A 922746-nucleotide genomic window follows, 5' to 3' on the forward strand; every position below is an offset into this window, starting at 1 on the left:
CGCAAGTATGCCGCCGAGGCCGGCTTCACCGTGACCCGGGACGACGAGATCGGGCCGCACTACGCGCGCACCCTGGAAGACTGGGCGGCGATGCTGGCGGCCAACAAGGAGCGGGCGATCGAAGTACAAGGTCAGGAGGCGTACGACCGCTTCGACAAGTACCTCAACGGCTGCGTAAAGCTGTTCCGCGACGGGTACAACACGGTCCATCAGTACACGCTGCAAAAGTAGCCGGGGACCGGCCTGCCGTGGGGCTACGGCTTGGCTATATTTCACGTCAACCGATTCACCCTCGACCCGCTAAGCTGCAACAGTTGACCGGCACGGACCAGACGGCAACCGCCGGGTTCGGTCACGACGGGTTTCATCAGGAAGGCAACCAGTCACAAATGGTGGACAAACAGATGGTGGAAAAGGCCACACGCGCCGAGGGGATGCGTCCGAAGTTCGAGAACATCCAGGCCCACTACGACCTGTCCGACGACTTCTTCGCGCTGTTCCAGGACCCGAGCCGGACCTACAGCTGCGCGTACTTCGAGCCGCCGGACATCTCGCTGGAAGAGGCGCAGATCGCCAAGGTCGACCTGAACCTGGACAAGCTGAACCTGCGGCCCGGGATGACGCTGCTCGACATCGGCTGCGGCTGGGGCGGGACCATGAAGCGCGCCGTCGAGAAGTACGACGTCAACGTGATCGGGCTGACGCTGAGCAAGAACCAGCACGCCTACTCCCAAAGCCTGCTCGACGAGATCGACACCGAGCGAACACGGCGGGTGCTGCTGCAGGGCTGGGAGGAGTTCAACGAGCCGGTGGACCGGATCGTCTCGATCGAGGCGTTCGAGCACTTCGGCTTCGAGAACTACGATGACTTCTTCAAGAACTGTTTCGAGATCATGCCGGCCGACGGCCGGATGGCCATCCAGAGCAGTGTCAGCTTCCATCCGTATGACCTGAACGCGCGCGGCAAGAAGCTGACGTTCGAGACGGCCCGGTTCATCAAGTTCATCCTCACCGAGATCTTCCCGGGCGGGCGGCTGCCCACCACCGACATGATGGTGGAGCACGGCGAGAAGGCCGGTTTCACTGTGCCGGAGGCGCTTTCACTGCGGTCGCACTACATCAAGACTCTCCGGATCTGGGGTGACGCGCTGGAGGCGCACCACGACGAGGCCGTCGCGATCCAATCCGAAGAGGTCTACCAGCGCTACATGAAGTACCTGCGCGGCTGCGAGCACTACTTCACCGACGAGGCCCTGGACGTCAGCCTGGTCAGCTACGTCAAGAGCTGACCGCCGAGCAGTCGCAAAAGCCCCCGATTCCGAACGGAAAAGGGGGCTTTCGCGACTGGTCGTGGGGGGCTATTCGGCCACGAAGTTACGGGTGACGGTCGGGTCCACCGGAATGCCGGGGCCGGTCGTCGTCGAGATGACGATCTTCTTGAGGTAACGGCCCTTCGACGACGACGGCTTGAGCCGCAACACCTCGTCGAGGGCGGCGCCGTAGTTCTCCGCCAGCTTGGACTCGTCGAACGAGGCCTTGCCGATGACGAAGTGCAGGTTGGCCTGCTTGTCCACCCGGAAGTTGATCTTGCCGCCCTTGATGTCGGAGACGGCCTTGGCGACGTCGGGGGTGACGGTGCCGGTCTTGGGGTTGGGCATCAGGCCACGCGGGCCCAGCACGCGGGCGATGCGACCGACCTTGGCCATCTGGTCGGGGGTGGCGATCGCGGCGTCGAAGTCGAGGAACCCGCCCTGGATCTTCTCGATCAGGTCGTCGCTGCCGACCACGTCGGCGCCGGCGGCGGTGGCCTGCTCGGCCTTCTCCCCGACCGCGAACACCGCGACCCGTGCGGTCTTACCGGTGCCGTGCGGCAGGTTCACGGTGCCGCGGACCATCTGATCGGCCTTACGCGGGTCCACGCCGAGCCGGATGGCCACCTCGACGGTGGCATCCTGCTTGGCCGACGACGTCTCCTTGGCCAGCTTGGCGGCCTGCAACGGGGAATAGAGGTTGTCGCGGTCCACCTTCTCGGCGGCGGCGCGGTATGCCTTGCTGTTCTTGCTCATCGGTTATCCAATCTCGTGGTTGGTTGTGGTTTGCGGGCCGAAGCTGGCCCTCCCACGCTTTCCTTGCGTTGACTCTGCGTCCACGGTGGTGCTTACTCGCACTTTTGCACCGTCAGCGCAGAGTCAACCGGGGGTCACTCGACGGTGATGCCCATGGAGCGGGCGGTGCCGGCGATGATCTTGGCTCCGGCCTCGACGTCGTTGGCGTTGAGGTCAGCCTTCTTGGTCTCGGCGATCTCGCGGATTTGATCCCAGCTCACCTTGGCGACCTTGGTCTTGTGCGGCTCGGCCGAACCCTTGGCGATGCCGGCTGCCTTGAGCAGCAACCGGGCGGCCGGCGGGGTCTTGAGCGCGAAGGTGAAGCTGCGGTCTTCATAGACCGTGATCTCCACCGGGACGACATTGCCGCGCTGGTTCTCCGTGGCGGCGTTGTACGCCTTGCAGAACTCCATGATGTTGACGCCGTGCTGACCCAGCGCGGGTCCCACCGGCGGCGCGGGATTGGCCTGGCCGGCTTCGATCTGCAGCTTGATCAGACCGGCGACCTTCTTCTTCGGGGCCATGAGTGTTGGTGTTCCTTTCGCTACTACTTAGATCTTGGAGACCTGGTTGAAGGTCAGTTCCACAGGTGTCTCGCGACCGAAGATGGACACCAGCACCTTGAGCTTCTGCTGCTCGGCGTTGACCTCGGAAATCGAGGCGGGCAACGTCGCGAACGGGCCGTCCATGACGGTGACCGACTCGCCGACCTCGTAGTCGACCTCGATGACCGGCCGCTCCAGGCCACCATCGTGCGTGGTCGCCGCGGTCGCCGCCGCGCCGCGCCCCTGCTTCTTGGCCGCGCCCTGCGGCAGCAGGAACTTGACCACGTCGTCCAGCGGCAGCGAGGTCGGCCGCGAGGTGGCGCCGACGAATCCGGTGACACCCGGGGTGTTGCGCACCGCCGACCAGGAGTCGTCGGTCAGGTCCATCCGCACCAGGATGTAGCCCGGCAGCACCTTGCGGTTGACCTGCTTGCGCTGGCCGTTCTTGATCTCGGTGACCTCTTCGGTGGGCACCTCCACCTGGAAGATGTAGTCGCCGACGTCGAGGTTCTGCACGCGGGTCTCGAGGTTGGCCTTCACCTTGTTCTCGTAGCCGGCGTAGGAGTGGATGACGTACCAGTCGCCCGGCTTGGTGCGCAGCTCCGCCTTCAGCGTCGCCGCGGGGTCGAGCTCCTCGGCCGGCTCGGCTTCGGCCGCCTCGGTGCCCTCCGCGGTCTCAGCGCCCTCCGCGGCCTCAGCAGCCGCAAGGGTCTCGTCAGCCGGGGCCTCGGCAGGCGCCTCGGTGGTCTCCGCCACGTCGACCGGCTCGCCCGCGGGCGTATCGCCGTCGAAGGTAGTCACGGTTGTCAGTCCTTCCCTAATTACTTCACTCGCCGAACACCAGCAGGATCAGCTTGGCGAAGCCGTAGTCCGCTCCGGCGACCAGAGCCACCATGAAGACCAGGAACGCCAGCACCACCGCGGTGTAGGTGACCATCTGCTTGCGGTTCGGCCAGATCACCTTGCGAAGCTCGCCGACGACCTGCTTGAGATAGTTCAAAACGAAAACGAACGGATTGCGCGACGGCCCGTCCGACTTCTTCTTGGCCTTCTTGGCCTTCTTGACGCCGGCGTCGTCCCCGCCCAGCTCCGTCGCCGTGGACTCCAACTCGGCAACGTCGTCATCGGCGGCCCCACGCCGCCGGGAGCGCTTGCCGGTGGGCCGCAGCGGCGCGCCGACCTGCATGCTCGCCACCGCCGTGCGGCCGTGGCCGGTGGAGTCGGCCTCGCTGTCGCCGCCGGCTGCGGCGTCGGGACGGTCGAGCTCGTCGGTCACCGCATGCTCCTTCGTTCTTCTCGCTTACGTATTGCCGTACCGTGCCCGGCAGTGTCCAGTGTCCACTGTCCACCATGGCACGTCAGCAGGGGCGACAGGACTTGAACCTGCAACCTGCGGTTTTGGAGACCGCTGCTCTGCCAGTTGAGCTACGCCCCTTCGCGGTTGGCAGACCAACCTGCGCGTTCCGGGGTTTCACCAGTGCACCGTCTCCGGCCCACACAATTCGCGCGCTCCCCGGATCCACGGAAAGCGCGCTAGTGCTGGGAAAACCCCGAGGTTCGAGTGTACCTCGCCGCCCGGGCCAGTTACTAATCAGGCTGTTCGGCGACGCTCACCGGAGTCGGCCCGCAGGGACGGCGGAGGCGAGCGGAAGCCGGGACAGCCCTACGACTCAGGCTGTTCGGATGACTTGACCGGATTCGGCGTCCCACTTGAGGCTGACCGAATCGTCGCCCTCATGGCCCATCATCGTGGTGAACGCCTCCAACACGACGTCGCCGTCGGGGTCGGTCAAGATGTTGCGGGTGGTGACGATGTCGGCGCCGAAGCGCTCGTTGACCGACGCGATCTCCATCCGGGCGTAGAGGATGTCGCCGGCCTTGATCGGCCGGTGGAAGGTGAACCCCTGGTCGACCTGCACCATCTGCATGGTGGTGTAGCCGGTGTCGACGTTGCGGAAGAAGTCCGACTGCACCAGCTTGGCCAGGATCGCCACATAGGTCAGCGGCGCCAGCAGCCCGTCGTAGCCCAGTTCGGCCGCCGCCTTCTCGTCGTAGCAGGCGGGGTCCTCGGCCTTGACGGCGTTGGCGAACTCGCGGATCTTCTCGCGGCCCACCACGAACGGCTCGGGGTAGCGCCAGATCAGCCCCCGGATGTCGGTTTTGATCGCCATCGTTTCCCCTAGGCGAGCTTCGCCGAGGCGACCGCCCGTCCGAAGATCTTCTTGTCCGCGTTGGTGCTGGCGGTGGCGGTGAGCGCAACCGTCACCGACTTTGTTTCGGGGTCGACGGACTTCACCCGGCCGCTGAAGGTGATCTCAGCGCCCTTGCCGTCGTTGGGCACCGGCACCACGGAGGTGAAGCGGACGTTGTACTCGGTGACCGCGCCCGGGTCGCCCACCCAGGCGGTGACGTAGCCGCCGCCGAGCCCCATGGTCAGCATGCCGTGGGCGATCGCGGTGTCCAGACCGACCTGCTGCGCGATCTCGTCGTCCCAGTGGATCGGGTTCAGGTCGCCGGACACGCCGGCGTAGTTCACCAGGTCCTGCCGGGTGAGCGGGATGACCCGTTCCGGCAGCTGATCGCCGACCTTGACCGAACTGAACTCACGCAACGCCATCGGTAAAACCCTTATCTCCCTCGCCGGCGCGGCCCGCCAGCGTCGTGTATGTCTCCTGCACGATCTCACCGGCAGCGTTGGTGACGACCTGCCTGGTCATGATGATGTCGGTGCCGTGTGCGCGGCGAACCGACTCGACCGAGACGTCGCAGTACAGCCGGTCGCCTTCCTTGATCGGCTGGTGAAACTCCAGCTTCTGGTCGACCTGGACAATCTGGGCGTCATCGACGGCGACACCGACGTGCTCGAAGAACGCCGAAATCGCCTTGTGGCCGAACACCGAGATGTAGGTCAGCGGAGCCAGCAGACCGTCATACCCGAGCCCGGCCGCGGCCCGCAGGTGGAAACTGGCCGGGTCCACGGCCTTGACGGCGCGGGCGTATTCGCGGATCTTCTCCCGCTCCACCTCATAGTGGTCGGGGTATCGGTAATGCGCCCCGGCGAGGCGCTCGGCCAACGACACGGTTCGCGCTACCTAGCGGGATTCGCGGTGAGACTGGTGCTTGCCGCAGTTGGGGCAGAACTTCTTCAGCTCCAGCCGGTCGGGGTCGTTCCGGCGGTTCTTCTTGGTGATGTAGTTGCGGTGCTTGCACACCTCACAGGCCAAGGTGATCTTCGGCCGCACATCGGTGCTGGAGGCCACGTCAGCTGCCCTCTTTCGTCTGTTGTTGCGCTGGTTGTCGTTGTAGCGATGGCCGGACTTGAACCGGCGACCTAACGATTATGAGTCGTTCGCTCTAACCAACTGAGCTACATCGCCGCGGGTAATACACCTGCCAGCAGGCCCGGCGTCCACCGAGCCCCCTAACGGAATCGAACCGTTGACCTTTTCCTTACCATGGAAACGCTCTGCCGACTGAGCTAAGGGGGCCTCGCCCACGGCGGCCGTTGCGGCGCCGTAAGCCTGTAGAAGGTTACAACCTCGGCCATGAGGTCACCAAACCGCAGTGGCCGGTAGCCCCTGCGCACGGCTCCGCCGCACTTGCAACCGACTGCTTTAGGGTGGAGGGCGTGCCCGAATCCGACAGGCTGTATTTCCGCCAGTTGCTCTCCGGACGCGATTTCGCGGTCGGGGACCCGATGGCCGCCCAGATGCGCAATTTCGCGTACCTGATCGGTGACCGGCAGACCGGCGACGCGGTGGTGGTCGACCCGGCCTATGCGGCCGGTGATCTGCTCGACGCGCTCGAAGCCGACGGCATGCACCTGTCCGGCGTACTGGTCACCCATCACCACCCCGACCACGTGGGCGGCTCGATGATGGGGTTCGAACTCAAGGGCCTGGCCGAGCTGCTGGAGCGGGTCAGCGTCCCGGTTCATGTGAACACCCATGAGGCACAGTGGGTTTCGCGGATCACCGGGATTGCGATGACGGACCTGACCGCCCATGAGCACGGCGACAAGGTCAGCATCGGCGACATCGAGATCGAGCTGCTGCACACCCCCGGGCACACCCCGGGCAGTCAGTGCTTCCTGCTGGACGGCCGGCTGGTCGCCGGGGACACGTTGTTCCTGGACGGCTGCGGGCGCACCGATTTCCCGGGCGGGGACTCCGATGAGATGTATCGCAGCCTGCAGCAGCTGGCCGCCCTGCCCGGCGACCCGACGGTGTTTCCCGGCCATTGGTATTCCGCCGAGCCGAGCGCCGCCCTCTCCGAAGTCAAGCGATCCAACTACGTGTTTCGCGCCAGCAGCCTGGACCGGTGGCGCATGCTGATGGGCGGATGAGGGGATAGCCGATGGGATCAGTAGAGGATCGCTGGTACGACATCACGCACGCCGGGCCGGAGGCGTGGCTGGCATGCGCCGCGTGGCTGGCGATCGGGATCACCGTGCTGGCGCTGATCTACCTGAACCGGCAGCTGCAGCGCAACCGGCGGGCGGCCGCCGAGCAGACCCGCCCGCACGTGGCGATGTTCATGGAGCCGCACGCCGCGGACTGGCACGTCATCGAGCTGGTGGTGCGCAACTTCGGCAAGACCGCCGCCTACGACATCGGGTTCTCGTTCGCCCAGCCGCCCACGGTGGCGCGCTACGAGACGGCCTCGGACGGCTACGCCGACGTGGTGGCCTTGCAGTTGCCCGAGGAGCTGACGGTGCTGGCGCCCAACCAGGAGTGGCGCACGGTGTGGGACTCGGCGATCGACCGGGCCGAACTCGGTGAGGGCATCGAGTCGCGGTTCACCGGGACGGTCAGCTATTACGACACCCCCGAGGAGCCCAAGGGCTGGTTCGGGCGGGGCAAGCGCACCCGTTACGAGAACAAGGTGACGCTCGACTGGGGCGATCTGCCTCCGGTGCGACGGGTCGAGTTGATGACGACGCATGACCTGGCCAAGCGGGAGAAGCAGAAGCTGGAGTTGCTGCGCAGCCTGCTCAGCTACTTCCACTACGCGTCCAAGGAGACCCGGCCGGACGTGTTCCGAGCCGAGATCGAGCGGATCAACGGGGCGGCCCGCGAGATCCAGGACCGGCTGCGGGGCCGCGAGCAGCTGGACAGCGCCGGCAACACCGACATCACGGTGCGGCTCGGTGACGCCAGCGCCGAGCTGGGCAAGCACCGCCACTGAGGCTGCGTCACTGCGGGCGGGCCGGACCGCCGCCGGGGTAATGCGTGACCCGGAACTGCTCCAGATAGGCCGGCCAGTCCCAGGTCGCCAGGAATTCCCGCGTCGCGGTGTAGCCGTTGTTGAAGAGCTCTTCGAGCCGATCGCGGGAGATCCCGAAGTCCAGCACGCCGACGTCGGTCGGGTTGACCTTGATGGCGCGCACGCTGACCCACGGTTGGTTCAGGTAGGTCTGGTCGTGGCCGATCAGCAGTGTGCTGATCAGGTTCTCCAGCAGCCGCGACTGCCCGAACATGCGCAGCGGGCGCAGGCCGGGAACCATGTCGCCGATGTCGCCGCCGGACAGCTCGGGCACCACCGTCACCCCGAAGGTGGGCCACAGCGGTACCCGGCCGTCGAGCCGGTCGAAGGTGTAGATCGGAAAGTTCGACAGCACTCCGCCGTCGACCAGGGTGGAGCGTCGCCCGCCGGCGCTGGTCAGCGTCATCGGGCGGTAGAAGAACGGCACCGACATCGAGGCGCGGACCGCGTCGGCGACGGACTGCTCGTCGGGATCGAGTCCGTAGACCCGCCGGTAGTCCCACGGCAGCCGGACCAGCTGGCCGGTGGTCACGTCGGTCACCGTGACCACCGCCCGGTAGCGCCGCTCGGCCAGCAGGTTGTCATGGTCGTAGGCCAGGTCACCCCAGGTGCGCACGCCCAGGTTCGCCAGCTCACCGCGGATCCAGTCGTGGGCGACGTCGCCGCGGTACAGGCCGCTGTCGCGCAGGAACCCGTAGGCGGCCCCCAACAGCGGCACCGGTAGGTCCGTGTCACGCCAGGTGTCCAGCGGCACCGACAGCGCCAGCTCCTTGACCTGCGCCGCGGTCAGCTGATCGCCTTGCGCGGCCGCGGCCAGGATGGTGCCGACCACCGAGCCGCCGGACACCCCGGAGATGCGCTGCACCGAGTAGCCGGCGTCCATCAGCGCGACCACCGCCCCAACCAGCCCGATGAACCGCACTCCCCCGCCGGACAGCACCAGGTCGGCGGTCAGCGGCTGGGTCGTGCCGGATCGGCGGGCGGCCATCGGACTCAGTCCGCTGAATTCCACTCGTAGGGCAGGAATTTGCCATCGAGAGTGATGACCACCCGGTCACCGCCGGGGTGCTGCTTCTTGTCGATGTCCACGCTGAAATTGATCGCGCTCATGATGCCGTCGCCGAACTGCTCGTGGATCAGTTCCTTGATCGCCGGGCCGTAGACGCTCACCGCCTCGTGCAGCCGGTAGATGGTCGGGTCGGTAGGGACCGCGCCGGGCGACGCGCCGCGCATCGGTACCGCGGCGAGCACCGGCACCACGGAGCGATCCAATCCCAGCAGGCCGACCAGGATCTCGCCCAGCTCGGCGGGGATGGGCTGTTGGCCCAGCAGCGCCGACGTCGTCCACACGACCGGACGTTTGATCGCGTCGGCCAGCTCCTGCCAGCTCAGGCCCTTGGCCAGCCGGGCGGCCACGATCTGCTCGGTGATCTCGCTTCGGTTCATGGCTTCCAGCATGCCCGGGTCGCTCAGTCTTCGAAATGGCGGCGCAGGTTCTCCCACATCGCGGCGTGCGAGGCGCCGCCGTCGCGCAGCACGGTGTTCATCAACAGCCGGGGCGCGGTGATGTCGACGTGTTCGCGCAACCGGCTGCCGGCGCCGTGCGGGCGCACCGTCACCGTGGACCACATCTCGATGCCGGGCCGCTGCCGGGTGTGGCTCACGATGTCGCCGGGGCCGTCGGTGCGCAGCTCCACCCGGCAGGTGAAGCGGATCGGCATGCCGCAGCGGCGCATGCGGTGCGGGGCCAGGTAGCGGGTGGCCCCGTCGGTGCCACCGGGAACCCGGCGGACGTTCACCAGCATCGGATGCAGGGCTTCGTAGTTGACGAGGTCGGCCAGGAACGCGGCGACGGCCTCGGGTGGCGCGGCGATGTCGGCGGTGTGTTCCAGGCGTCCGCGGGCCATGCAAGCGACCTTAGTCCGGCAGGACCCGATGGCATACTCGGCGACATGCCCGCTCAGAAGACTCCTGAACTTCGCCTGCTCACGGTCTTGCTGTTGGCGGTGCTGCTGGTTGCCGGCTGCGGTTCGCGGACGCCGGCCGAGGGCACCCAGCTGGACTTCACCGCGCAGACGCTCGACGGTCGGCCGTTCTCCGGAGCGAGCCTGGCCGGCAGACCGGCGGTGCTGTGGTTCTGGGCGCCGTGGTGTCCCACGTGTCAGAAGGATGCGCCGCTGGTCGCGCGGGTGGCCGCGGCGAACCCGGCGGTGACGTTCGTCGGGGTGGGCGCCCGTGATCAGCCCGATGCGCTGCGGGAGTTCACCGCCAAGTACGGCGTCGACGGCTTCACTGAGCTGGCGGACACCGACGCGGCGGTGTGGGCCCGCTTCGGGGTGACCCGCCAGCCGGCGTTCGCCTTCATCGGCCCGGGCGGCGAAGTCGAGGTGGTGAAGGGCTCGTTGCCCGAGGCCGAGCTGAGTGCGCGGGTGCAGGCGCTGAAGAGTTCGTGATCGACAGCGCCACACTGAGTTTCGCGCTGGGCGCGGGACTGGTTGCGGCGCTTAACCCGTGCGGGTTCGCGTTTCTGCCGGGGTATCTGGGGCTGGTGATCGCCGGCAGCCGGGACACGTCGCGCCCGGCCGCGCTGGCCCGGGCCGGCGCGGCGACGGTGGCGATGTCGGCCGGGTTCCTGACGGTGTTCGGGATCTTCGGCCTGGCGGTGTCGCCGTTGATCGCCTCGGCGCAGCGGTATCTGCCGTTCGCCACCGTGGTCATCGGCGTGCTGCTGCTGGCGATGGGCGCCTGGCTGCTGTCCGGCCGGGACATCGCGGTGCTGCTGCCCGCGGCGGGCGGAGCGCCGACCGCACGGCTGGCGTCGATGTACGGCTACGGCGTGGGCTATGCGGTCGCGTCGCTGTCGTGCACGATCGCACCGTTTCTCGCGGTGATCAGCACCACCTTCCAGCAGGGTTCGGCGCTGGCGGGCGTGCTGGCGTTCGTGGCCTATGCCGCGGGCATGAGTATCACCGTAGGGGTGGCGGCGCTGGCGGTGGCGCTGGCCGGGTCCTCGGCCACCTCGGCGCTGCGGCGGGTGCTGCCGTATGTGGGCCGGATCGCCGGGGTGATCGTGTTGGTGACCGGGCTGTATGTCACCTACTACGGCTACTACGAGATCCGGCTGTACTTCGCCGGTGGCTCCAGTGCTGAAGCCGACGATCCGGTGATCCACGCGGCCGGCGCTGTGCAGTCCTGGCTGGCGGATCGGGTCGACGCGCTGGGCGTCTGGCCGCTGCTGGGTGCGGCCCTTGCACTTGTGTTGGTTTCGATTGTTTCAATTAGACGCACCCGCAGGTAGCATGGGCCCATGCCCACCACCATCGCACCGATCGCCCGCCAGGTCGCCGAGCGCGCCCGCACCGATGCCGGGTTCGCCCAGGTGCTCGATGTCCTGCTGGAGGCGCCGACGGCTCCGCAGGGCACCTTGGAGCGCATCGCCGCCCACGCGCTGAACGACCAGCGCCGCGCCGCGCTCATCGACGACTTCGTCGCCGGCGCACTGCCCACCCCCAAGGTCCAGGAGTTGCTGCGGCTCGGCACGCCGCAGGCGGTGCACCGGCTACGGAGCCGGGGCAAGCTGACCGGAGCGGCCGTGGGCAACCAGACCTGGTTCCCGGCTTGGCAATTCGACGACGCGCGGGTGCGCGCCGATCTGCCCGAGATCCTGGAGCTGCTGGGGCGGTTCACCTCCGATCCGCTGGCCGCCGACCGCATCATGCGGCTCACCCACGACGAGTTGGACGGCGTCTCGATCGCCGAGGCGCTGCGCCACCCGGAGACCGCGCCGGCCGCCCGGCGGATGCTGACCTCGCTCGGTGCCTGAGCTTCCCGTCGGCTACCGGGCCGCGCTGCCGCAGGCCCGGCCGATCGGGCTGCGCCGCCGCCGGATCACCGCCGGGACGCAGCTGTGGCGCCTGGACGCCGAGCAACCGGATTCCTGGACGTGGGCGGGCTTTCGCGAGCCGCGCTATCGTTTCGACCCGCCGTCGGGGGCGTTTCGCACCCGTTACGGCGCAACCGATCTGCTCGGGGCGTTTCGGGAACGCTACCGGCTGACCGGGCTGATGATCCCGGCCGACCACGCCGGCCACCACCTGGTGCGGCTGACCGCCGCGAGGCATCTGCGGGTGCTGGATCTGCGCACCGAACGCAATCTGGACGCCTTGGGGGTCGATGACCAGATCAGCACCGGTCAGCACGACGCGGTGTGGGCCACCTGCCAGTGCCTGGCCGACGCGGTGCGGCGCTGGTGGCCCGAGCCCGAGGAGTGCCCGGACGCCATCGTCTACCGGTCGCGCACCACCCCGGAGACCTCGGTCAACTACGCGTTCTTCGCCGTCGAGGCGTTCGAGGTGCAGGCATGGCCGCTGTCGGAGCGTCCCGAGGTGACCGCGGATCTGGTGCTGCGACACGGGTTCACTCTCGGGTATTGACGCCTTCTCACCCGGCTCGTTCACCAACGGCACCATCGGCCCCACCCGTTGCGGCGCCAGGGGAATGTGGCTGTTGCCCGGCTCCGAGCGACAACGGCCCGCGCACCCGGCCCGCGCGCCTGACATAACGTTGGTTGTCGCTCGGAGCCGGGCGCATACCCTAGGCCGACGTCCCCGTGACGCCGGCAACGAGAGTCGGGCCCAAGCGGGAAGAATGCACGCGGCTCCGGTGCGCAGCTCAGCCAGGCTTCGTCGCGGTCACCAGCCGGGTTGCGGCCCACGGCCCGCCGTACCACATCCGCCACCCCAGGTTGCGCCAGCGCACGTCGCCCCAACCGATTTCACGCAGTTGGGCGGCGTGCGCACGCACCTCCCACAGGTCGGCGATCGCCAGCCGGCCGCCGGGCCGCAGCACGCGGGCCGCCTCGGCCAGTGCGCGCCGACGGCCATCGCGGCTCGGGATGTTGTGGATCGCCAGGTTGGACACCACCACGTCGACACTGGCGTCGGCCAGCGGCAGCGCGGTCATGTCACCGGTGCGCACCTCGACCCGCTCGGCGACCCCCTCCAGTGCGGCGTTGGCCAGGGTGGCGTCCGCGGAGTTGCCGGTCTGGTCGGCGTGCCACAGGTCGACGCCGATCGCCCGGCCCGTCGGCAGCCGCGTGGCCGCGGCGCAGAGCACCGCACCGCGCCCGCAGCCCATATCCAGCACCGTTTCGTCGCCGCGCAGCCGCAGGCCGTCGAGGATGCGTTCCCACACCGTGAACTTTCCGGTCCGGGTGGCGTGCCAGTACAGCCCGACCTGGGCGAGGATGCCGGCGTCGAGCAACAACGCCACCACGCCGGCCCAGGCCGGTCCCCGGGCCAAGGCGATGCCGGCGTAGATCGCCAGCGCGCTGCACCCGAGTGCCAGCGCGGCGACCTGCCCGCCGAGCGGCACCCGCTTGAACGACCCGTCGACGCCGTAGTCGCCGCGACGCGGTTCCCGCTCAGCCATCGGCGAGGCTTTCATCGCCGAACCGGATGCCCATGTCCCGGGCGGTCTGGATCGCATCGCAGTCCGGCGGAACGGTTTTCTGCCGGCTGGTGGCCTCGGCCAGCGGCACGTAGTCCACCGTCGGCGGGTTGAGCGCCACCATCACCCCGCGGTGGCCCTCGTCGAGGGCCCGCACCGCGGCGGCGCCGAACCGCAACCCCAGCAGCCGGTCCAGCGACGTCGGCGAGCCGCCACGTAGCAGGTGGCCCAGCACCACGGCCCGCGACTCGCGGCCGGTCATCGCCTCGAGCTCGGTGGCCACCTTGTGGCCGATGCCGCCCAACCGTTCGGCCTGGCCCACCGCCTTGGCGGCCACCGTGTGCTCGCCGCCCACCGGCTTGGCGCCTTCGGCCACGCAGACGATCGAGTAGGTCGAACCCCGTTGGGCGCGTTCACGAATCAGCTCGGCGACGGGCTCCAGCCGGTAGGGGATCTCCGGGATCAGGATGGCGTGCACTCCCGAGGCCATGCCGGCGTGCAGTGCGATCCAGCCGGCATAGCGGCCCATCACCTCCACCACGATGATCCGGCTGTGCGAGGTCGCGGTGGAGAACAGCCGGTCGATGCACTCGGAGGCGAACCCGACGGCACTGTCGAAACCGAACGTCGAGGCGGTGCGGTCCAAGTCGTTGTCGATGGTCTTGGGCACCCCGACCAGCGGCAGCCCGGCGTTGTGCAGCTGGTTGCCGATCGTCAGGGAGCCGTCCCCGCCGACAGTGATCAGCGCATCGATCCCCCGCTCGGCGAACCGCCCGAGCAGCTCGTCGGTGCGGTCGACCTCGATCCAGCTGCCGTCGGGCTGCTGCACCGGGTAGGCGATCGGGTTGCCGCGGTTGGTGCTGCCCAGGATGGTGCCGCCCTGGTGGATGATGCCGCGCACCCGGTTGCGGGTCAGCTCGATCAAACCGCCGTCGGGGTAGTCATCACCGAACAGCATCCCGTTGAAGCCGTCGCGGATCCCGACGACCTCCCAACCGCGATTGCCGGCGGCCAGCGTGGCGGCGTAGATGACGGCGTTGAGGCCGGGGGCGTCGCCGCCGCCGGTGTTGATCGCGACGCGTTTGATCCCCGAGGTCATGACACCTCCTGCAACGGGCTCTGCGGATCGATCAGGATCTTGGCATGCCGCGCCGGGTCGCCCAGGGCGTCGAAGGCGTTCGCCACCCCGCCGAGCCCGACGGTCCCGGTGATCAGCGGTGTGACGTCGACCTTGCCCTCGGCGATCATGTGCAGCGTGTCGCGGAATTCCATTGGGGTGTAACCCAAGACGAACCGCAGGTCGGTCTCCTTGTTGATCGCCATCGCCGGGCGGATCGTGTCGTTGCCCATACATACCCCGACCACCACAACCCGGGAGAACAGCGGGGCGCCGGCGATGATGCCGTCGATCACTCCCGGTACACCGACGCACTCGAAAATGACGGGGTGTTTGGGCTTGGCCACGCCGACGGCCTCGGCGGCCCGCCAGACATGCCACCAGGGCAGCCGCGCCTTGTAGAGCTTCTCCACGGTGCCCACCGCGACACCGAACGCATCCGCCGACCCCTCGAAATGTCCGTGCCCGGCGGCCGCGTCGTACGGCGAACCATGGGCCGGGTCGACGACGACGTCGGCGCCACACCGGACGGCCAACGCGCGCCGGCCGGGCGAGAAGTCGCTGGCGATCACGGTGCGCACCCCGCTCGCCTTGAGCATGCACACCACCGCCAGGCCGATCGGCCCACAGCCGATCACGATCGCCACGTCACGTTTGCGTACCTCACCGCGCCGCACCGCATGCCAGGCCACGGCCATCGGCTCGGTCAGCGCCGCCGCCTCCGCCGACAGCCCGTTGGGGACCGGCAATGTCAGCGACTGCTCGACCACCAATTGCTCGGCGTAGGCCCCCGGCGCCGCCGCCGACAGCCCGACGGGGTGGATGTCGTCGCCGCGGCGCACCAGCGGCACCGAGACCACCCGGGTGCCGGCGCGCGGCGCCTTGCGGGTGCGGGGGCCATGGTCGAGCACCTCGCCGCAGAATTCGTGGCCGAGGACCACCTGCTGGTCCGAGCGCATGAAACCGTCGTAGCCGGTCTCGGCCGCCGCCGCGGCCACCTCGTCGCAGTGGTGGCGGGCGTGCAGGTCCGACCCGCAGATCCCGGAGCGCAGCACCCCGAGCAGCAGTTGGCCTTTGGCGGGTGCCGGTGTCGGCAGGTCGATGACGTCGAGTTGGGCATTCCTGCAGCTGACCGCTTTCACGCGACCCAGCCTACGAGGCACCCCTGTCGGTGGCGCGGTTTATGGTGGCCGCGATGGGACTGCACCTGCACCGCGCCGAACGCACCGACGCCCTCGTCGACGGGCTGGGCGCGCTGCTGGTGTCACCGCCGGCTGACCCGTTCGCCCTGGACCTGGTGCTGGTGCCGGCCCGCGGCGTGGAGCGCTGGCTGTCCCAGCGGCTGTCGCATGTGCTCGGCGCCGGTTCGGGGGGCGACGGGGTCTGCGCCGGGGTGGAATTTCGTAGCCCGGCGTCGCTGATCGCCGAGATCACCGGCACCGACGGGGACGACCCGTGGTCGCCGGATGCGATGAGCTGGCCGCTGCTCTCGGTGATCGACGCCAGCCTCGACGAGGACTGGTGCCGTACGTTGGCAACGCATTTGGGCCATTTCCACGACGGCGATGACGCGCAGGTGCGACGTGGCCGGCGCTATGCGGTGGCGCGGCGGCTGGCCGGGCTGTTCGCCTCCTACGCCCGGCAGCGGCCCGCCATGCTGGCGGACTGGCTCGACGGCGGGTGCGGCGACGGCGCGGGTGGGCAGTTGGATCCCGACCTGGCCTGGCAGCCGCCGCTGTGGCGGGCGCTGGCCGCGGCGATTCCGGCCGATCCGCCACACGTTCGGCACCGCCGCGCCGTCGACCGGCTCCGGGGCGCGCCCGCCGACACGCTGCCGGCCCGGCTGAACCTGTTCGGGCATACCCGGCTGTCGTGCACCGACATCGAGTTGCTCGACGCCCTGGCCACCCACCATGAGCTACACCTGTGGCTGCCGCACCCCTCCGATGCGCTGTGGCAGGCGCTGCGCGGCGTGCACGGGGCGGTGCCGCGCGCCGACGACGACAGCCGCGACCGCGCTACCCACCCGCTGCTGCAGACCCTGGGCCGTGATCTGCGAGAGCTGCAACGCGCGCTGCCCGCGGCGCCGGCCGGTGATGACTACCTCGCCGCCGCGGCACGACCGGGCACCCTGCTGGGCTGGCTGCAGGCCGACATCGCCGCCAATGCGGTGCGGCCCCACGGGCGCTGCGCCACCCACGCGGACCGTTCGGTGCAGGTGCACGCCTGCCACGGGCCGGCCCGCCAGGTCGACGTACTGCGCGAGGTGCTGCTCGGCCTGCTCGAAGACGACCCGACGCTGCAGCCGCGCGACATCGTGGTGATGTGCCCGGACATCGAGACCTATGCGCCGCTGATCGTGGCCGGCTTCGGGCTCGGTGAGCTGGCCGGCGAGAGCCATCCCGCGCACTCGCTGCGGGTGCAGCTGGCCGACCGGGCGCTGACCCAGACCAACCCGCTGCTGGGGGTGGCCGAGCAACTGTTGGGCATCGCCGACAGCCGCGCCACCGCCAGTGCGGTGCTCAACCTGGCGCAGGCGGCGCCGGTGCGGGCCCGGTTCGGCTTCACCGACGACGACCTGGAGGACATCACCTCCTGGGTGCAGCAGGCCAACGTCCGGTGGAGCTTCGACGCCGCGCATCGGGAGCCGTACGGGCTCAAGACCATTCAGCACAACACCTGGCGGTTCGGGCTGGACCGGATCCTGACCGGGGTGGCGATGTCGGAGGATTCCCGGGCCTGGCTGGGCACCGCGCTGCCGCTCGACGACGTCGGCAGCAACCGGGTGGAGCTGGCCGGGCGGCTGGCCGAGTTCGTGGCACGGCTGCAGACCGCCGCCGATGCGCTCACCGGGTCGCGGCCGCTCACCGAGTGGATCGCCGCCTTGATCGACGGCGTGACCGCGCTGACCCGGGTCTCGATCGACGACGGCTGGCAGACCGGGCAGTTGCAGCGCGAACTGGCCGATGTGGTGATCGAGGCCGGTTCGCACGCCGCCACCGCGCTGCAGCTCTCCGACGTACGCGCCCTGCTGGCCGGTCACCTGGCCGGGCGGCCCACCCGGGCGAACTTCCGCACCGGCGGGCTGACGGTGTGCACCATGGTGCCGATGCGGTCGGTGCCGCACCGGGTGGTGTGTCTGGTCGGCCTCGACGACGGGGTGTTCCCGCGGGCGGATCACGTCGACGGCGACGACGTGTTGTGCCGGCTGCCGTTGACCGGGGAACGCGATGTGCGGTCCGAGGATCGGCAGCTGCTGCTGGATGCGGTGTGCGCAGCCACCGAGACGCTGGTGATCACCTACGCCGGCGCCGACGAGAGCACCGGGAAGCTGCGCCCGCCGGCGGTGCCGCTCGCCGAGCTGCTCGACGCGCTCGACATCGCCACCGAGGCGCCGGTCCGCGAGCAGGTCGTGGTGCGGCACCCGTTGCAGCCCTTCGACATCCGCAACGTTGAGCCGGGCGCGCTGGGGGTTCCGGGCCGGCCGTTCACGTTCGATCCGACGGCGCTGACCGCCGCCGAGGCCGCCGCCGGGAAACGCACCGAACCGACCGACACCTTCGCCGCGTTGTTGCCGCCGCCACCGGTCGCCGACGTGGAACTCGAAGAGCTGACCCGATTCTTCAAGGATCCGGTCAAGGGGTATTTCCGGGCACTGGATTACACGCTGCCCTGGGAGGTCGAGGGCGTCCAGGACGCCATGCCCGTCGAGATCGAGGGGCTGGCGCAGTGGGCGGTCGGCGATCGGATGCTCTCCGACATGCTCACCGGCATGCATCCCGACGACGCCGCGAATGCCGAGTGGCGACGCGGCACCCTGCCGCCGGGGCGGCTCGGCATGCGCACGGCCTGCGAGATCCGTGATCTGTCCCGGGCATTGGCCGAGGCCGCGTTCGCCCACCGGGTGGGGGATCCGGACGCCTTCGACATCGACGTCGATCTGCGAGGTCGCCGACTCACCGGCACGGTGTCGGGGGTGTACGGCAGCCGCACCGTGTCGGTGGTCTACTCGCGGCTGGCGCCCAAGCATGTGCTGGCAGCCTGGATTCCGTTGCTGGCGTTGGCGGCCCAGTACCCGGACACCCAGTGGAGCGCGCTGTGCATCGGGCGGGGCATGGGCCGCAACCACATCCGGCAGCGACTTTTCCTGCCGCCACCGGACCCGGTGGCGGTGCTCGGTGACCTGGTGGCGATCTACGACGCGGGCCGGCGTGAGCCGCTGCCGCTGCCGCTGGCGACGTCGTGTGCCTGGGCTGCGGCCCGCCGCGAGAAGGAGGACCCGGTCGGCGCCGCCCGGGGCGCCTGGGGCGGCAAGTTCGGCGAGTCCACCGACGCCGCCCACATCAAGGTGTGGGGACAGAACGCCCCGCTGGACACCCTGCTGGACGTCCCGCGTCCCGGCGAGGAGGTCACCGGCGAGGGCACCCGGCTGGGGGCGCTGGCGGTGCGGCTGTGGGCGCCGCTGCTGAGCGCGGAGGTGCTCTCGTGACACATCGCTTCGATCTGCTCGGTCCGCTGCCCGCCGAGCGGTCCACCGTGGTGCTGGAGGCCAGCGCCGGCACCGGTAAGACCTTCACGCTGGCCGGTCTGGTGACCCGCTATCTGGCTGACGGGGTCGCCCGTGTCGACCAGCTGCTGCTGATCACCTTCGGCCGGGTGGCCAGCCGGGAGCTGCGGGAACGGGTGCGCGGCCAGATCGGTGACGCGCTGGCGGTGCTGGAGGGCCGCCGGGAGCCCGCCAACGATCTGGAGCACCATCTGCTCACCACCGGCGAGGCCGGGCAGGCGTGCGCCCGGCTGCGCAACGCGCTGACCGACTTCGACGCCGCGACGATCGTCACCATTCACCAATTCTGCGCCATGGTGCTGAAATCACTTGGCGTGGCCGGTGATACGGCTTCGACCGCGACCCTGCTGGAAAGCCTGACCGATCTGGTCACCGAGATCGTCGACGACCACTACCTGGCGTATTTCGGCAACGACGAGAACAAGCCGCCGATGACGCGCAAAGAAGCGCTCGATTTGGCCGGCAGGGTCGTGGAAGACCCGGCCGCGCAGCTGCGCCCACAGCATCCGGACCCCGAATCCGAGGCGGGAGTGCGACGGGCGTTCGCCGAGGCGGTGCTCGACGAGCTCGAGCACCGCAAACGCCGGCTCGGGGTGCTCGGCTACAACGACCTGCTGACCCGGCTGGCCGAAGCCCTGCGGCGCAGCGGATCCGACGCCGCGGAACGAATGCGCCGGCGATGGCCGATCGTGATGGTCGACGAATTCCAGGACACCGACCCGGTGCAGTGGGAGGTGATCGACCGCGCCTTCAGCGGGCAGTCCACGCTGGTGCTCATCGGCGACCCCAAGCAGGCGATCTACGGTTTCCGCGGCGGCGACATCTACACCTACCTGGCCGCGGTCCGCGCCGCCGGCGACCGGCGCACCCTGGCCACCAACTACCGCAGCGACAAGGCGCTGGTCGACAGCCTGCAGACCGTGCTCGACGGCGCCCAGCTGGGCCACCCGGAGATCGTCGTGCCACCCATCGAGGCCCACCACACCGGCTATCGGCTCAGCGGGGCGCCGCGCAACGCCCCGTTCCGGCTGCGGGTCGTCAAGCGGCCCACGCTGGGCAAAGACGGTCTCGACAGCCTGCTGATCGGCCCACTGCGCGAACACATTCCGGCTGACCTGGCGGCCGATGTCGGCGCCCTGCTCAACTCCGGCGCCCGCTACGGCGACCGGCCGCTGTGCGCCGGTGACATCGCGATCCTGGTCGAGCAGCACCAGGATGCGGCGTTGTGCCGGGACGCGCTGACCAAACTGGGCATCCCGGTGGTCTACACCGGCGACACCGACGTGTTCGCCTCCCGGGCCGCCGAGGACTGGCTGTGCCTGTTGGAGGCCCTCGACCAGCCGGGCCGCACCGGGCTGGTGCGCGCGGCGGCCTGCACGATGTTCTTCGGCGAGTCCGCGGAATCGCTGGCCCGCGAAGGCGACTCGCTCACCGACCGGGTCACCGAGACGCTGCGCGAGTGGGCCGACCATGTCCGGTTGCGCGGCGTCGCGGCGGTGTTGGAGGCCGCGCAGCTCGCCGGGATGGGGCGGCGGGTGCTGAGCCAACGCGGCGGCGAGCGGCACCTGACCGACCTGGCCCACATCGGTGAGCTGCTGCACGAGGCCGCGCACGCCGACCGGCTCGGCCTGCCGGCGCTGCGGGACTGGTTGCGCCGCCAACGCGAAGACCGCACCGGTGCGGTGGAGCGCAACCGCCGGCTGGACAGTGACGCCGGCGCCGTGCAGATCATGACGGTGTTCGCCGCCAAGGGCCTGCAGTTCCCGATCGTGTACCTGCCCTTCATGTTTCGCCGTTATATCGCCGCCGAGGGCAACCTGCTCTACCACGAGACGGGCACCGACGGTGCCGAGGTCCGCTGCCTGCACATCGGCGGGTCCCGCAGCCCCGGGATGGCGGCGGTCAAGGAGTTGCACCGGCGGGAGGAAGCGCTCGACCACATCCGGATCACCTATGTCGCACTGACCCGGGCTCAGTCGCAGGTGATCGCCTGGTGGGCGCCGGCCGGCGACGAGATCAACGGCGGATTGTCGCGGCTGCTGCGCGGGCGGCCTCCCGGGCAGGCCGAGGTGCCCGACCGGTGTGAGTCGCGGATCTCCGACGACGACGCCTGGGCGGTGTTCACCGCGTGGCAGGACCGGGGCGGCCCGGTGGTCGAGGAGTCGGTGATCGGCCCGCCGACGGCGCCGGTTCGGCGCGAGGCGCCCGGCGAGCTGGCGGTCCGTCACTTCCACCGCCACATCGATGCCGGCTGGCGGCGCACCTCCTATTCGGCGCTGCTCCGCGGCGCACAGGAGCAGGCGGAGAGCGGGGTGCACTCCGAACCCGATGCCCACACCCGTGACGACGAGTCCGAGGACGTCACCGTCACCCGGGCGGCCGCCGCCGACGGCGCCGAGGTGCGGTCGCCGATGGCGGACCTGCCCGGCGGCAAGACATTCGGGTCGCTGGTGCACGGGGTGTTGGAGACCGCCGACCCGTTCGCCGCGGACCTGGCCGCCGAACTGACCGAGCAGGTGCGGGTGCACGAACCGTGGTGGCCGATCGGCGTCGACGCCGAGACGCTGGCCGCGGCGCTGGTGCCGATGCACGACACCCCGCTGGGACCGCTGGCCGACGGGTTGACGTTGCGGCAGATCGGCTTACCGGACCGGTTGCGGGAGTTGGACTTCGAGATTCCACTGGCCGGCGGCGACACCGCCGCCGCCGCGACGCAGCTGCGGGTTGCCGACGTGGGCGCACTTCTGCGTGAGCACCTGGCGCCCGAGGATCCGTTCGCGGTCTACGCCGACCGGTTGCTCTCGGAGGCGCTCGGCGGCCAGTCGCTGCGCGGCTATCTGTCCGGCTCGTTGGACGTGGTGTTGCGGCTGCCCGATCAGCGGTATCTGGTCGTCGACTACAAGACCAACAACCTCGGCGAGACCGCCGCCGACTACAGCCCACCGCGGATGACCGAGGCCATGCTGCACTCGGATTACCCGCTGCAGGCGCTGCTGTACACCGCGGTGTTGCACCGGTTCCTGCGCTGGCGCCAACCGGACTATGACCCGGACCGGCACCTGGGCGGGGTGCTGTACCTGTTCGTGCGCGGCATGTGCGGGCCGGACACCCCGATTCTCGGTGGGTATCCGGCCGGGGTGTTCAGCTGGCGGCCGCCGGCGGCGCTGGTGGTGGCGCTGTCGGATCTGCTGCAGCAGGGGGTGGCGGCATGAACACCGAGCTTGATCCACTGTCGTGGCGGGTGGCGCGCGGCGCCACCGGCGTGCTGCGCGAGTTCAACGACGCCGGCGTGCTGGAAGCCGCGGATGTGCATACCGCCCAACGGCTCTGCGCGCTGGGCGCCGAATCCGACGAGACGGTGGCGTTGGCGGTGGCGCTGGCGGTGCGGGCGTTGCGCACCGGCTCGGTCTGCGTGGAGCTGGCCACCGTGGCCGACGGCACCGAGTCCCCCGAGCTGAGTTGGCCGGAGCCGGCGGCCTGGCTGGCGGCGGTGCGCGCCAGCTCGCTGGTCGCCAAGCAGGTGTTGCGCATCTACGACAACGATTCGGGCGGGCTGCTGTATCTGGACCGCTATTGGCGTGAGGAGGAGCAGGTCTGCGCCGACCTGCTGGCGCTGTCGACGCCGCAGGACGGGCCGGTCGAGCTGCCCGGGCTCGAACGGCTGTTCCCGCCGGACCACGACGACCAGCGCGCCGCCGCCGAGATCGCATTGACGCAGGCGGTCACGGTGCTCACCGGCGGCCCGGGGACCGGCAAGACCACCACGGTGGCCCGGTTGCTGGCACTGCTGGCCGAACAGGCCGCAGCGTCCGGGCGGCGACCGTTGCGGATCGCGCTGGCCGCCCCGACCGGCAAGGCCGCGGCCCGGCTGACCGAGGCGGTCGCCGGGGTGGTGGCCGGGCTCGAGCCGAAAGATCAGGCCCGACTGGCCGGGCTGCAGGCCAGCACGTTGCACTCGCTGCTGGGTTCGCGACCGGGAAATTCGGCGCGGTTCAAGCACAATCGCGGCAACCGGCTGCCGCACGACGTGATCGTGGTCGACGAGACGTCGATGGTGTCGCTGACGCTGATGGCCCGGCTGCTGGAGGCGGTGCGGCCCACCGCCCGGCTGATCCTGGTGGGCGACCCCGACCAGTTGGCGTCGGTGGAGGCCGGTGCGGTGCTGGCCGACCTGGTGGACGGCTTGGCCGCCCGCCCGGGCACCCGGGTGGCGACGCTGGTGACCGCGCACCGCTACAAGAAGGCGATCGGTGAGCTGGCCTCGGCGATCCGCGCCGGCGACGGCGACACCGTGATCGAGCTGCTGCGCTCCGGCGACGAGCACCGGGAATGGCTCGACGCGTCGACCCCGGCCGCGCTGGGCGACCAGCTGGCGGCGATCGCGGTGCCGCACGCGTTGCGGGTGCGCCAGGCGGCGCTGCTCGGCGATGCCGGCGAGGCGTTGCGCAACCTCGACGAGCACCGGCTGTTGTGCGCGCACCGCGACGGCCCGCACGGGGCCAACCACTGGAACCATCAGATTCGGCGGTGGGTGTCCGAGCAGACCGGGGATCCGGTGTGGGCGGACTGGTATGCCGGGCGGCCGCTGCTGGTCACCGCCAACGATTACGGGCTGGGCGTGCGCAACGGCGACACCGGGGTGGTCGTGGCCCGCGCCGACGGGCTGCGGGCGGTGATCGCGACGGCGTCCGGTGCGGTGGATTTCGCCACCGGCCGACTCTCCGACGTCGACAGCATGTACGCGATGACCATTCACAAGAGCCAGGGCAGCGAAGCCGATGTGGTGACCGTGCTGATGCCCCCGGTGGAGTCGCGGCTGCTGACCCGCGAGCTGTTCTACACCGCGGTGACCCGCGCCAAACACCAGGTGCGGGTGATCGGCTCCGAGGACGAGATCCGTGCCGCGCTGGATCGGCGGGCGGTGCGGGCGTCCGGGCTGGCGCTGCGGTTGCGTGAGGCCTGACGGGCTGAGTTCCTAACCGGAGTCAAGCCACGTGTTGGCTCGTAGGCTGGGTGTCGGCGGGCCCGGATGTTGGAGCGCTTGGCGACTCCTGTGACTCCTGGCCCGCCGCCTCCTTGCGACGTTCGCGCATTCTCTTGTGCCGGACGTTGTCGCGTCGGCGCGGTTCGAGTTGGTAACGCTGCTGGACGATGATGCGACCTTCGGCCTCGGTGATCACGGTGCCGTCGACATCGCGCAGGACGTAGTGCTCTCCGTTGCGCATGCAGGCCGCGATCCGGGTCAGCATGATCGTTGCCAGGTGGCAGATCGCCGAGGAATGGTGCCGGTCGCCGGCCATCAGGCGCTGGTACTTCGCTGCGATCTGGGGATCGACCTTGCGGGCGTGGTCGGCGGCCGCGAACAGCATCTCACGCAGCAGTGGGTCGCCGGCTTTAGTGATGCTGGACTCGACTTTGCTGACCCCGGATTGGCTGACTCTAGGCACCAGGCCGGAGTAGGCGCGGACCGCGGCCAAGGACGTGAACCGGTGGGGATCGCCGATCCGGCCGGCGATCACGGCGCTGATCGTGGGACCGACGCCGGGTGCTGAGGCGACGATGCCGTCGGGGTCGGCGTCGGCGTAGAGGTTCGCGAGCCGCTCGTCGATCTCTTTGATCTGACCGGTCAGGAACAGCGCCTGTTCGGCCTCGTGGGCGATGTCGGCGGCCAGTTCGGCGAAGTCCATCCCGTCGCCATCCCCGGTGTCCCACAGTGCGAGAGTCTCTTTCGCCGCGAGAATTAGCGCAGCGGCCCGGTCCTCGCGCCAGGCGCCGCGGGAACGGCCGATCAGGAACCGGGACAGGCGGGCCTGGCCGAGCCGGATCACCACGTGCGGGTCGGCGTAGCGGGCCAGGAACTCCAACGCCGCGATGCCATAGCGAGCGTTCATGGCCTCGTACCAGGCCGGGCCGAGAAGCTCGGTCAGCGCATCGAGTCGGGCGAAGACTGCAGTACGGCGTTTCACCATCGTCGAGCGCTGCTTAGTCAGCCGGCGCAACGGATCGGCCGGCCCCTGCCCTGAATACTCGCGCAGCCCTTCGGGATGCAGCAGCGGCAGCCGCGCCAGGAGCTCGGAGTCGATCCGATCGTTCTTGGTGTGCTTGAGTAGTACTTACGCAGGTCCGACGACTGCGTTGTAGGGACCATCACCACCTTCGTGCCGCGGCGGCGGAACCACTCCGCGACCACGATCCACGCGTTCCTCGTAGGCTCGACCACCACGGTCAGCTCGCCCGGGTCTTCAAGGTCGAGGTCGTTCCAGAGCCGCTCCAAATCCGCCGCCTGGTCCAGAACTTCCGGCCCCGCCACACCGTCTTCCCGTCAGCGGCGAGGGTCGCCTGATGCGCAGCCCGACAGGCCACGTCGATACCTAACGTCAACGCCATCGTCGTCCTCCTGTCAGTCACTTCGGATTCCCAGGTGACTGACCACCACGGCCACGGCCCAGACATTCTCTAAGCAGGAGTCCCGCACCCAGGCTGGCTCCAAGTTCCCGAACAGGGACACCGCTCGACCAGACACCGGGCCCGCGGGCGGCCACTCAGATGCCAGGGATCACCACGTGTCCCGGTCGGTAGCCTCGACCGCCCACGGACCCACTCAAAGGCTAAATGTCGGTCCCCCGCTCTACCGTGAGGACCATGAGCACGAGCAGCGGATCGCAGAGCGGCCGATCGGTGTTCGCCGTCATCCTGGTTCTCGCGCTGCTGTGGTGGTTGCGCTGGGTCATCCTGGCCGGAGTCGTGATCACCCTGGCGGTCATCGTCGCACGCTGGCTGCTGCGCAGCTACGCCGAGCACCGCGCCGCCGAACTGGCCCGGCTGCAGGCGATCCGGCACCGCGCCGAGATCCAGAACGCCCAGGTGCTGCGCGGTGACCCGCAGGGGTTCTACGGCCGGTACCCGCTGCCGGACCCGGAATTGATTCCGCGGTGGTACCGGGTTGACGGTGCCGGCGGCCCGGGACCATGCGGATAGTTGCCCGCCTCTCAGCGACACGTCCCATCGGGCCCACCCCGCGTCAGAAGTTGTCGCTGAGAGCCGGGCAACTCCCTCATCCCCGCCAAGCCGCTACGGATGGGGCCGGTGGTGCCACACTGTCACCATGACGGAATCCGGCGATACCAGGGTCGCGGTCTACCTCGACTTCGACAACATCGTGATCTCCCGCTATGACCAGGTCAACGGACGCAGCTCGTTCCAGAAGGACAAGGCCAAGGGCCTGGCCAAACACCCGGATCGGCTGGCGCGGGCCACCGTCGACGTCGGGGCGATCATCGACTTCGCTTCGTCGTTCGGCACGCTGGTGCTCACCCGCGCCTACGCCGACTGGTCGGCCGAGGTCAACACCGGCTACCGCCAACAATTGGTGGCCCGCGCGGTCGATCTGGTGCAGTTGTTCCCGGCGGCGGCCTACGGCAAGAACGGTGCGGACATCCGGTTGGCCGTCGATGCGGTCGAGGACATGTTCCGGCTGCCGGATCTGACCCATGTGGTGATCGTGGCCGGCGACTCCGACTACATCCCGCTGGCGCAGCGCTGTAAACGGTTGGGCCGCTATGTGGTCGGTATCGGGGTGGCCGGGTCGACCAGCCGGGCGCTGGCCGCCGCCTGCGACGACTTCGTCAGCTACGACGCGCTGCCCGGGGTACCGGTGTTCGAGCCCGCACCGCCCGACGCCGACGCCGAACCGAAGCGGCGCACCCGCGCGCCCAAGCAGCAGCCCGAAGAACCGCCGGCGCCGGATCCGGTGGACACCGCCACCGCGCTGCTCACCCGCGCCCTGCAGATCGGCCTGGAGAAGGACGACGTCGAGTGGTTGCACAACTCGGCGGTCAAGGCGCAGATGAAGCGGATGGATCCGTCGTTCAGCGAGAAGGAGTTGGGCTACAAGTCTTTCAGCGACTTCCTGCGGTCCTACTCCGACCTGGTCGAGCTCGATGAGAGTTCGACGACGCGGATGGTGCGGCTGCGCAACTGATCCAGCCCGACGCGCTACCCTTCGGCCGCCACCAAGGACCGCAGCTGTATATCGGGGTTGTCGCGTTGGAATCCTTGCAGTCGCCAGCTATTGGAGAACAACGCCAGGTGCACCCCGTCGGTGCGGGTCATGACCTCCGTCAGCGACTGCCTGTCGACGAAGTCGACGTCGCCGGGGTCTACGATCCGCGCGACCTGGTAGGCCAGCGACTCCAGCATGATCGGCGCACCGATCTCGGTGGCCATCCGGTGTGCCGCCACCTCGAACTGCATCGGGCCGACCGCGGCGAGCACCGGCGCCTGGTCGCCCCGGCGATCGGAGCGCAGCACCTGAACGACGCCCTCCTGGTCCAGCTGCTCGATGCCGCGACGGAACTGCTTGTGCTTGCTGGGGTCGGCGTTGCGGGCCACCGCGAAATGCTCGGGTGAGAAGCTCGGTATCGGCGGGTACTGTACGGGCACATCGCAATACAGCGTGTCGCCCGGGCGCAGGGCCGCGGCGTTGGCCAGCCCGATCACGTCGCCGGGCCAGGCGGTGTCCAGGGTGGCACGCTGCTGGCCGAACACCGACTGGGCGTACTTGGTCACAAACGGTTTGCCGGTCACGGCGTGGGTGAGGACGTCGCCGCGTTCGAAGGTTCCCGAGTACACCCGCGCGAAGGCGATGCGATCGCGGTGTGCGGAGTCCATGCCGGCCTGCACCTTGAAGACGAAGGCGCTGAACGGCGCGTCGGTGGCCCGCCGGTTGCCGTCCACATCGAGCGCTCCGCCGGGCGGCGGCGCCAGCTCGGTGAGCACGTCGAGCAGCTGATTCACCCCGAAGTTCAGCGCCGCCGAGGTGAACAGCACCGGTGATGCCGTGCAGTCCAGGAACGCCTCGCGGTCGAAGTCGGAACCGTCGGCGCTCAGCAGCTCGCATTCCTCGACCGCGGTGTCCCAGTCGACACCGGCCGCGCCGTGCGCGTCCTCGGCGGTGATGTGTTCCTCGGGTGCTGCGGTGGCGCCACCGGCGGTCCGGGTGAACCGGATGAAGTTCCCGGACCGGCGGTCGAGCACCCCCTGGAAGTCTCCGGCGATGCCGACCGGCCAGGTCAACGGGGTGGGGCGCAGCCCGATCCGGGTCGCGATCTCGTCCATCAGTTCCAGGGCGTGCCGGCCGGGGCGGTCCCACTTGTTGATCACGGTGATGATCGGGATCCGGCGGTGACGGCACACCTGGAACAGTTTGAGAGTTTGTGGCTCAAGGCCTTTCGCGGCGTCGATGAGCATGACCGCGGAGTCGACGGCGGTCAGCACCCGGTAGGTGTCTTCGGAGAAGTCGGCGTGGCCGGGGGTGTCGAGCAGGTTGATGACGCAGTCCTGTCCCCGTGCGGTGCGGTACCCGAACTGCAGGGCGGTCGACGTGATGGAGATGCCGCGGGCCTTCTCCATCTCCATCCAGTCCGACACGGTGGCGCGGCGGCCGGATTTGCCGTGTACCGCGCCGGCTTCGGTGATGGCCTTGGCGTGCAGCACCAGCGCCTCGGTCAGGGTGGATTTGCCGGCGTCGGGGTGGCTGATGACGGCGAAGGTTCTGCGGCGGCTGGCTTCGGAGTGCACGGCGTTGTCGGTCATGGCGGCAGAAAGTGTATGGCCGGTGGCAGGCAGATCAATAATCGGGCACGGCTGACGCCGGTCAGTACAGCGGCCCGCCGCCGAACAGTTCCCGGTGCGAGTCGGGCTGGTTGCCGTCGACGTCGGTGATGCCGTAGTCCAGTGCGGTCTCGGCGGTGATCAGGGTGTGGCCGCTGCGGACGGCGATGTCGGGATCACCCGCCAAGGCGGCGACCACTCGGCCGATGAACTCCGGCGTTTCGGCGTTGGCCAGGCCGAAGCCCTGAAAGTTGTCCAGGCCGCGGTCGATGAAGCCTTGCATGACTTCGTTCTTCACCAGGCCCGGCCACAGCGACACCGCGCTCACGCCGGTCCCGGTGAGCTCCACCGCCATATCGGCGGCCATCTTGTCCAGTCCGGCTTTGGACATGCCGTAGAGCACCGAGTGCAGGTGCCCGCGGGTGCCGAACGAGGAGATGTTGGCGATCAGGCCCGATCCGCGCGCCACCATGAGCTGCCCGGCGTGCACCGAGGCGACGTAGTGGGCGCGCAGCCCGACCCCGATCAGGGTGTCCCAGTCCGAAAGCGGGCGCTGCCAGAACTTCTCGGTGAACCCGGCGAATCCCTCGGGTGCCGCCCACACGTTGTTGACCAGCAGGTCCAGCCGGCCGTGCTGCTCGTCGGCGATACGGTCGAACAGCGCGGCGATCTGGGCGTCATCGCGGTGGTCGCACTGCACCGCGATGCCGTGCCCGCCGCGCTCGGTGACACCGGCGGCGGTCTCCGCCAGCGGGCCCTCCCTGCGGGCGGTGACATAGACCGTCCAGCCCCGCGAGCCCAGGGCCAGCGCGACGCCCTTGCCGACGCTGCGGCTGGCGCCGGTGACCAGGGCGATGCCTGCGTCGCTCATCTGGCGGCCTCCACCACGGCGTCACCGAGGGGGCGCACCAGTGACCACAGCTGGCGGAAGTGGCTGCGTGACATCTTCCAGTTCCCGTTCTCGATGACGTAGGCGTCGTCGTACTCGCCGGTGAGCAGCCGCTCGGTGCGCTCGATCAGGTTGAGCTGGCGGAACTTCAGCGTCCAGCGTCCGGTTGCCCGGCCGGGCCCGGTGATGGTGATATCCGGGTGCATCCCGTGGTGCATGTCGAAGATGACGTGTTTGCCGTCGACGGTGTGCAGCGCGATGCGGCGGAATACCTCGGCCATCTGATCGGCGTCGGTGAAACCGCCCAGCGGGCCGTAGTCGAGGTCGGCGCCCTCAGCGATGAAGCAGGCGCGGAAGGTGTCGGGGTCCTTGGCGTCGCAGGCGCGGAAGTAACGGTGTTTGAGGGCCTTGATCGCCTCGATCTGTTCGAGGGCTTCCAGTCGCTGTTCGACGGTCATCGTCTCGACGATAGTTGTCGGTACCCCGTGCCACGGTGGCGGCATGAGATACCTACGCTGCTCGCTGGCAGTGTTCGGGCTGGGCCTGGCTGTCCCGGCGGTCGCCGAGGCTCAGTCGCCGCCGCCGTGCGCGGCGTTCGACACCTGCCGCGACATGCCCAACCCGTACTACGACGGCCCGCTGATGCCGACCTGGACACACGACATTCCGGTGGTGCCCCAGGGCACCGATTACTCGGGGATGCCTGGAGTGACCGCTACCCGATCCCCAGCTTGCGCGCCAAATCCGGTCCGCCCACCTCGGCGATGAAGTCCGGATCACCGCAGACCACCAGCTGGTCGCGGGCCCGGGACAACCCGACGTAGAGGCGTTCGCGGGCCAGTTCGACCGGCCCGCTGGCGTCGACGACGAGCACGACGGCACGGCGTTCCAATCCCTTGAAACCCCGTACATGCCCGTAGAAGACCTGATCGGCGTCCCAGAAGCTGTCCCAGTAGGCCTGGTCGCCCTGCCCCTGGCGGGCAACCTGTTCGGGGTGGCGACTGCCGGTGGTCAGCAGTGCCACGTCCTCGGCACGCCAGCCGTCGTCGAGCAGTTGCTCGACTTCGTCGTCGCCGGTCTCGACGGCGGTCTCCTTGCGGCATGGCACGAACCGCACCTCCGGACCGTCGGCGCCCAGGAACCGGATCGGGTGATCAACCAGCGGCCGAAACGTCGCGGCGATCTGGCGGGTGTTGCGCAGGTTGCGATCCAACACCAGCGAGACCAGCGGCACCGGTGGAGTGCCCTGCCGGTCGAAAATCCGCTGGCCTTCGTCGCTGAACACGAACAGCCCGCCCTCCTCATCGTCACGCAGTGACGCCAGCAGCGGATCCCACCAGGCGTCGGCGAAGTCCTGCGCCTCGTCGACCACGATCGCGTCGAACCGTTGCCCGTCGTCGAGGTTCTCCGCCAGCGCGAGCATCTGCTGCGGCAGCTGCTCCTCCCAGAACGTCACCTCTTCCGCCGGGTCCGCCGGGCCGTCCGGGGCGCCCCACACCACGCCCAGCGAGTGAAACTCACCGACGTAGGCCGGCTGCTGGCGGCGCCTCCAGGACCCGGTGAGCCGCTTGAGGTAGGACGCCAAGCCGTGCGAGTAGCACAGCAGTGCAACACGTTTCCCATCAGCCGACAGCCGGCGCGCCTGTTCCACGGCCAGGTAGGTCTTCCCGCTGCCGGCACTGCCGCGCACCTGTACCCGGTTGAGCAGCCGGATAGCCTCCAGGATCACGGCCTGCTGTTCGGTGAGAGCGTCGGCGGCACTGTCGTTGGCCAACGCTCGGGCGACGACATCACGCTGCGGCAACCCCCGCCCGCCGAGCGCGGTGCGGAACTGCTCGATGCCTTCGGCGGTCAGCAGCGGCCGGTCCAGCTCCTGGCGGATCAGCACGTGGCGCAGCCGAGACACCAGTTGCGGCAGGTCATTGCGGTCGATCACCTTCCAGCGCGGGCAGTCCGGGAGTTCGAAGTCGGTCGGCAGCTCGGTGTGCGGCAACGCCACGACGTGATCCCAACGCAGCCGGTCCTGCGTCATGCGCGGGTCGTGCTCGATGTAGTCGCGCAGCGCATAACAGGCATCGCGGGCCTGGCGCACCGGATGGATACGGCATTCCTTGCCACCGCGCAGCTGGCGCCACCCGGAGCCGTCGTGCCAGACCTCGCCGCCTTTGACCTCGATGCAGATGATGCCGGCGCCCTCGATCGCCACGACGAAATCGATCTCGTGATCCTTGAGGTGGTCGGTGACGCGCTGGCCGGCCACCACGACGTCACCGTCTTGAAGTTGCTCGATCAGCGCTTGGTAGACGTGGCGCTCGGAGGGGCTGGCGAAGCGCGGATGCTCGGGCAGGGAGATTGGCACGCGGAGAAGACTGCCACGTCTATCGGTGGCAGTGTCGGCTCCCGGCGGGAATCAGCAGAACCGGCCGGCGAAGAACGCCGACGACACCAAACCGACGCACAACGCCACCGTCGTCTGGCCCATCATGCTGGCGCCGATGGTTGCGGTGGCCGCGGTGATACCCAAGGCGCTCAAGAAAGCGGTCATGGCAGCAGCTCCTGTGGTGTCCATCACATCTTATTTACTAACGTGGTCTACACCACATCATACCTCTAAGCGAAATGCCAGCCCCATCCCACGCCGCGGACAGGCTGTGCGCTTCAGCGCAGGCCGTTGACCTGCACCATCAGGCCGCCCCGGGGCTGCAGCGCCGCATAGCCGCCGGCGCGTATGCGCTGGTCAGGCAGGCTCAGCGAGGTCCTGGCCAGGATCCGGGCCGCCATCACCGTCAGCTCGGCGGTGGCGAAACTCGACCCGATGCAGCGATGCGTTCCACCGCCGAACGGCAGGAACTCATACGGGGCCGCCCGGCGATACGCCGGGAAGGAGGGGTCCCAGCGGCGCGGCTCGAAGCGCAGCGGATCGACCCACAGCTCGGGCAGCCGGTGGGTGACGTACGGGCTGAACACCAGGGTGCGGCCGGCGTGGATGCGCCGTCCGTGAAACGACAGCTCGCGGGTGACCTTGCGCGCGGAGATCACCGCCGGCGGATAGAGCCGCAGCGTCTCGTGCACGACGCCGTTGAGGTAGGTCAGGTTCTTCAGGTCGGCGGCCTCCGGGGTGCGGCCGTCGGTGACGTCGCCGACCTCGGCGGCGGCAGTCTGCCACACCCCCGGGGTGCTCAGCAGCGCATAGACCGCCCATCCCATTGCCGCACTGGTCGTTTCGTAACCGGCGGCGATCAACGAGACGATCTGGTCGCGGATCTCGTCGTCACGCAACGACTCGCCGACTTCGGTGCGCCCGCCGATCAAGGTGGCCAGCACGTTGTCGTCGGCGCTGGGATGGGTTCGGGCGCGGGCAATCTCGGCGTAGATCAGCTCGTCGACGCGGGCTCGGGCGGCCATCGCGCGCCGCCAGGCGGGCGTCTTCAACCGGGCTTCGGCCTTGAGCACCTGGGGCAGCCGCTGAGTGAGGTCCATCAGCGGCTGCAACTGTTCACCCAGGAAGTCGGCGTGGCCGGCCATCGACTGGCCGAACAGTGCTTCGATGGCGCTGCGCCGGATCGCCGAGCGCAGCTGCGCGACGATGTCGATCGTGGAGCCGGGCCGCCAGGTGTCGATGACGGCGTCGGCGTTGGCCGCCATGACCTGCAGGTAGTTGCCGAGGTGGCGGTGATGAAACGCCGGCTGGACCAGGCTGCGGCGGCGCCGGTGATCGGCCCCGTCACTGACGATCAAGGCGGTGGGGCCGTCGACGGGCACCAGCACCTGGAAGGCATCCCACCAGTTGAAGGCGTCGGAGTTGGCGAAGACGAACTTGTTGGCCTCGGCGCCGAACAGATAGACGTAGCCGTAGCGGCCGACCCCGGCGTCGACCATCGGGCCGCGGCGGCGATGCAGCGCGGCCAGCGCGTCGCCGGGTCGGTAGCGCACGGGGTGAGGCATGGCGCCGAGGGTAGAGGTTTTCCGCCGGCGCCATCGCCGACTCATCGCATCTGCACGTAGTTCTCCGGCCGGATCGTGCGCTCCCCCGACCAGCGGTAGGCGGTCATCGCCCCGCCGTCGACGGCACTGAAGTCCACGCACGCGGTGCGCTCGGTGAAGTCCTCGCCGGATTCGGGCAAACCTTGTCGCCAGTAGTGGCCGTAGAACACCGGGACGCTGTCGGTGTAGACGCACGACTGGGTGCCGTTCGCCAACACCAGTTCCGGCAGCGCCGGATAGGGTTCGCCGGTCTCGGTGGTGAAGCTGCTGCTCATTACCGCCACATCGCGCAGGGTTACCGCGCCGCTGTCCCACCAGCGCATCCGGGCCCGCTCCCGGCGGTGCCCGCCCACGTCGCGGTAGGCGGGCTGGCCGTGCTCGACCAGGCTGATCTCGGGGCCCTTGAGCAGGATCTCGATCGCGTCGTAAAGCTCATGCGCCTTGTCGTGTGCCGCCGCCAGATGATCCACATCGGCAAAGGGAGCGCTGGACCCGCAGTGCTTTTCCACCGCCGCCATCGACTCCTGGTGCCAGCAGGCGTGCACCACGCGCAGCCCGCCCAGATTCAGCCACAGCGGCATCGTGGCGAACCATTCCAGGTAGCGCCGGCGGTCTTCGCCGGTCACCTGCGCCAGGAATGCCTCGTGCTGCTCGGTGTGCTTCGCACTGTGAGTGCGCAGGTACTCTCCGCTGCCGGCAGGGTGTTCGCGGTGGTAGCCCAGCGCGTTGAATTCGTGGTTGCCCATGACGATCTGGGCGCTGCCCGCGTCGACCATGCTCTTGGCCACTTCCAGCACCCGCAGTTGCTCCGGACCGCGGTCGATGAGATCGCCAACGAACACCACTTGCCGATCCGGGCGATGATATTCCCCTGTGCCACCGGTGGTTTCGTAGCCGAGCTTGCGCAGCAACGCCTCCAGTCGGTCGGCGCAGCCGTGGACGTCACCGATGATGTCGTAACCGCGCACCGTGGCCTCTGCCATCCGGGCCTCCTATCTCCTGGTAGTTCTGATTGTTTCAGTGGGGACTGACATCGAGAACGCTGCGCCGCGGACCCGCCGACCCTAAGGTGTCAACCGTGACCGATCCCTCCGACGCGGCGCCAACCCTTGCGGCGATCCTGACCGAGCACGGCCCGGCGTCCCAGGACGACATCGCCGACCGGCTGCACGAGGCCGGGATCGCCGACCCGGACACCGTCATCGACGAGTTGCTCGATGAGTTCAGCTGCCCGGCCCGCCCGCTGCCCGATGGCCGGTGGGTGTGGTTGCCGGCGGTGCTGGCCGGGCGGGTCTTCACCCACCGGCTCACCGCCGAGGAGCTCACTCACGACTTGCTGGCGGTCAGCCCGGATCTGGATCCGATCACCGAACTGTGCGACGACGACTATCCCGAGCTTGCCGACGGCTCACCGGTATCCCTGGTGCTGCCCCGTTACGACGACGAACTGTTGGAGGAACGCGGCATCCCGCTCGAGCTCGTCGACGAGCCCGGCGCCCTACTGCTGGCACCGGGCACACTGGCCGGCTTGGGGTTGGCCGCCGGTGATCTTCTCGGAATGCGGTTGACCGACAAGGGAATCGCACTGGAGCCGGTCACCGCAACCACGGACCCGACGCTGGGCGATCGGCTGGCTGCCTTGGTCGACGTGGACGAGTCTCCGTCACGTTTCGCCGCCGTGGTGTGGGCGACCTGCGCGGTCGACCCCGCACTGTTCAACACCCCCCTGGCCCCGCTGGGTGAGATCGCCGACGCGCATGGGCTGGCCCGCAGCGGTGACTGGCTGGCTCCGGCCGGATTCGACTTCGATCGGTGGCGCTTCGAGCGCAAGTGCGCACGGCTGGCCGACGAGTACGGCCTGGATGACGACGATGCCTTCGTGCTGACCACGCTGGTCGAGATTCATGGTCAGATGGCCCGAATTTTCGACATGGCACCCGACGCCGAGGACGACGAGGAGGGGGCCGCCGACGCGCCCACCGACGCCTGGCCCGCAGACGGACCGTACGCGGACATTCTCGGCGAATTAGGTGCAGCGCTGGCGAATCCGGTGCTGGCGCTGTCCTTGATGGAAGAAGCGACCCATGAGGGCCGGCGGGGTGCCGCGGCGCTGGGCATCCTCGCCGAGTCGCTGCAGCCCAAGGTGCCGCGCTCGGCGCGGGTGGCGACCCACTGGCTGCAGGCGATGGCGTGTGAGGGGCTCGGCGACGTCGCCGGGTGCGCACGCGAGCTGTCGGCCGCCGAATCATCGGACCCGGACTGGCCACTGGCGTTACTGAGCCAGGCCCGGATCGCCTCCGACCGCGGCGACGCCGAGGCGGGTTTGGGTCTGCTACGGCGCGCCGGCGTCGGATCGGATCACCCGCTGGTGCGTCTGCTGGAACAGCACCGGGCACAGCCGCGCACTGACGTCGGCCGCAACGAGCCGTGCTGGTGCGGGTCGGGCCGCAAGTACAAGAAGTGCCACCTGGGCAATGAGCAGCTGTCGCTGACCGAGCGGGTGCGCTGGCTCTACGCCAAGGCACACCAGCAGGTGCTCGGTGGCGAGTGGGGCGAGTTGTTGATGCTGGCGGGCTACGAGCGCATCCGCTACTTCGAGGATGAGGTCGATGATCTGGTGGCGGCCGCCAAGACCGACCCGCTGGCGATCGACACCATGCTGTTCGAGGGCGGGGCGTTCGCCGAATTCCTCGAGCTGCGTGGTGAATTACTGCCCGACGACGAACGGCAGCTGGCCGAGCAGTGGCTGGGGGTGCCGCGCTCGGTGTTCGAGGTCGAGCAGGTCCGGCCCGGCCACGGCGTCACCGTGCGCGACGTACGCACCGACGAGGTTTTCGACGTCACCGAGCGGCGCCGCGCGCTGCAGTCCGGGCAGCTGATCTGCTCACGGGCGCTGCCGACCGGCGACGGTTTTGCGTTCTTCGGCGGGATCGACCCGGTGGCGCCGCAGGAGCGCGACGAGCTGCTCGCGCTGCTTGACGACGAGCCCGATCCGATGGAGCTGGTCGGCTTTCTGAGCCGATGGCTCGCACCGTCGGAGCTGGACGACGAGTACGGGGATCCGTTGGGGACAGCCCGGGCCGACTGACCTGCGGCCCGGGCCATCAGGGTCGATGTGGCCGCTGTTCGGGAATTCGCCACGCCGACGACGGTGGTGCCCGACGTCCCCGCGGGTGACTTGCCGGCTTGGGCCACTGGCGTACGCTGCGAGCATGCAGGACGAGGGTCTGGAGCCGCGGGTCGCCGCGCTCGAGGAGCAGGTGCGCGAGCTGCGCGACCGGGTCCGGGCCAGCGAGCAGGACGCGGCGGCAGCGCGCGTGCTGGCCGGCGGGGCTGATCGCGACGTCGGGGAGCTTGGCGACGAACTCCGGGACTTCCGTCAGGCCACAAATACCAGTTTCAACGCGCTGCGCGAAGACATGCTCGATATGAGGCAGGAGCTGACCGGCGGCTTCAGCGACGTGGCCACCGGCTTCGCCGAGATGCGGACCAAGTTCGACCTGACCGCCGCAGGGCAACAGCACATCGCCGAGCTGATCCAGCAGGTCATCGACAGGCAAGGCGGCGCAGCCCCGGCCTGAGACGCTACGTGCGGGCGCTCACCGAGCACCGGGTACCAGCCTGCTGATTGCCGCGAACGCCTTGTCGAGAAGTTCGTCGTTGTCATCCATCTCCAGCAGGACCGGGTCCATCTCGATGGTGCCGCGCGCATAGGGCAGCACGTCGCGCAGTTCGGCGACGCGGCCCACGAACTCGTCGATGAACCTGCGGTAGCCCTCCAGCGGAACGTCGAAGACGCGGGCGCAGTCGCGCACGACGTCGGCGTACTCCACCGGGGTATTTGTGCTGCGGCAGCTTTCGGCCAACTCCAGCAGCCGCTCGTGTAGGTCCATCAGCCGGTGCGCCGCGTGCATGATGGCGTCGGCATCGGCGCTGCGCTCGTCGGTGGGGTCTCCGAACATCCGCCGGAAGGCCGGGCTGAGCATCAGGTCCTCGATCTGGCTCAGCAGCGCCGACATCTGCTCGAGGAGACCAAACAGATACTGCCCCAGCGCAAATCCGCTGTACCTGCGGGCGTCTTTGGGTGGGGCGTAGCCGAGCTGCTGGTCGCGTAGCCGCGGTTGTAACACCGCGTACCGCTGCACCAGCACCGAGACGAAGACAGCGTAGCGCCAGCAGGCCGGCCGTTCGGCCAGCAGCGTGGTCAGACCGTCGGCCGTGTAGGCCACGGCGGCAACGTCGGCCGGGTCGCCGATCTCGCCCGGGTCCGGTTCGTCGGCGATGCGGCGCATCAACTCCGCGCCTTCGGCGCCGTAGAAGCCTCTGTTGTCGCCGCGCAGCGCCCAGCGGTGCTGCCGGTCGGCGCGTTCCCGGATCGCCTCGCGGCGCCGCGCGGCGGTGCCCCGTTGCTCCTCGAGCCACGGCGCCGCGACGTAGCCGGCGAAGGCCAGCGCGGCCAGGACGGCGACGGTGATGGCCCACCCGGTCGATCCGGCCAGCCCGACGACGAACACCGAGGCGGCGACGGGTCCGGCGCCGGACCGCAGTGCCGTGCGGGCGCGGGTTACCAACGCGTTCATGACAGGCACGCTACGAGTGGGGTGTGACACCGGGCGTCGGACATATGTCGTTGTTGCCCGGCTTCGCGCGACAACGCACGTTATGTCGTGCTAGGAGGCGGAGTCGCGGGAATACCTGGCCTCGGCCCGCCACATCTGCCTCGCCACGTTCAGCGGCATGTAGGGATTTCGGTGCCGGTGTCGGTGCTACCACGCGGCTGCAGCGTCAGCGGCGGCACCTGCTCAAGGTCGATACCGCGGTAGGCGACCTCCATTCGATGTCGAACTGGGCCAACGTCGCGGTGCAACGGCCCTCGCCTTCGCGTTGCTCGGCTATGAAAGCGCCGAAGCCGCCGATGACCGGCGTTCTTGCCGGCCGCGGCCAGTGACAGTTCGTCGTCGACGACGGCGCTGGCCAGCTGCTCATCGAGGAGCTGGCCGGGACCGTTACCGCAGTACCGCACGGCCAAGCGGCTGCCACACTGGTCGGCCGACGTGGCGCGGTCGAAGGCGGATACCGAATCAGTTGCGAGGTGCGAATATTTGAGGATGACCTCCCGCGACTGGTTTGCGAGCCTGACCGGTTTCGCCGAAGGCGATTACGAGTCCACCCAGGCCCGACTGTCCGTCGACGGTGACGAGCTCGTCTCCTCCGTCAACGGCAAACGGTATGGCATCGGCGAGCTGTCGCTACCGACGTTGGCCGACCTACGAGAGCGGGTAAGAATGGGTGACGCCGGTCGCAGCACTGTCCGCTGCCTGGTCGGTGATTCCCGCGCGCTGCACGCGGATCCGGAGTTTGCCGACGCACTGTTTCAGGTTGCCTCGCAGTTCAATCTGCTAGAGATGGTTTCCCAGCATGTCACCCCCGAGCAGGGCGTGACGCGGTACATCGACGATCCCACCCAGGGCCCGGCGTGTGCGGTCGCCGCCGGCGCCGGCACCATCTACCGCAACTATCTGGTGCCGGTCGGCGACGAGATCGGCCAGGCGCGGGACCGGCAGCTCGACACGCTGGCTGATGTCGGCGTCGCACTGTCCGAGTTGCTGTCGCGGCCGGTGACCGAGCTGTGGGAGATGCGCAACGGCTACGCGCTGTGCACCGTCGAGGGCCTGCGCGCCATCGCTGCTCTGCTGGATCAGGCCGGCGTTGATCAGCGCGATGCTTTGCGCGGCGAGTTGGCGATCGGACTGCACCGCAACGTTGAAGTCACCGACGCGACAGGCGATCCCCGTCGCTCGGTCTCGCAGGCATACTGCTCGGCGCTGCCGGTGGCCTACAGCCGCATCCCGAGCGCGCAGTGGGGGCCGTTCGCCCAGCTGGTGCTGGAGGCCGCCTACGAGGCAACGCTGCTGTCCGCGGCCGAGCAGGCCACCGCGGGCGGCTCGAGCACGGTGCTACTCACGCGAGTCGGGGGTGGTGCATTCGGTAACGCCGCTGAATGGATCGACGCCGCCATCGAGCGGGCCCTGCGGATTGTGGAGCGGGCCGGTCTGGATGTCCGGCTCGTCAGCTACGGCGGCGTGGACCCGTCGATGCAAGCGATCGCGCAGCGATGGGCCTGAATCTGCTCCGCTGGAGTCCACGATGAAGATCACCGACGCCCAGCTGCGAATCTCCGCCAGATCACCATGGCGAAAGTGAAAGATGAGCAGACCGTGGAGGACTCATCACGGTGGTCGAGGCAGTAGACACCGCCGAGGCCGGCCTGCGCGCTGCCGTCGCCGGCTGCCCGGGCAGCCGGCGACACGTGGGACGCGATCGGCGCTGCGCTCGGCACCAGCCGCCAGGCTCCCTACCAGCGGTTTGGGAAGGGCTGACCCCTTCCCACTACGCCACCGCCACACTCGACGCCTGGAATACCTCCGCCGGCATCGGCTGGTGCAGTCGCCAGGTGATCGCCATCGGCTTCTCCCCCTCATGCGAGACGTAGTCGGCCGGGCCCAGAAACACATACGGCGCGGCACCGAGTGCATTGGTTTTGGCGGCGCGCACGAACAGCAGGATGTGCGAACCGTTTTCGCGGTGGTGGATGTAGCGCTGCCCGGTCGGCGAGTTCTCCGAAGTGGTGGATTGCGACTCCCAATGGAACAGCCGGTCGCTGAGCGCGAAGTCGCGGTACATGGTGGTCGGTGAGTAGTCGGTCTCGGATTTCTTCAGCGTGATCAGGAATGCGTCGGTGTTGAGGTCGGGGCGCCACACGACTCCTTCGCGCATGGTGCTCGGAGTGCGGTTCTGGGCGGCGTAGTCCAGCGCAGCGAGGATCTCTTCACGCGAGTAGGTGGCGTGCACCTGTAACGGAACCTCTGCCAAGGACGGGACGAAGCGGCCCAAATCGTAGGTTCTGCGGCGGGCGGCGTCGAAGGCGATATCGATCACCTGGCGCATCTCGTCGCTCACGGGCTCGCCACCTAAGGCGTCGAGTCCAGCTGCAACATCAGGGAATCCGCCGCCGTTGGGGAACAGCGAATAGAACAGCATCGCGGCCAGCCGACGTTCGGCGGGACTGGCCAGGTCGGCGCTTCCATCGAGGATGGTCCGATACGTCTGCCAGCGCAGCCGGTCGTCGGCGTGGGCCAGGGCGCGGACGCGTTTGACCAGATCGGTTTCGCGGGGGCCGGGAGCAGCGGCCTGTTTGCCGGTCTCGCGACACAGTGTGGTCCAGGACCGGTTGTTCTTCAGGATGTCGGGAAGCTCGCGACCGTAAGCGTCGAGGTAGCCGGCCAGCCGGTCACCGGGGGGGGCTCGCACTTCGGAGACCAGTGCCGCCCAGCGCGGCGCCACTTGCTGTTTGATGTTGTCGAGCACCAGTTTCTGCGCGACGCGGTCGAGCACGATCTGACTGCCCGACGGCAGGAACGGAAAACCCTGCTCCACTTGGCGCTGCAGTGCTTTGCCGCCGGTTCCGGTCAGCGCCCGGAAGCGTTGGTCGAAGCGGAACTCGCGGCGCTGGTGGCCGACAAAGTCCAGTGCGGTCAGCACGGTCTTGCCATGGGTGAGCCGCAGCCCGCGCCCGAGCTGTTGCAGAAAGACGGTGGCACTTTCAGTGGGCCGCAAGAACAGCACGGTGTCGACCTCGGGAATATCCAGGCCCTCGTTGAACAGGTCGACGGCGAAGATGATGTTGATGTCGCGGTTGCGCAGCGCCGCCAGGGCGGAGCGACGCTCGTCGGCGGGCGTCTCGGCTGAGACCGCCAGCGCAGGAATGCCCGCGTCGTTGAAGCTGTCGGCCATGTAGCGGGCGTGGTCGACGCTGACGCAGAATCCCAACGCGCGCATGGCCGCAACGTCACCGACTTTGTCGCGCAGTTGTTTGAGCACGATGCGGGTGCGGGCGTCGTTTCCGGTGTAGATCCCGCTGAGGGCAGCCAGGTCGTACCCGCCACGCTTCCACTGCACCGCTTCGAGGTCGGTGTCGTCGTGGATGCCGAAGTAATGAAACGGACACAGCAGGCTCTGTTCCAGGGCTTCCCATAGTCGCAGTTCGGCAGCGATACGGCCCTCGAAGAACGCCCGCACGTCGACACCGTCGGCGCGTTCGGGGGTGGCGGTGAGCCCAAGCAACTCAATCGGTTGTACATGGCCGAGCAGTCGGCGATAGGAGGCGGCTTCGGCGTGGTGGAACTCGTCGACTACGACGACGTCGAAGTGGTCGGGGGCGATGTCGGCCAGCCGGTTCGCCGACAGCGATTGGATGCTGGCGAACACGTGTCGCCACTTGGTCGGCTGCTGGCCGTCGACGAGCAGTTCACCGAAGGTGGCGTCGGTGACGACCTCCCGGTACATGCGCTGAGCTTGGCCGAGGATCTCCTTGCGGTGCGCGACAAACAGCAAGGTCAAGTCGCGGCCATGGACCTCGCGGGCCAGCCGGCGGTAGTCCAGGGCGGCCATCACGGTCTTGCCGGTGCCGGTGGCGGCGACGATCAGGTTGCGGTGCCGATCATGCAAGGTGCGTTCGGCGTCGAGTTGTTCCAGCATCTCGGCTTGAAACGGTTTGGGACGTACCTCCAGACCGGACAAAGTGACGGCCAGTGAGTCACGTTGGCGCTCCCCGGATGCGTTCTGCAGGGCTTGGCGGAGCCGTTCACCGTCCTGGTCGGGGCGATACGGCTCGAAATCACGGTTTTCCCAGTAGGAATCGAACGTCGCCCGGAATTTCTCCAGCAGGTGCGGCGTGCCGATCGCCGACAGCCGCACGTTCCATTCCAGGCCGTCGACCAGGGCAGCGTGCGACAGGTTGCTGGAGCCGACGTAAGCGGTGTGAAAGCCGGTATTGCGGCGCAGCAGCCACGCCTTGGCGTGCAGGCGGGTGATGGTGGTGTCGTAGTTGACCCGCACCTCGGCGCCGAACTCGTTCACCAGGGCATCCAGCGCACGGGCGTCGGTAGCGCCCAGGTAGGTGGTGGTGATGACCCGCAACGGAATGTCGCGTTCACGCAGCTCGGTGAGTTCCTTTTCGAACAGCCGCAGGCCCTGCCATTTGACGAACGCGCACAGCAGATCCACCCGATCCGCGCTGGCCAGCTCGGCGCGCAGCTCGGCCGCCAAGGTCGGCTCACCACGGCCATTGGTCATCAGCGCGGCATCCGAGAACGGGGTGGCCGGGCGAGGGAGTCTGTTGTCGGCCAGGGCCTTAGCGCGACGCACCTCGTCGAGGCGGGTGATCTTGCCAGGGTCGTCCGTGCGCAGGGCGGCGCCGTCGGTGACGGTATCCGGTAGCAACTCCAGGATGCGGTGGGTCAAGTCGACGCGGTCTTCGACGGTGCGGGCCGAGCGCAACGACCGCTCGATGATCGGCGCCAAGTAGCGGGTGATCGTCAGCGCCTGCTCGGCGTCATCGACCGTAGCGAAGTCGGGGCGCAGGTCGGCGTGACGGGCCAGCTGGGTGTGCAGGTGCTCGGTGAGTAGGGATTCGTAGACGCCGGGGTCCATGGCCGGCAGGGTAGCCGATGGAGCCGACATCCATCGGTGGGACGCTACGGCTCAATGCCGATCTCCTCATCCAGTTTCCGCAGCTCATCGAACGCGCGCCGCTGTTGGTCGTGACGGTCCCTCCGGAAGGCCAGCACATCGGTGGCCGACAGCCGGGTATGCGAGCCGACCTTGTGAGCCGGCAGCTTCTGCTCGGCGACCAATTTCATCAGAGTCGGCCTGGAGATGCCGAGCATCTTGGCAGCTGTGGTGGTGGTCAACTCCCGTGGCAACGGTTGGATGGTGATCGTGGAGCCGCGACTCAGCCCGCCAAGGATGTCGCGCATGAGTCCGGCAAGCGCTGTCGGCATCGGCATCAACTGCCCGCCGGCGGGTCCGACCGCAAACTCGATCTCGGTGGCGGCCGATCCCGCTTTGGCAACCGAACTGCACACGGTGCGCGCTTCGGCGATCTCCGCCTCGTCGATGGTCAGGCTCGTCCGGCGGGCCTGTTCCTGTGCAACGCCCATCTTCTCCCGCCTCCGACTGCATGCTCCCGCCAGAATAGACGTTTTCACTTATAAGTGCAATGCATCGAAGTGTCGCTGGCCGCGGCCGCCGCCGATGATCTGAACATGGTGCGCCGGATTCGGGCGGCATTCGAGCCGGGGCCCTCGAGACCCAGCTGATCGAGTTGACCGCCGGGCTGCTGGCCGCCCGCGGTGCAGTTTCGGTCGGCCAACTCGCCACCGAGGTGCATCCACTGCTCGGTCACCGCTGGCGGATAGGTGGGAATCCGCTGACCATCGACGACGTGCGCAGGCAGATCTATTCGCAGTGCGCAATTATGTCCGGGCTGGATCTGATCGATACCAGTGATTGGAGAGTCTGGGCCGTCGGCCCGTCCGCCCGGTCGCTGCTGCCGGGCATCGATGTGTTGGCGGAATATCTCGCCAACCAGTGAGGCCGCCGGTGCGTTGGCTGTGAACGGCAGGGCCTTTCATCGCGCACCGTCACCGATGGATCCGTGGGATCGAGCTGGTCGATCCAATGGTTCTGTCGATCCTGGACGCCATAGTCATCACCTCGCAGGTAGTCGTAGTTCTTCGGTTGCAGCGCGTTAACGCCCGTCCAGCGCGCCGCCCAGCCCGGCACCGAGGCTGGAGGGATCAGCTCTCGCTCCAGCCCTCAGCGAGTTTCTCCCGAATCAGCCGATCGAACTCCGCCAGTGCGCCGCTGCCGACGCGGCGTTTACCCAGCGCCTTGCGGTATTGCTCAGCGAAGCCCTCCCAAGCGTCCGGGACCGTCAGCATGCCGACCAGCACAACCGTGAGCGTGGTCTCCTTCGCGGCGATCGGTCCGTCACCGTAGCGAGTCCAGCCGTGTGTGGACTCCCAGCGAATCAGTTGCGGTGCAGCGGTTTCAGCGAACCGCTGGAATCCGTGCCGCCGCCACGTCGCGGTCCACAACGCGGCGGCGGCATCGGAGACGACGAAGCCGGCCGCCGACACCGGATCCTCGCTGCGGAAGTAATAGGTATCGCGGGCGTCGACAATCAGATCGATCAGCTGCGTCAAGGCCGTGATCGCCGGTGTGGGCTCGCCGGCGTGCAGGGCCTCCACGGCGGCAGTGGCCAGCTGCTTGAAGGTGAACCGCCAGCGGGTGCGCTCCTTCGGCGACACCCGGCGATCCCGGCCCAGATACGCCCCGGCGCGGGCGAGCGCCACGAATTCGGTGACCGCGTCGTGCACCGCCTGCGGGTCGAGCGGCTCAGGCTTTATTGCCGGGCGGATGTCGCCGGCCAGTTCAGTTTCGATGCGCCGCCGCACGTCCGCGGTGCCGCGCCAGTACAGGTTCCACAGCGCCTTGCGCAGCGCCGCGTCGTCATGCCCGGACATGGCTGAAAAGAACTGTTCACGGTTCATCCGGTCGACGGCCACATCAACCACTATTTCAGGAGCGGTCAGAAGCCGTCGGCGGCGCGGTCCAGCACGTTGAAGGCCGCATCGAGGCGCCGCCGCCGCGACGCACCGGGTTCGTGGTTGGCTTCGGCGGCAACGGCATTGATCAGGTCGTCCAGCTCCTCGAGACTCGCCACCAGCAGCGCACCGCTGTCTCCGGCACGGAGGGAGAGTTGGTAGCCGTCCGTGCGCTCGTTTCGTAGCGGGAGGCGATCCCGCTCAAGACCGCGTGCTGGGGATCGGTGCCCCGACGATAGGCGCGGTCACGGGAGGTGCGAAGGGAGGCGGAGACGCGGCGGCCGGCGGCACGATGGCCGCGGTTGCCGTCCTGCTCCCACCGGCCTTGCTCGACGCAGAGCACCGTAATGTCGGCGCCCCTCGTGTGGGCCGAGGATGGTCAAGCGGGCGATCATCCGTGTCTGCCAGCCACCTTCGAGCAAATCACCTTCAAGAAGAACGACTGCGTGGTCGAGCTCGCAGGAATCCGCTTGAGTGCTTCGAACTCGGGCTTCCACTCGGTCGAGCCACCGATGCGCACCGTCGACGCAGCCGGTCCGGATCGTCGTTCCACAGCAGGAACTTGAGGTCCTTGCCGTCGAGGTTGACACGGCCGGCGTTGTGAACGGCTACGCCTTTCATCTTGGACCGGGGCTTGCCGGACTCATGCGATTTGTTCGCCGGAACCCCGTGCCCGAGGTTTCCGATCAGGTACGAGCCGATGGGACGGTGTTGAACCAGTTGGGGCGCTGCCAACATTGGTGTACTCCCGACATGTCGGGCCTCCTTGCGGGAGGCGCTCTTGCCCGCGCCGGTCGGCTGGGGCCGCGTCCTCATCCGAGCCACCCACGAGCGTGGGGTTGGCGTGCCGTCCAGTCGGAGCTTGGCGACGGCCTCTCGTGACGCACCGCTAGTATAACGGGCCGCCCCGACACCGCCCCGGAGGCGCGCCGTCAGGTCCGCTCAGATATTCCCTTCAAAAGCCTTGCCGGCCAGTCGGTTCCCGGCGGCGGCATGGCGTGCATAAGCGAACCCTGGACCGGCGCCTCGTCCCGGTACACCACTAAAGCGCCGGGTATCCGATTTCGCGGCACCGCCACATTCAGGGCGCCGTCCGTGGCGGTGTCATCGACGTCGATGTGCAGGTACAGCGACGATCGGCGTTCCCGATGGCAGCGTTCGATCAGCTCGTCGGCCATGATCTGTCCTTCGTCGCGGTAGCGCGGAATGGCATCGACGTCGCGCGGTTGGCCGCTTTGCTCCATGAGGTACAGCGCCACCACCTGCGGACCGACCACGAACAGCCCAGCGGCCGAGAAGACCGCCGGCAGGCCGGTAAGCATGCCATGCAGGTCAGCATCCCCAAGCGCATTGCTGATCACGTAGTGCAACGCGACACCGCGTCGTTCCAACTCCTGAACGACGACGCCGGCGGTCGCAGCCAGGTAGTCGGCGACGCTCTGCCCCCAAAAGAGTTCCTGGAAGCAGGATTTGTAAACGTCGTCGACCGCAACGGCCGCGATCAACATCAAGTCGCGGTCATCGAGGACGCCGGCCAGCAGTCCCACCCGCTGGCTCAGCGCCGCCACGGATTGTTCTCGCTCAACGTCGGAGAGCGCCTCGAGTTTGTCGGCGCCGGCGACGATGGCGCGGCTCGGCGCGTCCCAGAGGTAGGCCAGGGTAGGGAAATCCCAACCGCCAGCACTTGCCGCCGCGGTCCCACTATCGGTCATCGTTCACCCTTCCGGCGGCGCCGCGGACGGGCGCCCACCACTTGCACGCGCGGTGTGCCGGCTCTTGCCCCGGGGGCACCGTCGGTGGCCGCGCGGTTGCCGAGGCATCGGGTCAGGTCCCCGATCAGCCGTCCACTCCTGAGCCGCCTCCACGGTAACGGGAGGCTGTGACATGTCAGGGCGTCGTGCGCACACCCGCGCTGGGCCTTTCATGACCGGTTCGCGCGACTGATCGGTTTCACCAAAGACAGCCACAACGCCTGGGTGAGCACGACCGACAGGCGATGAGGTGGGCGATTCGCCGAATCGTTGATGCCGTCTACTCGGCCTCGCTGTGCCCTGGCGGGCTACCGACGGCGCGCTCTATTGCAGCCTGGTGTCCAAGCAATACAAGGGATCTTGTCCGCCGGACCTCATAACCGCGCCGTTGTCGGCGTGCCCCGCTATCCTGAAGTGGCTTCATGAGTTGCCGTCGCGAAGCTCCGACTGGACGGCACGCCAACCCCACGCTCGTGGGTGGCTCGGATGACGAAGCGGTCCGCACCAACCGGTGTGGATAAGAGCGCCTCCCGAGCGGAGGCTCGGAACTTGGAGATCTCCATGGCCCCTAACGATGCGCCGGAACGTCCGAGTGCAGATGCGCAGTGCGATTCGTACGGGGAGGCATTGTCATGAGTGAGTACACCCTCGACGACCAGTGGCGGTCGTTCCAGACCTTTATCGCGACGTACGTCGCGGGCATGGTGCACCCCAGGGATGTCTTCACCATCTCCCTGAGATCGGCGGTAATGCCTCCGCTCGTGGAGTTCCGGTGCGATCCCGCGGGTCTGGCCCGATTCAGCGTGGGTCCGTTGTCGTGGAGCGACGACGATGGTGCGAGCGTCCCAGTTCCGCGAGAGAAGATCAATCAGGCTGCCGCGCAGACGGTGCAGGTGCTCCGTGAGCACCAAGATGATCCGCGCGAGTTGCGCCTCAGCGGCAGCGGCCCCGCGAGTTCGGTGGCGGTGCTGGCCAGAAGTGGGTTCATGAACGGCGATACAAGCAACCCCGCCCGCAAAGCGGCCTATGCGATGAGGATGTCAGCCGACGTCGATGTAGATGGTGACGTCATCGATGCAGCGGCCCGGACAGTCGGCCAACGCGTCTTCGAAAGAAGCAGAAATGCCTCGTTCGCATCGATCGCCTTCTCAAACGCGTTGGCGGGACTGCGAACTTGGGTCGATCCCTTCAGTTCGACGCCCAAGACCGGATTCCAGGTGGGCGTCCGTTCGCCGCGAGAAGCCGAGGAAACCGACGCGGCTCGCACCGACGGTCAGCAAGAGGCGCCGGCAACGTGACCAACACAGTGATTACCGGCATCGTGATCCCGCTGGCCCCCTGTTCGGGGGGCTACTACGACCCGACGCACGGGACATGCGCACCTGACGAGCCGGTATATCCGGCGCCGTTCTATCACCGGCACGACAACGCGCAGGGAGGATCACGCGGTGGCTGACCTGATTCCAACCGAACATCTGCTGACCCCGTCCAAGATCACCGCCTGGCTGGATTGCGCGCACTATCTGACGCTGCGCAACCAGGTCGACGCCGGAACGCTGCCGGAACCGAAGTCGACCTTCGGGGAGTTCGCGAGACTATTGCTCGACAAGGGGCTACAGCATGAACAGCAGTGTCTGGAGAGGCGCGAGTCCGGGGACATATCTGTTCTCAGGGTTCCCGGTCGGCGCGAGGGCGAGACGTTCGAGGCGTGGGTGGCCCGCACCGGCAACCCGTTCGACGACGGATGGGACATCATCTATCAGATGCCGTTGATCCACGACGGGGTGCGCGGCATCGCCGATTTCCTGGTGCGCACCGCCGACGGCGGGTACGAGCCGGTGGACGCCAAACTTGCTCGCGCCGAAGCCAAGCCCGGCCACGTGTTGCAGCTCTGTTTCTACGCCGACGCGTTGGAAGCACTCACCGGGGTGCGTCCCGAGCACATGCACCTGTGGTTGGGCTCGGGGAAGACCGAGACGCTGCGGGTCAATGATTTCAGCCCCTACTGGCGCCGATTGCGCAAGCAGCTGACCGAGACGCTGGCGGGCGGACCCGAAGCCGGTACTGTTCCGAGGCCTTGCGCGTACTGCGATTTCTGCGAGTTCAGAACGCTCTGCGATCAGCAGTGGCGCGACGAGGGTGCGCTGAGCCTGGTGGCCGGGATTCGCACACCGGATACCGCGGCCTTCGAGGCCGCCGGCATCACCAACATCACCGCGCTGGCACGGGCCCAGACGGCTGTGGCGGGAATGGGTCCACGGCGGCTGCAGCGGTTGACCGAGCAGGCGAAGCTGCAGCTTCAAGCAGCGTTGCTGGCCGAGTACGAGGCACCCCCATTCCGGCTCATCGAGCCCGGCGAAGATCCGGTGTGGGGGCGCGGGTTCGAGGAACTGCCCCGCCCCGACGACGGCGATGTGTTCCTCGACTTCGAGGGCCACCCGTTCTGGCGGGTCGAGACGGGGCTGTTCTTCCTGTTCGGTCTGCTGGAACGCGACAGAGACGGGCAGTGGCACTACCGCAGGTGGTGGGCGCACGATCTCGAGGCGGAAGCCGCGGCAGCAGCCGAGCTGATCGACTACCTCGCGCGGCGGCGGGCGGCCTTCCCCGAGATGCACGTCTACCACTACAACCACACCGAACGATCGTCGCTGGTAACGCTCGCCGAGAAGCACAACGTCGCGCAGCGGGCGTTGGCGGAACTGATCGAGACCGGCTTGTTCGTGGACCTTCTGCTGGTGGCCCGCAACAGTATCCAGGTCGGCACCGAATCCTACGGCCTCAAAGCCCTGGAGCGGCTCACCGACTTTCAACGCAGCCACGACATCGACAAGGGCGCCGGCGCGGTACTGCAATACGAAGAATTCATGAAACACGGCGGCCAAGCCCGATTGGACCGCATCGCCGTCTACAACGAAGACGATGTGCGAGCGACGATGGCGCTACGAGATTGGTTGGTACAGCACCGTCCGGCTGAGTTGGCGTGGCGCGAAAGCGTCCTCGAACCGGACCCCGGGTTGCCGGAACTCGACGTGCACGTAGAGCAGTTGCACGCCTTCCCCGCCGATACTTCCGAGTACCTTCTCGGTGATCTGCTCGGATACTGGCGCCGAGAATGGTTCGCCTACATCGGGCCGAAGATGGCCAAGCTGCAGGGCGACACCACCGCCCTACGGGACGACCCCGAAGCTCTGACAGAACTACAGTACGTCGGCGAGGTCGAGCGGCTGGGCAAGACCGGGAAGCCGATCACCCCGGGGCTGCGCTTCGTCTTCCCCCCGCAATCGCTCCACCGTTTCCCCTACGACGGCGGAAGTGTCATGTTCGTCGACGCCGAAGGCCAACGGTTCTCTTGCGCGATTGAGAACCTCGACCGCAGGAACCACCTTCTCGACCTGCAGTGGGGCACGAAGGTGCGGGAAGCCGGGATTCTGCCGCCCAGTGTGGTGCTCCTGCACGACTGGATCGGTCCGGAACCGAAGCGCGAGGCACTCTCGGGCTTTGCCGCCCAGCTGCTCGACGGTGCCGACACCAACCCGGTGACAATGGCGCTGCTGCGCCGCGAGCTACCGTGCTTCACCGACGGTGCCGGGCCGCTCGGTGGTCTTTTCACCGACGATCTGGCCGACATGAGGCGCTGGGTGACCAAACTCGACAACAGCTTCGTCGCGATCCAGGGCCCTCCGGGCGCGGGAAAGACTTACAGCGCAGCGCGTCTCATTCGCACGTTGATACTGGAGGGACGACGCGTCGGGGTTACCGCGACGACGCACCACGCAGTCGACCACCTGCTGAAGAAGGTGGTGGAGCTGTTCCGCGACAACGGCGATATCGACAAGCTCAACGCGGTGAAGAAGCCGAAGAGCGGTTCGACATGGGTTCCTGACGGCACCACGGCCGGCAGCAAAACCAAGTGCGCCCGGCGCGATGTAAACCTCGTCGCCGGTACGACGTGGCTCTTCGGTTCGAAGGAGATGCGCAACTCCCCCGTCGATGTGTTGTTGATCGATGAAGCCGGCCAAGTGTCGCTGGCCGACGCCCTTGCGGCATCATTGTCGGCGCGCAATGTCGTTCTGCTCGGTGATCCGCTGCAACTGTCGCAGGTCGCCCAGGCCAGCCACCCCAACGACAGCGGGCGCAGCGTACTGGAACACATCCTCGGCGAGGCCGCGATCATGCCCCGCGATCGTGGTGTCTTCTTGTCGAAGACCTACCGCATGCACCCTGACGTGTGCCGGTTCATCTCCGAGGAGATCTATGCCGGCCAACTCGGCCATGATTCGAGCTGCGAGCAGCAGAACACGGTGGCCGGAACCGGACTGCGCTGGCTGCGGGCCGAGCACCGCGGCAACAGCACATCCTCGGAGCAGGAGGCAGAGCTGATCGCGGCCGAGATCGCTCGGCTGGTCGGCACCATCTGGACCGACGAGGACGGCGACGAAAACCCGCTGACAGTCTCAGATTTCATGGTGGTCGCACCCTTCAACCATCAGGTGCGGATGATTCGAGACCGGCTCGATGCCGACGCGTCGACCCGTGGTGTGGCGGTCGGCACCGTCGACAAGTTTCAGGGCGGTGAGGCGGCGGTGGTGTTCTTCTCAATGACCACCTCCACCGGGGAGGACATCTCCCGAGGCGCCGACTTTCTGTTCTCCCGCAACCGGCTCAACGTCGCGATCAGCCGAGCCCGGTGCCTGGCATATCTGGTGTGCACCGAGGAGCTGCTGAACGCCCGCGCACGCAACGTGGAGGACATGCGGTTGATCGCGACGCTGAATGCGGTGGTGGAATACGTCGAAAGGGGTCATGGTGCTGGCGCGAGCACATGAGTGCCGCTGTCATGTGCCAGCTGTGTCTCCTGCAGCAGGCACCGTCCCCGACCGTATCCCGCTGAAGTATGCGTCCCGAACCGCCGCGCACAACACCCGAACCTCTCCCACCGTCGGCGAAAGCTGGTAGGCGTGTTGGTGGCAGAAGCCGCTCAGCTGGTGCCAGGCGTCGATGAGGACTCCGCCGGCCGGCGTGGTGTCGAGCGACTTAAGTACGGCGAGTTTCGCCTTCTGCGTCCCGACCACCGCCTGCCCCCCGCACAGCACCGCGCAGCGGGCGTCGATCAGCTCCTCCACCGCCTGGCGTGCCAGGAATGCCGCGAGGCGCGCGGAGTTGCCCACTGCCGCGCCGTCCGGGGAGTCCAGCAGTGCGTCGGCCCGCGCGAGCAGTAGTTCGCCGGTGGTGGTCAACGGTTCTCCACGATATCGCGCACCGTCTTGCGGAGATCCGCGACGCTGTTGCGGTCGAGCGCGGCGCCCTTGTGGACGCCCGAAGCGCAGATGGCTATCGTCGGGAAGCGGTGTGGCCGATAGGCTTTCCAGCCGGACACATCGCCTGAGGCGTCCCCGGTCAGCGCCAGCGCCACCCGACTCTGGGTCGTCATCGCCTTCTCCCACTCGGCATCGGACTCGTGGTAGGCCACGCCGGCCTTGGCCCGGTCGCTGAAAAACCGCTGGTGCGCGGCGGCCTCGATCGCCATGCGGAACAGGCCGGGTGCCGCCTTCCGCTTGATCAGGTCATCCAGGTCCTCATCGAAGATCACCGCTTCGGCATCAGCGACGTACCGCTCGGCCGGCAGGTCGTTCTCCTTCACCACGACCACCGACTGATGCTCTCGGGTGACGTCGAGCAGCTGGGCGGGCACCGAGCGGGCGCGGATGGCCGCCGGCAGCCGGTCATCGTGGGAGAAAACGATCACCTGACGGGTCTTCGCAAGCTCAATCAACACGTCGAGGAACCCGCTGATCTTGGCTGGGTCCATCGCCTGGATCGGGTCGTCAAGCACGATAAACCGGAACGGGCTGGCCGCGGTGGTCGCTCGCGGGATGAACAACGCCAGCGCGAGTGCGTGCAGTTCGCCCTGGCTCATCACCGACAGGGCTCCGGCCGGTACCCCGTCCACGGTCCCGTCGATGACGGCGCGGCGGCGGGTGGCCGATCCCTCCAGGGTGATGCTGCCCAGGTCGACGTTGCTCTCATGGCGCATCCGGCCCCAGATGTGCTGAGCTTGGCCCACCATCGGGGCCAGGCGCCGGTCCCGCAGCGTTTCGGCATTGGCGCGCAACCATTTCAGCGCCGCCTTCACACGATCGAGGCGGTCATCGTCGTTGCGGGCCGCGGTCTCCAGCTCGACCCACGCCGCGATCGTGCGGGCGATCGGCGCCCAAGCGTCCTCCAGCTCGGCGGCACGCTGGGCGGCCTCGGCCCGCAGCGCGGACGCGGCCTCAGCCACGTCCAACGCCGCCACCTCCAGGTGGGTCGGCAGGTCGGACAAGCTGTCGGGCGCTGACCGCGCACTCGCCAGTGCATCGTTGAAGGCCGACAGCGCGGGCAGGTCGACTCCCTCGATCGGGGGTTGGCTCGTGACGGTTCCAAAGAATCCGTCGGCCGCCGATCGCGCCCGCGCCAACCGCTGCGCCATCGCCTGATATTTGATGGTGCTCGCGTCGGCTTCCTTCAGCCGTTCCTTGGCTGCCGTCCGCCAGGCGGCGTCGATAGTTCCGGTCTCGCAGACCGGGCAGACGCCGTCACCGATGTCGGCGTGCAGATGCAGCGCCTCGCGCAGCAGGGCCGCCCGTGCGGTCATCACCTTCATTGCGGCATCGGCCCCGGCCACATGGTCATCGATCGCAGCCCGCAGCTCGCCTGCCACCTCGGTGGCTTTGACCGGCTCGGGGACGATCAGTGCGGCCAGTGACCGCAGCTGTGCGATGGTGGCCGCCTGCGCGGTGTTGGTGCCCAGCGTCGTCGCCGTGATCGCCTCGAGGTCGTAGGGCGTGCGCGCGGTCAGTTTCTTGACCTGCGCCGCACGGGGGTCCGACGAGCTGTCCAGGGTCTTGCGCAGTTGGGTCCGTGCCTCGTTGGCGGCCTTGCGTGGCCCGCTTAGCTGTTTCTCGGCGTCCTTGAGCCGGTTGTCGGCGTCGGCGATCAGGTCCAGTCCGAGGAGGCGGTTGAGGGAGTCGTAGAGCGCCGACGGTGAGTCCTCCAGACGGCCGCCGAGCTCGTCGTAGGACATGAGCGGACGGTGGGTCTCGAGCGCCTGGTCCCAGCCGAGCGCGGTGACCGGCTCACGCTTTTGCCCTTTGATCTGCGACCACCGGCGGGCACCGTGCAGCTCTGCCCCCGTCGCCCAGTCGACGCCGACGGTGGCGGTGGTTCCGCCGCGCGCATCGTCGGGTTCCATGGCGAAGTCGATGGCGATCGCCGCCGGCTCGCCCATATGCAGGTTCCGCCAGGAGGTTTCCCAGTGCTGCCCCTTCTTGTTGTCCCACCGGTAGCTCGAACCCGTCAGGGCATACTCCAGAGCCTCGGCGAAGCTGGATTTCCCGGATCCGTTGCGGCCACTGATCACCGTGATCCCGTAGTACGGGTTGAGTTCCAGCGTTGCGCGCGGGCCGATCCCGCGGAATCCCGACACCGTGATCGAACGCAGAAACGCCCGCAACGGCGCTGGCGTATCTGTCGTCGTGGTGTCGGGGCGCTGGGGTACCGGGGCCTGGCCGCCCAGCTGCTCGGTGAGGTCGTCGTCACCGTGCAGTGCCGCGGCGACCAGGTAGGCGGTCTCTTCGCTCACCGTCTCGTCGGCGTCGAGCAGTTCCCAGACCTCCGCCTCGACCGAACCGCCGAGCTCCGCGCCGTCCACTGTCATGTCCTTTCCCCGAAGTAACCCGCAGCTTCGCATACGAGACCGACGGACGGCGGCCGCGCGGGTGTCTTGCCATCGTCCATCGCGCGAGGCTGTCGGCGCCGCTCGGCATAATGCTGGCCAACCGCCGCGAGACGGCCGCCCGACCCGAAAGTGAACAATGCCCTCCCCGGAGTCCCCGTTCTTCGACATCCCCCGCGCCGAGTGGATTGCCTCGAACCGGTCCGCCTTCGCGGTGTGGGACGCCTTCCCCGTCAATCCAGCCCACGCACTGGTGGTGTCGCGCCGCCAGATCAGCGACTGGTGGGCGGCCACCCCGGAAGAACGCACCGATCTGATGGCCTTGGTTGACGACGTGCGTGCCCACATCGCGCAGCGCCACGAACCGGACGGCTTCAACGTGGGCTTCAACTCCGGGACGGCCGCCGGCCAAACCGTAGACCACCTGCACCTCCACGTCATCCCGCGCTACACCGGCGACATCGCGGACCCGCGCGGCGGCGTGCGCAACGTGATCCCTTCTCGCGGCAACTACTTGGCCGACCCAGCCGAGAGTCTCGAAGAGCCCGGGCTGACATCGAAGACACCACTGTTGGTCGACGGCCAGGTGCGGTTGCTACTGCCTGAGTTGGTGCAGCACCTACGCGACGTCGATTACGACCACGTCGACATCGTCGTCAGCTTCATCAAGATGTCCGGACTGAATCTGATCATCGGGGCGCTTCAGGACGCCCTGGAGCGCGCCGCAACCGTGCGGATTCTCACCACTGATTACCTATCGCTGACCGAGCTCGCCGCACTCGCCCGGCTGCACGACCTGATGGACGATCATCCCGACGAGCTGGACGTCCGGGTCTTTCACGATCCGGTTGTCAGTTTTCACCCGAAGGCGTATCTGTTCTATTCGTCGCACGGGCGGGCCGAGGCCGCCTTCGTGGGCAGCAGCAACCTGAGCCGGTCGGGCCTCGACGGTGGCATCGAATGGAACCTGCTGGTAGGGGCCACAGCTGAGCTGCGAGAAAGGTTCCAGGCGCTGTGGCGCGATGAGCGCAGCCGGCCGCTGACCGACGAACTGATCGCGGCGTACCAACCGGCGCCGGCATACGTTCCGCAAGCGGTCGAGGTCGGCGACACCCCCGAGGCGCCACCGGAGCCTCGCCCGATCCAGCAAGAGGCGCTGCGCGCGTTAGCACAAACCCGCGCCGACGGGTTCCGCGCCGGAATGGTGACGATGGCAACGGGGCTCGGGAAGACCTGGTTGGCGGCGTTCGACGCGGCACGCCCCGAGGTGGGACGGGTGCTGTTTGTTGCGCACCGCGAGGAGATTCTGAAGCAGAGCCGTGACGTGTTCCGCCGAGTGGTCCCGCAGGCCTCCTTGGGCCTGTATTACGGCGACGAGAAGCAGCCCGACGCCGAGGTGGTGTTCGCCTCGGTGCAGACGCTGTCACGAAACCTCGACGCCTTCACGCCCGACGCCTTCGACTACATCGTGGTCGACGAGTTTCATCACGCCGCGGCCGTCACCTACCGCAACGTACTCAATCACTTCACCCCAAACTTCCTGCTGGGGTTGACGGCGACACCGGATCGGATGGACGGCGCCGACCTGCTGGCGCTCTGCGCCGACAACCTGGCTTTCTCCTGCGATCTCGTGGAAGGCATCCAACGCGACGAGTTGGTGCCGTTTCACTACTGGGGTGTACCGGATCCGGTCGACTTCACGCCGATCCCATGGCGCAACGGCAAGTTCGACCCGGCAGCCCTGGAAGCCGCCGTCGAAACCCGGGAGCGTGCCCAGTCGGCGTTCGATGAGTGGCGATCTCGGCGGGGTGCTCGAACATTGGCGTTCTGCGTCACCAAGCACCACGCGGACTTCATGAGCGAGTTCTTCGCCGCGCGCGGGATTCGTTGCGTCTCGGTGCACAGCGGGCCGACCAGCGCGCCGCGGCATGCGTCGATCGAGGCGTTGCGCGCCGGCGAGCTGGAGGTGATCTTCACCGTCGACATCTTCAACGAGGGCCTCGACGTACCGGATATCGACACCGTGCTGATGCTGCGGCCCACCGAGTCACCGGTGGTCTTCCTGCAGCAGCTGGGCCGCGGCCTGCGAACCTTGGACGGCAAGGATGCGCTGGCGGTGATCGACTTCATCGGCAACCACCGATCGTTCCTACTGAAACCGCGCACGCTGTTAAGCCTGGGTCGCCGAGAGGCACCGACGACACTGCAGGTTCTGCAAGCCTTGGAGGCGGGCGAATTCGGCCTTCCCGATGACTGTTCGGTCGACTACGACCTGACGGTGGTGGAGATGCTGCGCCAGCTGTCGCGCATCACCGCCCACGATGCGATCGAAGAATACTGCCGGTCCTTCCTGGCGGAGGAAGGGCTGCGTCCCACTGCTGCGCAGGCATTTCGGGCCGGCCACGATCCCGCGATCGTGACCGCCAAGCACGGCAGTTGGTTCGCCTTCCTGCGCACCGCCAATCTGCTCGGTGAGCGCGAGGAGGACGTCGTCGACGCCCACGGCGACACGCTGCGCGGCTTCCAAACCGAGAGCATCACCAAGAGCTACAAGCTGGTAGCGCTCCGCGCGCTACTACACGACGGTGCGCTGCGCACCGGCGACGCGATCGAGCGCAACGCGCAGACATCGCGTGGGCTGCTGCTAGCTGATCCGCGCCTTGCTCGCGAAGTGCCGGCCAAGGAGTTCCCGGACCTGGCTGGCGCGCCGGCGGAGAAGTGGACGGGCTACTGGCGCAAATGGCCGATCACCCACCTGGCCGGTAGCGGATCGGGCGTTGCTCGGCCAAACGCGTTGTTCCGCTTGGAAGCCGACCGGATCGTGCCGACATTCATGGTCGACGAGGGCCTCGGGGAGATTTTCGACTCCCTGGTTGCCGAGATCATCGAGTACCGGCTGGCCAGTTACCTTCTCAGTAAGGACGCGTCGACGTCTCGCTCCTGGACCTGCCGGCTGGCCTATGCGAACGGGCATCCGGTCATTCGGCTGGACCGCCGGCAGCATCCGGATCTGCCGTCGGGGCACGCTTCGTTCATCGCCGACGGCATCGAGTACGACGCCTCGTTCGCCAAGGGCACGATTGCCCTGGCCACCCGGGACGGCTTGGCGGGGAACGCGCTGCCGGGGTTGTTGCGGGGCTGGTTCGGTCCGTCGGCGGGCCATCCGGGAACCTCGCACGCCGTCGAGTTCACACAAACCAGCGGCGTGCTCCAGCTGCGGCCGCTCCTTGCACCGGAGGAAAGCTGCGGCGCTCCACATGTCAGGAGATTGGACGACTATGGTGACTCCCGTGGCGCGTAAGAGCGAAACCAGCGATGTCCTTGAGCGAAAAATTCTGCCGCCGGACCCGGGTTTGGTCAAAGGCCTGGGCGCGCATCACAGTTTGCCGACCGCCGTAGCGGATCTTGTGGACAACAGCGTCGACGCGAAAGCTACTCGGGTTCTCATCGTTTTCGAAGTGGAGAATGGCGCGGCCGCCGGCCTAACGGTCATCGATGACGGTAGTGGCATGACCGGAAGACAGATCGACGATGCCATGCGCTTGGGACGTCAGCGAAAGTATGCCGAGAACGCGCAGGGACATTTTGGAATCGGGCTGAAGGCCGCCGCATTCAGTCAAGGCGAAACGCTCACCGTCTACACCAGACGTGGGCGCGGCTCATACCATGGGCGCCGCCTACACAAGAAGGATGTACAACGCGATTACAGCTGCGAAGTGCTTAACCCCGTAGCTGTCGAACGCGACGTACGGCCATGGTTCAAGCAGCTCGGCACCAGCTGCGGGACAGTAATCCGTCTGGCTGATACCCGTTTCCCTCAAATCACGGGAGCGCGACTCGACTCATGGCTGAACGAAGTTAGGGCTGAACTAAGGATGCACCTGGGACTCGTCTATCACCGTCTCATCGCCAAGCATCAGGTTCGGATCGAGATAGTCTTGTTCGATCACGACCTCGCCGAAGCCGGCGCACCGGAAGATGTTCCATCGATCGACCCGTTCGACTTCGGGGCCTCGGCTGTCGGCGGCTACCCCAAAACGTTGACCGCGATACTTCCCAAGGGCGAAGTCGAACTCAATTGCCATATAGTCCCGCCAAAAGCGAGCGGGCCCGAGTACCGCTTGTACGGCAAAGATGGTGCTCAACGCCAGGGTTTCTATATTTACCGCAACGATCGCCTGCTCCAAATCGGCGGCTGGAACCACGTAACCTCAATTGACAAATCGCTGGCACTGGCACGGGTCGCCATCGATGATTTCCAGGCGATCGCATCCTTCGTCCAGATGGCACCGGAGAAGACCGGTATACGGTTCACCTCGGATCTTCAAAGTGCGCTCACGGCCGCACGTTCGCGTTCAGTGACATTCGATTCCTATCTCGCGCGCGCCGCAGAGGTGCTCGTAGAGTCGCGACGTCGTAGGCATGTACGAAAGCCTGTGGTCGAGCCAGGCCGGGGATTGCACGAGGAGGTCCGCCGCGCAATTCACTCTCAAGCCCCGGTCCGGAAGAGCGCAGATCCCATCAAAATCCGGTGGCGGACATTGCGCTCAGGGCGATTCATGGAGCTTGATCGCAACGCTCGAACGGTGAGCCTTAATGGCCGGTATCGGGCCCTTTTTACAGGCGGCGTAAACGGGTTGAGCGACGCCCCCCTAGTGAAAACCTTGGTTTACCTCTTAACTGAAGAGCGTTTTGCCGGTGAACGTTGGGGTCCGCGGGATAAAGACCTTATCGAGCTCTGGAACGCCGTACTTGATGCTGCAATCCAGACCGAACTCGCCTATCGAGCCACCAGGACGCAATGATGTCGGCCGATCCGAAACGCCACCTTTCGCGCTCTGCGCTGGATGAATATCTCTACAACCCTTCGCCAGCTGTCGTAACAATCCCCGGCGTGCCTAACTGTCGCTTAGTCGTTGACCCGGAACGTCGACGAATTGCGCTACAAAGCCCCTACGACGGCCTGCCAGTGCCAGCTCTCGACTTGGAATACGCGGAGCTCAAAGCGGTCAGTACCGGCGGGACACAGTGGTACGAACTGAGCATCCAATATGCCCGACACCCGCACGAGTCCTACTTGTTCCTGAGCGATATCGCAGACCTCATCCAACAAGAAGGCTGCTCGTTCGAGGAAGCAACCATGTCTGCGGTGGCGACCTTCGAACAGATACTCGCGCACAGTCGCAGCCTGAGTCGCGAGAGGCAGATCGGTCTCTTCGGCGAGCTGATCTTTCTACTCAGCTGCATTCAAGCAACTACAGCGGGCGAATCGATCGCAGCGTGGAAAGGCTATGCCCCTCATGAGCATGACTTCGTCTTTCCCACTGGTGCGTTCGAGGTTAAAACGACTACAACTGAGACTCGCCGACACCGAATAAGCAGCCTAGACCAGCTGAGTCCTCTGCCTGACTCGCCACTTTGGCTTGTTTCCATACAGCTGACGTCCGCGTCACCTGCCACGGGCAGAACGCTGGCCCAGGTGGTCGAAGAAGCGCGCCGACTTGCTGACGACGACCCCGAGCTCGACAAATCCCTTGCTCGCGCGGGCTGGCGAGATCGAGACAGCGCAACCTACCGGACGCCATATCGACTGCGATCGACACCAGTCGCCTACGCGATCCGCGGCGACTTCCCGGCACTGACCCGGCCGGCTATTGCTCGTGGCTGTCGCAACCCCGAACTCATCGTCGACGCAAGCTACATCGTGGACGTCACAGGCCTGACAGCCAACGAGCCGCCATCACCAGCAAATCTATTCACTAGGGGATAACCAGTGACAAGAACAAGCATTGACTGGCAAGACGATCTGATCGCAGCAGTCGCATCGTTGACTGAAAAGGGACCGGCACGCCTGCTGAAGTGGGTGAACGTAGACCGCGAAGACGGGCACGAAATAAAACCAGACGACCTGGTTGGCTTCCTCAACGAAGACAATCAGCAGAGCAGCACCGCGCTCCTACGCCTGAGCCTCGCCCTTAGCGACTGGGACTTCGCCTCCGAGCCCGAATGGGATAGCGCGTGCGGAACACCTACTGAACCCCGCACCCGGGAACGTAGGCAGCGAGTATACGAACTGTTGGACATCCCCCGAGCGGCAAAAGACCGGCTCGACGAAATCGCGCCGGTCGCCACTATGCGAACGGCCGTGATCAGCCTGCGGTGGAAACCTTGGTACACGAAGGAACGCCAGATTGCATCGGCCCTTTACTGGCCGAACTACCGCGACCATTTATTAAAGCAGCCGGGTTGGAGTGGCGAGTCCGTCGCCGCCCTCGACAACGCAACAAACGAGGTCGTTCAACGGCTTTCGGATCCGTCATCCGACGACAGCTATCAGTCGAAAGGCTTGGTCGTAGGCTACGTCCAAAGCGGCAAGACCGCTAACTTCGCAGGCGTCATCGCCAAGGCTATTGACGCAGGGTACCGACTCGTCATCGTGATGACCGGCACCATCGAGCTATTGCGGTCGCAGACCCAACGCCGTCTGGACCGCGAACTGGTGGGCCGCGAAAATCTGACTCGCGGCCTAGCCGACCCAGAATCAGCCGAAGAGTTCGACTACGCCGACGACCCGGATTGGCAAGCCCGACGTTTCATCAGCCATGGCGACACATTTCATCAGCAGGGATATCCGGCAATTGAACGGCTGACGTTCCTGAACGATGATTATCAGCGGCTAAAGCAAGGCCTTACGCGGATGAATTTTCCGCTCGTCAACCGCTCCAAGCGATTCTACGAACCCGAGAATCTGATGTCCGCCGATGCACGCCTGGCGATCGTCAAGAAGAACAAGTCGGTTCTCGAGAAACTCGCCAAAGACCTCAAACCGCTGAGGGAGAAGTTGGCGGACATACCGACTTTGATCATCGATGACGAGTCCGACCTTGCCTCCGTGAATACTCGGAACCCAGCGAAGACCACGGAACGTACTGCGATCAATAAGGCAATCTGTCAACTGCTCAATCAGCTGCCGCGAAGCCAGCTGGTCATGTACACGGCAACACCGTTCGCGAACTTCTTCGTCGACCCCGATGACCCTGACGACGTATTTCCGAAGAACTTCATAATTTCGTTGGATAAGCCCCGGAACTACATGGGCGTCGCGGATTTCCACGATATCGACTGGAACACAGAGGATCCGAAAGATGACCCGGCGACATCGAATGAACGCGCATACGTCCGCAAAGTCGGCCCACCGCCGGACTTCACCGACGCAGAAGGCCTCGGGCGGCGCAAGGATGAGATGCGTGAAGCCTTAGACTCCTTCGTACTCTCGGGCGCGCTGAAGCTCTATCGAGTTAATGCCGACGACATTAAGGCTCGGCATCACACTATGTTGGTCCATGAGAGCACTAATACGGCCGATCAAAAGAAACAAGCCCAGCTCATTCGGGAGGTGTGGACCGAAGCTGCATACCACACCCCTCAGACCCTGGCGCGACTGCGAAAACTATGGGAAATCGATTATGAACCAGTCTGTCGAACACGAGCGGGAAAATACTCCGTGCCCGCGTCGTTCAACGAATTAAAAGGGGCGATCGGAGAGGCCGCACGCCGCATCAATGAGGTAGGGGATCCCGTCCTCATCGTCAACAGCGACGCTGACGTCCAAAAGAATCAACAAGCGCTAGATTTCGACCGCAACGAAGTCTGGCGGATTCTTGTCGGTGGCGCCAAGTTGAGTCGAGGTTTCACCGTCGAGGGTCTGACGATCTCGTTCTACACCAGGAAGGCCCTTCAAGCAGACACGCTCATGCAGGCGGGACGCTGGTTCGGCTACCGCGACGGGTATCGGGACCTCGTCCGTCTGTTCATTCGCCGTGATCCCGACGGCGCGCCACAACGCATCGACCTGTATGAGGCGTTCGAAGGGCTCATGCGTGACGAGATGGCCCTGCGTCAAAGCCTCGAGGAGTACGAAGGCTTCAACGAAGACGGGACGCCCATTCTCGAGCCCTGGCAGGTGCCGCCAATTGTCAGCCAACACCTGCCTTACCTGCGTCCCTCCGCACGAAATAAGATGTTCAACGCCGAAGTCCATACAATGGGCGACGCGGGCCGACTGAAAGACTACTACGGCATTCCCCCACGTAGCTCCGGTGATGAAAAGCAGGCCAACTTCGAACTCCTGGCACCGGTATTGGCTTCCGCGGTGGACGAGCAGATTTTCCTTTCCAGCCGGCGCAAACCCGAAGAAGCACCAAAGGCGTTCACGGCCAAGGTAGGAACAATCACCGCAAACGACTTCCTGACGATGCTCGATCAACTCAAGTGGAACGACCAGTTCCGCAAAGTCATCGATCCGACACGCCGCTTCTATCACAACCTCGCTGAGCGAGACGGCCTCACAGATCTGGTCGTCGTTTGGCCGCAACTAGCCAACTCGTCACAGTTGTTCGAACTGCCTAATGTTGGTCCGGGCCAGGTTGTCACCCGCCAGCGCCGTGACGCACCGCGAATCGGGTTCGTCGGTAGTGATGCCAAGCACCGCGACGCTCTCGAACGGATTGCTGGCGCATCGAAGGCTTCCCGTGATCCCGTCGCCGAGGCTTGGCAAGATCCGGCTCGTCGTCGCGGCTCTATGCTCGTCTATGTTGCAGCAGATCCGTCACATAAGGGCGACGCCAAGGCAACTGTCGATGATCTCGATGCATCGCCTGGCGGCCGAGATTTGGCGGTGCTAATTTCACTCGTGGCGCCGATGGCCGCTACACCGCACGGCAAGTCGGTGATCGAATGGACCGTCAAGCGCCGGTCACAGTGGGGTACGGCAGCGGTCAGTTTGAGTCAATCTGGGAAGTCTGGAGACTGATTTCGTTGAATCGTCCGCTGCGGTGGCTATACCGCAGGCCTCCAGCCGGTGAGAGGGTGACCACATCTACCGGCGTCATCGTGCGCGGCGCATCCGTTGGCGAGCTTTGCGCGGCACGCCGCCGAGCGGCATCCCACTCTTGCTTCTCATCAGCTAGCGGCCACGGCATGCTGATCGGTCTCTGGCAACTCGGCAGCCTCCGTAAGCTGCCAGCGAAGTCGGCGACCTCCAATGGCTTCGCGAGACTGCGGGAAAGCGGACGGATTGTTCTTGGGCGAGAAGGCCGCCGTGGTCGAGTCACAGTTAAGCGAGTCGTTCAGTGCCTAGGAGATGGCGGTGCTGCGAAGACGGCTCGAGCAGTTCGTGTATCAGAGTCAGTAGGGGTGATCGAATGACCATCACATGGCAGTGGGAAGCACAGAGCCGCAACTACGCCAATTACGGCAACGCTAACCAGTGGGCCGTCAACGCTGGACTGGCGTCACTCGCTAGAGAGAGCGCCCAGAACAGTAACGATGCGCGGTTGCACAACGGTGAGTGCGCCGAGATGGTCTACACATTCGTCAGACTCACCGGGGAGCGGCGGCGGCGGTTCGAAGACGCGATGCACTGGGAGGATCAACTCCGACCGCACCTCGCGGCGATGGCCGGAGCCGCGGAGGGCGCCGTCTCCGCGGGCCAGCTTCAGTCGGGGTTGAAGGCGGTCGAAGAGTCTGAAGCGCTGATGCTGCTCCGGATCGCCGACTACGGCGCTCGTGGTCTGACCGGCCCTGAGTTCGCTGAAGGAGACGAAGCCGGATACGGGAACTTCGTCAAGCTTTGTCGGCTGGATCTGTACAGCGGTAAGGACCGCGCCTCCGGTGGATCGTTCGGCCTGGGCAAGGCGGTCTACTGGCGCTTCTCTCGTCTGCAGACGGTTCTCTTCAATTCGACTATCGCGCCCGCAGACGCCATTGACGGAAATTGGCGCAACCGGGTGATCGGCGTGAACCAAGGTGTCGTCCACCGGATGAACGGATCGCAATTCCAAGGACGCGGCTTCTTCGGTGCGTTAGATGCATCGGGCGACGTAGCGTCGGTCTGGGACCATGACGAGCTGATCGCTGACCTCCACCTGGATCGGATCGACGAACGCCCCGGGACGTCGGCGCTGCTCGTCGGCTTCTACGACCCCGACGAGCCGGAGAAGGCGCTCAGCGACATTGCCGAGTTGAAAACCCTCGCTCGCAATCTCGGCGGAGCGATCGAAGAGGATTTCTGGCCGCTGCTTACCAGAGACAGGTTGCGCGTGCGAATCGAGGTGATCGACGGCGACAGGCGCGTCTACCAACACACGGTTGACCCAGAGGAGCAGTACACGGAGCTGACCCGCGCCCTGCGCAAGTTCGACGCCGGCAAGATCCACGACACGCTCGACGAGGTCGGCTCCATCGTTGTGCGGGACGTCCCGATCAAGATCTCGGCGCGAACCGACGCCGACGATCGCCATCCGGCCTTCGAGCACACCGCAAAACTCGTAGTAACCCTCTCCGATGAGCAGAAGGACTCCCTGGAGAACAAGGTGTGCCTGCTGCGCAGACCGGAGATGGTGGTGCAGACCGTGGACAAGGATTTCGAGGGCCGCACCTACCACGCATTCCTGCTCGCCGGGGCTGCCATCCATCCGGACAACCCATCGATCGACGACGCGCGCGCCGATGACTTCCTACGTTTCGCAGAACCCCCAGCACACGACCAGTGGATCCCGCGCAGTGGGCGCGCCCGCACTTCCCAGGCGAACCTCACCGCACACTACAAGGCACCGTGGCTGCCGAATCTGCGCAATATCGAGACCGGAATCATCGACCAGCTGCTGAAATTGTTCGGGGCACCGCCGGTCGTCGAGGGCCAGCCCCCGAAGGCAATCTTCAAGAATCTCGCTTTCCTCCACGGCGACCGGGGAACGGGCGGGCGGTCCGCCTCGTCACCGCGGAAACCGGAGATCCGAATCCACCATGCCATGGTGGTGGACGAGGCGTGGGAAGTCGACTTTGAGATCCGCGCCAAGAACAGACCCGAGGGATGGTCGATCGTGCCCAAGCTGACTTTCATCGGGCTCGACGGCGGGCACCTCGACATCGCCTGGGCTGGTTTCGATGTCGAGGAAGGAGTCGAGACCGACGGCGACGGGACTGTGGTACTTCGGCCCCGGCCCAGAGGGCGCATCCTCACCGCCACCGTTCACGGCGTCAGTGTCAAGGAGCTGCCGATACCTGCGTCCGAGTCGGCAATCGACGTCCGTCTCGCCACAGCGGATGTCGCCCCTACCGCGGCAACCGCGGAGGTGTCGTCGTGACTATGCATTTCGCTTGGCCGACCTACCGCAACCCGTGGGAGTGCGACGTCGTCTCCGTGGTCTTCGATGGCGCCGACCGTCCAGACGCGATCAACCCCGACCACCTCCGCATCGACGCTCATGAAACCGACTGGAATGTCATCGAAGTCGCGATGCGGGTATCAACCGGCGAGTCGGTACCCAGCGGCATCGACGGTGTCGCCGCACACGTGCTTGTCGCGTGCCGGACCACCCAACTCCGGCGTGCCTACCCGCTGATCGCCGACGGCGAGGATGGGCGATTCGCCGGCACCGTGTCGATCCCCCGCACGGTGCTCGGCGGCAAGGCTGAAATCACGGTAGAAGTCGTGGGCGCCTTCGAGAACCGTCGCCGTGCCATCGGGTGCAGCCTGCCCTGGTCGATCATCGTGGACAGGGCCGAAGCGCCGCCGCGGCCGGGCATTCCGCCCCTGCCCACGGTATGGGTCGACTTCGCCGCCACGGACGCACCACTGCCCGCGCGGCGCTACACAGGCTCACACGCCTACGTCGACGTGACAGCCTGTCCACCGGTGCTGTACCTGAACCGAGGTGTGGAAGGGTTGCAGCAGCTCATCCTCTCCGACACGGCGAAGCGCGAACGGCGGCGGTGGCGCGACATGCTCGGTGCTTCAATCGCGCGGTATGTGGCAAACTCGCTGTTCCGTACCGCAGTCGAGCAGGTCATCCCCGGCGAGGACGAAATGGGCGCACAGGGTCCAGACGGCCGAATATTCCGTGATGTCTGCGAGGCAGTCGCCGCCGAGCTTCCCGATACCGAGACGGTGGACGACCTCTACGATCTCATAGCAAGTTTGCCCGGAAACCCCGGGCGCAGCGCCGAGTTCTGGGCCGACGTCGACTTAGCCCTGGACAGGATGACATCGGTGTCGACGACTATCGCCCAGATTTGTGAAGAGGTACGACGTGTCTGACCGACTCAGTTGCATTCCGCACAAACTCGACGCCGCACTGCGTGCCCGGCTTCGTGACGGCGCTGAGGCCGACGACTCCTCGGCGCCCGTCGAACGACGCCATGGTGAAACGCCCTCGATGTCCGCGATGGATTCGTTAATGGGCGCCTTTCATCGCCTACGCGCCGGTGGTGAGTGGGCAGACCGATCGGCAAGTGACCGATGGTTGGCGCCCCGCGTCCACTACGCGCTGCGGCTTCACCGGATCGAGGCAGCCGATCGCGGCCTGTTCCAGTGGGTTGCGCTGAGATACGCCGATTACGTGGAGTGGCGTTGGGCGGACGCCAAAGACGCCGTGGCCGAGGACCGTTGGTGGGGGCCGATCCACAAACAGGCTTTCGCCCGGCTCTGGTGGGGCGCCGAGTTATTCCGTGATGGGTCAGACTACCGGCCCGTCGAGCGGGCATTCGTATTCCAGGACCTGCCGAACAGCTACTTACACCGGCCGTTGATTCGCTGTAGGTCACTGGCGTTGGCCCTCGTCGAACGGATCAGCAAATCTGGGACACCGAGCTCCGATCAGGTCAATGCCCTGGCACGAGTGCTGAACCTGGCCACCGCCGGGGCGCCGCCCGAACTCGAGACGGGTTACGAGGTCGACGATCTAGTCGCCTACGACCACTGGGCCACAACCGAAATCAGCATCCCGAGCGACTGGGGACCGCTACCGGCGGGGCCGGCGGCATCGGACACGACGGCCGAATCCCTAATCGGTGGGGCCGCCGTGGTCGATCGCGGCTGGGGATACGCGAATCTCGACTAATCGAAGTATTCGCCAGAGCCAATCTGCTGGCAACATATCATCGCCATCATCGGTGAATCAATTGGCATTCTTACCGCACGGATCGTGACAAAGTGATCGTTGGATTCTATCAGCGGCAGTCAGCGCATTCTCATGCTCCCATACGCGAATCACCGACCACCCCGCGCTGGCTAGCAATTCATCAGTTTGTCGATCCCTACGGCGGTTTGTAGTGACCTTCTCTGCCCAATATTGAGCGTTCGTCTTGCTAATTGTATGGTGCTCAGGGCAACCGTGCCAGAAGCAGCCGTCCACAAAGACAGCGACTTTCTTACGTGGGAAGACGATGTCTGCGCGACGCCGAATACCATTTACAGGAGTTCGGTCCACGAAGTATCGTAGGCCCCGACGGTGTAGCTCAGACCGCAACCGAATCTCGGGGCCGGTGTCCCTCCCCCGGTTCGACTGCATCGAGCGTCGGATCCCCTCCGAGGACGCCCAAGACTCCACCACCCCTTGATGATGTCACGGGTTCTCGCTGGCTGGTGATCGTTGTTCGAGACTTGATGAGAACGTCCTCTCGCGCAACCGCGTCGCGCACACGCCCGAGCGTGACATGATCGGGCCCTGTCCACATGCTCCGTCGCTCAGCAAAAAAAGACTCGCCCAATTCCCTATCGATACCTAGCAGGGAGCGTAAAACATGCGTGCCGAGCCGCGGCGGGATCGCGTTGCCGATCTGCTGCGAGATGTCCCGGCCACTCCACGGATAGCCGTCCGGGAAAGTCTGCAGGCGGCCCGCTTCCATGGGCCCAAAACGTCGCGAGCCCTCACCGCCGCTCATCACGATCCTGTTCCTCGACGCCTTACCGGTCACCGTAAACGCTGGACGATCGTGTCTCCGTTTGCCACGGTTCCTTGAATCGCCGCCGTTTCCGTAGTTGGAGACGACGACGAACGGCTCTCCGATATCGAGGGCCTCCGCCATGGTGACCCACCGCGGCAACGGGTTGCCGACGTCGAGTGCAGGATCTGCTTCGAGCGCGGTGCCGACGTACTTCTGATGTGTAGCTGCGGGTAGCTGCACGTTGTCGTTGGAAACCCCGTGACGCGCGATCAGGATCGCTCGGCGACGCGTCTGCGGAACTCCGTATTCCTCCGTGCGCAGGACGCCCACGTCGACGCCATAATCCCGATCTTCTAGCACGAGCGCCATCGCATCCCAGACCGGACGCACCTCCGGTACCTGCTCTAGCATGATGGCCTCATACGGCCGCCCCGCCTCAATTGCCCTGAGCGCCCAGATCAGCGGCTGCAAAACTAAGCCGGTCCGCGTGTCGGAATGCTTGGCGACTTCACCTGCGACGCCGTCGATCAGGCCGTCGTCGAGCTGCCGCACCAACTGAATGACGTGAGCGAGGGCATTGCGTCCGTGGCCGTTTCCGGCAACTGTGTACGTCTGGCATGGAGGCCCGCCGGTCAGCACGTTCACGGCGGGTGTGAAGTCGGTCGGTTTCCACATGCTGACGTCGCCGAAGACGGTGCTCAAGCCAGCGGCCTCGCGCGTGGCCACTGCGGATTCGTCAAACTCGATACCTATGGACGGAACACCAAGCCAGTGAGCAGCGACATCCAGTCCGCCAGGACCTGCAAAGAGGTCCACGATCATTGGATTTTCCACGGGAGGCAACGGTCGATGAACGGGCTTGATCACGCTACTGACACTAGCCGGCGCCACCGACGAAGCACGCATGACATGCGGATCGTTGCACAGGAACTCTTACTTGCGGCAATCAGTTGGTGAGCGCTCATACGCTGTCGTCCGCCCCACAGGGCCGACATCTCCAATTCAGCCGAAGACACCAGTGCTTCTGTTGTTAAGGAATAGCAGGACTAATCAACTCTGCATTTGCTTGCATCAAGGAGCCGCTAACCAGCGCGCGCCGCAGCCCGTCGTTTAACCGCGCCTCGATCCCCGCCGTCATCCGCTTGCCCCCGAACAACCCCAGCGCCTCGCGCTTGAGTTCCTCCGCCTCGATCCCGCCGGTCTGCTCGGCGACCACCAGCATGGCGTTGCCGATCTCGATCAGGCCGACGTCGTCGAGCGGGCGCACAACGCCGCCAGCCGGGCAGCGCACGACCCGCCAGGCTGACGGGTCAATGTCGGTGGGCCAGTAGAAGCCTTCGGTATCGGACGAGCGGCGGTAACCCGCGGGCACCAACTGCTGGATGGCCTTGCGGCGACTCTCCGCTACCCGGTTCAGCCCGAAGGCGCCGGCCACCAGTTTGGCCAGCCGATCCGGGTGGATCGGTCCCTCGGCGGCGATCACCTCGCGGATCACTGCGCGCACCTGCTTGTTGGCCCACTCCGTTGCTAGTTCGTCCAGCACACTGAGGTCGCCGTGGCGTCGCGGCACCCACTCCCGATAGGTCTGCAGCATCGGGTGCTGCTTCGGCGCCGGCGCCACGACCGGCGCGATCGGTGCCGAGCGTAGCGGCGCCAGCTCCCGCTCCTCCTCGACCACCGGTTCGAGCTCCGACACCACCGGCGGGACCGGCTCGGGCGGAGCAACGACCTCAATAGGCGCGGCCTTGTGCGCTCGCGCTTCCTCAACCGCCCGCCGCAGCCGAGCCACCGTCGCGTCCCGGTTCTGCAGCCATTCCGGCAGCCAGACCCGCTCCACGCCCGGCCAGTTCAACAGCCCCGACAACACATCAACCGGCAGCCCGTCCCGGTCGGCCACCGTACGGCGGGAGTACCAGCCGGGACCGTCCAGCAGCACCGCCACCAGCGGCTCGTCGGGCGCACCAGGATCGGCAAGCACCAGATCGACCCGGAAATCCGACAACCCGACATCGGCCGCAACCGGCAACCCGGCTGACCGCAGCGCCGAAGCAATATCGTCGCGGTGATAGTCGAAGACCGGCTGGCGACGGCCTCCCCCACCCAGAGCATCAACCCCGCCGGCCGCCATCTCCAGGTAGGCCTTCAAATGCTTGGTGCCGACCTGGCTGGTCTCCTCAGCGCGCAGCGCCGCCGGATCGAAGCTGGCATACAGCACCACTTCCCGTCGTGCGCGGGTGATCGCCACATTCAACCGCCGCTCCCCGCCCGGCCGGGACAGCGGCCCGAAGTTCAACGGAACCACGCCACGGTCGTTGGCGCTGAAGGCCACCGAGAACAGGATGGTGTCGCGTTCGTCGCCCTGCACGTTCTCCAGGTTCTTCACGAACAGCCCGTCGGGCTCATCCAACGCCGCCACCAGTCGGTCATCGCCGGCGTCACGCAGCAGGTTTTCGATGAGGTCACGCTGCTGGGCGTTGAACGTGACCACGCCCAGCGACGGCGCCACCGCAGGCGAGGCAGCGAAGCGTGCCCGGATGTCGGCGACGATCCGCTCGGCCTCGACGGCGTTGGTGCGCAGCGTCTTTCCCTTACCGGAACGCTCAAACGTTCCGTCGACCCGCACCAGCGACACCCCGTGTCCGGGACCGCCGGCCCGCGGCGCCGGGAAGGACGCCAGCCGGCCCTCGTAGTAGTTCTGGTTGGAGAACGCGATCAGCGCTTCGTCTTGGCTGCGGTAATGCCAAGACAGCCATTGCCGCGGCACCTGGGATTGCACACATTCGGTGAGGATCGACTCCTCGTCCACCACGACGTCGGGGCTGTAGTCTTCGTCGTCATCGCCGGTGCTGACTTCGGCGAAGCTGGTGGGCGGCATCTGCTTGCTGTCGCCGACCACCACTACCGACCCGCTGCGGCCCATCGCCCCGACCGCGTCGGCCACCCGGATCTGGGAGGCCTCGTCGAACACCACGATGTCGAACAGCCCTGGCTTGGCCGGGAAGAACCGGGCCACCGAATCCGGGCTCATCAGCGTGCACGGCATGATCGCGGTGATCAGCTCACCGAAGTTGTCCAGCAGCCCCCGGATGCTCATGCCACCGCGCTTGCGTTCCAGCTGCCGGCGCAACCCGCCGACTTGACCGCTCTCCGACCAGGAGTCAAAGCGGCGCCCACCCAGCAGTGCGGCCGGGATCGCCCGGGGCAACTCTTCGCGGATCGCCCGGGTGGCGTCGGTGAACCGTTGGATGGTCTTGCCGTGAGCAGCCACGTCGAAACCGGCCAGCGCGTTGGCATCGAGGCGTTCGCCGACCGACACCGCAGCCAGCCCACGCTCGAATCCCAGTGCGGCGTCCTCGGGCAGCACCTGCCCGCTCAGGATCGCGGTCCGCGCCGCGGTCATACCCGCGGCCCGCAGCGGCTCGACATGACCGAGCAGACCCACCCAACTCTGCAGTGCGGCGGGGGTGTCCAGCCGTCGCGCGCTGCGCACGGCCCACCACCGGTCGAAGAACGCCCCGTCGGCCCAGGCCCGCTGGGCCTCAAGGCTCACCCCGGTGGCCTGGCCCAGGCCGCTCCAGGCGGTACCGAGCCGCTCCAGCGGCCCGACCAGCGCCCCGACGGGTGTGCGGGCATAGAAGTCGCGCAGGTCGGCGGTGTGCGCACCGGGCGGCGACAAGGTCGCGACCAGCCGCGCCAGCCAGTCCAGCCCGGCGACCAGCTGCGCGGTGGTCTCGGGGATCAGCGGATTCCAGTCCTCGTCAATGACTTTCACCGGCAGCCGGGATACCCGCGTCCGCAGGTCGGTCACCACTTCGTAGGTTTCGGCCATTGCCGCGGTGCCACTCGACAGGCCCTTGAGGTCGACGGTCGCCTCGTCGACCACCAGCACGTCGGCCAGCTGCGCCAGCACCGCGCGGCGGCGTTTCTTGCGCCCGAAGAACCCAGACTCGTCGGCGGCCACCGCAGCGGCGTGGATCGCCGGAATGTCCAGATCCATTGCCTGCGGGCCGGCGGTGTCCAGCCAGCCCGGGCGCTGCGCCGACAATCCGGCCAGCAACTGCTTCAACGCGGCCAGTTCGGCGGCCCAGGCGGGCGTGTTCAGCGCGTCGATCCCATCCAGCGGGTACCGGGGCGCGCCGGCCAGCCGCGCCCAACCGTCCAGCGCGGCCGGCTCACCGAGCCGATCGAGTTGTGCCAGCCCAACACCGTGGTGCTGCCCGTCGCCCAACAGCGCGGCCAGCGCGGCATCGAATTCAACTGCCGCACGGTAGCTTCCGTCGATATCGGCCGGCACCGCATCCACAAAGCCCCACGGATGATCGGCGCGCGGCTGGGCCAGCTCGGCGACGGCCGGCAGCGCCCGCAGCAGCTCCCCGAGCTGCGCCAACTTCTCCGGATCACCGGCGGCCACCAGCTCGCGCGGCACCTCCAAGGCGGCCACGTCCTGATCGGCGGCGAGTTCTTTGGAGCGCGCGGTGTAGGCCGACAGTCCGGCGGCGTTGGGCGCATGCAGCCGCTCGGCATAGCGGGCCAACGTGGTGCGGGCCGCGGCGGCGATCTGCTGGTTGGTGCGCAACCGTTCGGTGTCGGCGGCCACCCGCAGCTCCAGCGCGGTCTTGATCTGTTCACGCACCGCGGCCGGGCGCGCCGATTTGTCGTGCAGGTTCAGCGACAGCTCACCCAAACCGACCGCGTCCAAACGCTTTTTGACCACGTCGAGGGCGGCCTTCTTCTCGGCGACGAACAGCACCCGCCGCCCCGAGGCCATCGCGTGCGCCAGTAGGTTGGTGATCGTCTGCGATTTGCCGGTTCCCGGCGGGCCTTCCAGCACGAAGGTGCGCCCGGCGACGGCTTCGGCGATCGCCTGCAGCTGCGAGGAGTCCGCGGGCACCGGCATCTGCGGGCGCAACTCGTTGAGGTCGACCCCGTCGGGTTCGGGTGCCGGGTCGGTGTAGGCGGTCAGCGGGGTCTCGATCAGGTGGCGCACCAGGGTGTTGTCGGCCAGCGCCGCCCAAGATTCGTCGAGGTCTTTCCACAGCGGGAATTTCGCGAACTGCAAAATCGCCAGGTGCACGCTCTCCTCGACCCGGAACGGTACACCGGCGGCGACGATCGCGCGACGCACCGCCTCGAACGTGCCCGCCAGGTCGATACCGGAGGCATCCCCAGCCGGATTGGCCAGCTCCGGGATCTCCAAACCGAAACTGAGCCGCAGCTTTTCGATCAGGCAGTAGTTTGGGGTGGAGATGCCGGCTTCGTCGATGGACAGCACATAGCGAGCGCCGCGATTGGTGGTGGACAGGGCCACCGGCACCAGCACCACCGGGGAGCGCAGCTCGCGATCACCGAAGCGCCAGTTGAGCATTCCGAACGCCAGGTAGAGGTTGTTGGCGCCGGTCTCCTGGGTGATGGTTTTGGCCTTGTACGCCAGGTTGCGCAGCCGAGTTTTGTACGCCGCCTCGGTGACATCCAGGTAGGCGCTGTGTTTGTCGGCCAGCAGCAGAGTGCGCTCAGCCTCGGGTAGGTCCCGGCCGTAGCGGATGCCGCGCGCCGCATCCACACTGCTGACTTCGTCGGAGGCCAGCAGTCCGATGCGGGCACCGGCGTTGATGGCGTCTTCGAAACGGGCCAGCGCCGGGCCGGGCACCGCCAGGGCGAATCCGGCGCGGTCGGTGTAGTTGATCAGCCGGTTACGCAGGCTCAGATCCAGCAGCGCGTTCTTCCACTGCCGCACCCGCTCGGGCACGACATCCTGTGGCACCTGCTGGACGGTCTCGGGGCGCACGTACGGGACGATCGTCGGGCCGGCGGCCGGCTGATATTCGATGACGGTGACGGTGCCGGCCCCATCGATGGCATGGCTGGGCAGCGGATAGATCCGCCCGGCACGCGCCCGGCGAATGTCGGTGATACCCAGGATGTTCGACAGATCCGCCTGGCACTTGGCCCGGGCGGCGGCGGTCGCGGCGCCGAAATCGCCGGCTTGCGCGCCGCCGGTGAGCAAAGTGGTCTCCACCAACCGGATCTGGTCCAGGTCGACCAGGTTGACCACGTCGATGGCCTCGGTGGTCGACACGGTGGGCAGTGCGGATTCCGCCCGCCAGTAGCCGAGGAACGCATGCCCGTTCAGCATCCAGATGGTCGAGTTGATCCCGGCCTGCTCCAAGACCGCGGCCATCGTCAAGGTGGTGTCCAGGCAGGTGCCGAGCCGGCCCTCGAGCACCTCGGCAGGGGTGCGGACCTTCTGACCGTCCAGGCCCCAGCTGGCCGGCGGTTCGGCGTAGCGAATGTCCTGAGCGCGCATGGCCTCAAAAACAGCGTGGGCGATGGCGTCGACGCGGACCGGGTCGTCACTCTGGTAGCCGTCGAGGGCCGAGCTGCCGGTCAGCGCCTGCAGCCGGTCGGAGACGGTGAGCATCACGGCGGTCACGGCCGCGGAATTGGGTTGAACGTGGGCGGCCAGCATCTCTAAAGCCAGCTGCAGCGGGTGGGCCTTCCACTGATTACCGGCCAGGATCGTGACGTCTTTTTCGGCACGGGCCAGCTCCCGGCCGGCGGCATCGGTCAGCACGGCACGGATGGCGCCCGGCCGCGGGTCGTCAACGGCGAGCATCGACGCCGCATTCAGCAGCAGGGCGACGTCGCGCAACGTGGTCGGGGCGTGGGCGGCCAGATCGACGTGAATCTCCTTCGGGCCGCCATGGGAGCCGCCGGCGCTAGTGACCTCGAGTTGTAGTACCGCACCGCGCAGTTCCTCACCGGCGTTGTCGATCGCGATGTGGTCGATCACCGGGATGCGGCAGTGCGCCATCGGGTAGCTCAGGTCGGTGACCGCGTGAATCTCGATACGCGGGGATGCGACCGGTGCCGGTTCGGTCACCGGTGCCGGTTCGGTCAGCGGTGCCGCATCGTCCGGCTCCGGCTTGGCGTGCCTGCCATAGGGCACCTGATTCGGCTGTGCGCTGTGGTCGGCATCGGTCACCGCGAGCTCCTTGAGGCAAGGCGACACCAACGACGCCGGTGTCGCGTTGGCAGCAGCCTAGATGCTGCTTACGACACCGGAGCCCGAGGTGACCGGCTGCGTCACGCCACCCGCGGCAGATCCTGCTCCGCGCTGTGCTCCCGCGGCGCCGTCCCACGCGCCCCCGGCGCCCACCCGACATACGTCAGATACAGCCCCAGCAGCGCGAACGCCACATACACGACCCGCCACAGGTTCACCGCACCCATCCAGTCGGCCGGAACCGACAGGACCGTCGCCGGAAACGCCACCAGCAAGAACCCCTTCACCGCGGTCAGCCAGCCCAGCGCGGAGACGCTGAACGCCGCCACGCCGCGCCAGTACGGGTGCAAGGCGATCACCACCAGGCCGGCCAGCAAGGTGAACGCGCCGGCCACCCACGACCAGAGCCAATCGTCGCCGACCTCGGCGAGGCGCGTCCACAGCTCCGAGCCCTGCACGGCAGCAGTCAAGCAGAGGACGGCCAAGAACGGGCCGACCACCCGGGCGAACATCCGAGTGGTGTTTTGGGATTGAATCGAGGTACTCATCGTTTCGTCCTTCCCGAGCGTCCCCCTTAACCGCCATTGTCCTCCCGAAATCGCGGTTATGCCGCGATCTGGCAGGCCCTCGGTACAGTCGACCCATTCCACCGCGTCAAGCATCCCGGGAGCACACCTGACATGGCCGCCTCCCGCAAACGTCCCCTCAGCGCCCTGATCACCCGAGTGACCATCGCGGTCGTCGTCGCAGCGATCCTGGTGGCCACCATCTGGGCCAGTCGTGCCCACCCGGTGCGCAACCCCATCCCGATTCCGGCGGCCAAAACGATCGGACCCGGCATCGGCATCAACGTCACCCCCACCGACGGCTCCGACAACATCAGTTGCACAACAGGATTTCTGGTGCACACCAAGGACAACCGGCCGGCGCTGCTATCCGCCGGGCACTGCAACAAGCCCGGCGGGCCCGCAGCGGTGGCGATTCGTCACGGCGGGCTCTACAAATATCCGGTCGTCGGCACCTTCACCGAAACCATCTACGACGGCAACGACTGGAACGACTTCGACATCGGACTGATCGACCTGGACCGTCCCGGCAAGATCCCGTTGACCTCCGAGATCGACGGGCATCCGGTGGTCGGCCTGGCCGAGCGCGTCGAAATCGGGGAAACCGTCTGCCATTTCGGGATCCGCAGCGGCGGCGCGATGTGCGGGCCGGTGGTCGCCGGCGAGGAGAACAAGATCCGGTTCGCTGCGACCGCCAAGTGCGGCGACTCCGGCGGGCCGGTCTACCGAATCCGGCCCGACGGCGCGATCGAGGCGATCGGGATCTTCACCGCGGTGTCCAACGGCGACTACTCCGAGCCGACCTGCGACGGACCGCACATCTACTCCGTCGCGCAGCTGATCAAGCCGTGGCTGAACGCGTGGGAGCTGACGCTGGTGACCGCGGAACCGTAGTGCTCACGTCCCGCAGAACGTCCGGTAGTCGCCGAATTCCGGCGGTGCTGGGGCGGCGTAGTCGGCCAGGCCGTCGCGCTCGTCGTACGGCTCGGCCAGCACCTCCAGCAGCTTGCGCACCGGCACGAGATCATCGCGCATCGCGGCGGTCAATGCCTGTTCCACTAGGTGATTGCGCGGAATGTAGACCGGGTTGACCCGATCCATCGCGTCGACGTCAGGTTGCAGGGCCTGCCAGCGTGCCAGCCAGTCATCGAAGACCGGTGGCAGCGCAGCGGTGTCGCCGCGGCCTGCCCGCGCCAGGTTCCGGAAGAACGAGGTGTAGTCGACGGCGTTGTCTTTCATCAGTGCCAGCGTCTGATCGATCAGCGCGGCCGCTTCCACGCTGCCGGTCAGCCCGAATTTGGCCAGCATCCCGGCCGACCAGTGCCCGTGATAGCGCGGCATGAACCCTTCCAGGGTCTCCACCGCCGTCGACAGTGCCAGCTCCTCGGTGGCGGCCAGCAGCGGCAGCAGGGTCTCGGCGAAGCGGGCCAGGTTCCACTGCGCGACCAGTGGCTGGTTGCCGTAGGCATAACGCCCGGCGTAGTCGATGGAGCTGAACACGGTCGCCGGGTCGTAGGCGTCCATGAACGCGCACGGCCCGTAGTCGATGGTCTCCCCGGAGATCGTCATGTTGTCGGTGTTCATCACCCCATGTACGAAACCGACCAGCATCCACTGCGCCACCAGCGACGCCTGTGCCTCGACCACGGCTTCAAACAGTGCCAGGTAAGGGTTTTCGGCCTGCGCTGCCTGCGGGTGATGCCGGGCGATGGCGTGCTCGGCCAGCCGGCGCAGCAGTCCCAGATCGCCGGTGGCGCGGGCCTGCTGGGCGACGAGCTGGAAGCTGCCCACCCGCAGGTGGCTGGCGGCAATGCGGGTAAGTACCGCCCCAGGCAGCTGCGTTTCACGTTGCACTTGGGCCCCGGTGGCGACGACAGCCAGTGAGCGGGTGGTGGGAATGCCCAGGGCGTGCATGGCTTCGCTGATCAGGTACTCGCGCAGCATCGGGCCGACGACGGCCAGCCCGTCGCCGCCGCGGGCGAACGGGGTGCGCCCGGAGCCTTTGAGATGGATGTCGCGGCGGTGATCGCCGGCCAGCTCGCCGAGCAGCAGGGCGCGCCCGTCGCCGAGCAGCGGGACGTAGTTGCCGAACTGGTGTCCGGCATAGGCCTGGGCGACCGGGGTGGCGCCGTCGGGAACGCTGGTGCCGGTCAACAGCTTCAGGCCGTCCGGGCTGCGTAGCCAGTCGGGGTCGAGGCCGAGTTCTGCAGCCAGCTTTTCGTTGAGTACCAGCAGCTTCGGGTCGGCCGGGGTGGCGGCCTGCCAGGGTTGCGCGAGCTCGGGGAACTCGCGGGCGAAGTCGGCGGTCAGGAGCGGGGGTGCCACTCCGCCAGCCTACGGGGAGATCGGTCGCCGTCCAGGTTCGTGCCACATCCACCACTTCCGTACCTGCGCCGTCAGGGTGTGTGAGGTGTGGATCGGATAGCCGTGGCGATATCGCGACGTGGGCTACCCGCGCTGCGCGGCGCCGAGCTGGTGGTAGTTCGCGGGGTCATTCTTTCAGAGGGCACCGACACGGTCGGCTCACCGGCGGGCTCGCGCGCCAGTGCTTGCTTTCGCCGCTCCTCACCCTCGGCTACCTGCTGCAAGATCTCGCGCCGCCGCTGCTCTTGCGCCGCACGGATTCTGTCGGCACGCGCTGACGCATACGATCTGTGCCACTCCCGTTGCGGCTGAGGTTCGCCGATCCAGCCCCGTTCGGCACTCATTGGGCCTCACTCGGATTCGCAGGCCACAGCCTGGCGCGTAGTTGTCGACGCCTCTCCGCTCGCACCTCAACCTGCCGCTGCGCAGCAGCTACCCCGAGATGCAGATATTTGAGCTCAAGCCGGCGCAGCTCTTTTGCCGCAACCAGGGTCAGGTACGGGTTCCCGTACTTGCGCCTGGCGTAGGCCAGCAACTCGGCATCGCTGAGGCGGCCGAGCCGGTCACGGTACGCAGGCCGGACATACTTCACGTCCGCCTCGCTTTCGACAGGTGGCTCCACCTGGCCCGCTTAGAACCGTCCGGGCCGTATGCGCGCAACCACGCCCGGTGGTGGGCGTCGGCGTCGGCGCATTGTCGGCGGTGCCGTTCGATGTCGTCCGGATCGGTGGTTGCCGGCCAGAACCCGAATTCGGCCACCAACTTTCGCAACAGATCCCAGTCCAGTTCGGACATATCGCCTTCCCGGCGGTGCCGCACCCGGGCATCCACCCCTTGCGCGCTGATCGCGCGCCGGCTCTTCCCCTGGGGCACCGTGCGGTGGTGGCGCGGTTGCCGGGACGACGGGCCAGGTACCCGAACTGCCGTCCACTCGTGAGCTGTGTCGAGCATAGCGGAGCACACCGACGTCGGCGATCCTGCGGCGGTGGCGTCGGTCAGGAGTGAACTGACCGATCCAGGTCAACGGGACTTCCCGACCACCGCCGCCCGTATCCCATGCAGCATGTCATTCGTCGCGACAACGTGTAAGCGCGTCCCGATCACCAATGCCCGATACACACTCCCGTGCAGCCCAGGAAAAGCCGCGTAGGACCGGGCGTGCACGCAGGTGCCACCACCCGGCGCGTCGCTCAGCTCGAAGTGCAGCCGATACCGCGAGAAGCGGTGCCGCCCCGTCAAACTCAGCCGCTGTTCCTCGACGCTCTCTGCCACGTCGAAGCCGGCCCGCGGTTGCGGGCCGAGCAGTGCGACAAGGGGGTTGCGCTCGGCGCCGCGCAGCAGGGACTCCACGTACCACCGCAATCCATGCCACACGGCCCGCCGCGGCGCATCCACCCGTACCGTGTGCTCGTCGATGTAGGGCAGGTTGTCGGTCATCTCAGTCACCCCCGCTTCTTTCCATATAGTGTGCCGAATTCAGCGGATGCCAGACAGCAGGCCTGCTCGGCCACCGCGGCCCGGGCGTGGCGGGAAAAGATACGGAAATCGCGGGCCAGCGCGAGCTGCGGGCCCGCGCCATACGCGTGTCCGCGCGCCGCGGCGATGTTGGGAGAGCCCAACCGGGCTCTGGTAGTCGCTCATGCCTTGTAGACGATCCCGCGGCACCGAATGTGACACCGCCGGATCGTCACACACGGCAGCCTCCGTCCGTCCTACGTAGAGACACCTCATACGGGAAGGACCGAAACCATGAACACTGCACTGTGGGCCGCCCAACTGACCTTGGCCGCGGTATTCGCCGCGTCGGGGGCCGCCAAACTGACCATGGCGCGCGATCGCTTGATCGCCACCGGCCAGACCGGGGTGGCGATGTTTCCGATGCCGGTGGTGCGCTTCACCGCGGCGATGGAGCTGCTGGCGGCGGTCGGACTCGTGGCGCCGGGGCTGACCGGGATCGGGACGGTGTTGACGCCGCTGGCCGCGCTGGGGTTGTGCGTGGTGATGATCGGCGCCGCCTGGGCACATTCGCGGCTGCATGAGCCGTGGAGCGTTCTGGTCAACGCGACGATGTTCGGGTTGGCGGCCTTCGTCATCGTCGGCCACCTGCTCTGATCAGTGCCGGAAAGCTCAGACCACCAGCGTCTGCGTCGCCAGGCCCGCCGGCCCGGCGGGATCGAAGACCGTCGTCTGGGTGAACGCCCCCTGCCCGGGCGTGACCAGGGTGCGCGAGTCCATTCCGACCCAGTGCCCCACCGGATCTCGGTGCAACACCACGGTGAAGTCGCAGTTGATCGCCGGGTGCTCGGCCGGCGGGGCGCAAGCGCTGATCCCGCTGCCGGAATCCCCCACTGTCAGCACCCGCTGCCAAGGCGTCATCGCCTCGCCGGCGACCAGCGCCACGTTCGGGCGCGCCCAGGCCCGGGCCGGGCCGTACCCGGCGAAACCGCCGTCCAGAAAACACCAGTCGATCGCCGACAGGTATCCGCCGGCATGCCATCCGTCGGGAAAGGTGAACGTCTGCGCGGTGGGCTCGGCCCCGCCCGGTGCGGGATCGGGGGCATCGGCCGGAAAGTCCGCCGAGGCCGCCGCGATCCGCCAGGCCCGCCCGATCAGCACCGTGCGCCCGTCGGCCTGGGCGGTCGCTTGCAGCAGCTGCACCCGTTTGCCGGTGCGGATCTCCTCCACCGCGATGCGCAGCGGTGCCACCGGCACCGGAGTCAGGATGTCGATACTGACTCGCCCCAGCCGGTGCCCGTCGCGGGGCTGGTAGCGCTCCATCTCGCGGGCCAGCAGCGCCGACGGCGGCCCGCCGTGCTGGCTCGCGGCGCTCCACGGCCCGCCGGTCAGCGGTGAGCTGTCGAACTGTCCGGGGCCGGTCTGGGTATAAAACGCCTCGCCATCCACGGCTATCAGGCTAAACCGCCCCGCACCCTACGCTGAGGTCCATGGCCAATGAGGAACAGCAGCAGTCCTGGGCGACTCAAGGGGTGGACTGGGTCGATCACGCGGCGATCTTCGAAGCGGCGCTGGCGCCGTTCGCTGACGCGGTGCTCCAGGCCGCCGATATCGGATCCGACGCCCGGGTGCTCGACATCGGTTGTGGCTCAGGCACGTTGCTGCAGCGGGCGGCGGGGATCGGGGCGGTGCCCGTGGGGGTCGATATCTCGCAGCCGATGGTGGTTGCGGCGCGGCGGCGGGTACCGGAGGCCACCGTGGTGCTCGGGGACGCCCAGATCATGGATCTGGGCGGGCCGGTCTTCGACCGGGTCATCTCGCGGTTCGGGGTGATGTTCTTCGACGACCCGGTGGCGGCGTTCATCAATATCCGCCGCGCGGCCGCTCCGGGCGCCCGGCTGGCGTTCGTGTGCTGGCGTGAAAGCGACAATCCGATGTTCTCCGTCGGCGTCGACATGCTGGCTGCGCAGCTCGAATCACCGCCCGCCGCGGCCGATCCCACCGAGCCGGGCCCGCTGGCCTTCGGCAACGCCGAGCGGGTGCGGACCATCCTGGCCGACGCCGGCTGGGCTGACATCGAGCTGGCGGCGTTCGACGGGGTTTGTGACTTCAGCATCGACGGCAGCGACGGCGTCGAGGAACGCCTGACGATGATCCTGTCCAACCGCACCGGGCAGCAGGCCCGCACCGAACTGCCCGCCCGGCTCGGCGAGGACGGCTGGGCCGCCGTCGTCGACAAGCTGCGCGACGAGCTGCGCCGGCACCGCGTCGACGGGGTTCTGAAGTTCCCCGGGCACACCTGGGTGGTGACCGCGACCAATCCGGGCTGAGCAGCTCGACCTCAGCGTGAACCGCGCGTCAGGTCCCCGCAGAACGTCCGGTAGTCGCCGAATTCCGGCGGCGCCGAAGTGGCGTAGTCGGCCAGGCCGTCGCGTTCCCGATACGGCTCGGCGAGCACCTCCACGGCAAGAGCCGTGCTACACCCGGGGACGAGTCACTCCATCGATCAAAATCGGAGAAACCCGGCGAGATCAATTGTCGCCGAGCAGGCCGGCGACGCCCGCGGTGTCGGGCACTACATGGGTGATGTCGGGGAGGTCGCTGAACGCACCGTCCGCCGAGACCAGTACCGCCCCGGCAGATTTGGCGACCGCAGCCAGCACGGAATCAAAGGCACCAACACTCGGGGTCGTCTCGAACATCGTCAATCCTCGCTCGAGGTGGTCGCCAGCGACAGTCAGCAGGGGCGCGAGCAGCTCGGCGTAGCTGCGCCCCAGCGTTGCGGCATCGTTGCGGCCACGTCGGCGGGCACGAATATGGACGAACTCCTGGATCACTTCGGGGGTAGTGGTCGCTTCAATGCGGTCGGCGGCAACCGCCGCGATCAAGTCACGGCACGGCTCCCTGAACCGGTGGTCGGCGCCCTTGGCATAGACGAGCACCGTGGTGTCCAGCACGATCATCCGCGGCGTCCGCGCAGTTCGTCCAATTCCTGCTTGAGTTCGGCGGGGTCGGGAACCGGCATGTCAGGAGCGTCGAGAAGGCGCTGACCGGCGGATTTGCGGCGGTCGACGGGGCCCGCGAGGCCGCGATCGATGGCTTCGCGCACCACGCTGGCCACTGAGACGCCACGTTCCCGTGCCGCCGCGGTCAGTCGGCGATGGCGTTCGTCGTCGAGCAGGATCTGCAGTCGATGCTCCAAAGGAGACATGCACATACATTAGCATGCACATACTAACCGTTCCTGGCGGTAGACGACGGGCGGTGCCCGCAGGCTCGCGATAGCGTGACCGATATCGTTCCGTCCCATCGGAAGGACCGCCGTGACCCCGCACCCCTTCGACCGCGCCATGCGCCTGGACCACGTCGACACCGGCGTCGTGCGCGGTGCCACCGAACCGGCGTGGGCCAACATGGTCGGCCCGTTCGGCGGGATCACCGCGGCGGTGTTGCTGCGCGCCGTCGAATCCCACCCCGACCGCATCGGTGACCCGCTGGCGTTGACGCTCAACTACGCCGCGCCGATTGCCGACGGCGAATTCGACATCGCGCTGCGCGCTGCGCGCACCAACCGCAGCAACCAGCACTGGGTCATGGAGCTACGCCAGGGCGATGAGGTCAAGACCACCGCCACCGCGGTGTTCGGCCGGCACCGCGACACCTGGGCCGACATCGAAGCCCGTCCACCGAAAACCGCTGCGCCCGAGGATCTCCCGCGCGGTGACTTCATCGAGGCGATCGTGTGGGCCAAGCGCTACGACATGCGCTTCACCGAAGGGCCGATTCCCGACGAAGGTGTGCCCAGCGGATCGTCGACCACCACGTTGTGGGCGCGCGACGTTGATCAACGCCCGCTGGACTTCGCCGCGCTGGCCGCAGTCTCCGACATCTTCTACCCGCGGGTGTTCCTGCGCCGCGGCGGCTTCATCCCGGCCGGCACCATCTCGCTGACCACCTATTTCCACGCCGACGCCGCGCAGCTCGAGGCCGTGGGCGGCGATTTCGTGCTGGGCAGCGCCCGCGCCAACGGCTTCTCCCGCGGCTACTTCGACCAGAGCGCGCACCTGTGGTCCCGCGACGGTGTGCTGCTGACCAGCAGCCATCAGCTGGTGTATTTCAAGGACTGAGCGTCGCGGGGTGAATACCGCGATCGGCACGGTTGAACTAGCGTCCCCGGGTATGCCCGAGGAACTCGGTGCCCACGCCGATGCCGCGCGAGATCGCGAGGCCGCGCTGGCCACCCGGCTGCACACCACGACACAACTGGACCGGGCGTTCGTCGCGACGCTGCGCGGTGCGGCGCAGGTGGCGCTGCGCGGGCGCCGACGACTCGACGGCATCGAGGCCGAGATCCGCGAGGCACTGGCCAATCAGCAAGCCCTGGCGCTGGATACCCCCGCCGGCGCCCGCCAGTTTCAACAGTTCCTGACCGTCAAGACCCGCGACATCCACCGCGTGATCGCCGACACCGTGGCCGACAGCCACGCCCGTGCGGCGGCGGTGCGGTCCCTGGGCGGCGGCTACACCGTCAAGGGGCCGCGCGCGCCAGGCGTCCAGGCCGTCGATCACACCTTCAAGCGGTCGCCCGCCTCAGCCGACGAACGTCGTCTCAATCAGATCGACGCCTTCAAGCAGGTCTTCGGCCGCGACCCGGTCTCGGCCTCCGATTGGACGACTGCGGCCGCCTTGGATGCACACACCTACGACCCGAAGTTCCAGGGCGTGGACTCCGAGATCCGCGTCGCCAGGATCGATCCGGTGCCGGGACAGGGGGTGGTGCGTGCGTCGCAGTGGATTGAGCAGCCGTGGGTCAACCGCTTGGGCTCACATGACGCCGGCAACGACCGGGGCCCGAACCCGCGGTTCGACCCCGAAGACACCAAGGTCACCACCTACATCGACTACGACAACGGGATCGTGGTGATGCGGCAGAACCCCTCCGCCGAACTCAACATCGACGGCGCTCCGGTACGCGTGGAAGTCGGTGTCCCCCGAGGCAGCGTCACGCAAACCCCGGATGGATCGGTGCGGATCAAGTACGACGCCGCGAACCCACTCGCACCGGGCGTCTCCGCCGATCCGCGCGGCCCGCTAGGCAGCCACCGATTGAGCGTGAACGGCGACCTGGTTTTCACCCCCGGTCCAGATGGCGTGCATGTCGACGGCACCCGAACGGATTACCCGTCTTTGGAGGTCTACCAAGACCTACCCGGCGGCAGCACCCGCACCGTTCTGATCGACCCGGCTCAATCCGGAAGCACCAACGGACCCCTGTTCAACCTTCCGTTCCACCACGAGGTCGGCATCGGAGGCAAGGCGTTCGCGCCCTTCGACCACGGCGGGAACTGGAATCCACGATTCGACGTCCGATCTCCCCTGCCTGCCACGGATTTCGGACCCACCGTGGCACCACCAGCAGTACCTTCACCGTCGGGCAGACCCGGCGGTGTCCCCGCCTGATCATCAAAAGGAGCCATGCATGCCCAGTGCAATTCTGGCCCGTGTCCGCGATGGCGACCCCGCCTTCTGGCGCACCGCCACCCGGTCAGCACCGCTGGTCGTCCAAGCCGTCCTCGCGGCGCTAATCGGCATCGGCTGGCTGGGGCTGAGTGGCAGCCCACTCTCCTATGGCACACCGTTTCGCTGGCTGGCCACGGCAGCTTTCATCGTGCCGACCGTCGCAGCTCTGGTGATCGGCGCGGTGTTGTTGCGCGCGGAGTCACCGTATCGACGCGGTGTCGGTCTGGCTGTCTGCGGATCTGCCGTAGTGACCTTCATCAGCGGATTGTTCTACGTGCTGATTTTCCTGCCGTGGTTCGAGGGCGGCGCATGACCAGCCCGGACACCGAAGTCCGCTACGGCCCGCACAGTTTCATCGCCGCGTTGGCGACCATTGCGATCGTCGAGACCGCGACCTGGATGTGGTTTCCGTACTGGATCGCGGACTTGTACGTTTTCGGCCTCGCTACCGCCATTGTGGTGCCGACCGGCTTCTTCATGTCCCAGAGCGGTGGCATCAAGACTGCACAGGTCGGCCGCGGCATGCTGATCGGCTATCTCGCCACCCCGCTGACCATCGCACTGGCCGTCATCCCGCCGGTGGTGATCATTCAGCTACTGCGTCTGGTCTGAAGTCCCCGGCCCGCCGCGGATCGTCGCACTTGCCGGTGAGCAGCTTCGACACCGTGCCGGGATTCCATGGCCGGCGGCTGTCAGCCGGGTGAATACCGCGATCGGCACGGTTGAACTAGCGTCGGAAAACATGCCCGAGGAACTCGGTGCCCACGCCAATGCCGCGCGAGAGCGCGAGGCCGCCCTGGCCACCCGGCTGCACACCACGACGCAACTGGACCGGGCGTTCGTCGCGACGCTGCGCGGTGCGGCCAGGTGGCGCTGCGCGGGCGCCGACGACTCGACGGCATCGAGGCCGAGATCCGCCGAGGCACTGGCCAATCAGCAAGCCCTGGCGTTGGACACCCCCGCCGGGCAGGGGGTGGTGCGTGCGTCGCAATGGATTGAGCAGCCGTGGGTCAACCGCTTGGGCTCACATGACGCCGGCAACGACCGGGGCCCCAACCCGAACTTCGATCCCGAGGACACCAAGGTCACCACCTACATCGACTATGACAACGGGATCGTGGTGATGCGCCAGAATCCGTCCGTCGAGCTCAACGACAGCGGTGGCCCCGGGAGGGTGAAAGTCGGTGTCCCGCAGGGCAGTATTGCGCAGGCGCCGGACGGCTCGGTACGCATCAAGTACGACGCCGGCAACCTGCCGGGCCATCACGAGGTCGGTGTCGGCAGCTCCGCGTTCGCCCCGTTCGGCGACGCCGCCACCGATTTCGGACCGGTGTACGCGCCGCCGTCGGTCTCCTCGACATCCGGACAACTCGGCTGAGCCTCGAGCCGCTCCCGAAGGGATAACTTCTACCCATGACCGCCCCGACCCCGACAGACCGCTACGGCCCGCGGAGCTTGGTCGCCGCGCTGGCGACCATCGTGATCGTCGAGACCGCCACCTGGGTGTGGCTGCCGTTGTGGATCGCCAACCTGTTCTTCTTCGCAATCGCCACGGCCGTTGTGGTGCCGATAGGGCTGTTCATGAGCCAGCTGCCCGATGAGATCGGGCAGGCCGGCCGGGGGATCCTTGCGGGCTACCTCGCGACACCGTTGACGATCGCGATCACGCTCATCCCGGCCGGCTTGATCTACCTGCTACTCGACTGAAAGGCACTCAGGCATGCCCAATACGGTGTTCAGTCGAATCCAGGTGCAGGACAGCGATGTTTGGCGGATCGCCACCCGATCATCACCGGTCGTCGTGCAGCCGGCCTTGGCGGTCTGGTTCGGTATCGGTTGGCTGCTGGGACAAACTCCGGTCGTCGACCACATCGGGGTTCCCATCCTGATAGCGGTCGCGGCCATACTGACGACCGTGGCCTCGTTGCTGATCGGCGCGACATTGCTGGGCACCGACTCGCCTCGTCGCCGCGGTATGGGCTTGGCGATCGGCGGGTGCGGCCTGGCCGTCTTGATCAGTGGATTGGTCTACGCCCTGATCTTCGTGCCGATCGTATATCCCGGATGATCACCCGGCTACGGCATCTGGCCTGAAGTCACCGGGCCGCCTCGGGTCGTCGTACTTGCCGGCCAGCAGCTTCGACACCGTACCGGGCTTCCACTCCCGGCCGGTCGGGGTACGCTGCCCCGCGGAGTTGAGCACCCGCGCGGTGGCCGCCTGGGTGACACCACAGCCGTGCACCAGCCAGCCCGCATACCGCTTGACCTGACGCTTGCGCTCCGGCCACGGCACCGCCGGCGACGGCAGCATCGGCGGCACCGGGTGCATGTTCGCCCGGCCCCCGTCGGTTGTGCGCCGCACCGACTGTCGGCCGTCGGCCTTGACCAGCGCCATCTCGATCTCCCGCCCGAGGCTCTTGGCGCCCTCGGCGGCCAGCGCCGCCTGATCCAGGCCGTCGACGGCTTGAACCTCGCGCCGCAGCGCGAAGTCAATCTCGTTCATGCCGCCGTCGGTCGGCGCCGGGTACAGCCCCCGGGTCAACCGCACGTTCAGGCCGTGACGCTGCAACACCAGGCTCAGCCGCCGCAGGTGCTGTTCCCGAATGAAGTCCGGGCCCGGGAACGGCACCCAGACGTCCATCCGCCCGGCGATCGCGCGGCCCAGCGCGGCGACCACGGCGTCGATTTCGGTCAGGTCATCGGTGCCGCCGGCCTCGCCCTCCTCGAAACCGAACGCCTCGACGATGATGCAGTGCTGTTTGGCGGCGTCCCTGGCCAGCTCGGCGCGGTGGGCCGTGGTGTCGTTGTCCCCGAGCAGGACAACGCGGTCGACTGCCGACTGCGACATTGCTGACCTCCCGATATCTCAAGCCCCCGTGGGGAAGTGCTGGTGAAAAGAATCTATCGGCGACCACCGACAAGTTCTGGCGGCCAGCTACCCGGGGGTGTAGCCGCTCACTCTTCCCGCGCCCCGGCGTTCCACTCGCGGGCAACGGCACGCAACTCGGTGCGTACCGCGGAGCGGCGCCGTTCCGGGCGGTGATGCTTGTCGACCAGCTGGATCAGGTGCACGCCGACGTCCTCGGCAGTCTGCGCCCACCCATCCCAGCGGACGACGACGGCATCCAGCGACGTCAGGTTATCGACGGGTACCGACAACTCTCGTCTGCCGATCGATCGACAGTTATTGTCGGACCCCTTGGCTAATTTCGAGTCATGGACGAACCACCTTTAGATTGGCCCGGCGTGTTGGAACTCTCCCTGCTTCCGGAGGAAGCCATCACCGCCGGGCACCGACTGGCCGATGCGGCCGAGGCCGGTGACTGGCCGGCACTGTTCGATCTGCTGGACGCCATCCCCGCGCTCAGCGTCAACCAGTGGCGGCCCGGCGCCGCGGCCTGGCTCACCCCGCTGCACCAGGCCGCTCGGCACGGCGCACCGACCGAAGTCGTTGCCGCACTGCTGGAGCGCGGTGCGCTGCGTGGCCTGCGCGACGCCCGGGGCTGGACGGCGCGCGACGTGGCCGAGGATGCCGGGGGCTCAGCGGCACTGCTCGCCCAGCTCACCCCGCCGCGGTCGCCGCTGACCGCCGAGCTGATCCGCACCCTCGACGCCAACCTGGAGTGGGCGATCGACGGCACCATCCGCACCGTGGGCCTGCTGGACGGCTACAGCGACCAGGACCTGCGTCGGGCGCTGCGCTATCCGCCGGTCGCGGTGCTGCACGAAGCGGCCGCCGCCGCGCTGCACTGTGCGATCCCCGGCCTGCCCGGCGGTGTCCAGGTGACGCTGCGGTGCGGCTACCTGGAGACGGTGGCCGCCGGGCAGACGCGGGTGATCACCCAGCGGGGTGCGGTGCTGACCACCGAAGGCATCGCCTGACCGTCGCGTAGCGTGACGGCCATGGCTTTCACACTCGCGGACACCCCGGATCAGCGCGGCCGCACCTTTGTCGTCACCGGTGCCAACGGCGGCCTGGGTGAGGTCGTCACCCGCACCCTGGCCGCCAACGGCGCCACCGTGGTGATGGCCTGCCGCAACACCGCCAAGGCCCAGCAGATCGCCGACGGCATCGACGGCGACGTGACGGTGGCGGCACTGGATCTGGGCAGCCTGGAGTCGGTACGCGACTTCGCCGCCCAGCAGGTCGGCTTCGACGTGCTGGTCAACAACGCCGGCATCATGAACATCCCGCTGAAACGGACGGCCGACGGGTTCGAGATGCAGTTCGGTGTCAATCACCTCGGGCACTTCGCGCTGACCGGCCTGCTGCTGGACCGCATCGGCGACCGGGTGGTGACGGTATCGAGCATCGCGCACAAGCAGACCCCGAAGTTCTGGATCGACGACCTCAACTACGAGAACCGGTTCTACCAGCGCAACCTGGCCTATGCGCAGTCCAAGCTGGCCAATCTGATGTTCGCCCGCGAGTTGCAGCGCCGACTGCGCGCGGCCGGCTCGCCGCTGCGCTCCTACGCGGTACACCCCGGCGTGTCGGCCACCGAGTTGTTCGACAACGACAAGACGCTGCCCGGCTTGGTCACCAAGTACGGTCTGGCGGTGCTGGGCCAGCGCCCCGAGCGGGCCGCCGAGTCGATCGTGTTCGCCGCCACCGTCGCCGACGCCGACCCGGACGCCTACTGGGGGCCGACGAAGCTCAACCAGTCCCGCGGCCCGATGGGGCCATGCCCGTCGAACAAGCTGTCGAAGGACCAGCAGCTGTGGCGGCGGCTGTGGGAGGAGTCGGAGAAGATGACCGGGGTCAGCTACCCGGTGTGACCCGGCGCGCCCCGCTGGGACCCGTCGCCGCCCGGGGGCACAGCACATCGTCGCCTCAACAGCAACAGCCGTCACGGCGCCGGGGGTATGTGAGTGTTGCCCGCCTTCGAGCGACAGCTGGCGTCGGGTCGGGCAACTCGGCGCCGACGCCCGCCCTCACGAGCCGACATAATCTCTGTTGTCGCTCGGAGGTGGGCACACCTCATGCCACTTCCCTGCGGTGACGGGAGTGACGCACGGGACTCCGCCCCCATCACCTGGCGGCGAGGCGGCAGACAAATTAGCCCTCCACCCCAGCTCACCGGTTAAGTTGTGGCGAGCCGCAATCTGCGGCACCAGACGGACCGAAAGTGATCATGCGAGTTGAGGGGCGCGACGTCGCCGTCACCGGCAACCTGCTGCAGCCGCTGACCCGACGCACCAACGACATTCTGCGCCTGGTGCTGGCGGCGTTGTTCCTCGCGACGGTCATCACCAGCTCGCTGGTCACCCGCTACGAATGGGTGACGCTGGAACGCTCGGTGTCCCAGATCATCGGGGTGCTCTCCCCCACCCACGCCAACCAGGTCTACCTGGCCTACGGCATCGCCATCGTGGCGTTGCCGTTCGCGATCCTGATCGGCCTGGTCGTCTCGCGGCAGTGGAAACTGCTGGCGGCCTATGCGATCGCCGGGCTGCTCGCGGTGGCGTCACTGTCCATTCGCAGCAACGGACTGGCCGCACCGAGCTGGCACTTCGACCTATCCGAACGGCTGGCGACCACGCTGGCCCAGTTCCTCGACGACCCGCGGTGGATCGCCATGCTCGCCGCGATGCTCACCGTCTCCGGGCCGTGGCTGCCGGCCCGCTGGCGGCGCTGGTGGTGGGCGCTGCTGCTGGCGTTCGTGCCGATCCACCTGGTGGTCAGCGCCATCGTGCCGGCCCGCTCGCTGCTGGGCCTGGCCGTCGGCTGGTTTGTCGGGGCGCTGGTGATCCTGATCGTCGGCACCCCGGCACTCGAGGTGCCGCTGGACGGCGCGGTGCGCAGCCTGGCCCGCCGCGGCTGCACCGTCACCGAACTGACGGTCCTCCGCCCGGCCGGCCGCGGCCCGCTGGTGCTGTCCACCGCCGGCAAGCACCCGGCGCTGATCGAGTTGTACGGCCCCAACCAGCGCAGCGGCGGCGCGGTGCGCCAACTGTGGCGCAAGTTCCGGCTGCGCACCACCGAGACCGCGCCGCTGCACGCCTCGCTGCATCGCGCCGTCGAGCACCGTGCACTGATGGCGATCGCCATCGGCGAGACCGGGGTCGCCAACGCCGACATCGTCGCGCTGGCCGCCCTCGACCGCGGCTGGACGCTCTACGCGCACACCCCGCCGCGCGGCACTCCGCTGGCCGACTGCACCACCCAGACCCCGGTGGGCAAAGCCTGGGAGTCGCTGCGCCGGCTGCATGATCAACAGATCTCCCACGGCGACCTGCGCAGCAAGGAGATGACGGTCGAGCACGGCACCGTGCTGTTCGGCGGTTTCGGCAACGCCGAGTACGGCGCCACCGACGCCCAGCTGCAATCCGATATCGCCCAGCTGCTGGTGACCACGTCGTCGCTGTACGACGCGGCCGCGGCGGTAGGCGCCGCGATCGAGCATTTCGGCCGCACCGCGGTGCTGGCCGCCTCACGGCGCCTCACCAAATCGGCGGTGCCGGCCCGGCTCCGCAAGGCGGTCCCCGACGCCGGCGCGGTGATGGCCGCCGCCCGCGAAGAGGTCAAGCGCCAGACCAATACTCAGGAGATCCAGACCAAGACGATCACCCGCTTGACCCGCAGCCAGCTGATCCAGCTGGTGCTGCTGGTCGGGCTGGTCTACGTCGCGTACCCGTTCATCAGCCAGGTCCCGACGTTCTTCTCCCAACTGCGGAACGCGAACTGGTCGTGGGCGCTCGTCGGGCTGATCGTGTCGTCGCTGACCTATGTCGGCGCGGCGGGCGCGCTGTGGGCGTGTACCAACGGCTCGGTCCGATTCCGCGATCTGGCGATCATGCAGGTGGCCAACACGTTTGCCGCGACCACCACCCCGGCCGGGGTGGGCGGGCTGGCGTTGAGCACCCGGTTCCTGGTCAAGGGCGGGCTGAGTACGCTGCGCGCCACCGCCGCGGTGGCGTTGCAGCAGTCGGTGCAGGTGATCGTGCACGTGATCCTGCTGGTCGTCTTCACCACCGCCGCCGGCGCCCGCGCCGACCTGTCCCACTTCGTGCCCAGCGCCACCATGCTGTACCTGATCGCCGGTGTGGCACTGGGCCTGGCCGGCACCTTCCTGCTGGTGCCCAACCTGCGCCGGTGGTTGACGACGGCGCTGCGCCCGCGCCTCAGCGAGGTCAGCGGTGACCTGATGGAGCTGGCCCGCGAACCCAAGCGGCTGGCGTTGATCGTGCTGGGCGCCGCCGGCACCACTCTCGGTGCGGCACTGGCCTTGTGGGCCAGCGTGGAAGCCTTCGGCGGCAACACCTCGTTCGTCACCGTCACGGTGGTGACGATGGTCGGCGGCACCCTGGCCTCGGCGGCGCCGACGCCCGGCGGGGTGGGCGCGGTCGAAGCCGCCCTGATCGGTGGGTTGGCCGCATTCGGGGTGCCCGCCGCGTTGGCCGTCCCGTCGGTACTGCTCTACCGGGTGTTGACGTGCTGGCTGCCGGTGTTCGTGGGCTGGCCGGTGATGCGCTGGCTGACCGCCAACGAGATGATCTGAGCGCCTGCGGGTCGCGACAAGCAACCTGGCGATCCGGGCGATGAACCTGCGACTGCTGACGAGGCTGCTCGCCGGTTCGGTGCGCGACGACTTCGACCTGCCCGACTATCCGATCTGATCCCGGTCAGCGCAGCGATGTGGTCATCAGGCCGGTTATCCCCTCGATGACCTCGAAGTCGGCGTCGCGGTGCGCAACCCGGGCATGATGGCGCAGCGCGACCGCGGCGATAAGGCAGTCGTTGATGCTGCGAATCGTCTGGCCGGTGCTTCTGGCAGCACGGTAGATGCCCGCGGCCGACCGAAAATCCGTTGCCGTCTCGACCCCCAGCGATGACAACCCGTTGACCAGCCGCTCAAGCATTCGGTAGGTCTGCTCGTTGCTTGCGCCAGCCAAGATCTCCATCGCGATCGGCTCGCAGGTCACTACTTGATCGGGTTCTTCGGAGAGCAGCCGCCGCACTTCCAGCGCTGCCGCCGACCCGGTTGCCCGGAAGTATTCGATCCATACCGAGGTGTCGACCAGAATCATCCGAGTTCGCCGGGTTGTTCGCTGCGCAACTCATCGAGGTCACCCGCCCACCCGATGCCCTCGAGGCCCAGCAGAAACTCCCGGGTCAAGGGCGCGCCGACGAGACGGCGTAACGCGAGGTCAACAGCCGCCTTCTTGGTGGTCACGCCGAAGCGACGCATCACCTCAGCGGTGAGTTCGTCATCGATTTCGATATTGGTGCGTGCCATACACCAACAATACACCTTCTTCGCTATCCGGCCCCAGCAGCGGCATAGACCCGGCTGACTTCCGGCTCGCCGTAACCGGCGGCCAGCGCCGCGGACCGCACTGCGTCGCCGACCTTCAGTGTGAGTTCGGTCGGCACCAACGCGATCACGCAGCCGCCGAATCCGCCGCCGGTCATCCGGGCGCCCAGCGCGCCGGCGGCGACCGCGGCATCGGCGATCAGGTCGAGGTGGGCGGTGGTGATCTGGAAGTCGTCGCGCATCGAGGCGTGCGATGCGGTGAACAACTTCCCGGCGGCGGCGAAGTCCAGCTCCGACACGGCCGCAACGAAATCCAGCACGCGTTCGTTCTCGGTCAGCACATGCCGGGCCCGGCGCGCATCGACCGGGTCGCCGACGGCGTCGAGCACCGCGACGCCGCGGTGCTGTACCTCCCGCAGCGACGACACTCCCAGCGCCGCGGCGGCCCGCTCGCAGGACGCCCGGCGGGCGGCGTACTCCCCGTCGACGTGGCCGTGGCGCTGCCCGGAGTCGAACAGCAGCAGCGTCACCCCGGAGGCGTCCGGGTCGAACGGCACCGGGTGCACCGTGACGTCACGGAAGTCGATGAGCACCGCGGTGGAGACTTCCCCGAACAGGGATGCCAGCTGATCGAGTAATCCGGTTGGGGCGCCGACGTAGTCGTTCTCGGCGCGTTGCCCGATACGGGCTTGCTCGGCCCGGTCGAGGCGCACCCCGGTCGCCGTTGTCAGCGCGCCGAGCACCGCGCACTCCAGCGCCGCCGACGACGACAGGCCCGAACCGATCGGCACGTCGCTGCTGATCGTCATGGTGCCGCCCGGCAGCACCAACCCGCTGTCGCCCAGCGCCCAGATCACCCCGGCCACATACGCGGCCCAGCCGGTCACCCCGCCCGGCGCGGTGTCCAACGGGATGCGCACCGAGGCGTCGGCGTGGTCCGACAGCACGGTCAGTGTGTCGATCTCCGCCGGGGTGAATGTGACGCTGGTGCGCTGCGGCAGCGCGATCGGCAGCGCGAAACCGCCGTTGTAGTCGGTGTGTTCACCGATCAGGTTGACCCGGCCCGGCGCGGAATAGCCGATCACAGCGCCCGCAGCCGCTCGGCGACGGACTCCGGGGTGACGTCGGCGATGAAGGCGTCCATCGCCGATTCGGATGCCGCCAGATACTTCAGCTTGGTGGCGCTGCGCCGGATCGACATCAGCTCGACGTGGAAATAGCCGTCGGCCTGCACACCCGCGGCGCGGTACTGGTGCAGCGCGGCCATATAGGGCAGCGGGGTGTCGTAGATACGGTCGAAGCGGCCCAACAGATCCCGGTAGATCCTCGCGAAGTCGTCCAGCTCGGCGTCGGTCAGCTCGGTCAGGTTGTGCAGCCGCCGATTCGGATACAGATGCACCTCCACCGGCCAGCGCGCCGCGAACGGCACGAACGCGGTGAAATGCTCACTGGATGCCACGATGCGGGTACCGTCGACCAGCTCGGCGGCCAGCAGGTCGGCGAACAGGTTGCCGCCGTGGGCGATTCGGTGCCCGCGGGCCTGGTCCAGCATCGCGGCGGTGCGCGGGGTCAGGTACGGGTAGCCGTAGATCTGGCCGTGCGGGTGGCCCAGCGTCACCCCGATCTCCTCGCCGCGGTTCTCGAAGCAGAACACCTGCTCGATGCCGGGGCGGTTCAGCAGGTCGGCGGTGCGGTGCCGCCAGGCCTGCACCACCAGCAGGGCCTGCGCCGGTTTCAGGTCGGCGAACGACCCGGTGTGATCGGCCGAGAAGCAGATCACCTCGCAGCGGCCATGACCGGGGGCGGCGACGAACTCGGCACCGGCGGGAGACGGTGTGGCAACCGCGGCTCCGGTCCCGGCCAGGCTCGGGAAGCGGTTCTCGAACACCACCACGTCGTAGTCGGGTGCGGGCACCTCACTGGTCAGCCCGCTCGGGCCCGGGCACAGCGGGCACGCCTCGGCGGGCGGGTGATAGGTGCGGTCCTGGCGCTGCGCGGCGATGATCACCCACTGGCCGGTGGTGCGGTCGAACCTCAGATCAGAAGGTTGGGGGTCGCGCGGCGGCAGCGGCCGGCGGTCGGGCACCGGCGCCGGGGTATGGCCCGGCAGCGCGAAGAACAACAGGTCGCGGCCGTCGGCCAGCGACCACCCGGTCGGGGCGCTCACGCGACCAGCCGCGGACGCAACCGCTGCGGGGCGATCTCGACGCCGGCCGCCAGGTCGTCGGCCAGCCCGGCGGCGAAGCTGCGCAGCCCGGCGAGGTCGATCCCGTACGGCACCGGGGCGGGTACGGTCGCCAGCCGGTCGGCGCCGCGGCGCAGCAGGCTCACCGCGCCGATGACGTTGCCGCGCTGCACGTGGGTGACACCGACCGCCAGCTGCGCCAAGCCCTGCCACAGATCGCGTTCGGCGTCGGGCCGGTGTTTCCAGGCGGCTTCGAGCACCTCGTGGGCGTTGAACGCCAGCCCGTCATCGAGCAACAGTTGCGCGTAGGCCAGCGTCTGCGCCGGCGGCAGGTCGAGATCGTCGGGCACGCCCTCTACGCCGCCCTTGCTGCCGCGCGGCAGCGGCCGTCCCAGCCGGTCTCGCGGGCGGGCGTTGCGGGGCCGGCCCGACTCGTCGCGGTCGCGGGTAGTCACCCGTCCATCATGGCAAGTGCGTTACGCGGCCGGTTTGGCGGCGATCACCTCGATGGCGGCCATGTTGTCGCGGTGGCGGCGGAACGTCGCGCGCATGTTGAGCACCCGGGCCCGCGCGTCGGAGTCACGCAGCACGTTGAACACGAACCGCAGCGCCCCGAACAGGCCCTCGTCGGCGATCAGCCGGTGCGGCTCCAGCAGCGCCATCGGCGCATAAGAGATCTTCTCCACCTCGAATCCGGCTTCGGTGAGCAGCTCGGACCATTCCGCGGCGGTCAACGGGCGGGCGTTGACTTTGATGGAACGGGCCAGGGCGGTGCGGACCTCCTCCTTGACGGCCTCGGGCACGTCGGCGGGCTGCAGCATCATCTCGTGGATGGCGTAGCGGCCGCCGGGCCGCAGCACCCGGAAGGCCTCGCGCATGATCTCGGACTTGTGCGCGTTGGTCTGCATGGTCAGCATCGCCTCACCGATCACCACGTCGGCACTGTCGGCGGCCAGCCCGGTCTGCGACGCCTCACCGGTCACCACCCGGCCGCGGTCGCCCACCACCGAGCGGACCGTGCTGGCGGCGTTCTCGTCGGCCTCGACTCCGGTGTAGGTGCCCGGGGTGTGCTCCAGGATGTCCCGCGCGGTGCGGCCCATGCCGGGAGCGAGTTCGACGACGTCGGCACCGGCCAGGTTCGCGTCGGTGAGCATCCGATGGGTCAGCCCGAGCCCGCCGGGCCGCAGCACCCGTTTGCCGAGCCGGGCGAAGAGCCAGTGGCCGGGCAGGTCAGCGGTTTTGCGGTCGGGCATCGGAAGAGTCATGCGACGAAGGTTAGCCTTACCAGCCCCGCGGCCGCTAGTAGACTTTAGACCCTAATTTTCCTTTTATTCCTGAGCAGCGGCATCGGCCCGGCGCTCGGTGAGTTCCTAACCGGAGTCAAGCCACGTGTTGGCTCGTAGGCTGGGTGTCGGCGGGCCCGGATGTTGGAGCGCTTGGCGACTCCTGTGACTCCTGGCCCGCCGCCTCCTTGCGACGTTCGCGCATTCTCTTGTGCCGGACGTTGTCGCGTCGGCGCGGTTCGAGTTGGTAACGCTGCTGGACGATGATGCGACCTTCGGCCTCGGTGATCACGGTGCCGTCGACATCGCGCAGGACGTAGTGCTCTCCGTTGCGCATGCAGGCCGCGATCCGGGTCAGCATGATCGTTGCCAGGTGGCAGATCGCCGAGGAATGGTGCCGGTCGCCGGCCATCAGGCGCTGGTACTTCGCTGCGATCTGGGGATCGACCTTGCGGGCGTGGTCGGCGGCCGCGAACAGCATCTCACGCAGCAGTGGGTCGCCGGCTTTAGTGATGCTGGACTCGACTTTGCTGACCCCGGATTGGCTGACTCTAGGCACCAGGCCGGAGTAGGCGCGGACCGCGGCCAGGACGTGAACCGGTGGGGATCGCCGATCCGGCCGGCGATCACGGCGCTGATCGTGGGACCGACGCCGGGTGCTGAGGCGACGATGCCGTCGGGGTCGGCGTCGGCGTAGAGGTTCGCGAGCCGCTCGTCGATCTCTTTGATCTGACCGGTCAGGAACAGCGCCTGTTCGGCCTCGTGGGCGATGTCGGCGGCCAGTTCGGCGAAGTCCATCCCGTCGCCATCCCCGGTGTCCCACAGTGCGAGAGTCTCTTTCGCCGCGAGAATTAGCGCAGCGGCCCGGTCCTCGCGCCAGGCGCCGCGGGAACGGCCGATCAGGAACCGGGACAGGCGGGCCTGGCCGAGCCGGATCACCACGTGCGGGTCGGCGTAGCGGGCCAGGAACTCCAACGCCGCGATGCCATAGCGAGCGTTCATGGCCTCGTACCAGGCCGGGCCGAGAAGCTCGGTCAGCGCATCGAGTCGGGCGAAGACTGCAGTACGGCGTTTCACCATCGTCGAGCGCTGCTTAGTCAGCCGGCGCAACGGATCGGCCGGCCCCTGCCCTGAATACTCGCGCAGCCCTTCGGGATGCAGCAGCGGCAGCCGCGCCAGGAGCTCGGAGTCGATCCGATCGTTCTTGGTGTGCTTGGAGTAGTACTTACGCAGGTCCGACGACTGCGTTGTAGGGACCATCACCACCTTCGTGCCGCGGCGGCGGAACCACTCCGCGACCACGATCCACGCGTTCCTCGTAGGCTCGACCACCACGGTCAGCTCGCCCGGGTCTTCAAGGTCGAGGTCGTTCCAGAGCCGCTCCAAATCCGCCGCCTGGTCCAGAACTTCCGGCCCCGCCACACCGTCTTCCCGTCAGCGGCGAGGGTCGCCTGATGCGCAGCCCGACAGGCCACGTCGATACCTAACGTCAACGCCATCGTCGTCCTCCTGTCAGTCACTTCGGATTCCCAGGTGACTGACCACCACGGCCACGGCCCAGACATTCTCTAAGCAGGAGTCCCGCACCCAGGCTGGCTCCAAGTTCCCGAACAGGGACACCGCTCGACCAGACACCGGGCCCGCGGGCGGCCACTCAGATGCCAGGGATCACCACGTGTCCCGGTCGGTAGCCTCGACCGCCCACGGACCCACTCAAAGGCTAAATGTCGGTGCCCGGCGATACGGTCACGCCATGCTCACCGCAGGCTCGACGTTCGCCGGCTACCGCATCGTGCGGCAGCTCGGCTCGGGCGGCATGGGCGAGGTCTACCTGGCCGAGCACCCGCGGCTGCCGCGCCGCGACGCGCTGAAGGTGCTGCCCGGCCAGGTCTCAGCCGACCCGAATTTCCGGGAGCGGTTCCACCGGGAAGCCGATCTGGCGGCGTCACTGTGGCACCCCCACATCGTCGGCGTGCACGACCGCGGCGAGCACGACGGGCAACTGTGGATCGCGATGGACTACGTCGACGGACCCGACGCCGACGCGCTGCTGCAGCACCACCCGGGCGGGCTGCCCCGCGAGCAGGTGGTCGAGATCGTCACGGCCGTCGCGCAGGCGCTCGACTACGCCCATCAGCGCGGCCTGCTGCACCGCGACGTCAAGCCGGCGAACATCCTGTTGACCAAGCCGGGCGAGTCCGGTGACCGAATCATCTTGGCGGACTTCGGGATCGGGCTGCGCGTCGACGAGGTCAGCGGCCTGACCGCCACCAACATGGCGGTCGGCACACTGCGCTACGCCGCTCCCGAACAGCTGCGCGGCGAGGCGATCGATCACCGGGCCGATCAGTACGCGCTGGCCGCCACCGCCTATCACCTGCTGACCGGCAAGCCGCCGGTGCACCCCGACCCGGCCCGCCTCGACGCGGCGCTGGCCCGGGCGCTGGCCGAGAATCCGGCCGAACGGTACGCCAGCTGCGAAGAGTTCGCCGCCGCGCTGCACACGGCCGCACCCGCCCCGCGGCCGTTCTCACCACCGAAGCCCCGGCGCCGGGTTTCCAAGGGGTGGGGACTGTCCGCCGCGGCGCTACTGGCGCTGTATCTGCTCGGCAGCACCTCGGACCCGGAACCGCCGGCGCCGGCCGCCGCCCCGACCCCACCCACGACCACCACGTCGACGACGACCGTGACCGCACCGCCTCCCCCGCAGGTCATCGCACCGCCGACCACCACGACACCGCCACCGAGCGCCCCGGCCACCACCGCGACGCGCGCGGCGGCGCTGCTGGACTCGATGTGCAGTCATGCCCAGCTCAACACCACCGCGACGTCGACGTCGGGCACGGTGTTGCGCTGCGTCAGCGGCCTCGCCGGCTACTCCTGGCAGGCCGATCCCGGTGTCACCCGGGTCGATTCGGCGATCGTCGGCCAGATCGGCTGGAGTGACTGCCTGGCCCGCTACCCGCGCGCCGACTGCGTGGCCGCAGCGGCCCAGATCGCCGGATCCCCCGAGCGAACCGGGCCGGTGTTCCCTCCCGGCACCTACACCATCCCCGACTACATGCCCTACGGCACCTACGGCGCCGGCCTCGGCCCGGGCGGGTCGTGCAGCTACACCGTCTTCGACCGGCACGGTCAGGTCGTCGACACGGGATCGCGGCTGATCACGCTGGGCACACCCACGGTCGAAATCGACCCGCGCGCCGAGGACGGCATGTTCGTCAGCTACGGCTGCACCCCGTGGGCCCGGACCAAACCGCTGCCCGGCGACTGGTGATCCGGACGCCGGAATAGCCCGGCAGCTGTGGCCGTTCGAGCCGACATGCCCAAACCCTTCACCGAAACCGAACGTCAGCAATTCCTCGCCGACAAGCACGTCGCCGTGCTGTCCGTCGCCGCCGACAACGGCCGGCCCCCGGCCAGCGTCCCGATCTGGTACGACTACACCCCCGGCGGCGACATCGTGGTCAACACCGGCGCCGGCAACCGCAAAGCCCGGCTCATCGAGCAGGCCGGCGCGGTGACGCTGGTGGTGCAGCGCGAAGAGCTGCCCTACCAGTACGTGATCGTCGAAGGCACCGTCACCGAGACCACCACACCGGCGCCACGGGAACCCCGGGAGGCGATCGCGATCCGCTACCTCGGCGAGGAAGGCGGGCGCGCATTCGCCGCGAACATGGACGGCGCTTCCAGCGTGCTGTTCACCATCCGGCCCGACCGCTGGTTCAGCGCGGATTTCTCGGGGGACCTGTAAACACGTCAAGCCCCAACAATGGTGGCTTAAGTCTGGTGGCAGGTGCAGGATTCGAACCTGTGTGTGCTTGCGCCGGCGGATTTGGCCCTTGCAATCAACTGGTCAGCGAAGCTTCTGCCCCACGTTCGGTACCGCGCTATGCGGTGTCAATGGCCATGGATAACCGAATAGACGTCACCGGATTGTGAGGGAAGGATCTGACGTTCGTGGCCGTCGACGCGACGGGCCCACCGTGACGTCGAACCCTCAACGTCTTTGTCCCAGAGATGACCTCACGTACCTGGTCGACTTCGGAATCGCCCGGGTCGCCGGGGAAACCGGACTGACCAATACCGCCACACTGGGGCATGGCCGTACACGGCCCCAGAACGGTTCCGAGCCGAGATAGCCGATGCCCGCGTCGATATTTTTATGCGCTGACCGGACAACAGCCCTTCCTTGGCGAGAGCCTGGAACAGGTCACGGCGTGCCATGTCCGAACCGCCCCGACGACCGTCGGCAATCCAGGACAGCATTCACGCAGCGATGGACGACGTCATCGCCACCGGCCTGGCCGAGGAACTCGACGAGCCTTACACCACCACCAACAAGAATCGACTACCGGCCAAAAGTGGCGGCGAAGTAGTCGGTGACCGCCAGTAGTGTTACCCCGGGAGACGGCTGCGGAGCCGTCTTTTCGATGACTGAGACGGCCTTCGACCAGGCAGTGAGGAAGATTATGGACCCCGGCGCTCATGTCCCTACCGGTAGCGATGGATCTGAGGACGGGGGCGACCAGGGCGCAACACCGCTGTTCCCCGATGCCGATTCGAGTCGGGCATTAAAGTTCGCCAACAAGATTCTCGCCATCGGTGTTGATGGACTCGGGCCATACAAGTCGGCTACCCAGATTGCAGAGGAGGCCCTCACCACCCACGGCGACACCGAGGCCGCGATCAAGCGCTTGATCGCAATTCACCGTCGTTGGGTCGGGTCTTCGGGGTTTGCTACGGGGATGGGTGGCTTGGCGACCCTTCCGGTTGCAGTAACGACTGACGTCACGGTCTTCTACATGTTGTGCGCACGTATGTCAGCGGCAATTGCGATCCTCCGAGGTTACGACGTCCAGTCGGAGGAGGTGCGCAGCGCGGTCCTGATCTCACTGCTTGGCGCCAACGCCAGCGCCGTGGTGGGTCGGGTAGGCGTGGAGGTCGGCAAAAAGACGACCCTAGCTGGCCTGCGGCGGCTTCCGGGCCGTGTCCTGATCAACATCAACAAGAAAGTGGGGTATCGCCTACTCACGAAGTTCGGCACCAGGGGATCGATCAACCTCATCAAGGGGATTCCCCTCGTCGGGGGCGGGGTCGGCGCAGGAGTGAATGTCGTCGCGATCAACCAGATCGCCAGGTACTCCAAGACGACATTCATCCCCGTAGACCGACTCGGATCCTAACCCGGCTGGGACCTTGCATCGAACGCCACCGGATGCGTGGACGGCGCGGTGCTGGTGGCCCAGATCCAGCTGGGCCACGAACGTAGGTGCGGCCGCCAAGGCTGTGCCCGACGATCTGGACGCCGTAGCGACCGCTTTCGATTCTGCTGCGGACTCACCGCGGACTACAAACACCCGGAAACCAATCAGGCCCCCTCGGGAGGGGGCCTGACCTGGGTGGCAGGTGCAGGATTCGAACCTGCGTAGGCTTGCGCCGACGGATTTACAGTCCGCTCCCATTGGCCGCTCGGGCAACCTGCCGTATCGCGCCTAGCAGACTACAACGAGGATGGACCCGCGACACAAGCGGGCAGCACAGCACCACAGCGCAGCACCGCACCAAAGAGAGGACAGGTTCGTGGCGGACTCATCGTTCGACATCGTCAGCAAGGTCGACCGGCAGGAGGTCGACAACGCTTTGAACCAGGCCGCCAAGGAGCTGGCCACGCGGTTCGACTTCCGCGGCACCGACACCACCATCGCCTGGAAGGGTGAGGAGACCATCGAGTTGGTCAGCTCCACCGAGGAGCGGGTCAAGGCCGCCGTCGAGGTGTTCAAGGAGAAGCTGATCCGGCGCGACATCTCGATGAAGGCGTTCGACGCCGGCGACCCGCAACCCTCGGGCAAAACCTACAAGGTCAGTGGCGGCCTCAAGCAGGGCATCAACGCCGAGCAGGCCAAGAAGATCAACAAGCTGGTCCGCGACGAGGGCCCCAAGGGCGTCAAGACCCAGATCCAGGGCGAGGAGATCCGGGTCTCGTCGAAGAAACGCGACGACCTGCAGGCCGTCATCTCGCTGCTCAAGGGCGCCGATTTGGACATTGCACTGCAGTTTGTCAACTACCGGTAGAAAGGCCCTGCCCACCGGCCCGCCGAGTGCCTAGGCTGGTGACCGTGAACACACAGGATGCCGTCGACGTCGTCATCATCGGTGCCGGGATCTCCGGTATCGGCGCGGCCTACCGCATCGCCGAGCGAAATCCGGGCACCAGCTACGTCATCCTGGAGCGCCGCGAACGCATCGGCGGCACCTGGGACCTGTTCCGCTACCCCGGGGTGCGCTCGGACAGCAGCATCTTCACGCTGTGCCTGCCGTACGAGCCGTGGACCGGCCGGGAACGGGTGGCCGAGGGCCACGAGATCCGCGAGTACCTGACCGACGCCGCCCGCAAGCACGGCATCGACTCCCACATCCGGTTCAACAGCCACGTGACCGCCGCGGACTGGGATTCGTCGACCGACACCTGGACGGTCACCGTCGATGAGGGCGGCACCACCCGGAGCTACCGCAGCCGGTTCGTGTTCTTCGGGTCCGGCTACTACAACTACGACGACGGCTACACGCCGGAGTTCCCGGGCGTGCAGACCTTCACCGGCACGGTGGTGCACCCGCAGCACTGGCCCGAGGACCTGGACTACACCGGCAAGAAGGTGGTAGTCATCGGCAGCGGCGCCACCGCGATGTCACTGGTGCCGGCCCTGACGCAGCGGGCCGGGCAGGTCACTTTGCTGCAGCGCACGCCGACGTATCTGATCTCGGCGTCGAAGTACAGCAGGTTCGTCGACGTGGTCGCGAAACTGTTGCCCCGCAAGTGGTCTCACCTGCTCATCCGGTTCACCATGGCGTTGTTCGAGGGCGTGGTCTGGTTCCTCGCCCGTAAGACGCCACCGCTGATGAAATGGCTGCTGCGCCGCCAGGCCGTCAAGAACCTGCCGCCCGGTTACCCCGTCGATGTCCACTTCAAGCCGCCGTACCAGCCGTGGGATCAGCGGCTCTGCCTGATCCTGGACGCCGATCTCTACGGCGAGATCAGCGCCGGGCGGCTGGAGATGGTCACCGACCGGATCGATCACTTCGACGCGTCCGGTATCGCGCTGCAATCCGGGCAGCACCTCGACGCCGACATCATCGTCACCGCCACCGGCCTGCAGCTGCAGGCGCTGGGCGGAGTCCGGATCAGCCTGGACGGCACCGAGATCAAGCCGGCCGACCGGTTCGTCTACAAGGCGCACATGCTCGAGGACGTGCCGAACCTGTTCTGGTGCGTGGGCTACACCAACGCCTCCTGGACGCTGCGCGCCGACATGACCGCCCGGGCCACCGCCAAGCTGATCGACCACATGAACTCGCGCGGTTACACCCACGCCTACCCGCATCTGGGCGATGAGCCGCTCACCGAGAAGCCCGCCTGGGACATTCAGGCCGGCTACGTGCTGCGCTCGTTGCACGCGCTGCCCAAGTCCGGCACCAAGCGGCCGTGGAATGTCCGGCAGAACTACTTCGCCGACGCCGTGGACTACCGCTTCGACCGGATCGACGAGTCGATGGTGTTCGGGCGGGCCGGCGAAAGCGAACCACTGGCGGGGTAGGCCGGGGTAACTTCGCCCCATGGCAGCTGCTACCCGCACCCCCAAGGTCGTCGTACTCGGCGGCGGATCGTTCGGCACCACGGTGGCCTCCATCTGCTCGCGGCGCGCGCCGACGCTGCAGTGGGTGCGATCCGAATCGACCGCCGACGACATCAACGCCAACCGGCGCAACAGTCGCTACCTGGGCAACGAGGTGGTGCTGTCCGAGACCTTGCGCGCCACTACCGATTTCGCCGAGGCCGCCCACAGCGCCGACGTGGTCGTGATGGCGGTGCCCTCGCACGGCTTCCGGGGCGTGCTCACCGAGCTCGCCAGCGAGCTGCGGCCGTGGGTGCCGGTGGTGTCACTGGTCAAGGGCCTGGAACAGGGCACCAACATGCGGATGTCGCAGATCGTCGACGAGGTGCTGCCCGGCCACCCCGCCGGCATCCTGGCCGGCCCGAACATCGCCCGCGAGATCGCCGAGGGTTATGCCGCGGCCGCGGTGCTGGCCATGCCCGACCCACACCTGGCCGCCGAGCTGGCGCTGCTGTTCCGCACCAAACGGTTCCGCGTCTACACCAGCGACGACGTGACCGGTGTCGAGATGGCCGGCGCGCTCAAGAATGTCTATGCGATCGCGGTGGGGATGGGCTATTCGCTGGGGATCGGCGAGAACACCCGGGCCATGGTGATGGCGCGCTCGGTGCGGGAGATGTCCAAGCTCGGCGAGGCGATGGGCGGGGCCCGCGACACCTTCTCCGGTCTGGCCGGCATGGGCGATCTGATCGTCACCTGCACCAGCCAGCGCAGCCGCAACCGCTTCGTCGGCGAACAGCTGGGCGCGGGCAAACCGATCGACGAGATCATCGCGTCGATGAACCAGGTCGCCGAGGGCGTGCGAGCCGCCAGCGTGATCATGGAGTTCGCCTCGCAGTACGGGCTGAACATGCCGATCGCGCGCGAGGTCGACGGCGTGATCAACCACGGCTCCACCGTCGAGCAGGCCTACCGCGGGCTGATCGCCGAAACACCCGGGCACGAGGTGGAGGGAACCGGGTTCTGACTGTGTGATCGCTGTGGGATTCGCTCCGACTGTGTAACCGATGTTTACTTGCCGGACATGTCATATTCCTGATTCGGAAATACAAGATCAATAGTTTTCCCGCATCTCGGCAACACCGATGAGGGCAGGGGAACCAACCACATGCTGACCGCGCGCAAAGCCGGCACCGACGTCGACCGACGATCGGGCCGATCGCGCACGATCCTGCGTTACGACCTGCCGGCATCCCTGGTGGTGTTCCTGGTCGCGCTGCCGCTGTCGCTGGGCATCGCCATCGCCTCCGACGCGCCGGTGCTGGCCGGTCTGATCGCCGCCATCGTCGGCGGCATCGTCGTCGGCGCGCTGGGCGGGTCGCCCCTGCAGGTGAGCGGGCCGGCGGCCGGGTTGACCGTCGTCGTCGCCGATCTGGTGAGCCGGTTCGGCTGGAAGGTGACGTGCGCGATCACCGTCGGCGCAGGCGTGCTGCAGATAGTGCTGGGACTGAGTCGGGTGGCGCGGGCCGCGCTGGCGATCTCACCGGTGGTGGTGCACGCCATGCTGGCCGGCATCGGCCTCACGATCACCCTGCAACAACTTCACGTGTTGCTGGGCGGTCAATCGGCGAGTTCGGCGTGGGAGAACTTGGCCGGCCTGCCCGACGGGCTGGTCGAGGCCCATGGCACCGAGCCGGTCCTGGGCATCCTGGTCATCATCACCATGCTCGCCTGGCGATCGGTGCCCGGCGCGCTGGGCCGGGTTCCCGGGCCGTTGGTCGCGATCGTCGGGGCGACGGTGCTGACGGTGGTCTTCTCCCTCGACGTGCGTCGCATCAAGCTGGACGGGTCCCTGCTGGACGCCGTGCAACTGCCCGGGCTGCCGCACGGCAACTGGACTGGCGCCTTCCTCGGCGTGGTCGTCGTGGCGTTGATCGCCAGCGTGGAGAGCCTGCTCTCGGCGGTGTCGGTGGACCGGATGCACACCGGGGCCCGCACCGACTTCAACCGCGAACTGATCGGTCAGGGCGCCGCCAACGTCACCTCCGGGATGCTGGGCGGCCTGCCGATCACCGGGGTGATCGTCCGCAGCGCCACCAACGTCAATTCCGGCGCGAAGTCCCGGGCGTCGGCGTTCCTGCACGGCGTGTGGATCCTGTTGTTCGCCCTGCCGTTCGCGGCGCTGGTTCAGCAGATCCCGAGTGCGGCGCTGGCCGGCCTGCTGATCACCGTCGGGGTCCAGCTGATCAAAACGGTTCACATCGAAGCCGCTTGGCGCAGCGGGGATCTCGCGGTCTACCTGGTGACGGTGCTGGGCGTGGTGTTCCTCAACCTGCTGCACGGGGTGCTGATCGGGCTGGCGCTGGCGATGGTGTTGACCGGCTGGCGGGTGATCCGGGTGAAGATCGTCGCCGAGCACATCGGCGACGAGTGGCTGGTGGCCGTCTCGGGCGCGTGCACCTTCCTGGCGCTGCCCCGGCTGACGGGCGTGCTGGCGGCGATCCCGGCCGGCACGCATGTCACCCTCGACGTCTCGACCACCTACCTCGACCAGGCGGCCGAGCAGGCGATCGAGGACTGGCGGCGACAGCATTGCGCCACCGGCGGCACGGTATACACCCCCGGTGCGGCCGCGGCAGACTCAACAGCCGACGCAAACACGCCAGCGAGCCGGCCGTGAGCTGAGCGCGAAAGCGCCTCAGCCCCGGGCCATCTCCTCGAGCCGGCGAATCCGGTCGGCCATCGGCGGGTGGGTGGAGAACAGCTGGCCGACCTTCTCCCCGACCCGGAACGGGTTGGCGATCATCAGGTGCGACTGGCTGGCCAGCTGCGGTTCGGGCGGCAGCGGCGCGGCCTGCACCCCGTCGGAAATCTTGCGCAGCGCCGACGCCAGCGCCAGCGGGTCACCGGTGAGCACGGCACCGGACTGGTCGGCCTGGTACTCGCGCGAGCGCGACACCGCCAACCGCACGATCGACGCCGCCAGCGGCCCCACCAGCGCGACCAGCAGCATCGCCAGCGGATTGCCGTCGCGGCGGTTGCCCATGAACATCGCCATGTTGGCCAACCCGGTGACCACCGAGGCCAGCGCGCCGGCGACACACGAGATCAGGATGTCGCGGTTGTAGACATGCGACAGCTCGTGGCCGAGCACCGCGCGCAGCTCGCGCTCATTGAGCAGCCGCAGAATCCCGCTGGTGCAGCACACCGCGGCGTGGCGCGGGTTGCGTCCGGTGGCGAACGCGTTGGGGGCATTGGTGTCGCTGACATACAGCCGCGGCATCGGCTGGTGGGCGGCGGTGGCCAGCTCGCGCACGATCCGGTAGATCTCCGGCGCCTGCACCTCGGTAACCGGCTGCGCGCGCATCGCCCGCAACGCCAGCTTGTCGCTGTTGAAGTAGGTGTAGACATTCATCCCCACCGCGAACAACACCGCCAGCCACATCATCTGCGGCCCGAACGCCCGGCCCACCAAGACGATCAGCCCCGACATGACGAGCAGCAGCAAGAACGTCTTCGCCGTGTTGCGATGCGGGTGCCAGGTCATCGACTTCCTCCTCGGAGATCCGCGGTCTTGCTCATTAAACGCCGCGGACACCGCGCGGGTTCCGTCATTGCGATCAGCCGTGCCGGTTGACGGTGTAGTCGACCAGGCCGGCCAGTGCCGCACGGCCCACGCAGTCGGGCAGCGAGGCCAGCTCCGCGCGGGCCTGCGCGGCGTAGTCGGCCACCGTCTGCTTCGCCCTCGCCATGCCCGCCGACGCCCGCAGCAACCCCAGCGCCTCGGCCAGCACCGCATCGTCGGTGACCGGCTCGGCCAGCAAGGTGCGCAGCCGCTCGGCGTCCGGGCCGGTCTCGGCCAGCGCGTAGAGCACCGGCAGGGTGTGCACGCCTTCGCGCAGGTCGGTGCCGGGCAGCTTGCCGGACTCGTCGGGGTCGGAATCGATGTCGATGATGTCGTCGGAGATCTGGAACGCGGTGCCGACGATGCCGCCGAGCCGGGCCAGCCGCTCGATCTGTTCGTCGTCGGCGCCGGAGAACGTGGCGCCGAACCGGCCGGACGCCGAGATCAGGCACGCCGTCTTCTCGTAGACCACTTTGAGGTAGTGCTCGATCGCGTCCACCCCCTCGTCGGCGCCGCGGGTCTCGCGCATCTGGCCGGTCACCAGCTGGGCGAACGTCTCGGCGATGATGCGCACCGCCTCCGGCCCGAGCCGCGACACCAGCCGGGAGGCCGTCGCGAACAGATAGTCACCGGCCAGGATCGCGATGTTGTTGCCCCAGCGCGCGTTGGCGCTCGGCGCCCCGCGGCGGATCTGCGCCTCGTCCATCACGTCGTCGTGATACAGCGTGGCCAGGTGCACTAGCTCGATCACCGCGCCGGCCACGGTCACCTGCCAGGCGTCGGGTTCGGGGCCGAGCTGGGCCGACAGCACGGTGAACAACGGCCGGAAGCGTTTGCCGCCGGCGTCGAACAGGTGGGTGACGGCCTCGGTCATCAGCGCGTCGCCGCCGCGCAACTCGGTGTCCATCAGCTCTTCGATGCGCGCCACCCCGTCGCGGACGCTGCCCGCGAACGCCGGGTCGCCCAACCCGCCGAAATCCAGCCCCGCCACCACACTCGCCGGTGTCCTCACGGCTCCAACATACTTGTGAGTGTGAATTCCAGCGCTGAGACCGTGGCCGACGTGGTGATAGTCGGGGCCGGTCCGTCGGGGTCGGCGGCCGCCGCCTGGGCGGCGCGGGCGGGCCGGGACGTGCTGGTGGTCGACCGGGCCACCTTCCCCCGCGACAAGCCCTGCGGTGACGGGCTGACCCCCAGGGCCGTCGAGCAGCTCGAATTGCTGGGCCTGGGCGACTGGCTCGACAGCCACATCCGGCACCGCGGCCTGCGGATGTCGGGGTTCGGCGGCGACGTGCAGGTGGACTGGCCCGGGCCGTCGTTCCCGTCGACCGGCAGCGCCGCGCCGCGCACCGAGCTCGACGACCGCATCCGCAAGGTCGCCGAGGAATCGGGTGCGCGAATGCTGTTGGGCGCCAAGGCCGTCGACGCCCACTACGATTCGTCGGGGCGGGTGCGTTCGGTGCTGCTGGCCGACGGTTCGGAGGTCAGCTGTCGGAGCTTGATTGTGGCCGACGGGGCCCGCTCCACACTGGGCCGGGTGCTGGGCCGGCAATGGCACCAGGAGACGGTCTACGGGGTGGCCGCGCGCGGGTACCTGGCCTCGCCGCGCGCCGACGAACCCTGGCTGACCTCGCACCTGGAACTGCGCGGACCCGACGGCGCGGTGCTGCCGGGCTACGGCTGGATCTTCCCGCTGGGCAACGGCGAGGTGAACATCGGCGTCGGCGCGCTGGCCACCGTCAAGCGGCCCGCCGACGTGGCGTTGCGGCCGCTGATGTCCTACTACGCCGACCTGCGCCGCGACGAGTGGGGATTCGAGGGCCCGGTGCGCGCGCCGGCCAGCGCACTGTTGCCGATGGGCGGCGCGGTCTCGGGGATCGCCGGGCCGAACTGGATGCTGATCGGCGACGCCGCCGCGTGCGTCAACCCGCTCAACGGCGAGGGCATCGACTACGGGATGGAGACCGGGCAGCTGGCGGCCGAGATGCTCGACTGCCCGGACCTGACCCACGCCTGGCCGGAGTTGCTGGCCGCCCGCTACGCCCGCGGGTTCTCGGTGGCCCGCCGGCTGGCGCTGCTGCTGACGTTCCCGCGGTTCCTACCGGCCACCGGCCCGGTGGCGATGCGCTCGACGACGCTGATGCGGGTGGCGGTGCGGGTGATGGCCAACCTGGTCACCGATGAGGACGCGGACTTCGTGGCGCGCGCCTGGCGCGGCGGGGGGCGGCTGTCCCGGCTGATCGACCGCCGCCAGCCGTTCCTGTAACTTTCCTTCCGCCGAGCAGACGCATAGGCCCCCTATTCAGCTCCGTTTAGGGGGCCTACGCGTCTGCTCGCCGCGATGTCAGGGCCATTGACACATATCAGCTTCATTGATATACCGGACTGATGAGCGAAGAATCATTGGATTTCCAGTTCGACGCCGCCTACCGCGGCGAATCCGAGCAGATGGGCTTGGGCGCCAAGCCGCCGTGGAGCATCGGCGAGCCCCAGCCGGAGTTGGCCGCCCTGATCGAGCAGGGCAAGTTCCACGGCGACATCCTCGACGTCGGCTGCGGTGAGGCCGCCATCTCGCTGCACATGGCCGAGCGGGGCCACACCACCGTGGGCCTGGACCTGTCGTCGACCGCCATCGACCTGGCGCGCGCCGAAGCCGCCAAGCGCGGTCTGACCAACGCCACGTTCGAGGTTGCCGACATCAGCAACTTCACCGGCTATGACGGCCGGTTCGGCACCATCGTCGACAGCACGCTGTTCCACTCCATCCCGGTGGAGGCACGCGACGGCTACCAGCGCTCCATCGTGCGGGCTGCCGCGCCGGGGGCGTCCTATTTCGTGCTGGTCTTCGACAAGGCCGCCATCCCGGCGGGCCCGCCGTTCGCGGTGACCGACGACGAACTGCGCGACATCGTGTCGAAGTACTGGGTGATCGACGAGATCAAACCGGCCCGGCTGCACGCGGTGTTCCCCGACGACTTCCCCGGTTTCGGCGGCGTTCCGCTGCAAGACGAGCCGGGCGGTCGCAAGTCGGCTGCGGGCTGGCTGCTCTCCGCGCACCTGGGCTGACAGCCATGACCGCGGGGAAACTCCCCGGCTGGCTCAAGCCGATGAACAAGGTCATGGTGGCGATGCAGAAGCTCGGCATCACCGCGGGCCCGGTCAGTGTGTTGACGGTGCCCGGCCGCAAGTCCGGTCAGCCGCGCAGCACCCCGATGACGCCGTTCACCTACGGCGGGCGACCGCACGGTGTGGCGTTTCCGGGTGCCGACTGGGCCAGCAATGCACGCGCCGCGGGCGTGGGAACCCTGAGCCGCGGTCGCAAGTCGCGGCAGGTGCAGATCGTCGAACTGTCGGCCGAGGAGGCCCGCCCGGTGTTGCGGGTGTTTCACGACGAGGTGCCGGTCGGTGTCGGCTTCATGAAACGCACCGGCTTGGTGCAACAGGGCACCCCGGACGAGGTGGAGGCACTGGCCGGGCGCGTCTCGGTCTTCCGGTTCGACCCGCTGCCGAACTGACCGTCGTCAGGCCGGGAGCTTGCGGGCCGAGTGCAGCGCCACGATGCCGCCGGTGAGGTTGCGCCAACCCACGTCCGACCAGCCTGCCTGCCCGATCTGCTCGGCCAGCGCGGCCTGATCCGGCCAGGCGCGAATCGACTCGGCCAGATAGACGTAGGCCTCCGGATTTGACGACACGGCGCGGGCCACCGCCGGCAGTGCCCGCATCAGGTACTCCTTGTAGGCGGTGGCGAACACCGGGATTCTCGGAGTGGAGAACTCACAGACCACCAGCCGCCCACCGGCTTTGGTCACCCGGGCCATCTCGCGCAGGCCCGCCACGTGGTCGACGACGTTGCGCAGCCCGAAGCTGATCGTCACCGCGTCGAACACCGCGTCGCCGAACGGCAGTTTGGTGGCATCCCCGGCCACCTTGGGCACGTCACGCTTGTGGCCGGCGGCCAGCATGCCGACCGAGAAATCCGCGGCCACACACCACGCACCGGATTTCGCGAGTTCGACGGTCGACACGGCAGTGCCGGCGGCCAGGTCCAGCACCTTCTCCCCCGGCTGCAACGCGAGAGCCTTGCGGGTGGCCCGGCGCCAGGCACGGTCGCGGCCCAGCGACATCACGGTGTTGGTCAGGTCGTAGCGGCGCGCGACGCCATCGAACATCGATGCCACGGCGTGGGGGTCTTTGTCCAGGCTGGCGCGGCTCACCGGGTTGACGCTACCCGCCTCCGATAAGGTTCGTGGAATGCGGTCTTGGCTGGGCACATTGGTGGCACTGGTGACGTTCGGCGTGGCGTTGGCGGCTCCGGCGACAGCCGAACCGCCCGGCACCGCGCTGGCACCCGACCACTTCGGGGTGCTCGCCGGATCGGCCGACGCCCCGGTGCAGCTGGAGATCTTCTGCGACCCGCAGTGCTCCGAATGCGCGAAATTCATGGCGGACTCCGGTGACGAGCTGGGCCGGCACCTGGCCGCCGGGGATGTCGCGGTGACCTACCGGTGGATGACGTTTCTGGACGCCCGCCGGGGCAATGACACCTCCGCGCGGGTCGGCAACGCGCTGATGGCAGCCGCCGACCCGGCCACCTCGGCGGCGACCTACCAGACGTTCGTCAACGAGCTGTACCGCAACGGCGGCACCCCGAACCTCGAGGAGATCGCGACCACCGCTCGGGACAGCGGCCTGCCCGCCCACGTGGTGGACCGGATCGCCGCCGGGGAGTTCGCGGTCGACCCCACGTCGATGAACGCCTTCAACCGGGTGCAACTGCTGGCGGCCAACCCGGAGAGTCCCGGCACCCCCACGGTTTACGACCTTGGCACCAGAACGGTCGTCGAAACCGATGATGTCGGCTGGCTGGACCGGCTACCGCGCTAGGCGCCGTTCGACGACGGCCAACCCCGCCAGCGCGGCGATGCCGACCAGCCAGGCGATCACCACGATCGAACCGGCCGGGATGATCGCCAGCACCGCGGTGCGGTGCTGCACCCTCACCAGGTCGGGGTCGCTCTTGTCGTATTCGACGTAAATGCGCATCCCGGTTGCCAATTCGGACGGGTAGAGCACTCCGAGCTCGGGGCGGTAGGTGATTCGCTCCGGGGTGACGAACTCGATGGTCGAGCGCCGGAAACCCGCGTTGAGAACCTCGGCCTCGGCCACCCCCATGTCACGCTCGATGGCGATGTCGTTGCGCCAAGCCCCCGCCACCAACAGCAGCGACTGCAAGGTGACCACGATCATCATGATCAGCACCGCCATCCGCGACCAGCGCAGTAGGCGTCCGGCCAGGCTATGCCGCGCCACGGCGCCCTCGCCGTGAATCAGTCTGCCCAGCAACGATTTCAACGATGTGAAGCGGGGCGATCTCACAGCGCTGCCTTGATCGCGGCGTGCAGCGCCCGCAGCGAGGAGCGGTCGGCTTTGACCTCGAGCACCCGCATGCCGCCGGCGGGTTCGGCCAGCGCGGCGCCGAGCTGCTCGACCTCGATCTGGCGGGACTCGACGTGATACGCGCGGCACAGCGCGCCGACGTCGACGTCGTGCGGGGTGCCGAAGATCCGCGACGACACGTCGGCGAACCGGGGGTCACCTTGTTCCAGCAGCTCGAAGATACCGCCGCCATTGTCGTTGGAAACCACGATGGTCAGCTGCCGCGGCGTCGGCTCGGTGGGCCCGATCAGCAGCCCGGAGCTGTCGTGCACGAACGTCAGATCCCCGATCAGGGCGATGGTGCGGCCGGGATCGGACCCGGTCTGCGTTCGTTCAAAGGCCAGCGCCGCGCCGATCGCGGTGGACACCGTGCCGTCGATACCGGCGACCCCGCGGTTGGACCGAACCACCACGCCGTCGGCGGCGAAACCCACCAGCGCGGCGTCGCGCACCGGGTTGGAGGCGCCCAGCACCAGCTGGTCGCCGGGCCGCAGCGCGTCGGTCACCGCGGCGGCCACATGCAGGCCCGTGGTGAGCGGGTGGGCGGCCAACTGGTCGCGCACCGCGGCATTGGCGCTGGCGTTCAGCTCCGCGCAGCGGCGCAGCCAGGCCGCATCCGGTTGCCCGGTGGTGACGGCTCGGGTGCCGGTGGCCTGCGAGTTTCCCGACACGTCCGGCCAGCGCGGCCCGGTGGTCAGCGCGAACACCGGCACCGAGGGATCGGCCAGCAGCGCCGACACCGGCCGGTGCAGGGTGGGCCGGCCGGCCATGATGACCTGCTGCGGGCGCAGCAGCGGCAACGCCAGCGGGTGCAGTGGATGCTGCGGCGCCGGGGCGGTCGGTTCGGCGACGGTGGGCAGCGCCGCCAGGTTCGGGTGCGTCCCGGCGCCGTGCCCGGCGATCACCACGGTGTCGGGCGTCAAGTCGATGTCCAACGGCTGGTCGAAGGTGACCGGCGGGGTATAGGTCCACGGCAAGCCGCCCCGCCGGCCCGGCGGCAGCGACCCCGAATCGTCGGGCTCGGGCACCAGCGGCTCACGCAGCGGGATGTCGAACTGCACCGGCCCGGCGTTGGCGGTGCGAGATCCGTTGGCGGCGGCCAACACCCGGCACACCGCCGAGCGCCAAGTGGCGTTGAGGGCAGCCATCCGCTCCGGCGCGTCCTCGGCCAGCCCCAGGCTGATGGTGGCGCGTACCTGGGTGCCGAAGTAGCCGAGCTGCTCCATGGTCTGGTTGGCGCCGGTGCCCAGCAGCTCATAGGGCCGGTTGGCGGACAGCACGATCAGCGGCACCCGCGCGTAGTTGGCCTCCACCACCGCGGGCCCCAGATTGGCCACCGCGGTGCCCGAGGTCATCGCCACGCACACCGGTGCGCCCGCGCCCACCGCCAACCCGATCGCCAGGTAGCCGGCGGTGCGCTCGTCGATGCGGACGTGCAACCGTAGCCGGCCGGCCCGGTCGGCGTCGTGCAGCGCGAACGCCAGCGGTGCGTTGCGCGACCCCGGGCACAGCACCACGTCGCGGACGCCGCCGCGGATCAGCTCGTCGACGACGATGCGGGCCTGTGCCGTCGAGGGGTTGGTCATTGTTATGAGGTTAGTCGTGCGCCGGGGGCGCAGGCGTCCAGCGGAAGGGCCGGCCGTCGACCTCGGTCAAGAACTCCAGCGCGGCCTTGTTGACCTCGTCGGGTCTCTCGATGAACCCGAGGTGTCCGGCGTCGGGAATCTCGAGGTAGCGGGCGCCCGGGATGGCGTCGGCAACCTCGCGACTCAAGTGAGCCGGGGTGACGACGTCGTCGCCGAACCCGATCACCAGCACCGGCGCGGTGATGTTGGCGTAGGCCGGAAGCCGGTTGGTCAGCGGCGCCACGTCCAATTGGCAACGCAGGCCCGGGGTGTTCTTGATCGGCCACATGGTGAACATCGCGATCCAGTCCCTGATCGCGGCGTCGTCGCTGAGGGTCTTCGGCGAAAAGCTTTCCAGCATCCGCACTTTCGCTTCGTACTCGGCGGGCAGCTCGATGCCGGACTCGGCGAGTTTGACCTCGGCTTGATAGAAGAAGTCGCGGGTGCGGTCGTGGCGGCCGCGGGTGGCCATCAGCACGGCGGATTTCACCAGTTCGGGGCGGGCCAGCATCAGTTCCTGGGCGATGAACGAGCCCATCGACACCGCGACGATGCGCACCGGGCCGACGTCGAGGGTTTCGATCAGCTGCGCGGTGTCGGCGACCATGGTCTCGGTGGTGAACCCCGAGGCGTTCTCGGTGGCGCCGATGCCGCGGTTGTCGAAGGTGATCGGGCGGTAGCGGGCGAGTTGGAAGTCGCGTACCTGGTGCAGGTGCCAGCCGCGGCCCGCGCCGCCACGCCCGGCGATGAACAGCACCGGATCGCCATCCTGATTACGGTCGTCGTAAGCAAGGTTGGTCACGGTGTGAAGGTACGCGACCCGCCGACACCTTAAGGTGTCAGGAGCAACGGCGCAGCTGGGGACGGTGATGCGGAGCGGGACCGCGGGGATGGCATCAGGGCTGGTGCTGGCCTGCGCCCTGCTGACCGGTTGTTCGAGGGTCACCGTCGGCCTCGCGGTGCCTGCCGACCACGACGGCCCCCGGCCGGTGGCGGCGGCGGCGCTGCCGGATCTGCTGCTGGAGGCCTCCACCGTCAGCGACATCATGGGCTCCCACGAGATGCGGGTCAAAGACTCCCGGTCACGGATGTTCGACTCCGTCGGGCAGTTCCCCGACCGCGCCTGCATGGCGGCGTGGATGCCCGTCGAGCAGTCGGTCTACGCCGACACCGAGTGGACCGCGACGTACGTGCAGACCCTCTCCGAAGCCTCGCTGGACCACTTCGTGATCCAGGCCGTGACGATGTTCGTCAGCCGCGACGACGCGCAGAGCTTCTTCGACGCGACCGTCCGGCGGTGGTCACCCTGCGGCGAGCGGTCCTTCACGACCAGTAAGGACGGCGACGTGGAGACGCCGTGGACGTTCGACACCGTCGTCGACGTCGATTCCACGGTGTGGATGACCCAACACCAGGACGACAGCGCGGGCTGGTCATGCCAACGGGCACTGCGCGTCGCCAACAACATCGCGATCGATGTGCTGGCGTGCAAGCTCTACGTCGGCGACGAAGCCGTCACGATCGCCAACAGCATCGACGCGCGGCTGCCCAGCGTGTGAGCACTCAGAGCTTCTTGATACCCCGGACGATCCGGTGGAACGGGACCACGGCGGTCAGGCCGTTGCGCAGGCTGCGTTGCAGGGCACTCAAGTTTGCCAACACGATGTAGCGCACCCCGCAATCCCGCCACACCGCAACCTGGTCGATGACCTCGCCGGGCGTACCGACCAACGCCGTGCCCCGAACCATTTCCGGGGTAATGCCTTTGATGTGGGACAGTGCGGTCTGCTCGTCCCAGCCATGGGGTAGCAGGTCTTGCGTCGGCCTGCCAAGAGTAAGCGCCTACCCTAAATGCGCGTAACAGGCTTTGATCCGCTCGATCCACCACTGCCGCCGCTGCGGTGAGGCGGCCAGCGCGTGCAGCCGGGCCGGATCCGGTGTTACGGACCGCACCGGCAAGTAGCCGGCTGTTTGTGGCGGCGTCTCGGCGATGTCTTCGACGAACAGCGACCCGGTGCCCAGCCCGCAGGCGTGCGGCAACTCCGGCAGTGCCGCCGCCGCATGCAGACCGGCGCCAATGCCGACCGCGGAGTCGATCGCGCTGGAGATCACCACCGGGATGCCGATCTGTTCGGCGATCTGCAGCAGCGCCGAAATGCCGCCCAGCGGCGCGACTTTGAGTACCGCGATATCGGCGGCGCCGGCTTTCGCGACGGCCAGTGGGGCCTGGCTTCCTACGGCCTTGCGGATGCTCTCGTCGGCCGCGACCGGGATGTCGATGCGGCGGCGCAATTCGGCGAGTTCGGCGACGGTGGCGCAGGGTTGTTCCAGGTATTCCAGTGCGCCGGTAGCGGTCAGCGCGTGCGCCGCCTGCACGGCGTCGTCGACGCCCCAACCGCCGTTGGCGTCGACCCGCACGGTCGGGATGAGCGCGCGGACCGCCTCCACGCGGGCCACGTCGTCGGCCAGTGCCTGGCCGGGTTCGGCGACCTTCACCTTGGCTGTGCGGGCGCCGGGAAACCGGGCCAACACGTCGGGCACCTGCTCGGCGTCGACGGCGGGCACGGTGGCGTTGATCGGGATGCGGTCGCGGCGGCCCGGCGGCGGCGGCTGGTAGGCGCCCTCGATGGCAGCAGCCAGCCAGTGCGCGGCTTCAGGCGGTTCGTACTCGGGGAACGCCCCGAACTCTCCCCAGCCTGCCGGGCCGTCGATCAACGCAAGCTCGCGAACGGTGATGCCGCGGAACCGCACCCGCATCGGCAGCGCGACGACATGCACGCGGTCCAGCAGATCCTGCAGCGAAGGGTGCGGCATAGATGTAGGTTCTCAGATCATGCGGACTGGCGCGGAGCCCTCTCACCGGGGCCCGCCACGACAGCCGTCGGTCGGCCTCAGCATGGCCGCCGCCCTCGACGCGATGATCGCCGCCCCGATACCGCTACTGTCATCGCTCGGTTCGCCGGAGCACTACGCGACGGCTTCGGCCGAGCTCGATGCCGCCGTCGGCTACTACCGCGACGCCGGCTGGCTCGACGACCCGGGACGCCGGCACCGCAGCCCCGACGCGCCCGCCCACCTGCAGATCGCGCGCCTGCCGGGCCGGCAACAGGGGATCGAGGTCGCCTGGTTCGACAGCGGGTGGCGGCCCGAAACCGGCGAGCCCGGTGCCGGGCGCTGGCTGTCTTTGCGCGCCAACGAACGGGTACCGGTCCGGCTGCTGCGCCATCCCGGCGTCCCGCGGCCCTGGCTCGTCGCCGTTCACGGGCAGAGCATGGGACGACCGAGCGATGTCAAGATGCTGCGGGTGCGCCGGCTGCATCAGGAACTCGGCATCAACGTGGCACTCCCGGTGCTGCCGCTGCACGGCCCGCGCAGCTGCGGTTTTTCCCCCGCCCGGCAGTTCGCCTCCAACGTGTTCGCCACCAACAACGTATTGGGGCTCACCCAGGCGGTGTGGGACGTCCGCCGGCTGCTGGGGTGGCTGCGCAACGTCCAACGGGCACCCGCGGTGGGCGTGCTCGGGGTGTCCCTGGGCGCTTACGTCAGTAGCCTGTTGTCGACGCTCGAGGGTGAGCTGGACAGCGTGATCGCGGTCGTGCCGACGAGCGACCTGGCCGCCTCGATGCGCGAGGCGGCGCCGCTCACGCGCGCGAAGCGTCGGTGGCACCGCCGGATACATGACCATCGCTCGGCGCTGGTGCACCGGGTGGTCTCGCCGCTTGCCGCGCCGTGCCTCGTTCCCCACCAGCGGCGCCACATCGTGGCCGGCCAGGTCGACCGGATCGCCCCGCCGCGCGGCGCCGCCCAACTCTGGCAGCACTGGGACGAGCCCTCGATCGCATGGCGTCCACGTGGCCACGTCACCGCATGGCGCGGCGCCGAGTACGACGACCACATCGCGTCGATCCTGATCGCGGATGGGCTGCAACACCGATCGTGAGGAACCGGAGGAGGGACGTTGCGCCAACTGTCCAGCGCTGATTGGACGATGGTTTCGCTCGACAGTGCCGCCGCCCACAACACCATCGGCATCGTCGGCATCTACGACCCTGCAACACGCAATGAGCCACGCAACGGGACGCACCGTGGGCCCGTCAGCTACGACGAGGTGCTGGCATACGTCGAGGCGCGCCTGCACGTCGCCGAGAGCTTCCGGGAGCGGCTCGTCCATGTGCCGTTCGGCGCCGATCGGCCGTGGTGGATCCGGGACGGCGGCTTCGACCTCGAATACCACGTCCGCCACATCGCGCTGCCCGGTCCCGGAAGCTGGCGGCAATTCTGCACTCAGATCGCCCGCATCCACGCCCGCCCCCTCGATCTGGCCCGACCGCCCTGGGAGCTGTACCTGATCGACGGGCTCGACGCCGTCGACCACGTGCCCAAGGGCGCCTTCGCGGTGTTCCTGCGGGTGCACCATGCCGCTATCGATGGCGTCGCCGGCGCCGAGATACTCACCGCGCTGCACACCCACGAGCCCGACGGGGAACCGCCACCGCCACCCGAGGGCTACCACTGGGAGCCCGACGCCGTCCCGTCCGACCTCGAGCTGCTGGGCCGGGCCGCGCTGCACGGCGTCGGCCGGCCCTTCGGCGTGCTGGGACAGGTCGGCAAGGTGGCGCGCCAAGTGCCGATGCTGCTGTCCGACAACCGCGACCCCGAGCTCACCTCACCCGCGTCGTTACCGCAGGCGACCCGCTTCAACCAGGTGGTGTCGCCCCACCGGGTGTTCGGCACCGCCTACACGACGCTGGACGTGCTCAAGGAGATCCGCACGGCACTGCCGGAAGCCAAGATCAACGACATCGGCCTGGCCATCGTCGGCGGGGCCATCCGCCGCTACCTGCTCGACAAGGACGAGTTGCCCGAGCAGGCGATGGTGGCGATGATGCCGATCTCGATCCGGCCGACGGCCACCCGCGCCAGCGGCGACGCCGCCGGGACCAGCGGAAACGAGTACTCGGTGGCGCCCATCACGATGGCGACCGACGAGGATGATCCGCTGGCGCGGCTGGCGCGGATCGTGACGTCGACCGCGCACGTCAAAGAAGCCGGTGCCCACCCCGTGCGCACGCTCATCGAAATGTCGGAGGAGGCGCTCGGCGGGCTGATGGGCACCGTGCAGCGGGCAGCCGTGCGCGCGCTGAGCCGGCGCGGGCGTGCGGTGGCCGCCCACACCCTGGTGAGCAACGTCCCCGGGCCGCTGACACCGATGTACTTCTGCGGCGCGCAGATGGTCGACACCACCGGCCTGGGTCCGGTGCTCGACGGCATGGGCCTCAACAACGGCATCGGCAGCTACGGCAACCGGGTGACCTTCTGCTTCACCGCCGACCGCGCCGCGCTGCCCGACCCCGAGGTCTACGAGCAGTGCCTGCGCGACGCCGTCGACGAGTTGCTGGCCGCCGCGCGCGCTCGCAGTTGAGGCCGGCGAGATCGACGCCCGCTCTGGTTGCGGTGGGCACGGCCGGGCCGAATTACAACACGTTCTAGTCTGGCCAGATGGACGACCACCCACAGTTGCGCAACCCCGTTCACATGGGCCACCTGCTGGCCGGCGCGCTCAAACGCCACCGCGACACCCCGGTGCTGTTCCTCGGCGACACCACGCTGACCGGCGGCCAGCTGGCCGACAAGATCAGCCAGTACATCCAGGCCTTCGAGGCGCTGGGCGCCGGCACCGGCACCGCGGTCGGGCTGCTGTCGCTGAACCGTCCCGAGGTGTTGATGATCATCGGCGCCGGGCAGACCATGGGTTATCGGCGTACCGCGCTGCACCCGCTGGGTTCGCTGGACGACCACGCCTACGTGCTGGCCGACGCCGGGATCTCCACGCTGATCATCGACCCGAACCCGGCATTCGTGCAGCGTGCGGTGGGCCTGCTGGAGAAGGTCGAGTCGCTGCGCCAGATCTTGACCATCGGACCGGTCCCCGACGCACTGACCGACGTGGCGAGCGATCTGTCCGCCGAGGCGGCGAAGTATCCGGTGCGCCCACTGGTGGCCGCCGATCTGGCCCCGGATCACATCGGCGGGCTGACCTACACCGGCGGGACGACCGGCAAGCCCAAGGGCGTGATCGGCACCGTGGAGTCGATCACCACCATGACGCAGATTCAGCTCGCCGAGTGGGAGTGGCCCGCTGATCCGAAGTTTCTGATGTGCACCCCGCTGTCGCATGCCGGGGCGGCGTTTTTCGCCCCAACCCTGATCAAGGGCGGCCAGATGGTGGTGGCGGCGAAGTTCGATCCCGCCGAGATCCTGAAAACCATTGAGGAGCAGCGGATCACCGCGACGATGCTGGTGCCGTCGATGCTGTATGCGTTGATGGACCACCCGGATTCACGCACCCGGGATCTGTCGTCGTTGGAGACGGTGTACTACGGGGCGTCGGCGATCAACCCGGTGCGGCTGGCCGAGGCGATCGAGCGGTTCGGGCCGATCTTCGCCCAGTACTACGGCCAGTCCGAGGCGCCGATGGTGATCACCTACCTGGCCAAGGGCGACCACGACGCGAAGCGGCTCACCTCCTGCGGGCGCCCGACGCTGTTCGCACGCACCGCACTGCTGGGCGCGGACGGCCAACCGGTGCCCCAGGGCGAGGTCGGCGAGATCTGCGTCGGCGGGCCGCTGCTGTCCGGCGGGTACTGGAACCTGCCCGAGGCGACCGCGGAGACGTTCCGGGACGGCTGGATGCACACCGGCGACATGGCCCGCGAGGACGAGGACGGCTTCTGGTTCATCGTCGACCGGGTCAAGGACATGATCGTCACCGGCGGCTTCAACGTGTTCCCCCGCGAAGTCGAAGACGTGGTGGCAGAGCATTCTTCGGTGGCGCAGGTGTGTGTGATCGGCACCCCGGACGACAAGTGGGGCGAGGCGGTGACCGCGGTGGTGGTGTTGCGCCCCGAGGCGCCCCGCGACGACGAGGCGATCGCGGCGATGACCGCCGAGATCCAGGACGCCGTCAAGGAACGCAAGGGCTCGGTGCAATCCCCGAAGCGGGTGATCGTGGTCGACGCCCTGCCGGTGACCGCGTTGGGCAAGCCGGACAAGAAAGCTGTCCGCGCCCAGTTCTGGGAAGGCGCCGAGCGGGCCATCGGGTAACGGCTGACGCGGAGCGCCCCGGTACGGTCGCAAGCGTGAGCAGCAACCCTTTTGACGAGAGCATCTGGCGAACGGTCGACGGCTTCGCCGACCTGACCGACATCACCTACCACCGCCACGTCACCGACGCCACGGTGCGGGTGGCCTTCGATCGCCCCGAGGTGCGCAACGCGTTTCGCCCCCACACCGTCGACGAGCTGTACCAGGTGCTCGATCACGCCCGGATGTCCCCGGACGTCGGGGTGGTGCTGCTGACCGGCAACGGGCCGTCGGCCAAAGACGGCGGCTGGGCGTTCTGCTCCGGTGGCGATCAGCGCATCCGCGGCCGCAGCGGCTACCAGTACGCGTCCGGGGAGACCGCGGACACCGTCGATGTCGCCCGCGCCGGGCGGCTGCACATTCTGGAGGTGCAGCGGCTGATCCGGTTCATGCCCAAGCCGGTGATCGCCCTGGTCAACGGCTGGGCGGCCGGCGGCGGGCACAGCCTGCATGTGGTGTGCGACCTGACGCTGGCCAGCCGCGAGCACGCGAAGTTCAAGCAGACCGACGCCGACGTCGGCAGCTTCGACGGCGGCTACGGCAGCGCGTACCTGGCCCGCCAGGTCGGCCAGAAGTTCGCCCGGGAGATCTTCTTTCTGGGCCGGGCCTACACCGCCGAGCAGATGCACGCCATGGGTGCGGTCAACGAGGTCGTCGACCACGCCGAGCTGGAGAGCGTCGGCGTGGACTGGGCGCGTCAGATCAACGGGAAATCCCCTCAGGCGCAACGCATGTTGAAGTTCGCCTTCAACCTGCTCGACGACGGCTTGGTGGGCCAGCAGCTGTTCGCCGGCGAGGCCACCCGGCTGGCCTACATGACCGACGAGGCCGTGGAGGGCCGGGATTCGTTCCTGGAGAAGCGCGACCCGGACTGGCGCAGGTTCCCCCGCTACTTCTGAGTGGGCGGCGTTCGCCGAGGCTGTCGTTGGCGCGAAGAAGTGCGAGTGGCGGGCACGGTAACGACAGCCTCGAGGAGCATCCGACGCGCCGCATAGAGTGGCTATCCATGAGCAAGAGCCCCCTACGCCGCCTGACCGAGGCGGTCGCCCTGGCTGCGATGCGCCCGCCCGTCGCCCCGCAGCTGCTGGCATATCGGCCGCTGGCCAAACCGGTCGACCTGAGCGGCAAGCGGGTGCTGCTCACCGGCGCGTCATCGGGCATCGGTGAGGCCGCCGCCGAACTGTTCGCCGACGCCGGCGCCACCGTGGTGGCGGTGGCCCGACGCAAGGATCTGCTCGACGAGGTCGCGGGGCGCATCACCGCCGCCGGCGGCGACGCGACCGCCATCGCGTGCGACCTGTCCGACATGGACGCCGTGGACGCGCTGGCCGCCGACGTACAGCAGCGCCTGGGCGGGGTGGACATCCTGGTCAACAACGCCGGCCGCTCCATCCGGCGGCCGCTGGCCGAATCCCTGGACCGCTGGCACGACGTCGAGCGGACCATGACGCTGAACTACTACTCGCCGCTGCGGCTGATCCGCGCGATCGCCCCGGGCATGTTCGAGCGCGGCGACGGGCACATCATCAACGTCGCCACCTGGGGCGTGATGACCGAAGCCTCACCGTTGTTCGCGGTGTACAACGCCTCCAAGACCGCGCTGTCGGCGGTCAGCCGCGTCATCGAAACCGAATGGGCGCAAAAGGGTGTGCACTCCACGACGCTGTACTACCCGCTGGTGGCCACCCCGATGATCGCGCCGACCAAGGCCTTCCAGAACCGGCCCGCACTGACCGCGCACGAAGCCGCCGAGTGGATGATCACCGCGGCGCGCACCCGGCCGGTCCGGATCGCCCCGCGGATCGCGGTGACCGCCCGGGCACTGGACGTGATGGCGCCGGGCCTGGTGACCACGGTGATGCAGCGCGGGACGTGATAGACACGAGGCCATGGAGAGCTCGTGGAGGTCCTAGCCAGCCGGGTGCTGCTCCGACCGGCCGACTACCAGCGTTCGCTGCGGTTCTACCGCGATGAGATCGGACTGGCGATCGCCCGCGACTACGGCGCCGGGATGGTGTTCTACGCCGGGCAGTCGCTGATCGAGCTGGCCGGTCACGGCGGCTCGGAACGTCCGGGGGCGCCGTTTCCCGGCGCGCTGTGGCTGCAGGTGCGCGACATCGCCGCCACCCAGGCCGAACTGGAGGGCCGGGGCGTGCCGATCGCCCGCGAAGCACGCCGGGAGCCGTGGGGGCTGCATGAGATGCATGTCACCGACCCCGACGGCGTCACGCTGATTTTCGTGGAGGTACCCGCCAATCACCCGCTGCGCCGCGATACCCGCCAGGACAAACGCGCCGAACCCGAAGGTTAACGGCAGGCAAACACTTCGAAACGTCTCGGAGTACACCCGCATTTCGCCAGCGTGATCGTTAGACAACGACACCAGCGGCCGCCAGAATTGACGCTGTGATGCTCTGGTGAGCCTTGATCTGTTCCTCTTGATCATCGTGGTGATCACGGCGCTCGGCTTCGACTTCACCAACGGATTTCATGACACCGGCAACGCCATGGCGACGTCGATCGCCAGCGGGGCGCTCAAGCCCAAGGCCGCCGTCACCATGTCGGCCTGCCTGAACCTGATCGGCGCATTCCTGTCGACCGCGGTCGCGGCGACCATCGCCAAGGGACTGGTGGACGCCCACCTGGTGACCCTGGAACTGGTTTTCGCCGGCCTGGTCGGCGGCATCGTGTGGAACCTGCTGACCTGGCTGCTGGGCATCCCGTCCAGCTCCTCGCACGCCCTGATCGGCGGCATCGTGGGTGCGATGATCGCCGCCGTCGGCACGCACGGGGTGATCTGGAGCGGCGTGGTGTCCAAGGTGCTGATCCCCGCCGTGGTGGCCACCGTGATCGCCACCTTGATCGCCTCCGTCGGCACCTGGCTGGTGTACCGCATCACCCGCGGCGTCGACGAGCAGAAGTCCGAGAAGGTGTTCCAGCGCGGCCAGATCGGCTCCGCCGCGCTGGTGTCGTTGGCGCACGGCACCAACGACGCCCAGAAGACCATGGGCGTGATCTTCCTGGCCCTGATGTCCTACGGCGCGGTCAGCACGTCGGCGACGCTGCCGCCGCTGTGGGTGATCGTCAGCTGTGCGCTCGCGATGGCGGCCGGCACCTACACCGGAGGCTGGCGCATCATCCGCACGCTGGGCAAGGGCCTGGTCGAGATCAAGCCGCCGCAGGGCATGGCCGCCGAGTCGGCCGCCGCCTCGGTGATCTTGTTGTCCAGCCACTTCGGTTACTCGCTGTCCACCACTCAGGTCGCCACCGGGTCGGTGCTGGGCAGCGGTGTCGGTAAGCCGGGCGCCCAGGTGCGTTGGAGTGTCGCCGGGCGGATGGTGTCGGCGTGGCTGGTGACGCTGCCGATGGCCGGCGGTGTCGGCGCCGGCGCCTACGGCATCGTGCACGGCATCGGCGGCTACCTCGGGATCGGCGTCGGCGTGACGCTGCTGATCACCGCGGTGCTGGCGATCTGGCTGCGGTCGCGTCGGGCGCGCATCGACCACCACAACGTCAACGCCGAATGGGAGGGCAGCCTGACCGGCGGCCTCTCCACACCCAGCCACGTGCCGCTTCCGGCGGACGCCCCGCTGGTCGAGCAGGCCCTGCGGTCGGCATTCGAGACCGGCCCCGAGGCGCCGCAGCTGACCATCGTCCCGACCGGCGACGCCAGCGCGCGCGAAACCATCCGCTCATGAACGAGTGGTTCAACTACGCCGCAACGGGCAAGATCCTGGTCTTCGGACTGCTGGTCGGCGCCGCGCTGCCGGCGCTGTTCGCGGTCGCCACGCGAATCAATGTCGCCGCCAACGGTGGTTCCGGCGGGGTCGGCGTCCGGCGGCCGCTGCTGATCGCGGTCAGTTGGGCGATCTTCCTGTTGGTGTTGGTCGTGGCCGTCGTCGGGGTGCTGTTCGTCGCCCGCGACTTCCTGGGCCATCACTTCGGGTGGTACCTGCTGGGAGCCAAGCCGCAGTAGCCCGGCTCGCCCGCCGACTTTCGAGCTGAGTACCCGTAATATCGGTCGCGGACATGTTCGGTGGGCGACGTGGGAAAGGTGACGCGGGATGAACAAATTTCTCACCTCGATCGTCGCCTGGCTGCGCGCCGGATATCCCGACGGTGTCCCGCAGACCGACTACATCCCGCTGCTGGCACTGCTGTCACGGCGGCTGACCAACGACGAGGTCAAGACCGTCGCCGGTGAACTGATCGGGCAGGGCGAATTCGACCACATCGACATCGGGGTGATGATCGCCCGACTCACCAACGAACTGCCCGCCCAAGAAGACGTGGACCGGGTGCGGGATCGGTTGGCCGCCAAGGGCTGGCTGCTCGATGACGCCGCCAGCGGCGGAGGCACGCCATAGCCGTCCTGCGCGCGCTGGTCGTCCCACCCGATGGCGCGGTATCGACACTGCTGCCCGCCCTGCAGGACGTTCTCGACGGCCACAGCGCCGCACTGACACCGGTCCTCGCCGACGGCGACCCCTCGGTTCTGGCGGCCCTGCGGGTCGGTGAGCCCGTCGACGACGATGTCGCACTGGTCGTGACGACGTCGGGGACCACCGGGGCGCCCAAAGGAGCACTGTTGACCGGCGCGGCGCTGCAGGCCAGCGCGGCAGCCACCGAGAACCGGTTGGGCGGTCCGGGCCGCTGGCTGCTGGCGTTACCGCCGCTGCACATCGCCGGAATACAGGTCGTGGTGCGCAGCCTACTGGCCGGTACCACGCCGGTACAGATCGACGTCGCAACGGGTTTCGACGTCGAGCGGTTGCCGGCCGCGGTCGCCGAACTCGGGTCCGGGCGGCGTTACACCTCGCTGGTGGCCACCCAACTCGCCAAGGCGCTGGAGGCTCCCGCCTCGACGGCCGCGCTGGCAGAACTCGACGCGGTGCTGCTGGGCGGCGGCCCGTCGCCGCAACCGATTCTGGACGCCGCGGCGGCCGCGGGGGTGCGGGTGGTGCGCACCTACGGCATGAGCGAGACCGCCGGCGGCTGTGTCTATGACGGCGTGCCGCTGTCCGGGGTGCGGGTGCGCATCGGCGACGACGGGCGGATCGCGCTCGGCGGGCCGACACTGGCCCGCGGCTACCGCAATCCCGTCGACCCGGACCCGTTCGCCGAGCCGGGCTGGTTCCACACCAATGACATTGGGGCGCTGGATTCTTCGGGACGCCTGCGTGTGCTCGGGCGCGGCGACGACGCGATCAGCACCGGCGGGCTGACCGTGATGCCCGGACCGGTCGAAGCCGTGCTGTCGACCCATCCCGCGGTGGCCGACTGCGCGGTGTTCGGTGTCCCCGACGATCGGTTGGGCCAGCGGGTGGCGGCCGCGGTGGTGGTGGCCGGCGCCGAGCCCCCGACGCTGGCGGCGCTGCGCGCCCACATCGCGGGGTCCCTGGACGCCACTGCGGCGCCGCGTGAGTTGCACATCGTCGCCGCACTGCCTCGACGCGGGATCGGAAAACTGGACCGGAAATCGTTGGTGCGGCAGTTCTCTCGTTGAGCTGGCACGCTCAAGCGGGGGTCAGTCGCCGCCGCTGCCACCGGACGAACCGCCACCGGACGAACCGCCGCTGGAACCACCACCCGACGAACCACCGCTAAAGCCACCGCTCGAACCGCCGCCCGACGAACCACCGCTGGACGAGCCACCGCTCGAACTACCACCGGAACCGCTGCTTGAGCCACCGCCGCTCGAGCCACCGGAGCTGCTCCCAGAGCCACCGGAGCCACCACTGGAACCACCACCCGACGAACCACCGCTGGACGAGCCACCGCTCGAACTACCGCCGGAACCGCTGCTTGAGCCACCGCCGCTCGAGCCACCGGAGCTGCTCCCAGAGCCACCGGAGCCACCACTCGACCCCGAGGAACCGGACCCACCCCCAGAACCACTGGAGCCGCTGCCCGAGCCACCACCACCGGAACCGGCACCGCCGGACCCGGTACTGCCGGAGCCCGTACTGCCGGAGCCCGTACTGCCGGACCCGGTACTGCCGGAGCCGCCGGAATCGCTGCCCGCTCCCCCCGCACCGGATCCGCTTGAATCACCACCCGATCCAGTGCTGCCCGAACTGTTGCCATCCGACCCGCCAGAGCTACCGCCGGAACCACCGCTATGTCCACCAGCGCCGCTGTCACCCGAGCCACCCGAGTCACCACCCGACCCGCCCGGGCTACTGCCGGAGCCACCGTCGTCGCCGCCCGTGCCGGTACCACCTGAGTGGTCTCCACCGGAATCGTCGGCGCCGGAACCGCTGCCGCCGGAACTACTTCCGCCCGAACCGCTTCCACCGGAACCGGTGCCGCCGGAGCCCGAATCTCCACCAGAGCCAGTGCCGCCGGAGCCGGCGTCTCCACCGGAGCCGGTGTCCCCGGAGCCGGCATCTCCGCTGGACCCGGTACTCCCGGAGCCCGCATCTCCACCGGAACCGGCACTGCCGCCGGAATGACCACTGCCGGTTTCACCGCCACCGGAACCGATGTCCCCCCCACCGATTCCGCCGGTGCCACCGCTATCGCGACCCGAATCACCCAGCCCGCCACGGCCACCGTCAATCGGTCCGGGGATGATCGGGATCGGAATCGGGAACGGGATCAGCGCGGGACCCGACGGCGCGGGTGCCGTCGGCGGCACGATCGGTGGCGGGGCAACTGCGGCCGGCGGCACCGGATTCAAGGGAGCAACAACGGGATTGGGTACGGGAACGTGCGGTGCGGCCACGGGCGCGGGCTTCGGGGCCGGCAGCGCGGGAATGAAGTTACCCGGAACCGGCTGCGGCTGCAGCGGCTGCGTCAATACCGGTGGCTCCACCTGGGTGGCCGCGGCGGTCGGGCGAATACCGACCGTGACGGCCACCGCCAGCGCAGCGCACCCCGCCACCAGAATCCCGCCGACCGAACTGCCGATCAGCAGGGCCCGGCCCACCGGCGGCGGCAGCACCTCGGGCTCGTCGCCCCCAGCGGATTCGTCATAGGCGTCGTAGGCGTCGTAGCCGTCCCCCTCGCCCTCGGCGTACTCCACCGGCAACAGTTCGGAGTCGTCATCGGTCATCGAGTACGCCAGCTGTTGTTCGGGCTCGCCCCCCGCTATCGCCGGCTCCGCCGTTGTGGCCGCACCGCCCGCCGGGTCAATGTCGGACAGCGAGGCGGCCATCGTCGGCTCACCGGCGGTCGTCGCCAGTGCGGCCATCGTCGCATCGCCGTCGGGCGCCGACAGCATCGTCGTCTCGCCGTCCTCGCCCTCCACATTGCGCGCCAACGCCACCGCCGAGCGGGCCTGCGACTGCTCGGAGACGTTCTCGACTCCGGCTTCGTCGAGCGCCCGACGAAGCTCGGCCAGCAACGCCGCATCCGACCAGCACAGCCGGGTGGCGGCCAGACGATGGCCTTCCTCGGCCAGCACGCGGTGGGTGCCGGTCACCGTTTCTGCCAGCGTTGCGACCGGATCCTGCGTGAGGTCGAGCATCGACTCGTCGAGCACGGCATCGCCGTAGGCGTCCGATTCCACCAGTGCCAAGCGGGCCAGCGCGCCGGTAACCGACACGCCCAGCGCGACATCCATGCGCGCGCCTCCTTCCGCCGCCGGCTTCAATCAGCCAGTTTAGCGGCGCGAGACGACAGCAAAGCGGTTCGATGTTGGCTGATCAGCGGTGTGCGGCCGACGCGCGGTTAAGGTGAGCTGGTGATCGCCGAGTCGACCCGGCGCTGGAACATCGGCCGTGACGTGACCGCCGCGGTGCTGCTGTGCGTTGCGCCGGCGCTGCCCTGGAGTCTGTACTTCGGAGCCGGGATTCCCGGCAGCGACACCAGGTTGCTGGCCGTGCTCGCCGCGGCAACCGTGCTCGCGCTCGGGTCGGTGGCCGCGACCTACGCCGGGCCCTGGGGGATCCTGGGAACGCACGCCGATCCCGCACTGGCCGGGCGGCTACGCCGACTGCTCAGCGCCCCCTACCTGCTGCTGGTGTTGGGTGTGGTGGTCGTCGACGTGGTGCAGACCATCCAGTACGGCGGCACCTCCCGGCCGCCCGGCGGGGTGGGCCCGGGAGCCTGGCTGGGCGTCGCGGGCGCAGTGCTGGCCGGGCAGCCGGTGCTGGCCGGTCCCGTCCGGTACTGGAAGCGCGGCGCCCGTCTGCTGGGCGACGTCGCGATCGCCGGCGCCGCCTTGAGCGTGCTCTTCAACTTGTACTGGCGAGTGCACTTCGCCGTTCCCGATGTGCACTCGGCAAGCGACTTCGGCAGGCCGCACGCCGCCATCATCGCGACCGCCCTGGTCTACGGGGCGGTGGCCTGGATCACGGTGGCCATCGCATCACGGTGGATTCTGCGTCGCGACAAGGCATCACAGCTCTGCGTGGTGCTGCTCGGAGGAGCCGCCCTGCTGGCAGGTGTGCTGGTGTGGGTGTTGCCGGTGGGCCGTCTCATCGACAGCTTTCACGGCATCGCGCAGAACACCTCCACCGCGGGTGTGGGTTTCGAAGGTTACCTGGTGTGGGTGGCTGCGGCGGCGATCTTCGCGGTGGCCGCGGTGCGCGACGCATCGGCGGCAACGTGGCTGGGAGCGACACGAAATACCTTGCTGCTCATCATCATCTGGTGCCTGGGGTCGGTGTTGATGCGCATCAACGACCTCGTTGTCGCGGTCAGTCTGGAGCTGCCGTATTCGCCGTATGATAGCGCGGCGATGGCGTCCTTCGACGTGGTGACCGCAGTGGTAGCGATCTGGTTGCGGATCAACCTGGCGAATCGGTCGATTCCGGCGGCTGCCCTGTGGTCGGTGGCCGCGGTGCTGTTCGGGTTCACGATCGCGCGCATCGTGGTCGGTGTCGGACTGGCGCCGCGTCTGCCGGATTCGCAGCGGACCGACGCAGTGGCGCAGCCGGTGTACGGCAACGGCCTCGCCCAGCAGATCACCAGCACGTTCGATGTGATGCTGTGCGGGCTGGCGCTGTGTGCGCTGCTGGTCACGATCGTCGCGGGCCGGTTCGCGCTGCCGGCCGACGACCGCCCCAAACCCGGCGACCCCGGCACCCCGCGGATCTTCCGGACGACCGGATCCACGCGCAAAGTGCGTGCCGGCGGGCCGAAAATCTACCGGGGCGCTGACGATTCGGCGGGCGACGAGTCGATTCAGGGCAGCTCGAACGGCAGCTCAACGCCCTCGTAGGGCAGGCAGTGGGTGCAGCTGCGCTCTTCGTCGACCTGTTCGATTCCCCGATGTACCAGCTTTTTGAACGGCTCGATGTTCTTTTCGAACTCGGCGAAGACGTCGACGACCTTCACCCCGCTGCCGACGTCAACGCCGGCGTCCAGATCGGTGACCAAAGCAATTGCGGCATAACACATCTCCAGTTCGCGAGCCAGTACCGCCTCGGGATAGCCGGTCATGTTGATCAGCCGGAAGCCCGCCGAGGCGAACCACTGGCTCTCGGCGCGGGTGGAGAATCGCGGACCCTGGATCACCACCATGGTGGCGCCGTCGACGACGTCGGGCAGGCCGGTCACCACCGAGCGCAGCGTCGGGCAGTACGGGTCGGCGAACTCGACATGCACGCCGCCGTCGTCGAAATAGGTGTCGGCGCGACCCCGGGTGCGGTCCACCAGCTGATCGGGCACCACCACCGATCCGGGGGGCAGCTCCGGGGTCAGGCTGCCGACCGCGCAGGGCGCAAGGATCCGCCGCACCCCCAGCGTGCGCAGCGCCCACATGTTGGCCCGATACGGCACGGTGTGCGCCGAATACTCGTGCCGCTCGCCGTGGCGCGGCAGAAACGCGACCTCGTGCCCGCCGACGGTGCCGATCATGATCTCGGCACTGGGCTTGCCGTAGGGGGTGTCGCACTGCACACGGCGCGCGTCGTCACCGAAGAACGAGTAGAAACCACTACCGCCAACCACGCCCAGCAAGTCAGCCCCTCCCGCGTGCAAGGATCGTGCCCATGTCTGAAAGGGCCAGCTTTGCACAGTGGATCGAAGGCGCGCGTCCCCGCACCCTGCCCAATGCGATCGCCCCGGTGGTCGCCGGAACCGGCGCGGCTGCCTGGCTGGGCGCCGCGGTGTGGTGGAAGGCGCTGCTGGCGCTGACGGTCGCGGTGGCGCTGATCATCGGGGTGAACTTCGCCAACGACTACTCCGACGGCGTCCGCGGCACCGACGACGACCGAACCGGCCCGCTGCGGCTGGTCGGCTCGCGGTTGGCCACGCCGCGCGCGGTGCTGACGGCGGCGATCGTCGCGCTGTCGGTCGGCGCGCTGGCCGGGCTGGCGCTTGCGCTGGTCAGCGCCCCGTGGCTGCTGGCCGTCGGCGCGGCCTGTATCGCCGGGGCGTGGCTCTACACCGGCGGATCACGGCCGTACGGCTACGCCGGGTTCGGCGAGATCGCGGTGTTCGTGTTCTTCGGCCTGGTCGCGGTGCTGGGCACCCAGTACACCCAGGCACTGCGGGTGGACTGGGTCGGGGTGGTGCTGGCGGTCGGTGTCGGCGCGCTGTCGTCGGCGGTGCTGGTGGCCAACAATCTGCGCGACATCGCCAGCGACGAACCGGCCGGCAAGATCACGCTGGCGGTGCGACTCGGCGACGCCCGCACGAGAGTGCTGTTTCAGCTGCTGGTCGCGATGGCCGGCCTGCTGACATTCGCGCTGATGCGGGCCACGCCGTGGTGTGCGGCCGGATTCATCGCCGCGCCGCTGGCGCTGCGGGCCATCGCCCCGGTGCGCTCCGGGCAGGGCGGTGTCGCGCTGATCCCGGTGCTGCGCGACACCGGCTTGACGATGCTGGTGTGGGCGGTGGTGGAGGCGGTGGCGCTGTCCGTCCCCCAGTGAAACCCGTTGATGCGATGCATCAACGGGAAAACTCACTCCCCGCGCAGCCGGGCCTGCAGATCCGCACGATCGCGCCGGCGCCGCTCGCCGGCGGCGGCCATGCTCTCGGTGGCGCGCCGGCGCAGCGGGGTGAAGATCCACATACCCAACGGCAGCGCGATGATCAGCGCCAACAGCATCGCGATGATCGGCGGGAAGTCGCTCAGGCCGATCAGCCGCCCCAGCCCGTAGATCACCGCGCTCAGCACCACCACCAGCGCCAGCCGGGCAGCCGTGTACACCGCCACATCGATTACCGCACGACCCATCCGGGGTCCACCCTGTGTCACGGTCATCAAGCCTACTGTCGGCTCAGCGAGGCTTCGGAGCCGCTAACGGTATATTCGGCGCCAGGAGGTGTCGCGAGTGCTCTACCTGCTCCTCATCCTGGCCCTGGGGACACTGGTCTACCTCGGCCTGCGCGCCAGCCGTTCGCGGCCGAAGACGCGCGTGATCGGGCCGGACGATGACCCGGATTTCCTGTGGAAACTCAGCCAGGGCGATAACCAGCCGTAGCGCGCTACACGAAGTGCTGGTTGAACCGGTCGTCGCCCGGGAACGCCTCGGCGACCACGGCGGCCAGCTCGACCAGGGCCTCGCGGGTCTCGCGCTTGAGGCGCATCATGTCGATCTCGGCGCCCTCCTCCAGGTGCGGGTCGAACGGCACCAGTCGCACCGCGCGACACCGCCGGGAGAAGTGGTCGACCACCTTCTGCATGTCGACCTTGCCCGACCGCGGCCGCACGGCGTTGATGACAGCGATCGAGTTGCGCACCAGCTCCTCGTGGCCGTGCGCGTCGAGCCAGTCCAGCGTCGCCGACGCGCTGCGTGCGCCGTCGACCGAGCCGGAGCTGACCACGATCATGGTGTCGGCCTTGGACAGCACCGCCGACATGGCCGAATGCATCAGGCCGGTGCCGCAGTCGGTGAGGACCAGGCTGTAGAACCGTTCCAGCACCTGCAGCGTGCGGGCGTAGTCCTCGGCGCTGAACGCCTCCGACACCGCCGGATCGGTCTCCGAGGCCAGCACCTCCAGCCGGCTGGGCCCCTGGTTGGTGTAGCTGCGGACGTCGCTGTAGCGCTGGATGCCGTCGGCGTCGCGCAGCAGGTGGCGCACGGTGGCCGGGGTCTCCATCGGCACCTTCTGGCTCAGCGTGCCCCGGTCCGGGTTGGCGTCCACGGCCACCACCCGGTCGCCGCGGATGGAGGCGAAGGTGGCACCCAGGGTCGCGGTCACCGTCGTCTTGCCGACGCCGCCCTTCAGCGACAGCACCGCGATCCGGTGACAGCCCTGCAGCGGCCGGTTGACCTGCACCACCAGGTCGTTGTAGCGGGCGGTCCGCGGGCTCTCCCCGACATTGATCAACTGCCCGGACAGCACATAGAGCAGCCGGCGCCAGCCCGACGTCGGCGGCGGCTTGACCTGCCGCAAGAGTGAGGTGGTGGACAGATCCGAGAACGGCGCGATGGGCTCCGCCGGGCGATACGGGGCGCTTCCCGCGCCGCCGGGGCCACCGGGGCCGCCGGCCTGACCGCCGTAGTAGACCGGCGGCGGGTTGTCCATCGGCTGCGGCACCCAGGTCGCCTGTCCGGGGTTCCACTGCTGTTGCTGGGACTGGGTCTCGGCGGGCGCCGGCCACGGGTCAAGCGGTTCGGCGAACCGGCGTTCGGTGCGGAAGCCGCCGAAGGACCGGGTCACCGAACCATCAGCACCATCAGCGCCCTCGTTCCGCTGCTGCAACGAGCCGGTGTCCGGATCACCGCCAGGGGCCTCGTCCGCCCCGGTGACCTGCTGATACGGCCGGAACTGGGTGGTCGGATGATCCGTCATCTCGTGACCCTGGGTGGCGTCACCCGGTGCATGGTCGGACACTGATATCTCCCCCATCAGTTGGGTCGAGTCGGTGGGCAGTAAGCGCAGGGTAGCGCAGCCGCCCTAACGCTTTCTGTCAGCAGTGTTAGCCGACTCCGGCATACGAGTGCAGTCCCACCGTCACCAGATTGACGAAGAACAGGTTGAAAATCATCGCCACGAAGCCGGCGACGTTGATCCAAGCCGCCTTGTAATCGCGCCACCCGGCCGTCGACCTGGCATGCAAATAGGCGGCGTAGATGACCCAGGCGACGAACGAGACCGTCTCCTTGGGGTCCCAGCCCCAGTAGCGGCCCCAGGCACCTTCGGCCCAGATTGCGCCGAAGATCACGCCGAAACCGAACACCGGGAACGCGAAGATGGTCGTCCGGTAGGCGATGCGGTCCAGGGTTTGCGCGTCCGGCAACCGGCGCACCATCCGGGCCAGCGCACCGGGCGCGTCGGGGTCGCTCAGCCGCGTCGATCGCACCAGGAACAGGATGCTGGCCACCCCGGCGACCAGGAACACTCCGGAGCCGATGCTGACCACCGACACGTGGATCGGCAGCCAGTAGGACTGCAGCGCCGGCATCACCGGGGCGGCGGTGGCATAAAGCCAGCGCCCGGAGATCGTGAGCAGGATCAGCACCGGCAGCAGCACGAACACCCACAGGCTGCGGTATTGCGGGCGGCGCAGCGCGACCGCGGCGGCCAGCAGGCCGGAGAAGCAGGTCAGGTTGATGAACTCGTACATGTTGCCCCACGGCGGGCGCAGCGTGGCGGCGCCGCGGAACACGATGCAGGCCAGCAGCAGCGCGATGCCCAGGTAGACCAGGGCCAGCCCGGCCCGGCCCACCCGCTCGTCGAACGGCCGCCGGGACGCCGGCACCACCACCCCGGGGGTGGCGCTGTCGGCGCTGACCTTCCCGGCCGGTGCCAGCTCGGCCCCGGCGGAGCTGCGGGCGCGGCTGTAGGCCAGTTCGACGGCCAGCAGCAGCAGCGCGATCACCAGCACGATCAGCGCCGAGGTGAACGCCCAATCGGAGTAGCGTGCCAGCCCGACGTCGATATGGGTGCTATTCATCTAGTCCTCCTTGCCGGTGTCGAACCCGGCCAGCAATCGCGTGGTCAGTCGCTCGAACTCGTCACCCCAGCCGGAGTTGTCGGTGCGTGCCAGGCCGCCCAGCTCGACGTTGACGGTACCGGCCTGCCGCGTCGGCTCCGCGGTGATCCGGATCCAGATCCGGCGGCGGCGCACCACCAGCGACACCACCAGGCCGGCCATCATCGTCATCGCGAACACCAGCACCCAGATGTCGGCCGGGTCGTGGGACACCTGGATGTTGACGAACGGCACCGCGCCGTCGAACCGCACCAGGGTGCCGTCGTCGAGGCGGATGTGCTCACCGGCCTTCAGGTTGGACCGGGCCACCTTGGTCATCCGGCCCTGGTGGATCAGCCGGGAGTCCAGCGTGAACAGTCCCTGCGGACGGCCGGTGTCCAGGCCGGTGTCACCGCGGTAGACGTCGATGGCCACGGCGGGATCGCGCAGCGCCGGGAACGCCGACGACAGCAGTTTGTTGTCGAGTTCCTCGGTCGGCGCGAACAGCCCCTGGATCCCGATCTGGTGTTTGCGCCGCTCACTCGGATCGGGATAGGTCCCGGCCGGCGGGTCGAATCGCATGGCGCCCGACGACAGCAGGGTCAGCGGGTTGTCGGGACGGAACTGCACCGTCTGGGTGCGGGTCTGCCCATCGGGGAAGACCACGGTGAAGGTGGGCGCATAGCCGTGACCCTGCAGGTAGGCCCGCACGCCGCCCACCCGCAGCGGATGGTTGACCTCCAGCAGGTACGGGCGCCACTGGTCGGTGCTCAGATCATCGCCGACCTGGTAGTCGATGTGCGCGGTATACGCGGTGGCCAACCCGGAGTCCAGGTAGTTGGCGTCGAAGTCGTGGACCCGGATGCACATCGGGTGCAGTCGGGTGCCGTCGACGGTGGTGCCGGCGCGGAACGAGTCGAACGCCGCCGGTGACGCCGAACAGAACCCGGGACCGCCGTCGGCGATGACCATCACGTTGCCCTCGTAGCCGAACAGCCGGCCGGCCGCGACCGCGGCCAGCAGGCCCAGCAGCGCGAAATGGAAGGTGAGGTTCCCGAACTCGCGCAGATACCCCTTCTCCGCGGAGATCTCGACGGTGCCTTCCGGGGTGCGGGTGATGCGCCGCCAGCCCCGCAGCCGCCCGGCCAGCTCGGCGCCGAGCTCGTCGGGATCGCCGACCAGCTGCGCCTCGGCGTGCTTGGGAAGCCGGGCCAGGTTGCGCGGCGCGGGGACCGGGGTGGCGCGCAGGTTGCGCAGGTGCTCGAGGGTCCGCGGGGTCAGGCAGCCGACCAGCGAGATGCACAGCAGCACGTAGATGGCGGTGAACCAGAAACTGGAGAAGACGTCGAACGCCTCCAACTCGTCGAGCCACGGCCCCATCACCGGGTGCAGCGCCAGGTACTCGTCGACTTTGGCGGCGTTGAGGTTTCGTTGCGGCAGCAGCGCGCCGGGGATGGCGGCCAGCGCGAGGAGGAACAGCAGCACCAGCGCGGTGCCCATGGAGGTCAGCGCGCGCCAGGTGTTGCGTAGCAGCGCGAGCAGGCGCGAAAGCCCCTTGAAGCGCGCCGTTTTGGGGGCTTTGGTGTCTGCTCGCGGGGGTGATGCGACCATCAGATCGGCAGCCTGACATCGGAGACCAGCCCGTCACGCACCGCGGCCACGAACTGGCCCCAGGCGCCGGTGACCAACGCTAATCCGACCGCGATCAGCAGCACCCCGCCCAGGATCTGGATGGTCCGGGTGTGCCGGCGCAGCCAGCCCAGTCCGGCCACCGCGCTGGCCGAGCCGAAGGCCAGCGCCACGAACGGGATGCCCAGCCCCAGGCAGTAGGCGATCACCAGCACCACCCCGCGGGCCACGCCGGAGCCGTCGGTGGCCGAGGCGACCGCGATCACCCCGGTCAGGGTCGGCCCCAGGCACGGTGTCCAGCCCAGCGCGAACACCGCTCCCAGCAGCGGCGCGCCCAGCACCGTCGAGAGCTGCCGCGGGTTGAAGCGGACCTGGCGTTGCAGCGCCGGCACGAAGCCGATGAACACCAGTCCCATCGCGATGGTTACCACACCGCCGATCCGCTCCAGCAGCACCTGGTTGCTGATCAGCGTGGTGGTCATGCCGAGCACGGCGATCGAGCCCAGCAGGAACACCGCGGTGAACCCGGCGACGAACAGTGCCGCCGACCCCGCCACCCGCCACCGGGCGGCCGGTGGAGCTTTCAGGGTGCCCGGCTCCGGTGTCTCGTCGATACCCACCACCGCCGCCAGGTACGACAGGTAGCCCGGCACCAGCGGCACGACGCACGGCGAGGCGAAGGACACCAGTCCGGCCAGCGCCGACACCGCGACGGCCAGCAGCAGCGGGCCGGTGGTGGCGATCGCGGTCAGGCTGCTCACTGCGGCGCCCCGGTGCTTTCAGCGCTTTCAACGCTTTCTGAGACCAGCCGTGCCACTACCGGCTGCAGGTCTTCGGCGAGCACCTCGCGCAGGAACACCGCAGCCACCCGGTGTTGCCGGTCGAGCACCATGGTCGCCGGGATGACCGATGACGGAAACCGGCCGCCGAAGGCGATCATGGTGCGCATCGCCGGGTCGTAGATCGACGGATAGCTGACCTTGCGGTCGGTGATGAAGTCACGAGGCGCCTGCGGTTCGGGGTCGCGGACGTCGATGCCCAGGAACGCCACTCCTTGGGAGCGGGTCTCGTCGTAAACCTGCTGCAGTTGGGAGATCTCGGTGCGGCACGGACCGCACCACTGCCCCCACACGTTGAGCACCACGACCTTGCCGGCGAAGTCGTCGACGCCGATGGTGCGCGACGGGTCCATCAGGTCGGGCCCGGAGATCGGGCCGGGCTTCCCACGATCGGCCGGCGGGTCGTAGAAGATGTCGGTCTTGCCGCCGGGCGAGACGAACTCGAAGGTGCCGCCGTGGGTGACGGCGTCGTCACCGGTCGAGCAGCCTGAGACCAGGGCGGCCGCCACCACCCCGGCGATCAGCACCGCCCGCATCGTCAGCCGCCGGACGGGACACGGTAGTCGACGTCGACCAGCCGATCACCGTCATAGATCAGCGTGGTCACCGAACCCACGTCGCACTGGCGCCGGCGCGGGTCGTGCCAGAGCCGGTTGCCGCTGAGGTGCTGCCGCACCGTCCACACCGGTAGCTGGTGGCTGACGCACACCACCTCGTGACCGGCGGCGCGGGACCGTGCCTTGTCCACCGCGGTGGCCATCCGCGCGGCGATCTCGGCATACGGTTCGCCCCAGGTCGGGGTGAGCGGGTTGCGCAGCTGCCACCAGTACCGCGGGTTGCGCCAGGCGCCGTCACCGGGTGAAACCCGTTTGCCCTCGAAGACGTTGGTCGACTCGATGAGATTGTCGTCGGTGTCGACCGGCAGGTCGTGTCGGGCGGCGATCGGCGCGGCGGTCTCCTGGGCGCGCTGCAGCGGCGAGGCGATGACCGCGACGATGTCGGCATCGGCCAGCATCTCGGCGGCGGCGACGGCCTGCGCACGGCCCTTCTCGGAGAGTCGGAAGCCGGGGATGCGGCCGTAGAGAATGCCGTCGGGATTGTGGACCTCGCCGTGGCGGATCAGGTGTATGCGGGTCTGCATCAGGGTTTCGGCTCTCCGGTGGTGGCGGCGGCGCGCGCGGCGGCCGGCAGTGCCGCGGCGATTCGTTCGAACGCCTCGTCGCTGAGCGCAGCCGAGACGAACCAGGCCTCGAAGGCGCTGCAGGGCGGGTAGACGCCGGCATCGAGCAACGCGTGGAAGAACGCCGGGAACCGCCAGGTCTGGCTGGCCTTGGCGGTGGCGAAATCGGTGACCGGCTGCTCGGCGAAGAACACGCTGAACATGTTGCCGGCGCGCGGAATCTGGTGCGGCACACCGGCGTCGGTCAACGCTTGCGACAGCAGCGCGGTCAGCCGGTCGGCGTTCTCATCGAGGGCGGCGTAGACGTCGGCGTCGGCGGCCCGCAGCGTGGCCAGCCCGGCGGCGACCGCCACCGGGTTCCCGGACAGCGTGCCGGCCTGATAGACCGGGCCCAGCGGTGCCAGCCGGTCCATCACCTCGGCCCGGCCGCCGAACGCCGCGGCCGGCAATCCGCCGCTGATCACCTTGCCGAAGGTGAACAGGTCGGCATCCACCGGATCCAGCCCGTACCAGCCACTGGCGCTGACCCGGAAGCCGGTCATCACCTCATCGACGATCAGCAGCGCTCCGTGTTCGCTCGCGATCGCCCGCAGCTCGGCGTTGAAGCCGGGCGCCGGCGCCACCACGCCCATGTTGCCGGGGCTGGCCTCGGTGATGACCGCGGCGATCTGGTCGCCGAACTCGCTGAACGCTGCGCGCACCGCGGCAACGTCGTTGTAGGGCAACACGATGGTGTCGGCGGCGGTGGCACCGGTGACGCCCGGCGACGACGGCAGCCCCAGGGTGGCCACCCCGGAGCCGGCGTCGGCCAGCAGCGCGTCGACGTGGCCGTGGTAGCAGCCGGAGAACTTGACGACCTTGGGCCGGCCGGTGACGCCGCGGGCCAGCCGCAACGCGCTCATGGTGGCCTCGGTGCCGGAGTTGACCAGCCGGATCTTGCTCACCGCCGGCACCCGGGCGATGATCTCGGCGGCCAGCTCGGTCTCGGTGCGCGTCGGCGCCCCGAACGACAGACCGCGGCCGGCGGCTTCACGGACCGCGTCGACGACCGCCGGATGGGCATGGCCGAGGATCATCGGGCCCCAGGAGCAGACCAGGTCGACGTAGCGGTTGCCGTCGGCGTCGGTGAGCCAGCAGCCCTGGGCACGGTCGATGAACGGCGGGGTGCCGCCGACGGCGGCGAAGGCGCGGACCGGTGAGTTCACCCCGCCTGGGGTGACCGCGCAGGCCTGCTCGAACAGCCGCGCGGATGCCGCCGTGACACGATCCGCACTCACCACGACGACCAGTGTCCCAGCTCGCGCGGCTCCGCCGACTACAGGGTGTAGTTGACGGGGGTTGAGGTGATCGTGCGCTCGGGGTTGGATGACCATCATGCAACTACCGCAACGGCTGGCCCGGTTCAACCGGCATGTCACCAACCCGATCCAGCGGATGTGGGCCGGCTGGGCGCCTTCATTCGGCATCCTCGAGCACGTCGGCCGACGCTCCGGCAAGCCCTACCGCACCCCGCTGAGCGTGTTCAGCACCGACGACGGGGTGGCGATCCTGCTCACCTACGGCCCGGACCGGGACTGGCTGAAGAACATCATCGCCGCCGGTGGCGGCAGAATGCGCCGCCACGGCAAGACCTTCGCGGTGAGCAACCCGCAGGTGGTCACCAAAGCCGAGGCGGCGCAGCACGTGCGCGGCCGGGCCCAGGCGGTCTTCGCGCGGCTGCCGTTCGAGCAGGCGGTGCTGCTGACCAGGCTGGACTGAGGATGCAGTTCTCCGAGCGGCGCGCCCGGTTCAACCGGGTGGTGACCAATCCGCTGTTCCGCCCGATCTCGGGCTGGGTGCCGATGTGGTCGATCATCGAGCACACCGGCCGTCGCTCCGGTGCGACGTACCGCACCCCGGTCTCGATGTTCCACACCGCCGACGGCGTCGCGGTGCTGCTGCCCTACGGCACCGGCCGGGACTGGGTGAAGAACCTGCAGGCCGCCAACGGCGGGCGAGCCAAGATGGGTGGCAAGACCTTTGCCGTCACCAACCCGCGGGTGGTGCCGACCGGCGAAGCCGCCGGGCTGCTGAAGTCGCCGTGGCGCCAACTGCTCGGGCGCGCCGGCGTGGCGCACACCCTGCTGCTGGACCGGGCCTGACGCCGGCGGCGCGTCACCCCGTTTCCGTGCCGGGTGCGCCCGGCTGCCCCGGGGGTCCGTCCGGGTTGCCGGGCCCACCGGCGCCCGCCGCACCGGCCGCGCCGGCCTCGACGCCATCGCCGCCGTTTCCGCCGTCACCACCGCCTCCGCCCGGACCGACCGCTCCGCCGGCAGCGGGAGCGCCGCCCGCACCGCCGGTGCCCCCGGCGCCGCCGGCGGTCGCGGCGGCGCCGCTACCGGCGTCACCGCCGTTTCCGCCGAGGCCCCCGGTTCCGCCGTCGGGATGATCGGCCGTACCGGCACCACCGGCCCCACCGGTGCCGCCCTTGCCGCCGGCGCCGCTCTCGCCGGCGTAGGGGTGGCCGAGCATGCCCACGGCGCCGTCACCGCCGTCGCCACCGTTGCCGGCCGTGGCGGACCACGACCCGGCCGCACCGCCGTTTCCACCGGCGCCGGCCGCCCGACCGTGGCTGGGGACACCTCCGTAGCCGCCGGCGCCGCCGTCGCCACCATGGCCGCCGTTGCCGCCGTCGCCGTCCGGCGAACCGGCCAGGCCGTCGCCGCCGTTACCACCCGGGGCACTGAAGCCTCCCGGCCCGGCGTTGCCCATGAACACCAGGTCGCCGGCGTTGCCGGCCGCGCCGCCGTCCCCGCCGTTGCCCCCGCTGGGGTGATCCTCGGTGCCGGCGCCGCCGTTGCCGCCGTAACCGCCGGACCCGCCCGGGCCACCGAAGCCGGCCACCCCGTTTCCGCCATCGCCGGCGTCACCGCCGTGGCCGCCGTCGCCGCCGCCGTTGCCCCAGCCGCCGTCGCCGCCGTCCCCGCCGCGACCGCCGGCGCCGAACAATGAGATGGCGTCGCCGCCGAGCCCGCCGGTACCGCCGTCGCCCGCCGGGCCGGTGATGCTGTCCAGGCCGTCACCGCCCCAGCCGCCTTCGCCGCCGTTGCCCAGCAGCCACCCACCGGTCCCCCCGACGCCGCCGTCGCCGCTGGCGCCGCCGTCCCCGCCCCAGCCGCCGTTGCCGATCATCTTCGCGTCGCCGCCGTCGCCGCCGGTCACCCCCGCGGCGATGTTCTCGTCGCTGCCCGCGCCGTAGCCGTTGCCGCCGTCGCCGAACAGCCAACCGCCGTCGCCGCCGTCGGGGTGGTCGACGGTTCCGTCGACACCGTCGCAGATCAGGCCGCAGGCGCCGTCAAAAGCGAAGAGCGGGTTGATGATCGGGTCGATCAAGGCGCCGGGACCCATCATCCACAAGGTGCCCAGGTCGTGGATGGTGGCGTAGAGCTGATTCTGGACCAGCCCGGCGAAAACGACCTCCACGACCGATGTCCAGGTATAGATGTCGGTGCCCACCTGGCCGAGATCCAGCGTGTCCCCGGCGGTCGCGCCCGGGTCGGCCAGCGCGAAATCGTCGAAGAACTGATCCAGCGAGAACAGGTCGTCGAAGTCGGCTCGGGCCGGCGCGGTGGCGACCGGGCTCAGTCCCAGCGCCAGGAACGTGCCTACCGATGTCGCGGCGCCCACCACTCGACTGCCGGGGTGGCGAACGGGGCGATGGGTTCGGCTCTCAGCGCACTGACGGGGCATTCGCCGACTGTAGCCAGCGCAACTCCCATGCCACAACTGAGGAACTTAAATCGATGTTCGTCAGTATGTGAGGATCGATACAGCGGTATTGGCCCGCACTCGCTGGGTTAACACTTGGCCGTCGCAGGTGTATTTTTGTGCCGGTGTCGGCCGACGATGGCTACGGAGTGTTCCCAGGTTTCGAGTTCCCGCTCGCCTGGCTGCTGGCGCCGGTGACGGTGCAGACCTTCCTCGACGAGCTGTGGGGCGCCGCGCTGCATCACATCGGCCGGGACCGTGCCGACTACTTCGACGGGCTGTCCGGGCTCGCGACGGCCGGGCAGCTGCTGGAGTCGCTGCGCACCGAGCCGTCCGCGGTGCGGCTGGTGCGCGGAGCCGACCATCTGGCCCCGGAGCAGTACACGCTCGCCGACGGCACCCTGGACCTGGGCCGAATCCACGCGGAGCTGGAGAACGGCTACACGATCATCTGCAACAACATCGAGAAGTACCTGCGCCCGATGTCGACGCTGACCCACGGCGTCGAGGTCGAACTGAATTTCCCGACCCACGTCAACGCCTACGTCACCCCGCCGTCCGCCGTGGGTTTCCTGCCGCACTACGACCACCACGACGTGCTGGTGCTGCAGATCCAGGGCCACAAGACCTGGTACTTCTACGGCGACGAGCCGATACCGCCGCACCTGATGCAGCAGCTGCACGAGGTCGATCCGGCCGGCCCGCCCGAGCCCACCAGCCTGCACCTGAGCGCCGGGGACACCCTGTATGTGCCTCGGGGGCGGGTGCATTCGGCCGAGACGACGTCGGAGTCGTCGCTTCATCTGACGGTGGGTATCCACGTGCCGACGGTGCTCACGCTGCTGACTCACACGCTGCAACTGTTGAGCCTGCGCGACGACGTCGTGCACACCCGGCTGCCCGCAAGGCATTTGGACGACCCACAGCTGCAAGCCGGCCTGGGCGCGGTGGTCCGGGATGCGCTCGCCGCGGTCGAGACCCCCGCTGCGCTGGCGGAAGGCCTTGGCGCCATGCAGGATCTGCTGGTGCGCCGCGCCCGCTGCCCGGTGGTCGGACAGGTCGCCGACACCGTCGGGATCGATGCCGACACCCTGGTGCGCAAGCAGCAGCCACTCTATTCCCGGGTGACCCGGACGGTGGACGGCGTCGGCCTGCAGTTCGCCCAATTGGTCGTCAGCGCCCGCCCCGATCATGAAGCCGCGATGCGGTTTCTGTCCGATGCCACCGAGTCATTCCGGGTCGGTGAACTACCCGGGCTGACTGCCGCCCAGCAGCTCGAGTTGGTCCGGAGCCTGATCATGAGCGGCTTTCTGGTGCGGGCGTGCGCCAGCGCACCATTGAGTCCATGAATGCGGACGATATCGACCTTATTCGCACGCATTCAGAGGAATCTTCCAGGAAATAATCGCGATTTGAGGATTAAGATTCGATTATTAACGGGTCAGGGAAGGCAGCAATGACGGAGCCGATCTGGATGGCGTCACCACCGGAGGTGTACTCGGCATTGCTGAGCAACGGTCCGGGCCCGGGCCCGCTGCTGGCGGCCGCCGGCATGTGGGACGCGTTGAGCGCCGAATACACGGAGGTGGCACAGGAACTCTCCGCCATGCTCTCCGCGGTGCAGGCCGGATCCTGGCAGGGCCCCAGTGCGGAATCCTATGTGGCAGCGAATGTTCCGTATCTGGCCTGGCTGAGCAAAGCTGGCGCCGATGCCATGGCATTGGCCACCCAACACCAAACCGCCGCCGCCGCCTATACTTCCGCGCTGGCCACGATGCCCACGCTGGCCGAACTGGCTGCCAACCACGCCATTCACGCGGTGCTGGTGGCGACGAACTTCTTCGGGATCAACGCCATTCCGATCGCCCTCAACGAGGCCGACTACACCCGGATGTGGGTGCAGGCGGCCACCACGATGTCGACGTATCAGACCGTGGCGGGCGCCGCGGTGGCGTCCGCTCCGGCCGCGTCGACCGCCCCGACGGTGCTCAACCCCGATACCCCGCAGCACCGCGACCACCAGCATCGGTCCGACCAGGCCCCCACCCAGGACTTCGGCAACATCTACCAGCAGAGCTGGTGGACGACTCGGATCGCCGAGATCAACGAGGCCATCCAGGCCGATCTTGCCGGCAACAACCCGCTCGTCAGCCTGATCAGCGACCCGGTGCTGATGACGATCGCGCCGCACTACGCGGGCGAGATCGTGCTGGGGATAGCGCCGGCCGTGACGTCGCTGACCGAGACCATGCTCGCGCTGGTCGCGCCCGCGTCACCGCTGGCCGGCTTCGCCGGTGTCGCCGGCCTGGCCGGCTTGGCCGGGATCAACGTTCCGGCAGCGCCGGCGCTGCCCGCCCCGGCTCCACCGTTGCCCGTCGCCGCCGCTCCAGCCGGCCTGGCGGCCCCGCCGGCCCCCGCGCCGGCGGCTCCCCCGGCTATGGCCCCGCCCACCCTGGCACCGGCGGCGACCGTCGGTGGCGGCGTCCCGGTGATGCCGCCGCCGATCACCGGCGCCGAGACGGCGGCATTCCCGTACCTGGTCGGCGCCGGACCGTCCTACGGGGCGGCGGCGAAGATGCGCGTCGCCGCGCCCGCGGCGGCCCAGCGGTCGCAGGCGCCCGCTGCCGCGGCGGCGACCACTGCGACGGCCAGTCAGGCGCGGCGACGCCGACAGCGCGAGACCCTGACCGATCCGGGCAACCGCTACGAATACCTCGACCCCGGCGGGATCGCGGCGTCGGCCAGCGGCGCGGGCCAGCTGGGGTTCCGGGGCACCGTTCCACACGAGACAGGTTCTGCGGTAACGGGATTGACCACCCTGACCGACAGTACCGCGGGCCCGGCGGCGCCGATGCTGCCGCACACCTGGGAGAAGCCCGACGACCCGGCGCCCGGCTGAACCGGTCACTGGCCCAGCAGGCGCATCTTCTGCTCGTTGTACTCGTCGTTGGTGATCAACCCGCGATCGCGTAACTCGGCGAACTCGCGGATCTCGGCGGCGATGCCCATCGCCGTCGGCCCGGGGGCACCCTCGGCGTCACCGGAAGCAGCGGGCGCGGCGGCGGCCGCGGGCTGCGGCAGCTGGACTTTCGGTGCCACATCCGCGCCGCCGCGCCCGCGACTCACCGAACCTGCCAGGGCGCTGCCGCCCATGCCCGCGAGCGCCATCTGACTGAAAGCACCGCCGGCGCCGGCGAGCGAACCGGCCGGTGCGGCGCCCACACCCGGGCCGGCCAGCGGCGTCGTGTAGGACAGGGTCTTGATCTCCGGGGCGTTGGCGGCCCAGCTGATCGGCACCGACAGTTTCCCCGCCGAGACCGCCTCGCCCATCGACGCCGACATCGACACCGTATTCGCCGAAGACAGCGCGTCGCCGATGAAGCCACCCGGCCGCGACGGGGTCAACGGCGAGAACAGGTCGATGTTGTGCAGGATCTCGTACTCGACCTGTTCCAGCCGGTCCTGCTGGTAGAGGATCTCCCGCGTGCTGGCGTCGGCCGCCATCCAGGCGCCGGAGGCCAGCACCAGCCCGACCACCTGCGCTGCGCTCAGCCCCGCGATGTCGCTGAGGCTCGGCAGCGTGATCAGATCCTCGAGGCCCTGGGCCGCCCCGGGCACCGTCGCCGCTGCCGCCTGCAGCATCGAGTTGTTCGGCGCTCCGAAGATCCCCGAGGCCAGCTCGCCCAGCAGCGACTGGACGTTCGACGACGACGAGGTGGCTTCGGCCGCCCCGGTCGCGGCGGCCTGACTGAGCGGTCCGGCCGGATTGCTGGTCTGCGGTGGCTGCTGGAAGGGCGTCAGCCCGGTGGCGGCGGCCGAGGCCGCGGCGTAGGAGTACATCGCGGCGGCGTCCTGCGCCCACATCTCGCCGTAGGCGGCCTCATTGGCGGCGATCGCCGCGGTGTTGGTGCCCAGCACGTTGCTGGCGACGAGCAGCAGCAGCTGCGCCCGGTTCGCGGCGACCACCGTAGGCGGCACCGTCGCACTGAACGCCGCCTCGTAGGCGGCGGCCGCGGCGTTCGCCTGCGCCGTCGTGTGGTCGACCTGCGCCGCGGTGGCGGCCATCCAACTCGCATAGCGCGCCGCCGACTGCGCCAGCGCCAGCGACGCCGGTCCCAGCCAGGCCTGGCCGGTCAGCTCGGCGATCACCGACTCATAGGAGGTGACCGCCGCGTGCAGTTCCGCGGACAACGCGCCCCAGGCCGCGGCGGCGGCCCGCATCGGGGTGGAACCGGGGCCGGTATAGATGCGCAGCGAGTTGACCTCCGGCGGCAGGGCAGCGTAGTTCATCACTGACCCCCTCCCTGGGCACGGACCGACGTAAACCGGCGTGAGTGTATTTGTAGCCGAAAAGCGCCCGGCAGGCCGGGGATTGTGGATATGCGGAGGGCGGGTGCGGCGACCTGCCGAGATACCGGTCACAGCCGCACGCTGCGATAACATGCGCGCGTGCGGATGCTGATCACCGCGTTGCGCGACCTGCAGTGGCGGCTGCGCCGGTTCATCGTCGCCGCCGTCGGCACCGCGATGGTGTTCGCCCTGACCCTGGTGCTGGCCGGACTGACCCACGGCTTCCGGGTCGAGGCCGAGCACGTCGTCGACTCGCTGGGCATCGACAGCTACCTGATCCAGACGGCCGCGGTCGGTCCGTTCATGGGCTCGTCACGGTTCCCGCAGAAGGAGGCCGGGGATGTCGCCGCGATCTCCGGTGTCGAGGCGGCGCTGCCGGTGGTCTACGGCAACACCATCCTGCAGGACGGCGAGGCGCCGCTGAACGTGAATGTCTACGGGGTGCCCAAGGCCGCGATGCCGCCGATCACCGCGGGGCGCGCACCGACCGAGCCCAACGAGATCGCGATGTCCGCCACGCTGAAACGCGCCGTCGGCGATGATGTCGAACTGGGCGCGGGCAAGCTGCGCATCGTCGGGCTGGTGGGGAAGTCGACGACGCTGGCCGGGCAACCCAACGCCTTCCTGACCGTGGCGGGCGCACAACGGCTGATGTATTCCGGGCAGCCGGTGGCCTCGGCGATCGGCCTGCGGGGCACCCCGGCCGAGGTGCCGGAGGGCTACCGGGTGGTGGATCGGGCCGCCGCCGTCGACGACATGGTGCGCCCGCTGGCCGGGGCGCAGATGGCGCTGTCGTACATGTCGGTGCTGTTGTGGGGCGTCGCCGCGCTGATCGTGGGCTCGCTGATCTACCTGTCGGCGCTGGAGCGCACCCGCGACTTCGCGGTGTTCAAGGCGCTGGGTGTCACCACCGGGATGGTGCTGGCCGGGCTGGCGCTGCAGGCGGTGACGGTGGCGGTGGCCGCGGCGGTGCTCGGCGGGGCCCTGGCGGTCGCGATCGGCCCGCTGTTCCCGATGCTGGTGGCGGTGACCACCTCGTCGTTCGCGCTGCTGGTGCTGACCGCGGTGGGCATCGGACTGCTGGCCAGCCTGGCCGGCCTGCGGCACGCGGTGGCCGTCGACCCGGTGCTGGCGTTCGGGGGGCCGTAGGCCATGGGAGACCTGCGGATCAACGATCTGGTCATCGAATACGCCACCGGCAGCGGCGAACCGATCCGGCCGATCCACGGCCTGAGCCTGGAGATTCCGGCCGGCTCACTGGTGGTGGTCCTCGGGCCCAGTGGCTGCGGCAAGACCACCTTGCTGTCGTGTCTGGGCGGCATCCTCAGCCCGACCAGCGGCCAAATCCGGTTCGGCGCCACCGAGGTCACCGCGTTGAGCCGCCGGGAGATCACCTCCTACCGGCGCCGCACCGTCGGCATCGTGTTCCAGGCGTTCAACCTGGTGGCCAGCCTGACCGCGCTGGAGAACGTGATGGTGCCGATGTGGGCGGCCGGCTGGACACAGTGGTCGGCCACCGAACGCGCCCGGGACCTGCTCACCCGCGTCGGCCTGGCCGACCGGACCCACCACCGGCCCGGCCAGCTCAGCGGCGGTCAGCAGCAACGCGTCGCGGTGGCGCGCGCCCTGGCACTGGACCCGCCACTGATCCTGGCCGACGAACCGACCGCGCAACTGGACTTCGTCCGGGCCGGCGAGGTCGTGCAACTGTTGCGGGTGCTCGCCGCCGGGGACCGCGTCGTGGTGGTGGCCACCCACGACACCCGGATCGTGCCGCTGGCCGACATCGTCATCCAGCTCTCGCCCACCGCCACGCCGGCGCGGGCCCAGCAGGCGCCGGTGCGGCTGGGACCCGGCGCGGTGCTGCTGGAACAGGGCACCGTGGAGGACCTGATCTACGTCGTCACCGAGGGCGAGGTGGAGATCGCCCCGGAGTCCTCCGGTACCGGCGGCGGCCTGCTCAAGATCGGCAAACCGGACAACTACGCCGGCCAACTCGGGCCGATGGTCCGTATCCCCCGCTCAGCGACGGTCCGCGCGCCGCGCGAGGCGACCGTGGTGAGCTACACCGTCGAGGCGTTCCGCCAACAGTTCGGCCAGCCGCCGACGCCCGACGTTCCTGACGATTCCTAACGAACCCGTATCAACCTGATCGGTGGCGCGGCGTGCCTGACCAACTGCGACGCGGGCCAGGAAATAATGACCGTCATGGCTGATGTGACCCGCCGGGCTGCGTTGCGCCTTGGGGTCGGTGCCGCGGGGGCTGCAGGCCTGTTCGGAGTGGGTGTCGCGCGGCAGCCGGCCGTGTCACGGGCCACCGGGAACACCTACCCCACGCGGGAATCCGGGTCGTTCGTGTCCGCGGCCCGCGGCGGGGTGGAGACCAACTGGATCATCGCCCGGCCGCCCGGGCAGACCGCGCCGCTGCGCCCGGTGATCGCGCTGCACTGCAAGGACGCCGACGCCGCCTGGGTGATGGATCTCGGCGTCGAGGAGGAGTTGGCGCAGCTGACGGCGTCGGGGCGGCCGCCGTTCGCCGTGGTGGCCGTCGACGGCGGCAACAGCTACTGGCGACCGCACGGCTCCGGCGAGGACGCCGGGGCGATGGTGCTGGGTGAGCTGATCCCGATGCTGGCCGACAAGGGCATCGACACCTCGCGGGTCGGGTTCATGGGCTGGTCGATGGGCGGCTACGGCGCGATGCTGCTGGGCACCCGCCTGGGCCCCGCGCGGACCGCCGGGATCTGCGCGATCAGCCCGGCGATCTACATGACCTACTTCGGCGCGCCGGCCGGGGCGTTCGACAGTGTCGACGACTGGCGGACGAACTCGCCGTTCAGCCTGGTGCCGCAGCTCGCCCACATCCCGCTGCGGGTGGATTGCGGCACATCGGACAGCTTCTACTACGCGACCCGAAGCTTCGTCGGCCAGCTGAATCCGCCGCCGGCGGGCGGATTCTCACCGGGCGGGCATGACGTGTCCTACTGGCGAGCGCAACTGCCCGCCCAGTTGGCCTGGCTGGATTCCTGAGTTCGTCGGCCGGTTGCCGCCGAGTGTGCGCTCAGGGCAGTCGGACGCGCGAAAACACGCCCGGAATGCACACTGGGGGCCGGTTGACCGGGTCAGACGATTCGCGGACACTACCGCGCGAACCGCCGTAACCGCAGGCTGTTGGTCACCACCAGAACCGACGACGCCGCCATCGCCGCACCGGCGATCATCGGGTTGAGCAAGCCGGCCGCCGCCAGCGGAATCGCGGCGACGTTGTAGCCGAACGCCCAGACGAGGTTCTGCCGGATGATGCGCAACGTGCGCGCCGAGAGCCGCAGCGCGGTGGGGACCGTGCCCAGGTCACCGCGGACCAGGGTCAGGTCGCCGGCCTCGATGGCGGCGTCGGTGCCGGTGCCCATCGCCATCCCGATGTCGGCGGTGGCCAGCGCGACCGAGTCGTTGACGCCGTCGCCGACCATCGCCACCCGCCGGCCCTGCGCCTGCAGCTGCTTGACGGCGTCGGCCTTGTCGGTGGGCAACACGTTGGCGATGACATCGGCCGGGTCGATCCCGACCTCGCCGGCGACCTTGCGGGCCACGGCCGCGCCGTCGCCGGTGAGCAGCATCGGTGTGATGCCCATGGCCTTGAGCTCATCCACCGCCGCGGCGCTGCTCGATCGCACGGTGTCGGTCAGCGTGATGGTCCCCCGGGTCCGGCCGTCCCAGCAGACCTCGACGGCGGTCCCGGTCTCATGGGCGGCCGCCGATCGGGTGACCTCGACCCGCACCCCGTCGACCACCCCGCTCACCCCGTGCCCGGTCCGGCTGGCGAACTCGCTCACCCGCCCGATGGGCAGCCCGGCCGCTTTGGCGCCGGCGACGATGGCCGCGGCGATCGGATGCTCGGATCCGGATTCGACGGCGGCGGCGCGCGCCAGCACGGTGTCGGGGTTCTCGCCGCGGTCGACCGCGAGGCCGCCGACGGTCATCACGCCGGTGGTGACCGTTCCGGTCTTGTCGAATACGACGGTGTCGATGTCCTTGACGGCCTCGAGGACCTGCGGGTTCTTGATCAGGATGCCCAGCTGCGCGCCGCGGCCGGTGCCGACCAGGATGGCGGTCGGGGTGGCCAGCCCCAGCGCGCACGGGCAGGCGATGATCAGCACCGCCACCGCGGCGGTGAACGCCGCCGCGGCGGATTGCCCGGCCAACAGCCACCCGGCGAGGGTGAGCGCGGCGATCACCAGCACCACCGGCACGAACACCGCCGACACCCGGTCGGCCAGCCGCTGGATCGACGCCTTGCCGGCCTGGGCGTCTGTGACCAGCTTGGCCATCCGGGCCAACTGGGTGTCGGCGCCCACCTTGGTGGCGCGGACCAGCACCAGTCCGGTGGTGTTGAGTGACCCGCCTAAAACGTCGGCGCCGACTCCCACTTCGCTGGGCAGTGACTCACCGGTCATCGCCGAGGTGTCCAGCGCGGTGGCGCCGTCGATGACGACGCCGTCGGTGGCGATGCGCTCGCCCGGCCGGACCACGACGACATCACCCACCCGCAGGTCGGCGATCGGCACCCGGGTCTCCTTCAGCCCGTCCGGGCCGCGCCGCATCACCGCGGCGTCCTTGGCGCCGAGTTCCAGCAGTTCGCGTAGCGCCGCGCCCGCCGAACGTTTGGCGTGCGACTCGGCATAGCGGCCAGTCAACAGGAAGACGGTCACCACCGCCGCCACCTCGAAATACAGATGGCCGGCCCCGGTGAGGACCGCGACCGCCGACCACAACAAGGCCGCCACGGTGCCCAGCGACACCAGGGTGTCCATGGTGGCGGCGCCATGGGCGGCGTTAGCCAGCGCGGCACGGTGGAACGGGTAGCCGCCCCACACCACGATCGGGACCGTCAGCGCGAACACCACCCAGCCCCAGCCGCTGAACTGCCAGGCCGGCACCATCGACAGCGCCACCACCGGCGCGGCCAGCAGCACCGAACCGATCAGCCGGGGACGCAGTTGCCCGGCCGGCACGTCAGCGTGTTCGGCCGGGTGCTCGTGCGCCGCACCGATCACCGCGGCCTGGTAGCCGGCCGATTCCACGGCCCGCAGCAGCTCATCGGCCGAGACGGTGTCGTCATGCTCGACGTGGGCGCGCTCAACCGCCAGATTCACCGTGGCGTGCACCCCGTCGAGCGCGTTCAGGCCGCGCTCCACCCGCGCCGCGCACGACGCACAGGTCATTCCGCGTAGTTCCAGGTCGGTGGTGATCACCCCGTCGATGATACCCCCGCGGGGTATATGGGCTCCGATTGGCGACGGGCCCGGCGCAGCCGCGCCGTACCGGTCACCGCCAGCACACCGGCGGCCGTCGCCAACAGCAGCGCCAGCAGCAACATGCGCGGATGGTAGGTCACCGAGGTGGTGGCCGGTTCACCGTCGATCACCGGCGCGACCAGGACCAGGTAGCGAACGTGCGCCCAACTCACCGCGCAGCCCAGCGCGGCAGCACCGGCCAGGGTGAGCTCGACGCACCCCCGGACGACCGGAGTGCTCACCATGACGATTCTTCGGCGTCGTCGTCGACGTCGGGCGAGGTGAGCTCGCCGGGCGGAATCGCCTCGGGAAGCAACTCGGTCAGCGCGGCACGCAGCCTGCGGTGATCCCGCGCCCAGGCCTGCACTGTGCGCCGCCCGCTCAGCCGCAGTCCGATACCCACCCGACGGCGCGGCACCCCGCTCAACTCGCCCAGCGCCCGGGATTCCTGCCACTTCTCCGGTTGGGCTTTGCCCCAGCCGGTCGGCCGCTTGGCCTCGGGGTAGATCATGACGATCTCGGCGAGCCGCAGCGTTTCGGTGCCTTGCCGCAGCGTGTCGCGGGTGAGTTCGACGGAGGTGTGGATCCGCGCCGCCTTCACCTGAATGGCGAGCATGCCGGAGACCAGCGCCGTCATGATGGCCGGGATCAACGGCTGGAACTCACCGCCGCCGGAGTTCTGGATCAGCAGCAACAGCCCGCCGGCGACCGGACCGAGCAGCACCCAATACCAGCTGGCACCGCATTCGAAGAACAGCGGTGCGGGCGGTGCCGTCGGCTCGGGTTCAGACATGTCGGGTCAGCCTAACGCGGTTACCGGGCCGCCCGGCGCGGGACTCTCAGGCCGTCGCCCAGGCCAGCAGCTCCTCGACCGGCCACGTGTTGACAATCCGCTCGATCGCAATCTCGGCGTCGAGCGCGCGCTGGGCGCCGAAGCCGAGGAAGTCGAGTTGGCCCGGGGCATGTGCGTCGGTGTCAATGCTGAACAGACACCCCACCTCGTGCGCGAGATGCATTAGTCGGGTTGGTGGGTCGCGTCGTTCCGGGCGGCAGTTGATCTCCACTGCGGTGTTGTGCTCGCGGCAGGCGGTGAACACCGCCTCGGCATCGAACTGCGACTCCGCCCGTCGGCCGCGCCCACCGGTCACCAGCCGCCCGGTGCAGTGCCCGAGCACGTTGACCCGCGGATCGGAGACCGCGCGCACCATCCGCCGCGTCATCGCGCCCGACTCCATCGCCAGCTTGGAGTGCACGCTGGCGACCACGATGTCGAGTCGCTCCAGTAACTCGGGCTCCTGATCCAGGCTGCCGTCGTCGAGGATGTCGACCTCGATGCCGGTCAGGATCCGCAGCGGCGCAAAGTGCTCCCGCAGCCCGTCGATCACCTCGAGTTGGTGGCGTAGCCGCTGCGGTGAGAGCCCGTTGGCGATGGTCAGCCGCGGAGAATGATCGGTCAGCGCGCAGTAGTCATGCCCCAGCGCCACCGCGGTGGTCATCATCTCCTCGATCGGCGCTGAGCCGTCCGACCAGTCCGAATGCAGATGCAGGTCCCCGCGCAACGCCGCGCGCAACACCCCACCACCCAGATCCGCCGCCTCGTCGCGCAGTCGCACCAGGGTGTCGGGCTGCCCACCGGCCCAGGCCTGCGCAATCACCGCGGCGGTCTTCGGTCCGATGCCAGGCAGAGACTGCCAGCTCTCGGCCACGCCATGGCGGCGCCGCTCGTCGTCGCCCAGGGCCTCGATGACGTCGGCGGCGCGGCGATAGGCCATCACCCGACGCGGGTCCTCGCGGGCCCGGTCCTTGTAGAACGCGATCTGGCGCAGTGCCTCCACCGGATCCATTACCCCAGTCTGCCGCGCCCGCGACCTCGCTCGAGGGGAAGCGGTTCGTGTCCCTGCCGTCGGTTACGGGGCGGGCCCGGCGGCACCGGCTGATCCGGCTAGCGGGTCAGGTACTCCTGGGCGTCGGAGCGGTGCAGCAGGAAGGTCCCGGCGGCGATCAGCACCGATCCGACGATGCCGGTGACCGCGATGGTCACCGCGACCGCCGGCCTCGGATCGGGGTGTGACAGCCCGCTCATCGCGTACGCCACCGACGCGATCGCTCCGCCGGTCAACACGGTGCGGGCCCACCGGTACCCGGAGCGCATCAGCACCAGGAAGGTCGCCACCACCACGACCATCACCAACGCGGTCAGGCCGATGATCGGGTAAGTCACCGGCATCTCGGCGAGTTCCGGGGCAACCAGCAGGCTCACCACGTATCCGGTCGTCATCAACGGCAGCGCGGACAGCCAGAGCCAGAACCCGGTGTCGACATCGGCCGGCCGGGCGGGCCGGGTCGCCGCCGGTGGCCGCGACCCGACATCCGGACCCGTCATGCCAGCCAGCCGGCCGCGTCGACCGCCCAGTAGCTCAGCACGATGTCGGCGCCGGCGCGCCGGATGCCGATCAACGACTCGAGCGCGGCGGCCCGCCCGTCGATCCAGCCGTTGGCCGCGGCAGCGGCGATCATCGCGTACTCCCCGGACACCTGGTAGGCGGCGACCGGGACCGGGGAGAGATCCGCGGCAGCCGCGATCACGTCCAGGTAGCTCATGGCGGGTTTGACCATGACGATGTCGGCGCCCTGGGCGAGATCGAGGGCTACCTCGCGCAGTGCCTCGCGGGCATTGCCCGGCTCCTGCTGGTAGCTGCGGCGGTCGCCTTGCAGACTGGAGGCGACCGCGTCGCGGAACGGGCCGTAGAACGCCGACGCGAATTTCGCCGCGTAGGCCAGGATCACCACGTCGCTGTGCCCGGCGGCATCCAGCCCGTCGCGGATGGCGGCGACCTGGCCGTCCATCATCCCGCTGGGACTGACCACGTGTGCGCCGGACTCCGCTTGTGCCACCGCCAGCTCCACGTAGCGATCCACGGTCGCGTCGTTGTCGATGCGGCCGCGGTCGTCGAGCACACCGCAGTGGCCATGGTCGGTGAACTCGTCCAGGCAGGTGTCGGCCATCAACACGGTGGCGTCCCCGAGATCAGCGGCCAGCTCCCGCAACGCGGTGTTGAGGATCCCGTCGCGGTCGATGCCCGCGGCGCCGGTGGCGTCCTTGTCCGCCTCGGCCGGAACGCCGAACAGCATCAGGCCGCCCACCCCCGCGGCCACCGCGTCGGCGGCCGCGGCCCGCAGCGAATCGCGGGTGTGCTGGTAGACACCGGGCATAGAAGGGATGGGGCGAGCTTCCGTTATCCCGTCGGCGACGAACATCGGCAACACCAGATGCCTTGGCTCCAAAGAGGTCTCGGCCACCAGCCGGCGCAGCGCCGGCGTGGACCGCAGCCTGCGCGGACGCTCGATCATGCGTTGACGCTGCGGTGAGGGCGGACGCTACTCGCACTTCTCCGCCGTGGACGCAGCGTCAACGTGAGACAGGTCATCGCCGCACTCGCGATCAGCGCCGGCGGCTCTTCTTGCGCGGCGGCGGCAGGGCGCCCTCGGCACGCAACCGGGCGGCGTGCTCGGCCAGCGCGTCGACCAGCGGACCGACCGCGGCCGTCTCGGGCTGCACGTCGACCCGCAACCCGAATTCCGCTGCCGTCTCGGCGGTCTTGGGGCCGATGCAGGCCACGATCGTGCGGGCGTGCGGCTTGCCGGCGATGCCGACCAGGTTGCGCACCGTGGAACTCGACGTGAAGCACACCGCGTCGAATCCGCCGGTCTTGATCATCTCCCGGATGGTCGCCGGCGGCGGGGCGGCCCGCACCGTGCGGTAGGCGGTGACGTCCTCGATCTCCCAACCCCGCTCACGCAGCCCCTCGGCCAGCGTCTCGGTAGCGATGTCGGCGCGCGGCAGCAGCACCCGGTTCACCGGATCGAAAACGTCGTCGTAGGGCGGGAATTCGTCGAGCAGGCCCAGCGAGGACTGCTCCCCGGCGGGCACCAGCTCGGGGCTGATCCCGAACGCCCGGACCCGCTCGGCGGTCGCTTCGCCGACACAGGCGATCTTCACCCCGGAGAATGCGCGGGCGTCCAGCCCGAATTCACCGAACTTCTCCCAGACCGCACGTACCGCGTTGGTCGAGGTGAACACCACCCACTGGTAGCGGCCGTCGACCAAACCCTTGACGGCCCTTTCCATCTGGGCGGGGCTGCGCGGCGGTTCCACGGCGATGGTGGGCACCTCGACAGGCGAGGCGCCGTGCCCGACCAGCTTCTCGCTCATCTCGCCGGCCTGATCCTTGGTGCGCGGCACCAGCACCGTCCAGCCGTACAGCGCGCGGCTCTCCCACCAGTTCAGCTTGGCCCGGTTGTTCACCGTCTTGCCGATGGTCACCACCAATGGACCGGCGGCGGTCTCCTGACCGTTGGGCAGGATGACCGGGTCGATGCTGGCCAGCGACGCCGGGTCGGTCAGCGCGCTGAGGCTGGCCTCCACCGAGCGCTGTGCGCAGGTGGTGCCCGAGGTGGTGACCACGCACGGGGTGGCGTCCGCGAGGCCGTATTCGATCAGCGTGCGAGCCGCCTCGGGCAGGTGCGAGGTGGTGGCCTGCAGGATCAGCGGGCCCGGGGCCGCAGCCAGGGCGGCCCAGTCGACGTGCGGGTCGCGGACGTCGGCAACGGTGTGCGACGAGCCGAGCGGCAGGCCGGCGTAGGTGGGCACCGCGCTGGTGGCGGGCAGTCCCGGCACGATCTCGAACTGCACGGTGGTGCGGGCTACCGCGTTGACCTCGGTGATGACGGAGTCGACGGACAGCGGGTCGCCGGCCACCAGACGCACCACGTCGGCGCCGGAGCGCGCCTCGGCGGTCAGGATCTTGGCCACCTCGGCCGGTTCGCCCAGTGCGGGACGGATGTCGGGCCCGCCCGGGACGGTCGCGGCGGCGTCTTCGGCGTCGGCGGCGCCTTCCTGGGCCGTATCGGTCTTGTCCGCCTTGGGGTCCGGCGGCACCGGCCCGGCGATCGGGGGCAGGTCCGTGCCGACCAGCCCCAGCACCGCCTCGGGCACGTCGGGGTCGACGAACACCAGCGCGGCGTTCGTCAGCGCCGTCCGCGCCCGCGCCGTCAGCAGGCCCGGGTCACCCGGACCCGAACCGACGAACACAATGCGGCCCGGCTTGGGCTTCTGCCCTCGCACGCTCACTTGGCGAGCCATTCCCTACTCCCAGTCACTTCAGCCACTTCCGAACGCGGCTGTCTTCACCGCGCGTCCGACATGAGCTCGCGCGCACCCAACTCGAACAGTTCCGCCGCGACCGACACGCCCAATTCCCGGGCTCGGTCCGGACTGCCGATGCCGGACGCGCGGATCACGTCGGATCCGTCCAGCGCCGCCACGCAACTGCGCAGCGACAGCTCTTCGAAGACCCGGCCGTCCTCATCGATCGACTCGACCACCTCGGCGATCGCGCCCACCGGTGCGGAACAACCCGCCTCCAGTTCGGCGAGCAGGGTCCGCTCCGCGGTAACCGCCTGGCGGGTGTCGGTGTCATCCAACTCCGCCAGCAACGCCGCCAGCCCGGTATCGCCGGCGCGGCACTCCACCGCGAGCGCACCTTGGGCCGGAGCCGGCAACATCTGCACCGGCTCCAGCGTCTCGGTGATCGCGTCGAGGCGTCCGATACGGGCCAAACCCGCTCGGGCTACCACGATGGCGTCGAGTTCTCCGCTGCTTACCCTGTTCAACCTGGTATCTAGGTTGCCTCGTAGGGGGCGAATTTCCAAACCGAGACCCAGTGCTCTAAGCTGTGCGGCCCTTCGCGGCGACGAAGTGCCCAGCCGGGCGCCGGCCGGCAACTCCCCCAACACCAAACCGTCCCGCGCCACCAGTGCGTCCCGGGGGTCCTCGCGCGCCGGCACCGCGGGCAGCAGAAACCGCGGGTCATCGGCGGTGGGCAGGTCCTTGTGCGAGTGCACCGCGGCGTCGACCCGGCCGTCGAGAATGGCCTCGCGCAGCGCGGCGGTGAACACCCCCACCCCGAGGTCGGCGATCGGTCCCGACGAACGGTCCCCGATGGTGCTGATCATGACCAGTTCCGCGGGGTGTCCGGCGGCCACCAGAGCGTCACGAACGGTCCCGGCCTGAGTGGTGGCCAGCAAGCTGGCCCGGGTACCGATACGGATTAGTTCTCCCAAAACGTCTACCCGGCCGGCCCGGTTTCGGCGCCGACGTCGATTCCGTCTGACACCACCGGCAATTCGCCGGCGGTCGCCACGGCGTCCACGGCGGTCGGGTCGAGCTCGAACAGCTCGCGCAGCGCCTCGGCGTAACTGTCGCCGCCGGGGGAGCTGGCCAGCTGCTTGACCCGCACGGTGGGGGCGTGCAGCAGCTTGTCGACGACGCGGTGCACGGTGCGCGCCACTTCCTCGCGCTGGGCGGTGTCCAGGCCCGGCAGCCGGTGGTCCAGCCGCAGCAGCTCGGCGGTCACCACGTCGGCGGCCCGCTGCCGCAGCGCGGTCACCGTCGGGGTGACCTCGGCCATCCGCTGCCCGGCCAGGTAGGTGGCGACCTCGCGGGCGACGATGCCGTGCGCGGCGTCGGTGTCGGAGGTGGCGACCTGCGCCGACGGCTCGCGCTGGATCCGTTCCATGTCGACGACCTGCACGCCGGGCAGTCCGGCGACCGTGGCGTCGACATCGCGCGGCATGCCCAGATCGCAGATCACCAGCGGCTGGGTCGCCTCGTCGCGATTGCCGCCGACCAGCGCATGGTGCACATCGGCCAGCGACACGACCGGGCTCACCGCCCCGGTGCAACAGACCGCGACGTCGGCGTCGGTCAGCGTTGCCGCCATCCGTTCCAGGCTGACGGCGTCGGCCGCGGCGCCGCTCTCGCGGATCTTGTGGGCCAGCCGCTGGGCGCGCGACAGCGAGCGGTTGACGACATGGATGCGCTCCACGCCGGCGCGTACCAGGTGGGCTGCGGACAGCGCACCCATCGATCCCGCGCCGATCACCACCGCCGTTCGCCCCTGTAATGCGTTCTCGCCGAGCTGTTTCGCGGCGATATCCAGGGCGACCGACACCACCGACGCGCCGGCGGCGTCGATTCCGGTTTCGGAGTGCACCCGTTTGCCCACCGACAGCGCCCGCTGCGCCAGTTCGTGCAGCACCCGGCCGACGGTGTTGTTGGCCTCGGCGGAGGCGTAGGCGCGGCGCACCTGCCCCAGCACCTGCTGCTCGCCGACGACCGCCGAATCCAGCCCGCTGGCCACCGAGAACAGGTGCTCGACGGCCGCCTCGCTGTAGCGGACGTAGGCGTACTTGGTCAGGTCGGTCATCGACATGCCGGAGTGCTCGGAGAGCACCTGCCCGACCGCCGACAGCCCGGCGTGGAAGGCATCGACGACGGCGTAGACCTCGACCCGGTTGCAGGTCGACAGAATCATCGCCTCTGTGACGAGCGGCGATTCCAGCACCTGCGCGACGATCTTGGCCTGATCGGGTTCGGCGGTGCTGAGCTGCTCGAGTACTGAGACCGGGGCGCTGCGATGCGAGACCCCGAAGAGCAGGACGCTCACGGCAATATCACCTGGTCCGCTCCTTGCTGTCACCCGTGAACAAACTTGACTCCACGGTAGAGGCTAAAGCGCTGGGCCACCAAATTTGTTCGATTGTTCGTCTGCTCGACACCATCGGAGTGTGCGGTTTCGTCCCCGGTCCGCCGCTTGTCGCGCCGCAATCCGCGCAGTCGGCGGGTCAGCGGCCGGCCAGGTCGGCGCGCAACCGGGCCTCGTCGACCTCCCAGTAGCTGTGTTCGCGGCCGTCGAGTAGCACCACCGGCAACCGGTCGCCGAATTCGGCCCGCATTGCGGTGTCACCGGCCCTGGCGGCGGCGTCGACGTCGGTGGTGCGCAGGTCGAACCCGAGTTCGGCGGCCAGTTGCGCCAACTGGTCGTGCACCTTGACGCAGACCGCGCAGCCGTCGCGGGTCAGCAACTGCACCTCTGGGCGGGTCATTGCCCCAGTGTGGCCCACGGTGGCTATGTTTTCGATATGCCCGGCGCAAGTGCGGTGTCGATCACCAACCTGCTGTACCGCTACGCCGAGTCGATGGATGCCGGCGACTTGGATTCGGCCGCAGCGCTGTTCGGTCACGCCCGGCTCAAGGTCGGCCCCGACGCCGATGCCGTGCTCGACAGCGCCGGGATGCTGCAACTGTGGCGCGGGCTGGTCAAGATTCACGCCGACGGCACACCGCGCACCAAGCACGTCATCACCAATCCGATCCTCGACATCGATGAGGAGGCCGGTACCGCGACCTGCAGGTCCTACTACACGGTGCTGCAGCAGACCGATACCGTTGCCCTGCAGGTGGTCGCGGCCGGCCGTTATCACGACGAGTTCGAGCGGGTGGACGGCGTCTGGCGGTTCAGTTTCCGGGATTACTCGATGCTCGACCTCAAAGGTGATCTACGCGATCACCTGGGGGTATTGGGCAGTTAGTCCGGTTAGTGTTGGTGGCGGCCGCAGCAGCGGCCGTCAATGCACAGCGGAGGGAGTCGGGTGATGGCTTTACCGGGCCCGACCGACGGGGATTCCGCAGCGGGCCCTGAGCTGGAGCCGGTGGTCGGCGGGGATTTCGCGGCCAGCGCCGAGCGGGCGCTGGCCGACGTGCTCGACGCCGACACCCCGGCGCCGGTCGATCTGACCGCGGCGGCGTTCTTCGACGTCGACAACACCCTGGTGCAGGGCTCCTCCATGGTGCATTTCGGCCGCGGGCTGGCCGCCCGGAACTACTTCACCTACCGCGATGTCGTCGGCTTCCTCTACGCCCAAGCCAAGTTCCAGCTGACCGGCCGAGAGAACAGCGAGGATGTCGCGGCCGGCCGCCGCAAGGCACTGGCCTTCATCGAGGGCCGGCCGGTATCGGAGCTGGTCGAGCTCGGCGAAGAGATCTACGACGAGATCATCGCCGACAAGATCTGGCCGGGCACCCGCGAGCTGGCGCAGATGCACCTCGACGCCGGCCAGCAGGTGTGGCTGGTCACCGCGACCCCCTACGAGCTGGCCGAGACCATCGCCCGCCGGCTCGGGCTGACCGGCGCGCTGGGCACCGTCGCGGAGTCGGCCGACGGGGTGTTCACCGGCCGGCTGGTCGGCGAGATCCTGCACGGTCCGGGCAAGGCGCACGCGGTGCGGTCGCTGGCCATCCGGGAGGGGTTGAACCTGCGGCGCTGCACCGCCTACTCCGACAGCTTCAACGACGTGCCGATGCTGTCGCTGGTGGGCACCGCGGTAGCGATCAATCCCGATGCCGCGTTGCGCGAGATGGCACGCAAGCGCGGCTGGGAGATCCGCGACTTCCGCACCGCGCGCCGGGCGGCGCGTATCGGGGTGCCGTCGGCGCTGGCGCTGGGGGCCGTCGGCGGGGCCCTGGCGGCGGCCGTGGCGCACCGGAACGAGCGGGCGTAGCCTGCGGAGCCTGCGAGGGCCGGGCGACCGCATCAAGCACCGTGGCGCACCGGAACGAGCGGGGTTGAGCTGCTCGCTGATAGGCTTCCGCCGCCGAACACCACGGCGAGCGGAGGGGTAAACCGGCATGGCAGTACACACCGAGTCGCAAGGGGTCATCGGTACCCACTACCGGTTCCCGGACTACTTCGAAGTCGGCCGGGAGAAGATCCGCGAATTCGCCCGCTCGGTCAAAGACGAGCACCCGGCCCACTTCGACGAGGCCGCCGCGACTGAGGCCGGGCACCCCGGACTGGTGGCGTCGCTGACGTTTCTGGCGGTCGCCGGCCGCCAGGTGCAGCTGGAGATCTTCGACAAGTTCGACATCCCGATCAACATCGCCCGGGTGCTGCACCGCGACCAGAAGTTCACCTTCCACCGGCCGATCGTGGCCGGCGACAAGCTGTTCTTCGACACCTACCTGGACTCGGTGATCGAATCCCACGGCACGGTGGTCAGCGAGGTTCGCAGTGAGGTCACCGACGCCGACGGCAAGCCGGTGGTGACCAGCGTGGTCACCATGCTCGGCGAGTCGGTGAACCAGGACGCCGATACCGAGGCGGCGACGATCGCCGCCCTCGAGGCGATGCGCGATCGGGCGCTGGGCAAGAAGTAGCTACCCGACTCAGCCGAAGAACATGTTGCGGCGGCCGGCCAGCAGCCGGTACAGCGTCTGCTGGATCGTCTCGCGCACCTGGTCGGTCAGTTCGAAGGTGACCATCGGGTCGTCGGCGGCGGCGGGCTCGTAGTCGGTGGTCTCGATCGGTTCCCCGAAGGCGATGTGCCACTTCGACGGCAGCGGCACCAGGCCCGCCGGACCGGCCAGCGGGAACAGCGGGGTGATCGGGAAGTACGGCACGCCCAGCAGCCGGGCCAACAGCTTGATGTCGGCGATCATCGGATAGATCTCCTCGGAGCCGACGATCGAGCACGGCACGATCGGCGCCTGGGTCTGCAGCGCCGCCGACACGAAGCCGCCGCGGCCGAACCGCTGCAGCTTATAGCGGTCCTTGAACCGCTTGCCCAGGCCCTTGTAGCCCTCCGGGAACACCGCCGTCAGCTCGCCGGCTGCCAGCAACCGGTGGGCGTCGGCGGTGCAGGCCATGGTGTGGCCGGCCTTGCGGGCGGCCGGCCCGATCACCGGCAGGTCGAACACCAGATCAGCGCCGAGCATCCGCAGGTCGCGACGGCCCGGATGGTGGTCGTGCACCGCCACCGACAGCATCAGCGCGTCCATCGGCAGCACCCCGGCGTGGTTGGCCACCACCAGTGCGGGCCCGTCGGCCGGCAGGTTCTCGATGCCGCTGACCTCGACCCGGAACCAGTCGTTGAAGAAGACCCGCAGCAGCGGCAGCGCGACGGCTTCGTTGAAGTGCGGGTCGAACCCGAACTCGTCGACGTGGTAGTCGCCGGTGATCCGCTCCCGAAGGAATGCGGCGAGGCCGGCCACCCGCCGGACGAACTCGCTCGGGGCCGCCTCGGCGTCACCGGACGCCCCCGCGGCGACGCTGCGGCGTCCGTCGATATCGCGCACTACGGCGCTGATCTGCTCGGCCGAGCCACGGTCGTCGGGGCGGGCCAGCGTCGACGGGTGTCGGCGCGCAGACGCCGAGTTCTTGTGCAGCGGAATGACTTTAGCCCTGGAATCACCAGCCATGGCGTTACCCTCCCCGCGCCCTGTTAAAACCGATATCGCCCAGGCGTTGCACCACGCTCACCGCGCGCCGTTCCGCCGACTGCACCCATTTGGGGTCGATGATCGGACTGAGACCTCGCCCCCGCACGTAGTCATCGAATGCCTCGGCGGTGGTCCATTTGGTGCTGTACCCGAGGTCGGTTCGCATTCTAGTCGTATCCATCACCCGGCCAAAGCTGAGATAGTTCAGCTGCTCCCGGTTGATCTCGGTGTAGTTGTTGGCCCGCCGCAACGAGTCCAGCGCCCACAGTCCCAGCCCGAACACCGGCATCGGGATCCGGCCCGAGCGGCGAATCGCCTGCGACATCATGATGATGCCGTCGGCGCCGACGTTGAAGGTGCCGGCCTTACCGGCCATCGTGGCCCGTTCCAGGGCGCCCAACGCATCCTGCTCGTGCAGCAACTGCAGGCGGGCATCGCGGCCCAGCACCATCGGCACCAGCGGGCCGCCGAGGTAGCGCGACAACGCGGTGTCCATGGCCGGGCCGATCATGTTGGCCATCCGCAGGATGGTGACCGCGATGTCGGGCCGGCGCCGGCCCAGCCCGCGGGCGTAGCCCTCGATGTCGACGCTGTCGCGGGGGAAGCCCTGGGTGGGCGGCCGGTGGCTGGTGCTGTCCTCGGTGAACAGCACCGGGTCACGCGAGCAGGACCCGTAGACCTCCGAGGTCGACTTGAGCACCACCCGGCGCACCGAGGGCGCCTTCTGGCAGGCGGCGAACAACTGCATGGCGCCCATCACGTTGAGCTCTTTCAGGGCCGCCCCGCCGCCGGAACGCGGCACGTACGACGCCGCGGCAGCATGCACCACGGTATCGACTTCGCTATTTCGAATCACCTTGGCGATAAAGGGATTGCGGATGTCGGCGCGGACGAATTCGGCGCGGCCCATCCGGCGCAGCATGTCCTTGCTCGGCATCACCGCGTCCACCGCGATCACCCGGTTGATCAAGGGATTCTGCGTCAGCCTGGCGGTCAGATAGCCACCCAGGAATCGGCATGCGCCGGTGACCAACACAACCTTGGGATAGTGCCGGACGTCGCTTCGCGTGCTGTCGTTCGGGGGTCCGGCCTCGTCCACCCCGCCAGCCTAACGGCCAGTCCGGAAAAGCAATACCGCGGCGATCGCCCGTCCCCCGCCCGGGACCCGGGCGCGGGCTCGGCGGAGTTACTTACCGAGTTTTCTGCGCTGCACCCGGGTACGGCGAAGCAGCTTGCGGTGCTTCTTCTTCGACATGCGCTTGCGCCGCTTCTTGATGACTGAACCCATGAACTCCGCTATCTGCTGCTGCCCGCGCCGCCACCGGGGCGCTGGGCGAACTTGATCGACCCGGCCACTTTACCCGTAGGCAGGCGCCGAGCAGAAAACCGGCACCTGACCGGGCCCCGGACACAGCCGACCCCGGGCGTCGCCGTGCGGCGACGCCCGGGGGGCGCTTACCTGTCGACCGGCGGTCAGCCTGCGTCGAAGAAGGAGGTCTCCAAGAGGTCGTGCACCGCCTTGGCGTGCACCCGGAAAGACCGTCCCACCCGCACCGCGGGCAGTTCGCCGTTGTGCACCAGGCGGTACACCGTCATCTTGCTGACCCGCATCAGCGCAGCCACCTCGGCCACGGTGAGAAATTGTGCCCGGCCCGTGTCGGCAGGGCCGGCATCCCGTGCCGCCCGGCCGCCAGCGGAGTCTCGTGCCGAAGGCCCGTTCGCAGACGTCATCGTTACCCATTTCAATCAGGCACGTGCAGTCCCAGCGGCTTCCCCTCCGCTGCGCCCACACGCACAGACATAGAGGAGAATAGCGGGACGAATGGGGTTCCTGCGACGGGTGAGAGGCAATATGTGAAAAATAAGTGAATTACTCTGATGTGATTCTTAGCTGCTCAGAGCGGGTTTTTGCGGCCCGGACGGCCCGATCGACCGAGGTCCGCAGGCCGCCGGCCTCCAGTTCCCGCAACGCGGCCGCGGTGGTTCCACCGGGGGAGGTCACCATGGCTCTCAGCTGAGCCGGACCGGTGTCGATGACCGAATTCGCCGTCCCCGCCGTCTCGCCGCGCTCCTCCAACAGCATCTGCGCCGACCCGGCCATGGTCTGCACCGCCAGATCGGTGGCCCCCTGCCGACTCAGCCCGGCGGCGACCCCGGCATCTACCAGTGCCTCCACCATCAAGAAGAAGTACGCGGGCCCAGAACCTGAGACGGCGGTGACGGAGTCCATCTGCTCCTCCGGGACGATCACCACCGTGCCGACGCACTCGAACAGCTCGGCGACCTGCTCGACCTGCTCGCTGCTGGCGAACCGGCCCTTGGCCAGCGCGCTGGCGCCGGCGCCGACCTTGACCGGGGTGTTCGGCATCACCCGGATCACCGCGGTGCCCGCAGGCAGCTTGGACTCCACGTACCCGGTGGTGACACCGGCCACGATGCTCACCAGGACCTGCTCGGGACTGTTCTCTGAGGCGGCGGTGAGGTTCTTGGCGAACTCGGCGACGACGGATTCCACGTCCTGCGGCTTCACCGCGACGATCACGATGGACGCGTTCTCGACCGCGTCGGCGACCGAGGTCACCAGCACCGAATACTTCTCGGAGAGCTGTCGGGCGCGGTCACCGAAGCGTTCGGCGACGACGAGGTCCTTGACCGGGCGTCCGGCCGCCAGCAAGCCCGCCAGCAAGGCCTCGCCCATGTTGCCGCCGCCGATGATCGCGATTCTGGTCATGGCGACAGCATTTCAGACCCGCCTGCCTCAGCGGTCGGGAACCATGGCCAGCTGCCGGGTCTGCACCACGATGCGGCCTTCGCAGTCGACCACGGTGTGGTCTTCGTCGAACCAATCCTGGCCGATCTGCACGCAGCTGCAGATCACGCGCAGCCAGCCGTCGGCCGGCATGGCCCGCAGGTAGGCGGTGAGCTGCACCGTGGGCGCCCAGCCCATCCGGTTGACGGCGTAGGTCACCGGTGCCGAGACGTCGCCGCACAGCAGTGCGAACAGCACGTCGGGCGCGGCGCCCTTGGGCCGTACCCACATCTCGATCACCGGCGGGCCGCCATCCGAGCGCGGGCCGAGCGTGGTCAGCGCCGGGCGGATGTCGCAGCCGTGCGCCAGGTGCACGATGTGTTCCATCGGATGGCCCGGACCGATCGGCTCCAAGCCGGGCGGCGGCTCCGGCGTCATCAACGGCACCACCGGGTTGAAGGACAGCAGCGGCGGGGCCTGGTGCTCCGGCTCGCTCAGGGTGACCACCGCGCGCACCGCGGTGCGCTCGCCTTGGTTGAGTTCGACGTCGACCAGGCTGACCCGGCGGCCGCGCTTGCGAATCCTGGTCACCAGCTGCATCGCACCGGGGTCGGGCGCCCACAGGTAGCTGGCGGACACCGCGACCGGCTGGATTTTCGGCGCTGTCCCGTCGCCGGCTACGGCGGTGCGGGCGGCGTTGGCGCACAACGCCAGCATCGCGCCGCCGTGCACCTTCGGGCCGATCGTCCAGTGCTCGTTGAGCGCACCGGTGAACGATGCCACGTCGCCATCGTCAGAGCCATCGCCGCCATCGGTGCGCACCAGGGCCATGGCATCGGTGAACAGCGTGGATGAGGTCACGCGGGCCTCCTTGTGTCTCAGTGAACTTGTGTCTCAGTGATCAGCAGGCGGTCAGCGCAGCAGATGCGTGCGGGCGAACTGTAGCGACTCGATCAACAGCGCCTCGCGCTCATGCGGCGAGCGGGCGTGGGAGGTGGTCACCTCCAGCACCACATGACCGGTGAAGTCGCTGGCGGCCAGCAGGTGACACACCTCAACGGTCGGCTGGTCACCGCGCCCGGGCACCAGATGCTCGTCGGCCGGCAGTCCGGTGCCGTCGCACAGGTGCAGGTGGGTCAGGCCGGCGCCCATCCGGCGGGCCATCTCCAACGCATCGGTGCCGGCGGTCGCGGTGTGCGACAGATCCAGGGTGTAGTGCGCGTGGTTGCCGTCGAGTGGGTCGTGGGACGGCGCGAACGCCGAAATCGCGGCGCCCGGGCCGCCGCCGCGGCGGCGCATCCGTTCGCGGGACTGATCGGCGCCGAAGAGGCGGTCGGCGCGGAACGGGAACATGTTCTCCACCGCCACGGCCACGTCGCTGCGGGCCTCCAATTCGGAGACTTGGTCGCTGAATCCCTCGGCGTAGCGGCGCTGCCAGCGGAACGGTGGATGTACCACGACGGTCTGGGCTTCAAGTCGTTCGGCGGCCCGCACGCTACGTTCCAGCTTGTGGATCGGGTTGGCGCCCCAGACCCGTTGCGAGATCAGCAGGCACGGTGCGTGTACCGACAGCACCGGCACCCGGTACTTGCGCGACAACCGCTGCACGGCGCCGATGTCCTGGCTGACCGACTCCCCCCACACCATCAGCTCGACACCGTCGTAGCCGAGTCGTGCCGCGTACTCGAAGGCAGCCTCGGCCCGCAGGGGGTAAACCGAAGCCGTCGACAAGCCGACCTTGATGGCGGGGCGCACGGACTAATAGTGAACGGCTAGTTGGCGTGCAGCGCCAGCGGCCCCAGCGTGATCAGCAGTCCGACCGCGACGGCGATCAAAGTGCTGACGATGTCGACGGTCTTGCGGACGGCCTGAACGGCGGCGACCAGGCCGAGCGTGACCAGCACCGTGAGCACCAGCGCGACGATGCTGTTCCACCGCCACAACTGGTCGAAGGCGATGAACAGCCCGCCGCCGAACGCCACCGCCAGGATCGACTGCAGCACCACCAGCAGCCCGCCGACCACGCCCGGCCGGCCAACGTAGTCGTCGACCGCCGGCTCGGACGCGACGGCGTCGGCGGCGGCGGGGTCGGCCGGGCCGGCGGTATCGGCAAGATCGGTGCCCGCACTGTCCGCCTCGAAATCCTGCCGGACCGGCCGCTCGGCGCTGCCGGCCTTGCTGAGGACCGAGCGCACGTAGGCCGAGTCCCCGACCGCCAGGTCGGCCTCGCGCACATCGGTGTCCATCACGTCGAGTTCGACGTCGGTGTAGGTGTCGACCGGGTCGGGACGCATCCGTTCGGCGCCGGAGCCGGTGGAACGGTCGGCCGGTGCCGGGCGCCCGTTGCCCGCTGCGGGCACATCCGACCGGCGCATCGGCCACGGGTAGGGACTCTGCTGCGGGCCGCCGGTGCGCGGCGGCTGCGGCGGCGATTTGGGCCAGCGCGGTTCGGGCGCCGACCGCTGGGCAGGTTCGTCCCGTTCCGCCGGTCGCGGCCCGGTGGCCGGGCTGTCCTCGTCGACGAATCCGGGCGCCGGGCCGATGGGCAGGGCGCCGCTCGCCGCGGTGTCGGAGGTCTCGCCGTCGTCCGGCGATTCGGCCGGCGCCGCCGGCGCCGGGGGCCCGTCCTCGTCCCGGATGATCGGGATCTCACCGGTCAGTTCGGCGACGGTGACGGCGTCGGCGTTGCCGCGCCGACGCCGGCGGCGACCGGTCACCGGCGGCGAACCGATCGTCCCGTTCTTGGCGAGCAGCTCGGCAACCGAGATCGGCCGCGTCTCGACGTCGCGGGGGTCGGGCTTGGGCTCGGTCATCGGGCGCCCCCTCTTTGCCGGGCCATGCCCACGGACGAGGATTGGAGCAAGGTGGCGCTGTCGGCTTCACGGTCGAGCCGCCGCAGGATCAAGCCCTCCCGCAGCGCCCACGGGCAAATCTGAACCGTTTCGATCGACAGCGCTCGCATGCTCGCTTCCGCCACCAGGGCGCCCGCCACGATCTGCGGGGCCCGCTCGGCGCTCACCCCTTCCAATTCGGCACGATCTGCCGTGGTCATCCTAGAGATGAATGATATGAGCTGCCTAAGGCCCGCGGCGGTCAATGTGCGCCGGACTCGCGGCCCGGCAGCCGACGGCGCGGCACCGGTGAGGCGCGCCAGCGAACGAAACGTCTTGGAACTGGCCACCGCGAGGTCGGGTGGGCCGGCGTCGAGAACCGTCGCGGCCGCGGGGGCCAACTCGGTGTCCAGCCAGTCCCGCAGCATCGACACCCGGCGCCGCCCGGGCGGGTCTTCGGGCAGCCACTCCCGGGTGAGCCGGCCGGCGCCCAACGGCAGCGACAACGCCACCTCGGGCTCCTCGTCGAGGCCGCTGGAAATCTCCAGCGAACCGCCACCGATATCGAGGTTGATGATCCGCCCGGCGCTCCAGCCGAACCAGCGCCGCACCGCCAGGAACGTCAGCCGGGACTCGTCCTCGCCCTCCAGCACCTGCAACTCGACGCCGGTCTCGGTGCGCACCCGCGCCAGCACATCCTCGGAGTTGCAGGCGTCGCGGACCGCCGAGGTGGCGAACGCCATCAGCTCCGCGCAGCCCGAACTACCTGCGATGGTGGCGAATTCGTCGATCGTGGACACCAGCTTGTCGGCACCGCGCCGGGTGATCTTTCCTGAGCTGTCGGTGGCCTCCGCCAGTCGTAACGTGGCCTTGGTCGAGCTCATCGGGGTCGGGTGACCGCCCCGGTAAGCATCGACCACCAGGAGATGGACGGTATTGCTTCCGACGTCGAGTACGCCTAATCGCACGCAACCAACTTAGTGGGGCGAGGAATCGACCAAGGCGAGACAACGCGAATTCGTGGTCTAGCGTGGAGTTTTGTGACCCCCGCGCAGCCCGGCCCCCCGCGGCGTGAAGTCGGCCTGGACTTCCCCCGCGAATGGGTGGAGTTCTACGATCCGGACAACCCCGAACATCTGATCGCCGCCGATCTGACCTGGCTGTTGTCCCGCTGGACCTGCGTGTTCGGCACAGCGGCCTGCCGGGGCATCGTGGCCGGCCGGCCCGACGACGGGTGCTGTTCGCACGGCGCGTTCCTGTGCGACGACGACGACCGCGCCAAGCTCGACGACGCCGTCGCGCAGCTGACCGACGCCGACTGGCAGTACCGCGACAAGGGTTTGGGCAAGAAGGGCTACCTGGAATACGACGAGAACGACGGCGAGGAGCAATTGCGCACCCGCACCGTCAAGGGGGCCTGCATCTTTCTGAACCGGCCCGGATTCGCCGGTGGCGCGGGCTGCGCGCTGCACATCAAGGCGGTCCGGTTGGGGGTGGAGCCGCTGACCATGAAGCCCGACGTGTGCTGGCAGCTGCCGATCCGGCGCAGCCAGGAGTGGGTGACCCGCCCCGACGACACCGAGATTCTCAAGACCACGATCACCGAGTTCGATCGCCGGGGCTGGGGATCCGGCGGCGAAGACCTGCACTGGTACTGCACCGGTGACCCGGCGGCCCACATCGGCGCCCGGCAGGTCTGGCAGAGTTTGGGGCCCGAGCTGACGGAACTGTTGGGCGAGAAGGCCTACGCCGAACTGGCGGCGATCTGTGAGCGGCGCAACGAACTCGGGCTGGTGGCCGTGCACCCGGCCACCCGGGCCGCCGAGTAGACGGAGTCTGGTGCACTTCAGCGGCCAGCCGTCCACGAACAAAAACTGCAGGTCAATGGTTGTTTTGCTGCGGAACGGCGTCGCCGGCGACTCCTGGCGAGCGCGAGAACACCCGCCGACCAGGGCAGTCAATGGTGTTCGGAGTCACCGACGAATGATTTTTAGCAGGCGGCGCAGGTCGGTATGCTCGAGGATGCCGTCCCCGGTAGCGCAGCATCATCGGAGTGCGCAATGAATTGAGAAACGCGCCCTACGCGGGCATGATCCCGTATCACACACGCCCGCTGGAGATTCATGATCAGGACCGACATCCACACCGTGGAGCTCGACCATAACGGACACACGCCGCCGGTCGTTCTCAGGCCTCCCGTGGTGCTGGAAGCGCGCAAACTCAACAAACAGTTCGGTCACGGCGATACCGCGACGCCGGTATTGCGGAACGTCGATATCCAGATAACCCGCGGCGAATTCGTCGCCATGGTCGGCCCGTCCGGCTCGGGCAAGTCGACCCTGCTGAGCATCCTCGGCCTGCTGGACCTGCCGACCTCCGGAGATGTGCTCATCAACGGCCACAGTGTCTCGCAGCTGTCGCGCCGGCAGTTGGCCGCCGTCCGATGCCAAACCCTCGGCTACGTATTCCAGGCGTTCAACCTTCTGGCGGGCCTGTCGGTCGTGGAGAACGTCATGCTGCCGGGCCTACTGGCGGGCAAATCCGGCCGCTCCCAGCATGCCCACGCGATGGGCCTGCTCGACCAGGTGGGGCTGGCCGCCAAATCCAAGCGGGTCCCGTCGGAGTTGTCCGGCGGTGAACAACAGCGGGTCGCCGTTGCGCGGGCGCTTTTCATGAAGCCAGACGTCATTCTGGCCGATGAGCCGACCGGCAACCTGGACACCGTTAACGGGCAGCGGGTTATTGACGCCCTGTACAACCTGAATGCCGCCGGCCAGACAATTGTCCTGGTGACCCACGACCGGAAAATAGCCGACGACGCTCCCCGGCTGGTTTCACTTCTCGACGGTGAAATCGAGACCGACAGCGGAATGGCTCATGCGCCCGACAATGTGACATGGCTCGCGGGACATTAGCCGCGACTTTCGGCCTGCTCCGGATCATCAATTTTCGGGCCGTTCGTAAACACGCATTCCGGGCCGCACTGGCCGCTTTCTCGCTGGGCGGCGGCGTCGCGGTCGTGGTGGCCGTCATGATCGAGGTCACCAGCGTGTCCAAGGCGGTGGAAGACGTCGGCTACCAGATCGCCGGGCCCGCACCGCTGCGCGTGGTCGGTGCTGCCACCCGCGGCGGCATCAGTCCGGCGGTCGTCGAGGACACCCGGTCGGTCGCCGGGGTGGGAGCGGTGGTGCCCGTCATCCGCGGCGTGACGATGATCCGCAACGACGGCGACAGTGGCGGCAAGGGCACCGAGAGCTACGGGCTGGGCCTCGGCGTGGACTGCTCGGCGCAGTGGATCGTCGACCCGAAGGTCTGCCAAGCCGGGCAGCAGGAGCCACCGCCGGCGATCTCGAAGTCACTGGGCGACTCCCTGGACGCCTCGGCGACCCTGGTCACCGACGCCGGACAGCTGTCAGTGGGGAAGTTCCAGCGGGTGGCCGACCTGGACGAGGTCAACAACGGCCTGGTGGCAGTGCTGCCGCTGAGCATGGCCAAGGTGCAGTTCGCCCGCGGCGACCGAGTGGACATGTTGTACGTGACGCTGGCCCCCGACGCCGACGCCGGCGAGGTCCAACAGCGGCTGAAGACCACGCTGGGACCCACCTACAGCGTGCAGCCCCGCAGCGAACCGGCGAAGGGCTACAACGTCAACGACGTGCTGCTGCCGCTGCTGGGCATCTTCGCGCTGATCTCGATCGGTGTGGGGGTCATCCTGATCACCCAGATCACCCGGCTCTCGGTCGAGGAGCGCCGCCGCGAGATCGCGATCGCCTCCGCGCTGGGAGCCTCACCCGCCTCGATCATGACCGGGTTTCTCAGCGAGGCCGCGCTGCTGGGGGCGGCGGGATCGGCGATGGGTGTGCTGACCGGCATCGTGATCTCGGAGCCCATCGTGGCCAGCGCCAGTGAGCTCACCGAACGATTCGTCGGCGTCACCGTGCCGGTGGTGCTCAAGCCGGCGATCCTGGTGGTCGGCGTGCTGGCCGGCCTGCTGCTGGCGGTGGGGGCCGCGATCGGGCCCGCCCTGTCGGCGTCCAACACCCCGATCGCCGCCGAGCTGTCCGGCCGGGCGGCCCAGGAGCAGACCACGCAACGCAAGATCTGGTTCCGGGCGCTGCTGCTGCTGGCGATCGGGCTCAGCGGGGTGATCGCGGCACGGCTGGCGACACTGTCCGGCGCCCTGGTGGCCTGGCAGGCCATCCTCGCCGACGTGGGCGCGGTGGTCGCGCTCATCGGGCTGCTGCTGGCAACCGCGTACCTGAGCGCGCAGGCCATCACCAGCGTGCGGCCGCGGCCGGACAAGTCGCGCGGGGCGACGCTGACCATCGCCCTCAACGCGCTGCGCTCGGACCGCTCGCGCACCGCGGCGATCTCGGGCGCCATCGCGGTGCCGGTCGTGGTCGCGATCCTGCTCTCCGGGTTCCTCGTCGCGATTCACATCGGCGCCACCCGGGTCGCCGAATCCCAGGCGGACGGTCGCATCGCCATCACCACGACGCAGTTCGCCGACTACGGCCCCGTGGACGCCCGATTCGCCCCGCAGACGGTCAACAAACTGAACGCGTTGACCGGGGTGGAAAAGATCGAGCGGATGGCCGAGATCGAGATCAGCCTCAAAGACGGGTCACTGGCGCATATTCAGGCCCAGGACCGGCCGACATTTCCGTTCGGATTACTCGCCGGCCAATCCCCGGAGGCGAGTCAGAAGGCTAATCAGGTCGTCATCGGCAGCGTCCTCGCGCGGGAGAAAAAACTCCATATCGGTGACATTCTGGTATTTGGAAGTGGACTCGATGCGCAGGCGATGAGCATCGGCACCATTGTGGCCACCCCCGAATACGGTGGCCGCCGGATCTACATGCCGTACTCGATCGCCGAGCAGATCTACGGCCCGCAGCCCGCCGGCCTGATCTTCGCCACACCGGCAGCGGGATTCACCGCCGGCCAGGTCATCGAGAGCATCGGGGCCACCCAGTTCGACCAGCCGGTGACCGCGGTGGACACCGACGGCTACGCCTCGGAGATCGCTACGTCCATCGGCCGGTATCTGACGCCGTTGAACACCCTCAAGTACGGCCTGCTCGGCATCGCCTTCATCTCGGTGCTCTCGACGTTGCTGCTGGTCGGGATCCGGCGCAGGCGCGAGGTGGCGCTGATCCAGGCGCTGGGGGCCACCCGGGTGCGGGTGTTCTCCATCACCACCATCGAGGCCGTCGTCGCCGGCGCCGCCGGCGGCCTGTTCGGCGCGGTGCTGTCGATCGCCATCTCCGAGGCGGTCCGACGGGCCGCCGTGGTCAACGTCGGCCTAATCACCCCGCTGGTGTTCCCGTGGTCGGACGCGGTGCTCTACGCCGTATTGGCCACCGTCGCCGCGGTTTTCGCGGCCGTCATTCCCGCCTGGAAGAGCACTCGGTCCACTCCGGCGACCGAGCTTCGCGACGAGTAAGAGCTCCGCCGACACCGAGGATGCCATGACAGCGACCGCCCCTGCCGTGCCGGGATTCTCCGGCGAAGTAATCGCCCCGAGCGACGCCCGCTACGACGAGGTCCGTCAGGTCTTCAACGGCATGATCGACAAGCGGCCGCGGGTGGTGCTGCAGTGCCGCTCCACCGACGACATCGTCGCCGCCGTGCGCTATGCGGTGGCCGCCGGAGCCGAGATCGCGGTGCGCAGCGGCGGACACAGCGTTGCCGGTCATTCGGCCACCGACGGCGGCATCGTCATCGACCTGACCCTGATGCGCGGGGTGCGGGTCGACGCGCAAGCGCGGATCGCCTATGTCGACGCCGGCGCCACCTGGGGCGACGTCGACCCGGTGACCAGCAGGCACGGGCTGGCCTGCCCGGGCGGGGTGGTGTCGACGACCGGCGTCGGCGGGTTCTCGCTCGGCGGCGGCATCGGCTGGCTCTCCCGCGCCCACGGGATGACCTGCGACAACCTGATCGGCGCGACACTGGTGACCGCATCCGGCAACGTGTTGACCGTCAGCGAGACCGAGCACACGGACGTGCTGTGGGGGCTGCGCGGCGGAGGCGGCAACTTCGGCGTCGTAGCGCAGTTCGTGCTGCGGCTGCACCCGGTGAACGCGGTGACCGCCGGGGTGCAGTCCTACCCCGACACCGACGCCGAGGCGGCCCTCAAGCATTTCCGCGCCCAGATGGACAACGCACCCGACCACCTGGCGTCCATCCTCGACTTCTCCACCGACTTCACCACCGGCAAGACGCTGGTCAATGTGCTGGCCTGTTCAACACGGACCGACTCGATCGGCAGCAACGATGTCAGCGCCCTGCTCGACGTCCGTGGCGTGGCGGCGAAGCCGGTGGTGGCGGTGCAGCACACGCTGGACTACTCGACCTGGCAGCAGGCCCTCGACTACACGGCGCCGTACGGCTGGCTGAACTACTGGAAATCGCTGTTCGTCACCGAACTCACCGACGAGGCGATCCGCCGCATCGCGCTGCTGGGCCGGTCACGGCCCTCGACGCAGACCCGGCTGCACCTGATCCGGCTCGGCGGGTACGCCAGCCGCGTTCCGCCGGAGTCCACGGCCGTCGTCGCCCGCGACCACCCGTACATCGTCCATCTGATGACGACCTGGACCGACCCCGCCGACACCGCTCGGTGCACGGCGTGGGCCGGGCAGGCCTTCGAGATCCTGCGCCCACTCGGCCCGGCGAGCGCCTACCTGAACTTCGTGGGCGACGAAGGACAGGACCGCATTCGCGCGACCTTCGGCGACGCCGGCTACCAGCGGCTCGCCGAACTCAAGGCGCGGCTGGACCCGGAGAACCGGTTCACCCTCAACCACAACATCGAGCCCGCCGATTGACGTGCGCAGTTCTTAGTGTGTCGCCAACGCGGCCACACGTTTGCGCAGCGCACGGTGGGTATTGTGGTCCGCGGGGGAAAGGACGCAACCATGTCTGCCGCGCACGATCATGAGCAGGATCATGAGCTGGCTTTTGCCGGTGTCGCGCGCCTGGCACAGCTGGTGCATGAGCGGGAGGTGTCCCCGCGCGAGTTGGTGGCCCTGTACCTGGATCGGATCGCCCGGCTCGACCCCGTTCTGAACGTGTTCCGCACGGTGTTGGGTGACCGGGCGATGGACGAGGCGGCGCACATCGAGCGGCGGTTGGCCGCCGGGGAGGTGCTGCCGCTGGCCGGTGTGCCGATCGCGGTCAAGGACGACACCGACGTGGCCGGTGTTTCGTCCATGTGCGGCACCGGAATCGATGTCGGCCCGGCGAGCACCGACAGCGCCGCGGTGCGGCGACTGCGCGCCGCGGGTGCGGTGATCATCGGCAAGACCCACCTCTCGGAGTTCGGCGCCTACCCGGTGTGCGAATCGGCGACCTGGGGTGTGACCCGCAACCCGTGGGATCTGTATCGGACCCCGGGCGGCTCCAGCGGTGGTTCGGCCGCGGCGGTCGCCTCCGGGATGGTGCCGGGCGCCACCGGCAGCGACAGCGGCGGCTCGGTGCGCATCCCGGCCGCCTGCTGCGGGTTGGTCGGCCTCAAGGGCCAGCGCGGCCGGATCAGCACCAAGGAGTCGCCCGAACGGGCGTACCGCTTCCACGGCCTCAACCACATCGGGCCGCTGGCTCGCAGTGTCGTCGACACGGCACTGCTGCACGACGCGATGACCGGGCCCGAACCCGACGACGAGATTCCGTCGCCGCCGTCGGCGCCGCCGCTGATGGACGCGCTGGTGGCGCCGACGCGGCGGTTGCGGATCGCGATGTCGTTCAAGCCGGTGGTCCCGGTGCACGTCAGCGACGAGGTGCGCCGCCCGGTCCTTGAGACCGCGGAGTTGTTGCGTTCGCTGGGCCACGACGTCGTCGAGCGCGACCCGGTCTACCCGGTGGTGGGGATCGCCGCGGTGCTCGCGCTATTCATGAACGGCTTCGCCGATGAGATCGACCGACTCCCGAAAACCGAACTGCTGGAACGGCGGATGCAGGCCGAGGCGCGGACCAGCCGGCTGGTTCCGGACTGGCTCGCCCGGCGTGCGGTTGCCGCCGAGCCCCGGATCACCGCCCGCTCGCAGCGCCGGATCGCCGACTTCGACGTCCTGATGACACCGGTGCTGGCGATACCGCCGGTGCGGGTGGGCTACTTCGAGGGGTTCGGACCGACGCGCGCCATGCTTCGGATGCTGAAGTTCATTCCGTTCACCTTCCCGCAGAACTACAGCGGCCAGCCGGCCATCTCGGTGCCCACCGGTATCGACGCCGCCGGGGTGCCCGAGGCGGTGCACCTGGTGGGGCGGGCCAATGATGAGGCCACCCTGATTTCGCTTGCCGCACAGCTCGAGTCGGTGCGGCCGTGGGCTCAGCGCCGGCCCCCGACCGAGGCGCTGCTGAGCCAGGTCGGGTAAGGCGGCCAGGCCCCGAATTTTTCACTGCTGGGTCTGGAGCTGCGCCAGCCGCCGCTCCCGGGCGATGAGAAAGAGTGGAACGGCCACGCTGATATCGACGACGAAACCCAGCAGGACGTACACCCACAGGTACTCAACGCCGATCCTGCGTGCCTCGACGACCATGAAGATCAGCGCTGCGACGGAGACCACTATCAGGTCGATGGTCATAGAACTGACCGCGTGATTGGCGAAACAGCTGGCGAGGAAGTCGAGCGTGTTTCCGCCGGCCGAGAAGCACGCGATGTTGTGCGCCCACGTGGCGATGAGCGCCACCAGCGCGATCACACCGTAAACGCCCACCCGAACCGATCGTGTGACGTCGACGGGAAGGTTCACCGCCGGCCCCGATTTCCTCACCGATTCCTTAACATGGGGCCCGGATCGGCCGGGTTTCTTTGTCGGACCTTCGCACTAGTGTTCGATGTATGGGCAGTAGCGCGGCCGCGGATCGGGACACCATCATGGCGTCCCTGGCGGCCGTCGAGGCTGCTTATGACCAGTTGGAGTCGTGTTCGTTCGATGCGTTGAGCGCCGAGGAGCTGGTGGAGGTGCTGGCCCGTCGGGAGGTGTTGGCGTGGCGGGCGCCGTCCATCGATCACCAGATCGTGGCCCGTTTCGTGGCCGAGGGCCATTCCGAGGTGCTGGCGGGGTGCTCGCTGGCCAAGGCCTTGAGTGAGCGGTTGCGGATCAGCTCGGCGGAAGCCCGACGGCGGGTGGCTGAGGCCGCTGATCTGGGTCCGCGCACCGCCATGACCGGTGAGACCCTCGAACCGGTGCTGCCCAGTCTGGCTGCCGCACAGGCGGCCGGACTGGTCGGCCCGGAGCAGGTGGCGATCGCCCGTAAGGCCATGGAGAAGATCCCGGCCCGGGTGGCTACTGCAGACCGGGAACGCGCCGAGCGTGAGCTGGCGGAGCTGGCGACGCTGTTCGCCCCGGAGGCCTTCCAACGGTTGGCGGTGCACCTGATCGCCGTATTGGATCAAGACGGCGACGAGCCCGACGACCGCGAACGGCAAGCCCAGCGCGGGCTGCGACTGGGGCCGCAACGCGCCGACGGGATGAGCACCTTGAGCGGCAAGATCAGCCCGGAGCTACGGGCGACCTTGGAGCCGGTGCTGGCCAAGCTGGCCGCCCCGGGGATGTGCAACTCCGCCGATGAACAACCCTGCGTGTCCGGCACCCCCAGTCAGGAGCAGATCCAGAACGATCACCGCAGCCGGGATCAACGCCAGCACGATGCCCTGCTGGCCGCCTTACGGGCCGTCCTGGCCTGTGGGGATCTGGGGCAGCTCAACGGCCTGCCGGTGACCGTGATCGTCTCGACCACCCTGGCCGAGCTGCAGGCCGCCGCCGACCACGCACCTCACACCGATCAGCCGCGGCCCGAACCGGCACCGCCGGTTGGCGAACCCCGTATCACCGGCAAGGCGTACACCGCAGGCGGCAGCCTGCTGCCCATGAGCGATCTGCTGCGCATGGCTTCCCACGCCTACCACTACCTGACCATCTTCGACGGGAAAGGACGGGCATTGTGGTTGGGCCGCACCAAACGCCTCGCCTCGGCGGATCAGCGCATCGTGCTGCACAACCGCGATCGGGGCTGTACCCGGCCGGGATGCACCGTGTCGGGGTATCTGTCCCAAGCGCACCACCTGGAACGCGATTGGGCTGACAACGGCCAAACCGATGTCGATGACCTGGCCCTGGCGTGCGCTCCCGACAACCGGATGGCCAGCGAACAGGGCTGGACCACCCGACTCGGCGAGACCGGCCGGGTCGAATGGATCCCGCCGCCGAAACTCGACCACGGCCAACCCCGCGTCAACCCGTTCCACTTCATCGAAGCCGTCATCGATTACCACCGCCGACCACCGCCCGCGGAGCTGCCACCGCCCGACGCCGCGTGGCCATGGCCCGACGCCCCAGTTTCCGACGACCCATTGTTCGACGAGGCCAGCTACGAAGCCGTTCCCGTCGAGGGCTCCGTCCAACGACATGTCTTCGCCGACGACGACTGGCAAAAAGCCGGGTGACGGCCGCTACCGGCGGCAGGACGTGGGGTCAGCGATGCAGGTAGCCGTTGTCGCGGTACCACTCGTAGCCGGCACGCAGCGCGGTGGCGAACGGGGTGAACGGCACACCCAATTCCTCGCGGGACTTGGTGGCGTCGGCGAAGATGTCCGCGGTGGACAGTCGCATCTGGCGGGCGTCGATCGGCAGTCGCGGTCCGACGACGGCGCGGGCCACGCTGACACCCGCCGCGGCCACCGGGATGAACCAGCGCGGCAACATGACCGAGGGTGGGCGCCGCCCGAAGAGTTCGTTGGCCTCGGTGAATGCCGCACGGAAGGACAGGTTCTCACCGCCCAGGATGTAGCGTTCCCCGATCCGGCCCCGCTCGGCGGCGGCGAGGTGCCCGGCCACCACGTCGTCGACCGAGACGAAGTTGGTGCCGCCGGGTGCGGCGAACCACAGTCGGCCGTGCTGCGCTTCGACGAGCATGGCGCTGGCGATGCGGTTGACGTCGCGGGGTCCGATCACCACGGACGGGTTGACGATCACCGCGGGCAGTCCGGCAGCGACGGCCTTTCGCAGTTCGGCCTCGGCGAGGTGCTTGCTGTGCCCGTAGGGGAACTGCCGGGGCCGGATGTTGAATTCGTCGGTCTCGACCAACTCGTGCCCGCGCGACGGGATACCCAATGCCGCAAGCGAACTGGTATAGACGAAACGCTTGACTCCGGCCCGCAGGGCGGCGGTGGCCATGTCGCGGGTGCCGTCGACGTTGGTGCGATACAGCCGGGTCTGGGTGCGGTGACGCCAGTAGTCCGAGATCGCCGCGGTGTGAAACACCCAGTCGCAGCCGGCCATCGCCTCGGTCAGCGCCTCGACGCCGTCGTTGACGTCGCCGATGCGGGTCTCGCAGTCCAAGCCGGCCAGCGCCGCCATCGGCGAGGTGGAGCGACGCAGCACCCGCACCTGCATGCCGCGCTCCAGCAGCGCGGCGACCAGATTCGAGCCGACGAAACCGGTTCCCCCGGTGACGAATGCACGCATCAGATCAGAACCGGTAGGTCGTGCAGCCGACCTCGACACCGGAGCCGACGGCCATGATCAACGCGACATCGCCGGGTTTGGTCAGCCCGCGTTGCCGCGCGTCGGCGATCTGGTAGGGCAGCGTCGAGGTGAACGGATCACTGGTGCAGCCCTGCGCCGCGAGGTCGACGAAGCGTGACCGGTCCACCCCGATGCCCGCGGCGAGTTCGTCGAGGGCGGTGCCCGGAAGATACGGCGGGAACACCAGCGAGATGTCCTCGGGCTCCAAGGACTCCAGCGTCAGCAACTCCTTGACGGCCGAGGGCAGGCAGCTCACGTAGATGGCGGCCAGGTTAGGGTCGCGGTCGACCCGCAGCCACATCCGGCCGTCGCGCTCCTGGGTGTAGGTCCGCAGTGCACCCCGGTATTCGGGGTGGTGGGCGAAGACGAACCGGCCGAAGCCCTCCGGGCCGGCGCTGGGGCTCAGCATGATCGCCGACCCGGTCTCGGTGATGCCGGCGCGCGGGTAACCGCTCTGCGGGGTGTTGTTCTCCACCTCGGAGGCCAACACCATGGCGTGGCCGGTCCGGCCGGCGCCGATCATCCCGGCCGCGACGTGGCAGCCGTTGAGGAAACCGACTGCGCCGTTGAGGATGTCGAACGCGAACGTCTTGGGCGCGTCCGCGGACTCGGGTTCGGCGTTGATCCCGACCTCGCCGGCGACCAGGGTGGCCACGGCCGGTTCGGACAGGAAGTCGTCGCGGTAGATACCGGTGTGGATGACCAGTCCGACCTCGGTCCGCTCGACCCCGCTGTCATCCAAGCAGGCGGCCGCGGCGTCGACGGCGAACTGGATCGAGCTGGGCTGCGGGCCCGCGGCCCCCAAATCGGGCACGGCTATGCCGATCCCCTCGATACGCACCCGCGGCGTGGCCGGCAACTCCCGGCGGCGGGACCGGGTGCCGCGGGCGGGCTGCCCGGCCTGGCCGTTGCCGGCTCGGCGCATCCGGTCGGGCAGGTCGTCGAAGGTGTAGAGCCCGGTGCCGATGGTCTGCCCGGAGCCGGTGATGGACAGCACCACATTGTCACCGGAGTTGATCCGGCCCGCATTGATGTAGTCGTACAGCGCGACGAAATGGGTTGTGGTGGCGGTGTTTCCCCGTTCTGCAAGGTTGCAGATGGTGTTGGCCCGGCTGGCCGCACCGGCGCCGAACACCCGGTTGATGGTCAGGATGGCGTCGTTGATCGACGCCTCGGAGGTCTGGTGCATCAGCAGCTGGTCGGCCGTCTCGGGACGCCAGCCGTGCCGCTGCATCACCGCCGCGACGTAGGGCACCGAGTGCTTCACCGCGATCGCTGTCTGGGTGACCGAGTCGGTGACCATGATGGCGCCGCCGTGCGGGCCCTCGGTGGCCTTGGCGATGCACAGTTTGGCGAATTCGCTGTAGGTGGCCAGGTCGAGGTCGTGGAAGCCGACCCGGTCGCCTGCCCCGAGTTCGAGTACCGCCGCCGCGCCGGCGTCGCCGACGGTCAGGCAGGCCAGCCGGGGGTCCATCGCACCCTCGATCTCCTGCTGCGCGGTCTCGGTGATGTGGCTGATGTATTCGCCGCTGAACACCAGCGCGTTGCGCACCAGCCCGGTCTTGAGGAAGTCCTGGGCCACGCTGACACCGGTGAACATGCCCGCGCAGGCGTTGTTGATATCGAAGCACACCGCGTTGGTCAGCCCCAGCCCGTCGCGCAGTTGTGAGGCGGTGCTGGGCTCGAAGGTGAACATGTGCTCGGGGCCGTCGCAGCGCGAGATGTTGCAGGCGATGACCAGATCGATCTCCTCGGGGGCGTAGCTCGACCGGGACAGACAGTCGGCGATCGCCTTGCGGCCCAGGTCGATCGAGAATTCGTCGACCCCGGCCATCCGCCGGTTCTTGATGCCGGTGAGACGCTCCAGCGGGATCTTCACCTCGTTGACGCAGTCGGCGAGCACCTGCTCGGTGGAGACCGCCCGCGGCGGCAGGTACACCCCGAGGCTTTCGATGACGACGTTGCGGGACGGACCGGCCTGCGCCGGGGTGATCACCGGTGCCGGGGCGGGTTGGGCCGCCGGGACCCGTTGGGGCGCGACCACCGCGGGCTGGGGCGTCGCCGCGGGCTGCTCGGCTGGCTGATCGGCCTTGGCGGCCCCGCCGATCGGGCCGAATTCGGCGGCCAGCTCGGCGATGGTGCCGTAGACGAACATCGACTCCGGGCGCAGCTCCATGCCGAGCTCACCCACCCGCACCGCGACCTCGAGTGCCTGGGTGGAAGCGCCGCCGAGGGCGAAGAAATCATCGGTGACCCCGACCCGGTCCACGTCGAGCACCTCGCGCCAGATCTGGGCGAGTGCCTCCTCGGTCGCGTCGCGCGGCGCGACGAACTCCTTCGGCGCGGCCTCCAGGTCGGCGTCGAGAGCCAGCAGCGCCCGCCGATCCACCTTGCCGCTGGGCGACAGCGGCAGCAGGTCGGTGGCGCGGAACACCGCGGGCACCATCGCCGCGGGAACCAGTTCCAGCAGGAACCGGCGCAGCTCCGCGGTGCCCGGGAGCGCCGCGACCGGCACGATATGCGCGATCAGTTGGGTGTTGCCGGAGCTGTCCTTGCGTGCCACGACCGCGCATTCGGCGATGCCCGGATGGTTGGCCAGCGCGGCCTCCACCTCACCGAGCTCGATCCGGAAGCCGTTGATCTTCACCTGATCGTCTCGGCGGCCCAGGTATTCGATGTTGCCGCACGCCCGGTACCGGGCCAGGTCGCCGGTGCGGTAGAGCAACGCGCCCGGGACAGCACTGAACGGGTCGTCGCCGAACGCTGCGGCGGTGGCCTCCGGCCGGTTCAGGTAGCCGCGCGCCACGCCGACGCCGCCGATGCACAGCTCGCCCGGCACACCCACCGGAACCGGGTTGCCCACGGCGTCGAGCAGGTGTATCGCGATGTTGGCGATCGGCCGCCCGATCGGAATGACCGGCTCGGTTTCGCCACGCACGCAATGGAAGTGCGTGACGTCGATGGCGGCTTCGGTGGGACCGTAGAGGTTGTACAGCTCGGCCGGGAGCACCTCGAAGAACGCGTCGCGCAGATCAGCGGTGAGTGCTTCACCGCTGCAGAACACCCGCCGCAGCCCGGTGCAGGATGCGGCCTCGGGCTCCGCCAGGAAGCGACGCAACATCGAGGGAACGAAATGCATTGTGGTGACCTGTTGTTCGGCGATGATGCGCGCCAGGTAGCCGGCGTCCTTGTGACCTTCCGGTTTGGCGATCACCACCCGGGCACCGACGATCAACGGCCAGAAGATCTCCCAGACGAACGGGTCGAAGTTGATCGGGGTCTTGTGCAGCACCCGATCCTCGGCGGTCAGCCGATAGGCGTCCTGCATCCACAGCAGCCGGTTGCGGATGCCGGCGTGGGTGTTCAACGCCCCCTTGGGCGTGCCGGTGGAACCGGAGGTGTACATCAGGTAGGCGAGCTCGGCCGCGGTCACCTCCGGCGCGGAATCCGCCTCGGCCGGCGCCGCGGACGGCTGATCGAGGCAGAGCCGAGCGCCGGTGAAATCGGTTGGCACACAAGTCAACTGATCCCGGCGGGTGACGCAGACCGGCGCGTCCGGCACGTCGGCCAGCATCGCCTCCATCCGCCGGACGGGCTGGGCGGGATCCAGCGGCAGGAAGACGCCGCCGGCCTTGAGCACCCCCAGCAGGGCGATCACCAGATCTTCGGAGCGTTCCAGCAGCACCGGCACCACGTCGGTGTCGGCGCCGGCGCCGACACCGAACCCGCGCAACCGATGTGCCAGCCCGTTGGACCGCCGGTCCAGGTCGGCGTAGCTCAGCTCCCGGCCGTCGTAACTCACCGCCACGGCATCGGGTGTGCGTGCGGCAGCGGCAGCGACCATGTCGTGCAGAGACGCCGGGGCATCCGGGTAGTCGACCGCGGTGTCGTTCCAGGACTGCAGCCGGGCCCGTTCGGCATCGGTGAGCAGCGGCAGGCGCGACACCGGGGTGTTCGGGTCCGCGGCGATCCCTTCGAGCAGCAGCCTGAAATGCTCGCCCATCCGGTCCATGGTCGCGGCGTCGAACAGATCGGTGTTGTACTGCAGCGCCAGCTGCAGCTGGTCCTCGTGTTCGCCGACCTGCAGGGTGATGTCGAACGGCGAACCGCCCTGGCCGATGTAGAGCGTCTCCAGGGGAAGTACGGCGTCGGATCCGGCCGCGTTGGCGGTGTTTTCGTCGAACAACCGCACCTGTTGCCAGGCGAACGACACCTGGAACAGCGGGGTGCGCCCGGCGTCGCGCGCCGGCCGCAGCCGCTCCACGAGCAGCGGCAGCGGGAACTCCTGGTGCGCGATGGCGCCCAGCACGGTGTCTTTGACCTGGCCCAGCAGCGCGGCGAAACTCGGGTCGTCGCCCACGTCGACGCGCAGCGGCAGCGGGTTGGTGACATAGCCGACCATGCCCATCAGCCCGGCCCGGTCGCGGCAGGCGAACGGCGAGCCGATGACCAGGTCGTCCTGGCCGCTGTAGCGGTGCAGCAGCACCGCGTAGGCCGCCAGCAGTGTCATGTAGGGCGTCGCGCCGGCCGTCCGCGCGACCTGCTTGATCCCGGCGGACACAGCGGCGTCGACGCTGAACCGGTGCAGCGCACCGACATAGGTCTGCACCGCCGGACGGGGCCGATCGGTGGGCAGCGCCAGCGTCGGCAGCTCGCCGCTCATCGCGCCCCGCCAGTATTCCCAGAGCCGTTCGCCCTCAGGGCCGTTCAGCATCGCGGTCTGCTGCGCGGCGTAGTCGACGTAGCGGTCGGCGGTAGCCTCCGGCATGGCGGCGCCGTGCCCATGCGCGTAGAGCCCACGCAGCTCGTCGAGGATGACGTCGATGGACCAGAAGTCGACGGCGATGTGGTGCACCGTCAACAGCAACACGTGGTCGTCGGGGCGTTCGAGCAGCGTCAGCCGCAGCACCGGGCCGTTGCGCAGATCGAACGGCCGATCGGTCTCGGCCTGGATCCACTGTTGCAGCTCCGCCGGGTCCGCACCGATGCGGTGAGTGTCGATCCGCACCGGCCAATGCGCGTGGACGAGTCCGATCGGCTGGCCGTCACGCTCGGCGTAGGTGGTGCGCAGCATCGGGTGCCGGTCCACCAACGCCTGGGCGGCCCGCTCCAGGGCCGGCACGTCGAGGCGGGCGGCGATGCGTCCGGCGTAGGCGACGGTGTAGGCGGCACTGTCGGGCGCGAGCCGGTGGACGAACCACATCGACCGCTGGCCGTAGGACAGCTGGTGTTCGGTTGTCTGCTGCTGCGCTTTGGCAGTCAGCAGCGCAGCCAGCAGTTCGCGCTTCTGCGCCGGCGACAGGCCGGAGATGTCGATGGGCCCATCGGGTCCGTCCGTCACGGGCTACTCCCATCCTGGGCGTGCTCGCCCTCGGCGATCATCTTCGCCAGCAACGCATCCACTGCCTCGTCGGAGAGGTCGGAGACCTGCGCGAGCACGTCAGCCTCCGGTGTCGGCAGCGGGACGTCGGGTGCCGCACCGGTGCCGGGAACCGGGATCGGCTCGGCGTGGCCGCCGGCGGCCAACTGCCCGCTGAGCCAGCTGGACAGACTGACCACACTGGGGCCGTCCAGCAGGCGGGCGACCGGCACCACGATGCCGAGTTCCCGCTCCACCTGGATGCGCAGTTCCAGGGTGATCAGTGAATCCACCCCGAGATTGTTCAGCGGCGCGGTGACATCCAGGCCCGCCGGGGCCAGTCCCAGCTTGCCGGCGACCAGGTCACGCAGATAGGTCTCCAGCAGCTGCTGACGTTGCGCCGGATCGGCGGCCTGCACCGCCTCGAACAGCCCGCTCGCGGTGGCCAGGTCGTCCGGGCCGCCCGGCACCGCCGCCTGCAGGTCGCGCAGCAGCGGTGACTGCGCGCTGGGACGCCACCGCGCCCAGTCGATGTCGAGCACCAAGACCTGGGTCGCTTGGGAAGCCGGGCCGGCCAGCAACGCCTCCAGCGCGGCGAAGTACGCCGCTGCCGACATGCCCTCGACGCCGTAGTGCGAGAAGTGGCGGTGCAACTCGGAGTTGGTGAACATGCCCAATCCGGCCCACGGGCCGAAGTTGACGCTGAGCGCCGGCCGCCCGCCCGCCCGACGGTGCCAGGCCAGCGCGTCGAGGAAGGCGTTCGCGGCCCCGTAGTTGGCGGCCCCGGGCGAACCCAGCACCGACGCGGCCGAGGAGAACAGCACGAAGAAGTCCAGTTCCGCATCGGCGGTCAGGGTGTGCAGGTTCCAGGCGCCCTGCACCTTCGGCGCCATCACCGCGCGCAGCTTCGCGGCATCGAGACGCGCCAGGATCGCATCGTCGACGGTGCCGGCCGCGTGCACCACGCCGCGCAGCGGCGGCATCGTCGCACCGATGGTGGCCAGGGCCGCCGCGACGTCATCGGCCTTGGTGACATCACCTTGGGCGACCGTCACCTCGGCGCCCGCCGCCCGCAGCGCGTCCAGGGTCGCCTGAGCGGCGGCCGACGGCGCGCTGCGCCCCATCAGGACCAGGTGGCGGGCGCCGCGCTCGACCAGCCAGCCGGCGATCTTGCCGCCGACCGCGCCGAGGCCGCCGGTGATCAGATAGCTGGCGTCGTGGCGCGCCGCGAACTCGCCGGGCTGTTCGGACAGCGCCGCCGGGTTCTCCAAGGGCTCCAGTCGCGCCACGTAGCGGCGGTGGCCGCGCAGCGCCACGTCGGTCTCGCTGTTGTCCGACCAGATCTCGCTGAACAGGCCGCGCAGTTCTTCGGTGCCGCTGTCGGTCGACAAGTCGACGGCGGTGGCGCGCAGTTCCGGATGTTCGTGGTCGATGCTGCGGGCCAGCCCCCAGACCGGCGCCTGCCCCACCGCCGGTGCGGCGGGCCCGGCCTCGTCCCAGCCGGCCGGTTGCGCACCGCGGGTCACCAGCCACAGCCGCGGCGACTCCGGCCAGCCCGACAGCGTCAGGGCCTGGATGAGGTGGATCACGCTCAGCGACCCGAGGGTGGTCGCGGTGTCCAGCGACTCCGCGCTGGTGTCCGCCGGCGCAGCGGCCAGCAGGTTCCACAGCTGCACCACGCCGCGACACGGCGGCCGGTCGCCGCCGAACGCCGCGCGCAGCAGCTCAGCGAAGTGTTCGGGTTTGTCCGGGTCGATGCGGTAGCTGTCCGCGCTCACGCGTTCGATCTCGGCGAGCCCGACGACCGCCTCCACCAGCACGCAGGACTGCGACTGCGCCTCCAGGTGGTCCCGCAGCGTGTCGGCCACTGGGCCGTCGGACAGGATCAGCCAACTGCCGGGTTCGGCCGCCCGGCCTTCGGACCGGCCTGAGCCGTCGGCGACGATCGACGCGGGCTGCCAGCGCAGCACATAGCTGCGGTCGCGCGGATCCGCGGGGGCGACGACGACCGGCTCACCGGCCTGGCCGGCGACGAGGGTGCCGGTGGCCAGCAGCGACCAGTGGCCGCCGGCCGCACTGGCGTAACACTCGAACGCGTCATCGGTCAGCGCGAACTGCAGGGTGCTCGCGGCGGCCGGACCGCCGCGCAGGCTCAGTTCACCGACCGACCGGCTGCCCGGGCCGAACGCCAGTTCAGCTGCCTTGCAAGCCAATTCACCCAGCTGCTCGGCCGATGGCGCCGTCACGCCCGTGACATCCAGCTCGGCCAGCACCGTTCCGGGCTGAGCGGCCGACCGGATGGGGCCGCGCCAGCCGCCCGAGGCTGCGGTGCTGCCGCGGCGCGGCGCGGCGATGGAGCCGGCATCCAGCCAGGAGTGCACTCGCTGCCAGGGGTAGGTGGGCGCGGGAACGCAGTGGCTGCCCCGCGGGTAGATCTGCTCCCAGGCCACCGGGTGTCCCCGGGTGTAGAGGGCTCCCAGCGCGCCGAGCATGGTCGAGCGGCCCTCATCGTCGCGGCGCATCGAAGGCAAGAGGCTGCAGGTGCGCCTCATGTCTTCAACGTCTTCACGGGCCGCCGTCAGCAGGATCGGGTGCGGGCTGAGCTCGACGAAGGTGTCGTGTCCGGTCTCCAGCAGCCGTCGCAGCGCCGGTGAGAACCGCACCGGCGAACACAGATTGGCCACCCAGTAGTCGGCGTCCAGCAGCTGCTCGCCCACCAGTTCCCCGGTGACCGTCGAGTACATCGGCACCGCCGGCGCGGTCGGCTTCAGCTTGACCAGGCTGCCGCGCAGGCCCGCCCCGAGGGCCTCCATCTGCGGGCTGTGGGAGGCCACGTCGACCTCGATCCACCGGCAGAACCGGTCCCGCTTGGCCAGTTGGGCCATCAGCTCTTCCAGCACCGCGCGCTCACCGGCGAGCACCGTCGACCGGTGGCTGTTGCTGGCGGCGACCGCCACCTCGCGCTCATGACCGGCGATGAGCTCCTGCGCTTCGGTCAGGGTGGTCTCGGTGACCATCATCGCGCCGCGGCCGCGCACGCCCCGCAGCATCCGGGCCCGCGCGCAGATCACCCGCGCCGCGTCCTCGAGGCTCAGCGCCCCGGCGACGTGGGCGGCCGCCACCTCGCCGAGGCTGTGCCCGACCACCGCGGCGGGTTCGACGCCCCAGGACCGCCACAGCGCGGCGAGCGCCACCTGAATCGCGAAGATCGTCGGCTGCAGAATGCCGATGTCGGAGAGCTTGGACTTGTCCTCGTCGCGGGCCAGCTCCTTGAGGATCGAGTGCCCCAGGTGCGGGTGCAGCGCGTTGTCGCAGGCGGCCAGCGCGTCGGCGAACACCGCTTCCTCGGCCTGCAACCGCTGCGCCATGCCGTGCCACTGCGAGCCCTGCCCCGAGAAGATGAACGTCACGCCGGGACCGGGCCGGCCCGGCGAGCAGTGCCCGACCGTCAGCCCGGGACGGGACTCACCGAGCCGGTAGGCCGACAGCGACTCGAACAGCGCGGCCGGTGAGTCGCCGACCACCGCCAGCCGGTAGTCGTGGTGGCCGCGGCGTGCGCCGGCTGTGTAGCAGAGGTCGGCCAGCGCGCCGCCCCCCGCGAGACCGCCGGAAAACAGCGCCATCTCGTACTCGCCGACCAGTGCGGTCAGCGCCTCCGGCGACCGGGCGGACAGCGCCAGCAGTTCGGCGCGCGGCGCGGCATCGTCGTCCGGGTGGCTGCTGCGGACCTGCGGGGCCTCGGTGAGCACCACGTGGGCGTTGGTGCCACCGAACCCGAAGGAGCTGACGCCGGCCACGGCGCGGCTGCCCGCCGGCCACGGGGTCAGGGTCTGCGCCACCTCCAGCGGCAGGCTGTCGAACAGGATGTGCGGATTCGGCTCGGTGTAGTTCAGACTGCCCGGAATGGACCGATGCTGCAGCGACAGCGCCACTTTGATCAGCCCGGCGATACCGGCGGCCGCCTCCAGGTGGCCGATGTTGGTCTTGACCGAGCCCACCAGACAGCGGCTGCCCTCCGGCCGGCCCTCGGCCAGCACGGTGCCCAGGGCGTTGGCCTCGATGGCGTCGCCGATGGCCGTGCCGGTGCCGTGTGCCTCGATGTACTGGACCGCACCGGCCGGCAGGCCCGCCCGGCGGAACGCCTCGAGGACCACGCGCTCCTGCGCCCGACCGCTGGGGGCGATCAGGCCGTTGGTCCGGCCGTCGGAGTTGGTGGCGCTGCCGCGGATCACCGCGTAGACCGGGTCGTTGTCCTCCAGCGCCTTGCGCAGCGGCTTGAGCACCACCACTCCGGCGCCCTCGCCGCGCACATACCCGTCGGCGTCGGCGTCGAAGGTCTTGCACCGGCCGTCGGGGGCCATCACCCGGGCCTTGGAAAAGTTGATCGCCAGCGCCGGCGACAGGATCACGTTCACCCCGGCCGCCAGCGCCATGCTGCACTCGCCGTCGCGCAGGCTGCGGCACGCCAGGTCGACGGCCACCAGCGACGAGGAGCAGGCGGTGTCGACCGACAGGCTCGGGCCGTGGAAGTCGAAGGTGTAGGACAACCGGTTGGCGGCGATGCTCAGCGCGTTGCCGGTGCCGGTGTAGGCGTCGACGAGCTGGGGCTGACCCAGCCGCAGGAAGCCGTAGTCGTTGGTGGAGATGCCGACGAACACGCCGGTGCGGCTGCCGGCCAGCGCGTCCGGGACCTGACCGGCATCTTCCAGGGCCTCCCAGGCCACTTCGAGCAGCAGCCGCTGCTGCGGGTCCATCTGCGCCGACTCCCGCGGCGAGATCCCGAAGAACTGAAAGTCGAATTGGTCGACCTGGTCCAGGAACCCGCCCCGGCGGGTGACCGCGGTACCCGGCACCGACGGATCGGGGTTGTAGAACGCGTCGACGTCCCAGCGGTCGGCCGGGACCTCACCGGTGGCGTCCACCCCGCCCGACAACAGCCGCCAGAAGGCCTCGGGCCCGTCGGCCCCCGGGAACCGGCAACCGATGCCGACGATCGCGATCGGCTCGTCGGCGGCCGGCCGTTCGGCGGGTTCGGGCGGCTGGCTACCGGACTGCTCGTTCTTGGCCACGCGGGCCAGGTGGTCCGAGAGGATGTCGATCGAGGGATATTCGTAGGCGATGGTGGGGGCCAGCTCACAGCCCAGCCACTGCTCCAGGGCGGTCGAAAGCCGCACCGCGTGAATGGAATCCAGCCCGTAGAAGGCGAACGGTTTGGCCGGGTCGACTTCGGCGACGGGCAACTCGAGGTCCTGGGCGAGCCGATCGACGAGCCAGGCGCTGATCTCGGCCGCGGTGCGAGTTCCCGCGGCCTGCTGTCCCGGCTGCGCCGCCGAGGCCGGTTCGGACTCGGGCTGCGGCGGCGGCTGCGAGGCGGCCGACGGCCACTGCGCCACGACCGGCAGCGCGCCGTCGAGGTACTGCTGCTTGCAGGCGCTGCGCTGAATCTTGCCGCTGGAGGTGGTGGGCAGTTGCAGCGGCTGCACCAGGACGACGGCGTAGGTGCGGACGGAGTGGTTCTCGGTCACCGCGGTACGGATCGCCTGCATCGCCTCGTCGGCGGCGTCGGCACCGATCCGGCTCGGGTCGACCTCCTGCACCACGACGAGCTGTTCGGCAGCGCCCGGTTCCGGGGCGATCGAGAACACCGCACCGCGGCCGCGCAGCAGCCCCGGGTTGGTGTTCTGCACGGTCAGCTCGATGTCGTTGGGGTAGTGGTTGGTACCCCGGATGATGATCAGGTCCTTGCGGCGACCGGTGACGAACAGCTCCCCGGAATGCAGGAAGCCCAGATCGCCGGTGCGCAGGAAGGGGCCCTCGCCGCTGTCGGACAGGGTTGCGGCGAACGTCTCCGCGGACAGCTCCGAAGCCCCCCAGTAGCCGTGGGCGACGCTGCTGCCGGCCAGCCAGATCTCCCCGACCCGGTCGGCGGCGCATTCCCGGCGGGTCTCCGGGTCGACGATGATCACCCGCTGGCCGCCGCGCGGCTTGCCGCAACCCACCAGGGTCGCGACGTTGGGGTCGTCGGCGTGCACGTCGATGACCCGGTTGTCGCCGAGCGCGACCCGGTCGATGTGCTGCACCATCGGCACCGGGCGGTCCGAGCCGCCGGAGACCAGCAGGGTGGCCTCCGCCAGCCCGTACACCGGATAGAACGATTCCTTCGCGAAGCCGGCCGGTGCGAACGCCTCGGCGAACGCGTCCAGGGTGGCGGTGCGCACCGGTTCGGCGCCGCACAGCGCGACCGTCCAATTGGACAGGTCCAGTGCCGCGCGCTCGGCCGGGCTGCTCAGCTCGACGCACATGTCGAAGGCGAAGTTGGGCGCCGCGGTGATCATCGCGCGATGCCGCGAGATCGCCTCCAGCCACCGCATCGGCCGCTTGATGAACGCGGTCGGCGGCATCAGGATCGAATGGCCCCCGACATAGAGGGTTTCCAGCAGCCCGCCGATCAGGCCCATGTCGTGGTAGGGCGGCAGCCAGAAGACGCCGACCACGTGCGGCATGTCGGTGTTGGCGTCCCAGGCCTCGGCGATGGTCACCAGGTTGTGCACCAGGTTGCCGTGGGTGAGCACCACGCCCTTGGGGGCACTGGTCGACCCGGAGGTGTACTGCAGCATCGCGATGCTGTCGCCGTCGATCCGCGGCGGCGTCCAAGCCGCCTCGCTGCCCGCGGCGGTGTCGTCGGTGATCGTCCACCGCAGCGCCTGTCCGCCCGGCAGCGCGTCGATCGCGGGCTTGATCCTCGGCTCGATCTCGCTGGTGGTGAGCGCGAAGCCGGGCTGGACGTCGACGATGATCGACTCGACGCGCGGGAGGAGGTGTTCGCGCATCGGGGGGTGCACCGGGATCGCGATGGCACCGGCGTAGAGGCAGCCGAAGAAGCCGGCGATGAAGTCCAGGCCGGGCGGGCACAGCACCAGCACCCGTTCCCCGGCGGCTCCCTGAGCCTGCAGGTCCGCGGCGATCTGGCGGGCACGCCGGTCGAGTTCCCGGTAGGACGCCCGACTGGTCTCGTGCTCGTCGCCGTCACGGGAGAAGCTGAACGCCGGGGCATCGCCCCGCTGCTGGGCACGCTGCATCAGCAGGTCCACCAGCGTGCGGAGGGTGTGCACCGTGTCGTCCGGCCCGCTCATCGATCGCGTCTCCCGTATGGCTAACGAAGATGGGTTCAAAAATTGGGCCCAAGGATTCCGTAGGCAACCTTGATTAAGGTTACCTTAAGAACCAGGACGTCAATCTCGTGATTTTCGGCGACGACGACCGCACGAGCAAGTTGGGTCACCCATCCCGGTGACGGCGCGAAGCTCAGCCCTCCAGCTTGTACCCCAGTCCCCGCACGGTAACCAAGTGCACCGGATTGGCCGGATCGGCCTCGATCTTGGACCGTAGTCGTTTGACGTGGACATCCAAGGTCTTGGTGTCGCCGACATAGTCGGCACCCCAGACCCGGTCGATCAACTGGCCGCGGGTGAGCACCCGGCCGGTGTTGCGCATCAGGTATTCGAGCAGGTCGAACTCCTTGAGAGGCAAGGTGATCTGCTCGCCGTTGACCATGACGACATGGCGTTCGACGTCCATGCGCACCGGGCCCGATTCCAGCACGCCCTCGCCGACGCCGCCCTCGTCGTCGCCGCCGCGGCGCAGCACCGCCCGGATCCGCGCGATCAACTCGCGGGCCGAATAGGGCTTGGTCACGTAGTCGTCGGCACCGAGTTCCAGGCCGACGACCTTGTCGATCTCGCTGTCGCGGGCAGTGACCATAATCACCGGCACGCTGGAGCGGGCCCGCAGTTGTTTGCAGACATCGGTGCCCGACATCCCCGGAAGCATCAGGTCCAACAGCACGATGTCGGCACCGGAGCGGTCGAACTCGGCCAGCGCCGCCGTTCCGTCGGTGACCACGGTCGCCTCGAACCCCTCCTTGCGCAACAGGAACGCCAGCGGATCGGCCAGCGACTCCTCGTCCTCAACGATCAAGACGTGTGTCATCGCCGCTGCTCCTCCCCTGGGTGACCGACGACGGGTGTGATCACTGTTCCTCCTTCTCATGGTCCACACTGCCCTGGTAGGCGGGAATCGCCAAGGTGAACGTCGAACCGGTACCCGGCTGGCTCCACAGCGAGATGGTGCCGTTGTGGTTGGCCGCCACGTGCTTGACGATCGCCAGACCGAGCCCGCTGCCGCCGGTCGCGCGCGACCGGGCCTTGTCACCCCGGAAGAACCGTTCGAAGACGCGTTGCTGATCCTTGCGCGCGATGCCGATCCCACGGTCGGTGACGGCGATCTCGACGAAGCCGTCGCGGCTCCGCCGGCTGATCGACACCGGCGCACCGTGCGGGGAGTAAGCGATGGCGTTGGACACCAGGTTGGCCAGCGCGGTGACCAGTAGCGGCTCGTCGCCGAGCACCCGGAAGCCACTCGGAGCGTCGGTGGTGATGGTGATCTCCGCGTTGTCGGCCGCCACCTTGTGCCGGGAGATCGCCTCGTTCACCACACTGTCGACATCGACGGCGCCCAGGTCCGGCAGCGGGTCGGCGCCCTGCAGCCGGGACAGCTCGATCAGCTCGCCGATCATGTTGGCCAGCCGGTTCGCCTCCAGCAACACCTTCTCCGCGAACGGGCGTACCGCCTCGGGGTCGTCGGCAGAGGCCAGCAGTGCTTCGGCGAGCAGGCCCATCGCCCCCACCGGAGTTTTGAGCTCATGGCTGACGTTGGCCACGAAGTCGCGCCGGCTGGCTTCCATCCGGGCCTGTTCGGATTGATCGTCGACGATCACCACCGCGAACCGGCGATCCTCATCGGACAGCAACCGGGCGTAACCGCGCACCGCCGAGAATTCCGATCGGGTGGCCCCGGCTGCCCGCTTGGCCGCCGAGAGGTCGAAATCGACCTCCTGCTCACCGTCCAAGGCGAGCTGCGCGGCCGCCCAGGCGTCGTCGTCGAGGAGCCGGCCGTGCACCAGCCCCAATTCAGTGGCGCGCTCGTTGAGATAGACGACATCGCGGTGGCTGTCGACGACGACGATCCCCAACGATGCGTGCGCCACGATCTGCTGCAGCATCTGCGAGACGGTGATCCCGGCTCGTTCGGTGTGAACCCGCCGGCGCCGCTCGGCAAACCGGGGCGATAACCAAAAACCGGCCGCGACGCCCACGATGAGCGCCGGCAGTGCCGACGCAGCAGCGAGCGTCAGCGCCGAAGTCGCAGCCACGGCAAAATCGTACGCAGTCCGGGACCGACGGTTGGCCAGCGATCGACCATGACGTGCGCCGAACGTGAATTCAGGGCGAAGATTTCACCGGATTTCCACCCGGAATTCACACTGGACGGCCAGGACGGGCTATTTGGCGCCCTGGCTGGCCACCGCGGCCGCTCCGGCGGCGGCCGCCTCCGGGTCCAGGTAAACGCCGCCGGCCAGCTTCGGGCGCAGCTCGGAGTCCAGGTCATAACGCAGCGGGATGCCCGTGGGGATGTTCAAGCCCACCACCGCCTCATCCGACATGCCGTCGAGGTACTTCACCAGGGCCCGCAACGAGTTGCCGTGCGCCGCGATCAGCACGGTCTTACCCGAGCGCAGCTCCGGGATGATGACGTCGGTGTAGTAGGGCAGGAAACGCGCCACCACGTCGGCCAGGCATTCGGTCAGCGGGCCGCCGCCGATGTCGGCGTAGCGGGAGTCGGTGTCCTGGCTGTAGCGGCTGCCGGGCTCGATCGGCGGCGGCGGGGTGTCGTAGCTGCGCCGCCACGTCATGAACTGCTCGTCGCCGTAGCGGGCCTTGGTCGCGGCCTTGTCCAGGCCCTGCAACGCGCCGTAGTGGCGTTCGTTGAGCCGCCAGGTGCGGTGCACGCCGATCCAGTGCCGGTCGGCCGCGTCCAGTGCCAGGTTGGCGGTGGTGATCGCCCGGCGCAATAGCGAGGTGTAGACCACGTCGGGCAGCAGGTCGTGCTCGACGAGCAGGTGACCGGCGCGCACCGCCTCGGTGCGGCCCTTGTCGGTCAGGTTGACGTCCATCCAGCCGGTGAACTGGTTGCTGGCGTTCCATTCGCTCTCTCCGTGGCGCAGCAGCACCAGCGTGGCAGTGTCAGACATGCCGGTCAGTGTCTCACGGGCCCCGGGGTCACTCGTCGTCGTCCTTGTCCTCGTCGTTCTCGTCGTCCGGGTCGTCCTGGTCGATCAAATGCTCGAAGGCCCGCAGGTTCTTCAGCGACTGCCCGGTGGAGACCCGCCACTCCCACTCCTTCTGGATGGAGGAGGCGAATCCCAACTCCAGCAAGGTGTTGAAGTCGAAGTCGACGGCTTCGAGCACCTGGCCGAGCACCCGGTCGATCTCCTCCGGGCTCACCGTGGCCAGCGCCATCCGGCCGACCAGGTAGATGTCGCCGAGGTTGTCCAGCGTGTAGGCCACCCCGTAGAGCCGGCGGTTGCGCTTGAGCAGGAACCGGTAGACCCCGGCATGGTTCTCGTCGGGCTTGCGGCAGACGAACGCCTCGACGCGCACGGAGTGTTCCCCGATGCTGAGGATCGTGTTGGTCTTGAGCTTGCGCTCGCCGGGCAGTTCGACGACCAGCCCGGGCAGCCCGCCATGCGCGCCCGGAACCGGCGAATAGCTCAGCTCGGCCGCGGTCAGGGTCTCTTCGATGAGCCGGCGGACCTTGCCGGGGTTCACGCCGGGGTTCACGCCCGCGCCCCCTTCCGCGCCGGCCAGCGCCTGGGCCGGCGTGCCGCACCGACCACCCGCATGCGCTCGCCGCGCGCCGCGGCGAAGTCTTCGATCGCGTTGGTGTAGCTGGCCAGCTGGGCGTCCACGGTGCGCTCCCAGGAGAACGTCGCCGCGTGGGCGACCGCGGCCCGGCGCATCGCCCAGCCGCGGGGCCCGGAACCCAGCCGCAGCAGGCCGCCGATCGCGCTCGACCACGCCTCGATGCCGTGTCCGGCGACCAGCGTCCCGGTGACGCCGTCGCGCACCGCCACCGGCAACCCGCCGACGGCCGCGGCTACCACCGGCGTCCCGCAGGCCTGCGCTTCCAGGGCGACCAGGCCGAATGATTCGGAGTAGCTCGGCACCGCCACCAGATCGGCCGCCCGGAACAACGCGGCCAGATTCCCCCGGGACTGCGGCGGCAAGAACGTCACGCGATCGCTGATACCCAGGTCGGCGGCCAGCCGAACCAGCCCGCCGGGTGCGGCCAGCCCGCTGCTGCCCGACGGGCCGCCGGCCACCACCACGCGCACCCCGGGCAGCTCGGCCGCCGCCCGCAGCAGAATATCGGGGGCCTTGAGCGGCTGGATGCGGCCGACGAAGGCCACGATCGGCTCGTCGGGCGACAGTCCCAGCGCGGCGCGGGCCTGCCGCTTGTCTCCCGGGCGGAAGACCTCCAGATCGACGCCGGGGTGGGCGACATCGATGCCGGCGGGGTCGGCGCCGTGCAGCGCGACGAGTTGGTCTGCTTCGTCCTCGGTGTTGACGATCAACCGGTCCGCCTCGTCGACGACCTGTTGCTCGCCGACCGAGCGCATCGGCGGTTCCGGGCTGTCCCCGGCGGCCAGGGCCGCGTTCTTCACCCCGGCCAGGGTGTGCGCGGTGTGCACCAGCGGCACCGCCCAGCGGTCGGCGGCCAGCCAGCCGACCTGGCCGGAGAGCCAATAGTGCGAATGCACCACGTCGTAGTAGCCGGGCTCGTGGGCGGCCTCGGCGCGCAGCACCCCCGCGGCGAACGCGCACAACTGGGTGGGCAGGTCGTTCTTGTCCAGGCCTTCGAACGGGCCGGCCACCACGTTGCGCACCAGCACGCCGGGGGCGACATGGGCCACCGGCGGATCGGCCGACGACGTGGCGCGGGTGAAGACCTCCACGTCGACCCCGCGGCGGGCCAGGTGCAGCGCGCTCTGCAACACGTAGACGTTCATCCCGCCGGCATCGCCCGTGCCGGGCTGAGCCAGTGGCGAGGTGTGTACCGACAGCACCGCTACCCGGCGCACATCAGATCCGAATCCACGCCCCACCCCGTCATCTTTACAGTTCTGCTCAGGCGGGCACTTCCGGGACCGCCGGTACGGCGGGTCCACGCGAGCGGCGCATCGCGCCGACCGGATCGGCATACAGCCCGCCCAGCGACACCGTACCGGCGCCGGCTTCCTGGACCCGGTTGCCGAACGCGGTGACGCGGATGGTGCGTCCCGACAGCACCGATCGCTCCGCGACGGCCCGCTCCACCTCGGCGATGCCTTCCGGGTATTCGGTGAAGCCCTGGCCCCCGACCACCAGGTCGTCCGGGTTGAGAACGTCGCGCAGCAACGCCACGGCCTCGCCGAGCGCCCGGGCCCGTTCGGTCAGCAGCGCGGTCGCCCGCTCGTCGCCGGCCCGCGCCTCCCGCACCAGGCCGGTCACCGCGGCCGACGCGGCGCCGGTTCCGCCGGGCAGGATCCGCAGCCGACGGGCCGCGGCCAGCACCGCCTCGTCGCTGACGGTGGATTCCAGCTGCCCGGAGCCACCGAGCAACTCCGAGGACACCGGCAGGCCGGCGATGGTGCCCGGACCACTGGCCGGGCTGTGCACCCGGCCGCCGATCACCAGTGCGTAGCCGACCGTCTCACGCGCGTACACGTAGAGGCTGGTGGAGCTGTCCGCCACCGGGCGCCGCACCCCCAGCAGCAATTCGGCGCCGGCCATCGCGTCGACGTGCGAGGCCACCGACACCGGCAGGCGCAGTTCCTCGGCCAGCACCGGCCCGACCGGTGCGGCCGTCCAGCCCAGCCTCGGGTGATCGACGTAGCCGGTGGCGCGGTCCACCGCCCCACCGGTCGCCACCCCGACCCACAACGGCCGGCGCTTGCCCCAGCGGGTCAGATACCGGCGGGCACTGGCGGCCAGTGACGCCAGCGCCGGCGCCGCGCCGTTGGCCGGGGTGGGGATCTCGACGACGTCGAGGGTGCGGCCCAGCAGGTCGGTGGCCACGATGCTGGTTGTCTTCGCCCCGATGTGCAGGCCCAGCGCCAGGAACGGCTCGTGATTGACCACCACCGGCCGGCGCGGTCGTCCGATCGCCCCGGAGGTCGCCAGGTCGGCGCGCTCAAGCAGCAGCCCGGCCTCCAGCAATGCACTGACCTGGCGATTGACGGTGGCGACGCTCAGTGAGGTGGCACCGGCGATGGCCTCGCGCGCGATCGGGCCGCCCTGGCGGACGGCGGCGAAAACCGCGGCGCCGGCGGTGTCCGGCAAGTGCAGCGACGGAGCCACCACGCGCGGATGCGAGCGGAGGCGGTGATGAGAGACGGAGGTGAGGGAGGTGCGCACGCTGTGGTCCTTGTCTACAAGAGTCCGATGGGGGCTGGCTGCAGCTGAGACCCGGCGAACTCTCTCCTCCAAGGAGCGCTACTCGCAGCAGGTCAAGCGCAGCAACATGCGCGGCGACAACACGCGCCGTGGGCGAGCGAACAGACCGCTGTCAGATAGCGGGCACTGCGGTACATAGCCGGAAAATGTATCACGATCGCCCACGGCGGGCCGACGGCACTGTTATTGACGGATTGGCAAATTCCAAGTGTTCCCACGCAGCTCCTAAAGTTGGAGCAATGACGGAATCTCATCAGCACGCCGCGCAACGAATCGCCGTGGTCACCGGAGCGAGCTCGGGGATCGGCGAGGCGACCGCGAGAACCCTTGCCGGGCAAGGCTTTCACGTGATCGCCGTGGCCCGCCGCGCCGACCGGATCACCGCGTTGGCGCAGCAGATCGGCGGTACCGCGGTCGTTGCCGACGTCGCCGATCAGGCCGCGGTCGCCGCGCTGGCCGAGGAGTGCGACCGGGTCTGCGACTCGCTCTCGGGCTCGATCAACGTGCTGGTCAACAACGCCGGCGGCGCCCTGGGCCTGGCCCCGGTCAGCGAGGCGGACCTCGAGCACTGGCGGTGGATGTGGGAGACCAACGTACTGGGCACGCTGCAGGTGACGCGCGCACTGCTACCGAAACTGATCGACTCCGGCGACGGCCTGATCGTCACCGTCACCTCGATCGCGGCATTCGAGATCTACGACGGCGGCGCCGGCTACACCGCCGCCAAACACGCCCAGAGTGCGCTGCACCGCACGCTACGCGGCGAACTGTTGGGAAAACCGGTGCGGCTCACCGAGATCGCCCCCGGCATGGTGGACACCGAGTTCTCGCTGGTGCGCTTCGACGGTGATCGCGAGCGCGCCGACGCGGTATATGCCGGGCTGACCCCGCTGACCGCGACCGACATCGCCGAGGTGATCGGTTTTGTGGCCTCCCGGCCCCCGCACGTCGACCTCGACCAGATCGTGATCCGCCCCCGCGACCAGGCCTCGGCAACCCGGGCTACCCGCCGGGCCGAGTAGGCGACGGCGTCTCGGGGGTGCCCGACAGGGTTGGTGCATCGGTCGGGGTGGCCGGCGCGGTGCTGGGCAGTGAGGTCCGCGGTGACGCCGGCGCCGGCGAATCCGCCTGCAGCGCCGACATCGACCGCCAGGTGTCCCAATCCACCGCCCAGTCCCAGATGTCACCGTCGGCGTAGGACAGCTGGATCGAACTGCCGGTCACCTCGACCGGGTCGCCGTAGATGGCGCTGTGGAAGTACTGCTCGGCGTCCTCGGTCGACAAGTTGATGCACCCGTTGGTGACGTTGGTGTTGCCCTGGGCGCCCGCGCTGGCCGGGTTGGCGTGAATGAACTCGCCGTTGTTGGAGATCCGGACCGCCCACCGCTCATGGATGTTGTGGTAGCCGGCGGCCGGGTTGGACATGTAGAAGTCGGCGTATTTCTCGGTGACCACGTGGATGCCGTTGCGCGTGACGTTGCGGGCCTGGTCGCCTTCGCCGTAGCTGCACGGGAAATCCATGATGACGCCCTCGTCGCGCTCCACCCGGATACGGTGCGAGGAGATTTCGGCCTTCACCACCTGGCGCCGTCCGATCGAGAATTGCAGCGACATGTCCTGGGCGCCGTAGGCGCCGTCGCCGAACGCCAGGCCGTAGAGCTTGGCGTCGACGTTGACCGTGGTGCCGGCCGGGAAGTAGTCGCGGCTGCGCCAGTGCACCCGGGCGCCCTGCACCTCGTCGGGCAGCCAGGCCCAGCTGCCCTCCACCGGCGGCTCGGTGGTGATGGTCAGGGCCCGCTCGACGGCCGCCTTGTCGCTGATCGGCCCGTCGAACTGCAGGATTACCGGCGCCGCGACGCCGACCGTCTGCCCGTCGGCCAACTGGAAGCCGCCGTCGATGATCGCACTCGGGGTCACCGTGGTGACCGTGCCGGCGACCGGCACGGCGTTGCCGTCGTGGCCCACCACCGACCCACTCCAGGTGTAGACGGCGTCATAGCCCAACGGCTCGGTGACGGTGTAGCGGGTGCGGTCCCGGTTGAAGGTTCCGGACAGCACCTTGCCCGCCGGGCTGGTCAGTGCCGCCCGCTGGAACCAGCCGTCGGAGACCGTGACGGTGATCTCGGCCGTCGGCAGCACCTCGGTCTGGCCGACGGGGGGCTCGAAGGACAGGGCGGGCGCCGCCGGCGGCGCGTTATCGGCGCTGTTGCCGGCCCGGCCGAAACAACCCGCCAACGCCTGCGGCGCCAGCACACCGGCCGCCAGCGCAGCCAGAGCCTTCCGCCGGGTCACGTTCACGCCATCCCAAGATACCGGCCGGGACCGCCTGACCACCTGCGATGTTGGTTACAGCGCGCAACCCACCAGCACCGGCTCCGGGTGCAAGATGATGCCGAACGTGTCGTGGACCCCGTCGCGCACGGTGCGCGCCAGGCTCAGCACGTCGCCGGTGGTGGCCCCGCCCCGGTTGGTCAGCGCCAGCGCATGCTTGCTGGACAATCGGGCGACCGCGCCCTCGCCCGGATAGCCCTTGCCGAATCCGGCGCGCTCCACCAGCCAGCCGGCCGCCAGCTTCACCCCGCCGGGCGCGTCCCAGTGCGGAACCGGGCCGGCCTGAGATTCAGCGATCTGACGGTAGGAATCATGGGGCACAACGGGGTTGGTGAAGAACGAGCCCACACTCCAGGTGTCGTGGTCAGCCGCGTCAAGCACCATGCCTTTGGCGGACCGCAGCGCAAGCACCGCGGCACGTACCGCGGCCGGGTCGGCCCGGTCGCCGTCGCCGGCGCCCAACGCGGTGGCCAGCTCGCCGTAGCGCAGCGGCGCGCTGCGCCCGGCGGGATCGAGCTCGAATTCCACCTCCAGCACCACGGCGGCATCCGAGTGCTTCAGCACGCTGGTGCGGTAGCCGAAGTTCAACTCCGCGGGCGGTGTCCAGCGCACGATGCCGGTACTGCGGTCCAGCAACAGCACCCGGGTCAAGGTGTCGGCGACCTCCGCGCCGTAGGCCCCGACGTTCTGCACCGGGGTCGCCCCGGCAGATCCGGGGATACCCGACAGGCACTCCAGGCCTCCCAGCCCGGCGGCGACCGCGGCGGCGACCACGTCGTCCCAGATCGCGCCGGCCTGGGCCCGCAGCAGATTGCCCTCGATCTCGATGCCGTCGCTGGCCAGCAGCACCACGGTCAGGTCGGTCAGGTCGTCGGCGATCACCACATTGGAGCCGCCGGACAGCAGCAGCGGGCGGCCGCCGTCGCGGTCCAGGGCGGCCAAGGTCGCCACGATCTGCTCGGTATCGGCGCAGCTGATGACGCGTCGGGCGACCGGCCCGACTCGCAGGGTGGTCAACGGCGCCAACGGCACCGCCTCGGCGACACGCGCGCCCGCGAACTCGGAACCCGCCACGGCCGGTAACGGTAGCGTGACCAGCTATGCCGCGTACATTCACGCTCTCCGCGCAGTATCCGGCGGGCGTCGAACTGGTGTATGCCGCATTCGCCGAGGAGCGGTACTGGCTGGCCCGACTCGCCGATTCCGGCGCCGACACGGTGGCGCTGGAGTCGATGGCCGTCGACGCCGACGGCGGCGTCGACGTGGTCACCACGCAGGGCATTCACCGGGACAAGCTGCCCGCGCTGGCGGCGCAGTTCCACCCCGGCAACCTGAATGTGACACGCCACGAGATGTGGCGCCCGGTACGTGACGGCAGGGCGCGCGCGGAGGTCACCGGCAAGATCGTCGGCGCGCCGGCCAAGCTGTCCGGGGAGGCGGCCCTCGAACCGGCCGGAGGGGGCTGTGAGCTGACGCTGACCGCGACGGTGCAGGTCGACATCCCGCTGGTGGGCGGCAAGATCGAAAGCTTCATCGGCGCCCAGCTGGCCGAGCTGGTGGCCGCCGAGCAACGGTTCACCTCGACGTGGCTGCGCCAGGGCGGCGCGCCCCGGGCGGAATAAGCTGGCGCCATGCGGATTGCGTGTGCGCAGATTCTGAGCGGCACCGACCCGGCCGCCAACCTGGAGCTGGTGGCCGACTACACCGAGCGCGCCGCCGGACAGGGCGCGCAGCTGGTGGTGTTCCCGGAAGCCGCGATGTGCCGGTTCGGAGTGCCGCTGGGCCCGGTCGCCGAACCGCTCGACGGGCCCTGGGCGACCGGGGTGCGCGAGATCGCCGACCGGGCCGGCGTGACCGTCATCGCGGGGATGTTCACCCCGGCCGACGACGGGCGGGTCAGAAACACGCTGCTGGCCACCGGGCCCGGAATCGACTCGCACTATCACAAGGTTCACCTGTACGACGCGTTCGGTTTCACCGAATCACGCACGGTCGCACCGGGGTTCGATCCGGTGGTGATCGATGTCGAGGGCGTGGGCGTCGGCCTGTCCACCTGCTATGACATCCGGTTCCCGGTGCTGTACACCGAACTCGCCGACCGCGGTGCGCAGCTGATCGCGGTGTGCGCGTCGTGGGGCGCGGGGCCGGGGAAGCTACGGCAGTGGGAACTGCTGGCGTGCGCCCGGGCGCTGGACTCGACCAGCTACGTCGCCGCCGTCGGGCAGGCCGACCCCGGCACCGCCGGGCCGGCGACCTCGTCGGGCGCACCGACCGGGGTGGGTCACAGCCTGGTCGCCTCCCCGTGGGGTGAGGCGGTGGCGTCGGCCGAGGCGGCCCCGCAACTGCTGGTCTGCGACATCGACCTCGACGTGGTCACCACGGCGCGCCGAACGCTGGCCGTGCTGAGCAACCGTGCCGACTTCGTTCAGGTCGGTAAGGCAGAATCGCGCGGGTGAGCAATCCGCCCGGACCTCCCCACGGCGACCAGTCACCTTGGGCGCGCCCCAGCGGCCAGCCCGGTCAGCAGCCCGGCCAGGGCAAACCCCCGCCCCCGCCGGAGCCGTCCGCGTCACCGACCCGGCAGATGCCGGTCGGCGGGCAGCGTGACGAACCCACCACCCGGATTCCCAGCGCGCCCGCGGCACCCGCGCCGCCGCCACCGGGCCCGCCGCCGGCCGCGTCGCCGGTCTCACCGCCACCGGCCGGTGAGGCGCCCACCACCGTCATCAAGACGCCGGCCGGCGGTCACCGGCCGGCCCGGTTGCTGCGCGATCCGCTGGCCCTGGTCCTGATCTTCGTGACGGTGATCGCGCTGGCACTGGCCGGTTTGATCGGCGCGGAACTGATCGCCCGCCGGATCGCCGACAACAAGGTCGCCAAGGCCACCGAGTGCGTGGTGCACGACAAGGCCACGGTGTCGTTCGGGGTGACGCCGCCGTTCCTGTGGCAGCACTTCACCGGCAACTACACCAACATCTCCATTCGCACCGCGGGCAACCAGGTCAAGGACGCCAAGCAGATGACGGCCGACCTGAACATCTCCGACGTCGACCTGCACGGCACCGGCGACTCCAAGGGCACCATCGGCGCCCTGGACGCCACCCTGACCTGGCCGTCCGCCGGTATCAAGGAGACCGTCCAGTCGATGGTCCCGCTGCTGGGCAACCTGGTCTCGGACCTGAAGACCAACGCCCAGGATGGCACCGTGGAGCTCAAGGGCGCGTTCGGCCTGGCCACCGTCGTGGTCAAGCCCGAGGTGGTCAACGGTGGCCTGTCGCTGAAGGTGCAGAAACTCACCGGCCTGGGCGCGCTGACCCTGCCGCGCGAATCGATCCAGCCGGAGCTGGACCGATTCGCCCGGGAACTGACGAAGCGTTACCCGCTCGGCGTGCGGGCCGACAGCATCCAGGTCACCGACACCGGCGTGGTGGCGCGGTTCTCCAGCCGTGACGCCGCCATCCCGCGGAGCGACGACCCCTGCTTTGCCCACCTGTAACCTGCAGTGATGAGCACATCCGGGGCAGCCAATCCCAAGCATCGGTTCACCGGCCTGCCGGCAGTGCTGCTGGCACTGACAGTGCTGCTGGTACTGGCGGTGGTCGCGCTGTTCGGCGGACAGGCCTATGCGACACACCGGGCCAAGAGCCTGGTCGCAGACGCGGTCCAGTGCGAAGCGGACGACAGCGCCACGGTGTCGTTCGCCTCCGATCCGCCGGTGCTGGCCCAGTACTTGCGGGGCGACTACCCGCACATCTCGGTGCAGACCGCCGGCAACCAGATCCGCAAAGCCAAGGGCATGCAGCTGGACCTGGACATCCGCGACGTCCACGTGCAGAAGAGCGCTGATTCCAAAGGCACCATCGGGTCGCTGGACGGCACCATCACCTGGCCGGCGGACGGCATCAAGCAGTCGATTCAGGATGTGGTCCCGGTGATTGGCAGCATCGTCACCGGCAAGGTCAGCACCGACCCGGCCGCCGGCACCGTCGAGCTCAAGGGCCTGCTCAACCGCGCCACCGTCAAGCCGCAGATCGTCGACAACGGGTTGCACCTGGAGGTGGTGGATCTGGAGGCGCTGGGCAAGGATCTGGACAGCGAGACCGTGCAGCGCAACCTCGATGACCTCACCGGCAAGGTGACCGGCGACCTGCCGCTGGGGATCCACATCGATAGCTCGCAGGTCACCGATTCCGGTGTGGTGGTGAAGTTTTCGACGCGGAACGCCACCATCCCGGCGTCGTCGTCGAGTCAGTGCTTCGCGAGGCTGTAAGCGCTGGCCTGATTACGGCGTCCCGCTGCGCCCGGCCCCGCCGCGCTTGCGAACGCCGTTAGCCCAGCCCGTCGAGCACCGCCCGGGTGCTCGACAGTCCCAGCCGGGTCGCCCCGGCATCCAGCATCGCGAGCGCATCGTCGGCGCTGCGGATGCCCCCGCTGGCCTTGACGCCGAGGCTGCCGCCGACGGTGTCGGCCATCAGCCTCACCGCGCGCACCGACGCCCCGCCGGTCGGGTGAAACCCGGTGGAGGTCTTGACGAAATCCGCGCCGGCGTCTGCGGCGGCACGGCAGGCGGCAACCAGCGTGGCCTCACCGGCCAACTCCAACAGCGCTGCGGACTCCACGATCACCTTGAGCACGGCGTCGGGCGCGGCGGCCCGCACCGTGCCGACGTCGGCGCCCACCGCGGCGAAATCGCCCGCCACCGCCGCGCCGACGTCGATGACCATGTCGATCTCGGCCGCCCCGGCCGCCACGGCCAACGCCGCGTCCTGCGCTTTGACCACCGGCAGATGCTTGCCGGACGGGAAGCCCGCGACCGCGGCGATCCGGACGCCGGCCGGGTTGGCCGCCGCGGCGATGGCCACCATCGACGGCGAGACGCACACCGCGGCGACACCGAGTTCGGCGGCTTCGGCGACGAGGGCGACGACCTGCTGGGTGGTGGCTTCGGGCTTGAGCAGGGTGTGGTCGACCAGTTCGGCCACCCGGGCGCGGTCCCAGCGCTGAGCAGACATCAGAAGGCCTCTTCCTCGGCGCCGGGGTTACAGCCGGATTCGAGCATCGTCACGCCGTCGACGACGGGCCGCCACGGCTCCAGGTTCCAACTGGTCTTGCCGGGCCGGGCGAACTCGGCATAGTTCCAGTGGCAGCGGAATTGGTCGCGCATGCTGACGGTGTCGGCATCGGGGGCGGCGGCGAGCACTTCGCGCCAGGCCTGCTCCCCCTCGGCGGCGGCGTCCACCCGCGCCGCCGCGGCCCGGCCGGCCGGCGTCGGATACACCCGCAGGCTGGCCAGTCCCGACCCGCCCGAGTAACTCACCCACTCGGTGCGGTCGACGAAGCCGGTGTCGGCGGCGGCCGGCGCCGCAACGACCAGTGCGGCCGCCAGGGCCGCGAACAGGATCGAACGCAACATCGGCGTTAGTGAGACTTGCCTTGAACCTCGAGCAATCGGGGCCGCACATCGACCAGGTAGACCCCGGCCGCGCAGGCGGCGATCGCCATGCCCATCACCTGCAGCACCAGGGCCAACAGTCCGCACACTCCCAGGATCACCAGCCATACCGGCTTGGTGAGCTTGTCGGCGGCGGTGTAGGCATCGGCACGCTGCATCGCCGCGTGGACGAACGCGTACACCGCGGTCGCGAACACGACAAGCTGCAAAACGCCAAGGACGGTACCCACCAGGCTCATAGCGACCACGCTGCAAGCCTAGGCGGGTACCGTCCGGGACGTCGAACTGCGTTTACTTCTGGGTGACCTTCTTTGCCGGAGCCTTCTTGGCCGGGGAGGCCTTCTTGGCTGCAGAGGCAGAAGCCTTCTTGGCCGGGGCCTTCTTGGCGGGAGCCTTCTTGGCCGGGGAAGCCGTCTTGGCCTCCTCCTTCTGCGGCAGCTCGATGCCGACCAGCTTGGCAGCGCGCTCGCCGACCTCGCGGGTCTGGGTCGCGACGTTGCCCAGCACCTCCTGGGTCAGCTCGACAGCCTGGTCGACGTAACCCTCCACCTGCGCCGAGGCGTCATCGAGGCCGGACTGGTTGCGCAGCCGCACCAGGGCGGCCTCACCGCGCGCCACCAGGTCGCTGTACCGGCCGCTGGCGGCCTCCGCGTAGCCCTCGGCGGCCCTGCGCAGCTCGTCGGCGGTGAAGCGCTCGCGCAGCTCGGCGAACTGCTCGGGCAGCTCCTCCTGCAGCTTGGTCAGGCGGGCACGGCTCTCCTCGACGCGGGTGGTGGCGTCCTCGCGGGCCTCACCGGCGCGCTCGCGCAGGGTGGCGACGAGGTCGGTCACGGTAGCCAGGGCCAGGTCGGCGGCGCCGATCGCGGCGAGCAGCGGGGCCTTCAGTTCGTCGATGTTCGGGTTCTCGGCCATGTCTGTTTCCTTTCGGTTGGGTTTCTGGTTTGTCGGTCAGGAGGACGAAGGATGATCAGGCAGGTGTCGTCTCCTCACCGTCGGCTTCGTTCTGCTGGACGAAGGAGGTGTAGATGTCGAGCAGAACCTGCTTTTGCCGTTCCGTGATCGCCGCGTCCGAAATGACGGCGTCGCGGACCTCGCTCTTCTCGCTGGGCTCCAGGATTCCCGCCCGGATGTAGAGCACCTCGGCGGAGACCCGCAGGGCCTTGGCGATCTGATTGAGGACGTCAGCGGAGGGCTTGCGCAACCCGCGCTCGATCTGGCTGAGGTAGGGATTGCTGACGCCGGCCTTGTCGGCCAGCTGCCGCATGGACACCTGCGCGGCTTCGCGCTGCGCCCGGATGAAGCTGCCGATGTCCGCCGCGGCCGTGGAGACGACTGCGGCGAGTTTGTCATCCTGCGACACCGGTGACCCCTTTCGTGGACTTACGACTGCTGACAAATGCCACGATACGGCCTAGTGCTAACTTTTGCAAGCACCTGCTAGCGCAGGTCAGAACATAAGTTGAGCTATGGCGTAGATCCCCAGCCCCGCCAGCGCACCCACGACGGTTCCGTTGATCCGAATGAATTGCAGGTCACGCCCGACATGCAGTTCGATGCGCCGACTGGCCTCCGCGGCGTCCCAGCGCTCGATGGTTTCGGTGATGATCGCGGTGATCTCCACCCCGTATTGGGCGACCAGGTGCTGCGCGGCCCGGACGATCCAGTTGTCCACTTTGTCGCGCAACTCGACGTCGTCCCGCAGCGACTCACCGATCTGCACCACCGCGGCGGCGACGCGGGTGCGCAGCGCGCCCGTCGGGTCGTCGACCCCCTCGAGCACGTACCGCTTGAGGGTCGCCCACGCCGTCGCCGCCGCTTTGGCGACCTCTTCGCGCGCCATCACCTGGTCCTTGACCGAGTCCGCTTTGGCGATGGTGGCGGCGTCGTACTGCAGGTCGTTGGCGAACTCGAACAGGAACCGGGTCGCGTTGCGGCGCAGTTCGTGGTCGGGGTTGCGGCGCACCTTGTCGGTGAAGTCCATCAACTCGCGGTGGATCCGGTCGCCGACCAGGTGGTCGACGAACCGCGGCGACCAGGTGGGCGAGTCGCGCTCGACCACCCGCTGGATGACTTCGCCGGCGTTGAGCGACCACTGGAAGGCCCGGTCGGCCAGCAATTGGATCAACGCCTCCTGGCGATGCTCGGCGAGCAGGGTGCCCAGCATCCGGCCGACCGGCGGACCCCACTGCGGCTCGGCGATGCGCCGCACGATCATCCGGTCGATGACGTATGCGACCTCTTCGTCTCGCAGCAGTTCGACGAGCACCCGCAATACGGTCGCGGTCTCGGCGGCCACCCGCTCGGCGTGCGTCTGCTCCGAGAGCCACTTGCCCAGCCGTCCGGCGACCTGGGCGTCGCGCAGCTTGGTCTCCACCACCGGCGGTGACAGGAAGTTCTCCCGCACGAAGGTGCCCAGACCCTCACCGAGTTGGTCCTTCTTGCGTTTGATGATCGCGGTGTGCGGGATCGGAATTCCCAGCGGGTGCTTGAACAGCGCGGTGACCGCGAACCAGTCGGCCAGCGCGCCCACCATGCCGGCCTCGGCGGCGGCACCGACATAACCGACCCACGGCCCGACCCCGCCGTGAGCAGCACTGTCTGCCTGCGCCCACCGGCACAGCAGGAAGACGACGGTCGCGCCGAGCAGGAAGCTCAGCGCGACCACCTTCATCCGGCGCAGATCGCGCAGCCGTACCGCGTCGGCGACCGGATCGGCATCTGCGAAGGACTCTGCCAGCGACTGCACGGTCCGTGCAGCACCCGGCCACGTCGGGCGGTTCTCTCGATGCACCACCCCACCATCATCCGCCATCTTTGCCGCTCGGTATATGCGGCAGTTCCAGCTTCGCCTCACCTCCGGCGAGCCTCGCTAAACCGCCGGTAACTGTTACCGGCCCACGAAGTTTGCTGGACCGCGCCGTATTATCTAATACGTCTAGTGAATGGGAATCCGCGATAGTGGCAGAGCAGCCTAGGGCCGGCACCGCCAAGACCGATGGTCGAAAGCGGCGTTGGCATCAACACAAGGTCGACCGCCGAAACGACCTGATCGACGGCACGATCGAGGCGATCCGGCGCCGGGGCCGGTACGTGAGCATGGACGAGATCGCCGCCGAGATCGGGGTGTCCAAGACGGTGCTCTACCGCTATTTCGTCGACAAGAACGACCTGACCACCGCGGTGATGATGCGCTTCGCGCAGACCACGCTCATCCCCAACATGGCGGCTGCGCTGTCGGCGAATCTCGACGGCTTCGACCTGGTCCGCGAGATCATCCGGGTGTACGTGCAGACCGTGGCCAACGAGCCCGAGCCGTACCGATTCGTGATGGCCAACAGCTCCGCCAGTAAGAGCAAGGTGATCGCCGACTCCGAGCGCATCATCGCCCGGATGCTCGCGGTGATGCTGCGCCGCCGGATGACCGCGGTCGGCATGGAGACCAGCGGCGTCGAGCCGTGGGCGTACATGATCGTCGGCGGGGTGCAGTTGGCCACCCACTCGTGGCTGCTGGATCCGCGGATGAGCGCCGACGACCTGATCGATTATCTGACGATGCTGAGCTGGAATGCGCTGTGCGGCATCGTCGAGGTGGGCGGATCGCTGGAGAAGTTCAACGCCGGCCCGCATCCGTCGCCGATGCTGCCCTGGCGCCGGGCGGCCCGGGCTCAGTAGGTCAGTAGGTGTAGAAGCCCCGGCCGGACTTCTTGCCGAGCTGACCCGCCTCGACCATGCGCAGCAGCAACGGCGGCGCGGCGTAGAGCGGCTCCTTGAACTCCTCGTACATCTTGTCCGCGATCAGCTTGAGGGTGTCCAGGCCGACCAGGTCGGAGAGCCGCAGCGGGCCCATCGGATGCGACAGCCCGGCGACGATGGCCTTGTCGATGTCCTCGACGGTGGCGAAGCCGGATTCGAGCATCCGCACCGCCGACAGCAGGTAGGGCACCAGCAGGGCGTTCACCACGAAACCGGAGCGGTCCGAGCAGCGCACCACCTGCTTGCCCAGCACCGCGCTGGCGAACTGCTCGGTGCGGGCGGCGGCGGCGGTGTCGGTGACCAGCGTGCTGACCAGTTCGACCAGCGGCAGCACCGGCACCGGGTTGAAGAAGTGCAGGCCCAGCACCCGCTGCGGGTTCGCCGTCGCCGCGGCGATCTTCATGATCGGAATGGAGGAGGTGTTCGACGCCAGCACCGCGTCCGGGTCGGTGATCACCCGGTCCAGTTCGGCGAAGATCTTGGACTTCACGGTGTCGTCTTCGATGACGGCCTCGATGACCAGCTGCCGGTCGGCGAGCTCGCCCAGGTCGGTGGTGAAGGTCAGGTTGCCGACGGCGTCGTCGCGCTCGCGTTCGGTGATCTTACCCGCGCTCACCCCGCGCTCCAGCGACTTGACGATCCGGTTGCGGCCGGCGGTGACCAGTGCGTCGGTGGTTTCGAAGACCTTGACGCCGACGCCGGCGCGCGCCGACACCTCGGCGATGCCGGCGCCCATCTGCCCGGCTCCGATGACACCTACTCGTTGGATCGACACAGCACTCCTTGCGTTGGTACGGCGAACAGACACCAAAGCCCCTCGACACGTCGGTGCCAAGGGGCTTTCGTGTCTGCTCGGCAGATTAGTGGAACTGGCCCTCTTCGGTGGAGCCGGCCAGCGCCGTGGTCGACGACGTCGGGTCGACGGTGGTGGCGATCCGGTCGAAGTAGCCGGCACCGACCTCGCGCTGGTGCTTGGTGGCGGTGTAACCCCGCTCCTCGGCGGCGAACTCGCGCTCCTGCAGCTCGACGTAGGCGCTCATCTGGTTGCGGGCGTAGCCGTGGGCCAGGTCGAACATCGAGTAGTTCAGCGCGTGGAAGCCGGCCAGCGTGATGAACTGGAACTTGAAGCCCATCGCACCCAGCTCGTTCTGGAACTTGGCGATGGTGGCGTCGTCGAGGTGCTGCTTCCAGTTGAACGACGGCGAGCAGTTGTAGGCCAGCATCTGGTCGGGGAACTCGGCCTTGACGCCCTCGGCGAACTTGCGCGCCAGCTCCAGGTCCGGTGTGCCGGTCTCCATCCAGATCAGGTCGGCGTACGGCGCGTAGGCCTTGGCCCGGGCGATGCACGGCTCCAGGCCGTTGCGCACCCGGTAGAAGCCCTCGGCGGTCCGGTCACCGGTGATGAACGGCTGATCGCGCTCATCGACGTCGGAGGTGATCAGGGTGGCGGCCTCGGCGTCGGTGCGGGCGATCACCACGGTCGGCACGCCGGCCACGTCGGCGGCCAGCCGGGCCGAGGTCAGGGTGCGGATGTGCTGCTGGGTGGGGATCAGCACCTTGCCGCCCAAATGGCCGCACTTCTTCTCCGAGGCCAGCTGGTCCTCCCAGTGCGAGCCCGCGACGCCCGCGGCGATCATCGCCTTCTGCAGCTCGTAGACGTTGAGCGCGCCACCGAAGCCGGCCTCACCGTCGGCCACGATCGGGGCCAGCCAGTTCTCGACCGAGGTGTCGCCCTCGACCTTGGCGATCTCGTCGGCGCGCAGCAGCGCGTTGTTGATCCGGCGGACCACCTGCGGCACCGAGTTGGCCGGGTAGAGGCTCTGGTCGGGGTAGGTGTGGCCGCTCAGGTTGGCGTCACCGGCGACCTGCCAGCCGGACAGGTAGATGGCCTTCAGGCCGGCCCGGACCTGCTGGACGGCCATGTTGCCGGTCAGCGCACCGAGGGCGTTGATGTAGTCCAGGTCGTGCAGCTGCTCCCAGAGCACCTCGGCGCCGCGGCGGGCCAGGGTGTGCTCCTCGACGACGTGGCCTTGCAGCGCGACGACGTCCGCCGCGGTGTAGGTGCGGGTGACACCCTTCCAGCGCGGGTTGTTGTCCCAGTCGTGCTGGATCTGCTCGGGGCTCTTCGGCGTGCCAACGGTCGACATGGCTACTCCTTCTGGTCGCGATCGTCGGGCGCTTCTCGAATTTGCCAAACACCCCGACGGATTCACTGGTGTGTTAATGCGACCTTGGCACAGCACATCCGCCCAGGTCCACTGGTTTTCGTTGCCAAGTTTGGCAAAACAGTACGGTCGTTATGCGAAGTTTGCGAAGAATCTCTGGGAGGCCCCGTCGTGGTAGCCGTCGAATAAGCTACCGGCGGGTAACATATCCGCACAGGTCAACGAGGGTATTAGCAGTACGCCCGTACTGACTAGAACGTGTTACAGCGGAAAGATCGCCGCGAGCGCTTTGACCTCTTCGCCGACGACGTATGTGAGCGTTCTAACAGCACGATCGGCCAGTGCGGACCCGAAGCGATCGGTCGATCCAGCCGGGTGAATGTGCGAGACGATCTCTAGTTTGTCGCCCAGCGCCACGGCAGCGTCGTGTTCCAGCGTCACCCGCAGCGGCGCCGCGAGCAGTTCGGGGTAGCTCGACAGGTAGTCCTCGACCACGCTCCAGTACACCGAGTTGTTCACGTGGTCGAACAGGTCGATGTCGGTGAACCGGATCGGGTACTCGTGGATCTCGGCCGAGTCCTCACGGTCACCGGCTTTCAGGTAGGCCTTCCAGCGCAACCGGTCGACGCTGGTGGTGCGTCTCAGTCCGGCTAGGAAGTCGTCGGAGATGCGCGACGGGCCCTGCGTCTCGCGGTTGATGTTGATCCAGAACGCCTCGGATTCGATCAGGCCGCCGCTGCGTTTCCCGTCGATGCGGACCCGCATCTCGCACCAGCGGTTGGAGGTGCCCGAACACCAGCGCCGCACCCGCAGCATGTCCTGGAACTCGATCGGGCGAATCACGTCCATCATGGTGCGGCGCACGATCCACAGCGGGTGGGTCTCCTGGTAGCCGCCCTCGCGCAACTGGTCCTGGCCGATGTCCTGGATGTGTCGGGCGGCCGCGTCCATCCGGAGCCGGCCCGCCCGGTCGATGTCGGCGACGCGCAGCGGCCACTGCCGGTCGAAGACATCGGGATGCGGGTCGGGCACCGGCATCAAAACCTTGGCCAAACCGGTCGGCTCGTCTGTCTGCTGCATCGCGATGCTCCCCGTAGATTTCCCCGAGCGATCATGCCATGCCAATAATGCGAACGCGGCCTTCGCAACGGGTAACCTCGGCGGCGTGGCCAAGACCTACGTCGGCGCCAGGGTGCGCCAGCTGCGCAGCGAGCGCGGGTTCAGCCAGGCCGCCCTGGCACAGCTGCTGGAGATCTCACCGAGCTACCTCAACCAGATCGAGCGCGACGTCCGGCCGCTGACGGTGGCGGTGCTGCTGCGCATCACCGAGGTCTTCGGCGTGGACGCCACCTTCTTCGCCTCCCAGGACGACACCCGGCTGGTCGCCGAGTTGCGGGAGGTCACCATGGACCGCGACCTCGACATCGACGTCGATTTGACCGAGGTGGCCGAACTGGTCAGCGTCCACCCCAAACTGGCCCGGGCCATGGTCAACCTGCACCGCCGCTACCGGATCACCACGGCACAGCTGGCCGCGGCCACCGAGGAGCGCTACACCGACGGCAGCGGCACCGGCGCGATCACCATGCCGCACGAAGAGGTCCGCGACTACTTCTACCAGCGACAGAACTACCTGCACGAACTCGACACCGCCGCCGAGGAACTGGCCACCCGGATGCGAAGGCACCAAGGCGAATTGGCCGTCGAACTGGCCAATCGTCTGACCGAGGTGCACGGCGTGCACATCAACCGCCGGATCGACCTGGGCGAGACGGTGCTGCACCGCTACGACGCGCAGACCAAGACGCTGGACATGGGCCACCACCTGTCGTGGGGGCAGCGGGTGTTCAAGATGGCCGCCGAGCTGGCGTACCTGGAGTTCGACGACTTGATCTGCGCCATGGTCGAAGAGGGCAAGTTCACCTCGAAGGACTCCCGCACGCTGGCCAGGCTGGGGCTGGCCAACTACTTCGCGGCGGCGATCGTGCTGCCTTACGGCCAGTTCCACGACAGCGCCGAGACTTTCCGCTACGACATCGAGCGGCTCTCGGCGTTCTACCGGGTCAGCTACGAGACCATCGCGCACCGGCTGTCCACCCTGCAGCGACCGTCGATGCGGGGCGTGCCGTTCTCGTTCGTCCGGGTCGATCGGGCGGGAAACATGTCAAAACGTCAGTCGGCCACCGGTTTTCACTTCTCTTCCAGCGGCGGAACCTGCCCGCTGTGGAACGTCTACGAGACGTTCGGCAACCCGGGCAAGATCGGCGTGCAGATCGCGGAGATGCCCGACGGCCGCAAGTACCTGTGGGTGGCGCGCACCGTCGAGCGCCGAGCGTCGCGCTGGGGCCAGCCGGACAAGACGTTTGCGATCGGGCTGGGCTGCGAACTGCGCCAGGCCCACCGGCTGGTCTACTCCGAAGGGCTCGATCTCAACGGTGATAACGCCACCCCGATCGGGGCCGGCTGCCGGGTCTGCGAACGCGACAATTGCCCGCAACGGGCGTTCCCGGCGCTGGGCCGTGACCTTGATCTCAACGAACACCGCAGCACGGTGTCGCCGTATCTGGTAAAGCAACAGCGGTGAACTCTCGCATCCCCGAAGCCCCCGGCCTGCGCGACCTCGGTCTCGCCAACTGGCTGGTCTGCAAAGTCATCGCCCGCCGTCAGCAGGTGCCCCGAGCGCACCTGTTCACCACGCTCGGCCAGCACCGGCGATTGATGTGGTCCTGGCTGCCGTTCGGCGGGATGCTGATGCGGGGCGGCAAGCTGTCCACCCGCGACACCGAGTTCGTGATCCTGCGGGTCGGCCACCTGCGTGACAGCCAGTACGAACTGCAGCACCATCGCCGAATGGGCCGTGCAGCCGGCCTCGACGACGACACCCAGGCGCGCATCTTCGAAGGCCCCGGTGGCCCCCGTTTCGACGAGCTCACCGCCCGCCAGCGCGCCATGCTGACCGCGATCGACGAACTCGTCGGCACCCGCACCCTCTCCGATGCCACCTGGGCGGAGTTGTCGAAGCATCTGGATCGTCCGCGGCTGATCGAATTCGTGATGCTGACGTCCCAATACGACGCACTGGCCGCCACCCTGAGCGCGCTGCGGGTGCCGCTGGACTTCGACGAGTAGCACTGCGTGGCGGACACCGGTTGGCACGATCTGGCCGTCGCCGGGGGCGGAACGCTGGCGATCGCCGCGGTGCTGATCGTGGTCGGGCGGATGCTGCTGCGGCGAGGCGCCGGACCGCTGGTCACCCGTAAGATCCCGCACGCGTTGTGCGGGCTGTTCGCCGCCGCGGCCGCGTTCGAGCTGACCAACAAAGCGGTGGTGGCGGGTGTGCTGGCCGCCGCGACGGTGGCCTTGGCGTTCATCGTGGAGCGTGGCCTGGTTCCGGTGCCGGGTGTGTTCGACGGCACCCGCTCCCGCGACTACGGGCTGGTCGGGTTCGCCGGCGGCGCCTTGATCGCGGTGCTGGCGTTCTGGCCGGACCGGGTAGCGATCGCGACCGGGGTCGTGGTGCTGGGGCTGGCCGATGCGGGTGCGGCCCTGGTCGGGGACCGGTTCGGCAGACACCGCGTGGCGGCCGGTGGCGGGGTGCGCACCCTGGAGGGCTCGGTGGCGTTCGTGGCGATCGCCTTCGCAGTCTCCCTGACGTTCTGCCTGGCGGCCCTTGAACTGAATTCGTTTATGGCGGTGACGGTTTCGCTGTTCGTCGCGGTGTCGACGGCGGCCGTGGAGCTGCTGGTGGTACCGGCGGCGGACAACCTGCTGATCACGCCGTGGGTGGCGCTGCTGTTGCACGTCGCGCGTGACCTGTCGACCGATGATGCGCTGCGCTGGCTGGCCGCGGTGGTATTCGGCTGCGCCATCGTGCCGTTCATGATCCGGATGCGCTGGCTGGATCTGCCCGGGGCGCTCTGCGGCGGCCTGATCGCCGGCGTCGCCGTCGGCCTGGGCGGCTGGGCCTGGATCATCCCGGCCGCGGTGTTCTTCTCGCTGACCAGCGTCCTCACCGCCTACCGCCGGCCCGGCCGTGCCTCGAGCATGCGCGGTATGAGTCAGGTGGCGGTCAACGCGGGTCTTCCGGTGCTGGTCCCGGTGGTCGGGTTCGCGTTCACCCGGGACCCGCTGTGGTACGCGGTGTCCATCGGCGGTATCGCCGCCGGCATCGCCGACTCGTGGGCATCGGAGATCGGGCGGTTCTCCGGCCGCGAGCCGCTGTCGCTGCGGACGCGGGGCCGGGTTCCCAAGGGCACGTCCGGCGCGGTGTCACCGCTGGGTTCGGCCGCAACGGTGCTGGGCGCGTTGCTGGTGGGTGCGTTCGGCGCCCTGTTCGGCGGGCCGGCGATGGTGCCGGTCGGGTTGGCAGCCGGCATCGCCGGCTCGCTGGTGGACACCGTGATCGGCGCCACCGCGCAGGCCCGCTTCCGCTGCGAATCCTGCGGGGCCACGGTGGAGGACGCGCTGCACTGCGGGCGCCCCACCGAGCCGTCCGCCGGGTGGCGGTGGGTGGGAAACGACGTCGTCAACGCCGGTGCGAACCTGACCGGGATGCTGGTCGGGTGCGCGGTTTACCTACTTCTCGCGGCCTGACCCGCGGTATACGACGCCGATCGCCGAACGGACGGGTACGCCGCGCCGAAAATTCAGGGTGCACTCCGGCTTGCGAAGCGTAGTGTCAACACAAGTGTTGAGCCACCAGCATGCATCGTCCCGACCTCAGGTCTCGTCCGGCAGGACCAACAGTGGCAGATTCAACAAACGCAGGATCCAGCGCACAGTCCAAGTGGCTCTCGAAGTCCGCGGCTCAGACGCGCGGCTCCGACAAAGACGAAGTGCAGTTTCACTACGACATCTCCAATGACTTCTTCAAGCTGTGGCAGGACCCGTCGCAGACCTACAGCTGCGCATATTTCGAGCGCGACGACATGACGCTGCAGGAAGCGCAGCGGGCCAAGGTCGACTTGTCCTTGGGCAAGCTGGGCCTGAAACCCGGGATGACGTTGCTCGACATCGGCTGCGGCTGGGGCTCGACGATCATGCGGGCGGTCGAGAAGTACGACGTCAACGTCATCGGTCTGACGCTCTCGGAGAACCAGAAGCAGCACATCGAAGCGAACCTGTTCGCGAAATCGACGAGCAAGCGCCGGATGGAGGTGCGGTTGCAGCCGTGGGAGGAATTCGACGGCCAGGTCGACCGCATCGTGTCGATCGGCGCATTCGAACATTTCGGCTTCAACAACTACGACGACTACTTCAAGAACACCTTCAACTGGATGCCCGACGACGGCGTGATGCTGCTACACAGCATCATCATCCCGAGTGACGACGAGATCCGGGCCAAGAAGCTACAGCTGACGATGTCGCGGGTGCGGTTCATCAAATTCATCATGGACGAGATCTATCCCGGCGGGCGTCTGCCGTTGGCCGCACAGGTCACCGAGCACGCCAGGAACGCCGGCTACAGCATCACCCGCGAGCAGCATCTGCAGCCGCACTACGTCCGCACCCTGGACACCTGGGCGGCAAACCTCGAGGCCAACAAGGACGAGGCCATCGCCATCACCTCCGATGCGGTCTACCAGCGGTTCCACAAGTACCTGACCGGCTGCGCAGACCTGTTCCGCCAGGGCTACACCGATGTCGTGCAGTTCACCTGCGAGAAGGCCGCTGCTTAGCCGGGCTTTCACGCGGGCACCCCGATCCAGGAGGACAGGAGGTCAAGTAGATGGCCGACCCGACGTCGAGCGCACCCAAGATGGCGGTTGCCTATGAGGACGTGCAGGCTCACTACGACATCTCGAACGATTTCTTCAGCGTGTTCCAGGATCCGACCCGGACCTACAGTTGCGCCTACTTCGAGCGCGAGGACATGTCGCTGGAAGAGGCGCAGCTCGCCAAGATCGATCTCGCGCTGGCCAAGCTGGACCTGGCACCGGGGATGACGCTGCTCGACGTCGGCTGCGGGTGGGGATCGGCGATGCGTCGGGCCATCGAAACCTACGACGTCGATGTGGTGGGATTGACGTTAAGCAGAAACCAATGCAGCCTCGGCCAGCGCCTGCTGGACGACGTCGACACCGACCGCTCGCGCCGGATCCTGCTGCGCGGCTGGGAGGAGTTCGACGAGCCGGTCGACCGCATCGTGTCCATCGAGGCCTTCGAGGCCTTCCCCAAAGAGCGCTACGCCGCGTTCTTCGAGCTGTGCCACCGGCTGATGCCGCGCGACGGGCGGATGGTCCTGCAGACCATCATGGGCCACCCACTGAAGCGCTGGCCGGAAATGGGCATCCCGATCACGATGACAGACCTGCGATTCATGCGCTTCATCGCCAAAGAGATCTTTCCCGGCGGCTCGGTGCCGTGCGACGACGATGTCATCGAATACTCCGCCGCCGCAGGGTTTTCGGTGGCCGACCGCCACGACCTGACGCCGGATTACGTGCGGACCCTGGACACCTGGGCGACCCGGCTGCAGGCCGCCCGCGAGCAGGCGATCGCGGCGACCTCACCGGAGGTCTACGACCGGTACGTGAAGTACCTGTTGGGCTGCGCGGACTTCTTCCAGCGCAACATCAGTTACGTCGCCCAGTTCACGCTCGCCAAGGGGAACTAGGCGTCAGAAGTTGATCATGTGGCCGATCAGGCCGTGGAAGCACTCCTGCAGCGCCTCGGACATCGTCGGGTGGGTGTGAACGTTGCGGGCCAACTCGTTGGCGGTCAGGTCCCACTTCTGCGCCAGGGTCAGTTCCGGCAGCAGCTCGGAGACGTCGTGGCCGACCAGGTGCCCGCCGAGCAGTTCGCCGTAGCGGGCGTCGGCGATCAGCTTCACGAACCCGCTCGGGTCACCGGCGCCGTGCGCCTTGCCGTTGGCGGTGAACGGGAACTTGGCCACCTTCACGTCGTAGCCATCGGCGCGGGCCTGTTCCTCGGTGAGGCCGAAGCTGGCCACCTGCGGCTGGCAGAAGGTGGCGCGCGGCATCATCCGGTAGTCACCGAGCGGCATCGTCTCGGCGCCGCCGATGGTTTCGGCGGCCACCACGGCCTGCGCCTCGGCGACATGGGCCAACTGCAGCAGGCCGGTGACGTCGCCGATGGCGTAGATGTGGCCCACCGAGGTCTGCATGTACTCCCCGATACCGATGGCGCGCCGCTCGGTGAGCGCCACCCCGGCGGCATCCAGGCCGTAGCCGTCGACGTTGGGAGCAAAACCGATGGCCTGCAACACCTTGTCGGCCTTGAGCTCCTCGCTCTGGCCGTCTTTGCTGACGGTGACCGTGACCGACCCGCCGGCCCCGTTATCCACGATGGACTCGACCTTGGTGCCGGTGCGGATCTTCACCCCCAGCTTCTTGAACTGCTTCTCGATCTCCTTGGAGACGTCGGCGTCCTCGTTGGGCAGCGCCCGGGGCAGGAACTCCACCACCGTGACGTCCACGCCGTAGTTGGCCAGCACGTAGGAGAACTCCATGCCGATAGCGCCGCCCCCGGCGATGATGATCGAGCCCGGCAGCTCCCGGCTCAGGATCAGCTCCTCGTAGGTGACGACGTTGTCCGACAGCGAGGTGCCCGGCACCAGCCGGGTGCTGGACCCGGTCGCGATGATCGCATGAGCGAAGGTGACGTTCTCGGTTCCGCCGTCGTTGAGTTCGACTGCCAGGGTGTTGGCGTCGGTGAACCGGCCGTAGCCGTGGATCTCGGTGATCTTGTTCTTCTTCATCAAGAAGTGCACCCCCGCGACCCGGCCGTCGGCGACCTTGCGGCTGCGGTCGAATGCCGCGCCGTAGTCGAAGCTCACCTCGCCGCTGATCCCGAAGGTCTTGGCCTCGCGATTGAAGATGTGCGCCAGTTCGGCGTTGCGCAGCAGCGCTTTCGACGGGATACAACCGACGTTCAGACAGACCCCGCCCCAGTATTTGGGTTCGACGATGGCGGTGTTCAAGCCCAGCTGGGCGGCGCGAATGGCCGCGACATAACCACCGGGGCCGGCTCCGAGGACTACGACGTCATAGTGGGTCACCCGCTCACCCTATCGGGCCGCGCGGTTCCCTCGCAGCGGCGGTGGGCACGTCAAACCACACCCGCGGAATGTCTGTGTTTCCGCGCTACACTGAAACACATGGCATCGAAGAACATCACGCTGACCATGCCGGCGGAGCTGGTTCGTCGCGCAAAGGTGTTGGCGGCACAACGCGACATGTCGGTGTCGAGTCTGGTCGCGCGATTGCTCGAGCAACTTGTCGGCGAGGTGGCGGACTATGACGACGTGGCCGACCTCGAGAGACGGATGATGAGCGGCGTCGCCGGCCTGCAGGTCGGACCGATCACCTGGTCCCGGGACGATCTTCACGAGCGCTGATCATGGAGTTCGTCGACACCAATGTCTTGCTGTACGCCTACGACGCGACCGCCGGTGAGCGGCACGAGGCGGCTCGCGTGCTGGTGGACCGGCTGTGGCGCGACCGCCTGGGTGCGCTCAGCGTCCAGGTGCTGCAGGAGTTCTACGTCAACGTGACGCGTAAGGTCGCCAAACCGATCACCCCGGAATCTGCTGCCGATAGGCTCCGGAGCTTGTCACGATGGCGGGTGCACTCACCACTGGCCGACGACGTGATCGCCGCGACGTCGTGGTCAACTCGATACCAGCTCTCCTTCTGGGACGCGATGATCGTGCGCAGCGCCGCCGAACTGCGGTGCGACACCTTGTGGACCGAAGATCTCAGCGACGGGCGGCTGATCGAAGGCGTCCGGCTGGCCAATCCGTTCAGTACGGGATGATTCCGCCGACGCAGCGGTCCACGTGCTGGCAGAAGTAGTGGCCGTACAGCGGTGCCGCGGCGACCGCCGAGGCGAACACCGCCGACATCAGCGCGAGCGCGACCGCCGACAACAGCGGCTTCTCTCCCACCATCGCCACGATCAGCCCGGCCACCACGCACACGGCCGCGTAGACCACCACGACGAACACCGCCGGGGTCTTGTCGGCCAGCGCATACCACCACGAGAACAGCCCCAGCCCGATCCCGGCCGCCGGAATCCACACCCCCACCAGCACCAACGCGAACTGCCACCACTTCAGGAAGCGGTACTGCCCCTCCACCACGACCGGCTTGGGCGGTTTGGCCGGGGCCGGCCCGGCCTTCGACTCGGGCCCGATCGGCTCCGGTTCCGGCCGGGCCTCGAGCCCCGGTTGCGGTTCGAGCTCGCCGGACAGCCCGGGCAGCGGCGCCGGATGCGGGCCGGTGTCGAAGATGGGCGCCATGTGCGGCTCGGTCATCGGCAGCGCCCCGGTGTCGGTGGTCTCAGACACCCGAGACCGCCTGAATCGCCGCCAGCACCCCGAACCAGCCGAGACCGAGCGCGAGGAGAAACGCACCCAGTCCGGTTACCCAGCGGCGCGACGAGGCGAACACCAGGACCAGCCCGGCGACGGTCGGCGCGACGAGCACCAGCGCGATCACGACATCCGGGCGCAGCGGCGCGGTGACCAGCAGGGTCGCCCCGATCCCGGCCAGTACACCGGCGGTGGCTCCGACCAGCATGATGCTGCTCAACAACCAGGGGCGCGGCAGCGGAATCACACCAGCAGATTCTACGACCGCAACCCCGCTCAGCGCGGTAACGACCCGGTGATCACCGGGACTTCCTCCAGGGCGGCGTTCTCGTGGTCGGTGAAGGCGCGCGCCCGGGACAGGAACCGCAGCCCCTCCGGCGCCTCCAGGCTGAACCCGGCGCCGCGGCCGGGCACCACATCGATGATCAGCTGGGTGTGCTTCCAGGCCCCGAACTGCGGCCCGGAGATCCACACCGGCACCCCGCCGCCGGCGACTCGGTCGATGCTGAGCACACCGAGCAGCACGTCGTGGTCACCGACGATGAAGTCGCCGTCGGGGTAACACATCGGCGCCGAGCCGTCGCAGCAGCCGCCGGACTGATGGAACATCACCGGACCGTGCCGGGCCACCAGCCGTGCCAGCAGTTCGGCTGCCGCCTCGGTGATCCGCACCCGCTCCGGTGCGCCCATCAGAACAATCCCGTCGCGGTCTCCGAGTAGGACACCAGCAGGTTCTTGGTCTGCTGGTAGTGATCGAGCACCATCTTGTGGTTCTCCCGGCCGATCCCGGACTGCTTGTAGCCGCCGAACGCGGCGTGCGCGGGGTAGGCGTGGTAGCAGTTGACCCAGACCCGGCCGGCCGCAATGTCACGGCCGGCCCGGTAGGCGGTGTTGCCGTCGCGGCTCCACACCCCGGCGGCCAGCCCGTAGAGGGTGTCGTTGGCCTGGGCGATGGCGTCGCCGTAGTGGCTGAACGAGCCCACCGAGACCACCGGGCCGAAGATCTCCTCCTGGAAGATCCGCATGTTGTTGTGGCCGGCGAAGATCGTCGGCTGCACGTAGTAACCGCCGGACAGTTCCCCACCCAACTCGGCGCGCTGGCCGCCGGTGATGACCTTGGCGCCTTCGGCCTTACCGATCTCGATGTAGGACAGGATCTTCTCCAGCTGGTCATTGGAGGCCTGCGCCCCGACCATCGTGGTGCTGTCCAGCGGGTCGCCTTGGCGTATCGCCTTGGTGCGGATCGCGGCCAACTCCAGAAACTCGTCGTAGATCTCGGCCTGGATCAGCGACCGCGACGGACACGTGCACACCTCGCCCTGGTTGAGAGCGAACCCGGCGAATCCCTCCAGCGCCTTGTCCTGGAAGTCGTCATTGGCCGCCAGCACGTCGGCGAAGAAGATGTTGGGGCTCTTGCCGCCCAGCTCCAAGGTGACCGGGATGATGTTGTGACTGGCGTACTGCATGATCAGCCGCCCAGTGGTGGTCTCACCGGTGAAGCCGATCTTGGCGATCCGGTTGCTCGACGCCAGCGGCTTGCCGGCCTCGACCCCGAAACCGTTGACCACGTTGACCACCCCGGCCGGCAGCAGCTCACCGATCAGGCTCAGCAGGTACAGGATCGAGGCCGGGGTCTGCTCGGCCGGCTTGAGCACCACCGCATTGCCGGCCGCCAATGCCGGGGCCAGCTTCCAGGCGGCCATCAGCAGCGGGAAGTTCCACGGGATGATCTGACCCACCACCCCCAGCGGCTCGTGGAAGTGATAGGCCACGGTGTCGTCGTCGAGCTGGCTCAACGCGCCCTCCTGGGTGCGGATCGCCGCCGCGAAGTAGCGGAAATGATCGGCCGCCAGCGGGATATCGGCGGCCAGCGCCTCCCGGATCGGCTTGCCGTTGTCCCACACCTCGGCCACCGCGAGCTGTTCGCGATGCGCATCGATGCGATCGGCAATCGCGCTGAGCACCGCCGCCCGCTCGGCCGCAGACGTCTTACCCCACGCCGGCGCCGCCGCATGCGCCGCATCCAAAGCCAGCTCGATATCCGCCGCGGTCGAACGCGCGACCTCGCAGAACACCTGACCGGTCACCGGGGTGATGTTCTCGAAATACTCACCACCGACCGGCGCCACCCACTGCCCGCCGATGAAGTTGCCGTAGCGCGACTCAAAACTCATCAGCGCCGCCGCGCTGCCCGGACGTGCGAAGACGGTCATCAGTGATTCCCTCTGCCTTGACGGTGTTGTGCACCTCACATTACCGCCGCAGTCACAATGGCGGTCATGGCTGAAGACCCGACGACCGACCCGTACCTGTGGCTCGAAGACGTCACCGGTGACGATGCGCTGGCCTGGGTGCGCGCCCACAACGCCCCGACCGTCGACGAGTTCGCAGGTGACGATTTCGAGGCGATGCGCACGGCGGCGTTGGAGGTGCTCGACACCGATGCCCGCATCCCGTACGTGCGGCGGCGCGGCGATCACCTCTACAACTTCTGGCGTGATGCCGCCAATCCGCGCGGACTGTGGCGGCGCACCACGCTCGACAGCTACCGCAGCGGCGCCCCGGAGTGGGACGTCATCATCGACGTCGACGAGTTGAGTCGAGTCGACGACCGGAACTGGGTGTGGGGCGGCGCCAACGTGATCGAACCCGAACTCACCCGGGCGCTGGTCTCGCTGTCCCCCGGCGGCTCGGATGCGGCGGTGGTGCGGGAATTCGACATGGCCGCCAGGGAATTCGTCCCCCCTGCTGCCGGCGGATTCCAGCTGCCCGAGGCCAAGTCGCGGATCGGCTGGGAGGACGAGGACACGGTGCTGGTGGGCACCGACTTCGGTCCGGATTCACTCACCGACTCCGGGTATCCGCGGATCGTCAAGCGGTGGCGCCGCGGACAGCCGCTCGCCGACGCCGAGACGCTGTTCGCCGGGGAAGCGACCGATGTGGTGGTGGGCGCCGGGCGCGATCGCACGCCGGGGTTCGAGCGGACCCTGGTCTCGCGGGCCGTCGACTTCTTCAATGACGAGGTCTACGAGCTACGCGGCGTCCCCGGCGGCCAAGAGCTGATCCGCATCGACGCACCCACCGACGCGTCAGTATCGGTGCATCGACAGTGGATCCTCATCGAGCTGCGCACCGACTGGGACACCGGTACCGCCTCGTATGCTGCGGGCTCGTTGCTGGCGGCCGACTACGACGAATTCTTGGCGGGCACAGCACAGTTGAGTGTGGTCTTCGAGCCCGACGCGCACACCGCGCTGCACCACTACGCCTGGACCCGTGACCGACTGGTGCTGGTCACGCTGCACGATGTGGCCAGCCGGGTGGAGGTGGTCAGCCCGGTTGATTGGCAGCGCCGCCCGGTCGCCGAGGTACCGGCCAACACCAACACGGTGATCGCGGCCGCCGACGACACCGGTGACGAGATCTTCTTGGACTCCAGCGGGTTCAACAGTCCGTCGCGGTTGCTGCACGGCCCGGTGGACGGGCCGCTGACCGAGATCAAGTCCGCTCCGGCCTTTTTCGATGCCGAGGGACTGGAGGTCAGTCAGCACTTCGCCACGTCCAAGGACGGTACCGCGATCCCGTATTTCGTGGTCCGCCCGCAGGACGCGACCGGCCCGACACTGCTGGGCGGCTACGGTGGTTTCGAGGTGGCCCGCACCCCCGGCTACGACGGGGTGCTGGGCCGGCTGTGGCTGGCCCGCGGCGGCACCTACGTGCTGGCCAACATCCGCGGCGGCGGCGAATACGGGCCGGGCTGGCACACCCAGGCGATGCGGGAGGGCCGGCACCTGGTGGCCGAGGACTTCGCCGCGGTGGCAGCCGATCTGGTGGGCCGCGGCATCACCACGGTGGCGCAGCTCGGCGCGGTCGGCGGCAGCAACGGCGGACTGCTGATGGGCATCATGCTCACCGCCTACCCGCAGCAGTTCGGGGCGCTGGTCTGCCAGGTGCCGCTGCTGGATATGCGCCGCTACCACCTGCTGCTGGCCGGCGCCTCCTGGATGGCTGAGTACGGCGACCCGGACAACCCCGACGACTGGGCGTTCATCGGCGAATACTCGCCGTACCAGAATATTTCGGCTTCGGCGGACTACCCCCCGGTGCTGATCACCACCTCCACCCGTGACGACCGGGTGCATCCCGGGCACGCCCGCAAGATGACCGCGGCGCTGGAGGAGCTCGGCAAGAAGGTCTGGTACTACGAGAACATCGAGGGCGGCCACGGCGGAGCGGCCGACAACGCGCAGGCGGCGTTCAAGTCGGCGCTGAGCTTCTCGTTCCTGTGGCGGATGCTGGGCGGGCGAGGCTGACGTCCCGAGACGGCGCGGCGATTCACAGCGCCACAACGGCCGTGTCAAACCTCAGTCCGGCCCGGCATACGGCGGGTACGGGCTTTGCCGCAGCACTTCGGCAAGGTGCGCCGCATTGCGCGCCGCTGCCGCGGTCGTGGTGGCCACCGCCTCCGGGGTTTGGTCCAACTCCAGGTAGTCCACGCCCTGCATGGCTTCGCCGTTCCAGTACGTGCAGCCCTGGGCGGGTATCGAGAACCCGATGTCGTTGAGCGCCTGGAACAGATCGGCGACGATCTTGTGTGCCCCGTCCTCGTTGCCGACGACGGCGGCCAGTGCCACCTTGCCGACCATCCTGGGCCGGCCGGCGTGGTCCTGATCGGAGAGCTCGGCGTCGAGTCGCTCCAGGACGCGTTGCGCGACGCTGGACATGTGGCCGACCCAGGTCGGCGTCGACATGACAAGAATGTTTGCCGACTTGATCTTCGCCAGCAGGGCCGGCCAGTCGTCGCCGTCCCCCATGTCGGCTTCCACGCCGGGCAGCAGCGACAGGTCGACGCAGCGAACCTTGTCGCATTCGACGCCCCCGGAACGCAGCTGCCCCAGCAACTGGTCCGCGATCAGGTCACTGCTTGACGGGGCGTCGCGGCCCTTGAGCGTGCAGATCAATGCGATTGCGCTCAGCGGCGGCGGTGCGGCCGAAGTCATGCCTGTCGGCGTACCCGCGGCGCAGGGAGGCCAAACGGCGCGGCCCTATCGGCGCAGCGCCCCCAGCAGCGCGACGGCCACCCCGACCAGCACCATGACCGCTCCGGCCGCCAGGGTCACATTGAGCCACTGGTGCAGGCTGGCTTCGGCCACATCGGCCACCGCGTCGGCGATGCGGCGGATGTCACCAGTCGCCTGGTTGAGTACCTGGTTCAGGTAGCGCCGCGCCACCTCGATCCCCGACCAGCCCGCCGCGCCCACCAGCAGCCCCGAAACGCCCAGGCTCGCCAACGCCCTGCCACGATGCCGCGCCGCGGCGATCGTCAAGGCCGCACACAACCCGGTCAGCGCCACCAGCACCAAACTCAGCGACGGCCCCCACACCGCGAATCGGTGTAATCCGCCGGGCCGCGTCACCTCGGTGGACGTCGGCGTCAGCGGGACGGTCATCGACGCCGGCAGTGCGACGTTGTAGTCGCCCAACAGCTGCGCAAACGCCTTGTCCCGCAACATCGGCACCACGTCGATCTCCCACGGGCCGGTGTCGTCGCCACTGAGCAGCCAATCATGCCCATCGCGGTTGAGCTTCACGAACTGTGCCGGAAACGACGGGCCGGCGGTGTATTCGGCGGCGGCCTCCCGCACCGGGGCGGGGTTGATGGGGAAGCCTTGCGCACGGATCAGTCGAACCGCCTGGGAGCTGAGCTCGGCGGCGACCGCATCCTGCAGGGCCGGCTGGGCCGCGGCCCGCTGCGCCAGCCGCGCGTAGCCGTCGGCGTCGACGAGGTTGCACTGCGCCCAGGCCGTCGGCAGCGTCACCGCCAATGTCACCGTGGCCAGCAACCAGAACAGCGCGGCCGTCAGGAAGCGCACTATTTGGCCGTGCGGCGCGGACGCGCCAGCGCCATCCGGGTCATCAGGGCGTTCATCCGGGCCAGCGCCTTGAGCGAGTTGTGGTAGTAGTTCCCACCCGCACCGACGCTGGTGCGCGGCGACACGACCGCCTCCTGCCGGCAGAACTTGCGGATCCCGTCGAGACCGCCGAACCGCGCACCGATACCCGAGGTCTTCCAGCCGCCCATCGGCGCCGTCGTGCACATCAGGTTGGCGATCACGTCGTTGATGTTCACCGCCCCGCAATCCAGCTGGATCGCAATGTCTTTGGCCCGTGCCACGTCACCGGAGAACACCGAGGCGCTCAGCCCGTAGGGGCTGTCGTTGGAAAGCCGGATGGCCTCCTCGACGCTGCCGACCTTCATGATCGGCAGCGTCGGGCCGAATGTCTCCTCGGTCATGCAGGCCATCGAGTGGTCGACGTCGACCAAGACGGTGGGCGGGTAGAAACTGCCCGATCCGCCTGGGCGTTCACCGCCGGTCAGCGCGCGTGCTCCGGCGGCCAGCGCCTCTTTGACATGCCGTTCGGTGACCGCCAATTGCTGATCGTTGATCAGCGCCCCGAAGTGGGTGCCCTCGCCGGCGCCCATCTGCAGCGCCTGCACGTCGCGGACGACCGCTGCGACGAACTTGTCGTAGACGGGTTCGAGCACGTACACCCGCTCGACCGAAACGCAGGTCTGTCCCGCGTTGAACATCGCGCCCCACACCGCGGCGTGTGCGGCCAGGTCGATGTCGGCGTCTTCGCACACGATCATCGGGTCTTTGCCACCCAGCTCGAGGCTGAACGGCACCAGGCGCTGCGCGGCCCGCTCGGCCACCTTGCGCCCGGTGGCCGTCGAACCGGTGAACTGCACGTAGTCGGAGTTGTCGATGACCGCTTCGGCCACTTCGCGCGCGCCCTGGACCACCGCGAACACGTCGGGGCCACCGGCCTGCTGCCAGCCCTCGCGCAGCAGTTCGGCGGTGAGCGGGGTCTGCTCGGACGGCTTGAGCAGCACCGCGCAACCAGCCGCCAGCGCACCGATCGCATCCATCAACGCGTTGGCGACCGGGTAGTTCCACGGTGCGATCACCCCGACGACCGGGCGCGGCCGGTAGTGCACCGCGATCTTCTTGATCGCCATCAGCGGCAGCGCTGCCGGCCGGGACTCCGGGGCCATCGCCTTGTCCACGACCTTGATGACGTAGGACAGGATCATGATCAGCAGCGGTACCTCTTGTGCGGCGTCGGTGCTGGACTTGCCGGTCTCGGCGATCAGCATCTTCTCGATCTCGTCCCGGTGCTCGCCGAGCCACACCGCGTAGCGGGCCAGGACTTTGGCCCGGCCCTTGGCGCCGCGTCCCTCCCATTCGCGCTGGGCGGTACGCAGTCCGGCGGCGATCACTTCGACGTCGGACGGATCGGTCCAGCGGACCTCACCGGCAGCCTCCCCGGTGGCGGGGTTGCGCACGGTGTCGGTGCCGGACAGGGCGGGGGCGGGCGTGGTGGCGGTCATGCCGCCATGCTAGTCGCGGCTGTGATCCGGGTCGCACCCGCCTCGACAGGTGTCAAGTCCAGCCCGGTGCTTACCCTTTCAAGCCCCGCAGGTACGCCGCCTGCCCCAGGTGCTGGGCGCAGTCATCGAGGACGCTGACCAGCCGCACCCCGGCGGTCACCGGCGGGTCCCAGTGCGTATCGACGACCCGGGCCAGCTCGTCGGCGGTGACGCCGTCGACGTAGCGCAGGGTCAGCTCATGCACCGCGCGGTAGTAGCCCGCCAGCAGCTGCGCCGGGGCGTGGACCTTGGCGACGTCGGCCGCACTGTGGCCGTACCCGCTGTCGTCGCGCGGCAGATCGAGTCCGAACCGGTCCACCCAACCGTCCCGGGTCCACACCTGTTCGACGCCGGCGACCTGAGCGACCTGGATGTCCTGCACCCGGGCGCTGTGCCAGAGCAGCCAGGCGATGCTGTTGGCCTCCGGAGTCGGCCGGTAGGTGGCCACCGCATCGGTGAGATCTTCGGTGACTTCATCGGCGTGTTCGACCAGCCGCGTGAACGCGTCGCGGAGCAGACCCTGTAACGCGGCATCGGTCATGGGAGCCTCCGCGATGACGTCGGGCTCATCGTCGACTCCTTCCCGGCATTGCCAGGCCTTCCGGGCATCACCAGCGCAGCAGCGCCGCAATACCCGCAGCATCGCGCAGCCGTCCGTCGGCCGCCCCTTCGATGGGGCTGATCCGGGCCCCGGTCTGCAATGCCCGCTCGACCAGGCGCTCGGTCAACCGGGGCTCCGGTTCTCCCGGGCGCCCGTCCGGGCCGACCTCCTCGCCACCGTAGAGGGAGCCATTGGCGCCCACCATGCCGGTGTAACGGACATCCGGGTCATATATCAGGTGTGCGACCCGACCGGCGTTCAGTGCCGCGGCCACCTCCGAGAGTCCCAGCGCCACGGCGTGTCCGGCCCCGGCGCCCTCGCCGACACTGTCCAGCAGTTGTCGTTCCCGCTCGGCGTGCTGCTCATGGGCCCAGTCGGTCACGGCGGCCTGCAGCGCAGCATCATCGAGCCCACCGAGGACTCGGGAATCGACGAATATCCGGTCGCGCAACGCTTGCGGAAACTTCGCGACGGTCGGCTCACTCCAGCGGTCCCCACCGCTGACCAGGATTCGCTCCCAGCCGCGCTCAGCGGCCAGCCCGGCCGCCACCGTCGTCACCTGATCCAGGAAACGGTGTGCCCGATCCTGCTCGCGCGATTGCCGCTGTTCTCGCATCGGCGTGTTGAACTGCCCTTGCGGGCCGCCACCGAGGTGCCCGGCACGCTCGTGCGCCGCCTGGATGTATTGCTGCTCGATTCGGCTCAGCGGCTGAAGCGACCCGACGCGCCACTCGAGCAGTCGAGCCTCCTCGGCGGAAACCAGGACCACACCCGCCGGCCGGCCCTCATCGATCACCTCGAGCAGCGGGTGGATGAACGGGCGATCGTCCAATACCACTCGACTGGCGACCGGCAACGCGCTCTGCAGTCGCAGAACCCAGTCACCTTCCAGGCCGGCGAACAGGATTCGGCTTCGGCCGGCGGCCGCCGGGTCGGCCAGCTCGGCTACTCGCGGCCAGATTCGTTCCAACGCCGCGCCGGTCTCGCCGCTGTCATCGGTCTCCGCGGCAATCCGGCGCTGCAATTCCCGGAAACGGTTCTTCAGGTCGATGTTGGCGGCTTGCAGGTTCGGGTCCCCACTCGGATCGGCGTTCAGGCTCACGGACAGCACGCCGAGTTTGTCGGTCCGTTGGGACAGCTCCCGGACACCATCCGAGTCGAGACGCTCCATGGCGACCATCGGTTTGCCCCTCCAATCCCTTGCAGGCCTCAGGGTTGCTCCAACCACTCACTATAGCCACGACCCGAGACTGCAGGGCCGAGCCGTTTTGGCGATCGATCACGGAAATGCCCTGGCATGAGGTACCGATACGGTCGTAGATTGTGTAGATGACGCACGTCGCTGAGCTCGTCATCCGCAACGGCATGATCGTCGACGGGCTGGGCGGCCAGACGTACGTCGGTGACGTTGCGGTCCGCGATGGTCTCATCGTCGAGGTCGGCACGGTCAGCGGCGACGCCGAGCACGTGATCGATGCGGCAGGGCTGCTGGTGACACCGGGTTTCGTCGACCTGCACACCCACTATGACGGGCAGTCGATCTGGTCGGATCGGCTCAATCCGTCGTCGTCACACGGCGTGACGACGGCGCTGATGGGTAACTGCGGGGTGGGTTTCGCGCCGTGCCGCATCGCCGACCACGAGGTGCTGGTCGACTTGATGGCCGGTGTCGAGGACATCCCCGGCGTGGTGATGACCGACGGTCTGCCGTGGACGTGGGAGACCTTCCCGCAGTTCATGGATACCGTCGATTCGCAGCAGCGGGACATCGATGTGGCGGCGTTTCTGCCACATTCGCCGCTGCGGGTCTACGTGATGGGACAGCGCGGCGTCGACCGCGAACCGGCCACACCGGCGGATCTGGCGCGGATGCGCGAACTCGCGCAAGAGGCCGCCGAGGCCGGAGCGCTGGGATTCTCGTCGTCGCGGCTGGTCACCCATCGCACCCGGACCGGCTCCCAGATCCCCAGTTACGGCGCCGCTTACGACGAGATCCTGGAGATCGGCCGCGGCATCGCCGACGGCGGCGGCGGCCTGATCCAGTTCGTCCCCGACCTGCCCGATGGCGCGTATCAGCCGGTGCTGCAGCAGGTTTTCGACGCGGCCACCGATGCAGGTCTGCCGGTCACCTTCACACTGTTGATCGGCAACGCCGGTGAACCGGTGTGGCAGGACGCCCTCACCATGGTGGAGAAGGCCAACGGTTCCGGCGCCGCGATCACCGCCCAGGTCTTCCCCCGGCCGATCGGACTCATGGTCGGACTCGACCTGAGCATCAACCCGTTCGTGCTGTACCCCAGCTACCGGGAGATCGCCGGTCTACCGTTGGCGGAGCGGGTCGCCGAGATGCGCAAACCAGATGTCCGGCAGCGGATTCTGGCGGATCGGGCCAGCATCGCACCGACCAACCCGATCGCCTACCTCGCCCAGTCGTGGGAGTGGACGTATCCGCTCGGCGATGACGCCGATTACGAACCGGATCCATCGAAGAGCATCGCGGCACGGGCGCGCGCCCGTGGCGTCTCCCCGCTCGAGGAGGCCTACGACCGGTTGCTCGACGACGATGGGCACGCGATCCTGCTGGACGCGCTGGCGAACTTTCGGGACAACTCGCTGGACACCGTGGGCACCCTGATGCATCGCGAGGACGTGGTGTTGGGTCTGGGCGACGGTGGCGCCCACTACGGAATGATCTGCGACTCAAGCTTTCCCACCTATGTATTAACCCATTGGGCACGTGATCGCGGGTCCGGTCGGTTGAGCGTTCCCGAGGCGGTCCGCGAGCTGACGTCGACGCCGGCCCGCGTCGCCGGTCTCGGGGACCGGGGGCGGATCGCAGTGGGCTACAAGGCGGACCTCAACGTGATCGATCACCAGAACCTACGGCTGCACAAGCCGGTCATCACCTACGACCTGCCCGCCGGCGGACGTCGGCTCGACCAGACCGCCGACGGCTATGTGGCGACGATCGTCGCCGGTGAGATCATCGCCGAGCACGGCAAGCCCACCGCGGCCCGGCCCGGCAAGCTGGTGCGCGGCCGTCAGCCGGCGCCGGCCTGAGCTCCGCCGCCGCCTCGCCCCTTCCGGCCCACCGTGCGGTTTTATACGCAAAACGCCGCATGCTGCGTATAACATCGCACGCTCACCACGTTTTCGGGCAGCCACGATCGATCAATGCCGCTCCCACCCGGTCCAGGAAGAGCCGCGGCCGATTGTGCAGCGTCGCGGCGGCCAGCCTGAAGTCGATCCAACCGCGTTCGGCGATCAGGACGGACCGCTCGGCGTCCCATGCACGCTGCCCGGGATCGGTCCAGTGGTGCGCGCCCTCGAAATCGACCCCGACCAGGTAGTCCGGCCAACCCATGTCGATGCGTGCGAACACTCTGCCGTAGTCGTCGTAGACCGGTATCTGAGTCTGCGGTGTTGGGAATCCCGCTTGTACCAGGGCGAGCCGAGCCCGTGACTCGTACAGGGACTCGGCGCCGGCGTCGACGAACCGCAGGGTGTCAGTCAACTGCTGCAGTCCGCGTACGCCCCGGTGTCCTGCTATGACGGCCTGAATGTCGACCACCTTGACATCGGTGGCGTGCATCAATGCATCGATACGCTGCACGCCCTGCGTGAGCGGAAGCCGTCGGCCGATATCGAATGCGGTGCGCGCGGCCGTGGTCAGCGGCACTCCGTCGAGTTCGTGCGTCTCACCGGGCAGCAGCAGGTCGGAGTGCACCCGGATCAGCTCCGGTGGGCGCCGGTTCGTGTGGACCAGCTCGGCCGGCGCGTCCGGCTCAATCCACTTGGCGCCCAACAGCGCAGCCGCAGACAAACCGGCGATGACGCCTCGGCGGCGCGACCACAGCCACGCCGCCATCGCACGTTGCTTCGGGGACAGGTCGGCATCCCGCGGAATCCACACCCCCGGGTAGATGGCCTCATGAAAGCGGCGGAGTTCACGGAAGGTGAGAGCGCCGGACTCAAGGACCTCCGCCGCCCGAAACGGCCACTGCGGAGTCTGCATGACCGGAGGATGGCAGGAATCGCCGTCATTGGCCGACGGCCATCCACAGGTGGTCGGTGTTGCACCGCCCGAATGTGCGTCTTGATACGCCGACCACGGCGTGTTGCGTATAAAACCGCACGGTGGGCGGGAAGGGGTGAGGCGGTCGAACTACAGCAGTCGATTCGGCGGGGTGGACTTGGCCACCAGCGCCGGGTCGGTGGTCACCGCGTCGCCCAGCACCCCGTCGACGCGGGACAGCAGCTCGGCGGGAATCCGCACCCCGGACGCCTTGACGTTCTCGGTCACCTGCTCCGGGCGCGACGCCCCGACCAGCGCCGCGGCGACATTGTCGTTCTGCAGCACCCAGGCGATCGCCAACTGCGCCGTCGTCAGGTCCAGTTCCTCGGCGATCGGACGCAACTGCTGTACCCGGGTCAGCACGTCGTCGGTCATGAAACGTTTGACGAAGTTCGCCCCGCCCTTCTCGTCGGTGGCGCGTGAACCGGCTGGCGGGGGCTGACCGGGCTGGTACTTGCCCGACAACACGCCCTGGGCCATCGGCGACCAGACGATCTGGCTCAGGCCCAACTCCCGACAGACCGGGACCACCTCGGGCTCGATGATCCGCCACAGCATGGAGTACTGCGGCTGGCTGGAGATCAGTGAGATCCCGAGCTGGCGGGCCAGCCCGTGGGCTTGGCGGATCTGGTCGGGTGCCCACTCACTGACCCCGATGTAGAGCGCCTTGCCCGCCCGCACGATGTCGGCGAACGCCTGCATGGTCTCCTCCAGCGGGGTGAAGGAGTCATAACGGTGCGCCTGGTACAGGTCGACGTAGTCGGTGCCCAGCCGGCGCAGCGAGGAGTCGATGGCCTCCATCATGTGCTTGCGCGACAGGCCGGTGTCGTTCTTGCCCAACGGGGCCGGGCCGACCGGCCAGTAGACCTTGGTAAAGATCTCCAGCGATTCACGGCGCTGCCCTTTCAGCGCTGCGCCGAGCACCTCCTCGGCGGCGCCGTTGGCGTAGACGTCCGCGGTGTCGAAGGTGGTGATACCGCAGTCCAGCGCGGCGTGCACGCATGCGGTGGCGACGTCGTTCTCGACCTGCGAGCCGTGGGTGAGCCAGTTGCCGTAGGTGATCTCGGAGATCTGTAGGCCGGAGTTGCCCAGGTAGCGGAATTCCATAGGGCTATCTTGGACTTCGTGGCCAAAACTGTCGACCTCGCCCGGCTCGGCGCGTTGCTACCCGGCTACGGCTTCGCCTTCCTGGTGACCGTCGGCGACGACTACCGGGTGCGCACCACCGCGATCACCCCGACCTTCGACGGCGCCAGGCTGAATGTCGGTCCGGTCGGCGCACACGGCCGGGAGAACATGTCGGCCCGCGCCGGCGTCACCCTGGTCTGGCCCGCACGTGAAGTGACCGAGTACTCCCTGGTCGTCGACGGCTACGCTGAGCTGCCCGACGACCCGGCCGGCCCGGTGCTGGTGGCACCGACCAAGGCACTGCTGCATAGGCCGGTGTTCGAGGACGGCCGGGCGGTCGGCACCGTGCATGACTGCGTGCAGCTCAAGGCGGATTGACAGCCGACTGGACTAGCCTGGTCCACATGGCTTCCAACGTGGATTTCAACCGGCTCGCCGAGAAGCTGCTGGGCTACGACTACGCCTACCTGATCACCGTCGACGCGGAGAACCGCCCGCACCCGGTACCGGTGATGCCGACGCTTGACGGGAAGATTGTGCGCATCGGCGCGCTCGGTGGCCGGCGCAGTCGGGCGAACCTGGCGCGTAGCAGCGAGGTGACGGTGATGTGGCCGCCGCCGGTCCCGGGTGGCTACACCGTGATCGTCGACGGCACCGCCGAGGTCTCCGATGCCGGTGAGCTGGCCGCCGTGGCGATCTCTGCTACGCGCGCGGTGCTGATTCGGGTCGCCACCCCGGAGTCGCCGGGTGAAACCCCTTGCTACAGCGACTGTGTGGACTTGAAGCTCACTGCGCAGGAAGCCTGAGCGGCCGGCCTGCCACCATCAGCACCACGTCGTCGGATTCGGCGGCGATCCGCGCGTTGAGCACCCCCAGCAGGTCGCGGAACAACCGCCCCGAGGCGGTGGCCGGCACCACCCCGCTGCCGACCTCGTTGCTGACCGCCACAGCCCGCGCCGGACAGGCCCGCCAAGCCGCCAGCAGCTCGTCGATGTCGCCGTGCACACCGTCCAGCGCACCGCCGTCCCAGACCCCGTGCAGATCCATCCGCGCGGTCAGCCAGGTGCCCAAACAGTCTAGTAATAAAGGGTTTTCGGCGGTACGCAGCTGCTCGGCGGCGTCGCTGCCCTCGATGGTGCGCCACGAAGCCGGACGCCGTGCCCGGTGCAGCCGTACCCGCTCGGCCCACTCGGGATCACCCTCTCGCACCCCCCCGGTAGCCAGGTAGGTCACCGCCGGCTCGGCGGCCAACAGTGCCTCGGCGTGCGCGGACTTGCCGGATCGCGCCCCGCCCAACACCAGGCTGCGCGTCGCGGTACCGGCTGCAGCCACTTGCACCACCTCACCGTCGCGTCCCGGTCGAGCGCCCGAATTCGACAGTACCCCGGTCAGTTCCGGCTCGATCGGATTGTGGTGGCTCAGGTGCACGGCGACGACGTCGGTGGTGTCGACAACGGCGCCCGAGCTTCGCATCGCGGCCACGGTTGCCGCGAACGCGGGCAAGTCATGATGCTCGGTGCCGTGGCCGGTGTAGTTGCCGAACGTCTCCTCCAGGAATACCGCATCGAAGTCGGCACCGGCGATCGCGGCCTGCGTCTCGGCCGGAAGCGGACCGGTGTCGGTGGCCCAGAAGATCCGGCCGCCAACGGTTTCCAGGTCGTAGAGCACCGCATCACCGCCGATGTCGGCCCCGTGCACCGCGGCAAGGACCCGCACCCGATACGCACCCAAACGCACGTCGTCGCCGGGCACCACCTCGATGAAGCGGACCGGGTCGTCGGGGGCCACCCAGTTCCTGCACTGGTCGATAGCGCTGCGCGGGCCGACCACGTCCAGCGGCTCGCTCGCCGCGCTCCAGTGCCGCATCAACAGCGCCATCGTCCCGACGTGATCCCAGTGGCCGTGGGTGAACAGGATGTGCTTGACGCCGGCCAGCGTTCGGCCGTGGCGCATCGCCGACCGCGGTGCCTCGGGCCCGCAGTCCAGCAGCAGGATGTCGTCGACCAGTGCGGCGGTCTGCCCACGGATCTGCCCGGCGTCGGCGGCCCACCGGCAGGAGGCGCAGCGGCAGAACGGGTTCGGCCAGCCGTCGGCGCTGCCGGTGCCCAGCAGCAGGATCTCCACGGCACCCATCCTCGTTGACTCTGCGTCCAGGGCGCACCCCACTCGCACTTTCCCGCCCTACGCGCAGAGTCAACGTAAACGACGAAGGCCCGGTCTGCCGAAGCAGACCGGGCCTTGTCGTGCAACCAGACTTAGAAGTCCATGCCGCCCATGCCACCGGTCGGGTCGCCCGCCGGAGCGGCCGCCTTCTCCGGCTTGTCGGCGACAACGGCCTCGGTGGTCAGGAACAGCGCCGCAATCGAGGCTGCGTTCTGCAGCGCCGAACGGGTCACCTTCACCGGGTCGGCAACGCCGGCCTTCAGCAGGTCCTCGTACTCACCGGTGGCGGCGTTGAGACCGGTACCGGCGGGCGAGTTGCGCACCTTCTCGGCCACCACGCCCGGCTCCAGGCCGGCGTTGAAGGCGATCTGCTTGAGCGGAGCCTCCAGCGCCACCTTGACGATGTTCGCGCCGGTCGCCTCGTCACCGGCGAGCTTCAGCTCGTCCAGCGACGGTGCCACCTGCAGCAGGGTCACGCCACCACCGGCGACGATGCCCTCCTCCACGGCGGCCTTGGCGTTGCGCACCGCGTCCTCGATGCGGTGCTTGCGCTCCTTGAGCTCCACCTCGGTGGCAGCCCCGGCCTTGATCACCGCGACACCGCCGGCCAGCTTGGCCAGCCGCTCCTGCAGCTTCTCCCGGTCGTAGTCGGAGTCGCTGTTCTCGATCTCGGCGCGGATCTGCGACACCCGGCCGGCGATGGCGTCGGAGTCACCGGCGCCCTCGACGATCGTGGTCTCGTCCTTGGTCACCACGACCTTGCGGGCCTTGCCCAGCAGCGCGATGTCGGCGGTCTCCAGCGACAGCCCGACCTCTTCGCTGATGACCTGGCCACCGGTGAGGATCGCCATGTCCTGCAGCATCGCCTTGCGGCGGTCACCGAAGCCCGGGGCCTTGACGGCCACCGACTTGAAGGTGCCGCGGATCTTGTTGACCACCAGGGTCGAAAGCGCCTCGCCCTCGACATCCTCGGCGATGATCAGCAGCGGCTTGCCGCCCTGAATGACCTTCTCCAGCAGCGGGAGCAGGTCCTTGACGGTCGACACCTTGGAGCTGACCAGCAGGATGTAGGGGTCCTCCAGGACGGCTTCCTGGCGGTCGGCGTCGGTGACGAAGTAGCCCGAGATGTAGCCCTTGTCGAAGCGCATGCCCTCGGTGAGCTCCAGGCTCAGGCCGAAGGTCTGGGCCTCCTCGACGGTGATGACGCCCTCGTTGCCGACCTTGTCCATCGCCTCGGCGATCAGGTCACCGATGGACTGGTCGCCCGCGGAGATCCCGGCGGTGGCCGCGATCTGCTCCTTGGTTTCGACCTCCTTGGCGTCCTTCAGCAGGGTCTCGGAGACCTTCTCGACGGCCTTCTCGATGCCGCGCTTCAGGGCCAGCGGGTTGGCACCGGCGGCCACGTTGCGCAGGCCTTCCTTGACCAGCGCCTGGGCCAGCACAGTGGCGGTGGTGGTGCCGTCACCGGCGACGTCGTCGGTCTTCTTGGCGACCTCTTTGACCAGCTCGGCGCCGATCTTCTCGTAGGGGTCCTCCAGCTCGATCTCCTTGGCGATGGACACACCATCGTTGGTGATCGTGGGGGCGCCCCACTTCTTCTCCAGGACGACGTTGCGGCCCTTGGGGCCCAGCGTCACCTTGACCGCGTCGGCGAGGGCGTTCAGGCCCCGCTCGAGGCCCCGACGGGCCTCTTCGTCATACGCAATTTGCTTAGCCATTGCGAAGTGATTCCTCCGGTTAGGGGGTGCACGTCTTGTCGGTCGGGTCAGTGCCCGCGACGGACGGCTGTGGGTGTGCTCCGCAGGTGCGGCCCCGTACCTCACCGTCCCGACCTAGCACTCGCCGGTCGCGAGTGCCAACGTCATTCTTAGCACTCGCCCCTTGAGAGTGCAAGGAGCCCGGGGGGGCCTGACAACCGGCCGCGGCGGCCGCCTATCGCGGCGCGCGTAGACCGTCCATGACAACGTCGGTGACGCGCTCGGCCATTGCGGAGCTGTAGGACTGCATGGCCTGGCATCCGACCAGGATCGCCTTCACCTCGCGCACACCGAGGTCTTGTCGCACCGTGCCCGCCAGCTGTCCCGCACGCAACAACGCCCCGAGCACCGCCAGGAAGGCTTCCTCCGACTCGGGCGCGGCCTGTCCGATGTCGATGCCCACGCCGGCCAGCGCCTCGGCCAGTCCCCGATCAGCCGCGCCCCACTGCAGCACGATCGAGCGCAGAAAAGTGAAGATCGCCATGCCGGGATCATCGGATTCCAGCAGGGCCTGCCCTTCGTCGACGACGTGCTGCATCCGGTCGTTGACGACCGCCCGAAACAGCTCGTCCTTGGTCGGGAAGTGCCGGTAGACGGTCCCGGGCCCGACCCCGGCGCGGCGGGCGATCTCATCGACCGGCACCGACAGCCCTTCAGCCGCAAAGGTCTCATAGGCGACCTCCAGCACACGAGCGCGGTTGCGGGCCGCGTCGGCTCGCAACGGGCGGGCAGGTTGAGCCACCTGAGATCCTCATCGGTTGACAAAGCGGGGCGTCCGCTCCGTATAGTTGCAACCAACCGGAGCGTCCGCCCCGTTTACCTTACCGCAGCTCAGGAGGGCCTCGTGGCCAAGTGGACAACCGCCGACATCCCTGACCAGGCCGGTCGCGTCGCCGTCGTCACCGGGGCCAACACCGGTCTCGGCTTCGAGACCGCCGCCGGCCTGGCAGCGCGGGGCGCTCACGTGGTTCTGGCGGTGCGCAACCTCGACAAGGGCAGGGACGCCGAGACCCTCATCCGGCAGCGCAGCCCCGGTGCCAGCGTTGCGTTGCAGGAACTCGACCTCGGCTCGTTGGATTCCATCCGCGCCGCCGCCGAGCAGTTGCGGTCCGGCCACGACCGCATCGATCTGCTGATCAACAACGCCGGGGTGATGTACCCGCCCAAGTCGACGACCAAGGACGGCTTCGAGCTGCAGTTCGGCACCAACCACCTGGGCCATTTCGCCTTCACCGGCTTGCTGCTGGACCGGCTGCTGCCGGTCGCCGGTTCCCGGGTGGTAACCGTCAGCAGCCTCGGGCACCGGCTGCGCGCCGACATCCACTTCGATGACCTGCAGTGGGAACGCCGTTACAACCGGGTCGAAGCCTACGGGCAGTCCAAGCTCGCCAACCTGCTGTTCACCTATGAACTGCAGCGACGGCTCGCCCCACGTGCGACGACGATCGCGCTGGCCGCGCACCCCGGCGGCTCCAACACCGAGCTGATGCGGCACCTGCCACGCTGGGCCGCGGTCGCCTATCCGCTGATCAAACCGATGTTTCAAGGCGCAGACATGGGCGCTCTCCCGACGCTGCGCGCGGCCACCGACCCGCAGGCGCTCGGTGGGCAGTACTTCGGTCCGGACGGCCTCACCCAGGGGCGCGGTCACCCCAAGGTGGTGGCGTCGAGCCGCAAATCTCACGATGTCGAGCTGCAGCGCCGGCTCTGGGCCGTTTCCGAAGAGCTGACCGGGGTGGTCTATCCGGTCTGACCCGGACTCACCGCACGTCCAGCAGTTCCTCGTAGAAGCCGCCGAATCCGCGGTCCGGGTTCACCAGGTGCACCTCAAGGATCCAGTGACACACCCGGCCGGTGTGGTCGGTACGTCGCATCGGCTCATCGGATCCGGGCGTGATGTAGAACCGGGTGTCGTCACCGGAGATCTTCTTGTGCGGGAACTCTCCCACCAGATGCCCGGCGATCGGGGCGCCGAACTCGAAGCCGCGCTCCCGGGCCAGTCCGACGACATGCTCATAGAGCTGCGCCCCGGTGATGTCGCTCTGGTGGTCGAAGAACGCCCGCCCGGCCTGCCACACCCCGGGCAGGGCGTCGCGCAGTGCGTGCTTGTCCGGGTCGTCGCCGAGCACGTAGGTGCGACCGAAGTCGGCTTCCCACTCCTGAAAGATCGGACCCAGGTCGAGGTAGGCGATGTCATCGTCGGTCATGACGCGGTCCGGCGGGTCGGCGTGGAACGGCTGCAGGGTGTTCTCCCCGGCGCGCACCACCCGCTTATGCCAGTGCCGCGTTACCCCGAACATGTCGGCGGCCAGATCCCGGATCTCATCGGAGAGTTGCCGCTCACCGACGCCGGCGCGCACCAGATTGCGGCGCGCGATTTCGTCGAACAGCGCGGCGGCTTTCGTCTGCGCGTCGAGCAGACGCTCAACGCGGACGGATTCCGGCTCGCCCGGGGCGGACACGTCCGCGATGCTATCGGCTTGGCTCAGATCCAAGGGCGACCCGCTGCACCCGGCGCAGGCGCCGCGCTTGCGATCGCCCTAGACTGCATCTCGATCAGATAGGAGACCGGGTGCGGGCTGACGCAGCGCCCAGCACCCGGGCTTTACGGGGCTGGCAACGCCGGGCTCTGGTGCGCTACCTGACCGCCAAGCCACGCGATTTTCTGATGGTGGCCACCCCCGGCGCCGGCAAGACGACGTTCGCGCTGCGGATCGTCGCCGAGCTGCTGGCCGACCGCACCGTCGAGCGCATCACGATCGTGGTGCCCACCGATCACCTCAAGGTGCAGTGGGCGACCGCCGCCGCCGAGCACGGCATCGCGCTGGATCCCCGATTCAGCAACTCCGACGCACAGACCAGCTCCGAATACCACGGCGTCGTCGTCACCTACGCCCAGGTCGCCAGCCACCCCACCCGGCACCGGGTTCGCACCGAGGCCGCGAAAACCCTGGTGATCTTCGATGAGATCCACCACGGCGGCGACGCCAAGAGCTGGGGCGACGGCATCCGCGAGGCGTTCTCCGACGCCACCCGCCGGCTGGCGCTGACCGGCACCCCGTTCCGCAGCGACGACAGCCCCATCCCGTTCGTCAACTACGAGCCCGACGGCAGCGGCCACCTGCGATCGGTGGCCGACGACAGCTACGGCTACCCCGAGGCGCTCGCCGACGGCGTGGTGCGCCCGGTGGTGTTCATGGCCTACTCGGGCGAGGCCCGCTGGCGCGACAGCGCCGGGGAGGAATACACCGCCCGGCTCGGCGAACCGCTGACCGCCGAACACACCGCCCGGGCGTGGCGCACCGCGCTGGACCCGAATGGGGAGTGGATGCCGGCGGTGATCGCGGCGGCCGACACCCGGCTGCGGCAGAAGCGCCAGCACGTGCCCGACGCCGGCGGCATGATCATCGCCTCGGACCAGAAGGCGGCGCGCGCCTACGCCGCGCTGGTGACCAGGCTGACCGGCGAGGCGCCCACGGTGGTGCTCTCCGACGACGCGGGCGCCTCGGACAAGATCGCCCAGTTCGCCACGGCCACCAGTCGCTGGCTGGTGGCGGTGCGGATGGTCTCCGAGGGTGTCGACGTGCCACGGCTGGCCGTCGGCGTGTACGCCACCAGCGCATCCACCCCGCTGTTCTTCGCGCAGGCGATCGGCCGGTTCGTTCGCTCGCGGCGCCCGGGAGAGACCGCCAGCATCTTCTTGCCGTCGGTGCCGTCGCTGCTGCAGCTGGCCAGTGAGCTGGAGGCACAGCGCAATCACGTGCTGGGGAAGCCGCACCGGGAGTCCGAACGCGACGAGTTCGCCGAGGCGCAGCGTCGGCGCGACGAACCGTCCGAGCTGGAGAACACCTTCGAATCGCTCGGCGCCGACGCCGAGCTGGATCAAGTGATCTTCGACGGCGCCTCGTTCGGCACCGCCACTCCCGCGGGCAGCGAGGAAGAGGCCGACTACCTGGGCATCCCCGGGCTGCTGGACGCCGACCAGATGCGAGACCTGTTACGGCGCAGGCAAGAAGAGCAGCTGGACCGGCGCAGCAAGGTGGCCGGCGGGGTTGCTCCGGTGCCGGTGACCACCCATGGACAGCTGCGGGCGCTGCGGCACGAGCTCAACGCGCTGGTGTCGGCGGCGCATCATCGGCTGGGCAAGCCGCACGGCTGGATCCACAACGAGTTGCGCCGGATCTGCGGCGGCCCGCCGGTGGCGGCGGCGACGTCGGATCAGCTGCGGGCGCGCATCGAGGCCGTGCGGCAGTTGTAGTCCCCCTGCGCGGCCAGACGCGAAAGCCCCCATTTCCGGTGTGAAATGGGGGCCTTCGCGACTGCTCGCCGGAGAAAATGCAACCCGCGGGTCAGGGCTGACCGTCGGTGCCGGCGGTGCCCCACCACTCGCCAGCGTGGCCACCGTCACCACCATCGCCGAAGAACAGTCCACCGGTCTGCCCGTCCGGATCGGCCTCGGTGCCATCGAGACCGTTGCAGATTATCCCGCAAAAACCCTCGGTGAACGGCGCGAACATCTGGTTGATCACGCCATTGACCTGCTCACCGAAATCTGAATTGATCCAGGCCTGCAAACTGCCGTGCAACGGCATGTAGAAGTGGGTGTCCCACAGCTGCGCCAGGTCCGCGGCATCGCCCGACCCCGGCACCTCCCAATCCGAGGTGAACAAGTGGTCGAAGTGATCCGACAGGTTGCCCCACGCACTCAGATCAAACAGATCGGCAAGCAAGTCATCGAAGTCCGCACTCGCGGCAGGCGCGGCTGCCAACGGCGCCGTCCCGAAGGCCAAAAAAGCCCCGACGGACGCGGCGGCACCCATCGCGCGATCCCGCCGACGCGCGCCTACCCGACCGGTCCGCTCGTCACGCCGCCGACCGGCCGGAACTCGGGCTATCGCGCCCATTTGCTGTGCGCCACCCAGGGCGAGGCGGTAGCGGCCACCGACCACGCCAACGCCTCCGGCACGTCGATCACCCGATAGGCCTTGACCCCGGCGGCAGTGGCCGCGATCAGGGTGGCCACCCCGGCGCGACGCTGAAACCAGCTCTGCCGCACCGTCCAGCCGATGATGCCGGCGGCGGCGATGCAGTAGCGGCGCTGCTCCCAGCTGCCGGTGCGGGCCGACAGCCATTGCGGGTCGACCCGATGCCCCAGTGCGCGGGCCCGATCGGCGGCCAGCAGCGCCGCGCCCAGCGTCAGTGCCGCCCACGCCGTCCAGTACCACATCGGAACACCGTCGATCGCCGCCACGACCAACGCAGCGCCGGCAACCAGCGGCAGCAGCATCGCGCGCGTCCAGCGCCGGCGGACCGCCGCCGGGCCGTGCCTGCGCAGCGGCCCGGTGACCACCACCGGGTCGGCGACCAGCCCGGTCAGCACCTGTTCAGCGGTCGCCCGCGGGCAGGGCGGCAGCAGGATGGAGGATTCGCCCGCACCGGTGACACCGGTCATCGCCGCGTCCAGCCGGGCGCCCCCGAACAGCCGCACCAGCAGGGGCCGCCGCAACGTGCCGCCGCGCAGCCGGCGCATGTCGTAGCTGTGGTGTCGCACCCGCAGCAATCCGTGGCTCAACTCCAACACATCGCCGGCCGCCCCGGAACTGCGGGACAACACCAGGTTTCCGTAGGTCAGCGCCGAGCGCAGCACCGCCAGCAGGATCGCCGCCAGCAGCACCAGACCGGCGATCGCCGCGGCCGTCTGTTGCGCCCCGAATCGCTCGGCGGCCGCCAGCCAGGCCCGGTGCAGTGCCGAATCCCGCAGTGCCTCCCCGGCGCCGCTCTGATACAGCGCGCCCACCGCGGCGCCGATTGTCACCAGCCCGGAAAGACTCAACGCGCTGTAACGCAGCCACGACGGGCGCCACCGGGCCAACACCGTGGTACGGGCGGCGACCGCCCCGGCATCGGTTCGAGCCGGCTGACCGGTGTGCGCCAGCAGGATTCGACGCAGCTGCGGCACCTGGTTGCTCTCGACTGCGTCCAGCTCGAACATGGTGTCCCCGGCGGCCTGCTGGCCGGTACTGACCCGAAGTACCGTCAACCCGAGCATCCGGTGCAGCAGTCGAGCATCGGTCTCCACTGAGCGAATCCTGTTGCGCGGCACCGAAAGTACCTTCCGGCGCAACAACCCGGAGCGCAGCTGGACCCGGCCGGCTTCGGAGTCGGGCTCGATTCGGTAGGTGGTGGTGAACCAGCGTGTCACCCCGACCACCGCGATCACCCCCACCACGGCGAGCACCCAGACGGAGTTGTCGGTCGCCGAGCCGAACACCACCACCGCGATCAGCAGCGGTAACTCGCGCAGCGCTTCGTGCAGCGGATGCACCAGCAGCATCCGCGGGCTCAGCCGCTGCCAGGCCGGCGCGGGACTCACGTGGCGTCCCCGGCGCCCAGCGCGGCGATATCGGTCAGCTGCGCCACCACGCGGTCGGCGACGGGGGCATCGAGCGCCACGATGTGCACCGCCCCGGCCGACGACGCGGTGGTGACGCGGACGTTGGCCAACCCGAGCAGCCGGTCGAGCGGCCCACGGTAGGTGTCGACGGTCTGGATCCGGGAGATCGGCGCGATCCGGCGTTCCTGCACCAGCCAGCCGGTGCGGGTGTAGACCGCTTGATCGCTGATGTCCCACCGGTGTACGCGATAGCGCCACAGCGGTGCCACGCCCGCCGACACCAGCAGCCCCAGCACCGTGACCGCCCAGGCGGCGGCGTGCAACCAGGCCAGCCGCTCGTCGGCGACCGCCCACCCCAGTTGCAGCACTGCCAGCACCAGCCAGGGCACCGCGCCGACCAGCGCCCACACCAACGGCGCGCGGGAGCTGGGCGGGTTGGCGGGGTCGACCAGGGTGATCACCGCGGATGCGTTTGCGTTGGGCGCCATGCAACAGAGAATGACCCAGCGCCGCGGCGCTGTCACCTTCGCGGGCAGAACAGCGGCTGTCGGCGGTCTCCCAGGAACTGACAGGAATCACCGTCGCGGTCTGAGTCAGACTGTCGTCATGCGATCTGTCGAGGAGCACCAGCGGGCCGTCGCCGAGCTGATCCATCCGCGTCCGCCGGTCACCGTTGCGCTCCCCGACGCCGAGGGGCTGGTGCTGGCCGCAGACGTGACCGCGCCGATCTCATTGCCGGTCTTCGACAACTCCGGCATGGACGGCTACGCGGTACGTGCCGACGACGTGGCCGCGGCGACAGCCGACAACCCGGTGCGGCTGCCCGTGGCCGAAGACATTCCGGCCGGCCGCACCGACGTGCCCACGCTGGAACCCGGTACCGCGCATCGCATCATGACCGGTGCGCCCGTTCCGTTCGGGGCCGACGGGGTGGTTCCCGTCGAGGCCACCGACGGCGCAGTGGACGTGGTGGCGATCCGTGCCGCGATCGCCCGGGGGCGCCACATCCGCCGTGCCGGCGGCGACGTCGCGCAGGGCGCCACCGTGCTGTGGGCCGGGCAGGTCGTCACTCCGCCGGCGGTGGGTTTGGCCGCGGCACTGGGCCTGGCTGAGTTGACGGTGCGGCCCCGCCAACGAGTGCTCGTGATCTCCACCGGTAGCGAACTGATCAGACCGGGCATTCCGCTGGAGCCCGGACAGATCTACGAGTCCAACGGGGTGATGCTGGCCGCCGCGGTGCGCGAGTCCGGGGCCGAGGTGGTGGCCGCGGTCACCGTCGCCGACGACACCGCCGAATTCACCGCGGTGCTCGACCGTTACGGCGTGGCCGACGGCGCGGTGGATCTGATCATCACCAGCGGCGGGGTCAGCGCAGGCGCCTACGAGGTGGTCAAGGACGTCTTCGGCCGCGACGGCGACCAGGGCGTGGATTTCGTCAAGGTCGCGATGCAGCCGGGCATGCCCCAGGGGATCGGCCGCGTCGGCGAGGCGGCCATCGTCACGCTGCCCGGCAACCCGGTCAGCGCGCAGGTGTCCTTCGAGGTGTTCGTCCGCCCCGTCTTGCGTCGCGCGATGGACCTGCCCGCCCCGGACCGGCCGCGCCGCACCGCCGTCCTCAGCGAGAAGCTGACCTCACCGGCGGGCCGGCGGCAGTTCCGGCGCGGCCTGCTCGACCACGAAACCGGGACGGTCACCAACTACGGTCCGCCGGCCTCACACCATCTGCGTTATCTGGCGTCGGCGAACTGCCTGCTCGACATCGCCGACGAGGTGACCGAACTGGCGGTGGGGACCCCGGTGGAGGTCTGGGACCTGACCGGGTGAGCCCGGCGATTCAGCCGCATCAACACGACAGCTTCTAAGATGGCCGGATGGCCAGACGACCCCGCGCAGCAGATGATCCCGGCGGTCTGCGACACCTGATCGATCTCGTGCGCTCAACGGTGCCGCCGATGCACCACGCCGGCTTGCCGTTCGTCGCCGGCGGCCTGGGTGTGGCGGCGGTGGGCCGCAAGCAGCGCTGGGTTCGCGGCGCCGGGCTGCTGGCCGCGGGTGCCAGCGCCGGGTTCTTCCGGCATCCCCGCCGGGTACCGCCGACGCGCCCCGGTGTGGTGGTGGCACCCGCAGACGGCATGGTCTGCCTGGTCGACACCGCGACCCCGCCGCCGGAACTGGATCTGCCCGACACCCCACTGCCGCGGGTCAGCATCTTCATGTCGGTGTTCGACGCGCACGTGCAGCGGGCTCCGGTCGGCGGTGAGGTGCTCGACGTGCTGCACCGGGCCGGCCGGTTCGGGTCTGCGGACCGCACCGAGGCCAGCGAGGACAACGAGCGCAACAGTGTGCGGATCCGCACCGCCGAGGGCGCCGAGGTGATCGCCGTGCAGATCGCCGGGCTGCTGGCACGGCGCATCGTCTGCGACGCCCGGCCCGGTGACCATCTGGCGATCGGTGACACCTACGGGCTGATCCGGTTCGGGTCGCGGCTGGACACCTACCTGCCGGTCGGGACGCAGCCGCTGGTCGGCGTCGGGCAGCGCATGGTCGCCGGTGAGACGGTGCTGGCCCAGCTGCCATGACGAGTTCCGCCCGTCCGGTCCACCCGACGACCCGCACCCGGGGCCCGGTCGGCCTGCACATCCTGCCCAGTTCGATGACGGTGCTGGCCATCTGCGCCGGCCTGACCTCGATCAAGTACGCACTGGACGGCCAGGTGCACGTCGCGATGGCACTGATCGCCGCGGCCGCCATCCTCGACGGTCTGGACGGCCGGGTGGCCCGCATCCTCGACGCCGAGTCGCGGATGGGCGCCGAGATCGATTCGCTGGCCGACGCCGTCGACTTCGGGGTGGCGCCCGCCATCGTGATCTACGTGTCGCTGCTGTCGACGCAGCCGGCGGGCTGGATCGTGGTGCTGCTGTATGCGGTGTGCGTGGTGCTGCGGCTGGCCCGGTTCAACGCGTTGCTCGACGACGCCACCCTGCCGGCCTACACCCGCGAGTTCTTCGTCGGGATGCCCGCCCCGGCCGGAGCGATCACGCTGATGGGCCTGCTGGCCGCGAAACTGCAGTTCGGCGACGGCTGGTGGACGTCGCAGTGGTTCACCTGCGCCTGGGTGGTGGGCACGTCGATGCTGCTGGTCAGCCGGATCCCGATGCGCAAGATGCATGCCGTGTCGGTGCCGCCGCATCTGGCGGCGGTGCTGCTGGCGGTGCTGGCGCTGGTGGCCGCCGCGGCGTTCCTGTTCCCGTATGTGCTGGTGCTGGTGCTGATCGTGGCCTACCTGTGCACCATTCCGTTCTCGGTCCGCAGCCAGCGCTGGGTGGCTGCGCATCCGGAGGCCTGGGAGCACGCTCCCCGGGAACGCCGGGCCGCGCGCCGGGAGATCCGCCGGTCGCAGCCGGGACGCCGCCCGTTGGGCATCCGCCGGCCCAGCGGGCAATCGATGGCCCGGCTGCGGTTGCGCAAACCGGGTCGCTGAGCTATTCGGAGCAGTACTCGCGGGTCGCCGATGTCAGTGCGCCGTGTTCGAACTCGCCTAGTCGGCGCGCGGCGCTGACCTCCCGGAGCGCCTCGTCGAGCAGGGCGGCGCACTCCGGCGAATGCAGCTGCTGCCGCCGCAGCCCGATCTGGGTGAGCATCTCGCGGTTGAATCCGTCGATGCGGGCACGTGATTCGGCCAGCTCGGGGGCGCTCGCCGGCGCGGTGGCCGGGTCCAGTTTCCACTGCGCGAACCGGTGGTGCTCGACGGCTTCGGTGGCGGCGATCTGGTCGCCGAAGATCCGCTGCACGTAGGCGGGGTCGAGGTCGTTACGGGCGGCATCGTCGGCCAGCTTCGCCAGTTGCTGCTGCACCCGGACCGGGTCCTCGATGGCACCGCCGGTCCGCCATTTGACCGCCGCCACATCGTCGGCGACCTGGAGGCGGCCGGCGGCGGCGTCAACCAGCTCGGCCAGCGGGTTCGCCGTATCGGCGCGAGACGGCACCGGTATCGCCAGCAGCGTGACCGCGCCGATCGCCGGCAACAGTGAGCGGCGGTATGCCGATAATGACCGCATGGGTTCTATTGAAGAGCATCGGGACGGCGATGGCTCCCGGACCTCCTCCCGCCACCTGACGCTGATCGCCCGGCTCAACACCTCCGCGGTCGACGCCCGCCGTGGTGTGGTCCGGCTGCACGCCGAAGCGATTGCCGCCCTGGGCATCCGGGAGTGGGACGCGGTGTCGCTGACCGGTTCTCGCACGACGTCGGCGGTGGCGGGGCTGGCCGGGCCGGATGCCCCAACCGGGGTGGTGCTGCTCGACGACGTCACGCTGTCCAATGCCGGGCTGCGCGACGGCACCGAGGTGGTGGTGGCCGCGGTGACCGTTTACGGCGCCCGATCGGTGACGTTGAGCGGCTCGGCACTGGCCTCGCAGAGTCTGTCACCGAACACGCTGCGCCAGGCGCTGCTGGGCAAGGTGCTCACCGTCGGCGACGCGGTGTCGCTGCTGCCCCGCGACCTGGGACCGGGCACCTCGACCTCGGCGGCGACCACCGCGCTGGCGTCGGCGGTCGGGATCAGCTGGACCTCCGAGCTGCTCACCGTGACTGGTGTCGATCCCGCCGGACCGGTGAGCGTGCAACCGAATTCACTGGTGACCTGGGGCAACGGCACCGCGGTCACGGCGAAGCCGTCGGCCGCCGCGCGGGTGCGTCCGGCCCGGATCGCCATCGACGAACTCAAGGGCTGCGAGGCCCAGGCCGCCAAACTCGCCGAATGGCTCAAGCTGGCCCTCGACGAGCCGCAGCTGCTCAAGACACTCAACGCCGGAACCAACCTCGGGGTGCTGGTCTCGGGGCCGGCCGGGGTCGGCAAGACGACGCTGGTGCGGGCGGTGTGCGAGGGCCGACGGCTGCTCGAACTGGACGGGCCGGAGATCGGTGCGCTGGCCGCCGACGACCGGCTGGCCGCGGTGCGCTCGGCGGTGGCGAAGGTCCGCGACGGCGGCGGCGTGCTGCTGATCGCCGACGTGGACACCCTGCTGCCCGAACCGCCGGAGCCGGTCGCGACGTTGATCCTGGCTGAACTGCGCACCGCCGTGGCCACCGAGGGAGTGGCGTTCATCGCCACCTCGGCGCTTCCCGACCGGGTCGATCCGCGACTGCGGGCGCCGGAGCTGTGCGACCGGGAGATCCGGCTGAGCCTGCCCGACGGCGCGACCCGGGCCGCGCTGCTGGCCACCCTGCTGATCTCGGTTCCCACGACGGACCTGACACTGAGTGAGATCGCTGACCGCACACCGGGTTTCGTGGCGGCTGATCTTGCCGCGCTGGTCCGGGAGGCGGCGCTCCGGGCGGCGTCGCGGGCTAGTGACAACGACGAGACGCCCACGCTCACCCAGCAGGACCTGATCGGGGCGCTCAGTGTGATCCGTCCGCTGTCGCGTTCGGCGGCCGCGGAGGTCTCGGTCGGCTCGATCACCCTCGATGACGTGGGAGACATGGCGGCCACCAAACAGGCGCTGACCGAGGCGATCCTGTGGCCGTTGCAGCACCCGGACACCTTCACCCGGCTCGGTGTCGATCCCCCGCACGGCGTGCTGCTCTACGGCCCGCCGGGGTGCGGCAAGACGTTCGTGGTGCGCGCCCTGGCCGGTTCCGGGCGGGTCAGCGTGCACGCGGTCAAGGGCGCCGAGCTGATGGACAAGTGGGTGGGCAGCAGCGAGCGGGCGGTGCGGGACCTGTTCCAGCGCGCCCGTGATTCCGCGCCGTCACTGGTGTTCCTCGACGAGATCGACGCGCTGGCGCCACGGCGGGGACAGAGCTTCGATTCCGGGGTGACCGACCGGGTGGTGGCCGCGCTGCTGACCGAACTCGACGGCGTCAACCCACTGCGCGACGTGGTGGTGGTCGGGGCCACCAACCGGCCGGAGCTGATCGATCCGGCGCTGACCCGGCCGGGCCGGCTGGAGAAGCTGGTGTTCGTCGAGCCGCCGGACGCCGACGCCCGCCGCCAGATCCTGCGGGTGGCCGGCAAATCCGTGCCGCTGCACGACGACGTCGACCTTGACGCGCTGGCCGCCGACTTGGACGGCTATAGCGCCGCGGACTGTGTGGCGCTGCTGCGCGAGGCGGCGCTGACCGCGATGCGCCGGTCCATCGACGCCGCCGACGTCACGAAGGCCGACGTGGCCGCCGCCCGCGAAACCGTGCGACCATCCCTGGATCCCGCGCAGATCGAGGCGCTGCGCTCCTTCGCCGACAACCGCTAGCCCGTCCATGCCCCAGCGTGCGTGTCCCCGGCCGACACACCATGCGAATCACCGGGTTTACGCACGCTGATCGGTGGCGTCAGGACCCTCGACCAACCATGCGAGCCGGGCGAGCGAGGCCGCCAGGTTGTCCGCGGTGGTCAGCCGCGCGCGCTGCAGGCGGTTCGGGTCGCTCAGTGACGACCAGTCATAGGTGTGGGTGACGCGGGTGTGGACCGCGTCCAGCGGTTCGAGTTCCCACCGCCATAGGTGTCCCGGCGGCGGGGTGTCGGGTTCGGCTGGTAGCCAGGCGATCCGGCGTCCTTCTTCGAACTCCACCACATGGTTCTCCCGGACGGCGCCGGACGTCAGCGTCACGGTGAACAGGCTGCCGGCGGCCCGCACCCGCTGCCCGGGACCCGCTTCGGCCAGGTTGTCGTTGCCGTCCCAGTGCGGCTGGCGAGCCGGATCGGCGATCAGCTCGAAGATCCGCTCGGCCGGTGCGGCGATGTCGCGGGCGGCGCTGACGATCCGACGTGGCGAACCGACGCGATGCAAAGTGCCCTCCGGGTCGACGTAGGCGAACTCCCGAAGCCGGTAGTCGGTGTCGGCCGGTGCGATGAACCGACCCGGAACACCCGATGCCGTCCATTGCGCGTAGAGCGCGTCGGCGTCGTCGACGTACAGGTACACCGCGGCCGCGGTGCGCAGCGGGTCGTGCTCAGCCCATTCGGTCAGGTGCAGCGACACCGCGCCGCGGTCGACGAATCCGTAGCGGGCCGGCCCGGCGTAGGCGCGGGCGGTGAATCCGAGGCGGCGGTAGCGGTCGAGGGCCGCATCGAGATCGCGCACCGGAATGACGGGTGCGACGGCGGTGAACACGACATCCGGCATTGGTAGCAGCCTACGTCGCCGGCCGGCGCCGAGCGCCTCGGTCCGCCTCGTATCCGCTGGTGAGCCGGTAGACCGCCCGGTCCAGGGTGGGCAGGATATCGGTGATCGCAAGCTCGCCGGCGGCGAAGCGCGCCGACAGGCCGTACACCAGGTTGGAGATGATGACATCCAGGTCGGCGATGAAGGCTTCGTCGACCTCGGAGAGCGCCGCCCGCATCGCCGGCCCCACGACGTCGAGCCCGCGGCGTACCAACGCGTCACCGCCAGGCGCGGACCGGGCCCGCACATAGGCCGTCAGCATGGCCGGGTGGCGCTCCCACGGCTCGAAGATGGTGCGGTACAACCGCATCAGCGCCGGGTACAACGGCTCGGCGGGCTCTGGCGCATACGCGTCGACGCCGGAGTAACGGTTCTCCGCCATCCAGCTGTCCAGCGCGGCGAGAATGAGCTCGTCGCGGGTGACATACCGCTTGTAGATGGTGGCCAGCGACACCCGGGCGCGACGGGCGACCTCGCGGAGTTGAACCGCGTCGTAGCCTTGCGTTTCGAGGATCTCGACGACGATGCCGAGGATCCGATCCTCCGGGCCAGACATCGATTCACCCCCTTGCCGTCGTTGAGTAACCAGGTTACCGTACCGGCATGGGTTCTCTGGACGGAAAAGTCGCATTCATCACCGGGGCGGCGCGCGGGCAGGGCCGCAGCCACGCGGTGCGCCTGGCCGCCGACGGCGCCGACATCATCGGCGTGGACATCTGCGCCGACATCGCCTCCAACGGCTATCCGATGGGCTCCCGCGACGAGCTGGACGAGACGGTCGCCTTGGTGGAGGCGCAGGGCGGCAAGATGATCGGCTCGGTCGCCGACGTCCGCGACTTCGCAGCGCTGAAGGCGGCACTGGACGCCGGTGTCGAGCACTTCGGCCGGCTCGACATCGTCTGCGCCAACGCCGGCATCGCCGCCATGGCGTTTCGCGAGCTGACCGACGAGGAAGACCTGCAGATGTGGACCGACGTGCTCGACGTCAACCTGGTCGGCTCGTTCCACACCGCCAAAGCCGCCATTGGCCACTTGATCGCCGGTGACCGGGGCGGGTCGATCGTGTTCACCAGCTCGACCGCCGGGCTCAAGGGTTTCGGCGGGCTGCAAGGCGGCGGCCTGGGCTACGCGGCGTCCAAGCACGGCATAGTCGGTTTGATGCGAACACTGGCCAACGCCCTTGCCCCGCACAGCATCCGGGTCAACACCGTGCACCCGACCGCGGTCAACACCATGATGGCGGTGAACCCGGCCATGACCTCGTTCCTGGAGAACTACCCCGACGGCGGCCCGCATCTGCAGAATCCGATGCCGGTCGGCATGCTCGAACCCGAAGACATCAGCGCCGCGATCGCCTACCTGGTCTCCGACGCTGCCCGCTACGTCACCGGGGTCACCTTCCCCGTCGACGCCGGCTTCTGCAACAAGCTATGAGCGGGCGGGTAGCGGGCAAGCGGGTGCTGGTCACCGGCGCCGCGCGAGGCATGGGTCGCAGCCACGCCGTGCGGCTGGCCGAGGAGGGCGCCGACCTTATCCTGGTCGACATCTGCGCGTCGCTGCCGGAGATCGACTATCCGCTGGCCGCAGCCGAAGACCTCGAGGAGACCGCCCGGCTGGTCGAACAACAGGGTCGCCGTGCGGTCACGCGCGTGGTGGATGTCCGCGATGGCGCCGCGCTGCGGACCGCGGTCGACGACGGGGTGGCGGAGCTGGGCGGTCTGGACGCCTCGGTCGCCAACGCCGGGGTGATCACCGGTGGGACCTGGGACACCACCACCTCCGAGCAGTGGCGCACGGTAGTCGACGTCAATCTGATCGGGGCGTGGAACACCTGCGCTGCGGCGCTGCCGCACCTGGTCTCCCACGGCGGCAGCCTGATCAACGTCAGTTCGGTGGCCGGACTGAAGGGCAGCCCGCTGCACACGCCCTACACCGCATCCAAACACGGGGTGGTCGGCATGAGCCGTGCACTGGCCAATGAGCTTGCGGCGGTGAATGTCCGGGTCAACACGGTGCATCCCACCGGGGTTGAGACCGGGATGCGGCCGGATGCGCTGCACGCCCTGCTGCACGGCGAGCGCGCCGACCTCGGCCCGATCTTCGCCAACGCGTTGCCGATCATCATGACCGAGGCCCGCGATGTCAGCAACGCGGTGCTGTTTCTGGTCTCCGACGAGTCCCGGCACGTGACCGGGCTGGAGTTCAAGGTGGATGCCGGTGCCACCCTCCGGTGAGGCGGGGCGCGGAGCGCGCGCATTCGCCGAGTTGATGACCCTCCCGATCCCAGCCACCGCCGCCCCCGCCGCTACCCTGCTCGACTTCGTGTTCGGCGAGATCTGGCAGCGTCCGGGATTGAGTCGCCGCGACCGATGGTTCATCGCGCTGCCCTGCCTGGCCGCAGCCGACACCGAGGAGCCGCTGCGCGAACACATCTACGCGGCATTGCACAGCGGCGACGTCACCATCGACGAAATGCGGGAAGCTGTATTGCATTTCGCGGTGTACTCCGGCTGGCCGAAGGCGTCACTGTTCAACATGATCGTCGACGAGCAGTGGCAGCGCATCCACACCGAGCGCGGTGAGCCGGTACCGCCCCCGACACCGCTGCTGCCGCTGACCACCCCGAGCGATCCTGAGTCCCGGCTGCTCGCCGGCGAGCAGGCCTTCCGCGACGTCAACTGCCTGCCCTACGTGCCGACCCGCGACGACCCGTACTCGGGTGCGGGGATCTTGAACTTCGTCTTCGGCGAGATGTGGCTACGGCCCGGGCTGGGCATGAAGCAGCGGCGGCTGATCACGGTCGCCTGTGTCGCGTTCCAGGACGCGCCGTATCCGATCCTCAGTCACGTCTACGCCGCGCTGAAGAGCCGCGACGTGTCCTTCGACGAAATCGACGAGGCCGCTTTGCAGTTCGGTGCCTACTACGGCTGGCCCAAGGCGTCGCGACTGATCGACGTGATCGAGGAGCAGAAGCAGCGCGTCACGCAGGAGTGGGCTGAGGAAGGCAATGCATGACGCCTCCCGTCACGCACGACCACATCTATCCGGCCACCGGCCGACCGAACGCCACTGTGACACTGGCCGGCGCAGCGGAGATTCACCAGGCCGTGGCCGCAGCGCAAGAGGCGCAGCGAGAATGGATTGCGCTGACCGTCGACCGACGCCGCGACCTGCTGATCGACCTGGCCGACGTGGTGCACCAGCATCTCGGCGAATTGGCCGCGCTGAACGTCCAAGACTATGCGGTACCGATCTCGTTCGCCGGGAACGCAATTCTGCTCGAGCGATTCCTACGCCACTTCGCGGGCTACGCCGACAAGCCGCACGGCTCCAGCACGCCGGTGAGCGAATCCTTCGACGTCAACCTGATCGAACGCGAACCATACGGTGTGGTGGGTGTTATCGCCCCTTGGAACGGCGCGCTGGTGGTCGCCGGATCGTGCGTTGCACCCGCGCTTGCAGCAGGCAACGCGGTGGTGTTCAAGCCCTCCGAGCTCGCGCCGCTAGCCGCGCTGCGCTTCGGTGAGCTGTGTCTGGAGGCGGGCCTGCCGCCCGGGCTGGTCAGCGTGATGCCCGCCGCCGCAGCGGGCGGTGACGCGCTGGTGCGCCATCCCGGCATTCGCAAGATCCATTTCACGGGAGGCGAAAACACCGCCCGCAGCGTGCTGCAGGCCGCCGCCGTCAACCTCACTCCGGTCGTCACCGAACTCGGCGGCAAGTCGGCCAGTATCGTCTTCGCCGACGCCGACCTCGACGCTGCGGCACAGCTTGCCGCGCATCAGGGCCCCTTGATGCAGTCCGGCCAGAGCTGCGCCTGCGCCAGCCGAGTGCTGGTGCACGAGTCGGTCTACGACACCTTCGTCGAGAAGTTCCTGGCCGCGGTCGGCCGTGCCAAGGTGGGCGATCCGCTCGATCCCACGGTGATGTTCGGTCCGGTGATCAGCCAGGCCGCCACCGACCGCATCCTGGACGTGATCGGGCGGGCAGCCACTGATGGCAGTGGCGAACTTCTTGCCGGCGGCCGGCGGCTCGGCGGTGAGCTCTCATCGGGCTACTACATCGAGCCGACGGTATTCGGCGGCGTCGACAACTCCTCGCCGCTGGCCCAGACCGAAACGTTTGGTCCCGTCGTGTCAGTGATGAGGTTCCGCGACGACGCCGAAGCCGTCGCACTGGCCAACGGCACCCGCTACGGACTCAACGCGTTCGTCCACACCCGCGATCTGCTGCGCGCCCACCGGATCTCCCGGCAGCTGGAAGCCGGCTCGGTCTGGATCAATACCATCAGCAGTATCTCACCGCAGGGCCCCTACGGCGGTTACAAGCAGAGTGGATTCGGGCGCACCGGAGGCGCCGACGGGCTCCACGAATTTCTGCAGATCAAGAACATTCGCATCGGCATGAACTGAGGCCCTGCCCACCGAGTTCACTCTCGGGGTGGGCAGGGGCTCGGGCAGCACTCACAGCTGCGTGTACACCGACTTGGTCTGCAGGAAGCTTTCAACGCCGTCTCGGCCCCACTCGTGACCCCAGCCGGACTGTTTGTAGCCGCCGAACGGCACCGAGTGGTCGAAGACCATCTGGCAGTTCAGCGAGACGGTTCCGGCCTCCAGCCGCTTGGCCAGCCGGTGGGCGCGGCTCAGGTCGCGGGTCCAGGCGGTGGCGGCCAGGCCGTACTCGGAGTCGTTCGCCAGCGCGACGGCTTCGTCGTCGTCGTCGAAGGGCAGCACCGTGACCACCGGCCCGAAGATCTCCTGCTGGTAGAGCCGCATCCCGGGATCCACATTGGCCAGCACGGTCGGGTGCACGAAAAAGCCACGGCGATCCAGCCGGTGCCCACCGGTGATGACGTCGACGTGGTCGCGCTTGCCTTCGTCGATGAATCCCATCACCCGGTTGAGCTGCTTCTCGCTGATCAGCGGGCCGATCATGGCGCCCTCATCTCGCGGACCACCCAGCTGAAGGTTGTTGGCCACCATGGCAATACCGTCGACCACCTGGTCGTAGACACCGCGCTGCACGAAAATCCGTGACCCGCAGATGCACCCCTGCCCGGAGTGGATGAAGATGCCCATTGCGGCCATCGTGATGGCGGTGTCCAGGTCCGCGTCGTCATAGATCAGCACCGGCGACTTGCCGCCCAGCTCGAGGCTGACCCGCTTGAGGTTTCCGGCCGACGCCGCCACGATCCGCTTGCCGACTTCGGTGGAACCGGTGAACGCGATTTTCTGCACGCCGGGGTGATCGACCAGCGCTGCTCCCGCGGTGTGCCCGTAACCGGTGACCAGGTTGACGACGCCGTCGGGAACCCCGGCCTCGCTGAGCAGCCGTACCAGGACCAGCGCCGAAAGTGGCGTCTCCTCAGCAGGTTTGGCCACACTGCTACACCCGGCGGCCAGCGCCGGCGCCAGCTTGGTACAGGCGTTGAAGACCGGGCCGTTCCAAGGGAAGATCAGGCCGACCACCCCGTAGGGCTCCTTGAGGGTGTAGGCGTGCAGGTCGGCATGCGCGCCGGAGATGCCACCGCTCATCTGCACCTGGTGCGCCTCACCGTTGAGTTTGGTGCACCAGCCGGCGTAGTAGCGGAAGATCTCGGCGCAGGTTGGCACGATCATCTGCGCCTGCATCAGCGGCATCCCGGTGTTGATCGAATCGATCTGGGCCAGCTCATCGGCATGTTCATCGATCAGATCCGCGATGCGCCACAGGATCTTGGCGCGGTCGCGGGCCGGCATCGCGCTCCAGACACCCGAATCAAAGGAGGCCCGGGCCCGAGCAACCGCGTCGTTGACGGCCTCGGCGCCGCCGTCGTTGAATTCGCCGATCTGCTCCTCGGTTGCCGGATCGACGATCGGGATCACCTCGCCCGCGCCGGGACGCAGACGCACTTCATCCAACACAGAGCTGAGAGTCATTGCTGACCTTTCCGATGACGCGTTGCGGCGAGGACGGCCTACTGTTCGACCGGGTCGAACTCGATGTGCAGCGCGGTCAGCCCGCGCAGCAGGAACGTGGGCTCATAGGTGTAATGCCGGTCGCCGGCCGGGCCGTGGTGCTCCTCGCTGATCCTGATGTCGCGCATCCGGTCCAGCATCCGGTTGGCGGTGATCCGCCCCTCGACCCGGACCAGCGGTGCCCCGGGGCAGGTGTGAATGCCGCGGCCGAAGGCGATGTGCTCGCGAACGTTCTTGCGGTCCAAGTTGAATTCATCCGGGTTCTCGAACTTGCGCGGGTCCCGGTTGGCCGCCCCCAGGCACAACATCAGCACGGTGCCGGCCTTGATCGGCACGCCGGCCAGCGTGGTGGTCTTACGCGCCAGCCGGAAGTCGATCTTGGTCGGGCTCTGGATGCGCAGGGATTCCTCGATGAACCGCGGGATCAGGTCGCGGTTCTCGCGCAGCCGCTGCTGCAGCTCGGGCTGCTCGCCGATCACCTGCACCATCGTCCCGAGCAGTTTGGTGACGGTCTCCTGCCCGGCGCCGAACAGGAAGGTCGCCGGACGCACCACCTCCATCACCTCCGGTATCGTCCCGTCGGGATAGGTGGCCTCGGCGAGCATCGTCAGCACGTCGGCCCGGGGATTGCGCCGCCGGTCGGAGATGTAGCCGTTGAACTTGTCGTCGAGGTATTCCAGTGGGTTCAGGCCCACCGGCTCGCCATCGAGGGCGCCGACTCGGGCACCCGGGCGCTCACCGGCTCCGAGAGCGCGGCGGAACTCGGCGCGATCGTTATCGGGGACGCCGAGCAGGTCGGCGATCGCCAGCGTCGCAAAGGGTTTGGCGTAGTCCATCAGGAACTCGCAGCGGCCGGTGGCGATGAACTCATCGAGCTGCAGGTCGGCGAGCCGCCAGATGAAGTCCTCGTTCTCCTTGAGCCGAACCGGGGTCAGGATCCGGCCCAGCAGCGCGCGGGTCCGCTCGTGCGCCGGCGGATCCTGGACGACCACGTGCTCGAAGATCGGGAACAGATGCCGATGCGCCTCGATCTGCTCGGTGATGTCGTCGCCCTCGGGTTCGAACGGCAGCGGCGGGAACGGCCCGCCGATCGCGTTGACAGCCGAGAAGGAGTCGTGGTCCTTGAACGCGGCGTGCACCTCCTCGTAGCCGGTGACGGCGACGACGCCGTGATGCGGCTCGGCGAAGACGGGCCCGTTCGAGCGGAGGTATTCGTAATAGGGATAGGGATCCTGAGTTACGCCTTCGTCGGAGAAGTAGTCCACCGCCGCGAGATCCGTCATCACGCGATGCGCCCTTTCGCTTGTATCACGACCTCGTCGCGCTGATCGATCGATCAAATTGCTAGAATGTCCCATGCCTACCATGTGCAACGACGGGCGGTCAAGCGATCACCACCTCGGGACGCGGTGAATGGCGGCCCCGCGCAAGGCGAAATCGACCGATGGCGCCACCCGGCGACGGCTGATCGAAGCGACCGCCCGCATCATGCGAGACGAGGGCTATGCCGCTGCGACGTCCCGGCGGGTGGCCGCCGAGGCCGGGGTGAAACAGGCCCTGGTCTACTACTACTTCCCCACCATGGATGACCTTTTCGTCGAGGTGCTGCGCGCCGGCGCCGACGTCGCACTCGATCGGATGCGCGCCGCGCTCACCGACGACGATCCGCTCCAGACGCTGTGGGCCATCAACAGCGATGCCCGCGTGACCAGCCTGAATACCGAGTTCATGGCGTTGGCTAACCATCGCAAGGCGATCCGGACCGAACTCAAGGCCTACGCCGAGCGGGTCCGCGACATCGAGACCGCCGCGGTCACGGTGGCGCTGCGCGCCAGGGGTGTCGACCTCGACGAGTATCCACCTGTCGCGATAGCCATGCTGATCGCGCAGACCGCACGCAGCCTGTGCAACGAGGAGGCCGTCGACGTCACCTACGGCCACCACGAGCTGCGCGCCCTCGTCGAGCGACAGCTCGGCCGGCTGACTGATCCCGCCTGAGCCGCCGGCGCCCACCCGCTGAACCCACTGTTGACAACGTCGCGGCTTGGTGCCAGCCTTGCTGATCGATCGACCAACAACAGACGGAGGTGCAGACATGGCTGGACGAGTCGAAGGAAAGGTCGCGCTCATCACCGGCGCGGCCCGCGGACAGGGCCGCAGCCACGCGGTGCGACTGGCGCAGGAAGGTGCCGACATCATCGCCGTAGATGTGTGCACCCGGATCAGCAGCAGCAAGGAGATCCCCGCAGCCACCCCCGACGACCTCGCCGAGACCGCCGACCTGGTCAAGGGATGCGACCGCCGTATCGTGACGGCACAGGTCGACGTGCGGGACTTCGACGCGCTCAAGGCCGCGGTCGACAGCGGTGTCGAGCAGTTGGGCCGGCTGGACATCATCGCGGCCAACGCCGGGATCGGCAACGGCGGCGACACCTTGGACAAGACCAGCGAAGCCGACTGGCAGGACATGATCGACGTCAACCTGTCCGGTGTCTGGAAGACCGTCAAAGCCGGTGTGCCGCATCTGATCGCCGGCGGCAACGGCGGGTCGATCATCTTGACCAGCTCGGTGGGCGGTCTCAAGGCCTACCCACACACCGGTCACTACATCGCGGCCAAGCACGGTGTGGTCGGCTTGATGCGCACGTTCGCCGTCGAACTCGGCCAGCACTTCATCCGGGTCAACTCGGTTCACCCCACCAACGTGAACACCCCGCTGTTCATGAACGAGGGCACGATGAAGCTGTTCCGCCCCGACCTGGAGAACCCCGGCCCAGACGACATGGCCGTGGTGGCGCAGCTGATGCACGTGCTGCCGATCGGCTGGGTGGACCCGGTCGACATCAGCAACGCCGTGTTGTTCCTGGCCTCAGACGAATCCCGTTACGTCACCGGGCTTCCGCTCACCGTCGATGCGGGCAGCTGCCTGAAGTAACCCGTTGACGCTGCGTCTACCAGGCACCTCACTCGCACTTCTGTCTGGTAGACGCAGAGTCAACCGTTATCCGGCAGCTCGAATTCGACTCGGGCCGAGACGGTCTCGATCGCCTCGTACAGTGCCGTTAGCCGGTCGGACAGCGACGGCGCCGCCAGCACCGCGTAGCGGTCGGCCTCGCCCATCGGGACCCGGCAGGCCAGCGAGTACAGCCGCTGCACCGGGTCCAGCGAGCGCAGCCGGCGGCCGCCCAGCATGGCGTCGCGCCCGGCCGTCACCCACCGCCGGCGGGCCACCGCCATCCGCTTGTGCAGCGCGACGATGCGTTCTTCCAACTCCCCGAACTGCCTGTCGCTCACCGGTTCCCCCGGCTCGTCGCGCCATACCTCGATGTCGGCCCGCGGATAGGGGTCGTCGGGGAGCCACTGGCTGACCCGGATCCGCTCGCCGGTCAGGCACCGCAGCGCGTAGCGGCCGCCGCCGAGCTCGGTGCAGTCGGTGATGGCCGCCATCGCGCCGATGTCGTTGCGCTGCTCGCCACCGCCCACTTCGCGGCCGCGGGCGATGAGCACCACCCCGAACCGCGGATCGCCGCTGTGCATCAGGTCCCCGACCAGCACGGTGTAGCGCCTCTCGAAGATCCGCAGCGACAGTTCCTCGCCGGGCAGCAGCACCCACTCCAGCGGGAACATCGGCAGTTCCATCACTCGATGTCCAGTTCGGCGACCAGCGCGTCGACGACAGCGCGCAGATCGCCGTCGTGCTCCTCGGCGACCCGGCGCTGCCGCTGGTAGGACGCACCGGTTCGATAGATGTCGGCGACGCCGGCCAGTTCGTCGGCACAGTGGAGTCGCGCCGCGATCGGCTCCAGCCGGTTGAGCAGCTCGTCGAGGTCCTCGGTGACCAGGCGCTCGTTGCTGTCGGCGTCGAGGATGATCTCGGCGTCCAGCCCGTAACGCGCCGCGCGCCACTTGTTCTCCTGCACGTGCCACGGCGGCATGGTGGGCAGCGATTGGTCGGCGTCCAGCCGCCGGTCCAGGTCGACGATCAGGCAGTGGGTCAGCGCGACCAGCGAGCCCAGTTCGCGCAGGTTGGACACCCCGTCGCAGACTCGTACCTCGATGGTGCCCAGGTGCGGGGATGGCCTGATGTCCCAACGAATCTCGTTGATGTGGTCGATGATCCCGGTCTTCTTCTGGTCGTAGACGAAGCCCTCGAACTCCGACCAGGTCTGGAACTGGAACGGCAATCCCGCGGTGGGCAGCTGCTGAAACATCATCGCCCGGTTGCTGGCGTAGCCGGTGTCCTCGCCGGCCCACCACGGCGACGACGCCGACAACGCCAGCAGGTGCGGGTAGTACAGCAGCAGCGACGAGATGATCGGCATGACCTTGTAGGCCGAAGAGATTCCGACGTGGACGTGCACTCCCCAGATCATCATCTGCCGGCCCCACCACTGGGTGCGCTTGATCAGCTCGGCGTAGCGCGGCGCGTCGGTCAGTTTCTGCGCCGACCACTGCGCAAACGGATGGGTTCCGGCGCCGAACAGTTCCATGCCCCGGCTGTGCACGATGGGCCGGGTGGCCGCCAGCGTTTGGCGCAGATCCTCGATCGCCTCGCCGGTGCTGTCACAGATGCCGGTGACGAGCTCGACGGTGTTGCGCAGCAATTCGTTGTGCACGCGCGGGTTTTCGCCGAGCTCTGCCAGCACTGCGCTGGCTTCGTTGCTCAGGTCGCGGGTCGCCGCGTCGACCAGTGCGAACTCCCACTCCACACCGAGGGTGGGTCGGGCGCAGTGGGCGAACTCGATTCGGGCTTTGGACGAAGCCCTGTTGTTCGGCAGGCTATCCGGCGCCGATGACACCACACGCAACTCGTTTGCCGGCGTCTCCGGTGGTCAGCGTGGTCTGGTCCGGGCCTGGCGTGCCGTTGACCTGGGTGTAGCGGTCCGCCGGGATGTTGGCGAAATTGTCGTCGTCGGCGTGGATGATCAACGACGTCCCCTCGCCGTCCAGCAATTCCTGCCGGGTGAACGCATCGGTGGTGGTCACCAGCAGCGCGCTGCCGTCGGAGCGGACCTGCAGCGAGGTCAGGTCGCCGCTCTGCGGGTGCTCGTTGTGGCCGGGCGCCTGGAAGTGCCCACCGGCCGACAGGAAGGCGCCGGGTGCGCCGCCGCCGGGCGCGACCGAGTCGGCTTCGCACTTACCCACGCCGTGGATGTGCATGCCGTGGAAGCCCGGCGTCAGCACGCCGGTGCTGGTGGTCTCCACGGTGATCGTGGCGAATTCTTTCCCGCCGGCCTTGCTGAACTCGAACGTCGCGGTGGCGACCTGGCCGCCGTCGACGGTCGTCAGGCGCGCCACCAGGTTGTCGGAACCGCCCGACTCGCCCGGCTCGCTCGCCGCGCCGGACGGCGCCGGCGACCCGGTCCAGATGGCCGGCGTGGTGCCCGGCACGTCGGAGGGCGGCTCGTTGGGGCTGCACGCCGCCAACAGCACAACCGGGGCGGCGAAGACAGCGGCGGCAACAACTCTGCGGTGACCTTTGACCATGCGAGGAGCTTAACCCGCGACCACCACGATCACGCCCGGTGGCTGCTCGGCCACGTCGGGGATGCGTGGCTGTGCGGCCGCGTGCAGCACCTCGGCCACGGCGTTGGCCGAGTCGTGCTCACCCGGGCCGTCACCGAAGTAGACGGTGGTCTCGGTGACCTCGGGCAGCTCGAGGTTGCCGACGTCGGTCACATTCCAGCCGGCTTCCCGCAGCACTTCCGCGGTGTGCCCGGCCAGGCCCGCCTGCTCAGAGATGTTGTAGACGCGCACCTCGGACCGGTGGGCGGGGCGGTCGGTGGTGGCCGCCGCGGAGGTGGTGGTCACGGGTTTCGACGCCGGCGAGTGGCCGGTGTCGTCGTCGTTGCCGGACGATCCGAGCGCCTGAAATCCGACCAGCAGGAAGATGGTGCCCAAAAACAGCAGGACCATCACCATGGCCCGCAGCGGGAGTCTGGAGGAGTCGGGAACGTGGTCGCTCATTGCGCCCACTGTATCGACGAGCAGGCCACGACCTCTAAACCCCCAGCAATCAGGGGTTCCGGGCGACTCAAGTGATATCGAACCCGAGACGCCGCGCGGCGCGCGCCTTCTGCCGACTCGATCGCAGCCTGCGCAGCCGTTTGACCAGCATCGGGTCGGCAGCCAGCGCCTCAGGCCGGTCGACGAGAGCGTTGAGCACCTGGTAGTAGCGGGTTGCCGACAGCGAGAACCGCTCCTTGATGGCCTCTTCCTTGGCGCCGGCGTACTTCCACCAGTCCCGCTCGAAGGACAGGATGTCGTGTTCGCGACGGCTCAAGCCGTCAGTGGGTTCCGAATCGTCCCCTGATCGATTCGCTTGCGCCATGGCGCCGTCCATATCGTTTCCTGGACCCTTCCGGAAAGTTCTTTGGTCGAACGTTCGTTGCGTTTTCGGCGGCCTGTCCTGAGCGAATATTCAATCACGGCACACGGTGTTGAACCGGGAGCCGGCCCCGCGAGTCGCCGTGGCCGCTGCACTGTGCCGGCGGCGGGCACTTAAGCTTTTCGGTCATGGCCGTCGTACCCATCCGCATTGTCGGCGATCCCGTCCTGCACACCCCGACCACCCCGGTCCCCGTCGCCGATGACGGCTCGCTGCCGGCCGACCTGGCCGAGTTGATCACCACGATGTACGACACGATGGACGCCGCCAACGGCGTCGGCTTGGCCGCCAATCAGATCGGTGTGGGGCTGCGGGTCTTCGTCTATGACTGCGCCGATGACCGCCGCTCGACCACGCGGCGCCGCGGCGTGGTGGTCAACCCGGTGTTGGAGACCTCCGAACGGCCCGAGACCATGCCCGACCCCGATGACGACGACGAGGGCTGCCTGTCGGTGCCCGGTGAGTCGTTCCCGACCGGCCGCGCGGAATGGGCCCGCGTCACCGGCCTGGACGCCGACGGCAACCCGGTCACACTGGAGGGCACCGGTTTGTTCGCGAGGATGCTGCAGCACGAGACCGGGCATCTGGACGGCCTGCTGTATCTGGACATGCTGGTGGGCCGTCACGCCCGAGCGGCGAAGCGGACGGTGAAGTCCAACGGCTGGGGCGTGCCCGGCCTGTCCTGGATGCCAGGCGACGTGCCCGATCCGTTCGGTCACTGAGGGTCCGGTGATGAACCGGCCAGCTGTCGAGCTGCCCCCGGTCGGCACCCGGGTGAGCCTGCGCTATCTGCGGCCGCCCGGTTCGGAGCCGCCGATGGGCGACGTGGTGGGGCACCTGGAGGCGGCCGGGACGGTGGTGCGGGTCCGCTCGTCGGACGGGGTGGTCCACGATTGCCGGCACGCCGACGTGCTGTACGTGCGCCGGCTCACCGATCGGCCGGTGAAGAACTCAGCGATCCGCGCCGTGGAGCACGCTGCCGCGCTGGCCTGGCCGGGCAGCGAACACCAGTGGCTCGACGGCTGGTTGCTGCGGGCCGGGCCCGGTACCGCATTGGCGACGAATTCGGCTGTGCCCCTGGACATGTTCGCCCACACCAGTACCATCCCGGCGATCATCGACTGGTATGCCCGACGGGATCTGGCCCCGACCCTGGCGGTCCCGGAGCGGCTGCTGCGACTGCCGGAAGACATCCCCGCACGGTTGGAGATCCGCACCTTGGTGTGCGAGTTGACCGCCGGGTCGTCGACTCTCGAGACGATGCCCGAGCAGGTGACGCTGACCGACCGGCCCGGCCCTGACTGGCCCGCCGACGACCCGGTGGGGCCGCTGACCGCGGTGGTCGACGGTGAGCTGGTGTTCGCCTCGATACCCGGGGTGGCGGTCGGGCGCGGCGCGGCGACCGAGGCCCCGGACGGCACCCGCTGGCTGGGGGTGACCGCCCTGCGCGTGGCCGAGGGCAGGCGCCGGCAAGGCCACGGGCGGGCGATCTGCACCGCACTGCATGCCTGGGGCGCCGAGCGGGGGGCCGCCCGCGGTTACGCGCAGGTACCGAGCGATGACGTCGGCGCGTTCGCGTTCTGCGAGGCGATCGGGTTCGCCGGTCAGCACCGCACCCGCTACCTCGACGCCCGGATGCTGCGGTAGCGGCGACCGCAACCGCGACGAAGTCGGGCGCCGCGGGTAGCCGCCGTCGATCTAGGGTGACTGCGTGACTGCGCTGCGACTGGCCACCTGGAACGTCAACTCCATCCGCACACGCGTGGGCCGGGTTACCGACTGGCTGGCCCGCGCCGACGTCGACGTGCTGACGATGCAGGAGACCAAGTGCACCGACGCGCAGTTCCCCACGTTGCCGTTTCACGAACTCGGCTACGAGGTGGCACATGTCGGCCACAACCAGTGGAACGGGGTGGCGATCGCCTCCCGGGTCGGTCTGGACGCCGTCGAGATCGGGTTTCCCGGGCAACCCACCTGGGCCAAGGCGGACGCCGACCCGACGGTCGAGGCTCGCGCGCTGGGCGCCAGCTGCGGCGGAGTCCGGGTGTGGAGTCTGTATGTGCCCAATGGCCGCGCCCTGAACGACCCGCACTACACCTACAAGCTGGAATGGCTTGCCGCGTTGCGCGATACCGCCGAAGGCTGGCTGCGTGACGATCCCTCGGCGCCGATCGCGTTGACGGGCGACTGGAATATCGCCCCGCAGGACGACGACGTGTGGAGCATGGAGTTCTTCGACGGCGCGACCCACGTCTCGGAGCCCGAGCGCCGGGCGTTTCACGCGCTGACCGAGGCGCAGTACCTCGACGTGGTGCGACCGTTCACGCCGGGCCCCGGTGTCTACACCTATTGGGACTACACCCAACTACGGTTCCCCAAGAAGCAGGGCATGCGAATCGACTTCATCCTGGGCTCGCCCGCGCTGGCCACCCGCGTAGCGCACGCCGAGATCGTCCGGGAGGAACGCAAGGGCAAGTCGCCCAGCGATCACGCGCCGGTGCTGGTGGATATCCAGCCGGCTCCGAAACCTCGGGTTATATGAATTCGTTGTGGATTCCGCGGGTTCACCCGAAATTCGCATAGGATGGATCGGGTTAACCAATTTGCCTCGTTTGAAGGGCAGGGAATACCCATGAACGCCGTCGCAGGGACGGTACGGAAGGTGGCCGGAGCGGCGACTCGCGCGGCGACCATGACAACCGAGGCGGCCGGCGCAGTCGGCGGGGCCGCACTCAACGGGGTAATCGGTGGCTTGAAGGGGGCGGCGAGCGGCGCGCAGCGCGGCCTGAGCACCGGCAGCCACTCGACCCCCGCGGCCGCACTGACCCTGGGCGCCCTCGGCGTCACCGGATTGGTCGAGTGGCCACTGCTGGTGGCGGTGGGCGGCACCGCCCTGGTGCTCAAGCAGCTGAACCGCTCCGATAACGGCGCGCCGCCGGCGCAGCCTTCGGCGAAGTCGTCGACGAAGGCGCCGGCCGCTTCGACCGCGACGGCCCGGCCGTTGAAGTCGGTGAAGTCAGCGAAGTCGACGAAGCCGTCGGGCTCGTCGACCACGCGGCGCAGCTCGCAGCCGAAGAAGGCGGCAGCGCGACCGGCCCGTAGCGGCAGCAGCAGCGCTCGCGCGCGCCACTGAACGGGCCCGCGTGGATTTAGGTCGTGCCGTCAGGCACTCTCTTCCGCTGCGCGCGGCAAACTTCGGTGTCCAGCTGACCTCCGCATTGGTCGACGCGTCTGTTCAGACCGCGACCGGCATCGCGGGCGCTGCCCTGCCGAGTGGCGATAACGGCTGGGCGTTGTCCCGGCGGTGCTTCCGCGGCGAGGGCCGGGCCTGGGTCGAGGTGCGCGGACTCGATGGGCCGGCCGGGGACGAGCTGGCGACTGCCGTGCTCAGCGCGGCCCGGGCATTGCCTGGGGTCACCTCGGTCCGCTTGAATCACCCACTGTCCCGGCTGGTGGTCGGGCTGGACCCTGACGCCGGCGGCGACGGCGTCTCGTTGCGTGAACTGTGCCGGGTGGTCAGCGACACCGAGGCCCGGCACCGTCGGGTTCATGCGGCGGTCCCAGCTTCGCCTCTCCTTCGTCGAGCCTCGCTGAACCGCCGGCCGGCCCGGCGCGGACGCCTACCGGCCACCCTGCCCGGCGATGGCATGACGCAGGCGCTGCGCGCCCTCACCCTCGGCGCCAACGTCGCCGGCCTGGGCATGGCGACGGTCGGCCGGCTGTTGCGGTTGCCGGTGCTGCCGCTGGGCTTGGAGGCCGGCGTCGTCGTCGTCGACTACCAGCCGCGGCTGCGGCGACTGCTCGAGGACAGCATCGGCAAACAGGCGACCGACGCCCTGTTGTCGCTGGCCGGCGCGGGCGTGCACACGCTCAACCAGGCGCCCACCGCGCTGGCGGTGGACCTGTCGGTGGAGGCGATGCGCGCCGGCGAAGAACGTGCCGCCGAGCGCGCCTGGCGCCGCCGGGAACCGGAGCTCGCCGACTACGCCGACCATCCGCCGGTGCTGATCCCACCACGGCCGGTTCCCCGGCCGCCGGGTCCGGTCGAACGCCACCTGAGCCGCAGCGCCTTGATGCAGGCGATCGGAGCAGGGGTGATCGGCGCCGCGACCGGCAGCCCCGACCTCGCCGGCACCGCCGCCGCGGTGGCCGCACCCAAGGGCACCCGCGCCGCACGCGAGTCGTTCGCCGCCACCTTCGGACGCGGACTGGCCAACCAGCACGGCGCGGTGGTGCTGCGCCCGAGCAGTCTGCGTGAGCTCGACCGGGTAGACACCGTGGTCATCGACCCGCGGGTGCTGTGCGGCAAAACCCTGCGGGTGATGCAGGTGCGCGGCGCCGACGACGAACTGCGGGCGGTGTGGGCACAGGCCCAGGACCGGCTGGATGACGCCGGACTCGAACCGGGCTGGCACCGGATCGGTCAGCGCCCCGGGGTGCAAGCCTCGTTCCAGCCCGCACTGCTGCCACTGGCCGCCGCAGTGGTGACCGAGGCCCGACACGCCGACGTCGAGGTGGTCACCGTCGAAGCCGAGGCGCTCGGCGAGTTGCGGCCGATCTTCGACGACATCCGCCCGCTCGACGGTGCGGCGGTGGACGAGGCGCTGACCGCCGCGGTGACCGCTTACCAGGCCGACGGTCATGACGTCGCGGTGCTGTCGACGGCGGCCGTCGGGGCCCTGGCCGCGGCTGACGTGGCGCTGGGCGTGCTGCCGGGGCAGGAGGGCGCCCCGCCGTGGTGCGCCGATGTGTTGCTGAGCGACCTGGGCGCGGCGTGGCGGGTATTGCACGCTTTGCCGGCGGCGCGATCCGCGAGCCGCCGTGGCGTCGAGATCGCCACCGGTGCGTCGACATTGGGCGCGCTGTTGATGCTGCCGGGAGTGCGCGGCCAGGGACCGGGCCCGGTGACCACCGGCGCGGCGGCCGGCGCACTGTCCGGCTACTGGCTGGCCAGGCGCGCCGTGGACGCCCCGATGCCACGCCCGGCGGCGGTGCACGAGTGGCATGCCATGTCGGTGGACCAGGTGCGCGCGATGCTGCCGCCGCCCGAGCCGGAGATCCCGGCCGGGGACCAACACGCCCCTGCTGCGGCAGCCGCGCTGGCGGCGGTCGACCTGGCCCGTCGCGGCGCCCAGCGCGGCGCACCGCCGCGGATGATCTGGCAGTTCGCGCAGGCAGTCCGCAGCGAGCTGTCCGACCCGATCACGCCGGTGCTGGCGCTGGGAGCCGCCGCCAGCGCGGTGCTCGGTTCACCGGTCGACGCGGTACTGGTCGGCTCGGTGCTGGGCGGCAACGCGATGCTGGCGGCCGCGCAGCGCCTGGTGGCCGAGCGGCGGCTCAATGTGCTGTTGAACGAACAGGTTCCGCCGGCACGCCGGCTGCTGCCCGATGGCGGCTACTGCGAGGTCCCCGCCGAGGAGTTGCGTCTCGGTGACGTGATCGAGGTGCGGGCGCACGAGGTGGTGCCCGCCGACGGTCGCTTGATCGACGCCGACGATCTCGAGGTCGACGAGTCGTCGCTGACCGGCGAGTCGCTGTCGGTGGTCAAGCAGGTCGAGGCCACGCCGGGAGCGGACCTGGCCGAGCGCGAATGCATGATCTATGCGGGCACCACGGTCATCACCGGTACCGCCCTGGCGCTGGTGACCGCGGTGGGTGCCGACACCTACAGTCGCCGCGCCGCCGACCTGGTCGCCGGCGAGCAGTCGGCGGTCGGATTGCAGCACCAGCTGAGCCTGCTGACCAGCAAGGCCTGGCGGATCAGCCTGGCCGGGGGCACCCTGGTGACCGGTTTGGGCGTGCTCCGGCGGATCGGGTTGCGACAGTCGGTGGCCTCCGGCATCGCCATCGCCGTCGCGGCGATCCCGGAGGGCCTGCCGCTGGTGGCCACCCTGGCGCAGCAGGCGTCCGCCAGGCGGCTGACCAAATCCGGTGTGCTGGTTCGGGTGCCGCGCTCGGTGGAGGCGCTCGGCCGCGTCGACGTGGTGTGCTTCGACAAGACCGGGACGCTGAGCCAGAACCGGCTGCGGGTGACACAGCTGACACCGGCGCCGGGGTACAGCACCGATGAGGTGCTGGCGTTCGCGGCGCAGGCCGCCCCGGCCACCAACGGCCGGCAGGTGCACGCCACCGATGCCGCGATCATCGAAGCCGCGACGGCTGCCGGCGTGGTGGATCCCGATCGCGGCGAGGTCGCCCATCTGCCGTTCCGGTCCGGCCGCAGCTACTCGGCGACGATCGTCGGCGCCGAGTTGACCGTCAAGGGTGCGCCGGAGGTTGTCGGGCCCGCCTGCGGCGGGGACCCGGCGATCCGCAAGACGGTGCTGGGTATGGCCGGCGAGGGGCTGCGGGTGATCGCCGTCGCCCGGCGGGAACTCTCCGCCGCGCAGGTCACCGCCCTGGGTGAGGATCCGGATCCGGAGGACATCGGCCAGTTCTGCGGCGACGGGCTGACGTTCGTCGGGTTGATCGGTATCGCCGACACACCCCGGCCGGAGGCCGCCGCCCTGCTGGCCGACCTGGACCGCTGGCAGATCCCGGTGCGGCTCATCACCGGCGACCACCCGGTCACCGCCACCGCGATCGCCCGGGAGCTCGGCCTACAGATCAGCGCCGATCAGGTGATCAGCGGCGCGGAGTGGGATGCGTTGTCCCGCAAGGGCCAGGAAGTCGCGGTAGCCGAGCGGGTGGTGTTCGCCCGGATGTCACCGGAGAACAAGGTGCAGATCGTGCAGACCCTGGAGCGCACCGGCAAGGTGTCGGCGATGGTCGGTGACGGCGCCAACGATGCCGCGGCCATCCGCGCCGCCACCGTCGGGATCGCGGTCGTCGCCCACGGCAGCGAGGCCGCCAGCACCGCCGCCGACGTGGTATTGCTCGATGGCCGGATCCACACCCTGCTCGACGCGTTGGACGAGGGCCGGGAACTGTGGCAGCGGGTGCAGGCAGCGGTCGGGGTGCTGCTGGGCGGCAACGCCGGCGAGGTGGCGTTCGCGATCATCGGCAGCGCGCTTACCGGGCGCTCACCGCTCAACGCCCGCCAGCTGCTGCTGGTGAACATGCTCACCGACGCACTGCCGGCGACCGCGCTGGCGGTCAGTGAACTGAACGACTCGGCGGCCGCCACGGCGCGTGGCCCGGATCCCGACGCGCTGTGGCGCGCGGTGGCGGTGCGCGGGGTGACGACCGCGTCGGCCGCGGTGGGCGCCTGGACGCTGGCCTCGATGACCGGCCGCCAACAGCGGGCCTCCACGGTCGCGCTGGTGTCGCTGGTCGCCGCCCAGCTGGGCCAGACGCTGCTGGACTCGCATGACCCGCTGGTGGTGGCGACCGCGGTCGGCTCGCTCGCCGCAATGGGGACGTTGATCTCCATTCCGGGCGTCAGCCAGCTGCTGGGCTGCACCCCGCTGGGTCCGCTGGGCTGGGCTCAGGCGCTGGGGGCGGCGACGGTCGCCACCGCCGGCGCGGCCGTGGTGCCGAGGCTGCTGTCCGGCTTGCAGGAGTCAGCCGACAAGCCCACCCAGTTCATGGTGCCCGTGCCGCGCCAGCCGGACGGCACCCCGACCTCCGACGGCCACTCCGCGCCACGGCTGCGGCTTGTGCACAATGGGGACACCGGCTCTCGCCGCGGAACGGCCGCGGCCCGATCATCCGGCGACCCGTCGCCACCAGGAGGCTCATGATGGCGGACAAGACGCGGCGCAGCGCATCCCAGCGGGAAGCGGTGGCCCACATCCGGGATGCCGAGGGCTTCGCGGTGGAATTGCCGCTGTTCGGCAAGGTGACGGTGCCGCGACCCGAGCAGCTGGCCTACTACGGCGGGCTGGCGCTGCTGGCCGCGTTCGAGATCATCGACTGGCCGGTAGCCGCTGCGGTGGCTGCCGGCCACATTCTGGCCAACAACCACCGCAGCGAGGTACTCGAGCAACTCGGCGAGGCCTTGGAGGACGCCTAGCAGACGCCTAGCGAAGACGTCTGTCCGCGGCCTCGGTCGACTCAGTGGTCGACGGTCAGCACCCCGACGCGCCACAAGAGTGCATACATCTGGTGCAGGGGACCACTGAGCAGCCGGGTGGCCATGTCGACCACCGGGTCTGAGGCGGGCGCAGCCGGTGCACCCCGGCGGGTGTCCACCTTCTTCGCCGTGCTGATGGCACGCGGGGCCGGCGCCTGGATGTCGGTGTAGGCGATTGCAACCATGATGATGGCCTCCTAGTCGCGTAACGCCGCTACGCGCTCAGCTGGAGGCCGGAATCGGGGCTCAACTGGAGGCGGTATGCGACCGTTCGGATGGGGACGGAACAGAAGTCAGATATCGGCTCGGACTATCACCGGAACTCATGCGTCCCTCACCTCCTCTCGGTCGCGGGCACGCGTCGGCGTGCCGGTTTCACCGCAGGCTTTGGAGGCAGCTCCGACGACTGTCGGAAGACCGCACCCCTCTCGTCAGAGCTTCGACACTGCACGGCGTGTCCCGCCCGCTCAGATCCGCGAGCCGGAAGCCACTTGGGCTCAACCCTTAAGCCGGGAGGAGCTGTCCTGACCCGGGGCGTCTTTCGACGTTCGGGGTCAGTGGCCTGTGTCCGTGCAGACGCCTCACCTAACGAGGTGCTTGCATGGTCCATAGTGCATCAGGAATGCGCCCGGGTCAATTCAACTCACCCACCGGTTTCCACACGGTTCGGTCACGACCCGGCAGCATCGTCGAGGTGCACCGTCACCCGGGTTCCGCGGGCGCCCGGGGCGCTGTCGGACCACTTCACCGGCTCGCCGGCGTAACGCCCCGGCGCCGCCCACGACGTCAGCGCACCGAGCACCATCATCACCGCCGCGGCGGCGAACACCACCGCCAACCCGGTATGGAACGGCCCGGAGATCAGTTGCGGGAAGAAGCTGTGCCCGGTCAACATCTGGGCGTCGACACCGGGATGGTCCAGCGCACCGGAGGGCCCCAGCAGTTCGCCGATCGGGTTGTAACCCAGAAACGCCGCGAACAGGCTGCCCACCGGCGGGGTGTTGGCCACCTGTTCGGCGACCTCGGCGGGCACTCCCCGCTGCTGCAACCCCGCACCCATCGCCTCCGGCAGCGTGTTTGCCAGGCCGATCACCATGAGGGAGAAGAAGATACCGATCGACAACGACGTGCCGGCGTTGAAGAACGTGGCCCGCACACCCGAGGCGGCACCGCGCTGCGCGGCCGGGACGCTGGACATGACCACGGCAGTGTTGGGCGCGGTGAAGATCCCGCCGCCGAGTCCGTTGAGGAAGACCAGCGCCGCGAAGATCCGATAGTCGAAGTCGACCGGAAGCAGCACCAGCGCCACAAACGTCACCGCCATCAGCGCCATCCCACCGACGGCGAACGGGCGGGCGCCGTGCCGGTCGGACAGCGACCCGGCCACCGGACCGGCCAACAGGAAGCCCACCGTCATCGGCAGCAGGTAGATGCCCGACCACAGCGGGGTGGATTCGAAGCTGTAGCCGTGCAGCGGCAACCAGATCCCCTGCAGCCAGATGATCAGCATGAACTGCATGCCGCCGCGCCCGATCGCCGCCAGCAGCCCGGCCGCGTTGGCCATGCCGAACGCCGGGATCTTGAACAGCCGCACATCGAGCAGCGGCGCGGCGACCCGCAGTTCGATGACGCAGAACAGCGCCAGCAGCGCCACCCCCAGCGCCAGCGAACCCAGCACCACCGGGCTTGTCCAACTGGTCGGCGAATCACCATGCGGCTGAATGCTGTAGGTGATCGCGGTCAGCACCACGGTCAGCCCCAGACCCAGCGTCACCGTTCCCGCCCAGTCCAGCTTGGCCGGTGCGCGCTCGCCGAGTTCGTGCAGCGAACGCATCGACCAGACGGTGCCCAGCACCCCGATCGGCACCCCGACCCAGAACACCGCCCGCCAATCCCACTCCGACAACAGCCCGCCGATCAACAGGCCGACGAAGGAGCCGGCGACCGCCGCCACCTGGTTGACCCCCAGCGCCATGCCACGCTGATTGGCCGGGAAGGCGTCCGTGATGATCGCCGCCGAGGACGCGAACAGCATCGCCCCGCCGACGCCCTGCACCACCCGCCAGCCGATCAGCCACCGGGCGCCGGCGCCGAGGTCGAACGGATCGATCGACAGCGCGATCGCCGCCACCGTGAACACCACGAAGCCGGCGTTGTAGATGCGCACCCGGCCGAACATGTCGCCGAGCCGGCCGAAGAACACCACCAGCACAGCCGACACCAACAGGTAGCCCATCAGCATCCACAGCAGGTAGCTCACGTTCGCCGGATCCAGCGGGTTCAGCCCGATGCCGCGGAAGATCGCCGGCAATGAGATCAGCACGATCGAGCCGTTGACGGTGGCCAGCAGCACACCCAGCGTGGTGTTGGACAGTGCTATCCACTTGTAGCGCGGGTGATCGCGGCCGTAGCGCAACCGGCGACCGCCGGCCGCGACAGCACCGGAGTCGACGCCCACCCCCTCGACGCGCGCCGTCATCGTCTCTCCCGCGGTTCTCCGACCCAAAGCGCATATATTAGCTATGCAAAGGATCGGGTGCCTAATCGGCGGCGTCGGCGCCCTGGTCGGCGCCTTACGTCGGGCGTCGCACTGCGCTAGCGTGGCAGTGCAGTGATCGCAGTACAGAAAATCCACACCGCGGGAGCGCAACCTGTGCGCTGAGAGGACGGCCGGGGCCGTCGACCGTACGAACCTGACCGGGTAATTCCGGCGAGGGAGAGGAAGAAAATGACTGATGTCGTCATCGAGCCGCAGGTGACCACCGGGCCGATCCCCTACAGCGAGAAGATTTACCGCGAGATCGAAGCCCCCGGTGGCGCGGTGATGAAAGTGCCGTTCCGGCGGGTCAACCTGACCAACGGCGAGCACTTCGACCTTTATGACACCTCCGGCCCGTACACCGACACCGACGCGGTGATCGACCTGCACCGCGGCCTGCCGGCCCGGCCGGGCGTGGTGCGCGACCGCGGCACCCAGTTGCAGCGCGCGCAGGCAGGTGAGATCACCGCCGAGATGGCCTTCATCGCCGCCCGCGAAGGTTTCCCCGCCGAGCTGGTGCGCGACGAGGTGGCCCGCGGCCGCGCGGTGATCCCCGCCAACCACAACCATCCCGAGCTGGAGCCGATGATCATCGGCAAGGCGTTCAAAGTGAAGATCAACGCCAACATCGGCAACTCCGCGGTGACCAGCTCGATCGGCGAAGAGGTCGACAAGATGGTGTGGGCCACCCGTTGGGGTGCCGACAACATCATGGACCTGTCCACCGGCAAGGACATCCACGAGACCCGGGAGTGGATCCTGCGCAACTCCCCGGTGCCGGTCGGCACGGTGCCGATCTACCAGGCGCTGGAGAAGGTCAACGGCGACCCGACCAAGCTGAGTTGGGAGTTGTACCGCGACACTGTGATCGAACAGTGCGAGCAGGGCGTCGACTACATGACCGTGCACGCCGGGGTGCTGTTGCGCTACGTGCCGCTGACCGCCAAGCGGGTCACCGGCATCGTGTCTCGCGGTGGCTCGATCATGGCGTCGTGGTGCCTGTCGCGCCACCGGGAGTCGTTCCTCTACACCAACTTCGAAGAGCTGGCCGACATCCTGGCCAGCTACGACGTGACCTTCTCCCTCGGCGACGGGCTGCGGCCCGGTTCCATCGCCGATGCCAACGACGAGGCGCAGTTCGCCGAGCTGCGCACCCTGGGCGAGCTGACCAAGATCGCCAAATCCCGTGGCGCCCAAGTGATGATCGAAGGCCCGGGGCACGTCCCGATGCACAAGATCGTGGAGAATGTGCGGCTGGAGGAGGAGTGGTGCGACGAGGCGCCGTTCTACACGCTCGGACCGCTGGCCACCGACATCGCACCGGCCTACGACCACATCACCTCGGCGATCGGCGCGGCGATCATCGCCCAGGCCGGTACCGCGATGCTGTGCTACGTGACGCCCAAGGAGCACCTCGGGCTGCCGGACCGCAAGGACGTCAAGGACGGGGTGATCGCCTACAAGATCGCCGCGCACGCCGCCGACCTGGCCAAGGGCCACCCGCATGCGCAGGACCGCGACAACGCATTGTCCAAGGCGCGCTTCGAGTTCCGCTGGTATGACCAGTTTGCGTTGTCCCTGGACCCGGACACCGCGCGCGAGTACCACGACGAGACGCTGCCCGCCGAGCCGGCCAAGTCCGCGCACTTCTGCTCGATGTGCGGTCCTAAGTTCTGCTCGATGCGGATCAGCCAGGACGTTCGCGACTACGCAGACGAGCACGGGTTACAGACCCAGGAGGACATCGACGCCGCCATCGCCAAGGGCATGGCGGAGAAGTCAGCCGAGTTCGCCGAGCACGGCAACCGGGTGTACCTTCCCATCTCCACCTAGTGGTGATCGCAAGCGCGGCGGAGCCGGGCGAAGCGGGTCGCCACTCATCCAGCACAGTGGAGTTCCTGCCGCCGGCGCCGCCCGGAACGACCCCGGCGCGCGTCTTGACCATCGCCGGGTCGGATTCCGGCGGCGGCGCCGGCATCCAGGCCGACATGCGCACCTGCGCGATGCTCGGTGTCCACGCCTGCGTCGCGGTGACGGCGGTGACGGTGCAGAACACCGTCGGCGTCAAGAGCTTTCACGAGGTCCCCGCCGACACCGTCGCCGCCCAGATCGAAACGGTGGTGCCCGACATCGGAATCCAGGCCGCCAAGACCGGGATGCTGGCGTCGGCGCAGATCATCACAGCAGTGTCGGCGACCTGGCGGGAACTAGGGCTGACCGTGCCGCTGGTGGTCGATCCGGTGTCGGCGTCCATGCACGGTGATGCGCTGCTGGCGTCGTCAGCACTGGATGCTATGCGCGACAATCTGTTTCCGCTGGCGACGCTGGTGACGCCCAACCTGCACGAGGTGCGACTGCTGGTCGGCGTCGAGGTGGTCGACGCCGCGACCCAGCGGACGGCCGCCCGCGCGCTGCACGCCCTCGGTCCGCAGTGGGTACTGGTCAAAGGCGGACACCTGCCGTCTGAGCAGCACAGCCCCGACCTGCTTTTCGACGGCACCGCCTTCCAGGAGTTCCCCGGGCCCCGCGTAGCCACCTCCGACGACCACGGCGCCGGTGACACGCTGGCCGCGGCCACCGCCTGCGCACTGGCGCACGGGTTCACCGTTCCCGCCGCGGTGGCGTTCGCCAAGGACTGGGTCACCGAGTGCCTGCGCGCCGCCTACCCACTGGGCAACGGACACGGCCCGGTCTCGCCGCTGTTCCGGTTGGCGCGATGAGCCTCGACGAGATCGCCGGGGTAGCCCACCGCCCGGCGGGTTCCCCGGCCGGCGTCGTATTGCTGACCCACGGCGCCGGCGGAAACCGGGATTCTCCTATGTTGCAGCGGATGTGCGACGAATGGGCACGGCGCGGCTTTCTGGCTATCCGCTACGACCTGCCGTTTCGCCGGCGCCGCCCCAAGGGTCCGCCGTCGGGGTCGGGGGCCGGCGACCGGGACGGCATCGTCGCGGCGATCGGATACGCCCGCGTCCTGGCCGACGGTCCGCTGATCGCCGGCGGCCACTCCTACGGCGGGCGGCAAACCTCGATGGTGGTGGCCGGCGGGGGCGTGCCGGTAGACCTGCTGGCGTTGTTCTCCTACCCGCTGCATCCGCCCGGTAAGCCGGAGCGCCGCCGTACCGAACACCTGCCCGGCATCGGCGTGCCCACCGTGTTCACCCACGGCGGCTCGGATCCGTTCGGGACGCTGCCCGAGGTTCACGCCGCGGCTGCGTTGATCCCGGCCCGGCACGACGTCGTCGAGATCAGCGGTGCCCGCCATGATCTGGCATCCAAGGCCCTGGACGTGCCGGCGCTGGCGGTCGACGCCGCCCTGCGGCTGCTGAGCTGAGACCCGCCGGTGAGCTTCGCTGGTTACCGGTGAGTCAGGTACCGTGATTTTCATGAGTAGCGAGCTGTTCGACGTCGTCATCGTGGGCGCGGGTTTCGGCGGGATGGGTGCGGCGATCGAGCTGAAGAAGCTCGGCTACGACAACATGGTCCTGCTGGAGCGCGAGGACGATCTGGGCGGAACGTGGCACGTCAACCGCTACCCCGGCCTGGCCGTCGACATCCCCTCGACCACCTACTCGTACTGGTTCGAGCCCAACCCGCACTGGACGCGGCTGTTCGCCACCGGTTCGGAGCTCAAGCGCTACGCCGAGCACGTCGCCGACAAGTACGACGTGCGCCGCCACATGCGGTTCAACACATGCGTCGAGGGCGCCCGCTGGGACGAGGAAGCCCAGCGCTGGCAGGTGAGCCTCGCCGACGGTGCCACGCTGAGCGCCCGCTACCTGATCACCGCGACCGGTTTCCTGTCGCAACCCCACACCCCGGACATCCCGGGCATCGCCGACTTCGCCGGCAAGGTGGTGCACACCACCGCGTGGGACGCTCACCACGACTTCAACGGTCGGGCGGTCGGCTTGATCGGCACCGGCGCCACCGCGGTGCAGCTGATCCCGGAGCTGGCCAAGACGGTCGGCGACCTCACGGTCTACCAGCGCACCCCGATCTGGGTGGCACCCAAACTGGACTTCGGGTTCTCCCCCGTCGTGCAGCGACTGTTCGCGCGGGTCCCGCTCGCCCAGCGGGCGCTGCGGTGGGTGACCGACAGCCTGCTGGAGTTCATGACGTTCGTCGGGGTGCTCAACTTTCCGTACTTCCGCCGGCTTTCGATCGGCGCGATGGACCTGTGCAAGATTCACCGGTTCATCTCGATCCGCGACAAGGAACTGCGGGCCAAGCTCACCCCGAGCTACGACATCGGTTGTAAACGGCCCAGCTGGTCCAACGACTACTACCGCAGCTTCAACAAGCCGCACGTGCACCTGGAGACGGCCGGGATCGAACGCGTCGAACCGGACGGGATCGTCACCGTCGACGGCCGCAAGAGCGTGATCGACACTCTGGTGCTGGCCACCGGCTTCGACCTGTGGGAGGCCAACTTCCCGGCGATCGAGATCGTCGGACGCGACGGCCGCAACCTGGGAAAGTGGTGGCGAGAGAACCGGTTCCAGGCCTACCAGGGCGTGTCGATTCCGGCCTTTCCGAACTTCCTGAGCCTGGCCAGCCCGTACGCGTTCTGCGGCCTGTCGTTCTTCAACACGATGGAGTACCAGATGCGCCACATGGGCCGGTTGTTCGGCGAGCTGCAGCGCCGCGGCGCGACGACCTTCGAGGTCACCGAGGCCGCCAACACCCGCTTCCTCGACGACATGACCAAGCGGCTGGACCGCTCGGTGTTCTACGCGGGTGACTGTGCCACATCACGGTCCTACTACTTCAACCCCAGCGGCGAGGCATCGCTGCTGCGCCCCACCTCGGTGCGCAACGCGGTGCGGGATGGCTCCCGATTCCCGTTGGAGGACTACCAGATCGCCTGAGCCGGAAGCTGGTCCAGCACCAGACCCGTCAGTTGTCGCCGATCGCGACGGCCTCCAGGAGTTTGCGCAGCGCGGCCTGCGCGTAACCCGGTGCCGCGGTGGCCTTTACGCCACCGTACGACCGTCCCTCCCGGTCCAGCCGGCCCAGGTCGTCCACCAGGGCCGCCAAGGCGTGAACCAGGAACCTCGCGTGCAGGGCGTCCAGCTCCGGCCGTACCGCCGTCAGTGGCCCGACCCAGGTGTCGATGAAGGCGCGCTCCGAATCGCGCAGCAGGTCCCGCTCCGAGGGACCCAGGTTGACCCGCTCGGTGTCGTAGACGGCCGCCAGTTCGGGATTGGCGAAGATGGTGGCCACGAACGCCTCGACCAGACGGGCCAGTACCTCGCGTGGGTCATTGAAGACGCCCGCGATCGCCGACATCTCCCCGCCGATCCGGTCGACGGCACGCTGTAGACCCGTGGTCAAGATGTCGCTCTTGCTCGAGAAATACCGGTAGACGCCGGAGGCGGGGACGCCCACGGCGTCGGCGATCTCGGTGACGCTGGTCTCGGCGTAGCCCTTGGTACCGAACAGCAGGATCGCCGAATGCAGCAACGCCTCGTACGGCCCGGCGTCCGGCGTGAAAATGCGCCACACCGACGGGCGATTGACCCCGACGTCACCCTGTTGCGGCAGTTCGGCGCCGGCCAGCGCCCGCGTCGTGTTCAGCATCAGCGTCCTGATCTCGTCGTCCGAGATCGGCAACCGGTGCCCGACGACGCTGCCTGCGATGCTGAGCAGGCCCGCGGACAGGGTCCACCGCTCGACGGAGGTCAATCCCGGGCGCAGCACGTTGAGCGGGCGTTGCACCCGCCGGTTGACCTGATGGATGTGGGCCGTCAGCGTCGCCTTGTCGTCGGGCTGCAGGTAGCGGCCCTGCCACCGGTAGAGCCCGCCGGCCTCGCGGTTGTTGAGCGCCGACGAGATGAGCGCGTTGATGATCCGGTCCAAGACCGCGCCGGGATCTTGTTCCAATTCCGCGTCGGGAATCTCGTCGACGAAGGCGGTACAGTCCTCCAACTGCTGACCGAGCGCGCCGACGACGACGGCGAACATCTGGTATTTGCTCGGGTAGTGCCGGTACAGCGCCGGCGCCGAGATTCCAACCTTGGTGGCAATCGCCTCCATGCTGGTCGCGTGGTAGCCCTGTGCGCTGAACGCCTCCGCAGCCGCACGCGTGATCTGGGCTTTGCGGTCTTTCGGGCGCCGTCTGATGTGGCCACCCGTGCGTCCGGCCGGGCCATTCGTAGCACCGAGCGTGATAACCACCTCTTTACGACTCCGGCCAGTTCCGTCACTTTCAGAGCATTATTAACATATCTAGGTGAACGGCGCGGCACGAGGTGCTGCGCGCGCGTCCTCCCGGTCTCGGCGACCGGAGAGCCGAACCCGGCCGGGGGCCGCTATCGACCGCGGGCAGTCCGCGCAGGCGTCAAGGCGCGGCGGGCACCCACCAGCAGGGCGCCCGCCGGACGGATCACGGTGTGGTGACGACGTGACGGGTGCGGTCGTCCCGGACCGGAACTCCGTTGCGGCCACTGAGATCCTGGGCGTACATCCCGACCGCGTAGGGTACGCCCCGGCCGTTGACGGCCAGCTCGTCGCGGTCGATGTTGTCGATGGTGTCGCCCTTTTGGTGATAGTTCGGATCGAACGGCTCGTCGGCGGCACCGCCCCACAGCTTGGCCTCGTCTTCCGACTTCTTCACCTCGGCTCCGGAGAACAGCCCGCCGGACGGGATGCCGGCCTGGGTGAATCCGTCGTAGTCGGAGCGACCGTCGAAGGAGGTGTCGCGCGGTTCCTTGCCGGCGGACTTGAGGTAGGCCACCAGGGTCCGCTCGATCCCGGCCGAGCCTTCCGGCACCACCGGTTGGCCGCGCTTGGTCGGGTCCAGCGACTGGTCGCCGTCGTAGGTGAAGTAGCCCGGGTTCGGCGAAGCGAGCATGTCGAAGTTCAGGTACAGCGCGATGTTCTTGAGCTGCTCGACGTCGAGTGACTCGATGTACTTCCGCGAGCCGATCAGGCCCAGCTCTTCGGCGCCCCAGAACCCGAACCGCACCGCGTTGTTCACCTCAGGTGAATCCCCCAATTGCAGCGCGGTTTCCAGTACCGCTGCCACGCCCGAGCCATTGTCGTTGATCCCGGGCCCCTCGGGGACGCTGTCCAGGTGGGCGCCGAGCATGACCACGTTCTCGGTCGATCCGGTCTTGGTCTGGGCGATCACGTTGCGGGCGGGGATGTCGTCGGTGTGCGCGTCGAGTTTGACGGTCATGGTGCCGTGGCCGCCGCGCAGCATCGCACCGTCGGCCTTCGTCACGCTCACCACGGGGATCTTGACCTCGGTCTTCTCCCCCAGTGTCCCGCCCATCTTCTCTTCGTCGACGCTGTCGGCGACCACCATCGCCACCGCGCCCTGCTCGACGGCGATGGCCATCTTCTCCTTGAACGGGCAGGTTCCGCGGTCCACCAGCACCACGGCGCCGGAGACGGTCAGCCCGTCGTAATCCTCGGCGCTGCAGCCGGGGCTGTCGTCGGCCGGCGCGGCGACCAGCGGCCCGGTGACACCCTCGGGCGGGGTTCCGAGGCTGTACTGCAGCGCGCGGGCCTCGACGGTCTTGTCGCCGAGTCGCACCGAGCCCGTCTCGGCTTTGAACACCCGGGCGATGAACTCCGGAGTCTCCACGTCGAAACCGCGCTCGCGCAATGTGTTGGCGACGTAGTCGACACTGGCGTCGTAACCCGGGGTGCCGACGGCGCGGGTGTCCTTGTTCGCGTTGGCGATGTCCTGCAGCTTCTGCAGGTGCCCCATCATCGCGTCGATGGTGACCTTGTCACTCAGGGTCTTGGCGAACTCCGCGGCCGCGGCGGCATCCGGTACCTGCTCGGCGGTGCGCGGTGCGCTGCTGCTGCTGCACCCGCCGGTGAACAGCGTGGCGGCCAGCGCGACGCCGAGGACGGGCATGAGTTTCTTCTGGTAATCCACGCGTCCACGTTAGTGGGTGGGCGTCGCGAGCGAGTTCAGGCGGCCCGCCGGGCCGTGCCGGGCGCCCCCGGCGAAGGCGGGAGCACCGCACAAGGGCGGTCTAGCCTCACCGTGCCTCGGCCCAGCGCGCGACCACCAGCTCGGCGACCGCGGCCATGCCCGCGGCATTGGGGTGAAACGGCCATGGCCGCCACGGCAGCGGCAGCCGCGCCCCCACCGTCCACGGCTGCGCCGACCACGGGTGATGTTCGCGACTGGCCTGCCCGGCACGCACGATCTCGCAGCCGGTCGCGGCTGCGGCGTCGGCGGTGTGCCGCTCCAGTTCGGCTGCGACGTGGCGGGCCAGCTCCACGACGTGTTCGGGCAGCCGCCCCGCCCGTGAGCCGGCCGGTGGCAGCAAGGTCAGGTAGTCGACGAACAGCACCCGCGCCCGCGGCGCCCGGCTCCGCACCGCCGCTCCGACGGCCTGCAGCGAGGATTCGACGCCGTCCAGCGCCCGCTGGCGCTCGCGCTGGTCGAAGAGGGTGCCGACCGGCGTCAGGAGTCGGGCGGCCCGGGGCAGCAACGCCGCGGCCATCAGCAGCGGCACGTAGCCGACATCGTTGCCGCCGATCGTGATGGTCACCAGGGTCTCCGAGCCGTCGAGCGCGTCGAGCTGCGGTGGCGCCCCGCGCTGGCGTTCGGTCAACAGGTTGGCCGTCGTCGCGCCGGAGAACGTGACATCGACCAGGTCGAGGCTCAGTGCGTGCGCGACCAGGTGCGGGTAGTTGCGCACCGATCGCCCGGCCGCCCGTGGGGCGCCGGGGACCACGGGCCGGATTCCGGGGCCGGCCGCCATCGAACTACCCACGGCGACATAGCGACTCATCGTCGACCGCGAATGTGCGTAGTTGTACGGATGTTCGCGGCGTGTCGCGGACGGACACGCACACCGGCGGTTGTGGGCGTCACAGGTCCGGCGACGACGCCTGCGCCCAGAACCGCTTGGGGATGCGGCCGGCTCGGCGGGCCAGATAGCCGGCGGTGACGGCACCCGCCATCGCCGCGGCCATCGCCACCGGATCGGCGGCCCGGGTCACCGCGGTGGCCAGCAGCACCGCGTCACAGCCCAGTTCCATGGCCAGCGCGGCATCGCTGGCGGTGCCGATACCGGCGTCCAGCACCACCGGCACACCGGCGCCGGCCACGATCATCTCGATGCTGTGCGGGTTGGCGATACCCAGCCCGGTACCGATCGGCGATCCCAGCGGCATCACCGCGGCGCACCCGGCGTCCTCAAGACGGCGGGCCAGCACCGGGTCATCGTTGGTGTACGGCAGCACGACGAACCCGTCGTCCACCAATTGCTCTGCGGCGCGGACCAATTCGACTGCGTCGGGCAGCAGCGTGCGCTCGTCGCCGATCACCTCCAGCTTGACCCACTCGGTGCCCAGCGCCTCGCGGGCCAACTGCGCGGTCAGCACCGCCTCGGCGGCGCTGCGGCAACCGGCGGTGTTGGGCAGCGGCGTGATGCCCAGCCGGCTGAGCAGATCCAGCATGCCGGTGCCGCCCTCGGCGTCGACGCGGCGCATCGCGACCGTGGTCAGCTCGGTGCCCGATGCCACCAGCGCCTCTTCGAGTGCGGTCAGGCTCTGCGCCCCACCGGTTCCCATGATGAGCCGGGAGCTGAACTCGCGCCCGGCGATGGTCAGCTTCGCGGCATCAACCACCTTGCACCGCCGTCACCACCTCGAGTCGGGCACCATCGCTCAGCGTGGTGGCCCACCGGGACCGCGGCAGCACTGCCTGGTCCACCGCCACCGCGATACCCCGGTCCGGGTAGCCCATCGAAGCCAGCAGCGCCGCGACCGTAGTCGCCTCGGCCACTTCGACCTGTTTCTCGTTGACGTTGATGATCATGCGCCACTCCTCCTCATCGCTTCGTCCCCCTCGCCGCTTCGCGGCTGGGGGCGCCCCCACTGCATCGTCGCGTCGCGGATGATCATTGCACTCCAACCGGAAGTAGTTCGGACACAACCTGTTCGGCGGTCCATGGTGCCAACAGAAAACCGTTGCGGCCGTGGCCGGCGGCGACGTAAGTCCGTTCGTCGAGCCAGCGGACCAGCGGCAGGTTGTCCGGTGTCATGGGCCGCAGACCGGCTCCGCATTCCGCCAGCTCGTACTCCCCCAGCGCCGGCACCAGTGCGCAGGCGTCGTCGAGCAGGTCGCGCACCCCGGAGACCACCGGGGCGGTGTCCCGGCCGTGCTCGTACTGGGTGGCTCCCACCACCACGCCGTCGGGGCGCGGCACCAGATAGACCTGCCGGCCGTGCACCCGGGCCCGAATGACCCGCTGCGGCACCGGCAAACAGCCTTTGCGCCACCGCAGCCGCAGCACCTCGCCCTTGACCGGCCGGATCGCCAGGCCGGGCCACAGCGCCGGGGCGTCGATCCCGTTGGCGATCACCACCGCGTCGGCCGCCACCTCGGCAAGATCGTGCACCGGTCCCGCCCACGCCACCTCGAGTTCCTCGCAGGCGGTGACCAAAGCGGTGACCACCGCGCGATTGTCGACCGCCAGCTCGGTGGGCGCCCGGAAGCCGTGCCGGATACCGGCGGCCAACAGCGGTTCAACCTCACCCGCGGCCGATTCCCAGATCACCGGGTGGCCCTGTGCGGTCAGCCAGTCGGCGACGGTGCGCAGGTCGGCGACATCGGCGCGGTCGGCGGCCACCACCAGCGATTCGCGCGCGGTGACGACCTCGGCCGGCAGCCGAACGAGGAAGTCGTGCCACAACTCCAGGGAGCGCAGCCCCAGCCGCAGCTGCTGGTCCTCCCCCGGCCAGCCCTCACTGTGCGGGGCCAACATTCCGCCGGCCACCCAGGAGGCGCCCGGGTCCGCGGTGCGATGCACCCGCACCGACCACCCGGCGCGGGCGGCCTGCATGGCCACCGACAGACCGATGACACCGCCGCCGATCACGGCCAGCGACCCGAGCGAGGGTCCGGGCATGTGCTGCTCCCTTCCGCCTCGGTGTCAACTCACCAAGCTAGCCGCTAGCGTCGAGGGATGCACGAACGCTCAGATCGGCTGACCCGCCTCGTCGACGCCCGGCTCTACCTGTGCACCGACGCCCGCCGGGAAAAGGGGGACCTGGCCGAATTCGCCGAGGCCGCACTGGCCGGCGGGGTGGACGTCATCCAGCTGCGTGACAAGGGTTCGCCCGGCGAGCAGCAGTTCGGTCCGCTGGAGGCCCGCGACGAGTTGGCGGCGTTGGAGATCCTGTCCGCCGCCGCTCGCCGGCACGGTGCGCTGCTGGCGGTCAACGACCGCGCCGACATCGCCCGTGCCGCCGAGGTCGACGTGCTGCACCTGGGCCAGGACGATCTGCCGCTGCCGATCGCGCGCGAGATCGTCGGGCCCGACGTGCTGATCGGCCGGTCCACCCACGACGGCCAGCAGGTCAGAGCGGCGCTGACCGAACCGGTCGACTACTTCTGCGTCGGGCCGTGCTGGCCCACCCCCACCAAGCCCGGGCGCCCCGCTCCGGGTCTGGAGCTGCTGAGGTTCGCCGTGGACCAGCGCGCCGACAAGCCGTGGTTCGCCATCGGCGGGATCGATGCCGAGCGGCTGCCGCAGGTGGTGGCGGCCGGCGCCGGCCGGGTGGTGGTGGTGCGGGCGATCACCGCCGCGGATGATCCGCAGGCGGCTGCCTCGGCGCTGCTTGCGGCGCTTACCGGGGCCTAGCGGGGTGACGTGGCTGCCCATCGAGTGTGCGCACGCTGGGCTCAGCCCGGTAGGTGCAACCCGCGCAGCGACTGCCAGCTGGCGGCGAAGCCCGGGTGCAACGGCAAGGCGGCCACCTCGTGTTCGGCCACCCAGCGCAACTCGGTGCTCTCCCGATTGGGCACTACCGGGAGCAGTTCGTCGGCGTCGGCGAGCACGGTGGTGTACGTCCAGGTGGTGCCGCTGGCCGACGCGGTGACCACGGCCGCGCGCACGACGATGCGGTCGGCGGGCAGCCCGGCCTCCTCCTGGGCTTCGCGGATCGCGGCCTCCTCGGCGGTCTCGTGACTGTCGCGGGCGCCGCCGGGCAACGCCCACGTGCCGCCCTGGTGACTCCACCAGGCGCGATGCTGCAGCAGCACGGTGCGGGTCCCGTCGGGCCGCGGTGCGCGCACCAGCAGGCCCGCTGCGCCGTGCCGGCCCCAGAAGCGGACGCCGGTGTCGGAAAACGCCCAGCCATCGCCGTCACCACGCACGACTGGAAGCGTATCGGGCGAGCAATGTCTCGGTTGTAGTGAGATCGCGCGACCAATTCGGCAACAACCGCCGCGCAGGTCGGCACGGATGACGGCTGCGCTCTTAGAATCCCTTTATTATCGTTGGGGGCGAGAACAACCGCAGGATGGAGCCTGAATAGACGTGACCGTTGAGTTGGCGCATCCGTCAACGGAGCCGGCGGGGTTACGGTCGCCGATCGAATCGGCCCGGCCCCGCTGGTGGTTCTTCACCACCACCCCGGGGCGGATCCTGGCCATCGGCATCATCTTGGCCACCCTCGGCGGCATCAGCGCCTTCGCCACGGCCACCACGATCAACAACCGGCAGAACACCCTGACCACGGTGCTCGACCACACCGAGCCGCTGGCCTACGCGGCGGGACGGCTCTACATCACGCTGTCGGTCGCCGACGCGGCGGCGGCCACCGCGTTCATCGCCCAGGGCGAGCCGCGAGCCGTCCGGGAGCGCTACGAACACGCCATCACCGATGCCGCGGTGGCGGTGACCCGGGCGTCCGGGGGCCTGAGCGACGAGCCGCTGCTGCAGCTGCTGGGGCGGATCAATGACGGACTGGCCGTCTACACCGGTCTGATCGAGACGGCCCGGACCAACAACCGGTCGGGCGATCCGGTCGGTTCGTCCTACCTGTCGGAAGCCTCCGAGCTGATGCAACACACGATCCTGCCCGACGCCCAGCGGCTCTACCAGGCCACCTCGGCGACGGTGGACAGCCAGACCACCGCGTCGACCCGGGTGCCCGCCCCGGTGATCCTGGTGGTGGCGGCCACCGTGCTGTTCGGCGCGTTCGCGCACCGCTGGCTGGCACGGCACACCCGGCGCCGGATCAACCCCGGCCTGGTCGCAGGCGGGATGGCGATCCTCCTGATGGTGATCTGGGTCGGCACCGTGCTGGTGATCTCCACCGCGGGCAGCCGCAACGCCAAGGACACCGGCGCCGAGTCCCTCAAGGCGATCACCAACCTGGCGATCACCGCGCAGCAGGCGCGCGCCGACGAGACCCTGTCGCTGATCCGCCGCGGCGACGAGGAAGCGCGCAAGCAGACCTTCTACCAGCGCATCGACACGATGCAACAACAGCTGGAGGGCTACTTGGACCGCGGTGACGCCGTCGACAAGGCCGACTTGGCCAACGCCGGGCAGCTGCTGGCCCGATGGCGGCAGGCCAACGACCGGATGAACTCCTACATCGGCGTCGGCAACTACCGGGCCGCCACCCAGGTGGCGCTGGGCGGTAGCGGCGATGACTCCACTCCGGCGTTCGACCAGCTCGACGCGGCGCTGGACCAGGCACTGCAGCACAGCCGCAACCAGTTGCGCAACGACGTCCTCAACGCCCGCCGGGTGCTGTCGGTGGCCCCGGTCGGGGGCGCGGTGCTCAGCCTGGGGGCGGCGATCGCCGTCGCGCTCGGCCTGTGGCCTCGACTGAACGAGTACAAATGATGAGCCGGCGCAGGCCCCGACTGCTCGTGTGCGCACTGAGCGCGGTGCTGGTGCTGTCGGGGTTGACCGGGTGCGGCCGCACCGAGTTCGTGATGCCGACCGCGGTGCCGACACTGCCGCCGCCCACGCCGGCCGGCATGCAGGAGTTGCCGCCCGAGCCGCCGCGGCAGCCCGAGCCGGCCGAGAACTGCGACGCCACCGCCAGCCTGCACCCGTTCCGCAGCAAGGCCGAAGCCGACGCCGCGGTGGCCAAGATCCGCCACCGGGGCCGGCTGATCGTCGGGCTGGACATCGGCAGCAACCTGTTCAGCTTCCGCGATCCGATCACCGGCGAGATCACCGGCTTCGACGTCGACATCGCCGGCGAGGTGGCGCGCGACATCTTCGGCACCCCGTCGCAGGTCGAGTACCGAATCCTGGCCTCCGCCGAACGCATTGAGGCGCTGCAGAAGTCCGAAGTCGATATCGTTGTCAAGACCATGAGCATCACCTGCGGGCGCCGGAAGCTGGTGAACTTCTCGACGGTCTACCTCGTCGCCAATCAGCGGCTGCTGGTGCCGCGCGACTCCTCGATCCGCCAGGCCGGCGATCTGTCCGGCAGGCGGGTCTGCGTCGCGCAGGGCACCACCTCGTTGCGCCGCATCCGGCAGATCAGCCCGGCGCCGATCATCGTCTCGGTGGTCAACTGGGCCGACTGCCTGGTCGCGCTGCAGCAGCGTCAGGTCGACGCGGTCAGCACCGACGACTCGATCCTGGCGGGTTTGATGTCGCAGGACCCGTATCTGCACATCGTCGGGCCGAGCATGGACGAGGAGCCCTACGGCATCGGGATCAACCTGGACAACACCGGGCTGGTCCGCTTCGTCAACGGCACCCTGGAACGCATCCGCCGCGACGGCACCTGGAACACGTTGTACCGCAAGTGGTTGACGGTGCTGGGACCGGCACCGCTGCCGCCTACGCCGAGGTACTCGGACTGATGGCAAGCGACGATTCGGACCGCGGCGCCGACGAACACTCGGCCGCCGAGTTCGACGACTTCGACGATAATGGCCCCGCCACCCAGCGGGCCGACGTGCTGGCCGAATCGTCGTCGGTGCGCCGGCCGATGTCCACCCAGGCGATCTTCCGCCCCCGCGAGGGTTCCAACGCGGCGATCTCGGCCGACGACGACTCCCGCGTCGCGGCGGTGGTGCGTACCGTGGCGCCGCGGCGGCGGCTCGGCGGCGGCCTGGTGGAGATCCCCCGGGTTCCCGAGATCAACCCCCTCGAGGCGCTGATGCCCGACCCGGTGGTGGCCGAGGCCAAGCGCTTCTGCTGGAACTGCGGTCGGCCGGTGGGCCGGTCCACCGGCGACGTCAAGGGCGCCTCGGAAGGCTGGTGCCCGCATTGCGGGAGCCCGTATTCCTTTCTGCCGCAACTCAAACCCGGCGACATGGTGGCCGGGCAGTACGAGATCAAAGGCTGTGTGGCGCACGGCGGCCTGGGCTGGGTCTACCTGGCGGTCGATCACAACGTCAACGAGCGCCCGGTGGTGCTCAAGGGCCTGGTGCATTCCGGCGACGCCGAGGCGCAGGCCATCGCGATGGCCGAGCGCCAGTTCCTCGCCGAGGTGACCCACCCGTCGATCGTGAAGATCTTCAACTTCGTCCAGCACCCGGATTCGCACGGCGATCCGGTCGGCTACATCGTGATGGAGTACGTCGGCGGCCAGTCACTCAAGCAGCGGCGCGACAGCCGGCTGCCGGTGGCCCAGGCCATCGCCTACATGCTGGAGATCCTTCCGGCGTTGGGATATCTGCATTCGCTGGGCCTGGTCTACAACGACCTCAAGCCGGAGAACATCGTGCTGACCGCCGAGCAGCTCAAGCTGATCGACCTCGGCGCGGTGTCGCGCATCAACTCGTTCGGATACCTCTATGGCACCCCCGGCTACCAGGCGCCGGACATCGTCCGGACCGGACCGACCGTGGCCACCGACATCTACACCGTGGGCCGCACCCTGGCGGCGCTGACGCTGAAGCTGCGCACCCGGGAGGGCCGCTACGTCGACGGCCTACCCGACGACGACCCGGTGCTGGCCAAGTACGACTCCTACCACCGGCTGCTGCGCCGTGCCATCGATCCGGATCCGCGCCGGCGGTTCACCTCCGCGGAGGAGATGTCCTCGCAGCTGATGGGCGTGCTGCGTGAGGTGGTCGCCAGGGACACCGGGATACCCCGGCCCGGGTTGTCGTCGGTCTTCACCAGGTCGCGGTCCACGTTCGGCGAGCACCTGCTGGTCGCGCACACCGACGTCTACCTCGACGGGCATGTGCACTCGCAGAACCTGACCGCCCGCGAGATCATCACCGCGTTGCAGGTGCCGCTCATCGACCCCGGCGACGTCGCCGCGCCGCTGCTGACGTCGATGGAGCTGAGCGAACCGGTGCAGACGCTGGATTCGCTGCGTGCGGTGCGCAACAGCGCGCTGGAATCGGAGGGCATCGACCTGTCGGAGTCCATCGGACTGCCGCTGATGGAGGTGCGCGCGCTGCTGGATCTGGGCAACGTCACCAAGGCGGCCAGCAAGCTCGACGACCTCGCCGAGCAGGTCGGCTGGCGGTGGCGGCTGGTGTGGTTCCGCGGCGTGGCCCAGCTGCTCACCGGTGACTACGAAGCCGCGCGCAAGGATTTCACCGAGGTGCTCGACATGTTCCCCGGCGAGCTGGCGCCCAAGATGGCGCTGGCCGCCACCGCCGAGCTGGCCGGCACCGCGGACGAACGCGCGTTCTACGAGAGCGTGTGGCGCACCGACGACAGCGTGATCTCGGCCGCCTTCGGCCTGGCCCGCGCGCTTTCGGTCGAGGGTGACCGCACCGCAGCGGTTCGGACACTCGACGAAGTATCGGCCACCTCAAGGCATTTCACCACGGCGCGCTTGACCAGCGCGGTGACGCTGCTGTCCGGGCCGTCGAAGAACGAGATCACCGAGGCCCAGATCCGCGACGCCGCCCGCCGCGTGGAGGCATTGCCGGACACCGAGCCGCGGGTGCTGCAGATCCGGGCGCTGGTGCTGGGCGCGGCGATGGACTGGCTGACCGAGCACGAGGCGAGCACGAACCACATTCTCGGGTTCCCGTTCACCGAACACGGGCTCCGGCTGGGTGTGGAGATGGCGCTGCGCGCCCTGGCCCGGCTGGCGCCGACGCAGGCGCACCGCTACGCGCTGGTCGACATGGCCAACGCGGTGCGGCCGATGAGCACCTTCTGACCCCGGCCGCCCTTCCGCCGGCCGGTGCGACCGTCGAGGGTGCGGTTTGGTACGGCAGGGACGGCGTGTCGCGTACCAATCCGCACACTCGGCATAGAACCGCAGGGTCGCCGGGCGATCAAGCCAACCGACGCAGCCGCGGCTCCAGGTCGGTCTTGAACAGCTCCAGGAAACGCCGCTGGTCGTGTCCGGGGGCGTGGAACACCAGGTGGTTCAGGCCCCACGTCACGTACTGGCCGACCTGCTCCACCGCCTCGTCGGGATCCGAGGCGACGATCCAGCGCTTGGCGATCTGTTCGATCGGCAGCGCATCGGCGGCCTTCTCCATCTCGATCGGGTCGTCGATCGAGTGCTTCTGTTCGGGGGTCAGCGACAGCGGCGCCCAGAACCGGGTGTTGTTCAGCGCCAACTCAGGGTCCGGGTCGTAGGAGATCTTGATCTCGATCATCTTGTCGATCCCGTCGACGTCTCGCTCGGCGGCCGCCGCACCTTCGCGCACCGCCGGCATCAGCTTCTCGGTGTAGAGCTCTTCGCCCTTGCCGGAGGTGCAGATGAAGCCGTCGCCGGCCCGTCCGGCGTATTTGGCCACCGTCGGCCCGCCCGCCGCGATGTAGACCGGCACCCCGCCGTCGGGCACGTCGTAGATCGACGCGCCCTTGAGGGTGTAGTAGTCGCCGTCGAAATCGACCCGGTCGCCCCGCCACAGCTCGCGCATCAGCCGCACCGACTCGCGCAACCGGGCGAACCGCTCCTTGAACGCCGGCCACTCACCGATGAAGCCGGTGGCGATCTCGTTCAACGCCTCGCCGGTGCCCACCCCCAAGAAGACCCGCTGGGGATACAGGCAGCTCATCGTGGCGAAGGCCTGCGCGATGACGGCCGGGTTGTACCGGAACGTCGGGGTGAGCACGGAGGTGCCCAGCTGGAGCTTCTTGGTGCGCTCGCCGACCGCGGTCATCCAGGCCAGTGAGAACGGGGCGTGCCCGCCTTGGTGACGCCAGGGTTGGAAGTGGTCGCTGACCGTGGCGCTGTCCATGCCGTGAGACTCGGCGGCCACGCCGAGTTCCACCAGTTCCCGCGGTCCAAACTGCTCCGCCGATGCCTTGTATCCGAGTTTCAGTTCCACCATGTCCACCTTTTCTACTCTCCCGCGATCTTCCTAGACTCACGGGCATGGGTGCGAGGCTGGTCGAGGTGGTTCCGGTGACCGAGCGGGTCTACTTGGCCCGTGGTGAGGCGGTCAACTGGCTGTTGGTGACCGACGAGACCGGCGTACTGCTCATCGATGCCGGTTATCCCGGCGACCGCACCGACGTGCTGGCGTCGCTGGGCGCCCTCGGCTACCACGCGGCCGACGTGCGCGCGGTCCTGCTCACCCATGCCCACGTCGACCACTTCGGTGCGGCGATCTGGCTCGCCAAGACCTACGGAACGCCGGTCTACTGCCACGCCGACGAAGTGGGACACGCCAAGCGGGCGTATCTGGAGCAGGCCTCGCCGCTGGCGGTGGCCCCGCAGCTGTGGCGGCCGAGTTGGGCACGGTGGAGCCTGCACGTGCTGCGCAACGGTGGCCTGAACCGCGAGGGCATCCCGTCCGCGCAGCCGCTGACCGGGGAGATCGCCGCCGGCCTGCCCGGCCAGCCGGCCGCCATCCCCACACCGGGCCACACCCGTGGCCACTGCTCCTATCTGGTCGACGGTGTGCTGGCCAGCGGGGACGCGCTGATCACCGGCCACCCGGTGCTGGCGCACACCGGGCCACAGCTGCTGCCGGCACTGTTCAGCCACAGCCAGCAGGACTGCATCCGCAGTTTGTCGGCACTCGCGTTGCTGGAGACCGAGGTGCTGGCGCCCGGTCACGGCGACGTGTGGCGGGGCCCGATCCGGGAGGCCGCCGAGGCCGCAATCGACCGTGCGGGCAAACCTTAAGGTCACGATCCGATAAGCGTTGATCCCGAAGAATAAGGACTGGCCTTACAGTTTGGATCCGCAGTTGTGGACTGTCGGACCGGATTAGTCAACGAATGCCGAAATGCTTGCGACAGAACACATTCCGCAGTGTTCCAGGACACACCTGGTCACACGGGACGCCGCGTACCTTGGGCTCCGGACGGGAACTGTATTCATTCACCCGGAAGGAAACATCCATGTCGATACCCCTCGGCGTCACCATGATTCGGCGACTCGGCCTCGGCGCCGGAGTGCTGGGCGCCACTGCGGCCACGCTGATCGCCGCACCGTCGGCCGCAGCAGCACCGGACTGCAGTCACGCGGCGGTGACGAGCACCGTCGACTCGGTCACCGGTTCGGCTCGGCAGTACCTGAGCACTCACCCCGGCGCCAATGCGGTGGTGAACCAGGCGATCAGCCAGCCGCGGCCGCAGGCTGCGGCGGACGTGCGCAGCTATTTCACCGCCAACCCGCAGGAGTACTACGAGCTGCGTGGCATCCTGGCACCGATCGGTGAGAAGCAACGGCAGTGCCAGACGACGGTGCTTCCGCCCGAATTGGCTTCGGCCTACGCCGAATTCATGGCCGGATAACGCCGGCCGCGACACTGACGGCGCAACCGGGGCCCCGGTGCGGCCGAGGGTGAGCCCTCGAGTCCCGCCGGGGCCCCGGCCCGTCGTCCCGAACAACACTGGCAGCCAACATTATTCGGTGTTGGACGCGCTGCTATCCAGCGCTGTGTGAATTCCGAGGGCAACGGCTAGGAACGGGTGGCGGCGACATAACGGATCACGGCCGGGGCGCCGTCGAGCTCGCGGTCGGTCAGCCGTGGCAGCCGCGCCACGGAGAACAGCTCGGCGATCCCGGATTCAACCGTTGCCCAGCCGCTTTCCTTCAGGTGTCGCACCACGTCGGTGTGCTCTCCGGAATAGAACGGTCCGGGCCCGCTCAAACTCAGCCCGCGCCGCCGCCAACGTTCCACGAGCGACTCATGATGCACCGCCTGCGGTCGACTCGGCGGCACGGCATGGTCGGCGGCGAGCCGACTACCCGGGGCGCTGAGCGCGGTGACACCGTCGAGCAGCCGATTCTGGGCATCCGACGGCACATACCAGACCAGCAGACCCTCGATGACCCACGCGGTAGGCGCTGCGGCGTCGAAACCCACTCGCCGCAGCGCGGCCGGCCAGTCACTGCGCAGATCGACACCGACCGCGCGACGGTTGACGCTGGGCACGCAGCCCCAGTCGCGCATGGTGGTGGCCTTGAAGTCGACCACCGCGGGATGGTCCACCTCGTAGACGGTGGTCTCGGCCGGCCACCACAACCGGTAGGCGCGGGTGTCCAGTCCCGACCCCAGGATCACGGCCTGGCGGATCCCGCCGCGCGCGGCGTCGGTGACGAACGCGTCGAAGAAGTTGGTGCGCGCCGCGGAGAACTCCGCCAGCCGCGGAAATCCGCCGTCCTTGCCGAGCCGACTGATGTCCAGATCACCGTCGGCCACCCGGATACAGAACTCCAGGCCGACCTTGTGCACCAACGGCGCGGCGAACGGGTCGTTGATCAACTCGCGCGACGTCGCCGCGGCCCGCGCCGCGGCCAGCACCGTGGCGATGACGCCGGCACCGGCGGCCAGGCTGGCCGCGTCATCCCCGGAAGCAGCTGCCGTGTTCACGGCTGTCCACCGCGGCGGCACGGCGGTCAAAGCGTTCTTCTGCCGGCCGGCACCCCATGCACGACCGCCCGGACCTGATCATCCATCCCGCTGACCGACGCGAACAGCATCTCGTCGCCGGCCCGCAGCGCGTCGGCGGCCCGCGGCAGGATGACCGAGTCGCCGCGCAGCACCGCGAGCAAGGCCGCGCCCTCGGGCAGCACGATATCGCAGATTTGTCGGCCGATCAGCGGATTGTCTTCGGGCAGTGTCAATTTGGTCAGGCTGGCCTGACCGCGCCGCAAGCCCATCAACGGCACCAGGTGGCCGACATCGATGGCGCCTTCCACCGCGGCGACCATCGCGCGAGGTGTGGAGACCGCCACGTCGATGCCCCACTCCTCGGTGAACAACCGCTCGTTGCGCGCGTTGTTGACCCGGGCCACCACCCGGGCCACCCCGAACTCGGCCTTGGCCAGCAGCGCGGTGGCCAGGTTCGCCTTGTCGTCGCCGGTGGCGGCGATCACCACATCACAGATCTCGATGCCGCATTCCTGCAGCGCCGACAACTCGCAGGCGTCGGCCAGCAGCCACTCGGCTCCGGGGACGGAATGGGGTTCGTAGTGCGCCGGGTTGCGCTCGATGAGCAGCACCCGGTGGCCGTCGCCGATCAGTTCCCGCGCCACCGATCGCCCGACCGCGCCGGCACCGGCGATCCCGACCCGCATGATCGCTCACCTCATCCCGCATCGCTCCCGGCTGTTCCGGGTGTACCACAGTCGTGACGGCAGTACTGATTTACTGACAGATAACACGAACCCGCTGTCCTTGAGCGAATCACACGAGCGGGTTCGGCCACCACCGCCGGTTCGAATGGGAATCAGATGACCCTGGAGCAGCTCTACCTGGCCCTGCTGATCGGGGGCCTGGTTCTGCTCGCCAGCATCATCGCGACCCGGGCGGCGGACCGGGTGGGCCTGCCCAGCCTGCTGCTGTTCCTGTTCGTCGGGGTGGCGATCGGCAACGACGGGCTGGGACTGGACTTCTCCGACGTACAACTGGCCAGCGACCTGGGCACCACCGCGCTGGCGGTGATCCTGGTCGAAGGTGGTTTGACGACCAAGTTCGCCAACATCCGCAAGCTGCTCGCACCGGCGGCGGTGCTGGCCACCATGGGTGTGGTGGTCAGCATGGCGGTGATCGCGGTGGCCGCGCACCTGCTGCTGGGCATCAACTGGCAGCTGGCCTTACTGCTGGGCGCGATCGTCTCACCCACCGACGCGGCCGCGGTGTTCTCCATCCTGCGCGTGTTGCCGCTGCCGCGGCGGGTGGCCGGTCTGCTGGAGGCCGAGTCCGGCTTCAACGACGCACCCGCGGCGATCGTGGTGCTGATGCTGAGCACCACACCGCTGACGATCGCCCCGGTGCACGCCATCGTCGATGTCGTCTTCGAGTTGGCGGTGGGGTCGGCGATCGGCTTGGTTGCCGGGCTGCTCGGGGCGATGACGCTGCGTCGTGCCGCCCTTCCGGCATCCGGCCTGTACCCGTTGGCGACGTTCGGGCTGGGCATGGTGGCGTTCGCGGCGGCCGCTTGGGTGCACGGCAGCGGGTTCATCGCCGCCTACCTGGCCGGGGTGGTGCTGGCGAACTCCGGCCTGCCGCACCGCGCGGCCATCCGCTCGTTCGCCGAGGGGCTGGGCTGGCTGGCGCAGATCGGTCTGTTCGTGTTGCTCGGCCTGTTGGTGAGCCCCAGCCAGCTGCCCGGGGAACTGGTCCCGGCGCTGCTGATCGGCGCGGTGCTGCTGTTGCTGAGCCGGCCGCTGTCGGTGGTGGCATCGCTGATCTGGTTCAAGGTGCCGTGGCGCGAACAGATCTTTCTGTCCTGGGCGGGCCTGCGCGGCGCAGTTCCGATCGTGCTCGCGACGTTCCCGATCGTCGAGGGCGTGCCGGACAGCTACCGCCTGCTCAACATCGTGTTCATCCTGGTGGTGGTCTACACCGTGGTCCAGGGCCCCAGCCTGGGACTGTTCGCCCACTGGCTGGGACTGATCTCGCGGGACGCCACCCGCGAGATCCAAGTGGAAGCGGCGCCATTGGACGTCCTGGAGGCCGAGCTGTTGACGATGACGGTGCAACCGGAATCGAAGCTGCACAACGTCTCGGTGCTCGAGTTGCGGCTGCCCGACCCGAGCGTCATAACGCTGATCATCCGCAAGGGCGAAACCTTCGTCCCGCAGCCCGACACCCGGATCACAGTCGGAGACGAACTGCTCATCGTCACCACCAGCAAGACCCGCGCGTCGGCCGAACGACGGCTGCGGGCGGTCAGCCGGCGCGGCAAACTGGCGCACTGGTTCGACGAGTACGGCGACTCGGAGTAGCCCGCTCCCGTTGGCTCTGCGTCCAGGGCGCAGAAGTGCGAGTGCCCGGCACCCTCAACGCAGAGTGATCAGCGGGATCGCGGTCTCGACCGGGTTGAGACCGCCGTGGAAGCCCAGCAGTTGCGCCGTCTGGGGTGGCTCGTGCTCGGTCGCCAGGATCGCGGTGTCGCCGGTGCAGGTGACGACGACGTCGCCGATGCGCGCCAGATGTTCTTCGCGCACCGGTCCGAACAGGCCGGCGGCCACGGCCTGCTCGCGGGTTTGAACCACGGCCCGCCCGGCCAGCAGTTCAGTCCAGGCCGCCAGCACGTCCGCGGTCGCGCCGGCCTCGGTATGCAGGTAGCGCACCCGCGGCTCGCCGGCGACCACCCGAATACCCGCGCGCAGCCGCGGATCGGCATCCAGGTCGATCCGGGCGGGGTCGGGCACGTTGAGCCCGCCGTGATCGGCGGTGACCACCAGCGCGGCATCACCCGGTAGCTGCTCGACCAGATGCCGCAGCAGAGCGTCGACCTTGGCGGCCGCGGTTTGCCAGTGCGGCGAGCCGATGCCCGAGACGTGCGCGGCATGATCGAGCGCCGCGGTGTAGCCGTAGACCAGGCCGGGCGCCGCCACCAGTTCCGCGGCGACCCGGGCGGCGTAGTGCTCGCCTTTGGCGGTCGAGCGAAACTCCGCGCCCCGGTAGGCGGCCTCGGTGAGCCCGCTGCCGATGAACATCTCCGGCAGCACCGCCCGGGCGGCGATGCCGGCGTCGCGGAGTCGCTCGAACCAGGTCGGCACCGGCTGCCAGGTCGCCGGCGGGGGGTCGTCTCGCCAGAAGATGTGGGTGAGCACCCGGTCGGTGCCGGGGACGTTGAGCGTGAAGCCCAGCACCCCGTGTTCTCCCGGCGGCGCACCGGTTCCCAACGACACCAGGCTGGTCGGCGTGGTGGAGGGGAACGTGCAGGCCAGCTCGGTCAGCTGCCCGGTGGTGCCGGCCAGTACCGAGGCCAGCAACGGGGCGTCTTGCGCCAGCTGCGGCAACAGGTGGTAGCCCAGCCCGTCGACCAACACCACCGCCACGCGCCGCACCTCGCCGATTTGTTCGCGCAGGCCGAGCTGATCGGTTGCGCCCGGCGCCCCGAGCGCGGCCGCCACCGACGGCAGGATGTCGCAGATCGAACCGGGCACGCGGCCAGCCTGCCAGTTGCCCGGCTGCCGCCGCCGCCCGGCTTACGGCTGTGGGGCCGGCGTCACCGGCGCGCCGCCGGTGCCGTTGCTGCCGCTGGTGTTGGCCTTGGTCTTCGCGGCGCCCGGGCTGGAACCGCCGGGTCCGCCGCCGCTGCCGCCGCCGGGGCCGCCACCGCTGCCGCCGGAGCCGCTGCCGGGCATGCCGAACTTCGGCAGGCTCGGCAGGTTGTTGGAACCGCCGCTCTCGCTGCTGTGTTCGCCACCCGCGGTCGAGTCGGACGGGTCGTCGGTCGGCGCTTCGGGGGCCGGCTCGGCGGGCTCCTCGGGAGTGCCGTCGGCGGAGCTCGGCGAGTCGTGGAACAACTGGTCGAGCTGGCTCAGCGGGTCCTGCAGGACACCGAGGTCGCCGATATCGGCCGAATCTGCCGGCAGAGCGCCCGGGTCCACATCGACACCGGCGCCGAGCAGGGTGTCGAGCAGGTCGTCGAAGTCGGCATGCGCGGCCGGCGCGGCCAGCAGGCAGCAACTCAACGCCAACACCGCCGCGACTACCCCTCGACCCGAACCGCCACCCCGGCGACCGCTCATCTGCGAAGCCCTTCCTCAGCTGCCGGGCAATGGTCAGCGCGGCGAGGATGAACCTAGCGCTTCAAAGTCCAAATGCGCGAGCCGAAAAGTCCGCGGAATAACAATGTTCAATGGCCGTTCACCTACCGTCACCCGGCACGCCACCGCCCGCACATCGACCCGCGTTTTCCCAGGTGGGAAGGGTAATTGAGACGGTCGTCACAATGGTTCACAGTTAAAATCAGCGGGAATAATTCCGTTACCCACATAAAAGCGCTCACCGTTCTCACCTTTTACTGAAGTGCCGGCGCCGGCCGACATAAAAAATCAGCCCGAGCGTTAATTGCCGCGACCGTGCGCCAGGACGTCGGCCCGGCCGAATCGTGCCCCGGCGCACGTCTGCGCAGCTAGCGTTCACCCGGTGACCACAGCTGCGATCGACCTCGGCTCCTGGATCGCTAGGCGGGCGGCGGCAACGCCGCGGCTGCCGGCGATCACTTTCGGCGAAAACACTTGGACGTATGGGGACTTCGCGGACCGTATCGACCGTCTGGCAGCCGAACTGGTGGCCGGCGGCATGCGCCGCGGCGATCGGGTCGGTTATGTGGGCCTCAACCACCCCGACTTTCTGGTCACGCTGTTCGCCGCCGCCCGGATCGGCGCCGCATTCGTACCGCTGAACTGGCGGCTCACCGCCGACGAACTCCGCTACATCCTGGGCGACGCGGGAGTGCACACGCTGCTGGCCGACGCCGAGCGCGCCACGGTGATCGACCCGATACGCGCCGAGTCGGGTCTGCGACGCGCGATCGCGCTGACCGCGGTGCCGGGCTGGGAGGTTGCCGACGCACTGCTCGCCGGCCGTGCACCGCTGGCCGACCCGGTGTTCCCCGAGCCCGACGACATCGCGGTGATCATGTACACCTCGGGCACCACCGGGCGGCCCAAGGGCGCCATGCTCACCCACGCAAACCTGTTCTGGAACAACATCAATGCGCTGTTGTCGTTCGACACCAGCCAACAAGATGTGTCGCTGGTCTGCGCACCGTTGTTTCACATCGGCGGACTCAACGTCACCACCCTGTTGACCCTGCAGAAGGGAGGCCGGATCGTGCTGATGCCGGCCTTCGATCCGGTCGAAGCGCTGAAGCTCATCGCCGAGCACCGGGTCACCACCATGTTCGGGGTACCGGCGATGTTCCTGTTCATGGCGCAGCTACCGCAGTTCGCCGCGGCCGACCTGTCCAGCGTGCGGTACTTCGTCTGCGGCGGCGCCCCGGTGCCCGAGGCGCTGATCCACCGCTACGGCGAGCGGGACATCCCGTTCGCGCAGGGCTACGGACTGACCGAGACGGCGCCGCTGGCGCTGGTGCTGCGCACCGACGAGGTCGGCGTGAAGATCGGCGCCGCGGGCAATCAGGTGTTGCCATTGTCGGATGTGCGCCTGGTCGACGCCAACAACGTCCCGGTGCCGGCCGGCACCCGCGGCGAGATCTGCGTGCGCGGCCCGCAGGTGATGGCCGGCTACTGGCGCAATCCCGAAGCCACCGCCGCGGTGATCGACGCGCAGGGGTGGTTTCACACCGGCGACATCGGCCAGGCCGACGACGAGGGCTACATCTGGGTGATCGACCGGGTGAAGGACATGGTGATCTCCGGCGGCGAGAACGTCTACCCGGCCGAGGTCGAAGATGTGCTCTACGGGCATCCGGCCGTGGCCGAGGTCGCCGTGCTGGGCACCCCGCACGAGAAGTGGGGCGAGGCGGTGACCGCCGTGGTGGCGCTACGCCCGGGTGCGACGTTGGCGCTGGATGAGCTGCGCGCATTCGCCCGCGACAAGCTGGCGGCGTTCAAACTGCCCATTCGGCTGGAGTTCGTCGACGCCCTACCCCGCACCCAGTCCGGCAAGGTTGTGAAATACCAGCTGCGCGCGGTGATCTCGGATCAGCAGAACGACTGAGAGCCGTCAGTCCTGGTTGTTCGGCGGCGGATGGCACTTAATCGATGGAAGGTTCGCCGAAAACACGCCCCGAGAGTCGGCCAGCAAATACCACATGGAAGAGTTGGAGAAATGACGAGTCACGAGGTTCTTGGGCAGCGGGCGGCGGCATTCCTGGCGATGCACCAGCCGGGCAATCCGGTCGTCCTGCCCACCGTGTGGGATGTGTGGTCGGCCAAGCTGGCCGTGGACGCCGGGTTCAGCGCCTTGACGGTCGGCAGCAAGCCGGTGGCCGAGTCGATGGGCCGCAGCGACGGCGAGGGCATGTCCTTCGCCGAGGTGCTGGGCAGGGTCCGCCAGATCACCGAGGCCGTCGACGTGCCGGTGTCGCTCGACATCGAATCCGGCTACGGCGAGTCCCCCCAGCGGCTGGTCGAAGGGCTGTTGGACGCCGGTGTGGTCGGGGCCAATATCGAGGACTCGGTGCACAGCCAGGACAAGCGGCTGCGTTCGGCGTCCGAGCACGCCGAGTACGTCGCCGCACTGCGCCAAGCAGCCGATGCCGTGGGCACCCACATCGTGATCAACGCCCGCACCGATCTGTTCCTGCGCAAAGACGGCGACGACGCCGATCGCATCGACCGTGCCATCGCCCGGCTCACCGACTGCGCCGAGGCAGGTGCCGACGTGCTCTACCCGGTGGGCCGCCACGACGTGGACACCCTGCGCGCCCTGGCCGCCGGACTGCCCAAGCCGGTCAACGCGCTCGCCGCACCGGACCAGGACGACCCGGCCTCGTTCGGCCCGCTCGGCATCGGGCGAATCAGCTTCGGCCCGCTGTTGCAGGTCAGCCTGGGCAAGCACGCCGGCGGGATCCTAGGCCGCTGGGCCTGAGGCCCGCCGGTCCGCGGTCCACATCGGGAGATCCGCGACGGAAGAATTTGACACCTGTTAAGTTCCTCGGTGTGGACAACATCCGCGGTAAGACCATCGCCATCACCGGCGCCGCCCGTGGCATCGGGCTGGCGACCGCCACCGCCCTGCTGCGCCGCGGCGCCCGCGTCGTCATCGGCGACCGCGACACCCATGCGCTCAACGAGGCGGTAAAGCAACTCGGCGCCGGCAGTCCGGTCACCGGCCACCCCCTCGACGTCACCGACCGCGAGTCGTTCTCGATGTTCCTGGACAAGGCCCGCGCCGACGGTGACGGCCGCATCGACGTATTGATCAACAATGCCGGCGTGATGCCGGTCGGCCCCTTCCTCGAGCAGACGCCGGAGACCTTCCGGTCGGCCACCGAGGTCAATTTCTACGGCGTGCTCAACGGCTGCCAGCTGGTGCTTCCGGAGATGGTCAAACGCCGAAGCGGCCACATCATCAACATCGCCTCGATGGCCGGGATCGTGGCGGTGCCCGGCCAAGTGCTCTACGCCGGAACGAAATTCGCGGTGGTGGGCCTGACCACCGCGATGGCCGATGAGTTCGCCCCGCAGGGCGTCGCGGTCAGCGCGGTGCTGCCGACGTTCACCAACACCGAATTGATCTCGGGCACCACTCCGTCGGCCGCGCAGAAGCCGGTCGAGCCCCAAGACGTCGCGGCAGCGGTGGTCAAGGTGCTCGACAAGCCGAAGACACTGGTGTCGGTGCCAAGCTTCGGACGCCGCACCGCGATCCTGGCGACCCTGCTGCCGGATCGCGGTCGCCGCTGGCTGAACAAGAAAACCGGCAACAACACGGTGTTCCTGCAGTTGGACACCGAGGCCCGGCGAGCCTACGAGGACCGTGCCCAACACGCCACCGGCGTGATCGAAAACGACTGACCGGAAACCTATCCCAGCGCTTGATCCAGGTCGGCGATCAGGTCGTCGACGCCTTCCAACCCCACCGAGATCCGCACCACCCCGTCACCGAGCCCGATCGCGGCCCGCCCGTCGGGCCCCATCGCTCGGTGGGTGGTGGTGGCCGGGTGGGTGATCAGTGATTTCGCATCCCCGAGGTTGTTGGAGATATCGATCAGCCTCAGCTTGTCCAACAGCTCGAACGCCCGCTGTTTGGCCGTGCCATCCGGGGCGTCCCGCAGCGTTCTGAGCTCGAAGGTGATGACGGTTCCCCCGCCCGACATCTGCCGGCGCGCCAGATCGTACTGCGGGTGCGATGGCAGAAACGGGTACCGCACCCAGCGCACCGCGCGGTGCTGTTCCAGGTACTCAGCGATCCGCAACGCCGCAGCATTGGCGTAGTCGACCCGAACGGCCAGTGTTTCAAGGCCTTTCAGCAGCAACCAGGCGTTGAATGCGCTGATCGCCGGGCCGGTATGACGCATCAAATTCTGCACCGGACCGTCGATGTACTCCTGCTCGCCCAGGATCGCCCCGCCCAACACCCTGCCCTGCCCGTCGAGGTGTTTGGTGCCGGAGTAAACCACCACGTCCACCCCGAGCGGAAAGCCTTGCTGCAGCAGCGGTGTGGCGAACACATTGTCCAGCACCACTTTCGCGCCGGCGGCGTGGGCCAGCTCGGTGACGGCGGCGATGTCGACCAGTGACTGCATCGGGTTGGACGGCGTCTCGAAGAACACCGCGGTGGTGGGTACCGACAGCGCCTGCTCCCACTGCGCCACGTCGTCGCCGTCGACGAAGACGGTCTCGACCCCCCAACGGGGCAGGATCTCGTTGCAGACCACGAAACACGATCCGAACAGGCTGCGCGCGGCCACCAATCGGTCGCCGGCGCCCAGCAGCGCGCCGAGTGACACGAACACCGCCGCCATGCCACTGGCGGTCGCGAACGCCGCCGGGGCGCCCTCGATCAGCCGCAGCCGCTCCTCGAACATCGAGACGGTCGGATTGCCGTAGCGCGAGTAGACGAACCGGTCGACCTCACCGGTGAACGCCTGCTCGGCAGCGGCCGCGGAATCGTAGATATAGCCGGAACTGAGGAACAGTGCCTCGGTGGTCTCGTCGAACTGCGAGCGCAGGATGCCACCGCGCACCCCGACGGTGGCCGCACTGACACCGTCCGGCAACGGCTTGGGAACGCGCACGGAGTGTCGGGGCCCCGAATCACTCACGACTGCGTCCAGGGCAGACCCACCGCGCGCCAACCGGTTCCGCCGCGGTGGGAATACTCGTCGAGTTGGCCTTCGAAGCCGTCGAGGACGTTGTAGGACGGCTCCAAGCCCAGCGCGGTTCCGGCTTCGGCCGCCGGGATGGAGCGGTTGCCCGAGCGGCACAGGAAGATCGCCGGCCCGCCGGCCACCCGCGCCGCCAGTTCGCGGGAGAAGTCGTGATTGGGGCTGCCATCGGAGTGAACCCATTCGATACACACCACTTCCCGGCCCAGACCGGACAGGTCGGGCAGCCCCACGAAGCGCCATTCGGCGTCGGTGCGCACGTCGACGAGCGTCGCTGTGGCGTCATCGCGCAGCATCGCCCAGGCCTGCTCGGGTGTGATGTCTCCTGCGTAGCTCACCTGCCGAAGTCTCGCACCCGCGGCAGGCTCACGCCACCGCGGGGGTCACGGCCACAGCTTGCCCAGCACGGCCGCGACCTGCTCGGCTCGGTCGCGGGCCACCGCCACGTCCGGACCGGTGGCCAATGCCAAACCCAGCCTCCGGCGGGGGTGGCCCTCGTGGTGGGAGAACACCACCGCATCACTTTCGGTCACGCTGAGCGCATCGGCGACCACCGCCACACTGTCGGGTGTGGCCTCGGTGGCGACCGCACCCGGCGGTCGCCGCGAGTAGATCAGCCGGGCGGCGCCGGGCGAGATCATGATGGGGTCGATCGCCAGCCCGAGGATCGCGCGTGCCTGCAGTTCGAAACCGGAGAGCCGCTGGGTGCGCAGCGTCAACAGTGCCGCGTCGTAGGGGCGCACGTCGACGCCGGTGAAGTACACCTCGTCGCCGTGAACCAGCAGTTGCACCCCGAACAGGCCGCGCCCGCCGAGTGCCCGCGCCACCCGCGCGGCGACCGACTTGGCCGCGTCCAGCGCCACCGCGTTCATCGGATAGGGCTGCCAAAGCTCCACCGTCAGTTGCCCGTTCGGATGTTCTTCGCTGCGGTGCCCGATGGGTGCGCAGAAATCCAGTGCCGGGCCGTCGGTGCCGTCGCGATGCACGGCCAGCAGCGTGACCTCGCTGTCGAACTCCACCACCCGCTCGGCCAGCACCCGCGGGTGCGCCCCGGGGCCGGCGGCCGAGACCGCGCGTTGCCAGGCGGGTTCGATGTCGCTGTCCCGCACCAGCACCGAGCGGCCCTCGCCGAGCGCACCCACCACCGGTTTGACCACCATCGGGAACCCGGCGTGCTCCGCCACGGCCCGAAGTTCCTCGACGGAGCCGGCGAACCAGAACGGTGCCGTCGGCAGCCCGAGCTCGTCTGCCGCCAGCCGTCGCAGCCCCTCCGGGTTCGCGGCCAGCCGCGCGCCGCGGATGCCCGGCACCAATTCGGTGAAGCCCGTGTCGACAACGGCCGTCAGCGCATCGGTGGCCACCACATCGGAACCGACCACCACGTACTTCGGCTGCAACCACCGGATCGCCGCGGCGAGTTCGTCATTGTCGCTCAGGTCGACCACCATCGAGCGGTCGGCGATCCGGTGCAACGCGGCGTCGGCGTAACGGTCGACGGCGATCACCTCGGCGCCCAGCCGCTGCAGCGCCGTCACCAGTTCGCGGCTGAGCTCACCCGAGCCGAGCAGCGCCACCCGGGTCCGACCGGGGCCGTCAGCGGTCAACCGCTCGGTCGCGAACGCCGGCCCTTCCTCGGCCTCCCCGTTCAACTGCCCTACCCTCCCGCGCCAAGGCAATGTTGCATGGTGCTCAAGGATAAAGGTGAAAACGGAACGGGGGTGTGGCGACGGTGAACGCGGTGCTGCTGGGGCCGCTGGTGGGCGCGGTACTGGTGGCAGCCATCGCTCGGCATCGTCAGCTGTCCGCGCCGCTGGTACTGGTGATCGCCGGCCTGTTGGTCGGGCTGATCCCGGCGGTACCCGATATCGCGTTGCGCCCCGACCTGGTGCTGTTCGTGATCCTGCCGCCACTGCTGTGGTCGGCCGGGCTGGAGAGCTCTTTCATCAACATGCGCCGCAACCGGCGTTCGATCATGCTGCTGGCGGTGGGGCTGCCGCTGGCCACCACCGTCGCCGTCGGCGCGGTCGCCTACTACACCGTGCCGGAGTTCACCGTTGCGGCCGCGCTGACGCTGGGAGCGGTCGTGGCCCCGCCGGATGCGGTGTCGGCCACCGCTATCGGCCGCCGGGTCGGCCTGCCCCGGCGGACCATGACGCTGCTGGGCGGCGAGAGCCTGCTCAACGACGCCACCGCGCTCACGGTCTACAAGGTGGCCCTGGCCGCGGCAATCGGCGCCGCGACCGGTTGGGGCATGGGGCTGGCGACCTTCGTGCTGGCGGCTGTCGGCGGCGTGGCGGTCGGGGTGGTCTTCGGGGCGCTCATCGTGATCATCCGCGACCGGCTGACCGACCCGCTGGTGGAGAGCGCGGTCGGGCTGGTGGCCCCGTTCGTCATCTATCTGGTGGCCGAAGAGGTCCACGGCTCCGGGGTGCTCGCGGTGGTGGTCGCCGCCCTGATCCTCGGGCAGCGTTTCACCCGCGCCCACTACGCCACCCGGCTGGAGGACCAGGCGGTGTGGCGAGCGGTTCAACTGGTGCTGGAGTCGCTGGCATTTCTGCTGATCGGCCTGCAGCTGCCCACGGTGGTGCAGAACATGCACGGCGTGCGGTTCTCGACCCTGACCGTCGCATCGGTCGCGGTGTTCATCACGGCGCTGCTGGTGCGCGCGCTGTGGGTGGTGACGTTCTCCTACCTGCCGCGGATGCTCTCGGCGAGGATTCGGCAACGCGAGCCGGCGCCAACTCCCGGGGCGGTGTTCATCCTGGCGTGGGCGGGAATGCGCGGTGTGGTGTCGCTGGCGGCCGCCTTCGGTGTGCCGTTGACGACGCTGGCCGGGCAGGGGTTCCCGGGCCGGCCGCAGCTGGTGTTTCTGACCTTCGTGGTGGTCGTCGGCACCCTGCTGCTGCACGGGCTGACGCTGCCGTGGCTGATCCGGCGGCTGGGGGTCCGCACCGACGAGGACCGCAGCGACGCCATCGCCGCGGCCGCCGCGCAGGACAAAGCGGCGCTGGCCGCCGCCGACCGGCTCGACGAGGTGCTGGCGGCCAGCGAGCCGTCACCGGCCAGCGAACGCGCCGCCGAGGCGCTGCGCACCTGGAACACCCGGCGTCGCAACGCGGCCCGGGAACGGCTGCGGCGGTTGGATCCGGGCAACGATGACAGCGACGAGACCGCCGCCGCCGCATTTCGCCGGCTGCGGCTGGAGATGCTGGCCGCCGAGCGTGCGGCGCTGATCTACGAGCGTGACATCGGCCGTATCGACGACCAGGTGCTACGCACCCTGCTGCACGGGCTGGATCTGGAAGAGGCGACGCTGAATCTGGACTGACCGCGCGGGCGGTTCGGGTGGTCCGCGCCTAGAGTCGGTCCCATGAGTGCCCTCACGTCGCCGAAGACCTACACCGGGCTGGCCGCCTTCCAGGCCGCCGACGCCGCGCTCTGCGCCATCCCGGTGCCCTACATCGCGAAGGCTCTCGACACCGTGGAGTGTCCCGAGCAGATCCGCCCGATCCTGCCGATCGTCAAGGTGGCGTCGGCGGTCGGCCTGCTGTCGGCGCGCCGCTTCCCGGCGCTGGCCCGGCTGACCACGGCGGCGTTGACGCTGTACTTCATTCTCGCGGTGGGCGCCCACATCCGGGTCCGCGACAGCATCCCCAACACGGTTCCCGCCGCGTCGTTCCTGGCGCTGTTCGCGGCCATGACGATCACAGGGCCAAAGCAGACCAGTTAGGGCTGCCCCGGCAGTAATCGCACCATCAGCCCCTGCGACTCGGCCAGCAGCGTGCCGCCGGTATCGGTCAGTTCGGCGCTGATGAAAGCCTTGCGCCCCTCGGCCTTGTCGATCCGGCCGTGAACCACCAGCGGGGTGTCGATCGGGGTGACGTTGCGGTAGTCGACATGCAGGAACGCCGTCCTGCTGATCGGGCGGTTCGCGGCATGGACCACCATCCCGAACATCCAGTCGAACAGCAGCGGCAGCACGCCGCCGTGCACCGCGGAATTGCCGCCCACGTGGAACCGGCTGAACCGCCCCGCCATGGACACCCCGTCGGGTTCGAAGCGGGTGATCCGCCACGGTGGCATCAGCAGGCTGCCCATGCCCGGCAGCGACGGCGCCCGCCCGGCCGGGGCGACAGCTTGCGGCGCCGGAAACTTCTCCAGCAGCCCTACCAGCGCTTCGGCGCGGTCGGCGGCGTCGTCCCAGGTCGCATCGTCGGGCGCGGTGGACACCGCCAGGTCCTGCAACCGCCGCATCGTGGTGACGAATCGCGCGAAGCCCGGGCTCGGATCCACGACAGCGAAGTCCGGGAACCCGCCGTGGCTGGCGTAGTCGGGGTCGAGTTCCTCCGGCCGCTGCTCACTCACGCGGGGTCCTGCACGATGTCGTCCTGCACAACGTGATCCCGCACCACGTCGCGACGCACGATGGTCTGCTCTCGGCCGGGTCCCACCCCGATGCACGAAACCTGCGCCCCGGCGATCTCTTCCAGCCGCGACACGTAGTCACGCGCATTGGCCGGCAGCGCCTCGAAGCTGCGGGCGCCGGAGATGTCCTCCCACCAGCCGGGCAGTTCTTCGTAGACCGGTTCGGCGCGGGCGAATTCCTCCTGGGTCATCGGCAACTCGTCGGTGCGCTTGCCGTCGACGGTGTAGCCGACGCAGACCGGCACGGTCTCCAGGGTGGACAGCACGTCGAGCTTGGTCAGGAAGTAGTCGGTGATGCCGTTGACCCGGGTCGCATAGCGCGCGATCACCGCATCGAACCAGCCGCACCGCCGTTGTCGGCCGGTGGTCACCCCGACCTCGCCGCCGGTCTTGGACAAGTACTCACCATTGGCATCGAACAGTTCGGTGGGGAACGGCCCCGAGCCCACCCGGGTGGTGTAGGCCTTCAAGATACCCAGCACCGTGGTGATGCGGGTGGGCCCGACGCCGGAGCCGACGGCCGCGCCGCCGGCGGTGGGGTTGCTCGACGTCACGAACGGGTACGTGCCGTGGTCGACGTCGAGCAGGGTGCCCTGCGAGCCTTCCAGCAGCACGTGCTCGCCGCGGTCCAGCGCAGCACCCAGCGCCAGCGCGGTGTCGGCGATGCGGTGCTTGAAGCCCTCGGCCTGCACCAGCAGATCCTCGAGCACCTGCTGCGGCTCCAGCGCCTTGCGGTTGTAGATCTTGACCAGCACCTGGTTCTTGAACTCCAGGGCGGCCTCGATCTTCTGGGCGAGCGACTCTTCGTCGAGCACATCGGCCACGCGGATCCCGATGCGGGCGATCTTGTCCTGGTAGCAGGGCCCGATGCCGCGGCCGGTGGTGCCGATCTTCTTGGAACCCATGTACCGCTCGGTCACCTTGTCGATGGCGACGTGATAGGGCATCAGCAGGTGCGCGTCGGCGGAGATCAACAGCCGCGAGGTGTCCACGCCGCGCCGCTCCAACCCCGCCAGCTCGTCGAGCAGCACCCCGGGATCGACCACCACACCGTTGCCGATGACGTTGGTGACGTGCGGCGTCAGCACCCCAGAGGGGATCAGGTGCAACGCGAAGTTCTCCCCGGTGGGCAGCACCACGGTGTGGCCGGCGTTGTTGCCGCCCTGGTAGCGCACCACCCACTGCACTCGTTCGCCGAGTAGGTCGGTGGCTTTCCCTTTGCCCTCGTCACCCCACTGGGCGCCGATGACGACGATTGCCGGCATGGATTTCTCGCTAACTGTCTTGGCTTACTGTGGTCCAGCCGGTGACTGAGCCTATCTGAAGCGATTCCCAAGGAGCGTGTTGAACGCCACCAACGCCCCCGACGCGGCCGTTCTGCTGTTTGCCGGGCGGTCCTTACCGCACCCGTTACGGGGGCTCACGACCGTGCCCGTGAGCGACGACGCCGAAGCCGTAACCGCGGCGATCGAACACTTCCACCGGTTGGTGGTGGTCGGGGATGACGCCGACCTGGCCCGAGTGCTGACCCGGCTGCTGCGCTCCGACCGGCTGGATGTCGAGCTGGGGTACGCGCCGCTGCGGCGCACCCCCGCCACCCGGGCCTACCGGCTGCCTGCCGGCTGGTGGGCGGCGCGGCGTGCCCGGCACGGCACCGCCGGCCCGGTGCCGCTGATCCGCGACGATGCCGGAACCGCACTGGCCGGCGCCGGTCGCTGGCTACCGGTCGACGGCGCCGAAACGCTGCGCGGCGAGGGGATCGTCGACGACGCCGCGCTCTTCGACGGCGACGTGGCCGAAGTGCTGATCGAACCGATCGGCGCCGCGCCGGGATTGCGGGCCGGGGTGCCGGGGCGGCGACGGCGGGTGCGCCGCTGGGTGACCGGCCGGGCCGCGCAACTGGGCACCACCGGTGCGCTGGTGGTGCGCGACGGGGTCTATGGCACCCGGACGGTGAAGCGATCCACCTTCTATCGCCACGTCGACGACTGGCTGCTGGTCCGGTAGCTCCGAGGGGTCCGATAGGTTCGTGCGGTGAACGTCCGCCCGCTGCGTGGCCAGGCGGTACGGCCCAGCCCGGTCTTCCTGGCGCTGGTGGCCGTGACCGCGCTCGGCGGCGTGCTGGCCTGGCGGGCGGCCGGCGAGATCGGGCCGATGGCCTATGCCGGGGTCTTCGTGTTCGTCATCGCCGGCTGGCTGGTGTCGCTGTGTCTGCATGAATTCGGCCACGCCTTCACCGCTTGGCGCTTCGGTGACCGCGGTGCGGAGATGCGCGGCTATCTGACCCTCAACCCGCTGCGCTACACCCACCCGGGGTTGTCGCTGGTGCTGCCGCTGCTGTTCATCGCGCTGGGTGGCATCGGCCTGCCGGGCGGTGCGGTGTACGTGCAGACGTCGTTCATGACGCCGCTGCGGCGCAGCCTGGTGAGCCTGGCCGGCCCGGCGGCCAACCTGGTGTTGGCCGGGCTGCTGCTCGGCGCCACCCGGGTGTGCTACGACCCCGCGCATCCGGTGTTCTTCTCCGGTCTGGCGTTCCTGGGTTTCCTACAGGTCACCGCGGTGCTGCTGAACCTGCTGCCGGTGCCCGGGCTGGACGGCTACGGCGCGTTGGAGCCGCATCTGAGCCCGGCCACCCAGCGGGCGGTGGCGCCGTTCTCACAGTGGGGCCTGCTGGTGCTGCTGGTGCTGCTGATCTCCTCACCGATGCTGAACCAGAAATTCTTCGGGTTGGTGCTCTGGTTCGTCGACCTGTTCGCCGTGCCGCGCCTGCTGGTGTCGTGGGGCATGAGCCTGACGCAGTTCTGGAACAGCTGGTTCTGATCGCACCGCACCCACCACGGCGCCGCGACCTATATTTGCTAGCCATGGCCACCGGTCACGATCACCATCACACCGACGCCCGGCTGTCCCGGATGGTCATCGGGGCGGCGATCCTGACCGCGTTCTTCGTCATCGAGCTGGGCACCGCGATCTCCATCAACTCGATCGCACTGCTGGCCGACGCCGGGCACCTGCTCACCGACCTGGCCGCGCTGTTCATGGGGGTCGCCGCGGTGATGCTGGCCCGGCGCGGCAGCACGTCACCGTCACGCACCTACGGCTGGCACCGCGCCGAGGTGTTCACGGCGGTCGCCAACGCGGTGCTGCTGGTCGGAGTGGCGACGTTCATCCTGACCGAGGCGATCCGGCGCATCGGGACCGCGCCGGACGTGCCGGGCGTGCCGCTGATCGTCATCGCGCTGGCCGGTGTGGCGGTCAACATCGTGGTCATCCTGCTGTTGCGGTCGCACATCGAGCGCAGCCTGGCGGTGCGTGGCGCCTACATGGAAGTGGTCGCCGACACGGTCGGAAACGTCGCGGTGCTGATCGCCGGTGTCGTCACCGTCACCACCGAGTGGCCCTACGCCGACGTGGTGGTCGCCGTGTTCGTCGCGCTGTGGGTGCTGCCGCGGGCGTTCGCACTGGCCCGCGACGCGCTGCGGATCCTGTCCGAGGCGTCGCCCGGCCACATCGACGTCGCCGAACTGCGGGCGGCACTGTGCGCCGTCGACGGCGTCACCGACGTGCACGACCTCCACGTCTGGACATTGGTTCCGGGCCAGGACATGGCCACCGCCCATCTGCGCACCAGTGCCGACCCAGGACAGGTGCTCGGCGAGGCGCGGGCGGTGCTGGCAGCCCGTGGCCTGACCCACGCCACCGTGCAGGTGGAACCGCCCGGGCAGGGCGGCGATTGCCCCATCGGATGCTGACCTGCGCGCGTTATCGCATGGTCAGCTCAGCCCCAGTTCCGAGCGGGCGCCGGGATCGCAATCGTCGAGCAGAGCCAGGCAGCGGGCCCGCTCGTCGGTCTCCCCGATGGAATCGGCGGCACGCGCCAGCGCGGCCACACACCGCAAAAAGCCCCGGTTGGGTTCATGCGTGTACGGCACCGGGCCGTAGCCCTTCCACCCGTTGCGGCGTAGCTGGTCCAGACCCCGGTGGTAGCCGGTGCGCGCGTAGGCGTAGGCGGTGACCGCCCTGCCCTCGGCCAATGCCGCTTCCGCCAGCGCCGCCCACGCCACCGAGGCCGACGGATGCCCGGCCGCGACAACGGCGGGGTCCTGGTTGGCACGCAGGCCGGCCTCGGCGTCGGGGTCGCCGGGCAGCAGGATCGGATCGGGGCGCAGGAGATCACCGGAGAGAGTCACATCGCCCATTCTGCCGTGCCGTCGGTGGCCAGCCACTCCAACAATGCGCCGCCTCGCTCAGTAAGCTGGCGCCCAGCAGATTCGCTAACGGGAGGACAGCAGCAGCTTATGCCGAACCCATCGGGCCCCGACCGCGACGACACCCCCGTTCCGCCCGCATCCGGTCACGATCCCGCTCCCGATGGCCCCCCGATCCAACCCACCGAGCCCGATCAGGCCGTCGACGTGCACCCGGTCCCCTCCGGGGAGGACGACACCGCCACCACGGTCATTCCAGAGGCCGCTGACGCCGCACCGGCGGATGCCCCCGACGTCGATGGCGATGCCGTCACCGAGGTGATCACCACCGAGGCCGCGCCCACCACCACCGATTCCAGCCCGGACGGACCGCCGGAGCGACGGTTCACCGCGCCCGGGTTCGACGGGGCGACCGAGGTCATGCCGTCGGTGGGTGACGCCGACACCGAGCTCATCGCCCGACAGGCCGGTGATGCGGGAAAGGCGATACCGCAACAGATTCCGCCGCGACTGGGCGGCAGACTGCCCGCCACCGTGTCACGCAGCTGGGGCTGGGTGCTGGCGCTGATCCTGATCATCGTGGTGCTGGCGGTGGTCGCGGTGCTGGGCACGCTGTGGCTGACCCGCGACGACCGGCAGGCCGCCTCGCAGGAAGAGCGGGTCCGGGGCACCATCTTGAACTTCGACATCGCCATGCAGAACGGCGACCTGGCGGCGCTGCGCAGCCTGACCTGCGGCGACATCCGCGACCGCTACGTCAACTACGACCAGAAGGCGTGGGACGAGACCTACCGCCGGATCGCGGCGGCCAAGCAGTATCCGGTGGTCGCCAGCATCGACGAGGTCGTGGTCAACGACGGCCACGCCGAAGCCAATGTCACCGCGTTCATGGCCTACGCGCCGCGGGTCCGCTCAACCCGCAGCTTCGATCTGCAGTTCCGCGACGACCAGTGGAAGATCTGCCAGTCCCACGGCGGCTGATCTGGTGTAGGGCGCCTCAGCTCAGGCTCTTGCCGGCGCTGTGCAGGTCGTTGCACGCCTCGATGACCCGCTCGGTCATGGCGGCCTCGGCCTTCTTGAGGTAGCTGCGCGGGTCGTAGACCTTCTTGTTGCCCACTTCGCCGTCGATCTTGAATACGCCGTCGTAGTTGGTGAACATGTGCGCCGCAATCGGGCGGGTGAACGCGTACTGGGTGTCGGTGTCGACATTCATCTTCACCACGCCGTGCTGCAACGCCTCTTCGATCTCCGACTTCAGCGAGCCCGAGCCGCCGTGGAAGACGAAGTTGAACGGCTTGGAGCCGGCCGCCAAGCCCAGCTTGGCCGCCGCCACCTTCTGGCCCTCACCCAGGATGTCGGGACGCAGCTTGACGTTGCCGGGCTTGTAGACGCCGTGCACGTTGCCGAACGTGGCGGCCAGCAGGTACTCGCCGTGGTCGCCGACACCGAGGGCGTCGATGGTCTTCTCGAAGTCCTCCGGGGTGGTGTAGAGCTTCTCGTTGATCTCGGCTTCCACGCCGTCCTCTTCGCCGCCGACCACGCCGATCTCGATCTCCAGGATGATCTTGGCGGCCGCCGCCTTGGCCAGCAGCTCCTCGGCGATGGCCAGGTTCTCGTCGATCGGCACGGCCGAGCCGTCCCACATGTGCGACTGGAACAGCGGGTCCTTGCCCGCCTTGACCCGCTCGGTCGAGATCGCCAGCAGCGGACGCACGAAACCGTCCAGCTTGTCCTTCGGGCAGTGGTCGGTGTGCAGCGCCACGTTGATCGGGTACTTGGCGGCGATCACGTGGGTGAACTCGGCCAGCGCCACCGCGCCGGTCACCATGTCCTTGACGCCCAGACCGGAGCCGAACTCCGCGCCGCCGGTGGAGAACTGGATGATGCCGTCACTGCCGGCGTCGGCGAAACCCTTGATGGCGGCGTTGATGGTCTCCGACGACGTGCAGTTGATCGCCGGGAACGCGTACGCGTTCTCCTTGGCGCGGCCCAGCATCTCGGCGTAGACCTCGGGGGTGGCGATGGGCATGGAACTCTCCTCCTGGCTGACCGAAACTGACATCAAGTATCTCAGGGCCGGTTTGGCTCACGGCCCCCGGTATGTTGGTGCGTCATGAGCATGACGGTGGCGGCGATGCCCCACATCTTGGACCCGATGTACTGGATCGGGCAGGGCGGGGTATTCGAGCACGCCGTACTCCCGGCGATCCTGGTGATCGTCTTCATCGAGACCGGTCTGCTGTTTCCGCTGCTGCCGGGTGAATCACTGTTGGTCACCGGTGGCCTGCTGGCCGCCGCCGGCAACCCCGACATCTGGGTGCTGGCGCCGTCCGTGGCGGTCGTGGCGGTGCTGGGTGACCAGTGCGGCTATTTCATCGGCCGTCGTATCGGTCCGGCGCTGTTCAAGAAGGAGGACTCCCGCTTTTTCAAGAAGCACTATGTGACCGACTCACATGCCTTCTTCGAAAAGTACGGTCCGGTGGCGATCATCCTGGCCCGCTTCGTGCCGTTCGCCCGGACCTTCGTCCCGCCGATCGCCGGCGTGTCCTATATGCGCTACCCCGTCTACCTGGCCTTCGACATCGTCGGCGGCATCCTGTGGGGGGCCGGGATGACCCTGACGGGCTACCTGCTGGGCACCAAGGTGCCGGGCATCACCGACCACCTGGAACTGATCATCATCGGGATCCTGTTCGTCTCGCTGCTGCCGGCGATCTTCTCGGCCACCAGGGCCTACCTGGCGCGCCGGCAGAATCGCGCGGCCGAGACCGCCGACGATGAGTCCGCGCTCAGCACGCAGAATCCCGAGTAGCGCCGCACCCGGTCAGCCAGGCGGGCGGGCGGCAGCCACGACGTGGGCGGCCTCCATCAGCATCCAGCCCGACAACTGCACCGACAGGTCGCGTTCGGGCACCTCGGATTCGTACACCGCCCCGGCGACGGAAGCGGCCACCGCGCCGTCGGCCCGGGGTACGTCGGCGGGCCGGTCCCAGAATGCCCCGAACAGCGGCAGGCCGTCCACCGACTGCCGGTAGTCCCACGCCGACCTCGCCGACCTCAGCACCAGTTCGGCCGCGGTGCTGCGCGCCTCGGTGTCGGCGGGGGACTCCCCCGGTAGATCGGTGGCGACCAATGCCAGGTACCGGGCGGTGATTCCGGCGAACAGCCCGCCGTCGCCGCCACCGGCGCCCTTGAGCACCCCGCCGGGGGCCATTTGCTTGTCGACCGCGGCGACCAGCCGCTGCACCCGCTCCGCATGCCGCGGCGCGCCGGTGCGCACCGCCAGTTCGGTTTCCAGACCGAGCACCACGCCCTGGCAGTAGGTATATTCGGCGCGCACCAGCGACCCGGACCGGATGCCGTCGAACACCAGGTGGGTCTCCGGGTCGATCAGGGTGGCGTCGATCCAGTCGCCCATCTGCTGGGCCCGCTGCAGCCACTCGGGTTCACGCGCCAGGAAGATCCCGGCCGGCCCGTTGGCGGGGGCATTGAAAAACGGCTCGGTGAACTGTTCGTCCTTGCGCCACGGGATCCCGCCGCCGGCCTCGGGCATCCAGGAGTCGGTCAGCTCGCGCGTCAGGGTGCGCAACGCGCGATGCCGGTCGATCCCGGTGACCCGGCAGGCGCGCTGGATGGCCAGCGCCAGCCAAGCCATGTCGTCGTAGTAGGCGTTGGTCCAGCGGAACACGTTGCGCAACCGGTGAGTGCGGATCTGGCGCTTGATCGACGTCACGCGTTCGGGCTGCGGGTCACGCAGTTGCGCGTCGACCAGGCAGTCCAGCAGGTGCGCCTGCCACCAGTAGTGCCAGTGCGGCGCCCGGCGGATCGGCGGCCAGGCCACCACGCCGAGGTGGGTGCCCGGGAGGTGCCAGAGCGGTTTGAGATGTCTCGCGGTGACAGCGGCCTCGGCGCTCTCGGCCCGATTGGCCCATAGCAGATCCATAGCGGTTGATCCTGCCGCATCGGGCAACGCCATCCCACAACTACCGAGAAGCCGGGCCGCGACGCTGACCCGCGAGGTGGGCCAGCGCCACGGCGGTCGCGGCCAACCCGGACAGCGCGCCGACACCGAGCGCCCAGCGCGGACTGAACGCGTCGGCTATCCAGCCGATGAGGGGCGCACCGATCGGCGTGGTGCCCACGGCGATGGCCAGCCGCAGCGCCATCACTCGCCCGCGCATCACCGGCTCGGTGGTCAGTTGCATCAGGCTGTTCGTTGCATTGGTGAACGTCAGGGTGGACACCCCGATCACGGCGAGCGCGACACCGAAGAGCCAGACATCCGGCGCGACGGCGGCGAATGCGAAGCCGACACCCAAGACCGCCGCGCTGAAGAGCAGTGACCGGAGGCGGGGCCTCTCCCATCCCGCGGCGAGCAGTGCTCCGGCGAGCGTGCCGACCGCCATCACCGAGGACAGCAGCCCGTATTGGTCTGCGCCGCCGTGGAAGACGGTGACCGACATGGTCGAGATGAAGATCGGGAAATTGAGCCCGAAGGTACCGATCAGGAACAACATCAACAGGATCGCCTTCAGATCCGGACGCGCCCAAACGTAGCGCAAACCCGCCATGAGATTGCCCCGGGCCGGGCCGACGGCACGGGCGTTGGGATAGAGCTCTCGCACCCGTAACAGCGCCAGCGAGGCGAGCACGGCACCGAAGGACGCCGCATTGATGAGAAACGCCCAACCCGTGCCGACGGCTGCGATCAGCGCACCGGCGACGGCAGGACCGATCATCCGCGCGGCGTTGATCGACGCGGAATTCAGCGCCACCGCATTGGAGAGGTCGTCGTCTCCCACCAGATCGGAGACGAACGTCTGGCGCGCCGGCATATCGACCGCGCTGATGCAGCCGGACAGCAACGCCAGGACGTAAACCTGCCACAGCTGGACGAGGCCGCTCACGGTGAGCAGGCCGAGGACGAGCGCCAAGACGCCCAACGCCGTCTGGGTGGCGATCAGCAGTTTGCGCCGGTCGAAACGGTCGGCCGCATAGCCGGTCCAGGGCAGCAGGAGCAGCTGGGGCCCGAATTGCAGGCCCATGACAACCCCGACCGCGGTTCCGCTGCGGGCGGTGAGCTCGGTCAGCACCAGCCAGTCCTGCGCGGTGCGCTGCATCCAGATTCCGATGTTGGAGACCAGCGCCCCGCCCGCCCAGAGCCGATAGTTGAAGACCTTCAGAGATCTGAACGTGCTGCCGGCCATGCCGTCAGCACACCATGCGGTCGAGGACTGTCTCAGTAAGGCCCGACTCTTACCAGGCGTTTTCCAGGTTGCCATGCCGGGCGATCCAGGTGTGCATCACGATGCCGGCCGCCACCCCGACGTTGATGCTGCGGGTCGAGCCGAACGCGGCGATGGACACCAGCAGACCGGCTCCGGCGCGCATCTCGTCGCTGATGCCGGGGCCTTCGCTGCCGAACACCAGCAAGCAGTCGCTCGGCAGCACGGTCTGCTCCAACCGCTGCGCCCCGGCGACGTTGTCCACCGCGACGACGGTCAGGCCCTGTTGCGCGGCGAACTCCAGCAGTCCGGCCACCTGGTCGTGATGCCGCAGCCGCTGGTAGCGGTCGGTGACCATGGCGCCGCGCCGGTTCCACCGCCGCCGCCCGACGATGTGCACGGTGTCCACGGCGAACGCGTTGGCAGTGCGTACCACCGAGCCGATGTTGGCGTCGTGCTCGAAGTTCTCGATCGCCACGTGCAGCCGGTGCCGCCGGGAGTCGATGTCGGCGATGATCGCCTCGCGGGTCCAGTAACGGTAGGCGTCGACGACGTTGCGGCGGTCACCATCGCGCAGCAGTTCCGGGTCGTAGCGGGAATCGGTGGGCGGCTCACCCTGCCACGGCCCGACGCCGTTGGCCGGCGGGAACCACTCGGTGGGACCGGGTTCGGCCACCGGCTCGGTCACGAAGTGGTCCATACGGCGGCGTGGGTGCCCACCACCGACACCGAGGCGTAGAGCACCGCGGCATTGATCTCACCGTGCGTGCACAGCGACGTCGGTACGTGCACCGAGTTCAGCGACGCCTCGGGCAGGATCAGCACCGACGACCCGGAGGCCAGACAATCCGGCCCCAGCCCGGGCATCGGCGTCGCTGGACCGGCGACGAGCATCAGCGGCCCGCCGCGGGCGTCCGCGTCGTCGCGGTACTGTCCGGCGACCGCGTCGGCAGCCAGGCTCAGCACCATGTATCCGTTGCCGGAGAACGCTTTCGGGTCGCCGAGGGCGCTCGGGGCCAGCGGGACGCCGTCGGCCCGGTATGCCGCCACCCCCTGCGGGGTGAGCACCAAACCGGTGTCGTAGGGGTTGATCGGCGGCAGCCCTACCGGGAACGCCGCGGGGTAGGCCACCGTGGTGTCCTTGATCCGGTCGGCCGGCGAGTAGGCGTAGACGCCGCGCACCGCGCTGCGTTCCTTGAGCGGCCCCAGGCACACGGTGCCGTCCAACCGGTCGGGTTCGCGGGTCGACAGCGGCGCCGGCGTCAGCTGCCCCAGCGCATCGCAGCTTCCCAGGCCGGTTGCCTCGACCGGGCGGGCGGGCGTGCCGTAGATCCCGAACCGCATTTCGCCGGCCGCGGCGTGCGGGCCGCCCGGATCCGGGACGTGCGCCTTGACGTCGATAAGGACATGATCGACCTCCCAGCGCAGGTTGGTCAGCGTCAGCTCCCAGCCCAACAACGGCAGCGCCTCGCCGATCCGCGCGCCCTGGGCGCCGTAGGGGCCGCTCGCAGCGGAACCCGAACAGGCCGCCGCACACGCGACGGCCAGCGCCAGCACCGCCGCGATCAGAGTCCGCACAACCCGGCTCAGCCCAGTCCCAGCTCGGCCAGGCCGAGCACGCTGCGGTAGGGCACACCTTCGGCCTCGATGGCCTCCGCCGCCCCGGTGGCACGGTCCACCACGGTCACCACACCGACGACGTGCCCACCGGCCTCCCGCACCGCACGCACGGCGGTCAGCGCCGACCCGCCGGTGGTGCTGGTGTCCTCCACCACCAGCACCGACCGCCCCGCCACGTCCGCTCCTTCGATAAGTCGTTGCATGCCATGGGCTTTCACCGACTTACGCACCACGAAGGCGTCGATCGGCCGGCCCGGGGCGTGCATGACGGCGGTCGCCACCGGGTCCGCACCCAGCGTCAGGCCGCCGACCGCCACGTACTCCCAGTCGTCGGTGAGCTGGCGGACCAGCCGGCCGATCAGCGCACCGGCCCGATGGTGCAGGGTGGAGCGGCGCAAGTCGACGTAGTAGTCGGCCTCGGCGCCCGACGACAGCGTTACGCGCCCGTGCACCACCGACAGTTCGCGGACCAGCGCGGCCAATTCGTCACGCTCTCCGCTGTCAAGTACGCCCACTGCCCCGCCCGAAAGTCTTGGTCAGCGTCCGCGACAACCCGCGCGGAATCAGCCGGCTGACCGTCGTGATCGCCTTGTACTGCAGGCCCGGCACACTGATCACGTCGCCCCGGGCGATGTCGGCCAGGCTGGTCGCGACGACGTCGTCGACCTTCAGCCACATGAACGACGGCAGCGTGTCCATATCGATGCCGGCGCGCTCGTGGAACTCAGTGTGCACATAGCCCGGACAGACCACGTGGATGCCGACCCCGGTGCCGGCCAGCCCGCCGGCCAGCCCCTCGGTGAACGACACCACCCAGGCCTTGGAGGCCGAGTATGTCGAGCCGCGACCGGACAGCAGCCCGGCGACGCTGGCCACGTTGATGACGGTTCCGGTGCCGGCCTCGATCATCGCCGGCAGTGCCGCGCGGGTCAGCTGCATGACCGCGGTGACGTTGACGTCCAGCTGGGATTGCAGCAGCTCGGGGTCGGCGGTCCAGAACTCCCCGGAGGTGCCGAAACCGGCGTTGTTGACCAGCACCCGCACGCCGGCGCGAAGCCGTTCGGCGACCTTGGCCCGGTCGTCGGCGTCGGCCAGATCGGCCGGCAGCACCTCGACGTCACCGCCGTGACTGCCGCGCAGTTCGGCCGCCAGCGCCTTCAGCCGCTTGGCGTCGCGGGCCACCAGGACCAGGTCATAGCCGTCGGCGGCGTAACGGCGCGCATAGCCTTCGCCAAGTCCCGAGGTAGGCCCGGTGACCAGGGCCGTAGGTCTGGCAGGACGCGACATGCCCCACAGCGTAACGAAGCCGGACGTCAGCGCTGATAGTGCGCTGTCTGCCGGCCGTTGCGGCCCGCGCCCGGTGACGGGGCGTGCAGCATGCCCGACTGCTCGTCACGGGCGGCGCGGCGCCGCGACCGCGGCTCGGCGGCCGCGGCGGTATTGCCTGCCGGCGGCGCGGACGCCCGGGACGGCGACGACGCCTGATCGGCCGCGCTGTCCTCGGCGGAGTCCGCGGCACCACCCGAACCCAGCGGGCGGCTGGGTTGTCCGTTGCGTCGGCTCGCCGGCTTGGCTGCCCCGGTCGCCGCTTCGAACGGCTCGCGCCGCGGCGTCGGGGGCAGTACCCGCAGCAAGTCGTTGAACTGGCGCACGCTGCGCAGCCCCTCGTCCCACTGGGCGCGGGTGCTGGTGATGGGCATACTCACCAACGTCCAGTTCGCCTCGTTCCACATGATCTCCGCGCAGTCGGGGGCGGTGTGGGCGAAGGTGACCATCCGCCGGTCGCAGGCGCGCCGCGCCGCGTCGAGGTTGGTGGAGTAGACCATCCGCGGGCCGATCGCCCCGAGCAGCCAGATGTCGTTCTCGCGGGGCTCCTTGAGGCCTTTGAGCCGCACGTCGACGACGACGTTGGTGCTGACCTTGCGGTGCAGTGCGATCACCGTGGCGACTTCGTCCAGGTCGAAGATGTAGACGGCCTCGCCGCGGATCTGACCGAGCACCACGTTGCGGACGGGCGCATCGCCTGCCGTCGATATCACGCCGCGCTTCCAGCGCTGCAGGATTTCGGTGGACTCCAGTTCGAAGTCGAAGCCCTGGGAGCGGGCCCAGGATCTACGGCGCCGGCTGCGGCCGCGACGCTGGTCGAGGTCCACGTACAGCAAGACGCCCGCGCCGACGAAGCACAGCGCGGACAGCGTGAACCAGAGCGGGACCATTGCGCCTAGCGTATCTGTTGTCGGCCCGGAAGCGAGAACGCTTGCTGGTCACAACCGCATATCAGCACGATTCCAAGAGGTCAACGTCACACTTCGAGGGCGTTGGAGCCGCCGAAGATGGTGGTCCCGACACCGTTCGGACTGTATGAGATGTACCGCAACGTCTGACCGTCATCGGTGTAGACCCGCACCGTCGTTCGGTTCGGCAAGACTCCCAGTTGTGTCGGCGAGACGCCCGCCTCCGACCATGCTCCATCGGACTGCCGCCATCTCCTGAAACCTCCCCGCGCGAGGTCACAGACCGTTGCGTCCATGACGAATCGCGGTCAGCGAACCCACTCAAGGGCGCAGGGCACCAGAGGATCTGTCCAAGAAAAAACCAAAAAAACGGGTCCGTCGGGCGGTCAGCTTCCGGCCTGAATGAGGGTGCCACCAACGATGGTCTGGCCGCCGGGCACGCCGTAGTTGATGTAGACCGGCTGCTGGGCGAACAACCAGTTGCCGGTATTCATGCCACTGTTGGCGCCGACCACGACCGGGCTGCGCACCTCACCCGCCTGGGAGCCCACGATGTAGTTGTATAGCAGCGTGCCGTCCTTGGCGTAGACCGAGATCTCCGTCCCGTTGGGCAGGGTTCCGCTGGCTGTCGGGGTAACACCCGCGCCCGTCAACACCGAGGACGGCATGGTGCCGTAAACCCCGCCGGAGTCGATCACCGCCTTGACGTCGGTAAGCGGCCCGTCGTTGAGCTGCACCTTCAGGTCGGCCCAGGGCGACCCGGCAATGACGGTGCCATTCTCATACGGGTTGTCCCCGAAGATCAGCTGGCCGTTGGGCTGGTCGATCAGCACGCCGTTGCCCAGGGTGCCCGGCAGGTCGGCGGTCGGAATGTGGGCGGGAGTGGGTCCGAGTGCGTTGGGTCCGATGCCCAGGATGCCGGTGGAGGATTGGGCCAGGTAGTCGTAAATAGACCAGGCGCCGAAGGGGTTCAGGTCCGCCGGGAAGGCGAAGAGCACGGCATCCACCGTGGTGTCGGCGGTGACGGTGTCCCCGTCGACGCCGGTGAACGTGACGGTGGTGGGCAGCTCCACATAGAAGTAGTTCAGCGCTCCGCCGAACTGGCCGATGTTGAAGCCGGTGGGCAGGCCGGTGATGCCGAAGGGGTTGATATTCCAGATCGGCACGACCAGCCCGGCCGCACCGGTGTCGACCAGCACCTCTGTCTGCGCGCCGCCGCCGATCGAGACGTTGATCACCGGCTGGGTGGTCAGGTTGACATCCATCGGGACGGTGAAGCTCGACGGGAGGTCCGCAACCGGGGTGTCGGGGCCGTAGGCGACAGCGCTGCCCGGCAGATCGGAACCGAACAGCCACGGCGCGATGCTGTTGAGCGGGTTGTAGACGAGGTCCTGGTACCAGCCGTCGAACAGGGTGTCCAACGAGGCCAACGCGCTGCCCGGGTCGGTGTCGGCAGCAACGCCGGGGTCGACCATGCTGAAGGCGTCGATGATGGGCTGGAACAGGTCGTCCCAATCGGCCTGCGCCGCGGGCGCAGGGGCGCTGAGCACCAGGAACGCCCCGGCGGCGCTGACCGCCCCGACCAGGCGATGACCACGAACCGACATGACGAACCCTCCGAATTAACGACAGTATTGGAAAATACTGGACTTTCTCAGTAACCGTTAGGCTAACCGATCACCTTCGTCATCGCATCCCGGAAGATCCACTCGAAATAGACACAGGTCCCCCGAACCCGGTTCGGGGGACCTCTGCCTTTCGGTGTCGTTGTCAGCCCAGGATCAGCGCGTCGCCGTCGGGACTGATGTTGACGGGCACGGTGTCACCATCGTGCACCTCGCCGGCCAGCAGCAGCTTGGCCAACTGGTCGCCGATGGCCTGCTGGATCAACCGGCGCAGCGGCCGGGCACCGTAGATCGGGTCGAACCCGCGCTCGGCCAGCCACTTCTTGGCCGGCAACGACACCTCGAGTGCCAGCCGGCGCTGCGCCAACCGCTTGTCGAGCTGTTCGAGCTGAATGTCGACGATCCGGACCAGTTCCTCGGGGTTGAGGCCCTCGAAGATCAGCACGTCGTCGAGCCGGTTGATGAACTCCGGCTTGAACGCCGCCCGTACCGCCGCCATCACCTCCTCGTCGGTGCCACCCGATCCCAGGTTGGAGGTCAGGATCAGGATGGTGTTGCGGAAGTCGACGGTGCGGCCCTGCCCGTCGGTGAGCCGGCCCTCGTCGAGGACCTGCAGCAGCACGTCGAACACGTCCGGGTGCGCCTTCTCCACCTCGTCGAAGAGCACCACCGTGTAGGGCCGGCGGCGCACCGCCTCGGTCAGCTGACCGCCCTGGTCGTAGCCGATGTAGCCGGGGGGCGCCCCGACCAGCCGTGCCACCGAGTGCTTCTCGCCGTACTCGCTCATGTCGATGCGGACCATGGCCCGCTCGTCGTCGAAGAGGAAGTCGGCCAGCGCCTTGGCCAGCTCGGTCTTGCCGACGCCGGTGGGGCCCAGGAACAGGAACGAACCGGTCGGCCGGTTGGGGTCGGCGACCCCGGCCCGGCTGCGCCGCACCGCGTCGGAGACCGCTTGCACCGGCTTGCGCTGCCCGACGACCCGCTTGGCGAGTTCGTCTTCCATCCGCAGCAGCTTGGCGGTCTCGCCTTCCAGCAACCGCCCGGCCGGGATACCGGTCCAGGCGCTCACCACGTCGGCGATGTCGTCAGGACCGACTTCCTCCTTGAGCATCACCTGCTCACGGGCCTCGGCCTTCGGCAGCGCCGCCTCCAGCTTCTTCTCCACCTCGGGGATGCGCCCGTAGCGCAGTTCGGCCGCCTTGGCCAGGTCGCCGTCGCGTTCGGCGCGGTCGGACTCACCGCGCAGGGTTTCCAGCTGCTCCTTGAGCTCGCGGACGACGTCGATGGCGTTCTTCTCGTTGTGCCACCTGGCGGTCAGCTCGGCCAGTTTCTCCTTGTAGTCGGCCAATTCGGCACGCAGCTTCTCCAGCCGGTCCGCCGACGCGTCGTCTTCTTCTTTGCTCAGCGCCATCTCTTCGATCTCGAGCCGACGCACCAGCCGCTCGACCTCGTCGATCTCGACGGGTCGGGAGTCGATCTCCATCCGCAGCCGGGAGGCGGCCTCGTCGACCAGGTCGATGGCCTTGTCCGGCAGGAAACGCGCGGTGATGTAGCGGTCGGAGAGGGTGGCCGCCGCCACCAGCGCCGAGTCGGTGATCCGCACACCGTGGTGCACCTCGTAGCGCTCCTTGAGCCCGCGCAAGATGCCGATGGTGTCCTCGGCCGACGGTTCGCCGACGTAGACCTGCTGGAAGCGGCGCTCCAGCGCGGCGTCCTTCTCGATGTACTTGCGGTACTCCTCCAGCGTGGTCGCGCCGACCAGCCGCAGCTCGCCGCGGGCCAGCATCGGCTTGATCATGTTGCCGGCATCCATGGCACCCTCGCCGGTGGCGCCCGCGCCGACGATGGTGTGCAGCTCGTCGATGAAGGTGATGACCTGCCCGGCAGCGTTCTTGATCTCGTCCAGGACGGCCTTGAGCCGTTCCTCGAACTCGCCGCGGTACTTGGCGCCGGCCACCATCGAACCCAGATCCAGCGAGACCACGGTCTTGTCGCGCAGGCTCTCGGGGACGTCGCCGGCCACGATGCGCTGGGCCAGCCCCTCGACGATCGCGGTCTTGCCGACGCCCGGCTCACCGATGAGCACCGGGTTGTTCTTGGTGCGCCGAGACAACACTTGCACCACCCGGCGGATCTCGGTGTCGCGTCCGATCACCGGGTCGAGCTTGCCCTCGCGAGCCCGGGCGGTCAGGTCGGTGGAGTACTTCTCCAGCGCCTGGTAGCTGGCCTCGGGGTCGGGGTTGGTGACCCGGGCGCTGCCCCGCACCTTCACGAAACCGTCCCGCAGCGCCTGCGGGGACGCGCCGTGACCGGTCAGTACCTTGGCGACGTCGGAGTCGCCGGTGGCCAGGCCCACCATCAGGTGCTCGGTGGAGACGTACTCGTCATCGAGTTCGGTGGCCAGCTGCTGGGCGACGGTGATCGCGGCCAGGGATTCGCGGGACAGCTGCGGCTGCGCGCTGGCACCGCTGGCCTGCGGCAACCGGTCCAGCAGGTGCTGGTTCTCGGTGCGGATCGTCGCCGGGTTCACACCGACCGCCTCCAGCAGCGGCACGGCGATCCCGTCATTCTGGGTCAGCAGGGCCTGCAGCAGATGTGCCGGCCGGATTTCGGGGTTGCCGGCAGCGGTCGCCGCCTGCAGCGCCGCGGTCAGCGCCGCCTGCGTCTTGGTGGTCGGGTTGAACGAGTCCACGACACCTCCATATCGGGGTCAGAGCGGGCCTGGGAAGGCTCGCCAAAAATGCTTGTCGTGTTGTCCAACGTCGTCAAGGTTGAGTCTGTTCCGCTCAACCCTAATTTGGTCGGTTTGCGCTGCGGCGCTCAGGACAGCCGGTGGGGCGGCGGGACCGTGGCAGCGGCAATCGACCTCACTGACCCTGGACCGGGTCGATGGGCGGCTCCCGGTGAGCCGCGCCGACCTCGGCGCCTACGCCACCCGCCTCGTGCTCGCAGGCCTGGGCTGACCGGCGCGTCCAGAAATAGAGGCCGATCCAGACGCCGTAGCCGATGGCCATACCGGCATACATCACGGCGGGATCGGTCTGACCGTGAACGCTGAGGTACAACACGACCCCGGCCAACAGCGCGGGCAGCACCGCCGCGCGTCGCCTCATCGCGAATGCGCCGGCGACCAGCGCGATCGACGCGATCAGCAGCGCCGGGCTGACCCGGTGCAACAGGTCGAGCAGGGCGCCCCGAGACTCACCGGCGCCGTGCGCCGCATGGCCCATGCCTGCGGCCCCGGATGCGCCGACCCCGAGTGCCACCAGGATCGCCGGCAGGCAGCACCCCAGCGTGCAGGCCAGTGCGGCGATAACGCCCGCCACCCCGAACCGGCGACTCGTCGCCGAGTCGGGCCGGCGCCGATCAGGACATTGCGGCCTGGGTGGCATATCCGCCTTCCGTCGAAGTATTGCTGCGAACCTATACCCGGTAGGGGTATATAGCAAGTGTCGGGCGGTTCGCCGCCGTCGTGGGCGATGCCCGTCGGCCGAACGGCTACGGTGCTGCCATGACGTCCGGCCTGGGTTCGTTGTTGACCACGTTGATTCCGCTCGCGCTGGTGGTGGCGCTCTCCCCGATCACCGTCATCCCCGCGGTGCTGGTGCTGCACACCGCTCGCCCGCGCGAGACCGGGCTGTCATTCCTCACCGGCTGGCTGGCCGGGCTCGCCGCCCTCACCGCGGCCTTCGTCGCCGCATCCGGCCTGCTGGGCGGCCTGAACAGCACACCGCCGACCTGGGCGTCGTGGCTGCGGATCGTGGTCGGCGTGGCGCTGATCGCCTTCGGCGGCTACCGCTGGGCGACCCGGCACCGGCACGGCGAAATGCCGGGTTGGATGCGCTCATTCACCTCCATGACCGCGCCCCGGGCCGGGCTGACGGCCGTGGCACTGGCGGTGATCCGGCCCGAGGTGCTGTTCATGTGCGCGGCCGCCGGCCTGGCCATCGGCAGCGCCGGGCTGACGGCCATGGGCAACTGGCAGGCGGCCGCGCTCTTCGTGGCCGTGGCCGCATCCACGGTCGTGGTCCCGATCGTGGGCTACCTGGCAGCAAGCGACCGCTTCGATCCGGCACTCAACCGGCTCAAGGACTGGATGGAGCAGCAACACGCCGCGCTACTCGCGGTCATCCTGGTCCTCATCGGTGCGATGGTGACCTACAACGGAATTCACGTGCTCTAGCCGCTATCACCGCTGGTCAGCATAAGATCGCGGCCGTGGGCCTAGACGACCGTGACGCACTGCAGGCGCTGCGCAACGCGTTCGCCGTCGCCGACGGCGGCGGCGACAGCTTCGTCGGCCGCCTGTTCACCCGCTGGTTCGGCACCGACCCGTCGGCTCGAGACCTCTTCCCCGCCGACCTGACCGCCATCCGCGTCGCCTTTGCCCAGGCGATGAACTGGGTGTACGGCGAACTCGTCGCCCAGCGCGCCCAGGAGCCGGTCGCATTTCTGGCGCAACTCGGCCGAGATCACCGTAAATACGGTGTGACGCAACACCATTACGGCACCATGGGGCGCGTGCTCTACGCCGCCCTGCGCGACGAGCTGGCCGAGGACTGGACCGCCGCGGTCGAGGACGCCGCCCGCGAGTCCCTGAATCTGATCATCGGGGTGATGGGCGGTGCCGCCGACGCCGAAGACGGCCCGGCCTGGTGGGACGGCACCGTCGTCGAACAGCTGCGGGTCTCGCGGGACCTCGCCGTCGTCCGGATTCAGTTGGACCGCCCGCTGCCCTACCATCCGGGCCAGTACGTCAAAGTCGAGGTGCCGCAGTGCCCGCGCTCGTGGCGGTACTTCTCGCCCGCCATCCCGGCCGACGAGACCGGTGCGATCGAATTCCACGTGCGCGGGGTCCCCGGCGGCCTGGTCAGCCCCGCGATCGTCAACGAGACCCGGCCCGGTGACCGTTGGCGGCTGTCCAGCCCGCACGGCGGCCTGCACGTCGACCGAGATGGGGGTGACGTGCTGATGATCGCCGGCAGCACCGGCCTGGCACCGCTGCGGGCGATCATCATGGATCTGACCCGATGGGGCGTCAATCCGCGCGTGCACCTGTTCTTCGGTGGGCGGTACCCGTGCGAGCTCTACGACCTGCCCACACTGTGGCAGGTCGCTGCGCACAACCCGTGGCTGTCGGTGACCCCCGTGTCGGAGTACGCGCGCGACCCCGACTGGGCCGCCGACTACCCCGATGTGACCCCGCCGCGGGGCCTGCATGTGCGGCAGACCGGACGGCTGGCCGAGGTGGTCACCCGCTACGGCAGCTGGAGCGATCGCCAGATCCTGATCTGCGGCGGCTCGGAGATGACCCGAGCTACCGCGGCCGCACTGATCACCAAAGGTGCCCCTGCGCAACGTATTCAACACGACCCGCTATCGGAGTGAACGTGCCCCGGTTCCAGGACTGCACCCTTCGCGATCCGTCGTCGGAGCTGACGGCGACATTCGTCCCGAGCGCCGGCATGATCGGCACCTCACTGTCCGACGGCGGCGTGGAGCTACTGGGCCTTCGTCGGGGCTTGCAGGCTTACGTTGCCGAGCACAAGACCATGGGCATCCCACTGTTGTATCCGTGGGCAAACCGGTTGAGCAGCAACAGATACCGTGTCGGCGACACCGAGGTCACGCTCACCCCGGGATCTGGCGGAGTGCACACCGACGCCCATGGCGCTCCGATTCACGGCACACTCGCCGGCGACCCCGGCTGGCAGGTGACCGAACAGTCGGCGTCGATGGTGACCGCCGAGCTCGACTTCGGTTCGCGGCCCGACCTGTTGGCTTCCTTCCCGTTTCCGCATCTGCTGAGGTTGGCCGTCCGGATCGCCGACCGCACGCTGACGGTGCGCACGAGGGTCACCGCCACCACCGAGGCGGCGGTGCCGCTGTGCTTCGGGTTCCACCCGTATCTACAGCTGCCCGGCGTGCCCCGGGAGCAGTGGTGCATCGACACGCCGCCGATGCGTTCGCGGATCGTCGATGCCCGCGGTATCCCCACCGGGGCAACCGCGCCCTACCCGTCGGCGACCGAGTTGTTGGGCGAGAAGGTGTTTGATGACGGCTTCGACGACGTGGCCCCCGGCGCGGTGTTCGCGCTGTCCGGCGGTGGCCGACGCATCGAGGTGCACTTCGACACGGGCTATCCGGCGGCACAGATCTACGCGCCGGCCACCGAGGACGTGATCTGCTTCGAACCGATGGCCGCACCGACTGACGCGCTGCGCCGCGGCGGCTACCCGGTGGCACGGTTGGGAACGCCCGGCGTGGCCCAGTTCTCAATCTATGTCCGTTGACGCTGCGCCTACGGCGCAAAAGTGCGAGTAGGGCACGCCGTGAGCGCAGACTCAACGAGACGAGATCAACTACGCGGCTTCCACACCACCACGGCGGTGCTTTTGGGCACCACCGCGATCTCGCGGCGCTGGTTGGCGCGCAACATCTCCAGCTCGGCCGCCATCTCCTTGACCCGCGACTGCAGCGCCTCGACCTGGTTGGTCAACTCGATGATCCGCTTGATACCGGCCAGGTTGACGCCCTCGTCGTGCGAGAGCCGCTGCACCTCACGCAGCAGGTCGACATCGCGCTCGGAGTAGCGGCGCCCGCCGCCGGAGCTGCGGCGCGGACTGACCAGACCGATCCGGTCATAGGTCCGCAGCGTCTGCGCGTGCATACCGGCGAGCTCGGCGGCCACCGAGATCAGGAAGGTGCGGGAGTTCTTCTCGGACTTACTCATGATCGGTTACCCGCCCATCCGGCCCGCGGGTCGAATCCGCTGGACCGCTCCGCGGCCGCGTACGCCTCCAGCGCGTCCTGGGCGTGGCCCTCCAGGTTCGGCGGGACCGCGACCTTCACCGTGACCAGCAGGTCGCCATTGCCGCCACCACGCTTGGGAACGCCGCGTCCGCGCACTCGCAGGATCCGACCGTCGGCGGTGCCCTTCGGCACCCGCACGCCGACCTTGCCGTCCAGCGTCGGCACCGAAAGCGTGGTACCCAAGGCGAGTTCGGAGAAGCTGACCGGGATGGTGACTGTCAGGTCGTCGCCGTCGCGTCCGAAGACCTTGTCCGGACGCACCCGCACCGTCACGTACAGATCGCCGGACGGCGCACCGCGCAGCCCCGCCTCGCCCTGGCCGGCCAGCCGAATCCGTTGGCCGTCTTCGACACCCGGCGGAATGCGCACGTTGATGGTGCGGGTGCGGGCCGCCCGCCCGGTTCCCCTGCATTCCGAGCACGGGTGCTCGATGATCGACCCGCTACCGCGGCAGTCGGTACACGGCTCAGAGAATCCGAACGCACCCTGGTTGCTGTTGATGACGCCGGATCCGTTGCAGGACGAGCACACTCGCGGGCTGGTACCCGGTCGCGCGCCACTGCCGTGACAGTTGGTGCACGGTGCCGCGCTGGTCAGCCGCAACGGCATCTCGACGCCCTTGGTCGCCTCCAGGAAGCTCAGTTCGGAGTCGGTCTCCAGGTCGTTGCCGCGCCGCGGCCGGCTGGGCCGCTGCTGTGCACCGCGGCCGAACAAGCCCCCGAAGAGATCGCCGATGTTGGCGCCGCCGGTCTGACCGGCGGCGCCGAACAGGTCGTTGAGGTTGAACTCGCTACCGTCGCCGCCGGTGCTGAACCGATCGAAGTTGCCGCCGCCGCCGCCGAAGCCACCGCCGCCGTTGAAGCGCCGTCCGAACCCGCCACCGGCGAACAGCCGGCGGGTCTCGTCGTACTCTTTGCGCTTGGCCGGATCGGTGAGCACTTCCTTGGCCTCGGACACCGCCTTGTAGCGATCTTCGGCCGCCTTGTTACCGGGGTTGCGGTCCGGATGATTCTCGGCGAGCAACCGGCGGGCCGCCCGCTTGACGTCCTCGGCACTGGCGTCGGAGGAGACGCCCAGCTCTTTGTAGAAGTCCTTCTCGACCCATTCACGCTGAGCCATGACGCGTCACCTCCTCACCTGGATCAATTCTCGTCGCCGCCGTCTTCGTCGTCGGCGTCGGCCCCGCTGCTGCCCTGGTCACCGTCCGGGACGGTGTCGACCACGCCGACCATGGCGTGGCGCAGCACCTGCTCACCGAGCTTGTAACCCTGCCGCAGCACGGTGCCGATCACCGAATGGCTTCCGTCGCCCTCATGCTGGACGGCCTCGTGCAGCAGCGGATCGAACTCGTCGCCCTCGACGCCGAACGCTGCCAATCCCAGCCCGTCGAGCACACTGGTCAGCTTGTCGCCCAATGCCTTCAGTGGCCCCGCCTCGAGGTCGCCGTGGCTGCGGGCACGGTCCAGGTCGTCGAGGATCGGCAGCAGCTCGGTCACCACCGAGGCCTTGGCCCGGTCCGCGACGCCCTGCTGGTCGCGCAAGGCCCGCTTGCGGTAGTTCGCGAAGTCGGCCTGTACCCGCTGCAGGTCAGCGGTCAGCTCCGCAACCTGGTCGACCTCGCCACCATCGACGACCGGATCCGCCGGTGCCGGCTCGCTTGGAGCCGGTCCGGCAGAACCCGCCCGCACCTCACCGGTTTCCGGGTCGATGCGGCGCTTGTCGGTCACGGTGATCTTCTCCGGGGCCGGCTCGCGTGAATCGCCTTCGCTCACTTGGTGTCTCCATCATCGACCACTTCGGCGTCGACGACATCGTCGTCACCGCCGGACGCTGCACCGGCGTCAGCGGCCTGCTCGGCCTGGGTGGCCTCGTAGATCGCCTGGCCGAGCGCCTGCGATTCGACGCCCAACTTCTCCATCGCCGACTTGATGGCTCCGATGTCGGTGCCCTCCAGCGCCTTCTTGGCCTCACCGATGGCGGCGTCGACCTTGCCCAGGGTGTCCTCGGGGACCTTGGAGCCGCCCTCGGCGTCGCGCTGTTCGGTGACGAACTTCTCGGTCTGGTAGACCAGCGACTCGGCCTGGTTGCGCACGTCGGCCTCTTCGCGACGCTTGCGGTCCTCGTCGGCGTGCGCCTCGGCGTCCTTGATCATCCGGTCGATCTCCTCCTGGGACAGGCCGGAGCCCTCCTGGATCTTGATCGTGTTCTCCTTGCCGGTGCCCTTGTCCTTGGCGGTGACGTGCACGATGCCGTTGGCGTCGATGTCGAAGGTGACCTCGATCTGCGGGACACCGCGCGGGGCCGGCGGGATACCGGTCAGCTCGAAGGAGCCGAGCAGCTTGTTGTGCGAGGCGATCTCGCGCTCACCCTGGAAGACCTGGATCTGCACCGACGGCTGGTTGTCGTCGGCGGTGGTGAAGGTCTCACTCCGCTTGGTCGGGATCGTGGTGTTGCGCTCGATCAGCTTGGTCATCACGCCGCCCTTGGTCTCGATGCCAAGCGACAGCGGGGTGACGTCAAGCAGCAGAACGTCTTTCACCTCACCTTTGAGCACGCCGGCCTGCAGCGCGGCACCCACGGCGACAACCTCGTCGGGGTTGACGCCCTTGTTGGGCTCCTGGCCGCCGGTCAGCTCCTTGACCAGGTCGGTCACCGCGGGCATCCGGGTGGAACCACCCACCAGCACCACGTGGTCGATCTCCGACACCGAGATACCGGCGTCTTTGATCACCGACTGGAACGGCTTGCGGGCACGGTCCAGCAGATCCTGGGTGATCTTCTGGAACTCCGAGCGGGTGAGCTGCTCGTCGAGGAACAGCGGGTTCTTGTCGGCGTCGACGGTGATGTAGGGCAGGTTGATCGAGGTGCTCTGCGAGCTCGACAGCTCGATCTTGGCCTTCTCGGCCGCCTCCCGCAGCCGCTGCATCGCCATCTTGTCCTTGGTCAGGTCGATACCCGACGTGGCCTTGAACTTGTCGACCAACCACTCCACGACGCGGTCGTCCCAGTCGTCGCCACCGAGGTGGTTGTCGCCGGAGGTGGCCCGCACCTCGACCACGCCCTCGCCGATCTCCAGCAGCGAGACGTCGAAGGTGCCGCCACCGAGGTCGAAGACCAGGATGGTCTGTTCCTTGTGGCCCTTGTCGAGCCCGTAGGCCAACGCGGCCGCGGTGGGCTCGTTGACGATGCGCAGTACGTTCAGGCCGGCGATCTGGCCGGCTTCCTTGGTGGACTGGCGCTGGGCGTCGTTGAAGTAGGCGGGCACGGTGATGACCGCATCGGTGATGTCCTCACCGAGGTAGGCCTCCGCGTCGCGCTTGAGCTTCATCAACACCCGGGCGCTGATCTCCTGCGCGGTGTAGTCCTTGCCGTCGATCTCGACTTTCCAGTCGGTGCCCATGTGGCGCTTGACCGAGCGGATGGTGCGGTCGACGTTGGTGACCGCCTGGTTCTTGGCGGGCTGGCCGACCAGCACCTCACCGTTGCGGGCGAACGCGACAACCGACGGGGTGGTGCGCGAGCCCTCCGAGTTTGCTACGACGACAGGATCGCCGCCCTCCAGCACCGAGACGCAAGAGTTGGTGGTCCCGAGGTCGATTCCGACCGCACGAGCCATTGTGGTTCCTCCCTGATAGACGATTCCCTAGTCTGAGCGGACTGCGCTCAAGGATGCGCTTACCGCCGCCCCGCTGTCAACTCAGACTTGAGTGGTATTGACTCAACTTGTCGATGTGGTCAACGGGTGGGGTACCCGGTTTGTTCCCCTAGGCGGTCGCCGGGCGCGCCGAGGCGCCCGTCGTGGCCGGTATACAGCGGAAACCGTGCAACGTGGCCAACCCCCGCGGTACCGGAGCGCCGGCGAGCGCCAGGTCGGGAAATCGCTCGAACAGCGCGCGCAGGGCGATGGCGGCTTCCATGCGGGCCAGGTTGGCCCCGAGGCAGGCGTGGATTCCGCTGCTGAAGGACAGGTGATCTTTGGCGTTGACCCTGGTGATGTCGAACCGGCCGGGGTCCTCGAACACGTCGGGGTCGTGGTTGGCACCGCCCAGCAGCAGCGCAACCGTTTCGCCGGCGGCGAGGCGGTGCCCGTCGAGCTCCAGGTCGCAGAGCGGATTGCGTGACGTCATCTGCACCGGGCTGTCGAAGCGCAACACCTCCTCGACCGCGCCCGGCCACAACTCGGGATCCTCACGCAGCATCGCCAACTGGTCTCGGTGACGCAGCAACAGCACGATCGCGTTGCCGATGAGATTGACGGTGGTCTCGAATCCCGCGCCGACGACCAACAACGCCGTCACGCCCAGTTCGCGTCGATCAAGATCCCCGTCGCGGATCACCTGGCTGAAGATGTCGTCGCCGGGCTGGTCACGCAACCGTTCGACGTGGTCGCCGAAATCGCGGTCGCTTTCCCGCAGCGATTGCATGGCGTGCCGAAATATCTTCCAGGACACGCCGATATCGAGCAGCGGTGCACCGCGGTCACCCCGGTCCAGCAGCTGCGGCCGCATTTCCTCGGGGATGCCGAGGATCTCGGCGATGATCCGCGCCGGCAACGGACCCGCGAAGTCGGCGATCAGGTCCGGCTGCGATGCGGATTCCAAACGGTCGAGCAGGTCGTCGGTGATCTCGACGATCCGGGTACGCAGTTTTTCGATCGCACGAGGCGTGAACGCGCGCACCACGGCGCGCCGGTAGCGCGTGTGATCGGGCGGATCGACCATGAGCATCGAGGGTGGTTCGGCCGGATTCGGCAGCCGCGGATCCGTTCGGCTGATCAACCAGCGAACCGGTCTGGGCAGGTTCATGTTGGCGGGGTTGCTCACTCCGAACCGGTCGTCGCGCAGGATCGTTCGGCATAGCCCGTGGTCGGCGGTGACCGAGACGAATGGCGTGCGAGTCAGGCTTCCGGCCGCACGAATCTGCTCGATCAACGGCTCGGGCTCACCGCCGCGCATCGGGCCGACGAGTAGCCGTGCCAGGGGCTCGTCACGGCGCGCCTGCACAGCCAGGAACGCCCGCGGAAGCCCGTGCAGCAACGCCCACCGAAGCCAGCTGCCTGGCCACATGATCGACCTCCCGCCAGCCGGGCCCGCCGCTTGACCTGCCGACACTCCGAGGCTACCGGGTCGCGTCCCCTGGGCAGCGGTGCTCGCCGTAGCCGCCTGCGACCAGCCCGGTGAGTTACCCTCGCACCGATGTCTACGGTCCCCGACCCTCACCTGGCCCCGCCGGCCGCGCTGGCCCGCGAAGACGAGGGCTATCACAAGGATCTCCACCCTCGTCAGGTGCAGATGATCGCCATCGGCGGGGCGATCGGCACCGGGCTGTTCCTGGGGGCCGGCCGGCGCCTGCACGAGGCCGGCCCCGCCCTGTTCCTGGTCTACGGAATCTGCGGCATCTTCGTGTTCTTCATCCTGCGGGCGCTCGGCGAACTGGTGGTGCACCGCCCCACCTCGGGGTCGTTCGTGTCGTATGCCCGCGAATTCTTCGGGGAGAAAACAGCATTCGTCGCCGGCTGGCTGTACTTCCTCAACTGGTCGATGACCGGGATCGTCGATACCACCGCGATCGCGACGTACTTCCACTACTGGGGCGTGTTCCACGTCGTTCCACAGTGGGTGCTGGCACTGATCGCACTGGTGTCGGTGGTGTCGATGAACCTGATCTCGGTGAAGCTCTTCGGCGAGCTGGAGTTCTGGGCCGCGCTGATCAAGGTGGTGGCCCTGGTGACCTTCCTGATCGTCGGGACCGTCTTTCTGGGCGGCCGCTTTCAGGTCGACGGCCAGTCCACCGGCCTGCACCTATGGGTCGACAACGGCGGGTTCCTGCCGACCGGACTACTGCCCCTGGTGCTGGTCACCTCCGGTGTGGTGTTCTCCTACGCCGCGGTCGAACTGGTCGGCACCGCCGCCGGTGAGACCGCCGAGCCGGAGAAGATCATGCCGCGGGCGATCAACTCGGTGGTGGCCCGGATCGCGATCTTCTACGTCGGCTCGGTGGTACTGCTGGCGCTGCTGCTGCCCTACACCGCCTACAAGCACGGCGAGAGCCCGTTCGTGACGTTCTTCGCCAAGATCGGGTTCAACGGTGCCGGCGGCCTGATGAACCTGGTGGTGCTCACCGCGGCGTTCTCCAGCCTCAACGCGGGCCTGTATTCCACCGGGCGGATCCTGCGATCGATGGCCGTCAACGGCAGCGGTCCCAAGTTCACCGCACCGCTGTCCGGAAACGGTGTGCCCTACGGGGGCATCCTGCTGACCGGCGCGATCGGCCTGTTTGGGGTCGCGCTGAACGCCGTCGTGCCGGAGCATGCCTTCGAGATCGTGCTCAACATCGCCGCCTTGGGCGTGATCACGGCATGGGCGACGATCGTCGCCTGCCAGCTGCGGTTCTTCTCGTTGACCAAGCGAAGCGATCTGCAGCGGCCGGCCTTCCGGATGCCACTGGCGCCCTACAGCGGCTACGTCACGCTGGCCTTCCTGGCCGCCGTGGTGGTGCTGATGATGTTCGACCCCGAATACGGCGTCTGGATCCGTACCGCGGTGCTGGTCGGCGGACCGGGCCTGGTAGCCGGCTGGTACCTGGTGCGTAACCGGGTGACGGCCGCGGCCGTGCCCCCCACCGACACCGGCGAGCAACCGCCTGCGGTGGCCGCGCAAGCCGAAGCGGACGAGTAGGACGAGCAGGACGAGTAGGAGGCCGAAACCACATGCCCGGCAACCGGTACGCAGCCAAGCCTCCGCTGTACGGGATGGTGCTGGTCTTCTGCGCCATTGCGATCGTCGCCGTCACGGCCTACCTGCACGGGGGCTGGTGGTCGGTGCTCGGCTACGCGTTCGCTGCGATCACGGCGGTCGCCGGGGGCGTGTTGGCATTCCGGGATTTCTCGTAGGCGGATTTCTCGCAGCCGGCGACCCGTCGGTGCCCGACGGTCGGAACCGCGCGTCACTGCAGCCACTCACGTCACAGGGTGCGTAGGCTGTGGCCCAATCGATGTCGGCGGGGGAGTGCGTGCGGGTACCGGATCAGGCGAGAACCAAGGCGTTCAGCCGGCAACTGGTGCTGGCGGCCGCGCTGCTGGTGGCCGGCTGCAGTACCACCGTCGACGGCAACCCGACCGCGGCGCCCGGCGGCAGCGGGCCACCGGAGCCGTCGTTGCGGACACCCCGCCCCACCACCGCCCCGCCGAGCACCTCGACGCCCGCCGCGCCGCCGTCGTCGAGCACCCCGGGCAAGCCCGGCGACGCCATCGCCCTACCGCCGGACGAGAACGGTTACGTCTTCATCGAGACGAAGTCCGGGCGGACCCGGTGCCAGATCTCGACACGGCAGGTCGACTGCGAAGCCGAGTTCACCAACAGCCCGCTCAAGGGCGGTGAGCATGCCAACGGTGTCAGCGTCAGTTCCGACGGCACCGTGCAGTGGGTGCTCGGCAACCTCGGCGACATCCCGGTCGTCACCATCGACTACCTGACCTACCAGGCCGAGGGCTGGAAGATCGACGCCGACGTCGAGGGCACCCGATTCACCAACGACCGCACCGGTCACGGCATGTTCGTCAGCATCGACAACGTCGAGACGTTCTGACCTCTGGCCCAGCTCAGCAGCCACCGCTTTCCGTTACGATCGCTGGAATGGCGCGCTTCGGATCTTCACACGGCTCCGGCACACCCGGGGACGACCCAACCCGATCCACCCAGTACGGGCAACGCGGGCCGCAGCCGCCCGGCCCCCAGCCGGCGCCGTTCGGCCCCGCCGGCCCCAGGCATCACCCCGGCGACCCGGGATACCAGCCCGGCAATGCGCCGACCCAGTACAACCCCGCCTACAACCCGTTCGAACAGCAGCTTCCCGGCGATCCGGACACCGAGGACTTCGCCGCGTGGGCGCCCACCCCCTGGTTTCGCCGACGGTCGGTGCTGACCGCCTGGTTCGGGCTCATTCTGCTGATGCTCGCGTTGGTGATCTGGGGCATCGTCCAGCTGACCAGCCGCGGCCCCGGGGACGGCGGTACCGCGCCGGCGAGCAGCTCGTCGAGCACCACCGCCGGCACGACGAGTCCGACCAGCACGACAAGTCCGACCAGCACCCCGCCGAGCGCTTCGAGCACCACCGCCGCGCCGCCCCCGCCTCGGCAGGCGCCACCCCAACAATCCCCGCCGCGGCAACCCCCGGCGCCCAGCGAGACGCATCGCCACCGGCCGCGCCTGCCGTCGCTGCCGTCGGTGATCACCATCCCGCCGGTGCCCAAGGTTCCCGAGCTGCCGACGGTGATCACCATCCCGCCGTACCGGTAGGCCGGCTCGGTACTCTCGCCGCATGCGACCGCAGCGCGATCCGGCCTGGCTCGGCATCGACGTGGTGGCCGTCCTGGTGTTCTGCGCGCTGGGGCGCCGCAGTCACGACGAGGGCCTCGATATCAGCGGCCTGGCAACCACGGCCTGGCCATTTCTGAGCGGTACGGTGCTGGGCTGGCTGATGTCCCGCGGCTGGCGCAGGCCCACCGCCGTTGTCCCCACCGGGGTGACCGTCTGGATATCGACGGTGCTGGTCGGCATGGCGTTGCGGGCAGCGACCGCTACGGGCGTGGCGTGGTCGTTCGTCGCGGTCGCGTCGACGGTGACCGCCGTGTTCCTGCTCGGCTGGCGAGCGGTGTTCGAGCTCGTCGCGCGACGGCGCGCCACCCGGTAGACGGCACAGCGAGTCGTCAGCCGCCGACGCGGGGTTTCGTCAGCCGCAGCACCTACCATCGGTGTGCGTGGAACGAACGCCGGACGACCCCAACGACGAACCGACCCGGATGGCCGACTACGACTATCGCGGGGCCGACAGATATGACGAGCCGGCCGGTTACTACAGCGAGTACCGTGACCCCACCGGATCGCAGCCCGGCTGGTCCGAACCGCCCGAACCGCCCCCGGCGCCCTGGTACCTGAGGCCGCTCGCGCTCATCGGCTGGGGTGTGCTCACCGCGCTGCTGATCGCCACGCTGGTGTGGAGCATGGTCCGGCTGGTGAACAAGGACTCCGGCGACACCACGCCGGCGACGACGTCGGTCACTTCCACCGTGGCGCCCCCGGGCGAGTCGACCGCCCCGAATCCGGTCGCCCCGGCGCCCCCCGGTCAGGAAGATGCACCGCCGCCGGCTACCACCGCCACCGAGCCACCGGCTACCACCACCACCGAACCAACGACCACGACCACGACCACGACCACCGAACCGACGACGACCACTGCGCCGACCACCACTGCGCCGACGACCACCCAGCCCACCACCACCCAACCCGCGACCACGACCGAAGCGGCGCCGACCACCACCGCCGGGACGGACGGTCAATAGCGCCGCCGTGCCGCGAAAACCCTTCCGAACAGTCGCAAGTCGATACAGTTAGGCCAGCCTGCGTCGCGCTGGGCGGGAACGGGGTGGCACTATGGGCGAGCATCAAGCAGCGCTTGAACAGGTATTGCGCAAGATAGACGGTAAGTTACCCATCAGTAACTTCAGTTAAGCTACTGACCGGTAACTTCTGGATGGGAGAGGCGCTCCGTGACCGAGAATGTCCAGATGATGATCAGGCTGGTCGTCGGCCTGTCCATGACAGCGCTCGTCGCAGTTCTCGCCGTACGCCGGGTGTTCTGGCTGTACAAGCTGGTCATGTCCGGCCAGAAGGTCGGCGCCGAGCGGGTCTCCGACGTCGGTGCCCGGGTGTGGACCCAGGTCCGTGAGGTCGCCGGCCAGGCCAAGCTGCTGAAGTGGTCGATTCCGGGCATCGCGCACTTCTTCACCATGTGGGCGTTCATCGTGCTGCTGACCGTCTACATCGAGGCCTACGGCCAGCTCTTCAAACACGACTTCGCCATCCCGGTCATCGGCCATTGGGACGCGCTCGGCTTCCTGCAGGACTTCTTCATCACCGCGGTCACGCTGTCGATCTTCGCGTTCATGATCATCCGCATCATCCGCAACCCGCGCGAGATGGGCCGGGAATCGAGGTTCTACGGCTCCCACAACGGTGGCGCCTGGCTGATCCTGGTCATGATCCTCAACGTGGTGTGGACCTTCCTGCTGCTGCGCGGCGCCGCGGTCAACACCGGCAGCCTGCCCTACGGCAACGGCGCCTACCTGTCGCAGTTGATGGGCAAGATCATGGAGCCGTTGGGGCTCGCCGCGAACGAGACCATCGAGACCGCCTCGCTGCTGCTGCACATCGGTGTGGCGCTGGCGTTCTTGATCATCGTGCTGCACTCCAAGCACCTGCATATCTTCCTGGCCCCGATCAACGTCACCTTCAAGCGGCTGCCCGACGGGCTCGGCCCGCTGCTGCCGATCGAGTACGAGGGCGAGGCGCTGAACTTCGACGACCCGCCGGAGGACGCGGTCTTCGGCCGCGGCAAGATCGAGGACTTCTCCTGGAAGGGCATGCTCGACTTCGCCACCTGTACCGAATGTGGCCGCTGCCAGTCGCAGTGCCCGGCGTGGAACACCGGCAAGCCGTTGAGCCCCAAGTTGTTGATCATGGACCTGCGGGACCACTGGATGGCCAAGGCGCCCTACCTGCTCGGCACCAAAGACGCGCCGGACATGGACATCGACCTGACCGACGCGAAACCGCTGGCAGGTCACCACGTGCCGGAGAAGGGCTTCGAGCGCATCGGTGGCTCCGGTCCGGAACAGGCCACCCGCCCGCTGGTCGGCACCGCCGAACAGGGCGGCGTGATCGACCCGGACGTGCTGTGGTCCTGCACCAACTGCGGCGCCTGCGTCGAGCAGTGCCCGGTGGACATCGAGCACATCGACCACATCCTGGACATGCGCCGCTACCAGGTGCTGGTGGAGTCGGAGTTCCCGTCCGAGCTGGCCGTGCTGTTCAAGAACCTGGAGAACAAGGGCAACCCGTGGGGGCAGAACGCCAGCGAGCGCACCGCCTGGATCGACGAGCTCAACTTCGACATCCCGGTCTACGGCCAGGACGTCGAGAGCTTCGACGGCTTCGAGTACCTGTTCTGGGTGGGCTGCGCGGGCGCCTATGAGGACCGCGCCAAGAAGACCACCAAGGCGACCGCCGAACTGCTGGCCGCCGCCGGGGTGAAGTTCCTGGTGCTGGGCACCGGCGAGACCTGCACCGGTGACCCGGCGCGGCGGTCCGGCAACGAGTTCCTGTTCCAGCAGTTGGCAACCCAGAACGTCGAGACGCTCAACGAGTTGTTCGACGGCCTAGAGAAACCCGATCGCAAGATCATCGCCAGCTGCCCGCACTGCTTCAACACGATCTCGCGCGAATATCCGCAGCTGGGCAGCGAGTACACGGTGCTGCACCACAGCCAGGTGCTCAACCGGCTGGTGCGGGACAAGAAGCTGATACCGGTCACCCCGATGTCGCGCGACGTCACCTACCACGACCCGTGCTTCCTGGGCCGGCACAACAAGGTGTACGAGCCGCCCCGCGAGCTCGTCACCGCCGCGGGAGCCAATCTGGTCGAGATGCCGCGTAACCGCGATCGCTCGTTCTGCTGCGGCGCCGGCGGCGCCCGGATGTGGATGGAAGAGCACATCGGCAAGCGGGTGAACCACGACCGCGTGGACGAGGCGCTGGCCACCGGTGCCACGACCATCGCCACCGCCTGCCCGTTCTGCCGGGTGATGATCAGTGACGGCGTCGACGACCGGATCGAGGCCTCCGGGCGTTCCGGCGTGGACGTGCGTGACATCGCCCAGCTGCTGCTGGATTCGCTGGACATGTCCGGGGTGACGTTGCCGGAGAAGGGCACCGCTGCGGCGGCGGCCGCTGCGACCGTCAAGACGGCGCCGAAGAAGGAGGCGGCGGCACCTGCTGCCGCGGCCACCGCGACGGCGGAGAAGCCGGCGGCCCCGGCCGCCGAGGCCAAGACCGCGGCCCCGGCCAAGGGGCTGGGGATGGCCGGTGGGGCCAAGCGCCCGGGGGCCAAGAAGGCGGCCGCGCCGGCCACCGAGGCCACAGCGGCATCGGCGGCCTCGGGGGCCGACACCGCGGCACCCGCTGCTCCGGCAGCCCCGGTGAAGGGGCTGGGGATGGCCGGTGGGGCCAAGCGTCCGGGTGCCAAGAAGGCAGCGGCGGCTCCGGCCGCCCCGGAAGCGACCACCGCTGCCACGCCCGCGGAACCGGCGGCACCCGAAGCGCCGGCAGCACCCGCGGCACCGGTCAAGGGCCTGGGTATGGCGGCCGGTGCCCGCAAGCCGGGCGCCAAGAAGCCCGCCGCGGCAACCCCGGCAGCTGCGGAACCGGCCGCTGCGGCCGCCGAACCCGCATCGACCGCCGCGGAGCCGGCCTCGTCCGCCACCGAGCCCGCGGCGGCTCCGGAGGCCGCCGCCCCAGCGGAGGCCTCCAAAGAACAGCCCGCCGTGACGGGCCTGGGAATCCAGCGCGGAGCGCGACCGCCGGGCAAACGCTGAGATAACAAGTTGGGGCCGTGTGGGTGCACATACGGCCCCAACTTGTTTCTCGGGCAAATTTTGATTGGACAGCTATGGGACCATTGTCGACGTGACCGCTCACCAGTTGCCTCACCAGATGCCCTGGCCTGCCATCGGCAGCCAGCTGCGGCAGCGGACGTTCGCGCAGTCGACCAAACTGCAGGACGTTCTCTACGAGATCCGCGGTCCGATCCATGCCCAGGCCGCCCGGATGGAGGCCGAGGGGCACCGCATCCTCAAGCTCAACATCGGCAACCCGGCGCCGTTCGGGTTCGAGGCGCCCGACGTGATCATGCGCGACATGATCCAGGCGTTGCCGCACGCGCAGGGATATTCAGATTCGCAGGGCATCCTGCCAGCGCGGCGCGCGGTGGTCACCCGCTACGAACTGGTCGAGGGGTTCCCCCGCTTCGACGTCGACGACGTCTATCTGGGCAACGGGGTCTCCGAGCTGATCAGCATGGTGCTTCAGGCACTGCTGGACAACGGCGATCAGGTGCTGATCCCGGCTCCGGACTATCCGCTGTGGACAGCGTCGACGTCGCTGGCCGGTGGCACGCCGGTGCACTATCTGTGCGACGAGACCCAGGGCTGGCAACCCGACATCGCCGACATGGAATCGAAGATCACCGAGCGGACCAAGGCGCTGGTGGTGATCAACCCGAACAACCCGACCGGTGCCGTCTACGGGCGGGAGGTACTCAGCCAGATCGCCGAGTTGGCCCGCAAGCATCAACTCCTGCTGCTGGCCGACGAGATCTACGACAAGATCCTCTACGACGACGCCGAGCACACGAATATGGCCGCCCTGGCGCCGGATCTGCTGTGCCTGACCTTCAACGGGTTGTCGAAGGCCTACCGGGTGGCGGGTTACCGGGCCGGCTGGGTGGCGATCACCGGCCCCAAGGAGCACGCGACCAGTTTCCTGGAGGGCATCAATCTGCTCGCCAACATGCGGCTGTGCCCGAATGTGCCGGCGCAGCACGCTATTCAGGTGGCATTGGGCGGCCATCAGAGCATCGACGATCTGGTACTGCCGGGCGGTCGACTGCTCGAACAACGTGACGTGGCCTGGAGCAAGCTCAATGAGATTCCCGGCGTCTCCTGCGTCAAGCCGAGTGGTGCACTCTACGCGTTCCCGCGGCTCGACCCCGAGGTCTACCCGATCCAGGACGACGAGCAGCTGGTCTTGGATCTGCTGCTGCAGGAGAAGATCCTGGTGACTCAGGGCACCGGGTTCAACTGGCCGGCGCCGGACCATCTGCGCATCGTGACGCTGCCGTGGGCCCGCGATTTGTCCGGCGCCATCGAACGGCTGGGCAACTTCTTGGTGGGCTACCGGCTGTAGTGCTTCGACTTTCGCCGAAACTGTCGTTGGCGCGGGAAAGTTCGAGTGCCAACCACGGTAACTACAGGTTCGTCAGTGAAAGACCCGTGGGAGGGTGAGCGGGCCGACCTTCGGGCACGATGGACGCGCGCTGACCCACATACTCGGCCCGATGACCATCGACATGTTCGTCGGAATGGGCGACAGCCGAAAGTACGCCGAGAGCTCACTGCGGCGCGCGGCCGAGGCGATCGCCGCCGGCTGACGCCGGACTGCTCAGCGCCGCTGCAACAACTGTGACAGATAATCGCCGTAGCCGGACTTGCGCAGCGCATCGGCTCGGGCCGCGAGGTGGTCGTCGTCGATGAACCCCATCCGCCAGGCCACCTCCTCGGGAATGCCGATCTTGAGGCCCTGGCGACGCTCGATGGTGCGCACGTAGTCGCCGGCGTCCAGCAGCGAGTCGAACGTCCCGGTATCCAGCCAGGCGGTGCCGCGGGCCAGCGCCTGGACACTGAGCCGGCCCTGCTCGAGGTAGGCCTGGTTGATATCGGTGATCTCGTATTCGCCACGCGCCGAGGGCTTTAAGCCCCTGGCGATCTCGACGACGTCGTTGTCGTAGAAGTACAGCCCCGGTATCGCGTAGTGGGATTTGGGGGTCGCCGGTTTCTCCTCCACCGACACCGCCGCGCCGTCGGCATTGAACTCGATGACGCCATAGGCTGACGGATCGGCCATCCAGTAGGCGAAAATGACGGCGCCCGAGACGGCTTGGTGCCGACGCAGGCTGGTGCCGAGGCCGGGGCCGTAGAAGATGTTGTCCCCCAACACCAGCGCGACCGACTCGGCACCGATGTGGTCGGCACCGATGACGAACGCCCGCGCCAGCCCGTCGGGCTGGTCCTGGACCGCGTAACTGATGTCGACCCCGAATGCGCTTCCGTCACCGAGTAATCGATGAAACGCCGCCGCGTCGTGGCCGGTGGTGATCACCTGGATGTCGCGGATACCCGCCAGCATCAAGGTGCACAGCGGGTAGTAGACCAGCGGTTTGTCATAGACCGGCAGCAACTGCTTGCTGACGCCCATCGTGATCGGATACAAGCGGGTGCCCGAGCCACCGGCCAGGATGATCCCGCGCATGCCGTCGAGCCTAACCGCCATCAGCGCAGGCTCAGTCGACCCGGTCGGCCTCGGTGAGATCCGTGGCGGCCAGCGCCGCATCCAGGCCGTCGTGACGGAACACCGCCGCAACCTGATCGCGCACCACCCGGAACGCGACCGCCTGGGCGGACCCGGCGCCGACGGGGACCAATTCGGCCACCACGACGCCGTCGTGCACATACATCCGGCCGATGCCGGCGGTGATCTCGGCTTCGGCTGCCCAGCGCCGCAACGCCTGATGGCCTTGCGCGGCGCCGTTCGCGTCGGCCACCTCGATGCCGTCGCTGGACAACTGCTCCAAGGTCTCGAGGTCACCGGCGGCCAAAGCGTCGTGCCAGGCGAGGACGGTTGCGATCTCCGATGTGCTCATGCCCTGCAAACTACCGTGTGGGCTCGCCCTCAGAAGGCGGTGTGCTCGACCCACTCCTGCCACACCGCCGCGTCGCCGAACAACACGATGTCGGTGTCGGCCACCGGAACCCGGCCCATGATCGCCAGAAAGAGGTCGCGGGCCGGACCCCGCAGTGCCACCGACCCCTTGCCGTGCTCATGCGCCCAGACGAGTGCGGCGTTGTCGGCAGACCGGCTGATGGTCCACTCGCCCGCCTGTCCCAGTCCGTCATCGGTGGCGTGCAGGTGCACGGTCTGGCCGTCGGCCAGCGGCGGTTGCCCGTCGCGAGCGACGCGTGCCGTGATCAGGTCGAGAAACTCGGAGATGCCGTCGGCGGCCAACTCCGCCGGCAAGGCGAAATCGCCGCCCAGCGCCAGTGCGGCGTCGGCGCGGTGCACCGTCGCCTCGTGCAGCCGGCGGCGCACCCACCAGGACGCCGGTCGCGGCCCCAGGAACGTCCACGCCGGGTTGTCGGGGCCGACCTGCGCGACCCCGTCCAGCACCCGTTGGGCGCCGTCGTTCAGCCAGCCGATGGCCGCGTCCGGGTCCGCCGGCGGCTTGCCGTCAACGACGTCACGAGGATCCAGCGCGTGGTCCAATCGGTCGGCGACGATCTGCGCTGCCCACCGATGACCCCGCCCGACATGGCGGAACAACTGGGTCAGATTCCACTCCGGGCAACTCGGAACCGCCAGCCCGGGATCACCGGAGCGGATCAGCTCGCCGAAAGCGCGGGTCTCATCGAGCAATGCTGCGGCGTAATCCACGCCGTCAGGCTAGTGGATTATCGGGGGGCTCAGAAGGGCCAGCCGCCCTTGCCGCCGCCACCACCGTTGCCCCCGCCACCGAAGTCGGGGAACCACGAGCCGCCACCGCCGCCGCGAGCGCCGCTGCCACCGCCCCCCAGACCCGGCAACCAGGGGTTGTTGCCGCCCCCGTTGGTGCCGACCCCGGGCAGCCACGGTGACGGGTTGCCGCCCTTGTTGCCGCCCTTGTTGCCGCCGCCGTTATCGCCCGGCAGCCACGACGGGTTGCCGCCCTTGTTGCCGCCCCCGTTGTTGCCCGGCAGCCACGACGGGTTGTCCTTCTTGTTGCCACCGCCGTTGTTCCCGGGTAGCCACGACGGATTGTCGTTCTTCGGGGGACTCTGGGCCGGCGGCTTGAAGATGGGCGGCAACTCCGGCTGCTTGGGGGCCGGGGCGGCCGGCGACGGAATCTCGACCGGCGGGGCGGGCACCTGGATGGGCACCGGGATCGGTATCGGCGCCGGAGCCGCCGGAGCCGGCGCGGCCGGGGCCGGAGCCGCTGGCATCGGCGCGGGCGCCGCCGGGGCCTGCGCAACGGGCGGTGCCGGGGCCGCCGGTGCCGGAGCCGCCGGTACCGGAGCTGCCGGAGGCACCTTGGGCGCCACCTCGGGAACCGGTGCCGGCGCCTGCTGGGTGGGTACGACGATGTGTTGGCTCGGCGCGGGATGCTCGGATGCGGTGGGCCGGATACTGACCGCCAGCGCCACGAGCAGGGAGGCAACCCCGACGACGAAGAAAGCCGCGAGGCCGCTACCGGCCAGCAGAAACGGGTTGCGACGCCGAGCTGGCTCGAAGGCAGCGGCCGAGAGCACGCCAGAACTCGGCGGGTGGTAGTCCGCGGCGATAACGTTCGCGGTACCTTCCGCATCGTCGAAGGCCAGGTAGCCGCTGTCGGCATCGTCGGGGATCGCGCTGTAGGCCAGCGCATACTCACCGATCGTGGCGTCGTAGTCGGCCTGCTGGGCGTAGGCCAGCGCGACCAGATTCGGGTCGATCACGCCGGTCCCCGGGTCGCGGGCCCAGGCCAGTGCCGACGTCGACGAGTCGAACAGCGGCGCATGGGCGCTGGCCAGCGCCGCTCCCCGTGCCAGCGCTGTGTCCGGCTCCTCGGGAACACTGACCGGGATCGCGCTGACCGCGTCCAGCTCGGGCTTGACCAGGCCGACATTGACGCCGGATCCGACCACGAACAGCCCGTCGGGTCGGGACTCGAGCCGACCGGCCTGGGCGGCCAGGGCGGTCAGCTCGGCGAGCGCCGCGTCGTCGTCGGGCGGCAGCGCCACGCGACTCACTTCGGTGATCGAGCCGTCCGTCGAGTCGACGACGGCCAGCGTCGCACCCTGGGGTTCGATGAACATCAGTGCGGTCCGCTCGTAGCCGATCGTTCCGCCCACGGTCTGGGCCAGCGCGGCCGCCGCCAGGAAGGCCGACACCAGCATGACGTTCTCGACCCGGCGGTCGGCCAGGGCGTCGCGCAGCTGACCGGCCTGCACCTGGTCGGCGACGGTCACCCCCGTCGACGCCAACCGGTAGCCGCCCTGCTGCGCGCTCTCCTGGGTGCCCAGGATGGCCGACACCACCTGGTCGGGGAATGCCGCGCCTGCGGTGTCAACCTCAAAGCCGTCCTCGTCGACGGTGACGCCACCGGCGTTCTCTCCCTCGACGAGGACCATGCGCACCGACGGCGGTGCCGTCGACACACCGAGCACGATGTCCACTGCACCTCCTCCCCTTCGGCCGCCGATTGATTAGCCCATCTTATCGGCTTGCGAGATAAATCCCCCTCAGAAGTGGAGGCCCGGAATCGGGATCGGGATCTTGATCCCGCCCTTACCTTTGCCTTTGCCACCTTTACCGGGTCCACCACGCCCCCAGCCGCCGTCACCGCCCCAACCCCCTTTAGGCGGGCCCAATATCGGCGGACCACCGGGGAGCCCGGGAATCTCCAGTTTCGGGATGATCGGCGGTGGCGCGGCCGGTGGTGGCGGCAGCGCCGGTGGCGGCGGCGCCACGGGCTGGGGCGCCGGCGCTCGCGGGGCCGGCGCCGGAGCGGGGGCGTTCGGGGGGGCCGGTTCTGCGGCCGGCACAGGCGGCGCCGAAGGTGCCGGGGCCGGCGGTGGGACGGCGGCCTTGGGCGGCGACGGCTTCTGGGTGACGACGTTGGCGCGCACGTCGGGACCGTGGTGGTTGGCGGCCCGCATGCCCACCGCCAGCGCTACCGCCAACGCCAGCACCCCGACCACGAACAACGCCGCGACGCCGCCGGTGACCAGCATCGGTTTGCGTTCGCGCTGCTGTATTCCGGTGGTGAAGTCCAGCAGCCGGGAGTCGACGAGCTCCGGCTGGTCGACGACGCGCTGGGCGGCCGAGGGAAGGTAGCCGCTGTCGGCGTAGTCCGGGACCGCGCTGTAGGCCAACGGCTCGATGTCGGCGGTGGCGTTGTAGTCGACCGCCTCGGCCGGGACGTAGGCGTATCCGGAGCTGACCACCGCCGGATCCAGTGAGCTGGTGCCGGGGTCCTGCGCCCAGGCCACCGCCCGGGTGGAGGACGCGAACAGCGGGGCGTGCGCACTGGCCAGCGCCGCACCACGGGCCAACGCCATGTCGGGTTCCTCGGGCGCGCTGACCGGCAGCGGGCTGGCCTTGTCCAGCTCCGGTTTGATCATCGCGACGTTGACCCCGCCCGACCCCACCACGAACAGCCCATCGGGACGCGACTCCAGCCGTTGCGCGCCGGCAACCAGTTCGGTCAACTCGCCGACGGCGCTGTCGTCGTCGGGTGACAGCGGCTGCCGATGGACCTCGGTGATCTCACCGTCATCGGAGTTGACCACCGCCAGGGTGGCGGCGTCAGGTTCGACGAACAACAGGGCGGTGCGGGCGTAGCGCGTCGCGCTGCCCACCGCCTGAGCCAGCGCGGCGGCGGCCAGGAACGCCGACACCAGCATCACGTTCTCGACCTTGTGCCCTATCAGGGCCTCGCGCAGCGCGGTGGCTTCGGCCGGGTCGCTCCAGGTCACCCCGGTCGAACTGAGCTGATAGCCGCCCTCACGAGCACCTTCGCGGGTGCCCAGGATCGCCGAGACCACCCGCTCCGGGGCGCTCTGAGTGTCGGCGCCGACGTCGAAGTCGTCGTGCTCCACCGTGACCCCGTCGGCACCTTCGCCTTCCACCAGGACCATGCGGACCGTCGAGGGTGCAACCGATACCCCGAGAACGATGTCCACAGCTACCTCCACCCACTGCTGATCGGCCAGTACTGAGGGCCGCACCCCCGCAGGGCCAGCCGGTACCGGCTACATCTCAGCCGCGGGGCGGCTGTCACAGCCGAAGGGCTAACCGGACTGGATGAAGTTCTGGTACGAGCGGGACGGCGTCGGCCCGCGCTGGCCCTGATATTTCGACCCTACTCGCGTACTGCCGTATGGGTGCTCCGCCGGACTCGTCAGCCGCAGCAGACACAGCTGGCCGATCTTCATACCCGGCCACAACGTGATCGGCAGATTCGCCACGTTGGACAGCTCCAAGGTGATGTGTCCGGAGAAACCCGGGTCAATGAATCCCGCGGTGGAGTGGGTCAGCAGGCCGAGGCGGCCCAGGCTCGACTTGCCCTCCAGCCGGCCGGCCAGATCGTCGGGCAACGTGCAGCACTCCAAGGTGGAGCCCAGCACGAACTCGCCGGGGTGCAGCACGAACGGCTCGCCGGCTTTCGGTTCGACCAGCGTGGTCAGCTCGTCCTGCTGCTGGGCGGGATCGATGTGGGTGTAACGGGTGTTGTTGAACACCCGGAACAGGTTGTCGAGGCGGACGTCCACGCTGGACGGCTGGACCAGGGTGTCGTCGAAGGGGTCGAGGGCCAGGCGGCCGGCGGCGATTTCGGCCCGCAGATCACGATCGGAGAGCAGCACCGGACGAGCGTATCCGCTCGGCTGGCGCATCGCCCGCAGCGCCGACAGTGCGGTTTGGTTCGCTTTTCGGCGGGTGAGCCGACGATTCCGCACACTCGGCGCCATCGTTGGCTGTCGGCGGGGCCGGAGGTGCTAGCCTGCTAGCGCACCAATGCCGATGTAGTTCAATGGCAGAACATCAGCTTCCCAAGCTGAGAACGCGGGTTCGATTCCCGTCATCGGCTCCACGTTTGCGCAGGTCAGGCAATCAAGGGCAGTCACCCCATCGCGGGCTGACGATTGCCGGCCAGCGCGGTAGACCGCGGACCCCGGCCCCGTAGCTGAGATTTCGTTGGGCCTGGCGCCCGGTTCGCTAACGACCTTGGGGTACCGATCCTCCAGTGGGTTGATCCCACATCAGGCACACCGATGGTCATCTATCTCACGCGAAATGACGCAACTCGGATGACAATATCGAGTGTCGTTGACAACAAGTTAACGTCCACTTACCTTAGAACGCACTAAGCGTTGAGTTACCAACGTGTTACAGAAAATTGTTCGCGGCCGGGAGCACAGTAAGGAAGGGAACGGGGGCATGGCGAATCGGGGGAGCATCGGTAGGGGCACTAGGCAGGCGCGGTCGCGCCGGCGGAATCGCGCGGTGGGGACCGTGGCGTCGGCGGGGGCGGTCCTGGCGTTCGGCGTGATGCCGTTGGGCCACACACCGGAGGCCCAGGCCGACGAGTTCGACTGGATCGCGGACGTGTTCGACATGTCCGCCTGGGTCGATGACGGTGGTGCCTCCGATGCCGTGAATTGGTTCGACCCGGCCAGCTGGAGCCTGGACGGTCTTGCGGGCAGCGCGGCGGCGGACGACTTCACCACCTGGGCTGAGACGTGGATCTACCAGCCGTTTCACACGATGATGCAGAACTGGATGCAGACCGACTTCGGGATCGTTTTCCGCTATGTGCTCAACGAATCGTTCGGCAACGGGCAAATCCTGATCGGCAATGGCGCCGACGGTTACAGCGGCGGCACTTTGGAGGAGGCTGCCGGCCAGCCCGGCGGGCTGTGGTTCGGCGACGGCGGTGACGGCGGTACTACCGCTTCCGGTGTTGGCGGCGCCGGCGGCGCGGCGTACTTCGGTAACGGTGGTGCCGGCGGTGACGGTACCGACGGTGCTGCCGGCGGCTCCGGCGGCAGTGTCGCCTACATCGGCATTGGCGGTGACGGCGGTGCCGGCGGTGCCGGCGGACCCGGCGGTGACGGCGGTTGGTTGTTCGGAAGCGACGGAAACGCCGGCTCTCCGGGGTAGGCCGCTGGGCTCCGGAGCGGGCATCACCGGCGATTCCGGTCATCAACTCCACGCGGGGCGACCACGCACAGCACAATCACCGGTATGGGCCTATTCCCGAAGCCGCACGCCACCCTCACCGATGCCGAGGTCGCCGACGCCCTGAACCGCGCGGTAGCCGTCATCAACCCGCTGCTCGACCTGCTGGCGCAATCCGATCCGATCGGCCTGCGCCAGCGCACCCGCCGGCTGCTCAGCCCGCCGCGCGGGCTGACCGGCCGGGTCCGGCGGTTCCGGCTACGCCGACGCCGCCATGAGGCCGGCCGCGGCCCCAGCGCCGCCGACCGTGCCAGAAACGCCGGCGCACAGTTGATGAACGCCGCCGACCTGCCGGGCACCGCCGCCTGGGAGCGGATGAGCCGCGATGAGCGCGTGCACTGGTGGGTGCACCGGGTCGGCGCGCTGAACACCGTGGTGGTGGCCTCGCCGCGCGTCTTCGGGTGGCTGGCGCGGGTGGTGCCGGTCGGCGAGCTTGCCGGGTTCGTCAATCACGCCATCGTGCTGTGTGCGCTGGCCCGCGAGTACGGCGTCACCGACCGACGCGAGCAGGTGCGACTACTCGCGGCGGTGCTGTGCCGGCGGGATCTTCCCGGGGACCTCGACGTGCCGCCGCCGCCCGATCCCGAGCCACTCCCCGAAACTCCGCCGCCGGGCTGGCAGCCCCTGAAGACCATCACCTCGTCGACCCCGGTGGTGATCACCCGGACCGTTTGGCAGCTGGCCGGGATCCTGCGGGCAACCTTCGAGGAAGCGGCTAAGCGCCCGCACCCGAAGAAGCTGTACCAGCGGCTCAGTCTGCTACCCGGGATCGGGGCGATCGCCGGATATTTCGGCGAGCGCGGCGCGCTGTTCCGGTCGGCGCGAGAAGGTGTGGCCTGGCTCGACCAGCACACCGTCGCTTAGAACACCCGTATCCAGTCGACCAGCATCTCCGCCGGGTAGCTGCCCGGGCCGGGGTCGCCGCCGCCCGAACCCGCGACGGCCAGATTCAGCACCGTGAACACCTGGTAGCCGGGATCATTGAAGGGCCAGTCGGCTATCGAGTTCGCCGGGACCGTGAAGTAGGGCGCGGCGCCGTCGACGTAGTCGCGCCAGAACCGGATGCCGTCGGTGTCCCACCGGCACCGCCAGGTGTGCCAGGCACTGTCCAGCGCGATCTGCTGGGTGGCCCATTCGGCCCCGTTGGCTTTGGTGTGGACGGTGGTCGCCGACGGCCAGTTGCCGTTGCCGTACCACTCCAGTACGTCGATCTCGCCGCGATCCTCGTTGCCCATCCACCAGGCGGGCCAGGCGCCGGGCGTCAGGCAGTTGAGCTTGATGCGGGCTTCCCAGGTGTGGCCGATGCCGCCGGTCCACCGGCTCTGGACCTTGCCGCTGTAGTAGGTGTTGCCGTCTTTGGCGGCGCGCAGCACCAGGTTGGACTTGCCGTCGAGGAACACGTTGCGGCGATCGTCGCGGTACTGCCCGACGTTTTCGGGCCGCTCCCAGAAGGTCGGATCCTTCATGGACTCGCGGGCTCGCGCCACCGTCCACTTCGCCGAATCCGGGGCCGAGCCGGCGGGACCGTCGAACTCGTCACTGAACAGGTAGGTCTGGGCCGGCGCGGCGGGCAGCGGGCCCACCGGCGACGGCTGCGCCCAGGCCTCCGGGATGCGCATCGCGGTGGCCAGCATCCCGATCCCGGTGGTCAGCATCAGGCTGCGTCGATTGATCTCGGGCATCTTCGAATGGTGCCATCGATCGGTGTCGACGGCACGGCGGAACGCCGGTTAGAAGACGCGCACCCAGTCGATCAGCATGTCCGCCGGGTAGGACCCCTGCCGCGCGTCCCCGCCCCCGGAACCGCCGACCGCGAGGTTCAGGATCGGGAACACGGTGTAGCCCGGGTCGTTGAACGGCCAGACGCGGACCGGTTCCTCGATATCTTCGATGCCCGCCGCCGGGACGCTGAAGTAGGGCTCCATCCCCTCGACGTAGTCCTGCCAGAAGTACATGCCGCTGGCATTCCAGGTGACGCGCCAGTTGTGCCAGTTGCCGTCGACCGGAAACGCGAATGTTTCGAACGCGGTGCCGTACGGGTTGGCGTGCACGGTGGTGCCGGACGGCCACTCGCCGTTGCCGTACCACTCCATCATGTCGATCTCGCCCTCGCGGCCCGGGTCGTCGTTGGACAACCACCACGCCGGCCAGCAACCCGCCGTCTGGCAGTTCAGCTTGATGCGGGCTTCCCAGGTGGTGCCGATACCGCCACGCCAGTTACCGTGCACCAGCCCGCCGAAGTAGGTGTTGCCCTCCTGGGTGGCACGGATGACCAGGTTGGACTTGCCGTCGAGGAAAACGTTCTGCCGGCTGTCGCGGTACTGGTAGAAGTACTCGGGCCGGTCCCAGCCGACCGGGCGCCGGATCGGGGTGCGGTGGTTGGAGATCGTCCACTTCGACCGGTCGGGGGCCGAACCGGCCGGACCGTCGAACTCGTCGTGCCAGATGAAGCCGCCGGGCTTGGCGCCGGCGGCGGGCGCCGCCGTATCGGCCGGTGCGGCCGGTGGCTGCGTCGGGTCGCCGGGCGCCCCGGGAGGCGCGGGAACAGCTCTGGCCAGCGGGTTCGGGGCGGTGGCGGCCAGCGCCCCGGCACCCAGCATCAACATGACTTGGCGGCGGTTCATCTCAGGCACGGTGGCAATGTAACCCACGCCGGAACCGTGTCAAACCAGGCGATGCCCCGCCTGTCGGTGTGCTACGTCACTCGCTTTGGTCGGCGCTGTCGTCGAGCACACCGACGGCAATCCCATAGGGCAAAAACCGTACCTTCCGCCCGGGATCGGGGTTACGTTGGCTGGCGCGCAGGGCGTCGATCTCGGTGGCGTAGACCTGCTCGACCCGGGCCGCGCCGTCGTCGCCGACGGTGTAGATGGCCCACACGCCGTCACCGGTCTCGCCGGTGGTCGGCGGCCCGGACCGCGCCGCCTGGGCCAGATCGGCGAGAATCCCGCCCCAGCCCGCCCGGTTGCCCGGGCCGAACGCTCCGGAGAACCGGTCGAATGCGGCGCGCAGCCCCTCACCGGCCTCGCGCATCATCCGGTCCAGGTCCTCGGAATCGAATCCGAATGCACCGTCGTTGCTCATCGCCAACCCCTTCCGGCCCGGTGTCACACCCCAGTGTGCCCGCGGCGGGCGGGATCCGGCCAGTGTCAGGCGGCGTCGACCCGGTCGCGCTCGTCGATCAGCCGGCGCCCGCTGCTCAGCCGGCGGCGCATCGCCCACAAGTAGTAGCGCGACGGCAACCAGCGGATCGGCCGCGGCACCAGCCGGTACACCGGCGGCAGCACCGCCATCAGCGCGTCGAACAGCTGCTGATCGCGCGGGCTCCAGGTCCAGTGCAGTTGCTCGCGAAGTTGCGGCGGCAGCAGGCCCCGGGTGATCCACCGGTTCAACGGCATACCGAGCCGGATCAGCAGCGGCGAGTCGCCGCCGCGGAACAGCTCATGGCAGAACGCCCGGACATGGTCGTCGATGGTCAGCTCGTCGAGCTTGCGCTGCCAGTACTGCTCGAACTCGGCGCGGGTCGGCGGCCACATCTCCGGCTTGACCTGCAGCGTGGTGCCGTAGACCCCCGACTGCTGATACAACCGTTCGGCCGTGGCGTCGTCCATCGGACCCAGGAAGCGCTCGTAGAGGTCTTGGCCGTTCTTGTAAAGCGTGGCCGCCACCCACAGCTGCAGATCGGGGTCGAAGCCGTTGTAGACCACCGGGCCGTCCGGCTTCGACTTCACCGGCACGTGCGCCTGGTTGACCATCTTGGCCACGGCGCGCCGCTCCTCCTCGGTACCGAGGGTGGTGACGTAGATGTAGGTCATGGTGGTGCGCAGCCGGTCCAGCGGCCGGGACAGCACCGTGGAGTGATCGGCGACGCCGTGTCCGACGCCGGGCTCGGCCAGCTGCAGCAGCACCGTCACGCCCGCGCCGAGGAACAGGAAACCCTCACCGACGTAGTCGGCCAGGTTCAGACCCCGGTCGACCGGTAGCTGGGACTGGCGGACAGCCATGGCCGTCTCCTCTCCGCTGTGCAACGATTCAACAATAATTGTTGCATCGTTCCCAGTTGTTGGCAATGTCCTCGGCGGTAGATTCGACCCCGATGGTCGCCAATCCGTTGTTTGCGCTGCTCGGGGCGCCAGACGAGTCCGACGCCGATGCCCCCATCCTGCGGGCCGCGCTGGAGCAGTTCGCCTTGACCGGTGTCCGGCGGACCAGTACCGACGACATCGCCCGCCGCGCCGGGATCAACCGCGCCACGCTCTACCGGCGACTGGGCGCCAAGAGCGATATCGTCGCGGCCGCGTTCCTCTACGAGGCCGGGCGGGTGCTGACGCAGATCGACTCCGGCACCGGCATGTTGGCCGACCATCCGGCCGACGCCGAGATCGATGACTACATCGTGCGGTTCTGCACCACGACCCTGGTCACGTTGCGCGACAACCGATTACTGCACCAGCTGCTCGAGGTGGACCGTGACGAGACACTGCGAGCGCTGACGATCGGAGCCGGTGACGTGGTCGAGCTGGCGTCGGCGTTCCTCGCCGAGCGCATCCGGTTGGTGCGGGAGCGCTCCGGCGGCTCGACCGACGCAAGCGAGATCGCTTCCCTGTCAGCGGTGCTGGCCCGGCTGACCCAGTCGCTGCTGCTGACGCCGGGTGGGCCGCCGCACTTGCACACCCACGCCGAGATCACGGCGTTCTCCGCCTCGGTGTTGGTTCCGCTGATCCGCGGGCGGGCTTAGTTCTCCGGAACGGTGATCGGTATCGGTATCGGCACCAAGGGGATTCGCAGGTACTCGGTGGTCATCGGCACGGTCGTGGTGGGCGGCACCGTGGTGCTCGGCGGCGCGGTGGTGCTCGGCGGCGCGGTCGTGGTCGGGGGTGCCGTCGTCGTGGTGGGCGGCGTGGTGGTGCTCGGCGGCGCGGTCGTGGTCGAGGGTGCCGTCGTGGTGGTCGGCGGCGTGGTGGTGCTCGGTGGGGCGGTGGTGGTCGGCGGCGGTGCCGGCGTGGTGGCCGCCGGCGGAGGTGGCGGGGCGGGCGTGCTGGGAGCCGGAGGCGGTGGCAACTCGCTGGACGGCGGGGTTGGCGGCGCCACCACGGCACTGGTCTCCGGCTGTACCGGGGCTTGCTCCTCGGAGTTGCGCGCCAAGCTGTAAAGCGCGCCGGCGACCGCGATCAGCGCAACCAGGATGCCGAAACCGAGTGCGTACAGCGGCAGCCGCGACGGATGGCGTCGACCGGGGACCGGCGCCGGGGGCGGCGGGGTGACCGGTCGGCGTCCGGTGCCCGGCGACTGGTCGTAGCGGTCCTCGACGTAGGGCACCGGTTCGGCGCCGGCGCTGCCGTCCTCCTGCGACCAGGCGTAGGCGTCCACGACACCGGAACCGGGGCCTGACGTAACCGTCGGCGCCAGCTGGGTCGCTCCGATTGCGTCCGCTTCCCGGGTGACATCGTCGGCCTGCGGGTCGTACATATGCTGATTACCTTGGATCGACAACGGCTAGGGGTCGTGACCACGTTAGGGGCACGGCCCGGTGAGCCGCCACCGCCGAGACCATAGGGTTATACAACCGTTAGCGGCAACGACTTTCGGGTGCGGAACTGGAAGGTCGCACCGCCGCTGACCTTGGTCACCATCACCTCGGGCAACTCCTTGGCCTCGGTGTCGGTCTCGGTCAGTTGTGCCGTCCACTCGTCGTCGGACCCCCCGACGCTCACCCGCAGCAGCGGGTTGACCGCGGTCGCGATGGCCTGCAACGGGTTGACCTCGGCCGGCGAACACAGCGAAATCCAGGCACCGTCGTCGTGCGCAGGTGAGCGACGCACCGCAATCCGGTCCTCACCGATCTCGGCGCGCACGTAGCCCGCCGGATTGAGCAACGGGTGCAACTCGAAGGTGCGCAGCGCCCCGGCGATGTCGTCGGAGAGCCGCATGGCGTCCTTGATGCGCATCGCGCCCAGCCCTGCCAGCCCGGTCAGCTGACGGCGGCCCACCGAGACCGCCAGCTCGTCGGTCTCGGCCCGCGCGCGCACCGCCAGCGCGAACGACAGGTACAGCAGGTGCATCTGCAGACACACCTCATCGGCGATCCGGACCAGTGCCGAGTGGGAGAACGCGGTGAAGTCGACATCGGACAGCAGCGGCCCGGTGTAGTCCGACAGTCCCTCGGCGGCCGGATCGATCTCGCCGAGTTGCCAGGTGGCCGCGTTGGTTTCGCTGATCACCGCCAACGCGGGGATCGGCTGGGCGTCCGGATAGGACTCGTCGATGATGACGGTCCAGCAGCAGTGCGGCTGCCGGTCCGCCGGCGTGCGGGGCGGCCGGTGTACGGGGCGGCACTGCGCCTTCACGTTGGTCGCCACCGCGGTGGCGTCGAACGTCGGGTCCTCGATGGTGTGGCACATGCCGAAGACGTAGTCCTCGCCCATCGGCTCCACGTCGAGCAACGCGCCGCAGCTGGCCAACTCGAATTCGCCGTTCCAGCGGTCGTGGACGGTGAAGCGGAAGTCCATGAACTGCGGCGGTGAGCCGATGTCGAACTGCAGGCCCTTGAAGATGGTGGGCACATCGTCGCCGACGTAGCCCAGCGCCCGTTGCATGCGCTGGGTGTAGACCGGACTCGAGCCCGCCCACTCCTCGATGGCGATCTGCAGCATCTCCTCACGGCCGAACTCTTGGATGCACCAGGCCATCCCGGAGCGGTCGATCATGTGCCCGATCAGCAACAGCTCGGGTACCAGCACGGCCAACTCGTCGCGCGACAGCGACGCATACCTGGATTCGGTCACGGAAGAAAAAATAGACCCGACTATGTTATAAAGTCAACAATGGGTATTTCCGCTGGCACCACCGCGTCTCCCGGACCGACCCGGCGGACCACCGCGCCCCGCAAGCGCGGCGACGACACTCGTGCCCGGATCATCGAGGAGACGGTGCGCTGCATCACCGACGAGGGCTTCGGCGCGGCCACCGCCAAGCACGTCGCCGAACGGGCCGGGGTGACATGGGGCGTCATCCAGTACCACTTCGGCGACCGCAACGGGCTGCTGATGGCCGTGGTCGACGACGGCGTCGCCCGGTTGCTGACGAGCCTGTCGGCGGTCGACGTCGGCGGACTGGGACTGCGGCAGCGCATCGAGGCCGTCGTCGACACCGCGTGGCGCTGCTACGCCAGCCCGACCTCACTGGCGGCGTTCGAGATCCTGCGAGCCACCCGCGGCAGCCTCGGCGAGCAGTCCCACGAGCACCTGCTGCAGATGAACTCCGCGATCAACCGGCTGGGCGTGCTGGTCTCCGATGATCCGGCGGATTCCGGTGTGGTCGAGGTGATCTGGGCGTCGCTGCGGGGAATCGTGTTGGCACAGATGATCGTCGGCGGCGAATTCGACTGGCAAGCCGAACGGCGGGCACTGATCGACATGGTCAGCCACTACTTGGAGCGCGAGCGCCGATAACCTACGCGGACTGGTCTGAAGGCCCGGTGCGCCAATGGGTCGGCAGCGGCTGCCCCTCCCGCAGTCGATTGTGATACGCCCAGGATGACGCCAACCAGCCGTTGCCGTTGGTCAGCGTGGTGATGGGCTGGCCGTCCTGCTCCTCGTTCTTCTTGCCCGTCTTCTGGCCGCGAGCACCACTGGTGTCGGTCACTGCGCCCTGCCCGGCGGTCGTTCCCATCAGCGCCTCGTGGAACGCCGTGCCCGGCGGCAAAGCGGTGACGGCCGGGGCGTCGGCAGCGGCCAGGGTGAATGCGGTCGCCCGCAGCTGCGGTGCCGCGCTGGCCCATCTCGGCGGTACCGACAGTCGCCCGACCGGGACCGCCCGGCCCATGCCGGCACCGACCGCCGGCGTCGTGGACGACGACAGCACACCGCGCGGGCCCAGCCCCTCGAACGTCAACGCACCCTCGACGCCACCGCGGACGAACAACAGCCGTCCCCAGCCGGCGCCGTTGCTGACCACGGTGTACATGCTGGAGTCGAAGCTGATCCCGCTGGCGGCGACGCTGGTATAGGGCGTCAGCGGATTCAGCAGATCGGCCAGCGACTCCGACGACGTACCCGACGTGCCGCTCGATGTCGATAGTTGGTGCAGCACGCTGTGTATCGCGCCATTGAGGTGTGCATGAGCACTGGTTCCGGCCGCATGTGAGGCCGCAGCGGACTGAACGCCGGGGCCGGCCGGGTTGGTGGTGCGCGGCGGCTGGTCCACGGTCGGCAGGGCGCTGGCCGGCGTAGCAACCGCTGCATACCCGTACATCGCGACGGCGTCCTGCGCCCACATCTCGCCGTAGTGCGCTTCGGTGGCGGCGATGGCCGGAGTGTTCTGGCCCAGGAAGTTGGTGGCGACCAGCGCCGCGAGCAATGCCCGATTGGCGGCCACCTCGGCCGGCGGCACGGTCGCGGCAAACGCGGCCTCGTAGGCCGCCGCCACCGTCTTGGCCTGGATGGCGGTCTGCTCGGCCTTGACGCAGTTGGCCTGCAGCCACGCCACGTACGGCATCGCCGCATTGACCATCGCCGCCGATGCGGGGCCAGACCATTCGTGGCCGGTCAGGCTCGCGATCACCTCCGCATACCCGACGGCGGCCACCTCCAGGTCGGCGGCAAGGACATCCCAGGCCGAGGCCGCCGCCAGCATCGGCGCCGCCCCGGGGCCGGTGTACATCCGCCCGGAATTGACCTCCGGGGGAAGCAGCGCGAAATCCACCCCGGCTCCCACTCAGCCCGCGGCCGGCGGTCGGGGCACGACCGTGCGTCGATTCGAAACGGCGCGAGACGTCGCTGCGCCCAGGCCGCGACCCGCGAGGGTGCCGAGCATGGTCTCGCCGAATGCCGTTCCCGGCAGGCCGCCGGCAACGGCCCCCGGCACCCCCGGGGCAGGCAGGGCCGCCCCGGCCGGACCGACGGCTGAAGCCAGCGTGGCCGGCATCGCCCAGCCGTGCGGCACCGACAATCCCCCGATCCGCAACGCGCTGCCCGCGCTCGCCGACAGCCCGGCGCCCAAGCCACCGCCGCCCAAGCCACCACCCAGACCGCCACCGCCCAGGCCCAACCCGCCGAGGCCCAAACCGGCCGGCCCGATCATCGGCGGGTTGAGGATTTCGCCCAAGCCGCCCGGGTTTTCGGCCGTGAAGGCGGCCAGACCGATGCCATTGTTGATATTGCTGAGCATGTTCGCGGTGCCAGACCAACCCGTCATGGTGGCGCTCATGCCCTGCGTCGCCAGCCCGGTGAACGGCGAGAACTGACCGATGATCGACGTCACCGAGGTGAGCAGACCCGACACCCCGTCGGTGGCGCCGCTGCCGGCGGCCGTGGCGCCGGCCTGGGTCACCGCCGCGGACTGAGCGGCCTGGCCGGACGCGTTGGTCGTCGGTGGCGGCTGACCGAATGCGGTCAGCGTCGACGCGGCAGCCGAAGAACTCGCGTAGCGGTACATCGCGGCGGCGTCCTGGGCCCACATCTCGGCGTACTGGCGTTCGGCCTCACCGATCGCCGGGGAGTTCTGTCCGAAGAAGTTGGTGGCGACAAGCTCATTGAGCAGGACCCGGTTGGCCGCGATCACCGGCGGTGGCACCACCGTCGCGAGCGCCGTCACATACGCCTCCGCGGCGGCCGCGGCCTGTCGTGACGTCTGCTCCGCCTGCGCACCGGTGCCGCGCAGCCACGTCACGTACGGCTGGGCGGCAGCAGCCATCGCGGCCGCGGCCGGGCCGGCCCACGAGCCGGCGGCCAACCCCGACGTCACCGAGTCGTATCCGGCCGCGGCGGTGTGCAGTTCGGCGGCCAGCTGCTCCCACTCCGCCGCGGCGGTCAGCATTGATCCGGACCCGGGCCCTGAGTAGATGCGACCGGAGTTGATCTCCGGGGGCAGAACACTATAGTCCAGGTACATCACAGCCCCTTAGCAGCTAACCCACAGTTCGCCTGTAGTTCTCCGAGAAGTCACCCGGCGATGAGGAAACGCCGCCGAAGTGAACTCGGGGTTACGGTCAGGTGGTCAGCACAGTGGCGCGTCGATGAAATCTGCGGCGCACCGGACCGGCCGGTCGCCGCCGAGGTAGCGCCGATGCAGATCAGACGGTTGGTGTTCACCCGCTATTCACGTCATGGCAGGTGGTGATTAATCCCGGGCCGCGATGCTTTCAACACTGTGAAGCACGCACGATGGATTCTGACCGCGATCAGCGCCGCTGCGCTGGTCGGGCTCGGCGCGCCGGCACACGCCGATACTGATCCGGATGTCGCGTTCCTCAACGCGATCGACCAGGCAGGCATCGAATACACCGACCCGCAGGAGGCCATGGCCGTCGGACGCCAGGTCTGTGACTACCTGCACGCCGGACACCAGACCGACGGCGCCGCCCGCGCGCTGCGGATCTCCAACCGCGGCTTGTCAGTGAAAAACGCCGCCCGATTCGTGATGGTCGCGCGAACTTCGTACTGCCCCAACTGACTAACCGGCCGACGGAGGACACGATGAGGGCTCGCAAACCCACGGTGGCGGTGTTCGCGATGGCAGGTCTGATAGGGCTGGCCGCCCCAGCCGCCGCCGAACCCGGCGACGCCGGTTTCCTCGGCGCACTCGACCAGATGGGCATCTCCTACCCGAACCCGGCCGACGCGGTGGCCGGCGGTCAGGCGGTATGCCGGTACATCGCCGAGGGACACAGCGTCAATCAGGCGGCCAAGGGCGTCAAGAACGCCAATCCGAGCCTGACCCTGACCAAGGCATCGCAATTCGTCGGTATCGCGCGAGCCACCTACTGCGCGGAGGTGTAAGGACCGTCACCGGCGCGCTATTGCGCGATTGCCATGACCGCCCCGGGGCGCAGCCACTGGATGATCTGCACCAGCTTGGCGTCGTCGATGGCCACGCAACCCGCAGTCGGGCCGCCGTCGGTGGTGTGAAAGAAGAATGCCGCGCCGTCACCGGGGGTGCGGGCGGTGTTGACGCCCATCACCACCGCATGCTTGTACTGCGGAATCTGGAGGTTCTCGCTCTCGCCGGTGTCGAACGGGCACTGTTGCTTCTTGCAGACCTGCATGGTGTTGAAAGTCGGGCTGTGGTCGTCACCGTCCCACCAGTGGTCCGGACCGACCTGGACATACTGCAGTCCCCCACCGGGATTCGGCGCGGTGCCGAACGCATACGGCAGCGTGAACACGCCCATCGGGGTAGCGGGGTAGCCGCTCTTGGCCTGCTGCGCCATCCCGGCGGAACCGACGTGGGCGGGTATGCCGGCCGCCACCGGTTGCCACCCCGTCGCGCTGCGCTGGTAGACATCCATCTTGGCGTCGGAACCGCCGACCCCGACCACCGAGATCACCTGGGCCGCGTTCCCCACTGACCGCGCAAACCACGGCGTGACATCGGCTTGGGCGCCGGGCGCCGCCACCAGCGCCGTGGCGGCGGTGCACAGGGCAGCGCAGAACACGCTCAGCAGTCGGCGCATCGGTTCATCATCGGCGGGTGCCGCGGGAGGGTCAAACACCGGTCCCGGCGCGCCGGGTCACGGTTCGGCACGGCGCGGTAGGTCTTCGACCGGCGCCTCGTCCTTGAGCAGACCACGCGACGACAGATAGCCACGGAAATACTCCCGGTGCTCGGGACAGGTCAGCCACACCTTGCGACGTTCGGGGGTGTGCAGCTTCGGGTTGTTCCACAGCATGCCGAACGTCGCGGCGGCGCTGCAGCCCTTACGCGAGCACACGAGTGCCCCTACCGGGTCGGCGTCATAGCTGGTCATCTCCTCAAGCCTGCCACGGTTTGACTAACAGCACCCAGGCCGTCAGATACGCCCAGCCCAGCGCCCAGCCGGCCAGCACGTCGGAGGGATGGTGCACGCCCAGCGCCACCCGGGCGATGCCGACTGCGGCCACCACCAGCGCACCGCCGCCGACGGCCACCACCCGGGCGCTGCCCCGCAGCACCGGCCACACCAGCACCAGCAGTGCACCCACCGCGACCGTCACCCCGAGCGCGTGCCCGGACGGAAACGACGACGACGATGCGGTCGCCAACGCGGTCACCGGGCGGGGCCGGTCGACCGAGGCCTTGGCCGCGGCGGTCAGCAGGCCGCTCAACTCCACCGTCAGCAACAGGAACAGTGCCGGCCGCAACCGGCGCCGCAGCAACGCGACCACCACCGCCACCATGGCCAGCACCCGGAACACGGCCGGTGCGAAGACGGTGGACAACCCGTCCCAGAACCGCACCCACGCCGGGTGTTTGACCCCGATGTCGTAACTGGCGTCGAGCGCCGCGGCATCGACGGTGGCCAGCCAGCCCCAGCCCTGCCGGTAGCCCACCAGCATCAGGGCACAGACCGCCGCCGCGACAACGACCGAGACCAGTGCGGAGGCGCGCGCCGCCGACCGCCTCATGACGTCGGATCGCGCCGCACGCCGACGCTCCGCAGGTCCGGCCAGGGCGGGCGGCGCAGCACCGCCAGCGATGCGATCACCGCCGACACCAGGCCGGTGAGCACTCCCACCAAGGCGATCCGGTCGGCGTTGACGGCGGCCACCCACTTGGCTTTGTCACCGCGGATCACCATGACGCCCAGCGGCGTGGCGGTCACCGCCGAACCGTCGCGGCCGGCCTGAATGCGGGTGGCGGTGATGACCGTGGCGCCGTCGGGGGTCTGGTGCGGTTCGCCGTAGACCAGCGCACCGGTGGAGCCGGCGGACAGCTGATCCAGCAGTTCCGAACGTTTCATGGCGGGCATCCCTTCGTGTGACTCCTACCATGATCGCGTGGCTGATCCGTCCTTCACCGCGCAGGAGCGCCGAGCCGTCTACCGGGTGATCGCCGAACGGCGCGACATGCGCCGCTTCCTTCCCGACAGCACCGTCGACGCGAACGTGCTGACACGCCTGCTGGCCGCGGCGCACGCCGCGCCCAGCGTGGGGCTCATGCAGCCGTGGCGGTTCGTCCGGATCACCGACGACACCCTGCGGCAACGCATCCACACGCTGGTCGACGAGGAACGTCACCGCACCGCTCGCGCGCTAGGGCGGCGCGAACAGGAGTTCCTGGCACTGAAGGTGGAAGGCATCCGCGACTGCGCCGAACTGCTGGTGGTGGCGCTGCGCGATGGCAGAGGTGCCCACATCTTCGGCCGCCGCACGCTGCCACAGATGGACCTGGCATCGGTGTCGTGCGCCATCCAGAACCTGTGGCTGGCGGCCCGCGCCGAGGGGCTGGGCATGGGGTGGGTCTCGCTGTTCGAACCGCGGCCGCTGGCGCAACTGTTGGGTATGCCCGCCGACGCGGAGCCGGTGGCGATCCTGTGCCTGGGCCCGGTTCCGGAGTTTCCGGATCGGCCGGCGCTGGAACTGGACGACTGGGCCTACCGGAAACCCTTGAGCGAGTTCATCTCCGAGAACAGCTGGGAGCAACCATGAGCGACGACGAGGCGGCCGCGGTCCAGCGGATCTGGTCCGGGCTCGGGTTGCCGGGAATCATCGACGTGCATACCCATTTCATGCCGAAACCGGTGATGGACAAGGTGTGGAATTACTTCGACTCGGCAGGCCCGATGGTGGGACGCAGCTGGCCCATCACCTACCGCACCGACGAGGCCCACCGTGTCGAGACACTGCGGTTTTTCGGAGTGCGCCGATTCACCTCACTGGTCTATCCGCACAAGCCGCAGATGGCGGCATGGCTGAACCAATGGTCGGCCGAATTCGCCCGCGAGACACCGGATTGTCTGTCCACTGCGACGTTCTACCCCGAGCCGGGGGCGGCCGACTACGTCGGTGCGGCCATCCACGCCGGCACCCGGCTGTTCAAGGCACACATCCAGGTCGGCGACTACGACCCCAACGATCCGCTACTCGACGATGTTTGGGGAATGATCTCCGATTCCGGCATCCCGGTCGTGACCCACTGCGGCTCCGGACCACAACCCGGGCGGTTCACCGGTCCCGAACCGGTTCGGCGACTGCTGCGCCGTCACCCGCGGCTGCCGCTGATCGTCGCGCACATGGGTATGCCCGAATACGGTGAATTCCTCGACATCTGCCTGGATTCGGCCGCTGTGCACCTGGACACCACCATGGCGTTCACCGCGTTCGTCGACGAAATGATGCCCTTTCCGGCCGGTGAGCAGGCGCGACTGCGTGACGCCGGTGAGCGGATCGTATTCGGCAGCGACTTTCCGAACATCCCGTACCGGTACCGCGACGCACTGACCGCCGTCACCGCAGTTCCCGGCATCGACGACGGCTGGCTGCGGGGCGTGCTCTACGACAATGCCGCCCGATTGTTCGAGATCGCGCTACCATCCGCTTGACAGAAAGGCCGGCGACCGTGACCACTGACGCCACTCCGTCCATCCCGGTCCCCGATGTTCCGGGCGCCGACGCGGGCCCGAGGGGCCTGCCCGAGCGCAGCGAGTTGTCGTTGCGGGACAAGCTGATCGTCGACGCGTCGGCGTTCGCCGATATCGGCCTGCGAACCGCGGTCGCATCCATGGTCGCGGCGTCGATGATTCCGTCGGTGCTGACCACCGCGATCGGGCGCGAACAGTCGCGGCGGGAACGGGAACGACTGGCGTTCTACGCCGAGTTGGCCGCAGCAGGCGACCCGGCCAGATCCTTTCCGGCGCCGACGACGCTGCCGCGGATCTGCTCGCGGCGGGCCAACCCGCTCGCTGAGCGGGTGGCGCGCGGCACGGTGGAGAACGTGTCGTTCCACAGCGGCTTCGAAGCCGTCAACCCGGCCATGAGGGATTCTTGGAACACTCTGGGCCAGAACAATATCGCGCGGTTTCAGCACTGGCGTCACGACGACGGGCCGCGGCCGACGCTGTGCGTCATCCACGGTTTCATGGGATCGGCGTATCTGTTCAACGGCCTGTTCTTCTCACTGCCGTGGTTCTACCGGTCCGGCTACGACGTCGTGTTGTTCACCCTGCCGTTTCACGGCCGGCGCGCCGAGAAGTACTCGCCCTTCAGCGGATACGGTATCTTCTCGCACGGCATGGCGGGTTTTGCCGAGGCGATGGCCCAAGCCGTCCACGATTTCCGCTCGGTGGTCGACTATCTGGAGTTCACCGGCGTCGACCGCATCGCGTTGACCGGCCTGTCATTGGGCGGTTACACCAGCGCACTGCTCGCCGCGGTCGAGCCCCGGCTGCAGGCGGTGATCCCGAATGTTCCAGTGGTCTCGGTCGATTCGGAGATCCGCGACTGGTTCCCGGCCAACAAGGTGGTACAGGCCGGTCAACTGCTGGGCCGGGTCGACCACGGCGCGTTCACCGACGCGACGGCGTACCATTCGCCGCTGAACTACCCGCCGCTGGTGGCTAAGGACCGCCGGCTGATCATCACCGGCCTGGGTGACCGGTTGGCACCGCCCGAGCAGTCCGAGATGCTCTGGCGGCACTGGGATCGATGTGCGCTGCACTGGTTCCCGGGGAACCACGTGCTGCATGTCAGCCAGCCGACCTACCTGCGCCGGATGACCGCATTTCTGCGCGGATACATGTTCTGACGCCGATGACCTGACGGCGGCGACCCGCTAGCGCGCTGCCACGTCCGACGCCGCGACGGGCCACCGCAGCCCGGCGAGCTCGTCGTCCGCCAACACCGCACCGCCGTCGAGGCGGCTGCCAGAGAGCGGATGCAGGCTCAGCAGCGCGCTGCGGTGCTTGCCCTGCTCGGAAACCAGACCGGCCAGCGGGGCCGCGCCGCCCGGCGCCGACCCGGTACGCAGCGCACACGCGGCCGCGACGGTCCGCCGGCCACCGTCGTCGGCGAATTCCAGTACCGTCCAGGTCTCTCCGGCGTTCGAGGCCCGGATCCGGCTCAGCGTGTCCCCCAGCGCCGCGTCGATGGCGACCTGGTAGGCGGCAACGTGCTCACCCGAGCCGTCGACCACGGACCGCCACGTCTCCCGCGCGCCCGAGTCGATCAGCGGAGGGATCTCGTCAGCGGCGACAAGCGTGGTGTCCCAACCGATCTCGCGGAGATGGTCGGCGAGCCGGCGCACCGCGATGTCAGCGGTGCGCTGCAACGGGATCTCCGGCGAGCGGGCCTGCAGTGCGGCCAGATTCCGTGCGGCCGAGAATGTCAGACCGATCCAGGTGTCGGTTTCATCGGCACCGCCTTCCGGCCGGGTGCCGCGGCTGGTGATGCGCACGGCGTCGGCCTGCAGACCGTACCGGTTGAGGTAGCCGGCGATCACCGAGAGCGGCAACGTATCCCCGGCGGCCGCGGCCGCGATCCGCAGTGCCGACGTCGTCCGCGCCCCGGAGACCGCTCGCCGGTCGGTGTGTGTGCCGCGGCTCGAACGCGACATGGCCAGCCGGCGCCGGACGATCGTGGTCAGGTGCAGGCCGTGCCACCAACTCAGCAGCACGATCGCCACCGCGACCCCCACGGCGAGCACCCAGCGGTCCCGGGGGGTCGGCCAGGGGTAGGCCAGCAGTGCCGGCACGACGGCGAGCAGAACCAGTGCGATTCTGGCCGGGCCGGGCCGGGGGATGGTGGAACGGTACGGGCTCACAGCTGGTTTTCCTTTCGTCGGCGGGCGGCCGCTGCGGCGCCGACAGCGACGGCGACGACCAGCCCGCCCAGCAGCGCGGTTCCGGCGAAGGCCACGATCCGCGGCGCCGGGTCCTCCGGTTGCGGGGCCGGCGGGGGGGACAGTTTCTTCGACGGGGAGAAAGCCGGATCCGCGAGCGGTGTCAATTCCCACGTCAGGGCGGCCACCGCGTCGACGGTCCCGGCGCCCACCAGAGCCGACGGTGCGCGGGCGCCGTTGTGGGCGGTGGCGACGATCCGGTGCGCCACCTGCATGGCGTTCAGGTCGGGGTAGCGGCTGCGAACCAGCGCGGCCACGCCCGCGACGTAGCCGGCGGCGTAGCCGGTGCCGGTGAGCGGCACCAGCCTGCCCTGGTTCCCGGGAAGCCCGTTGGCCAGACCCCCGTCGTCGCGGTTACTGACCGAGACGACGCCCTCCCCGGGTGCGGCGACGCCGACCCACGGCCCGGCCATGGTGAAGCTCGACGGCTGCTCGTTCGAGGACAGCGACGCCACCGACAGCACGTAGGGCTGCCACCACGACGGCACCGACAGCGAGCTGACGCCCGTCCAGTTGCGCGGATCGTGCGGGCGGCTGAGGTCGGTGAGCGGATTGGACTCGCACGCCTCACCCCCGCCGCCGACCGACCCGGTCTGCCCGTTGTCGCCGGCAGCAGCCACGATCAGCGCGTCCTTCTCCACCGCCGCGTAGCGCAACGCCGCGCCCAGGGCGGTCTGGTCGACGTTGCGGTCGGCCGGCAGGCACGTGGTGGTCGAGATGGTGATGACCCGGGCGCCGAGGTCGGCGGCGTGCACGATGGCCCGCGAGAGCGCGGTGATGTCGGTGACCACCCGGGCCGTTCGAGGGTCGTCCCCGGCCAACCGCGGCGAGACCGAGGCCGAGGCGGTACGCAGCGACAGCAGTCGCGCCGCGGGGGCCACGCCGGTGAAACCGTCCTGGCCCTCCGGCGCGGGCTGGCCGGCGATGATGCCGGCGACCAGGGTTCCGTGACCGTCGCAGTCGGTCAGGCCGTCGGTGGTGCCCAGGTAGTCACCGCCCGGGTCCACCGCCGGCAGCCGCGGGCCCGGCCGCACGCCGGTGTCGATGACGGCCACTGTCTGGCCCTCGCCGCGGGAGAACTGCCACGCCGCGGGCAGGTCGAGCATCCGCTGTCCGGCGGTCGCCGTGCCGACGTCGCTGCCGGGCAGCACGCCCGAACTCACGCAGTCGCCGCGTTGCTCCATCGCCGCGACGGGGCCGGGTGCACCGTTGGGTGGCGGCACCGTCGGGTCGATCGTCGGCGGCGTGATCGCCAGCGCCGGGGCACTGGTCAGCAGCGCGGCCAGGGCCGTGATCCCGGCCCCCCGGACCGCCCTTCGGCTCCAGCTGTGCGTGTCGGCAACGGTCATCGAGACAGGACCCAGGCGAAAATGCCGACCAGGTAGGCCATGACGGGGATCAAGGTGGCATCGACGCCGGAGGCCAGGAAGCCGACCAACCGCCGCACCGGCAGCGAGTAGCTGTCCGGCGATGCGACCGTCGGGCTCAGCGCGACCACCACCCACACCGCCACCAGGGCGGCCAGCACCACCACCGCGCCGAAGGCGGCCGCGAACCGGCCGGTCGCGGCGTAGCAGGCCAGCAGCACGACCGCGGTCAGGTGCGGCTGGGCCAGCAGCCAGGCCTTGCACCACGCCGAGTCCCACACCCGGGCGCGCAGCACCGAGGCCAGCGCGATGCCCGCGACCACGTACCACGCCCAGCCCGAAAGGCCTTCGGGCGCAAAGGCAATCGCTACCGAGCCGAGTACGGCGAGCAACACGGCGCCGGCGACGAAGCCGGTCTGGTGGGCGTCGGTGACCCGAACGCGGCGAGGCAGGTCCTCGAGCACGCGTTGCGGCAGCGCCGACGGGGTCGGGTCGCCCGGCGCCGGGATCACCGGCAGCGGCAGCCGCGCCCACAGCGCCGAGAGTTGCGGAGCGGCAACGGTCAGCAGCAGCGAAGCGGTGATGAGCCCGCAACCGAGGCTGAGGAACGGCAGCTCCCAGAAGGTTTTGACGGCGGCCGCCGCCAGCACGCCGACCCCGGCGACCACGGCCGCGGTGAAGAAGGCGATCCCGCGCTCACCGCCGCCGCCGGGCGGCAGGATCAGACAGATCAGCGACCACGCGCTGACCGCCGCGGCGCCCAGCACCACGTGCGCCGGGCCGAACAGTCCGGGTACCGCCAGGGTGCCTGCTGCGGCTACCGGCACCAGCGCCGCGATCGACAGCGTCAGCGCCGCCTCGGCCGACCGGGTCCGGCACAGCAGCGCCGCCAGGACGGTCACCAGCGCGATGGCCACGGTGGCCAGCAACCCGGCCGGTTCGCCGGTGAGCGCCCGATGCGCGGTGGCCAGGCCGGTGGCCGCGAAGATCAGCGCCGCCCCGGCGGCCAGTGCGCCACGCCGGATGTGGTTGCCGCCCCACGGCTTACGGCGCGACGCCGAGAAGATGACCGCGGCGTCGGCGATGTCCTCGACGATGCCGGGCGCCGCCGGGCCGACCGGCACGGGCCGAAGCGCCAACAGGTCGCCGTCCACCACCCCGACGGTGTCCAGGCTGGCGTCCAGGCTGAACGGTGCACCGCCGACCGGCGCAAGGCTCAGCCGGGTCGTCACACCGGTGCCCGGATCGGCTGAATCAGCCGAGTCACCGGAGTCCGGGGCCACCAGGCGTTGCACCGCCGGCAGGATTTCGCGCAGCGGCAACTCCGCGGGGACGGCGATCTCGGTCAGCCGCCTGTCGGCCAGAACCGCGATACGGACGATCGGCATGGCGGCACTGGTCAGCACCGGAGCTTCGGTCATTGGTGTTCTCTATTCTTTTCTCTGCTAGGACAGCTGGGTGGTGAAATCTCGGGACAGTCGCTGACCGGGGAACCACTGGCCCTCGGGCAGCGTGGCGGTCAGCTCTTCGATCGCGACGGCGGTCGCGAAGTCGGTTCCGGGCCGGAAGGTCGACACCCATTCGCCGTCGAAGGCCTGCGACGGGGTGACCAGGATGCGGCCCTGCTCGGTGTCGACCAAGCTCATCCCGACCTCCGTGGTGGCGTGCCGGCCGTTCTGGGCGCAGCCCGCGACAACCTCGACGTAGCTGCGCGGGCCGGCGAACACCGACTCCACGACCGGTCGCGCTGATGCTGGAATACCCAGGTAATCAAGAACTTCGCCGAGCGCGGCGCCGGCGCGCAGCCGCTCGTCGGCGCGCACCCCGACCCGGGCGGGCAGGGTGAACTCGTCGAATCGGGCCGGCGGGCGCTGCCGCAGACCGGCGCCGAGCACCGGGACCAGCAGCCGCGAGTCGGCGATGTCCATCGCGGTGAAGGTGACCAACTGGGCGTTGCGCAGCGCCACCACCGTCCGGGTGGGCTTGGCACTGCCGGGGTCGCGGCGCGCCACGATGCCGCGCAGCATCTCGTCTGCCCCGCCGGACGGTGAACCCACGTAACGCAGATCCAGCCAACGATCCGGGAAGCACACCACCCGAATCCATTCGGCCACATACGCGTTGATCGTGCCGTCCGGCGAGACAACTCCCATCCGGGTCAGTTCCTCGCGCTGGCGTGCCATGAACGCACCGCGTTCCCCGGCGTCGGTGTAGGGCATGGTGATCGCCAATACCCACGGGAAAGACCCGGCGCCAATGGTTTCCGCGATGTACCAAGCTTGCTCGACCGTCAGTTCGGCAGCGTTGGGTTCAGTCCCCCAGTTCACGCCGGCGGCCTTCCTTCGTCGAGCAGAACATGGCGGCTAGCCCCACTTGGCGGCTTCGGCGGTGTCGCGGGCGTTCATCATCAACGTGTTGGTCTCATGCGTCATCGCCATCGCGTGATACGCCCGCACCAACTCCTCCATCGCCTGATTCCACTGCACCTGCCAGGCCTGATACGTCATCCCCGTATCGCCCTGCCACGCCGCCTGCAACGCCGCCTGCTCACTGGCGATATCAGCACCGACGGCCTGCAACGTGCCCGCATACCCATTCATCTCCCCGGCATGGGCCAACATCGCCGGGTAGTTGTACATAATCTGCGACATCACACAAACCCCTTCTAAACCCCGGTGTAACCCGACGCCGCCGCCGCATCGGCCGCGACATAAGTACTGCCCGCATCAGCCAGATTCAGCTGCGCCATGTCCAGCAGCGCATTCACCCGCGCCGCCATCGCCACAAACCGCGCATGCGAACCCTGAAACGCCGCCGCCGCCTCACCGATATGAAACGCCTGCGCCGACAACGCCGCCTGCTCAGCCTGCGCCATCGTCGACCGCATCAACGCCGCCTTCGCCCCAAACGCCGACTCCGAGGCCACCAACTGCGGAATATGGGCATCCAACATACTCATCGCCGCACTCCTTTCTCCATCTATTTCTTCGGTTCTGTTTCCGGATCCGGGCCGGAAAGTTCGTTCTCACTCCAGGTTTCGGGAAGCATTGGCACGCCCGGCCCGCCTCCGAATCCGTCGCCTGCCAGGGTGGTCAGCCCCGACGCGGCCGCGGTACCGCGCCCGCCCACGGTTCCGGTGAAACCGAGCGCCCCGGCACCACGATCCGAGCCCGCGGCCGACGCCGGCTCATCGACCGGACCGGCCGGGCCTGAATCCATGTCCATGTACTCATCGGCGTGGTCGTGCAGCACGGCGCGCCGGCGCCGCCGCGCGCGAGACCGTTCCCGAGCCGAGGCGCCCACCGCCGCCGCAGCCGCGGGCACCCGCGAGGCCGGTGCTTGCGCCTTGTTGCGCTCGGTGAGGGTCGGCCCCAGCCCGGTACCGGGGTCGCCACCGGCGACCAGGTAGCCGAATCCGATGGCCCCGCCCGCCGCGGGCGCCGGTGCCGCCGCCGGCGTGGCCGGTGCAGCGGTAACGCTCGCAGCACCGGGGGTGGCGACGCTCGGGCTGAAACCGGCCACCACCGGAGTCGCCCGGTCGCCGGACGGGGCTACCGCGACCGGCACCGGCTTCAGGTCGCCGTCGGGGGCCAGCTCCCCGCCCAGCATGTCGGCGAGGTGGCCCAGCCCCACTCCGAGCAGGATCGGCACCAGCGCCGCACTGGCGAACAACAGCGACCAGAAGGTCCAGCCGAACGGGATGAAGAAAGCCTCGTAGGCAATGAAGAAGAGCAATGGGAACCAAGTGACAAGGGCACCGGGGCTACTGAGGATCTCGCGGATCACCCCGATCGGGTCGGTGAAGAACTGGACCAGTTGATCCCACAGCCGGGTGAAGAAATCCCCGATGTCCGACGACGTGTCAGCGGCCGGCTGCGCGGTGTCGGCTTTGAGCACCGGCGGCGCCTGTACGGTGCGCGGCGCCGACGCCAGTGCCGCACCGGACACCGCATGGTAGGTGCTCATGGTGGTGGCAGCCTGGACCCACATCCGGGCGTAGTCGGCTTCGTTGAGCGCAATGGGGATGGTGTTGATGCCGAAGAAGTTGGTGGCGACCAACACGCCATGGGTCATGTGGTTAGCGGCCAGCTCGGCCAGTGTCGGCATCGTCGCCAGCGCCGACGCGTAGGCCGATGCCGCCACCTCGTGCTGTGCGGCCACCCCGGCACTGTCCGCGCTGGCTTTGCCCAGCCACGCCAGGTACGGCACGTGCGCCGCCAGATACTGCTCGGCGCTGGGGCCCTGCCACGCACCGCTCTGCACCGCGCCCAGCAGCGCGGTGAGTTCGTCGGCGACCGAGGCGTACTCGACGCTCAGCGCATTCCACGCCCCGGCAGCCGACAGCAGCGGACCCGGGCCGGGGCCGCTGCTCAGCATTGCCGAATGCACCTCCGGGGGGGAGGCGATCCAGACCGGGGCGGAAATCATCAGCCGCGCGACCCCATGAAGTATCTCGACGCACCTGCCGCGTCGCCGGCGGCGTAGTTGACGCCGGACTCACCGACGCCCACGCCCGCGCGACCGAGCTCGGTGGCGCCCTGGGCGGCCACCGCGGCGTGCTCGGTCCCTTGGGCGCTGAAGCCCGCGGCGGTCTGCAGTGAGACCGGGTCGGCCGCCGGCGGCACCACCGCGGTGATCAGCGGGGCGGCGGCGGCCTGGGCGGCCGCCAGACGGGCGGTCAACGCCTCGACCGCTGCACTGGCGGCGGCAAGGCCTTCGGGAACCACGTTGAGAGTCATGGCTGTTTCTCCTTCCCTTCGATGCGCGTCAGCGCGTCAGGCTCTCGCTGAACAATGGATTGACCAGCTGTAGGTAGGTGGGTTCATCGCTGTCGCCGAGCAGCATCGCCCGGCCCGCCGGCAACCGGCCGAACCGTTGGCCGCGGATCTTGCCGGAATCGGCCGGGTTGCCCGACAACATCAGCGTGGTGGCCTGCAGGTCGTTGAGGCGCCGCAACAGCGGGTTGGTCATCAGAGCGTGCGCTGACCCGGTGGCCCGGCCGGTCACGATCACGCGCAGCCCCAGGTCCTGCGCCTGCGACAGCAGCCCGATCAGGTTGGTCCACGGCCGTTGACCCGCGTACGGGCCGGTCAGCGCCGGGGAATCCGGGATGGCGTCGACGTCGTCGATGATCAGGTAGTGGGTGTGTCCCTCGTAGGTCCATCCGGCGAGATCCGCGGCCGACAGCCCGGCCGGCGGCCGGCGCGAGCCGATCAGCGCCGACAGGCCCAGCATCGCCGGGATCACCCGGTCGACGTTGGCGGTGTACTCGTTGTCGGCGAACAACGGTTCGTCGACCAGGTGCAGCCGACGGTCCAACACCGTGAACGCGACCTGCTCGGCGGTGCTGTTCTCCCGCACGGTGCGGATGATGTGGCGCAGCAGGGTGGTCTTGCCGGACTTGTTGTCCCCGAGCACCATCACCAGCGGGTTGGCGGTGAAGTCGAGTTCCACCGGAGCCAGGTCCTCTTCGCGCTGACCGATCACGATCCGCTCCGGGCCGGACCACAGCGTCCCGACCTCTTCCGGGGCCAGGTTCGTCGGCAGCAGGCGCACCGGCGGCGCCGCCAGACCGGGGTGGCGGGCGTTGATCTCGGCGATCTGACCCAGGTCCGGTTCGGCGATCAGGAAGTGCTCGGCGGCCATCGTCAGGCCGCGGCCCGGCTGGTTGGCGGGCACCGCCTCGGCGGGCCGGGTCAGTGCGCCCGCCACCCGGACGTTGCTGTCCCGCGGGTCGTGCAGCTTCAGTTCCAGGCGCAAGCCCAGTCCGTCGCGCATCGCCAACGGCACCTCGAGCCAGCTCGGGGTGGTGACGACCACGTGGATGCCGTAGGCCAGGCCGACGTTGACCAGCTCGGTCACCTTGGCCAGCAACGGGTTCCGGGTGTTGAACTGGTCGGTGTTGTCCCGGCTGAAGGCGTACAGGTTGTCGATGACCAGGAAGACCTCGCCGTACCCGTCGTTGAGCGAACCGATGCTGCCGTCGCGGAACGCCTCCCGCTGCTGGCGGGCGGTGAGCAGTTGCTCCAGTTCACCGAAGGTGCGCCGGATCCGCTCGGGCTCCAGCCCGGAGGCGACACTGCCCACATGCGCCAGGTCCTCGAGCCCGCGCAGTTGGCCGCCGCCGTAGTCCAGGCAGTAGAAGGTCACCTCGCGCGGCGAGTGCAGGCTGGCCGCCGACATGATGAAGGTCTGCAGCGCAGTCGTTTTCCCAGACTTTGGCCCGCCGTGGATGAGCATGTTGCCGCTGGCCGAGCGGGCGTCGAACACCAGCGGATCGCGACGCATGTCGAACGGCTTGTCGATCTCGCCCAGCGGCCAGCGCAGCTGCCGCTCGCCGATGCCGGCTCGAGCCAGCGCCGAGACCAGCGGGATCGGCTCGTCCAGCGGGGGCAGCCACAGCACCGGCGCTTGGGGCCCGTAGTTGGCCAGCTGGTCGCCGATGGTCGCGATCAACTTGCGCGGCGGGGCGTGCGTCTCATCTTCGGCCTCGGCCACCACGGTGGTCTCCTCGCCGGAGGCCACCGGTCCTGCGGTGAACAGCTTGGGCTCTGGAATCGCGTGCATCACAACGGTTCTGGATTGCCGCGGCGGGTCGTAGATGCCGTCGACGTAGGTGCTGCGGAACTTGATCGGCGCCGCGCCCGGGGCGGGCACCAAGAAGCCCTCGCCCTTGTGCTCCTTGCCGGATTCGATGTGGTAGGCGTCTTCCACCCCGATGATCTGGCGAGAGACGCTGGGACTGGCCACCTTCAGGCCGATTCGGTAGGAGGTGTTCTTGTCGATGTCTTTGATCTTGCCGACGTCCAGGGTCTGCGAGGCGAACAGGATGTGAATCCTGAACGATCGACCCTTGCGCGCGACGTAGTCGAACAGCTCGGCGTACTCCGGGTGGTCGGCGAGCATCAGCGTGAACTCGTCGGCGACGATGAACAGCGTCGGGATCGGGGCCAGATCGTGGCCCGCGGCGATCGCGGACTCGTACTCGGTCACCGAGTTGAACGCACTGCCCTGCACCCGACGGCCGGCCTCCCGCAGCAGCAACTCGCGCCGTGCCACCTCGCCGCGCAGCGTGTCGGCGAACCGATCGGCCAGCGAGCGCTTCTCAGCCATGTTGGAGATGACCGCGACGACCTGCGGGAAGTGCCGGAAGATGTCGGCGCCGGCCTCACCCTTGAAGTCGGCGTAGATCACGATCAGCCGATCCGCCGAGTGCGTCGTCAGCAGCGACAGCAGGATCGACATCAGGGTCTGGGATTTGCCGGACCCGGTCATGCCGATCATCAGGCCGTGCGGCCCCATGCCACCCTCGGCCTCGTCCTTGAGGTCGAAGATCAGCGGCTCGCCGGTCGCGGTGACGCCGATCGGTACCCGCAGTTCCTCGTCGCGGTTCCGCGGCGCCCACAGCGCGGGCACGTCCAGCCGCGAGGCGTCGGGGATGCCCAGCAGCGTGGTGAAGGTGGCGCCGCGGGTACTGGCCGACCGCAGCCCGGCGTGGGTCGGGTTGGAGTCCCAGCGCGACAGCCGCCGCGCCAGGTGGGCGGCCTCGTCGGTGGTCAAAGCATCGGCGTGATCCACGTAGCGCTGCCAGCCGCCGGTCTGCCAGCGGTCGATGGCCCGGGCTCGGCTTGCCCCGTCGGCGTCCCCGGCGATGCGCAGGATCGGCCGCTCGGGGTCGGAGTACTGCTCGCGGTTCGGCGCGACGCTGCTGCGCTGCACGATGGTGACCCCGGCACGCGCGGCGCCCAGCGACGATGCCGCGACGTCGAAATCGGGGTCGTCGATGATCACCAGCAGGTGCCGCGCCGTCTCGGCCGGCCCCCCGGTGAACGCCGGGCGTTCGGCCAGTGCCGGAGCCAGCAGCGCGGCCAACTCCTCGGGGCCCGACGCCAGGTAGCGCGCCGGGCCGACGCCGTCCACGGAGCCGGGGATGTCGACGTGTGGCAGCCACTTCAGCCATGACCAGTCCGCGGTTTCCAGACCGGGCGAAGCCAGCGCCACCCCGAGCATGGTCGGGTCGTGCCAGGTGACGGCCTGGGCGACCCAGGCCCGCAGCGTGCTGCGCACGTCATCGGCGGCCGTGTCACCCTCACCGAGCACGGTGATCCGGGAGACCTTCGTCAGATCCAGGCCGACGGGCACGTCGCGCACCGTGCGCTGGGTGTCGAGCAGGCTGCGTAAAGCGCTGTGCGACACCGGCTCCAGGTCGATCTCGTCGGCGGTGTCGGTGACCCGCACCGGGCTGGCCAGCGGCACCGAATGACGGCCGGTGCGCACCACCAGGAAGTCCTCGTCGTGTGGGTCGCGCTCCCATTGCCGGCGTGAGCCGGGGACGGCGGCCAGATCCGACGGGTCGGGGTGCGACCATTCCGCGGCGGCCCGCTGTTTGGCGGCCGACCCCCGGATGTTGTCCCGGACCACCGACAGGTAGCGCAGGTAGTCGGCGCGCTCGGCGTCGACCTCGACGGTGCGGGTCTTCTTGTCGCCACCGCGGTAGATGCCTGCCGCCGCTACCAGTAGGGCGAACGGGAAGAACAGCATCACCGGGGAGATGAGCCGCATACCGGTGGCGACCATCGCGATCACCATGCCCACGATCAGGATCACGATCACCACCGGCAGCGCCCGCTGCAGGAACGACGCCGGGACCATCCGCGGCAATTCGGGTGGCGGCTCGATGGTGATGGTGCCCTTGTCGGTGGGCGGCGCCGGCAGCCGGCGGTGGGCCTCGAAGATCAGTCGGCTCATCGGGTCTCTCCCCCGTTGGTTGCACCCAACTCGGTGGTGGCGCGGCGAACGGGTCGTTGATCCGGTGCCAGCCCGTCGTGGGCCAGCAGGGCGTCGGCGCGCGACAGCGTGGGACCGAGGGCGAATTGCGACAGCACCGACCACGGGATGGGCACCGCCGGCTGGCTCAGCCCCAGCGCAGCCACGGTGTCACCGTCGCTACCGGCGGTTCCGCTCTCGGTGTTGACGCCGTAGCGCACGCCGGTGTCGGAGATCCAGAACAGCGGTCCCGCCGAGTGGTCGGCGGTCGGATCGGCGCTGACGCTTTGGACGAAGTAGCCGGTGCCCGGTGCCAGGGCGACCCGCGCGGCGGTCCCGCCGACTCCGGCGCCGACCAGATCCAGGGTCCGGACACCGTCGCGCAGCGGCAGCGACGAGCCGGCCAGCAGCGTCAGCGAGCTGGTGCTGGCCCCGGCGGGCCGGCTCCAATGCGCGCAGGTGAGCGGGTCGGCCACCGAATCGATGACGCTGACCGGCTGCTCCGGGAAGCGGGAGACATCCAGTGCGTGCGACACCGGTAGCCGGGCGACGTCGTCGGCGCCGAGCAGCGGCGGCCGGTCCAGCCCGTGGGAGTCGGTGTTGCGCAGCACCGCGGCGAGCACGCCGGAGATCGGTTGCAGGCCGTCCGGCAGCACCGCGTAGTAGCGCAGGGTGCCCTGCTCGGTCCCCTCCAGGGCGTGCGCGGCCATGACCGCGCCCACCGGCGCGTCCGCCGGCAGGTCGAACGACGGCTTGTCGCCGGCGCCGGGGATCACCGGCGCAGTCAGCGGGGGCGCCTCCGGGATCACGTTGAACAGGCCCGTCGAGATCGAGCGGGGTGTGGGAACGGCGGCGCCCTTCTCTCCGAGTCCGAGCGCGCCGGTGATGGCGCGGTCGGCCAGGTCGATCCGGCTGCGTTTGCCCTCCCAGAGCAGCCATGCTCCGAAACCGTTGTCGGCCAGCACCGCCTGGTGCGCGTCGAGGGCACCGGCGCGGGAGCCGCCGTTGCCCAGCGGCCCGCCGATCACCGTGACCCCGGCTTCCGAGCCGGCCACCGAGTCGCACACCGTCCAGTCCGCGTCACGGCTGGTGTTCTGCACCATCCGTTCCGGAGCTCCCGGGATGCCGATCAGGTTGCCGCGCGGGATCTTGTCCAGCCCGGCGCTTTTCACCGCGGTGGGATTGACCGGGCGGCCGGCGATCAACCGCGCCGAGGTCAGGTTCAGCACCGGGTGCAACTGCTCGCCGACCCGGACATACAGCGCCGACGTCGACTTGTCCGCCAGTACCGGGTCGTTGGCAGCGGCACTGTTGGGCCAGATCAGGGTGAACACGAAGCAGCCACCGGCGACGGTGGCCAGCACCAGCAGACCCATGAGCACAGCGCGCGCCTGTGAGCGCAGCGGCTCCACCAGCATCCGGGTGTCGTGCAGGGCCACGCCCGAGGCGATCCGGCGCATCACGAAGCGCCAACCGCTGACCTGATGCTTGGTGACGAACCCTCGCCGGTATTCGACGCGGTCGGGGTTCTCGTTGACCGGGGTGCGCGATGCGAAAGAGCGCCGCTCCTCCTCGGGCCGGTCGGATTGCGTGGCACTCACGCGTTCGCCTCCAGTCCCAGGCCACGCAGCAACGGCGTCACCGAGTAACGGACGTCTTCGGTCGTGATGGTCATGAGCTCCTCATCGGTGAACACCCCGGTACCGGACTGCTCGGAGTGGTCGAGCCGGAACTCGCGCTCCTCTTCCGAGCGTTCGACCAGGTTTCGCACGAACCGGCCGTTGCCGGCGATGTCCAGGCTGCGCCGGGCGATGCCGTTGGCGTCGGGGTGCGACGCCTCGGCTAACTGGTGGAACAACGCCTGCATCTCCTCGAGCGCCGCCGGCTCGAAACGGCTGTCGCGCTGTTCGGCCATCTTGTAGGCGATCTCGACCAGCTCCGGCGGCTGGTAGGACGGGAAGTCGATGCTGCGGGTGAACCGTGACCGCAGACCTTCGTTGGTGTCCAGGAACCGGTCCAGGTCGGCGCGGTAGCCGGCGACGATCACCACCAGCCGGTCACGGTCGTTCTCCATCCGCGCCAGCAGTGTGTCGATGGCCACCAGTCCGAAGTCGTTCTTGGCGCCGGTGGCCACCAGGGCGTAGGCCTCGTCGAGGAACAGCACGCCGTCCAGCGCACTGTCGATGATCGCGTTGGTCTTGGCCTCGGTCTCACCGATGTGCTGGCCGATCAGGTCGGCACGGTGCACCTCTTTGATGTTCTCTTTCTTCAACAGCCCCAGGCCGCAGTAGATCTTGGCGACCACGCGGGCGATGGTGGTCTTACCGGTTCCGGGCGGCCCGGCGAACACCAGGTGGTGGGTGCGCTGGCCGACGGCCAGTCCGTGCTGCTTGCGCACCACCTCCATGGCGACCGAACTTTTGAGCCGCTGCACCTGGTTCTTGACCTCGGACAGGCCGATGAACTCGCCGAGTTCGCGTTCGGCCTCGGCCAGCAGCTCGGCCTTGCGTTCGTGGGCGGCGGGGTCGATGAAGTCCTCGGCGCTCGGCTCGGTCGCGGGGTCCCAGGGGTCGGTCCGCGCCTCGATCCGCGCCGCGGTGGTCGTGACGATCCCGAAACTGGTGTCCAGCAGGGCCTCTTCGACCTGCTCGTTCTCCGGGTTAGCGGCGTAGAGGTCCTGCAGCACCTCCTCGGCCGTCTCGTCCTCGCCCTGCGCCCGCAGGATCAGCCCCTTGGCCAGTGCCCCGTCGGTGGCCGCGACGGCGATCGGGCCGTCGGGCTCCTCCAGGTAGGACAGTGCCGGGGCGTACATGCCCAGCCGGGCCAGCGCGACGCCCAGCGCGATCTTGGCGGCGTGGCTGAACAGCTCGTCGCGGTCGGGGTCGTTGACGATCGGGGTCAGCAGCTTGACCATGTCCGACCACCGTCCCGCGTGGTGGTTCACCGAGATCGCCAGCCAGCGCGCGTCGTTCCAGCTCGGGCGCCGCGCGGTGATCTCGGCGACGATCTCGTTCGCCTCCGCGCAGCGGCCCGCCATCGCCAGTTGGGCGGCGTGCGCCAGGTGGAAGTCATCGGCCTCGGTGGCACGCAGCTTCAGGTAGAGCCCGGTGTCGTAGTGGAACCCGAGCGCGCCCTGCGGCAGGTCCAGTCGGCGCTGCAGCGCCCCGGCGCTCGCGGCCGTCTGCGAGACGGCGGCCAGCACCCGCGGTGACTGGTCGCCGGCAGCGGCCAGGCCGGTCCAGGCATCGCACTGCTCGTACGCGACACGGGTCAGCGCGGCGAAACCGGTGCGGGCGGCAACCAGATCGGCGGGCCGTTGCCGCTGGTACACGGGGATGCCCAGGGCCCGACAGCAGGTGGCGAACCGGCTGAGCGTCTCCTCGTCGATCCGAGGTTGCGGTGCCAACAGAGCCGCGTCACCGTTGTTCATGCGTGGCTCGCCCCTTCACCAATATTCCCCAAGCTAACCCGGCTGAAGTTAGCATTGCATAAGCTAACTGTCGAGGCCGGTTCGAGCGATCGCCGGGTGGTCTGCATCACCGCATTCCCCGCTCCTTCGGCAGGTAGACCCGCCGCGGGAGCACCGACATCGTTCCCACTCATACCCCGGCTCCTTATTGAAAATGATTTTCGTTTGCTGGAACGTTACCCCATTCGGGGCATGCTGACGACAGTGGCTGGCGTTCTCGACGGGCCCTACCTTTTGACCGCCCGGACCAGCGAATTCCGGGCCACCATCGGGCCGGCTTCGCTGTCCGGACCCGGCACCGGGCGCCCCAGCTCACGCAGGTAGTCCGCCAACGGCGTCGCCACCGCGGTCCAGCCGCGCTCGCCGAACCACTGATCGGCCGGCGCGCAGCGCTCGTTGTAGATGAGTTGATGGAAGACGCGACTGTTGTCGCCGGCGACGACTTCGGCCTGTAGCGCGGCTTGGAACACCTCGTCCGGCAGCGGGGCGCCGTCCTCGACCGCCAGGTGGCTGCCGGGAGCCGCCAGGCCGTCGATACCGGTGAACAGCTGCTCCTGCGCATCGCCCGGAAGGTAGACCAGCACGCCCTCGGCGATCCACGCCGAGGGCCGGGCCGGATCGAAGCCACTGGCCACAAGCGCCGCGGGCCAGTCCTCGCGAAGGTCGACGGCGACCTCGCGCCGCTCCGCGGTCGGCCGGATGCCGCGCTGGGAGAGCACGTAGCTCTTGAAGGCCAGCACCTGAGGCTGGTCCAGTTCAAAGATCGTCGTCCCGTCCGGCCAGTCCAATCGGTAGGCCCGGGAGTCCAGCCCGGCCGCCAAGATCACCACCTGCCGCACACCCGCCGCGGCGACGCGACGGAAGTAGTCGTCGAAGTAGCGGGTGCGCGCGCCTTGATAGTTGACGAAGTGCTCGCCGAAATCACTGGTCAACAGTCGATGATCGGGCAGGTTGCCCTCCACCACCGCTTGCCAGTCCCCGCCCGCCGCCCGGCAGAACACCTCGGCATAGGGATCGACCGCCACCGGATCGGGCTTGCGGGCCTCTAACGCCCTGGCTGCGGCCACCCGCAACGCGGTCATGCCGACACTTGTGGTGATGTCCCAACTGTCACCTTCACTGCGCATCTCAGGCATTCCAGTGACCCTACGCCGGAGTGATCAGCGCGTGATCCCCGCTGGTCGCGGCCCGACCCGCGCAGGTTCGTCGCGCGGTCAGCCCCACTTGGCGGCTTCGGCGGTGTCGCGGGCGTTCATCATCAACGTGTTGGTCTCATGCGTCATCGCCATCGCGTGATACGCCCGCACCAACTCCTCCATCGCCTGATTCCACTGCACCTGCCAGGCCTGATACGTCATCCCCGTATCGCCCTGCCACGCCGCCTGCAACGCCGCCTGCTCACTGGCGATATCAGCACCGACGGCCTGCAACGTGCCCGCATACCCATTCATCTCCCCGGCATGGGCCAACATCGCCGGGTAGTTGTACATAATCTGCGACATCACACAAACCCCTTCTAAACCCCGGTGTAACCCGACGCCGCCGCCGCATCGGCCGCGACATAAGTACTGCCCGCATCAGCCAGATTCACCTGCGCCATGTCCAGCAACGCATTCACCCGCGCCGCCATCGCCACAAACCGCGCATGCGAACCCTGAAACGCCGCCGCCGCCTCACCGACATGAAACGCCTGCGCCGACAACGCCGCCTGCTCAGCCTGCGCCATCGTCGACCGCATCAACGCCGCCTTCGCCCCAAACGCCGACTCCGAGGCCACCAACTGCGGAATATGGGCATCCAACATACTCATCGCCGCACTCCTTTCTCCTCTACCGGTTAGTCGTGAAGCGCACCGGTACGGTTCCCGGGGCACGATCGACTGCTCGCCGTCACAGCGCTGCCACGGCCACCTGCCGACGGTACGCCCGGAGGCATGACCCAAGTCAATATTTACGGGCAGATCGTCCGGAATTTAACAGAATCTACGTCCTGCCGATCGGTTCCTAGTCCGCGATTGCGGTACTTAAGTTGGTTCGGCACGTGGGCTGTTCCCCCAGGAGTCCGGCAGCATCGGAAGCCTGGGGCCCCGGCCGAACTCATCGCGCGCCAGTTCCGCCAAACCCGCAGGCTGCGTCACCCCGGTCGCACCGAGGGTGCCGGTGAACCCCGCCGAGCCGTGCTGGACCTGCGATGCAGCGCCCGGGTCGTGCTCCTCGAGGTACTCATAGCGGTAACCGGGGTCGATCAAGGTTCCGCGGCGGCGACCCGGTTGCCGCGCCGCACCCCGCACCGATTCAGCGACCGCCGCTGGCACCGCGATGTCGGGTGCGCGCCGGGCCGCCTTTGAGGCCACGGTGGCGGCGGTGCGCTGCGATGCAGGGAGCCAGCCCACCAGGTAGCTGTGGAACGTGCCTTCGGTGCCGATCAGCGGCGGTGCCGCCGGCGGCGGCGGGGCGGCAGCGGGGGCTGTCGGTATCAACGCGGCCGGGCCGGCAGGCGCAGCCGGCCCGGGCACCGCGGCCGGAACCGGCGCGGGCGGCGCCGTACCCGAGATGACCGGCGCCACCGGCGCGGGCGCCGGCATCACCGGCGGCGCCGCGATGCCGGCCAACCCGGACAGTCCGGACAAGCCTGCCAGCCCCGACGCGCCGGCCACCGGTGCCAGCCCCCCCAGGTTGGCGATCGACAGGTTCAAGCCGACACCGGCCAACAGCGGGGACAGCTGGGCGAGGAAGCGCAGGGTGCGCAGCGTCCAGTTGACCGCACGGTAGGTCTGCCACGCGATGAAGTAGCTCGACAGCTGCCACCACTGGGCGGGCGTCAGCGGGCCCTGGAAGTTCTGTTGCAGCCAGGCCAGCGCCTTCTCGTTACCGTTGAAGAAGTTCGACAGATTCTGCAGGAATTCCGCCGGACTCCAGTTGGGCTGGCCCTGTCCGGGCACCTGGTCTCCGTCACGACCGAAGAGCATCTGCCAGATCTCCGCCGGTGTCGGCAGGTCGAAGTTTCCGCTGCCTCCGCCGCCGTTGCCTCCGCCGCCGTTGCCTCCGCCACCACCGCCGTCCCCGGCGGCAGCGGAGCCCGCTTGGCTTCCGCCACTGGTATGCCCCAGGCTGCGCGCGGTCTCGGTGGTGGCCTGGTAGACGCTCATGACGGTGGCCGCCTGAATCCACATCCGCGCGTAGTCGGCCTCGTTGACGGCGATCGGAATGGTGTTGACACCGAAGAAGTTGGTCGCAACCAGCACCGCGTGGGTGGCGTGGTTGGCGGCGAGCTCGGCGAGCGTGGGCATCTCCGCCAATGCGCTGCTATAGGCCGTCGCGATCACCTCGTGCTGGGTGGCGGTCCGGGCACTGAGGGTGCCGGCCAGCTGCAGCCAGGCCAGGTAGGGCAGGTGCGCAGCAGCATAGGCGTCCGCCGTCGCACCAGCCCACACACCCTGGGAATCTGCCAGCACGGCAGCGAGTTCGGTTGCGGCGCTGAGATACTCCCCGCTCAAGGCGGTCCAGGCGGCCGACGCGGCAAGGAGCGCACCGGGTCCCGGGCCGGTGCTCAGCATCGCCGAATGCGTCTCCGGCGGGGCCGCCATCCACACGAGGGCGGACATCACCGCACCGCTACCGCGGAAACGCCGACGCGGCCGACGTGTCGGCGGCGTGGTAGTTCGCCCCTGCCGCTGCCACGCCGACTCCGGCCCGGCGCAGCACCTCGGTGCCGCGCGCGGCGACGGCCTCATGCTGGCTGCCCTGCATGCTCAGTTCCGCCGCGGCTTGCAGCGACACCGGGTCCATCGCCGGCGGAACCACCGCGGTGATCAGCGGGGCCGCTGACGCGTGGGCGGCCGCCAGGGTGGCGGCGATTGCCTCCACCGCCGCGCTCGTCGCGGCCAAGCCTTCGGGAACGACGTGCAGGACCATGACGAAGCTCCTTCCGGCAACGAGCGCGGCGTAGGCCGTCGACCTCAAGGGACCTCAAGAACTCTAGCCGACGAACACCTTTTCACTGGCCTTAGCTGCGGAATAATTCCGCTTTCTCAGTCACGATATGCCTACCGAGTCGGTCGATCTTCCCGTAGCTGCGGAAGCACCTCAATACTTCTTGACGACCGCCCGCGGTGCGGTCCGCCAGTGGCGCCGCCCATCGGGTTGCTCGACAGGTGGTTCCAGCAGGAGCACAGCGGCGCCCCCCAGCAGAACCGGCCGGACCCAGTCACCCAACTCGATACGCTCCCCGGCCGCGGGTCGGCGGTTGCCGCCGTCGCGGGCTTCGTCGATGGGCACGCTCGCCAGCAGTTCGTCGACAGTCGCCGCGTGGGGCAGGTCAGCGAGGCCGGGCAGCGTGATGAACAGGCCGTCGTCGCCGGAGAGCTGCAGGCCGATGGCCGACAGCGCACCCACCACCCCGTCGTGGGTTCCCCCGTGCCCGGACAGCTGCACCCCGAGTTCGTCTGCGAGGTGCCGAGCCTCGGCACGGTGCAGCACTTCGCGTTTGGCCCGCCGGCCGAACTCCACCAGCGGTCCGATGTCGGACAGGTCGGCCGGGACCGCGACGGCGAGGCCCGGGTCGGCGGCCGGTGGGCAGACGCGTTCCAGGAACCGGGCGGTGTAGTCGATGATCTCGCCGCGTACCGCGTGCGGGTCGCCGGCTGGGCTACGCCAGGCCAGGCAGGCGCTGGAATTGTGCGAGGTATAGGGCACGCGGTCGTCGACCAGCAGTTGGTGGCGGGTGGCACCGGCTGCACTGCCCAAACCCGCGGCGGCCAGTTCGCACAGCAACGCTCGGGCGCGCCGGCCGGTGCCGGGACTGAACCGGTCATCGGTGTCATCGATGGCGATCAGCAGATCGACGCCGGCGAAGACCGTCACGGGTTGACGACCACGGTCTGCACGTCGCGCACCCACCGGTCACGGTCGAGGTCGGCCGCGGCCAGCTTGACGGTGTCGCGCTTGGTGAAACTCAGCACGACCCGGTCGGTGAGTTCGGCGGCGGTCAGCGTCTGCGCGGGGTCGCTGCCCTCGATGCGGACACTGCGGATGTCGGCAGCCCCGGCGGCGTCCAGCACCGTGCGCACCGACGGGCCGCGCTGTACCGGGCTGCCGTGCGACTGCGGGGTGGTGATCTCGATCTGCGGCAGTTCACCCAGCCGTGCCAGATCGAACTCGTCCAGCACTCGACCGTCCTGCCGGACGACCAGGTGGTACCCGGCGTCGGAATCGGCGGCGCACCCCCCGATTCCGGTGCTGACGACGAGGACCGTCAGACCCATTCGGAGCAGGTGCCCGGCAGATGACCGCATGTGCATGACCGTATGTCGGCATCGATGCGTATTCAAGCTTTCACACGTCGTTCTGGACCGCAGATGAGGTTGTGTGGCGCGGCCGTCAGGCCTACCTTGAGGCGATGACTGTGATGCCGTGGGCAGCCCGTAACGCGACGAGTCTGGCGCTGGCCCGCGAGGCGGTTTTTCCGGCCGCTGCCGCCGCCGTGATCACCATCTCCGCTGACGTGCGGATGCCGCTGGCACTGCCCGGACACCGCGGCCTGGTGTGGCTGACACTGCTGGTGGCCGTGGCATTGACCACCCGCAGACCGCCCACCGTGCTCGCCGTGGGGGCCGCATCCACAGCGGCGACCCTGCTGCTGCAATCCGGGCCCGGGCCGTGGGCCAGCATCCGCTACCTGGGCGCCGCGGTGTTGCTGTACCTGCTGATCGCAAGTCCCGCGGTACGGGCACGCCGGTGGCTGGTCGCACTGGCCGCCGCCCCGGTTCACCTTGTCGCGCTTGTTGTTCCACTCACGAGGTGGCTCATCGTCGGCCACTCGTTCGGGATGGTGGCCATCGGCGAGAAGGCGCTGTTCCACCTCGGATTCGGCCTCGCGGCCGGGATGCTCGGCTGGGCGATCGTCGCTGTGATCGACCGCGCCGCACCGGCAGGCTCCCCGAGCGGTTAGCCTCCGCCGCCGCCACCACAACCGGTGCCGCTGCCGGGGCCGCCGGGACCGCCGCCACCCGGGTTGGGAACGCAGCCGTCCCCGCCGCCGCCCTTGCTGCCGGGGGTGTTGCCGGCGGCTCCGGCCTCGCCGTTGTCGCCGTTGATGCTGCCCGCGCCGCCCTGGCCACCGGCACCGCCCTGACCGCCGGGGGTGTCCGGGCCTCTGACACCGGCGAAGCCGCCGTTTCCGCCGGCTCCGCCATTGCCGCCGTTGCCCGACATCAGCCCGGCACTGCCGCCCGCTCCACCGGTACCACCGTTGCCGCCGGCGGTGTTCGCTTCGGTGCTGCCGCCACCGCCGCCACCGCCGGTTCCGCCACCGGTGCTACCGCCACCACCGCCACCACTGCCCGCCACGTCGGCACCGTTGCCGCCGTTGCCACCAGCACCGCCGTTACCACCGTTACCCGTTCCCACGGAGGCACCGTTGCCGCCGACTCCGCCGTTGCCGCCGGCACTGCCGGCGCCGCTGTTCAGTGCCTGGACGCCCTTGACGCCGGCGCCGCCATCGCCGCCATCGCCGCCGTCGCCGAGCCAGGATCCGGCATTGCCGCCCGCACCGCCGTTTCCACCGACCATTCCGGCGGTGTCGCCGGCGCCGCCGTCACCGCCATGGCCGCCATTGCCGAACCAGCTGCCGCCGTCACCACCGGCCCCGCCGGCGGCACCCGCCGCACCGGCGCCGCCGTCACCGCCGTTGCCGAACATGCCGGCCGAACCACCGTCCCAACCAGCGCCGCCGTTCACGCCGGCCACTCCGTCGGCTCCGGCGCCGCCGTTGCCGAACAGGAACCCGCCGTCGCCCAGATCACCGAACATGCCGGTGCTGCCCAGCAGCGAGGTGTTCTCCCCGGTGAAGTCGTCCAGGCCGTTGCCGATCAGATCGCGTCCGAACAGGTAGACGAACGACGCGTTGATCATCTCGGCCAGCTGTATGCCGGAGTCGCTGGCGAGCCAGGCTTGGAGCGCATCGTTGATCGACTGCGCGAAGTCGAGTGGACCGGACTCCGCGCTGCCCAGACCGAAGACGAGATTGGTATCGCCGAACCCGGCGAACGGGTCGGCGCCATCGCCCGTGCCACCGTCGAAGACGTTGACGAACGGGTCGACGATCAGATCCCAGAGATCGTCGGCGTGCGCGGTGGGAGCGGCGGCGATCGGCACCATCCCGGCGACCAGGAACGCTCCGGCTGCGGTCCCGAGCAGGCGTTTGCCCCGACTGTCACGGCTACGACCGGTCATCCTGCACCCCTCTTCGATCAGGATCTGCTCAGTCTGGACACATTAATACTTGTAGCCGGAAATGCAAGATCGAACGCGGGTTTGTTGCCGCTTCTGCGGATGGTTTTCCCGGCTATATCGCGCGCCTGCGACTACGTTCAACCGACGATGCGGTCGGCCCGGCTGTAGACGTTCATCGAGTCACCGCGGAGGAATGCCACCAGGGTCAGGCCGGATTGGCTGGCCAGGTCCACGGCCAACGAGGAGGGCGCCGACAGTGCGGCCAGCACTGGGATCCCGGCCATCACCGCCTTCTGGGTCAGTTCGAACGACGCCCGACCGCTGACCAGCAGGACGGTGCCCGACAGCGGTATCCGGTCACGTTCCAGCGCCCAGCCGATCACTTTGTCGACGGCGTTGTGCCGGCCGATGTCCTCCCGTACCACCAGAACCGACCCGTCGGAGCTGAACAGCGCGGCGGCGTGCAGGCCACCGGTGCGGTCGAACACGTCCTGCGCTGAGCGCAGTCGGTCCGGCATCGCGGTGATCGCCGCCGCGGTGACGCTGACCGGGTCATCGCCCGGACAGTACCGGCTGGCCAGTTGTACCGCGTCCAGCGAAGCCTTGCCGCAGATCCCGCAAGATGAAGTCGTATAGAAGTTGCGGGTGACGTCGACCGTGGGCGGCGGCACGCTGGGCGCCAGCGTCACATCGAGCACGTTGTAGGTGTTGGGCCCGGCCGGCGTACCGCAGTAGCGCGCGCTCAGCACGTCGGCGCGCCCGGAGATGATGCCCTCGGTGAGCAGGAAGCCCTGCGCCAGTTCGACATCCGATCCCGGCGTACGCATGGTGACGCTCAGCGGCGTGCCGTTGAGGCGGATCTCCAGCGGCTCCTCCACCGCCAGCGTCTCGGGGCGCTGCGTCGCGGCACCGGCCGCGACATGGCTCACCCGGCGCCGCTGCGTTATCCGACTCATTGCTCCATCATGCTTGCTCGGCTGCGGGAGCGCGGTCGGTTCCCTTAGGCTCTGAAGATGGTTCCGCGAAAATTCCTGGAGTGGCCGGTGATCCGGCAACTGCGCACCGGTGACGTGTTCGGCCGCGGGCCGGCCGTCACCTCCGAACGCACCCGCGCCACCGTGCCGCGAACCGCGACCGCCGACCGAGTGGTGCAGAGCATCTGCCCCTACTGCGCGGTGGGCTGCGGGCAGCGCGTCTACGTCAAGGACGAGAAAGTGGTGCAGATCGAGGGCGATCCGGACTCGCCGATCTCACGCGGCCGGCTGTGTCCCAAGGGCGCGGCGAGCGAACAACTGGTCAACTCTCCCGGGCGGCAGATCACCGTGCTCTACCGGGCGCCCCGCGCCAGTGACTGGCAGCCGCTGGAGCTGGACACCGCGATCGACATGGTGGCCGACCGGTTCATCGCCTCCCGGCGCAACGGCTGGCAGGACCACGACGACGACGGCCGGCCGCTGCGGCGCACCATGGGGATCGCCTCGCTGGGCGGCGCCACGCTGGACAATGAAGAGAACTACGTCATCAAGAAGCTCTTCACCGCCGCCGGCGCGATACAGATCGACAATCAAGCTCGTATTTGACACTCCGCCACGGTTCCCGGTCTGGGAGCCTCCTTCGGTCGCGGTGGCGCGACACAGTCCCTACAAGACATGGCGAATGCCGACTGCATCGTCATCCAGGGCTCCAACATGGCCGAGTGCCATCCGGTCGGATTCCAGTGGGTCGAAGAAGCCAGGAGCCGGGGCGCCACCGTGATCCATGTCGACCCGCGGTTCACCCGCACGTCGGCGGTGTGTGACAAGCACATTCCGATCCGGGCCGGCTCCGACGTGGTGCTGCTGGGTGCGCTGATCAACCACGTGCTCACCCACGACTTGTGGTTTCGTGACTACGTGCTCGCCTACACCAACGCCGCGACGCTGGTCAGCGAGGACTTCCGCGACACCGAGGACCTGGGCGGGCTGTTCTCCGGGTTCGACCCGGAGACCGGGCAGTACGACCCGTCGACGTGGGCGTACCAAAGCCGCGACGCCGGCGAGGACGACATCGGCTCGCCCGGCGGTGGTCATGAGCACGGCGCCAGCGCATCGGCGCGCTCGCTCGGCGAGACGCTCGGCAGCGGCGGCGCGGCACTCGAACACCCCCGGGTGCGGCGCGATCAGACCCTGCAGCACCCGCGCACAGTCTTCCAGATCCTCAAGCGGCACTACGCGCGCTACACCCCGGAGATGGTCCGCGACGTCTGCGGCATTGACACCGAACTGTTCGACTACCTGGCGCGCGCCGTCACGTCCAACTCGGGGCGGGAACGCACCACGTGCTTCGCCTACGCGGTGGGCTGGACACAGCACACCCTGGGCGCCCAGTACATCCGCACCGCCGCGATCCTGCAGCTGCTGCTGGGCAACGTGGGCCGGCCGGGCGGCGGCATCATGGCGCTGCGCGGGCATGCCAGCATTCAAGGTTCCACCGACATCCCGACCCTCTACGACATGCTGCCCGGCTATCTGCCGATGCCCAAGGCCGGGCGCGACGACACCCTCGGTGCCTACCTGGGCCGCGTCGGGTCGAAGAGCCAGAAGGGTTTCTGGGCGGACGCCGACGCCTACCTGATCAGCCTGCTCAAGGCGTGGTGGGGCGACGCCGCGACCGCCGACAACGACTGGGCTTATCACTACCTGCCCCGGCTGACCGGAGCCCACGGCACCTATCAGACCGTGACCGGGATGCTGGCCGACGAAGTCGAGGGCTACTTCCTGCTCGGTCAGAACCCGGCGGTCGGTTCGGCCAACGGGCGCCAACAGCGGCTGGGCATGGCGCACCTGAAGTGGCTGGTGGTACGGGATCTGAACCTGATCGAGTCGGCCACCTGGTGGAAGGACGGTCCCGAGATCGCCTCCGGCGAGCTGCGCACGCAAGACATCGAGACCGAGGTGTTCTTCCTACCGGCTGCCGGTCACGTCGAGAAGGCCGGGACGTTCACCCAGACCCAACGGCTGCTGCAATGGCGCCATCAGGCCGTGGCCCCGCCGGGAGACTGCATCAGCGAGTTGCAGTTCTTCGTCGAACTGGGCAACCGCATCCGCGCCAAGCTGGCCGGGTCGACCGATCCGCGAGACCGGCCGCTGCTGGATCTGGTCTGGAACTACCCCGTCGACGAGCACGGCGACCCGGATCCCGAGTTCGTGCTGGCCGAGATCAACGGGCATCAGCTCACCGGCGACGACGCCGGCCGGCCGCTGTCGTCCTACACCGAGTTGCGCGCCGACGGGACCACGGCCGGCGGCTGCTGGATCTACACCGGGGTTTACGCGGACGGCGTCAACCAGGCCGCCCGGCGGGTGCCCAACGGCGGGCCGAGCCGCAGCCAGTCGCAGTGGGGTTGGGCCTGGCCGGCCGACCGGCGGATCTTGTACAACCGGGCGTCGGCGGACCCGGACGGGGTGCCGTGGAGTGAACGGAAGCGCTACGTCTGGTGGGACGCGCAAGCCGGCCGCTGGACCGGCGATGACGTGCCCGACTTCGTGGTCGACCGTGCCCCGGGCGCCCGGCCGGATCCGGCGTCGGGCGGTCCGGACGCGTTGGCCGGTGACGACCCGTTCGTGATGCAGTCCGACGGCAAGGGTTGGTTGTTCGCGCCCAAGGGCGTGGTGGACGGCCCGCTGCCGACCCACTACGAACCGCAGGAGTCACCGATCGCCAACGCGGTGTATCTCCAGCAGCGCAATCCGGCTCGAATCACCTTCCCGCGCAAAGACAATCTGTCGGCTCCCAGTGCCGGTGAGCCGGGCGCCGATGTCTACCCGTACGTGTTCACCACCTACCGCCTCACCGAGCACCACACCGCCGGCGGCATGAGCCGCTGGTTGCCGTATCTGGCCGAACTGCAGCCGGAGATGTTCTGCGAGGTCTCCCCCGCGCTGGCCGCCGAGCGGGGCCTGCAGAACTACGGCTGGGCGACCATCATCTCGCCGCGGGCGGCGATCGAGGCGCGCGTCCTGGTGACCGACCGGATGACACCGCTGATCGTCGGCGGACACACCGTGCACCAGATCGGGCTGCCGTATCACTGGGGTGTCGGTGGCGACGCGGTGGTCAGCGGCGACGCCGCCAACGACCTGCTCGGGGTGACCCTGGATCCGAACGTGCAGATCCAGGAGTCCAAGGCCGGTTCCTGCGACATCCGACCGGGCCGGCGACCGCACGGCGAGGAGCTGCTGCGGCTGATCGCCGAATACCAAAGCCGTTCCGGCGCAACACCGGAGACCGGCAACACCGCTGTCGACCCGGAAAGGCGGGACTGATGGGCCAACTTTCCGGACCGACCGACCCCGCCGCCGACGCGCGATGGTCAGCGCAACACCGGCGTAAAGGCTTCCTCACCGACACCTCGATCTGCATCGGCTGCAAGGCCTGTGAGGTGGCCTGCAAGGAGTGGAACCACAACCCGGCCGACGGCGACCTGGAGCTGCTCGGATCCTCCTATGACAACACCGGCTCGCTGGGCGCCAACACCTGGCGGCACGTCGCGTTCATCGAACAGGGCGCCGACGCCATCGCGAACGCTCGCGAATCGGGGCGACAGCTGATCGATTTGGGCATGCCCAAAATGCCTGGCGCAGCAACGGATATCGCGCCGCCGGCTACCGACCAGTTCCGCTGGCTGATGGCCTCGGACGTCTGCAAGCACTGCACGCACGCCGGATGCCTGGACGTCTGCCCGACGGGCTCGCTGTTCCGCACCGAGTTCGGCACGGTCGTGGTGCAGGACGACGTCTGCAACGGCTGCGGAAACTGCGTGCCGGCCTGCCCGTTCGGGGTGATCGAGCGTCGCACCGACGGCACAGCGGCGCCGAAGTCCGCCCGCGGCGCCGCTCCCGGCGTGGTAGGAGTCGGGATCGCCCAGAAGTGCACCATGTGCTACGACCGGCTGGTCGACGGCGGAACCCCGGCCTGCGCCAAGACCTGTCCCACCGAATCGATCAAGTTCGGTGACCACGACGATCTGGTGGCCGATGCCCGCGAGCGGGTGGCCCGACTGCACGCTCAGGGCCGCACCGAGGCCCGGCTCTACGGCGCCAACGAGCACGATGGCGTCGGCGGCACCGGGTCGGTCTTCCTGTTGCTCGACGAGCCGGAGGTCTACGGCCTGCCACCGGACCCGCGGGTCGGCACCGCGGATCTGCCGGCGATGTTCAAGCGGTCGGCGCTGGCCGCGGCCGGGATGCTGGCCGCCGCCGCCGTCGCATTCCTGGGGGGGCGGTCATGAGCACTGTCTCGGACGGTCCGCGCCGCGGCAGGCGTCGGCGCCGTGGCGGCGGCGACGGTGGCCGCGAGATGCCGATGGTGCCCGACGTGGCGTTCAGCTCCTACTACGGGCGCCCGGTGGTCAAGCCGGCGCCGTGGACGCACGAGATTGCCGCCTACCTGTTCCTCGGCGGCCTGGCCGGCGGCTCAGGTCTGCTGGCTGCCGGTGCCCAGCTCACCGGGCGAAAGGTGTTGCGCCGCAACTCCCGGCTGGCGGCGCTGGTGGCCATCGTGTTGAGCGCGGCAGCGCTGATCAGCGACCTCGGTCGACCGGAACGCTTCGTCAACATGCTGCGCACCATCAAACTCACCTCACCGATGAGCCTCGGATCCTGGATCCTGTCGGGTTTCGGCGCGGGCGCCGGGGTTGCGGCCGCCGCCGAGGTCGATCGCATGACCGGCGAGTGGCTACCCCTGGGCCCGCTGCGGCCGGTGCTGCGGGCGGCCGAAGGACCGGCCGGCCTGGAGGCCGCCGTGTTCGCTGCGCCGCTGGCCGTCTACACCGCGGTGCTGCTGGGCGACACCGCCACCCCGACCTGGCACGGCGCCCACCGCGATCTGCCGTTCGTGTTCGTCAGCTCGGCGAGCCTGGCCGCCGGCGGGCTGGCGATGCTGACGACGCCGGTGACCGAAGCCGGGCCGGCGCGACGACTGGCGGTGCTGGGAGTCATCGGTGACGTCATCGCGACCCGGGCGATGGAGCACCGGATGGACCCGATCGCCGCCGAGCCGCTGCAGCAGGGCCGGGCCGGGGCGATGCTGCGGTGCAGTGAAGGATTGGCGATCGCCGGCGGTATCGGGACGCTGCTGGGCGGGCGGCACCGCGCGGTGGCGGCGCTGTCCGGGCTGGCACTGCTGGGGGCCTCGGCGCTGACCCGGTTCGGGGTGTTCGAGGCCGGCATCGAATCGGCGAAGGATCCGCGTTACACCATTGAGCCGCAGCGGAACCGGCTGGCGGCGCGCCGCGCGGCGGGCATCACCGGGGATTCGATCACGACGGCGGGGTAGCCGATCCAGCGGCGCAAACGGTGTGCGGCAGGTAGCATCCGAACCGTGGCGGAGGATGGTGACCACTCGGAGGAAATCGGGGCAGCGGCGTTGCAAGCCCCCGCGGTCCTCGGTTCGCAGACCTGGATGTCGTCGCTGCTGCTGTCGCCCCGCGAGGTCGAGAAACTGGTCATCTACCAGGTCGCCGAGCTGGCCCGTCGGCGCAAGCAGCGCGGAACCAAACTCAACGTTCCCGAATCGATTGCGCTGATCTGCGAGGCGCTGCTGGAATCGGCGCGCGACGGCGCGTCGCTGGCCGACACGATCGAACTCGGGAAGCGGGTGCTCACCCACGACGACGTGATGCCCGGCGTGGCTGAGCTGGTCACACTCGTTCAGGTCGAAGCAATATTTCCGACCGGGACTCAACTGGTTTCGGTGTCCAACCCGATCGTCTGACCGGAGGTGGCGTGATGATTCCCGGCGAATGGTTCATCGCCGACGACCCCGTCGAGATCAATGCGGGTCGTCCCACGATCCGAATGGCGGTGCGCAACACCGGGGACCGGCCGATCCAGGTCGGCTCGCACTACCACTTCTTCGAGGTGAACAAAGTGCTGGAGTTCGACCGTCGCCAAGCGCTGGGCAAGCGGCTGGACATTGCGTCCGGCCAGGCGATCCGGTTCGAGCCCCGGGAGGCCAAGGACGTGGAGCTGGTCGACTTCGGCGGGATGGGCCGGATCACTGGCTTCAGCCGACTGGTCGAGGGCACGGTCAGCAACCCTGCGGTCGCGGAGCAGGCGCTGCGCCGGGCCGCCGACCTGGGTTATCGCGGACTGCCGACGGATCCGGAGGAGGCGCCATGAGTTCGATCTCCCGGCGGGACTACGTCTCGCTGTACGGTCCCACCACCGGTGATCGGTTCCGGTTGGCCGACACCGAACTGATCGCGCAGGTCGAGGACAGCCTGCTCACCCCGGGCGAGGAGTTGGTGTTCGGTGGCGGTAAGTCGATCCGGGACGGCATGGGCCAGACCCCGGGGATCACCAACGCCGACGGCGCCCTGGACCTGGTCATCACCTCGGTGATCGTGATGGACCCGATCATCGGAATCATCAAGGCCGACATCGGAATTCGTAACGGTCGGATCGTCGGGATCGGCCAGGCAGGCAACCCCTACGTGCAAGACGGGGTGGACCCGGCGCTGATCGTCGGGACCGGCACCCAGGTGATCGCCGGCGAGGGCCTGGTGGCCACTGCCGGCGCGGTCGACACCCACGTGCACTTCATCTCCCCCGAACAGGTCAAAGACGGCCTGTCCAGCGGGGTCACCACCCTGCTCGGCGGCGGGACCGGACCCGAGGACGGGGCACGGGGCACCAACACCACCCCGGGCGCGGGCAACATCACCCGGATGCTGCAGGCCACCTCCGCCTACCCGGTCAACGTGGGCTTCCTCGCCAAGGGCAACAGCAGCCGACCCGAGGTGCTCATCGAGGAGGTCGAGGCCGGCGCCTGCGGTTTCAAGGTGCACGAGGACTGGGGATCCACCCCGTCGGTGATGGATTGCTGCCTGAACGTGGCCGACGACTACGACGTGCAGGTCGCGATCCACACCGACACCATCAACGAGTCCGGCTACCTCGCCGACACGCTCGCCGCCATCAACGGGCGGGTGGTGCACGCCTACCACATCGAGGGCGCCGGCGGCGGCCACGCCCCGGACGTGATGGCGATGGCCGCGATGCCCAATGTGCTGCCGTCCTCGACCAACCCCACCCGGCCGTACACCACCGACACCGCCGACAACCTGTTCTACATGACTGCGGTGACACACAACCTCAATCCGCACGACCCGGTCGACAACGCGTTCGTGCAGTCCCGGATCCGCACCGGCACCGAGGCCGCCGAGGACGTGCTGCAGGACCTGGGTGTGGTGTCGATGTACACCTCGGACTCGCAGGCGATGGGCCGGATGTCCGACACCATCACCACCGCGTGGCGCACCGCCGACAAGATGAAGCAGCTGACCGGCAAGCTGGCCGGCGACCCGGACGAACACGACAACAACCGGATCCTGCGCTATCTCGCCAAATACACGATCAACCCGGCGCTCACCCACGGGGTAGCCCATCTGGTGGGGTCGCTGGAACCGGGCAAGATCGCCGACATCGTACTGTGGCCGACCGCGACATTCGGGGTACGGCCCAAGCTGGTGCTCAAGGGCGGCGCGGTGGCGCGGGCTGCCATCGGCGACCCGTGCGGCTCGATTCCCACCACCGAGCCGGTGCTGCTGCGACCGATGTACGCCAGTGAGCCGGACCTGGCGCGGCGCACCTCGATGACGTTCATGTCCGATGCCGCGGTGAGCGCCGGGGTGCCCGAGCGGATCGGGCTCGACCGCTGGGTCGAACCGGTCCGCGGCTGCCGCACCGTCGGCAAGCCGCAGATGGTGCGCAATGACGCCATGCCGGAGATCCGGATCGACCCGAACACCTACGACGTCTACCTGGACGGGACGCTGGCCACGGTGCCGGCGGTCGACCGGGTGGCGATGTCGCAGTTGTACTACGTGGTCTGAGCGCGGCGACGTCTACGCGTCGACATCGACAACACGGCGGGCCGCGACATCAGGCAGGTGACGCGCGGCCAGTTCGTAATCGCCGTCGTCATGAAGAATTGTCAACCCCTTGGCCGCACCCGTAGCGCAGACCAGCAGGTCGACGACCGACAGTGCACGCACCGCGCCCGCTGCCGCCAATCGGTGCTGGGCGGTGTCTATCCACCGCCACACGGATTTCGGCACGGGAACATCGGGATAGATGTCACGAAACATCTGGCTCATCTGTTCGAACTCGTTGGCATTGCGGGCCGAACGACGAAACTCCGCCCGCTGCGGATCGCACGATCCGATCGCCCCACTGAGCAGAGCGGAGTTCCACGCTTGGGTCAGTTCCGGCTGTCGTTGCAACCGCCAGATGGCCGAGGAGTCAGCCAGGAAAGAAATCAACCGGTGACCTTCTCGTCGGCGCGCGCCACGAGCCACCCGTCGTAATCCCAGTCCTGAGCCTGTTCGCGGGATCGGGCGAGCGCCTCGATGCGCCTGAACCGTTCGACATAATCGCGTATCGCGAGGTTGACCGCCTCTTTCTTGGTGTGCACCCCGGCGATCCGCATGACCTCGCGCAGCGCTTCGTCGTCAAGGTCGATCTGGGTTACCGCCATTGCGACTCCTCATGTTGGCGATGTATGAGGGAATTGTATGTCGCCAACATTCAGTCGTCGAGCTTGTGCAGCGCCGACCCCTTGTGCATGGCGATGTGATCGGTCTTGTCGCTGGTGATCTCGTACTGCGGCTCGTCAGGGCTCGCCCGCCGGTTGTGCCCCTTGTATTCGGTGTCTTTGGTGTGGACTTTGGTGATCTTGCCGGTCACATGCCCGGCCTCGGAGTTCCACCGCACGTGGTCGCCGACTTTGAACTGGCTCATACTCATCGCACCTCGACTCCGCTTCCGGGGACGGTATGCCCGATCACGGGATACCCGGAAAGCTCCCCGGCAATCAGCAGACCACCGGAGGTCTGGGCGTCGGCCAGCAGCAGCAGATCGTCCTCGGTGATACCGGGTCCGGGACGCAGGTGCGGGCGCACCCAGTCCAGGTTGCGCTGCGTGCCGCCGGAGACGAAGCCGTCGCGCAGCGCCTCGACCGCGCCGCCGATCACCGGCACCGCGCCGCGGTCGATCACCGCGCCCACCCCGGATGCCCGGCACATCTTGTGCAGGTGGCCGAGCAGCCCGAAGCCCGTGACGTCGGTGGCGGCCCGGACGCCCGCTTCCACCGCTTCGCGGGCCGCGTCGCGGTTGAGCCGGGTCATCAGCTCGACGGCCTCGACGGAGACCTCCCCGGTCCGCTTGTGCCGGTTGTTGAGCAGTCCGACCCCGATCGGTTTGGTCAGCGTCAGCGGAAGACCGGGTACGGCGGAATCGTTGCGCAGCAGCTTCTTCGGGTCGGCCACCCCGGTGACGGCCATGCCGTACTTGGGTTCCGGATCGTCGATGGAGTGCCCGCCGATCACCGGACAGCCCGCCTGCTGCGCGACGGCCAGGCCGCCGCGCAGCACCTCGCTCATCAGCTCCATCGGCAGCGTCTCCCGCGGCCATCCGACCAGGTTGATCGCGACCACCGGGGTCCCACCCATCGCGTAGATGTCCGAGAGCGCGTTGGCGGCCGCGATGCGGCCCCAGTCATAGGCGTCGTCGACGACCGGCGTGAAGAAGTCGGCGGTGGACAGCACGGCGAGGTCGTCGCGCACCAGCACCGCGGCCGCGTCGTCGCCGTCGTCGAGCCCGACCAACACCCGATCGTGCGCCTGTCCTGCCAGGCCGCGCACCGCGTCCTCGAGTTCGCCGGGCGGGATCTTGCAGGCACAGCCGCCGCCGTGCGCGTAGCCGGTGAGCCGGATGGTCATCGGTTCAGGCTAGCCACACCGGTTAGGTTTAACAGCGGAGGCGTTTGGGTCCTGGTGGGCTCCCCGGTCTTCAAAACCGGTGAGGCCGAGCAACTCGGTCTGGCGGGTTCGATTCCCGTCCGCCTCCGCCATCGGACAGGAGGGGCTGTGAGCCAGGTCGATCCGCGTCGCGCCATTCCACGCACCGATGCACTGCTGGCGCTGCCTGCGGTGCGCCAGGCAGCCACCCGGCTCGGCGATCGCACCATCCGGGCGGTGGTGCACGACGCCCAGGATCGGGCGCGCCGCGGGGAACTGGCGCCCGACGCGGTGGAATCATCGGTGCTGGAACGTCTTTCATCTCATTCCGGATCCACACTGCGGCCGGTGCTCAACGCCACCGGAGTGGTGATCCACACCAACCTGGGCCGGGCTCCACTGTCGGCGGCGGCAGTCGAGGCGCTCGTGGCGGCCGCCGGCTATGTCGACGTCGAATTGGACCTGGAAACCGGAGCCCGGTCCAAACGCGGCGTCGCCGCGCGTGCCGCGCTGCTGGCGGCGTGTCCGGCCGCCGAGGACGCACTGGTGGTCAACAACGGCGCCGCTGCGCTGGTACTGGCCACCACCGCGCTGGCCACCGGGCCGGGGGTAGCCGGAAAAGAAGTAGTCGTCAGCCGCGGCGAGCTGATCGAGATCGGCGCCGGCTTCCGGCTACCCGATCTGATCGCCTCCACCGGCGCGGTGCTGCGCGAGGTCGGCACCACCAACCGCACCCACCTGCACGATTACGCCGAGGCGCTGGGACCGCAGACCGGCTGCATTCTCAAGGTGCATCCCAGCAACTTCGCCGTGCAGGGGTTCACCGCGGCGGTCGGGCTACGCGAGTTGCGGGCGCTGGCCGACGAGCACGGTGTGGCCCTGCTGGCCGACCTGGGCAGCGGGCTGCTCGCTGCCGACACGCTGCTGCCCGACGAGCCGGATGCGGCGAGCGCGCTGGCCGCCGGCGCCGACGTGGTGACCGCCAGCGGGGACAAACTGCTCGGCGGGCCGCAGGCCGGGCTGGTGTTGGGGCGCCGTGAGATCGTCGCCCGACTGGCCCGTCATCCGCTGGCCCGAGCGGTGCGGGCCGACAAGCTTGCGCTGGCCGCGCTCGAAGCCACCGTGGCCGGTGGCCTGCCACCGGTGACGTTGGCATTGCACGCCGACACCGAATCCCTGCGGTGCCGCGCTGAGCTGCTCGCGACCGCTGTTGGCGCCGAGACTGTTCCGCATGACGGGCGGGTCGGCGGCGGCGGCGCACCCGGCGTCCCGTTGCCCGGCTGGGCGGTGCGACTGCCCGAGACAGCCGCCGCCCGGCTGCGCGCCGGCGATCCCGCGGTCTTGCCCAGGGTGCACGACGGCGCCTGCCTGCTCGACCTGCGCTGCGTCCCCGAGGCCGACGACGCGCGGTTGCTGGCCGCGGTGCGCGCGGCGTTGGAGTGACCGTGATGTGGCAATGTTCGTCGTAGCCACGGCCGGACACGTCGACCACGGTAAATCCACCCTGGTGCGAGCGTTGACCGGAATGGAGCCCGACCGGTGGGCCGAGGAGCGCCGCCGCGGACTCACCATCGATCTCGGGTTCGCGTGGACCACACTGCCCTCGGGTGCCCCGGTGGCGTTCGTCGACGTGCCCGGGCATGAACGCTTCCTCACCAACACCCTGGCCGGTCTGGGCCCGGCGCCGGTGGTGTGTTTCGTGGTCGCGGCCGACGAGGGCTGGCGGTCGCAGTCGTCTGATCATCGCGACGCCCTTGCCGCGCTGGGCTTTTCGCACGGTCTGGTGGCGCTGACCCGCATTGACCGGGTGCCACCCGCCCGGGTCGCCGAGGTGCTGGCCGCGACCCGCGCCGAACTCGCCGAAACCGGGCTGCACGATGCCCCCGCCGTGGCGGTGTCCGCCGTCTCCGGTGTCGGCCTGACCGAGCTGCGAACGGCGCTCGACGAGGTGGTGTCCCGGCTGCCCGCGCCCTGCCCGACCGCACGGGTTCGGCTGTGGGTGGACCGCTCGTTCAGCATCACCGGCGCCGGGACCGTGACCACCGGCACCCTCACCGCGGGCACGCTGGCTCGCGGTGACCGGCTTATCCTGCTCGGGCGGGGACAGCCGCGCGAGGTGACCGTTCGTGGGTTGCAGAGTTGCGGTCACGACTGCGCGACGGTGTCGCCGACGGCACGGGTGGCCGTCAACCTGCGGGGGGTGCCGGCAGCAGACGTGCACCGCGGCGACACGCTGGTCACGGTCGATGCGTGGCCGACCCCCAGCACGGTGGATGTGCGCCGTGCAACCGGTCTCGCGCTCAGCCAGGCGCCCGAACACCTGGTGGTGCACGTCGGCACCGCGTCGGTACCGGCCCGGCTTCGGCCGTTCGACGACGACCATGCCCGGCTCACGCTGGAACATTCGCTGCCGCTGGCGCTTTCGGATCGACTGGTGTTGCGCGACCCTGGTGGACGGCGGGTGGTGGCCGGGGTCCGCGTGCTCGATCCCGATCCTCCGGCGCTGCGGCGCCGCGGCGACGGCATCCGGCGCGGGGGTGTGCTGGCGGCGCTGACATCCGGCGACGATCCGGCAGCAGTGGTGGCCGACCGGGGTGCGGTGTTCCGCGCCCGGCTGCAGCTGCTGGGCTACGACTGCACGGCGGTGCCTGCCGGGGTGCGCGAGGTCCGTGGCTGGTGGGTTCAGACGAGCACCTACCAGGGCTGGCTGGAACGCCTGGGTTCGGCGACGCGGGAGCTGCATGAGCGAAACCCGTTGTCGGCCGGGATGTCCAGCGGGGCAGCGGCTGATCTGTTGGGGTTGCCCGAAGTGGGCCTGCTCGACGAGGTGGTTCGTGACGCCGGGCTGGAGCTCCATGACGGCCTGATCCGGATAGCGGGCACCGGTGGCGATCTCGGGCCGGCCGAAGCCGCGATCGCCACGTTGGAGTCTCGCCTTGCCGCCGAGCCATTCCAAGCCCCCGACGCGGACGACCTGGCCGCCCTGCGATTGGGGATCCGCGAGCTGGCCGCGGCCGAGCGGGCCGGCCGCTTGCTGCGGCTGACCGAATCGGTGGTGGTGCTGCCGACCGCGCCGGCGCTGGCGATGCGGGAACTGGCGTCGTTGACCCAACCCTTCACCGCCACGCAGGCCAAGCAGGCGTTGCGCACCACTCGACGGGTGGCGATCCCGCTGCTGGAGCATCTCGATTCCCGCGGCTGGACCCGTCGGATCGATAACGTCCAGCGGGAAGTGGCGCGCTGACGGATACCGCCCGACGGACAGCGCTGCGCGGGCCGGTCTGGCCCATAGCGACACGAATGCCCCGGCAGAACCGGGGCATTCGTGCTTGTTGAGTGGTTGGTTACACGTCCGGCGTCAACAGACCGAGGTCCAGGACGCTGTAGAGACCGGCGTCCTCCAGATCGGCCACCGGCGAGACCGCGTCGACATCGGAGAAGTCGGTCGGTGCGAACCACGATGCCATCGACGAGATGTCGAAGTTTCCGAAGGGCGTCTTCAGGATGTCAATGACATCCTTGCCGTCGCCGTCGGCGTCGTAGTACAGGTTGGTGAAGCCCAGCCCCAGTTGGTGCTGCGCGTACACATCCCCGTCGGTGGTGACGAACTGGTTGTTGATGCCGCCACCGAACAACGACTGCGTGATGTAGTTGGTGCCCGACAGCATCTCGCCGTCATCGTTGGTGAAGGCAGCCGTCAACTTCCAGGTCTGCGAGAGCGGGTCGTTGACGTCGAGCAGCTGAGCACCGTCGAGGGCGTAGGTCGGATTCCACGTCACGTCGGCAGGAGCGTCCTCACCCAGGCCCAGGTTCAGGGCGCTGTACAAGCCGGCGTTCTCCAGCGCTTCCAGCGGCGACGCCGGGGTCAGGTCTGCCACGTCGGCCGGCGCGAACCACGCCGCCATCGACGAGATGTCGATGTTTCCGAAGGGCGTCTTGAGGATGTCGACGACGTCCTTGCCGTCACCGTCGGCGTCATAGTACAGGTTGGTGAAGCCCAGCCCGAGCTGGTTCTGGTTGTAGATATCACCGGTGGCGTCATCGATGAACAGGGCGTTGAGCCCACCCGTCGACGGGGTGAGGTAGGTCGTTCCTGCGAGCGCCTCGCCGTCACTGTGAGTGAAGATCGACGTGACGGCCCAGGTGTTGGTGAACGAGTTCGCCGCCTGCAGGATCTCGGCGGTGTCGATGTTATAGGTCGGCGTCCAGGTCCCCGGAGTCTCCGAGACCTCGGCGCCGGCGGTCGCGGCGGTGAGGAATGCTGCTGCGGCACCTCCGGCGGCGACGCCTAGTATGATCAGCTTCATGATATGTCCCCTTGTTTGTAACCGGAGATCTTTTTCAGATCGTGGCTTGGCCAACATTAGGGGTTTTCTGATGTTTCGTCAAACGAAATCACAGGGCATTCTCCCTGGGGGCCCGGCGCACACCAGCGCTGACGTGCATACCGCTGGGACAACGGCGCCTCAGCTCCGCCTGATGCTCGGCATCGCCGCACCCACAATCCTGAGAACGCCGGCTTCTGGACATTGCTCTGTGTCAGGCCCGGTGCCAAGATGTTCGACATGGTGTCCACCAATGTGTCGGGGGCGCGCCTGTACGGCGGGGTCGACGCCGTCGAACGCCGGGCATCGCGCCGAGCCCGACTCCTCGAGGCCGGGCTCGACCTTCTCGGGGCCGACGTGCCGCAGATCGCGGAACTGACCGTGCGGGGCATCTGCCGGCAGGCCGGCCTGACCGCGCGCTATTTCTACGAGAGCTTCGCCGACAAGGAAGAGTTCGTCAGCGCGGTCTTCGACTCTGTCATCGCCGACCTGGCCGCCAAGACCCAGTCGGTCGTGAAGGCGGCGCCGCCCGGCGAGCAGACCCGTGCCGGAATCGCCAACATCGTGCGGACGATCGTAGGTGACGCCCGGATCGGGCGACTGCTGTTCGGCGTGCATCTGAGCAACGCAGTGGTGGTACGCAAACGGGTGGAATCCAGTGCGCTGCTGGCGATGTTATCTGGCCAGCACGCTGGCAGCGCGCTGCGACTGCCGGAGAACGACCGGATCAAAGCGGCCGGACACTTCGTCGTTGGTGGGGTCGCCCAGACGATCAGCGCCTGGCTGGCCGGTGAAGTGCGGTTCAAGCCGGAACGCTTGATCGAGCAACTGGCCGCACTGCTGGACAAACTCGGCGATCCGGCGCTGTACCGAGACTAAGTGGTGGCGGCCGGAACCCTACGGTCGGCTTCGGTCTTCGGCGTGACGTGTTCCTCGTCTGGAGTGAACTCCTTTGTCCAGCAAGCGAACTCAAGTGTAATTCCGTCGGGATCGAGGAAGTAGAACGACCGGACGTACACACCGGGATGCAGGGTCGGGCTGGCCTGGAATTCGGACATGTCGTGGTTGAGAACGGGCCCGACCCGGACACCTTTGTCCTTGAGTCGCTGACGGTAGGCGTCGAACTTGTCTGCGGGCACGTGAAAGGCCAAGTGGTTCATGGTGCTCACCGCGCTGACGATCTCACCGACGCCCGGGATGGCGACCGGCGATGAGATGCCCGGTACGCGGTCCGGCGCTTCGGCGAACCAGAAGAAGGCGACGCAGTCACCGTTGCCGGCGTCGAAGAAGAAGTGCTGCCCCATCCCGGCGGGCAGATCCAGGGACTTGACCAACGGCATGCCGAGCACGTTGCTGTAGAAGTCGACGGTTCGGGCCATGTCGGCGCAGACCAGCGCGACGTGGTTGATCCCACTGATCTCGAACTCGGTGTTGACACCGTGCGGCTTGATCATCGTGACTCCTCTGGTCAAGATCAGAATCTGAATCTAACATCAGATTCAAGTTTGATCCAGCCTCGGCAGCGACAGGAGAACCGATTCGGTGTCGACCCTCTCCGAAGAGCCCATTCACCGCGACCCGTTGCCGACTCGTCGGGGCCGTCGCACCCAGGCGGCGATCGACTCCGCCGCGCGGGCGGTGATCGCCCGCAAAGGTGTGCTGGCCACCACCATCGCCGACATCGCTGCCGAGGCCGGTCGATCGGCCGCGTCGTTCTACAACTACTACGACTCCAAAGAAGCGATGGTCCGGGAGTGGGCGCTGCGGTTCCGCGATGAGGCCGGCGAGCGGGCCTCCGGCGCCGTTCGGCACGGGCTGTCGAACCGGGAGCGTATCGAGCAGGCCGCCGCCGCCCACTGGTATACCTACCGCAACCGACTCGCCGAGATGGTCGGAGTCTCCCAACTGGCGATGGTCAACGACGACTTCGCCCGTTACTGGGCGGAGATCTGCGCGGTACCAGTGGCTTTCATCACCGAGACGGTGAAACGAGCGCAGGCCGACGGCCACTGCGCCGATGACGACCCCGAACTACTCGCGGTGGCGATCGTGTCGATGCTGAACCAGTTCTGCTACGTCCAACTTGCCACCCCCCGTCGCAGCGGCGCCGCGCCGGACGACGACGCCTGCATCCGAACCCTGGCCAACGTGTTCTATCGGGCCATCTATACCGAGGAAGACTCCTGACCATGCCCGAGAACGCCCGGGCTGACAGCATCGCCGAGCGGACAGGACACCGATGGCCCTGACAGTCCTGGCGCATTTCATCCCCGGGCCGAAGGTCATCGACTTCGTTGCGCCGGAATCGGACTGGCTCGATATCCGGTGGTGCGCCGCCGACGACGACACCACCTTCCGGCGGGAGCTGGCCGATGCCGAGGTGATCTGGCACGTGCTGCGTCCGCTGTCCGGCGAGGACCTGCGCGGTGGACCGCGACTGCGACTGGTGCAGAAGTTCGGCGTCGGGATCAACACCATCGACGTCGGGGCCGCCACCGAGTGCGGCATCGCGGTTGCCAACATGCCCGGCGCCAACGCGGCATCGGTGGCCGAGGGCGCCGTGCTGCTGATGCTGGCGGTGTTGCGCCGACTGATGTCGCTGGATCGCTCGACGCGCCAGGGGTCCGGTTGGCCCACCGATCCGGATCTCGGTGAGCGCTGCCGCGACATCGGCGGCTGCACCGTGGGTCTGGTCGGGTACGGCAGCATCGCCCGACGCGTCGCCGGGATCGTCTCCGCCATGGGCGCCAACGTGCTGCACACCAGCACCCGCGATGACGGTCGCCCCGGCTGGCGCTCATTGCCGGAGCTGCTGGCCGAAGCCGATGTCGTGTCGCTGCACGTGCCGTTGACGGCGGCCACCGAGGGATTGATCGACCGGGCCGGCCTGGCGCGCATGAAACCCGGGGCGGTGCTGGTCAACACCGCGCGCGGCACCGTCGTCGACGAGACCGCGCTGACCGAGGCGCTGGCGAGCGGGCGGCTGGGCGGCGCGGGTCTCGATGTGTTCGCCGTCGAGCCGGTCAGCCCGGACAACCCCCTGCTCGGCTTGGACAACGTGGTGCTGACTCCCCATGTCAGCTGGTACACCGCCGACACCATGCAGCGCTATCTGAGCGCCGCCGTCGACAACTGTCGCCGGCTGCGCGACGGTCAACCCTTGACCGAGGTAGTCAACCAACCGACCGGTTGTTAGTTTGGCCCCACGCACACACCGAAAGGCGCAACATGCCCATAGCGATCACATCTGAGCATCAGGACCTCGCCGATTCAGTGCGGTCACTTCTGACACGGGCGGTGCCGTCCGAGTTGTTGCATGCGGCAATGGACAACCCGATCGAGAACCCGCCGCCGTACTGGCGGGCCGCCGCCGAGCAGGGTCTGGCGGGGGTGCACCTGGCCGAACAAGTCGGCGGGCAGGGGTTCGGCATCCTGGAGCTGGCGGTGGTGCTGGCCGAGTTCGGCTATGCCGCGGTGCCCGGCCCGTTCGTGCCGTCGGCGATCGCCGGCGCCTTGATCGCCGCCCATGATCCGACCGCCCCCGAGTTGGCGGGTCTGGCCACCGGCGAGGTCATCGCCAGCTACACCCTCAACCCCGGACTGACGGCCACCGCCCACGGTGACGGCTTGGTGATCCGCGGTGAGGTCCGTGCCGTCGCGGCGGCCGCCCAGGCGTCGCTGCTCGTGCTCCCCGTGGCGATCGACAGCGGCGAAGCTTGGGTGGTGCTGAGTGCCGACCAGCTCGAGATCGAGCCGGTGGAAAGCGTGGACCCGCTACGTCCGATCGCCCACGTGCGGGCCAATGGTGTCGAGGTCGACGACAAAGCCGTGCTGGGCAACCTCAACCAGGCGCAGGCGCACGCGCTGATCTCGACACTGCTGTCCGCCGAGGCGGTCGGGGTGGCCCGGTGGGCCACCGACACCGCGGCGGAGTACGCCAAGATCCGCGAACAGTTCGGCCGGCCGATCGGTCAGTTCCAGGCCATCAAACACAAGTGCGCCGAGATGATCGCCACCACCGAACGCGCCACCGCCGCGGTGTGGGACGCCGCCCGCGCGATCGACGAGGCAACCGGGAACGACGCCGCGGTTGCGGCCGTGCCGTTCGCGGCCGCGGTGGCTGCGACCCTGGCCCCGGAGGCGGCCCAGCACTGCACCCAGGACTGCATCCAGGTCCACGGTGGGATCGGTTTCACCTGGGAGCACGACGCGGGCGTCTATTACCGGCGGGCACTGATCCTGGCCGCCTCGTTCGGCCGTCGCGCCGACTACCCGCAGCAGGTCGTCGACACCGCCACTGCCGGCGGGATGCGCAAGATCGACATCGACCTGGATCCCGAAACCGAGAAACTGCGGGCGGAGATCCGTGCGGAGGTGGCCGCGCTCAAGGCCATACCGCGCGACGAGCGCACCGTGGCGATCGCCGAGGGCGGCTGGGTACTGCCCTACCTGCCGAAGCCGTGGGGGCGGGCCGCCGAGCCGATCGAGCAGATCATCATCGAGCAGGAGTTCGCGGCCGGCCGGGTGCGCCGCCAGGGGATGGGTATCGCGGCGTGGCTCATCCCGTCGATCGTGGCGTTCGGCACCGAAGAGCAGAAGCAGCGTTTCCTGCCGCCCACGTTCCGCGGCGAGATGGTGTGGTGCCAGCTGTTCTCCGAGCCGGGCGCGGGTTCGGACCTGGCCAGCCTGACCACCAAGGCCACCAAGGTCGACGGCGGTTGGCGGATCAGCGGACAGAAGATCTGGACGTCGGCCGCGCAGTTCTCGTCATGGGGAGCCCTGCTGGCGCGGACCGACGCCGCGGCCCCCAAACACGATGGCATCACCTACTTCTTGCTGGACATGAAAAGTGAGGGCGTGACCGTCAGTCCGCTGCGTGAACTCACCGGCGGGGCGATGTTCAACACCGTGTTCATCGACGATGTGTTCATCCCCGACGAGCTGGTGCTCGGCGAGGTGAACCGGGGCTGGGAGGTCAGCCGCAACACGCTGACCGCCGAGCGGGTGTCGATCGGCGGGTCCGAGATGCCGTTCCTGGCCAGCCTCGACGGGTTCGTGGACTTCATCCGCGACGGCCAGTTCGATCAGGGTGAGCAGCGCCGAGCCGGCGAGTTGATCGCCGAAGGGCACGCCGCCAAGCTGCTTAACCTGCGCTCAACGCTGTTGACCCTGGCGGGCAAGGACCCGATGCCCGCGGCGGCGGTGTCCAAGCTGCTGTCGATGCGGACCGGCCAGGGCTACGCCGAATTCGGGGTGAGCACCTTCGCCGGCGACGCCGCGATCGGTGACCGCGAGCAACTGCCCGGCAAGTGGGCTGAGTATCTGCTGATGAGCCGTGCCACAACGATTTACGGCGGCACCTCGGAGGTTCAGCTCAACATCATCGCCGAGCGTCTGCTGGGGCTGCCCCGCGATCCGTAGGAGTCGAAAACCGCATCCTGGCTAACTTATCGCGCCGGCCAGACCGCGGGGGGATCGAGAACTTAAGCGCGCCAACGAAATACCGAATCAGGCGACGCCAACACCGCAAACGGTCGCCGTCATCGGGTGCCGCCGCGCCAACGCTGGGTCGAGCCCAGCTGCACCGTCCCGCGTGAGACGGGTGTGTCGATGCCGGACCTGCCCGGATCCGCCGTGGACTCATCCCGATTGCGTCGATCGGCTCCAGCATGCTAGAAACATCGATACCTATGTAGCTACTACGTAGGTACGTAGGCGCGGTGCGGGATCGTTGACGGGGTGAACGATGGAGGGTACGTGAAAAAGTTCAGTAAGCTTTTGACCCTGACGGCCGCAGTGGCCATCATCCCACTCGGAGTCGCCAACCCGGCATATGCTCAGCCGCCGAGCGTTGAAGAGATCCTCGCAACGGAGAACGCTGTTAGGGCCGATGGCAAGTACGCATTGCTGGCTTCCGACGGACGGCACTTGGACGGAGCCATAATGACGGGCCGGGAGCTCAAGGCGAAGAGCTCGGCCATTGATTTTCAGATTGTGGCGTACGGACAATTGGTCCAAGAGATCGCAACGACTCCGGCGGTGAAGGATGCGGTCCGTCGGGCTGTGATCGACGACGGACTCAAAGTCGTGGCCTGCAATATTTCAGTCCAGAGGATGGGCATCGATCCGGCTCTCCTGCCGCCCGAGATTCCCACCACCGGGAACGCTCTGACGTATGCACTCGGACTACAGGAGCAAGGCTACAAGACCCTCACCTACTGAGTTGGCCCGCTGCCGACTACATCGCCCGATCACTCCTGGAAGCCAAGGAAACTACTGCACCGGAGGTGCCCCGTGACCGCTGACACCATCGAAAAAGCCGGGACCCTCGAACGTCATTTCACTACCGCGGCGCTTTTCGCACTGCCGGTCCGACTGGTCATCGGGTGGACGTACTTTTCAGCTTTCTGGCGCCGTGTCGGCATCGCCGACAAATTGGATCCGAATCTGCCCGGCTATATCGGCGAGAAGTTCAACCATTTTCTGCCGCACGCGCTTGGCATCGGCCCGATCATCGAGCACCTGCTGACCCACCCCGGTCTGCTCGCGGTGGCGATGACGGTGTTCACCATCGTGGAAGGCGTCGTCGGGATCTGCGTGATGATTGGTTTTCTCACCCGGATCATGAGTTTGGCGGTCCTGGGGTTGGCGTTCGGCATCCTGCTCAGCGCCGGCTGGCTGGGCACCACCTGCCTGGACGAGTGGCAAATCGGGATCCTCGGGATGGCCTGCGGTTTCATGCTGTTTTTGAGCGGCGGCGGGCGCTATTCCGCGGATCGCATCGTTTCGGGCAGGATTCTGCGGCTGGCGCAGCAGAAATGGTTCAACTGGCTGAGCTCGGGTGCAATCAACGTCAGGACACCCGTCGTGGTCAGCGGCTCGATATTGATTCTCACCGTGGCGTTGTTCACCAACCAGCATTTTCACGGCGGGGTTTATGGCCCGCTGCACAATAAATCGGTAGCGCCGGTCATCGAGATCACCGACGCCCACATAGCCGACAACAGCCTGCAATTCGAGCTCTTCCGCACCGAAGGCGCCGACGTGTACGGCTCGTTTCTGATCGGCGTCGGCGTCCGCGACGACACCGCCGGCGACACCGTGGTCAAGCTCGATGGCGCGGAGCTCAGCCGGCTGCCCAGAACGGCGATCACCAACCGCTACGTGGCCCAGGTGGAGCCCGGCGCCCACAGCCTCGTCGTCCCGTTGGGCGCGAAAGCTCGGGTGACGATCGACACCGAACGGACACACTGGAACGCGGCGCACCGGTACACCCTTGTGCTCACCGATATCAGCGGCGCCACCTGGAAGTTGCCGATCGCAAGCGTCACCTGACACCGCCCATCACGCCGGAGACCGGCCGCGAGCGTGCACAATTCCGGTCACAACGCCGCGCGTCGTACCGGGGACGCGCACGCTCGCGCAAAAAGGCAACGGGACCTACAGCTCGCGGAGCTCGCGCTTGAGGATCTTGCCGGTGGGGTTGCGCGGCAACTCGTCGAGAAAGACCACCTCGCGCGGCACCTTGTAGCGGGCCAGATGCTCCTTCACATAGACCTTGATGGTGTCCTCGTCGACGGAGGAGCCTTCCTTGCGGACCACGAACGCCCGCAGCCGCGCGCCCCACTCCTTGTCCTCCACGCCCAGCGCGGTCGCCTCGATCACCTCGGGGTGCCCGCTGATCAGGTCTTCGACCTCGGCGGGGAAGACGTTCTCACCGCCGGAGACGATCATCTCGTCATCGCGGCCGGACACGTAGAGCAGCCCCCGCTCGTCGAAATAGCCCACGTCTCCCGATGACAGCAGCCCGTCGATGATCTGTTTGCCCCCGCCGCCGGTGTAGCCCTCGAACGGGAAGAAGTTGCCGACGAAGATCCGGCCGACCTCGCCCTGCGGCAGCTGGTGGCCGTTGTCGTCGAGGATTCGGACCTTGACGCCCTTGACCACCTGTCCCACCGTCGCCGGGTTGTACTGCAGGTCGCCCGGATCGGCGATGGTGGCGAACGCGACCTCGGTGGAGCCGTACATGTTGTAGATCACCGGGCCCAGATCCTTCATCGCCCGGGTGGCCAACTCGGCGCCGAGCTGTGAACCGGACACGAACACGATCCGCAGGTTCGACAGATCCGGCTTGGGACTGGTCTTCTCCAACTGGTCGAGGATCCGCGACAGCATGACCGGAACCACGACGATCCCGGTCACCTTGTGCTTCTCCAGGTCCTCCAGCACGGTGGCCGGCTTGAACCGGCGTCGCAGCACCAGTGTCGAGCCGAAGAACATCGCCAGGGTGCCGTGCAGGTAGCCCAACGCGTGGAACATCGGCGACGGCAGCGACGTCACCTCACCGGCGCGGAACGGGACGTGCGACAGGATCCCGCCGATCGGGGCGAGGGTGGGCGGGGTGCTGCGGTTGGCGCCCTTGGGGGTGCCGGTGGTGCCGGAGGTCAAGATGATGATCGAGGCGTGCTTGGTGACCTTCGGCGCGCGTGCCTTGCTGCTGCGGGCGATCAGCTGCGCCAGCGTCTCGTCGGCGCTGCCCGACGGTTGGTCGCTGTCGGGGTTGACTCCCAGCGCCCGCAGCTTGCCCAGCGGGGGGTCGGCCTGCGAGACCGCCTCGGTGTACTCGTCGTCGTAGATGATCAGTTTGGCGCCTTCGCGTTCAGAGACGTCTTTGATCTGCGGGCCGGAGAATTCGCTGTTCAGCAGGATCAGCCGGGCACCGACCCGGGCGCAACCGTAGTTGGCGATCAAAAACCAGCGGTGGTTACGGGCCAGGATCGCCACCCCGTCGCCGCCTCGCACACCCATCGCGACCAGGCCATTGGCCACCGCATTGGCGGCGTCGTCGAGCTCTTTGAAGGTGATGCTGCCGTCGTCGTCGATGACGGCCAGGCCGTTCGGGTTACGGCGGGCGTTCAGCGCCGGAATCATCCCGAGCTCGCCCCAACGGGCCCCATCGGCGATCGCGCTCGCGATGATGCCGGGTGATTCCAGCCGCAAAGCACCGGACTGAAGGACCTTGCGCAGATAGTGCAGCTCGGCACTTCCTCGTTCCAGGTAACGACCGAGCGTGTTGACGGCCTGACTTGGCAGGTCGGTGAGCTTTGCCATGGCCCAACCTTATGTGACGCAGGTCGCTGCCCGACAGTGGATTCGACCTCTGGCTAGCATGGCGGTCATGGCCGGCGGATTGTCGCTGGACGTGGCGGGACACCGGGTGGCGGTTACCCACCCGGACAAGGTGGTGTTCCCCGGACGCGACGGCACCGCTTCGCGCACCAAGCTGGAGCTGATTCGCTACTACCTGGCGGTGGCCGACGGCGCGCTGGCCGGGGTGGCCGGTCGACCCATGATCCTCAAACGCTTCGTCGACGGCATCGACGCCGAGGCCGTCTTCCAGAAGCGGGCACCGGCCAACCGCCCGGACTGGGTGTCGGTCGCCGAACTGCGCTACGCCTCGGGCCGGTCGGCGCAAGAGGTCGTCATCAACGATGCGGCCGGGCTGGCCTGGGTGATCAACCTGGGCTGCGTGGACCTCAACCCACACCCGGTGCGCGCCGGCGACTTGGCGCACCCCGATGAACTTCGCGTCGATCTCGATCCGATGCCCGGTGTCGGCTGGCCGCAGATCGTCGAGGTGGCACTGCGCGCGCGGGAGGTGTTGGCCGATCACGGGCTGATCGCCTGGCCGAAGACGTCCGGATCGCGGGGTATGCACATCTACGCCCGGCTCGCGCCCCGATGGGAGTTCCGGCAGGTTCGGCTGGCCGCGCAGGCGGTGGCCCGCGAGATCGAGCGGCGCGCACCGCAATCGGCCACCAGCCGGTGGTGGAAAGAGGAACGGGGCGCCCGCGTCTTTGTGGACTTCAACCAGAATGCCAAGGACCGCACGGTCGCCTCGGCCTATTCGGTGCGAGCCACCTTCGACGCCCGCGTGTCGACACCGCTGTCCTGGGACGAGGTACCCGACGCCGATCCTGCGGCGTTCACCATGGACACCGTGCCGGACCGCGTCGCGCGGATCGGTGACCCGTGGGCGGGCATGAATGAGACGGTCGGTGACCTGGAGTCGCTGCTCGAACTGGCCGAAGCTCAAGGCCCGGCGGAGAAGGCGCCCAAGGGGGCACGCAAGAACGTTGACGGCCGCCGTACTTCACCGCTGCCGTTGATCGAGATAGCCCGCACCAAGACCAAAGACGAGGCGATCGCCGCGCTCGATGTCTGGCGCGAACGGCATGCCGCGGCGGCCGACCGGCTGACGCCGGCGGACGTACTGGTCGACGGCATGCGCGGGCCGAGTTCGATCTGGTACCGGGTGCGGATCAACCTGCAGCACGTCCCGGCCGGGCAACGCCCGCCACAGGAGGAGCTGATCGCCGACTACAGCCCCTGGGAGGGGCGGAAGCTTTAGCGGACCGCGCAGTCGCTCATCGGATCTTCCCGCCGTCACGCAGGTAACTTTGCCGCCCGTATGTCGCGAATTCGGCATCCAGCGACCGCTTGTCACCGTCGGTCATCCGGGTGTAGGCCGGCTCTCCCCGCCCCGCCCAGCGGTACACCGGGTCGCCGGTATGCCAACGTTGCTGCTGCAGTTCACGTTTGAGCACCTTGTTCGAACCCGTCACCGGCAGCCTGGCCGAGATCCGCAGGAAGCGCGGTGTGCCCTTGCTGCCGAGGTCGGCCTGGCCGGCCAGATACGCCGCGAACTCGGCCGCGTCGAAACCGTCCGGATCGGCGACCTCGATCGCGGCCATCACCTGATCGCCCGAGCGAGGGTCGGGCACCGCGTACACCCCGGCGCTGATGACCCGCGGATGGCGGCGCAGCACCCGTTCGACGGTCAGTGCCGAGGTGTTCTCGCCGTCGACCCGGATCCAGTCGCCGCGCCGGCCGGCGAAGTACAGGAAGCCGGCCTCGTCGCGGTAGCCGAGATCGCCGGTCCAGTACCAGCCGTCGCGCACCTTTTCGGCGTCGGCGGCATCGTTTTTGTAGTAGCCCTCGAAGTCTCGGGCGCCGGTCTTGTCCACGATCTCGCCGACCGCGTCGTCGGCGTTGGTCACCCGGCCGTGCTCGTCGAGGACCGCCACCGGGCAGTCGGCGCGGGTCTGCGGGTCGACTACGGCGATACCGGGGTGGGCCGGGCGGCCCAGCGCGCCGGGTGGGGCCGCCGGGTCGGGTACCGCGGCGTTGCCGCCTTCGCTGGACCCGTAGCCCTCGTGCAGCACGGCGCCGAACCGCCGGCGGAACTCCGCCTGATCCTGCGGTGACGCCTCGGTGCCGAAGCCACGGACCAGGGTGTTGTCGGCATCGTCGGGACGTTCCTCGGTGGCCAGCAGATAGCCCATTGCCTTACCCACGTAGGTGAAGAACGTCGCGCCGAAGTAGCGCACGTCGGGCAGGAATTGCGACGCCGAGAACTTCGGTGTCAGGCAGATCGTGGCCCCGTTGGCCAATGCCGGTGCCCACAGCGCCATGATCGCGTTGCCGTGGAACAGCGGCATGCAGCAGTAGTCGACGTCGGAGCGCACATGGCCGAACTTGGCGGTGGCGGCCGCCGCGATGCGGGCCAGCCGGCCCTGGCTGCACTTGACCGCCTTCGAGGCGCCGGTGGTGCCGGAGGTGAACAACAACAGCAGCAGTGACTCCGGGCCGACGCCGGCCGCGGCGGCCGGCGCCACCTGGTGCGCGCGCACCCGTCCGGTGTAGTCCGGGTCGTCGGTCACCAGGAAGCGGTCGGCATCCAAGCCGTGGTCCAGACCGCGCAGCCGTTCGAATCCGGCGGTGTCGGTGACGATCAGCTGACAATCGGCATGCCGGATCTCTGCCGCCAGTTCGGCGTCGCCGCGGGTGGGATTGATCCCGACGATCACCGCACCGGCCAGCGCCGCGGCGCCGAGCCAGAACACGAAATCTTCGGTGTTGTCCAGCAGCACTCCGATGTGGAAGGGCCCGTCACGGCGGAGTTCGGCGGCCAACTCGGCGCGTGCGGCGGATTCGCGCACCACCTCGTCCCAGGTCCAATCCTGCTGTCGGGTACGCAATCCTAGCTGCCGGTCGCCCACGCGGGCCAGCAACATGGCGGCGATGTCGGGCTCGGATCCGGCCCCCAGCTGGGACAGTCGGGTCGGGTCTGAGCGCATCAACCGAGGCTATCGCGGATCGATGCCCGGCGACTTCAGTTGATGGTGAAGCCGCCGTCGACCGCCAGGGTCTGCCCGGTGACGTAGCCGCCGGCCTCGGAGGCCAGCCAGAGCACGGTCGCCGCCAGTTCCTCGGGGTCGCCCATGCGTCCCAGCACGATCCGATGGGAGATGCTGTCCAGGTAGCCCGGGCGGTACTGGTCGGTCATCTCCGTCTGGAAGAAGCCGGGCGCAATGGCGTTGACCCGGATGCCTTTGCGGCTGCCCCACTGCTGGGCCAGGTCGCGGGTCAGACCGAGCAGGCCGGCCTTGCTCGCGGCGTACGCGGCTTGCGGCAGCCCGGCGGTGGTCAACCCCAGGACACTGGAGATGTTGACGATCGACGAACCGGGCTGCATCACCCGTCCGCAGGCCTGTGCGGCCCAGTAGGCCCCGTTGAGGTTGATGTCGATCACCTCCCGGAACTGCTCCGGGGTCTCGCGGGTGGCGGGGTGCGCCGTTCCGACACCGGCGTTGTTGACCAGCACGTCGACCCGGCCGAACCGCTCCATGGCGGCCTCGACCATATTGGTCGCGGCATCCGGGTCGGCGATGTCGGTCGCCACCGGCAGGGCGGTGCGTCCCGTCGCCGCGACCAGCTCGGCGGCCGCGGCGAGTTTCTCCACCCGCCGCGCCGCTAACACGACATCAGCTCCCGCCTCGGCGAAGGCCCGGGCGAAATGCACGCCCAGGCCCGAGGATGCCCCGGTCACCACGGCGACGCGGCCGTCCATCCGGAACTTGTCCAGTACGCTCACGTGAGTCACCTTTCGTAGTTTCAGCAGCGCTTCAACGCTTTTCGTGCCGCCGCGATGAACTCCGGCGTGGCCTGCGCCGCTTCGCCGGCGTTGAGCACGTCTTTCGCACCATGCTGGGCCCGGTGGGTGATGCCCTCGGCGATGACACCGATCTTGAAGTTCGCCAGCGCCAGGTAGAAATTCCACTGCCCCAGGTCACGTCCGGAACGCCGCGCATACTCTTCGGCGAGCGTATCGGCAGAGGGCAGTCGGGCACTGGTCCACGCCGCGGGATGACCGAAGACGCCGTCGAAAGCCGGTGACCGGTAGGCGCACATCAGCGCAATGTCGGTGAGCGGGTCCCCCAGGGTGGACATCTCCCAGTCCACGACCGCCCGGATGACGTCCGGCTGCTCGGGATCGCAGATGGTGTTGTCGATGCGGAAGTCGCCGTGCACCACCGACGGCTGCGGGGTCTGTGGAACAGCATCGGCGAGCGCGGCCGCCAACGGCGCCACGTCATCGATCTCGCGGGTCTTGACCAGTTCCCACTGGCGGGCCCACAGTCGGACCTGGCGCTCCAGGAATCCGTCCGGCCTGCCGAAGGATTCCAGCCCGACGGCGCGGTAGTCGACCGCGTGCAGGTCGACGAGCACCCTTACCAGCGCGGTGGCGTTGGCGCCCAGGTCCGCCTCCGACAGCACGTCGAGATCGTCCTTGTGCCGGTAGACCCGCCCGGTCACGAACTCCGTGACGGTCAGCGGCGCGCCACACACCGTGCCGTCGGCGTCGAACGCGACCGGCCGGGCGATCGGCACAGCGGTGCCGTATAAGCCTCGGGTGACCACGAATTCGCGGCCCACGTCGTGCGCCGATGGTGTGAGACCGCCGAGCGGAGGCCTGCGGACGACCCACTCCGACATCTCGTCGCTGACCTTGAAGGTGAGGTTCGACCGCCCACCGGCGATCAGTTCAACGGCGAGCTCACCCTGAACCGGGATGCCGCTGTCGGTGAGGTACCGGCGAAGCGCAGCGCCGTCGAGCCCTTCGACCGTCACTGCTGGGGCGCCTTGAGTGCCCGCCGGACAGCACCGACCCGACGCTTGGCGATGGCCCAGCGGTGCACCTCCGAGGGGCCGTCGTATACCCGGAACGGACGCACTTCCCGGGACAGCCGCGCCGGCGGCAGCTCCTCGGTGACGCCGAGCGCGCCGCACATCTGCACGCTGCGGTCGACGATGCGGAAGATCGCCTCGGCGGCGAAGGTCTTGGCGATCGACGTCGCGTCCCCTGCGGCTGAGCCCTGATCCAGCTCCCAGCAGGCGCGCACCAGCAGTGCGCGGGTGGCGGCGATGTCGATCTCGTTGTCGGCCACCATGTTCTGGATCATGCCCAGCTCACCCAGCGTGGATCCGAAGGCTTGGCGCTCCACGACATGGGCCAGTGCGGTGTCGTGTCCGCGACGGGCCGCGCCCAGCCAGCGCATCACATGAGTCATCCGTGCCGGCCCCAGCCGGACCTGGGCGTACTCGAAGCCGCGGTCGACCTCACCGAGCACCGCGTCGTCGGCCACCCGGACGTCGTCGAAGAGCACCTCGCAGTGACCACCGACCATGGAGCGGTCGAGGGTCTGCAGGTGCCTGCCGACGGTCAGACCCGCGGCGTCGGCGGGCACCAGGAACATGGTCGCCCCGCCGCGCTGCCCGGGCTCCCCGGAGGTGCGGGCCATCGCGATGAAGAACGCGGCGCCGTCGGCACCGGTGATGTACCACTTGCGGCCGGTGATGTACCAATCCCCCGACCGGCGTTCGGCTTTGGTGGTCAGCGCGGCCGGATCCGATCCCGCCCCCGGCGCGGGTTCGGTCATCGCGAATGCCGACCGCACGTCGCCGGCCGCCAACGGGGCCAGGTAGCGCGCCTTCTGCTCGGCGCTGGCCACCTCTGCCAGCAGATGGACATTGCCCTCGTCCGGTGCTGCGATGTTCACCGCTGCCGGACCGAACAGTGAGTACCCCGCGGCCTCGAATACCGGCGCCCGGTCGGACATGTTCAGGCCCAGGCCGCCGTACTCGACCGGAGCATGCGGCGCAAACACCCCGGCTTGCCGGGCCGCCGCCTGCAGCTCCCTGATCACGGCGTCACCGCCGGCCGCGGCGATGTCCCCGCCGTAGCGGTCCTCGACCGGAAGCACCACGTCCTCGATGAATGCCCGCGTCTTCTCGACGAGCGCCGTCACGTCCGGCGAGTAGCTCAGCTCGACTGCCATGTCACTCCCTCAGCACCGTCACCTGACCGACCAATCGTTCGGCCCGAACAGTACGGACTGTGACACAGAAGGCGCTGTCCAGTCAAAACAGCAGGCGGTACAGAAGATTGCGAAGCGCTATAGTTCAGTAATGCTGAACACAACGGTGGATGCGACCGCCTCGTGCGGCGGTGCGATCCGGGCGGCGCGTCGGGCCCGGGGCATGACCGTGCGCGAACTGGCACAGCGCCTGGCGCTCAGCGCGGCCACCGTCAGCGCGGTCGAGAACGGCAAGACCGGGATCTCGGTGACGCGGCTGCAGCAGTACGCGCAGGCATTGGGCGTGACGGCCGCGCAACTCCTGAGCGGCGGCGTCGGCATACCCGCCCCCGAATCGGATCGAGCCGTGGCGCAGCCGGGGTTGCCCCCACGCGACTGGCGAGCGTTTCCGCCGTTGGTTCTGGACACCGTGCTGCGCGCGGCCGTGGACGCCTTCGTAGACACCGGCTACCACGGCAGCACCATGCGCGATGTGGCCGCACGCGCGGCCATGAGCGTGCCCGGCATCTACCACCACTACCCCGACAAGCAGGCGCTGCTGGTCGCGATACTGGATGCGACCATGGCCGAACTGCACTGGCGCGTTGCGGCCGCACGCACCGGCGCGTCAACCGGCATCGAGCAGGTGCGGCGCATCGTCGAGGCGCTGGCGCTGTTCCACACCCATCGCCAGAAACTGGCGTTCATCGGCGCCAGCGAGATGCGCAGCCTGAACCCGGCCAACCGGAGGCGCATTGCCGAATCGCGAAACAAGGTGCAGCACATGCTCGATGCCGCGATCGACCGGGCAGCGGAGGAAGCCGGCGTCAGTGCCGTCGATGGCGTCGCGACAGTGCTCGGCCACGCCGCCGACCGCCGGATCGCCGGGCGCGCCATCGCGACCATGTGCACCTCGCTGCCGCAGTGGTTCAACGCCGCCGGTCCCGCCACACCCGAACAGACCGCACACGCCTACGGCGAGTTTGCGGTGTCCCTGCTGACCAACCAGCGGCCCTGCGATCCGGCGTCCACGCCCCGGCCGACCGACGGTTGGGCACAATAGGGGCCGTGTCGACGATGTGGCAGTTCTGGATCGACCGGGGCGGCACCTTCACCGACATCGTGGCCCGGCGGCCCGATGGGCGCCTGCTCACCCACAAACTGCTCTCGGAGAACCCCGACCGGTACCGCGACGCCGCGGTGGCCGGAATCCGCGCCCTGCTGCAGGTCCCCGACGACGCGCCGATTCCGCCCGGCACCGTCGAAGCCGTGCGGATGGGCACCACGGTGGCCACCAACGCCCTGCTGGAGCGCGCCGGGGAGCGCACTTTGCTGGTCATCACCCGCGGGTTCGGCGATGCGCTGCGCATCGGCTACCAGAGCCGGCCGCGCATCTTCGACCGCCACATCGTGCTGCCCGATCAGCTCTACGAGCGGACCGTGGAGGTCGACGAGCGTGTCGGCGCCGACGGCAGTGTGCTGTGCGCACCGGATCTGGACGCGCTGGGCGAGGCGCTGCGCGCCGCGTACGCCGACGGGATCCGCTCGGTGGCGGTGGTGTGCCTGCACAGTTATCGGAACCCGGTGCACGAACAGGCGATCGGTGCGCTGGCCGAACAGCTGGGCTTCTCCCAGATCTCGCTGTCGAGTGAAGTCAGCCCGCTGCCCAAGCTCATTCCACGTGGCGACACCGCGGTCGTCGACGCCTACCTGTCCCCGGTGCTGCGCCGCTACGTCGCCCAGGTGGCCGACGAACTGCACGGGGTGCGGCTGATGTTCATGCAATCCAACGGTGGGCTGACGGCGGCCGATCACTTCCGCGGCAAGGATGCGATCCTGTCCGGGCCCGCCGGGGGGATCGTGGGCATGGTCGCGATGTCGGCGCTGGCCGGATTCGATGCGGTGATCGGGTTCGACATGGGTGGAACCTCCACCGACGTCTCGCATTACAGCGCCGCGTCGGGCGGTTACGAGCGGGTGTTCACCACCGAGGTCGCCGGGGTTCGGCTGCGCGCGCCGATGCTGCACATCCACACCGTCGCTGCCGGCGGCGGGTCGATCCTGCACTTCGACGGCGGCCGATATCGGGTGGGACCGGAATCCGCGGGTGCCGACCCGGGACCGGCCTGCTACCGGCGCGGTGGCCCGCTGACCGTCACCGACGCCAACGTGCTGCTCGGGCGTATCCAGCCGGCGCATTTCCCGCCGGTGTTCGGCCCCTCGGGCGACGAGCCGCTGGACGCGGCCGCGGTGCGCCGGGGCTTCTCCGACCTGGCCGCCGCAATCCATGCGGCCACCGGCCAGAACTCGGCGGCCCGCAGCCCCGAGCAGGTCGCCGAAGGGTTCCTGCGGATCGCGGTGGCGAACATGGCCAACGCGGTCAAGAAGATCTCGGTGGCCAAGGGCCACGACATCACCCGCTACGCCCTCACCACCTTCGGCGGGGCCGGTGGCCAGCACGCCTGTGCGGTCGCCGACGAACTCGGCATCCGCACGGTGCTGGTGCCGCCGATGGCCGGCGTGCTGTCCGCGCTGGGCATCGGACTGGCCGACACCACGGTGATACGGGAGCGCTCCGTCGAGGCCCGGCTCGACTCGGCGGCGCCCGAACTCGGCGACGTCGCCGACGGTCTGGAACGGCAGGCACGCGCAGCCCTTGCCGACCAAGATATTCCGGCCGACCGGATCCGGGTGACACGGCGGGTTCACCTGCGCTACCAGGGCACCGACACCGCCATCCCCGTCGAACTGGCCGATATCGCGCAGATGACGGCGGCATTCGAAGACATCCACCGCAGCATGTACTCGTTCTTGATGGAGCGTCCGTTGATCGCCGAAGCGGTCGCGGTCGAGGCGACAGGCCTCACCGAACAACCCGAGCTGGCCGATCAGGCGGCTTCGGGCACCGGATGTCACTCCGCCGAGGCCGTTCGGCTCTACACCGGCGGCAGTTGGCGTGACGCGCCGCTCTACCGGCGCGACGCAATCACCCCGGCCGACGTGGTGTCCGGACCGGCCATCATCGCCGAGGACAACGCCACCACCGTCGTCGACGACGGTTGGCGGGCGCAGCTGACCGCCGACGGACAGCTGCTGCTGCGACGGACGGCGGCCGCGGCGCCGGATGATGCCGGGACTCACGCTGATCCGGTGCTGCTGGAGATCTTCAACAACCTGTTCATGGCCATCGCCGAGCAGATGGGCACCCGGCTGGAGGCCACCGCTCAATCGGTGAATATCCGTGAACGACTGGACTTCTCCTGCGCACTGTTCGACGCGGACGGCAACCTGGTCGCCAACGCACCGCACATCCCGGTGCACCTGGGGTCGATGGGCGCCACCGTCAAGGAGGTGATCGCCCGGCGCGCCGGGCAGCTGCGGCCCGGTCAGGTCTACGCGGTCAACGACCCGTACCACGGCGGTACCCACCTGCCGGATATCACTGTCATCACCCCGGTCTACCGCGACTCCGCGAGCCCGGACGACCCGGTACTGTTCTTCGTCGCATCCCGCGGCCATCACGCCGAAATCGGCGGAACCACGCCGGGTTCCATGCCGGCCGACAGCAGTACCGTCGACGAGGAAGGGGTGCTGTTCGACAACTGGCTACTGGTCGACGACGGGCGGTTCCGCGAAGCGCAGACCCGATCGCTGCTCACCGGTGGACGATTCCCGTCACGCAGCCCCGACACCAACCTCGCGGACCTGCGCGCGCAGGTCGCCGCCAACCAGAAGGGCATCGACGAGATCCGGACGATGATCGATCATTTCGGCCTGGATGTCGTGCAGGCCTACATGCGTCACGTGCAGGACAACGCCGAGGAGGCAGTGCGCCGGGTGATCGACTCCCTCGACGACGGCGAATACCGCTATGTGATGGACTCCGGTGCGACGATCGCGGTGCGGGTGACCGTCGACCGCGCCGCCCGCAGCGCCACCATCGACTTCGACGGAACCTCGCCCCAGTTGGCGACGAATTTCAACGCGCCGTCGTCGGTAGCGAGCGCCGCGGTGCTCTACGTATTCCGCACCCTCGTCGAGGACGACATCCCGATCAACGACGGCTGCCTGCGCCCACTGCGTATCACGATTCCGGACGCGACGATGCTGGCGCCGGGCTATCCGGCCGCGGTGGTGGCCGGAAACGTCGAAACCTCCCAAGCGATCACCGGGGCACTACTGGCCGCGCTGCGGGTGCAGGCCGAAGGTTCCGGCACGATGAACAACGTCACGTTCGGCAATGCCGGCCACCAGTACTACGAGACACTCGGCTCCGGCTCCGGCGCCGGCGACGGCTTCGACGGCGCCGCGGTGGTGCAGACCCACATGACCAACTCCCGCCTCACCGACCCGGAGGTGCTCGAGATGCGTTTCCCGGTGTTGTTGCGCGAGTTCGCCATCCGGCGGGGCAGCGGCGGCTCGGGGCGCTGGACCGGCGGCGACGGCGGGCTGCGGCGCATCGAGTTCCGCGAGCCGATGACCGTCAGTGTGCTGTCGGGACATCGGGCGGTGGCGCCCTACGGCATGGCCGGCGGATCACCGGGGGCGCTGGGGCGCAACCGGGTGATGCGCGCCGACGGCGAGGTGACCGAGCTGGCGGGCTGCGACTCGACCGACATGGCGCCCGGCGACGTGCTGGTGATCGAGACGCCGGGCGGCGGCGGGTATGGCCAACCTCGCTGATCAGCGTTAATCTCGCGCAATGCGGGACCAGTGGAGCCGGCGCGGCTTCTTCGGCCTCTGCGGCGCGGCGGGGGGCGCCGCGCTGCTGGCGGCCTGCTCGTCGCGCGACCAGTCGGACGGCGGCGCACCGGGCCCGGTGACCATCGCGCATCTCTTCGGCGAGACCACCGTGCCGGAACCGCCCAAGCGGGTCGTCTGCGCCGGCTACACCGGTCAGGACGACCTGCTCGCCCTGGGCGTCGTGCCGATCGCGATCACCAACTGGTTCGGCGACCAGCCGTTCGCGGTGTGGCCCTGGGCGCAACAGCGCCTCGGTGACGCCGAACCCACGGTGCTGGACCTGGACAACGGGATCGCGGTCGCCCAGATCGCCGAACTCAAGCCTGACCTGATCATCGCGACGAACGCCGGGGTGGACGCCGACACCTACCAGAAGCTGTCCGCGATCGCGCCGACCGTGCCGCAGTCGGGCCGCGATGCCTTCTTCGAGCCGTGGAAGACCCAGGCGGCCGCCATCGGCCAGGCGGTGCATCAAGCCCAGCAGATGCGGGCACTCGTCGACGGCGTCGACGCAAGGTTCGCCGAAGTCGCTGCGGCACACCCCGGTTTCAAGGGCAAGACGGTGCTGCTGCTGGCAGGCCGCCTCGACCACGGAAACGTCGCCACCAGCACCGGCTGGCGTGCCGAGTTCCTGGCCCGGATGGGACTCACCCTCGCCGATGCCCCCGCGCTGATCGAGCACGACCGGATCGGTTCGGTTCTCCCCGCTGCTGACGTACTGATCTGGACCACCGACAGCGACGACGAACGCGGGGCGCTGCTCGACGATGCGGACATCGCCGCGTACGAGTCGCGCAGCGTCTTCACCACCAAGGAGCAGGCCGGCGCGATCGCCTTCGCCTCCCCGCTGAGCTACCCGCTGGTGGCCGACCAACTGCCCGGCCTCATCGCCAAAGTGATCGGCTAACTCGGCGCCGACGCGTAACTCTGCGTATTCGGTAAGACCCCTCTGGCATAGCCGCCAGAAATGTGGCCTGGCTCACTTTCCGCGACTACGGTCGGGGCATGAGCGCGACACTGGATTTCACGGATCTCACCCAGACTCACAGCATCGTCGACTACGGCGACTGCGCGCTGCTGTTGCAGTTCGACCGGACCGCCGAGGTGCTGGCATGGACCGCAGCGCTGACCGCCGCAGCGTTACCCGGGGTGGTCGACATCATCCCGGCGTCGCACACCGTCTTCGTAAAACTGGCCGCGCCCGGCTACCAGACAGACGTGCGGCGACGGTTGGCCAAACTGACCGTCGAACCGGACGAGATCGAACCCACCGCGCATGACGCCGCCATCGACGTGGTGATCGACGTGGTCTACGACGGCGCCGACCTCGCCGAGGTAGCCGAGCGCACCGGCTTGACCGTCGCGCAGGTGATCAACGCTCACACCACGACGCCGTGGCGGGTCGGATTCGGCGGCTCCACACCGGGCTTCGCCTATCTGATCGGCGGCGACCCGCGGCTGGAAGTGCCGCGCCGTGCCGACTTGCGCGACACCGTTCCGGCCGGCTCGGTGGCGCTGGCCGGACAGTTCAGCGGTGTCTACCCGCGGCAGTGGCCGGGCGGCTGGCAGTTGATCGGTCGGACGGACGCGGTGCTGTGGGACCTGCAACGGCCCAACCCGGCGCTGCTGACACCGGGCCTGACGGTGCAGTTCCGGGCCGTGTGACGGGAGGATGACATGACCAGGTTGGAGATACTGCGTACCGGTCCGCTGGCCTTGGTCGAGGACCTGGGCCGGGCCGGGCTGGGCCATCTGGGTGTCACCCGGTCCGGGGCCGCCGATCGCCGGTCGCACCAGCTGGCCAACCGTCTGGTGGCCAATCCCGACGATCGGGCCACCATCGAGGTCGCATTCGGCGGATTCGCCGCGCGCGTTCACGGCGGCGATGTCGACATCGCGGTCACCGGCGCCGACACCGATCCAGAAGTCGACGGGATTACGTTCGGCACCAACAGTATTCAGCGCGTCCACGACGGACAGCTGATCTCACTGGGCACCCCCCGGTCCGGCCTGCGAACCTACCTCGCGGTACGCGGGGGCATCGAGGTCACACCCGTGCTGGGCTCGCGCAGCTACGACGTGATGGCGGCGATCGGCCCGGCGCCGTTGCGCGACGGCGATGTACTGCAGATCGGCGAACGGACCGGCGACTATCCGGAGATCGACCAGGCACCGGTGGCGACGATCCCGGACGACGTGGTCGAGCTGCGGGTGACCCCCGGACCCCGCGATGATTGGTTCGTCGACCCTGACATCATGGTGCGCACCAACTGGCTGGTCACCAACCGCAGTGACCGAGTCGGGATGCGGCTGGTGGGGATGCCGCTGGAATACCGGTGGCCGGAGCGGCAGCTACCCGCCGAGGGCGCCGATCGCGGCGCGATCCAGGTTCCACCGAACGGTTTCCCGATCATCCTCGGCCCGGACCATCCGGTCACCGGCGCCTACCCGGTGGTCGGTGTGGTGGTCGAGGAGGACATCGACACGCTGGGGCAGATCCGGCCCGGACAGACCGTGCGGATGCACTGGTCGCGTCCGCGCCACCATCCGTCCGACCACTCGAGCTGGTAGGCCGGCGGGTGCCCGGCCAGGTCAACACCGCACGCCTGATCCACACCTCCGATCTGGACGACGACACCCGTCGCGGCGCCCGCCAACTGGTCGACCACGCCTTTGGGGCCGCAGGTGACGCGCCCCCCGGCGGCCACTGGCAGCACGCGCTCGGCGGTATGCACGCCCTCATCTGGCGCCGCGGCATACTTATCGCCCACGGTGCAGTGGTCCGGCGCCACCTGCTGTACCGCGGCCGATCGCTGCGTGCCGGCTACGTGGAGGCCGTCGCGGTCGCCGAAGACCACCGGGGCAAAGGCTTGGCGACCGCGGTGTTGGATGCCTGCGAACAGGTGATCCGGGGCGCCTTCGAAGTCGGCGCGCTCAGTTCGGCCGAGATCAGCCGGCGGATCTACAGTTCGCGCGGTTGGCTGCCGTGGCGCGGGCCGACATCGGTGCTGTCTCCGACCGGGCCGCAACGTACCCCCGAAGCCGACGGCACCGTTTTTGTGATGCCGATAGAATTCGACCTGGACACCACCTCCGACCTGGCCTGCGACTGGCGCGACGGCGGCGTCTGGTAGCGGGGAGTTTCTGAATCTCCTGATGTTTCCCGTGGCGTGGTGGGCCGTGAATCCGTTGGTTGGGGGCTGCCTAACTCCTCGAGGCCGGCCAGGGCGATTCGGGTGCTCATCTCGTGCTTGGAGAGGGGCCGCATGTGGTCCAATCCCTCGATCAGCAGCGTCGGGCTCTCATTCTGGCCGCTGAACTCCTCCAGGAAATACCGAAGGGTCTCACTCGTCGTGTGATCGACGACGGCCACGCGCGAGCTCACATGCAGGTACACCGTCTGGGTATCCTGCGGAAACTGGTCCAGCTCCCGAATGACGTGGAACAGGTTGAAACACACCAGGGAACCATCCAGGTACAGGTGGTAGGCGCCCTCATCGAATCCCCGCTGCGCCACCGGATTGCGGAAGAGACCGAGGAAGCGGCCGACAAGACTCGGGTTGGCGGAGTCTGAGCGGTTGTGCACCGTGTGCCAAAGGCCCTCCAACCACAGATTCAGTACCAACTTCACGGCGACGCCGGCGAGCAGACCGATGAGCAGGTCCGTCGTCAACGTCACGAGCAAGGTGATCGCGAAGACGAGGAACTGCTCTGTCCCGACCCGTGCAACATTGAGCCAAACTGCCGGCCTACACAGTCTGTAGCCGATGAACACCAGGACGGCGGCCAACACCGTCAAAGGGACCATGTTGATCAGGTCGCTGAACAGCAGCACGAACATCAGCAAGAAGCAGGCGTTGTAAAAGTTGGCCCACTGGGTGCGGCCGCCGCCCAGAATATTGGCCGTGCTCTTGACCATGCCGGGGATGATGGTCAAGCCACCGAGCGCGCTGGAAGCGACGTTGGACGCGCCCATGGCCAGCAGGGTCCGATCCGGGTCGGAGCGGCGACGAAACGGGTCGATCTTGTCCACAGCCGCGATCGTGGCCAGGGACTCGGCCCCGTCGATCAAGACCAAGGTGACGACGAGGTAGACCAGCGGCAGCCATAGTCCGGGATGGGCGAACACCGTCCCGAAGTCGGGCAGCACAATCCCGTCCATGAGTGAACCCGGGACGTTGATCAGGTAGTGCTCGTCCAGCTTCAGGATGAATACGCTGGCGAGCGTGCCGGCGAGGAACACCCAGACCGGAGGCGGCATAACCTTCAACAGCCGCCCAGAAATCGCCGTCAGCACGAAAAGCCCCGCCAGGCAACCGACCCCCAGGCCGAAGACCTCAGGGTTGATCGACCCGACACGGCGGGGCACTTCGCCCAGGATCGCCCAGAATTCGCGGGCATCGAATGTGACACCCATGAACAGCGGGATCTGCTTGGCGATGATCATCAGGCCGATCGCGCACAACATGCCCTGAATGGCCGCGGCCGGGAAGATGGCGCTCAGACGGGCCACCTTCAACCTGGCAAGGATCACCTGCACCACGCCCGCAAGGGCGATGGCAACCAGAACCAGGGGGTAACCCACCGCGAGCAACTCGGATTCCGAGGCGCCGTCGCCCAGCCGGACTTGTCCCAGCATGATCATGCCGGCGAACAGGGCCGGCGCCAGACCCGCCGCCGGGCCGCTGATGGTCACATACGAGCCGCCCAGAAACGGCAGCACAAAACCGGCGATGATCGCCGACACAATCCCGCAGATCGGCGGCGCGCCCGAGGTGATCGCGATTCCCATCGAGAACGGCAGCGAGATCATGGCCACCGTGAAACCCGACCGCAGATCGTAGCGCCAGTGCTTGAGACCGGCTACGCCATTGCGCGGCTTCTCGGCCGGAACGGTCAGGCTCTGTTGCATGGATCAGGTCTCTCGGCAGCGGCTCAAAACGGTTGGGGTGAAGCGCTGCCGGAACTGGTGCAGCGTGAATCCGACTCAATGACAGGAGGAGGCAGTACGGGGTGGGACGAACAATCGCATGGTAGCCCTTCCAGCAGCGTGCGCCACTTGTACGCGGTCACCCCGAAATCCGCGCTGCAAACGTGAACGCCGAATCGCCGGGCCGATACGCCGAGGAACCCCGAACCGGGCCGCGACGGCGTCGGCTCGATGGGCACCGCGGTCATCACGGTGGCCGTTGCCGAATACACCGGTTGACATGCGCGGCTCCCGACTGTTGACGCTTGGCCAACGCCGGGGTCACAACCGGTCGGTGCCATTTGGGGCTGACATTATCCCCGAACTGGAGGTCGAACGTGGCACCATCGCCGCCTTCCCAGAGGCTTGGCAACAACCTTCACAGCAAACTAGCAGCTCTGACGCTTCAAGATCTCTGAATAGGCGCCTCGAGACACCGATGCGATTCTGCGCTCCGTAGTCCAAAACGAGAAGCGGGAGATGGCGTTGCACTCCAACCCACCAGGGCACCGACCGACGACGAAACACGAGGACATCACAACAGCCGTGTTTCTTTCGGTCGCAGACCGCACAGCAAATGCGTAGCCTCCACAGGAGCTTCAGGCAGCCCCACCGCGTAGTCTGACGCGGCTCCGGCCACCGACACGGGAGACCCCATGCTGTTTGAGTTCTGGCACAACTTCACCCATAACCTCTTCAAGCCCCTGCTGCTCTTCTTCTACATGGGTTTTTTGATCCCGGTACTCAAAGTCCAGTTCGAATTCCCCTATGTGCTGTACCAGGGCTTGACCTTGTACCTACTGCTGGCGATCGGCTGGCGTGGCGGCCAGGAGCTCGCCACCATCGACGGATCGAGCATCGGCATTGTCCTCGGTTTCATCGTGCTGGGCTTCCTCACCAACCTGGTCATCGGATTCGTCGCCTACGGGATGCTGTCCCGGATGACGAGGATGCGCCGTGTCGACCGGGCCACCGTGGCCGGTTATTACGGATCGGATTCGGCGGGCACGTTCGCCACCTGCCTGGGGGTACTGGCCGCGTTGGACATCGCCTTCGACGCCTACATGCCGGTGATGCTGGCCATCATGGAGATCCCGGGCTGCATCGTGGCGCTGCTGCTGGTGGCACGGTTCCGTGAGCGCGGCATGGACCCGCTGGGCAACATGCCCGACGAACCCGGGTACAACCCCGAGGCCCGCCCCGAGTTGGTCACCGCCGCGCAGTTGAGCGCACAGCAACCCGTGACCGCACGTCAACTGGAGGCCGAGGAGGAACTGCAGGTCTCCCTGGAAAAGCGCACGCATCCCGATCCGGCCGGTGCGGAGCCGGTGCCCGCGGCGGCGGCACCGGTCAGCGCCCCGCTGCTGCGTGAAGTACTGCTCAACCCGGGGCTGTACCTGCTTTTCGGCGGGATCATCATCGGCTTCATCGGCCGCCTGCAGGGCCCGGCGGTCATCGCAGAAGGCGACCACGTGTTCGTGACCGCGTTCCAGGGCATCCTGGGCCTGTTCCTGCTCGAGATGGGGATGACGGCGTCGCGCAAACTCAAGGACCTGCGAGCCGCGGGCCACGGATTGATCGTGTTCGGGCTGTTGGCGCCGAATCTCTTTGCGATAGCAGGGATACTCGTCATCCACACCTACGCTCAGCTCACCGGCACCCACTTTGAGATAGGCAGCTACGTGCTGTTCGCCGTGCTGTGCGGCGCGGCTTCGTATATCGCCGTCCCCGCAGTGCAACGAATCGCGATTCCCGAGGCCAGTCCGACGGTGCCGCTGGCGGCTTCGCTGGGACTGACGTTCTCCTACAACGTGACCATCGGCATTCCGCTGTACCTGCAGATCGCTCAAGCCGTCAACAGCTGGCTGCCGCTAGGTTGATCGAGGCCGGTTCCGGCCGGAAACGATTCGTCACTTGACGCCGGCCAAATCTCCCGCGCAATCCTCCAGTGCGTGACGCAGGCCACTTCTCCAGCCCACTGTCGGCCAACCCGCAGACGCCAGCGCGCTTGCACTCCAAGGCTTTTACAGCTTCTGCACCGCAACTTGCCAGTTCAGCTGGGTATGTTCGCACGGCGCCCCGCCGCGGCGCACAGCACGGCCGCGACGGTGGCTCAGAGCACGAGGAGATGTCAATGACGCCCGCCCACATCAGCGAATTCGATCCGGAGGACTGCGCGGCCTGGGAGAACGGCAATAAGGCCGTCGCCCGGCGCAACCTGATCTGGTCGACGGCGACCATGCACGTTGCCTTCTCCATCTGGTCACTGTGGTCGGTGGTCGTGCTGTTCATGCCGGAGTCGGTTTACGGCATAACGCCGGGCGACAAACTGCTGCTCGCGGCGGTCGCCACCCTGGTCGGTGCGGGTGCGCGGATTCCCTACGTGTCGGCCACCGCCAAGTTCGGCGGTCGCGACTGGGCGGTGTTCTCCTCGTTGATCCTGCTGATACCCACCGTCGGCACGCTGTTGTTGCTGGTCAACCCCGGTCAGCCATTGTGGATGTATCTGGTGTGCGCGGCCCTGACCGGACTGGGCGGCGGCAACTACGCGGCATCGCTGGCCAACGTGGACGCCTTCTACCCGCAACGCCTCAAAGGCGTCGCGCTCGGGCTGTGCGGCGGTATCGGCAACCTCGGGGTGGCCGCCATTCAGCTGGTCGGCCTGCTGGTACTGGCCACCGCCGGCAACACCAAGCCGGAGCTCGTCTGCGCTGTCTATCTGGTGCTGCTCGCGCTGGTAGGCATCGGTGCGGCCCTGCGGATGGACAATCTCGACCACGGCGCCGAAGAGGTGGGCAGTATCCGGTCGATCCTGGCGGTCCCCGACAGCTGGGTCATCTCGGCACTGTACTGCGCGGCTTTCGGCTCGTTCATCGGCTTCGCTTTCGCGTTCGCCCAAGTGCTGCATGTCACGTTCGAGGAGACCGGCCATAGTCCCGCCGAGGCCTCGTTGTACGCCGCCCGGATCGCCTTCCTGGGACCGCTGTTGGGAGCCTTGTCCCGCATCTACGGTCGCCGGGTGGCCGACCGGCGCGGCGGCGGACGGGTCACGTTCGTCGTCTTCGTCGGAATGTTGTTGGCCGCAGCGGCATTGGCGATAACCAGCACGATCGACGACCGCACCCCGGGTTCGGTGACCTCGTCCACCATCGCCCTCTACATCACCGCATTCATGGTGCTGTTCATCCTGGCCGGGATGGGCAACGGATCGGTGTTGAAGATGATCCCGTCGATCTTCGAAGCCCGCAGCCGGTCACTGGAGCGCACCGAACCCGAACGCCGGCACTGGGCGCGTTCGCATTCCGGCGCTTTGATCGGCTTCGCCACGGCGGTCGGCGCGCTCGGCGGGGTGGCCATCAACCTGACGTTGCGACAGGCTTACGCGAGCACGGGCAGCGAGACGCCCGCCTTCTGGATCTTCCTCGCAGCGTATTGCGCGGCAGCCGCATTGACCTGGCTGAGGTACGTCCGTCGCCCGCCCCGGATGCCGGCCGCGACCACCCCGGTGCCCCCTCGTGACACCGAAACCGTGTCTGTGTGACCGAGATCGCGGTCCGACCGAGGCAACGGTTTGGAAATCGGTCGGTAACACAGACGAAATCCGCTGCCGTTAAACCTTATACATGAGCACCGTTCAGGCGGCCGGTCACCTCATCGAGATTGCGGACGACCGGGTCTTCGTCGACGGGATAGTCAAGCCGGTGTCTCCCGCCGGCCTGGCCACCCTGCGGGTGCTGGCGCACCGGCCGGGCGCCGTCGTGGCTCGCGACGCGTTGCTGCAAGCGCTGCCCGGCCAGGGACGCAATACGCACGCGGTGGACACCGCAGTGCTTCGGCTGCGAACCGCGTTGGGCGACAGCCAAATCGTTGCCACCGTTGTCAAGCGCGGCTACCGGCTCGCAGTCGACTACCAGTCGGGGGCCGCATGATCCCGATCCTGGTGGCACACGGAACCCGCTGGCCCGAGGGCGTGGTGATGATCGGCGAGCTTGCCGACCGGGTCGGCGCGCTACTGGCCCGGCCGGTGCGGGTGGCGTTCGTCGACGTGCTCGGACCCACGCCGGGAGAGCTCCTTTCCGCTGAAGCCGCGACCGGCCGCCCGGCAGTCGTAGTCCCGGCCTTTCTGGCCCGCGGTTACCACGTCGGTGTCGACGTGCCCACGCATGTTTTGGCCAGTGGGCACCCGAATGTGACGCTGACACCCGCGCTGGGACCGGATCCCCGGGTCGCCGCAGTGGTCGCCTCGCTGCTGGCCGAATCGGGCTGGCGGGCCGGGGATGCGGTGATCCTGACCGCGGCCGGCTCATCGGACCCGACGGCGCGCGCCGACCTGGTCCAGGCCGCTCGAATGCTGTCGCGGTTGCTCGGCTCGCCCGTCGAGACGGCGGTCGCCGCCATCGGCGGCCCCACCGTGACCGACGCGGTCGCCACGGCGCGCCGCCGGGGAGCGATCCGAGTGGTGGTCGCTTCTTATCTGTTGGCGGACGGGCTGTTTCAGCGTCGACTGCACGACGCCGGGGCGGATCTGGTGACCGAACCGCTGGGTGCCCACCCCGGTATCGCCAGGATCATCGCCGATCGATTCATCACCGCTCAGACCCGGATTCCGGTGGGCTCAAGGCTTTTCGGCGACAGCCCGTAGCAACGTTCGAGACCGCCGGGTCGCTGGCCGGAAGACCGCGCTGACCGCGATCGGGACGCTGAACCTGCGCCGACCGTCCCGGGCAATGGCGTCTCACACCCGAACGGCGGGGCCGTGAGCAGAAGTTCACCGGGGGGACATCCGGTGCAGCTTTCCGGTAACGAAACATTCCTACCTTATCCACATGGCTCGTTCACACCTCCTCACTGACTGGGATCCCGAAGACACCGTGGCTTGGGCGGCCGGAAACGACAAGATCGCCCGCCGCAACCTGATCTGGTCGACGGTCGCCGAACACGTCGGCTTCTCGATCTGGTCCATCTGGTCGGTGATGGTGCTGTTCATGCCGGAATCGGTGTACGGCTTCACCGCCGGTGACAAGTTCCTCCTGGCGGCCACCGCGACCCTGGCCGGCGGTGCATTACGTATCCCCTATTCGCTGGCGACCGCGACATTCGGCGGCCGCAACTGGACGGTCTTCTCCGCGCTCGTCCTGTTGATCCCGACGGTGGCGATGACGGTGCTGCTGGCGCACCCGGGACTGCCCCTGTGGCCGTATCTGATGTGCGCTGCGGCGACCGGCCTCGGCGGCGGTAATTTTGCCGCCTCGATGACCAATGTGAATGCCTTCTACCCGAACCGGCTCAAGGGCTGGGCGCTGGCGGTCAACGCCGGCGGGGGGAACCTGGGCGTGCCGCTGATCCAATTGATCGGGTTGGCCGTGCTGGCCACCGCGGGCAACCGGCAACCCCACTGGGTGTGCGCGGTCTATCTGGTGTTCCTGGCGGTGACCGGGATCTGCGCGGCGTTGTTCATGGACAACCTGGACAACCACAAGGTCGACCTGTCCACGATGCGCTCGATCCTGCCCGAGGCCGACACCTGGATCATCGCCCTGCTCTACATCGGTACCTTCGGCTCCTTCATCGGCTTCTCCTTCGCCTTCGGCCAGGTACTTCAGCTCAGTTTCATGGGCAGCGGTCAGAGCCCCTCGCAGGCCTCGCTGCACGCCGCTCAAATCGCATTTCTGGGCCCGCTTTTGGGGTCGCTGGCCCGGATCTTCGGAGGCCGGATAGCCGACCGGCTCGGCGGTGGCCGGGTCACCCTGGCGGCATTCGGTGGCATGTTCGCGGCCGCGGGAGTGCTCGTCGGTGTCAGCGTCCTGGCCGACCATCACGGCGGTCCGACCACCAGCGCCACCATGGTGGGCTACGGCGTCGGCTTCGTGGCGTTGTTCATCGTCTCCGGGATCGGCAACGGCTCGGTCTACAAGATGATCCCGTCGGTCTTCGAAGCCCGCAGTCATACCCTGGGCCTCAGTGAGAGTGAACGGCGACAGTGGTCGCGAGCCATGTCGGGGGCGTTGATCGGCTTCGCCGGGGCGATCGGGGCGTTCGGCGGGGTCGGGATCAATCTGGCGTTGCGGCAGTCATATCTGTCCAGTGGTTCGGCCACAACGGCGTTCTGGATCTTCATGGCCGGCTACGTCGGCGCCGCCGGGATGACCTGGTTCAGATATGTGCGGATCCCGCTCCTCACCGCGCAACCCGCCCGGACCGCCCTGGCCCCGGCCTGAGGTGGCTGCCACCGCGACGGAGCCGACCCGGGCCGGCGACTGCCCGGAACGGCGACCGCATCCCGGCGCTGCGGCGGCTCTCGGATGACCCGGCCGGACCGGGCGGCGCTGAGCGGCTACCGGGTCGCGGTGACCTCGTCGCGTCGCGCCGACGAGCTCTGCACCCTGCTTCGGCGCCACGGTGCCACCGTCTGTGCCGCTCCGGCGATCGACATGGTCGACCTCACCGATGACGACGAATTGCACCGCTGTACGGAGGAATTGATCGCGAGACCACCCGACATTCTGGTGGTGACGACCGCGATCGGTTTCCGCGGCTGGATCGCCGCCGCCGAGGGGTGGGGACTGGCCGATGAACTCATCGAGGCGTTGCACACCGCCCGGATTGTCGCTCGTGGGCCGAAGGCGGTGGGCGCACTGCGCGCGGCGGACCTGCCCGAGGAGTGGTCGCCAGAATCCGAATCTTCGGCCGCGATGCTCGGCTACCTGCGGGCCGCGGGTGTCTGCGGCCACCACATCGCGGTCCAGCTGCACGGCACCAGCGGCGGCTGGGATCCGGCTCCCGAGCTACTCGACCGACTCCGTTGTGCGGGCGCCGAAGTGACGCCCATTCAGGTCTACCGGTGGCGGGCGGCCCGGCCCGGTGGAGAGTTCGACCAGTTGACCACCGAGATCGCCCAGCGGCAGTTCGACGCCGTCAGCTTCACCTCGGCCGCGGCGGTGATGGCCACGCTCACCCGCGCCGTCGAGCTCGGCATCTCCGATGAGCTGCTCGGCGCGCTGCGGTCGGAGGTACACGCGATGTGTGTGGGTCCGCTGACAGCCCGGCCGCTGACGCAGCTCGGTGTCCCCACGTCGTCACCGCGGCGGATGCGGCTGGGGGCGTTGGCTCGCCACATCGTGGACCAGCTTCCCCGGTTGCGCTCCCGCGCCGTGTACGCCGCCGGCCACCGGATCGAGGTTCGCAGCAGTTGCGTGATGGTCGACGGGGTGGCCAAGGCGGTGTCACCCGCCGGGATGGCGACGCTGCGCGCGTTGGCTCGTCATCCCGGAAGGGTGGTGTCCCGTGACGACCTGCTCGACGCCCTGCCGGGCAACGGCCGTAGCACGCACGCGGTGGAAACGGCGGTGCTGCGGCTACGAAATACGCTGGGCGACAAAAACATCATCGCTACCGTCGTGAAACGCGGTTATCGGCTTGCGGTCGACCAGCCGAACGGTTAAGCGACGGCCCGCTCGGCGCCGGTCCGGCCGATCTGCACGTAGCCGTCCACCACTCGCGTCGGGTACACCCGCACCGAGATGCGGGGGTCGTCCAGGCAACTGCCGTCGTCGAAGGCGAACGCCTGCTTCTTCAGCGGCGAGATGACCGAGAGCCGGCCGCCGCGGTCACCCACGATGCCCCGCGACAGCACGGCCGCCCGGAAGAACGGGTCGACATTGCACACCGCGTGCACCGAGCCGTCATCGAGCCGGAACAGCGCGGCCTGCTTGCCGTTGTCGAGCAACACCCCCACGCCGAGGCCGGGGATGAGCTGGTCGTACCGGCAGGCGGTGGTCCATGTCGAGACGGTGGTGGTGATCATGATTCCTCCTCAGTGCGCAGTACCGGGATGGGTAACGGAACTTTGCGGCCGTCGCGCTCGGTGAACGCGACGGTCGGGTCTTCGGCGTCGGGGGCGTTGACGAACGACACAAAGCGCGCCAGCTTCTCCGGGTCGTCGAGCACCCCCTTCCATTCGTCGGTGTAGTTGTCGACGTGGCGGGCCATCGCTGCCTCGAATTCGGAAGCGAGGCCCAATGAGTCGTCGCAGACGACTTCGCGGATGTGGTCGAGCCCGCCTTCGATCGACTCGACCCAGGGTGCGGTGCGCTGCAGCCGATCCGCCGTACGGATGTAGAACATCAAGAACCGGTCGATGTAACGGAACACCGTCTCGGTGTCGATGTCGGAGGCGAGCAGTTGGGCGTGCTTGGGCGACATCCCACCGTTGCCGCCGACGTACAGATTCCAGCCGATCTCGGTGGCGATCACGCCGACGTCCTTGCCCCGCGCCTCGGCGCATTCGCGCGCGCAGCCGGACACCCCCATCTTGATCTTGTGCGGTGCGCGCAGGCCCCGATAGCGCAGTTCCAGGTCGACGGCCATCTTCACGGAGTCCTGCTGTCCGTAGCGGCACCAGTCACTGCCCACGCAACTCTTCACGGTCCGCAGCGACTTGCCGTATGCCTGACCGGATTCCATGCCGGCATCGACCAACTTGCGCCAGATGGCCGGCAGCTGATCCACTCGGGCGCCGAACATGTCGATCCGCTGACCGCCGGTGATCTTGGTGTAGAGCCCGAACTCCTGCGCGATCTGACCGATCAGGATCAGGTGCTCGGGCTTGATCTCACCGCCGGGCACTCGGGGAACCACCGAGTAGCTGCCGTTGCGCTGAATGTTGGCCAGGAAGTGGTCATTGGAGTCCTGCAGTGCCGCCTGCTCGCCCTCCAGGATGTGCTCGGAACCGGTGGACGCCAGGATGGAGGCGACGGTCGGCTTGCAGATGTCGCAGCCGTGGCCGCTCCCGAAGCGCTGCAGCAGCTCGGAGAAGGTACGGATCCCGGTGACCTGGACGATCTGGAAGAGTTCGGCGCGCGACTGCGCGAAGTGCTCGCACAGCGCCTTCGACTGCTCCACGCCCTCGGCGACCAGCAGCTCCTTGAGCAGCGGAATGCAGGAGCCGCACGAGGTGCCGGCCTTGGTGCGGTTCTTCAATGCCTGGACGTCGCAGCAGCCGTCAGCGATCGCTTCGCACAGTTGGGTCTTAGTGACGTTGTTGCAGGAACAGATCTGCGCCGCCCCGGGCAGCGCACCGATCCCCAACGACGTCTTGCCGTCGCCACCGGAACCCGACGGCGCGATCAGGTCGAGCGGATCGCCGGGCAATTCGGCGCCGACCATCGGGCGCAGCACACCGTATGACGTGGCGTCTCCGACAAGAATCCCGCCGAGCAGGGTCTTGGCGTCGTCGGAGAGCACCAGCTTGGCGTAGGTGCGCTTCACCGGGTCGTTGACCACGACCGACAGTGAGTTCGCGGTGGTCCCCATCGCGTCGCCGAAGCTGGCCACGTCGACGCCGAGCAACTTGAGTTTGGTGGACATGTCGGCTTCGCCGAATTCGGCCAGGCCGTCGAGCAGCCGGTCGGCGACCACCTCGGCGCTGGTGTAGCCCGGGCCGACCAGGCCGTAGCAGACGCCCTCGATGGCGGCGACCTCACCGATCGCGTAGACATCGGCGTCACTGGTCATACAGGAGATGTCCGTGAGTACGCCGCCGCGCTCGGCGATCGACAGGCCGGCCTCGCGGGCCAACTCGTCGCGCGGACGGACCCCGGCGGCGAAGATCACCAGTCCGGCCTCGATGACGGTGTCGTCGGAGAGCCGCACCATCAACGTGGGCGACCGGTGCTCGTGGGTGCGGCGTTCGATGGCCTGCGTGCCGACTCCGACATGGACGGCGATACCCAGATCGGAGATCATCCGGCCCAGCAGCGAGCCGCCGGCGTCGTCGAGCTGCTGCGGCATCAGCCGCGGCGCCATCTCGACGATGTGCGGTTCGATCCCGGATGCCCGCAGCGCGTTGGCCGCCTCGAGGCCCAGCAGCCCGCCGCCGATGACCACGCCGGCGCGGGTGCCGCCGGCTTCCAACATGCATTCGATGTCGGCGCGGATACCGTCGAGGTCGTCCAGGGTGCGGTACACGTGGCAGCCCGGCAGATCATGGCCCGGCACCGGCGGCACGAAGGCCCGCGATCCGGTCGCCAGCACCAGGGTGTCGTAGCGGTAGCTCTCGCCGTTGGCGGTCTGCACGATCTTGGCGCCGCGATCGATCTCGGTGACCCGGGATTTGAGCAGCAACCGGACCTGCTCGTCGCCGGCGTAGTCGTTGCCCGGCAGCGCCAGCCGGGAGCGGTCCCAACCGTCGGTGTAAGACGTCAGCCCGACCCGGTCGTAGGCCGGGTCGGACTCCTCGGCCAGCACGGTGACCCGCCAGCTTCCACTGCCGGCCCGACTGCGCAGCGCCTCCACGAAGCGGTGGCCGACCATGCCGTGTCCGACTACGACCAGTTCCCGAACGGGGTCGCCGGCGCGGGGCGTTTCGATCGGGGCCATGCGCTGAGATTAGAAAGGCGATATTGCGGCAGTATCGCCATGCGTTACAAGCGTGTGACGGTGTGCTCACGTGGCTGTGAGGGTGTCCGCCAGGCCCGCGGAGTGTGGGTTTGTTCACTATCGGCGAACGCGGAACTTTAGCGTGGTCGACTCAAGTTCTACTCGATGACGGGCCGGTACCGACCGGCGCGGCAGCAATCCAAGAAAGGTAGTGACACCAATGAGCACCCTCACTCTGTGGCCCCGCCCGTTCGACACCGACCGGTGGGTACGCGACTTCTTCGGCCCGGCCACGGCCAACGACTGGCGGACGCCCGCGGCCGGCGGCTTCCGACCCGCCGCCGAGATCACCAAAGACGGCGACGACGCGGTGGTCCGCCTGGAGCTCCCGGGCATCGACGTGGAGAAGGACGTGACCGTCGAACTCGACGGCGGCCGTCTGGTCATCCGCGGCGAGCGCCGCGACGAGCACATCCAAGCCGACTCCGGTAACGACCAACGCACGCTGCGCGAAGTGCGCTACGGCGCCTTCCGCCGGTCGTTCGCGGTACCGGGGCACGTCACCGGCGACGACGTCTCGGCGTCCTACGACGCCGGCGTACTGAGCGTCCGGGTAGCCGGCGTCCACGCCGGCGCCCAGCCGCAGCGGATCGCCATCACCAAGTAGGCCGTAACCACGACTGGCCCGGAAAACCCCCGCACACAGCGTGTGTGGGGGTTTTTCTGTGCCCGACGTTTCGCCACACCAACGTGATCTGTCTCACGTCCGGTTCCCGATGTGGCTAGCATCGGGTGAACGTACTGTGATCCGTAACACCTGAGGAGGAACCGGTGTCGAGCACTAGCGAACTCGCCGAACTGCACGCCCTGATTGGCGACCTGCGGCGCTGCGTGCTGGGACTGAAGACCCGGTTCGGCGATATCCCTGGGATGCGCCGCATCGAGATGGACGCCGAGCGCATCCTCGCCGATGTTCAACTCCTCGAATCCGACGCCGGGGAACTCGATCTGCAACGCTGGGCCGCCGAGCGCGCCCAGGAGAAGATCGCGATCCCCGATACCGAGTACGACAGCGAATTCTGGCGTGACGTCGACGACGAGGGCGTCGGCGGCCAGGGCAGGTACTGACCCCACCGGGTGCTGCTTGTATAAGGGGCGCCCTCCGACGAAATCCAGCCGAAGGGAACCCCCAGATGAGCGCACCCGCCGTGAACCGTCCTGGCACCGGCGTCTTCTCGGCGACTCGCGCACGGATCGCGGATCGCACCCTGCGCACCGACCGGTGGTGGTTATCGCCGCTGCGGGTCAATGTCTTCCTCAGCGCGTGGGTTCTCTACGCAACGGTCCGGGCGTTCTGGGGCAGCGACTACTGGGTCGACAGATATCACTACCTGACACCGTTCTACTCGCCGTGTATCAGCGCATCCTGCGTGGAGGGCTCCAGCCACCTGGGGGTCTGGCTGCCGGAATTCCCCTGGTGGATTCCGCTGGGTGCGTTGGTTCTGCCGTTTCTGTTGGCGTTCCGGCTGACCTGCTACTACTACCGCAAGGCCTACTACCGCGCCTACTGGCTCTCGCCGGCGGGATGTGCAGTGCCCGAACCGCGTGCCGGCTACACCGGGGAGACCCGGTTCCCGCTGATCATCCAGAACAGCCACCGCTACTTCTTTTACGCCGCCCTGGCCATCACCATGCTGAACACCTATGACGCGATCACCGCGTTCTACTCCGCGGACGCCAACGGTGGCGCCGGTGGTTTCGGGTTCGGCCTGGGCAACATCGTGCTCTGCGTCAACGTGGCAATGCTGTGGGCCTACACCGGCGGTTGTCACTCCTGCCGGCACGTCATGGGTGGACGGCTCACGCACTTCTCCAAAAACCCGGTGCGCTACTGGCTTTGGTCGAAGATCAGCTGGTTCAACGGCCGGCACCAGCAGTTCGCCTGGATCACTCTGGGCACGCTGGCCTTCACCGACTTCTATGTCTGGATGGTGGCCAGCGGCGTCTTCACCGATATCCGGTTCATCGGCTGACGAAGCCTCATTCACACGAAGAGTAAGCGAGAATTCATGGTTGAAGTCGAACGGCACTCCTACGACGTGGTCGTGATCGGTGCCGGCGGCGCGGGTCTGCGCGCGGTCATCGAAGCCCGCCAGCAGGGCCTGAGCGTGGCGGTGGTGTGCAAGTCGCTGTTCGGCAAGGCGCACACCGTGATGGCCGAGGGCGGCGCCGCCGCATCGATGGGCAACGTCAACGACAAAGACAACTGGCAGGTGCACTTCGGCGACACCATGCGCGGCGGCAAGTTCCTCAACAACTGGCGGATGGCCGAACTGCATGCCCGCGAGGCGCCGGAGCGGGTCTGGGAGTTGGAGACCTACGGCGCGTTGTTCGACCGCACCAAAGACGGGAAGATCAACCAGCGCAACTTCGGTGGCCACACCTATCCGCGACTGGCGCACGTCGGCGACCGCACCGGCCTGGAGATGATCCGCACGCTGCAGCAGAAGGTCGTCTCGCTGCAGCAGGACGATCACGCCGAGTTCGGCGACTACGAGGCGAAGATCAAGGTCTTTCACGAGTGCACCATCACTGAACTGCTCAAAGACTCCAAAGACGGGGCCGCCGGGCGGATCTCCGGTGCCTTCGGCTACTGGCGCGAATCCGGCAAGTTCATCGTGTTCGAGACGCCCGCGGTGGTGCTGGCCACCGGCGGGATCGGCAAGTCGTTCAAGGTGACCTCGAACTCCTGGGAGTACACCGGCGACGGACACGCGCTGGCGCTACGGGCCGGCGCGACGTTGATCAATATGGAATTCGTGCAGTTCCATCCGACCGGGATGGTGTGGCCGCCCAGTGTGAAGGGGATTCTGGTCACCGAGGGTGTGCGCGGCGACGGCGGGGTGCTCAAGAACTCCGACGGGACGCGGTTCATGTTCGACTACATCCCACCGGTGTTCAAAGGCCAGTACGCCGAAACCGAGCAAGAAGCCGACCAGTGGCTCAAGGACAACGACTCGGCCCGCCGCACCCCCGACCTGCTGCCGCGCGACGAGGTGGCCCGCGCCATCAACTCCGAGGTCAAGGCCGGACGGGGTTCACCCCACGGCGGGGTGTTCCTCGACATCGCCTCCCGGCTCAAGCCGGAGGAGATCAAGCGCCGACTGCCCTCGATGTACCACCAGTTCATGCAGCTCGCCGAGGTCGACATCACCAAGGACGCCATGGAGGTGGGCCCTACCTGCCACTACGTGATGGGCGGTATCGAGGTCGACCCGGACACTGCGGCAGCCGCGGTCCCGGGGCTGTTCGCCGCCGGTGAATGCGCCGGTGGGATGCACGGGTCCAACCGGCTGGGCGGCAACTCGCTGTCGGATCTGCTGGTCTTCGGCCGCCGCGCCGGTCTGGGCGCCGCGGAGTACGTGCGGGGGCTTGCCAGTCGGCCGGCGGTTGCACCGGCGGCGTTGGAGACCGCGGCGAAGCTGGCTCTGGCCCCGCTCGACCGGCCAGGCGGCGCGGGCGAGAATCCGTACACGCTGCACGCCGAGCTCCAGCAGTCGATGAACGACCTGGTCGGCATCATCCGCAACGCCGGCGAGCTGGAACAGGCCGTGGCCCGGCTCGAGGAGTTCAAGACCCGGTTCGCGACCGTGGCCGTCGAGGGCGGTCGGCACTACAATCCGGGCTGGCATCTGGCCGTCGACCTGCGCAACATGCTGCTGGTCAGCGAGTGCGTGGCCAAGGCCGCGCTGCAGCGCACCGAGAGCCGCGGCGGGCACACCCGAGACGACCACCCTGGCATGGACTCGAATTGGCGCAAGACCCTGCTGGTCTGCCGGGTCGCCAACGACAGCGAGGTGCCCGACATCACGATCACCCCGGAGGCGCAGACCGCGATGCGCGAGGACCTGCTGGAACTGTTCGAGATTTCCGAGCTGGAGAAGTACTACACCGACGAAGAGCTGGCGCAACACCCGGGACGGAGAGCGTAATGACACATATCGCCCAGCTACGGGTATGGCGCGGCGACATCGACGGTGGTGGGCTGCAGGACTTCGAGGTCGAGGTCAACGAGGGTGAGGTGGTCCTCGACGTCATCCATCGGTTGCAGGCGACCCAGACACCCGACCTGGCGGTGCGCTGGAACTGCAAGGCCGGCAAGTGCGGCTCGTGTTCGGCGGAGATCAACGGCTTCCCCCGACTGTTGTGCATGACGCGGATGTCGATGTTCTCCCCGGATGAGACCATCACGGTGACGCCGGTGCGGACCTTCCCGGTGGTTCGTGACCTGGTCACCGACGTCTCCTTCAACTACGAGAAGGCCCGCGAGATGCCGTCCTTCAAGCCGCCGGCGGATCTTCAACCCGGCGAGTACCGGATGCAGCAGGTCGACGTCGAGCGGTCCCAAGAGTTCCGCAAGTGCATCGAATGCTTTCTGTGCCAGAACGTCTGCCACGTCATCCGGGACCACGAGGACAACAAGCCGAACTTCGCCGGCCCGCGGATGTTCATCCGGCTGGCCGAGTTGGAGATGCACCCGCTGGACACCGCCGACCGGCGTCAGTTGGCTCAGGACGAGGCCGGTCTCGGTTTGTGCAACATCACCAAGTGCTGCACCGAGGTCTGCCCGGAACACATCACGATCACCGACAACGCCATCATCCCGATGAAGGAGCGGGTGGCCGGAGATCGCTACGACCCGATCGTCTGGCTCGGCCGAAAGATCTTCCGCCGCAAGCCTGACTGACCCGTGAAGACCACCACGCTGGGACGAAGCGGTCTGCAGGTTTCGCGCCTGGCGCTGGGAACCTGGGAGTTCAGCGGCGCATGGGGCGAAGTCCGGGAGGACAACGCGATCGCAATCGTCCGCCGGGCTCGCGAGCTGGGGTTCAACTTCTTCGACACCGCCCATGAGTACGGATTCGGAACCGCTGAGCGCATTCTCGGCACCGCATTGCGTCACGATCTCGACCATGCCCGTGACGAGGTGGTGATCGCGACCAAAGGCGGACTGCGGGAGACCGACGACGGTCCGGTCCGCGACGCCCGGCCCGAATGGCTCCGCCACGACGTCGACACCAGCCTGGCCGCATTGGGCATCGATCACATCGACCTGTATCAGGTGCACTGGCCCGACCCCACCGTGCCTGCCGCCGAAACCGCCGGCGCGCTGGCCGAATTGGTCGCGGTCGGCAAGATCCGCCACGTCGGGGTATCGAATTACGACGTCGATCAGATCGCGCAGTTCTCGGCGACCCTTCCGGTGGAAACGGTCCAGCCGCCGTTCAACATGCTGCGCCGCGACCTGCAGGACACCTTGTTGCCCTACTGCCGCGACAACGGCATTGGCGTGCTGGTCTACGGGGCGCTGGCGCACGGTCTGCTGACCGGGACCATCACCGCCGAGAGCAGGTTCGACGACGACGACTGGCGCGCGCGAAGCGGGATCTTCAGCGGGGACGATTTCGGGCGGAACCTGGAAGTCGTTGAGGGACTTCGCACTCTGGCCGCCGACTTGGGTGTCACACTGAGCCAGCTAGCGCTCGCCTGGGCGTTGGCGCAGCCGGGTGTGCACGTCGCGATCGTCGGCGCACAGCATGTCGGTTACCTGCAGGACAGCGCCGCCGCGGTGCACCTGGAGCTGAGGCCCGATGATCTGGCCGACATCGCCGAGATCCTGGCCCCAGCGGCACCGCTGAGCGGCCCCTATCCCGAGATGTGGAAAGAGTTCGCCGAACGCGACGGCCGATGACGCATATGCTCAGGTGCCCAGGAACGTCATCGGGTGGTGGTGGATCCGGGTTCCGTTGTGCAGCCCGTTGAGCAGTGCCATGTCGTCGTCGCTCAACTCGAAGTCGAAGACGTCGAAGTTCTCCGCGATTCGGTGTGGCCTCGACGAGCGCGGGGTGACCACATTGCCCAGCTGCAGACTCCAGCGGATGAGCACCTGCGCCGGCGACCGGTCGTGCTTGGCGCCGATCGCCTTCACCGTCGGATTGTCGATCACCCGCACGATGATGTGGCGCTCGCCGAAGCCCAACGGGCTGTGCGCCTCGGTGACGATGCGCTGCTCGGCGTGAAACCGGCGCAGCCGCTCCTGATTGAACAGCGGGTGCAGTTCGACCTGGTTGAGTGCGGGCGCCACCGAGGTCTCGTCGATGAGCTCGGTGAGCAAGTCCTCGGTGAAGTTGCAGACGCCGATCGAGCGGACCAGGCCCTGTTCGCGGGCGTGGATCATGGCCTGCCAGCTATCGAGGTACTTGCCCACCTTCGGAGCCGGCCAGTGGATCAGATACATGTCCAGGTAGTCCAGGCCGAGCCGGTCGATGCTCTCGCGGCAGGCGTCCAGGGTGCTGGCGTACCCCTGTCGGGAGGTGCCCAGCTTGGTGGTGACGAACAGTTCGGAACGCGGAACCCCAGACGCCTTGATGGCGCGGCCCACCACCGCCTCGTTGCCGTAGGAGGCCGCGGTGTCGATCAGCCGGCAGCCGCTCTCCAGAGCGGCCAGAATCGAAGCCTCGGTCTGCTCATCGGACAGCTTCGCCACACCGAGTCCCAAGACGGGCATGGTCACGTTGTTGTTGAGGGCGGTATGGGGAATCGAATACGCATTCGCCCCAGCCTTGGCGGACGCGGCGGTGTCCACCGCGAATGAAGCAAAAGAAATCGTCATCTTTTCGACCTATACATTCGGTTACTTTGCATCTCTAGTTACGTTTCCAGCACGCGATACTGCCGCTCGTCGCGGCACCAAACCTCCTGGGCTTTGACAGCAGATGATGCGCTTATCCAGCGATACCGCGTCGATGCGGTTCGGGAGCACGGGCGCATCCGCACGGTCCGTTATACCGACGTGATCAAACCGCGGTCAACCCGTGATAGGCAATAAATGGGTTCTGGCGTGAATTTCATCACGATTCCGGGGCGGGTGTGACTATTGCGGGATCGCGGCGAAACCACCCTCTCGCCGCAGCGTCGCAATGAATTCGTCGGCGATGCCGGGTGCCGCGGCGATGATGACATCGCCCCCGTCGGGCTCCGGACCCGGCAACACCACCCGGGCGCCCGCCTCGGCCGCGATCAACGATCCCGCCGCGTGGTCCCACAGCTTGATCCCGTGCTCGTAATACACGTCCAGCCGTCCCGCGGCAACCATGCACAGATCCAGCGCCGCCGAGCCGATCCGCCGCACGTCGCGCACCGCCGGTAGCAACCGGGCCAGCAACACCGCCTGCGCGGCCCGGCGGTTGGGCGAGTACCCGAAGCCGGTCCCGAGCAGTGCCACGGACAGTTCGGCGACCTCGGTGCAACGCAGCGCAGCGGTGCCCGTCCGATCGGTGACCCGTGCACCCAGCCGGGTACCGGCCGAATAGATCCGGTCACCGACCACGTCCGCGACCGCGCCGGCCACTGACACCCCGCCGACCTGCGCCGCCACCGAGACCGCGTAGGCCGGTACGCCGTACATGAAGTTGACAGTGCCGTCGATCGGGTCGACGACCCAGGTGACCGCACCGGGGTCGCGCCCGGAGACGTCGCCGGAACCGCCGCCTTCCTCTCCCAGCACCGCATCGCCGGGCCGCAGCCGGGCCAGCCGGTCCCGGATGAACCGCTCGGTCTCGGTGTCGACCACCGTCACCGGATCGGTAGGACTGCTTTTCGTCTGCACCAGGTCGTGGACCGAATCGGCGGTCTGCGCGCCGAATACCTCGGCGCGGCGGCGCCGGACGAGTTCGGCCGCCTCGGCCACCAGCGCCTCGGCCGTGGACCTCAATTGCCCGGGGTCACTACTGGGATTCGCCATCTGCCCATAGCAACACATCTGCGGTGGCCGTCGCACCTTCGGCGAGACCGCGCCGCAGCGGCAATCAGCCGCCGAGCCGGCGGAAACCGCTGCGGTGAAACACGATCGGTGTGATCTCGGGATCGACCGTCACATCGCATACTCGCAGCACCACGATGGTGTGGTCGCCGGCGGGCACCAATTGCTCGACCGAGCTGCCCAGCCATACCCCGGTGCCCTTGATGAACACCGCGCCTTCGTTGGTCACCGTTTCCAGCCCGGCGAACCGGTCGCCGGTCTTGGCGGCGAGCGTGCGTGCCGCGATGTCGTGCGCCTCACCCAGCACGCTGATGCCCAGCCGGGGCGAGTCCTTGAGTTTCGGCCACGTCGTCGAGGTGTTCTGCACGCAGAACGACACCAGCGGCGGCTCGAGTGACACCGGCACGAAGGTGCTGGCGGCCAACCCGACCCGGATGCCGTCGACCTCGGCCGCGACGGCCACCACGCCGGACGGGAAATGGCCGAACGCCTCCCGGAGCGACGACGGCGTCAGATTGCTGGCGGAACTCACGTGGGCACTCACCGGGAACTCATTCACCTCGTCGGGTCTGGTCGCTGAAGAACCCTACCCGCCGCGTCTCCGCCGTGGCGGATCGGCCGCGGCGGAGCGAGCTGACCAGGTGAGACCAACTGGTTGGTTAGTTAGCTAAGACGATGTAGCTCACACTGGCTTGCGCTGTGATTCCCAGGGGGTATATTTCAGGGCACGTTACTGGTGGGTAACTTAAGCCCGAGTACCCAACCACAGGTGGCATTCCATGAGGAGGAAGCTGTGAGCCACTACAAGAGCAATGTCCGTGACCAGGTATTCAACCTATTCGAGGTCTTCGGCCTGGACCAGGTCTTCGGCCAGGGCGAATACACCGACCTGGACGTCGACACCGCTACGGAGATGCTCGGCGAGATGGTCCGGCTGGCTGAGGGCCCGATTGCTGACTCCTTCGTCGACGGCGACCGCAACCCGCCGGTGTTCGACCCGGCCACCCACACGGTGACGTTGCCCGAGTCGTTCAAGAAGTCGGTGCGCGCCACGTTGGAGGCCGGCTGGGACAGGGCCGGCATCGACGAACAGCTTGGCGGCATGCCGATGCCCAAGGCACTGATGTGGGCGCTGCACGAACACATCCTCGGCGCCAACCCGGCGGTGTGGATGTACGCCGGCGGTGCCGGCTTCGCCAACATCTTCTTCCACGTGGCCACCGAAGAGCAGAAGAAGTGGGCCGTCATCGCCGCCGAGCGCGGCTGGGGCTCGACCATGGTGCTCACGGAGCCCGATGCCGGCTCGGATGTCGGCGCCGGCCGCACCAAGGCCGTCCAGCAGGCGGACGGCTCCTGGCACATCGACGGCGTCAAGCGGTTCATCACCTCCGCTGACTCCGACGACCTGTTCGAGAACATCTTCCACCTGGTACTGGCCCGGCCCGAGGGCGCCAAGCCCGGTACCAAGGGCCTGTCGCTGTTCTTCGTGCCGAAGTTCCTGTTCGACTTCGAGACCGGGGAACTCGGCGAGCGCAATGGTGTGTTCGTCACCAACGTCGAGCACAAGATGGGACTGAAGGTCTCGGCCACCTGTGAGCTCACGTTCGGCCAGCACGGCGTGCCGGCCAAGGGCTGGCTGGTCGGCGAGGTGCACAACGGCATCGCGCAGATGTTCGACGTGATCGAACAGGCCCGGATGATGGTCGGCACCAAAGCCATCGCGACACTGTCCACCGGCTACCTCAACGCGCTGGAGTACGCCAAGGAGCGGGTGCAGGGCGCCGATCTGACCCAGATGACCGACAAGTCCGCGCCGCGGGTGACCATCACCCACCACCCGGACGTGCGCCGGTCGCTGATGACCCAGAAGGCCTACGCCGAGGGGCTGCGGGCGCTGTACCTCTACACCTCGACCTACCAGGACGCCGCCGTCGCCGAGAAGCTGCACGGCGTTGAGCCCGATCTCGCCGTCCGCATCAACGACCTGATGCTGCCGATCGTCAAGGGTGTCGGCTCCGAGCAGGCCTATGCCAAGCTCACCGAGAGTCTGCAGACGCTCGGCGGGTCGGGCTTCCTGCAGGACTACCCGATCGAGCAGTACATCCGTGACGCCAAGATCGACTCGCTGTATGAGGGCACCACGGCGATTCAGGCGCAGGACTTCTTCTTCCGCAAGATCATCCGGGACAAGGGCCAGGCCCTGGCACACGTCGCGGGCGAGATCGAGGCGTTCATCGCCAACGAGTCCGGCAACGGCCGGCTCAAGGCGGAGCGTGAGCTGCTGGCCACCGCGCTGGCCGATGTGCAGGGCATGGCCGCGACGCTGACCGGCTACCTGATGGCCGCGCAGGAGGACATCGCCAGCATCTACAAGGTGGGGCTGGGCTCGGTGCGCTTCCTGATGAGCGTCGGCGACCTGATGATCGGGTGGTTGCTGGCCCGCCAGGCCGCGGTGGCCGTCGAGGCCCTGGACGCTGCCGCCGGCGATCTTTCAGCCGCTGACCGGGCGTTCTACGAGGGCAAGATCGCGGTGGCATCGTTCTTCACCAAGAACTTCCTGCCTTTGCTGACCAGCACTCGTTCGGTGATCGACGCCATCGACAACGACATCATGGAGCTCGACGAAGCGGCGTTCTAGAACGCCGCGACAACACAGGCCGCGCAGGCCCCCGAGGCGATCCCTCGGGGGCCTGTTGCATTGGCGGGCCCAGAACGGGCGAGCAGACGTGAAAGCCCCCAAATCAGGGGCGAAATGGGGGCTTACGCGTCTGCCCGGCGAGAAATCGCGTGTCCTGATCTGTGGGACGTGTGGCGTAGACGCCATGGGTTCTACGACTGACACTGATGGCGTGACCCGCAACGTCGTCGTCCTCGGCTACCCCGGCGTCCAGGCGCTGGACGTGTTCGGCCCGTCGGAGGTGTTCGCCGCCGCGTCGCTGGCACTGCTGGGCGAGGGTCGCGCCGACCGGTACGCCGTCAGCGTGGCAAGCGTCGACGGTACGGCGATCGCCACCAGCAGCGGACCAGCCATCGCCACGACCGCGCTGCCCGAGCCCACATCGGGTCTCGACACGGTGGTGCTGCCCGGCGGCGCGGGTGTCGACGCGGCGCGGGCCGACCCGGCGACCGTGGCGTGGATCCGCACCGCCGCCGCCCATTGCCGACGGGTGGTCAGCGTGTGCACCGGCGCGTTCCTGGCCGCGCAGGCGGGCCTGCTGAACGACTGCCGCGCGACCACGCACTGGGCGTTCGCCGACGCCCTGGCGCACGAATTCCCAGCGGTCACCGTCGATCCCGAACCCATCTTCGTGCGCAGCTCAGCGTCGGTGTGGACCGCGGCCGGGGTCACCGCCGGAATCGATCTGGCGTTGGCGCTGATCGAAGAGGATCACGGAACCGAGGTGGCCCAAACGGTGGCCCGCTGGCTGGTGATCTACCTGCGCAGACCCGGCGGGCAGTCTCAGTTCGCGGCGCCGGCCTGGCTGCCACGGGCCCGCCGCGCGCCGATCCGCGACGTGCAAGAGCTGATCGAGTCCGAACCCGGTGGGCCGCACCGGATTCCCGAACTCGCCGCCCGCGCTGCCATGAGCCCCCGACACTTCACCCGGGTGTTCACCGACGAGGTCGGAATCGCGCCCGGCGCCTATGTGGAACAAGTGCGCACCGAGGCAGCACGCCGACAACTCGAGGAAACCGACGACACCGTCGTCGCGATAGCGGGCCGCTGCGGCTTCGGCACCGCAGAAACCCTGCGCCGCACCTTCATCCGCCGGCTCGGCATCTCACCGGACCACTACCGCAAGACCTTCGCCTGAGAGGAACACCCATGCAGATCGCCATCGTGTTGTATCCCGGCTTCACGGCACTGGACTTCATCGGACCCTATGAGGTGTTGCGCTGGCTGCCCGATGCCCGGGTGCGGTTTCTGTGGCACGAGCCCGGGCCGATCACCGCCGACTCCGGCGTGCTCGTCGTCGCGGCCACCCATTCGTTCGACGAAACCCCCTCCCCCGACGTCATTCTGGTACCCGGCGGCATGACTACCACCGAACACGCCCGCGACGAGAAGCTGCTGGCGTGGGTGCGGCGCGCACATTCCACGGCCACCTGGACGGCATCGGTGTGCTCCGGGTCGATCATCCTGGCGGCCGCCGGGCTGCTCTCCGGCAAGCGAGCCACCTCCCACTGGATGGCGCTGCCCGCCCTCAAGGCGTTCGGGGTCACCCCGATCGCAGACGAACGCATCGTGGTCTCCGGCGACATCGTCACCTGTGCGGGAGTCTCGGCCGGCATCGACCTCGGACTGTGGCTGGCCGGACGGATCGGCGGCGAGCACCGCGCGAAGGTCATCCAGCTGTCGCTGGAATACGACCCGCAGCCGCCGTTCGACTCCGGGCACATGTCGAAGGCGTCGGCGAAGACCAAGGCCGCGGCGAGCGCGCTGATGGCCAAGGATCTGGCGACACCGAGCCAGCTGAAAGCCGGAGCACTACTGCTGTGGGACCGAGCGATCGGCGCGGCCCGAAGCCGGCGCGGTTAGCCGGGATGAGTTGGCCGCCGCTGGATCCCCTCAGTCCAGCGGCGGGCCAAGACGCAGGTTGCTCCGCGATGCCGTGGGCCGGACGCCCGCGCGGAGCGAACCGTGCTGCTGACTACCCGCGGGCACCCGGGCACAAACCTGGTGGTCGGCGGTCTGGTCGCCGCCGCGGGCGCTAGCCCTCCAAGATGGCGGCCACGCCCTGACCGCCCGCGGCGCAGATCGAGATCAGCGCCCGTACCGGCTTGTTCTTCGAGGCGCCTTTCTTCGCCGCCTTGGCCTCGGCGATCTGTTTGGCCGCCTGCGCCACGATCCGCCCACCGGTGGCCGCGAACGGGTGCCCGGCTGCCAGCGACGAGCCGTTGACGTTGAGCTTGGACCGATCGATCGCGCCCAGCGCGGCGTCCAGTCCCAGCCGTTGCTTGCAGTAATCCTCGGACTCCCACGCCGCCAAGTGGCACAGCACCGTCGAGGCGAACGCCTCGTGGATCTCGTAGAAATCGAAGTCCTGCAACGTCAGTCCGTTGCGGGCCAACAGCCGCGGCACCGCGTAGGTCGGCGCCATCAGCAGCCCGTCCGGGCCGGTGACGTAATCCACGGCGGCCGTCTCGGAGTCGACGAAGTACGCCAGCGGGGTCAGCTTGTGCGCGGCCGCCCACTGCTCGCTGGCCAGCAGCGCCACCGACGCGCCGTCGGTCAGCGGTGTGGAATTGCCCGCGGTCATGGTGGCGTCGCCGGCTTTCGCGCCGAACACCGGCTTGAGGGTCGCCAACTTCTCCGGGCTCGACTCGGGCCGCAGGTTGTTGTCGCGGTAGAGGCCCTGAAACGGGGTGACCAGGTCGTCGAAGAAGCCGCGGTCGTAGGCGGCGGCCATGTTGCGGTGGCTGGCCGCGGCCAGCTCATCCTGGTCGACCCGCTTGATCCCCATCTGCTTGGTGGTGACCGCCTGGTGTTCACCCATGGAAAGCCCGGTGCGGGCTTCTTTGTTGGCCGGGATCTCCACACCCAGGGTGGCCGGCAGCTTGCCGACCAGCTTCAGACGCGCCAGGTTCGACTTGGACCGGCGCAGCGCCAGCAGCGTGCGGCGCAGCTCGTTGCCTACCTCCAGCGGCGCATCCGAGGTGGTGTCCACCCCGCCCGCGGCTGCCACCTCGTAACGGCCGGCGGCGATACCGTCGGCAGCGCAGATGGCCGCCTGCAATCCGGTGCCGCACGCCTGCTGCAGGTCAAAGGCCGGCGTGTAGGGCGACAGCGCCGAGCCGAGCACGGATTCCCGGATCAGGTTGAAGTCCCGGCTGTGCTTGAGCACCGCGCCGCCGATCACGGCATCCAACTTCTCGCCGGCCAAGCCGAACCGGTCGACCAGGCCGCCCAGTGCCGCGGTGAACATATCCTGGTTGGACGCGCTGGCGTAGGCGCCGTCGGAGCGTGCGAACGGGATGCGGTTACCACCGAGGACGGCGACGCGGCGACGCGCGCCGGGCTCGGCGGGGGTGGGCTTAGCAGCAGATCCAGGTGCCACGATCTCTCCGTCTGGTGGTCGGGCGCCCCGCACCGGCGGGACGATCGGGGTGATACTACCCAGTATTCTTACTCTGGAGTAAGTTCGTTGTCGACACCGTGGCCTGCACCAGGCACGTCCCCACATGGAAGGCAGCACGATGGCCCCTAAACTGGCCCCCAAACTCCCGACCGACCTGTTGTCCCAGATCCTGAACTCCGCCCCGGGATCATTCCTGTCCAAACAACTGGGTGTTCCCCAGGCCGAGACGCTGCGCCGCTACCGGGTTGGCGAGCCACCGCTGGCCGGGCCGCTGCTGATCGGCGGGTCCGGCCGGGTCGTCGAACCGTTGCGCACCGCGCTGGCCGGCGACTACGAGGTGGTCGGCGACAACCTCGGTGGCCGCTGGGCCGACTCGTTCGGCGGGCTGGTCTTCGACGCCACCGGCATCAACTCACCGGCGGGGCTGACCGAGCTGCACGACTTCTTTACGCCGCTGCTGCGCAACGTGGGCCGCTGCGGCCGGCTCGTCGTGGTGGGCACCACGCCGGAGGCGACCGGCAGCGTCGACGAGCGGATCGCCCAGCGGGCGCTGGAAGGCTTCACCCGCTCGCTCGGCAAGGAGCTGCAACGCGGCGCCACCGTGCAGCTGGTGTACCTGTCGCCGGAAGCCAAGCCGGGCGCCACCGGCCTGGAATCGACGATGCGATTCATCCTGTCGGGCCGCTCGGCCTACGTCGACGGGCAGGTGTTCTACGTCGGCGCCGATGACGCCACCGCGCCAGCCGACTGGGACCGCCCGCTGGAGGGGAAGGTGGCGATCATCACCGGCGCCGCGCGTGGCATCGGCGCCACCATCGCCGAGGTGTTCGCCCGCGACGGCGCCAAGGTGGTGGCGATCGACGTGCCAGGCGCGGCCGAGGCCCTCAACGCAACGGCCGCCCGGGTGGACGGCACCGCGCTGGCACTGGACGTCACAGCCGACGACGCGGTCGACCAGATCGCCGCACACCTCAAAGAGCACTACGACGGCAACGCCGACATCTTGGTCAACAACGCCGGTATCACCCGCGACAAGCTGCTGGCCAACATGGACGACGCCCGCTGGAACGCGGTGCTGGCGGTCAACCTACTTGCACCGCAACGTCTTACCGAAGGCCTGGTGTCGCGCGGCAGTATCGGTAAGGGCGGCAGAGTGATCGGGCTGTCATCGATGGCCGGCATCGCCGGCAACCGCGGCCAGACCAACTACGCGGCCACCAAGGCCGGCATGATCGGGCTCACCGATGCGCTGGCGCCGGTGCTGGCGGACAAGGGCATCACGATCAACGCCGTCGCGCCGGGGTTCATCGAGACCGAGATGACCGCGGCGATCCCGTTGGCCACCCGGGAGGTGGGCCGCCGGCTGAACTCGCTGTTCCAGGGCGGCCAGCCCGTCGATGTCGCCGAGCTGATCGGCTACTTCGCCAGCCCGGCGTCAAACGCGGTGACCGGCAACACCATCCGGGTCTGCGGCCAAGCCATGCTGGGGGCCTGACGTGACGCAACCCAGTGGCGCCAAGAACATGTTGCGCGCGGTCGCCGGAGCGCTGCCGTTCATTCCGCGGTCCGGCGCCCTGCCGGACCGGACGTTGCGGGTCGACGACCTGGCCATCGACGCCGGCCACGTCGCCGAGTACGCCGCCGTCACCGGGTTGCGCTACGGCAACCACGTCCCGGTCACCTACCCGTTCGCGCTGACCTTCCCCACGGTGATGTCGCTGGTGACGGGGTTCGATTTCCCGTTCGCCGCAATGGGCTCGGTGCACACCGAGAACCGGATTACCCAGTACCGGCCGATTGCGGTCACCGACACCGTCGACGTCGAGGTGCACGCGGAGAACCTGCGCGAACATCGCAAGGGCCTGCTCGTTGATATCGTCACCGACCTCCACGTCGGCAACGACCTGGCCTGGCATCAGGTGACCACCTTCCTGCATCAACAGCGCACCAGCCTGTCCGATGAGCCCAAGCCGCCGCCGGCCAAACAACCCAAGCTGGGACCGCCGAACGTGGTGCTGCGGGTCACGCCCGGTCAGATCCGCCGCTACGCCTCCGCCGGCGGTGACCACAATCCGATCCACACCAGCTCGATCGGCGCCAAGCTGTTCGGCTTCCCGACGGTGATCGCCCACGGAATGTTCTCCGCAGCAGCGGTTCTGGCGAATATCGAAGGGACGCTGCCGGACGCGGTGGACTACACGGTGCGGTTCGGCAAGCCGATGCTGCTGCCGGCCGGCCCGGGGCTCTACGTCGACCGGGTCGAGGGCGGCTGGGATCTGTCGCTGCGCAACATCGCCAAGGGCTATCCGTATCTGACCGGCGCGGTGCGGGCACTGTAGCCGGCACTTTGCCGGATCAGCCGATCTCGGCAGCGAGGCCGGCCGCCCGCAGCAGGTTGGCCTTGCTGACCTGCCAGCGTGCGCTCACGACATCGATACCCCACACCGGGATCGACATCACCAACCCGCGGACCACCACCATCACCGTGTCCATGTAGGCCCGCGCAGAGAAACCCGGTGTGGGCGCGGCCAGCGCTTCGGCGGAGGTAACCACGAGTCCGTAGATATGTTGCTCCAGCCACCATTCGACCATGGTGATGCGTGATCTGCTGGCGTTGCCGCCGACCGACAGCCGACCGCAGACCAGCTTCCGACTGCGGATCTCGTCAACGCCTTGCTCACCACGGCTCCGGCCTACGCCGCCAATCTGTTCGCACAAGAACTCGGTTCCGGAGACATCCTCAACGCGCTCGGCATGCCGATCGCCGGCCTGTTCGGGTTGGCAGCATCGCCCTCGGATTCGAATTCATCGTGATCAAGCAGGCGGTTTCGGAGATCACCGCCGAGTTCCAGGAGCTCTTCGCGGCCTGACGGGCCGGGCTATCCCGCGGCGGCGCTCTCGGCGCCGTCACGGCCGCCGGGCGCCTCCTTGAGGCCGCGCCAGAACAGGTCGATCATCAGCTCGCCCGCCTCGTCGACGTCGGTGTCGCCCGTGCTGACCCGGCTGGCGATCGCCTCGCCGGCGCCGACCAGTGCGACCGCCATCATGTCGAAGTCGACGCCGGGCTCGGGGTTGCGGGTGCCGGCCCGCAACAGCCGGCCGACCAGCTCGACGATCCGCTCGCGCCCCTCCCGCACGGTGTGGGCGAACGCCTGCGAACTGGTGGCCTGCGAATACATCACGATCCAAGACGCCCTGTTGGTGTCGATGTAGTGCAGGAACGACCGGATCGTGTTCCGCAACAGGTCTTTCGGGCTCTGCTGGAAGTCGATGCTGGTGCGCACCGTCTCGACGAAGCGCGCCAGCTCACGGTCCAGACACGCCCCGAAGAGTTCCTCCTTGGAGCCGTAGTACAGGTAGAGCATCGGCTTGGAGATCTGGGCCGCCGCCGCGATCGAGTCCATCGAGGTCTCGTGATAGCCGTTGATCGAGAACATCTGCACCGCGGCGTCGAGCATCTGCTGTTCGCGCACAGCCCGCGGTAACCGCTTACTGCCAGCTGCCATCGCCTCGGGGTTCCTTCCGCGTACCTTCTGCCGCACGATCTTACCGAAGAGTAACTTCGCGTCCGGCGGTGGCGGTATCAGCCGTGGCAGTGCGTTCCCGGTTTCTTGACCGCCGCCAACCGCGCCAACGAGGCATCGATCGCCTCACGCTTCAACTCGCCCGCCGCCACCGCCTGCTCCAGCCGGTCCAACACCGCCGGCACCTCGTCGGTGGTGACCCACAGCGCGATGTCCACGCCGGCCTGCAGGCTTCGCAACACCGCATCGGCGACGCCGTAGTGTTCGGTGATGGCGGCCATCGACGACAGATCGTCGGTGAATACCAGCCCGGAGAACGCCGGGCCGTGATAGTCGGTGCCGGCGCGCAACAGGCTGACCGCGGCGGGACTCAGGCTGGCCGGGTCCTCGGTCAGGCCGGGCACCTCCAGGTGTCCCATCATCACCGCCACCGGCGCCTGGGTGACCAGCGTGCGATAGGGCACCAGGTCGTTGTCCTGTAGCTGCGCCAGCGGTGGCGTGGCCACCGCCCCGGCGGTGTGCGAGTCACCGGAGCCGTGGCCGTGGCCGGGGAAGTGTTTGAGCACCGGCAGCAGCCCGGCGTCACGCAGTCCCTGCGCGTACGCCCCGGCGTACTCGGTCACCTTGGCCGGGTCCGAGCCGAACGAGCGGTCGCCGATCACGGTGTCGTCGTCGGTGCCGGCGGCGACCACGTCGACCACGGGCGCGAAGTCGATGGTGATGCCCAGGTCGGCCATCTTGCGGCCGCGCTCGGCCGCCAGCTCGCGCACCTGCGCGGCGCTGTGGGTAGCCGCCAGCTCCTTGGCCGACGGCGAGGACCCGATCAGCGAGGACAGCCGCGCCACCCGGCCGCCCTCTTCGTCGACACTGACCGCCAGCGGCAGCGGACCGGCGGCGGCCTGGTCTTCCTTGATCTCGGTCAGCGAACCGTCGGTCAGCATCGACAGCTCGGTCCAGCTGCCGATGAAGATGCCGCCGACATGATGGTCGGTGACCACCGCGCGCGCGTCGGCCGCGTCACGGACGCCGACCATCACCAGCTGCGCGAGCTTGTCGCGGATCGGCAGAGCCGCCAACTGCTTGCAGGCCGGGTCAACCGGCGCGGCGGCCGTCGAGGTGTCCGTCGACTCCGCCGGTGTCGACGGCGCGGGTGTCTCGGTGCGGTGGGAGCAGGCGGTCGTCAGCGCCGGCAGCAACGCGGCCGCCAACAGCAGACCGGGCAGGTGTCGAGTCAGCGATGCAGGCATCGCACCATGCTGTCACGGCCGGAACATCGGGGCTGATGCGGCGGCCCCAGCGTCACCTCTTCTTCGCCGAGGATCGCTGAACCGCATGTGTTTATGCGGCGCGTGCTACGTTGGCGGGCGGGGGTCACCGGGGGCGGTGTTGTTGGTGCCCCGAGATCACGTCGCGGGACTGCGGAAGGAGCCAGACCATGCCTCGGTTCGTGGTACCGGCGGCCATCAGCATTGTCGTCGGGGTGCTGCTCGGCGCGGCGGCCGTCTTCGGCGTGACCTTGATGGTGCAACAGGACACCAAGCCGCAGATCGCCGGGGGCGACCCACAGTCCTCGGTGCTGAACAGGGTGGAATACGGCAACCGCGGCTGACCTGCGGACGCCGTCGACTTCCGGCCGTCCGCAGACGGAGTTGCAGGGTGTGACAATGTTGTCGCGGCGCTGGCTGTGGCTGGTCGGCGCAGTCGCGTTGGCCTGCAGTTTCATCCAGGCTCCCGGCCGAATCTCCCCGGACACCAAACTGGACCTGACCGCCGATCCGCTGCGGTTCCTGACCCGCGCGGTCAACCTGTGGAGCAGCGAACTGCCGTTCGGTCAGGTGCAGAACCAGGCCTACGGCTACCTCTTCCCGCACGGCGCCTTCTTCCTGCTCGGTGACTTCGTGGGGCTGCCCGGCTGGATCATTCAGCGACTCTGGTGGGCGCTGCTGCTCACGGTGGGTTTCTGGGGTCTGCTGCGGGTGGCCGAGACGTTGCGGCTCGGCACCCCCACGGCACGGCTGATCGGCGCAGCCGCATTCGCGCTGTCGCCGCGGGTGTTGACCACCATGGGCTCGATCTCATCGGAAACGCTGCCGATGATGCTGGCCCCGTGGGTACTGCTGCCGGTGATACGCGCGTTGGGCGCGCCGGGTAGCGAGACGCCGGGACGCCCGGTGCGAGCGCTGGCCGGCCAAGCCGGCGTGGCGGTGGCACTGATGGGCGCGGTCAACGCCGTCGCGACACTGGCCGGTTGCCTGCCGGCGATCATCTGGTGGCTGTGTCACCGCCCGAACCGACGCTGGTGGTCCTTCACCGGCTGGTGGCTGCTGGCGCTGGCGCTGGCGGTGACCTGGTGGCTGGTCGCCCTGCTGTTGCTGGGCCGGGTCAGTCCGCCGTTCCTGGACTTCATCGAATCTGCCGGGGTGACCACCCGGTGGACGTCGCTGACCGAGATACTGCGCGGCACCCACAGCTGGACGCCCTTCGTCGCGCCGAACGCGACGGCCGGCGCACCGCTGGTCACCCGCCCGGTGCTGATCCTGGGCACCTGCCTAGTCGCTGCCGCTGGGCTGGCCGGGCTGACCGGCATGCTGCGCCGGCGACTACCCGGCGCCGGGCGGCTGATCACCATGCTGCTGATCGGGGTGACGCTGCTGGCGGTGGGCTACGCGGGCGGGCTGGGTTCGCCGCTGGCACACGCCGTGCAGACCTTCCTCGACGCCGACGGCGCCCCGCTGCGCAACGTGCACAAACTCGAGTCGGTGATCCGGCTCCCGCTGGTGCTCGGAGTCACCTATCTGCTGGGCCGTATACCGCTGCCGGGCAGCGCACCGGCAGCGGTGTGGCGGCGTGCCTACGTTCACCCCGAACACCACAAGGCGGCGGCGGTCGGCCTGGTGGTGCTGACCGCGCTGATGGTCAGCACGTCGCTGGCCTGGACCGGCCGGCTCACTCCACCGGGGACATTTCAGGATCTGCCGCAGTACTGGCGCGACGCCGCCGCCTGGCTCGGCGAACACAACACCGGCGGCCCGACGCCGGGCCGGGTGTTGGTGGTACCGGGGGCTCCGTTCGCCACCCAGACCTGGGGCACCAGTCACGACGAGCCGCTGCAGGTGCTCAGTGAGACAGCGGGGGGTCCCTGGGGAGTGCGCGACTCCATTCCGCTGACCCCGCCGCAGACCATCCGGGCGCTGGACTCGGTGCAGCGGCTCTTCGCCGCCGGCCGCCCCTCGGCCGGGCTGGCCGACACCCTTGCCCGCCAAGGCATTTCCTATCTAGTACTGCGCAACGACCTCGACCCCGACACCTCGCGGTCGGCCCGGCCGCTGCTGGTTCACCGCGCCGTCGACGGCTCGCCGGGGCTGCACCGGGTGGCCCAGTTCGGCAACCCGGTCGGGTCGGGCACGGTGCCCGGATTCGTCTCCGACAGCGGATTGCGCCCCGCCTATCCGGCGATCGAGATCTACCGGGTCGGCGACCCGGCAGCCGGAGCGAACCCGGGCGCACCGTATCTGGCCGACCTCGATGCGATGCGGCGCGTCGCGGGCGGCCCGGAGGTGCTGCTGCGGCTCGACGAGCATCGCCGGATGCGCGGCGAGCCGGTGCTGGGTCCGGTACTGATGACGGCCGACGCGCGCCGCGCCGGGCTCGGTGCCCCGCGAAACGGTGGGATCACCGTCACCGACACGCCGCTGGCCCGCGAGACCGACTACGGCCGCGTCGACGACCACTCATCGACGCTGCGGGCCGCCGGCGACGCCCGCCACACCCACAGCCGGGTGCCGGACTATCCGACGCCCGGCGCCGCCACGGTGTTCGGCGGCTGGATCGGCGGCCGGATCACCGCGTCCAGCTCGTCCTCGGACGCCACCGCGCTGCCCGACGTGGCGCCGTCGACGTCCCCGGCCGCCGCCATCGACGGCGACTCGGGCACCGCCTGGGTTTCCAACGCGCTGCAGTCGGCGGTCGGCCAATGGCTGCAGATCGACTTCGACCACCCGTTGACCAACGGCACCATCACCGTGACACCCAGCGCGACGGCCGTCGGCGCGCAGGTACGGCGGATCCAGATCTCCACCGTCAACGGCACCACCACACTGCGGTTCGACCACGCCGGCGAGCCGCTGACCGCCGCACTGCCCTACGGCGAGACGCCGTGGGTGCGGATCACCGCGTCGGGAACCGAAGACGGTTCCCCCGGCGTGCAGTTCGGTATCACCGACCTGTCGGTCACCCAGTACGACGCCTCGGGTTACGCGCATCCCGTCGACCTGCGCCACACCGCGCTCGTGCCGGCCCCACCGGCGGGTGCGCGAGTGTCGCAATGGGATCTCGGGGCGGGCCTGCCCGGCCGGGCCGGCTGTGCCGCGGCGTCGGGCGCCGTCCGCTGCGCGGCATCGATGATGCTGGAGCCCGAGGAACCCGCCACCTTCAGCCGAACCCTGAACGTGCCGCAGCCCATCTCGGTGACCCCGACGGTATGGGTGCGGCCACGTCAGGGCCCCCACCTGGTCGACCTGATCGCCGAGCCGGGCGCGGCAAGGGCCCGCGGTGACGCCGACGTGCTCGACGTGCTCGGGTCGGCATACGCCGCCGCGGACGGTGATCCGGGCACCGCCTGGACCGCGTCGCAGCGAGTGGTCGCCCACCGCTCCCCGCCGACCCTGACCATCACGTTGCCGCGCCCGGTCGAGGTGGCCGGATTGCGGTTCGCCGCCAGTAGGTCCCCGTTGCCGGCGCGGCCCACGCTGGTGGCCATCGACCTCGGCTCGGGCCCGCAGGTCCGGGAACTGGCGGACTCCGACGAACAGCGGGTAGGGCTGCAGCCGCGGGTGACCGACACCGTCTCGATCAGTCTGCTGGAGTGGCAGGACGTGATCGACCGCACCGCGATCGGCTTCGACCAGCTCAAACCACCCGGGCTGGCCGAGGTCAGCGTGCTCGGCGCCGACGGCCGCCCGATCGCCCCCGCAGACCCCGCCCGCAACCGGGCGCGCCGGGTCACCGTCGACTGCGGCCACGGCCCGATCGTCGCGATCGCCGGCCGGTTCGTGCACACCTCGATCACCACCACCGTGGGCGCCTTGCTCGATGACGAGCCGGTACGCGCCCAGCCCTGCGATCAGCGACCGATCGCGCTGCCCCCCGGGGCACAGGAACTGCTGATCAGCCCGGGTTCGGCGTTCGTCGTCGACAGCGCCACGCTGTCCGGGCCGCTGGCAACCCGCGATGGGGTCGGAACCGCGACGACACCCGCCGTCGTCGGCACCTGGAGCCCCGCCCGGCGCGAGGTGACGGTCTCCGACGCGTCGGCGACCCGGGTGTTGGTCGTTCCGGAGAGCATCAACCGCGGCTGGGTGGCACGCACACCCGACGGCAGCCGACTGGTCCCGGTCGCGGTCAACGGTTGGCAGCAGGGCTGGGTGGTGCCCGCCGGTACGGACGGCACGATCACGTTGAGGTTCGGCCCCAACCGGATGTACCGCCTGGGAATGGCCGGCGGGCTGGCCCTACTGCCAATGCTGGCCCTGCTGGCCTGTTGGCCGGCACGGCGGATCCGCAGCCCCGGCCCGCCGGCGCGGCCCTGGCAGCCCAGCCGCGGACAGCTGGGGATCGCCGTGCTCACGGTCGGCACCCTGATCGCCGGTGCCGCCGGCGCCGTCGTGTTCGGGGCGGCGCTGATCGCGATGTTCGCGCTGCGCCATCGGCAGCGCGCGTTCGACGCGACCCGGCTCGGTTTGAGCTCCGGCGGGCTGATCCTGGCCGGTGCGGTGTTGTGCCGGCACCCGTGGCGATCGGTGGACGGCTACGCCGGACATTCCGCGGGCGTGCAGCTGGCTGCCCTGGTCTCGGTCGCCGTGCTGGCTGCGACCGCCGCGGTGGTCAGCAGCGGTGGTCGTGATCCCGGCGAGCCCCCGCGCCGTGCGGGAATGTGACGACCGACCCGCCGACAAACCTGTCGCCGGATTCCCACTCGCGGGAAGCGCCGACGGTCGCCGGGCCGGCTACTGCGCAGCCTCGAGCTTCTCGATCTGGGTGTTGAAAAGTTGCACCAGCTCATCGGCGTGGGTGGCATCCGCCGACTCGTCATCGCCGGTTCGGAGCCCGATGTCATTGCTGCTGGCAACGACGAGCACGCCGCGGTAGTAGCCGGAGATCGTGGAGGCGGTGATCGCGATCGGCAGCCGGATGGCCGCCTTGCTGGAACTGGTGATCACCGTCGCGACCGCCCACGACGGCACCCCCTCGGCCTCCAACGGGCTGAGCTGGATATCAGTGGTGACGCTGCGCCCACCGGACTCGAAGGTCTGCTTGAACGACTGGCATTTGTCCACGAACGCCTTGAGGTCCGGGCGGTCCGGCGTCAGGGCCAGCCGAACCCTCATCGAGTGCAGGCCACCGGGTTGCAGCTTGGCCAACGTGGCCGTCGCCGTCTGGGTGGCGGAACTGGGACTCGAGTAGAGGTCAGCGCATTCCGGGGGGTCAACGGTCAGATTCGGCATCTCCGAGGGGCTGTCGCCGGCGCTGTTGACGCCGCTGATCCACTTGCCGCCGGAGGGGTCCGGGAAGGATGCGCGCTCGACGAGCATGTCCGAGGTCAGCTCGGTGATGTCCGGCTTCCGGGACGGTTTCTCCGCCGCGGTGAAGCGCCCACCCAAGCCCACCATCAGCCCTAGGCCGACCACGACCGCCGTCGCGGCCGCGGCCAGCGAGAGCCACAGCCGCTTGCGCGAGCCCTGCTCGGGCGCCGGCATCGGCCACGGCGCACCGTAGGGCGGATACGGCAGCGGGGCGCCACCCGGAGCTGCGCCCTGACCGAAGTCGTCCACCCACAACGGCCAGCCGGGCGGCGGAGGCGGCCACGACGGATCCGGCGCCCAGTTCGCGTCCGGCGCCCAGCCGGGCGGCGCAGGCGGCCAGTTGGGCGGAGGGTTGAAACGCATCCAGGACTCCCGTATCGATGTACTGACGCTGGCTCGTCGCGAGCCTACGCGGTTCGATGGTGGCAGGCTGGACCTACACACCCCACGACGCAGCGCCCCGAAGGAGACTCGCGTGCCCGCAATTGCCACCACCAACCCGGCAACCGGCGAGACGGTCAAGACGTTCACCGCGGCCACTGAAACGCAGATCGAAGCCGCGATCGCCCGCGCGGCGGCCCGCTTCGCCGACTACCGTCGCACCGATTTCGCCCAGCGCGCCCGCTGGACGCATGCGGCCGCCGACCTGCTGGAGGCTGAAGCCGACGACGTCGCCGCGATGATGACGCTGGAGATGGGCAAGACGTTGACCTCGGCCAAGGCCGAAGCACTCAAATGCGTCAAAGGCTTCCGGTTCTACGCCGACCATAGCGAAGCCCTGCTGGCCGATGAGCCCGCCCCTGACGCCTCGGCGGTCAACGCGTCCAAGGCGTTCGCGCGCTACCAGCCGCTCGGGGTGGTGCTGGCCGTGATGCCGTGGAACTTCCCGCTCTGGCAAGCGGTGCGGTTCGCCGCGCCGGCCCTGATGGCCGGCAACGTCGGTCTGCTCAAGCACGCCTCCAATGTGCCGCAGACCGCGCTGTACCTGGAAGACCTGTTGTCGCGCGCCGGTTTTCCCGACGGCTGTTTCCAGACCCTGCTGATCGGATCGGGCGCCGTGGAGCGGGTGCTGCGCGACCCGCGGGTGGCGGCGGCGACGCTGACCGGCAGTGAACCGGCCGGACGGTCGGTTGCGGCCATCGCCGGCGACGAGGTGAAACACACGGTGCTGGAGCTGGGCGGCAGCGACCCGTTCATCGTGATGCCGTCTGCCGACGTGGACGCCGCGGTGACGACCGCGGTCAAGGCCCGGGTACAGAACAACGGCCAATCCTGTATCGCGGCAAAGCGATTCATCGTCCACACCGACGTCTACGACGACTTCGTCACCGAGTTCACCGCCCAGATGTCGGCGCTGCGGGTCGGCGATCCGACCGACCCGGACACTGACGTCGGACCGCTGGCCACCGAACAGGGCCGCGACGAGGTGGAACAGCAGGTGGACACCGCGGCGGCGGCCGGCGCGGTGATCCAGTGCGGCGGGAAGCGGCTCGACCGCCCGGGCTGGTTCTACCCGCCGACCGTGATCACCGACATCACCCGTGACATGGCCCTGTTCACCGAGGAGGTGTTCGGCCCGGTGGCCTCGGTGTACCGCGTCGCCGACATCGACGAGGCGATCGAGATCGCCAATGCCACCACCTTCGGGCTGGGATCGAACGCCTGGACCCGAGATGACGCCGAGATCAGCCGCTTCGCCGACGAGATCGAGGCCGGCCAGGTCTTCATCAACGGCATGACAGTGTCCTACCCGGAGTTGCCGTTCGGCGGCATCAAGCGGTCGGGGTACGGCCGGGAACTGTCCGGCCACGGCATTCGGGAGTTCTGCAACCTCAAAACGGTGTGGGTGGCCTGACCCCGGGCCGTTTCAGGCGGAGACCGCCAGCATCTTGCGGTCTTCGTCGGCGAAGGTGTCCTCCAGCTGTACCGGCGAATAGTCCAGGTCGATCTCGCCGACCGGGCGGCCGCGGGCGCTGCTGATGGTGCCGAATCGGCGCATCCCCTTGTCCATCGAGTACTGCAGTAGTTCGTCGGAGGACAGTCCGAACGGGACGTCCTCACCGTAGATCTCACTGCCCTCCGCGTTGTAGCTCACCAACAGCGGCAGGAGTTCGTTCATCCGTGTTTCGAACACCTCCCAGTTGGCGTCGTCGGCGGCGACGTGGCGCCGGCACGTGAAGGTGCCCCACGCCATGTGGCGCCGCTCGTCGTCGGCGATGTGCCCGATGAGGGCCTGCATGCCCGGAAGTACGCCGCGCTGCACGCAGATCTTGTGCCAGGCGTAGTAACCGGTCAGCGCCAGCGTGCCCTCGACGAAGTGGTTGTAGGTCACCGCCGCACGTACCTGGCTCGCCGGAGACGGATCGACCGACAGGCCGGCCAACGATTCCGGCAACTCCTCGTTGAATATCCGCCGGTAGGACGGGAGCGCGTCGAGGTAGCCGTGCAAATCGTCGGTTATCCCCACCGCGTCCAGCCACATTCGGAACACCTGGGTGTGCTTGGCCTCCTCGTACGCGAACTGGGTCAGGTACATCTCGTCGCCGAGTCGGCCTTCGGCGCGCATCGCCGCCATGAACGGCTGGATGTCCTGGGTGACCGACTCCTCGCCGGCGATGAACTGCGCACACAGCCGGACGGCGTAATCGCGTTCCCGGTCGGTGAGCGATTCCCAGTCGTCCCGGTCGCGGGAGAAGTCGATGTCGGCGGGATTCCAGAATTTCGCGTTCCCGCCGGCGAACAGCTTGAGCGGCAGGCTGTCCCAGTTCAGCCCGCCGGCGGCCAATGAGTCGTAGTGGGTGCGCGTCATGGAACTGCCTCCTCGGATTGGTGGCGATGGCGAGTTCTCTCGCCGCCGAATGCCGCGGCCAGCACGGCGACCAGCCGGCGGATCGCCAGGGCCGGTTGTTCCGGAGTGTGCTCGTCGAGTCCGAGGACCGGGTCGATGCCGCGGAGGTAAGGGGCCAGCGCCAGGTGCGGGACGATCAGCAGCAGCAGCGACAGCAGCGCACCGGTGTCGGCGTCGGCACGCAGGTCCCCGCGAGCCTGCGCGTCGTCGACCAGCGGGCGCAGCACCTCCAGATAGTGACGGTGGACGACGGTCCGCACGCTGATCCGGGCGTCGGTGTCGATCTCCATGCTGGCCGCGGCGTGCAGCGCCCGCTCCCGCGGGTGGTCGGCGAAGTAGGCGACCCAGACGTCGAGCATGTCGGTGAGGAATTCGAAGAACGGCCGGCTGGGGTCGAGGTCGACGATCCGTCGCTCCATGTAGGAGCGCACTCGCTGGCCGGCGGTGTCGGCGACGAACGCGTACAGGTCGGCCTTGTCGGCGAAGTACTGGAACAAGCTGCCCTTGGCGACCTCGGCGCGCCGAGCGATCACGTTGAGACTGCCGTGTGAGAAGCCGCGCGCGCTGAACTCCGCCTCAGCGGCCTCCAGCACGGCGGCCCGGCGCGCCGGGTCGACCCGTCCCCACGTCACCGTCGGCATCGGACCACCTCACTGGAATGACCACTGGTCATCGTAATGTGAGGTGCGTCACTCTTCAAGGGTCAGTTGTGCGCCGGCCTGGCGCCGAGGTCATGCCCCGGAGATCTTCGCGGCGACGCCGACCACCCGGGTGGCCAGGTGATCGAGCGCGGCCAGGGTCGCCTCGTTCAGCTCATTCTTGTTCTCCGGGCCGGTGATGTGGCCGACCCCGTAGGGGTTGCCGTCGGCGAACTTGACCGGGTCGGTGTAGCCCGGCGGCACCAGGATGCCGCCGAAATGCATCAGCGTGACGTACAGGTTCAGCAGTGTGGACTCCTGCCCACCGTGCGTGGTCTGGCTCGAGGTGAAGCCGGCGTAGACCTTGTCGGCCAGCTCCCCCTTGGCCCACAGCCCGCCCAGGCCGTCGATGAAGGTGCGGAATTGCGCTGCGGGGGATCCGAATCGGGTGGGCGAGCCGAAGATGACGGCGTCCGCCCAGACGATGTCGTCGCCGGTCGCGGCCGGCAGGTCCTTGGTCGCCTCGTAGTTGGCGCTCCAGGCCGGGTTCTGCGCGAAGGTGGCCGGATCGCGTGTCTCCTCGACGTGCCGCAGCCGCACCTCCGCGCCGGCGGCCTCCCCGGCCCGGGCCACCCGCTGGGCCATCGCGGTGCCGTGACCGGTAGCCGAGTAGTAGATAACCGCCAACTTCGTCATTCTCGTTCTCTCCTTTTCATTCGGCGCCTGCAAGCAAGCGTGTCATCTCATCGAGGTCTGCGCTGACCGGTTCGCCGGGAGCGCGCAGTCCCAGCAGCCGGGTGAAGTCCTTGGCCGCCTTGGAGATCCGTTCGGACAGTCCGCGCGCACCGCCTCGGCGAGCCGGTCGACCAACAGCCGGGTCGACGACGGCGCGCGCAGTTCCCCGCTGATCACCGCCAGCTTCATGACGCCCTGCCGATCTCGGGCGCGGCCGCGGCCTCGACCAGCGACTGGTGCGTCGGAGCGCCGGGAACATGGGTGGGCCGGCCGATCGCGAACTCCTTGCGCAGCACCGGGACAACGTGCTCACCGAGCAGATCGAGCTGCTGCAGCACCGTCTTGAGCGGCAGGCCCGCGTGGTCAATCAGGAACAGTTGGCGTTGATAGTCGCCGACGTAGTCCCGGAAACCGAGCGTCTTGTCGATCACCTGTTGCGGTGAGCCGACCGTCAGCGGGGTCTGGGCGCTGAACTCCTCCAGACTGGGGCCGTGGCCGTAGACCGGCGCATTGTCGAAGTAGGGCCGGAACTCCTCGACCGCGTCCTGACTGTTCGGTCGCATGAACACTTGGCCGCCCAGACCGACGATCGCCTGATCGGCACTGCCGTGGCCGTAATGCTCGAACCGCTGCCGGTACAACTGCACCATCGCCTTGGTGTGCGACGGCGGCCAGAAGATGTGATTGGCGAAGAACCCGTCGCCGTAATACGCGGCCAGTTCGGCGATCTCGGGGGTGCGGATCGAGCCGTGCCAGACGAACGGGGGTACCCCGTCGAGCGGTCGCGGCGCCAGGCTGAACCCGTGCAACGGGGCGCGGTACTCCCCGCTGAAATCGACGACCTTTTCGCGCCACAGCCGGCGCAGCAGCCGGTAGTTCTCCACGGTGAGCGGCAGGGCGGCCCGGATGTCCTTGCCGAACCACGGGTAGACCGGGCCGGTATTGCCGCGGCCCAGCATCAGGTCCACCCGGCCGTCGGCCAGGTGCTGCAACACGCTGTAGTCCTCGGCGATCTTCACCGGGTCGTTGGTGGTGATCAAGGTGGTCGCGGTGGTCAGCTGGATCCGTTCGGTCTGCGCCGCGATGTAACCCAGCAGGGTCGTCGGCGACGACGGCACGAACGGCGGGTTGTGGTGCTCGCCGGTGGCGAAGACATCCAGGCCTACTTCCTCGGCCTTCTTGGCGATCGTCACCGTCGCCTTGATGCGCTCCGCCTCGGTCGGCGTGCGGCCCGTGGTCGGGTCGGTGGTGACGTCGCCGACGGTGAAGATGCCGAATTGCATGCCGGACACTGCGGCCCTCCTCCCTCGTTGTTGGTTACTGTACATGATCGTTGACAACGCAACTATCTATTGGGCCATTCCCGGCCTTGATACCAGTTAAAGTGAGGAGTCCGGCGTGGACAGTTATATCGATCGAAACTATATTGTGAGGCATGGGTACCGAGTGGCTGAGCGTGGAAGAGCACCGGATGTGGCGCGCCTACCTCGACAGCACCCGATTGCTGCTACGGGCACTGGACCGGCAACTGGCCACCGACTCCGGCATCACGCTGTCCGACTTCGAGGCCCTCGCGCTGCTCTCGGAGGCCCCGGAGCACCGCATGCGGATGAACGAGTTGGCCGACATAACCGTGACGACCCGTAGCGGGGTCACCCGCGCGGTCAAGCGGCTGACCGAGGCCGGTTGGGTGCGACAGGTCAAATGCGACGAGGACAAGCGGGGTCTGTACGCCGAGCTGACCGAGTCGGGGCACGACAAGCTGAGGCAGGCGGCGCCCGGTCATGTGAACGCGGTGCGCACCAACCTGTTCGATCTGCTCAGCCCACGCCAGGTAGAGCTGTTCGCCCACTCGTATGCGCAGATCCGCGACAACTTACTGGCGGACCCGTAAGGCATTCTCGGCGAAGACCACCGACGGCCGCCGCGGGCTCCATACGATCGACCCATGTCGCAATGCCACACCGCGCGCGGACCGATCGACACCGCCGATCTCGGCGTCACCCTGATGCACGAGCACGTGTTCATCATGACCACCGAGATCGCCCAGAACTACCCGGACGCCTGGGGCGACGAGGACGTCCGGGTCACCGACGCGATCACCCGGCTGGGCGCGTTGAAGGCCGCCGGAGTCGACACCATCGTCGACCTGACCGTGATCGGCCTGGGTCGCTACATCCCCCGCATCGCGCGGGTCGCCGCCGGCACTGACTTGAACATCGTGGTGGCCACCGGCGTCTACACCTACAACGACGTACCGTTCTTCTTCCACTACCGGGGGCCCGGCACCATGCTCGACGGCCCGGAGATCATGGCCGACATGTTCGTCCGCGACATCGAGTCGGGCATCGCCGACACCGGGGTCAAGGCCGCAATCCTCAAGTGCGCCACCGATGAACCCGGCGTCACCCCCGGAGTCGAGCGAGTGCTGCGCGCGGTCGCCCAGGCCCACCGCCGTACCGGGGCGCCGATCTCGACCCACACCCACGCCGGCCTGCGACGCGGCCTCGAGCAGCAGCGCATCTTTGAGGACGAGGGTGTCGACCTGTCCCGGGTGGTGATAGGTCACTCCGGGGACTCAACCGATCTGGGCTACCTGGAAGAACTGATCGCAGCCGGTTCGTATCTGGGCATGGACCGGTTCGGCATCGACCTGATCCTGCCGTTCGAGGACCGGGTCAACACCGTGGCAGCGCTGTGCGAACGGGGCCATGCCGACAAGATGGTGCTCTCGCATGACGCCAACTGCTATTTCGATGCGCTGCCCAACGAACTGAGTTCGGTGGCCGCCCCCAACTGGCACTACCTGCACATCCACAACGATGTGATCCCGGCGCTGCGGCAACGCGGCGTCACCGACGAGCAGCTGCGCACCATGCTGGTGGATAACCCGCGCAAGATCTTCGAGCACTCCGGCGGCTACTGACGCCGTCCGTAGTCTCACCGCGACGGCGAATCGGCACGTACGGCAAACGACCGGACCAGGGCGTGCAGCCGTTCGTGGGTGGCGGCGTCCGGATCGCTGAGACGCAACTGCAGAAGCTCGCGGGCGGCGGCTTGCACCATGCGCGCGGTGTATTCGGGGTCCGGCAGGTCCGGGTAGACGCGCAGTAGCTCGCCGACCAGATAACCGCGAACCACCGCTTGCGCTCGGGCGAGACGCTCGTGAAGTTCCGGCGGCGCCCCCTGCGGGGGGAACAGAAACAGCCGCCAGGTAGCGGGATGGGCGTCGACAGCTCTGAGCACGCTGTCGAAGCTGCTCACCAGGCCGCCGCCCCCACCGGAGTCCGTCGTTTCAGAGATCACCTCGGCGAACTGGGCACCCGCCCGCGCTGCCTCGCGATCGATCAGCGCGACGAACAAACCAGCGGGGTCACCGAATTGCTGGTAAATCAGCGATCGGTTGATCCCGGCCTCGCCGGCTATCCGGTTCGGGGTGGCGGCGTGAAACCCCTCCGCGTCCACGATCGCGTGGGTCACATCCAGAATCTGGCCGCGTCGGGCCTCGGCTGTCATGCGCCGTCGGAGTTGTCCCGAAGTCATGGTTGACAGCATAACTAACAACCTGTTACTAGTGTACTCACAACTTGTTAGTTATCCGGAGGTCCGCGATGCCCGCCTTTTATCCCGAGCTTGCGCAACGTGTTCGCAGTCAACGCGAGCTGCAGCCCGGCCTCTACGGCGCCATCGACTTCGACGCACAGCCCTACCGCACCACGACCGATCCGGCGGACCGCACCGCGCTGCCGGAGTGGGTCGCCGACCGTGCTCCATACCTTGCCGATGCACGGGCCGTCGAGTTGATCTGCACGGCAACGCTGTTGGGCGATGTGGTGGCGGACCCCTACGCGGCGCTGATGAGCGAATACAGCGTCACAGCGCTGATCGACATGCTCCGACTGGCCTGCCGCGAAGGCATCGACGCCGTGCCGGATGCCCCGCCCGAGCTGGTCGCGTTCATCGCCGATATGGAAGCCACCCCGCCGTGGCTGGACATGGACCTGGTGCGTGAGGGCGCTCGGTATTCCCGCATCCCGGCGGCGCTGGTGGCGCCGTTCGTCACCCGGGGTGCGTTCATCGCGACCTTCGTCAACACCTACGCTGCACTGCCCATGGCACTGACCGGTGCGCTGTCGGGCAAGCGCGCCGCACGTCGGGTCAACGAGACGACCAGCTTCTTCGCGGTCACCACGCTGCCCGGGGCGCTGGAGCGTCACGGCCCCGGCTTCGAAGCCGCAGCGATGGTGCGGCTGATGCACTCGATGGTCCGCTACAACGCACTCAAGCGCTCCGAGAAGTGGGACGTCGGCGTCTACGGGATCCCGATCCCCCAGGTCGACCAGATGCCGGCCGGGATGATCAACCTCTACCGGCTGGCCCTTGCCGCCCGCCGGAGAGGCCGCGCCGAATTCACCGCCAGCGAGCGTGCGATCGTCGAGTTCACCCGCTACCGGGCGTTTCTGCTCGGTCTGCCCGAGGAACTGCTGCCGACCACACCCACCGGGGTCATCCACCTCATCCACACCCGCGGGGCGCTGCTTCGTGAGGACTTCGACGACGCCACCTGCGGGGAGATGGTGCGCTCGACCATGGCCGCCTACCTGCGGCCTGTTGACACCCGTTGGGAACGCATGGCCGAAGCCGTGGAGAAGAGCTACAGCAAGGTGGCCTTCCTGAAGGCCTTCTGCAACGGCGACCGTTCCGTCGCCGAAGCCAAGGGTGTATCGGTCGGGCCGGCCGACTATCTGCGGATCGGGGTGACGGCACCGTTCATTCTCGGGCGCCTGCTGGCGGTACGGCGCGCCAGCCGGATTCCGGCACTGCGCCGGATCACCGATGATTACGTCGTACGGCTTGTGAAACGCCGACTGAAGACCTACGGCAAGCCCGAATTCACCAGCGACGCGCGCGACTACACGCCCGCAGGGCAGCTGGCGTAATGATGTGGCTGTGCTCGCCGGGGCGGCATGAGCTGACTATCGCCGGCTACCAAACCAGCCGGGCGAGGTAAGTCTCGGCGTATTTGCGAACAGCGACGGTGTCGGTGATATCGAGGACCCCCGCCCGGTTGGTGAGCAGGGATCCGACCAGACGCACCAGGATCTCCGCGGTGGCCAGCACGGATTCGTCGGGCATGGTGACTCCGCAGAGGCGCAGCGTCGAGGCGACCAGGTTGCTGACGCGTACGAAAGCCCGTTCACCGTTGGGGGTGTTGAGTCCGATGACGAGTTCCGGCTCGCTCTCGATAACCGCGGTAACGAGGGGGTTCTCGGTGATGCGGCGCATGGCGAGTGTGAAGCATTCGACGATCGCGCCGGCGGCATCCTGCCGCCGAGCAGCCTGGCCGAGCTCGGCGAAGAGGGCCTGGGTGTCGGCCTCCACGAGGTGCTCGAAGAGTGCTTCTTTGGTGGGGAAGTGCCGGTAAAGCGTGCGCCGGCTCACTCCGGCGCGCTGGGCAACGGCATCGATGTTGGCCCGGCGAAACGCGTGCCGGGTGAACTCCACGCGAGCGGCCGCAAGGATGGCGCCCGCGGTACCGGTCATGGGATCGCCGACCTTGACTGATGCCGGACTGGCCATGGCGTTCATCCTGTCATGCTGCGCGGCGAGCTGGGCTGCCGAGGAGAGGTGGGCCGACGGGTCTGTCGGCGGGGCTTCCCACCTGTTATCGTGACACAGTTACATGGATTTGTGCCATCGTGCAGCAGTACTGTCGTTTACCGGAGGTCTTGGATGCCCACGCACTACCCCGAGTTGCACGAGCGGGTCCGCCGTCAAGCCGAGCTGCTGCCCGAGCTCTACGGCGAGCTGGACTTCGACTCCCAGCCCTTCCGCACCACGACCGATCCCGACGAGGTGTCGTCACTGCGCGGCCGCCCCGCCACCCGCGCCAAGCTGCTGGCCGACGAAGCCGCAGTCGAATTGGTCTGCACGGCGACCTGGCTGGGCGACGTGGTGGCCGACTCCTACGCCGCACTGATGGGGCAGTACAGCGTCAGCACCTTGATCAGCATGCTCAAGCTGGCCTGCCGGAAGGGCATCGATGCGGTGCCCGACGCACCGCCGGAGTTGGCCGCGTTCATCGCCGACATGGAAGCCACGCCGGACTGGCTGGACATGGACCTGGTCCGCAAGGGCGCCGAGGACTCCCGAATCCCGATGGCGCTGCTGGCGCCGTTCGTCGTGCGCGGTGCGTTCATCGCGACCTTCCTCAATACCTATGCAGCGTTGCCGATGGCCCTGACCGGTGCCCTGTCCGGCAACCGTGCCGCGCGGCGGGTCAACGAGACGACCAGCTTCTTCGCCGTCACCACCCTGCCCGGCGCCCTGGACCGGTATGGGCCGGGATTCGAGGCGGCGGCCATGGTGCGGCTGATGCACTCGATGGTCCGCTTCAACGCGCTCAAGCGCTCCGACAAATGGGACGTCGGCATCTACGGGCTGCCGATTCCGCAGCTCGATCAGATGCCCGCCGGGATGATCAACCTCTACCTGCTGGCGATGGATGCCCACCGCCAGAAGCGCACGGAGTTCACGCCGAGCGAGCGAGCGGTCGTCGAGTTCAGCCGCTATCGCTGCGTCCTGCTCGGTCTGCCCGAGGAGTTGTTACCGACCACACCGGGCGAGATCCTGCGGCTGTTCAGCGCGCGGTCGGCCTTGCTGCGCGACGACTTCGACGATGCCACCTGCGGGGAATTGGTCCGCTCGACGATGGACGCGTACCTGCGGCAGGATGACACGCTGCGCGAGCGCATCGCCGACGCGGTCGAGAAGAGCTACAGCAAATTCTTCTTCGTCAAGATGTTCAGCGGCGGCAAGCGTGACGTGGCCGCGAAGATGGGTGTCACGCTCAGCGTGGGCGACTTCGCGCGCGTCGCGCTGACCGCTCCGTTCGTCTACGGCCGCGCCCTGGTGGTGCAACGCGCCGCCCGAACCCCCGCCCTGCGCCGACTCACGAACGCTTACGTGCTGCGGCTACTCCAGCGGCGGCTGAGGGCCTACGGCACACCGGAGTTCACCAGCGACGTCGCCGACTACACGCCGTCGGGCGCGGCCGCCTGAGTGACGCCGGGCGCCGGTCACGGCCTCAGTGCACTCCGACGGGCTCGGGCTCTTCGGGTGCCACCGGACCGGCTGCCGGCATTGCACCGCGGGCAGCCCGGCGGATCTCCCAACTGCGCAGCATCTCCCGGCACGGTTGTTCCACCAGGGCGTAGCTGACCGCGGCGATCGCGACGGTGAATACCATCGTCAGCGCCAGCACCACCGCCATGTCCCCGGTGAACGCGAATCGGCCGATCACCGGGAACACCATGTCCAGGGCGGCCAGATGCCAGATGAAGATCCCGTAGGACCAGCGGCCCAGCGTGACCATCGGCGCGCTGGCCAGGAAGCGATGCGGTGTGTCGGGACGGTCCAGCACCAGCGGCGCCAGCAGCGCCCAGGCCAGTACACCGCCCATCGCGGTGCGCACGATGAACTGGCCGACGGTGGCCGAGGTCAGCCCTTCGGGGCCGGCCAGCGGCGAGGCGGCCACCAAGAACGCCGCGAGGGTCAAGGCCGCCATCGGCAGTCGCCGGCGGGCCAGCCGGTGCACTCGGGTGACCGGGCTGTGGGCCCACTCGGCCAGCAGCATGCCCGCCCCGAACCAGCAACCGTAGGCCGGCGCCCAGTTCAGCGGGTTCACTCCGTACGGCGTGTGGATCGGTAGAAAGCCCCAGCCGAGGCTGAGCAGCGACACCGCCGCGATCACCGGCACCCGGGCGGGCACCGGCAATCGCCGCGCCGCCAGCGCCAGGAAGGGCAGGGCGATGTAGAAGCTGACCTCCACCGCCAGACTCCACATCTGGGTCAGCCCCGGCGTCAGGGTGAGCGGCACGTAGATCTGCGTCATCGTCAGGTTCGCCAGCCACACGGTCAGGCTGGCGCCGCCGGCGTCGGGCAGCAGCGCCAGGATCACCACCACCGACACCAGGTAGGCCGGCATGATCCGCACGATGCGCGAGCGCAGGTAATGCCCGGTGGGCGGCGTCTGCCGCAGCCCGCGCGCCGCCGCAGCATGCCCGCGCCACAACAAGAACCCGCTCAGCGCGAAGAACACCGCCACGGCCATGTCGAAACGCCCCCACAACCGGCCGGTGATCCCCGACGAGTGCCCGGTCTGGAAGGCCACGTGGGTGATGACCACGCCGATGGCGGCGCAGGCGCGCATCCCCTCGACGGCGGGCAGGAAACTGCGTACGCCGCCCACCTGCTGGTTCAGCCGATCGCGGTCCAAAGCATCAATGGACACACACTAGCTGTTTGAACTTCTGCTGTTAGGGTCAGACAGGTTTAGATGTGGGTCGGAAAGGAAGGGTGCGGCGACGTGAACCGAGCAGTCATGATGCGTATCGCGGCATGCGCAATCATGGGCCTCGGTGCCGCATTGTTGATCGCTGCCCTGCTGCTATCCACCTACACCGCGGGCAAGATCGCCAAGATCCCCCTGGACGTCGACGTCACCCTGATCAGCAACGGCAGTGGCGCCGCGTTGGACCCGGAATCGCTCGGGAGTGAACACGCGGTCGTCGACCAGGAAGTGCCGCTGGTGTCCCAGGAGCAGATCGGCGTCGAGGCGCCCGCCAACGCCGACGTCGTGACCCTGCAGGCCGGCTCCTCGCTGCGGCGCGCGGACCGGCAGAAGGACACCGGCCTGTTGCTGGCGATCGTCGACACCGTGACGGTGGATCGCCGTACCGCCGAGGCGATTTCGGATGACAGCCACCCGGGCGGCTCGGTGCAGCGGCCGCGGAACTTCGACGACGACAGCCCGCCCACCAACATCGCGCTGCCGCACGAGGGGCTGTCCTACCGGTTCCCCTTCGACACCCAGAAGCAGTCCTACCAGTACTTCGATCCGATCGCGCAGCAGGCCTACGAGGCCAACTACGAGGGCGAGGACGACGTCAACGGGCTGACCGTCTACCGGTTCACCCAGAACGTCGGCTACGACCCGGACGGCACGCTGTCCGAGCCGGTGCGCTACCCGTCGCTGTACGGCCACGACGAGGACGGCGAGATCACCGCCCCTGCCCGGATGTGGAACATCGAGGGCGTCGACCCCGACGAGGACATCACCATGACGCGGTATTACGCCGCGCAGAAGACCCTCTGGGTGGACCCGGTCTCGGGCACCATCGTCAAGTCGAAGCTGCACGCCAACCACTACTACGCCCGTGACCCGATGAAGCCGGAGGTGGCGCTGGCCGACTACACCGTCGTCAGCTCCGAGGAGACCATCGAGGCGCAGGTCAACGCCGCCCGCAATGAGCGGGACCGGGTCGCCCTGTGGTCGCGGGTCCTGCCGATCACCTTCACCGCCGCCGGGCTGATCGCGTTGATCGGCGGTGTGCTGGTCGGCTGGTTCAGCCTGCCCGCCGAGGCCGCACTGGACCGGCCGGGCCGCGATGGCTCCGACGGCGGGTTCTTCGGCGGCTTCGCTCCCAAGTCGCCGTCGCCCGGACCCGCTACCGGTGCCGAGGCCGAGACCGAGAAGCTGCCGACGCAGCGTCCCCAGTTGGACCACCCTGCCACGCCACCGGAGGCCGACCCGCCGACTCGCGGTCAACCGGATCCCGCTCCCGACCAGCCCTGAGCCCGCGGTGGTGCGAGCCGGGCGCTGGGTGGCGCCGTGCTATGCACTGGGACTGACGCTGCTGGTGCTGGCGCCGCTGCTGCGGCCGGGCTATCTGCTGTTGCGCGATGCGGTGTCGACGCCGCGGTCGTATCTGACCGGCAGCGCGCTCGGACTGGGCGAGACGGCGCCGCGGGCGGTACCGCAGGACTTCGCGGTGGCGCTGGCTTCGCGGCTGTTCGACGGCGGCACCGTGGTCAAGACGTTGCTGATCGCAGCGCTGTGGCTGGCCGGCTGCGGTGCGGCGCGGCTGGTGGCGACGGTGCTGCCGGAGGCCGGACGGCCCGGCCAACTGGTGGCCGTCACCGTCGCGATCTGGAATCCCTATGTCGCCGAACGACTGCTGCAGGGGCATTGGAGCCTGCTGGTCGGCTACGGGTGCCTGCCCTGGGTGGCCGTGGCGATGCTGCGGCTGCGATCCGGTGGCGGCGGCGGTCTGCTCGGGTTGGTGTTCTTTCTGGCACTGGCCGGATTGACCCCGACCGGGCTGCTGCTGGCCGCCGTCGTGGCGCTGGTGTGCGTCGCGGCACCGGGTTCCGGTCCGCCGCGGTGGTGGTGTGCGACCGGCACGGTGGCGATCACCGCGACCGCCGCACTGCCGTGGCTGATGGCCCTGGTGGTGGGCCCGGGATCCGTTCGCGGCGAGCCGGCCGGGGCGGCGGCGTTCGCGGCCCGTGCCGAGCCGGGCCTGGGTACCCTGGGCAGCCTTGCCGGGCTGGCCGGTATCTGGAATGCCGATGCGGTACCCGGCTCCCGGACAACGGTTTTCGCGCTGGTGGCGACGGCGGTACTACTGGGCATGGTGGCACTGGGGGTGCCGACGGTGCGGCAGATCCCCGCCGCGCGGCCGCTGCTGGTGCTGGCGGGCACGGCGGTACTGGTGTTGGCGATGCTGGCAACCGGCCCCGGGTTGGCGGTGCTGGGCTGGGCGGTGGACGTCGCGCCAGGTGCCGGACTGCTGCGCGACGGCCAGAAGTGGGTGGCGCTGGCGGTGCCGGGTTACGTGCTGGCCGCCGCCGGCGCGGTGGTCGGTCTGCGCGACCGATTCCCGCCGCCGCGAGCGGCCCTGGCGTGCTGCGTCGCGCTGATCGTTGTGCTGCCCGACCTGGCCTGGGGTGTGGGCGGCCGGATCTCGCCGGTGCACTACCCGCCCGGTTGGGCGGCGGTGGCGGCGAAGATCAACGCCGATCCGCGCCCGGTCGCCGTGCTGCCGGCCGACACGATGCGGCACTTCGCCTGGGCCGGGCCGGCGCCGGTGCTCGACCCGCTGGGCCGGTGGGTGCGCGCCGAGGTGCTCACCACCGGCGATCTGAGCATCGGCGGGCAGACCGTGCCCGGTGAGGGCGCCCACGCCCGGGCGGTTCAACAGGCGCTGCTGTCCGGCGCCGAGCCGGTGACGCTCGGCGTGTACGGGGTGGGCTGGGTGGTCGTCGAATCCGGCACTGACGGCGAACTGGGCGCTGCGGCAAAGACACTGTCCCGGTTGCCGGTCGCCTACCGCGATTCCGACTTCACCGTGTACCGGGTCGGCGGCCGTGCTCCGAAGGGCTCCGCCGCCGCGCGCCGGGCCGTCGTGGCCGCCCACCTGGGGTGGCTGGCGATGCTGGTGGTGGGAGCCGCAGGGCTGGCCGCAGCGGGGATCAGGCAGCGGCGAAGTAGAAGCCGAACAGCAGCCCGAACAGCGCCAGCAGCCACCCGTTCGTCGTCAGCTTGAGCCACCTGGGCGCCTGCCCGACCTCCATGAAGTGCCAGATCACCAGCTGCGTCTTGATCGCGGCGATCAGCAGCACGACGACGGTGACCGTGACACTCAGCCGGTGCGCCTCGCCGCCGTCGCGAGCGGTCAGCCACGACGCGATCGTCACTGCCGTCAGTAGCGCCCACACGAAGATCAGCTGGTTACGCCGATACGCAGTCATCGCCGATCACCTCATCAAGTAGAGCAACGCGAACAAGATCAGCCACAGCACGTCGACCATGTGCCAGTAGGTGGCGCCGGTCTCCACGAACGAGATCCGCGGTGCCACCGGTCCGCGCAATGCGCGGATGACGAAGCAGAGAATCACCAATCCCAGCAGCACATGGCACAGGTGCATTCCCGTCATCACGAAGTAGTACATGAAGAACAGGTTGGTGCCCGGCGTCATCCCGGCGGTGATCTCCGGGATGTATTCGCACATCTTGAGCAGGGGGAAAGCCACCCCGCACCCCAGCGCTGCGCAGAACCACCGGCGTGCCTCGGCCGTCCTTCCGACCCGCGCGGCCGAGGTGCCCAGCGCCACGAACAGCGAACTGGTCAGCAACACAACGGTGTTGACGATGCCGACGCTCAGGTTGACCTGCGCCTGACTCTGCAGGAACACCGCATGGTCTTGGCCGCGGTAGTACATATAGGACACGAAGTAGGCGGCGAAGATGAGCAGGTCACCGATGACGAAGAACCACATGCTGGTTTCACCCGGAAGGTGCCCGCGCGGCTGGACGGTTCGCGGTGTCTCGGCGGTGTCGACGCCGAGTCCGACGGTGACCCCCATCATGCGCCGGCCCCCGCCGGCGACGTCGCGGCTCGCGCGTCGAGCCAGTGGTTCTCGAGTTCCTCGTCGGGTTGGTTCTTGATCGCCCGGAAGATGCAGGTGTAGACGATGAACTGCCACGACACATACAGCGTCATCGCCAGCCAGAACGTCATCAGCCCGTTCCAGGCGAACGGTCCCGACTTGGCGATCCAAACGGGTGCGGCCATCAGCTCGGTGACGTACTGCCAGACGGTGTAGTAGCCCAGCCATTTCGGCAGGATGTTGTTCTGGTCGAGGATGATCGCCAGCCCGAAGGCCATCCACATGATGCAGAAGCATCCCAGCGAGCCGATGAAGGCCAGGTAGCCGAAGTCGTAGAGCATCGCCAAGATCGCCGGATCGTAGCCCGGCCGGAACGCACCCAGCCCGAAACAGAACATCGGGAACAACATGCCGACCATGGCGCCGCAGGTCGCCCCCATCATGACGCAGTAGCGGAACACCGGGCTGACCGACATCCGCTTGATCTGGATGAGGTAGCAGGCGTTCGACACCGGCGCCAGGCCGAACACCAACGTCAGTACCGCACAAGCGATCAACAGGTTGTGCGACTGCATGAACTCGATGATCTGCGGCTGCGAGCTGCTCGGCGATCGGGGCGGCATCATCCAGCTCAGCGGGACGAAGACCAGCCCGAAGAGTGCGAAGAAGACCGGGACGGACCAGAAGGCGATCCACTGGTCGAGCTTGTTGTTCCTACGCGGCGACGGAGATCTCCCGACGACGGGCGCGGCCACGCTCCTGGTCATGCCATGGCCTCGTGGTCGTCACTCTGGCGATTGACGATGCCGAGCAGCACGACGAACATCACGACGAGATAGACGGCGAATACGCTGAGCCGCAGCGTGAACGACACCGCACCGTCGAAGGCCAGCGGCCCGGACTTGTGCAGCAGCGAGAATGCGCTGGGTACCAGCAGCACGGCCGCCGCGACGTTGAAGTGCGCCACCCAGCGGGGAAAGATCGGCTCGGGTCGCGCGTCCAGGTAGATGCTGAGGGCCAGGCAGATGTTCTGCACGATGATCGTGCCGACGGGCGCGATGAAGAAGAACCAGGCCATGTCGTTGAGCAGGCTGATGAGTTGCGGGTCGCGTTCGGGCCGAAACGCTGCCATCGCCCAGCAGTAGTCGGCGAGGATGAACGCCGTGAGGCCCACTCCGACGCAGAGCAGGTAGGCGTAGGTGAAGACACTGCTCGACGTCGCAGTCCGCGATATCTGCACCGCGGTCACCGCGAACAGCGGAACCAGCGAGCAGGCGATGAGATTGCACAAGATGGCCACACCCAGGATGCCGGTGACGTTCTGGGCGAAGAAGGCCGCGACCTGTTCGGGCGTCAGCGCCGGTGACAGCGGCGGGGAGAACACCGGGAACAGCAGATAGGCCAGCGCGAACAACCCGGCCGCCGGCGGCACCGTCCACAACAGGATGCGCTGTCCCCGGGTATTCGGCGCCGTCGCTGTCGTCATCGCCCGCCCCTGCCTGGTCAGCTACCACCCGCTCGGTTGCTAGGTCTAACACACTCGCTGACAAATGACAATGAGTAAGCGGTTGATTGCGTTGTCAATGTGAGGGTCGGTACGCCGCCGGGTGGCTTTTTGGCTGACACGGGACAGCAAAGTACGTCCCTGCGGCACAATGAGGCCGTGCCAGACAGTGCGACCCAGCGCGAGACTCAGCGCCGCAGAACACGTGCCCGCGTGCTCGACGCCGCGATCGTGGAGTTTCAGCGGGCCGGCACCAACGCGGCCGACATCAACGCCATCGCCAAAGCGGCTGGGGTGGCGCGCAGCACCTTCTACTTCCACTTCCCCACCAAGGAGCACGTGCTTCTCGAGCTCATCCGGCGAGACGAGATGCGCCTCGCCGAAGAGCTCAGCCGATTCCTCGACACCCGACGTGAGCTCGCTGCGGTGTTGGCGGTGATCGTGGAGTTGGTCTTAGCCCTCGAAAGCCGCTGGGGCTCAGCCTTATTCCGCGACGTCTTGAGTCTCTACTTCTCACCCAACCGGCCTGAGCCGGAACAGTGGACCAGTCATCCGACCTTCGTGCTGCTGGCCGCCGAGGTCGAACGCGCACGCCTTCGCGGTGAGCTCTACGACGACGTGGACGCCTACCACAGTGCGGCGTTCTTCCTGCTGGGTGTCTACGCGCTACTCACCACGGTCGGGGAATCCCAGGCGGAACGCGATGTGGCACTGAAGAAGTTCGTGACCAGCACCCTGCGCAGCATGGTTCCGCAGCACTGACGGCAGCGCCATCCCGAACGACTCCTGGAGTTGCAGGACGCGTTGGGCCTCATCGATCGCCAAGCGCCTCTAGGCTTCGAGGTCCGCGAAGGGACCAGATCGATCAGCGCGGCGCCGAGCTGCCAGATCCGCAGCCTCAGCACAGGTCATCTCCCCAGCCAACACGGCAAGGACCAAGCGGGTCCTCTCCTCGGCAGCGACCTTCGTACGTCGCGATCGAGCCATCTCCACAACCTTCCAGCCATGGCAGCAGTTATCCACAACGTGCGGCTCTGCCCAATAGTTTGAGTCAGTAGAGGGCGTACAATCGAAAGTATGTTCGAAACGATCGGTCTGCCCGACCCGGAGGCGCTCGCCGGGCTGGACGACGCAGCGCTGGTGGCAGCGATCGGCGGATGGGCCCAAGCGGAGGCCGTCGCGGCCGCCCGCCGCCTGGCGGCGATCGCCGAGCTGGTGGGGCGGAAACTGTACGACGACCCCGCGCATTCGAAATGGGCCTGCGACGGCTGGGACGCGGTGGCCGCCGAAGTCGGTGCGGCTTGCGATATCAGCCACGGGAAGGCATCCGGGCAGATGTACTTGGCTTCGGCGCTGCGCGAACGCCTGCCCAAGGTGGCGGCACTGTTCGCCGCCGGGCAACTCAACGCCGCCCTGGTGGCCACCATCTCCTGGCACACCACCTTGATCGAAGACCGTCGGGCGCTTGCCGCGGTCGATACCGCCCTGGCCGCCGACGCCCTGCACTACGGGCCCCTGTCGGCGTTCAAGACCGGGCAGGCCATCGACGCGATCGTCGAGGCGCACGACCCGCAGGCCCTGCGTCGCAGCCGGCAACATGCCCGCTCCCGCGACCTGGTGGTCGACAAACGCAACACCGACCATGCCACCACCCCGCTGTGGGGGCGGCTGCACGCCCACGACGCCGAAGCCCTCGACCGGCGGCTGCTGGCGATGGCGCACAGCGTCTGCGACGACGATCCGCGCACCATCGCCCAACGCCGCGCCGACGCCCTCGGCGCGCTGGCCGCCGGCGGGCAGACGCTGGCCTGCGGGTGCGGCAACCAGGACTGCCCCGCCAGCCAAGACCGTCCAGCAAGTTCGATGCTGATCCACGTGGTCGCCAGCGCCGAAAGCATGGGCACCGGTGTCGATGCGCACCGCAACGGTGAAGACCCACCGCCGCCGCCGATCGACCGCCGGAACCTGTTTGCGCCAGTAGAGCGCACCGCCGAGCCCGACCCGCCCCCCAAGGCCCCGCCGGCGCTGCTGCTCGGCGGACCGCTGATCCCCGCGCCGATGCTGGCCGAACTGATCGCCGGCGGCGCCACCGTCAAGCCGGTGCGACACCCTGGACCCGATAGTGCCCCCGAGCCGAGGTACCGGCCCTCGACCGCATTAGATGAGTTTGTGCGCTGCCGGGACATGACGTGCCGGTGGCCCGGTTGTGACCGGCCGGCGGAATTCTGTGACCTCGACCATGCGATCGCCTACGTCCTCGGCGGGCCGACACATCCGTCGAACCTACGTTGCCTATGCCGAAAACATCACTTACTCAAGACGTTTCACGGGTGGCGCGACCGACAACACCCCGACGGCACCATCGACTGGCTCAGTCCGGCCGGCCAGACCTACACCACCTGCCCCGGCAGTCGGCTGCTGTTCCCAGCCCTCTGTGAACCGACGGGACGTCTAACCGCACCGACTGACCGACAATCGGATTCGGCCGGCCGAACCCTGATGATGCCCACCCGACGGCGGACCCGGGCCCAGAACCGCGCCCGAGCGATCATCGCCGAACGCGCCCTCAACAGCCGACCCCCGCCACCCTGAGCCCACCGGCACCGCCCCTGCGAGACCAGGCGGCCCATCACTCCTGCCTCAAACCAGGAACCGAGCGCGCACTTCCGGCGCCGGCAGCGGGCAGGTGTCGTACCTTCCGCCAACCCGGTAGCGCACCGCGGCGAAGCGATCGTAGAGCCGGTCACGCAGCCCCGCGGGAATGATGCGGGCGGCCAGCAGCAGCCGGAATGGCCCGCCCAGATAGCGCACCACCTTCAGCGCCGCCGCCGATCGAACGCTGACACGCTCGCCGGGCTGACCGGGATCATCGATGAACACCATGGAATCGATGTCCTGAAGATCTGGATGGCGCTCGATGACCGCGCGGGCGAAGTCACTGTCCAGCGCGGCGAACCGCAGAGTGCCGTGCCGGTCGTGGCGAAGGATGGTCTGGACCGATCGGTTGCACACCCCACAGACCCCGTCGTAGAGCAGTACGGGAGCGGCGTCGATTTCGGTCATGGGCACCCCTTCGGCAGTTCCGGCTAGACCACGCCGCTGACGTAGCGGCGCTCACAGACCGCCTCCAGCACCTCACGCAACCCGTCAGCGCTTTGCCGCCACGAGAATTCGGCGCTGCGGTCCTGTGCCTTACCGCCGAGCTGTTCGCGAAGCACCGCATCAGCCAGCAGCCGATGGAGCTGCTCGACGAGCTCGTCACGGTCGTCGACCAGCAGCCCGGTCACGCCGTCGACGATCGAATCGGACAGCCCGCCGGCGGCCCGGTAGCCGATCGTGGGCACCCCGTGTTGGCCCGCCTCGATGACGGCCAGCCCCCAGCCCTCCTTGCGGGACGGCAGCACATGCACCCAAGCCCGTTGCACCAGCTGGTGTTTGGTGGTCTCGTCGACATGGCCGTGGAACGTCACCGCATCGCTGATGCCCAACGCTGCGGCATGCTGCACCAACCGGTCGCCCCACCAACCGCCGCCGATAACGTCGAGGTGCAGACCCGGCACCCTGCTGCGCAATGCCGCCACAGCGTCCAGGGCGTCCTCGATCTGCTTGTGCGGCACCAGCCGCGACAACACCACCACCCGCGGCGCTTCGGCCCGGGGCGCGGACAGCGTCGGCGCCGGAGCCTCGTCGAGACCGTTGCGCACCACCGCGATGCGTTCGGCGCCCACCCCCAGCTCGATCAGATCGCGCGCCGAGGGCAGCGACACCGTCAGGTACTGGTTGCGCCGGTTCAGCCACGGCGACAGCCTCGACTCCACCAGCCAGCCGATCCGGCTCAGCACCGGGCCGGCCACCGGCCACTGCTCGCGGTGGCAGTGGTGCACCAGCATCGCCACCCGCCGGCCGTAGATCAGCCGAGCCAGGAACGGCAGGCCGTTCTGGGTGTCGATCACCACGTCCGGCCGGACCCGCCGCAGCGGCCCGAGTCCGATCCGCGCCGCGGCCATCACCGCCAGCGCCCACAGATACACGGTGTAGGGACCGCCGCGCCGACTGACCCGCACCCCGTCGATGACCTCGTGCTCGGGTGAACCCGGATAGCGGGCGGTACGCAGCGTGACCGTGATCCCGGCGCCGGCCAACTCCGCGCCGATGCGCTGCAGGTAGGTCTCGCTGCCCCCGCCCTGCGGGTGCCCGGTATCACGCCAGCACAGCAGCAGGACGGAGCGCACGGCGGACACAGGACTACAGGGTAGTCCCGCAGGCTGGGCCTAGTCTTGGACCGGTGGCTGCCATCGAGGAGTTCGCCCGACGCGCGACGCTGGGCCGCTCGGTGCGCCTGCTGAACCGGTTCCGCTACGAGCAGCGCGATCCGGCCCGGTTCTACGGCGCGCTGGCCGGTGACACCGCGAACCTGGTCACCGACCTGTGGCGGGGCCTGCGCGGCGACGATCCGGCCGGCAGGACGGTGCTCGACGTCGGTGGCGGGCCGGGGTACTTCGCCACCGCGTTCGCCGAGGCCGGCCTGCGTTATGTCGGGGTCGAGCCGGACCCCCGAGAAGTACACGCGATGCATGCGATGCAGGCGGCCGGTTCCGCTTCGCCCACCGGTGCCCTCGTCCGCGCCTCCGGGATGGCGTTGCCGTTCGCCGACGACAGCGTCGACATCTGCCTGTCCTCCAACGTGGCCGAGCATGTACCGCGGCCCTGGCGGCTCGGCGCGGAGATGCTACGGGTCACCCGGCCCGGCGGGCTGGTGGTGCTGTCATACACAGTGTGGCTGGGTCCGTTCGGCGGCCATGAGATGGGCTTGAGCCACTATCTGGGTGGGCACCGGGCCGCCCGGCGCTACACCCGCCGCCACGGCCACCCACCCAAGAACAACTACGGTTCGTCGCTGTTCGCGGTGTCGGCCGCCGATGGCCTGGACTGGGCCCGCCACACCGGCGCGCTCGTCGCGGCTTTCCCCCGCTATCACCCCCGATGGGCGTGGCCGATTACCGCGGTGCCCGGTGTTCGCGAGTTCCTGGTGAGCAACCTGGTGCTGGTAATGCAGCCCCGCTGATCCCATTGACTGCAACGTGTTCTAATCCGCCCGTCGGCTAGGTAGGGTGTGCGCCATGACCGCTGCCGACGAGGCGGAGCGCAGCGACGAGGAGGAGCAGCGAAAATCATGACCGTGAGCACCGCGACCGAATACGACACCCTGTTCATCGGCGGCAAGTGGACCGCCCCGGCCACCGACCAGGTGATCGAAGTCCACTCGCCGGCCACCGGCGAGTACGTCGGCAAGGTGCCGCTGGCCACCAAGGACGACGTTGATAACGCAGTTGCGGCGGCCCGTCGAGCGTTCGACTCCGGACCGTGGCCGTCGACGCCGCCGGCCGAGCGGGCCGCGGTCATCGCCGCCGCGATCAAGCTGATGGAGGAGCGCAAGGAGCTGTTCACCAGCCTGTTGGCCGCCGAGACGGGCCAGCCGCCGACGGGGGTGGAGACCATGCACTGGATGAGCTCCATCGGTGCACTGAACTTCTTCGCCGGCCCCGCGGTCGACGAGGTCAGCTGGGAAGAGGTCCGCACCGGCGCCTACGGGCAGACCCTGGTGCGCCGCGAGCCGCTGGGTGTGGTCGGTGCGATCGTCGCCTGGAACGTGCCGCTGTTCCTGGCGGTCAACAAGCTGGGCCCGGCGCTGCTGGCCGGCTGCACGGTGGTGCTCAAGCCGGCCGCCGAGACGCCGTTGAGCGCCAACGCGCTGGCGCAGGTGTTCGCCGACGCGGGCTTGCCGGAAGGGGTGTTGTCGGTGGTGCCGGGCGGGGCCGAGACCGGCCAGGCATTGACCTCCAACCCGGACGTGGACATCTTCTCCTTCACCGGCAGCTCGGCCGTCGGCAAGGAGATCGGTAAACGCGCCGCGGAGCTGCTCAAGCCGTGCACGCTGGAACTCGGCGGCAAGTCGGCGGCGATCATGCTGCCCGACGTCGACCTGGCGTCGGCGATCCCGATGCTGGTGTTCTCCGGGATCATGAACACCGGGCAGGCCTGCGTGGCCCAGACCCGCATCCTGGCGCCGCGGTCGCGCTACGAGGAGATCGTGGAGGCGATTAAGAACTTCGTCACCGCCTTGCCGGTCGGACTGCCGGATGACCCGGCCGCCCAGATCGGTGCGCTGATCACCGAGAAGCAACGGGAGCGGGTCGAGTCCTACATCGCCAAGGGCATCGAAGAGGGTGCCCGGCTGGTCTGCGGCGGCGGCCGCCCCGCGGGTCTGGACGCCGGCTTCTTCGTCGAGCCGACCGTGTTCGCCGACGTGGATAACTCCATGACCATTGCCCAGGAGGAGATCTTCGGGCCGGTGCTGTCCATCATCGGCTACGACACCGAGGAGGAGGCGATCGCGATCGCCAACGACTCGGTGTACGGGCTGGCCGGCAGCGTGTGGACGACTGATGTCCCGCACGGGATCGAGGTCGCGAGCAAGATCCGCACCGGGACCTACGGCATCAACTGGTACGCCTTCGACCCGTGCTGCCCGTTCGGCGGCTACAAGAACTCCGGGATCGGCCGGGAGAACGGCAAGGAGGGCGTCGAGCACTTCACGCAGCAGAAGAGCGTGCTGATGCCGATGGGATACACGCTGGAGAGCTGATCTCGGCTCCCGTTGACGCAACGGTAAGCCCCTATACTGCCGTCGTGGGAGTTCTGGTCTGGTTCGCGCCGTGGGCGGTGTACTGGGTGCTGGCGGGAAATGCGCCGCTGTCGATCGCGGCGTCGGTGGCGCTGACCGTTGCGGTCGCGGTCATGGTGGGCGACCGCGAGTCGTCGGCCCGGCCACTGGGGGTCGGGGCCGTTGCGACTTTCGCGGTGCTGGCGGTGCTGGCGGTGCTGCCGCTGGCGAGTTGGGCGCAGCGGTGGGCGCTACCGCTGAGTTTCGCCGCCCTGTTCGCGGTGTTGCTGACCAGCACGCTGCTGGGCAAGTCGGTGGTGGCCGACGTCGCGAAGACGGATCTGCCCGAGGCGGTGGTGCAGACGGAGCTGTTCGCCCCGGTGGTGAACCGGCTGACGTGGATCTGGCTGGCGACGCTTGCGGCGATGTCGGTATCGGCGGCGATCCCTCCGGTCGCGGTGTCGGACGCCACGCTGCACCACCCGGGTTCCCCGCTGACCTACCTGTGCTACTGGGTGATCCCGTTCGGAATCCTGGCCGTGGCGGCGATCGCGTCGGTCATCCTGCCGGACCGGATGACCGCCGGTTTCGGTGACGCGGTGCGCAAGACCAGCTTCGTCGCCTTCGTCGACCTGGAGATCGATCAGCTGTACTACCTGGCTCAAGAACACGCCAACCGTGAGGTCGGCCCGGGCCAGGAGGCCTACAACGTCACCGTCGGCGCGAAGGGAACAGCATTGGTCGGTGACGAGACCCGGGTGTCGTGGCCGTCCACGTACAAGGTTCGGCAACTCAGCCGTTGAGTCGATGGCGGCGGTGCTCGATGCAGCGTCCCACCTCGGCGCGGTAATAGTCCTCGTCGAATCCGCCGGCGGTGAAGAGCCGCGCGCCAAGGCGGTCCCGCAATTCATCGGTGTCGACGTCGGCGCCGGTGGCGTTAGCGAGCACCCAGTCGACGGCGGCTTCACTGCCCTGCGCCCGGCAGATCCGGTCGGCCTGCCGAGCGGCGGCTCCCCTGTGAAACCTGGCGAATCCGGCTTTGCTCCACACTCGGATCTCCCGGGCCTCCAGGTCGAGCAGTTCGCGCAGCACCGACAGCGGACCATCCGGCACGGTTTTGAACGGGGCGGCGTCGGCGAATGCCAGCGCGCCGTCGGGCCGCCGGATCCGCTCGACGTCAGGTTCCACCACCACCGCGCCGCGGCCCTCGGCCAGCTCGTGGGCCCACCGGACGATGGTGTAGCCGTGGTCGGGCAGCCGGTACTTGCGGGTGTGGGTGTCCACAGCCATCGAGGGTAGTGCCCCCGGTGAGCGCGTGATCAGAACGCGTCCTCGCTCAGATCCATCACCGCCAGGTCGTCGCTTTCGACGATGCGTCGCTCCGCACTGAGCCGGGGCAGCACGTTGGCGGCGAAAAACGTTGCAGCGGTGACTTTTCCAGCGTAGAAGTCCCGGTCGCCATCGCTGACGTCACCCTCGAGCGCGCCGAGCGCGATCTCGGCCTGCCGCAGCAACAGCCAGCCGATCACCAGATCCCCCACGGCCAGCAGGAACCGCACCGATTCCAGGCCGACGCGGTAGAGCTCGCGGGGCTCCTGCTGTGACCCCATCAGGTATCCGGTCATGGCGGCGGCCATCGCCCGCACGTCGTCGAGTGCGGCGGCCAGCAGCTTGCGGGCGTCGGCCAGCTCCGAACGCGCATCGCCGCTGTCGAGGAACTCCTCGATCTGGGTGACCAGATGGCCGAGCGCCACGCCGCGGTCACGCGCGATCTTGCGGAAGAAGAAGTCCTGCGCCTGGATGGCGGTGGTGCCCTCGTAGAGGCTGTCGATCTTGGCGTCGCGGATGTACTGCTCGATCGGGTAGTCCTGCAGGAAGCCCGATCCGCCGAAGGTCTGCAGTGATTCGGTCAGGTACTGATACGCCCGTTCCGAGCCGACGCCTTTGACGATCGGCAGCAGCAGGTCGTTGACCCGCTCGGCGAGTTCGGCGTCGGCACCCGAGACCAGCGTCGCCACCGACGGGTTCTGGTGGGCCGCGGTGTAGAGGTACAACGCCCGCATCCCCTCGGCGTACACCTTCTGCATCATCAGGGCTCGCCGCACATCCGGGTGGTGAATGATGGTCACCCGAGGCGCGGTCTTGTCGGTCATCTGGGTCAGGTCCGCGCCCTGGATACGGGTCCTGGCATATTCCAGTGCGTTGAGATATCCGGTGGACAGGGTGGCGATCGCTTTGGTGCCCACCATCATTCGGGCGTACTCGATGACGTGGAACATCTGGGCGATACCGTTTCTGGTGTCACCCACCAGCCAGCCCTTCGCCGGGATGTCATGCTGGCCGAAGGTCAGTTCGCAGGTGGTTGAGACCTTCAGTCCCATCTTGTGTTCCAATCCGGTGACGAACACCCCGTTGCGCTCGCCCGGTTCGCCGGTCTCGGGATCGGGCAGGTACTTGGGCACCAGAAACAGGCTGAGCCCCTTGGTTCCCGGCCCGGCGCCCTCGGGTCGGGCCAGGGTCATGTGCATGATGTTCTCGAACAGATCGTCACTGTCGCCGTTGGTGATGAACCGCTTGACGCCGTCGATGTGCCAGCTGCCGTCGGGCTGCTCGATCGCCTTGGTGCGGCCGGCCCCCACATCAGAGCCGGCATCCGGCTCCGTTAATACCATGGTGGCGCCCCAGTTCCGGTCGATCGCCATGGCCGCCCAGTGCCGCTGCTGCTCGTTGCCCAGGCCGTAGAGGATATTGGCGAAGATCGGACCGGCCATGAACATGAACACCGCCGGGTTGGCGCCCAGCACCAGTTCGTTGATCGCCCAGGAAACCATCGCCGGCGCCGGCACCCCGCCGACATCCTCGGCCAGGCCGATCCGGAACCACTCGCCTTCCTGCCAGGCCCGCAGCGACGCCTTGAACGGCTCCGGCAGCGCGACGGTGTGGCTGGCGGGATCGAATACCGGTGGATGGCGGTCGCTCTCGGCGAATGACTCGGCCACCGGCCCTTCGGCGAGCCGGGCGGCTTCGGCCAGCATCTGGCGCACCGTGTCGCCGTCGAGGTCACCGAAGGCGCCTCCGGACTGCGCGGGATCCAGGCACTGCTCCAAACCGAGCAGCTCGAACAGGTTGAATTCCAGGTCGCGGACGTTGCTCTTGTAGTGACCCATGGGTCAAGCATGCCCTTCGACGCGCGTCGAGTTCCGGGCTTTCAGCGCATCTCGGCCCCTGAACCGCCACGGGGTCCGGGCCGGGCTTCAGCTGTCGAGCACCTGCGCCACCCTGGCCTCGACATCGCCGAGGTCGCTCAGGTCGATCCCGAAGCGCTCGGCCAGAGCGTTACAGACCTGCGCGGCGTCGTCGAAGCGCACCCGTTCGGTGCCGCCGCGGGAGTGAATGGTCAGGTTGCGGCCGCGCAGGTTCACCCGGGCGTCGTCGGTAACCCGTGCTGCGCTGAGCCCGGCGACGAAGTTCGACTCCGGGTAGGTCGACACATACCAACTGCCCACCTGCATGTCGATCAGCGGCCGCGGCTGCAAGCCGAAGGTGTACAGCGGCCGCCAGGTCGCACCGAGCTGCGTTTCCAGTACATAGCCGCTCGCGTGGCCGCGCAGCCGGAACGGCTCGTGGGGTGTCTGCTGGACTTCGTCGGCGACCAGGCGGATCGGTGATGTCAGTGTCTGTCCGCCGAATCCGACATCGGCCAGGTACGGCTCGTCGCAGCCCGGGATGCGCACCGCCAGGGCCTGGTGGGTCTCCGGGTGCGGTGGGCCGTCGAGCCCGTCCGGGTTCATCCACACCACCCGCCCCGCCAGCCGCTCGACTCCGAACCCGAGTGCGCGCAGCACGCCGAGCAGCAGGCCGTTCTGCTCATAGCAGTAGCCGCCACGGCGCCGCGTGACCAGCTTGGCGGTCAGCGCCGGCAGGCTCAGATCGACCACCGGCACACCCATCAAGGGGTCGAGGTTCTCGAACGGGATGCGGCGGACGTGCGCGGCCACCAATCCGGTCAATGTCTGCAACGTCGGCTCGGTACCGCCGCGATATGCCACCCGGTCGAAGTACGCCCGCAGATCGAAACGCGACTCCCCCGACTGCCCGTCCATTTCGCCGATGTTATCCACGGCCACCTCAAGCCGGTAACATGGGCAAAACTAGAACACGTTTCAATTGAGGGGGCCGTGGTGGACACACCCGACAGCGACTGGTCTGAGGACGTGCCCGGGCCCATCACCAAGTGGGATCCGGGCCTGACCGAACGAGTGATGGGGCTGCTGCGGCCGCTGATCAAGGGGTATCACCGCTCCGAGGTGCGGGGCCTGGACTCGTTCCCGAACGGCGGCGCCCTGGTGGTCTCCAACCACTCCGGTGGGCTGTTTGCGATGGACGTGCCGGTGTTCGCCACCGGCTTCTACGACAAATTCGGCTACGAGCGTCCGGTCTACACGCTCAGCCACGACATCATCTTCACCGGGGCCACTGCCGACTTCTTCCGCAAGACCGGCTTCATCCCGGCCAACCACGCCAACGCCGACGAGGCACTGCGCTCCGGTGGCGTGGTGGTGGTCTTCCCCGGCGGCGACTATGACGTCTACCGGCCCACGCTGGAAGAGAACAAGATCGACTTCGCCGGCCGCAAAGGCTACATCCGGGCGGCGTTCAACGCGGGTGTGCCGCTCGTGCCGGCGGTGGGGATCGGCGGACAGCAGAGCCAGTTCTATCTCTCCCGCGGCACCGGACTCGCCAAAGCGCTGCGACTGGACAAGCTGATGCGGGTCAAGATCCTGCCGATCTCGTTCGGCTTCCCCTTCGGGTTGTCCGCGGTGCTGCCGATCAACCTGCCGCTGCCGACCAAGATCGTCATGCAGGTGTGCGAGCCGATCGACATCGTCGCCGAGTTCGGTGAGGATCCCGACATTGACGTCGTCGACGCCTACGTGCGCTCCGTCATGCAGGACGCACTCGACAAGCTCGCGGCCGAACGCCGCCTCCCAGTCCTGGGCTGAGCGCAATGGCCCCCGGACCGTTCGACCGGCTCGCGCGCATCGGATCGATGCTGCAAACCTTCGCCCGCGCCGGGCTGCTGGCGCCGCTGCGGCCCGACAAATACCTGCGGGTCGCCGCCGCGGCAGCCCGCGAGGGCGGTACCACCACCATCGGAATCGCGATGGCCGCACAACGTTGCGGCGACCGTCCGGCGATCATCGATGAGCGCGGCAGCCTGAGCTACCGCGAGCTCGACCGGCGCTGTGATGCGCTGGCCGCCGGTCTGCAGCGGCTGCCCGGGCGGACGCCGCAGACGGTCGCGCTGATGTGCCGCAACCACCGCGGCTTCATCGAGGCGCTGGCCGCTGCCAATCGGATCGGCGCCGACGTACTGCTGCTCAACACCAGCTTCGCCGGACCGGCACTGGCCGAGGTCGTGGCCCGCGAAGGTGTCGACCTGATCTTCTACGACGAGGAGTTCGCCGCGGCGGTGGATCTGGCCGTGCCGGCCGAGTCCCGGTGCGTCCGGGTGGTGAGCTGGGCCGACTCCGACATCCCCGGGCTGACGGCGGATGACCTGATCGACGCCAACACCGGGCAGCGCCCGGCCAAACCGGCCCGCACCGGCAGCCTGGTCATGCTCACCTCCGGAACCACCGGCACCCCGAAGGGCGCGCGGCGCTCCGGTCGCGGCGGCGGCGGGGTCGCCGATCTCGCGGCGATCTTCGACAGAATCCCTTGGCACACCGAGGAAACCGTGGTCATCGCTGCCCCGATGTTTCACGCCTGGGGGTTCTCGCAGCTAGCACTGGCGTTGACGATGGCCTGCACCATCGCAACCCGGCGGAAGTTCGACCCCGAGGCGACCCTGGCACTGGTGGAGTACAACGATGCGGCCGGATTATGCGTCGTGCCGGTCATGTTCGACCGGATCATGGCGTTGCCAGATGATGTCCGCGCCGAATACCCCTGCCGCTCGCTGCGGTTCGCGACGGCGTCTGGCTCGCGGATGCGCCCGGACGTGGTGACGGCGTTCATGGACGCCTTCGGCGACGTCGTCTATAACAACTACAACGCAACCGAGGCCGGCATGATCGCGCTGGCCACACCGGAAGACCTGCGCTATTCACCCGACACCGCGGGCCGGCCGGCGCCGGGCACCGAGATCCGGATCCTCGACCCCGATTTCGCCGAGGTGGCGGACGGTATCACCGGGCAGATCTTTGTGCGCAACTCGTCCCAGTTCGAGGGCTACACCGGTGGCGACTCCAAGCAGTTCCACGACGGTTTCATGGCGTCCGGCGATCTGGGCTACTTCGACGCCACCGGAAGGCTTTTCGTGGTGGGCCGCGACGACGAGATGATCGTATCCGGCGGCGAGAACGTCTACCCGATCGAGACCGAGAAGGCGCTCATCAGCCATGGCGCCGTCGCCGAGGCCGCCGTGATCGGCGTCGACGACGCCGACTACGGGCAGCGACTGGTGGCCTTCGTGGTGCTGGAGCCGGGCGCTTCGGCCACCCCCGATGAGCTCAAGCAGCACGTCCGCGACAACCTGGCCGGCTACAAGGTGCCGCGCGCCATCACCATCCTGGAGGCACTGCCGCGCAACAACACCGGCAAGGTGCTGCGACGCGAGTTGCAGGCGATGGCCGGCACCTGATCCCATACCGTTGCACGCTCGGCGCATCGGGGTGAGTTTCTCCGGGCGATCCGATTCAGGCCGGGGCCATCGCGGTCTCGACCGGTGTCAGCGTCTCGGAAAGCCCTGCGGCACGACGGATCGCGATGAACTCGTCGACCATGGCGCTGGTCACCTCGTGCGGGTCGTCCACGGTGGCGCCGTCGGTCAGCACGGAGATGTTGAGCTGGTCGACGTAGCTCCACACGGTGATGTTCAACCCGCTGCCGGCGGTCAACGGCCCCACCGAATAGATCTCGGTGACCAGCGCGCCGCCGACCCGCCCGCGCTCCCGCGGGCCGGGCACGTTGGAGATGTTGAGGTTGAGCACCTTGTTCTGTCCGTCGCGGTTGGACAGCCAGCGGAACAATGACTCCGCCGGGGCGGGCGGCAGATACGCCGACCACCGGCTGACCAGCTCCGGCCCGACCAGGTGGTGGGCCTCTTTGGCCAGATTTGCTGCCTCCCGGGCCTTGTCGACGCGCACCAGCACGTCATCGACGTCCACCGGCAACGCCACCAGCACCCCGGAGAACCGGTTTCCGGAGATCCGGTCCGGGGAGAAGTCGAAGCTCATGGGCACCGATGCCAGCAGCGGATGATCCGCCTTCCCGTCGTAACGCAGCAGCAGCGTGCGCAACGCGCCGGCCGAAACGGCCAGCACCATGTCGTTGATCGTGGCGCCCAGCTGTTTACTGGTCTCCTTGACGTCGGCCAGTGCGAGGGTCGCCGTGGCGAACCGGCGTTCCGGGGTCAACATGTGGTTGATGAAGCTCGGTGGCGGTGTGAACGGCCGCGTCAGGTCGGCGGACAGTTTGCGGGTGCTGCGCCGCACCCGCCGCACACCGGCCGCGGTGTAGCCGATGGTCGCCGGTATCCTGCCCAGCTGGCGCAGGTGGTCCCGGAAGGCCGAGCGCACCAGCTGGCCGCCGGTGGGGGCGGGATCGGTTTCGTAGGAAGCCCGTTCGGAATTCGGGCCGGCCACCAGGTCCATGCCGCGCGCCATCAGGTTCGCCGAGGCGATCCCGTCGGCGAGGGCGTGGTGGATCTTGCCGACCACCGCGATGCGGTTGTTGGCCAGGCCCTCGATGAAGTACATCTCCCACAGCGGCCGGCTGCGGTCCAGCGGCGTACTGGCGATCTGACCGATGGCCTCATCGAGTTCGCGGCGGCCGCCCGGTGCCGGCAGCGACCACGGCCGGATGTGGTAGGTCAGGTCGACTTTGCAGTTCTCCCGCCACATCGGGTGGTGGAACTTGCCGGGGATGTCCACCAGTTGGTAGCGGAACGGGTCCAGCTTGTAGAGCCGGCCGTGGATCACCTGCCGGAAGGCATTGACGTCGAAGCCCTGCCGATCGCCATCCAGCTCGATAATCGCGACCTTGAGGGTGTGCATGTGCACGTTCGGCGTCTCGCTGTAGAGCAGAACGGCATCCCACCCGCTGAGGCGCTTCACCGCCGACCGCTTCCCATGCTGCGACAATACCTCGGCTGGGCAGCAGCCGACGCTGTTCAGATGACTTGTTTGCCGCCGATCGTGGTGCGGTCTCGGTGAATCTGGTTGAGAAACAACCCGATAGCCGTACTCATTGCGCCCGTCCGGGATCCGTCGGTCAGGTCGAAACCGTGCCCTGCCCCGGGCAACTCCAGGTAGCCGACCTTGGAGCGCGACACCGCCCGCAGCCGGTCGGCGAAGGCGCGGGCCTGCGCCACCGGGATGACGGTGTCGGCGCTGCCGTGCACGAGCATGAACGGCGGCGCCCCGGGATGCACCCGCGCAATCGGGGAGGCCTGCTGGTAGATGTCGCCGTGGCGCCGGATCGATCGGCCGACCACCACCCGCTCCAGGAAGTCGACGAACGCGACCCGCTCCGGAGTGGACCTGTCCTGCCAGTCGTAGCGGCCGTAGATACCGACCACGGCGTCCACCGAGGTGTCGGCGCCCTCGGGGAGCCGGTCCGCGAATTCCCGATCACCGGCAGCACTGCCGGTCAACCCGGCCAGCGCGGCCAGGTGTCCGCCGGCCGACGAACCCGCCACCGCGACGAAGTTGCGGTCGCCGCCGAACTTGTCGACGTTGGCGTGCGCCCAGGCGATCGCGGTCTTGACGTCGATGATGTGGCGCGGCCAGCGGTTGTGCGGCGCGACGCGGTAGTCGATCGACAGGCACACCCAGCCTCGCTCGGCCAGGTGCGACAGCAGCGCATATCCCTGCAGCATCCGGCTGCCGTGCACCCAGGCTCCCCCGGGGATATAGATCAGCACCGGCGCCGGTGTCGTCGGCAGGTCGCGGGGCGCCCACACGTCGAGCACCTGGGCGGGGTCGCTGCCGTAACGCACCCCGGAGCGGTGAATGTGGCGGCGGTGCTGCAGCGCCTTCCACACCGGCGGCGCCTGCTCCGGTTGCGGCCACTCGATGGCCAGCTCGGATGCGGTGACGACACCGCGAAGGGCGGCCTCGGAGACCGCGCGCGTCTGCTCCCGCGCCTGCTTCCGGGCGGTGGCGGCACCCGGGGTCAGCCATGACCTGGCCGCGCTGGAGAGGAACTCCGGCATGTGGCGGGTCCCCCATACCCCCATCGCGGTCATTCCGCCCAGGGGTTCCAGCCGCTTCCCGACCACCGGCAGCGAAGCTGAAGCGACGCTGAATGCGAGCAGGTAGTCCGCCGTCCGGGCCCGCTTCAACCAGCGCAGGCGACCGGTCACATTCCAGCCCGACTTCGGGGTCTGCGGTGCTGCCGTCATTACCGGAGAGTACCGCGGTTACGCCGGGGTAAACCGCAATCGGGCGGGTTGTCCACGGAACGGATCCGGCACCGGCGATACTGAGCCGATGGTAAGCAGCGGGTTTCATCCAGATCTGCGCCGGGCCGCGCGATTCCTGCCGCGGGGCGGCATCGGGCCCAGGACACTGCCGGCGATTCGGGCACTTGCCGGCCTGCAGGGCCGACGCACCCCCAGCGGCATCGAGGTGCTCCCCCTGCCCTCGGGCGGCAGTGTGCGGGTCTATCGGCCACCGCATCGTCCCGCCGCTCCGGCGCCGGCGCTGCTGTGGATCCACGGCGGCGGCTACGTCGTCGGCACGGCCGCGCAGGATGACCGGCTCTGTCGCAGGTTCAGCGACGAACTCGGCATCACGGTCGCCTCGGTCGACTACCGGTTGGCGCCGCAACACCCATACCCGGCTGCGTTGGAGGACTGCTGGGCCGGGCTACTACTGCTGGCCGGGCTGGCCGGCGTGGATCCGACGCGGGTGGCGATCGGCGGGGCCAGCGCAGGCGGCGGGCTCGCCGCCGCGTTGGCGCAGTTGGCGGCCGACCGCGGCGACGCGCAACCGGTACTGCAGCTGCTGGTCTACCCGATGCTCGATGACCGCAGCGCGCACTTGCCGGCCGATCGCTGCTACCGGTTGTGGAATCCGCGGAGCAACCTTTTCGGCTGGACGTCGTACCTGGGCGATGCCGATCCGCAGCTCGCGGTGCCGGCCCGCCGCGCAGACCTGAGCGGGCTGGCGCCCGCCTGGATCGGGGTGGGCACGCTGGACCTGTTCCATGACGAGAACCTGGCCTACGCGGAGCGGCTGCGGGCCGCGGGCGTGCCGTGCGAGGTCGAAACCGTCCCGGGAGCGTTCCACGGATTCGATCTGCTGCTGACCAAGGCGCCGGTCTCGCGGTCGTTCTTCGCCAGCCAGTGCGTGAGCCTGCGAAACGCCTTCAAGGAGACCTGATCTGGTGGCCGATCGCGACGAACTGCAGGCGTTGCGCGGTGCGGTCGCCGACTTGATGGCCAAGGCCGACGGCGACAGCTGGGGCGAACTGGCGGCGATGGGCCTGCTGGGAATGCTGGTGCCCGAGGAGTACGGCGGGGCGGGGGCCGGTCCGGTCGAGGTGGGCGTGGTGGCCGAGGAACTGGGCCGGGCACTGTTCGACGGGCCTTACTTGTCGACGGCAGTGCTCGCTGTGAATCTGATTGCTGCCCTAGGCGATCCAGCGCAATGCGAAGCCGTGCTGCCGGGGATCGCCGCCGGGGACACCCGGATCGCGCTCGCCTTCGCCGAGGGCTCCTCGCCCCGCCCGCCCGCGAGGCCGGCGACGTCGGCCCGCGGTGACGACTCCCCGGTGCTGACCGGCGAGAAGCGGTTCGTGCTCGATGCCGACGGCGCCGATTCGATCTATGTGCTGGCCGACACGGCGTCCGGACCCGGAGTCTTCGCCGTGGACACCGCTGGGCCGGGTGTCACCGTGGAACCATTGACCACGGTCGACCAGTCGCGCCGGCTGTGCACCGTCCGGCTGGCCGGCGCGCCGGCCATTGCGATCGGCGAACCGGGCTGCGGCGTCGAGGTTTTCACCGCCGCGTTGGACCGCTCCGCGGTGGCACTGCTCGGCGAGCAGGCCGGCGCGGCCCGGCGCGCCATGGAGATGGCCCGCGACTACGCCAAGACCCGCTACCAGTTCGGCCGGGCGATCGGCAGCTTCCAGGCCGTCAAGCACATGTGCGCCGACATGCTGTTGGAGGCCGAGTCGGCGGTGTCGGCCGCCCGCCACGTCGCCGCTGCCGCCGCCGACGACTCGCCGGGCTGGGTGGCCGATCTCGCCCTTGCTCAGGCGTACTGCTCGGAGGCGTTCGTGTTCGTGGGCGCCACCAACATCCAGGTCCACGGGGGCATCGGGTTCACCTGGGAGCACCCCGCCCACCGGTATCTGCGGCGGGCGCGCGGCGACGCCCAGTTGTTCGGCAACCCGGCCTGGCACCGTGAACGCTACCTGCGGGAGATCGGAGCGTGAGATGAACGACGGTCGCGACGACGACGTCCTGCGCGCCGAGGTCCGGGACTGGCTGGCGGCCAACTGGTCTCCCGATGTCGACCGGGCGACGTTCGCCGCCGCCGTTCTCGACGCGGGCTGGACCGCGCCGAGCTGGGAGCGCGCCCGCTACGGACGTGGGCTCACCGATCGGCAATCGCGGTTGGTGGCAGCGGAATTCGCTGCTGTCGGGGCACCCGGCAGCGGTCACGACCGGACCGATCTGTTCGCCTGCACCATCCACGACTGCGGCTCCGAAGAGCAGCAGCGCAGACTGTTGCCCCCGGCACTGCGCGGCGAGAGCAAATGGTGCCTGCTCTACAGCGAGCCCGGCGCCGGATCGGATCTGGCCGGCCTGCGCACCCGCGCCGAACGCGACGGTGATGACTGGGTTGTCAACGGCCAGAAGGTGTGGACGTCGTTCGCCACGACTGCCGACTACGGCATGCTGGTGGCGCGCACCGATCCGGACGTACCCAAGCACAACGGGATCACCTTCTTCATGCTGCCAATGCGCCAGCCGGGCGTGGAGATCCGGCCGATCCACCAGATCACCGGCGAGTCGGAGTTCAACGAGGTGTTCTTGACCGACGCCCGGGTGCCCGACGCGAACCGGATCGGCGAACCGGGTGCCGGCTGGTCGGTGCTGCAGGTCGCGCTGGGCTACGAACGCCGGCTGATGGGCGACATCGCGCGCACCAGCCGCGGTCGCCGTGAAAAGACCGGCGGCCTGGTCGAATCGGCGCGCGAGGCCGGCTGCCTCGGCGACTCCCATATCCGCCAGCAGATCGCCCGTGTGCAAGCACTGTCGACGGTGAACCGATGGAACAACCAGCGCGCCAAGACCAGCGCCGACCGTGCCGAGGCCGCCACCCTGCTGGCGCTCGGCAAGATCGCGATGTCGCGGATTCTGCACGAGACCGCGCGCGTCGAGACCGAGATCGTCGGCGCCGAATCGATGCTGAGCGGACCGGAGAATCCGGTCGGCGACGCGGTGACGTTTCGGGCGCTCAACGCCTACTTCACCTCGATCGGCGGCGGCACCGACCAGATTCAGCGCAACATCATCGGCGAGCGGGTGCTCGGGTTGCCCAAGGAGCCGGATCCCTACCGCGACGCCCCGTTCCGCGACCTGCCGCACTAGTTTTCCCGCGAGCGCTCAGAACTGCAGGGCGGTGAAACGCCAGTCCAGCACCTGGCGATCCGGGTCGCCCACGGCGTAGACCAGCGATCGCAGCCCCAGCATGTTGTCGGCGGCCGATTCCACGTGCAGTTCGCTGTAGAGCGTGTCCCCTTCGTGGACCGGCCCGGTGTGGTCGCAGGACTGCCAGCCCACCACGGTGGCCAGGTTCGGCAGTAGGCGGCAGGCCTGTGCCAGCGCCAGTCCGATGGTGTGGCCGCCGTAGACCAGCCGCTGTCCCCCCGGACGCGAATCATGGTGTGTAGCAGCGATATTAAGGGTCAAGCGGGCCAACTCCGGGGCGGAGGACACGACATCGCCGGTGCTGGTCAGCACTACATCTTTCAAGTCGCCCGCGGCTTCGTCGAAATGCGGGCCGGGCACTCGCTGCCGGAACTCGTCGGCGTCCCAGTGCGCGGTGACATCCGGTGGCGTCGCAAGCCCGGCCCCGATGGCGGACAGGTCGTCGCGGTGACCGGTGTCGGCGGCATCCGGTGATAGCGGCAGCATCGCGCAGCGGTAGAAGTCGAGCACCAATCGGTCGACCTGGTCGATGGTGGTCACCCGTAGCGCCACCAGGCCGGTGGGCTCCCGGCCCGGCTTGGCCGAATTCTGTTTCAGGCCTACGACTTCGGTACGGGTGAACAGCGTGTCGCCGATCACCGGGTACCGGAAGAAGGCCAGGCCGCGGTAGAACAGGTTGGCTTTGACCCGGCGGGTCACCAGCGTGGACTGTCCGATCGCCACGTCACACACCAAGCCGGGGTGGGCCAACGGTGTCACGGCTCCGGTGACCAGCCGGCACAGTTCGCCGTCCAGCGGCAGTCTCAGCCGGTCACCGAGGATCGCCTGATGTAGGGCGGCGGTTCCGGCAGTCAGTGTCATCGCCGGAGCCGCGTCGAACACCTGGCCGACATGCAGGTCGTCGAAGTAGGGCGCGTCGATCATCAGATGATCCTGACATACGGTGAACCGATGAGTTTCTCGCTGACCGACGAAGAGTCGATCCTGGTCGAGACGGTGCGGGCCTTCGTCGACCGGGAGGTCAAGCCGACGGTCCGCGATGTCGAGCACGCCAACACCTACCCGCAGGCGTGGATCGACCAGATGAAGCACCTGGGCATCTACGGGCTGGCCGTCCCCGAGGAGTACGGCGGCACTCCGGTGTCCATGCCGTGCTACGTCCTGGTGACCCAGGAGTTGGCCCGCGGCTGGATGAGCCTGGCCGGGGCGATGGGCGGACACACCGTCGTCGCCAAACTGCTGACGCTGTTCGGAACCGACGAGCAGCAGCGGCGCTACCTGCCCGCCATGGCCACCGGCGCGCTGCGGGCCACCATGGCGCTGACCGAACCCGGCGGGGGCAGCGACCTGCAGAACATGACGACCACCGCAGTACCCGTTGCCGATCCCGAGACCCTGGTGATCAACGGGGCCAAGACCTGGATTTCCAATGCCCGCCATTCCGGGTTGATCGCCCTGCTGGCCAAGACCGATCCGCGGGCCACTCCGCGGCACCGCGGCATTTCGGTGTTGTTGGTGGACAACCCGATTGCCGGGCTGACCATCTCCCGAGACCTGCCCAAGCTGGGTTACAAGGGTGTGGAGAGCTGCGAGCTGAGCTTCGACGACTGCATAGTGCCGGGCACGGCGGTCCTCGGCGGCACGCCCGGAGCCGGTTTCGCGCAGATGATGAAGGGCCTCGAGACCGGCCGCATCCAGGTGGCGGCGCGGGCGTTGGGGGTGGCGACGGCCGCGCTGGAGGATGCGCTGGCCTACGCCCAACAACGGGAGAGCTTCGGGCAGCCGATCTGGAAGCATCAAAGCGTCGGCAATTACCTGGCCGAGATGGCCACCAAACTGACCGCCGCCCGCCAGCTGACCCGCTACGCCGCAGAACGTTACGACAGCGGCCAGCGCTGCGACATGGAAGCCGGCATGGCCAAGCTGTTCGCCTCCGAGGTGGCCATGGAGATCGCGTTGGACGCGGTGCGCATCCACGGCGGCTATGGCTACTCCACCGAGTACGACGTCGAACGCTACTTCCGGGATGCGCCGCTGATGATCGTTGGCGAGGGCACCAACGAGATCCAGCGCAACGTGATCGCCGCGCAACTGGTGGCCCGCGGGGGGATCTGATCCGAAGCGGCGCATCGGTGCGTTGCGCCATCCGTGATGCCCGCTTTCGACGGGGATGCAGCCGGGGAGCGCCTTCACCGAACCTGCAATTCGGGCTCCGATAGCAAACTGCGGTACTCTTTGCCAGGCTTACCTCTATGTTGATGGACAAGTGAAGCTTAAAACTCATTTTTATGGCCTGTTACGGCTCGACTGAATTAGGCCAGCACTCGGAACACGGAGAAAAGTCCCCTTCGGGCCACCGACCTGTCAGGCTGTATGCCGCAGGTTACGGTTGCCTCGACTCGAAACCGGAAGGTAGGCCGCCATGTCGCTTCGCCTCAGCACTGTCGCGCGGCGTCGAGGAACGTACGGTGTCGCACTGCCGCGTCGGGCGCGGCGGGCGGCGCCCGCGCTGGCGGCGTTGATCGCGTTGGGAGCGGCACCGGTGAGCTCCCCTCCTGCTCAGGCCGACGGGTTCGACTGGGTGGTGGACGTGTTCAGCCCGCTCTTCGGGTTGCCGGTCGACGACAGCGGCGATGCGACGCCGGGCCTCGATTGGTTCGATCCCGCCGCCTGGACCCCCGCCGACGCGGATCTGGGCGGCTTCGACGCCGTGCCGTTGAGCGCGGAGGCGAACGGTATGGACGTCCTCTACGGATGGCTACACGACACCATGCAGGACTGGCTCAACAGCCCGTTCGGCCAGCAGTTCAGCGATCTGGTCAATCCGCTGTTCGCTCCGCTGGCCCAGGGCGCTTGCGGCGTGATCTGCAACGGGGTTGACGGCACCGAGGACCATCCCGACGGCGGCGCCGGGGGCTTGTGGTTCGGCGACGGCGGCGATGGCTGGTCGTCGAATCTCGAAGGTATCGCCGGTGGCAACGGCGGCCACGCCGGTGGCTTCGGCAACGGCGGCGACGGCGGGGCCGGCGGGCTCGGCGCCGACGGCGGTAACGGCGGCCACGGCGGCGATATGTGGGGCAACGGCGGCAACGGCGGCCACGGCGGCCACGGCACCGGCGACGGTGGGGCGGGCGGCAACGGGGGTCACGGCGGCGACGGCAGTTACCTCTACGGCACGGGCGGCGTCGGCGGTGCCGGCGGCGACGGCAGTGCCGCCGAAGGCAATGGCAGCACCGGCGGAGCGGGCGGCCGAGGTGGCAACGGCGGCGAAGCCGGTCAGCTTCGCGGGGGCGGCGGGGACGGCGGCAACGGCGGCAACGGCGGCGCCGCGAGTGGCACCGGCAGCACCGGCGGGGCCGGTGGACAAGGCGGTGCCGGCGGGAAGGTCGGCGGCAGCGGCGACACCGCCGGGGGCGGACACGGTGGGCACGGCGGTGACGGCGGCGCCGCAACCGGGACGGCCAGCACCGGCGGGGCCGGCGGGGCCGGCGGCGCCGGCGGCGGCGGCACCCCGCTGATCGTCGGTATCAGTGGCAGCGACGCCGGCAACGGCGGCGACGCCGGCAACGGCGGCGACGCCAGCGGCGACGGCGGCCGTGGCGGCAACGGCGGCCACGGCGGTATCGGCGGAGGCGGGGCCGGTTTCGGCGGTGATGGCGGCGACGGCGGGGCGGGCGGCAACGGCGGCGACGGCAGCCACGGCGCCACCGGTGGCCTGGCCGGTCCCGGCGGCCGTGGCGGACCCGGCACCGTCCATGGGGAATCCGGCAGTCAAGGGCGGGCGGGCACCCCCGGCAGCACCTCCTGACCATGAAGCCCTGACGCCGTCTGCCCCCAGCAGCTGATCCGCTGAGCGCGCCGGCCGACTATCCGGACAGCCATTCCCGAGGGACCATGGAGGAATGGACGCAACGGGGTACTCCTGGACCGTCATCGGAGCGGGCCCGGCCGGCATCGCCGCCGTCGGCCGACTGCTCGATCACGGCATCGCGGCGGATGAGATCGCCTGGATAGACCCGGAATTCGGCGCTGGTGACCTGGGCGCCAAGTGGCGGGCCGTCTCGAGCAACACCCAGGTCGGGCTGTTTCTGGACTACTTGAACGCTTCGCCGTCGTTTCGGTTCGGCCAGGCGCCCCGGTTTGCACTGACCACCACCGATCCGGACCAGACGTGCCCACTCGGCATGATCGCCGAGCCGTTGGTGTGGATCTCAGAACAGTTGGGCGGCCGGGTAAACCGATTGCAGGCGATGGCGACGCAACTGTGGCTCCAGCACCGGCGCTGGACGGTGCGCGCCGACCACAGGGAGATCAGGTCGACGAATGTGGTCCTTGCAGTCGGTTCGACCCCCACGAAACTCGACTATCCCGGACTCGAGGTGATCGAGATCGAGGCAGCCCTGGATCCGGGCCGCCTTGCACAACTCGCCCTCGCCGGCGCTACCGTCGCGGTGTTCGGTTCGTCGCATTCCTCGATGATCGCGCTGCCGAACCTGTTGGCGACCTCGGCGAGCAGGGTGATCAATTTTTACCGAAGCCCACTCAAATACGCGGTATACCTGGAGGATTGGATCCTTTTCGATGACACTGGCCTCAAGGGCGAAGCCGCGCAGTGGGCTCGCGAGAACATCGACGGGACACTTCCGGAACGTCTGCATCGGTGTTGGGTAGGCGATCCCCGGTTCGCCGACCGGCTGCAGGAATGCACCCACGTCGTCTACACGGTGGGGTTCGAACCCCGACCACATCCGGTGACTCCGCAGTGGGGTCCGCTGAAATACGACGCCAGCAACGGCATCCTGGCGCCCGGACTCTTCGGGGTCGGCATCGCATTTCCCGAATACCGCCTCAACCCGTTGGGGTCGGGCGAGTACCGCGTCGGGTTGTTCAAGTTCATGCAGTTGCTCGACGCGGCCCTGCCGCTGTGGCTGCTTTACAGCCCGTGATGGCTGAGCCGGGCTACGCCGAGTACTTCGCCACCAGCTCGTTCTTATAGAGCTTGCCAGTGTCGGTGCGCGGCAGCTGGGACTCGAAGGAGATCGAGCTCGGACACTTGTAGTGCGCCAACCGTTCCCGCAACCACACCAATAACTCCTCAGCGAATGCGTCGGTGGCGTCTGCCGGATCGACGGTCTGCACCGCGGCCTTGACGCGCTGCCCCATCTCGTCGTCGGGGATCCCGAACACCGCGGCATCCATCACCTTCGGGTGAGTGATCAGCAGGTTCTCGGCTTCCTGCGGGTAGATGTTCACCCCGCCCGAAATGATCATGTGGTGGCGACGGTCGGTGAGGTACAGGTAGCCCTCCTCATCGAGGTAACCGACGTCGCCGACCGTCACCCAGCCACGGGGGTGGCGTGACTTGGCGGTCTTGTCCGGGTCATTGAGGTACTCGAAGGTGTTGCCGCCCTCGAAGTAGATCTCGCCGGCCTCGCCCGCGGGCAGCTCGTTGCCGTCCTCGTCGAGGATGTGCACCGCACCCAGCATCGGCTTGCCGACCGAACCGGGGTGTAGCAACCAGTCTTCGGCGGCGATCAACGTCGAACCGTGCGCCTCGGACGAGGCGTAGTACTCGTCGACGATCGGCCCCCACCAGTCGATCATCTGCTTCTTGATCTCCACCGGACACGGCGCGGCAGCGTGCATCACCCGTTGCAAACTGGAGACGTCGTACGAATTCCTGATCGCATCAGGCAGTTTCAGCAGCCGGGCGAAGTGGGCGGGCACGAACTGGGCGTGGGTGACGCCGTAGCGCTGAATCGCCTCCAGGCAGCCCTCCGGATCGAACTTCTCCAGCACCACCGTGGTGATACCGGCGGCCTGCGCGGTCATCGACCAGACCGACGGGGCGGTGTGGTAGAGCGGCGCCGGACTCAGGTAGACGGAGTCGGGGGACATCCAGACGGCCACCAGCATCGTCATCAGGCCGGGCGCCTCAGCCGGCGGCAGATGCGGCAGTGCGCGTTTGATCCCCTTGGGTCGCCCGGTGGTGCCGGACGAGTACTGCAGCAGATCGCCCTCGATCTCGTCGTCGATAGGGGTATCGGGCTGGTCGGCAACGCATTCCGGGTAGCGCTGCCAGCCCTCCAAGTCGTCATCGGCGATCAACAGCAGGCTGGGGAGGCCGCCCGGAAGATGCGCGGCCAAGTTCTCGCAAATGGTGCGCAGCGCGGCTGAGCCGATAACCGCCTTGGCGGAGCTGTTGTCGATGATGTAGGCGGCCTCCGCCGCGGTCAGGTGGGTGTTGATCGGCACGTAGTACAGGCCGCTGCGCCGCGCTGCCCACATCACCGCATGGATGTGCTCGTTGTTCTCCATGAGGATCGCGACGGTGTCGCCCTCGGCCAGCCCGGCCCGGCGGAAGAAGTGCGCCAGCCGGTTCGCGCGCGCCTCAAGATCGTCGAAGGTGATGACGGTGCCCGACGGGTGCAAGATGATGGCCGGCTTGTCGGCGCCTCCGTGACCTGAGGTGTGTTCGCGAATCTGCATGCGCAGACTGTACCGTCGGCCGACTTGACGGGTGTCAAGTGGTCGGATTCGGGCCGAGTTCGCTGATCCTAAAGGCGCCCCGGACAACCAGGGCAGCGGCGACGTCGGGATCGGTACGGACGCGGTCGGGAAGATTCCCGGTCGAGAACAGTTCCGCGAACCCATGCGGCATCGACCAACCCGCTATCGCCAATGCCAGGACGTCGTCGTCGGTGGACTTGTCCCCGAACTGGTAGGCCCGTGCAGCATGAGACACCCCGACTCGGCGGGCGATGCGCCGGATACTCACTGCTGCGACACAATTGGCTGTCGCACAATTCCTTGGCGTGACGAACTACGATCTGCCTCCCGCACGGCTTCTCACCCCGGGGCGAATGGCCAAGGCTGCGATTCCGGCACCGCAGCGCCGCGCGCCCCAGCGGTCAGAGCCGCGCATCCACTGCGGCGGGCAGCGCCTTGAGGAGCTTCGCATCCGCCGTCAGCAGATCGAGGCGCTCGACCTCGGCCTGAGCCACCAGCATCGCGTCGAACGGATCCTTGTGCGGCAGCGCAGCGATATTGCACACCATGGCATGACGACCGGTGATCGGCAGATTGCGGAAGCCGGATTTCCCGACGGCGTCCTCAACGTCGGCGGGCACCGCGAGCTTGCCGGTAGCCGCTTTGATGGAGATCTCCCAGATGCTGGCCGCCGAGACGAATACCGCCGGGACAGCAGCCATTCGGGCACGCGCACGCTGACCTAAACGTGGACTGTCGTCCAGCGACCAGAGTAGTACGTGGGTATCGAGCAGGATGCCGGTCATTCAAGCCCGAACTGGGCGTTGAGGGCGTCGTCGACGTCGTCGAAGTGTTCGTCGTCGTAGTGGAGCCGGCCTGATAGAGCTCCGAAAGCGATGTCGATCCGCGAGTGCGGTGTCAGATCGGCGACCGGCCTACCGGCGCGCGCGATCGTGATCGTCTCACCGTTTTCGACACGGGCGAGGAGGCTGGACAGATGCGTCTTTGCCTCGTGAATGTTGACCGTCGCCATGCCCCGAGCCTACCGGACTTAGTCCAGTCGGACTAAGTCCCGAGCCGGGATTTAACCCAGACGCTGCTTGAGGGCGTCGAACTCGTCGCGCAGACCGGTCGGAAGCTGGTCGCCGATGAACGCGAACCACTCCTCGATCAGCGGCAACTCGGCACGCCATTCGTCGGCGTCGACGATCAGCGCCTGCTCCACGTCAGCAGTGTCGACGTCCAGCCCGGTGAGGTCCAGATCCGAGACGCGGGGCACCGTGCCGATCGGCGTCGACTCCCCGGAGCCCTTGCCCTCGACCCGGTCGATGATCCACTTGAGCACCCGGCTGTTCTCACCGAAGCCCGGCCACAGGAAACGGCCGTCCTCGCCGCGGCGGAACCAGTTGACGAAGAACACCTTCGGCAGCTTGGACTCATCGGAGTTCTTGCCGATGTCGATCCAGTGCTGCATGTAGTGGCCGGCGTTGTAGCCGATGAACGGCAGCATCGCCATCGGGTCCCTCCGGACCTTGCCCACCGTGCCTTCAGCGGCAGCAGTCTGCTCAGAACCCATCGTGGCGCCGGTGAACACCCCGTGCTGCCAGTCGCGGGCCTCGCTCACCAACGGAACGGTGGTCTTGCGGCGGGCGCCGAACAGGATCGCCGAGATCGGCACGCCGGCCGGGTCGTCCCACTCGGGAGCCAGGATCGGGCACTGCGACATCGGGGTGCAGTAGCGCGAGTTCGGGTGCGCGGCAGGGGTGCCCGACTCGGGAGTCCAGTCGTTGCCCTTCCAGTCGGTCAGGTGCTCCGGCGTCTCGCCGTCGATGCCCTCCCACCAGATGTCGTTGTCGTCGGTGTGGGCGACGTTGGTGTAGATCGTGTTGCCGGCCTCGATGGTCTTCATCGCGTTCGGGTTGGAGCTGTTGGAGGTGCCCGGCGCCACCCCGAAGAAGCCGGCCTCCGGGTTCACCGCGTAGAGCCGGCCGTCCTTGCCGAACCGCATCCAGGCGATGTCGTCACCGAGGGTCTCGGCCCGCCAGCCCGGGATCGTGGGCTGGATCATCGCCAGGTTGGTCTTGCCGCAGGCCGACGGGAAGGCGGCGGCGATGTAGTAAGCCTTATTCTCCGGCGAGATCAGCTTGAGGATCAGCATGTGCTCGGCCAGCCAGCCCTCATCGTGGGCCATCGCCGAGGCGATCCGCAGCGCGTAGCACTTCTTGCCCAGCAGCGCGTTGCCGCCGTAGCCGGAGCCGTAGCTCCAGATCTCGCGGGTCTCGGGGAAGTGGGTGATGTACTTCTCGGAGTTGCACGGCCACGGCACGTCCTGCTGGCCCTCGGCCAGCGGCGCACCGACCGAGTGCAGGCCCTTGACGAACGCCCCGTCGGTGCCGATCTTCTCCAGCGCCGCGGTGCCCATCCGGGTCATGATCTTCATCGACGTCACTACGTAGGCCGAGTCGGTGATCTCGACACCGAGCTTCGGGTCCTCCGCACCCAGCGGCCCCATACAGAACGGCACCACATACATGGTGCGACCCCGCATGCAGCCCCGGTACAGCTCGGTCATGGTGGCCCGCATCTCGTCGGGGTCCATCCAGTTGTTGGTGGGGCCGGCTCCCTCTTTGGTGCGGGTGCAGATGAAGGTTCGGGACTCGACCCGGGCCACGTCGGCGGGGTCGGAGAGCGCCAGGTAGGAGTTGGGCTTCTTCTCGTCGTCGAGTTTGACCGCGGTTCCGGCCGCCACGAGGTCGGCCATCAGCCGGTCCCACTCGCCCTCCGAACCGTCGGACCACTCCACCCGGTCTGGCTGGGTGAGTTCGGCGACCTCCTGGACCCAGGCCAGCAACCCGCGGTGTTTCGTCGGGGCGGTGTCCAGACCGGGGATGGTCGCTGAGGTCATGAGCTCTCCTGTTGTAACCTGTGTCACGTCGTGGCATTGCCGCTGGTGTGCGCCGCAGTCCACCTCTTATACCTTCATTAGATAAGAGGTTACCGTGCATAACCGCGAGCGGCGAAGCGGGCATACACGCCGCTAATCGGCCGCCGTCCGGGCGGTGTTCGGGGGATCGAGTTGGCCCAGCTCATGCGGCGTTCCCAGCTTCGCCTCTCCCCCGTCGAGCCTCACTGAACCGCCGGGCCCACGCGGCGGTCCCAGCTTCGCCTCTCCTCCGTCGAGCCTCACTGAACCGCCGGGCCCACGCGGCGGTCCCAGCTTCGCCTCTCCTCCGTCGAGCCTCACTGAACCGCCGAGCTCGGACCGCACCGCGGCCAGCGCCCGGTGCAGCGTCGGGAGCTGCCGATCCCGCACCGCGGCGGCCCGGGCGGTCGCGGCCGCGTGCTCACGCAGTTCCCGGTCCAGCCCGGCGATCCGGTCAGCGGCCCGCACCGCCTCGGTTTCGTTGCGCTCGGCGAGCTCGGCGGTGAGTGCGGACTCGGCGGCCACCACCCGCAGCGCCACCAGTTCCTGCAAGGCGGAGCGCAGCGCGGCGGTGGCCTCGCCCACCCAGCGATCAAGCACCGCCCGGTCTCGCAGCAGGCCACGGATGCGGACCACCCACACCGTGACCGCGACGCCGACTACAACGCACGCCACCGCGCCGGCTGCGGTCAACCCCGGGGCCAGGTTGGCGAACAACCGGCTCAGCGCCAACGCCACCCCCAGCCCGAAGCCGGCACCGAGCAGGGTCATCAGCTGGGTCTCCAACCGCCGCGACGACAACGCCGGCGCGCCGGTCTCGAACTGCGGGGTCGAAGTCGTCGCCGCGGCGTCGCCGGACAGGCCCAACTCCTGGGCCACGTCGGCCAGGTGCTCCGAGACGCCCTGGTCGACGTCGGCCACAACCTCCTCCAGCCGGCCGCGCACATAGGCCTCGAACTGCGGCAACCGGCGCCGGGTCATGCCCGCGGCGTCCTCGGCGAGCTCGCCGCGCACCGAGGCGCAGCGCTTGCGGGCGAAGTAGGACAGCTGCACCCGGGCCTGGGCGATGCGGCTGCGCAATCCGATCACCCGCTCCGATTTCGACATCCGCCGCTGCCGCACCACCTCGTCGCGCTGCTCCTGCAGCAATGTCACCCGTGCTCGCCGCCCCTCCGCGCGGGCGTCGCGGTCGATCCGGTCGGCGTCGGTGCGCAATTGGAACTCCCAGGACCGCAACCGGTTCCGCCGCTGCACATCGCTGTCACCCAGTTGTTTGGCCAGTTCCGCGACCAGGTCGTCCACCCGGGGTTCGCCGCGCTCGGGCGCCGCGGCCGCCCCCACCCACGCCACGTCGCGGTAGCGCGGCGCGTAGTCGGCCAGCGCCTCGCGGGCGGTCTGCTGCATCTCCCGCCACTGCCGGTGCACATCGATCTTGGACACCACTCCGATCACCACGTCGGTGTGGGCGGCCGCGGCGTCGAGCAGCGCGCAGTCGGACTCGGTCAGTGCCGCCGCGGCCGAGACCACGAACACCACCGCCGTCGGCACCTCGCCCGGCGGCAGTTCGGCGGCTTCGACGACCGGCCACTGCCGCAGGCGCTCGGCCAGCACCCCGGCCACCGCGCTGACCCCGGCCAGCCAGGGCCCGGTGACCATGACCACGTCGCGGCGCCGCACCGCAGGCGGCCGTAGAACGGGGGCGATCTCGGCCACCAGGGCGTCCACCGCCGCGACCGGGTCCTCGGCGGCCGGGTCCGGGTCGAGGGTGGTCATCGGCGGCCTCGCGTCCTGGCCCAGTCCCGCAGCGAACCCCTGGCGATGTCGGCGGCGCAGGCACGCTCGATGACGCCCACCGGTGCGCTGCGGTGGCCCTGCCAGCGACGCGCCCGGCGCAGCGCCCGTTCTCCCGGTGTGCCTTGCTCCTGGACCACCGCGGCTGCTGCGGCCATCCGGGCCGCCACCGTCCCGTCGCAGTTGAGGAACTCATCGATGCGGGCCGCGAAGTCCTGGCCGACCGCCAGCGCCTCAAGCCGGACCACCGCCTCCGACGTCCGCCGGTGATGAACGCCGGCACCCAGCGCGGCCAGGCGTGCGACGACGCCGTCGATGCCGCTGAGCCGGCGCAGCAACGCCCTGCCCTGCGTCACCGTCTCGCCGCGCCGGGCAGGCTCGAGCAGCTGCTCGATTCCGGACAGGTCGAGGGCGGCGCAGAGCCGCTCGCGCAGCTGCCGTGGCACCGGGTGCGCACAACTGATGAAGTGGTCGGCCGAGCGGAGATCGGCGGGTGCGGAGGCTAGCGTGCCCAGCGCGGCCCACAGCTCACCGTCCAGGCGACCAGCCAGTGCGGCGAGCGCGAACAAGCCCGACAGCGGTGCGGCCGGCGCCCTGCTGGCCGTCGCGATGCCGTCAACGCAGGCTCGTCCGGGTAGGTCCGCCTTGTTCAGCACCACCAGCACCGGTCGGCGCCGCGCCGAGCGCACCTTGACGATCTCCGCCGGGTCCTCCGGTTTGACCGCTTCGGCCACGACATACACCGCGGCGTCGGCGGTCGCGGCTTTCGGCCCGCTGTCGGATGCGCACCTGACCTCCAGCCCGGCGGCGGCCAGCGCGGCGGCCACGGTGCGTCGGCCCACCCCGCGCCGCCCGCACACCGCGACCCGCAACGGCGCGTTGACGTCCACAGCGATCGACGACAGCCGTGGATCGGAGAGGTCGGCGGCCAGCCGGGTCAGCCCGTCGGCGAAGAGCTGGCGCCCCTGTGTCACGACCATGCCCTCCCGCATCGCCCAATCGGCCCACCACTTGCAGGCCATGGTGTCAGCTGTGCCGCCGGGATGCGAGTCACCGTGCCACGGTGTCCGCGCGCCGATCCCGGCGGCCCCGCAAAGCAACTGTTGGGTATCAATGTGGACCGCGCCGTGGGTACACCCGAGGACATGGGCCACCATGGACTGCATGCATGCGCAGCGCGACGTCGAATCGTCATCGGACGTCGCCGGCATCGACGCACCGGCTGCGCGGCGGGCCCGAAATTTCAGCGTCCGCTACCGGCACTCCGCACTCTCCGCCGGCCAGCGCCGAACCTGGGAGCGACTCTGGCCCGAACTGGGCGCCGACGTCCCAGTGCCGCCGGACGGTGCCGACCGCCCCGATCCGCTGGATCCGCAACGCTGGTTCGGCCGCGCGGCCCCGCTGGTGCTGGAGATCGGCTGCGGAGCCGGCACCTCGACGGTCGCGATGGCCCGGGCCGAGCCTCACTTGGACGTGATCGCCGTGGAGGTCTACGAGCGCGGGCTGGCACAGTTGCTGTGTGCCATCGAACGCGAACAGCTCACCAACGTCCGGCTGCTGCGCGGCGACGGCCTCGACGTGCTGGAGCACCTGATCGCCCGGGAGTCACTGACCGGGGTGCGGGTGTTCTTTCCCGACCCGTGGCCCAAGGCGCGGCACCACAAGCGGCGGCTGCTGCAACCGGCCACCATGGCCCTGATCGCCGATCGGCTGCAGCCGGGCGGGGTGCTGCACGCGGCGACCGACCATGCCGGCTACGCCGAACAGATCGCCGAGTCCGGCGACGGCGAGCCCGGCCTGCGCCGGGTGACGAATCCCGTTCCGACACTGCCGATCTCGGTTGCCCGGCCCACCACCAAGTACGAAGCGAAGGGCCGCGACGCCGGCAGTGCCATCACCGAGTTGATCTGGGAGAAGCCGCGGTGAGCGACGCTGTGGCGGAGGTTCCTGCCCGGTCGACGCAGCTCCCGGACGACGCGACCTCCGACGCACCACCGGCCCGTCGGGTGCTGCTGGTGTGGGACGCGCCGAACCTGGACATGGGCTTGGGCGCGATCCTGGGCCGCCGCCCGACGGGAGCCGAACGGCCCCGGTTCGACGCCTTGGGCCGCTGGCTGCTGAACCGCACCGCCGAGATCTCGGCACGTCACCCGCAGCAGCCGGTCGAGCCGGAGGCCACCGTGTTCACCAACATCGCCCCGGGCAGCGCCGACGTCGTCCGGCCGTGGGTGGAGGCGTTGCGTAACGTGGGTTTCGCGGTCTTCGCCAAACCGAAGATCGGCGAGGACAGTGATGTCGACTCCGACATGCTCGAACACATCGCGCTGCGGCGGGACCAGGGGCTGGCGGCGGTCGCAGTGGCGTCGGCCGACGGTCAGGCGTTCCGGGAACCGCTGGAAGAACTCTGTGCACTCGGCATAACCGTCTCGGTGCTCGGATTTCGCGAACATGCCAGCTGGGCGCTAGCCTCGGATACCTTGGAGTTTGTCGACCTGGAAGACATTCCTGGTGTGTTCCGGGAGCGGCTGCCGCGGATCAGCCTGGATTCGCTGCCGGAGCAAGGGGCGTGGCTGCAGCCGTTCCGGCCGCTGAGCTCACTGCTGGCCTCGCGCGAGTAACAATTGGACAACCTGGCAAGGGACGCGCGGGTCCGAAAGATGTCGCAACAGACTTTAGTGAGGAGCGTATAGGTGTTCGCCTGGTGGGGTCGAACTGTATACCGCTACCGGTTCATCGTAATCGGCGTGATGGTGGCGCTCTGCTTGGGCGGTGGGGTCTACGGCATGAGTCTGGGCGACCACGTCACCCAGAGTGGTTTTTACGACGACGGCAGTCAGTCGGTCCAGGCGTCGGTACTCGGCGACGAGGTCTACGGCCGGGACCGGACCAGTCACGTCGTGGCGGTCTTCACCGCCCCCAAGGGCGAGACAGTCGATGACAAGCAGTGGTTCGACGGGGTCAAGAACGGACTGAACAAGGTCAAGGACGACCACCCCGACCAGATCCTGAGCTGGGTCGGCTACTTCACCAACCCCGAGGCGCTGGCCACCATGGCCGACGCGGACAAGAAGCACGCGTTCGCATCGATCCAGCTCAAGGGTGACGACGACGACACCATCCTCAAGAATTACCAGGCGGCCGAGCCCGCGCTGCAGGAGCTCGACGGCGGCAAGGTCGAGCTGGGCGGCCTGCAGCCGATCGCCAGCGCGCTGACCGGCACCATCGCCAGCGACGAGAAGCGGATGGAGGTGTTGGCGCTTCCGCTGGTGGCGGTGGTGCTGTTCTTCGTGTTCGGCGGTGTGGTCGCCGCCAGCCTGCCGGTCATCGTCGGCGGTTTGAGCATCGCCGGGGCCACGGGCATCCTGCGGTTCGCCGCGATGTTCGGTCCGGTGCACTTCTTCGCCCAACCGGTGGTGTCACTGATCGGCCTCGGTATCGCGATCGACTACGGCCTGTTCGTGGTGAGCCGGTTCCGTGAGGAGATCGCCGAGGGCTACGACACCGAGGCGGCGGTGCGGCGATCGGTGATGACCGCGGGGCGCACCGTGGTGTTCTCGGCGGTGCTGATCATCGCCTCCAGCGCCAGCCTGCTGGTGCTGCCGCAAGGATTCGTGCATTCGCTGACGTATGCGATCTTCGCCTCGGTGGGCCTGGCGGCCCTGCTGTCGATCACCCTGCTGCCGGCCATTCTCGGCGTGCTGGGCACCAACGTCGACGCCCTCGGGGTGCGCACCCTGTACCGCATCCCGTTCCTGCGCGACTGGGAGTTCTCCAACCGGATCATCGGCTGGTTCGCCGAGAAGACCCAGAAGACCAAGACTCGCGAAGAGGTCGAGGCCGGGTTCTGGGGCAAGCTGGTCAACTTCGTGATGCAGCGGCCGCTGGCGTTCGCGATCCCGATCGTGGTCGGAATGATCTTGCTGATCATCCCCCTGGGCAAGCTGACGTTCGGCGGGATGAGCGAGAAGTATCTGCCGCCCGACAACACCGCCCGGATGGCCCAGGAGCACTTCGACGAGATCTTCCCGGGTTTTCGCACCGAGAAGCTGACGCTGGTGATCAAGAGCACCGCCGACAAGCCGGTGACCGACCAGCAGGTCGCCGACATCCGCAACCGCGCGATGTCGATCAGCGGGTTCGTCGTCCCCGACGACAACCCCGACGACATGTGGAAGGAACGGCCCTACCTGCCCGGTGCGTCGAAGGACGACAGCACCCGGGTGATCGAGAACGGTCTGGTCAACCGCAACGACGCGGCGCAGAAGATCAAGGCGTTGCGCTCACTGAGCACACCGAAAGGGCTGTCCGTGCTGGTCGGCGGCACCCCGGCGCTCGAGCAGGACAGCATCCACACGATGATCGACCGCGGTCCGCTGATGCTGGTGATCCTGCTGACCACGACCACGCTGTTGATGTTCCTGGCATTCGGTTCGCTGGTGCTGCCACTGAAGGCCGCGGTGATGAGCGCCCTGACCATCGGTTCGACGATGGGCATCCTGACCTGGATCTTCGTCGACGGACACGGCGCCGGGCTGATGAACTTCACCCCGACGCCGCTGATGGTGGTGATCATCGCCCTGGTGGTGGCCGTCGGCTGGGGGCTGGCCACCGACTACGAGGTGTTCCTGGTGTCCCGGATGGTGGAGGCCCGCGAGTCCGGGATGTCGACCTCCGAGGCCATCCGGATCGGCACCGCGACCACCGGGCGGCTGATCACCGCTGCCGCACTGATCCTCGCGGTGGTTGCCGCGTCGTTCGTGTTCTCCGACCTGGTGATGATGAAGTACCTGGCGTTCGGCCTGATGGCGGCGCTGCTGCTCGATGCCACCGTGATCCGGATGTTCCTGGTGCCGTCGGTGATGAAACTGCTCGGCGACGACTGCTGGTGGGCGCCGCGCTGGATGAAGCGCATCCAGAACCGGATCGGGCTGGGCGAGATCCGGCTGCCCGACGAGCGCAAGCGCAGGGTGACCCGCCCCAGCGCGCCGGCACCGCTTGCCACGGCACCGGCGGGCGCGGCCCCGGCGCGGCCATCGCACGACCCGACCCATCCCACCGCCGGTGGTCAGGCCCGGCCGCGGGCGACCGAACAGTTGCCGACGCGGCCCGTGACGGGCAGCCCGTCGGGCGCTCGGACCAGCCGGATCAACGCCGGGCCTCCCGAGGCGCCGACCACGCGGTTCCAGGCGGCTGATCCGGTGACCGAGCGGGTCGAGTCCCCCGCCGAGGGTCCGGCCGGTGGGGACCGCGAAATCGAGTCCTGGCTGGGCGAGCTGCGCGGCGGCCGGGATGCGGGATCGCCACGCTCGCGTGGCCGGCAGGACCCTGCCGAACCGCGGCCGTCCGACGAGCGGACGCGGTCGTTGCCCAAACCCGCCGGGCCCCCGGAGGACACCGAGAACGCCCCCACCACCGCCATTCCGGTTCAGGGCGACCCGGCGGGCCCGGACAGTCCGGCGACCGAGAAGCTCACCGCCCCCCGCGACCAGGGAGACAAGGGCGATAAGGGCGACAAGAGCGGCGACAATCCGCAGCGGCGCGGCGCCGCCGGTGGTCTCAGTGCGGCGGAGTTGCTGCGCCGGGAGGGCCGGTACTGATCTCCTCCTCGGGCGCCGCATCCGCCCCGGGTTCGACATCCTGCTCGGGCGTCGCATCCTCCTCGGGCGCCGCATCTTCGGCGTCGTGTGAGCCGACCAGTACCCGCACCGCCCGGTCGATGAACGCGATCGTCGGGACGGCCAGCAGCGCGCCGACGATACCGGCCAGGATCGCCCCGGTGGAGATCCCCAGCACCACCGCCAGCGGGTGGATCGACATCGCCCGGCCCATCACCAGCGGCTGCAGCACATGGGCCTCGAGCTGGTTGACGGCGACGATCAGGCCCAGGGTGACCAACGCATAGATCCAGCCCTTGGCTATGAGGGCGACCAGCACCGCCAACAGTCCGGTGAGCACGGCACCCACCAGCGGAATGAAGGCTCCCAGGAAAACCAGGGATGCCAACGGCAACGCCAACGGCACGGCCATGACAGCCAGGCCTATGCCGATCCCGACGGCGTCCACCAGCGCCACCAGGAAGGTCGCCCGGATGTAGCCGATCAGCGACTCGAAGCCGGCGACCCCCGCCGCGTGCACCTTGGCCCGCACGTCACCGGGGAAGAACCGGACGGTGAACCGCCAGATGTCGCGGCCGCCGTAGAGGAAGAAGATCAGCGTGAACAGCACGACGAACGCACCGGTGAAGATCTTGGTGATGGTCTCGGCCGTCGACAACGCGCCGCTGGTCAGCTTGGCCTGGTTGTTGCGCAACTCGGTGATCACGGTGGCGCCGGCCTTGTCTATCTGGTCGCTGCTCAGGTGCAGTGGGCCTTCGATCAGCCAGTGTTGTGTCGAGTTGACCATCTGGGTGACCTGCTCGACCAGCTCGGGCAGGCCGTCGATGAACTCGTCGATCACGAAGCTCAGCAGCGCGGCCAGCACCGCCACACCGGTGAGCAACAGCAGGAACACCGCCAGGCCTCGGGGGACCCCGGCCCGGTCCAGCCGGTCCACGCCGGGCAGCAGCAACGCCGACATCATCATCGCCAGCGCCACCGGGACGACGATGACTTCGAGCCGTCGGGCGATCAGCAGGACCACCAGCACCGCAGCGAACAACACCAGCAGGCGCCAGGCCCAGGCTGCCGCCTTGCGCACGGTCGGATGGACGGATTCGGCTGCGCTGGCTGACATTCCGGTAGCGTAACGATGCCGCAGCGAGAGCACATACAGTAGCCGGATATCGCTGTCACGCGGCTAACCTCTAATCCCGTGTCGCACCACGTAATCGACGTCCCGGCCGGGGCTCCGCAACGTCCGGCCGGTGCCCGCAACTGGGTTCGTCCGGTCATCGCCGGGCTTGTCGCAGTGGTGCTGACGGTTGAGATCGTGCTGGTGTGGGACCAGCTCGCCACGGCGTGGGGCAGTCTGTGGCGCGCCGACAGCCGCTGGCTGTTCGGCGCGACCCTGGCGGCGGCGGCATCCATGCACAGCTTCGCGCAGATCCAGCGCACCCTGCTGCGCTCGGCCGGGGTGCACGTCACGCAGTGGCGATCCGAGGCGGCCTTTTACGCCGCCAACTCGCTGAGCACCACGCTGCCCGGCGGTCCGGTGCTGTCGACCACCTTCCTGTACCGCCAACAGCGGCGCTGGGGCGCTTCGCCGGTGGTGGCGTCCTGGCAGCTGGTGATGTCGGGGGTGCTGCAGGCGGTCGGGCTGGCGCTGTTGGGCCTGGGCGGCGCCTTTCTGCTGGGTGCACGCGACAATCCGTTCTCGCTGCTGTTCACCCTCGGTGGTTTCGTCGCGCTGCTGCTGCTGGCCCAGGCGGTCGCGTCGCGCCCGGAGTTGATCGACGGCATCGGGGTGCGCGTCCTGTGCTGGTTCAACTCGGTACGCGACAAGCCCGCCGACACCGGCGTGACTACCTGGCGCCGAATGCTGGGGCAATTGGAGTCGGTCAGCCTGGGCCGCCGGGATGCGTCGACGGCATTCGGCTGGTCGTTGTTCAACTGGATCGCCGACGTCGCCTGCTTGGCGTGCGCGGCCTACGCTACCGGCGGCAGCGCGTCGGTGGCCGGATTGACGGTGGCCTATGCCGCCGCCCGCGCCGCGGGAACGATTCCGCTGATCCCAGGCGGACTGCTGGTCGTCGAGGCCGTATTGGTCCCGGGCCTGGTGTCCAGCGGCTTGAGCTGGCCGGATGCCATCTCCGCGGTGCTGGTCTACCGGATGATCAGTTGGTTGCTCGTCGGCGCCGTCGGGTGGGTGCTGTTCCTCTTCGTCTTCCGCACCCAGGATTCCGGCTGCCGGGACACTCCCGGCTGCGAAACCGCCGTCAGCGAACCGCGATCGGTTGGGTCACTCCCCCGGCCGGCGGACCGCTCACCGGCAGGCCACCGCCGGGCAGACCTCCCGGCAGGCCACCCTGGGCCTGGGCGGCCTGCAGCAGCCCGAGCACCTGCGGCAGGTTGACCGCCAGCTTGCACCGGTCGCTCACCTCGGTCACCGGTGCGGTGATCTTGGCCAGGTCGTCGCCGACCTTCGGATTGGCGTCAAAGTAGCTCTTGAGGTCCGCCAGCGTCTGCGGGCCGGGCTGCTGCTGCAGCGCCCCGGTCAGCACCTGGTTGGTGTCCGGGTGGGAGTCGAGGTAGTCGCCGGTCGAGGTGACGGCCTTGCCGACGGTCCGGGCGAGCTCGCTGGCCACGCAGGGATCCTTGGAGGCGGTCGCCGACGGCACCGACGGCACCGACAGCAGGGCGACGGTCGCGGCGCCGCCCACCAACAGGGCGGCGACGGCGCCGAGGGTCCGCGTGCGAAGCAGGACGGCACGGGTGGTGTTCACGAATTCTCCTCACAACTGGTGAGATTTCCGGCGGTTCCGCCACGTTGCGGAGACGTTCGGCTGGTCGGATGTGGCGGGACGTCTCCCGGCAGCAGCGGCACGATCGGACGGGGCCGTCGTCGCCGAATCTCTTGCTCGCGGAACTACACCGCTCGCCGAACCCGGCGGGACCGCTCGCCATCCTGTCAGCATCGGCAGTACGCCGCCACCCGAGCGCACGTCGGCCTGGTCACAGTGCGGTTCCCGGACCGCATCGGACCAGCTCAGAGGCGACGAGAAAGCGCCGGCGCCACCGCTTGCTGCGGTAGGCTCGCAGCACGCGACGCACCGGTGCGGGCGAGAGCGGGGAGAACCGAAATCCAGCAGTTCATGATGCGCTTCAGCAGCAACCTGCGCAGATTCCGCTGGGTGGTCTTCACAGGTTGGCTTCTGGCTGTGCTCCCATCGCTCTATCTGGCCGCCAACCACTCCGGTCACCTCACCGGCGGGGGCTTCGAGGTCGAGGGATCGCAGTCGCTGTATGTGCAGTATCAACTCGAGGATCACTTCCCCGACCAGGGTGCCTCGCCGCTGGCCCTGGTGGCGGCTCCGCGCGCCGACGCCACCTACCACGACATGCAGGACGCCGTGGCGCTGTTGCAGCGTGTCGCCGGCGAGGCGCCCAGCGTGACGGTGGTTCCCGATCAAATGCAGCCGCCGCCGCGGCCCGACCGGCCCTATGTGGTGTCGCTGCGGGTGGACTTCGACAACACCGGCGCGGTCGACATCGCCAAGAAGCTGCGCGCCAAGCTGGGCGTGGAAGGCGAACACCCCGGCCGGATCGAGAACGGCTCGGTGAACCTGTATGTGATCGGGCAGGGCGCTCTGGGGGCCGCGGCGTCGGCCAAGACCAAGCAGGACATCGCGGCGGCCGAACAGTGGAACATGCCGATCGTGCTGATCGTGTTGCTGGCGGTGTTCGGCTCCCTGGCGGCCGCCGCCATCCCGCTGGCCCTCGGGATCGGCACGGTGATCGTCACGATGGGGCTGGTCTATCTGCTGTCGATGTTCACCACGATGTCGGTGTTCGTCACCTCGACGGTGTCGATGTTCGGCATCGCGCTGGCGATCGACTATTCGCTGTTCATCCTGATGCGCTATCGCGAAGAACTGCGGGCCGGCCGCCAACCGCAGGAGGCCGTCGACGCGGCGATGGCGACGTCCGGGCTGGCGGTGGTGCTGTCCGGCCTGACCGTGGTGGCGTCGCTGACCGGCATCTATCTGATCAACACCCCGGTGCTGGTGTCGATGGCCACCGGCGCGATCCTGGCCGTCTCCGTCGCGGTGCTGGCGGCGGTCAGCCTCACTCCGGTGGTGCTGGCCGTGTTCGGCCGCCCGGTCGCCAAACGGTCGGCGCTGCTGAATTGGTCGCGCAGCCCGGCCGCCCAGTCGCGCTTCTGGACCCGCTGGACGGCCTGGGTGATGCGCCGCCCGTGGGTGTCGGCACTGCTGGCCGCCGGATTGCTGCTGACGCTGGCGGCGCCGGCGCTGTCGCTGGAACAGGGCAACAGCATGCTGCGGCAGTTCGACTCCTCCCACGAGATCCGGGGCGGGGTGGCCGCGGCGGCCCAGGCACTGGGTCCGGGTGCGTTGGGGCCGGTCCGGGTGCTGGTCACCATTCCCGGCGCGGACGCCTCGGCACCCTCGCACGCCGAGACGTTCGCCGCGGTGCGCCAGGAGATGAGCCGCGCGCCCAATATCGCCTCGGTGTCGCCTCCGGTCTTCGGCGACGACGACAGCAGTGGGCTGCTGTCGGCGGTGCTGTCGGTCGACCCGGAGGACATGGCCGCCCGCGAGACCATCGACTGGATGCGCGACCAGCTGCCGGCGGCGGCCGGTTCGTCGTCGGTGCGGGTGGATGTCGGCGGGCCCACGGCGTTGATCAAGGATTTCGACGACCGGGTCGCGGCGACCGAACCGCTGGTGCTGGTGTTCGTGGCGCTGATCGCGTTCGTGATGCTGTTGATCTCGATCCAGTCGGTGTTCCTGGCGTTCAAGGGCGTCGTGATGACGGTGCTGTCGGTGGGGGCCGCCTACGGGAGCCTGGTGATCGTGTTCCAGTGGGGCTGGCTGGAGCGGTTCGGGTTGACACCGACCGGGTCGGTCGACAGCTTCATCCCACCGATCGTGCTAGCGATGACGTTCGGGCTGTCGATGGACTACGAGATCTTCCTGCTGACCCGGATCCGGGAACGCTTCCTGCAGTCCGGCAACACCCACGACGCTGTCGCCCATGGCGTGAGCACCAGTGCGCGCACCATCACCAGCGCCGCGCTGATCATGATCGCGGTGTTCATCGGCTTCGCGTTTGCCGGCATGCCGCTGGTCGCCGAGTTGGGGGTGGCCTGTGCGGTGGCGATCGCGGTCGACGCCACGGTGGTGCGGCTGGTGCTGGTGCCGGCACTGATGGCGATTTTCGCCGAATGGAACTGGTGGCTGCCGCGCTGGCTGGCCTGGCTGCTGCCGTCGGTGGACTTCGAGAAACCGCTGCCCACAGTGGATCTGGGTGATGTGGTGATGATTCCCGATGACATCTCCGCGCTGATCACCCCCAGTGCCGATCTGCGGGCGGTGGTGAAGTCGGCGGCCCGGCTCAAGGAACTGGTTCCCGATGCGGTCTGCGTCGGCGACCCGCTGGCGCTGCGAGGCTGCGGCATGGCCGAGGTGGCCACCAGCAAGATCGAAGCGCTGCCGGTAGCTGCGGCGACCGCGCCCGCCGGCGGTAAGGCGGTGGGCAACGCGCTGGCCAAGCTGGCCGGCGGCTGGCCGTCTCGTGGCGGTGGCGGCCGGGCCCTGCCCCGGACGATACGGCCGGTGCATCCCGTCACCGTGTGGCGGCGCCGGCTCGCGGTGGCCCTCGACGCGCTGGAGACCGAGTCCTGGGTCGCGAACGAGATCGGATTCGAGGGCCCGGCGTTGACCCGGTGCCGGCCGATGGAGACCGCGGCGGTCCAGCTGCCGACCGGCGACCGGCTGCAGGTCCCCACCTGCGCCGAGACGCTGCGCCTCAAGGGGTACCTGCTGATTTCGCGCAACAGCCCCCGGGACTACCGCGAACTGGCCGAGCTCGTCGACGTGCTCGACCCGCAAACCGTTGCTGCGGCACTCGGCGGGGTCGACAGGTACTACTCTGGGCAACCAGCCGACCGCCAATGGATGGCCACGCAGCTGGTCTGTCGGCTCGCCGACCCGGAACCGGTCGAACGCGAAGTGGACGACTCCGGCGACGGTGCGCCCCCGGCCGGAACGGACTGGGAACACGTCCGGGCGCGCTGCCTGGCGGTTGCGGTGTCGATGCTGGAGGAGGCGAGGTGACGTTGGCCCCGGACCGACGCCGTGCACCGCAGCCACCCCGGTCCGGCAGCACCGACCGGCCGGTGGAGTTCTGGTCGACGTCGGCCATCCGCGCCGCACTGCAGACCGGCGACATCGCCACCTGGCAGCTCATCGTGGTCGCACTCAAGCGCGACCCGTACGGGCGCACAGCCCGGCAGGTCGAAGAAGTCCTGGCGGGTACCGGGCCCTACGGCATCTCCAAGGCGCTGTCGGAGGTGCTGACCCGTGCCCGGGCCCACCTGGAGGCCAACGAGCGCGCCGAGGTCGCCCGCCACGTGCGAGTGCTGATCGAGCGGTCGGGCCTGAGCCAGGAGGAGTTCTGCTCGCGGGCCGGCGTGCCCGCCGACACGCTTCGCGAGTACCTCGACGGCACCGTCAGCCCGCCGGCCTCGCTGATGATCCGGATGCGCCGACTGTCGGACCGGTTCGTCAAACTGCAGACTCGCGGCGCACCCGACGTGCTGTAGCCGCCGGGGTCAGCGCGCGTGGATCGGTGACATCTCCAGCACCATCCACTGGCCGCCCCGCTTGGTCAGGGTCACCCGCACCGGCACCACCGCCTGCTTGACCTGCTGGTTCGCCACGGTCTGAACGCTGCGCAGCACCACCGCGACCCGAGCCGCCGACGGACCGAGCGCCTCGACGCCGGCACTGAGGTTCTGCGCGTCGACCGCGATGTTGCGGTTGGCCATCTCGGTGGCGGTCCGGCCGATGCTTTCCCGGAAGGCGTTGACCCGGTCCGGGACCATGAACGTCGCCGCCTTCTCGATCGACGCGTCCGGGTTGGCCGGTGACACCGTCGCCGCGGCCTCAGCCATGGCGACCGCCGTCTTGACCACCTCGCCGGAGTCCGCCTCCAGCTCCTGGTCCGGCACCGTCCAGCGCAGGTATCCGAGCACCGCCGCGGCCACCAGCGCCGAGGCGGCCAGGGCGACCACCCCCATGCGAAGGCCCGGCCGGTCGTCGTCGGTGCCGACCGTGACGGCATCGCGACGCAGCAGCAGGAAGTTCACCACCATGCCCTCGACGATGAGCAGCACCAGCACCGAGCAGACCGACACCCACCACAGCGGCCAGTCAAGCATCAGCCCGACCAGCAGCAGGCCACCGATCGCGGCCAGCGGCGCGGCGATGTCGAAGGCCAGCACCCGCCACAGCGTTCGCGACTTCAGGAGTCCCAGCTTGCTCATCGGATCGACCTCAATCGGGAAATCATCAGGTGCCCGTCCACGTCGGTGACGTCGAGGTGCAGCGCCCAGTGCACGGTCTGCGGTCGGCCTCCCACGTTCTCGGCGATCGAGGTGGCGATCACCATCACCGGGTCGGTGCGGCCGGGGCTCGGCGGCTGGTCGTTCCCGGCGGCCGGGTCGTCGAGGTTGTGGCGCTCCAACTCGATGGCGACCGCCTCGATCCGGCCACTGCTTCGGGACTGGATCTTCTGCACCACTTCCCGGTAGGGCTCCAGCGCGGCGTCGAACTCGCTGTTGAGTTCGCCGACGGTCTTGTCGCGCAGCCGCGTCATCCCCTTCTCGACGTTCTCGGCATTGAGGTTGATCAGCACGCTGGTCCAACTGGCGGCGGTCTGCAGCACCCGGCTGCGATAGGCGCGCTCGTCGACGTCGTCGCGGTGCATGCTCCAGGTGATCAAGCCGAACACCAGCGCGCCGATCGCGACCAGGCCCAGGAACGCCGATGCCAGTCCGTAGCCGGAGATGCCGCCCTTGGGCGCCTTGGCCGCCGGCGGGGCGCCTTTCTTGGTGGCGGGTTTCTGGTCGTCCCGGGGCGTCTCGACGGTGGTCTCGCCGGGTTCGACGACGTCGCCGTCCGCTGCGGTGGAGATGTCGGGCTGCTCCTCGTCAGGCATGGCGGTGACGCTACAGGACGGCTGTACGGTTCGCCGTGAAAGGATGGGCCCGATGATCTCACCAGCCACCCGTTCCGGCCTTGACCTCAGCCACCTCGACGGCACCATCCGCGTGCAGGACGACCTGTTCGGACATGTCAACGGCCGCTGGCTCGACGGCTACGAGATGCCGCCGGACCGCGCCACCGACGGTGCGTTCCGCGCCCTGTTCGACCGGGCCGAACGCCAGGTCCGCGACCTGCTCGCCGAAGCCGCCGGTTTGGCGAGTCTCGGCAGCGGAGCGGCGACGCTGGAACCGGCGCATCAACCCGCGGCCTCGGGCGCGGCGGCCGGCAGCGACGAGCGCCGGATCGGCGACCTGTTCGCCAGCTTCCTCGACGAACAGACCGTGGCCGAGCGCGGGGTGGAACCCCTGCTGGCGGAGCTTTCCGCGATCGACGCAGCCGGTGACCGTGACACCCTCGCGCGGGTGCTGGGCGCATGTCAGCGCACCGGGGTCGGCGGGGGCGTCGGCCTGTATGTCGACACCGACTCCAAGGACTCCACCCGTTATCTGCTGCACCTGACCCAGTCGGGTCTCGGGTTGCCGGACGAGTCCTACTACCGCGACGACCAGCACGCCGAGATCCTGGCCGCCTACCCAGGCCACATCGCCGCGATGTTCGCGCTCGTCTACGGCGGCGAGCCGAGCGGCTACGCCGCGGTCGCGGCCCGGATCGTCGCGCTGGAGACCAGGTTGGCCGGCGCGCACTGGGACGTGGTGAAGCGCCGCGACGCGGAGCTGGGCTACAACCTGCGCACCTTCGCCGGGCTGCCGCAGGAGGCACCCGGGTTCGACTGGGCGGGCTGGGTCGGCGCCCTGGGTGTCGCCGGCGATGTCACGACCGAACTGGTGGTACGCCAACCCGACTATCTGACTGCGTTCGCCGCGCTGTGGTCCTCGGTCGAGCTCGCCGATTGGCAGGACTGGGCGCGCTGGCGGCTGATTCACGGCCGCGCCGGGATCCTCACCGATGCGCTGGTCGCCGAGGATTTCGAGTTCTACGGTCGACGGCTGTCGGGCACCGAACAGATCCGGGAGCGGTGGAAGCGCGGCGTGTCCCTGGTGGAATCACTGATGGGTGATGCCGTCGGAAGACTTTACGTGGCAAAGTATTTCCCACCGGACGCCAAGGCGCGCATCGATGCGCTGGTCGCCAATCTGCGGGAGGCCTACCGGGTGAGCATCACCGGGCTGGCCTGGATGACGCCGCAGACCCGGGAGCGGGCACTGGCCAAGCTGGACAAGTTCACCGCCAAGGTCGGCTACCCCGCCAACTGGCGCGACTATTCGGCGCTGGTCACCGATCGCGCCGACCTGTACGGCAACTTCCTGCGCGGCTACGCGGTCAACTACGACCGTGAACTGGCGAAGCTGGGCTCCCCGGTCGACCGCGACGAATGGTTCATGACGCCGCAGACCGTCAACGCCTACTACAACCCGGGGATGAACGAGATCGTCTTCCCGGCCGCGATCCTGCAGCCGCCGTTCTTCGACGCCGACGCCGACGACGCCGCCAACTACGGTGGGATCGGCGCGGTGATCGGCCACGAGATCGGGCACGGGTTCGACGATCAGGGCGCCAAGTACGACGGCGACGGAAACCTGATCGACTGGTGGACCGACGCCGACCGCACCGAGTTCGGTACCCGCACCAGCGCGTTGATCGCCCAGTACGAGACGTATGTGCCGCGGGCGCTGCGCGACGGACAGCACGACTCACATGTCAATGGGGCGTTCACCGTCGGGGAGAACATCGGCGATCTCGGCGGGCTTTCGATCGCCCTGCTCGCGTATCAGTTGTCGCTGGACGGCGCCGAGGCGCCGGTGATCGACGGACTGACCGGAGTGCAGCGCGTCTTCTACGGCTGGGCGCAGGTGTGGCGCACCAAATCCCGTGATGCCGAGGCGATCCGGCGGCTGGCGGTGGACCCGCATTCACCGCCGGAGTTCCGCTGCAACGGGGTGGTACGCAACATGGACGCGTTCTACGAGGCGTTCGATGTCACGCCCGACGACGCGCTGTATCTCGAGCCCGCACAGCGCGTCCGCATCTGGAACTGACCCCCGGGCCCGGTTTTCCCCGGCGAGCAGAAAGGGTGCCGCTACATCTGCCAGTCTTGGGCGCCGTCGTTCTTGGTGTAGGTGCCGACGGAGTTCTTCACCACGACCGGGTCGCCGCTGCCGAAGTTGTCGTAGAACCACTTGGCGTTGGCCGGGCTCAGGTTGATGCAGCCGTGGCTGACGTTGCGCTTGCCCTGGTCATTGACCGACCAGGGGGCGCTGTGCACGAAGCCGCCGCTGTTGTCGATGCGGACCGCGTCCTGCACCGTCACCTTGTAGCCGTAGGTGGAGTTGATCGGCACCCCGTAGGTGGAGGAATCCATCACCAGCGTGGGGAACTTCTCCAGCACGTAGTAAGTGCCGTTGGGAGTCTCGTGCCCACCGCTCGACATGCCCATCGACATCGGGAATGTCTTCTCCAGCTTGCCGTTGCGGGTGATCGTCATCTGATGTGTCTTGTCGTCGGCAGTGGCCACCAGGGCATCACCGGTGCGGAAGCTCGACTTGGTGCCGGCCGCGTCGATGTTGACGGTGGTGTGGGCGGGCCAGAAGTTGAACGGGCGCCACCGGACCTGGCTGGGAGTCATCCAGTAGAACTTGCCGGGCACCGGCGGGTTCGACGAGATGTGGATGGCCTGTTCGGCCATCGCCTTGTCCGCGATCGGCCGCTGGAAGTTGATGATGATCGGCTTGGCGACGCCCACCATCGACCCGTCCAGCGGGTTGAACGACGGCGGCAGGAACGGCGCGGTGCCGGTGAACGGCTCGGGGTTCTGCCCGGCGACGGGGCCGGCCGCGACCGGAACCGCCCCCTGCTGTGCCACGCCGGGCTCACCGGGCTCACCCGGCTCGCCCGGTGCGGCGCCCGGCTCACCCGGTGCGGCACCCGGCTCACCCGGTGCGGCACCCGGCACCGGCGGCGCCGGCGGGGCGGGCTCCGGCGGAGGCGGGAACGCGAAAGGGTCCGCGGGCGGCGGTGGCGGCGGGGGCGGAGCGAACGGGTCCGGCGGCGGCAACTCCGCCGGGGCGGGCGGCGCAGCCGAATCGATCGGGCCGGCGTCCACCGCCGCCGGGTCGCCGGGCTGCTGCGGCGGGTCGGCCAGCGCCGCTCCGCAGCCCAGCGTGAGCACCGCGGCCATTCCCGCAGTGGACAGCCAGGCTCCGATACCCGCGAGCTTCCATCCCGACATGTGTGTACCTCCGGTCACAAATCTTGGCTTCAAGTGTGGCATAGGACGACTGTCAGCTAACTCGTACAGCGAGCGGAAAACACCCCGAAATGCCGGCCTACGCGCTACTGAGCTGCGGTTTCAGGCGCGCGTATAGTGGCGCACGTTACCGCGCCCTGCGCGTCAGGGAACAACGAAGAGGCGTTTGCTCGCCGCGACCCCCACCGCCGTGACACCCACCAGCAGCGCCGACGCGCTCAGCATCGCCGACGTTCCGGCCCATTCGAACAGCAAACCACCGGCCAGCGAGCCGCCGGTGATGCCGACCTGGAACGCCGTGACATACAACCCCGAGGCCCCGTCGGGGTCGTCGGGCGCGGTGCGCATCGCCGCGGACTGCAGCATCGGCGACACCGCCATCGCCATGGCGCCCCACAGCACGATCGCCGCGGCCCCGGCCACCGCGGTCCCGGTGGTGTGGTGGCCGCCGATCGAGAGCGCGGCCAACACGACGAACGCCGCGGACAGCGCGGCCATGCAGCTACCGGTGACGGCCTTGGGATGGTGGTCCAGCGGCCGGGCCAGCATCGACATCGCGACCAGTCCGGCGGCCCCGAAGGCGGCCAACAGCCAGGCCAACCGGGCCCCGGGTACACCGACCACGTCCTCGATGATCACCGCGATGAACGTGTAGGAGACGAAGTGGCCCGTGACGGCGATCAGCATCAGCGTGCTCACGCCCAACAACCGCCGGTTGCGGTAGTGATGGCGCCCCACCAGCGCCAGCTGGTCGGTGCTGAGCACCAGAGCCGGCAACGCGAAGCGCGCCGCCACGGTGATGGCCGCCGCGGCCACGGTGATCACCACGACGGCCAGCCGCCACCCCCACAGCAGGCTCATCGCCGATGTCAGCGGGATACCGACCACCAGCGCCAGGCTGGTGCCCACATAGATCGCCGTCGTCGCCCGGCCGGAATGGCTGGGCGGCACCAACCGGGTGGCGATCGGCGCCAGCACCGACCACATCAACCCGTGGGTGACCGCGCACAGCGCTCGCCCGCCGGCCAACACCGCGAAGCTCGGGGCCATCGCCGAGATCACCTGCGAGGTGGTCAGGCAGACCAGGGTGAGCAGCAGTACCCGGCGGCGCGGCCAGTGGGCCGTCCAGCGCACCAGCGGAATCGTCGTCGCCGCAGCAACCACCGCATACCAGGCCAGCAGAGTTCCGACCAGCGCTTCGCTGACGCCCAAGCCCGCCGAGATCGCCGGTAGCGCGCCGACCGGCAGGATCTCGGCGGTGGCGTAGATGAACGCGGCAGCGGCCAGGATCGCCAACTGCGCCGTGGTCCGCGGCGTCCACGGACCGGTTCGGGTTTTACCAGTTTCGACAGTCATGTTGTGGGGGCAGCGTCCAGCGGTGTGTGGCGCATCGCCCTCCCCGGAACTGCCGCGTCACATGGTAGCGGCGCGCCGGTCAGGAACGGACCAACCGCGCGATCGCGGCCGAGGCTTCGGTCAGTTTCGCGTCGGCCTCGTCCCCACCGGCGGTGACAGCCCCGCTGACGCAGTGCGCCAGATGTTCATCGAGCAGGTTGAGCGCGACCGAGCGCAGCGCACTGTTGACCGCGCTGATCTGGGTGAGGACATCGATGCAGTACTTGTCCTCGTCGATCATCTTGGCGATGCCGCGCACCTGCCCCTCGATGCGGCGCAGTCGTTTGGCGTAGTTGTCCTTCCGCGGGGAGTACCCGGGGGCATCGGTGGTCATAGCGTCCCCAACTGTTGGTTCATCTGATCTATCTCGGCCTGTTGCCGCACCGCCAACGACTGCGCGATGCTGATCGCCTCCGGGCTCTGACCGTGTTCGATCTCGTTGTGTGCCATCTTGATCGCGCCACGGTGGTGGGAGATCATCGACCGCAGCCACAGCTTGTCGAATTCCGAGCCCCGCAGGCCGCGCAGTTTGTCCATGGTGGCCTCATCGACCATGCCGGGGATGTCGCGCTTGTCGGTGGCCGTGTCGTGCTCGTCGGACGCTTCCCATTGCAGCAGCTGCGCCTGGCAACCCTGCAGTTCGACACGCTGCTGGGCGGCGATGTGGTCGGCGAGCGCCACCACCGCCGGATCGGTGCTCTGCCCGGGCACCATGGCCGTCAACTCCAGCGCCTGCTGATGGTGGATGACCATGTCCTCCAGGAAGGCGATGTCGCCGGGGCTGCCGGTGTTGGCCGCCGCCGAACTGCTCGATTCCTGCTGCTCGGGCGCCGGCGCCGAGCGGTGACAGGCGCCCGCGGAGATGCTGACGACGAGCGCGACGACGACCGCGAGGGCTGATCTCATGGGGCTATTTTAGCCGATACCCCCGCGGGGTATTTATTCGTTTTGTCCGCTCACCGCCGACCGGCATACTGAGCGGATGCCTGACTCCGTCGACATCAAGCCCCGCAGCCGCGACGTCACCGACGGCCTGGAGAAGACCGCCGCCCGCGGGATGCTGCGGGCGGTGGGCATGGGCGACGACGACTTCGCCAAGTCCCAGATCGGGGTGGCGTCCTCGTGGAACGAGATCACCCCGTGCAACCTGTCGCTGGACCGGTTGGCCAAGGCCGCCAAGGAAGGCGTCTTCGAAGCGGGCGGCTACCCGCTGGAGTTCGGCACCATCTCGGTTTCCGATGGCATCTCGATGGGCCACGAGGGTATGCACTTTTCGCTGGTGAGCCGCGAGGTGATCGCCGACAGCGTCGAGACCGTGATGTGCGCTGAGCGCCTCGACGGCTCGGTGCTGCTGGCCGGCTGCGACAAGTCGCTGCCCGGCATGCTGATGGCCGCGGCCCGGCTGGATCTGGCCGCGGTGTTCCTCTACGCGGGCTCCACCATGCCCGGCTACGCCCAGCTCTCCGACGGAACCGAGCGCGAGGTGACGATCATCGATGCCTTCGAGGCGGTCGGCGCCTGCTCGCGCGGACTGATGTCGCGTGAGGACGTCGACGAGATCGAGCGGTCCATCTGCCCGGGCGAGGGCGCCTGCGGCGGGATGTACACCGCCAACACCATGGCAAGTGCGGCCGAGGCGCTCGGTATGTCGTTGCCGGGCAGCGCCTCCCCGCCGTCGGCCGACCGACGCCGCGACGGCTACGCCCGGCGCAGCGGATCGGCCGTGGTGGAGTTGCTGCGGCGCGGCATCACCGCCCGCGACATCCTGACCAAGGAGGCGTTCGAGAACGCCATCGCGGTGGTGATGGCGTTCGGCGGCTCCACCAACGCGGTGCTGCACCTGCTGGCGATCGCCCGTGAGGCCGAAGTGGAGCTGACCCTGGCCGACTTCTCCCGGGTGGGCGCGAAGGTTCCCCACCTGGCCGACGTGAAGCCGTTCGGCCAGCACGTCATGTTCGACATCGATAAGATCGGCGGGGTGCCGGTCATGCTGAAGACCCTGCTGGAAGCCGGCCTGCTGCACGGCGACTGCCTGACCGTCACCGGAAAGACGATGGCGGAGAACATCGCCGAGCTCAACCCGCCGGTCGTCGACGGCAAGGTGCTGCACGCGCTGACCAACCCCATCCACCCGACCGGCGGCATCACCATCCTGCGCGGGTCACTGGCGCCGGAGGGCGCGGTGGTCAAGTCGGCGGGCTTCGACACCGATGTGTTTGAGGGCACGGCAAGGGTTTTCGATGGCGAGCGGGCGGCACTGGATGCCCTCGAGGACGGCACGATCAGCGCGGGTGACGCCGTGGTGATCCGCTACGAGGGTCCCAAGGGGGGGCCGGGAATGCGCGAGATGCTGGCGATCACCGGTGCGATCAAGGGCGCCGGCCTCGGCAAGGACGTCCTGCTGCTGACCGACGGCCGGTTCTCCGGCGGGACGACGGGATTGTGCGTCGGCCACATCGCCCCCGAGGCGGTGGACGGCGGGCCGGTGGCATTCCTGCGCGATGGCGACAAGATCCGCCTCGACGTGGCCAACGCGACCTTGGACGTGGTGGCCGACCCGGATGAATTCGCTGCCCGCGCCGAGGGTTTCACTCCCCCGCCACCGCGCTACACCACCGGCGTGCTGGCCAAGTACCGCAAGCTGGTCGGTTCGGCGGCCATCGGCGCGGTCTGCGGATAGCGCGACGCCGGTGGACACCCGGCGTGAGATGTTCTTTCGACGATCGTGACTCCGCTTTAACTGCGGTGAAACGAGCCGGCGGTGTGCTGGTTGAGACAACGTTCGCAACCTCGAGGACGCCTCAGATGACTTGCATCTACGACGAAATCGGCGGTGCTGCGGCGCTGACCGCGGTCGTCGACGAGTTCTACGAGCGCGTATTGGCCGACGCCCGGCTTGCCGGCTACTTTCGCAACAGCGACATGGCCCGCCTCAAAAGCAGGCAGGTCTCATTCTTCGCGGCAGCGCTCGGCGGCCCCGAACCCTATCGGGGGTTGTCGATGGCCGACGCCCATCGCGATCGCAACATCGGCCGATTGCAGTTCGACCTGGCGGTCGGTCATCTCACGGCCGCGCTCACCGCTTGCGAAGTGCCCGAGGCGACCACCGCGGAGATCATCGCGGCGATCGCGCCGCTGGCCGACGACATCGTGACGGACCGGCGCAGCGCCGCGCTGGGGTGACCGACGGCCGCCGCGGCCCCGACTACGCCACCACGGCGATCGCGAAGCCGTCCCAGCCCTTGGCCCCGACCGTCTGAATAGCGGCGGCCTGCAGTCGCGGGTGCTCGCCCATCAACTCCAAGACATCCCGGCTACCACGTGCCGTCGCGTCGCCGGACGTCGGCTGCAGGATCGTCCCCTCACGGATCACGTTGTCCACCACGATGACCGACCCGGGGCGGCACAGCCGCACCGCCCAGTCCAGATAGCCGACATTGTTCTCCTTGTCGGCGTCGATGAACACCAGATCGAACGGCTCGCCGGTCAGGCTCGGCAGGGTCTGAAGCGCCGGGCCGACGATCACCTGCACCCGATCGCCGACTCCGGCGCGGTCCAAATTGGCCCGGGCGACGTCGGCGTGCGTCGGCTCGTACTCCAGCGTGACCACCGCGCCGCCGGGTCCGACGGCCCGCGCCAGCCAGATCGTGCTGTAGCCGCCCAGGGTGCCGATCTCGAGGATGCGGGTGGCTCCGGTCGCCGTCGCGAGCAGGTTCAAGAACTTGCCCTGCTGCGCCGAGACCGCGATCGACGGCAGCCCGGCCGCTTCGCTGGCGGCCAGCGCTGCCTGCAGGTCGGGGTCGTCGCCGGCGAAGATGCGGTCCAGCAGGCTATCGACGTCGCGGGGCGTTGGTGTTTCGGTCACGTCCACCGAGGCTAGACGGCAACCATGATCTCCGCCTCCCAATATCTTTACCCCATACCCCTATGGGGTATATAGTCAGGCAGACCGGCGCCCAGCCGGCTGCAAGAGAAAGGTGCGACACATGACGAACTACGAAGCGGGAACCGTCTTGACATGCGGCCACGACGGGTGCGGATGCCGCGTCCGCATCGAGTCCCCGTGCCACTGTCAGGGAGCCGGCGAGGCCTACCGCTGCACCTGCGGTGACGCGCTGGTCCCGGTCAGTAGCTGAGGAGCAGCGGCGCCGGTGACGCCCAACGGTGATCGTTAGGCGTCACCGGACGCCCTCCTTGGCGAACACCACCCGCAGCACATAACCCACCTCCGGGCCCATCACCGACTCGGCCAGCTCGCAGAACGTCGCGACGAACTCCGGGCCGTGCGGCGGCCGGACATCACACAGATGGTGCGCGACCTCGTGCAGCACCACCAGTTCCCGCAACGCCCAGTCCGCGCCGCGTTGGTCCGGTACGGCGATAACGCCTGCCTCGCCGACCTTTTCGTAGTGGGCCGCCGTGACACCGCGGCGTGCGCGCACCGTCAGCATCGCGGTGTCCGGCCACCGGTCGCGTACCGCCGGCAGCGCCAGCACGTCGTCGAGATAGCGGCCGACCGCCGCCACCGAGCCGAAGCGGCCTTCCGGCGGCAGCGTTATGCCGGTACCGAAGAACTCCACACCGCGGGCCCCGGTTTCAGCCGCCCGATCGAAAAGGGCCCGCACAACCACCTCCGCGGCATAAACCTTGGCGCGTTGCGTGTCGCGCTCAAACTGCCCGCTCACCGCTCCAGCGCCGAGCGCGCCACCGACAACTCGGTGTCGTCACCCAGGCGCGCCCGCCGGCCGGCCCGGTCCCCGGCTCGCCGCGCCGCCGACGAATACCCGGCCGAGGCCCTGGTCGCGCGCCAGGTACCACGCGCCCGCGAAGCACCGCGGTAGAAGTCGGTGAGTTCAAGCTCCTTGTTGCGCAACGCGATCGCAGTCCCCGGTGGCCGATCGCGGTCCTTCTCGGCCGCCCTGCGGGTTTCATCGCGGGCCTCGGCCAGCCGCTGGCCCACCCGGGCGCCGAACGCCAGGTGGAAGTTCAACCGGGCGGTGATCGTCGGCGTCGGCCGATGCGCGCCGGTGGCGAGGTAGGCGTCGGCGGCCCGGACCATCTGGACGACCAGGCTGGCGTAGAGCGCATGCGTGGCGTCGATGTCCTCGGCGAAGCCGTAGGCGTAGACGAAGGTGGAGTTCGACGCCACGTCGCAACGCACGTCGTTGGCCGCGGCGATTCCGACGAACAGTTGTACGTAGGTGCGTAGGCCCTTGGTGCCGGGCGATCCGATGGTGATGGTGCGCTGCACCGGGGCGGTGGCCGGTGTCCGTTTGGTGGCATGCGCCCGGGCCACCGCCAGATCGATGGAGGTGGCGGTGGCCAACCGCTGTGCTGCCGCCATGAACGCGTCGGCTTCGTGGGCGTTGTCGGTCCCTTCGGCCTGGCGCAGCAGAGCGGCGATACGCGCCAGCATCTTGTCGTCGGATAGGGCGCTACTCATGGCGGCCACGCTAACCGACACCGGCGACATCGCGCCGACGGCGATTCACAGCCGCGCGTCGATCCAGCCCACCACGTCGTCGAGCACCTGTTCGCGTTCCGGTTCGTTGAACACCTCGTGGTAGAGGCCCGGATATACGGTCAACCGCACATCGGCGGACCCGACGCAGCCCACCAGGCGCTTGCTGCCCTCGGCAGGCACCAGACCGTCGTCGGCGCCATGCACCACCAGCAGTGGCGCCGTCAGTGCCTGCGCCCGCGACGGCATGGTCTCGCCGACCTTGATCAACGCCCGCGCCACACCGGCGGGAACCCGACCATGGTGCACCAGGGGATCCTCGTCGTAAGCCGCCACCACCGCCGGATCGCGTGAGACCAGGTGGGAGTCGAGCTTCTCGACCGGCAGGCCCGGGGTCAGCGCGCCGAGCGCTTTGGCGACGAACGCCAGCAACGGCGAGACGGTGCCGGCCATGTCCACCGCCGGCCCGGACAGCACCATCAACTGGTAGTCGTCGGGGCGGTCGACGGCGTAGCTGAACACGATCGCGCCGCCCATGCTGTGCCCGAGCACCACGCGCGGCAGCCCGGGGTGCTCCCGGGAGCCGATACCGGCGAGGGTGTGAAAATCGCCGGTGTATTCCGAGATGTCCCGGCACAGCACCCGCTTACCCCCGGATCGGCCGTGCCCGCGGTGATCCAGCGCGTAGGTCACCAGCCCGGCTTCGCCGAACCGCGCCGCGACGTGGTCGTAACGGCGGGCATGTTCACCGAAGCCGTGCGAGAGCACCACCACGGCGCGCGGCGCCGTATCCGGTGTCCAGGTGTCGTAGACGATCCGCACTCCCTGGACACCTTGGAAGGTTCGCTCGGCGCGGGTAACAGCCATCAGGGCAGCGTAACGGGCAAACATCGCACCCCGTAACCTGAGGCGCCATGGGACGAGTCGAGGGCAAGGTTGCGCTGATCAGCGGCGGCGCGCGGGGCATGGGCGCAACACATGCGCGGGCATTGGCCGCCGAGGGCGCGAAGATCGTGATCGGCGACATCCTCGACGAGGAGGGCGGCAAGCTCGCCGAGGAGCTGGGCGCCGGCACCGCTCGGTTCGCCCACCTCGACGTCACCCGGCCCGAGCAGTGGGACGCGGCGGTTCAGCTGGCCGTCGGGGAGTTCGGCAGCCTCGACGTCTTGGTGAACAACGCCGGAATCGCCAAATTCAACACCATCGAGAACTTCGACCTCGCCGGATGGCAACAGCTCATCGACGTCAATCTGACCGGCACCATGCTGGGCATGCACGCGGCGGTCGCGCCGATGAAGTCGGCCGGCGGCGGGTCCATCATCAACATTTCCTCGGTGGAGGGGATCCGCGGCTCCGCGGGCCTGTACGGCTACGTCGCATCCAAGTGGGGGGTGCGCGGGCTGGCCAAGGCGGCGGCCCTGGAACTGGCGCCGCACAACATCCGGATCAACAGTGTGCTGCCGGGGCTGATCCGCACCCGGATGACGATCGCCATCCCGGACGACTCGCTGCAGATTCCGCTGGGCCGGGCCGCCAAGTCGGCCGAGGTGTCGACCGCGGTGGTGTTCTTGGCCTCCGACGAGTCGGGCTACATGACCGGTGCTGACCTGGTGATCGACGGGGGCTTGTCCGTAGGCATCCCGCACAAGACCGACTAGAAGCTAGTTTACGCAGCTCAAGCGCTTGATCGCGGCATCTTTTATAACGTGTTCTATGATGGCCGATCATGAAGACCAAGGGCGCACTGTTATGGGAGCTGAACTCGCCGTGGCGGGTCGACGAGATCGAGCTGGGCGACCCCGTCGCCGGTGAGGTTCAGGTCCGGATGCACGCCGCGGGGATGTGCCACTCGGACTACCACGTCACCACCGGGGCGACCCCGATCGGTCTGCCGGCGCTCGGCGGCCACGAGGGCGCCGGGGTCATCACCAAGGTCGGCAAGGGCGTGACCGGCCTGGAAGAGGGCGACCACGTCGTGATGGCCTTCATCCCGGCTTGCGGTTCCTGCCCGCCGTGCATGAAGGGCTTCCGCTCGCTGTGTGACCGCGGGGCGGTCCTGCTGGGCGGCAAGGCGATCGCCGACGGCACCCACCGTATCCGCGCCGGTTCGCACGAGGTCTCCGCGATGAACCTGCTGGGCACCTTCGCGCCCTACATGACGGTGCACCAGGATTCGGTGGTCAAGATCGATTCCGACGTGCCGTTCGAGGCCGCGGCGATCATGGGCTGCGCGGTGCCCACCGGGTTCGGCTCGGCCACCAACGTCGCCGACGTCAAGCCCGGCGAGACCGTCATCATCGTCGGTGTCGGCGGCATCGGCATGAGCGCGCTGCAGGGCGCGGTGCTGTCCGGGGCACGGCGCGTCATCGCGATCGACCCGGTGGCCTTCAAGCGGGATCAGGCCGTCAAGTTCGGCGCCACCGGTGTCTACTCGTCGATGGCCGAGGCGATCATGCCGGTCATGGAGGAGACCTGGGGCCTGATGGCCGACAAGGTGATCATCGCCGTCGGCGACATGAAGGGCGAGTACATCGAAGAGGCGCTGACGCTGACCGCCAAGACCGGCACCTGCGTGGTCACCGGCATGGGGTCGATGGCCGACGCCGACGTCAAGCTGAACCTGTTCCTGTTCACGATGTTGCAGAAGACCTTGAAAGGCAACATCTTCGGCGGCGGTAGCTCACACATCGAGACGCCGCGGCTGGTCGGCCTGTACAAGTCCGGGCTGCTCAAGATCGACGAGATGATCACCACGACCTACAAGCTCGAGGACATCAACGCCGGCTACGCCGACATGGTCGACGGCAAGAACATCCGCGGCGTCATCACCTTCGACGAATCGGATTGGTAAGCGGTCACTTCTGCTCGCGCGGCAGCCGGCAGCCGGTGTAGCCGGAAACCACCAGGTTGCCCCGGTAGCCGACCTTGATGTACAGCCCGGCGGGGCCGTAGAACCCGACGTCGTGGTTGCCGGGCTGGTCCTGCATCACCTGGAGTTCGGTGGCGTCGAGCTTTGCCGCCGCGATCCTGGCGGCCTCCTGGATGCCCACCCAGTCCCGCTCGGATACCGCGACCCGGACCGCGACCTCGTCCGGTAAGAGGTACCCGCGCGCGTTGGCCTGCTCGTACGGCCGTCGCTGACAACCTTCACCCGAGCCCTCATGCGGGTTCTCCCAGACAACGCCGGAGATGAGTTCGCCTGCGGCCACGGTGATCTCCTTCATCGCGGCCTGCACCTGCACGCGGGTGTCCTCAAACGAGGGCAGCGATCGCAATTCTTCCAGCGCCTGGGCTGCTTCGGTGGGCGGGGTGGGCCCGTAAGGCTGGTTCACGTGGCATCCTCCTGTTAACGCGGCGGCGACCACCGTGACGAAAAGCAGCCGGTGGAATCGACCGTTCACACTGATGATGGTGTGGTGTCTCATTTGCCTTCAATCGGTTTCGTGCCGGCGAGGACGGCGGCGATGTTGTAGTTCGTCGTTCGCAGCCCGCCGCCGTCCGGGAAGCGCGGGTAGTCGCTGTGGCCGTGCGCTTCTTGCAGGCTGACCGTCCCACCATGGCCGTCGGGCACGGTGGCCGCCCCGGTTGCCAACTGGGTGAAGTTGGGATTCGTCGCCGGATTCGGGCCGAAGTCACCGAATTCGTCATTGAGGTAGGAACCCAGAATCGGAATGCCCTGACCGAACGTCCTTGCGTCGTACACCCATTGGATGGGGTCGTCGGGGGCTTCCATGGCGAACACCTGACCGGGCTGCAGATGCAACTGTTCGGGCGTGGCGGCCTCGATACCGGGAGATCCGTAGAACAGTGCCCGCGACACTCCGTGATCGCCGGGTTCCTGCAACGCCAGCCCGGTCGTCAGCGAGCCGTAGGAGTGCCCGATCGCGGTCAGATCGGCCGGACCACCCAGATGGGAGGCCTGGATCCCGTCGTAGAAGCGGGCCAGGTCGTGAGCACCGGCCCGGGCCAGGTCGTCGTGGGTGACTCCCCAGATACCCGCCAGCGATGCGCCCCGATCGTCGAACCCGGGCACTTGCGGCGGGTCATAACCGATCCAGGCGATAGCCGATACCGAGTCGTGCTCGTGCCCCGGAGACAGCCCCAGCTGCCGTAGCGCTTCGCCTCGCACGTGCGTCGCCTCATCGGTCATACCTCCGATGGCGCCGTGGACCGTGGTGTTGAGTCCCGGGGCGGTGACCGACACATGGGTGGCCTTGTCCGGGTCGCCGACGGCGATGGCAGCGCGGGCCTGCGTACCGCTTTCGGTGTCCAGCAGCATCAGTTTGCGATCGGGGCTGACCTGCAGTGCCGCGTCGACGGCCTGCAGATCGGGTAGGTACTTGGCGCCGTCGCGGGCGGCGTCGTATCGGCGTTGCCAGTTCTCGTAGGCGACCCGGTCGGCGAAGATCGCGCCCGGTTCGTTGGGCCGGGGAATGTTGTTGCCGGCCGCCCAGTCCGGGTGCTCGTTCTGCAGCGCGTCGGCTTGCGTCGCGGCGGCCCGCGCCCGAGTCAATTCGTCGGCGAGGTGCAGCCGGTTGTAGTGGTCGTAGCCCAGGTGGTCCGGCGGATCGCATGGCATGCCCGGGTGGTTGCCGATGTTGTGGTCGGAGTTGTAAAGCCAGTCCTTCTGTCCGGGGGTGAGGCTGTTCCAGTAGTCGTTGAAGGCCTTCGGGTCATCAGGCACCGGTCCCGGTGGCGGCGACGGGGCATCCGCATCGAACCTGCTCACCGCTGCGTCGGGGTCGTAGCCGTCTCTGACCCGCAGGTTGGTCAGGGCCTGCTGCAGAGCCTTGGAGTAGGTGTTGCGGATGACCGTGCCGTTGTGCAGGGCGGTGGCGGTGTCGTCCTTGGCCTGCTGGCGACACTGGTTGATCTCGGTGCTGCAGTCGTGGCCCTCGTTTTCCAGGTCGAGGTAGTGGCCGACGAGGTTGTCGAGGCCCACCAGGTTGGCGTTGAGCGCGGTGATATTGGCCTGCGACGCCGCGCGGGCCTGGGCCAGGGCGCCGGCGATGGTCTCCAGATCTGCGGCGATGCGGCCCAGTTGCTCGGTGCTGGCGTGCAGGCCGTCTTTGACGCGTTGCACGTCGGCGCCGTGGTTGATCGGCTGCTCACCGCTCTCGCGGTGGTACTGCTCGAAGTGTTGCCGGGCGGTGCGGAAGGTCTCCTCGGCGGCGGTCGCCGATCCGGCGGCCTGGTGGAACGCCTGGGCCAGGAAGTCGATCTGGGTGGGGCTGCCGGCCTGCAGGCTGTCGTCGACCGCCCAGGGGTCACCCCCCGCGTGGGCGATGAGCTCGGCGAGCTGCAGGTGCTGCAGGGTGGGGCGGCTCACGCGCCGGCACCGGCGTCATCGTGCGCGCCGGTCTCGACGAACATCGCCTGCCCCCTCCCTATCAGCTCGGCGGTTGCAGTGAGACTACCGGCAGCGGCCGTTTCGCACGTTAGCCTTGGGCATCATGACGGGTCTGCTCGACGTGCGGCGGGCCGCCGACCGGGCTGTCACCCGCGCGCCCTGGCTCAATTCGCGCCATTCGTTCTCGTTCAACGACTACTACGACCCTGCCAACACCCACCACGGGCTGCTGCTGGTCAACAACGACGACATCGTGGCGCCGGCTTCCGGCTTCGACGCCCACCCGCATCGTGACGCCGAGATCGTCACCTGGGTGCTGTCCGGTGAGCTGACCCACCGGGATTCGATCGGCAACTCCGGGGTGATCCGTCCCGGGCTGGCGCAGCGGATGTCGGCGGGCACCGGAGTCCTGCATTCGGAGCAGAACGAATCCACCACTGAGCCGGTGCATTTCATCCAGATGTGGATCGTGCCGGACATTCCCGGCCGCAACCCGGGCTATCAGCAGCAGCAGATCGGCGACGCCCTGGCGGGCGGCGGGCTGGTGGCCGTCGCCTCGGGCAGCGACCCGGACGCCGCGATCGCCATCGGGAACGCCGAGGCCACGCTGTACGCCGGCCGGCTGCAGCCGGGCCGCAGCGTCGAATTGCCCGACGCTGCCTACCTTCACCTGTTCGTCGCGATCGGCCGGGTCGATGTGGAGGGCGCCGGCGAGTTGGCCGCCGGTGACGCGGTCCGCGTCACCGGTGGCGGCGGTCAACGGGTGCGCGCCGAAGCGCCGGCGGAGATCCTGATCTGGGAGATGCACGCACGCCTCGGCGGCTGATCGCCGGGTAACCGATTCGCCACCGACGCGGCACAGTCCGATCACGGCACGCTGCCCCGACGGTTTCTGTGGCTAGCCTGGGAACTTGGTGTCTGTCGGTCCGGAGCCGAAGGGGCAAACAGCGTTGACTCCAATGGCTTTCGTGCGCCGGCTGGCGGCCGGCTGCAGCGCGATGCTGCTCTGCGCCACCCTGGCGATCGGCCCGGGCCTGCCGGCCGCGCGCGCCGCCGCCCAAGACCAGTTGGCCGCCGCAATCGCCCGCACCCCGGGCTCCTACCTGGTCTACAACTTCGGCAGCGGGCATCCCGCCCCGATGCTCAACGCCGCCGGCGAGTGGTACGAGATGTCCGGCGGCGGTCACCTGGTCGTGCTCAAGGCGGCGTCGCAGCGCATCGAGCCGCACCTGCTGGTCGACAGTCACCGCGGTGTGCAGAGCCGCTGCGAACGCGATCCGCGGGCCCGCACCAGTGAGGGGCTGCTGCAGGCCTCCGAGCTGTACACCCCGCTGCAGGCCTGGCAGGCGCTGGGGCGGCCGATGGTGGCTGTCAACGCCAACTTCTTCGACATCCGCGGCCAGCGCGGCGGATCCTGGCGGACCACCAACTGCAGTTCACCGCTGGGCGCCTACGTCGACAACACCCGCGGCAAGGGGCGGGCCAACGTCGCGGTCACCGGCACCATCCCCTACGCCGGCAAGCAGGGACTGTCCGGCGGCAACGAGCACTGGTCGACGCTGACCACGATGATCCTGCCGACCCGTGGCGCACCGTATGTGCTGTGGCCGCGCGGTGGCCGCGACGGCGGGGACTACGACGCGGCCGGGCCGACGATCACCGCCCTGGTGGAACGCGGGGAGCGGTTCGTCGCGGTGAGCGGGCTGGGGCTGCTGGCGCCCGGCGTCACCGGGCAACTCAACGACGGCGGGCCGAGCGCGGCGCGCACCGCCCTGGGCTATTCGGCGGCCAAGGACGAGATGTACATCTTCCAGGGCGGCCACTACACCCCCGACAATATGCAGGATCTGTTCCGGGGTCTGAACAGCGATCACGCCGTCCTGCTCGACGGCGGTTCGTCGTCGGCGGTCGTGCTGCGCCGCGACGCCGGCGGCATGTGGACCGGCGCCGGGGTGCCGCGCGGTTCGTGCGACACCGCCCAGGTGCTGTGCGACGCCCACGAACGGGCGCTGCCCAGCTGGTTGGCGTTCAACTAGCAGCGGGCCGCCGCCGCGGGCCGGCCGCGACATCGCTCAGGGCATGTCGACCTTGGCGGCCAGCCAGCGGCCGTTCACCTTCTCCATGGTCATCACGATGCGACTGCGATCGATCTTCGGTTGGGGGGAGGCCTTGTTGCTTACCGACTGATCGATGAACAGCATCACCTCGACCTTGTTCTTGGTGGCGGACTTGACCGCCGCGTCGATGACGGTGCCGTGTGCGGCGGCCTTGTTCTCGATCAGCAGTTGGCGGAGTTGCTCGCTGGAGGCGGCGTACATGTCCTTGAACTCGCCGGTCGCTCCGTCGAGGACGTCGGTGAAGTTCTTGTCGATCGCGGCCGGGTCCACCCCGGTCAGCACCAGGGCGTACTTCTCGGCCGTTTCCAGTGCCTGTGCGGCGGCCGCGGCACGCTGATGGTGGGCGAACAGTAGCCAGCCCTCGTAGCCGGCGACGATCAGGCCCACCGCCAACACCGCAGCGGCGATCCAGCGCAGCCGCGCTCGTCGCGACGCCGCGTCGGTCTGGTCGCCGGCCTCGTCAGGGGTTTGCTCGGCGGTGTCGTCGTCCAGAGCCTCGTCGGTGGCCTCGGGCTCGTCGGTGGCCTCGGGCTCGTCGATGGCCTCGGCTGCCATGTCCTCACGGTCCGACACCTCACACCACCCCTCCCTGGTCTCCCCGGACCGAGCCGTTCGGCCGCAACGCACCACGAAACCTACCCGAACCCGCGGCGGCGGGGCGGTCAGGTGCAGGCCCCGGAATTCCGCAATGCGGCGCCCCACCCGGCCGCGGAATCGATATGGGCACGGGTGAAGCCCGCCGGCTGTTTCTTGCGCATGCTGTCGGCGATGCGGGAGAGCTGGAACAGCACCCCGGTCAGCTGTTCGCCGCCGTAGATCGGTGAGTACGGGCCGTAGTTGTCAGGGGTGTTGCGAATCGTCAGCGGTTTCAGCCGCGGCGCCAGAAAACCCGTCGACCGGTCGATGTTGGCCACCACCGCGTCCGCCTGCGGCTGCACACCGGCGTAGACGTCGCCGCGCTCGGCGAGGTTGCGGTTGAAGGCGTTGATCTGGCCCATCAGCGGGTCGAACTGCGCGTCGAACCACTGGCACGAGTCCGACATGCCGCCGATCATCTCCGGCGTGACCTGATAGGTGAAAGTGTCATACGGCCAGAAATCCATATGCGGCGACCAGTCGCTGGGCGCCGGAGTGAACACCGGAAGCACCGGTGGATGATCCGGGTCCGCGAGGGCCGGCGCCGGTGCCAGCAGGGTCACCGTCGCCGCGAGACCGGCGACCATACCGACCGCGGACCGCACCCACCATCGCTGCATCGACACCCTCTCCGCGCCGGGATTCATCCGGCTCGAGTATCGCCATCCGAGCCATCTTCGGGACACTGAATCCGCGAAATCGGTGATACCGCTGAGTAACTGACCCATAACTCAAGTCATGTTGCCCGAAGTGCCTCTCGGCGGGCATGGTGTCCGACATCATGTCCGGATGCACGGTCATGGCGAGGCCCGATGAGCTCTGTCCGCGCCGCCGCGACCGGTACCCACCCGCGCTACCCACCGGCCGTTCCGAGAATCGCCGAACCCTACCTCGGAGTAAGGACGGTGGCTACCATGTCCGCCATGGATCATCGGCGCAACGGGGAATCGGCGGCGCCGGGTGATCCCAAGTTCATGATCGGCAAACGATGACGACCCAGGAGGAGCGGGAATCCGCTGATCAGGTTCCGCTCGACGGTGTCGCGGCGATCGGGGACTGGACCGTCGGCTACGTCAACCGCCACCCGCTGGCGTCGCTGACGACGGTCGGCGAGCAGTGTGTGCTGGCGGTGCGCACCGTGCAGTACTTCTTCATCGACCTGTTCAGCGGCCGGTTCCAGTGGGGCGAGTTCGTCCGGCAGAGCGCGTTCATGGCCAACACCGCGGTGCTGCCGACGGTCCTGGTGGCGTTGCCGATCGGGGTGACACTGTCCATCCAGTTCGCCCTACTGGCCAACCAGGTCGGCGCGACGTCACTGGCGGGCGCAGCCGCCGGACTGGCCGTGATCCGGCAGGCCGCATCCCTGGTGGCGGCGATGCTGATGGCCGCCGCGGTCGGTTCGGCCATCACCGCCGACCTGGGCTCGCGGACCATGCGCGAAGAGACCGACGCCATGGAGGTGATGGGAGTCTCGGTGATCCGCCGGCTGGTGGTGCCCCGGTTCGCCGCGGCCATCATGATCGGCGTCGCCCTGACCGGCATCACCTGCTTCGTCGGCTTTCTGGCCAGTTACCTGTTCAACGTCTATTTCCAGAAGGGCGCGCCCGGCAGCTTCGTGGCGACGTTCTCGTCGTTCGCCACCACCGGCGACATGATCGTGGCGCTGATCAAAGCCGTGATCTACGGTGCGATCGTCGCGGTGGTGTCCTGCCAGAAAGGCCTGTCCACCCGGGGCGGGCCGGCCGGCGTCGCCAATTCGGTGAACGCGTCGGTCGTCGAGGCGATCCTGGTGCTGATGATCGTCAACGTCGGCATCAGTGAGCTCTACAACGTGCTCTACCCCCGGACGGGGCTCTAGCGATGACGGCGTCTCCCTATATCCCGGTGATCGCACGCCCTGTGCTGCGGGCTTACCGCATGGTGTCGGCACCGACCATCCGGCTGGGCCACATGCTGGTCTTCTTCGGCCGCGCAGCCGCCGGTGTGCCGACTGTGCTGCGTCACTACCGCAAAGAGTTCCTGCGGCTGCTCTCCGACATCGCCTGGGGCAACGGCTCCATCGTGGTCGGCGGCGGCACCGCCGGAGTGGCGGTGGTGCTCGGCTTCACCGCCGGCGCGCTGGTGGCGATCGAGGGCTACAACTTCCTGAACCTGCTGGGGCTGGGTCCGGCGACCGGCATCATCTCCTCGCTGGTCAACACCCGGGAGCTGGCCCCGATCATGGCGTCGTTGGCGTTCGCGATGCAGGCCGGCTGCCGGTTCACCGCGCAGCTCGGCGCGATGCGGATCGCCGAGGAGATCGACGCGCTGGATTCCATTGCGATCCGGCCGATCCCGTTTCTGGTCACCACCCGGTTGCTGGCAGCCACCATCGCGGTGATCCCGCTCTACGTGGCCTGCCTGGCGATCACCTACCTGACCTGTCAGGTGGTCACCGGCGTCATCAGCGGCGGGTCCATCGGGCCTTATCTGCACTACTTCACGATGATGCTGTCCGGCAAGGACATCGTCTATTCGGTATTCAAGTGCGTGGTGTTCGTGTGGCTGGCTTCCACCGTGCAGTGCTACTACGGGTTCTACGCCGCCGGGGGCCCGGAGGGTGTCGGGGTCGCCGCCGGCCGCGCCATGCGAGCGTCCATCACGATCGTGATCATGGTCAACATGCTGCTGACGATGGCGTTGTGGAGCATCGACGCCGGCGCAAGGTTCGGTGGCTGAATGGGCAATTCCCTCGACACCGACGGCCGCGGCCCCTCCGAGGGCCAACTTCTCGGCGCCGGAGTGGCGGTTCTCGCGGTGATCGCGTTGATCACCACGGGCCTGCTGGCCAAGTCCACCGGCATGCTCAACAGTTACGTGCGGGTAGTGGCCGATCTGCTCAACGTCGGCGACGGGCTGCCCGCCCAGTCCGACGTCAAATACCGCGGCCTGCTGGTCGGCAGCGTCACCGACGTCATCCCGGCGGCCTACGGCAAGCCCAACTACGTGCACATCAACCTCAAACCCGACCACGCCAAGGACATCCCGGCCTCGGTCACCGCCCGGGTGGTGCCGTCCAACGTCTTCGCGGTGTCGTCCATCCAGCTCGTCGACCCCGGCGATGGCGGCGGCGGGCCGACCATCCGTGACGGCACGCACATCGCCGAGAACGGTGAGCTCTCGACGGTGATCTTCCAGACCACGGTGTCGAAACTCCGCGACATCCTGGCCGCCACCGGCCGCGGCCGCGAGGACCATAGTCTGGGCATCCTGGCCGCCGTCGGCGCGGCCACCGACAACCGCCGGGTCAAACTGCTGAACGCCGGCGCGAACATGACGCGACTGCTGGAGCAGCTCAACGGCATCGTCGCCACCGAGCCCGGCCCGTCGACGGTCTCGGCCCTGCTCGATGCCACCCACGGCCTGCAGACGACCGCCCCCGATCTGGTCGACGCACTGCATCAGGCGGTCGAGCCGATGCGGGTGTTCGCCGAGAAACGCGCCGAACTGGCCTCACTGGTCGCCGGTAGCCAGCACACTGTGGGCGTCTCCCGGGAAGCGTTCGACAACCACATCGACCAGCTGATCGCGATCACCCACGACCTCACGCCCGTCGTCGGCGTGCTGGCCAACAACGCCGACAAGTACGTTCCGATCTTCACCCGGGTCAACCGGCTCTCCGACAAATTCTTCGACCAGCTCTACGACCCCAGATTGGTCACCCGGAGCATGCGCGCCAACCTGTCCTTCACCCCGTTGCACACCTACACCAGGGCCGACTGCCCGCAGTACGGCGAGCTGAAGGGACCGAGCTGCTTCACCGCGCCGATGATCTCGGTGCGGCCCGAACTGCCCGAGACCATGCTTCCGCAGAACTACCGCTTCCCGGCCGGCCTCGAGCCGCCGCCCGGCACCGAGATCGGCCCCGACGGGAACCTTCGCGCCGTCGGGCCGCCGCTGATCGACCCCGATCGCAGCCTCGAGGACACCAACCCGCCGCTGCCGTGGTGGACCGGGCCGTTCCCGCGTGTTCCCAGCAATGCCGACCCGCTCGACCCCGCTCCGCCGCCGCCACCGGAGCCGCCGATCCCGGCTCAGCCCCACGCGCCGGAGTGGCAGCCGGCGTCGCCGGTCGCGCCTGCGGCCTACGGCGGCAATGCCGGATTCGCCGCCCACGGCGGCAATGTCGGGCCGGTCGGCAGCCAGACCGAACGCAATCAGCTCGGCCTGATCACCGGCCAGCGTGAGCCGGCGTCGGTGGCGACCCAGTTGCTGCTCGGCCCGGTCGCCCGCGGCACCGCCGTTTCCTTCGTCCCCGCCGGTACGGGAGAACCCCAGTGACATTCCGTGGCCCACTGATCGGCCTATCCATTTTCATGGTCGTTTCGACGGTACTGACCTGGCTGGTGTACGCCACGCTGCGACGCGATGTGGCCGGGGCCACCGCGCCGTACGCGGCGGTCTTCACCGACGTGTACGGGCTACGCGAGGGCGACGACGTTCGGATGGCCGGGGTGCGGGTGGGCCGGGTGGAGAAGGTCGAGCTGGACGGGAAGCTGGCGAAGGTCTCGTTCATCGTCCAAAGCGACCAGAAGCTGTACGGCAACACGGTCGCGTCGGTGACGTATCAGAACATCATCGGCCAGCGTTATCTCGGATTGTCGCTGGGCGCGGGCGCTCCCGGACAAGAACGGGTGCTGCCCCGCGGCAGCGTGATCGGTGTGGAACACACCGAGCCCTCCTTCGATGTCGGCGCGCTGCTCAACGGCTTCAAACCGTTGATGTCGCTGCTGAATCCGAAGCAGGCCGACGATCTGACCAAGGGGGTGCTGCAGTCCCTGCAGGGTGACCAAGCCTCGATCACCGCGCTGGTGGACCAGTCGTCGACGCTGACCGCCACGCTGGCCGGACGCGATGAGATGCTCGGTGACCTGATCACCAGCCTCAACCGGCTGACCGGCACCATCGCCGGACAGAACGATCAGTTGGACCACGCCCTGACCCAGGCCCGGCGGGCGGTCACCGACCTGGACGCGCGCCGCCCGGCGTTGCAGTCCTCGGTCGGCTCGCTGGCCCGGGTGACGCGGCAACTGTCGAACATCGCCGACGAGGTCTTCCCGTCCTTCGAGGAGATGGTCAACCGGGAACCCGGGTTCACCAAACACATGACGGGCATCGAACCGCAGCTGGCGTTCACCGGCGCCAACCTGCCACTGCTACTCAAGGGCCTCGGGCGGGCCTTCGGGGAGGGCGCCTACGGCAACGCCTACCTCTGCGACCTGAACGCCGCCGGATTCTTCCCCGGCCTCAACGACATCACCACGATCATCGTCAACGCCGCCACCCCCGGCAACGCCCGCCCGATCACCCGGGAGAACCTGGCGTGGCACTCGCCCCGATGCCGGAACACCGTCGATGGGTAGCGCCGGGCCGATGCGGAGCGGCGGATTCCTCCGCCGCTGGCGGGAGCGACCGCTGGAGTCCTACAACACCACCTGGCTGGGATTCGGCGCGCTGGCGGTGGTGACGGCGGTCGTCGCCGCGGCGCTGTTGGTCAAGGTGCTCGGCGTCGGCTACACGCGCTACACCGCCGAGTTCGCCCAGGCCGCCGCGCTGGCACCCGGCAACCCGATCGTGGTCGCGGGCATCGAGGTGGGCCGCGTGACGAGCATGCGACTCGCCGGCAACCACGTCGAGGCCGGCCTCTCGGTGCGCAACGACATCGGGCTGGGCCGCGACACCCGGGCGAAGATCCAGGTGATGACGATCCTCGGCTCCCGCTATCTCAAGTTGGAGCCCGACGGCCCCGGCTCGTTGCCGGGCAAACGGATCACCCTCGCCCACACCGAGGTTCCCTACGACCTGGAGTCGCTGCTCGAGGACGCCACCACCACGTTCGACCAGGTCGACTCCGACCAGTTCGCACAGTCGCTGGCGGTGCTCGGCCAACAACTGAGCGGGCTGCCGCCGATCATCCCCCGGGCGATGGCCAACCTGCATTCGCTGGCCAAGGTCACCGCCGACCGGCGCGATCAGCTCGGCACGCTGCTCGCCAGCACCCAGCGAGTGGCCAACACGCTACGCAGCCAACAGACGAACCTGGGCAACCTGGTCGACCAGGGCCAGGATCTCATCGGGGAGTTGGTGTTGCGGCAGCACACTTTTCACGCAATGCTGGCGGCGCTGACCAATCTGACCGGCAATCTGAACAACGTCGTGGTCAACGACCGGGCGATGCTCGACGACATGCTGGTCAACCTGCGCTCGCTGTCGGACATGCTCGGCGAGCATGACGACCTGCTGCGCAGCCTGATCCAGTCCGCGCCGCCGCCGTTGCGGGGTATCACCAACGCCACCGGTTATGGCCCGGGCATCGAGTTCTTCGCCGGCAACGGGATCGCGATCGACTCGTGGATGTGCGCCATCAGCGGCCGCGCCAAGCAGTTCGGCATGATCGAGTACTTCAAGGACTGCAAATGAGCGCGCCCCCGCGGATCGCCGCCGATGACCCGATCGAGGAGCCGGATGACCCGGGTCCGTCGACCCGCCAGGCACTCTCGGCAGGCTCCGGCCGGGACCGTCGGCGCCTCAGGGCGATCGTGACGAGCCTGATCGCCGGCGCGCTGGTCGTCGCAGGCGTGGCCGTCTACTACCTCAAACCGTTCGGTGGGCACATCACCGTCACCGCCCAATTCGACAGCGCCGCAGGGTTGTACGAGGACAATGTGGTCGCGGTGCTCGGGATGCCGGTGGGCAAGGTCAAAAAGGTCACCCCGAAGGGCGAATACGTCGAGGCGGAGTTCACCGTCGACCGCGGGGTGAAGGTGCCCGCCGATGTCCACGCGGTGACCATCAACACCTCGATCCTCACCGCACGGCAGATCGAGTTGACCCCGGCCTACGCAGGCGGACCGGTGCTGGCCGACCGCACCACTATCGGACTCAACCGCACCCGGACGCCGGTGGCGTTCGATCGGGTGCTGGACATGCTCGACAAGGTCTCCAAGTCGCTCGGCGGCGACGGCAAAGGCAACGGGCCGATCGCCGATGTGATCAACGCCGGCGCCGATATCGCCGACGGCAACGGCGAGAAGATCAAATCGGCGCTCGGCGAGTTGTCGCGGGCACTGCGACTCAGCTCCGACCACGGTGAGGCGACCGGTGATCAGTTGACCACGATCATCACCAACCTCAGCTCACTGATGGACGCTGCGGCCCGCAACGACGCGAAGTTGCGGCAATTCGGTTCCACCACCCGGCAATTGGGTCAGATGCTCGCCGACGAGGACTTCGGCACCGGCAGCACCGGTCACAAGTTCAACGAGATCATCACGCAGGCGACCACGCTGCTGCAGGCCAACCGGGACAACCTCAAGCAAGCCGTCCTCAACGGCGACACGGCAGCGACGACGCTCGTCGAGAAGCAACGCGACCTGGCCGAGCTGCTCAACCTGCTGCCGTTGACGTTGGAGAACCTCTACAACGCCGTCGACACCAACAACGGGGCGGTCCGGCTGCACGCCCTGGTCGATAAGATCCTCGTCGACAGCCAAAGCACCAAGGAGCTGTGCAACATGATGCACCTTCGCCAGTTGGGTTGCGGCACCGGAACCTTGGCGGATTACGGCCCGGATTTCGGGCTGACGTATGTGCTGGACGGCCTTTCGATGATGGGGCAGTAGACGTGACGCGACGACTGCGGTCCCCGAGGGCGGCACTGGCCCTGCTGTGCAGTGCGATGGTGGTCTCGTCGGCGGCGGGCTGCGGCACCAATGGCCTGGGCAGCCTGCCGCTGCCGGCGCCCGGCATCGGCAGTGGGGGATATCGGATCACCGCGGTGTTCGCCAACGCGCTGAACCTGCCCGGGCACGCCAAGGTGAAGCTCGCCGGCGCCGACGTCGGTCAGCTGGAGTCGATGGTCGCCCGCAACTACACCGCGGTCACCGAACTGCGGATCATGGACGGTGTCCGGATCCCGGTGGGCAGCACCGCTGAATTGCGGTCGGCGACCCCGCTCGGCGACGTGTTCGTCGCGATCAAACCGCCGGCCCGGGTCGACCCGTCGGCCCCGCTGCTCAAGGGCGGCGACGTCATCGGGTTGGACGCCACCGCGTCGGCCGCCACCGTGGAGTCGGTGTTGAGCTCGGCGGCGCTGCTGGTGAACGGCGGCGCGGTGCAGAACTTCACCAACCTCGTCAATGGCGCCGGTAAGGCCACCGGCGACCAGGGCGAAGCGTTCGGGAAACTGATCAACCAGTCCAACGAACTGCTGGCGAAACTCAACGCCCGCTCCGGCGAGATCGAGACGGCGCTGCGTGAGACCAGCCGGCTCGCCGACCGGCTCGACGCCCGCAGCGAGGCGCTGACCGAGATGCTCAACGCGGCGGGCCCGGCCACCGACACACTGGTGGACAACACCAGTCAGCTCGCCGACCTCGTCGAGGAGCTCGGCGCAACCAGCCGACAGCTGGCCCGGTTTCCGTCGATCGCCGGGACCGACGACTCCGGGCACAGTTTCATCAAGGACGCCAACATAATCGCCGGCGCTTGGAACGATGTGGCGACCGACCCGAACACCAGCCTGCGCGCGCTGAACCGGCTGATGGCACCGTTGATCAAATCGACGGCCGGCACCGGTGTCGCGATACACGCCAGCATCGACCGACTGGTGTGGGGCTCGATGCCCGACGCCGGGTTCAAGGGCGACCCGGCGTTCCACGGCCCGAAACGCTACGACTGGGCCAAACTGGCCGGCTCGATCAAGTACGCGCTCTGGCGGCTGCAAGAACGCGTGGTGGGTCGCGGCCCGGACTCCGACATGGGTCAGGCGCCGTGGACGGCCGTCGGGCCACCGATCCCCCCGACACCGGCCGAGGCTGAGGCCGCTGCCAACGACCCGGGCCTGATGGGGCAGGGGCCGACACCATGATCGATGCCGTCAGCCGTCGCATCGTCGCGCTGGTTCGCGCCGGTTACCGGCGAAAGAACCTGCTGTCGGGGCTCGCGCTGGCGATGACCCTGGTGGTGGCGACCGCCTACCTGTTGGTGGGGGCGCTGCGGGTCAATCCGACCCGCTCGACCTACCAGATCACGATCGCGCTGCCCGATTCCGGTGGGCTGCTCGCCAACCAGGACGTCTCGGTCCGCGGGGTTCCGGTGGGCCGGATCGAGTCGCTGCGGGCCAGCGGCACCGGTGTCGACGCGGTCGCCAACATCTCCTCGACGGTGAAGATTCCGGCCGCCAGCAAGGTGCGGGTGTCTGGTCTGTCGGCCGCCGGTGAGCAGTACATCGACTTCGAGCCCCCGTCCAGCGCCGGGCCCTTCCTCTCGGGCGGCAGCGTCGTCTCCCAGGACCGTGTGACGACCCCGATCCCGATGTCGCAGTTGCTCGCCGACGCCGATGGCATGCTGGCACAGACCGACCCGCGCAAACTCGACCTGATCAAGAAGGAACTCAGCCTGTCCGACGAGGGCCCCCAGAAGCTCACCGACATCGTCGACGGCGGCACCTTCTTGTTGTCCACCCTGGATTCGGTGCTGCCGGAGACGGTGAGCTTGCTGAAGTCGAGCCGGGTGGTGCTCACCATGCTCAGCGACGTCAACAACGGCATGGCCGTGACCTCGGCGAACCTCGACAAGGTGTTCAAGGGAATCAGCCCGATGATGGGCGGCTACCGCCGATTCGTCGACCAGGCGCCCGGCATGCTGTCGGCGGTCGACGGGCTCTTCGACGACAACTCCGACACCATGGTCGGCCTGCTGGCCAATCTGGCCACCACGGCGCAACTGCTCTACGTCCGGGTTCCGGCGCTCAACGCGCTGTTCCCCGATTACCGCCGGTCGACGGTGGAGGCGCTCGACTCGGCGATCCACGAGGACGGGATGTGGGCGACGGTGGACATCTACCCGCGCTACACCTGCGATTACGGCACGCCGCGGCGCCCGCCGTCGGCGGCGGACTACCCCGAGCCGTTCTTGTACGGCTATTGCCGTGACACCGACCAGTCGGTCTTGGTGCGTGGTGCCCACAACGCGCCGCGCCCGCCGGGGGACGACACCGCCGGCCCGCCGCCGGGCGCCGACTTGGCCGCGACCACCGACCCGACCCCCAAGGGGCGCTACACCGTTCCCACCGAGTACGGCGGGCCGCCGATGTTGATCGAGCCGCCAGAATGACACCCGAGGAGACGCCGCGGTGAGCACCCCTGACGAACCGGCCGCCGAAGATACCCCCAAGCAGACGGAAACCGCCGAGGGCGAACCGGAATCGACGGTCACCGAGAAACCGGCCGCCGCGCCGCAGACGGCCGGCCCGCCACCGCCGAACCGGTGGGCGATCGCCGGCATCGCCGCCGTCTACCTGACGGTGTTCGGCCTGGCAGCGGGGCTGGGCTGGCAACTGTGGCAACAACACCGGGTCGCCGCCGCCGCCGCGGCCGGGCAGCGTGCCGCCGTGGACTACGCCCAGGTGTTGACCAGCATCGACTCCGGCAAGGTCGACGACGACTTCGCCACGGTACTCAACGGCGCGACCGGTGATTTCAAGGACACCTACACCAAGGCCAGCGTTGAGCTGCGCCAGCTGCTCATCGACAACAAGGCCTCGGCGCGCGGCACGGTGGTGGACTCGGCGGTTCAGTCGGAGTCCACCGACAAGGTGGTGGTGCTGGTGATGGTCGATCAGACGGTCAGCAACACCGCGCGCCCCGACCCGCGGGTCGACCGCAGCCGGATGAAGATGACGATGCAGAAGGTCGACGGCCGATGGCTGGCCGGCAAAGTCGAACTGCCCTAGGAGGGAAGCTATGTGGGCGACCCGGCTACTGACGGGCGTAGCGGCCGCGGCGTTGTTGGTGTCCGCGGCACCGCCGGCGAGCGCCTCGGCGCCGTCGTTCTGCAGCGGGCTGGGCGGCGCCTGGGACGGCCACTACTGCAGCACCGATGTGCGCTCCGAGCGACAGGCGACCCGCTACATCCGGATGGCGGTGCCCGGTGACCTGATCGACCACCCGGTCGCCGGGCCGCCGATCCGTGACTACCTGTCGAAGTTGTTCGGCAACTGGCGCGCCAAGGGCGCCTCGATGGTCGCCGACAGCTGGGGCAACGAGAATTTCGAGATCTTCCAGCACGGTGACGCGCTGAGCGTGGTCTTCCACGAGGACTACCACTCCGACGGGCCGTACATCAACAACGCCTACCGCACCTTCACCTTCGACATGGCTCGTGGACAACAACTGCAGTTGGCCGACATCACCAAACCGGGGGTGGATCCGTTCGCGACGATCCCGCAGCTCGGCGAGCCCTACATCGTGGCGGCATTGGACCGGGCGTTCTGGGAGCACCGCCCCGGTGACTATCCGTTCGTGCCCGAACGATTCACCCCCGACAAGGTGTTCTCCGGGGGTTACCGGTCATGGGCGTTGACCCCCGACGAGTTGATCCTGTACATGCCCGATTACCCGGTCAGCCACGACTCGCCGATCCAGTACAACCAGATGCAGTGGTACATGGACGGCGGCAACGTCCAAGCGCACATCCCGCTGTCGGCGCTCAGTTCGATCCTCCGCCCTGAATTCGGCGGTTCAGCGAGCCTCGACGGAGGAGAGGCGACACTGGGACCGCCGCATGAACCCGGCGGCGCCTGACGGGCTATCCTTCGCCGAGATTGAACTGATGCAGGCGAATCCGCGGAAAATGCTGCATGGTTGCAATCTCGCGGCGAGCGGGCCGGTGGCTCAGCCGTAGCGGAACACCAGCATGCTCGCCGTGACCACCGCCGCGGCCAGCGCGATCACCGGCGCCACGACGACGCGGGCCAGTGTCGCTCCGACGACGGCGCCACCGATCATCGTCAGCACCACCCCCAGCCGCAGCTTCTGGCGCTCTCCGCTGCCTCCGGCCAGCCGGCTGTCCACCCCGAGGCCCACGATCGTCGACGTGAGGACGGTGGTGTAGAGCTCCTGGATGCCGAACTGGCGCGCGGTCGAGTTCTGCACGCCGAACGCCACCGCCAGACCGGCGATCAGGATCAGCCTGGTCGCGTCGGCGTATCGCAGCACGCCGGCGCCGGTCAGCGCGGCCAGCACCAGCAACAGTGCCGCCTCGATGCTCAGCGCGGCGGTCACCCATGACCGCGGCCGGTGTCCCAGCCGTCGCACCAGCCGGCCGCCGACCATCGCCCCGAGCAGGAACCCGCCGAACGCCAGCAACACCGCGGTCAGGTCGAATCCGGCCCCCGGGACGAACAGGAACCCCAGAAAGATCGCGTTGCCGGTCATGTTCGCGACGAAAACGCGCCCCAGCACCAAGACGCTGATCGCGTCGACCAGGCCGGTGGCGAACGTCAGCAGCAGCAGGGCCAGCACGGTGCGCCGCTGCGACAACGGCGACGCGATCGGCATAGGGGTCAGCCCGGCAGGCGCGGAGTCAGGTCCAGTGAGGTGATGGTGGGCATCCTGGTCACCACCCAGCGGTTCTGCTCGCGCTTCATGTACAGCCGGTAGGCCAGGTACTTGATCGACGGCACGGCCCGGTTCAGTTCACTGGTGGCCGAGGTGTTGGTGTACACGATGACGGTGGCTTCCGGACCCTGCAGCGATTCCACCGCGGCACCGACGATCTCGGTGGTGTCGGTGACCTTCGCCTGCTTGTTGCTCTCCGCGATCGCGGCGATGAACTTGCGGTACTGGGCTTCGAGGTCGCCGCTGAGGTAGACCGCGGCCCGATCCGGCAGCGTGTCCATGTTCTCGGGCGTGTAGTTCCACAACGTGTGGATCGCCCTGGCCGCGGTCCGGGCGATGTCGAGCTTGGTGGCCACTTCGGCCCGATCGACGAGGTAGGGCTGGGCGGCACCGGCCGCGAATGCGGCCGACGCGACGAAGAGCGCAGCGGCCAGCGCACCGGCCAGCCGCAGGCTGACCTGCCGGCGGACGCGGGGTTTGGTTGCGGCGGCCCCGGTTTCGGGCTCGCCGTCACCATCGGCGTCGGTTTCGGGCTCGCCATCACCGCTGTCGTCGGTTTCCGGCTCGCCATCACCGTCGTCGCCGGTGGTGGCCTCGATGTCCTCGGTCAGACCGTCGTCGCCGTCGGAGGACGTCTCGGTCACAGCACCTGGTTCAGATTGCTGATCTTCCACTGGTCCCCTTCCTTCTGCGCCGTCAGCAGCCAGCGGGATGCGGCGCTGACATCCTGTTTGCCGTCGGGCGATTTGCCGCTGTTCTCGACGGCCACCAGCACGTTGACGCTGCCATCGTCGTTCCACCGCTCGATCCCGGTCCCGACCACCGTTCCGGTGGTCGGCTCGCTTCGCGCGACCGCGAGCAGGATCTGATTGGCCTTGTCCTGGCACTCCTTCTCGAATTCTCCGGTGGCATGGGCCATTACGTCTGCCACGTAGTCGTTGGCGTTGAACGGGTCCGGCGAGGAGAACATCGTCATGAAGGCCTCCACGTCGCCGAGGACCTCGACGTCCCGCATCGCCGCCCGATGGTTGGATGCATGCGAGACGAGCACCAGCGTGCACACCGTGATCGCCGCGGCCGCCAACAGCAGTGCGGCCGTGAGCACGGCGGTCAGCGCCCGGCCGGGCGGGACGTCCCGCTCGACGAATAGCGGCCGGTCGTCGGCGCCGATCAGCCGCCGCGGGCTCATTTCTCTCCCTCGGCCGGCAGCGGCTTGCTGACGACGGTGAGGTCATCGACCCGCCAGTCCCCCGCCGCCTTGGCGAAGGTGACCCGCACGGTGGCGCTGATCAGGCGCTCCTTTCCGGCGGTGCCGCGCTGCCCCTGCAGGAACAGCAGCATCGCCCCGCGCTGCGGGGTCGCGTTGAGCACCGCGGCGTCGGCGACGCGATAGTAGTTCGGAACCGGTGCGCCGTTGCGGATCGCATCTTGTTGCGGCACCAACTGTTCGCGGTACTTCTCGGTCGCCAACGACTGGGCCCGGGCAAAATCGTCCTGCAGAGTCTGCGGGTCGTACGACAGCATGTCCGCGACGATCTTGGGTCCCTGCCGGGACAGTTCGCCTCGCGCCACCTCCGAGGTGTGTTCGCGCTGGAAGACCAGCAGGTAGCCGGCCGCCGCGGCGATCACGCTGAGCACGGCGGCCGCCACGAAGACCGCGCCGGTCCTAGCCCGGACTCCCTCCGGCGCCCGGCGGGTGGTGGCCTGGCGGACCTCGGTGCGGGCCAGCATGTCCGCGAAGGTGCGCCCGCGCTTGTCGCGCAGCGGCCAGAGCCAGCCGGCGAAGAGCGGCAACGTGTCGAGCAGGTGCGCCACCTCGCGCAGCAGCAGCCGCGCGACACCGACCGGCTCGGTCGTGCCGCCGCCGCGCACCACCTCGATTCCGGCGAACGCGCGGCCCAGGGTCCACCCGGTGAGCACCGGCAGCAGCGTCCGGTTGGCCGCGGTCGCCAGGATCGCCAGTCCGGCGATCGACACCGCGACCCACCACCACGCGCCGCCGGCCGGAAAACCCAGTGCCGCCAACGCCATCGCCGCCGTTACGATCGTGCCCGGCAGCAGGTCGATCGCCAACGCAGCCGCGCGAGCCCGCCACCGCGCCGGTGGGGTCTCCGGCGCCTCGGTTACCGCGTCGGTCACCGGGCCACCTGATCGAGTCGGCCGATCCGGTACTGGCCGTCTTCGCGGACCATCTGGGCCCGCAGCCGGTAGCCCACCTCTTTGCCCTGGGCCTCGACGTTGTCGACCTTGACGCGGAAGGCGACCAGGACGTCGACGGAGCCGTCCTCGTTGTTCCGCTCGACCGCGGCACCCATCTCGGTGAGCTCGGTGTGCACCTTGGCCGCCCGATACGCCTGAACGAAGATCTCCCCGTACAGGCCGGCCTGGGTCCGGAACTCGCCGGCGGCGCAGTCGAGAATCTGCTGTTGGGCCACGGCCACGTCGGCGCCGTCGGGCGCCTGGGTGGCCAGTACGCAGTGCTTCGCCGCCTCGACCGCTTCCGCGTTGTCGCGCGCCATGGCCTGACTCGCCGCATGGTCACGCAGGCCCTGGTATCCGGCGGCCGCCAACCCCGCGGCCAGGACGACCAGCAACGCACAGATACCGAGCAGGTGGCGGCGCCCGAGCCGGGACGGCGCCGACCCGCCGTCCGCCGCGTCGGCCATGACCGACTCCGTCGTTGCGTCGTCTGCTGCGGTGTGCTCGTCCGCGGTAACTACGGTAGCTGTGGTAGCGGCGGTGTCTGCGGTCTGCTGCTCCCCGTCCGTGCTCACTGGAACGGTGCCAGCATCCCCTTCCATGCGTCGTCTCCTATGTTGGTCGAGTTCTCGACGGAGTATTCGACGCCGTCCGGCCCCACCGCCTGGCCACTCTGTGGATTGTAGATTGCAGCGGGCCCCCCGCCGGGCGTGTAGATGCAGGGGTTGGGTTGCTGCCCGTTGCACTGCACGGTACCGGTGCCGGGCCGGGTCAGCGGGTCGTTGGCCGGCGGCGGCGTCGGTGGCACCATATTCGCAGGCAGCGGGTTCAGGCCGGTGTTGATCGACGGCGCCGGGATCACGTGGCCCGGTTCGACCGGCTGGTCACAGCGCGCACCGAGCGCCGGGCAGTTGCGGATCTGGTTCGGGTCGCCGTACCAGGGGTTGGTCCCCAGCGGCACGTAGGGCTTGTCGCTGCGGCATTCCTTCGGCGTCGCGGCCCGCTTGCCCGGCACGTCGACACACGGGATGTTGCGCACGCCGCGCACGTTATTCGACGGGGTGTCCTGCGGGATCCGGCAGGACACGTCCGGCAGGTCGGCGGGGCTGGTGTCGGCGAAGGCCCGCCATTCGGATGCCGGCAGGTAGCCGGTCAGGCACGGCGGCGGATAACCCAGGCTCAGGCCCGGGATGGGCACCGGGAAGATCGGGCCCGGGAACGCGCCGAGCGCCACGTCCAGCGATGCGCGTCCCGGGAAGGTCGAGCTGACCGTCTGCACGATGGACCCGGCCTGCGGCAAGAACACCAACACCTGCTCGGTGTTGCGGTTGTAGCGCTTGCCCATCTCGGTCAGGATCGACATGTTCGCCATCATCTGCGGCAGGCTGTCCTTGGACTGGGTGAACACACTGTGCACCTGCTCAACCAGCGGCGGCAGGTCGGTCAGGATGTGCTTCACCGTCTCGTCACGGCTCGCGGCCTGAGCGCTGAGGATGTTGAGGTTGCGCGCCCACTGGTGGATGGCGTCGCCCGACTGGACCTGGCTCTCGATGATCGGCGCCGACTTCTCGATGATGTCGTCGACGTCGCCGAGGTTCTCCTTGAGGTCGGCGACGATCGCCTGCGTCGCGTCGACCAGTCGCTGCAGCGAGGGCCCCAAACCGCCGACAGCCGTTGCGGTCTCGTCGAGCACCTCGGTGATCTTGCCCGTCGGCAACGCGGCCAGCCCGCGGTTGGCGGCGTCCAGCGCCGGCCCGATCGCCGACGGCACAGTGCCCTTGGTGATCGTCTGGCCCCGTTTGAGGTATTGGTCCGGGTTGCCCGTGGACACCAGGTCCAGGTACTGCTCACCGATCGCCGACACCGAGTGCACATTCGCGGTCGCGTCGACCGGGATCTTGTACTTGTCGGAGATCTGCATCGTGGCCTGCGCGCCGGTCTCGGTCGGCTCGACTCCGGTGACCCGGCCGATGATGGTGCCGCGGTAGGTGACGTTGGCGGTCTTGTACAGACCGCCCGCCTCGGGCAGGTTCGCCTTGAGGGTGTACTGGCCCAGGCCGGCAAGGCTCGGCAGGCGCAGGTAGTACACGCCCAGCACCGCCAGGGCGGCGACGGTCAGCACGCTGAAGATCATCAGCTGCCGTTTGATCTGCGCTGTCAGCAATTCCGGTCAGCCCTTTCCACATACGGACCGCCGGGCGCGGTGGCGGGGTTCGGCGTGTACCGGACGTCCGGGATCATCTTCTCGGGGTCGTGGCCGAAGGACTGTTCGAGCGCGCGCAGCATCCCCGAGAACCCGGTGCCGGTCAGGATCGCGTTGTCGATCGAGGCGAACGTCAGGTCCACGACCAGCGAGGAGTTGATGAAGTCGCCTCGCACCGCCTTGAAGGCACCGTCGACGTGGTACGGCGCGGTGATCATGACCTGCAGCAGGTCCGGTATGTACGGTGACGCCTTGCGGAGTTCCCGCGCGGGACACTGCATCGACGTCAGCACCTTGTTGAGGTCGCCCCGGACCGGCGCGATCTGTTCGTTGGTCGCCCGGCCCATCTGACCGAGCCCGTCGATGGCGTTGATGAAGATCGCCTGCTGGGCGTTGAAGTACTTGAACAGCGGCGGGAAGTCGGTCAGCACCCGGTCGATGGCGTCGTTGTGCTCGCTGAAGTAGCCCAGCAGCCGGTTGGTGGAGTCGATGGCGTGCGTGATGTCGTCACGCTGGTCGTTGAGGGAACCGATGAACGTGTCCAATTTGTCCAGGAACGCCCGGATCTGTTCGGCCCGGCCACCCATGATCGCGTCGAACTCGGTGGTGATGGTCTCCAGGTCGGACAACCCGCCGCGGTGCAGCAGCAGCGAGATACCGGCGAGGGTCCGCTCGATGGTCGGGAACGATGTCGAGTTGTTCAGCCCGATCGTGTCGCCGTCCTTGAGCTCGCCCACCGGGTCCGGCGGCGCCGCCAGCTCGATGTGCTGCGATCCCAGCAGGCTGGTCTGCCCGATCTTCGCGGTGGCGTTCCGCGGCAGGTGAACGTCCTTGTTGAGCTTGAGCTTCAGCGTGGCGACCCAGTTCTTCAACTCGATCTGGTCGACCGCGCCGACGAACACGTCGGCGACCAGCACCCGGCTGTTGCCGTTGAGCGCCAAGGTGTCCGGCACCTGCACATAGACGGTGTAGGAGCCGGGGCCGCTGCCGGGCCCGCCCGGAAGCGGAACATTGGCGATACCCCGCCAATCCCGACACGAGGTCAGCGTCAGCGCCACCATCAGCAGCACCAGGGCCTGCCAGGAGCGCCGGCTGACGGTCTTCATAGCTCTTCTCCGTCTCATCAGCCTTGACCTCGCGGGGGAAGCGGTGCCACCGGCCCCGGGATCACGTTGGGTCCGGGCGGGGGCGGCGGTATCGGCTGCTGTCCCGGCGGCAGGCCGACGAACGGCAGCGGGCCGGGAGCCTCGTCGTAGGCGTTCGGCGGGCCGGGCGGGGTCTGATACTGGGACTCGATCGGCGCCGGGTCCGGGCCGCCCATCAACTGCGCCAGCGACTCGGGTGTCAACAGCCGCGCGGTGTCGTGGCCGGGCTCCACACCCTGCATTCCGGGTGCGGTGATCCAGCCCGGCTGCGAGTTCTTGTGCGACAGCGGGGTGTCCGGCACCCAGATGCCCGGCACGGTGGTGTCCTTGTATCCCGGCGGCGGCTGCAGCCGCGGCTCGGAGTACGCGATCTGCTTGGGCGTGGTGTAGGCGCTGGTCCAGATGTTGATACCGAACGGCAGGTAGTTGAACTTGATGGCGTCGGCCACGGGAGCCAGATACTCGGCGCACAGTTCGGCCGAGTCCTGGTAGCCCAGCCGGCTGCCGGCCTGGATCGCGCTACAGATGAACTGCATCGGGTTGGCGAAGTTCGGCAGCACCGGGAAGCCGGTGACGGCGCCCTGCGCGGGGTGGTAGATCTCGCCCGCGCCGGCCAACACGTTCGGCAGCACGTGCAGTGCGGTCTCCAGGCCTTCCAGCGGGTCCGGCTGGGTGAGGGCCGTCGACACCTCGGCCATGTTGTCGATGGTCTTGACCAGCGGTTCCTGGTTCTGGTTCAGAAACGCCCGGACGATCGTCATGGTGGCGTAGAACTGGTCGGAGGCCTTTGCGAGTTCCTGATCGGTGGTGGTCAGGTTGTTGCTGAACGTCGCCAGATCCCGGTTGAGCTGAACGAACTGCTGGTCGTTGTGGTCCAGCGCCCGCACGAACAGCGCCAGGCTGCGCGTGACGGCGTAGAAGTCGCCGCGGCCCTTGTTCAACGCGGTCAGCGCATCCGAGAGGCTGCTGAACGTCGTGTTGATCTGCTCGCCCTTGCCGGCCAGGCTGTCGGCGAAGGTCTCGATCGCCTCGCCGATCGGCCCCTTGGGCTGCTCCTTGGTCGGGCCCAGCTTGGTGATGATGTTGGTGACGTCGTTGCGCAGCGTGTCCCACTCGACCGGCACCTCGGTGCGTTCTTCGGGGATGACTGCCTTGTTGGCCAGCACCGGGCCGCCGCGGTAGGGCGGCTCCAGCTGAATGGTGCGTGATGCCACCAGGGTCGGGTTCAAGATGATCGCCTTGGCGTCGGCCGGCACCTTGTACTTGTTGTTGAAGTGCAGCGTGACCTTCATCTTGTCGCCGGCCGGTTCGATCTTGTCGATCGCGCCCACCCGCACACCCATGATCTGGACGGCGTCGCCGGCGTACAGCGCGTCGGTCGACGGGAAGTAGGCGACGACCGTGGTGCTGTTGAGCTTGCGGAACAGCTGCAGACCGCCGAAGCCGGCCACCAACGCCAGCACCAGCAGCGCCGAACCCACGATGATCGTGGCACGCGACATCTGGGGCAGACGCACGTTGCGAATGTCGAAAGCGGTACTCACGTCCGGCTACCTCCCTTCCAGCGAGCCGCCGCCGCCACCTGGCTGACTGTTTCCGCCTTCACCGGGAGCGATGAACGGCGCCGGCAGTTGGTCGCCCGGTCCCGGCGGTGCGGCCGGACCGGGTGCCCTGGGCGCCGGCGGGGGCGCCGCACCCGGGTTGGCCGGAGCCGGTCCGGGCATCGGGCCCAGCGGCTCGGAGCGCGCTCCCGGATTGGCGTCGGGCATCGGTACCGGGGTGCCCGGCACCACCGGCGGGGTCTCGCCGGGCCGGCCGGCGATCGGAATGCCCGGCGTCGACGGCAACCCGTCCGGGTTCGGCGGCGAGACCAGCACATCGGTCGGGCCCGGGTACGGTCCGCTCGGACCGAACGGTCCCGCGTTCGGGTCCAGGTTCGCGCAGGGCAACGGGTTGCCCGGGGTCGGGAACAGGCCGGCTGCCGGCGCGTAGGAGCACGGCGATCCCGGTGCCACGGCCGGTCCGGGGTGCTCCGGCGTGCCCTCGATCACCTGCGGTGCGGGCGGCGGTGCGCCGTTGGCGAACCGGGTCCCGTTGGGGTCGGGGTAGCGGAACTCCGGCAGGCCCGCGTTGCGCCAGAACTCCTCCGGCGAGATGCCGCGCTTCTTGAACGCGGCGTCGACCCACGGCTGCAGAATCCAGAACGGGATCACGTTGAGCGCCGAGACCTTGAAGTACGGTCCCGAGGCGATCGCGTCGTTGACGATCGTCAGGTAGCGGCCCAGGATCGTGAACATCTCGCGCAGGTTGTCCTGGCGGCGCACCAGCATGTCGGTGATGTTCTGGGCCTCGACGAACACGTGGCGCAGATCCAGGTTCGGGTTGTCCCTGACCAGGCCCTGCACCTGTTCGCCGAAGTAGGCGATGTTGCCCAGCAACGCCGAGATGGCCTGACTACGCTGGTTGAACGCGCCCAGCAGGGTCTGGGTGTTGCGCAGCACCGCGTCGATCTGGCCGCTGCGGTCGCCCATCACCGCGGCGATCTTGTTGGCCTGGGCCAGCAGATGGGTGATCTCGTCGTCGCGCTTGCCGATGGTGTCGGAGAACTTGGCAACGCCGTCCAACGCCGCACTCAGATCGGGGGCGGTCTCGCTGACCGTCTCCGAGAGCACCTTCAGGGACCGCTTGACGGTGTCGATGTCCCAGCCGGCCGCGGCCTTGGTGACGTCGAAGACCGCGTCGTAGAGCTGATAGGGCGTGGTGCTCTGCCCCAGCGGCAGCACTCCCTGCGGCGACAACTTCTTTTCGCCCTTGGGGTCGATGGCCAATACCTTGCGGCCCAGGATGGTGTCGGTCTTCACCCCGATGAGGCTGTCCGTCCCGATCGGGTTGGCGCCGACGGAGAACCGGACCAGGACGTGATCGCCGTCGATGGACAGGTCCTGGACCTTGCCGACATCCACACCCGAGATGCGGACCTTGTCCCCGGCGGTGAGCCCGCCGGTGTCGGAGAGCTCGCCGAAGTAGCTCGGCTCGGCGAACAGCATCGGCACCGTGGTGAAGGTCTGCCCCACCAAGGTCACCAAGGCGACCGTGATGATGCCGATCACCCCGATCCGTGCCCGGTTGGGCGGTTCCAGAGTCCTCACTGCGGTGTGCACCTCCCGGTCGGCTGCTGCCAGAGCCGGACGTTGCGAACCGGTCCGCCGGGCTGCAGACCCGGAAGCTTGATAGTGGCGTCACAGATGTAGAAGTTGAAGAAGTCGCCGTAGACGCCGGTCCGCCCGATGAGCTTCAGCGCCTGCGGGATCCGCTCCAACAATCCCTCGACATCGGCCATGCGGTCCGGTGGCTCGGGGCCCGCGACCGGGAAGATGCTGTGCAGCTGCGGGCGGTTGTCGGCCAGCAGGTCGGCCAGGTTGCCGGCGGCGTTACCGAATTCGGCGGTGCCGAAGGCCAGACCGGTGCGGTGGTCGTTGAGGCCCTTGACCAGCTTGTCGAAGTTGTCGACGGTCTCGTCGAACGTCTGGCGGTGCCGAACCGCGGTGTCCAGCACCGTGTTGAGGTTCTTGACCACCTCGCCGATCGCGGCGTCCCGGTCGGCGATGTGCGCGGTCAGCTGCGCGGTCTGCTGCAGGATGTCGTTGATGGTGCCGCCCTGGCCCTGGAACACCGTGACGATCGACGAGGCGATGGTGTTGATCTTGTCCGGGTCGAGCGCCCGGAACACCGGTTTGAATCCACCGATCAGCGCATCGAGGTCGAGGGCGGGCTGGGTGCGCGAGGCCGGAATGAACCCGCCGGCGGGCAGGCGCTGGTCGGCGCCCTCGCCGTCGCCTCGCTTGAGCTCCAAATACCGGTTGCCGATGAGGTCGTCGTAGCGGATCTGCGCGGTGGTCGACTGGTACAGCGGCAGCGAGCGGTCGACGTCGAAGTCGACCACCACGCGGCGGCCGCCGTCGACCAGGTGCACGTTTTTGACCTTGCCGATCTCCACCCCGGAGGCACGGACGAACTGGCCCTGGCGCAGGCCGCTGGCGTTGCTGAACTCCGCGGAGTAGCGCGACGTCCGGTCGAACCGGATCTGCCCGAATACCACGACCAGCCCGATCGTGAAGAGCAGCAGCACCGATCCGACGACGCCGAGTTTGACTGCAGTCCTGGTGATGTTCATGGGTTGATCGTGTTTTCCCCGACTTGGCGGCCCCAGACGTAATCGATGGCCGTGGGCGATCCGGATTCGAAGTGGTTGTAGGGTGCCTGGCTGACTCCGGTGTCGGCCACCAGGTACGGCGCCGGCCAGAAATCGTGGGTGATCTCCTGCCAACAGCCGGGCGCCCCGCCGGGTCCGCCGCGGGCGTTGTAGCGCGGCAGGTTGTCCGGGTAGATGTAGGGGTTGGCCGGGCTGACCAGCTCACTGACGGTGTCCAGCGCGTAACCGTCGCCACCGCCGAGGAAGTTGTACACCTTGGGCGCGCCCTCGGCGAGGTTGCGGATGGCGCAGAACAGTTCCGGGCTGTACTCGTCGAGCAGCGCCGACACCGGAACCAGGTCGGAGAACTGCGCCCGCAGGTACGGGCCGAACCGGTCGGTGATGTCCGCGCCGAGGTTGCCCACGCCGGCCGCGGCCAACAGCGCGGCGTCCAGTTGTTTCTGCTGAGTGGTGATCGTCTTCACCGTGGTGGGCGAATGCTCCAGGAAGCCGACCAGGTCCGGCGCACCGGCGGCGTAGACGTCCCCGAGAGTCGCGAAGCCCTTGAGGTCGCGCCGGAAGTAGGGCATCCGCGCGTTGACGTCGTCGAGGATCGCGTTCCCGTTGACCAGGGATTCACCGAACTTGTCCCCGAGGCCGGTCAATGCCTCCGCGGCGGCGTGCAGCGTGAGGTTCAGTTTGACCGGGTCGACGCTCTCGGAGAGCTTGGTCACCGTCTCGAACAGCGTGTTGAGTTCGGTGGTCACCGACGTCGCGATGATGTGCTTGGTGCTGATGCGCTCCGTCGTCGGGTTGTCCGGCGCGGTCAGCGACACGTACTTGTTGCCGAACAACGTGGTCGCCATGATGTTGGCCTCGACGTTGGACGGGATCAGTTTGATGTATTTCGGGTCCACGTCGAGGGTGAACTTGGCCGCCGGCTTCTCTTCGAACTCCGTCGGCGCGATGGCCGACACCCGCCCGATCTGCACGCCGTTGTAGGTCACCGGACCGCCCGGGTCCATCACCAGGCCGGCACGCGGCGCCACCATGGTCAGCGACGTCGTCTTGATGAACGCCCCGCGGAACTGGCCGTAGACCAATCCGGTGATGAGCAGCAGGACCGCCGCGGTCACCACGCCCGCGACCCGGTAGGGCGGGGTCTGCGACTTGTTCTCTCTCCCGGTTGCCATCGTCATCACATCGTCAGGTTGAAGTTGGGGTCGACGCCGTAGAGCGCCAACGCGGCGAACAACACGACCGTCGGCACCGAGATCAGCGACAGTCGCATCGATCGGCCGACCGCCTCGCCGACACCGACCGGGCCACCACTGGCATTGAAGCCGTAGTAACAGTGGGTGATCATGACGATCACCGCGATCAGGATGGTCTCCATGAACGACCAGAACACGTCGTCGGCCCGTAGGAAGGTCCGGAAGTAGTGGTCGTAGGTCCCCGACGACTGTCCGAAGAACAGCGTGGTGACGATCTGCGGCGAGGCGAACGCCATGATCAGCGCCAGCGCGTACAGCGGGATGATCACCGTGAAGCCGGCCACCACGCGGGTGGACACCAGGTAGGAGATGGAGTTGATCCCCATCACCTCCAGCGCGTCGATCTCTTCGCTGATCCGCATCGCGCCGAGTTCGGCGGTGGCTCCGGCGCCCACGGTCGCGGCCAGGGCGATGCCGGCGTTGACCGGGCCGACCACGCGGACGTTGACCAGTGCCGCGGCGAAACCGGTGTAGGTCTCCACCCCGATATTGCCGAGCGAGGTGAACCCCTGGATCGCGATCAGCGAGCCACCGGCCAGCATCACGAAGCCGATGATCGCCACGGTGCCGCCGATGACGGCCATGGCGCCGGTGCCCATCCCCAGCTCGGCGATCAGCCGCAGCGACTCCCGGCGGTATCTACGCAGCGCCCACGGGATCTGCCGAATGGCGGTCAGGAAGAACCAGCCCATCTGGCCGCTCTTGTCGAGCGAACGTCCGGCCGCTCCGACGTAACGGTGATAGTTCGCGATCAGCCCGGGAAACCGGGCGCGCACCACTGCTGATGTCGACATCTCTCAGGTCCCCGTTCCGAACTTCACGCCGATGGTGGTCAGCACGACGTTCACCGCGAAGAGCGCGATCACGCACAGCACCACCGTCTCGTTCACGGCCGTCCCCAGCCCTTTGGAACCGCCGCGAACAGTAAGACCTCGATAACAACCAACCAAGCCTGCGATAAGTCCGAAGACGCTGGCCTTGACCGTGGAGATGATCACCTCGGGTAGCCCGGTCAGCAATGTCAGCGTCGACAGGTAGGCGCCGCCGGAGACATTCTGCAGGTACACGCCGAACAGGAAACCGCCCGCCAGGCCGATGACGATGACCAGAGCGTTGAGCAGCAGGGCGACGACGGTCGCGGCGATCACCCGCGGCACCACCAGGCGATGGATCGGGTCGATGCCGAGCACCTCCATCGCGTCGATCTCCTCGCGGATGGTGCGAGCGCCCAGGTCGGCGCAGATAGCGGTCGAACCCGCGCCGGCGACCACCAGCACGGTGACCAGCGGGCCCAGCTGGGTGACCGCTGCGATGCCGGCGCCGGCGCCCGAGACGTCGGCAGCTCCGAACTGGGCCAACAGGATATTGAGGGTGAAGACCAGCAGCACCGTCAGCGGGATCGCGACGGCGACGGTCGGCACGAGGGCGACGCTGGTGATGAACCAGCCCTGCTGGAGGGTCTCGCGCCACTGGAACGGCGGCATGAACAGTGCCCGGGCGGTCAGCGCGCACATCCGGAAAAACCCGCCGACCATCACCAGCGGCGGCATCACACGATCGCGGGCGAAATCGACCAGGCGGGGACGCGCCGGAGCCGTCACAACACCCCCCTCACTGGAGCCTCCGCGTCACGACGCAGCACGGGATCGCGTCGCACAGGCTCTCTCCATCCGTCCAAGTTCTCTCCGAGACCCGCGTCACCATAGCGCCCCAACGTGCCGTTGGCGACCATCGGACCATACCTGATGACTGCGTGAGAAGGAGATCGATTCGTTCCAACGTCCGCAGTTTCCTACCGGACAGTAATGTGCCGCCACCTCAAGCGTCGGCGTTCTGTGCGGTATCGGTTGCGGCGGTGACCGACTCGGATTCCCGGGCCGCACCATAGCGGCTCCGCAGTTCGGTCTTGAGCACCTTGCCTGCCGGGTTACGCGGCAGCGCGTCGACGATCTCCAACCCTTTGGGGTGCTTATAGCGCGCCAGTCGCTCGGTGAGGTAGCCGTCGAGGTCGGCCAGCAGCAGATCGGCCCGGTTGACGGCGGCGACCGCGATCGGCACCTCGCCCCACTGCTCGTGCGCGCGGCCGATCACGGCGACCTCGGCGATGTCGGGGTGACCGGCCAGGACGTTCTCCACTTCGGCGCAGTACACGTTCTCGCCGCCGGAGATGATCATGTCCTTCTTGCGGTCGACCACCCAGACGTAGCCCTCGGCGTCCATCCGGACCAGATCCCCGGAGTGGAACCATCCGCCCGCGAAGGCCTCGGCGGTGGCTTCGGGATTGTTCCAGTAACCGCTCATCAGGGTCGGTGCCCGGTAGACGATCTCACCGACCTCACCGACGGGGACGTCGTTCATGTCCTCGTCGACGACGCGGGCGGTGACGGTCGGGATCACGGTGCCGACCGACCCGAGCTTCCGCACGGCGTCCTCGCCGAGCAAGATGCACGTCACCGGCGACATCTCGGTCTGCCCGAATGCCGCCAGGATCTTGGTGCCGGGGAAGGTCTCGGCCATCTGTCGCAGCAGCGCATCCGAGGCCGGCGCCGCCCCCCATGACATGGTCCGCAACCGGATATCGCGCGGGTTGGCCTGCTGCTCGGCGCAGACGGCCTGCCATTGCGCGGGCACCAGGAAGATGCCGGTGACCTGCTCGGCGGCCAGCACGTCGAGCAGTTGGCCGGCGTCGAAGGCGCCGAGCGGGTTGATCACGGTCGGGATGCCCAGCCACATGCCGGGCAGCAGGTTGCCGACACCGGCGATGTGGAAGAACGGCACCCCGATGAAGGCCACGTCGTTCGTGCCGGTGCCCGCGGTGTGCAGTGCGGTCATGGTCTGGCCGACCAGGTTGGTGTGGGTGAGCACCGCGCCCTTGGGGTGGCCGGTGGTTCCCGAGGTGTACATGATCAGGGCCGGCGAGTCGTTGGGAATGTCCACCGGCGCGTGCGGCTCGCCGGTCTCGTTGATCAGGTCTTCGTAGCCGATCAGACCTGCCGCGCTGTCGGACGGCGCACCAGCCACCACCACGGCGTCCAGCAGGCCGGTCAACTCGCGCACGGCGACGACCACCGGCACCAGCGCCGTCTCGGTGATCAGCACCCGCGCCTCGCAGTCGGTGACCAGGAAGGCGAGCTCCGGTGGGGTGAGCCGGAAGTTCACCGGGACGGCGATCGCGCCCAGCATGTTGGCGGCCAGCACCGCCTCGACGAATTCGGTCCGGTTGAGCATCAGAATCACCACCCGGTCGCCGAAGCCGATCCCGCGGCGGCTTAGCGCATCGGCCAGCGCGGTGACCCTCTTCCGCAACTGTGCCCACGTGGTGGTCTGGCCTGCGAACCGCAGCGCCGGGGCGTCCGGTTGCATCAGCGCATGCCGTTCCAGCTGGTTGACCCAGTTCGCCCGTCGGGCGCGGTAGGGCTGTTCGGCGGGATCGGTTGTTGGATGGGTCAATCGGCTCTCCCGCTTCGTGACGACGACGCTGCGTCGACCCGCTGCGTCCGACACCGGACCAGCGGCGCCGACCCGCTGCGATTGACGCTGAGACTAACCCGCAGCCAGTTGCTCGGCGCGGCGTTTGAGATTGTCGGCCAAGTAATCCAGGGCGTTGTTGAAGGCCTTCTTGAGCATCGGCTTGGGCACCGACATCTCCGTCTCGATGTCCATGTCGACGGTGAGCAACGTGGTGGGCCCGATCTCGACCACCGAGAACAACTGCTCCTGCTTGCTGAACAGGTCGCCCTGCTGGAGCACGGTCTGGATCTGCGTGCCACTCGGGTAGTACACGGCCTGGATGAAGGTGCCGTCGAAACCGGAGTACGACGCGTCCAGCCGTAGCTGGCTGGGCCGGCCGTCGTCGTAGCGGGCCAGCACCCAGATCCCTTTGACCTCGTCGTTCCACTGCGGGTACGCCTCGAAGTCGGCGACGATCCCCATGATCGTGGCGGCGTCGGCGGCGACTTCGACGGTCTTGCTCACGAGCGGCATCCGCCGAGCATAACCAGCCCCGAATAGCGTGCCGCTACACCTGCGCGGTGGCCAGCAGTGCGCGGATGCCATCGGGGATCGGCACCGGCCGTCGGCTGACGCGGTCGACGTAGACATGCACCCAGTGCCCCAGCGCGGCGAGCGGCCCGGGGCCTGCGTCATCGTCGACGCGGAACACCGCGAGCCGGTAGGTGACGCTGCTGCGCCCCAGCCGGGTGACCGCCAGCCCGACCGCGAGCCGGTCCGGGAAGCCCAGCTCGCTTAGGAAGCGGCAGCCCGACTCGGCCACCACACCGAGTTCCGGCATGGCGACCGGGTCGAGATCTGCCACGTTGGCCGCGATCCAGCCGTTGATCGCGGTGTCGAAGAATTGGTAGTACACCGCGTTGTTGAGGTGGCCGAACATGTCGTTGTCGGCCCAGCGGGTCAGCACCGGCCAATGCACCGGAAAGTCCCGGCTGGTCAACCCTTCCGGGGCGGGCGGTACCGCGGAACTCATGGTTGTATTTCAACATGGTTGCCATCCGCGGCGCGGTGCTGGAGCGGATCGGGGCGCCACGGCCCTACGCCCGGTCACGGCCGCTCGCGGTGTCCGGGCTGGACCTGGCTCCGCCCGGCCCCGGCGAACTGCTGGTCCGGGTGGAGGCCGCCGGGGTCTGTCACTCCGACCTGTCGGTGGTCGACGGCAACCGGGTGCGCCCGGTGCCGATGCTGCTCGGCCACGAAGCGGCCGGAATCGTCGAGGCGGTCGGCGCGGGCCCCGCCATCGGCGGCATCGCGGTCGGGCAGCGGGTGGTGCTGACGTTTCTGCCGCGCTGCGGGCAGTGCCCGGCGTGCGCCACCGGCGGGCTGACCCCGTGTGAGCCCGGCAGCGCGGCCAACGGCGCCGGCACCCTGCTCGGCGGCGACATCCGATTGCGCCGCGCCGGTCAGCCGGTCCACCACCACCTCGGGGTCTCCGGTTTCGCCACCCACGCGGTGGTCAGCGCGACCAGTGCCGTGCCGGTGCCTGACGATGTGCCGCCATCGGTGGCGGCGCTGCTGGGGTGCGCGGTGCTGACCGGCGGCGGCGCGGTGATCAACGTGGCCCGTCCGGCGGCCGGCCAGACCGTGGTGGTGGTCGGGCTCGGCGGCGTCGGCATGGCGGCGGTGCTGACCGTGCTGGCGCACGACGGTGTCGATGTGATCGCCATCGACCAGCTCCCGGAAAAGCTCGCCGCGGCCAGCGGGCTGGGGGTGCAGCGCACCTACACACCACAGCAGGCGCTCGACGCCGGCGTGCGGGCGCCGATGGTGATCGAGGCGGTCGGCCATCCTGCCGCCCTGCAGACCGCGATCGAACTGACCGCCCCGGGCGGACGCACCATCACCGTCGGCCTGCCCCCGCCGGATGCCCGGATCAGCGTGTCCCCGTTGGGCCTGGTCGCCGAGGGCCGGTCGCTGATCGGCAGCTATCTCGGCTCGGCGGTGCCGGCCCGTGACATCCCGAGGTTCGTCGCACTGTGGCGCGCCGGCAAGCTCCCGGTGCAACAACTGGTGTCGTCTACCATCGCCCTCGACGACATCAACGAGGCGATGGACCGGTTGGCCGACGGCGGCGCGGTGCGCCAGGTCATCACGTTCGACTGACCCTGGGTCCAAAAGTGAAGTCGCGGGCCCGGAAGCGGCGGGTCATCGCCCAGAAGGCGCCGGCGCTACGCGGCCACTGGGTGACCACCCGGCCGTTGGCGGCCCGGAAATAGTTGCTGCATCGCGTCGTCCACACCGTGCCCTGCATCCATCGGTCGATCTTGGCGATGAAGGCGGCCAGCGCGGCGGGCCGCACCGCGACGTAGGTCTTGCCGGTGCGCCGCAGGTGCTTGAGCACCCGGACGACGTAGCGCGCCTGGGCTTCCAGCACGAAGATGACGCTGTTGGAGCCGACGTTGGTATTAGGTCCATACAGCATGAAGAAGTTGGGGAAACCGGGCATCGCCATGCCCAGGTAGGCGCGCGGCCCGTCGCGCCACGCCTGCTGCAGCGTCACGCCGTCCTCGCCGGTCACCTCGATCTGACCGAGATAGTCCGCGGCGGCATATCCGGTGGCGCAGACCACCACGTCCACCTCGCACTCGGTGCCGTCCTCGGTGACCAAAGAGTGCGACCGCAGCGCCTTGGCCGGGCTGGTCACCACCTCGACGTTGGGCCGGCCCAACGCGGGCAGGTAGTCCGAGGAGAAGACCAGCCGTTTGCAGCCCAGCGGGTGATCGGGGGTCAGCGCGGCTCGCAACCGCTGATCGGTGACGTTGGTCTCCAATAGTCGCCGCGCGGTGGCGGTGAACTCAGCCGTCTTGTCGCTGCCGTTCTCGATCACCGAGATGTTCGCCTCGCTGCGCAGCCACAGGCGCATTCGATACAGCCGCTTGGCCAACGGGATGCGGGTGAACACCCAGTGCTCCCGCGGGGTGTAGCTGCGATCGGGTTTGGGCAGGATCCAGGTCGGCGACCGCTGCACCGAATAGACCTTCGCGGCGACGTCGGCCAATTCCGGCACCAACTGTGCCGCGGTGGAACCGGTTCCGAGCACGGCGATCCGAGAGCCGGCGAGTCGCACCGAGTGATCCCAGCGCGCCGAGTGCATCACGGTGCCGGTGAACGGCTGCTCTTCGGTGAGATCGGGCAGCACCGGCTGGGTGAACAGGCCGACCGCCGAGACCACGATGTCGTAGCGGTGCTCGGTGCCGTCGGCGGTGGTCAGGCGCCACTGCCGACGGTCGGCCTCCCAGGCCGCGGAGCGGATCTCGGTCCGCAGCTTCAGGTGCGGCCCGAGACCGTGGTCGGCGGCGCAGCGTTCGAAGTAGGCCAGGATCTCCGGTTGCTTGGACCACTGCCGCGACCAGTGCGGGTTCAGCTCGAAGGAGTAGGAGTACAGGTGGGATTTGACGTCGCAGGCCAGGCCCGGATAGGTGTTGATCCGCCAGGTGCCGCCGACGCCGTCCTCACGGTCGAAGATGGTGAAATCGGTGAAACCCGCCCGCCGCAGCAGGATTCCCAGCGCCAGCCCGCCGGGTCCGGCGCCGATGATGCCGACCGACAGCGGCCGCGGTCTGCTCATCGGATCTGTAGGCATTGGCCGCCGTCCACCACGAGTTCGGCGCCGGTGATGAACGACGCCGCGTCGGAGACCAGGAACGCCACCGCGTCGGCCACCTCCCCCGGCTCACCGAGTCGGCCGGTCGCCGAGACCGCGGCCAGCCGCTGCTGGGTGGTGTCGTCGAGCATCGGGGTGGCGATCGGTCCGGGGAAGACCGCGTTGACCCGGATTCCGGCCGTTGCGAGTTCGGCGGCCGCGGTCTGGGTGAGCCCACGCAGCGCCCACTTCGACGCTCCGTAGGCGCTGTGTTGTGGGAAGGGCCGGATCGCGCCGGTGCTGCAGGTGTTCACCACGGCGGCGCCGTCGGCCCGGCGCAGCTGCTCCAGCGCCGCCTGGATTCCGAGAAAGGGACCGAGACAGTTCACCCGCCAGGCGTTTTCGAAGCCGTCCTGCGTTTCGTCGGCGATCGCCGCCCGGTGCAGTACGCCCGCGTTGTTGATCAGTGCGGTCAGCGACCCGAACCGCTGCACGGTGGTCGCCACCGCGACGTCCCACTGCGACCGGGAGGTCACGTCCAGCGGAATGCCGATCACCGCGTCGTTACCCAGCGCGGTGACCACCGCGTCCAGCCCGGCTCCGTCGATGTCACAGGCGGCGACGGCGAACCCGTCGGCGCGCAGTCGTTCCACGATCGCCCGGCCCTGCCCGCGGGCGGCGCCGGTGACCAGGGCAACGGGTGCTCGTTTCATCAGTGGCTGCCCCTGGCCTCGTTGAGGTGCTCGAGCGCTCCGCACCGTAACGCCTGGGATTCGGCTGCCAGGGTGATCATCTGATAGCCCAGCGCGGCCAGCCGACGTCCCGCCACACCGGATCCGCCGTGAACGGCGGCGATCACACCGGCGGCCGACGCCGCGTGCTGAATCTGTGTCATCGCTTCCCGCATGCCGGGGTCGGTGGTGGCCCGGGCCACGTCCACGCCCAGCGAGATCGCCAGGTCGGCGGGCCCGACGTAGATGCCGGCCAGCCCGGGTACCGCGCAGATCCGCTCCACGTCGGCCAGCGCGGCGGCGGTTTCGATCATCGCGAATACGTCCGCCCGAGACACCAGGGCAGTCAGGTCACGTCCCAGTCCCGACCGCAGCGGACCGAAGCTGCGGACGCCGGTCGGTGGATACTGCGCGGCAGCCACCGCGGCCGCCGCCTGCTCGGCGGTCTCGATCATCGCGATGATGACCGCGTCGGCGCCGGCATCGAGCACCCGGCCGATCGGCGCGGCGTCCGCGTTCGGCAACCGCACCGCGGTGGCGATCGGCAAGTGCTCGGTGTGCCGCAGCATGCCTGCGATCTCCGCATCATCGAGGTAGCTGTGCTGGGCGTCGAACCCCACATAGTCGTAGCCCGCCCGGGCGAATTCCTCCGGGCCCAGCACCGTCGGCCCGGTGATCCAGCCGCCCCACAGCGGTGCCCGGTGGTCCAGCGCGGTGCGCAGCGCCGAGGTCATGCGACGATCGCGATCTTGACCCGGTCCGGCACCGGCCGGATCGCCAACTCGAAGGCGGCCTGCGCGTCATCGCAGCCGAACACATGGGTGAGGTAGTTCTTCAGCAGCTCGGGATGCTCGGCAGCGAACTTGCCTGCAGCCTCCAGCATCCGCCCGCGGTCGCGCGTCACGCCGGAGATCAACGTCAGGTTGTTGCGCAGCATGGTGCGCATGCTGATCGGGTAACTGTCGTCGTCAGGCACACCAAAGTAGAAAACGGTGCCGCCGGGCGCGACGGCCTCGATGGCGTGGCTCAAGGTGGCGACCTGGTGGCCGACCGCCTCGATCACGATCTCCGGCCGGTCCGCGGGGTCCAGATGGTGCACCCAGCGGTCACTGGTGGCCTGCACGGCGGTGTCGACGCCGAAGCCGGCGGCGACCGCTCGCCGGTCGACCGGGTCCACACCGGTGACCCGCCGGGCGCCGGCCGCCTTGGCGACCGCGCTGAACAGCAGGCCGATCGACCCCTGGCCGAGCACCGCCACATGGCGGCCGGCCAGCTCGGTGCGCTGCGCAACGGCTTCAATGGCGTAGAGCACGCACGCCAGCGGCTGCAGGCCCACCGCTTCGGCCGGCGTCAGCGTCGGGTCGAAACCGGCGAGTCCGTCGCCGTCACTGATCACCCGCTGCATCAGGCCGTCGAAGCCGGAGGCCCACCCGACGACACGGTCGCCGGGGCGGTGCCGCGGGTGCCGGCTGGCGAGGACGTCCCCGACGATCTCGTGGATCGGGAAGCCGTTCTTCTCCGCCGCGCTGGCGCCGCTGTCACCGGGCAGCCTGCCCTGCGCGCCGCGGAAGGCGGGCAGGTCGCTGCCGCACACCCCGGCGGCGACGAAGGACAGCAGCACCTGTCCGTCGCCGAGCTGTTGCTCGGTGAGGTCGGGGACCTCGATACGCTCGAATTCGTACGGCGCGACCAGCCGGTGGACCCACATGCGTCAGACCTCCACCGGAATGGTGTTCCAGCCCCACTGGAAACTCGACGGCAGCCTGGTCGCACCGTCCTCGACGATGCGGAACTCCGGCACCCGGCGCAGCCACTCCTGCACCAGGACGGTCACCTCGAGGCGGGCCAGGTGGTAGCCGATGCAGAAGTGCTGTCCGCGGCCGAACGCCAGCGAGCGTTTGATGGGCCGGTCCCACCGGAATTCGTCGGGATCGGGGTATTGTCGCTCGTCGCGGCTGGCCGAGGCCAGCAGCGTGATGATGCGCTGCCCCGGTGCGATGGTGGTGTCGTGCACGGTGAACGGCTTCCGGGCGGTCCTCGCGAACCATTGCGCCGGCGCGCAATAGCGGATCATCTCCTCGCGGGCGAGCTCCACCGCCGCCGGGTCGGCGCGCACGGCGGCGAGCTGGTCGGGCCGGCGGACCAGCTCCCACAGCCCGTGCGCGACGATTTTGGGCACCGTCTCGGTACCGCCGATGAAGATGCACAGCAGTTGGGTCGCCGCTTCGACGTCGTCGAGTGCGCGCCCGTCCGGCAGCCGGTAGGCCAGCATGCCGTCGACGATCGGCAGCCCGCTCGCACCCTGCTCGGCACGCCGGCGCTGCACGGCCGGGATCAGGTACTCCAGGTAGTTGGGTCGGGCCGCAGCCGTATCCACCCCGGCGCCGGCCTGCGCGAGGCTGCCGGCGTTCACCGCCGCGAGCACCTCGCCGGCCAGCTCGAGCGGGACGCCCAGCAGCTCGCAGACCACTTGGGCCACCACGATTCCGCCGTAGTCACAGGTCAGGTCGAACCGGCCCTGCGGCAGCAGCTCGTCGAGCCGCTGATTGGCCAGCACGCGGATCCGCTCGGTCCAGTCGGCTACCGACCTGGGCCGAAACGCCGGTGACTGCAGCCGGCGGATGTCGTCGTAGATCGGCTTGTCGAAGACGGCGTGAAACGGCAGCGGGTGCAGCGGCGGATCGGGGACGGGTCCGCTGTTGTGCTGTGCCAGCACGCTGGCTGCCGGCAGCGTTCCCTCGGAGGCGACGAAGGTACCGTCACTGACCGCCAGCACATCCCAGATGTCGTCGAATCGCGAGAGCGCGAACAGATCCCACTTGGGCACGTAGTACACCGGGTGGTGATCGCGCAGCACGCGATAGTACGGCAGTGGGTCGGCCATCACGGCCGGGTCGAACGGGTCGTACGAGAAGGCCCGGTCCGCAACCGCTGTCACTCGGCGCCTCGCTGGAGCGGGGCGGGCGGCAGCGCCTGCAGGATGGAGTCCTCCCAGCCGTCCCGCAGCGCCGGCGCCACACTCATCCAGGTCACGATCTCGGCCGGTGGCTGACCCTTCCAGGACGGGTAGTGCTGCGCGAAGCAGTCCCAGTCGCCGTCGAGCGCCCAGTAGTGGATGACCTCGTTGAAGCGGAAGGTGGTGGTGAACGAACCGAGCCAGCGTTTTCCGGTACGTTCCGACCACGGCACGTACAGGCGCTCCAACTCCCGGATGTAGTCGTCCTGGCGGCCGGGTTTGGTCTGCATGATCTCCTGGATCACCAACGTCGCGTCGAAGCCGGCGTCGCCGAGTTGCGCCAAGGTCTTGTTCTGCGGGGCGGGATACATGATGCGGCCCTCCCCGGCGGCCCCGATGCCGGCGAGATAGGCCGACCACTCGGCAGCGGGCTTCGCGTGGCTGCCGCCGCGGGCCTGCGCCCGTCCGATGCGGGCGTAGTCGGCGAACGCGTCGATCTCCCAGATGATGGTGACCTGCGGCCAGTGGCCGTTGTAGCGGGTGGTCTCCCACAGCGCGAACAGCCGGGCGCCCAGTTCGGTCATCATCGGCTGGTAGATGCCGGTGAACTTCCCGGTGAACTCGCCGGTCGTGCCCCGGCCGAGGTCGATCGTCTCATGCAGATACAGCAGCGTGTGGTCGTAGTACTTGCGCATCAGTCGACCGACACCAGATCGGAATCGACCGGCAGGCAACGCTTCTGATCGCTGCGGAACATCTCGGTGGAGTCCACTCGGAGGTCGGCCCGAGTGTCGGCGGCCAACAGGGCTTGCCTCTTGAAGGCCCGTCCCGCCACGGTGAGCACATGGCGCACCGCGTCGAGTCGCTGGTTGACGGCCACCGGCCAGCTTTCGCCCCACAGCACGACCTCGGTCACGCTGCGCCGCAGCGCGGACTGCACCCGCTGACGGATCCGGGGATCCCTGGCGAACGCATCGGTGACGACGGCGAGGCCCTGCCTGGCCGTCTCGCCGCTGGTTGCCGACAGCTCGGTCTCCAGGTCGGCTGTCCGCACCCCGAGAATCTGCAGCGGGCGCAGGTCCTGCTGCGCCGGCACCATCACGTTGACGTCCCATCCGGTCGCCACCCGGTGATACAGCCAGCCGCCGGCGGCCTGCACCAGCGCGGTGACGTCGAGCGCAATGACATCCAGGTGGTAGCGCAGTTGCGGATCCTCGAACGGCAAGTCCAGCCTCGCAGCGGTGCTTGTCATCGCATCATCCCAGCTCGTCGTGAGGATCTCAGGCGACGCCACCGGCCGGGCAGGGCTTGTCCGAGGAGGTGGCGCAACTCTGGAAGATATTACAGTTGAGGCATAAATTGTAAAGTCACGATCTGAACATGGGGAGGGGTGACACGACGTGAGCCTGGTCGCCGGACACGGCCCGCTCAGCACCGAGCGCGCCGGTTGGTTCTCGCCCGAGATCGCCACCAGCCTGGTCTATGTCGAGCCGCACCCGCGCCGGGTACAGGCGGTCAGTGCCGATCACCCGGTGCTCGACACCGAACGCGCCCTGCTGGTGCATCGCCAGGGCCAGCCGCTGTCCTACGCCTTCCCGGTTGACGTCGTCGGCGATCTGCCGCATCGGCCGGTGCCGGAAGCCCCGGGGTTCGTGCAGGTCCCGTGGGATGCCGTGGACACCTGGTTCGAGGAGGGCCGCGAACTGGTGCACTACCCGCCCAACCCCTATCACCGGATCGATTGCCGACCGACGCGGCGGACGCTGCGCGTCGAGGTCGCCGGCGCGGCGCTGGTGGACACCGACGACACGGTGATCGTGTTCGAGACCGCCCTGCAGTCGCGGCTCTACGTCGCCCCCGGCCGCGTGCGCACCGACCTGCTGCAGCCGTCGGAGACCTCGACCTACTGCAACTACAAGGGTTACGCGACGTATTGGTCGGCGGTGGTCGGCGACACGGTCATCGCGGACGTGGCCTGGAGCTACCCGGAGCCGCCGCCCGAAAGCCTGCCCATCGCAGGGTTTTTCAGCTTCGACATGGAACGTGTCGGCGGGTTCGCCGACCTGCCGGAACCCGCGGCCGCGCCGGAGCGCTAGATCCGGGCCTGCTCGGCGATCTTGTTGTCGCTGGTGCGCAGCGGTCGGATCAGCCCGTCCTGGGCGAAGGAGGCGATGAGATCCCCCTCCTCGGTGTGCACCGTGCCGCGGACGTAAGACATACCCGCACCCACCTGGGTGCTCTCATGGCCATAGAGCAGCCAGCCGTCCCACCGCACCGGTTCGTGGAAGCTCACCGTGACCGTCATCGGCGCGGTGGACACGGTCAGATGCGACTGGCTGGTGCCGATCCCGGCGTGGGCGCGCATCGTCGTCGAAATGCCCAGATGGCCGGTGAAATAGGCGATCAGCGCCTTGGCGAGGTCGTCGCGGGCGGGGATGGGGTCATAGTGCAGCCAGGCGTGGATCTCCGGCGGTCCCACCTCGTCCGGACTGTTGACGTCGACGACATCGACGAGGCGCACTTGCCGGCCGGTCATCGGCATTGCGCAGGGATTGGCCTGCGCGGGCGACGCGACGTCCGGGCGGGGCAGGTGGTGGCGGATGACGTCGGCCGACGGGACGTCGGCGAGCACCGTCATGGTCGCGCAGCGCTTGCCGTTCTGCAGCACCGAGACGACCGCGGTGGCCGTGGAACGGCCCTCGTTGACCACATCGATGGCGTATTCGACCGGCGGGCCCACCAGCACAGCCCGGGCGAACACCGCGTGCGCCGAACGGATCGACTTGTCGCCGAAGCGTTTTGCCACCCCGACGATGGCCTGGGCCAGCAACTGGGTGCCTTCGACCACCTGCCGCTCATCGTCGGCGGCCAAGCCGGTCGCGCCGGTGAACCGGTCCGGGCCGTCGGCGTTCACCTCGAACAGCTCGAGCAGCCCGGTGACCGACCAGGGCGTGGCCGGCGAGGAGATCTCGGTGGACTCAGTAGACTGCGCCATTCCGCGAGCGTGACATTTCAGTCACGTTTTGTAAAGTGGGCGGGGTTGCGCCCATGAACGCAGGCCAGGAGGACGACCCTGTTGAGCATCGCCGAAACGAGCCTCGACCCCGACACCCCGGCAGCCGGTCTGACGCCCACCCGGCTGGCCGGCGGCTTCTGCTTCGGCGAGGGCCCCCGCTGGTTCGAGGGCCTGCTGTGGTTCTCCGACATGCTCGGCGAAGCGCTGCACACCGTCGACCTGCACGGCTCGATGACCACGGTGGCCCTGCCCGGCCACACCCCGAGCGGCCTGGGTTTCCGGCCGGACGGCTCGCTGCTGATCGCATCCGCCCACGACCGTCAGGTGCTGTGCTACGACGGCGACGCGATCAGCACCGTCGCCGACCTGAGTGAACTCGTGCCGGCCGACCTCGGCGACATGGTGATCGACACCGCCGGGCGCTGCTACATCGGCTCGCAGGCCTACTCCGGCGGAGTCATCGTGCGGGTTGATCCCGACGCCGGGGTGCACACCGTCGCCACCGACCTCGACTTTCCCAACGGGATGGTGATCACCCCCGACGGCGGCACGCTGATCGTCGCCGAGTCCATCGGCCGGCGCCTCACCGCGTTCAGCGTCGGCGCCGACGGCGGACTCGGTGATCGCCGGGTCTTTGCCGACGGCCTCGACGGGCCGCCCGACGGCATCACCCTCGACGCGGCCGGTGGGGTGTGGACGTCGATGACGCTGGCCCACCAGTTCGAGCGCATCACGCGGGGCGGCACCGTCACCCAGCGCATCGACATCGGCGAGCGGGCCGCGATCGCCTGCACGCTGGGCGGGCCGAAGCGCCGCACCCTGTTCCTGCTGTCCAGCACCGACGCCTACCCCAAGCGACTGATCGGGACCCGCGAGTCCCGTCTGGACACGGTGACCGTGGAGATCCCCGGCGCCGGGCTGCCCTGAAAGGGATCCGTCCGAACGTGGAAAAGACCGTGGAAAAGGCCGATTTCTACTACGAACTGCTCGACGCGGACGACCCCCGGGGCGAGAAATTCGCCGCCACCGACCTGGTGCGCGGCACCTGGTCGGCTCAGATTCAGCACGCCGCACCGGTTTCGGCGCTGCTGGTGCGGGCGCTGGAGCGCCAGGCGGCCCGCGACGACACCCGCCTGAGCCGGGTCGCCGTCGACCTGCTCGGTCCGGTGCCCGCCGAGGGTGCGCTGTGGGTCCGCGCCCGGGTCGAGCGGGCCGGCAAGCAGATCGAACTCGTCAGCGCCGAGATGCTGGCCCCGGGCCCCGACCAGCATCCGCGTGCGGTCGCCCGCGCCACCGGATGGCGGTTGCAGACGCTGGACACCACCGAGGTGGCGAACGCGTCGGCTCCCCCGCTGCGACCGGTCGATGCGGCGCGCTGCACGGATATGCAGGCGAACTGGGACCGCAACTACGTGCACAGCCTGGAATGGCGGTGGCTGACCGAGCCGCTGGCTCCCGGCGCCGGCGAGTCCTGGATCCGCCCGATCGTGGACCTGGTGGCCGGCGAGCCGATGACGCCGCTGCAGCGGCTGTTCGCGGTGGCCGACGACGCCAACGGGGTCGGCACGAAACTCGACATCAGGAAGTGGACTTTCCTGAACACCGACCTGGTGGTGCACCTGCATCGGATCCCCGACGGCGAGTGGATCGGGATCCGCGCCGAGACCAACTACGGCCCGGACGGCATCGGAACCACCGTCGGGACGCTCTTCGACGAGCAGGGTGCGGTGGCGGGCATCCAGCAATCGGTGCTGGTGCGGCGGCGTTGATCAGGCCGGTAGCGCCGGCGTGAGCAGCTCGACAAGGCGCAACCGCGGCCCGGTGATCATCGACGCGACCAGCCGCCCGGCGTCCTCAGCGCACGTGACGCCGCCCGCAGGTGCCGATCGGACGGTCGAGGCCCGCACCTGGGTGCCGACGAACTCCGCATCCAAGGCCGCCGCCCAGGCGTCGAACTCCCTCCGGCGAGCGGCATCGGCCCGCCCCACCAACTCCGGGCTGACCAACACCACATCGCCGGGCCCGTTGGCGATCATCGCCGGAATCACCTGCGTAGCAAGGATTTGCGCCCCCACCCAGGTTCGCTCGGCCGACAACCCGAAATCGGTGATGAGCACGTCCGGTGTGCCGATGAGGTACTCCGCGGTGGCCAGAAAGCGGTCGATCGTCCGCGGGTCGGCGAAATCCAGCCGGGCGGCGAACGCGCTCCTTCCGCTCTGCCGTAGCTGCGCCGCGAACCGTTCGGCGCAGTCGGGTTGTCGGCTTCCGATCAGCACCAGGTGACCGTGCGCCGCCAGCTGCGCCGCGGCGGCCTGCGCGATCCCGGAGGCCTCGGTGGTGATCATGACGGCTCGCGGCGGGTGCGCGCGGTCCTCGGACGTGACTTGTGGTGCTTCGATCACGATAATTGCCCTACCGACCCGTCCAGTGGTCCCGCGACCGTGAGGAACGATGGCCAAGCACCGAACCAGCGTGACACTGACGCTATTTTTTGTAAAGTCTCCGATATGACCCGGAGCACGGTGGACGGCCCCGATAGCTCGACACGGCAGCGGATTCTCGCCGCGACCGCCGAGGTGCTCGGCCGCAACGGGCTGACCAAGCTCAGTCTGTCCGAGGTCGCCTCGCAGGCCGGGGTGTCACGCCCGACGCTGTACCGGTGGTTCGCCTCGAAGGAGGAGTTGGTCTCGGCGTTCTCCCGCTACGAGCGGCATATCTTCGACAGCGGACTCCATGCCGCCACCGAGGGCCTCAATGGGGCGGAAAAGCTCGACGCCGCACTGCGTTTCATCGTCGACTACCAGCACTCGTCGACCGGCGTGCGGATGATCGACATCGAACCCAAGCACGTACTCAGCGACTTCTCCCGGATCATCGTCCCGATGCGCGAAGGGCTGCAACGGATGCTGTCCGGCCCGGACGCGGCGGTGAAGGCCGCGGCAGCGATCCGGATCGCCATCTCGCACTACATCATCCGCAGCGATGACTCCGACCAGTTTCTCGCCCAACTTCGCCAGGCGGTGGGCATCCGCCACCGCGATTAGCCGAACCGCCCGGATCAGTCGAACAGCACCGCGGCGTTGAGGTAACCGGTCGGATCGAAGGCGGCCTTGACCGTCCGCATCGCGGCGACATCGTCCGGCCCGCGAGACATCGGCAGGTAAGCGCGCTTGCGACTACCCACCCCGTGCTCGGAACTGACATTGCCGCCGCAGTCGGCGATGAGCGCCATCATCGCCGCGTACAGCCCGGGTTCGGCCGCTGCCGAGCAGCGCAGCACGTTCAAGTGCAGGTTGCCCTCGCCGATATGGCCGAACAGCACCGGCAGCGCGTCCGGTGCCTGCGTGCGGATCGCCGCGCCGGCCGCGGCAGCGAAACCGGCGACGGCGGCCAACGGCAGCGAGACGTCGAACTTCAACGGCGGGCCGAAGACGCCCAGCACGTCGGCGACCGCCTCGCGCACCCGCCAGAGCCGCTGCCGGGTGGCGGTGTCGACACCGACCGCCGGCTCGTCGCTGCACGACACCTGCTGCAGCAGTCCGAACAGCCGATCGGTTTGGTCGGTGTCACCGGCCAGCTCCACCAGCAGCAGCCAGTCGCCGCGCACCGGTGCGGCGACCCCGAGCCGCTCCCCGGTGAGCGCGGCGACACGGGCGTCGATCAACTCCAGCGTGGCGATGCCGTCGAGATCGCGGAACACCCGGGCGGCGCCGATCAGGGCGTCGAGGTCGGCGAAGCCACAGATCGCGGTGACCCGATGCGCCGGCGCCGGCCGCAGCCGCAGCTCCAGGCCGGTGATGACGCCGAGGGTGCCCTCAGCGCCGACGAACAGCGCCGGCAGGTTGTAGCCGGTGTTGTCGGCGCGCACCGCACTGTGCCGGCTCAGCAGCGATCCGTCGGGCAGCGCGACCGCCATGCCGAGCACCTGCTCGCCCATGTTGCCGTAGTGCACGGTGCACAGTCCGCCGGCGTTGGTTGAGGCCATCCCGCCGACGGTCGCGGTGTCCCGGGCGGTCAGGTCGACACCGAACACCAGGCCGGCCGTTGCGGCGGCGCGTTGCACCGCCGCGAGGGTGACGCCGGCGCCCACCCTGATCCGGCGTTCGACGGTGTCGATCTCGCCGACGGTGTTCAGCCGCTCAGTGGACAGCAACACGTCGTCATGTTCGGGGACGGTGCCGGCCACCAGCGAGGTGCGGCCGCCCTGGACGGTGACGTATGCACCGCCGTCCCGGCAGGCCCGCAGCACCGCCGCGACCTCCTTGGCGGAACCCGGCCGCACCAGCGCGCCGGCCCGGCCCCGGTAGCGGCCGGTGTAGTCGACACTGTGACCGGCCAGCACGTCCGGGTCGTCGGTGACGTGGGCACTACCCACCACGTCGGCCAGGCTCCGCAGCAGGCTCGCAGACACCGCCCCGGTCTACCACACGCCGCGCTACCTTTTCCCACATGGCTACCCGCGAAGACATCTCCTTCCGATCCGGCGCCGACCGGATCAGCGCCTGGCTCTACCGGCCCGACGACACCGGTCCGGACGGCGCACCGTTGCTGGTCATGGCACACGGGCTGGGCGCGGTGCGCACGATGCGCCTGGACGCCTACGCCGAGCGGTTCGCCGCGGCCGGCTACGCCTGCCTGGTGTTCGACTACCGCAACTTCGGGGAGAGCGGCGGCGCGCCGCGCCAGCTGCTCGATGTGAAGATGCAGTTGGCGGACTGGGCCGCCGCGGTCGACTTCGCCCACACCCTGGCCGGAGTCGACCCGGCCCGGATCGGGTTGTGGGGCACCTCGTTCGCCGGCGGCCACGTGATCGCAACCGCGGCACGACTTCCGGTCGCGGCGGTGGTGGCGCAGTGCCCGTTCACCGACGGGATCGCCTCGGCGCGCACCATCCCGCCGGTGACGGTCGCCCGGGTCAGCCTGTTGGCGATGCGTGATCTGGCCGCGGCCCGGCTCGGCAACCCGCCGGTGATGGTGGCCACGGCCGGCCGGCCCGGCGAGGTCGCGCTGATGAGCACGCCCGATGCCTACCCGGGCTACCTGAAGCTCGTCCCGGAGGGTCAGAACATCCGCAACGAGGTCGCGGCGCGGATCGGGATGAAGATCCTCGGCTACCGCCCGGGCCGGGCGGCGGCCAAGGTGCGCTGCCCGATTCTGTTCTGCGTCTGCGACACCGACTCGGTCGCCCCGGCGGGACCGACGCTGCGCTACGCGGCGAAGGCGCCCCGCGGCACCGTCAAGAGATATCCCGAGGGACATTTCGACATCTACGTCGGCGAGGCCTTCGAGCGGGTGGTCGCCGACCAGCTGGAGTTTCTGGACCGCAACCTCAAGACCGCAGGAGCCTGAGCCGCCCGCCCCGAACGGGCGCGGCGCGCGCCTGTGGACTCGTGTATTATCGAACATCTGTTCGACACATCGTTGGCGCAGCCGGAAGAGCTGGGTGCTCCCGATGACGGCGCCCTGATCGCGACGATCGCCGGCTGGGCGCGGGTGGAAGCAGCCGCCGCCGCCCACCGGCTGGCCGCCATCAGCGAGTTGGTGGCCCGGCGCATCAGCGGCGATGGGTTCGACCGGTCCCGATGGACCTGCGACAACTGGGACGCCGCCGCCGCCGAGGTGGCCGCCGCCGAACACATCAGCCACCGCATGGCCTCCTCGCAGATGTACCTGGCCGGCGCCCTGCGGCACCGCATCCCGCAGGTGGCCGCCCTGCTACGCTCCGGCCGGATCAGCGCCCGGCTGGCCTCGGCGATCGCCTGGCACACCACCTTGATCACCGACCCCGGCGTACTGACACTCGTCGACGGTGAGCTGGCTGACATAGCCACCACCCTGGGACCGCTGTCGGTCACCAAGGCCGCCGAAGCCATCGACGCCCTGATCGAACGTTACGATCCCGCCGCGGTACGCCGCCTGCGCGACCAGGCCCGCGGCCGCGAACTGGTCATCGACACGACTCACACCGAAGCCGGAACTACCGGGCTGTGGGGCCGGCTGTTCGCCGTGGATGCCGCCGCCCTGGATCAACGACTGATGCAACTGGCACACAGCGTCTGCGACGACGCCCCTCGCACCCTGGCCCAGCGCCGGGCCGACGCGCTCGGCGCCCTGGCCGCCGGCGCCGAAACCCTGGCGTGTGCCTGCGGCCACCTCGACTGTCCCGCCGCCACCGGCACCGACGCCCGCGCCGCCAACGTCGTCGTCCACGTGCTCGCCGAACCCGCCACCGCCGACGCCGCCCCCGACCCGCAACTGTCCGGCGAACCCGAGCCCGCACCATCCCGGCCGAGCCCGCGCCGGCTCAATCCCGCCCGCCCTCGGCACGCATCGTCGGCGGTGGCAGCGTGCCCTCGGGCCTGCTGGCGCAACTCATCGCCAGCGGCGCCACCGTGACGAAGCTACGGCCCCCGGCCGAGCTGACCACCGAGACCGGCTACCGGCCTTCATCCGCCCTGGCCGCATTCGTCCGCGCCCGCGACATGACTTGCCGATTCCCTGGCTGCGACCGGCCCGCGACCGCCTGCGACATCGACCACGCCGTCCCCCACCCCTGGGGGCCGACCCACCCGGGCAACCTGCGCTGTCTATGCCGAAAGCACCACTTGCTCAAGACTTTCTGGATTGGGCCCGGCGGCTGGAGCGACCGTCAGCACCCCGACGGCAGCATCGACTGGACCTCCCCGACGGGCCACACCTACACCACCCGGCCGGCCAGCCGCCTGCTGTTCCCCGGCCTCAGCCTGCCCACCGCCACACCACCGGCCACCACACCACCGGTCGGCCACCAGCGCGACCTCATGATGCCCACCAGAAGAACCACCCGCGCCCAAGACCGCCTCCGATGCATCAACACCGAACGCGCCCTCAACCTGGCCCAACGCGAGAGGCCTCCCCCGTAGCGGGGGCCTGCTACACGCCCAGCGGTGACTCGACGCGGACCGTCTCATCGCGGATCAGCCCGCGCAGCAGGGCGGTGCTGAACTCCGCGGCGATCTCCTTGGCGCTGCGCCTACCGCTGGGCCGCAACCAGCGGTAGGCCCCCAGCGTCATGCCGATGTAGCCGAGCGCCAGCACGTGCGAATCGCACTGGTAGAACTCGCCGCTGGCGATACCCCGGTCAATCAGGCCGTGCACGTGCTCGTAGACCTGGGCTTCCTTCTCCCGGACCTCGGCGACCTGTTCGTCGGTGAACCACTCGGTGATGTAGGGCTGCTCCTGGAAGTAGACCGCCGCCCCCTCCGGGTTGACGGCGATCTGGTCGAGTAGCCGCACCGTGTACTGGTATAGCGCCTCGCGCGCGGTCCAGGTCGGGTCGTCGTGCACGGCGGCCAGCGTCCGTTCGGCGGCCTGCTGGTAGATGTCGTAGAGGATCAGCGACTTGCTTGCGTAATAGTGGTAGACGGTTGCCTTGTTCAGGCCGACCACATCGGCGACGTCGTCCATGCGGGTGCCGTGGTAGCCGCGGGCGGCGAACAACTTGGTGGCGACCGCGAGCAGCTCTTCGCGGCGGGAGGGCCCCTGGGCGGAGCTCCCCTTGTCGTTGGGCATGTGCACTCGCTATCCGGCCGCCGGCATCATCCGGTCAATCAACTGGTTGGAAGGATTCTATGCAGTCCGGCATCGCACCGTTGACGGGCCGACTAAACTGGGGCAATCCAAGCTGAGGGGTTGATGACATGGGTCCTGGTTACGGTTACGATCCGAATCCGGATTACGACATGAGCGATGAGGCCGAGTTCTTCTTCAAGTACCTGACCTGGGGCCTGCGCGGCGTCGACGGCGGCGGCGGCTACCCGCCACAGAACTACCCGCCGATCTAGTCCCGGCGAGCAAGCGTCACGGCCCCCGATCCATCACCGGATCGGGGGCTTTTTGCGGGGTGTCGCCCCCGCTTGCGGGGGACTGCCGCGACGGAGCCGTCCGCCCGGTGTCCTATCGTGGCGAGGTGACCTCCCAGCCGGACCTGCCCGGGGCGTGGAATTTTCGCGACGTATCAGAGACGACCGGCGCGCTGCGCCCGGGCCGGCTGTTCCGGTCCAGCGAACTGAGTCGCCTCGACGACCGTGGCCGCGAGCAGCTGCTGCGTATCGGGGTGGCCGACGTCGCCGACCTGCGGTCCCCGCGGGAGGTGACGCGGCGCGGGCCGGGTCTGGTGCCCGACGGTGTCGACATCCATCTGCTGCCCTTCCCCGATCTGGCCGCCGACCAGGCGCCCGAGAGCTCCTCGCCGCACGAGGACGCGTTCCGCAAGATGATGGCCGAGAAGCCCGATGCGGACACCGCCGCCGACGTCGCGGCCCGCTACATGCTCGAGGAGTACCAGCGCTTCCCCACCCTGGGCGGCTCCCGCCGGGCGGTGCAGCGGGTGGTGTCGCTGCTGGCGGCGGGCCGGCCGGTGCTGGCGCACTGCTTCGCCGGCAAGGACCGCACCGGGTTCGTCGTTGCGGTGGTGCTGCAGGCGGCCGGCGTCGACCGGGATGCGGTGGTGGCGGACTACCTGCGCAGTAACACCGCGGTGCCGGTATTGCGGGACCGGATCATGGACATGATCCGGTCCCGGCCCGAGGATGAGATCACCCCCGAGGTGCTGACCTTCACCGAGGCCCGGCTCTCCGACGAGGTGCTCGGCGTGCGCGCGGACTACCTCGAGGCCGCCCACCGTTCGATCGAGCAGAACTTCGGCTCGCTGGACGCGTTCCTGCACGCCTCCGGGGTCACCGATGCCGACCGGGACGGGCTGCGCGCCGCACTGGTCGACTGACACCGTCCGGCCGCGACGCCCCCGGCCGAGGCCACCGCGCTACTGCAGCGAGAAGCTGGCCGCCTTGGCCGCCGACATGTCGGCGATCGTCGACCACTGCGCCGCGACGTCATCGACCGACGGCGGGTTTTCGAAGTTGGCGCCGGCGTTCTCGAACAGCGCCGCCCGCTGCACCTTGCCGCCACCGGCGATGAACACCGAGCCCGTCTCGGCGAGCTCTTCGGTGCACAGGTAGGCGACCACCGGTGCGACGTACTCGGGCTTGAGTTTCTCCAGCACCTCCGGCGGCAGGATGTCCTCGGTCATGCGGGTGGCGGCGATCGGGGCGATCGCGTTGGCCTTGATGTTGTACTTGGCGCCCTCGATGGCCAGCGTGTTGATCATGCCGACCAGGCCGAGCTTGGCGGCCCCGTAGTTGGCCTGCCCGAAGTTGCCGAACAGTCCGCTGGTGGAGGTGGCCACCACCACCCGGCCGTAGCCCTGCTCGCGGAAGTGCGTCCAGGCGGCGCGCACCACGTTGTACCCGCCGTAGAGGTGCACCTGCAGCACGGCGTTCCAGTTGTCGAAGGTCATCTTGTGGAAGGTGCCGTCCCGCAGGATGCCGGCATTGCTGACCACGCCGTCGACCTTGCCGAACTCGTCGATCGCGGTCTTGATGATGTTGGCCGCGCCGTCGCTGTCGGCGACGCTGTCGTAGTTGGCGACGGCCCGGCCACCGGCCTCTTTGATCTCGGTGACCACCTGATCGGCCATGTTGTGGCCGGCTCCGGTGCCGTCGCGGGCACCGCCGAGATCGTTGACCACCACCGCGGCACCCTCGCGGGCCAGGGTCAGGGCGTATTCACGGCCAAGTCCGCCACCGGCTCCGGTGACGACGACAACACGATCCTGCACTCCGGGCATGAGCTTCCTTCCTCGATTCGATCGTCACGATAAAACAGCCCTAGAAAAGCCTTCGCGCCAACTTCCAGGCCTTCTCTGTATACGGCGGGTAGATCATCGCGCTGACATCGGGTCGGGTTGGCTTGGTCAGCACCGTCTTGCGGTGGCTGAACTCCTCGAAACCCCACCGGCCGTGGTAGGCCCCCATTCCGGACGGGCCGACGCCGCCGAAGGGCAGCTTGGCGGTGGACACCTGGAACACCAGGTGGTTGACCAGCATGCCGCCCGCGGGCACCCGGCTGATCACCTTCTCGCGCACCGCGCGGGTCTTGGTGAACAGGTAGGCGGCCAGCGGCTTGGGCCGGGCGTTGACGAACGCGATGGCATCCTCGATGGAGGCGACGGTGATCACCGGCAGGATGGGGCCGAAGATCTCGTTGGTCATCAACGCCTCGGCGGGATCGGGGTCGACGACGACGGTCGGTTCGATCCGCAGTGTGGCGGCATCCGTGCCGCCGCCGAGCGCCACGGTGCCGCGAGTGTCGGCCAAATACTTTGTGAGACGGTTGTATTGGCGTTCGTTGACGATCTTCATGCCGTGCGGTTCTTGCGCGCGGAAGTCGGTGATGGCCTCGCCGATCCTGGCGACGAGTTCGTCGCGGATCGTGGCGTCGGCCAGCACGTAGTCGGGGGCGACGCAGGTCTGGCCGGAGTTCAGCAGTTTGGTCCAGGCGATCCGCTTGGCCGCGACGTCGATGTCGGCGTCGGCGGCCACGATGCACGGGCTCTTGCCGCCCAGTTCCAGCGTCACTGGTGTCAGGTGTTCGGCCGCCCCGGCCATGATCTTGCGGCCGATCTCGGTCCCGCCGGTGAACATCACCCGGTCGAAGCCCTGCGCGATCAACGCCTGACTGACCGCGCCGTCGCCCTCGACCACCACGATCGCGTCGTTGTCCAGGTAACGCGGCACTAACTCGGCCATCAGCCGCGACGATGCGGCGGAGATCTCGGATGGCTTGAGCACCACGGTGTTTCCCGCCGCGATCGCGCCCACCAGCGGTCCCAGCGTCAGATAGAACGGGAAGTTCCAGGCGCCGATGATCAGCACCGTGCCGTAGGGTTCGTACTCCACCCAGCCGCGGCCGGGCAGCTGGGCCAGCTCGAGCAGCCGATGCCTGCGCCGCATCCACTTCTTGACGTGCTTGGTCGCATACCGGGCCTCGGCAGCGGTCCCGGCGATATCGGCCAACCACGCCTCGAACGGCTTGCGGTCGAGGTCGGCCGCCAGCGCCTCGGCGATCTGCGCCTCGTTCTCGTTCATCATCTGCTCGAGGCGGCGCAGCTGGGTGCGCCGCCAGCGCACATCGCGCGTCCGTCCGGTCGCGAAGGTGCCGCGCAGCAGGGCGACGACATCGCCGACATCGGTAGTGGTGGTCATGGTCCCTTCCTACCGCTGCGCGGCCCGTCATGCCGCGCGATCGGCGCAAGAGGGGCAGCCGGTCAACGGGTCAGTCGCGCACCGCGGTGACGAACTCCGAGAACGCGTCGGTGTCGTCGCCCATCGGCACGTTCACCCAGCGTCCCAGCCGGCGCATCTCGGCGGTGGAGTGCTGCGCGGTGGCCCGCCAACCATGCCCGTTGAGCCATTCCGGCACCGCCGCGCGGTCCTCGTCGTGGTAGATCAGATCCTGGATGTCCACCGTCTGCTCCAGGCCGATCTGTTCGGCGACCTTCTTGAAGCGTTCCGACATCTCCTGGCGCCGCTGGTCGGCGTGGTTGGCCGCGGTCTCGACCGCGATCCGGCTCCCGGGGGCGCTGAGCGCCGTGATCTGCTCGAACAACCGGTCCTGGGCGTCGGCAGGCAGATACATCAACAGGCCCTCGGCCAGCCACGCCGTCGGGGCCGCCGGGTCGAAACCGGCGGCGGTCAATGCGGCCGGCCAGTCCTGCCGGAGATCGATGGCCACCGCACGGTGCTGCACCGGCGCCCTCACGTCGTGGGCCGCCAGCGTCGTCTCCTTGTAGCCCAGCACCTTCGGCTGGTCGATCTCGTAGACCGTGGTCGCGGCCGGCCAGTCGAGCCGGTAGGCGCGCGAGTCCAGCCCGGAGGCCAGGATCACCACCTGGCGGATCCCGGCGCCGACCGCCTCGGCGAAGTAGGCGTCGAAGAAGTGGGTCCGGACGGCCTGGTAGCTGCGCATGTGGTGATACACCGCGGCGATCTCGGGATCGACGGACTCCAGCTTGTCGATCAGTGACTCGTTGAGCAGCGTCTCCCACACCCCGGTGCCGGCGTTGGCGACCAGGAGTTTGGCGTAGGGATCGGAGATCAGCGGATCGGAACTGTCGGTCTCGACCGCGCGGGCAGCGGCCACCATCACCGCCGTGGAGCCGACGCTGGTGGCGATGTCCCAGGTGTCGTCATGGGTGCGCAGTGTGCTCATCGGTTACCTCGCTAGCTTGCCGTCGGTATCGCAAGCCATGCTACCGAAAAAAGTTAGGCGAGCTATTCACTGCCGTCGTCGGCCGGTGGGGCGGGCTGATGCAGCTGCCAGAGTCGGTTCGCCAACAGCGCCTGCACGCTGGCGATCACCGCGGCCGACTCGTCGTGGTCGCCGAGCGCGGCGATGTAGAACCCGATCCCCCACAGCACGGCCAACAACGTCTCGGTCAGATCGCCGACCGAGGTCGCGGTGACCAGCTCGCCCCGATCGATGGCATCGGTGAGCGCGTCGGTGAGGAACCGCCGGGTCGGCCCCTGCAGATCCCCGACCAGTGCCCGCAGTTCCGGGTCCCGCTGGGCGTCCAGCACCGCGGTGACCGCGAACGCCGCGGCCGTGCGGTCCGCCTCCCCGAGCTGGGCGAACGCGTAGATGACCGACGACAGCCGTGCGATCAGACCGTTCTCCGCGCGCGCCCGTTCGACGGCGTTGTCGAGAATCGATTCGTTGCGGTTGAGCACCGCCTGGTAGAGCAGTTGCTTGTTCGAGAAGTAATGGTTGATCGCCGGCCGCGTCAGATGCGCGCGGGCGGCGATGGCCTGAAACGTCGTCGCGTGGTAGCCGAACTCGCCGAACACGCCGCTGGCGGCGACAACGATGCGTTCCCGGGTCACGCTGGACCGTGCGCCGCGGGGACGCCCGAGCCGGTGGAACGCGACATCCTGCATGAGATGAATTCTGGCACCGCCACCGTGACCCGTCGGTAAATTCCGCATTACGATCATTCACTTCTGCATCCCCAGATGCGTCCCGCCAGCGGCTCCGGCGAACTAAAGTCAACTTATGGGCGCGGTGCTCTCCCGACAGGCGTACTTCGAGACGGGTCTCGAAGTGCTGTCGGAATTGGGCTACGGCGGCCTCAAGCTGGCCGAAGTCTGCAACCGCCTCGGGGTGACGACGGGCTCGTTCTACCACTACTTCACCAGCTGGCCGGTCTACACCCGCGACCTGGTTCAGCACTGGCTGGACGTCCGCACCGTCCAGCACGTGGAGTTCGTGCGGGCCCTGCCGGATCCACGCGAGCGTCTCGACAGCCTGATCCAGATCGGCCTGGCGCTGCCGCACGGCGCGGAGGCCGCGATCCGCTCCTGGAGTTCGGCGGATCCGCAGGTGCACGCCGTGCAGACCCAGGTGGACCGGCAGCGCTTCGACATCATCTACGAGTCGGCGCTGGAGGTCCTGCACGATGAGCGTCAGGCGCACCTGTTCGCCAGCTGGGGGATGTACATGCTGATCGGTTACGAGCAGGCGCTACTGCCCCGCGACAGTGCCGCGATCGCCTGGATCGCCGCCCAGTTGCTCGACGCACTGGACTCGGGACGATTCGCCAGCGCCGCGGCCGCCGAAACCCCCGGGCAGCCCTTCACAGCGAACTGATGCGCTGCACCGGCAACCGTGGCCCGCGCCGCGGTTCGACGGCCAGCCCGCTCTCGATCAGCAATCGCACCACCCGGTGGCGGTGCGGTCGCATCGGCGCCAGCAGTTCGATCATGGTGTCGTCGTCGATCGGACGGCCGAGTAGCGTCCAGCCGATCATCTTCGCGATGTGATAGTCGCCGACCGACAGCGCATCGGCGTCGCCGAAGGCACGCTGGGCGGTCTCGGCCGCGGTCCACACCCCGACACCGGGCAGCGACATCAGGGCCAGCTGAGCCGCCGCGGCGGGCCTGCCCACCAGCCGCTCCAGCGATGCCGCCCGCTGCGCGCAGCCGACCACGGTGCGGGCTCGGCCGCCGTCGACGTTGGCGCGGTGAAACTTCCACGACGGGATGGCCCGCCACACCTCGGCCGGCGGCGGCACCCGCATCCGCGCCGGCGCCGGTCCGGGCGCCGGGCCGCCGAATTCGGTGACCAGCACCCGCCAGGCCCGAAACGCATCGACGCCGGGCACGCGCTGTTCGAGCACCGCCGGGATGAGCGCTTCAAGCACCCGTTCGGTGCGGCCCAGCCGAAGGTGCGGCAGCCGACGGTGTGCGGCGGCCACCGTCGGCTCGGTCGGCACGAAGTCCGACGCGTCGTCATCGGCGCCCAGCAGGCCCGGCAGTCCGTCGAGGAACTCCGCGGCGCCGTCGCCCCACGCCGTGCAGTCCACCGCCTCGGGCGCCGCCCGGGTGATCCGCGCCGTCACCGGTCCACTGGCGAGCAGGCTCGTCCGCCAGATGGCGCCGTCGATGATCTGCAGGCAGGGGTCACCGGGGCCGCGGCGCAGCGGGGACAGGGTCAGCGCGGGACTGGCAGGCCCGGGAAAGGTGACGGTACGGCGAAGCGAACTGTTGATGACGTGATCATAGGGACGCCATTTCCACGTTGACCGCTTCGCGTCGCCACGCCACGATGAAGACGTGGCCACCCCGTTCGACGATCCGCAGGCGGAATTGGCGTGGATGTTCCTGCAGGGCCTCTGTGGCGATGATGACCTGGACGAGATCTTCACCCTGGTCAGCGACGACTTCAGCTACTGGAGCATCCTGACCCGCCAGGCGATCGACGCGGACGCCCTGCGCCAGCAGGTGGAGGAGCGCCGCCACGGCCTGCGAATCACGCTGGATCTGACCCGCTGCATCAACGAGGGCGAGACCGTGGTGATCGAGGCGCACGGCGACTGTGTCACCGCCGACGGCGGCCACTACGACAGCCCGCTGGTGTTCATCGTCGACTGCCACGACGGCCGGATTGTGTCGGTGCGCGAGTACACCGAGACCCGGTTCGCCGGTGAAGTGCTCGGAATCTAGGCCGATCTAGTCCTGGCCGACGCTGATGTCGGCCTTGTCCGGGTAGAAGGCGATATGCCCGGCGATCGCGGCGACAGCCGGAAACGGTTGTTCGTAGGTCCAGATCACATCGGCGACGGTCTGGCCGGCCGCGGTGGTGACGGTGTAGTAGGCGGCGTCGCCCTTGAACGGGCAGTAGCTGGACGTCGTGGTGCGGCTCAACAGCTCACCATTGACGTCGTCCATCGGAATATATTGCACCGCAGGGCGATCCGCCTCCTGCAGGGTGAGCGCATGGTCGGTCTCGGCGACGACTTCGCCGCCCACACGCACCGTGACGTGCCGGCCGGTCGGGGTCACGGTGATCGGGTATTCGGCGGTCGGGATGTGGACAGGTCGGCTGCCCGAGTCGTGCTGGGTCATGCGGCGGTCCCTCGCTTCCTGGCATCGCGCAGTTTCATCCAGAAACGCGCCGCCTCCCGGATCGATTCCTCCACCGGCCGGGGCTGCCAGCCCAGCTCGCGCACCGCCTTGGAGTGGTCGACTTCGGACTCCGCGCGCATCATCCGGACCGACTTCCACGACAACTCGGCGTCCTTGCGGCCCAGCCCGGCCTTCAGCGCGCCCAGCGCCCCCAGGGCATACAGCATCGGCACCGAGATCGACCGCGCCGGCGGCGGCACCCCGGCCTCGTCGGCCGCGATCGCAATGATCTCGCCGTTGGTGATCATGCGCTCGGAGATCAGGTACCGCTCACCGTTGCGGCCGTGCTCGGCGGCCAGGATCAGCGCCCGCGCGGCGTCGTCGACCCCGACGGCCTCCAGCCGGATACCGTCCATCACGAACGGCAGCTTGCCGTAGACGGCGCCGGCGATGAACGCGCCGTGCGGGGTGCGGCCCCAGTCGCCGTCGCCGTAGGTGCTCGATACGCACATCGCCACCGCCGGCAGTCCGGCGTCGGCCGCATAGCGCAGCACCAGGTCTTCGGCCTGCACCCGGGACCGCACGTAGGGGGTCAGTCGGCGGCGGTCGATCTGGTCGGTCTCGGTGGCGACATGGCCGCGGCGACGGCCGACGGTGACGTAGCTGCTGGTGAACACGAACCGGCGCAGGCCGGCGGCGACCGGCTCCTCGATCGCCACATCGAGCACGTTGCGCAGCCCTTCGACGTTGGTGCGGAACAGCGGGGCCGGATCGCGCAGCCAGGCGCGGGTGTCGACGACGCAGTAGTAGATGTCGTCGCAGCCGGTCATCGCCTCGCGCAGCGTGGCGGTGTCGAACACATCGCCGTGGTACCGGGTGACGTCGAGGTCGTCGATTCCGATGGTGTTGGCGCTCGGGCGCACCATGACCCGGACGTCTTCACCGGCGTCGACGAGCTGGCGGGTGACGTGTGAGCCGAGGAATCCGTTGGCACCGATGACAAGCTTGGGGTGAGCCTTCACGCATTCCCTCCGAACTGCTTCATCCAGGCGGCCGCCTCGTCGTCCAGGGTGCCCAGCTCTTGGGCCTTGCGGCACCACTTCATGGTCGCGGCGACGAAGCGCAGCGGGTTGTAGATGTCCTCCTGCCGGCACCACAGGCCGTCGCCGGCGTAGGTGACGATCGAGATGTTGGTGGCGCTGATGACGGTGCCGTCGCCGGGATCGCGCATCGGATTGTCCAGTTCGCAGATGATGCGCCCGCGCGCCTCGTCGATGACCGTCCACAACGACGGGAACTCGGTCATGTAGCTACCCGGGAAGGTCGACATCGTCTGGCGGATCCAGGGCCGCACCTCCTCGCGGCCGTGCATGGTGCCCATCGCGTGCTCGACGTATTCGACGTCGGGGGTGTAGTGGCTCACCCAGGCGTCCCAGTCCTTGGTTTCGGCGGCGCGGGCGACGGTCTGCTCGAAGATCTCGAATGCGGCCGCGAGCTCGGCGCGGCTGAACTGCGGGTTCGTCATGCGAAGAACTAGAACACGTTCTATCGGAGTTGTCGAGGGCGGTCGCATTCGAATCTGGGTTTATATTCGGATCGGTGTTACGGTGACGCCGTCGACCCACTGGTCAGAAGGAGATCGCCGTGACGTCCAGCAAACCGGCCGTCGGGCTGCATCACGCCGCCTACGCCTGCGCCGACTTGGAGGCGACGCACCGCTTCTACCAAGACCTGCTGGGGTTCCCGCTGGTCCACACCGAGGTCGAACAACTGCAGGACGGCTTCTTCCGGCACGTGTTCTACGACCTCGGCGACGGCTCGTGTATCGCGTTCTTCGACCTGCACGGCGTCGGTGAGAAACCCGACTGGTCGAGTTCGTTGTCGCGCCCGAACGGCTTGCCGGTGTGGGTGAATCACGTGGCGTTCCGGGCCAGCGAGGAGAAGCAGAATGAAGTCCGCGCCCGGATGGACGCCGCCGGCATCAAAGCGCTGATGGACGTCGACCACGGCTGGTGCCACTCGTTGTACTACCTGGACCCCAACGGCATCATGGTCGAGTTATGCCGGGACACACCGGGTTTCGAGCGCGACCCGGAGCAGGCGCATGCGCTGCTGACCAGCACCGAACGGGCGGCCGACCCCAAGGTGGTCACGTCCCGCTCGAACACCACCCGGCTCGGTTGAAGCGGCTCGCATGGGTCTCGACTCGCTGACGACGCTCGCCGTCGCCCACGATGGGCCGGTGGCCCGGGTACTCATCGACCACGGCGAGCTCAATCTGATGGACGCCGCGATGATGGGCGACCTGTGGCGGCTGGTGAACTGGTTGCGCAGCGCGGCCGGCAGCGACGTGCGGGTGGTGGTGCTGCAAAGCGCAAACCCTGACTTCTTCATCGCGCACGTCGACCTGGCACTGCTGCAGGCCTCGGCCGACGATCCCGAGGCCGCGGTCGGCTCGTTCCAGGACCTGGTCGGCGCGTTCCGGGCACTCGATCAGGTCACCGTCGGGGTGGTCGCCGGGCGGGTGGCCGGCGGCGGAATGGAACTGCTGGTGAACCTGGATCTGCGGTTCGCGGTCACCGGCCGGGCGGTGTTCAACCAGATCGAGACCGGGATCGGGGTCATCCCCGCGGGCTCGGGCCCGCAACACCTGCACCGGCTGCTGGGGCGGGGCCGGGCACTGGAGGTCATGCTGGCCCACGACGACCTCGACGCCGAACTCGCCGAACGCTACGGGCTGGTCAACCGGGCGCTGGATGCGGGCGGCGCCGCGGCGTTCATCGACCGGCTGGTGGGGCGCATCGCCACGGTGCCGCTGGCCGACATCGCCGCCATCAAGGCCACCCTGGCCGCTCCGGACATCCACACCGGTCTGGCGGCGGAGCGTTCGGCGTTCGCCGAGGTGCTCGGCCGGGGCGAGGCGCTGCCCAAGATGCAGCGATTCCTGGCCGCCGGCGGCCAGACCCCGGCCGGTGAACGCCGGCTGGCCGAGCTGGTGGCCGGCCTCGACGCGACGGAACCGGCGTGACGGCCCGGGCCGGGGCGCCCGCCGACAGCCGTCCCACCGTCCGGGGCCGCGACACCCAAGCACGGCTGGAACAGGCCGCCCGCGAGGTGATCGCCCGCAAGGGTTTCTTCAAGACGACCATCACCGACATCACCTCGGCCGCCAAGCGCTCGCCGGCGTCGTTCTACCACTACTTCGAATCCAAGGAAGACCTGCTGGCATCGCTGGCCGAGGACTTCCGGGCTTTGGCCAAAAGCCGTGCGGTGCAGGCGTTGCACCCGGGCCAGGATCTGCGGGGCATCATCGAGGAATCGGTGCGCGCGCACTGGGAGACCTACCGCGACCACCTCGGGGTGATGGTCGGGGTGTTCCAGCTGGCGATGATCAACGACGAGTTCGCCCAGCGCTGGCGGGACATGTGCGCCGACGCGATCGACTGGGTGGCGCAGACGGTGCGGATGGCCCAGCGCAAGGGCTACGGGACCGACGCGGACCCGGAGCTGGTCGGCTCGGCCATCGTCGCCATGCTCAACCACTTCACCTATGTCTGGCTGGTGGCCGGCGGTGACGTGGCGGGCCGCGAGCTCGACGACGAAGCGGCGATCAAAACGCTCACCGACACCTGGTATCGCTCGGTGAGCTGGCGCGAACAAGGTTCATGACAATAAGGAGTGGTGCAGTGGCGGTAACGCGCGAATTCGTTTCGCTGACATCGGCAACCGGGGCGGTGAACCCGGCCGGGTATCACCCCGCCCAGGGGCTGTACTGGACTCCGGCCGGGGCCAAGCCGAAGGTGGCCGTGATCGCCAGCCACTACAACGTGGACTTCGCCGAGCACTACCTGGCGCCGCTGATCGCCGAACGCGGTTACGGCTTCCTGGGCTGGAACACCCGGTTCCGCAGCGGTGAATCGATCTTCCTGCTCGAACACGCGCTGCTGGACATCGCGGCCGGGGTGCAGTGGCTGCGCGAGCAAGCCGGCGTCGAGGTGGTGGTGTTGCTCGGCAACTCCGGGGGCGGGTCGTTGATGGCCGCCTACCAGTCGCAAGCCGTCGACCCGCACATCACGGCGGTCGGCGGCGGTCCGGTACCCGATGCGGTCAACAGTCTGCCGCCCGGCGACCTGTACGTCTCCACCCAGGCCCACGCCGGCCGTCCGGAGGTGCTGACGGCCTGGATGGACCCGTCGGTGACCGACGAGTCCGACCCGCTGTCGTGCGACCCGGCCCTGGACATGTACGCCGAGCAGAACGCGCCGCCGTACACACCGGAGTTCCTCGCCCGCTACCGCCAGGCGCAGCGGGACCGCAACGACCGGATCACCTCGTGGGCGCAGGCGGAGTTGCAGCGACTCAACGCCGCCGGAACCTACGATCGCTCGTTCTCGGTGCATCGGGTGTGGGCCGACCCGCGCTACCTGGATGCCTCGATCGACCCGTCGGACCGTCCACTGAACCGGTGCTACCTGGGCGATCCGCGGCGCGCCAACCGGGCGCCGTACAACATCGCCGCGCACTGCACGCTGCGGACCTGGCTGTCGATGTGGAGCCTACAGACCTCGTTCTGTCAGGGCGCCCCGCACCTGGGACGGATCACGTTGCCCGCCTTGGTGATTCAGGGCACCGCGGACACCGGCGTCTTCCCCAGCGACGCCCACCACATCCACGACTCGTTGGCCAGCACCGACAAGCAACTGCATCTCATCGCCGGCGACCACTACTTCGAGCAGCCCACCGACAGCCGAACGGTCTGCGCCGATCTGGTGGCGTCCTGGATCGCCGAACGAACCTGATGGCCGCGCTCGACTTCGATTTCCGCGACCCGGACCTGCATGCCGACCCGCTGACGTATCAGCGGCGGTTCGCCGATGCCGACCCGGTACACCGCAACAGCCAGGGGCTGTGGGTACTGACTCGTCATGCCGACGTGCTGGCGATACTGCGCGATGAACGCGCCGGCACCGACCGGCGAAACCTGTACCGCAGCAAGCTCGATCCCGGCCGGCCCTATCTGACCCACGTCGAGCACAACCTGTTCTACCGGTCCGGCGACGACCACCGCCGGCTGCGGGCACCGCTGTCGCGGGCGTTCACCCCGCGCGCACTGGCCTCCTTCGAATCCGAGGTCGCCGCCCGCGCCCGGTCGTTGGCGGCCGCGCTCGACCCGGCCGGCTTCGACCTGGTGGCCGAGTTCGCCAAGCCGTTACCGCTGGGGGCCATCGCCACCCTGCTGGGGGTGCCCGACAGCGAACTGGACAACCTGCAGGACTGGTCGATGGCGTTGATCGCGGCGCTGGAACCGGCGGCACCCCGGTCGGTGTTCACCGCCGCCGACGACGCCGCGGCCGGGATGAAGGACCTGCTCGCCGACCTGCTGGCGCTGCGCCGCGCCGACCCGGGCCACGACCTGCTGTCGGTGGTGGCCGCCAGCGGGCTGCCACTGTCCGACGACGAACTGCTGCACAACGCCATCTTCTTGTTGTCGGCCGGGCACGACACCACCACGGCGGTACTCACCGGGGCGACCGCGTTGCTGATCGAGAATCCCGGGCAACGGCGCCTGCTGGCCGACGCCGGGGCCGCCCCGCACGCCGTCGACGAACTGGTCCGGCTCATCAGCCCGGCCATGATGATCTCCCGGGTTGCCGAGGCGCCCATCGAGCTCGGCCGCGGGAAGGGCGGGGCCGTCATCGACCCCGGCGCCCCGATCCTGCTCGGGCTGGCCGCCGCCAACCGGGATCCGGCCGTGTTTCCCGACCCCGACCGCCTCGACCTGGCCCGGCCGCAGACCGGCCACCTGGGCTTCGGGTTCGGCCCGCACGTCTGCCTGGGCGCCCCGCTGGCCCGGATGCAGATCCGCCTGGGACTGCTCGCGCTGTTCGACCGGTTCGCCGACTTGACGGCGCAGGCGCCGCCGCGCCGGGAGCCGAGCGCGGTGTTGACCAGCTATCGGTCCTATCCCCTGGCGGGCGCTGCCTGAGCCGGGATAATCGGGGACATGACTGATTACCAGAGAGCGATCCTGGCCGGCGGCTGCTTCTGGGGCATGCAGGACCTGATCCGCAAGCAAACCGGCGTGGTGGCCACCCGAGTCGGCTACACCGGCGGCGACGTAGCGAACGCCACCTACCGCAACCACGGCACCCATGCCGAGGCCATCGAGATCAGCTACGACCCTTCGGCGACCGACTACCGCAGCCTGCTGGAGTTCTTCTTCGCCATCCACGACCCGACCACCCGCAACCGGCAGGGCAACGACGTCGGGACCAGCTACCGTTCGGCGATCTTCTACCTCGACGACGAGCAGCGACAGACCGCGCTGGACACCATCGCCGAGGTGGACGCGTCCGGGCGCTGGCCGGGCAAGGTGGTGACCGAGGTCAGCCCGGCCGGTGATTTCTGGGAGGCCGAACCCGAGCACCAGGACTACCTGGAACGGTTCCCCGGCGGCTACACCTGCCACTACATCCGGCCGGACTGGCAGCTGCAGCGCCAGTCCTAACGGCCGCTACTGGCCGTGGGTCCGCAGCTGATACAGCCCGCGGGTGGTGGCGACGGTGTTGCCGTCGGCGTCGGTGACCACGGCCTCCAGCGTGTAGTCGGCCTTGCCGCGTTCGGCGGCCTCGGCGCCGATCCGGGCGATCTCGCCGGCGTCGAGGCGGGCCTCGGCGCGCAGCTGCGAACGGGCCATCCCGACGAACGAGATGTCGATGTTCTTCACCAGCGGGAAGTATTTGGCGGTGTCGAAACTGCTCAACGCGATGATGCCGCCGAGGACCTCGGCCACGGTGAACTGCACGCCGGCATAGACCACCCCGAAGTGGTTGCCGTTGCCCTCGAACGGGACGGTGGCCGCAGCGTAGCCATCGCCGACCTCGACGACCTGCACCCCCATCCGATGCGCGGCCGGGATGGTGTGCTCGATCGCGGCGTTGAACATCTCGACACGTTGCTCGGCCTGGTCGCTCATCAGCGCATCTTAGCCGCGGCGTCGTACGGTGATTCGCCCGCCGTTCTTCGGAGTGAACGCCACTCCCCGGGAGTGGTACTTCTCCCCAGCCGCCGCGGTCGGCTCGATAGTGAAGTGCCGCAACACGGTTCGCAGCACCAGATCCATCTCCAGGTTGGCGAACGCCGAGCCCGGGCAACGCCGGCTGCCGCCGCCGTAGGGCAGCCATTCGAATGCCGACGGGCTGCCGTCGAGGTAGCGCCGCGGATCGAAGCGGTCCGGCTCGGCGAACACGGCGGGATTCTGGTGGATCTGGTTGATCCCCACAATCACCCCGTACCCGCGGGGAATGACCCAGTCGCCGATCTGGACGCTGGGCGCATAGACGTGCCGGCCGGCGAAGTCGATCACGGTGCGCACCCGCTGGACCTCGCGGATCGTGGCGCGGCGCAACCTGTTCTCGTCGGTGTCGGCCTCGGCGGTGAGCTCGTCGAGCAGCCGCGGGTGGCGGCTCAGCCGCTCGAACACCCAGGCCATCGTCGACGCCGTGGTCTCATGGCCGGCCGCCAGGAAGGTCAGCAGTTCGTCGCCGATCTCCTGGCGGGTCATTGCCGTACCGTCGTCGTAGCTGCTGCTCAGGAGCAGGGTCAGCACGTCGGTGCGGTTCTCGAAGTCCGGGTCGGCGCGCACGTCGGCGATCAGCTTGTCCAGAATCGCTTCGTACTGCTCACGCCACGCCGCCAATCGGCCCCACGGGGTGAACCGCCCGTAGTTGCGGACCGGCAGGGGCAGTGCCACCAGCCGGGAGCCGAGCGTCACCCACTTGGGCAGGCCTACCCGCAACTGGTCCAGTTCAGCGCCTTCGGCCCCGAAGATCGCCCGCAGAATCACGTTCAGGGTGATCCGGTTCATCGGCGACAGCGTTTCGAAGGGTTTGCCGATCGGCCAGTCGGCGATCTCCCGCAGCGTCTCCTCGACGACGATCTGCTCGTAGGCCCGAATGCTCTTGCCGTGGAACGGCGGGCTCAACAGATTGCGACGGCGGCGGTGCTCGGCACCGTCGAGCGCGAACACCGAGCCGGGCCCGAGGATCCGGGACAGGTTGGGCTGGATGTTGCCGAGGTCCTCGGGGTTGGCCAGGAACACCTGCTTGGCCAGATCCGGTTCGGTCACGAAGACCGTCGGCCCGAACACCGGGCTGTCGATGGTGAAGGCGGCTCCATAGCGACGCGTCAGGGCGCCCATCAGCCGGCGCCGGTCCAGGGTGAACAGCAAGCCGCTCACCACCTTGGGAATCCGCGGCTTCGGCGGAAGCTTGATCGCCGGTGAATCCGCGGCGTCGAGTCGCTGCGTGGTCTGGCTGGTAACCGTCTGGGTCATGCGATGCCTCCCGAGGCGATCCGTGGTACCGACGCGTACCAAACGCTTGTCGAACACGGTACTCTCTAGTACCAAGGACTGGCAAGGCTTGACGGGAAAGGTGCGGCGATGATGACGCTGGCAACCGAGGGCGAAGTGACGGAAACCGCCGACCCGTTTCGCCGCCGGCTGCTCGAGGGACTTGCCGACGCGATCGCCGAGCGTGGCTACCGGGCCAGCACCGTCGCCGATATCGTGCGCGCCGCCCGCACCTCCAAACGGACCTTCTATGACCGCTTCGCCAGCAAGGAGGAGTGCTTCCTGGAGTTGTTGCGCGCCGACAATGAGGCACTGGCCCAGCGGATCCGCGCCGCGGTCGATCCGCAGGCCGACTGGCAGGAGCAGATCCGGCAGGCGGTGGGCGCCTACGTCGCCCAGATCCAAGCCCGACCCGCCATCACGTTGAGCTGGATCCGGGAACTGCCGTCGCTGGGTGAGGTGGCGCGACCGGCCCAGCGGCGCGGCCTGGACCTGATGTCGAATCTGCTCGTCGAGCTCAGTGGCAGCCCGGGGTTTCGCCGTGCGGACCTGCCGCCGTTGAGCCCGGCGCTGGCGGTGATCCTGCTGGGCGGGCTGCGAGAGCTGACCGCGCTGGCCGTCGAGGACGGCTCCGACATCGGCGCGATCATCGAGCCGGCGGTCGATGCGTCGATTGCCCTGCTCGGCCCTCGGCGCTGATCTACCGTTGACCCGTCAGGCGCATCGCAGAATCCGGAGGACCGCCATGCGACTCTCAACGCGTAACCAGCTCACCGGAACCATCGCCGACTTGGATGTCGGGTCGGTCATGGCGGTGGTCAAGATCCGCCTCGACGGCGGCGAGCAGGTGATCACCTCGTCGGTCACCCGCGATGCCGCCCTGGAACTCGACCTCAAGGTCGGTCAGCCGGCGACGGTGTTCATCAAGTCGACCGAGGTCACCGTCGGCGTCGAGTAGCCGGTCACGTCCAGGGCAGCGCCAGTTTGCAGATCTTGCGGACCACACTGCCGAACTGCTTGAGCAGCGGCCCGGTGTTGTACGGGACGCCGTAACGCTCGCAGATCTCGCGCACCTGCGGTGCGATCTCGGCGTAGCGGTGCGCCGGCAGGTCGGGGAACAGGTGGTGCTCCACCTGGAACGACAGGTTGCCGGTCAGGATGTGGAACCACTTGCCGCCGGTCAGGTTCGCCGAACCCAGGATCTGACGGTAGTACCACATGCCGCGTGACTCGTTCTCGGCCTCCTCGACGGTGAATTCCTGTGTGCCGTCGGGGAAGTGACCGCAGAAGATGATGGTGTAGGCCCACACGTTGCGCATCAGGTTGGCGGTCAGGTTGCCGGCGAACACCAGCGGGGCGAACGGGCCGGCCAGCAGCGGGAACGCGACGTAGTCCTTGAGGGTCTGGCGACGCACCTTCTGCCAGGTCTCCCGCAGCATTTCGCGTTTGTCGGCCAATCCGATCTCCCCGGCGCGGATGCGCTCGGTCTCCAACTCATGCACCGCCACCCCGTACTGGAACAGCACCATCAGCAGGAAGGCGTAGAGCGGGTTGCCCAGGAAGTAGGGCTCCCAAGGCTGCTTCTCGCTCATTCGCAGGATCCCGTAGCCGACGTCGCGGTCCATCCCGACGATGTTGGTGTAGGTGTGGTGCATGTAGTTGTGCGAGTGCCGCCACTGGTCGGCGGGGCAGGCGGTGTCCCACTCGAAGTGCTTGCCGTACAACGCCGGTTCACCCATCCAGTCGTACTGGCCGTGCATGACGTTGTGGCCGATCTCCATGTTGTCGAGGATCTTCGACAGCCCCAGCATCACCGTGCCGGCCAGCCAGGCCGGCGGGATGATGCTGAAGAACAGCAGCGCGCGCCCGCCGACCTCCAGCGTGCGCTGCGCCTTGATGATCTGGTGGATGTAGTCGGCGTCGCGTTCGCCAAGGTCGTCGAGCACACCCTGGCGGATGGCGTCGAGTTCGGCGCCGAAGGCGTCGAGGTTGGCCGGGAGGCCTGGGCGATCGCCGGCCTGCGGCTGTTCGGTCTGCGGCCGCTCGAGGACTGACTGCGTCATGGTTGGCTCCTTTACTGGTCGTTTCCCGCGACTCGGAATCTCCCGACGCAACACTCGGTGGTGGCGTCGTGTGATTCCCACTCACGGATGGTCATTGGTCCTACAGATCGATTTCGACGTCGCCGACGGGCACCGACACGCAGATCTGGATGTCTTCGCTCTCGGCGGTCGAGAGCGCCCCGGTGATCAGGTTTCGCACCGTGCCACCGGCTTTGCGGCAGGTGCAGCTGTGGCAGATGCCCATCCGGCATCCGCTGGCCGGTTGCAGTCCGGCCGATTCGGCCTGCTCCAGCAGTGACCGCCCGTCGTCGACCACCGCGATGGTGCTGCCGAGGAAGGTGACCCGGCCACCGGACGGGTCGGCGGTGAATTGCGGCGGCACGAAGCTCTCCGAGATCGCGTCGGGCCGCTGCTCGCGCACCGCGGCCACGAGTGCCGGCGGGCCGCACACGTACACCGCATCCGGCTCCGGTCCGGCCGCCCGCAGATGCTCGCCGTCGAAGTAGCCCCGCAGATCGCCGGCGTCCGGTGCGCGGGTGTAGCCGTGCAGCACCTGCACCCGCGGCATCCCGGCGAGTTCGTCGCGGTAGCAGGCCTCCTCGGGAGTGCGCGCGTAATGGATGAACGTCACCCGGCCCGCATAGCGTTCGGCGAGCAGGGTGCGCAGCATCGACATCACCGGCGTGATGCCGCTGCCGCCGGAGACCAACAGGATGCGCCGCGGGCGGATCGCCGGCAGCACGAAGTCGCCGCCGACGTTGTCCAGGCCGACGACCATGCCGGGCCGGGCGTTGCGGTAGAGGTACTCGGAGACCAGCCCGCCCTCGTGGCGCCCGATGGTGAGCTCGATGAGCCGCTGCCCTTCGGGGCTGGCCGGCGAGTAACACCGGGTGCGCCGCCGCCCGTCGATCTCGACGGACAGGTTGATGTGCTGGCCCGCCTTGAAACCGCCGAACGCGTCGTTGGGTTCCAGCAGCAGGGTCACGCTGCGTGGGGTGGCGCGCCGCGCGGCGACGACCCGGGCGCGGGCGTCGTTGCGGGTCCAGGTCGGAGACACCAGTTCGGTGTAGCGGTCGACCCCGTGGGGACCGGTGAGCAGGTCGACCAGGCTGGAGCCCAGTACCCGCCGCGTCAACGTTTGAGTGAACATATGTACACAGTGAACACTTGTTTACGATGCGTCAAGTGCTATCGACCGGCTGTGTTACGCTTCACATCCAGTGAACAGTCGTACGCCCAATTCACGCTCGGGACGAACCAGGCCACCGCGGCCGCCCCGTCCCGAGCGTCCAGCCCGGCCCGAACGACCGGAGCGGGTGTCACGCGAGGAGCGCAAAGAGGCCACCCGCCGCGCCATCATCAGCGCGGCGCTGACGCTGCTGGAGGAACGCAGCTTCAGCGCGCTGAGCCTGCGCGAGGTGACCCGGGCCGCCCACATCGTGCCCGCGGCGTTCTACCGCCATTTCGAGTCGATGGACGCGCTGGGGCTGGTGCTCATCGACGAGTCCTTCGGGGCGCTGCGCGATACGCTGCGCGACGCCCGGACCGGGGGGGGTCGACCCCAACCGGGTCATCGAGTCCTCCGTGGAGGTACTTGCCGACAGCGTCGCGTCGCGCCGCGAGCACTGGCGGTTCATCAACCGGGAGCGGTTCAGCGGAATGACAGTGCTGCGCTATGCGATCCGCACCGAGATCCGCTTGATAACCGCTGAGCTGGCCACCGACCTGGCGCGCTTCCCGGCGTTGAGCGCGTGGAGCACCGAGGATCTGAACATCCTGGCGGGGCTGTTCGTCAACGCGATGACCGTCACCGCCGAGGCCATCGAGGAGGCCCCGGACGAGGAGACCCTCGCCGAGATCAAACAAGTCGCCGTCAAACAACTCCGGATGATCGCGCTGGCTGTCGGCGGCTGGCGCAGCAAGCCCTGAGCGGTGAGCCTCGCAGCACGCCACGTTCCCGGCAAGCTGGCCGACGTCACCGGTCCGGGCATCACCGACCAGTGGGGCGTGACGTGCGCGGACCTGGGCGCCTCGGTGCTGGCACCCGACGGCTCGCTGGTATCGGTGTTCGGCGACACCTTCGCCGGCGACAAAGTCGGCCGAGGTGATTGGCGCTCCCCGGTGATCCTTATCGGCACCGGCGATGCCGACCACCGGATTCGCTACCGGCGCGCGGGCGGCCCCGACGGCGACTACGCCCGGCAGCTGTGGCACTACCGGCACAGCGAGCCGGTTTCGCGACTGGACCGCGGCTCGATCAGCACGGTGATCCCCTCCGATCTGTTGCGGGTGGACCAGCTGCTCTACTTGCACGCGATCGTCAACCGCGGCTTCGGCAACGTCGCCTGGACCGAGATCTGGCAGTCCGCCGACAGCGGGACCACCTGGCACAACATCGGGACGCGGTTTCCGGCGCGGCGACACCGCGGGCACGCGCAGTGCTGGTCCTGGGACTACGACCCCGACGACGGCTGGGTGTATGTGGTCTCAACCGGGTTTCAGCGCAACAAGGGCGTCATCTTGCGGCGGGTGCGCCCCGCCGACATCGGCAACCCCGCCAAGTACTCCGGCTGGGGATACCGAGGCGGCCGGCGGGCCTGGGGCAGCACCCCGGTGCCGATCACCCCGCCCGGCGAGACCTGGGGCGAGCTGTCGTTGCGGCGGCTGGCGGCCGGAACCTGGGTGCTCGGCGGGTTCGTGTCCTCGCGCTATGCGCTGGGTTACCGGGTGCTGGACTCCCCCGCCTCCGAATTAGCTTCTGTGCCATTGCAACTGCCGGTGATCGGTTGCAGCTGGGACCGCGAGGACCACGCCGGCTCCCGGGTCGCCCAGCTCTACGGCGGCTATGTCCTACCGGGTTCACGGGTGGACCGCACCGGCGGGGTGGGCCTGCTGGTGTCGCAGTGGAACACCGCGGCGGGCTGGCCCTACCGGGTGATGCAGTTCCGGGCGACGTTGGCCAGTGGCGAGGAGATTCGCTAGTCCCAGACGGCCGGTTCGGCGCTTTAACCCGCAGCGACTCCACAGAATACTCAGTAACATCCTGGGTAAATAAGTGAACGAACCGGAAATCTGAGTTTTTCCTGGGCTTCTGCTAGTGTCTCGCGCAACTGACCTGCGCAACTTCGACGAGGGACACCGAACGTGACGACAATCAAGCAGTTCCTGTGTGGTGCAACCGTCGCCGGCATGGTCGCCGCGACCGGAGCGGCCGTCGGCGCGCCGGCCGGGTTGTCCGCGGTGACCGCCGACTGGCTGCTCGCCGCCGAGCACGTGCTGCTGATCGGCCTCGACGGCGTCAACCTCTCCAAGGTCCTGGAGTACGCCTACGACGACGACAGCGGCTTTAAGACGGCGATGGACCAGGGCATCACCGGAGCGGCGAGCCTGACCAATCACACGACGCTATCCGGGCCGTCATGGTCGACGATCCTCACCGGCGTGTGGGACGACAAGCACGGTGTCTTCAACAACCTGTTCCGGCCCGAGCCGTACAACCAGTGGCCGACGGTGTTCAACCTCATCGAGTACAACAAGCCGGAGGTCGACACCACGATCATCAGCAACTGGGAGTACCTCAACCAATTGGCCGGCGCGGGCGGCTACTCGGTCGACAACAACATCTTCGTCCCGGCGGGGGACAGCCCGGCCGACTCTGACGCGCTGGTCACCGCGCTCACCATTGCCCAGATCCTGGGCACGGAGGACAATCCGGATGACATCTCGAGTTTCCTGTTCTCCTACCAGTCGCAGGCCGACCACGCGGGACACTCGTTCGCCGGCGGGTCGGAAGAATACATGCAATCCATCATCAACCTCGGGGCCAATATCCAACAGATCCTGGCCGCGATCGCCCACGTGCAGTCGATCACCGGCGACGACTGGTCGATCATCCTCACCACCGACCACGGCCATCAGCAGACGGTGACCCTGCCCGGCCTCAGCATCGGCCACGGCTTCCAATCGCCCAATGAGACATCGTCGTTCGTCATCTTCGACCAGGCCGGCGATGACGCGAACGACGGCAGCCAAAGCTTGGGGTACTCCACGGTGGACATCACCCCGACGATCCTGTCGCTGTTCGGCATCCCGCTGCGCTCAGACTTCGACGGGGTCTCGCTGGTGAACGACCCGGCCGTGTTGGACGGCATCGTCGAGCCCACCGATCTCAAGCAGTCGCTGCTCGACGCTCTCGCGATGTACGGCTACCCGAACATCGGCAACGACATCACGCTGGCCATCCGGACGGTGATCGGGTCCGTGCCGTACTTCCTCGACAAGTTTGTGACCGAGATCGACACCTTCCTACAGTCGATCGTCGACCAGGACATCTTCCTGATCAGCGGGCTGGCCGAGGTCGCCCAGCAGATCAACGAGTTCTTCGGCGGTCTGACGGTGAACGTGACCAACACGGTGGCACACGGATTCGCGTATCTGCTCGGGTCGGGCGTGATCGCCCCGACCGACGCGCCGCTGCCGCTGCCGGGGGCCGCCGAGTTCACCGGATCGTTGGAGTCGCTGCTGGCCGGCGACACCTTTACCGCCCCCGACATCGGGGACCTCGACCTGTCGCTGCTGCTCGACGTCGACGCGCTGCTGGGCTGACACACCATGACAACGCTCAAGCAGATCCTGTGTGGTACCGCCGTCGCCGGCCTGGTAGCCGGAGCCGGCGCGGCGGTGGGGACGCAGGTGGGCTTGTCGACCGTGACCGCCGATTGGCTGCTTGCCGCCGAACATGTGCTGCTGCTGGGCACCGATGGCACCAACCTCGACAAGATCCTCGAGTACGCCTACAACGACGACAGCGGATTCAAGATGCTGATGGATCGGGGCGTCACCGCCGCCACGACCATCGCCGGCCATCAAACGATGTCGACGCCGTCGTGGTCGACGATCCTCACCGGGGTCTGGGACGACAAGCACGGGGTGGTCAGCAACGTCTACCGGCCCGAGCCCTACACCACCTGGCCGTCGGTGTTCAACCTGATCGAGTACCACAAGCCGGAGGTCGACACCACGGTCATCTCCGGTCGGGGCCTGTTCACCGAGATGGCCTCCACGGGCGGCTATCCCGCCGACAACATCATCGGCATCACCGGTGGTTCCACCTCGGCGGAGATGGACGCGCTGGTCACCGACGAGACCGTCGCCAGGATTCTGGCGACCACGGAGAACCCGGACACCTCGACGTTCATGTTCTCCTACCAGTCCCAGGTCGACCACGCCGGACACTCCTACAGCGGCGGGTCGGAGGAGTACAAGGAAGCCGTCATCAACGTCGGCGCCAACTTCAAACAGATCCTGGAGGCGGTCGCCCAGGCCGAGGCGGCCACCGGTGACCGCTGGACGATCATCGCCGTGACCGACCACGGCCACCAGCAGACGGTGACCCTGCCGGGTTTCAGCCTCGGCCACGGCTTCCAGACGCCCAACGAGACGTCGAGTTTCGTCATGTTCTCGCTGGCCGGAAATGACGACCAGGCCGGAGGCCAGAACCTCAGTTACCAGACCGTCGACATCACGCCCACGATCCTGCAGGCCTTCGGAATCCAGATGCGCTCGGACTTCGACGGCGTCCCGATGCAAACCGACCCGGAGATTCTGAACGGCTTCATCATGCCGGTCGATCTCAAGCAATCCCTCACCGATGCGATCAACAGCTACGGCTACCCCGACATCGGCACCAACATCATGTTGAGCATCCGTGCGCTGGCCGGCGGAGCCGGTTTCTTCATCGGCAGCTACCTGCTTCCGCCCATCAGCAACTTCCTGCAGACGATCATCGACCAGGACATCTTCCTGATCAGCGGGCTGGCTCAGGGCGCCCAGTGGTTGCTCAACACCGTCGGAGGTGTGGTCGCAGACGTCGCGACGGACTTGGGCAGAGCGGTGGCCTACCTGACCGGGGCCGGCGTCATCCCGCCGGAAGACGCACCGCTGCCGCTGCCGGGCAGCGCCGAGTTCTCCGATTCGGTGGCGGCGCTGTTGGCCGGCCACACGGTCGCGGTCCCCGACCTTGTCGACGCCGACCTGCCCCTGCTGGTCGACATCGACGCACTGGTGGGCTGATCCGCCTTCGCTGCGATACCGTCCTGGAAGCCCATTCCAGTGAACGAGCGGCGGACCCGTGAAGACTCCCATTTGCGAGCAGTACGGCATCGACTTCCCGCTGTTCGCCTTCAGCCACTGCCGCGACGTGGTGGCCGCCGTGACGAATGCTGGCGGTTTCGGCGTCCTCGGCGGTGCCGCCTACACCCCTGAACAACTCGATCAGGAGTTGAGCTGGATCGACGAGCAGGTGAAGGGCAAGCCTTACGGCATCGACATCATCGTGCCCGCCAAATTCGAAGGTAAGGGCGAAAGCTTGTCCGGCCGTCAACTGTCTGACCGGATCCCGGCTGAGTACCAGACGTTCATCGCAAACCTGTTGGCCGAGCACGACATCGAACCCGATGACAAGCCACGTTTGGGGCCGGCCATGCTCGCCGGCAGTGCCGGAGAGCAGCTGCTCGAGGTCGCCGTCGCTCATCCCATCAGGCTGATGGCCAACGCACTCGGCGTGCCGCCGGACTACATGATCAAGTCCGGTCAGGACCACGGCATCCCGGTCGCTGCCCTCGTCGGTGCCAAGGAACACGCCCTCAAGCAGGTGACCCACGGTGTCGACCTCATCGTCGCCCAGGGCACCGAGGCCGGCGGCCACTGCGGCGAGGTCTCCACGTTGGTGCTGGTGCCCGAAGTCATCGACGCCATCGACGACGCCGTCCCCGTGCTCGCCGCCGGCGGGATCGTCACCGGCCGGCAGATGGCCGCGTGTGTGGCCCTCGGCGCTGCCGGAGCCTGGACGGGGTCGGTGTGGCTGACCACCGAGGAAGCCGAAACCGCCCCGCACACCAAGCAGAAGATGCTCGCGGCGACCTCGCGCGACACCATCCGCTCCACCGGGCGCACCGGCAAGCCTGCCCGGCAGCTGGTCTCGGAGTGGACCGATGCCTGGCGACCCAACGAAGCCGGCCACGCGACACTGCCGCTGCCGCTGCAATCCATGCTGGCCGAGCCCGCGCTTCGCCGCGTCGACGCCCTCGCCGCCGCCGGGCACCCCGGCGCGCAAGCCCTGGCCACGTATTTCGTCGGCCAGGGTGTCGGCCTGATGAATAAGGTCAAACCCGCGCGCGAGGTGGTGTTCGAGTTCGCGCAGGACTACCTCGCGGCCGCCGAGCGGCTCGGCGACTCGGTCGGGGAGTGACTACTACGGGTTCTGGGGCTCGCGCCACATCTTCCACAGCGTCGGCCCGCCGTTGGGCAAGCTGATCTCCCCGATCACCCGGAAGCCGAACCGCTCGTAATACGGCACGTTCTCTTCCTTGCTGGACTCCAGATACGCCGGGCAGGACTCGGCGTCGCAGCGCTCCAGCCGCGGCTGCATGACGGCCTGCCCGAAGCCGCGCCCCCGCACCGACGGGTCACTGCCGATCACCGCCAGATACCAGTGCGGCTCCTCAGGGTGGTTGGCATCCAACAGATCCGACAGCGCCCGGCCCTGCGAGAGACGGAAGCCGAAGGACCGGATCAGCGAGGGCACCATCCGCAGCTGTGACCACGTGGACTGTTTCCAGCGGTCGGGCGGATCCCACAGTGCCGCAGCCCCCACGGTTGCACCGTCATAGGCCACCTCGACCCCACCGCCGGACAGATGGTGCACCCGGGTCGAGGTACCGAAGAACGCCGTCAGCTGCGCGGTGCGAGAGGCGTCGTCGGGCAGCATCCACATCGATACCGGGTCGTCATAGAACGCCCGCCCCAACGTGTGCGCCAGCGGTGCGATGTCGGGCTTGTTCGCGGGCCGTACGTCAATCGCCATCTGGCCAGATTAGTGCCGCCCGCAGGGGCAGGATTGCTCTCGGTCAACGCGGGCTATTCACGCAACGCTTCGCCGACACCATGGTCTCGCCCACGAGACAGCACCGATTACTCGTTCACTCAGACCGAACTCACCCAGGAGATGGCCGCCAACCCCCAGTTGTTCGACGACAGCTACACCCGTTGGGGGCCGATTCCAGTGGATGCCGCCGGAGACCTGGCTGGGTCTGCGCGAGCACCTTGCCGCACGCGGCTGGGCCGGCGCCGACATCGCCGCGGTACTCGGCGGCAACTTCCACCGGGTGGCCCGGGAGGCCTGGCGCGGTGTTTGATCGTGATGATCCGGTGGCGGCGCGCCGCTTCGGCTTAGGCTGCAAGGACGTCCCGTCGGCAGGAGGTAACCGTGAGCGACCACGACATTCGGATGATCGTCTTGTCCACCGACGACCTGGATGAGTCGATCAGGTTCTACAGCGAAACCCTGGGCATGCCGCTGAAGTTCCGCGACGGCGCCCACTTCGCCGCCCTCGACGGCGGGTCGGTGACCCTGGCGTTGGCGACCGCGGTCGACCACCCCATCCACGGCCAGGTCGTCGTCGGCATCAAGACCGACGACGTCGACGGCGCCGCCAAGGCCATCGAGGCCAGTGGCGGTGGGATCGTCAAGGGCCCCTACGACGACGCACACGAGCGTCGCGCCGTGGTCTATGACAACAAGGGCAACGGGCTGGTGTTCTATAAGCCGCTGGCGCAGTAGGGGTCAGCGTCCGGCACCGCGGGGATCTCGCCTGTCCGGCGACACGGACTCGGTAGCCTTTTCCGCTATGCGGCGGTACACGGGCGACGCCGATGACCGACGGGGGTGCCGATGTTCACCGCCGGGCAGGTAGTCGACGGGTACCGCATCGAGCAGGTACTCGGTACCGGCGGCATGGGAACGGTGTATCTCGCCGCCAATCCGACACTTCCCCGCCGCGAGGCGCTGAAGATCCTTTCCGCCGAGCTGTCCCGCAATTCTGACTTCCGCGCCCGCTTCATTCGCGAAGCCGAAGTAGCCGCCGGCCTGGACCATCCCCACATCGTTTCGGTCTACAACCGCGGGCAGACCGCGGACGGCCAGTTGTGGATCGCCATGCAGTTCGTCGACGGCACCGACGCCGACGCGGCCCAACGAAGCGGCACCATGACACCGCAGCGTGCTGTGCACATCGTCAGCGACGTCGCCAAAGCCCTCGACTACGCCCACGCCCGCAACGTCATCCACCGCGACGTCAAGCCCGCCAACTTCTTGTTGACGGGCACACCCGGCGCAGACGAGCGCGCCCTGCTGGCCGATTTCGGTATCGCGCGGGCCCTCGACGACGTCGGGCTGACCGCGACCGGATCCGTGCTGGCGACCATCGCCTACGCGGCACCGGAAGTCCTGTCCGGCACCCACCTCGACGGCCGTGCCGACATCTACTCGCTGGGCTGCACGCTGTTTTCCCTGCTGACCGGCTACGCGCCGTTCTCTTCGGCCAACGGGATGGCCGCGGTGATGATGGCCCACCTCCATCAGCCGCCGCCGCGGCCCACTGATTTTGTCCCCAGTCTGCCGCCGGCACTCGACGTCGTCATCGCCACGGCCATGGCCAAGGACCCTGCTGCTCGGTTCCCCTCGGCAAGCGCGCTCGCCCAGGCGGCGCGGGCCGCACTGTCCAACCAGTTGCCGGCTGGGTTGCATTACGCCACCCCGCAGTCGACTCCGGTGCGCCAACCTGAGCGGCCGTCCTCGCCGCGGCGGCGTACGTGGGTGCTGGCCGGCGGCGCCGCGGCAGTCCTGATGGTGGCCGGATCGATAGCCGCCGCCACGATGGCGGGCCGAGAGCGCCCCCCTGAGCCGACCACCGTCGTCACGTCGAATACACCGGCGCACTCCACAATTCCCCTTGCCGGGGCCGAACCCGGTGCCCCGCAGGGAGCGGCGTCCGACGACGTGCAACCGGAAGCGTTGCGTCCGATTCTGTTGCCGGCCGGCCAACTCCGCAGCACCGAACACGAGTTGGTTCTCGAAGAAGACATCAGCACCCTGCTCGATGACGCTGCTGCCGTCTCTGCCCCGGACTGCGTCGGCACCTGGGCTCCCGTGCAAGAGCGCGCTATGGGCGGTCACGGACAGACCGGAGTCGCCGTGCAGGTCCTTCGCGCGATGAACCGCAAGGCCACCGAGGAAGGCGTGGTGCAGGCCGTGGTGTCCTACCCGACGCACATGGCCGCGGTGCAATCACTGCAGCAACAGCAGCGGCAATGGCAGGGCTGCGCCGGCCAGTCGATCACCGTCGCCGCCCCCGGCAGCGGGCCGCAGACGTGGGACTTCGACCAATCGCAGACATTCGCCGGCACCGTCACCTCGGCCGCCAGGCTGCGCGACGGCACCGCGGTCTGCCAGCACGGGATCAACGTGCGCGGCAATGTGCTCATCGATATCCGACAGTGCCTTCCGCGCGGCGGCAATGACGTATCCGCGCTGGTCAACGCCACCGGCGATCGCGTGCCCAGCCGATAGCTCCGCCGGGAATAGCCTGAATTGCTACTACCACCAGGAGGTCCAGTGATCGCATCCAGGCGCTGGTATGCGAGCATCGGTTCGTTGCTGGTCACCAGCGTGCTGGTGACGTCGTGCAGCTCATCGCTGACCGCGGGAACCCCTGTTACCGAGCACTCCGCCTCCCCCGCACCACCGGCCGTCGCACCGCCTTCCCCGGCGGCTCCGGAACCGCCTCCTCCGTCCTCCGATGACGACCAGATCCGCCAGACCGTGCAGGCGTTCCAAGACGCCTACAACACGCAGAATTGGGATGCCTACAAAGAGCAGATGTGTCCGGCGATGCGTGATCAATTCACTGATGGCCCGGTCATGGACCTACTGAAGAAAACCCGAGCCGATGGCGGGCTGACCCGCGCCACGGTCAGCGCGGTCGACATCGACGGTGACGTCGCCACGGTGACCCTCGATTCGCAGAATGAGGCGTCGGGAAACCTCGCTCCCACACTGCGACTGGAGCGTGGCGACGGCTGGAAGATCTGCGTGCGGTAACGCTTCTGCGCGGTTCAGCCCGGACTCTTCAGGCGGGGTTCTATGATTTTGTTGTTCACTAGGACGACAACCCACCGCTCACACAGTCTACGGCTGGGATTCTGAAAACCGTTGGCGCGGTGGGGGTCAAGATCGAGTCGGAAAGGCCTCGGGACGGGCTGCCCGTAGCTTGTCGGCGGTCAGATGGACCTGCCTGATCTTGACGTCGAGCCTGCCGCTCGCCCGCTGGCACCTAGTACCGGGTGCGGCACTCCACACCCGCAATCCGATTATCCGCGCGGACCGGCCCAGACATGCCGGAGGCGTTATGAACAGGACCCAGCGGCATCACGCCTACCGCAGCTCAGCCGATGAAGCAGCGGTGTAAGCGAAGAGAAGCAGCGGTGTAAGCGAAGAACTGCCCCACGGGTCTACCATCCGCAAGGTGACCATGACACAGCCCTGGCCAATACCGCCGCAAGTTCAGCCGCACCGTCGGACCGCGATAACACCCGCGGCACTAACTGGCTTGCTAGCTCTGGCTGCCTTGATTGTGGCGATCTTTGCGCTCGTCCGCCCGTCGCCCCGACCCGACTATACGGCGGCCGAGAAAGCCGCTGCCCAGGCACAACTGTGCGACAACTACAAGCTCGCATCACGCGCTGCTCACATCGAGACTGCGCCGGACGGCGACACTGCACTGGCAAGAATCTCAATGATCAACGGTGCACTCATGCTCGAAACCGCGGCCCGAGACCCGGCGCTAGCTGGGGAGTATCGCGATGCTGCGCGCGCTTTAGCGGCCGCTTATCAGAACATGGCAGCTACGGGAAGCTTGGCGGATCCCGCGAAATACCAAGTCGCTATCGACGCAACGAACGCCAAGGTTGGAAAGATGGAAGAGCTCTGCGGTGAGTGACCTTCCGCCCGGGAAATGGTCAGCCTGGCTGGTGGGTGCAGCGTGGCCCGCGCCGCCGACTCAACCGACGTTCGGAATCGGCTTCTGGTCGGGCCATGCCGACGTCAAAGAACAAGAAGCTAGCGAGTTAGACAAAGTCCTCGCATTCTTTGGGCAAAACAACAGCGGCCATACCGCTGATGACATAATTGCCAAGCTGCGGACGGGCATAAAGCGGCTAAGGAAAGTTCGTGACGACTGCCGCGCCAAAAGCGCCGCCAACAGCAGGGTTGCCGACGCTGTGAACAATCTCCGTGACCGCCTGACCGAGATTGCCCGTCAAGGCAACCAAGAGATCAATAACATACTCTCCCGCCAAGGCTCGGTGGAATCCAAACTGCCTGAGATTAACCGCGTGGTCGCCGAAGCCAACGCCTTGGCGACGAGTGCCAGCATTGACGCCAATGGTGCGATCGTCAGCGCAACCCAGGCGATGTTCAACGGTATGGACGTCGACGAAGACGCCCAGAAGTGGCTTGAGAAGCACGGCGCAAGCTTTGGCACACCGCCGACACCGCACATCAGCGCGGACGACGTGAACCGGACACGGCGTAAGGGCGGCGGTTCCGACGGCGGTGCCGGCGCTACAGGCGCCGGAACCGGCGGAGTCACCGCCAATGGTCAGGGTGACGACGGCGGAGCAGGCGCAGCAGGAACCACCGGCGACGGAACAGGCGAGACCGGCTCTCCTGGGGGAGTCGGCCCGACCGGCACCGCACCCGCCGGCTCCAAAACCGCACCCGGCGGCGGCACGGTCGGCCCAGCAGGCGCCACACCCAGCGGAGTCGGCCCAGCAGCCCCCACGCCCGCCGGCACCAAAACCGCACCCGGCGGCGGCACGGTCGGCCCAGCAGGCGCCGCACCCGGTGGCACCAATACACCCGCCGGAGGCGCCCCAACCGGTGGTGGCACAGCGACTGCCAGCGGCGGAAGCACCGGCAGCGGAGGCGGCGACCCGGGCGCTACAGTCGGGAGTGGCGGAAACGGCGGAGGCAACGGCGGCCCGAGCGGCGGCGCTAACGGTGGCTCAGGCGCCACAGTCGGCAGCGGCGGAAACGGCGGAGGCAACGGCGGCCCGAGCGGCGGCGCTAACGGTGGCTCAGGCGCCACAGTGGGCGGTGGCGGAAACGGCGGAGCCCACGTCCTCGCCGGCGGCAGCAACGGCGGAGGTGGCGGGCCGCTCAACGGTGCGGCAACTGCCCCCGGAGGTGGCGGGGGCTTCGGAATTCCCTCCACGCCTTCAGGGGGAGGCGGCGGATCGTCAGCTCTGTCATCCATGCCTGGCCTCGGCGGGGGAAGCGGTGGCTCCATGCCGCCCGGCCTCCAAGGCGGTGGCCTGAGCCAGCCTCTCGGCTCCGGCATGCCAGGCGGCCCGTCTGGGCCGGGCGCGCTGGGCGGACCGCAACCACCGTTGCCACACAGCGGGATGGAGGGCTCTGGGCTCTCCCAGTCCTCTGCTCCGCAAGTTCCCCCCTCCCCATCGTCGACGCCAATGGCAGGCGGCTTACTCGGCAACCTGGGTCACTTGGCCGGCTCAAGCCAAGAAGTGGCCCCAACGAGCCCGACCACGGGCGCGACGCCCACTCCAGCGCCACCATCCGTGACCACCGGGCCGGCCGCGGCGCCATCGGCGCCGATTAGCGCAGCTCCTGCTGCACCCTCGGGACCGTTGCCCGGCTACGGAGCGGATCTACGCCCGGCGGCCGGCGCAGCCCCGGGAGTTCCCGCAGCGACTGCTGGTGCGCCGGCTGTGCCGACATCGCCGCCGCCGGGTGGCCCCACCACCCCGGCTTCCAGTGGAACGACGGTGGCTTCCTCAAGCGATCGCTCGACCCCGGGGAAACCATCTCCCGGTCCCGCCGGGCAGTCGGGCGCGGCGATGGCCGGCGGTATGGCTGCCGGGGGTACCGCCGGCGCCGGGGCCGGCACCGCCGCCAAGCGTTTGGCCGAACACCAGGATCTGCAGCGCAAGGTTGACGCCGTCGCCCGCCAGGCACCGAACCTCGCTTGGGCGGCCGGATTACGTGATGACGAGACCACGACAGTGGTGGTGACCGATTTGGCCGGCGGCTGGATTCCCCCTACCGTCACGCTTCCGCCCGGGGTCACTCTGCTTGAGCCAGCGCACCGCCGCCGTGGCACGAGCGCTGTCGATCTACTCGGTGCAGTGATTGCAGCGGCAACTCATGAGCCGAATACCTACATCTCCGAGGCCGATCCGCACGATCCGCCGGTTCCCGGGACCGGCGAACGTGCCCGCTACGGCCAGCATGTCGACGAACTGGGTCCGACCTTGATCGATGTCGCCGGCTCCAGTACCCGGCTGCCGCGCATCGTGCAGACCGTCGCGCAAGCGATGGCCCGTAGATCCGGCGTTGCCGACAACGAGGTCGAGCTGTTCCGGCAGGTAGTCGCCGACACCGCTGCGCGGGTACTGTCGGCCTATCCCGAGCACGCCCCCAGAGATGTCGCCGACTGGATGCTGCTGGCCGCCGTCGACGCCCTCATCGACGGGAGCGAGGAACTGGCCCGCTATCACCTGGCGTGGCATGAAACGGTGGCGGTGCGGCATGGAGGTGTACTGCGATGACGGGCGACAAAATCGAAGTCAACCCCATGGACTATTGGGACATTCTGCGCGGCCTGCCCCCTGAACCGATCCCGACAGGTCCGGCGCACTTGGGTGGACAAAGCCCGGTCGACTTGACCGCCGCCGCGTTCGGTTTCACGACTAATACGGACCTGCCCGAAACCAACACTCAAATCGCCACTGACACCACCGAACGCAAAGCTGGTGCTAGCGACGCCGTGCGCAAATTCGCCACCAACGAAGCCGACGCGGTATCGAAGTTCGAGGGCGTCGCCGGCGAAGGCGACGCCGCCATGGCGCAGCAGGGATCGCAGGAAGCGATGGGCGGAGCGATGCAGGGCATGACCGGCGCGATGCAGGGCATCACCGGCGCACTCAGCGGTGCGCTCGGCGCGGCGAGCAGATTGCCGCAGGGGCTGATGCAGGCCGGCCAAGGCGCGTTGTCACCGCTGATGGGCGCAGCGCAATCCTTGGCAAAGGGGGGCCTCGGCGGCACCACCCTCGCCTCGGACATCAGCCCGGACCCCGGATTGGGTGGCGGTGACCTCGGCTCTGGTGGAGCTGGCGGCGGCGGTCTGGGCATGGGCACCACCCCCGCCAGCAACCTCGGGCCGCCCCCGGTCCCGGGCACCTCGACGCCGACCACTCCCACCAGCTCCCTGGCGAACACCGGCTCCGCCGGGCCCGCCGGCGGTACGCCCGCTACCGGCGGTGCGGGCGGCGGCGGGATGATGCCGATGATGCCCGGCGCCGCGGGTGCCGGCGGTAAGGGCGGCAAGGACGACAAGGCCGGCGAGAAGCGGATCGCCGCCCCGGGGGTTCCCAACGGACAGCCCGTCAAGGGCCGCACCACAGCACCGCCGAACATTCCCGTGACGAAGTCCGTCGCGAAGGACGCCGGCCAAACTGGTCTGACACCGCTGAAACGCATTGTCGACAAGGACGACTCGTCGAAGTAGCGGCTTAGCACCGCCCGGAGTGTATGTTTGGCGGACCCCGCAATTCGTGCCATAACCGGAGCGCCCAATCACCAACAGCCTCAACTCTTCTTGGCCGGATCGGCGGTACACGTCGCCAAGAAGGTTCTGCCGTCCTGCGCAGCCACCTGCGCGGGATTGAGCCAGCCGACATCCTGGAACCAAAAGGTGTCCTCGGGGTGGGTCCCGGATCCCTCGATGACTTCGGTCAGATCCGTGCTCGTGCCCCAGCGGCTAGATCCGCCGTAGGTGGAGAAGCCCATGGTCTTCTCGTTGCGCCATTCAAAGTCGGCGGGCAAGGGCTGGGACTCGGTCATGCCCACCGGGTACGGTCCGCCGAGCGTGAGGAGCTCGATATCGACGCCTTCCGGCGAGGTCAATGTCAACTCGGCCGTACTGGGGCCGAAGTAGAGCGCAATACGAGTGACGCCGACGCAGGGTGAGCCTGTCCAGATCTGTAGCTTTCCGTTGGTTACGCGGGCGCCGAAGGCCGGCGGCAGCGACGGGGCCCACGGGGCTTTGGCCGGGCATCCGGCCAACAGGGCTACCACCAACGTGCCCAGCGCACCAAGCCGGCGAATCATTCGTATCCGCCGTCGTGTAGGCCCGCGTTCTTCTCAAACCAGTTGTCTCCGCCGAAAATCCGCGTCCGGATCGCTTCCTCACCGTAGGCGATGCCCATGCCAACTGGCCCGAGTTTGGCGTATTGCTGAGAATGCCGCTCCTCGTGGTGAAGCAACCGATCAAGATCTAGTTGCGCGTTCTGGACGGGATCACCGTTGCTGTCGGGACCCCAGGCCACACCGGAGTGGACGATCTTGCGAAGTTGCTCGGCCGGATCGGCGGATCGATCGATGTTGACCATGAAGACGTCGCCATAGGTGGTGCCACCCTGGCAGCTCAACGTGTCCTGAACCTTGCCCCCGAGACCCATCAACATCCCGTTGGGCGCCGTGACGACGCTCCCGCCGCTGACCTCGGATGCCCACGCGGCGCCGTAGCTCCAGAGGTTGTCCACCTGCCGGTCGGCGATTCGATTCACCTCCGCGACCGAATACGGCGTCTCCTTGAAGTCCTTCGTCCCGGGCGCGGCGCCGTAGTCCGTGCCTGCGTTGAGGATGTAGGTCATCAACGTCGCGTCGCGCATCGTTCTCGGACTGGCGCCCTCGGGTATCAGGAAGAACGACTTGCCATCGGGGTCTGTGATCTCCTCCATGCCGTCGAGGACCTTGAAACTGTCCGGCGTGATGTGCTGTTGTCGCGCGATATCGACGATGACTTCCGGCGGAACGCCTCGGCGCTCGGCGTTTTCCAACCACTGCCGGTAATAGCCGTCCGGGCTGGGTCCGTCGAGCAGGTCGGCATCCCGCAACGCCTGCTCGTACTTGTTCGCCGGTTCCCGGCCCCCGGACAGCGGTTCGCCAGACCCCTTGCCACCGCCGAGCGGGTAACGCCCGGTCAATTCCCGCACCGGCGCCGCCCGCTGCTGACTGTCCGCGGCGGCGTCGGCGACGACCTGGTGAATCTCGCGGGTCTTACCGGTCAGGTACGCCTGGAACTGTCGTGCACCGGCCGGGGTGTCCACGGCCGGCCACGCGGCGGCGGCCTGGCGGATCTCGGCTTCAAGCGCATCCAGCCGCTGCCGCGACTGCACGTTGAACTGGTGAGCGCCGCGCAGGATTCCCTCGAAAGACCGGTCGAGTTCCACCGACGTCGCCAACCGCCGCGTCAGTTCCGCTTCCCGCGCCCGCGCCGCGTCGGCGAACAATCCCAGCACCTCCGGCATAGCCCAAAAGCTACGCGCACCGGCGTCATCACGTATTCCACACCGACTGGTTCCCGCTGGCCAACGTCGTCGACCACCCGGCGCGGCACCACCGCACCGACGAACGTGCGGTGACCAAGTTCGTGGCCTGGAACCCTTGCGGGGAGCTACGCTCCCGCCGATGGCAACGTCAGCTGCAGATACCCGCCACAACACGGTTGCAGCATCACGTCGGCGGGCCAACTCACGCGATGGTCCTGCCCACGTAGGTAGTCGGCGGCAATACCGACGGCCTTGACGGGCTTCCCGTGGTCCTCGAAGACCAACAGACTGGCTTTGGATTCAAAGAAATTCGACCGGATCACCGGCGCGCCGACGGTTTTCTCGATGAACTCCCGCTCGGTGTATTCATGAAACAGATGCACCTCATCCCAGGGCCACGAGGTGAAGTCACTCAGTCTGCCCGACTTGCCTTGATGCAGAAGGTTGGCCAAGCCCTCGTTGAGTCGTTGATCGTTGTAGTCGATGTCCATCGATTGCCTCATTAGCCCGCAGCTCGTCACCAACATGCACAGCAATAGGACACTAAGCGCACTGCGTATCGGCGCTGCTCTGCTCACCACGTTCAGTACCCTCCTGCCGACGTTCCGTAGCCGCCGGGTTGACCGGGGTCGTAGACCCCACCGGGCCCCGCACCGGTTGGCGTTGGCGTCTGACCCGGTAGCGTCGCATTCGTCGTCGTGCCTGCCTCACCCCAGGCGATGCTGTTGCTCCAGGCCAGCTTCTCGCCGCCGGGCGCGACCACGACGGTGTCGCCACTGTCGACGGCCTGTTGCACCAGGTCCGCTAGCTGCGCCGGAGTGGCGCGTGGGTTAGCTGTTGCGATTTCTCGGCCAAGTTCGTTGTTGTACAGATCCATCGCCTCGGCGGTGGCGTGGTTGTTGGGCAGCCGTTCGTGCGCGGTCGCAAAGTCGCGGGTCCAGTTCTCGCCGAATCGTTGCGTCATAAGGGCATTCCAGTATGCGTGCCGGAAGGCGTCGGTGTGGTTGTCGGCTGTGTCGTTGGGACCATTCTGGGGCGGAAAACGCACCTTGGCTTCGGTTGCGGCGGCTTCTTTGATTTGGTTCAGATCCCGCAGCGCAAACGGCGATAGGTCTTCGAGCATGCGCGCCTCGCCCGCGGTCACGTGTACTGGGTCGGTGGCCAAGCTGAGCGGCCACGGCGGCTCCCAATCGAGTTCGCCATCGGGATCCTCCGATACCTGGTATGTCTTCAAGATCTGTTCAAGCGGGTCGACGGGCGGCGGGCCCTGTTGCGGGAAATCGACTGATTGGATGGGTCGGTCCCCACGAAGCGGATACCGCCCGGTCAGTGCCTGCACCTGCGCCGCCCGCTGCTGACTGTCGGCGGCGGCATCGGCGACGACCTTGTGAATCTCGCGGGTCTTGCCGGTCAGGTACGCCTGGAACTGTCGCGCGCCGGCCGGGGTGTTCAGGGCCGGCCAAGCGGCGGCGGCCTGGCGGATCTCGGCTTCAAGCGCATCCAGTCGCTGCCGCGACTGCGCGTTGAACTGGTGAACGCCGCGCAGGATCTCCTGGAAAGACCGGTCGAGTTCCACCGACGTCGCCAACCGCCGCGTCAATTCCGCTTCCCGCGCCCGCGCCGCGTTCGCGAATACCCCCATCACCTCCGGCATAGCCCAAAAGCTACGCGCACCGGCGTCATCACGTCACCGCTGGTGACTGGTTCCCGCAGGCCGGCGCCAGTATTGTCGTCGGGTGCGGTTGTCGATCAAAGGAGCAGCCAGCTCATGCCGCTGAGTCTGTCGAACCGGGACCAGAACTCCGGGCACCTGTTCTACAACCGCCGGTTGCGTGCGGCCACCACCAAGTTCTCGGTGCGAATGAAGCACGACGACCGCAAACAGACCGCCGCGATCGTGCTGTCGGTCGTGTTGATCTTCATCGGCATGGGCTGGATGCTGCTGCTGAACGTCCTGCGCCCCGCCGGAATCGTGCGAACATCGGCGATCGTCGGTGACCGCGACTCCGGCGCGATCTACGCCCGCATCAACGGCCGGCTGTATCCGGCGCTCAACATGACCTCGGCACGTCTCGCGGTCGGCAACGCCGAGCTTCCCACCTGGGTCAAACCCCCCGAGATCGCCAAATACCCGACCGGCCCGATGATCGGGATCCCCGGCGCACCGGCCTCGCTGATCGCCAACACCGGCGCGCCGTCGGCCTGGGCGGTCTGCGACACCGCGGGCTCACCGCGCCGAGTTGAACCGCCCGTCGTCACCGCCATCGCGGGAACGCTGAGCCCGGCGGGCCGCGCCGCGCCGCTGGCCTCGGACGCCGCGGTGCTGACCCGGTTCCAAGACGCCACCTATGTCATCTGGGGCGGCAAGCGTTCCCAAGTGGACCCGGCGGATCGCGCGATCACCCTGAGCCTGGGGATCGATCCGGGCACGACGGTCCCGGTGGAGATGTCACGGGCGCTGTTCGACGCCCTGCCCAGCACCGAACCGCTGCGCGTTCCGGCGATCCCGCTGGCGGGCACACCGTCGCAGTGGGTTCCCGGCTCCCAGGTGGGCACGGTACTGGAGACCCGGACGGCCGGCGGCGGCTCGCAGTTCTACGTGCTGCTGCCCGACGGGGTGCAGAAGATCACCAGCTTCGTCGCCGACTTGATCCGCAGCGCCAACTCGTTCGGATCCGTTGCGCCGCTGGTGATCAGCCCCGACAAACTGGTCAACATCCCCGAAGTGGGCACCCTCCCGGTCGAGTACTACCCCAACAGCCGGCTGAAGTTCGTCGACACCGCCGCCGACCCGACCACCTGCGTGAGCTGGGAGAAGGCCCCCACCGACCGCCAAGCGCGGATCACCGTGTTCAACGGCCGCGGCCTGCCGGTATCGCCGGCCATGGACAATCGGATCGTCCGGCTGGTGCGCGACGACCGCACGCCCGGATCAGTGGTGGCCAACCAGGTGCTGGTGCTGCCGGGCGCGACGAATCTCGTGACGTCGACCAGCGCCCTGCTCGAGTCCGACTCGCGCGAGACGCTGTTCTGGGTGTCCCCCAACGGCGTTCGGTTCGGGATCGCCGCCGAGGACGAAACGCTCCGCGGCCTCGGCCTGGACCCGGCCTCGGCGCAGCAGGCACCGTGGCCGCTGCTGCGCACCTTCGCGGCCGGCCCGGAACTGTCGCGGCATGCCGCTCTGCTGGCCCGCGACACCTTGCCGTCGACCGGCGAAGTGATGCCGGTGGCACCCAATAATCAGCAGGCCATCCCGGGGGGGCACTGAGACGATGTCGAAACGCGCGTTCGTTCCGGTGCGCCTGCAAGTTCCCGAACCCAAGCCGGTGCGAGTCGCCCCGCGCGCGCCCGACGCGCTACCCGAACGGGAACCACGCAACCTGTGGGTGATGATCGGGCTTCCCGCGCTGGTGGTCGCGCTGATCGGCACGATCGTGATGCTGTACGTCTCCGGGGTGCGCAGCCTGGGGTCGGGCATGTTCCCGATGATGGGCATGGCCGGCCTGGGAATGCTGATGTTCTCCGGTCGGTTCGGGCGGGCACGCAAGATCAGCTGGGGCGAGCAGGAGAAGAACCGGCGCAGCTATCTGCGATCGCTCGACGGCGAACGCGATGAGATCCAGAAGGCGGTCTGTGCTCAGCGCAGCGCCCAGGAAACGGTGCACTCCAACCCGCAGGGGCTCGGCGCGGTCATCGGCGGACCGCAGATGTGGGAGCGGCGGCGCTCCGACGCGGACTTCCTCGACGTCCGAGTGGGCGTCGGTGTGCAACACGCCCCCGACTCGGTGTTGTCGGTGCAGTGGCCCGAGATCCCGGTCGACGAGGAGCTCGAACCGGTCACCGGCCAGGCGCTGCGCGACTTCATCCTCGAACAACGCAAGATCCGCGACATCGCCAAGGTGGTCAACCTGCGCTCGCGTCCGGGGTTCAGCTTCGTCGGCGACGACCTCGACAAGGTCCGCTCGCTGCTGCGATCGGTGCTCAGCGCGCTGGCGGTGTTCCACAACCCGCTCGACGTCAAGCTGATGGTGGTGACCCGGCACCCCGAACTGTGGTCCTGGATGGTCTGGTTGCCGCACAACCAGCACGACGAGTTGTTCGATGCCTGCGGGTGGCGCCGGCTGGTGTTCACCAGCCCCACCGAACTGGAGTCGACGCTCGGCGCCGACCTGCACATGAAGGGCAAGCGCGGCGCATGGCGGCCCCCGTCGGCGCCGAGTCCGACGACCATGGGTTCGGCGCTGGAGTCCGGCGGCGACGGGCACGATCTCGGCCCGCACTGGGTCATCGTCGACGACAACACCGGCAGTCCCGAGGCGTGGGAGAGCGTGGTCGGACGGGTCGGGAAGGAGGGCATCACCGTGTTGCGGGTGGCCTCCCGGCTCGGCACCGGCGTCGGGTTCGCGCGCGACGAGATCTTCGAGGTCGTCGACCACCCCGCCCGGCACAACCGCACCGACGGGCCGGCGTCGACCCATCGCCGGAACGGCCGGGGCGCTGATCCAGCCCTGCCACCGATGTTGCGGGCGGGCGGCAAGTTCTTCGCGCACGCCGATCAACTGTCGGTGCCGCGCGCCTACCGCTACGCGCGGGCAATGGCGCGCTGGACACCGACGGCCAGCGTGGACGTCACCGACTCCGGCAGTGGCGCCCTCGAACTGCTGCGCGCGCTGGGAATCGACGATGCCCGGGAGCTGAACGTGGACCGGCTCTGGGCCGAACGGCGCAGCCGCGGCGACGAGCGGTGGGCCGAGATCCCGGTGGGAGCCAAGCCCAACGGCGAACTGCAGAACATCGTGCTGCGCGCCAAGGATTTCGGCGGCTTCGGCTTCCACTCGGTGGTGATCGGAACCAGCGGCTCGGGCAAGTCGGAGTTCTTCCTGTCACTGGTCTACGGGATCGCGCTGACCCACTCGCCGGAAACCTTCAACGTGATCTTCGTCGACATGAAGTTCGAGTCCGCCGCCCAGGACATCCTCGGCATCCCGCACGTCTCGGCGGCGCTGTCCAACCTCGGTAAGGACGACCGGCACCTCGCCGAGCGAATGCGCCGGGCGATCGACGGCGAGATCGCCCGGCGTTACCGGCTGTTCAACTCCGTCGGGGCGCGCGACGCCAACGACTACGAGGAGATCCGGCTGGCCGGACGCGACCTGGAACCCGTGCCGATCCTGCTGGTGGTGATCGACGAATACCTCGAGCTCTTCGCCAACCACGGCAAGTGGATCGACCTCATCATCCACATCGGCCAAGAAGGCCGCGGCGCCAACGTCTTCTTCATGCTCGGCGGTCAGCGCCTGGACCTGTCGTCGTTGCAGAAAGTCAAGTCCAACATCGCCTTCCGGGTCGCACTGCGCGCCGAATCCGGTGACGACAGCCGTGAGGTGATCGGCTCGGACGCCGCCTACCACCTGCCGTCCAAGGAGAACGGCTTCGGGCTGCTCAAAGTCGGCCCGCGGGATCTGGACCCCTTCCGTTGCTTCTACCTGTCGGCACCGTTCATCGTGCCGAAACGCAAGGCGTCGACGGCCAAGACCCTCGACATGACACTGACGAAGCCCCGCCTCTACACCTGGCAGTACCAACCACTGGACGAGGCGGACGCCCAAGCGTTGCAGGACATGTCGGCCACCGACGCCGAACCCGACGAGTACTTGTTGCACGCTGACGGGTTCAAGAAGAAGAAGATCGTCGACGTGCTGCGCGAGTCGCTGATCTCCGCGGATCGCAAGGCGCCCCACCTGCCGTGGTTGCCCCCGCTGGAGGTCTCGGAGTCGGCCGACTCGCTGGTTGCGCTGTACCGGGGCAAGCCGTGGGACGTCGACTACGGGCGCAATCCGGGTCTGGTGTGGCCACTGGCCGTCAAGGACATCCCCGAGGACGCCCAGCAGCTCGTGCACTGCGTCGATGTGCTGCGCAGCAACGTGATGGTGGTCGGCGCCAAGAGCCGCGGTAAGACCACGACGCTGATGACGCTGATGTGTTCGGCGGCGCTGATGTACACCCCGGCCCGGCTGACGTTCTTCTGCGTCGGCGGCGCCACCCTCGGCTACGCCGAGACCCTGCCGCATGTGGCCGACATCGTCTCGCCGGCCGACCGTGAGGGGGTGGAACGCACCGTCGCGACCATGGCCGCGCTGATCAGTGCCCGCCAGGACACCTTCCGGCGGGACAAGATCGACATCAACGAGTTCCGGGAGCGGCGTTTCGGAGCCGGCAGCGACGGCCTGGGCGGCACCGACCCCGGCGATCCATACGGAGACGTGTTCCTGGTCATCGATGACTTCTCCGACCTCTACGCCGCCGACACCGTGCTCGGCGACCGGATCATCGCGCTCAGCGGCGTCGGTCCGGAATACGGTGTGCACCTGATGACCAGCGCGTCGGGCTGGATTCACGGCCAACGCCAGACATTGCTGCAGAACTCCGACGTACGCATCCAGCTGCGGCTGCAGAACCCGGGCGAGAACGAGATGGGCACCGCCTCGCTCGACGCGCGCGACGCCGCCAAACGAACCGTGAACCGGCCCGGCTTCGGGCTCACCGAATCCCTGCACGAGATGCTCATCGGGATGCCGGAGCTGACCGCGCGCGACGGCAGCCGGATCGGCACCCGCGACCTGGGGACCCGGGTGGCCGAGGTCGCCGGCGTGACCAAGCACGCCACCCTCAAGCGACTGCCCCCGGCGGTGGCACTGTCGGAGGTGCTGGCCTACGACGTGGCGCAGCGCCCGCCCGCCCAGACCGCGCCGTCGATAGCGTTCATGATCGGCGAGCAGCACGACCTGCTGCCGGTCCCGCTCGAGTTGGGCGAGCACCCCGGCATGATGATCCTGGGCCGTGCGTTGTGTGGAAAGAGCGCAACCCTGGCCGCGATCGGCGAGGCCGTGATGGCGCGATTCAGCCCCGAGCAGGCGCAGATCACCATCATCGACCCCAAGACCGGGCCGCTGCGGGACCTGCAGGGACCCGGCTACGTCAACGCCTACGCCTACGACCAGGACGAGATCGACGAGGTGCTGACCACGCTGGCACAGCAGGTGCTGCTGCCCCGACTGCCCGCCAAGGGCCTCAGCCAGGAAGAGTTGCGGGCGCTCAAGCCCTGGGAGGGCCCGCGTCATTTCATCCTCGTCGACGACGTCCAGGACCTGCGGCCGGCACAGATCCACCCGGCCAAGCCACCGGTGGGCGCCGCGCTGTGGAAACTGATGGAGCGCGGGCGCCAGATCGGCCTGCACGTGTTCGCCACCCGGAACTCGTCGAACTTCGGCCAGCTGGAGATGGATCCCTGGGTGAAGACGCAGCGCAGCGCCAAGGCACCGACGCTGTTCATGGACAACGATCCGCAGAACAAGGTCAGCCGGACGGTGCGCGCCCAGGCCCTGCCGGCCGGCCGCGGTCTGCTGGTTCTCGACGACTCCCGGGTGGAGGGCGTGCTGGTCGGCGTGCCGTCGTCGATGATCCACAATTTCGAGCAGCAGTAGCCTTTTATTCCGTCGGTGAAGTGACGCGTGCCGCACCTTCGGTTTAGGATTTACCCCGGCCTGCCACCGTCGGCATACCTGCGATGAGGCATCGGGAGGAAAACATGTTCTCTGTGGAACCGGAAGCTGTGCTGGCGTCGTCCGGCGTTGAAGCCGCGATCACCGCCGAGACCGCGGCGGCCGCGTCCTCGGCCAGCCCGGCCCTGCTCGGTGTGCTGCCGATGGGCAATGACCCCGACTCCATCGCCTTCCAGGCGGCCTTGCTGGCCTCCGGGAGCGAATACCTCGGCATCGTCGCCGAGCATTCGGCCCAGCGGGGGCTGTACTCCGGCGCGCAGTCGACCGCGGCCGGCGTCTACAGCGCCACCGAGGCGTTGCGGGCCGCCACCGCCGCGCTCAGCGGCTAGCAGATGGCCGATCCGGGATGGGCCGCACGCCCGCCGGAGGTCAATGACACGTTGATCAAGTCCGGCATGGGCGTGGCCACCATGCTGGCCAACGGCACCGCCTGGACGACGCTGGGCGCGGCACACCACGCCTCCGGAATCGCCTCGGCTGTCAATACCGCGTTGACCTCCGTCGGCTGGATCGGCGCGGGATCGGCCAGTTCGGCGCTCAACGCAACCCTGCTCAACGTCGCCCTGCACGGCCTGGCCGGCTGGGTGGACATGAAGGCGCCGATCGTCGCCGCGGCGGTCGAGGCCTACCAGTTGGCCTACGGGAGCATGCGCACCACCCAGGAGTGCGAAGCGAACCGGATCGAGACCGCCACCGACTACGGGATCAACCCGATAGTGCTGGGGGCCTTGTGGCCGCGGATCACCTCCCTCGAATACGAGTACTTCGGCATGTTCTGGCCCAACAATGCCGCGGTCGGTGCCTCCTACGGGGCGACGTTGACCGCCCTCACCTCCAGCCTGACCGTTCCCGCGCCGGTGGCGGGAATGGGCGCCTCACCTGCCGCTCCGGCGGCGGCGGCCAGCGCCGTCGGTGACGCGGCCGCGCAGACCGCGGCGGGCGGCGCGATGCGGGCCGCCTACACCGGGACTTCCGCGGCGAGCAACACCGCCGGGCAGGGCGCCTCCGCAGCCCAGGGCATGGGCGGCGAGATGAGTTCACTGCTCGGCCCGGTGCAGTCGATCGGGTCGTCGCTGATGCAGGCGCCGCAATCACTGATGCAGATGCCGCAGTCGATGATGGGCCCGATGCAGTCGATGATGGGCATGTTCATGAATCCGAGCATGTTCGGCGGCGCGCTCAATGCCGCGGGGGCCGGGGGTGCTCCGGCCACCGCGATGCTGGCCAACGCGACAGCAACCCCGGGCGGGGGCGTCGGCGGTGGCGGCGTCGGAGGCGCCGGTGCGCCGGTGTCGGCGTTCACCCGGCCGGTCAGCGCGTTCGAATCAGGGGGTGGCCGGCCCGTCGGGCTTCGCCCCAGCGGTGCGCTGGGCTCGGTCGAGTCGCAGCAGCGGGTGACGACCACCAGCGGCGCTGGGATGGGCGGTATGCCGATCGGGCACGCCGCCGGCGCGGCCGGTCGAGGCCAAAGCGGACGGTCCTCCGACCGGGCCAACACGGTGCGAGTGGTTGATGACCGGCTGTGAGCTGGGCATTCGCTGTGCGCAGGGTGAATCGACACATCGAAAAAGAGCTTTTACACTACCGCAAGGTACATCCCGCCGAACCCGGGGGGTTGCTCTACAACCGAGGAGGAAACGATGGCAGCCATTGTCGTCACGCCCGAGTTGATGCGGAACACCGCATCGAAGCTGGCACAGCACATCGAACACGCCCAGGCGATCGCCAACCAGTACCTCGCTGACCACGAGAACATCTTGGGTGCCGGCACCTGGGACGGCGCGGGGTCCAAGGCGTCGTTCGTCACGGCCGGCCAGATTCACGAAGACATGCAGAAAGTCCTCATCGGCGGCACCCGCCTGACCGAGGGCCTCAACCAGGCCGCTGCCTTGATGGAGTCCCACGAGTCCCACTCCGAGCATGCCTTCCATTCGCTCTTCGGCGGACAATCCGCCTAACCTCCCACCCCCGTACTCGAAAGGACACCGATCCCAATGGCTGACGGCATTACCTACAACCCCGGCCCTGTGGCCGATCAAGCCCACAGCGTGATCACCAGCGCCGGCACGCTCGACCAGATCCACGCCGACGCCCACCAGCTCACCCAGATGCTGACCGAGTACTTCGCCGGTCACGGTGCCACCGGCTTCTTCGAAGCCCAGGCGCAGATGCTCTCCGGCCTGCAGGGCCTGATCGAGACCATCGGCCAGCACGGCTCGACCATCGGCTCCGTGCTGGAGGGGGCCATTCAGACCGACCAGACGATCAGCAGCCTTTTCTGACCACCACCGGGGGCGCCCACGACCACGGTGCCCATCGCGGGGCGTTGACCGAGCAGCGATGAGAAGTGGGGTGTCTGCGCGCGACAGGCGCAGATGCCCCGCTTCCCGTCTGGGCTTGTTTCAGACTGAGGACTCACGGGTGAGGCGGCGGTGACATGTTGACGACAACCCTCGACGGGCTGTGGGTGCTGCAGGCGGTGACCGGTATCGAAACACTCTGCCCCGAACTGGGTCTGCGGCCGCTGCTGCCCCGGCTGGACACCGCCGACCGCGCCGTGCAGCACCCGATCGCCGAGGAACTGACCGAGATCGGTGCACTCGACGGCCAGGGCGAGGCGGATCCGATGATCCGCGAATGGCTGACCGTGATCATGCGCCGCGACGTCGCGCTGCTGCTGCAACTGAACTTTCCCGGCCGGCCGTACGGCGACCCGCAACACATGACGCGAGTGTCGATCAACCGGTTCGCCTCCTGGTGGGTGGTGCTGGAACGGCACGACCAGGAGATCCGGCTCTATCCGGCCGGCACCGCCACCGACCAGGCGGCCGCCGCGGACTTGGTCGTCGGCCAGATCGAGCGGCTGTGCGGTGTCACCGAGGCCGCCCCGCTGCGGCCGGTCACCCTGGACACCAAGGAACTGCTCGAACAGGTGCGGGACCGGGACGGCCTCCGCAACTACCTGGCAGCTCAGCGGCTCGACATCGACCAGCAGCAGACGCTGCTGATGGCCTCCGACCCAGAGGTGTCAGGGCAGGCCAACATCGTGGCGCTGCAGCCTGGTGCCGGACCTGACGAACTGGCCCGAATGGCCATCGGCGACACCTCGGTACTGATCTCCGATACCCCGGCCGGCCGCGTCTGCGTGGAGAACATCGACAACGGGGGCCGCCGCTATCAGATCGTGTCCCCCGGGTCACGCGCCGACGTCGCCAATGCGATCCTGCGGCTCATCCGTCGGCTACCTGCCGGCGCGGACTGGCATTCACACCGGCGGGTTGTGTAGCGGTGAATTCACCTGGACACCATTATCATCTATTAGCACCAGTCGTTAGAAACGCTGTAAACGAGGTATCTGCAACCGTGTTAACATCACGCACGTGACGAGCCCATGGAATAGCCACAATATGCCTGACGAAGGCGCGCCCGGGCGGCGGGATCCGGCATCCGGTCACCGCTACCGGGATTCCGTGTCGGACTCGATGCGTATTTCCGACCTGGCGACACCGCGCAAGATTCCGCCCGGTTCGGGTTGGCGCAAACTGGTGTATTTAGTGTCGGCGAAGGTGATCAATCCGGGCGAATCCCCGCGCGAACGTCATTACCGCGATCTGCGGAACAGAATTCGGCGCCACATCCGCCGGCAGTACGTGATCACACTGGTGTCCGGAAAAGGCGGCACCGGCGTGACCACCATGGCCGCGTCCATCGGCAGCGTCTTCCGGGAATGCCGGCCCGAAAATGTGATCGCCATTGACGCCGTTCCGGGCTTCGGGACGCTGTCGGATCGCATCGATGAGCACCCGCCCGGTGACTACTCGGCGGTTCTGAGTGACACCGATGTACAGGGTTATTCCGACATCCGCGAACACCTCGGGCAGAACGCCGTCGGCTTGGACGTGCTGGCCGGTAACCGCACTTCGGACCAGCTCCGCCCGCTCGTCCCTGCCATGTTCAGTGGCGTGTTGTCACGGCTCCGCCGAACCCACAACGTGATCATCGTCGACACCGCGGCCGACTTGGAGCACCCGGTGATGAAGCCGGTGCTGGAGAACACCGACACCCTGGTCTTCGTCTCCGGCATCACCGCCGATAAGTCCCGGCCGGTGCTGCGAGCGGTCGATTATCTGGCCGCCCAGGGCTATCACGAGCTGGTGTCGCGAGCGACGGTGATCCTGAACCACTCCTCTCCGGTCGAGGACGGCGCCGCGGTCGCCTACCTGACCGAGCGGTTCAGCAAAACCGGCGCCACCGTGGAGGTAATGCCCTACGACGCCCACCTGGCCAAGGGCGGCATCATCGATGTCCACCATGAGGTCAAGAAAAAGACGCGGCTGCGGCTATTTGAAATAACCGCCGGTTTGGCCGATAAATTCGTGCCGGACACTGAAAGGTAGTCGCAGTGACTACCCCGACGACACCGGCTAAAGTCGCATTTCCAGCACGTTGCGCGGTGAGCCTCGCCTACGATAAACACCTCGTGTCGCAAGTCTTCCCGGCCGGAATTCCGGTCGAGGAATTCTTTGAGGGAATGGTCGAACTACTCGACGAGGATTTGAAGCACCACGGTTTCGACGGCGTCGCACTTCCACCCGGCAGTTACGAACTCCATAAAGTCAACGGAGTGCGACTGGACATCACCCGCAGCCTCGATGACCTCGGCGTGCAGGACGGCGACACTCTGGTGCTGGTGCCGGTGGTCGGCGGTGACTCGTTCGAACCGCAATACGAGTCGCTTTCGAGTGCGCTGGCCGCAACGGCCCGCCGGCTCGGTACCCAACCCGAGATTCAGTGCTCCGAGTGCGGGCACAAGGCCGACGAGCAGACCGTCACCCGGTTACTCAATGTCAAAGTTGATCGGATGTTCGCACCGGTCACGGCGGTGACCGCGGCGCACACCGCGATAGGCCTGCTGGCGATGGGCGTCTTGGTGATCTCCGCGCTGGCGATACGTGCCCGCACGTTCAGCGACAGTTGGCCGCCCGCAGTGGTTCTGGCCGGTCTCGGCGGGCTGCTGACGGTCGGCGCCGCGGTAATCCGGCGCAACTGGCCCGCCCGTGCCGACTTGTTCAGCGGATTCGGTTGGCTGGCGGTGATCGCGCTTTCCGGCGCGGCGCTGTGTGCGGCCCCCGGGCCGTTGGGCGCCCCGCACCTGCTGATCGGCGTGACGGTCTTCGCGATGGGGGCGATCGCGCTCAGTGTGCTGCTGCGGTCGCAGACCGCGGTCGCCACCGCGGTGGTCACCGCAAGCGGAATCGGCGGGACGGTGGCGGCCGTGCGGATGTGGCATCCGGTCTCCCCCCAGGTGATCGGCATCTGCATGCTGTTGGGCCTGCTGATGCTGGTGCGCATGTCGCCGACGATCGCGCTGTGGGTGGCGCGGGTTCGGCCGCCGTACTTCGGGTCGATCACCGGGCGCGATCTGTTCGCCCGCCGCGCCAACATGCCGATCGACACCGTCTCGCCGGTAGCCCCCGACGACAGCGAGGACGACGAGGACGACCTGGTCGACATCTCGGCGCGGGGGGCGGCGATCGCGGCGTCGGCGCGGCTGATCAACGCGGTACAGGTCGGCATGTGCGTGGCAATCGCGGCCGCGCTGCCGATCGCGGTGTGGATGGTGCTGGCGCCGGGTTCGGCCCGCCAGCGCGGCGCGGTGGCATTGTGCGGGCTGGTGGCGGGACTGTTCATCACCCAGGGCCGCGGGTTCGCCGGCCGGGTGCAGGCCATCGCCCTGGTCGGCGGTGCGTGCGCCGCGGTGCTGGTCGGGATCACCAAGTACGCCTTGGCGGCGCCCGGCTACACCGCCGGCGGCTTCCTCTGGCCGGCCGCGGCAGTCGCGGTCTTCGCCGGACTCGGCCTGGCCGCCGGGCTGCTGGTCCCGGCGACGAAGTTCGTGCCCTGGATCCGGCTGGCCGTCGAATGGTTGGAGGTGCTGGCGTTCATCGTGGTAGGAGTGCTCGGCGCCTGGCTGGGAGGACTTTTCGTGTGGGTGCGCAACTGAGGCGGCTGCGCACCCGAGCCGTCGCGCTGGCGGGCGTGGTGCTGCTGGCGGGCCTGGCGGACATCCCGCCGATGGCCCGGGCGATCGAACCGCCCTCGGTGGACCCCGCGCTGGCGCCGGCCGACGGGCCGCCCGGCCCGGATCAGCCGATGCGCCGCTCGAACTCCTGCAGTGTCCCGATCACGGTCAGCAATCCCGACGTGGCGCAGCTCGCGCCCGGGTTCGACATGCTCGGCATCGCCACCGCCTGGCAGTACTCCACCGGCAACGGGGTTCCGGTGGCGGTCATCGACACCGGGGTCACGCCGAATCCACGACTGCCGGCGGTCGCCGGCGGCGACTACATCATGGGCGGAGCCGAGGGCCTGGGCGGGCTGCAGGACTGCGACGCTCACGGCACGATCGCCGCGTCGATCATCGCCGCGGCCCCGCTCGGCGTGCTGCCGATGCCCCGCCCGATGCCAGAGGTTCCCGCCTTCCCGCTACCGGCCGGCCCGCCGCCCAGCTTCGGCGCACCACCGCCGCCCGCTGACATTCCCGGGCCGCCCGCTCCTCCCCCGCCACCGGCTCCGGTGACGATCACCCAGCCCGCGCCGCCCCCGCCGCCCCCGCCTCCGCCCCCGCCGGAAGAGGGCGGTATGGCACCGGCCTCGGGTCCCCCGGATCCACAGTCCGAGGACGAACCGGCCGTCCCGCCGCCCCCGCCGGGCGCCCCGGACGGCGTCGTCGGCGTGGCCCCGCACGCCACGATCATCGCGATCCGCCAGTCGTCCCGGGCCTTCGAGCCGGTCAACCCGCAACGGTTCGGCTTCGACGACGAGCGGATCAAAGCCGGCACCCTGGCCACGCTGGCCCGCGCCGTCGTCCATGCCGCCGACATGGGCGCCAAGGTGATCAACATCTCGGTGACCTCGTGTGTTCAGGTGGCGGCCGCGCTCGATCAGCGCGCGCTGGGGGCGGCGCTGTGGTACGCATCGATCGTCAAGGACGCGGTGATCGTCACGGCCGCCGGCAACGTCGGCGAGGCCGGCTGCGCCAACAATCCGATGTATGACCCGCTGAACCCCAACGACCCCCGGGACTGGAACCAGGTCAAGGTGATCTCCAGCCCGTCGTGGTTCTCCGACTACGTCTTGTCCGTCGGCGGGGTGGACGCCACCGGTGCACCGATCGACAAGAGCATGTCCGGGCCCTGGGTGAGGGTCGCCGCGCCGGCCACCCACGTCATGGGCTTGTCCCCGCAGGGCGGCGGTCCGGTCAACGCCTACCCGCCGGTCCGGGTCGGTGAGAAGAACATGCCGTTCTGGGGAACCAGTTTCTCGGCGGCCTATGTCAGTGGCGTCGCGGCCCTGGTTCGGGCGAAATATCCCCAGCTCACCGCACACCAGGTGATCAACCGGATCGTGCAGACGGCGCACAATCCGCCCGCCGGCGTGGACAACCGGGTGGGTTACGGGTTGGTCGACCCGGTTGCGGCACTGACGTTCAACGTCCCCCCGGGCGAGCCGGTGGCGCCCGGCTCGCAGGCCCGCGTCATCACCCCGGCGGCGCCGCCACCGCCGCCTGACCATCGGGCTCGGACCGTAGCCCTCGCATTCCTCGGCGCGATCGCCGCGGCGGTGCTGGTGGCCGCCATCACCGCGCGGATTCGGAGGTCGGTCAAGTGAGTTCGGTCCACCTGACCGGGTTCAGCGCCTCCAGTAACCGGCGGCTGTTATCCGCCGTGACCGTGGCGCTGGTCGGTCTGGCCGGCTGGGCGTTGGGCGGTCTGATCGGGCTCGCCGTGGCGTTGTCGCTCGCGGTGCTGCTGGTGCTGGTGCCGTGGTGGGGCCAACCGGCGTGGTCGTGGGCGCTGCTGCGATTGCGGCGGCGGAGGGCGACCGACTGGGCCGAGCCGATCACGGTGGCCAACAACCGCGCCGGGGGCGGCGTGCGTATCCAGGACGGTGTGGCCGTCGTGGCGGTGCACCTGCTGGGCAGGGCGCACGCCGCCACCGTCGCCACCGGATCGGTCAACGTCGAGACCGACAACGTCATCGACGTCAGCGCCCTACTGCCGATGCTGCGGCATGCGCTCGGGCTGGTGCTGGAGTCGATGAGTGTGATCAGCATCGGCGCGCGCCGCGCCACCACCGGCGACTATCCCCGGGTCTACGACACCGAGATCGGCACCCCGCCCTACGCCGGCCAACGCGAGACCTGGCTGCTGCTGCGGTTGCGCGTCATCGACAACACCGCCGCGTTGCGCTGGCGCACCACCCTGGGCGCCACCGCGGTCGCCGTCGCCCAGCAGATCGCGGGCTTGCTGCGCTGCGAAGGGCTGCGCGCCCGGGTCGCCACTGCCAGCGACCTGGTCGAACTGGACCGGCGACTCGGTGGCGCCCTGCTGCTGGCCGGCGCCGAACGCTGGAAGACGCTGCGAACCGAGGGCGGCTGGGTGACGACCTACGCCTATCCGGCCCGCGCCATCAACGCGCAACTGCTGGCCCAGGTGTGGACCCTGCCCGTCGACGAGGTGGTCCAGAACATCACCGTGTTCCCGGACGGCACGTGCACGGCCACCGTCACACTGCAGACTCCGCAACCCGCACCCACTCCGCCGGCAGTGGTCTTACAACGGCTCAACGGGGAGCAGGCCGCCGCCGTAGCGGCCAACATGTGCGCTCCCCGGCCGCGACTGCGGGGACTGCGGCCCGGGCGCCTGCCGGCCACCCTGTCCGTCGAGATCGGCCCATCGGGCGTGCTGATCGGAAAGCTGGCCAACGGTGACCGGCTGATGGTTCCGCTGACCGACTCCGGTGAGCTGAGCCGGGTATTCATCGCCGCCGAGGACCTGATCGCGAAGCGGATCATCATCCGTGCCGCCGGGGCCGGGGAGCGGGTATGTGTGCACACCCGCGACAAGGCCCGCTGGGCCAGCGTCCGGATGCCGGAAGTGTCGGTAGTCGGCGAGTCGAGGCCCACGCCGCGTTCGACGGTCAGCGTGGTGGACGGCCCGATCGCCCCCTCGCCACGGCCGGCCACCGTCATCACCGTGGCACCGCCCGGTACGCCTCCGCCGCCGCCGGACACCGTCGAGGTGAGCATCTCCCAGATCGACCGGACCGCGGTGCGGGTCACCGCCGGCGGAAAATCGTGGCTGGCTACGGTGGAGTTGTTCCGGGCGGAGAACCGGTACTGCAGCCCGGAGGCGCTGGCGCCGATGTCCACGCGATGACGCCGCCGCCGGATCGAGACGCAGCTGGACAACCCGTACCTGCGACAGAGGACGACGGACATTGAGTGACTTGCTGGCGGCCCGTCGGCACTTCGACCGGGCCATGGTGAGCATGGACGGCCGGTACGGCTCCCCGGAAGCGAGGGCCGAATTCCAGGCGGCGACCGAAGCCGACCCCTCCATGGCCGACGCTTGGCTGGGTCGTATCGCCTGCGGCGACACCACCCTCGACACACTCAAGCGGCTCTACGCCAACAGTGACTGGCTGCACAAGGAGACCACCCGGCTGGGCCGGCAGTTGGCGGCCCAGATCCCGCTGGGCCCGTACCTGTCGATCACGGTCACCGACGCCTCCCACGTGGGGTTGGCGCTGGCGTCGGCGCTGACCGTGGCCGGTGAGTACGAGCGCGCCGACGCCCTGCTCGCCGACAACGGGCTGTTGGACAGCTGGATCAACCACCAGTGGCACCAACTGGCACGCGCCTACCTGATGTTCGTCACTCAGCGGTGGCCGGATCTGCTGACCGTCGCCGCCGAGGAGCTGCCCGACCGGGCGATCGTCATGCCCGCGGTGACCGCTTCGGTCTGTGCGCTCGCCGCCTACGCGGCCGCGCATCTGGGCCAGGGCCGGGTGGCGCTGGACTGGCTGGATCGCGTCGACATCGCCGGGCAGGCCCGGTCCTCGGAACGGTTTCAGGCAGGCGTGTTGACCGCGTCGATCAACCCGAGCGAGATCCCGCTACTGGCCGCGGATTTGGCCTACGTGCGCGGCATGGTGCACCGCCAGCTCGGCGAGGAGGACAAGGCGCAGGTGTGGCTGTCCAAGGCGGCCATCAACGGCGTGCTGACCGAGCCGGCGAAAGCTGCACTGGCCGAACCGAATCTGCGTTTGGTGGTCACCGAGGAACAGATCATCGAGAGCCGCACCGACCGCTGGGACGCCGAATCGGCGAAGAGCCGTGCCGAACTCGACGAGTACAACGCGGCCGACCGCCGCGCGGAGTTGCTGGAGCAGGGCCGTGCCGAGTTGGAGAGACAGGTCGGGCTGGCCGAGGTGAAACGTGCGGTCAAGGCCCTGGAGGATCAGCTCGAGATCCGGGCCATGCGGCTGGAGCACGGCTTGCCGGTGGAGGGACAGACCAACCACATGCTGCTGGTCGGTCCGCCCGGCACCGGTAAGACCACCACCGCCGAGGCGCTGGGAAAGATCTACGCGGGAATGGGCATCGTCCGCAATCCGGAGATCACCGAGGTGCGGCGGTCTGACTTCTGCGGTGAACACATCGGTTCGTCCGGGCCGAAAACCAATGAGCTGATCGAAAAGGCCTTGGGCGGAATTCTGTTCATGGACGAGTTCTATTCACTCGTGGAACGCCACCAGGACGGGACACCCGACATGATCGGCATGGAGGCCGTCAACCAGCTGCTGATCGCGCTGGAGAAGCACCGCTTCGACTTCTGTTTCCTCGCCGCCGGTTACGAGGGCCAGGTCGATGAGTTCCTCACCGTCAACCCCGGCCTGGCGAGCCGTTTCAACCGCAAGATCCGGTTCGAGTCCTACTCGCCGGAAGAGATCGTCGAGATCGGTGAGCGCTACGGCTCCAGCCGCGCCACCGAGCTGAACCCTGAAGCGCGGCAACGCTTCCTGGAGATGGCGACCGCCATCAGAAACTATTTCAGTCCGCGCGGCGAGCACGGCATCAACATCATGCACAACGGCCGGTTCGCGCGGAACGTGATCGAGGAAGCCGAATTGGCCCGCGACACCCGGGTGGCTGCCCAGAAGCGCGCCGGTCACCCGGTGACGATCGACGACCTAAAGACCATCACCGCCGTCGACATCGACGCCGCGGTGCGTGCGGTGTGCGACACCAAGCGCGAGATGGCCGCCATCAGCTGGTAGGTCGCCTCAGCGGTGACTGCTGCCGTATCTGGCCTCGAAGTCGGACTCGGCCTCTTCGCGCAGCGCGGTGAAGACGACGTTGAGCCGCTCCGACAGTTCGCTGTAGGTGTAGTCGCTGACCACGCACGGATGCAATGTCAGCTCGAGCAGTCGGCCGTCCGAATTCGCGACGGCACGGACGTCTCCGAGATCGACGCTGTAGGTGGTGTTCTCGGCCTCGGCGACCAGGGCTTCCCATTTCTCGGCGGCCTCACGCAGATCCCGCAGGACGGACTCAACGAGGTCCTTGTCGCTGAGTTCCGCGCGGCTATCCGGCCCCGACATTGGCTAAGTATGTCGAGCCGGTGTGAGCAGCGTCAATTCATCATCGCCCGTTAGGCCTGCGGATCCCATTGGCTGGCCGGCGGCGCGCTGAGCGCCCGGAACCAGCTGTAGTGGTAGTTGGCCGATACCGTGTCGCCGGTCGCGACGCCTTCGGTGGCAGCCAACAGCATGCAGTTCAGCACCAACGTGAGGTCGGTGTCGGGGTACTGCGCCAGCAACTGGTAACGCAACGTGTCCAGATGAACCCGGAGCAGGTCTATCTCGGCGTCGAGCACGCCGGTTCCGGCGGATCCGGCCTTGGCCAGGGTGTTGGCCATCCGCGGCAGCCCGTCACGCCAGTGCGTGGCCTCGCTGAGCTGCCAGCCGAGGTCGTCGATGGGCTCCAACTCGCGAGGCTGTACCGAAGCGTCCGTCGCACCGAAGTCGCTGGCCCAGCCCAGTCGGTCGCCGGGGCTGTAGGAGGCCGACTCCGCCGGGGCGCCCAGCATCGCGGTGGCGGTCCCGCTCCGGCGGCCGGGCTCCAGCAGGTGCACCCCGGCCGGTACCTCGATCCCGGACGGGATCCAGCCGTTGGCGACATCGGTGACCAGAAGCGTTCTTCCGTCGGCGAAGGTGCCGATGGCCCAGCGCAGGCCGGGTTCCTGACGGGCGACGAAGGCCAGCAGGCGCTGCAACCGCTGCTCGCTGGACTCGGTTACCGCCGGCGGAGCGGGTGTCGCCGGAATGGGTTCGGCGGGGACGGGTTCCGGAGACGGCGCCGCAGTGGCCGGTTCGGGGGCCGCAGGAACGGCGGCGGTCACGGCGTCCTGCACCTCGGCCAGCGGTATGACGCCGGGTTCAACTGACGAGACGACGACAGGCTCAGCCGGGACAGCCGGTTCCGGTTCCGCCGCGAACCCGGTGATGCTCGACGATTCCTGCTCGCCACCGCCGACGCCCAGCGGAGCGGGCCGAAACGAAGTTGGGGGCCGCTCCGGCTCGACCGTGTCGAACACCCCAGCGGACTCGGGAACTGACGGCGATGGTGGAGGTGGAGTTGGCGGCGGTGCGGGCGGCAGCACTTCCGGGGTCGGCGGTGTCACGTCGGTCGGCGCGTCCACGACGACCGGTTCGGGCATTCGATGGCGTGCCCGTCCGCCGCGTTTGCCCGCGATTTCCCGGGGCGGCTCAGCGGAGCGGGGCGGCTCAGCGGAGCGGGGCGGCTCGGGCTTCGCCGGAATCCGCTCGGGCGCCTCGGCGGCCACCGGTGCCGCGTTCAGGCTGACGTACTCAGTGCCGAATTCCAGGGCTTCCTTGTGAAGTTGCCGAACGGTCGACTCCACCCGAAGGACGGCGAACGCCCGCGCGACGTTGATGACCCTGGCCTCCGCGGTCTGTCGTGCCTGCCCGACAAGGTCGGATCGACCGATCGCGTGCAGTTTCTCGTTCGCCGAATTCGCGATGCGCTGCAGATCCGCGCTCAGGTAATCGGCGAGCGGGGCTGTCTCCGGGGTGATCGTCGCCAATTCGGCCGGCCACAGCCCCCCGAGTACCCAAGCACTACAGTCGACCGGAGCGCTGAAGGCCGGGATCGCCAGTGCTTCCCGAGCCGCGTTCCGGAGGCGCTGACGCGCCGACCGCCGACCGAAGATAGCCACCGCGCAAGCCTACCGTTGCCCGCCCAACCGCCCTGCCGAAATTTGGCGCGCGTCGAACCCGCCGCACAACACCGCGCGGCGCTCCATGAACAACCTCGTTGCGTCGTGAATTGTCAGCCCCACAGCAGGTCGGTAGCGTGCAAACCATGGCCGACGCCGGGTCCCCCGCAACGGGGTGTGCAGCGCAGCTCCGCGAAGTGCTCGCGCTGCTCGAGCGAGCACGAAACCTCTTCGGCGACATGGTCGTTGATCCGCCAGCCGACATCGCGCCGCGGACCGACGCCGCCGGCCGCTGGGTGGTTTAACGTCCGGTGCCGTCCTCGGCCCGGTGGCCGGCGTGCAATCGGTGGTTCAGCAGCCGCTCGGTGGCCACCCGGAGATCGTCGGTGGTCGGCACCCCGCCGACGGGGAGTGGCCCGTGCTGACGATCTCGCCGCGGATCTCCAACGCGGCCTTGAGATACGACACGTCCGCGGCCAGCACGATGGCCTCCGCCAGCCGGTCGGCGTCGGCTGTCATGGCCGCCTCGCTGAGCGCCACACTGTGCAGATACCCGCCGCGGCAAGACCGGAACAGCACATCACCGCTCGGGTGGGTGGTGTCGAACGCGGGGTTCGGCTCAGTCATCAGCGCCCGTCGGTGAGACGCCGGAAGGACGTGGCGGCGTCGTCTTCATGCTGGTTCCAGGTTGTCACGGCCAGGTTCAGGTTGTCCGACATCTCGGCATGTTCGTTCGACTGGTCGTCGTAACAGTTTTTCCGGGCGTCGAGCAAGGCGCCGGCCGCCCGGCGAAAGTCGCCGTAGATCGGCCCGAGTGCACTCAGCGTGGTCTGGATCGCCTCGTGAGATGCCGGGACGGTGGCAAGGTAGTCCGACGCTTCCCGGTGGTTCCCGGCGGCGTTGGTCAGAACGCCCTGATCGACGTGGATGTTCTCTGGCATCTGGTACCTCCCTGGCTAGTCGACGATGACGGTTGCAACGCGGATTTTCAAGCTCACGTGCCCCGAACCGACATCGCGGGCCTGGTGGGGGCCGGTTCGCCGGCCGCGGTGGGCTCCGCGATGCGCACCGGCGGATGCTGCCAGCCCAGGAAGCCCGGCCCGCGCAGGTTGGCGGCGAGGTGGAGTTGCCCGTCGAGCAACGCTTTGCCGTTCCCGACCGACAGGGCATGGCGGTCGGTGAACACCCCGATGTCCCCCGGCCGCAGCTGTGCCTGGTCGACCGGTGACATCACCGGTGTTCCGGCGGGCGGGATGTCAATCCCCTGGCGGCGGAACGCCTCTGCCACGGGCGTCCCGTCGGCGGCGGCCTGCATCGCGGCGGCCAACTGGGGATCAACAACGGTGGTGGTCGCGCCGTCGGGCAGTGTCACGGTGACGGGGCCGTCGGGCGGGGGCTCCGCTGCCGCGTCATCGCGGTCATCGTCGCGGTCGCCCCCTGCCGGGGCGGTGTCGTCGTCGGCCGGTGCCACCGCATCCGGCAGCCCCTCGTCGTCGACGGGTTCGGTGCCGTAGCCGGGCCCCGACAGTGATCCGGCCGGCGGCATCCCTGCCACGGGCGGCATCGCACCGAAGCCGGGGCCCTCACCCCCGAAACCTGGGAACGCGGGCATCGGTGGCGCCGCTGACGGCCGCTGGGCGGAGATCCGGTAATCGTCTTCCGGTTCCTCGTCCGGCAGTGCATCGAGGTAGCCGTCCTCGGCAACGCTCGGGGCAGCCTCGGCAAGGCTCGGGGCGACGGGTGTCGGGGACGGGCCGCCGTCGGGTGCCGGATTCTGTTCGACCGGTGCGGGATCGTCGCGTTGCGCCGCGGGTGCCGCATACAGCGCGGTCAACGCGGCGGTCAGTTCCTGCTTAGAGGTGTCGTCGTCGTTGGCCTCTTCGACCACCCCGATGATCTCGCCGAGTTTGACGATCAGGAATCGCTGGAACTCCCGCGCGCCCGCGGCGGTGCTCAGGTCCCAGTGTTGCGTGGCGCCGACGATCTCCGTCTGCACGTTGTCGAGGCGCCGCCGGCCCTCCAGGGTGGTCTTGTGCGCATGCCGCAGTGCGGCGATGATCTGTCGATCGAATTCCGCCGTCGCCGACAACTGTTGCGCCAGAGCTGATTCAGCAGTCCTCATGGCCCGCACGGCGCTGCCCTGCTGCGTATCGGCCGGCGCCAGCCGGTGCAGAACCCGGTCGTAGCCGTCCGGCGGCAGCGGAAGGGTCAGCGCCGCCTGCGCGGCGCGGGTCGCTTCGCCCGCACCACCGGTGTTTTCGATACGATGGATCGCGTCCAGCACCTCGTCGCGGGTCGCCATTCCTTCAGCCCAACATCGTTGCGCCGGCCCGGCGTTCATGCGCTGACCGCTCCATGGCCGGTGACTGTACCGATGGCGCTCGGAGCCGACAATTCACCTGCCGTCCCGGTGGGGACACCCGGGTCATGGCACCGGGCGCCGGATCGCCACGTTGGCGCCCAGCGGGCTGATCTGGACCGTTGCCCCGGCGTGTGGTGCCTCGACCACCATATTGTTGCCGATCGCCAGCTGGACGTGGCCGATGCTGGGGAACACCAGATCGCCGGGCCGGATCTGGGAGCGCGCCACCGGAATTCCGTCGTGGATCTGGGTGTAGGTGGTGCGAGACAGTGGCACTCCAGCCTGGGTGTAGGCCCACTGCGTCAGCCCCGAGCAGTCGAATCGGTCCGGGCCGGTGGCCCCCCAGACATAGGGCTTGCCGAGCCTGGACAACGCGGCGCGGACCGCCGCTCCGGCGCGAGTATTGGGCAGCCGCAACCGATCAAGGCCCGCTGTCCGGCGGCGCGCGCCCCGGTAGCGCAATCGCCGCAGCCGCCGCCGATGCGCCTGCGCGCGGTGCCGGGCCGTCAGCACGTGGGCGCGCTGGGCTCGCAATCGTGCCGCTCGTCGGCGCATCGCCTCTCGCTGTGCCAGTGGGGTGTCGGGAACGACGGCCGCGTCGGTGCGGGCAGCCGCGACCACGCCGTTGGTCTGCTGCCCCGCCCGGGCGTGGTCGGCAACCGCGGCGGAGAGTACGGCGGTGGCGGCGGCATCGGTACGGGCGTTCCGTGACAACAGCTCTCGCTGAGCGAGCACGGTCTGCCGGTAACGGCCGTGCCCGGGGCCGGTCGGTGAGGCGGCGGTTCGCTCGAGCAAGTCGATATAGCGTTCCAGCCGGGCGTTCAGTGACACCGGCTGCGGGTGTCCCGCGAACAGTCGCTGGGCGCGGTCCAGCAATTCCAGATCACCATCGCTCACGGTTGCCTCCTTCGTCGGCTCGCTCGGGCGTATCCGCGGCCCCGTCGGCGAACGCGCGCACCCGGGCCAGCGCGCCCGGCGGGATCACTCCCCTGTTGCGGATATCCCACATCTCCTCCGCACTGACACCGAGCAACGCTGCGATCACCGGCTCGGGCAGCGACGACCGCGCGCATGCGTCGTCGAACCGGGCGGGAAGGCTGCTGGGCATGCGTTGCAGCAGGTCGCTGCGGATCGCCTCCAGAGACTGCAGATGCGCCATGAGGTTGGCGGCGTGCTCCGCGCCGGCGTTGACCGCCACCCGCCACGAGCTGGCAGCCAGCATCTCCGCCGTCACGCACTGCGTGATCACGGAAAGAATATAGGTCTCGTATTCGTCTGATGCTTCCGAGGGAAGCCGCGCGATCACCGAACGCAGGGCCTCGAGCTGCGCCTCGGCGTATCCCTCCAAGACTTCGGTATCGCTGTGACGGTCGACGACGACGGCCCCGGCCGGCCGCGCGGGCGACGTACGCGGCACGGCCAGCAACTGCGCCAGCTCGGCGTCCGCGTCATCGGCGACCAGCAGCCGGGAATAGGTTCCCGGCGGTAGGCCTAGACCGTTCTCAACCTTCTGAACTGTGCCTTTATGTGGTTTACGGGCGCCTCGCTCCAAGTAGCTCAAGCCCATGATGCTTACTCCGGTGACTGCGGCCAGTTCCGCCAGCGACCAGTCTCGCGCCTCGCGCAGGGCTCGGATGGCCGCGCCCGCCGACTCGCGGCTCACCGTTGCGCCCCGACCATGACCGGATAGTACACAGCCTCGCCCCTCACGACTTACATATATGTTTTTATCCACTTCTCTTGCGTCCGCGTTATTCGTTCATATACGTTTCCATCTACGTTATCTGATTCGTTTTCAAGAGGAGGTCCCCGATGCCACCGCCCTGCGCCACCAACCCCGAACTGTGGTTCGGTTACCCCGACGCTGACGGAGCCGACGGCGCCGCCAAGGCTCGGGCCTACGAACAGTCCGCCACCGAGGCGCGGCTGCTATGCCTGCGCCGCTGCCCCCTGGCGCAGCAGCGTCGCTGCGCCGCGCTGGCGGTGGAGCGCGGCGAGGAGTACGGCGTGTGGGCCGGGGTCAAGCTTCCCGGCGGTCAGTACCGCAAACGCGCCGAGCTCGCGCAAGCCCACGCGGTGCTGCGCGAGATCGCCGCCGGCAACATCAATTCCCGCGAGCTACCCGATAACCAGGTGTTGCTGACCAACCACGAACGGCAGCAGCTGCCGGTGGCCGTGGCGGTTTTTCACCTGGCCGCTGACCGGTTCGGTTCCCCGTCGGCAGCGTGACCGGTAGTGTCACCGGCGCGGCTCGGTGCACGGCACGGAGGTGGGCGGTTGAGCAACCTGGAGACCACATCGGCTGAATTCGCCTGTGCCGCAGCACCGGCCGACGGCATCGAGGTGCTACACCCGCGGGAGGTGCCGCTGGGCGGGCCGCGCGCCATGCGGGTTCGCCGCACGCTGCCGCAGCGGGAGCGCTCGCTGATCGGCGCCTGGTGCTTCGTCGACCATTACGGGCCGCATGACATCGCCCGCGCCGGGGGCATGGACGTCCCGCCACACCCACACACCGGACTGCAGACCGCGACCTGGCTGTTTGACGGCCGCGTCGAGCACCGCGACAGCGGCGGAGTGCACGCGCAGCTGCGCCCCGGCGAGTTGAACCTGATGACCGCCGGCACAGGCATCTGCCATTCGGAGGTCTCGGTGGACGCCGACGCCGCACCGGTGCTGCACGGTGTGCAGCTGTGGGTGGCGCTGCCGGATTCCGCCCGCCACACCGGCCGAGCCTTCCACCACTACGCACCCGAACCGGTGCCGCTGACCGGTGCCACCGCGCTGGTGTTCCTCGGTGAACTGGCCGGTCACCACTCCCCCGTGCCGTACTTCACTCCGCTGCTGGGCGCCCAGATCGACATGCACCCGCGAAGCGAACTCGCGCTGGAAATCGATCCGGCGTTCGAGCACGGCGTGCTGTGCGATCGGGGCGCGGTGGCGCTCGGCGAGGCCGAGGTGCACATTGGGGAGGTCGGCTATCAGGGCCCGGGCCGCACGGTGCTGACACTGACCAACACCGGCGACTCCCCCGCCCGGGTGCTGGTACTGGGCGGGACGCCGTTCGACGGGGAGCTCGTGATGTGGTGGAACTTCATCGGCCGCAGCCACGACGAGATCGCCGAATACCGGCGGCTGTGGCAGGACGGCGACGATCGGTTCGGCGCGGTCAGCGGCTACCGGGGCCGACTGGACCGACTGCCCGCACCGCCGCTGCCGCCGGTGCGGTTACGGCCCCGCCGGGCGGGCGGTGGCTAGCGCTGCTCCAAGAACACGGTCCGGTCGGCGAGATCTTCGGCTTGCACCGCGGCGACAGCCGCGGCGAGCGGCGCGATCCCCGACGGACGCCGAGAGAACCGCGTGGCCAAGGCGATCAATAACCCGCCGTGGTGCCGACCTCCGGCAAGGTACTCCGCGGCGATCCGCGTGAAATCACCGACGTTCTCGGTGAGAACCGTCTAGCCGCCGGCCACAGCCGCTGCAAACACGGTCGGGTCATCGTGGCCGGCGAGACCGAGGCCGGCCACCGTGCTCACCGTGAGACCGGCTGCTTCCAGACGCTCCGCCAAGGCGGCCGGATACATCTCATCCAGAAGTACCTTCACCGGTTGTCGGCGGCGGCGGTCTCACTGCGATGCAGATCGATGCGGGCCTGAACCTCGTCGGGATACGCACTTCGGTACGCCAACGCTGCGTCGATCTGGGGTCGGGTGGCGGTCCCGTCTGCCGCTAGTTCGGCCGTCGGATCGTCGACCGGCCCGAGGTCGTCGATCCACATAGCGATCTCCCAGACGTCGGGCCCGCCGATGACGCCGGCCCGCCGGCCGTTCGGGCCATCGCGAAATGTGATCAACGGATGCTCGTCGCGCCGGGCGCCTTCGTCGGCGTAGCGCCGAAGGCGCTCCGACAGGCTTTCCCCAGCTGCGCGGGCGCGCAATCGCAGCCGCTCAGCCAGACGGTCATCAAGGCGGACGGAGACATTCACCGACATGGTTACAGTGTGGCACGTTGTAAACAATCGTGTGAACGCCGTCCGCTACGGCGTGAGCAGCACCTTCACCACGTCCCCGGATCGGGCGGCTACCGCACGGTAGGCGTCGGCCGCGGCGTCCAGCGGCATCTCGGTGGTGAAGATGCCGGCCACCGACAGCCGCCCGGATTGCAGCAGCGGCACCAGTTGCGGCCAGGTCTGCTGCACCGGCGCGGTCGTCATACGCAGCGTGATGCTGCGCACCAGGGCAGCCAGCGCGGGGAAGGGGAAGGGCTGCAGGTCATGCACGCCGACCACCGACACCGTGCCGCCGGCACGCACCGCGGTCAGGGCGTCGGCCATCGTGGTGTCCGAGCCGACGGCGTCGATCACCGCGTCGACGCCGCGCCCGCCGGTGTGTTCCATCGCCGCGACCGTCGCTGACGGCGGTGCGGGTGTGGCCCCCATCGCCGCCGCACGGTCCCGACGCTGGGGCACCGGGTCGATACCGAGAACCGTTGCCGCGCCGAGGAACAACGCACTTTGTGCCGCACACAGGCCGACCGCTCCCAGTCCGATCACGGCCACGGTGCCACCCACCGGGATGTCGGCACGCAACGCCGCCGCCCAGCCGGTGGCGAGGTTGTCGGTGAGCAGCAGGGCTTCCTCGTCACAGAGCCCGTCGGGGATGGGGGCGAGCTGAAAGTCCGCGCCGGGCACGGCGAGCAGCTCCGACTGTGCCCCGCCCAGTGCGCCCGATCCGAAGATCAGCGGGCCGGCGTGGCATCGGATCGGGTCTCGGGTGGCGCAGCCGGCACAACGCCCGCACCCGGCGACCGAGGACACCATCACCCGGTCGCCGGCCTTGACCGAGGTCACCTCGGGGCCGGCCTCGACGACGGTGCCGATCGCCTCGTGTCCGAGCGGCACCGGATCGACGATGGGGTAATCGCCCTCGTAGAAGTGCAGGTCCGAGCCGCAGATCGCGGTCGCGCTCACCGCGACCACGGCACCGTCGGGGCCGGGCAGGCCGGGGTCGGGGCGGGTGTCGACGCGGACCGATCCGGGCGCATCGATTACGACACTGCGCATCTCGTCATCCTTCTTGTAGGGCTTGGATCTTGCCGAGCACGTCGGGGTAGCGCTTCATGTGGGCGCCGCCGTTGATGTCGAAGTCCGACCCGGTGATCCACGAGGCGCGCTGCGAGGTCAAGAACTCCACGGCGTCGGCGATGTCGCTCGGGGTGCCGGCCCGGCCCAGCGGGGTGTTCTCGAGGTACTCGTCGGTCAGGCCGGGCACCATGGTCAGCCCGGCGACCAGGGGAGTGTCGACCAGGCCGGGGGAGACGGCGTTGACCCGGATACCGCGGGCGGCCAGCTCCAGGGCAGCCACCTGGATCAGCATCAGCACACCGGCTTTGGCGCTGCAGTAGGCGGCCATCGCGGTCCCGGGCTGGCGTCCGTTCAGCGACGAGACCGCCACGATGCTGCCGTCGTCCGCCATGGTGCGGGCCGCGTGCTTGATCACCAGCATGGTGCCGGTCAGGCAGACATCGATGGTGGTCTGCCAGCCGGCCAGGTCGATGTCGGGGATCGCGCCGATCACCGACAGCCCGGCGCAGCTGACCACGCTGCGCACCGGTCCGCGCCGCGCCGCGGTCGCGAATGCCGCGGCGACGCTGTCCTCGTCGGTCACGTCGGCGGTCACCGCACTGGCTGTCTCGCCGAGCTCGGCGGCCCGCTGCTGCGCCGCCTCGGTGTTGATGTCGGCGATCACCACGTGGTCGCCGCGGCCGGCCAGCGCATGCGCGGTGGCCAGCCCGATGCCGGAGGCGCCGCCGACGATCAGCGCCACAGCTTGTGTCATCGGTGAGCTCCTGCTGTTGTGCCGTAGTTGTATTCACGCTCCGGCCGCACCCATAGCGGGTCCGCGCCGACATCGCTACCCTCGGCCACCAGCACGCGTTTGAGGATCTTGTTGGTGGCCGTCGCGGGCAGTTCCGCCATGATCCGGACGTAGCGTGGCCACGCCTTGGGCGACAGGTCCTCTTGGGCGGCAAGGAATTCGGTGAATTCGCCCCGGGTCAGATCGGTGTCGTCGCGTAGCACCAGGGCGGCCATCACCTGATCGCCGACGTTGTCGTCGGGCACCGCGTACACCGCGGCCTGGTTGATCTTGGGGTGGCGCATCAGGACGCGCTCGATCGGGGCGGCGGCCAGGTTTTCGCCATCGACGCGCATCCAGTCGGCCGTTCGCCCCGCCAGGTAGATCCAGCCGTCGGCATCCTTGTAGGCCAGGTCGCCCGACCAGTAGATGCCGTCGCGCATCCGCTCGGAGGTGGCTTCGGCGTTGTTGTAGTAGCCGGTGAAGAACCCCGAACCGGCGGTGTTGACCAGCTCTCCGATCGCCTCCTCGGCGTTGGTCAGCGCACCGTGCTCGTCGAACACCGCGGTCGGGCATTCGGCGACCGGGTCGCTCTTGTAGATGGCCACACCGGGAAAGCCGCGCCCCACCGAGCCGGGCGGGGTACCTTCGTCGCGGGTGATGGTGACGGCGTTCTCGGTGGACCCGAACGCGTCGACCACGTGGACGCCGAACCGGCGGGCGAATTCGGCGATGTCGCGTTCGGAGGCCTCGTTGCCGAACGCGACGCGCAGCGGGTTGTCGGCGTCATCGGGTTGTTCGGGATGTGCGAGCAGGTAGGCGAACGGCTTGCCGACGTAGTTCATGTAGGTGGCGCCGTAGCCGCGGATGTCGGCCAGGAACCCCGAGGCGGAGAACTTCGCCGGGGCCATCGCCGCACCGGCGGCCACCGCGGGCCCGAAGCCGGCGGCGATCGCATTCGAGTGGAACAGCGGCATCGACAGGTAGACGACGTCGTCGGCGCCCAGTTCGAACCGTTCGGTCAGGCTCTGCCCGGCGACCAGCACCATGAAGTGGCTGACCAGCACCGCTTTCGGGTCGCCGCTGGTGCCCGAGGTGAAGATCAGCATGAACGGGTCCAGCGGCTGCGCCTGCCGGTGCGGTTGCAGCTCACCGGCGCCGGCGCACTGCTGCTCCCAGGCCGGGGCGTCGACGTCGATGACGGTGATGCCGGTCAGGTCCACCCCGTTCAACAACCCGCGGTGCGCGGCGTCGACGAGCAGGATCTGCACGTCGGCGGTGCGCAGGTCGCCGGCCAGCGCCGATCCGCGCCGGGTGTCGTTGACGCCGCACAGCACGTAGCCGCCGAGCCCGGCGCCGGCGATCGCAGTGAGCATCGCCGGGGTGTTGCCCAACAGGGCGCCCACGTGCACCGGGCGGCCGGTGTCGGCGCGGGCGAGCAGTGCGGCGGCATGGCGGGCCGCCCGGTCGAGGTACTCGCGCCAGCTCCAGCGGATCTGGCCGCCGCGGGCGTCGTTGTAGAACACCGCCGGCCCGTCGGCGGCCGCGCGGTCGGCAAGCAGTTGCTGCATCGTCTCGGCCATGGTGCCCTCCTAACCCGTGACGGTAGCGGCCGGTGCGGTCAGGTGCCGGCTCAAGAATGCGATCTGGTGCTCGACAACATGATCGAACCACTCGCCGCCGGAGAAGACGTCGAAGTGGTCGCAGGGGTAGTGGCGTACTTCGGCGCGCGCGGCGAACGCCGCCTTGGCCGCGGCCTGCGGGGGAGCGCCCCGGTCGAAATCGGCGATCTGCACCAGCATCGGGCAGCGGATCGCCGCGGCGTGCTTGGCGGCCGGTCGGTAGCCGCCGAGTTGGACGCCGACCTGCGCGTCGACCTCGTTGCGCCAGGTGGGGCCGGCCATCGCGAGGTAGGCCTCGTAGTAGCCGTCGGCGGTCAGCGTTGCCAGTTCACCGGGCCTGCCCACCAGCGGGATCGTCGCCGGTGGACGGCCGGCCCGCTGGGCCAGCGCGCTGCGCCAGCCGGTCACCGTCGAGCGCAGCAGGTTTGCCGGGCGGTGGTGGGGTAGCGCCGCGGCCGCGGCGGCCGGTCCGCTGACCAGCGGCGTCAGTGCCACGGCGGCCGCGACGCCGGGGGCGGTTGCCGCCACCTCGAACACATGGCCACCGGCCAGCGAAACACCCCACACCACGACCCGCCGCGGATCGACACCGGGTTGACGTGCCGCGGCCGCACACGCGGCGCGGAAGTCGGCTACTTGCTCCTTGACCGAAATCCGTTGCCGTGGCCGGCCGTCGGACTCCCCGAAGTAACGGTAATCGAAGGCCAACGCGGCGAAGCCGGCCGAACTCAACCGCTCGGCGAAGGGAACCAAACCCGAGTCGACGGTGCCGCCGAAACCGTGCCCGAGCACCACCACCGGCGCGCTGTCGTCGTCGTCGCCGGCGGCGGGGAAGAACTGCCCGACGCAACTGGTGCCGTCGCTGTCGAACCGGATCCGGTTCATGCCGATACCCCTTCCTCGCCCGCCTCGACCCCGGCCCAGCGGGGGGCACCGAGGACGGCGGCCCGCCGTGCACCGCGCGGGATCTCGGCGGTGCGCAAGTCGTGCTCGTAAAGGAAGTAGTCGAGCTGCTGGGTGTGCCGCGGGGTGTCGAGCATGTGGCCGGTGAACTTGCGCATGTCGGCGTCGATCACCCGGCGCATCTCGGCGAGCGGCGGCGGCCGGTAGCGCCCGACCGCATAGGCACCGATCAACCGGGCTTGTGCCTCGACGAACGGGAACAGCGTGGGGGTGGGCTGGGCGAAGCCGGCGAACACCAGGTCATCGACGCCGGGATAGAACATCCGCTTGTACAGGTCGATCCGGTTGTCCGGTGCGCTGATGAACTCCGGGTCGAAGAACGGGAAGGTGATGTTGTAGCCGGTGGCGTAGATGATGACGTCGAAGTCACTGCTGGTGCCATCGGTGAAATGCACGGTGGCGCCGTCGAATCGGCTGATGTTGGGCTTGGGGATGACGTCACCGGACCCGAGCCGCAGCGGCAGCTCCACCGACTGGGTGGGGTGGGCCTCGAAGAACTTGTGGTTGGGCGTCGGCAGGCCGACATCCTCGGGCTGCCCGGCGATCAGCGGCTGGGTCCACTGCAGGAACCTGCGCTGCCAGGAGAACGGCAGATACGGACTGGTTCGGTAGTACTTGTCGGCGGGCTTGCCGGCCAGGTACTTCGGCACGATCCAGGCGCCGGAGCGCGTCGACAGCGTCAGTTCGTTGTCCAGGGCCTTCGACGACAGCTCGACGGCGATGTCGGCCGCACTGTTGCCCAGGCCGACGACCAGGATGCGCTTGCCGCTGAACTCCAGCGGCGTCTTCGGGTCGATGTAGTGGTGCGCGTGCAGCGTCTCGCCGCTGAATTCCCCCGGGAAGTCCGGGTAGCGCGGATCCCAGTGGTGGCCGTTGGCGACCACCAGCAGGTCGAAGCGGCGGCGCGCACCCCCGGCCAGCTGCAGCTCCCAGCCGCCACCGGGCAGCCGCTGCGCGTGGACGACCTTCGTCTCGAACTCGATGTTGCGTTTGAGTTCGAAGGCGGCCGCGTAGCCCTCCAGGTACTCCTTGACCAACGTGTGGTGCAAGAAGTCGGGGTAGTGGGCCGGCATCGGAAAGTCCTTGAAGGACAGCTGATGTTTCGAGGTGTCGATGTGCAGCGACCGATAGGCACTGGAGTGCCCGTTGGGGTTGCCGAAGGCCCAGTTGCCGCCGATCCGGTCGGAGGATTCGAAGCAGGTGTAGTCGACCGCGTAGTCGGACAGCATTTTCCCGGCCGTCAGCCCGCTGATGCCGGCCCCGATGATCGCGGTGCGGGGTGCGGACATGGCTGGACCTCCGGCGTCGGGGGAATAGACAGGCTGAGCGGAAGTGTCTACGCAATGAGTCGCAATAGTACACAGATCCTTGAATCTGTCTACCGTCTTGCTAGGCTTGCCTGCCAGGAGGTGGGCCGTGAACGCAAAGCCGGCAGTCGCGTCGTCGACAACCGACCGGCTGCTGGACGCGACCGAGCAGCTGCTGGCCGACAAGGGGATCCGGGCCACCACGATGATCGACGTCGCCGAGCGAGCCGGCGTGTCGCGGGCCTGGCTGTACCGGAATTTTCCGGACAAGCCGACGCTGGTGGGCACGGCGATCATCCGGCTGGTCGAGACCAGCTGGGCGCAGACCCGCGCCGAGCTGTCGACGCTGTCCGGCTTCGAAGACCAGCTGGTGGCCGGGGTGCAGATCGGCCGACGGGCCTACGACGACCCGGGCACGCTGTTGATGCGGCTGCGTACCTCCGAACCCGACGAGTTCACCGCCTGCGCCGGGGCCGGCGTGCGCGGCCTGGTCCCGGACCTCGCGGGGTTCTGGCAACCCTTCGTCGAAGCCGCCGTCGCGGCCGGGGACATCCATCCCGACACCGACATCGGCGAGGCCAGCGAATGGATCGCCCGGGTGATGATCAGCCTGGGCAGCGTGCCGGGCAGCCACATCGACCCCGATGACCCCGCCTCGCTGCGGCGGCATCTGCGCCGCTACGTGCTGCCGGCGCTGCGGGTTGCACCGAGCCCGACCTGACCGGGGGCCACCAGCGGGCAGACGCTGCCGCAATCGCCGACAACAATCCACTGGGATGTCAGCTGCGCCGTCTACCATTCCTGCGGCACCTCACCCGGCGTTGATGGAGAACACGAGCAGTGAGCTACACCGCGGCCGACATCACCGAGCTCGACGATGTCCAGCACACCCGCCTGCGACCGGCGGTCAACCTCGGCCTGGACGTGCTCAACACCGCTATGCGGGAGCTGGTGGACAACGCGATCGAAGAGGTGGCTGATCCCAGCCACGGCGGGTCCTGCGTGACGATCACCTTGCACGCCGACGGATCGGTCAGCGTCGCCGACGACGGCCGGGGCCTGCCCGTCGACTCCGACCCGGTGAACGGCAAGAACGGCATCGTCAAAACCCTGGGCACCGCGCGGGCAGGCGGCAAATTCTCGGTCCACGCCGACGCTGCCAGCACCGGCGCCGGCCTGAACGGAATCGGCGCCGCGGCAGCCGTCTTCATCTCCGCGCGTACCGATGTCACGGTGCGCCGAGCCGGCAAGACCTACCTGCAGAGCTTCGGCCGCGGCTATCCCGGGGTGTTCGAGGGCAGCGATTTCGACCCGGACGCCCCGTTCACCCGCGCCGGCACCCAGAAACTGCGCGGCACTGCCAACCGCAAGCCCAACGCACACGGCACCACCGTTCGGATCCTGTTCGACCCGGCCGTGGTGCCCGATTCCACCGTGGATATCGGCGAGGTGCTGTTGCGGGCCCACGCCTCGTCTCGGATGTCGCCCGGCGTGCACCTGGTCGTGGTCGATGAAGGCTGGCCCGGCGAGGAGATTCCCCCGGCATTGACCGCGCCGTTCAGCGGCCCCTGGGGCACCGACACCCTGTTGGACCTGATGTGCACCGCCGCGGGCACACCCAGCCCCGAGGTCCGCGCCGTCGTTGAGGGCCGCGGCGAGTACACCACCGGCCGGGGGCCGACCCCGTTCCGCTGGTCGTTGACCGCAGGCCCGGCCGAGCCGGCGACGGTAGCCGCGTTCTGCAATACCGTACGCACCCCCGGCGGCGGATCGCACCTGACCGCCGCGGTCAAAGGGCTGACCGAAGCCCTGGCCGACCGCGCCTCCCGGATCCGCGACCTGGGCCTGGCCAAGGGCGAAGAGGGCCCGGAGCCACAGGATTTCGCCGCCGTCACGGCGCTGGCCGTCGACACTCGTGCACCCGATGTGGCCTGGGACTCCCAGGCCAAGACCGCGGTCTCATCGCGGTCGCTGAACCTGGCGATGGCCCCGGATGTGGCGCGCAGCGTCACCATCTGGGCGGCCAACCCCGCCAACGCCGACACCGTGACGCTGTGGACGAAGCTGGCGCTGGAGTCGGCCCGGGCCCGGCGCAGCGCCGAAGGCGCCAAGGCCCGATCCCGCGCGGCGTCCAAGGCCAAAGGCCTGGGAACCAACCTGTCGCTGCCACCGAAACTGCTGCCCAGCAAGGAAACCGGCCGCGGATCGGGTGCCGAGCTGTTCCTGTGTGAAGGCGATTCGGCGCTCGGCACTATCAAAGCAGCGCGCGACGCCACGTTTCAGGCGGCCTTCCCACTCAAGGGCAAGCCGCCCAACGTCTACGGCTTCGCATTGAGCAAGGCGCGGGCCAAGGACGAGTTCGATTCGATCGAACGCATTCTGGGCTGCGGGGTGCGCGACAACTGTGACCCGGAACTGTGCCGCTACGACCGGATCCTGTTCGCCTCCGACGCCGACCCCGACGGGGGGAACATCAACTCCAGCCTGATCTCGATGTTCCTGGACTTCTACCGCCCGCTCGTCGAGGCCGGGATGGTCTACGTCACCCTGCCGCCGCTGTTCGTCGTCAAGGACGGCACGCAGCGGATCTACTGCCAGGACGAGTCCGAACGCGACGCCGCGGTCGCGCAGCTCAAAGCCTCCTCGAAACGCAAGATCGAAGTGCAGCGCAACAAGGGTCTCGGTGAGATGGATGCCGACGACTTCTGGAACACCGTGCTGGATCCGCAGCGGCGCACCGTCATTCGGGTGCATCTCGATGATGGTGAGAGCACGCTGCACCACACCCTGTTCGGCGGACCGCCCGAGGGCCGGCGCACCTGGATGGCCGATGTCGCCGCCCGGGTCGACACCGCCGCGCTGGACCTGACGTAGCGGACCGCTAGGAGAATCGCCGTGACCGCCACCCTGGACATTCCCGAACAGAACCCCGACCTGGTGCTCGACCAGAGTGCCGATGACTATTGGAACCACTACCAGCTGACGTTCGCGCTGTACAGCGTCAGCGACCGCGCCATCCCTTCGGCGTTCGACGGGCTCAAGCCCGGCCAGCGTCGGCTGCTCTATCAGATGCACGACTCGAAACTGCTGCCCGGCAACAAGCCGCAGAAGTCCTCGAAGGTCTGCTCGGCCGTCACCGGCAACCTGCACCCGCACGGTGGCGCCTCGATGTACGGGGCGGCGGCGCTGCTGGCGGCGGACTTCCAGCGGGTGAAAGTCATTGACGGCCACGGCGCCTTCCCCCGCATTCAGGGGGATATCCCCGCCGCCGACCGCTACACCGAGATGCGCCTCTCGGCGCCCGGGGCAGCGCTGACCGCCGAACTCGACGATCACGCGGTGCCGATGATGTCCACGTTCGACGGTGAGTGGACCGAACCCACGGTGCTGCCGGCCCGGTGGCCGGTGCTGCTCTGCAACGGCGCCGTCGGCATCGCCGAAGGCTGGGCGACCAAGGTCCCCGCCCACAACCCGCGCGAGATCATGGCCGCCTGCCGGGCGCTGCTGGCCACGCCGAATATGACCGACGACAGACTGGTGAAACTCATTCCCGGGCCGGACTGGGGTTGCGGCGCCACGGTGGTCGGCACGGCCGGGCTCCGTGAATACCTGACCACCGGCCGCGGCGCGTTCACGGTACGGGGCACGGTTTCCGTCGAGGGCAAGGATGTGATCGTCACGGAGCTGCCGCCCGGGGTGGCGAGTAACACTGTACAGGAACGGATTCGGTCGTTGATCGAGTCCGGCGAGCTGTCGGGCGTCTCGGATATGTCAGATCTGACCGACCGGCGCAACGGGCTTCGCATCGTGGTGACCGCCAAACGCGGACACAGCGCCGAACAGATCCGCGACCAACTGTTGGCCCTCACGCCGCTGGAGTCGACATTCGCCGCCAGCCTGGTCGCACTCGACGAGAACCGGGTGCCGCGCTGGTGGTCGGTGCGTGAGTTGATCCGGGCGTTCCTGTCGCTGCGCGATTCAGTGGTGCTGCACCGCAGCGAGTACCGGCTGGAGAAGGTCGCCGCGCGCCGCCACCTGGTGGCCGGCCTGATGGTCATCCACCTCGACATCGACGCCGCGGTCGCGGTGATCCGCGGCTCCGACACCGTCGACGAGGCCCGGCAGGGACTGCAGCAGCGGTTCGAGATCGATGCCGAGCAGGCCGATTACGTCCTGGCGCTGCAGCTTCGCCGGTTGACCAAGCTCGACGTCATCGAGCTGCGGGCCGAAGCCGAAAAATTGGACGCCGAGTTCGCCGAACTGACCGAGCTGGTGGCCAACCCCGACGCCCGCCGCAAGGTGATCGACCGGGAGCTGGTCGAGACCGCGAAACTGTTCAAAGGCCCCGAGTTCGACCGTCGCACCGTGCTGGACTCCGAGGCCACGCCGGTGACGTCCGGCGTCGACGAGGACGGGCCGCGCGAGCGAAAGGTCAACGCCGCCTGGCGCCTCGATGAGCGCGGCGTGTTCTCCGACAGCCACGGCGACCTGCTCACCGCGGGTCTGGGGTGGGCGGTGTGGACCGACGGGCGGATCAAATTCACCACCGGTGCCGGGCTGCCGTACAAGATCCGCGACATCCCCGTCGCACCGGACATCACCGGGCTGCTGTGCTCGGGTGTGCTGGCGGACGGTCACCACCTGGCCTTGGTGACCCGCCTCGGAAAGGTGCTGCGCATCGACCCGGCCACGGTGAACCCGCAGGGCGCGGCCGGCAACGGGGTGGCCGGGATCAAGCTCGCCGGCGAGGGCGATGAAGTCATCGCCGCGCTGCCGCTCGGCTGCGGAAACGGCGAGGCCATCCTGTCAAGATCCGAAAAGGGCTGGAAAGTAACCGAAGTCGCCGATATCCCGGTCAAGAAGCGCGGCGGCGCCGGCGTCGGGTTCCACCCGTTCGTCAAGGGTGAGGAGGCGCTGTTCTCGGCGTCGGTCTCGGCGACCGGGTTCGTGCGCGGGAAGCGGGCGGTGCGGGCCGAGCCGCGCGCGAAGGTGTCGATCAAGGGTTCCGGTGATGGCGTGACGCCGGCGTCGTAACCGGCGGCTGTGGATAAACCGCGGCGACGGCACAGCCGAGAGGCCGCCCCGGCGTACGCTGCACTCATGCCGTCGGAGAACCTCGGGGAATAGAAGGCATGCCTCCCCCTCACAGGGGTTGAAAGCGACGAGACGACCGTGGCCGTCCCCACCGCGGCCCGACCTGCCCCGGTACTTCTTCCCGTGAGCCAGCGAGTGTTTTACCGGTATGAAGTGCATCGCCGCTGTTCAGAGGCATGACAGATACCCCGTTGCATTGTGTGCCCGATAGGCACACAATGGTTGACATGGCTATGAAGACGGAGCGGTTCGCGGTGCGCCTGACTGCTGAGCAGGACGCGCTGATTCGTCGTGCCGCCGAAGTGGAGGGGACCGATCTGACCAACTTCACAGTGACTGCGACGCTGGCGCATGCCCGCGAGGTGCTCGCCGATCGGCGGCTGTTCATGCTTGATGCGTCGGCCTGGTCGGAGTTCGTGTCGGTGCTGGACCGCCCGGTGTCGCAGCAGCCGCGGCTGGAGAAGTTGTTCGCGGAGCCTTCGATCTTCGACGAGTGAGCGGTTACAGCGCGCCCCGGCCGATCAGCGAGGGCGATGCGGTCGCCGAGTTCGACAGCGGCGAGCCCACCCTGGACGAGTACCTGCGGGGGCGCGCCCTGGCCAACCACGTCGAAGGTGCCTCCCGGTGCTTTGTGACGTGCCGGGACGGCCGCGTCGTCGGGTTCTACGCGCTGGCCTCGGCGGCGGTGGAGCGCGCCGGCACACCCGGGCGGGTGCGGCGCAACATGCCCGATCCGGTGCCGGTGATCCTGTTGTCGCGGCTGGCGATCGACCGCAAGGAACAGGGCAAGGGGCTGGGCGCGCAGCTGCTGCGCGACGCGATTACTCGCGCGGTGGCCGCTGCGGAGATCATCGGTGTGCGGGCACTGCTCGTGCACGCCCTGCACGAGCAGGCGCGGGCGTTCTACGCGCACTTCGATTTCGAGCCCTCACCGACCGACCCGCTGCACCTGCTGCTCCTGATCAAAGACGCCCGCGCCCTGCTCGACCCGCCGCAGAAGTGACGGGCTGATTCCCGACGACATGGAGAACGCACCCGGGGACCGGCGGTGGCGATCAGCAGAGACCTTCCAGGAGTTTCTGAATCACATGGAGGAGTTCCGGCGTTCACCGCATGGCCAGCAGCTTCAGGCCGATCAACAGGCCGCCGAGGCAGACCTGCAGGCCTGGTTGGCCGGTCAGCCGGGCGTCGCCATCGGCCGCCACGGCGGGCAAGTTCCCGAGCAGTGGGTGGTAGCGGACTCCGATGACCGAGGAAAGCATCGACGTCGAGTTGCTGGGACAGTCGGCATTCCACAAACTCACACATAGCTTCGCGATCCGCGACCGACTGCGCGACGTCCTTGCCGAGCAGCGGGCGATGGAGCGGCAGTACCGCCGGCGCGACAACAGCGACGAGTTCACGTCGCGCACGGCGTGGACTGAGTGGGTGCTGGAGTCCGATCTCAACTACACCGAGGCAGCGCTGCTCCTGGGGGATTTGATTCACAATCTGCGTGCCGCGCTGGATCACGCCGTGTGGGCAATCACCCCGGTACACCTCCAAGAGAAGCGACCGACCGAGGTGGCGTTCGCGCTGCGCTCGACCGAGCCGGCATCGGACGCGCCCACGCCGGCACCCGCAAAACCGGCCACCACGTCATCGCCAGCCACCACATCGACCCCGACCACAACTACTGGCCCAACAAACAGAAAAACCCCGGCACAAACCGGGGCAATCTGTAACCGATGACGCGACTCAAGTGTCACCTATGACGCGACTCATCACATTTGTGGGCGAAGGGGGACTTGAACCCCCACGTCCCGAAGGACACTGGCACCTGAAGCCAGCGCGTCTGCCATTCCGCCACTCGCCCGAGCGACCGAGGGAGCCTATCACGGTTGCCGAAGGGTGCCTTCGACACGGTTCGGCGCTCGCCGACCACCGTAACGCAGGCCCTCGTGACCCCACCGTGACCTGGTCTTATCCGATTCTCCGCCGTACAAGGGTGCCGCGGTGACACTCCGGGTCGATACCATGTCCAAGCGGATGCAGCGCAGCGACACGCCGCGGCGACGCGTCCCCGGCTGAATTGACGGCGAATTGACGGCGGCGAGTGAGGCAGGCAGCGGATGGACAGCCAGCGCGGGCTGGTTCAGCGCATCGAGCGCAAGCTCGAATCCGCCGTGGAGGATGCGATGGCCAGGGTCTTCGGCGGGGAGGTCGTCCCCGAGGAGATCGAGGCGGCGTTGCGCCGCGAGGCCGCCGCGGGGGTCCGGGCATTGGCCGGAAATCAGCTTTTGGCACCCAACGAATACGTCATTACCCTCGGTGTGGACGACTACGAGAATGTGGGCGCCGACCAGGATTGGACGTCGAAGGCCTTCGCCCGGCATTTAGCGGGATATATCGGCGAACAGGGGTGGCAAACGTATGGTGATGTGGTTGTCCGGTTCGAGCAGTCGCCGAGTCTGCGTACCGGTCAGGTCCGCACGCGGGGCGCTGTCAATCCGGATGCCCGCCCCAGCCACACGGTCAATGAACCCCGCCCGCCACAATCAGATCATGCGTTTTTCGCAGAATCAGGAGTGCCACCGATGACCGATAACCCGAGCTACCGCGGCGCCCATGGGCAGCAGGACCGTCCCGGCGATGACTATTACGACCCGCGCTACAGCCGGCCCGCCGATGACCCCCGCGGCGGCCAAGAGCCCCGCGGCCAGTATGCCCCGGAACCGGAGCCATACCAGCCGGACCAGCGCGGTGGCGGCTACCCCGACCAGGGTCCGGGCGGCCAGGGCGGCCCCGGCGGCTACGCCCCGCCCCGTCGGCCCGAGCAGGGCGGCTACCCCGAGCACGGTGGCTACCCCGAGCAGGGCGGCTACCCGGAGCAGGGCGGTTACGCCGGCGGCCAGGGCGGCTACCCCCAGTCCTACGAGCCCCAGCCCTACGAGCAGCGGCCGCCGAGCGGCTACGGCGCCCCCGCCGGCTACGAGCCGGGCTACCCGCAGCACCAGCAGCCAGCGGCGCCGGGCTACCCGGGCGGCGGAGGACAGCCCGGTTACGGCGACTACGAGCGCCCCCCAGCCCGCCACGACGATTACTCCCAGCTCGGGGGATACCCCGAGGCGCAGCCCGAGCAACGGCCCGCCTACCCCGACCAGGGCGGCCCTGGCTACCCCGACCAGGGCTCGCCGTCCTACGGCCGCCAGGAGTACGGCCAGCCCGACTACCGCTACGGCGAGTCCCAGGGCGCCCCGAGCGGCTATGACTACGGTCCGGACTACGGCCAGCAGGCTCCCGGCGGCTACGGCGACGCGCAGGGCGGCGGCTACGACTACGGCCAGCAGCCCGCGGGTGGTTACGAGGCTCCGGGCGGCGGCTACGGCCAGCGCGCCTACTCGGCTCCGGCCTCGGTCACGCTGCATCTCGACGACGGCAGCGGCCGGACCTACCAGCTGCACGAGGGCACCAACGTGGTGGGCCGCGGCCAAGACGCCCAGTTCCGGCTTCCGGACACCGGGGTGTCGCGGCGTCATCTGGAGATTCGCTGGGATGGCCGGGTGGCACTGCTGTCGGACCTGAACTCCACCAACGGCACCACGGTGAACAACGCTCCGGTTCAGGAGTGGCAGCTGGCCGACGGCGACGTGGTCCGGCTGGGTCACTCCGAGATCATCGTTCGGGTCCACTAGGGGGCGACCGAGGGCCACGCCGAACCGGCCGGAACAGCAAAGCCCTGCCGCTTTGCCCTACGGTCACTCACGTCCAAGTATCGTGACTTTGCCGAAGTGCTCCGCCATGGGGAGCACGACATGGACGGCGCAAGGACGGAGAGGACGCCGGATGCAGGGACTGGTGCTGCAGCTGACGCGAGCCGGTTTTTTGACGTTGCTGTGGCTGTTCATCTGGTCGGTGCTGCGGATATTGCGGACCGACATCTACGCGCCGACCGGTGCGGTGATGGTCCGCCGCGGCCTGTCGATCCGGGGCGTGCTGCTGCCGTCGCGGCAGCATCGCGCCGGCGCACGCCACCTGGTGGTGACGGAGGGGCCCCTCACCGGGGCCCGGATCGCACTGAGCGACCAGCCGGTTCTGGTCGGCCGCGCCGACGACTCCACCCTGGTGATCAACGACGACTACGCCTCCACCCGGCACGCCCGCCTGTCTCAACGAGGGTCGGAATGGTATGTCGAAGACCTCGGCTCGACCAACGGCACCTACCTTGACAGGGTGAAGGTCACCACAGCGGTACGGGTTCCCGTCGGGACGCCGATACGAATCGGCAAGACCGCGATCGAGCTCCGCCGGTGAGCCTGGTGCTGCGCTACGCCGCCCGCAGTGACCGCGGCCTGGTGCGCTCCAACAACGAGGATTCGGTGTACGCCGGTGCCCGGCTGCTGGCGCTGGCCGACGGCATGGGCGGGCACGCGGCCGGTGAGGTCGCTTCCCAGCTCGTTATCGCCGCGCTGGCCCACCTCGACGACGACGAGCCGGGTGGCGACCTGCTGGCGAAATTGGAATCTGCGGTGCAGGAAGGCAACTCGGCGATCGCGGCGTACGTCGAGGACCATCCCGAGCTCGAGGGCATGGGCACCACCTTGACCGCGATCCTGTTTGCGGCCCCCCGGCTGGGGCTGGCCCACATCGGCGACTCGCGCGGGTATCTGCTGCGCGACGGCGAACTCACCCAGATCACCAAGGACGACACCTTCGTTCAGACCTTGGTCGACGAGGGCCGCATCACCTTGGAGGAGGCGCACAGCCATCCGCAGCGTTCCCTGATCATGCGGGCGTTGACCGGCCACGAGGTGGAGCCGACGCTGATCATGCGCGAGGCCCAGGCCGGCGACCGCTACCTGCTGTGCTCCGACGGATTGAGCGATCCGGTGAGCACCGAGACCATCCACGAGGCGCTGGAGATCCCCGACGTCAATGAGAGCGCGCTGCGGCTGATCGAGCTGGCGCTGCGCGGCGGTGGGCCCGACAACGTGACCGTGGTGGTGGCCGACGTCGTCGACGTCGACTACGGCCAGACCCAACCGATCTTGGCCGGGGCGGTCTCCGACAGCGACGACGATCACCTGACCGCCCTCAACACCGCCGCCGGTCGGGCGTCGGCGATCTCCCCGCGCAAGACCGTCGCCAAACGGGTGCTGCCGCGGATCGAAACCCTGTCGCGGCCGCCGCGCTCCCGGCGCCGCAAATTCGTCATTGCGATGTTGCTGCTGATCCTGCTGGCCGCTGCCCTGATGATCGGGCGGGCGATCGTCCGCACCAACTATTACGTCACCGCCTACGGCAACACCGTGGCGATCATGCGCGGTGTGCAGGGTTCGATTCTCGGGCTGCCGTTGCAGGAGCCCTACCTGCTGGGTTGCCTCGACAGCCGCGGCGACTTGGTGCAAATCAGCTTCAGCCAATCCGGTGACAAGCTGTCCTGCCGCCTGATGACGTTGCAGGATCTGCGTCCACCAGCGCGCCAGCAGGTCAGCAACGGCCTGCCGGCCGGGACCCTCGACGACGCGATCACCCAGCTGCGCAACCTGGCCCGTGACTCGCTGTTGCCGCCGTGTCCATCGCGGAGCACCACCGGGAAGACCGGCGGCGGTGGTTCGGCGCCCTCGCGCGCACCGGATCCCGGCCCGGCACCGACCGGTCCGCGGCCCGGCCCCGCTCAACGCACGCCGACCTCCGGGGTGCCGCACCTGCCCACGTTGACCAACCTGCCGCCGGCCCCGCCAGAACCGGGGACCGACTGCCGGGCGGCCTCATGACCCGCGCCAGCGACGATGCGGTGAGCACAGAGCCGCAGCCGGCGGTGACGCTGACCCCGGCGCTGCCGGATCGACGCAACGCCGAATTCCTGCTGCTGTGCTTCGCGACCATGATCGTCGCGGTAGCGATGCTGATCGTCGAGGCCGGCCACGAACAGGGGCTGCGCTGGGATCTGGTCGGCTACGGGACGGCGTTTCTGGTGCTGTTCAGTTTCGCGCACCTGGTCATTCGGCGCTCGGCACGTTACGCCGATCCGCTGCTGCTGCCGGTGGTGGCCCTGCTCAACGGGCTCGGACTGGTGATGATCCACCGCATCGATCTCGGCGTCGGCGCCGACGCCGCTGACGGCCGCCCGGGCGCCGGCTCCCAGATGCTGTGGACGCTGGTCGGCGTCATCGTCTTCGCCCTGGTGCTCGAGCTGCTCAAGGACCACCGCCAGCTCGCCGGCAGCGGCTACATCTGCGGCCTGGTCGGCCTGGTGCTGCTGGTGATCCCCGCCCTGTTGCCGGCCTCGCTGTCGGAGCGCCAGGGCGCCAAGATCTGGATCCGCTTGCCCGGCTTCTCGATTCAGCCCGCGGAGTTCTCCAAGATCTTGCTGCTGATCTTCTTCGCCGCGGTACTGGTCTCCAAGCGCCGGCTGTTCACCAGCGCCGGCAAGCACGTGTTGGGCATGAACCTGCCGCGGCCGCGCGACCTGGCGCCGCTGCTGGCCGCCTGGGTGATCTCGGTGGCCGTGATGGCCTTCGAGAAGGACCTCGGCACCTCGCTGCTGTTGTACGCGTCGTTTCTGGTGGTGGTGTACCTGGCCACCCGGCGGTTCAGCTGGATGGTGATCGGGATGCTGCTGTTCGCGGTCGGCAGTGTCGCGGCGTACTTCCTTTTCAGCCATGTCCGGGTGCGGGTACAGACCTGGTTGGACCCCTTCGCCGACCCCGAGGGCGCCGGCTATCAGATGGTGCAGTCGTTGTTCAGCTTCGCCACCGGCGGCATCTTCGGAACCGGACTGGGCAACGGTCAGCCCGGTTACGTGCCCGCGGCGTCGACGGACTTCATCATCGCCGCGTTCGGAGAGGAACTGGGTCTGGTCGGGCTCGCCGGTGTGCTGATCCTGTACACGATCGTGATCGTGCGCGGCATGCGGACCGCGATCGCGGTCCGCGACAGCTTCGGCAAGCTGCTGGCCGCCGGCTTGGCCGCGACCCTGGGCATCCAGCTGTTCATCGTGGTCGGGGGAGTGACCAAACTGATTCCGCTGACCGGGCTGACCACGCCGTGGCTGTCCTACGGCGGGTCGTCGTTGCTGGCCAACTACGTGCTGCTGGCGATCCTGCTGCGAGTCTCGCACGCTGCGCGTCGCCCGCTGAGCACCCAGCCGCAGCGCACCGCCCCGATCGGCGATACCGGCACGGCGGTGATCGAGCGCGTATGAACACCTCGCTGCGCCGCGTCACGATGACCCTGATGGCGCTGATAGTGCTGCTGTTGGGCAACGCCACCCTGACCCAGGTCTTCGCCGCCGACGGGTTGCGCGCCGACCCGCGTAATCAGCGGGTGCTGCTCGACGAATACTCCCGCCAGCGGGGCCAGATCACCGCCTCCGGGCAACTGCTGGCCTACTCGGTCGCCACCGACGGCCGGATCAAATACCAGCGCATCTACCCCGACCCGGCGGTGTACGCGCCGATCACCGGATTCTATTCGCTGCGCTATTCCAGCAGCGGGCTCGAACGCGCCGAGGACACCGTGCTCAACGGATCAGACCCGCGGCTGTTCGGGCTGCGGTTGGCGGACTTCTTCACCGGCCGCAGTCCGCGCGGCGGCACCGTGGAGACCACCATCCGCCCGCGGGTGCAGCAGGCCGGCTGGGAGGCGATGCGCAGCGGCTGCGACGGCGGCTGCCGAGGAGCCGTGGTGGCGCTGGAGCCGTCCACCGGCAAGATCCTGGCGCTGGTGTCCACGCCGTCCTACGACCCCAACCTGTTGTCCTCGCATGATTCGGTACAGCAGGGCCAGGCCTGGCAGCGGCTGCGCGACAACCCCGACTCGCCGCTGACCAACCGCGCCATCAGTGAGACCTACCCGCCCGGGTCGACGTTCAAGGTGATCACCACCGCGGCCGCGTTGCAGGCCGGTATCAGCGAGAACGAGCCGCTGACCAACGCCGCGCACATCGCCCTGCCCGACAGCACCGTCAAGCTGGAGAACTTCGGCGGCAACACCTGCGAAGGTACTGAACAGACCGTCCCGTTGCGGGTGGCGTTCGCCCGGTCCTGCAACACCGCGTTTGTCCAGTTGGGTATCCGCACCGGCTCCGACGCGCTGCGGAACACCGCCCAGGGGTTCGGGCTCGACATCACGCCCGAACCCATCCCGCTGCAGGTGGCCGAGTCCACCATCGGCCCGATCCGCGACGCCGCCGCCCTGGGGATGACCAGCATCGGCCAGAAGGACGTCGCGGTGACGCCGCTGAAGAACGCGGTGATCGCCGCGACCATCGCCAACGGCGGGTTGACGATGCAGCCCTACCTGGTCGCGGGGTTGGAGGGCCCGGATCTGGCCGGTATCGCGACAACGCAACCGCGCGAACAGCGCCGTGCGGTGTCTTCGCAGGTCGCGGCTAAGCTAACTGAACTGATGATCGACGCCGAGAAAGTGACCCAGCAGGAGGGGGCCATCCCGGGCGTACAGATCGCGTCGAAGACCGGTACCGCCGAGCACGGCACCGATCCGCGGAACACTCCGCCGCACGCGTGGTACATCGCTTTCGCCCCGGCCAGTGCCCCCAAGGTGGCCGTCGCCGTTGTCGTAGAGGGCACAGCGGACGGTGACGCTCCGCTGTCGGCCACCGGCGGGGCGCTCGCCGCGCCGATCGGGCGTGCCGTCATCGAAGCCGCACTGCAGGGGCGATCATGAGTCCGGCGGTCGGGGCGGCGTTGGCCGGGCGCTACCGGTTGCAGCGGCTCATCGCCACCGGCGGCATGGGCCAGGTGTGGGAAGCCGTGGACAACCGGCTGGGCCGGCGCGTCGCGGTCAAGGTCCTCAAACCCGAGTTCTCCTCCGACCCGGAGTTCATCGAGCGGTTCCGCGCCGAGGCGCGCAACACCGCCATGCTCAACCATCCCGGCATCGCCAGCGTGCACGACTACGGTGAGACCGACCTGGACGGCGAAGGCCGCACCGCGTTTTTGGTGATGGAGCTGGTCAACGGCGAGCCGCTGAACTCGGTGCTCAAGCGCACCGGGCGGCTGTCGCTGCGGCACGCGCTGGACATGCTCGAGCAGACCGGTCGGGCACTGCAGGTCGCGCACAGCGCCGGGCTGGTGCACCGCGACGTCAAGCCCGGCAACATCATGATCACGCCCACCGGCCAGGTGAAGATCACCGACTTCGGGATCGCCAAGGCCGTCGACGCCGCCCCGGTCACCCAGACCGGCATGGTGATGGGCACCGCCCAGTACATCGCGCCGGAACAGGCACTCGGGCAAGACGCCACCGCGGCCAGCGACGTGTATTCGCTGGGTGTCGTCGGCTACGAGGTGCTGTCGGGGCGCCGCCCCTTCACCGGCGACGGCGCGCTGACCGTGGCGATGAAGCACATCAAGGAGCCGCCGCCGCCGCTGCCGGCCGAACTGCCGCCTAACGTGCGGGAGCTCGTCGAGATCACGCTGGCCAAGAACCCCGGTATGCGCTACCGCAGCGGCGGCCCGTTCGCCGATGCGGTCGCCGCGGTGCGGTCCGGCCGGCGGCCGCCGCGGCCGAGCCAATCCCTGCCGCCCGGACGCGCCGCGCCGTCGGCGATCCCGTCGACGGCGGCGACCCGGGTCGCCCCACCGGTGTCGGCGCGAGCCACCGCGGCGCGGCGGGCCCGGACCGGCACCGGTAACCACCGGCCGCCGGCGCCCCGGCGCACCTTCACCGCCGGGCAGCGTGCACTGCTGTGGGCGGCCGGGGTGCTGGGCACGCTGGCGATCATCATCGCGGTGCTGATCGTGGTCAACGCCAAGAGTCCGGGAGGCTCGCTGGCCCCGGCCACCGTCACCGACACCGGCGGGCCACCGGTCGAGTCGTCCAGCGTCGAGTCGCCGCCGGCGGCTCCGCCCGCGCACTCCTCGGGCTGGACCTGGTCGAAGGTTGCACGATGACCACCCCGCAGCGGCTCTCCGACCGCTATGAACTCGGTGAGATCCTCGGCTTCGGCGGCATGTCGGAAGTGCACCGCGCGGTCGATACCCGGCTGCACCGCGACGTGGCCGTCAAGGTGCTGCGTGCCGACCTGGCCCGCGACCCGAGCTTTTATCTGCGGTTCCGCCGGGAGGCGCAGAATGCTGCCGCGCTGAACCACCCGGCGATCGTCGCGGTCTACGACACCGGGGAAGCCGACACCCCGGCCGGCCCGCTGCCCTACATCGTGATGGAACTCGTCGAGGGCGTGACGCTGCGCGACATCGTGCAGAACGACGGCCCGATGCCGCCCATCCGCGCCATCGAGGTGATCGCCGATGCCTGCCAGGCGCTGAACTTCAGCCACCAGCACGGCATCATCCACCGCGACGTCAAGCCGGCCAACATCATGATCGACAAGCACAACGCGGTGAAGGTGATGGACTTCGGCATCGCCCGCGCGATCGCCGACGCCGGCAACAGCGTCACCCAGACCGCGGCGGTGATCGGCACCGCCCAGTACCTGTCGCCCGAGCAGGCCCGCGGCGAACCCGTCGACGCCCGGTCGGACGTGTACTCGCTGGGCTGCGTGCTCTACGAAATCCTCACCGGCGACGCACCTTTCATCGGTGATTCACCGGTGGCGGTGGCCTACCAGCACGTCCGCGAAGACCCGGTGCCGCCGTCGCAGCACCAGCCAGGGTTGCCGGCCGACCTGGATGCGGTGGTGCTCAAGGCGCTGGCGAAGAATCCGGACAACCGCTACCAGACGGCCGCCGAGATGCGCGCCGACCTGGTGCGGGTGCACAACGGGGAGAAGCCCGAAGCTCCCCGGGTGCTCACCGAGGCCGACCGCGCCGCCATGCTGGCCTCCCGGGCGGGTGGCGGCTCCGGGGCTCCCACCGATCCGCTGGCGCGCCAGGAACTCGACTTCGGCCACGAGCGGCCGGGTTCGGTGGGCCGGTGGCTGATCGCGGCGATCGTGCTGGCGGTGCTGACGGTCATCGTCACGGTGTCGATCAACAGTTTCGGCGGCCGCACCCACCAGATCCAGGTGCCCGACGTCAGCGGCCGGGCGTCGGTCGACGCGATCGCCGAACTGCAGAACAAGGGCTTCAAGACCCGCACCGAGCAGCGCGCCGACTCCGACGTGCCGCCCGATCATGTGATCAGCACGGAGCCGCCCGCCGGCGCCCCGGCGAACAAGGGCGACAAGATCACCGTCAACGTGTCCTACGGCCCCGAGCAGCGTCAGGTGCCCGACGTGGCCTCGCTGAGCTACGCCGACGCGGTCAAGAAACTCACCGCCGCCGGCTTCGGCAAGTTCAAGCAGGTCGACTCGCCCTCCACACCGGAACTCAAGGACAAGGTCGTCGGCACCAACCCGCCGGCCAACCAGACCACCGCGATCACCAATGAGATCGTGATCGTGATGGGCTCCGGCCCGGCCACCAAACCCGTCCCGGACGTCACCGGCCAGACGGTGGAGCTCGCGCAGAAGAACCTGACTGTCTACGGCTTCACCAAGATCACCGAGGTGGCGGTGGACAGTCCGCGCCCGGCCGGCGTGGTGATCGGCACCAGCCCGCCGAGCGGTGAGACCGCACCGGTCGACGGCGTGGTCGAGCTGCAGGTGTCCCGCGGCAACCAGTTCGTCATGCCGGATCTGGCCGGGATGTTCTGGACCGATGCCGAACCGCAGCTACGGGCGCTGGGCTGGACCGGGATGTTGATCAAGGGCGCCGACGTCGACGCCGGCGGCTCCGGCCACAACCGGGTGCTCTACCAGAGCCCGTCGGCCGGCCAGGGTGTCAACACCGACGGCAACATCACGCTGCGCTTCGGTCAGTAGCTGACTGCCGGCGACACGGCCCGCGCGCTCTGCACCGTGGCGGCGACCTCGTCCTCCAGCCGCTGAACCAACGCCTCGTCGCACGGATAGCCGCAGCCCTCCAGCCAGTTGGCCAGCATCCGGTGACCGCCCTCGGTGAGGATGGACTCCGGATGGAACTGCACGCCGTGGATGGGCAACCCGGTGTGCCGCACACCCATGATCACCCCGCCGCGGGTGCGCGCGGTGACCTCCAGGTCGGCGGGCAACGTCTCGGGGAGAATCGTCAACGAGTGGTAACGGGTGGCGGTGAACGGGTCCGGCAGACCCTTCAGCACCCCGGTGTCGGAGTGGAAGACGGTACTGGTCTTGCCGTGCAGCAATTCCGGCGCACGCCCCACCGTGGCGCCGAACGCGACACCGATCGCCTGATGGCCCAGACAGACCCCCAGCACCGGGATCCGGGCCGCGGCGCACGCACCGACTACCGGGATCGACGCCCCGGCGCGCTCCGGGGTGCCCGGTCCGGGGCTCAGCAATACGCCGTCGAAGTCGGCCACCACCTGGTCCAGCGCGGCCGGGTCGGCCAACCGGGCGTCGTCGTTGCGCCAGACGGCAGCCTGCACCCCCAATTGGCCCAGGTACTGCACCAGGTTGAACACAAAGCTGTCGTAGTTGTCGACGACCAGGATCCGCACGCTGACAGGCTACCGTCGTGTTGCCGGCCCGCGGGGCTCAGTAGTCGATCGGGCCGGCCGGGACGGCGTAGCGCATCCGGGCGGGTCTCGGCGTCTCGACCACCTGCAGATCCGTGCTGACCTGCTCGCTGTAGCCCAGGCCGAACCGGATCACGTACTGCTTGTACAGCGTGACCAGGGGAGCGGCGGCCAGCGCGGCCTGCATCGCATCGGGGTCGCCGATCGCGGTCATCACATAGGGCGGGCTGTAGGTCCGGCCGCCCAGCAGCAGCGTGTTGCCGACGCACCGCGGCGCCGACTCCGCGGTGATCCGCTGATCCTGCATCTGGATGGCTTCGGCGCCGGCGCTCCACATCGCGTTGAGCACGGCGGAGATGTCCTGTTGGTGGACCACGAGGTCGTCGGGGGAGGCGTCTCGGGGGAAGCGACCGTTGGCGTCGCGCTGGGCATCGGTGAGTGTCACGACCAGGCCGGGCCCGTGGACGGCCGCCAACCCGGCGGCCTCGGCCAGTTGATCGGTGCGGTTGCGCATCGCCGACAGCGCCGCACCGGCGCCCCGGCCGTGCACCGAGCCCACCGCCTCGGCCAGCGTGTCCCGTTTGTCGGTGAGCTCTTCGACGGTGAACTGGGTGGCGCGGACCAGGTCGACCAGGCGGGGCGCGTCACCGCGGCGGATCTCCTTGCCCCCCGAGACCCCGTGGGTGGCGGCCAACAGCAGTCCGGCCGACAGACACACCAGCGGAACGCCGACCCGCCATGCGGAACTGCGGCCCGGGGACGCGCCGTCCATCGGCTCTCCAATTCTCGGCTGGGTGCTCGGCTGGGTTAATCTCGTACGCGACCCATACTCGCAGCTTCACCGCCGCACTGTCCCGAGGTATCGATGCCCAAGTCGAAGGTTCGCAAGAAGACCAGCTTCACCCCCTCGTCGGTGAGCCGCACCCCGGTCAAGGTCAAGGGCGGCCCGTCGAGCGTATGGTTCGTCGCGCTGTTTCTGGGGCTGATGCTCTTCGGGCTGGTGTGGCTGATGGTCTATCAGTTGGCGGCCACCGGGTTGGATACCCCGGCGGCGCTGAACTGGATGGCAGAGCTGGGCCCGTGGAATTACGCGATCGCGTTTGCTTTCATGATCACCGGGCTGTTGCTCACCATGCGGTGGCGCTGAGCGGGTCCGGCCTGGGATTTCGGTTATGTCATGTCGTCGGCGATGCCAGCTGGGTAACCAAGCGGTTGCTCAATCACAACGATGTGATTCATCCCCATTGTGGACAACCCCTGTAGATAACCTCAAAACCGCAGGTCGCATTGACTGACGGACACCGCCAGCAAACCCAGTGGGCGCCTCCCGCCCGCGGAATCGCTGGTTGCGCGCTTGCCGGCGCGGTGTTAGCTATCAGTGCTGTGACGCTCGCCACAGACCTGCCGGGGCGGCTGCTGGCAGGCCTCGCCGGAATCGGCATGCTGGTGTTTGCCGGTTTCTCCTGGCGGTCGCGGCCACGGCTGGCACTAACCGGTCAGGGCTTGGTCCTGCGCGGCTGGTGGCGCACCCGGCTGCTGACCCCCGGCGACCTCACCCGGGTCCGCGTCACCGACTTCCAGCGGATCGGGCGGACGCAACATCTGCTGGAGATCGAGACGGATGATGACGATCTGCTCATCCTGTCCCGCTGGGATCTCGGCACCGATCCCCGCCACGTGTTCGCTGTGCTGTCGGCGGCCGGCTACACCCGCCCCTGACAGCGTCCGGACAACCGGGCTCTAGGAGACCGTGACCGACTCGATGACCACCGGCTCGGTGGGCCGGTCGCCCCGGTCGGTCGCCGTGTTGGCGATGGCGTCGACGACGCCCCGCGAGTCCGGATCGACGACCTCACCGAAGATGGTGTGCTTGCGGTTCAGGTGCGGGGTCTGGCCCACGGTGATGAAGAACTGCGAGCCGTTGGTGCCGGGACCGGCGTTGGCCATCGCCAGCAGGTAGGGCTTGTCGAACACCAGCTCGGGGTGGAACTCGTCCTCGAACTTGTACCCGGGTCCGCCGCGACCGGTGCCGGTCGGGTCGCCGCCCTGGATCATGAAGCCGCCGATCACCCGGTGGAACACGGCGCCGTCGTAGAACGGGCCCGACGAGCCGCCGGAGGCGTTGGTGGTGGAGTACTCCTTGGTCCCCTGCGCCAGGCCGACGAAGTTGGCGACGGTCTTGGGGGCGTGGTTGCCGAACAGCGCGATCTTGATGTCGCCGCGGTTGGTGTGCATCGTGGCGGTTGCGGTGGCGATAGGGCTGGTGGTCATGGCATCACAGTGTGCCATTCCCGGCGGCGTGGGCTGCGTCACGGGTAGCGTTGGATCATGCGCCTGTCCAAGGAGACCCAGCTGACCCACCGAGAGCGCCTGACCCGGGGCCTGGCCCACACTGCGGGCGGGCCCGTCGATGTAGCACGCGGCGCCGTCGGCCTCGGCGGAGCCGCGGTGCAGCGTGGCGCGGTGCAACTGCGCCAGCGCTACCGGGATAGCCGGTTGGCCGACCACGTGGCCGACGCCGCCGATGCCGCCGCCCGGGAGTTGGCGGCCGCCCAGGAGGTGGTCTCCGGGCTGCCCGATGTGCTCGAGGGCCGGTCGTCGCGGCGCCGGCTCCGCCGGTCCTGGGTGATCGCCGGGGCGGTCGGCACGGCGCTGCTGGTGGGCGGTGCTGTGGCGGTTGCGATCAGCCGTGCGAGCCGGCCGGAGGAACCCTCGCCGCGGCCACCGAGCGTGGACGCGCACCCCCGGACGGTCTGACGAGTCAGCTGTTACGACGCTAGAACGCTGTTGTTGCTGCGCCGTCCCCGGTCCTAGCTACGCGACCGCCGCGCCGCGACGAAGGAACGCACGCCCAGACCCACATAGATTGCCAGCAGTGCGAACATGATGGTGCTGACGATCACCGCGGCGGGACGCTGTGCGGTCCCGGCGATCACATCGCCGATCTTGGCCACCTGCATCAACGATCCGAGTGCCCCGAGCAGTGCCACCGCCAACGCGGCGTGAATGGCGTGGCGATGTGCCGCCGGATTGCGTGCCACGACACCGGCAATCAGGATCGGCAGACCCACGAACGCCGGGATCAAGGCGGTCACGCTGACCGCCGATGAGGCGACGTACGCGATCACGCCCAGGGCCACCAGGGCCGCTCCGATCGCCATGGTCACTTTGGTCACGGGTATCTCCTTGATCCTCTCGGCGCGGAATGCGCCCCTGCTGTGCCCCCGGTGCAGGCGCGGGCCGGGGGCTTACTCCAGCACCGTAGCCCGCCTCACGGAATGCGGGCGCCGGGGTTGAGGACGTAGCGGGACCGGATGAACAGCTCACCCTCTTGGGCGCTTTCGGTGACAAAGACGTCCTCGCGGACCGAACGGCTGTGCTTGTGGAGCCTAGGAGATTCGAACTCCTGACATCTGCCTTGCAAAGGCAGCGCTCTACCAACTGAGCTAAGGCCCCGGATGGGACTCGTGGGCCTAGGAGGACTCGAACCTCCGACCTCTTCGTTATCAGCGAAGCGCTCTAACCGCCTGAGCTATAGGCCCGTAGTCGACTACGACCGAGCGCCGAGATTACCGCACCCGACGCCCCCCGGCCAAAATACCGGTCAGTCCCGATCGGCCAACGTGACCTCGACGCCACCGACGACGTCGGTGCTCAGGTTGTAGATCACCACACCCAGGGTGGCCATCGCGGTCAGCACGACCACGTTGACCAGTCCGATCAAGGCGGCACCGCCGAAGATCGAACTACCCGAAACCAGTTCTGCGGCACTGTTGTTCGTCAACAGATCGCCTACGTTGCTGTTCAGCTTGTTCCAGACGCCCATCGCCCCCAGCATGACGTAGAGCACCGCGACGGCGATCATCCAGACGAAGAACAGCGCCGTGGACAACAGCAGCGACACCTTGAGCGCGCTCCACGGGTCGATCCGCCGGATCTGCATGCTGGCCCGAACCGGACCGCGCGGTCCGGCCGACACCTGCGTGCGCCGGGCCGGGGGTCGACGCTGAGCCGGTTCGGACAGATCCGGCAGCTCGCTGCCGTAGGTGTCGTCGGTAGCGGCGTGCGCGGCCGGGGCCGGCTTGGCCGGCGGCTGGACCGGCTTGGCGGTCTGCTTGGCCGGTTTGGCCGGTTTGGCCGGCTGCGGCGCACCCGGGGCGGCGGTGCCGGAGACGAAACGGCGCAGCCGCTCGTCCACACCGGGGGAGTGGCCCGCCGCGTTCGGCTCGGCCGATCGGGCCGGCTCGGCCGGCCGGGCCGGTTCAGCGGGCCTGGCAGCCGCCGGCGGCCGACTCTGCCCCCCGCGCTGCCACGGTGGCGGCTCGCCGGTATCGGCGACCCGGCCGGGCCGGGCCACCGGCCGCTGGCCCGCGACGTCGGCCGCCCCGCTGCCCGCGGATTCCGCTTTGCCCGGACCACTGCCCGGGTGCCCCGGCTCATTCGGTGCGCTCACTGACGCTCCTTACCTCCCCGAGCCGCCCGGGCGGTCCGGATTCTTGTCGTTCAGCTATCCGAGTCGTCGTCGGCCGCTTCTTCGTCGGCGTTTCGTGCGATCGCTATCAGTGTGTCGCCCTCACCCAGGTTCATCAACCGAACGCCCTTGGTCTGGCGCCCTGCCTTGCGAACCTGCCGCGCCGCGGTACGGATCACCCCGCCCCCGGAGGTGATCGCGTAGAGCTCACTGTCATCGTCGACGATCAACGCCCCGACCAGCCGGCCCCGCTTGGGATCGTACTGAATGGTCAGGATGCCCTTGCCGCCGCGACCCTGGGCGGTGTACTCCTCGATCGCGGTTCGCTTGGCATAGCCGCCGGCGGTGGCCACCAACAGGTAGGTGTCCTCGCGGACCACGTTCAGCGACAGCAGGTAGTCGTCGGCGTTGAACCGCATGCCCTGCACACCCGACGTCGCGCGGCCCATCGGGCGCAGCGCTTCGTCGGTCGCCGAGAACCGGATGGACTGGCCGTTGGCCGAGACCAACAGCAGATCATCCTCGGCGGAGCACAACATCGCACCGACGAGTTCGTCGCCCTCGCGCAGGTTGATCGCGACGATGCCGCCGGAGCGGTTCGAGTCGAAGTCGGTCAGCTTGGACTTCTTGACCAGGCCGTTGCGGGTGGCCAGCACCAGATACGGCGCGTCCTCGTAGCCCTTGATCTGGATGACCTGGGCGATGCGCTCCTCGGGCTGGAAGGCCAACAGGTTGGCGACGTGCTGACCGCGAGCGGTGCGCAGCGCCTCCGGCAGGTCGTAGGCCTTGGCCCGGTACACCCGCCCTTGGGTGGTGAAGAACAGGATCCAGTCGTGGGTCGAGCAGACGAAGAAGTGCGCCACGATGTCGTCCTGCTTGAGCCCGGCGCCCTGCACGCCCTTGCCGCCGCGCTTCTGGCTGCGGTACAGATCGGTCTTGGTGCGTTTGGCGTAACCGGTCTCGGTGATCGTGACGACGACGTCCTCGCGGGCGATCAGATCCTCATCGGCGACGTCGCCGTCGGCGGCGATGATCCGGGTACGACGGTCGTCGCCGTACTTCTCGACGATCTCGGCGAGTTCCTGCTGCACGATCCCGCGCTGCCGTTCCGGTTTGGCGAGGATGTCTTCCAGATCGGCGATCTCGGCCTCGATCTTGGCCAGGTCGTCGATGATCTTCTGGCGCTCCAGCGCGGCCAGCCGCCGCAGCTGCATGTCCAGGATCGCTTGCGCCTGGATCTCATCGATATCGAGGAGGCTGATCAGGCCCTGGCGTGCCACATCGACGGTCTGCGACGCCCGGATCAGTGCGATGACCTCATCGAGGGCGTCGAGCGCCTTGACCAGGCCGCGCAGGATGTGCGCGCGTTCGTTGGCCTTGCGCAGCCGGTAGGTGGTGCGTCGCACGATCACGTCGAGTTGGTGCGCGACGTAGTGGCGGATCATCTGATCCAGCCGCAGGGTGCGCGGCACCCCGTCGACGATCGAAAGCATGTTGGCACCGAAGCTCGTCTGCAGCTGGGTGTGCTTGTAAAGGTTGTTCAGCACCACCTTGGCCACGGCGTCGCGCTTGACCTCGACAACGATGCGCAGCCCCACCCGGTCGCTGCTCTGGTCCTCGATGTTAGCGATACCGACCAGCTTCCCGTCGCGCACCTGGTCGGCGATCGACGTGATGAAGTTGTCGTGGTTCACCTGGTAGGGCAGCTCGGTGATGACCAGCAGGGCCCGCCCGCGGGCATCCTCCTCGATCTCGACCACCCCGCGCATCCGGATGGACCCGCGCCCGGTCCGGTAGGCGTCGCCGATGCCCTGCGATCCGACGATCAGCCCCGAGGTGGGGAAGTCCGGGCCCTTGACCCGCTCCATCACCGCGTCCAGGGTGGTCTCTTCGTCGGCGTCGTGGTTGTCCAGGCACCAGAACACCGCTTCGGCGAGTTCGCGCAGATTGTGCGGCGGGATGTTGGTCGCCATACCGACCGCGATACCGCCGGAGCCGTTGGCCAGCAGGTTCGGGAACCGGCTGGGCAGCACCGTCGGCTCCTGCACCCGGCCGTCATAGTTCGGGACGAAATCGACTGTCTCCTCGTCGATTTCACGCAGCATCTCCATGGCCAACGGAGTCAGCCGCGCTTCGGTGTTGTGGCTGACGAACCCGTTGGTGATGAAGGCGTGGTCGTCGGTGTCCACCCGCAGGCTGTACACCGCCTGCGTGCCGGCCTCGGTGACCGAGGCGACTTCCGCATAGTAGAAACGCCCGTCGGTGAGCTCGGTGGCAATTGCCCGCACGTCCGGGTCGGCGATACGGGAGAGGATCTCGGCCCCATCGCGCCGCCACCGAGACAGCCGATCGATGTTGTGCCGGTTCAGCCAGTCCTTGTCGACCCAGCGGCTACCGCAATGCCTGCGAATGAACGTCGCTAGTCCGGGAACGTGGTCATCGTCCATGCCGGCACAAGGGGGCAGCGAAGCCAAGATGCCGACGAGCTTCTCCTGCTTGGCTCCGCCGAAGCCGATCTGGCTTGCGAAAAGCTCCGCTTGACCGCGGTTGGTGATGACGACTTTATGTTCGCCCGTCGCGTGCTGGTACCGCTTGGACACCACCCCGAATTCCAGCAACAGCTGCTGGACGTCCTTGCCCAACTGTTCGCTTCGTGTCGAGTAGGACACTTGAATCATGTTGCGTGGCAAGGCTGAACACGATCCGTCGCCTTCGAACAGTGCCTGCAGGAATACCCGCTTGATGGCCGTCGGGGCTTGCCAGACCCATTCTGGAACGGATTTCTGCGCGGACCGCTGACCGATGAGTTCCGCCAGCCGTGACCGTCTCAACTCGGCGCGGGTCTCGGAGACGAAGCCTTCGCTGATGAAGGCGCCCGCCAACAATGCCTCCAGCGTCGGTTCCCACTCGGCCGGTCCGATCTCGGTCGGCGGAGTCCGTTGCAGCACGACCCGGTCGCCGGGACGGATCTCCTCGACCAACTTCCACAGCAGCGTGGGCACACCAGCGACATCCACCAGGCACAGCAATGGATGGTTCGCGGTTCCGGTGACTTCGTAGCCTTCGGCCGTGCGGACCGTGTAGGTCTGGTGCTCGCCCGAATGGAACAGCCGGTCGGCCACAACGGGGTTGCCGTGCCGGCCGAGAACCTTCAATTCCACCGTGTTGTCAGAGTTAGGCTGTGCTCCCCCCACGACATCGCCGATCCGTACCGACTTCCCGAAGGGCTGGCGCACCAAGGCATCTCCGGTAAGGCAGTACCTCATCGCGGCTGGCGGGTCGTTGCCCGGCGAACCGAAGTTGCCCTGGCCGTCGACCAGCGGGTAGCGCAACGACCACGGTTGGGCCATCCGAACCAGGGTGTCGTAGATCGACGAGTCGCCGTGCGGGTGGTAGTTACCCATCGTCTCGGCGACCGAGCGCGCCGATTTGGCGTGGCTGCGATCCGGCCGGAACCCGGAGTCGAACATCGCGTAGAGCACCCGGCGGTGCACCGGCTTGAGGCCGTCGCGGACCTCGGGCAGCGCACGGCCCACGATCACGCTCATCGCGTAGTCGATGTAGCTGCGCTGCATCTCCTGCTGGATGTCGACCGGTTCGATCCGCTCCACCGAGTCGTCTCCGGGTGGCAGCGTGGTGTCTGTCATCTGTTCCTCGTTCAGTCAGCGGTCAGGCAGGTCGGATGGCGCCGGCGTCGCGACACATCCCTAAACGTCCAGGAAGCGAACGTCTTTGGCGTTGCGGGTGATGAAGCTGCGCCGAGCCTCGACGTCCTCGCCCATCAGGATCGAGAAGAGTTCGTCGGCCGCGGCGGCATCGTCGAGGGTGACCTGGCGCAGCACCCGCACCGTCGGGTCCATCGTGGTCTCCCACAACTCCTTGGCGTCCATCTCGCCCAGACCCTTGTACCGCTGGATGCCGTCGTCGGTGTTGATCTTCTTGCCGGCGGCCTTGCCCGCCTCGAGCAGGCCGTCGCGTTCCCGGTCGGAATAGGCGAATTCGGGCTCGGCGCCGCGCTGCCACTTGAGTTTGTACAGCGGCGGCTGCGCCAAGAAGACGTGGCCGTTCTCGATGAGCGGCCGCATGAAACGGAACAGCAGCGTCAGCAGCAGCGTCGAGATGTGCTGGCCGTCGACGTCGGCGTCGGCCATCAGCACGATCTTGTGGTAGCGCAGTTTGGAGATGTCGAACTCGTCGTGGATACCGGTACCCAGCGCGGTGATGATCGCCTGGACTTCGTTGTTCTTCAGAACCCGGTCGATCCGGGCCTTTTCGACGTTGATGATCTTGCCGCGCAACGGCAGAATCGCCTGGAACATCGAGTCGCGGCCGCTCTTGGCCGAGCCGCCCGCCGAATCCCCTTCCACCACATACAGTTCGGACTTGGTGGGGTCATTCGAGCGGCAGTCGGCCAGCTTGCCGGGCAACCCGCCCAGATCCGTGGCGCTCTTGCGGCGCACCAACGCCCGGGCTTTGCGCGCGGCCTCGCGCGCCTGCGCTGAGGACACTGCTTTGTTGATGACCACCTTGGCTTCGGCCGGGTTGGACTCGAACCAGTGGCTGAGCTGCTCATTGCAGACCTTCTGGACGAAGGACTTCACCTCGGTGTTGCCCAGTTTCGTCTTGGTCTGGCCCTCGAACTGCGGCTGGGACACCTTGACTGAGATGACTGCCGCCAGGCCTTCGCGGATGTCCTCCCCGGTGAGGTTGGGGTCCTTGTCCTTGAGCAGCTTCTTGTCTTTGGCGTACTTGTTGACCACGCTGGTCAGCGCCGAGCGGAACCCCTCTTCGTGGGTGCCACCCTCGGCGGTGTTGATGGTGTTGGCGAAGGTGTGCACCGATTCGGAGTAGCCGCCGTTCCACTGCATGGCGATCTCGACTTCGTGTCCGGTTCCCTTGCCGTCGAAGTCGATGACGGTCGGGTGGATCGCGGTCTTGGTGCGGTTGATGTGCGCGACGAAGTCACGCAAGCCGCCGGGGTAGTGGAAGACGCGGTGCTTGACCTTGTGCGGCGCCTCGGCTTCGGCGGCCTTGTCCTCGGCGGACTTCGGCGCTTCGGCGGTGTCGCTGACGACCTCGTCGACGACTTCTTCGGTCCGCACCCGCTCATCGGTGAGTTCGATGGTCAGGCCCTTGTTGAGGAACGCCATCTCCTGCAGCCGCCGCGCTACGGTCTCGAAGTCGTAGTTGGTGGTTTCGAAGACGTCCGGGTCCGCCCAGAACCGGATGGTGGTGCCGGACTTTGTGGTCTTGTCGCCCTTCTTCAGCGTTCCGGGCAGCGACTTGTCATAGGTCTGGAACCACTCGTGACCGTCGACGCAGATATCGGCTTCCAGCCGGGTCGACAGCGCGTTGACCACCGAGACGCCGACGCCGTGCAGGCCGCCGGAGACGCTGTAGGCGCCCTCTTCGAACTTCCCGCCGGCGTGCAGGACGGTCATCACGACGTCGACCGTCGGAATTCCGGTGGCGTGCATGGCCACCGGGATGCCGCGGCCGTCATCGGTGACCTCGACGCCGCCGTCTTCGAGGATGCGCACCGCGACCTTGCTCGCGTAGCCGGCCATCGCCTCATCGACGGCGTTGTCGACGACCTCCCAGATCAGGTGATGCAGGCCACGTTCGCCCGTGGAGCCGATATACATACCGGGTCGTTTGCGGACGGCTTCGAGGCCTTCGAGAACCTTGATCGAATCGGCACCATATTTGTTTTGGGCAGCCACGGTCGGGGAGCTCTCCTCAAGGTCTAGAGCAAGCTTTCGGCGCACCACATCACCGGATGCGCGGGGGATACCCGAACAGTCTACCGTGACCCGGCCACGGCGGGTATTTTCTCAGGGCGTTTCCACCCATCTGGTTGCGCCGTGACGCCGATATCGCGGTCGACCATGTGTCCGGCCGGTGGCCAGAGCGATTTTTGTGCTCGTAGGGGCTCTGAGGCGCGGCTCGTCCGGGTGTCGGCGGGCCCGTGCCGGACTATCCGTAAGTGTCGCGCGGCCCGCGGCCCGACACGTGCAGCGGTCCCTTACGCCACGACGGCGCGGTGGGCCCGGTGATCTTCAGCGTTGTCACCACCCCTTCACCGACGGCCGCGGCGATCTTGGCCAACAGCTGACTCTGCACCAGCCGCAGCTGCGTCGCCCAGGCCGTCGATTCGGCCGACACGCTCAGCACCCCCTGCGACAGCCTGGTCGGCGTCGCGTGAGAAGCGATGTCTTCACCGACCACCGAGCGCCATCGACCCAGGACCGTGCCCTCGGCGACCTGCGCCGACCAGCCGCGGGACTGCGCCAGGTCGCGAGTGGCAGCGCCCAAGGTCTGCGGGTCGCGGGCATCCGGTCCCGGCCCCGACCACCGGCGGCGGCCACCCGCGCCCCCCGGTGCCCGCCGGCGTAACGGTGCGCGGCGCCCCTGTCCGACATCCTTGCCCTGGCTGCGCGCCGCTTCGCGCGCTTCGGCCAACGTCCGCCGGACCAGATCCATGCCGGTGAGCCCGGCCAGATGCGCCGGTGGTTGCACCTCGGGCAGCTCCGAATCACTCATGACTCAGCCACGATCAGTTTCGACACCCTGCCGGTGTCGTCCTCGGCCACCGCGATCCCGATCTGGCGGGCCTGCCAGTCCGCCGGCACGTCATCAGCGACGGCGGCGGTGATCAGCACCTGCTCCGCGGCGGCGGCCACCTCGGCGAGTGCGCGGCGGCGAGCCGCGTCCAGCTCGGCGAACACGTCGTCGAGCAGTAAGACCGGCTCGGCCCCTTCGCTGCGCAGCAGTTGATAGGCCGCCAACCGCAGCGACAGTGCCATCGACCACGATTCCCCGTGGCTGGCAAAGCCTTTCACCGGCCGGTCGCCCAGTCGCAGTTCCAGCTCGTCGCGGTGGGGACCGACCAGGCACACACCGCGTTCCAATTCCGCGCGGCGCCGCTGCGCCAGTTCCGCCAGCAGAAGCTCTTGCAGCTCGGCCGGGCCTGCACTCGCCGCCTCGGCGGGAACCTCCAATTTGGGGCGATAGGCAACCGCCGCGGTCCTCGTCCCCGGGGCAAGCAGTTGATAGGCCTTTTCGACTTCCGGAGCCAACTGGTCGACCAACTCGATCCGGGCGGCCATCAGCTCTGCGCCGTGCGCTGCCAACTGAGCATCCCAGACGTCGAGCGTGTCCAGCACCGACCGGTCACCGCGATACAACGCACCCGAGGCGCTCTTGAGCAGCGCGGTGCGCTGCCGCAGCACCTTGTCATAGTCGGCACGCACCGCCGCGACCCGCGGCCGGCGTACACTGGCCAATTCGTCGAGGTAGCGCCGCCGCTCACCGGGATCCCCCCGCACCAGCGCCAGGTCTTCCGGGGCGAACAACACCGCTCGCAGCACGCCGACGACCTCACGGGCGTGGCGCACCGGGGCCCGGTTGAGCCGGACCTTGTTGGCACGCCCCGCGGCGATCTCCAGATCCACAGCCAGCTCGCGGCCTTCGTTGACGACGATGGTCGACACCACCGCACGCTCGGCGCCGGATCTGATCAGTGGGGCGTCGGTGGCCACCCGATGTGACCCGAGGGTCGCCGAATACCACAGCGCTTCAACAAGATTAGTTTTCCCATAGCCGTTCGCACCGACCAGTACCGTCGCGCCCGGCTCCAGTTCGAGGTCGACGTGCGCCCAGGACCGAAAATCTCGCAGGCCCAGGTGGCGGACATACACCGCGAAACCACCCCTCCAGTCGTGGCGGCCGCGCCGGTCAGCCCGGCAGGCGAACCGGCATCAACAGGTAGACGTAGTCCGACGGTACCGCCGGGAACGGACCCGCGCCGCTCAGCGCCGGCTCGTCGTCACCGGCCGGTCGCAGCACGGCCGGCTTCTTGGGATCGGTGAATCCCATCGAGACCTTCGCACTGTGCAGCGAGCTCAGCCCGTCGGTCAGATAGGTCGGGTTGAAGGCGATGGTCAGCGGCTCGCCGGCGAAGTCGACCGGCAGGTCCTCCTCGGCGCGCCCGACATCCTCCGCGCCGGCGGACAACCGCAGCGTTCCCTCGGACAACTCCATGCGGACCTGCGCGCCGCGGTCGGCGACCAGGGCGACACGTTTGATCGCCTCGGTCAGCTCCGCCACCCCGATGGTGGCGACCGCAAGGTGTTCACTGGGCAGCAGCTGGCGAAATTTCGGGAATTCGGCGTCCAGCAATCGGGTGGTGCTGCGCTTGCCTGCACTGCTGATGCCCAGCAGACCTTCGCTACCCACCGACGGGCCCGCACCCAGGGCCAGATGCACCTCGGTGCCGTCACCGCTGGCCTTGGCGGCTTCCGCGAGCGTCTTGGCCGGGACCAGCACCGCCGCTTCGGTACCCGGCGCCGCCGACCAGGTCAGTTCGCGGACCGCCAGACGGAACCGGTCTGTGGCGGCCAAAACCACTGTGTTGCCCGATATCTCGACTCGGATACCGGTCAACATCGGCAGCGTGTCATCCCGCCCGGCCGCCACCGCGACCTGGCCGATCGCTTCGGCGAACAGGTCCGCGGGCAACATCCCGGTCTCCTCGGGCAACGTCGGCAGCGTGGGGTAATCCTCGACGGTCATGGTCGGCAGGGAGAACCGGGCATTGCCGCACGTCAACGCCACCCGGGTCGCTTCGACCTGCACCTCGACCGGCTTGGCCGGCAGCGCCCTGGTGATATCCGACAGCAGCCGTCCGGATACCAAAACATTTCCCGGCGAAGCGATCTCGGCCGCCAGTTGGACCTCTGCGGAGACCTCGTAATCGAACCCGGAAACCGTCAAGCCGTTGTCGGCCCCGGTCAGCAGCACTCCGGCCAGCAACGGCACGGTGGGCCGCGCCGGCAGGGATTTCGCCACCCACGCCACCGCATCCGCAAAGTCATCCCGGTCCAGGCGGAATCTCAAGTCGGTCAGACCCGCGTTTGTGGTCGCCGCGTCCATAGCGTCCTCTCGTCACCCCGTTATCGAGCTCTACCCCGCGGCGACCGGTGAACATCCCACCTGCGGCCGTGCAACGCCCTCGACGAAAGCGCAAGGGCGGTAGGTCACCAACCGTAGAGCCTAGAAGCCCTCCGGGAAAGTTAATCGGGGACACCCATGGTTGCCCCGACGTTCCGGTCGGGGTGGGCGATGCGTGGTTGTGAACAGTCCGGCTGGGTGCGAATCCCCAACGGCTGTTTTTGAAGGGAAACCGATGAAGAGAACTCAGTATTAGTAGTAAGGCCTGTGCATGTTGGGTACAACACGGCATCGTCGCTGCTGAACGGGGCGATCGGGTTGGGGACCAGTGGTGAATAACACGCCGGGCGGCAGCGGGGCGGTTGTGTATGGAACAGCGGCTGTGTATCCCCGGCCGGTTCGTCACCGGATGGTGGACAGGTTGTCCGCAGCGGTATCCACAGGCAGCGGCCGTAACGGGTGGTGCGAGTGGGTCGGAAGTTTTTTGCAAGAAGTGCCGGGAAGTGGGGGGCCGGCCCGGGGATTTCAGCGCTTAGCGCGCTGCCGGATGCGGGTGGTCAGCTCTTTGACCTGATCGAAGACCTCGCGGCGCTCGGCCATCTCGCCGCGGATCTTGCGTTCGGCGTACATCACGGTGGTGTGGTCGCGGCCGAAGGCCTGACCGATCTTGGGCAGCGACAGGTCGGTGAGCTCCCGGCACAGGTACATGGCGATCTGCCGAGACTGGGCCAGGGGGCGGGTCTTGCCGGGGCCGCGCAGCTCCTCGATGCTGGTGTCGAAGTACTCGGCGATCACCGCCATGATGATCGCGGCACTGATCTGCATCGTGCTGGCATCGGCGATCAGGTCACGCAGCACGATCTCGGCCAGCGCCCGGTCGATCGGCGTCTTGTTCAGCGAGGCGAATGCGGTGACGCGGATCAGCGCCCCCTCCAGTTCACGGATGTTGCGTTCGATGCTGGTGGCGATCAACTCCAGCACGTCCCCGGGAACGTCCAGCCGCTCCATCTGCGCCTTCTTGCGCAGAATCGCGATCCGGGTCTCCAGGTCGGGTGGCTGGACATCGGTGATCAGCCCCCACTCGAACCGGGTGCGCAGCCGATCTTCCAGGGTGGCTAGCTGTTTGGGTGCCCGGTCGGAGGTGATCACGATCTGCTTGTTGGCGTTGTGCAACGTGTTGAAGGTATGGAAGAACTCCTCCTGGATACCTTCTTTGCCCTCAATGAACTGGATGTCGTCCACGAGTAGGACATCGATGTCGCGGTAGCTGCGCTTGAACGCGACCTTGCGATCGTCGCGCAGCGAGTTGATGAAGTCGTTGGTGAACTCTTCGGTCGAGACGTACTTGACGCGCATCCCGGGAAACAGCCGCTGGGTGTAGTTGCCGGCGGCGTGCAGCAGGTGGGTTTTGCCCAGACCGGACTCACCCCAGATGAACAACGGGTTGTAGGCACGCGCGGGCGCCTCGGCGATGGCCAGGGCAGCGGCGTGCGCGAATCGGTTGGAGGTACCGATGACGAACGTGTCGAAGGTGTAGCGCCGGTTGAGGCTGGCGCCGTCGGCGGTGGCCGAATCATCACTGGGGCGCTCGGTGAAGTAGTTCGGCCAGTCGTATTCGACGTCGGGGGTGTCGTCGTCTTCGTCATCGTCGCTGACGCGAGATGGGGCAGCACCGTCTGGGCCCGACGAGGCGGTGGTGTCGTCGGCCGGGGCAGGGGCGATGCGGACGCCGAGTTCGATGTCGTGTCCGAGACGACGGCTCAAGGCGGCGGTGATCTGGGTGCGCAGGTGCCGTTCGATCTCGTTCTGGACGAAACTGCTGGGCACCGCGAGCAACGCGAAGCCCTCGACGATCGCCAACGGGTGGACGAGATTGAGCCAGGCCTTCTGCTGGGGGGTCAGGAGCGGCGCTGCGCCGTCGGGTGCGCCGGCTTCACCGTTGAGTTCCGCAACGACCTCGTCCCACAGGGTGAGGAACGCCGTCCCGGGGTCATCGGTCAATGCCCCATCCCCCTGGCTCGAAGTCGTGGTGCACGGATCCCGTGCGGTGACATGCTATCCACACAGTTATCCACAGGTGTGGATGAGGTGCGGATACCCCGTTGAGGCCCTCCAGGCCAGTTGCTCGGCAACGGCCACTCCAGATTGTCAGGCGACACCTGAAGCGCCGGCCGGTTGGTGCTCTTCGATTACGGCCGAAACCGCTTCAGTTGCGAAACGGCGCTGGCAAGCAAGCTAACAGGTTTCCGGGCAGGCGACCACTCGTTTCTGCCAGATGAATGGGCCGAAAACGAACGCACCCACGACGCCCGTGGCGGGTGTGACCACTGTGAATAATGGGCTTGATTTCATCCGGTCGCCAGGGGCTGCTCGGCCCGCTGCGGAAGGAGGCGGTGGCGGGTTTGACCCGGCGAACCTGCGTCAGTACCCTCGAACAGTCGCCCGAACGTCGGCGATACGGCAGCGACCGGCTCTTGGCCGGAGACCGCGCCGGTTACCAGCAAGACGCAGAAGTTCACCGAGCTTACCGAGTGCGTCGCGTGCGGCAGGCACAACGGGCTTCCGGTGTGTCGGGCAGACGCGGCGCAAGACGCAACAAGGAGAGTGTGCCGTGGCCAAGGGCAAGCGGACCTTCCAGCCGAACAACCGACGTCGGGCCCGGGTGCACGGGTTTCGCCTGCGGATGCGTACGCGCGCGGGCCGCGCGATCGTCACGGGTCGGCGTCGCAAGGGCCGGCGCTCGCTGACTGCTTGAGACGGGTAGCGCGGCGGTGCTTCCGTCTCACTACCGGATGAGACGGTCGGCTGATTTCGGTGCGACCGTCAAGCACGGCCGCAGGGCGGTGCAGCCAGATGTCGTCGTCTACAGCCGAGTTGTCGACGACCGGCAGATCGATACCCTCGACGTGGCCGAGGCGTCCCCGCAGGTCGGGTTGATCATCGCCAAGTCGGTGGGCTCAGCCGTCGATCGACACCGGGTGGCCCGCCGGTTGCGTCATGTGGCCCGCGACGTGCTGGGCGATCTGCACCCGGGCGAACGGTTGGTGATCCGGGCGTTGCCCTCCAGTAGCGGGGCGAAATCGGCGGCACTCCGTGCGCAATTGTGTGCCGGGTTGCAGGCGGTGCACCGGGCGGGGGGTGTGGCGCGGTGAACCACGGTGTCGCAGCGGCTCCGGTCCGCGGACTGATCTTCGTCATCCAGCTCTACCGGCACTTGATCTCCCCGTTGCGGCTACCGAGTTGTCGGTTCATGCCGACGTGCAGCCAGTACGCGGTGGACGCCTTGAGCGAGTATGGGCTGATCCGGGGCAGCTGGCTGGCAGCGGTGCGCCTGGCAAAGTGTGGTCCGTGGCATCAAGGTGGCTGGGATCCGATACCGGAGCGGTCCCAGGATGGCGCCGGCTGCGGCTGCCCGTCCGGGAACGCCTCGGACAACCGAGCGGAGGGTGAACGCAGTGTCCTTTGATCCCCAGAGTCTGGACTACGTGTACTACCCGGTGTCGGGGATTATGTGGTTGTGGTACAAGGCTTTTGGCCTGGTGCTCGGTCCGGCGAACTTCTTCACCTGGGCGCTGTCGGTGATGTTCCTGGTCTTCACGTTGCGGGCGCTGCTCTACAAGCCGTTCGTCAAGCAGATCCGCACCACGCGGCAGATGCAGGAGCTGCAGCCGCAGATCAAGGCGTTGCAGAAGAAGTACGGCAAAGATCGCCAGAAGATGGCGATGGAGATGCAGAAGCTGCAGCGGGAGCACGGCTTCAACCCGATCTTGGGCTGTCTGCCGATGCTGGCGCAGCTGCCGGTGTTCCTGGGCCTGTTCCATGTGTTGCGCTCGTTCAACCGCACCAGCACCGGGATCGGCCAGCTGGGCCTGTCACCGGACCTGAACCGGCAGCTGGGCAACTACTTCTTCAGCACCGCCGACGTGGGCAACTTCCTGGACGCGAACCTGTTCGGAGCGCCACTGGGTGCGACGATGATCCAACGCACCGGGTTGGACGCCTTCGCCGAGTTCAACCGGGTCTCGGTGATCGCGGTGGGTGTGCCGATCATGATCGCGGCCGGCATCGCGACCTACTTCAACAGCCGGGCATCGGTGGCGCGACAGAGCCCGGAAGCGGCCGCGAACCCGCAGACCGCGATGATGAACAAACTCGCGCTGTACGTGTTCCCGCTCGGCGTGGTGGTCGGCGGGCCGTTCTTGCCGCTGGCGATCATCTTGTACTGGTTCTCCAACAACATCTGGACGTTCGCCCAGCAGCACTACGTGTTCGGCTTGATCGCCAAGGAGGACGAGGAGAAGAAGGAGGAAGCGCTGCGGCGACGCGCTGCGAACGCGCCGGCGCCCGGGGCCAAGCCCAAGCGAGCCGGTCGCACGGCAGCCGCGGATGCCGACAGTGCTACAGAATCCGAGCAGCCGACCGCCACCGATGCGGTGACCGAAGCCGCCGGCGGGGAGCCCGCCAAAGCCGACGCGGTCAAACGAAACCCGGGCCGGCCCGCTGCGCGCGGTAGCCGCCCTGGCGCCGGCGCGAAGCCGAAGAAACGCAAGCGGTGATCCCACCGCCACCAAGCCATCCGGCGCGTGAGCAGCCGGGCACGGAGGGAGACGACATGACCGACATGACCGACACGAACGACGCGGAGACCACGGAGCACGGCGCGGTGGAGACTGCGGGCGAGCCGGAGACCGAGGACGGTGGAGCGGCCCCGGCGACGCCCGCTGTTGATCTCGAAGACCGGTTGGTGGCCGAGGGAGAGATCGCCGGCGACTATCTGGAGGAATTGCTCGACCTGTTGGACTTCGATGGTGACATCGATCTCGACGTCGAGGGCCGCCGCGCGGTCGTGAGCATCGACGGCGGAACCGACCTCACCAAGCTGGTGGGCCGCAAGGGCGAGGTACTCGACGCGCTGCAGGAGCTGACCCGGCTGGCGGTGCACCAGAAGACCGGAGAGCGCAGCCGGTTGATGCTCGACATCGCCGGCTGGCGTCGGCGGCGCCGCGACGACTTGACCGCATTGGGTGACGAGGTCGCCCGGCGGGTGCTGGAAAGCGGCGACGACGAGGAACTGGCCCCGATGAGCCCGTTCGAACGTAAGATCGTCCACGATGCGGTGGCTGCCGTCGCAGGCGTACACAGCGAGAGCCAGGGTGTGGAGCCGTCACGCCGGGTCGTCGTTCGGCGGGACTAGCGGGTAGGTACCGCCGGAATTACATCCGGGTAATTCTCCAAGCGCGCCCGGGAAGCCGGAGGAATGTTTCACGTGAAACATGTCGGGAGAGCGCCGGCGCCCGCGGCTCCGCAAGAGGCGGCCGACGTCTTCGGTGAGGGGCTCCCGACCGCCACGCGCTACGCCGAGTTGTTGGCGGGGCCGGGGGTGGAACGGGGCCTGCTGGGTCCGCGGGAAGTCGATCGAATCTGGGAGCGCCACCTGCTCAACTGCGCGGCGATAGCCGAGTTGCTCGAGCCGGGGGAGCGGGTCGCAGACATCGGCAGCGGCGCCGGCCTACCGGGGATCGTCCTGGCTATCGTCCGGCCCGATCTGCAACTGGTACTCGTGGAGCCGTTGCTCCGCCGCAGCGACTTTCTCCGCGAGGTGGTCGGCGAACTGCGGCTGAAGAATGTGGATGTGGTGCGGGGGCGTGCCGAAGATCGGTCGGTGCGCGACTCGGTCGGGGAGCGGGACGCGGTCGTCTCGCGGGCGGTCGCCAGCCTCGACAAAATCGGCCGCTGGAGTCTGCCGCTGCTTCGGAGGGGCGGGCGAATGCTGGCCATGAAAGGCGAGCGTGCGCAGGCCGAGGTCGATGAGCACCGCCGTGTGATGATCGGACTAGGCGCGAACGACATAAGGGTGGTGAGATGTGGCGTGAACTATTTAACTCCGCCCGCGACCGTGGTGACGGCGCGGCGGGGGGAGCCCGGCCGAACCCGGGGCGGACCGACGCGACGGACCACCAGGAGAGCAACATGAGCACACCGGTCGGCCGCCCGGCCGCGGCCCGGCACGCCGACCCCTCGCGCGGCGCGGTTTCACGTGAAACATCGAGCCCCGCGGTTTCACGTGAAACATCACCCGGTCCGGTTTCACGTGAAACATCGCCCGATTACGACACCCCGATCGGGGCTGCCGCCGAGCGCGCCATGCAAGTACTGCACACGCACAACCGCCTGCCCCGCCCCAAGCGCCGCCGGGTGTTCACCGTCGCCAACCAGAAGGGCGGGGTCGGCAAGACGACGACCGCGGTCAACCTCGCGGCGGCGCTCGCCGTCCAGGGAATCAAGACCCTGGTGATCGACCTCGACCCGCAGGGTAACGCCAGCACCGCGCTGGGCATCTCCGACCGTCAATCGGGCACCCCCTCGTCATACGAAGTCTTGATCGGGGAGATGCCGGTGCATGCCGCACTGCGGCAGAGTCCCCACAACGAGCGACTGTTCTGCATCCCGGCCACCATCGACTTGGCCGGCGCCGAGATCGAACTGGTGAGCATGGTGGCGCGGGAGAACCGGCTGCGGACCGCGTTGAGCGAACTGGACGACTCCGACTTCGACTACGTCTTTATCGACTGTCCCCCGTCGCTGGGCTTGCTCACCGTGAATGCGTTGGTCGCGGCGCCGGAGGTGATGATCCCGATCCAGTGCGAGTACTACGCCCTGGAGGGTGTGTCCCAGTTGATGCGCAATATCGAGATGGTCAAGGCGCATCTCAATCCACGCCTGGAGGTGACGACCGTGTTGCTGACGATGTACGACGGGCGCACCAAGCTCGCGGACCAGGTCGCGGATGAGGTCCGGCGGTATTTCGGCGACCGGGTGCTCCGGACGGTGATCCCCCGCAGCGTCAAGGTGTCGGAAGCACCCGGCTACAGCATGACGATCATCGATTACGACCCCGGCTCGCGCGGCGCGATGAGCTATCTGGACGCCAGCCGGGAACTCGTCGAACGCGATCTGGTCGGTGGCCCCGAGGCACGGCCTTGATGACCGTCGTCGGCAAGAAGAAAGCACTCTCAGCAAGAAGGAACAACGCAAATGACCGGACCGTCGCGTAAGAAGGGCGGCTTGGGCCGCGGCCTGGCATCGCTCATCCCCACCGGCCCCGCTGACGGGGCGGGCACCACGGCCGACCGGGGCGCCGGCATGGGGCCCCGGATGGGTGACGCCGCGGCGGACGTGGTCCTGGGTGGGGCCAGCCCGGCGAAGGCCGCCGAAGTCGGAGCGGTCTACCGCGAGATCAGTCCGGCCGACATCGAGCCCAACCCGCGCCAGCCGCGGCAGGTCTTCGACGACGAGGCGCTGGCCGAACTGGTGCACTCGATCCGCGAGTTCGGGCTGATGCAGCCGATCGTGGTGCGGGCACTACCGGGGGCCGCACCCGGCGCGGCGCGCTACCAGTTGGTGATGGGGGAGCGGCGCTGGCGTGCTTCCCAGCAGGCCGGCCTGGAGGCGATCCCGGCGATCGTGCGGGAAACCGACGACGACAATCTGCTGCGCGACGCCCTGCTGGAGAACATTCACCGGGTGCAGCTCAATCCGTTGGAGGAGGCGGCGGCCTACCAACAGCTGCTCGACGAGTTCGGGGTCACCCACGATGAACTGGCGGCCCGCCTCGGCCGGTCGCGACCGTTGGTGACCAACATGATCCGGCTGCTGCGGCTGCCGATCGCCGTCCAGCGCAGGGTGGCCGCCGGGGTGTTGTCGGCCGGCCATGCCCGTGCCCTGTTGTCGCTGGAGGGCGGTTCGGAGGCGCAGGAGCAGCTGGCGGCCCGGATCGTCGCCGAGGGGCTGTCGGTGCGGGCGACCGAGGAGGCGGTCACGCTGGCCAATCGCGGCGACACCTCCACACCGGTGGCGCCGCGCCGCAAGCCGATCCACATGCCCGGTCTGCAGGACGTCGCCGAACGGCTGTCGAGCGCCTTCGACACCCGCGTGACGGTCAGCCTCGGCAAGCGCAAAGGCAAGATCGTGGTGGAATTCGGGTCCGTCGACGACTTGCAGCGCATCGTCGCGCTGATGAGCTCATCGGCCGGTTGAAGACCGATCGAACCGGTGTCGGGCCAGGTCCAATGGCACACGGCAATTACGTCACTGTGACGGTAAAGCGATGCGCCGGCAAGGCGGCGGGCCAATTGTGCTGAACGGCAAGGACTTTCGTTTTTTGGTGGCGCGGCGAGGCCGGTTGGTGCCGATGGTGGCATCCGGCGGCTCGACGCTCCTATCCTTAAGGGGCTGCCGTCGGTGGCAGCACGGGTTGAGACCGGGAGTTCAGTGTCTGTCCGAATCGCACCGCTGAGGCTCGAGGGCTTCGAGCAGCTTCCCAAGCACGCACGCCGGTGCGTGTTCTGGGAAGTGGATCCGGCCACCCTCGGCCGCGACGACCACCTCTCGGATCCGGAGTTCGAGAAGGAAGCCTGGCTGTCGATGGTGATGCTGGAGTGGGGATGCTGCGGGCAGGTCGCCACGCCATCGGCTGCAGCCGGGGGAGCAGACGAATCGCCGTGCTTGGGCTATGTGCTTTACGCCCCGCCACGCGCGGTGCCGCGGGCGCACCGGTTCCCGACCGCACCGGTGTCAGCCGACGCGGTGCTGTTGACTTCCATCGGGGTCGAACCGGCGCCGATGGCCGACGGCCTGCCGCGGGAACTGATCGCCGGAGCGGTCGAGGAACTGATACGCCGCGGCGTCCGCGCCCTGGAGGCGTTCGGCCGGACGGCAGCCGTCGGCGACTTGCTGGATCCACGCAATGTGCCGCCGGATGTCGCACCGGTGCTCGAGGCCGTCGGTGACTGCACGGTGGAGCACTGCATCATCGAAGCCGACTTCTTGACCGATGTCGGGTTCACCGTGGTGGCACCGCACCGATACTTCCCCCGGCTGCGGCTGGAGCTCGACAAGGGGCTGGGCTGGAAGGCGGAGGTGGAGGCGGCGCTGGAGCGGCTGCTGGAAAGCGCGCAACTGCATGCGCCGGTCGGGGCCAGCGCCCCGGCGGGTTCGGTATCGAGCCGGTCAGGTGCCGCAGTTGATCCGGCGGCCCCGCTTCGCCTCTCCGCCGTCAAGTCTCGCTAACCGCCGCCGAGCCGGCCGGTCCGCTCGACCGACAGCTCATGGGCCAGTAATTCGGCGAACGTGAACGTGCCGGTGGGCCGGTCGTTCTTGCCGAGCAGGTACAGCCGTTTGACCGCGGCCAGCATCCCCTCGGCGATGGCGTCGCGCGTCGCGGGCGAGACCAGCATCCCGCGGTCACGCGGGCTGGTGATGTAGCCGACGTCGACCTCGACGGTGGGCATCCGGGTCAGCCGCAGCAGGTCCCACGTCCGGCCGTGCGCCCGGCAGTCCTGTAAACCGGTGCGCGCCACGATTTCTCGCTGAATGAAGTCCGCGAGGTTACGGCCGATGGTGGACACCGACCCGTGGGAGTTGCCGAAGTGGAAGGAGGCCACACCGTTGGCCGCGGGACTGACGTGGGCGGCGCAGCGCAGACTGATCATCAGGTCGGCGCCGACGGCGTTCGCGGTGGCGGCCCGTTCGGCATCCGACGGACTGCGGCCGTTGGGACGGGACAGGAACGTCTCCATCCCGATGGCGGTCATCCGGCCTTCCAAGCGACTTGCCAAGTCCCACAAGATATCCGCTTCGCTGATCGGACCCGTCGGCGTCTGGGTGATCAGTCCGTGGTCGCCGCCGCCGCGGCCCGGGTCGATGACGATCCGCTTGCCGGACAGCCGCGGCCCCGAGCGCCGTACCAACTCCTCCTCGCGGATCGCGTGCGGTGAACCGCCGGTCACCCGCGAGGCCAAAAAGTTCAAGGAGCGCAACGTTTCCGGGCCGCAGATGCCGTCTGCGTACAAGCCGTATTCGCGCTGGTAGGACATCAGCGCATTGTGGGTCTGGATACCGAAGTAGCCGTCGACCATGCCGGTGTAGAAACCCAGGTCCTGCAGGCGGGCCTGCAGCGTGGCCACATCGTCGCCGTACATCGGCGCCCCGAACTGGTGATTGAGGATCCGCGCACCCAGCCGGTAGGACGCCTCTTTGAGTGCCCGATAGGTGGCCTCGCCGATGATGCCGTCGACCAGCAGTCCGCGCTGCTGCTGGAAGGCGCGCACCGCCTGGTCGAGGTCGTCGTCGAACACGTCCAGCGCGACGTGTTTGCCGGTCGTCAGGTCCGCGTCGGGGCTGTCCACCAGGCCCAATGCGGCCAGTGCTGCGCGGATCTCGACGACAGCGCCGCTGCGGTCGCCCCGGCGCAGCGCGTCGTCTGCGCTGCGATGCCGACCCGACATTACTGAGCCCTCCAGTCGTCGCTGTTGGCAGCGAAAACGTAGCTGACGGTTGCCAGCAGGTTAGGCAGCATTGTCTCAGATGCTGGCCGATTTATTGAAAACGGCGAGGCCAGGAAGGTGCGGGATCCGGGTGGGATCCCCGACGGCTCAGGCCGGGGTCAGCCGATGTCTGCGAGCTCGCGCAGCAGGGCGGCCTTGCCCTTGGCCCCGACGATCCGCTTGACCGGCTGACCGTCTTTGAACAGGATCAGCGTGGGAATCGACACCACACTGAATTCCCGTGCCGTTTCGGGGTTCGCGTCGACGTCGAGCTTGGCGACGGTGAGCTGGTCGGCCTGCTCGGCGGCGATCTCCTCGAGGACCGGGGCGACCATCTTGCAAGGTCCGCACCAGGTTGCCCAGAAGTCGACCAGCACCGGCTTGCCGCTGGCCAGTACGTCGGTGGCGAAGGTGGCGTCGGAGACGGTCACCGTGTTGTGGTTGTCGGTCACTGTGGTGCTCCCATCAAGGTTTCGGTAGCTGGGTCCATCGCGGCTTCGGCGGCGTCGGCGGCCTCTGCCAGCCAGCGCTCGGCGTCGATGGCGGCCGTACAGCCGGTTCCGGCCGCGGTGATCGCCTGCCGGTAGCTGCGGTCCACCAGGTCGCCGGCTGCGAACACCCCCGGCAACGAGGTGCGCGAGCTCGGCTGCTCCACTAGCACGTAGCCGTCCGCGTCGACCTGCACCGCTTCCCGCACCATTTCCGAGCGAGGATCGTGGCCGATCGCGACGAACACGCCGGTCACCGGCAGGGTGGTCTCCGCGCCGGTCACGGTGTCGCGCACCTGCAGCCCGGTGACGGTGTCCGTACCTTCGACGGCGACCGGCACCGCATTGGTGAGGAACCGGATCTTGTCGTTGTCGCGAGCCCGGTTGAGCATGATCTTCGAGGCGCGGAACTCCTCCCGGCGGTGGACCAGGGTCACGCTGCGGGCGAACCGGGTCAAGAAGGTGGCTTCCTCCATCGCGGAGTCGCCGCCGCCGATCACCGCGATGTCCTGATCACGGAAGAAGAAGCCGTCGCAGGTGGCGCACGAGCTGACGCCCCGGCCGAGAAGTTCCTGCTCGCCGGGGATGTTCAGGTAGCGGGCGGCGGCGCCCATGGCCAGGATGACCGCGCGTGCCCGGTGGGTTTCGCCGTCGGCTGTGACGACGGACTTGACCGGGCCGTCGAGGGCCACCGACTCGACGTCTTCCATGCGCAGGTCGGCGCCGAAGCGCAGCGCCTGCTCGCGCATCTCGTCCATGAGCTCCGGGCCCATGATGCCGTTGCGGAAGCCGGGGAAGTTCTCCACCTCGGTGGTGGTCATCAGCGCCCCGCCGAACGAGGTGCCCTCGAACACCAGCGGCGCCAGCTGCGCCCGAGCAGCATAGATCGCCGCGGTGTACCCGGCCGGGCCGGAACCGATGATGATCACATCGTGGATGGTCGGTGTCTCAGACATCGAGGGCCTTTCCGCTCGGACCGTTACTGGGGCTACCAACGTCAGCGTAGGGGGCGATGTTCCCCGGCACCGATAGGGACGGGGTGCGAGGCGCCGGCTAGGGGCGGCGAACGCTGGTGTCGGCCAGCAGCCCGGTGTCGGCGGAACTGCAGTTGGGGGCGACCGCCAGCGCGATGACCGTGCCGGGAGCGGCGCCGGGCAGCAGCAGCACGATGGCGGGACGACCGTTGACGGCGAGCTCGCGTGCGCCCAGCACGCGGGTCGCGGCCGGATAGCCCAGGGCGGCCAGGCAGCCGGCCCGTCGTCCGGGGTCAGCCAGCGCGCCGTACTCGGGGCTGCGGTCGAGCAGCTCGAGGATCTCCGCTTCGGTCAGCGGCAACACCGGTGTCCGTTCGGAGGCCACCGTGATGGCGTCGAAGGAGCGGGGCCCGCTGGGGGTATCACCGGGAAACCGGATCAGCGCCGCTGTGCCCAATCCGGCCGCGAGCAGCGCGGCCGCGCCCCCGGCGATCGCGGCGATCCGGTTGAGCCGGGGCAATGGTCGGCTCGAATGCGCCGGGCGCCGTTCCCGGCCTTCTCGATCAGCTGCGTCCATCGCAGTGCCGCTCCCGCTCGCTTCGTGGCTATGCACAATCGTCGACCCGACCGTGCAGGACACCCTCAGCTGCCAAGGCTATCCGCCGGGCCGCCGGGCGGACCCGAGCGGCGGGACCGGTGTGGTCTCGGCCCAGCAGTACCGCGAGCCGGGCCCGGCCGCGGGCGCAGCGGCTCTTGACCGTGCCCTGCGCCACACCGAGTGCGCGGGCGGCATCGGCGATGGAGTAGCCGTGCATGTCCACGGTCACCACTGCGGCGCGCTGTTCGGTCGGCAACCGGCGCAGCGCCGCGCGCACTTCCAGGGCGGTCTCCACCTCGGCGGTGCGATCGGCGACGGCCGGAGACTCTGCGAGCGGTACCGACGGGTGAAGCCGGTTGCGCCGCAGGCGATCCCGGCAGGCATTGACCACGATGCGGTGCAGCCAACTGCCGACGGCGGCGTTGTAGCGAAACGATCCGGCGCTGCGATGCGCCGAGAGCATCGCCTCCTGCAGGGCGTCCTCGGCGTCTTCGGGGCAACCGGTGGTGAGCCGGGCCAGCCGGCGGAGCCGACGCTGGTGGCGACCGTAGAGCTCCTGGAATGCGTGGCGGTCGCCGGCGACGTGCGCGGCCAGCAGTTCGGCGTCGCTGCGCTCCGGGTGACCCATGGCCCGGACAGTAACCAGCCGGCGGCCCGACGGCACTTCAGTTGTGCACAGGCCGACCGTACTGCTCGCGGCGCCGTGGCGCCTAGGACGCCGCCTGCACGGTGATCTCGGAGATCTGGGTGCGGCTCTCACCGCCGGTGTTGCCCATCGTCGATATCCACACCAGCAGGTTCGACGTCGGCGCCGACGAGTCGGCCGAGATCTTGTTGGCACCGGGCTGCAGCGCCTTGGCGGGCGCCAGCAGCGTGGTGTCCTCGAGCCGGGTCGGCCGCGGCGTCGTCGACGACCGCAACTCCACCCGGGTTCCGGTGCTGGAGACGTTGATCCCGACGCTGCCGATCACCGTCGGCTTGGGCAGTTGCAGTATCAGCCCGACTCCGCTCTTGAAATTCGGGAAGGGCACCGGATCGGAGTAGGTGTCCGTCGACCAGAAGGTCGCGGGATTTCCGTCGATCGCCAGCCCGGCATCCTGGGGACGGTCGGCTTCGCCGCCGGGCGAGAACACCGTCGCCTGAACGGGTTTCACGGTGCTCCCCGGTGTGCTCGAGCCCGGCTGTGACGACGACGCCGACGGACTGCTCAAGCCCAGCTCCGTTTTGTCCAGCCCGTTGACGTCACCGAAGATCCGGTTGAGCACGGAGGCCAGCACCAACAGCGCGACCAGGATGACGGCGCCGCCGATTCCGGCGCCGATCAACACCCGGCGTCGCCGCTCGGCACGCATCTCGGCATCCACCGGCGGCACCGCACGCGGCGCGGGGGGCTCATCGCTGACGGGGCCCAGCAACTCGGTCTGCTCGTGCAGCGCGGTGGCCTGTTGCAGCAGGTTCGACAACGTCGAGGCGCCGCGTATGCCGCCGTCGGACTGGATCGCGTGACTGGCGGCGGCGGAGATCTGGAACGGGATCTCCGGGTTGACCGAGTCGGGTTTGACCGGGTTGCCGGCGGCGTCGAGGTCGGCCGGAGCGAGCCCACCGTCGGACGCACCCTCCAGCGGCCACCGGCTGACCAGCAGCGCATACAGGGTGGCGCCGATCCCGCGGATGTCGTCCTCGGGCTTGGTGTCGGGCAGCGTCGCGGGGAAGGCGAGGGTGACGTCGCCGTCGATGCTGACCCGGACCCGGCCCGGATGGTCGATCGACAGGGTCACGCCGGCGCGGTGGGCGGCCTCGGCGGCGGTAGCCAGCGACCGCATCGCGCGGGCCGCGCCGATCGGCGACGGTGCGGTGCCGGCGACCTCCTGCAGCGAGGCGCCACGGACCCATTCGGACACCACGAGCCCGCCCGCACCGATACGCACCACGTCCAGGACGCGGGCAATGCCGGGCAGGTCGATCTGGCTGAGCCGCTGGGTACGCGACAAGATGCCGGTGAGCTGCTCTTCGGGCATCGTCTGGTCGGGGTCGACGAACGTCAGGGCCACCTGCCGGTCCAATGCGGTGTCCAGGGCCTGCCAGAACTGCAGCAGGGGGGTGTCGCCGTGGCGCACCAGCAGCCGGTAGCGCCCGCCGGCGATGCTCAGGCCGGGGGTCAGCTGGCCCTCGTCGGCCGGCTCGGGGTTGTCGGTGGAGCCGGCGACAGGCCGCTGGGGTTGCGGCGGAGCAACCGATCGCGACGCCTCGCGAGCCCCGGCACCCTCCGAGGGTTTGTTGGCCACCTCCGTACCTTTCGGGGTCCAGCCACCGGCGATGTGGTCCGGGGGCATGTGCCGGCCGGGATCGTTGGTGGCGTCCCCGCCCGGCGTGGGCAAACGGTTGTGCTCAGCGTACGGGACGGCCGGTTCGGGAGACGGTGGGTTGGCGATGCCGATATGCGCACGGCGGGCGCCGAGTCGGCGGCGCACGGCGGCCAGCGCCGCGGCGGCTTCGGGCACCTGGGCGCGCACCAGGACCGCACCGATGATCGGCAGCATCACCAGCGCCAGCACCAGCAGGCGCAGCATCGATCCGGCCGCGCCGCGGTCGGTCAGCGTTCGCAGCCCGAGCACCCGGTCGAGCACCTCGGCGACCAGGCCTGCCAGCAGCGACGCCGTCACCGTGACCAGCACGGTGCGGACCACGTTCGGGCCCAGCAGGTGGCCGCTGACGGGCCGCAGCGCGCGCCGCAACAGGATGTGCCCGACGGCCGCGCCGGCGAGGAACCCCAGGCCGTTGGCCAAGCCCAGGTAGGCGGCCACCAGCTCGGGGTTGTCGGTCAGCTGCGGGGCCAGCACCGATGCGGCGATCTTGACCGCGGTGATGATCACGATCATCCCGATGGGGATCCAGGGTTGCTCCCGGGCGTAGAACACCCGCAGCTGCAGCAGCACCATGGCGTAGGGGATCAAGGTGAACGCCGACATGGCGATCGCGGCACCCAGGTAGCCGGCGTCGACGTCACCGAAGTTGCCGTAGGCGAACAGTGCGCTGCCGATCGCCGGGCCGCCGACGGTCATCAAGGCCACGATCGGGATCAGCGTGATCATCATCAGCCGGGTGGCCAGCGACAGATCGGCCAGCACCGCGGGATCGTCGCCGGCGGCGGCGTTACGGCTCAGCCGCGGCATCACCACCGTCAGCACCGTCACCCCGATCATGCCGAACGGCAGCTGCAGCAGCAGCCAGGCGTAGTAGTAGATCGCCGGACCGGATGCCGCCGAGGTGGCCGCGATCTGGTTGGTGACCACCAGGCCGATCTGGCTGATCAACACGTAGAGCACCATCGCGGCGGCCATCGCGCCGAAGCGCTTGAGCCGGTCGTCGATGCCCCACAACGGCCGGAGGCTGATCCGCTCCCGCCGGATCGCGACCAGCAGGACCGCGGTCTGGGCCACGACACCCGCCGTGGTGCCCAGGCCCAGCACCAGTAGCTTGGCGTTGCCCATCCGCACCGGGTCGACCGAGAGTTCGCCGGGCACCAGCAGGTAGACGACCAGCGTGGCGATCGCGACGACGTTGTTGACCACCGGCGCCCAGGCCGGCGCCCCGAAGATGTTGCGGGTGTTCAGGATTGCCATGAACACCGACGACAACCCGTAGCAGATCACCTGGGGGAGCAGCAGATAGGCGAACGCGGTCGTCAGCGGCTCGTTGACCTGGGGGTCGCCGCCCAGCATCAATCGGACGAGCAGCGGCGCCGCGGCCACCGAGATGACGGTGGTCGCCAGCAGCAGGGCGGTGGCCAGTGTCACCAGGCGCCGCACGAACGCGGCCCCGCCGTCGGGGTCGTCGCGTTCGGCGCGGGCCAGCACCGGCACGAAGATCGCGGTGAAGGTCGCCTCCAGCACCAGCGCGGCGATCTGGTTGGGCAACTGGTTGGCTACCGAGAAGGCGCTCGAGAGCGCCGCGCCCAGGATGGCGGCCAGCAGCACGATCCGGATGAAGCCGGTGATCCGGCTGACCAGGGTGGCCAGCGCCATTCCCCATGACCGCGACACCACGGCGGCGTCGGTCAGCTCCGGCCGCGCGGGCTGCGGCGCCGGTGCGGTCACCGGTCCACATCCCGGCTGCTGCGGCCCGCGGTCGCCGCCGGTGAACGCGGGCGGTTCGGGTCGACTGGGCTGGGACGATCCAAGTCGGCGCGGTCGGGCTGGCCGCGGAAGCGGTGCCACAGCCGACGACCGGTCAGCACGGTGAGCGCCGCCGCCGCCGTCATGGTGATCAGGAAAAGCACCATCCCGTAGGCGTTCGAGTGCACCGACAGCCGCGCCGACTCGCCCAACGGCAGCCCGGCCGGGGTCTGCAGGGCCACGTCGACGACGAAGTGCTGGTTGACCCGCACCTCCACCGGGACCCGCAGTGGCAGGTAACCCGGCGGAAGTTCCAGATCGCCCATGTCGGCCACCGTCATCCCGGGCGGCGCGTCGACGTGCAGCCGCACCCGGATGGGCACCGCCAGATCGTTGCGCAGCGCCAGCGGCAGCGGGCTGTGCTCGGTGGCCAGCGTGTAGGACCCGGCCGGGTTGACGATGGTGACCGCGCCGATCAGATCCGCGACGGTGTCGCCGACGACCGACAGCCGCTGCGCCGCCAGGCCGCTGCGCACGTCGAGCGGCTCCGACTGGCTCAACGCGCGCAGCATGTCCTCGGCGAGCGGCGCGGTGTACTGATCGCCGGTCAGGCCGGTGCGAACGTCGGTGGTCAGCGCCGACGTCAACGCCCACAGCCGGCCGATGTCGTCGGTGACCGCGCCGATGACATCCGGGCCGAAGCCGCCCACGGCCTGCTCGGCCGGTAGCGGATGCGCCGGTGCGGCGGTGACGCCCTGCGATTCGGCGATCACCGCGGTCAGCGGCCGCGGGACCGCCAGCCCGGACCGCAGTGCGGTGCCCACCGTGGTCAGCACGGCTTGGGCGTCGTCGACCCGCGGCTTCCAGTACGCCGGGGGCATCAGAATCTGGTCGCGCGGCTCGTCGGGGCCGTCCGGGGCTTCCAGCCCCCGCCACAGCATCGCTCCGAGGGCATCCTGCCGACGGGCCAGGGCCGAGTCGTGGTGCAGCCGGACGGTCAGCGAGCCGTCGAGGTAGGTCGGAGCCACCGGATCGGTGCCCATGCCGGCCAATGCCGCGCCGACGGCCGGATCGTAGGGCGCGACCACCAGTTGCGGCGACAACCGCCGCGGGGTGACGTCGGCGGTGGCCGACGCGCCGGTGGTGGAGTCCTGGGCAGAACAGTCACCGGCGGTGATCACCACCGCTGCGCCTGTTGAGCTCTCGGCGCTGATCAGGTCGGCGGCGCCGGTCGTGAGTTTGCCGTCGCCGAGCACGACCGCGCCGCGCGTCGAGGTCACCTGGAGGATCCGGTCGATGATGTCGGCGGGCCGGCTCACCGCGATCGCATCGAGTCCGGGGTCGCCGACCCGGGCCAGGGCGTCGAGGTCGGCCTGCGCGTATGGGGTCGCGGTGACACAGCTGCGGTGAGCCAGCCGGCGCAGCCGCTCCAGCCAGGTCGTGGCGGCCGCCTGGCCGGTGCCCGGGTGGGACGCGGCGCCGTCGGGGGAGTCGGCGACCAGGTAGCCCCGGGTCATCGCGTTGACCGTGACCAACAGGTCGGGGTCGATCGCCAGGCACAGCGCCTGATTGACGACGCCGCCGCCGTCGACGGTCGGGCTGGTGGCGAACTCGGCGGCCGACAGCAGGGCGTCGAGCCGGCCTCCCGGGGCCAGCGACTTCGCCAGCTCGTCGTCGGTGAGCCGAACCGGAAGGGTGCCGCCGGGCGCGCCGGGGGTGAGCCGGGGCCGGTCGGCCAGCGGCCACAGCATGGTCAGCCGCACCGGCCGGGAGGTGTCGGGCGCGACGGCGCCGGCAAGCGGATCGCCGTCGGCCTCGGTTTTGGGTAGGCCGGTCACCGGGAGCAGGAAGCGGGCGTCGTCGAGGCGGGCCGGCTCGCCGTAGTCGGGCGTGCCGTTGACGTTGACCAGCAGCGGATAGATACCCGGACGGTCGATGCTCAACGCCGGTTGGCTCGCCGAGTGCAGCGGCGCCGACAACGTGAAGCGGGCCTCCTGGCCGCGTTGCAGTTCGGCCGCCACCGTGCTGAACGGGCCCACCGGCCGGTATTGGTCATTGCTGCCGCTGAGGTTGGTGCGCAAGCCGGCCGACGACGCGACGGCGCCGGCCTGCTCGAGGCGCACCATCACGTCGCGCACCGGCCGGTCACCGACATTGCTCACCGTGCCGGAGACCGTGACGAGCGGGACGCTGGAGGTGGTGATGAGCTCCGGGGTGACCTGATCGACGCGGATCTGGACGAACGACATTCCGCCGGGCTCGCCGGCTATGGCATGCGGGGCGGCGGCCGAGCCGAGCGCCATGCCCAGGGCCATCAGGAAGGCGGCCACGACCGCCCGAGGGGCCGTGCGGGGCACTGACCAGGCGGGCAGCCTGCCCCCACCGCTACGTCGGGTGCGGATCACGGGTCCAGCCCGCGACCGTTCTTCCGGTCCGGTGCGCGGCCGTCGGGGCGAGAGTGGCGGGCGCGCGAATGCGTCTGCGGCCGCCGCCACGGCGCGCTCACCGGCAGCGGCGGCAGCGCGGCCGGGCCGTCGGCCTGCAGCCGGTCGATCAGTTCGTCGGCGACCACCGCCAGCCGGCGTTCGTCGGCGTAGGCCAACCGGGACGGCAGCTCCCGGACCGGCACCCACGCCACCTCGCTGACCTCCACGTCGTCGTCGCACAGTTCTCCGCCGGAGAACCGCAGCAGGTAGTGGTGCACGGTCTTGTGCACCCGGCGGCCCTCGGTGACGAACCAGTAGTCGATGCTGCCCAGCGCGGCCAGTACGTCGCCCTGAACGCCGGTTTCCTCGGCGACCTCGCGGATCGCGGTCTGCTCGGCGGTCTCACCGACCTCGATGTGACCCTTGGGCAGCGACCACAACATCCTGCCGCGGCGGTCGACGCGGCCGATCAGCGCCGCGACCTGGTCCTCCCGCGGCCCGTCGATGCCGTCGACGACCAGGCCACCGGCCGACGTCTCGTGCACGGTGCGTAGCCGTTCCGGCCCGTGACGTGCGGTGCGGGGCCGGCGCTGCGCCGAGCGGCCGGCCGTCGCGGCCGCGCTGGTGTCGGTGGCCGCGGCCTCGGTGTGGCTGGTTTTCGGACCTGAAGTGCGTCGACCGCGGCGCCGCCTGCGGCGCCGTCCCGAATTGGCTTCTTCGCCGTCGGCCGACACCCATGTGATAGTAGCTGGCACGGGTGAGCCCACCGGCCTCCCTCGCCGGGGCGGCCTCGGCGGCGGCGGCCCGTGATCCGGCTCCGCCCGCCGCGATCCGGCTCGCCGAGTATGCGGAATCGTCGGCGAAGTCGGCGGAAACCGACCGAACCGCACACGCGCTCGCCGGCGGCTGGGAGTGAGACCCCGGCCCGCCCCACCGTCTAAGCTCATCGAACGTGCCCGAAGCCCACCAGGATGCCGACCTGCTGACAGCGGCGGCGGTCGCCCTGAACCGGCACGCCGAGCTGCTGCGCGACCTCGGCGCCATGTTCGATGCGGCCGGCCACCAGCTGTACCTGGTGGGCGGATCGGTCCGCGACGCCCTGCTGGGCCGGTCCAGCCCCGACCTGGACTTCACCACCGACGCTCGCCCCGAGCAGGTGCAGCAGCTGCTGCGGGGCCGCGCCGAGGCGCTGTGGGACACCGGGATCGAGTTCGGCACCATCGGTGCCGGCCTGCACGGGTACCGCGTGGAGATCACCACGTTCCGGGCCGACAAATATGATCGGGTGTCGCGTAATCCCGAAGTGCGCTTTGGGGATTCGCTGCACGAGGACCTGGTGCGCCGGGATTTCACCGCCAATGCGATGGCGGTCCGCATCACCGGAGCCGGTCCGGGGGAGTTCCTCGACCCGCTGGGTGGCCTGGCGGCGTTACGAGCCGGGGTGCTGGACACACCGACGGCACCGCAGGACTCCTTCGGTGACGATCCGCTGCGGATGCTGCGCGCCGCCCGGTTCGTTTCGCAACTCGGCTTCACGGTGGCGCCGCGGGTGCGCGCCGCGATCGAAGAGATGGCCGAGCAGCTTTCCCGCATCACACCCGAGCGGGTGGCCGCCGAACTGGACAAGCTGCTGTTGGGCGCCGACCCTGCAGCCGGCATCGAGCTGATGGTGGCCAGCGGGATGGGCGACGTGGTGCTGCCCGAGGTCGGCGCCATGCGGATGGCGATCGACGAGCATCACCAGCACAAGGACGTCTACCAGCATTCACTGACCGTGCTGCGGCAGGCGATCGAGCTCGAAGACGCCCGGGGCGGTCCCGATCTGGTGCTGCGCTGGGCGGCGCTGCTGCACGACATCGGCAAGCCCGACACCCGCCGCCACGAGCCCGACGGTGGGGTGAGCTTTCACCACCACGAGGTGGTGGGGGCGAAGATGGTGCGCAAGCGCATGCGCGCGCTGCGGTACTCCAAGCAGATGGTCGACGACGTCTCGCAGCTGGTGTATCTGCACCTGCGCTTCCACGGCTACGGCGACGGAAAGTGGACCGATTCGGCGGTGCGGCGCTACGTCACCGATGCCGGACCGCTGCTGGACCGGCTGCACAAGCTGGTTCGCGCGGACTGCACCACCCGAAACAAGCGGCGGGCAGCACGCCTGCAGGCCAACTACGACCAGCTCGAAGCGCGCATCACCGCGCTGGCCGAGCAGGAGGACCTGCAGCGGGTGCGGCCGGACCTGGACGGCAACGAGATCATGGCGCTGCTCGACATCCCCGCCGGGCCGCTGGTGGGGCGGGCGTGGAACTTCCTCAAGGAGTTGCGCTTGGAGCGGGGACCGTTGTCGCGGGACGAGGCGACGGCCGAACTACTGGCGTGGTGGCAGACCCAGCGGAACCGCTAGCGGCGCAGGCACGTCTGATCCGGGTATGGATTATTGCCTGGGCGACGGTGACGGAGCGGCGACGATGTGGAGCGGGCCGCCCGACCTCGATCTCGACGGCGACGGCGTGGCCGATGCGATCGCCCTCGACTTCGACGGCGACGGGCTGCAAGACGACGCGTTGGTCGATCTCGACGGTGACGGGGTGGCCGACCACCTGATGCTGGACCTCGACGACGACGGCGCCCCGGAGGCCTCTTTCACCGACGACGGATCCGGCACGTGGGGGCATGGCGTGGCGGCGGGCTCGGCGGACCGATCGGGCGGGTTGCGGTGGTCGGGACTCGACGACGCCGAACATCTCGGTGGTCCACTGGTGGATTTCGACGGCGACGGCCGCATCAACGACCGGCTGCTCGACTCCGACGGCGACGGCCGCGCCGACCGGGTGCTGATCGGCGATGGATCGGGCGGCTACCGCGCGGCCTATGTCGACACCGACGGCGATGGGCGGTGGGACATCAAGCTGACCGACGCCGACGGCGACGGGGCCGCCGACGGGGCCACCGCCCTGTGAGCCCCGGTTGTTATGCAGGCCCGTGGGAGCGCCCGCAAACCGCATCCGGCCGGGCGACTTGAGGCGCGAGGAGCCGAACAACCGTTCGATAAAAGTGCGGACTTCACGACATTTTTATGGGCTTTCGCACCCTGGATCGACCTGTAGCAGCCCTCAAGTGGACGCCGCCGGCCGTAGCGTATAAGTTAGCGCGCGTACGGAAAAGCCCTCTTGTCGCACAGCTACGCGGTTGAGACTGGGTGTGGGCGACTGCCGTCGGGTTACCGCAACATCGGGGGGAGGAACTGGTGAACAAGACGACCGTGGGCGCGCTGTTGTCGGCGCCGATCATCATCGCGGGAGTGACGGCAGCGCCCGCCCCCGCTGCTGCCACCGACCACCACATCCTCGACTACGCGCTGGCCGCCGAGGCTCTGGTCATGATTCCGGCGATGAATCAGAACTGGCTCGATCTGAGTAAAGAGCTGTATCTGGTGCCGAACGGGTTCCCCGAAGACGGCGATGCGACCTTCCTGCAGGTGCCCGAGACCTACGACCTGAACGCCAGCATCAAGGGCGCCACCGACATCCTGGTCGACGCGATCAAGACTCGGTGGGACGCCGGCGACTTCGACTCCGGGGACCCGCTGTACATCTTCGGGTACTCGCAGGCCAATGTCGCCGCGGGCCTGGCCATGGAGCGACTCGCTGAGGAAACGGACATCCCCAAGGACGCACTGCATTTCGTGATGGTCGGGGACAGCGCCGCAGAGGGCGGCTTCCTGAGCGGCTTCCTGCCCACGTTGCTGCAGTGGGTGCCCGAAGAATGGCACGACGACGTGATCACGATGGTTTATCAGGTCGCCGAGATGATGAACATCGACTCGGTGATCGGTCTGGTCACCCCGAACGATCTGTACACGGCCGACGTTTACTCGCTGTCCAGTGACGGCTTCGCGAATTGGGATGACGGCCACCAAATGGCCGGCATGTTCAGCGACCACCTCGCGTACCTGGGCCTGTCGCCGGAGGAGATCGCAAGTGCGACGCAGACGGTGAGCGGCGACACGGTTTACCACATGATCGACACCGCCAACGTGAACATGTTCCAGGCGTTGGTGAACTCGGCCGAGATGATCATGGGCGGTTTCCTCGCCTGGTTCTGAAGCCGCCGGCGGCTCAGACCGCGTCGAGTGGGAATCTCACGGCACGACGCGCGGCGGCGGCGTCGGTGAATTCCCAGTGGGGCCGGGCATTATGTGGCCGGCTCTCTTCGCGCTGGCGCGCTCATCGCCCGGAGCGGTGCTGATTGGGCTCCGGCTCTCTTCGCGCTGGCGCGCTCATCGCCCGGAGCCGGGCGGCCCCGCGAAAGCTTGGGCGATCTCCAGCCAGCGCTGGGCGTCCTCGCCGTGCGCGGCGACGTCGAGGTCGGCCAACGGCCGACGCTGCGTGACCAGAAAGCAGAAATGCTCGGCCGAACCGGTCACCCGCTGCTCGGCGTTCACCGGTCCCCACGTCCACACCCCACCACCGGGGGCGTGTAGTTCCACGTGAAACGGTTCGCCGGGCGGGGTCAGGTTGTGGACGGTGAACGCGTAGTCGCGGGTTCGCACGCCCAGATGCGCGATGGAGCGCAACCGCGCGGTCGGTGCCCGTCGCACCCCGAGCGCGTCGGCGACGTCCAGGCCATGCGCCCAGGTCTCCATCAGTCGCGCGGTGGCCATGGACGCCGCGCTCATCGGCGGGCCGAACCACGGCAGCTTGCGGCCGTCGGGGACACCCAGGAGGGCTTGGTGCAACTGCGCGCGCGTCGATCGCCAGTCCGCCAGCAGATCAGCCGGCGCCGCGGTGGCCAACTCGGCCGCACCGGCGTCGACGAAGCCGGTCGGATCGCCCATCGCCGCCGCGAGTTGGTCGCTGAAGCCGGCCTCGTCGGTGATGGCCAGCAACGCGACCCGGTCCGTCCACAGCAGATGAGCGATCTGATGGGCGATGGACCAGCCCGCCGCCGGGGTGGGCGCACCCCACTGACTGTCGGTGAGTGGGGCCACCAGCGTGTCGAGGTCCTCGCTCTCGGCACTCAGATCGGCGACGATCGGTTCGGTTTCAGCCATGCCCGTACTGTATGCCCCCCACCGGATCCCGGGGCCGCCCGATCAGGCTGTGCCCCGCCAGGCCGGCCAGGTACAACAGCGTTCCGGCCACGATCAGCCACGGCGCCTGCCCGTCGGGGGGAACCACCGCCGCGGTGGCGGACACGGCCAGGACGAACGAAGCCCAGAACAGCGAATCCTGCACCGCGAAGACATGTCCGCGCAGCGCGTCGTCGACGTCGATCTGCATGGCGGTGTCCGCGCACAGCTTGACCACCTGCCCGGCCACCCCGAGCAGGAATCCGCACAGCACCAGCACCGGCAGATACAGGCCGATCCCGGCGAACTGGATCACCGCCGCCGCCGCCAGCGCCCCGTTGGCGGTGGCGTACCGGCCCCAGCGGTGGACCGCTGGCGGGGTGAGCAGGGTGGCCAGGAACGATCCCGCGCCGGCCGCGGCGACGAACAACGCCGTGGTGCCCAGACCCGACACCGTGTGCTCGCCGACGTGGCGCACCATCACCAGCACCAGCAGGGTGTTGATGCCGAACGCCATCCGGTGTGCGGCCAGCCCCGACAGCGTCGCCGCCACGGTGGGCCGGTCCCGCACCGTCCGGATGCCGTGCAGCCAGCCCATCGTCACCGCGTAGAGCACCGATCCGTGGATGGCGCGTTTGGTGTCGTCGGGGCCGAGCACGTGGCGGCCGAACCGCAGCGAGAGCAGCAGCGCGATCGCGACCGGGATCGCCACCGCCGCGATGATCGACGCCGCGCCGCGATCGTTGGCGCCTACCAGCCAGCGCGGCACCAGCATGAAGTTCGCGCCCAGGAAGGCCGCCACCGCACCGGTCGCGATCGCCAGCGCGTTCATCGTGACGACCTGGTCGCGCGGCACCACGTGGGGCAGCGCCGCCGACAACCCGGAGGCGATGAACCGGGTGAACCCGTTGGCGATCAGGGCCGCGCACAGCACCGGCAGATCCCCGGCGCCGATGGCCAACAGTGCGGCGATGCCGAGCACCAGCACCAGGCGGGCGATGTTGGCCACCACCAGCACCATGCGCCGATCCCAGCGGTCCAGCAGCGCCCCGGCGAACGGCCCCAGCACCGAATAGGGCAGGAACAGCACGGCGAACGCGCCCGCGATCGCCCACGGCGCCGCGGCCCGGTCCGGATTGAACAGCAAGGCGCCGGCCAGGCCGGCCTGAAACAAGCCGTCGCCGAACTGGCTTGCGGCACGCAGCTCCAACAGGCGCCAGAACTCCGGCAGGCTGCGCGCCGACCGCCACAGCGATGCGGGTGCGCGGGTGTCCACCAAAAGACCTACTTCCGGACGCGGGCGGCGGCGCGGCACCGGCCCCAGACCAGAGTACAAATCTTGGCGGTCGCTTGACGTTCGGTACAGGTCGCCCCCGATCGCCGGGTTCGGGTGCCATGATGGGAGGGTGGCGCAACCCGAAGAACCCGAGGACGCTGAACAGTTTGTCGCGCCCGCCGCGCATCGGGTACGGGCCGGGACGTTGCTCTTGGCCAACACCGATCTGCTCGAACCCACCTTTCGCCGCACCGTGATCTACGTGGTCGAGCACAACGACGGCGGCACGCTGGGCGTGGTGCTCAACAGACCCAGTGAAACCGCCGTCTACAACGTGCTGCCGCAGTGGTCCGAGCTGGCCGCCAAGCCGAAGACGATGTTCATCGGCGGCCCGGTGAAACGCGACGCGGCCTTGTGCGTCGGACTGTTGAAGATCGGTGCGGATCCCAACGATGTGCCGGGCGTGCGCCATATCGACGGCCGGTTGGTGATGGTCGACCTCGACGCCGAACCGGAGTCCATCGCCCCCCACGTCGAGGGGGTGCGGATCTTCGCCGGCTACGCCGGCTGGACCATCGGCCAGCTCGAAGGCGAGATCGAGCGCGACGACTGGATCGTGCTGTCGGCGTTGCCCTCAGACGTGCTGGTCCCGCCCCGGGTCGACGTGTGGAGCCGGGCCCTGCGACGCCAGCCGTGGCCCACGGCGCTGCTGGCCACCCACCCGGTCGACATCAGCCGGAACTGAGCGCCGGCACCGCCGGTTACGAGCAGCCGCAACCGCTGCCGCAGCCCGACGCCGGCTCCGGCTCCGGCGGTGCGCCGCCGGCGCAACCGCAGCCGGCGCCACAACCGACGTCCTCGACCGGTGCGGCGTCGCCGCAGCCGCAGCCCGAGCCGCAACCACCGGCCGCACCGGCTGCGGCGGACTGGCGCGCCGCGTAGCGGGCTCCCTGCCAGGCGCCGGCGGCCAGGATGACCAGCGCACCGGTGATCGAGATGATCAACGCCAGCAGCGCCACCGCGGGCGGACCGGCCAGCACCAGCGCGCCGCCCACCGCCAGGATCACCCCGACGGCGACCTGGGCGGGCGCCACCGCGCGCAGCACCAGTTGCTCGGGGTCGCCGGTGAGCGGCCGGGCCAGGGTCCGCACTCCGAACACCAGCGATACCACGGCCGCGACCAGGCACAGCACACCCATGATCAGCATGGGTTCAAGGATACGAGGGGCCGATCAGCCGGCGTGGCCCGCCCGGGGTTGCGCCGGAGCCGGTGCCGCGGGCCCGTGGGGCGCCGCCGGCAGCTGCGTGCTGACGGGCTGTTCGGCGCCGCGTGAACTCACACTGAATCCGTTGACGATCGCATCGGTCGCCGGGGCGTTACCGACGGCGCGGCCGGCGCCGGTGGTCACCGTCAACGAGACCAGGTAGGCGGAGTCGGGCGTCGGCACGATCACGTGACGCCGGGAGGTGTTGAGCGTCATGTCGGCGTCGCGGTAGGTGCCCTCGATGATCGAGGAGGGAAACCCGTTGAAATCGGCCAGCGAGGCGTTGGTGGTCTGCCAGGCCATCAGCTGCTGGCTGTCGACGAACCCGTGGGTGATCGCCTCTTTCGGGTCGAACTGCCCGACCAGCCGATAGACGACCACCTGCGCGTTGGGCGTGTACAGCGACCCGCTGCGCCGGTCGGCGATGACCGCGAACGCGTCGGGCACGTTGGGGTCGGGAACGTGGCTCCAGCCGGCCGGCATCGGCAGGGTGATGTTGAAGGCGGTGAAGCCGGAGGCCTGCTGCGGCTCCAACTGCACCTGCTTGGCGGCGAAGTAGTCGCGCAATGTGCCGGAGGTGGCGGGCACCAGGGCGTTCGGCGCGCCGCCGCCCGCAGGTCCCGGTACGGCCGCCGGTGCGCCCGCCGCCGGGGTCGGGGCCGGTCCGGGTGCGGCCGGCCGGGGCGCCGCCGGCAGTGGTGGGGTCACCGGCACGGCGGCCGGTTGCGCGGCGGGCTGGGCCGCCGGGCCGTAGGGGCTAGGAGGCGTCGGCAGCAGCGGGTCGCCCATGGCGACCGGCACTCCCAGCGGGCCGCCGAAGGCCGCCGCTGTGACAGCCGCGCAGCCGACAAGTAACCGCCAGCGGCGAACCGTGTTCGTCATCTCCAGGGGTCCTTCCGGGACGGGCCGGGCAATGGTGCCCCGGCCTTGGCTCGACGGTAGCCAGCCGCGGCCAGGCGCCGCCAGGGCCGCAACCGACCTGGAACGAAGCCCTCATCGGCCTGCAACGCAACCGATATCAAGCTGTGGCGATCGGGCCGAAAAGCCGCGCCCTTTACCCTGTTGAGGTGAACGAAGCCCCGACCACCCAGGTGCCCGGCGACCAGGCGCCCCGTCACCGCTACACGGCAGCGCTGGCCGGGCGCATCGAAGGCGCCTGGCAGGATCACTGGGAGCGGGCGGGGACCTTCAACGTCGCCAACCCGGTCGGCTCGCTGGCGCCGTCGGACGGTGCGGCGATACCCGCCGACAAGATGTTCGTCCAGGACATGTTCCCCTACCCGTCCGGTGACGGCCTGCATGTCGGCCATCCGCTGGGCTACATCGCCACCGACGTCTACGCGCGCTACTTCCGGATGACGGGCCACAACGTGCTGCACGCGCTGGGCTTCGATGCGTTCGGGCTGCCCGCCGAGCAGTACGCGGTGCAGACCGGCACCCACCCGCGCATCCGCACCGAGGCCAACATCGAGAACTTCCGCCGGCAACTGCGGCGTCTCGGTCTGGGCCACGACAGCCGGCGCAGTTTCTCCACCACCGACGTCGACTTCTACAAGTGGACGCAGTGGATCTTCCTGCAGATCTACAACGCCTGGTTCGACACGAGTGCCAACAAAGCCCGCCCGATCACCGAGCTGATCGCCGAGTTCGACTCCGGTGCCCGCACCCTCGACGACGGGCGGGACTGGGCGCAGTTGTCGGCGGGGGAGCGAGCCGATGTCATCGACGGCCACCGACTGGTCTACCGGTCTGACTCGATGGTCAACTGGTGCCCGGGGCTGGGCACGGTGCTGGCCAACGAAGAGGTCACCGCGGACGGACGAAGCGACCGAGGCAACTTCCCGGTGTTCCGGAAGCGGCTGCGGCAGTGGATGATGCGGATCACCGCCTACTCCGACCGGCTGCTCGACGACCTCGATGTGCTGGATTGGCCGGAAAAGGTCAAGACCATGCAGCGCAACTGGATCGGGCGCTCCACGGGTGCCGCGGCGCTGTTCGGCGCCGACACCACCGACGGCGCCGAGGTGGACATCGAGGTGTTCACCACCCGCCCCGACACGTTGTTCGGCGCCAGCTACCTGGTGCTCGCGCCCGAACACGATCTGGTCGACCGGTTGACGGTGGCCGACTGGCCGGACGGGGTGGATCAACGCTGGACGTTCGGGTCCGCAACGCCGGCTGAAGCCGTCGCCGCCTACCGCAAGGCGATCGCCGCGAAGTCGGATCTGGAACGCCAGGAGAACAAGACCAAAACCGGTGTGTTCCTCGGCAGTTACGCCACCAACCCGGCCAACGGTCAGCAGGTCCCGATCTTCATCGCCGACTACGTGCTGGCCGGCTACGGCACCGGCGCCATCATGGCAGTCCCGGGCCACGACCAGCGAGACTGGGAGTTTGCCGCTGAGTTCGGTCTCCCGGTCGTCGAAGTCATTGCCGGCGGCGACATCTCGGAAGCCGCGTATGCGGGTGATGGAACCCTGGTGAATTCCGGCCCGCTGAACGGCATGACCGTCGACGATGCCAAGCAGGCCATCACGCGGCAACTGGAGTCGCAGGGCCGGGGCTGGGCTCGCATCGAATTCAAGTTGCGGGACTGGCTTTTCGCCCGGCAGCGATACTGGGGCGAGCCGTTCCCGATCGTGTTCGATGCCGACGGCCGTCCGCACGCCCTGGATTCCGCGGCACTGCCGGTCGAGCTGCCCGATGTCGGTGACTACTCGCCGGTGTTGTTCGACCCGGACGACGCATCCAGCGAACCCTCGCCGCCGCTGGCCAAGGCGACCGACTGGGTGCATGTCGAACTGGATCTCGGTGACGGACTGCAGCCCTACACCCGCGACACCAACGTCATGCCGCAGTGGGCCGGAAGTTCTTGGTACGAGTTGCGTTACGCCGACCCGCGCAACGCCGACCAGTTCTGCGCTCCGGAGAACGAGGCCTACTGGATGGGGCCGCGGCCTGCCGAGCACGGTCCCGATGATCCGGGCGGCGTGGACCTTTACGTCGGCGGTGCCGAGCACGCGGTGCTGCACCTGCTGTACTGCCGTTTCTGGCACAAGGTGCTCTACGACCTGGGGCACGTCAGCTCGCGCGAGCCCTACCGCCGCTTGGTCAACCAGGGCTACATCCAGGCGGCCGCCTACACCGACTCGCGCGGGTCGTATGTGCCGGCCGTCGATGTCGTGGAACGCGACGGGAAGTTCTACCTCCCGGGCCCCGACGGTGATACGGAAGTCTTCGCCGAATACGGCAAAATGGGTAAGAGCCTGAAGAATTCGGTGTCCCCCGACGAGATCTGCGACGCCTACGGTGCCGACACCCTGCGGGTCTACGAGATGTCGATGGGCCCGCTGGAGATGTCACGGCCGTGGGCCACCAAGGACGTGGTCGGCGCACACCGTTTTCTGCAGCGGGTGTGGCGGTTGATCGTCGACGAGGAGACCGGCGCCACCCGGGTGCTCGACGCCGAGCCGGACACCGAGACGCTGCGGCTGCTGCACCGCACCATCGTCGGAGTGTCGGAAGACTATGCGGCGCTGCGCAACAACACCGCCGCCGCCAAGCTGATCGAGTACACCAACCATCTGACCAAGCAGCATCGCGACGGGGTTCCGCGCGGGGCCGTGGAGCCGCTGGCACTGATGCTCGCACCGCTGGCCCCGCACCTGGCCGAGGAGCTGTGGCAGCGGCTCGGCCACGATTCCTCGCTGGCGCACGGCCCCTTCCCGGTGGCCGACCCGGCCTATCTGGTCACCGACACCGCCGACTACCCGGTGCAGGTCAACGGCAAGAAGCGGGGGCTGGTCACGGTTGCCGCCGACGCCAACACCGAGGAGATCAAGGCCGCCGCCCTGGCCGACGAGAAGGTGCAGGCGTTCCTGGCCGGCGCCACGCCGAAGAAGGTGATCGTGGTGTCCGGCCGGCTGGTGAACCTGGTGGTCTGAGCCCGGCCGACCTCGCGGAAAAGAAGGCGGAAAGGAAACTACCGCGGGCGGACCACGACCTCATGCAGGTGCGCGTCCGGCGGGGTGCGCACCGCGGCGGCCACCACCTCGGCGACGGTATCGGGACGCAGGAAGCGGTCCGGATCGTACTGGCCGCCTTCGTAAGCGACCAGGTCGTGTTGCATCTCGGTGTCGACGCGGCCGGGGTAGACGGTGGTGACGCGCAGCGCCGGCTCGTCGCTGCGCAGTGAGTCCGCGAACGCGCGAAGCGCGAACTTACTGGCCGAATATGAGGCCATTCCAGCGGAAACCCGTTGTCCGGCACCGGAGTTGATGAACACCACATGTCCGCGGGCCTGCCGCAACGCGGGCAGCAGCGCCAGTGTCAGCGCTACCGCACCGAACACGTTGACCTCGAAGGTGGCCCGCCACTCCTCAATGTAGGACTCGCCCGCAGCGCCGGGCAGCATCACCCCGGCGTTGTGCACCAGCACGTCGAGTTCGTCGACGATCTCGGTGGCCGACTCGATCGCGTCGCCGTCGGCGAGATCGAGCGGCCAGGTGGTGGCGCCGAGCCGTTCGGCGACGGCGTCGAGCCGCGCCGACGGTCTTCCGGCCAGCAGCAGGGTGTGGGTGGGCGCCAGTGCGGACGCGATCGCCGAACCGATCCCACCGCCGGCGCCGGTGATCAGGGCGGTCGGCATCAACCGCAGTCCAGCGGGCAGTCGGACCCGTCGTCCGCGGGCGTCCCGGCGGCACCGTAGGCGGCCAGCCGCTCCAGCGGTTCCAGCGCGCGGGTCAAGGTGTCCAGATCCTCTTGGCTGAGCTCGCTGAGCATCACCGCCAGGGCCGCGTGCCGGTTGGCCAGCGACTCACGGTGGCTCGCCAGACCCTCCTCGGTGATGTCGACCAGCACGGCCCGCAGGTCGGACGGATCCCGGCTGCGTTTGACCAGGCCGATCTTCTCTAAACGGCGGATCGCCACGGTGGTGGTGGGGGTGCGAACCCGTTCGTGGGCAGCCAGTTCGGTCATCCGGATCGGCCCGCGGTCCAACAGCGTGATCAGGATCGACAGCTGAGCCAGCGTGAGTTCGCCGGTCTTCGTTCCGCCGCTGATCTCACCCCGCCGCAGTATCGAGAACAGTTTGGACAGCGAACGATGCAAGCCTTCTGCGACCGCCGTCACCTGCGGGGTCTCGGCTTTGCTCTCCGCCATAGTTCGCCAGTCTAACCTGTGGCTCTAACGAGGGGGGATAGGTCGCACAGGTTGCTGTCACAACACCTGCGAGAGGAACTTCTGCAGCCGGTCGGTCTCGGCGTTGTCGAAGATCTGTTCGGGCGGTCCGGATTCCACCACCTTCCCGCGGTCCATGAACACCACGGTGTCCGACGCCGACCGGGCAAAGGCCATCTCGTGGGTGACGACCACCATGGTCATACCGTCCGCGCCGAGCTCGGCGATCAACGCCAGGATCCCCTTGACCAATTCCGGGTCCAGCGCCGAGGTCGCCTCGTCGAAGAGCATCACCTGCGGCTGCATCGCCAGGGCGCGGGCGATCGCGACCCGCTGTTGCTGGCCACCGGAGAGCGCCGAGGGACGCGCAGTGGCCTTGTTCTTCAGCCCGACTCGGTCCAGCAGTCCCAGTGCCAGTTCGCGTGCGGCGTCTTGCGACATCCCCAGCAGCTTGCGCGGGGCCAGGGCGATGTTGTCGAGCACACTGCGGTGCGGGAACAGATTGAAATGCTGGAACACCATGCCGATCCGCTGGCGCAGCTCATCGGGGTTGTCGTCGAGTACCGATCGCCCGCCCAACAAGATGTCGCCGCCGTCGGGCTCGTGGAGTCGGTTCAAGGTGCGCAGCATCGTGGACTTGCCGGATCCGGAGGGGCCGATCACCGCCGCGGTACTGCCCGCCGGCACGTCCAGGTCGACCCCCCGCAGCACGGCGTTCTTGCCGAAGGACAACTGGATCCCCTTGGCGGTCAACGACACCGGCTCGCGGGCTGAGACCGTCACGTCATCTCCTGACTGGAGATCGCCGGGTTCAGCTCGACCGGATCATCGTCGTCGGCGGGCCTTCCGCGGCGCAGCCGGTGATCGACGACGTTGACCAGGTGGGTCAACGGAATGGTCAGCGCCAAGTAGAGGACGCCGGCCGCCACCAGCGGCGATAGGCTGCCGGTCTGCGCGTTGAAGTCGCGGCCCACCTGGAACAGTTCCCGCTGGCCGGCGACCAGGCCCAGGAAGTACAGCAGCGCGGAGGCCTTCAGCAACGCGATGAACTGGTTGACCAGCGCCGGCAGCACCCGCCGGATGCCCTGCGGTATCACCACCAGGCGCATCGAGGCGGGGTAGCCGAAACCCAGCGCCCGGGACGCTTCGAGCTGGCCGGACTCCACGCTCTGGATGCCCGAGCGCAAAATCTCCCCGATGTAGGCCGCCGCGGTCAGCCCCAGCGCAGCGATGCCCAGCGGGTAGGGGTTGTTGTTGGTCAGCCCGCCTACCAGTGGACCCACGCCCAAACCGATGAGCAGAATGATCAGCACCTCGGGCAGCCCCCGGAAGATGTCGGTGTAGACCCGCGCCGGCCAGCGCAGCCACCGGGTGCGGGAGATTCCGGCGACGGCCAGTCCCAACCCGGCCACCAAGCCGATGACGCCGCCGCTGACGGTCAGCAGCAGCGTGTTGGGCAGGCCGGTCTTGAGCAGATCCGGCAGCGCTTCGCGGTACAGCTGCCAGTCGAAGAAGGAGTCGCGCAATTGTGCCAGTGTCGATTTGGGTTCGTACGGCTCCGGATCGGCCTTGTGGTTGCGCGCCGCGATCGCCGCGAAGTCCGGCAGATGCGGGGTGGCCGCCGACTTCGAGCCCGGTTGCCAGTCCGGTGGCAGCGGCCGGGGCACCCAATCGGTGTAGAGCTGGGGCCAGGTGCCGTCGGCGACCACCGCATCCAGGCCGGAGTTCAGCGCCGATATCAGCGCCCGGTTCTCCTTGGCCACCGCGTAGGCCTCGAAACCGGCGGGGCTGAACGTGTAGCCGGCGATCTGCGCCGGATCTCCCGGCCGCAGCAGGTTCAGCGCGGTCAGCGACGGCGCCACCCAGGCGTCGACCTGGCGGCTTTTCAAACTGGCGTACAGCGTGATCGAGTCCGGGAACCGCACCGGCTCCACCTCGAGGGTGTCGACGACGTAGGCGTCCTCGACGGTGCCCTGCACCACGCCGATCCGCCGCCCGTCGGTCAGGTTGTCGAACCCGGTGATCTCCGAGCCGGCCGGGACGACCAGGGCCATGTAACCGAAGTCGTAGCCGTTGGTGAAGCCGACGGTGCGACGACGCTCGTCGGTGGCGTTGATCGACGCCGATCCGACGTCGAAGCGCCCGGACTCCACCTGGGCCAGCAGCCCGAAGAAGTCGGTGCCGACGAACTGGATCCGCAGGCCGAGCTTCTTGGCGATGGCGCGGAGCAGTTCGTTGTCGAACCCGGTGTAGCGTCCCGCGGCGTTGATGCAGTTCGTCGGGGGGCTCTCGGTCAGCGTGCCGACGGTGAGCACCCCGGGCGTGACCAGACCCAGCTTGGTCACGTCGATCGAGTTGAGCGGATCCACGCCGGCCGTGGTGTATTTGTCCTCGCGCGGACGTTTGGCGGTGGCGAGCTTGACCGGCAGTGTGACCGCCGCCTGCTCCCCGGGCGGTGCGCACAGGTCGGGGGCGGCACCGGCGGACGGCGCCGTTGCCAGACCGCCCACGATCAGCCAGGTGGCGAGAATCGCCGCCAGTTTTATCGCTGGTCGCGCCATCGGCACAGCGCCTCGGCGGCGGTCAGGTCGTAGTCCGGTCCGCTACTACCGACGGTCAGCAGGCTCACCCCGAGTTCGGCCATCGATTCCGCCGCGGCGAGCAACTCCGCTTCGGTGTGGTCGTTGCCCAGCGCGGTCGAATGTTCGATCGTGGCGGGGTCGCGGCCCAGCGCGGCGCAGTGTTCGGCGAGTATGGCCGCCTTGTGCGGGTAGGTGTCGGCGTCGGTGAAGCTGTGCCACATGTCGGCGTGCTCGGCGACCAGGCGTAGCGTCTTGCGCTCGCCGCCCCCTCCGATCAGCAACGGAATATGCCGGGTGGGAGGCGGATTGAGCTGGGACAGCCGGGTCTTGATTCGCGGCAGGGCGGCGGCCAGGTCGTCGAGCCGGCTGCCGGCGGTACCGAATTCGTAGCCGTATTCGTGGTAGTCCCGGTCCTTCCAGCCCGAACCGATGCCCAGGATCAGCCGGCCGTCGCCGATGTGGTCGACGGTGCGGGCCATGTCTGCGAGCAGCTCCGGGTTGCGGTAGGAGTTGCACGTCACCAGCGCGCCGATCTGGATCCGCGAGGTCTGTTCGGCCCAGGCGCCCAGCATGGTCCAGCATTCGAAGTGGGGTCCGTCGGGATCGCCGTAGAGCGGGAAGAAGTGATCCCAGTTGAATGCGACGTCGACACCGAGGTCTTCGCACCGCCGGACCGCGTCGCGGATCGCACCGTATTGCGCGGCGTGCTGGGGGTGCAGCTGCACGCCGATTCGGATGGGCCTCACCTCAGTCACGGTAGCGTCCGGCGCAGCAGCTCGACCAGAGCGCGCGGCTGGTCGCTTTGTACCGAATGTCCGGAGCCGGCCACGACGTGGGTTGTCAGGCCCGGTGAGCGCCGAGCGTATTCGGCGACATCGTCGGCGGAGACGAACACCGAGTCGCCACCACGGATCAAGGTCGTCGGCGCGGCGACCGCCGAGACGTCGGTCCACAGCTCGGTGAAGTCCCCGACACTGCGGATCGTGTCGTAACGCCAGGTCCACCGCCCATCGGGCAGTTGCCGGGTGTTGTGGAACAGCCCGCGCCGCAGGGACTCCGGATCACGATGCGGTGCCGCCAGCCGGGTGACGGCCAGCATGGACTCGAAGTCGGGGAAGGTGCGGTCGCCCTGGGCCAGCGCCACGGTTCCGCGATCGGCGGCGCTCAGCTGTGAATACCGTTGCAGTGCCGAGGGAGTCACGTCCACGAGCGCCAGCCGGCGGACCAGCTCGGGGGCGGCGGCGGCCATCCGGATCGCGGTCAGCCCGCCCAGCGACATCCCGACCACCAGTTCGGCGGTCGGTGCGAGCTCGCGCAGCACCGGCGCGACGGTCGCGGCGTTGCGCTGCGGGGAGTAGTCGCCGTCGTCGCGCCAGGCCGACCGGCCGTGGCCGGGCAGGTCCACGGCCAGCGCGGGTTGTCCGAGCCCGAGGATGACGGTGTCCCAGGTGTGGGCGTTCTGCGCGCCGCCGTGCAGGAACACCACCCGCGGCGGCTCGGTTCCCCACCGCAACGCGCTGACGGCCGCGGTCTCGATGCGCTGCACGGTCGGAAGCGGGCCGGTGACACCGGCTTGTTCGGCGTTGCCGGCCAGCAGGGCGAATTCGTCGCTCAGTTCCGCGTTCACTCTGCGCTCACCCGGCAAAAGTACGAGTAGCGTGCCTGGTCACCGCAGAGTCAATGCTTAGCCGACGATGAACTCTTCGAGTTGCGCGCGCGCGACGTCGTCGGGCAGCTGCTTGGGCGGGCTCTTCATCAGGTAGGCCGAGGCGGGGATGATCGGCCCGCCGATGCCGCGGTCCTTGGCGATCTTGGCCGCGCGCACCGCGTCGATGATGATGCCGGCCGAGTTCGGCGAGTCCCACACCTCGAGCTTGTACTCCAGGTTCAGCGGCGCGTCGCCGAAAGCGCGGCCTTCCAGCCGCACGTAGGCCCACTTGCGGTCATCGAGCCAGGCCACGTGGTCGCTCGGTCCGATGTGCACGTTCTTGTCCTCGACCTTGCCGGCCAGCGAGCCGGTCAGGTTGGAGGTGACGGCCTGGGTCTTGGAGACCTTCTTGGACTCCAGCCGCTCCCGCTCGAGCATGTTCTTGAAGTCCATGTTGCCGCCGACGTTGAGCTGGTAGGTGCGGTCCAGCGTGACGCCGCGGTCCTCGAACAGCTTGGCCATAACGCGGTGGGTGATGGTCGCGCCGACCTGGCTCTTGATGTCGTCGCCCACAACCGGCACGCCGGCGTCGGCGAACTTCTTGGCCCACACTGGGTCCGAGGCGATGAACACCGGCAGCGCGTTGACGAACGCGACCCCGGCGTCGATGGCGCACTGGGCGTAGAACTTGTCGGCCTCGTCGGATCCCACCGGCAGGTAGGACACCAGCACGTCGACCTTGGCCTCCTTGAGCACCGAGACCACATCGACGGCGTCGGCATCGGAGACCTCGATGGTGTCGGCGTAGTACTTGCCGATGCCGTCGAGGGTGGGACCGCGCTGCACCACCACGTTGGTCGGCGGCACGTCGGCGATCTTGATGGTGTTGTTCTCCGAGGCGAAGATGGCCTCGGACAGGTCGAAGCCGACCTTCTTGGCGTCCACGTCGAACGCGGCGACGAACTTCACATCGCGGACGTGATACGGACCGAATCGCACGTGCATCAGACCGGGCACCGTCGAAGTGTCGTCGGCGTTCTGGTAGTACTGCACGCCCTGGACCAGCGAGGAGGCGCAGTTACCGACGCCGACAATGGCGACCCGCACATCCGTCGTTTGCTCAGTCATTTCCGACGTTCTCCTTCTTCTGCTGTCACTGCTGACGTGCTGTTTGTGTTGTTCTGATTCCCGCGCCGGGCAGGGTCAAGATTGTTCGGCGCGGCCCTGCGAGACGCGTTCGGCCGCGATCAACTCGTTGAGCCACTTGACCTCCCGCTCACTGGACTCCAGCCCGAGCTGGTGCAGTTGGCGGGTGTAGCGATCCAGTGAGTTGCTGGCCCGCGTCACGGCGTTACGCAGGCCCTCCCGGCGTTCCTCCACCTGCCGACGGCGGCCTTCCAGAATCCGCATCCGCGCCTCGGCGGGGGTGCGGTTGAAGAAAGCCAGGTGGACTCCGAAGCCGTCGTCGGTGTAGTTCTGCGGTCCGGTGTCGGCCACCAGCTCGGTGAAGCGCTGGCGACCGGCGTCGGTCAGCCGGTAGACCCGTCGGGCCCGGCGCACCGGGGTGCCCGCCGGGGCGGCGTCCTCGGCGATCAACCCGGCAGCCTGCATGCGCCGCAGCGCCGGATACAGCGAGCCGTAGGAGAACGCCCGGAATGCGCCCAGCAGACCGGTCAACCGTTTCCGCAGCTCGTAGCCGTGCATCGGAGACTCGAGCAGCAAGCCCAGGATGGCAAGCTCAAGCACCGATTCACCTCCTGCGATGATTTGTGGCTACGACCGTTCGACGGTTCGGGCCATAGTATCGCGCCGATATAACAGAACCCAAGTGGCCTGATGTTCGCCCAACGTTCAGTGTCCCGACGCCGCCAGTTCAGGACGGGTAATTGATGCGCTTGACCGACCCGTCGCCGGCGAAGTTGATGTAGCCGCCGCCGTAGTCGCTGGAGACGTATACCGACAACGACAGCGCCCCCGGTGTTGTCGGATCCCGGGCCGGCTCGACGATCAGATAGGTCGACTTGACGTCGCCGTCCTTGATCCCGAGCGTCTCGGGCGCCCCGCGCAGGATGCCGACCGCGGCCTTGATATCGAAGCCGCTCAGGTCGACCAGCACGGCGCCACTGTTCTTGGCCGAGCTGGACGGGTCGCCCCAGCCGCCCCGGTAGCTGTAATCCAGTTCGCGGCGATCCTCGGTGGGATCGGCCCGGGTCAGCGACGCGTAGTCCGGGTAGACGACCAGCCGATAACCGAGAGTGTCACCGAACTTCGCGCGGGCCTGTTCCAGCAGGCCGCTCAACCCGCCCAGCGAATGCAGCCGACGCGGCGGTGTCAGCACCAGCGGGGCGACGCCGTCGGGCTTGGCGCCGGGGTCGGAGGTGAAGCTCAGCGGCGAACTCGTATTGCCGTACACCCCCCAGCCGATGCCCAGCCCCAGCAGCACCGCCGCGCCCAATGCCGCCGCCGCCATCGCGCGACCACCGAATCCGACGGGCTTGTTCAGCGCCGGCAGTTGCACGGGCGCGCTCGCGGTCTGCAGATCGGCGATCAGCGAGTGGAGGTCACCGAGCGTGACGGCACGGGTGGCCGCACTGACGCGTTCCCGGTGCTCCTCGCTCGACAGCTGCCCCTCGGCCAGGGCGGCGTCCAGGATGCGGCAGACGTCGTCCCGGTCGCTGTCCTTGGCCCGGGTTCCGGAGCTCTGCCGTGTTGCCACGGCGACGATCGTAAGACTTCAGCGCGCTACGGCGAGGCCCGAATACACCGGTTGGTGTGGGATAAGGGCGTTCATCACACCGGCCCGCGCGGACCCGACGTACTCTGGTCACCGTGCGATTGCAGCGACAGGTGGTGGACTACGCGCTCCGGCGCCGTTCCCTGCTGGCCGAGGTCTATTCCGGGCGTACCGGGGTGTCCGAGGTGTGCGACGCCAACCCGTATCTGCTCCGGGCGGCGAAGTACCACGGCAAGGCCAGCGCGGTGGTCTGCCCGATCTGCCGCAAGGAGCAACTCACCCTGGTGTCGTGGGTCTACGGCGACGACCTGGGGGCGGTGTCGGGTTCGGCGCGTTCCGCCGAGGAACTGGTGCTGCTGGCCACCCGTTACCCGGAGTTCTCGGTGCACGTGGTCGAGGTGTGCCGGACCTGCAGCTGGAATCATCTCGTGAAGTCGTATGTGCTGGGCCTCGCGCGCCCGCCGAAGGGATCCCGAGGACGGCGGACGGCACGCAGCGGAGCCCGTACCGCCAGTGAGTAAACACCACGACGACCGGCCGGACACTGGTTCGACCGGGCCTTCCGAGGTGGGTGCGCGCCGTGGGCCCGGCTCGCCGGATGACCGGCAGACCGCGATCATCCCCGCGGTCGACGACGCGGTGACCGACGACCTGCGCGATCCGATCGACGCGGTGCGGGCGGCCCTCGATGGCGCGCCGCGGCAGCGCGAGCAGGCGCTGAGCGGACGCGGCCCGCGCCGGCAACCGCCGCCGGAGAAGCCGGTCGAGCCGCCGCCGCGGCGAACCGACCGCGTCCAGCACACCGACCGGCCCACGGCGGCCGACCCGCTGGACTGGCTGCGCCGCCATCCGCCGAACTGGACGTGGGTTCGGCGCGGGCTCTACGTCGCGGCCGCGGTGATCCTGCTGCTGCCGATCATCACGTTCGCGATGGCCTACTCCATCACCGATGTGCCTTCGCCCGGTGACATCCGCACCAACCAGGTGTCGACGATCCTGGCCAACGACGGTTCGGAACTTGCCAAGATCATCCCGCCGGAAGGCAATCGCGTCGACATCGACATCAATCAGGTGCCGGTGTATGTGCGGGATGCGGTGCTGGCCGCAGAAGACCGCGACTTCTACTCCAACCCGGGTTTCTCGGTGTCCGGCTTCGCCCGCGCGGTCAAGAACAACCTGTTCGGCGGCGACACCCAGGGCGGCTCCACCATCACCCAGCAGTACGTCAAGAACGCACTGGTGGGCTCCGAGCGGGCCGGTCTGCGCGGCTTGGTCCGCAAGGCGAAAGAGCTCGTAATCGCCACCAAGATGTCCAGCGCGTGGCCTAAAGACGATGTGCTGCAGGCCTATCTGAACATCATCTATTTCGGCCGCGGCTCCTATGGGATCGCCGCGGCGTCCCGGGCGTATTTCGACAAGCCCGTCGAGCAACTCGACGTCGCCGAAGGCGCGCTGCTGGCCGCGCTGATTCAGCGACCCTCGACCCTGGATCCCGCCGTCGACCCCGAAGGCGCCCTCGACCGGTGGAACTGGGTTCTCGACGGGATGGTGGAGACCGGGGCGCTGACCGCCGGTGAGCGTGCCGCTCAACAGTTCCCGGAGACGGTGCCGCCGGAGTTGGCCCGCTCCCAGAACATCACCACCGGACCCAACGGGCTGATCCAGCGGCAGGTCACCAAGGAACTGCTGGAGCTGTTCGACATCGACGAGCAGACCCTGAACACCCAGGGCCTGCAGATCACCACCACCATCGATCCGCAGGCGCAGGACGCCGCGGTCGACGCGGTGGACACCTACCTCAAAGGCCAGATCCCCAACATGCGATCGGCGGTGGTGTCCATCGACCCGCGCGACGGCTCGGTGCGCGCGTATTACGGGGGTTCGGACGCCAACGGTTTCGACTTCGCTCAGGCGGGGCTGCAGACCGGGTCGTCGTTCAAGGTGTTCGCGCTGGTCGCCGCGCTCGAGCAGGGCATCGGCCTGGGCTATCAGATCGACAGCTCCCCGCTGGCCATCGAGGGCGGCCGGATCAAGATCACCAACGCCGAAGGTGAGAGCTGCGGGGTCTGCAACATCGCCGAGGCGCTCAAGCGCTCGTTGAACACCGCCTACTACCGGCTGATGCTCAAGCTCAAGAACGGCGCCCAGGATGTCGCCGATGCGGCGCACGCCGCCGGCGTCGCCAAGAGCTTCCCCGGGGTTCCGCACACCCTGTCGCAGGACGGCGGGCCGCCTGAAGGCGGCGTCGTGCTGGGCCAGTACCAGACGCGGGTGATCGATATGGCCTCGGCGTACGCGACGCTGGCCGCCTCCGGGGTGTATCACCCGCCGCACTTCGTGGCGAAGGTGGTCAACGCCGACGGCCAGGTGCTGTTCGACGCCCAGACCTCCGAAGACACCGGCGAGCAGCGCATTCCCAAGGCGGTCGCCGACAACGTCACCTCGGCGATGCAGCCCATCGCCGGCTGGTCGCGCGGGCACAACCTGGCCGGCGGGCGACCGTCGGCGGCCAAGACCGGAACCACCCAGCTGGGTGACACCGGGGCCAACCGGGACGGGTGGATGGTCGGTTACACGCCGTCGTTGTCGACCGCGGTGTGGGTCGGTACCACCGGCGGCGACGAACCGCTGGTGAACCAGTGGGGCGGGCCGGTGTACGGCGCGGGCATTCCTGCCGACATCTGGAAGGCCACCATGGACGGCGCGCTGCGGGGCACCTCCAACGAGTCCTTCCCGACGCCCACCGAGATCGGCGGCTACGCCGGTGTTCCCGCCGCGCCGCCGCCACCCCCGCCGGAGGAGTTGGCGCCGCCGGAGCCGTCGGAGACCGTGATCCAGCCGACGATCGAGATCGCGCCGGGGATCACTATCCCGATCGGTCCGCCCACCACCATCCCGGTCGCACCGCCGCAACCGCAGCCGCCGCTGCCGGGGCAGGCGCCGCAACCGCAGGTTCCGCCGCCGGGCGAACCCGAGTCGACCGGGCCGCCGCCGGGCGAACCGGCGCCGCCGATGCCGTAGCGGGTTTGTGATCTCGTTTGCACTCGACGCCGCGGCGTGCGGACGTAACCTGGTGAGCATGCGACCGCAGCAACGGGTGGTGGACGACGGGCCGTCGGGCACGTTGCCGTTGGCTGAGATGGGTTGCGCCCCTGTGAAGATGGCGGCGAGCCGGAAACCCGGTCGTGCTGCGCGGGGACGTCCCCGCCGACAGTGAAGAGTTCGGGGCCGCCGGCGCCGGGGGCCGGAAGCGCTGCAGAAGAACACTTCTTGACGACGACGGACGACTCGCCGGCGGATCCGCTGAACGGTGACGGCGAGGATCTGCGGGATCCCATCGAGGAGGTCAAGGCGGCGCTGGAACGACCGCGGCCGCACTCCGATGAGCCCAGTGGCGCCGAAGTGCCGGCGGGCGGTGCAGCAGACGGTCGCCGTCGACGAGTGAACTGGCGTGGGGTCCGGCGCGGTGTGTACGCCGTCGTCGCGACCATGGTGGTCGCCCCGGTGGTCACGTTCGGCATGGCCTACCGCACCGTCGAGATTCCCGAGCCGGGCGACATCCACACCGACCAGGTCTCGACGATTCTCGCCGCCGACGGCACCGAGCTGGCGAGAATCATTCCACCGGAAGGTAATCGGACCGACATCAAGATCGACCAGGTACCGGTCCACGTGCGTGACGCGGTGTTGGCGGCCGAGGACCGCGACTTCTACACCAACTCCGGCTACTCCTTCTCGGGGTTCTTCCGGGCGGTCAGGAACAACGTGCTCGGGGGCGACACCCAGGGCGGTTCGACGATCACCCAGCAGTACGTCAAGAACGCGCTGGTCGGCTCAGAGCGGACCGGGTTGGCCGGGGTGGTCCGCAAGGGCAAAGAGCTGGTGATCGCCAGCAAGATGTCACGGGAGTGGCCCAAGGACGAAGTGCTGGAGGCCTACCTCAACATCATCTACTTCGGGCGCACCGCCTACGGGATCGCCGCGGCGGCGCGGGCGTTCTTCGGCAAACCGGTCTCAGAGCTCGACATCGCGCAGGGTGCGCTGCTGGCGGCGGTGATCCAGCGACCGTCGGCGCTGGATCCCGCATTCCACGCCGAACGCGCACTCAGCCGTTGGAACTGGGTGCTCGACGGCATGGTCGAGACCGGCGCTTTGAGTCCGGCCGAACGCGCCAGGCAGGTGTTTCCGGCGACGATCCCGCCGCAGCAGGCGCGCAACGCCGATCAGGCCACCGGACCCGCGGGACTGATCCAGCGGCAGGTCATCGCTGAACTGCTCGACATGTTCCGCATCGACGAGCAGGCGCTGAACATGTTGGGGCTGCGGATCACCACCACCATCGACATGAAGGCGCAGCGCGCCGTGGAGAAGGCGGTGGGAAACGTCATGGCCGGGCAGAAGCCGGCGTTGCGGACCGCGGTGGTCGCCATCGATCCGCGCACCGGTGCGGTGCGGGCCTATTACGGCGGCGCCGACGGCGGCGGTTTCGACTTCGCCCAGGCGGGCCTGCAGACCGGGTCGTCGTTCAAGGTGTTCGCCCTGGTGGCCGCGCTGCAACAGGGCATCGGCCTGGGCTACCAGGTCGACAGCGCCCCACTGACCGTGGGCCGCACCAAGATCAGCAATGTCGGCGGCGCCAGCTGCGGGGTCTGCAATATCGCCGAGGCGCTCAAGCGCTCCCTGAACACCGCCTACTACCGGCTGATGCTCAAGCTCAAGAACGGCCCGCGGGACGTCGCCGATGCCGCGCACGCCGCCGGGGTCGCCGAGAGCTTTCCCGGGGTCGCGCACACGTTGTCCGAGGACGGCCGCGGCGGGCCGCCGGAGAACGGCATCGTGCTCGGCCAGTACCAGACCCGGGTGATCGACATGGCCTCGGCGTACGCCACGCTGGCCAACTCCGGGAGGTATCACCGGCCGCATTTCATCCAGCGGGTCGTCGGCCCCGACGGCCGGGTGATCTTCGACAGCACCACCGCCGGCGACACCGGCGAGCAACGCATCCCCCAGGCGGTCGCCGACAACGTCACCGACGCCATGAAGGCGATCCCGGGCTGGTCGGGTGGACACGAGCTGGCCGGCGGTCGGCCCGCCGCGGCCAAGACCGGCACCACCCAGCTGGGTAACACCGGAGCGAACCGGGACGCCTGGATGGTCGGCTACACGCCGACGCTGTCGACGGCGGTCTGGGTCGGCACCGACCAGGGCGACGAGCCGCTGACGAACAAATGGGGCGGTCCGGTCTACGGCGCGGGGCTGCCCAGCGACATCTGGAAGGCCACCATGGACGGCGCGCTGCGGGGCGATCCCATCGCGCAGTTCCCCAAGCCCACCGACATCGGCGGGTTCGCCGGGGTGCCGTCCGCGCCCCCGCCGCAGCCGGAGTGGTTCTCGCCGCCGCCGCCCCAGGACGCGGAGATACCGGAGCCGCCACCACCGTTCGGGGAGCCACCATTGTTCCCGCCGCCACCACTACTACCGCCGCCGCCACCTCCACCGCCGCCTGAGCCGCCGCCCCCTCCTCCTCCGCCGCCCCCGGCGCCGGAGCAACTACCGTGACGGAGGTGATCCCAGGCCGTCCGGTGGTGTCGCCGCTGCCCCTTGCCGAGGACCTGCGCAGCGCCGACGACCGCGACCTGCCGACCCGTACCGACGACGTCGTGCACGCGTTGTCGAACACCATCGGCGGACCGGTGGGCCGCCACGCGCTGATCGGGCGTGCCCGATTCATGACGCCGCTGCGGGTGATGTTCTTGATCGCGGTGCTGTTCCTGGCGCTGGGCTGGACCACCAAGTCGGCGTGCCTGCAGAGCGTCGGCTCCGGCGGCCCCGACGAGCGGGTCGCCAACTGGGACAACGAGCGCGCCTATTTCCAGCTGTGCTACTCCGACGTCGTACCGCTGTACACCGCGGAGTTGCTGAACCAGGGCAAGTTCCCCTACAAGTCCAGCTGGGTGGAGAAGGACGGCACCGGCAAGCCGCAGATCCGCTACGACGGGCTGCCAGCGCAGCGCTACATGGAATATCCGGTGCTGACCGGGCTCTACCAATACTCCGCGATGGCCCTGGCCAAGACGTACACGGCGATCACCAAGGTGGTGAAGATCCCGGCGTTGAGCGGGGTCGCCGAGGTGGTGGTGTTCTTCGACATCGTCGCCGTCGGCCTGGCCCTGGCCTGGCTGGTGACGGTGTGGTCCACCGCCGGGCTGGCCGGCCGCCGGGTCTGGGATGCCGCCCTGGTGGCGGCCTCGCCCTTGGTCATCTTCCAGGTCTTCACCAACTTCGACGCGCTGGCCACCGCGTTCGCCGGGGCCGGGCTGCTGGCCTGGGCGCGACGCCGGCCGGTGGCAGCCGGGGTGCTGCTCGGCCTGGGTACCGCCGCCAAGCTGTATCCGGTACTGCTGCTCTACCCGCTGCTGCTGCTGGGGCTGCGGACCGGGCGGTTGCGTGACGTCAGGCGCACGGTGGTGGCGACGGCGCTGAGCTGGCTGGCGGTGAACCTGCCGGTGCTGGTTTTCGCGCCGCGCGGCTGGACCGAGTTCTTCCGGCTCAACTCCCGCCGCGGCGATGACATGGACTCGATCTACAACGTGGTGAAGTCGTTGACCGGCTGGCGGGGCTTCGATGGGGAGCTGGGGCTGTGGCAGCCACCGTCGGTGCTCAACATCGTGGTCGCGGTGTCGTTCGCGCTGTGCTGCGCCGGAATCGGCTACATCGCGCTGACGGCGCCGAGGCGGCCGCGGGTGGCGCAGTTGGCCTTCCTGCTGGTGGCGGCCTTCTTGCTGACCAACAAGGTGTGGAGCCCGCAGTTCTCGCTGTGGCTGGTGCCGCTGGCTGTGCTGGCGCTGCCGCATCGCCGGTTGCTACTGGCCTGGATGGCCGTCGACGCGCTGGTGTGGGTACCGCGGATGTACTACCTCTACAGCGTCTCGGACCGCAGCCTGCCCGAGCAGGTGTTCACCAGCACGGTGCTGCTGCGCGATCTGGCGGTGCTGGGATTGTGTGCGTTGGTGATTCGGCAGATCTACCGGCCCGATCAGGCCCCGGTGGATCTGGTGCGCGAGCGGGGGTTCGACGATCCCGCCGGCGGGGTGTTCGATCGCGCGGCGGATGCGCCCCCGGCCTGGCTGCCCGCCCGTCGATTTCGCTCCGCAGCCCAGCCTCCGGTAGCCTAGCCGGGTTGCCGACGCAGGCGACCCTCCTGCCGTGGTCAGATCCACGGCCGCACTACGACCATAGGAGGTGATGAGGTTCCCATGCGTCCATACGAAATCATGGTCATCCTTGACCCCACTCTCGACGAGCGCACTGTCGCCCCGTCCCTGGAGACGTTCTTGAACGTCATCCGCAAAGACGGTGGCACGGTGGACAAGGTCGACATCTGGGGCAAGCGCCGGCTGGCCTACGAGATCGCCAAGCATGCCGAGGGCATCTACGCGGTCATCGACGTCAAGGCCGCCCCGGCGACCGTGTCCGAACTCGACCGGCAGCTCAGCCTGAACGAGGCGGTGCTGCGCACCAAGGTGATGCGGACCGACAAGTCGTAGCAGGCTGTCGCCGCCGTTGCGTAGGCTCAGCTGACACATGCAGCGTCGATACGATCCCAGGAGGGCCCCGTGGCTATTGGTGACACCACGATCACCGTCGTCGGAAACCTGACCGCGGACCCGGATCTGCGGTTCACCCCGTCGGGGGCGGCGGTCGCCAACTTCACGGTGGCGTCCACCCCGCGGATCTACGACCGGCAGAGCGGTGAGTGGAAGGACGGCGACGCGCTGTTCCTGCGGTGCAACATCTGGCGTGAGGCCGCGGAGAACGTCGCCGAGAGCCTCACCCGCGGATCGCGGGTGATCGTCACCGGCCGGCTGCGGCAGCGGTCCTTCGAAACCCGCGAGGGCGAGAAGCGCACCGTCTACGAGATCGAGGTCGACGAGGTCGGCCCCTCGCTGCGGTATGCCACCGCCAAGATCAACAAGGTCAGTCGCGGTGGTGGCGGTGGCGGCTTCGGCGCGGGCGGCGGTGCCGCAGCGGGTGCGGCCCCGACGGCCCAGTCCGGCGGCGCGCCCGCGGAAGACCCGTGGGGCAGTGCTCCGGCGTCCGGCTCCTTCGGCGGCGCCGACGACGAACCGCCCTTCTAGACAACCGAACCACACAGCACGAAAGAGATAGATAGATGGCCAAATCCAACAAGCGGCGCCCGGCTCCCGAGAAGCCGATCAAGACGCGCAAGTGCGCGTTCTGCTCGAACAAGAAGCAGGAGATCGACTACAAGGACACTTCGCTGCTGCGCACCTACATCAGTGAGCGGGGCAAGATCCGCGCCCGGCGGGTGACCGGCAACTGCGTTCAGCACCAGCGCGACATCGCGCTCGCGGTCAAGAACGCCCGCGAGGTCGCGTTGCTGCCCTTCACCTCGTCGGCCCGCTAGCCGACCGTCCCAGCCGAGAAAGTACGAAACGATGAAGCTGATTTTGACCGCTGAGGTGGACCACCTCGGAGCGGCCGGAGACACCGTCGAGGTCAAGGACGGATACGGCCGCAACTACCTGCTCCCGCGGGGCCTGGCTATCCTCGCCACGCGCGGCGCGCAGAAGCAGGCCGACGACATCCGCCGGGCCCGCGAGACCAAGCAGGTGCGCGACCTGGACCACGCCAAGGAGCTCAAGGCGGCCCTCGACGCGCTGGGCCCGGTCACGCTGCCGATGAAGACCGCCGCCGACTCGGGCAAACTGTTCGGTTCGGTGACCGCCGGCGACGTGGTCACCGCCATCAAGAAGGCGGGCGGGCCCAACCTCGACCGGCGGATCGTGCGGCTACCCAAGGCGCACATCAAGGCGATCGGCAGCCACCCGGTATCGGTGCACCTGCACCCCGAGGTCCACGTCGACGTCACGCTCGACGTCGCCGCGGCGAACTAGCATTCCCAGCTGCCCCGGTGGCGCCCTGATCGGCTCCGCCGGGGCGCCGCTGTGCCCGAATCCGGTTAAGGCCGGTTAACTCTGGCTAACTTTTCGGCCGGTGTGAAGTCCTGGTGCTATTTACCCGGTCGTGGAGCGCCGTCTACCTCCGCGTCAGGCAACACGCCCAAGACCGCAACCTGAGCCGACACGCCGAAGAGATTGTCTTCCACAACGACGACACCGCAGTGTGGTGCGCTTACCTGCAGTGATACCTAACCAGCGATGAATGATCCACAGGTCTTCCCCACGGTCCCAAACAAGTGAAGGTCCGGTATGCACACTTCATCCACACCTTTGTGAACAAGGCCGTTTGGTGGCGCCGCCAGCAACGCCTAGCGTCAAGCCGGCACGACGGGACCGGCGATGTCGGTGCCCACGATTACGGTTGGGGCAGCGAGCCGAACAGACGTTCGAGTCACGCTGAGGGAGGTGGGGCGTATGGCAGTGGTCGACGACCGCGGGCACTCTGAGCTCGAGGAGCCGCCGCGCGAGGATGTCGGCCGCCAGCCGCCCCAGGACGTCGCCGCCGAACAGTCGGTGCTCGGTGGGATGTTGCTGAGCAAGGACGCCATCGCCGACGTGTTGGAGCGGGTGCGGCCCGGCGACTTCTACCGTCCGGTGCACCAGAACATCTACGACGCGATCCTGGATCTGTATGGCCGCGGCGAGCCGGCCGACCCGGTGACGGTGGCCGCCGAACTCGACCGCCGCGGCCTGCTGCGCCGGGTGGGTGGCGCCCCGTATCTGCACACGCTGATCTCGACGGTGCCCACGGCGGCCAACGCCGGCTACTACGCCGGCATCGTCGCCGAGAAGGCGCTGCTGCGCCGGCTGGTGGAGGCCGGCACCCGGGTGGTGCAGTACGGCTACGCCGGCGCGGAGGGCGCCGATGTGGCCGAGATCGTCGACCGCGCCCAGGCCGAGATCTACGACGTCGCCGACCGCCGGCTCTCCGAGGACTTCGTGCCGCTCGAAGACCTGCTGCAGCCCACCATGGACGAGATCGACGCGATCGCCTCCCACGGCGGGATCGCGCGCGGTGTGCCCACGGGCTTCATCGATCTGGACGAGGTGACCAACGGGTTGCACCCGGGGCAGATGGTCGTGATCGCGGCCAGGCCGGGTATGGGCAAATCGACGCTGGCACTAGATTTTTTGCGATCGTGCTCGATCAAACACCAGCTGCCGAGCGTCATCTTCTCGCTGGAGATGAGCAAGACTGAGATCGTCATGCGGCTGCTCTCGGCCGAGGCGAAGATCAAGCTCGGGGACATGCGTTCGGGCCGGATGACCGATGACGACTGGACCCGGCTGGCGCGGCGGATGAGCGAGATCAGTGAGGCGCCACTGTATATCGACGATTCGCCCAACCTGACCATGATGGAGATCCGCGCCAAGGCCCGCCGGCTCAAGCAGAAAGCCGACTTGCGCATGGTGGTGGTCGATTATCTGCAACTGATGACATCGGGGAAAAAGGTCGAGTCGCGACAGCAGGAGGTCTCGGAGTTCTCCCGGCAGATGAAGCTGTTGGCGAAGGAGTTGGAACTGCCGGTGGTTGCGCTCAGCCAGCTCAACCGCGGCCCCGAGCAGCGCACCGACAAAAAGCCAATGTTAGCTGATCTACGTGAATCGGGCAGTATCGAACAGGATAGCGACATGGTGATCTTGTTGCACCGGCCCGATGCGTTCGAGCGTGACGACCCGCGCGGCGGCGAGGCGGATCTCATTCTGGCCAAACACCGTAACGGCCCGACGAAGACGGTGACGGTGGCGCATCAGCTGCACCTGTCGCGGTTCACGAATATGGCGCACTAGCGACTGCCAGTATGTGGGGTCTCACGCTGCGTGTCGTATTCTCAGCGTCGGTGTCATGTCCCTGTCATCTGTCTCACGAACGTGTCATGCGGGCATGCGCGTATTTCAGGGCGGCTTCATGGCCGGATTAGTGAGTAAGTTCACGGGTCGATGGTCTCCTGCTACACCGCCGTAAGGTCGACTACGAAGGAGGCCTTGACGGTTAAGCAAGGTCACTTGGGTGCTCACTGCTGCAACGAGATTTCGCTGCGCGTAGTGGTTTCGGGATGCCTGAGTTCCTTTAGGCCGCCCGTCATCGGGCGAGCGACCACCCGATGGGCGGACCCATCGCGGCGTGCCCTGGAGAGTCCGGCCGAGCCGTCTATCTCACGGTCGTGCCGGGGTCGACGGCACCCGTTACGGCGTGATCAAAACCGCACCGCCAGGTCGTGACTTGCCAATCTGCGCACTCCCCAGAAGTAGGTGACCAAGGGCATGGTGCACCACAGCACGTTGATCAGGACGAACTTCACCCACATCTCCACCGGCGACGACATGCTCTGCAGGTTGTTCGCGATCTCCACGCCGAAGTAGACAGCTGGGAGCGTCACCTCCACGATCATGCCGGCCATGATCAGTGACAACTGATTGTTGGTGAAGCGCTTGCCGTTTCTGAAGAACTGGAACAGGGCGTAGGCCTCGAAGAACCCGACGAACAGAGCAATCCATTCCATGCAGACGATGAGGGCATCGCCATCGAGGTAGCGGGCGTCGCCGCCGAGCAAGATGGGCGACCACATATAGGTCCATAGGGCCCCGCTCTCGACGCCTTCCACGATGCGATCGAAGAACAGCAGCCACGGCAGTTCCCAGATGAAGCGGGGAATGAGTGCGATGAACACCCAGACGATCACCATGGCGCCGAATCGTTCGGCGCGCGTCCGAGACCGCTGATCACCCAGAGCGACCCACGGCAGGATCAACGCCGTTACGAAGCAGCCGACAACGACCACCACCATCGCGGTCGATGCGACGACATGCGGAACCCCGACATGGAATTCCAGGTACCAAAAGACCGGATGTATCGCAAAGAAGAAGGCGAGCACTCCGAACAGGGCGCGTTGTAGCGACGATAGTCCTCGCCGCGCTGGCGCCTGCCCTGTGCCGTCGTCGTGCCGGATCGTCTCTGTCATCAACAGGCCTCCGCATCGAGGGGATCAGCCGAGCGGTCCGGCTCGACGAGATGAGTCGACGTCCGCGTGGCATCGCGTCGCCACACTCGGGACGCGCCATTGAATTATATCGGCCGTAATGTTATAACGGGTGCTATCGTTTTGCCAATGCGGGCAGGGGTGGCGCCCCGGTCCACCCTCAGCCGCCATGGCACCGCGTGCTATGTGCGACTGGTGGCTATGGGCCTGCGGTACAGGCGGTGTGGTGGGGCATGTTTGTCGTCTTGGGGCTATGAGGGGGCGCGTAATGGCAGTTCGGTGGAGCCGTCGCGCGACAGTGCGTGTCGCTGCGGCGATCTTGGCAGCCAGTTGCACAGCCGCAGCAGGCGTCACCTACTTGGGATACCAAGGCGCTTTCGCATCCACTGCCACCGTGACCCTGACCTCGCCGCGTGCCGGCCTGGTGATGGACCGTGATGCCAAGGTGAAGTTGCTCGGCGTACAGATCGGCAAGGTTACCGACATCTCCTACGACGGCGCGTCAGCGCGACTGACCCTGGCGATCCGCTCCGGGGAGCTGGCCAAGATCCCAGCCAATGTCACCGCGCGCATCGCGGGCAGTACGGTTTTCGGTGCCAAGTCCGTGGAACTGCTGCCGCCCGACGAGCCGGCCACGCAACGGCTCGAACCGCAGGCGCACCTGCAGGCATCGGACGTCAGCATCGAAATGAATACGCTGTTTCAGACGTTGATCGGAACTCTCAACAAGATTGATCCCATCCAACTCAATTCCACAGTTACGGCGCTGGGGACTGGATTGCGTGGCAACGGAACGACTCTCGGCGATGCGCTGGCCACCCTCAACGACTACTTGGGCGCCATCAATCCGCATCTGCCGACGCTGCAGTCCGACATAGAGCGGGCCCGCGTTACCGCCGACGTCTACGACGCTGCAGCCAACGACCTGCTGTCCACCTTGGCCAACCTTCCCACTGTCAGTCGCACCATCATCGACGAGCGCGACGACCTCAGTGCCGCCCTCCTCGCAGTTGCCGGCATGGCTACCGTGGGTGCAGACACCCTCGGCCCCGCTGAAGGCGACCTGATCGCCGCCATTCAGCGAATGCGGGCGCCACTGGAGGTGATGAGCGAGTACTCGCCCGAGTACGGCTGTCTGATTACGTCATTTGCTAAGGCCTACAAGAAATTTGGGCCATATATCGGTGGCATCGAACCCGCACTGTTCGTCAATGCAGGATTCATCCCGGGATCCGCGGCTTACACCTATCCCGAAAGTCTGCCGCTGGTCAACGCCTCCGGCGGGCCCAATTGCCGCGGGCTGCCCGACTTGCCCACGAAGCAGGGTGCCGGGTCCTGGTACCGGCCACCGTTCCTGGTCACCGACAACGCCTACGTGCCCTACCAGCCCAACACCGAGCTGCAGTTCGACGCGCCCTCGACACTGCAGTTTCTATTCAACGGTGCCTACGCCGAACGAGACGACTATTGATGAACCCACGCCAGTCCGCCCTGAAAGTCGGAATCTTCACGGCCCTCATGCTGCTCGTGCTCGCGGGCTTGATCGTCACCTTCGGTCAGTTTCGATTCGGATCCAGCAACACATTCCATGCCGAGTTCAAATCCGTGTCACGTCTCAAGAACGGCCAAGACGTGCGGATCGCCGGCATCGCGGTGGGAACCGTGAAGCACATCGCCATCGACGGCGACCACGCCACCGTCACCTTCACCGTGGACAAGCGCCAACGGCTCTACACCTCCACCCGCGCGGCGATTCGCTACCTGAACCTGACCGGCGACCGGTACCTCGAGATCCTCGCTAGCCCGGGAGACCTCCAGAAACTGCTTCCCGGCGCGACGATTCCTCGCAGCAACACCGAACCGGCACTTGATCTCGACGCCTTGCTGGGCGGGCTGCGGCCGGTACTTAAAGGCCTCGACGGCGCCAAACTCAACCAGGTCAGCAACGCGCTGATCGACCTGCTCCAGGGCAAGGGCGGCGCGTTGTCCACGGTGTTGGCCCGCACCGCCGAGTTCACCCGGACCATCGCCAGCCGGGACCAGCTCATCGACCAAACGCTCGACAATCTCACGACCGTCCTGGCCGCTGCCGACGAGAAGAGTACCGAGCTAGACGCAAGTGTGGACCAACTTCAGCAGCTGATCACTAAGTTGAGTCACGGGCACGACCCCCTTGCCAACGCCATGGTGCCGCTGGCTGCAGCGCAGCGCGATCTCACCGAGGTGCTCAGTTCGGCTCGGCGGCCCTTCCAGGCCGTGATTGAGAACGCGGGCGTTCTCGCCGCCGCTTTCGATGACCGCAAACAGGACGTCAACGCAACTATCGAACCTCTTGCCGAGGATTATCTGCGGCTGAGCGCGCTGGGCGCTTACGGGTCGTTCTTCAACATCTACTTCTGCTCGGTCAAGATCAAAATCAACGGCCCGGCCGGTAGCGACATTCTGCTACCGGCGGTCAAACCCCCTGCGGCCAACAAGGGCAGGTGCGAATTTGATAAGTGACCATGATCGCAGAGATCCGCTACGAACCGGCGTCCTGAGCATCGGTGTCCTCACTTGTGTGTTGCTGCTGTCCTTCGGCTACACCACGCTGCCCTTCTGGCCCCATGGTCGGCACTACACCGCCTACTTCGCGCACGCCGGAGGAATAGCGGCCGGCAACCCGGTACAGGTCTACGGCTACACCGTCGGGCAGGTGGACAGCATCGACCTCGACATACCCAACCGGGCGGCCAGGGTCGGCTTCACCGTTGACCGCAGAATCCGCGTGGGCGATCAATCCCTGGTCGCAATCAAAACCGACACGGTGCTCGGCCAACGATCCGTCGAGGTAACCCCTCGCGGAATCGGTACGGTCACCGCCATCCCGTTGGTCCGCACGAGCACCCCGTACACCCTCAGCAGCGCGCTGCAGGATCTCGGACACAACATCGGAGAACTCGACCATCCGAAATTCGTCGAGGCGTTGGAGACCTTGACCGACTCGATGCGCCACGCCACCCCTCACATGCGGGCTGCGCTCGACGGGATCACGGCCCTCTCGCGCAGCATCAACGGTCGAGACGAGAAGGTGCATCAACTATTGCGCCACGCCAAAGGATTGTCCGATGTTGTAGCCGCACGGTCCGGCCAGATGAATCAGCTGATCACCGATGGCAACGTACTCTTTGCCGAGCTGGCCGCTCGACGTCAAGCGATTGATCAACTCATCTCCGGCGTCAAGGATCTCGCGAGGCAATTGTCGGGCTTCGTCAAAGACAACGTCGAGCAATTCGGGCCGATCTTGAGCAAACTCAACCTCGTCCTGGACAACCTCAACGACCACCGGGAACATATCTCCGCGGCCTTGAGGCAGCTGCCCGCCTACGCCACCGCACTCGGCGAGGTGGTCGGTGCCGGGCCCGGCTTCCAGGCCAACGTCTTCGGTGTCCCGCCACCCACGATCGGCGGGGTATTGCTCGACTCCTACTTTCAGCCCGGAAAGCTTCCAGACAGTTTGGCCGACTTCCTCCGCGGATTCATCACCGATCGTGCCATCGTCAGGCCGAAGTCGCCATGACTCGCGTCGGCATAGCGCAGCGTCGACCCTACCGGCGCCTCGCCCTGCTCATCGTCCTGCTCGCCGCGCTCATAGGCGGGCTGGCCACCACGCTTCGGCGCCCCTCGCCCCTGACCGTCACGGCGCACTTCGCCTCAGCAGTGGGTCTATATCCCGGTGACAACGTCGAGATCCTGGGCGTGCCCGTGGGATCGATCACCAGCATCAAACCCGGCTTCGACCACACCGCCGTGGCATTCACCGTCCGTGCGGGCGTGCCCGTGCCCGCCGAAGTCTCGGCCGTCATCGTGGCGCCGAACTTGCTCTCGGCGCGCGCGATCGAGCTGGGGCCGCTGTATACCACCGGGCCGGCGCTGCCCGATCACGCCACCATTCCCTCAGAGCGCACCGCTGTGCCGGTCGAATGGGACGATGTCAAGGACGAACTCACCCAGCTGGCTGCCCAACTGGCCCCACGAGAGGGGTCCCTGCAGGGTCCACTGGGAAAAGCGATCAACCAGGCGGCCAACACCTTCGACGGCAACGGCCAATCGTTTCGCAACGCCATCCACGAACTGTCTCAAACCGCCGGGCGCTTAGGGGATTCTCGGTTCGACCTGATCAGCACAGTCAAGAACTTGCGTATTCTGGTCGACGCGCTGTCCTCCAGTAACGAGCAGATCGTCCAGTTCACCGGCCATGTCGCCGCGCTGTCTCAGGTATTCGCTGACGGCACGACCGATCTCGCCACCTCACTGGACACGCTCAACTCGGCGCTGGCGCAGGTGAAGTCCTTCCTCGACAGCAATAGTGCGGTCATTAGTCGGCAGGTCACCAAGCTGACCGACTTCACTTCCCTGCTGACGCAGCACACCGGAGACATCGAGCAAGTCCTGCACGTCGCACCCAACGGCTTGGCGAACTTTTACAACATCTACAACCCTGCGCAAGGATCGATCGGGGCGATCCTGTCCCTGCCCAACCTCGCCAACCCCGTGCAGTTCTTGTGCGCCGGGGTCTTCGACGCGGCGGCTACCCCGGACTATTACAAGCGCACCGAAATCTGCCGAGAACGGATGGCGCCCGTTCTCAAAAGGATCATGATGAACTTCCCGCCCTTGCTATTCCACCCGATTAACACCATCACCGCCTACAAGGGCCAAATGATCTACGACACCCCGGCCACCGAGGCCAAGGCCCAAACCCCGGTGTCACAGTTGCAGTGGCAGCCCCTGCCCGGATCACCACCTCCGCCCGCGGCGGCACCAGAAACCGACCTCGCCCGCCTACTGCTCCCACCAACGGCGCAGGACCCACCTGTCGCCACAGCACCCGCAGCACAATCGGACGAACAATCCCCAGGGCTGCCCGCGACAGCACCGAGTCCCGGCCGATGACCATGAAGCCACCTAGACAGCTGCCGCATCGAATCGCCGCACTCGGATCAATCCTGTTGACGGCCACCGGGTGTCAGTTCGGCGGGCTTAACTCGCTCAACATGCCGGGTACCGTCGGCCATGGCCCCGGATCATTCACCGTCACGGTCGAACTTCCCGACGTGTCAACGATTCCACAGAACTCCCCAGTCATGGTCGACGACGTCACCGTCGGCAGCGTGTCCGGACAACGCGTCATGCAACGCCCCGACGGCACCTTCTACGCCGCGCTACAGCTGTCGCTGAGTCCGGTAGTACACTTACCGGCCAACGCCACGGTCACTCTCGGGCAGACCTCACTGTTGGGATCCCAGCACGTCGAGCTCGCGGTCCCCACAGTCGAACCGCCGCAAGGGGTTCTCACCCTCAACTCCGTGATCCCGATCCAGCGGGTCAGTCGCTATCCGACCACAGAGGAGGTGCTGGCGGCGCTCGGCGTAGTTGTCAACAAGGGCAACCTGGGTGGGCTGCAGGACATCACCGACGAGCTCTACAACGCCATCGCCGGCCACTCTGGCCAGTTTCTGGGCCTGCTGCCTCAGCTGGCGGACCTCACCGACGCCGTGAACCGCCAGTCCAGTGACATCGTCACCGCAATGGAGTCCATCAACCGGGTGGCGTCGAAGTTCGCGGCCAACGCCCCCACCATCACCTCGGCGCTGGAGGAGCTGCCTGAGGCGACACGAACCCTCCATGCCAACGTTGGCGGGATCATCGAAACCTTTTCAGCGCTGGAGCGGTTCAGCCAGATCGCTGCCCGGGTACTGGACCAGACCAAGAACGATATCGGTGCCGACCTCACCAATGCCTACGCCGCGGTCAAGCCATTGGCCGAACACGCCCAGGAACTCATTGACGCACTACCGATCATCGCTACCTATCCATTCCCGCAGACCGGCATCAAGCAAGCGGTTCGAGGCGACTACCTCAACGCTATCGCCACACTGGATCTGACGCAGCGCCGGTTCGGCGAGAACGTCTTCACCACCTCGCCGCTGGACCCGAACATGAGCCACCTCAGTGAAGTCGTGACCGCCCCGGAGTTCCTCATCGGTGAACAAGCCAACCTATCCGGACAGGCCGCCGACCCCTTCGCCATACCGCCGGCGGCGACGCCCAAACCCGGGTCACGCTGATGCTCACCAGGCTCGTTCGATGGCAGCTGAGCATTTTCACCGCCGTCACCGTTCTCGCTATCGGCGCTGTAGCCATTCTCTACCTGCGCGTCCCGGAGACGCTGGGCATCGGTCGCTACACCGTCACCGCGAAGTTCGCCGCAAGCGGCGGACTCTATCCCAATGCCAATGTCACCTACCGCGGATCGACGGTCGGTCGAGTCACCGCGGTGACCCTGACCAACGCCCTGAGTGTCGACGTGCACATGCGGCTGAATTCCGACACTGCGATTCCCGCCGGTGTAACCGCCACCGCCAAGAGCGTCTCAGCGGTCGGTGAACAATACGTGGACCTCATCCCGGCTCCCGACGGGAACAGCGATCGCGTGTTGCGCAACGGGTCGGTGATCGACCGGTCGCAGACTGCGCTGAGCGGTGACGTCGCAAGCCTGCTGCGTGAGGCTCAGGGACTTGTCGAATCCCTGGACCAAAGCAAGCTCAAGGATGTGTTGCGCGAATCCGCCACTGCGCTCGCCGGCAGCGGCCCCGAGGTGGCACGGCTGATCAAATCCGCAAGCCCGTTGATCGACGAAATGAACGCCCACCGGGAAGACACCACGGTTCTGATTGAACGGCTCGGTTCCTTCCTGGATTCACAGATCCACAGCGGGCAGAACATAGCCTCGCTAGCCGACGGACTGGCTCGCCTGACCACCGAACTACGCACCGCCGATCCGCAACTTCGTGCCGTTATCGCCTCGACTCCGACGGCGGCCGAGTCAGCCACCCAGGCGTTCGAGGGAATCCGGCCCTCTTTCCCCATGCTCGCAGCCGACCTCGCCAATTTCGGCCGTGTCGGTGTGATCTACAACAAGTCACTTGAACAGACCCTTGTGGTGTTGCCGGCGGTCACCGCAGTCCTGATCAGCGCTGCTGAGCAACTTCCAGCCGACGAGGGCGTCAAAGTCGACTTCAAGCTGAGCCTCGGCGATCCGCCTCCCTGCAACGTCGGCTTCATCCCGCCGCCGCAGATCAGATCCCCGGGAGATCAGACGCTGCGCGAACTCCCGACAGCCATGTATTGCAAGGCGCCGCAGAACTCGTCGTCGGTGGTGCGTGGTGCCCGGAACTATCCGTGCCAGGAGTTCCCCGGCAAACGTGCCCCCACCGTCGAACTGTGCCGCGACCCCGCCGGTTATGTTCCGATCGGGAATCAAGCCTGGCGTGGTCCTGCCGTGCCCGAGACCACGCCGATCACCGATCCGCGAAACATTCGTCCCGACAACAAGTTTCCCTACATACCGCCGGAAGTTGACTACGATCCCGGTCCGCCGGTAACGCAGCTGCCACCTGGAGTCGAGCCGGGTCCGGGCCCGGCCGAGTTCGCTCCCTACCCGCTGCCTGTGCCGCCAGTGACGCCGGGCCCGCTGCCGCCGCCCCTGCCCTACGATCCGCCGTCGAGTCACCGGGTACCGCCGTACGGGCAGGATCCGTCTGGTCGTCAAGAGGGCACTCCAATTGCGCCGGCCGGATCTTCGTCGGGGGGCCCCGCCCGCCACGGGCGTGCAGCAGCACACCCGACCTCGGTTCACCTGACGACGTACGACTCCGCCAACGGACTGTTCCTCGACTCCAACGGAGGCGTCGGCGTGTTCATACCCGCCGACGACAGAATCAGACCTGCAGAGACCTGGGCCGATCTCATGCTTGACCCACAACAACGCTGACGATGCTGTCGCCATACGTGAAACGTAGCTGCGGCTCGCGCATAGGATCAACGCGTGTGGCATCTGGGCACCACACCATGGGCGACAACCCGGAGTCCCTGCCCCACAACGTCCGCTGTGAACCGGCGGTCAGTAGCACGGCCACAACAACATCCGGGTGGACAGGAACCACACACCAATGACGACCAAGCCCCCCCGCAGCGCAGCGTCACGGCGGTCTCGGCACCGTAGACAAGAACGCGCAGACCGTACCAGGGAACTCGTCATTGACGAGACGATCCGCTGCATCCGCGAAGAAGGATTCGCCGCAGCAAGCACCCGCCACATCATCGAACGTGCAGGCGTCAGCACCGGAGTCGTCCAATACCATTTCGGTGACCGTGACGGCCTCCTTACGGCTGTCGTCGACCATGCCATTGCTTTGCTTGTGACCTCGGTAAACGATCTGGCTGACGAGGTCGAAGGAATCAGCGACACCGGCGAGCGCATGACAGCACTCGCCGACGCCGCATGGAGAACCTTTCTCAATCCCGCCAGCATGACGGCCATGGAAATACTCATCGCCACCAGATCACTGCGATCCACCCTCGCCGTCGAGCAACTCGCCCAGCTACAGCCGGGCCTCGAACGCATCACCAAGCTCGTCGGCGGATCACCTCACGCCACCGCGATCGCAGATCTTCTATGGGCCGCACCCGTCGGCCTCATGGTTGGCCAGATGGTCAGCGATGTGCCACTACCGACCGAACCGCAACGACGAGCCATGGCACAACTGCTGTCCGACCACCTACTTGTGCGCGAACTGGATGACGCGCCGCGCCGGCGTCGTGGCGCTCGCCAGCGGTGAGGCCGCCAAGTCGCTCACGTCCTTGGCCGGCGCCTGGTCTGAGGCAGGCTGGCTAAGGACGCCGAACGGCCGCCAGGAAATGACAACGTCGTGAGACAAGCCAGCAATGGCACGGCGCGAGACAACTGATAGAACCGCAGGTCAAGCGGTTGGAATGTGACACGCAGCGTGAGACCCTACACAGTACAACCCGGGCATTATTCGTTGTCTTGATGTCGGTGGGCGTCGATAAGTTGTTGGCATGTCGGCAGATAACGACTCACAGACCGCACTGAGTGCGCAAGGCGTAGTGACCGCGACATCGCATTTTCGGGTTGTTCGGGCAGACAATGGCTCCGAGATTGATAGCGTCCCGCTGAGTGGTGGACTTCGGATCTGGCGTGGTTCACGCGTTGCGATCAACGAGTCATGTTGAACGCTAGGCGATTTGGTGTTGTTTGGCAAGTGCTTCCGCGGCGTGTTTCTTCGCGATGACCGCCCGTAGTTCGTCCATGGAGACATCGGAGAAATAACGCCGGGTGACTTGCCATTCGTCGTGGGATTCGATGACCACCGCGGTCGCCAGGCGCAGAAACGAAGCCGGGTTGGGGAAGATCTCCACGACATCGGCGCGGCGTTTGATCTCCTTGTTCAACCGCTCGATCGGATTGTTCGACCAAATCTTCTGCCAATGGGCCTTGGGGAACGCGGTGAACGCCAGCACATCGGTCTTGGCCTCGCCCATCATTGCTGCGACCTTCGGGAAACTGTCCGCCAGGGTGTCAGCGACGCGGTCCCACTGCTCGGCCACCTCCTCGGGGTCGGTGTGAGCAAAGATCGTCTTGACCGCCGCCGTCACCGCTGGAGCATGCTTGGCCGAGACCGCAGTGTGCAGATTCCGCATGAAATGCACCCGACACCGCTGCCACGACGAACCGGCGAACTGCTGGGCCACCGCCGATTTCAGGCCGGCATGGGCATCAGAGATCACCAGATGCACCCCCGCGAGGCCACGTGCCTTCAGCGAGGCGAAAAACTCACGCCAGAACTCATAAGACTCACTGTCACCGACAGCGGTCCCCAGCACTTCGCGGGTGCCGTCGATGGACACCCCGGTGGCCACCACCAGGGCCTGAGAGACCACGTGAATCGCCCCGGCGTGTCCGGAGACTCCGTTCCTTGGGAAGGATGGAGTCATGTCAGGCAGTACGTCGAAGAGGTACCCGGTCGAGTTGCGTGAGCGGGCAGTTCGGATGGTCGACGAGGTCAGGGCCGATCATGAGTCGGAGTGGGCGGCAATGACCAAAGTGGCCGAGTTGCTCGGGATTGGAACGGCAGAGACAGTGCGCAAGTGGTGTCGGCAGGCCGAAGTTGATGCTGGCCAGCGGCCCGGTGTCACCACCGATGAGTCGGCGGAACTCAAGCGGCTCAAGCGTGAGAACGCCGAGTTGAAACGGGCCAACGCGATCCTCAAGAGCGCCTCGGCTTTCTTCGCGGCCGAACCCGACCGGCCACTGCGCTGATCGTGCGCTACATCGACGAGCACGTCGGTGTCCGCCACGCTGATGCCGACGGGCCAGGTCTGCGTTGGGGTGTCGAGTCGATCTGCACTCAGCTCACCGAGCTGGGTGCCAAGATCGCCCCCGTGACCTACTACGAACACCGCGCCCGCAGACCCACCAAGCGGGAGGTCCGCGACGCCGAACTGATGCCGAAGATCGGTGCGGTGCATGCCGAGAACTACGGTGTCTACGGCGCCCGCAAGGTATGGCTGACGCTCAACCGCGAGCGGCCGCAGGACGCACCACCGATTGCGCGCTGCACCGTGGAGCGGCTCATGGCCGAACTCGGCTTGGCCGGCGCGGTGCGTGGCAAGGTCAAGCGGACCACGATCGGCGATCCGCGTACACCCAAGCCGCTCGACCTGGTGGACCGCAACTTCCGGCCGTTGGCACCGAATCGCTTGTGGGTAGCCGATTTCACGTATGTCTCGACGTGGTCGGGCTGGTGCTACACCGCGTTCGTGATCGACGCCTACGCCCGGCGGATCCTGGGCTGGTCGGTAGCGACCACGATGACCAGCCAGCTCGTCGTTGACGCTGTCGAGCAGGCAATCTGGACGCGCCAGCGTGAAGGTGACGACCTGGCCGGGCTGGTTGCCCACCATGACCACGGAACCCAGTACCTCTCGGTGGCCTACTCCGAGCGCCTAGCGACCGCCGGGATCAAGCCCTCGACCGGGGCGGTGGGGTCGTCGTATGACAACGCCCTGGCCGAGTCCGTGATCGGGCTCTACAAGACCGAACTGGTCAAGCCGCGGCGGCCGTGGAAGGGCTTCGACGACCTCGAGATCGCGACCGCTGAATGGGTCGACTGGTTCAACCACCGCAGGCTCTACGAGTACTGCGGCGATATGCCGCCAGCGGAGTTGGAGGCCGCGCACTACGCTCAACAACCGACTTCGACACTCGTCGGGGTCTCAAAGTAGAAAGTCTCCGGACATGCCGGGGCGATTCACCTCGAACGTGTCCGCACAGTTCAACCCCGGTCACGAAACCCCACCACCCCAGGGGACTTACCCCCGAGATTTCACTATCTGAACTGATGGAGACCCGTGGCATACCGCTGCTGTGGTCGATAGACGACCGCAACCGTCTGGTTCACCGGAAAGCGACGGGCCACGTCGAAAAGAAGAGCCGGGAGATGCTCCGGCTTGAGTTGGCATCGGGCCGGCGGTTGGAGCTCGCTTCAGACCAGCAGCTCCGCAAGCTTGAGGGCTGGGTGCCGGTTGCGGAGTTGGTAAATGGCAGCCGGATTGGCGTATTGCGTCGGCTGGGCACTCCTGTTGACCCTCAGCCGATGGATGACTCGGAGGTGATCCTATTGGCGCACATGATCGGTGACGGATCGTGCGTGCGGCGCCAACCGATCCGTTATGCGTCGGTCGACGAGGCGAATCTTGCGGCGGTGACTGCGGCCGCCGCCCACTTCGGTGTGACACCGATCCGTGACGATTATCCAGCGGCGCGCGTCACGACGCTACGGCTACCTGCCCCGTATCGATTGGCCCGTGGTAAGCGGAACCCCATTGCTGAATGGCTGGATCGCCTCGGCCAGTTCGGGCTACGAAGCTACGACAAGTACATCCCCGATGCCGTTTTCGCACTACCGAGCGAGCAGGTGAGCTTGTTCTTGCGGCACTTGTGGGCCACCGATGGTTCGGTGCGTTGGGACACGAAGACGGCGCAGGGGAGGGTCTACTATGCCTCGACCAGTCGCCAGCTCATCGACGGCGTGGTGAATTTGCTTCTCCGGGTGGGCGTGCAGGCCAGGGTCACGCGGACGAGGAAGGCCGGCTACCGCGATTGCTGGTTTCTATCGATCGATCGAGCGGCCAATCAAGTCAAGTTCCTCAACGAAGTCGGTGTGCATGGCGCGCGCGGCGTTGCCGCCAAGGCAGTCGTAGCGGAGCTGGCAGGCCGGACCCGGAGACCGGGTACCGATACGATCCCCGTCGAGGTGTGGGATCACGTAAAAGCACTCATGGCAGAACGAAGCTGGTCCGACAAGGACTTCGCTCTGGCAACCAACACGAGGCTCGACGGCCCGCGCATGTGGGCACACTGCCCAGGGCGAACGCGGCTACATCGCCTGTCGAATGTGTTGGCGAGCCCGCTGCTTCACGATCTCGCGACTAACGACATCTATTGGGACAAGGTTGTCAGCATTGCGAGAATTGGTCGCCGTGACGCCCTTAGCTGGGTGTTCCGAGGCGACCATCCGGTGGTGGTCGGAGGGGTACCCGTGCGGGACCCAGGTAATCAGACGGCCCAGGCCCCGGCAGCTGCCCCTCGCGCGTTGCAGTCATCCACCTGAAAGCCTTGGACGTGGACGCAGCAGATGCGCTACAGCTGCCTTCGCAGGAGCCCAGGCCATCACCATCCCATGTTGTTGCTTTCTTTGTCGACAACAATCGCACGGCTGACGCCTGCCGCCCCCACCGCGCATACTCCCGCCATGCCGACTGGTTTCCCCGACCGAGGGTCTTGCCGCCGATCCGACGTGATCGAGCAAGGCGGACTCGGGCGATTGCCTAAGGTCTGTAGACGCAACTATCGACGCGTTGGTCGAGGCCGCGGCCTCGGCGGGCAACGTTGAGGTGGTGCCGGCTTCGTTCTCGTGGCACGACGTCGACACGTGGTCGACCGTCGCCGAACTTCGGGGCGGCCGTCTCGCGGACGACGTTGCGACGCTGAACTACTCAACGCTGTTCATCCATCGTCCCCGACAAGTCCCCACCGACGCTACGCTGTGGTCGGACTTGACGACCTCATCATTGTCGAAGGTGATTACGTCACGCTCATTACCGACCGCGGTCACGCACCACTGGTCAAGCATCTCGTCAACGACCTGCCCCACCGGGGATGGGAGGACCCGCTATGAATGCTGCGCGGCGCGACCGCCCCAGTACCCAGCGATGACCGGGCTGCCCCTGAGGCCCATTGCCGAGCTGACCGCGGCGGTGTCCGGCCACGGCCGGTCGGTGGTGGTGCTGACCGGCGCGGGGATCTCCATGCCCGAACCGAGCCGCCTGCCAGGTGCGTGGGCGTGGAAAACAGAGCTGCTGAAGGCGCTCGCCGCCAGGTCCGACCTCGGATTCGACGGATTAGGCCGGTCGGATCTGCGCCAGCACTTGGACGACCTCGCACATCTCGGCGAGACCACCGACATCAAGCTGGAGGCCACGCTGCAGGCGATCGACGATGCCCAGCCCGCACTGGCGCAGCAGCTCGTCGAGTGCGTGATTCACGGCGTACCACCTAACGCCATCCATGAGTATCTCGCCCGCGCCGTCATCTCGGGCGCGGTGCGCACCGTCGTGACCCCCAACTTCGACGAGCTCATCGAAGATGCCGCAGCGGTGTACGGTTCCCCACTCACGCAATGGGTCACTGGCGAGCCACCCCGCCTCGCGCACGTGCTGCACGTCCATGGAACCGCGACCGCAGTGCGCTCGTTGCGGCACACGCTGAACCGCTTCGAGTTGCGGCTGCCGACCGACGAACATCGGCTCGTCGCCGACGTACTGCGCGACGAGGTCGTCGCGCTCGGCTGGTCAGCAACCGATCCCGACATCCTTTCGGCTCTGGCCGAGGGGTCAGGCCCGGTGCGAGTACTGCTCGCGGGCCACGACCCGGCTCCGGAAACGGCCCAGACCCTCGAAGCCCTGGCGCGGCGACGGCCGGTGATCCTGTACCCAGGAGGGTTTGACGCGGCATTCGGCCGGCAACGCTGGCCCAGCCACAGCCGCGAGCAGGACGTCACACCCTCCGGCGTCACGCCGACGCAGAGCGTAATCGATCGATTGAGTGTCCCGCACGCCCGCACCGCGATCGCCCATCTGAGCTTTCGGCACCAGCTCAGGGCTCCCCAGGATCAGGTGGTGCTCGACGCGTGGGCCAGTAGGATAAGGCGCGACGATCCGCACGATGTCCTTGCGTTTCGACGGGCGATGGTCGAACAGCGACAGGCCTCCCGAAAAGTACTGAACGCGGCGCTGATTCAGGCGGCGATCTGCATCATGACCGCTGACCCGCACGACCTCTCGACGCTTGGCGACGTCATCGAGAGAATCGGAGGCGGGCTAAATCCCTTCAAGCGGGTGATCGGCCTGCCCTTCCACGTGACGGCGGTCATGCTGATGGCCAGACGAGGGCGCGTCGATCCGTTCGCCCGTGCGCGCCTGGCCCGCGCTTTGGACGGACTCGGACTAGTCCGGCCCGCCAAGGTGCAGCTGCAGCGTGCATTCGCCTCCCTGGATGCCGACGCGAGTGACATTTGGGTGCGAGGACACCTACATCGGCTGCTCGCCGCGGTCAAAGTCCGGCTAGATTCCACGTGCGACTGGCAATCGGATATCGCGACGGCCCTGGAATTGTTCCGATTCGATAATCGGTCCCTTGAGATGGGCAACGTCTATCGTACCGAAGCGATGTGCCACGTCGTGTCGGGTCGGCTGGGGTGGCGCGCAGATGCAGCGCACAGCCTGGCCATGGCTGAGCACCACTACCGTATCGCCGCGGACGCCTCGGCGTTTGGACTCCTGCGCCTGCAACGCCGCATCATCCGCTTGCCCCTAGCGCTGGCCAGACTGGTGTCCCGGCTCGCATGAGCGCAGCGCACCCCACGCCCTGGAAGTGGGTGCTCTCGGGGCTGCGGGAGCGCCGATCCGGACCGCGACGACGCCGGTTCGCACGGCGGCTCAGCCGCCGTGCTGATAAGCCGCGACATCCCGGGTCGGCCCGTGCGTGCAGTTAAAGGCAACTGCTGCTTCCGATGGTGAACTGGCGGATGCAATCGTTCACCTCGCCAGCCATCTCGGCTGGCAAAGCGTGCGAAGCATTCGGCCACAAGCGGTATCGCCAGCGCGGTACCACTGATTGGATCCGGTGAACCGCCTTACCCGACGCGTGTATTAAGTCGCCCGCCAGAAGGACCTGGACGGGAAGCTGCACGGAGCGCAGCAGATGGCTCTCCGAGAAACGAAGTGGCGGTGTGCGCACGGGCGTTGCAAAGGCAGTGAATCCAGCGACAAACAAACCGGTGAGCATGTCGATGGAGCTGCCCGGTGCGGGGTCGCCGGTCACCCATTCTGCGGCGCGCCTGGCGCGGGCTGACTGTGGACATGTCAGCAGGAGCGCAAGACTTCGCCAGAACTTTGCCGAGAGCCGTGTCACTGTGCTGGCGGGATCGATAAGTGTCAACGTAGCCGACCGATTTGGCGTAAGGGCCGCGGTATGAGTAGCGAGCCAGCCACCACACGAATGAGCGACTAGGTGTACACCGTGCAGACCCAGCCCGGCCAGGACTTCGTCGATGCAGCACGCGCTGTGCGCCGGAGTGGGCATGGGTTTCGACTGGAGGCTTGCTCCGGGCTGGCCCAACATATCCACGGCGTAGAGAGTGAAACTGTCTGCCAAGCCGCCTATCTGCGCCCACCACATGGACGAGGTGAGGAAGAAGCCGTGTATCAGGACGACGGGGACGCCCCGGTCGGGTCCATGCTGGTACACCCGAACGACACCGAACTCCGTTGGGACACCGTGAACGACGTCAGGTAGGGGGCTCAGTGCCCGCACCCCGTCATAAGTTGCCAGATAGTGCCGCCGTGCAGCTGCGTTCTTGAAGCCACCGTCAGCCGAGCCGAACAATGCCCACCTCCAGCCGCAACGAGCGCGTAATCAACGAGGCCACGGTAGGCGGGCTTGCGGATGTCGGCCAATCAGAACGGGGAGGATCAGCGGCATCCGAAGCGCTCCTTCATGCCGCCCAAGTCTTGAGAGACTGCAAGTTCCACGGAACTCGTCCAAACCCGCTGCGGTTCCCCGACATCACCCAATACCGCACCCGAGAGGGGTAAATGTGGTGCTGCACGGTGCTCGATGCGTTCAGCCGCAGGATCGTGGCGTGGTCGATCGACTCGCAGGCGGACCCGACGCTCGTGGTGAACGCGTAAGACGTGGCTAACCCTAACCGCCGGCCTAAGGGATTTCCCGTTTTGTGAGCGCAGCCTCACCCGCGAGACGGATAGACCCACGAACGATCCTGTTTTGGTCGGGTGCCCGGCTGCTGGCACACCGTTCGGTGGAAAGTAGGTGGTGACCATTGCTCCAGTTGTGTTGCGGCACAGTCAATTGGCTTAGCAGCGGCAGGGTCCGACGTTGCGAGGATCACCGCCGCAGTATCCGCGCCGCTGGTCCGGGCCGCCGTGTGGGCGTGCTCACCGGTTGGGACGAGGGGTGCCCGCGGCGGGGTATACGGAGGCGAAGTGACAGCCGACTAGCTATCTTGGTGTTATGTCGCGAATGGGCCCGATGCGCGGCCGCCACCGGCCCGCGCGCACCCCTGCTACTGCTGAGTCGCGTAGATTCTTTGAGAATCAAACCCAATCAGCTAACGCAGCATTCAACGGAAGTCACCATGCCCGAGGACCAAAGCACAGACGTTCCACCCAACCAGCTCTCCATCGATCCGCGCAGCGCCTTCTATGACGAAGAGGTGCTGCGCCGCGACGTGGGTATTCGCTTCAATGGGGTCGAGAAGACCAATATTCACGAGTACAACGTGGCCGAGGGCTGGGTGCGCCTCGAAGTCCCAACCGCGAAGGATCGCCGCGGAAATCCTATGATCGTCAAGCTCAACGGCACGGTTGAACCCTATTTCCGGGAACCAAAATAGCGGACTTCCCCAGGGTACTGGCGCGATCAGGGCACACGTTGCCGATGGGCGTCGGTCGCACAGCACAGCAGCCCACGTCGGAGCGTGAGACCTAGATGCTGTAGCGCCGCAGCCGCTGTAACCGCCGCATCCCGGAAGCGGCCACTTTCCCCGAACACGGGCGTAAAGCCTCCGCCATCCGCGCGCGGACATCCTCGGTGTCGAGGTGTGTGCCAATCGCGACGAGGTGGCTGGCTCCGGCGGCCACCGGGGCGGTCATCACGTGCACAGACGTCCCGACCACATTAAAGAGATAGTGGCGCTTGCCGATCGCGACGGTGCCCTTCATCCGGTAGACGCCACGAGGTGGCTGCTCGAGCAGGTCGATGAGTGGTCCCGGGTCAACGGCGCCGTCGCCGACGACGGTGACCGACGTCGCGTGCATGTGGTCGTGGTGCTCATCGTGGGCGCCGAGGGCCTCGTCGAGGAGCAGCTCCCGAAACGACATCTGTCCGGACGCATCGCCGTCGCTGACGTCGTAGAGCAGCCGGGGATCCACACGCCCGGCCACCGCACCCACCACGTGAGCGTGGGGATTAAGTTCGCGTACCCGGGCTTCAACCCGACCAAGGGCCTCGACGCGGGACTCCTCGGCGATCCGATCCAACTTGTTGACCACGACCAGGGAGGCCACCCCGTAGCGCTGCGGCGGGGCCGACCGGGTATCGACGGTGTCGAAGTGTTCCGCTGCATCGATGACGTCGACAACACCGCCGTGGCGTATCCGCTCCACTCCACTGAACCGAATCACCCGCGAGACGTCCGCGGGTTCGGCAACCCCACTGGCCTCGATGATGATCGCGTCGAGCGCGAGCTTCGGGTCGGCCAGCTTCTCCAGCGCGTCGTCCAGCCCGCCCTCATCGGGCAGATGGCAGATGCACCCGCCGGCGATGGATACCGGTTCGTCGACCTGGCCGGTGACTAGGCCGGCGTCGACATTGAGTTCGCCGAAGTCGTTGATAACGACGCCGATTCGTGCACCCGGCGCTCGCAGCACATGGTTGAGCAGCGTGGTCTTGCCCGCCCCGAGATAACCGGTCAGCGCGATGACGGGGATAGCAGGCAGGTTGCGGTCAGCCACCCGGCCATTATCGGTGGCGCCGCCACGGGGTGGCAGCCGGCCCGTCAGCTGCCGTACAGATGCAGCGCCCGGGCGGTCACGGTGGCCACGTCGCCGCTGAGCCCTGCGATCGGCGGACCGCCGCGCTGATGGATCACGTTGGCGAGCACTAGCACGTAAGTGTCCGACCCGGGGTCGATCCACAGCGTCACGCCGGTGAATCCGGTGTGCCCGAAGCTGCCGATCGGAAAGAGCATGCCGCGCGGCCGGGAGTGCGGCGTATCGATGTCCCAGCCGAGACCACGCAGCTCCTGACCGCTGATCGCCGGATAGTTCACGGCGAGCAGGGGATCGGCGCTATTGGTCGACATTGCATTCGCCTGTTGCGCCGCGGCGTTCGCGGCCACCAGCTGGGTGGCGTCGTGCCCGGGTTGCTGGGGTGTGGTCATCACTTCCAGGGTCGATTTCTGTAGCGGAAACGGGCTCGAGCGCCCGGCGAGCCGATCGAGTAGCGCCTGGGCGTACCTGCCGATGTCCCCGGCGGTGGAGAACACTCCGGCGCTGCCGGCCACCCCGCCCATGCGGCGGGCCGTCGGGTCCTGCACGGTGCCACGTAGCAGTTGGTCGTAGTCGGGGTTGATCCCTGGCGTGTCTTCGTCATGCGCCGTCGGCGCGATGCGCGCCAACAGGCCGGTGCTCCAGCTACCCGCTGAGCAGTCGCCGCCGTGAGATGCGCTCGCGTCGAAAACGATGGCCGTACCGCGGATCTGATGTGGACCACAGGCTGTGGAAGCGGGCAGATAGCGGGTGTCGGTCATGCCCAGCGGCGCAAAGATGTTGTCCTGTACGTAGGTGTCCAACGATTGGCCGCTCATCGTCTCGACCAGCGCGCCCAGAATGATGAAACCGATGTCCGAGTAGTGGAACATCTCGCCGGGCCCGAATTCCAGCGGTGCGGTCAGTGCCCGATGCACGCCACCGGATTTGTCGGGATCGGTCAGGCCCCACGGGCCCTGGTGGCTTAAGTCGCCTCCGATGCCCGAGGTGTGGGTGAGCAGCATCCGTAGCGTCACCTGGGCGCGCCGGGGGTCGTTGGTCTCGTTGAACTCGGGCAGGTACGTCTGGACGGGTTCGTCGATCCGGACCCGGCCCTGTTCGTAGAGCTGCAGGACGGCGACGGCCGTGGCGAGGCACTTCGTCAACGACGCGATGTCGAAGATCGTGTCTTCGGTCATCGGCTCGGCGGGGGAGGGGGCGCCGTCGAGACCGGGTTCGTCCGTGAGTTTGCGCGCCCCGAACGCCTGACTGAAGACGGTCGTGCCGGCGTGCCCGATCCGGACCACCGCACCCGGCAGCCGGGGTACCGCAATTGCTTCGTTCATCAGCTGGGAGACCGAAGCGACCAACTCATCGCGAGGTGTGTAGGGGGCGTCGTCACGAGGGATGACCGGCACGGTGGTCGACGGAGTACTGGCCAGCGGCGGTTGACGCACCGCGTGACCGCAGGACGGGGTCGCGGCAAGCGCGAGCGCGATGCTTGCCACCGCGCAAGCCCGCCTGATATGCGATGGCGACACGGTCACAGCATCGACGGTAGCGACGTGAACCAGCACCAGCTGGAGGATGGCTGCATACCGGATCCTCTCGTTACCCTCGATATGTGCCGGAGCCAACGAACACCCCGCCCGCTCGAAGTGACGCCAGTCCGCCAAACCCCATCGTTCTCGATGTCGAGGGCTCCGGTGTGCAGCCCCCGGTGGCCACCAAGGTGCGTCGGGCGTTCTGGCTACTGGAGCGACTCGCGCCCGGTATCGGGTCGCGGTGGGCGGTCGAACTGTGGTGCACCCCCCCGATCATCGAGTCCAGCCTGCGGATGCCGCCCGGCGTCAAGCCCGGCGAGCCACTGGAGGCGTACTGGAACGGGCACCGGATCGTCGGCGAGGCCTGGGGCGAGGGGCCACCGGTCTACCTGGTGCACGGCTGGGGCGGGCGGCGCCCGCACCTCGGCATGTTCATCAAACCGCTGGTCGAGTCCGGGCACCGCGTGATCGCGTTCGACCTGCCCAGCCACAACGAGTCCGATCCGGGCGTCCTCGCCCCCGGCCGCACTACCGCCATCGAGTGCGCCGAAGCGGTCGCCGCCATGATCCGAACGCACGGGCCGGCCCGCGCGGTCGTCGCCCACTCGCTGGGGTCCAATGCGACCGCCTTCGCGGCGTCATGGGGCACGACGGTCGGGCGGTTGGTGTTCCTCGCGCCGATGGGCGAGTTCCCGATCTACCTGGATCTGTTCGCCGCGCGCCACGGCTTCGGCCGGCGGATACGCGCCGGCCTGCACCGGCGTCTGGAACGCCGTATCGGCATGTCGCTGGAGGACACCAACATGGTCCGGATCGCCGAGAAGACCGACTACCCGCCGCTGCTACTGATCCATGACCCCGACGACCCCGAGACGCCCTATGTGACGAGTGAGAAGATCGTCGCGTCCTGGCCGGGGGCACGGTTGATGACGACGCAGGGGCTCGGCCGGCTGGCGCATTTCCGGATCCTGCGGCATCGCCCCGCGATTCGCGCGGGCGTCGAATTCATCGGCTCTGCAAGTGTTTAACAGGTCTAGCCATAGGGAACGAGGAGGCGACTGCGTCTTGGGCCTGGGGAGAGCCCCAACCGCTTAAGCAGCATCGGCGCAGCAACGGCGATCACGCCTGGACTCGCGGCCGATCCGAATCCGACCGAAAGAGGTGATATGGCTATGCCAGACGAACTCGATCGAGGTTCCGCGATCCACCTTGCTGCCACCGCGGCGTGGCTGGCGGGCGCGGTAGCCGGGGCCTGGGCGCTGGGTTGGGCGCTGTATTGGCTGCTGCAGCGCGTCAGCCGGCGTAGCGGCCTCGTCACCGACTTCGCGGCTTTGACCCGAATGCCGGTTCGGGTGATCCTGATGGTGATCGCCGCGCGCATCGCCTTCGAGGCCACCGTCCCGGCATCGGTACCGGCCCGTGGCTGGATCGATCACCTGTTCCGCATCTTGATGATTGCCGCCATGACGTGGCTGTTTGCCGCGTTGACGCTGCTGGCGGAGCGACGCGCCATCGCCCGCTTCGTGGGCGGTGGATTGCAGGTAAGCGATGCCGATCGGCTGCAGCGGCGGGTCAAGACGCAGATCACCACGCTGCGGCGGCTTGCCGTCGCCGTCGTCGTCGTGCTCGGCGCGGCCGCGGCGCTGATGACCTTTCCGTCCTTCACCCAGATCGGCACGACGATGTTCGCGTCGGCCGGGATCCTCTCGGTGGTCGCCGGCCTGGCCGCGCAGACCTCACTGGGCTCGGTGTTCGCCGGCATGCAGATCTCGTTTTCCGACGCCGTCCGGGTCGGCGACGTCGTCGTGCTCGAAGGCGAGTGGGGCCGCATCGAGGAGATCACGTTGACCTATGTCGTGGTTCAGATCTGGGATGAGCGACGCATGATCCTTCCCACCACGTACTTCACCAAGACTCCCTTCGAGAACTGGACCCGCCGAACGACGGAGTTGCTCGGCACCGTGCAACTCGACGTCGACCTCACGGCACCGGTCGATGCGATGCGCGCCGAGTTGAACCGACTGCTCGCAGCGAGCGACTTGTGGGACGGTCGATCCAGCGGGCTGGTGGTCATCGACGCCGTCGACGGCTACCTGCGCGTGCGGATCACGGTGAGCGCGGCCGATTCCGGTGCGCTGTTCAACCTCAGATGCGCGGTTCGTGAGGGGATGGTCGAGTGGCTGCAACGCACGTACCCCGAGGCTTTGCCGCGCTGGCGCGTCGAGCAACCGCCGGCAAGTGTCCGGAACGGCGATTCCGGTCTGGGCAGTGACACGAAGACTCCGGCCTACGCACAGTAGCCCGTCGACCGAGACGCGTTACGGCTCCACCGGGAACCAGAAGTCGAGGGTGTCCTCGACCCCACCCCAGTCGATGCCCAGCCAGTCGCCGAAGAAGTCCTCGATGTTGCCGAACGCGCTGTAGAAGAACGCCACGACCGAGTAGAAGATGCCTTCCCACCAGCCGCTGTCGATCAGGCCGTGGCTCCAGGCGTTGAGCCAGGCGTCGAACTGGTCGAAATCGCCGGAGATGTCGATGTCGGTGATCATGCCGTCGGTGGTGGCGATGTGGTTGGCCACCTGGTCGGGGGTGAGCCCCAGGTACATCATGTGTTCGTAGAACAACCCCAACGCCGAGGTGGAGGCTGGGTCGGTGACCGGATCGCCGGGGATCGTGTAGTCGGTGACCGTGAACCAGTCGTTCGGGGTCTGCACGCCAGACAGCAGACCCGTGTCGAAAAGGTCGGACGAGGAGGCCCCGCCCATATCCGTCGACGCGGTGTCCGCACCGACCGGGTTGCCGATGAACACGAAGTGCACCAGCTCCGGGTCGATGCCGTCGTGGGCCAGCTGCGCCATCGCGATCGAACCGGCCGTGGCGCCCTGCGACCAGCCGAACACCCACAGCGGGTTGTCGGCGTCGTAGGCGTCCGGATTCGCGTCGAGCTCGGCGTGCACCGCCCGAACGATCTCGGCGGCCCCGACGAAGCTGCTGTGGCCCTGCTGGATGAGGGCAGGGGTGGACAGGACCCGTAGCGGCGCGTCACAGTCGCCGATGCCGACCACACACGAGGTCGGATCATCACCGGCGTCGAACCCCAGCGGCTGCAGGAACAGATCCGCCGCGGTCTGGGCGAATGTCGGCGACGGGGTGGACAAGGTGGTGGGGCCGACGAAGAACGCGGTGCCGGCCAGCAGGTTGATGTCGGCATGCGCGGCGTAGGCCGGCGGGCCGGCGAGCACCCCGCCTGCCACGGTGCCGGCGATCGCGATCGGCGCGAAGGCCTTGGTCAGCATCACTGGTCGCTCCCGTTCGCTCGTCATCGGAGTCACGCTTCGCGCCGCCGCTGCCGCGAGAACTGAAAATCCCACGAGTAAACGAAAAGCGTCGGCTGAGGGCGATCATGGCAAGGGCGCCGCAGCGAAGTCAATGCGGTGTTGCCACGGATGTGCCGGTCACCGGGCGCCGAACCGGTCGCGTCGTCGTTGACTCTCGTGAGACAAGAATGCGATTATCAGCGCTTCATGCTCTTTGGCCGGCCGCTACATAAACCTTAGGTGTGTCGCAATGAACGTAACCAAAGCTTTCGCTCCGATCGCCGTCGCGAGCGCGATCGCCGCCGGCGTGGTGGGAACCCCGGTCGTCCAGACGACGCTCGCGCGGGTGACGCTGCTGTCCGACACCGCCATTTTCGTCGGCGGCACCATGTTGTCCACCCCGTCGGCGACGTTCGCCCAGACCGCGGCGGATCTGTTCCTGCAGCCGCTGGGCTTCGACGCCGGCGACGATCCGACGGTGTGCGTCATCGGTGCCGGCGGCTGTGATGCGCCGCTGCAGGTGCTGACCACCCCGCAACTCATCCTGCAGGGCCACAGCAGCTTCGTCGGGGCCGCCGAGATCGTTCGCGCGGTGCACGCCGAGCTCGACGCCAACCCGGACGCCTACGACGCCGACAACCCGCTGTGGGTGTTCGGCTACTCGCAGGGCGCCACGGCCGCCTCGATCGCCATGACGCAGCTGGCCCACGACGGCATCGACCCGCAGTTGCTGCACTTCGTATTCATCGGTGACCCCTCCGATGCGAGCGGCACCTGGCCGGGCAACGAGAGCGACACGCTGTGGGACCGGCTTTTCGACATGCCGATCCTGAACGGCAACCAGACCCCGAACGACGCGTTCGCGGCAACCATCTACACCTTCCCGGGTGACCCGGTCGCCGACGCGAGTTCCAGTTCGATACTCGGCTTGTTCTACGAGCACGTCATGTACCTGGGGCTCACCCCGGAGCAGGTCGCCGACCACACGGCCATCGCCGACGGTCTGATCACCAACATCGACATCTCCGGTGACATCGACCAGTTCAGCGCCTGGCTCGCCGCGTTCGGCAACGGCCTGCTCGACAGCGCCTCGTTGGAAGCCTTCTTCAATTCGCTGGTGGCCTTGGTCTACAACGCCTTCGGCAACATCGAGGGTTTCTTCACCGACTGGATGGGCATCGACTGGGCCGGCGTCGAGGACACCCTCGACGCCTGGTTCCCGATGGTCTGATCAACCGTTCACGGATTGGCCGGCCGCCTGCTCACCGCGGGTTCGGCGGCAGTGGCCGAAAAACCTGCAGCGCGCGGTAGCAAACACTGAATTCGGCTTCTGAACAAGGGCTGTCGACTTCGCCGTCGCGGGCGATCGGCACCGGGCCGTCGGGGGCGGTGAACCGGAATCGGGGAACCCGCAGCTCGTGGTAGAGCCGGCTGCGCTGCAGCCGCCCGGTCAGCAGGGCCGCGACGATCCGCAGCGTGGACCACGGCCGACCGACCTCGAGGATCCGCACGTCCAACAGCCCGTCGTCCATCCGGTGCCGGACGGCCGGAGCGAAGCCGGCCGGCAGATACACCGAGTTGCCGAGGAAGAACAGCGACGTCTGCAGCGTCTTGTCGTCGTAGGCGATGCGCACCGGCTGTTCGCGACGCAATGTCAACAGCATCGCGTAAGCACTGGCTAATGGTTTGCCGACCTTGTGCTGCAACCGTTCTCGCCGGCGCACGAACGCCGGATAGGCGCCGATGCTGGCGGTGTTGACCACGGTCGCCGCATCGTTGAACCGCACCACGTCGACGCGAGACAGGTCGCCGTCGGCCACGGCCGCAACGGTTTTGGCGGCGGTGTCGCAGCCGATGTCCTTGGCGAAGTGGTTCAACGTGCCGCCCGGGAAGACCGCCAGCGGCAGGTCGCGTTCCACCGCCACGCCGGCCGCCGCGGCCACCGACCCGTCGCCGCCGGCGATCGCCAGCACCTCGGCGGAATCGGCCGCGCGCCGTAACGCCTCGGTCACGTCGTCGTCCGGGCCGAGTTCGATCACCGTGACCGCCGGCAGCGCCTCGCGCACCTGCTCGGCGACCTCGCCCGCCCGTCCGCCGCCGGAGCGGGGGTTGACCACCAAGGTCACGCCGGCGCCGTCGGGACGCGCGGGACAGCGCACCCGCAGCGCGTCGGTGTGTGGCGGGGGCGGCGACGTGATCGGCGGCACCAGTTGCGCGCCGAGCACCGAGATCGCCGCGCCGATGCCCAGGCCGGCGAGCACGTCACCGGGATAGTGGGCGCCGGTGGCGATCCGGGACAGGCCGACCAGGCCGGCCAACCCGGCGATGGGCAGACCCAGCAGCGGACTCTCCAGCCCGACCCCGGTGGCGAACGCCGCCGCACTCGCGGCGTGGCCTGACGGCAGCGAGTTCGACCGCGGCAGCCGATGGGCGCGGCGCAGCAGCGGGACCAGCATCACGTTGGGGCGCGCGCGGGGCCGGATCCGCTTGACCAGCTGGTTGGTCACCAGACTGGTGATCGCCAGGCTGGCCACCCCGCGCGTGGCGGCGCGCCGGACAGTCGGCCGGCCGGTCGCCGCCATGACCGCGGCGAGCGCCAGCCACAGTTTCGAGTGGTCGGCGGCGCGGGTCAGCGCCGGCATAGTGGCGTCCAGGAGCCGGCTCGGCGAGTGCGCGATCGCCTCGAACACCTCGGCGTCGAGTTCGCCGAGGCCTTCGGTGATCCGGTGAAGCCCGGAACGTCGCCGTCGAAGCGGCATCATCGGTCGTCGACCACGGCAGTGATTCCTCCGTCCACCGGCGCCGCTGCGGGCGCCGTACCGCAGCCCTATACCCGTTTGGCGATGGCGAAACGCACCATCCGGCCGCCGCGAGAGCGTGGTGAGAAATCAGTCCAGCAGTGCGCTGAAGTCGAGTAGCGACGCCAGGTCGAAGCTGCCCTCGTCGGGGCTGAGCCAGCTGTGGTCGGACAACAGGGTGTCGAACAGCGAGGCCTCGGAACCGCCCGGCGGTGGCGGCAGCGGCGGGTCGGTCGGCGCGATGACTCCCGAGCCGGTCAGGTAGGCGACTCCGCGTGCCAACGTGTCGGTCACGTCCACTACCGCACCGCCGACGAAGTTGTTGACCTGCTGGAGGAGCTCGGCCAGACCGCTGATCAGGAAGATGTCCTGGTCGACGATCGACTGCAGGAATTTGTCGATCTCGGTGACGGCCAGGTTGATCCCGTAGGGGATGCTCGTCACCACCGTGCGGATGCCCAGCATGATGTCGTTGCCGATGTTCGGGTAGCCGTACATCGCGATCGCGTCGGACAGCGACTGCTTGAGATCGGTGGGCGTGACGATGCTGTCCAGGATGGCCGGGTCGGTGCTCATCGGGGAGCCGTCGAAGTCGGAGCGCAACGGCACGCCGAGGAGTTGCAGGATCGTGGGGGTGATGTCGGCGATGGAGTAATTCAGGTTCTGGCTGCCGTCGGTCGCGTCGTGGCCCGCTTGATCGAAGATGACGAACTGCGATGTCTCGTTGGGCGACTGGAAGCCGTGCCCGAAGCCCAGTGACTGCTGGTGGCCGTGGTCGGTGGTGATGATGATCGACCAGTTGTCGCCGGTTTCCTGCCTGGCCTGCTCGACCGCGGCCAGGATCTGCTGGATGTTGGCCCCGACGTTCATGACGGCCTGCGCATACTCTTGCGACCCGCCGCCGAACGAGTGTCCGGCCTCGTCGACCTGCACCTGGTAGGAGAATAGGAAGGTGTCGATGTCCGGGTTGGTGGTGGTCGCCAGGATCTGGGAGATGGTCGCCGCGGTGACCGCGGCGTCGGTGTCGGCCCAGCTGTCCTGGAACGGGATGAACAGGTTGTTGTCGGCGCCGTAGCCGCCCGCCGCGCCGATGTCGTTGATGTAGTCCCAGTCGGCGATCACCGAGGTCTCGATATCCGGGTTGTGGTATTCGAGCAGGTTGAACACCGTCGGCCACTGGTCATACGGCTCGGGCCGGAACAGGTTGTTGACCACCCCGTGTTTGTCGTCCCACACGCCGGTGAGGATCGTCGACCATGACGGGCCGGAGATCGTGGTGTGGTTGACCTCGCTGGTGGCTCCGGTGATGCCCTGGTCCATCGCCGTCTTGAAGCCGCTGTCGTCGCCGTAGGCGTATTCCAGGATCTTTGAGAGGTTGGTGCCGTCGGTGCCGATCAGCAGCACGTGCTCGGCGGCGAGCAGCCAGTCTGCGGTCAGCGCCGACAGTCCCGACGGCACCCCGACGGCCGCCCCGGTCCCGGCGACCATGCCGGCGACGGTCGCACCACACAGGAACTTCTTGATTGTCGTCACGATCGTGTCCCTCGTCGAAGTTGCGCGGGCCGGCAGGCCAGTTGCGCGAGAGACTAACAGAAACCCAGGAAATCCTCAGCTTATTTGCCGCGGACTTTAATCAATTCATAGCAGCCCGGAGCGCGGCGAGTCGGGCCAGGTGCGGTCAGTAATCCCAGACGGCCGGTACGCACCGGAAGGCGTTGCCGGCGACCCCCACCCGGCACACCGACGGGAACGGCAGGTGGGTGGCCACCAGGGACTCGCCCGTCGACGCCAATTCGCGCAGCAGCCGGATCCGGACGCGAGCGGCCTCCTCGGGGTCGTGTTCGAATCCGTTGTGCCACTCCGGGTTCTCAAAGCCGACCTGAAACACCGCGTCGCCGGCAAAGGTCAGCCGGTCGCCACCGGATGCCAGCCGCACCACGCTGTGCCCGGGGGTGTGGCCGCCGGTGCGGCAGACCAGCACGCCGGGCGCCACCTCGTACTCGGTCTCGAACGGGACCAGCCGGGAGCGGTAGTCGTCGAGGAATCGGGACGCGATCGATTGCAGCGCGGCCGGCACCGGGGCGGGCATCCGGGTGCCCGAGAAATCGGGCGCCTCCCAGAATTCGGCCTCGGCGGCTGCCACGTGAATCCGCAGGTCCGGCCGCAGCCGCGCCTTGAGCCCGTCGGCGAGCAGCCCGCCGACGTGGTCCATGTGCAGGTGGGTCAGCACCACGTCGGTCACGGCCGCCGGGTCGATGCCGGCGGCCTCCAGACGCGCTACGGTCTGCCCCGCCCGCGGGAAGTCCGGGAACTCCATTCCGAGCCCGGCGTCGACGAGGATGGTCTGCTCGCCGCTGCGCACCACGACGACGTTCAGGGGCCAGTCGATCACCGCGGGCGGCAGGAACATGTCGCTGAGCCAATGCGCCAGGTCGGCCGGGTCGACGTTGGTGGCCATCGTCGAGGCGGTGATCGGTAGCACCCCGTCGCTGATCACCAGGACTTCTATGTCGCCGACCTGCACCGCGTAGCGCGACGGAACCAGCTCGGGCTCAGTTCGTAGGGCGTTGTCCAAGCTCATCCTTGCCTCCTCGATCGTCGGGATCGCACCCGACGAGCATCCCAACCGGAGGGCGCGTCTCGAGCCCTTGAAATCGCGTAGTCCAGCCCGCGGCGGGCGGGGCGTCGAGGGGGCTGCGGTAGATTGACCGTCGACCGACTACAAGACAGGAGCCGACTCATGGCGTCAGCGAGCCTGGGCGTCTGGACGTCCATTGCGTGCGTGGTGCTGCTCACCCTGGGCCTCTTCTTGACGACCAACCAGTAGCCGAGCCGGCGGCAGCGTCTACCGACCGACTAAGTCACGGGTGCAGGTTCCACTGCCCGCAGTCCTGGGCCAACACGTCGTTGACGTCGACCTCGATCCCGCCCACTATCGGGCCCGGGGTTGACGCGGTGCTCACGATGCGCTGGAAGAGCACCGCCCCCGGGAATCGTTGGCCGCGCGACCAGGATCGGGTCTGCCAGGCCCAGCGGTGGCCCGGGGTGCGTGAGTTTCCGATGACACCGTCGGCCGCGGCCCACTGGCAGGCGTTGACGCCGCCGTAGATCCCGGTGCGCTGTACGCCCAGTACCGAGTTGATTCCCCGGAACCACTGCAGCGCAACGTTGTTCCAGGTATCGCGATTGATGTCGTCGTCGACGCTGAAGAAGATCGGTGCGCTGCGGCCACCGCCGGCCGCGGTGTGGATGTTCCAGGCGGTCTGGGCGTCGGCGACGCCGCCGGCGAACCCGCGGGTGAAGTCCGACGGTGCCGTCCCGCCCGGCTTGCCGTACTGGAAGTTGCTGACGATCACCAGCCCCGCAGCGGTCAGCGACTCCGCGTAGGGCCGGGTGATCGGTTTGGCGCCGAAGTTCGAGCCGGGCCGCGACGTCGACACGTAGTTGATCACCCCGGCATGGCCGGCGGCCCGGATGTCCTGCGCCGGAATCTGGCGCATCGCGTAGTCGATCAGCGTGGGTGCGGCGGCCGAGGCCGTGGGCGAGGTGGCCCCGGCAGCGAGTCCGGCGAGCGACGCCGCGGATGCGTATCGCAGCATGTTCCGCCGGGAAATCGGGCGCCGAATGGTCCCCGGGTGATCCTGCATCGCACGATGTTAACAATGTGACTGCTGTTAAGCATGTTGCCCACGCCGGGAAGAGCTGCACAGCTACGATGCGTCCGTGTCGACGCGTGCGCACTGGCAAGTGCTGTCCGGTTGGTTCCTGATCGCGGTGTGGTTGGCGGCGACGGTGGCGGGCGCGTTGAGCACCGGGTCATCGGTACAGGCTGTCGCCCAGGCGATTTACGGCGGCGCACTGACGCTGTTCGTGGTGTTGCACACGCTGACGCTGTACCGGCCCGCCGGCGCCGCCGCGTACTTCGTCGTTGCCCTCGCCGTGTCGTTCGGCCTCGAGGCGTGCAGTGTGGCGACCGGTTTCCCGTTCGGCTTCTACGTCCATCACATGGAAGGTCCGCGCGCGCTGGGGGTGCCGTTCACCGTGGTCGCCGCATGGGTGATCCTGGCCTGGCTGGCCTGGATCCTGGCCCGGGTGATCGTGGGGGACGACCGGAATCGTCGGCTGTCGGTGGTGGCGACGCCCGTGGTCGCCACCCTGATCCTGGGCGGATACGACCTGGTGATCGATCCGATCGGCGCCTACGTGCGCGGCCTGTTCTCCTACGGGTCACCCAACGGCGCGCTGGGTGTCCCGCTGAGCAACTTCTTCGGCTGGGTGCTCACCGGATGGGTGCTGTTCCAGGCGTTCGCGTTGGTCGAGCGGCGGTGGCGCCGGGATTCGGCACCCGCACGTTCGACGCTGGTGATGCCGGTCGTCGTCTGGCTCGGACTGGCACTGCAGGTGAACCTGGAGATGCTGCGTGTCGGTGACGGTGTGGCGACGATCCAGGGTGGCCGGTCCGTGCCTTTCGCCGATATCTATGCGACCTGCGTGGCGACAACGTGGTTCACGATGGGACTGGTGGTGGCGATCGCGGTAGTGCGGCTTTACGCGGATCAGAGCCGCACCAAGCTGAACGGATAGGTGAGGGCACCGCCAGGCCGTCCGTCGCATCCACTGATCGGCGACGACGTCAACGTCCCCTGCGACGTCGTCGCATCCCAGGAGTAGATGTCACGCGTCGGGACGACCGGGCCGTAGTAGACGTTGCCGCAGCGCAACCCATCCGGGATATCGACGGTGAGGGTGTAGCGCCCGTCGGCGAGGTGGGCGTCGCCGGAGTACTCGAACGCTTTGGCCACCGGCATCGGAATCGCAAAGATGTGCGCGCAGTCCTCCGCCGCCGGTACGCAGTGCGATACCGCCCATGTCCAGGTGTGGAAGTCGTAGCGGTCCGGTAGCACCAGTTGGTAGTTCGCGAAGAACGGCTCCGAATGGCTTGGCGGGGAGGCGAACACCCCCGCCGCTGCAACTGCTGAAAGCGCGCACAGCAGACCCAAGAACTTCATTTCCGTCCTCCGTCGGTCGTACCCGGCAGAACACCGCCGCACCTACATATGGGAGCCGCCGTCGATCCGGACTTCGGTACCGGTGATGAAGGAGGCGTCGTCGCTTCCCAGCATCGCCACCACACCAGCGACTGCATCCGGATTGGCGAAGATGGCGCCGCCGTCCAGCGGCAACATCGGCGCCACCTTGCCGAACAGCGTGAAGTCGGCGTCCGCGGGAAGCCCGGGGCCGACGCTTTGACGTGACGCGCCGGTTCCGTCGGTCATCCCTGACGAAATCGAACCGGGCTGAACCGAATTGAACCGGATGCCCGCTTTCGCGAACTCCATCGCCCAGGCGTGGGTCATAGACAACACCCCGCCTTTGGAGGCCGCATAAGCAGCCATATACGGGTGAGCGAAGTGTGCCGACGTCGAGCTGAAGTTGACGACGGAGGGCGACTTGCCTTCGTGCAGCGCACCGATGGCCTCACGGGTCACCAGGAACGTCCCCACCAGGTTGATCCGCAGCACCTGTTCGAAGTCAGCCAGCGTGGTCTGTGCCAAATGGGAGGAGCGCAGGATGCCTGCGGCGTTGACCAGGGTGTCCAGCCCACCCAAGGATTCCACCGCCCTGGTGACGCCACCGCGGACCGACTGTTCGTCACCGATGTCCATCACCACGGTCGACAGCCGGCTCCCGGCCTCGCCGGCTTTCGCGACGGTATCGCCCAGGCCGTCCGCACTGATATCGGCGGCTACCACCCGGCCACCCTCGGAGAGGATCCGCAGGACGCAGGCCTGACCGATCCCCGACCCGCCACCGGTGACCAACACTCGGCGGTCGACATAGCGCAAAAGGCCGGACGAGGGTGCGGCGGGCTGGGGCACAGAACGACTCCTGTCGATCTCGGTTGTTCTACGGCTGTACGTTCCGACAGCAGGCTACGTTCCCGCCCAACCCGCTACGGCGCTGTGACCCTTCCCGGTGGATGGGACGCGGCGTGTCGCCGGCCACGTTCGGCTGTCACCGTCTTGGGCAAGCCGCTGACTCGGGCGGCATCAGGGTAGGCGTTCGGTCCAGCAGTGGAGGGTTTTGCGGCAGATGGTGAGCAATGCCCAAGACCGCTGGTCTGCCGGAGTGACGGCCCTCGGTGCCGGCACGACCGGACCACTGCGGGCGATCGGAGGCCTGCTGGCAATGACGGTCGACGCCGTCAAGTTCCTGTTCCGCCGGCCCTTTCAGGGCCGGGAACTATTGGAGCAGTCCTGGTTCGTGGCGCGGGTGTCGCTGATGCCCACGATCCTGGTCGCGATTCCCTTCACCGTCCTGGTCAGCTTCACATTGAACATCCTGTTGCGCGAGCTGGGTGCGGCGGACCTTTCGGGCGCCGGGGCGGCGTTCGGTGCGGTCACCCAGGTCGGGCCGATGGTAACGGTGTTGATCGTGGCGGGTGCCGGGGCGACTGCGATGTGCGCCGATCTGGGATCGCGCACCATCCGTGAAGAGATCGATGCCATGGAAGTCCTCGGTATCAACCCCGTGCAGCGACTGGTGACTCCCCGGATGCTGGCGTCGGGTGTTGTCGCGCTGCTGCTCAACAGCCTGGTCGTCATCATCGGGATCCTGGGCGGCTACACCTTCTCGATCTTCATCCAAGGGGTGAATCCGGGCGCCTTCGCAGCCGGGATCACGCTGCTCACCGGGGTTCCTGAGGTCATCATCTCGTGCGTCAAGGCAGCATTGTTCGGCCTGATCGCAGGAGTCGTGGCCTGCTATCGCGGTCTGACGATCAGCGGAGGCGGCGCCAAAGCGGTGGGGAATGCCGTGAACGAGACGGTGGTCTACGCGTTCATGGCATTGTTCGTGGTGAACGTGGTCGTCACCGCCATCGGCATCCAGCTGACATCGGATTAGCCGGGATACCACGATGACTGGCCTCCGTGTGCTCTACCCGCAGGTGGCGCGGGAACTGAACAGACCTATCGACACCCTCAGCCGTATCGGTGACCACACCGCCTTCTACGGTCGTGCCCTTGCGGGTGTGCCGCACGCCGCTACCGGCTACCGCCGCGAAGTCATTCGACTCATCGCCGAAATCAGCATGGGCGCAGGAACCTTGGCGATGATCGGCGGCACCGTAGTTATCGTCGGATTTCTCACCCTCGCCGCCGGGGGAACGCTGGCGGTACAGGGCTACAGCTCGCTTGGCGACATCGGCATCGAAGCCCTGACCGGCTTCCTGGCGGCCTTCATCAATGTCCGGATATCTGCTCCGGTAGTCGCCGGCATCGGGCTGGCCGCCACATTCGGCGCAGGCGTGACCGCCCAGTTGGGCGCCATGCGGATCAACGAAGAAATCGATGCGTTGGAGACCATGGGAATCCGCGCTGTCGAATACCTGGTGAGCACGCGCATTGTGGCCGGCATGGTGGCGATCACCCCGCTCTATTCGATCGCCGTGATCCTGTCGTTCGCGGCCAGCAAGCTGACCACGGTGGTGATGTTCGGGCAGTCGGCAGGACTGTACAACCACTATTTTGGGACGTTTCTCAACCCCAAAGACCTGTTGTGGTCGTTTCTGCAGGCAATCCTGATGGCCATCGCGGTGCTGCTCGTGCACACCTACTTCGGGTACTTCGCCAGCGGCGGGCCGTCGGGCGTGGGTGTGGCCGTGGGCAACGCCGTCCGGACATCGCTCATCGTCGTAATCTCCGTGACCCTGTTGGTGTCGCTGTCCGTTTACGGCTCCAACGGCAACTTCAACCTGTCCGGTTAGAGCGGCGTGATGGCAACGACTTCGCGCGTCAGACGATCCCTGACGGGACTGGCCACCGTGGCCGTCGCGGCGGCCACGGTCGCCCTCGCGGTAGGGCTGTTTCGGGGCAGCTTCGCCAGCACCGTTCCCGTCACCGTGCTGTCCAGTAGGGCCGGCCTGGTCATGAACGCCGACGCCAAAGTGAAACTGCACGGCGCACAAGTCGGTTCGGTGAGATCGATCGAGTCGTTGCCGGACGGACGCGCCGCCTTGCACCTTGCCATGGACCCGGCGTACATGGACGTCATCCCGGCCAACGTTCGGGTCGACATTGCCTCTTCGACGGTGTTCGGCTCCAAATACGTCGAGCTGATTCCGCCGGCAGATCCAGCTACCGGCTCGCTGCAGCGCGGCCAGGTGCTGCACGGCGACCATGTCACGGTCGAGATCAATACGGTATTCGAGCGGCTGTCGCAGGTTCTGTCGAGAATCGAACCCACCAAGCTCAACGAGACGCTCGGAGCCTTGTCGACGGCGCTGGACGGCCGAGGTGATCGGATCGGGCAGATGATGGCCGACCTCGATGCGTTTCTGGCCCGGGTCGACCCGAGCCTGACGGCCATGGAGCACGAACTCTCCGTGGCACCCCGCGTGGTCGAGGCGTACGCCGACGCGGCACCCTACCTGGTCACCACGGCCGACGCGGCGACCCGAATGAGCGATGTGGCGGTCAGCGAACAACACCATCTCGACGCTCTGCTGATCAGCGTGATCGGCCTGGCCGACACCGGCAACGACGTCGTCGGCACCAACCGCCGGGCGATCACCGACACCATGGCACTGCTCGGCCCGACGACCGATCTCACCAACCAGTACCACGAGGCGTTGACCTGCGGGCTGGGCGGAGCCGTCCAGTTGGCCAACGCCCCGGGGACCCCACTCCCCGGTGGCCTTCTTCTCCAGACGGTGGTCCTGGGCCAGGAACGCTACCGGTATCCGCAGAATCTGCCCAAGGTGGCCGCGACAGGCGGACCGCAGTGCACGGATCTGCCCAAAGTCGGGTTCCAGAAGCGCCCGCCGTTCGTGATCACTGACGTCAACGCCAACCCGGCGCAATACGGTAATGAGGGCATCCTGCTGAACTCCGACGGCCTCAAGCAGTTGCTGTACGGGCCGATCGACGGACCACCACGCAACAGCGCACAGATCGGGCATCCCGGATGAGTGGGTCCGGGAAGACCGCCGTCAAGCTCGGTGCGTTCGGGATCACCATGGTGCTGCTGACGGCGGCTCTGCTGGTGATCTTCAGCCAGTACCGGTCCGGTTCCACCAACGCCTATTCCGCGGTGTTCCAAGATGTCTCGAGCCTGAAATCCGGTGACTCGGTGCGGGTCGCCGGTATCCGGGTCGGCACCGTTCGGAAGGTCGCCTTGCAGTCGGACAACACCGCATTGGTGGCTTTCGATGCCGACGATAACGTCCGGCTCACTGAGAGCACGAAGGTCGCGGTGCGCTACCTCAACCTCGTTGGAGACCGCTACCTCGAGCTCATCGACGACCCCGGCCCTGCCCAGATCCGGCCACCGGGATACCGCTTCGGAACCGAGAGAACCGAGCCGGCCCTCAACCTGGATCTGTTGCTCGGTGGCCTCAAGCCGGTTATCCAGGGCCTCAACCCCGACGATGTCAATGCGTTGACCAGCTCGTTGATCCAGATCTTGCAGGGGCAGGGCGGTGACCTGGAGTCGCTGTTCGCCCGGACGTCGTCGTTCACCAACGCGGTGGCCGACAACGGGCAGACTGTCGAACGGCTCATCGAGAACCTCAACGACACGCTGGGTGTGCTGGCCAAGGACGGCAAGAAGTTCTCCCATGCCGTCGACGGCCTTGAGCGTCTGGTGAGCGGACTTGCCCAGGAGCGTGACCCGATCGGTGAGGCGATCACCGCACTGGACAACGGAACCGCGTCGCTTGCCACCCTGCTCACCGAGGCGCGACCACCGCTGTCGGGAACGGTCGATCAGCTGACCCGGCTGGCCCCGCTGCTGTCGAACGAAACCGACCTCGCCAGGCTCGAGCTGTTGTTGCACAAGACACCCCAGAACTACCGCAAACTGGTGCGACTCGGCTCCTACGGCAGCTGGCTGAACCTCTACATCTGCGGTGTCTCCGTCCGGGTGTCCGACCTGCAGGGCCGCACCGCCCACTTTCCCTGGGTGATCCAGCAGACCGGAAGGTGCGGAGAACCCTGATGCTGAAGTACCGTGACTCTGCGCTCGTCCGCACCGGGCTCGTCGGCCTGGTGCTGATGGTGCTGATCATCCTGGTGGGACTGCACACCAAACAGCTTCTGGCGATGGCGACGTCGATCCGCTACCAGGCGGTCTTCGCCGAGGCAGGCGGGCTGTCCGCGGGCAACAACGTGAAAGTGGCCGGGGTCAACGTCGGCGCGGTGTCCGGCGTCGAACTCGACCATGGCAGAGCGCTGGTCACCTTCGCCGTGGACAGCAAGGTTCGACTCGGCAAGGACACCACGGCGCACGTCGGAATCGGAACACTGCTCGGAGAACGCGTTTTGGTGGTCGAACCGCGCGGCAGCGGCAGCATCGGCGCGCGCGGCGTCATCCCGCTGTCACGCACCGCCTCGCCCTACTCGTTGACCGATGCGCTCGGCGAGTTCACCTCGAACACCGCCGCCACCGACACCGCGGCCCTCAACCAGTCCCTGGACACGTTGTCGGCGACCGTCGAACGACTCGCGCCGCAGCTGGCCCCGACCTTCGACGGGATCAGCCGGTTATCCAGGTCGCTGCACAACCGCAATGAGTCCCTGGCCGGTCTGCTTACCACCGCATCCGATGTCACCGGGATCCTGTCCGAACGCAGCGACCAGGTCAACCGGCTCATCCTCAACGCCGACGAACTGCTCGGCGTGCTACAGGACCGCCGCCGTGCGATCGTCGACCTGCTTGCCAACACCACCGCGGTGGCTCAGCAGCTTTCCGCTCTCGTCGACGACAACGAGCAACAACTGGCTCCCACCCTCGAGCAGCTCAACAAGGTATCGGCGATGCTCGAACGAAACCGCGACAATTTGACGAACACCCTCAAAGGCCTGGCCAAATACCAGCTGACGCAAGGCGAAGCGGTCAACAACGGATTCTATTACTACGGCTTCGCCTCCAACCTGCTGCCGGGGCCGGCGATCCAGCCCTTCCTCGACTACGCGCTCGGGTTCCGCCGCGGCGTCAACGCCGGGCAGCCGCCCGACAACGCCGGCCCTCGCGCAGAGTTTCCCTTCCCCTACAACGGCATTCCGGGAGGTTCGCGGTGATCGCCGGCAGACCGCTGAGGTCGGTCAGAAAGCTCCTGGTGATGGTCGTGGTGGCGCTGGTGGCGGCAGGTGCCGGGTATCTCGGCTATCAGAAGTTCGCGGGCGCCAGGGCCATCATCGCCTACTTCAAGTCGGCGACCGCGATCTATCCCGGCGACGAAGTCCGAGTGGTCGGCGTGCGGGTAGGCACCATCAAATCCATTGAGCCGCTGGGAACGCGGGCCAAGATCACCCTGTCCGTGGATCGCGGCGTACCCGTACCCGCCGACGCAAAAGCCATCATCGTGGCACCCAACCTGGTGTCGGCACGCTATGTGCAGCTGACCCCCGCATACGGGTCGAGCCCGCAGGCGAGCGGCGCCACCATGGCCGACGGTGCCGAGATCAGCGAGGACCGCACCGCCATTCCGGTCGAATGGGACGAGATCAAGGAGCAGCTCACCCGTCTCGCCGCCGAGCTGGGCCCGTCCAGCGGGGTGTCACACACGTCGTTGGGCCGCTTCATCGACACCACCGCCGACGCCATGGCCGGAAACGGCGACAAACTGCGCGAGACCATCACGCAACTCTCGAGTGTCGGCCGCATCCTCGGCAACGGCAGCGGCGACATCGTCAGCGTCATCAAGAACCTTCAGGTCTTCGTCACCGCCTTGCGTGACAGCAACACCCAGATCGTGGAATTTCAAGACCGCCTGGCCGATGTCACCAGCGTGATCGAAGGCAGCCGCTCCGACCTGGACTCGACCATCAGTGAGCTATCCGGTGCAATCGGCAAGGTGCAGCGCTTCATCGCCGGCTCCCGGGATCAGACCGCCGAGCAGATCCAGCGACTGGCGAACGTGACGCAGGTGTTGGCCGACAACAGCATGGTGGTCAAGAACGTCCTGCACGCCGCACCGAACGCCCTGGTCAACGGCTACAACATCTACAACCCCGACACCGGCGGGCCCCGCGGCTCCTTCGCGATGAACAACTTCTCGAGCCCCGTCGCCACGATCTGCTCTGCGATCGCAGCGGTGGAGAATGCCACCTCGGAGACATCCGGTAAGGCGTGTGCGCAGTACCTCGGCCCGGCGCTGCGTCTGATGAACTTCAACTATCTTCCGCTGCCGTTCAACGCCTACCTGGGTCCTGCCCCGAAGAACGTCATCTACTCCGACCCGAAACTCGCACCGGGCGGAGCAGGGCCTGCGCCGGTCCCGGCCGAGATACCGCCCGCGGTGTCGGCCTACACCGGGGCCGGCGACGTACCGCCGCCGCCCGGGTGGACCGATCCACCGCACCCGCCGGGGGCCTACGCTCCCAATGGCTTGCCCGCCGATCCCCACCCGGCCCTGTACCCGGGCGCACCCGTGCCGCCCGGAGTCCCGGCCGCGCCCCCGGCGCCGGCGGCATCGGATCTTCCCGGGTTGCTGCTGCCTCAAGCCGGACTGACATCGCCGGGAGGCGCGCCGTGAGGACGACCTGGAGGCGAAGATGGGCGGCTGTCGCATGCAGCGCGGCTCTGCTGTGCTCCGGCTGCTCCTTCGAGGGCCTCAATTCGCTGCCGCTTCCCGGGACGGTCGGAACCGGCTCCGACGCCACCACCTACCACGTACAAATCGCGAATGTCGGCTCATTGGAATCGAATTCACCGGTGATGGTAGGTGACGTGATAGTCGGGACGGTCCGCAGGATGGTCGTCGACAACTGGCGGGCCAACATCGAGATCTCGGTCAGACCCGACGTGACCATTCCCGCCAACGCGGTCGCGAGGGTGGGGCAGACGAGCCTGCTCGGATCGATGCATCTGGCGTTGGATCCCGCCGTGGGCGAGCCTGCGATCGGACGATTGCGTCCCGGTGCGACCATCCCGATCTCGAAGTCCTCAACGTACCCCTCCACCGAGCAGACCCTCTCGTCGCTGTCGGTGGTGGTCAATGGTGGCGGCCTCACCCAGATCGGCGACATTGTCCGCAACTTCTCCGCAGCGCTCGACGGTCGACAGGTTCAGATTCGTGATCTGCTGGGTCGGATGAACACCGTCGTGACTATGTTAGACACCCAGCACGACAACATCATTGCCGCTATCTCATCGCTGAACCGCCTCGCTGAAACGTTCGCGGGTCAGCGCGACGTCCTCACTGCCGCCTTGGACCGCATCCCGGCGGCGCTCGACGTGCTCAACAAGCAGCGACCGCAGCTGACCACCGCCCTGCGGAAGATGGGCGACTTCAGCTCCACCGCAACGCAACTCCTCAACGACTCGCATGCCGACATCGTTCACAACCTCAAGAATCTCGAACCGACGGTGCGAGCGCTGGCCGATGTCGGACCCGACTTGGCCACCGCTCTGGCGTTTCTGCCGACGTACCCGTATACGCAGGAGTTCATCGACCGGGGTATCCGCGGTGACTACATGAATCAGTTCATCGTGTTCGACTTCACGATTCCCCGTTTGAAGAGCGGAATACTGCTCGGCACCAGATGGGGCGAACCGGGCGCCTCGCTGGTCCCGGCGCCGGGGGACCCCTGGTACTCCACCTACACGCGGGATCCGCTCAAGGCCCCGGTGGCCGAGCTTCCGAGTGAGGTGGCGACCGCCCCACCGCTCGTCGGCCCCCCGATGGACACCTCTGCGGCGCCCTTCGACCCCAGCCAAGGCGGCAGTTGATGTTGACGCGTTTCGTCCGAAATCAGTTGATCATCTTTGCGATCGCCTCGGTGATCGGTGTCGGGACCATGGTCTTCGTCTACCTGCAGGCGCCCGTGCTGCTCGGGCTGGGACGCATCTCGGTGAAACTTCAACTGCCCTCCACCGGTGGGCTGTATCAGTTTTCCAACGTGACCTACCGGGGAGTCGAGGTCGGTAAGGTCACCGATATCCGGCCCACCCGTGGTGGTGCCGAAGTGATGATGTCGCTGAAGCCATCGCCGAAGATCCCCGCCGACTTGCAGGCCAATGTGCGCAGCGTCTCGGCGGTCGGTGAACAGTACGTCGATCTGGTCCCGCGTACCGACAGCGGGCCCTATCTCAGAAACGGGTCCATCATCAGCGCCGCCGACGCGTCGCTGCCGAAACCGGTCGGGCCGATGCTTGATCAGATGAACGCCCTGGTCGGCAGTATCCCGAGCGGAAAGCTCGGCGTCCTACTCGACGAATCCTTCAAGGCGCTCAACGGAACCGGCAACGACCTCGGTGCCCTATTCGAGTCGTCCAGCCGACTCGCGGCCGAACTCAACGGCGCGGCGGACAGTACCCGCTCCTTGATCGACCACAGCGCCCCGCTGTTGGACGGTCAGGCCGAAAGTACCGGCGCCATCCGGACATGGGCGCGCAGTCTGGCCGGTATTACCGAGCAGATCGCCGCGCGCGATTCGCAGGTGCGGACCATCCTTCGCACCGGTTCCGGCGCCGCGGATGAGGCCTCCCGGCTGCTCGATCAGATCAAGCCGACGCTGCCGGTGCTGTTGGCCAATCTCACCACGGTCGGCCAGATCGGCCTGACCTACCATCCGTCGATCGAACAGCTGCTGGTGTTGTTACCGCCCTATCTGGCCGCCACCCAGTCCTACGGGTCGTCGCTGAACAACCCGACCGGCATGGCGCTGTCCGAATTCAGCCTCACCCTTGGTGACCCGCCGGCCTGTTCGGTCGGATTCCTGCCCCCCTCGTCGTGGCGTTCGCCGGCGGATCTCAGCGATGTCGACACCCCGGACGGGCTGTACTGCAAACTGCCGCAGGATTCCGCCATCGGCGTGCGCGGGGCGCGGAACTTCCCGTGTATGGCCCAGCCCGGCAAGCGTGCGCCCACTGTTGAGATTTGCGAGAGCGACCGTCCTTACGAACCTCTGGCGATGCGCCAGCACGTGACGGGGCCGTACCCGATCGATCCCAGCCTCATCGCGCAGGGCATTCCCCCGGATGACCGGATTACCTTGGGTGAACAGATTTTCGGGCCCGTCGAGGGCACACCCATGCCCCCTCCGGACGCGGCCGACGGAAGCCCGTCGCCGGCTGTTGAGATGCCGATCACCCCGCCCACTGCGCCGGGCGAGGGCGCGCCTGCGGCAGCGCCCAGCGGGTACGCCCCGGGCGCAGCGGGACCGTCGGTGGCCGTTGCCACCTACAACCCGCGGACCGGACAGTACGCGGCGCCCGACGGCAAGGTGTACAGCCGGACCGACCTGGCTCGGCCGGCCGCGCAGAGCTGGGAAGACCTACTGCCGAAGTGAGGCGTTGCGCTCGCGGGTGGGTCAGCCGATCTTGACGAGCTTGAACGGCATATTGATGTACACCGGCTTGTTCACGCCGCATGCGCCACTGGGACCGGTAGTGATGTCCTCGCCCGTCAGTGTGGTCGATGCCGGGTCCGCATACGCACCCTCGGGCGTCATCGCCTTGAACCGGAAAGTCTGCAACCCCGGGGCGCTTCCGCCGTCCGGGCAGGGAATCCAGTTGTCGATAGCGTGTTTGACGTACCAGACGTTGCTCTGCTGGTAAATCGGTGCCGTCCAGCCGCCATCACTCTGCACGGTGCCGGTGCATTCACCCGGGTAACTGCACTGCGTGGTGATCGCCCAGGTGCTGCGTCGGCTCTCCTGCTCGTAGAAGACCTCGTTCTTACGCGCCCACTCGCCGTTGGAGGTGGCGGCGTAGGTGCCGTTGAGGCCCCAGTCCGGGTGGTCGGCCGCCGCTATCGCACCGGTGGAGACGGCGTTGAGCATCGCGACGGCGGCGATCGTCGCGAGTGCGGGCGCACGCAACATTGCCCCTCCTCGGACAGGCACGGAAACGGAGGTGCTCTGAAGTAAACACCGACGGTGGCCGCCGGCGGTCCAACCTGTCCGCTGAGTGGACCATCGGTGTCTGCCGGGCCCGGGGCCCTGACAGAGTGCCGGGGTATGCGGCGAACAGCGGTATTGGTTGCAGCAGCCGTGATCGCGACGTTGGCGGTCCCGGTTCGCGCCGACGCGGACCCCGTCTCCTGTGACGATCCGGCGTGCGTACCCGGGATCACCCCGGGTGTCACCCTCGGCGCGCCGTGCCCCGACACGGACTACTACGTCTTCGGGACTGCGGTCGCGGGCCCGTCCATCCAGCCCGGGAGGCTGGTGTTCTGCGGGTCACCGCGCCGCTACGAGCCGCGGTACTTCCGCTCGCCGTCCATGGCCGGAGTCAAGCAGTTGGACTCGAGCTGTGAAGGCTACGAGAACTGGGTCGCACAGGCTCCCGACGGACTGTTCCTGAGCTGCCAGTCCAAGAACGGCGCCCCGCGGTGGAGGCGTGGTGATACGTAAGCTTGCGCTGCTGCTGGGCGGTGCCGGTGGGCTCGCCGCTGCGGTGGTTGCGCACGCGGACACACCGACGTCGCACCACGTCGTCTATACCGTCACCGCTGCCGCCCCGGTGACAGCGGAGATCTATTACCGCGATGTCGATCCGCCCACCTGGGCTGACTACAGCCACAACCCGTATGAATTCAGCCCAATGGCTCGCGTCGAAGTGGGCCCGGGACAGCCCTGGGTGCTCCACGCCACCTTGACCGACCCGCAGCGCTGGGCGATGGTGACCGCGACGAGCGGCCGACTGTCGGCCGCCCCGATGTTTCACTGCGAGTTATCGGTGAACGGGGCAGTGGTCGCCACCGCGGACGGCCCCAAGGGCGCGCTGTGCGCCCTGCGGCACTGGTGATCCGCCGCTGAGCCCGCCCACTGGGTGGGAATCGGGCGATCGACCGGCAGCGCTCGGGATTACGGTGCCTACGCCGGCCCGCGAACGGCCGGCCCGGCAATGAAGGGAAACCGGTGGGCGGTATGTCGAAAACCGGGACGCTGGTGGCATTGGCGGAGGCCGAGGCCGCCGAAGCCGAAGCAGTGGCGGCGAAGGCGCGCGCAAGGGTGATCCGGTTGCAGGAGGAGGAACAGAACGCCGGCGATGACGGAGATGTCCAACCGCGCCCCGATCACCGTGCCGTCGAGCCAGGCCTGTCGCGGCTCGCCCGGGTCCGGGAACTGGCGCTCGCTCGGAGACGACCGGCCGCGGTAGCGGTCGTGGTGTGCAGCTGTGCCCTGTTGGTCCTCAGTGCGTTGATGGTCCAGCAGCACCGGCGCGCACAGGCCGATCAGCGGCACCGCGCTGAGTTCGTCGCGGTCGCACGGCAGGTCGTCGTCACCTTGATGTCGATCGACTACAACGACGCCGAGGGCAGCGTGCAGCGCATCGTCGACAACTCCACCGGCCCCTTTCGTACCGAATTCCAGGGCGCTGCCGACGACTTCGTCAAAGTATCCAAAGACGCGAAGGTGACCACCAAGGCCACGGTCAACGCCGCCGCCGTCGAGTCGATGACACCGGATTCGGCCGTCGTGCTGGTGGCTGCATCCTCGACGGTGAGTAACGCCGCAGGCGCGGAGGACGCTCCGCGGCGGTGGCGTCTCACGGTGGACCTGCAGCGTGAGGGAGATCAGATCAAGATGTCGAAGGTCGAGTTCGTACCGTGACGGTGAACGAGACCGCCGAGCTTGCGGTCACCGACGGCACCGGCACCCAGGTCGGTGCGGCCGACGAACCGACGGCGGCGCCCGGTCTGGCGGCCCGAACCACGGCTGCGCTCATCGCACGCTGGCAGATACTGGCTCTCGCGGCACTGCTGTCGTCGGCGACGGTGTTGGCTGGAGTGCTCTACGCCACCGCCCACCGCCCCGATCGCCAGTCTGATGCCGCGGCCGCGCAAAGCGCGATCGACGCGGCATCGTCGGGGACGGTGGCGTTGCTGTCCTATGCGCCCGAGACCCTGGATCGCGACATGGACAGGGCGCGGGCCTTGATGACCGGTGGCTTTTCGACCTACTACGGAAAGTTCACTACCGATGTGGTCGCTCCGGCCGTGCGGACGAAGGGGATCAAGGCATCCGCTCAGGTGCTGAACGCGGCTCTGATGGAGATCCGGTCGAATGAGGCGAAGGTGCTGGTGTTCCTCAATCAGGAGACCGTCAGCCGCGATCGGCCCGAACCCGCCCTCACCGCCAGCAGTGTGGTGGTCAGCCTGACCAAGACCAACAACGAATGGCTCGTCTCCGCACTGGACCCGGTATAGCGTCAGGCGTTGGCCTTCGGCCTGATGAAGACCCCTTCCGCTTGCACGGTCACGCCACCCTGCGCATCGAGGATGTGGCCCGCAGCGAAGGTCTTTCCGCGTTCCTCGCGTTCTACCCAGGCTTCGGCCCGCAACCGGCCCAGTGGCGTGGGCGCGACGTAGCGAAGAGTCAGTGTGCCGGTGAAGGCCGGCGCCCCGGCGCGATGGGCGGTCGCACCCAGCAGGTGGTCGAGGATCAGCGCGCACATGCCACCGTGCACCTGCCCGGGCGGGCCTTCATAGGCCGCACCCAGAGCCAGATCCGTTGCGACTCTGTCAGTGTCGTCGCGTTGAATGATCAGCGGAGGGGCGATCGCATTGCGCAGGCCAATCGCCACGTTGCCCCACGGCAGGTATCGGCCATCGCCGGTGCTGGGAACACCGAACGGTTTGGGATCCAGCCGGGTCCCGAGTAGCGCGGTGGCTTCCTCGATCAGCGCGTGCGCCCGGCGGGCGTCGTCCGCATCGGCATCGCTACGAATCGCGACGTCGATGAGCTCGCGCACCGACTGCGTCAGCGGACCGAAGACGGCCTCGCCGAGCTGCACCTCCTCCGGGGTGACGTGTCGGCTCACCTGCTGGCCTCCGGCGCGGCCATGTCGAGTGCGGCGAAGTGGCTGAACAACATGGATGCTCCGATCGGGTTGCCACCACCCGGGTAGGTGGTTCCGCTGACGGCCGCCATGGTATTGCCGGCTGCGTAAAGCCCCGGAATCGGGGAGCCGTCGGCGGCGAGCACCCGGGCACGTGTGTCGGTCCGCAACCCGCCTTTGGTGCCCAGATCCGAAAGGCCGAAGGCGGCAGCGTGATACGGCGGCGTATCAATGGGGGCCAGCGGTGAGGCACCCTCAGTGAACATCCGGTCGTAGGCTTCGTTTCCCCGGCCGAAGTCCTCATCGGTGCCCATGGACGCAAACTGGTTGAAGCGCGCGATCGTGGTGATCAGATTGCCTGCCGGCACGCCGATGGCCGCGGCGAGGTCAACCAGATTATCCGCGGTGTGCCACAGTCCGGCCGTGCGGTAGTCAGCGGCGTCGACCATTGACACATTGGTGGCGCCCACCGGTGGGATGTCGCCGGTGCGGTCGTCATAAACCATCCAGAACGGCAGCGTTGCGCCACCGGCATCGACCTGGCGGAGCACTTCGCGGCCAAGCCGGTCATAGGGGGCCGACTCATTGACGAATCGGCGGCCGTCTTGGTTGACGAAGATGCCCGCGGTGAACCACAGCGCGAATGCCGCGCGTCCGTCCGGGTGAATCATCCCGGGGGACCACCAAGCCTGGTCCATCAGATCGACGGCCGCGCCGACCGCCATGGCTGCCCGGTGGGCGAGTCCGATGTTGCCGGGGGCGCCCATCGTGTCGTTCGCGCTGCCAGGCACTGCGTACTGGGCGCGCATCGCCGCATTCTGCTCGAAGCCGCCAGAGGCGAGCAGGACGCCGCGCCGGGCCCGCACCCGCACGGGGGTGCCGTCGCGCTCGACCACCGCGCCGACCACCCGGCCGTCATCGACGGTCAGCTCGATGAGCGGGGCATTGCGCCAACAGATGGCGTTCGGCAGCTTGTCGAGCGCGGCCAGAAACCGGCCGACCAGGGCGCGGCCGCCGACCAAGAGATCGGGCGCCGGGGAACCAAGGCGTTCGGTATCGAGCGGTCCGCGCACCAACCCGGTGTAGCGTCCGAGACTCTGGTCGGGCAGCGGCACCGGGACGGTGTGGCGGAGGCCGTCGTTACGGGCACCAGGAACCGAGCCGTAGTAGTCCGGCCAGGGAAACGGCGCGAACTCGAATCCCGGGTCCTGCTCCAGGTATTCGATGAACCCGGCGCCACCGCGGACATAGGCCTCCTGAAGATCGTGCGGAGTGCGGTCGCCGACAACCGCGTGAAAGTACTGTAGGGCGGCGTCGATCGTGTCGTCGGTCCCGGCGCGTTGCAGTGCCGGATTGCACGGGTACCAGACGCCGCCTCCGCCGGAGTAGGCGGTAGTGCCGCCGAATTGGTCGGTGGATTCGACCAGGAGCACCGAAAGTCCTTCGCGGGCGGCGGTATAGGCGCCGGCGATACCGCCGCCTGAGCCGGCGACGATCACCTCGAAGTCGAAGTCAGGCATGGCGGCCACCGTCGAACCCGCCGTACCCACCGCGATAGAACAACAGCGGCCCCCGATCAGCGTGGGCTCGCAGACCGGTCACCCGCGCCACCACGATGGTGTGGTCGCCGGCCGCGTGTTCGTATTCCACGTCGGCCTCGACCGAGGCGAGGGTGCCCTGCAGGGCGGGTGCTCCGTTGCCGCCCGGAACCCAACTCACCCCGGCGAATATATCGATTCCGCGGGTTGCGAACTGTGCGCATACGGCCTGCTGGTGTTCGGAGAGGATATTGACGCACAGGGCGCCCACTTCGCGGATCAGGGGCCAGCTGCTGGAGGTGTTGGCCGGACAGAACGAGATATAGGGCGGATCCAGCGACACCGACGTCACTGACTGGCAGGTGAACCCCAGGGGACGGCGCCCGTCATGGGCCGTGATGATCGCCACCCCGGTGCAGAAGTGCCCTAGGACACGACGCATCTCCGGACCGAGCGGCGTGAGCAGTTGACCGCCGTGGGCTCTGGTTCCTGTGTCGGGCATGCCTCTCCTCGCGGGCGGTCTTCTCTGCTTGCTACCTTCGGGCCCGAGCAGCCCCGGCGCAACACGGCTTCCCGATCAGCGGTAGTCGCGGTCTTTACGCGGTGCCGGAGGTTGTTAGCCTTGTGCAGTGAGCGAAGCCACCGACAATGTTCCTGACGGATTGAGCGTGTCGCCCACCGGCTGGGCGTTGCTGGGGATGCTGTCGGGCGGCGATGAGCTGTCCGGGTACGACATCAAGAAGTGGTTCAACTGGACGGTCCGGTTCTTCTACTCCAGTCCGGCGTACAGCCAGATCTATTCGGAGTTGAAGCGGCTTGAGCAGCGAGGTCTGGTCACCTCTCGCGTCGACGCCGGTGTGCGCAGTCGCCGGATGTATCGGATCACCGATCCGGGACTGACCGCGGTGACCCGGTGGGCGAATGACGAGCCGGTGGAGCCGCCCACTCTCAAGCACAACCCGTTGCTGCGGGTAATTTTCGGACACTTGATGAACCCCGGCCGGCTGCGAGAGGTCCTGACCGCGCACGTCGCACACGTCGAGCAGATGCACCAGGCCGCGTCGACCGAGGCACGCTGGACTGGTGAGGAGCCGGCGTGGGCCTACGCGCGGCTGGCCCTGCGGTGGTCGGAGGATTACTACGCTGCCGAGCGGGAATTGGCGCTGCGGATGATCAAAGATCTGGATGAGGTCGATGAGGTCTTCGCCAAGGGTGCCCAAGGCGGCACCAAGTTCCCGGTGCGCGACTACTGGTATGAGGTCGAACGACGTATCGTCGCCGAAGACGACCAGGGGTAGGGATAGGGGAGCGGCTGGCTCACTTGAGCGTGGCGGCCGCGTGCAGCGCAGCGATGTAACCGAACACCAGGCCCTGCCCGATTGTGGCACCGGCGCCCGGGTAGCTGGCGCCGAAAGCGTTGGCGGCGGTGTTGCCGATCGCGTAGAGACCGTCGATCACCGAACCGTCCTCACGCAGTGCCCGCCCGTAAACGTCGGCGCGGAGGCCACCGCAGGTGCCTAGATCACTGAGAACGACCTTTACGGCGTAGAACGGGCCCCGGTCCAGGGGACGCAGATTCGGATTAGGCGCGGTGGTGGGATCGCCGTAGTAGCGGTCGTAGGCACTGACGCCGCGATTGAAGTCGACATCCACGCCCGTGCGCGCCATCGCGTTGAAGCGATCCATCGTGGCGATGAATACCGGCGGATCGACCCCGATGGCGCTCGCCAGGGCCGACAGATCTTCAGCGCGATGCGCAATACCCGCGTCGTACCACGTCTGCGGTATCGGCATGCGTGGAAATAGTTCTGCTGCAAGCAGATAGCTGTTGCGGTACTTCTGATCGAAGATCATCCACATGACTTCCACCGGGTTTCCCGCCCGTTCGCGCTCGAGCATCTTCTGTCCGAAGGACATGTAGTCGATGGCTTCGTTGACGAAGCGCTGTCCGGTCTGGTCGACCAACAGACAACCCGGCAGCGATCGCTCGGCGAGCATCACCGTGGGTTCGGCACCCGGTAGCGGCGCGAACGCGGGAAACCACCACGCCTGGTCCATCAGCGTGGTGTCGGCGCCGCAGACATCTTGAGCAAGACGAATGGCATCGCCGGTGTTTCCCTCGGCGCCGAGGCTGGCGTGTTCGCCGAGTAGTTCGGACTGAAACTTGTGCCGCCAGCTCATCAGATGGTCGAAGCCACCGGCTGCCAAGACCACACCGCGCCGGGCGGTTACCGAAATCCGCGTACCGTTATGGGCCACGACGGCCCCCGTGACCCGGTCGCCGTCAAAGCTCAGCTCGCAGACCGGTGAATCGGTCCACACCGGGATTCCGGCCCGCAGGACCCCGGCGTACATTCCAGCTGCCAACGCCTGGCCTCCGGCGGCGTAGCGCCGACGCAGGAATAGGCCACCGATTCCCTGGACGGCCCGCAACATGATGCGGGGCACCGCCTTCAGCGGAACCTTGACCATGAGGTTGAGCCAGCGATAGTCTGCCCCGGTCACCGGCATGGGAAACGAGGACTTCATCACGCCGGGGCGGAGGCGCGCCAACTCCGGGCCGAGCACCGCGGTGTTGAACGGGCGACATTCGCAGGTGCGGCCGACTGCGCTGCCTCCTGGCTGTTCGGGGTGATAGTCCGAGTAGCCCTTGGCCCATTGGAATTTCATCTCAGTGGTACGCCGCAGCATCTCCACTGTCGCTGCGCCGTGGTCCAGAAATGCGTGTGCGCGGTCATGGGGGGCGGCATCACCGATGACTGCGTCCACATACCTGCGCGCGGCTGAGCGGGTGTCATTCGAACCCGCCCCGATAAGGATCGGGTTGGCCGGCATCCAGAACGCCCCGCCTGACCGCGCCGTCGAGCCTCCGACGTAGCCGGTCTTCTCCACGATCAGCGTCGACAGGCCCACTTCGTGCGCAGCCAGTGCTGTCGCCATCCCGGTGCCGGAACCGACCACGAGGAGGTCGACGGTGATTTGGTGTAGATCGGTCACCGGCCGATTCTGGGGCCAATAGTCACGATATGTCCCCGCCGTGCCCGGTCAGTGGAACATCGTGCCGATCCACGAGTGTGGCGGTGTTACAACAGCAGCGGTTCCTGCAAGCGATGAACAGCGAGGATGGCCGAAATGACAACGTTAGAGCCCGACTGCGTCGGAGAGGTTCGCCAGATCGAGGCGCAGGCCGCACCGACGCGCTTTGCGCGGGGCTGGCATTGTCTGGGCCTGACCCGGGAACTCGGTGACGGAAAACCGCACGCCGTCACCGCGTTCGGAGGCAAGTTGGTCGTCTTTCGCGGTGCTGACGGGCCGATCAACGTTCTTGATGCCTACTGCCGGCACATGGGCGGCGATCTTTCGGACGGCGAGGTCAAGGGCAATGAGATCGCCTGCCCGTTCCACGACTGGCGCTGGGGTGGCGACGGCCGATGCAAGAAGATCCCGTACAGTCGGCGGGTTCCCAGGCTGGCTCGCACAATGGCATGGCCGACCATGGAGCAAGACGGCATGCTGTTCGTCTGGAACGATCCGGAGAAGAAGGCTCCCCCCGCCGACGTGACGATTCCGCGCATCGAGGGTGTTGGCGGCGAACAGTGGACGGATTGGCATTGGTACACCACGATCGTCAACACCAACTGCCGCGAGATCATCGACAACATCGTCGACATGGCGCACTTCTTCTACATTCACGGTGGACTTCCCACCAGCTTCAAGAATGTGTTCGAGGGCCACGTCGCCACGCAGTTCTACCAGAGCGAAGCGCGACCGGATCTCGGAGCCGGTGAGGGAGCCGCGATCCTAGGGACGACCTCGGTGGCCTCCTACTACGGGCCTTCGTTCATGATCGACGATCTGACCTACCACTACGAGCACGGCGATCAACGCACGGTGCTGCTCAACTGCCACTACCCGATTGACGCGAATTCCTTTGTCCTGCAATACGGCATCACGGTGGAGAAGTCGGAGGCGCTGCCGGAGGATGCGGCGATGCAGATGGCCGTCGCTCTCGGCGACTTCGTGAAGATGGGTTTCGAACAGGATGTGGCCATCTGGCGGCGTAAGGCGCGGATCGATAATCCGTTGCTGTGCGAGGAAGACGGACCGGTCTACCAGGTACGCCGTTGGTACGAACAGTTCTACGTCGACGTCGACGAGGTCACCCCCGACATGGTTGATCGTTTCGAGTTCGAGATCGACACCACCCGCCCGCGCGAGGCGTGGATGAAGGAAGTCGAGGACAACCTCGCCAACAACCGCCTACCGCGTTTGGTGGGGTTGACCAAACATGCTGATGCGTCCCGATAATCGGCTCAACGACGCACCGATGACGCCGGTGACCTGCCGGTCATGCGGCGCTCGGGTGCTGGCTCGCAAGAGCAGCTGGGAGCAGACCAGCGTGCAGTGGAACGGCGCCGCCGTGGACTTGTGCAAGGAACGCCAGACGGCGGGTGCGGGCTTGCGGCCAGGCATGTTCCTGGTGTGTACGAAGCTTCGCGCGTCGATCGAAGCGGCTGCCGGCGCTGGCTCGTTGCCGGTGCTCGACGAGCTCTGATCGCGACCGCTGCAGGCTACGGATCTACGGGTGTGGCCCCGCGGGCTGACCGCGCGGCCACCCTGGAAGCGGTTGGGGTTCAGCTCAACTGGAACGCGCTCAGCGGCGCTTCGTCGGGATAGATCGCGGGGCCGCCGAGGTCGTAGCCGGCGTTGAGGGCACCGATGAAGGCGGGGTCGTGCAGCGGTGCGCTGGGGATGTCGAGCTTGACGCCCTTCCTGCCGAGATCGTCGACCATCATGTCGATGGCTTTGTCGATGGTCAGGTCGTCGGAGTGGTCCATGTTCTTCTTGAGTTCGTCATAGTCCCGGTAGACCTCGGAAGACCAGTGGACCAGGAAGCGCAATTCATCGGTGTGATGGCGGGCGATGACGTCTTCGCCGTTCTTGAGTACCCAATGGTCGTGGGATGCGGGATCACCGGCGAACACCGTGTCGAAAGCCAGTCCGGCGGGCATCTGCTGATCGAGCGGACCGTTGGCCTCGCCCCGGTGGACCAGCATCTCGTTCTGCACCACGACGCCCCGGTTGTACACCGGCGGCTGGATTCGTTTGGGCGCCTTGAGCGGACCGTCGGGCCAGTAGGTGAATCCGCTGCCCTCATCCAATGAGAACCAGGTGATGACCTGCGCCATCTTGATCAGATAGTCGGTGAACAGCCCGGACTTGCCCATCACGCTGACGAGCCAGGTGGGAGCGTTCTCGTATCGGACGCCCCGGAAGCTCGGCGAGTCGAGATGTCCGGGATCGCGGTTTGCGCAAGGGCCGTTGATGTTGAACAACATCATCTGCGGCTTGGCGTACTGGGCGTTCCAATACGACTTCGCCATGTCGAGAAACTCGGCGTTGTAGAAGCAGTCGTGCAGTTCCGGATAGAGCACGGTGCCGTGGTTGGCCAGGAAACCCCGAAAGGTCGGAGTCAAAAACAGATCCAGCGTGGGCGTGTATCCCTCGGGGAACTGGCCGCTCATGGTGGCGATCAGTTCTTCCGGCGACGCGAAGTGCTGGGCGAGGATCAGTTTCCACGGGCCGTCTCTACGGACTACGTCGAGAAGGCACTCCTTCTGGTCGGCGGTGTAGACGCTGTCGATCTCGCGAGGCGGCGAAGCAGGGCGGAGGATGTCGGAAAGCTCCATTCGCCGCTCGTCGGTGAGCATCACAAGGACTCCTTCTGGTGTGGTGGCGGCATCGGTGTGCGCCATTGCTGCTTTTGATTGTCTGCGGCGTGAGCTGCGTCGCGCACCCATGGTGTCCGGCCATCGGGAGGTTGACGAGATGTCAACCGCGGCACGTTAAACGCCTAAAAGGGCAGGGGGTTCGCGAACTTGGCGCGCAGCAACGCCCCGATCTCCGCCATGGCGAGACGTCCCCGCGCGGTCGCTTCCGACCGCATCAGGAAACCGTGATAGATGCCGGGATACCGGGTGATCGTGGTTTGCACTCCAGCGTCGCGTAGCCGCCGGGCATAGCGTTCACCCCAGTCGGAGATCGGATCGAGCTCAGCGGTGACCACGATGGCCTGCGGCAGGCCGCTCAAGTCGGCCGCGTACGCGGGTACGCGACGGACGTCATGCGGTGTTCCGGCACCGACGTCGGCGAGCTCATGCAGATAGTCGATGTCGGCACGGCTGAGCATCGGAGCGTCCGGTTGGCTGAGTATCGATGCTGCTGCCATGTCGCGGTCCACGCCCGGATACATCAGGACTTGGGCAAAGATCTCCGGGCCGCCCTGGTCTCGTACCCACAACGCGACCGCTGCGGCCACGCCGCCACCGGCACTGTCCCCGGCTATCACCAGCCTGGTGGCATCCAGCCCGAGCGTGCCGGCGTTGGCCGCCGCCCATTCGGTGACCGCCATCGCGTCCTCGAACTGCGCCGGCGGCGGGTTCTCCGGCGCCAGCCGGTAGTCGACCGCGATCACCACCGCGCCGCTTGCGGCGGCCATCGCCCGAGCCATCGGTTCGAACGAGTGATTGGAACCCATCACCAGACCGCCGCCATGAAGATGGACGATCACCGGCGCCGGTCCGCCGGCGGGCTCCGGGCGATAGATGCGTATCGGGACAGGCCCGCCGGGGCCGGCCACCGCGGTGTCGGTGACGTCGCCCATCTCCGGCATGTCGGCCGGCGGGGGCGCCGATTCCAGCGAAGCGCGCACCGCTGCCAGTCCCCGCTCCCGGAGCGGCATGGCCGGCCCGAACGTTGCCACCCGGGCCGCGGCATCGGGATCCAGCACACGGCGATGCGGCGCGATCACGGTGGTCTCCCTAGAGCTTGGCTGGATCGAAGCGGGACTGGCTGCGCAGCTGCGGCGGCACCAGCGTGGTCAGCACTTTCGCTCGCTCGGCCATCGCCGAGCGGACCTGCTCGGGTTGGGTCAGCAGGTAGAACCCGCCCTGCGCAGACTGCGCGAACACCGTCTCGGCCGCCTCGAGGGGATCTAGCGCGCCGGCTTTGATGTCCAGCATGGCTTCGCGCTGGGACTCCGCGGCGGTGACGTCGGCACCGGCTCCGTCAGCGTCCACACCGCCGGCGGCCTCGAAGATGTTGGACTTGACCGCACCGGGAAGGACCGCCTGAACATGGATGTGATCGGCATGCCCGGCCAGCTCGACCTCCAGGCGCAGGCATTCGGTCAGCGCCAGTACCGCGTGTTTGCTGACGATGTAGGGGGTCTGCAGCGGGACGGCCGCAACTCCGCCGATCGACGATAGGTTCCACACCCATGCCGGAGCGCGGGCGGCGATCATCTTGGGCAGAAAGGAACGGACGCCGTGGAAGACCCCACTGACGTTGATGTCCATCACCCGGTTCCAATTGGTCACCGGGGTGTCCCACAGATAACCGAACTGTTCGACTCCCGCGTTGTTGACCAGTAGCCGAACCGGGCCGACGTCGCGGTAGGTGTGTTCGGCGAGCGCATCCACCGCGGCCGGGTCGCGGACGTCGCACACCACGTCGACGGCCGTTCCGCCGTCGGCGGTTACTTCGTCCCGCAGCGCTGCGATGGCGGCGCTATCAACGTCGGCCAGGACCAACGACATGCCCAGCCGGTGCGCGTGCCGGGCGAGGCCGGCGCCGATTCCGGCGCCGGCGCCGGTGATGACGGCGACTCCGCCGCCGAAGACATCGCGTGGGATCAAGGGACCGGTGCTCACCGGTCAGGTGGTGGTCGCGGCGTTCTCAGCGCCGGGAAGCCCGCTGCCGACCAATGGTTCGGAGTTCGTGACATCGAGGATGACCGACATCGTGGTGAACTCGAGCCCGCTGGGGCTGCTGCCCCCGCGCCGAACACCGACCTCGGTGACCCCACTGGATACGGCGAACGGAACGAAGTTGGTGACCTGGTTGACGAAGAGGTAGAAGCGCGCGTAGGTGACGTCACCCTCGCGGCCGGTGATGTGCAGGTTGGTGGTGTGGTGGCGCAGCGGATATGGACTTGCGTCGCGATGTTCGATCAGCCACGGCACTACCTCCGCCGCACTGGCCAGGTCAGCGGCGAGGGATTCTTCGAAGGGGCATGCGCCGGAGTCACTTCGACTGAGGTAGGTGGCATCCGCGGCGAAAGCTGCGCCCATTTTCGGGTAGTCAGCCTGGTCGTAGTGGTACCAGAATTCGCCGATGAAGTTCTGCAGCTCGGTCAGCGAGATGGTGTTGTCAGTGCTCACGGAACGTGTCTCCCAGGTATTGGCGTGCGGAAACCAAGTGCTCCGTGAATTCAACCGCCGATCGGCCTGCTACGGCACCCCGGTAACCGGTCAGTGGAACACCGAAGCCGCCGTGGACTCAGTCGGTGATCAGGCGCCACAGTCCGGCGGCCCCGGCGGCCAGCGCTGCCCGGGTGACCTCCTCGTCCCAGTACCGGACCGACCCGAACTCGGAACGCCATGCCAGGGCCGCCCGGGTGTACTCATGCAGCCGGTGTTCGATCGTGGTGCCGATGGCCCCGAACGCCTGGTGGCCGTTTCGGACCGCCACCGAGGTCGCGTGCCCGGCGCAGGATCGTGCCACCGCGACGAGGAACCCGAGGTTGGGTGCCGACCAGTCGCTGGCGACGGCGGTTGCGAGAGCAGTTTCGGTGGCTGCCCGGGCGAGTGCGGCTTCGGCCGCGATGTCGGCGATCAAATGCTGGATCGTCTGAAACTTCGACAGCGGGCGGCCGAACTGGGTTCGCGCGCCGGTGTGCTCGACGGAGAGCTCGAGGATCTCGTCCAAGGCCGCACAGACCTGTATCGAGCGCACCAAGGCGGACCGGAGCCGAAGCTTCGTCAGAAGCTGCTCGGTGACGGTGACACCGGCGAGCGCCGAGACCTCGGCGGACACGGTATCGCGCGGTTCGCCGATGAGGTTGCTGCCCGGTGTGATTCGCAAATCAGTTTGGGCGGCGTCGGCCACCAGATGAATGTCATCGTGCCGCCAGACCACCACGATCTTCTCGGCGGTTGAGGCCCATGGCACCGCGGTGGCGGTGCCGGATGCGTCGAGCGTGCAGACGGTGCGCGCGGCCGCGTCGATCGGTGCCCCGATTTTCTCGAGGAGCCAACAGGCCAGGACGTCGTGCTCGGCCAACGGCGCCCGGACGCCGTGCCGCACCGCCGCCGAGAACAGTTCAGCAGCGTCATACCAGCTCGCGCCGCTTCCCCCGGCCTCTTCGGAGCCGGACAACCGCACCAATCCCAGTTGATCCAAGCTGGACCACAATTCGGTGTCGCGACGGACCGGCCCGCTGGGCGGCTGCGTCTCCCGGTAGTCGGCGAACACCGCGTTCATCATGTCGGCCAGGCCCCGGTCGACACCGCGGGTGTTTGGTTCGGAGGTGCTCATCGCATCCCCAATCCACGCGCGATCACGCCCCGCAACACCTCATTGGTTCCACCTCGCAGCGTGAAGCCGGGACGTTGGTCCACCGCGGCCGCGATGAGTTCCCGGTAGGACGATTCGATCACCGAGTCGTCGCCGGCTCGCAGATCGGCGAAGTCGGCAATGTCGCCCTCCGTGCTGGTGCCGAGGACCTTGACCACGGCTGCCGCGAGGTCGGCGGACTGGCGTCGTTCCAGTGCCCCGGCCACGGCGGTCGACATCTGGTGCAGCCCCGCGATCCTGGCCACCAGACGGCCCAGGTCGGCGTCATGAGGGATCTGCTGGGCGGCCATGGCCTGCGCCGAGGCGGCCAGCAGCGGGAAAGTGGACAGCAACCGCTCCGGTCCGCTTCGCTCAAAACTCAGTTCCGAGGTGACTTGGCGCCAGCCCTCGCCGATCTCGCCGAACACCATGGTGTCGGGAACGAACGCGTCGTCGAGAATGACCTCGTTGAAGTGGTGGCTGCCACCCATCGAGACGATGGGCCGCACCTCGATCCCGGGACCGTCGAATCGCACGATGAACTGGCTCAGCCCGGCATGGCGATCGGCAGGATCCAGCGGTGCGGTCCGGGCCAGGACGATGAAGGCATGGGCCCGATGCGCTCCCGATGTCCAGACCTTGGTGCCGGTCAGCCGCCAGCCGCCTTCGGTCTGCACCGCGCGGGTGCGCACGCTGGCCAGATCCGAGCCGGAGTCCGGTTCGCTCATGCCGATGCCGAAGAAGCATTCACCGGCCGCGATCTTCGGCAGGAATTCCCGCTTCTGCTCTTCGGTGCCGTATTTGAGCAGCGACGGCACGATCTGCCGGTCGGCGATCCAGTGCGCTGCCACCGGGGCGCCGGCGGCCAGCAACTCCTCGGTTACCACGAACCGGTCGAGGAAGGAACGGCCCCGGCCGCCGTATGCCGTCGGCACGGTCATGCCCAGCCAGCCGCGGGCAGCCAGCGCCGCGGTGAAGGCTTCGTCCCAACCGCACAACCACGCATCCACCGACGGGGTGAAACCGCCGGTGGCGAGTTGCTCGGCGAGGAAGGCGCGGACCTCGGCGCGTAGCGTCGCGGTACTCGCCGACTCCGCGGCGGCTGCCGGAACCAAGCGGGGCAGCGCCATCAGGGGCTCCGCCATTCGGCGATGCGACGCTCATGCTCGGCATCGCGGTGGGCCAGCGGCTGCATGGCGGCCGCCATCGCCAGCGTCGACTCCATCGGGCCGGTTCGCGACTCCTGCAGCAGCCGCTTGGCCATCCGCAGCGCATGCGACGGGTTCTTGGCGATCCGGTCAGCGAAATCCCTGGCCGCGCTGAGAAGTTCGTCGTGCGGCACCACACGGCTGACCAGTCCCCAGGCCAGCGCGGTCGCCGCGTCGACACGGTCGCCGGTCAGCGTCATCTCGGCGGCCCGCTCGTAGCCGATGGCTCGTTGCAGGAACCAGGTGCCGCCGTCGCCGGGAATCAGGCCGATCTGCACGAAACTCTCGGCGAACGAGGCCCGCTCGGAGGCGATCCGGATGTCGCACATGGCGGCCAGGTCGCAGCCGGCGCCGATCGCAGCGCCGTTGACCGCGGCAATGATCGGAATCTCCAGTCGCGCCAGGGCACGCGGCAACCGCTGGATTCCGTCGACGTAGGCATAGCGCTGGTCGAGCGGGTCCAGGCTGAACATTCCCTGGCGATCGGCCATCTCTTTGACGTTGCCACCGGCGGAGAAGATCTTGCCTTCACCGGTCAAGATCACCGCCCGCACCGATGTGTCGCGATTGGCGGCGTCCACGGCGGACTCGAAGGCGGTGACGAACTCCGTGTCGGAGATCGCATTGCCGATGTGAGGCAGGTTGATGGTCCACACTGCCACGGCATTGTCTGTGGTGATTACCAGCGGTTCGGCTGACGTGGTCATGGCTTGGAGACCTCGAACTCTCGTCGGGTGAGCGGTCGGTGCATCAGACGTGCCTGATACCGGTCTCACGGTAGTTGGAGTGACTTGATCTGCAGATACTCCTCGAAACCGATCCGCCCCAGTTCTCGCCCGATACCGGATTTCTTGTAGCCGCCGAAGGGTGCCGCGGGGTTGTACTTCCCGCCGTTGATGTCGAGCTGGCCGGTCTGCACCTGGCGGGCGAACGCGATCGCGGTGTCGTCGTCGGCGGCCCAGACCGCGCCGGACAGGCCGTACGGCGTGCCGTTGGCGATGCTTAGCGCCTCGTCGGCGTCGCGGTACGGGATCACGGCCAGCACCGGCCCGAACACCTCTTCTTGTCCCAGTTCGGAGGCCGGGTCGACATCGGCGAAGACCGTAGGGGCGATGTAGTAGCCCACGTCGCGCACTTGCTGTCCACCGCCGGCCACCAGCCGCGCCCCCTCTTGCGGCGCGCGCTCGATGAATCCGAGCACGGTCTGGTACTGGGCTTCGGAGGCCGACGGGCCGATGCGGGTGCCCGAATCCCACGGGTCACCCACGGAGTACTTCGACACCGCCGCCTGCACCAGATCCAGCGCCTCGCTGTAGCGCGACAGCGGCACGAGCATCCGCGTCCAGGCCATGCAGGTCTGGCCGCCGTTGAGGAACGCGTTTCCGACGCCGACCTTGATCGCGGTCGCCAGGTCCGCGCCATCGAGGATCACGTTGGCCGACTTGCCGCCGAGCTCCAGGGCGACCTTCTTGATGGATTGCCCGGCCAGTTCGCCGACCCGGCTGCCGACGGCGGTGGAGCCGGTGAAGGACACGAAGTCGACATCGGGATGAGCGGCCATCCGCTCACCGACCACCCGGCCGGGCCCGGAGACCAGGTTGACCACACCGGGTGGTAGGCCCGCGTTCTCCAGAGCGTCAACGAACTCGAACACCGACAACGGTGCGTCGTTGCTGGGCTTGAGCACGACGGTGCACCCGGCCGCGATGGCCGGCAGGACTTTGGCGACTACTTGGTATAGCGGGTAATTCCACGGCGTGATGGCGGCGATGACGCCGTAGGGCTCACGAAGCACCAGCGAATTGCCGATCCGCTGCTCGAACTCGAACGTGGCGAGCACGTCGGCGAATCCGTGGGCGACGGCAAGAGGAACCTGGGTCTGCACGCTTTGCGCGATCCGGGTCGGTGCGCCCATCTCCCGGGTGATCGTCTCGGCGATGTCCGGCAACCGCCGTTCCATCGCGGTGATCACCGCGTCCAGCCGTCCGCGACGTTCATCGACCGTGATCAGCGGGTCGAAGGCCCGACGTGCCGCGACGACGGCGGCATCGACGTCGGCTTCGGTGCCGCTGGGCACCGAGCCACAGACCTGTTCCGTCGCCGGGTCGATCACCTCGATGGTGGCGGTTCCGGCGGGATCGACCCACCGCCCGTCGATGAAGAGCTTGCTGCGGGCGTAGTCGTGGTTGCTCATCATCGCTTTCCGGTCGGGTGAATGCATGGCACGATGCTGGCGCGGACGTTGTGTCGGCCGTCGGCGGCCGCAAAGGCCTCGTTGATGTCATCGAGCGGGTAGCAGGCGGATGCGAGAATCTCAAATGGCAGCTTGTGCTGGTAGTCCGCCAGGAAGTCCAGTGCCCGGGACAGCACGGCCGGGTCGTAGAGCGAGACGCCGACCATGGTCTTGTTGCCGAAGACGAATCGCGACGGGTCGAACGCGAATGTTCTGCCGATGTTGATGTTGCCGATCTCGACGTAGCGCCCGAACTGGCCGAGCAGCTTGAGCCCTTCGTCGATGGCGGCGGGATGGCCGACCACCTCGACCACCACGTCGGCGCCGTGCCCGTCGGTGAGATTCCGGACGATCTTGGCGCGCTCCTTGTCGGTGGTGGCCTCGGTGATGTCGATGACGGCGTCGGCCCCGAAAGCCGCGGCCAACTTGAGGCGTTCGGCGATGCCGTCGATGGCGATCACTTTGGCGGCGCCGCGTGCCTTGGCCACCGCGATGGCGTACAGGCCGAGCGCGCCGGCGCCCTGGACCACGACGTACTCGCCGAGTTGCTGCCCGACCCGCTCGAGGCCGTACATCACCTGCGACAGAGCGCAATTGGCTCCGGCGGCGATCTCATCCGATACCGAATCGGGCACCGTGTAGACGACTGCCCCGGCCGGTAGGAGGAAGTAGTCGCCGTAGCCGCCGACGAAGTACGGCGGCTCGTCGGCGCGGCCCAGCATCGCCATCTTCAGGTTGAGGCAGGCGTTGCGACGCCCGGCCAGGCAGTTGCGGCAGGTGTGACAGCAGAAGAAGTAGGGAAACACCACCCGGGTACCCACGTTCAGCGGCTTGCCGTTGGCGTCGGCGGTGACGCCTGCGCCGAGTTCAGCTACGGAGCCGACCATTTCGTGGCCAAGCACAGTGGGGAGTTGCCCGCCGAGCCCACGGGTGGCGAAAGTGCCGTGCCAGGCGTGCACGTCTGAACCGCAGATGTTAGCGCGTGTCACCCGGATGAGGATTTCGCCCGGGCCGACGTCCGGTACCGGTACGGTGTCGATCTCGAACGGCTTGCCGGGTTCGTCGAAGCGGGCGATACGCCCCGTGCGTGGGCCAGTACTCACGATCGGATTCCTCTCCGTCAAAACCAGATTCGACGCGGCGCGGTTGTCGCCGGTACGTCCGACGGCGGGGCTTGTGGGCGCGCAGCGATGTCCTCGCGGCACCGTATTAGGCAACCGAGCCGGGTGGCTGCGGCGTTCCCGCCCAGCGGTCAACCTGCTACGTCACCGCTGGCTGCTCGAGGCTGAACCGGTCCCGCAACTCGCGTTTGAGCAGTTTGCCGCTCGGATTCTTGGGCAACGACTCGACGAAGAACACCCGTTTGGGTGTCTTGAACCCCGCCAGATGCGTCCGGCAGTGGGTGAGGACATCACCTTCGGCGATCTCGATGCCGTCGCGGACCACCACTGCGGCAACGACTGCCTCCACCCATACCGGGTGGGGCAGGCCGAACACCGCGGCTTCCTCGATGCCGGCGTGCCGGTAGAGCACTTCTTCGACCTCGCGGCTGGCGACGTTCTCGCCGCCGGTTTTGATCATGTCCTTTTTGCGATCCACCACGTGCAGCAGGCCGTGGGTGTCGTAGTAGCCCAGATCGCCGGAATGAAACCAGCCGCCCCGGAAGGCTTCGGCCGTCTTCGCCGCGTCGTCGAGGTAGCCGAGCATCAGATGTGGGCTGCGGTGGGCAATTTCACCCACAATGCCGCTGCCGACGTGTGCGTCGTTCTCATCGAGGATCGCGGTTTCCACATTGATCACCGGTCGTCCCGCGGCGCCGGGATGGGCATCCTGTTCGTCGGGACCCAGAGCCGATGCGAGCGGAGCCATTTCGGTCTGCCCGTAAAAGTTCCACAACCGCAGACCGGGCAGCCGATCGCGGATTTCGGCCAGGATCTCAACCGGCATGGCCGATGCGCCGTAGTAGCCCTTGCACAGTGTGGACAGATCCACCTGGTCGAACAACGGTGAGCGCAGCAGCGAAATCCACACCGTGGGCGGCGCGAAATAACTCGTGACACCGTACTTTTCAATGGCGCGCAGCACCGCCTCGGGTTCGGGACGCGGCAGGATGATGCTGGTGGCACCGAGGTAGATATCGGTGATGAGGAAGTTGTCGAGTTGTGCGCAGTGATAGAGCGGCAAGGAGTGGATCTCGATATCGGTGCTCTCCATCGACCCGGCGATGATCGAGCTGATGTAGTTGCCCATCAGGCTTCGGGTGGAATGCATCGCGCCCTTTGGCCGCGACTCGGTTCCGCTGGTGTACATCAGCCGGATCAGTTGATCGTCGGCGACATACGGCTGCGGAGCCTTTGAGGTGGTCTGCAGCCACTGCGCGAAGTCACTCCAACCCGAGGGCAGGGTCTGGCCGGGCGGGACCAAGGCCGCGGTGGTTCGAACAGACCGACTGCCTTGCATCGCGGTCTGGGCCGTAGCAGCAAGATCGGCCTCGACGATGAATCCGCTGACCCCGCTGTGCTCGAGGATGAACGCGATCTCCTCGGCGGTCAGCATGAAGTTGATCGGAACGAGCACCACCGCGGCCCGGGCGGTGGCGAAGGCCAGAACCGCGTACTGCCAGCAGTTGCGCGCCAGCACCGCGACACGGTCGCCGGGACCGAATCCACGGTCCTGCAACGCAGCTGCGGCGCGGTCGACAAGCTGCTCGAACTCGGCGAAGGTCAGCGACACCTCGCCGTCGATGAGCGCGATCTTGTCCGGGTGCTTGCGGGCCGGGCGCCGCGGGATGTCACCGAGCGCGTGGCTACGGGCCGCTGCGAGCACGGCATCCAGCTCCTTCATGCCCCGGACTGTAGGTCCAACGGTCAATCCACACTCAAACAGCGTCCCGCTGAGTAGACACGAGCCGGGCACTTGGCCGCCGCCGATCGGATACTCGTCGTCACGACCAAGGAGGTTCGATGACGACCGACGTGCCGGTGACGGCCGACCGCACGGGCCTGGATCCCGAGGAGCTGCGGGCCAATCTGCGTCAGGCGGACGCCGGCGTCCTGGTCGCTGTGCTGGCGCAGCTGACCGGCGACCCTGCCGCCGTCGATCGGTTCGCGGACAAGATCTTCTTCGAGCCCGACCCGCCGGAGCAGGTTGGTCTCACCGATCCAGAAACCCGTGAACGGCTGGTGGACGCGGTGGCGGCCGCGCTCGGCGCACCGCGTCCACAGGCAGCGCTGCCGGTCGACGATCCCAGTCTGTTCGCCCGCATCGCCCCGCTTGCGCTCGGCACCCCGGTGACCGAAGAGTACATCGGCCTGCTGCTCGAGCAGGGCGGGTTTCAGCCGTCACAGCCGGTGTTGCCGCGGACCGCCTCCCTGCCGAGCGGGTTCAAGGTGGTCATCATCGGCGCCGGTATCGCCGGGATGGCAGCGGCGCTGGAATGTTCCGCCGCCGGCATCGACTACGAGATCATCGACCGCAACGATGAGGTGGGTGGCACCTGGTACACCACCGTGTATCCGGGCATCGGTGTCGACACCCCATCCGCCTATTACTCGCTGTCGCGCGACATCAACGGCGACTGGTCGAGTTATTACCCGCAAGGCGCCGAATATCAGAAGTATCTGGAGTCGGTGGCCGACAAGAACAATCTGCGCGACCACACCCGGTTCTGCACCGAGGTCGAAGCCCTGTGGTGGGACGAAGACCGCCTGCAGTGGCAGATCCACGCCGTGGATGCCAACGGCACCCGCGATCTCAGCTACGCCAACGTCGTCATCCCGGCTGCCGGCTACCTCAATCGCCCCCGGAGGCCGGACTTTCCCGGGCAGGACACCTTCGCCGGGGTGAGCATCCACTCCGCTGAGTGGGATCGCACCCTCGACCTGCGCGGCAAGAAGGTGGCGATCATCGGGGCGGGCTGTACCGCGGTCCAGATCGTGGACGCGTGTGTGGGCGACGTCGAGCATTTGACGGTGTTCCAGCGCCAGCCGCACTGGGTGGCGCCGCGCAAACGTTTGACCGACGATGTGCCCGATCACCGCCGCTGGCTCAACACCCACATCCCGTTCTATGCCAATTGGAATCGGCTCAAGTCGTTCTGGGGTACCGCGGACAACAACTATCCGGTCATTGTGCGAGACCCGGAATGGGCTGCTGAGCACCTGTCGATCTCGCCCACCAACGACGTGCTGCTGCAGATGTGCCTGGATTACATCGACCGGGTGTTCGGGGCGGACTCTGAGCTGGCGAAGAAGGTCACCCCCGACTTCGCGCCGTACGGCAAGCGGATCATCCGAGACCCCGGCGGCTATTACGCGGCGCTGGCCGAACCCCACGTCGATGTCGAAGCCAGCGAACCCGCTCGGGTCAACGAGCATGGCATCGTCACGCAGGACGGTCGGCAGATCGACCTGGACGTCATCGTCTACGCCACTGGTTACTACCTGGATTTCTTGTCCACCGTGGACATCCGGGGCCGCGACGGACGCAAGCTCAGCGAGGTCTGGGGGGACAGCCCGAGCGCATACCGGGGCGGCATGGTGCCCGGATTCCCCAACCTGTTCATCTCCTCGGCGCCCAACTACAGCCCGGGCCATGGCGCCGGCCACAACTTCGGCGTCGAGGTGATGGTGCACTACGTAATGGAATGCTTACAGTTGATGGCGCTGCGCGATGCGTCGACGATCGAAGTCAAGCCGGAGGCGTTCGAAGGTTACGTCCGCCAGATCGACGACGCGATGGAGCAAACCGTGTGGTGCCACACCCCGACCGCGCACACCTACTATCGCTCGGGCGGGGGCCGTATCGTCACCGCGTTTCCGTTCCGGCTGATCGACGTGTGGCAGAGCCACCGGGCTCCGATCGAAGGAGACCTCGTCCTCCAGTGAGCGGGTTACTCAGTGGCAGAACAGCATTAGTCACCGGTAGCAGCCGTGGCATCGGCCGGGCGATCGCGCAGCGGTTGGCTGCCGAAGGTGCGACGGTGGCCGTGACTGCCCGCTCGCACCAGCCCTCGCCGTCTACTCGCGCGGGGCAGACGAAGTCGCTACCCGGCACGATCGCCGAGACCATCGACTTGATCGAGGCTGCCGGCGGGACGGCATTCGGTATCGCTGCCGACCTGGAGGACACCGGACAGCGAGCCGGACTCATCGACCAGGTGGTCGAGCGCACCGGCCGCCTCGACATCCTGGTGAACAACGCCGGCTATGCCGACTACTCGATCATCGAGAAGATGTCGATGGAAACCTTCGACCGCACCGTAGAACACTACGTGCGCACCCCCTTTGTGTTGATACAGCAGGCGATTCCACGTATGAGGCGACAAGGCGCGGGATGGATCGTGAACATCGGATCGGTCACCGGGCTGGCACCGGCACGGCCTTACCGTCCGTACAACAAGACCTCCGGAGATGTGGTCTACGCATCGATGAAGGCGGCGCTGCACCGGCTCACCCAGGGCCTGGCGGCTGAACTGCTGGACGCCAATATCGCTGTCAACGTCGTAGGCCCATCCAGCGCGGTGCGCACCCCCGGCGCAGACAGCCTGATCCCCGAGACATTTCCGACCGAACCGGTGGAGTACCTCGCCGAGACCGTGCTGGCGATGTGCCACCTTCCGGCCGCCGAGCGCACCGGCCTGGTGGCCTTCAGCCTGCACTACCCGTGGTCGCAGCAGCTGGCGGTGCACAGCCTCGACGGCAGCACGCGGCTTCCACCACTGGAGCCACCGAAAGTCGCCAATCCGAACATCCTGCCCGCCGGACTCTGACCGGCGCCAACGGGCGCGCGCTGCTCACCGGGTCCGAACCGGATGCAATACCGGGCGGTTCAGGACACAAAAGCTATGACAGACCCGGTCGTGGATGATCACATCGGGGCTCTCCGGGTCGAACCATCGATCCACCACCGCCCAGTGGATTGGGTGCATCAAGTATGGACCCATCAGCCCCTCGACGTCGGTGAATTCCTGCTCAAAGACGTGCGTCCATGCCGTGCGGCCCACCGGTTCGTGCACCCGGCTGAGCTGCCAGGCGCGAATCGTGGTGACGTAGTGCGGCATCGATGTCAGCTCTGCTTCGAAACGAGCCACGGTGGCCGACGGCGTATCGGGCTGCACGCGCAGCAGCAGCGTTCGGTACACCCTGCCCGCGCCGCCGACGCAGGTGGGGTCTCCCGGATAGGTCGCTCCGTTGAGTCGAGTGATCGCCGGATCGCTCAGCGCTCGGGCGAAACGCGGCTCCTCAGATCGCCAGTGCTCCCGGTCGGTGAAACGCAGGTGCGCCAGCAGGTCACCGCCGTTACGCGAACCGGATTCGGTCCGTTCGACGACCCAACGCAGCGCACTGCTGGCCTCGGCGGCTGCACAGACGGTCGCCAGCACGCGGTCACGTTCGGGGGGATCGACATCGAGAAGTCGCGTGACGCTAAACATCGGTCGCCTCACCGCACAGTGCGTCGACGTCGTGGGCAGCGGCCGCGACCGAGCGGGTCCGCTCCACAACCAACTCGTCGATCGCCGACCACCATTGCCCCACTGTGGCGTCAGGGCGTCCCTGCCAGGTCATCTGCCACCAAGCCAGCGGGCTGGGCAACGACCAGGTGATCGTTACCGTGTTCGACTGGTCATCGAACCAGATCGGCGGACTGACCAGTACATTTTGCAGCGTCATCCCGCGCTCCCTGGCCCCGGGCGCGTATTCGGCGAGATAGCGGTCGACGAATCGGCGGGTCTGGCCAGGTTTGGTCAGTATCCGATCGATGACGAACACCTCTGCCATGGCAGAAGGCTAGAGGCCGACCCACGGCCCGCGCGGTTGTAGTCCCAGACATCGGGAGATCACCGTTGACGTGGACGGTGGACGGGGACAACTGTTGACCCATGGCAGATCTGAACCCGAATCCGTTCGCGCCAGCCGACCTGGGTCCGGTCCGGCTGCGGAATCGGGTCATCAAAGCCGCGACGTCCGAGGGCCGTTCACCGCAGGGCTTGGTCACCGACGACCTGATCGACTTCCACCTGCGTTTCGCCGACGGCGGCGTCGGGATGACTACCGTGGCGTACTGCTGCGTGTCGCCGCAAGGGGCCAGTGCCCCGGGACAGATTGTGATGGACTCCGGGGCGCTGCCCGGACTGCAGAAGCTGACCAGTGCAGTGCACGGTGCCGGTGCAGCCATCTCGGCGCAACTCGGCCACGCCGGTGTGGTGGCACAGAAGAAGCTGACCGGCGTGACTGCGGTGGCGCCGAGCCGCTTTGTCAACCCCACCTCGTTCGCCTATTGCCGCGAGATTCGCCGTGACGAGATCCGCGCCCTCATCGATCAGTTCGCCGCAGCGGCGCAGGTTGCCGTCGACGCCGGATTCGATGCGGTTGAGCTGCACTTCGGCCACTTGTATCTGCCGAGCTCCTTCCTCAGCCCCTTGATCAACCGTCGCAAGGACGAGTACGGAGGCGACATCGACGGCCGGTCGCGACTGGTGCGCGAGATCGCCGAACGAGTCCGCGAAGTCGTGCAGCGAAATATCGCGGTGATCGCAAAGCTCGACATGGATGACGGCCTACCGGGCAGCATCTGGATCGATGAAGCGTTGCGCACAGCACAACTCCTCGATGCCGACGCGACACTCGACGCCATTGAACTGACCCAGGGTTCGTCGGTTTTCAAGCCGATGTATCTGTTCCGCGGCGACGTGCCGGTGCGCGAATTCGCCCGGGTGATGCCGCGCGCGATGCGCCCCGGGGTTCGGGTGTTGGGCAAATGGGCGATGGGCGCGTATCCCTACCAGGACCTCTACATGCTCTCGGCGGCGCGCCAGTTTGTTCCCGTGATGCGCAATACCAAGCTGATCCTGCTCGGCGGTATCACCAATCGCCAGCACCTGGAAACCGGTATGCGGGAGGGTTTCGATTTCATGGCCATGGGCCGAGCCCTGCTGCGAGAGCCGGATCTGGTCAACAGGATGACCGAAGACCCCGAGGTACGTAGTCGCTGCACCCACTGCAACAAGTGCATGGTGACGGTATTCTCGCGGACCCACTGCGTCCTCGACCCCGACCAGCGTTACGGGACCGCCATGTCTGTTGGTGCCCCGTCGGAAACCATTGCCGCAAAAGGCTGATCGGCTAGTTCTTGACCGGCCGGGGCAAGAGCCCGGTGAGGTAGGCACACGCCTGCTTGCGCGCCCGTGCACAGATGCCGAGCGTGGGCATCGTCATGAATCCGTGCACGGCGCCCTCAAAGTAGCGCTGTACCGTCGGCACGCCCGCCCGTCGCAGCGCCTCGATGTAGGCGAGTCCCTCATCACGTAGCGGGTCGTGGCCGGCGATCACCGCGACTGTCGGAGGAAGCCCGGAGTGGTCCGCGGCATGCAACGGCGACGCATAGGGGTGGGTGCGGTCGGCCACGTCGGGCACGTATTGATCCCAATACCACTGCAGTGCGGGCAGCGGGTTGTAGTAGCCGCGGCCGAACTGGCGGTAGGACTGTGTATCGAAGTCGGCTGCGATAACCGGATACAGCAGCAGCTGGGCGGCCAGGCGCGGCCCCATCCGGTCTCGGGCCATCAGTGCAGTGACGGCGGCAAGGTTACCGCCGGCGCTGTCGCCGCCGACGAGCAGAAGATTCGGGTCGCCGCCGAGTTCGCCGATGTGGTCCGCCGCCCAGTTGGTGACGGTGTAGGTGTCCTCGGCAGCAGCGGGCCAACGCCCCTCTTCTGACGCGCGCCGGTAGTGCACTGAGACAACAACGGCGGGAAGGCGGTTCGCAAAATCCCGGCACAGGCCATCGTGGCTGTCCAGGTCACAGAACACCCAACCTCCGCCGTGCGCGTAGACCAGGGTCGGGACCGGGGTTTCGTCGGCCGCGGTGGGACGGTAGATCCGGATCTGAACCGGTCCGCCCGGGCCCGCGACGGCACGGTCGTGTACTTCGGCCACGGGTTCGGGATTGGCGGGCGGCGTGAAACGGGCGCGGATGGCGGTACGGGCTTCGTCGCCGGTCATGGTGTGGACCGGTGGGAAGCCGGCGTTGAGCACTTCGATGATGGAGGCGATCTGCGGATCCAGAATCATGCGAGCCGCAGGTTCGCGTCGTGGACCGCTGGGCGCAGGGCCGGCCCGCCGCGTAGTGGCCGCCTCTGCTGGAGCGTGGGCGCCACGCGAATGGGGCCACAGTCCACGGCTTGCCAGATACCCATCGCGGCGATACGCACCGGGGCGACCAGGCGTTGGTCGAACATCATCCGGTTCATCGGTCCGCAGACCGAGATCGCTGCGACCGCCTCGCCAGGGTCACCGATCGGCGCGGCCACGCAACCGAAGCCGGGCAGTGACTCCTCCCGGTCGAAGGCTATGCCGCGAGAGCGTACCTTCAGCAGTTCGTTACGGAGTTGGGCATGGGTGGAGATCGAGTACTTGGTTTGACGGGGGAGCAGGTCAGTATCCGAGGCGTCCCGCCCGGACTCGTCGGCGAAGGCCAACATCGCTTTGCCCAACGCCGTACAGTGCGCTGACTGGCGACCGCCGACACGGGAGGGGATCGCTGCGGCCATACGGTTGCCGACCTTCTCCATGTACACCACATCGGACCCTTCGAGGACAGCGAGGTGGACCACCAGGCCGGTCGCTGCGTGCAGTTCGTGCAGCTTGGGGATGGCCGCCCTGTGCAAGCGGTCCTGGTGCACGGCCAGCGAACCGAGTTCGACCAGTCGCATACCCAATTCGTAGTCGCGCCCGCTGCGACGTAACCAGCGCAACTGCACCAGGCGCTCGAGCATCCGGTGCGCAGATGAACGCGGCAGCCCCGTCCGCCGCACGATCTGGGCCAGAGTCAAGCGCCCGGGTCCGTCGAATGCGTCGAGGACCAGGGAGACCCGGTCGATGACGGCGCTGGGGGTTTCGGCGGCGGCCTTCTTGGGAGCGGTCGTGGGCAGCGCAGGTGCGGGGGGCATCAGGTCTCCGTCCGTATTACTAATAGACATATGTCTAATGCACATATACCTACCACACGTGTGTGGGTGCTGTCACACTCATCGCCGGATTCGGGGGTGCCGCATAGCCGCAGCGACATAAGCGCCTGTCAGGGTCGTGCGGCGCTGCGCCCGGCCCGCCTGCCGTAGAAGCTGCCGTCGCCCAGCGAGATTCCGCTGGCATAACCCCAGGCAGCCAGCCCTGCCGCCGAACGTCCCGCCGCGTAGAGGCCGGGGATCGGCACACCGCTGACGTGCACGACCTCTGCGTCGAGCGTGGTGGCCAGGCCGCCTAGGGTGAACCCGCCGGTGCAGTCGCGCAGATCGATCGCCCCGACCGGAGAGCCGATGGGTCTCAGCCACTGCGCCTTCTTGTGCAGCAGGGGGTCCGTCCCGCGGGCAGCGCCCGCGTTGTAGGTGGCAACCGTGGCTTGCAGCGAGCCGGGGGCCAATCCCATCTCCGATTCGAGTTCGGCGACGGTGCCGGCGACCCAGGTGGGCGGGCGCATCATGAGTTTCGGTGAGGCCGACGCCATCGCCGCTTCTTGGGCTGCGTCGTCGAGGATCAGGTAGGCGGTGTTGTCCTGGTGGTAGAGCGTCAGCTGCCCGATCCGGCCGGGATAGCTGTCCTCGGCGACATAGCGCTGGCCCCGACCGTTGACCAGAATGCCGCGCACGAGTTGCTGGGGGTCGATGAAGATGGCTACCTCGGTGGCATCCATGTGGGCAAGGTCGGCGCCCAGCGCCTGGGCCATCCGGATCGACTGACCATCGTGCTGCTCTACCGATGCCGCGGGCCGGCCCGCGATGCGCGGTGCGAACTGCGCCACCATGGCGTCGTTGTAGGCGAAGCTACCGGTGGCCAGCACCACTCCGCGGCGGGCACGCAGGGCGATGTCCTTGCCGTACTGGCGGGCGATGACGCCAACGACTCGGCCGTCGGACTCGACGGCGAGTCGCTGCGCGCGAATGTCGTAGAGCGCCCGGGCGCCCGCGGCCAGTGCGGTGTTCACGAGCGGCTTCATCAACATGTAGCCGGCGCTGGCCTCGCCCTGCTTCTTGTCGACCATCTGTGGGATGTGGCCACGCGGTGCGGGACTGGCGATGGTGTTGAAGGGGTGGGAATTCTCCCCACCGGAGTACATCAGGCCGTGGTCGCCCAGCGGCTCCCATCCGGGCTCGCCGAAGAACTCGGCCTTGAACGGCACTCCGCAGCCGACCAGCCACTCGAAGTGGGCCACGCTGCCGGCGCAGTAGTCGGCGATCCGGTTCTCGTCTGCGCCCGGGCCCATGGCAGCGTTGAGGAAGGCCGACATGTTGTCGACGGAATCCTCGAAGCCGCACGCCGCCTGCAAGGACGTCCCGCCGCCGAGATAGATGAATCCGCCGGCCATTGCCGCTGCTCCGCCCCATGATCCGGTGCGCTCGAGCACCAGCACGTCGGCGCCGGCGCGGGTCGCCTCCACCGCGGCAGCGGCGCCGGCTACCCCGAATCCGGCAATGACGACGTCGGCCTCGTGGTCCCAGCTACAAATGTCTGCGGCGGCAATCGGGGAGACGTCGTTCCTCACGGGCGCATTGCTGCCGGCAGGTCATCAACCCATTGGTGGCCCCAATAGCTGTCAGCGGTGATTTCCTCAGCGGTGTAGTGACTTTCGTTGACGCGCATGCCCTGGGTGCCGAACTCCACGTCCCAGTCCCCGGGGGCGCGAACATAGAATGACACCATCTTGTCGTTGGTGTGCCGACCGAGTGTCGAGGACAGTTGAAATCCGTCCCGGTTGACCCGGTCGAGCGCCTGGCCGACTGCGTCGAGCGTGTCCACCTCGACCATCAGATGGATCAGACCGGGGTCGCGCAGCGTCGCTGCCGGGCAGAGCGCGAGACTGTGATGGCGCTCGTTGACCCCCAGGAAACGCACGCGCACCGGTCCGAACTCCGGCGGTGCCGGCACTCGGAATGCCCCTCGCGACTTGAAGCCCAGTGTCTCGGTATAGAAGGCGAATAGGCCGTTGACGTCCAGAGCCGGCAAAACCACGTGGCCGAGGCCTTGGTCCCCGGTCACGAATCTCGCGCCGAACGGGGTGATTACCGGGCTGTGATCCAGCACCGGGCCGTGAAACACTTCGAGGTGGTTTCCAGCCGGATCATGGAATGCGACGCCGTCTTCGACGCGACGGACATCGGCCTGCGCCGGCGACAGTTGCGTGTATTCGATACCGGCGCGTTGCAAGGCGCTGCGGACGTCGCTGAGTGCGGTGTGGTCGCGTACCTCCCAACCGACGGTGACGATCTTGTCGCTATCGCCGGGACTGACGATGATACGTGCTGCGCGCTCGTCCATTCGCAGATACAGCGAGTCTGCATCGGGTCCACTGCCCTGGGCGAAACCCAGTACACCGAAGGCGAAGTGGCGCCACCGATCGATGTCGCTCGTCTGCACGTACACATATCCCAGACTCTTAATGGCGTTCACGGGTCAGCTCCCTAGATCATCGCCCGCAGCGGCCCCTGGGGGTCCACGCCGAGTGAGCTCAGCGCCGACGCGTGATACACGGTGCCCGGAACGTGGATGGCGTGCGCCTGCCCGACATGGACATCGCGCCAATAACGTTGCAGCGGCTTGTCCATCCTGGCGGCATTTCCGCCGCAGCGGGCGAAGATCTCGTCGACGGCGGAGACCGCGCGCCATACCGCCCGCACCTGCGTCCGTCGGCCGGCTGCCCGGTCCTCGAAGGAGACGTCCTTGCCGGCAGCAACCATGTCGTAGATTCGATCGGCGTTGGTGAGCAGTTCCTGGCGGGCGGCATTGATATCGGCGGCCGCCTCACCGATGGCATACATGACGTAAGGGTCATCCTTGATCGCCACGCCGCTGGAGTTGACGCGCTCACGCTGGTAATCGAGAGCGGCGGCGAGCGCACCCTCGGCGATCCCGATGGTGGCTGCGGAGATGCCCAGCGGGAACATCGTCGACCAGGGCATGAGATAGAGCGGCTCGGTCATCCCGGCTTCCCGCTGGGCGGTGCCGTCCATGACCTTCATCGCATCCATCGTTCGGTACGCCGGGACGAACGCGTCCGACACGATGACGTCTTTGGACCCGGTCCCGCGCAGACCCACTACATCCCACGAGTCCTCGACGATCTCGTAGTCCTTGCGCGGCAGAATCATGTGCAACATCTGCGGGGGCATCAGCGGCTTGCCGTCGGCGTCGCCGATCATGGCGCCCAGAATGATCCAGTCGCAGTGGTCGGTGCCGGAGCTGAACTGCCAACGACCGTTGAACAGGTAACCACCGTCGACCGGCTTGGCGACCCCCTGTGGGGCGTACGGCGATGCTACCCAGGTGTCGACGTCGTCGGACCAGATCTCGGCCCCGACTCGGGGATCGGCGTACGCCAGCTGATAGGGGTGCACCCCGACCACGCCGTTGATCCATCCTGCGGAGGGATCCAACGCGGCAGTCAGCATCACCGTTTCAGCGAATTCACGGGGGTGGACTTCCAGCCCACCAAGACCTTTCGGTTGCAGGAGCCGAATGTTGCCGATCTGCTTCATCGTCTTGACCGTGTTGTCGGTCAGTTTGCCGATCTTCTCGGCTTCCGCTGCCTGGCCGCGAAGCTGGTCCGCGAGTTCGGCGACGCTGTCGATCACCCGTTTAGTCATGCACCGATGGTGGACGTGGTGGGATTGCAAATTCTCGGGCGATCCCGGTGAGCGGGATCGAGAGTCGCGGTCAGAACTCGATCCGCAGCTTGCTGGATCGTGGGCATGCCTGACAGGCCAAGAACAGCCCTTGGGCGATGTCCTGTTCCTCGAGTATGGCCGCGTTACCCAAGTCGACTTCGCCTTCGACGACTGTTGCTGCACAGGATCCGCAGTTGCCCTCCCGGCACGAAAAGGGCACGTCGAGGCCCGCGGCGAGCATCACGTCGACCAGATTGCGGTCTTGAGGCCAGCACAGGCGGTGCGTCTGCCCGTCGAGAGTGACCTGCGCGTCGGCAAGTCGGCCTTCGCCGGCGTCCTCTTGAACAACGACCTCGGCGAACGGATCACCGGTCAACGACTGGAAGATCTCCAGGTGAACATGCTCCCGCGGCACGCCGACTTCGGTGAGTGCTTCGCTGACCACGGCCATGAACGCCGCGGGGCCGCAGATGAAGGAGTGGTAACCGGGGAACATCCGGGCGAACCCGGCCAGTTGAGCGCGTGTTGGCAGGCCCTGAATCGACTCGAGCCAGTGCAGCACGGTCAATCGCCCCACGTAACGGGCCGCCAGTTCGCGCAGCTCGGCAGCGAAGATAACCGAGCGTTCGTCACGGTTGGCATAGCACAGGACCACCCGCCCGCTGCCCGCGGCGAGCACTGATTTGAGGATCGACATCACCGGTGTAATACCGCTGCCGGCGGCCCACAGCAACAGATCGGCGTCCAGATCGTTCGGAGTGAACAATCCGGCCGGCGGCAACACATCGATCTTGCCTCCGACGGAAGCGTTGTCGCACAGCCAGTTCGAACCGTAGCCGCCCGTCGCACGCTTGATGGTGACCTTGGGGGCTTCGTCGGTGAAAGGAGAACTTGCCAATGAGTAGCAGCGCGCTACCGATCCGGTCACGTCGCTCGGGATGCGCAGCGTCAGGAACTGACCCGGGCGATATACGAACTGTGGCCGGTGTTCGTCGGGGACGGATAGCACCAGAGACTTCGTGTCGTGATTCTCATCGATGACCGCTGTGATCGTCAGTTCTACGGTCCGTGGAGCGACGCTGGATCGGCCGCTGGATTCTGTATCGGTCATGGGTGACATCTTGAGCAGGGCCGCTGATTCGGTCACCGGTCCTCACCAGTAGCCGGGAAAAAATCTTGCTGCCCGTTGACCGGGAAACCGTGGAGTCCCTGGTTCGAGCAGGGACTAACCTCACCGGCGTGAGCAGTGCGACCGAGAAGCATGTCGATGTCGTCGTAGTGGGCGCGGGATTCGGTGGCCTGTACGCCTTGCACAAGTTCCGGCAACAGGGCCTGGCGGTCCGGGCCTTCGAGGCGGCGCCGGAGGTCGGCGGGACCTGGTACTTCAATCGGTATCCGGGAGCGCGCTGTGACGTCGAGAGCCTGGACTATTGCTACTCGTTCTCCGATGAGCTGCAACAGGAGTGGACCTGGACGGAGAAGTACGCGACGCAAGCCGAGATCCTCGAATACATCAAGTGGGTCGCCGACAAGCTGGACCTGCGGCCGGGAGTCACATTCAACACGAGGGTTGTGTCGGCGGTCTACGACGAGGAGGCGGTGCGGTGGACGGTGGCCACCGATACCGGCGAGACGGTGACGGCCCGGTTCGTGGTGATGGCCACCGGGCCGTTGTCCTCCCCGCTGACGCCCGATATCCCGGGGCTGGACACCTTTGCCGGCGAGACCTATCACACCGCACATTGGCCGCACGATGACGTGGACTTCACCGGAAAACGTGTTGGTGTGATCGGCACCGGATCGTCGGGCGTCCAGTCGATACCGATCATCGCCGAGCAGGCCGCACACCTGTATGTCTTCCAGCGCACACCGAATTACAGTGTGCCAGCGGGAAACCGGCCGTTGACCGCTGAAGAGATCAAGCACGCCAAAGCGACCTACGAAGAACGCCGCCGCCTGTCATGGCGTAGTGGCGGGGGGTCTCCGCACGTGGCGCATCCCAAGCTGACCATGGAGACCACGCTCGAAGAGCGCCGTGCAGCGTTCGAGGAACGCTGGCAGTTGGGCGGAGTCCTGTTCTCCAAAACCTTCGCCGACCAGATGATCAGCCTGGAGGCCAACGAGGAAGCCCGCAAGTTCTACGAGGAGAAAATCCGTGCGGAGATCGACGACCCGGCAGTCGCGGAACTGTTGATCCCCAACGACCACCCCATCGGTACCAAACGAATCTGTACCGACACCAACTATTTCCAGACGTTTAACCGGCCGACTGTGACATTGGTCAGTGTCCGCAAGACGCCTATCGAATCGATCGACCGGACCGGTATTCAGACGTCGGCGGCCCACTTCGATCTCGACGCCATCGTGCTGGCCACCGGCTTTGACGCCATGACCGGTACGCTTGCCAAGATCGACATCGTCGGCCGCAACGGGCAGAAGTTGTCCGACCACTGGGCCGACGGGCCCCGCACCTATCTGGGACTCGGGGTGGACGGCTTTCCCAATCTCTTCCTGGTTTCGGGACCGGGAGCGCCGGCGGTTCTGGCCAATATGGTGCTGCACGCCGAGGCACACATCAATTGGATCTCGAACGCCATCGCCTATCTCGACGAGCACGGGTACGCCGCCATCGAGGCGACCGCAGATGCCGTTGCCGACTGGATCGCCGAATGCAACCAGCGCGCCGACGCCACGCTCTTCCCGAAAGCGAACTCGTGGTACATGGGTGCCAACGTCCCCGGAAAGCCACGGGTTTTCATGCTGTTCATCGGCGGACTCGCGACATACCTTGACATCTGCGCCGAGGTCGCCAGTGCCGGATACAAGGGGTTCAATCTGCTCAAGGCGCCGTGATGCCAAACCTCGCGGACAAGGTCGCGGTGGTGACAGGTGCCGCCCGCGGGACCGGTCGCGCGCACTGCGAGCGCCTCGCCGACGCGGGCGCCGACGTGATTGCCATCGATACCGGCGCTTCGGCCGATGATCTCGCGAGTACGGCGGCCGCTGTAGTGGAGCGCGGCCGGCGCTGCTTCACCGGTACCGCAGATGTCCGCAACCTTCCCGCCGTGACGGAAGCGATCGACGCGGGAGCGGCCGCCTTGGGCGGCCTGGATATCGTCGTCGCCAACGCCGGCATCCACGCCCCGGGCGCGTCCGTCTGGGAACTGACCAGCGACGTGTGGCAAGAGGCGCTCGACGTCAACGTCACCGGCGTCTGGCACACCGTCAAGGCGGCCGTGCCGCACATGGGGGCCGGCGGTGCGATCGTTATCATCGGCTCCACCAACGGGCTTCGCGGCACTGCTAAGACCGCGCACTACACGGCCAGCAAACATGCGGTCGTGGGCTTGGCCCGAACGCTCGCCAACGAACTCGGCCCGCTCGGAATCCGGGTGAACACGGTGCACCCCGGCGCGGTGGCGACGCCCACGGTTCGCAACGAGGCCACCTACCGAAGACTATGCCCCGACGTCGACAATCCGACCGAGGCCGACGCGGTCAAGGTGCTAGCCGCGCGCAACCTACTGGCGGTGCCTTGGGTGGAGCCACGGGACGTGGCGAACGCGGTAGTGTTTTTGGCTTCCGATAGTGCGCGCTACATCACCGGGGCTCAGCTTGTCGTCGACGCCGGCCTGACCCAGAAGACATGACGACGGACCGAACATACGTCGTCACCGGGTCTGCCTCGGGCATGGGTCGTGCGGCTACGGAGAAGCTCCGCGCGACCGGGCATACCGTCATCGGCATCGACCTCAAGAGCGCCGACGTGATCGCTGACCTTTCGACCGCCGAGGGGCGTCGTACGGCCGCCGCGACGGCGCTGGCCGCTTGCGACGGCGTCCTCGACGGGGCCGTTCTCGCTGCGGGACTGGGACCCATAGCCGGGCGCCAGCGACTGATTGCACAGGTCAACTACTTCGGTGTCGTCGAATTGCTGATGGCCCTGCGACCCGCATTGGCGCGTGCCGACCGCGCCAAGGTGGTCGTGATCGGCAGCAACTCCACCACGACAACCCCGCTGGTGCCACAGCGGGCGATCCGCGCACTGCTCGCCGGCGACGCGGACCGGGCCTTACGGGCGGTCCGCATCTTCGGGAAGAGCGCGGCTGCCATCATGTACGCGGCGTCGAAGATCGCAGTATCGCGCTGGGTACGCCGCCACGCGGTTACCCACGCCTGGGCTGGCTCCGGCATCCGGCTGAACGCGCTCGCTCCCGGCGCTATCATGACACCATTGTTGGCCGAGCAGCTTGCCAATCCACAAGAGGCCAAGGCGATCAAGGCGTTTCCCGTTCCGATAGGCGGGTACGGCGATCCTAGCCAGCTCGCAGACTGGATGGTATTCATGCTCTCCGACGCGGCTGATTTCATGTGTGGCAGCGTGGTTTTCGTCGATGGAGGATCTGACGCCTACTTCCGCGCCGATTCGTGGCCGACTGCCGTTCCAGCGGTCAGTCTGCCTCGCTACCTGACGCGGTCCTTCCGCCATGGCCAGTCCAACGGCTGAGCTGTGTTCATCAGGCGCCCCTTGAGTGGACGCCGGCCGTGAACCGGCGAGGTGCCAGGGCATGCCACCGACACCTGGTCAGCGAACACCGGTGTTCCTATCGATCGCCGAAATGGCGTGTTGGAAGCGGCGGCGCAGTTCTTCCGCCGTCATTCGCTTCTGTGCGATCGCAAGGACATTGGCGATCCATACATCCGTCATCAGTGCCGCGACGTGATCGTTGTACTGGGGCCGTTCGGGATGCATTGCTTCGGTGAAGATCTCGATCAGCGTGTCCCGCACGAACTCGGCCGTGTCGGACGCTGAACCCGTCGCGTGAAGATACGCACGCGCCATGGTGTCCGCGAGGCGAGGTGTCAACGACAGCCGTTCGGTCAGCGATTCGACAACGCGCAGCAGTCGCTGGTTCGGCCCCCGCTTGCCGACGATGGCGAGCGCGTCGCTGTCCTCAAATTCACTCAGCCAGCTGTGCAAACATTCCAACAGCAGTCCGTCCTTTGATGAAAAGTAGTGATAGACCGCACTGGTCGAGACGCCGGCGGCATCCGCCACTGCACGGATCTGCACCGCATCGTAGCCACGGAAGGCCTGCCGCAATGCAACGTCAATAATGCGTTCGCGTCGGCGTACTGGATCCCGGCGGGTCATCGGACGGGCGCCTGCCGCGCGGACAAGGCCGGCGATCCGGACATATCCGTGAAAGTTAGGCCGGCCCTTCCCGGTGGTAGGCTGCCGAGGCCGACAATCACATCGATTACCTTTCGCCGCTAGCCCGTTCGTTGCACGATAAGCCGGCGTTTGGACAGTTGTGCTGCGGTCTCTCATTCACTGGAACTCTTGCTTGGGAGGCCGCCGACCGCCGATTTCCCGGTCGTCGTGTAGGCGGTGCCGGTGCCGGTGTAGCGGGCCATCACGGAGTCTTTGTGATGAAGCGACCAAGAATCACAACCGGGCGTGTCGAAACCGTTTGCATGCCAGCAAAGGTCGAGCGCTCACCGCTACCGGTCTGACACCGGCGCCTGCCACAGGCCGGCGATCGCGTCGACGAGGCTGCGGCCGGCGCGCGGCCAGTCCGGACGCGGCCCGTTGCCGTCGTCGGCGAATCCACGTTCGATCTCCGCGCACGTGTACATCAGCACGGTCCGCATCATGATGTTGCGTTCGGATCGGACGTGTCTGGGTAATTCGGGAATGCCGTGGCCGATGCGGTCGATGACGTGTCGCAGTGACTCGGATTCCAGGGCGCTCTTGGTGACCACGCGCCGATATGTCGGATCGGTCATCACCTGAGCGGCGAATCGCGCGTACCAGGTGGGCGCGGGCAGCGACGCCAGATGGTCGGTCAGCGGCTGCACCAGGCACCCCACCCAGTCGCGCAGTCCGGCCGAATCGTCGGTGTCGGCGACCCGGGCGGTGCGCAACTCCTCGATGTGCCCGGCGTGGCTGGCCTCGATGGCGCGCACCAGCTCTTTCTTGGTGCCGAAGTGGTAGGCCACCGCGGCGTTGTTGCCTTGGCCGGCGGCCTCGACGATCTGCCGATGGGTAACAGCTTCCACACCGCGCTCGGCGATGAGCCGCTCTGCCGCGGATAACAGCGCCTCCCGGGTGCTGTCGGCGCGGGTGGACCGCGGGCTACGCACGGGTGGGGGCATGAGTTCAGTCAACATCGCCCCCTTGACCTAAGTCAAACGTTTTACTTAAATAGACCGACAGTCACAGGCCGGTTCGCCCGGGGGCCCAGAGCTCATGTACCGGCTGCGCGCGGTGAGGAGGATGCGTTGAGGCCGACGCCGACGCCCGAAGCTGCCGCCCGCCCGGATCACGACGCGCTGCTGCTCGGGTCCGGCAGCCCGTTGGAAGCCGCCACGCTCGGTGCGCTCGACCATCTCCAGCAGGTGCTGACGCTGCAGCCGGCGGGCACGGATCGCTTTCGCGCGGACAGCGAACCCGGCAGGTTCGGCCGAATCTTCGGCGGCCAACTGGTCGCCCAGGCGCTGACCGCGGCCGCGGCCACCGTCGCCGAACTGGCCCCGCACTCGATCCATGCGATGTTCCTGCGGCCCGGGGACTCGGCCGCGCCGCTGGACATCGCCGTCGACCGCACCCGCGACGGGCGGACGATGTCGGCACGACAGGTGGTCATCCGGCAAGCAGGACGGGTGTTGGTGACCGCGATGGTGTCCTTCGACACGAACCCCGAGTGCTCCGAGGCCGTCACCGTCGAGGGGTCGGTGACGGCACCGGAAGCTCTTCCGCTGCTGCAGCACTGGGCACAGCAGGCGCCGCGGGAGCTCGCCGGATCGGCAAGCACGTGGGTCGACACGCCGCCGCCGCTGGAGATGCGCATTGCCGACGCGCCGATATTCCTCGGCGGCACCCAGGCCGGCGGCGCGCGCTCGTTGTGGATGCGGCTGCCACGGCCGATCGACGGCGGGCCAGGGGCTCATGCGGCGATGCTGGCCTACGCAAGCGACTATCTGCTGGTGGACACGGCGTTTCGCGCCCATCCCGAACCCGTCGGTTACCGCACGCATCGTGGCCTGACCCTCGATCACACGATCTGGCTGCACCGTCCGGTGCGATTCGATCAGTGGCATCGCTACACCCAGCAGATCGTCGCCGCCGCCGGCCACCGCGCGGTGGTGAACGGAACCATCATCGACGCCGCGGGCCGACATGTCGCCAGCACCGCTCAGGAAGTCCTGGTCCGGCCGATCGCCGAGTTGCCCGAACAAGGCGACACCGCGTGACGGCTGACCCGCGACGGCTATCGCACACCAGATGAACCATGGAAGGACGAAAACCAGTGAGCAGCACCATCGAGACCGAACCAGTCGTGGCCGGCGGCGGGATCATCCCGGTCTTCAACCCGTCGACCGAGGAGCAGATCGCCGAGGTCCCCGATTCCGATCAGGCGGCCGTTGACGCGGCGGTGGCCCGCGCGCGGGAGAGCTTCGAATCCGGGGTGTGGCGCAAGCTGCCGGCCGCGCGGCGGGCCGAGATCATGTTCCGCGCGGCGGAGATCATCAAGGAGCGCACCGCCGAGCTCGCCGAGATCGAGTCCCGTGACAACGGCATGACCGCCATGGGCGCCAGCCAGATCATCAAGGTGTCCCAGGAGATGCTGACCTACTACGCGGGCTGGGTCGGCAAGATCCACGGTGAGTCGGCCAACCTGGTCTCCGACGGTCTGCTCGGCCACTTCGAGGAGTATCACACCTTTACCCAGCTCGAGCCGGTCGGCGTCGTCGGCCTGATCATCCCCTGGAACGGACCGTTCTTCGTCGCGATGCTCAAGGTGGCGCCGGCGTTGGCGGCGGGGTGCAGCTGTGTGCTCAAGCCCGCCGAGGAGACACCGCTGACCGCGCTGAAGCTGGAAGAGATCTTCCGCGAGGCCGGCCTGCCCGACGGCGTCCTCAATGTCGTGACTGGCTACGGCGAGACCACCGGTGCGGCGCTGACCGCGCACCCGGACGTCGACAAGATCTCGTTCACCGGATCCACCGAGGTGGGACGGCTGATCGTCAAGGCGGCCGCCGGCAACCTCAAGCGCCTCACCCTGGAACTCGGCGGCAAGTCGCCGCTGATCATGTTCGACGACGCCAACCTCGACAAGGCCATCATGATGGCAGGCATGGGTCTGCTGGCCGGCTCGGGCCAGAACTGCTCGTGCACCTCGCGGATCTATGTCCAGCGTGGAATCTACGACCAGGTCGTCGAGGGCCTGGCCAACTTCGCCCAGATGTTGCCCATGGGCGGCAGCGACGACCCCAACTCGGTCCTCGGTCCGCTGATCAGTGAGAAGCAGCGCCAGCGCGTGGCGGGCATCGTCAACGACGGCGTGGCCGCCGGTGCCGAGGTGATCACCGGCGGCAAGCCGATGGATCGCCGCGGCTACTTCTACGAGGCGACGATCATCACCAACACCACACCGGATATGCGGCTCATCCGCGAAGAGATCTTCGGCCCGGTCGGCTCGGTGATTCCGTTCGACGAAGAGGAAGAGGCGATCGCTGCTGCCAACGACACCGAGTACGGGCTGGCCGGGGCGATCTGGACCGAGAACCTTGGCCGCGCTCACCGTGTCGCGAATCAGCTTCGGGGCGGCCAGATCTGGGTGAACTGCGCATTGGCAGCCGACCCGTCCATGCCGATCTGCGGGCACAAGCAGTCCGGTTGGGGCGGCGAACGCGGCCGTAAGGGGATCGAGGCCTATTTCAACACCAAATCGGTCTACATCAGTCTCTGACCGACCGTGGCGGTGAGCCCACCGGGAGGTGGCTAGTGGTACTGCGCAAGGACGCGTCGGCCCTTGACGGCCGCGTGGCCGTCATCACCGGCGGCGGTTCCGGTATCGGCCGCGGGATCGCCGAGACGTTCGCGGAATTCGGTGCCCGGGTGGTGATCTGGGAGAAAGACCCCGAGACCGCCGAGCTCGCTGCGGCCGCGGCCGGCGGCCTGGCGTGTGCGATCGATGTCCGCGACGCCGATCAGGTCGATGCCGCGCTGGCCACCACCATCGCCGAGGCGGGTGTGCCGACGGTCCTGGTCAACAACGTTGGCGGGGTGTTCGCCTCCCCGCTGCTGGAAACCGCCGCCAAGGGGTGGGAGACGCTGATCCGCTCCAATCTCACCCATGTTCTGTTGTGCACGCAGCGTGTCGCGCAGGCTCTGGTGCGCCGGGGCGAGCCCGGGAGCATCATCAACATCGCCAGCATCGAGGGCACCCGCGCCGCACCCGGCTACGCCGCCTACGCGGCGGCCAAGGCGGGTGTCGTCAACTTCACCAAGACGGCGGCTTTGGAGTTGGCTCCGCACGGCATCCGGGTCAACTGCCTGGCCCCGGACCTCACGCTCACCGAAGGCATCGAGCGTGTCGGCTCGTCCGAGATGCTCGCTCACGCCGGCTACATGATCCCGATGGGACGGCCCGGGCACGTCGATGAGATGGCGGGTGCGGCGGTGTTTCTGGCCGGCGATCTGAGTACCTACGTCACCGGCCAGACGCTGCACGTCGACGGTGGGACGCACGCGGCAGGCGGCTGGTATCACCACCCGGACACCGGCGAATACCTACTCGGTCCGCCGCGGCCGAAACCAGAATGAGAGGAACCCGCATGCGGTTCGCGTTCACCTACCCGATCATCACGCATCCGTGTGACCCGGAACTGGTCTCCCCGCAAGGAGTGACCGCTGTGGCGCGGGCCGCAGAAGCCGCCGGCTTCGGCGCGATGGGCTTCACTGATCATCCCGCTCCGACTCAGCGGTGGCTCGATGCAGGCGGACACGACAGCCTGGATCCCTTCGTGGCGATGGGGTTTGCCGCCGCGCACACCCGAACGCTGCGCTTCATCCCGAACGTTGTCGTCCTGCCCTACCGCAATCCGTTCGTGGTCGCCAAATCGGGTGCGACGCTGGATCTGCTTTCCGGCGGCAGGTTCACCCTGGCGGTGGGCGTGGGCTACCTCAAGGGTGAATTCGCCGCGCTGGGCGTAGATTTCGAGGAGCGCTCCGCCCTGGTCGAGGAGAGCCTGGACGTCATCCGGGCGATCTGGACCGGTGACGACGTGTCGTTTCAGGGCCGTCACTTCAATGCCAGGGGCGTCACCGCGCATCCGCGCCCGGTCAGCAGCCCACATCCGCCGATCTGGATCGGCGGCAACACCGGCAAGGCGCGGCAGCGGGTCGCCACCCGGGGTGACGGGTGGGCGCCGTTCGCTGCGCCGCCGGGCCTGGCCAGCACGGCTCGCACCGCCGCGATGGATTCCATCGAAGCGCTGGCGGCGGGAGTCGATGACCTGAAGCGCCGCTGCGACCACGCGGGCCGGGACTGGTCGGCCATCGACATCTGCTTCTCCAACCTCGCCGGCGGGCGGCTCGGCTACGACGACTTCGACGCGGGCGCCTACCTGGACGGCCTGGGCCGGCTCGCTGACGTCGGGGTCAGCTGGGTGCAGGTCGCGCTTCCCGGCGACAGTCTTGGGCGCGCGATCGAGGCGATAGTGCAGTTCGGGGAAGCGGTGATCAAGCACGTTTAGCGATGCGCCGGCCTGCTGGTGGCGCGCCGAACGCCGGCGGCGGCTACCCTTCCGGTGTGACGCGATCGGTTTCCCGCCGCGAAGCCCTGCGGTACGGCGCGCTGCTGGCACCGGCATTGGCGGTCCCCGGGTTCTTCGCGGCAACAGCCGGTGCGCCGAAGGCCGCGGCCGAGGGGCTGCAGCTCATCGATTTCGCCCACCGGCTGGTCGAGCCCGAGCGGATCAAGGCGGCCGGCTTCGCCGGGGCGCTGGTCTACGTTTCGGACCTGCGGCCCGGCGCCACCTTCGACTTCAAGCCCGTCACCCGTGACTACGCCGACCGGCTCCGCGCCGCGGGCCTGCAGATCGTCAGCTGCTACCAGTTCGGCAAGCCGGGCTGGCCGGATTCGCCGTCGGATTTCACCCGCGGCTACGACGGGGGCGCCGCGGACGCCCGCACGGCGCTGCGGCTGCACACCGCCGCCGGGGGTCCGCCGAGCGCGCCGATCTTCTTCAGCGTCGATGAGGACATCGACGCCAAGACCTGGAAGAAGCTCGCGGTCCAGTGGTTTCGCGGCATCAACTCGGTGCTGGGGGCAGCGCGCACCGGGATCTACGGCGGTGCTCGGCAGTGTTCCTGGGCGATCGCCGACGATGTCATCGGGCACTCGACCAGTGCGGGCCACCGGTGGGCGTGGCAGACCCGGGCGTGGTCGGGCGGCGAACGCGAACCGGCTGCCGTGCTCTTCCAGCGGGAGATGGTCACCGCAACCGACCCGGGTTTCCTGATCGACGACATTCACGTCGACGTGGACGACGTGTTGGCGGCCGATTTCGGCCAGTGGGAGCTGGTGCGCTGATGGAATGGGACGCGGCGCGGGTGGCGCGATGGTCCGGCATGCTCGGCTTCGCGCTCCCGGTTGTGACGCTCGCGGTGTATCCGATCTGGTCGTTCCCCGGCACCCAGAAGCTGGCCACCGAGGTGGCCTGGTGGGCGACCCAGCATCACGATCGACTGGTCGTGACGATGCTGCTCAACACGGTCGGTGTGACGCTGTGGCTGGTGTTCGGCGGAGCGGTGTGGACACTGCTGCGAGATCGGCTGCCGGTGAGATCGGTTCTTGCGCCGTGCTTCGCCGCCGGCTTCATCGGCTGCGTGACCCTGCTGCTCAGTGGGTTCACCGCGTTCGACATTCTGCTGTACCGATACCACAGCCCCGAAGCGGCCGCGCTGCTCTACGACCTGGCGTTCGGTCTGCTGGCCATGTCCGGTCTGCCCACCGTGGTGGCACTGGGGGCGTTCGCGGTCGCGGTGTACGTCCACGGGGTGCTGCCGCGATACACCGCCCACCTCGCGGTCGCCGCTGCCGCGGTACATCCGCTGTTGCTGCTGGCGTTCATCGTCGGCACCGGACCGCTGTCGCTGGAAGGGCTTTCGATCACCGCCATGCCGGCGTTCTTGTTCGCCTGGATCCTGGGAACCGCGCTGGGGATGCCACGCAGGCCGTAGCTGTCGGCTCCTCGGCTCGCCCAAGCCGCGCCGCTGTACCTACCCGACCACCACTGGACGCGGCATCACGGTGAGCTTGGTGCCATAGCGCGGCGTGCCGAGGCCGAAGCTGCCGCTACGTCCGCCACCGTTCGGGAGCATCGGAGGCGGCATGGCGGTCACCGACCTGCTGTCCGGGGCGACCGTCCAGCCGCTGGCTGTTCCGGCACTCGGCGCAGCCGCCGGGACGGCCGTTCCCCAGCTCGGTGGCGCGGACAAGGATCCGACCAGGGTCGCTCTGCCCACTCCGGCCGACACCGGGGAGCCTGCGCCCCCGACCGCAGCTCCGGCAGCGCGGCCGGCGGTCTCGGCCGACGCCAGTGTCATACCTGGCGCGGAGCTGAGCCCGCCACCGGTGAGGGCGGCCGTGCCGCCCTCCATGCCGCGGGCCAGAAACCCGAGCGTAGCCAGACCCGCGAAGCCCTCGAGGTTCCCGCCCGGGTCGAAGATCCCGGTTGCGGCGATCGTGTTCCACAGCTGCGCGTTGATGTTCAGGCCCGAGCCGTCGTCGTGGCCCCAGGTTCCGTCGAAGAGGCCGTCGAAGAACTTCGTCCAATGCCAATCTGGGTCCGTCGGCCTCGTGCCCTCTGCCGGCGACGCCATGCTCCGCAATGCGCTGGGCACCTGGGAGTGCGCATCTCCGGTGTCGGCTGGGAGGGCGCCAGAACTGCTCTCGTCGTCTGAAGTGGTGGTCTCCGGTGCTACCGCGAACGGAACCAGTTCGGTGGCGGATGCGGCAGCGGCGGCGTAGCTGTACATCGCAACGGCGTCCTGCGCCCACATCTGCGCGTAGCGGGCTTCGGTCGCCGCAATCTCCGGTGTATTCAATCCCAGAGCGTTGGTCTTGACCAATGCCGCCAACATCACTCGATTGGCTGCGATCGCCGGCGGCGGCACCGTCATGGCGTAGGCCGACGCGTAGGCATCGGCGGCGGCGTAGGCCTGCGCTGCGGTCTGCTCCGCCTGTTCGGCGGTGACGCTCATCCAGCTGATGTAGGGCTCGGCGGCCGCGGTCATCGCCGACGCCGAGGGACCCCACCAACCTTGGCTGACCAGGCCCGCCACAGACCATTCGAAAGATATTGCTGCAGAACGTAATTCTGCCGCCAACAGGTTCCATGCCGCCGCAGCGGACAGCATCGGATCGACACCCGGACCGGCGTACATGCGTGCGGAATTGACTTCCGGGGGAACTGCTCCGTAATCCATTATCAGTAAACCCTTTCGCTAGATCGAGATGGCGTTGGCGGCGTCGGTCGCTGCGTAGGACTGCGCGTTGCGCTGCAGCATGATCACGAACCTCTCGTGCACCACAGCGGCGCGCTTGCTGATCGCCTGGTACATCTGGGCATGCCTGGCAAACTGAGCGGCGGTCAGTGCAGAGACCTCGTCGGCGGCCGCCGGAACCACCCCGGTTGTCGGCCCGACGGCGGCCGTGTTCTGCGCAGCCACCGCGTTGCCGATGCTGCTCAGTTCAGCCGCTGTCGCGGTGAGTTCTTCGGGAAGTGCAGACACAAAAGACATCGAAACTCCTTATGAAATAGCGAATAACGTTGCGAGGGCACAAAATTCGCACGCTGGAAACCGCGCTCGGGTCAGTGGCCGGGGAGCGCGGGTACGGTATGGCGCGAGCCGAGTCAGAAAGTGAAAGCGGCGCCGCGAACGGGTTCGAGCGAAGTGGTCGTCGAACTCGGATAAGGACTATCGTCCGGACTCAATGTCACTCTCACCTCCTCACGGCCAGGGCACACGGGGATGCCGGCGCAGCATGCACATCAGGGAGAGCCGGGCCGACGACACCGCCGGCCGGCACCCCTCTCGTCAGAGTTTCGGCACTGCACGCCGTATCCGGCCAGAAGCCGGAAGCCACTTGGGCTCAACCCTTAAGCCGGGAAGAGCTGTCCTGACCCTGGGCGTCTCTCGACGTTGGAGGTCAGTGGCCTGTATCCGTACAGACGCCTCACCTAGCGAGGTGCGTTCGCCGCCATGTTGGCAGCAACAGTGCGCGGAGTCAACTCGACCGGCGTGGCGTGACTGTCGCGCCGGACCAATCTGGGCATGGAAACCCGCTGGAAGGCACCGGATTTCGTAGTGAAAATGATGTGCCTCGCCGAATCCGACGTTGGCCCCATGGAGTGCTTGCCGAAATACGTTGGATATCAGTCTGGTTCGCAAGAGCCGGACTCTCGGAGCGGAGAGGCGCCCCCGTTGAGTCCGCGTAGAACTCGCTGTGCGCGGTGTGAAAGTGCGCTATGCATCGGTAACACCAAGCTAGGTTTTGCGCCAGGGCGCCAGCAGCAGTTCGCACGCGCGGCGCATGTCGGTTTCGGCTTGCGCCGGTGTGGTCTCACCCATCACCGCCCACGACAAGACACCGTAGGCGCACTGCTCGACCAGCAGCGCGAGCTGGGCGTCCTGCGATGCGGGGCGGGTGATCCCGGCGACCGACAGGATGATCTCGCGCAGATTGAAGTCGCCGGCCGCTCCGGACTCGGCTCGCCGGGCATTGACCGAAGTGATCATCGCGCGGGCCAGCCGGGGGCGGGCGAGCATGGACCGGCAGATGCCGGCCATGAGTTCGCTGATATCGGCTGCCGGACATCCGGTCGCCGGCTCCGGCGGGGTGACGGATCGGGTGTAGTGCAACAGCAGCGCGCTGAACAGGTGATGTTTCGTCGGGTAGTAGCGATAGACAGTGGTGATTGAAACGCCGGATTGATCCGCCACAGCCTGCATCCGGACCGCCTCCAGCCCGTCGCGGGCGCCGAGTCGGGCGGCGGTGGCGAGAATCCGTTCGCAGCGCCGTCGTTGGGCGGCCGTCCTGGGAGTCGCCGGCTCGCGATCAACCGGTGGGCGGGGCATCGGGGTCCGGGATGGGCGCGCCACCGAGCAGCTTCTGCATCATCCGATGGGACGCGAGCACGGCTGCGGCCCGGTCGAGCGTGGCGCGCAGCGCGGGATTCCCGGCATGAGCCGAGACGACGTGCACCGGGCCGTGGGGGAGCTGGGCCAGTCCCTCGCGGGCGACATCGGCCGGATCGGACACCGGCATCCCGGCGATATCGAAGTTGAGCCCCACCCGCTGCATGGCCGGTGTCCTGGTGACGCCGAGCACCAGTTCGAGCACATGCACGTTGTGTTCGCGCAACTCCAGCCACAGGCCTTCGGCGTAGATCCGGGTGAACGCCTTCACGCCGCCGTACACGCTGTGTCGCGCCGAGCCCTGGTAGCCGGTGAGCGAGCCGACCAGCAGCACGCCGCCGCGCCGGCGAGCACGCATCGGGCCGGCGAAGTGATGGATCAATGCCAGCGGAGCCGTCACGTTCAGGTCGATCACCTGCTGGAAGGCCGCCAGGTCGCCGTCGAGGAACTCTGCGCTGTGGGTGTTGGCCCCCGCGTTGTAGATCAGCAGACCGATCTCGAGATCGGATGTGGCAGCGAAGATCTGCGCGCGGCCATCCGGATCGGTCAGGTCCACGGCCAACTCGCGGACCTGCCCGCCCAACTCGCGGCAGCGTTCGGCGGTGTCGCGCAGTGGCCCGGATTTGCGGGCGATCAGGACTAGGTTGATCCCGGCCCGGGCCAGCAGTAGGGCGAACTCCGCGCCGACGCCCTCCGAACCGCCCGCGATCACGGCCCAGGGCCCGTACTGGCCCCGCCACTCGCCGCTGGACACGCGCCGCCTCCATAACTAAAATTGATTCCAGTTTTTCTGAAGACTACCTCAGCCACCAGGCGCAACGAAAGTGCAGGAAGCCATTGCGGTACGACCAAGCCAGGGCCTGTCGATGAGACTCGGCCTGTTCACGCCGGTGGTGATCCAGATCCCCGGTACCGCGTCCGAGTGGGAAGCCGACGGCGGAATCGACGACGTCGCCGAGATCGGAGCGACCGCCGACGACCTGGGATTCGCCCACCTCACCTGCTCGGAACACGTCGCGGTGCCCGTCGAAGTGGCGGCTGTACGCGGCGCGACGTACTGGGACCCGTTGGCCACCTTGTCGTTTCTCGCCGCACGCACCCGACGGATCAGGCTGGTCACCTCTGTGCTGGTGCTCGGCTACCACCACCCGCTGGAGATCGCCAAGCGCTACGGCACCCTCGACCGGGTCAGCGCCGGTCGGCTGACGCTCGGGGTGGGCGTCGGTTCACTGCGGGAGGAGTTCGACCTGCTCGGCTGCGCCTGGGAGGATCGCGGCGCCCGCGCCGACGACGCGATGAAGGCACTGCGCGCGTCGTTGTCGACCAGCCGGCCGGCATACCACGGCGACTACTACCGATACGACTCGCTGATCGTGGAGCCGTGCGCGGTGCAGCCGCGGGTGCCGATCTGGGTGGGTGGCCGAACCAGGCGCTCGCTGCGGCGCGCGGTCGAACTGGGCGACGGCTGGACGCCGTTCGGCCTGACGGTGGACGAGATCGCGAAAATGCTCGGCTCCGTCGATGTTCCCGATGACTTCGCCGTCGTGCTGGCGACACCGCCGCTGGACCCGATCGGCGCCCCGCAACACGCCACGGACCAGATCGAGCGGCTGGCCGAAGCGGGGGCGACGGATGTCAGCTGTGTGATCTCGGCGCAATCCGCGGGGCACTTCTGCAACCAGCTCGCAGCACTCGCGCAGCTGACGAACCTGGCCGGGAAAGGATCGTGACCGACCAACGGCTCGCCGACCTCGAACGTCGGCTGCAGCGCATCGAAGACGAACGCGCGATCGAGCGAATGATCGCCTCCTACGGCCCCCTGGTGGATGCCGGCGATGCCGGCGCCACCGCCGCCCTGTGGTCCGACGACGGCGTCTATGACGTCGAGGACTGGCTCATGCAGGGTCGCAACGACGTCGCCGCGATGGTTCGCTCGTCGGGACACCAGAATCTGATCAACCGTGGCTGCGTGCATTTCCTCGGCCCGGCTGTGGTCACCGTCCACGGCGACGACGCGGTCGCGGTATGCGCGTCGACGCTGTTGGTCAAACGCGAGACCGGCTATCAGGTGGCGCGCGGGGGCGCCAACTATTTCCACCTCAGGCGCGAGTCCGAAGCGTCCTGGCAGATCGTCAAGCGGATCACCCGGCGCCTCGACGGCAGCGCCGAAAGCCGCGCCCTATTGGCGGACGGAGTTATGGGACGGATTCGAGAAACTCGCGCACCAGGTTGACGAGCTCGTCGGGCCGGTCGTAGGTGACGATGTGCCCGGCACCGGCGATGGTGGCGAGGCGGGAATCCGGGGTGGCAGCATGGGCTTTCGCCAGTGCTCCCGCACCGACCAGCGGATCGTCGGCGCCGCGGACCCACAGGGTCGGCACGGCCAGTCGCGGCAACTCGGGCAGCAGATTCAGTCGCATCGAGCGCGGGCCGTAGGACTCGATCTGCCAGTCGTCCAAGGCCTTCTCGCCGTATCGGTGCTTGGCGCGGGCCTCACCCACCGCCGCGGCCATGATCTCCTCGAAATCCGGGGCCTGTTCTCCGGCAGTCAGATTGGCGACCATGGACCGGCGGATGGCGCCGGGAAAACGGGCCAGGCACCAGGTGCCGGCGCGCAGCAGGCCGGGGGTCCGCATGACCAGCCAGGTCAGCAACTGCGCCGGGCGTTTGGCGTCGAGTCCGCCGGGCCCGATCGCGACCAGGGAGCTGACGCGCTCTGAATGCTCGAGGGCGAAGCCGGTGGCGATCCCGGCGCCCAGTGACAGCCCGATCAGCGCCACCTGCGGTAGCCCCAATGCGTCGAGCAACTCGTGCAGGAAGCGGCGGAAGAACGCGTCGTCGAGCACGCCGCGCCAGGGCCTGCTGGCCCCGTGGCGGGGCAGATCGATCAGATACACCCGGAAGTCGGCGGCCAGCGCCGGCGCGACACGTCGCCACACCCCGTGGGCGGTATCGAGCATCGCACCGTGCAGCAGCAGCAGGGGCGGCCCGGTATCGCCGGCGCGGTAGACCCGCACCGGGCCGCCGCAGACGGTGAGGTCGGTGTAGTCGTCGAAGGTCACGGCCTGCCCCGCAGGCTCGCGGCTCGTCGCAACATCCGCACATACCCTGACCATGAGCTGCGCGGCTCGCCACAGCCCAGGGTCGCCACTGCCTTGTCCAGGGCGTCTTCGATGAGTGCGTCATGCATCGGCCGCCAGATCAATGGCCAGCTCAGCACCGGCCATCCCGTGGTGTTGGCGACGAGGCGGTGGCGAAGCTCGTAGCCACCGGCTACCGGCCGAGCCGCCCATTCGTGATAGCCGTGCAGCCCGGTCGGTCGGGTGAAGGCGAACCGCACCCGCCGGCCCGGCTGGTACTCGGCGACGTCGTAGCGGATCGGTCCGTGCCCGCCCGACGCGCCGACCGCCAGTGGCCGGTCGAACCGCATCGCCGGCCAGTTCTGCCGCGGCCACAGCCGATCGTTGTCACCGGCGAGGCTGTCTATCAACGCGCCCACCTGCTCGAGGCTATCGACGGTGAACACCCGGCTGTGCACATTGTTGACTCGCATGGCGCCTCCGATCTAGAGAGTATTCGCTAATTGATTAGAGAGTACTCTCTACTTCATGCCGATGCCAGGGAAGTTCACCGCGGATGATTTCGTCGACGCCGCCATCCGGTTGATCCTGGCCGGCGGGCCGGGTGCTGCCACCGCCGTCGCAGTCGCCGAGGCGGTGGGGGCGCCGAGTGGCTCGGTGTATCACCGGTTTCCGGCGCGACGTGATCTGCTGGCCGCCGCTTGGCTCACGCCGGTGCGCCGTTTCCACCAGGACGTCCTGCCGCTGCTCGCCGCCGACGGCGATCCGGTGGCGATCGGCGTGGCGGCTGCGCGCCAGGTGCTGCTGTGGAGTGCCGCCAACCCCGACGAAGCCGCCCTGCTGGCCCGCTACAGCCGCTCCGACTTCGTCGGCCCCGACTGTTCACCGGCGGTATTGGCCGAGGCCGACACACTGGACCGGCGCACCGCCGACGCGCTGGGCGCCTTCCTGGCCCGGTTCCCGGCCGCCGACCGCGCCCGGGTGCTGCTGGCCGTCATCGACGCGCCGCTGGCCCTGGTGCGCCGTAGTCTGGCGGCCGGTGGTCCCGATGCCGATACCGCGGAGTTGGCGGCCGACGTCGCCCGCAGGTTGCTCGATTAGCGGAACCGGACGTGCAACGTCGCCAGGCCGAAGATCTTCTTGTCACCGGATTTGGCGCCGACCAGGATGACGCCGGTGCGGGTCTCGGGATCCAGCGACTTGATCTTGCCGCTGAACTCGATGTCGGCGCCCTCTTTGGCCGACACCACCGCCGGCGCCGACAGCCGCACCGCGTAGCGGGTGACCGCGCCGGGATCGCCGGTCCAGGCGGAGGCGAAACCGGCTCCCAGACCCATGGTCAGCATGCCGTGGGCGATCACGTCGGGCAGCCCGGCCAGCTTGGCGATCTCCTCGTCCCAGTGGATCGGGTTGGCGTCACCGGCCACCCCGGCGTAGTTCACCAGGTCGCCGCGCGACAGCCGGGTGTGGCGCACCGGCAACGGGTCGCCGACCTTCACCTCGTCGAAGGACGGCGTCGCCGGGGTGCGGGTCAGCCCGCCCTCGGCGATGCGGATCTCACCTTCGGGCCGCACCGTCTTTTCGTAGGCGGCCTCGGATTCGCCGATGCCCAGGATGTTGACGTCGTGCATCATCGCGTTGTGCACGGCCGACTTGACGTCCGGGCCGATGTCTTCGGCGGTGACGCCGACGACGGTGGTGTGCAGGGTGTGCACCCGCTCGCCGGCGGCGTCGGTGAAGGTGTTGGTGACGGTGATCAGGTCGCGCCCGGCGATCCGGCGCACCGACGTCAGCTCGACGTCGATCTTGAGCTCGTCTCCGGCGACGATCGGCCGGTGTTGCTCGAAGACCTCTTCGGTCTGCATGTAGGTGTCATAACCGACGACCACCGACTCGAACATCTCGCGGTTACAGCTCATGCCGGGGGTCGAGGTGAACGTCAGCGGCGCCACCACCTCCGGGTAGCCCATCTCCGCGGCCGCCGCGACGTCCCAGTGGGCCGGGTGATAGTCCTGCACCGCGCGGGCGTACTCGCGGACCTTCTCGCGGCCGACCAGATAGGTGCCGTCCATCTGGTAGTAATGGCCAACCCGGGCTTCCATCGGCGATGCTTCTGGTGCGGTCATGAATGTGCTCAACCGTTCTGTCGGCTTGTTTGCTGGACCCGACCAGAGCACCCTAGCGCGCCTACCCTGTGCCGGCGGAGGTCAGGCGAGGATGGCAGCAAGGCTGCGCCAGCGGCGGTGTCGGTGGGCGAACATCAGCCGGATGAACAGCCGGGTGCCCAATCCTTTGATGCCGGGATCGGTTTCGATCTCATCGGTGTAGCTACAGCGCTGCTCGTCAATGGGCGTGAAGGTGAGGCGATGGTTCCAGGTCCGCACCGGGCCGCCGTGCTCGTTGGTGTAGATCATCAGATCGTCGAGTTCTTTGATCTCGAGGTGATGCGTCCAGGACGGGATCACACCGAACCACCACAGCCGCGCCGACGCACGGGTCCCCACCTCAAGGCGGTCCGGAGCGGACAGCGAGGGCATTTTCAGCACCGGCGCCAGCACGAATTGCATCAACTCGGGTTTGCGCGCCAACGCCGCGGCGTGTTCCGCGGAAATCGGTAGCTCGGTACGCAGGGCAACGGTGCTCATTTTGTGTCAGCCTAGCCGAATGACTGATATCGAGAAGTCGGCCGCTGCCACCGGAGCGGCGATGGAGCAGGCCGTCGCGGTGTTCATGCTGCACCCGGAGACCTTCGCCGACAGCATCGCCGCCGGCTATCAGAACCCGCTGGCCGGCTACGTCGCCGGGCGCGGCGGCGTGCTGGGCGAGGCCACCGGTGACGCCGTCGGTGCGGTGTTCGCGGTGTTCGAACCGACCGGACTGAGCGCGATGTGGCACGAGGGCGTCGCGGTGCGCGGCGCTGCCGCTGCGGCGCAACAATATTGGAGCCAAACGGCCGAGTTCGGCCGCAAGTACCTCTCCGGCGCCCAGGGCCTGGATCGGATCGCCGAACTGGGCGAGAAGGTCATCGCGGCGACACAACCGGCGGGCCTGCCGCTGTTCGCCGGCTGGCGCGCGATGCCGTTGGCCGACGACCCCGCGGCGCGGGCGCTGCAGGTGATGTTCGTGCTGCGAGAACTGCGCGCCGGTGTGCACTTCAACGCACTGACCATCTCCGGCATCAGTCCGATTGAGGCGCACATGCTCAACAAGGGGCCGCAGTACGCCGCGATGTTCGGTTGGCCAGAGCCGTTCGCTGACGGTGCCGACAAGAAGGACCGCTACGACCAGATCGAACAGCTCACCAACCGGCGCATGGCGGAATTATTTGCGGCCGCGCTGTCGCCGGACGAGGCCGCCGAACTGGCCCGGTTGAGCACCGCCGCGCTCGCCGTGTTGCAGGCCGCCGTTCCGGGCTGAGCTAGCTGTATAAATCCGGCGTCTCGGCCAGGGCGGCGCTGAGCCGGCGGGTCGTCGACGACAGTTGCGTCCCGAGCCGGGCGATCGCCGCGCCGCTCGTCGGCTCGGCGCTGGGAACCAGGCTCAGCATCAGCGCGATCCGGGATCCCTCGAGAATGGGTGAGTCGATGTGGCTCACCTCGTAGCTGCGTTCGGGATCCAGGTTGATCGGGAACCACTGTTCGGTGTGGAGCAGTTCGTCGGTCAGTGCCTGCGCCAGCTGGCTCAGGCGGGTGGAACGCACCTCGGCGCTACGCACGATCAGCGCCAGTTCCTGCAGTCGTAGATCGGGCAGGATGTGCAGCCCGACTGCGTAGCCCCGTTGCTCGGCGGCGACCAGCGCCCGCCGGTACCGGCTGCGCACACCCTCGGGGAGGGCGGCCAGCCACCGCTGCCGAGCATCTGGTGCGCCCCAGGCGACGACCGATGCCCCGTACGGCGGGCGGTGGGGAAACTGAGTGCCGATGGGCATCGGATGGCCACCGCCGTGCCGGCTTCGGACCTGATCGACGACGGTGGAGTAGTCGTCGCTGACCGCGAAGGCGACGCAATGTGCGCCGGTGGTCGCCGACAGCTCGGCCATCGCCGAGCGGGCCAGCACCAGGGCCGGGTACCGGCCGGCTGCCGCCCGGCCGAGCCGGACCAGGGCGGGACCGAGGTGATAGCTCTTGCGCACCGGGTCACGCAGCAGCCAGCCGGCCCGCAGTAGTTCGGACAGCATCGAGTGGCAGCTAGCCTTGTGCACGTCCAAGTGGCGCGACACCTCGGCCAGGGTCATGCCGTCGCTCCCGGCGCCGGCCAGGTGATCAAACAGGTTCACCACCCGCTCGGTCTGGGGTGAGGGTCGCGGGGCCATGGCAGAACCCTAGCCCGATGGTCGCATAGTGCGACTCATTGCGGTGATATACGCGCTCATGTGACGATGGCCACAATGATGGACCTGCAGGGCAAGGTAGCGGTCGTAACCGGCGGAGCCGGCGGCATCGGCCGGGCGTTGGGCAGAAGATTCGGCCGTGAGGGCATGAAGGTGGTGCTTGCCGACGTGCTCGCCGAACCGCTGGAGCAGGCGACCCGGGAGCTGGCTGACGAGGGCGTCGAGGTGCTCGCGGTTCTCACGGATGTCACCGACTACGCCTCGATCGAGGCCCTGGCCACCGAGGCGCTCGCGCGCTTCGGCGCGGTGCATGTGGTGTGCAACAACGCCGGCACCGGTGCGGTCTCCGAGGGCTACATGTGGGAGCACGACCTGGCCGACTGGCGGTGGGGAATCGACGTCAACGTGCTCGGCGTCGTCCACGGCATCAAGGCGTTCGTGCCGATCCTGCTCGAGCAGGGCGACGGCCACGTGATCAACACCTGCTCGGGCAACGGCGGGTTCGCGCCCATCGCCCGGGGCGCCATGGGCGGGCCGGCCACCGCCGTCTACCCGATGACCAAGGCCGCGGTGCTGTGCCTGACCGAAAGCCTCCACACCCATCTGGAGATGACCGGCACCCGGGTGCGGGCCCACGTGCTGTTCCCCGGCGGCTTCTTGAACACCGGTATCTGGGAGTCGTGGCGGCATCGCCCGCAGCGCTACGCCGCCACCCAACAACGCCGCACCCAGCAGGCGACGCTGGCAGGCGTGGTGGCCCGCTTCGAGGCCGCCGGTGCGCATGTCGAGTTCACACCGCTGGACGCCGTTGCCGACCAGGTGCTCGACGGCATCCGGGATGACCGCTTCTGGATGATCGGCCCGCCGGGCTCCGCCGATCAGGTGGTGTCGAGCAAGGCGGCGTCGATCCTGGCTCGCGGCGAACCGGACTATCTGGTCGACGTTTTGGGCGCACATACCGGGAAGGCGTCCGACGAAGGAGGAAAGCGATGAGTGCCAACGCGGTTCGCTATGGCCCACGTCCGCCGCAGGAGCGGGTCGACCACGAGATCGACGCCACCAAGGCGCCCATTGCCACCGAGGCGGTCACCGTCACCTACCTCACCGACCCCGATATCGTCGCCGCTGTGCTGCCCAGGCCGTTGGAGCCGGGGGCCGAGCCGCTGGTGCGCATTCAACTGCAGCGGGTCCGGCTCGACGGCAGGCCCCCGTTCGGGTCGGCGGTGTTCTCGGTGACCGCCCGACACGGCGACATCGCCGGCGACTACCCGCTGTTCATGCCCCAGTCCACCGAGCAGTCGGTCACCGGCGGGCGGGAAACCTTCGGCGAGCCCAAGAAACTGGCCCACATCGAGGTGCAGCGCGACGGCGATCGCGTCGACGCGGGCGTGGAGCGCCTCGGCCACCGGCTCATCGGCGTGCACGGTCGGGTGACGGGCCCGGGCGAGTTGCCGCCCGACCAGACCAACACCGAGTTCTACTTCAAGTTCCTGCGCGCCCCCGACGGCAACGGGATCACCGACCCGCACCTGGTCTACGGCGAGTACCACCGGCACTACGAGTTGCTGGAGATCATCGACGGCACCGTCGAATTGGGCGACTCGCCACTGGATCCGGTGGCCGACATCGCGATTCGCGAGATCCGTTCGATCACCTGGTGTCGCCGTCGCACCGTACAGGTGGGGCGGATCGCGCAGCCGGTACCGGCCGAGTGGCTACTGCCGTACGTGCACCAGCGCTATGACGACGTGGCCCTGCTGGCCGCACCCCGGCCCGCGCAGGTGTGAGCCCGATGGAGCGCTATACCGTCATCTCGGCCGACTGCCACGCCGGCGCCGACCTGCTCGACTATCGCGATTACCTGGATCCGGGTTACCGGGACGAATTCGACAGTTGGGCACAGACGTACGTCAATCCATTCGGCGACCTGACCGAGCCCGACGCGGAGCGCAGCTGGAACAGCGATCGGCGCAACGCCGATCTGGATACCGAAGGTGTTGCCGGCGAGGTTATCTACCCCAACACCGTGCCGCCGTTCTTTCCGAACGGGAGCCTGGCCGCCCCGCCGCCGGAGACCGAGCGGGAGATCGAACTGCGCTGGGCCGGGCTGCGGGCGCACAACCGCTGGCTGGCCGACTTCTGCTCGCTGTCGCCGGAGCGGCGCGCCGGGGTGGGCCAGATCCTGCTGGAAGACCTCGATGCGGCCGTCGCCGAGATTGCCCGGATCGCCAAGCTGGGGCTGCGCGGCGGGGTGCTGCTGCCCGGGGTCGCCCCCGGCGCCGGCGTCCCGCAGCTCTACGCCGAGCATTGGGCGCCGCTGTGGGCGGCCTGCGACGAGGCCGGCATGGTGGTCAACCACCATGGCGGCAACGCCGGACCGACCCCGACCGACGGGTGGGGCAGCTCCTTTGCGGTGTGGGTGTATGAGACCCACTGGTTTGCCCATCGGGCGCTGTGGCACCTGATCTTCAGCGGCGTACTGGAACACCATCGCGACCTGACTCTGGTCCTCACCGAGCAGGGGGCCGGATGGATACCGGCAACGCTGGACTCACTCGACGTCGCGGCGGCCCGTTACGCGCGGCCGAGCTCAGCGATCGCCCGCTTCGCCGGGCCCACCGCCGGCTCGCTGAGCCTGCGACCCAGCGAGTACTGGAGCCGGCAGTGCTACGTCGGCGCCAGCTTCATGCGGCCCGTCGAGTGTGCGCAGCGCCACGCCATCGGCGTCGAGAAGATCATGTGGGGCAGCGACTATCCGCACTACGAGGGGACTGCGCCCTACACCCGGGAGGCGCTGCGTCACACCTTCTCCGGCGTCCCGGCAGCCGAAGTGGCGGCCATGGTGGGCGGGAACGCCGCAGCCGTCTACGGCTTCGACCTGGCGGCGCTGGCACCACTGGTCGACCGGATCGGTCCGAGCGTGACCGAGGTCGCCGAACCGCTGGCGACCGTGCCGGCCGATGCGCGCAGCACCGTCTTCGAACCCGACCCCATCCGCACCTGGTAGCGAAAGGCACACTGTGGACCCGTATCTGATCATCTCCGCCGACACCCACGCCGAGTTGCCGACCGAACGATACCGCGAATACGTCGACCCGGAGTATGCCGAGGACTTCGAGGCGTATCTGGCAGAGAAGACCGCGGCTGCCAAGGCCGGCGGATTCATCGACGAGGAGTTCGCCCAAGAGTGGTTCTCCGAGCATGGCGACGGCATCGCCGGCGGCTGGGACGTGGCGCTGCGCGACAGGGAACTCGACGGTGACGGGGTGGTCGGTGAGGTGATCTTCCCCGACGCCGACGCGGTGACCGGCGTCGCGGGGGCACCGTTCGGGGCCGGCCTGGGCCAGTCGGGCGACCTCGACCCGGGACGCGCCATGGCCGGGGCCCGGGCCCACAACCGCTGGCTGGCCGAACTGTGCAGTCACAGCCCCGAACGGCGCGCCGGGGTCGCGGTGGTGCCGATCCTGGCCGACGTCGACGCGGCAGTCGCCGAGATCACCCGGGCGGCCGAATCCGGATTGCGCGGCGGCATCCTGATCCCGGCGCGCTGGGTCGGCTACCCGCCCTACCACGACCGCCGCTACGACAAGGTCTGGGCCGCCTGCCAGGACCTGCAGATGCCGGTGCACACCCACTCCGGGCCCGCCCCGCAGGAGGAGTACGGCGGGCACCTGGGCATCTATGTCACCGAGGTCCGCTGGTGGGGCGCGCGGCCGCTGTGGTTCGCATTGTGGTCGGGGGTCTTCGAGCGCTTCCCGGGGCTACGCTGGGGAGTCACCGAATGCGGCGCCTTCTGGGCGAACGATCTGCTCTGGCTGATGGACACCCGGTTTCTGCGTGAGCACTCGGCCAAGAAGATGAGCCACCAGATGGAGGGCGATCTGACCATGCCGCCGTCGGCGTACTTCGACCGGAACTGCTTCATCGGAGCCACCACCACCGAGCGCCGGGAGCTGGCCCGGCGCTACGAGATCGGTGTCTCCAACCTGTTGTGGGGCAACGACTTCCCGCATCCGGAGGGAACCTGGCCGCACACCCGGAAGTGGCTGCGGAGCTCGTTCTGGGACATTCCGATCGAGGAGACCCGGCAGATGCTGGGCCTGGCGGCGGCCGACCTGTACAACTTCGATCTGGCGGCGCTGGCACCGCGGGCCGAGCGTATCGGACCCACGCCGGCCGACCTGGGCCAAGACGATGCGGTGAGCATTCCCAAGTGGGAAGCTGCCCGCCAGACCGGCCGTCACTGGCTGACCGACGCCGAGCCGATACCCGACCTGGTGGAGAACTGAGGACAACATGGCTGACACCTGGAACACCATCGACCGCTACGTCGTCATCTCGACCGACACCCACGCCGGAGCCGATCTCTACGATTACAAGCCGTATCTCCCGGCCTCGCTGCACGACGAGTTCGACGCCTGGGCCAAGGTGTACAGCAGCCCGTTCGACGACTTGATCGTCGCCACTGCCAACCGCAACTGGGACCACGACCTACGCATCACCGAGATGGACGCCGACGGCGTCGCCGCGGAGGTATTGCTGCCCAATACCGTTCCGCCGTTCTTCCCGACCACACCCAACATCACGATCAGCCTGCCGCGGACGCGCGACGAATTCGAGAAACGCTGGGCCGGGGTGCAGGCCCACAACCGGTGGCAGATCGACTTCTGTGCGATGGCACCGACCCGGCGCCGCGGATTGATTCAGATCTTCCCCAACGATGTCGAGCTGGCGCTCAAGGAAATTCGCTGGGGCGCCGAGCTGGGGTGCTTCGGTGGGGTGCTTATCCCGGCGGTCTCGGCGGGCGACCCGCAGGTGGCCCCGCTGTTTCACACCCGCTATGAACCGATCTGGGCGCTGTGCGCGGAGCTGGACCTGACGGTGGTGCAGCACGCCGGGGCCGGCAGTCCCGAGATGCCGATGGATCAGCCGGCCTCCAACGCCGTGCTGATCACCGAGATGGCGCTGTGGGCCCAGCGCACCCTGAGCCACCTGATCCTCGCCGGGGTCTTCGAGCGGCACCCGGCGCTGCGGTTCGTGCCGACCGAGCAGGGCACGCTATGGGTGCAGCAACAATTGATGATGCTCGACGCCATGGTGCCCACGATGAAGACCGATGCGCACAACCGTACCTACGGGATGTTCGGCGGGTCGTCCGTGGACGAGATGACCATGCTGCCCAGCGAGTACGCCCGCCGGAACTGCTATCTGGCCAGCGAGCTGATGCCCTATGACGCGACGACGATCGACTTCCTGGGTGCCGATCACATCATGTGGGGCAGCGACTATCCGCACGAGGAGGGCTTCTCGCCGCATTCTAAGCTGGCCATCCGCTGGGCGCTGCATGACCGGTCCGAAGAAGAGTGCCGAAAGATCCTGGCCGGAAATGCGGCTCGCCTGTACCGCTTCGACCTCGACGCGCTGGCCCCGGTGGCCGCCAAGATCGGACCCACGGTCACCGAAGTGGCGACACCGCTGGGTGACACCGGCTATCGCGCCCCGGCGGCCTTCGGCTATCGGCCGTTCGAGGGCGGGCTGGCCCTGAAGCGGTTGGCCCCGGCACGCGATTAGCTTCCGCGTCAGATCATCGCCCGTAGCAGGCCTTCCGGCTCGACGCCCAGCGAGCTCAGTGCCGAGGCGTGGAACGTGGTGCCCGGCACATGGATCGCGTGATTGAGCCCAGCATGTGCGTCACGCCAATACCGTTGCAGCGGTTTGTCCATCCGCAGCGCGTTGCCACCGGAACGGGCGAAAATCTGATCGACCGCCATCACGGCGCGCCACACCGCGCGAACCTGGGTGCGGCGTCCCGCGGCGCGGTCGGCGAAGCTGATCTCCTTGCCGTCGGCCACCATGTCGTAGATCCGGTCGGCGTTGGCCAGTAGTTCCTGGCGGGCCGCGTTGATATCGGCGGCCGCCTCGCCGATCGCGTACATGACGTACGGGTCGTCTTTGATAGCAGTCCCGGTGGCGCTCACCCGTTCCCGCTGGTAATCCAGATGGGCGGCCAGTGCGCCCTCGGCGATGCCGATGACCGCCGAGGAGATGCCGAGCGGAAACATCGTCGACCATGGCATCAGATACAGCGGGTTGGTCATGCCGGCTTCACGCTGAGCGCTGCCGTCCATCACCTTGAGACCGTCCATGGTGCGGTAGCCGGGGACGAACGCGTCCTGCACGATCACGTCCTTGGAGCCGGTCCCGCGCAGCCCCACCACATCCCAGGAGTCGTCGACGATCTCGTAGTCGGCGCGGGGCAGGATCATGTGCAGGATGGCCGGTGGCATGACCGGCACACCGTCGGCGTCGGCGACTATGGCACCGAGAATGATCCAGTCGCAGTGGTCGGTGCCAGAACTGAACTGCCAGTGACCGTTGAACAGGTAGCCCCCGTCGACCGGTTTGGCCACGCCCTGCGGAGCATACGGCGAGGCCATCCAGGTATCGATGTCCTCGGCCCACACCTCGTCGCCGACCCGCGGATCCGCGTAGGCCAGCTGGTAGGGATGCACGCCGACCACGCCCGCAACCCACCCGGCCGACGGATCCAGTGCCGCGGTAGCCATCACGGTCTCGGCCCACTCGCGGGGATGCGCTTCGTATCCGCCGTGTTTGGCGGACTGCAACAACCGGATCGACCCCGCGCTCTTCATGGCCTTGACCGTCTGATCGGTCAGCCGGCCGATCTTCTCCGCATCGCCGGCCTGCTCTCGCAACTGGTCGGCGATTCCCATCAGCCGGTCGATCACCCGCTCGCCCATGGTCTGACCCTTACGTCGGGGACTTCAAAAACGATGGTCCGCTGCAGATGATGATGTCACCGTTGGCGATTGGTGTCCGGAGAAAACGGCAGTGAGTTCAGCCGATCGCCACACCGCGCTCGAATATCCGAATGAGCGACGGCACGATGCTGTGGCGCGGCACCGTGCCGTGTGCCGCTTCACTACAGGCCTTGACCAGCAGGCCGAACAGCGCGATCCGAATCCATTCCGGGGACAACTCCGGGTCGAAGACACCTTCCCGCTGACCGCGGATGATGAGTTCGAGGATCGGCGCGGAATCGGGCAGCTGTTCGGCAGGGATGTCCCGCAGCACGGCGGGATCGGCGAACAGGAACACGATCCGATCGCTCTCGGGCGCCAGCGTGGTGATCACCCGCCGCATCGCGTCGAGAGCCGGGCCTTCAGCGGTGGCCGCGGCCCCGATGATGCCGCGAATGACGCGGATCGAATCCAGGGTGGCCTCGTGGATCAGCCGGTCCCGGTCGGCGAAATAGCGGTGCAGCGTCGAGCGTGCGACCCGGGCGGCCGCGGCGATCTCGGGCAGCGTGGCGGTGCGATCTCGGGCCAGCACCGCCGCCGTCGCCTCCAGGATTGCCGCCCGTGTGCGTGATTGCGAACCAGTGAGCATCGGATCCATGCCACCCAGCATACGCACAGCTCCGTCTGTTTATGAGACGTTGACGTCCGATTAATAGAAATATATTCTTTGAAGTCGGACGATCAACTCTATGGCTGCTGGGCGAGGACGGGGCGGGTGGCGCGATGAGCTGGGACATGTTCGGCACGAACTGGCGGCTGTTCGGTGATCTGGCGGCGGTGGCCTTCGCGGCGATGTTGTGCTTTGCGACCGGGGCGTTCTGCTATGTCCGCCGATTGCAGGACCGGACACCGCCGCCGATCAGCGAAGGAATCGGAGCCCGCAAAGCCGTGCTGGTCAAGGTGCGCAAGCGCGAGCCGTTGTCATCGCAGGAACTGGAGTTCGCGGGCCGGGTCATCGCCGATCAACGAACGCCGCTGGCGTTCTGCATCCCCGCCGCGATCTTCTCGCTGGGCTGCTTTTATGTGCTGGGCAGCCTGGAGCAACTACACGGCGCCACGCCGTCCGAGCGTACTTTCCTCGGGGTGATCCCGATGCTCGGGTCGTTCAACGTGACTGCGCAGTTGGTGCGGGTGGTGAAGCTGAAGAAGCGCCTGCCGGCGGCAGCACAGCAGCGGGTCGGCGAGTGAGTGCCCGTTCGCCGCGCGGGTCGCTGCTGGCGCGCGCCTGGCTGCCACTGGTCGCGGTGATCGCGGTCAGCATCGGCGCGCTGGGCATGTGGAAGGTTCACCAGATATCCGCTCCCGGGCCGGTTTTGACGGTCAATCCGCCCCAGGCTCCCGAACAGTTCACCCCCAAGAAGCTCAGCTATGAGGTGTTCGGTTCGGAGGCCGACGGCGCCTTGGTGTCCTACCTCGACATCGACGGTCACCCCCACACCGTCGAGGTGGACGCGCTGCCGTGGCGCCACCAGGAGACCACGATGCTCACGGTGGTTTCCGGCAGCATCTCGGCGCAGGTGCGCGGCGACCACGTGGGCTGCCGGATCCTCGTCGACGACGTGGTCCGCGACGAGCACACCAACACGAGGGCGAACGCCGACATCACCTGCCGGGTCAAGTCCGCATGAGTCAGCCACGCTCGCTGCCGGCCCGGGTGGTCCGCGCGTTGTCGGTACCCATCATCATCTTCTGGGCGCTGCTGGCGGTGGTGACCAATACCTTTGTGCCGCAGGTGGAGCGGGTGGCCGAGGAACTCGCCGGGCCGATGGTCCCGACCTATGCGCCCTCGCAGGCCGCGATGCTGGCGATCGGTGAGAAGTTCCAGGAGTCCGACTCGACCAGCATGACGATGCTGGTACTGGAGGCCGATCGCCCGCTCGGGGACGCCGACCACCACTACTACGACGCGCTGGTGCGCACCCTGCAGTCCGACACCGACCACGTCCAGTACGTCATGGACACCTGGGGCAAACCGATCACCGCCGCCGGTGCCCAGAGCCTCGACGGCAAGGCCGCCTATGTGTTGCTGCGGCTGGCCGGAGATATCGGTCAGCTGGAGGCCAACGAGTCCGTCGCCGCGGTGCGGCAGACCGTCGCGGCCTCGGACCCGCCGCCGGGCCTGACGGTTTACGTCAGTGGCGCGGCACCGCTGGCGGCCGACACCGTGGCGACCGCCAACCGGAGCCTGAACAACATCACCATCGCGACGATCTTTCTGATCATCTTCATGCTGTTGGTGGTCTACCGCTCCTACATCACCATGCTGGTGCCGCTTTTCGGGGTGCTCATCTTGATGCTGGCCGCCAAGGGTGTCATCGCGACACTCGGTCACTTCGGCTACATCGAACTGTCGTCGTTCGCGGTGAACCTGGTGGTGGCGTTGACCCTGGGCGCCGGAACCGATTACGGCATCTTCCTGATGGGCCGCTATCACGAGGCACGCCTGAACGGCGAAAGCCGCGAGGACGCGTTCTACACCGCCTACCGCGGCGTGTCGCACGTGATCCTGGGTTCCGGGCTCACCATCGCCGGTGCGGCGTTCTGCCTGAGTTTCGCGCGGCTGAACTACTTCAACACCATGGGGCCGGCGGTGGCGATCAGCATGGTGTTGACGGTGACCGGAGCGTTGACGCTCGGGCCGGCGGTGCTGAGCGTGGGCAGCCTGCTCGGGTTGTTCGATCCCCGCCAGCAGGTCAAGGCACGGCTGTATCGCCGCATCGCCACATCGGTGGTGCGCTGGCCCAAACCGATCCTGACCGCCAGCGCCGCGCTGGTCACGGTGGGGGCGGTCTTCGTGCCGACCTACCAGGTCAGCTTCGACGACCGCACCTACCAGCCGCATGACTCCGCCGCCAACCTGGGTTTCGCGGCCGCGGACCGGCATTTCCCGCAGAGCAAGCTGTTCTCCGAGATGCTGATGATCGAGTCGGATCACGACATGCGCAACTCCGCGGACTTCATCTCGCTGGACCGGGTGGCCAAGGCGCTGATCCGGCTGCCCGGGGTGGCCATGGTGCAGAGCATCACCAGGCCGATGGGGCGCGCACTCGAACACGCGTCGCTGCCCTACCTGTTCACCATGCAGGGCAGCGCCAACGGCCAGCAACTGCCGTTCACCCGCGAGCAGAACGCCAACACCGACAAACAGGCGCAAATCATGGGCCACACCGTCGAGGTGCTGCAGACCACGATCGCGCTGACCCAGAAGCTGGCCGAGGAGATGCATTCCACCGTGCTCACCATGGCGGAGATGCAGGCGCTGACCGAACAGATGGATGAGGAGATCGCCAATCTGGACGACTTCATGCGCCCGATCCGCAGCTATTTCTATTGGGAACCGCACTGTTACGACATTCCGGTCTGCTGGGCGTTCCGGTCGCTGTGGGACATGATGGACAGCGTCGACAAGCTGGCCGAGAACATCAAGAACGCGGTGTCGTCGCTGGAGGTCGTCGATTCGCTGCTGCCGCAGTTGGTCACCCAACTCAACATCATGGCCGACGACCAGATCGCGTTGCGGTCGCTGATCGTCAACACCTACGGCAGCTCGGACATCCAAGCCCGCAACACCGATGAGACATTCGACGACATGATCAACGTCGGCAACGACTTCGACGCCTCCGGCAGTGACGATTTCTTCTATATCCCCCGGCTGGCGTTCGACAACGAAGACATCAAGACCGGGATGCAGTTGATGATGTCCCCGGACGGCAAGGCGGCCCGATTCATCGTCACCCACGAGGGCAACGCCATGGGCCCCGAGGGCATTGCCCATGTGGAGAAGTTCCCCGACGCCATCAAGATCGCGCTGAAGGAGACCTCATTGGCCGGCGCGAAGATCTACATCGGCGGCTCGGGTTCGAACAACAAAGACATCCAACAGTATTCGCGGTCGGATCTGTTGATCGCTGCGATTGCAGCTTTCGTGCTGATCTTCCTGATCATGCTGGTCATCACCCGAAGCCTGGTGGCGGCCATGGTGATTCCCGGCACCGTGGCGTTCTCCTATGCCGGGGCGTTCGGGCTGTCAGTGTTGATCTGGCAGCATCTGATCGGACTGCACCTGCACTGGCTGATCCTGCCGCTGACGTTCATCATCCTGGTGGCGGTCGGCTCGGACTACAACCTGCTGCTGATCGCCCGGCTCAAAGAGGAGCTTGGGGCCGGGCTCAACACCGGCCTGATCCGGGCGCTGGGCAGTACCGGCGGTGTGGTGACGTCGGCGGGCCTGGTGTTCGCGTTCACCATGCTTGCGATGCTGGCCAGCGATCTGCGTACCATCGGCCAGCTGGGTTCGACGGTGTGCATCGGCCTGCTGCTGGACACCTTGATCGTGCGGTCGTTCATCGTGCCGTGCCTGGTGCGGATCTACGGCCCGTGGTTCTGGTGGCCGACGATCGTGCGGCAGCGACCGCTGCGGCAGCGGGCGAACGCCCCCTAGAACACCCGCTGTTCGCTGAGGACATCTGCGAAGGCCGCCAGGTCGGCGACGAAGAGCGCGGGCTGCTCGAACGCGGCGAAATGCCCGCCGCGGTCTGCGACGGAGTAGTGAACGAGATTGTAGCGATGCGCGGCCCACGCCCGCGGGGTCTGCAGCATCTCGTAGGGGTACACCGCGTACCCGGTGGGCACGTCGACCCGGCCGGTCCACTTGCCGAGCGGGCCCGTTCCCGCCCGGGTGGATTCGCAGTACAGCCGGGCCGCCGAGGTCGCCGTCGCCGTCAGCCAGTAGAACATCAGGTTGTCGATGAGCCGATCGGCGCTGATCGGCATACCGTCGCGGGTGTCGCACCAGGCGTGGAACTTCTCCAGAATCCAGCCAGCCAGCCCCACCGGCGAGTCGTCCAGACCGAAGCCCAGCGAATGCGGCCGGGTGGCTTGCTGATTCAAATAGGCCATGCCGTCGGTCATCCGTTGGGCCGCGGTGGCGACCGCGGCCTGCTCGGTCTCGGTCACGGCGGCCAGCAACTCCGGGTCGTCCCGGTCGGGCGGTGCGAAGCACATGTTGGTGTGGATGGCGGCGACCCGATCTGCGTAGTGTTCGCCGAGGTGGCGGGTGACGATGGCACCCCAGTCGCCGCCCTGCGCGACGTACCGGTGGTAGCCCAGTTGGGCCATCACGTCGGCGACCGCGGCCGCCACCGCCGCGGAATCCACACCGCGCTGCCGGGTGGGCCCGGAGAAGCCGTACCCGGGCATCGAGATGACCACGACGTGGAAACGGGGACGCAGCAACGGTATTGCGTCGAGGAATTCGACGATCGATCCGGGCCAGCCGTGGGTGATCACCAGCGGAATGGCATTCGGGCCGGTCGCTCGGGCATGCAAGAAGTGCACCCGCTGCCCGGCGGCCTCGGTGACGAACGAGCCGATGGCATTGACTTCGGATTCGACGCGGCGCCAGTCGTAGCGGTGCAGCCAGTGCTCCACCACGGCCTTGAGGAAGGTCTGGTCGGTGCCGTAATCCCAGCCCGCGCCCTCGATCTCGGCCGGCCAGCGGGTGTTGGCGAGTCGGTGGCGGAGATCGTCGAGTTCGTGATCGGCGACTCGCAGGACCAGCGGTTCGGGTTCAGCCACGGCAGTCTCCTCCCAGACCGGCGACGATGTGGTCGCACACGAAGCGGCGCACCGCGCGGGGACTGTCCAGGTTCACCCGCATGGGCGGCAGCAACTCGAAGCTGAACAGCAGCCGCACGATCCACTCGCCGGCGCGTCCCGCGTCGAGGGCCTCGCTGACTTCGCCGCTGCATTGGGCGGCGCGCACCAGCGGCGTCCACAGCTGCACCGAGCGGCGCATCAACTCATCGCCGCCGTGTTCGAGCAGCAGCACCAGCACACTCTGGTTGATCGCGCGGGGCTCGGCGGTCGATCTGCGGCGATGCGCCGAGATCAGCACCGCCGCGGCCGCGACCTGCTCGGCCAGGCTCTGCTGCCGGCTCACCTCGGCGGCCATGGTCTCGATGAACACCGAGGACAGCTGTTCCAGCGCGGCGGCGATGGCGTCGTCGCGAGTCCCCAGGATGTTATGCACCGTGCCGCGTGAGACGCCGGCCGCCTCGGCGACGGCGGTGAGGCTGAAGCGGCGAGGCCCGAGCTGTCGCAGGGTGTCTGTCGCCGCGGTGAGCAGCGGCGATGGCAGCGTTCGAGATCCTGCAGCGACGGGCACTTGCACACATTAACGAAATGTGTACAAATTGATCAACATCATTCTTCGCCGCGCCCGGTACTTCGAAGGAGACGGCCGTGTATGACCTCGTGATCACCGGTGGCACCGTCGTCGACGGGACCGGGGCCGACCGCTACCCGGGCGACATCGGTATCCGGGAGGGCAAGATCGTGGCGGTCCACCGCCGCACCGGAGCCGATGATCCCGGTCTGAGCGGTGCGGCAGCCGAGACGATCGACGCCACCGGCCGCATTGTCGCCCCCGGATTCGTCGACATCCACACCCACTACGACGGGCAGGTCAGCTGGGACAGCCTGCTGGAACCGTCCAGCGGGCACGGTGTGACGACGATCGTCAGCGGCAACTGCGGCGTCGGTTTCGCCCCGGTGCGCCCCGGCCGCGAGGAGTGGCTGATCAAGCTGATGGAGGGTGTCGAAGACATCCCGGGCACCGCGCTGACCGAAGGCATCACCTGGGGATGGGAGAGCTACCCCGAGTATCTGGATGCGCTGGACCGGCAGAGCTTCGCCGTCGACGTCGGCAGCCAGGTGGCGCACGGGGCGGTCCGCGCGTATGCCATGGGTGAGCGCGGCGCCCGCAACGAGCCGGCCACCTCCGACGACATCGCCGCGATGAGCAGGCTGGTGCAAGAGGCGATCGAGGCTGGGGCGCTGGGCTTTTCGACCTCACGCACGCTGGCGCACCGCGCGATGGACGGCGAACCGGTGCCGGGCACCTTCGCCGCCGAAGACGAACTGTTCGGGCTGGGCCGCGCGATGGCCGCCGGCGGTCAGGCGGTGTTCGAACTCGCGCCGCAGGGTGCGGCTGGTGAGGACATCGTCGCACCGAAAAATGAGCTCGAATGGATGCAGCGCCTCAGCGCCGAGATCGACCGCCCGTTGTCGTTCGCGCTGATTCAGGTCGATGCCGACCCGAACCTGTGGCGCGAACAGCTCGACGTCTCCGCCGCCGCCCACCAGGCGGGCAGTGCGCTGTATCCGCAGATCGCCGCCCGGCCCTTCGGCATGCTGCTCGGCTTCCCCGGGCACCACGGGTTCACCCACCGCCCGACCTACCGCCGGCTCAAAGAACAGTGCAGTCGCGAGGAACTGGCGCAGCGGCTCGCCGAGCCGGCGGTCAAGGCCGCGATCCTGGCCGAAGACGACCTGCCCGTCGACACCTCGCTGCAGTTCGACGGGATGTTCGCGCTGGTGCAGCACTCGCTGCACCGCATCTACGACCTGGGAGACCCGCCGGACTACGAGCCGACCCCGGACCGTTCGGTGGCCGCGATCGCGGCGGCGCGCGGCGAGGACCCGCTGTCGACGCTGTATGACCTGATGCTGCGCGACGACGCCGGCGCGATGCTGATGCTGCCGTTCTTCAACTACGCCGACGGCAACCACGACGCGATCCGCGAGATGCTCACCCACCCGGCCGGCGTGCTGGGCCTGTCCGACGGCGGCGCGCACTGCGGAATGATCTGCGACGCCTCCTATCCCACGTATCTACTGACGCACTGGGCCCGTGACCGGCACCGCGGGGACAAACTGCCGTTGGAGTACGTGGTGCGCAAGCAGTGCCGAGACACCGCACAGCTGTTCGGCCTGACCGATCGCGGCGTCATCGAGCTGGGCAAGAAGGCCGATATCAACGTGATCGACATGGCGGCGCTGACCCTGCACCCGGCCCGGATGGCCTATGACCTGCCGGCCGGTGGCCGCCGGCTGCTGCAGGGCGCCAGCGGTTATGACGCCACGATCGTCAGCGGTACCGTCACCCGACGCAACGGCACCGACACCGGCGCCCGCCCGGGCCGGCTGGTGCGCGGCGCACGCTGAATCACGAAGCACGGAAAGGAAATCCCTTGGCCCGGATGTATCCCTGCGAGCAAGTCGATCTCGGCTTCATCGACCAGGCGCCGCAGCGGTTCAGCAACAGTGTCGAGCTGGCCGTGACCCCCGAGCAGGTGTGGGAGGTGCTCGCCGACGCCGACGCCTGGCCGCGCTGGGCGTCGGTGATCACCAGCGTGACCTGGACCAGCCCCGAGCCGCACGGTGTCGGCACCACCCGCCTGGTCGACATGCGCGGCGGCATCATCGGCGACGAGGAGTTCCTCGCCTGGGAACCCTGCCGGCACATGGCGTTTCGGTTCAACGCCAGCTCGACATCGGCGCTGGCGGTCTTCGTCGAGGACTACCGCATCGAACCGACTCCGCAGGGCTGCCGGCTGACCTGGACCCTGGCCAATCGGCTCACCGGCCCGGCGAAGCTGTTCTCCCCGGTGAGCGGCCCGTTGATGAACCTGGCGTTTCGCCGGTTCCTGTCGAATCTCCGCCGCTACACCGACCAGCGGTTTGCGACGGTGCAGCGCGGGTAGGGGTGCGGAGACTGCGAGCTTCAGAGATGCCGCTCGGTGTCCATCCGTTGGTGCAAGACCCGAACTACGTCGACGACGGCGTCGGCAGTCAGTCGATAGAACAGCGTGTGGGATCCGGCCGATAGTTTGCGATAGCCGGGTCGGATCTCGTCACAGGTTCGGCCGATCCGTGGCTTCGCGGCAAGACGTTCGATCGCGTACTGGAGCTCGCGCAGGTACTCTTCGGCCTGGTCGACGCCCCAGCGGTCCGCGGTGTAATCCCAGATCTGTTCCAGATCTGCTCGCGCGGCAGGTGAGAGCAGGTATCGAACAGTCACCGGATACGCGACGCATCCGTCCGTTTGCGGTCGAGGAAGGCATCGAAGTCAAACGGCGTCGACTCGCCGCTACGTTCACCGTCCTCGAGGGCGGTGCGCAGGGCCCGCAGTTGTGCTTCGCGATCCTCCAGCAGCCGCAATGCCGAGCGGATAACCTCGCTGACCGATCGGTAGCGTCCGGCTGCGATCTCCTGGTCGATGAAGGCCTGGTAATGATCGTCGAGCACGAAGGACGTGTTCTTGCCCATGTCTGCCACGATACCAAAAATTGGTATGCTGGGCCGAGGGCCGGCCTCAGCGCGGCTCGATGGTGACCGGCATGTGCCGGACCCCGGCGTGCTTGTTGCTGCGGACGTACTCGATCGGGCCGGTCAAGGTCACGGTGCCCACCCGGTCGAGCAGCACGTCGAAGATCACCCGCATCTCCAGGCGCGCCAGCGTGGAGCCGAGGCAGAAGTGCACGCCGCGCCCGAATGTCAGGTGCGGGTTGGGGTTCCGCAGAATGTCGAAGGTGTAGGGCTCGGCGAACACCGACTCGTCGCGGTTCGCCGACGCCCACCACAGGCTCACCTTGTCACCGGCACGGATCTGCCGGCCGTGCAGTTCGACGTCGCGGGTGGCGGTGCGCCGGTTGTACGGCGTTGACGACGCCCAGCGCAGCAGCTCCTCGACGGCCACCGGCAGCAGCTGCCGGTCCCGGCGTAACCGCTCCCAGGCCTCGGGGTGCTCGCTGAGTGCCGACATGCCGATCGCAATCGAATTGCGTGTCGTCTCGCTGCCCGCGGCCATGATCAGGCTCAAAAACATCTGCTGCTCGTTGGCGGTGAGCGGCTCGCCGTCGATCTCGGCGTGCGTCACCACCGACAGCAGGTCATCGGCCGGGTGGGCGCGCTTGTATTCCAGCAGCTCGGCCCCGTAGGCGTGCATCCGGGCATGGGCCTGCACCAACCGGTCGCTGACCTCGCCGACTTCGCGGTCCTCGTAGTCCAAGGTGACGTTGGCCCAGTCCATCAGCTCGTGGCGATCCTGCTGCGGCACGCCCACCAGCTCCGCGACGGCCTGCAGCGGCAGCTCCGCGGCGACATCGGCCAGGAAGTCGCATTCCCGTTTGGCGAGCGCGGCGTCGACGATCGCCACCGCGCGCCGGCGCAGATCCTGCTCGATGCCGCGCAGCGCCCGCGGAGTCATGCTGGGCATCAGCAACTTTCGGAATTTGGCATGCCGCGGATCGTCCATCATGTTCAGCAGTGCGCCGACGGCGAACCCGAGCGGCATGTCCTCCAGGGTGGTGCCGCCGCCGTCGCGCCCGCCGCCGGTCTCCGAGGAGAACGTCTCGCTGTCGGTGGCCGCGGCGACGATGTCGGCGTAGCGGCTGAGCACCCAGAACCCTTCGCCGCCCGGGGAGTGGGCGGTGGCCGGATGGAACCAGACCGGCGATTCGCGGCGTAACACATCGAAGACGTGATACGGAAAGCCGGACGTGAACCGGTCCAGGTCGGTGAGGTCGACGTCGTCGTGCATCAAGACAGGACCATACACATTGATTGTGGTGTCCCGTCTATAGTTCGGCGTGTGAGTGCGACGGACTGGACCTTGGCGCAGGCGTCACCCCAGCACGGGCGGACCGCCGTCGTGACCGGAGCCAACACCGGTGTCGGCCTCGAGGTCGCCCGGGGCCTGGCCGGCCTCGGCGCCGACGTCGTACTGGCCTGCCGCAACCTCGAGGCTGCCGACACGGCCCGCCGTGACATCCTGCGGACGGCCCCGGCCGCGCGCATCGACGTGGCGCGCCTGGATGTCAGCGACCTGGCGTCGGTGCGCGGCTGCGCCGCACAGTTGCGGGCGTCATACCCGGTCATCGACATCCTGGTCAACAACGCCGGGGTCATGCACCAAACGCGGCAGCTGACCGTCGATGGCTTTGAGGGCGACCTCGGTACCAACTTCCTCGGGCCATTCGCCCTGACCGGACTGTTGCTCGACCGGGTGCTCGCCTCCGGGTCGGGGCGGATCGTCGCGGTGAACAGCAAAACCAGTCGGGGTGGCCGGATCTCGTTCGACGATCTGCAGCTGGAGTCCTCGTTCACCCCGGCGGCGGCCTACACCCAGTCCAAGCTCGCTCAGCTGATGGCCGTGTTCGAACTGCAGCGGCGACTGGAATCGCTGGGCAGCCAAGCGATCTCGCTGGCAGCACACCCCGGCGGGACCCGCACCGGGATCCTGCGCGAGCAATCCCGATCGGTTCGCTGGGTGTTCAACCGGCGCTTCCGCCACCTGACCGGCTGGTTCACCCAGGCCCCGGCCGACGGGGCACTGCCGATCCTGCGGGCGGCGACCGATCCGGCCGCGGCGGGCGGCCAGTTCTACGGGCCGGGTGGGCGTTTCGAGCAGATCGGCCCGCCGGTGCTGGTCCGGGCCGCGGGGCGCGCCCACGACGTCGAGGCGCAGCAGCGGCTCTGGCAGATCGCCGAGGATCTCACCGGCGTGAGCTACCCACTGACCCGCGAACCTTCGTAGCGCCCCGCGCCGCGGTCACCGCCGGGGCGATCCACCGGCGCAGCAGGCGGCGCAACTCATCGCCCGGGGCGGGCGGCGGCGCCAGGATGAACGACTGCAGGGTGCGCAGCACCATCTCGATGATGTCGTCGATGGCCTGCTCATCGAAGCCCGTCCAGTCGACATCCAGCCGCTGCAGCAGCGAGTGGCCGAAGGCGCGGCCGGTGTCGGTGGTCACTGTTGTGGCGAAGGCGCTGGGCTGCTGGGCGCGCAGCAGCAGGCCGACGTAGGGATCGTCGGGAAGTCGTTCCAGGGTCAGCGCGATGCCCTCGGCAACCGCGTCCCCGGGATCGGCCATCCCGGCCAGTGCCGCGGCGAGCTGGTCCAGGAAGTCTCCGACGCCGTCGATCGCAGTGGCCGACAGCAACTCCTCGGTGCTGGGGAAGTAGCGGTAGACGGTCTGACGGGTCACACCGAGGGTGCGGGCCACATCGGCGATGCTGGTCTGTTCGCCGCGTTCGTCAATGGTGCGCCGGGTGGCTTGGAGGATCCGCGTGATCGCCTCCTCGTCGCTGGCGGGCACATCACCGCCCCAACCGCGGGTGCGCATCAGAACCTCCGTGCCAGGGCTCGGCGTTGATTCATAGCCGGAACCGTAGCCGACCCGCGGTCTCGGATCGCCCTGGATAGACCGAGACAGACCCGTCAGGCTCCCAACTCTCGAGCGATGGCGGCGTGATAGTCGTCGATCCTGGCGGGGTTGACCGCGCGGAAGAAACCGTCGGGCAGCGGCGCATGCTTGTAAGCCTCGACGGTCATGGTGCGGGTAAACAGCGTGACATCCTCAGCGGGCCGGGTGAAGTGGTACTGGACGGTGATCCGGCCCTCCATTCCGCCGTTGCCGTCGCGGTCGTGCCCGAGGCGCCCGACCGAATTGAAGACCCACAGTCTGGGGCGCGTCGCCATCGCCAGCTGCCAGCTGAAGATCCGTTCACCGTCCGGGCCGGCCTCGGTCCAGGTGTCGCCCACCTGCAGCGGCAGTCGGTCGGGCAGGTTCTCGATGTGGGCACTGCCGGGATAGGTCTTCGTCCAGTTGGCCGGATCCGTGACGAAGTCGTAGATCGTCTCAGCGGCGTGGCTGAACGCGGTTTCCGAGGTGGTGGTGACGATGCCCAACGCCGTGCCTTTCTGGTCGTCGTGCGCGCCGCCGACCAGCGCCCGCACTCAACACACCTTTACAGATGATGAATAAACTGTCTCACTGTTGACCGCGCCGCCCGCCGGGTGCTAAGCAAGTGCCCAGCATCTCCGCGACGGGAAGGGTCCAGTTATGGCAGTGCAGTCGGTTATCGATGATCTGGCGAAGCGTCCCGGAACCGGCGAGCTGATCGCGGTGATCGACCCGGCCACCGAGGAGCAGATCACCGAGTTCCGCGACGCCGGCCCTGAAGCCGTCGACGAGGCCGTCGCCCGCGCCAAGGCGGCCTACCAGTCGGGCGTCTGGACCGACATCGCGGCTCGCGAGCGCGCCAAGGTGCTGTGGCGCCTCGGTGACCTCATCGACGAGCATGCCAAGGAGTTCACCGAACTGGAGTCGCTGGACGCCGGCATGCCGCCGGCCCAGGCCGAGATGATCGTGTCCACCTGCGCGGAGTTCTTCCGCTACTACGCCGGCTGGTGCACCAAGCTCAACGGCGCCAGCTACCAGGTGCAGATGGAGGGCGGTGTCAACAGCACCCACGCCAATTTCCACGCCTACACCCACAAGGAGCCCTACGGCGTCGTCGGGCTGATCTACCCCTGGAACGGCCCGCTGTTCAACGCCTGCGCCAAGGTCGCGCCCGCGCTGGCCGCCGGCTGCAGCAGCGTGGTCAAACCGGCCGAGGAGACCCCGCTGTCGGCGGTGCTGCTGGAGAAGCTGATCGCGCAAGCCGGTGTGCCCGACGGCGTCACCAACTTCGTGATCGGCTACGGCGCCACCGCCGGGGCCGCGATCACCGCGCACCCCGACGTGGAGAAGGTGGCCTTCACCGGCTCCACCGAGGTGGGCAAGCAGATCATGCGTGACTCGGCGGACAATCTGAAGAAGGTCACACTCGAGCTGGGCGGCAAGTCCCCGGTGCTCATCTATTCCGACGCCGACCTGGACATGGCGATCATGATGGCCTCGATGGGCATCTTCGTGCACTCGGGTCAGGGCTGCGTGTGCGGTTCACGAATCTTCGTGCAGCGCAGCGTCTACGAGCGAGTGGTGGCCGGCATCGCGATGATCGGGGACAACCTGGTGTTGGGCGGCCCGAAGGACGAGGGCGCCATGATCAGCCCGCTGGTCAGCCAGAAGCAACTCGATCGGGTGCTGGGTTACATCGACCAGGGTAAGAAGGACGGCGTCGAAATCGTCAGTGGCGGTTACCGGTTGGATCGCAAGGGGTACTTCGTCAAGCCGACCGTGGTCACCGGCGTCGACCCGGCGACCAGCCGGCTGTACCGCGAGGAGATCTTCGGCCCGGTTGTCACGATCCTGCCGTTCGACGACGACGACGAAGCCGTGGCGATGGCCAACGACACCAGCTACGGCCTGGCCGCCACCGCCTGGACCACGAATCTGGCCCGCGCCCACGACCTGGGCAAGCGGCTCAACGCCGGCATGGTGGGCTTGAACTGCCAGCTGACCTTCGACCACAACGTGCCGTTCGGCGGCTACCAGCAGTCCGGCGTCGGCAAGGAATTCGGCTACGAGGGCATCGACGCCTATCTGAAGACCAAGTCGATCTGGGCGGCGCTGTAGCACCGGGGGCTGGTGATGGCCGAATGGTTTTTGTTCCTGCCGCAGAGCAGGCTGAGCATCACCGACATCGTGCTGCGGGCACGCACCGCCGAGGCCAGCGGTTTCGACGGCCTGGCGTTCCTCGACCACCTCGAGACACCGATGGCGCCCGACGCGCCGCTGTGGGAGGCGATGACGATCGCCACCTGGGTCGCCGCGCACACCGAGCGGCTGCGGATCGGCCACCTGGTGCTCTGCGATGCGTTTCGGCACGCGGCGGTGCTGGCCAAGCAGGCGGTGACCCTGGCCGAGGCCACCGGCGGGCGGTTCGAGCTGGGGCTGGGATCGGGGTCGATGCCCGACGAGTTGGCCCGGTTCGGCCTTGGTGAACCCACCGCGGGCGCACGTGTCACCGCCCTGGAACAGACAGTGACCGCCCTGAAACGCTACTGGTCCGGCGGTGCGGACACCCAGCTGCCGACACCGAGCAGCCCGATCCCGCTGCTGCTGGCCGGACGTGGCCCGAGGATGCTGAAACTGGTTGCTCAGCATGCGGATTGGTGGAATCTACCGGCCACCCACGTCAACGAACTGCCGCAACTGGTGGGCAAGATCGGTTCGGCGCGGGCCTCGGTGCAGCAGATGGTCGGTTTCGTCGGCGACGGTGCTGACGCCGAGGCGGTGATCGGCACGGCCCGCCGCCGGTTCAGTCAGCTGGGACCCGGGCTGGTCTGCGGCGGCGCCGACGAACTGGTCGCCTACTTCACCGGCCTGCGCGACCACGGCGCACAACGCTTCTATGTGTGGTTCTCCGATTTCGCTGCACCGGAAACGATCGCCGAGTTCGGAAAGCGGGTAGTTTCTGCACTGGGGGAGTGAGGGCGTCGCGGAAGAAAGGGTCACTCGTGACAGACATTCCGAACAAGGCCATCTCCCGGCGCACCTTCGTGCGCGGCGCCGCGTGGTCGCTGCCGGCCCTGGGTATCGTGCTCACCGCACCCCGCGCCGGGGCGCAGCCGCCCGGTTCGCAGGAGTGCGGCGATCCCAACGAACTGATCGAGAACTGCGTGGTGCAACTGCCCGAAGAGTTCACCTCGACCAGCTTCAGCACCACCGCCGTCGCCGGCGGCACGAACTACTCCGTGTTGTTCAGCACCAACATCCGTCCCGGACCGTTGGTGCCGGCCGCGGCCACCGGCTACCGGATCAACAGCACCGGTCTGACCGGCACCAAACGCGACGGCGTGGCGTTCTCGATCACACCGCACATCGGTGAGCGCGGTCCCCGGGTGCTCGGCGCGCCGTCGGGATCGTCGTTGGGCTTCGTCGTCGACGTGCCCTGGACGGCGGGACAGTTGGTCCGCAACTTCGCCTACGCCTTCGACGTGGTCTACCTCAACGGGCTGACCGAAATTCAGACCTGCTCGTATGTGACCGCGATGACGCTGGCCGACAACGGACTGATCGTGGGAGGAGTCGGCTCGGTGACGTTCTCCCCGCCGCGGCTCACCTCCTGCGCTTAGCCGGCCGGGATCGGCTGGTCGTCGTCGCGGGGACCGAACGCGCCGAACCCGTCGACGAGCTGACCGAGTGGCTCGGGCGACCAGTCCCAGGCGCCGATCTGCCGGCGCGACCGCCGGCTGAACACGCCGCGCAGCAGTTCATAGCCGTCGGCGCGCAGCACCGTCACCGACGCCCCTGAGCCGCAACGCCATTCCTGTCCCAGCTCGTCGGTGATCACCAGCGTGGCGGTGTCGCGCAGCCGGCGGCCGGGAAAGTAGCCCATCACGTCCAGGAACGGCTGCCAGTGCTCGCGGTCGGTGCGGGGCAGGCCCAGCGCCTCGTGCAGGTCCGCTTCGTGGCAGATCGCGTCCGCGGCCAGGTTCGGGCCGGTGTGCTGCTTCGGCAGACTGGATTCGACCGTGGGGGCGGCACGCTGCCATTCGTCGAGCAACTCCTCGACCGGGCGCCCGCGGCGTTCGGCGACGTGCCGCGCCGTCCAGGTATCGCCCGGGGCACCGTCGAATCGACCCGCCAGGACGTCGGCGGCGCCGCCGGCCAGGTGGGCCAGCACGTCGTGCACCGTCCAGCCGGGCGTGGCCGGGACGGGCGTGCGCAGTTGGTGGTCGCCGAGCCCGGCGGCCAGCGCCCCGATCCGGCCGCGAGCGGCGCGGTAGGTTGCGTCAAGCATGGGAGCCCCCTGCGCTGGGGCGTCGCGAAAGCAGGGTGCCCGTAGGGCTTTCGGGAATCAGCGGGCGGGTGAGATGTCGGCTGCCGCGCAGGTTGGCCGCCTCGGCGAACCGGCGGTCGAGCCGGCGGCGGAGCGGTTGCGGGTGATCCGGCGAGGATGGCTGGTCCGCGGCGGCGTTCGCGGCCCAGATCGGTGCGATCCGGTCGGCCGCGGCGCGAAAGAACCGCTGCGGCAGCTCCGGTCCGCGCTCGCGCAGGCAGTCGCGCAGCGCGACCGTCTCGAGTGCCGCCATCGTCATGCCCTGCCCGTGCAGCGGATTGAGCCGGCACAGCCCGTCGCCGATCACCACCAACCCGGCGGGCAACCGCGGCATTCGGTCGTAGCGGTGCCATAACGCGCCGGTGTCGCGGGACACCGTGAGCTCGCCCATCGGCGTGGCATCGCGTAACCCAGCCATGATGTCGGCGGGCAGGACTTGCTTGGCCGCGGCCAGCAGGGCGGTGAAATCGGATGGGGGAGCGCCGTGCTCGTCGCTGTGGGCGATGACCAGCATCCAGGTGTCGCGTTCGTAGGGCACCAGCAACAGCACCGGGGCGGGCCGGCCCCGGTTGACGAAGACCAGCCGGTCGGTGACCCGGTCCGGCGGGATGCGCAGCAACTGACTGGAGTAGCCCCAGTTCGCGTTGCGGCGCTGTTCGGGCACGCTGCCGAAGCCGTGCTCGGCCAGGAACTCGGCGGTGTGTGAAGCGCGTCCCGTCGCATCGACGACCAGGTCGGCGTGCAGCACCTGCGTGAGGCGGTTGCGTTGATTCCTGACGCGGACACCGGTGACCGCGCCCCGGTGGTGCACCGGCTCGATCGCGTCGTGGCCGTCAAGAAATGCGACGTTGCCGATCCGGTCGACACGGCCTCGCACCTGGGCGTACCGCCCGGACAGGTCGGGGTTGTCGATCACCACCGCGCCGGCGGCGGCGAGCTCGTCGAGGATGCCCGGGAACAGTTCGCCGAGGATGTTCGTGTCGCCGGTGAGGAAGCTGTGCAGATGGCGGCCCTGCGGTACCCCCTGGCGGTGGACCGGGTGATCGGGCAGCCGATCGCGGTCCACCACCGTGACGGAGTCGTAGAACTCCGACACCACCCGAGCCGCCAGCAGTCCGGCCATCCCGGCTCCCAGCACGACCGCAGACGTTCCCGATTCGCCCACTGCAATCCCCTTCCCGACACCAGGGACCCACGATACACAGAAATTAAGAAACTTAAGAGTATCTTGGCGTAACAGTAAGATCGCTGCGGTCGGGGCCGCCCACCGGCATGTGATCGCGGGCCCAGCCTTCTCCAGGATGTCGGACAGGTGCCTCCCGGCGATCTACCAGAGAGTCACTTTAGATTCGCTTCCTGGCCACCTTGGGTGGCCGTCGGAGTCCCCACGTCCGGAGGTCAGGTGAGATGGAATTCGCAGCGACGCCCCCAGAAGTCCACTCCGGCTTGATGTATTCCGGAGCGGGGCCCGGGCCGCTGCTGGCCGCCGCCGCCGCGTGGGCCGGGCTGGCCGGCGAATTGCACGCCGCGGCCGCGGCCTACCGTTCGGTGATCGCCGATCTGGCCGGGTCCTGGCACGGGCCGTCCGCGATGTCGATGGCGGTAGCGGCCACGCCCTACGCGGAGTGGATCGGTGCGACGGCGCTGCGGGTCGAGCACGTGGCCGCCCAGGTCGCCGCGGCGGCCGCAGCCTACGAGGCCGCGTTTGCGGCGCACGTCCCGCCGCCGGTGATCGCGGCCAACCGCAGCCTGCACATGATGCTGGTTGCGACGAACCTGCTGGGGCAGAACACCCCGGCGATCGCGGCGACCGATGCGCTCTACGCCGAGATGTGGGCGCAGGACGCTGCGGCCATGTACGCCTACGCCGGCTCGGCGGCGGCTGCCACCCAGGTCAGCGTGTTCGACCCGGCCCCGCAGGCGGCCGACCTCGCCGCCGTGACCCGGGCGGTCACGGCAGCGGAGAATGCCGGGGTCAGGACCGCCTCGGTCGCCCCGTCGCGGGTTTCGCAGCTGATGTCCGCGGTGCCCCGAGCGCTGCAGAACCTCAACCCGTCCCCGGCACAGGCGGCGTCGTCGCTCGGTGACGTCGGTTCGGGCATCGGGGACGTCGGCAAGCTGCTGGGCGACCTGGTGGGGCCGTATTCGCCGCTCGGTCACCTCTCCAACCTCGGCAGCGGGTGGCTGATCGCCGGGCAGCTCGTCGGCTTGGCTCAGAACCCGCCCGGCGTGGCCGGCGTGCTCAGCGGCCCGGCACCGGTCACCGGTGCACTGGGCCCGCTGACGGGTGGGTACATCTCCTCCCAGCTGCCACTGTCGGCGGTGGGCTCGACGGGTGCCACGGTGGCGGCGAGCGCCGGACAGGCGAGCATGGTCGGATCGCTGTCCGTGCCGGCGAGCTGGGCTACCGCCGCACCGGCCGGAAAGGCGCTGCCGGCGGCACTGTCGGGCAGCCCGGCCAGCGCCGGCGCCGCGGCGTTCGCCGTCGAGGGCTCATCGACTGCGATGTTCAACGAGATGGCGCTGTCGAGCCTGGCCGGCCGCGCCCTCGGCGGCACCGCGGTGCAGTCGGTCGCGGGCGGTGCCGCGCGGGTGATCGACAAGGCGCCCGACACCGAGGCGCTGACCACCGCGACCATCCTGGTCATCCCGGTGCCCGAGGAGGGCGGTGGCTCATGATCGACTTCGCGACCATTCCCCCGGAGGTCACCTCGGGCCTGCTCTACGCCGGCCCGGGTGCCGAATCACTGCTGGCCGCGGCCACCGCCTGGCAGGGATTGGCCACCGAACTGCAGGCCGTCACGGCCTCCTATCGCGCCGTGCTGTCGACGTTGACGGTCGACTGGATCGGTCCGTCGTCGGCGGCGATGGTCGCTGCCGCAACGCCCTTCGTGGACTGGGTGTCGGGTGCGGCCGCGCAGGCCACTCAGGCGGCGGCGCAGGCCGGCGCCGCGGCGAGCGCCTTCGAGGTGGCGCTGGCCGCGGTGGTGCCACCGCCGGTGATCGCGGCCAACCGCAGCCTGCGAGAAGCGCTGCTGGCGACCAACACCCTCGGGCAGAACACCGCGGCGATCGCGGCCGCTGACGCCCAGTACGCGCAGATGTGGGCGCAGGACGCCGCCGCGATGGTCCAATACGAGGCCGCCGCCGCGTCGGCCACCCGGCTCACCCCGTTCGCCTCGCCGCCGCAATCCGCCAACCCGGCCGGCCAAGCCGGACCGGGCATCGCCGCGGCCGGGGATGCCTCCGAGATTTCGGGCATCTACGAGGGACTGTTCAGCACCCTCGGTGGGGTCATGAAATTCGGTGGGCTGGGCAATGTCGTGTTGAGCGGTCCCAACTTCGGCATGGTCCAGTTCAAGTCGTTCTACAAGCCGCAGGCACTGCTGCCGGAGATCCCGAGGTCCGCGCTCGGTGCCGGGCTGGGCGCCGGTTTGAGCGGCGGGCCGGCGTCGGCGGCGCGCGCCGGGATGGCCCGCGCGGTGACGGCCGGAGTGGGTGCGGCGCCTACGGTCGGGGCGTTATCGGTGCCGCCGGGCTGGGCGACCGCCACCCCGGCGATCCGGCTGGCCGCCACCGCACTGCCGGCCTCACTGCCCACGCCTGCCGGCGCCGTCGCGGCGCCGGCGGCCGGCCTGCTCAACCCGGCGGCGTTGGGTGCCCTGACCGGCGGCGCCCTGGGGGCTCCGGGCTCGCAGCTGATCAACGGCGCCAATATCCGCGGCGGGTCCGGCAGCGGCGGAAAGGGCGGCCGGGGCGGCAAGGGCACCGCCCCGGTTCAACTCGACCGTGTCCTGGCCCAGTTGCAGAAACAGAAGGATGCGGTGCAGCACTGGCAGATCGACGAGGCGGGCTTGGACGACCTGCTCGAGGAACTGGCGAAGAAGCCCGGCTTCCACGCGGTGCACCTGAGAAAGACCGCCCGGGACGCCGGCACCGCCGGATCCGCCACGGCGACGGCGATGCCGTGAAGCCGCTGCCGGCGCTGGGCGTTGCCGCCGTCCTCGCCGTTGCCGGCGCGGCTCCGGCAGTCCCCGACCCCGGACCGGGCGCCCAGCTCGACCCCGACGTCGTGGCCGGCGCCGCCCACAACGCGGCCTTTCTGGAGTCGCTGCGGGCGGCCGGTATCACCTACAGCAGCCCCGGTCAGGCCATCGAGGCCGCCCGCGCGGTCTGCGGGCTGGTGGACCGCGGCGAACCCGGCCTGCAGGTGATCTCCGACCTGAAGGCCACCAATCCCGGGTTCACCACCGACGGCGCGGCGCAGTTTGCTGCCATTGCGGCGAACACCTACTGCCCGCACCAGCTCGTCACGAAGTGAGGGGCCGCGAGGCCCGCGGCTAGCCCCCGCTGGGAGCGGGCGAGGGAGCGGCCGGCCGTTGCTGCGGCACGAAGCCCTTCAGCACGTCGGGCAGTCCCGCCGACTGCTGCGGCACCGGCGCACAGGTGGGCGGGCATTCGGTCAGTTGCCAAGGCGCGCAGCGGTCGGTGCGGAAGGTGGTGTCGCTGGGCTCGATCAGCACCACCTGCGGTTTCTTGGTCATCGCGCTGTCGACGATCTTGTCGCCGCTGTTTCGGCGCCAGTAGCAGGCGTTTCCCTCGCGCGGCCCGTCCGAGCGGTAGGTACCCGGCGCAATGTCCTTTCCGACGGTGAAGGTGCCGTCGGTGTCGATCACCTGTTTCGGTGCGGGCGCGGGGGCGGGCGCCGGAGTCGGCTCGGCCCCGGCGACACCGGTGGCTGCGCCGCACGCCGCCAGCATGACCGCCGCCGCTGCCAGCTTCATCGGTCTCATACCAGGCGAGGGTACCGGCGTGTCCGGCCTGATGCCGCCGGTGTTATGGCTTGACGCCGACCGTGATCAGGTCCGACACCAGCAGCGTCCAGGCCGGTCGCGCCACCCGATGCTGGTCGGCCACGGCGAATCCGGCATCGGTGAACAGCGTGCGCATCTCACTGGGCGTGGGCTGGCGTGACGGGTTCCACCGGATCCCGGCCAGCTGGAGCGGGTCGGGCAGCCGGGGGCTCATCGCCGTGACCGCTGCCATTCCGCCCGGCGCCAGTACCCGGTGGAACTCCCGCACCGCGGCCGGCTGGTTGAAGAAGTGAAACGCCGAGCTGGTGACCACCGCGTCGAGCGTCCCGTCCTCGAACGGCAGCTGTTCGGCGGCGCCGGTCAGCCACTGCACCCGCGGTGACCGCGTCCGGGCCTCGTTGAGCATCCCGGCGGACATATCCACCCCGTAGACGGCATCGGGTTGCAGTTCGCGTTCGATGCGGTCGGCCAGGATGCCGGTGCCGCAGGCGACGTCGGCGACCCGGGCGGGCTGATGAGACCGCAGCGCGGCGATCAGCTCGTCCTGGGCCGGACGATAGACCCAGCGTTGCAGAAAGCGGGTGTCATAGGCCGGAGCGGCAAAGCTCCAGAACCGGGTGACGACGTCATTGAATGCTCGGCGCGGAGCGGGAGGTGCCACGGCATGAAATCTACCGCCGGGGCTTTGAGAAGGTGTATCCATGACCGTCTGCTACCGGCACCCCGACCGGGCCACCGCACTGCGCTGCACGCGCTGTGGGCGCTACATCTGCGGTGACTGCATGCGGGGCGCCGCCGTGGGGCAGCACTGCGTGGACTGCGCGCAGCAGGGTGCCGCGCCACGCCGGTCGCGCCCGCTGGTGCGGGCCGCCTCGACGACCCCGGTGATCAGCTACGGGCTGATCGCGTTGAACGTGCTGGCGTTCATCGGGCAGATGTCGTCGCACCAGCTGGACTCCGAATTGGTGCTCTGGTCGCCGGCCGTGGCCGACGGGCAGCTCTACCGGCTGCTGACGTCGGCGTTCCTGCACTACGGGGCGATGCACCTGTTGCTGAACATGTGGGCGCTGTATGTGGTGGGCCCGCCGCTGGAAGGCCTGCTCGGCCGGTCCCGATTCGGTGCGCTGTACCTGCTCAGCGCGCTGGGTGGTTCGGTCACGGTCTATCTGCTGGCGCCGCTGAACACCGCCACCGCCGGGGCCTCGGGCGCCATCTTCGGCTTGTTCGGGGCGACGCTGATCGTCGGCCGGCGACTGCAGATGGATATCGGCTGGGTGGCGGCGATCATCGTGATCAACCTGGTCTTCACGTTCACCATCCCGCAGATCAGCTGGCAGGGCCATGTCGGCGGTCTGGTCACCGGACTGCTGGTCGCGGCCGCCTACGTCTATCCCGCCGCGCCGCGCCGCAACCAGATCCAACTCGCGGTCAGCGTCACGCTACTGGTGCTGTTCGTTGCGCTGATCTGGTGGCGCACTGCCGAATTGGTCTCCTGACACCGAGCGTGTCGTCGGCGTAGGAGGGCGGGCCGCCCCCTAAGCTTTCGGTGGTCCACCAGCGAGAGGATCGACCAATCGTCGCCACCAGCGACCAACAGGAGATAAGTCGACCGGTCGGGAGCCGGACTCGCCGGGCCACCTCCGTGCGCACCTCGGGCAGAACCCGCTGGGTGGCGCCGGCCCCGCGTGCCGCCCGGCTGACCACTGGTCGCGCCGCGGACCGGGTGCGGCGGGAACGGCGACGACCGGGGATTCACGCCCTCGACGGCCTGCGCGCTATCGCCGTCGCGTTGGTGCTGGCCGACCACGGCGGCATCCCGGGAGTGTCGGGCGGGTTCATCGGTGTCGACCTGTTCTTCGTGCTGAGCGGATTCCTGATCACCTCGCTGCTGATCGACGAGCTTCACCGGACCGGGCGCATCGACCTCGCCGGCTTCTGGATCCGCCGCGGCCGCCGGTTGCTGCCCGCCCTGGTGCTGATGGTGCTGACCGTGGCGATCGCGCACGAACTGCTGCCGTCCGACGCGGTGGTGGGCCTCCGGGAGGACGCGATCGCCGCGTTCTTCTGGGTGGCCAACTGGCGGTTCGTCGCCCAGCAGACCGACTACTTCACCGAGGCCGGCACCCCGTCGCCGCTGCAGCACACCTGGTCGCTGGGCGTCGAGGAGCAGTACTACTTCCTCTGGCCGCTGCTGCTGATCGCGGTCGCCCTGCTGCTGGGCCTACGCGCCCGGCGCCGCGGTCGGCTGGCCACCGTCGGCGGGGTGCGGCTGACCGTCTTTCTGCTGGCCAGCGCCGGCGCGGCGGTCTCGGCGGCGGCGGCCGAGATGCTGGCCTCCGACCGGTTCGCCGCCACCCGTGACCGCGTCTACTTCGGTACCGACACCCGCGCGCAGGCGCTGCTGATCGGCGCCGCCGCGGCGGCGCTGCTGGTGGGGGACTGGCCCGCGCTGACGGCGGGCTGGTCGGTGGTGCGTACCCGCCGGGCCCGCTGGGCCGCCCGGCTGCTCCCGTTGGCCGGGCTGGCCGTGCTGGCGACGGCGGCGCACCGCGCCACCGGCAGCGCCGCGGAGTTTCAGGGCGGCCTGCTGACCCTGGTGGCCGTGGCGGCGATCGCGGTGATCGCCCCGGTCGCGTTGCACCAGAACGGGCTGGTGGGCCGCGCGCTGGCTTGGGCTCCGCTGGTGTGGCTGGGGACCATCTCCTACGGCGTGTACCTGTGGCACTGGCCGGTCTTTCTGGTGCTCAACGGCGAGCGCACCGGCTGGTCGGGTTGGGCGCTGTTCGCCGTGCGGTGCGCCGCCACGCTGCTGCTGGCCGCGGTGTCGTGGTGGGCCATCGAGGAACCGATTCGCCGCTGGCGGCCGGCGCAGGTGTCGATGCTGCCGCTGGGGGCGGCGGTCAGCGCCACCGCGGTGGCGGTGACGGTGTTCGTGGTCCCGGTCGTCGAGCGACCCGCCGCTCAGACCGGACTGACCCCCGATGTGGCGGCGGCGGCCGCGGTGTCGCCGTCGCCGCCGAGCCCGCGTTCGGAGTCCGTAAAGCCCCGGCCACAGCCCCTGCGCCACGACCCCAACCGGCCGCGCACCGTCTCGGTGTTCGGGGACTCGATCGGTTGGACGCTGATGCACTACCTGCCGGCCACGCCGGGCTATGACTTCATCGACCACACCGTCGTCGGCTGCAGCATCGTGCGCGCCGGGCCCTATCGCTGGGCCGGCAAGACCATCGAGCAGGGCCCGGACTGTGACGGCTGGCCGGCCCGGTGGGCGCGGCAGGTCAAGGCCGACCGCCCCGACGTGGTGTTGCTGATCGCGGGCCGCTGGGAGACGGTCGACCGCGTCAACGAGGGGCAGTGGACCCACATCGGTGACCCGACGTTCGACGCCTACCTGACCGCGGAATGGCGCCGTGCGCTCGACGTGCTGGAGTCCGCCGGCAGCCGGGTGGTGGTGACGACCGTCCCCTACAGCCGCTACGGCGAGCGGGCCGACGGCAGCCTGTGGCCGGAGGACGACCCGAAGCGGGTCGACCGCTGGAACGCCCTGTTGCGGCGGGTGGTCGCCGGGCGCGACGCCGTGACGGTGGTCGACCTGAACAAGAAACTGGGGCCGGGCGGCACCTACACCGCCAAGGTGGACGGCATCAAGGTGCGCAGCGACGGGATTCACCTGACCCCCGAAGGGGTGAAGTGGCTGCTGCCGTGGCTGGAGGAGTCGATCAGCTGATCGTGTTCCGGACCACTCGGAACCCGGCGCTGAGGGAGGTCTCACAGCGGCCGCCCAATCCGGAATTAAATTAGTTTTGCTAACATTGTATCTATCAGCGCAGCGTTGCGCCTTCAAAAAACACTTCCGAGATATCCCATTAGAGGTTCCACATGATGCTTACTGATCTGTCCGTTGACGAGGATCGGCAGGCCCGCCTGGCCGCCGAGCTGGCCGCCGTCGACCCCCAGTTCGCCGCCGCCCGACCCGACCCGGCCGTCGCCGACGCCATCGCCCAGCCCGGCCTGGCACTGCCGCAGCTCGTGCGGGACGCGCTGGCCGGCTACGCCGACCGACCCGCGCTGGGCCAGCGTGCCGTCGACTTCGTCACCGACCCCGCGACAGGACGCACCATCGCACAATTGCAGGCCCGCTACGACACCATCAGCTACGGCGAGCTGGCCGAACGGATCCGCGCCCTGAGTGCGGCGCTGGTCGCCGCCGCTGTCCGCCCCGGTGACCGGGTGGCGGTGCTGGGTTTCACCAGTGTCGACTACACCGTCATCGACATGGCGTTGGGCCAGATCCACGCGGTCGCCGTACCGCTGCAGACCTCCGCGGCGGTGAGCACCCTGACCCCGATCGTGGCCGAGACCGAGCCGCGCGTGATCGCCGCCAGCATCGACTCGCTGGCCGACGCGGTCGAGCTGGTGCGCAGCGGCCCGGCCCCCACCCGCCTGATGGTCTTCGACTACCACGAGCAGGTCGATGACCACCGCGACGCGCTGGCCGACGCCCGGGCAAAGCTGGCCGGCGCCGAGGTCGTCGTCGAGCCGCTGGCCGACCTGCTGACCCGCGGCCGGACGCTGTCCCCGGCGGGCCTGCCGGCCCACGACGCCGGCCAGGACACCGACCCGCTGGCCCTGCTGGTCTACACCTCCGGCAGCACCGGCGCCCCCAAGGGTGCGATGTACCCGCAGCGCAACGTCGCTCGGATGTGGGTGCGCTCGGCCAAGAACTGGTTCGGCCCGACCGCCGCCTCGATCACGCTGAACTTCATGCCGATGAGCCACATCATGGGCCGCGGCATCCTCTACGGCACGCTCGGCAACGGCGGCACCGCCTACTTCAGTGCCCGCAGCGACCTGTCCACCTTCCTCGAGGACCTCGCACTGGTCCGGCCCACCGAACTCAACTTCGTCCCCCGGATCTGGGAGATGCTCTACCAGCACTTCCAAAGTGAGGTCAACGGGATCACCGGCGCCGACCGTGCCGCCGCCGAAGCGCAGGTGCTCGCCGAGATGCGCCGCGACCTGCTCGGCGGGCGGTGCATCTTCGCGATGACCGGCTCGGCGCCGATCTCCGACGAATTGCGTTCCTGGGTCTCCGAACTCACCGGTCTGCACCTGCTCAACGGCTACGGATCGACCGAGGCGGGCATGGTGCTCTTCGACGGCGTCGTGCAACGGCCACCGGTGCTCGACTACAAGCTGGTCGACGTGCCCGAACTGGGCTACTTCGGCACCGACAAGCCGCACCCCCGCGGCGAACTGCTGCTCAAGACCGAGAACCTGTTCCCCGGCTACTACCAGCGCCCCGAGATCACCGCCGAGGTGTTCGACGCCGACGGCTACTACCGCACCGGCGATGTCGTCGCCGAGATCGGCCCGGATCAACTGGTCTACGTCGACCGGCGCAACAATGTCCTCAAGCTCGCCCAGGGTGAGTTCGTCACGCTGGCGAAGCTGGAGGCGGAGTTCGGCAACAGCCCGCTGGTGCGCCAGATCTACGTCTACGGCAACAGTGCGCAGCCCTACCTGCTGGCCGTCGTGGTGCCGACCCCGGAGGCGCTGGCTGCATTGGGCGATACCACCGAACTGAAGAAGGCGATCGCCGAGTCGCTGCAGCAGGTGGCCCGCGACGCCGACCTGCAGTCCTACGAGGTGCCGCGCGACTTCATCGTCGAAACCGAACCATTCAGTCTCGAGAACGGGCTGCTGACGGGTATCCGCAAGCTGGCCTGGCCGAAACTCAAGGCGCACTACGGCGATCGTCTCGAACAGCGCTACGCCGAGCTCGCCGAGGGGCAGGCCAACGAACTGAGCGAGCTGCTCCGGCACGGCGCGCAGCGCCCCGCGCTGGAGACCGTCAGCCGCGCCGCGGCCGCCCTGCTGGGCGCAGCGGCCGCCGACCTGCACCCCGACGCCCATTTCACCGACCTGGGTGGGGACTCGCTGTCGGCGCTGACCTTCGGCAACCTGCTGCGCGACATCTTCGACGTCGATGTGCCGGTCGGCGTGATCGTCAGCCCGGCAACCGATCTCGCGGCCATCGCCGACTATGTGGAGACCGAGCGCCGGGCCGCTCAAACCGGTTCCCGGCGGCCCAGTTTCGCCTCCGTGCACGGCCGGGACGCCGTCGAGGTGGCTGCTGCCGACCTGACCCTGGACAAGTTCCTCGACGAGGCCACCCTGGCGGCGGCGCCAACACTGCCCGCTCCATCCGGGCAGGTGCGCACCGTGCTGCTCACCGGCGCGACCGGCTTCCTGGGCCGCTACCTGGCGCTGGAGTGGCTGGAGCGACTGGCCCCGGTGGGCGGCAAGCTGATCTGCCTGGTGCGGGCGCGTTCCGACGCCGATGCCCGGGCCCGGCTCGACGCGACCTTCGACAGCGGGGACGCGAAACTGTTGGCCCGCTACACCGAGTTGGCCGCCGAGCACCTCGAGGTCATCGCCGGCGACAAGGGCGAGGCGAATCTCGGGCTGGACCAACAAGTCTGGCAGCGCCTGGCGGACACCGTCGATGTGATCGCCGACCCGGCCGCGCTGGTCAACCACGTGCTGCCCTACAGCGAGCTGTTCGGCCCGAACGTGGTCGGCACCGCCGAGCTGATCCGGGTTGCGCTCACCGGAAAGATCAAGCCGTTCACCTACTTCTCCACCATCGGTGTCGGCGACCAGATCCCGTTGGGCCGCTTCACCGAGGACGCCGACGTGCGGGAGATGAGCCCGCTGCGGGCGATCAACGACGGCTACGCCAACGGCTACGGCAACAGCAAATGGGCCGGCGAGGTGTTGCTGCGCGAAGCCCACGACCGGTGCGGCCTGCCGGTCGCGGTGTTCCGCTGCGACATGATCCTGGCCGACACCAGCTACGCCGGCCAGCTCAACCTGCCGGACATGTTCACCCGGATGATGTTCAGCCTGGTCGCCGCCGGGGTGGCGCCCGCATCGTTCTACGAGCTCGACGCCGCCGGCAACCGGCAGCGCGCCCACTACGACGGGCTGCCGGTGGAGTTCATCGCCGAGGCGTCCACCACGCTGGGGGCCGGCTCCGCGGGCATGGCCGACGCCGGGTTCGCCACCTACCACGTGATGAACCCCTACGACGACGGCCTCGGCATGGACGAGTTCGTCGATTGGCTGATCGAGGCCGGCCACCCGATCGAACGGATCGACGACTACGGCGACTGGCTGCAGCGGTTCGAGACCACCCTGCGTGCGCTGCCCGAGCGGCAACGCCAGGCGTCGCTGTTGCCGCTGCTGCACAACTACCAGAAGCCGCAGCCTGCCATCTGCGGGTCGATCGCACCCACCGATAAGTTCCGGGCCGCGGTGCAGGAGGCGAAAATCGGTGCAACGCAGGATATCCCGCATGTGACACCCGCGGTGATCGTCAAGTACATCACCGACCTGGAGCTGCTCGGGCTGCTCTGACTCAGGTCGACATCAACGCGGTGGCGGGCCAATTGCGGTCCGCCACCGCGCTTATGCGCGCGGCTCGATGGCTGCCGCGTCGTTTGACGACCAGGTGTTTCGATGGGACCATGGAGCCCAACGACATCCCCGCGTGTCTCGGCCGGAAGGAGGTGAGGGGCGAAATGAGTCCCAGTGACGGACCGTATCCGAGTTCGATGACCGATCTGTCCCTCACCGGCCCCGGCGTCTCTGCCGCGGCCTGATCCGCGAGTTCCGCTGACTCGATTCGGCGGGCATCACGGCAGGAGAATAATCATGAGCTTTGTTGTCACACAGCGTATCTCGACGAACAACGACTCCGGCGTGCGCCGGGCGGGCCGCCGCATGATCGGTCGGCTGCGCCACCTGGGCGCGCCGTCGGAGGCGGGCCCGCAGCAGCGCGCCGAGCGGTACGTGGCGCACATGCCGACTGCGGTCCTGGGCGCCTGCTGACCGCTAGGCCTGCACCACGATCGGGTCGCCCAATCGCACCGTGTTGAAGTACCACGCCGCGTCGTCGGGACTCAGATTGATGCAGCCGTGGCTGACGTTGGAGTAGCCCTGCGAGCCGACCGACCACGGCGCGGAGTGGACGTAGACGCCGGACCAGGTGACCCGCACGCCGTACTCGCCATTGATCAGGTAGCCCTCCGGATCGTTGAGCGGGATGCCGATGGTGCGCGAGTCGAATTTGACGGTGCGCTCTTTGGACAGTGCGGTGAACGATCCGATCGGGGTGGGGCGCTTGGGTTTACCCATCGATGCCGCCATCACCCGCAGCGTGTCGCCGTTGACGCTGACGGTGAAGGTGTGATCGGAGATGTCGGCGAGCCCCAGTACCGCGTCACCGGTCTCGAAGCCCGTCGACATGCCGTGGGCGTCGACCTCGATCGTGCTGTGCGGTGACCAGTACCCGTCCGGAACCCAGTGCACGACATCGTCGCTGACCCATTCGAAATGCCCGGAAGGCATGCCCGATGCCGTCTTTCCGGTCACCGCGATGTGGATGCCGCGCTCGGCGCCCACCCGGTCGCTCACCGGCCCGGTGAACGTCACGATCACCGGGTAGGCCACCCCTACTACCGAACCGGCCGCCGGTTCGATCGCCGCGACGGCGAACCCCGGCGTCGGCTGCACCGCCTGCGCCGCCTGACCGATGCCGGTGGACGCCCCCATCACCAGGGCCACCGACCCCGCCATCGCCAAAATTCCCCGCCTCACCCTGTACATGGCCTCCATTGTGCCAAGCGCAGCGGGTGCAGTGCAGATTTAGCCGTCTTCCGCCGGCGCCAAAAGGCTGCCCCAGGCCGCCTTGCTCCCGGATTCGCCGATGGTGTGGATCGCGAACATCGACCCGCCGGCCAGCGCGATCACCACGGCGACGATCGTCAACCGCACCACCGGCGTCACCGTGCCGCCACGTGACAGCGCCACGTGCAGGCCGGCCAGCAGGGCCGCCGCGAGGGCCAGGCCGAGCGCCATGTAGAGGCCGTACCCGCCGGCGGTCATGTGGCGGTCGAGGTCGGGCGATTCGCCGATCTTGCCGGTGTCGGCCAGCCACTCGCCGGCGGTGACCGTCGCCGGGGTGACCAGCAGCGTGAGGGCGGCCAGCACCGCCACCAGCCAGACCAGCCGCCGGCGCGCCGCCGGCCACAGTGCGCACAGGATGAGCAGGACCGCGGTCAGCGGAACCAGTGCCACCACGAAATGCAGCAGCAGGATGTGCGCGGGCAGCCCGGCGATCGTGGTCATAGGGAGTCCTTTCGGTGTCGGTGCGGGTTACGCGCTGCTGCCGGCGTGCGCGGCCACCGACGCCGAGGACTCCGGCAGCGGCTCATATCGGGCGAAGCGGCGGGTGAACGAACCGGTGCCGTGCGTCAGCGAACGCAGATCGACCACGTACCGGATCAGCTCGGTCTGCGGTACTTCGGCTTTCACCAGCGTGCGGTCGGCACCGACTTTATCGGTGCCGACCACCCGGGCGCGGCGAGCCGACAGATCGCCCATCACCGCACCGACCAGTTCGTCGGGAACCAGCACGGTGACGTCGTCGATCGGCTCGAGCAACCGCACCCGGCCCGCGGCCGCGGCGTCGCGCAGTGCGGCCGCGCCCGCCATCTGGAACGCGAAGTCGGACGAGTCGACGCTGTGCGCTTTGCCGTCGAGCAGGGTCACCCGGATGTCGACCACCGGGTAGCCGGCTCCGGCTCCACCGGTGAGCCCCCGCTCCAGCTGCGCGCGGACGCCCTTCTCCACGCTGGGGATGAACTGGCGGGGCACCGCCCCGCCCACCACCCGGTCGACGAACTCGAAACCGGAACCTTGGGCCAGCGGCTCGACTTCGATGTCGCAGACCGCGTACTGGCCGTGCCCGCCGGACTGCTTGACATGGCGGCCGTGCCCGTTGGCCCTGCTGACGAACGTCTCCCGTAGCGCGATCCGCAGCGCGACGGTGTCCACCGACACCCAGTGGGTCAGGGCGTCGAGCACGATGCCCGAGTGCGCCTCGCCCAGGCACCACAGCACGGTCTGATGGGTTTCCGGGTTCCGCTCGATCCGCAGCCCCGGGTCCTCGGCCGCCAGCCGCGCCAGCCCGACCGCCAGCTTGTCCTCGTCGGTCTTGGCGTGCGGGACGACTGCGACCGGCAGCAGTGGGTCGGGCATCGACCAGGGTTTGCAGACCAACGGTTCGGCCTTGTCCGACAGCGTGTCCCCGGTCTCGGCGTGGCTGAGCCGCCCCACCGTGCAGATGTCGCCGGCCATCACCGCGGTGGCCGGCCGCTGTTGTCTGCCGAGTGGAAACGCCAGCGCCCCGATCCGGTCGTCCTCGTCATGGTCGGCATGGCCGCTGCCGTCGCCGAAGAACCCGGTGCAGTGTCCGCTGACATGGATCCCGCTGTCGGGCTTGATGGTTCCGGAGAACACCCGCACCAGGCTGACCCGCCCGACGTAGGGATCCGACGTCGTGCGGACCACCTCGGCCAGCAGTGGCCCGGCCGGGTCACAGCTCAGCCCGGGGCGCGCCGCACCTTCGGGGGTGAACACCTCCGGGAGCAGATGCTCGGGCGGCCCGGGGAATTCAGCGGTGATGACCTCGAGCAGTTCGGCAACGCCGACGCCGGTGTTGCTGCAGACCGGGATGACCGGGAACAACGAACCGCGCGCCAGCACCTGCTCCAAGGCCCGCTTCAGGTCTTTGGTGAGCACCGCCCCGTCGGTTGGCTCCCCGCCCAGGTAGCGGTCCAGCAGCGACTCGTCCTCGGACTCCTCGATGATCGCCTCGATCAGCTCGCCGCGCTGCCGCTCGGTGTCGGGCGCCTCGCACTGCTCCGCCGCCAGCAGCCCGGTCAGGCCGGCGCCGGGAGCGGTGGGAGCCGGCAGGTACAGCGGCAGCACCTGCTCACCGAAGGCCGTCCGGGCGGCCGCCACGGTGCCCGGGTAGTCCGCCCGGGCATGGTCCAGCTTGGTCACCACCACCGCCCGCGGCATGGCGAGCTGGTGGCATTCCTGCCACAGCACGTTGGCGGCGTCATCGATGTCCTCGTTGGCCGCCACGACGAACAGCGCAGCGTCGGCGGCCCGCAACCCCGCCCGTAGTTCCCCGAGGAAATCGGCGTAACCGGGAGTGTCGATCAGGTTGACCTTGACCCCGTCGTGCGACAGCGATGCGCACGCAACCCCGACCGAACGCTGCTGGCGGATCTCGGCGTCGTCGTAGTCGCAGACCGTGCTGCCGTCGCCGACGGAACCGGCTCGCGGCAACACCCCGGCCGCGACCAGCATCGCCTCGACCAGGGTGGTCTTGCCGGAGCCCGGCGGACCGACCAGCACGACGTTGCGGATGGCGGCCGGACTGGCCGCGGTGGGGGCGGCAGCAGCGCCCCTTGAGGTCCCGGTCTTGTCTGCCATGGCGTCCTCCTGAATGCTCAGCCTTCCTGCAACGGAGGCTGAGCACAACCCCTCCGGCAGCTCGGTGTTTGGCCAGCTGGCGGCCACCTTTTGTGGTCCGTACCGACGGTTCCGGTAAGCTTGCGGTGTTTCTCTCACGGATCCACGTCGTAAGAGCTGCTGGGATGTGCCGGATTTCGGCACTCGAATCGTGACCGACCGCAGGAGGTAACGCCGATGAGCGGACCGCATCGCCCTCGCAGGTGGTGGCTGCTCAGCGTCACAGCGGCTGTGATCAGCACAGCCGGTCTGGGCCTTGGTGCAGTGCCGGTCCAGGCGGCACCGACGCTGCCCGCACCCCCGCTCGACCCGTCGGCGATGGTCGCGCAGGTCGGTCCCGCGGTGGTCAACATCGATGCGCAGATGGGGTATCAGAGCGCGGTCGGTGCCGGAACCGGGATCGTGCTGGATCCCAGCGGCATCGTGCTCACCAACAACCACGTCATCGCCGGGGCCACCAGCCTCACCGTGGTTTCGGTCGGCAACGGGCAGAGCTACGACGTCGACGTGCTCGGCTTCGACCGCAGCCATGACGTGGCGGTGCTGCAGCTGCGCGGCGCCTCCGGCCTGCCGTCGGCCAACATCGGCGACTCGTCCAAGGTCGCGATCGGCGACCCGGTGGTCGCGATGGGCAACGCCGGCGGCCAGGGTGGTACGCCGAGCGCGGTGCCCGGCAAGGTCATCGGCTTGAACCAGACCGTCTCGGCCGCCGACGAACTCACCGGCAGCACCGAGACGCTGACGAACATGATCAAGGCCGACACCGCGATCCGCCCCGGGGATTCCGGCGGCCCAATGGTGAACGCGGCCGGCCAGGTGATCGGGATGAACACCGCGGCGTCGGACAACTACAAGTTCGCCCAGCCCGGCGGCGAAGGCTACGCGATCCCGATCAACCAGGCGATGGCCATCGCCGGACAGATTCGCTCCGGCATCTCGTCACCCACCGTCCACATCGGTGAGACCGCGTTCATGGGTGTCGGCGTGGTGGACAACAACGGTGGGGCGCGGGTCGCCCAGGTGCTCGAGGGCACCCCGGCTGCCGAGAGCGGTATCGCCAGGGACGACATCATCACCTCGGTCAACGGCCGGCCGGTCAACTCGGCCACCGACCTGACCGACGTACTCGACCAGCGCCATCCGGGCGACACCATCACATTGAGCTGGCGCACCCCGATGGGCAGCGAACACAGCGCCACCATCACCCTGGTGCCGGGCCCGGTCGGCTGAGGTAGAACCCATCAGTTCCAGGCTCGCGTGATACGCCGGCACTACGACAGTGAAACCAAGCTGTCCTGGGTGCTCGCAGGCCTGGCCGGGGTGCTGGCCGCCACGGCCTACACCCATTCGGAGGGCTACTTCGTCACCTTCATGACCGGCAACGCCGGGCGTGCGGTGCTGGGGGTATTCGACGGCAACGAGTGGCTGTCGATCTCCGCGGCGGCCCTGCTGTTCTCCTTTCTGGGCGGCGTGCTGACCGCGTCGGTCTTCCGGCGCCGGGTCTGGCCCAGCCAGCCGCACGGCGCGCTGCTGCTGACCGCCGTCGCCCTGCTGGCCGCGACCCTGCTCGACTGGACGGTGGCGGGCGGGCCGTCGCTGCCGCTGCCGCTGCTGCCGATCCTGTTGGTCGCGTACGGGGTCGGCGCGCTCAACACCACCTTCGTCCGCGACGGCGAGGTCTCGATCCCGTTGAGCTATGTCACCGGCACGGTGGTCAAACTGGGCCAGGGCATCGAGCGCCATTTCAACGGCGGCAGCATCGCGGACTGGCTGGGCCACTTCATGCTGCTCGCCGGCTACACCTCCGGCGCGGCCGTCGGTGGCTGCATCAGCCTGGCGGCCGGCGGCACCTGGATGCTGGGCATCGCCACGGCGGTCTGCGTGCTGGCCATGTGGTACACCCACCGCTACGTCGACCGCCGCGACGTGTGGCGGTGACGGCCGGCCCGCGCCAATGCCGCACGAAACCGACGGTTCAGCGAGGCTCGACGGAGGAGAGGCGAAGCTGGGACCGTCGCACGAAACCGACGTTTGGCAGGGCCGCTCTCGCGGTTCCCCTGCAAAACGTCGGTCTCGCGTACCCGGATGGGTCGATCAGGTCGGGTCGATTCCCACTCCCAGCACCCGCTGGATGTCGGGCTTCATCGCGACCAGCTGCTCGTTCCAGTACGGCCAGTCGTGCGTGCCGTTGGCCGGGAAGTTGAACACCCCGTTGTTGCCGCCGGCGGCCAGATAGTTCTGCTGGAACGTCTGGTTGGTGCGCAGCGTCAGGCTCTCCAGGAACTTGGCGGGCAGGTTGTTGCCGCCCAGGTCGCTCGGCGTGCCGTTGCCGCAGTAGACCCAGATGCGGGTGCGGTTGGCCACCAGCCGCGGGATCTGCACCATCGCGTCGTTCCGCCGCCAGGCCGGGTCGGACGAGGGACCCCACATGCTGTTGGCGTTGTAACCGCCGGCGTCGTTCATCGCCAACCCGATCAACGTGGGCCACCAGCCCTCAGACGGGTTGAGGAAGCCCGAAAGGGCAGCGGCGTAGGGGAATTGCTGCGGGTAGTACGCCGCCAGGATCAGCGCCGAACCGCCCGCCATCGACAGTCCCACCACCGCGTTGCCGTTGGGCGACACGCTCTTGTTGGCCTGCATCCAGGCGGGCATCTCCCGGGTCAGGAAGGTCTCCCACTTGTAGGTGTAGTTCTGCCCGTTGCCCTGCGACGGTTGATACCAGTCGGAGTAGAAGCTGGACTGCCCGCCGACCGGCATGATCACCGACAGGCCCGAGCCGTAGTACTCCTCGAACGCCGGGGTGTTGATGTCCCAGCCGTTGTAGTCGTCCTGGGCTCGCAGCCCGTCCAGCAGGTACACCGCGTGGGCGCCACCCGGCTGGAACTGCACCTTGATGTCACGGCCCATCGACGCCGACGGCACCTGCAGGTACTCCACCGGCAGGCCCGGCCGGGAGAACGCGGACGCGTCGCCCGAACCGCCGACGACCCCGACGAGTCCGCCCAGCAGTGCGGCCCCCACCGCCGCGACCGACAGCCGGCGTGACACCCGGCCCGCCGCGTGACGCAACTTCTCAACGCTCTTCATAAGCTGATTCCCATCCCAATGGTCGTTCCGCAAGCTGCGGAAGGCTTGTGGCTTTGTCCTCCTGCACGAAGTCAAACACGATGCGCCGTCGTGTCCTGTTCGCCGCCACGGGATTTCATATCGCGGTTCGGCAACGATTGAGATTCGGCGCGGACTCGCTCGCGGCCGGGGTCGCGGCCGGGGTAGGCATATAGTCGACGTAATCATCGACGCAAGGAGCAGGAATGGTCCCGACTGCCGAGGAGGCGCCGCGACCGCTGGCCGGGGTGCGGGTCATCGAGATCGCCAGCTTCGTGGCGGTGCCGCTCGCCGGGATGACGCTGGCCCAACTCGGCGCTGACGTGGTGCGGATCGACCCGGTCGGCGGGGCGGCCGACTACCGTCGCTGGCCGGTCACCGAAGACGGCACGTCGATCTACTGGACCGGGCTGAACAAGGGCAAGCGTTCGATGACCGCCGATCTGCGGGCACCGGAAGGGCAGCGACTGGTGCAGCGCCTGATCGCCGAAAGCGGTGTGGTGCTGACGAATATGGCCGGCCGGCAATGGCTTTCCTTCGACACACTGGTCGCCGAGCGTGCCGACCTGATCCATCTCGAGGTGCTCGGCCGCGCCGACGGCTCCACCGCCGTGGACTACACGGTCAACGCGGCCACCGGCTTTCCGCTGGTGACCGGGCCCGCGGACTACGGCGCACCGATCAACCACGTGCTGCCGGCCTGGGACATCGCGTGTGGGCTGCACGGCGCATTGGCGGTGGTCGCCGCGCTGCATCGCCGGGACCGCACGGGTGAGCCCTGCCGGATCCGGCTGGCGTTGGAGGACGTCGCGCTGGGAACCGCCAGCGCGCTCGGCTTCCTCACCGAGGCGATGGTCAACGGCGCGCGGCGGGACCGCATCGGCAACGCGCTCTACGGCAGCTACGGTCAGACCTTCACCGGCAGTGACGGCGTGTCGTTCATGATCGTCACGCTGACCAACCGGCACTTCCGCGACCTGACAGAGTTGACCGGAACGACGAAAGTCATTGCTGCACTGGCTGATGCGCGCGATATTGACTTCGGCGACGAAGGGCAGCGCTACCGTCACCGCGATGTTCTCACCGGACTGTTCAACGGCTGGTTCGCTGAGCGGACGGGAGCGCAGATCGAGGCGGCCCTTGCCGGCACTTCGCTGCTGTGGGACCGCTACCGCAGCTTCGCCGACGTGGCCGCAGACGAGCGGCTGGGCGATAACGCGATGTTCCGGTCGCTGCACCAGCCCCGGATCGGCGACTATCTGGCGGCCGGGCTGCCGGCGTCCCTCGACGGTGTACACCCGCCTGCCGTCGCGGCACCGGCCTTGGGCGCCGACACCGAACAGTTGTTGACCGAACTGGGGATGACAATCGACGATATCGAGCTGCTGCGCCGAAATGGCACGGTGGCAACGGATTAGATGCAACGAATCAGATAGGGGAAGCGGGAGCGTATGCGCACTTTCGAATCGATCGAGGAACTCGCCGCCTGCCAGGGCGAGCCGATCGGCCAAAGCGAATGGGTGACCATCACCCAGGAAGCGGTCAATCTGTTCGCCGACGCCACCGGTGATCACCAGTGGATCCATGTCGACCCGGAGCGGGCCGCCGACGGGCCGTTCGGGACCACGATCGCTCACGGCTACCTGACGCTGGCCATGCTGCCGAAACTGATGGCGCAGATCAGCCGCCTCGAGGGAGTGAAGCTGGCGATCAACTACGGGCTGAACAAGGTGCGCTTCCCGGCGCCCGTTCCGGTGGGCTCCAAAATCCGGGCGGAGACCTCCGTGGTCGAGGTCACCGATGTCGGCGGCGGCGCCCAGCAGGTGACCTACTCGACCACGGTGTCCATCGACGGAAGCGCCAAGCCGGCCTGCGTCGCCGAGAGCGTCGTGCGCTACCTGCTCTGATTCGGCCTGGTCTTGGCGTCCCGGCCGCCGGGGCGCGACGAGAAGTAATGCGCGATGATCGCCGCGATCTGCAGGAAGCGCCGGCGGGTGGCCGGTGCCATCTCCTGCATGATGTCGATCACCCCGCCGGGCCGCAGGTGCGGGTCGAACGGTACCTCGACCACCGCTTGGCCGTGCCGCAGGAACTGCGCGGTGAGCGCGGAGCGGGTGCGCTGGTCGGCGTGGCCGTCGGAGTCGTTGAGCACCACGACGGTGCGCTGCAGCAGACCGCCCTGGCCGCGGTCTGCGAGCCACTCCATGGTCTTGGCGGCCGCGCCGGCGCCGTCCGCCCAGGGCGAGGACACCACGATCAGCGCGTCGAGGTCGCGCAATGCCTCCTGGGTCACCGGTGAGTCCATCGTCGAACCGCAGTCGATGATCGAGATGGTGAAGTGCCGGTCCAGGCGCAGCGCCGCCTCCCGGTACAACGCGGCGTCGAGGATCCGGCGCCGACCCGCGGCCGGCTCGCCGATCAGCACGTAGAGCCCCGCGGCGTTGGCGCCCACGCGGCTGCTGATGTCGGCGAACGACTGCATGCCCGCATCGGCTGCCAGATCCCAGTAGGAACTGGTGGCGCGCGGGTCGATACGGCTGCCGAGCCGGCCGAAGGCGGTATCGGCGTCGACGGCCACTACGTGGTCGGCCCGGCGCAGTGCGGCGAACACCGAACCCACGCTGGCCGCCACCGTGGTCTTGCCGACACCGCCCTTGCCCAACACGCCCACCTTGTAGCTGCCGTTCGGCATCGATCGGATGGCCGCCTCGTAGGCGGTCTCCTCACGCTCGGCCGGTGAGGGACCCAGGTTGACCAGCCCGAACGTCGCCGACAGCACGACACGCCGCCAGCCGCGGGTCGGGCGGGGCCGGACCGGTGGCATCGGGGCCGGCGCCGGATAGGGCGCGTGCTGCAGTGGTTGCGGTTGCGGCGGCGGTTGCCAGGGCCGTTGTTGTTGTGACTGCTGTTGCGGATGCTGTTGTGACGGCGGCACCCGGCCCCGCAGGAAGTCGTCCTGGGCGTTCATAGGCTCCTCGGGGCATACGGAAGCGGCACGGCCGGGTGGCCCGACAACCCTGCAGCTTAATCGCGGCGGCGTCGATACCGCGTCAGCCCCGGTCAGCAGTCGTAGTACAGCGCGAACTCGTAGGGGTGCGGGCGCAGGTTGATCGGGTTGATCTCGTGCTCCCGCTTGTAGCTGATCCAGGTGTTGATGAGGTCGGGAGTGAAAACCCCGCCTTCGGTGAGGTATTCGTGGTCGGCTTCCAGATTGTCGATCACGTGGGACAACTGGGTGGGTGCCTGCGGGATGGCGGCCGCCTCGTCGGGCGGCAGCTCGTAGAGGTCCTTGTCGACCGGGTCGGGCGGCTCGATCTTGTTCTTGACGCCGTCGATGCCGGCCATCAGCATCGCCGCGAACGCCAGGTACGGGTTACCCGAGGAGTCCGGGCAGCGGAACTCCAGCCGCTTGGCCTTGGGGTTGGTGCCGGTGATCGGGATGCGCACACAGGCCGAACGGTTGCGCTGACTGTAGACCAGGTTGATCGGCGCCTCGTAGTGCGGCACCAGGCGCTTGTAGGAGTTGATGGTCGGGTTGGTGAACGCCAGCAGTGACGGGGAGTGGTGCAGGATGCCGCCGATGTAATGCCGGGCGGTGTCCGACAGTCCGGCGTAGCCGGCTTCGTCGTAGAACAGCGGTTCGCCGTCCTGCCAGACCGACTGGTGCACGTGCATGCCCGAGCCGTTGTCACCGAACAGCGGTTTGGGCATGAAGGTGACGGTCTTGCCGTGCGCCCAAGCGGTGTTCTTGATGATGTATTTGAACAGCATCAGGTCGTCGGCGGCGTGCAGCAGCGTGTTGAACCGGTAGTTGATCTCGGTCTGGCCGCCGGTGCCGACCTCATGGTGACCGCGCTCCACCGCGAAACCGGCGTTGGTCAGGTTGGTGGCCATCGCGTCGCGCAGGTCGACGAACTGGTCATTGGGCGCCACCGGGAAGTAGCCGCCCTTGGGCCGGACCTTGTAGCCGAGATTGGGGCTGCCGTCCGGTTCGGTGGTCCTGCCGGTGTTCCACCACCCTGCAACCGAATCCACCTGGTAGAACGAGCCGTTCATCTGCGAGTCGAAGCTCACCGAATCGAAGATGTAGAACTCGGCTTCGGCGCCGAAGTAGGCGGTGTCGGCGATGCCGGTGCTGGTCAGGTAGTTCTCCGCTTTGCGGGCGACGTTGCGCGGGTCGCGGGAGTAGGGCTCGCGGGTGAAGGGATCGTGGACGAAGAAGTTCAGGTTCAGCGTCTTGGCCGCCCGGAACGGATCGATCCATGCGGTGTCCAGGTCGGGCAGCAGCAGCATGTCGGACTCATGGATGGACTGGAAGCCCCGGATCGAGGAACCGTCGAAGGCCAACCCGTCCTCGAAGACGCTCACATCCAACGCCGATGCCGGGATGGAGAAATGTTGCATCACGCCCGGTAAATCGCAGAACCGAACGTCGACGTACTCCACTGACTCATCGGCGAGCAGCTTGAAAATATCGCCGTCCATACCGGATCTCCTTTGCGCGAGGACAGCCAGACGATAGGCAGCTCACATTTCCTGGACATCATCCGGATATTGCGTCCAGGTAACACAACTCTGCCCGCCGATCATTTGTCCAGCAGGTGGCACACGGCGTTGGTCGGGGTATATCGTGACGTTGCCTGTGAAGAATTTCAGGCGGACCGCCGTTCAATGTCGCACGGACCAATCCTCTCGATCGCTCGTCGATGCCAGACGAGTCGACGCCGGAAAGTGCGAAGGATCAGGTGGTGATGACACCCTCCCGGGCCGGGCTCTACAACCCCGCGTTCGAACACGACGCGTGCGGCGTGGCCATGGTCGTCGACATTCACGGCCGACGTAGTCGCGACATCGTCGACAAGTCGATCACCGCCCTGCTCAACCTCGAGCACCGCGGCGCCGCCGGCGCCGAACCCCACAGCGGTGACGGCGCCGGCATCCTGATCCAGGTACCGGACCGGTTCCTGCGCGCGGTCACCGATTTCGACCTGCCGGCCGAAGGCGACTACGCCACCGGCATCGCTTTCCTGCCGCAGTCGGCCAGGGACGCGGCGACCGCCTGCGCCGGCCTGGAGAAGATCGTCGAATCCGAAGGGCTGCAGGTACTCGGCTGGCGTGACGTGCCGATCGACGACTCGTCGCTGGGCGCGCTGGCCCGCGACGCGATGCCCACCTTCCGCCAGTTGTTCATCGCCGGGGCCTCCGGCATGGCCCTGGAGCGCCGCGCCTACGCGGTGCGCAAACGCGCCGAGCACGAGTTGGGCAACAAGGGCCCAGGCCAGGACGGTCCCGGGCGCGAAACCGTCTATTTTCCCAGCCTTTCCGGCCGGACGATGGTTTACAAGGGCATGTTGACCACGCCGCAGCTCAAGGCCTTCTATCCGGACCTGGCCGATGAGCGGCTGCACAGTGCGCTGGGCATCGTGCATTCCCGGTTCTCCACCAACACGTTTCCGTCGTGGCCGTTGGCGCACCCGTTCCGGCGCATCGCGCACAACGGCGAGATCAACACCGTCACCGGCAACGAGAACTGGATGCGCGCCCGGGAGGCGCTGATCCGGACCGATGTCTTCGGCGCCGGGGGACCCGAAGGCGCTGGTGGAGCCCAGAACAGCGCCACCAAGCTGTTTCCGATCTGCACTCCGGGCGCCTCCGACACCGCCCGGTTCGACGAGGTGCTCGAACTGCTGCACCTGGGGGGCCGCAGCCTGCCGCACGCGGTGCTGATGATGATCCCGGAGGCCTGGGAGCGGCACGAAAGCATGGACGGGCCTACTCGCGCTTTCTATGAGTACCACGATTCGCTCATGGAGCCCTGGGACGGCCCGGCCTCGATGACCTTCACCGACGGCACCCTGGTGGGTGCGGTGCTCGACCGCAACGGGCTGCGGCCGTCGAGGATCTGGGTCACCGACGACGGGCTGGTGGTGATGGCATCCGAGGCCGGGGTGCTCGACCTGGATCCCGCCACCGTGGTGCACCGGCAACGGCTGCAGCCCGGCCGGATGTTCTTGGTGGACACCGCCGCCGGACGGATCATCTCCGACCACGAGATCAAGTCGACGTTGGCGGCCGAGCGCCCGTACCAGCAGTGGATCGACGAGGCGCTGATCGGCATCGACGAACTGCCGCCCGGTGACGCACCGCGCATGGAGCACCAACGGGTGCTGTTGCGCCAGCTGGTATTCGGATACACCTACGAAGAACTCAACCTGCTGATCGCCCCGATGGCCCGCTCCGGCGCCGAGCCGATCGGGTCGATGGGCACCGATACCCCGGTGGCGGTGCTCTCGGCGCGGCCCCGGTTGCTCTACGACTACTTCCAGCAGTTGTTCGCCCAGGTCACCAATCCGCCGTTGGACGCCATCCGCGAAGAGGTGATCACCAGCCTGCAGGGTGCCCTCGGACCGGAGGGTGATCTGCTCAACGCCGAAGCGCCCACCTGGCGCCAGATCGTGCTGCCCCAGCCGATTCTGAGCAACCAGGACCTGGCGAAGCTGCTGAAACTGGATCCGGATCAGCGGATCGGGAGCCGCGGCCCGCACGGCCTGTCGGCGGCGGTGATCAGTTGCCTGTACCCGGTGGCCGAGGGCGGGGCCGGGCTGCGCGCAGCGCTGCAGCAGGTATGCGCCCGGGCGTCGGCGGCGATCGAGGACGGCGCCAGCTTCCTGGTGATCTCCGACCGGGAGTCCGACGAGACGCTGGCGCCCATCCCGTCGTTGCTGGCCACCGCCGCGGTGCACCACCATCTGGTCGCCGAACGCACCCGCACCAAGGTGGGCCTGGTGGTGGAGTCCGGCGATGCCCGCGAGGTGCACCACATCGCGGCGCTGATCGGCTTCGGCGCCGCCGCCGTCAACCCCTACCTGGCCTTCGAGTCCGTCGAGGACATGCTCGACCGGGGACTGATCGACGGTATCGAGCGGGGCAAGGCATTGGCCAACTACGCCAAGGCGGCCGGCAAGGGTGTGCTGAAGGTGATGTCCAAGATGGGTATCTCCACGCGGGCGTCCTACACCGGCGCACAACTGTTCCAGCCTGTCGGCATCTCCCAAGACGTCCTCGACGAGTACTTCGCCGGTCTGTACTGCCCGATCGGCGGCATCACGCTCGACGACGTCGCCGCCGACGTGGCCAGCCGCCACGCGCTGGCCTACCTGGACCGTCCCGAGGAGCGCGCCCATCGCGAGTTGCCGGTCGGTGGGGAGTACCAGTGGCGCCGCGAGGGGGAGTACCACCTGTTCAACCCCGAAACGGTGTTCAAGCTGCAGCACTCCACCCGCACCGGCCAGTACGAGGTATTCAAGGAGTACACCGCGCTGGTCGACGATCAGAGTGAGCGGCTGGCCACCCTGCGGGGCCTGTTGAAGTTCAAAACCGGGGATCGGCCACCGGTTCCGATCGAGGAGGTGGAACCGGCCACCGAGATCGTCAAGCGGTTCGCGACCGGCGCGATGAGTTACGGCTCGATCTCCGCCGAAGCCCACGAAACCCTGGCGATCGCGATGAACCGGATCGGCGGCCGGTCGAACTGCGGCGAAGGCGGCGAACACGCCGATCGCTACCTGCCCGACGAGAATGGCGACTGGCGGCGCAGCGCGATCAAACAGGTCGCCTCCGCCCGGTTCGGGGTCACCAGCGACTACCTGGTCAACTGCTCAGACCTGCAGATCAAGATTGCCCAGGGAGCCAAACCCGGTGAGGGCGGCCAGCTTCCGGGCAACAAGGTGTATCCGTGGATTGCAGAGGTCCGCCACGCCACCCCCGGCGTCGGGCTGATCTCGCCACCACCGCACCACGACATCTACTCCATTGAAGACCTCAAGCAGCTGATCCACGATCTGAAGAACGCCAACCCGGAGGCCCGTATCCACGTCAAACTGGTCGCGGAGAACGGCGTCGGGACGGTGGCGGCCGGAGTGTCCAAGGCGCACGCTGACGTGGTGCTGATCTCCGGCCACGACGGCGGCACCGGTGCGGCGCCGCTCACCTCGCTCAAGCACGCGGGGGCGCCGTGGGAGTTGGGCCTGGCCGAGACTCAGCAGACGTTGCTGCTCAACGGTCTTCGGGACCGGATCGTGGTGCAGGTGGACGGACAGCTCAAGACCGGCCGCGACGTGGTCATCGCCGCGCTGCTGGGCGCCGAGGAGTTCGGTTTCGCCACCGCGCCACTGGTGGTCTCGGGCTGCATCATGATGCGGGTCTGCCACCTGGACACCTGCCCGGTCGGGGTGGCCACTCAAAACCCGGAGCTGCGCAGCCGCTTCAACGGGCGGCCGGAGTTCGTCGAGAACTTCTTCTGGTTCATCGCCGAAGAGGTCCGCGAATACCTTGCGGCGCTGGGGTTCCGCACTATCAATGAAGCGGTCGGTCAGGTGAACGCCCTGGACACCACGTTGGCGCGGGCGCACTGGAAGGCCCACAAGCTCGACCTCACACCGGTGCTGCACGAGCCGGAGTCGGCCTTCATGAACCAGGACCTGTACTGCAGCTCCGGCCAGGATCACGGGCTGGAGAAGGCGCTGGATCAGCAGTTGATCGTGATGAGCCGCGAGGCACTCGATTCCGGCACCCCGGTCCGGTTCACCAGCAAGATCTCCAACGTCAACCGGACCGTCGGCACCATGCTCGGGAACCAGGTCACCAAAGCCTATGGCGCCAAAGGCCTGCCCGCGGACACCATCGACATCACCTTCACCGGATCTGCCGGCAACAGCTTCGGTGCCTTCCTGCCGCCCGGGATCACGCTGCGGGTCTTCGGCGACGCCAACGACTATGTCGGCAAGGGCCTCTCCGGTGGCCGGATCGTGGTCCGGCCGCCGACCGACGCGCCCGACGGGTACGTCGCGGAGGACAACATCATCGGCGGCAACGTGATCCTGTTCGGCGCCACCAGCGGTGAGGTGTTCCTGCGGGGAGTGGTCGGTGAACGGTTCGCGGTCCGCAACTCCGGGGCACATGCCGTTGTCGAGGGTGTCGGCGACCACGGCTGCGAATACATGACCGGCGGGAAGGTGGTGGTGCTGGGCAGCACCGGACGCAACTTCGCCGCCGGGATGTCCGGCGGCGTCGCCTACGTCTACGACCCGGATGCACAACTGCCGGGCAGGCTCAACACCGAGATGGTGGAACTGGACGCTTTCGATGACTTCGACGCCGACGACGTCAGCTGGTTGCGCGGGATCCTGGCCGCCCACGCCGAGGCAACCGACTCCGCGCCCGCGCGGGCCATCCTGGCCGACTGGCCGAACCACCGTCGCCACTTCGTCAAGGTGATGCCGCGCGATTACCGAAGGGTGCTCGCAGCGGTGGCCGAGGCGAAGGCGAGCGGCACCGATCCGAATGAGGCGATCATGGCGGCAGCACATGGCTGACCCGAAGGGATTTCTCACCCACACCCAGCGCATCCTGCCGTTGCGCCGGCCGGTCTCCGAGCGGGTGGGCGACTGGAACGAGGTGTATCAGGAGTTCGCCGAGGACACGCTGCGCGAACAGGCGGGCCGCTGCATGGACTGCGGGGTTCCGTTCTGTCACACCGGATGTCCGCTGGGCAACCTGATCCCGGAATGGAACGACCTGGTCCGCACCGGGCGCTGGCGCGAGGCGTTCGACCGGCTGCACGCCACCAACAACTTCCCCGACTTCACCGGGCGGCTCTGTCCCGCGCCGTGTGAGCCGGCCTGCGTGCTGGGTATCAACCAGCCGCCCGTGACGATCAAGCAGGTCGAATACGAGATCGTGGAGCGCGGCTTCAAAGAGGGCTGGGCGGAACCGATCCGGCCGTCGAAGATGACCGGCAAATCGGTCGCGGTGGTGGGCTCCGGGCCGGCCGGGCTGGCCGCCGCCCAGCAGCTCACCCGGGCCGGGCACGCGGTGACGGTATTCGAGCGTGATGACCGCATCGGCGGGCTGCTGCGTTACGGCATACCGGAATTCAAGATGGAGAAGCGCTTCATCGACCGGCGGCTGGCCCAGATGGAGGCCGAGGGCACGGCGTTCCGCACTGGTGTCAATGTCGGCGTGGATGTCACGGCCGACCAGCTGCGCAGCGACTTCGACGCCGTCGTGCTGGCCGGTGGGGCCACCGCGTGGCGCGATCTGCCGATCCCAGGCCGGGAACTCGACGGGATCCACCAGGCGATGGAGTATCTGCCGTGGGCGAACCGGGTACAGGCCGGTGATCTGTCCGAGCCGCCGATCACCGCGTACGGCAAGAAGGTGGTCATCATCGGCGGTGGCGACACCGGCGCCGACTGCCTGGGCACCGTGCACCGCCAGGGCGGCACCTGCGTGCACCAGTTCGAGATCATGCCGCGCCCGCCGGAGACCCGGGACCCGTCCACGCCGTGGCCGATGTACCCGCTGATCATGCGGACCTCGGCGGCGCACGAGGAGGGCGGCGACCGGGTGTTCTCGGTCAACACCGAGGAGTTCATCGGCCGAGACGGGCACGTCACCGGGCTGCGGGCCCACGAGGTGCGGCGGCGCAACGGGGGTTTCGAGAAGGTGGACGGCACCGACTTCGAGCTCGAGGCCGACCTGGTGCTGCTGGCGATGGGGTTCGTCGGCCCGGAACGGTCGGCGTTGCTGACCGACCTGGGCGTGGAGTTCACCGCTCGCGGAACCGTGGCCCGCGACGCGGACTTCGCGACCGGCGTGCCGGGGGTCTACGTCGCCGGGGACATGGGACGCGGCCAGTCGCTGATCGTCTGGGCGATCGCCGAGGGCCGGGCCGCCGCCGCGGGCGCGGACCGGTATCTGATGGGCAAGACCGCCTTGCCGGTTCCGGTCACGCCGACGATGGCGCCGATCCGGTAGGGCCGTGCGACCGGCGCCGGCACACTGATTTCTACCCCTTCAGCAACTTGCGCCCCGATTACAACAAATGCAACACAATTCGGCGCGTCGCGTCTTGTTTGCCGTAGCCCCGGTGTCTAATGGTCGGCAATGGGCATCGCGTTAACCGCCGTGTTAACATGGTCCGCGTTATTCCAATCTGGTCCGAGCCGGGGCGGGGGTTTATCACCGTGTACATTAACCCGATATATCGATACCGGATGGGCCGAATGGCCTGGTCACTGCTGCGCTATCCGCGCAGGAGCCGGGAGTTCCCGGCCAAGCACGAGCGTCTCATCACCGCCGACGAGTTGCTGCGCTACGCGACGTAGGTTTTCCGGCTGAGCCGGGTGTACTGGGCCCGGAAAGTTTGCTGGTCGTTAGCCCGACGTGATCGGGCCCCAGAGGCCCGAATCGCGGACCGCCTCGGCAAGGGGTGCCAGCACCGCCGGGTCGTAGGGCACCGGCAGATAGACGCTCGACCAGACACGAAAGCGCCCACCGACGGCCCGACTCGGGAGCTTTCGCGTCTGGTCAGCGGATGAAACGCGGTGCCCGATAGGCTCGCCGGTGTGGGCATCACGCTGGGGATCGACACCAAGGTGACCCTGCTGGCGGCCGGCCTGATCTTCCTGCTGGCGCTGCTGCTGGGGGTCTGGAAGTACCAACAGATCATCACCTCGGAGAACCACCAGGCTCACATCTACGTCGACATCGCCCACCGGGCGGCGCTGCTGTACTCCTTCGCCACGCTGCTGGTCGCGGTGTTCGTCGAGCTCAGCGGCTGGCCGACCTGGGTGAACATGACCGCGTCGATGGTGATGGTGTACTTCTTCGTCACCGCGATCGCCAGCTACATGCTGCACGGCGCCTTGCGTGACACCACCAACCAGTTCGAGAAGGCCGGCCCGCTGCTGAAGGTGGGCATGGTCTTGCTCATCATCGGTGAGATCGGCGGTTTCGCGGTGCTGCTGGCCGGTTTCGGTGTCGGCGAGTTCTGAGTAGGAAAGTCGTTATAGCGCTGCGCCGTAGATGCTGCTGACCCAGATGTGTGTCAGCGTGTCGACCACCCGATCATGGGCGACCGACGGTTCTTCGGCGATCAGGGCGGCCATCATCGTGCGCTCGTTCATCTGATTCAGCGACGTCGCCAGGTCCAGCGCGGGGATGGTGCGCGGCGCCGCGCCGCGATCCCGCTCGGCGGTGATCATCGCCGCGGTCTGTTGAATCCATCGCTGCATGAAGCCGTTCCACATCGCCTTGAACTCAGGACTGGTGGCCAGCGCTTCGGTGCCGGCCCGGGCGATCGCGCGATGCGAGCTGAACGCGATGAAGAACGCTTTGATGCCACTGCGCCAGATCCGTCGCGGGTCACTGGGCAGCCGCTGCACCGCCCCGACGAAGTTCTCGTCGGCGGCCGCGATCAGCGGCTCCAGTAGCGACAGCAGCACGGCGTCCTTGGACTTGAAATAGAAGTAGAACGTGGGCCGCGAGATCCCGGCGCCTTTGGCCAGGTCGTCCACGGAGATCTCGGCCAGCGGCCGCTGCTCGAGGAGTCGTTCGGCCGTGGTCAGGATCGCCCGCTCCCGGTCGTCGCCGGACGGCCGGGTCGAACGGCGGCTGCGGGACCGCGTGGAGCCAAGCGAAGTCACGACCGCTAGTCTACACGGTGTCGACAAAATCGACACTATGTCGAGAGCTTGCGGCCGGTCGTCCGTTGACTACGCTAATCGCCCGTGTCCGAATACCTCGACGTCGCGGTCGTCGGCGCGGGGATCTCCGGGATCAGCGCGGCGTGGCATCTGCAGCGGCACTGCCCGTCAAAGAGCTATGCCGTCCTGGAGCGCCGTCACGATCTGGGCGGCACCTGGGATCTGTTCCGGTATCCGGGGATTCGTTCCGACTCGGACATGTTCACCTTCGCCTTCCGGTTCAAACCGTGGACTGCCGACACCACGATCGCCGATGGCGCAACGATCAAGAACTACCTGCGGGAGACCGTCGCCGAGAGCGGCATCGCAGAACGCATCCGCTATGGCCACCGCCTGATCGCCGCCGACTGGAGCGACGCCGAGGCCGCGTGGCGGCTCACCGTCGAGCGCGACGGCGAGACGGTCGAGATCCGCTGCGGCTTTCTGATCGCCTGTAGCGGCTACTACGACTACGACGAGGCCTACGCGCCGGAGTTCCCGGGCGCCGAGAGCTTCGCCGGACCAATCGTCCACCCGCAACACTGGCCGACGGACCTGGACTATGCCGGGAAGAAGATCGCGGTGATCGGCTCCGGTGCCACCGCGGTGACGCTGGTGCCGGCGCTGGTCGCCTCGGGGGCGGGCCACGTCACCATGGTCCAGCGATCCCCGGGCTATATCGGGTTACTGCGCTCGGTCGATCCGGTGGCGCGCTGGGCGAACCGGCTGCTGCCGAGGCGGCTCGCCGCGATGGCCAATCGGTGGGGCTACATCGTGGGACAGGTCGGCGTCTACCAGGTGAGCCGGCGCTTCCCGAACTTCATGCGCAAGACGTTGATGGCGATGGCCCGGCGCCGCCTGCCCGCGGGCTTCGACGTCGCCAAGCACTTCGGCCCGAGCTATCAGCCGTGGGATCAACGGTTGTGCCTGGCTCCCGACGGGGACTTCTTCGCCGCGATCAGTGCCGGCCGGGCCGATGTGGTCACCGATGAGATCGAGACGTTCACCCCGGCCGGGATTCGGTTGAGTTCCGGCGAGGAGTTGCCGGCGGAGCTGATCGTCACCGCGACCGGGCTGAACCTACGATTGTTCGGCGGTGCCGAGATCAGCCGCGCCGGCAAGCTGATCAGCCCGCGTGACACCGTTGCCTACCAGGGCATGATGCTCAGCGGCGTGCCCAACCTGGCCTTCACGGTCGGGTACAGCAACGCGTCGTGGACCTTGAAGGCCGACCTGGTGTCGGCGTCGGTCTGCCGGGTGCTCAACTACATGGACTCTCGGGGTTTCGACACCGTCATCCCGGGCGAACCCGACCCGCACGTGCAGGACCGTCCGCTGGTGACGCAGATCTCCGGTTATGTACTGCGCGCGTTGAGTCAGCTGCCGCGGGCCGGCTCGCACCGTCCATGGCGACTGCACGACAACTATCTGCTGGACTCAGCACTGCTCAGGCGCGCCAAAGTCGATGACGGACATCTGCTATTCACTCGACGTTCGTCTATAACAATGGAATAATGTCCCGAATCACGGCCGATATATGAGGATTGTCACCACCGACGCGTCGGTGTAACGCAGCCCACTTTTAGCTATTCATGCAGTTCATACGGCAGATCACAACCCTTCTTCGGTAGCCTTCCGGCGAAACGAGTGGCTACTACAAGCGTCTATAAGACCATTTAAATGGACATGCATCCGGCCCTTGTTAGCTTCGCTCCGGCTTAGCGCCACGTTAGAAGCGTCCGCAAGGGGGCGCGGCAATCGCAGCGGAGAGGGACGTCGTGTCGAAAAGCAGTCAGGTTCGGGGGATCCCATCGCGGCGTCGCCGGGTGGTTGGTGCGGCGACGTCGGTGGGGGCGTTTTTGGCGTTCGGGATGACGCCGTTGGCGGCGGCTCCGGCGCAGGCTGACTTTGACTGGTTGGACCCGTTCTCGTGGTTTGACACGGCTGGGATTGACACGGTGGCTGAGGTGCCCGGGGCGGCTGACTTTACGTTCGCTGACTGGGGTGGGTTGTTCATGGGCGAGCCCGGGGCGTGGCTGGCTTTCGATGAGCAGGTCTACCTGGCGATTTATGACCCGATGCAGGCGATGCTCGAGAACTCGGCCAATGACTGGTGGCTCGACCCGCTGAACCAGATGTTCGCCATGGGTGACTCCTGCGGCGTGTTGTGCAACGGCGCGGACGCCTACCTCGACGGCGACGGTGACCTGATCGCGGCCCAAGACGGTGGCTTGTGGTTCGGTGACGGCGGTGACGGCATCGACGGCTCCGACGGCGGCGCGGCCGGCTTCTTCGGCAACGGTGGCGCCGGCGGTGATGCGGCCGTCGGCTCAACCGTCACCATCGAAGGCATCATCTATGCGGGTACCGGTGGTGACGGTGGGGCCGGTGGTGGCTTCATGGGTTACGGCGGCACCGGTGGTAACGGCGGGGCCGCGTTCGTCGACGGCGACGGCACCGTGGTGCTGGCCGGGACCGGTGGCAACGGTGGCGGCATGGGTCTGATGGGCATCGGCAACGGTGGTGACGGCGGTGTCGGTGGGCAGGGCTTGGACGCCACCGATGGCTACGCGGCTACCGCTGGTGGTCTGGGTGGCAACGGCGGTAACGCCGGTCCGCACACCGGTAACGGTGGTAACGGTGGCGCCGGCGGTATCGGTGGTCAGGGTTTGCAGGGCGTTACCGACGCCAACGGTGACGGTACGGCCGGCAGCGAGGGTGCTGCCGGTGGTAACGGCGGTGTCGGCGGTACCGGCGGCGAGGTCTTCGGCAACGGCGGCAACGGTGGCGTCGGTGGTAACGGTGGTGCGGCCGGTACGGCGCACCACGAGGGCAGCGGCGCCGATGGTGCCGGGGGTGTCGGCGGCAACGGTGGTGCCGGTGGCGATGTGGGCCTCGGTGGTGACGGTGGCAACGGTGCGGCCGGTACGGCGGACAACCCCGACGGTGGTGACGCTGGTAACGGTGGTGACCCCGGTGACACCGCGGGTCTTGGCGGTGCGGGTGGTCAGGGCCACGGTGGCAGCGCCGATGGCCAGGCCGGTGCCGATGGCACCATCACCCCGATCGTCTCGGGTAACGGCGGCGTCGGTGGCGCCGGTTACAACGCGGCCGCCGACACCGGTGCGGCGGCCGGCACCAGTGGTGGTAATGGCGGTGCCGGTGGTAACGGCGGCAAGTGGGGCAACGGCGGCGACGGCGGGGCCGGCGGTAGCGGTGTGGCCGGTTCGGCCGGCAGCTTCGACAACGGCGGCAACGGCAACGGCATCTCCGGTGGTAACGGTGGTAACGCCGGTAACGGCGGTGACTCCGGTGAGCTGGCGGCCAACACCGCCGGTAACGCGGGCGCAGCAGGTAACGGCGCCGACGGCGGCGCCGGCGCCAACGCCACCACCCCGAGTGTCGACGGTGGTAACGGCGGCAACGGTGGTAACGCCGGTAACGGTGGTGCCGGCGGTGCATCGGCCAACGGCACCGCGGGCACCGACAGCGACGGTGGCATCGCCGGCAACGGCGCCATCGGCGGCAACGGCGCACGTGGCACCGACGGCGTCGGAAGCGAGGGTTGGAACGACCCCGCGGGTAACGGCACCCCCGGCGGTAACGGTGGGGCCGGCGGTAACGGCGGCAACGGTGGTGCCGGCGGCGGCACCACCGGTGTCGGCACCGACGGCGGCAACGGCGCGGCCGGTGGAAACGGCGCCGACGGCGGCCACGGCGGCTACACCACCCACGGGCAACAGGGCACCGGCATCAACGACAACAAGCCGCTCCAGGGGCACAACGTCGGCGTGGGTGCCAAGGGTGGCAACGGTGGCCACGGCGGTAGCGGCGGTGCGGCCGGTGCTGGCACGACCAACGGTGCCGCGGGAATCGCCGGCAACGGTGCCGACGGCGGCGCGGGTGGCAACGGCGGTGCCGGACCGAACTTCCAGGACCTGGCCTACATGGACAACGCCGGCAACTCCGATGCGGGCGTCCCGAACAATGTCACCGGTGCCGGCGGCAACGGTGGCAATGGCGGCGACGGCTATGTCGCCGGCAACGGTGGTGCCGGTGGTAACGGCGGCAGCGACGACTTCGCGGCCGGCTCCAACGGTGGCCAGGGCGGCCACGGTGGTAACGGCGGTGAGGGTGTCGGCGCAGGCAGCACCGGCGGTGACGGCGGTGCCGGCGGCAACGGCGGCAACGGCAGCGACATCCGCTGGGGCTACGACGGGCCGTTCAACGGAACCGGGCAGAACACCGTTCCGGACTTCAGTAACGGCACGCCCAGCGCGTCGGGTCCGGTGGACAACGCCCACGGCGGCAACGGCGGCAACGGCGGCGTCGGCGACGCGGCCAACGGCACCGGCGGTGAGGGCGGTGCCGGCGGCATCGTCGTCACCCCGGACCTGCCCACCGGCCCCGGGTCGGTCAACCCGGACGGTACGCCGAACGATGCGGTCAACGGTGGCGCCGGCGCCACCGGTGGCACCGGTTCGACCCCCGGTAGCGCGGGGCAGGACGGCACGACGCCGTAGCCTGCGGCACGACCAGGAAAACCCCACCGCGTGTGTGGGGTTTTCTTGGTTTCGGGGCACGCCCGGCCGGCACCCGCCGCCCCACTCTGCCGTAGTCGCCGCCAGGCCAGTAAGTCGCGCTGGACCACGGGTACGCGCCTCCCCCCCCAGATGGTTCACCATCAAGCACGAAGGGCGAAATCCAGGCACTTTTAGCCAAGATTAGACATCCTGGACAAATGTATTGTTAACTACACAATGACTTAAGGTTTGATTAGCGGCGACGCGTGCCAACGTGGCGCTTTCACAGCTGGAGAGGGGCTTCTTGTGTCGGAACGCAATCGCGGTAGGGGGCTCCAGCGGCGTCGCCGGGTGGTTGGTGCGGCGACGTCGGTGGGGGCGTTTTTGGCGTTCGGGATGACGCCGTTAGCGGCTTCACCGGCGCAAGCCGACTTCGACTTCGACTGGCTGGACCCGCTGTCGTGGTTCGGCGCGGAGGCCGACGTTCCCGGTGCCGCCGCCTTCACCTTCAGCGACTGGGGTGGCTTGTTGATGGGCGACCCGGACGCGTGGCTGGCCTTCGACGACCAGGCTTACTTGGCGATTTATGACCCGATGCAGGCGATGCTCGAGAACTCGGCCAATGACTGGTGGCTCGACCCGCTGAACCAGATGTTCGCCATGGGTGACTCGTGCGGCGTGCTGTGCAACGGCGCGGACGCCTACCTCGACGGCGACGGTGACCTGATCGCGGCCCAAGACGGTGGCTTGTGGTTCGGTGACGGCGGCAATGGCATCGATGGTTCTGATGGTGGCGCGGCCGGCTTCTTCGGCAATGGCGGCGCCGGTGGCGATGCGGCTGCTGGATCGATCATCACGATCGAGGGAATCAACTACGCGGGTACCGGTGGCGACGGTGGGGCCGGTGGTGGCTTCATGGGTTACGGCGGCACCGGTGGTAACGGCGGGGCCGCGTTCGTCGACGGCGACGGCAATGTGGTGCTGGCCGGGACCGGTGGTAACGGTGGCGACGGCATGGGTCTGATGGGCATCGGCAACGGCGGTGACGGCGGTGTCGGTGGGCAGGGCCTGGACGCCACCGATGGTTACGCGGCTACTGCTGGTGGTCTGGGCGGCAATGGCGGTAACGCCGGGCCGCACACCGGCAACGGTGGCAATGGTGGCGCCGGTGGTATCGGTGGTCAGGGATTGCAGGGTGTGACTGATGCCAACGGAAACGGTACGGCCGGCAGCGAGGGTGCTGCCGGTGGTAACGGCGGTGTCGGCGGTACCGGCGGTGAGGTCTTCGGCAACGGCGGCAACGGTGGTGCCGGCGGTCAGGGCGGCAAGGGCGGCACCGGTGGTACCGGCGCCGACGGTGTCGACGGCAGCTTCGACAACGGTGGCAACGGCAACGGGACCGACGGCGGCAATGGTGGTGCCGGCGGCAACGGTGGCGTCGGTGGTAACGGTGGTGCGGCCGGTACGGCGCACCACGAGGGCAGCGGCGCCGATGGTGCCGGGGGTGTCGGCGGCAACGGTGGTGCCGGTGGCGATGTGGGCCTCGGTGGTGACGGTGGCAACGGTGCGGCCGGTACGGCGGACAACCCCGACGGTGGTGACGCTGGTAACGGTGGTGACCCCGGTGACACCGCGGGTCTTGGCGGTGCGGGTGGTCAGGGCCACGGTGGCAGCGCCGATGGCCAGGCCGGTGCCGATGGCACCATCACCCCGATCGTCTCGGGTAACGGCGGCGTCGGTGGCGCCGGTTACAACGCGGCCGCCGACACCGGTGCGGCGGCCGGTACCAGTGGTGGTAATGGCGGTGCCGGTGGTAACGGCGGCAAGTGGGGCAACGGCGGCGACGGCGGGGCCGGCGGTAGCGGTGTGGCCGGTTCGGCCGGCAGCTTCGACAACGGCGGCAACGGCAACGGCATCTCCGGTGGTAACGGTGGTGACGCCGGCGACGGTGGTGACTCCGGTGAGCTGGCGGCCAACACCGCCGGTAACGCGGGCGCAGCAGGCGATGGCGCCGACGGCGGTGCCGGCGCCAACGCGGTGGACCCGGGCGGTAACGGCGGTAACGGCGGTAGCGGTGGTAACGCCGGTAACGGCGGCGCCGGCGGTGCATCGGCCAACGGCACCGCAGGCACTGACAGCAACGGTGGCGTGGCCGGTAACGGTGCCATCGGTGGTGACGGCGCGGCCGGCACCGACGGTGTGGGCACGACGGCTCCCTTCGACGGCGCCGCCAACGGTCAGGCCGGCGGCAGCGGTGGCCAGGGTGGCAACGGTGGCGCCGGTGGCGCCGGCGGCGGCGAGAACGGTGTCGGCAGCAACGGCGGTAACGGCGCGGCCGGTGGCAACGGCGCCGACGGCGGCGTCGGTGGCTACACCACGCACGGCGACGACGCCGGGTCCCCGTTGCAGGTGCACAACATCGGTGTCGGCGGCCAGGGCGGCGACGGCGGTGACGGCGGCAGCGGCGGCGCGGCCGGTGCCGGCACGACCAACGGTGCCGGCGGCAACGCCGGTAACGGTGGCGCCGGCGGCACGGGCGGTAACGGTGGCAGCGGGGGCGACCTCACCGACACCGCTTACATCGACAGCGCCGGGAACACCAACGTGGGCAGCCCGGCCAACATCACCGGTGCCGGTGGCGACGGCGGCAACGGTGGCGACGGCTATGTCGCCGGTAACGGTGGTGCCGGTGGTAACGGCGGCAGCGACGACTTCGCGGCCGGCTCCAACGGCGGCCAGGGCGGTGCCGGTGGTAACGGCGGCGCCGGTGTCGGCGCAGGCAGCACCGGCGGCGACGGCGGCGACGGTGGCAGCGGTGGCGACGGCAGCGACATCCGCTGGGGCTGGACCGGCTCGGGCGCCCCGCCCTCCTCGATCGGCAACGGCACGCCGAGCACGTCGGGTCCGGTCAACAATGTCTCCGGCGGCGCCGGCGGTAACGGCGGTAACGGTGGCGTCGGTGACGCGGGCAACGGCACCGGTGGTGACGGCGGTGCCGGCGGCACGGTGGTCACGCCGGACCTGCCCACCGGACCCGGCTCCATCGGCATCAACGATGGTGAGATCAACGGTGGCGCCGGTGCCACCGGCGGTACCGGTGCCACCGACGGCAGCGCGGGCACGCCCGGCACCACACCGTAGTCCGGCGGCAATACACCAGGTGGGAGAGCCCCACACGCCTCGCGCGTGTGGGGCCTTCCCGTTTCCGGACCGGCCGCTGTCTACAGTACGTCGAAATACTCAACGCACCGTTGACTCACTCAACACCACGTTGATAGTCTGTCGCCATGACTGAACACCTCGATGTTGTGATCGTCGGCGCCGGCATCTCCGGTATCAGCGCGGCCTGGCACCTGCAGAACCGCTGCCCGAACAAGAGCTACGCGATCCTGGAACGCCGCGACGACCTCGGCGGCACATGGGACCTGTTCAAATATCCGGGCATCCGTTCGGACTCCGACATGTTCACCTTGGGCTTCCGGTTCAAGCCGTGGCGCTCGGCCCACTCGATCGCCGACGGCGCCTCGATCAAGGCCTACATCAAAGAGGCGGCCACCGAGAACGGCATCGACTCCCACATCCGCTACCGCCAGCACGTGGTGGGCGTGGACTGGTCCGACGCCGACAACCGCTGGACCGTCACCGTGGAGAGCGACGGCAAGCAGACTCAGCTGACCTGCTCGTTCCTGTTCGCCTGCAGCGGCTACTACAACTACGACGAGGGCTACTCGCCCCAGTTCGAAGGCGCGGAAGACTTCGATGGCACCATCGTGCACCCGCAGCACTGGCCCGAGGACCTGGACTACGCCGGCAAGCGCATCGTGGTGATCGGCTCCGGCGCCACCGCGGTCACCCTGATCCCGAGCTTGGTCAACGCCGGCGCCGGTCACGTCACCATGCTGCAGCGCTCACCGACCTACATCGGTTCGCTGCCGCTGGTCGACCCGTTCGCCGAACGGGCCAACAAACTGCTGCCGGCGGCCGCCGCCCACGTCGCCAACCGCTGGAAGGCGATCGGCTTCGCCACCTTCCAGTACCAACTGTCCCGCAAGTTCCCGGCCTTCATGCGCAAAACACTGCTGACCATGGCCAAGCGCCGGCTGCCCGAAGGCTATGACGTCGAGAAGCACTTCGGCCCCAGCTACAAGCCGTGGGACCAGCGGCTGTGTCTGGCGCCCAACGGGGACCTGTTCAAGACCATCCGGAGCGGCCAGGCCGACGTCGTCACCGACACCATCGAGCGATTCACCAAAACCGGCATCAAGCTCAGTTCGGGACAGGAACTGCCGGCGGACATCATCATCACTGCCACCGGGCTGAACCTGCAGCTGTTCGGCGGGGCCGAGGTGCGGCGCAACGGCGACCCGGTGCCGCTCCACGACACCATGGCCTACAAGGGCCTGATGCTCACCGGCATACCGAACATGGCGTTCACCATCGGTTACACGAACGCGTCCTGGACGTTGAAAGCCGACCTGGTGTCGGAGTTCGTCTGCCGGGTGCTCAACCACATGGATGCGCACGGATTCGACACGGTGGTACCGGGACAGCCCGGCACCGACATCGAGGACCGGCCGCTGATGGACTTCACCCCCGGCTACGTCCTGCGGGCGCTGGACTATCTGCCCAAGGCCGGCTCGCGCGCGCCGTGGCGGCTCAAGCAGAACTATCTGCTGGATCTGCAACTGATCCGGCGCGGCAAGGTCGACGACGAGGTGCTGCGCTTCACCAAGCACAAGGCCGCGGTCGCGGCCTGATCGCTTACGGTGCCCGCCCTGCCTCGGGCCAGTAGTAGGAGTCGGGGTAGGGGCGGGCGCCGAACAGCGCGGTCCCGATCCGCACCTCGGTGGCGCCCTCGGCGATCGCCAGCGGAAAATCGCCGCTCATCCCCATCGACAGCCGCGGCAGGTCGTGGCCGCGCGCGGCGGCGGCATCGCGGAGCTCGCGCAGCCGGCGGAAACAGCGGCGAACCTCGTCGAGGTCAGGAGTGTTGATCGCCAGGGTCATCAAGCCCCGCACCCGCAGCGTGGGGTAGTCGGCCAGCTCATCGAGGAACGGCAGCAGCTGCGCCGGATCCAGGCCGTACTTGCTCGGCTCGTCGGAGGTTTTGACCTGCACCAGCGCGTCAATGGCACGGTTCGCGGCGCGCAACTGCCGGTCCAACGCCGCGGCCAGCCTGGACCGGTCCAGTGACTGCACCTCGGTGGCCAACCGCGCCACCATCCCGGCCTTGTTGGTTTGCAGATGCCCGATCATCACCCAGTCGATCCCGCAGTCGGCCAGCGGCTCGTACTTGTCCCGGATCTCCTGAACCTTGTTCTCACCGAACCGCCGCAGGCCCAGACCGACGGCTTCCCGGATCAGCTCCGGGCCGAAGGTCTTGCTCACCGGCAGCACGTCGACATCGTTCGGATCACGCCCGGCGTCGCGGCAGGCGTCGTCGACCCGCTCCCGGAGCCGTTCCCACCGTGACCGCAGGCTGTCGTCCATCGTGGCGCCGGATCTAGACGACGACGATGCCGTCATCGTCGCTGTAGGCGATCTCGCCCGGTACGAATGCGATACCGCCGAGCTCGACGACGACGTCGCGTTCCCCGGCCCCGGTCTTGGTGCTCTTGCGGGGATTGGTGCCCAATGCCTTGACCCCGATGTCGAGCGTGCGCAGCATCGCGGCGTCACGCACCGCGCCGTGCACGATCAGGCCCGCCCACCCGTTGCTGCGGGCCAACTCGGCGATGAGGTCACCGACCAGCGCGGTGTGCAGCGAACCGGCGCCGTCGATCACCAGCACCCCGCCATCGCCCGGTTCGGACAGCACCGACTTGACCAGTGCGTTGTCCTCGAAGCAGCGCACGGTGCTGATCCGGCCGGCGAACTCGGTCCGGCCGCCGAGCTGGCGGAACTGCAGGTCGCAACTGCGCACGTCGGCGCCGATGTCGTCGACGAGGTCGGCGGTCGGCCGGAAGGCTGCGCTCACCGGGGAGCTCAGCCGCGGCGCGCGTGCAGCAGCCGGCGGATCAGCAGCAGCCCGAGCAGACCGAGGACGCCGGCGGCCAGTACCGCACCGGGTGACCGACTCGGCGACGGCGCCGACGGGGTGAGCGGGTTACGCGCCGCATCCACCGTCGACTTCGCCTGGGCGGCCGTTTCCTTGGCGCCGTCGGCCAGCCGGCCAGAACCGTTGGTGTCGGCCGGCCGGGCCGCCGGTGCGGGAACCGCGCCGGGTGCCTTCTTGGCGGGGGCTTTCTTTGCCGGGGCCTTCTTGGCCGCCTTTGCCGGCGCTTTCTTGGCGGCCTTGCCCGGGGTCTTCTTGGCGGCCTTGGCGGGTGCTTTCTTGGCTGGCGGCTCGGCGGGCCGGTCGGCTCCGGCGGGCTGCGCTGGCTCAGGCGGCGTGGCCGGTGCGGCGGGTTCGGCTGCGGCCGGCTGTGCCGGCTCGGCCGGTTGTGCCGCTTCGGCCGGGGTTGCCGGCTCGGGTACGGCGGCGGATTCGTGGTCGGGCTGGCCCTGCGGGTCGGTCATACGGCAGCTCCTCTGGCGGGTTCTCGTCTCGGATCAACTCGGCGACACCGGCAACTTCGCCCATCATGCCAGTATCCGGCGGTGGTTCACCGACGGACAGCGGTCAGGATCGTGGCCGATTCAGCCACAGACCAGCCGCGACGAGCGCCACCGCGCCGGCCACGAACGGCCAAATCGGCAGGTCATCACCCGAGTCCGGGTCGCGCCGGGGGACCGGCGCCGGCGCGTCGGCGTGGTCGGTGACGGCCGGGCCGGGTTCGCCGTTGCCGGCCACCGTCAGCCGGAACGGCCACGAGCCGGACACCACATGACCGTCGGCGGAGGTGACGCGGTAGTTGACGGTGTAGGTGCCGACCGGCCCGAGGGGACGGACCGCGACGCTGGCGACCGCACCGCGAACCTGCGTTTCACCGGTCGACCACAGGCGCCCGTCGGGCCCGACCACGGTCATGGCGGCGAAGGCGGTCTGCAGTTGCTCGTTGAAGGTGGCGCTGACGCGTTCCGGCCCGCGCGTCAGCTTGGCACCCCCGGCCGGGTCGGCCGCGACCAGCACCGCATGCGCGGCAGCCACCCCGGGGACCGCCAGCAGCGGAAACAGCATGGTCAGCGCGAACATCCCCGCCAGCGTGACGCGCCGGACCCCCCTCATGCCCGGCGCCGGCCCAGTGCGAGGGTCGCGGCCACCGCGGCGACCAGCAGTGCCGCGCCACCTAGCAGTCGGGCCGGGTTGTCCGCGCGGCCGGCCGCATCGTCCTCGGATTGGAGGGTCTGCGCCGGCCCGGCCGAGACGGCCGGTGGCGGGTGCTGCGCGTGGTGCTCGGGTGCGGACGCCGGACCGGCCGCCAACTGCAAGGTGGGCACCGGGCGCTCCGCCTCGCCGCCGCCGGGCGGGGGCGGCTGATCCCAGCGCACCACGGTGCCGTCGGCGTAACGCTGCGCGGAGGGGAAGTCCACCGAGTCGGCGTCGGGCAGCTTCATCGCGATCCGGAACAGGCCGAACTGATCGGCGCCGATTCCACCGGCGGTGGCCGTCCAGGTGACCGATCGCACCGCTCCGGTCTCGGCGTCGCGGTCCAACCGGGCCGTCCAGCCCGGTTGGGTCTCGGTGCGCGCCGAGGCCACGTCGGGCAGCGTCACGGTGAGTTCGGTGGTGGCAGAACCGGTCGGTGACTCATTGGGGACCTCGAAGGTCACCATCGCGACACCGCCGCGCACGGCGCCAGGGCTGCTGGCGTGCACATGCGCCCACGCCGGCGCGGCGCCGGCGAAGGAGACCACGGCGATCGCCGCCGACAGCGCCCACGCGCGGATCGCCGGGTTCATGCGGCTCATGATGGCAGCCCCAGCCGGGCCATCAGATCGGCGTCGATGCCGTCGAGCTGCCCGCTGATCGACGCCGAGGCGGCCCGACGCCGATCGACCGGCATGGTCTCGATGGCGGTCACCGCCGTGGCGAGATCGCCCAACCGTTCGGTGATCGCCGTGACGAACTGCCGGGTCTCGGAGTCCTTGGGCTTGCGGTCGGCAACCATGCGCAGCGTCCTTTCCGCTCCGGCGATCCGCGCCGACAACCGGGCTTCGTTCTTTCCTGATCCGGGGAACTCGCCGATGCGGGCCAGCGGCACCCCGAGCCGCTCGGCCCGTTGCTCATCGATTAAGCCGCGGACCGCCATGGCGGCCCGGTATACTAGCGGGACCACGATAGGCGCCAGCATCCGGGTCACCGTCAGAGTCCGGCGAATCCGGGCCGGCGACAGCAGCTTGCCCTCGCGGGCCGCCTTGAGTTGACTCTCGGCCGCCTTGAGTGCGGCGCGGTCCCGGTCCCGTTCGGACTTGAGCTGCGCTTTGAGCGTGCGGGCCTCCGCGCGCTGGGTGGCCTTGAAGCGCTTGGCCTCACCCTTGGCCGCCAGTCGCGCCTCGAGTTTGGCCCCGGCCTTCAGGGCGCGTGCCTCGGCGCGCCGGGTCGCGCGGCTCTTACGTTTTCTGAACAGGCCCATCGCGGCCGCCTCCCGGTGTCTCGCTGGAACCGATCAAGCCACCCTAATCACGGTGCCGGCGCCTCAGGCGCTGAGGTGCTCCTTGCGGCGCAGCTCGTCGATGCGGGCCAGGACGTCCTCCTGGGCCTCCGGCGAGAGCCCGACGGCATGGGTGGCGATTCGTCGCACCCCGTCATCACGGAGGCTGTCCAGCCACGTCAATTCGGCGTCCAGCTTGGCGTAGTAGTCGTCGTCGGTGAAGAACGCGGGTTTGATCCGGAAGAAGTTGGCCAGCGCGGCCATGGTGGCCACCGACGGGTTCGTCCGGTTTCCCGAGCGCAGCTGGGACAGGTAGGGAGCCGACATGGTGATGCCTTCCGCCTTGAGCGCCGCGATCACCTCGGCGGACGTGTGCGGTCCCCGGCCGGGGGGATAGACCACATCGAAAAGGCGGTTCAAGCGGACAGCGAAAGTCGCGCTCATCTATAGGACCTCCAAGGGGCGGCAAGTGGTCGACAGGCGGTCGGCGAGGGGGGAGCCGTCACGTCTAATGATTTGCTGATCATCGTAGCCATAGATACCCACACAACCAAGGGTGATTCCGCAGCGAATCCGATCTTGATATTCAGCGCGCCGTCGCGTGGTGCGTTCGCCGACGGCACCGCCGGCCGCGGTCGGATTTTCGTGCCGTACCAAGCACAATTGCGCCGTGGAGACCGGCTGTCCCGGCTCGGTAGAGGATCGGTCGACGTTCCTCGGCCTCGGACGCCCGTCCGGCGAAGTGAAGTCAGCACCACGCGCTGACTGGTTGGCGGGATTTGCTACCGGACCGTGCGTTGGTCGCCGGCGGCGGGTTCGCGTCGCCGCATGACGACCCGTCGAAGCGCCCCCGCGGAGGCCACCGACATCAAGCCGGCCACCGCGCCGACGGCCACCGGACGCCACCCCAGCGCCTCGTCGAGGAGCATCCACAGGCCGAACACGCCGAACAGCAGGCCGGCCGCGCCGTGCAGCAGCTGCTCGGGCAGCTGACGGTGCAACACCGTTCCGACGGCGATCGCGACGGCGTCGGCCAGCACCATGCCCGCCGTCGCGCCGAGCCACACCCCCAGCCAGTTGCGGTCACTGGCCAGGGCGACCGTCGCCAACATCGTCTTGTCGCCGAGTTCTGCCAGCAGCACCGAGGACACCACCGCGAACAGCACGAACCGCGGCTCGCGGACCGTGGTGTGCCCGGAAGCGGCGCTGGTGCCCTCCCGCCAGGTCCATACCCCGAAGCCGATGAACGCCACCCCGGCCACGGCGGCGATGGGTCGCGTCGGCAATGTCAGCCCCAGGAAGTGCCCCACCGTCACCGAGATGCCGTGGACCGCGAACGCGGCGATGGCCACACCGCTCAGCACCACCCACCACCGGTGGCGGAGCGCGTAGGTCATGGTGATCAGCTGCGACTTGTCGCCGAGTTCGGCCAGGAACACCACGCCCAGGCTGATCAGCATGGCAGCGAGCATGCGAGACGACCTTTCGTCAGCTGCGAGGCTAGTGACTCACCGGCCCGGCCGCCAGCGTCGCCCGGGGTTTCGGCGACGGGGATCCGCTGATTCGAAATGTCTTATGCGGCAAGGAGCATGGCCAGAATCGCGGTATCAGGGTGGCTGACCGGGTCGACTCCGACCCGGCTCACCATGGACGTCACCGTGCCGTCGGATTCGGCTTCGACCCAGGCCGCCCGGTGTTCCAGACCCAGATAGGGCAGACCTGGCAGCAGCACGCATCCCGATGCTGCACCCCGGCATTCCGGTAGCGAGGGAATGGTCTCTGAGGGCGGGTGCAACATCAGCAGCGCCGAGGGCTGGCGGCCGGCGAAATATCCCGGCGCGATCGCGGATTCGCCGGCCACGGTGCCTTCGGCCAGCAGCAACCCGACGGTGCCCGGACCCGGATTGTCGGGGAGTTCCTCTCGCGTGCCGAACACCGTTGTGGTGGGCAGCAGTCCGGGCATCGAAGCCACCCGGACCGCGATGCTGAGCAACTGCGCCCATTCCTTGGTCGAATCCGGCCAGCGGCCGAAAACCACGAATCCGTGCAGTTCGCCGTGGGAATGGAACGGGGCGACTTCGATCGCCCGGCCGGACCCTGTCGTCTCCATCGCACACCCTCCGCGACATTTGGCTCGTCTGCTCGCATTTCAGCGGGTGGGTTGCCTGGCAGCATGCGACAGCCGACGAACGCGTGCAAGCGGACACGGCGGCGCGGGCGATAACGAATCGATGAACAAAACGAAGCGGGGGCGCCGCACCAACGGCGCGACGCCCCCAGCTGCGGTGCGACTAGAAGATCAGACCCGAGGTCTTGGAGGTTGCGGCCGCGAACCGGGACTGTACGTCGGCCCAGTTGACGACGTTCCAGAACGCCTTGACGTAGTCCGCCTTGACGTTCTTGTACTGCAGGTAGAAAGCGTGCTCCCACATGTCGACCTGCAGCAGCGGGATGATGCCCAACGGCACGTTGGCCTGCTGGTCGTAGAGCTGGAAGGTCAGCAGTTTGCCGCCGAGGGTGTCGTAGCCGAACACCGCCCAGCCCGAACCCTGCAGCCCGTTGGCGGCCGCGGTGAACTGCGCGCGGAACTTGTCGAACGACCCGAAGGCGTCATCGATGGCAGCGGCCAGTTCACCGGTGGGCTTGTCACCGCCGTTGGGGGACAGGTTCTTCCACCAGATCGAGTGGTTGACGTGCCCGCCGAGGTGGAACGCCAGGTTCTTCTCGTTCAAGAAGATCGCGCCGTGATCGTCGTTGGCGCGTGCCTCTTCGAGCTTGGCCAGCGCGCTGTTGGCGCCGGAAACGTAGGCGGCGTGGTGCTTGCTGTGGTGCAATTCGTTGATCTGGCCCGAGATGTGCGGCTCAAGGGCTCCGTAATCCCAGTCCAAGTCCGGCAAGGTGTAGTCGGCCACGGGGTTCCTTCCTTCGATCAGTACTGATCCGGTGTCGATCACCGTTGATCATTGTCGACATGCGTTGACGCTGTGGCGGCACCCCACCGCCCACTGCGGCCGCGGTGTGGTGAGACCACCTCGATCAACACTGCTCCAACAGCGGGAGTACTGCAACAATGGGCCGCGCGGCGATGCCGTGAACAGCGCTCAGATCAGAACGATCGCCAGTAGGACCGTCAACAACACCAGTGCGATCACGCCGGCGCGCAGCGACGCCAATAGATAGCTGCGCTTGTAGGTGGACGATCCAGCGTGCCAGCCGGTCGCCGTGGCGACCGGCCCGGGTCCGACCGGACGTGCCGTCATTCCCCTGCCCTCGACATCCCTTGCCCCCATGCTCACCGTGCGCCTCACCCCCGTGAGACGCATCACAACTGTCCTGTGACGGCGATCATAGCGCTTCGATGCGCCGGTGGAAAAATCTGCCCGGTACAACCCGTCTCGCCTGCAGCGATGCGTCTGGCGGCGGGCGTCCAGGCGGCGGCAGCAGTTGCTTAGTTAATCGAGGGATTTCGCTCGGAGCTGTTAATCAGCTCACATCAGCGGCTCCACATTGTCCACAGTGGGCCGGGTGCGGAGGCGCAAAAAGCACCTCATGGGGCGTGTCCACCCCCGGCCCGCGTGTGGATAAACCTGTGGAAACTGTGGATAGCTCGGTGTAGCTGAGAGCGGTTCACGGCCGGGCTGGGCGACCCGCGGCGGTCGGTCCCCGCAAGCGGAAGGTACCCCCACCGCCGGCCTTGCGATCGCCGCTACGCTGGTGCGGTGATCCAGGTGTGCTCCCGCTGCGGCACGCGGTGGAACGTGCGCGATCGGCGGCGGGCGTGGTGCCCGCGCTGCAACGGCGCGCTGTGGGCGCCGCTGACACCCGCGCAGGAAGCGGAGTTGCAGTGGGCCCAGCCCGGCCCCCCGGCGCCGTCCGAGCAGTCCGTGGCGCCTTCCGAGTCGCCGCCCCGGCTGGGGCCGGGCTACCGCTGGATCGCGGTGCGGCCGGGGCCGCCGCCCCCGCAGCGTCGTCGTCGGCGACCGCTGGGTCCCACCCCGCGCTACACGGTGATGCCGCGCTGGACTCTGATGGGTGCGCCGAGTCCGACTGTGGCACAGCCCAAACCGCAGGGGAGGGCGGCACCGCCGACGCGGTCGTTGGAGAAGGCGCTGGGTGGCGCGATCGCCGCGCTGGGCATCGCCGCGCTGGTGCATGCGCTGATCTACGTGCTGATGATCGTCAACCGCACCAGGTTGCTGCACCCACTGATCGCCGAGGGCGCGGTGTGGTTGGGCAGGCTGGCCGGTCTCGCCGCGATCGCGGCGGTCGTCCACTGCGCTCTGGTGCTGACCCGTTGGCTGCTGGCGCGCCGGGAGGCGGCGTTCGCCCGGCTGCAGCTGCCCGAGTCGCGCCCGGCCTGGGCGCTGTGGACCGGCTGCCTGGTGCCGCTGGTCAACCTGGCCTGGGCCCCGGTCTACGTGCTGGAGCTGGCCGGGCGAGAGGACCGGCTGGCCCGGCTGCGCAAACCGGTCGTGATCTGGTGGGTGGTGTGGGCGGTGGCCACCGCCGCGGCGCTGTTCGCCACGGCCACCAGCTGGGCCGACGACGCGCAGGGCATCGCCGACAACATGGTGGCCACGGTGGTCGCCTATCTGCTCGGCCTGGCCGCGGTGGTGGCGGCGGCCCGGGTGGTTGAGGGATTCGAGCAGCGGTCGATGGGCCGGCCCGCCCACCACTGGGTGGTGGTGCCCGACGGCCAGGATCCGGCGCCGTCGGGACCCGCGGCGCAGGGCGGCCCGCCGGCGGAGCCGGAAGCCGCTGCGGCACCGACCGTCGCTGTCGGGTCCGGCGGGCGGGAACCGGCAGCATAAACCCATGGCAGCGGCCGACGATGTGGTGGCGGAGCACCCCTTCGTGGTCGCGCATCGGGGCGCCTCGTTCGATCGTCCGGAACACACGCTGGCCGCATACGATCTGGCGCTGCAGGAGGGAGCCGACGGCGTCGAATGCGATGTGCGGCTGACCAGCGACGGTCATCTGGTCTGCGTGCACGACCGCCGGGTGGATCGGACGTCCACCGGGGCCGGCTTGGTCAGTGAGATGACGCTGGCGCAGTTGCAGAACTTCGACTACGGGTCCTGGCACAACGGCCGCCCGGACGGGTCACCCGAGGCCGCGACCCCCCGGGGCGCCGGTCTGCTCACTCTCGATGCGCTGGTGGCGATGGTCCTGGACTGGCACCGGCCGGTGAAGATCTTCATCGAGACCAAGCATCCGGTGCGTTACGGGGCGTTGGTCGAACGCAAGCTTCTGGTCCTGCTGGACCGATTCGGGATCGCCTCGCCCGCCTCGGCGACCCGTTCGCGCGCGGTGGTCATGTCGTTCTCGGCGGCGGCGGTGTGGCGGGTTCGGCGGGCCGCGCCGATGCTGCCGACGGTGCTGCTGGGTTCGGCGGCCCGGTACCTGCGCGGCAGCGCCGCGACCACGGTCGGGGCCACCGCCATCGGCCCGTCCATCGCGACGCTGCGCGAGTACCCGGAGTTGGTGGACCATGCGGCGGCACGTGGTCGTTCGCTGTACTGCTGGACCGTCGACCGTGACGAGGACGTCGATTTCTGCCAGGATGTCGGAGTCGCATGGATCGCCACGAATCAGCCCGCCCGAACCAAGGCGCGGTTGCGGGCGGGCTGATCAGCGGAGGGCGGAAGGCGGTTACCCGCCGGCGGCCCGCGGCGCGCCGGCCTCCGGCGTCACGGTGCCGAGCTCGCGGGCGATGAAGTTCTCCAGGTCGAACAGATTGTGCCCGGCGCGGTCGGCCACCCGCAGCAACCGGGTCATCACGGCGACCTCCTCGACCTGCTCACGCAGGAACCACTGCATGAACTGCTCGCCGAGGTGGTCACCTTCGTCACGGGCGGCACTGGTCAGCCCGCTGATCTGTTCGGTGACGGTGCGCTCTTGGTCGAGCACGAGAGCGAGCGCGTCGCGCGGGGCATCGAAGCGGTTGCGCACCGCGCCCGTGCCGGGGATCTCGACGTCGACGGCGCGGTCGAGCAGGTACTGCACCATCATCATCGCGTGACGGCGTTCCTCGACGGCCTGGGCATAAAAGAACTTCGCCAATTGCGGGAAATCTCCGCCGTCAAAATATACGGCGACGGCGACGTATTGCTGCGCGGCGGTGAATTCGTGGTAGATCTGCTCCTGGAGCAGCGCGTGGAATTTTGACGTGTGGTTATCAATCTCGGACATGAATCCGATACTACCGAGGTCAGACCCGGTTTGCATCCAAGGTGCGCCTTAGTCAGGGCAGCTTTGCCTAAGTAAAGATAGGGTTGGCTGATATTGTTCTGGCGCCCGCCGGGAATTTCCAATATACGTTAATTGTCCGTTGCCATTGTCGGCGGCGCGTCACGGCTCAACTCGTCGAATAACCGCGCGGCCTGCTGGTGGTCCCACACCACCGCCTCGCCGGCCTCGGTGTAGGTGAACTCCCCGACCGGGACGGTCAGCATCGTGGTGGCACCGCGCAACGCCCAGCCGAGTGCGGCCAGGTCCAGGACGCCCGCGCCGGCGTCCACCGTCATCGCGTGCGCGGCGGCGGTCGGCACGCGGTACCAGCGCAGCGGGTTGAGCCAGACGGTCGGGTCGGCGACGCGGGCCAGCAGCGCGGACAGAAATAGACGCTGGTGTTCCATCCGGTCCAGATCGGCGCGGGGTGTGGCGCGGCTGCGCACGTAGCCCAAGGCGGCCTGGCCGGCCAGCTTCTGGCAGCCGGCAGGTAGGTTCAGCCCGGCCAGCGGGTCCTCGATCGGCTCGTCCGGGCACAGCACGACCCCGCCCAGGGCGTCGACGAGCGTGGCGAAGCCGCCGAACCCGATCTCGATGTAGTGGTCCAGCCGCAGCCCGGTGGCCTGCTCGACGGTGCGGGTCAGCAGCGGTGCTCCACCCAGCGCGAACGCCGCGTTGATCTTGTCGTGGCCATAGCCGGGGATGGGCACATACGAGTCGCGCGGGATGGACACCACCGTGGTGGGCGTGCCGGAACCCGTCGCCGGCAGGTGGATGAGCAGCATCGTGTCGGTGCGGCCGTTGCCGACGTCGCCGCCGGTGGTCAGGTGCTGCTGCTGTGCGGCGCTGAGTTCTGCGCGACTGTCGGAACCGACCAGCAGCCAGGTCGTACCGCGGCCTTGCGACGGACGGTCGGGGTAGCCGGTGAACACCGCGGCACGGTGCAGCGCGGTGTCGAGCCAGGCGGCGCCGCCGACCAGCCCGGCCATGCCGAGCAGCACTACCAGCATCGCGAGCACAACCAGCCGCCGCAGCCAGGACCGCCGTCGTCGGCGTGCCGGCCGGGGTGGTGCCGGCGGCTGCCGCGTCACCGGAGGCGCCGGAAGCGACGCCGGGCGCTGGGGTGCCGGGCGCTGGGGTGCCGAACGCCCGGGCGGCGGGTGGCGGCGCAGCAGCGGCGGGGGCTCGCGCGGAGGCGGGGGCGGTGGCTGCCGCTGCCAGGACCGCCCCGGACCGCCGGGTCCGCGATCGCCGTTCACCTGGCCAATCTACGCACTCGGGAGCTGCGCGGCGGCTCATGCCGTGTGTGGCGTCTACACGAAAAAATCGCCCCCGAATGGGTGACAAACACCATTGGCGACGGCCGGTCCGCACCCCGACGATGGTTTTACCCACACAACAACGTCGATGCCGACCCGGATCGACGACAGCCCGCCGACCATGGAAGGACCGCGAGCTGAACGGATCGGCATCGAGCCCGGTGTGTCGATCCTTCCCGATTCCTGCTGGACCCGGAGCTGATTCCGCCTCCGGTTGGTGACGGCCGTTTCAGGCCGAGCGCGACGGCAGCGAACAGATCCGAAATGGATGGAAGGAACACCCTGGTGCCCGATGAAAGTGCTGGCGAGCAACGCACCGCATCGCCTGACACCGGCAAACTACGCATTCGCAAGCTGTATGACAGCGAGACGAAGTTGTCCTGGGTTCTGGCCGGCCTGGCAGGCTTGCTGGGCGCCACGGCGTTCACCCATTCCGCCGGCTACTTCGTCACCTTCATGACCGGCAACGCGCAGCGCGCGGTGATGGGCTACTACGCCGAGGACGACTGGGCCGCGTCATCGCCGTGGCTCGCGCTCTCGGCGGCGTTGCTGCTGGTGGCGTTCGTGGCCGGCGTGATCAGCGCGTCGCTGTGCCGGCGCTACTTCTGGCCGACCCGACCGCATTCCACCACGGTATTGACCACCCTGGCGCTGGTACTGGCCACGCTGCTGGACGGGTTCCTGCTCGGCGGACCGGAGCTTCCGCTGCCATTCTTCCCGATCGTCTTGATGACGTTCGGCATCGGCGCGTTGAACGCGACCTTCATCGACAAGAAGGGCGAGGTGTCGATCCCGCTGAGTTATGTGACCGGCACCCTGGTGAAGATGGGCCAGGGCATCGCGCGGCACCTCCTCGGGGTAGACGAGATCACCGCCTGGCTGGGCTACTTTCTGCTGTTCGGGTTTTTCGTGCTCGGCGCCGGGATCGGTGGGGCTATCGGTATGGTCGCCGGCGGTACCTACATGCTGGCGATCGCCAGCCTGATCTGCGCGCTGACCACCGTATACACCTATTTCTACGCCGACCGTCGTCAGATCTTCCAATAAGTCGCAACCAAACCCGGTACGTCGCACCCAAACCCGGACCTCACATTTTCTCAGGTGACGTTAGCGGTATTCCCATCAACTTGTTATGTTGAACGCGCCAGTTCGGCCACTGTCGCGGAAAGAGGTCTACCCACGATGACTCGTGCGCCCAGTCGGAGGCTAAACCGTGGTGTTGTCGGTCTGGGTGCGGCGGTGGCGGCGTTTCTGGCGTTCGGCGTGACACCGCTGGCCGCGGCGCCGGCGGCCGCCGCCGACAGCTTCGACGACGTGTTCGAGCTGGCATGGGCGCCGTTCCTCGATGAGGCCACCGGCGGCACGGACTGGGCTGCGGTCTTCGACCCGGCGTCGTGGGAGGCGTTCTTCGGGCAGCTGAACTTCGATGGCGTGCTGCCCGGCGCGGCAGCTGCGGAGCCGAGCCTGTTCGCCCCGGACCTCACGGCGTTGATGCACGACTGGGTTTACACCCCGCTGTACACCGGTATCGACGACCTGGTAGGCAGCTCCTGGATGGCGCCGGTCGTCGACGGGCTGAACCAGCTCAGCGGGGCGCTGGGGCTGGGCCTGATGATCGGTGACGGGACGGCCGGCACGGCGGAGTCCGCCGCCGGTGGAGCGGGCGGCTGGTTGTTCGGTGACGGTGGGGCCGGCTGGGACAACAGCGAGGTCAACGGCGTCGGTGGTGCCGGTGGCGCGGCCGGGTTCTTCGGCAACGGTGGCGCCGGTGGCTCCGGTGGCGAGGGCGGAGCCGGGGGCGTCGGCGGGGCCGGCGGCTGGTACATGGGTGTCGGCGGCGCCGGCGGCTCCGGTGGCGACGGGCTGATCGGCGGTAGCGGTGGCGACGGTGGTCTGGGCAGGGGATGGGCGCTGGGCGTCGGCGGGGTCGGTGGCGACGGTGGCGACGGCACCCACATCGGCGGCAACGGTGGCGACGGCGGCAACGGCTCGATCTGGTTCGGCGGCGGCGGCGACGGCGGCGACGCCGGCAACGGCGTCTACCACGGTCCGGGTGATCTGCCCGGCCTGGGCGGGGCCGGCGGCCTCGCCGGCGCTTTCGGCACGCACGGCGCGGTCGGCAACTTCGGCACGCTGGACGACGCCCCGGAGCGGGGCCCGGCCGAACTCGCCACCGCCGGCAACTGGATCGTCGACCACGACGGCCGGGTGGTCATCCTGCAGGGCGTCAACCAGGTGTATAAGTCGCCGCCGTTCTCACCCGGCGGCAACGGCTTCGACGACGACGATGCGGCGTTCCTGGCCGCCAACGGCTTCACCGCGGTGCGGCTGGGCATCTACTGGGCGCAGATCGAACCGCAGCCCGGGGTCTACGACATGGAGTACCTGGAGTCGGTCAAGGAGACCATCGAGACCCTCAAGGCGCACGGCATCGTCAGCATCCTCGACATGCACCAGGATCTCTACAGCTCGGAGATCGGCGGCAACGGCGCACCGGACTGGGCGACGATGTTCAACCCGGACGACAACGACACCAGCGCACCGTTCCCGTTCGGCTACGCCCTCAACCCCGCGCAGAACCAGGCCTGGGATGCGTTCTGGGCCAACGAGAAAGTGGACGGCGTCGGGCTGCTGAACCACTATTCCCGGATGTGGCAGACCGTCGCCGACTACCTGGGCGGTACCCCGGGTGTCGCCGGCTACGAGATCATGAACGAGCCGTGGCCGGGCACCCCGTGGCTGGGCAGCTTCCTCGGCAACGCGCACTTCGACCGCGAGACGCTGACCCCGTTCTACGACCAGGTGACCTCGGCGATCCGGTCGGTCGACCCGAACACGACGGTGTACTACGAGCCGAATGTGCTGTTCGGCAACGCAACCGCGGTGACCCACATCGGTCCGGTCGACGACGACAACACGGTGTTCGCGTTCCACGACTACTGCATCTTCGACGCCCTGGGTGGTGGCAGCTCCTTCGGCTGCTCGCTGTGGGACGGGATGATGATGAGCGGCGCCCAGCACTACATCGACCGCTACGACGTCCCGGGGATGGTCACCGAGTTCGGCGCCACCCGCAACCTCGACACCATCGCCAGTCAGCTGAACTCGATCGACCCGCACAAGTTCGGGTGGCTGTACTGGGGCTACACCAACGAGGCGGGATCACTGGTGCACAACACCAACGTGGCGCCGACCGGGGACAACGTCGACGAGGCCGTTGTGGCGACGCTCGCCCAGCCGTACCCGCAGGTGATCGCCGGCGTTCCGAACAGCTGGTCGTTCGCAGCCGGGGTCTTCTCGTTCAGCTACTCCACGGCGATGGCCGACGGCTCGGGCAGCTTCGGCGCCGGGTCGGAGACACAGATCTCGATCCCGCAGATCCAATTCCCGAACGGCTACCAGGTCAGCGTCACCGGCGGCACGGTGGCGTCGGAGGACAATGCTCCGGTGCTGGTGATCGAATCGGTCGCCGGTGCCGGCACCGTCACCGTCACCGTCAGCCCCACCGCAGCCGGGTAGCGGGGCGTCAGCGCAGCCAGCCCAGCTGATCGGCGAACAGCGAGTACCCGACGAAGGCGACGGTGTCGATCAGGCCGTGGGCCAGTACCAGCGGCCACAGCCGGCCGGTGCGCTGCCAGGCGTAGCCGAACACCAGACCCATCGCGACGTTGCCCAGCCCCGCGCCGAACCCCTGATAGAGGTGATAGGCACCGCGCAGTAGCGCCGACCCGGCCAGCGCCACTGTCGGGGGCACCCGCAGCTGCCGCAACCGGGTCAGCAGGTAGCCGACGACGATCACCTCTTCGGCGAAGCCGTTGGCGAAGGCGATCACGATCAGCATGGGGGCGCGCCACCAGGTGTCGTCGACCGCCGCGGGGATGACATCGGCGTTGAGACCCAGGGTTCGCGCCAGCAGATACAGACCCAGGCCGGGCAGCCCGATCAGGGCAGCCAGTCCGAGGGCGCCGGCCAGATCGGTGCGGCGGGGCAACCGATCCAGCCCGATACACCCCGGTCGGTAGCCGCTGCGCCACAACAGATACAGCGCCAGGGCGCCCCAGGCGAACAGCTGCGCGGCCCAGGCCGCGTTGAGGCCGAAGTCGATGACGTCGAAGTACGACCGGCGCGGGTTCAGCGGGATCCGCTGGGCGCTGAGGTCGCGCAGCACCGCGTCGGTGAGCTGCAGGATCGCGGTGACGGCGCTGAGCCCGAAGGTGACCGCCAGCACCAGGACGACCTCCAGGCGCAGTGCGCGTCGTCGCTGGTCCGCCGGCTCGGTCACCCCGACACGGTATAACCGCTACGGACGACGGGGCTGCAGTCCGTTGAGGAACGGGCAGCCCATCAGTGCGCGCACCGCCCGGTTCAGGCTCAGTACGTCCTCGACCGGACGCGGGAAGCTCAGCCGCACGTCGTGGTCACCATCGGCGGCCTCGACCCGCAGCCACATCCCATAGCGGTCTACCGCGAGGGGGCGGGGCCGCCCGCGGCGCAGTTGCGGCGGCAACTTGGTGGTGGCCAGTCGGGCTAGCAGTTCGGGGTGCGCCGAATCCAGGTGCTGCAGCCAGTGCGCCTCGATCGCGCAGAACGGGTCGGGGCGGGCGGCCAGCAGCTCATCGACGGCGACCGACTCGGCGCCCGTCGCATCGGCCAGCACCGCCGAGTCCGGCGTGAGCCGCAGCAGTGCGTAGCTGACGTCCGTGGGGGCTGCGACCGCGGACGGCCGGGCCGTCGAACGCGGGGAGATCACCTGCAGCAGCGCCGGATTGGGGTTGACCGCGGCGATGCGGTCGAGCAGTGCGGGGATCTCGGACTCGGGGACCGTCAGCAGCCGGCCGCGGATCCACGCCAGCGCGCGGACCCGTTCACGCAGCCGTAGCGGTGCGTGGTCGGTCAGCTCCAGCATCGCCGCCACCCCGGTGCCGGCGGCCTCGGCGACCGGATCGCCGACGGGGACCGCCACCACCATGGATCCGTCCGGCAACAGCTGGCACACCGGCGCGTTGACCGGCGCGGCGTCGGTGGAGTCGGCGATCGCAAGCAGTGCCTGGCCCCGGACACAGGCGCTGCGGATCCGCTCCGCGGACGTCGGGACGGTTACCGCTGTGGTGGTGGCCATCGATCACCCTTTCCGTAAGTGAGGTAAGCCTAACTTAATTAACGGTCGGGTCCGGCGCAACCGTTTCGCGGATTCCTTCTCCACGCCGCGCTCGGGGCGACCGCCCCGAGCCGCCGCGGCCGATAGGGTTGAGCGGTGACCCGCATCAGCTATCTCGGCCCGGCGGGGACCTTCACCGAAGCGGCGCTGCTCGCGTTGACCGGCGCCGGATTGGTTCCCGGCCGTGGCCATCAAGACCATCAAACGGTGCCGGCCGAGACCACCCCGGCCGCGCTGGACGCCGTGCGTACCGGCGTCACCGAGTACGCCTGCGTGCCGATCGAGAATTCGATCGAGGGCGGTGTGACGCCCACCCTGGACGGCCTCGCGGTCGGCTCGCCGCTGCAGATCTTCGCCGAAACCACCCTCGATGTCGCGTTCTCGATCGTGGTGGCGCCGGGGCGGGCGCCCGGTGACATCCGCACGGTGGCAGCCCACCCGGTGGCCGGCTCCCAGGTGCGACGTTGGCTGGCCGAGCACCTCCCGCGGGCCCATGTCGTGCCGGCGAACTCCAATGCGGCTGCCGCCCAACAAGTCCGCGACGGACAGGCAGACGCCGGGGTGAGCACCGCGCTGGCGGCGCAGCAGCGCGGGCTGGTCACGATGGCCGACGGTGTCATCGACGAACCCAACGCGCGGACCCGCTTCGTGCTGGTGGGCGCGCCCGCGCCGCCGCCGCGGCGCACCGGCGCCGACCGGACATCGGTGGTGCTGCGGCTGGACAACGCACCGGGCGCCCTGGCGGCCGCGCTGACCGAATTCGGCAGCCGCGGAATCGATCTGACCCGGATCGAGTCCCGCCCGACGCGCACCGAGCTGGGCACCTACCTGTTCTTCCTGGACGCTGTGGGGCACATCGACGATCCCGCCGTCGAGGCCGCGCTGCAGGCGCTGCGTGGCAGCTGCGCCGACGTGCGGTACCTGGGCTCCTGGCCCGCCGGGCCGTGCGGCGGAGTGGAGGCGAGGACATGAGCGGCCGGCTGGTGCTGCTGCGGCACGGTCAGTCGTACGGCAACGTCGACCGTCGGCTTGACACCCGGCCGCCCGGGTCCGAACTGACGCCGTTGGGCCGGGATCAGGCCCGGGCGTTCGCCGGGAACGGTCTGCACCGTCCGGCGTTGGTCGCCCATTCGGTGGCGGTGCGCGCGGCCCAGACCGCCGCGGAGGTCAGTGGACCGTTCGGCGTGACCGCCCGCGCCATCGAAGGCATTCACGAGGTGCAGGCCGGCCATCTGGAGAACCGCAACGACGACGACGCGATCGCCGAGTTCAACGCGATCTATCAGCGGTGGCACTGCGGCGAGACCAGCGTTGCGTTACCCGGCGGCGAGACCGCCGAGCAGGTGCTGGACCGCTACCTGCCCGTGGTCACCGAGCTGCGGATGCGTTACCTCGACGACGACGACTGGATCGGGGACATCGTCGTGGTCAGCCATGGCGCGGCGATCCGGCTGGCAGCCGCCACACTGGCGGGGGTGGACCGCAGCTTCGCGCTGGACCACCACCTCGGCAACGCCGAGGCGGTGGTGCTGTCGCCGATCACCGACGGCCGGTGGAGTTGCGTGCAGTGGGGCTCGCTGACGCCGCCGTTCTATCCCGAACCCGATGCCGACCCGGTCGGCGACGCGCTGCGCTCCGACACCGACCCGATGGGCTAGACCAGGGCTAAATCGCCAGCGCGTAGACCTCGGCGCAGCGGCAGCCGACCGCCTCGCAGTCGAGCGCGAACGAATGCGCCATCAGCTCGCCGGGACAGCCGTCCTCGGTGCACTCGGCGGTATACAGCACGTGGTGGATGAGCGTGCCGTGGCAGTGCTCCAGCCCCGCCCGGCAGGCTCGGCAGTGGTCATCCATGGGTCGTTCATAGCACTGCCTGCCGACAGCATCGTTCCGCCGCGCCGCGGCCGCGCCGTTCAACCCCAGCCGAGTTCGTGCAGCCGGTCGTCGTCGATGCCGAAGTGGTGGGCGATCTCGTGGATCACGGTGATCCGCACCTCCTCGACGACCTCGTCATCGGAGCCACACATCTCCAGCAGCGCGTCGCGGTAGATCGTGATGGTGTCCGGCAGCGACCCGGCGTAACTGGAGTCCCGCTCGGTCAGCGCCACCCCCTCGTAGAGCCCGAGCAGGTCGGGCTCCTCGTCGTTGCGGCCCTCTACCAGGATGACGACGTTGTCGAAGGCGGCGGCCAGTTGGGCGGGAATCAGGTCCAGCGCGTCGGAGACGAGTTCGTCGAACCGGCGCGGGTCCATCTGCACACTCACCGCGGCTGGCTACCGGCGGGCAATTGGTTCAGCCGCTCCGCGGGAATCGACGGCGGCGGCACCGGGGGCTGGCCGTTGATCAGCAGCGGCCCGCGAGCACTGTTGATCAGGGCCGCCCAGCCGCCGTTGCCCAGTGTGGCGCCGAGGCTGCACGCCACCTCGCGGCTGCCCGCCGACCAGCTCGGCAGGGAGATGGTGGCGTAGGTCAGCGTCAGCGTCGTGTCGCGCAACTGCACCGGTGCCAGGTAGACATCGGTGAGCCGGGTGCAGGTCTCCTTGATGAACGCGTCCTGCTCGGGTTCGGGAGGCAGTGCGTCGGGGAACCGCTCCGCCAGATTGACGGTGCCGGTGACCTCTTTGGTGTGGGGTGCGGCGCAGTCCACCGGAACGTCGTTGGGCTGGTTGGTGGCCGGGTCGATGCCCAGGCAGGTGCCCGGCGGCCAGACCTTGGACTGGTCGATGTCGGCGACCTTGCCGGTGAAGGCGATCTGTTGGCCACCCACGCCGGGAAGCTGCAGGCCGCACAGCATTCGGCGCTCACCATGCTGCCGCCAGGCCCGCTCGCCGGCCCACAGCATGCTGGCGACGAACTTGCTGTGCGGGTCGAATTTCGCGCCGAGGTAGCGGCGCACCGAGGACTCGCACTGCTCCTGGGTGATCTGCTCGATGCGGGCCGTCGACGGCGGCGGGGCCTCCGGGCCGTACTCGGCGCCGGGGAACATCTTCATGTCCACCGGCCCGGCGACCTCGAACTTGTGCTCCTCGGCACAGCTGACCACCGTCGCGCCGTCCAGGTCGTCCTCCGGCCAGTTCAGGCAGTCGCCGGCGACCGCGCGGTCGATCGCCTCGTTGCCCTTTCCGACACCGATCCCCAGGCCGGGCCCGGGGCCCTTGCCGCCCGCACCGGGTGGCGGCTCGGCGCTCAGATGGCCGAGCAGCCCGCCGGGCCCCTCGCCCAGTACCGGAACCACGGTGACCAGCCCGGCGATCAGCAGCCCGCCCAGCGCGGTCAACAGCAGGGTCCGGCGGGTTGCGGCGGCCTGCAGCGTGCGCAGCCAAGACACCCGCTTGGCGGGTGGATTCTCCTGGTCGGCTGCCTTCGACATCCGGTCCATTCTGACAGGCAGCCGCCAGCACGTGACAAATGATGCGAAAGTGATGCCGCTGACCGGGCTGGGCCTGGTTGTAGGGTTGCGCCGTGATCGACCTGACCCTGCTGCGTGAAGACCCCGACCGCGTCCGCCGCTCCCAGCTGGGCCGCGGCGAGGATCCTGCCCTGGTGGACGCCCTGCTGGCCGCCGACACCGCACGGCGCACCGCGATCTCGGCGGCCGACAACCTGCGCGCCGAGCAGAAGGCGGCCAGCCGGTCGGTCGGCGCGGCGTCGCCCGAGGAGCGGCCCGTGCTGCTGGCCCGGGCCAAGGAGCTGGCCGAGCAGGTCAAGGCCGCCGAAGCCGCCCAGGCCGAGGCGGAGGCGACGTTGCGCGGCGCGCACCTGGCGATTCCCAACGTCGTCATCGACGGGGTGCCCGCCGGCGGGGTGGACGACTACACGGTGCTCGACGTGGTCGGTGAGCCGCCGGCGATCGAGAACCCTCGGGACCATCTGGACCTCGGCGAGTCGCTGGGCGTGATCGACATGGGCCGCGGCGCCAAGGTCTCCGGGTCACGGTTTTACTTCCTGACCGGCGCCGGGGCGCTGCTGCAGCTGGGCCTGCTGCAGTTGGCGCTGCGGCTGGCGGTTGAGAACGGATTCACGCCGATGATCACCCCCGCGCTGGTGCGGCCCGAGATCATGTCGGGCACCGGGTTTCTCGGCGCGCACGCCGAGGAGGTGTACCGGCTCGAGGCCGACGATCTGTATCTGGTCGGCACCTCCGAGGTGCCGCTGGCCGGCTACCACGCCGACGAGATCCTGGAGCTGTCCGGGGGGCCGCTGCGCTACGCGGGGTGGTCATCGTGCTTCCGCCGGGAGGCCGGCAGCTACGGCAAGGACACCCGCGGCATCATCCGGGTGCATCAGTTCGACAAGGTCGAGGCGTTCGTCTACTGCCGGCCCGCCGAGGCCGAGGCGGAACACGATCGGTTGCTGGGCTGGCAGCGTGAGATGCTGGCCCGTATCGAGGTGCCCTACCGGGTGATCGACGTCGCCGCGGGCGATCTCGGCTCATCGGCCGCGCGCAAGTTCGACTGCGAGGCCTGGGTGCCGTCGCAGGGCACCTACCGCGAGCTGACCTCGACGTCGAACTGCACCACCTTCCAGGCGCGCCGGTTGGCCACCCGCTACCGCGACGACAACGGCAAGCCGCAGACGGCCGCGACGTTGAACGGCACGCTGGCCACCACCCGGTGGCTGGTGGCGATCCTGGAGAACCACCAGCAGCCCGACGGCAGCGTGCGGGTGCCGGCGGCGCTGGTGCCCTACGTCGGCGTGGAGGTGTTGGAGCCGTCCGGCTCCTGATCGGCGTCGGCGTCAGGCGGTGAAGAGCCGGCGCGAGCAGTCCAGCAGCATCCGGTGCAGTTCGTCGTTGGGGATGTCGGAAACCGCGGGGTCGGCGGCGGCCCCGAGGATGCCGGGAACCAGCATGGCGATCGCGATGAGGGTCGCGGGGTCGGGCTCCGGTCCGGCCAGGATTGCCTGCAGGCGTCGGGAGGCGTCCCGGAATTCTCCGATGGCCTCGACGACTCCCACCACGGCGGGATCGGTGTGGACCAGGGCGGTGGTGCGGCGGTGGCGGACCGCCAGCTCGATGAGGCCGCTGATGGTGGCCTCGCGCTGTACCTCCCGGGACGGGATCGCCTCGGCGATATTGACGACCCGGGCGATGTCGTCGAACACGGGACGGAAGACGGCGACGACGATGTCGTCCTTGGAGTGGAACTGGTAGTACACCGCCGACTTGTTGACGCCCAGGCGGTCGGCGATCATCTGCAGGGTCGTACCGCTGACCCCGTGTTCGGCGAACAGTGCCTGCGCCGCGTCGAGCACGCGGTCTCGTGCGAAACCGCGCGGAGCCAACGTCTTCGCCACCGCGTACCTCCCGGCCACCCAGAGTGAGCCACACCGGCCAATTGAACTAACTATTCGCTTGATTCTACTTTACTGTTCGTATAACTTCACCTTCGACGATTAAGACTGCAGGCCAGGGGAGGGAGCGTCGCCGATGCTGAAACCACAGGTCCACGAGTCGGCGGAACGCGCCCGATGCAAGCGCTGAAGCGCGGCTGGCTGCCACTGCTCATCGTGGTGGTGCTGGTGCTCGGCACGCTGACCGTGCTGCGGCTGCGCACCTTCTTCGGCGGTGAGGATTCCAGCCTGATCAGCACCAAGGTCGACGACACCAAGCCCTACAACCCGAAAGTCGTCACCTACGAGGTCTTCGGCGAGCCCGGTGCGACCGCCGACATCAGCTACCTCGATCTCGACAGCAGGCCGCAGCGCGTCGACGACGCGGTGTTGCCGTGGGCGGTGACGTTGAGCACCACCTTGTCGGCGGTGTCGCCCAACCTGTATGCGCAGGGCAAGGGCTCCACGCTGGGGTGTCGCATCAGCATCGACGACGAACTCAAGGACGAACGAACCGCCACCGGCGCCAGCGCCATGACCTTCTGTCTGGTCAAAGCCGCATGAGCGCGCGGCCGAACCCGCATGCCGCCGAGCGCGGCCGGATCGCCAAATGGATTCGGCGCCTGGCCATCCCGATCATGCTCGGCTGGATCGGGATCATCGTCCTGGCGAACGCGACCGTTCCGCAGTTGGAGCAGGTCGCCGAGACGGCCGCCGTGCAGATGACGCCTGAGGAGGCGCCGTCGATGATCGCGGTCAAACGTCAGGGCCAGCTCTTCGAAGAGTTCAGCTCCAACAGCTCGGTCATGCTGGTGCTCGAGGGCGACGAACCACTGGGCGCCGACGCTCATCACTACTACGACGAAATCATCGCCAAGCTCAAGACCGACACCGCCCACGTCGAACACATCCAGGACTTCTGGGGCGATCGCCTGACCGCCGCCGGGGCGCAGAGCCCCGACGGCAAGGCCGCATACGTGCAGATCTACACCGCCGGCAACCAGGGCGAGGCGTTGGCCAATG

At 68.4% G+C, this 922746-nt stretch carries 861 protein-coding genes, 9 tRNA genes, 15 pseudogenes and 6 riboswitches (2 of these 891 running past the window's edge); of the genes and pseudogenes, 420 read left to right on the forward strand and 465 right to left on the reverse strand.

What is annotated here, in order from left to right; translation table 11 throughout:
* Together G6N19_RS05805 and G6N19_RS05810 are read left to right on the forward strand one after the other, a co-directional pair.
* Positions 1–231, forward strand: the 3' portion of a protein-coding gene (locus G6N19_RS05805) for a cyclopropane mycolic acid synthase family methyltransferase (RefSeq protein WP_083037196.1). Its footprint begins 633 nt before the window's first position; 231 of the gene's 864 nt are visible here — the last part of the coding sequence; its start codon lies off the left edge, out of view; the stop codon is at positions 229–231.
* Between the two features lie 158 nt (positions 232–389).
* On the forward strand, positions 390–1289 hold the full coding sequence (locus G6N19_RS05810; RefSeq protein ID WP_408632485.1) for a cyclopropane mycolic acid synthase family methyltransferase: 900 nt from the start codon (positions 390–392) through the stop codon (positions 1287–1289).
* Between the two features lie 69 nt (positions 1290–1358).
* Here the strand turns inward: G6N19_RS05810 and rplA are convergent, their stop codons facing one another.
* From rplA to G6N19_RS05865, 11 genes are all read right to left on the reverse strand, one after another.
* Positions 1359–2066, reverse strand: coding sequence for a 50S ribosomal protein L1 (rplA, locus tag G6N19_RS05815; RefSeq protein WP_193465951.1), 708 nt, complete (start codon positions 2064–2066; stop codon positions 1359–1361).
* A gap of 134 nt (positions 2067–2200) precedes the next feature.
* Positions 2201–2629 carry a 50S ribosomal protein L11 gene (gene rplK / locus G6N19_RS05820; protein ID WP_193465952.1) on the reverse strand — a complete coding sequence of 143 codons (429 nt, stop codon included), beginning with the start codon at positions 2627–2629 and terminating at the stop codon, positions 2201–2203.
* A gap of 27 nt (positions 2630–2656) precedes the next feature.
* Positions 2657–3451, reverse strand: coding sequence for a transcription termination/antitermination protein NusG (gene nusG / locus G6N19_RS05825; protein WP_013827604.1), 795 nt, complete (start codon positions 3449–3451; stop codon positions 2657–2659).
* 25 nt (positions 3452–3476) lie between these two features.
* Complete coding sequence (gene secE / locus G6N19_RS05830; protein WP_013827603.1) at positions 3477–3926, reverse strand: preprotein translocase subunit SecE; 450 nt, start codon at positions 3924–3926, stop codon at positions 3477–3479.
* Positions 3927–4012: 86 nt separating this feature from the next.
* Positions 4013–4085 (reverse strand) — tRNA-Trp (locus G6N19_RS05835).
* A gap of 235 nt (positions 4086–4320) precedes the next feature.
* Complete coding sequence (gene hadC / locus G6N19_RS05840; RefSeq protein ID WP_013827602.1) at positions 4321–4821, reverse strand: (3R)-hydroxyacyl-ACP dehydratase subunit HadC; 501 nt, start codon at positions 4819–4821, stop codon at positions 4321–4323.
* A gap of 8 nt (positions 4822–4829) precedes the next feature.
* Positions 4830–5267 carry a (3R)-hydroxyacyl-ACP dehydratase subunit HadB gene (gene hadB, locus G6N19_RS05845; RefSeq protein WP_013827601.1) on the reverse strand — a complete coding sequence of 146 codons (438 nt, stop codon included), beginning with the start codon at positions 5265–5267 and terminating at the stop codon, positions 4830–4832.
* On the reverse strand, positions 5254–5730 hold the full coding sequence (hadA, locus tag G6N19_RS05850) for a (3R)-hydroxyacyl-ACP dehydratase subunit HadA (protein ID WP_013827600.1): 477 nt from the start codon (positions 5728–5730) through the stop codon (positions 5254–5256). Before hadA ends, hadB begins: the two co-directional genes overlap by 14 nt.
* Before the next feature lie 12 nt (positions 5731–5742).
* A complete protein-coding gene (gene rpmG / locus G6N19_RS05855) occupies positions 5743–5910 on the reverse strand; it encodes a 50S ribosomal protein L33 (protein WP_013827599.1) in 168 nt (55 codons plus the stop codon).
* Positions 5911–5953: 43 nt separating this feature from the next.
* Positions 5954–6027 (reverse strand) — tRNA-Met (locus G6N19_RS05860).
* A 38-nt stretch (positions 6028–6065) separates the two neighbouring features.
* A tRNA-Thr gene (locus G6N19_RS05865) sits at positions 6066–6138 on the reverse strand.
* 140 nt (positions 6139–6278) lie between these two features.
* On the opposite strand from G6N19_RS05865, the gene G6N19_RS05870 reads away from it, so the two are divergent.
* Entirely contained in the window at positions 6279–6995 is a 717-nt protein-coding gene (locus tag G6N19_RS05870) for an MBL fold metallo-hydrolase (RefSeq protein WP_193465953.1), read from the forward strand.
* Positions 6996–7006: 11 nt separating this feature from the next.
* Positions 7007–7837 carry a hypothetical protein gene (locus G6N19_RS05875; protein ID WP_013827597.1) on the forward strand — a complete coding sequence of 277 codons (831 nt, stop codon included), beginning with the start codon at positions 7007–7009 and terminating at the stop codon, positions 7835–7837.
* Positions 7838–7844: 7 nt separating this feature from the next.
* Here the strand turns inward: G6N19_RS05875 and G6N19_RS05880 are convergent, their stop codons facing one another.
* From G6N19_RS05880 to G6N19_RS05890, 3 genes are read right to left on the reverse strand one after another with little or no spacing between them, the layout of a single operon-like run.
* A complete protein-coding gene (locus tag G6N19_RS05880) occupies positions 7845–8903 on the reverse strand; it encodes a patatin-like phospholipase family protein (protein ID WP_193465954.1) in 1059 nt (352 codons plus the stop codon).
* Between the two features lie 5 nt (positions 8904–8908).
* Positions 8909–9361 (reverse strand): cyanase, encoded by a 453-nt coding sequence (gene cynS / locus G6N19_RS05885; protein WP_443093854.1) that lies wholly within the window; start codon positions 9359–9361, stop codon positions 8909–8911.
* A gap of 23 nt (positions 9362–9384) precedes the next feature.
* Positions 9385–9822: an SRPBCC family protein gene (locus G6N19_RS05890; protein WP_013827594.1), complete on the reverse strand. Its 438-nt coding sequence runs from the start codon at positions 9820–9822 to the stop codon at positions 9385–9387.
* Between the two features lie 45 nt (positions 9823–9867).
* Between G6N19_RS05890 and G6N19_RS05895 the strand changes: the two genes are divergently transcribed.
* Genes G6N19_RS05895 through G6N19_RS05910 form a run of 4 tightly spaced genes read left to right on the forward strand, consistent with a single transcriptional unit; the run spans position 9868 to position 12348 of the window.
* Positions 9868–10368 (forward strand): redoxin domain-containing protein, encoded by a 501-nt coding sequence (locus tag G6N19_RS05895; protein ID WP_193465955.1) that lies wholly within the window; start codon positions 9868–9870, stop codon positions 10366–10368.
* Entirely contained in the window at positions 10365–11213 is an 849-nt protein-coding gene (locus G6N19_RS05900) for a cytochrome c biogenesis CcdA family protein (RefSeq protein WP_193465956.1), read from the forward strand. Before G6N19_RS05895 ends, G6N19_RS05900 begins: the two co-directional genes overlap by 4 nt.
* Positions 11214–11222: 9 nt before the next feature.
* On the forward strand, positions 11223–11738 hold the full coding sequence (locus G6N19_RS05905; RefSeq protein ID WP_193465957.1) for a hypothetical protein: 516 nt from the start codon (positions 11223–11225) through the stop codon (positions 11736–11738).
* Positions 11731–12348 (forward strand): RES family NAD+ phosphorylase, encoded by a 618-nt coding sequence (locus tag G6N19_RS05910; RefSeq protein ID WP_013827590.1) that lies wholly within the window; start codon positions 11731–11733, stop codon positions 12346–12348. Before G6N19_RS05905 ends, G6N19_RS05910 begins: the two co-directional genes overlap by 8 nt.
* A gap of 238 nt (positions 12349–12586) precedes the next feature.
* Here the strand turns inward: G6N19_RS05910 and G6N19_RS05915 are convergent, their stop codons facing one another.
* From G6N19_RS05915 to G6N19_RS05925, 3 genes are read right to left on the reverse strand one after another with little or no spacing between them, the layout of a single operon-like run.
* The gene (locus tag G6N19_RS05915) at positions 12587–13345 is read right to left on the reverse strand and encodes a class I SAM-dependent methyltransferase (RefSeq protein WP_193465958.1); all 759 of its coding nucleotides are present in this window, start codon (positions 13343–13345) and stop codon (positions 12587–12589) included.
* Positions 13338–14462, reverse strand: a complete 1125-nt coding sequence (locus G6N19_RS05920) for a 6-phosphofructokinase (RefSeq protein ID WP_013827588.1) — start codon at positions 14460–14462, stop codon at positions 13338–13340. The genes G6N19_RS05915 and G6N19_RS05920 overlap by 8 nt, the downstream gene beginning before the upstream one ends.
* On the reverse strand, positions 14459–15622 hold the full coding sequence (locus G6N19_RS05925) for a zinc-binding dehydrogenase (RefSeq protein ID WP_013827587.1): 1164 nt from the start codon (positions 15620–15622) through the stop codon (positions 14459–14461). The genes G6N19_RS05920 and G6N19_RS05925 overlap by 4 nt, the downstream gene beginning before the upstream one ends.
* A 53-nt stretch (positions 15623–15675) precedes the next feature.
* Here G6N19_RS05925 and recC point away from each other — a divergent pair, with 53 nt between their 5' ends.
* The 3 genes from recC to recD are packed head-to-tail and all read left to right on the forward strand — an operon-like array spanning position 15676 to position 24010.
* Positions 15676–18969, forward strand: a complete 3294-nt coding sequence (recC, locus tag G6N19_RS05930; protein WP_193465959.1) for an exodeoxyribonuclease V subunit gamma — start codon at positions 15676–15678, stop codon at positions 18967–18969.
* Positions 18966–22259, forward strand: coding sequence for an exodeoxyribonuclease V subunit beta (recB, locus tag G6N19_RS05935; protein ID WP_193465960.1), 3294 nt, complete (start codon positions 18966–18968; stop codon positions 22257–22259). Before recC ends, recB begins: the two co-directional genes overlap by 4 nt.
* Complete coding sequence (gene recD / locus G6N19_RS05940) at positions 22256–24010, forward strand: exodeoxyribonuclease V subunit alpha (protein WP_193465961.1); 1755 nt, start codon at positions 22256–22258, stop codon at positions 24008–24010. The genes recB and recD overlap by 4 nt, the downstream gene beginning before the upstream one ends.
* Positions 24011–24032: 22 nt before the next feature.
* Here the strand turns inward: recD and G6N19_RS05945 are convergent, their stop codons facing one another.
* The gene (locus G6N19_RS05945; protein ID WP_232062532.1) at positions 24033–25016 is read right to left on the reverse strand and encodes a transposase; all 984 of its coding nucleotides are present in this window, start codon (positions 25014–25016) and stop codon (positions 24033–24035) included.
* A 673-nt stretch (positions 25017–25689) separates the two neighbouring features.
* Between G6N19_RS05945 and G6N19_RS05950 the strand changes: the two genes are divergently transcribed.
* On the forward strand, positions 25690–26025 hold the full coding sequence (locus tag G6N19_RS05950; protein WP_049792833.1) for a hypothetical protein: 336 nt from the start codon (positions 25690–25692) through the stop codon (positions 26023–26025).
* 127 nt (positions 26026–26152) lie between these two features.
* Entirely contained in the window at positions 26153–27028 is an 876-nt protein-coding gene (locus G6N19_RS05955) for an NYN domain-containing protein (protein WP_013827582.1), read from the forward strand.
* 14 nt (positions 27029–27042) lie between these two features.
* Here the strand turns inward: G6N19_RS05955 and G6N19_RS05960 are convergent, their stop codons facing one another.
* The 7 genes from G6N19_RS05960 to G6N19_RS05985 form a co-directional block, all read right to left on the reverse strand.
* Positions 27043–28641 (reverse strand): peptide chain release factor 3, encoded by a 1599-nt coding sequence (locus G6N19_RS05960; RefSeq protein WP_193465962.1) that lies wholly within the window; start codon positions 28639–28641, stop codon positions 27043–27045.
* Between the two features lie 61 nt (positions 28642–28702).
* The gene (locus G6N19_RS05965) at positions 28703–29530 is read right to left on the reverse strand and encodes an SDR family NAD(P)-dependent oxidoreductase (RefSeq protein ID WP_193465963.1); all 828 of its coding nucleotides are present in this window, start codon (positions 29528–29530) and stop codon (positions 28703–28705) included.
* Entirely contained in the window at positions 29527–30006 is a 480-nt protein-coding gene (locus G6N19_RS05970) for a nuclear transport factor 2 family protein (RefSeq protein ID WP_013827579.1), read from the reverse strand. The genes G6N19_RS05965 and G6N19_RS05970 overlap by 4 nt, the downstream gene beginning before the upstream one ends.
* Before the next feature lie 257 nt (positions 30007–30263).
* Positions 30264–31907 carry an NERD domain-containing protein gene (locus tag G6N19_RS05975; protein WP_193465964.1) on the reverse strand — a complete coding sequence of 548 codons (1644 nt, stop codon included), beginning with the start codon at positions 31905–31907 and terminating at the stop codon, positions 30264–30266.
* Between the two features lie 51 nt (positions 31908–31958).
* Positions 31959–32093, reverse strand: a complete 135-nt coding sequence (locus G6N19_RS21535) for a hypothetical protein (protein ID WP_013827576.1) — start codon at positions 32091–32093, stop codon at positions 31959–31961.
* Between the two features lie 113 nt (positions 32094–32206).
* Positions 32207–33493 carry a cytochrome P450 gene (locus tag G6N19_RS05980; protein WP_232062533.1) on the reverse strand — a complete coding sequence of 429 codons (1287 nt, stop codon included), beginning with the start codon at positions 33491–33493 and terminating at the stop codon, positions 32207–32209.
* A 41-nt stretch (positions 33494–33534) separates the two neighbouring features.
* Complete coding sequence (locus G6N19_RS05985; RefSeq protein ID WP_193465965.1) at positions 33535–34515, reverse strand: metallophosphoesterase; 981 nt, start codon at positions 34513–34515, stop codon at positions 33535–33537.
* Positions 34516–34610: 95 nt separating this feature from the next.
* Between G6N19_RS05985 and G6N19_RS05990 the strand changes: the two genes are divergently transcribed.
* Both G6N19_RS05990 and G6N19_RS05995 read left to right on the forward strand, forming a co-directional pair.
* The gene (locus G6N19_RS05990) at positions 34611–36620 is read left to right on the forward strand and encodes an SEC-C domain-containing protein (protein ID WP_193465966.1); all 2010 of its coding nucleotides are present in this window, start codon (positions 34611–34613) and stop codon (positions 36618–36620) included.
* A 124-nt stretch (positions 36621–36744) separates the two neighbouring features.
* Positions 36745–37113 (forward strand): hypothetical protein, encoded by a 369-nt coding sequence (locus G6N19_RS05995; protein WP_193465967.1) that lies wholly within the window; start codon positions 36745–36747, stop codon positions 37111–37113.
* 18 nt (positions 37114–37131) lie between these two features.
* Here G6N19_RS05995 and G6N19_RS06000 read toward each other — a convergent pair whose 3' ends face one another.
* The gene (locus G6N19_RS06000) at positions 37132–38112 is read right to left on the reverse strand and encodes a hypothetical protein (RefSeq protein ID WP_193465968.1); all 981 of its coding nucleotides are present in this window, start codon (positions 38110–38112) and stop codon (positions 37132–37134) included.
* A 528-nt stretch (positions 38113–38640) separates the two neighbouring features.
* Between G6N19_RS06000 and G6N19_RS06005 the strand changes: the two genes are divergently transcribed.
* A complete protein-coding gene (locus G6N19_RS06005) occupies positions 38641–39657 on the forward strand; it encodes a hypothetical protein (RefSeq protein WP_193465969.1) in 1017 nt (338 codons plus the stop codon).
* A gap of 101 nt (positions 39658–39758) precedes the next feature.
* Positions 39759–39912: pseudogene (locus tag G6N19_RS21145) on the forward strand (hypothetical protein); the annotation flags it as partial.
* A gap of 10 nt (positions 39913–39922) precedes the next feature.
* On the opposite strand, the gene G6N19_RS06010 reads toward G6N19_RS21145, so the two are convergent.
* Both G6N19_RS06010 and G6N19_RS06015 read right to left on the reverse strand, forming a co-directional pair.
* Positions 39923–43024, reverse strand: coding sequence for a DUF3427 domain-containing protein (locus tag G6N19_RS06010; RefSeq protein ID WP_193465970.1), 3102 nt, complete (start codon positions 43022–43024; stop codon positions 39923–39925).
* Positions 43025–43068: 44 nt separating this feature from the next.
* On the reverse strand, positions 43069–43533 hold the full coding sequence (locus tag G6N19_RS06015; protein WP_193465971.1) for a helix-turn-helix domain-containing protein: 465 nt from the start codon (positions 43531–43533) through the stop codon (positions 43069–43071).
* A gap of 164 nt (positions 43534–43697) precedes the next feature.
* On the opposite strand from G6N19_RS06015, the gene G6N19_RS06020 reads away from it, so the two are divergent.
* Positions 43698–43967 carry a hypothetical protein gene (locus G6N19_RS06020; RefSeq protein ID WP_193465972.1) on the forward strand — a complete coding sequence of 90 codons (270 nt, stop codon included), beginning with the start codon at positions 43698–43700 and terminating at the stop codon, positions 43965–43967.
* Positions 43968–44472: 505 nt separating this feature from the next.
* Here the strand turns inward: G6N19_RS06020 and G6N19_RS21680 are convergent.
* From G6N19_RS21680 to G6N19_RS06030, 4 genes and pseudogenes are all read right to left on the reverse strand, one after another.
* A pseudogene (locus G6N19_RS21680) lies at positions 44473–44955 on the reverse strand (hypothetical protein); the annotation flags it as partial.
* An 11-nt stretch (positions 44956–44966) separates the two neighbouring features.
* Positions 44967–45101 carry a hypothetical protein gene (locus G6N19_RS21540; protein ID WP_013827563.1) on the reverse strand — a complete coding sequence of 45 codons (135 nt, stop codon included), beginning with the start codon at positions 45099–45101 and terminating at the stop codon, positions 44967–44969.
* Positions 45071–45325, reverse strand: a complete 255-nt coding sequence (locus tag G6N19_RS21770) for an ARPP-1 family domain-containing protein (protein WP_408632465.1) — start codon at positions 45323–45325, stop codon at positions 45071–45073. The genes G6N19_RS21540 and G6N19_RS21770 overlap by 31 nt, the downstream gene beginning before the upstream one ends.
* A gap of 429 nt (positions 45326–45754) precedes the next feature.
* Positions 45755–45866: riboswitch (SAM riboswitch) on the reverse strand.
* Positions 45867–45914: 48 nt separating this feature from the next.
* A complete protein-coding gene (locus tag G6N19_RS06030; RefSeq protein ID WP_193465974.1) occupies positions 45915–46694 on the reverse strand; it encodes a hypothetical protein in 780 nt (259 codons plus the stop codon).
* A gap of 457 nt (positions 46695–47151) precedes the next feature.
* Positions 47152–47263: riboswitch (SAM riboswitch) on the forward strand.
* A 102-nt stretch (positions 47264–47365) separates the two neighbouring features.
* Between G6N19_RS06030 and G6N19_RS06035 the strand changes: the two genes are divergently transcribed.
* Together G6N19_RS06035 and G6N19_RS06040 are read left to right on the forward strand one after the other, a co-directional pair.
* Positions 47366–48031, forward strand: coding sequence for a hypothetical protein (locus G6N19_RS06035; RefSeq protein ID WP_193465975.1), 666 nt, complete (start codon positions 47366–47368; stop codon positions 48029–48031).
* 150 nt (positions 48032–48181) lie between these two features.
* Positions 48182–51559 carry a TM0106 family RecB-like putative nuclease gene (locus G6N19_RS06040; RefSeq protein ID WP_232062534.1) on the forward strand — a complete coding sequence of 1126 codons (3378 nt, stop codon included), beginning with the start codon at positions 48182–48184 and terminating at the stop codon, positions 51557–51559.
* A gap of 9 nt (positions 51560–51568) precedes the next feature.
* Here the strand turns inward: G6N19_RS06040 and G6N19_RS06045 are convergent, their stop codons facing one another.
* Positions 51569–51970, reverse strand: a complete 402-nt coding sequence (locus G6N19_RS06045; RefSeq protein WP_232062535.1) for a hypothetical protein — start codon at positions 51968–51970, stop codon at positions 51569–51571.
* The gene (locus G6N19_RS06050; protein ID WP_232062536.1) at positions 51967–54429 is read right to left on the reverse strand and encodes an AAA family ATPase; all 2463 of its coding nucleotides are present in this window, start codon (positions 54427–54429) and stop codon (positions 51967–51969) included. Before G6N19_RS06050 ends, G6N19_RS06045 begins: the two co-directional genes overlap by 4 nt.
* Before the next feature lie 157 nt (positions 54430–54586).
* Here G6N19_RS06050 and G6N19_RS06055 point away from each other — a divergent pair, with 157 nt between their 5' ends.
* From G6N19_RS06055 to G6N19_RS06085, 7 genes are all read left to right on the forward strand, one after another.
* Positions 54587–57748, forward strand: coding sequence for a DEAD/DEAH box helicase family protein (locus G6N19_RS06055; protein WP_232062537.1), 3162 nt, complete (start codon positions 54587–54589; stop codon positions 57746–57748).
* On the forward strand, positions 57738–59252 hold the full coding sequence (locus G6N19_RS06060) for an ATP-binding protein (protein WP_193465976.1): 1515 nt from the start codon (positions 57738–57740) through the stop codon (positions 59250–59252). Before G6N19_RS06055 ends, G6N19_RS06060 begins: the two co-directional genes overlap by 11 nt.
* Positions 59249–60217, forward strand: a complete 969-nt coding sequence (locus G6N19_RS06065; protein WP_193465977.1) for a PD-(D/E)XK motif protein — start codon at positions 59249–59251, stop codon at positions 60215–60217. The genes G6N19_RS06060 and G6N19_RS06065 overlap by 4 nt, the downstream gene beginning before the upstream one ends.
* Before the next feature lie 3 nt (positions 60218–60220).
* Entirely contained in the window at positions 60221–63259 is a 3039-nt protein-coding gene (locus G6N19_RS06070; protein WP_193465978.1) for a Z1 domain-containing protein, read from the forward strand.
* A 391-nt stretch (positions 63260–63650) separates the two neighbouring features.
* The gene (locus G6N19_RS06075; RefSeq protein WP_193465979.1) at positions 63651–65594 is read left to right on the forward strand and encodes a hypothetical protein; all 1944 of its coding nucleotides are present in this window, start codon (positions 63651–63653) and stop codon (positions 65592–65594) included.
* A gap of 2 nt (positions 65595–65596) precedes the next feature.
* A complete protein-coding gene (locus G6N19_RS06080; RefSeq protein ID WP_193465980.1) occupies positions 65597–66547 on the forward strand; it encodes a hypothetical protein in 951 nt (316 codons plus the stop codon).
* Positions 66540–67349, forward strand: a complete 810-nt coding sequence (locus tag G6N19_RS06085) for a DUF6339 family protein (protein WP_193465981.1) — start codon at positions 66540–66542, stop codon at positions 67347–67349. Before G6N19_RS06080 ends, G6N19_RS06085 begins: the two co-directional genes overlap by 8 nt.
* Positions 67350–67406: 57 nt before the next feature.
* On the opposite strand, the gene G6N19_RS06090 is transcribed toward G6N19_RS06085, so the two are convergent.
* The 4 genes from G6N19_RS06090 to G6N19_RS06105 all read right to left on the reverse strand — a co-directional run bounded on the left by G6N19_RS06090 (position 67407) and on the right by G6N19_RS06105 (position 75726).
* Entirely contained in the window at positions 67407–67799 is a 393-nt protein-coding gene (locus tag G6N19_RS06090; RefSeq protein WP_232062538.1) for a very short patch repair endonuclease, read from the reverse strand.
* Positions 67747–69042 carry a DNA cytosine methyltransferase gene (locus G6N19_RS06095; protein ID WP_232062540.1) on the reverse strand — a complete coding sequence of 432 codons (1296 nt, stop codon included), beginning with the start codon at positions 69040–69042 and terminating at the stop codon, positions 67747–67749. Before G6N19_RS06095 ends, G6N19_RS06090 begins: the two co-directional genes overlap by 53 nt.
* A gap of 163 nt (positions 69043–69205) precedes the next feature.
* Positions 69206–75157 carry a DUF3320 domain-containing protein gene (locus G6N19_RS06100; protein ID WP_232062542.1) on the reverse strand — a complete coding sequence of 1984 codons (5952 nt, stop codon included), beginning with the start codon at positions 75155–75157 and terminating at the stop codon, positions 69206–69208.
* A gap of 101 nt (positions 75158–75258) precedes the next feature.
* Positions 75259–75726 (reverse strand): hypothetical protein, encoded by a 468-nt coding sequence (locus G6N19_RS06105; protein ID WP_193465983.1) that lies wholly within the window; start codon positions 75724–75726, stop codon positions 75259–75261.
* Positions 75727–75858: 132 nt separating this feature from the next.
* Between G6N19_RS06105 and G6N19_RS06110 the strand changes: the two genes are divergently transcribed.
* Entirely contained in the window at positions 75859–76638 is a 780-nt protein-coding gene (locus tag G6N19_RS06110) for a chymotrypsin family serine protease (RefSeq protein ID WP_193465984.1), read from the forward strand.
* Between the two features lie 3 nt (positions 76639–76641).
* On the opposite strand, the gene G6N19_RS06115 is transcribed toward G6N19_RS06110, so the two are convergent.
* From G6N19_RS06115 to G6N19_RS06125, 3 genes are all read right to left on the reverse strand, one after another.
* Entirely contained in the window at positions 76642–78069 is a 1428-nt protein-coding gene (locus tag G6N19_RS06115) for a protein adenylyltransferase SelO (RefSeq protein ID WP_193465985.1), read from the reverse strand.
* Between the two features lie 627 nt (positions 78070–78696).
* Entirely contained in the window at positions 78697–78903 is a 207-nt protein-coding gene (locus G6N19_RS06120) for a hypothetical protein (protein WP_193465986.1), read from the reverse strand.
* A 30-nt stretch (positions 78904–78933) separates the two neighbouring features.
* Positions 78934–79047: riboswitch (SAM riboswitch) on the reverse strand.
* A gap of 81 nt (positions 79048–79128) precedes the next feature.
* A complete protein-coding gene (locus tag G6N19_RS06125; protein WP_083039923.1) occupies positions 79129–79545 on the reverse strand; it encodes a hypothetical protein in 417 nt (138 codons plus the stop codon).
* A 312-nt stretch (positions 79546–79857) separates the two neighbouring features.
* On the opposite strand from G6N19_RS06125, the gene G6N19_RS06130 reads away from it, so the two are divergent.
* Positions 79858–80220: a DoxX family protein gene (locus G6N19_RS06130; protein WP_013827530.1), complete on the forward strand. Its 363-nt coding sequence runs from the start codon at positions 79858–79860 to the stop codon at positions 80218–80220.
* 15 nt (positions 80221–80235) lie between these two features.
* Here the strand turns inward: G6N19_RS06130 and G6N19_RS06135 are convergent, their stop codons facing one another.
* Complete coding sequence (locus G6N19_RS06135) at positions 80236–81012, reverse strand: thioesterase family protein (RefSeq protein ID WP_193465987.1); 777 nt, start codon at positions 81010–81012, stop codon at positions 80236–80238.
* 41 nt (positions 81013–81053) lie between these two features.
* Between G6N19_RS06135 and G6N19_RS06140 the strand changes: the two genes are divergently transcribed.
* Entirely contained in the window at positions 81054–81893 is an 840-nt protein-coding gene (locus G6N19_RS06140) for a class I SAM-dependent methyltransferase (protein WP_193465988.1), read from the forward strand.
* Between the two features lie 11 nt (positions 81894–81904).
* Here G6N19_RS06140 and G6N19_RS21545 read toward each other — a convergent pair whose 3' ends face one another.
* From G6N19_RS21545 to G6N19_RS06150, 3 genes are all read right to left on the reverse strand, one after another.
* A complete protein-coding gene (locus G6N19_RS21545) occupies positions 81905–82027 on the reverse strand; it encodes a hypothetical protein (protein WP_013827527.1) in 123 nt (40 codons plus the stop codon).
* Between the two features lie 67 nt (positions 82028–82094).
* Complete coding sequence (locus G6N19_RS06145) at positions 82095–82526, reverse strand: type II toxin-antitoxin system VapC family toxin (protein ID WP_019736075.1); 432 nt, start codon at positions 82524–82526, stop codon at positions 82095–82097.
* Complete coding sequence (locus G6N19_RS06150) at positions 82523–82774, reverse strand: ribbon-helix-helix domain-containing protein (RefSeq protein WP_019736076.1); 252 nt, start codon at positions 82772–82774, stop codon at positions 82523–82525. The genes G6N19_RS06145 and G6N19_RS06150 overlap by 4 nt, the downstream gene beginning before the upstream one ends.
* A gap of 139 nt (positions 82775–82913) precedes the next feature.
* Between G6N19_RS06150 and G6N19_RS06155 the strand changes: the two genes are divergently transcribed.
* The 7 genes from G6N19_RS06155 to G6N19_RS06185 all read left to right on the forward strand — a co-directional run bounded on the left by G6N19_RS06155 (position 82914) and on the right by G6N19_RS06185 (position 87151).
* Positions 82914–83690, forward strand: coding sequence for an acyl-CoA thioesterase (locus G6N19_RS06155; RefSeq protein ID WP_193466316.1), 777 nt, complete (start codon positions 82914–82916; stop codon positions 83688–83690).
* Positions 83691–83742: 52 nt separating this feature from the next.
* Positions 83743–85023 (forward strand): DUF4226 domain-containing protein, encoded by a 1281-nt coding sequence (locus G6N19_RS06160; RefSeq protein WP_193465989.1) that lies wholly within the window; start codon positions 83743–83745, stop codon positions 85021–85023.
* 19 nt (positions 85024–85042) lie between these two features.
* Complete coding sequence (locus G6N19_RS06165; protein ID WP_065288081.1) at positions 85043–85396, forward strand: hypothetical protein; 354 nt, start codon at positions 85043–85045, stop codon at positions 85394–85396.
* Positions 85393–85695 (forward strand): hypothetical protein, encoded by a 303-nt coding sequence (locus G6N19_RS06170; RefSeq protein WP_019736167.1) that lies wholly within the window; start codon positions 85393–85395, stop codon positions 85693–85695. Before G6N19_RS06165 ends, G6N19_RS06170 begins: the two co-directional genes overlap by 4 nt.
* Before the next feature lie 130 nt (positions 85696–85825).
* A complete protein-coding gene (locus G6N19_RS06175) occupies positions 85826–86461 on the forward strand; it encodes a DUF4226 domain-containing protein (protein WP_065288082.1) in 636 nt (211 codons plus the stop codon).
* Between the two features lie 35 nt (positions 86462–86496).
* Positions 86497–86790: a hypothetical protein gene (locus G6N19_RS06180; protein WP_193465990.1), complete on the forward strand. Its 294-nt coding sequence runs from the start codon at positions 86497–86499 to the stop codon at positions 86788–86790.
* Positions 86791–86803: 13 nt separating this feature from the next.
* The gene (locus tag G6N19_RS06185) at positions 86804–87151 is read left to right on the forward strand and encodes a hypothetical protein (protein WP_193465991.1); all 348 of its coding nucleotides are present in this window, start codon (positions 86804–86806) and stop codon (positions 87149–87151) included.
* Here the strand turns inward: G6N19_RS06185 and G6N19_RS06190 are convergent, their stop codons facing one another.
* Together G6N19_RS06190 and G6N19_RS06195 are read right to left on the reverse strand one after the other, a co-directional pair.
* A complete protein-coding gene (locus tag G6N19_RS06190; RefSeq protein WP_193465992.1) occupies positions 87152–87931 on the reverse strand; it encodes a hypothetical protein in 780 nt (259 codons plus the stop codon).
* A 107-nt stretch (positions 87932–88038) separates the two neighbouring features.
* A complete protein-coding gene (locus G6N19_RS06195; protein ID WP_193465993.1) occupies positions 88039–88242 on the reverse strand; it encodes a hypothetical protein in 204 nt (67 codons plus the stop codon).
* Between the two features lie 87 nt (positions 88243–88329).
* On the opposite strand from G6N19_RS06195, the gene G6N19_RS06200 reads away from it, so the two are divergent.
* The 3 genes from G6N19_RS06200 to G6N19_RS06210 all read left to right on the forward strand — a co-directional run bounded on the left by G6N19_RS06200 (position 88330) and on the right by G6N19_RS06210 (position 92585).
* A complete protein-coding gene (locus G6N19_RS06200) occupies positions 88330–88965 on the forward strand; it encodes an ankyrin repeat domain-containing protein (protein WP_013827515.1) in 636 nt (211 codons plus the stop codon).
* Between the two features lie 21 nt (positions 88966–88986).
* A complete protein-coding gene (locus G6N19_RS06205; protein WP_013827514.1) occupies positions 88987–89862 on the forward strand; it encodes an oxidoreductase in 876 nt (291 codons plus the stop codon).
* A gap of 356 nt (positions 89863–90218) precedes the next feature.
* Positions 90219–92585 (forward strand): lysylphosphatidylglycerol synthase transmembrane domain-containing protein, encoded by a 2367-nt coding sequence (locus G6N19_RS06210; RefSeq protein ID WP_193465994.1) that lies wholly within the window; start codon positions 90219–90221, stop codon positions 92583–92585.
* Positions 92586–92709: 124 nt separating this feature from the next.
* Here the strand turns inward: G6N19_RS06210 and vapC are convergent, their stop codons facing one another.
* The 9 genes and pseudogenes from vapC to G6N19_RS21860 all read right to left on the reverse strand — a co-directional run.
* Positions 92710–93114: a type II toxin-antitoxin system VapC family toxin gene (gene vapC / locus G6N19_RS06215; protein WP_013827511.1), complete on the reverse strand. Its 405-nt coding sequence runs from the start codon at positions 93112–93114 to the stop codon at positions 92710–92712.
* A complete protein-coding gene (locus G6N19_RS06220) occupies positions 93111–93323 on the reverse strand; it encodes a type II toxin-antitoxin system VapB family antitoxin (RefSeq protein WP_013827510.1) in 213 nt (70 codons plus the stop codon). The genes vapC and G6N19_RS06220 overlap by 4 nt, the downstream gene beginning before the upstream one ends.
* A gap of 23 nt (positions 93324–93346) precedes the next feature.
* Entirely contained in the window at positions 93347–94426 is a 1080-nt protein-coding gene (locus tag G6N19_RS06225) for a galactokinase (protein WP_193465995.1), read from the reverse strand.
* The gene (gene galT / locus G6N19_RS06230) at positions 94423–95508 is read right to left on the reverse strand and encodes a galactose-1-phosphate uridylyltransferase (RefSeq protein WP_193465996.1); all 1086 of its coding nucleotides are present in this window, start codon (positions 95506–95508) and stop codon (positions 94423–94425) included. Before galT ends, G6N19_RS06225 begins: the two co-directional genes overlap by 4 nt.
* Entirely contained in the window at positions 95505–95981 is a 477-nt protein-coding gene (locus G6N19_RS06235; protein WP_013827507.1) for a DUF309 domain-containing protein, read from the reverse strand. The genes galT and G6N19_RS06235 overlap by 4 nt, the downstream gene beginning before the upstream one ends.
* 21 nt (positions 95982–96002) lie before the next feature.
* Complete coding sequence (locus G6N19_RS06240) at positions 96003–96791, reverse strand: class I SAM-dependent methyltransferase (RefSeq protein ID WP_013827506.1); 789 nt, start codon at positions 96789–96791, stop codon at positions 96003–96005.
* Positions 96792–96906: 115 nt separating this feature from the next.
* The gene (locus tag G6N19_RS21150) at positions 96907–97221 is read right to left on the reverse strand and encodes a hypothetical protein (protein WP_232062730.1); all 315 of its coding nucleotides are present in this window, start codon (positions 97219–97221) and stop codon (positions 96907–96909) included.
* Between the two features lie 66 nt (positions 97222–97287).
* Positions 97288–97632 (reverse strand): annotated as a pseudogene (locus G6N19_RS21855) (transposase); the annotation flags it as partial.
* Between the two features lie 272 nt (positions 97633–97904).
* Positions 97905–98231 (reverse strand): annotated as a pseudogene (locus tag G6N19_RS21860) (IS110 family transposase); the annotation flags it as partial.
* Positions 98232–98562: 331 nt separating this feature from the next.
* Here G6N19_RS21860 and G6N19_RS06250 point away from each other — a divergent pair.
* From G6N19_RS06250 to G6N19_RS06260, 3 genes are all read left to right on the forward strand, one after another.
* Entirely contained in the window at positions 98563–100086 is a 1524-nt protein-coding gene (locus tag G6N19_RS06250; RefSeq protein ID WP_193465997.1) for a serine/threonine-protein kinase, read from the forward strand.
* 45 nt (positions 100087–100131) lie between these two features.
* On the forward strand, positions 100132–100563 hold the full coding sequence (locus tag G6N19_RS06255) for a pyridoxamine 5'-phosphate oxidase family protein (protein WP_041316968.1): 432 nt from the start codon (positions 100132–100134) through the stop codon (positions 100561–100563).
* Positions 100564–101242: 679 nt separating this feature from the next.
* Positions 101243–101995: an EcsC family protein gene (locus G6N19_RS06260; protein ID WP_232062544.1), complete on the forward strand. Its 753-nt coding sequence runs from the start codon at positions 101243–101245 to the stop codon at positions 101993–101995.
* Positions 101996–102212: 217 nt separating this feature from the next.
* Here the strand turns inward: G6N19_RS06260 and G6N19_RS06265 are convergent.
* A tRNA-Tyr gene (locus G6N19_RS06265) sits at positions 102213–102295 on the reverse strand.
* A gap of 97 nt (positions 102296–102392) precedes the next feature.
* Between G6N19_RS06265 and G6N19_RS06270 the strand changes: the two genes are divergently transcribed.
* The 4 genes from G6N19_RS06270 (at position 102393) to G6N19_RS06285 (ending at position 107102) form a co-directional block, all read left to right on the forward strand.
* Positions 102393–102884 carry a YajQ family cyclic di-GMP-binding protein gene (locus G6N19_RS06270; RefSeq protein ID WP_013827503.1) on the forward strand — a complete coding sequence of 164 codons (492 nt, stop codon included), beginning with the start codon at positions 102393–102395 and terminating at the stop codon, positions 102882–102884.
* 35 nt (positions 102885–102919) lie between these two features.
* On the forward strand, positions 102920–104404 hold the full coding sequence (locus G6N19_RS06275; protein WP_193466317.1) for a flavin-containing monooxygenase: 1485 nt from the start codon (positions 102920–102922) through the stop codon (positions 104402–104404).
* Positions 104405–104423: 19 nt separating this feature from the next.
* Entirely contained in the window at positions 104424–105449 is a 1026-nt protein-coding gene (locus G6N19_RS06280; protein ID WP_013827501.1) for an NAD(P)H-dependent glycerol-3-phosphate dehydrogenase, read from the forward strand.
* A gap of 141 nt (positions 105450–105590) precedes the next feature.
* The gene (locus tag G6N19_RS06285; RefSeq protein WP_083037701.1) at positions 105591–107102 is read left to right on the forward strand and encodes a SulP family inorganic anion transporter; all 1512 of its coding nucleotides are present in this window, start codon (positions 105591–105593) and stop codon (positions 107100–107102) included.
* 18 nt (positions 107103–107120) lie between these two features.
* On the opposite strand, the gene htpX is transcribed toward G6N19_RS06285, so the two are convergent.
* Together htpX and grcC1 are read right to left on the reverse strand one after the other, a co-directional pair.
* A complete protein-coding gene (htpX, locus tag G6N19_RS06290) occupies positions 107121–107969 on the reverse strand; it encodes a zinc metalloprotease HtpX (protein WP_013827499.1) in 849 nt (282 codons plus the stop codon).
* A gap of 73 nt (positions 107970–108042) precedes the next feature.
* Positions 108043–109059: a nonaprenyl/(2E,6E)-farnesyl/geranylgeranyl diphosphat synthase gene (gene grcC1 / locus G6N19_RS06295; protein ID WP_081465469.1), complete on the reverse strand. Its 1017-nt coding sequence runs from the start codon at positions 109057–109059 to the stop codon at positions 108043–108045.
* Between the two features lie 21 nt (positions 109060–109080).
* Between grcC1 and menJ the strand changes: the two genes are divergently transcribed.
* The 3 genes from menJ (at position 109081) to G6N19_RS06310 (ending at position 111562) form a co-directional block, all read left to right on the forward strand.
* Positions 109081–110313 (forward strand): menaquinone reductase, encoded by a 1233-nt coding sequence (gene menJ, locus G6N19_RS06300; RefSeq protein WP_371869203.1) that lies wholly within the window; start codon positions 109081–109083, stop codon positions 110311–110313.
* Between the two features lie 122 nt (positions 110314–110435).
* On the forward strand, positions 110436–111113 hold the full coding sequence (locus G6N19_RS06305; protein ID WP_041316965.1) for a class I SAM-dependent methyltransferase: 678 nt from the start codon (positions 110436–110438) through the stop codon (positions 111111–111113).
* A 5-nt stretch (positions 111114–111118) separates the two neighbouring features.
* Positions 111119–111562 (forward strand): nitroreductase/quinone reductase family protein, encoded by a 444-nt coding sequence (locus tag G6N19_RS06310; protein WP_041316962.1) that lies wholly within the window; start codon positions 111119–111121, stop codon positions 111560–111562.
* Between the two features lie 6 nt (positions 111563–111568).
* Here the strand turns inward: G6N19_RS06310 and G6N19_RS06315 are convergent, their stop codons facing one another.
* Complete coding sequence (locus G6N19_RS06315; protein WP_083037704.1) at positions 111569–112261, reverse strand: demethylmenaquinone methyltransferase; 693 nt, start codon at positions 112259–112261, stop codon at positions 111569–111571.
* Between the two features lie 37 nt (positions 112262–112298).
* On the opposite strand from G6N19_RS06315, the gene G6N19_RS06320 reads away from it, so the two are divergent.
* Positions 112299–112931, forward strand: a complete 633-nt coding sequence (locus G6N19_RS06320; RefSeq protein WP_193465998.1) for a DsbA family protein — start codon at positions 112299–112301, stop codon at positions 112929–112931.
* Here the strand turns inward: G6N19_RS06320 and G6N19_RS06325 are convergent.
* The 3 genes from G6N19_RS06325 to G6N19_RS06335 are packed head-to-tail and all read right to left on the reverse strand — an operon-like array spanning position 112920 to position 115910.
* Positions 112920–113423, reverse strand: coding sequence for a DUF3592 domain-containing protein (locus G6N19_RS06325; RefSeq protein ID WP_109559466.1), 504 nt, complete (start codon positions 113421–113423; stop codon positions 112920–112922). The genes G6N19_RS06320 and G6N19_RS06325 overlap by 12 nt on opposite strands.
* Positions 113420–115069, reverse strand: coding sequence for a 2-succinyl-5-enolpyruvyl-6-hydroxy-3-cyclohexene-1-carboxylic-acid synthase (gene menD / locus G6N19_RS06330; RefSeq protein ID WP_013827491.1), 1650 nt, complete (start codon positions 115067–115069; stop codon positions 113420–113422). Before menD ends, G6N19_RS06325 begins: the two co-directional genes overlap by 4 nt.
* Positions 115070–115079: 10 nt before the next feature.
* On the reverse strand, positions 115080–115910 hold the full coding sequence (locus G6N19_RS06335; protein WP_041316956.1) for an alpha/beta fold hydrolase: 831 nt from the start codon (positions 115908–115910) through the stop codon (positions 115080–115082).
* 88 nt (positions 115911–115998) lie between these two features.
* Between G6N19_RS06335 and G6N19_RS06340 the strand changes: the two genes are divergently transcribed.
* Positions 115999–116667, forward strand: a complete 669-nt coding sequence (locus G6N19_RS06340) for a sensor domain-containing protein (RefSeq protein WP_193465999.1) — start codon at positions 115999–116001, stop codon at positions 116665–116667.
* 4 nt (positions 116668–116671) lie between these two features.
* Here G6N19_RS06340 and G6N19_RS06345 read toward each other — a convergent pair whose 3' ends face one another.
* Positions 116672–116857, reverse strand: coding sequence for a luciferase (locus G6N19_RS06345; protein ID WP_013827488.1), 186 nt, complete (start codon positions 116855–116857; stop codon positions 116672–116674).
* A gap of 93 nt (positions 116858–116950) precedes the next feature.
* Complete coding sequence (locus tag G6N19_RS06350; protein WP_193466000.1) at positions 116951–117922, reverse strand: o-succinylbenzoate synthase; 972 nt, start codon at positions 117920–117922, stop codon at positions 116951–116953.
* 19 nt (positions 117923–117941) lie between these two features.
* On the opposite strand from G6N19_RS06350, the gene G6N19_RS06355 reads away from it, so the two are divergent.
* From G6N19_RS06355 to menE, 10 genes are all read left to right on the forward strand, one after another.
* On the forward strand, positions 117942–119048 hold the full coding sequence (locus G6N19_RS06355) for an alpha/beta fold hydrolase (RefSeq protein ID WP_158019423.1): 1107 nt from the start codon (positions 117942–117944) through the stop codon (positions 119046–119048).
* A gap of 48 nt (positions 119049–119096) precedes the next feature.
* Positions 119097–120530: a wax ester/triacylglycerol synthase family O-acyltransferase gene (locus tag G6N19_RS06360; protein WP_049792827.1), complete on the forward strand. Its 1434-nt coding sequence runs from the start codon at positions 119097–119099 to the stop codon at positions 120528–120530.
* 77 nt (positions 120531–120607) lie between these two features.
* Positions 120608–122212 carry a fatty-acid--CoA ligase FadD8 gene (gene fadD8 / locus G6N19_RS06365; RefSeq protein ID WP_193466001.1) on the forward strand — a complete coding sequence of 535 codons (1605 nt, stop codon included), beginning with the start codon at positions 120608–120610 and terminating at the stop codon, positions 122210–122212.
* 35 nt (positions 122213–122247) lie between these two features.
* Complete coding sequence (locus tag G6N19_RS06370; RefSeq protein ID WP_193466002.1) at positions 122248–123150, forward strand: 1,4-dihydroxy-2-naphthoyl-CoA synthase; 903 nt, start codon at positions 122248–122250, stop codon at positions 123148–123150.
* Positions 123151–123257: 107 nt separating this feature from the next.
* Positions 123258–124127 carry an SDR family oxidoreductase gene (locus tag G6N19_RS06375; protein ID WP_193466003.1) on the forward strand — a complete coding sequence of 290 codons (870 nt, stop codon included), beginning with the start codon at positions 123258–123260 and terminating at the stop codon, positions 124125–124127.
* A gap of 24 nt (positions 124128–124151) precedes the next feature.
* Positions 124152–124562, forward strand: coding sequence for a VOC family protein (locus G6N19_RS06380; RefSeq protein ID WP_013827481.1), 411 nt, complete (start codon positions 124152–124154; stop codon positions 124560–124562).
* A 106-nt stretch (positions 124563–124668) separates the two neighbouring features.
* Positions 124669–125949, forward strand: a complete 1281-nt coding sequence (locus G6N19_RS06385) for an inorganic phosphate transporter (RefSeq protein ID WP_193466004.1) — start codon at positions 124669–124671, stop codon at positions 125947–125949.
* Positions 125946–126227, forward strand: a complete 282-nt coding sequence (locus tag G6N19_RS06390) for a hypothetical protein (RefSeq protein ID WP_013827479.1) — start codon at positions 125946–125948, stop codon at positions 126225–126227. Before G6N19_RS06385 ends, G6N19_RS06390 begins: the two co-directional genes overlap by 4 nt.
* 88 nt (positions 126228–126315) lie before the next feature.
* Positions 126316–126618 carry a DUF3349 domain-containing protein gene (locus tag G6N19_RS06395; RefSeq protein ID WP_193466005.1) on the forward strand — a complete coding sequence of 101 codons (303 nt, stop codon included), beginning with the start codon at positions 126316–126318 and terminating at the stop codon, positions 126616–126618.
* Between the two features lie 92 nt (positions 126619–126710).
* Complete coding sequence (menE, locus tag G6N19_RS06400; protein WP_408632486.1) at positions 126711–127757, forward strand: o-succinylbenzoate--CoA ligase; 1047 nt, start codon at positions 126711–126713, stop codon at positions 127755–127757.
* A gap of 21 nt (positions 127758–127778) precedes the next feature.
* On the opposite strand, the gene G6N19_RS21165 is transcribed toward menE, so the two are convergent.
* Positions 127779–129818, reverse strand: coding sequence for a hypothetical protein (locus G6N19_RS21165; protein WP_232062545.1), 2040 nt, complete (start codon positions 129816–129818; stop codon positions 127779–127781).
* A 120-nt stretch (positions 129819–129938) separates the two neighbouring features.
* On the opposite strand from G6N19_RS21165, the gene G6N19_RS06410 reads away from it, so the two are divergent.
* A complete protein-coding gene (locus tag G6N19_RS06410) occupies positions 129939–131420 on the forward strand; it encodes a DUF7937 domain-containing protein (protein ID WP_193466006.1) in 1482 nt (493 codons plus the stop codon).
* Here the strand turns inward: G6N19_RS06410 and G6N19_RS06415 are convergent.
* Positions 131384–132160 carry an S-methyl-5'-thioadenosine phosphorylase gene (locus tag G6N19_RS06415; RefSeq protein WP_013827474.1) on the reverse strand — a complete coding sequence of 259 codons (777 nt, stop codon included), beginning with the start codon at positions 132158–132160 and terminating at the stop codon, positions 131384–131386. The two genes, G6N19_RS06410 and G6N19_RS06415, sit on opposite strands and share 37 nt — an antisense overlap.
* Positions 132161–132192: 32 nt before the next feature.
* Between G6N19_RS06415 and G6N19_RS06420 the strand changes: the two genes are divergently transcribed.
* Positions 132193–133074 (forward strand): 1,4-dihydroxy-2-naphthoate polyprenyltransferase, encoded by an 882-nt coding sequence (locus G6N19_RS06420; protein WP_193466007.1) that lies wholly within the window; start codon positions 132193–132195, stop codon positions 133072–133074.
* A gap of 32 nt (positions 133075–133106) precedes the next feature.
* On the opposite strand, the gene G6N19_RS06425 is transcribed toward G6N19_RS06420, so the two are convergent.
* Entirely contained in the window at positions 133107–133382 is a 276-nt protein-coding gene (locus G6N19_RS06425) for a DUF4229 domain-containing protein (RefSeq protein WP_041316946.1), read from the reverse strand.
* A 97-nt stretch (positions 133383–133479) separates the two neighbouring features.
* Here G6N19_RS06425 and G6N19_RS06430 point away from each other — a divergent pair, with 97 nt between their 5' ends.
* Positions 133480–133629: a hypothetical protein gene (locus G6N19_RS06430; protein ID WP_013827471.1), complete on the forward strand. Its 150-nt coding sequence runs from the start codon at positions 133480–133482 to the stop codon at positions 133627–133629.
* A gap of 4 nt (positions 133630–133633) precedes the next feature.
* Here G6N19_RS06430 and G6N19_RS06435 read toward each other — a convergent pair whose 3' ends face one another.
* From G6N19_RS06435 to hemL, 7 genes are all read right to left on the reverse strand, one after another.
* Positions 133634–134992 (reverse strand): nucleotide-binding protein, encoded by a 1359-nt coding sequence (locus G6N19_RS06435; protein WP_408632487.1) that lies wholly within the window; start codon positions 134990–134992, stop codon positions 133634–133636.
* A 79-nt stretch (positions 134993–135071) separates the two neighbouring features.
* Positions 135072–136049, reverse strand: coding sequence for a c-type cytochrome biogenesis protein CcsB (gene ccsB, locus G6N19_RS06440; RefSeq protein WP_193466009.1), 978 nt, complete (start codon positions 136047–136049; stop codon positions 135072–135074).
* Positions 136050–137567, reverse strand: a complete 1518-nt coding sequence (locus G6N19_RS06445; protein ID WP_232062665.1) for a cytochrome c biogenesis protein ResB — start codon at positions 137565–137567, stop codon at positions 136050–136052.
* A gap of 110 nt (positions 137568–137677) precedes the next feature.
* Positions 137678–138457: a cytochrome c biogenesis CcdA family protein gene (locus tag G6N19_RS06450; RefSeq protein WP_193466011.1), complete on the reverse strand. Its 780-nt coding sequence runs from the start codon at positions 138455–138457 to the stop codon at positions 137678–137680.
* Positions 138454–139071 (reverse strand): TlpA disulfide reductase family protein, encoded by a 618-nt coding sequence (locus G6N19_RS06455; protein WP_193466012.1) that lies wholly within the window; start codon positions 139069–139071, stop codon positions 138454–138456. The genes G6N19_RS06450 and G6N19_RS06455 overlap by 4 nt, the downstream gene beginning before the upstream one ends.
* A 2-nt stretch (positions 139072–139073) precedes the next feature.
* Entirely contained in the window at positions 139074–139676 is a 603-nt protein-coding gene (locus tag G6N19_RS06460; protein WP_013827465.1) for a histidine phosphatase family protein, read from the reverse strand.
* Positions 139676–141004, reverse strand: a complete 1329-nt coding sequence (gene hemL / locus G6N19_RS06465; RefSeq protein WP_408632488.1) for a glutamate-1-semialdehyde 2,1-aminomutase — start codon at positions 141002–141004, stop codon at positions 139676–139678. The genes G6N19_RS06460 and hemL overlap by 1 nt, the downstream gene beginning before the upstream one ends.
* 85 nt (positions 141005–141089) lie before the next feature.
* On the opposite strand from hemL, the gene G6N19_RS06470 reads away from it, so the two are divergent.
* Both G6N19_RS06470 and G6N19_RS06475 read left to right on the forward strand, forming a co-directional pair.
* Positions 141090–141473: a nitroreductase family deazaflavin-dependent oxidoreductase gene (locus tag G6N19_RS06470; RefSeq protein WP_193466013.1), complete on the forward strand. Its 384-nt coding sequence runs from the start codon at positions 141090–141092 to the stop codon at positions 141471–141473.
* 2 nt (positions 141474–141475) lie between these two features.
* A complete protein-coding gene (locus tag G6N19_RS06475) occupies positions 141476–141856 on the forward strand; it encodes a nitroreductase family deazaflavin-dependent oxidoreductase (RefSeq protein WP_013827462.1) in 381 nt (126 codons plus the stop codon).
* A 13-nt stretch (positions 141857–141869) separates the two neighbouring features.
* On the opposite strand, the gene G6N19_RS21555 is transcribed toward G6N19_RS06475, so the two are convergent.
* Positions 141870–143444, reverse strand: a complete 1575-nt coding sequence (locus G6N19_RS21555) for a PGRS repeat-containing protein (RefSeq protein WP_158019422.1) — start codon at positions 143442–143444, stop codon at positions 141870–141872.
* A gap of 137 nt (positions 143445–143581) precedes the next feature.
* On the opposite strand from G6N19_RS21555, the gene G6N19_RS06485 reads away from it, so the two are divergent.
* Both G6N19_RS06485 and G6N19_RS06490 read left to right on the forward strand, forming a co-directional pair.
* Complete coding sequence (locus G6N19_RS06485) at positions 143582–144811, forward strand: JmjC domain-containing protein (RefSeq protein WP_193466014.1); 1230 nt, start codon at positions 143582–143584, stop codon at positions 144809–144811.
* A 107-nt stretch (positions 144812–144918) separates the two neighbouring features.
* Entirely contained in the window at positions 144919–146361 is a 1443-nt protein-coding gene (locus tag G6N19_RS06490) for a PPE domain-containing protein (RefSeq protein ID WP_193466015.1), read from the forward strand.
* 5 nt (positions 146362–146366) lie between these two features.
* Here G6N19_RS06490 and G6N19_RS21560 read toward each other — a convergent pair whose 3' ends face one another.
* Positions 146367–147752, reverse strand: a complete 1386-nt coding sequence (locus G6N19_RS21560) for a PPE family protein, SVP subgroup (protein ID WP_013827458.1) — start codon at positions 147750–147752, stop codon at positions 146367–146369.
* Between the two features lie 165 nt (positions 147753–147917).
* On the opposite strand from G6N19_RS21560, the gene G6N19_RS06500 reads away from it, so the two are divergent.
* The 3 genes from G6N19_RS06500 to G6N19_RS06510 all read left to right on the forward strand — a co-directional run bounded on the left by G6N19_RS06500 (position 147918) and on the right by G6N19_RS06510 (position 150842).
* Positions 147918–148961 (forward strand): ABC transporter permease, encoded by a 1044-nt coding sequence (locus G6N19_RS06500; protein ID WP_041319463.1) that lies wholly within the window; start codon positions 147918–147920, stop codon positions 148959–148961.
* Between the two features lie 3 nt (positions 148962–148964).
* Positions 148965–149945, forward strand: a complete 981-nt coding sequence (locus tag G6N19_RS06505; RefSeq protein WP_013827456.1) for an ABC transporter ATP-binding protein — start codon at positions 148965–148967, stop codon at positions 149943–149945.
* A 66-nt stretch (positions 149946–150011) separates the two neighbouring features.
* Positions 150012–150842 carry an alpha/beta hydrolase gene (locus G6N19_RS06510; protein ID WP_041316939.1) on the forward strand — a complete coding sequence of 277 codons (831 nt, stop codon included), beginning with the start codon at positions 150012–150014 and terminating at the stop codon, positions 150840–150842.
* A gap of 110 nt (positions 150843–150952) precedes the next feature.
* On the opposite strand, the gene G6N19_RS06515 is transcribed toward G6N19_RS06510, so the two are convergent.
* The 10 genes from G6N19_RS06515 to G6N19_RS06560 form a co-directional block, all read right to left on the reverse strand.
* Positions 150953–153034: a heavy metal translocating P-type ATPase gene (locus tag G6N19_RS06515; RefSeq protein ID WP_193466320.1), complete on the reverse strand. Its 2082-nt coding sequence runs from the start codon at positions 153032–153034 to the stop codon at positions 150953–150955.
* 26 nt (positions 153035–153060) lie between these two features.
* Positions 153061–153351, reverse strand: coding sequence for a hypothetical protein (locus tag G6N19_RS06520; protein WP_193466016.1), 291 nt, complete (start codon positions 153349–153351; stop codon positions 153061–153063).
* On the reverse strand, positions 153345–153899 hold the full coding sequence (locus G6N19_RS06525) for a hypothetical protein (protein WP_193466017.1): 555 nt from the start codon (positions 153897–153899) through the stop codon (positions 153345–153347). Before G6N19_RS06525 ends, G6N19_RS06520 begins: the two co-directional genes overlap by 7 nt.
* A gap of 46 nt (positions 153900–153945) precedes the next feature.
* Positions 153946–154950 (reverse strand): PHP domain-containing protein, encoded by a 1005-nt coding sequence (locus tag G6N19_RS06530; protein WP_193466018.1) that lies wholly within the window; start codon positions 154948–154950, stop codon positions 153946–153948.
* A gap of 98 nt (positions 154951–155048) precedes the next feature.
* Entirely contained in the window at positions 155049–155489 is a 441-nt protein-coding gene (locus G6N19_RS06535) for a hypothetical protein (RefSeq protein ID WP_193466019.1), read from the reverse strand.
* A complete protein-coding gene (hemB, locus tag G6N19_RS06540; RefSeq protein WP_193466020.1) occupies positions 155486–156457 on the reverse strand; it encodes a porphobilinogen synthase in 972 nt (323 codons plus the stop codon). The genes G6N19_RS06535 and hemB overlap by 4 nt, the downstream gene beginning before the upstream one ends.
* Before the next feature lie 91 nt (positions 156458–156548).
* Complete coding sequence (locus G6N19_RS06545; RefSeq protein ID WP_041316936.1) at positions 156549–158249, reverse strand: bifunctional uroporphyrinogen-III C-methyltransferase/uroporphyrinogen-III synthase; 1701 nt, start codon at positions 158247–158249, stop codon at positions 156549–156551.
* Positions 158250–158293: 44 nt separating this feature from the next.
* On the reverse strand, positions 158294–159229 hold the full coding sequence (gene hemC / locus G6N19_RS06550) for a hydroxymethylbilane synthase (RefSeq protein ID WP_041316933.1): 936 nt from the start codon (positions 159227–159229) through the stop codon (positions 158294–158296).
* Positions 159230–159234: 5 nt separating this feature from the next.
* Entirely contained in the window at positions 159235–160614 is a 1380-nt protein-coding gene (locus G6N19_RS06555) for a glutamyl-tRNA reductase (RefSeq protein WP_013827446.1), read from the reverse strand.
* Positions 160615–160792: 178 nt separating this feature from the next.
* On the reverse strand, positions 160793–161053 hold the full coding sequence (locus tag G6N19_RS06560; protein WP_041316930.1) for a glutaredoxin family protein: 261 nt from the start codon (positions 161051–161053) through the stop codon (positions 160793–160795).
* Between the two features lie 36 nt (positions 161054–161089).
* On the opposite strand from G6N19_RS06560, the gene G6N19_RS06565 reads away from it, so the two are divergent.
* The 3 genes from G6N19_RS06565 (at position 161090) to G6N19_RS06575 (ending at position 163163) form a co-directional block, all read left to right on the forward strand.
* Complete coding sequence (locus tag G6N19_RS06565; protein ID WP_013827444.1) at positions 161090–161539, forward strand: nuclear transport factor 2 family protein; 450 nt, start codon at positions 161090–161092, stop codon at positions 161537–161539.
* A gap of 63 nt (positions 161540–161602) precedes the next feature.
* Positions 161603–162508 carry an HAD family hydrolase gene (locus G6N19_RS06570; RefSeq protein ID WP_193466021.1) on the forward strand — a complete coding sequence of 302 codons (906 nt, stop codon included), beginning with the start codon at positions 161603–161605 and terminating at the stop codon, positions 162506–162508.
* A 127-nt stretch (positions 162509–162635) separates the two neighbouring features.
* Positions 162636–163163: an FAS1-like dehydratase domain-containing protein gene (locus tag G6N19_RS06575; RefSeq protein ID WP_013827442.1), complete on the forward strand. Its 528-nt coding sequence runs from the start codon at positions 162636–162638 to the stop codon at positions 163161–163163.
* A gap of 9 nt (positions 163164–163172) precedes the next feature.
* Here the strand turns inward: G6N19_RS06575 and G6N19_RS06580 are convergent, their stop codons facing one another.
* The 9 genes from G6N19_RS06580 to G6N19_RS06620 form a co-directional block, all read right to left on the reverse strand.
* Positions 163173–164204, reverse strand: coding sequence for a lysophospholipid acyltransferase family protein (locus tag G6N19_RS06580; protein WP_193466022.1), 1032 nt, complete (start codon positions 164202–164204; stop codon positions 163173–163175).
* Positions 164205–164208: 4 nt separating this feature from the next.
* Positions 164209–165324 (reverse strand): SDR family oxidoreductase, encoded by a 1116-nt coding sequence (locus tag G6N19_RS06585; RefSeq protein ID WP_041316924.1) that lies wholly within the window; start codon positions 165322–165324, stop codon positions 164209–164211.
* Between the two features lie 87 nt (positions 165325–165411).
* Complete coding sequence (locus G6N19_RS06590) at positions 165412–165513, reverse strand: 30S ribosomal protein bS22 (protein ID WP_003402602.1); 102 nt, start codon at positions 165511–165513, stop codon at positions 165412–165414.
* A gap of 185 nt (positions 165514–165698) precedes the next feature.
* Complete coding sequence (locus tag G6N19_RS06595) at positions 165699–165956, reverse strand: helix-turn-helix domain-containing protein (protein ID WP_041316921.1); 258 nt, start codon at positions 165954–165956, stop codon at positions 165699–165701.
* Between the two features lie 139 nt (positions 165957–166095).
* Positions 166096–166956 carry a pyrroline-5-carboxylate reductase gene (gene proC / locus G6N19_RS06600; protein WP_013827437.1) on the reverse strand — a complete coding sequence of 287 codons (861 nt, stop codon included), beginning with the start codon at positions 166954–166956 and terminating at the stop codon, positions 166096–166098.
* Between the two features lie 27 nt (positions 166957–166983).
* The gene (locus G6N19_RS06605) at positions 166984–167835 is read right to left on the reverse strand and encodes a thioesterase family protein (RefSeq protein WP_013827436.1); all 852 of its coding nucleotides are present in this window, start codon (positions 167833–167835) and stop codon (positions 166984–166986) included.
* Positions 167836–167886: 51 nt separating this feature from the next.
* Positions 167887–168729: a sugar phosphate isomerase/epimerase family protein gene (locus tag G6N19_RS06610; protein ID WP_013827435.1), complete on the reverse strand. Its 843-nt coding sequence runs from the start codon at positions 168727–168729 to the stop codon at positions 167887–167889.
* Positions 168730–168746: 17 nt separating this feature from the next.
* Entirely contained in the window at positions 168747–169787 is a 1041-nt protein-coding gene (locus G6N19_RS06615; RefSeq protein WP_193466023.1) for a hypothetical protein, read from the reverse strand.
* Positions 169784–170773 (reverse strand): Ppx/GppA phosphatase family protein, encoded by a 990-nt coding sequence (locus tag G6N19_RS06620; RefSeq protein ID WP_083037740.1) that lies wholly within the window; start codon positions 170771–170773, stop codon positions 169784–169786. The genes G6N19_RS06615 and G6N19_RS06620 overlap by 4 nt, the downstream gene beginning before the upstream one ends.
* Positions 170774–170845: 72 nt before the next feature.
* Here G6N19_RS06620 and G6N19_RS06625 point away from each other — a divergent pair, with 72 nt between their 5' ends.
* The 5 genes from G6N19_RS06625 to G6N19_RS06645 all read left to right on the forward strand — a co-directional run bounded on the left by G6N19_RS06625 (position 170846) and on the right by G6N19_RS06645 (position 178186).
* Positions 170846–171634, forward strand: coding sequence for a hypothetical protein (locus tag G6N19_RS06625; RefSeq protein WP_193466024.1), 789 nt, complete (start codon positions 170846–170848; stop codon positions 171632–171634).
* 294 nt (positions 171635–171928) lie between these two features.
* The gene (locus tag G6N19_RS06630) at positions 171929–172720 is read left to right on the forward strand and encodes an ABC transporter ATP-binding protein (RefSeq protein ID WP_232062549.1); all 792 of its coding nucleotides are present in this window, start codon (positions 171929–171931) and stop codon (positions 172718–172720) included.
* A complete protein-coding gene (locus tag G6N19_RS06635; RefSeq protein ID WP_081465463.1) occupies positions 172702–175251 on the forward strand; it encodes an FtsX-like permease family protein in 2550 nt (849 codons plus the stop codon). The genes G6N19_RS06630 and G6N19_RS06635 overlap by 19 nt, the downstream gene beginning before the upstream one ends.
* 25 nt (positions 175252–175276) lie before the next feature.
* A complete protein-coding gene (locus G6N19_RS06640) occupies positions 175277–176638 on the forward strand; it encodes an FAD-binding oxidoreductase (protein ID WP_193466025.1) in 1362 nt (453 codons plus the stop codon).
* Positions 176639–176728: 90 nt separating this feature from the next.
* Positions 176729–178186 (forward strand): amidase family protein, encoded by a 1458-nt coding sequence (locus G6N19_RS06645; RefSeq protein ID WP_193466026.1) that lies wholly within the window; start codon positions 176729–176731, stop codon positions 178184–178186.
* Between the two features lie 21 nt (positions 178187–178207).
* Here G6N19_RS06645 and G6N19_RS06650 read toward each other — a convergent pair whose 3' ends face one another.
* The gene (locus tag G6N19_RS06650; RefSeq protein WP_232062550.1) at positions 178208–178528 is read right to left on the reverse strand and encodes a DUF2834 domain-containing protein; all 321 of its coding nucleotides are present in this window, start codon (positions 178526–178528) and stop codon (positions 178208–178210) included.
* Between the two features lie 125 nt (positions 178529–178653).
* Between G6N19_RS06650 and G6N19_RS06655 the strand changes: the two genes are divergently transcribed.
* Complete coding sequence (locus tag G6N19_RS06655) at positions 178654–180261, forward strand: HNH endonuclease signature motif containing protein (protein WP_193466027.1); 1608 nt, start codon at positions 178654–178656, stop codon at positions 180259–180261.
* 28 nt (positions 180262–180289) lie between these two features.
* Here G6N19_RS06655 and G6N19_RS06660 read toward each other — a convergent pair whose 3' ends face one another.
* The 9 genes from G6N19_RS06660 to G6N19_RS06700 form a co-directional block, all read right to left on the reverse strand.
* Entirely contained in the window at positions 180290–181282 is a 993-nt protein-coding gene (locus G6N19_RS06660) for an NAD-dependent epimerase/dehydratase family protein (protein ID WP_013827424.1), read from the reverse strand.
* A 4-nt stretch (positions 181283–181286) separates the two neighbouring features.
* Positions 181287–186683: a non-ribosomal peptide synthetase gene (locus G6N19_RS06665; protein WP_193466028.1), complete on the reverse strand. Its 5397-nt coding sequence runs from the start codon at positions 186681–186683 to the stop codon at positions 181287–181289.
* Complete coding sequence (locus tag G6N19_RS06670) at positions 186680–193834, reverse strand: type I polyketide synthase (protein WP_193466029.1); 7155 nt, start codon at positions 193832–193834, stop codon at positions 186680–186682. The genes G6N19_RS06665 and G6N19_RS06670 overlap by 4 nt, the downstream gene beginning before the upstream one ends.
* Before the next feature lie 172 nt (positions 193835–194006).
* On the reverse strand, positions 194007–194690 hold the full coding sequence (gene regX, locus G6N19_RS06675) for a two-component sensory transduction protein RegX (protein ID WP_013827421.1): 684 nt from the start codon (positions 194688–194690) through the stop codon (positions 194007–194009).
* A gap of 40 nt (positions 194691–194730) precedes the next feature.
* On the reverse strand, positions 194731–195912 hold the full coding sequence (locus tag G6N19_RS06680) for a sensor histidine kinase (protein WP_013827420.1): 1182 nt from the start codon (positions 195910–195912) through the stop codon (positions 194731–194733).
* A 129-nt stretch (positions 195913–196041) separates the two neighbouring features.
* Entirely contained in the window at positions 196042–196791 is a 750-nt protein-coding gene (locus G6N19_RS06685) for a phosphoglyceromutase (protein ID WP_013827419.1), read from the reverse strand.
* A gap of 28 nt (positions 196792–196819) precedes the next feature.
* A complete protein-coding gene (locus G6N19_RS06690; RefSeq protein WP_013827418.1) occupies positions 196820–197380 on the reverse strand; it encodes a type III secretion system chaperone family protein in 561 nt (186 codons plus the stop codon).
* On the reverse strand, positions 197377–198705 hold the full coding sequence (gene mshA / locus G6N19_RS06695) for a D-inositol-3-phosphate glycosyltransferase (protein WP_109559474.1): 1329 nt from the start codon (positions 198703–198705) through the stop codon (positions 197377–197379). Before mshA ends, G6N19_RS06690 begins: the two co-directional genes overlap by 4 nt.
* A gap of 22 nt (positions 198706–198727) precedes the next feature.
* Positions 198728–199996, reverse strand: coding sequence for an ROK family protein (locus G6N19_RS06700; RefSeq protein ID WP_049792826.1), 1269 nt, complete (start codon positions 199994–199996; stop codon positions 198728–198730).
* Positions 199997–200274: 278 nt separating this feature from the next.
* Here G6N19_RS06700 and G6N19_RS06705 point away from each other — a divergent pair, with 278 nt between their 5' ends.
* Positions 200275–201057: an SDR family NAD(P)-dependent oxidoreductase gene (locus G6N19_RS06705; protein ID WP_193466030.1), complete on the forward strand. Its 783-nt coding sequence runs from the start codon at positions 200275–200277 to the stop codon at positions 201055–201057.
* Here G6N19_RS06705 and G6N19_RS06710 read toward each other — a convergent pair.
* Both G6N19_RS06710 and G6N19_RS06715 read right to left on the reverse strand, forming a co-directional pair.
* Entirely contained in the window at positions 201038–202369 is a 1332-nt protein-coding gene (locus tag G6N19_RS06710) for a L,D-transpeptidase (RefSeq protein ID WP_232062552.1), read from the reverse strand. The two genes, G6N19_RS06705 and G6N19_RS06710, sit on opposite strands and share 20 nt — an antisense overlap.
* Before the next feature lie 12 nt (positions 202370–202381).
* A complete protein-coding gene (locus tag G6N19_RS06715) occupies positions 202382–203440 on the reverse strand; it encodes a UDP-N-acetylmuramate dehydrogenase (protein ID WP_083037750.1) in 1059 nt (352 codons plus the stop codon).
* Between the two features lie 26 nt (positions 203441–203466).
* Here G6N19_RS06715 and G6N19_RS06720 point away from each other — a divergent pair, with 26 nt between their 5' ends.
* Genes G6N19_RS06720 through G6N19_RS06735 form a run of 4 tightly spaced genes read left to right on the forward strand, consistent with a single transcriptional unit; the run spans position 203467 to position 206636 of the window.
* On the forward strand, positions 203467–203988 hold the full coding sequence (locus G6N19_RS06720) for a DUF2505 domain-containing protein (protein ID WP_193466032.1): 522 nt from the start codon (positions 203467–203469) through the stop codon (positions 203986–203988).
* Positions 203989–203997: 9 nt separating this feature from the next.
* The gene (locus G6N19_RS06725) at positions 203998–204822 is read left to right on the forward strand and encodes a carbon-nitrogen hydrolase family protein (RefSeq protein ID WP_193466033.1); all 825 of its coding nucleotides are present in this window, start codon (positions 203998–204000) and stop codon (positions 204820–204822) included.
* A complete protein-coding gene (locus G6N19_RS06730; protein ID WP_232062554.1) occupies positions 204819–205862 on the forward strand; it encodes an LmeA family phospholipid-binding protein in 1044 nt (347 codons plus the stop codon). The genes G6N19_RS06725 and G6N19_RS06730 overlap by 4 nt, the downstream gene beginning before the upstream one ends.
* Before the next feature lie 9 nt (positions 205863–205871).
* Positions 205872–206636 carry an LmeA family phospholipid-binding protein gene (locus G6N19_RS06735; RefSeq protein WP_049792824.1) on the forward strand — a complete coding sequence of 255 codons (765 nt, stop codon included), beginning with the start codon at positions 205872–205874 and terminating at the stop codon, positions 206634–206636.
* Positions 206637–206694: 58 nt separating this feature from the next.
* On the opposite strand, the gene deoC is transcribed toward G6N19_RS06735, so the two are convergent.
* The 6 genes from deoC to G6N19_RS06765 form a co-directional block, all read right to left on the reverse strand.
* On the reverse strand, positions 206695–207378 hold the full coding sequence (deoC, locus tag G6N19_RS06740) for a deoxyribose-phosphate aldolase (RefSeq protein ID WP_193466034.1): 684 nt from the start codon (positions 207376–207378) through the stop codon (positions 206695–206697).
* On the reverse strand, positions 207378–207779 hold the full coding sequence (locus G6N19_RS06745) for a DUF2599 domain-containing protein (protein ID WP_193466035.1): 402 nt from the start codon (positions 207777–207779) through the stop codon (positions 207378–207380). The genes deoC and G6N19_RS06745 overlap by 1 nt, the downstream gene beginning before the upstream one ends.
* 5 nt (positions 207780–207784) lie before the next feature.
* Complete coding sequence (locus G6N19_RS06750) at positions 207785–208057, reverse strand: DUF2516 family protein (protein ID WP_041316890.1); 273 nt, start codon at positions 208055–208057, stop codon at positions 207785–207787.
* Positions 208058–208109: 52 nt separating this feature from the next.
* Positions 208110–208730 (reverse strand): hypothetical protein, encoded by a 621-nt coding sequence (locus G6N19_RS06755; RefSeq protein WP_013827405.1) that lies wholly within the window; start codon positions 208728–208730, stop codon positions 208110–208112.
* A gap of 55 nt (positions 208731–208785) precedes the next feature.
* Positions 208786–209178, reverse strand: a complete 393-nt coding sequence (locus G6N19_RS06760) for a helix-turn-helix domain-containing protein (protein WP_013827404.1) — start codon at positions 209176–209178, stop codon at positions 208786–208788.
* Between the two features lie 87 nt (positions 209179–209265).
* Positions 209266–210630, reverse strand: coding sequence for a DUF445 domain-containing protein (locus G6N19_RS06765; protein WP_232062556.1), 1365 nt, complete (start codon positions 210628–210630; stop codon positions 209266–209268).
* Positions 210631–210776: 146 nt separating this feature from the next.
* Here G6N19_RS06765 and G6N19_RS06770 point away from each other — a divergent pair, with 146 nt between their 5' ends.
* Positions 210777–211490 (forward strand): TetR/AcrR family transcriptional regulator, encoded by a 714-nt coding sequence (locus G6N19_RS06770; protein WP_083037759.1) that lies wholly within the window; start codon positions 210777–210779, stop codon positions 211488–211490.
* Position 211491: 1 nt separating this feature from the next.
* On the opposite strand, the gene G6N19_RS06775 is transcribed toward G6N19_RS06770, so the two are convergent.
* From G6N19_RS06775 to G6N19_RS06785, 3 genes are all read right to left on the reverse strand, one after another.
* Positions 211492–212307 (reverse strand): 3-hydroxybutyryl-CoA dehydrogenase, encoded by an 816-nt coding sequence (locus G6N19_RS06775; RefSeq protein WP_232062667.1) that lies wholly within the window; start codon positions 212305–212307, stop codon positions 211492–211494.
* 124 nt (positions 212308–212431) lie between these two features.
* A complete protein-coding gene (gene aceA / locus G6N19_RS06780) occupies positions 212432–213718 on the reverse strand; it encodes an isocitrate lyase (RefSeq protein ID WP_013827400.1) in 1287 nt (428 codons plus the stop codon).
* Between the two features lie 279 nt (positions 213719–213997).
* Positions 213998–214816, reverse strand: coding sequence for an acyl-[acyl-carrier-protein] thioesterase (locus G6N19_RS06785; protein WP_013827398.1), 819 nt, complete (start codon positions 214814–214816; stop codon positions 213998–214000).
* Between the two features lie 85 nt (positions 214817–214901).
* Here G6N19_RS06785 and ramB point away from each other — a divergent pair, with 85 nt between their 5' ends.
* From ramB to G6N19_RS06810, 5 genes are all read left to right on the forward strand, one after another.
* Positions 214902–216320, forward strand: a complete 1419-nt coding sequence (gene ramB, locus G6N19_RS06790) for an acetate metabolism transcriptional regulator RamB (RefSeq protein WP_013827397.1) — start codon at positions 214902–214904, stop codon at positions 216318–216320.
* Entirely contained in the window at positions 216317–216865 is a 549-nt protein-coding gene (locus G6N19_RS06795; protein ID WP_013827396.1) for a carboxymuconolactone decarboxylase family protein, read from the forward strand. Before ramB ends, G6N19_RS06795 begins: the two co-directional genes overlap by 4 nt.
* 6 nt (positions 216866–216871) lie before the next feature.
* Positions 216872–218329, forward strand: coding sequence for a DUF92 domain-containing protein (locus G6N19_RS06800; RefSeq protein WP_193466038.1), 1458 nt, complete (start codon positions 216872–216874; stop codon positions 218327–218329).
* Positions 218330–218481: 152 nt separating this feature from the next.
* On the forward strand, positions 218482–219414 hold the full coding sequence (locus tag G6N19_RS06805; RefSeq protein ID WP_041316885.1) for a cyclopropane mycolic acid synthase family methyltransferase: 933 nt from the start codon (positions 218482–218484) through the stop codon (positions 219412–219414).
* Positions 219415–219464: 50 nt separating this feature from the next.
* Entirely contained in the window at positions 219465–220352 is an 888-nt protein-coding gene (locus G6N19_RS06810) for a cyclopropane mycolic acid synthase family methyltransferase (RefSeq protein ID WP_013827393.1), read from the forward strand.
* Positions 220353–220355: 3 nt separating this feature from the next.
* Here the strand turns inward: G6N19_RS06810 and lpdA are convergent, their stop codons facing one another.
* Positions 220356–221756, reverse strand: a complete 1401-nt coding sequence (gene lpdA, locus G6N19_RS06815) for a dihydrolipoyl dehydrogenase (RefSeq protein WP_013827392.1) — start codon at positions 221754–221756, stop codon at positions 220356–220358.
* Positions 221757–221855: 99 nt separating this feature from the next.
* On the opposite strand from lpdA, the gene G6N19_RS06820 reads away from it, so the two are divergent.
* Together G6N19_RS06820 and G6N19_RS06825 are read left to right on the forward strand one after the other, a co-directional pair.
* Positions 221856–222095 (forward strand): DUF6364 family protein, encoded by a 240-nt coding sequence (locus G6N19_RS06820; protein ID WP_013827391.1) that lies wholly within the window; start codon positions 221856–221858, stop codon positions 222093–222095.
* Positions 222096–222097: 2 nt separating this feature from the next.
* The gene (locus G6N19_RS06825) at positions 222098–222514 is read left to right on the forward strand and encodes a PIN domain-containing protein (protein ID WP_013827390.1); all 417 of its coding nucleotides are present in this window, start codon (positions 222098–222100) and stop codon (positions 222512–222514) included.
* Here the strand turns inward: G6N19_RS06825 and G6N19_RS06830 are convergent.
* Genes G6N19_RS06830 through exaC form a run of 4 tightly spaced genes read right to left on the reverse strand, consistent with a single transcriptional unit; the run spans position 222501 to position 225283 of the window.
* Positions 222501–223046, reverse strand: a complete 546-nt coding sequence (locus G6N19_RS06830; RefSeq protein ID WP_013827389.1) for a hypothetical protein — start codon at positions 223044–223046, stop codon at positions 222501–222503. The two genes, G6N19_RS06825 and G6N19_RS06830, sit on opposite strands and share 14 nt — an antisense overlap.
* Entirely contained in the window at positions 223039–223317 is a 279-nt protein-coding gene (locus G6N19_RS06835; protein WP_013827388.1) for a putative holin, read from the reverse strand. The genes G6N19_RS06830 and G6N19_RS06835 overlap by 8 nt, the downstream gene beginning before the upstream one ends.
* Positions 223318–223346: 29 nt before the next feature.
* Positions 223347–223760, reverse strand: a complete 414-nt coding sequence (locus tag G6N19_RS06840; protein WP_193466039.1) for a DUF779 domain-containing protein — start codon at positions 223758–223760, stop codon at positions 223347–223349.
* Positions 223760–225283, reverse strand: a complete 1524-nt coding sequence (gene exaC / locus G6N19_RS06845) for an acetaldehyde dehydrogenase ExaC (RefSeq protein ID WP_193466040.1) — start codon at positions 225281–225283, stop codon at positions 223760–223762. The genes G6N19_RS06840 and exaC overlap by 1 nt, the downstream gene beginning before the upstream one ends.
* Positions 225284–225340: 57 nt before the next feature.
* Here exaC and G6N19_RS06850 point away from each other — a divergent pair, with 57 nt between their 5' ends.
* On the forward strand, positions 225341–227383 hold the full coding sequence (locus G6N19_RS06850) for a prolyl oligopeptidase family serine peptidase (protein ID WP_193466041.1): 2043 nt from the start codon (positions 225341–225343) through the stop codon (positions 227381–227383).
* Between the two features lie 51 nt (positions 227384–227434).
* Here the strand turns inward: G6N19_RS06850 and G6N19_RS06855 are convergent, their stop codons facing one another.
* The 5 genes from G6N19_RS06855 to G6N19_RS06875 form a co-directional block, all read right to left on the reverse strand.
* Entirely contained in the window at positions 227435–228070 is a 636-nt protein-coding gene (locus G6N19_RS06855; protein ID WP_193466042.1) for a flavodoxin family protein, read from the reverse strand.
* Positions 228071–228115: 45 nt separating this feature from the next.
* Positions 228116–228943: a hypothetical protein gene (locus G6N19_RS06860; protein ID WP_193466043.1), complete on the reverse strand. Its 828-nt coding sequence runs from the start codon at positions 228941–228943 to the stop codon at positions 228116–228118.
* Entirely contained in the window at positions 228943–230463 is a 1521-nt protein-coding gene (locus tag G6N19_RS06865) for an aldehyde dehydrogenase family protein (RefSeq protein WP_193466044.1), read from the reverse strand. Before G6N19_RS06865 ends, G6N19_RS06860 begins: the two co-directional genes overlap by 1 nt.
* A 70-nt stretch (positions 230464–230533) precedes the next feature.
* The gene (locus tag G6N19_RS06870; RefSeq protein ID WP_083036413.1) at positions 230534–231043 is read right to left on the reverse strand and encodes a mycothiol transferase; all 510 of its coding nucleotides are present in this window, start codon (positions 231041–231043) and stop codon (positions 230534–230536) included.
* Positions 231044–231110: 67 nt separating this feature from the next.
* Complete coding sequence (locus tag G6N19_RS06875; protein WP_013827380.1) at positions 231111–232283, reverse strand: MSMEG_1130 family ribosome hibernation factor; 1173 nt, start codon at positions 232281–232283, stop codon at positions 231111–231113.
* A gap of 149 nt (positions 232284–232432) precedes the next feature.
* Between G6N19_RS06875 and G6N19_RS06880 the strand changes: the two genes are divergently transcribed.
* Positions 232433–234163 (forward strand): N-acyl-D-amino-acid deacylase family protein, encoded by a 1731-nt coding sequence (locus tag G6N19_RS06880; RefSeq protein ID WP_013827379.1) that lies wholly within the window; start codon positions 232433–232435, stop codon positions 234161–234163.
* An 82-nt stretch (positions 234164–234245) separates the two neighbouring features.
* On the opposite strand, the gene G6N19_RS06885 is transcribed toward G6N19_RS06880, so the two are convergent.
* Together G6N19_RS06885 and G6N19_RS06890 are read right to left on the reverse strand one after the other, a co-directional pair.
* Positions 234246–235118: a hypothetical protein gene (locus tag G6N19_RS06885; RefSeq protein ID WP_193466045.1), complete on the reverse strand. Its 873-nt coding sequence runs from the start codon at positions 235116–235118 to the stop codon at positions 234246–234248.
* Between the two features lie 150 nt (positions 235119–235268).
* Positions 235269–236285 carry an aldo/keto reductase family protein gene (locus tag G6N19_RS06890; protein WP_193466046.1) on the reverse strand — a complete coding sequence of 339 codons (1017 nt, stop codon included), beginning with the start codon at positions 236283–236285 and terminating at the stop codon, positions 235269–235271.
* A gap of 18 nt (positions 236286–236303) precedes the next feature.
* Here G6N19_RS06890 and G6N19_RS06895 point away from each other — a divergent pair, with 18 nt between their 5' ends.
* On the forward strand, positions 236304–236684 hold the full coding sequence (locus G6N19_RS06895; RefSeq protein ID WP_232062557.1) for a hypothetical protein: 381 nt from the start codon (positions 236304–236306) through the stop codon (positions 236682–236684).
* Positions 236685–236710: 26 nt separating this feature from the next.
* Positions 236711–237112 (forward strand): pyridoxamine 5'-phosphate oxidase family protein, encoded by a 402-nt coding sequence (locus G6N19_RS06900; protein WP_083036417.1) that lies wholly within the window; start codon positions 236711–236713, stop codon positions 237110–237112.
* Here the strand turns inward: G6N19_RS06900 and G6N19_RS06905 are convergent.
* The 3 genes from G6N19_RS06905 to G6N19_RS06915 all read right to left on the reverse strand — a co-directional run bounded on the left by G6N19_RS06905 (position 237093) and on the right by G6N19_RS06915 (position 240968).
* Positions 237093–238430, reverse strand: coding sequence for a bifunctional adenosylcobinamide kinase/adenosylcobinamide-phosphate guanylyltransferase (locus G6N19_RS06905; protein ID WP_193466323.1), 1338 nt, complete (start codon positions 238428–238430; stop codon positions 237093–237095). The two genes, G6N19_RS06900 and G6N19_RS06905, sit on opposite strands and share 20 nt — an antisense overlap.
* Positions 238431–238561: 131 nt before the next feature.
* Positions 238562–240187 carry a chaperonin GroEL gene (gene groL, locus G6N19_RS06910; RefSeq protein ID WP_013827373.1) on the reverse strand — a complete coding sequence of 542 codons (1626 nt, stop codon included), beginning with the start codon at positions 240185–240187 and terminating at the stop codon, positions 238562–238564.
* 214 nt (positions 240188–240401) lie between these two features.
* On the reverse strand, positions 240402–240968 hold the full coding sequence (locus G6N19_RS06915; protein ID WP_013827371.1) for a TetR/AcrR family transcriptional regulator: 567 nt from the start codon (positions 240966–240968) through the stop codon (positions 240402–240404).
* Positions 240969–241070: 102 nt separating this feature from the next.
* Here G6N19_RS06915 and G6N19_RS06920 point away from each other — a divergent pair, with 102 nt between their 5' ends.
* A complete protein-coding gene (locus G6N19_RS06920) occupies positions 241071–241979 on the forward strand; it encodes an SDR family NAD(P)-dependent oxidoreductase (RefSeq protein ID WP_083036419.1) in 909 nt (302 codons plus the stop codon).
* Positions 241980–241986: 7 nt separating this feature from the next.
* Here the strand turns inward: G6N19_RS06920 and G6N19_RS06925 are convergent, their stop codons facing one another.
* Positions 241987–242688, reverse strand: coding sequence for a M24 family metallopeptidase (locus G6N19_RS06925; protein ID WP_193466048.1), 702 nt, complete (start codon positions 242686–242688; stop codon positions 241987–241989).
* A 110-nt stretch (positions 242689–242798) separates the two neighbouring features.
* On the opposite strand from G6N19_RS06925, the gene G6N19_RS06930 reads away from it, so the two are divergent.
* Positions 242799–244484 (forward strand): DEAD/DEAH box helicase, encoded by a 1686-nt coding sequence (locus G6N19_RS06930; RefSeq protein ID WP_041316875.1) that lies wholly within the window; start codon positions 242799–242801, stop codon positions 244482–244484.
* 91 nt (positions 244485–244575) lie between these two features.
* Here G6N19_RS06930 and G6N19_RS06935 read toward each other — a convergent pair whose 3' ends face one another.
* The 3 genes from G6N19_RS06935 to G6N19_RS06945 all read right to left on the reverse strand — a co-directional run bounded on the left by G6N19_RS06935 (position 244576) and on the right by G6N19_RS06945 (position 247108).
* The gene (locus G6N19_RS06935) at positions 244576–245046 is read right to left on the reverse strand and encodes a hypothetical protein (protein WP_193466049.1); all 471 of its coding nucleotides are present in this window, start codon (positions 245044–245046) and stop codon (positions 244576–244578) included.
* Positions 245047–245117: 71 nt separating this feature from the next.
* Positions 245118–246560, reverse strand: a complete 1443-nt coding sequence (locus G6N19_RS06940; RefSeq protein ID WP_193466324.1) for a PH domain-containing protein — start codon at positions 246558–246560, stop codon at positions 245118–245120.
* 35 nt (positions 246561–246595) lie between these two features.
* Positions 246596–247108, reverse strand: a complete 513-nt coding sequence (locus tag G6N19_RS06945) for a PH domain-containing protein (protein ID WP_193374408.1) — start codon at positions 247106–247108, stop codon at positions 246596–246598.
* Between the two features lie 118 nt (positions 247109–247226).
* Here G6N19_RS06945 and moeA point away from each other — a divergent pair, with 118 nt between their 5' ends.
* Genes moeA through pssA form a run of 3 tightly spaced genes read left to right on the forward strand, consistent with a single transcriptional unit; the run spans position 247227 to position 250101 of the window.
* Entirely contained in the window at positions 247227–248444 is a 1218-nt protein-coding gene (gene moeA, locus G6N19_RS06950) for a molybdopterin molybdotransferase MoeA (protein WP_193466050.1), read from the forward strand.
* A 47-nt stretch (positions 248445–248491) separates the two neighbouring features.
* Positions 248492–249199 (forward strand): phosphatidylserine decarboxylase, encoded by a 708-nt coding sequence (locus tag G6N19_RS06955; protein WP_081465462.1) that lies wholly within the window; start codon positions 248492–248494, stop codon positions 249197–249199.
* A complete protein-coding gene (pssA, locus tag G6N19_RS06960) occupies positions 249196–250101 on the forward strand; it encodes a CDP-diacylglycerol--serine O-phosphatidyltransferase (RefSeq protein ID WP_013827362.1) in 906 nt (301 codons plus the stop codon). The genes G6N19_RS06955 and pssA overlap by 4 nt, the downstream gene beginning before the upstream one ends.
* Before the next feature lies 1 nt (position 250102).
* Here pssA and G6N19_RS06965 read toward each other — a convergent pair whose 3' ends face one another.
* Entirely contained in the window at positions 250103–250678 is a 576-nt protein-coding gene (locus G6N19_RS06965; RefSeq protein ID WP_013827361.1) for a chorismate mutase, read from the reverse strand.
* Here G6N19_RS06965 and G6N19_RS06970 point away from each other — a divergent pair.
* Complete coding sequence (locus G6N19_RS06970; RefSeq protein WP_083036423.1) at positions 250677–252875, forward strand: AAA family ATPase; 2199 nt, start codon at positions 250677–250679, stop codon at positions 252873–252875. The genes G6N19_RS06965 and G6N19_RS06970 overlap by 2 nt on opposite strands.
* A gap of 57 nt (positions 252876–252932) precedes the next feature.
* Here the strand turns inward: G6N19_RS06970 and G6N19_RS21185 are convergent, their stop codons facing one another.
* From G6N19_RS21185 to G6N19_RS06980, 3 genes and pseudogenes are all read right to left on the reverse strand, one after another.
* The gene (locus tag G6N19_RS21185; RefSeq protein WP_232062668.1) at positions 252933–253412 is read right to left on the reverse strand and encodes an SRPBCC family protein; all 480 of its coding nucleotides are present in this window, start codon (positions 253410–253412) and stop codon (positions 252933–252935) included.
* Positions 253389–253748 (reverse strand): annotated as a pseudogene (locus G6N19_RS21190) (bleomycin resistance protein); the annotation flags it as partial. The pseudogene G6N19_RS21190 and the gene G6N19_RS21185, both read right to left, overlap by 24 nt.
* 10 nt (positions 253749–253758) lie before the next feature.
* Positions 253759–254343 carry a TetR family transcriptional regulator gene (locus tag G6N19_RS06980; protein WP_085088137.1) on the reverse strand — a complete coding sequence of 195 codons (585 nt, stop codon included), beginning with the start codon at positions 254341–254343 and terminating at the stop codon, positions 253759–253761.
* Positions 254344–254390: 47 nt separating this feature from the next.
* Between G6N19_RS06980 and G6N19_RS06985 the strand changes: the two genes are divergently transcribed.
* From G6N19_RS06985 to G6N19_RS07000, 4 genes are read left to right on the forward strand one after another with little or no spacing between them, the layout of a single operon-like run.
* Positions 254391–255221, forward strand: coding sequence for a mycofactocin-coupled SDR family oxidoreductase (locus G6N19_RS06985; RefSeq protein ID WP_013827358.1), 831 nt, complete (start codon positions 254391–254393; stop codon positions 255219–255221).
* Positions 255218–256021, forward strand: coding sequence for a mycofactocin-coupled SDR family oxidoreductase (locus G6N19_RS06990; RefSeq protein WP_193466051.1), 804 nt, complete (start codon positions 255218–255220; stop codon positions 256019–256021). The genes G6N19_RS06985 and G6N19_RS06990 overlap by 4 nt, the downstream gene beginning before the upstream one ends.
* Entirely contained in the window at positions 255999–256802 is an 804-nt protein-coding gene (locus G6N19_RS06995) for a carboxymuconolactone decarboxylase family protein (protein ID WP_041316870.1), read from the forward strand. The genes G6N19_RS06990 and G6N19_RS06995 overlap by 23 nt, the downstream gene beginning before the upstream one ends.
* The gene (locus G6N19_RS07000; RefSeq protein ID WP_013827355.1) at positions 256799–258196 is read left to right on the forward strand and encodes an aldehyde dehydrogenase family protein; all 1398 of its coding nucleotides are present in this window, start codon (positions 256799–256801) and stop codon (positions 258194–258196) included. The genes G6N19_RS06995 and G6N19_RS07000 overlap by 4 nt, the downstream gene beginning before the upstream one ends.
* Before the next feature lie 51 nt (positions 258197–258247).
* Here the strand turns inward: G6N19_RS07000 and G6N19_RS07005 are convergent, their stop codons facing one another.
* On the reverse strand, positions 258248–259702 hold the full coding sequence (locus tag G6N19_RS07005) for an aldehyde dehydrogenase family protein (RefSeq protein ID WP_085088131.1): 1455 nt from the start codon (positions 259700–259702) through the stop codon (positions 258248–258250).
* A gap of 38 nt (positions 259703–259740) precedes the next feature.
* Positions 259741–261024: a cytochrome P450 gene (locus tag G6N19_RS07010; RefSeq protein WP_085088202.1), complete on the reverse strand. Its 1284-nt coding sequence runs from the start codon at positions 261022–261024 to the stop codon at positions 259741–259743.
* Positions 261025–261154: 130 nt separating this feature from the next.
* On the opposite strand from G6N19_RS07010, the gene G6N19_RS07015 reads away from it, so the two are divergent.
* The gene (locus G6N19_RS07015) at positions 261155–261739 is read left to right on the forward strand and encodes a TetR/AcrR family transcriptional regulator (RefSeq protein WP_013827352.1); all 585 of its coding nucleotides are present in this window, start codon (positions 261155–261157) and stop codon (positions 261737–261739) included.
* 97 nt (positions 261740–261836) lie between these two features.
* Positions 261837–262676, forward strand: a complete 840-nt coding sequence (locus tag G6N19_RS07020) for a mycofactocin-coupled SDR family oxidoreductase (protein ID WP_193466052.1) — start codon at positions 261837–261839, stop codon at positions 262674–262676.
* Positions 262677–262735: 59 nt separating this feature from the next.
* On the opposite strand, the gene G6N19_RS07025 is transcribed toward G6N19_RS07020, so the two are convergent.
* The 5 genes from G6N19_RS07025 to G6N19_RS07045 form a co-directional block, all read right to left on the reverse strand.
* A complete protein-coding gene (locus G6N19_RS07025) occupies positions 262736–263380 on the reverse strand; it encodes an LON peptidase substrate-binding domain-containing protein (RefSeq protein ID WP_013827350.1) in 645 nt (214 codons plus the stop codon).
* A complete protein-coding gene (locus G6N19_RS07030; protein WP_085975749.1) occupies positions 263380–264519 on the reverse strand; it encodes a glutamate--cysteine ligase in 1140 nt (379 codons plus the stop codon). Before G6N19_RS07030 ends, G6N19_RS07025 begins: the two co-directional genes overlap by 1 nt.
* Position 264520: 1 nt before the next feature.
* Positions 264521–265228: a superoxide dismutase[Cu-Zn] gene (sodC, locus tag G6N19_RS07035; protein ID WP_041316863.1), complete on the reverse strand. Its 708-nt coding sequence runs from the start codon at positions 265226–265228 to the stop codon at positions 264521–264523.
* 9 nt (positions 265229–265237) lie between these two features.
* Positions 265238–265708 carry a LytR C-terminal domain-containing protein gene (locus tag G6N19_RS07040; RefSeq protein ID WP_041316859.1) on the reverse strand — a complete coding sequence of 157 codons (471 nt, stop codon included), beginning with the start codon at positions 265706–265708 and terminating at the stop codon, positions 265238–265240.
* A 67-nt stretch (positions 265709–265775) separates the two neighbouring features.
* Positions 265776–266084, reverse strand: a complete 309-nt coding sequence (locus G6N19_RS07045; protein ID WP_013827346.1) for a DUF3263 domain-containing protein — start codon at positions 266082–266084, stop codon at positions 265776–265778.
* A 173-nt stretch (positions 266085–266257) separates the two neighbouring features.
* Between G6N19_RS07045 and G6N19_RS07050 the strand changes: the two genes are divergently transcribed.
* From G6N19_RS07050 to G6N19_RS07075, 6 genes are all read left to right on the forward strand, one after another.
* Positions 266258–266851, forward strand: coding sequence for a peptide deformylase (locus tag G6N19_RS07050; protein ID WP_013827345.1), 594 nt, complete (start codon positions 266258–266260; stop codon positions 266849–266851).
* Positions 266852–266861: 10 nt separating this feature from the next.
* A complete protein-coding gene (locus G6N19_RS07055) occupies positions 266862–267776 on the forward strand; it encodes an N-acetylglutamate synthase, CG3035 family (RefSeq protein WP_193466053.1) in 915 nt (304 codons plus the stop codon).
* Between the two features lie 73 nt (positions 267777–267849).
* Complete coding sequence (locus tag G6N19_RS07060; protein WP_083036712.1) at positions 267850–268671, forward strand: exodeoxyribonuclease III; 822 nt, start codon at positions 267850–267852, stop codon at positions 268669–268671.
* 90 nt (positions 268672–268761) lie between these two features.
* Positions 268762–269262 (forward strand): hypothetical protein, encoded by a 501-nt coding sequence (locus tag G6N19_RS07065; RefSeq protein WP_193466054.1) that lies wholly within the window; start codon positions 268762–268764, stop codon positions 269260–269262.
* A 10-nt stretch (positions 269263–269272) separates the two neighbouring features.
* Positions 269273–273811: a cation-translocating P-type ATPase gene (locus tag G6N19_RS07070; RefSeq protein ID WP_193466055.1), complete on the forward strand. Its 4539-nt coding sequence runs from the start codon at positions 269273–269275 to the stop codon at positions 273809–273811.
* Positions 273808–274083 carry a hypothetical protein gene (locus G6N19_RS07075; protein ID WP_041316850.1) on the forward strand — a complete coding sequence of 92 codons (276 nt, stop codon included), beginning with the start codon at positions 273808–273810 and terminating at the stop codon, positions 274081–274083. The genes G6N19_RS07070 and G6N19_RS07075 overlap by 4 nt, the downstream gene beginning before the upstream one ends.
* Positions 274084–274124: 41 nt before the next feature.
* On the opposite strand, the gene G6N19_RS07080 is transcribed toward G6N19_RS07075, so the two are convergent.
* Together G6N19_RS07080 and G6N19_RS07085 are read right to left on the reverse strand one after the other, a co-directional pair.
* Positions 274125–274328 carry an Rv1535 family protein gene (locus G6N19_RS07080; RefSeq protein ID WP_013827339.1) on the reverse strand — a complete coding sequence of 68 codons (204 nt, stop codon included), beginning with the start codon at positions 274326–274328 and terminating at the stop codon, positions 274125–274127.
* A gap of 231 nt (positions 274329–274559) precedes the next feature.
* A riboswitch (M-box (ykoK) riboswitch) is annotated at positions 274560–274743 on the reverse strand.
* Between the two features lie 70 nt (positions 274744–274813).
* A complete protein-coding gene (locus G6N19_RS07085; protein WP_013827338.1) occupies positions 274814–276622 on the reverse strand; it encodes an MFS transporter in 1809 nt (602 codons plus the stop codon).
* A gap of 149 nt (positions 276623–276771) precedes the next feature.
* Positions 276772–276878: riboswitch (TPP riboswitch) on the forward strand.
* Between G6N19_RS07085 and thiC the strand changes: the two genes are divergently transcribed.
* The 4 genes from thiC to G6N19_RS07105 all read left to right on the forward strand — a co-directional run bounded on the left by thiC (position 276872) and on the right by G6N19_RS07105 (position 281553).
* A complete protein-coding gene (thiC, locus tag G6N19_RS07090) occupies positions 276872–278515 on the forward strand; it encodes a phosphomethylpyrimidine synthase ThiC (protein WP_013827337.1) in 1644 nt (547 codons plus the stop codon). It overlaps the preceding riboswitch by 7 nt.
* A 56-nt stretch (positions 278516–278571) precedes the next feature.
* Entirely contained in the window at positions 278572–279402 is an 831-nt protein-coding gene (gene thiD, locus G6N19_RS07095) for a bifunctional hydroxymethylpyrimidine kinase/phosphomethylpyrimidine kinase (RefSeq protein WP_013827336.1), read from the forward strand.
* Positions 279399–280016, forward strand: coding sequence for an alpha/beta hydrolase family protein (locus tag G6N19_RS07100; protein WP_193466056.1), 618 nt, complete (start codon positions 279399–279401; stop codon positions 280014–280016). Before thiD ends, G6N19_RS07100 begins: the two co-directional genes overlap by 4 nt.
* A 52-nt stretch (positions 280017–280068) precedes the next feature.
* A complete protein-coding gene (locus tag G6N19_RS07105; RefSeq protein WP_193466057.1) occupies positions 280069–281553 on the forward strand; it encodes a flavin-containing monooxygenase in 1485 nt (494 codons plus the stop codon).
* Between the two features lie 28 nt (positions 281554–281581).
* Here G6N19_RS07105 and G6N19_RS07110 read toward each other — a convergent pair whose 3' ends face one another.
* From G6N19_RS07110 to thiO, 6 genes are all read right to left on the reverse strand, one after another.
* On the reverse strand, positions 281582–282721 hold the full coding sequence (locus G6N19_RS07110; protein ID WP_193466058.1) for a TetR/AcrR family transcriptional regulator: 1140 nt from the start codon (positions 282719–282721) through the stop codon (positions 281582–281584).
* Positions 282722–283070: 349 nt separating this feature from the next.
* Positions 283071–284555, reverse strand: a complete 1485-nt coding sequence (locus G6N19_RS07115; RefSeq protein WP_193466325.1) for a M28 family metallopeptidase — start codon at positions 284553–284555, stop codon at positions 283071–283073.
* A gap of 127 nt (positions 284556–284682) precedes the next feature.
* On the reverse strand, positions 284683–285444 hold the full coding sequence (locus G6N19_RS07120) for an SGNH/GDSL hydrolase family protein (RefSeq protein ID WP_193466059.1): 762 nt from the start codon (positions 285442–285444) through the stop codon (positions 284683–284685).
* Between the two features lie 79 nt (positions 285445–285523).
* On the reverse strand, positions 285524–286228 hold the full coding sequence (gene thiG / locus G6N19_RS07125) for a thiazole synthase (RefSeq protein WP_049792983.1): 705 nt from the start codon (positions 286226–286228) through the stop codon (positions 285524–285526).
* 49 nt (positions 286229–286277) lie between these two features.
* Positions 286278–286475, reverse strand: coding sequence for a sulfur carrier protein ThiS (gene thiS, locus G6N19_RS07130; protein ID WP_013827329.1), 198 nt, complete (start codon positions 286473–286475; stop codon positions 286278–286280).
* Positions 286476–286557: 82 nt separating this feature from the next.
* On the reverse strand, positions 286558–287568 hold the full coding sequence (gene thiO / locus G6N19_RS07135) for a glycine oxidase ThiO (RefSeq protein ID WP_193466060.1): 1011 nt from the start codon (positions 287566–287568) through the stop codon (positions 286558–286560).
* Between the two features lie 57 nt (positions 287569–287625).
* On the opposite strand from thiO, the gene thiE reads away from it, so the two are divergent.
* Entirely contained in the window at positions 287626–288303 is a 678-nt protein-coding gene (gene thiE / locus G6N19_RS07140; protein WP_013827327.1) for a thiamine phosphate synthase, read from the forward strand.
* A 41-nt stretch (positions 288304–288344) separates the two neighbouring features.
* On the opposite strand, the gene G6N19_RS07145 is transcribed toward thiE, so the two are convergent.
* On the reverse strand, positions 288345–288818 hold the full coding sequence (locus tag G6N19_RS07145) for an NUDIX hydrolase (protein WP_013827326.1): 474 nt from the start codon (positions 288816–288818) through the stop codon (positions 288345–288347).
* 163 nt (positions 288819–288981) lie between these two features.
* Between G6N19_RS07145 and glnX the strand changes: the two genes are divergently transcribed.
* From glnX to G6N19_RS07160, 3 genes are read left to right on the forward strand one after another with little or no spacing between them, the layout of a single operon-like run.
* Positions 288982–290301 carry a protein kinase G-activating protein GlnX gene (glnX, locus tag G6N19_RS07150; protein WP_013827325.1) on the forward strand — a complete coding sequence of 440 codons (1320 nt, stop codon included), beginning with the start codon at positions 288982–288984 and terminating at the stop codon, positions 290299–290301.
* Complete coding sequence (locus G6N19_RS07155; protein ID WP_041316838.1) at positions 290301–291281, forward strand: glutamate ABC transporter substrate-binding protein; 981 nt, start codon at positions 290301–290303, stop codon at positions 291279–291281. Before glnX ends, G6N19_RS07155 begins: the two co-directional genes overlap by 1 nt.
* Positions 291281–293554 (forward strand): serine/threonine-protein kinase PknG, encoded by a 2274-nt coding sequence (locus tag G6N19_RS07160; protein WP_013827323.1) that lies wholly within the window; start codon positions 291281–291283, stop codon positions 293552–293554. The genes G6N19_RS07155 and G6N19_RS07160 overlap by 1 nt, the downstream gene beginning before the upstream one ends.
* 118 nt (positions 293555–293672) lie before the next feature.
* On the opposite strand, the gene fgd is transcribed toward G6N19_RS07160, so the two are convergent.
* A complete protein-coding gene (gene fgd, locus G6N19_RS07165) occupies positions 293673–294683 on the reverse strand; it encodes a glucose-6-phosphate dehydrogenase (coenzyme-F420) (RefSeq protein ID WP_193466061.1) in 1011 nt (336 codons plus the stop codon).
* Between the two features lie 56 nt (positions 294684–294739).
* Between fgd and G6N19_RS07170 the strand changes: the two genes are divergently transcribed.
* Together G6N19_RS07170 and G6N19_RS07175 are read left to right on the forward strand one after the other, a co-directional pair.
* Complete coding sequence (locus G6N19_RS07170) at positions 294740–295483, forward strand: MBL fold metallo-hydrolase (RefSeq protein ID WP_193374437.1); 744 nt, start codon at positions 294740–294742, stop codon at positions 295481–295483.
* A 218-nt stretch (positions 295484–295701) separates the two neighbouring features.
* Positions 295702–296097 (forward strand): heme-binding protein, encoded by a 396-nt coding sequence (locus G6N19_RS07175; protein ID WP_193466062.1) that lies wholly within the window; start codon positions 295702–295704, stop codon positions 296095–296097.
* Positions 296098–296264: 167 nt separating this feature from the next.
* Here the strand turns inward: G6N19_RS07175 and G6N19_RS07180 are convergent, their stop codons facing one another.
* Positions 296265–297179, reverse strand: coding sequence for an SAM-dependent methyltransferase (locus G6N19_RS07180; protein WP_013827319.1), 915 nt, complete (start codon positions 297177–297179; stop codon positions 296265–296267).
* Between the two features lie 26 nt (positions 297180–297205).
* On the reverse strand, positions 297206–297886 hold the full coding sequence (locus tag G6N19_RS07185) for a potassium channel family protein (RefSeq protein WP_193466063.1): 681 nt from the start codon (positions 297884–297886) through the stop codon (positions 297206–297208).
* A 156-nt stretch (positions 297887–298042) separates the two neighbouring features.
* Between G6N19_RS07185 and G6N19_RS07190 the strand changes: the two genes are divergently transcribed.
* On the forward strand, positions 298043–299539 hold the full coding sequence (locus G6N19_RS07190) for a potassium/proton antiporter (protein ID WP_013827317.1): 1497 nt from the start codon (positions 298043–298045) through the stop codon (positions 299537–299539).
* Positions 299540–299593: 54 nt separating this feature from the next.
* Here the strand turns inward: G6N19_RS07190 and G6N19_RS07195 are convergent, their stop codons facing one another.
* Complete coding sequence (locus G6N19_RS07195) at positions 299594–300709, reverse strand: alkaline phosphatase family protein (protein ID WP_013827316.1); 1116 nt, start codon at positions 300707–300709, stop codon at positions 299594–299596.
* 42 nt (positions 300710–300751) lie between these two features.
* Positions 300752–301297: a hypothetical protein gene (locus G6N19_RS07200; RefSeq protein ID WP_232062559.1), complete on the reverse strand. Its 546-nt coding sequence runs from the start codon at positions 301295–301297 to the stop codon at positions 300752–300754.
* Between the two features lie 400 nt (positions 301298–301697).
* On the opposite strand from G6N19_RS07200, the gene G6N19_RS07205 reads away from it, so the two are divergent.
* The 3 genes from G6N19_RS07205 to G6N19_RS07215 all read left to right on the forward strand — a co-directional run bounded on the left by G6N19_RS07205 (position 301698) and on the right by G6N19_RS07215 (position 305035).
* Positions 301698–303236, forward strand: coding sequence for an acyl-CoA synthetase (locus tag G6N19_RS07205; RefSeq protein WP_041316827.1), 1539 nt, complete (start codon positions 301698–301700; stop codon positions 303234–303236).
* 111 nt (positions 303237–303347) lie between these two features.
* Positions 303348–304109, forward strand: a complete 762-nt coding sequence (locus tag G6N19_RS07210; protein WP_193466064.1) for an isocitrate lyase/PEP mutase family protein — start codon at positions 303348–303350, stop codon at positions 304107–304109.
* Between the two features lie 71 nt (positions 304110–304180).
* Positions 304181–305035 carry an SDR family oxidoreductase gene (locus tag G6N19_RS07215; protein WP_013827312.1) on the forward strand — a complete coding sequence of 285 codons (855 nt, stop codon included), beginning with the start codon at positions 304181–304183 and terminating at the stop codon, positions 305033–305035.
* An 8-nt stretch (positions 305036–305043) separates the two neighbouring features.
* Here G6N19_RS07215 and G6N19_RS07220 read toward each other — a convergent pair whose 3' ends face one another.
* Genes G6N19_RS07220 through purT form a run of 3 tightly spaced genes read right to left on the reverse strand, consistent with a single transcriptional unit; the run spans position 305044 to position 307997 of the window.
* On the reverse strand, positions 305044–306285 hold the full coding sequence (locus G6N19_RS07220; RefSeq protein ID WP_193466065.1) for an O-succinylhomoserine sulfhydrylase: 1242 nt from the start codon (positions 306283–306285) through the stop codon (positions 305044–305046).
* Positions 306282–306686, reverse strand: coding sequence for a rhodanese-like domain-containing protein (locus G6N19_RS07225; RefSeq protein WP_013827310.1), 405 nt, complete (start codon positions 306684–306686; stop codon positions 306282–306284). The genes G6N19_RS07220 and G6N19_RS07225 overlap by 4 nt, the downstream gene beginning before the upstream one ends.
* Positions 306687–306731: 45 nt before the next feature.
* Positions 306732–307997, reverse strand: a complete 1266-nt coding sequence (purT, locus tag G6N19_RS07230; protein ID WP_193466066.1) for a formate-dependent phosphoribosylglycinamide formyltransferase — start codon at positions 307995–307997, stop codon at positions 306732–306734.
* 80 nt (positions 307998–308077) lie between these two features.
* Here purT and G6N19_RS07235 point away from each other — a divergent pair, with 80 nt between their 5' ends.
* A complete protein-coding gene (locus G6N19_RS07235; protein WP_193466327.1) occupies positions 308078–309676 on the forward strand; it encodes a Na+/H+ antiporter in 1599 nt (532 codons plus the stop codon).
* Between the two features lie 42 nt (positions 309677–309718).
* A complete protein-coding gene (locus tag G6N19_RS07240; RefSeq protein ID WP_193466067.1) occupies positions 309719–310078 on the forward strand; it encodes a DoxX family protein in 360 nt (119 codons plus the stop codon).
* Here the strand turns inward: G6N19_RS07240 and G6N19_RS07245 are convergent.
* Together G6N19_RS07245 and G6N19_RS07250 are read right to left on the reverse strand one after the other, a co-directional pair.
* Positions 310075–310713, reverse strand: a complete 639-nt coding sequence (locus G6N19_RS07245; protein WP_193466068.1) for a PaaI family thioesterase — start codon at positions 310711–310713, stop codon at positions 310075–310077. The genes G6N19_RS07240 and G6N19_RS07245 overlap by 4 nt on opposite strands.
* Positions 310710–312038 carry an adenylosuccinate synthase gene (locus G6N19_RS07250; RefSeq protein ID WP_193466069.1) on the reverse strand — a complete coding sequence of 443 codons (1329 nt, stop codon included), beginning with the start codon at positions 312036–312038 and terminating at the stop codon, positions 310710–310712. Before G6N19_RS07250 ends, G6N19_RS07245 begins: the two co-directional genes overlap by 4 nt.
* Positions 312039–312114: 76 nt before the next feature.
* Here G6N19_RS07250 and G6N19_RS07255 point away from each other — a divergent pair, with 76 nt between their 5' ends.
* The 3 genes from G6N19_RS07255 to G6N19_RS07265 are packed head-to-tail and all read left to right on the forward strand — an operon-like array spanning position 312115 to position 314525.
* A complete protein-coding gene (locus tag G6N19_RS07255; RefSeq protein ID WP_193466070.1) occupies positions 312115–312780 on the forward strand; it encodes a peptidase M50 in 666 nt (221 codons plus the stop codon).
* A 27-nt stretch (positions 312781–312807) separates the two neighbouring features.
* Entirely contained in the window at positions 312808–313593 is a 786-nt protein-coding gene (locus G6N19_RS07260; RefSeq protein WP_013827303.1) for a site-2 protease family protein, read from the forward strand.
* A 44-nt stretch (positions 313594–313637) separates the two neighbouring features.
* Complete coding sequence (locus tag G6N19_RS07265) at positions 313638–314525, forward strand: cation diffusion facilitator family transporter (protein WP_083036461.1); 888 nt, start codon at positions 313638–313640, stop codon at positions 314523–314525.
* Between the two features lie 21 nt (positions 314526–314546).
* Here G6N19_RS07265 and G6N19_RS07270 read toward each other — a convergent pair whose 3' ends face one another.
* Entirely contained in the window at positions 314547–314963 is a 417-nt protein-coding gene (locus G6N19_RS07270) for a DUF3151 domain-containing protein (protein ID WP_013827301.1), read from the reverse strand.
* Positions 314964–315071: 108 nt separating this feature from the next.
* Here G6N19_RS07270 and G6N19_RS07275 point away from each other — a divergent pair, with 108 nt between their 5' ends.
* Positions 315072–315962, forward strand: a complete 891-nt coding sequence (locus G6N19_RS07275) for an Rv0361 family membrane protein (protein ID WP_013827300.1) — start codon at positions 315072–315074, stop codon at positions 315960–315962.
* Between the two features lie 16 nt (positions 315963–315978).
* Here G6N19_RS07275 and fbaA read toward each other — a convergent pair whose 3' ends face one another.
* Positions 315979–317010 (reverse strand): class II fructose-bisphosphate aldolase, encoded by a 1032-nt coding sequence (gene fbaA, locus G6N19_RS07280; protein ID WP_013827299.1) that lies wholly within the window; start codon positions 317008–317010, stop codon positions 315979–315981.
* Between the two features lie 84 nt (positions 317011–317094).
* On the opposite strand from fbaA, the gene G6N19_RS07285 reads away from it, so the two are divergent.
* Entirely contained in the window at positions 317095–317793 is a 699-nt protein-coding gene (locus G6N19_RS07285) for a DedA family protein (RefSeq protein ID WP_013827298.1), read from the forward strand.
* 12 nt (positions 317794–317805) lie between these two features.
* Here G6N19_RS07285 and G6N19_RS07290 read toward each other — a convergent pair whose 3' ends face one another.
* The 10 genes from G6N19_RS07290 to G6N19_RS07335 form a co-directional block, all read right to left on the reverse strand.
* Entirely contained in the window at positions 317806–318924 is a 1119-nt protein-coding gene (locus tag G6N19_RS07290; protein ID WP_013827297.1) for a glycoside hydrolase family 76 protein, read from the reverse strand.
* Between the two features lie 40 nt (positions 318925–318964).
* The gene (locus tag G6N19_RS07295; RefSeq protein WP_013827296.1) at positions 318965–320188 is read right to left on the reverse strand and encodes an MFS transporter; all 1224 of its coding nucleotides are present in this window, start codon (positions 320186–320188) and stop codon (positions 318965–318967) included.
* A gap of 49 nt (positions 320189–320237) precedes the next feature.
* Entirely contained in the window at positions 320238–320906 is a 669-nt protein-coding gene (locus G6N19_RS07300) for a TrmH family RNA methyltransferase (protein WP_013827295.1), read from the reverse strand.
* Complete coding sequence (locus G6N19_RS07305) at positions 320891–321784, reverse strand: hypothetical protein (RefSeq protein WP_013827294.1); 894 nt, start codon at positions 321782–321784, stop codon at positions 320891–320893. Before G6N19_RS07305 ends, G6N19_RS07300 begins: the two co-directional genes overlap by 16 nt.
* An 8-nt stretch (positions 321785–321792) precedes the next feature.
* On the reverse strand, positions 321793–322341 hold the full coding sequence (gene pyrE / locus G6N19_RS07310) for an orotate phosphoribosyltransferase (protein WP_041316808.1): 549 nt from the start codon (positions 322339–322341) through the stop codon (positions 321793–321795).
* The gene (locus G6N19_RS07315; protein WP_041316805.1) at positions 322328–323113 is read right to left on the reverse strand and encodes an SDR family NAD(P)-dependent oxidoreductase; all 786 of its coding nucleotides are present in this window, start codon (positions 323111–323113) and stop codon (positions 322328–322330) included. Before G6N19_RS07315 ends, pyrE begins: the two co-directional genes overlap by 14 nt.
* Before the next feature lie 26 nt (positions 323114–323139).
* Positions 323140–324042: a trehalose monomycolate transport factor TtfA gene (gene ttfA, locus G6N19_RS07320; protein WP_013827291.1), complete on the reverse strand. Its 903-nt coding sequence runs from the start codon at positions 324040–324042 to the stop codon at positions 323140–323142.
* A 404-nt stretch (positions 324043–324446) separates the two neighbouring features.
* A complete protein-coding gene (locus tag G6N19_RS07325) occupies positions 324447–325667 on the reverse strand; it encodes a PecA family PE domain-processing aspartic protease (protein ID WP_013827289.1) in 1221 nt (406 codons plus the stop codon).
* Between the two features lie 163 nt (positions 325668–325830).
* A complete protein-coding gene (gene clpB, locus G6N19_RS07330; protein WP_013827288.1) occupies positions 325831–328377 on the reverse strand; it encodes an ATP-dependent chaperone ClpB in 2547 nt (848 codons plus the stop codon).
* 175 nt (positions 328378–328552) lie between these two features.
* The gene (locus G6N19_RS07335; RefSeq protein ID WP_013827287.1) at positions 328553–329011 is read right to left on the reverse strand and encodes a hypothetical protein; all 459 of its coding nucleotides are present in this window, start codon (positions 329009–329011) and stop codon (positions 328553–328555) included.
* A gap of 185 nt (positions 329012–329196) precedes the next feature.
* On the opposite strand from G6N19_RS07335, the gene G6N19_RS07340 reads away from it, so the two are divergent.
* The 3 genes from G6N19_RS07340 to G6N19_RS07350 are packed head-to-tail and all read left to right on the forward strand — an operon-like array spanning position 329197 to position 331978.
* On the forward strand, positions 329197–329868 hold the full coding sequence (locus G6N19_RS07340; protein WP_013827286.1) for a GAP family protein: 672 nt from the start codon (positions 329197–329199) through the stop codon (positions 329866–329868).
* 35 nt (positions 329869–329903) lie between these two features.
* Positions 329904–331073 carry an FAD-binding oxidoreductase gene (locus G6N19_RS07345; RefSeq protein ID WP_013827285.1) on the forward strand — a complete coding sequence of 390 codons (1170 nt, stop codon included), beginning with the start codon at positions 329904–329906 and terminating at the stop codon, positions 331071–331073.
* Between the two features lie 2 nt (positions 331074–331075).
* Entirely contained in the window at positions 331076–331978 is a 903-nt protein-coding gene (locus G6N19_RS07350) for an aldose 1-epimerase (RefSeq protein WP_013827284.1), read from the forward strand.
* Between the two features lie 65 nt (positions 331979–332043).
* On the opposite strand, the gene G6N19_RS07355 is transcribed toward G6N19_RS07350, so the two are convergent.
* From G6N19_RS07355 to G6N19_RS07375, 5 genes are all read right to left on the reverse strand, one after another.
* Positions 332044–332418 carry a heat shock protein transcriptional repressor HspR gene (locus tag G6N19_RS07355; protein ID WP_013827283.1) on the reverse strand — a complete coding sequence of 125 codons (375 nt, stop codon included), beginning with the start codon at positions 332416–332418 and terminating at the stop codon, positions 332044–332046.
* The gene (gene dnaJ, locus G6N19_RS07360) at positions 332415–333617 is read right to left on the reverse strand and encodes a molecular chaperone DnaJ (RefSeq protein WP_083036476.1); all 1203 of its coding nucleotides are present in this window, start codon (positions 333615–333617) and stop codon (positions 332415–332417) included. The genes G6N19_RS07355 and dnaJ overlap by 4 nt, the downstream gene beginning before the upstream one ends.
* Positions 333618–333640: 23 nt before the next feature.
* Complete coding sequence (gene grpE, locus G6N19_RS07365; protein WP_013827281.1) at positions 333641–334270, reverse strand: nucleotide exchange factor GrpE; 630 nt, start codon at positions 334268–334270, stop codon at positions 333641–333643.
* On the reverse strand, positions 334267–336114 hold the full coding sequence (gene dnaK / locus G6N19_RS07370; protein ID WP_013827280.1) for a molecular chaperone DnaK: 1848 nt from the start codon (positions 336112–336114) through the stop codon (positions 334267–334269). Before dnaK ends, grpE begins: the two co-directional genes overlap by 4 nt.
* Before the next feature lie 148 nt (positions 336115–336262).
* Positions 336263–337564, reverse strand: coding sequence for a cytochrome P450 (locus G6N19_RS07375; protein ID WP_041316800.1), 1302 nt, complete (start codon positions 337562–337564; stop codon positions 336263–336265).
* A 129-nt stretch (positions 337565–337693) separates the two neighbouring features.
* Here G6N19_RS07375 and G6N19_RS07380 point away from each other — a divergent pair, with 129 nt between their 5' ends.
* The 8 genes from G6N19_RS07380 (at position 337694) to G6N19_RS07415 (ending at position 346297) form a co-directional block, all read left to right on the forward strand.
* Positions 337694–339175, forward strand: a complete 1482-nt coding sequence (locus tag G6N19_RS07380) for an amino acid permease (RefSeq protein ID WP_013827278.1) — start codon at positions 337694–337696, stop codon at positions 339173–339175.
* 32 nt (positions 339176–339207) lie between these two features.
* Positions 339208–339390 (forward strand): hypothetical protein, encoded by a 183-nt coding sequence (locus tag G6N19_RS07385; protein ID WP_013827277.1) that lies wholly within the window; start codon positions 339208–339210, stop codon positions 339388–339390.
* A gap of 119 nt (positions 339391–339509) precedes the next feature.
* Positions 339510–340085 carry a hypothetical protein gene (locus tag G6N19_RS07390; protein WP_408632489.1) on the forward strand — a complete coding sequence of 192 codons (576 nt, stop codon included), beginning with the start codon at positions 339510–339512 and terminating at the stop codon, positions 340083–340085.
* 47 nt (positions 340086–340132) lie between these two features.
* Entirely contained in the window at positions 340133–340795 is a 663-nt protein-coding gene (locus G6N19_RS07395; RefSeq protein ID WP_049792820.1) for a hypothetical protein, read from the forward strand.
* 22 nt (positions 340796–340817) lie between these two features.
* Positions 340818–341189: a DUF3054 domain-containing protein gene (locus G6N19_RS07400; RefSeq protein WP_193466071.1), complete on the forward strand. Its 372-nt coding sequence runs from the start codon at positions 340818–340820 to the stop codon at positions 341187–341189.
* Between the two features lie 67 nt (positions 341190–341256).
* Positions 341257–341838 carry a hypothetical protein gene (locus G6N19_RS07405; protein WP_193466072.1) on the forward strand — a complete coding sequence of 194 codons (582 nt, stop codon included), beginning with the start codon at positions 341257–341259 and terminating at the stop codon, positions 341836–341838.
* Positions 341839–342063: 225 nt separating this feature from the next.
* A complete protein-coding gene (locus G6N19_RS07410; RefSeq protein ID WP_193466073.1) occupies positions 342064–344928 on the forward strand; it encodes a (Fe-S)-binding protein in 2865 nt (954 codons plus the stop codon).
* A gap of 64 nt (positions 344929–344992) precedes the next feature.
* Positions 344993–346297: a pyridoxal phosphate-dependent aminotransferase gene (locus G6N19_RS07415; RefSeq protein WP_041316796.1), complete on the forward strand. Its 1305-nt coding sequence runs from the start codon at positions 344993–344995 to the stop codon at positions 346295–346297.
* 255 nt (positions 346298–346552) lie between these two features.
* On the opposite strand, the gene rfbA is transcribed toward G6N19_RS07415, so the two are convergent.
* The 6 genes from rfbA to dcd all read right to left on the reverse strand — a co-directional run bounded on the left by rfbA (position 346553) and on the right by dcd (position 352545).
* Positions 346553–347419, reverse strand: a complete 867-nt coding sequence (gene rfbA, locus G6N19_RS07420) for a glucose-1-phosphate thymidylyltransferase RfbA (protein ID WP_193466328.1) — start codon at positions 347417–347419, stop codon at positions 346553–346555.
* 31 nt (positions 347420–347450) lie between these two features.
* Positions 347451–347810, reverse strand: coding sequence for a nuclear transport factor 2 family protein (locus G6N19_RS07425; RefSeq protein ID WP_013827268.1), 360 nt, complete (start codon positions 347808–347810; stop codon positions 347451–347453).
* Positions 347811–347839: 29 nt separating this feature from the next.
* The gene (locus G6N19_RS07430) at positions 347840–348598 is read right to left on the reverse strand and encodes a maleylpyruvate isomerase family mycothiol-dependent enzyme (RefSeq protein WP_013827267.1); all 759 of its coding nucleotides are present in this window, start codon (positions 348596–348598) and stop codon (positions 347840–347842) included.
* Between the two features lie 29 nt (positions 348599–348627).
* Positions 348628–350355: a DUF7159 family protein gene (locus G6N19_RS07435; RefSeq protein ID WP_193466074.1), complete on the reverse strand. Its 1728-nt coding sequence runs from the start codon at positions 350353–350355 to the stop codon at positions 348628–348630.
* A gap of 66 nt (positions 350356–350421) precedes the next feature.
* Positions 350422–351864 carry a DUF7159 family protein gene (locus G6N19_RS07440; RefSeq protein WP_193466075.1) on the reverse strand — a complete coding sequence of 481 codons (1443 nt, stop codon included), beginning with the start codon at positions 351862–351864 and terminating at the stop codon, positions 350422–350424.
* Between the two features lie 108 nt (positions 351865–351972).
* Complete coding sequence (dcd, locus tag G6N19_RS07445) at positions 351973–352545, reverse strand: dCTP deaminase (RefSeq protein ID WP_013827264.1); 573 nt, start codon at positions 352543–352545, stop codon at positions 351973–351975.
* Positions 352546–352698: 153 nt separating this feature from the next.
* Between dcd and G6N19_RS07450 the strand changes: the two genes are divergently transcribed.
* The 3 genes from G6N19_RS07450 to G6N19_RS07460 all read left to right on the forward strand — a co-directional run bounded on the left by G6N19_RS07450 (position 352699) and on the right by G6N19_RS07460 (position 354784).
* Positions 352699–352772, forward strand: a tRNA-Gly gene (locus tag G6N19_RS07450).
* A 422-nt stretch (positions 352773–353194) separates the two neighbouring features.
* Positions 353195–353842, forward strand: a complete 648-nt coding sequence (locus G6N19_RS07455; protein WP_193466076.1) for a PGRS repeat-containing protein — start codon at positions 353195–353197, stop codon at positions 353840–353842.
* An 84-nt stretch (positions 353843–353926) separates the two neighbouring features.
* Positions 353927–354784: a hypothetical protein gene (locus G6N19_RS07460; RefSeq protein ID WP_013827262.1), complete on the forward strand. Its 858-nt coding sequence runs from the start codon at positions 353927–353929 to the stop codon at positions 354782–354784.
* On the opposite strand, the gene G6N19_RS07465 is transcribed toward G6N19_RS07460, so the two are convergent.
* The 4 genes from G6N19_RS07465 to G6N19_RS07480 all read right to left on the reverse strand — a co-directional run bounded on the left by G6N19_RS07465 (position 354781) and on the right by G6N19_RS07480 (position 357924).
* Entirely contained in the window at positions 354781–355602 is an 822-nt protein-coding gene (locus G6N19_RS07465) for a glycoside hydrolase family 16 protein (protein WP_013827261.1), read from the reverse strand. The genes G6N19_RS07460 and G6N19_RS07465 overlap by 4 nt on opposite strands.
* Positions 355603–355650: 48 nt before the next feature.
* Positions 355651–356544, reverse strand: a complete 894-nt coding sequence (locus G6N19_RS07470) for a glycoside hydrolase family 16 protein (RefSeq protein ID WP_041319418.1) — start codon at positions 356542–356544, stop codon at positions 355651–355653.
* Between the two features lie 76 nt (positions 356545–356620).
* Entirely contained in the window at positions 356621–357004 is a 384-nt protein-coding gene (locus tag G6N19_RS07475) for a hypothetical protein (RefSeq protein WP_013827259.1), read from the reverse strand.
* A gap of 65 nt (positions 357005–357069) precedes the next feature.
* Positions 357070–357924 (reverse strand): oxygenase MpaB family protein, encoded by an 855-nt coding sequence (locus G6N19_RS07480; protein WP_013827258.1) that lies wholly within the window; start codon positions 357922–357924, stop codon positions 357070–357072.
* Positions 357925–357989: 65 nt separating this feature from the next.
* Here G6N19_RS07480 and G6N19_RS07485 point away from each other — a divergent pair, with 65 nt between their 5' ends.
* Positions 357990–358658 (forward strand): TetR/AcrR family transcriptional regulator, encoded by a 669-nt coding sequence (locus G6N19_RS07485; RefSeq protein ID WP_232062563.1) that lies wholly within the window; start codon positions 357990–357992, stop codon positions 358656–358658.
* A gap of 12 nt (positions 358659–358670) precedes the next feature.
* The gene (locus G6N19_RS07490; protein ID WP_193466077.1) at positions 358671–359072 is read left to right on the forward strand and encodes a hypothetical protein; all 402 of its coding nucleotides are present in this window, start codon (positions 358671–358673) and stop codon (positions 359070–359072) included.
* A gap of 406 nt (positions 359073–359478) precedes the next feature.
* Here G6N19_RS07490 and G6N19_RS07495 read toward each other — a convergent pair whose 3' ends face one another.
* Positions 359479–360705 (reverse strand): hypothetical protein, encoded by a 1227-nt coding sequence (locus tag G6N19_RS07495; RefSeq protein ID WP_083036519.1) that lies wholly within the window; start codon positions 360703–360705, stop codon positions 359479–359481.
* Positions 360706–360744: 39 nt separating this feature from the next.
* On the opposite strand from G6N19_RS07495, the gene G6N19_RS07500 reads away from it, so the two are divergent.
* A complete protein-coding gene (locus G6N19_RS07500; RefSeq protein WP_013827254.1) occupies positions 360745–361371 on the forward strand; it encodes a TetR/AcrR family transcriptional regulator in 627 nt (208 codons plus the stop codon).
* A gap of 1 nt (position 361372) precedes the next feature.
* Here G6N19_RS07500 and G6N19_RS07505 read toward each other — a convergent pair whose 3' ends face one another.
* The gene (locus G6N19_RS07505; protein ID WP_193466078.1) at positions 361373–362623 is read right to left on the reverse strand and encodes a PPE family protein; all 1251 of its coding nucleotides are present in this window, start codon (positions 362621–362623) and stop codon (positions 361373–361375) included.
* A gap of 12 nt (positions 362624–362635) precedes the next feature.
* The gene (locus G6N19_RS07510) at positions 362636–363811 is read right to left on the reverse strand and encodes a PPE family protein (RefSeq protein ID WP_232062565.1); all 1176 of its coding nucleotides are present in this window, start codon (positions 363809–363811) and stop codon (positions 362636–362638) included.
* A gap of 258 nt (positions 363812–364069) precedes the next feature.
* On the opposite strand from G6N19_RS07510, the gene G6N19_RS07515 reads away from it, so the two are divergent.
* Both G6N19_RS07515 and G6N19_RS07520 read left to right on the forward strand, forming a co-directional pair.
* Positions 364070–364372, forward strand: a complete 303-nt coding sequence (locus tag G6N19_RS07515; protein WP_193466079.1) for a DUF732 domain-containing protein — start codon at positions 364070–364072, stop codon at positions 364370–364372.
* 23 nt (positions 364373–364395) lie between these two features.
* Positions 364396–364698 (forward strand): DUF732 domain-containing protein, encoded by a 303-nt coding sequence (locus tag G6N19_RS07520; protein ID WP_013827250.1) that lies wholly within the window; start codon positions 364396–364398, stop codon positions 364696–364698.
* Between the two features lie 17 nt (positions 364699–364715).
* Here G6N19_RS07520 and G6N19_RS07525 read toward each other — a convergent pair whose 3' ends face one another.
* The 4 genes from G6N19_RS07525 to G6N19_RS07540 are packed head-to-tail and all read right to left on the reverse strand — an operon-like array spanning position 364716 to position 366638.
* Complete coding sequence (locus G6N19_RS07525) at positions 364716–365372, reverse strand: L,D-transpeptidase family protein (protein WP_013827249.1); 657 nt, start codon at positions 365370–365372, stop codon at positions 364716–364718.
* A 57-nt stretch (positions 365373–365429) separates the two neighbouring features.
* Complete coding sequence (locus G6N19_RS07530) at positions 365430–365666, reverse strand: hypothetical protein (RefSeq protein WP_193466080.1); 237 nt, start codon at positions 365664–365666, stop codon at positions 365430–365432.
* A gap of 4 nt (positions 365667–365670) precedes the next feature.
* Complete coding sequence (locus tag G6N19_RS07535; protein ID WP_193466081.1) at positions 365671–366303, reverse strand: phosphatase PAP2 family protein; 633 nt, start codon at positions 366301–366303, stop codon at positions 365671–365673.
* Positions 366300–366638: a hypothetical protein gene (locus G6N19_RS07540; RefSeq protein WP_193466082.1), complete on the reverse strand. Its 339-nt coding sequence runs from the start codon at positions 366636–366638 to the stop codon at positions 366300–366302. The genes G6N19_RS07535 and G6N19_RS07540 overlap by 4 nt, the downstream gene beginning before the upstream one ends.
* Between G6N19_RS07540 and bluB the strand changes: the two genes are divergently transcribed.
* Genes bluB through G6N19_RS07555 form a run of 3 tightly spaced genes read left to right on the forward strand, consistent with a single transcriptional unit; the run spans position 366637 to position 369421 of the window.
* Complete coding sequence (gene bluB / locus G6N19_RS07545; protein WP_193466083.1) at positions 366637–367326, forward strand: 5,6-dimethylbenzimidazole synthase; 690 nt, start codon at positions 366637–366639, stop codon at positions 367324–367326. The genes G6N19_RS07540 and bluB overlap by 2 nt on opposite strands.
* Positions 367323–368219, forward strand: coding sequence for an amidohydrolase family protein (locus G6N19_RS07550; RefSeq protein ID WP_193466084.1), 897 nt, complete (start codon positions 367323–367325; stop codon positions 368217–368219). Before bluB ends, G6N19_RS07550 begins: the two co-directional genes overlap by 4 nt.
* 17 nt (positions 368220–368236) lie before the next feature.
* A complete protein-coding gene (locus tag G6N19_RS07555) occupies positions 368237–369421 on the forward strand; it encodes an alpha/beta hydrolase family protein (protein ID WP_193466085.1) in 1185 nt (394 codons plus the stop codon).
* 27 nt (positions 369422–369448) lie between these two features.
* On the opposite strand, the gene eccE (G6N19_RS07560) is transcribed toward G6N19_RS07555, so the two are convergent.
* The 18 genes from eccE (G6N19_RS07560) to G6N19_RS07645 form a co-directional block, all read right to left on the reverse strand.
* Positions 369449–370435, reverse strand: a complete 987-nt coding sequence (gene eccE / locus G6N19_RS07560) for a type VII secretion protein EccE (RefSeq protein WP_193466086.1) — start codon at positions 370433–370435, stop codon at positions 369449–369451.
* Positions 370432–371862 carry a type VII secretion-associated serine protease mycosin gene (gene mycP / locus G6N19_RS07565; protein ID WP_083036537.1) on the reverse strand — a complete coding sequence of 477 codons (1431 nt, stop codon included), beginning with the start codon at positions 371860–371862 and terminating at the stop codon, positions 370432–370434. The genes eccE (G6N19_RS07560) and mycP (G6N19_RS07565) overlap by 4 nt, the downstream gene beginning before the upstream one ends.
* A complete protein-coding gene (gene eccD / locus G6N19_RS07570) occupies positions 371859–373301 on the reverse strand; it encodes a type VII secretion integral membrane protein EccD (protein ID WP_269473692.1) in 1443 nt (480 codons plus the stop codon). The genes mycP (G6N19_RS07565) and eccD (G6N19_RS07570) overlap by 4 nt, the downstream gene beginning before the upstream one ends.
* Before the next feature lie 24 nt (positions 373302–373325).
* The gene (locus G6N19_RS07575; RefSeq protein ID WP_013827239.1) at positions 373326–374207 is read right to left on the reverse strand and encodes an ESX secretion-associated protein EspG; all 882 of its coding nucleotides are present in this window, start codon (positions 374205–374207) and stop codon (positions 373326–373328) included.
* Positions 374208–374243: 36 nt separating this feature from the next.
* The gene (locus G6N19_RS07580; RefSeq protein WP_041316779.1) at positions 374244–374531 is read right to left on the reverse strand and encodes a WXG100 family type VII secretion target; all 288 of its coding nucleotides are present in this window, start codon (positions 374529–374531) and stop codon (positions 374244–374246) included.
* Between the two features lie 14 nt (positions 374532–374545).
* Positions 374546–374839: a type VII secretion protein EsxS gene (locus G6N19_RS07585; protein ID WP_193466087.1), complete on the reverse strand. Its 294-nt coding sequence runs from the start codon at positions 374837–374839 to the stop codon at positions 374546–374548.
* A 20-nt stretch (positions 374840–374859) separates the two neighbouring features.
* Positions 374860–376305, reverse strand: coding sequence for a PPE domain-containing protein (locus G6N19_RS07590; protein ID WP_448425060.1), 1446 nt, complete (start codon positions 376303–376305; stop codon positions 374860–374862).
* Between the two features lie 2 nt (positions 376306–376307).
* On the reverse strand, positions 376308–376619 hold the full coding sequence (locus G6N19_RS07595) for a PE family protein (RefSeq protein WP_013827237.1): 312 nt from the start codon (positions 376617–376619) through the stop codon (positions 376308–376310).
* A 28-nt stretch (positions 376620–376647) separates the two neighbouring features.
* Positions 376648–380628: a type VII secretion protein EccCa gene (gene eccCa / locus G6N19_RS07600; protein ID WP_193466089.1), complete on the reverse strand. Its 3981-nt coding sequence runs from the start codon at positions 380626–380628 to the stop codon at positions 376648–376650.
* Positions 380625–382247 carry a type VII secretion protein EccB gene (gene eccB / locus G6N19_RS07605; protein ID WP_193466090.1) on the reverse strand — a complete coding sequence of 541 codons (1623 nt, stop codon included), beginning with the start codon at positions 382245–382247 and terminating at the stop codon, positions 380625–380627. The genes eccCa (G6N19_RS07600) and eccB (G6N19_RS07605) overlap by 4 nt, the downstream gene beginning before the upstream one ends.
* On the reverse strand, positions 382244–384076 hold the full coding sequence (gene eccA / locus G6N19_RS07610) for a type VII secretion AAA-ATPase EccA (RefSeq protein ID WP_193466091.1): 1833 nt from the start codon (positions 384074–384076) through the stop codon (positions 382244–382246). Before eccA (G6N19_RS07610) ends, eccB (G6N19_RS07605) begins: the two co-directional genes overlap by 4 nt.
* 266 nt (positions 384077–384342) lie before the next feature.
* The gene (locus G6N19_RS07615; protein WP_193466331.1) at positions 384343–385242 is read right to left on the reverse strand and encodes a class I SAM-dependent methyltransferase; all 900 of its coding nucleotides are present in this window, start codon (positions 385240–385242) and stop codon (positions 384343–384345) included.
* A gap of 87 nt (positions 385243–385329) precedes the next feature.
* Complete coding sequence (locus G6N19_RS07620) at positions 385330–385617, reverse strand: WXG100 family type VII secretion target (protein ID WP_041316779.1); 288 nt, start codon at positions 385615–385617, stop codon at positions 385330–385332.
* A 14-nt stretch (positions 385618–385631) separates the two neighbouring features.
* Positions 385632–385925 carry a hypothetical protein gene (locus tag G6N19_RS07625; protein ID WP_041316776.1) on the reverse strand — a complete coding sequence of 98 codons (294 nt, stop codon included), beginning with the start codon at positions 385923–385925 and terminating at the stop codon, positions 385632–385634.
* A gap of 213 nt (positions 385926–386138) precedes the next feature.
* A complete protein-coding gene (locus G6N19_RS07630; RefSeq protein ID WP_232062567.1) occupies positions 386139–387719 on the reverse strand; it encodes a PPE family protein in 1581 nt (526 codons plus the stop codon).
* A gap of 10 nt (positions 387720–387729) precedes the next feature.
* A complete protein-coding gene (locus G6N19_RS07635; RefSeq protein WP_013827229.1) occupies positions 387730–388029 on the reverse strand; it encodes a PE family protein in 300 nt (99 codons plus the stop codon).
* A gap of 171 nt (positions 388030–388200) precedes the next feature.
* Positions 388201–388977, reverse strand: a complete 777-nt coding sequence (locus G6N19_RS07640; RefSeq protein WP_083036558.1) for a hypothetical protein — start codon at positions 388975–388977, stop codon at positions 388201–388203.
* Positions 388974–389408, reverse strand: coding sequence for a hypothetical protein (locus G6N19_RS07645; protein ID WP_083036749.1), 435 nt, complete (start codon positions 389406–389408; stop codon positions 388974–388976). The genes G6N19_RS07640 and G6N19_RS07645 overlap by 4 nt, the downstream gene beginning before the upstream one ends.
* Positions 389409–389512: 104 nt before the next feature.
* On the opposite strand from G6N19_RS07645, the gene G6N19_RS07650 reads away from it, so the two are divergent.
* Positions 389513–390064: a hypothetical protein gene (locus tag G6N19_RS07650; RefSeq protein ID WP_232062569.1), complete on the forward strand. Its 552-nt coding sequence runs from the start codon at positions 389513–389515 to the stop codon at positions 390062–390064.
* On the opposite strand, the gene G6N19_RS07655 is transcribed toward G6N19_RS07650, so the two are convergent.
* A complete protein-coding gene (locus tag G6N19_RS07655; RefSeq protein ID WP_193466092.1) occupies positions 390061–391347 on the reverse strand; it encodes a hypothetical protein in 1287 nt (428 codons plus the stop codon). The genes G6N19_RS07650 and G6N19_RS07655 overlap by 4 nt on opposite strands.
* Positions 391348–391484: 137 nt before the next feature.
* Complete coding sequence (fdhD, locus tag G6N19_RS07660) at positions 391485–392303, reverse strand: formate dehydrogenase accessory sulfurtransferase FdhD (RefSeq protein WP_193466093.1); 819 nt, start codon at positions 392301–392303, stop codon at positions 391485–391487.
* 57 nt (positions 392304–392360) lie between these two features.
* On the opposite strand from fdhD, the gene fdh reads away from it, so the two are divergent.
* The 6 genes from fdh to ureC are packed head-to-tail and all read left to right on the forward strand — an operon-like array spanning position 392361 to position 400222.
* Positions 392361–395651 (forward strand): formate dehydrogenase, encoded by a 3291-nt coding sequence (gene fdh / locus G6N19_RS07670; protein ID WP_232062570.1) that lies wholly within the window; start codon positions 392361–392363, stop codon positions 395649–395651.
* A complete protein-coding gene (locus tag G6N19_RS07675; protein WP_013827220.1) occupies positions 395651–396616 on the forward strand; it encodes a 4Fe-4S dicluster domain-containing protein in 966 nt (321 codons plus the stop codon). Before fdh ends, G6N19_RS07675 begins: the two co-directional genes overlap by 1 nt.
* On the forward strand, positions 396613–397662 hold the full coding sequence (nrfD, locus tag G6N19_RS07680) for an NrfD/PsrC family molybdoenzyme membrane anchor subunit (protein WP_193466095.1): 1050 nt from the start codon (positions 396613–396615) through the stop codon (positions 397660–397662). Before G6N19_RS07675 ends, nrfD begins: the two co-directional genes overlap by 4 nt.
* A 45-nt stretch (positions 397663–397707) precedes the next feature.
* On the forward strand, positions 397708–398100 hold the full coding sequence (locus tag G6N19_RS07685; protein ID WP_408632466.1) for an urease subunit gamma: 393 nt from the start codon (positions 397708–397710) through the stop codon (positions 398098–398100).
* 14 nt (positions 398101–398114) lie between these two features.
* Positions 398115–398507 (forward strand): urease subunit beta, encoded by a 393-nt coding sequence (locus tag G6N19_RS07690; RefSeq protein WP_013827217.1) that lies wholly within the window; start codon positions 398115–398117, stop codon positions 398505–398507.
* Entirely contained in the window at positions 398504–400222 is a 1719-nt protein-coding gene (ureC, locus tag G6N19_RS07695) for an urease subunit alpha (RefSeq protein ID WP_013827216.1), read from the forward strand. The genes G6N19_RS07690 and ureC overlap by 4 nt, the downstream gene beginning before the upstream one ends.
* Before the next feature lie 12 nt (positions 400223–400234).
* Here ureC and G6N19_RS07700 read toward each other — a convergent pair whose 3' ends face one another.
* The 4 genes and pseudogenes from G6N19_RS07700 to selD form a co-directional block, all read right to left on the reverse strand.
* On the reverse strand, positions 400235–400687 hold the full coding sequence (locus tag G6N19_RS07700) for a PIN domain-containing protein (protein WP_408632467.1): 453 nt from the start codon (positions 400685–400687) through the stop codon (positions 400235–400237).
* A gap of 26 nt (positions 400688–400713) precedes the next feature.
* Positions 400714–400866, reverse strand: a pseudogene (locus G6N19_RS07705) (type II toxin-antitoxin system VapB family antitoxin); the annotation flags it as partial.
* A gap of 50 nt (positions 400867–400916) precedes the next feature.
* Positions 400917–401129, reverse strand: coding sequence for a hypervirulence associated TUDOR domain-containing protein (locus G6N19_RS07710; RefSeq protein ID WP_041316765.1), 213 nt, complete (start codon positions 401127–401129; stop codon positions 400917–400919).
* Positions 401130–401131: 2 nt separating this feature from the next.
* Complete coding sequence (gene selD, locus G6N19_RS07715) at positions 401132–402109, reverse strand: selenide, water dikinase SelD (RefSeq protein WP_193466097.1); 978 nt, start codon at positions 402107–402109, stop codon at positions 401132–401134.
* A gap of 36 nt (positions 402110–402145) precedes the next feature.
* Between selD and G6N19_RS07720 the strand changes: the two genes are divergently transcribed.
* The 3 genes from G6N19_RS07720 (at position 402146) to selB (ending at position 405371) form a co-directional block, all read left to right on the forward strand.
* Positions 402146–402240: transfer RNA gene (locus tag G6N19_RS07720), tRNA-Sec, on the forward strand.
* A 16-nt stretch (positions 402241–402256) separates the two neighbouring features.
* Positions 402257–403570: an L-seryl-tRNA(Sec) selenium transferase gene (selA, locus tag G6N19_RS07725; protein ID WP_193466098.1), complete on the forward strand. Its 1314-nt coding sequence runs from the start codon at positions 402257–402259 to the stop codon at positions 403568–403570.
* 13 nt (positions 403571–403583) lie between these two features.
* Positions 403584–405371 carry a selenocysteine-specific translation elongation factor gene (selB, locus tag G6N19_RS07730; protein ID WP_193466099.1) on the forward strand — a complete coding sequence of 596 codons (1788 nt, stop codon included), beginning with the start codon at positions 403584–403586 and terminating at the stop codon, positions 405369–405371.
* A gap of 100 nt (positions 405372–405471) precedes the next feature.
* Here selB and G6N19_RS07735 read toward each other — a convergent pair whose 3' ends face one another.
* Positions 405472–406434, reverse strand: coding sequence for a hypothetical protein (locus tag G6N19_RS07735; protein ID WP_013827209.1), 963 nt, complete (start codon positions 406432–406434; stop codon positions 405472–405474).
* Positions 406435–406683: 249 nt separating this feature from the next.
* Between G6N19_RS07735 and G6N19_RS07740 the strand changes: the two genes are divergently transcribed.
* Positions 406684–407331, forward strand: a complete 648-nt coding sequence (locus tag G6N19_RS07740; protein WP_013827208.1) for a TetR/AcrR family transcriptional regulator — start codon at positions 406684–406686, stop codon at positions 407329–407331.
* Here G6N19_RS07740 and G6N19_RS07745 read toward each other — a convergent pair.
* Positions 407328–407906, reverse strand: coding sequence for a VOC family protein (locus G6N19_RS07745; RefSeq protein WP_013827207.1), 579 nt, complete (start codon positions 407904–407906; stop codon positions 407328–407330). The genes G6N19_RS07740 and G6N19_RS07745 overlap by 4 nt on opposite strands.
* A gap of 88 nt (positions 407907–407994) precedes the next feature.
* On the opposite strand from G6N19_RS07745, the gene G6N19_RS07750 reads away from it, so the two are divergent.
* The 5 genes from G6N19_RS07750 (at position 407995) to G6N19_RS07770 (ending at position 413787) form a co-directional block, all read left to right on the forward strand.
* Positions 407995–408639 carry a TetR/AcrR family transcriptional regulator gene (locus tag G6N19_RS07750; protein WP_193466100.1) on the forward strand — a complete coding sequence of 215 codons (645 nt, stop codon included), beginning with the start codon at positions 407995–407997 and terminating at the stop codon, positions 408637–408639.
* Positions 408640–408691: 52 nt separating this feature from the next.
* Positions 408692–409648, forward strand: a complete 957-nt coding sequence (locus tag G6N19_RS07755; protein WP_193466101.1) for a 2-hydroxyacid dehydrogenase — start codon at positions 408692–408694, stop codon at positions 409646–409648.
* A 32-nt stretch (positions 409649–409680) separates the two neighbouring features.
* Positions 409681–411873: an acyl-CoA dehydrogenase gene (locus G6N19_RS07760; protein ID WP_083036589.1), complete on the forward strand. Its 2193-nt coding sequence runs from the start codon at positions 409681–409683 to the stop codon at positions 411871–411873.
* A gap of 336 nt (positions 411874–412209) precedes the next feature.
* On the forward strand, positions 412210–412674 hold the full coding sequence (locus tag G6N19_RS07765) for a hypothetical protein (RefSeq protein WP_193466102.1): 465 nt from the start codon (positions 412210–412212) through the stop codon (positions 412672–412674).
* Positions 412675–412746: 72 nt separating this feature from the next.
* Positions 412747–413787 (forward strand): TQO small subunit DoxD, encoded by a 1041-nt coding sequence (locus G6N19_RS07770; RefSeq protein WP_232062572.1) that lies wholly within the window; start codon positions 412747–412749, stop codon positions 413785–413787.
* Positions 413788–413892: 105 nt separating this feature from the next.
* Here G6N19_RS07770 and fadD2 read toward each other — a convergent pair whose 3' ends face one another.
* Positions 413893–415563 carry a long-chain-fatty-acid--CoA ligase FadD2 gene (gene fadD2 / locus G6N19_RS07775; RefSeq protein WP_013827202.1) on the reverse strand — a complete coding sequence of 557 codons (1671 nt, stop codon included), beginning with the start codon at positions 415561–415563 and terminating at the stop codon, positions 413893–413895.
* Positions 415564–415621: 58 nt separating this feature from the next.
* Between fadD2 and ligD the strand changes: the two genes are divergently transcribed.
* Positions 415622–416863: a non-homologous end-joining DNA ligase gene (gene ligD / locus G6N19_RS07780; protein ID WP_193466103.1), complete on the forward strand. Its 1242-nt coding sequence runs from the start codon at positions 415622–415624 to the stop codon at positions 416861–416863.
* A 16-nt stretch (positions 416864–416879) separates the two neighbouring features.
* Here the strand turns inward: ligD and G6N19_RS07785 are convergent, their stop codons facing one another.
* The 4 genes from G6N19_RS07785 to G6N19_RS07800 are packed head-to-tail and all read right to left on the reverse strand — an operon-like array spanning position 416880 to position 421634.
* Positions 416880–418592 carry an AMP-binding protein gene (locus G6N19_RS07785; protein ID WP_193466104.1) on the reverse strand — a complete coding sequence of 571 codons (1713 nt, stop codon included), beginning with the start codon at positions 418590–418592 and terminating at the stop codon, positions 416880–416882.
* A 35-nt stretch (positions 418593–418627) separates the two neighbouring features.
* On the reverse strand, positions 418628–419389 hold the full coding sequence (locus tag G6N19_RS07790; protein ID WP_013827199.1) for an SDR family NAD(P)-dependent oxidoreductase: 762 nt from the start codon (positions 419387–419389) through the stop codon (positions 418628–418630).
* A gap of 20 nt (positions 419390–419409) precedes the next feature.
* On the reverse strand, positions 419410–420426 hold the full coding sequence (locus tag G6N19_RS07795; RefSeq protein WP_193466105.1) for a phosphotransferase family protein: 1017 nt from the start codon (positions 420424–420426) through the stop codon (positions 419410–419412).
* Positions 420423–421634, reverse strand: coding sequence for an acyl-CoA dehydrogenase family protein (locus G6N19_RS07800; protein ID WP_193466106.1), 1212 nt, complete (start codon positions 421632–421634; stop codon positions 420423–420425). Before G6N19_RS07800 ends, G6N19_RS07795 begins: the two co-directional genes overlap by 4 nt.
* A 130-nt stretch (positions 421635–421764) precedes the next feature.
* On the opposite strand from G6N19_RS07800, the gene G6N19_RS07805 reads away from it, so the two are divergent.
* The 6 genes from G6N19_RS07805 (at position 421765) to G6N19_RS07830 (ending at position 429529) form a co-directional block, all read left to right on the forward strand.
* Positions 421765–422715 (forward strand): TetR family transcriptional regulator, encoded by a 951-nt coding sequence (locus tag G6N19_RS07805; RefSeq protein WP_232062574.1) that lies wholly within the window; start codon positions 421765–421767, stop codon positions 422713–422715.
* Positions 422716–422729: 14 nt separating this feature from the next.
* Positions 422730–426335 (forward strand): hydantoinase B/oxoprolinase family protein, encoded by a 3606-nt coding sequence (locus G6N19_RS07810; protein ID WP_193466336.1) that lies wholly within the window; start codon positions 422730–422732, stop codon positions 426333–426335.
* 19 nt (positions 426336–426354) lie between these two features.
* Positions 426355–427302 (forward strand): ABC transporter substrate-binding protein, encoded by a 948-nt coding sequence (locus G6N19_RS07815; RefSeq protein WP_193466107.1) that lies wholly within the window; start codon positions 426355–426357, stop codon positions 427300–427302.
* A gap of 98 nt (positions 427303–427400) precedes the next feature.
* A complete protein-coding gene (locus tag G6N19_RS07820; RefSeq protein ID WP_193466108.1) occupies positions 427401–428060 on the forward strand; it encodes a 5-oxoprolinase subunit B family protein in 660 nt (219 codons plus the stop codon).
* Between the two features lie 12 nt (positions 428061–428072).
* Positions 428073–428966: a 5-oxoprolinase/urea amidolyase family protein gene (locus G6N19_RS07825; protein ID WP_193466109.1), complete on the forward strand. Its 894-nt coding sequence runs from the start codon at positions 428073–428075 to the stop codon at positions 428964–428966.
* Positions 428960–429529 carry a GNAT family N-acetyltransferase gene (locus G6N19_RS07830; protein WP_408632490.1) on the forward strand — a complete coding sequence of 190 codons (570 nt, stop codon included), beginning with the start codon at positions 428960–428962 and terminating at the stop codon, positions 429527–429529. Before G6N19_RS07825 ends, G6N19_RS07830 begins: the two co-directional genes overlap by 7 nt.
* Before the next feature lie 611 nt (positions 429530–430140).
* On the opposite strand, the pseudogene G6N19_RS21195 reads toward G6N19_RS07830, so the two are convergent.
* Positions 430141–431307: pseudogene (locus tag G6N19_RS21195) on the reverse strand (SulP family inorganic anion transporter); the annotation flags it as partial.
* A 713-nt stretch (positions 431308–432020) separates the two neighbouring features.
* Here G6N19_RS21195 and G6N19_RS07835 point away from each other — a divergent pair.
* From G6N19_RS07835 to G6N19_RS07860, 6 genes and pseudogenes are all read left to right on the forward strand, one after another.
* Positions 432021–433244 (forward strand): sodium-dependent bicarbonate transport family permease, encoded by a 1224-nt coding sequence (locus G6N19_RS07835; protein WP_193466111.1) that lies wholly within the window; start codon positions 432021–432023, stop codon positions 433242–433244.
* Positions 433245–433498: 254 nt separating this feature from the next.
* The gene (locus G6N19_RS07840) at positions 433499–434905 is read left to right on the forward strand and encodes an MFS transporter (RefSeq protein WP_193466112.1); all 1407 of its coding nucleotides are present in this window, start codon (positions 433499–433501) and stop codon (positions 434903–434905) included.
* An 88-nt stretch (positions 434906–434993) separates the two neighbouring features.
* A pseudogene (locus G6N19_RS07845) lies at positions 434994–435293 on the forward strand (winged helix-turn-helix domain-containing protein); the annotation flags it as partial.
* Positions 435290–436006 carry a sirohydrochlorin chelatase gene (locus tag G6N19_RS07850; RefSeq protein ID WP_193466113.1) on the forward strand — a complete coding sequence of 239 codons (717 nt, stop codon included), beginning with the start codon at positions 435290–435292 and terminating at the stop codon, positions 436004–436006. The pseudogene G6N19_RS07845 and the gene G6N19_RS07850, both read left to right, overlap by 4 nt.
* A gap of 184 nt (positions 436007–436190) precedes the next feature.
* Positions 436191–437582 (forward strand): nitrate/nitrite transporter, encoded by a 1392-nt coding sequence (locus tag G6N19_RS07855; RefSeq protein ID WP_193466114.1) that lies wholly within the window; start codon positions 436191–436193, stop codon positions 437580–437582.
* An 84-nt stretch (positions 437583–437666) separates the two neighbouring features.
* Positions 437667–438806, forward strand: a complete 1140-nt coding sequence (locus G6N19_RS07860; protein ID WP_193466115.1) for a uroporphyrinogen-III synthase — start codon at positions 437667–437669, stop codon at positions 438804–438806.
* On the opposite strand, the gene nirD is transcribed toward G6N19_RS07860, so the two are convergent.
* Positions 438803–439168, reverse strand: a complete 366-nt coding sequence (nirD, locus tag G6N19_RS07865) for a nitrite reductase small subunit NirD (protein ID WP_013827184.1) — start codon at positions 439166–439168, stop codon at positions 438803–438805. The two genes, G6N19_RS07860 and nirD, sit on opposite strands and share 4 nt — an antisense overlap.
* Positions 439165–441741: a nitrite reductase large subunit NirB gene (gene nirB, locus G6N19_RS07870; RefSeq protein WP_049792812.1), complete on the reverse strand. Its 2577-nt coding sequence runs from the start codon at positions 441739–441741 to the stop codon at positions 439165–439167. The genes nirD and nirB overlap by 4 nt, the downstream gene beginning before the upstream one ends.
* Before the next feature lie 220 nt (positions 441742–441961).
* Between nirB and G6N19_RS07875 the strand changes: the two genes are divergently transcribed.
* The 6 genes from G6N19_RS07875 to G6N19_RS07900 all read left to right on the forward strand — a co-directional run bounded on the left by G6N19_RS07875 (position 441962) and on the right by G6N19_RS07900 (position 447493).
* Positions 441962–442408, forward strand: a complete 447-nt coding sequence (locus tag G6N19_RS07875) for an Hsp20/alpha crystallin family protein (RefSeq protein WP_013827182.1) — start codon at positions 441962–441964, stop codon at positions 442406–442408.
* 164 nt (positions 442409–442572) lie between these two features.
* A complete protein-coding gene (locus G6N19_RS07880) occupies positions 442573–442869 on the forward strand; it encodes a hypothetical protein (RefSeq protein WP_013827181.1) in 297 nt (98 codons plus the stop codon).
* Between the two features lie 65 nt (positions 442870–442934).
* On the forward strand, positions 442935–443774 hold the full coding sequence (locus G6N19_RS07885; protein ID WP_041316752.1) for a hypothetical protein: 840 nt from the start codon (positions 442935–442937) through the stop codon (positions 443772–443774).
* 36 nt (positions 443775–443810) lie between these two features.
* Positions 443811–445733 carry a fumarate reductase/succinate dehydrogenase flavoprotein subunit gene (locus G6N19_RS07890; RefSeq protein WP_193466116.1) on the forward strand — a complete coding sequence of 641 codons (1923 nt, stop codon included), beginning with the start codon at positions 443811–443813 and terminating at the stop codon, positions 445731–445733.
* A complete protein-coding gene (locus G6N19_RS07895; protein ID WP_013827178.1) occupies positions 445733–446488 on the forward strand; it encodes a succinate dehydrogenase/fumarate reductase iron-sulfur subunit in 756 nt (251 codons plus the stop codon). Before G6N19_RS07890 ends, G6N19_RS07895 begins: the two co-directional genes overlap by 1 nt.
* Before the next feature lie 3 nt (positions 446489–446491).
* On the forward strand, positions 446492–447493 hold the full coding sequence (locus G6N19_RS07900; RefSeq protein ID WP_193466117.1) for an aldo/keto reductase: 1002 nt from the start codon (positions 446492–446494) through the stop codon (positions 447491–447493).
* A 9-nt stretch (positions 447494–447502) separates the two neighbouring features.
* Here the strand turns inward: G6N19_RS07900 and G6N19_RS07905 are convergent, their stop codons facing one another.
* The 3 genes from G6N19_RS07905 to G6N19_RS07915 all read right to left on the reverse strand — a co-directional run bounded on the left by G6N19_RS07905 (position 447503) and on the right by G6N19_RS07915 (position 450095).
* Complete coding sequence (locus G6N19_RS07905; RefSeq protein WP_081465617.1) at positions 447503–448309, reverse strand: aldo/keto reductase; 807 nt, start codon at positions 448307–448309, stop codon at positions 447503–447505.
* A 366-nt stretch (positions 448310–448675) separates the two neighbouring features.
* Positions 448676–449545, reverse strand: coding sequence for an inositol monophosphatase family protein (locus G6N19_RS07910; RefSeq protein WP_041316748.1), 870 nt, complete (start codon positions 449543–449545; stop codon positions 448676–448678).
* Between the two features lie 64 nt (positions 449546–449609).
* Complete coding sequence (locus tag G6N19_RS07915) at positions 449610–450095, reverse strand: flavin reductase family protein (protein WP_013827174.1); 486 nt, start codon at positions 450093–450095, stop codon at positions 449610–449612.
* A 261-nt stretch (positions 450096–450356) separates the two neighbouring features.
* Between G6N19_RS07915 and G6N19_RS07920 the strand changes: the two genes are divergently transcribed.
* From G6N19_RS07920 to G6N19_RS07930, 3 genes are all read left to right on the forward strand, one after another.
* Entirely contained in the window at positions 450357–452201 is a 1845-nt protein-coding gene (locus tag G6N19_RS07920; protein ID WP_013827173.1) for an acyl-CoA dehydrogenase, read from the forward strand.
* Between the two features lie 211 nt (positions 452202–452412).
* A complete protein-coding gene (locus G6N19_RS07925; protein WP_193466337.1) occupies positions 452413–453378 on the forward strand; it encodes a GlxA family transcriptional regulator in 966 nt (321 codons plus the stop codon).
* 11 nt (positions 453379–453389) lie between these two features.
* On the forward strand, positions 453390–454103 hold the full coding sequence (locus G6N19_RS07930) for a DJ-1/PfpI family protein (RefSeq protein WP_013827171.1): 714 nt from the start codon (positions 453390–453392) through the stop codon (positions 454101–454103).
* 172 nt (positions 454104–454275) lie between these two features.
* Here the strand turns inward: G6N19_RS07930 and G6N19_RS07935 are convergent, their stop codons facing one another.
* The gene (locus tag G6N19_RS07935) at positions 454276–455622 is read right to left on the reverse strand and encodes an acetyl-CoA C-acetyltransferase (RefSeq protein ID WP_013827170.1); all 1347 of its coding nucleotides are present in this window, start codon (positions 455620–455622) and stop codon (positions 454276–454278) included.
* A 151-nt stretch (positions 455623–455773) separates the two neighbouring features.
* On the opposite strand from G6N19_RS07935, the gene G6N19_RS07940 reads away from it, so the two are divergent.
* Positions 455774–457138, forward strand: a complete 1365-nt coding sequence (locus G6N19_RS07940; RefSeq protein ID WP_041319374.1) for a 3-oxoacyl-ACP reductase — start codon at positions 455774–455776, stop codon at positions 457136–457138.
* A gap of 1 nt (position 457139) precedes the next feature.
* Positions 457140–457982 (forward strand): MaoC/PaaZ C-terminal domain-containing protein, encoded by an 843-nt coding sequence (locus G6N19_RS07945; RefSeq protein ID WP_013827168.1) that lies wholly within the window; start codon positions 457140–457142, stop codon positions 457980–457982.
* A 16-nt stretch (positions 457983–457998) separates the two neighbouring features.
* On the opposite strand, the gene G6N19_RS07950 is transcribed toward G6N19_RS07945, so the two are convergent.
* The gene (locus G6N19_RS07950; RefSeq protein ID WP_133054404.1) at positions 457999–458196 is read right to left on the reverse strand and encodes a hypothetical protein; all 198 of its coding nucleotides are present in this window, start codon (positions 458194–458196) and stop codon (positions 457999–458001) included.
* Positions 458197–458316: 120 nt separating this feature from the next.
* On the opposite strand from G6N19_RS07950, the gene G6N19_RS07955 reads away from it, so the two are divergent.
* Positions 458317–458457, forward strand: a complete 141-nt coding sequence (locus G6N19_RS07955; RefSeq protein ID WP_013827166.1) for a hypothetical protein — start codon at positions 458317–458319, stop codon at positions 458455–458457.
* A 65-nt stretch (positions 458458–458522) separates the two neighbouring features.
* Here the strand turns inward: G6N19_RS07955 and G6N19_RS07960 are convergent, their stop codons facing one another.
* A complete protein-coding gene (locus G6N19_RS07960; protein ID WP_041316745.1) occupies positions 458523–459149 on the reverse strand; it encodes a TetR/AcrR family transcriptional regulator in 627 nt (208 codons plus the stop codon).
* Between the two features lie 77 nt (positions 459150–459226).
* Complete coding sequence (locus G6N19_RS07965; RefSeq protein ID WP_193466118.1) at positions 459227–460414, reverse strand: glycoside hydrolase family 3 N-terminal domain-containing protein; 1188 nt, start codon at positions 460412–460414, stop codon at positions 459227–459229.
* A 188-nt stretch (positions 460415–460602) separates the two neighbouring features.
* Here G6N19_RS07965 and G6N19_RS07970 point away from each other — a divergent pair, with 188 nt between their 5' ends.
* The gene (locus tag G6N19_RS07970; protein WP_013827163.1) at positions 460603–460776 is read left to right on the forward strand and encodes a DUF2613 domain-containing protein; all 174 of its coding nucleotides are present in this window, start codon (positions 460603–460605) and stop codon (positions 460774–460776) included.
* Positions 460777–460831: 55 nt separating this feature from the next.
* Positions 460832–465103, forward strand: a complete 4272-nt coding sequence (locus tag G6N19_RS07975) for an alpha-(1->3)-arabinofuranosyltransferase domain-containing protein (RefSeq protein WP_041316742.1) — start codon at positions 460832–460834, stop codon at positions 465101–465103.
* 69 nt (positions 465104–465172) lie between these two features.
* On the opposite strand, the gene G6N19_RS07980 is transcribed toward G6N19_RS07975, so the two are convergent.
* Positions 465173–466111: a hypothetical protein gene (locus G6N19_RS07980; protein ID WP_041316739.1), complete on the reverse strand. Its 939-nt coding sequence runs from the start codon at positions 466109–466111 to the stop codon at positions 465173–465175.
* A gap of 112 nt (positions 466112–466223) precedes the next feature.
* On the opposite strand from G6N19_RS07980, the gene G6N19_RS07985 reads away from it, so the two are divergent.
* A complete protein-coding gene (locus G6N19_RS07985; protein ID WP_013827160.1) occupies positions 466224–467603 on the forward strand; it encodes an NADP-dependent succinic semialdehyde dehydrogenase in 1380 nt (459 codons plus the stop codon).
* A 12-nt stretch (positions 467604–467615) separates the two neighbouring features.
* Here the strand turns inward: G6N19_RS07985 and G6N19_RS07990 are convergent, their stop codons facing one another.
* From G6N19_RS07990 to G6N19_RS08005, 4 genes are all read right to left on the reverse strand, one after another.
* Positions 467616–468557, reverse strand: coding sequence for a R2-like ligand-binding oxidase (locus tag G6N19_RS07990; protein WP_013827159.1), 942 nt, complete (start codon positions 468555–468557; stop codon positions 467616–467618).
* Entirely contained in the window at positions 468554–469237 is a 684-nt protein-coding gene (locus G6N19_RS07995) for a TetR/AcrR family transcriptional regulator (RefSeq protein WP_013827158.1), read from the reverse strand. The genes G6N19_RS07990 and G6N19_RS07995 overlap by 4 nt, the downstream gene beginning before the upstream one ends.
* Positions 469238–469327: 90 nt before the next feature.
* On the reverse strand, positions 469328–469930 hold the full coding sequence (gene wrbA / locus G6N19_RS08000) for an NAD(P)H:quinone oxidoreductase (RefSeq protein WP_013827157.1): 603 nt from the start codon (positions 469928–469930) through the stop codon (positions 469328–469330).
* A gap of 224 nt (positions 469931–470154) precedes the next feature.
* Positions 470155–471252 (reverse strand): LLM class flavin-dependent oxidoreductase, encoded by a 1098-nt coding sequence (locus G6N19_RS08005; protein ID WP_041319370.1) that lies wholly within the window; start codon positions 471250–471252, stop codon positions 470155–470157.
* 152 nt (positions 471253–471404) lie between these two features.
* Between G6N19_RS08005 and G6N19_RS08010 the strand changes: the two genes are divergently transcribed.
* Both G6N19_RS08010 and G6N19_RS08015 read left to right on the forward strand, forming a co-directional pair.
* Complete coding sequence (locus G6N19_RS08010; protein ID WP_013827155.1) at positions 471405–471863, forward strand: MarR family winged helix-turn-helix transcriptional regulator; 459 nt, start codon at positions 471405–471407, stop codon at positions 471861–471863.
* A 54-nt stretch (positions 471864–471917) separates the two neighbouring features.
* Positions 471918–472895 carry a phosphotriesterase family protein gene (locus tag G6N19_RS08015; RefSeq protein ID WP_013827154.1) on the forward strand — a complete coding sequence of 326 codons (978 nt, stop codon included), beginning with the start codon at positions 471918–471920 and terminating at the stop codon, positions 472893–472895.
* A gap of 14 nt (positions 472896–472909) precedes the next feature.
* On the opposite strand, the gene G6N19_RS08020 is transcribed toward G6N19_RS08015, so the two are convergent.
* Positions 472910–473485 carry a TetR/AcrR family transcriptional regulator gene (locus G6N19_RS08020; protein ID WP_193466338.1) on the reverse strand — a complete coding sequence of 192 codons (576 nt, stop codon included), beginning with the start codon at positions 473483–473485 and terminating at the stop codon, positions 472910–472912.
* A gap of 95 nt (positions 473486–473580) precedes the next feature.
* Here G6N19_RS08020 and G6N19_RS08025 point away from each other — a divergent pair, with 95 nt between their 5' ends.
* Positions 473581–474909 (forward strand): oxygenase MpaB family protein, encoded by a 1329-nt coding sequence (locus tag G6N19_RS08025; protein WP_193466119.1) that lies wholly within the window; start codon positions 473581–473583, stop codon positions 474907–474909.
* 46 nt (positions 474910–474955) lie between these two features.
* On the opposite strand, the gene G6N19_RS08030 is transcribed toward G6N19_RS08025, so the two are convergent.
* Positions 474956–475549: a TetR/AcrR family transcriptional regulator gene (locus G6N19_RS08030; protein WP_013827151.1), complete on the reverse strand. Its 594-nt coding sequence runs from the start codon at positions 475547–475549 to the stop codon at positions 474956–474958.
* A 153-nt stretch (positions 475550–475702) separates the two neighbouring features.
* On the opposite strand from G6N19_RS08030, the gene G6N19_RS08035 reads away from it, so the two are divergent.
* On the forward strand, positions 475703–477031 hold the full coding sequence (locus G6N19_RS08035) for an oxygenase MpaB family protein (protein ID WP_013827150.1): 1329 nt from the start codon (positions 475703–475705) through the stop codon (positions 477029–477031).
* Positions 477032–477056: 25 nt separating this feature from the next.
* Here G6N19_RS08035 and G6N19_RS08040 read toward each other — a convergent pair whose 3' ends face one another.
* Positions 477057–478181, reverse strand: a complete 1125-nt coding sequence (locus G6N19_RS08040; protein WP_232062670.1) for an acyltransferase family protein — start codon at positions 478179–478181, stop codon at positions 477057–477059.
* A 156-nt stretch (positions 478182–478337) separates the two neighbouring features.
* Here G6N19_RS08040 and G6N19_RS08045 point away from each other — a divergent pair, with 156 nt between their 5' ends.
* Together G6N19_RS08045 and G6N19_RS08050 are read left to right on the forward strand one after the other, a co-directional pair.
* On the forward strand, positions 478338–479606 hold the full coding sequence (locus G6N19_RS08045; protein ID WP_193466120.1) for a DUF3068 domain-containing protein: 1269 nt from the start codon (positions 478338–478340) through the stop codon (positions 479604–479606).
* A 7-nt stretch (positions 479607–479613) separates the two neighbouring features.
* Complete coding sequence (locus G6N19_RS08050) at positions 479614–481359, forward strand: hypothetical protein (protein WP_193466121.1); 1746 nt, start codon at positions 479614–479616, stop codon at positions 481357–481359.
* Here G6N19_RS08050 and G6N19_RS08055 read toward each other — a convergent pair.
* From G6N19_RS08055 to G6N19_RS08070, 4 genes are read right to left on the reverse strand one after another with little or no spacing between them, the layout of a single operon-like run.
* Positions 481286–481564: a cytochrome C oxidase subunit IV family protein gene (locus tag G6N19_RS08055; RefSeq protein WP_083036662.1), complete on the reverse strand. Its 279-nt coding sequence runs from the start codon at positions 481562–481564 to the stop codon at positions 481286–481288. The genes G6N19_RS08050 and G6N19_RS08055 overlap by 74 nt on opposite strands.
* A gap of 6 nt (positions 481565–481570) precedes the next feature.
* Positions 481571–482179 carry a cytochrome c oxidase subunit 3 gene (locus G6N19_RS08060; RefSeq protein WP_232062671.1) on the reverse strand — a complete coding sequence of 203 codons (609 nt, stop codon included), beginning with the start codon at positions 482177–482179 and terminating at the stop codon, positions 481571–481573.
* Positions 482179–482970, reverse strand: coding sequence for a hypothetical protein (locus G6N19_RS08065; RefSeq protein WP_041316725.1), 792 nt, complete (start codon positions 482968–482970; stop codon positions 482179–482181). Before G6N19_RS08065 ends, G6N19_RS08060 begins: the two co-directional genes overlap by 1 nt.
* On the reverse strand, positions 482967–483689 hold the full coding sequence (locus G6N19_RS08070; RefSeq protein ID WP_013827144.1) for a hypothetical protein: 723 nt from the start codon (positions 483687–483689) through the stop codon (positions 482967–482969). Before G6N19_RS08070 ends, G6N19_RS08065 begins: the two co-directional genes overlap by 4 nt.
* 159 nt (positions 483690–483848) lie before the next feature.
* Here G6N19_RS08070 and G6N19_RS08075 point away from each other — a divergent pair, with 159 nt between their 5' ends.
* The gene (locus G6N19_RS08075; RefSeq protein ID WP_041319364.1) at positions 483849–484469 is read left to right on the forward strand and encodes a TetR/AcrR family transcriptional regulator; all 621 of its coding nucleotides are present in this window, start codon (positions 483849–483851) and stop codon (positions 484467–484469) included.
* Between the two features lie 315 nt (positions 484470–484784).
* A complete protein-coding gene (locus G6N19_RS08080) occupies positions 484785–486299 on the forward strand; it encodes an HNH endonuclease signature motif containing protein (protein ID WP_013827142.1) in 1515 nt (504 codons plus the stop codon).
* A gap of 48 nt (positions 486300–486347) precedes the next feature.
* On the opposite strand, the gene G6N19_RS08085 is transcribed toward G6N19_RS08080, so the two are convergent.
* The gene (locus G6N19_RS08085) at positions 486348–486770 is read right to left on the reverse strand and encodes a thiol-disulfide oxidoreductase DCC family protein (RefSeq protein WP_013827141.1); all 423 of its coding nucleotides are present in this window, start codon (positions 486768–486770) and stop codon (positions 486348–486350) included.
* 23 nt (positions 486771–486793) lie between these two features.
* On the reverse strand, positions 486794–487948 hold the full coding sequence (locus G6N19_RS08090) for a glycosyltransferase family 4 protein (RefSeq protein ID WP_013827140.1): 1155 nt from the start codon (positions 487946–487948) through the stop codon (positions 486794–486796).
* Between the two features lie 44 nt (positions 487949–487992).
* On the opposite strand from G6N19_RS08090, the gene G6N19_RS08095 reads away from it, so the two are divergent.
* From G6N19_RS08095 to G6N19_RS08105, 3 genes are all read left to right on the forward strand, one after another.
* Positions 487993–488772: a class I SAM-dependent methyltransferase gene (locus G6N19_RS08095; protein ID WP_083036670.1), complete on the forward strand. Its 780-nt coding sequence runs from the start codon at positions 487993–487995 to the stop codon at positions 488770–488772.
* A 108-nt stretch (positions 488773–488880) separates the two neighbouring features.
* A complete protein-coding gene (locus G6N19_RS08100; RefSeq protein ID WP_083036673.1) occupies positions 488881–490353 on the forward strand; it encodes an aldehyde dehydrogenase in 1473 nt (490 codons plus the stop codon).
* Between the two features lie 44 nt (positions 490354–490397).
* On the forward strand, positions 490398–491174 hold the full coding sequence (locus G6N19_RS08105; RefSeq protein WP_041316722.1) for a hypothetical protein: 777 nt from the start codon (positions 490398–490400) through the stop codon (positions 491172–491174).
* On the opposite strand, the gene G6N19_RS08110 is transcribed toward G6N19_RS08105, so the two are convergent.
* From G6N19_RS08110 to G6N19_RS08120, 3 genes are all read right to left on the reverse strand, one after another.
* Complete coding sequence (locus G6N19_RS08110) at positions 491164–491655, reverse strand: hypothetical protein (RefSeq protein ID WP_013827136.1); 492 nt, start codon at positions 491653–491655, stop codon at positions 491164–491166. The two genes, G6N19_RS08105 and G6N19_RS08110, sit on opposite strands and share 11 nt — an antisense overlap.
* 35 nt (positions 491656–491690) lie before the next feature.
* Complete coding sequence (locus tag G6N19_RS08115; protein ID WP_193466123.1) at positions 491691–493538, reverse strand: acyl-CoA dehydrogenase; 1848 nt, start codon at positions 493536–493538, stop codon at positions 491691–491693.
* Positions 493539–493625: 87 nt separating this feature from the next.
* On the reverse strand, positions 493626–494474 hold the full coding sequence (locus G6N19_RS08120; protein WP_041319362.1) for an arylamine N-acetyltransferase family protein: 849 nt from the start codon (positions 494472–494474) through the stop codon (positions 493626–493628).
* A gap of 159 nt (positions 494475–494633) precedes the next feature.
* On the opposite strand from G6N19_RS08120, the gene G6N19_RS08125 reads away from it, so the two are divergent.
* Complete coding sequence (locus G6N19_RS08125; protein WP_232062672.1) at positions 494634–495374, forward strand: 1-acyl-sn-glycerol-3-phosphate acyltransferase; 741 nt, start codon at positions 494634–494636, stop codon at positions 495372–495374.
* Between the two features lie 5 nt (positions 495375–495379).
* Positions 495380–497017: an acyl-CoA ligase FadD12 gene (gene fadD12 / locus G6N19_RS08130; protein ID WP_083036682.1), complete on the forward strand. Its 1638-nt coding sequence runs from the start codon at positions 495380–495382 to the stop codon at positions 497015–497017.
* A gap of 55 nt (positions 497018–497072) precedes the next feature.
* On the opposite strand, the gene G6N19_RS08135 is transcribed toward fadD12, so the two are convergent.
* Positions 497073–498491, reverse strand: coding sequence for a WS/DGAT/MGAT family O-acyltransferase (locus tag G6N19_RS08135; RefSeq protein WP_013827131.1), 1419 nt, complete (start codon positions 498489–498491; stop codon positions 497073–497075).
* Positions 498492–498547: 56 nt separating this feature from the next.
* Positions 498548–499780 carry an alpha/beta hydrolase gene (locus G6N19_RS08140; protein WP_041316719.1) on the reverse strand — a complete coding sequence of 411 codons (1233 nt, stop codon included), beginning with the start codon at positions 499778–499780 and terminating at the stop codon, positions 498548–498550.
* Positions 499781–499868: 88 nt separating this feature from the next.
* On the opposite strand from G6N19_RS08140, the gene G6N19_RS08145 reads away from it, so the two are divergent.
* The 3 genes from G6N19_RS08145 to G6N19_RS08155 are packed head-to-tail and all read left to right on the forward strand — an operon-like array spanning position 499869 to position 502984.
* Positions 499869–500762: an alpha/beta hydrolase gene (locus tag G6N19_RS08145; protein WP_041316716.1), complete on the forward strand. Its 894-nt coding sequence runs from the start codon at positions 499869–499871 to the stop codon at positions 500760–500762.
* A 4-nt stretch (positions 500763–500766) separates the two neighbouring features.
* Positions 500767–501822 (forward strand): acyl-CoA dehydrogenase family protein, encoded by a 1056-nt coding sequence (locus G6N19_RS08150; protein WP_013827128.1) that lies wholly within the window; start codon positions 500767–500769, stop codon positions 501820–501822.
* Position 501823: 1 nt separating this feature from the next.
* Complete coding sequence (locus G6N19_RS08155) at positions 501824–502984, forward strand: acyl-CoA dehydrogenase family protein (RefSeq protein ID WP_193466124.1); 1161 nt, start codon at positions 501824–501826, stop codon at positions 502982–502984.
* Between the two features lie 15 nt (positions 502985–502999).
* Here G6N19_RS08155 and G6N19_RS08160 read toward each other — a convergent pair whose 3' ends face one another.
* A complete protein-coding gene (locus G6N19_RS08160) occupies positions 503000–503968 on the reverse strand; it encodes a MaoC family dehydratase (protein WP_013827126.1) in 969 nt (322 codons plus the stop codon).
* Between the two features lie 27 nt (positions 503969–503995).
* On the opposite strand from G6N19_RS08160, the gene G6N19_RS08165 reads away from it, so the two are divergent.
* The 3 genes and pseudogenes from G6N19_RS08165 to G6N19_RS08175 all read left to right on the forward strand — a co-directional run bounded on the left by G6N19_RS08165 (position 503996) and on the right by G6N19_RS08175 (position 507990).
* Entirely contained in the window at positions 503996–505159 is a 1164-nt protein-coding gene (locus tag G6N19_RS08165) for an acyl-CoA dehydrogenase family protein (RefSeq protein ID WP_083036775.1), read from the forward strand.
* A 745-nt stretch (positions 505160–505904) separates the two neighbouring features.
* Positions 505905–506756, forward strand: a pseudogene (locus G6N19_RS21865) (PGRS repeat-containing protein); the annotation flags it as partial.
* Between the two features lie 190 nt (positions 506757–506946).
* Positions 506947–507990 (forward strand): FAD-dependent oxidoreductase, encoded by a 1044-nt coding sequence (locus tag G6N19_RS08175; protein ID WP_013827123.1) that lies wholly within the window; start codon positions 506947–506949, stop codon positions 507988–507990.
* Positions 507991–508003: 13 nt separating this feature from the next.
* On the opposite strand, the gene fadD4 is transcribed toward G6N19_RS08175, so the two are convergent.
* The 7 genes from fadD4 to G6N19_RS08210 all read right to left on the reverse strand — a co-directional run bounded on the left by fadD4 (position 508004) and on the right by G6N19_RS08210 (position 515413).
* Complete coding sequence (gene fadD4, locus G6N19_RS08180; protein WP_193466125.1) at positions 508004–509533, reverse strand: fatty-acid--CoA ligase FadD4; 1530 nt, start codon at positions 509531–509533, stop codon at positions 508004–508006.
* Between the two features lie 34 nt (positions 509534–509567).
* The gene (locus tag G6N19_RS08185) at positions 509568–509822 is read right to left on the reverse strand and encodes a hypothetical protein (RefSeq protein ID WP_193374405.1); all 255 of its coding nucleotides are present in this window, start codon (positions 509820–509822) and stop codon (positions 509568–509570) included.
* A 133-nt stretch (positions 509823–509955) separates the two neighbouring features.
* Entirely contained in the window at positions 509956–510339 is a 384-nt protein-coding gene (locus G6N19_RS08190) for a type II toxin-antitoxin system VapC family toxin (RefSeq protein WP_041316711.1), read from the reverse strand.
* On the reverse strand, positions 510336–510566 hold the full coding sequence (locus tag G6N19_RS08195; RefSeq protein ID WP_013827119.1) for a type II toxin-antitoxin system Phd/YefM family antitoxin: 231 nt from the start codon (positions 510564–510566) through the stop codon (positions 510336–510338). Before G6N19_RS08195 ends, G6N19_RS08190 begins: the two co-directional genes overlap by 4 nt.
* Positions 510567–510617: 51 nt before the next feature.
* A complete protein-coding gene (locus tag G6N19_RS08200; protein ID WP_013827118.1) occupies positions 510618–512438 on the reverse strand; it encodes a phosphoenolpyruvate carboxykinase (GTP) in 1821 nt (606 codons plus the stop codon).
* Positions 512439–512570: 132 nt separating this feature from the next.
* Positions 512571–514229, reverse strand: a complete 1659-nt coding sequence (locus G6N19_RS08205; RefSeq protein WP_013827117.1) for a hypothetical protein — start codon at positions 514227–514229, stop codon at positions 512571–512573.
* Positions 514226–515413 carry a hypothetical protein gene (locus G6N19_RS08210; RefSeq protein WP_049792809.1) on the reverse strand — a complete coding sequence of 396 codons (1188 nt, stop codon included), beginning with the start codon at positions 515411–515413 and terminating at the stop codon, positions 514226–514228. The genes G6N19_RS08205 and G6N19_RS08210 overlap by 4 nt, the downstream gene beginning before the upstream one ends.
* Between G6N19_RS08210 and trmB the strand changes: the two genes are divergently transcribed.
* The 3 genes from trmB to G6N19_RS08225 all read left to right on the forward strand — a co-directional run bounded on the left by trmB (position 515412) and on the right by G6N19_RS08225 (position 519844).
* Positions 515412–516173 (forward strand): tRNA (guanosine(46)-N7)-methyltransferase TrmB, encoded by a 762-nt coding sequence (trmB, locus tag G6N19_RS08215; protein WP_041319350.1) that lies wholly within the window; start codon positions 515412–515414, stop codon positions 516171–516173. The genes G6N19_RS08210 and trmB overlap by 2 nt on opposite strands.
* Entirely contained in the window at positions 516155–516865 is a 711-nt protein-coding gene (locus G6N19_RS08220; RefSeq protein ID WP_193466339.1) for an NYN domain-containing protein, read from the forward strand. The genes trmB and G6N19_RS08220 overlap by 19 nt, the downstream gene beginning before the upstream one ends.
* Before the next feature lie 72 nt (positions 516866–516937).
* Positions 516938–519844 carry an MMPL family transporter gene (locus G6N19_RS08225; protein ID WP_013827113.1) on the forward strand — a complete coding sequence of 969 codons (2907 nt, stop codon included), beginning with the start codon at positions 516938–516940 and terminating at the stop codon, positions 519842–519844.
* Here the strand turns inward: G6N19_RS08225 and G6N19_RS08230 are convergent.
* Positions 519804–520979 carry an AI-2E family transporter gene (locus G6N19_RS08230; RefSeq protein ID WP_193466126.1) on the reverse strand — a complete coding sequence of 392 codons (1176 nt, stop codon included), beginning with the start codon at positions 520977–520979 and terminating at the stop codon, positions 519804–519806. The genes G6N19_RS08225 and G6N19_RS08230 overlap by 41 nt on opposite strands.
* Before the next feature lie 78 nt (positions 520980–521057).
* Between G6N19_RS08230 and G6N19_RS08235 the strand changes: the two genes are divergently transcribed.
* Positions 521058–522257 (forward strand): lysylphosphatidylglycerol synthase transmembrane domain-containing protein, encoded by a 1200-nt coding sequence (locus G6N19_RS08235; protein WP_408632468.1) that lies wholly within the window; start codon positions 521058–521060, stop codon positions 522255–522257.
* 19 nt (positions 522258–522276) lie between these two features.
* Here the strand turns inward: G6N19_RS08235 and G6N19_RS21200 are convergent.
* A pseudogene (locus tag G6N19_RS21200) lies at positions 522277–522627 on the reverse strand (hemophore); the annotation flags it as partial.
* 369 nt (positions 522628–522996) lie between these two features.
* Here G6N19_RS21200 and G6N19_RS08245 point away from each other — a divergent pair.
* Positions 522997–525981, forward strand: coding sequence for an MMPL family transporter (locus tag G6N19_RS08245; protein ID WP_193466128.1), 2985 nt, complete (start codon positions 522997–522999; stop codon positions 525979–525981).
* Positions 525978–526469, forward strand: a complete 492-nt coding sequence (locus G6N19_RS08250; RefSeq protein ID WP_013827108.1) for a helix-turn-helix domain-containing protein — start codon at positions 525978–525980, stop codon at positions 526467–526469. The genes G6N19_RS08245 and G6N19_RS08250 overlap by 4 nt, the downstream gene beginning before the upstream one ends.
* Before the next feature lie 9 nt (positions 526470–526478).
* Here G6N19_RS08250 and G6N19_RS08255 read toward each other — a convergent pair whose 3' ends face one another.
* Positions 526479–527192, reverse strand: coding sequence for a hypothetical protein (locus G6N19_RS08255; protein WP_013827107.1), 714 nt, complete (start codon positions 527190–527192; stop codon positions 526479–526481).
* Positions 527189–527866, reverse strand: a complete 678-nt coding sequence (locus G6N19_RS08260; protein WP_013827106.1) for a hypothetical protein — start codon at positions 527864–527866, stop codon at positions 527189–527191. Before G6N19_RS08260 ends, G6N19_RS08255 begins: the two co-directional genes overlap by 4 nt.
* Positions 527867–527918: 52 nt before the next feature.
* Here G6N19_RS08260 and G6N19_RS08265 point away from each other — a divergent pair, with 52 nt between their 5' ends.
* Positions 527919–529970, forward strand: a complete 2052-nt coding sequence (locus tag G6N19_RS08265; protein WP_083036783.1) for a M13 family metallopeptidase — start codon at positions 527919–527921, stop codon at positions 529968–529970.
* Between the two features lie 41 nt (positions 529971–530011).
* On the opposite strand, the gene G6N19_RS08270 is transcribed toward G6N19_RS08265, so the two are convergent.
* The 4 genes from G6N19_RS08270 to G6N19_RS08285 all read right to left on the reverse strand — a co-directional run bounded on the left by G6N19_RS08270 (position 530012) and on the right by G6N19_RS08285 (position 533479).
* A complete protein-coding gene (locus tag G6N19_RS08270; protein WP_193466129.1) occupies positions 530012–531160 on the reverse strand; it encodes a L,D-transpeptidase in 1149 nt (382 codons plus the stop codon).
* Between the two features lie 162 nt (positions 531161–531322).
* Positions 531323–532534 (reverse strand): MFS transporter, encoded by a 1212-nt coding sequence (locus tag G6N19_RS08275; protein WP_041316703.1) that lies wholly within the window; start codon positions 532532–532534, stop codon positions 531323–531325.
* Positions 532535–532613: 79 nt separating this feature from the next.
* Positions 532614–532907, reverse strand: coding sequence for a copper-sensing transcriptional repressor RicR (gene ricR, locus G6N19_RS08280; RefSeq protein ID WP_013827102.1), 294 nt, complete (start codon positions 532905–532907; stop codon positions 532614–532616).
* Positions 532904–533479, reverse strand: coding sequence for a DUF305 domain-containing protein (locus G6N19_RS08285; protein ID WP_013827101.1), 576 nt, complete (start codon positions 533477–533479; stop codon positions 532904–532906). The genes ricR and G6N19_RS08285 overlap by 4 nt, the downstream gene beginning before the upstream one ends.
* 76 nt (positions 533480–533555) lie before the next feature.
* On the opposite strand from G6N19_RS08285, the gene ilvD reads away from it, so the two are divergent.
* Positions 533556–535253, forward strand: coding sequence for a dihydroxy-acid dehydratase (gene ilvD, locus G6N19_RS08290; RefSeq protein WP_013827100.1), 1698 nt, complete (start codon positions 533556–533558; stop codon positions 535251–535253).
* Positions 535254–535378: 125 nt separating this feature from the next.
* Positions 535379–535756 (forward strand): group I truncated hemoglobin, encoded by a 378-nt coding sequence (locus tag G6N19_RS08295; RefSeq protein ID WP_013827099.1) that lies wholly within the window; start codon positions 535379–535381, stop codon positions 535754–535756.
* Positions 535757–535778: 22 nt separating this feature from the next.
* Here G6N19_RS08295 and G6N19_RS08300 read toward each other — a convergent pair whose 3' ends face one another.
* Positions 535779–536438, reverse strand: a complete 660-nt coding sequence (locus G6N19_RS08300; RefSeq protein ID WP_013827098.1) for an O-methyltransferase — start codon at positions 536436–536438, stop codon at positions 535779–535781.
* A 121-nt stretch (positions 536439–536559) separates the two neighbouring features.
* On the opposite strand from G6N19_RS08300, the gene mymT reads away from it, so the two are divergent.
* Positions 536560–536709 carry a copper-binding metallothionein MymT gene (gene mymT, locus G6N19_RS08305; RefSeq protein WP_081465452.1) on the forward strand — a complete coding sequence of 50 codons (150 nt, stop codon included), beginning with the start codon at positions 536560–536562 and terminating at the stop codon, positions 536707–536709.
* Between the two features lie 42 nt (positions 536710–536751).
* Here the strand turns inward: mymT and G6N19_RS08310 are convergent, their stop codons facing one another.
* From G6N19_RS08310 to G6N19_RS08320, 3 genes are read right to left on the reverse strand one after another with little or no spacing between them, the layout of a single operon-like run.
* The gene (locus G6N19_RS08310; RefSeq protein ID WP_041316694.1) at positions 536752–537258 is read right to left on the reverse strand and encodes a TIGR04338 family metallohydrolase; all 507 of its coding nucleotides are present in this window, start codon (positions 537256–537258) and stop codon (positions 536752–536754) included.
* Positions 537255–538016 (reverse strand): DUF2786 domain-containing protein, encoded by a 762-nt coding sequence (locus G6N19_RS08315; protein ID WP_041319345.1) that lies wholly within the window; start codon positions 538014–538016, stop codon positions 537255–537257. The genes G6N19_RS08310 and G6N19_RS08315 overlap by 4 nt, the downstream gene beginning before the upstream one ends.
* Positions 538017–538061: 45 nt before the next feature.
* Positions 538062–538901 (reverse strand): alpha/beta hydrolase, encoded by an 840-nt coding sequence (locus G6N19_RS08320; RefSeq protein WP_041319343.1) that lies wholly within the window; start codon positions 538899–538901, stop codon positions 538062–538064.
* 47 nt (positions 538902–538948) lie between these two features.
* Between G6N19_RS08320 and G6N19_RS08325 the strand changes: the two genes are divergently transcribed.
* Positions 538949–539692 carry a glucose 1-dehydrogenase gene (locus G6N19_RS08325; protein ID WP_013827094.1) on the forward strand — a complete coding sequence of 248 codons (744 nt, stop codon included), beginning with the start codon at positions 538949–538951 and terminating at the stop codon, positions 539690–539692.
* Between the two features lie 68 nt (positions 539693–539760).
* Positions 539761–540885 (forward strand): NDMA-dependent alcohol dehydrogenase, encoded by a 1125-nt coding sequence (locus G6N19_RS08330; RefSeq protein ID WP_013827093.1) that lies wholly within the window; start codon positions 539761–539763, stop codon positions 540883–540885.
* 4 nt (positions 540886–540889) lie between these two features.
* Here G6N19_RS08330 and G6N19_RS08335 read toward each other — a convergent pair whose 3' ends face one another.
* Together G6N19_RS08335 and G6N19_RS08340 are read right to left on the reverse strand one after the other, a co-directional pair.
* A complete protein-coding gene (locus G6N19_RS08335; protein WP_232062576.1) occupies positions 540890–541435 on the reverse strand; it encodes an LppA family lipoprotein in 546 nt (181 codons plus the stop codon).
* Positions 541436–541455: 20 nt separating this feature from the next.
* Positions 541456–543363: a putative alpha/beta hydrolase gene (locus G6N19_RS08340; RefSeq protein WP_013827091.1), complete on the reverse strand. Its 1908-nt coding sequence runs from the start codon at positions 543361–543363 to the stop codon at positions 541456–541458.
* Between the two features lie 124 nt (positions 543364–543487).
* On the opposite strand from G6N19_RS08340, the gene G6N19_RS08345 reads away from it, so the two are divergent.
* Positions 543488–544210, forward strand: coding sequence for a pirin family protein (locus G6N19_RS08345; RefSeq protein ID WP_013827090.1), 723 nt, complete (start codon positions 543488–543490; stop codon positions 544208–544210).
* A 133-nt stretch (positions 544211–544343) separates the two neighbouring features.
* On the forward strand, positions 544344–545420 hold the full coding sequence (locus tag G6N19_RS08350) for a phosphodiester glycosidase family protein (protein WP_013827089.1): 1077 nt from the start codon (positions 544344–544346) through the stop codon (positions 545418–545420).
* Between the two features lie 36 nt (positions 545421–545456).
* Here G6N19_RS08350 and G6N19_RS08355 read toward each other — a convergent pair whose 3' ends face one another.
* Both G6N19_RS08355 and G6N19_RS08360 read right to left on the reverse strand, forming a co-directional pair.
* Positions 545457–546056 (reverse strand): hypothetical protein, encoded by a 600-nt coding sequence (locus G6N19_RS08355; protein ID WP_041316691.1) that lies wholly within the window; start codon positions 546054–546056, stop codon positions 545457–545459.
* 107 nt (positions 546057–546163) lie between these two features.
* On the reverse strand, positions 546164–546757 hold the full coding sequence (locus tag G6N19_RS08360; protein ID WP_013827087.1) for a hypothetical protein: 594 nt from the start codon (positions 546755–546757) through the stop codon (positions 546164–546166).
* 368 nt (positions 546758–547125) lie between these two features.
* Here G6N19_RS08360 and G6N19_RS08365 point away from each other — a divergent pair, with 368 nt between their 5' ends.
* The 10 genes from G6N19_RS08365 to G6N19_RS08410 are packed head-to-tail and all read left to right on the forward strand — an operon-like array spanning position 547126 to position 557761.
* Positions 547126–547995: an MlaE family ABC transporter permease gene (locus tag G6N19_RS08365; protein ID WP_013827086.1), complete on the forward strand. Its 870-nt coding sequence runs from the start codon at positions 547126–547128 to the stop codon at positions 547993–547995.
* Between the two features lie 2 nt (positions 547996–547997).
* Complete coding sequence (locus G6N19_RS08370) at positions 547998–548855, forward strand: ABC transporter permease (RefSeq protein ID WP_041316685.1); 858 nt, start codon at positions 547998–548000, stop codon at positions 548853–548855.
* Entirely contained in the window at positions 548856–550457 is a 1602-nt protein-coding gene (locus G6N19_RS08375; protein ID WP_013827084.1) for an MlaD family protein, read from the forward strand. It abuts the gene before it with no gap.
* Positions 550454–551539, forward strand: coding sequence for an MCE family protein (locus G6N19_RS08380; RefSeq protein ID WP_041316683.1), 1086 nt, complete (start codon positions 550454–550456; stop codon positions 551537–551539). The genes G6N19_RS08375 and G6N19_RS08380 overlap by 4 nt, the downstream gene beginning before the upstream one ends.
* 10 nt (positions 551540–551549) lie before the next feature.
* Positions 551550–552596 carry an MCE family protein gene (locus G6N19_RS08385; protein ID WP_193466130.1) on the forward strand — a complete coding sequence of 349 codons (1047 nt, stop codon included), beginning with the start codon at positions 551550–551552 and terminating at the stop codon, positions 552594–552596.
* Positions 552593–553798, forward strand: a complete 1206-nt coding sequence (locus G6N19_RS08390) for an MCE family protein (protein ID WP_013827081.1) — start codon at positions 552593–552595, stop codon at positions 553796–553798. Before G6N19_RS08385 ends, G6N19_RS08390 begins: the two co-directional genes overlap by 4 nt.
* A gap of 56 nt (positions 553799–553854) precedes the next feature.
* Complete coding sequence (locus G6N19_RS08395) at positions 553855–555045, forward strand: MCE family protein (RefSeq protein WP_013827080.1); 1191 nt, start codon at positions 553855–553857, stop codon at positions 555043–555045.
* Complete coding sequence (locus G6N19_RS08400; RefSeq protein ID WP_013827079.1) at positions 555042–556292, forward strand: MlaD family protein; 1251 nt, start codon at positions 555042–555044, stop codon at positions 556290–556292. Before G6N19_RS08395 ends, G6N19_RS08400 begins: the two co-directional genes overlap by 4 nt.
* Before the next feature lie 19 nt (positions 556293–556311).
* Positions 556312–556911 carry a hypothetical protein gene (locus G6N19_RS08405; protein ID WP_013827078.1) on the forward strand — a complete coding sequence of 200 codons (600 nt, stop codon included), beginning with the start codon at positions 556312–556314 and terminating at the stop codon, positions 556909–556911.
* Between the two features lie 10 nt (positions 556912–556921).
* The gene (locus G6N19_RS08410; protein WP_013827077.1) at positions 556922–557761 is read left to right on the forward strand and encodes a mannan-binding protein; all 840 of its coding nucleotides are present in this window, start codon (positions 556922–556924) and stop codon (positions 557759–557761) included.
* A gap of 90 nt (positions 557762–557851) precedes the next feature.
* Here G6N19_RS08410 and G6N19_RS08415 read toward each other — a convergent pair whose 3' ends face one another.
* The 16 genes from G6N19_RS08415 to G6N19_RS08490 form a co-directional block, all read right to left on the reverse strand.
* Complete coding sequence (locus tag G6N19_RS08415) at positions 557852–558517, reverse strand: YoaK family protein (RefSeq protein ID WP_013827076.1); 666 nt, start codon at positions 558515–558517, stop codon at positions 557852–557854.
* Positions 558518–558522: 5 nt separating this feature from the next.
* On the reverse strand, positions 558523–559251 hold the full coding sequence (locus tag G6N19_RS08420; protein WP_193466131.1) for a mammalian cell entry protein: 729 nt from the start codon (positions 559249–559251) through the stop codon (positions 558523–558525).
* Positions 559218–559766, reverse strand: coding sequence for a hypothetical protein (locus tag G6N19_RS08425; RefSeq protein ID WP_013827074.1), 549 nt, complete (start codon positions 559764–559766; stop codon positions 559218–559220). Before G6N19_RS08425 ends, G6N19_RS08420 begins: the two co-directional genes overlap by 34 nt.
* On the reverse strand, positions 559763–560716 hold the full coding sequence (locus tag G6N19_RS08430; RefSeq protein ID WP_193466132.1) for an RDD family protein: 954 nt from the start codon (positions 560714–560716) through the stop codon (positions 559763–559765). The genes G6N19_RS08425 and G6N19_RS08430 overlap by 4 nt, the downstream gene beginning before the upstream one ends.
* A complete protein-coding gene (locus G6N19_RS08435; RefSeq protein ID WP_232062577.1) occupies positions 560713–561243 on the reverse strand; it encodes an Mce protein in 531 nt (176 codons plus the stop codon). Before G6N19_RS08435 ends, G6N19_RS08430 begins: the two co-directional genes overlap by 4 nt.
* A gap of 104 nt (positions 561244–561347) precedes the next feature.
* The gene (locus tag G6N19_RS08440) at positions 561348–562940 is read right to left on the reverse strand and encodes an MCE family protein (RefSeq protein ID WP_013827071.1); all 1593 of its coding nucleotides are present in this window, start codon (positions 562938–562940) and stop codon (positions 561348–561350) included.
* Entirely contained in the window at positions 562934–564085 is a 1152-nt protein-coding gene (locus tag G6N19_RS08445; protein ID WP_193466134.1) for an MCE family protein, read from the reverse strand. The genes G6N19_RS08440 and G6N19_RS08445 overlap by 7 nt, the downstream gene beginning before the upstream one ends.
* 17 nt (positions 564086–564102) lie before the next feature.
* Positions 564103–565668: a virulence factor Mce family protein gene (locus tag G6N19_RS08450; protein WP_013827069.1), complete on the reverse strand. Its 1566-nt coding sequence runs from the start codon at positions 565666–565668 to the stop codon at positions 564103–564105.
* A 6-nt stretch (positions 565669–565674) separates the two neighbouring features.
* Entirely contained in the window at positions 565675–567273 is a 1599-nt protein-coding gene (locus tag G6N19_RS08455) for an MCE family protein (RefSeq protein ID WP_041316671.1), read from the reverse strand.
* Entirely contained in the window at positions 567270–568298 is a 1029-nt protein-coding gene (locus G6N19_RS08460; protein WP_193466135.1) for an MCE family protein, read from the reverse strand. The genes G6N19_RS08455 and G6N19_RS08460 overlap by 4 nt, the downstream gene beginning before the upstream one ends.
* Complete coding sequence (locus G6N19_RS08465) at positions 568295–569509, reverse strand: MCE family protein (protein ID WP_269473693.1); 1215 nt, start codon at positions 569507–569509, stop codon at positions 568295–568297. Before G6N19_RS08465 ends, G6N19_RS08460 begins: the two co-directional genes overlap by 4 nt.
* A gap of 5 nt (positions 569510–569514) precedes the next feature.
* Entirely contained in the window at positions 569515–570384 is an 870-nt protein-coding gene (locus G6N19_RS08470) for an ABC transporter permease (RefSeq protein WP_041316666.1), read from the reverse strand.
* Between the two features lie 3 nt (positions 570385–570387).
* Complete coding sequence (locus G6N19_RS08475; protein ID WP_085975688.1) at positions 570388–571140, reverse strand: MlaE family ABC transporter permease; 753 nt, start codon at positions 571138–571140, stop codon at positions 570388–570390.
* Between the two features lie 268 nt (positions 571141–571408).
* Positions 571409–573040, reverse strand: a complete 1632-nt coding sequence (gene fadD5, locus G6N19_RS08480; protein WP_193466136.1) for a fatty-acid--CoA ligase FadD5 — start codon at positions 573038–573040, stop codon at positions 571409–571411.
* Between the two features lie 93 nt (positions 573041–573133).
* Positions 573134–573574, reverse strand: coding sequence for an SRPBCC family protein (locus tag G6N19_RS08485; protein ID WP_041316664.1), 441 nt, complete (start codon positions 573572–573574; stop codon positions 573134–573136).
* Positions 573575–573608: 34 nt separating this feature from the next.
* Positions 573609–574073, reverse strand: a complete 465-nt coding sequence (locus G6N19_RS08490) for an acyl-CoA thioesterase (RefSeq protein ID WP_013827061.1) — start codon at positions 574071–574073, stop codon at positions 573609–573611.
* A gap of 14 nt (positions 574074–574087) precedes the next feature.
* Here G6N19_RS08490 and G6N19_RS08495 point away from each other — a divergent pair, with 14 nt between their 5' ends.
* A complete protein-coding gene (locus G6N19_RS08495) occupies positions 574088–575203 on the forward strand; it encodes an alcohol dehydrogenase catalytic domain-containing protein (RefSeq protein WP_013827060.1) in 1116 nt (371 codons plus the stop codon).
* Here the strand turns inward: G6N19_RS08495 and G6N19_RS08500 are convergent.
* Genes G6N19_RS08500 through G6N19_RS08530 form a run of 7 tightly spaced genes read right to left on the reverse strand, consistent with a single transcriptional unit; the run spans position 575190 to position 581622 of the window.
* Positions 575190–576683 carry a flavin-containing monooxygenase gene (locus G6N19_RS08500; RefSeq protein ID WP_013827059.1) on the reverse strand — a complete coding sequence of 498 codons (1494 nt, stop codon included), beginning with the start codon at positions 576681–576683 and terminating at the stop codon, positions 575190–575192. The two genes, G6N19_RS08495 and G6N19_RS08500, sit on opposite strands and share 14 nt — an antisense overlap.
* Positions 576665–577396 carry an SDR family NAD(P)-dependent oxidoreductase gene (locus G6N19_RS08505; protein ID WP_013827058.1) on the reverse strand — a complete coding sequence of 244 codons (732 nt, stop codon included), beginning with the start codon at positions 577394–577396 and terminating at the stop codon, positions 576665–576667. Before G6N19_RS08505 ends, G6N19_RS08500 begins: the two co-directional genes overlap by 19 nt.
* A complete protein-coding gene (locus G6N19_RS08510; RefSeq protein WP_013827057.1) occupies positions 577396–578148 on the reverse strand; it encodes an HpcH/HpaI aldolase family protein in 753 nt (250 codons plus the stop codon). The genes G6N19_RS08505 and G6N19_RS08510 overlap by 1 nt, the downstream gene beginning before the upstream one ends.
* Entirely contained in the window at positions 578145–579122 is a 978-nt protein-coding gene (locus G6N19_RS08515; protein WP_193466137.1) for a zinc-binding dehydrogenase, read from the reverse strand. The genes G6N19_RS08510 and G6N19_RS08515 overlap by 4 nt, the downstream gene beginning before the upstream one ends.
* 3 nt (positions 579123–579125) lie before the next feature.
* A complete protein-coding gene (locus tag G6N19_RS08520) occupies positions 579126–580298 on the reverse strand; it encodes a cytochrome P450 (protein WP_193466342.1) in 1173 nt (390 codons plus the stop codon).
* A gap of 50 nt (positions 580299–580348) precedes the next feature.
* Positions 580349–581065, reverse strand: a complete 717-nt coding sequence (locus tag G6N19_RS08525; protein WP_013827054.1) for a hypothetical protein — start codon at positions 581063–581065, stop codon at positions 580349–580351.
* Entirely contained in the window at positions 581065–581622 is a 558-nt protein-coding gene (locus tag G6N19_RS08530; protein WP_049792807.1) for a hypothetical protein, read from the reverse strand. The genes G6N19_RS08525 and G6N19_RS08530 overlap by 1 nt, the downstream gene beginning before the upstream one ends.
* A 148-nt stretch (positions 581623–581770) precedes the next feature.
* On the opposite strand from G6N19_RS08530, the gene G6N19_RS08535 reads away from it, so the two are divergent.
* Positions 581771–582466: a DUF427 domain-containing protein gene (locus G6N19_RS08535; protein WP_193466138.1), complete on the forward strand. Its 696-nt coding sequence runs from the start codon at positions 581771–581773 to the stop codon at positions 582464–582466.
* Here G6N19_RS08535 and G6N19_RS08540 read toward each other — a convergent pair.
* Entirely contained in the window at positions 582463–583365 is a 903-nt protein-coding gene (locus G6N19_RS08540; protein ID WP_013827051.1) for an acyl-CoA thioesterase, read from the reverse strand. The genes G6N19_RS08535 and G6N19_RS08540 overlap by 4 nt on opposite strands.
* 129 nt (positions 583366–583494) lie before the next feature.
* Between G6N19_RS08540 and G6N19_RS08545 the strand changes: the two genes are divergently transcribed.
* Together G6N19_RS08545 and G6N19_RS08550 are read left to right on the forward strand one after the other, a co-directional pair.
* Positions 583495–584313 carry an SMP-30/gluconolactonase/LRE family protein gene (locus tag G6N19_RS08545; RefSeq protein ID WP_193466343.1) on the forward strand — a complete coding sequence of 273 codons (819 nt, stop codon included), beginning with the start codon at positions 583495–583497 and terminating at the stop codon, positions 584311–584313.
* Between the two features lie 17 nt (positions 584314–584330).
* The gene (locus tag G6N19_RS08550; RefSeq protein WP_193466139.1) at positions 584331–585155 is read left to right on the forward strand and encodes a thioesterase family protein; all 825 of its coding nucleotides are present in this window, start codon (positions 584331–584333) and stop codon (positions 585153–585155) included.
* Here the strand turns inward: G6N19_RS08550 and G6N19_RS08555 are convergent, their stop codons facing one another.
* Positions 585156–585788, reverse strand: a complete 633-nt coding sequence (locus G6N19_RS08555) for an SDR family NAD(P)-dependent oxidoreductase (RefSeq protein ID WP_013827048.1) — start codon at positions 585786–585788, stop codon at positions 585156–585158.
* 105 nt (positions 585789–585893) lie between these two features.
* Between G6N19_RS08555 and G6N19_RS08560 the strand changes: the two genes are divergently transcribed.
* Entirely contained in the window at positions 585894–586430 is a 537-nt protein-coding gene (locus G6N19_RS08560) for a TetR/AcrR family transcriptional regulator (RefSeq protein ID WP_193466140.1), read from the forward strand.
* A 14-nt stretch (positions 586431–586444) separates the two neighbouring features.
* On the opposite strand, the gene G6N19_RS08565 is transcribed toward G6N19_RS08560, so the two are convergent.
* Positions 586445–587785, reverse strand: coding sequence for an FAD-binding oxidoreductase (locus G6N19_RS08565; RefSeq protein ID WP_193466344.1), 1341 nt, complete (start codon positions 587783–587785; stop codon positions 586445–586447).
* 50 nt (positions 587786–587835) lie between these two features.
* Between G6N19_RS08565 and G6N19_RS08570 the strand changes: the two genes are divergently transcribed.
* The 3 genes from G6N19_RS08570 to G6N19_RS21210 are packed head-to-tail and all read left to right on the forward strand — an operon-like array spanning position 587836 to position 590288.
* Positions 587836–588735, forward strand: coding sequence for an alpha/beta hydrolase (locus tag G6N19_RS08570; RefSeq protein WP_193466141.1), 900 nt, complete (start codon positions 587836–587838; stop codon positions 588733–588735).
* Positions 588736–588768: 33 nt separating this feature from the next.
* Positions 588769–589782, forward strand: coding sequence for a DUF222 domain-containing protein (locus tag G6N19_RS21205; RefSeq protein ID WP_232062579.1), 1014 nt, complete (start codon positions 588769–588771; stop codon positions 589780–589782).
* Complete coding sequence (locus G6N19_RS21210) at positions 589734–590288, forward strand: HNH endonuclease signature motif containing protein (protein WP_232062581.1); 555 nt, start codon at positions 589734–589736, stop codon at positions 590286–590288. Before G6N19_RS21205 ends, G6N19_RS21210 begins: the two co-directional genes overlap by 49 nt.
* Positions 590289–590298: 10 nt before the next feature.
* On the opposite strand, the gene G6N19_RS08580 is transcribed toward G6N19_RS21210, so the two are convergent.
* Positions 590299–590937, reverse strand: coding sequence for a TetR/AcrR family transcriptional regulator (locus G6N19_RS08580; RefSeq protein ID WP_013827043.1), 639 nt, complete (start codon positions 590935–590937; stop codon positions 590299–590301).
* Positions 590938–591065: 128 nt separating this feature from the next.
* On the opposite strand from G6N19_RS08580, the gene G6N19_RS08585 reads away from it, so the two are divergent.
* Together G6N19_RS08585 and G6N19_RS08590 are read left to right on the forward strand one after the other, a co-directional pair.
* Positions 591066–591209, forward strand: coding sequence for a hypothetical protein (locus tag G6N19_RS08585; RefSeq protein ID WP_013827042.1), 144 nt, complete (start codon positions 591066–591068; stop codon positions 591207–591209).
* A gap of 125 nt (positions 591210–591334) precedes the next feature.
* Positions 591335–592150, forward strand: coding sequence for a tyrosine-protein phosphatase (locus G6N19_RS08590; RefSeq protein WP_041319333.1), 816 nt, complete (start codon positions 591335–591337; stop codon positions 592148–592150).
* 39 nt (positions 592151–592189) lie between these two features.
* On the opposite strand, the gene G6N19_RS08595 is transcribed toward G6N19_RS08590, so the two are convergent.
* From G6N19_RS08595 to G6N19_RS08610, 4 genes are all read right to left on the reverse strand, one after another.
* Complete coding sequence (locus G6N19_RS08595) at positions 592190–593053, reverse strand: SDR family NAD(P)-dependent oxidoreductase (RefSeq protein WP_041316657.1); 864 nt, start codon at positions 593051–593053, stop codon at positions 592190–592192.
* A 40-nt stretch (positions 593054–593093) separates the two neighbouring features.
* Positions 593094–594470 carry an aldehyde dehydrogenase family protein gene (locus tag G6N19_RS08600; protein ID WP_083037106.1) on the reverse strand — a complete coding sequence of 459 codons (1377 nt, stop codon included), beginning with the start codon at positions 594468–594470 and terminating at the stop codon, positions 593094–593096.
* A gap of 70 nt (positions 594471–594540) precedes the next feature.
* Positions 594541–595476, reverse strand: coding sequence for a class I SAM-dependent methyltransferase (locus G6N19_RS08605; RefSeq protein ID WP_013827038.1), 936 nt, complete (start codon positions 595474–595476; stop codon positions 594541–594543).
* Positions 595477–595538: 62 nt separating this feature from the next.
* On the reverse strand, positions 595539–596201 hold the full coding sequence (locus G6N19_RS08610) for a TetR/AcrR family transcriptional regulator (RefSeq protein WP_013827037.1): 663 nt from the start codon (positions 596199–596201) through the stop codon (positions 595539–595541).
* A gap of 115 nt (positions 596202–596316) precedes the next feature.
* Between G6N19_RS08610 and G6N19_RS08615 the strand changes: the two genes are divergently transcribed.
* Positions 596317–596910, forward strand: a complete 594-nt coding sequence (locus G6N19_RS08615; RefSeq protein ID WP_013827036.1) for a TetR/AcrR family transcriptional regulator — start codon at positions 596317–596319, stop codon at positions 596908–596910.
* Here the strand turns inward: G6N19_RS08615 and G6N19_RS08620 are convergent.
* Positions 596897–597811 carry a DNA-3-methyladenine glycosylase family protein gene (locus tag G6N19_RS08620; protein WP_041319331.1) on the reverse strand — a complete coding sequence of 305 codons (915 nt, stop codon included), beginning with the start codon at positions 597809–597811 and terminating at the stop codon, positions 596897–596899. The two genes, G6N19_RS08615 and G6N19_RS08620, sit on opposite strands and share 14 nt — an antisense overlap.
* Positions 597812–597875: 64 nt before the next feature.
* Between G6N19_RS08620 and G6N19_RS08625 the strand changes: the two genes are divergently transcribed.
* On the forward strand, positions 597876–598265 hold the full coding sequence (locus G6N19_RS08625) for a nuclear transport factor 2 family protein (protein WP_013827034.1): 390 nt from the start codon (positions 597876–597878) through the stop codon (positions 598263–598265).
* A 6-nt stretch (positions 598266–598271) separates the two neighbouring features.
* Here G6N19_RS08625 and G6N19_RS08630 read toward each other — a convergent pair whose 3' ends face one another.
* From G6N19_RS08630 to G6N19_RS08640, 3 genes are read right to left on the reverse strand one after another with little or no spacing between them, the layout of a single operon-like run.
* Complete coding sequence (locus G6N19_RS08630; RefSeq protein ID WP_013827033.1) at positions 598272–598667, reverse strand: DUF427 domain-containing protein; 396 nt, start codon at positions 598665–598667, stop codon at positions 598272–598274.
* Positions 598664–599689, reverse strand: a complete 1026-nt coding sequence (locus G6N19_RS08635) for an NAD-dependent epimerase/dehydratase family protein (RefSeq protein WP_193466142.1) — start codon at positions 599687–599689, stop codon at positions 598664–598666. The genes G6N19_RS08630 and G6N19_RS08635 overlap by 4 nt, the downstream gene beginning before the upstream one ends.
* Complete coding sequence (locus G6N19_RS08640) at positions 599686–600192, reverse strand: nuclear transport factor 2 family protein (RefSeq protein ID WP_013827031.1); 507 nt, start codon at positions 600190–600192, stop codon at positions 599686–599688. Before G6N19_RS08640 ends, G6N19_RS08635 begins: the two co-directional genes overlap by 4 nt.
* A 119-nt stretch (positions 600193–600311) precedes the next feature.
* Here G6N19_RS08640 and G6N19_RS08645 point away from each other — a divergent pair, with 119 nt between their 5' ends.
* Genes G6N19_RS08645 through msrA form a run of 6 tightly spaced genes read left to right on the forward strand, consistent with a single transcriptional unit; the run spans position 600312 to position 605175 of the window.
* Positions 600312–600851, forward strand: coding sequence for a VOC family protein (locus G6N19_RS08645; RefSeq protein WP_193466143.1), 540 nt, complete (start codon positions 600312–600314; stop codon positions 600849–600851).
* A gap of 10 nt (positions 600852–600861) precedes the next feature.
* Positions 600862–601695: an enoyl-CoA hydratase/isomerase family protein gene (locus G6N19_RS08650; RefSeq protein ID WP_013827029.1), complete on the forward strand. Its 834-nt coding sequence runs from the start codon at positions 600862–600864 to the stop codon at positions 601693–601695.
* Complete coding sequence (locus G6N19_RS08655) at positions 601692–602336, forward strand: TetR/AcrR family transcriptional regulator (protein WP_193466144.1); 645 nt, start codon at positions 601692–601694, stop codon at positions 602334–602336. The genes G6N19_RS08650 and G6N19_RS08655 overlap by 4 nt, the downstream gene beginning before the upstream one ends.
* Positions 602333–603466, forward strand: coding sequence for an alpha/beta hydrolase (locus tag G6N19_RS08660; RefSeq protein WP_041316654.1), 1134 nt, complete (start codon positions 602333–602335; stop codon positions 603464–603466). The genes G6N19_RS08655 and G6N19_RS08660 overlap by 4 nt, the downstream gene beginning before the upstream one ends.
* Positions 603466–604653, forward strand: a complete 1188-nt coding sequence (locus G6N19_RS08665) for a cytochrome P450 (RefSeq protein WP_013827026.1) — start codon at positions 603466–603468, stop codon at positions 604651–604653. The genes G6N19_RS08660 and G6N19_RS08665 overlap by 1 nt, the downstream gene beginning before the upstream one ends.
* A gap of 18 nt (positions 604654–604671) precedes the next feature.
* On the forward strand, positions 604672–605175 hold the full coding sequence (msrA, locus tag G6N19_RS08670; protein ID WP_013827025.1) for a peptide-methionine (S)-S-oxide reductase MsrA: 504 nt from the start codon (positions 604672–604674) through the stop codon (positions 605173–605175).
* Between the two features lie 6 nt (positions 605176–605181).
* Here the strand turns inward: msrA and G6N19_RS08675 are convergent, their stop codons facing one another.
* Together G6N19_RS08675 and G6N19_RS08680 are read right to left on the reverse strand one after the other, a co-directional pair.
* Entirely contained in the window at positions 605182–605643 is a 462-nt protein-coding gene (locus G6N19_RS08675; protein WP_013827024.1) for a PaaI family thioesterase, read from the reverse strand.
* A gap of 9 nt (positions 605644–605652) precedes the next feature.
* On the reverse strand, positions 605653–607002 hold the full coding sequence (locus G6N19_RS08680; protein ID WP_013827023.1) for a cytochrome P450: 1350 nt from the start codon (positions 607000–607002) through the stop codon (positions 605653–605655).
* Positions 607003–607113: 111 nt separating this feature from the next.
* Here G6N19_RS08680 and G6N19_RS08685 point away from each other — a divergent pair, with 111 nt between their 5' ends.
* Together G6N19_RS08685 and G6N19_RS08690 are read left to right on the forward strand one after the other, a co-directional pair.
* Positions 607114–607719: a TetR/AcrR family transcriptional regulator gene (locus G6N19_RS08685; protein WP_083037160.1), complete on the forward strand. Its 606-nt coding sequence runs from the start codon at positions 607114–607116 to the stop codon at positions 607717–607719.
* A gap of 46 nt (positions 607720–607765) precedes the next feature.
* Positions 607766–607978: a TOBE domain-containing protein gene (locus G6N19_RS08690; protein WP_013827021.1), complete on the forward strand. Its 213-nt coding sequence runs from the start codon at positions 607766–607768 to the stop codon at positions 607976–607978.
* Between the two features lie 4 nt (positions 607979–607982).
* On the opposite strand, the gene G6N19_RS08695 is transcribed toward G6N19_RS08690, so the two are convergent.
* Both G6N19_RS08695 and G6N19_RS08700 read right to left on the reverse strand, forming a co-directional pair.
* Complete coding sequence (locus G6N19_RS08695; protein WP_083037090.1) at positions 607983–609083, reverse strand: fatty acid desaturase family protein; 1101 nt, start codon at positions 609081–609083, stop codon at positions 607983–607985.
* A 100-nt stretch (positions 609084–609183) separates the two neighbouring features.
* Positions 609184–610233, reverse strand: a complete 1050-nt coding sequence (locus G6N19_RS08700) for a flavin reductase family protein (protein WP_193466145.1) — start codon at positions 610231–610233, stop codon at positions 609184–609186.
* A gap of 70 nt (positions 610234–610303) precedes the next feature.
* On the opposite strand from G6N19_RS08700, the pseudogene G6N19_RS08705 reads away from it, so the two are divergent.
* From G6N19_RS08705 to G6N19_RS08725, 5 genes and pseudogenes are all read left to right on the forward strand, one after another.
* A pseudogene (locus tag G6N19_RS08705) lies at positions 610304–611012 on the forward strand (TetR family transcriptional regulator).
* A 3-nt stretch (positions 611013–611015) separates the two neighbouring features.
* Positions 611016–612065: a DUF4185 domain-containing protein gene (locus G6N19_RS08710; protein ID WP_193466146.1), complete on the forward strand. Its 1050-nt coding sequence runs from the start codon at positions 611016–611018 to the stop codon at positions 612063–612065.
* A gap of 162 nt (positions 612066–612227) precedes the next feature.
* Positions 612228–613688 carry an alkaline phosphatase family protein gene (locus G6N19_RS08715; RefSeq protein ID WP_193466147.1) on the forward strand — a complete coding sequence of 487 codons (1461 nt, stop codon included), beginning with the start codon at positions 612228–612230 and terminating at the stop codon, positions 613686–613688.
* A 6-nt stretch (positions 613689–613694) separates the two neighbouring features.
* Entirely contained in the window at positions 613695–615155 is a 1461-nt protein-coding gene (locus tag G6N19_RS08720; RefSeq protein ID WP_083037078.1) for an alkaline phosphatase family protein, read from the forward strand.
* 58 nt (positions 615156–615213) lie between these two features.
* The gene (locus G6N19_RS08725) at positions 615214–616332 is read left to right on the forward strand and encodes a nitronate monooxygenase (RefSeq protein ID WP_193466148.1); all 1119 of its coding nucleotides are present in this window, start codon (positions 615214–615216) and stop codon (positions 616330–616332) included.
* Positions 616333–616335: 3 nt separating this feature from the next.
* Here G6N19_RS08725 and G6N19_RS08730 read toward each other — a convergent pair whose 3' ends face one another.
* On the reverse strand, positions 616336–616947 hold the full coding sequence (locus G6N19_RS08730; RefSeq protein WP_013827013.1) for a GNAT family N-acetyltransferase: 612 nt from the start codon (positions 616945–616947) through the stop codon (positions 616336–616338).
* A 202-nt stretch (positions 616948–617149) separates the two neighbouring features.
* On the opposite strand from G6N19_RS08730, the gene G6N19_RS21775 reads away from it, so the two are divergent.
* The 5 genes from G6N19_RS21775 to G6N19_RS08755 all read left to right on the forward strand — a co-directional run bounded on the left by G6N19_RS21775 (position 617150) and on the right by G6N19_RS08755 (position 620920).
* A complete protein-coding gene (locus tag G6N19_RS21775) occupies positions 617150–617278 on the forward strand; it encodes a membrane dipeptidase (RefSeq protein WP_193466149.1) in 129 nt (42 codons plus the stop codon).
* A 92-nt stretch (positions 617279–617370) separates the two neighbouring features.
* Complete coding sequence (locus G6N19_RS08740) at positions 617371–617703, forward strand: VOC family protein (protein ID WP_408632491.1); 333 nt, start codon at positions 617371–617373, stop codon at positions 617701–617703.
* A gap of 111 nt (positions 617704–617814) precedes the next feature.
* Positions 617815–619491 (forward strand): serine/threonine-protein kinase PknH/PknJ, encoded by a 1677-nt coding sequence (locus tag G6N19_RS21565; protein ID WP_041316649.1) that lies wholly within the window; start codon positions 617815–617817, stop codon positions 619489–619491.
* Between the two features lie 45 nt (positions 619492–619536).
* Positions 619537–620022, forward strand: coding sequence for a nuclear transport factor 2 family protein (locus G6N19_RS08750; protein ID WP_193466151.1), 486 nt, complete (start codon positions 619537–619539; stop codon positions 620020–620022).
* Positions 620023–620452: 430 nt separating this feature from the next.
* The gene (locus tag G6N19_RS08755; RefSeq protein ID WP_193466345.1) at positions 620453–620920 is read left to right on the forward strand and encodes a hypothetical protein; all 468 of its coding nucleotides are present in this window, start codon (positions 620453–620455) and stop codon (positions 620918–620920) included.
* A 217-nt stretch (positions 620921–621137) separates the two neighbouring features.
* On the opposite strand, the gene G6N19_RS21230 is transcribed toward G6N19_RS08755, so the two are convergent.
* Positions 621138–621446: a hypothetical protein gene (locus G6N19_RS21230; RefSeq protein ID WP_232062584.1), complete on the reverse strand. Its 309-nt coding sequence runs from the start codon at positions 621444–621446 to the stop codon at positions 621138–621140.
* Between the two features lie 1404 nt (positions 621447–622850).
* On the opposite strand from G6N19_RS21230, the gene G6N19_RS21235 reads away from it, so the two are divergent.
* Positions 622851–623549: a DUF5631 domain-containing protein gene (locus tag G6N19_RS21235; RefSeq protein ID WP_232062585.1), complete on the forward strand. Its 699-nt coding sequence runs from the start codon at positions 622851–622853 to the stop codon at positions 623547–623549.
* The gene (locus G6N19_RS08765) at positions 623546–624508 is read left to right on the forward strand and encodes a hypothetical protein (RefSeq protein ID WP_232062587.1); all 963 of its coding nucleotides are present in this window, start codon (positions 623546–623548) and stop codon (positions 624506–624508) included. The genes G6N19_RS21235 and G6N19_RS08765 overlap by 4 nt, the downstream gene beginning before the upstream one ends.
* A gap of 80 nt (positions 624509–624588) precedes the next feature.
* On the opposite strand, the gene G6N19_RS08770 is transcribed toward G6N19_RS08765, so the two are convergent.
* From G6N19_RS08770 to G6N19_RS08790, 4 genes are all read right to left on the reverse strand, one after another.
* On the reverse strand, positions 624589–625110 hold the full coding sequence (locus G6N19_RS08770) for a hypothetical protein (RefSeq protein WP_193466153.1): 522 nt from the start codon (positions 625108–625110) through the stop codon (positions 624589–624591).
* The gene (locus G6N19_RS21240) at positions 625107–626312 is read right to left on the reverse strand and encodes a DUF4226 domain-containing protein (RefSeq protein WP_232062589.1); all 1206 of its coding nucleotides are present in this window, start codon (positions 626310–626312) and stop codon (positions 625107–625109) included. Before G6N19_RS21240 ends, G6N19_RS08770 begins: the two co-directional genes overlap by 4 nt.
* A gap of 146 nt (positions 626313–626458) precedes the next feature.
* Positions 626459–626824 (reverse strand): hypothetical protein, encoded by a 366-nt coding sequence (locus G6N19_RS08785; protein ID WP_013827004.1) that lies wholly within the window; start codon positions 626822–626824, stop codon positions 626459–626461.
* A 92-nt stretch (positions 626825–626916) separates the two neighbouring features.
* Positions 626917–627987, reverse strand: coding sequence for a DUF4226 domain-containing protein (locus tag G6N19_RS08790; RefSeq protein WP_232062592.1), 1071 nt, complete (start codon positions 627985–627987; stop codon positions 626917–626919).
* A gap of 114 nt (positions 627988–628101) precedes the next feature.
* Here G6N19_RS08790 and eccB (G6N19_RS08795) point away from each other — a divergent pair, with 114 nt between their 5' ends.
* From eccB (G6N19_RS08795) to eccA (G6N19_RS08850), 12 genes are all read left to right on the forward strand, one after another.
* On the forward strand, positions 628102–629601 hold the full coding sequence (eccB, locus tag G6N19_RS08795) for a type VII secretion protein EccB (protein ID WP_013827002.1): 1500 nt from the start codon (positions 628102–628104) through the stop codon (positions 629599–629601).
* A 4-nt stretch (positions 629602–629605) separates the two neighbouring features.
* Positions 629606–633817 (forward strand): type VII secretion protein EccCa, encoded by a 4212-nt coding sequence (gene eccCa / locus G6N19_RS08800; RefSeq protein ID WP_193466154.1) that lies wholly within the window; start codon positions 629606–629608, stop codon positions 633815–633817.
* Positions 633818–633921: 104 nt separating this feature from the next.
* On the forward strand, positions 633922–634224 hold the full coding sequence (locus G6N19_RS08805) for a PE domain-containing protein (RefSeq protein ID WP_041316640.1): 303 nt from the start codon (positions 633922–633924) through the stop codon (positions 634222–634224).
* Between the two features lie 3 nt (positions 634225–634227).
* Positions 634228–635421: a PPE family protein gene (locus G6N19_RS08810; RefSeq protein WP_193466155.1), complete on the forward strand. Its 1194-nt coding sequence runs from the start codon at positions 634228–634230 to the stop codon at positions 635419–635421.
* 114 nt (positions 635422–635535) lie between these two features.
* A complete protein-coding gene (locus G6N19_RS08815; RefSeq protein ID WP_013826998.1) occupies positions 635536–635853 on the forward strand; it encodes a WXG100 family type VII secretion target in 318 nt (105 codons plus the stop codon).
* Positions 635854–635889: 36 nt separating this feature from the next.
* Positions 635890–636177, forward strand: a complete 288-nt coding sequence (locus G6N19_RS08820) for a WXG100 family type VII secretion target (protein WP_013826997.1) — start codon at positions 635890–635892, stop codon at positions 636175–636177.
* A gap of 155 nt (positions 636178–636332) precedes the next feature.
* The gene (locus G6N19_RS08825; protein WP_013826996.1) at positions 636333–637181 is read left to right on the forward strand and encodes an ESX secretion-associated protein EspG; all 849 of its coding nucleotides are present in this window, start codon (positions 636333–636335) and stop codon (positions 637179–637181) included.
* A 94-nt stretch (positions 637182–637275) separates the two neighbouring features.
* The gene (locus G6N19_RS08830) at positions 637276–638292 is read left to right on the forward strand and encodes a MinD/ParA family ATP-binding protein (protein ID WP_085975687.1); all 1017 of its coding nucleotides are present in this window, start codon (positions 637276–637278) and stop codon (positions 638290–638292) included.
* A gap of 5 nt (positions 638293–638297) precedes the next feature.
* Positions 638298–639899, forward strand: coding sequence for a type VII secretion integral membrane protein EccD (gene eccD / locus G6N19_RS08835; protein ID WP_193466156.1), 1602 nt, complete (start codon positions 638298–638300; stop codon positions 639897–639899).
* Positions 639884–641566, forward strand: a complete 1683-nt coding sequence (mycP, locus tag G6N19_RS08840) for a type VII secretion-associated serine protease mycosin (protein WP_193466157.1) — start codon at positions 639884–639886, stop codon at positions 641564–641566. The genes eccD (G6N19_RS08835) and mycP (G6N19_RS08840) overlap by 16 nt, the downstream gene beginning before the upstream one ends.
* Positions 641563–643116: a type VII secretion protein EccE gene (eccE, locus tag G6N19_RS08845; protein ID WP_193466158.1), complete on the forward strand. Its 1554-nt coding sequence runs from the start codon at positions 641563–641565 to the stop codon at positions 643114–643116. The genes mycP (G6N19_RS08840) and eccE (G6N19_RS08845) overlap by 4 nt, the downstream gene beginning before the upstream one ends.
* A gap of 103 nt (positions 643117–643219) precedes the next feature.
* Positions 643220–645019, forward strand: a complete 1800-nt coding sequence (eccA, locus tag G6N19_RS08850; RefSeq protein ID WP_232062676.1) for a type VII secretion AAA-ATPase EccA — start codon at positions 643220–643222, stop codon at positions 645017–645019.
* Between the two features lie 6 nt (positions 645020–645025).
* Here eccA (G6N19_RS08850) and G6N19_RS08855 read toward each other — a convergent pair whose 3' ends face one another.
* A complete protein-coding gene (locus G6N19_RS08855; RefSeq protein WP_013826990.1) occupies positions 645026–645343 on the reverse strand; it encodes a DUF2710 domain-containing protein in 318 nt (105 codons plus the stop codon).
* Between the two features lie 50 nt (positions 645344–645393).
* Entirely contained in the window at positions 645394–646980 is a 1587-nt protein-coding gene (locus G6N19_RS08860; RefSeq protein ID WP_193466160.1) for a DUF5631 domain-containing protein, read from the reverse strand.
* Positions 646981–647126: 146 nt separating this feature from the next.
* Between G6N19_RS08860 and G6N19_RS08865 the strand changes: the two genes are divergently transcribed.
* Positions 647127–647285: a hypothetical protein gene (locus G6N19_RS08865; protein ID WP_013826988.1), complete on the forward strand. Its 159-nt coding sequence runs from the start codon at positions 647127–647129 to the stop codon at positions 647283–647285.
* 46 nt (positions 647286–647331) lie between these two features.
* Here G6N19_RS08865 and G6N19_RS08870 read toward each other — a convergent pair whose 3' ends face one another.
* The 5 genes from G6N19_RS08870 to G6N19_RS08890 form a co-directional block, all read right to left on the reverse strand.
* Positions 647332–647607: a DUF2694 family protein gene (locus G6N19_RS08870; protein ID WP_408632469.1), complete on the reverse strand. Its 276-nt coding sequence runs from the start codon at positions 647605–647607 to the stop codon at positions 647332–647334.
* Positions 647607–647921, reverse strand: coding sequence for a type VII secretion target (locus tag G6N19_RS08875; RefSeq protein ID WP_013826986.1), 315 nt, complete (start codon positions 647919–647921; stop codon positions 647607–647609). The genes G6N19_RS08870 and G6N19_RS08875 overlap by 1 nt, the downstream gene beginning before the upstream one ends.
* Before the next feature lie 53 nt (positions 647922–647974).
* The gene (locus G6N19_RS08880) at positions 647975–649282 is read right to left on the reverse strand and encodes a DUF4226 domain-containing protein (RefSeq protein WP_013826985.1); all 1308 of its coding nucleotides are present in this window, start codon (positions 649280–649282) and stop codon (positions 647975–647977) included.
* A gap of 123 nt (positions 649283–649405) precedes the next feature.
* Positions 649406–650239: a C40 family peptidase gene (locus G6N19_RS08885; RefSeq protein WP_193466161.1), complete on the reverse strand. Its 834-nt coding sequence runs from the start codon at positions 650237–650239 to the stop codon at positions 649406–649408.
* Positions 650226–651005, reverse strand: coding sequence for a helix-turn-helix domain-containing protein (locus G6N19_RS08890; protein WP_041316634.1), 780 nt, complete (start codon positions 651003–651005; stop codon positions 650226–650228). The genes G6N19_RS08885 and G6N19_RS08890 overlap by 14 nt, the downstream gene beginning before the upstream one ends.
* 149 nt (positions 651006–651154) lie before the next feature.
* Between G6N19_RS08890 and G6N19_RS08895 the strand changes: the two genes are divergently transcribed.
* Entirely contained in the window at positions 651155–651571 is a 417-nt protein-coding gene (locus G6N19_RS08895; RefSeq protein WP_193466162.1) for a WhiB family transcriptional regulator, read from the forward strand.
* A gap of 48 nt (positions 651572–651619) precedes the next feature.
* On the forward strand, positions 651620–652597 hold the full coding sequence (locus G6N19_RS08900; RefSeq protein ID WP_193466163.1) for a pirin family protein: 978 nt from the start codon (positions 651620–651622) through the stop codon (positions 652595–652597).
* A 200-nt stretch (positions 652598–652797) separates the two neighbouring features.
* Here the strand turns inward: G6N19_RS08900 and G6N19_RS21780 are convergent, their stop codons facing one another.
* From G6N19_RS21780 to G6N19_RS08935, 7 genes are read right to left on the reverse strand one after another with little or no spacing between them, the layout of a single operon-like run.
* Positions 652798–652923 carry a hypothetical protein gene (locus G6N19_RS21780; RefSeq protein WP_408632492.1) on the reverse strand — a complete coding sequence of 42 codons (126 nt, stop codon included), beginning with the start codon at positions 652921–652923 and terminating at the stop codon, positions 652798–652800.
* 17 nt (positions 652924–652940) lie between these two features.
* Positions 652941–653330 (reverse strand): ribbon-helix-helix protein, CopG family, encoded by a 390-nt coding sequence (locus G6N19_RS08910; protein WP_193466164.1) that lies wholly within the window; start codon positions 653328–653330, stop codon positions 652941–652943.
* Between the two features lie 45 nt (positions 653331–653375).
* The gene (locus G6N19_RS08915) at positions 653376–654401 is read right to left on the reverse strand and encodes a zinc-binding dehydrogenase (RefSeq protein WP_013826977.1); all 1026 of its coding nucleotides are present in this window, start codon (positions 654399–654401) and stop codon (positions 653376–653378) included.
* Positions 654402–654405: 4 nt separating this feature from the next.
* Positions 654406–655176 carry an SDR family NAD(P)-dependent oxidoreductase gene (locus G6N19_RS08920; protein ID WP_193374404.1) on the reverse strand — a complete coding sequence of 257 codons (771 nt, stop codon included), beginning with the start codon at positions 655174–655176 and terminating at the stop codon, positions 654406–654408.
* On the reverse strand, positions 655173–656777 hold the full coding sequence (fadD1, locus tag G6N19_RS08925) for a fatty-acid--CoA ligase FadD1 (protein WP_193466165.1): 1605 nt from the start codon (positions 656775–656777) through the stop codon (positions 655173–655175). The genes G6N19_RS08920 and fadD1 overlap by 4 nt, the downstream gene beginning before the upstream one ends.
* 9 nt (positions 656778–656786) lie before the next feature.
* Positions 656787–657701: an alpha/beta hydrolase gene (locus tag G6N19_RS08930; RefSeq protein WP_013826974.1), complete on the reverse strand. Its 915-nt coding sequence runs from the start codon at positions 657699–657701 to the stop codon at positions 656787–656789.
* The gene (locus tag G6N19_RS08935; RefSeq protein WP_193466166.1) at positions 657698–659068 is read right to left on the reverse strand and encodes a flavin-containing monooxygenase; all 1371 of its coding nucleotides are present in this window, start codon (positions 659066–659068) and stop codon (positions 657698–657700) included. The genes G6N19_RS08930 and G6N19_RS08935 overlap by 4 nt, the downstream gene beginning before the upstream one ends.
* Positions 659069–659195: 127 nt before the next feature.
* Between G6N19_RS08935 and G6N19_RS08940 the strand changes: the two genes are divergently transcribed.
* The 5 genes from G6N19_RS08940 (at position 659196) to G6N19_RS08960 (ending at position 665183) form a co-directional block, all read left to right on the forward strand.
* Positions 659196–659807 carry a TetR/AcrR family transcriptional regulator gene (locus tag G6N19_RS08940; protein ID WP_013826972.1) on the forward strand — a complete coding sequence of 204 codons (612 nt, stop codon included), beginning with the start codon at positions 659196–659198 and terminating at the stop codon, positions 659805–659807.
* A 119-nt stretch (positions 659808–659926) separates the two neighbouring features.
* Positions 659927–661960 (forward strand): toprim domain-containing protein, encoded by a 2034-nt coding sequence (locus G6N19_RS08945; RefSeq protein ID WP_193466167.1) that lies wholly within the window; start codon positions 659927–659929, stop codon positions 661958–661960.
* Between the two features lie 21 nt (positions 661961–661981).
* Entirely contained in the window at positions 661982–664120 is a 2139-nt protein-coding gene (locus tag G6N19_RS08950; protein ID WP_193466168.1) for a DNA gyrase subunit A, read from the forward strand.
* A 293-nt stretch (positions 664121–664413) separates the two neighbouring features.
* On the forward strand, positions 664414–664677 hold the full coding sequence (locus G6N19_RS08955; RefSeq protein WP_013826969.1) for a type II toxin-antitoxin system TacA family antitoxin: 264 nt from the start codon (positions 664414–664416) through the stop codon (positions 664675–664677).
* Complete coding sequence (locus G6N19_RS08960; protein WP_083037027.1) at positions 664674–665183, forward strand: GNAT family N-acetyltransferase; 510 nt, start codon at positions 664674–664676, stop codon at positions 665181–665183. Before G6N19_RS08955 ends, G6N19_RS08960 begins: the two co-directional genes overlap by 4 nt.
* 103 nt (positions 665184–665286) lie before the next feature.
* On the opposite strand, the gene G6N19_RS08965 is transcribed toward G6N19_RS08960, so the two are convergent.
* Complete coding sequence (locus G6N19_RS08965; RefSeq protein ID WP_193466169.1) at positions 665287–665442, reverse strand: hypothetical protein; 156 nt, start codon at positions 665440–665442, stop codon at positions 665287–665289.
* Between G6N19_RS08965 and G6N19_RS08970 the strand changes: the two genes are divergently transcribed.
* Positions 665426–665911 carry a hypothetical protein gene (locus G6N19_RS08970; RefSeq protein WP_232062594.1) on the forward strand — a complete coding sequence of 162 codons (486 nt, stop codon included), beginning with the start codon at positions 665426–665428 and terminating at the stop codon, positions 665909–665911. The genes G6N19_RS08965 and G6N19_RS08970 overlap by 17 nt on opposite strands.
* Positions 665912–665952: 41 nt before the next feature.
* Here G6N19_RS08970 and G6N19_RS08975 read toward each other — a convergent pair.
* A tRNA-Leu gene (locus G6N19_RS08975) sits at positions 665953–666035 on the reverse strand.
* Between the two features lie 256 nt (positions 666036–666291).
* Between G6N19_RS08975 and G6N19_RS08980 the strand changes: the two genes are divergently transcribed.
* From G6N19_RS08980 to pknB, 7 genes are all read left to right on the forward strand, one after another.
* On the forward strand, positions 666292–667854 hold the full coding sequence (locus G6N19_RS08980; RefSeq protein WP_013826965.1) for an FhaA domain-containing protein: 1563 nt from the start codon (positions 666292–666294) through the stop codon (positions 667852–667854).
* A 151-nt stretch (positions 667855–668005) separates the two neighbouring features.
* On the forward strand, positions 668006–668473 hold the full coding sequence (locus tag G6N19_RS08985; RefSeq protein ID WP_013826964.1) for an FHA domain-containing protein FhaB/FipA: 468 nt from the start codon (positions 668006–668008) through the stop codon (positions 668471–668473).
* Positions 668470–669936, forward strand: coding sequence for a PP2C family protein-serine/threonine phosphatase (locus G6N19_RS08990; RefSeq protein ID WP_041316626.1), 1467 nt, complete (start codon positions 668470–668472; stop codon positions 669934–669936). The genes G6N19_RS08985 and G6N19_RS08990 overlap by 4 nt, the downstream gene beginning before the upstream one ends.
* Before the next feature lie 20 nt (positions 669937–669956).
* A complete protein-coding gene (locus G6N19_RS08995) occupies positions 669957–671366 on the forward strand; it encodes an FtsW/RodA/SpoVE family cell cycle protein (protein ID WP_041319304.1) in 1410 nt (469 codons plus the stop codon).
* Positions 671363–672850: a D,D-transpeptidase PbpA gene (gene pbpA, locus G6N19_RS09000; RefSeq protein WP_083037023.1), complete on the forward strand. Its 1488-nt coding sequence runs from the start codon at positions 671363–671365 to the stop codon at positions 672848–672850. The genes G6N19_RS08995 and pbpA overlap by 4 nt, the downstream gene beginning before the upstream one ends.
* A complete protein-coding gene (locus G6N19_RS09005; protein WP_083037021.1) occupies positions 672847–674079 on the forward strand; it encodes a protein kinase domain-containing protein in 1233 nt (410 codons plus the stop codon). Before pbpA ends, G6N19_RS09005 begins: the two co-directional genes overlap by 4 nt.
* On the forward strand, positions 674076–675950 hold the full coding sequence (gene pknB, locus G6N19_RS09010; RefSeq protein WP_193466170.1) for a Stk1 family PASTA domain-containing Ser/Thr kinase: 1875 nt from the start codon (positions 674076–674078) through the stop codon (positions 675948–675950). The genes G6N19_RS09005 and pknB overlap by 4 nt, the downstream gene beginning before the upstream one ends.
* Here pknB and G6N19_RS09015 read toward each other — a convergent pair.
* Positions 675944–676627 (reverse strand): aminodeoxychorismate/anthranilate synthase component II, encoded by a 684-nt coding sequence (locus G6N19_RS09015; protein WP_013826958.1) that lies wholly within the window; start codon positions 676625–676627, stop codon positions 675944–675946. The two genes, pknB and G6N19_RS09015, sit on opposite strands and share 7 nt — an antisense overlap.
* A gap of 37 nt (positions 676628–676664) precedes the next feature.
* Entirely contained in the window at positions 676665–677417 is a 753-nt protein-coding gene (locus tag G6N19_RS09020) for a DUF881 domain-containing protein (RefSeq protein ID WP_013826957.1), read from the reverse strand.
* A gap of 93 nt (positions 677418–677510) precedes the next feature.
* Here G6N19_RS09020 and crgA point away from each other — a divergent pair, with 93 nt between their 5' ends.
* A complete protein-coding gene (gene crgA / locus G6N19_RS09025; protein ID WP_013826956.1) occupies positions 677511–677792 on the forward strand; it encodes a cell division protein CrgA in 282 nt (93 codons plus the stop codon).
* Between the two features lie 236 nt (positions 677793–678028).
* A complete protein-coding gene (locus G6N19_RS09030) occupies positions 678029–678364 on the forward strand; it encodes a PH domain-containing protein (protein ID WP_232062596.1) in 336 nt (111 codons plus the stop codon).
* A 21-nt stretch (positions 678365–678385) separates the two neighbouring features.
* On the opposite strand, the gene G6N19_RS09035 is transcribed toward G6N19_RS09030, so the two are convergent.
* On the reverse strand, positions 678386–678934 hold the full coding sequence (locus tag G6N19_RS09035) for a peptidylprolyl isomerase (RefSeq protein WP_041316621.1): 549 nt from the start codon (positions 678932–678934) through the stop codon (positions 678386–678388).
* Positions 678935–678973: 39 nt separating this feature from the next.
* Between G6N19_RS09035 and cwsA the strand changes: the two genes are divergently transcribed.
* A complete protein-coding gene (gene cwsA / locus G6N19_RS09040) occupies positions 678974–679402 on the forward strand; it encodes a cell wall synthesis protein CwsA (RefSeq protein ID WP_013826953.1) in 429 nt (142 codons plus the stop codon).
* Between the two features lie 53 nt (positions 679403–679455).
* On the opposite strand, the gene G6N19_RS09045 is transcribed toward cwsA, so the two are convergent.
* The 10 genes from G6N19_RS09045 to dnaA all read right to left on the reverse strand — a co-directional run bounded on the left by G6N19_RS09045 (position 679456) and on the right by dnaA (position 692069).
* Positions 679456–679821, reverse strand: coding sequence for a hypothetical protein (locus G6N19_RS09045; protein WP_013826952.1), 366 nt, complete (start codon positions 679819–679821; stop codon positions 679456–679458).
* Between the two features lie 207 nt (positions 679822–680028).
* A tRNA-Ala gene (locus G6N19_RS09050) sits at positions 680029–680101 on the reverse strand.
* A 12-nt stretch (positions 680102–680113) separates the two neighbouring features.
* Positions 680114–680187 (reverse strand) — tRNA-Ile (locus G6N19_RS09055).
* Positions 680188–680249: 62 nt separating this feature from the next.
* The gene (locus tag G6N19_RS09060) at positions 680250–681098 is read right to left on the reverse strand and encodes a DUF3566 domain-containing protein (RefSeq protein WP_193466172.1); all 849 of its coding nucleotides are present in this window, start codon (positions 681096–681098) and stop codon (positions 680250–680252) included.
* A gap of 50 nt (positions 681099–681148) precedes the next feature.
* A complete protein-coding gene (gyrA, locus tag G6N19_RS09065; RefSeq protein ID WP_193466173.1) occupies positions 681149–684763 on the reverse strand; it encodes an intein-containing DNA gyrase subunit A in 3615 nt (1204 codons plus the stop codon).
* 60 nt (positions 684764–684823) lie between these two features.
* Entirely contained in the window at positions 684824–686839 is a 2016-nt protein-coding gene (gene gyrB / locus G6N19_RS09070; RefSeq protein WP_083037007.1) for a DNA topoisomerase (ATP-hydrolyzing) subunit B, read from the reverse strand.
* 253 nt (positions 686840–687092) lie between these two features.
* Positions 687093–687659, reverse strand: coding sequence for a DUF721 family protein (locus G6N19_RS09075; RefSeq protein ID WP_013826948.1), 567 nt, complete (start codon positions 687657–687659; stop codon positions 687093–687095).
* Positions 687656–688816: a DNA replication/repair protein RecF gene (recF, locus tag G6N19_RS09080; protein WP_083037006.1), complete on the reverse strand. Its 1161-nt coding sequence runs from the start codon at positions 688814–688816 to the stop codon at positions 687656–687658. Before recF ends, G6N19_RS09075 begins: the two co-directional genes overlap by 4 nt.
* Positions 688817–688853: 37 nt before the next feature.
* Positions 688854–690050, reverse strand: a complete 1197-nt coding sequence (gene dnaN, locus G6N19_RS09085; protein WP_083037005.1) for a DNA polymerase III subunit beta — start codon at positions 690048–690050, stop codon at positions 688854–688856.
* Positions 690051–690593: 543 nt separating this feature from the next.
* Positions 690594–692069 carry a chromosomal replication initiator protein DnaA gene (gene dnaA, locus G6N19_RS09090; protein WP_013826945.1) on the reverse strand — a complete coding sequence of 492 codons (1476 nt, stop codon included), beginning with the start codon at positions 692067–692069 and terminating at the stop codon, positions 690594–690596.
* Between the two features lie 610 nt (positions 692070–692679).
* Here dnaA and rpmH point away from each other — a divergent pair.
* From rpmH to G6N19_RS09135, 9 genes are all read left to right on the forward strand, one after another.
* Positions 692680–692823 (forward strand): 50S ribosomal protein L34, encoded by a 144-nt coding sequence (rpmH, locus tag G6N19_RS09095; RefSeq protein WP_005142265.1) that lies wholly within the window; start codon positions 692680–692682, stop codon positions 692821–692823.
* A gap of 16 nt (positions 692824–692839) precedes the next feature.
* On the forward strand, positions 692840–693220 hold the full coding sequence (rnpA, locus tag G6N19_RS09100) for a ribonuclease P protein component (RefSeq protein WP_013831266.1): 381 nt from the start codon (positions 692840–692842) through the stop codon (positions 693218–693220).
* Entirely contained in the window at positions 693217–693534 is a 318-nt protein-coding gene (yidD, locus tag G6N19_RS09105; protein ID WP_041319295.1) for a membrane protein insertion efficiency factor YidD, read from the forward strand. Before rnpA ends, yidD begins: the two co-directional genes overlap by 4 nt.
* Positions 693535–693577: 43 nt before the next feature.
* On the forward strand, positions 693578–694624 hold the full coding sequence (gene yidC, locus G6N19_RS09110; RefSeq protein ID WP_013831265.1) for a membrane protein insertase YidC: 1047 nt from the start codon (positions 693578–693580) through the stop codon (positions 694622–694624).
* 65 nt (positions 694625–694689) lie between these two features.
* Positions 694690–695262 (forward strand): Jag family protein, encoded by a 573-nt coding sequence (locus G6N19_RS09115; RefSeq protein WP_041320448.1) that lies wholly within the window; start codon positions 694690–694692, stop codon positions 695260–695262.
* Between the two features lie 63 nt (positions 695263–695325).
* The gene (gene rsmG / locus G6N19_RS09120) at positions 695326–696042 is read left to right on the forward strand and encodes a 16S rRNA (guanine(527)-N(7))-methyltransferase RsmG (protein ID WP_083037003.1); all 717 of its coding nucleotides are present in this window, start codon (positions 695326–695328) and stop codon (positions 696040–696042) included.
* The gene (locus G6N19_RS09125) at positions 696039–697052 is read left to right on the forward strand and encodes a ParA family protein (RefSeq protein WP_408632470.1); all 1014 of its coding nucleotides are present in this window, start codon (positions 696039–696041) and stop codon (positions 697050–697052) included. Before rsmG ends, G6N19_RS09125 begins: the two co-directional genes overlap by 4 nt.
* A gap of 51 nt (positions 697053–697103) precedes the next feature.
* On the forward strand, positions 697104–698105 hold the full coding sequence (locus G6N19_RS09130; protein WP_193466175.1) for a ParB/RepB/Spo0J family partition protein: 1002 nt from the start codon (positions 697104–697106) through the stop codon (positions 698103–698105).
* Between the two features lie 234 nt (positions 698106–698339).
* Positions 698340–699137, forward strand: coding sequence for an acetyltransferase (locus G6N19_RS09135; protein ID WP_232062600.1), 798 nt, complete (start codon positions 698340–698342; stop codon positions 699135–699137).
* Here the strand turns inward: G6N19_RS09135 and G6N19_RS09140 are convergent.
* From G6N19_RS09140 to G6N19_RS09175, 8 genes are all read right to left on the reverse strand, one after another.
* Complete coding sequence (locus G6N19_RS09140; RefSeq protein ID WP_083036998.1) at positions 699134–700354, reverse strand: N-acetylmuramoyl-L-alanine amidase; 1221 nt, start codon at positions 700352–700354, stop codon at positions 699134–699136. The two genes, G6N19_RS09135 and G6N19_RS09140, sit on opposite strands and share 4 nt — an antisense overlap.
* Before the next feature lie 158 nt (positions 700355–700512).
* Positions 700513–700845, reverse strand: a complete 333-nt coding sequence (trxA, locus tag G6N19_RS09145; protein WP_013831259.1) for a thioredoxin — start codon at positions 700843–700845, stop codon at positions 700513–700515.
* A complete protein-coding gene (trxB, locus tag G6N19_RS09150; RefSeq protein WP_013831258.1) occupies positions 700842–701837 on the reverse strand; it encodes a thioredoxin-disulfide reductase in 996 nt (331 codons plus the stop codon). The genes trxA and trxB overlap by 4 nt, the downstream gene beginning before the upstream one ends.
* Positions 701838–701934: 97 nt before the next feature.
* Positions 701935–702432 carry a hypothetical protein gene (locus G6N19_RS09155; RefSeq protein WP_193466176.1) on the reverse strand — a complete coding sequence of 166 codons (498 nt, stop codon included), beginning with the start codon at positions 702430–702432 and terminating at the stop codon, positions 701935–701937.
* Positions 702433–702460: 28 nt separating this feature from the next.
* Complete coding sequence (gene sigM, locus G6N19_RS09160; protein ID WP_013831256.1) at positions 702461–703081, reverse strand: RNA polymerase sigma factor SigM; 621 nt, start codon at positions 703079–703081, stop codon at positions 702461–702463.
* 82 nt (positions 703082–703163) lie between these two features.
* Positions 703164–706550 carry a murein biosynthesis integral membrane protein MurJ gene (gene murJ / locus G6N19_RS09165; RefSeq protein ID WP_193466177.1) on the reverse strand — a complete coding sequence of 1129 codons (3387 nt, stop codon included), beginning with the start codon at positions 706548–706550 and terminating at the stop codon, positions 703164–703166.
* The gene (locus tag G6N19_RS09170) at positions 706547–708883 is read right to left on the reverse strand and encodes a hypothetical protein (RefSeq protein ID WP_232062677.1); all 2337 of its coding nucleotides are present in this window, start codon (positions 708881–708883) and stop codon (positions 706547–706549) included. The genes murJ and G6N19_RS09170 overlap by 4 nt, the downstream gene beginning before the upstream one ends.
* Before the next feature lie 86 nt (positions 708884–708969).
* Positions 708970–709728, reverse strand: a complete 759-nt coding sequence (locus G6N19_RS09175) for an NUDIX hydrolase (RefSeq protein WP_041319280.1) — start codon at positions 709726–709728, stop codon at positions 708970–708972.
* Between the two features lie 23 nt (positions 709729–709751).
* Between G6N19_RS09175 and G6N19_RS21245 the strand changes: the two genes are divergently transcribed.
* The 4 genes from G6N19_RS21245 to G6N19_RS09190 all read left to right on the forward strand — a co-directional run bounded on the left by G6N19_RS21245 (position 709752) and on the right by G6N19_RS09190 (position 713096).
* Positions 709752–709910 (forward strand): hypothetical protein, encoded by a 159-nt coding sequence (locus tag G6N19_RS21245; protein ID WP_232062601.1) that lies wholly within the window; start codon positions 709752–709754, stop codon positions 709908–709910.
* Positions 709911–709946: 36 nt separating this feature from the next.
* On the forward strand, positions 709947–711395 hold the full coding sequence (locus tag G6N19_RS09180; protein WP_013831252.1) for a CCA tRNA nucleotidyltransferase: 1449 nt from the start codon (positions 709947–709949) through the stop codon (positions 711393–711395).
* 25 nt (positions 711396–711420) lie between these two features.
* A complete protein-coding gene (locus G6N19_RS09185) occupies positions 711421–711951 on the forward strand; it encodes a hypothetical protein (protein WP_013831251.1) in 531 nt (176 codons plus the stop codon).
* A 287-nt stretch (positions 711952–712238) separates the two neighbouring features.
* Complete coding sequence (locus G6N19_RS09190; RefSeq protein ID WP_013831250.1) at positions 712239–713096, forward strand: PE-PPE domain-containing protein; 858 nt, start codon at positions 712239–712241, stop codon at positions 713094–713096.
* A 174-nt stretch (positions 713097–713270) separates the two neighbouring features.
* Here G6N19_RS09190 and G6N19_RS09195 read toward each other — a convergent pair whose 3' ends face one another.
* Positions 713271–714044 (reverse strand): TIGR03084 family metal-binding protein, encoded by a 774-nt coding sequence (locus tag G6N19_RS09195; RefSeq protein WP_013831249.1) that lies wholly within the window; start codon positions 714042–714044, stop codon positions 713271–713273.
* On the reverse strand, positions 714037–715338 hold the full coding sequence (locus tag G6N19_RS09200; protein WP_013831248.1) for an MFS transporter: 1302 nt from the start codon (positions 715336–715338) through the stop codon (positions 714037–714039). Before G6N19_RS09200 ends, G6N19_RS09195 begins: the two co-directional genes overlap by 8 nt.
* Before the next feature lie 130 nt (positions 715339–715468).
* Between G6N19_RS09200 and G6N19_RS09205 the strand changes: the two genes are divergently transcribed.
* Positions 715469–716083 (forward strand): YqgE/AlgH family protein, encoded by a 615-nt coding sequence (locus G6N19_RS09205; RefSeq protein ID WP_013831247.1) that lies wholly within the window; start codon positions 715469–715471, stop codon positions 716081–716083.
* A 16-nt stretch (positions 716084–716099) separates the two neighbouring features.
* Here the strand turns inward: G6N19_RS09205 and G6N19_RS09210 are convergent, their stop codons facing one another.
* On the reverse strand, positions 716100–716546 hold the full coding sequence (locus G6N19_RS09210; protein ID WP_013831246.1) for a hypothetical protein: 447 nt from the start codon (positions 716544–716546) through the stop codon (positions 716100–716102).
* 24 nt (positions 716547–716570) lie between these two features.
* The gene (locus tag G6N19_RS09215; protein WP_081465611.1) at positions 716571–717485 is read right to left on the reverse strand and encodes an LpqN/LpqT family lipoprotein; all 915 of its coding nucleotides are present in this window, start codon (positions 717483–717485) and stop codon (positions 716571–716573) included.
* 185 nt (positions 717486–717670) lie between these two features.
* On the opposite strand from G6N19_RS09215, the gene leuS reads away from it, so the two are divergent.
* Positions 717671–720547, forward strand: coding sequence for a leucine--tRNA ligase (gene leuS, locus G6N19_RS09220; protein ID WP_049792979.1), 2877 nt, complete (start codon positions 717671–717673; stop codon positions 720545–720547).
* Positions 720548–720585: 38 nt separating this feature from the next.
* Here the strand turns inward: leuS and G6N19_RS09225 are convergent, their stop codons facing one another.
* The 9 genes from G6N19_RS09225 to G6N19_RS09265 form a co-directional block, all read right to left on the reverse strand.
* Positions 720586–721251: an SDR family oxidoreductase gene (locus G6N19_RS09225; protein ID WP_013831242.1), complete on the reverse strand. Its 666-nt coding sequence runs from the start codon at positions 721249–721251 to the stop codon at positions 720586–720588.
* The gene (locus tag G6N19_RS09230) at positions 721251–721763 is read right to left on the reverse strand and encodes a MarR family winged helix-turn-helix transcriptional regulator (protein ID WP_013831241.1); all 513 of its coding nucleotides are present in this window, start codon (positions 721761–721763) and stop codon (positions 721251–721253) included. The genes G6N19_RS09225 and G6N19_RS09230 overlap by 1 nt, the downstream gene beginning before the upstream one ends.
* A gap of 57 nt (positions 721764–721820) precedes the next feature.
* Positions 721821–722564 (reverse strand): amino acid ABC transporter ATP-binding protein, encoded by a 744-nt coding sequence (locus G6N19_RS09235; protein ID WP_013831240.1) that lies wholly within the window; start codon positions 722562–722564, stop codon positions 721821–721823.
* Positions 722561–724342, reverse strand: a complete 1782-nt coding sequence (locus G6N19_RS09240) for an ABC transporter substrate-binding protein/permease (RefSeq protein WP_193466180.1) — start codon at positions 724340–724342, stop codon at positions 722561–722563. Before G6N19_RS09240 ends, G6N19_RS09235 begins: the two co-directional genes overlap by 4 nt.
* Positions 724324–725118: an LLM class F420-dependent oxidoreductase gene (locus G6N19_RS09245; protein WP_193466181.1), complete on the reverse strand. Its 795-nt coding sequence runs from the start codon at positions 725116–725118 to the stop codon at positions 724324–724326. Before G6N19_RS09245 ends, G6N19_RS09240 begins: the two co-directional genes overlap by 19 nt.
* Positions 725115–725990, reverse strand: a complete 876-nt coding sequence (locus G6N19_RS09250; protein ID WP_193466182.1) for an alpha/beta fold hydrolase — start codon at positions 725988–725990, stop codon at positions 725115–725117. Before G6N19_RS09250 ends, G6N19_RS09245 begins: the two co-directional genes overlap by 4 nt.
* Positions 725991–726047: 57 nt before the next feature.
* Positions 726048–727139 (reverse strand): inositol-3-phosphate synthase, encoded by a 1092-nt coding sequence (locus tag G6N19_RS09255; RefSeq protein ID WP_013831236.1) that lies wholly within the window; start codon positions 727137–727139, stop codon positions 726048–726050.
* Between the two features lie 75 nt (positions 727140–727214).
* Entirely contained in the window at positions 727215–727757 is a 543-nt protein-coding gene (locus tag G6N19_RS09260) for a PadR family transcriptional regulator (protein ID WP_013831235.1), read from the reverse strand.
* 127 nt (positions 727758–727884) lie between these two features.
* Positions 727885–728727 (reverse strand): DUF1707 SHOCT-like domain-containing protein, encoded by an 843-nt coding sequence (locus G6N19_RS09265; protein ID WP_193466183.1) that lies wholly within the window; start codon positions 728725–728727, stop codon positions 727885–727887.
* A gap of 113 nt (positions 728728–728840) precedes the next feature.
* On the opposite strand from G6N19_RS09265, the gene G6N19_RS09270 reads away from it, so the two are divergent.
* The 9 genes from G6N19_RS09270 (at position 728841) to dnaB (ending at position 739520) form a co-directional block, all read left to right on the forward strand.
* Complete coding sequence (locus G6N19_RS09270; RefSeq protein WP_193466184.1) at positions 728841–729266, forward strand: DUF5318 family protein; 426 nt, start codon at positions 728841–728843, stop codon at positions 729264–729266.
* Positions 729267–729312: 46 nt separating this feature from the next.
* The gene (locus G6N19_RS09275) at positions 729313–731766 is read left to right on the forward strand and encodes a transglycosylase domain-containing protein (RefSeq protein ID WP_193466185.1); all 2454 of its coding nucleotides are present in this window, start codon (positions 729313–729315) and stop codon (positions 731764–731766) included.
* 249 nt (positions 731767–732015) lie between these two features.
* Positions 732016–734304 (forward strand): transglycosylase domain-containing protein, encoded by a 2289-nt coding sequence (locus G6N19_RS09280; RefSeq protein ID WP_193466186.1) that lies wholly within the window; start codon positions 732016–732018, stop codon positions 734302–734304.
* The gene (locus tag G6N19_RS09285; protein ID WP_408632472.1) at positions 734301–735920 is read left to right on the forward strand and encodes a glycosyltransferase family 87 protein; all 1620 of its coding nucleotides are present in this window, start codon (positions 734301–734303) and stop codon (positions 735918–735920) included. The genes G6N19_RS09280 and G6N19_RS09285 overlap by 4 nt, the downstream gene beginning before the upstream one ends.
* A gap of 81 nt (positions 735921–736001) precedes the next feature.
* Positions 736002–736292, forward strand: a complete 291-nt coding sequence (rpsF, locus tag G6N19_RS09290) for a 30S ribosomal protein S6 (protein WP_019736048.1) — start codon at positions 736002–736004, stop codon at positions 736290–736292.
* Positions 736293–736367: 75 nt separating this feature from the next.
* Positions 736368–736883: a single-stranded DNA-binding protein gene (locus tag G6N19_RS09295; protein WP_193466350.1), complete on the forward strand. Its 516-nt coding sequence runs from the start codon at positions 736368–736370 to the stop codon at positions 736881–736883.
* A 35-nt stretch (positions 736884–736918) separates the two neighbouring features.
* Positions 736919–737173 (forward strand): 30S ribosomal protein S18, encoded by a 255-nt coding sequence (rpsR, locus tag G6N19_RS09300; protein WP_013831227.1) that lies wholly within the window; start codon positions 736919–736921, stop codon positions 737171–737173.
* Between the two features lie 31 nt (positions 737174–737204).
* Positions 737205–737663 (forward strand): 50S ribosomal protein L9, encoded by a 459-nt coding sequence (rplI, locus tag G6N19_RS09305; protein ID WP_013831226.1) that lies wholly within the window; start codon positions 737205–737207, stop codon positions 737661–737663.
* Positions 737664–738143: 480 nt separating this feature from the next.
* Positions 738144–739520, forward strand: coding sequence for a replicative DNA helicase (gene dnaB / locus G6N19_RS09310; RefSeq protein ID WP_013831225.1), 1377 nt, complete (start codon positions 738144–738146; stop codon positions 739518–739520).
* 407 nt (positions 739521–739927) lie between these two features.
* On the opposite strand, the gene G6N19_RS09315 is transcribed toward dnaB, so the two are convergent.
* Positions 739928–740692, reverse strand: a complete 765-nt coding sequence (locus tag G6N19_RS09315; protein WP_085088459.1) for a hypothetical protein — start codon at positions 740690–740692, stop codon at positions 739928–739930.
* A 286-nt stretch (positions 740693–740978) separates the two neighbouring features.
* Here G6N19_RS09315 and G6N19_RS09320 point away from each other — a divergent pair, with 286 nt between their 5' ends.
* The 7 genes from G6N19_RS09320 (at position 740979) to G6N19_RS09350 (ending at position 749373) form a co-directional block, all read left to right on the forward strand.
* Positions 740979–742181 (forward strand): MCE family protein, encoded by a 1203-nt coding sequence (locus G6N19_RS09320; RefSeq protein WP_193466187.1) that lies wholly within the window; start codon positions 740979–740981, stop codon positions 742179–742181.
* Entirely contained in the window at positions 742181–743212 is a 1032-nt protein-coding gene (locus G6N19_RS09325) for an MCE family protein (protein WP_193466188.1), read from the forward strand. The genes G6N19_RS09320 and G6N19_RS09325 overlap by 1 nt, the downstream gene beginning before the upstream one ends.
* On the forward strand, positions 743205–744269 hold the full coding sequence (locus tag G6N19_RS09330; protein ID WP_193466351.1) for an MCE family protein: 1065 nt from the start codon (positions 743205–743207) through the stop codon (positions 744267–744269). The genes G6N19_RS09325 and G6N19_RS09330 overlap by 8 nt, the downstream gene beginning before the upstream one ends.
* Positions 744266–745645, forward strand: a complete 1380-nt coding sequence (locus G6N19_RS09335; protein ID WP_193466189.1) for an MCE family protein — start codon at positions 744266–744268, stop codon at positions 745643–745645. Before G6N19_RS09330 ends, G6N19_RS09335 begins: the two co-directional genes overlap by 4 nt.
* Positions 745642–746820, forward strand: coding sequence for an MCE family protein (locus G6N19_RS09340; protein WP_232062603.1), 1179 nt, complete (start codon positions 745642–745644; stop codon positions 746818–746820). The genes G6N19_RS09335 and G6N19_RS09340 overlap by 4 nt, the downstream gene beginning before the upstream one ends.
* Positions 746820–748526 carry an MCE family protein gene (locus G6N19_RS09345; protein ID WP_193466190.1) on the forward strand — a complete coding sequence of 569 codons (1707 nt, stop codon included), beginning with the start codon at positions 746820–746822 and terminating at the stop codon, positions 748524–748526. Before G6N19_RS09340 ends, G6N19_RS09345 begins: the two co-directional genes overlap by 1 nt.
* Positions 748527–748704: 178 nt before the next feature.
* Positions 748705–749373, forward strand: a complete 669-nt coding sequence (locus G6N19_RS09350; protein WP_193466191.1) for a TetR/AcrR family transcriptional regulator — start codon at positions 748705–748707, stop codon at positions 749371–749373.
* A 418-nt stretch (positions 749374–749791) separates the two neighbouring features.
* On the opposite strand, the pseudogene G6N19_RS09355 reads toward G6N19_RS09350, so the two are convergent.
* Positions 749792–750499 (reverse strand): annotated as a pseudogene (locus G6N19_RS09355) (IS256 family transposase); the annotation flags it as partial.
* 49 nt (positions 750500–750548) lie between these two features.
* Here G6N19_RS09355 and G6N19_RS09360 point away from each other — a divergent pair.
* The 3 genes from G6N19_RS09360 (at position 750549) to G6N19_RS09370 (ending at position 755524) form a co-directional block, all read left to right on the forward strand.
* Positions 750549–751840, forward strand: a protein-coding gene (locus G6N19_RS09360) for an IS3 family transposase (RefSeq protein WP_193466192.1) whose coding sequence is annotated in 2 segments (ribosomal slippage) — positions 750549–750837 and positions 750837–751840 — 1293 coding nt in all. Because the reading frame shifts where the segments join, the coding sequence is not laid out codon by codon here.
* 116 nt (positions 751841–751956) lie between these two features.
* Positions 751957–753228, forward strand: coding sequence for an LAGLIDADG family homing endonuclease (locus G6N19_RS09365; RefSeq protein WP_193466193.1), 1272 nt, complete (start codon positions 751957–751959; stop codon positions 753226–753228).
* Positions 753229–753475: 247 nt separating this feature from the next.
* A complete protein-coding gene (locus tag G6N19_RS09370; RefSeq protein ID WP_041319264.1) occupies positions 753476–755524 on the forward strand; it encodes an SIR2 family protein in 2049 nt (682 codons plus the stop codon).
* Positions 755525–755666: 142 nt separating this feature from the next.
* Here the strand turns inward: G6N19_RS09370 and G6N19_RS09375 are convergent, their stop codons facing one another.
* Positions 755667–756356 carry an alpha/beta fold hydrolase gene (locus G6N19_RS09375; protein WP_232062678.1) on the reverse strand — a complete coding sequence of 230 codons (690 nt, stop codon included), beginning with the start codon at positions 756354–756356 and terminating at the stop codon, positions 755667–755669.
* Between the two features lie 976 nt (positions 756357–757332).
* On the opposite strand from G6N19_RS09375, the gene G6N19_RS09380 reads away from it, so the two are divergent.
* Positions 757333–757590, forward strand: a complete 258-nt coding sequence (locus G6N19_RS09380) for a DUF3297 family protein (RefSeq protein ID WP_013831223.1) — start codon at positions 757333–757335, stop codon at positions 757588–757590.
* Positions 757591–757681: 91 nt separating this feature from the next.
* Here the strand turns inward: G6N19_RS09380 and G6N19_RS09385 are convergent, their stop codons facing one another.
* On the reverse strand, positions 757682–758695 hold the full coding sequence (locus G6N19_RS09385; RefSeq protein WP_041320433.1) for a CobW family GTP-binding protein: 1014 nt from the start codon (positions 758693–758695) through the stop codon (positions 757682–757684).
* Positions 758696–758754: 59 nt separating this feature from the next.
* A complete protein-coding gene (locus tag G6N19_RS09390) occupies positions 758755–760233 on the reverse strand; it encodes a serine hydrolase domain-containing protein (protein WP_013831221.1) in 1479 nt (492 codons plus the stop codon).
* A gap of 173 nt (positions 760234–760406) precedes the next feature.
* Between G6N19_RS09390 and G6N19_RS09395 the strand changes: the two genes are divergently transcribed.
* Both G6N19_RS09395 and G6N19_RS09400 read left to right on the forward strand, forming a co-directional pair.
* Positions 760407–761297: an alpha/beta fold hydrolase gene (locus G6N19_RS09395; protein WP_085975795.1), complete on the forward strand. Its 891-nt coding sequence runs from the start codon at positions 760407–760409 to the stop codon at positions 761295–761297.
* A 144-nt stretch (positions 761298–761441) separates the two neighbouring features.
* Entirely contained in the window at positions 761442–762569 is a 1128-nt protein-coding gene (locus G6N19_RS09400) for a mechanosensitive ion channel family protein (protein ID WP_013831219.1), read from the forward strand.
* An 18-nt stretch (positions 762570–762587) separates the two neighbouring features.
* On the opposite strand, the gene G6N19_RS09405 is transcribed toward G6N19_RS09400, so the two are convergent.
* Entirely contained in the window at positions 762588–763592 is a 1005-nt protein-coding gene (locus G6N19_RS09405; protein ID WP_232062604.1) for a PE-PPE domain-containing protein, read from the reverse strand.
* Positions 763593–763836: 244 nt separating this feature from the next.
* Here G6N19_RS09405 and G6N19_RS09410 point away from each other — a divergent pair, with 244 nt between their 5' ends.
* Entirely contained in the window at positions 763837–764817 is a 981-nt protein-coding gene (locus G6N19_RS09410; RefSeq protein ID WP_013831217.1) for a PE-PPE domain-containing protein, read from the forward strand.
* A 31-nt stretch (positions 764818–764848) separates the two neighbouring features.
* Here G6N19_RS09410 and G6N19_RS09415 read toward each other — a convergent pair whose 3' ends face one another.
* The 4 genes from G6N19_RS09415 to G6N19_RS09430 form a co-directional block, all read right to left on the reverse strand.
* Positions 764849–766348, reverse strand: coding sequence for a diacylglycerol kinase family protein (locus G6N19_RS09415; RefSeq protein ID WP_193466195.1), 1500 nt, complete (start codon positions 766346–766348; stop codon positions 764849–764851).
* 126 nt (positions 766349–766474) lie between these two features.
* The gene (locus G6N19_RS09420) at positions 766475–767917 is read right to left on the reverse strand and encodes an alkaline phosphatase family protein (RefSeq protein WP_013831215.1); all 1443 of its coding nucleotides are present in this window, start codon (positions 767915–767917) and stop codon (positions 766475–766477) included.
* 145 nt (positions 767918–768062) lie between these two features.
* Positions 768063–768965, reverse strand: a complete 903-nt coding sequence (locus tag G6N19_RS09425; RefSeq protein WP_013831214.1) for an MBL fold metallo-hydrolase — start codon at positions 768963–768965, stop codon at positions 768063–768065.
* 280 nt (positions 768966–769245) lie between these two features.
* The gene (locus tag G6N19_RS09430; protein WP_041319258.1) at positions 769246–770031 is read right to left on the reverse strand and encodes a DUF1906 domain-containing protein; all 786 of its coding nucleotides are present in this window, start codon (positions 770029–770031) and stop codon (positions 769246–769248) included.
* A gap of 76 nt (positions 770032–770107) precedes the next feature.
* Between G6N19_RS09430 and G6N19_RS09435 the strand changes: the two genes are divergently transcribed.
* Entirely contained in the window at positions 770108–770968 is an 861-nt protein-coding gene (locus G6N19_RS09435; protein WP_013831212.1) for a carotenoid biosynthesis protein, read from the forward strand.
* On the opposite strand, the gene G6N19_RS09440 is transcribed toward G6N19_RS09435, so the two are convergent.
* Both G6N19_RS09440 and G6N19_RS09445 read right to left on the reverse strand, forming a co-directional pair.
* The gene (locus G6N19_RS09440) at positions 770941–771393 is read right to left on the reverse strand and encodes a hypothetical protein (protein WP_193466196.1); all 453 of its coding nucleotides are present in this window, start codon (positions 771391–771393) and stop codon (positions 770941–770943) included. The two genes, G6N19_RS09435 and G6N19_RS09440, sit on opposite strands and share 28 nt — an antisense overlap.
* A gap of 42 nt (positions 771394–771435) precedes the next feature.
* The gene (locus G6N19_RS09445) at positions 771436–772209 is read right to left on the reverse strand and encodes an SDR family NAD(P)-dependent oxidoreductase (protein WP_013831210.1); all 774 of its coding nucleotides are present in this window, start codon (positions 772207–772209) and stop codon (positions 771436–771438) included.
* Between the two features lie 268 nt (positions 772210–772477).
* Between G6N19_RS09445 and G6N19_RS09450 the strand changes: the two genes are divergently transcribed.
* From G6N19_RS09450 to G6N19_RS09485, 8 genes are read left to right on the forward strand one after another with little or no spacing between them, the layout of a single operon-like run.
* Positions 772478–773290, forward strand: a complete 813-nt coding sequence (locus tag G6N19_RS09450) for an MlaE family ABC transporter permease (RefSeq protein ID WP_041319255.1) — start codon at positions 772478–772480, stop codon at positions 773288–773290.
* Between the two features lie 13 nt (positions 773291–773303).
* Positions 773304–774152 (forward strand): MlaE family ABC transporter permease, encoded by an 849-nt coding sequence (locus G6N19_RS09455; protein ID WP_041319252.1) that lies wholly within the window; start codon positions 773304–773306, stop codon positions 774150–774152.
* 9 nt (positions 774153–774161) lie between these two features.
* Positions 774162–775355: an MCE family protein gene (locus G6N19_RS09460; RefSeq protein ID WP_041319248.1), complete on the forward strand. Its 1194-nt coding sequence runs from the start codon at positions 774162–774164 to the stop codon at positions 775353–775355.
* A complete protein-coding gene (locus G6N19_RS09465; RefSeq protein ID WP_013831205.1) occupies positions 775352–776383 on the forward strand; it encodes an MCE family protein in 1032 nt (343 codons plus the stop codon). The genes G6N19_RS09460 and G6N19_RS09465 overlap by 4 nt, the downstream gene beginning before the upstream one ends.
* A complete protein-coding gene (locus tag G6N19_RS09470) occupies positions 776383–777465 on the forward strand; it encodes an MCE family protein (RefSeq protein WP_013831204.1) in 1083 nt (360 codons plus the stop codon). Before G6N19_RS09465 ends, G6N19_RS09470 begins: the two co-directional genes overlap by 1 nt.
* 41 nt (positions 777466–777506) lie before the next feature.
* The gene (locus tag G6N19_RS09475; RefSeq protein WP_193466353.1) at positions 777507–778922 is read left to right on the forward strand and encodes an MCE family protein; all 1416 of its coding nucleotides are present in this window, start codon (positions 777507–777509) and stop codon (positions 778920–778922) included.
* Positions 778901–780118, forward strand: a complete 1218-nt coding sequence (locus G6N19_RS09480; protein WP_408632493.1) for an MCE family protein — start codon at positions 778901–778903, stop codon at positions 780116–780118. Before G6N19_RS09475 ends, G6N19_RS09480 begins: the two co-directional genes overlap by 22 nt.
* The gene (locus G6N19_RS09485; RefSeq protein WP_193466198.1) at positions 780118–781680 is read left to right on the forward strand and encodes an MCE family protein; all 1563 of its coding nucleotides are present in this window, start codon (positions 780118–780120) and stop codon (positions 781678–781680) included. Before G6N19_RS09480 ends, G6N19_RS09485 begins: the two co-directional genes overlap by 1 nt.
* 21 nt (positions 781681–781701) lie before the next feature.
* Here G6N19_RS09485 and G6N19_RS09490 read toward each other — a convergent pair whose 3' ends face one another.
* Positions 781702–782214 carry an Rv2253/PknI dimerization domain-containing protein gene (locus G6N19_RS09490; protein ID WP_013831200.1) on the reverse strand — a complete coding sequence of 171 codons (513 nt, stop codon included), beginning with the start codon at positions 782212–782214 and terminating at the stop codon, positions 781702–781704.
* Positions 782215–782349: 135 nt separating this feature from the next.
* Between G6N19_RS09490 and G6N19_RS09495 the strand changes: the two genes are divergently transcribed.
* The 4 genes from G6N19_RS09495 (at position 782350) to G6N19_RS09510 (ending at position 784544) form a co-directional block, all read left to right on the forward strand.
* On the forward strand, positions 782350–782745 hold the full coding sequence (locus tag G6N19_RS09495; RefSeq protein ID WP_193466199.1) for a hypothetical protein: 396 nt from the start codon (positions 782350–782352) through the stop codon (positions 782743–782745).
* On the forward strand, positions 782735–783139 hold the full coding sequence (locus tag G6N19_RS09500) for a hypothetical protein (RefSeq protein ID WP_193466354.1): 405 nt from the start codon (positions 782735–782737) through the stop codon (positions 783137–783139). Before G6N19_RS09495 ends, G6N19_RS09500 begins: the two co-directional genes overlap by 11 nt.
* Positions 783140–783261: 122 nt before the next feature.
* Complete coding sequence (locus G6N19_RS09505) at positions 783262–783948, forward strand: hypothetical protein (protein WP_193466200.1); 687 nt, start codon at positions 783262–783264, stop codon at positions 783946–783948.
* Positions 783945–784544, forward strand: a complete 600-nt coding sequence (locus tag G6N19_RS09510; RefSeq protein WP_193466201.1) for a hypothetical protein — start codon at positions 783945–783947, stop codon at positions 784542–784544. Before G6N19_RS09505 ends, G6N19_RS09510 begins: the two co-directional genes overlap by 4 nt.
* A gap of 2 nt (positions 784545–784546) precedes the next feature.
* On the opposite strand, the gene G6N19_RS09515 is transcribed toward G6N19_RS09510, so the two are convergent.
* Genes G6N19_RS09515 through G6N19_RS09525 form a run of 3 tightly spaced genes read right to left on the reverse strand, consistent with a single transcriptional unit; the run spans position 784547 to position 787216 of the window.
* Positions 784547–785158 (reverse strand): PaaI family thioesterase, encoded by a 612-nt coding sequence (locus tag G6N19_RS09515; RefSeq protein ID WP_013831196.1) that lies wholly within the window; start codon positions 785156–785158, stop codon positions 784547–784549.
* Positions 785155–786696, reverse strand: coding sequence for an FAD-binding protein (locus tag G6N19_RS09520; protein ID WP_193466202.1), 1542 nt, complete (start codon positions 786694–786696; stop codon positions 785155–785157). The genes G6N19_RS09515 and G6N19_RS09520 overlap by 4 nt, the downstream gene beginning before the upstream one ends.
* Positions 786689–787216, reverse strand: a complete 528-nt coding sequence (locus G6N19_RS09525; RefSeq protein WP_193466203.1) for a flavin reductase family protein — start codon at positions 787214–787216, stop codon at positions 786689–786691. The genes G6N19_RS09520 and G6N19_RS09525 overlap by 8 nt, the downstream gene beginning before the upstream one ends.
* 127 nt (positions 787217–787343) lie before the next feature.
* Between G6N19_RS09525 and G6N19_RS09530 the strand changes: the two genes are divergently transcribed.
* Positions 787344–788012, forward strand: coding sequence for a PadR family transcriptional regulator (locus G6N19_RS09530; protein WP_193466204.1), 669 nt, complete (start codon positions 787344–787346; stop codon positions 788010–788012).
* Between the two features lie 19 nt (positions 788013–788031).
* On the opposite strand, the gene G6N19_RS09535 is transcribed toward G6N19_RS09530, so the two are convergent.
* Positions 788032–789654, reverse strand: coding sequence for a 3-ketosteroid-delta-1-dehydrogenase (locus G6N19_RS09535; RefSeq protein WP_408632494.1), 1623 nt, complete (start codon positions 789652–789654; stop codon positions 788032–788034).
* 192 nt (positions 789655–789846) lie between these two features.
* Between G6N19_RS09535 and G6N19_RS09540 the strand changes: the two genes are divergently transcribed.
* Positions 789847–791022, forward strand: coding sequence for a Rieske 2Fe-2S domain-containing protein (locus G6N19_RS09540; RefSeq protein WP_193466206.1), 1176 nt, complete (start codon positions 789847–789849; stop codon positions 791020–791022).
* A complete protein-coding gene (locus tag G6N19_RS09545) occupies positions 791003–791269 on the forward strand; it encodes a hypothetical protein (RefSeq protein WP_041319236.1) in 267 nt (88 codons plus the stop codon). The genes G6N19_RS09540 and G6N19_RS09545 overlap by 20 nt, the downstream gene beginning before the upstream one ends.
* A 79-nt stretch (positions 791270–791348) precedes the next feature.
* Here the strand turns inward: G6N19_RS09545 and G6N19_RS09550 are convergent, their stop codons facing one another.
* The 10 genes from G6N19_RS09550 to G6N19_RS09595 form a co-directional block, all read right to left on the reverse strand.
* Positions 791349–792425 carry a hypothetical protein gene (locus G6N19_RS09550; RefSeq protein WP_041319233.1) on the reverse strand — a complete coding sequence of 359 codons (1077 nt, stop codon included), beginning with the start codon at positions 792423–792425 and terminating at the stop codon, positions 791349–791351.
* A 143-nt stretch (positions 792426–792568) separates the two neighbouring features.
* Entirely contained in the window at positions 792569–793525 is a 957-nt protein-coding gene (locus G6N19_RS09555) for an alpha/beta hydrolase (protein ID WP_013831188.1), read from the reverse strand.
* Positions 793526–793535: 10 nt separating this feature from the next.
* A complete protein-coding gene (locus tag G6N19_RS09560; protein WP_408632473.1) occupies positions 793536–794426 on the reverse strand; it encodes an SDR family NAD(P)-dependent oxidoreductase in 891 nt (296 codons plus the stop codon).
* Between the two features lie 3 nt (positions 794427–794429).
* The gene (locus tag G6N19_RS09565; protein ID WP_193466207.1) at positions 794430–794936 is read right to left on the reverse strand and encodes a nuclear transport factor 2 family protein; all 507 of its coding nucleotides are present in this window, start codon (positions 794934–794936) and stop codon (positions 794430–794432) included.
* Positions 794937–795054: 118 nt separating this feature from the next.
* Positions 795055–796092, reverse strand: coding sequence for an acyl-CoA dehydrogenase family protein (locus G6N19_RS09570; protein ID WP_193466208.1), 1038 nt, complete (start codon positions 796090–796092; stop codon positions 795055–795057).
* Positions 796089–797240, reverse strand: coding sequence for an acyl-CoA dehydrogenase family protein (locus G6N19_RS09575; RefSeq protein ID WP_193466356.1), 1152 nt, complete (start codon positions 797238–797240; stop codon positions 796089–796091). Before G6N19_RS09575 ends, G6N19_RS09570 begins: the two co-directional genes overlap by 4 nt.
* Positions 797240–798025, reverse strand: a complete 786-nt coding sequence (locus G6N19_RS09580; protein ID WP_193466209.1) for a crotonase/enoyl-CoA hydratase family protein — start codon at positions 798023–798025, stop codon at positions 797240–797242. Before G6N19_RS09580 ends, G6N19_RS09575 begins: the two co-directional genes overlap by 1 nt.
* A gap of 65 nt (positions 798026–798090) precedes the next feature.
* On the reverse strand, positions 798091–799512 hold the full coding sequence (locus G6N19_RS09585) for an aldehyde dehydrogenase family protein (protein ID WP_193466357.1): 1422 nt from the start codon (positions 799510–799512) through the stop codon (positions 798091–798093).
* Positions 799512–800654 (reverse strand): zinc-binding dehydrogenase, encoded by a 1143-nt coding sequence (locus G6N19_RS09590; protein WP_193466210.1) that lies wholly within the window; start codon positions 800652–800654, stop codon positions 799512–799514. The genes G6N19_RS09585 and G6N19_RS09590 overlap by 1 nt, the downstream gene beginning before the upstream one ends.
* 157 nt (positions 800655–800811) lie before the next feature.
* Entirely contained in the window at positions 800812–802395 is a 1584-nt protein-coding gene (locus G6N19_RS09595; RefSeq protein ID WP_193466211.1) for an acyl-CoA synthetase, read from the reverse strand.
* Positions 802396–802514: 119 nt separating this feature from the next.
* Between G6N19_RS09595 and G6N19_RS09600 the strand changes: the two genes are divergently transcribed.
* Positions 802515–804437: an NAD(P)-binding domain-containing protein gene (locus G6N19_RS09600; RefSeq protein ID WP_193466212.1), complete on the forward strand. Its 1923-nt coding sequence runs from the start codon at positions 802515–802517 to the stop codon at positions 804435–804437.
* Positions 804434–805321: an SDR family NAD(P)-dependent oxidoreductase gene (locus G6N19_RS09605; protein ID WP_041319224.1), complete on the forward strand. Its 888-nt coding sequence runs from the start codon at positions 804434–804436 to the stop codon at positions 805319–805321. Before G6N19_RS09600 ends, G6N19_RS09605 begins: the two co-directional genes overlap by 4 nt.
* A 24-nt stretch (positions 805322–805345) precedes the next feature.
* Here the strand turns inward: G6N19_RS09605 and G6N19_RS09610 are convergent, their stop codons facing one another.
* Entirely contained in the window at positions 805346–805984 is a 639-nt protein-coding gene (locus G6N19_RS09610) for a Dabb family protein (protein WP_013831177.1), read from the reverse strand.
* Entirely contained in the window at positions 805977–806330 is a 354-nt protein-coding gene (locus G6N19_RS09615; protein WP_013831176.1) for a hypothetical protein, read from the reverse strand. Before G6N19_RS09615 ends, G6N19_RS09610 begins: the two co-directional genes overlap by 8 nt.
* 101 nt (positions 806331–806431) lie before the next feature.
* Between G6N19_RS09615 and G6N19_RS09620 the strand changes: the two genes are divergently transcribed.
* Entirely contained in the window at positions 806432–807670 is a 1239-nt protein-coding gene (locus G6N19_RS09620; RefSeq protein ID WP_013831175.1) for an NADH:flavin oxidoreductase, read from the forward strand.
* Positions 807671–807674: 4 nt separating this feature from the next.
* Here G6N19_RS09620 and G6N19_RS09625 read toward each other — a convergent pair whose 3' ends face one another.
* The 6 genes from G6N19_RS09625 to G6N19_RS09650 all read right to left on the reverse strand — a co-directional run bounded on the left by G6N19_RS09625 (position 807675) and on the right by G6N19_RS09650 (position 814319).
* Entirely contained in the window at positions 807675–808622 is a 948-nt protein-coding gene (locus G6N19_RS09625) for an alpha/beta hydrolase (protein ID WP_013831174.1), read from the reverse strand.
* Positions 808619–809500, reverse strand: a complete 882-nt coding sequence (locus G6N19_RS09630; protein ID WP_193466213.1) for an IclR family transcriptional regulator — start codon at positions 809498–809500, stop codon at positions 808619–808621. Before G6N19_RS09630 ends, G6N19_RS09625 begins: the two co-directional genes overlap by 4 nt.
* A 128-nt stretch (positions 809501–809628) precedes the next feature.
* Positions 809629–811089: an FAD-dependent oxidoreductase gene (locus G6N19_RS09635; RefSeq protein ID WP_041319221.1), complete on the reverse strand. Its 1461-nt coding sequence runs from the start codon at positions 811087–811089 to the stop codon at positions 809629–809631.
* Positions 811086–811994 carry a biphenyl-2,3-diol 1,2-dioxygenase gene (gene bphC / locus G6N19_RS09640; RefSeq protein WP_041319218.1) on the reverse strand — a complete coding sequence of 303 codons (909 nt, stop codon included), beginning with the start codon at positions 811992–811994 and terminating at the stop codon, positions 811086–811088. The genes G6N19_RS09635 and bphC overlap by 4 nt, the downstream gene beginning before the upstream one ends.
* A gap of 11 nt (positions 811995–812005) precedes the next feature.
* Positions 812006–813187 carry an acyl-CoA dehydrogenase family protein gene (locus G6N19_RS09645; protein WP_041319215.1) on the reverse strand — a complete coding sequence of 394 codons (1182 nt, stop codon included), beginning with the start codon at positions 813185–813187 and terminating at the stop codon, positions 812006–812008.
* A gap of 70 nt (positions 813188–813257) precedes the next feature.
* Positions 813258–814319, reverse strand: coding sequence for a ferredoxin--NADP reductase (locus tag G6N19_RS09650; RefSeq protein ID WP_041320418.1), 1062 nt, complete (start codon positions 814317–814319; stop codon positions 813258–813260).
* Positions 814320–814486: 167 nt separating this feature from the next.
* Here G6N19_RS09650 and G6N19_RS09655 point away from each other — a divergent pair, with 167 nt between their 5' ends.
* From G6N19_RS09655 to G6N19_RS09665, 3 genes are read left to right on the forward strand one after another with little or no spacing between them, the layout of a single operon-like run.
* On the forward strand, positions 814487–816061 hold the full coding sequence (locus G6N19_RS09655; protein WP_193466358.1) for a flavin-containing monooxygenase: 1575 nt from the start codon (positions 814487–814489) through the stop codon (positions 816059–816061).
* A complete protein-coding gene (locus tag G6N19_RS09660; RefSeq protein WP_193466214.1) occupies positions 816061–816858 on the forward strand; it encodes a mycofactocin-coupled SDR family oxidoreductase in 798 nt (265 codons plus the stop codon). Before G6N19_RS09655 ends, G6N19_RS09660 begins: the two co-directional genes overlap by 1 nt.
* Positions 816855–817715 (forward strand): SDR family oxidoreductase, encoded by an 861-nt coding sequence (locus G6N19_RS09665; RefSeq protein ID WP_041319206.1) that lies wholly within the window; start codon positions 816855–816857, stop codon positions 817713–817715. Before G6N19_RS09660 ends, G6N19_RS09665 begins: the two co-directional genes overlap by 4 nt.
* Before the next feature lie 78 nt (positions 817716–817793).
* Here the strand turns inward: G6N19_RS09665 and G6N19_RS09670 are convergent, their stop codons facing one another.
* Both G6N19_RS09670 and G6N19_RS09675 read right to left on the reverse strand, forming a co-directional pair.
* Complete coding sequence (locus G6N19_RS09670; protein WP_041319203.1) at positions 817794–818363, reverse strand: TetR/AcrR family transcriptional regulator; 570 nt, start codon at positions 818361–818363, stop codon at positions 817794–817796.
* A 350-nt stretch (positions 818364–818713) separates the two neighbouring features.
* Positions 818714–819367: a TetR/AcrR family transcriptional regulator gene (locus G6N19_RS09675; RefSeq protein ID WP_085975790.1), complete on the reverse strand. Its 654-nt coding sequence runs from the start codon at positions 819365–819367 to the stop codon at positions 818714–818716.
* A gap of 126 nt (positions 819368–819493) precedes the next feature.
* On the opposite strand from G6N19_RS09675, the gene G6N19_RS09680 reads away from it, so the two are divergent.
* From G6N19_RS09680 to G6N19_RS09705, 6 genes are all read left to right on the forward strand, one after another.
* Positions 819494–820465, forward strand: a complete 972-nt coding sequence (locus tag G6N19_RS09680) for an acyl-CoA thioesterase (protein ID WP_013831163.1) — start codon at positions 819494–819496, stop codon at positions 820463–820465.
* A gap of 38 nt (positions 820466–820503) precedes the next feature.
* Complete coding sequence (locus tag G6N19_RS09685) at positions 820504–821964, forward strand: aldehyde dehydrogenase family protein (protein WP_275987644.1); 1461 nt, start codon at positions 820504–820506, stop codon at positions 821962–821964.
* A gap of 35 nt (positions 821965–821999) precedes the next feature.
* Positions 822000–822821 (forward strand): SDR family NAD(P)-dependent oxidoreductase, encoded by an 822-nt coding sequence (locus G6N19_RS09690; protein ID WP_193466215.1) that lies wholly within the window; start codon positions 822000–822002, stop codon positions 822819–822821.
* 11 nt (positions 822822–822832) lie between these two features.
* Positions 822833–823753, forward strand: a complete 921-nt coding sequence (locus G6N19_RS09695) for an LLM class F420-dependent oxidoreductase (protein WP_193466216.1) — start codon at positions 822833–822835, stop codon at positions 823751–823753.
* A gap of 101 nt (positions 823754–823854) precedes the next feature.
* Complete coding sequence (locus tag G6N19_RS09700) at positions 823855–824592, forward strand: DUF1906 domain-containing protein (protein ID WP_408632495.1); 738 nt, start codon at positions 823855–823857, stop codon at positions 824590–824592.
* Positions 824592–825242: a hypothetical protein gene (locus G6N19_RS09705; protein ID WP_109559414.1), complete on the forward strand. Its 651-nt coding sequence runs from the start codon at positions 824592–824594 to the stop codon at positions 825240–825242. The genes G6N19_RS09700 and G6N19_RS09705 overlap by 1 nt, the downstream gene beginning before the upstream one ends.
* A 39-nt stretch (positions 825243–825281) precedes the next feature.
* On the opposite strand, the gene G6N19_RS09710 is transcribed toward G6N19_RS09705, so the two are convergent.
* The 4 genes from G6N19_RS09710 to G6N19_RS09725 form a co-directional block, all read right to left on the reverse strand.
* On the reverse strand, positions 825282–826490 hold the full coding sequence (locus tag G6N19_RS09710; protein ID WP_193466218.1) for a PPE family protein: 1209 nt from the start codon (positions 826488–826490) through the stop codon (positions 825282–825284).
* A gap of 18 nt (positions 826491–826508) precedes the next feature.
* Entirely contained in the window at positions 826509–826805 is a 297-nt protein-coding gene (locus G6N19_RS09715; RefSeq protein WP_193466219.1) for a PE family protein, read from the reverse strand.
* A gap of 282 nt (positions 826806–827087) precedes the next feature.
* A riboswitch (M-box (ykoK) riboswitch) is annotated at positions 827088–827260 on the reverse strand.
* A gap of 292 nt (positions 827261–827552) precedes the next feature.
* Positions 827553–828143 carry a TetR family transcriptional regulator gene (locus G6N19_RS09720; protein ID WP_041320414.1) on the reverse strand — a complete coding sequence of 197 codons (591 nt, stop codon included), beginning with the start codon at positions 828141–828143 and terminating at the stop codon, positions 827553–827555.
* Complete coding sequence (locus G6N19_RS09725) at positions 828124–828957, reverse strand: SDR family NAD(P)-dependent oxidoreductase (protein ID WP_013831153.1); 834 nt, start codon at positions 828955–828957, stop codon at positions 828124–828126. Before G6N19_RS09725 ends, G6N19_RS09720 begins: the two co-directional genes overlap by 20 nt.
* A gap of 112 nt (positions 828958–829069) precedes the next feature.
* Here G6N19_RS09725 and G6N19_RS09730 point away from each other — a divergent pair, with 112 nt between their 5' ends.
* Entirely contained in the window at positions 829070–829933 is an 864-nt protein-coding gene (locus tag G6N19_RS09730) for an LLM class F420-dependent oxidoreductase (RefSeq protein ID WP_013831152.1), read from the forward strand.
* Complete coding sequence (locus G6N19_RS09735) at positions 829930–830436, forward strand: nuclear transport factor 2 family protein (RefSeq protein WP_013831151.1); 507 nt, start codon at positions 829930–829932, stop codon at positions 830434–830436. Before G6N19_RS09730 ends, G6N19_RS09735 begins: the two co-directional genes overlap by 4 nt.
* Here the strand turns inward: G6N19_RS09735 and G6N19_RS09740 are convergent.
* Both G6N19_RS09740 and G6N19_RS09745 read right to left on the reverse strand, forming a co-directional pair.
* A complete protein-coding gene (locus tag G6N19_RS09740) occupies positions 830399–831265 on the reverse strand; it encodes an alpha/beta fold hydrolase (RefSeq protein ID WP_197912082.1) in 867 nt (288 codons plus the stop codon). The two genes, G6N19_RS09735 and G6N19_RS09740, sit on opposite strands and share 38 nt — an antisense overlap.
* Entirely contained in the window at positions 831262–831756 is a 495-nt protein-coding gene (locus G6N19_RS09745; protein WP_013831149.1) for a zinc-binding metallopeptidase family protein, read from the reverse strand. The genes G6N19_RS09740 and G6N19_RS09745 overlap by 4 nt, the downstream gene beginning before the upstream one ends.
* A gap of 55 nt (positions 831757–831811) precedes the next feature.
* Between G6N19_RS09745 and G6N19_RS09750 the strand changes: the two genes are divergently transcribed.
* A complete protein-coding gene (locus G6N19_RS09750) occupies positions 831812–832384 on the forward strand; it encodes a TetR family transcriptional regulator (RefSeq protein ID WP_013831148.1) in 573 nt (190 codons plus the stop codon).
* Here the strand turns inward: G6N19_RS09750 and G6N19_RS09755 are convergent.
* Positions 832381–833409, reverse strand: a complete 1029-nt coding sequence (locus G6N19_RS09755; RefSeq protein ID WP_041319192.1) for a fused (3R)-hydroxyacyl-ACP dehydratase subunits HadA/HadB — start codon at positions 833407–833409, stop codon at positions 832381–832383. The genes G6N19_RS09750 and G6N19_RS09755 overlap by 4 nt on opposite strands.
* Positions 833410–833490: 81 nt before the next feature.
* Positions 833491–833928, reverse strand: a complete 438-nt coding sequence (locus G6N19_RS09760; RefSeq protein WP_193466221.1) for an SRPBCC family protein — start codon at positions 833926–833928, stop codon at positions 833491–833493.
* Between the two features lie 19 nt (positions 833929–833947).
* Here G6N19_RS09760 and G6N19_RS09765 point away from each other — a divergent pair, with 19 nt between their 5' ends.
* Positions 833948–834700 (forward strand): SCO6745 family protein, encoded by a 753-nt coding sequence (locus tag G6N19_RS09765; protein ID WP_193466222.1) that lies wholly within the window; start codon positions 833948–833950, stop codon positions 834698–834700.
* 1 nt (position 834701) lies between these two features.
* Here the strand turns inward: G6N19_RS09765 and G6N19_RS09770 are convergent, their stop codons facing one another.
* Positions 834702–835595 carry an IclR family transcriptional regulator gene (locus tag G6N19_RS09770; RefSeq protein ID WP_041319186.1) on the reverse strand — a complete coding sequence of 298 codons (894 nt, stop codon included), beginning with the start codon at positions 835593–835595 and terminating at the stop codon, positions 834702–834704.
* A gap of 60 nt (positions 835596–835655) precedes the next feature.
* Between G6N19_RS09770 and G6N19_RS09775 the strand changes: the two genes are divergently transcribed.
* Genes G6N19_RS09775 through G6N19_RS09795 form a run of 5 tightly spaced genes read left to right on the forward strand, consistent with a single transcriptional unit; the run spans position 835656 to position 841184 of the window.
* Positions 835656–836606 carry an SDR family NAD(P)-dependent oxidoreductase gene (locus tag G6N19_RS09775; protein WP_041319183.1) on the forward strand — a complete coding sequence of 317 codons (951 nt, stop codon included), beginning with the start codon at positions 835656–835658 and terminating at the stop codon, positions 836604–836606.
* Positions 836603–837400: an acetoacetate decarboxylase family protein gene (locus tag G6N19_RS09780; protein ID WP_013831142.1), complete on the forward strand. Its 798-nt coding sequence runs from the start codon at positions 836603–836605 to the stop codon at positions 837398–837400. Before G6N19_RS09775 ends, G6N19_RS09780 begins: the two co-directional genes overlap by 4 nt.
* A gap of 5 nt (positions 837401–837405) precedes the next feature.
* Positions 837406–838620 (forward strand): amidohydrolase family protein, encoded by a 1215-nt coding sequence (locus G6N19_RS09785; protein WP_013831141.1) that lies wholly within the window; start codon positions 837406–837408, stop codon positions 838618–838620.
* Positions 838574–839902 (forward strand): amidohydrolase family protein, encoded by a 1329-nt coding sequence (locus G6N19_RS09790; protein WP_232062606.1) that lies wholly within the window; start codon positions 838574–838576, stop codon positions 839900–839902. The genes G6N19_RS09785 and G6N19_RS09790 overlap by 47 nt, the downstream gene beginning before the upstream one ends.
* Positions 839903–839909: 7 nt before the next feature.
* Entirely contained in the window at positions 839910–841184 is a 1275-nt protein-coding gene (locus tag G6N19_RS09795) for an amidohydrolase family protein (protein WP_013831139.1), read from the forward strand.
* 8 nt (positions 841185–841192) lie between these two features.
* Here G6N19_RS09795 and G6N19_RS09800 read toward each other — a convergent pair whose 3' ends face one another.
* Together G6N19_RS09800 and G6N19_RS09805 are read right to left on the reverse strand one after the other, a co-directional pair.
* On the reverse strand, positions 841193–842374 hold the full coding sequence (locus G6N19_RS09800; RefSeq protein WP_013831138.1) for an acyl-CoA dehydrogenase family protein: 1182 nt from the start codon (positions 842372–842374) through the stop codon (positions 841193–841195).
* A 97-nt stretch (positions 842375–842471) separates the two neighbouring features.
* Complete coding sequence (locus G6N19_RS09805) at positions 842472–843032, reverse strand: TetR/AcrR family transcriptional regulator (protein WP_109559427.1); 561 nt, start codon at positions 843030–843032, stop codon at positions 842472–842474.
* Between the two features lie 125 nt (positions 843033–843157).
* Between G6N19_RS09805 and G6N19_RS09810 the strand changes: the two genes are divergently transcribed.
* The 3 genes from G6N19_RS09810 to G6N19_RS09820 are packed head-to-tail and all read left to right on the forward strand — an operon-like array spanning position 843158 to position 846875.
* Positions 843158–843622 (forward strand): hypothetical protein, encoded by a 465-nt coding sequence (locus G6N19_RS09810; protein ID WP_083036872.1) that lies wholly within the window; start codon positions 843158–843160, stop codon positions 843620–843622.
* On the forward strand, positions 843619–844062 hold the full coding sequence (locus tag G6N19_RS09815) for an MmpS family transport accessory protein (RefSeq protein WP_013831135.1): 444 nt from the start codon (positions 843619–843621) through the stop codon (positions 844060–844062). Before G6N19_RS09810 ends, G6N19_RS09815 begins: the two co-directional genes overlap by 4 nt.
* Positions 844059–846875 carry an MMPL/RND family transporter gene (locus G6N19_RS09820; protein WP_193466224.1) on the forward strand — a complete coding sequence of 939 codons (2817 nt, stop codon included), beginning with the start codon at positions 844059–844061 and terminating at the stop codon, positions 846873–846875. The genes G6N19_RS09815 and G6N19_RS09820 overlap by 4 nt, the downstream gene beginning before the upstream one ends.
* On the opposite strand, the gene G6N19_RS09825 is transcribed toward G6N19_RS09820, so the two are convergent.
* A complete protein-coding gene (locus G6N19_RS09825; protein ID WP_193466225.1) occupies positions 846872–848011 on the reverse strand; it encodes an epoxide hydrolase family protein in 1140 nt (379 codons plus the stop codon). The two genes, G6N19_RS09820 and G6N19_RS09825, sit on opposite strands and share 4 nt — an antisense overlap.
* Complete coding sequence (locus G6N19_RS09830; protein ID WP_193466226.1) at positions 848004–848600, reverse strand: TetR/AcrR family transcriptional regulator; 597 nt, start codon at positions 848598–848600, stop codon at positions 848004–848006. Before G6N19_RS09830 ends, G6N19_RS09825 begins: the two co-directional genes overlap by 8 nt.
* Before the next feature lie 77 nt (positions 848601–848677).
* Here G6N19_RS09830 and G6N19_RS09835 point away from each other — a divergent pair, with 77 nt between their 5' ends.
* Positions 848678–850441: an N-acyl-D-amino-acid deacylase family protein gene (locus G6N19_RS09835; protein ID WP_193466227.1), complete on the forward strand. Its 1764-nt coding sequence runs from the start codon at positions 848678–848680 to the stop codon at positions 850439–850441.
* A 35-nt stretch (positions 850442–850476) separates the two neighbouring features.
* Positions 850477–850980 carry an SRPBCC family protein gene (locus G6N19_RS09840; RefSeq protein WP_193466359.1) on the forward strand — a complete coding sequence of 168 codons (504 nt, stop codon included), beginning with the start codon at positions 850477–850479 and terminating at the stop codon, positions 850978–850980.
* A gap of 20 nt (positions 850981–851000) precedes the next feature.
* Here the strand turns inward: G6N19_RS09840 and G6N19_RS09845 are convergent, their stop codons facing one another.
* The 3 genes from G6N19_RS09845 to G6N19_RS09855 are packed head-to-tail and all read right to left on the reverse strand — an operon-like array spanning position 851001 to position 852818.
* Positions 851001–851297, reverse strand: coding sequence for a type II toxin-antitoxin system RelE/ParE family toxin (locus G6N19_RS09845; RefSeq protein WP_193466228.1), 297 nt, complete (start codon positions 851295–851297; stop codon positions 851001–851003).
* Positions 851294–851545, reverse strand: coding sequence for a type II toxin-antitoxin system ParD family antitoxin (locus G6N19_RS09850; RefSeq protein ID WP_013831127.1), 252 nt, complete (start codon positions 851543–851545; stop codon positions 851294–851296). The genes G6N19_RS09845 and G6N19_RS09850 overlap by 4 nt, the downstream gene beginning before the upstream one ends.
* 46 nt (positions 851546–851591) lie before the next feature.
* Positions 851592–852818 (reverse strand): cytochrome P450, encoded by a 1227-nt coding sequence (locus tag G6N19_RS09855; RefSeq protein WP_193466360.1) that lies wholly within the window; start codon positions 852816–852818, stop codon positions 851592–851594.
* Positions 852819–852869: 51 nt separating this feature from the next.
* Here G6N19_RS09855 and G6N19_RS09860 point away from each other — a divergent pair, with 51 nt between their 5' ends.
* A complete protein-coding gene (locus G6N19_RS09860) occupies positions 852870–853814 on the forward strand; it encodes an oxidoreductase (RefSeq protein WP_193466229.1) in 945 nt (314 codons plus the stop codon).
* Here G6N19_RS09860 and G6N19_RS09865 read toward each other — a convergent pair.
* Positions 853774–854403, reverse strand: coding sequence for a TetR/AcrR family transcriptional regulator (locus G6N19_RS09865; protein WP_193466230.1), 630 nt, complete (start codon positions 854401–854403; stop codon positions 853774–853776). The genes G6N19_RS09860 and G6N19_RS09865 overlap by 41 nt on opposite strands.
* A 95-nt stretch (positions 854404–854498) precedes the next feature.
* On the reverse strand, positions 854499–854969 hold the full coding sequence (locus tag G6N19_RS09870; protein WP_193466361.1) for an SRPBCC family protein: 471 nt from the start codon (positions 854967–854969) through the stop codon (positions 854499–854501).
* Between the two features lie 154 nt (positions 854970–855123).
* Between G6N19_RS09870 and G6N19_RS09875 the strand changes: the two genes are divergently transcribed.
* The 3 genes from G6N19_RS09875 to G6N19_RS09885 are packed head-to-tail and all read left to right on the forward strand — an operon-like array spanning position 855124 to position 858083.
* Positions 855124–856581, forward strand: coding sequence for an aldehyde dehydrogenase family protein (locus G6N19_RS09875; RefSeq protein WP_083036853.1), 1458 nt, complete (start codon positions 855124–855126; stop codon positions 856579–856581).
* 15 nt (positions 856582–856596) lie between these two features.
* Positions 856597–857439, forward strand: coding sequence for an LLM class flavin-dependent oxidoreductase (locus G6N19_RS09880; protein WP_013831121.1), 843 nt, complete (start codon positions 856597–856599; stop codon positions 857437–857439).
* Between the two features lie 26 nt (positions 857440–857465).
* Positions 857466–858083: a hypothetical protein gene (locus G6N19_RS09885; protein WP_083036848.1), complete on the forward strand. Its 618-nt coding sequence runs from the start codon at positions 857466–857468 to the stop codon at positions 858081–858083.
* Here the strand turns inward: G6N19_RS09885 and G6N19_RS09890 are convergent.
* Positions 858080–858751: a maleylpyruvate isomerase family mycothiol-dependent enzyme gene (locus G6N19_RS09890; protein ID WP_193466231.1), complete on the reverse strand. Its 672-nt coding sequence runs from the start codon at positions 858749–858751 to the stop codon at positions 858080–858082. The two genes, G6N19_RS09885 and G6N19_RS09890, sit on opposite strands and share 4 nt — an antisense overlap.
* Positions 858744–859955: an NAD(P)/FAD-dependent oxidoreductase gene (locus G6N19_RS09895; protein ID WP_232062608.1), complete on the reverse strand. Its 1212-nt coding sequence runs from the start codon at positions 859953–859955 to the stop codon at positions 858744–858746. The genes G6N19_RS09890 and G6N19_RS09895 overlap by 8 nt, the downstream gene beginning before the upstream one ends.
* A 242-nt stretch (positions 859956–860197) precedes the next feature.
* On the opposite strand from G6N19_RS09895, the gene G6N19_RS09900 reads away from it, so the two are divergent.
* Genes G6N19_RS09900 through G6N19_RS09910 form a run of 3 tightly spaced genes read left to right on the forward strand, consistent with a single transcriptional unit; the run spans position 860198 to position 863111 of the window.
* The gene (locus G6N19_RS09900; protein ID WP_193466232.1) at positions 860198–861469 is read left to right on the forward strand and encodes a PPE family protein; all 1272 of its coding nucleotides are present in this window, start codon (positions 860198–860200) and stop codon (positions 861467–861469) included.
* Entirely contained in the window at positions 861466–862761 is a 1296-nt protein-coding gene (locus G6N19_RS09905; RefSeq protein WP_197912083.1) for a PPE family protein, read from the forward strand. Before G6N19_RS09900 ends, G6N19_RS09905 begins: the two co-directional genes overlap by 4 nt.
* A complete protein-coding gene (locus tag G6N19_RS09910; RefSeq protein ID WP_193466233.1) occupies positions 862758–863111 on the forward strand; it encodes a DUF732 domain-containing protein in 354 nt (117 codons plus the stop codon). Before G6N19_RS09905 ends, G6N19_RS09910 begins: the two co-directional genes overlap by 4 nt.
* A gap of 19 nt (positions 863112–863130) precedes the next feature.
* On the opposite strand, the gene G6N19_RS09915 is transcribed toward G6N19_RS09910, so the two are convergent.
* Positions 863131–863583, reverse strand: coding sequence for a hypothetical protein (locus G6N19_RS09915; protein WP_041319158.1), 453 nt, complete (start codon positions 863581–863583; stop codon positions 863131–863133).
* 43 nt (positions 863584–863626) lie between these two features.
* Positions 863627–864307 (reverse strand): class I SAM-dependent methyltransferase, encoded by a 681-nt coding sequence (locus G6N19_RS09920; protein ID WP_193466234.1) that lies wholly within the window; start codon positions 864305–864307, stop codon positions 863627–863629.
* On the opposite strand from G6N19_RS09920, the gene G6N19_RS09925 reads away from it, so the two are divergent.
* The 4 genes from G6N19_RS09925 (at position 864306) to G6N19_RS09940 (ending at position 871500) form a co-directional block, all read left to right on the forward strand.
* Positions 864306–865100: a rhomboid family intramembrane serine protease gene (locus G6N19_RS09925; RefSeq protein WP_193466235.1), complete on the forward strand. Its 795-nt coding sequence runs from the start codon at positions 864306–864308 to the stop codon at positions 865098–865100. The two genes, G6N19_RS09920 and G6N19_RS09925, sit on opposite strands and share 2 nt — an antisense overlap.
* Before the next feature lie 173 nt (positions 865101–865273).
* Entirely contained in the window at positions 865274–867331 is a 2058-nt protein-coding gene (locus G6N19_RS09930) for a DUF459 domain-containing protein (protein ID WP_408632474.1), read from the forward strand.
* Between the two features lie 152 nt (positions 867332–867483).
* On the forward strand, positions 867484–871026 hold the full coding sequence (gene car / locus G6N19_RS09935) for a carboxylic acid reductase (protein WP_193466236.1): 3543 nt from the start codon (positions 867484–867486) through the stop codon (positions 871024–871026).
* Between the two features lie 297 nt (positions 871027–871323).
* Positions 871324–871500 carry a hypothetical protein gene (locus G6N19_RS09940; RefSeq protein ID WP_193466237.1) on the forward strand — a complete coding sequence of 59 codons (177 nt, stop codon included), beginning with the start codon at positions 871324–871326 and terminating at the stop codon, positions 871498–871500.
* 3 nt (positions 871501–871503) lie between these two features.
* Here G6N19_RS09940 and G6N19_RS09945 read toward each other — a convergent pair whose 3' ends face one another.
* Genes G6N19_RS09945 through G6N19_RS09955 form a run of 3 tightly spaced genes read right to left on the reverse strand, consistent with a single transcriptional unit; the run spans position 871504 to position 874956 of the window.
* Positions 871504–872277 carry a L,D-transpeptidase gene (locus G6N19_RS09945; protein ID WP_041320394.1) on the reverse strand — a complete coding sequence of 258 codons (774 nt, stop codon included), beginning with the start codon at positions 872275–872277 and terminating at the stop codon, positions 871504–871506.
* A 39-nt stretch (positions 872278–872316) separates the two neighbouring features.
* Positions 872317–872799: a hypothetical protein gene (locus G6N19_RS09950; protein ID WP_013831107.1), complete on the reverse strand. Its 483-nt coding sequence runs from the start codon at positions 872797–872799 to the stop codon at positions 872317–872319.
* Between the two features lie 27 nt (positions 872800–872826).
* On the reverse strand, positions 872827–874956 hold the full coding sequence (locus G6N19_RS09955) for an elongation factor G-like protein EF-G2 (protein ID WP_193466238.1): 2130 nt from the start codon (positions 874954–874956) through the stop codon (positions 872827–872829).
* Between the two features lie 216 nt (positions 874957–875172).
* Between G6N19_RS09955 and G6N19_RS09960 the strand changes: the two genes are divergently transcribed.
* Positions 875173–876225 (forward strand): S1C family serine protease, encoded by a 1053-nt coding sequence (locus G6N19_RS09960; protein WP_193466239.1) that lies wholly within the window; start codon positions 875173–875175, stop codon positions 876223–876225.
* Between the two features lie 27 nt (positions 876226–876252).
* Entirely contained in the window at positions 876253–876933 is a 681-nt protein-coding gene (locus tag G6N19_RS09965; RefSeq protein ID WP_193466240.1) for a YoaK family protein, read from the forward strand.
* Positions 876934–877089: 156 nt separating this feature from the next.
* Here G6N19_RS09965 and ag85C read toward each other — a convergent pair whose 3' ends face one another.
* Positions 877090–878082 carry a diacylglycerol acyltransferase/mycolyltransferase Ag85C gene (gene ag85C / locus G6N19_RS09970; protein WP_013831103.1) on the reverse strand — a complete coding sequence of 331 codons (993 nt, stop codon included), beginning with the start codon at positions 878080–878082 and terminating at the stop codon, positions 877090–877092.
* Positions 878083–878306: 224 nt separating this feature from the next.
* Between ag85C and G6N19_RS09975 the strand changes: the two genes are divergently transcribed.
* Positions 878307–879518: a CoA transferase gene (locus G6N19_RS09975; protein ID WP_193466241.1), complete on the forward strand. Its 1212-nt coding sequence runs from the start codon at positions 878307–878309 to the stop codon at positions 879516–879518.
* A gap of 33 nt (positions 879519–879551) precedes the next feature.
* On the forward strand, positions 879552–880007 hold the full coding sequence (locus tag G6N19_RS09980) for a MaoC family dehydratase (protein ID WP_013831101.1): 456 nt from the start codon (positions 879552–879554) through the stop codon (positions 880005–880007).
* Here the strand turns inward: G6N19_RS09980 and G6N19_RS09985 are convergent.
* The gene (locus G6N19_RS09985) at positions 879995–881068 is read right to left on the reverse strand and encodes a MinD/ParA family ATP-binding protein (protein ID WP_193466242.1); all 1074 of its coding nucleotides are present in this window, start codon (positions 881066–881068) and stop codon (positions 879995–879997) included. The genes G6N19_RS09980 and G6N19_RS09985 overlap by 13 nt on opposite strands.
* A gap of 92 nt (positions 881069–881160) precedes the next feature.
* Positions 881161–882585, reverse strand: a complete 1425-nt coding sequence (gene glnA / locus G6N19_RS09990) for a type I glutamate--ammonia ligase (RefSeq protein WP_193466243.1) — start codon at positions 882583–882585, stop codon at positions 881161–881163.
* A 266-nt stretch (positions 882586–882851) separates the two neighbouring features.
* On the opposite strand from glnA, the gene gltB reads away from it, so the two are divergent.
* Both gltB and G6N19_RS10000 read left to right on the forward strand, forming a co-directional pair.
* Positions 882852–887474: a glutamate synthase large subunit gene (gene gltB / locus G6N19_RS09995; RefSeq protein ID WP_193466365.1), complete on the forward strand. Its 4623-nt coding sequence runs from the start codon at positions 882852–882854 to the stop codon at positions 887472–887474.
* Entirely contained in the window at positions 887467–888918 is a 1452-nt protein-coding gene (locus G6N19_RS10000) for a glutamate synthase subunit beta (protein ID WP_193466244.1), read from the forward strand. Before gltB ends, G6N19_RS10000 begins: the two co-directional genes overlap by 8 nt.
* A 398-nt stretch (positions 888919–889316) precedes the next feature.
* On the opposite strand, the pseudogene G6N19_RS10005 reads toward G6N19_RS10000, so the two are convergent.
* A pseudogene (locus G6N19_RS10005) lies at positions 889317–889412 on the reverse strand (LLM class F420-dependent oxidoreductase); the annotation flags it as partial.
* 102 nt (positions 889413–889514) lie between these two features.
* Between G6N19_RS10005 and G6N19_RS10010 the strand changes: the two are divergent.
* On the forward strand, positions 889515–889937 hold the full coding sequence (locus G6N19_RS10010; RefSeq protein WP_193466366.1) for a hypothetical protein: 423 nt from the start codon (positions 889515–889517) through the stop codon (positions 889935–889937).
* Between the two features lie 12 nt (positions 889938–889949).
* On the opposite strand, the gene G6N19_RS10015 is transcribed toward G6N19_RS10010, so the two are convergent.
* On the reverse strand, positions 889950–890588 hold the full coding sequence (locus G6N19_RS10015) for a TetR/AcrR family transcriptional regulator (RefSeq protein ID WP_013831093.1): 639 nt from the start codon (positions 890586–890588) through the stop codon (positions 889950–889952).
* An 84-nt stretch (positions 890589–890672) separates the two neighbouring features.
* Between G6N19_RS10015 and G6N19_RS10020 the strand changes: the two genes are divergently transcribed.
* The 4 genes from G6N19_RS10020 (at position 890673) to G6N19_RS10035 (ending at position 899907) form a co-directional block, all read left to right on the forward strand.
* Positions 890673–892142, forward strand: coding sequence for a flavin-containing monooxygenase (locus tag G6N19_RS10020; RefSeq protein ID WP_193466245.1), 1470 nt, complete (start codon positions 890673–890675; stop codon positions 892140–892142).
* Between the two features lie 500 nt (positions 892143–892642).
* On the forward strand, positions 892643–895150 hold the full coding sequence (locus G6N19_RS21570; protein WP_269473696.1) for a PE family protein: 2508 nt from the start codon (positions 892643–892645) through the stop codon (positions 895148–895150).
* 351 nt (positions 895151–895501) lie between these two features.
* Positions 895502–898291, forward strand: coding sequence for a hypothetical protein (locus G6N19_RS21575; protein WP_193466247.1), 2790 nt, complete (start codon positions 895502–895504; stop codon positions 898289–898291).
* 146 nt (positions 898292–898437) lie between these two features.
* Positions 898438–899907, forward strand: coding sequence for a flavin-containing monooxygenase (locus G6N19_RS10035; RefSeq protein WP_041319147.1), 1470 nt, complete (start codon positions 898438–898440; stop codon positions 899905–899907).
* 4 nt (positions 899908–899911) lie between these two features.
* Here G6N19_RS10035 and G6N19_RS10040 read toward each other — a convergent pair whose 3' ends face one another.
* The 11 genes and pseudogenes from G6N19_RS10040 to G6N19_RS10090 all read right to left on the reverse strand — a co-directional run bounded on the left by G6N19_RS10040 (position 899912) and on the right by G6N19_RS10090 (position 906944).
* The gene (locus tag G6N19_RS10040) at positions 899912–900640 is read right to left on the reverse strand and encodes a YggS family pyridoxal phosphate-dependent enzyme (protein ID WP_193466248.1); all 729 of its coding nucleotides are present in this window, start codon (positions 900638–900640) and stop codon (positions 899912–899914) included.
* A gap of 13 nt (positions 900641–900653) precedes the next feature.
* Complete coding sequence (rraA, locus tag G6N19_RS10045) at positions 900654–901127, reverse strand: ribonuclease E activity regulator RraA (RefSeq protein ID WP_013831087.1); 474 nt, start codon at positions 901125–901127, stop codon at positions 900654–900656.
* Between the two features lie 8 nt (positions 901128–901135).
* Positions 901136–901546, reverse strand: a pseudogene (locus G6N19_RS10050) (nucleoid-structuring protein H-NS); the annotation flags it as partial.
* 226 nt (positions 901547–901772) lie between these two features.
* Positions 901773–902318 carry a copper resistance CopC family protein gene (locus tag G6N19_RS10055; protein ID WP_041319143.1) on the reverse strand — a complete coding sequence of 182 codons (546 nt, stop codon included), beginning with the start codon at positions 902316–902318 and terminating at the stop codon, positions 901773–901775.
* The gene (locus G6N19_RS10060; RefSeq protein ID WP_158019523.1) at positions 902315–903001 is read right to left on the reverse strand and encodes a YcnI family copper-binding membrane protein; all 687 of its coding nucleotides are present in this window, start codon (positions 902999–903001) and stop codon (positions 902315–902317) included. Before G6N19_RS10060 ends, G6N19_RS10055 begins: the two co-directional genes overlap by 4 nt.
* Positions 902998–903666 (reverse strand): DUF6474 family protein, encoded by a 669-nt coding sequence (locus tag G6N19_RS10065; protein WP_013831083.1) that lies wholly within the window; start codon positions 903664–903666, stop codon positions 902998–903000. Before G6N19_RS10065 ends, G6N19_RS10060 begins: the two co-directional genes overlap by 4 nt.
* A 63-nt stretch (positions 903667–903729) precedes the next feature.
* Positions 903730–904128: a helix-turn-helix transcriptional regulator gene (locus tag G6N19_RS10070; RefSeq protein WP_013831082.1), complete on the reverse strand. Its 399-nt coding sequence runs from the start codon at positions 904126–904128 to the stop codon at positions 903730–903732.
* Between the two features lie 338 nt (positions 904129–904466).
* On the reverse strand, positions 904467–905156 hold the full coding sequence (locus G6N19_RS10075) for a TMEM165/GDT1 family protein (protein ID WP_013831081.1): 690 nt from the start codon (positions 905154–905156) through the stop codon (positions 904467–904469).
* A 101-nt stretch (positions 905157–905257) separates the two neighbouring features.
* Entirely contained in the window at positions 905258–905794 is a 537-nt protein-coding gene (locus G6N19_RS10080; RefSeq protein WP_013831080.1) for a hypothetical protein, read from the reverse strand.
* A gap of 181 nt (positions 905795–905975) precedes the next feature.
* Positions 905976–906596 (reverse strand): superoxide dismutase, encoded by a 621-nt coding sequence (locus G6N19_RS10085; protein WP_013831079.1) that lies wholly within the window; start codon positions 906594–906596, stop codon positions 905976–905978.
* Positions 906597–906785: 189 nt separating this feature from the next.
* The gene (locus G6N19_RS10090) at positions 906786–906944 is read right to left on the reverse strand and encodes a hypothetical protein (RefSeq protein ID WP_013831078.1); all 159 of its coding nucleotides are present in this window, start codon (positions 906942–906944) and stop codon (positions 906786–906788) included.
* A gap of 459 nt (positions 906945–907403) precedes the next feature.
* Here G6N19_RS10090 and G6N19_RS10095 point away from each other — a divergent pair, with 459 nt between their 5' ends.
* On the forward strand, positions 907404–908495 hold the full coding sequence (locus G6N19_RS10095) for a DUF4328 domain-containing protein (RefSeq protein WP_041319140.1): 1092 nt from the start codon (positions 907404–907406) through the stop codon (positions 908493–908495).
* 4 nt (positions 908496–908499) lie between these two features.
* Positions 908500–909315 carry a glycerophosphodiester phosphodiesterase gene (locus G6N19_RS10100; RefSeq protein WP_193466250.1) on the forward strand — a complete coding sequence of 272 codons (816 nt, stop codon included), beginning with the start codon at positions 908500–908502 and terminating at the stop codon, positions 909313–909315.
* 21 nt (positions 909316–909336) lie between these two features.
* Here G6N19_RS10100 and G6N19_RS10105 read toward each other — a convergent pair whose 3' ends face one another.
* Both G6N19_RS10105 and G6N19_RS10110 read right to left on the reverse strand, forming a co-directional pair.
* Positions 909337–909876: a ferritin gene (locus G6N19_RS10105; protein ID WP_193466251.1), complete on the reverse strand. Its 540-nt coding sequence runs from the start codon at positions 909874–909876 to the stop codon at positions 909337–909339.
* Positions 909877–910004: 128 nt separating this feature from the next.
* On the reverse strand, positions 910005–911174 hold the full coding sequence (locus tag G6N19_RS10110) for an LCP family protein (RefSeq protein WP_193466252.1): 1170 nt from the start codon (positions 911172–911174) through the stop codon (positions 910005–910007).
* A 345-nt stretch (positions 911175–911519) separates the two neighbouring features.
* Here G6N19_RS10110 and G6N19_RS10115 point away from each other — a divergent pair, with 345 nt between their 5' ends.
* Both G6N19_RS10115 and G6N19_RS21580 read left to right on the forward strand, forming a co-directional pair.
* Positions 911520–912281, forward strand: a complete 762-nt coding sequence (locus G6N19_RS10115) for a DUF1275 family protein (protein WP_193466253.1) — start codon at positions 911520–911522, stop codon at positions 912279–912281.
* A 192-nt stretch (positions 912282–912473) separates the two neighbouring features.
* Positions 912474–914753 (forward strand): cellulase family glycosylhydrolase, encoded by a 2280-nt coding sequence (locus G6N19_RS21580; RefSeq protein ID WP_193466254.1) that lies wholly within the window; start codon positions 912474–912476, stop codon positions 914751–914753.
* 7 nt (positions 914754–914760) lie between these two features.
* Here the strand turns inward: G6N19_RS21580 and G6N19_RS10125 are convergent, their stop codons facing one another.
* Positions 914761–915516, reverse strand: coding sequence for a CPBP family intramembrane glutamic endopeptidase (locus tag G6N19_RS10125; protein WP_013831071.1), 756 nt, complete (start codon positions 915514–915516; stop codon positions 914761–914763).
* A gap of 18 nt (positions 915517–915534) precedes the next feature.
* Positions 915535–916353, reverse strand: a complete 819-nt coding sequence (locus tag G6N19_RS10130) for a DUF2470 domain-containing protein (RefSeq protein ID WP_013831070.1) — start codon at positions 916351–916353, stop codon at positions 915535–915537.
* A gap of 135 nt (positions 916354–916488) precedes the next feature.
* On the opposite strand from G6N19_RS10130, the gene pheA reads away from it, so the two are divergent.
* Positions 916489–917364 (forward strand): prephenate dehydratase, encoded by an 876-nt coding sequence (gene pheA, locus G6N19_RS10135; RefSeq protein WP_013831069.1) that lies wholly within the window; start codon positions 916489–916491, stop codon positions 917362–917364.
* Entirely contained in the window at positions 917361–918050 is a 690-nt protein-coding gene (locus G6N19_RS10140; RefSeq protein WP_013831068.1) for a histidine phosphatase family protein, read from the forward strand. The genes pheA and G6N19_RS10140 overlap by 4 nt, the downstream gene beginning before the upstream one ends.
* A gap of 7 nt (positions 918051–918057) precedes the next feature.
* On the opposite strand, the gene G6N19_RS10145 is transcribed toward G6N19_RS10140, so the two are convergent.
* From G6N19_RS10145 to G6N19_RS10155, 3 genes and pseudogenes are all read right to left on the reverse strand, one after another.
* Entirely contained in the window at positions 918058–918246 is a 189-nt protein-coding gene (locus G6N19_RS10145; RefSeq protein WP_013831067.1) for a hypothetical protein, read from the reverse strand.
* Positions 918247–918305: 59 nt separating this feature from the next.
* Positions 918306–918656: a metallopeptidase family protein gene (locus G6N19_RS10150; RefSeq protein WP_041319136.1), complete on the reverse strand. Its 351-nt coding sequence runs from the start codon at positions 918654–918656 to the stop codon at positions 918306–918308.
* Between the two features lie 17 nt (positions 918657–918673).
* Positions 918674–919771: pseudogene (locus G6N19_RS10155) on the reverse strand (septum formation family protein); the annotation flags it as partial.
* Positions 919772–919854: 83 nt separating this feature from the next.
* Here G6N19_RS10155 and serS point away from each other — a divergent pair.
* Positions 919855–921117: a serine--tRNA ligase gene (gene serS / locus G6N19_RS10160; protein ID WP_013831064.1), complete on the forward strand. Its 1263-nt coding sequence runs from the start codon at positions 919855–919857 to the stop codon at positions 921115–921117.
* Between the two features lie 12 nt (positions 921118–921129).
* Here serS and G6N19_RS10165 read toward each other — a convergent pair whose 3' ends face one another.
* Positions 921130–921687 (reverse strand): TetR/AcrR family transcriptional regulator, encoded by a 558-nt coding sequence (locus tag G6N19_RS10165; RefSeq protein ID WP_013831063.1) that lies wholly within the window; start codon positions 921685–921687, stop codon positions 921130–921132.
* Between the two features lie 174 nt (positions 921688–921861).
* Here G6N19_RS10165 and G6N19_RS10170 point away from each other — a divergent pair, with 174 nt between their 5' ends.
* Positions 921862–922287: an MmpS family transport accessory protein gene (locus G6N19_RS10170; RefSeq protein WP_013831062.1), complete on the forward strand. Its 426-nt coding sequence runs from the start codon at positions 921862–921864 to the stop codon at positions 922285–922287.
* On the forward strand, positions 922284–922746 hold the 5' portion of the coding sequence (locus G6N19_RS10175) for an MMPL/RND family transporter (RefSeq protein WP_193466255.1). It continues 2438 nt past the right edge of the window; the window shows 463 of its 2901 coding nt (coding positions 1–463); the start codon lies at positions 922284–922286; its stop codon lies beyond the right edge, outside the window. The genes G6N19_RS10170 and G6N19_RS10175 overlap by 4 nt, the downstream gene beginning before the upstream one ends.

Source organism: Mycobacterium novum (assembly GCF_010726505.1).
In the GTDB taxonomy this organism is placed as follows: Bacteria; Actinomycetota; Actinomycetes; order Mycobacteriales; family Mycobacteriaceae; genus Mycobacterium; species Mycobacterium algericum.

Excerpts from the sequence above, each read along its gene's own strand:
- G6N19_RS05810 (WP_408632485.1), top strand. The coding sequence starts at position 390 with ATGGTGGACAAACAGATGGTGGAAAAGGCCACACGCGCCGAGGGGATG.
- rplA (WP_193465951.1), bottom strand. The coding sequence starts at position 2,066 with ATGAGCAAGAACAGCAAGGCATACCGCGCCGCCGCCGAGAAGGTGGAC.
- rplK (WP_193465952.1), bottom strand. The coding sequence starts at position 2,629 with ATGGCCCCGAAGAAGAAGGTCGCCGGTCTGATCAAGCTGCAGATCGAA.
- hadC (WP_013827602.1), bottom strand. The coding sequence starts at position 4,821 with ATGGCGATCAAAACCGACATCCGGGGGCTGATCTGGCGCTACCCCGAG.
- hadB (WP_013827601.1), bottom strand. The coding sequence starts at position 5,267 with ATGGCGTTGCGTGAGTTCAGTTCGGTCAAGGTCGGCGATCAGCTGCCG.
- G6N19_RS05875 (WP_013827597.1), top strand. The coding sequence starts at position 7,007 with ATGGGATCAGTAGAGGATCGCTGGTACGACATCACGCACGCCGGGCCG.
- G6N19_RS05880 (WP_193465954.1), bottom strand. The coding sequence starts at position 8,903 with ATGGCCGCCCGCCGATCCGGCACGACCCAGCCGCTGACCGCCGACCTG.
- cynS (WP_443093854.1), bottom strand. The coding sequence starts at position 9,361 with ATGAACCGAAGCGAGATCACCGAGCAGATCGTGGCCGCCCGGCTGGCC.
- G6N19_RS05890 (WP_013827594.1), bottom strand. The coding sequence starts at position 9,822 with ATGGCCCGCGGACGCCTGGAACACACCGCCGACATCGCCGCGCCACCC.
- G6N19_RS05895 (WP_193465955.1), top strand. The coding sequence starts at position 9,868 with ATGCCCGCTCAGAAGACTCCTGAACTTCGCCTGCTCACGGTCTTGCTG.
- G6N19_RS05905 (WP_193465957.1), top strand. The coding sequence starts at position 11,223 with ATGCCCACCACCATCGCACCGATCGCCCGCCAGGTCGCCGAGCGCGCC.
- G6N19_RS05915 (WP_193465958.1), bottom strand. The coding sequence starts at position 13,345 with ATGGCTGAGCGGGAACCGCGTCGCGGCGACTACGGCGTCGACGGGTCG.
- G6N19_RS05920 (WP_013827588.1), bottom strand. The coding sequence starts at position 14,462 with ATGACCTCGGGGATCAAACGCGTCGCGATCAACACCGGCGGCGGCGAC.
- recC (WP_193465959.1), top strand. The coding sequence starts at position 15,676 with ATGGGACTGCACCTGCACCGCGCCGAACGCACCGACGCCCTCGTCGAC.
- recD (WP_193465961.1), top strand. The coding sequence starts at position 22,256 with ATGAACACCGAGCTTGATCCACTGTCGTGGCGGGTGGCGCGCGGCGCC.
- G6N19_RS05945 (WP_232062532.1), bottom strand. The coding sequence starts at position 25,016 with ATGGTGAAACGCCGTACTGCAGTCTTCGCCCGACTCGATGCGCTGACC.
- G6N19_RS05950 (WP_049792833.1), top strand. The coding sequence starts at position 25,690 with ATGAGCACGAGCAGCGGATCGCAGAGCGGCCGATCGGTGTTCGCCGTC.
- G6N19_RS05955 (WP_013827582.1), top strand. The coding sequence starts at position 26,153 with ATGACGGAATCCGGCGATACCAGGGTCGCGGTCTACCTCGACTTCGAC.
- G6N19_RS05960 (WP_193465962.1), bottom strand. The coding sequence starts at position 28,641 with ATGACCGACAACGCCGTGCACTCCGAAGCCAGCCGCCGCAGAACCTTC.
- G6N19_RS05965 (WP_193465963.1), bottom strand. The coding sequence starts at position 29,530 with ATGAGCGACGCAGGCATCGCCCTGGTCACCGGCGCCAGCCGCAGCGTC.
- G6N19_RS05970 (WP_013827579.1), bottom strand. The coding sequence starts at position 30,006 with ATGACCGTCGAACAGCGACTGGAAGCCCTCGAACAGATCGAGGCGATC.
- G6N19_RS21535 (WP_013827576.1), bottom strand. The coding sequence starts at position 32,093 with ATGACCGCTTTCTTGAGCGCCTTGGGTATCACCGCGGCCACCGCAACC.
- G6N19_RS05980 (WP_232062533.1), bottom strand. The coding sequence starts at position 33,493 with ATGCCTCACCCCGTGCGCTACCGACCCGGCGACGCGCTGGCCGCGCTG.
- G6N19_RS05985 (WP_193465965.1), bottom strand. The coding sequence starts at position 34,515 with ATGGCAGAGGCCACGGTGCGCGGTTACGACATCATCGGTGACGTCCAC.
- G6N19_RS05995 (WP_193465967.1), top strand. The coding sequence starts at position 36,745 with ATGCAGGACGAGGGTCTGGAGCCGCGGGTCGCCGCGCTCGAGGAGCAG.
- G6N19_RS06000 (WP_193465968.1), bottom strand. The coding sequence starts at position 38,112 with ATGAACGCGTTGGTAACCCGCGCCCGCACGGCACTGCGGTCCGGCGCC.
- G6N19_RS06005 (WP_193465969.1), top strand. The coding sequence starts at position 38,641 with ATGACCTCCCGCGACTGGTTTGCGAGCCTGACCGGTTTCGCCGAAGGC.
- G6N19_RS06010 (WP_193465970.1), bottom strand. The coding sequence starts at position 43,024 with ATGGACCCCGGCGTCTACGAATCCCTACTCACCGAGCACCTGCACACC.
- G6N19_RS06015 (WP_193465971.1), bottom strand. The coding sequence starts at position 43,533 with ATGGGCGTTGCACAGGAACAGGCCCGCCGGACGAGCCTGACCATCGAC.
- G6N19_RS06030 (WP_193465974.1), bottom strand. The coding sequence starts at position 46,694 with ATGACCGATAGTGGGACCGCGGCGGCAAGTGCTGGCGGTTGGGATTTC.
- G6N19_RS06035 (WP_193465975.1), top strand. The coding sequence starts at position 47,366 with ATGAGTGAGTACACCCTCGACGACCAGTGGCGGTCGTTCCAGACCTTT.
- G6N19_RS06050 (WP_232062536.1), bottom strand. The coding sequence starts at position 54,429 with ATGACAGTGGACGGCGCGGAGCTCGGCGGTTCGGTCGAGGCGGAGGTC.
- G6N19_RS06055 (WP_232062537.1), top strand. The coding sequence starts at position 54,587 with ATGCCCTCCCCGGAGTCCCCGTTCTTCGACATCCCCCGCGCCGAGTGG.
- G6N19_RS06065 (WP_193465977.1), top strand. The coding sequence starts at position 59,249 with ATGATGTCGGCCGATCCGAAACGCCACCTTTCGCGCTCTGCGCTGGAT.
- G6N19_RS06075 (WP_193465979.1), top strand. The coding sequence starts at position 63,651 with ATGACCATCACATGGCAGTGGGAAGCACAGAGCCGCAACTACGCCAAT.
- G6N19_RS06080 (WP_193465980.1), top strand. The coding sequence starts at position 65,597 with ATGCATTTCGCTTGGCCGACCTACCGCAACCCGTGGGAGTGCGACGTC.
- G6N19_RS06090 (WP_232062538.1), bottom strand. The coding sequence starts at position 67,799 with ATGCAGTCGAACCGGGGGAGGGACACCGGCCCCGAGATTCGGTTGCGG.
- G6N19_RS06105 (WP_193465983.1), bottom strand. The coding sequence starts at position 75,726 with ATGAGTACCTCGATTCAATCCCAAAACACCACTCGGATGTTCGCCCGG.
- G6N19_RS06110 (WP_193465984.1), top strand. The coding sequence starts at position 75,859 with ATGGCCGCCTCCCGCAAACGTCCCCTCAGCGCCCTGATCACCCGAGTG.
- G6N19_RS06120 (WP_193465986.1), bottom strand. The coding sequence starts at position 78,903 with ATGTCCGAACTGGACTGGGATCTGTTGCGAAAGTTGGTGGCCGAATTC.
- G6N19_RS06125 (WP_083039923.1), bottom strand. The coding sequence starts at position 79,545 with ATGACCGACAACCTGCCCTACATCGACGAGCACACGGTACGGGTGGAT.
- G6N19_RS06130 (WP_013827530.1), top strand. The coding sequence starts at position 79,858 with ATGAACACTGCACTGTGGGCCGCCCAACTGACCTTGGCCGCGGTATTC.
- G6N19_RS06140 (WP_193465988.1), top strand. The coding sequence starts at position 81,054 with ATGGCCAATGAGGAACAGCAGCAGTCCTGGGCGACTCAAGGGGTGGAC.
- G6N19_RS06145 (WP_019736075.1), bottom strand. The coding sequence starts at position 82,526 with ATGATCGTGCTGGACACCACGGTGCTCGTCTATGCCAAGGGCGCCGAC.
- G6N19_RS06150 (WP_019736076.1), bottom strand. The coding sequence starts at position 82,774 with ATGTCTCCTTTGGAGCATCGACTGCAGATCCTGCTCGACGACGAACGC.
- G6N19_RS06155 (WP_193466316.1), top strand. The coding sequence starts at position 82,914 with ATGCGCCTGGACCACGTCGACACCGGCGTCGTGCGCGGTGCCACCGAA.
- G6N19_RS06160 (WP_193465989.1), top strand. The coding sequence starts at position 83,743 with ATGCCCGAGGAACTCGGTGCCCACGCCGATGCCGCGCGAGATCGCGAG.
- G6N19_RS06165 (WP_065288081.1), top strand. The coding sequence starts at position 85,043 with ATGCCCAGTGCAATTCTGGCCCGTGTCCGCGATGGCGACCCCGCCTTC.
- G6N19_RS06170 (WP_019736167.1), top strand. The coding sequence starts at position 85,393 with ATGACCAGCCCGGACACCGAAGTCCGCTACGGCCCGCACAGTTTCATC.
- G6N19_RS06175 (WP_065288082.1), top strand. The coding sequence starts at position 85,826 with ATGCCCGAGGAACTCGGTGCCCACGCCAATGCCGCGCGAGAGCGCGAG.
- G6N19_RS06180 (WP_193465990.1), top strand. The coding sequence starts at position 86,497 with ATGACCGCCCCGACCCCGACAGACCGCTACGGCCCGCGGAGCTTGGTC.
- G6N19_RS06185 (WP_193465991.1), top strand. The coding sequence starts at position 86,804 with ATGCCCAATACGGTGTTCAGTCGAATCCAGGTGCAGGACAGCGATGTT.
- G6N19_RS06190 (WP_193465992.1), bottom strand. The coding sequence starts at position 87,931 with ATGTCGCAGTCGGCAGTCGACCGCGTTGTCCTGCTCGGGGACAACGAC.
- G6N19_RS06205 (WP_013827514.1), top strand. The coding sequence starts at position 88,987 with ATGGCTTTCACACTCGCGGACACCCCGGATCAGCGCGGCCGCACCTTT.
- G6N19_RS06210 (WP_193465994.1), top strand. The coding sequence starts at position 90,219 with ATGCGAGTTGAGGGGCGCGACGTCGCCGTCACCGGCAACCTGCTGCAG.
- vapC (WP_013827511.1), bottom strand. The coding sequence starts at position 93,114 with ATGATTCTGGTCGACACCTCGGTATGGATCGAATACTTCCGGGCAACC.
- G6N19_RS06220 (WP_013827510.1), bottom strand. The coding sequence starts at position 93,323 with ATGGCACGCACCAATATCGAAATCGATGACGAACTCACCGCTGAGGTG.
- G6N19_RS06240 (WP_013827506.1), bottom strand. The coding sequence starts at position 96,791 with ATGACTCTTCCGATGCCCGACCGCAAAACCGCTGACCTGCCCGGCCAC.
- G6N19_RS21150 (WP_232062730.1), bottom strand. The coding sequence starts at position 97,221 with ATGGCCGGCGACCGGCACCATTCCTCGGCGATCTGCCACCTGGCAACG.
- G6N19_RS06250 (WP_193465997.1), top strand. The coding sequence starts at position 98,563 with ATGCTCACCGCAGGCTCGACGTTCGCCGGCTACCGCATCGTGCGGCAG.
- G6N19_RS06255 (WP_041316968.1), top strand. The coding sequence starts at position 100,132 with ATGCCCAAACCCTTCACCGAAACCGAACGTCAGCAATTCCTCGCCGAC.
- G6N19_RS06260 (WP_232062544.1), top strand. The coding sequence starts at position 101,243 with ATGACTGAGACGGCCTTCGACCAGGCAGTGAGGAAGATTATGGACCCC.
- G6N19_RS06280 (WP_013827501.1), top strand. The coding sequence starts at position 104,424 with ATGGCAGCTGCTACCCGCACCCCCAAGGTCGTCGTACTCGGCGGCGGA.
- G6N19_RS06285 (WP_083037701.1), top strand. The coding sequence starts at position 105,591 with ATGCTGACCGCGCGCAAAGCCGGCACCGACGTCGACCGACGATCGGGC.
- htpX (WP_013827499.1), bottom strand. The coding sequence starts at position 107,969 with ATGACCTGGCACCCGCATCGCAACACGGCGAAGACGTTCTTGCTGCTG.
- G6N19_RS06305 (WP_041316965.1), top strand. The coding sequence starts at position 110,436 with ATGAGCGAAGAATCATTGGATTTCCAGTTCGACGCCGCCTACCGCGGC.
- G6N19_RS06310 (WP_041316962.1), top strand. The coding sequence starts at position 111,119 with ATGACCGCGGGGAAACTCCCCGGCTGGCTCAAGCCGATGAACAAGGTC.
- G6N19_RS06320 (WP_193465998.1), top strand. The coding sequence starts at position 112,299 with ATGCGGTCTTGGCTGGGCACATTGGTGGCACTGGTGACGTTCGGCGTG.
- menD (WP_013827491.1), bottom strand. The coding sequence starts at position 115,069 with ATGACCAACCCCTCGACGGCACAGGCCCGCATCGTCGTCGACGAGCTG.
- G6N19_RS06340 (WP_193465999.1), top strand. The coding sequence starts at position 115,999 with ATGGCATCAGGGCTGGTGCTGGCCTGCGCCCTGCTGACCGGTTGTTCG.
- G6N19_RS06345 (WP_013827488.1), bottom strand. The coding sequence starts at position 116,857 with ATGGTTCGGGGCACGGCGTTGGTCGGTACGCCCGGCGAGGTCATCGAC.
- G6N19_RS06350 (WP_193466000.1), bottom strand. The coding sequence starts at position 117,922 with ATGCCGCACCCTTCGCTGCAGGATCTGCTGGACCGCGTGCATGTCGTC.
- G6N19_RS06355 (WP_158019423.1), top strand. The coding sequence starts at position 117,942 with ATGCGGACTGGCGCGGAGCCCTCTCACCGGGGCCCGCCACGACAGCCG.
- G6N19_RS06360 (WP_049792827.1), top strand. The coding sequence starts at position 119,097 with ATGGTTTCGCTCGACAGTGCCGCCGCCCACAACACCATCGGCATCGTC.
- fadD8 (WP_193466001.1), top strand. The coding sequence starts at position 120,608 with ATGGACGACCACCCACAGTTGCGCAACCCCGTTCACATGGGCCACCTG.
- G6N19_RS06375 (WP_193466003.1), top strand. The coding sequence starts at position 123,258 with ATGAGCAAGAGCCCCCTACGCCGCCTGACCGAGGCGGTCGCCCTGGCT.
- G6N19_RS06390 (WP_013827479.1), top strand. The coding sequence starts at position 125,946 with ATGAACGAGTGGTTCAACTACGCCGCAACGGGCAAGATCCTGGTCTTC.
- G6N19_RS06395 (WP_193466005.1), top strand. The coding sequence starts at position 126,316 with ATGAACAAATTTCTCACCTCGATCGTCGCCTGGCTGCGCGCCGGATAT.
- G6N19_RS21165 (WP_232062545.1), bottom strand. The coding sequence starts at position 129,818 with ATGGATGTCGCGCTGGGCGTGTCGGTTACCGGCGCGCTGGCCCGCTTG.
- G6N19_RS06420 (WP_193466007.1), top strand. The coding sequence starts at position 132,193 with ATGTCTGAAAGGGCCAGCTTTGCACAGTGGATCGAAGGCGCGCGTCCC.
- G6N19_RS06425 (WP_041316946.1), bottom strand. The coding sequence starts at position 133,382 with ATGGGTCGTGCGGTAATCGATGTGGCGGTGTACACGGCTGCCCGGCTG.
- ccsB (WP_193466009.1), bottom strand. The coding sequence starts at position 136,049 with ATGAATAGCACCCATATCGACGTCGGGCTGGCACGCTACTCCGATTGG.
- G6N19_RS06445 (WP_232062665.1), bottom strand. The coding sequence starts at position 137,567 with ATGGGCACCGCGCTGGTGCTGCTGTTCCTCCTCGCGCTGGCCGCCATC.
- G6N19_RS06455 (WP_193466012.1), bottom strand. The coding sequence starts at position 139,071 with ATGCGGGCGGTGCTGATCGCCGGGGTGGTGGCGGCCGCCCTGGTCTCA.
- G6N19_RS06460 (WP_013827465.1), bottom strand. The coding sequence starts at position 139,676 with ATGCAGACCCGCATACACCTGATCCGCCACGGCGAGGTCCACAATCCC.
- G6N19_RS06470 (WP_193466013.1), top strand. The coding sequence starts at position 141,090 with ATGCAACTACCGCAACGGCTGGCCCGGTTCAACCGGCATGTCACCAAC.
- G6N19_RS06475 (WP_013827462.1), top strand. The coding sequence starts at position 141,476 with ATGCAGTTCTCCGAGCGGCGCGCCCGGTTCAACCGGGTGGTGACCAAT.
- G6N19_RS21555 (WP_158019422.1), bottom strand. The coding sequence starts at position 143,444 with ATGCCCCGTCAGTGCGCTGAGAGCCGAACCCATCGCCCCGTTCGCCAC.
- G6N19_RS06490 (WP_193466015.1), top strand. The coding sequence starts at position 144,919 with ATGACGGAGCCGATCTGGATGGCGTCACCACCGGAGGTGTACTCGGCA.
- G6N19_RS21560 (WP_013827458.1), bottom strand. The coding sequence starts at position 147,752 with ATGAACTACGCTGCCCTGCCGCCGGAGGTCAACTCGCTGCGCATCTAT.
- G6N19_RS06500 (WP_041319463.1), top strand. The coding sequence starts at position 147,918 with ATGCTGATCACCGCGTTGCGCGACCTGCAGTGGCGGCTGCGCCGGTTC.
- G6N19_RS06505 (WP_013827456.1), top strand. The coding sequence starts at position 148,965 with ATGGGAGACCTGCGGATCAACGATCTGGTCATCGAATACGCCACCGGC.
- G6N19_RS06510 (WP_041316939.1), top strand. The coding sequence starts at position 150,012 with ATGACCGTCATGGCTGATGTGACCCGCCGGGCTGCGTTGCGCCTTGGG.
- G6N19_RS06515 (WP_193466320.1), bottom strand. The coding sequence starts at position 153,034 with ATGACCTGTGCGTCGTGCGCGGCGCGGGTGGAGCGCGGCCTGAACGCG.
- G6N19_RS06520 (WP_193466016.1), bottom strand. The coding sequence starts at position 153,351 with ATGGTGAGCACTCCGGTCGTCCGGGGGTGCGTCGAGCTCACCCTGGCC.
- G6N19_RS06525 (WP_193466017.1), bottom strand. The coding sequence starts at position 153,899 with ATGTCTGAACCCGAGCCGACGGCACCGCCCGCACCGCTGTTCTTCGAA.
- G6N19_RS06530 (WP_193466018.1), bottom strand. The coding sequence starts at position 154,950 with ATGGATCCGGTGGAGGCACTGCGCCAGATCGCGTTCTACAAGGACCGG.
- G6N19_RS06535 (WP_193466019.1), bottom strand. The coding sequence starts at position 155,489 with ATGACGGGTCCGGATGTCGGGTCGCGGCCACCGGCGGCGACCCGGCCC.
- hemB (WP_193466020.1), bottom strand. The coding sequence starts at position 156,457 with ATGATCGAGCGTCCGCGCAGGCTGCGGTCCACGCCGGCGCTGCGCCGG.
- G6N19_RS06545 (WP_041316936.1), bottom strand. The coding sequence starts at position 158,249 with ATGGCTCGCCAAGTGAGCGTGCGAGGGCAGAAGCCCAAGCCGGGCCGC.
- G6N19_RS06560 (WP_041316930.1), bottom strand. The coding sequence starts at position 161,053 with ATGACCCGCCCAGAGGTGCAGTTGCTGACCCGCGACGGCTGCGCGGTC.
- G6N19_RS06565 (WP_013827444.1), top strand. The coding sequence starts at position 161,090 with ATGCCCGGCGCAAGTGCGGTGTCGATCACCAACCTGCTGTACCGCTAC.
- G6N19_RS06570 (WP_193466021.1), top strand. The coding sequence starts at position 161,603 with ATGGCTTTACCGGGCCCGACCGACGGGGATTCCGCAGCGGGCCCTGAG.
- G6N19_RS06575 (WP_013827442.1), top strand. The coding sequence starts at position 162,636 with ATGGCAGTACACACCGAGTCGCAAGGGGTCATCGGTACCCACTACCGG.
- G6N19_RS06580 (WP_193466022.1), bottom strand. The coding sequence starts at position 164,204 with ATGGCTGGTGATTCCAGGGCTAAAGTCATTCCGCTGCACAAGAACTCG.
- G6N19_RS06590 (WP_003402602.1), bottom strand. The coding sequence starts at position 165,513 with ATGGGTTCAGTCATCAAGAAGCGGCGCAAGCGCATGTCGAAGAAGAAG.
- G6N19_RS06595 (WP_041316921.1), bottom strand. The coding sequence starts at position 165,956 with ATGACGTCTGCGAACGGGCCTTCGGCACGAGACTCCGCTGGCGGCCGG.
- proC (WP_013827437.1), bottom strand. The coding sequence starts at position 166,956 with ATGACCAGAATCGCGATCATCGGCGGCGGCAACATGGGCGAGGCCTTG.
- G6N19_RS06615 (WP_193466023.1), bottom strand. The coding sequence starts at position 169,787 with ATGACCGAGCCCAAGCCCGACCCCCGCGACGTCGAGACGCGGCCGATC.
- G6N19_RS06630 (WP_232062549.1), top strand. The coding sequence starts at position 171,929 with ATGATCAGGACCGACATCCACACCGTGGAGCTCGACCATAACGGACAC.
- G6N19_RS06635 (WP_081465463.1), top strand. The coding sequence starts at position 172,702 with ATGGCTCGCGGGACATTAGCCGCGACTTTCGGCCTGCTCCGGATCATC.
- G6N19_RS06640 (WP_193466025.1), top strand. The coding sequence starts at position 175,277 with ATGACAGCGACCGCCCCTGCCGTGCCGGGATTCTCCGGCGAAGTAATC.
- G6N19_RS06645 (WP_193466026.1), top strand. The coding sequence starts at position 176,729 with ATGTCTGCCGCGCACGATCATGAGCAGGATCATGAGCTGGCTTTTGCC.
- G6N19_RS06655 (WP_193466027.1), top strand. The coding sequence starts at position 178,654 with ATGGGCAGTAGCGCGGCCGCGGATCGGGACACCATCATGGCGTCCCTG.
- G6N19_RS06660 (WP_013827424.1), bottom strand. The coding sequence starts at position 181,282 with ATGCGTGCATTCGTCACCGGGGGAACCGGTTTCGTCGGCTCGAATCTG.
- G6N19_RS06670 (WP_193466029.1), bottom strand. The coding sequence starts at position 193,834 with ATGAGCGGGCCGGACGACACGGTGCACACCCTCCGCACGCTGGTGGAC.
- regX (WP_013827421.1), bottom strand. The coding sequence starts at position 194,690 with ATGACACACGTCTTGATCGTTGAGGACGAGGAGTCGCTGGCCGATCCG.
- G6N19_RS06685 (WP_013827419.1), bottom strand. The coding sequence starts at position 196,791 with ATGTCTGACACTGCCACGCTGGTGCTGCTGCGCCACGGAGAGAGCGAA.
- G6N19_RS06705 (WP_193466030.1), top strand. The coding sequence starts at position 200,275 with ATGACGGAATCTCATCAGCACGCCGCGCAACGAATCGCCGTGGTCACC.
- G6N19_RS06720 (WP_193466032.1), top strand. The coding sequence starts at position 203,467 with ATGCCGCGTACATTCACGCTCTCCGCGCAGTATCCGGCGGGCGTCGAA.
- G6N19_RS06725 (WP_193466033.1), top strand. The coding sequence starts at position 203,998 with ATGCGGATTGCGTGTGCGCAGATTCTGAGCGGCACCGACCCGGCCGCC.
- G6N19_RS06735 (WP_049792824.1), top strand. The coding sequence starts at position 205,872 with ATGAGCACATCCGGGGCAGCCAATCCCAAGCATCGGTTCACCGGCCTG.
- deoC (WP_193466034.1), bottom strand. The coding sequence starts at position 207,378 with ATGTCTGCTCAGCGCTGGGACCGCGCCCGGGTGGCCGAACTGGTCGAC.
- G6N19_RS06745 (WP_193466035.1), bottom strand. The coding sequence starts at position 207,779 with ATGTTGCGTTCGATCCTGTTCGCGGCCCTGGCGGCCGCACTGGTCGTT.
- G6N19_RS06750 (WP_041316890.1), bottom strand. The coding sequence starts at position 208,057 with ATGAGCCTGGTGGGTACCGTCCTTGGCGTTTTGCAGCTTGTCGTGTTC.
- G6N19_RS06755 (WP_013827405.1), bottom strand. The coding sequence starts at position 208,730 with ATGGCCGAGAACCCGAACATCGACGAACTGAAGGCCCCGCTGCTCGCC.
- G6N19_RS06765 (WP_232062556.1), bottom strand. The coding sequence starts at position 210,630 with ATGGCGGATGATGGTGGGGTGGTGCATCGAGAGAACCGCCCGACGTGG.
- G6N19_RS06775 (WP_232062667.1), bottom strand. The coding sequence starts at position 212,307 with ATGGGCGCCGGCATCGCCGAGGTGTCGGCGCGCGCCGGCGTCGGCGTC.
- aceA (WP_013827400.1), bottom strand. The coding sequence starts at position 213,718 with ATGTCGACCGTTGGCACGCCGAAGAGCCCCGAGCAGATCCAGCACGAC.
- G6N19_RS06785 (WP_013827398.1), bottom strand. The coding sequence starts at position 214,816 with ATGCAGCAGACAGACGAGCCGACCGGTTTGGCCAAGGTTTTGATGCCG.
- G6N19_RS06810 (WP_013827393.1), top strand. The coding sequence starts at position 219,465 with ATGGCCGACCCGACGTCGAGCGCACCCAAGATGGCGGTTGCCTATGAG.
- G6N19_RS06820 (WP_013827391.1), top strand. The coding sequence starts at position 221,856 with ATGGCATCGAAGAACATCACGCTGACCATGCCGGCGGAGCTGGTTCGT.
- G6N19_RS06825 (WP_013827390.1), top strand. The coding sequence starts at position 222,098 with ATGGAGTTCGTCGACACCAATGTCTTGCTGTACGCCTACGACGCGACC.
- G6N19_RS06840 (WP_193466039.1), bottom strand. The coding sequence starts at position 223,760 with ATGGGCGCACCGGAGCGGGTGCGGATCACCGAGGCGGCAGCCGAACTG.
- exaC (WP_193466040.1), bottom strand. The coding sequence starts at position 225,283 with ATGACCGTCTTCGCACGTCCGGGCAGCGCGGCGGCGCTGATGAGTTTT.
- G6N19_RS06850 (WP_193466041.1), top strand. The coding sequence starts at position 225,341 with ATGGCGGTCATGGCTGAAGACCCGACGACCGACCCGTACCTGTGGCTC.
- G6N19_RS06855 (WP_193466042.1), bottom strand. The coding sequence starts at position 228,070 with ATGACTTCGGCCGCACCGCCGCCGCTGAGCGCAATCGCATTGATCTGC.
- G6N19_RS06865 (WP_193466044.1), bottom strand. The coding sequence starts at position 230,463 with ATGACCGCCACCACGCCCGCCCCCGCCCTGTCCGGCACCGACACCGTG.
- G6N19_RS06870 (WP_083036413.1), bottom strand. The coding sequence starts at position 231,043 with ATGACCGATGCCGCGTTACAGGGTCTGCTCCGCGACGCGTTCACGCGG.
- G6N19_RS06875 (WP_013827380.1), bottom strand. The coding sequence starts at position 232,283 with ATGGTCGCCATGGAGCGTCTCGACTCGGATGGTGTCCGGGAGCTGTCC.
- G6N19_RS06880 (WP_013827379.1), top strand. The coding sequence starts at position 232,433 with ATGACGCACGTCGCTGAGCTCGTCATCCGCAACGGCATGATCGTCGAC.
- G6N19_RS06885 (WP_193466045.1), bottom strand. The coding sequence starts at position 235,118 with ATGCAGACTCCGCAGTGGCCGTTTCGGGCGGCGGAGGTCCTTGAGTCC.
- G6N19_RS06890 (WP_193466046.1), bottom strand. The coding sequence starts at position 236,285 with ATGGAATTCCGCTACCTGGGCAACTCCGGCCTACAGATCTCCGAGATC.
- G6N19_RS06900 (WP_083036417.1), top strand. The coding sequence starts at position 236,711 with ATGGCTTCCAACGTGGATTTCAACCGGCTCGCCGAGAAGCTGCTGGGC.
- groL (WP_013827373.1), bottom strand. The coding sequence starts at position 240,187 with ATGGCTAAGCAAATTGCGTATGACGAAGAGGCCCGTCGGGGCCTCGAG.
- G6N19_RS06935 (WP_193466049.1), bottom strand. The coding sequence starts at position 245,046 with ATGGGTGCCGCCGCGTCCGTCGGGGCTTTTTTGGCCTTCGGGACGGCG.
- G6N19_RS06940 (WP_193466324.1), bottom strand. The coding sequence starts at position 246,560 with ATGCTGCTGGTGCATCCGCTGCACGAAGCGCTGCGCGAGTTACCGCTG.
- G6N19_RS06945 (WP_193374408.1), bottom strand. The coding sequence starts at position 247,108 with ATGGCGCCCAACGCAAACGCATCCGCGGTGATCACCCTGGTCGACCCC.
- moeA (WP_193466050.1), top strand. The coding sequence starts at position 247,227 with ATGCGATCTGTCGAGGAGCACCAGCGGGCCGTCGCCGAGCTGATCCAT.
- G6N19_RS06955 (WP_081465462.1), top strand. The coding sequence starts at position 248,492 with ATGGCCAGACGACCCCGCGCAGCAGATGATCCCGGCGGTCTGCGACAC.
- pssA (WP_013827362.1), top strand. The coding sequence starts at position 249,196 with ATGACGAGTTCCGCCCGTCCGGTCCACCCGACGACCCGCACCCGGGGC.
- G6N19_RS06970 (WP_083036423.1), top strand. The coding sequence starts at position 250,677 with ATGGGTTCTATTGAAGAGCATCGGGACGGCGATGGCTCCCGGACCTCC.
- G6N19_RS06965 (WP_013827361.1), bottom strand. The coding sequence starts at position 250,678 with ATGCGGTCATTATCGGCATACCGCCGCTCACTGTTGCCGGCGATCGGC.
- G6N19_RS06980 (WP_085088137.1), bottom strand. The coding sequence starts at position 254,343 with ATGTCTGGCCCGGAGGATCGGATCCTCGGCATCGTCGTCGAGATCCTC.
- G6N19_RS06985 (WP_013827358.1), top strand. The coding sequence starts at position 254,391 with ATGGGTTCTCTGGACGGAAAAGTCGCATTCATCACCGGGGCGGCGCGC.
- G6N19_RS06990 (WP_193466051.1), top strand. The coding sequence starts at position 255,218 with ATGAGCGGGCGGGTAGCGGGCAAGCGGGTGCTGGTCACCGGCGCCGCG.
- G6N19_RS06995 (WP_041316870.1), top strand. The coding sequence starts at position 255,999 with ATGCCGGTGCCACCCTCCGGTGAGGCGGGGCGCGGAGCGCGCGCATTC.
- G6N19_RS07000 (WP_013827355.1), top strand. The coding sequence starts at position 256,799 with ATGACGCCTCCCGTCACGCACGACCACATCTATCCGGCCACCGGCCGA.
- G6N19_RS07005 (WP_085088131.1), bottom strand. The coding sequence starts at position 259,702 with ATGACTCTCAGCTCTGTGTTGGATGAAGTGCGTCTGCGTCCCGGCGCG.
- G6N19_RS07010 (WP_085088202.1), bottom strand. The coding sequence starts at position 261,024 with ATGACGGATCTCGCGGCGGTGGACTACTTCTCCGACGAAGGCGTAACT.
- G6N19_RS07015 (WP_013827352.1), top strand. The coding sequence starts at position 261,155 with ATGGCGGCCCCGCGCAAGGCGAAATCGACCGATGGCGCCACCCGGCGA.
- G6N19_RS07020 (WP_193466052.1), top strand. The coding sequence starts at position 261,837 with ATGGCTGGACGAGTCGAAGGAAAGGTCGCGCTCATCACCGGCGCGGCC.
- G6N19_RS07025 (WP_013827350.1), bottom strand. The coding sequence starts at position 263,380 with ATGGAACTGCCGATGTTCCCGCTGGAGTGGGTGCTGCTGCCCGGCGAG.
- sodC (WP_041316863.1), bottom strand. The coding sequence starts at position 265,228 with ATGGTCAAAGGTCACCGCAGAGTTGTTGCCGCCGCTGTCTTCGCCGCC.
- G6N19_RS07040 (WP_041316859.1), bottom strand. The coding sequence starts at position 265,708 with ATGAGCGACCACGTTCCCGACTCCTCCAGACTCCCGCTGCGGGCCATG.
- G6N19_RS07045 (WP_013827346.1), bottom strand. The coding sequence starts at position 266,084 with ATGGACGGCGCCATGGCGCAAGCGAATCGATCAGGGGACGATTCGGAA.
- G6N19_RS07050 (WP_013827345.1), top strand. The coding sequence starts at position 266,258 with ATGGCCGTCGTACCCATCCGCATTGTCGGCGATCCCGTCCTGCACACC.
- G6N19_RS07055 (WP_193466053.1), top strand. The coding sequence starts at position 266,862 with ATGAACCGGCCAGCTGTCGAGCTGCCCCCGGTCGGCACCCGGGTGAGC.
- G6N19_RS07065 (WP_193466054.1), top strand. The coding sequence starts at position 268,762 with ATGAACGCCGTCGCAGGGACGGTACGGAAGGTGGCCGGAGCGGCGACT.
- G6N19_RS07075 (WP_041316850.1), top strand. The coding sequence starts at position 273,808 with ATGATGGCGGACAAGACGCGGCGCAGCGCATCCCAGCGGGAAGCGGTG.
- G6N19_RS07080 (WP_013827339.1), bottom strand. The coding sequence starts at position 274,328 with ATGGTTGCAATCGCCTACACCGACATCCAGGCGCCGGCCCCGCGTGCC.
- G6N19_RS07085 (WP_013827338.1), bottom strand. The coding sequence starts at position 276,622 with ATGACGGCGCGCGTCGAGGGGGTGGGCGTCGACTCCGGTGCTGTCGCG.
- thiC (WP_013827337.1), top strand. The coding sequence starts at position 276,872 with ATGACTGATGTCGTCATCGAGCCGCAGGTGACCACCGGGCCGATCCCC.
- G6N19_RS07100 (WP_193466056.1), top strand. The coding sequence starts at position 279,399 with ATGAGCCTCGACGAGATCGCCGGGGTAGCCCACCGCCCGGCGGGTTCC.
- G6N19_RS07105 (WP_193466057.1), top strand. The coding sequence starts at position 280,069 with ATGAGTAGCGAGCTGTTCGACGTCGTCATCGTGGGCGCGGGTTTCGGC.
- G6N19_RS07110 (WP_193466058.1), bottom strand. The coding sequence starts at position 282,721 with ATGGAGGCGATTGCCACCAAGGTTGGAATCTCGGCGCCGGCGCTGTAC.
- G6N19_RS07115 (WP_193466325.1), bottom strand. The coding sequence starts at position 284,555 with ATGCCCGTCCTCGGCGTCGCGCTGGCCGCCACGCTGTTCACCGGCGGG.
- G6N19_RS07120 (WP_193466059.1), bottom strand. The coding sequence starts at position 285,444 with ATGAGTCGCTATGTCGCCGTGGGTAGTTCGATGGCGGCCGGCCCCGGA.
- thiG (WP_049792983.1), bottom strand. The coding sequence starts at position 286,228 with ATGGGAACCGGTGGGGCGCAGAGCCTGACCGCACTCGAAGAGGCGCTG.
- thiS (WP_013827329.1), bottom strand. The coding sequence starts at position 286,475 with ATGATCATCAACGTCAACGAGAAACAGGTCGAAGTGGCCGAGGCGACT.
- thiO (WP_193466060.1), bottom strand. The coding sequence starts at position 287,568 with ATGCCCGGACCCTCGCTCGGGTCGCTGGCCGTGATCGGCGGCGGTGTC.
- thiE (WP_013827327.1), top strand. The coding sequence starts at position 287,626 with ATGCACGAACGCTCAGATCGGCTGACCCGCCTCGTCGACGCCCGGCTC.
- G6N19_RS07155 (WP_041316838.1), top strand. The coding sequence starts at position 290,301 with ATGAGCCGGCGCAGGCCCCGACTGCTCGTGTGCGCACTGAGCGCGGTG.
- G6N19_RS07160 (WP_013827323.1), top strand. The coding sequence starts at position 291,281 with ATGGCAAGCGACGATTCGGACCGCGGCGCCGACGAACACTCGGCCGCC.
- fgd (WP_193466061.1), bottom strand. The coding sequence starts at position 294,683 with ATGGTGGAACTGAAACTCGGATACAAGGCATCGGCGGAGCAGTTTGGA.
- G6N19_RS07175 (WP_193466062.1), top strand. The coding sequence starts at position 295,702 with ATGTCGATACCCCTCGGCGTCACCATGATTCGGCGACTCGGCCTCGGC.
- G6N19_RS07185 (WP_193466063.1), bottom strand. The coding sequence starts at position 297,886 with ATGCGGGTCGGGATCGCCGGTGCCGGCGCGGTCGGGCGATCGGTGGCG.
- G6N19_RS07190 (WP_013827317.1), top strand. The coding sequence starts at position 298,043 with ATGACCCTGGAGCAGCTCTACCTGGCCCTGCTGATCGGGGGCCTGGTT.
- G6N19_RS07200 (WP_232062559.1), bottom strand. The coding sequence starts at position 301,297 with ATGAGCGGTCGCCGGGGTGGCGGTTCGGGTCGAGGGGTAGTCGCGGCG.
- G6N19_RS07210 (WP_193466064.1), top strand. The coding sequence starts at position 303,348 with ATGACGAGTCACGAGGTTCTTGGGCAGCGGGCGGCGGCATTCCTGGCG.
- G6N19_RS07240 (WP_193466067.1), top strand. The coding sequence starts at position 309,719 with ATGAGTGCCCTCACGTCGCCGAAGACCTACACCGGGCTGGCCGCCTTC.
- G6N19_RS07250 (WP_193466069.1), bottom strand. The coding sequence starts at position 312,038 with ATGCCGGCAATCGTCGTCATCGGCGCCCAGTGGGGTGACGAGGGCAAA.
- G6N19_RS07265 (WP_083036461.1), top strand. The coding sequence starts at position 313,638 with ATGGCCACCGGTCACGATCACCATCACACCGACGCCCGGCTGTCCCGG.
- G6N19_RS07275 (WP_013827300.1), top strand. The coding sequence starts at position 315,072 with ATGCCGAACCCATCGGGCCCCGACCGCGACGACACCCCCGTTCCGCCC.
- fbaA (WP_013827299.1), bottom strand. The coding sequence starts at position 317,010 with ATGCCCATCGCCACCCCCGAGGTCTACGCCGAGATGCTGGGCCGCGCC.
- G6N19_RS07285 (WP_013827298.1), top strand. The coding sequence starts at position 317,095 with ATGAGCATGACGGTGGCGGCGATGCCCCACATCTTGGACCCGATGTAC.
- G6N19_RS07290 (WP_013827297.1), bottom strand. The coding sequence starts at position 318,924 with ATGGATCTGCTATGGGCCAATCGGGCCGAGAGCGCCGAGGCCGCTGTC.
- G6N19_RS07295 (WP_013827296.1), bottom strand. The coding sequence starts at position 320,188 with ATGGCCGGCAGCACGTTCAGATCTCTGAAGGTCTTCAACTATCGGCTC.
- G6N19_RS07300 (WP_013827295.1), bottom strand. The coding sequence starts at position 320,906 with ATGGACCACTTCGTGACCGAGCCGGTGGCCGAACCCGGTCCCACCGAG.
- G6N19_RS07315 (WP_041316805.1), bottom strand. The coding sequence starts at position 323,113 with ATGTCGCGTCCTGCCAGACCTACGGCCCTGGTCACCGGGCCTACCTCG.
- ttfA (WP_013827291.1), bottom strand. The coding sequence starts at position 324,042 with ATGGTCCCGCTCTGGTTCACGCTGTCCGCGCTGTGCTTCGTCGGCGCG.
- G6N19_RS07325 (WP_013827289.1), bottom strand. The coding sequence starts at position 325,667 with ATGTCGGTTCGTGGTCATCGCCTGGTCGGGGCGGTCAGCGCCGCCGGG.
- G6N19_RS07340 (WP_013827286.1), top strand. The coding sequence starts at position 329,197 with ATGACGTCCGGCCTGGGTTCGTTGTTGACCACGTTGATTCCGCTCGCG.
- G6N19_RS07355 (WP_013827283.1), bottom strand. The coding sequence starts at position 332,418 with ATGAGTAAGTCCGAGAAGAACTCCCGCACCTTCCTGATCTCGGTGGCC.
- dnaJ (WP_083036476.1), bottom strand. The coding sequence starts at position 333,617 with ATGGCTCAGCGTGAATGGGTCGAGAAGGACTTCTACAAAGAGCTGGGC.
- dnaK (WP_013827280.1), bottom strand. The coding sequence starts at position 336,114 with ATGGCTCGTGCGGTCGGAATCGACCTCGGGACCACCAACTCTTGCGTC.
- G6N19_RS07375 (WP_041316800.1), bottom strand. The coding sequence starts at position 337,564 with ATGTGGCCAGGCAGCTGGCTTCGGTGGGCGTTGCTGCACGGGCTTCCG.
- G6N19_RS07380 (WP_013827278.1), top strand. The coding sequence starts at position 337,694 with ATGTCTACGGTCCCCGACCCTCACCTGGCCCCGCCGGCCGCGCTGGCC.
- G6N19_RS07385 (WP_013827277.1), top strand. The coding sequence starts at position 339,208 with ATGCCCGGCAACCGGTACGCAGCCAAGCCTCCGCTGTACGGGATGGTG.
- G6N19_RS07395 (WP_049792820.1), top strand. The coding sequence starts at position 340,133 with ATGGCGCGCTTCGGATCTTCACACGGCTCCGGCACACCCGGGGACGAC.
- G6N19_RS07400 (WP_193466071.1), top strand. The coding sequence starts at position 340,818 with ATGCGACCGCAGCGCGATCCGGCCTGGCTCGGCATCGACGTGGTGGCC.
- G6N19_RS07410 (WP_193466073.1), top strand. The coding sequence starts at position 342,064 with ATGATGATCAGGCTGGTCGTCGGCCTGTCCATGACAGCGCTCGTCGCA.
- rfbA (WP_193466328.1), bottom strand. The coding sequence starts at position 347,419 with ATGCGCGGGATCATCCTGGCCGGTGGCTCGGGCACCCGCTTGTATCCG.
- G6N19_RS07425 (WP_013827268.1), bottom strand. The coding sequence starts at position 347,810 with ATGAGCACATCGGAGATCGCAACCGTCCTCGCCTGGCACGACGCTTTG.
- G6N19_RS07460 (WP_013827262.1), top strand. The coding sequence starts at position 353,927 with ATGGGCCTATTCCCGAAGCCGCACGCCACCCTCACCGATGCCGAGGTC.
- G6N19_RS07465 (WP_013827261.1), bottom strand. The coding sequence starts at position 355,602 with ATGCCCGAGATCAATCGACGCAGCCTGATGCTGACCACCGGGATCGGG.
- G6N19_RS07470 (WP_041319418.1), bottom strand. The coding sequence starts at position 356,544 with ATGAACCGCCGCCAAGTCATGTTGATGCTGGGTGCCGGGGCGCTGGCC.
- G6N19_RS07475 (WP_013827259.1), bottom strand. The coding sequence starts at position 357,004 with ATGAGCAACGACGGTGCATTCGGATTCGATTCCGAGGACCTGGACCGG.
- G6N19_RS07480 (WP_013827258.1), bottom strand. The coding sequence starts at position 357,924 with ATGGCTGTCCGCCAGTCCCAGCTACCGGTCGACCGGGGTCTGAACCTG.
- G6N19_RS07485 (WP_232062563.1), top strand. The coding sequence starts at position 357,990 with ATGTCCTCGGCGGTAGATTCGACCCCGATGGTCGCCAATCCGTTGTTT.
- G6N19_RS07500 (WP_013827254.1), top strand. The coding sequence starts at position 360,745 with ATGGGTATTTCCGCTGGCACCACCGCGTCTCCCGGACCGACCCGGCGG.
- G6N19_RS07510 (WP_232062565.1), bottom strand. The coding sequence starts at position 363,811 with ATGTACCTGGACTATAGTGTTCTGCCCCCGGAGATCAACTCCGGTCGC.
- G6N19_RS07520 (WP_013827250.1), top strand. The coding sequence starts at position 364,396 with ATGAGGGCTCGCAAACCCACGGTGGCGGTGTTCGCGATGGCAGGTCTG.
- G6N19_RS07525 (WP_013827249.1), bottom strand. The coding sequence starts at position 365,372 with ATGCGCCGACTGCTGAGCGTGTTCTGCGCTGCCCTGTGCACCGCCGCC.
- G6N19_RS07530 (WP_193466080.1), bottom strand. The coding sequence starts at position 365,666 with ATGACCAGCTATGACGCCGACCCGGTAGGGGCACTCGTGTGCTCGCGT.
- G6N19_RS07535 (WP_193466081.1), bottom strand. The coding sequence starts at position 366,303 with ATGAGGCGGTCGGCGGCGCGCGCCTCCGCACTGGTCTCGGTCGTTGTC.
- bluB (WP_193466083.1), top strand. The coding sequence starts at position 366,637 with ATGGCGGGCATCCCTTCGTGTGACTCCTACCATGATCGCGTGGCTGAT.
- G6N19_RS07540 (WP_193466082.1), bottom strand. The coding sequence starts at position 366,638 with ATGAAACGTTCGGAACTGCTGGATCAGCTGTCCGCCGGCTCCACCGGT.
- G6N19_RS07550 (WP_193466084.1), top strand. The coding sequence starts at position 367,323 with ATGAGCGACGACGAGGCGGCCGCGGTCCAGCGGATCTGGTCCGGGCTC.
- mycP (WP_083036537.1), bottom strand. The coding sequence starts at position 371,862 with ATGACCGTTGCCGACACGCACAGCTGGAGCCGAAGGGCGGTCCGGGGG.
- eccD (WP_269473692.1), bottom strand. The coding sequence starts at position 373,301 with ATGACCGAAGCTCCGGTGCTGACCAGTGCCGCCATGCCGATCGTCCGT.
- G6N19_RS07580 (WP_041316779.1), bottom strand. The coding sequence starts at position 374,531 with ATGTCGCAGATTATGTACAACTACCCGGCGATGTTGGCCCATGCCGGG.
- G6N19_RS07585 (WP_193466087.1), bottom strand. The coding sequence starts at position 374,839 with ATGAGTATGTTGGATGCCCATATTCCGCAGTTGGTGGCCTCGGAGTCG.
- G6N19_RS07595 (WP_013827237.1), bottom strand. The coding sequence starts at position 376,619 with ATGACTCTCAACGTGGTTCCCGAAGGCCTTGCCGCCGCCAGTGCAGCG.
- eccCa (WP_193466089.1), bottom strand. The coding sequence starts at position 380,628 with ATGAGCCGACTGATCTTCGAGGCCCACCGCCGGCTGCCGGCGCCGCCC.
- eccA (WP_193466091.1), bottom strand. The coding sequence starts at position 384,076 with ATGAACAACGGTGACGCGGCTCTGTTGGCACCGCAACCTCGGATCGAC.
- G6N19_RS07615 (WP_193466331.1), bottom strand. The coding sequence starts at position 385,242 with ATGCGCAGTGAAGGTGACAGTTGGGACATCACCACAAGTGTCGGCATG.
- G6N19_RS07620 (WP_041316779.1), bottom strand. The coding sequence starts at position 385,617 with ATGTCGCAGATTATGTACAACTACCCGGCGATGTTGGCCCATGCCGGG.
- G6N19_RS07625 (WP_041316776.1), bottom strand. The coding sequence starts at position 385,925 with ATGAGTATGTTGGATGCCCATATTCCGCAGTTGGTGGCCTCGGAGTCG.
- G6N19_RS07630 (WP_232062567.1), bottom strand. The coding sequence starts at position 387,719 with ATGTCCGCCCTCGTGTGGATGGCGGCCCCGCCGGAGACGCATTCGGCG.
- G6N19_RS07635 (WP_013827229.1), bottom strand. The coding sequence starts at position 388,029 with ATGGTCCTGCACGTCGTTCCCGAAGGCTTGGCCGCGACGAGCGCGGCG.
- G6N19_RS07645 (WP_083036749.1), bottom strand. The coding sequence starts at position 389,408 with ATGCGGTCATCTGCCGGGCACCTGCTCCGAATGGGTCTGACGGTCCTC.
- G6N19_RS07650 (WP_232062569.1), top strand. The coding sequence starts at position 389,513 with ATGACTGTGATGCCGTGGGCAGCCCGTAACGCGACGAGTCTGGCGCTG.
- G6N19_RS07655 (WP_193466092.1), bottom strand. The coding sequence starts at position 391,347 with ATGACCGGTCGTAGCCGTGACAGTCGGGGCAAACGCCTGCTCGGGACC.
- fdhD (WP_193466093.1), bottom strand. The coding sequence starts at position 392,303 with ATGAGTCGGATAACGCAGCGGCGCCGGGTGAGCCATGTCGCGGCCGGT.
- G6N19_RS07675 (WP_013827220.1), top strand. The coding sequence starts at position 395,651 with ATGGGCCAACTTTCCGGACCGACCGACCCCGCCGCCGACGCGCGATGG.
- nrfD (WP_193466095.1), top strand. The coding sequence starts at position 396,613 with ATGAGCACTGTCTCGGACGGTCCGCGCCGCGGCAGGCGTCGGCGCCGT.
- G6N19_RS07690 (WP_013827217.1), top strand. The coding sequence starts at position 398,115 with ATGATTCCCGGCGAATGGTTCATCGCCGACGACCCCGTCGAGATCAAT.
- ureC (WP_013827216.1), top strand. The coding sequence starts at position 398,504 with ATGAGTTCGATCTCCCGGCGGGACTACGTCTCGCTGTACGGTCCCACC.
- G6N19_RS07710 (WP_041316765.1), bottom strand. The coding sequence starts at position 401,129 with ATGAGCCAGTTCAAAGTCGGCGACCACGTGCGGTGGAACTCCGAGGCC.
- selD (WP_193466097.1), bottom strand. The coding sequence starts at position 402,109 with ATGACCATCCGGCTCACCGGCTACGCGCACGGCGGCGGCTGTGCCTGC.
- selB (WP_193466099.1), top strand. The coding sequence starts at position 403,584 with ATGTTCGTCGTAGCCACGGCCGGACACGTCGACCACGGTAAATCCACC.
- G6N19_RS07735 (WP_013827209.1), bottom strand. The coding sequence starts at position 406,434 with ATGAAGCTGATCATACTAGGCGTCGCCGCCGGAGGTGCCGCAGCAGCA.
- G6N19_RS07740 (WP_013827208.1), top strand. The coding sequence starts at position 406,684 with ATGTTCGACATGGTGTCCACCAATGTGTCGGGGGCGCGCCTGTACGGC.
- G6N19_RS07745 (WP_013827207.1), bottom strand. The coding sequence starts at position 407,906 with ATGATCAAGCCGCACGGTGTCAACACCGAGTTCGAGATCAGTGGGATC.
- G6N19_RS07755 (WP_193466101.1), top strand. The coding sequence starts at position 408,692 with ATGGCCCTGACAGTCCTGGCGCATTTCATCCCCGGGCCGAAGGTCATC.
- G6N19_RS07760 (WP_083036589.1), top strand. The coding sequence starts at position 409,681 with ATGCCCATAGCGATCACATCTGAGCATCAGGACCTCGCCGATTCAGTG.
- fadD2 (WP_013827202.1), bottom strand. The coding sequence starts at position 415,563 with ATGGCAAAGCTCACCGACCTGCCAAGTCAGGCCGTCAACACGCTCGGT.
- ligD (WP_193466103.1), top strand. The coding sequence starts at position 415,622 with ATGGCGGTCATGGCCGGCGGATTGTCGCTGGACGTGGCGGGACACCGG.
- G6N19_RS07785 (WP_193466104.1), bottom strand. The coding sequence starts at position 418,592 with ATGCGCTCAGACCCGACCCGACTGTCCCAGCTGGGGGCCGGATCCGAG.
- G6N19_RS07800 (WP_193466106.1), bottom strand. The coding sequence starts at position 421,634 with ATGGCAGTCGAGCTGAGCTACTCGCCGGACGTGACGGCGCTCGTCGAG.
- G6N19_RS07805 (WP_232062574.1), top strand. The coding sequence starts at position 421,765 with ATGCTGAACACAACGGTGGATGCGACCGCCTCGTGCGGCGGTGCGATC.
- G6N19_RS07810 (WP_193466336.1), top strand. The coding sequence starts at position 422,730 with ATGTGGCAGTTCTGGATCGACCGGGGCGGCACCTTCACCGACATCGTG.
- G6N19_RS07815 (WP_193466107.1), top strand. The coding sequence starts at position 426,355 with ATGCGGGACCAGTGGAGCCGGCGCGGCTTCTTCGGCCTCTGCGGCGCG.
- G6N19_RS07820 (WP_193466108.1), top strand. The coding sequence starts at position 427,401 with ATGAGCGCGACACTGGATTTCACGGATCTCACCCAGACTCACAGCATC.
- G6N19_RS07825 (WP_193466109.1), top strand. The coding sequence starts at position 428,073 with ATGACCAGGTTGGAGATACTGCGTACCGGTCCGCTGGCCTTGGTCGAG.
- G6N19_RS07835 (WP_193466111.1), top strand. The coding sequence starts at position 432,021 with ATGCTGTTTGAGTTCTGGCACAACTTCACCCATAACCTCTTCAAGCCC.
- G6N19_RS07840 (WP_193466112.1), top strand. The coding sequence starts at position 433,499 with ATGACGCCCGCCCACATCAGCGAATTCGATCCGGAGGACTGCGCGGCC.
- G6N19_RS07850 (WP_193466113.1), top strand. The coding sequence starts at position 435,290 with ATGATCCCGATCCTGGTGGCACACGGAACCCGCTGGCCCGAGGGCGTG.
- G6N19_RS07855 (WP_193466114.1), top strand. The coding sequence starts at position 436,191 with ATGGCTCGTTCACACCTCCTCACTGACTGGGATCCCGAAGACACCGTG.
- G6N19_RS07860 (WP_193466115.1), top strand. The coding sequence starts at position 437,667 with ATGACCCGGCCGGACCGGGCGGCGCTGAGCGGCTACCGGGTCGCGGTG.
- nirD (WP_013827184.1), bottom strand. The coding sequence starts at position 439,168 with ATGATCACCACCACCGTCTCGACATGGACCACCGCCTGCCGGTACGAC.
- nirB (WP_049792812.1), bottom strand. The coding sequence starts at position 441,741 with ATGGCCCCGATCGAAACGCCCCGCGCCGGCGACCCCGTTCGGGAACTG.
- G6N19_RS07875 (WP_013827182.1), top strand. The coding sequence starts at position 441,962 with ATGAGCACCCTCACTCTGTGGCCCCGCCCGTTCGACACCGACCGGTGG.
- G6N19_RS07885 (WP_041316752.1), top strand. The coding sequence starts at position 442,935 with ATGAGCGCACCCGCCGTGAACCGTCCTGGCACCGGCGTCTTCTCGGCG.
- G6N19_RS07890 (WP_193466116.1), top strand. The coding sequence starts at position 443,811 with ATGGTTGAAGTCGAACGGCACTCCTACGACGTGGTCGTGATCGGTGCC.
- G6N19_RS07895 (WP_013827178.1), top strand. The coding sequence starts at position 445,733 with ATGACACATATCGCCCAGCTACGGGTATGGCGCGGCGACATCGACGGT.
- G6N19_RS07905 (WP_081465617.1), bottom strand. The coding sequence starts at position 448,309 with ATGCCCGTCTTGGGACTCGGTGTGGCGAAGCTGTCCGATGAGCAGACC.
- G6N19_RS07910 (WP_041316748.1), bottom strand. The coding sequence starts at position 449,545 with ATGGCGAATCCCAGTAGTGACCCCGGGCAATTGAGGTCCACGGCCGAG.
- G6N19_RS07930 (WP_013827171.1), top strand. The coding sequence starts at position 453,390 with ATGCAGATCGCCATCGTGTTGTATCCCGGCTTCACGGCACTGGACTTC.
- G6N19_RS07960 (WP_041316745.1), bottom strand. The coding sequence starts at position 459,149 with ATGGCAGCTGGCAGTAAGCGGTTACCGCGGGCTGTGCGCGAACAGCAG.
- G6N19_RS07965 (WP_193466118.1), bottom strand. The coding sequence starts at position 460,414 with ATGCCTGCATCGCTGACTCGACACCTGCCCGGTCTGCTGTTGGCGGCC.
- G6N19_RS07970 (WP_013827163.1), top strand. The coding sequence starts at position 460,603 with ATGCCTCGGTTCGTGGTACCGGCGGCCATCAGCATTGTCGTCGGGGTG.
- G6N19_RS07975 (WP_041316742.1), top strand. The coding sequence starts at position 460,832 with ATGTTGTCGCGGCGCTGGCTGTGGCTGGTCGGCGCAGTCGCGTTGGCC.
- G6N19_RS07980 (WP_041316739.1), bottom strand. The coding sequence starts at position 466,111 with ATGCGTTTCAACCCTCCGCCCAACTGGCCGCCTGCGCCGCCCGGCTGG.
- G6N19_RS07990 (WP_013827159.1), bottom strand. The coding sequence starts at position 468,557 with ATGACGCGCACCCACTACGACTCATTGGCCGCCGGCGGGCTGAACTGG.
- G6N19_RS07995 (WP_013827158.1), bottom strand. The coding sequence starts at position 469,237 with ATGCCGACGGTGACGTGGGGACGGGTCGACCCGGCGCGCCGGGCCGCC.
- wrbA (WP_013827157.1), bottom strand. The coding sequence starts at position 469,930 with ATGACGAAGTTGGCGGTTATCTACTACTCGGCTACCGGTCACGGCACC.
- G6N19_RS08005 (WP_041319370.1), bottom strand. The coding sequence starts at position 471,252 with ATGCAATTCGGCATCTTCACCGTCGGCGACGTCACCACCGACCCGACC.
- G6N19_RS08010 (WP_013827155.1), top strand. The coding sequence starts at position 471,405 with ATGGGTACCGAGTGGCTGAGCGTGGAAGAGCACCGGATGTGGCGCGCC.
- G6N19_RS08015 (WP_013827154.1), top strand. The coding sequence starts at position 471,918 with ATGTCGCAATGCCACACCGCGCGCGGACCGATCGACACCGCCGATCTC.
- G6N19_RS08020 (WP_193466338.1), bottom strand. The coding sequence starts at position 473,485 with ATGACAGCCGAGGCCCGACGCGGCCAGATTCTGGATGTGACCCACGCG.
- G6N19_RS08025 (WP_193466119.1), top strand. The coding sequence starts at position 473,581 with ATGCCCGCCTTTTATCCCGAGCTTGCGCAACGTGTTCGCAGTCAACGC.
- G6N19_RS08030 (WP_013827151.1), bottom strand. The coding sequence starts at position 475,549 with ATGGCCAGTCCGGCATCAGTCAAGGTCGGCGATCCCATGACCGGTACC.
- G6N19_RS08035 (WP_013827150.1), top strand. The coding sequence starts at position 475,703 with ATGCCCACGCACTACCCCGAGTTGCACGAGCGGGTCCGCCGTCAAGCC.
- G6N19_RS08040 (WP_232062670.1), bottom strand. The coding sequence starts at position 478,181 with ATGCGCGCCTGCGCCGCCATCGGCGTGGTCATCACCCACGTGGCCTTC.
- G6N19_RS08055 (WP_083036662.1), bottom strand. The coding sequence starts at position 481,564 with ATGACTGCGTATCGGCGTAACCAGCTGATCTTCGTGTGGGCGCTACTG.
- G6N19_RS08060 (WP_232062671.1), bottom strand. The coding sequence starts at position 482,179 with ATGGGGGTCACCGTCGGACTCGGCGTCGACACCGCCGAGACACCGCGA.
- G6N19_RS08065 (WP_041316725.1), bottom strand. The coding sequence starts at position 482,970 with ATGACCAGGAGCGTGGCCGCGCCCGTCGTCGGGAGATCTCCGTCGCCG.
- G6N19_RS08070 (WP_013827144.1), bottom strand. The coding sequence starts at position 483,689 with ATGACGACAGCGACGGCGCCGAATACCCGGGGACAGCGCATCCTGTTG.
- G6N19_RS08080 (WP_013827142.1), top strand. The coding sequence starts at position 484,785 with ATGTTCGAAACGATCGGTCTGCCCGACCCGGAGGCGCTCGCCGGGCTG.
- G6N19_RS08085 (WP_013827141.1), bottom strand. The coding sequence starts at position 486,770 with ATGACCGAAATCGACGCCGCTCCCGTACTGCTCTACGACGGGGTCTGT.
- G6N19_RS08100 (WP_083036673.1), top strand. The coding sequence starts at position 488,881 with ATGACCGTGAGCACCGCGACCGAATACGACACCCTGTTCATCGGCGGC.
- G6N19_RS08115 (WP_193466123.1), bottom strand. The coding sequence starts at position 493,538 with ATGGGTCACTACAAGAGCAACGTCCGCGACCTGGAATTCAACCTGTTC.
- G6N19_RS08120 (WP_041319362.1), bottom strand. The coding sequence starts at position 494,474 with ATGGACGGGCAGTCGGGGGAGTCGCGTTTCGATCTGCGGGCGTACTTC.
- G6N19_RS08125 (WP_232062672.1), top strand. The coding sequence starts at position 494,634 with ATGGGGCTGCTGCGGCCGCTGATCAAGGGGTATCACCGCTCCGAGGTG.
- fadD12 (WP_083036682.1), top strand. The coding sequence starts at position 495,380 with ATGGCCCCCGGACCGTTCGACCGGCTCGCGCGCATCGGATCGATGCTG.
- G6N19_RS08140 (WP_041316719.1), bottom strand. The coding sequence starts at position 499,780 with ATGACGGCAGCACCGCAGACCCCGAAGTCGGGCTGGAATGTGACCGGT.
- G6N19_RS08145 (WP_041316716.1), top strand. The coding sequence starts at position 499,869 with ATGGTAAGCAGCGGGTTTCATCCAGATCTGCGCCGGGCCGCGCGATTC.
- G6N19_RS08155 (WP_193466124.1), top strand. The coding sequence starts at position 501,824 with ATGAACGACGGTCGCGACGACGACGTCCTGCGCGCCGAGGTCCGGGAC.
- G6N19_RS08160 (WP_013827126.1), bottom strand. The coding sequence starts at position 503,968 with ATGATCGACGCGCCCTACTTCGACGACCTGCATGTCGGCCAGGTGTTC.
- G6N19_RS08165 (WP_083036775.1), top strand. The coding sequence starts at position 503,996 with ATGAGTTTCTCGCTGACCGACGAAGAGTCGATCCTGGTCGAGACGGTG.
- G6N19_RS08175 (WP_013827123.1), top strand. The coding sequence starts at position 506,947 with ATGGACGCAACGGGGTACTCCTGGACCGTCATCGGAGCGGGCCCGGCC.
- fadD4 (WP_193466125.1), bottom strand. The coding sequence starts at position 509,533 with ATGCAGATTCGCGAACACACCTCAGGTCACGGAGGCGCCGACAAGCCG.
- G6N19_RS08190 (WP_041316711.1), bottom strand. The coding sequence starts at position 510,339 with ATGACCGGCATCCTGCTCGATACCCACGTACTACTCTGGTCGCTGGAC.
- G6N19_RS08195 (WP_013827119.1), bottom strand. The coding sequence starts at position 510,566 with ATGGCGACGGTCAACATTCACGAGGCAAAGACGCATCTGTCCAGCCTC.
- G6N19_RS08200 (WP_013827118.1), bottom strand. The coding sequence starts at position 512,438 with ATGACCTCAGCGACCATCCCCGGTCTGGACACCGCCCCGACGAAACAC.
- G6N19_RS08205 (WP_013827117.1), bottom strand. The coding sequence starts at position 514,229 with ATGACCACCCTCGACCCGGACCCGGCCGCCGAGGACCCGGTCGCGGCG.
- trmB (WP_041319350.1), top strand. The coding sequence starts at position 515,412 with ATGCATGCGCAGCGCGACGTCGAATCGTCATCGGACGTCGCCGGCATC.
- G6N19_RS08210 (WP_049792809.1), bottom strand. The coding sequence starts at position 515,413 with ATGCAGTCCATGGTGGCCCATGTCCTCGGGTGTACCCACGGCGCGGTC.
- G6N19_RS08230 (WP_193466126.1), bottom strand. The coding sequence starts at position 520,979 with ATGTCAGCCAGCGCAGCCGAATCCGTCCATCCGACCGTGCGCAAGGCG.
- G6N19_RS08245 (WP_193466128.1), top strand. The coding sequence starts at position 522,997 with ATGATGCGCTTCAGCAGCAACCTGCGCAGATTCCGCTGGGTGGTCTTC.
- G6N19_RS08255 (WP_013827107.1), bottom strand. The coding sequence starts at position 527,192 with ATGAGCAAGCTGGGACTCCTGAAGTCGCGAACGCTGTGGCGGGTGCTG.
- G6N19_RS08260 (WP_013827106.1), bottom strand. The coding sequence starts at position 527,866 with ATGCCTGACGAGGAGCAGCCCGACATCTCCACCGCAGCGGACGGCGAC.
- G6N19_RS08265 (WP_083036783.1), top strand. The coding sequence starts at position 527,919 with ATGATCTCACCAGCCACCCGTTCCGGCCTTGACCTCAGCCACCTCGAC.
- G6N19_RS08270 (WP_193466129.1), bottom strand. The coding sequence starts at position 531,160 with ATGTCGGGATGGAAGCTCGCGGGTATCGGAGCCTGGCTGTCCACTGCG.
- G6N19_RS08275 (WP_041316703.1), bottom strand. The coding sequence starts at position 532,534 with ATGACTGTCGAAACTGGTAAAACCCGAACCGGTCCGTGGACGCCGCGG.
- ricR (WP_013827102.1), bottom strand. The coding sequence starts at position 532,907 with ATGACCACCGATGCCCCCGGGTACTCCCCGCGGAAGGACAACTACGCC.
- G6N19_RS08285 (WP_013827101.1), bottom strand. The coding sequence starts at position 533,479 with ATGAGATCAGCCCTCGCGGTCGTCGTCGCGCTCGTCGTCAGCATCTCC.
- ilvD (WP_013827100.1), top strand. The coding sequence starts at position 533,556 with ATGCCTGACTCCGTCGACATCAAGCCCCGCAGCCGCGACGTCACCGAC.
- G6N19_RS08295 (WP_013827099.1), top strand. The coding sequence starts at position 535,379 with ATGACTTGCATCTACGACGAAATCGGCGGTGCTGCGGCGCTGACCGCG.
- mymT (WP_081465452.1), top strand. The coding sequence starts at position 536,560 with ATGACGAACTACGAAGCGGGAACCGTCTTGACATGCGGCCACGACGGG.
- G6N19_RS08315 (WP_041319345.1), bottom strand. The coding sequence starts at position 538,016 with ATGAGTAGCGCCCTATCCGACGACAAGATGCTGGCGCGTATCGCCGCT.
- G6N19_RS08320 (WP_041319343.1), bottom strand. The coding sequence starts at position 538,901 with ATGGCTGTTACCCGCGCCGAGCGAACCTTCCAAGGTGTCCAGGGAGTG.
- G6N19_RS08325 (WP_013827094.1), top strand. The coding sequence starts at position 538,949 with ATGGGACGAGTCGAGGGCAAGGTTGCGCTGATCAGCGGCGGCGCGCGG.
- G6N19_RS08330 (WP_013827093.1), top strand. The coding sequence starts at position 539,761 with ATGAAGACCAAGGGCGCACTGTTATGGGAGCTGAACTCGCCGTGGCGG.
- G6N19_RS08345 (WP_013827090.1), top strand. The coding sequence starts at position 543,488 with ATGACGGGTCTGCTCGACGTGCGGCGGGCCGCCGACCGGGCTGTCACC.
- G6N19_RS08350 (WP_013827089.1), top strand. The coding sequence starts at position 544,344 with ATGGCTTTCGTGCGCCGGCTGGCGGCCGGCTGCAGCGCGATGCTGCTC.
- G6N19_RS08355 (WP_041316691.1), bottom strand. The coding sequence starts at position 546,056 with ATGGCAGCCGAGGCCATCGACGAGCCCGAGGCCACCGACGAGCCCGAG.
- G6N19_RS08360 (WP_013827087.1), bottom strand. The coding sequence starts at position 546,757 with ATGCAGCGATGGTGGGTGCGGTCCGCGGTCGGTATGGTCGCCGGTCTC.
- G6N19_RS08365 (WP_013827086.1), top strand. The coding sequence starts at position 547,126 with ATGACGACCCAGGAGGAGCGGGAATCCGCTGATCAGGTTCCGCTCGAC.
- G6N19_RS08370 (WP_041316685.1), top strand. The coding sequence starts at position 547,998 with ATGACGGCGTCTCCCTATATCCCGGTGATCGCACGCCCTGTGCTGCGG.
- G6N19_RS08375 (WP_013827084.1), top strand. The coding sequence starts at position 548,856 with ATGGGCAATTCCCTCGACACCGACGGCCGCGGCCCCTCCGAGGGCCAA.
- G6N19_RS08385 (WP_193466130.1), top strand. The coding sequence starts at position 551,550 with ATGCGGAGCGGCGGATTCCTCCGCCGCTGGCGGGAGCGACCGCTGGAG.
- G6N19_RS08390 (WP_013827081.1), top strand. The coding sequence starts at position 552,593 with ATGAGCGCGCCCCCGCGGATCGCCGCCGATGACCCGATCGAGGAGCCG.
- G6N19_RS08395 (WP_013827080.1), top strand. The coding sequence starts at position 553,855 with ATGGTGGTCTCGTCGGCGGCGGGCTGCGGCACCAATGGCCTGGGCAGC.
- G6N19_RS08400 (WP_013827079.1), top strand. The coding sequence starts at position 555,042 with ATGATCGATGCCGTCAGCCGTCGCATCGTCGCGCTGGTTCGCGCCGGT.
- G6N19_RS08410 (WP_013827077.1), top strand. The coding sequence starts at position 556,922 with ATGTGGGCGACCCGGCTACTGACGGGCGTAGCGGCCGCGGCGTTGTTG.
- G6N19_RS08415 (WP_013827076.1), bottom strand. The coding sequence starts at position 558,517 with ATGCCGATCGCGTCGCCGTTGTCGCAGCGGCGCACCGTGCTGGCCCTG.
- G6N19_RS08425 (WP_013827074.1), bottom strand. The coding sequence starts at position 559,766 with ATGAGCCCGCGGCGGCTGATCGGCGCCGACGACCGGCCGCTATTCGTC.
- G6N19_RS08435 (WP_232062577.1), bottom strand. The coding sequence starts at position 561,243 with ATGGCCGACGCGGCGGACGGCGGGTCGGCGCCGTCCCGGCTCGGGCGC.
- G6N19_RS08445 (WP_193466134.1), bottom strand. The coding sequence starts at position 564,085 with ATGAAGACCGTCAGCCGGCGCTCCTGGCAGGCCCTGGTGCTGCTGATG.
- G6N19_RS08460 (WP_193466135.1), bottom strand. The coding sequence starts at position 568,298 with ATGAACATCACCAGGACTGCAGTCAAACTCGGCGTCGTCGGATCGGTG.
- G6N19_RS08465 (WP_269473693.1), bottom strand. The coding sequence starts at position 569,509 with ATGGCAACCGGGAGAGAGAACAAGTCGCAGACCCCGCCCTACCGGGTC.
- G6N19_RS08470 (WP_041316666.1), bottom strand. The coding sequence starts at position 570,384 with ATGTCGACATCAGCAGTGGTGCGCGCCCGGTTTCCCGGGCTGATCGCG.
- G6N19_RS08475 (WP_085975688.1), bottom strand. The coding sequence starts at position 571,140 with ATGCCGCCGCTGGTGATGGTCGGCGGGTTTTTCCGGATGTGCGCGCTG.
- G6N19_RS08485 (WP_041316664.1), bottom strand. The coding sequence starts at position 573,574 with ATGCCGCTCGTGAGCAAGACCGTCGAAGTCGCCGCCGACGCCGCCACG.
- G6N19_RS08490 (WP_013827061.1), bottom strand. The coding sequence starts at position 574,073 with ATGAGTTCCGCGGTACCGCCCGCCCCGGAAGGGTTGACCAGCCGGGAC.
- G6N19_RS08495 (WP_013827060.1), top strand. The coding sequence starts at position 574,088 with ATGGTTGCCATCCGCGGCGCGGTGCTGGAGCGGATCGGGGCGCCACGG.
- G6N19_RS08500 (WP_013827059.1), bottom strand. The coding sequence starts at position 576,683 with ATGCCTACAGATCCGATGAGCAGACCGCGGCCGCTGTCGGTCGGCATC.
- G6N19_RS08505 (WP_013827058.1), bottom strand. The coding sequence starts at position 577,396 with ATGAAACGAGCACCCGTTGCCCTGGTCACCGGCGCCGCCCGCGGGCAG.
- G6N19_RS08510 (WP_013827057.1), bottom strand. The coding sequence starts at position 578,148 with ATGACCTCGGCGCTGCGCACCGCGCTGGACCACCGGGCACCGCTGTGG.
- G6N19_RS08515 (WP_193466137.1), bottom strand. The coding sequence starts at position 579,122 with ATGTGGGTCCACCGGCTGGTCGCGCCGTACGAATTCGAGCGTATCGAG.
- G6N19_RS08520 (WP_193466342.1), bottom strand. The coding sequence starts at position 580,298 with ATGGCCGACCCACTGCCGTACTATCGCGTGCTGCGCGATCACCACCCG.
- G6N19_RS08525 (WP_013827054.1), bottom strand. The coding sequence starts at position 581,065 with ATGCGCAAGTACTACGACCACACGCTGCTGTATCTGCATGAGACGATC.
- G6N19_RS08530 (WP_049792807.1), bottom strand. The coding sequence starts at position 581,622 with ATGACAAGCACCGCTGCGAGGCTGGACTTGCCGTTCGAGGATCCGCAA.
- G6N19_RS08540 (WP_013827051.1), bottom strand. The coding sequence starts at position 583,365 with ATGGCGCAGTCTACTGAGTCCACCGAGATCTCCTCGCCGGCCACGCCC.
- G6N19_RS08560 (WP_193466140.1), top strand. The coding sequence starts at position 585,894 with ATGACCCGGAGCACGGTGGACGGCCCCGATAGCTCGACACGGCAGCGG.
- G6N19_RS08570 (WP_193466141.1), top strand. The coding sequence starts at position 587,836 with ATGGCTACCCGCGAAGACATCTCCTTCCGATCCGGCGCCGACCGGATC.
- G6N19_RS08580 (WP_013827043.1), bottom strand. The coding sequence starts at position 590,937 with ATGCCCAACGACAAGGGGAGCTCCGCCCAGGGGCCCTCCCGCCGCGAA.
- G6N19_RS08585 (WP_013827042.1), top strand. The coding sequence starts at position 591,066 with ATGGGTCCTGGTTACGGTTACGATCCGAATCCGGATTACGACATGAGC.
- G6N19_RS08595 (WP_041316657.1), bottom strand. The coding sequence starts at position 593,053 with ATGCCCGGAGTGCAGGATCGTGTTGTCGTCGTCACCGGAGCCGGTGGC.
- G6N19_RS08600 (WP_083037106.1), bottom strand. The coding sequence starts at position 594,470 with ATGACCACCACTACCGATGTCGGCGATGTCGTCGCCCTGCTGCGCGGC.
- G6N19_RS08605 (WP_013827038.1), bottom strand. The coding sequence starts at position 595,476 with ATGAGCACACTGCGCACCCATGACGACACCTGGGACATCGCCACCAGC.
- G6N19_RS08610 (WP_013827037.1), bottom strand. The coding sequence starts at position 596,201 with ATGCAGGATGTCGCGTTCCACCGGCTCGGGCGTCCCCGCGGCGCACGG.
- G6N19_RS08615 (WP_013827036.1), top strand. The coding sequence starts at position 596,317 with ATGGGCGCGGTGCTCTCCCGACAGGCGTACTTCGAGACGGGTCTCGAA.
- G6N19_RS08630 (WP_013827033.1), bottom strand. The coding sequence starts at position 598,667 with ATGACCCAGCACGACTCGGGCAGCCGACCTGTCCACATCCCGACCGCC.
- G6N19_RS08640 (WP_013827031.1), bottom strand. The coding sequence starts at position 600,192 with ATGACGAACCCGCAGTTCAGCCGCGCCGAGCTCGCGGCCGCATTCGAG.
- G6N19_RS08650 (WP_013827029.1), top strand. The coding sequence starts at position 600,862 with ATGGGTCTCGACTCGCTGACGACGCTCGCCGTCGCCCACGATGGGCCG.
- G6N19_RS08660 (WP_041316654.1), top strand. The coding sequence starts at position 602,333 with ATGACAATAAGGAGTGGTGCAGTGGCGGTAACGCGCGAATTCGTTTCG.
- G6N19_RS08665 (WP_013827026.1), top strand. The coding sequence starts at position 603,466 with ATGGCCGCGCTCGACTTCGATTTCCGCGACCCGGACCTGCATGCCGAC.
- msrA (WP_013827025.1), top strand. The coding sequence starts at position 604,672 with ATGACTGATTACCAGAGAGCGATCCTGGCCGGCGGCTGCTTCTGGGGC.
- G6N19_RS08675 (WP_013827024.1), bottom strand. The coding sequence starts at position 605,643 with ATGAGCGACCAGGCCGAGCAACGTGTCGAGATGTTCAACGCCGCGATC.
- G6N19_RS08680 (WP_013827023.1), bottom strand. The coding sequence starts at position 607,002 with ATGACCCAGACGGTTACCAGCCAGACCACGCAGCGACTCGACGCCGCG.
- G6N19_RS08685 (WP_083037160.1), top strand. The coding sequence starts at position 607,114 with ATGACGCTGGCAACCGAGGGCGAAGTGACGGAAACCGCCGACCCGTTT.
- G6N19_RS08690 (WP_013827021.1), top strand. The coding sequence starts at position 607,766 with ATGCGACTCTCAACGCGTAACCAGCTCACCGGAACCATCGCCGACTTG.
- G6N19_RS08695 (WP_083037090.1), bottom strand. The coding sequence starts at position 609,083 with ATGACGCAGTCAGTCCTCGAGCGGCCGCAGACCGAACAGCCGCAGGCC.
- G6N19_RS08700 (WP_193466145.1), bottom strand. The coding sequence starts at position 610,233 with ATGTTCACTCAAACGTTGACGCGGCGGGTACTGGGCTCCAGCCTGGTC.
- G6N19_RS08720 (WP_083037078.1), top strand. The coding sequence starts at position 613,695 with ATGACAACGCTCAAGCAGATCCTGTGTGGTACCGCCGTCGCCGGCCTG.
- G6N19_RS08730 (WP_013827013.1), bottom strand. The coding sequence starts at position 616,947 with ATGGCGATTGACGTACGGCCCGCGAACAAGCCCGACATCGCACCGCTG.
- G6N19_RS21775 (WP_193466149.1), top strand. The coding sequence starts at position 617,150 with ATGCCGCCGGAGACCTGGCTGGGTCTGCGCGAGCACCTTGCCGCACGC.
- G6N19_RS08740 (WP_408632491.1), top strand. The coding sequence starts at position 617,371 with ATGATCGTCTTGTCCACCGACGACCTGGATGAGTCGATCAGGTTCTAC.
- G6N19_RS21565 (WP_041316649.1), top strand. The coding sequence starts at position 617,815 with ATGTTCACCGCCGGGCAGGTAGTCGACGGGTACCGCATCGAGCAGGTA.
- G6N19_RS08755 (WP_193466345.1), top strand. The coding sequence starts at position 620,453 with ATGACACAGCCCTGGCCAATACCGCCGCAAGTTCAGCCGCACCGTCGG.
- G6N19_RS21235 (WP_232062585.1), top strand. The coding sequence starts at position 622,851 with ATGGCTGCCGGGGGTACCGCCGGCGCCGGGGCCGGCACCGCCGCCAAG.
- G6N19_RS08765 (WP_232062587.1), top strand. The coding sequence starts at position 623,546 with ATGACGGGCGACAAAATCGAAGTCAACCCCATGGACTATTGGGACATT.
- G6N19_RS08770 (WP_193466153.1), bottom strand. The coding sequence starts at position 625,110 with ATGATTCGCCGGCTTGGTGCGCTGGGCACGTTGGTGGTAGCCCTGTTG.
- G6N19_RS21240 (WP_232062589.1), bottom strand. The coding sequence starts at position 626,312 with ATGCCGGAGGTGCTGGGATTGTTCGCCGACGCGGCGCGGGCGCGGGAA.
- G6N19_RS08785 (WP_013827004.1), bottom strand. The coding sequence starts at position 626,824 with ATGGACATCGACTACAACGATCAACGACTCAACGAGGGCTTGGCCAAC.
- G6N19_RS08790 (WP_232062592.1), bottom strand. The coding sequence starts at position 627,987 with ATGCCGGAGGTGATGGGGGTATTCGCGAACGCGGCGCGGGCGCGGGAA.
- eccB (WP_013827002.1), top strand. The coding sequence starts at position 628,102 with ATGCCGCTGAGTCTGTCGAACCGGGACCAGAACTCCGGGCACCTGTTC.
- eccCa (WP_193466154.1), top strand. The coding sequence starts at position 629,606 with ATGTCGAAACGCGCGTTCGTTCCGGTGCGCCTGCAAGTTCCCGAACCC.
- G6N19_RS08805 (WP_041316640.1), top strand. The coding sequence starts at position 633,922 with ATGTTCTCTGTGGAACCGGAAGCTGTGCTGGCGTCGTCCGGCGTTGAA.
- G6N19_RS08810 (WP_193466155.1), top strand. The coding sequence starts at position 634,228 with ATGGCCGATCCGGGATGGGCCGCACGCCCGCCGGAGGTCAATGACACG.
- G6N19_RS08815 (WP_013826998.1), top strand. The coding sequence starts at position 635,536 with ATGGCAGCCATTGTCGTCACGCCCGAGTTGATGCGGAACACCGCATCG.
- G6N19_RS08820 (WP_013826997.1), top strand. The coding sequence starts at position 635,890 with ATGGCTGACGGCATTACCTACAACCCCGGCCCTGTGGCCGATCAAGCC.
- G6N19_RS08825 (WP_013826996.1), top strand. The coding sequence starts at position 636,333 with ATGTTGACGACAACCCTCGACGGGCTGTGGGTGCTGCAGGCGGTGACC.
- eccA (WP_232062676.1), top strand. The coding sequence starts at position 643,220 with ATGGTGAGCATGGACGGCCGGTACGGCTCCCCGGAAGCGAGGGCCGAA.
- G6N19_RS08855 (WP_013826990.1), bottom strand. The coding sequence starts at position 645,343 with ATGTCGGGGCCGGATAGCCGCGCGGAACTCAGCGACAAGGACCTCGTT.
- G6N19_RS08865 (WP_013826988.1), top strand. The coding sequence starts at position 647,127 with ATGGCCGACGCCGGGTCCCCCGCAACGGGGTGTGCAGCGCAGCTCCGC.
- G6N19_RS08870 (WP_408632469.1), bottom strand. The coding sequence starts at position 647,607 with ATGACTGAGCCGAACCCCGCGTTCGACACCACCCACCCGAGCGGTGAT.
- G6N19_RS08875 (WP_013826986.1), bottom strand. The coding sequence starts at position 647,921 with ATGCCAGAGAACATCCACGTCGATCAGGGCGTTCTGACCAACGCCGCC.
- G6N19_RS08880 (WP_013826985.1), bottom strand. The coding sequence starts at position 649,282 with ATGGCGACCCGCGACGAGGTGCTGGACGCGATCCATCGTATCGAAAAC.
- G6N19_RS08895 (WP_193466162.1), top strand. The coding sequence starts at position 651,155 with ATGCCACCGCCCTGCGCCACCAACCCCGAACTGTGGTTCGGTTACCCC.
- G6N19_RS21780 (WP_408632492.1), bottom strand. The coding sequence starts at position 652,923 with ATGTATCCGGCCGCCTTGGCGGAGCGTCTGGAAGCAGCCGGTCTCACG.
- G6N19_RS08910 (WP_193466164.1), bottom strand. The coding sequence starts at position 653,330 with ATGTCGGTGAATGTCTCCGTCCGCCTTGATGACCGTCTGGCTGAGCGG.
- G6N19_RS08915 (WP_013826977.1), bottom strand. The coding sequence starts at position 654,401 with ATGCGCAGTGTCGTAATCGATGCGCCCGGATCGGTCCGCGTCGACACC.
- G6N19_RS08920 (WP_193374404.1), bottom strand. The coding sequence starts at position 655,176 with ATGACACAAGCTGTGGCGCTGATCGTCGGCGGCGCCTCCGGCATCGGG.
- fadD1 (WP_193466165.1), bottom strand. The coding sequence starts at position 656,777 with ATGGCCGAGACGATGCAGCAACTGCTTGCCGACCGCGCGGCCGCCGAC.
- G6N19_RS08930 (WP_013826974.1), bottom strand. The coding sequence starts at position 657,701 with ATGAACCGGATCCGGTTCGACAGCGACGGCACCAGTTGCGTCGGGCAG.
- G6N19_RS08935 (WP_193466166.1), bottom strand. The coding sequence starts at position 659,068 with ATGTCCGCACCCCGCACCGCGATCATCGGGGCCGGCATCAGCGGGCTG.
- G6N19_RS08955 (WP_013826969.1), top strand. The coding sequence starts at position 664,414 with ATGAAGACGGAGCGGTTCGCGGTGCGCCTGACTGCTGAGCAGGACGCG.
- G6N19_RS08970 (WP_232062594.1), top strand. The coding sequence starts at position 665,426 with ATGACCGAGGAAAGCATCGACGTCGAGTTGCTGGGACAGTCGGCATTC.
- G6N19_RS08965 (WP_193466169.1), bottom strand. The coding sequence starts at position 665,442 with ATGCTTTCCTCGGTCATCGGAGTCCGCTACCACCCACTGCTCGGGAAC.
- G6N19_RS08980 (WP_013826965.1), top strand. The coding sequence starts at position 666,292 with ATGGACAGCCAGCGCGGGCTGGTTCAGCGCATCGAGCGCAAGCTCGAA.
- G6N19_RS08985 (WP_013826964.1), top strand. The coding sequence starts at position 668,006 with ATGCAGGGACTGGTGCTGCAGCTGACGCGAGCCGGTTTTTTGACGTTG.
- pbpA (WP_083037023.1), top strand. The coding sequence starts at position 671,363 with ATGAACACCTCGCTGCGCCGCGTCACGATGACCCTGATGGCGCTGATA.
- G6N19_RS09005 (WP_083037021.1), top strand. The coding sequence starts at position 672,847 with ATGAGTCCGGCGGTCGGGGCGGCGTTGGCCGGGCGCTACCGGTTGCAG.
- pknB (WP_193466170.1), top strand. The coding sequence starts at position 674,076 with ATGACCACCCCGCAGCGGCTCTCCGACCGCTATGAACTCGGTGAGATC.
- G6N19_RS09020 (WP_013826957.1), bottom strand. The coding sequence starts at position 677,417 with ATGGACGGCGCGTCCCCGGGCCGCAGTTCCGCATGGCGGGTCGGCGTT.
- crgA (WP_013826956.1), top strand. The coding sequence starts at position 677,511 with ATGCCCAAGTCGAAGGTTCGCAAGAAGACCAGCTTCACCCCCTCGTCG.
- G6N19_RS09035 (WP_041316621.1), bottom strand. The coding sequence starts at position 678,934 with ATGGCACACTGTGATGCCATGACCACCAGCCCTATCGCCACCGCAACC.
- cwsA (WP_013826953.1), top strand. The coding sequence starts at position 678,974 with ATGCGCCTGTCCAAGGAGACCCAGCTGACCCACCGAGAGCGCCTGACC.
- gyrA (WP_193466173.1), bottom strand. The coding sequence starts at position 684,763 with ATGACAGACACCACGCTGCCACCCGGAGACGACTCGGTGGAGCGGATC.
- G6N19_RS09075 (WP_013826948.1), bottom strand. The coding sequence starts at position 687,659 with ATGAGTGATTCGGAGCTGCCCGAGGTGCAACCACCGGCGCATCTGGCC.
- dnaN (WP_083037005.1), bottom strand. The coding sequence starts at position 690,050 with ATGGACGCGGCGACCACAAACGCGGGTCTGACCGACTTGAGATTCCGC.
- yidC (WP_013831265.1), top strand. The coding sequence starts at position 693,578 with ATGTGGTTGTGGTACAAGGCTTTTGGCCTGGTGCTCGGTCCGGCGAAC.
- G6N19_RS09115 (WP_041320448.1), top strand. The coding sequence starts at position 694,690 with ATGACCGACACGAACGACGCGGAGACCACGGAGCACGGCGCGGTGGAG.
- rsmG (WP_083037003.1), top strand. The coding sequence starts at position 695,326 with ATGTTTCACGTGAAACATGTCGGGAGAGCGCCGGCGCCCGCGGCTCCG.
- G6N19_RS09125 (WP_408632470.1), top strand. The coding sequence starts at position 696,039 with ATGAGCACACCGGTCGGCCGCCCGGCCGCGGCCCGGCACGCCGACCCC.
- G6N19_RS09130 (WP_193466175.1), top strand. The coding sequence starts at position 697,104 with ATGACCGGACCGTCGCGTAAGAAGGGCGGCTTGGGCCGCGGCCTGGCA.
- G6N19_RS09140 (WP_083036998.1), bottom strand. The coding sequence starts at position 700,354 with ATGTCGGGTCGGCATCGCAGCGCAGACGACGCGCTGCGCCGGGGCGAC.
- trxB (WP_013831258.1), bottom strand. The coding sequence starts at position 701,837 with ATGTCTGAGACACCGACCATCCACGATGTGATCATCATCGGTTCCGGC.
- G6N19_RS09155 (WP_193466176.1), bottom strand. The coding sequence starts at position 702,432 with ATGGACGCAGCTGATCGAGAAGGCCGGGAACGGCGCCCGGCGCATTCG.
- sigM (WP_013831256.1), bottom strand. The coding sequence starts at position 703,081 with ATGGGTCACCCGGAGCGCAGCGACGCCGAACTGCTGGCCGCGCACGTC.
- G6N19_RS09170 (WP_232062677.1), bottom strand. The coding sequence starts at position 708,883 with ATGGCCCTGGGCATGGCGCTCGGCTCGGCCGCCGCCCCGCATGCCATA.
- G6N19_RS09185 (WP_013831251.1), top strand. The coding sequence starts at position 711,421 with ATGGATTATTGCCTGGGCGACGGTGACGGAGCGGCGACGATGTGGAGC.
- G6N19_RS09195 (WP_013831249.1), bottom strand. The coding sequence starts at position 714,044 with ATGGCTGAAACCGAACCGATCGTCGCCGATCTGAGTGCCGAGAGCGAG.
- G6N19_RS09210 (WP_013831246.1), bottom strand. The coding sequence starts at position 716,546 with ATGCTGATCATGGGTGTGCTGTGCCTGGTCGCGGCCGTGGTATCGCTG.
- G6N19_RS09215 (WP_081465611.1), bottom strand. The coding sequence starts at position 717,485 with ATGACGAACACGGTTCGCCGCTGGCGGTTACTTGTCGGCTGCGCGGCT.
- G6N19_RS09225 (WP_013831242.1), bottom strand. The coding sequence starts at position 721,251 with ATGCCGACCGCCCTGATCACCGGCGCCGGCGGTGGGATCGGTTCGGCG.
- G6N19_RS09230 (WP_013831241.1), bottom strand. The coding sequence starts at position 721,763 with ATGGCGGAGAGCAAAGCCGAGACCCCGCAGGTGACGGCGGTCGCAGAA.
- G6N19_RS09240 (WP_193466180.1), bottom strand. The coding sequence starts at position 724,342 with ATGGCGCGACCAGCGATAAAACTGGCGGCGATTCTCGCCACCTGGCTG.
- G6N19_RS09255 (WP_013831236.1), bottom strand. The coding sequence starts at position 727,139 with ATGACTGAGCAAACGACGGATGTGCGGGTCGCCATTGTCGGCGTCGGT.
- rpsF (WP_019736048.1), top strand. The coding sequence starts at position 736,002 with ATGCGTCCATACGAAATCATGGTCATCCTTGACCCCACTCTCGACGAG.
- rpsR (WP_013831227.1), top strand. The coding sequence starts at position 736,919 with ATGGCCAAATCCAACAAGCGGCGCCCGGCTCCCGAGAAGCCGATCAAG.
- rplI (WP_013831226.1), top strand. The coding sequence starts at position 737,205 with ATGAAGCTGATTTTGACCGCTGAGGTGGACCACCTCGGAGCGGCCGGA.
- dnaB (WP_013831225.1), top strand. The coding sequence starts at position 738,144 with ATGGCAGTGGTCGACGACCGCGGGCACTCTGAGCTCGAGGAGCCGCCG.
- G6N19_RS09315 (WP_085088459.1), bottom strand. The coding sequence starts at position 740,692 with ATGACAGAGACGATCCGGCACGACGACGGCACAGGGCAGGCGCCAGCG.
- G6N19_RS09320 (WP_193466187.1), top strand. The coding sequence starts at position 740,979 with ATGGCAGTTCGGTGGAGCCGTCGCGCGACAGTGCGTGTCGCTGCGGCG.
- G6N19_RS09325 (WP_193466188.1), top strand. The coding sequence starts at position 742,181 with ATGAACCCACGCCAGTCCGCCCTGAAAGTCGGAATCTTCACGGCCCTC.
- G6N19_RS09335 (WP_193466189.1), top strand. The coding sequence starts at position 744,266 with ATGACTCGCGTCGGCATAGCGCAGCGTCGACCCTACCGGCGCCTCGCC.
- G6N19_RS09340 (WP_232062603.1), top strand. The coding sequence starts at position 745,642 with ATGACCATGAAGCCACCTAGACAGCTGCCGCATCGAATCGCCGCACTC.
- G6N19_RS09345 (WP_193466190.1), top strand. The coding sequence starts at position 746,820 with ATGCTCACCAGGCTCGTTCGATGGCAGCTGAGCATTTTCACCGCCGTC.
- G6N19_RS09350 (WP_193466191.1), top strand. The coding sequence starts at position 748,705 with ATGACGACCAAGCCCCCCCGCAGCGCAGCGTCACGGCGGTCTCGGCAC.
- G6N19_RS09365 (WP_193466193.1), top strand. The coding sequence starts at position 751,957 with ATGGAGACCCGTGGCATACCGCTGCTGTGGTCGATAGACGACCGCAAC.
- G6N19_RS09375 (WP_232062678.1), bottom strand. The coding sequence starts at position 756,356 with ATGTGGTGGGCGCAGATAGGCGGCTTGGCAGACAGTTTCACTCTCTAC.
- G6N19_RS09380 (WP_013831223.1), top strand. The coding sequence starts at position 757,333 with ATGCCCGAGGACCAAAGCACAGACGTTCCACCCAACCAGCTCTCCATC.
- G6N19_RS09400 (WP_013831219.1), top strand. The coding sequence starts at position 761,442 with ATGCCAGACGAACTCGATCGAGGTTCCGCGATCCACCTTGCTGCCACC.
- G6N19_RS09405 (WP_232062604.1), bottom strand. The coding sequence starts at position 763,592 with ATGACGAGCGAACGGGAGCGACCAGTGATGCTGACCAAGGCCTTCGCG.
- G6N19_RS09410 (WP_013831217.1), top strand. The coding sequence starts at position 763,837 with ATGAACGTAACCAAAGCTTTCGCTCCGATCGCCGTCGCGAGCGCGATC.
- G6N19_RS09415 (WP_193466195.1), bottom strand. The coding sequence starts at position 766,348 with ATGATGCCGCTTCGACGGCGACGTTCCGGGCTTCACCGGATCACCGAA.
- G6N19_RS09425 (WP_013831214.1), bottom strand. The coding sequence starts at position 768,965 with ATGAGCTTGGACAACGCCCTACGAACTGAGCCCGAGCTGGTTCCGTCG.
- G6N19_RS09430 (WP_041319258.1), bottom strand. The coding sequence starts at position 770,031 with ATGCAGGATCACCCGGGGACCATTCGGCGCCCGATTTCCCGGCGGAAC.
- G6N19_RS09440 (WP_193466196.1), bottom strand. The coding sequence starts at position 771,393 with ATGAAGTTCTTGGGTCTGCTGTGCGCGCTTTCAGCAGTTGCAGCGGCG.
- G6N19_RS09450 (WP_041319255.1), top strand. The coding sequence starts at position 772,478 with ATGGTGAGCAATGCCCAAGACCGCTGGTCTGCCGGAGTGACGGCCCTC.
- G6N19_RS09455 (WP_041319252.1), top strand. The coding sequence starts at position 773,304 with ATGACTGGCCTCCGTGTGCTCTACCCGCAGGTGGCGCGGGAACTGAAC.
- G6N19_RS09460 (WP_041319248.1), top strand. The coding sequence starts at position 774,162 with ATGGCAACGACTTCGCGCGTCAGACGATCCCTGACGGGACTGGCCACC.
- G6N19_RS09465 (WP_013831205.1), top strand. The coding sequence starts at position 775,352 with ATGAGTGGGTCCGGGAAGACCGCCGTCAAGCTCGGTGCGTTCGGGATC.
- G6N19_RS09470 (WP_013831204.1), top strand. The coding sequence starts at position 776,383 with ATGCTGAAGTACCGTGACTCTGCGCTCGTCCGCACCGGGCTCGTCGGC.
- G6N19_RS09475 (WP_193466353.1), top strand. The coding sequence starts at position 777,507 with ATGGTCGTGGTGGCGCTGGTGGCGGCAGGTGCCGGGTATCTCGGCTAT.
- G6N19_RS09485 (WP_193466198.1), top strand. The coding sequence starts at position 780,118 with ATGTTGACGCGTTTCGTCCGAAATCAGTTGATCATCTTTGCGATCGCC.
- G6N19_RS09490 (WP_013831200.1), bottom strand. The coding sequence starts at position 782,214 with ATGTTGCGTGCGCCCGCACTCGCGACGATCGCCGCCGTCGCGATGCTC.
- G6N19_RS09495 (WP_193466199.1), top strand. The coding sequence starts at position 782,350 with ATGCGGCGAACAGCGGTATTGGTTGCAGCAGCCGTGATCGCGACGTTG.
- G6N19_RS09505 (WP_193466200.1), top strand. The coding sequence starts at position 783,262 with ATGTCGAAAACCGGGACGCTGGTGGCATTGGCGGAGGCCGAGGCCGCC.
- G6N19_RS09520 (WP_193466202.1), bottom strand. The coding sequence starts at position 786,696 with ATGCCTGACTTCGACTTCGAGGTGATCGTCGCCGGCTCAGGCGGCGGT.
- G6N19_RS09525 (WP_193466203.1), bottom strand. The coding sequence starts at position 787,216 with ATGCCCGACACAGGAACCAGAGCCCACGGCGGTCAACTGCTCACGCCG.
- G6N19_RS09535 (WP_408632494.1), bottom strand. The coding sequence starts at position 789,654 with ATGGCGACAGCACTGGCTGCGCACGAAGTGGGCCTGTCGACGCTGATC.
- G6N19_RS09540 (WP_193466206.1), top strand. The coding sequence starts at position 789,847 with ATGACAACGTTAGAGCCCGACTGCGTCGGAGAGGTTCGCCAGATCGAG.
- G6N19_RS09545 (WP_041319236.1), top strand. The coding sequence starts at position 791,003 with ATGCTGATGCGTCCCGATAATCGGCTCAACGACGCACCGATGACGCCG.
- G6N19_RS09550 (WP_041319233.1), bottom strand. The coding sequence starts at position 792,425 with ATGCTCACCGACGAGCGGCGAATGGAGCTTTCCGACATCCTCCGCCCT.
- G6N19_RS09570 (WP_193466208.1), bottom strand. The coding sequence starts at position 796,092 with ATGAGCACCTCCGAACCAAACACCCGCGGTGTCGACCGGGGCCTGGCC.
- G6N19_RS09575 (WP_193466356.1), bottom strand. The coding sequence starts at position 797,240 with ATGGCGCTGCCCCGCTTGGTTCCGGCAGCCGCCGCGGAGTCGGCGAGT.
- G6N19_RS09580 (WP_193466209.1), bottom strand. The coding sequence starts at position 798,025 with ATGACCACGTCAGCCGAACCGCTGGTAATCACCACAGACAATGCCGTG.
- G6N19_RS09585 (WP_193466357.1), bottom strand. The coding sequence starts at position 799,512 with ATGAGCAACCACGACTACGCCCGCAGCAAGCTCTTCATCGACGGGCGG.
- G6N19_RS09595 (WP_193466211.1), bottom strand. The coding sequence starts at position 802,395 with ATGAAGGAGCTGGATGCCGTGCTCGCAGCGGCCCGTAGCCACGCGCTC.
- G6N19_RS09600 (WP_193466212.1), top strand. The coding sequence starts at position 802,515 with ATGACGACCGACGTGCCGGTGACGGCCGACCGCACGGGCCTGGATCCC.
- G6N19_RS09610 (WP_013831177.1), bottom strand. The coding sequence starts at position 805,984 with ATGTTTAGCGTCACGCGACTTCTCGATGTCGATCCCCCCGAACGTGAC.
- G6N19_RS09615 (WP_013831176.1), bottom strand. The coding sequence starts at position 806,330 with ATGGCAGAGGTGTTCGTCATCGATCGGATACTGACCAAACCTGGCCAG.
- G6N19_RS09620 (WP_013831175.1), top strand. The coding sequence starts at position 806,432 with ATGGCAGATCTGAACCCGAATCCGTTCGCGCCAGCCGACCTGGGTCCG.
- G6N19_RS09625 (WP_013831174.1), bottom strand. The coding sequence starts at position 808,622 with ATGATTCTGGATCCGCAGATCGCCTCCATCATCGAAGTGCTCAACGCC.
- G6N19_RS09630 (WP_193466213.1), bottom strand. The coding sequence starts at position 809,500 with ATGCCCCCCGCACCTGCGCTGCCCACGACCGCTCCCAAGAAGGCCGCC.
- G6N19_RS09645 (WP_041319215.1), bottom strand. The coding sequence starts at position 813,187 with ATGACTAAACGGGTGATCGACAGCGTCGCCGAACTCGCGGACCAGCTT.
- G6N19_RS09650 (WP_041320418.1), bottom strand. The coding sequence starts at position 814,319 with ATGACCGATACAGAATCCAGCGGCCGATCCAGCGTCGCTCCACGGACC.
- G6N19_RS09660 (WP_193466214.1), top strand. The coding sequence starts at position 816,061 with ATGCCAAACCTCGCGGACAAGGTCGCGGTGGTGACAGGTGCCGCCCGC.
- G6N19_RS09665 (WP_041319206.1), top strand. The coding sequence starts at position 816,855 with ATGACGACGGACCGAACATACGTCGTCACCGGGTCTGCCTCGGGCATG.
- G6N19_RS09670 (WP_041319203.1), bottom strand. The coding sequence starts at position 818,363 with ATGACCCGCCGGGATCCAGTACGCCGACGCGAACGCATTATTGACGTT.
- G6N19_RS09675 (WP_085975790.1), bottom strand. The coding sequence starts at position 819,367 with ATGCCCCCACCCGTGCGTAGCCCGCGGTCCACCCGCGCCGACAGCACC.
- G6N19_RS09685 (WP_275987644.1), top strand. The coding sequence starts at position 820,504 with ATGGAAGGACGAAAACCAGTGAGCAGCACCATCGAGACCGAACCAGTC.
- G6N19_RS09695 (WP_193466216.1), top strand. The coding sequence starts at position 822,833 with ATGCGGTTCGCGTTCACCTACCCGATCATCACGCATCCGTGTGACCCG.
- G6N19_RS09705 (WP_109559414.1), top strand. The coding sequence starts at position 824,592 with ATGGAATGGGACGCGGCGCGGGTGGCGCGATGGTCCGGCATGCTCGGC.
- G6N19_RS09710 (WP_193466218.1), bottom strand. The coding sequence starts at position 826,490 with ATGGATTACGGAGCAGTTCCCCCGGAAGTCAATTCCGCACGCATGTAC.
- G6N19_RS09715 (WP_193466219.1), bottom strand. The coding sequence starts at position 826,805 with ATGTCTTTTGTGTCTGCACTTCCCGAAGAACTCACCGCGACAGCGGCT.
- G6N19_RS09720 (WP_041320414.1), bottom strand. The coding sequence starts at position 828,143 with ATGCCCCGCCCACCGGTTGATCGCGAGCCGGCGACTCCCAGGACGGCC.
- G6N19_RS09730 (WP_013831152.1), top strand. The coding sequence starts at position 829,070 with ATGAGACTCGGCCTGTTCACGCCGGTGGTGATCCAGATCCCCGGTACC.
- G6N19_RS09745 (WP_013831149.1), bottom strand. The coding sequence starts at position 831,756 with ATGCGAGTCAACAATGTGCACAGCCGGGTGTTCACCGTCGATAGCCTC.
- G6N19_RS09750 (WP_013831148.1), top strand. The coding sequence starts at position 831,812 with ATGCCGATGCCAGGGAAGTTCACCGCGGATGATTTCGTCGACGCCGCC.
- G6N19_RS09755 (WP_041319192.1), bottom strand. The coding sequence starts at position 833,409 with ATGACCGCACCAGAAGCATCGCCGATGGAAGCCCGGGTTGGCCATTAC.
- G6N19_RS09760 (WP_193466221.1), bottom strand. The coding sequence starts at position 833,928 with ATGAGCACCGTTGCCCTGCGTACCGAGCTACCGATTTCCGCGGAACAC.
- G6N19_RS09765 (WP_193466222.1), top strand. The coding sequence starts at position 833,948 with ATGACTGATATCGAGAAGTCGGCCGCTGCCACCGGAGCGGCGATGGAG.
- G6N19_RS09770 (WP_041319186.1), bottom strand. The coding sequence starts at position 835,595 with ATGGCCCCGCGACCCTCACCCCAGACCGAGCGGGTGGTGAACCTGTTT.
- G6N19_RS09780 (WP_013831142.1), top strand. The coding sequence starts at position 836,603 with ATGAGTGCCAACGCGGTTCGCTATGGCCCACGTCCGCCGCAGGAGCGG.
- G6N19_RS09785 (WP_013831141.1), top strand. The coding sequence starts at position 837,406 with ATGGAGCGCTATACCGTCATCTCGGCCGACTGCCACGCCGGCGCCGAC.
- G6N19_RS09790 (WP_232062606.1), top strand. The coding sequence starts at position 838,574 with ATGCGCGCAGCACCGTCTTCGAACCCGACCCCATCCGCACCTGGTAGC.
- G6N19_RS09795 (WP_013831139.1), top strand. The coding sequence starts at position 839,910 with ATGGCTGACACCTGGAACACCATCGACCGCTACGTCGTCATCTCGACC.
- G6N19_RS09800 (WP_013831138.1), bottom strand. The coding sequence starts at position 842,374 with ATGGGCGAGCGGGTGATCGACCGGCTGATGGGAATCGCCGACCAGTTG.
- G6N19_RS09805 (WP_109559427.1), bottom strand. The coding sequence starts at position 843,032 with ATGGATCCGATGCTCACTGGTTCGCAATCACGCACACGGGCGGCAATC.
- G6N19_RS09810 (WP_083036872.1), top strand. The coding sequence starts at position 843,158 with ATGAGCTGGGACATGTTCGGCACGAACTGGCGGCTGTTCGGTGATCTG.
- G6N19_RS09820 (WP_193466224.1), top strand. The coding sequence starts at position 844,059 with ATGAGTCAGCCACGCTCGCTGCCGGCCCGGGTGGTCCGCGCGTTGTCG.
- G6N19_RS09840 (WP_193466359.1), top strand. The coding sequence starts at position 850,477 with ATGTATCCCTGCGAGCAAGTCGATCTCGGCTTCATCGACCAGGCGCCG.
- G6N19_RS09850 (WP_013831127.1), bottom strand. The coding sequence starts at position 851,545 with ATGGGCAAGAACACGTCCTTCGTGCTCGACGATCATTACCAGGCCTTC.
- G6N19_RS09855 (WP_193466360.1), bottom strand. The coding sequence starts at position 852,818 with ATGCACGACGACGTCGACCTCACCGACCTGGACCGGTTCACGTCCGGC.
- G6N19_RS09865 (WP_193466230.1), bottom strand. The coding sequence starts at position 854,403 with ATGCGCACCCGCGGTTGGGGCGGTGATGTGCCCGCCAGCGACGAGGAG.
- G6N19_RS09875 (WP_083036853.1), top strand. The coding sequence starts at position 855,124 with ATGGCAGTGCAGTCGGTTATCGATGATCTGGCGAAGCGTCCCGGAACC.
- G6N19_RS09880 (WP_013831121.1), top strand. The coding sequence starts at position 856,597 with ATGGCCGAATGGTTTTTGTTCCTGCCGCAGAGCAGGCTGAGCATCACC.
- G6N19_RS09890 (WP_193466231.1), bottom strand. The coding sequence starts at position 858,751 with ATGCTTGACGCAACCTACCGCGCCGCTCGCGGCCGGATCGGGGCGCTG.
- G6N19_RS09900 (WP_193466232.1), top strand. The coding sequence starts at position 860,198 with ATGGAATTCGCAGCGACGCCCCCAGAAGTCCACTCCGGCTTGATGTAT.
- G6N19_RS09905 (WP_197912083.1), top strand. The coding sequence starts at position 861,466 with ATGATCGACTTCGCGACCATTCCCCCGGAGGTCACCTCGGGCCTGCTC.
- G6N19_RS09915 (WP_041319158.1), bottom strand. The coding sequence starts at position 863,583 with ATGAGACCGATGAAGCTGGCAGCGGCGGCGGTCATGCTGGCGGCGTGC.
- G6N19_RS09925 (WP_193466235.1), top strand. The coding sequence starts at position 864,306 with ATGACCGTCTGCTACCGGCACCCCGACCGGGCCACCGCACTGCGCTGC.
- G6N19_RS09920 (WP_193466234.1), bottom strand. The coding sequence starts at position 864,307 with ATGGATACACCTTCTCAAAGCCCCGGCGGTAGATTTCATGCCGTGGCA.
- car (WP_193466236.1), top strand. The coding sequence starts at position 867,484 with ATGATGCTTACTGATCTGTCCGTTGACGAGGATCGGCAGGCCCGCCTG.
- G6N19_RS09940 (WP_193466237.1), top strand. The coding sequence starts at position 871,324 with ATGAGCTTTGTTGTCACACAGCGTATCTCGACGAACAACGACTCCGGC.
- G6N19_RS09945 (WP_041320394.1), bottom strand. The coding sequence starts at position 872,277 with ATGTACAGGGTGAGGCGGGGAATTTTGGCGATGGCGGGGTCGGTGGCC.
- G6N19_RS09950 (WP_013831107.1), bottom strand. The coding sequence starts at position 872,799 with ATGACCACGATCGCCGGGCTGCCCGCGCACATCCTGCTGCTGCATTTC.
- G6N19_RS09955 (WP_193466238.1), bottom strand. The coding sequence starts at position 874,956 with ATGGCAGACAAGACCGGGACCTCAAGGGGCGCTGCTGCCGCCCCCACC.
- G6N19_RS09960 (WP_193466239.1), top strand. The coding sequence starts at position 875,173 with ATGAGCGGACCGCATCGCCCTCGCAGGTGGTGGCTGCTCAGCGTCACA.
- ag85C (WP_013831103.1), bottom strand. The coding sequence starts at position 878,082 with ATGAAGAGCGTTGAGAAGTTGCGTCACGCGGCGGGCCGGGTGTCACGC.
- G6N19_RS09975 (WP_193466241.1), top strand. The coding sequence starts at position 878,307 with ATGGTCCCGACTGCCGAGGAGGCGCCGCGACCGCTGGCCGGGGTGCGG.
- G6N19_RS09980 (WP_013831101.1), top strand. The coding sequence starts at position 879,552 with ATGCGCACTTTCGAATCGATCGAGGAACTCGCCGCCTGCCAGGGCGAG.
- G6N19_RS09985 (WP_193466242.1), bottom strand. The coding sequence starts at position 881,068 with ATGAACGCCCAGGACGACTTCCTGCGGGGCCGGGTGCCGCCGTCACAA.
- glnA (WP_193466243.1), bottom strand. The coding sequence starts at position 882,585 with ATGGACGGCGATATTTTCAAGCTGCTCGCCGATGAGTCAGTGGAGTAC.
- gltB (WP_193466365.1), top strand. The coding sequence starts at position 882,852 with ATGACACCCTCCCGGGCCGGGCTCTACAACCCCGCGTTCGAACACGAC.
- G6N19_RS10000 (WP_193466244.1), top strand. The coding sequence starts at position 887,467 with ATGGCTGACCCGAAGGGATTTCTCACCCACACCCAGCGCATCCTGCCG.
- G6N19_RS21570 (WP_269473696.1), top strand. The coding sequence starts at position 892,643 with ATGGGCGAGCCCGGGGCGTGGCTGGCTTTCGATGAGCAGGTCTACCTG.
- G6N19_RS10035 (WP_041319147.1), top strand. The coding sequence starts at position 898,438 with ATGACTGAACACCTCGATGTTGTGATCGTCGGCGCCGGCATCTCCGGT.
- G6N19_RS10040 (WP_193466248.1), bottom strand. The coding sequence starts at position 900,640 with ATGGACGACAGCCTGCGGTCACGGTGGGAACGGCTCCGGGAGCGGGTC.
- G6N19_RS10055 (WP_041319143.1), bottom strand. The coding sequence starts at position 902,318 with ATGAGGGGGGTCCGGCGCGTCACGCTGGCGGGGATGTTCGCGCTGACC.
- G6N19_RS10060 (WP_158019523.1), bottom strand. The coding sequence starts at position 903,001 with ATGAGCCGCATGAACCCGGCGATCCGCGCGTGGGCGCTGTCGGCGGCG.
- G6N19_RS10065 (WP_013831083.1), bottom strand. The coding sequence starts at position 903,666 with ATGGGCCTGTTCAGAAAACGTAAGAGCCGCGCGACCCGGCGCGCCGAG.
- G6N19_RS10070 (WP_013831082.1), bottom strand. The coding sequence starts at position 904,128 with ATGAGCGCGACTTTCGCTGTCCGCTTGAACCGCCTTTTCGATGTGGTC.
- G6N19_RS10075 (WP_013831081.1), bottom strand. The coding sequence starts at position 905,156 with ATGCTCGCTGCCATGCTGATCAGCCTGGGCGTGGTGTTCCTGGCCGAA.
- G6N19_RS10080 (WP_013831080.1), bottom strand. The coding sequence starts at position 905,794 with ATGGAGACGACAGGGTCCGGCCGGGCGATCGAAGTCGCCCCGTTCCAT.
- G6N19_RS10090 (WP_013831078.1), bottom strand. The coding sequence starts at position 906,944 with ATGACGGCACGTCCGGTCGGACCCGGGCCGGTCGCCACGGCGACCGGC.
- G6N19_RS10100 (WP_193466250.1), top strand. The coding sequence starts at position 908,500 with ATGGCAGCGGCCGACGATGTGGTGGCGGAGCACCCCTTCGTGGTCGCG.
- G6N19_RS10105 (WP_193466251.1), bottom strand. The coding sequence starts at position 909,876 with ATGTCCGAGATTGATAACCACACGTCAAAATTCCACGCGCTGCTCCAG.
- G6N19_RS10130 (WP_013831070.1), bottom strand. The coding sequence starts at position 916,353 with ATGGCCACCACCACAGCGGTAACCGTCCCGACGTCCGCGGAGCGGATC.
- G6N19_RS10140 (WP_013831068.1), top strand. The coding sequence starts at position 917,361 with ATGAGCGGCCGGCTGGTGCTGCTGCGGCACGGTCAGTCGTACGGCAAC.
- G6N19_RS10145 (WP_013831067.1), bottom strand. The coding sequence starts at position 918,246 with ATGGATGACCACTGCCGAGCCTGCCGGGCGGGGCTGGAGCACTGCCAC.
- G6N19_RS10170 (WP_013831062.1), top strand. The coding sequence starts at position 921,862 with ATGCAAGCGCTGAAGCGCGGCTGGCTGCCACTGCTCATCGTGGTGGTG.